Annotated in this window: 842 protein-coding genes, 10 tRNA genes, 3 rRNA genes, 1 other RNA gene, 3 pseudogenes and 3 riboswitches (2 of these 862 cut by a window edge); of the genes and pseudogenes, 350 read left to right on the top strand and 509 right to left on the bottom strand. The window is 71.0% G+C overall.

Features of this window, described 5'->3' with window-relative positions; translation table 11 throughout:
- Positions 1-119, bottom strand: partial view of a M50 family metallopeptidase gene (locus ACWA15_RS08570; RefSeq protein ID WP_464059191.1) — the start only. Its footprint begins 1006 nt before the window's first position; the window shows 119 of its 1125 coding nt (coding positions 1-119); its start codon is at positions 117-119; the stop codon falls past the left edge of the window.
- A gap of 53 nt (positions 120-172) precedes the next feature.
- On the opposite strand from ACWA15_RS08570, the gene ACWA15_RS08565 reads away from it, so the two are divergent.
- A complete protein-coding gene (locus ACWA15_RS08565; protein WP_464059190.1) occupies positions 173-1030 on the top strand; it encodes a RecB family exonuclease in 858 nt (285 codons plus the stop codon).
- Positions 1031-1033: 3 nt separating this feature from the next.
- On the opposite strand, the gene ACWA15_RS08560 is transcribed toward ACWA15_RS08565, so the two are convergent.
- Together ACWA15_RS08560 and ACWA15_RS08555 are read right to left on the bottom strand one after the other, a co-directional pair.
- Positions 1034-1708: an HAD family hydrolase gene (locus ACWA15_RS08560; RefSeq protein ID WP_464059455.1), complete on the bottom strand. Its 675-nt coding sequence runs from the start codon at positions 1706-1708 to the stop codon at positions 1034-1036.
- Between the two features lie 134 nt (positions 1709-1842).
- Positions 1843-4032 (bottom strand): MMPL family transporter, encoded by a 2190-nt coding sequence (locus ACWA15_RS08555; RefSeq protein WP_464059188.1) that lies wholly within the window; start codon positions 4030-4032, stop codon positions 1843-1845.
- A gap of 168 nt (positions 4033-4200) precedes the next feature.
- Between ACWA15_RS08555 and ACWA15_RS08550 the strand changes: the two genes are divergently transcribed.
- Positions 4201-5067 carry a PAC2 family protein gene (locus ACWA15_RS08550; protein WP_464059187.1) on the top strand — a complete coding sequence of 289 codons (867 nt, stop codon included), beginning with the start codon at positions 4201-4203 and terminating at the stop codon, positions 5065-5067.
- A gap of 86 nt (positions 5068-5153) precedes the next feature.
- Here the strand turns inward: ACWA15_RS08550 and mshC are convergent, their stop codons facing one another.
- The gene (gene mshC / locus ACWA15_RS08545; protein WP_464059185.1) at positions 5154-6431 is read right to left on the bottom strand and encodes a cysteine--1-D-myo-inosityl 2-amino-2-deoxy-alpha-D-glucopyranoside ligase; all 1278 of its coding nucleotides are present in this window, start codon (positions 6429-6431) and stop codon (positions 5154-5156) included.
- Between the two features lie 60 nt (positions 6432-6491).
- On the opposite strand from mshC, the gene ACWA15_RS08540 reads away from it, so the two are divergent.
- Positions 6492-7526 carry a CorA family divalent cation transporter gene (locus ACWA15_RS08540; protein ID WP_464059183.1) on the top strand — a complete coding sequence of 345 codons (1035 nt, stop codon included), beginning with the start codon at positions 6492-6494 and terminating at the stop codon, positions 7524-7526.
- A gap of 7 nt (positions 7527-7533) precedes the next feature.
- Here the strand turns inward: ACWA15_RS08540 and ACWA15_RS08535 are convergent, their stop codons facing one another.
- Positions 7534-8400, bottom strand: coding sequence for an undecaprenyl-diphosphate phosphatase (locus ACWA15_RS08535; RefSeq protein ID WP_464059181.1), 867 nt, complete (start codon positions 8398-8400; stop codon positions 7534-7536).
- Between the two features lie 104 nt (positions 8401-8504).
- On the opposite strand from ACWA15_RS08535, the gene ACWA15_RS08530 reads away from it, so the two are divergent.
- The gene (locus ACWA15_RS08530; RefSeq protein ID WP_464059180.1) at positions 8505-9476 is read left to right on the top strand and encodes an aldo/keto reductase; all 972 of its coding nucleotides are present in this window, start codon (positions 8505-8507) and stop codon (positions 9474-9476) included.
- A 35-nt stretch (positions 9477-9511) separates the two neighbouring features.
- Here the strand turns inward: ACWA15_RS08530 and ACWA15_RS08525 are convergent, their stop codons facing one another.
- The gene (locus ACWA15_RS08525) at positions 9512-9850 is read right to left on the bottom strand and encodes a primosomal protein (protein WP_464059178.1); all 339 of its coding nucleotides are present in this window, start codon (positions 9848-9850) and stop codon (positions 9512-9514) included.
- A gap of 194 nt (positions 9851-10044) precedes the next feature.
- On the opposite strand from ACWA15_RS08525, the gene ACWA15_RS08520 reads away from it, so the two are divergent.
- Both ACWA15_RS08520 and ACWA15_RS08515 read left to right on the top strand, forming a co-directional pair.
- The gene (locus ACWA15_RS08520; RefSeq protein WP_464059177.1) at positions 10045-10344 is read left to right on the top strand and encodes a DUF5703 family protein; all 300 of its coding nucleotides are present in this window, start codon (positions 10045-10047) and stop codon (positions 10342-10344) included.
- A gap of 95 nt (positions 10345-10439) precedes the next feature.
- Entirely contained in the window at positions 10440-11621 is a 1182-nt protein-coding gene (locus ACWA15_RS08515) for an IS30 family transposase (RefSeq protein WP_464059176.1), read from the top strand.
- Positions 11622-11751: 130 nt separating this feature from the next.
- On the opposite strand, the gene ACWA15_RS08510 is transcribed toward ACWA15_RS08515, so the two are convergent.
- The 4 genes from ACWA15_RS08510 to ACWA15_RS08495 all read right to left on the bottom strand — a co-directional run bounded on the left by ACWA15_RS08510 (position 11752) and on the right by ACWA15_RS08495 (position 17762).
- Positions 11752-13086, bottom strand: coding sequence for a M20/M25/M40 family metallo-hydrolase (locus ACWA15_RS08510; RefSeq protein WP_464059175.1), 1335 nt, complete (start codon positions 13084-13086; stop codon positions 11752-11754).
- A 114-nt stretch (positions 13087-13200) separates the two neighbouring features.
- Positions 13201-15315 (bottom strand): M3 family metallopeptidase, encoded by a 2115-nt coding sequence (locus ACWA15_RS08505; protein WP_464059174.1) that lies wholly within the window; start codon positions 15313-15315, stop codon positions 13201-13203.
- A 30-nt stretch (positions 15316-15345) separates the two neighbouring features.
- Entirely contained in the window at positions 15346-16533 is a 1188-nt protein-coding gene (ald, locus tag ACWA15_RS08500) for an alanine dehydrogenase (protein ID WP_464059173.1), read from the bottom strand.
- Entirely contained in the window at positions 16533-17762 is a 1230-nt protein-coding gene (locus tag ACWA15_RS08495; RefSeq protein ID WP_464059172.1) for an AI-2E family transporter, read from the bottom strand. The genes ald and ACWA15_RS08495 overlap by 1 nt, the downstream gene beginning before the upstream one ends.
- Positions 17763-18008: 246 nt before the next feature.
- Here ACWA15_RS08495 and ACWA15_RS08490 point away from each other — a divergent pair.
- Positions 18009-18091, top strand: a tRNA-Leu gene (locus ACWA15_RS08490).
- A 78-nt stretch (positions 18092-18169) separates the two neighbouring features.
- A complete protein-coding gene (locus tag ACWA15_RS08485; RefSeq protein WP_464059170.1) occupies positions 18170-18913 on the top strand; it encodes a lysoplasmalogenase in 744 nt (247 codons plus the stop codon).
- A gap of 73 nt (positions 18914-18986) precedes the next feature.
- On the opposite strand, the gene ACWA15_RS08480 is transcribed toward ACWA15_RS08485, so the two are convergent.
- The 5 genes from ACWA15_RS08480 to ACWA15_RS08460 form a co-directional block, all read right to left on the bottom strand.
- Positions 18987-19241: a helix-turn-helix domain-containing protein gene (locus tag ACWA15_RS08480; RefSeq protein WP_464059169.1), complete on the bottom strand. Its 255-nt coding sequence runs from the start codon at positions 19239-19241 to the stop codon at positions 18987-18989.
- Positions 19242-19244: 3 nt separating this feature from the next.
- The gene (locus ACWA15_RS08475) at positions 19245-19946 is read right to left on the bottom strand and encodes a hypothetical protein (protein ID WP_464059168.1); all 702 of its coding nucleotides are present in this window, start codon (positions 19944-19946) and stop codon (positions 19245-19247) included.
- A gap of 121 nt (positions 19947-20067) precedes the next feature.
- Positions 20068-21759, bottom strand: a complete 1692-nt coding sequence (locus tag ACWA15_RS08470) for a SulP family inorganic anion transporter (protein ID WP_464059167.1) — start codon at positions 21757-21759, stop codon at positions 20068-20070.
- Positions 21756-22241, bottom strand: a complete 486-nt coding sequence (locus ACWA15_RS08465) for an ArsR/SmtB family transcription factor (RefSeq protein ID WP_464059166.1) — start codon at positions 22239-22241, stop codon at positions 21756-21758. Before ACWA15_RS08465 ends, ACWA15_RS08470 begins: the two co-directional genes overlap by 4 nt.
- 260 nt (positions 22242-22501) lie before the next feature.
- The gene (locus ACWA15_RS08460) at positions 22502-22813 is read right to left on the bottom strand and encodes a hypothetical protein (RefSeq protein WP_464059165.1); all 312 of its coding nucleotides are present in this window, start codon (positions 22811-22813) and stop codon (positions 22502-22504) included.
- Positions 22814-23171: 358 nt separating this feature from the next.
- On the opposite strand from ACWA15_RS08460, the gene ACWA15_RS08455 reads away from it, so the two are divergent.
- The gene (locus ACWA15_RS08455) at positions 23172-24692 is read left to right on the top strand and encodes an HNH endonuclease signature motif containing protein (protein ID WP_464059163.1); all 1521 of its coding nucleotides are present in this window, start codon (positions 23172-23174) and stop codon (positions 24690-24692) included.
- Positions 24693-24916: 224 nt separating this feature from the next.
- On the opposite strand, the gene ACWA15_RS08450 is transcribed toward ACWA15_RS08455, so the two are convergent.
- The 7 genes from ACWA15_RS08450 to ACWA15_RS08420 form a co-directional block, all read right to left on the bottom strand.
- Positions 24917-25732, bottom strand: coding sequence for a serine hydrolase domain-containing protein (locus ACWA15_RS08450; protein ID WP_464059162.1), 816 nt, complete (start codon positions 25730-25732; stop codon positions 24917-24919).
- Positions 25733-25887: 155 nt separating this feature from the next.
- On the bottom strand, positions 25888-26997 hold the full coding sequence (locus ACWA15_RS08445; protein WP_464059161.1) for a dihydrodipicolinate synthase family protein: 1110 nt from the start codon (positions 26995-26997) through the stop codon (positions 25888-25890).
- A 52-nt stretch (positions 26998-27049) separates the two neighbouring features.
- A complete protein-coding gene (locus ACWA15_RS08440) occupies positions 27050-30409 on the bottom strand; it encodes an error-prone DNA polymerase (RefSeq protein ID WP_464059159.1) in 3360 nt (1119 codons plus the stop codon).
- Positions 30402-32048: a DNA polymerase Y family protein gene (locus tag ACWA15_RS08435; RefSeq protein WP_464059157.1), complete on the bottom strand. Its 1647-nt coding sequence runs from the start codon at positions 32046-32048 to the stop codon at positions 30402-30404. Before ACWA15_RS08435 ends, ACWA15_RS08440 begins: the two co-directional genes overlap by 8 nt.
- Before the next feature lie 4 nt (positions 32049-32052).
- Positions 32053-33006, bottom strand: coding sequence for a hypothetical protein (locus ACWA15_RS08430; protein WP_464059156.1), 954 nt, complete (start codon positions 33004-33006; stop codon positions 32053-32055).
- A 139-nt stretch (positions 33007-33145) separates the two neighbouring features.
- Entirely contained in the window at positions 33146-35146 is a 2001-nt protein-coding gene (locus tag ACWA15_RS08425) for a DUF2264 domain-containing protein (protein WP_464059154.1), read from the bottom strand.
- Positions 35143-36195, bottom strand: coding sequence for a hydroxyacid dehydrogenase (locus ACWA15_RS08420; protein ID WP_464059153.1), 1053 nt, complete (start codon positions 36193-36195; stop codon positions 35143-35145). Before ACWA15_RS08420 ends, ACWA15_RS08425 begins: the two co-directional genes overlap by 4 nt.
- Before the next feature lie 193 nt (positions 36196-36388).
- On the opposite strand from ACWA15_RS08420, the gene ACWA15_RS08415 reads away from it, so the two are divergent.
- Genes ACWA15_RS08415 through ACWA15_RS08400 form a run of 4 tightly spaced genes read left to right on the top strand, consistent with a single transcriptional unit; the run spans position 36389 to position 40757 of the window.
- Positions 36389-38470, top strand: coding sequence for a heparinase II/III domain-containing protein (locus ACWA15_RS08415; protein WP_464059152.1), 2082 nt, complete (start codon positions 36389-36391; stop codon positions 38468-38470).
- On the top strand, positions 38467-39606 hold the full coding sequence (locus ACWA15_RS08410) for a LacI family DNA-binding transcriptional regulator (protein ID WP_464059151.1): 1140 nt from the start codon (positions 38467-38469) through the stop codon (positions 39604-39606). Before ACWA15_RS08415 ends, ACWA15_RS08410 begins: the two co-directional genes overlap by 4 nt.
- 7 nt (positions 39607-39613) lie before the next feature.
- Positions 39614-40144: a YbhB/YbcL family Raf kinase inhibitor-like protein gene (locus ACWA15_RS08405; protein WP_464059150.1), complete on the top strand. Its 531-nt coding sequence runs from the start codon at positions 39614-39616 to the stop codon at positions 40142-40144.
- Positions 40145-40148: 4 nt separating this feature from the next.
- Complete coding sequence (locus ACWA15_RS08400; RefSeq protein WP_464059148.1) at positions 40149-40757, top strand: YbaK/EbsC family protein; 609 nt, start codon at positions 40149-40151, stop codon at positions 40755-40757.
- Between the two features lie 89 nt (positions 40758-40846).
- Here the strand turns inward: ACWA15_RS08400 and ACWA15_RS08395 are convergent, their stop codons facing one another.
- Positions 40847-41446 (bottom strand): TetR/AcrR family transcriptional regulator C-terminal domain-containing protein, encoded by a 600-nt coding sequence (locus ACWA15_RS08395; RefSeq protein WP_464059147.1) that lies wholly within the window; start codon positions 41444-41446, stop codon positions 40847-40849.
- Between the two features lie 210 nt (positions 41447-41656).
- Between ACWA15_RS08395 and ACWA15_RS08390 the strand changes: the two genes are divergently transcribed.
- Complete coding sequence (locus ACWA15_RS08390) at positions 41657-42256, top strand: biotin transporter BioY (protein ID WP_464059145.1); 600 nt, start codon at positions 41657-41659, stop codon at positions 42254-42256.
- An 84-nt stretch (positions 42257-42340) separates the two neighbouring features.
- On the opposite strand, the gene ACWA15_RS08385 is transcribed toward ACWA15_RS08390, so the two are convergent.
- Positions 42341-42526, bottom strand: a complete 186-nt coding sequence (locus ACWA15_RS08385) for a heme biosynthesis protein HemY (protein ID WP_464059144.1) — start codon at positions 42524-42526, stop codon at positions 42341-42343.
- 173 nt (positions 42527-42699) lie between these two features.
- Between ACWA15_RS08385 and ACWA15_RS08380 the strand changes: the two genes are divergently transcribed.
- Complete coding sequence (locus ACWA15_RS08380; protein WP_464059143.1) at positions 42700-44283, top strand: ABC-F family ATP-binding cassette domain-containing protein; 1584 nt, start codon at positions 42700-42702, stop codon at positions 44281-44283.
- Between the two features lie 48 nt (positions 44284-44331).
- Here the strand turns inward: ACWA15_RS08380 and ACWA15_RS08375 are convergent, their stop codons facing one another.
- Positions 44332-44709: a hypothetical protein gene (locus ACWA15_RS08375; protein ID WP_464059142.1), complete on the bottom strand. Its 378-nt coding sequence runs from the start codon at positions 44707-44709 to the stop codon at positions 44332-44334.
- Positions 44710-44901: 192 nt separating this feature from the next.
- Here ACWA15_RS08375 and ACWA15_RS08370 point away from each other — a divergent pair, with 192 nt between their 5' ends.
- The gene (locus ACWA15_RS08370; RefSeq protein WP_464059141.1) at positions 44902-45459 is read left to right on the top strand and encodes a GNAT family N-acetyltransferase; all 558 of its coding nucleotides are present in this window, start codon (positions 44902-44904) and stop codon (positions 45457-45459) included.
- Between the two features lie 46 nt (positions 45460-45505).
- On the opposite strand, the gene ACWA15_RS08365 is transcribed toward ACWA15_RS08370, so the two are convergent.
- Entirely contained in the window at positions 45506-46417 is a 912-nt protein-coding gene (locus tag ACWA15_RS08365) for a universal stress protein (RefSeq protein ID WP_464059139.1), read from the bottom strand.
- A 178-nt stretch (positions 46418-46595) separates the two neighbouring features.
- Between ACWA15_RS08365 and ACWA15_RS08360 the strand changes: the two genes are divergently transcribed.
- Positions 46596-47756, top strand: coding sequence for a winged helix DNA-binding domain-containing protein (locus tag ACWA15_RS08360; RefSeq protein ID WP_464059138.1), 1161 nt, complete (start codon positions 46596-46598; stop codon positions 47754-47756).
- 48 nt (positions 47757-47804) lie between these two features.
- On the opposite strand, the gene ACWA15_RS08355 is transcribed toward ACWA15_RS08360, so the two are convergent.
- Together ACWA15_RS08355 and ACWA15_RS08350 are read right to left on the bottom strand one after the other, a co-directional pair.
- Positions 47805-48479 carry a GAP family protein gene (locus ACWA15_RS08355; RefSeq protein ID WP_464059137.1) on the bottom strand — a complete coding sequence of 225 codons (675 nt, stop codon included), beginning with the start codon at positions 48477-48479 and terminating at the stop codon, positions 47805-47807.
- Between the two features lie 164 nt (positions 48480-48643).
- Positions 48644-49546 carry an EamA family transporter gene (locus tag ACWA15_RS08350; RefSeq protein ID WP_464059136.1) on the bottom strand — a complete coding sequence of 301 codons (903 nt, stop codon included), beginning with the start codon at positions 49544-49546 and terminating at the stop codon, positions 48644-48646.
- 32 nt (positions 49547-49578) lie between these two features.
- On the opposite strand from ACWA15_RS08350, the gene ACWA15_RS08345 reads away from it, so the two are divergent.
- Positions 49579-50079: a MarR family winged helix-turn-helix transcriptional regulator gene (locus ACWA15_RS08345; protein WP_464059135.1), complete on the top strand. Its 501-nt coding sequence runs from the start codon at positions 49579-49581 to the stop codon at positions 50077-50079.
- A 61-nt stretch (positions 50080-50140) separates the two neighbouring features.
- Here ACWA15_RS08345 and ACWA15_RS08340 read toward each other — a convergent pair whose 3' ends face one another.
- The 7 genes from ACWA15_RS08340 to ACWA15_RS08310 all read right to left on the bottom strand — a co-directional run bounded on the left by ACWA15_RS08340 (position 50141) and on the right by ACWA15_RS08310 (position 57912).
- Positions 50141-52624 (bottom strand): FAD-dependent oxidoreductase, encoded by a 2484-nt coding sequence (locus tag ACWA15_RS08340; protein ID WP_464059134.1) that lies wholly within the window; start codon positions 52622-52624, stop codon positions 50141-50143.
- Positions 52625-52770: 146 nt separating this feature from the next.
- Positions 52771-53802, bottom strand: coding sequence for a peptidoglycan-binding domain-containing protein (locus ACWA15_RS08335; RefSeq protein ID WP_464059133.1), 1032 nt, complete (start codon positions 53800-53802; stop codon positions 52771-52773).
- A gap of 227 nt (positions 53803-54029) precedes the next feature.
- Positions 54030-54425: a hypothetical protein gene (locus tag ACWA15_RS08330; RefSeq protein ID WP_464059132.1), complete on the bottom strand. Its 396-nt coding sequence runs from the start codon at positions 54423-54425 to the stop codon at positions 54030-54032.
- Between the two features lie 195 nt (positions 54426-54620).
- Positions 54621-55466: a hypothetical protein gene (locus tag ACWA15_RS08325; protein ID WP_464059131.1), complete on the bottom strand. Its 846-nt coding sequence runs from the start codon at positions 55464-55466 to the stop codon at positions 54621-54623.
- Complete coding sequence (locus ACWA15_RS08320) at positions 55463-56059, bottom strand: signal peptidase I (RefSeq protein ID WP_464059130.1); 597 nt, start codon at positions 56057-56059, stop codon at positions 55463-55465. Before ACWA15_RS08320 ends, ACWA15_RS08325 begins: the two co-directional genes overlap by 4 nt.
- 52 nt (positions 56060-56111) lie before the next feature.
- On the bottom strand, positions 56112-56516 hold the full coding sequence (locus ACWA15_RS08315) for a hypothetical protein (protein ID WP_464059129.1): 405 nt from the start codon (positions 56514-56516) through the stop codon (positions 56112-56114).
- 148 nt (positions 56517-56664) lie between these two features.
- Complete coding sequence (locus tag ACWA15_RS08310) at positions 56665-57912, bottom strand: sensor histidine kinase (protein WP_464059127.1); 1248 nt, start codon at positions 57910-57912, stop codon at positions 56665-56667.
- Positions 57913-57948: 36 nt separating this feature from the next.
- Here ACWA15_RS08310 and ACWA15_RS08305 point away from each other — a divergent pair, with 36 nt between their 5' ends.
- Positions 57949-58617, top strand: coding sequence for a response regulator (locus ACWA15_RS08305; protein WP_464059125.1), 669 nt, complete (start codon positions 57949-57951; stop codon positions 58615-58617).
- On the opposite strand, the gene ACWA15_RS08300 is transcribed toward ACWA15_RS08305, so the two are convergent.
- On the bottom strand, positions 58574-59245 hold the full coding sequence (locus ACWA15_RS08300; RefSeq protein ID WP_464059124.1) for a hypothetical protein: 672 nt from the start codon (positions 59243-59245) through the stop codon (positions 58574-58576). The two genes, ACWA15_RS08305 and ACWA15_RS08300, sit on opposite strands and share 44 nt — an antisense overlap.
- Complete coding sequence (locus ACWA15_RS08295; RefSeq protein WP_464059123.1) at positions 59242-59544, bottom strand: hypothetical protein; 303 nt, start codon at positions 59542-59544, stop codon at positions 59242-59244. The genes ACWA15_RS08300 and ACWA15_RS08295 overlap by 4 nt, the downstream gene beginning before the upstream one ends.
- A gap of 130 nt (positions 59545-59674) precedes the next feature.
- On the opposite strand from ACWA15_RS08295, the gene ACWA15_RS08290 reads away from it, so the two are divergent.
- Positions 59675-60388 (top strand): Type 1 glutamine amidotransferase-like domain-containing protein, encoded by a 714-nt coding sequence (locus ACWA15_RS08290; RefSeq protein WP_464059122.1) that lies wholly within the window; start codon positions 59675-59677, stop codon positions 60386-60388.
- A gap of 26 nt (positions 60389-60414) precedes the next feature.
- On the opposite strand, the gene ACWA15_RS08285 is transcribed toward ACWA15_RS08290, so the two are convergent.
- Positions 60415-60978 carry a dihydrofolate reductase family protein gene (locus ACWA15_RS08285; protein WP_464059120.1) on the bottom strand — a complete coding sequence of 188 codons (564 nt, stop codon included), beginning with the start codon at positions 60976-60978 and terminating at the stop codon, positions 60415-60417.
- Between the two features lie 100 nt (positions 60979-61078).
- On the opposite strand from ACWA15_RS08285, the gene ACWA15_RS08280 reads away from it, so the two are divergent.
- Positions 61079-61474: a hypothetical protein gene (locus ACWA15_RS08280; protein ID WP_464059118.1), complete on the top strand. Its 396-nt coding sequence runs from the start codon at positions 61079-61081 to the stop codon at positions 61472-61474.
- 38 nt (positions 61475-61512) lie between these two features.
- Here the strand turns inward: ACWA15_RS08280 and ACWA15_RS08275 are convergent.
- The 3 genes and pseudogenes from ACWA15_RS08275 to ACWA15_RS08265 form a co-directional block, all read right to left on the bottom strand.
- Positions 61513-61920 (bottom strand): annotated as a pseudogene (locus ACWA15_RS08275) (TrmH family RNA methyltransferase); the annotation flags it as partial.
- 83 nt (positions 61921-62003) lie between these two features.
- On the bottom strand, positions 62004-62333 hold the full coding sequence (locus ACWA15_RS08270) for a hypothetical protein (RefSeq protein ID WP_464059117.1): 330 nt from the start codon (positions 62331-62333) through the stop codon (positions 62004-62006).
- 669 nt (positions 62334-63002) lie between these two features.
- On the bottom strand, positions 63003-63644 hold the full coding sequence (locus ACWA15_RS08265) for a hypothetical protein (protein ID WP_464059116.1): 642 nt from the start codon (positions 63642-63644) through the stop codon (positions 63003-63005).
- A 107-nt stretch (positions 63645-63751) separates the two neighbouring features.
- On the opposite strand from ACWA15_RS08265, the gene ACWA15_RS08260 reads away from it, so the two are divergent.
- Together ACWA15_RS08260 and ACWA15_RS08255 are read left to right on the top strand one after the other, a co-directional pair.
- The gene (locus tag ACWA15_RS08260) at positions 63752-64090 is read left to right on the top strand and encodes a PadR family transcriptional regulator (RefSeq protein ID WP_464059115.1); all 339 of its coding nucleotides are present in this window, start codon (positions 63752-63754) and stop codon (positions 64088-64090) included.
- The gene (locus ACWA15_RS08255) at positions 64087-64626 is read left to right on the top strand and encodes an HAAS signaling domain-containing protein (protein ID WP_464059113.1); all 540 of its coding nucleotides are present in this window, start codon (positions 64087-64089) and stop codon (positions 64624-64626) included. Before ACWA15_RS08260 ends, ACWA15_RS08255 begins: the two co-directional genes overlap by 4 nt.
- Before the next feature lie 463 nt (positions 64627-65089).
- Here the strand turns inward: ACWA15_RS08255 and ACWA15_RS08250 are convergent.
- Positions 65090-65497 (bottom strand): annotated as a pseudogene (locus ACWA15_RS08250) (TrmH family RNA methyltransferase); the annotation flags it as partial.
- An 83-nt stretch (positions 65498-65580) separates the two neighbouring features.
- Positions 65581-65892 carry a hypothetical protein gene (locus ACWA15_RS08245; protein WP_464059112.1) on the bottom strand — a complete coding sequence of 104 codons (312 nt, stop codon included), beginning with the start codon at positions 65890-65892 and terminating at the stop codon, positions 65581-65583.
- Positions 65893-66436: 544 nt separating this feature from the next.
- On the opposite strand from ACWA15_RS08245, the gene ACWA15_RS08240 reads away from it, so the two are divergent.
- Entirely contained in the window at positions 66437-66889 is a 453-nt protein-coding gene (locus ACWA15_RS08240) for a hypothetical protein (protein WP_464059111.1), read from the top strand.
- 5 nt (positions 66890-66894) lie between these two features.
- Positions 66895-67590: a hypothetical protein gene (locus ACWA15_RS08235; RefSeq protein ID WP_464059110.1), complete on the top strand. Its 696-nt coding sequence runs from the start codon at positions 66895-66897 to the stop codon at positions 67588-67590.
- A gap of 335 nt (positions 67591-67925) precedes the next feature.
- On the opposite strand, the gene ACWA15_RS08230 is transcribed toward ACWA15_RS08235, so the two are convergent.
- The 6 genes from ACWA15_RS08230 to ACWA15_RS08205 all read right to left on the bottom strand — a co-directional run bounded on the left by ACWA15_RS08230 (position 67926) and on the right by ACWA15_RS08205 (position 75496).
- A complete protein-coding gene (locus ACWA15_RS08230) occupies positions 67926-68744 on the bottom strand; it encodes a TrmH family RNA methyltransferase (RefSeq protein ID WP_464059108.1) in 819 nt (272 codons plus the stop codon).
- 50 nt (positions 68745-68794) lie between these two features.
- Positions 68795-70876 (bottom strand): ABC transporter transmembrane domain-containing protein, encoded by a 2082-nt coding sequence (locus tag ACWA15_RS08225; protein ID WP_464059107.1) that lies wholly within the window; start codon positions 70874-70876, stop codon positions 68795-68797.
- Entirely contained in the window at positions 70873-72606 is a 1734-nt protein-coding gene (locus ACWA15_RS08220; protein ID WP_464059105.1) for an ABC transporter ATP-binding protein, read from the bottom strand. Before ACWA15_RS08220 ends, ACWA15_RS08225 begins: the two co-directional genes overlap by 4 nt.
- Positions 72607-72748: 142 nt before the next feature.
- The gene (locus ACWA15_RS08215; protein ID WP_464059104.1) at positions 72749-73981 is read right to left on the bottom strand and encodes an SPFH domain-containing protein; all 1233 of its coding nucleotides are present in this window, start codon (positions 73979-73981) and stop codon (positions 72749-72751) included.
- A gap of 94 nt (positions 73982-74075) precedes the next feature.
- A complete protein-coding gene (locus ACWA15_RS08210) occupies positions 74076-74540 on the bottom strand; it encodes an NfeD family protein (RefSeq protein ID WP_464059102.1) in 465 nt (154 codons plus the stop codon).
- 140 nt (positions 74541-74680) lie between these two features.
- Positions 74681-75496, bottom strand: a complete 816-nt coding sequence (locus ACWA15_RS08205) for an ABC transporter ATP-binding protein (RefSeq protein ID WP_464059101.1) — start codon at positions 75494-75496, stop codon at positions 74681-74683.
- Positions 75497-75568: 72 nt separating this feature from the next.
- On the opposite strand from ACWA15_RS08205, the gene ACWA15_RS08200 reads away from it, so the two are divergent.
- The gene (locus ACWA15_RS08200; protein WP_464059100.1) at positions 75569-76429 is read left to right on the top strand and encodes a hypothetical protein; all 861 of its coding nucleotides are present in this window, start codon (positions 75569-75571) and stop codon (positions 76427-76429) included.
- A gap of 120 nt (positions 76430-76549) precedes the next feature.
- Here ACWA15_RS08200 and glgA read toward each other — a convergent pair whose 3' ends face one another.
- Entirely contained in the window at positions 76550-77770 is a 1221-nt protein-coding gene (gene glgA / locus ACWA15_RS08195; protein WP_464059098.1) for a glycogen synthase, read from the bottom strand.
- 58 nt (positions 77771-77828) lie between these two features.
- On the opposite strand from glgA, the gene ACWA15_RS08190 reads away from it, so the two are divergent.
- Complete coding sequence (locus ACWA15_RS08190; RefSeq protein ID WP_464059096.1) at positions 77829-79067, top strand: glucose-1-phosphate adenylyltransferase; 1239 nt, start codon at positions 77829-77831, stop codon at positions 79065-79067.
- Between the two features lie 116 nt (positions 79068-79183).
- Positions 79184-79882 (top strand): phosphoserine phosphatase SerB, encoded by a 699-nt coding sequence (gene serB, locus ACWA15_RS08185; protein WP_464059095.1) that lies wholly within the window; start codon positions 79184-79186, stop codon positions 79880-79882.
- Positions 79883-79995: 113 nt separating this feature from the next.
- Here serB and ACWA15_RS08180 read toward each other — a convergent pair whose 3' ends face one another.
- From ACWA15_RS08180 to fabG, 3 genes are all read right to left on the bottom strand, one after another.
- A complete protein-coding gene (locus tag ACWA15_RS08180) occupies positions 79996-80529 on the bottom strand; it encodes a SixA phosphatase family protein (RefSeq protein ID WP_464059093.1) in 534 nt (177 codons plus the stop codon).
- Complete coding sequence (gene fabI / locus ACWA15_RS08175; protein WP_464059091.1) at positions 80526-81293, bottom strand: enoyl-ACP reductase FabI; 768 nt, start codon at positions 81291-81293, stop codon at positions 80526-80528. The genes ACWA15_RS08180 and fabI overlap by 4 nt, the downstream gene beginning before the upstream one ends.
- Positions 81294-81453: 160 nt before the next feature.
- The gene (fabG, locus tag ACWA15_RS08170; protein WP_464059090.1) at positions 81454-82179 is read right to left on the bottom strand and encodes a 3-oxoacyl-ACP reductase FabG; all 726 of its coding nucleotides are present in this window, start codon (positions 82177-82179) and stop codon (positions 81454-81456) included.
- 262 nt (positions 82180-82441) lie between these two features.
- On the opposite strand from fabG, the gene ACWA15_RS08165 reads away from it, so the two are divergent.
- The 3 genes from ACWA15_RS08165 to ACWA15_RS08155 are packed head-to-tail and all read left to right on the top strand — an operon-like array spanning position 82442 to position 84022.
- Entirely contained in the window at positions 82442-82816 is a 375-nt protein-coding gene (locus ACWA15_RS08165) for a DUF3099 domain-containing protein (RefSeq protein ID WP_464059089.1), read from the top strand.
- Positions 82809-83054: a hypothetical protein gene (locus tag ACWA15_RS08160; RefSeq protein ID WP_464059087.1), complete on the top strand. Its 246-nt coding sequence runs from the start codon at positions 82809-82811 to the stop codon at positions 83052-83054. Before ACWA15_RS08165 ends, ACWA15_RS08160 begins: the two co-directional genes overlap by 8 nt.
- An 8-nt stretch (positions 83055-83062) precedes the next feature.
- On the top strand, positions 83063-84022 hold the full coding sequence (locus ACWA15_RS08155) for an SURF1 family cytochrome oxidase biogenesis protein (protein WP_464059086.1): 960 nt from the start codon (positions 83063-83065) through the stop codon (positions 84020-84022).
- Between the two features lie 44 nt (positions 84023-84066).
- On the opposite strand, the gene ACWA15_RS08150 is transcribed toward ACWA15_RS08155, so the two are convergent.
- The 3 genes from ACWA15_RS08150 to ACWA15_RS08140 form a co-directional block, all read right to left on the bottom strand.
- Entirely contained in the window at positions 84067-84525 is a 459-nt protein-coding gene (locus tag ACWA15_RS08150; RefSeq protein ID WP_464059085.1) for a GatB/YqeY domain-containing protein, read from the bottom strand.
- 204 nt (positions 84526-84729) lie between these two features.
- Positions 84730-86328 carry an ABC-F family ATP-binding cassette domain-containing protein gene (locus ACWA15_RS08145; RefSeq protein ID WP_464059084.1) on the bottom strand — a complete coding sequence of 533 codons (1599 nt, stop codon included), beginning with the start codon at positions 86326-86328 and terminating at the stop codon, positions 84730-84732.
- A gap of 76 nt (positions 86329-86404) precedes the next feature.
- Positions 86405-86530: a hypothetical protein gene (locus ACWA15_RS08140; protein WP_464059083.1), complete on the bottom strand. Its 126-nt coding sequence runs from the start codon at positions 86528-86530 to the stop codon at positions 86405-86407.
- A 40-nt stretch (positions 86531-86570) separates the two neighbouring features.
- On the opposite strand from ACWA15_RS08140, the gene ACWA15_RS08135 reads away from it, so the two are divergent.
- The 8 genes from ACWA15_RS08135 (at position 86571) to ACWA15_RS08100 (ending at position 93450) form a co-directional block, all read left to right on the top strand.
- The gene (locus tag ACWA15_RS08135; protein WP_464059082.1) at positions 86571-87179 is read left to right on the top strand and encodes a biotin transporter BioY; all 609 of its coding nucleotides are present in this window, start codon (positions 86571-86573) and stop codon (positions 87177-87179) included.
- 31 nt (positions 87180-87210) lie between these two features.
- Positions 87211-87942: an energy-coupling factor ABC transporter ATP-binding protein gene (locus tag ACWA15_RS08130; RefSeq protein ID WP_464059081.1), complete on the top strand. Its 732-nt coding sequence runs from the start codon at positions 87211-87213 to the stop codon at positions 87940-87942.
- The gene (locus tag ACWA15_RS08125) at positions 87939-88586 is read left to right on the top strand and encodes an energy-coupling factor transporter transmembrane component T family protein (RefSeq protein WP_464059080.1); all 648 of its coding nucleotides are present in this window, start codon (positions 87939-87941) and stop codon (positions 88584-88586) included. The genes ACWA15_RS08130 and ACWA15_RS08125 overlap by 4 nt, the downstream gene beginning before the upstream one ends.
- 57 nt (positions 88587-88643) lie before the next feature.
- Entirely contained in the window at positions 88644-89735 is a 1092-nt protein-coding gene (locus ACWA15_RS08120; RefSeq protein ID WP_464059078.1) for an ATP-binding protein, read from the top strand.
- A gap of 153 nt (positions 89736-89888) precedes the next feature.
- The gene (gene ypfJ, locus ACWA15_RS08115; protein WP_464059077.1) at positions 89889-90764 is read left to right on the top strand and encodes a KPN_02809 family neutral zinc metallopeptidase; all 876 of its coding nucleotides are present in this window, start codon (positions 89889-89891) and stop codon (positions 90762-90764) included.
- A 98-nt stretch (positions 90765-90862) separates the two neighbouring features.
- Complete coding sequence (locus ACWA15_RS08110) at positions 90863-91099, top strand: FeoA family protein (protein WP_464059076.1); 237 nt, start codon at positions 90863-90865, stop codon at positions 91097-91099.
- Entirely contained in the window at positions 91096-93138 is a 2043-nt protein-coding gene (gene feoB / locus ACWA15_RS08105; RefSeq protein WP_464059075.1) for a ferrous iron transport protein B, read from the top strand. The genes ACWA15_RS08110 and feoB overlap by 4 nt, the downstream gene beginning before the upstream one ends.
- Before the next feature lie 21 nt (positions 93139-93159).
- Positions 93160-93450, top strand: coding sequence for a hypothetical protein (locus tag ACWA15_RS08100; RefSeq protein WP_464059073.1), 291 nt, complete (start codon positions 93160-93162; stop codon positions 93448-93450).
- A 271-nt stretch (positions 93451-93721) separates the two neighbouring features.
- Here ACWA15_RS08100 and ACWA15_RS08095 read toward each other — a convergent pair whose 3' ends face one another.
- From ACWA15_RS08095 to ACWA15_RS08060, 8 genes are read right to left on the bottom strand one after another with little or no spacing between them, the layout of a single operon-like run.
- Positions 93722-94102 carry a metal-sulfur cluster assembly factor gene (locus tag ACWA15_RS08095; RefSeq protein ID WP_464059071.1) on the bottom strand — a complete coding sequence of 127 codons (381 nt, stop codon included), beginning with the start codon at positions 94100-94102 and terminating at the stop codon, positions 93722-93724.
- Entirely contained in the window at positions 94092-94652 is a 561-nt protein-coding gene (sufU, locus tag ACWA15_RS08090; RefSeq protein WP_464059070.1) for a Fe-S cluster assembly sulfur transfer protein SufU, read from the bottom strand. The genes ACWA15_RS08095 and sufU overlap by 11 nt, the downstream gene beginning before the upstream one ends.
- A gap of 10 nt (positions 94653-94662) precedes the next feature.
- On the bottom strand, positions 94663-95973 hold the full coding sequence (locus ACWA15_RS08085; protein WP_464059069.1) for a cysteine desulfurase: 1311 nt from the start codon (positions 95971-95973) through the stop codon (positions 94663-94665).
- A 54-nt stretch (positions 95974-96027) separates the two neighbouring features.
- On the bottom strand, positions 96028-96789 hold the full coding sequence (gene sufC / locus ACWA15_RS08080) for a Fe-S cluster assembly ATPase SufC (protein WP_464059068.1): 762 nt from the start codon (positions 96787-96789) through the stop codon (positions 96028-96030).
- 10 nt (positions 96790-96799) lie between these two features.
- A complete protein-coding gene (locus tag ACWA15_RS08075; RefSeq protein ID WP_464059067.1) occupies positions 96800-97141 on the bottom strand; it encodes a non-heme iron oxygenase ferredoxin subunit in 342 nt (113 codons plus the stop codon).
- Positions 97138-98391: a Fe-S cluster assembly protein SufD gene (sufD, locus tag ACWA15_RS08070; RefSeq protein WP_464059066.1), complete on the bottom strand. Its 1254-nt coding sequence runs from the start codon at positions 98389-98391 to the stop codon at positions 97138-97140. Before sufD ends, ACWA15_RS08075 begins: the two co-directional genes overlap by 4 nt.
- Positions 98391-99839, bottom strand: a complete 1449-nt coding sequence (gene sufB, locus ACWA15_RS08065; protein WP_464059065.1) for a Fe-S cluster assembly protein SufB — start codon at positions 99837-99839, stop codon at positions 98391-98393. Before sufB ends, sufD begins: the two co-directional genes overlap by 1 nt.
- A gap of 25 nt (positions 99840-99864) precedes the next feature.
- Positions 99865-100596, bottom strand: coding sequence for a helix-turn-helix transcriptional regulator (locus tag ACWA15_RS08060; RefSeq protein ID WP_464059064.1), 732 nt, complete (start codon positions 100594-100596; stop codon positions 99865-99867).
- A 181-nt stretch (positions 100597-100777) separates the two neighbouring features.
- Between ACWA15_RS08060 and ACWA15_RS08055 the strand changes: the two genes are divergently transcribed.
- The 4 genes from ACWA15_RS08055 to ACWA15_RS08040 all read left to right on the top strand — a co-directional run bounded on the left by ACWA15_RS08055 (position 100778) and on the right by ACWA15_RS08040 (position 106897).
- Entirely contained in the window at positions 100778-101698 is a 921-nt protein-coding gene (locus tag ACWA15_RS08055; protein WP_464059063.1) for an ABC transporter ATP-binding protein, read from the top strand.
- A complete protein-coding gene (locus ACWA15_RS08050) occupies positions 101695-102522 on the top strand; it encodes an ABC transporter permease (RefSeq protein ID WP_464059062.1) in 828 nt (275 codons plus the stop codon). The genes ACWA15_RS08055 and ACWA15_RS08050 overlap by 4 nt, the downstream gene beginning before the upstream one ends.
- A 112-nt stretch (positions 102523-102634) precedes the next feature.
- The gene (locus ACWA15_RS08045) at positions 102635-103600 is read left to right on the top strand and encodes a COX15/CtaA family protein (protein WP_464059061.1); all 966 of its coding nucleotides are present in this window, start codon (positions 102635-102637) and stop codon (positions 103598-103600) included.
- Positions 103601-103903: 303 nt separating this feature from the next.
- Positions 103904-106897 carry a glycoside hydrolase family 48 protein gene (locus tag ACWA15_RS08040; RefSeq protein ID WP_464059060.1) on the top strand — a complete coding sequence of 998 codons (2994 nt, stop codon included), beginning with the start codon at positions 103904-103906 and terminating at the stop codon, positions 106895-106897.
- Positions 106898-107010: 113 nt separating this feature from the next.
- Here ACWA15_RS08040 and ACWA15_RS08035 read toward each other — a convergent pair whose 3' ends face one another.
- From ACWA15_RS08035 to argC, 28 genes are all read right to left on the bottom strand, one after another.
- Positions 107011-107493, bottom strand: a complete 483-nt coding sequence (locus tag ACWA15_RS08035; RefSeq protein ID WP_464059059.1) for an SRPBCC family protein — start codon at positions 107491-107493, stop codon at positions 107011-107013.
- Positions 107494-107535: 42 nt separating this feature from the next.
- Complete coding sequence (locus ACWA15_RS08030; protein WP_464059058.1) at positions 107536-108201, bottom strand: NUDIX domain-containing protein; 666 nt, start codon at positions 108199-108201, stop codon at positions 107536-107538.
- Positions 108198-109868, bottom strand: a complete 1671-nt coding sequence (locus tag ACWA15_RS08025; protein ID WP_464059453.1) for a CTP synthase — start codon at positions 109866-109868, stop codon at positions 108198-108200. The genes ACWA15_RS08030 and ACWA15_RS08025 overlap by 4 nt, the downstream gene beginning before the upstream one ends.
- Positions 109869-109894: 26 nt before the next feature.
- Positions 109895-111121 (bottom strand): glycosyltransferase family 4 protein, encoded by a 1227-nt coding sequence (locus ACWA15_RS08020; RefSeq protein ID WP_464059057.1) that lies wholly within the window; start codon positions 111119-111121, stop codon positions 109895-109897.
- The gene (murJ, locus tag ACWA15_RS08015) at positions 111118-112929 is read right to left on the bottom strand and encodes a murein biosynthesis integral membrane protein MurJ (RefSeq protein ID WP_464059056.1); all 1812 of its coding nucleotides are present in this window, start codon (positions 112927-112929) and stop codon (positions 111118-111120) included. Before murJ ends, ACWA15_RS08020 begins: the two co-directional genes overlap by 4 nt.
- Complete coding sequence (locus ACWA15_RS08010; protein ID WP_464059055.1) at positions 112863-113738, bottom strand: hypothetical protein; 876 nt, start codon at positions 113736-113738, stop codon at positions 112863-112865. Before ACWA15_RS08010 ends, murJ begins: the two co-directional genes overlap by 67 nt.
- On the bottom strand, positions 113735-114748 hold the full coding sequence (locus ACWA15_RS08005) for a copper transporter (protein ID WP_464059053.1): 1014 nt from the start codon (positions 114746-114748) through the stop codon (positions 113735-113737). Before ACWA15_RS08005 ends, ACWA15_RS08010 begins: the two co-directional genes overlap by 4 nt.
- 52 nt (positions 114749-114800) lie before the next feature.
- Positions 114801-115997, bottom strand: a complete 1197-nt coding sequence (gene steA, locus ACWA15_RS08000) for a putative cytokinetic ring protein SteA (protein ID WP_464059051.1) — start codon at positions 115995-115997, stop codon at positions 114801-114803.
- A 5-nt stretch (positions 115998-116002) separates the two neighbouring features.
- On the bottom strand, positions 116003-117751 hold the full coding sequence (recN, locus tag ACWA15_RS07995) for a DNA repair protein RecN (RefSeq protein ID WP_464059049.1): 1749 nt from the start codon (positions 117749-117751) through the stop codon (positions 116003-116005).
- A 16-nt stretch (positions 117752-117767) separates the two neighbouring features.
- The gene (locus ACWA15_RS07990) at positions 117768-118703 is read right to left on the bottom strand and encodes an NAD kinase (RefSeq protein ID WP_464059047.1); all 936 of its coding nucleotides are present in this window, start codon (positions 118701-118703) and stop codon (positions 117768-117770) included.
- Positions 118700-119611 carry a TlyA family RNA methyltransferase gene (locus tag ACWA15_RS07985; RefSeq protein ID WP_464059046.1) on the bottom strand — a complete coding sequence of 304 codons (912 nt, stop codon included), beginning with the start codon at positions 119609-119611 and terminating at the stop codon, positions 118700-118702. The genes ACWA15_RS07990 and ACWA15_RS07985 overlap by 4 nt, the downstream gene beginning before the upstream one ends.
- A 26-nt stretch (positions 119612-119637) precedes the next feature.
- Positions 119638-119799, bottom strand: a complete 162-nt coding sequence (locus tag ACWA15_RS07980) for a hypothetical protein (protein ID WP_464059044.1) — start codon at positions 119797-119799, stop codon at positions 119638-119640.
- Between the two features lie 177 nt (positions 119800-119976).
- A complete protein-coding gene (locus ACWA15_RS07975; RefSeq protein ID WP_464059043.1) occupies positions 119977-120996 on the bottom strand; it encodes an HAD-IIA family hydrolase in 1020 nt (339 codons plus the stop codon).
- Complete coding sequence (locus tag ACWA15_RS07970) at positions 120993-121853, bottom strand: hypothetical protein (protein ID WP_464059042.1); 861 nt, start codon at positions 121851-121853, stop codon at positions 120993-120995. Before ACWA15_RS07970 ends, ACWA15_RS07975 begins: the two co-directional genes overlap by 4 nt.
- A 1703-nt stretch (positions 121854-123556) precedes the next feature.
- Positions 123557-123673 (bottom strand): 5S ribosomal RNA (gene rrf, locus ACWA15_RS07965).
- 82 nt (positions 123674-123755) lie between these two features.
- A 23S ribosomal RNA gene (locus ACWA15_RS07960) occupies positions 123756-126865 on the bottom strand.
- A 436-nt stretch (positions 126866-127301) separates the two neighbouring features.
- Positions 127302-128825: ribosomal RNA gene (locus ACWA15_RS07955) — 16S ribosomal RNA — on the bottom strand.
- Together the 16S, 23S and 5S rRNA genes form the textbook arrangement of a ribosomal RNA operon.
- 679 nt (positions 128826-129504) lie before the next feature.
- A complete protein-coding gene (tyrS, locus tag ACWA15_RS07950) occupies positions 129505-130770 on the bottom strand; it encodes a tyrosine--tRNA ligase (RefSeq protein ID WP_464059040.1) in 1266 nt (421 codons plus the stop codon).
- A gap of 61 nt (positions 130771-130831) precedes the next feature.
- Positions 130832-131518, bottom strand: a complete 687-nt coding sequence (locus ACWA15_RS07945; protein WP_464059452.1) for a DNA-3-methyladenine glycosylase — start codon at positions 131516-131518, stop codon at positions 130832-130834.
- Positions 131519-131569: 51 nt separating this feature from the next.
- Positions 131570-132136, bottom strand: coding sequence for a nucleoside/nucleotide kinase family protein (locus ACWA15_RS07940; protein ID WP_464059038.1), 567 nt, complete (start codon positions 132134-132136; stop codon positions 131570-131572).
- Positions 132137-132243: 107 nt separating this feature from the next.
- Complete coding sequence (gene argH, locus ACWA15_RS07935; protein ID WP_464059451.1) at positions 132244-133635, bottom strand: argininosuccinate lyase; 1392 nt, start codon at positions 133633-133635, stop codon at positions 132244-132246.
- A gap of 107 nt (positions 133636-133742) precedes the next feature.
- Positions 133743-134987 (bottom strand): argininosuccinate synthase, encoded by a 1245-nt coding sequence (locus tag ACWA15_RS07930; RefSeq protein WP_464059036.1) that lies wholly within the window; start codon positions 134985-134987, stop codon positions 133743-133745.
- Positions 134988-135086: 99 nt separating this feature from the next.
- Positions 135087-135608 carry an arginine repressor gene (locus tag ACWA15_RS07925; protein WP_464059035.1) on the bottom strand — a complete coding sequence of 174 codons (522 nt, stop codon included), beginning with the start codon at positions 135606-135608 and terminating at the stop codon, positions 135087-135089.
- A gap of 2 nt (positions 135609-135610) precedes the next feature.
- Positions 135611-136543: an ornithine carbamoyltransferase gene (gene argF, locus ACWA15_RS07920; RefSeq protein WP_464059034.1), complete on the bottom strand. Its 933-nt coding sequence runs from the start codon at positions 136541-136543 to the stop codon at positions 135611-135613.
- The gene (locus tag ACWA15_RS07915; protein ID WP_464059450.1) at positions 136544-137827 is read right to left on the bottom strand and encodes an acetylornithine transaminase; all 1284 of its coding nucleotides are present in this window, start codon (positions 137825-137827) and stop codon (positions 136544-136546) included.
- A 23-nt stretch (positions 137828-137850) separates the two neighbouring features.
- Positions 137851-138825 carry an acetylglutamate kinase gene (argB, locus tag ACWA15_RS07910; protein WP_464059033.1) on the bottom strand — a complete coding sequence of 325 codons (975 nt, stop codon included), beginning with the start codon at positions 138823-138825 and terminating at the stop codon, positions 137851-137853.
- A complete protein-coding gene (gene argJ / locus ACWA15_RS07905; protein WP_464059032.1) occupies positions 138822-140012 on the bottom strand; it encodes a bifunctional glutamate N-acetyltransferase/amino-acid acetyltransferase ArgJ in 1191 nt (396 codons plus the stop codon). Before argJ ends, argB begins: the two co-directional genes overlap by 4 nt.
- Positions 140009-141103, bottom strand: coding sequence for an N-acetyl-gamma-glutamyl-phosphate reductase (argC, locus tag ACWA15_RS07900; protein WP_464059031.1), 1095 nt, complete (start codon positions 141101-141103; stop codon positions 140009-140011). The genes argJ and argC overlap by 4 nt, the downstream gene beginning before the upstream one ends.
- Positions 141104-141153: 50 nt before the next feature.
- Here argC and ACWA15_RS07895 point away from each other — a divergent pair, with 50 nt between their 5' ends.
- The 3 genes from ACWA15_RS07895 to ACWA15_RS07885 are packed head-to-tail and all read left to right on the top strand — an operon-like array spanning position 141154 to position 143239.
- Complete coding sequence (locus ACWA15_RS07895; protein WP_464059029.1) at positions 141154-141948, top strand: alpha/beta hydrolase; 795 nt, start codon at positions 141154-141156, stop codon at positions 141946-141948.
- Positions 141945-142964 carry a quinone oxidoreductase family protein gene (locus tag ACWA15_RS07890; protein WP_464059028.1) on the top strand — a complete coding sequence of 340 codons (1020 nt, stop codon included), beginning with the start codon at positions 141945-141947 and terminating at the stop codon, positions 142962-142964. Before ACWA15_RS07895 ends, ACWA15_RS07890 begins: the two co-directional genes overlap by 4 nt.
- 20 nt (positions 142965-142984) lie before the next feature.
- The gene (locus ACWA15_RS07885) at positions 142985-143239 is read left to right on the top strand and encodes a hypothetical protein (RefSeq protein WP_464059026.1); all 255 of its coding nucleotides are present in this window, start codon (positions 142985-142987) and stop codon (positions 143237-143239) included.
- On the opposite strand, the gene thiD is transcribed toward ACWA15_RS07885, so the two are convergent.
- The 8 genes from thiD to infC form a co-directional block, all read right to left on the bottom strand.
- The gene (gene thiD / locus ACWA15_RS07880; protein ID WP_464059024.1) at positions 143212-144156 is read right to left on the bottom strand and encodes a bifunctional hydroxymethylpyrimidine kinase/phosphomethylpyrimidine kinase; all 945 of its coding nucleotides are present in this window, start codon (positions 144154-144156) and stop codon (positions 143212-143214) included. The two genes, ACWA15_RS07885 and thiD, sit on opposite strands and share 28 nt — an antisense overlap.
- A riboswitch (TPP riboswitch) is annotated at positions 144146-144251 on the bottom strand. It overlaps the preceding gene by 11 nt.
- A gap of 76 nt (positions 144252-144327) precedes the next feature.
- A complete protein-coding gene (gene pheT / locus ACWA15_RS07875) occupies positions 144328-146916 on the bottom strand; it encodes a phenylalanine--tRNA ligase subunit beta (protein WP_464059022.1) in 2589 nt (862 codons plus the stop codon).
- Entirely contained in the window at positions 146916-148064 is a 1149-nt protein-coding gene (pheS, locus tag ACWA15_RS07870; protein ID WP_464059021.1) for a phenylalanine--tRNA ligase subunit alpha, read from the bottom strand. Before pheS ends, pheT begins: the two co-directional genes overlap by 1 nt.
- Positions 148065-148113: 49 nt before the next feature.
- Positions 148114-149511 (bottom strand): amino acid permease, encoded by a 1398-nt coding sequence (locus ACWA15_RS07865; RefSeq protein WP_464059019.1) that lies wholly within the window; start codon positions 149509-149511, stop codon positions 148114-148116.
- The gene (locus ACWA15_RS07860) at positions 149498-150337 is read right to left on the bottom strand and encodes a TrmH family RNA methyltransferase (protein WP_464059017.1); all 840 of its coding nucleotides are present in this window, start codon (positions 150335-150337) and stop codon (positions 149498-149500) included. Before ACWA15_RS07860 ends, ACWA15_RS07865 begins: the two co-directional genes overlap by 14 nt.
- A 66-nt stretch (positions 150338-150403) precedes the next feature.
- Positions 150404-150790, bottom strand: a complete 387-nt coding sequence (gene rplT, locus ACWA15_RS07855; RefSeq protein ID WP_093183227.1) for a 50S ribosomal protein L20 — start codon at positions 150788-150790, stop codon at positions 150404-150406.
- A 68-nt stretch (positions 150791-150858) separates the two neighbouring features.
- The gene (rpmI, locus tag ACWA15_RS07850) at positions 150859-151053 is read right to left on the bottom strand and encodes a 50S ribosomal protein L35 (protein ID WP_093183225.1); all 195 of its coding nucleotides are present in this window, start codon (positions 151051-151053) and stop codon (positions 150859-150861) included.
- Positions 151054-151169: 116 nt separating this feature from the next.
- Positions 151170-152096 (bottom strand): translation initiation factor IF-3, encoded by a 927-nt coding sequence (gene infC, locus ACWA15_RS07845; protein WP_464059449.1) that lies wholly within the window; start codon positions 152094-152096, stop codon positions 151170-151172.
- A 514-nt stretch (positions 152097-152610) separates the two neighbouring features.
- Here infC and ACWA15_RS07840 point away from each other — a divergent pair.
- From ACWA15_RS07840 to ACWA15_RS07815, 6 genes are all read left to right on the top strand, one after another.
- A complete protein-coding gene (locus ACWA15_RS07840) occupies positions 152611-153081 on the top strand; it encodes a Fur family transcriptional regulator (RefSeq protein WP_464059015.1) in 471 nt (156 codons plus the stop codon).
- Positions 153082-153109: 28 nt separating this feature from the next.
- On the top strand, positions 153110-154603 hold the full coding sequence (locus tag ACWA15_RS07835) for a catalase (protein ID WP_464059014.1): 1494 nt from the start codon (positions 153110-153112) through the stop codon (positions 154601-154603).
- Between the two features lie 292 nt (positions 154604-154895).
- Complete coding sequence (locus ACWA15_RS07830) at positions 154896-155270, top strand: DUF1844 domain-containing protein (protein WP_464059013.1); 375 nt, start codon at positions 154896-154898, stop codon at positions 155268-155270.
- 32 nt (positions 155271-155302) lie between these two features.
- Positions 155303-155992, top strand: coding sequence for a hypothetical protein (locus ACWA15_RS07825; RefSeq protein ID WP_464059011.1), 690 nt, complete (start codon positions 155303-155305; stop codon positions 155990-155992).
- On the top strand, positions 155992-156786 hold the full coding sequence (locus tag ACWA15_RS07820) for a S1 family peptidase (protein WP_464059010.1): 795 nt from the start codon (positions 155992-155994) through the stop codon (positions 156784-156786). The genes ACWA15_RS07825 and ACWA15_RS07820 overlap by 1 nt, the downstream gene beginning before the upstream one ends.
- A gap of 71 nt (positions 156787-156857) precedes the next feature.
- On the top strand, positions 156858-157424 hold the full coding sequence (locus ACWA15_RS07815; protein WP_464059009.1) for a hypothetical protein: 567 nt from the start codon (positions 156858-156860) through the stop codon (positions 157422-157424).
- A gap of 31 nt (positions 157425-157455) precedes the next feature.
- On the opposite strand, the gene ACWA15_RS07810 is transcribed toward ACWA15_RS07815, so the two are convergent.
- From ACWA15_RS07810 to ACWA15_RS07785, 6 genes are all read right to left on the bottom strand, one after another.
- Positions 157456-158253, bottom strand: coding sequence for an SseB family protein (locus tag ACWA15_RS07810; RefSeq protein ID WP_464059007.1), 798 nt, complete (start codon positions 158251-158253; stop codon positions 157456-157458).
- On the bottom strand, positions 158250-158981 hold the full coding sequence (gene priA, locus ACWA15_RS07805; RefSeq protein ID WP_464059005.1) for a bifunctional 1-(5-phosphoribosyl)-5-((5-phosphoribosylamino)methylideneamino)imidazole-4-carboxamide isomerase/phosphoribosylanthranilate isomerase PriA: 732 nt from the start codon (positions 158979-158981) through the stop codon (positions 158250-158252). Before priA ends, ACWA15_RS07810 begins: the two co-directional genes overlap by 4 nt.
- A gap of 85 nt (positions 158982-159066) precedes the next feature.
- Positions 159067-159705, bottom strand: coding sequence for an imidazole glycerol phosphate synthase subunit HisH (gene hisH / locus ACWA15_RS07800; protein ID WP_464059003.1), 639 nt, complete (start codon positions 159703-159705; stop codon positions 159067-159069).
- Position 159706: 1 nt separating this feature from the next.
- The gene (locus ACWA15_RS07795) at positions 159707-160342 is read right to left on the bottom strand and encodes a hypothetical protein (protein WP_464059002.1); all 636 of its coding nucleotides are present in this window, start codon (positions 160340-160342) and stop codon (positions 159707-159709) included.
- Positions 160339-160953 (bottom strand): imidazoleglycerol-phosphate dehydratase HisB, encoded by a 615-nt coding sequence (gene hisB, locus ACWA15_RS07790; protein ID WP_464059001.1) that lies wholly within the window; start codon positions 160951-160953, stop codon positions 160339-160341. The genes ACWA15_RS07795 and hisB overlap by 4 nt, the downstream gene beginning before the upstream one ends.
- Entirely contained in the window at positions 160950-162092 is a 1143-nt protein-coding gene (locus tag ACWA15_RS07785; protein WP_464059448.1) for a histidinol-phosphate transaminase, read from the bottom strand. The genes hisB and ACWA15_RS07785 overlap by 4 nt, the downstream gene beginning before the upstream one ends.
- A 979-nt stretch (positions 162093-163071) precedes the next feature.
- Between ACWA15_RS07785 and ACWA15_RS07780 the strand changes: the two genes are divergently transcribed.
- Positions 163072-165246: a RecQ family ATP-dependent DNA helicase gene (locus ACWA15_RS07780; RefSeq protein ID WP_464059447.1), complete on the top strand. Its 2175-nt coding sequence runs from the start codon at positions 163072-163074 to the stop codon at positions 165244-165246.
- 158 nt (positions 165247-165404) lie between these two features.
- On the opposite strand, the gene ACWA15_RS07775 is transcribed toward ACWA15_RS07780, so the two are convergent.
- A complete protein-coding gene (locus ACWA15_RS07775) occupies positions 165405-165842 on the bottom strand; it encodes a hypothetical protein (RefSeq protein ID WP_464059000.1) in 438 nt (145 codons plus the stop codon).
- 152 nt (positions 165843-165994) lie between these two features.
- Positions 165995-167317 carry a histidinol dehydrogenase gene (hisD, locus tag ACWA15_RS07770; RefSeq protein WP_464058999.1) on the bottom strand — a complete coding sequence of 441 codons (1323 nt, stop codon included), beginning with the start codon at positions 167315-167317 and terminating at the stop codon, positions 165995-165997.
- Positions 167318-167405: 88 nt separating this feature from the next.
- Here hisD and ACWA15_RS07765 point away from each other — a divergent pair, with 88 nt between their 5' ends.
- Positions 167406-167624: an RNA-binding S4 domain-containing protein gene (locus tag ACWA15_RS07765; protein ID WP_464058997.1), complete on the top strand. Its 219-nt coding sequence runs from the start codon at positions 167406-167408 to the stop codon at positions 167622-167624.
- Between the two features lie 3 nt (positions 167625-167627).
- On the opposite strand, the gene ACWA15_RS07760 is transcribed toward ACWA15_RS07765, so the two are convergent.
- The 26 genes from ACWA15_RS07760 to ACWA15_RS07635 form a co-directional block, all read right to left on the bottom strand.
- Positions 167628-168065 (bottom strand): pyridoxamine 5'-phosphate oxidase family protein, encoded by a 438-nt coding sequence (locus tag ACWA15_RS07760; protein WP_464058996.1) that lies wholly within the window; start codon positions 168063-168065, stop codon positions 167628-167630.
- 60 nt (positions 168066-168125) lie between these two features.
- Positions 168126-168608, bottom strand: coding sequence for an NUDIX hydrolase (locus ACWA15_RS07755; RefSeq protein ID WP_464058995.1), 483 nt, complete (start codon positions 168606-168608; stop codon positions 168126-168128).
- A complete protein-coding gene (gene dnaE, locus ACWA15_RS07750; RefSeq protein WP_464058993.1) occupies positions 168605-172153 on the bottom strand; it encodes a DNA polymerase III subunit alpha in 3549 nt (1182 codons plus the stop codon). Before dnaE ends, ACWA15_RS07755 begins: the two co-directional genes overlap by 4 nt.
- 89 nt (positions 172154-172242) lie before the next feature.
- Positions 172243-173181, bottom strand: coding sequence for an RluA family pseudouridine synthase (locus ACWA15_RS07745; RefSeq protein WP_464058991.1), 939 nt, complete (start codon positions 173179-173181; stop codon positions 172243-172245).
- Positions 173181-173813, bottom strand: coding sequence for a signal peptidase II (gene lspA, locus ACWA15_RS07740; protein WP_464058990.1), 633 nt, complete (start codon positions 173811-173813; stop codon positions 173181-173183). Before lspA ends, ACWA15_RS07745 begins: the two co-directional genes overlap by 1 nt.
- Before the next feature lie 72 nt (positions 173814-173885).
- Positions 173886-174347 carry a TraR/DksA family transcriptional regulator gene (locus ACWA15_RS07735; protein WP_464058989.1) on the bottom strand — a complete coding sequence of 154 codons (462 nt, stop codon included), beginning with the start codon at positions 174345-174347 and terminating at the stop codon, positions 173886-173888.
- A 153-nt stretch (positions 174348-174500) separates the two neighbouring features.
- Positions 174501-175157 (bottom strand): DivIVA domain-containing protein, encoded by a 657-nt coding sequence (locus tag ACWA15_RS07730; RefSeq protein ID WP_464059446.1) that lies wholly within the window; start codon positions 175155-175157, stop codon positions 174501-174503.
- Between the two features lie 156 nt (positions 175158-175313).
- On the bottom strand, positions 175314-175601 hold the full coding sequence (locus ACWA15_RS07725) for a YggT family protein (protein WP_464058988.1): 288 nt from the start codon (positions 175599-175601) through the stop codon (positions 175314-175316).
- 3 nt (positions 175602-175604) lie between these two features.
- Entirely contained in the window at positions 175605-176096 is a 492-nt protein-coding gene (locus ACWA15_RS07720) for a cell division protein SepF (RefSeq protein ID WP_464058986.1), read from the bottom strand.
- A 134-nt stretch (positions 176097-176230) separates the two neighbouring features.
- Complete coding sequence (locus ACWA15_RS07715) at positions 176231-177004, bottom strand: purine nucleoside phosphorylase YfiH/LACC1 family protein (protein ID WP_464058984.1); 774 nt, start codon at positions 177002-177004, stop codon at positions 176231-176233.
- A gap of 46 nt (positions 177005-177050) precedes the next feature.
- Positions 177051-178454: a cell division protein FtsZ gene (gene ftsZ / locus ACWA15_RS07710; protein WP_464058982.1), complete on the bottom strand. Its 1404-nt coding sequence runs from the start codon at positions 178452-178454 to the stop codon at positions 177051-177053.
- A gap of 201 nt (positions 178455-178655) precedes the next feature.
- Positions 178656-179621: a cell division protein FtsQ/DivIB gene (locus ACWA15_RS07705; protein ID WP_464058980.1), complete on the bottom strand. Its 966-nt coding sequence runs from the start codon at positions 179619-179621 to the stop codon at positions 178656-178658.
- Positions 179618-181180 (bottom strand): UDP-N-acetylmuramate--L-alanine ligase, encoded by a 1563-nt coding sequence (murC, locus tag ACWA15_RS07700; protein WP_464058978.1) that lies wholly within the window; start codon positions 181178-181180, stop codon positions 179618-179620. Before murC ends, ACWA15_RS07705 begins: the two co-directional genes overlap by 4 nt.
- Positions 181177-182319: an undecaprenyldiphospho-muramoylpentapeptide beta-N-acetylglucosaminyltransferase gene (murG, locus tag ACWA15_RS07695; protein ID WP_464058977.1), complete on the bottom strand. Its 1143-nt coding sequence runs from the start codon at positions 182317-182319 to the stop codon at positions 181177-181179. The genes murC and murG overlap by 4 nt, the downstream gene beginning before the upstream one ends.
- Complete coding sequence (locus ACWA15_RS07690; protein ID WP_464058976.1) at positions 182319-183623, bottom strand: FtsW/RodA/SpoVE family cell cycle protein; 1305 nt, start codon at positions 183621-183623, stop codon at positions 182319-182321. Before ACWA15_RS07690 ends, murG begins: the two co-directional genes overlap by 1 nt.
- Before the next feature lie 9 nt (positions 183624-183632).
- Positions 183633-185120, bottom strand: coding sequence for a UDP-N-acetylmuramoyl-L-alanine--D-glutamate ligase (gene murD, locus ACWA15_RS07685; protein WP_464058974.1), 1488 nt, complete (start codon positions 185118-185120; stop codon positions 183633-183635).
- Positions 185105-186181 (bottom strand): phospho-N-acetylmuramoyl-pentapeptide-transferase, encoded by a 1077-nt coding sequence (mraY, locus tag ACWA15_RS07680; protein WP_464058972.1) that lies wholly within the window; start codon positions 186179-186181, stop codon positions 185105-185107. Before mraY ends, murD begins: the two co-directional genes overlap by 16 nt.
- Positions 186178-187575 (bottom strand): UDP-N-acetylmuramoyl-tripeptide--D-alanyl-D-alanine ligase, encoded by a 1398-nt coding sequence (locus ACWA15_RS07675; RefSeq protein WP_464058970.1) that lies wholly within the window; start codon positions 187573-187575, stop codon positions 186178-186180. The genes mraY and ACWA15_RS07675 overlap by 4 nt, the downstream gene beginning before the upstream one ends.
- The gene (locus ACWA15_RS07670; protein WP_464058968.1) at positions 187572-189230 is read right to left on the bottom strand and encodes a UDP-N-acetylmuramoyl-L-alanyl-D-glutamate--2,6-diaminopimelate ligase; all 1659 of its coding nucleotides are present in this window, start codon (positions 189228-189230) and stop codon (positions 187572-187574) included. The genes ACWA15_RS07675 and ACWA15_RS07670 overlap by 4 nt, the downstream gene beginning before the upstream one ends.
- A 76-nt stretch (positions 189231-189306) precedes the next feature.
- Positions 189307-191010 (bottom strand): peptidoglycan D,D-transpeptidase FtsI family protein, encoded by a 1704-nt coding sequence (locus ACWA15_RS07665; protein ID WP_464058967.1) that lies wholly within the window; start codon positions 191008-191010, stop codon positions 189307-189309.
- Between the two features lie 548 nt (positions 191011-191558).
- Positions 191559-191984 (bottom strand): cell division protein FtsL, encoded by a 426-nt coding sequence (gene ftsL, locus ACWA15_RS07660; protein ID WP_464058966.1) that lies wholly within the window; start codon positions 191982-191984, stop codon positions 191559-191561.
- A 2-nt stretch (positions 191985-191986) separates the two neighbouring features.
- Positions 191987-193006 (bottom strand): 16S rRNA (cytosine(1402)-N(4))-methyltransferase RsmH, encoded by a 1020-nt coding sequence (gene rsmH, locus ACWA15_RS07655; protein ID WP_464058965.1) that lies wholly within the window; start codon positions 193004-193006, stop codon positions 191987-191989.
- A gap of 156 nt (positions 193007-193162) precedes the next feature.
- Positions 193163-193597, bottom strand: a complete 435-nt coding sequence (gene mraZ / locus ACWA15_RS07650) for a division/cell wall cluster transcriptional repressor MraZ (protein ID WP_464059445.1) — start codon at positions 193595-193597, stop codon at positions 193163-193165.
- Between the two features lie 551 nt (positions 193598-194148).
- Positions 194149-194544: a DUF3040 domain-containing protein gene (locus ACWA15_RS07645; protein WP_464059444.1), complete on the bottom strand. Its 396-nt coding sequence runs from the start codon at positions 194542-194544 to the stop codon at positions 194149-194151.
- Positions 194545-194623: 79 nt separating this feature from the next.
- Complete coding sequence (gene dinB / locus ACWA15_RS07640; protein ID WP_464058964.1) at positions 194624-195883, bottom strand: DNA polymerase IV; 1260 nt, start codon at positions 195881-195883, stop codon at positions 194624-194626.
- A complete protein-coding gene (locus ACWA15_RS07635) occupies positions 195880-196383 on the bottom strand; it encodes an SAV_6107 family HEPN domain-containing protein (RefSeq protein WP_464058963.1) in 504 nt (167 codons plus the stop codon). The genes dinB and ACWA15_RS07635 overlap by 4 nt, the downstream gene beginning before the upstream one ends.
- Before the next feature lie 78 nt (positions 196384-196461).
- On the opposite strand from ACWA15_RS07635, the gene ACWA15_RS07630 reads away from it, so the two are divergent.
- A complete protein-coding gene (locus tag ACWA15_RS07630; protein ID WP_464058961.1) occupies positions 196462-197436 on the top strand; it encodes a spermidine synthase in 975 nt (324 codons plus the stop codon).
- A gap of 62 nt (positions 197437-197498) precedes the next feature.
- On the opposite strand, the gene ACWA15_RS07625 is transcribed toward ACWA15_RS07630, so the two are convergent.
- From ACWA15_RS07625 to ACWA15_RS07610, 4 genes are all read right to left on the bottom strand, one after another.
- A complete protein-coding gene (locus ACWA15_RS07625; protein ID WP_464058959.1) occupies positions 197499-198452 on the bottom strand; it encodes a PAC2 family protein in 954 nt (317 codons plus the stop codon).
- A gap of 128 nt (positions 198453-198580) precedes the next feature.
- Positions 198581-199051: a response regulator gene (locus tag ACWA15_RS07620; protein WP_464058958.1), complete on the bottom strand. Its 471-nt coding sequence runs from the start codon at positions 199049-199051 to the stop codon at positions 198581-198583.
- Between the two features lie 72 nt (positions 199052-199123).
- Positions 199124-200755: a sensor histidine kinase gene (locus ACWA15_RS07615; protein WP_464058957.1), complete on the bottom strand. Its 1632-nt coding sequence runs from the start codon at positions 200753-200755 to the stop codon at positions 199124-199126.
- Positions 200752-202008: a PP2C family protein-serine/threonine phosphatase gene (locus ACWA15_RS07610; RefSeq protein WP_464058956.1), complete on the bottom strand. Its 1257-nt coding sequence runs from the start codon at positions 202006-202008 to the stop codon at positions 200752-200754. Before ACWA15_RS07610 ends, ACWA15_RS07615 begins: the two co-directional genes overlap by 4 nt.
- A 174-nt stretch (positions 202009-202182) precedes the next feature.
- Between ACWA15_RS07610 and ACWA15_RS07605 the strand changes: the two genes are divergently transcribed.
- Positions 202183-204417, top strand: a complete 2235-nt coding sequence (locus ACWA15_RS07605) for a HelD family protein (protein ID WP_464058954.1) — start codon at positions 202183-202185, stop codon at positions 204415-204417.
- 74 nt (positions 204418-204491) lie between these two features.
- Positions 204492-205703, top strand: coding sequence for a phosphoglycerate dehydrogenase (gene serA / locus ACWA15_RS07600; protein ID WP_464058952.1), 1212 nt, complete (start codon positions 204492-204494; stop codon positions 205701-205703).
- 110 nt (positions 205704-205813) lie between these two features.
- Here the strand turns inward: serA and ACWA15_RS07595 are convergent, their stop codons facing one another.
- Positions 205814-206002, bottom strand: a complete 189-nt coding sequence (locus ACWA15_RS07595; RefSeq protein ID WP_464058951.1) for a DUF5302 domain-containing protein — start codon at positions 206000-206002, stop codon at positions 205814-205816.
- A 144-nt stretch (positions 206003-206146) separates the two neighbouring features.
- Here ACWA15_RS07595 and ACWA15_RS07590 point away from each other — a divergent pair, with 144 nt between their 5' ends.
- Positions 206147-207187 carry an aldo/keto reductase gene (locus ACWA15_RS07590; protein ID WP_464058949.1) on the top strand — a complete coding sequence of 347 codons (1041 nt, stop codon included), beginning with the start codon at positions 206147-206149 and terminating at the stop codon, positions 207185-207187.
- 127 nt (positions 207188-207314) lie between these two features.
- On the opposite strand, the gene nrdR is transcribed toward ACWA15_RS07590, so the two are convergent.
- Both nrdR and ACWA15_RS07580 read right to left on the bottom strand, forming a co-directional pair.
- Positions 207315-207848 carry a transcriptional regulator NrdR gene (gene nrdR, locus ACWA15_RS07585; protein WP_464058947.1) on the bottom strand — a complete coding sequence of 178 codons (534 nt, stop codon included), beginning with the start codon at positions 207846-207848 and terminating at the stop codon, positions 207315-207317.
- Positions 207849-207966: 118 nt separating this feature from the next.
- Positions 207967-208425, bottom strand: coding sequence for a hypothetical protein (locus ACWA15_RS07580; RefSeq protein ID WP_464058946.1), 459 nt, complete (start codon positions 208423-208425; stop codon positions 207967-207969).
- Between the two features lie 329 nt (positions 208426-208754).
- On the opposite strand from ACWA15_RS07580, the gene lexA reads away from it, so the two are divergent.
- Complete coding sequence (gene lexA, locus ACWA15_RS07575) at positions 208755-209498, top strand: transcriptional repressor LexA (protein ID WP_464059443.1); 744 nt, start codon at positions 208755-208757, stop codon at positions 209496-209498.
- A gap of 76 nt (positions 209499-209574) precedes the next feature.
- Here the strand turns inward: lexA and ACWA15_RS07570 are convergent, their stop codons facing one another.
- The 3 genes from ACWA15_RS07570 to hflX form a co-directional block, all read right to left on the bottom strand.
- On the bottom strand, positions 209575-210576 hold the full coding sequence (locus ACWA15_RS07570) for an L-lactate dehydrogenase (protein ID WP_464058945.1): 1002 nt from the start codon (positions 210574-210576) through the stop codon (positions 209575-209577).
- A 40-nt stretch (positions 210577-210616) separates the two neighbouring features.
- On the bottom strand, positions 210617-212863 hold the full coding sequence (locus tag ACWA15_RS07565) for an ATP-dependent DNA helicase (protein WP_464058944.1): 2247 nt from the start codon (positions 212861-212863) through the stop codon (positions 210617-210619).
- Between the two features lie 69 nt (positions 212864-212932).
- Positions 212933-214480: a GTPase HflX gene (hflX, locus tag ACWA15_RS07560; RefSeq protein ID WP_464058943.1), complete on the bottom strand. Its 1548-nt coding sequence runs from the start codon at positions 214478-214480 to the stop codon at positions 212933-212935.
- A 132-nt stretch (positions 214481-214612) separates the two neighbouring features.
- Here hflX and ACWA15_RS07555 point away from each other — a divergent pair, with 132 nt between their 5' ends.
- Complete coding sequence (locus tag ACWA15_RS07555; RefSeq protein ID WP_464058942.1) at positions 214613-215260, top strand: class I SAM-dependent methyltransferase; 648 nt, start codon at positions 214613-214615, stop codon at positions 215258-215260.
- Here the strand turns inward: ACWA15_RS07555 and dapF are convergent.
- Both dapF and miaA read right to left on the bottom strand, forming a co-directional pair.
- Positions 215247-216221 (bottom strand): diaminopimelate epimerase, encoded by a 975-nt coding sequence (gene dapF, locus ACWA15_RS07550; RefSeq protein ID WP_464058941.1) that lies wholly within the window; start codon positions 216219-216221, stop codon positions 215247-215249. The genes ACWA15_RS07555 and dapF overlap by 14 nt on opposite strands.
- A complete protein-coding gene (miaA, locus tag ACWA15_RS07545; protein ID WP_464058940.1) occupies positions 216218-217186 on the bottom strand; it encodes a tRNA (adenosine(37)-N6)-dimethylallyltransferase MiaA in 969 nt (322 codons plus the stop codon). Before miaA ends, dapF begins: the two co-directional genes overlap by 4 nt.
- A gap of 105 nt (positions 217187-217291) precedes the next feature.
- Here miaA and ACWA15_RS07540 point away from each other — a divergent pair, with 105 nt between their 5' ends.
- From ACWA15_RS07540 to ACWA15_RS07530, 3 genes are read left to right on the top strand one after another with little or no spacing between them, the layout of a single operon-like run.
- Positions 217292-217810 carry a type III secretion system chaperone family protein gene (locus ACWA15_RS07540; protein WP_464058939.1) on the top strand — a complete coding sequence of 173 codons (519 nt, stop codon included), beginning with the start codon at positions 217292-217294 and terminating at the stop codon, positions 217808-217810.
- 25 nt (positions 217811-217835) lie between these two features.
- The gene (locus ACWA15_RS07535) at positions 217836-219725 is read left to right on the top strand and encodes an HSP90 family protein (protein ID WP_464058938.1); all 1890 of its coding nucleotides are present in this window, start codon (positions 217836-217838) and stop codon (positions 219723-219725) included.
- Positions 219722-221635, top strand: a complete 1914-nt coding sequence (locus tag ACWA15_RS07530) for a hypothetical protein (RefSeq protein WP_464058936.1) — start codon at positions 219722-219724, stop codon at positions 221633-221635. The genes ACWA15_RS07535 and ACWA15_RS07530 overlap by 4 nt, the downstream gene beginning before the upstream one ends.
- A 38-nt stretch (positions 221636-221673) precedes the next feature.
- Here the strand turns inward: ACWA15_RS07530 and ACWA15_RS07525 are convergent, their stop codons facing one another.
- Positions 221674-222282 (bottom strand): hypothetical protein, encoded by a 609-nt coding sequence (locus tag ACWA15_RS07525; protein WP_464058935.1) that lies wholly within the window; start codon positions 222280-222282, stop codon positions 221674-221676.
- A 108-nt stretch (positions 222283-222390) separates the two neighbouring features.
- Between ACWA15_RS07525 and ACWA15_RS07520 the strand changes: the two genes are divergently transcribed.
- Together ACWA15_RS07520 and ACWA15_RS07515 are read left to right on the top strand one after the other, a co-directional pair.
- Positions 222391-223011, top strand: coding sequence for a type III secretion system chaperone family protein (locus ACWA15_RS07520; protein WP_464058934.1), 621 nt, complete (start codon positions 222391-222393; stop codon positions 223009-223011).
- On the top strand, positions 223008-223565 hold the full coding sequence (locus ACWA15_RS07515) for a type III secretion system chaperone family protein (protein ID WP_464058933.1): 558 nt from the start codon (positions 223008-223010) through the stop codon (positions 223563-223565). Before ACWA15_RS07520 ends, ACWA15_RS07515 begins: the two co-directional genes overlap by 4 nt.
- Before the next feature lie 54 nt (positions 223566-223619).
- Here the strand turns inward: ACWA15_RS07515 and miaB are convergent, their stop codons facing one another.
- On the bottom strand, positions 223620-225368 hold the full coding sequence (gene miaB, locus ACWA15_RS07510; protein WP_464058931.1) for a tRNA (N6-isopentenyl adenosine(37)-C2)-methylthiotransferase MiaB: 1749 nt from the start codon (positions 225366-225368) through the stop codon (positions 223620-223622).
- A 137-nt stretch (positions 225369-225505) separates the two neighbouring features.
- Here miaB and ACWA15_RS07505 point away from each other — a divergent pair, with 137 nt between their 5' ends.
- The 4 genes from ACWA15_RS07505 (at position 225506) to ACWA15_RS07490 (ending at position 228899) form a co-directional block, all read left to right on the top strand.
- Complete coding sequence (locus ACWA15_RS07505) at positions 225506-226285, top strand: amino acid ABC transporter ATP-binding protein (RefSeq protein ID WP_464058929.1); 780 nt, start codon at positions 225506-225508, stop codon at positions 226283-226285.
- A 128-nt stretch (positions 226286-226413) separates the two neighbouring features.
- Positions 226414-227286, top strand: a complete 873-nt coding sequence (locus ACWA15_RS07500; protein WP_464058928.1) for a glutamate ABC transporter substrate-binding protein — start codon at positions 226414-226416, stop codon at positions 227284-227286.
- Positions 227287-227406: 120 nt separating this feature from the next.
- Positions 227407-228057 (top strand): amino acid ABC transporter permease, encoded by a 651-nt coding sequence (locus ACWA15_RS07495; protein ID WP_464058927.1) that lies wholly within the window; start codon positions 227407-227409, stop codon positions 228055-228057.
- Positions 228054-228899, top strand: a complete 846-nt coding sequence (locus tag ACWA15_RS07490) for an amino acid ABC transporter permease (protein WP_464058926.1) — start codon at positions 228054-228056, stop codon at positions 228897-228899. Before ACWA15_RS07495 ends, ACWA15_RS07490 begins: the two co-directional genes overlap by 4 nt.
- 33 nt (positions 228900-228932) lie before the next feature.
- On the opposite strand, the gene rny is transcribed toward ACWA15_RS07490, so the two are convergent.
- The 4 genes from rny to ACWA15_RS07470 form a co-directional block, all read right to left on the bottom strand.
- Positions 228933-230399, bottom strand: a complete 1467-nt coding sequence (gene rny / locus ACWA15_RS07485; protein WP_464058925.1) for a ribonuclease Y — start codon at positions 230397-230399, stop codon at positions 228933-228935.
- A 124-nt stretch (positions 230400-230523) separates the two neighbouring features.
- Positions 230524-231144 (bottom strand): regulatory protein RecX, encoded by a 621-nt coding sequence (locus ACWA15_RS07480; RefSeq protein ID WP_464058923.1) that lies wholly within the window; start codon positions 231142-231144, stop codon positions 230524-230526.
- A gap of 5 nt (positions 231145-231149) precedes the next feature.
- Entirely contained in the window at positions 231150-232235 is a 1086-nt protein-coding gene (recA, locus tag ACWA15_RS07475) for a recombinase RecA (RefSeq protein WP_464058921.1), read from the bottom strand.
- Positions 232236-232507: 272 nt separating this feature from the next.
- On the bottom strand, positions 232508-232741 hold the full coding sequence (locus tag ACWA15_RS07470) for a DUF3046 domain-containing protein (RefSeq protein WP_464059442.1): 234 nt from the start codon (positions 232739-232741) through the stop codon (positions 232508-232510).
- A gap of 54 nt (positions 232742-232795) precedes the next feature.
- On the opposite strand from ACWA15_RS07470, the gene ACWA15_RS07465 reads away from it, so the two are divergent.
- Positions 232796-237901, top strand: coding sequence for a DEAD/DEAH box helicase (locus tag ACWA15_RS07465; protein WP_464058920.1), 5106 nt, complete (start codon positions 232796-232798; stop codon positions 237899-237901).
- Positions 237894-238667, top strand: coding sequence for a DNA-formamidopyrimidine glycosylase family protein (locus tag ACWA15_RS07460; protein ID WP_464058919.1), 774 nt, complete (start codon positions 237894-237896; stop codon positions 238665-238667). Before ACWA15_RS07465 ends, ACWA15_RS07460 begins: the two co-directional genes overlap by 8 nt.
- Before the next feature lie 113 nt (positions 238668-238780).
- On the opposite strand, the gene ACWA15_RS07455 is transcribed toward ACWA15_RS07460, so the two are convergent.
- From ACWA15_RS07455 to dapA, 7 genes are all read right to left on the bottom strand, one after another.
- Positions 238781-239119, bottom strand: coding sequence for a helix-turn-helix domain-containing protein (locus ACWA15_RS07455; RefSeq protein ID WP_464058917.1), 339 nt, complete (start codon positions 239117-239119; stop codon positions 238781-238783).
- Positions 239120-239384: 265 nt separating this feature from the next.
- Positions 239385-239879, bottom strand: a complete 495-nt coding sequence (locus ACWA15_RS07450) for a CinA family protein (RefSeq protein ID WP_464058916.1) — start codon at positions 239877-239879, stop codon at positions 239385-239387.
- A gap of 24 nt (positions 239880-239903) precedes the next feature.
- The gene (gene pgsA / locus ACWA15_RS07445; RefSeq protein ID WP_464058914.1) at positions 239904-240491 is read right to left on the bottom strand and encodes a CDP-diacylglycerol--glycerol-3-phosphate 3-phosphatidyltransferase; all 588 of its coding nucleotides are present in this window, start codon (positions 240489-240491) and stop codon (positions 239904-239906) included.
- Between the two features lie 93 nt (positions 240492-240584).
- Positions 240585-243284 carry an FtsK/SpoIIIE family DNA translocase gene (locus tag ACWA15_RS07440; RefSeq protein ID WP_464058913.1) on the bottom strand — a complete coding sequence of 900 codons (2700 nt, stop codon included), beginning with the start codon at positions 243282-243284 and terminating at the stop codon, positions 240585-240587.
- Between the two features lie 319 nt (positions 243285-243603).
- A complete protein-coding gene (locus ACWA15_RS07435; protein ID WP_464058912.1) occupies positions 243604-244695 on the bottom strand; it encodes a hypothetical protein in 1092 nt (363 codons plus the stop codon).
- A gap of 173 nt (positions 244696-244868) precedes the next feature.
- Positions 244869-246563: a ribonuclease J gene (locus tag ACWA15_RS07430; RefSeq protein ID WP_464058911.1), complete on the bottom strand. Its 1695-nt coding sequence runs from the start codon at positions 246561-246563 to the stop codon at positions 244869-244871.
- Between the two features lie 9 nt (positions 246564-246572).
- Positions 246573-247475: a 4-hydroxy-tetrahydrodipicolinate synthase gene (gene dapA, locus ACWA15_RS07425; protein WP_464058910.1), complete on the bottom strand. Its 903-nt coding sequence runs from the start codon at positions 247473-247475 to the stop codon at positions 246573-246575.
- Between the two features lie 226 nt (positions 247476-247701).
- On the opposite strand from dapA, the gene ACWA15_RS07420 reads away from it, so the two are divergent.
- The gene (locus ACWA15_RS07420; RefSeq protein WP_464058909.1) at positions 247702-248487 is read left to right on the top strand and encodes a polysaccharide deacetylase family protein; all 786 of its coding nucleotides are present in this window, start codon (positions 247702-247704) and stop codon (positions 248485-248487) included.
- Positions 248488-248495: 8 nt separating this feature from the next.
- Here ACWA15_RS07420 and ACWA15_RS07415 read toward each other — a convergent pair whose 3' ends face one another.
- Entirely contained in the window at positions 248496-249011 is a 516-nt protein-coding gene (locus tag ACWA15_RS07415; RefSeq protein ID WP_464058908.1) for a dihydrofolate reductase, read from the bottom strand.
- Positions 249008-249838, bottom strand: a complete 831-nt coding sequence (locus ACWA15_RS07410) for a thymidylate synthase (protein ID WP_464058907.1) — start codon at positions 249836-249838, stop codon at positions 249008-249010. The genes ACWA15_RS07415 and ACWA15_RS07410 overlap by 4 nt, the downstream gene beginning before the upstream one ends.
- 56 nt (positions 249839-249894) lie before the next feature.
- Between ACWA15_RS07410 and ACWA15_RS07405 the strand changes: the two genes are divergently transcribed.
- Positions 249895-251367, top strand: coding sequence for an NAD-dependent succinate-semialdehyde dehydrogenase (locus tag ACWA15_RS07405; protein WP_464058906.1), 1473 nt, complete (start codon positions 249895-249897; stop codon positions 251365-251367).
- A gap of 102 nt (positions 251368-251469) precedes the next feature.
- A complete protein-coding gene (locus tag ACWA15_RS07400; RefSeq protein ID WP_464058905.1) occupies positions 251470-251979 on the top strand; it encodes an N-acetyltransferase family protein in 510 nt (169 codons plus the stop codon).
- Positions 251980-252059: 80 nt separating this feature from the next.
- Here the strand turns inward: ACWA15_RS07400 and ACWA15_RS07395 are convergent, their stop codons facing one another.
- Together ACWA15_RS07395 and dapB are read right to left on the bottom strand one after the other, a co-directional pair.
- Entirely contained in the window at positions 252060-252506 is a 447-nt protein-coding gene (locus tag ACWA15_RS07395; protein ID WP_464058904.1) for a hypothetical protein, read from the bottom strand.
- Between the two features lie 7 nt (positions 252507-252513).
- A complete protein-coding gene (gene dapB / locus ACWA15_RS07390; RefSeq protein ID WP_464059441.1) occupies positions 252514-253233 on the bottom strand; it encodes a 4-hydroxy-tetrahydrodipicolinate reductase in 720 nt (239 codons plus the stop codon).
- 230 nt (positions 253234-253463) lie between these two features.
- On the opposite strand from dapB, the gene ACWA15_RS07385 reads away from it, so the two are divergent.
- A complete protein-coding gene (locus ACWA15_RS07385; RefSeq protein WP_464058903.1) occupies positions 253464-254456 on the top strand; it encodes a hypothetical protein in 993 nt (330 codons plus the stop codon).
- Positions 254457-254481: 25 nt separating this feature from the next.
- Here the strand turns inward: ACWA15_RS07385 and ACWA15_RS07380 are convergent, their stop codons facing one another.
- The 4 genes from ACWA15_RS07380 to rpsO form a co-directional block, all read right to left on the bottom strand.
- Positions 254482-255102: a DUF4126 domain-containing protein gene (locus ACWA15_RS07380; RefSeq protein WP_464058901.1), complete on the bottom strand. Its 621-nt coding sequence runs from the start codon at positions 255100-255102 to the stop codon at positions 254482-254484.
- A 142-nt stretch (positions 255103-255244) separates the two neighbouring features.
- Positions 255245-256570, bottom strand: coding sequence for a M16 family metallopeptidase (locus ACWA15_RS07375; protein WP_464058899.1), 1326 nt, complete (start codon positions 256568-256570; stop codon positions 255245-255247).
- A gap of 1 nt (position 256571) precedes the next feature.
- The gene (locus tag ACWA15_RS07370) at positions 256572-258797 is read right to left on the bottom strand and encodes a polyribonucleotide nucleotidyltransferase (protein WP_464058898.1); all 2226 of its coding nucleotides are present in this window, start codon (positions 258795-258797) and stop codon (positions 256572-256574) included.
- A gap of 234 nt (positions 258798-259031) precedes the next feature.
- Complete coding sequence (gene rpsO, locus ACWA15_RS07365) at positions 259032-259301, bottom strand: 30S ribosomal protein S15 (RefSeq protein WP_464058897.1); 270 nt, start codon at positions 259299-259301, stop codon at positions 259032-259034.
- A gap of 335 nt (positions 259302-259636) precedes the next feature.
- On the opposite strand from rpsO, the gene ACWA15_RS07360 reads away from it, so the two are divergent.
- On the top strand, positions 259637-261157 hold the full coding sequence (locus ACWA15_RS07360; protein WP_464058896.1) for an HNH endonuclease signature motif containing protein: 1521 nt from the start codon (positions 259637-259639) through the stop codon (positions 261155-261157).
- 30 nt (positions 261158-261187) lie between these two features.
- Here the strand turns inward: ACWA15_RS07360 and ACWA15_RS07355 are convergent, their stop codons facing one another.
- Positions 261188-261865: a LuxR C-terminal-related transcriptional regulator gene (locus ACWA15_RS07355; RefSeq protein WP_464059440.1), complete on the bottom strand. Its 678-nt coding sequence runs from the start codon at positions 261863-261865 to the stop codon at positions 261188-261190.
- Between the two features lie 65 nt (positions 261866-261930).
- Positions 261931-263295, bottom strand: a complete 1365-nt coding sequence (locus ACWA15_RS07350) for a sensor histidine kinase (protein WP_464058895.1) — start codon at positions 263293-263295, stop codon at positions 261931-261933.
- A gap of 163 nt (positions 263296-263458) precedes the next feature.
- Here ACWA15_RS07350 and ACWA15_RS07345 point away from each other — a divergent pair, with 163 nt between their 5' ends.
- Genes ACWA15_RS07345 through ACWA15_RS07335 form a run of 3 tightly spaced genes read left to right on the top strand, consistent with a single transcriptional unit; the run spans position 263459 to position 265957 of the window.
- Positions 263459-264604 carry an ABC transporter permease gene (locus ACWA15_RS07345; protein ID WP_464058894.1) on the top strand — a complete coding sequence of 382 codons (1146 nt, stop codon included), beginning with the start codon at positions 263459-263461 and terminating at the stop codon, positions 264602-264604.
- A 45-nt stretch (positions 264605-264649) separates the two neighbouring features.
- Entirely contained in the window at positions 264650-265372 is a 723-nt protein-coding gene (locus tag ACWA15_RS07340) for an ABC transporter ATP-binding protein (protein ID WP_464058893.1), read from the top strand.
- Positions 265373-265429: 57 nt separating this feature from the next.
- Entirely contained in the window at positions 265430-265957 is a 528-nt protein-coding gene (locus tag ACWA15_RS07335; RefSeq protein WP_464058892.1) for a DinB family protein, read from the top strand.
- A 33-nt stretch (positions 265958-265990) separates the two neighbouring features.
- Here ACWA15_RS07335 and ACWA15_RS07330 read toward each other — a convergent pair whose 3' ends face one another.
- From ACWA15_RS07330 to ACWA15_RS07290, 9 genes are all read right to left on the bottom strand, one after another.
- Positions 265991-267547: a DUF6297 family protein gene (locus ACWA15_RS07330; protein WP_464059439.1), complete on the bottom strand. Its 1557-nt coding sequence runs from the start codon at positions 267545-267547 to the stop codon at positions 265991-265993.
- Entirely contained in the window at positions 267547-268257 is a 711-nt protein-coding gene (locus ACWA15_RS07325; RefSeq protein WP_464058891.1) for an ABC transporter ATP-binding protein, read from the bottom strand. The genes ACWA15_RS07330 and ACWA15_RS07325 overlap by 1 nt, the downstream gene beginning before the upstream one ends.
- Positions 268258-268289: 32 nt before the next feature.
- On the bottom strand, positions 268290-269255 hold the full coding sequence (locus ACWA15_RS07320) for a bifunctional riboflavin kinase/FAD synthetase (RefSeq protein ID WP_464058890.1): 966 nt from the start codon (positions 269253-269255) through the stop codon (positions 268290-268292).
- Between the two features lie 130 nt (positions 269256-269385).
- On the bottom strand, positions 269386-270336 hold the full coding sequence (gene truB, locus ACWA15_RS07315; protein WP_464058889.1) for a tRNA pseudouridine(55) synthase TruB: 951 nt from the start codon (positions 270334-270336) through the stop codon (positions 269386-269388).
- A gap of 20 nt (positions 270337-270356) precedes the next feature.
- Positions 270357-270872, bottom strand: a complete 516-nt coding sequence (gene rbfA / locus ACWA15_RS07310; RefSeq protein ID WP_464058888.1) for a 30S ribosome-binding factor RbfA — start codon at positions 270870-270872, stop codon at positions 270357-270359.
- 116 nt (positions 270873-270988) lie between these two features.
- The gene (infB, locus tag ACWA15_RS07305; RefSeq protein WP_464058887.1) at positions 270989-273886 is read right to left on the bottom strand and encodes a translation initiation factor IF-2; all 2898 of its coding nucleotides are present in this window, start codon (positions 273884-273886) and stop codon (positions 270989-270991) included.
- Between the two features lie 90 nt (positions 273887-273976).
- On the bottom strand, positions 273977-274231 hold the full coding sequence (locus ACWA15_RS07300) for a YlxR family protein (RefSeq protein ID WP_464058886.1): 255 nt from the start codon (positions 274229-274231) through the stop codon (positions 273977-273979).
- A 139-nt stretch (positions 274232-274370) separates the two neighbouring features.
- Positions 274371-275567, bottom strand: a complete 1197-nt coding sequence (gene nusA / locus ACWA15_RS07295) for a transcription termination factor NusA (protein ID WP_464058885.1) — start codon at positions 275565-275567, stop codon at positions 274371-274373.
- A gap of 1 nt (position 275568) precedes the next feature.
- Complete coding sequence (locus tag ACWA15_RS07290; RefSeq protein ID WP_464058883.1) at positions 275569-276105, bottom strand: ribosome maturation factor RimP; 537 nt, start codon at positions 276103-276105, stop codon at positions 275569-275571.
- A 283-nt stretch (positions 276106-276388) separates the two neighbouring features.
- Here ACWA15_RS07290 and ACWA15_RS07285 point away from each other — a divergent pair, with 283 nt between their 5' ends.
- Positions 276389-277465 carry a ferritin-like domain-containing protein gene (locus ACWA15_RS07285; RefSeq protein ID WP_464058881.1) on the top strand — a complete coding sequence of 359 codons (1077 nt, stop codon included), beginning with the start codon at positions 276389-276391 and terminating at the stop codon, positions 277463-277465.
- A gap of 279 nt (positions 277466-277744) precedes the next feature.
- Here the strand turns inward: ACWA15_RS07285 and ACWA15_RS07280 are convergent, their stop codons facing one another.
- The 12 genes from ACWA15_RS07280 to rpsB all read right to left on the bottom strand — a co-directional run bounded on the left by ACWA15_RS07280 (position 277745) and on the right by rpsB (position 290584).
- A complete protein-coding gene (locus ACWA15_RS07280; RefSeq protein WP_464058880.1) occupies positions 277745-279520 on the bottom strand; it encodes a proline--tRNA ligase in 1776 nt (591 codons plus the stop codon).
- A gap of 72 nt (positions 279521-279592) precedes the next feature.
- A complete protein-coding gene (locus ACWA15_RS07275; RefSeq protein WP_464058879.1) occupies positions 279593-280471 on the bottom strand; it encodes a GNAT family N-acetyltransferase in 879 nt (292 codons plus the stop codon).
- Positions 280472-280537: 66 nt separating this feature from the next.
- The gene (gene ispG / locus ACWA15_RS07270; protein WP_464058878.1) at positions 280538-281671 is read right to left on the bottom strand and encodes a flavodoxin-dependent (E)-4-hydroxy-3-methylbut-2-enyl-diphosphate synthase; all 1134 of its coding nucleotides are present in this window, start codon (positions 281669-281671) and stop codon (positions 280538-280540) included.
- Between the two features lie 95 nt (positions 281672-281766).
- Positions 281767-283083 (bottom strand): M50 family metallopeptidase, encoded by a 1317-nt coding sequence (locus tag ACWA15_RS07265; RefSeq protein WP_464058877.1) that lies wholly within the window; start codon positions 283081-283083, stop codon positions 281767-281769.
- Between the two features lie 93 nt (positions 283084-283176).
- Positions 283177-284367, bottom strand: a complete 1191-nt coding sequence (gene dxr / locus ACWA15_RS07260) for a 1-deoxy-D-xylulose-5-phosphate reductoisomerase (RefSeq protein ID WP_464059438.1) — start codon at positions 284365-284367, stop codon at positions 283177-283179.
- Between the two features lie 55 nt (positions 284368-284422).
- Positions 284423-284974, bottom strand: coding sequence for a DivIVA domain-containing protein (locus tag ACWA15_RS07255; RefSeq protein ID WP_464058876.1), 552 nt, complete (start codon positions 284972-284974; stop codon positions 284423-284425).
- Positions 284971-286062, bottom strand: a complete 1092-nt coding sequence (rlmN, locus tag ACWA15_RS07250) for a dual-specificity RNA methyltransferase RlmN (RefSeq protein ID WP_464059437.1) — start codon at positions 286060-286062, stop codon at positions 284971-284973. The genes ACWA15_RS07255 and rlmN overlap by 4 nt, the downstream gene beginning before the upstream one ends.
- Positions 286063-286244: 182 nt before the next feature.
- Entirely contained in the window at positions 286245-287099 is an 855-nt protein-coding gene (locus ACWA15_RS07245; protein WP_464058874.1) for a phosphatidate cytidylyltransferase, read from the bottom strand.
- Positions 287099-287656 (bottom strand): ribosome recycling factor, encoded by a 558-nt coding sequence (frr, locus tag ACWA15_RS07240; RefSeq protein WP_464058873.1) that lies wholly within the window; start codon positions 287654-287656, stop codon positions 287099-287101. Before frr ends, ACWA15_RS07245 begins: the two co-directional genes overlap by 1 nt.
- Before the next feature lie 80 nt (positions 287657-287736).
- On the bottom strand, positions 287737-288504 hold the full coding sequence (pyrH, locus tag ACWA15_RS07235) for a UMP kinase (RefSeq protein WP_464058872.1): 768 nt from the start codon (positions 288502-288504) through the stop codon (positions 287737-287739).
- 127 nt (positions 288505-288631) lie between these two features.
- Positions 288632-289471 carry a translation elongation factor Ts gene (tsf, locus tag ACWA15_RS07230; protein WP_464058871.1) on the bottom strand — a complete coding sequence of 280 codons (840 nt, stop codon included), beginning with the start codon at positions 289469-289471 and terminating at the stop codon, positions 288632-288634.
- 90 nt (positions 289472-289561) lie between these two features.
- Positions 289562-290584: a 30S ribosomal protein S2 gene (gene rpsB / locus ACWA15_RS07225; protein WP_464058870.1), complete on the bottom strand. Its 1023-nt coding sequence runs from the start codon at positions 290582-290584 to the stop codon at positions 289562-289564.
- A gap of 354 nt (positions 290585-290938) precedes the next feature.
- On the opposite strand from rpsB, the gene ACWA15_RS07220 reads away from it, so the two are divergent.
- From ACWA15_RS07220 to ACWA15_RS07210, 3 genes are all read left to right on the top strand, one after another.
- Entirely contained in the window at positions 290939-291646 is a 708-nt protein-coding gene (locus ACWA15_RS07220) for a M23 family metallopeptidase (protein WP_464058868.1), read from the top strand.
- A gap of 374 nt (positions 291647-292020) precedes the next feature.
- A complete protein-coding gene (locus ACWA15_RS07215) occupies positions 292021-292767 on the top strand; it encodes a cohesin domain-containing protein (protein ID WP_464058867.1) in 747 nt (248 codons plus the stop codon).
- A gap of 65 nt (positions 292768-292832) precedes the next feature.
- Positions 292833-294662 carry an amidase family protein gene (locus ACWA15_RS07210; protein ID WP_464058865.1) on the top strand — a complete coding sequence of 610 codons (1830 nt, stop codon included), beginning with the start codon at positions 292833-292835 and terminating at the stop codon, positions 294660-294662.
- A 130-nt stretch (positions 294663-294792) separates the two neighbouring features.
- Here ACWA15_RS07210 and whiG read toward each other — a convergent pair whose 3' ends face one another.
- The 28 genes from whiG to ileS form a co-directional block, all read right to left on the bottom strand.
- On the bottom strand, positions 294793-295743 hold the full coding sequence (gene whiG, locus ACWA15_RS07205) for an RNA polymerase sigma factor WhiG (protein ID WP_464058863.1): 951 nt from the start codon (positions 295741-295743) through the stop codon (positions 294793-294795).
- 17 nt (positions 295744-295760) lie between these two features.
- Positions 295761-296693, bottom strand: a complete 933-nt coding sequence (locus ACWA15_RS07200) for a tyrosine recombinase (protein WP_464058861.1) — start codon at positions 296691-296693, stop codon at positions 295761-295763.
- Between the two features lie 201 nt (positions 296694-296894).
- Positions 296895-298103: a DNA-processing protein DprA gene (dprA, locus tag ACWA15_RS07195; protein WP_464059435.1), complete on the bottom strand. Its 1209-nt coding sequence runs from the start codon at positions 298101-298103 to the stop codon at positions 296895-296897.
- Between the two features lie 5 nt (positions 298104-298108).
- On the bottom strand, positions 298109-299644 hold the full coding sequence (locus tag ACWA15_RS07190) for a YifB family Mg chelatase-like AAA ATPase (protein ID WP_464058860.1): 1536 nt from the start codon (positions 299642-299644) through the stop codon (positions 298109-298111).
- Complete coding sequence (locus ACWA15_RS07185) at positions 299644-300003, bottom strand: YraN family protein (RefSeq protein ID WP_464058858.1); 360 nt, start codon at positions 300001-300003, stop codon at positions 299644-299646. Before ACWA15_RS07185 ends, ACWA15_RS07190 begins: the two co-directional genes overlap by 1 nt.
- A 106-nt stretch (positions 300004-300109) precedes the next feature.
- Complete coding sequence (locus ACWA15_RS07180) at positions 300110-300409, bottom strand: DUF2469 domain-containing protein (RefSeq protein WP_464058856.1); 300 nt, start codon at positions 300407-300409, stop codon at positions 300110-300112.
- Between the two features lie 7 nt (positions 300410-300416).
- Entirely contained in the window at positions 300417-301151 is a 735-nt protein-coding gene (locus tag ACWA15_RS07175) for a ribonuclease HII (RefSeq protein ID WP_464058855.1), read from the bottom strand.
- Positions 301148-301861 (bottom strand): signal peptidase I, encoded by a 714-nt coding sequence (gene lepB, locus ACWA15_RS07170; RefSeq protein ID WP_464058854.1) that lies wholly within the window; start codon positions 301859-301861, stop codon positions 301148-301150. The genes ACWA15_RS07175 and lepB overlap by 4 nt, the downstream gene beginning before the upstream one ends.
- Before the next feature lie 242 nt (positions 301862-302103).
- On the bottom strand, positions 302104-302457 hold the full coding sequence (rplS, locus tag ACWA15_RS07165; RefSeq protein ID WP_464058852.1) for a 50S ribosomal protein L19: 354 nt from the start codon (positions 302455-302457) through the stop codon (positions 302104-302106).
- A gap of 170 nt (positions 302458-302627) precedes the next feature.
- Positions 302628-303404 (bottom strand): tRNA (guanosine(37)-N1)-methyltransferase TrmD, encoded by a 777-nt coding sequence (gene trmD / locus ACWA15_RS07160; protein WP_464058850.1) that lies wholly within the window; start codon positions 303402-303404, stop codon positions 302628-302630.
- Entirely contained in the window at positions 303405-304001 is a 597-nt protein-coding gene (gene rimM / locus ACWA15_RS07155) for a ribosome maturation factor RimM (protein ID WP_464058849.1), read from the bottom strand. It abuts the gene before it with no gap.
- A gap of 143 nt (positions 304002-304144) precedes the next feature.
- Positions 304145-304384 carry an RNA-binding protein gene (locus tag ACWA15_RS07150; RefSeq protein ID WP_093183052.1) on the bottom strand — a complete coding sequence of 80 codons (240 nt, stop codon included), beginning with the start codon at positions 304382-304384 and terminating at the stop codon, positions 304145-304147.
- Complete coding sequence (gene rpsP, locus ACWA15_RS07145; protein ID WP_464058848.1) at positions 304384-304839, bottom strand: 30S ribosomal protein S16; 456 nt, start codon at positions 304837-304839, stop codon at positions 304384-304386. Before rpsP ends, ACWA15_RS07150 begins: the two co-directional genes overlap by 1 nt.
- A 200-nt stretch (positions 304840-305039) precedes the next feature.
- Positions 305040-306143: an amidohydrolase family protein gene (locus ACWA15_RS07140; RefSeq protein ID WP_464058847.1), complete on the bottom strand. Its 1104-nt coding sequence runs from the start codon at positions 306141-306143 to the stop codon at positions 305040-305042.
- 27 nt (positions 306144-306170) lie between these two features.
- Entirely contained in the window at positions 306171-307754 is a 1584-nt protein-coding gene (gene ffh / locus ACWA15_RS07135; RefSeq protein WP_464058845.1) for a signal recognition particle protein, read from the bottom strand.
- 105 nt (positions 307755-307859) lie between these two features.
- Entirely contained in the window at positions 307860-309692 is a 1833-nt protein-coding gene (locus ACWA15_RS07130; RefSeq protein WP_464058844.1) for a [protein-PII] uridylyltransferase, read from the bottom strand.
- A 13-nt stretch (positions 309693-309705) separates the two neighbouring features.
- Positions 309706-310044: a P-II family nitrogen regulator gene (locus tag ACWA15_RS07125; RefSeq protein WP_093183045.1), complete on the bottom strand. Its 339-nt coding sequence runs from the start codon at positions 310042-310044 to the stop codon at positions 309706-309708.
- Positions 310041-311351 carry an ammonium transporter gene (locus ACWA15_RS07120; RefSeq protein WP_464058842.1) on the bottom strand — a complete coding sequence of 437 codons (1311 nt, stop codon included), beginning with the start codon at positions 311349-311351 and terminating at the stop codon, positions 310041-310043. The genes ACWA15_RS07125 and ACWA15_RS07120 overlap by 4 nt, the downstream gene beginning before the upstream one ends.
- 155 nt (positions 311352-311506) lie before the next feature.
- Entirely contained in the window at positions 311507-312739 is a 1233-nt protein-coding gene (gene ftsY, locus ACWA15_RS07115) for a signal recognition particle-docking protein FtsY (protein WP_464058841.1), read from the bottom strand.
- A gap of 60 nt (positions 312740-312799) precedes the next feature.
- A complete protein-coding gene (locus ACWA15_RS07110; RefSeq protein ID WP_464058840.1) occupies positions 312800-313291 on the bottom strand; it encodes a hypothetical protein in 492 nt (163 codons plus the stop codon).
- A 163-nt stretch (positions 313292-313454) separates the two neighbouring features.
- A complete protein-coding gene (smc, locus tag ACWA15_RS07105) occupies positions 313455-317129 on the bottom strand; it encodes a chromosome segregation protein SMC (RefSeq protein ID WP_464058839.1) in 3675 nt (1224 codons plus the stop codon).
- Positions 317130-317307: 178 nt separating this feature from the next.
- Positions 317308-317742 carry a nucleoside-diphosphate kinase gene (gene ndk / locus ACWA15_RS07100; protein ID WP_464058838.1) on the bottom strand — a complete coding sequence of 145 codons (435 nt, stop codon included), beginning with the start codon at positions 317740-317742 and terminating at the stop codon, positions 317308-317310.
- Between the two features lie 51 nt (positions 317743-317793).
- Positions 317794-318168, bottom strand: a complete 375-nt coding sequence (locus tag ACWA15_RS07095) for a DUF4233 domain-containing protein (RefSeq protein WP_464058836.1) — start codon at positions 318166-318168, stop codon at positions 317794-317796.
- Between the two features lie 225 nt (positions 318169-318393).
- Complete coding sequence (gene dhaM, locus ACWA15_RS07090) at positions 318394-319131, bottom strand: dihydroxyacetone kinase phosphoryl donor subunit DhaM (protein WP_464058834.1); 738 nt, start codon at positions 319129-319131, stop codon at positions 318394-318396.
- Entirely contained in the window at positions 319128-319769 is a 642-nt protein-coding gene (gene dhaL / locus ACWA15_RS07085; protein ID WP_464058833.1) for a dihydroxyacetone kinase subunit DhaL, read from the bottom strand. The genes dhaM and dhaL overlap by 4 nt, the downstream gene beginning before the upstream one ends.
- Before the next feature lie 53 nt (positions 319770-319822).
- Complete coding sequence (gene dhaK, locus ACWA15_RS07080; protein WP_464058832.1) at positions 319823-320818, bottom strand: dihydroxyacetone kinase subunit DhaK; 996 nt, start codon at positions 320816-320818, stop codon at positions 319823-319825.
- Between the two features lie 64 nt (positions 320819-320882).
- The gene (locus tag ACWA15_RS07075; RefSeq protein WP_464058831.1) at positions 320883-322283 is read right to left on the bottom strand and encodes a bifunctional folylpolyglutamate synthase/dihydrofolate synthase; all 1401 of its coding nucleotides are present in this window, start codon (positions 322281-322283) and stop codon (positions 320883-320885) included.
- Positions 322280-325618, bottom strand: a complete 3339-nt coding sequence (ileS, locus tag ACWA15_RS07070; RefSeq protein ID WP_464058830.1) for an isoleucine--tRNA ligase — start codon at positions 325616-325618, stop codon at positions 322280-322282. Before ileS ends, ACWA15_RS07075 begins: the two co-directional genes overlap by 4 nt.
- A 585-nt stretch (positions 325619-326203) precedes the next feature.
- Between ileS and ACWA15_RS07065 the strand changes: the two genes are divergently transcribed.
- Positions 326204-326383: a hypothetical protein gene (locus ACWA15_RS07065; protein ID WP_464058829.1), complete on the top strand. Its 180-nt coding sequence runs from the start codon at positions 326204-326206 to the stop codon at positions 326381-326383.
- Here ACWA15_RS07065 and ACWA15_RS07060 read toward each other — a convergent pair.
- The 4 genes from ACWA15_RS07060 to ACWA15_RS07045 all read right to left on the bottom strand — a co-directional run bounded on the left by ACWA15_RS07060 (position 326370) and on the right by ACWA15_RS07045 (position 328682).
- A complete protein-coding gene (locus ACWA15_RS07060) occupies positions 326370-326606 on the bottom strand; it encodes a hypothetical protein (RefSeq protein WP_464058828.1) in 237 nt (78 codons plus the stop codon). The two genes, ACWA15_RS07065 and ACWA15_RS07060, sit on opposite strands and share 14 nt — an antisense overlap.
- 259 nt (positions 326607-326865) lie before the next feature.
- Entirely contained in the window at positions 326866-327096 is a 231-nt protein-coding gene (locus ACWA15_RS07055) for a helix-turn-helix domain-containing protein (protein WP_464058827.1), read from the bottom strand.
- Positions 327096-327767, bottom strand: coding sequence for a hypothetical protein (locus ACWA15_RS07050; RefSeq protein WP_464058825.1), 672 nt, complete (start codon positions 327765-327767; stop codon positions 327096-327098). Before ACWA15_RS07050 ends, ACWA15_RS07055 begins: the two co-directional genes overlap by 1 nt.
- Before the next feature lie 120 nt (positions 327768-327887).
- Positions 327888-328682 (bottom strand): SDR family NAD(P)-dependent oxidoreductase, encoded by a 795-nt coding sequence (locus tag ACWA15_RS07045; RefSeq protein ID WP_464058823.1) that lies wholly within the window; start codon positions 328680-328682, stop codon positions 327888-327890.
- Between the two features lie 71 nt (positions 328683-328753).
- Between ACWA15_RS07045 and proC the strand changes: the two genes are divergently transcribed.
- From proC to ACWA15_RS07015, 6 genes are all read left to right on the top strand, one after another.
- Positions 328754-329575, top strand: coding sequence for a pyrroline-5-carboxylate reductase (gene proC, locus ACWA15_RS07040; RefSeq protein WP_464058821.1), 822 nt, complete (start codon positions 328754-328756; stop codon positions 329573-329575).
- A gap of 240 nt (positions 329576-329815) precedes the next feature.
- Complete coding sequence (locus tag ACWA15_RS07035; protein ID WP_464058820.1) at positions 329816-330868, top strand: putative F420-0 ABC transporter substrate-binding protein; 1053 nt, start codon at positions 329816-329818, stop codon at positions 330866-330868.
- Positions 330869-330870: 2 nt separating this feature from the next.
- Positions 330871-331983, top strand: coding sequence for a putative F420-0 ABC transporter permease subunit (locus ACWA15_RS07030; RefSeq protein ID WP_464058819.1), 1113 nt, complete (start codon positions 330871-330873; stop codon positions 331981-331983).
- Positions 331980-332807, top strand: a complete 828-nt coding sequence (locus ACWA15_RS07025) for a putative F420-0 ABC transporter ATP-binding protein (RefSeq protein WP_464058818.1) — start codon at positions 331980-331982, stop codon at positions 332805-332807. The genes ACWA15_RS07030 and ACWA15_RS07025 overlap by 4 nt, the downstream gene beginning before the upstream one ends.
- Before the next feature lie 22 nt (positions 332808-332829).
- Positions 332830-334497: an SWIM zinc finger family protein gene (locus ACWA15_RS07020; protein WP_464058816.1), complete on the top strand. Its 1668-nt coding sequence runs from the start codon at positions 332830-332832 to the stop codon at positions 334495-334497.
- A gap of 158 nt (positions 334498-334655) precedes the next feature.
- On the top strand, positions 334656-335021 hold the full coding sequence (locus ACWA15_RS07015) for a VOC family protein (RefSeq protein ID WP_464058815.1): 366 nt from the start codon (positions 334656-334658) through the stop codon (positions 335019-335021).
- Between the two features lie 78 nt (positions 335022-335099).
- On the opposite strand, the gene ACWA15_RS07010 is transcribed toward ACWA15_RS07015, so the two are convergent.
- The 4 genes from ACWA15_RS07010 to ACWA15_RS06995 form a co-directional block, all read right to left on the bottom strand.
- The gene (locus ACWA15_RS07010) at positions 335100-336152 is read right to left on the bottom strand and encodes a LacI family DNA-binding transcriptional regulator (RefSeq protein ID WP_464058814.1); all 1053 of its coding nucleotides are present in this window, start codon (positions 336150-336152) and stop codon (positions 335100-335102) included.
- A 3-nt stretch (positions 336153-336155) separates the two neighbouring features.
- Complete coding sequence (locus tag ACWA15_RS07005; RefSeq protein ID WP_464058813.1) at positions 336156-337097, bottom strand: carbohydrate ABC transporter permease; 942 nt, start codon at positions 337095-337097, stop codon at positions 336156-336158.
- 2 nt (positions 337098-337099) lie between these two features.
- The gene (locus tag ACWA15_RS07000; protein WP_464059434.1) at positions 337100-337999 is read right to left on the bottom strand and encodes a carbohydrate ABC transporter permease; all 900 of its coding nucleotides are present in this window, start codon (positions 337997-337999) and stop codon (positions 337100-337102) included.
- A 201-nt stretch (positions 338000-338200) separates the two neighbouring features.
- Positions 338201-339526: an ABC transporter substrate-binding protein gene (locus tag ACWA15_RS06995; protein ID WP_464058811.1), complete on the bottom strand. Its 1326-nt coding sequence runs from the start codon at positions 339524-339526 to the stop codon at positions 338201-338203.
- A gap of 195 nt (positions 339527-339721) precedes the next feature.
- On the opposite strand from ACWA15_RS06995, the gene ACWA15_RS06990 reads away from it, so the two are divergent.
- The gene (locus ACWA15_RS06990; protein WP_464058810.1) at positions 339722-341806 is read left to right on the top strand and encodes a beta-galactosidase; all 2085 of its coding nucleotides are present in this window, start codon (positions 339722-339724) and stop codon (positions 341804-341806) included.
- A gap of 1 nt (position 341807) precedes the next feature.
- Here ACWA15_RS06990 and ACWA15_RS06985 read toward each other — a convergent pair whose 3' ends face one another.
- Positions 341808-342227, bottom strand: a complete 420-nt coding sequence (locus ACWA15_RS06985) for a CoA-binding protein (RefSeq protein ID WP_464058809.1) — start codon at positions 342225-342227, stop codon at positions 341808-341810.
- A gap of 82 nt (positions 342228-342309) precedes the next feature.
- Here ACWA15_RS06985 and ACWA15_RS06980 point away from each other — a divergent pair, with 82 nt between their 5' ends.
- The 5 genes from ACWA15_RS06980 (at position 342310) to ACWA15_RS06960 (ending at position 346722) form a co-directional block, all read left to right on the top strand.
- Positions 342310-342897: an HhH-GPD-type base excision DNA repair protein gene (locus ACWA15_RS06980; RefSeq protein ID WP_464058808.1), complete on the top strand. Its 588-nt coding sequence runs from the start codon at positions 342310-342312 to the stop codon at positions 342895-342897.
- A gap of 18 nt (positions 342898-342915) precedes the next feature.
- Positions 342916-343965 (top strand): zinc-dependent alcohol dehydrogenase family protein, encoded by a 1050-nt coding sequence (locus tag ACWA15_RS06975; protein WP_464058806.1) that lies wholly within the window; start codon positions 342916-342918, stop codon positions 343963-343965.
- Positions 343966-344175: 210 nt separating this feature from the next.
- Entirely contained in the window at positions 344176-345099 is a 924-nt protein-coding gene (locus ACWA15_RS06970; protein ID WP_464058804.1) for a hypothetical protein, read from the top strand.
- Between the two features lie 70 nt (positions 345100-345169).
- Positions 345170-345808: a SatD family protein gene (locus ACWA15_RS06965; RefSeq protein WP_464058803.1), complete on the top strand. Its 639-nt coding sequence runs from the start codon at positions 345170-345172 to the stop codon at positions 345806-345808.
- Positions 345805-346722 carry a hypothetical protein gene (locus ACWA15_RS06960; RefSeq protein WP_464058801.1) on the top strand — a complete coding sequence of 306 codons (918 nt, stop codon included), beginning with the start codon at positions 345805-345807 and terminating at the stop codon, positions 346720-346722. Before ACWA15_RS06965 ends, ACWA15_RS06960 begins: the two co-directional genes overlap by 4 nt.
- A 54-nt stretch (positions 346723-346776) precedes the next feature.
- Here ACWA15_RS06960 and ACWA15_RS06955 read toward each other — a convergent pair whose 3' ends face one another.
- The 8 genes from ACWA15_RS06955 to ACWA15_RS06920 form a co-directional block, all read right to left on the bottom strand.
- Complete coding sequence (locus ACWA15_RS06955; RefSeq protein WP_464059433.1) at positions 346777-347532, bottom strand: coenzyme F420-0:L-glutamate ligase; 756 nt, start codon at positions 347530-347532, stop codon at positions 346777-346779.
- Positions 347533-347597: 65 nt separating this feature from the next.
- Positions 347598-348596, bottom strand: a complete 999-nt coding sequence (locus ACWA15_RS06950) for a TIGR03557 family F420-dependent LLM class oxidoreductase (RefSeq protein ID WP_464058800.1) — start codon at positions 348594-348596, stop codon at positions 347598-347600.
- 201 nt (positions 348597-348797) lie between these two features.
- On the bottom strand, positions 348798-350726 hold the full coding sequence (locus ACWA15_RS06945; protein WP_464058798.1) for a DUF4914 family protein: 1929 nt from the start codon (positions 350724-350726) through the stop codon (positions 348798-348800).
- A 210-nt stretch (positions 350727-350936) separates the two neighbouring features.
- The gene (locus ACWA15_RS06940) at positions 350937-351554 is read right to left on the bottom strand and encodes a hypothetical protein (protein WP_464058797.1); all 618 of its coding nucleotides are present in this window, start codon (positions 351552-351554) and stop codon (positions 350937-350939) included.
- A 2-nt stretch (positions 351555-351556) separates the two neighbouring features.
- A complete protein-coding gene (locus ACWA15_RS06935) occupies positions 351557-352177 on the bottom strand; it encodes a hypothetical protein (protein WP_464058796.1) in 621 nt (206 codons plus the stop codon).
- Positions 352174-353745, bottom strand: a complete 1572-nt coding sequence (locus ACWA15_RS06930; RefSeq protein WP_464058795.1) for a hypothetical protein — start codon at positions 353743-353745, stop codon at positions 352174-352176. The genes ACWA15_RS06935 and ACWA15_RS06930 overlap by 4 nt, the downstream gene beginning before the upstream one ends.
- Complete coding sequence (locus ACWA15_RS06925; protein ID WP_464058794.1) at positions 353742-354029, bottom strand: hypothetical protein; 288 nt, start codon at positions 354027-354029, stop codon at positions 353742-353744. The genes ACWA15_RS06930 and ACWA15_RS06925 overlap by 4 nt, the downstream gene beginning before the upstream one ends.
- Positions 354030-354156: 127 nt before the next feature.
- Positions 354157-354900, bottom strand: coding sequence for a TetR/AcrR family transcriptional regulator (locus tag ACWA15_RS06920; protein ID WP_464058793.1), 744 nt, complete (start codon positions 354898-354900; stop codon positions 354157-354159).
- Between the two features lie 133 nt (positions 354901-355033).
- Between ACWA15_RS06920 and ACWA15_RS06915 the strand changes: the two genes are divergently transcribed.
- The 4 genes from ACWA15_RS06915 to ACWA15_RS06900 all read left to right on the top strand — a co-directional run bounded on the left by ACWA15_RS06915 (position 355034) and on the right by ACWA15_RS06900 (position 361207).
- Positions 355034-356011 carry an NAD(P)-dependent alcohol dehydrogenase gene (locus ACWA15_RS06915; protein ID WP_464058792.1) on the top strand — a complete coding sequence of 326 codons (978 nt, stop codon included), beginning with the start codon at positions 355034-355036 and terminating at the stop codon, positions 356009-356011.
- A gap of 191 nt (positions 356012-356202) precedes the next feature.
- Positions 356203-358911 carry a valine--tRNA ligase gene (gene valS / locus ACWA15_RS06910; protein ID WP_464058791.1) on the top strand — a complete coding sequence of 903 codons (2709 nt, stop codon included), beginning with the start codon at positions 356203-356205 and terminating at the stop codon, positions 358909-358911.
- A 47-nt stretch (positions 358912-358958) separates the two neighbouring features.
- Positions 358959-360758 (top strand): AMP-dependent synthetase/ligase, encoded by a 1800-nt coding sequence (locus ACWA15_RS06905; RefSeq protein WP_464058790.1) that lies wholly within the window; start codon positions 358959-358961, stop codon positions 360756-360758.
- A 2-nt stretch (positions 360759-360760) separates the two neighbouring features.
- Complete coding sequence (locus ACWA15_RS06900; RefSeq protein ID WP_464058789.1) at positions 360761-361207, top strand: hypothetical protein; 447 nt, start codon at positions 360761-360763, stop codon at positions 361205-361207.
- Between the two features lie 36 nt (positions 361208-361243).
- Here the strand turns inward: ACWA15_RS06900 and ACWA15_RS06895 are convergent, their stop codons facing one another.
- From ACWA15_RS06895 to ACWA15_RS06860, 8 genes are all read right to left on the bottom strand, one after another.
- Positions 361244-362443: a baeRF2 domain-containing protein gene (locus tag ACWA15_RS06895; protein WP_464058787.1), complete on the bottom strand. Its 1200-nt coding sequence runs from the start codon at positions 362441-362443 to the stop codon at positions 361244-361246.
- Positions 362444-362611: 168 nt separating this feature from the next.
- Positions 362612-362968, bottom strand: a complete 357-nt coding sequence (locus ACWA15_RS06890; protein ID WP_464058786.1) for a chorismate mutase — start codon at positions 362966-362968, stop codon at positions 362612-362614.
- Positions 362969-362972: 4 nt separating this feature from the next.
- The gene (gene clpX, locus ACWA15_RS06885; RefSeq protein ID WP_464058785.1) at positions 362973-364253 is read right to left on the bottom strand and encodes an ATP-dependent Clp protease ATP-binding subunit ClpX; all 1281 of its coding nucleotides are present in this window, start codon (positions 364251-364253) and stop codon (positions 362973-362975) included.
- 182 nt (positions 364254-364435) lie between these two features.
- Positions 364436-365134 carry an ATP-dependent Clp protease proteolytic subunit gene (locus ACWA15_RS06880; protein WP_464058784.1) on the bottom strand — a complete coding sequence of 233 codons (699 nt, stop codon included), beginning with the start codon at positions 365132-365134 and terminating at the stop codon, positions 364436-364438.
- A gap of 40 nt (positions 365135-365174) precedes the next feature.
- Entirely contained in the window at positions 365175-365798 is a 624-nt protein-coding gene (locus ACWA15_RS06875; protein ID WP_464058783.1) for an ATP-dependent Clp protease proteolytic subunit, read from the bottom strand.
- 189 nt (positions 365799-365987) lie between these two features.
- Positions 365988-367397 carry a trigger factor gene (gene tig / locus ACWA15_RS06870; RefSeq protein WP_464059431.1) on the bottom strand — a complete coding sequence of 470 codons (1410 nt, stop codon included), beginning with the start codon at positions 367395-367397 and terminating at the stop codon, positions 365988-365990.
- Positions 367398-367614: 217 nt separating this feature from the next.
- Complete coding sequence (locus ACWA15_RS06865; protein ID WP_464058781.1) at positions 367615-367965, bottom strand: cupin domain-containing protein; 351 nt, start codon at positions 367963-367965, stop codon at positions 367615-367617.
- Positions 367966-368071: 106 nt separating this feature from the next.
- A tRNA-Pro gene (locus tag ACWA15_RS06860) sits at positions 368072-368145 on the bottom strand.
- A 156-nt stretch (positions 368146-368301) separates the two neighbouring features.
- Here ACWA15_RS06860 and ACWA15_RS06855 point away from each other — a divergent pair.
- The 6 genes from ACWA15_RS06855 (at position 368302) to ACWA15_RS06830 (ending at position 373094) form a co-directional block, all read left to right on the top strand.
- Positions 368302-368375, top strand: a tRNA-Gly gene (locus ACWA15_RS06855).
- A gap of 561 nt (positions 368376-368936) precedes the next feature.
- Entirely contained in the window at positions 368937-369872 is a 936-nt protein-coding gene (gene cysK / locus ACWA15_RS06850) for a cysteine synthase A (RefSeq protein ID WP_464058779.1), read from the top strand.
- A gap of 96 nt (positions 369873-369968) precedes the next feature.
- Complete coding sequence (gene epsC, locus ACWA15_RS06845; RefSeq protein ID WP_464058778.1) at positions 369969-370553, top strand: serine O-acetyltransferase EpsC; 585 nt, start codon at positions 369969-369971, stop codon at positions 370551-370553.
- Positions 370554-370615: 62 nt separating this feature from the next.
- The gene (locus ACWA15_RS06840; RefSeq protein ID WP_464058777.1) at positions 370616-370969 is read left to right on the top strand and encodes a GntR family transcriptional regulator; all 354 of its coding nucleotides are present in this window, start codon (positions 370616-370618) and stop codon (positions 370967-370969) included.
- Positions 370966-371961 (top strand): SdpI family protein, encoded by a 996-nt coding sequence (locus ACWA15_RS06835; protein WP_464058775.1) that lies wholly within the window; start codon positions 370966-370968, stop codon positions 371959-371961. The genes ACWA15_RS06840 and ACWA15_RS06835 overlap by 4 nt, the downstream gene beginning before the upstream one ends.
- 77 nt (positions 371962-372038) lie before the next feature.
- Positions 372039-373094: an LLM class F420-dependent oxidoreductase gene (locus tag ACWA15_RS06830; protein WP_464058774.1), complete on the top strand. Its 1056-nt coding sequence runs from the start codon at positions 372039-372041 to the stop codon at positions 373092-373094.
- On the opposite strand, the gene ACWA15_RS06825 is transcribed toward ACWA15_RS06830, so the two are convergent.
- A complete protein-coding gene (locus ACWA15_RS06825) occupies positions 373091-373441 on the bottom strand; it encodes an MGMT family protein (protein WP_464058773.1) in 351 nt (116 codons plus the stop codon). The genes ACWA15_RS06830 and ACWA15_RS06825 overlap by 4 nt on opposite strands.
- Positions 373442-373532: 91 nt before the next feature.
- Between ACWA15_RS06825 and ACWA15_RS06820 the strand changes: the two genes are divergently transcribed.
- The gene (locus ACWA15_RS06820; protein ID WP_464058772.1) at positions 373533-374852 is read left to right on the top strand and encodes a GNAT family N-acetyltransferase; all 1320 of its coding nucleotides are present in this window, start codon (positions 373533-373535) and stop codon (positions 374850-374852) included.
- Positions 374853-374987: 135 nt separating this feature from the next.
- Here ACWA15_RS06820 and ACWA15_RS06815 read toward each other — a convergent pair whose 3' ends face one another.
- The 3 genes from ACWA15_RS06815 to ACWA15_RS06805 all read right to left on the bottom strand — a co-directional run bounded on the left by ACWA15_RS06815 (position 374988) and on the right by ACWA15_RS06805 (position 377373).
- Complete coding sequence (locus ACWA15_RS06815) at positions 374988-376046, bottom strand: Fpg/Nei family DNA glycosylase (protein ID WP_464058771.1); 1059 nt, start codon at positions 376044-376046, stop codon at positions 374988-374990.
- A 3-nt stretch (positions 376047-376049) separates the two neighbouring features.
- On the bottom strand, positions 376050-376499 hold the full coding sequence (locus ACWA15_RS06810; RefSeq protein WP_464058770.1) for a ribose-5-phosphate isomerase: 450 nt from the start codon (positions 376497-376499) through the stop codon (positions 376050-376052).
- A 124-nt stretch (positions 376500-376623) separates the two neighbouring features.
- On the bottom strand, positions 376624-377373 hold the full coding sequence (locus ACWA15_RS06805; protein WP_464058768.1) for a hypothetical protein: 750 nt from the start codon (positions 377371-377373) through the stop codon (positions 376624-376626).
- Positions 377374-377579: 206 nt separating this feature from the next.
- On the opposite strand from ACWA15_RS06805, the gene ACWA15_RS06800 reads away from it, so the two are divergent.
- Positions 377580-379583, top strand: coding sequence for a M13 family metallopeptidase (locus ACWA15_RS06800; protein ID WP_464058767.1), 2004 nt, complete (start codon positions 377580-377582; stop codon positions 379581-379583).
- A 54-nt stretch (positions 379584-379637) separates the two neighbouring features.
- Here the strand turns inward: ACWA15_RS06800 and ACWA15_RS06795 are convergent, their stop codons facing one another.
- The 3 genes from ACWA15_RS06795 to ACWA15_RS06785 form a co-directional block, all read right to left on the bottom strand.
- Complete coding sequence (locus tag ACWA15_RS06795; RefSeq protein WP_464058766.1) at positions 379638-380237, bottom strand: hypothetical protein; 600 nt, start codon at positions 380235-380237, stop codon at positions 379638-379640.
- A 132-nt stretch (positions 380238-380369) separates the two neighbouring features.
- A complete protein-coding gene (locus tag ACWA15_RS06790) occupies positions 380370-380897 on the bottom strand; it encodes a pyridoxamine 5'-phosphate oxidase family protein (RefSeq protein ID WP_464058765.1) in 528 nt (175 codons plus the stop codon).
- The gene (locus ACWA15_RS06785; protein ID WP_464059429.1) at positions 380894-381445 is read right to left on the bottom strand and encodes a mycothiol-dependent nitroreductase Rv2466c family protein; all 552 of its coding nucleotides are present in this window, start codon (positions 381443-381445) and stop codon (positions 380894-380896) included. Before ACWA15_RS06785 ends, ACWA15_RS06790 begins: the two co-directional genes overlap by 4 nt.
- Positions 381446-381732: 287 nt before the next feature.
- On the opposite strand from ACWA15_RS06785, the gene pepN reads away from it, so the two are divergent.
- Complete coding sequence (pepN, locus tag ACWA15_RS06780) at positions 381733-384285, top strand: aminopeptidase N (RefSeq protein ID WP_464058764.1); 2553 nt, start codon at positions 381733-381735, stop codon at positions 384283-384285.
- 97 nt (positions 384286-384382) lie between these two features.
- On the opposite strand, the gene ACWA15_RS06775 is transcribed toward pepN, so the two are convergent.
- The gene (locus tag ACWA15_RS06775) at positions 384383-386287 is read right to left on the bottom strand and encodes an ABC transporter ATP-binding protein (RefSeq protein ID WP_464058763.1); all 1905 of its coding nucleotides are present in this window, start codon (positions 386285-386287) and stop codon (positions 384383-384385) included.
- Positions 386288-386351: 64 nt separating this feature from the next.
- On the bottom strand, positions 386352-388430 hold the full coding sequence (gene malQ / locus ACWA15_RS06770) for a 4-alpha-glucanotransferase (protein WP_464058762.1): 2079 nt from the start codon (positions 388428-388430) through the stop codon (positions 386352-386354).
- 161 nt (positions 388431-388591) lie between these two features.
- On the opposite strand from malQ, the gene ACWA15_RS06765 reads away from it, so the two are divergent.
- Positions 388592-389506: a mechanosensitive ion channel family protein gene (locus tag ACWA15_RS06765; protein ID WP_464058761.1), complete on the top strand. Its 915-nt coding sequence runs from the start codon at positions 388592-388594 to the stop codon at positions 389504-389506.
- Positions 389507-389516: 10 nt separating this feature from the next.
- On the opposite strand, the gene ACWA15_RS06760 is transcribed toward ACWA15_RS06765, so the two are convergent.
- Both ACWA15_RS06760 and ACWA15_RS06755 read right to left on the bottom strand, forming a co-directional pair.
- Positions 389517-390002 (bottom strand): PTS sugar transporter subunit IIA, encoded by a 486-nt coding sequence (locus ACWA15_RS06760; RefSeq protein ID WP_464058760.1) that lies wholly within the window; start codon positions 390000-390002, stop codon positions 389517-389519.
- A 77-nt stretch (positions 390003-390079) separates the two neighbouring features.
- A complete protein-coding gene (locus ACWA15_RS06755) occupies positions 390080-390310 on the bottom strand; it encodes a glucose PTS transporter subunit EIIB (protein WP_464058759.1) in 231 nt (76 codons plus the stop codon).
- Positions 390311-390424: 114 nt separating this feature from the next.
- On the opposite strand from ACWA15_RS06755, the gene ptsP reads away from it, so the two are divergent.
- From ptsP to ACWA15_RS06740, 3 genes are read left to right on the top strand one after another with little or no spacing between them, the layout of a single operon-like run.
- Positions 390425-392140 carry a phosphoenolpyruvate--protein phosphotransferase gene (gene ptsP / locus ACWA15_RS06750; protein ID WP_464058758.1) on the top strand — a complete coding sequence of 572 codons (1716 nt, stop codon included), beginning with the start codon at positions 390425-390427 and terminating at the stop codon, positions 392138-392140.
- A gap of 57 nt (positions 392141-392197) precedes the next feature.
- Positions 392198-392599 (top strand): globin, encoded by a 402-nt coding sequence (locus ACWA15_RS06745; protein WP_464058757.1) that lies wholly within the window; start codon positions 392198-392200, stop codon positions 392597-392599.
- 8 nt (positions 392600-392607) lie between these two features.
- Positions 392608-393537: an acyl-CoA thioesterase gene (locus ACWA15_RS06740; protein WP_464058756.1), complete on the top strand. Its 930-nt coding sequence runs from the start codon at positions 392608-392610 to the stop codon at positions 393535-393537.
- Here the strand turns inward: ACWA15_RS06740 and ACWA15_RS06735 are convergent.
- The 11 genes from ACWA15_RS06735 to ACWA15_RS06685 all read right to left on the bottom strand — a co-directional run bounded on the left by ACWA15_RS06735 (position 393528) and on the right by ACWA15_RS06685 (position 407462).
- Positions 393528-394037, bottom strand: coding sequence for an acyl-CoA thioesterase (locus tag ACWA15_RS06735; protein WP_464058755.1), 510 nt, complete (start codon positions 394035-394037; stop codon positions 393528-393530). The two genes, ACWA15_RS06740 and ACWA15_RS06735, sit on opposite strands and share 10 nt — an antisense overlap.
- A gap of 40 nt (positions 394038-394077) precedes the next feature.
- On the bottom strand, positions 394078-395697 hold the full coding sequence (locus ACWA15_RS06730) for a GTPase (protein WP_464058753.1): 1620 nt from the start codon (positions 395695-395697) through the stop codon (positions 394078-394080).
- A complete protein-coding gene (locus ACWA15_RS06725) occupies positions 395694-397817 on the bottom strand; it encodes a GTPase domain-containing protein (protein WP_464058751.1) in 2124 nt (707 codons plus the stop codon). The genes ACWA15_RS06730 and ACWA15_RS06725 overlap by 4 nt, the downstream gene beginning before the upstream one ends.
- A gap of 48 nt (positions 397818-397865) precedes the next feature.
- Positions 397866-399548 carry an energy-dependent translational throttle protein EttA gene (gene ettA, locus ACWA15_RS06720; RefSeq protein ID WP_464058749.1) on the bottom strand — a complete coding sequence of 561 codons (1683 nt, stop codon included), beginning with the start codon at positions 399546-399548 and terminating at the stop codon, positions 397866-397868.
- 260 nt (positions 399549-399808) lie between these two features.
- Positions 399809-400324, bottom strand: coding sequence for a single-stranded DNA-binding protein (locus tag ACWA15_RS06715; RefSeq protein ID WP_464058747.1), 516 nt, complete (start codon positions 400322-400324; stop codon positions 399809-399811).
- A gap of 81 nt (positions 400325-400405) precedes the next feature.
- Positions 400406-401977 (bottom strand): GTP-binding protein, encoded by a 1572-nt coding sequence (locus tag ACWA15_RS06710; RefSeq protein WP_464058745.1) that lies wholly within the window; start codon positions 401975-401977, stop codon positions 400406-400408.
- 46 nt (positions 401978-402023) lie between these two features.
- On the bottom strand, positions 402024-403688 hold the full coding sequence (gene rsgA, locus ACWA15_RS06705; RefSeq protein ID WP_464058743.1) for a GTPase RsgA: 1665 nt from the start codon (positions 403686-403688) through the stop codon (positions 402024-402026).
- 119 nt (positions 403689-403807) lie between these two features.
- Entirely contained in the window at positions 403808-404611 is an 804-nt protein-coding gene (locus ACWA15_RS06700; RefSeq protein ID WP_464058741.1) for a tyrosine-protein phosphatase, read from the bottom strand.
- Positions 404612-404642: 31 nt separating this feature from the next.
- The gene (locus ACWA15_RS06695; protein WP_464058739.1) at positions 404643-405821 is read right to left on the bottom strand and encodes an FAD-dependent monooxygenase; all 1179 of its coding nucleotides are present in this window, start codon (positions 405819-405821) and stop codon (positions 404643-404645) included.
- A 21-nt stretch (positions 405822-405842) separates the two neighbouring features.
- The gene (locus ACWA15_RS06690; protein WP_464058737.1) at positions 405843-406451 is read right to left on the bottom strand and encodes a shikimate kinase; all 609 of its coding nucleotides are present in this window, start codon (positions 406449-406451) and stop codon (positions 405843-405845) included.
- 24 nt (positions 406452-406475) lie between these two features.
- Positions 406476-407462: an NAD(P)/FAD-dependent oxidoreductase gene (locus ACWA15_RS06685; protein ID WP_464058735.1), complete on the bottom strand. Its 987-nt coding sequence runs from the start codon at positions 407460-407462 to the stop codon at positions 406476-406478.
- A gap of 96 nt (positions 407463-407558) precedes the next feature.
- Between ACWA15_RS06685 and ACWA15_RS06680 the strand changes: the two genes are divergently transcribed.
- Complete coding sequence (locus ACWA15_RS06680) at positions 407559-408158, top strand: helix-turn-helix domain-containing protein (protein WP_464058733.1); 600 nt, start codon at positions 407559-407561, stop codon at positions 408156-408158.
- Between the two features lie 24 nt (positions 408159-408182).
- On the opposite strand, the gene ACWA15_RS06675 is transcribed toward ACWA15_RS06680, so the two are convergent.
- Genes ACWA15_RS06675 through ACWA15_RS06650 form a run of 6 tightly spaced genes read right to left on the bottom strand, consistent with a single transcriptional unit; the run spans position 408183 to position 412545 of the window.
- Complete coding sequence (locus ACWA15_RS06675) at positions 408183-409439, bottom strand: APC family permease (protein WP_464058731.1); 1257 nt, start codon at positions 409437-409439, stop codon at positions 408183-408185.
- Positions 409418-410083, bottom strand: a complete 666-nt coding sequence (locus tag ACWA15_RS06670; RefSeq protein ID WP_464058730.1) for a DUF6226 family protein — start codon at positions 410081-410083, stop codon at positions 409418-409420. The genes ACWA15_RS06675 and ACWA15_RS06670 overlap by 22 nt, the downstream gene beginning before the upstream one ends.
- Before the next feature lie 56 nt (positions 410084-410139).
- A complete protein-coding gene (locus ACWA15_RS06665) occupies positions 410140-410901 on the bottom strand; it encodes an ABC transporter permease (RefSeq protein ID WP_464058728.1) in 762 nt (253 codons plus the stop codon).
- Positions 410898-411731: an ABC transporter ATP-binding protein gene (locus ACWA15_RS06660; RefSeq protein ID WP_464058727.1), complete on the bottom strand. Its 834-nt coding sequence runs from the start codon at positions 411729-411731 to the stop codon at positions 410898-410900. The genes ACWA15_RS06665 and ACWA15_RS06660 overlap by 4 nt, the downstream gene beginning before the upstream one ends.
- 38 nt (positions 411732-411769) lie before the next feature.
- Positions 411770-412195 carry a DUF1048 domain-containing protein gene (locus ACWA15_RS06655; protein ID WP_464058725.1) on the bottom strand — a complete coding sequence of 142 codons (426 nt, stop codon included), beginning with the start codon at positions 412193-412195 and terminating at the stop codon, positions 411770-411772.
- A complete protein-coding gene (locus tag ACWA15_RS06650; RefSeq protein WP_464058723.1) occupies positions 412192-412545 on the bottom strand; it encodes a PadR family transcriptional regulator in 354 nt (117 codons plus the stop codon). Before ACWA15_RS06650 ends, ACWA15_RS06655 begins: the two co-directional genes overlap by 4 nt.
- A gap of 363 nt (positions 412546-412908) precedes the next feature.
- Between ACWA15_RS06650 and ACWA15_RS06645 the strand changes: the two genes are divergently transcribed.
- Together ACWA15_RS06645 and ACWA15_RS06640 are read left to right on the top strand one after the other, a co-directional pair.
- On the top strand, positions 412909-414708 hold the full coding sequence (locus ACWA15_RS06645) for an HNH endonuclease signature motif containing protein (protein WP_464058721.1): 1800 nt from the start codon (positions 412909-412911) through the stop codon (positions 414706-414708).
- 32 nt (positions 414709-414740) lie between these two features.
- Positions 414741-415037: a DUF2277 domain-containing protein gene (locus ACWA15_RS06640; RefSeq protein ID WP_464058720.1), complete on the top strand. Its 297-nt coding sequence runs from the start codon at positions 414741-414743 to the stop codon at positions 415035-415037.
- Between the two features lie 20 nt (positions 415038-415057).
- On the opposite strand, the gene ACWA15_RS06635 is transcribed toward ACWA15_RS06640, so the two are convergent.
- Positions 415058-415130: transfer RNA gene (locus tag ACWA15_RS06635), tRNA-Arg, on the bottom strand.
- Positions 415131-415230: 100 nt separating this feature from the next.
- On the opposite strand from ACWA15_RS06635, the gene rnhA reads away from it, so the two are divergent.
- The 7 genes from rnhA (at position 415231) to ACWA15_RS06600 (ending at position 421800) form a co-directional block, all read left to right on the top strand.
- Positions 415231-415719, top strand: coding sequence for a ribonuclease HI (gene rnhA, locus ACWA15_RS06630; protein ID WP_464058718.1), 489 nt, complete (start codon positions 415231-415233; stop codon positions 415717-415719).
- Complete coding sequence (locus tag ACWA15_RS06625; RefSeq protein WP_464058716.1) at positions 415716-416384, top strand: class I SAM-dependent methyltransferase; 669 nt, start codon at positions 415716-415718, stop codon at positions 416382-416384. Before rnhA ends, ACWA15_RS06625 begins: the two co-directional genes overlap by 4 nt.
- A 3-nt stretch (positions 416385-416387) precedes the next feature.
- Positions 416388-418004 carry an AMP-binding protein gene (locus ACWA15_RS06620; protein WP_464058713.1) on the top strand — a complete coding sequence of 539 codons (1617 nt, stop codon included), beginning with the start codon at positions 416388-416390 and terminating at the stop codon, positions 418002-418004.
- A gap of 122 nt (positions 418005-418126) precedes the next feature.
- Positions 418127-418933 carry an isocitrate lyase/PEP mutase family protein gene (locus ACWA15_RS06615; RefSeq protein ID WP_464058711.1) on the top strand — a complete coding sequence of 269 codons (807 nt, stop codon included), beginning with the start codon at positions 418127-418129 and terminating at the stop codon, positions 418931-418933.
- A 40-nt stretch (positions 418934-418973) separates the two neighbouring features.
- Positions 418974-419717 carry an alpha/beta fold hydrolase gene (locus ACWA15_RS06610; protein ID WP_464058709.1) on the top strand — a complete coding sequence of 248 codons (744 nt, stop codon included), beginning with the start codon at positions 418974-418976 and terminating at the stop codon, positions 419715-419717.
- A 57-nt stretch (positions 419718-419774) separates the two neighbouring features.
- Positions 419775-420542, top strand: a complete 768-nt coding sequence (gene map, locus ACWA15_RS06605; RefSeq protein WP_464058708.1) for a type I methionyl aminopeptidase — start codon at positions 419775-419777, stop codon at positions 420540-420542.
- A 22-nt stretch (positions 420543-420564) separates the two neighbouring features.
- Positions 420565-421800 (top strand): thiolase family protein, encoded by a 1236-nt coding sequence (locus tag ACWA15_RS06600; RefSeq protein ID WP_464058706.1) that lies wholly within the window; start codon positions 420565-420567, stop codon positions 421798-421800.
- A 6-nt stretch (positions 421801-421806) separates the two neighbouring features.
- On the opposite strand, the gene ACWA15_RS06595 is transcribed toward ACWA15_RS06600, so the two are convergent.
- Positions 421807-422469 (bottom strand): phosphatase PAP2 family protein, encoded by a 663-nt coding sequence (locus tag ACWA15_RS06595; protein ID WP_464058705.1) that lies wholly within the window; start codon positions 422467-422469, stop codon positions 421807-421809.
- A 111-nt stretch (positions 422470-422580) separates the two neighbouring features.
- Here ACWA15_RS06595 and orn point away from each other — a divergent pair, with 111 nt between their 5' ends.
- Together orn and ACWA15_RS06585 are read left to right on the top strand one after the other, a co-directional pair.
- Positions 422581-423240, top strand: a complete 660-nt coding sequence (gene orn / locus ACWA15_RS06590) for an oligoribonuclease (protein WP_464058703.1) — start codon at positions 422581-422583, stop codon at positions 423238-423240.
- Between the two features lie 94 nt (positions 423241-423334).
- Positions 423335-423410, top strand: a tRNA-His gene (locus ACWA15_RS06585).
- Between the two features lie 195 nt (positions 423411-423605).
- Here ACWA15_RS06585 and ACWA15_RS06580 read toward each other — a convergent pair.
- The 4 genes from ACWA15_RS06580 to ACWA15_RS06565 all read right to left on the bottom strand — a co-directional run bounded on the left by ACWA15_RS06580 (position 423606) and on the right by ACWA15_RS06565 (position 425734).
- Positions 423606-424148, bottom strand: coding sequence for a hypothetical protein (locus tag ACWA15_RS06580; RefSeq protein ID WP_464058702.1), 543 nt, complete (start codon positions 424146-424148; stop codon positions 423606-423608).
- Between the two features lie 66 nt (positions 424149-424214).
- A complete protein-coding gene (locus ACWA15_RS06575) occupies positions 424215-425126 on the bottom strand; it encodes an ATP-grasp domain-containing protein (RefSeq protein WP_464058700.1) in 912 nt (303 codons plus the stop codon).
- A 236-nt stretch (positions 425127-425362) separates the two neighbouring features.
- Positions 425363-425435, bottom strand: a tRNA-Lys gene (locus tag ACWA15_RS06570).
- 128 nt (positions 425436-425563) lie between these two features.
- The gene (locus ACWA15_RS06565; protein ID WP_464058699.1) at positions 425564-425734 is read right to left on the bottom strand and encodes a hypothetical protein; all 171 of its coding nucleotides are present in this window, start codon (positions 425732-425734) and stop codon (positions 425564-425566) included.
- A gap of 372 nt (positions 425735-426106) precedes the next feature.
- On the opposite strand from ACWA15_RS06565, the gene bcp reads away from it, so the two are divergent.
- From bcp to trmB, 3 genes are all read left to right on the top strand, one after another.
- Complete coding sequence (gene bcp, locus ACWA15_RS06560; protein ID WP_464058698.1) at positions 426107-426592, top strand: thioredoxin-dependent thiol peroxidase; 486 nt, start codon at positions 426107-426109, stop codon at positions 426590-426592.
- Between the two features lie 22 nt (positions 426593-426614).
- Positions 426615-426696: transfer RNA gene (locus tag ACWA15_RS06555), tRNA-Leu, on the top strand.
- 29 nt (positions 426697-426725) lie between these two features.
- A complete protein-coding gene (gene trmB, locus ACWA15_RS06550; RefSeq protein ID WP_464058697.1) occupies positions 426726-427511 on the top strand; it encodes a tRNA (guanosine(46)-N7)-methyltransferase TrmB in 786 nt (261 codons plus the stop codon).
- Positions 427512-427728: 217 nt separating this feature from the next.
- Here trmB and trxA read toward each other — a convergent pair whose 3' ends face one another.
- Positions 427729-428100 carry a thioredoxin gene (trxA, locus tag ACWA15_RS06545; protein WP_464058696.1) on the bottom strand — a complete coding sequence of 124 codons (372 nt, stop codon included), beginning with the start codon at positions 428098-428100 and terminating at the stop codon, positions 427729-427731.
- Between the two features lie 259 nt (positions 428101-428359).
- Between trxA and ACWA15_RS06540 the strand changes: the two genes are divergently transcribed.
- Positions 428360-428929 carry an NUDIX hydrolase family protein gene (locus ACWA15_RS06540; RefSeq protein ID WP_464058695.1) on the top strand — a complete coding sequence of 190 codons (570 nt, stop codon included), beginning with the start codon at positions 428360-428362 and terminating at the stop codon, positions 428927-428929.
- Between the two features lie 45 nt (positions 428930-428974).
- Here the strand turns inward: ACWA15_RS06540 and ACWA15_RS06535 are convergent, their stop codons facing one another.
- Complete coding sequence (locus ACWA15_RS06535) at positions 428975-430633, bottom strand: ABC-F family ATP-binding cassette domain-containing protein (RefSeq protein ID WP_464058694.1); 1659 nt, start codon at positions 430631-430633, stop codon at positions 428975-428977.
- A gap of 77 nt (positions 430634-430710) precedes the next feature.
- Here ACWA15_RS06535 and ACWA15_RS06530 point away from each other — a divergent pair, with 77 nt between their 5' ends.
- On the top strand, positions 430711-431220 hold the full coding sequence (locus ACWA15_RS06530) for a DUF3054 domain-containing protein (protein WP_464058692.1): 510 nt from the start codon (positions 430711-430713) through the stop codon (positions 431218-431220).
- On the opposite strand, the gene rdgB is transcribed toward ACWA15_RS06530, so the two are convergent.
- The 7 genes from rdgB to clpS form a co-directional block, all read right to left on the bottom strand.
- Positions 431177-431800, bottom strand: coding sequence for an RdgB/HAM1 family non-canonical purine NTP pyrophosphatase (rdgB, locus tag ACWA15_RS06525; protein WP_464058690.1), 624 nt, complete (start codon positions 431798-431800; stop codon positions 431177-431179). The genes ACWA15_RS06530 and rdgB overlap by 44 nt on opposite strands.
- 132 nt (positions 431801-431932) lie before the next feature.
- Positions 431933-432736, bottom strand: a complete 804-nt coding sequence (locus tag ACWA15_RS06520; RefSeq protein WP_464058688.1) for an MBL fold metallo-hydrolase — start codon at positions 432734-432736, stop codon at positions 431933-431935.
- The gene (gene murI, locus ACWA15_RS06515) at positions 432733-433539 is read right to left on the bottom strand and encodes a glutamate racemase (protein WP_464058687.1); all 807 of its coding nucleotides are present in this window, start codon (positions 433537-433539) and stop codon (positions 432733-432735) included. The genes ACWA15_RS06520 and murI overlap by 4 nt, the downstream gene beginning before the upstream one ends.
- Positions 433540-433655: 116 nt before the next feature.
- Positions 433656-433814, bottom strand: a complete 159-nt coding sequence (locus tag ACWA15_RS06510) for a hypothetical protein (protein WP_464058686.1) — start codon at positions 433812-433814, stop codon at positions 433656-433658.
- Positions 433815-434007: 193 nt separating this feature from the next.
- On the bottom strand, positions 434008-434427 hold the full coding sequence (locus ACWA15_RS06505) for a rhodanese-like domain-containing protein (protein ID WP_464058684.1): 420 nt from the start codon (positions 434425-434427) through the stop codon (positions 434008-434010).
- A 98-nt stretch (positions 434428-434525) separates the two neighbouring features.
- Positions 434526-435506: a DUF2017 family protein gene (locus ACWA15_RS06500; protein WP_464058682.1), complete on the bottom strand. Its 981-nt coding sequence runs from the start codon at positions 435504-435506 to the stop codon at positions 434526-434528.
- A 2-nt stretch (positions 435507-435508) separates the two neighbouring features.
- Positions 435509-435802 carry an ATP-dependent Clp protease adapter ClpS gene (gene clpS, locus ACWA15_RS06495; protein ID WP_464058680.1) on the bottom strand — a complete coding sequence of 98 codons (294 nt, stop codon included), beginning with the start codon at positions 435800-435802 and terminating at the stop codon, positions 435509-435511.
- Positions 435803-435853: 51 nt separating this feature from the next.
- On the opposite strand from clpS, the gene ACWA15_RS06490 reads away from it, so the two are divergent.
- Complete coding sequence (locus tag ACWA15_RS06490; RefSeq protein ID WP_464058678.1) at positions 435854-437230, top strand: nicotinate phosphoribosyltransferase; 1377 nt, start codon at positions 435854-435856, stop codon at positions 437228-437230.
- Between the two features lie 82 nt (positions 437231-437312).
- On the opposite strand, the gene ACWA15_RS06485 is transcribed toward ACWA15_RS06490, so the two are convergent.
- The 3 genes from ACWA15_RS06485 to ACWA15_RS06475 are packed head-to-tail and all read right to left on the bottom strand — an operon-like array spanning position 437313 to position 440744.
- Positions 437313-439172 (bottom strand): DEAD/DEAH box helicase, encoded by a 1860-nt coding sequence (locus tag ACWA15_RS06485; protein WP_464058676.1) that lies wholly within the window; start codon positions 439170-439172, stop codon positions 437313-437315.
- A gap of 35 nt (positions 439173-439207) precedes the next feature.
- Positions 439208-439558: a DUF3039 domain-containing protein gene (locus ACWA15_RS06480; protein ID WP_464058674.1), complete on the bottom strand. Its 351-nt coding sequence runs from the start codon at positions 439556-439558 to the stop codon at positions 439208-439210.
- A gap of 22 nt (positions 439559-439580) precedes the next feature.
- Positions 439581-440744 (bottom strand): ROK family protein, encoded by a 1164-nt coding sequence (locus ACWA15_RS06475; protein ID WP_464058672.1) that lies wholly within the window; start codon positions 440742-440744, stop codon positions 439581-439583.
- A gap of 135 nt (positions 440745-440879) precedes the next feature.
- Here ACWA15_RS06475 and ACWA15_RS06470 point away from each other — a divergent pair, with 135 nt between their 5' ends.
- Positions 440880-441782, top strand: a complete 903-nt coding sequence (locus ACWA15_RS06470; protein WP_464058670.1) for a DUF4349 domain-containing protein — start codon at positions 440880-440882, stop codon at positions 441780-441782.
- Here ACWA15_RS06470 and ACWA15_RS06465 read toward each other — a convergent pair.
- Positions 441779-444550, bottom strand: a complete 2772-nt coding sequence (locus tag ACWA15_RS06465; RefSeq protein WP_464058668.1) for a helix-turn-helix transcriptional regulator — start codon at positions 444548-444550, stop codon at positions 441779-441781. The genes ACWA15_RS06470 and ACWA15_RS06465 overlap by 4 nt on opposite strands.
- Positions 444551-444960: 410 nt before the next feature.
- Between ACWA15_RS06465 and ACWA15_RS06460 the strand changes: the two genes are divergently transcribed.
- The 5 genes from ACWA15_RS06460 to ACWA15_RS06440 all read left to right on the top strand — a co-directional run bounded on the left by ACWA15_RS06460 (position 444961) and on the right by ACWA15_RS06440 (position 448271).
- Positions 444961-446529: a phage tail sheath family protein gene (locus tag ACWA15_RS06460; protein ID WP_464058666.1), complete on the top strand. Its 1569-nt coding sequence runs from the start codon at positions 444961-444963 to the stop codon at positions 446527-446529.
- A gap of 116 nt (positions 446530-446645) precedes the next feature.
- The gene (locus ACWA15_RS06455) at positions 446646-447122 is read left to right on the top strand and encodes a phage tail protein (protein ID WP_464058665.1); all 477 of its coding nucleotides are present in this window, start codon (positions 446646-446648) and stop codon (positions 447120-447122) included.
- Positions 447119-447631 (top strand): hypothetical protein, encoded by a 513-nt coding sequence (locus ACWA15_RS06450; RefSeq protein WP_464058663.1) that lies wholly within the window; start codon positions 447119-447121, stop codon positions 447629-447631. The genes ACWA15_RS06455 and ACWA15_RS06450 overlap by 4 nt, the downstream gene beginning before the upstream one ends.
- A gap of 3 nt (positions 447632-447634) precedes the next feature.
- A complete protein-coding gene (locus ACWA15_RS06445) occupies positions 447635-447808 on the top strand; it encodes a DUF6760 family protein (protein WP_169796295.1) in 174 nt (57 codons plus the stop codon).
- Complete coding sequence (locus ACWA15_RS06440; protein WP_464058661.1) at positions 447795-448271, top strand: phage tail protein; 477 nt, start codon at positions 447795-447797, stop codon at positions 448269-448271. The genes ACWA15_RS06445 and ACWA15_RS06440 overlap by 14 nt, the downstream gene beginning before the upstream one ends.
- Here ACWA15_RS06440 and ACWA15_RS06435 read toward each other — a convergent pair.
- Both ACWA15_RS06435 and ACWA15_RS06430 read right to left on the bottom strand, forming a co-directional pair.
- A complete protein-coding gene (locus ACWA15_RS06435) occupies positions 448216-449136 on the bottom strand; it encodes a hypothetical protein (RefSeq protein WP_464058659.1) in 921 nt (306 codons plus the stop codon). The two genes, ACWA15_RS06440 and ACWA15_RS06435, sit on opposite strands and share 56 nt — an antisense overlap.
- 1080 nt (positions 449137-450216) lie before the next feature.
- A complete protein-coding gene (locus ACWA15_RS06430) occupies positions 450217-450429 on the bottom strand; it encodes a hypothetical protein (protein WP_464058657.1) in 213 nt (70 codons plus the stop codon).
- A gap of 172 nt (positions 450430-450601) precedes the next feature.
- Here ACWA15_RS06430 and ACWA15_RS06425 point away from each other — a divergent pair, with 172 nt between their 5' ends.
- The 7 genes from ACWA15_RS06425 to ACWA15_RS06395 are packed head-to-tail and all read left to right on the top strand — an operon-like array spanning position 450602 to position 458028.
- A complete protein-coding gene (locus ACWA15_RS06425; protein ID WP_464058656.1) occupies positions 450602-452185 on the top strand; it encodes a hypothetical protein in 1584 nt (527 codons plus the stop codon).
- A complete protein-coding gene (locus ACWA15_RS06420) occupies positions 452185-452847 on the top strand; it encodes a CIS tube protein (protein WP_464058654.1) in 663 nt (220 codons plus the stop codon). Before ACWA15_RS06425 ends, ACWA15_RS06420 begins: the two co-directional genes overlap by 1 nt.
- Positions 452844-454631: a phage baseplate assembly protein V gene (locus ACWA15_RS06415; RefSeq protein ID WP_464058651.1), complete on the top strand. Its 1788-nt coding sequence runs from the start codon at positions 452844-452846 to the stop codon at positions 454629-454631. The genes ACWA15_RS06420 and ACWA15_RS06415 overlap by 4 nt, the downstream gene beginning before the upstream one ends.
- A complete protein-coding gene (locus ACWA15_RS06410) occupies positions 454628-455050 on the top strand; it encodes a GPW/gp25 family protein (RefSeq protein ID WP_464058649.1) in 423 nt (140 codons plus the stop codon). Before ACWA15_RS06415 ends, ACWA15_RS06410 begins: the two co-directional genes overlap by 4 nt.
- On the top strand, positions 455050-456999 hold the full coding sequence (locus ACWA15_RS06405) for a putative baseplate assembly protein (RefSeq protein ID WP_464058647.1): 1950 nt from the start codon (positions 455050-455052) through the stop codon (positions 456997-456999). Before ACWA15_RS06410 ends, ACWA15_RS06405 begins: the two co-directional genes overlap by 1 nt.
- A gap of 7 nt (positions 457000-457006) precedes the next feature.
- Positions 457007-457576 (top strand): phage tail protein, encoded by a 570-nt coding sequence (locus tag ACWA15_RS06400; RefSeq protein WP_464058645.1) that lies wholly within the window; start codon positions 457007-457009, stop codon positions 457574-457576.
- Positions 457577-457581: 5 nt separating this feature from the next.
- Positions 457582-458028, top strand: coding sequence for a hypothetical protein (locus ACWA15_RS06395; RefSeq protein WP_464058643.1), 447 nt, complete (start codon positions 457582-457584; stop codon positions 458026-458028).
- 7 nt (positions 458029-458035) lie between these two features.
- Here ACWA15_RS06395 and ACWA15_RS06390 read toward each other — a convergent pair whose 3' ends face one another.
- The 9 genes from ACWA15_RS06390 to ACWA15_RS06350 form a co-directional block, all read right to left on the bottom strand.
- Positions 458036-464248: a carboxypeptidase regulatory-like domain-containing protein gene (locus ACWA15_RS06390; protein ID WP_464058641.1), complete on the bottom strand. Its 6213-nt coding sequence runs from the start codon at positions 464246-464248 to the stop codon at positions 458036-458038.
- Positions 464245-466836 (bottom strand): carboxypeptidase regulatory-like domain-containing protein, encoded by a 2592-nt coding sequence (locus ACWA15_RS06385; RefSeq protein WP_464058639.1) that lies wholly within the window; start codon positions 466834-466836, stop codon positions 464245-464247. Before ACWA15_RS06385 ends, ACWA15_RS06390 begins: the two co-directional genes overlap by 4 nt.
- The gene (locus tag ACWA15_RS06380; RefSeq protein WP_464058637.1) at positions 466837-469041 is read right to left on the bottom strand and encodes a carboxypeptidase regulatory-like domain-containing protein; all 2205 of its coding nucleotides are present in this window, start codon (positions 469039-469041) and stop codon (positions 466837-466839) included.
- Entirely contained in the window at positions 469038-469706 is a 669-nt protein-coding gene (locus ACWA15_RS06375; RefSeq protein WP_464058635.1) for a Pvc16 family protein, read from the bottom strand. The genes ACWA15_RS06380 and ACWA15_RS06375 overlap by 4 nt, the downstream gene beginning before the upstream one ends.
- Positions 469707-469816: 110 nt before the next feature.
- Complete coding sequence (locus tag ACWA15_RS06370) at positions 469817-470209, bottom strand: DUF4280 domain-containing protein (protein ID WP_464058633.1); 393 nt, start codon at positions 470207-470209, stop codon at positions 469817-469819.
- A 91-nt stretch (positions 470210-470300) separates the two neighbouring features.
- Positions 470301-470786, bottom strand: coding sequence for a septum formation family protein (locus ACWA15_RS06365; protein WP_464058631.1), 486 nt, complete (start codon positions 470784-470786; stop codon positions 470301-470303).
- Positions 470783-471280: a type III secretion system chaperone family protein gene (locus tag ACWA15_RS06360; RefSeq protein WP_464058629.1), complete on the bottom strand. Its 498-nt coding sequence runs from the start codon at positions 471278-471280 to the stop codon at positions 470783-470785. The genes ACWA15_RS06365 and ACWA15_RS06360 overlap by 4 nt, the downstream gene beginning before the upstream one ends.
- Positions 471280-474477 carry an eCIS core domain-containing protein gene (locus ACWA15_RS06355; protein ID WP_464058627.1) on the bottom strand — a complete coding sequence of 1066 codons (3198 nt, stop codon included), beginning with the start codon at positions 474475-474477 and terminating at the stop codon, positions 471280-471282. The genes ACWA15_RS06360 and ACWA15_RS06355 overlap by 1 nt, the downstream gene beginning before the upstream one ends.
- A gap of 336 nt (positions 474478-474813) precedes the next feature.
- Positions 474814-474963, bottom strand: a complete 150-nt coding sequence (locus ACWA15_RS06350; RefSeq protein WP_464058625.1) for a hypothetical protein — start codon at positions 474961-474963, stop codon at positions 474814-474816.
- An 86-nt stretch (positions 474964-475049) separates the two neighbouring features.
- Here ACWA15_RS06350 and ACWA15_RS06345 point away from each other — a divergent pair.
- Positions 475050-476108, top strand: a pseudogene (locus ACWA15_RS06345) (DUF222 domain-containing protein); the annotation flags it as partial.
- A gap of 606 nt (positions 476109-476714) precedes the next feature.
- Here ACWA15_RS06345 and ACWA15_RS06340 read toward each other — a convergent pair.
- Positions 476715-478703 (bottom strand): ATP-binding protein, encoded by a 1989-nt coding sequence (locus ACWA15_RS06340; protein WP_464058624.1) that lies wholly within the window; start codon positions 478701-478703, stop codon positions 476715-476717.
- A 125-nt stretch (positions 478704-478828) separates the two neighbouring features.
- Here ACWA15_RS06340 and ACWA15_RS06335 point away from each other — a divergent pair, with 125 nt between their 5' ends.
- Positions 478829-479248 (top strand): RNA-binding S4 domain-containing protein, encoded by a 420-nt coding sequence (locus ACWA15_RS06335; protein WP_464058622.1) that lies wholly within the window; start codon positions 478829-478831, stop codon positions 479246-479248.
- Positions 479249-480277, top strand: coding sequence for a DUF4031 domain-containing protein (locus tag ACWA15_RS06330; RefSeq protein WP_464058620.1), 1029 nt, complete (start codon positions 479249-479251; stop codon positions 480275-480277).
- Between the two features lie 24 nt (positions 480278-480301).
- On the opposite strand, the gene ACWA15_RS06325 is transcribed toward ACWA15_RS06330, so the two are convergent.
- On the bottom strand, positions 480302-481342 hold the full coding sequence (locus ACWA15_RS06325; protein ID WP_464058618.1) for a lysylphosphatidylglycerol synthase transmembrane domain-containing protein: 1041 nt from the start codon (positions 481340-481342) through the stop codon (positions 480302-480304).
- 158 nt (positions 481343-481500) lie between these two features.
- Between ACWA15_RS06325 and ACWA15_RS06320 the strand changes: the two genes are divergently transcribed.
- Positions 481501-483678: an Ig-like domain repeat protein gene (locus ACWA15_RS06320; RefSeq protein ID WP_464058616.1), complete on the top strand. Its 2178-nt coding sequence runs from the start codon at positions 481501-481503 to the stop codon at positions 483676-483678.
- 19 nt (positions 483679-483697) lie between these two features.
- On the opposite strand, the gene ACWA15_RS06315 is transcribed toward ACWA15_RS06320, so the two are convergent.
- The 4 genes from ACWA15_RS06315 to ACWA15_RS06300 all read right to left on the bottom strand — a co-directional run bounded on the left by ACWA15_RS06315 (position 483698) and on the right by ACWA15_RS06300 (position 488133).
- A complete protein-coding gene (locus ACWA15_RS06315) occupies positions 483698-485773 on the bottom strand; it encodes an iron ABC transporter permease (RefSeq protein WP_464059428.1) in 2076 nt (691 codons plus the stop codon).
- An 80-nt stretch (positions 485774-485853) separates the two neighbouring features.
- On the bottom strand, positions 485854-486849 hold the full coding sequence (locus ACWA15_RS06310; RefSeq protein ID WP_464058614.1) for an ABC transporter substrate-binding protein: 996 nt from the start codon (positions 486847-486849) through the stop codon (positions 485854-485856).
- Between the two features lie 137 nt (positions 486850-486986).
- Positions 486987-487829, bottom strand: coding sequence for an ABC transporter ATP-binding protein (locus ACWA15_RS06305; protein WP_464058612.1), 843 nt, complete (start codon positions 487827-487829; stop codon positions 486987-486989).
- Between the two features lie 103 nt (positions 487830-487932).
- A complete protein-coding gene (locus tag ACWA15_RS06300; protein WP_464058610.1) occupies positions 487933-488133 on the bottom strand; it encodes a hypothetical protein in 201 nt (66 codons plus the stop codon).
- A 358-nt stretch (positions 488134-488491) separates the two neighbouring features.
- Here ACWA15_RS06300 and ACWA15_RS06295 point away from each other — a divergent pair, with 358 nt between their 5' ends.
- On the top strand, positions 488492-489652 hold the full coding sequence (locus ACWA15_RS06295) for a tyrosine-type recombinase/integrase (RefSeq protein ID WP_464058608.1): 1161 nt from the start codon (positions 488492-488494) through the stop codon (positions 489650-489652).
- A 59-nt stretch (positions 489653-489711) separates the two neighbouring features.
- On the opposite strand, the gene ACWA15_RS06290 is transcribed toward ACWA15_RS06295, so the two are convergent.
- The 3 genes from ACWA15_RS06290 to ACWA15_RS06280 are packed head-to-tail and all read right to left on the bottom strand — an operon-like array spanning position 489712 to position 491138.
- Positions 489712-490206: a hypothetical protein gene (locus ACWA15_RS06290; RefSeq protein ID WP_464058606.1), complete on the bottom strand. Its 495-nt coding sequence runs from the start codon at positions 490204-490206 to the stop codon at positions 489712-489714.
- Between the two features lie 39 nt (positions 490207-490245).
- Positions 490246-490650, bottom strand: a complete 405-nt coding sequence (locus tag ACWA15_RS06285; RefSeq protein ID WP_464058604.1) for an ImmA/IrrE family metallo-endopeptidase — start codon at positions 490648-490650, stop codon at positions 490246-490248.
- Positions 490651-490652: 2 nt separating this feature from the next.
- Positions 490653-491138, bottom strand: coding sequence for a helix-turn-helix transcriptional regulator (locus tag ACWA15_RS06280; protein ID WP_464058602.1), 486 nt, complete (start codon positions 491136-491138; stop codon positions 490653-490655).
- Positions 491139-491240: 102 nt separating this feature from the next.
- Here ACWA15_RS06280 and ACWA15_RS06275 point away from each other — a divergent pair, with 102 nt between their 5' ends.
- The 48 genes from ACWA15_RS06275 (at position 491241) to ACWA15_RS06040 (ending at position 521857) form a co-directional block, all read left to right on the top strand.
- Positions 491241-491486, top strand: a complete 246-nt coding sequence (locus tag ACWA15_RS06275) for a helix-turn-helix domain-containing protein (protein WP_464058600.1) — start codon at positions 491241-491243, stop codon at positions 491484-491486.
- Positions 491487-491593: 107 nt separating this feature from the next.
- On the top strand, positions 491594-491830 hold the full coding sequence (locus ACWA15_RS06270; protein ID WP_464058598.1) for a hypothetical protein: 237 nt from the start codon (positions 491594-491596) through the stop codon (positions 491828-491830).
- On the top strand, positions 491827-492567 hold the full coding sequence (locus tag ACWA15_RS06265; protein WP_464058596.1) for a phage antirepressor KilAC domain-containing protein: 741 nt from the start codon (positions 491827-491829) through the stop codon (positions 492565-492567). The genes ACWA15_RS06270 and ACWA15_RS06265 overlap by 4 nt, the downstream gene beginning before the upstream one ends.
- Positions 492564-492794 carry a hypothetical protein gene (locus tag ACWA15_RS06260; protein ID WP_464058594.1) on the top strand — a complete coding sequence of 77 codons (231 nt, stop codon included), beginning with the start codon at positions 492564-492566 and terminating at the stop codon, positions 492792-492794. The genes ACWA15_RS06265 and ACWA15_RS06260 overlap by 4 nt, the downstream gene beginning before the upstream one ends.
- A gap of 157 nt (positions 492795-492951) precedes the next feature.
- Entirely contained in the window at positions 492952-493167 is a 216-nt protein-coding gene (locus tag ACWA15_RS06255) for a hypothetical protein (RefSeq protein ID WP_464058592.1), read from the top strand.
- A 255-nt stretch (positions 493168-493422) separates the two neighbouring features.
- Entirely contained in the window at positions 493423-494646 is a 1224-nt protein-coding gene (locus tag ACWA15_RS06250; RefSeq protein WP_464058590.1) for a hypothetical protein, read from the top strand.
- Entirely contained in the window at positions 494643-495320 is a 678-nt protein-coding gene (locus ACWA15_RS06245; protein ID WP_464058588.1) for a lambda exonuclease family protein, read from the top strand. The genes ACWA15_RS06250 and ACWA15_RS06245 overlap by 4 nt, the downstream gene beginning before the upstream one ends.
- A gap of 1 nt (position 495321) precedes the next feature.
- A complete protein-coding gene (locus ACWA15_RS06240; protein WP_464058587.1) occupies positions 495322-495858 on the top strand; it encodes a hypothetical protein in 537 nt (178 codons plus the stop codon).
- A 71-nt stretch (positions 495859-495929) separates the two neighbouring features.
- On the top strand, positions 495930-496598 hold the full coding sequence (locus tag ACWA15_RS06235) for a hypothetical protein (RefSeq protein WP_464058585.1): 669 nt from the start codon (positions 495930-495932) through the stop codon (positions 496596-496598).
- Positions 496599-496811: 213 nt separating this feature from the next.
- Positions 496812-498359: a DNA cytosine methyltransferase gene (locus ACWA15_RS06230; RefSeq protein WP_464058584.1), complete on the top strand. Its 1548-nt coding sequence runs from the start codon at positions 496812-496814 to the stop codon at positions 498357-498359.
- Positions 498356-498562, top strand: coding sequence for a hypothetical protein (locus tag ACWA15_RS06225; protein ID WP_464058582.1), 207 nt, complete (start codon positions 498356-498358; stop codon positions 498560-498562). The genes ACWA15_RS06230 and ACWA15_RS06225 overlap by 4 nt, the downstream gene beginning before the upstream one ends.
- On the top strand, positions 498559-498795 hold the full coding sequence (nrdH, locus tag ACWA15_RS06220; RefSeq protein ID WP_464058581.1) for a glutaredoxin-like protein NrdH: 237 nt from the start codon (positions 498559-498561) through the stop codon (positions 498793-498795). Before ACWA15_RS06225 ends, nrdH begins: the two co-directional genes overlap by 4 nt.
- Positions 498795-499190: a hypothetical protein gene (locus tag ACWA15_RS06215; protein WP_464058580.1), complete on the top strand. Its 396-nt coding sequence runs from the start codon at positions 498795-498797 to the stop codon at positions 499188-499190. Before nrdH ends, ACWA15_RS06215 begins: the two co-directional genes overlap by 1 nt.
- A gap of 118 nt (positions 499191-499308) precedes the next feature.
- Positions 499309-499725, top strand: a complete 417-nt coding sequence (locus tag ACWA15_RS06210) for a hypothetical protein (RefSeq protein WP_464058579.1) — start codon at positions 499309-499311, stop codon at positions 499723-499725.
- Between the two features lie 97 nt (positions 499726-499822).
- Positions 499823-500041: a hypothetical protein gene (locus ACWA15_RS06205; protein WP_464058578.1), complete on the top strand. Its 219-nt coding sequence runs from the start codon at positions 499823-499825 to the stop codon at positions 500039-500041.
- Positions 500038-500361, top strand: coding sequence for a hypothetical protein (locus ACWA15_RS06200; protein WP_464058576.1), 324 nt, complete (start codon positions 500038-500040; stop codon positions 500359-500361). The genes ACWA15_RS06205 and ACWA15_RS06200 overlap by 4 nt, the downstream gene beginning before the upstream one ends.
- A 17-nt stretch (positions 500362-500378) precedes the next feature.
- Positions 500379-500834: an ASCH domain-containing protein gene (locus ACWA15_RS06195; RefSeq protein WP_464058574.1), complete on the top strand. Its 456-nt coding sequence runs from the start codon at positions 500379-500381 to the stop codon at positions 500832-500834.
- Positions 500831-501013, top strand: coding sequence for a hypothetical protein (locus tag ACWA15_RS06190; RefSeq protein WP_464058572.1), 183 nt, complete (start codon positions 500831-500833; stop codon positions 501011-501013). The genes ACWA15_RS06195 and ACWA15_RS06190 overlap by 4 nt, the downstream gene beginning before the upstream one ends.
- Positions 501010-501390, top strand: a complete 381-nt coding sequence (locus ACWA15_RS06185) for a DUF4326 domain-containing protein (protein WP_464058571.1) — start codon at positions 501010-501012, stop codon at positions 501388-501390. The genes ACWA15_RS06190 and ACWA15_RS06185 overlap by 4 nt, the downstream gene beginning before the upstream one ends.
- A complete protein-coding gene (locus ACWA15_RS06180) occupies positions 501387-501671 on the top strand; it encodes a hypothetical protein (protein WP_464058570.1) in 285 nt (94 codons plus the stop codon). The genes ACWA15_RS06185 and ACWA15_RS06180 overlap by 4 nt, the downstream gene beginning before the upstream one ends.
- Positions 501668-501988, top strand: a complete 321-nt coding sequence (locus tag ACWA15_RS06175; RefSeq protein WP_464058569.1) for a hypothetical protein — start codon at positions 501668-501670, stop codon at positions 501986-501988. Before ACWA15_RS06180 ends, ACWA15_RS06175 begins: the two co-directional genes overlap by 4 nt.
- Before the next feature lie 2 nt (positions 501989-501990).
- Positions 501991-502209, top strand: a complete 219-nt coding sequence (locus tag ACWA15_RS06170) for a hypothetical protein (RefSeq protein WP_464058568.1) — start codon at positions 501991-501993, stop codon at positions 502207-502209.
- The gene (locus tag ACWA15_RS06165; protein ID WP_464058567.1) at positions 502206-502874 is read left to right on the top strand and encodes a hypothetical protein; all 669 of its coding nucleotides are present in this window, start codon (positions 502206-502208) and stop codon (positions 502872-502874) included. Before ACWA15_RS06170 ends, ACWA15_RS06165 begins: the two co-directional genes overlap by 4 nt.
- A gap of 201 nt (positions 502875-503075) precedes the next feature.
- A complete protein-coding gene (locus ACWA15_RS06160) occupies positions 503076-503351 on the top strand; it encodes a hypothetical protein (protein WP_464058565.1) in 276 nt (91 codons plus the stop codon).
- On the top strand, positions 503348-504097 hold the full coding sequence (locus tag ACWA15_RS06155) for a hypothetical protein (RefSeq protein WP_464058564.1): 750 nt from the start codon (positions 503348-503350) through the stop codon (positions 504095-504097). Before ACWA15_RS06160 ends, ACWA15_RS06155 begins: the two co-directional genes overlap by 4 nt.
- 111 nt (positions 504098-504208) lie before the next feature.
- Positions 504209-504293: transfer RNA gene (locus tag ACWA15_RS06150), tRNA-Ser, on the top strand.
- A gap of 121 nt (positions 504294-504414) precedes the next feature.
- On the top strand, positions 504415-504738 hold the full coding sequence (locus ACWA15_RS06145) for an HNH endonuclease (RefSeq protein ID WP_464058563.1): 324 nt from the start codon (positions 504415-504417) through the stop codon (positions 504736-504738).
- 98 nt (positions 504739-504836) lie between these two features.
- Complete coding sequence (locus ACWA15_RS06140) at positions 504837-505250, top strand: hypothetical protein (RefSeq protein ID WP_464058562.1); 414 nt, start codon at positions 504837-504839, stop codon at positions 505248-505250.
- Between the two features lie 40 nt (positions 505251-505290).
- Entirely contained in the window at positions 505291-506637 is a 1347-nt protein-coding gene (locus ACWA15_RS06135) for a terminase large subunit domain-containing protein (protein ID WP_464058560.1), read from the top strand.
- Positions 506634-508283 (top strand): phage portal protein, encoded by a 1650-nt coding sequence (locus ACWA15_RS06130; RefSeq protein ID WP_464058559.1) that lies wholly within the window; start codon positions 506634-506636, stop codon positions 508281-508283. The genes ACWA15_RS06135 and ACWA15_RS06130 overlap by 4 nt, the downstream gene beginning before the upstream one ends.
- Positions 508283-509059 (top strand): VG15 protein, encoded by a 777-nt coding sequence (locus ACWA15_RS06125; RefSeq protein ID WP_464058557.1) that lies wholly within the window; start codon positions 508283-508285, stop codon positions 509057-509059. Before ACWA15_RS06130 ends, ACWA15_RS06125 begins: the two co-directional genes overlap by 1 nt.
- Positions 509060-509142: 83 nt before the next feature.
- Positions 509143-509610, top strand: a complete 468-nt coding sequence (locus ACWA15_RS06120; RefSeq protein ID WP_464058556.1) for a hypothetical protein — start codon at positions 509143-509145, stop codon at positions 509608-509610.
- Positions 509611-509667: 57 nt separating this feature from the next.
- Entirely contained in the window at positions 509668-510582 is a 915-nt protein-coding gene (locus ACWA15_RS06115; protein WP_464058554.1) for a phage major capsid protein, read from the top strand.
- The gene (locus ACWA15_RS06110) at positions 510582-510914 is read left to right on the top strand and encodes a hypothetical protein (protein ID WP_464058553.1); all 333 of its coding nucleotides are present in this window, start codon (positions 510582-510584) and stop codon (positions 510912-510914) included. The genes ACWA15_RS06115 and ACWA15_RS06110 overlap by 1 nt, the downstream gene beginning before the upstream one ends.
- The gene (locus tag ACWA15_RS06105) at positions 510841-511257 is read left to right on the top strand and encodes a hypothetical protein (RefSeq protein WP_464058552.1); all 417 of its coding nucleotides are present in this window, start codon (positions 510841-510843) and stop codon (positions 511255-511257) included. Before ACWA15_RS06110 ends, ACWA15_RS06105 begins: the two co-directional genes overlap by 74 nt.
- Complete coding sequence (locus ACWA15_RS06100; RefSeq protein ID WP_464058551.1) at positions 511257-511580, top strand: hypothetical protein; 324 nt, start codon at positions 511257-511259, stop codon at positions 511578-511580. The genes ACWA15_RS06105 and ACWA15_RS06100 overlap by 1 nt, the downstream gene beginning before the upstream one ends.
- Before the next feature lie 14 nt (positions 511581-511594).
- Complete coding sequence (locus ACWA15_RS06095; RefSeq protein ID WP_464058549.1) at positions 511595-511921, top strand: hypothetical protein; 327 nt, start codon at positions 511595-511597, stop codon at positions 511919-511921.
- On the top strand, positions 511914-512324 hold the full coding sequence (locus tag ACWA15_RS06090; protein WP_464058548.1) for a minor capsid protein: 411 nt from the start codon (positions 511914-511916) through the stop codon (positions 512322-512324). The genes ACWA15_RS06095 and ACWA15_RS06090 overlap by 8 nt, the downstream gene beginning before the upstream one ends.
- A gap of 3 nt (positions 512325-512327) precedes the next feature.
- A complete protein-coding gene (locus ACWA15_RS06085) occupies positions 512328-512873 on the top strand; it encodes a phage tail tube protein (RefSeq protein ID WP_464058547.1) in 546 nt (181 codons plus the stop codon).
- A complete protein-coding gene (locus ACWA15_RS06080) occupies positions 512870-513385 on the top strand; it encodes a DUF7426 family protein (protein ID WP_464058546.1) in 516 nt (171 codons plus the stop codon). Before ACWA15_RS06085 ends, ACWA15_RS06080 begins: the two co-directional genes overlap by 4 nt.
- 80 nt (positions 513386-513465) lie before the next feature.
- Positions 513466-513609, top strand: a complete 144-nt coding sequence (locus ACWA15_RS06075) for a hypothetical protein (RefSeq protein ID WP_464058545.1) — start codon at positions 513466-513468, stop codon at positions 513607-513609.
- Positions 513610-513613: 4 nt separating this feature from the next.
- The gene (locus ACWA15_RS06070) at positions 513614-516469 is read left to right on the top strand and encodes a phage tail tape measure protein (RefSeq protein ID WP_464058544.1); all 2856 of its coding nucleotides are present in this window, start codon (positions 513614-513616) and stop codon (positions 516467-516469) included.
- Positions 516463-517347: a phage distal tail protein gene (locus ACWA15_RS06065; protein WP_464058543.1), complete on the top strand. Its 885-nt coding sequence runs from the start codon at positions 516463-516465 to the stop codon at positions 517345-517347. Before ACWA15_RS06070 ends, ACWA15_RS06065 begins: the two co-directional genes overlap by 7 nt.
- A complete protein-coding gene (locus ACWA15_RS06060) occupies positions 517347-518900 on the top strand; it encodes a siphovirus ReqiPepy6 Gp37-like family protein (protein ID WP_464058542.1) in 1554 nt (517 codons plus the stop codon). Before ACWA15_RS06065 ends, ACWA15_RS06060 begins: the two co-directional genes overlap by 1 nt.
- 67 nt (positions 518901-518967) lie before the next feature.
- Positions 518968-520344, top strand: a complete 1377-nt coding sequence (locus ACWA15_RS06055; protein ID WP_464058541.1) for a tail fiber domain-containing protein — start codon at positions 518968-518970, stop codon at positions 520342-520344.
- Between the two features lie 2 nt (positions 520345-520346).
- Positions 520347-520754, top strand: coding sequence for a hypothetical protein (locus tag ACWA15_RS06050; RefSeq protein ID WP_464058540.1), 408 nt, complete (start codon positions 520347-520349; stop codon positions 520752-520754).
- Positions 520754-521611, top strand: coding sequence for a hypothetical protein (locus ACWA15_RS06045; protein ID WP_464058539.1), 858 nt, complete (start codon positions 520754-520756; stop codon positions 521609-521611). Before ACWA15_RS06050 ends, ACWA15_RS06045 begins: the two co-directional genes overlap by 1 nt.
- 3 nt (positions 521612-521614) lie before the next feature.
- A complete protein-coding gene (locus ACWA15_RS06040) occupies positions 521615-521857 on the top strand; it encodes a hypothetical protein (RefSeq protein ID WP_464058538.1) in 243 nt (80 codons plus the stop codon).
- A 484-nt stretch (positions 521858-522341) separates the two neighbouring features.
- On the opposite strand, the gene ssrA is transcribed toward ACWA15_RS06040, so the two are convergent.
- The 14 genes from ssrA to ACWA15_RS05970 all read right to left on the bottom strand — a co-directional run bounded on the left by ssrA (position 522342) and on the right by ACWA15_RS05970 (position 533875).
- Positions 522342-522709: a transfer-messenger RNA gene (ssrA, locus tag ACWA15_RS06035) on the bottom strand.
- Between the two features lie 180 nt (positions 522710-522889).
- Positions 522890-523402: an SsrA-binding protein SmpB gene (gene smpB, locus ACWA15_RS06030; protein ID WP_464059427.1), complete on the bottom strand. Its 513-nt coding sequence runs from the start codon at positions 523400-523402 to the stop codon at positions 522890-522892.
- Between the two features lie 103 nt (positions 523403-523505).
- Positions 523506-524951, bottom strand: coding sequence for a peptidoglycan DD-metalloendopeptidase family protein (locus ACWA15_RS06025; RefSeq protein WP_464058537.1), 1446 nt, complete (start codon positions 524949-524951; stop codon positions 523506-523508).
- Between the two features lies 1 nt (position 524952).
- On the bottom strand, positions 524953-525867 hold the full coding sequence (ftsX, locus tag ACWA15_RS06020) for a permease-like cell division protein FtsX (protein ID WP_464058535.1): 915 nt from the start codon (positions 525865-525867) through the stop codon (positions 524953-524955).
- A gap of 11 nt (positions 525868-525878) precedes the next feature.
- Positions 525879-526568 (bottom strand): cell division ATP-binding protein FtsE, encoded by a 690-nt coding sequence (gene ftsE / locus ACWA15_RS06015; protein ID WP_464058534.1) that lies wholly within the window; start codon positions 526566-526568, stop codon positions 525879-525881.
- A 151-nt stretch (positions 526569-526719) separates the two neighbouring features.
- On the bottom strand, positions 526720-527838 hold the full coding sequence (gene prfB, locus ACWA15_RS06010) for a peptide chain release factor 2 (RefSeq protein WP_464058532.1): 1119 nt from the start codon (positions 527836-527838) through the stop codon (positions 526720-526722).
- Positions 527839-528158: 320 nt separating this feature from the next.
- Positions 528159-528863 (bottom strand): type 1 glutamine amidotransferase domain-containing protein, encoded by a 705-nt coding sequence (locus ACWA15_RS06005; RefSeq protein WP_464058530.1) that lies wholly within the window; start codon positions 528861-528863, stop codon positions 528159-528161.
- 176 nt (positions 528864-529039) lie between these two features.
- The gene (locus tag ACWA15_RS06000; protein WP_464058529.1) at positions 529040-529660 is read right to left on the bottom strand and encodes a pilus assembly protein TadG-related protein; all 621 of its coding nucleotides are present in this window, start codon (positions 529658-529660) and stop codon (positions 529040-529042) included.
- Positions 529657-530154 (bottom strand): pilus assembly protein, encoded by a 498-nt coding sequence (locus tag ACWA15_RS05995; RefSeq protein WP_464058528.1) that lies wholly within the window; start codon positions 530152-530154, stop codon positions 529657-529659. The genes ACWA15_RS06000 and ACWA15_RS05995 overlap by 4 nt, the downstream gene beginning before the upstream one ends.
- Positions 530151-530546: a TadE/TadG family type IV pilus assembly protein gene (locus ACWA15_RS05990; RefSeq protein WP_464058527.1), complete on the bottom strand. Its 396-nt coding sequence runs from the start codon at positions 530544-530546 to the stop codon at positions 530151-530153. Before ACWA15_RS05990 ends, ACWA15_RS05995 begins: the two co-directional genes overlap by 4 nt.
- Positions 530543-530797, bottom strand: a complete 255-nt coding sequence (locus ACWA15_RS05985) for a hypothetical protein (protein WP_464058526.1) — start codon at positions 530795-530797, stop codon at positions 530543-530545. The genes ACWA15_RS05990 and ACWA15_RS05985 overlap by 4 nt, the downstream gene beginning before the upstream one ends.
- A 63-nt stretch (positions 530798-530860) precedes the next feature.
- Complete coding sequence (locus tag ACWA15_RS05980) at positions 530861-531781, bottom strand: type II secretion system F family protein (RefSeq protein WP_464058525.1); 921 nt, start codon at positions 531779-531781, stop codon at positions 530861-530863.
- Positions 531778-532638 (bottom strand): type II secretion system F family protein, encoded by an 861-nt coding sequence (locus tag ACWA15_RS05975; RefSeq protein WP_464058524.1) that lies wholly within the window; start codon positions 532636-532638, stop codon positions 531778-531780. The genes ACWA15_RS05980 and ACWA15_RS05975 overlap by 4 nt, the downstream gene beginning before the upstream one ends.
- A 10-nt stretch (positions 532639-532648) precedes the next feature.
- Positions 532649-533875 (bottom strand): CpaF family protein, encoded by a 1227-nt coding sequence (locus tag ACWA15_RS05970; protein WP_464058523.1) that lies wholly within the window; start codon positions 533873-533875, stop codon positions 532649-532651.
- A 318-nt stretch (positions 533876-534193) separates the two neighbouring features.
- Here ACWA15_RS05970 and ACWA15_RS05965 point away from each other — a divergent pair, with 318 nt between their 5' ends.
- Both ACWA15_RS05965 and ACWA15_RS05960 read left to right on the top strand, forming a co-directional pair.
- Complete coding sequence (locus tag ACWA15_RS05965; protein WP_464058522.1) at positions 534194-535174, top strand: nuclear transport factor 2 family protein; 981 nt, start codon at positions 534194-534196, stop codon at positions 535172-535174.
- Positions 535175-535238: 64 nt separating this feature from the next.
- Complete coding sequence (locus tag ACWA15_RS05960) at positions 535239-536825, top strand: molybdopterin-dependent oxidoreductase (RefSeq protein WP_464058521.1); 1587 nt, start codon at positions 535239-535241, stop codon at positions 536823-536825.
- Positions 536826-536835: 10 nt separating this feature from the next.
- On the opposite strand, the gene ACWA15_RS05955 is transcribed toward ACWA15_RS05960, so the two are convergent.
- Together ACWA15_RS05955 and ACWA15_RS05950 are read right to left on the bottom strand one after the other, a co-directional pair.
- Complete coding sequence (locus ACWA15_RS05955; RefSeq protein ID WP_464058520.1) at positions 536836-537087, bottom strand: hypothetical protein; 252 nt, start codon at positions 537085-537087, stop codon at positions 536836-536838.
- A complete protein-coding gene (locus ACWA15_RS05950) occupies positions 537069-537545 on the bottom strand; it encodes an MmcQ/YjbR family DNA-binding protein (RefSeq protein ID WP_464058519.1) in 477 nt (158 codons plus the stop codon). The genes ACWA15_RS05955 and ACWA15_RS05950 overlap by 19 nt, the downstream gene beginning before the upstream one ends.
- A gap of 67 nt (positions 537546-537612) precedes the next feature.
- Between ACWA15_RS05950 and ACWA15_RS05945 the strand changes: the two genes are divergently transcribed.
- From ACWA15_RS05945 to ACWA15_RS05935, 3 genes are all read left to right on the top strand, one after another.
- The gene (locus tag ACWA15_RS05945) at positions 537613-538044 is read left to right on the top strand and encodes a VOC family protein (protein WP_464058518.1); all 432 of its coding nucleotides are present in this window, start codon (positions 537613-537615) and stop codon (positions 538042-538044) included.
- A 61-nt stretch (positions 538045-538105) separates the two neighbouring features.
- Positions 538106-539320 (top strand): pyridoxal phosphate-dependent aminotransferase, encoded by a 1215-nt coding sequence (locus ACWA15_RS05940; RefSeq protein ID WP_464058517.1) that lies wholly within the window; start codon positions 538106-538108, stop codon positions 539318-539320.
- A 146-nt stretch (positions 539321-539466) separates the two neighbouring features.
- Positions 539467-539823, top strand: a complete 357-nt coding sequence (locus tag ACWA15_RS05935) for a helix-turn-helix domain-containing protein (RefSeq protein WP_464058516.1) — start codon at positions 539467-539469, stop codon at positions 539821-539823.
- 19 nt (positions 539824-539842) lie between these two features.
- Here the strand turns inward: ACWA15_RS05935 and ACWA15_RS05930 are convergent, their stop codons facing one another.
- Both ACWA15_RS05930 and ACWA15_RS05925 read right to left on the bottom strand, forming a co-directional pair.
- Positions 539843-540454, bottom strand: a complete 612-nt coding sequence (locus ACWA15_RS05930) for a ClpP family protease (protein ID WP_464058515.1) — start codon at positions 540452-540454, stop codon at positions 539843-539845.
- Complete coding sequence (locus tag ACWA15_RS05925) at positions 540451-541119, bottom strand: ClpP family protease (protein WP_464058514.1); 669 nt, start codon at positions 541117-541119, stop codon at positions 540451-540453. Before ACWA15_RS05925 ends, ACWA15_RS05930 begins: the two co-directional genes overlap by 4 nt.
- Positions 541120-541284: 165 nt before the next feature.
- Between ACWA15_RS05925 and ACWA15_RS05920 the strand changes: the two genes are divergently transcribed.
- On the top strand, positions 541285-542814 hold the full coding sequence (locus tag ACWA15_RS05920; protein ID WP_464058513.1) for an MFS transporter: 1530 nt from the start codon (positions 541285-541287) through the stop codon (positions 542812-542814).
- A 54-nt stretch (positions 542815-542868) separates the two neighbouring features.
- Here ACWA15_RS05920 and ACWA15_RS05915 read toward each other — a convergent pair whose 3' ends face one another.
- A complete protein-coding gene (locus ACWA15_RS05915; protein ID WP_464058512.1) occupies positions 542869-543888 on the bottom strand; it encodes an NADP-dependent oxidoreductase in 1020 nt (339 codons plus the stop codon).
- 90 nt (positions 543889-543978) lie between these two features.
- Between ACWA15_RS05915 and ACWA15_RS05910 the strand changes: the two genes are divergently transcribed.
- Positions 543979-544623, top strand: a complete 645-nt coding sequence (locus ACWA15_RS05910; protein ID WP_464058511.1) for a TetR/AcrR family transcriptional regulator — start codon at positions 543979-543981, stop codon at positions 544621-544623.
- Here ACWA15_RS05910 and ACWA15_RS05905 read toward each other — a convergent pair.
- The 4 genes from ACWA15_RS05905 to ACWA15_RS05890 all read right to left on the bottom strand — a co-directional run bounded on the left by ACWA15_RS05905 (position 544607) and on the right by ACWA15_RS05890 (position 548124).
- Positions 544607-545395 carry a phosphotransferase gene (locus tag ACWA15_RS05905; protein WP_464058510.1) on the bottom strand — a complete coding sequence of 263 codons (789 nt, stop codon included), beginning with the start codon at positions 545393-545395 and terminating at the stop codon, positions 544607-544609. The two genes, ACWA15_RS05910 and ACWA15_RS05905, sit on opposite strands and share 17 nt — an antisense overlap.
- Before the next feature lie 20 nt (positions 545396-545415).
- Entirely contained in the window at positions 545416-546174 is a 759-nt protein-coding gene (locus ACWA15_RS05900) for a hypothetical protein (protein ID WP_464058509.1), read from the bottom strand.
- An 89-nt stretch (positions 546175-546263) separates the two neighbouring features.
- A complete protein-coding gene (locus ACWA15_RS05895; protein ID WP_464058508.1) occupies positions 546264-547499 on the bottom strand; it encodes a multidrug effflux MFS transporter in 1236 nt (411 codons plus the stop codon).
- A gap of 46 nt (positions 547500-547545) precedes the next feature.
- Entirely contained in the window at positions 547546-548124 is a 579-nt protein-coding gene (locus ACWA15_RS05890; RefSeq protein ID WP_464058507.1) for a hypothetical protein, read from the bottom strand.
- A gap of 171 nt (positions 548125-548295) precedes the next feature.
- On the opposite strand from ACWA15_RS05890, the gene ACWA15_RS05885 reads away from it, so the two are divergent.
- On the top strand, positions 548296-549528 hold the full coding sequence (locus ACWA15_RS05885) for a hypothetical protein (protein ID WP_464058506.1): 1233 nt from the start codon (positions 548296-548298) through the stop codon (positions 549526-549528).
- 28 nt (positions 549529-549556) lie between these two features.
- Positions 549557-550282 (top strand): SOS response-associated peptidase, encoded by a 726-nt coding sequence (locus tag ACWA15_RS05880; RefSeq protein ID WP_464058505.1) that lies wholly within the window; start codon positions 549557-549559, stop codon positions 550280-550282.
- A gap of 736 nt (positions 550283-551018) precedes the next feature.
- Here ACWA15_RS05880 and ACWA15_RS05875 read toward each other — a convergent pair.
- From ACWA15_RS05875 to ACWA15_RS05820, 12 genes are all read right to left on the bottom strand, one after another.
- Positions 551019-551732: a hypothetical protein gene (locus ACWA15_RS05875; protein ID WP_464058504.1), complete on the bottom strand. Its 714-nt coding sequence runs from the start codon at positions 551730-551732 to the stop codon at positions 551019-551021.
- Positions 551733-552510: 778 nt separating this feature from the next.
- Positions 552511-552915: a hypothetical protein gene (locus tag ACWA15_RS05870; RefSeq protein ID WP_464058503.1), complete on the bottom strand. Its 405-nt coding sequence runs from the start codon at positions 552913-552915 to the stop codon at positions 552511-552513.
- A gap of 244 nt (positions 552916-553159) precedes the next feature.
- On the bottom strand, positions 553160-553798 hold the full coding sequence (locus tag ACWA15_RS05865) for a hypothetical protein (protein ID WP_464058502.1): 639 nt from the start codon (positions 553796-553798) through the stop codon (positions 553160-553162).
- Between the two features lie 144 nt (positions 553799-553942).
- On the bottom strand, positions 553943-554506 hold the full coding sequence (locus tag ACWA15_RS05860) for an SMI1/KNR4 family protein (protein WP_464058501.1): 564 nt from the start codon (positions 554504-554506) through the stop codon (positions 553943-553945).
- 287 nt (positions 554507-554793) lie between these two features.
- A complete protein-coding gene (locus tag ACWA15_RS05855) occupies positions 554794-555405 on the bottom strand; it encodes a hypothetical protein (protein WP_464058500.1) in 612 nt (203 codons plus the stop codon).
- Between the two features lie 347 nt (positions 555406-555752).
- Positions 555753-556343, bottom strand: coding sequence for a DUF416 family protein (locus ACWA15_RS05850; RefSeq protein WP_464058499.1), 591 nt, complete (start codon positions 556341-556343; stop codon positions 555753-555755).
- Between the two features lie 202 nt (positions 556344-556545).
- Positions 556546-557007 (bottom strand): DUF4265 domain-containing protein, encoded by a 462-nt coding sequence (locus ACWA15_RS05845; RefSeq protein ID WP_464059426.1) that lies wholly within the window; start codon positions 557005-557007, stop codon positions 556546-556548.
- Between the two features lie 411 nt (positions 557008-557418).
- Entirely contained in the window at positions 557419-557754 is a 336-nt protein-coding gene (locus ACWA15_RS05840) for a hypothetical protein (protein ID WP_464058498.1), read from the bottom strand.
- Positions 557755-558067: 313 nt separating this feature from the next.
- Complete coding sequence (locus ACWA15_RS05835) at positions 558068-558475, bottom strand: DUF4265 domain-containing protein (protein WP_464058497.1); 408 nt, start codon at positions 558473-558475, stop codon at positions 558068-558070.
- A gap of 41 nt (positions 558476-558516) precedes the next feature.
- Positions 558517-559020: a hypothetical protein gene (locus ACWA15_RS05830; RefSeq protein WP_464058496.1), complete on the bottom strand. Its 504-nt coding sequence runs from the start codon at positions 559018-559020 to the stop codon at positions 558517-558519.
- 329 nt (positions 559021-559349) lie between these two features.
- Entirely contained in the window at positions 559350-560417 is a 1068-nt protein-coding gene (locus tag ACWA15_RS05825) for an adenylate/guanylate cyclase domain-containing protein (RefSeq protein ID WP_464058495.1), read from the bottom strand.
- Positions 560418-560421: 4 nt separating this feature from the next.
- A complete protein-coding gene (locus ACWA15_RS05820; RefSeq protein ID WP_464058494.1) occupies positions 560422-561318 on the bottom strand; it encodes a biotin--[acetyl-CoA-carboxylase] ligase in 897 nt (298 codons plus the stop codon).
- 116 nt (positions 561319-561434) lie between these two features.
- Between ACWA15_RS05820 and ACWA15_RS05815 the strand changes: the two genes are divergently transcribed.
- From ACWA15_RS05815 to ACWA15_RS05800, 4 genes are all read left to right on the top strand, one after another.
- On the top strand, positions 561435-563033 hold the full coding sequence (locus ACWA15_RS05815) for an acyl-CoA carboxylase subunit beta (protein WP_464058493.1): 1599 nt from the start codon (positions 561435-561437) through the stop codon (positions 563031-563033).
- Positions 563030-563659, top strand: a complete 630-nt coding sequence (locus tag ACWA15_RS05810; protein ID WP_464058492.1) for a hypothetical protein — start codon at positions 563030-563032, stop codon at positions 563657-563659. Before ACWA15_RS05815 ends, ACWA15_RS05810 begins: the two co-directional genes overlap by 4 nt.
- Complete coding sequence (locus ACWA15_RS05805) at positions 563649-563924, top strand: acyl-CoA carboxylase subunit epsilon (RefSeq protein ID WP_464058491.1); 276 nt, start codon at positions 563649-563651, stop codon at positions 563922-563924. Before ACWA15_RS05810 ends, ACWA15_RS05805 begins: the two co-directional genes overlap by 11 nt.
- Before the next feature lie 72 nt (positions 563925-563996).
- On the top strand, positions 563997-566822 hold the full coding sequence (locus tag ACWA15_RS05800; RefSeq protein ID WP_464058490.1) for a cation-translocating P-type ATPase: 2826 nt from the start codon (positions 563997-563999) through the stop codon (positions 566820-566822).
- Here ACWA15_RS05800 and ACWA15_RS05795 read toward each other — a convergent pair.
- Positions 566791-567510, bottom strand: coding sequence for a vitamin K epoxide reductase family protein (locus ACWA15_RS05795; protein WP_464058489.1), 720 nt, complete (start codon positions 567508-567510; stop codon positions 566791-566793). The genes ACWA15_RS05800 and ACWA15_RS05795 overlap by 32 nt on opposite strands.
- A 190-nt stretch (positions 567511-567700) precedes the next feature.
- Here ACWA15_RS05795 and ACWA15_RS05790 point away from each other — a divergent pair, with 190 nt between their 5' ends.
- Complete coding sequence (locus ACWA15_RS05790; RefSeq protein WP_464058488.1) at positions 567701-569416, top strand: DUF885 domain-containing protein; 1716 nt, start codon at positions 567701-567703, stop codon at positions 569414-569416.
- Between the two features lie 73 nt (positions 569417-569489).
- Here ACWA15_RS05790 and ACWA15_RS05785 read toward each other — a convergent pair whose 3' ends face one another.
- Complete coding sequence (locus ACWA15_RS05785) at positions 569490-570266, bottom strand: DsbA family protein (RefSeq protein WP_464058487.1); 777 nt, start codon at positions 570264-570266, stop codon at positions 569490-569492.
- Positions 570267-570343: 77 nt separating this feature from the next.
- Between ACWA15_RS05785 and ACWA15_RS05780 the strand changes: the two genes are divergently transcribed.
- The 8 genes from ACWA15_RS05780 (at position 570344) to ACWA15_RS05745 (ending at position 579801) form a co-directional block, all read left to right on the top strand.
- Entirely contained in the window at positions 570344-571048 is a 705-nt protein-coding gene (locus tag ACWA15_RS05780; protein ID WP_464058486.1) for a Maf family protein, read from the top strand.
- A gap of 211 nt (positions 571049-571259) precedes the next feature.
- Positions 571260-573038, top strand: coding sequence for an acetyl/propionyl/methylcrotonyl-CoA carboxylase subunit alpha (locus ACWA15_RS05775; RefSeq protein ID WP_464058485.1), 1779 nt, complete (start codon positions 571260-571262; stop codon positions 573036-573038).
- 36 nt (positions 573039-573074) lie between these two features.
- Positions 573075-573575, top strand: a complete 501-nt coding sequence (locus ACWA15_RS05770; RefSeq protein WP_464058484.1) for an NUDIX hydrolase — start codon at positions 573075-573077, stop codon at positions 573573-573575.
- Between the two features lie 144 nt (positions 573576-573719).
- Positions 573720-574589, top strand: a complete 870-nt coding sequence (gene efeU / locus ACWA15_RS05765) for an iron uptake transporter permease EfeU (protein ID WP_464058483.1) — start codon at positions 573720-573722, stop codon at positions 574587-574589.
- A complete protein-coding gene (gene efeO, locus ACWA15_RS05760; RefSeq protein WP_464058482.1) occupies positions 574586-575800 on the top strand; it encodes an iron uptake system protein EfeO in 1215 nt (404 codons plus the stop codon). The genes efeU and efeO overlap by 4 nt, the downstream gene beginning before the upstream one ends.
- Before the next feature lie 36 nt (positions 575801-575836).
- Positions 575837-577198: an iron uptake transporter deferrochelatase/peroxidase subunit gene (gene efeB / locus ACWA15_RS05755; protein ID WP_464058481.1), complete on the top strand. Its 1362-nt coding sequence runs from the start codon at positions 575837-575839 to the stop codon at positions 577196-577198.
- Between the two features lie 107 nt (positions 577199-577305).
- Positions 577306-579303: an endonuclease/exonuclease/phosphatase family protein gene (locus tag ACWA15_RS05750; protein ID WP_464058480.1), complete on the top strand. Its 1998-nt coding sequence runs from the start codon at positions 577306-577308 to the stop codon at positions 579301-579303.
- A 9-nt stretch (positions 579304-579312) separates the two neighbouring features.
- Entirely contained in the window at positions 579313-579801 is a 489-nt protein-coding gene (locus tag ACWA15_RS05745) for a hypothetical protein (protein ID WP_464058479.1), read from the top strand.
- A gap of 4 nt (positions 579802-579805) precedes the next feature.
- Here ACWA15_RS05745 and ACWA15_RS05740 read toward each other — a convergent pair whose 3' ends face one another.
- On the bottom strand, positions 579806-581320 hold the full coding sequence (locus ACWA15_RS05740; protein ID WP_464058478.1) for an NAD(P)H-quinone dehydrogenase: 1515 nt from the start codon (positions 581318-581320) through the stop codon (positions 579806-579808).
- Between the two features lie 59 nt (positions 581321-581379).
- Between ACWA15_RS05740 and ACWA15_RS05735 the strand changes: the two genes are divergently transcribed.
- Both ACWA15_RS05735 and ACWA15_RS05730 read left to right on the top strand, forming a co-directional pair.
- The gene (locus ACWA15_RS05735; protein ID WP_464058477.1) at positions 581380-582255 is read left to right on the top strand and encodes a purine-nucleoside phosphorylase; all 876 of its coding nucleotides are present in this window, start codon (positions 581380-581382) and stop codon (positions 582253-582255) included.
- 1 nt (position 582256) lies between these two features.
- Positions 582257-584035 carry a phospho-sugar mutase gene (locus tag ACWA15_RS05730; protein ID WP_464058476.1) on the top strand — a complete coding sequence of 593 codons (1779 nt, stop codon included), beginning with the start codon at positions 582257-582259 and terminating at the stop codon, positions 584033-584035.
- Between the two features lie 111 nt (positions 584036-584146).
- Here the strand turns inward: ACWA15_RS05730 and ACWA15_RS05725 are convergent, their stop codons facing one another.
- Positions 584147-584947, bottom strand: a complete 801-nt coding sequence (locus ACWA15_RS05725) for a DUF4352 domain-containing protein (protein WP_464058475.1) — start codon at positions 584945-584947, stop codon at positions 584147-584149.
- Positions 584948-585133: 186 nt separating this feature from the next.
- Between ACWA15_RS05725 and ACWA15_RS05720 the strand changes: the two genes are divergently transcribed.
- Both ACWA15_RS05720 and ACWA15_RS05715 read left to right on the top strand, forming a co-directional pair.
- The gene (locus ACWA15_RS05720; protein WP_464058474.1) at positions 585134-586462 is read left to right on the top strand and encodes a sensor histidine kinase; all 1329 of its coding nucleotides are present in this window, start codon (positions 585134-585136) and stop codon (positions 586460-586462) included.
- 39 nt (positions 586463-586501) lie between these two features.
- On the top strand, positions 586502-587164 hold the full coding sequence (locus ACWA15_RS05715) for a response regulator transcription factor (RefSeq protein WP_464058473.1): 663 nt from the start codon (positions 586502-586504) through the stop codon (positions 587162-587164).
- On the opposite strand, the gene ACWA15_RS05710 is transcribed toward ACWA15_RS05715, so the two are convergent.
- From ACWA15_RS05710 to ACWA15_RS05640, 15 genes are all read right to left on the bottom strand, one after another.
- Positions 587147-588025: a siderophore-interacting protein gene (locus ACWA15_RS05710; RefSeq protein ID WP_464058472.1), complete on the bottom strand. Its 879-nt coding sequence runs from the start codon at positions 588023-588025 to the stop codon at positions 587147-587149. The two genes, ACWA15_RS05715 and ACWA15_RS05710, sit on opposite strands and share 18 nt — an antisense overlap.
- A gap of 65 nt (positions 588026-588090) precedes the next feature.
- Positions 588091-588801, bottom strand: coding sequence for a deoxyribose-phosphate aldolase (deoC, locus tag ACWA15_RS05705; RefSeq protein ID WP_464058471.1), 711 nt, complete (start codon positions 588799-588801; stop codon positions 588091-588093).
- Between the two features lie 124 nt (positions 588802-588925).
- On the bottom strand, positions 588926-590002 hold the full coding sequence (locus ACWA15_RS05700; RefSeq protein ID WP_464058470.1) for an adenosine deaminase: 1077 nt from the start codon (positions 590000-590002) through the stop codon (positions 588926-588928).
- Positions 590003-590040: 38 nt separating this feature from the next.
- The gene (locus tag ACWA15_RS05695; RefSeq protein ID WP_464058469.1) at positions 590041-590277 is read right to left on the bottom strand and encodes a hypothetical protein; all 237 of its coding nucleotides are present in this window, start codon (positions 590275-590277) and stop codon (positions 590041-590043) included.
- A 91-nt stretch (positions 590278-590368) separates the two neighbouring features.
- Positions 590369-590983, bottom strand: coding sequence for a hypothetical protein (locus ACWA15_RS05690; RefSeq protein ID WP_464058468.1), 615 nt, complete (start codon positions 590981-590983; stop codon positions 590369-590371).
- A gap of 119 nt (positions 590984-591102) precedes the next feature.
- Positions 591103-591435, bottom strand: a complete 333-nt coding sequence (locus tag ACWA15_RS05685; RefSeq protein ID WP_464058467.1) for a DUF202 domain-containing protein — start codon at positions 591433-591435, stop codon at positions 591103-591105.
- Between the two features lie 11 nt (positions 591436-591446).
- Positions 591447-591863 (bottom strand): YidH family protein, encoded by a 417-nt coding sequence (locus tag ACWA15_RS05680; RefSeq protein WP_464058466.1) that lies wholly within the window; start codon positions 591861-591863, stop codon positions 591447-591449.
- Positions 591864-591948: 85 nt separating this feature from the next.
- A complete protein-coding gene (locus ACWA15_RS05675; protein WP_464058465.1) occupies positions 591949-593271 on the bottom strand; it encodes a thymidine phosphorylase in 1323 nt (440 codons plus the stop codon).
- A 37-nt stretch (positions 593272-593308) separates the two neighbouring features.
- Complete coding sequence (locus ACWA15_RS05670) at positions 593309-593728, bottom strand: cytidine deaminase (RefSeq protein WP_464058464.1); 420 nt, start codon at positions 593726-593728, stop codon at positions 593309-593311.
- Positions 593725-595032: an ABC transporter permease gene (locus ACWA15_RS05665; RefSeq protein ID WP_464058463.1), complete on the bottom strand. Its 1308-nt coding sequence runs from the start codon at positions 595030-595032 to the stop codon at positions 593725-593727. Before ACWA15_RS05665 ends, ACWA15_RS05670 begins: the two co-directional genes overlap by 4 nt.
- Positions 595029-596297 (bottom strand): ABC transporter permease, encoded by a 1269-nt coding sequence (locus ACWA15_RS05660; RefSeq protein WP_464058462.1) that lies wholly within the window; start codon positions 596295-596297, stop codon positions 595029-595031. Before ACWA15_RS05660 ends, ACWA15_RS05665 begins: the two co-directional genes overlap by 4 nt.
- Complete coding sequence (locus tag ACWA15_RS05655; protein ID WP_464058461.1) at positions 596294-597880, bottom strand: ABC transporter ATP-binding protein; 1587 nt, start codon at positions 597878-597880, stop codon at positions 596294-596296. Before ACWA15_RS05655 ends, ACWA15_RS05660 begins: the two co-directional genes overlap by 4 nt.
- Before the next feature lie 127 nt (positions 597881-598007).
- Positions 598008-599114 carry a BMP family lipoprotein gene (locus ACWA15_RS05650; protein ID WP_464058460.1) on the bottom strand — a complete coding sequence of 369 codons (1107 nt, stop codon included), beginning with the start codon at positions 599112-599114 and terminating at the stop codon, positions 598008-598010.
- Between the two features lie 237 nt (positions 599115-599351).
- Complete coding sequence (locus ACWA15_RS05645) at positions 599352-600545, bottom strand: amidohydrolase (protein ID WP_464058459.1); 1194 nt, start codon at positions 600543-600545, stop codon at positions 599352-599354.
- 75 nt (positions 600546-600620) lie between these two features.
- On the bottom strand, positions 600621-601745 hold the full coding sequence (locus ACWA15_RS05640; protein WP_464058458.1) for a mannose-1-phosphate guanylyltransferase: 1125 nt from the start codon (positions 601743-601745) through the stop codon (positions 600621-600623).
- A gap of 270 nt (positions 601746-602015) precedes the next feature.
- On the opposite strand from ACWA15_RS05640, the gene sdhC reads away from it, so the two are divergent.
- The 5 genes from sdhC (at position 602016) to ACWA15_RS05615 (ending at position 607738) form a co-directional block, all read left to right on the top strand.
- Positions 602016-602354 (top strand): succinate dehydrogenase, cytochrome b556 subunit, encoded by a 339-nt coding sequence (sdhC, locus tag ACWA15_RS05635; RefSeq protein WP_464059425.1) that lies wholly within the window; start codon positions 602016-602018, stop codon positions 602352-602354.
- Entirely contained in the window at positions 602354-602806 is a 453-nt protein-coding gene (locus ACWA15_RS05630; protein ID WP_464058457.1) for a succinate dehydrogenase hydrophobic membrane anchor subunit, read from the top strand. The genes sdhC and ACWA15_RS05630 overlap by 1 nt, the downstream gene beginning before the upstream one ends.
- 43 nt (positions 602807-602849) lie before the next feature.
- Positions 602850-604709: a succinate dehydrogenase flavoprotein subunit gene (gene sdhA, locus ACWA15_RS05625; protein WP_464058456.1), complete on the top strand. Its 1860-nt coding sequence runs from the start codon at positions 602850-602852 to the stop codon at positions 604707-604709.
- Positions 604709-605473, top strand: coding sequence for a succinate dehydrogenase iron-sulfur subunit (locus tag ACWA15_RS05620; protein ID WP_464058455.1), 765 nt, complete (start codon positions 604709-604711; stop codon positions 605471-605473). Before sdhA ends, ACWA15_RS05620 begins: the two co-directional genes overlap by 1 nt.
- A gap of 324 nt (positions 605474-605797) precedes the next feature.
- Complete coding sequence (locus ACWA15_RS05615; RefSeq protein ID WP_464058454.1) at positions 605798-607738, top strand: HNH endonuclease signature motif containing protein; 1941 nt, start codon at positions 605798-605800, stop codon at positions 607736-607738.
- 13 nt (positions 607739-607751) lie between these two features.
- Here the strand turns inward: ACWA15_RS05615 and ACWA15_RS05610 are convergent, their stop codons facing one another.
- From ACWA15_RS05610 to sigE, 7 genes are all read right to left on the bottom strand, one after another.
- Positions 607752-608834 (bottom strand): YihY/virulence factor BrkB family protein, encoded by a 1083-nt coding sequence (locus tag ACWA15_RS05610; RefSeq protein ID WP_464058453.1) that lies wholly within the window; start codon positions 608832-608834, stop codon positions 607752-607754.
- 9 nt (positions 608835-608843) lie between these two features.
- Positions 608844-609419, bottom strand: a complete 576-nt coding sequence (locus ACWA15_RS05605; protein WP_464058452.1) for a 2'-5' RNA ligase family protein — start codon at positions 609417-609419, stop codon at positions 608844-608846.
- Positions 609416-610444, bottom strand: a complete 1029-nt coding sequence (trpS, locus tag ACWA15_RS05600) for a tryptophan--tRNA ligase (protein ID WP_464058451.1) — start codon at positions 610442-610444, stop codon at positions 609416-609418. The genes ACWA15_RS05605 and trpS overlap by 4 nt, the downstream gene beginning before the upstream one ends.
- Before the next feature lie 39 nt (positions 610445-610483).
- Positions 610484-610963 carry a twin-arginine translocase TatA/TatE family subunit gene (locus ACWA15_RS05595; protein WP_464058450.1) on the bottom strand — a complete coding sequence of 160 codons (480 nt, stop codon included), beginning with the start codon at positions 610961-610963 and terminating at the stop codon, positions 610484-610486.
- 2 nt (positions 610964-610965) lie between these two features.
- Positions 610966-612345 carry a S1C family serine protease gene (locus tag ACWA15_RS05590; RefSeq protein WP_464058449.1) on the bottom strand — a complete coding sequence of 460 codons (1380 nt, stop codon included), beginning with the start codon at positions 612343-612345 and terminating at the stop codon, positions 610966-610968.
- Positions 612346-612455: 110 nt separating this feature from the next.
- Positions 612456-613454, bottom strand: coding sequence for an anti-sigma factor (locus ACWA15_RS05585; protein WP_464058448.1), 999 nt, complete (start codon positions 613452-613454; stop codon positions 612456-612458).
- Positions 613451-614074 carry an RNA polymerase sigma factor SigE gene (gene sigE / locus ACWA15_RS05580; protein WP_464058447.1) on the bottom strand — a complete coding sequence of 208 codons (624 nt, stop codon included), beginning with the start codon at positions 614072-614074 and terminating at the stop codon, positions 613451-613453. Before sigE ends, ACWA15_RS05585 begins: the two co-directional genes overlap by 4 nt.
- A 262-nt stretch (positions 614075-614336) precedes the next feature.
- On the opposite strand from sigE, the gene ACWA15_RS05575 reads away from it, so the two are divergent.
- Positions 614337-614978 (top strand): O-methyltransferase, encoded by a 642-nt coding sequence (locus ACWA15_RS05575; protein ID WP_464059424.1) that lies wholly within the window; start codon positions 614337-614339, stop codon positions 614976-614978.
- Positions 614979-615006: 28 nt separating this feature from the next.
- Here the strand turns inward: ACWA15_RS05575 and ACWA15_RS05570 are convergent, their stop codons facing one another.
- The 5 genes from ACWA15_RS05570 to dapE form a co-directional block, all read right to left on the bottom strand.
- Positions 615007-616614, bottom strand: coding sequence for a leucyl aminopeptidase family protein (locus tag ACWA15_RS05570; protein WP_464058446.1), 1608 nt, complete (start codon positions 616612-616614; stop codon positions 615007-615009).
- A gap of 2 nt (positions 616615-616616) precedes the next feature.
- Positions 616617-616784, bottom strand: a complete 168-nt coding sequence (locus ACWA15_RS05565; RefSeq protein ID WP_083942151.1) for a DUF3117 domain-containing protein — start codon at positions 616782-616784, stop codon at positions 616617-616619.
- A 139-nt stretch (positions 616785-616923) separates the two neighbouring features.
- Positions 616924-617841 carry a dihydropteroate synthase gene (gene folP / locus ACWA15_RS05560; protein WP_464058445.1) on the bottom strand — a complete coding sequence of 306 codons (918 nt, stop codon included), beginning with the start codon at positions 617839-617841 and terminating at the stop codon, positions 616924-616926.
- Positions 617842-617915: 74 nt separating this feature from the next.
- Positions 617916-618722 (bottom strand): LOG family protein, encoded by an 807-nt coding sequence (locus tag ACWA15_RS05555; RefSeq protein ID WP_464058444.1) that lies wholly within the window; start codon positions 618720-618722, stop codon positions 617916-617918.
- A gap of 119 nt (positions 618723-618841) precedes the next feature.
- Positions 618842-619972, bottom strand: coding sequence for a succinyl-diaminopimelate desuccinylase (dapE, locus tag ACWA15_RS05550; RefSeq protein ID WP_464058443.1), 1131 nt, complete (start codon positions 619970-619972; stop codon positions 618842-618844).
- Positions 619973-620076: 104 nt separating this feature from the next.
- Between dapE and dapD the strand changes: the two genes are divergently transcribed.
- Together dapD and ACWA15_RS05540 are read left to right on the top strand one after the other, a co-directional pair.
- A complete protein-coding gene (gene dapD / locus ACWA15_RS05545; RefSeq protein WP_464058442.1) occupies positions 620077-621018 on the top strand; it encodes a 2,3,4,5-tetrahydropyridine-2,6-dicarboxylate N-succinyltransferase in 942 nt (313 codons plus the stop codon).
- Positions 621019-621130: 112 nt separating this feature from the next.
- Positions 621131-622039 carry a hypothetical protein gene (locus ACWA15_RS05540; protein WP_464059422.1) on the top strand — a complete coding sequence of 303 codons (909 nt, stop codon included), beginning with the start codon at positions 621131-621133 and terminating at the stop codon, positions 622037-622039.
- A gap of 41 nt (positions 622040-622080) precedes the next feature.
- Here the strand turns inward: ACWA15_RS05540 and ACWA15_RS05535 are convergent, their stop codons facing one another.
- From ACWA15_RS05535 to fdxA, 3 genes are all read right to left on the bottom strand, one after another.
- Positions 622081-623379: a citrate synthase gene (locus ACWA15_RS05535; RefSeq protein ID WP_464058441.1), complete on the bottom strand. Its 1299-nt coding sequence runs from the start codon at positions 623377-623379 to the stop codon at positions 622081-622083.
- A gap of 239 nt (positions 623380-623618) precedes the next feature.
- The gene (dapC, locus tag ACWA15_RS05530; RefSeq protein ID WP_464058440.1) at positions 623619-624746 is read right to left on the bottom strand and encodes a succinyldiaminopimelate transaminase; all 1128 of its coding nucleotides are present in this window, start codon (positions 624744-624746) and stop codon (positions 623619-623621) included.
- 13 nt (positions 624747-624759) lie between these two features.
- Positions 624760-625077, bottom strand: a complete 318-nt coding sequence (gene fdxA / locus ACWA15_RS05525) for a ferredoxin (RefSeq protein WP_464058439.1) — start codon at positions 625075-625077, stop codon at positions 624760-624762.
- Between the two features lie 201 nt (positions 625078-625278).
- Here fdxA and ACWA15_RS05520 point away from each other — a divergent pair, with 201 nt between their 5' ends.
- On the top strand, positions 625279-625530 hold the full coding sequence (locus ACWA15_RS05520; RefSeq protein WP_464058438.1) for a hypothetical protein: 252 nt from the start codon (positions 625279-625281) through the stop codon (positions 625528-625530).
- Between the two features lie 245 nt (positions 625531-625775).
- Here ACWA15_RS05520 and ACWA15_RS05515 read toward each other — a convergent pair whose 3' ends face one another.
- From ACWA15_RS05515 to ACWA15_RS05445, 15 genes are all read right to left on the bottom strand, one after another.
- Positions 625776-626912, bottom strand: coding sequence for a prephenate dehydrogenase (locus ACWA15_RS05515; protein WP_464058437.1), 1137 nt, complete (start codon positions 626910-626912; stop codon positions 625776-625778).
- Entirely contained in the window at positions 626909-627877 is a 969-nt protein-coding gene (locus tag ACWA15_RS05510; protein ID WP_464058436.1) for a prephenate dehydratase, read from the bottom strand. Before ACWA15_RS05510 ends, ACWA15_RS05515 begins: the two co-directional genes overlap by 4 nt.
- The gene (locus tag ACWA15_RS05505) at positions 627874-628734 is read right to left on the bottom strand and encodes a hypothetical protein (protein WP_464058435.1); all 861 of its coding nucleotides are present in this window, start codon (positions 628732-628734) and stop codon (positions 627874-627876) included. Before ACWA15_RS05505 ends, ACWA15_RS05510 begins: the two co-directional genes overlap by 4 nt.
- A 65-nt stretch (positions 628735-628799) precedes the next feature.
- Positions 628800-630542 (bottom strand): VanW family protein, encoded by a 1743-nt coding sequence (locus ACWA15_RS05500; RefSeq protein WP_464058434.1) that lies wholly within the window; start codon positions 630540-630542, stop codon positions 628800-628802.
- 492 nt (positions 630543-631034) lie between these two features.
- A complete protein-coding gene (locus ACWA15_RS05495; protein ID WP_464058433.1) occupies positions 631035-631463 on the bottom strand; it encodes a DUF6113 family protein in 429 nt (142 codons plus the stop codon).
- Between the two features lie 131 nt (positions 631464-631594).
- Entirely contained in the window at positions 631595-632590 is a 996-nt protein-coding gene (locus tag ACWA15_RS05490; RefSeq protein WP_464059421.1) for a PIG-L family deacetylase, read from the bottom strand.
- Positions 632591-632703: 113 nt separating this feature from the next.
- Positions 632704-634614 (bottom strand): translational GTPase TypA, encoded by a 1911-nt coding sequence (typA, locus tag ACWA15_RS05485; protein WP_464058432.1) that lies wholly within the window; start codon positions 634612-634614, stop codon positions 632704-632706.
- A gap of 215 nt (positions 634615-634829) precedes the next feature.
- On the bottom strand, positions 634830-635537 hold the full coding sequence (locus ACWA15_RS05480) for an ABC transporter ATP-binding protein (RefSeq protein ID WP_464058431.1): 708 nt from the start codon (positions 635535-635537) through the stop codon (positions 634830-634832).
- Complete coding sequence (locus tag ACWA15_RS05475; protein ID WP_464058430.1) at positions 635534-636502, bottom strand: ABC transporter ATP-binding protein; 969 nt, start codon at positions 636500-636502, stop codon at positions 635534-635536. The genes ACWA15_RS05480 and ACWA15_RS05475 overlap by 4 nt, the downstream gene beginning before the upstream one ends.
- 5 nt (positions 636503-636507) lie before the next feature.
- On the bottom strand, positions 636508-639231 hold the full coding sequence (locus tag ACWA15_RS05470; RefSeq protein ID WP_464058429.1) for a hypothetical protein: 2724 nt from the start codon (positions 639229-639231) through the stop codon (positions 636508-636510).
- Positions 639228-642434 (bottom strand): hypothetical protein, encoded by a 3207-nt coding sequence (locus tag ACWA15_RS05465; RefSeq protein ID WP_464058428.1) that lies wholly within the window; start codon positions 642432-642434, stop codon positions 639228-639230. The genes ACWA15_RS05470 and ACWA15_RS05465 overlap by 4 nt, the downstream gene beginning before the upstream one ends.
- Positions 642435-642470: 36 nt before the next feature.
- Positions 642471-644204: an ABC transporter ATP-binding protein gene (locus ACWA15_RS05460; protein WP_464058427.1), complete on the bottom strand. Its 1734-nt coding sequence runs from the start codon at positions 644202-644204 to the stop codon at positions 642471-642473.
- A complete protein-coding gene (locus ACWA15_RS05455; protein WP_464058426.1) occupies positions 644204-645220 on the bottom strand; it encodes an ABC transporter permease in 1017 nt (338 codons plus the stop codon). The genes ACWA15_RS05460 and ACWA15_RS05455 overlap by 1 nt, the downstream gene beginning before the upstream one ends.
- Positions 645221-645288: 68 nt before the next feature.
- Complete coding sequence (locus ACWA15_RS05450; protein ID WP_464058425.1) at positions 645289-646806, bottom strand: ABC transporter permease; 1518 nt, start codon at positions 646804-646806, stop codon at positions 645289-645291.
- A gap of 241 nt (positions 646807-647047) precedes the next feature.
- Positions 647048-648859 carry an ABC transporter family substrate-binding protein gene (locus ACWA15_RS05445; RefSeq protein ID WP_464058424.1) on the bottom strand — a complete coding sequence of 604 codons (1812 nt, stop codon included), beginning with the start codon at positions 648857-648859 and terminating at the stop codon, positions 647048-647050.
- A 360-nt stretch (positions 648860-649219) separates the two neighbouring features.
- Between ACWA15_RS05445 and ACWA15_RS05440 the strand changes: the two genes are divergently transcribed.
- Entirely contained in the window at positions 649220-650005 is a 786-nt protein-coding gene (locus tag ACWA15_RS05440; protein WP_464058423.1) for a GTP pyrophosphokinase, read from the top strand.
- An 11-nt stretch (positions 650006-650016) separates the two neighbouring features.
- Here ACWA15_RS05440 and ACWA15_RS05435 read toward each other — a convergent pair whose 3' ends face one another.
- Complete coding sequence (locus tag ACWA15_RS05435; RefSeq protein WP_464058422.1) at positions 650017-651165, bottom strand: cytochrome P450; 1149 nt, start codon at positions 651163-651165, stop codon at positions 650017-650019.
- A 215-nt stretch (positions 651166-651380) separates the two neighbouring features.
- On the opposite strand from ACWA15_RS05435, the gene ACWA15_RS05430 reads away from it, so the two are divergent.
- Positions 651381-651824, top strand: a complete 444-nt coding sequence (locus ACWA15_RS05430) for an OsmC family protein (protein WP_464058421.1) — start codon at positions 651381-651383, stop codon at positions 651822-651824.
- Here ACWA15_RS05430 and ACWA15_RS05425 read toward each other — a convergent pair.
- On the bottom strand, positions 651776-653413 hold the full coding sequence (locus ACWA15_RS05425; RefSeq protein WP_464058420.1) for a carboxylesterase/lipase family protein: 1638 nt from the start codon (positions 653411-653413) through the stop codon (positions 651776-651778). The two genes, ACWA15_RS05430 and ACWA15_RS05425, sit on opposite strands and share 49 nt — an antisense overlap.
- Positions 653414-653699: 286 nt before the next feature.
- Between ACWA15_RS05425 and ACWA15_RS05420 the strand changes: the two genes are divergently transcribed.
- Entirely contained in the window at positions 653700-654089 is a 390-nt protein-coding gene (locus ACWA15_RS05420; protein WP_464058419.1) for a nitroreductase family deazaflavin-dependent oxidoreductase, read from the top strand.
- 115 nt (positions 654090-654204) lie between these two features.
- Positions 654205-655533: a DUF2254 domain-containing protein gene (locus ACWA15_RS05415; protein WP_464058418.1), complete on the top strand. Its 1329-nt coding sequence runs from the start codon at positions 654205-654207 to the stop codon at positions 655531-655533.
- A 67-nt stretch (positions 655534-655600) separates the two neighbouring features.
- On the opposite strand, the gene ACWA15_RS05410 is transcribed toward ACWA15_RS05415, so the two are convergent.
- The 5 genes from ACWA15_RS05410 to ACWA15_RS05390 form a co-directional block, all read right to left on the bottom strand.
- Entirely contained in the window at positions 655601-656092 is a 492-nt protein-coding gene (locus ACWA15_RS05410) for an acyltransferase family protein (RefSeq protein WP_464058417.1), read from the bottom strand.
- A gap of 22 nt (positions 656093-656114) precedes the next feature.
- On the bottom strand, positions 656115-656855 hold the full coding sequence (locus ACWA15_RS05405) for a DUF4386 domain-containing protein (protein WP_464058416.1): 741 nt from the start codon (positions 656853-656855) through the stop codon (positions 656115-656117).
- Between the two features lie 101 nt (positions 656856-656956).
- A complete protein-coding gene (locus tag ACWA15_RS05400; protein WP_464058415.1) occupies positions 656957-657949 on the bottom strand; it encodes an NAD(P)-dependent alcohol dehydrogenase in 993 nt (330 codons plus the stop codon).
- Positions 657950-658223: 274 nt separating this feature from the next.
- Entirely contained in the window at positions 658224-658955 is a 732-nt protein-coding gene (locus ACWA15_RS05395; protein WP_464058414.1) for a DinB family protein, read from the bottom strand.
- 128 nt (positions 658956-659083) lie between these two features.
- Complete coding sequence (locus ACWA15_RS05390; RefSeq protein WP_464059419.1) at positions 659084-659608, bottom strand: GNAT family N-acetyltransferase; 525 nt, start codon at positions 659606-659608, stop codon at positions 659084-659086.
- A 727-nt stretch (positions 659609-660335) separates the two neighbouring features.
- On the opposite strand from ACWA15_RS05390, the gene ACWA15_RS05385 reads away from it, so the two are divergent.
- From ACWA15_RS05385 to ACWA15_RS05375, 3 genes are read left to right on the top strand one after another with little or no spacing between them, the layout of a single operon-like run.
- Positions 660336-661019, top strand: a complete 684-nt coding sequence (locus tag ACWA15_RS05385; protein WP_464058413.1) for a histidine phosphatase family protein — start codon at positions 660336-660338, stop codon at positions 661017-661019.
- A 33-nt stretch (positions 661020-661052) separates the two neighbouring features.
- Complete coding sequence (locus ACWA15_RS05380) at positions 661053-661607, top strand: DUF3090 domain-containing protein (RefSeq protein ID WP_464058412.1); 555 nt, start codon at positions 661053-661055, stop codon at positions 661605-661607.
- Positions 661607-662374 carry an SCO1664 family protein gene (locus ACWA15_RS05375; protein WP_464058411.1) on the top strand — a complete coding sequence of 256 codons (768 nt, stop codon included), beginning with the start codon at positions 661607-661609 and terminating at the stop codon, positions 662372-662374. The genes ACWA15_RS05380 and ACWA15_RS05375 overlap by 1 nt, the downstream gene beginning before the upstream one ends.
- Before the next feature lie 45 nt (positions 662375-662419).
- Here ACWA15_RS05375 and ychF read toward each other — a convergent pair whose 3' ends face one another.
- Positions 662420-663505 carry a redox-regulated ATPase YchF gene (gene ychF, locus ACWA15_RS05370; RefSeq protein WP_464058410.1) on the bottom strand — a complete coding sequence of 362 codons (1086 nt, stop codon included), beginning with the start codon at positions 663503-663505 and terminating at the stop codon, positions 662420-662422.
- A gap of 34 nt (positions 663506-663539) precedes the next feature.
- A complete protein-coding gene (locus tag ACWA15_RS05365; protein WP_464058409.1) occupies positions 663540-664229 on the bottom strand; it encodes a FadR/GntR family transcriptional regulator in 690 nt (229 codons plus the stop codon).
- A 180-nt stretch (positions 664230-664409) separates the two neighbouring features.
- Between ACWA15_RS05365 and ACWA15_RS05360 the strand changes: the two genes are divergently transcribed.
- The 9 genes from ACWA15_RS05360 (at position 664410) to ACWA15_RS05320 (ending at position 675268) form a co-directional block, all read left to right on the top strand.
- Positions 664410-666023, top strand: a complete 1614-nt coding sequence (locus ACWA15_RS05360; RefSeq protein WP_464058408.1) for an ABC transporter substrate-binding protein — start codon at positions 664410-664412, stop codon at positions 666021-666023.
- A gap of 104 nt (positions 666024-666127) precedes the next feature.
- A complete protein-coding gene (locus tag ACWA15_RS05355; protein WP_464058407.1) occupies positions 666128-667084 on the top strand; it encodes an ABC transporter permease in 957 nt (318 codons plus the stop codon).
- Positions 667085-667086: 2 nt separating this feature from the next.
- The gene (locus tag ACWA15_RS05350; protein ID WP_464058406.1) at positions 667087-669132 is read left to right on the top strand and encodes a dipeptide/oligopeptide/nickel ABC transporter permease/ATP-binding protein; all 2046 of its coding nucleotides are present in this window, start codon (positions 667087-667089) and stop codon (positions 669130-669132) included.
- Positions 669129-669986 carry an ATP-binding cassette domain-containing protein gene (locus ACWA15_RS05345; protein WP_464058405.1) on the top strand — a complete coding sequence of 286 codons (858 nt, stop codon included), beginning with the start codon at positions 669129-669131 and terminating at the stop codon, positions 669984-669986. The genes ACWA15_RS05350 and ACWA15_RS05345 overlap by 4 nt, the downstream gene beginning before the upstream one ends.
- Positions 669983-670909 (top strand): dihydrodipicolinate synthase family protein, encoded by a 927-nt coding sequence (locus ACWA15_RS05340; protein ID WP_464058404.1) that lies wholly within the window; start codon positions 669983-669985, stop codon positions 670907-670909. The genes ACWA15_RS05345 and ACWA15_RS05340 overlap by 4 nt, the downstream gene beginning before the upstream one ends.
- Positions 670906-671910, top strand: coding sequence for an ROK family protein (locus tag ACWA15_RS05335; RefSeq protein WP_464058403.1), 1005 nt, complete (start codon positions 670906-670908; stop codon positions 671908-671910). Before ACWA15_RS05340 ends, ACWA15_RS05335 begins: the two co-directional genes overlap by 4 nt.
- The gene (locus ACWA15_RS05330) at positions 671907-672620 is read left to right on the top strand and encodes an N-acetylmannosamine-6-phosphate 2-epimerase (RefSeq protein WP_464058402.1); all 714 of its coding nucleotides are present in this window, start codon (positions 671907-671909) and stop codon (positions 672618-672620) included. The genes ACWA15_RS05335 and ACWA15_RS05330 overlap by 4 nt, the downstream gene beginning before the upstream one ends.
- Positions 672617-673720 (top strand): SIS domain-containing protein, encoded by a 1104-nt coding sequence (locus ACWA15_RS05325; protein ID WP_464058401.1) that lies wholly within the window; start codon positions 672617-672619, stop codon positions 673718-673720. The genes ACWA15_RS05330 and ACWA15_RS05325 overlap by 4 nt, the downstream gene beginning before the upstream one ends.
- A 54-nt stretch (positions 673721-673774) precedes the next feature.
- The gene (locus tag ACWA15_RS05320) at positions 673775-675268 is read left to right on the top strand and encodes an MFS transporter (RefSeq protein WP_464058400.1); all 1494 of its coding nucleotides are present in this window, start codon (positions 673775-673777) and stop codon (positions 675266-675268) included.
- A gap of 7 nt (positions 675269-675275) precedes the next feature.
- Here ACWA15_RS05320 and ACWA15_RS05315 read toward each other — a convergent pair whose 3' ends face one another.
- Positions 675276-676841, bottom strand: coding sequence for a hypothetical protein (locus ACWA15_RS05315; RefSeq protein ID WP_464058399.1), 1566 nt, complete (start codon positions 676839-676841; stop codon positions 675276-675278).
- Positions 676823-677623: an ABC transporter ATP-binding protein gene (locus ACWA15_RS05310; RefSeq protein ID WP_464058398.1), complete on the bottom strand. Its 801-nt coding sequence runs from the start codon at positions 677621-677623 to the stop codon at positions 676823-676825. The genes ACWA15_RS05315 and ACWA15_RS05310 overlap by 19 nt, the downstream gene beginning before the upstream one ends.
- Positions 677624-677679: 56 nt before the next feature.
- Here ACWA15_RS05310 and ACWA15_RS05305 point away from each other — a divergent pair, with 56 nt between their 5' ends.
- Positions 677680-679002, top strand: a complete 1323-nt coding sequence (locus ACWA15_RS05305) for a DNA recombination protein RmuC (RefSeq protein WP_464058397.1) — start codon at positions 677680-677682, stop codon at positions 679000-679002.
- A gap of 65 nt (positions 679003-679067) precedes the next feature.
- Entirely contained in the window at positions 679068-679985 is a 918-nt protein-coding gene (cysM, locus tag ACWA15_RS05300; protein WP_464058396.1) for a cysteine synthase CysM, read from the top strand.
- Positions 679986-680020: 35 nt separating this feature from the next.
- Here cysM and ACWA15_RS05295 read toward each other — a convergent pair whose 3' ends face one another.
- Both ACWA15_RS05295 and ACWA15_RS05290 read right to left on the bottom strand, forming a co-directional pair.
- Positions 680021-680725 (bottom strand): DUF4232 domain-containing protein, encoded by a 705-nt coding sequence (locus ACWA15_RS05295; RefSeq protein ID WP_464058395.1) that lies wholly within the window; start codon positions 680723-680725, stop codon positions 680021-680023.
- Positions 680726-680748: 23 nt separating this feature from the next.
- The gene (locus tag ACWA15_RS05290; protein ID WP_464059418.1) at positions 680749-681783 is read right to left on the bottom strand and encodes a 4-hydroxy-3-methylbut-2-enyl diphosphate reductase; all 1035 of its coding nucleotides are present in this window, start codon (positions 681781-681783) and stop codon (positions 680749-680751) included.
- 208 nt (positions 681784-681991) lie between these two features.
- Between ACWA15_RS05290 and xseA the strand changes: the two genes are divergently transcribed.
- The 3 genes from xseA to ACWA15_RS05275 are packed head-to-tail and all read left to right on the top strand — an operon-like array spanning position 681992 to position 684509.
- Positions 681992-683284: an exodeoxyribonuclease VII large subunit gene (gene xseA, locus ACWA15_RS05285; protein ID WP_464058394.1), complete on the top strand. Its 1293-nt coding sequence runs from the start codon at positions 681992-681994 to the stop codon at positions 683282-683284.
- A 21-nt stretch (positions 683285-683305) separates the two neighbouring features.
- Positions 683306-683563, top strand: a complete 258-nt coding sequence (locus ACWA15_RS05280; RefSeq protein ID WP_464058393.1) for an exodeoxyribonuclease VII small subunit — start codon at positions 683306-683308, stop codon at positions 683561-683563.
- Between the two features lie 7 nt (positions 683564-683570).
- Complete coding sequence (locus tag ACWA15_RS05275; RefSeq protein WP_464058392.1) at positions 683571-684509, top strand: carbohydrate kinase family protein; 939 nt, start codon at positions 683571-683573, stop codon at positions 684507-684509.
- Here ACWA15_RS05275 and ACWA15_RS05270 read toward each other — a convergent pair.
- Positions 684502-685665 (bottom strand): ABC transporter ATP-binding protein, encoded by a 1164-nt coding sequence (locus ACWA15_RS05270; protein WP_464058391.1) that lies wholly within the window; start codon positions 685663-685665, stop codon positions 684502-684504. The genes ACWA15_RS05275 and ACWA15_RS05270 overlap by 8 nt on opposite strands.
- A 157-nt stretch (positions 685666-685822) precedes the next feature.
- Here ACWA15_RS05270 and ACWA15_RS05265 point away from each other — a divergent pair, with 157 nt between their 5' ends.
- The 6 genes from ACWA15_RS05265 (at position 685823) to ACWA15_RS05240 (ending at position 691026) form a co-directional block, all read left to right on the top strand.
- Positions 685823-686473 carry a carbonic anhydrase gene (locus ACWA15_RS05265; RefSeq protein ID WP_464058390.1) on the top strand — a complete coding sequence of 217 codons (651 nt, stop codon included), beginning with the start codon at positions 685823-685825 and terminating at the stop codon, positions 686471-686473.
- A 65-nt stretch (positions 686474-686538) separates the two neighbouring features.
- Positions 686539-687960, top strand: coding sequence for a class II fumarate hydratase (locus ACWA15_RS05260; RefSeq protein WP_464058389.1), 1422 nt, complete (start codon positions 686539-686541; stop codon positions 687958-687960).
- A 198-nt stretch (positions 687961-688158) separates the two neighbouring features.
- The gene (locus tag ACWA15_RS05255; RefSeq protein ID WP_464058388.1) at positions 688159-689028 is read left to right on the top strand and encodes a DUF4397 domain-containing protein; all 870 of its coding nucleotides are present in this window, start codon (positions 688159-688161) and stop codon (positions 689026-689028) included.
- 1 nt (position 689029) lies between these two features.
- Positions 689030-689695, top strand: a complete 666-nt coding sequence (locus ACWA15_RS05250) for a class F sortase (RefSeq protein ID WP_464058387.1) — start codon at positions 689030-689032, stop codon at positions 689693-689695.
- Between the two features lie 58 nt (positions 689696-689753).
- Positions 689754-690320: an RNA polymerase sigma factor gene (locus ACWA15_RS05245; protein WP_464058386.1), complete on the top strand. Its 567-nt coding sequence runs from the start codon at positions 689754-689756 to the stop codon at positions 690318-690320.
- Complete coding sequence (locus tag ACWA15_RS05240; RefSeq protein ID WP_464058385.1) at positions 690304-691026, top strand: anti-sigma factor; 723 nt, start codon at positions 690304-690306, stop codon at positions 691024-691026. Before ACWA15_RS05245 ends, ACWA15_RS05240 begins: the two co-directional genes overlap by 17 nt.
- Positions 691027-691086: 60 nt before the next feature.
- Here ACWA15_RS05240 and ACWA15_RS05235 read toward each other — a convergent pair whose 3' ends face one another.
- Complete coding sequence (locus ACWA15_RS05235) at positions 691087-692517, bottom strand: PhoH family protein (RefSeq protein WP_464058384.1); 1431 nt, start codon at positions 692515-692517, stop codon at positions 691087-691089.
- 60 nt (positions 692518-692577) lie between these two features.
- On the opposite strand from ACWA15_RS05235, the gene ACWA15_RS05230 reads away from it, so the two are divergent.
- The 6 genes from ACWA15_RS05230 (at position 692578) to ACWA15_RS05205 (ending at position 700274) form a co-directional block, all read left to right on the top strand.
- Positions 692578-693174 carry a DUF1697 domain-containing protein gene (locus ACWA15_RS05230; protein WP_464058383.1) on the top strand — a complete coding sequence of 199 codons (597 nt, stop codon included), beginning with the start codon at positions 692578-692580 and terminating at the stop codon, positions 693172-693174.
- 51 nt (positions 693175-693225) lie between these two features.
- Positions 693226-694584, top strand: coding sequence for a sensor histidine kinase (locus ACWA15_RS05225; protein ID WP_464058382.1), 1359 nt, complete (start codon positions 693226-693228; stop codon positions 694582-694584).
- A complete protein-coding gene (locus ACWA15_RS05220; protein WP_464058381.1) occupies positions 694581-695276 on the top strand; it encodes a response regulator transcription factor in 696 nt (231 codons plus the stop codon). Before ACWA15_RS05225 ends, ACWA15_RS05220 begins: the two co-directional genes overlap by 4 nt.
- Before the next feature lie 265 nt (positions 695277-695541).
- Entirely contained in the window at positions 695542-697143 is a 1602-nt protein-coding gene (locus tag ACWA15_RS05215; RefSeq protein WP_464058380.1) for a hypothetical protein, read from the top strand.
- 83 nt (positions 697144-697226) lie between these two features.
- Positions 697227-698537, top strand: coding sequence for a Na+/H+ antiporter NhaA (gene nhaA, locus ACWA15_RS05210; RefSeq protein ID WP_464058379.1), 1311 nt, complete (start codon positions 697227-697229; stop codon positions 698535-698537).
- Positions 698538-698546: 9 nt separating this feature from the next.
- On the top strand, positions 698547-700274 hold the full coding sequence (locus ACWA15_RS05205; protein WP_464058378.1) for an alpha/beta hydrolase: 1728 nt from the start codon (positions 698547-698549) through the stop codon (positions 700272-700274).
- 543 nt (positions 700275-700817) lie between these two features.
- Here the strand turns inward: ACWA15_RS05205 and ACWA15_RS05200 are convergent.
- From ACWA15_RS05200 to eda, 9 genes are all read right to left on the bottom strand, one after another.
- Positions 700818-701540, bottom strand: a complete 723-nt coding sequence (locus ACWA15_RS05200) for a response regulator (protein WP_464058377.1) — start codon at positions 701538-701540, stop codon at positions 700818-700820.
- Entirely contained in the window at positions 701537-704122 is a 2586-nt protein-coding gene (locus ACWA15_RS05195; RefSeq protein WP_464058376.1) for a DUF4118 domain-containing protein, read from the bottom strand. Before ACWA15_RS05195 ends, ACWA15_RS05200 begins: the two co-directional genes overlap by 4 nt.
- A 9-nt stretch (positions 704123-704131) precedes the next feature.
- Positions 704132-704839, bottom strand: coding sequence for a potassium-transporting ATPase subunit KdpC (kdpC, locus tag ACWA15_RS05190; protein ID WP_464058375.1), 708 nt, complete (start codon positions 704837-704839; stop codon positions 704132-704134).
- Position 704840: 1 nt separating this feature from the next.
- Entirely contained in the window at positions 704841-707018 is a 2178-nt protein-coding gene (kdpB, locus tag ACWA15_RS05185; RefSeq protein WP_464058374.1) for a potassium-transporting ATPase subunit KdpB, read from the bottom strand.
- Positions 707015-708679: a potassium-transporting ATPase subunit KdpA gene (gene kdpA / locus ACWA15_RS05180; protein ID WP_464058373.1), complete on the bottom strand. Its 1665-nt coding sequence runs from the start codon at positions 708677-708679 to the stop codon at positions 707015-707017. The genes kdpB and kdpA overlap by 4 nt, the downstream gene beginning before the upstream one ends.
- Positions 708680-708682: 3 nt before the next feature.
- Positions 708683-708793 (bottom strand): K(+)-transporting ATPase subunit F, encoded by a 111-nt coding sequence (gene kdpF / locus ACWA15_RS05175; protein ID WP_464058372.1) that lies wholly within the window; start codon positions 708791-708793, stop codon positions 708683-708685.
- The gene (locus ACWA15_RS05170) at positions 708790-708933 is read right to left on the bottom strand and encodes a hypothetical protein (protein ID WP_464058371.1); all 144 of its coding nucleotides are present in this window, start codon (positions 708931-708933) and stop codon (positions 708790-708792) included. Before ACWA15_RS05170 ends, kdpF begins: the two co-directional genes overlap by 4 nt.
- Before the next feature lie 374 nt (positions 708934-709307).
- On the bottom strand, positions 709308-710420 hold the full coding sequence (locus ACWA15_RS05165; protein ID WP_464058370.1) for a sugar kinase: 1113 nt from the start codon (positions 710418-710420) through the stop codon (positions 709308-709310).
- 2 nt (positions 710421-710422) lie between these two features.
- A complete protein-coding gene (gene eda, locus ACWA15_RS05160; protein WP_464058369.1) occupies positions 710423-711079 on the bottom strand; it encodes a bifunctional 4-hydroxy-2-oxoglutarate aldolase/2-dehydro-3-deoxy-phosphogluconate aldolase in 657 nt (218 codons plus the stop codon).
- A gap of 83 nt (positions 711080-711162) precedes the next feature.
- Here eda and ACWA15_RS05155 point away from each other — a divergent pair, with 83 nt between their 5' ends.
- Both ACWA15_RS05155 and ACWA15_RS05150 read left to right on the top strand, forming a co-directional pair.
- Complete coding sequence (locus ACWA15_RS05155; RefSeq protein WP_464058368.1) at positions 711163-711960, top strand: IclR family transcriptional regulator; 798 nt, start codon at positions 711163-711165, stop codon at positions 711958-711960.
- A 142-nt stretch (positions 711961-712102) separates the two neighbouring features.
- The gene (locus ACWA15_RS05150) at positions 712103-712483 is read left to right on the top strand and encodes a universal stress protein (RefSeq protein ID WP_464058367.1); all 381 of its coding nucleotides are present in this window, start codon (positions 712103-712105) and stop codon (positions 712481-712483) included.
- A 12-nt stretch (positions 712484-712495) separates the two neighbouring features.
- On the opposite strand, the gene ACWA15_RS05145 is transcribed toward ACWA15_RS05150, so the two are convergent.
- Positions 712496-713113, bottom strand: a complete 618-nt coding sequence (locus tag ACWA15_RS05145) for a FadR/GntR family transcriptional regulator (RefSeq protein ID WP_464058366.1) — start codon at positions 713111-713113, stop codon at positions 712496-712498.
- A gap of 139 nt (positions 713114-713252) precedes the next feature.
- Here ACWA15_RS05145 and ACWA15_RS05140 point away from each other — a divergent pair, with 139 nt between their 5' ends.
- Positions 713253-714071, top strand: a complete 819-nt coding sequence (locus ACWA15_RS05140; RefSeq protein WP_464058365.1) for a fumarylacetoacetate hydrolase family protein — start codon at positions 713253-713255, stop codon at positions 714069-714071.
- Between the two features lie 26 nt (positions 714072-714097).
- Here ACWA15_RS05140 and ACWA15_RS05135 read toward each other — a convergent pair whose 3' ends face one another.
- Positions 714098-714964, bottom strand: a complete 867-nt coding sequence (locus tag ACWA15_RS05135; RefSeq protein WP_464058364.1) for an SDR family oxidoreductase — start codon at positions 714962-714964, stop codon at positions 714098-714100.
- A 130-nt stretch (positions 714965-715094) separates the two neighbouring features.
- On the opposite strand from ACWA15_RS05135, the gene ACWA15_RS05130 reads away from it, so the two are divergent.
- Positions 715095-715523: a winged helix-turn-helix transcriptional regulator gene (locus ACWA15_RS05130; protein WP_464058363.1), complete on the top strand. Its 429-nt coding sequence runs from the start codon at positions 715095-715097 to the stop codon at positions 715521-715523.
- A 1-nt stretch (position 715524) separates the two neighbouring features.
- Here the strand turns inward: ACWA15_RS05130 and ACWA15_RS05125 are convergent, their stop codons facing one another.
- Entirely contained in the window at positions 715525-718179 is a 2655-nt protein-coding gene (locus ACWA15_RS05125; protein ID WP_464059417.1) for a substrate-binding domain-containing protein, read from the bottom strand.
- A gap of 171 nt (positions 718180-718350) precedes the next feature.
- Between ACWA15_RS05125 and ACWA15_RS05120 the strand changes: the two genes are divergently transcribed.
- The 6 genes from ACWA15_RS05120 to ACWA15_RS05095 all read left to right on the top strand — a co-directional run bounded on the left by ACWA15_RS05120 (position 718351) and on the right by ACWA15_RS05095 (position 732153).
- On the top strand, positions 718351-719328 hold the full coding sequence (locus ACWA15_RS05120; RefSeq protein ID WP_464058362.1) for a LacI family DNA-binding transcriptional regulator: 978 nt from the start codon (positions 718351-718353) through the stop codon (positions 719326-719328).
- Positions 719329-719573: 245 nt separating this feature from the next.
- Positions 719574-723476 (top strand): glycoside hydrolase family 6 protein, encoded by a 3903-nt coding sequence (locus tag ACWA15_RS05115; RefSeq protein ID WP_464058361.1) that lies wholly within the window; start codon positions 719574-719576, stop codon positions 723474-723476.
- 130 nt (positions 723477-723606) lie between these two features.
- Positions 723607-726210 (top strand): cellulase family glycosylhydrolase, encoded by a 2604-nt coding sequence (locus tag ACWA15_RS05110; protein ID WP_464058360.1) that lies wholly within the window; start codon positions 723607-723609, stop codon positions 726208-726210.
- An 84-nt stretch (positions 726211-726294) separates the two neighbouring features.
- Positions 726295-727800 carry a glycoside hydrolase family 10 protein gene (locus ACWA15_RS05105; RefSeq protein ID WP_464058359.1) on the top strand — a complete coding sequence of 502 codons (1506 nt, stop codon included), beginning with the start codon at positions 726295-726297 and terminating at the stop codon, positions 727798-727800.
- Between the two features lie 216 nt (positions 727801-728016).
- On the top strand, positions 728017-730965 hold the full coding sequence (locus tag ACWA15_RS05100) for a cellulose binding domain-containing protein (protein WP_464058358.1): 2949 nt from the start codon (positions 728017-728019) through the stop codon (positions 730963-730965).
- A gap of 153 nt (positions 730966-731118) precedes the next feature.
- Positions 731119-732153 (top strand): LacI family DNA-binding transcriptional regulator, encoded by a 1035-nt coding sequence (locus ACWA15_RS05095; RefSeq protein WP_464058357.1) that lies wholly within the window; start codon positions 731119-731121, stop codon positions 732151-732153.
- Between the two features lie 12 nt (positions 732154-732165).
- On the opposite strand, the gene ACWA15_RS05090 is transcribed toward ACWA15_RS05095, so the two are convergent.
- From ACWA15_RS05090 to ACWA15_RS05065, 6 genes are all read right to left on the bottom strand, one after another.
- The gene (locus ACWA15_RS05090; protein WP_464058356.1) at positions 732166-733632 is read right to left on the bottom strand and encodes a PP2C family protein-serine/threonine phosphatase; all 1467 of its coding nucleotides are present in this window, start codon (positions 733630-733632) and stop codon (positions 732166-732168) included.
- A gap of 9 nt (positions 733633-733641) precedes the next feature.
- Positions 733642-734328: a GAF and ANTAR domain-containing protein gene (locus ACWA15_RS05085; protein WP_464058355.1), complete on the bottom strand. Its 687-nt coding sequence runs from the start codon at positions 734326-734328 to the stop codon at positions 733642-733644.
- 197 nt (positions 734329-734525) lie between these two features.
- On the bottom strand, positions 734526-735680 hold the full coding sequence (locus ACWA15_RS05080) for a N(5)-(carboxyethyl)ornithine synthase (protein ID WP_464058354.1): 1155 nt from the start codon (positions 735678-735680) through the stop codon (positions 734526-734528).
- A gap of 151 nt (positions 735681-735831) precedes the next feature.
- Complete coding sequence (locus ACWA15_RS05075) at positions 735832-736824, bottom strand: NAD-dependent epimerase/dehydratase family protein (protein WP_464058353.1); 993 nt, start codon at positions 736822-736824, stop codon at positions 735832-735834.
- Positions 736825-736834: 10 nt separating this feature from the next.
- On the bottom strand, positions 736835-737593 hold the full coding sequence (locus ACWA15_RS05070) for a molybdopterin-dependent oxidoreductase (RefSeq protein WP_464058352.1): 759 nt from the start codon (positions 737591-737593) through the stop codon (positions 736835-736837).
- Positions 737590-738030 carry a DUF3995 domain-containing protein gene (locus ACWA15_RS05065; protein ID WP_464058351.1) on the bottom strand — a complete coding sequence of 147 codons (441 nt, stop codon included), beginning with the start codon at positions 738028-738030 and terminating at the stop codon, positions 737590-737592. The genes ACWA15_RS05070 and ACWA15_RS05065 overlap by 4 nt, the downstream gene beginning before the upstream one ends.
- A 36-nt stretch (positions 738031-738066) precedes the next feature.
- Here ACWA15_RS05065 and ACWA15_RS05060 point away from each other — a divergent pair, with 36 nt between their 5' ends.
- Complete coding sequence (locus ACWA15_RS05060) at positions 738067-738630, top strand: TetR/AcrR family transcriptional regulator (protein ID WP_464058350.1); 564 nt, start codon at positions 738067-738069, stop codon at positions 738628-738630.
- Positions 738631-738752: 122 nt separating this feature from the next.
- Here the strand turns inward: ACWA15_RS05060 and ACWA15_RS05055 are convergent.
- Positions 738753-738826 (bottom strand) — tRNA-Met (locus ACWA15_RS05055).
- A gap of 84 nt (positions 738827-738910) precedes the next feature.
- A complete protein-coding gene (locus tag ACWA15_RS05050; protein WP_464058349.1) occupies positions 738911-739531 on the bottom strand; it encodes an ABATE domain-containing protein in 621 nt (206 codons plus the stop codon).
- A 125-nt stretch (positions 739532-739656) separates the two neighbouring features.
- Between ACWA15_RS05050 and ACWA15_RS05045 the strand changes: the two genes are divergently transcribed.
- A complete protein-coding gene (locus ACWA15_RS05045; RefSeq protein WP_464058348.1) occupies positions 739657-740208 on the top strand; it encodes a carboxymuconolactone decarboxylase family protein in 552 nt (183 codons plus the stop codon).
- 122 nt (positions 740209-740330) lie between these two features.
- A complete protein-coding gene (locus ACWA15_RS05040; RefSeq protein WP_464058347.1) occupies positions 740331-740816 on the top strand; it encodes a nuclear transport factor 2 family protein in 486 nt (161 codons plus the stop codon).
- 87 nt (positions 740817-740903) lie between these two features.
- Here the strand turns inward: ACWA15_RS05040 and ACWA15_RS05035 are convergent.
- From ACWA15_RS05035 to ACWA15_RS05025, 3 genes are all read right to left on the bottom strand, one after another.
- Positions 740904-740977: transfer RNA gene (locus tag ACWA15_RS05035), tRNA-Met, on the bottom strand.
- A gap of 188 nt (positions 740978-741165) precedes the next feature.
- The gene (locus ACWA15_RS05030) at positions 741166-742182 is read right to left on the bottom strand and encodes an aldose epimerase family protein (protein ID WP_464058346.1); all 1017 of its coding nucleotides are present in this window, start codon (positions 742180-742182) and stop codon (positions 741166-741168) included.
- A 113-nt stretch (positions 742183-742295) separates the two neighbouring features.
- Positions 742296-745337: a UPF0182 family membrane protein gene (locus ACWA15_RS05025; protein WP_464058345.1), complete on the bottom strand. Its 3042-nt coding sequence runs from the start codon at positions 745335-745337 to the stop codon at positions 742296-742298.
- A gap of 161 nt (positions 745338-745498) precedes the next feature.
- On the opposite strand from ACWA15_RS05025, the gene ACWA15_RS05020 reads away from it, so the two are divergent.
- Positions 745499-746113, top strand: a complete 615-nt coding sequence (locus ACWA15_RS05020; protein ID WP_464058344.1) for a PPA1309 family protein — start codon at positions 745499-745501, stop codon at positions 746111-746113.
- A gap of 8 nt (positions 746114-746121) precedes the next feature.
- Here the strand turns inward: ACWA15_RS05020 and ACWA15_RS05015 are convergent, their stop codons facing one another.
- Together ACWA15_RS05015 and ACWA15_RS05010 are read right to left on the bottom strand one after the other, a co-directional pair.
- Positions 746122-747300 carry a YlbL family protein gene (locus tag ACWA15_RS05015; protein WP_464058343.1) on the bottom strand — a complete coding sequence of 393 codons (1179 nt, stop codon included), beginning with the start codon at positions 747298-747300 and terminating at the stop codon, positions 746122-746124.
- Between the two features lie 44 nt (positions 747301-747344).
- Complete coding sequence (locus ACWA15_RS05010) at positions 747345-748370, bottom strand: NAD-dependent epimerase/dehydratase family protein (protein WP_464058342.1); 1026 nt, start codon at positions 748368-748370, stop codon at positions 747345-747347.
- A 145-nt stretch (positions 748371-748515) separates the two neighbouring features.
- Between ACWA15_RS05010 and ACWA15_RS05005 the strand changes: the two genes are divergently transcribed.
- On the top strand, positions 748516-749994 hold the full coding sequence (locus ACWA15_RS05005; protein WP_464058341.1) for a zinc-dependent metalloprotease: 1479 nt from the start codon (positions 748516-748518) through the stop codon (positions 749992-749994).
- Between the two features lie 15 nt (positions 749995-750009).
- On the opposite strand, the gene ACWA15_RS05000 is transcribed toward ACWA15_RS05005, so the two are convergent.
- Positions 750010-750420 (bottom strand): M48 metallopeptidase family protein, encoded by a 411-nt coding sequence (locus ACWA15_RS05000; protein WP_464058340.1) that lies wholly within the window; start codon positions 750418-750420, stop codon positions 750010-750012.
- Positions 750421-750687: 267 nt separating this feature from the next.
- On the opposite strand from ACWA15_RS05000, the gene ACWA15_RS04995 reads away from it, so the two are divergent.
- Positions 750688-751719 carry a TOMM precursor leader peptide-binding protein gene (locus ACWA15_RS04995; protein WP_464058339.1) on the top strand — a complete coding sequence of 344 codons (1032 nt, stop codon included), beginning with the start codon at positions 750688-750690 and terminating at the stop codon, positions 751717-751719.
- Here the strand turns inward: ACWA15_RS04995 and ACWA15_RS04990 are convergent.
- Both ACWA15_RS04990 and ACWA15_RS04985 read right to left on the bottom strand, forming a co-directional pair.
- Entirely contained in the window at positions 751716-752057 is a 342-nt protein-coding gene (locus ACWA15_RS04990; protein ID WP_464058338.1) for a WhiB family transcriptional regulator, read from the bottom strand. The two genes, ACWA15_RS04995 and ACWA15_RS04990, sit on opposite strands and share 4 nt — an antisense overlap.
- 382 nt (positions 752058-752439) lie before the next feature.
- Entirely contained in the window at positions 752440-754512 is a 2073-nt protein-coding gene (locus ACWA15_RS04985; RefSeq protein ID WP_464058337.1) for an ATP-dependent helicase, read from the bottom strand.
- A 147-nt stretch (positions 754513-754659) separates the two neighbouring features.
- On the opposite strand from ACWA15_RS04985, the gene ACWA15_RS04980 reads away from it, so the two are divergent.
- On the top strand, positions 754660-754938 hold the full coding sequence (locus ACWA15_RS04980; RefSeq protein WP_464058336.1) for a mycoredoxin: 279 nt from the start codon (positions 754660-754662) through the stop codon (positions 754936-754938).
- Between the two features lie 236 nt (positions 754939-755174).
- On the opposite strand, the gene nudC is transcribed toward ACWA15_RS04980, so the two are convergent.
- On the bottom strand, positions 755175-756170 hold the full coding sequence (gene nudC, locus ACWA15_RS04975; RefSeq protein WP_464058335.1) for an NAD(+) diphosphatase: 996 nt from the start codon (positions 756168-756170) through the stop codon (positions 755175-755177).
- Positions 756171-756308: 138 nt separating this feature from the next.
- Here nudC and ACWA15_RS04970 point away from each other — a divergent pair, with 138 nt between their 5' ends.
- Positions 756309-757574: a phosphotransferase gene (locus tag ACWA15_RS04970; RefSeq protein ID WP_464058334.1), complete on the top strand. Its 1266-nt coding sequence runs from the start codon at positions 756309-756311 to the stop codon at positions 757572-757574.
- Here ACWA15_RS04970 and ACWA15_RS04965 read toward each other — a convergent pair.
- The 3 genes from ACWA15_RS04965 to ACWA15_RS04955 form a co-directional block, all read right to left on the bottom strand.
- Positions 757571-760969, bottom strand: a complete 3399-nt coding sequence (locus ACWA15_RS04965) for a UvrD-helicase domain-containing protein (RefSeq protein ID WP_464058333.1) — start codon at positions 760967-760969, stop codon at positions 757571-757573. The two genes, ACWA15_RS04970 and ACWA15_RS04965, sit on opposite strands and share 4 nt — an antisense overlap.
- Complete coding sequence (locus tag ACWA15_RS04960) at positions 760966-764241, bottom strand: ATP-dependent helicase (RefSeq protein ID WP_464058332.1); 3276 nt, start codon at positions 764239-764241, stop codon at positions 760966-760968. The genes ACWA15_RS04965 and ACWA15_RS04960 overlap by 4 nt, the downstream gene beginning before the upstream one ends.
- 168 nt (positions 764242-764409) lie before the next feature.
- On the bottom strand, positions 764410-765462 hold the full coding sequence (locus ACWA15_RS04955; RefSeq protein ID WP_464058331.1) for a DUF3152 domain-containing protein: 1053 nt from the start codon (positions 765460-765462) through the stop codon (positions 764410-764412).
- A 106-nt stretch (positions 765463-765568) separates the two neighbouring features.
- Between ACWA15_RS04955 and ACWA15_RS04950 the strand changes: the two genes are divergently transcribed.
- Both ACWA15_RS04950 and ACWA15_RS04945 read left to right on the top strand, forming a co-directional pair.
- Complete coding sequence (locus tag ACWA15_RS04950; RefSeq protein ID WP_464058330.1) at positions 765569-766234, top strand: TetR/AcrR family transcriptional regulator; 666 nt, start codon at positions 765569-765571, stop codon at positions 766232-766234.
- 54 nt (positions 766235-766288) lie between these two features.
- A complete protein-coding gene (locus ACWA15_RS04945) occupies positions 766289-766513 on the top strand; it encodes a DUF3107 domain-containing protein (RefSeq protein ID WP_464058329.1) in 225 nt (74 codons plus the stop codon).
- A gap of 25 nt (positions 766514-766538) precedes the next feature.
- Here the strand turns inward: ACWA15_RS04945 and ACWA15_RS04940 are convergent, their stop codons facing one another.
- Positions 766539-767189 carry a ferritin-like fold-containing protein gene (locus tag ACWA15_RS04940; protein ID WP_464058328.1) on the bottom strand — a complete coding sequence of 217 codons (651 nt, stop codon included), beginning with the start codon at positions 767187-767189 and terminating at the stop codon, positions 766539-766541.
- A 349-nt stretch (positions 767190-767538) separates the two neighbouring features.
- On the opposite strand from ACWA15_RS04940, the gene ACWA15_RS04935 reads away from it, so the two are divergent.
- Positions 767539-769272, top strand: a complete 1734-nt coding sequence (locus tag ACWA15_RS04935) for a DEAD/DEAH box helicase (RefSeq protein WP_464058327.1) — start codon at positions 767539-767541, stop codon at positions 769270-769272.
- Between the two features lie 69 nt (positions 769273-769341).
- On the opposite strand, the gene ACWA15_RS04930 is transcribed toward ACWA15_RS04935, so the two are convergent.
- Complete coding sequence (locus ACWA15_RS04930) at positions 769342-769965, bottom strand: MarC family protein (RefSeq protein WP_464058326.1); 624 nt, start codon at positions 769963-769965, stop codon at positions 769342-769344.
- Positions 769962-770816: a PHP domain-containing protein gene (locus ACWA15_RS04925; protein WP_464058325.1), complete on the bottom strand. Its 855-nt coding sequence runs from the start codon at positions 770814-770816 to the stop codon at positions 769962-769964. The genes ACWA15_RS04930 and ACWA15_RS04925 overlap by 4 nt, the downstream gene beginning before the upstream one ends.
- 148 nt (positions 770817-770964) lie before the next feature.
- On the opposite strand from ACWA15_RS04925, the gene ACWA15_RS04920 reads away from it, so the two are divergent.
- The gene (locus tag ACWA15_RS04920) at positions 770965-771801 is read left to right on the top strand and encodes an alpha/beta fold hydrolase (RefSeq protein ID WP_464058324.1); all 837 of its coding nucleotides are present in this window, start codon (positions 770965-770967) and stop codon (positions 771799-771801) included.
- A 32-nt stretch (positions 771802-771833) separates the two neighbouring features.
- Positions 771834-773387, top strand: coding sequence for an aminopeptidase P family protein (locus ACWA15_RS04915; protein ID WP_464058323.1), 1554 nt, complete (start codon positions 771834-771836; stop codon positions 773385-773387).
- A 56-nt stretch (positions 773388-773443) separates the two neighbouring features.
- Here ACWA15_RS04915 and ACWA15_RS04910 read toward each other — a convergent pair whose 3' ends face one another.
- Complete coding sequence (locus ACWA15_RS04910; protein ID WP_464058322.1) at positions 773444-774133, bottom strand: YflT domain-containing protein; 690 nt, start codon at positions 774131-774133, stop codon at positions 773444-773446.
- 120 nt (positions 774134-774253) lie between these two features.
- Between ACWA15_RS04910 and ACWA15_RS04905 the strand changes: the two genes are divergently transcribed.
- The 8 genes from ACWA15_RS04905 (at position 774254) to ACWA15_RS04870 (ending at position 783384) form a co-directional block, all read left to right on the top strand.
- Entirely contained in the window at positions 774254-775537 is a 1284-nt protein-coding gene (locus ACWA15_RS04905) for a magnesium transporter MgtE N-terminal domain-containing protein (protein ID WP_464058321.1), read from the top strand.
- Complete coding sequence (locus tag ACWA15_RS04900) at positions 775530-776075, top strand: DUF1003 domain-containing protein (RefSeq protein WP_464058320.1); 546 nt, start codon at positions 775530-775532, stop codon at positions 776073-776075. Before ACWA15_RS04905 ends, ACWA15_RS04900 begins: the two co-directional genes overlap by 8 nt.
- Before the next feature lie 50 nt (positions 776076-776125).
- On the top strand, positions 776126-777295 hold the full coding sequence (locus ACWA15_RS04895; protein WP_464058319.1) for a P-loop NTPase: 1170 nt from the start codon (positions 776126-776128) through the stop codon (positions 777293-777295).
- Between the two features lie 131 nt (positions 777296-777426).
- The gene (locus ACWA15_RS04890) at positions 777427-778413 is read left to right on the top strand and encodes a hypothetical protein (protein WP_464058318.1); all 987 of its coding nucleotides are present in this window, start codon (positions 777427-777429) and stop codon (positions 778411-778413) included.
- Positions 778414-778698: 285 nt separating this feature from the next.
- A complete protein-coding gene (locus ACWA15_RS04885) occupies positions 778699-779688 on the top strand; it encodes a hypothetical protein (RefSeq protein ID WP_464058317.1) in 990 nt (329 codons plus the stop codon).
- Positions 779685-781268 carry an efflux RND transporter periplasmic adaptor subunit gene (locus ACWA15_RS04880; RefSeq protein ID WP_464058316.1) on the top strand — a complete coding sequence of 528 codons (1584 nt, stop codon included), beginning with the start codon at positions 779685-779687 and terminating at the stop codon, positions 781266-781268. Before ACWA15_RS04885 ends, ACWA15_RS04880 begins: the two co-directional genes overlap by 4 nt.
- Positions 781265-781978 carry an ABC transporter ATP-binding protein gene (locus tag ACWA15_RS04875; RefSeq protein ID WP_464058315.1) on the top strand — a complete coding sequence of 238 codons (714 nt, stop codon included), beginning with the start codon at positions 781265-781267 and terminating at the stop codon, positions 781976-781978. The genes ACWA15_RS04880 and ACWA15_RS04875 overlap by 4 nt, the downstream gene beginning before the upstream one ends.
- On the top strand, positions 781978-783384 hold the full coding sequence (locus ACWA15_RS04870) for an ABC transporter permease (RefSeq protein WP_464058314.1): 1407 nt from the start codon (positions 781978-781980) through the stop codon (positions 783382-783384). The genes ACWA15_RS04875 and ACWA15_RS04870 overlap by 1 nt, the downstream gene beginning before the upstream one ends.
- An 83-nt stretch (positions 783385-783467) precedes the next feature.
- On the opposite strand, the gene ACWA15_RS04865 is transcribed toward ACWA15_RS04870, so the two are convergent.
- From ACWA15_RS04865 to mmsA, 7 genes are all read right to left on the bottom strand, one after another.
- Positions 783468-784268: an exodeoxyribonuclease III gene (locus ACWA15_RS04865; RefSeq protein ID WP_464058313.1), complete on the bottom strand. Its 801-nt coding sequence runs from the start codon at positions 784266-784268 to the stop codon at positions 783468-783470.
- 36 nt (positions 784269-784304) lie between these two features.
- Complete coding sequence (locus ACWA15_RS04860; RefSeq protein ID WP_464058312.1) at positions 784305-785678, bottom strand: MFS transporter; 1374 nt, start codon at positions 785676-785678, stop codon at positions 784305-784307.
- Positions 785679-785781: 103 nt separating this feature from the next.
- On the bottom strand, positions 785782-786675 hold the full coding sequence (locus tag ACWA15_RS04855; protein WP_464058311.1) for a bifunctional methylenetetrahydrofolate dehydrogenase/methenyltetrahydrofolate cyclohydrolase: 894 nt from the start codon (positions 786673-786675) through the stop codon (positions 785782-785784).
- 181 nt (positions 786676-786856) lie between these two features.
- Positions 786857-788146 carry a serine hydroxymethyltransferase gene (gene glyA, locus ACWA15_RS04850; RefSeq protein ID WP_464058310.1) on the bottom strand — a complete coding sequence of 430 codons (1290 nt, stop codon included), beginning with the start codon at positions 788144-788146 and terminating at the stop codon, positions 786857-786859.
- Positions 788147-788265: 119 nt separating this feature from the next.
- Positions 788266-788397: riboswitch (ZMP/ZTP riboswitch) on the bottom strand.
- A gap of 107 nt (positions 788398-788504) precedes the next feature.
- Positions 788505-789608 carry a substrate-binding domain-containing protein gene (locus ACWA15_RS04845; RefSeq protein ID WP_464058309.1) on the bottom strand — a complete coding sequence of 368 codons (1104 nt, stop codon included), beginning with the start codon at positions 789606-789608 and terminating at the stop codon, positions 788505-788507.
- A 159-nt stretch (positions 789609-789767) separates the two neighbouring features.
- A complete protein-coding gene (locus ACWA15_RS04840; protein ID WP_464058308.1) occupies positions 789768-791105 on the bottom strand; it encodes a sugar ABC transporter permease in 1338 nt (445 codons plus the stop codon).
- A 22-nt stretch (positions 791106-791127) separates the two neighbouring features.
- Positions 791128-792675, bottom strand: a complete 1548-nt coding sequence (gene mmsA, locus ACWA15_RS04835) for a multiple monosaccharide ABC transporter ATP-binding protein (protein ID WP_464058307.1) — start codon at positions 792673-792675, stop codon at positions 791128-791130.
- A gap of 254 nt (positions 792676-792929) precedes the next feature.
- On the opposite strand from mmsA, the gene ACWA15_RS04830 reads away from it, so the two are divergent.
- Together ACWA15_RS04830 and ACWA15_RS04825 are read left to right on the top strand one after the other, a co-directional pair.
- Complete coding sequence (locus tag ACWA15_RS04830) at positions 792930-794177, top strand: ROK family protein (RefSeq protein ID WP_464058306.1); 1248 nt, start codon at positions 792930-792932, stop codon at positions 794175-794177.
- Between the two features lie 38 nt (positions 794178-794215).
- Entirely contained in the window at positions 794216-794953 is a 738-nt protein-coding gene (locus ACWA15_RS04825; RefSeq protein ID WP_464058305.1) for an ATP-binding cassette domain-containing protein, read from the top strand.
- Positions 794954-794963: 10 nt separating this feature from the next.
- On the opposite strand, the gene ACWA15_RS04820 is transcribed toward ACWA15_RS04825, so the two are convergent.
- Complete coding sequence (locus ACWA15_RS04820) at positions 794964-795485, bottom strand: GNAT family N-acetyltransferase (RefSeq protein WP_464058304.1); 522 nt, start codon at positions 795483-795485, stop codon at positions 794964-794966.
- 161 nt (positions 795486-795646) lie between these two features.
- On the opposite strand from ACWA15_RS04820, the gene ACWA15_RS04815 reads away from it, so the two are divergent.
- The 5 genes from ACWA15_RS04815 to ACWA15_RS04795 all read left to right on the top strand — a co-directional run bounded on the left by ACWA15_RS04815 (position 795647) and on the right by ACWA15_RS04795 (position 801139).
- Positions 795647-796876, top strand: coding sequence for an amidohydrolase family protein (locus tag ACWA15_RS04815; RefSeq protein ID WP_464058303.1), 1230 nt, complete (start codon positions 795647-795649; stop codon positions 796874-796876).
- A 36-nt stretch (positions 796877-796912) separates the two neighbouring features.
- The gene (gene purU / locus ACWA15_RS04810) at positions 796913-797788 is read left to right on the top strand and encodes a formyltetrahydrofolate deformylase (RefSeq protein WP_464059415.1); all 876 of its coding nucleotides are present in this window, start codon (positions 796913-796915) and stop codon (positions 797786-797788) included.
- Positions 797789-797977: 189 nt separating this feature from the next.
- The gene (locus tag ACWA15_RS04805) at positions 797978-799264 is read left to right on the top strand and encodes an ABC transporter substrate-binding protein (RefSeq protein WP_464058302.1); all 1287 of its coding nucleotides are present in this window, start codon (positions 797978-797980) and stop codon (positions 799262-799264) included.
- 88 nt (positions 799265-799352) lie between these two features.
- Positions 799353-800255 carry a carbohydrate ABC transporter permease gene (locus ACWA15_RS04800; protein ID WP_464058301.1) on the top strand — a complete coding sequence of 301 codons (903 nt, stop codon included), beginning with the start codon at positions 799353-799355 and terminating at the stop codon, positions 800253-800255.
- Positions 800252-801139, top strand: coding sequence for a carbohydrate ABC transporter permease (locus ACWA15_RS04795; protein ID WP_464058300.1), 888 nt, complete (start codon positions 800252-800254; stop codon positions 801137-801139). The genes ACWA15_RS04800 and ACWA15_RS04795 overlap by 4 nt, the downstream gene beginning before the upstream one ends.
- 73 nt (positions 801140-801212) lie before the next feature.
- Here ACWA15_RS04795 and pulA read toward each other — a convergent pair whose 3' ends face one another.
- The 4 genes from pulA to ACWA15_RS04775 form a co-directional block, all read right to left on the bottom strand.
- Positions 801213-808070 carry a pullulanase-type alpha-1,6-glucosidase gene (gene pulA, locus ACWA15_RS04790; RefSeq protein ID WP_464058299.1) on the bottom strand — a complete coding sequence of 2286 codons (6858 nt, stop codon included), beginning with the start codon at positions 808068-808070 and terminating at the stop codon, positions 801213-801215.
- Positions 808071-808299: 229 nt separating this feature from the next.
- Positions 808300-808779, bottom strand: a complete 480-nt coding sequence (locus ACWA15_RS04785; protein WP_464058298.1) for a DUF2752 domain-containing protein — start codon at positions 808777-808779, stop codon at positions 808300-808302.
- Between the two features lie 25 nt (positions 808780-808804).
- Positions 808805-809095: a DUF4190 domain-containing protein gene (locus ACWA15_RS04780; RefSeq protein ID WP_464058297.1), complete on the bottom strand. Its 291-nt coding sequence runs from the start codon at positions 809093-809095 to the stop codon at positions 808805-808807.
- A gap of 343 nt (positions 809096-809438) precedes the next feature.
- Complete coding sequence (locus ACWA15_RS04775; protein ID WP_464058296.1) at positions 809439-810425, bottom strand: malate dehydrogenase; 987 nt, start codon at positions 810423-810425, stop codon at positions 809439-809441.
- 239 nt (positions 810426-810664) lie between these two features.
- On the opposite strand from ACWA15_RS04775, the gene ACWA15_RS04770 reads away from it, so the two are divergent.
- The gene (locus ACWA15_RS04770; RefSeq protein ID WP_464058295.1) at positions 810665-811822 is read left to right on the top strand and encodes an MIP/aquaporin family protein; all 1158 of its coding nucleotides are present in this window, start codon (positions 810665-810667) and stop codon (positions 811820-811822) included.
- 72 nt (positions 811823-811894) lie between these two features.
- Here ACWA15_RS04770 and ACWA15_RS04765 read toward each other — a convergent pair whose 3' ends face one another.
- Positions 811895-812131, bottom strand: coding sequence for a DUF3017 domain-containing protein (locus tag ACWA15_RS04765; RefSeq protein WP_464058294.1), 237 nt, complete (start codon positions 812129-812131; stop codon positions 811895-811897).
- A 200-nt stretch (positions 812132-812331) separates the two neighbouring features.
- Between ACWA15_RS04765 and ACWA15_RS04760 the strand changes: the two genes are divergently transcribed.
- Complete coding sequence (locus tag ACWA15_RS04760; RefSeq protein WP_464058293.1) at positions 812332-813585, top strand: NAD(P)/FAD-dependent oxidoreductase; 1254 nt, start codon at positions 812332-812334, stop codon at positions 813583-813585.
- 53 nt (positions 813586-813638) lie between these two features.
- Here the strand turns inward: ACWA15_RS04760 and purH are convergent, their stop codons facing one another.
- Together purH and ACWA15_RS04750 are read right to left on the bottom strand one after the other, a co-directional pair.
- Positions 813639-815288 carry a bifunctional phosphoribosylaminoimidazolecarboxamide formyltransferase/IMP cyclohydrolase gene (gene purH, locus ACWA15_RS04755; RefSeq protein WP_464058292.1) on the bottom strand — a complete coding sequence of 550 codons (1650 nt, stop codon included), beginning with the start codon at positions 815286-815288 and terminating at the stop codon, positions 813639-813641.
- A 194-nt stretch (positions 815289-815482) separates the two neighbouring features.
- A complete protein-coding gene (locus tag ACWA15_RS04750; RefSeq protein ID WP_464058291.1) occupies positions 815483-816238 on the bottom strand; it encodes a TetR/AcrR family transcriptional regulator in 756 nt (251 codons plus the stop codon).
- Between the two features lie 155 nt (positions 816239-816393).
- Between ACWA15_RS04750 and ACWA15_RS04745 the strand changes: the two genes are divergently transcribed.
- Positions 816394-817347 (top strand): NAD-dependent epimerase/dehydratase family protein, encoded by a 954-nt coding sequence (locus ACWA15_RS04745; protein WP_464058290.1) that lies wholly within the window; start codon positions 816394-816396, stop codon positions 817345-817347.
- On the opposite strand, the gene purN is transcribed toward ACWA15_RS04745, so the two are convergent.
- Positions 817316-818017: a phosphoribosylglycinamide formyltransferase gene (purN, locus tag ACWA15_RS04740; RefSeq protein ID WP_464058289.1), complete on the bottom strand. Its 702-nt coding sequence runs from the start codon at positions 818015-818017 to the stop codon at positions 817316-817318. The two genes, ACWA15_RS04745 and purN, sit on opposite strands and share 32 nt — an antisense overlap.
- A gap of 57 nt (positions 818018-818074) precedes the next feature.
- Between purN and ACWA15_RS04735 the strand changes: the two genes are divergently transcribed.
- A complete protein-coding gene (locus ACWA15_RS04735) occupies positions 818075-818644 on the top strand; it encodes a hypothetical protein (RefSeq protein WP_464058288.1) in 570 nt (189 codons plus the stop codon).
- A 9-nt stretch (positions 818645-818653) separates the two neighbouring features.
- On the opposite strand, the gene ACWA15_RS04730 is transcribed toward ACWA15_RS04735, so the two are convergent.
- From ACWA15_RS04730 to ACWA15_RS04695, 8 genes are all read right to left on the bottom strand, one after another.
- Positions 818654-819958 (bottom strand): cell division protein PerM, encoded by a 1305-nt coding sequence (locus ACWA15_RS04730; protein WP_464058287.1) that lies wholly within the window; start codon positions 819956-819958, stop codon positions 818654-818656.
- A 161-nt stretch (positions 819959-820119) separates the two neighbouring features.
- Positions 820120-821010 (bottom strand): succinate--CoA ligase subunit alpha, encoded by an 891-nt coding sequence (sucD, locus tag ACWA15_RS04725; protein ID WP_464058286.1) that lies wholly within the window; start codon positions 821008-821010, stop codon positions 820120-820122.
- Positions 821011-821044: 34 nt separating this feature from the next.
- Positions 821045-822217: an ADP-forming succinate--CoA ligase subunit beta gene (gene sucC / locus ACWA15_RS04720; RefSeq protein ID WP_464058285.1), complete on the bottom strand. Its 1173-nt coding sequence runs from the start codon at positions 822215-822217 to the stop codon at positions 821045-821047.
- A gap of 121 nt (positions 822218-822338) precedes the next feature.
- Positions 822339-822989 carry an AIM24 family protein gene (locus tag ACWA15_RS04715; RefSeq protein WP_464058284.1) on the bottom strand — a complete coding sequence of 217 codons (651 nt, stop codon included), beginning with the start codon at positions 822987-822989 and terminating at the stop codon, positions 822339-822341.
- A 26-nt stretch (positions 822990-823015) separates the two neighbouring features.
- Positions 823016-825679 (bottom strand): DNA helicase PcrA, encoded by a 2664-nt coding sequence (pcrA, locus tag ACWA15_RS04710; RefSeq protein ID WP_464058283.1) that lies wholly within the window; start codon positions 825677-825679, stop codon positions 823016-823018.
- A 59-nt stretch (positions 825680-825738) separates the two neighbouring features.
- Positions 825739-827292, bottom strand: coding sequence for a methyl-accepting chemotaxis protein (locus ACWA15_RS04705; RefSeq protein WP_464058282.1), 1554 nt, complete (start codon positions 827290-827292; stop codon positions 825739-825741).
- Between the two features lie 136 nt (positions 827293-827428).
- Positions 827429-827911: a DUF456 domain-containing protein gene (locus ACWA15_RS04700; RefSeq protein ID WP_464058281.1), complete on the bottom strand. Its 483-nt coding sequence runs from the start codon at positions 827909-827911 to the stop codon at positions 827429-827431.
- A gap of 27 nt (positions 827912-827938) precedes the next feature.
- Entirely contained in the window at positions 827939-828289 is a 351-nt protein-coding gene (locus ACWA15_RS04695; RefSeq protein ID WP_464058280.1) for a hypothetical protein, read from the bottom strand.
- A gap of 385 nt (positions 828290-828674) precedes the next feature.
- Between ACWA15_RS04695 and ACWA15_RS04690 the strand changes: the two genes are divergently transcribed.
- The 9 genes from ACWA15_RS04690 (at position 828675) to ACWA15_RS04650 (ending at position 839640) form a co-directional block, all read left to right on the top strand.
- A complete protein-coding gene (locus tag ACWA15_RS04690) occupies positions 828675-830417 on the top strand; it encodes a nitrite/sulfite reductase (RefSeq protein WP_464058279.1) in 1743 nt (580 codons plus the stop codon).
- A 134-nt stretch (positions 830418-830551) separates the two neighbouring features.
- Positions 830552-831268, top strand: coding sequence for a phosphoadenylyl-sulfate reductase (locus ACWA15_RS04685; RefSeq protein ID WP_464059414.1), 717 nt, complete (start codon positions 830552-830554; stop codon positions 831266-831268).
- Entirely contained in the window at positions 831265-832221 is a 957-nt protein-coding gene (gene cysD / locus ACWA15_RS04680; protein ID WP_464058278.1) for a sulfate adenylyltransferase subunit CysD, read from the top strand. The genes ACWA15_RS04685 and cysD overlap by 4 nt, the downstream gene beginning before the upstream one ends.
- A complete protein-coding gene (locus ACWA15_RS04675; RefSeq protein ID WP_464058277.1) occupies positions 832221-833546 on the top strand; it encodes a sulfate adenylyltransferase subunit 1 in 1326 nt (441 codons plus the stop codon). Before cysD ends, ACWA15_RS04675 begins: the two co-directional genes overlap by 1 nt.
- 8 nt (positions 833547-833554) lie before the next feature.
- Entirely contained in the window at positions 833555-834640 is a 1086-nt protein-coding gene (locus tag ACWA15_RS04670) for an ABC transporter substrate-binding protein (protein WP_464058276.1), read from the top strand.
- A gap of 5 nt (positions 834641-834645) precedes the next feature.
- Complete coding sequence (locus ACWA15_RS04665; protein ID WP_464058275.1) at positions 834646-835533, top strand: ABC transporter ATP-binding protein; 888 nt, start codon at positions 834646-834648, stop codon at positions 835531-835533.
- Positions 835523-836404: an ABC transporter permease gene (locus ACWA15_RS04660; protein ID WP_464058274.1), complete on the top strand. Its 882-nt coding sequence runs from the start codon at positions 835523-835525 to the stop codon at positions 836402-836404. Before ACWA15_RS04665 ends, ACWA15_RS04660 begins: the two co-directional genes overlap by 11 nt.
- Entirely contained in the window at positions 836401-837795 is a 1395-nt protein-coding gene (gene cobA / locus ACWA15_RS04655; RefSeq protein ID WP_464058273.1) for a uroporphyrinogen-III C-methyltransferase, read from the top strand. The genes ACWA15_RS04660 and cobA overlap by 4 nt, the downstream gene beginning before the upstream one ends.
- Positions 837796-838098: 303 nt before the next feature.
- Entirely contained in the window at positions 838099-839640 is a 1542-nt protein-coding gene (locus ACWA15_RS04650; protein WP_464058272.1) for an HNH endonuclease signature motif containing protein, read from the top strand.
- Positions 839641-839700: 60 nt separating this feature from the next.
- On the opposite strand, the gene arfB is transcribed toward ACWA15_RS04650, so the two are convergent.
- The 4 genes from arfB to ACWA15_RS04630 all read right to left on the bottom strand — a co-directional run bounded on the left by arfB (position 839701) and on the right by ACWA15_RS04630 (position 843164).
- Entirely contained in the window at positions 839701-840147 is a 447-nt protein-coding gene (arfB, locus tag ACWA15_RS04645) for an alternative ribosome rescue aminoacyl-tRNA hydrolase ArfB (RefSeq protein WP_464058271.1), read from the bottom strand.
- Between the two features lie 91 nt (positions 840148-840238).
- On the bottom strand, positions 840239-841006 hold the full coding sequence (locus ACWA15_RS04640) for a sirohydrochlorin chelatase (RefSeq protein WP_464058270.1): 768 nt from the start codon (positions 841004-841006) through the stop codon (positions 840239-840241).
- Positions 841007-841089: 83 nt separating this feature from the next.
- Complete coding sequence (locus ACWA15_RS04635) at positions 841090-841752, bottom strand: LuxR C-terminal-related transcriptional regulator (protein WP_464058269.1); 663 nt, start codon at positions 841750-841752, stop codon at positions 841090-841092.
- Positions 841749-843164, bottom strand: a complete 1416-nt coding sequence (locus tag ACWA15_RS04630; RefSeq protein ID WP_464058268.1) for an ATP-binding protein — start codon at positions 843162-843164, stop codon at positions 841749-841751. Before ACWA15_RS04630 ends, ACWA15_RS04635 begins: the two co-directional genes overlap by 4 nt.
- A gap of 170 nt (positions 843165-843334) precedes the next feature.
- On the opposite strand from ACWA15_RS04630, the gene ACWA15_RS04625 reads away from it, so the two are divergent.
- Together ACWA15_RS04625 and ACWA15_RS04620 are read left to right on the top strand one after the other, a co-directional pair.
- A complete protein-coding gene (locus ACWA15_RS04625; RefSeq protein WP_464058267.1) occupies positions 843335-844897 on the top strand; it encodes a PspC domain-containing protein in 1563 nt (520 codons plus the stop codon).
- Complete coding sequence (locus ACWA15_RS04620) at positions 844894-845247, top strand: hypothetical protein (RefSeq protein ID WP_464058266.1); 354 nt, start codon at positions 844894-844896, stop codon at positions 845245-845247. Before ACWA15_RS04625 ends, ACWA15_RS04620 begins: the two co-directional genes overlap by 4 nt.
- 115 nt (positions 845248-845362) lie before the next feature.
- Here ACWA15_RS04620 and ACWA15_RS04615 read toward each other — a convergent pair whose 3' ends face one another.
- The 3 genes from ACWA15_RS04615 to thiE form a co-directional block, all read right to left on the bottom strand.
- Complete coding sequence (locus ACWA15_RS04615; protein WP_464058265.1) at positions 845363-846331, bottom strand: hypothetical protein; 969 nt, start codon at positions 846329-846331, stop codon at positions 845363-845365.
- A gap of 208 nt (positions 846332-846539) precedes the next feature.
- Complete coding sequence (gene guaA, locus ACWA15_RS04610; RefSeq protein WP_464058264.1) at positions 846540-848120, bottom strand: glutamine-hydrolyzing GMP synthase; 1581 nt, start codon at positions 848118-848120, stop codon at positions 846540-846542.
- 34 nt (positions 848121-848154) lie between these two features.
- A complete protein-coding gene (gene thiE / locus ACWA15_RS04605; protein ID WP_464058263.1) occupies positions 848155-848922 on the bottom strand; it encodes a thiamine phosphate synthase in 768 nt (255 codons plus the stop codon).
- Positions 848923-848939: 17 nt separating this feature from the next.
- A riboswitch (TPP riboswitch) is annotated at positions 848940-849045 on the top strand.
- Here thiE and thiO point away from each other — a divergent pair.
- The 3 genes from thiO to ACWA15_RS04590 all read left to right on the top strand — a co-directional run bounded on the left by thiO (position 849039) and on the right by ACWA15_RS04590 (position 851388).
- Positions 849039-850310 carry a glycine oxidase ThiO gene (thiO, locus tag ACWA15_RS04600; RefSeq protein WP_464058262.1) on the top strand — a complete coding sequence of 424 codons (1272 nt, stop codon included), beginning with the start codon at positions 849039-849041 and terminating at the stop codon, positions 850308-850310. It overlaps the preceding riboswitch by 7 nt.
- Positions 850311-850393: 83 nt before the next feature.
- Positions 850394-850591: a sulfur carrier protein ThiS gene (thiS, locus tag ACWA15_RS04595; protein WP_464058261.1), complete on the top strand. Its 198-nt coding sequence runs from the start codon at positions 850394-850396 to the stop codon at positions 850589-850591.
- Complete coding sequence (locus ACWA15_RS04590; protein ID WP_464058260.1) at positions 850588-851388, top strand: thiazole synthase; 801 nt, start codon at positions 850588-850590, stop codon at positions 851386-851388. The genes thiS and ACWA15_RS04590 overlap by 4 nt, the downstream gene beginning before the upstream one ends.
- 4 nt (positions 851389-851392) lie before the next feature.
- Here the strand turns inward: ACWA15_RS04590 and moeB are convergent, their stop codons facing one another.
- The 3 genes from moeB to ACWA15_RS04575 all read right to left on the bottom strand — a co-directional run bounded on the left by moeB (position 851393) and on the right by ACWA15_RS04575 (position 853692).
- Positions 851393-852595, bottom strand: coding sequence for a molybdopterin-synthase adenylyltransferase MoeB (moeB, locus tag ACWA15_RS04585; protein ID WP_464058259.1), 1203 nt, complete (start codon positions 852593-852595; stop codon positions 851393-851395).
- Between the two features lie 103 nt (positions 852596-852698).
- The gene (locus ACWA15_RS04580) at positions 852699-853253 is read right to left on the bottom strand and encodes a hypothetical protein (RefSeq protein ID WP_464058258.1); all 555 of its coding nucleotides are present in this window, start codon (positions 853251-853253) and stop codon (positions 852699-852701) included.
- Positions 853254-853260: 7 nt separating this feature from the next.
- The gene (locus ACWA15_RS04575; RefSeq protein WP_464058257.1) at positions 853261-853692 is read right to left on the bottom strand and encodes a DUF3817 domain-containing protein; all 432 of its coding nucleotides are present in this window, start codon (positions 853690-853692) and stop codon (positions 853261-853263) included.
- Positions 853693-853740: 48 nt separating this feature from the next.
- Between ACWA15_RS04575 and ACWA15_RS04570 the strand changes: the two genes are divergently transcribed.
- The 4 genes from ACWA15_RS04570 (at position 853741) to ACWA15_RS04555 (ending at position 858283) form a co-directional block, all read left to right on the top strand.
- Positions 853741-855543 (top strand): ABC transporter ATP-binding protein, encoded by a 1803-nt coding sequence (locus ACWA15_RS04570; protein ID WP_464058256.1) that lies wholly within the window; start codon positions 853741-853743, stop codon positions 855541-855543.
- Positions 855540-857279: an ABC transporter ATP-binding protein gene (locus ACWA15_RS04565; RefSeq protein ID WP_464058255.1), complete on the top strand. Its 1740-nt coding sequence runs from the start codon at positions 855540-855542 to the stop codon at positions 857277-857279. Before ACWA15_RS04570 ends, ACWA15_RS04565 begins: the two co-directional genes overlap by 4 nt.
- Before the next feature lie 94 nt (positions 857280-857373).
- Positions 857374-857499, top strand: coding sequence for a hypothetical protein (locus ACWA15_RS04560; protein WP_464058254.1), 126 nt, complete (start codon positions 857374-857376; stop codon positions 857497-857499).
- Positions 857500-857599: 100 nt separating this feature from the next.
- On the top strand, positions 857600-858283 hold the full coding sequence (locus ACWA15_RS04555) for a YceI family protein (protein WP_464058253.1): 684 nt from the start codon (positions 857600-857602) through the stop codon (positions 858281-858283).
- A gap of 18 nt (positions 858284-858301) precedes the next feature.
- On the opposite strand, the gene ACWA15_RS04550 is transcribed toward ACWA15_RS04555, so the two are convergent.
- The 3 genes from ACWA15_RS04550 to ACWA15_RS04540 all read right to left on the bottom strand — a co-directional run bounded on the left by ACWA15_RS04550 (position 858302) and on the right by ACWA15_RS04540 (position 860981).
- Entirely contained in the window at positions 858302-859222 is a 921-nt protein-coding gene (locus ACWA15_RS04550) for an SURF1 family protein (RefSeq protein ID WP_464058252.1), read from the bottom strand.
- 65 nt (positions 859223-859287) lie between these two features.
- Positions 859288-860022 (bottom strand): ABC transporter permease, encoded by a 735-nt coding sequence (locus ACWA15_RS04545; RefSeq protein ID WP_464058251.1) that lies wholly within the window; start codon positions 860020-860022, stop codon positions 859288-859290.
- On the bottom strand, positions 860019-860981 hold the full coding sequence (locus ACWA15_RS04540; protein ID WP_464058250.1) for an ABC transporter ATP-binding protein: 963 nt from the start codon (positions 860979-860981) through the stop codon (positions 860019-860021). The genes ACWA15_RS04545 and ACWA15_RS04540 overlap by 4 nt, the downstream gene beginning before the upstream one ends.
- 82 nt (positions 860982-861063) lie before the next feature.
- Here ACWA15_RS04540 and ACWA15_RS04535 point away from each other — a divergent pair, with 82 nt between their 5' ends.
- The 11 genes from ACWA15_RS04535 to ACWA15_RS04485 all read left to right on the top strand — a co-directional run bounded on the left by ACWA15_RS04535 (position 861064) and on the right by ACWA15_RS04485 (position 874405).
- Complete coding sequence (locus ACWA15_RS04535) at positions 861064-861897, top strand: TetR/AcrR family transcriptional regulator (RefSeq protein ID WP_464058249.1); 834 nt, start codon at positions 861064-861066, stop codon at positions 861895-861897.
- Positions 861898-861996: 99 nt separating this feature from the next.
- The gene (locus ACWA15_RS04530) at positions 861997-864507 is read left to right on the top strand and encodes a phosphoketolase family protein (protein ID WP_464058248.1); all 2511 of its coding nucleotides are present in this window, start codon (positions 861997-861999) and stop codon (positions 864505-864507) included.
- Complete coding sequence (gene pta / locus ACWA15_RS04525) at positions 864504-866651, top strand: phosphate acetyltransferase (protein WP_464058247.1); 2148 nt, start codon at positions 864504-864506, stop codon at positions 866649-866651. Before ACWA15_RS04530 ends, pta begins: the two co-directional genes overlap by 4 nt.
- The gene (locus tag ACWA15_RS04520) at positions 866648-867904 is read left to right on the top strand and encodes an acetate kinase (RefSeq protein WP_464058246.1); all 1257 of its coding nucleotides are present in this window, start codon (positions 866648-866650) and stop codon (positions 867902-867904) included. The genes pta and ACWA15_RS04520 overlap by 4 nt, the downstream gene beginning before the upstream one ends.
- Before the next feature lie 36 nt (positions 867905-867940).
- Positions 867941-868531 (top strand): gamma carbonic anhydrase family protein, encoded by a 591-nt coding sequence (locus ACWA15_RS04515; RefSeq protein ID WP_464058245.1) that lies wholly within the window; start codon positions 867941-867943, stop codon positions 868529-868531.
- A 57-nt stretch (positions 868532-868588) separates the two neighbouring features.
- Positions 868589-869188: a DUF2238 domain-containing protein gene (locus tag ACWA15_RS04510; protein ID WP_464058244.1), complete on the top strand. Its 600-nt coding sequence runs from the start codon at positions 868589-868591 to the stop codon at positions 869186-869188.
- Positions 869185-870006 carry a glycosyltransferase family 2 protein gene (locus ACWA15_RS04505; protein WP_464058243.1) on the top strand — a complete coding sequence of 274 codons (822 nt, stop codon included), beginning with the start codon at positions 869185-869187 and terminating at the stop codon, positions 870004-870006. The genes ACWA15_RS04510 and ACWA15_RS04505 overlap by 4 nt, the downstream gene beginning before the upstream one ends.
- A gap of 18 nt (positions 870007-870024) precedes the next feature.
- On the top strand, positions 870025-871422 hold the full coding sequence (locus tag ACWA15_RS04500) for a sensor histidine kinase (RefSeq protein WP_464058242.1): 1398 nt from the start codon (positions 870025-870027) through the stop codon (positions 871420-871422).
- Positions 871423-871496: 74 nt separating this feature from the next.
- Positions 871497-872114, top strand: a complete 618-nt coding sequence (locus tag ACWA15_RS04495) for a response regulator (RefSeq protein ID WP_464059413.1) — start codon at positions 871497-871499, stop codon at positions 872112-872114.
- A gap of 156 nt (positions 872115-872270) precedes the next feature.
- Positions 872271-873164 (top strand): ABC transporter ATP-binding protein, encoded by an 894-nt coding sequence (locus ACWA15_RS04490; protein ID WP_464058241.1) that lies wholly within the window; start codon positions 872271-872273, stop codon positions 873162-873164.
- Positions 873161-874405: an ABC transporter permease gene (locus ACWA15_RS04485; protein ID WP_464058240.1), complete on the top strand. Its 1245-nt coding sequence runs from the start codon at positions 873161-873163 to the stop codon at positions 874403-874405. Before ACWA15_RS04490 ends, ACWA15_RS04485 begins: the two co-directional genes overlap by 4 nt.
- A 73-nt stretch (positions 874406-874478) precedes the next feature.
- On the opposite strand, the gene ACWA15_RS04480 is transcribed toward ACWA15_RS04485, so the two are convergent.
- From ACWA15_RS04480 to ACWA15_RS04415, 14 genes are all read right to left on the bottom strand, one after another.
- The gene (locus tag ACWA15_RS04480; RefSeq protein WP_464058239.1) at positions 874479-876149 is read right to left on the bottom strand and encodes a putative PEP-binding protein; all 1671 of its coding nucleotides are present in this window, start codon (positions 876147-876149) and stop codon (positions 874479-874481) included.
- Positions 876149-876421: an HPr family phosphocarrier protein gene (locus tag ACWA15_RS04475; protein WP_464058238.1), complete on the bottom strand. Its 273-nt coding sequence runs from the start codon at positions 876419-876421 to the stop codon at positions 876149-876151. The genes ACWA15_RS04480 and ACWA15_RS04475 overlap by 1 nt, the downstream gene beginning before the upstream one ends.
- 43 nt (positions 876422-876464) lie before the next feature.
- The gene (locus tag ACWA15_RS04470; RefSeq protein WP_464058237.1) at positions 876465-878015 is read right to left on the bottom strand and encodes a PTS fructose transporter subunit IIC; all 1551 of its coding nucleotides are present in this window, start codon (positions 878013-878015) and stop codon (positions 876465-876467) included.
- The gene (locus ACWA15_RS04465) at positions 878012-878479 is read right to left on the bottom strand and encodes a PTS sugar transporter subunit IIA (protein WP_464058236.1); all 468 of its coding nucleotides are present in this window, start codon (positions 878477-878479) and stop codon (positions 878012-878014) included. The genes ACWA15_RS04470 and ACWA15_RS04465 overlap by 4 nt, the downstream gene beginning before the upstream one ends.
- Position 878480: 1 nt before the next feature.
- Entirely contained in the window at positions 878481-879446 is a 966-nt protein-coding gene (locus ACWA15_RS04460) for a 1-phosphofructokinase family hexose kinase (protein WP_464058235.1), read from the bottom strand.
- The gene (locus tag ACWA15_RS04455) at positions 879443-880204 is read right to left on the bottom strand and encodes a DeoR/GlpR family DNA-binding transcription regulator (RefSeq protein WP_464058234.1); all 762 of its coding nucleotides are present in this window, start codon (positions 880202-880204) and stop codon (positions 879443-879445) included. Before ACWA15_RS04455 ends, ACWA15_RS04460 begins: the two co-directional genes overlap by 4 nt.
- 217 nt (positions 880205-880421) lie before the next feature.
- Positions 880422-882056 carry a succinic semialdehyde dehydrogenase gene (locus tag ACWA15_RS04450; protein ID WP_464058233.1) on the bottom strand — a complete coding sequence of 545 codons (1635 nt, stop codon included), beginning with the start codon at positions 882054-882056 and terminating at the stop codon, positions 880422-880424.
- Between the two features lie 189 nt (positions 882057-882245).
- Complete coding sequence (locus ACWA15_RS04445) at positions 882246-882707, bottom strand: hypothetical protein (RefSeq protein WP_464058232.1); 462 nt, start codon at positions 882705-882707, stop codon at positions 882246-882248.
- Entirely contained in the window at positions 882704-883039 is a 336-nt protein-coding gene (locus ACWA15_RS04440) for a cellulose binding domain-containing protein (protein WP_464058231.1), read from the bottom strand. Before ACWA15_RS04440 ends, ACWA15_RS04445 begins: the two co-directional genes overlap by 4 nt.
- Positions 883029-883154, bottom strand: coding sequence for a hypothetical protein (locus ACWA15_RS04435; protein WP_464058230.1), 126 nt, complete (start codon positions 883152-883154; stop codon positions 883029-883031). The genes ACWA15_RS04440 and ACWA15_RS04435 overlap by 11 nt, the downstream gene beginning before the upstream one ends.
- Positions 883155-883354: 200 nt before the next feature.
- Positions 883355-883804 carry a hypothetical protein gene (locus ACWA15_RS04430; protein ID WP_464058229.1) on the bottom strand — a complete coding sequence of 150 codons (450 nt, stop codon included), beginning with the start codon at positions 883802-883804 and terminating at the stop codon, positions 883355-883357.
- A gap of 319 nt (positions 883805-884123) precedes the next feature.
- Positions 884124-884300 carry a GNAT family N-acetyltransferase gene (locus tag ACWA15_RS04425; protein WP_464059412.1) on the bottom strand — a complete coding sequence of 59 codons (177 nt, stop codon included), beginning with the start codon at positions 884298-884300 and terminating at the stop codon, positions 884124-884126.
- Positions 884301-884309: 9 nt separating this feature from the next.
- Entirely contained in the window at positions 884310-884588 is a 279-nt protein-coding gene (locus tag ACWA15_RS04420; protein WP_464058228.1) for a GNAT family N-acetyltransferase, read from the bottom strand.
- Positions 884589-884614: 26 nt separating this feature from the next.
- Complete coding sequence (locus tag ACWA15_RS04415; RefSeq protein ID WP_464058227.1) at positions 884615-885739, bottom strand: GuaB3 family IMP dehydrogenase-related protein; 1125 nt, start codon at positions 885737-885739, stop codon at positions 884615-884617.
- A gap of 158 nt (positions 885740-885897) precedes the next feature.
- On the opposite strand from ACWA15_RS04415, the gene ACWA15_RS04410 reads away from it, so the two are divergent.
- Positions 885898-886623, top strand: a complete 726-nt coding sequence (locus ACWA15_RS04410) for an exonuclease domain-containing protein (RefSeq protein ID WP_464058226.1) — start codon at positions 885898-885900, stop codon at positions 886621-886623.
- On the opposite strand, the gene ACWA15_RS04405 is transcribed toward ACWA15_RS04410, so the two are convergent.
- The 3 genes from ACWA15_RS04405 to ACWA15_RS04395 all read right to left on the bottom strand — a co-directional run bounded on the left by ACWA15_RS04405 (position 886579) and on the right by ACWA15_RS04395 (position 890415).
- Complete coding sequence (locus ACWA15_RS04405; protein WP_464058225.1) at positions 886579-887538, bottom strand: pseudouridine synthase; 960 nt, start codon at positions 887536-887538, stop codon at positions 886579-886581. The genes ACWA15_RS04410 and ACWA15_RS04405 overlap by 45 nt on opposite strands.
- Positions 887539-887624: 86 nt before the next feature.
- Complete coding sequence (gene guaB / locus ACWA15_RS04400; RefSeq protein ID WP_464058224.1) at positions 887625-889148, bottom strand: IMP dehydrogenase; 1524 nt, start codon at positions 889146-889148, stop codon at positions 887625-887627.
- 79 nt (positions 889149-889227) lie between these two features.
- The gene (locus ACWA15_RS04395; protein ID WP_464058223.1) at positions 889228-890415 is read right to left on the bottom strand and encodes a MerR family transcriptional regulator; all 1188 of its coding nucleotides are present in this window, start codon (positions 890413-890415) and stop codon (positions 889228-889230) included.
- Between the two features lie 387 nt (positions 890416-890802).
- On the opposite strand from ACWA15_RS04395, the gene ACWA15_RS04390 reads away from it, so the two are divergent.
- On the top strand, positions 890803-891105 hold the full coding sequence (locus tag ACWA15_RS04390; RefSeq protein ID WP_464058222.1) for a WhiB family transcriptional regulator: 303 nt from the start codon (positions 890803-890805) through the stop codon (positions 891103-891105).
- A gap of 70 nt (positions 891106-891175) precedes the next feature.
- Here ACWA15_RS04390 and groES read toward each other — a convergent pair whose 3' ends face one another.
- Entirely contained in the window at positions 891176-891472 is a 297-nt protein-coding gene (groES, locus tag ACWA15_RS04385) for a co-chaperone GroES (protein ID WP_464058221.1), read from the bottom strand.
- 398 nt (positions 891473-891870) lie between these two features.
- Between groES and ACWA15_RS04380 the strand changes: the two genes are divergently transcribed.
- The 6 genes from ACWA15_RS04380 (at position 891871) to ACWA15_RS04355 (ending at position 898984) form a co-directional block, all read left to right on the top strand.
- Entirely contained in the window at positions 891871-892482 is a 612-nt protein-coding gene (locus tag ACWA15_RS04380; protein ID WP_464058220.1) for an ankyrin repeat domain-containing protein, read from the top strand.
- Positions 892483-892513: 31 nt separating this feature from the next.
- Positions 892514-893323 carry an oxamate carbamoyltransferase subunit AllH family protein gene (locus ACWA15_RS04375; RefSeq protein WP_464059410.1) on the top strand — a complete coding sequence of 270 codons (810 nt, stop codon included), beginning with the start codon at positions 892514-892516 and terminating at the stop codon, positions 893321-893323.
- The gene (gene fdrA, locus ACWA15_RS04370; RefSeq protein WP_464058219.1) at positions 893320-894867 is read left to right on the top strand and encodes an acyl-CoA synthetase FdrA; all 1548 of its coding nucleotides are present in this window, start codon (positions 893320-893322) and stop codon (positions 894865-894867) included. Before ACWA15_RS04375 ends, fdrA begins: the two co-directional genes overlap by 4 nt.
- On the top strand, positions 894867-896288 hold the full coding sequence (locus tag ACWA15_RS04365; RefSeq protein ID WP_464058218.1) for a YlbE family protein: 1422 nt from the start codon (positions 894867-894869) through the stop codon (positions 896286-896288). Before fdrA ends, ACWA15_RS04365 begins: the two co-directional genes overlap by 1 nt.
- A 61-nt stretch (positions 896289-896349) precedes the next feature.
- On the top strand, positions 896350-897954 hold the full coding sequence (locus ACWA15_RS04360; RefSeq protein WP_464058217.1) for a hypothetical protein: 1605 nt from the start codon (positions 896350-896352) through the stop codon (positions 897952-897954).
- Positions 897955-898039: 85 nt separating this feature from the next.
- The gene (locus tag ACWA15_RS04355; RefSeq protein ID WP_464058216.1) at positions 898040-898984 is read left to right on the top strand and encodes a carbamate kinase; all 945 of its coding nucleotides are present in this window, start codon (positions 898040-898042) and stop codon (positions 898982-898984) included.
- Positions 898985-899076: 92 nt separating this feature from the next.
- Here ACWA15_RS04355 and ACWA15_RS04350 read toward each other — a convergent pair whose 3' ends face one another.
- Positions 899077-899685, bottom strand: coding sequence for a GntR family transcriptional regulator (locus tag ACWA15_RS04350; RefSeq protein WP_464058215.1), 609 nt, complete (start codon positions 899683-899685; stop codon positions 899077-899079).
- A 290-nt stretch (positions 899686-899975) separates the two neighbouring features.
- Here ACWA15_RS04350 and ACWA15_RS04345 point away from each other — a divergent pair, with 290 nt between their 5' ends.
- The 6 genes from ACWA15_RS04345 to ACWA15_RS04320 all read left to right on the top strand — a co-directional run bounded on the left by ACWA15_RS04345 (position 899976) and on the right by ACWA15_RS04320 (position 906077).
- Positions 899976-901445 (top strand): MATE family efflux transporter, encoded by a 1470-nt coding sequence (locus ACWA15_RS04345; protein WP_464058214.1) that lies wholly within the window; start codon positions 899976-899978, stop codon positions 901443-901445.
- A gap of 141 nt (positions 901446-901586) precedes the next feature.
- A complete protein-coding gene (locus ACWA15_RS04340; protein WP_464058213.1) occupies positions 901587-902561 on the top strand; it encodes an NYN domain-containing protein in 975 nt (324 codons plus the stop codon).
- Positions 902562-902597: 36 nt separating this feature from the next.
- The gene (locus ACWA15_RS04335) at positions 902598-903920 is read left to right on the top strand and encodes a class I SAM-dependent methyltransferase (RefSeq protein WP_464058212.1); all 1323 of its coding nucleotides are present in this window, start codon (positions 902598-902600) and stop codon (positions 903918-903920) included.
- Between the two features lie 2 nt (positions 903921-903922).
- A complete protein-coding gene (locus ACWA15_RS04330; protein ID WP_464058211.1) occupies positions 903923-905059 on the top strand; it encodes a glutamate--cysteine ligase in 1137 nt (378 codons plus the stop codon).
- Between the two features lie 134 nt (positions 905060-905193).
- Positions 905194-905523, top strand: a complete 330-nt coding sequence (locus tag ACWA15_RS04325) for a PadR family transcriptional regulator (RefSeq protein WP_464058210.1) — start codon at positions 905194-905196, stop codon at positions 905521-905523.
- Positions 905523-906077 (top strand): hypothetical protein, encoded by a 555-nt coding sequence (locus ACWA15_RS04320; protein WP_464058209.1) that lies wholly within the window; start codon positions 905523-905525, stop codon positions 906075-906077. Before ACWA15_RS04325 ends, ACWA15_RS04320 begins: the two co-directional genes overlap by 1 nt.
- Positions 906078-906080: 3 nt before the next feature.
- On the opposite strand, the gene ACWA15_RS04315 is transcribed toward ACWA15_RS04320, so the two are convergent.
- From ACWA15_RS04315 to ACWA15_RS04280, 8 genes are all read right to left on the bottom strand, one after another.
- Positions 906081-906638, bottom strand: a complete 558-nt coding sequence (locus ACWA15_RS04315; protein WP_464058208.1) for a hypothetical protein — start codon at positions 906636-906638, stop codon at positions 906081-906083.
- 186 nt (positions 906639-906824) lie between these two features.
- Positions 906825-907868, bottom strand: a complete 1044-nt coding sequence (gene tsaD / locus ACWA15_RS04310; protein WP_464058207.1) for a tRNA (adenosine(37)-N6)-threonylcarbamoyltransferase complex transferase subunit TsaD — start codon at positions 907866-907868, stop codon at positions 906825-906827.
- Between the two features lie 57 nt (positions 907869-907925).
- Positions 907926-908813 (bottom strand): sulfurtransferase, encoded by an 888-nt coding sequence (locus ACWA15_RS04305; protein WP_464058206.1) that lies wholly within the window; start codon positions 908811-908813, stop codon positions 907926-907928.
- The gene (rimI, locus tag ACWA15_RS04300; protein WP_464058205.1) at positions 908810-909325 is read right to left on the bottom strand and encodes a ribosomal protein S18-alanine N-acetyltransferase; all 516 of its coding nucleotides are present in this window, start codon (positions 909323-909325) and stop codon (positions 908810-908812) included. Before rimI ends, ACWA15_RS04305 begins: the two co-directional genes overlap by 4 nt.
- An 8-nt stretch (positions 909326-909333) precedes the next feature.
- Positions 909334-910044: a tRNA (adenosine(37)-N6)-threonylcarbamoyltransferase complex dimerization subunit type 1 TsaB gene (gene tsaB, locus ACWA15_RS04295; protein WP_464058204.1), complete on the bottom strand. Its 711-nt coding sequence runs from the start codon at positions 910042-910044 to the stop codon at positions 909334-909336.
- Between the two features lie 4 nt (positions 910045-910048).
- Entirely contained in the window at positions 910049-910636 is a 588-nt protein-coding gene (tsaE, locus tag ACWA15_RS04290; protein WP_464058203.1) for a tRNA (adenosine(37)-N6)-threonylcarbamoyltransferase complex ATPase subunit type 1 TsaE, read from the bottom strand.
- On the bottom strand, positions 910633-911832 hold the full coding sequence (alr, locus tag ACWA15_RS04285; protein WP_464058202.1) for an alanine racemase: 1200 nt from the start codon (positions 911830-911832) through the stop codon (positions 910633-910635). Before alr ends, tsaE begins: the two co-directional genes overlap by 4 nt.
- Before the next feature lie 14 nt (positions 911833-911846).
- Positions 911847-912382, bottom strand: the 3' portion of a protein-coding gene (locus tag ACWA15_RS04280) for a nucleoside/nucleotide kinase family protein (RefSeq protein WP_464058201.1). Its footprint extends 118 nt past the window's final position; the window shows 536 of its 654 coding nt (coding positions 119-654); its start codon lies off the right edge, out of view — the gene reads right to left on this strand; the stop codon is at positions 911847-911849.

Genomic DNA, 912382 nt, shown 5'->3' with positions numbered 1-912382 from the left:
GCCCGCACGGTCGGCACGAAGAGGATCGTCAGCACCACGACCATGACCAGCGCCGACGGCTGGAGCTTCACCGGCGCTCCGGCGATCCGACCGATGACCCATCCACGACGTCTGTCCACAGTGGCAACCCTACGGGCCGGTGATGTCGGTGCCACGCCATAGGCTCGTCCCCATGCTCCCTGCGATCCCTGCCGCTCCCCCACCTCCTGTCCGGCGCCCCGGCCTCTCACCCTCCCGGGCCAACGACTTCACCCAGTGCCCGCTGCTGTTCCGGTTCCGGGTCGTCGACAAGCTGCCCGAGCCGCCCAGCTCGGCGGCAGCTCGCGGCACCCTCGTGCACGCGGTCCTGGAGCGGCTCTACGACGCCCCGCTCGGGGAGCGCAGCATCGCCCACGCCCAGGGGCTGCTGCCGGGTGAGTGGGACAAGCTGCTCGAGGCCCGGCCGGAGTACGCCGAGCTGTTCACGAGCGAGCAGGAGTCGACCGACTGGCTCGGCGGGGCCGGCAAGCTGCTCTCCACGTACTTCACCCTCGAGGACCCGAACCGTCTGGAACCGGCCTCCCGCGAGCTCTTCGTGGAGTCCCAGCTGGACGGCGGCCCGCTGCTGCGCGGGATCGTCGACCGGATCGACGTGGCGCCCGACGGTGCGGTGCGGGTCGTGGACTACAAGTCCGGGAAGTCGCCACGCCCCGGCTACGAGAGCTCGGCGGTCTTCCAGATGCGCTTCTACGGCCTGGTGCTGTGGCGCGAGCGCGGGGAGATCCCCAAGATGCTCCAGCTCGTCTACCTCGGCGACGGTCAGGTGCTGCGCAGCGAGCCGACCGAGCGTGAGCTGCTCGCGACCGAGCAGCGGATCAGGAGCATCTGGCAGGGCATCGAGGCGTCGGCCACGAGCGGGGCCTGGCCCACCCGCCGCACCCCGTTGTGCGGCTGGTGCGCGCACCAGAGCGTGTGCCCCGAGTTCGGCGGCACACCGCCCGAGGTCGACCCGGACGCGGTCGAGCGGGCGATCGGGGTCCGTCCGGCCTGAGGGCTACCGGTCGCCGATCTGGTCGATGACAGTCCCGGTCATCACCTGGTCGAGGAAGTCCGGGGTCATCGCCGCGAGGTCGGCGATCCGGTTGAGCCGGGGGTCGGCCACGACCGGGACCATGACCTCGATGCCCACCGGGACCGCTCCGCAGGCCAGGGCCGACCCGATGCCGGCGGGTGAGTCCTCGACCACGAGGCAGTCAGCCACCGGGACACCCAGGCGGGCGGCCGCGGTGAGGTACGCCTCGGGGTGCGGCTTGCCATGGGTCACCTCGTCGCCCGCCACGACGGCGGAGAAGACGCCCGCGGGGGCCTGGTCGACGAAGGCGTCGGCGAGGGACCGGTAGGACATGGTCACGAGGGCGCACGGCACCCCCTGGTCCCGGAGCCGGGTGAGGATCTCGATGGCGCCGGGCTGCCACGGGACGGCGTCACGGACTGCTGCCGCCACCCGGGAGATGAGGAACTCGACGATCTCGGGGGTCTCGGCCTGCACGCCGGCGGCCTGCAGGATCCCGGCGGAGTGGGTGAGCGGCAGACCGACGAGGGCCAGGCCCTGCTCGTAGGACCACGCCACCCCGTGCTCCGCGGTCAGCGCGTCCTCGGCGGCCATCCAGTAGGGCTCGGAGTTGATGAGGGTGCCGTCCATGTCCCACAGGACCGCCGCCGGCAGCATCAAGGGTCGGTCCGCGCTCGTACCAGCACGAACATCAGATCCATAGGGCTGCAACGTGTCCTCCATCGTCATGTTCCGGTGCCTCGAGCAGTCCCGAGGCTCTCTGAGGCTATCCTCACCCGGCCTTGATCCGGTCAGGCGTCCACGGTCTGCAGCTGGCGCTCCGCGGGAGCCGTGTCGAGCCCGTGGCCCTCGGTGTCGATGCGCGGCAGGACCGTGTCGAGCCAGGTCGGGATCCACCAGGCGGAGGCGCCGAGCAGCGAGAGCAGCGCGGGCATCAGCACGAGCCGGACGACGAAGGCGTCCGCCATGACACCGATCATGAGCCCGAAGGCGATCGCCGCTGCGATCGAGAACGTGCTGGTGGCGAACCCGGCGAAGACCACGGTCATGATCGTGGCCGCGGCCACGAGGACCCCGGCGGCACGCGAGAAGCCCTCGACGATCGCCTCCTTGGGCGCCATCCCGGCGGAGTGCATCTCCTGGATCCTCGAGACGAGGAACACCTGGTAGTCCATCGCCAGACCGAAGAGCACCCCGACGAGCAGGATCGGCAGCAGGCTCATCATCGGATCACCCTGGGGTGCGTTGATGACCGGGTCGAGCCAGCCCCACTGGAAGACCGCCGTGCTGGCACCGAAGGCGGCGCACACGGAGAGCAGGAACCCTGCGGTGGCGACGACGGGGATGAGGATCGACCGGAACATGAGGATGAGCAGTGCGACCGAGATCACGACGATGACGATGACGTACGTGATGAGCGCCGTGCTCAGAGCGTCGGTCTGGTCGATGCTGATCGCCGTCTCACCCGTGATCTCGAGGTGGATGCCGGGGACGGCGTCGGCCTGCTCCCGGGCCTCGTGGACCAGGTCCGTGGTGAGCGGGTCGAGGGGGCTGCCGGTCGGGATGACCGTGATGCGGGCGAGCTTCCCGTCCGCGCTGATCTCGGCGGGGACGACCTGGCGGACGGCGTCCAGCGCAGCGAGGCCCTCTTCGATGGCGGGCGTGCTGGCGGCGACGTCGTCTCCCTCGACGAGCAGGATGAGCGGGCTCTGGATGCCACCGAACTCGTCCACGACGAGGGTGTAGGCGGAACGCTCGGTGGAGCCGGGGTCGGACCCGCCCGGGATGATGAAGGCGGTCTTCATGCTGAGCATCGGCAGTGCCACGACGACCAGGACCGCTGCGCCGGCCACCACCGAGAGGACAGGTCGCCTGACCACGAGGCTGCCCCACCGACGGAGGAACCCGCGCTGGGTGGCGGCCTCCTCGTGCCAGATGTGTCCTGCGGCGAGCTCCCGGCGCTGCGTCGTGGACAGCGCCTTGAGGCCGAGGGTCTTCTCCAGGACGGGGAGGACGGTCAGGGACAGCGCGACCGCGACGAGGACCCCGAAGGCGCCGGCGAAGCCCATGTCGGTGACGAAGCTGATGTCGGCGACCATGAGCGCGACGAGCGCGACGATCACGGTGCTGCCGGCGAAGACGACGGCCGTGCCTGCTGTTCCGTTGGCCCGGCCGATGGCGTCGTCGACGCTCCTGCCCGCGCGCAGCTCGTTGCGGAACCGCGAGAGGATGAACAGGGAGTAGTCGATACCCACCGCCAGGCCGAGCATCGAGGCGAGGATGATGGAGTTCTCGCTGATCGCCGTGACCGACCCGTAGGCCAGCACCCCCACGACGCCGACGCCGACGCCGAGGACGGCGATGAGCAGGTTCGCCCCGGCTGCGCGCATCGACCCGTAGGTGAGGATCAGCACCAGGAAGGCGATGAGCACGCCGGCGATCTCTCCGGCCCCTTGCTCGGGTGCGCCCAGGGGCACGAGGTTTCCTCCGAGCTCGACACCGAGGTCGGCCGCGGCGGCGTCCCGCAGCTCCAGGGCTGCGGCGTAGTACTCCTCCTGCTGATCTTCGGTGAGGTCGCCGTAGGCCAGCGTGGCGACTGCGGTGGCCTCGTTCTCGGAGACGAACGGCTGTGCCGGGTCGAAGGGGTCGGTCACCGACTCGACACCGGGCAGCGCGGCGGCCTCGGTGAGCACGTCGCTGATCGCGGCGGTGGTCCCCGGGGCGGTCACCGCGGCGTCGGCCGGGTGGAACACGAGCTGCAGGGTGGGGCCCGACGCCGCACCGGTCGAGGGGAACTCCTCGCTCATCCGCTCGAGCGCCTGCGTGGCGCGGGTGCCCGGGATGGTGTCGTCTGCGCCGTCACCGGAGCCGTTGACGGCCAGGACTCCCGTCATGGCGACGAAGATCACCAGCCAGGTGAGGACGACCAGCACCCGGTGCCGGGCGCTGAAGCGACCGATCGTCGACAAGAACGTGGACATGAGACTCCTTGGGTGGGATGAGGGTGACTGCGTCAAGCCTCCGACAGCACCACCGGCCCGCGCATCGTCCCTCCGGGCCGTCCCGGGTACCGCAGCTGCGGTACCTCCGCTCCTGCTCGTCCGACGGCCGCCGCACGACCTTCAAGCCTCCGGGACTAGGCTGATGGGATGACTGACGACCTGTCTCCGCCGGAGACCGACACCTCCGACACGCCTGAGGACGCGATCCTCATCGCCGCCTTCGAGGGGTGGAACGATGCGGGCAGCGCAGCGAGCGAGGCGCTGGCCCACCTCACCGAGGTGTGGGGCGCCGACCTCGTCGACGAGCTGGACCCCGAGGACTACCTCGACTTCCAGGAGCACCGTCCCGTCGTCCAGACGCTGCCCGACGGTCAGCGAGAGCTCACCTGGCCGACGACGCGGCTGAGCGTGGCGGAGCCTCCCAGGACCGCCCGCCGGGTGGTCCTCGTGCACGGGATCGAACCGTCCATGCGCTGGCGCAGCTACTGCACGGAGATCCTCGACATCGCCGAGAGCCTCGGGGTGCGCACCATCATCACCCTCGGCGCGCTGCTCGCGGACGTGCCGCACACCCGACCCATCCCCGTCACCGTGACCTCGGACGACCCTGCCGTCCAGCACCTGCTCGACGTCGAGGCCAACACCTACGAGGGCCCGACCGGGATCGTGGGAGTGCTCCACGACGCCGCCCAGAAGGCTGGGTTCCACTCCCTCGCCGTGTGGGCCGCCGTCCCGCACTACGTCGCCCACCCGCCCTCGCCCAAGGCGACGGTCGCGATCCTCAACCGGCTCGAGTCCTTCCTCGGGCAGACGATCGACCTGGGCGCCCTCACCGAGGACGCCCTCGCCTGGCAGAACGGCGTCGACCAGCTCACGTCCGAGGACCCCGAGATCGCGGAGTACGTCCAGCAGCTCGAGCAGGCGAAGGACACCGTCGAGCTGCCCGAGGCCAGCGGCGAGGCGATCGCCCGAGAGTTCGAGCAGTACCTGCGCCGCCGCGACAAGGGCTCCTGACCCCACCCCACCCCGCTGAGTGCTGGGTCTTACACGCGACACACGGCGTGTCGCGGTAAGACCCAGCACTCAGCGGGGGGCGGGGGCTAGAGCCGGATGCCCAGGAGGGCGTTGACTGCCCGGGAGATGACGCCGGGGGCGCCTTCGATCGGCTCGGCCGTGCCGGCCAGGGACAGCTCGGCCCAGGCGTCGACGGCGGCCAGCGCGCGCGGGGCGTCGAGGTCGTCGGACAGGGCCGCGCGGATCTCGGCCAACGCGGCCTCCGGGGCCGGTCCCCCGTTGCCGGACATCGACGAGCGCCACGTCACGAAGCGCTCCTGCGCGGTCTTGAGATCGATCTCGGTCCACTCCCAGTCGGTGCGGTAGTGGTGGGCCAGGAGCGCGAGGCGGATGGCCATCGGCTCCACGCCGTCGGCCCTCAGCTGCGAGACGAAGACGAGGTTGCCGCGGGACTTGCTCATCTTCTCGCCCTGGAAGCCGACCAGGCCCGCGTGCACGTGCGTCGCAGCGCCCACCCCGTGGACGTCACCGTCACCGAGCAGGCGCGCGTGGGAGGTGCTCATCTCGTGGTGGGGGAAGAGCAGGTCCGAGCCGCCACCCTGCACGTCGAAGGGGAACCCGAGGGCCGACCGTGCGATGACCGCGCACTCGATGTGCCAACCCGGTCGCCCGGTGCCCAGGGGCCCGCCGTCCCAGCTCGGCTCCCCGGGTCGCTCGCGGCGCCACAGCAGCGGGTCCAGCGGGCTGCGCTTGCCTGCGCGGTCGGGGTCGCCTCCGCGCTCGGCGTAGAGGGTGCTCATGACGGCGGGGTCGAAGCGAGAGACCTGACCGAAGTCCGGGTCGACGCTCACGTCGGCGTAGACGTCGCCGAGCTCGGGGTCGTCGCCGCCGGCGCCGGCCTCGAGGGGAACGCGGTACGCGGCGCCGAGCCGGATGAGTTCGGTGACGGCGCTGGCCACCGGGACGATCGTCTCGACCGCGCCGAGGTAGGTGTCGGGCGGGATGACGCCCAGGGCGGTCATGTCCTCGGCGAAGAGCGCCGTCTGCTCGACGGCGAGGTCGCGCCAGTCGACCCCGGTCGCGGTGGCCCGCTCGAGCAGGGGGTCGTCGACGTCGGTGACGTTGGAGGCATAGACGACGGTGTGACCGGCGTCGCGCCAGGCGCGTCCGAGCAGGTCGAAGGCGACGTAGGTGGCGGCGTGACCGATGTGGGTGGCGTCGTAGGGCGTGATGCCGCACACGTAGAGGGTCGCGGTCTGGCCGTGCGCGGCGACGACGAGCTTCCCGGAGGAGCTGTCGTGGACACGGACGGTGTCTGATCGGCCAGGGAGTTCAGGGATCTGCGGGGCGGGCCAGGTGAGCACGGATCAACGGTACCTGGCAATCGTCGCGGCGACGGACGCATCGATGAGTCACAATGCACCATGACCATCGACCACCCCACCATCACGGTCCACCGCAGCTTCGAGCGCGATTCCGACCGGTGGTACGAGCTCTCCTCCGGTGCATCGGCGGACGGCCCGGTGGAACCGCCCGCGCCGGGCGCCGTCCGCTGGCACGTCGTCGGCTCCCCGCGCGAGGTGCTCGACGCCGCCGACCAGCTCGGCCTGCCCACCGCCGAGGTCCGGGCCCGCCTGACCCAGATCCGCGCGGGCTCCGCCCGGGTGACCTCCCGTGTGGTGCGGGTCAACGACCATGCCGTGTACGTCGTCGTGCCCACCGCGTCCTACTCCGACGAGCAGGTCTCGACGGGCTCGATCGCGCTGTTCCTGACCCCCGGGTGCGTGGTCACCGGGGAGGTCGGCGACGACCGGGTCATCGACCGGGTGGTCGACCGGCTGACCACGCCGCGCACCCTCGTGGGAGTCGGCGCCCTGCCGGTGCTCGCCGCGACCCTGGTGGAGCTGCTCGCGGGCGCCTCCGAGGTCGAGATGGCGCTGGCCGACGCCGTCGCGGACCTGGAGACGACGGTCTTCCGGCGCGACGTCGATCCGCTCGAGCGGCTGTACAACCTCAAGCGGGAGATCTCCGAGGCGCGCCGGGCGCTGCTGCCGCTGACCATCGAGATCCCGGACCTCGGCGCGGACGCCTCGGCGAGCGCGAACGAGCCGCTGCGCCTGGAGCGCCGCCTGCTCGGCCGGCTCACCGCGACCGCTGAGCGGGTGGACCGCCACCTCGACGCCCACGACGGCCTGCTCTCCGACATGCTCTCGGTGCGGCTGTCCCAGATCTCTGTCCGCCAGACCGAGATCACGCTGCGTCAGAACGAGGACATGCGCAAGATCTCCGCCTGGGCGGCGATCGCTGCGGTGCCGACCATGCTCGCCGGGATCTGGGGCATGAACTTCGACCACATGCCCGAGCTCGGCTGGCACGTCGGCTACCCGATCGCCGTCGCTCTCATGACGGGCCTGTGCCTGACCCTGTACCGGGCGTTCCGGCGGGCCGGATGGCTCTAGCCGGCCCCTACACGCCGCCCTGCGCGGTGAGCGCACCGGCTGTCAGGAGCACGACGACGACGACCGCGAGCACGATCCGGTAGATGACGAACGGCTTGTAGCTGTACGTGGAGACGATCTTGAGGAAGACGATGATCACGAGGTAGCCGACGACGAAGGCGACCAGGGTGGCCAGCAGGGTCACGCCGATGCCGGGGGTGCCGGGGATGCCGATCTCGTCGGCGGAGCTGAAGAGCTTGTACAGGCCTGAGCCCAGGACGGCGGGGATGGCGAGCAGGAAGGAGTACCGGGCGGAGGCCTCCCGGGTGTAGCCCATGAGCAGCCCGGCCGAGATGGTCCCGCCCGAGCGTGACACCCCGGGGACGAGCGCGAGCGCCTGGGCGAAGCCGAAGTACAGCGCGTGCCGGGGGTTGAGGTCGGTGAGCTCGCGGTTCTTCGCACCGACCTTGTCCGCCCAGCCCAGCACGAGGGCGAAGACGACGAGCATCAGCGCGATGAGGTAGAGGTTGCGGAAGGACCGGTCGATCGCGCTCTCCAGGGCGAGGCCCAGGACGACGATCGGCAGGCTGCCCAGGCCGATGTACCAGCCCATCCGCGCGTCGTGGTTGCGCGATCCCATGCGCTCGCGCCAGGTGGGTCCGTCCTGCCCGCTGATCGCGCGCCACCAGGCGATGCAGATCGTCGCGATGTCGCGGCGGAAGTAGAGGATCACCGCGCTCTCGGTCCCGATCTGGGTGATCGCCGTGAAGGCGGCACCGGGGTCGGAGGTACCGATGAGGTCGCCGACGATCCGGAGGTGGGCGCTCGAGGACACCGGGAGGAACTCGGTGAGCCCCTGGACCAGTCCGAGGATGAATGCTTGGATCCCGTTCACGTCGGGCCACGTTACCCGCCCGCGGGCCCGGGTCGGTCAAGACGCACGCGAAACCGGTCGCCGGCAGGGGCGGGGCCTGGGGCTGAGGCCGCTAAGGTGCAGACATGGAACTCCGCCGCCTGGGCCGCACCGGCCTGCACCTGTCCGCGCTCGGGCTGGGAACGATGACCTGGGGGCGGGACACCGACGCCGAGGACGCTTCCCAGCAGCTGCGTGACTTCCGCCACGCCGGCGGCACCTTCCTCGACACGGCCGGGTCCTACGGAGACGGAGCGAGCGAGGAGATCCTCGGTGGGCTGCTCCGATCCGGGACGGACCGGGACGAGGTCGTGGTGGCCACCAAGGGCGGTCTGCGCCGCACGCCGTCCGGCATGGTCGTGGACTCCTCCCGCGGCGCCCTGCTGACCGCGATCGACGCCTCGCTCACGCGGCTGGGGACGGACCACGTCGACCTGTTCCTCGTCCAGGCCCCGGACCCGCACACCCCCCTCGAGGAGACCGTCTCGGCGCTGGCGCACATGGTGAGCACCGGGCGCGCCCGGTACGTCGGGTTGGCCAACCACGCCGGCTGGCACACCGGCTACGCGGCGGCGGCGCTGCGCGCGAGCGGGGAGGCCGAGCTCGCGGCCCTCGAGGTGGAGCACTCCCTGCTCAACCGCGAGTGCGAGCACGAGGTCGTCGCGGCCACCCAGTCGCTCGGCGTCGGGCTGCTGACCTGGTCCGCCCTGGGCCGCGGGGTGCTGACCGGGAAGTACCGGCGCACGCTCCCCTCGGACTCACGCGGGGCGTCCAGCGACATGTCCGGGTTCGTCGATCCGTACCTCGACGCGCGTGGTTCCGCGGTCGTCGATGCGGTCTGCACCGCGGCGGCGGGGTTGGGACGCTCCCCGCTCGAGGTGGCGCTGTCGTGGGTGCTGGGGCGCCCTTACGTGTCCTCGGCGATCGTGGGCGCGCGGACTCCCGGTCAGCTGAGGGAGTCGTTGCACGCCCTCGACCTGGTGCTGCCCGGTGCCGTGAGCTCTGCCCTGGACGAGATCAGCGACCCGAGCAGCGACTTCGCCCACAGCTACGCCTGAGCACGCCGGGACCGTAGGCCATACCCTGAGCGCTGTCACCTGAGCGCGTCGACGTCCTCGTCGTAGTCGGAGCCGTCGAGGTCTCCCTCGTCGATCCCGCCGAGGCGCTCCTCGGCGTCGTCGTCGTCCTCCTCGTCCTGGCCGTCGTCCTCGTCGTCGTCCTCGTCGTCCTCGTCGTCGGCGAGCACGACCGGGAGGGCTTCACCGTAGGTGTTGCCGAGGGCCTCGTCGTAGACGTCGAAGGCGTCGGCGAGCACGTCGTAGGCGTCGTCCACCGAAGAGTCCTCGTCCCCGCGTCGGCTGGCGACAGCAGCGAAGTGCGCCTCCAGGGCAGCGACAAAACGATCAAGGGCGGCGCGCGGGTCGACGGTCATACCCCTGACGGTAGCGCCCCCCCGCGACGAAGAACACCGGATACTCTTGTGAGTTTGACCAGCGGTCCGTGCCAGCGCGGACCAGCGAGGGGGCTGCGGCCTGCGACCTCCCCTGATATGTTCGACGCCACACCTGCTCCGGGCGAGGCGTCCTCCGACCTCCCCCGAGCACCGGCGTCAGGAAGTGGTGACCGATGACCTCTCGACCGTCTCCCGGATCCGGAGCGCAGGGGTCGACCGCCCCCCGAGACCGCCAGGCCGTCCGCCCGAGCGACCGGTGGACCGACCACTGGACCGCGCAGGGGCGCGAGTACGAGGTCCGGGTAGTGACCATCCCGCGTGACCACTCCCGGTCCGAGGCCCGCCAGCTGCTCACCGACGAGGCCGAGCACGGCCGGTGGGAGCTCGCCCGGTCGGTCCTCTACGTCGGAGGCGAGCGTCGGGTCTGGCTCCGCCGCAAGATCATCCGCGCCCGCAGCACCCTCACCCCCTGACCCGCCCCTCCCCCCACTGAGTGCTGGATCGTCCACGGAAAATGACCAGGCAAAGTCATATGGTCAGAGCAACGCTCGTCTGAATGGAGCGTGTGATGGTCAAGTTGTTCCCTGCTGGGACTCGGACGAAGTTCGTGGATCTGGTGTGTTCGGGGGTGTCCGTTCAGGTCGCTGCTCAGCGTGTCGGGGCTCATCCGGCCAGTGGCTCGAGGTGGTGGGCTCAGTCTGGTGGCATGGAGATCTCGCGTGGTGCCACTGGTGGTTTGGCTGGTCCGGTTCCTCCTGCTGAGCCTGGGGGCCGGGAGGTGACGCTGGCCGAGCGCGGCATGATCCAGGCGGGCCTGCATGACGGCTGGAGCTACGCCAAGATCGCCCGGCTCGCGGGTCGCAACAAGTCGGTGATCTGGCGGGAGGTCAAGCGCAACACCAGCCCCGACGGCGTCTACTACGCCTCGGTCGCCCATCGCAAGGCCTTCCAGGAGCGCCGGCGCCCCAAGGCCCTCAAGCTCGTCGACAACGCGCCGTTGTGCGACTTGATCGCGGTCTGGATGGACGACGGGTGGAGCCCGAAGCTCATCTCGTCGATGCTGGAGTTCCACTTCGCCGGCGACGAGACTATGCAGGTGAGTCACGAGACGATCTACCAAGCCCTCTACGTCCAGACCCGCGGGAGTCTGCGGGCCGACCTGGCAAAGAACCTCTCGTTGAAGCGCCGCAGACGCGTCCCCAACATCGACACCCGGCCCAACAACAGCCCCTACAAGGACGCGTTGAAGATCAGTGACCGGCCCGCCGAGGTCCAGGACCGGGCGGTCCCGGGGCACTGGGAAGGGGACCTGATCATCGGGTGCGACGGGACCGCGATCGGGACCCTGGTGGAGCGGGCCACGCGGTTCACGATCCTGCTGCACCTGCCCGGTGACCACACCGCCGAGACGGTCGCGGCTGCGATGATCGAGGAGATGAAGGACCTCCCTGACCACCTGCGCCGCTCGATCACCTGGGACCGCGGAACCGAGCTGGCCCAGTACGCCCAGATCCAGACGGCCCTGGACCTGCAGCTGTACTTCTGCAACCCCCACTCGCCCTGGCAGCGGGGCACCAACGAGAACACCAACCGGCTCCTGCGGTTCTGGTTCGAGAAAGGCTCAGACCTGTCCGTTCACACCCCCGACGACCTCCGCCAGGTCGCCGCCGAGCTCAACCGCCGGCCCCGCCCCACCCTCAACCTCGACACCCCCGCCAACCGCCTCAACGACCTGCTGCTGGCGGCATAGCCCACCCCGTTGTCCTGACTACTTGACTTTGCCACCACATTTGCGTGTACAACCCAGCACTCAGCGGGTCTTGCTGGGCTGGGTGGGGGGCGGGCGGGTTGGCAGGTGCCGGCGGGTCAGCGCCGGCGGGTCAGCAGGTGTCGAGGAGACGGGCCAGGACGCGGGTGCCGAACTGCAGGGAGTCGACCGGGACGCGCTCGTCGACGCCGTGGAACATGCCGGGGAAGTCGAGTCCCTCGGGCAGGCGCAGCGGGGCGAAGCCGTAGCCGGTGATCCCCAGCCGGGCGAGGGACTTGTTGTCCGTCCCGCCGGAGAGGGAGTACGGCAGCACGTGCGCGCCGGGGTCCTCCGCGAGCAGGGCCGCGGTCATCGCGTCGACGAGGCTGCCGCTGAACGGGACCTCGAGGGCGATGTCCTCGTGGATCGGCTCGATCCGCACGTGCTCCCCCGCAAGCTCGCGCAGGGTGGCCATGGCGCTCTCGGTGTGCCCGGGCAGGAACCGGGCGTCGATGACGGCCTCGGCCCGCCCGGGGATGACGTTCGCCTTGTACCCGGCGCTCAGCTGGGTCGGGTTGGAGGTGTTGCGCACGGTCGCGCCGACGAACCGCGCGGCCGGTCCGAGCGCGTCGACGAGCGCGTCGATCCGGGCCGGGTCGCCGGCGTCGAAGGTCAGCCCGGTGAGCCCGCTCACCCCGCGCAGCAGCGCCTCGACGGTCGGGGTCAGGGTGTAGGGCCAGGGGTGCTGGCCGATCCGGGCGACCGCGGCGGCCAGGTGTGTCACGGCGTTGTCGGTCGCGACCTGCGAACCGTGCCCGGCCCGTCCGTCCGCGACGAGCCGCAGCCAGGCCAGGCCCTTCTCGGCGGTCTGCAGCAGGTAGGCCCGCTGGCCGTTGATCTGCGTGGAGAAGCCGCCGACCTCGCTGATCGCGTGGGTCGCGCCCTCGAAGAGCTCGGGCCGGTGGTCGACGGCGTAGCGCGCGCCGTAGGTGCCTCCGGCCTCCTCGTCGGCGAAGAAGGCGAGCACGACGTCGCGCGCGGGCCGGCGCCCCTCACGCATCATCTGGCGCACGACGGCGAGCATCATCGCGTCCATGTCTTTCATGTCGACCGCGCCGCGGCCCCAGAGCAGGCCGTCGATCTGCTCCCCGCCGAAGGGGTCCACCTGCCAGTCCTCGGCCTGGGCCGGGACGACGTCGAGGTGGCCGTGCAGCACGAGGGCCGAGCGGGCCGGGTCTGTCCCCGGGATCCGGACGACGACGTTGGCGCGTCCGGGCGCGGACTCGAAGAGCTCGGGGTCCAGGCCCACCTCGTGCAGCAGCGTCATGACGTGCTCAGCCGCGGCGCGCTCGCCTGGGCCGGACCCGTCGCCGTAGTTGGACGTGTCGAACCGCAGCAGATCGGCGCAGATGCCGGCTACCTCGTCCTCGGCGGTCACGGTGGCTGATGACGGGGCGTCGGTGGTCATGGCCCCACGCTACCGGTTCCCCGTCATCGCCCCGGCCGTGCTCGACGAGCGCTGATCTGACGGCGCTCGTCGAGCAAGGCCGCTGGCGAGACGGCACTGGTCAGACCGCGTTGGTCAGACGGCGCTGGTCAGACCGCGCCGGGCCAGCAGAGGCTCGATGGCCGGGGCCCGGCCGCGGAGCTGGGCGAAGGCCTCCATCGAGTCCATCGACCCGCCGACGGCGAGCAGCTGGGCTCGGAAGCGGTCACCGCTGGTGCGGTTGAGCACCCGCCCGTCGACGGCGTTCTCGGTGAACCACTCGACGGTGTCGGCGTCCAGCACCTCCGACCAGATGTAGGAGTAGTACCCGGCGGAGTACCCGCCCCCGAAGACGTGGTTGAAGTACGTCGTGCGGTAGCGCGCAGGGACCGCACGCAGGGCCAGCCCGGCGGCCTCGAGGGCGGCTGCCTCGAAGGGCAGCACCTGCTCGACGGCGGTCGGGACCTCCTGCGGCCCGATCTGGTGCCAGGCCTGGTCGAGCAGCGTCGCGGCGAGGTACTCCGACGTCGCGAAGCCTTCGTTGAACTGGCGGGAGTCGATCATCGTGCGCACCCACTCGGCCGGCAGCGGTTCCCCGGTCTGGTGGTGCACCGCGTAGCTGTTCAGGATCTCCTCGTCCCACGCCCACATCTCGTTGACCTGGGAGGGGTACTCGACGAAGTCGCGCGGCACCTCGGTCCCGGAGTGCGAGGGGTAGCGCACCGCCGAGAACAGCCCGTGCAGCGCGTGGCCGAACTCGTGGAACAGCGTGATGACCTCGTCGAAGACGAGCAGGGTCGGCTCCCCCGCGGGCGGCTTGACGATGTTGAGGTTGTTGACGATCACGGGACGCTCGGCGAGCAGGAAGCTCTGGTCGACGAGGTTGTTCATCCACGCTCCCCCGCGCTTGGACTCGCGGGTGTAGTAGTCGGCGAGGAAGAGGCCCAGCCCGGTGCCGTCGGCGTCGAACACCTCGAACACGCGCACGTCCGGGTGATAGCCCACGAGGTCGGCGCGCTCGGTGAAGGTCACGCCGTAGAGCTCGGTCGCGGCCTTGAACACACCGTCCTGGACGACCCTCTCGAGCTCGAGGTAGGGGCGCAGCAGGGAGTCGTCGAGAGAGAACCGGTCCTTGCGCACCCGCTCGGCGTAGTAGGCCCAGTCCCAGGCCTCCAGCTCGGCGTCGGGGTCGCCGAGGTCGGCGACCAGCGCCGCCTGCAGGTCGACGGCCTCTGCCGCGGCGTTGGCGGCGGCGGCGGGGGCCAGCGGGGCGAGCATGGCGTTGATCGCCTCGGTGGTCTTGGCCGTGGCCTCCTCGGCGATGTAGGCGCCGTGGTGGGCGTAGCCGAGCAGGCGGGCGTGCTCGGCGCGCAGCTTCACCAGCTCCAGGACGATCTCGCGGGTGTCGGTGTCGTCCCCGGTCGCGCCGCGGGTCACCGAGGCCTCGTGCACGCGCTGGCGCACGCCCCGTCGGCGCAGCGAGGCGAGCACGCCCTGCTGGGTGGGCAGCTGCATCTCCAGCAGGTACTTGCCGTGCTCACCGCGGTCCGCCGCGGCCTGTGCGGCGGCCGCCACCGCGTCGTCGGGCAGGCCCTCGAGGTCGGCGACGTCGGTGACCAGGACGCTCGCGGCGTTGGCGCCGGCGAGGAGCTTGCGCCCGAAGGCGGCCTCGAGGGAGGTCATGCGCGCGTTGAGGTCGCGCAGGGTCACCTGGTCGGCCTCGGAGAGGTTGATCCCCGAGCGACGGAAGTCCTGCAGCAGGTTGGTGAGCAGCCATGCGCTGTCGGCGGGCAGGCTCACCTGGCCGGCGCGGACCGCGGCGTCGAGCAGAGCGACGCGGGCGTGCAGGCCGGCGTCCATGAAGATCGCGTCGTGGTGGGCGGAGAGCTCGGGGGCGAGCTCCTCCTCGATCTCTTCGAGGACCGTGCTGGAGTCGGAGCCGGCGACGTTGTAGAGCACGCTCAGCGTGCGTCCGAGCAGGTCACCGCTACGTTCGAGGGCCTCGAGGGTGTTCTCCTCGGTCGGCGGTTCCGGGTCGGAGACGATCGCGGCGATCTCGGCCAGCTCGGCCGCCATCCCGGCGCGCGCGGCCGGGAGGTAGTGCTCGTCACGGATCGATGCGAAGTCGGGGAGGCCGTACGGCAGGGTCGAGGGGCTCGAGAAGGGGTTGGTGGGATCGAGCGGGTTCACGGAGAGGGGCATGACACCCATTCATACGGGAGATGTGGGCTCAGGTCGACTTCATTGCGCTGTGTGGGCCGTGTCGTGCGGCGTGTCGTGCGCCATCCCGTGCGCCTGCGCCACCTGGGCGCTGACCAGCCGGCCCTGGTGCGTCATGAGCCCGGCAGCGAGCCCCGGCTCCCCTCGCAGCAGCTGCCCGACGCCGTCGGCCGGGTTCGCGGCGGGGTCGGCCGGTCCTGCGGCGGCTTGGTCTGCGGTAGCCACCCCTGCGGTTGCCAGCAGCGTGAGGTAGGGCAGCGTGGCGTTGGTCAGTGCCTGGGTGCTCGTGACCGGCACGGTCCCGGGCATGTTCGCGACCGCGTAGAACGTGCTCTGGTGCACCCGGTACGTCGGGTCGGTGTGGGTGGTGGGCCGGGTGTCCTCGAAGCATCCGCCCTGGTCGACGGCGATGTCCACGAGCACCGAGCCGGGCCGCATCCGGGAGACGAGCTCGTTGGAGACCAGGCGCGGGGCCCGGGCTCCCGGTACCAGCACCGCCCCGATGACCAGGTCCGCGCCAGACACCTCGCGGTCGATCGTCGCGGCGGTCGAGATGACTGTGCGCACGACGCCGCCGAACTCGGTGTCGATCTCCCGCAAGGTGGCAGCGGACAGGTCGATCACGGTCACCGAGGCGCGCATCCCGACGGCGATCTGGGCGGCGTTGCGCCCGGCGGTGCCGCCTCCGATGATGACGACCCGTGCCGGCCTGGTGCCAGGGACCCCGCCCATGAGGATGCCCGCCCCACCCTCGGACCGCAGCAGGTAGAAGGCACCGACCTGGGATGCCAGGCGCCCGGCGATCTCGCTCATGGGGGCCAGCAGGGGCAGCGACCCGTCCGGGAGCCGGACGGTCTCGTAGGCGATCGCCGTCGTGCCTGCCTCGAGCAGCGCCTGGGTGCAGGGGCGGTTCGCGGCCAGGTGCAGGTAGGCGAAGAGGACGAGGTCGCTGCGCAGGTGGGGGTACTCCTGCGGGAGGGGTTCCTTGACCTTGCAGAGGATCTGGCTGGCCCGCCACAGCTCTGCGGCGCCCGCGACGATGCGGGCGCCCGCGGCGACGTAGTCGTCGTCGCTGATCGCGGAGCCGGTCCCGGCTCCGGCCTGCACGAGGACCTCGTGACCGGCCTGCACGAGGTGGTGCGCGCCGTCGGCCGTGAGGGCGACGCGCAGCTCGTTGTCCTTCGCCTCGACGGGGATCCCGATGCGCATCAGGACTCTCCGGGCCGGGCCTTGGTGGCGGACCTGGAGGCGGACCTGGTGGCGGACCTGGGCGAGGGGGCGCGGTCGCGTTGGTCGACGTCGGGAACCCCGTCGCCGTCGTCGTCGTCCAGGTCGCCCTCCCGCATCGGTGGGTCGAGGTGATGGCGGAGCTTGGAGAAGACCGCCCAGCACACCGCGACCAGCGGCACGGCGATGACCGCGCCGAGGATCCCGGCCAGGAGCGTCCCGGAGGTCACCGAGATCGCCACGACCATCGGGTGCAGGGAGACCTGCTTGCCCATGACGAGGGGTTGCAGCACGTGACCCTCGAACTGCCCGATGAGGGCGATGCCGATGCCGACGATGGCCGCCTTGACGACGCCGTCGACCGCGAGGGCGACCACCATGGCGATGACCATGGCGGCGGGTGCCCCGATGAGCGGGATGAACGCACCGATGAACACGAGCACGGCGAGCGGCGCGGCGAGCGGCACCCCCAGGATCGACAGGAAGATCCCGGCAAGCATGCCGTCGGTGATCGCGATGATCACGGTCCCGCGGGTGTACCCGGAGAAGGTGTACCACCCGGCGCCGCCGACGATCTTCCACGTCCCACGCATGCGGGCGGGCAGCTGGTTGAGGAACCAGGCCCACATCGCGCCCCCGCGGGCGAGGAAGAAGATGGTGCAGAAGACGGCCAGGGCGAGGGCGGTGAAGATCTCCACGACCGTCCCGGCCTGCTCGAAGGCGGTGCCCGCGATGTCACCGGCGTGCTCCTGGACCCATTTCTGCCCCTCGGCCAACCACTTGTCGAAGTCGGCCGCGGTGATCGAGAACGGCAGCGGGCCGTTCTCCAGATAGTCGAAGATCCGCCCGACGCCGGTGGTGAACTGGTCGGAGAGGTCGCTCCACTGCCCCGCGACCGAGGCGACAACGTAGGCGAGCAGCCCCCCGATGAAGGTGACGCCGGTGAGCATCGCCAGGGCGGTGGCCAGGCCTCGGGGCATGATCCTGGAGTAGACGTTGACGATCGGGCGCAGCACCGCGGTGAACACGAGCGCGACGAAGAGCGCGATGAAGACGAGCTGGACCTTCGCGGTGGCGAAGACGACGAGGGACACGGCGGCGACGACGATGATCAGCCGCCACGACCAGCCCGCGAAGTTCTTCAACCACTGGGGCACGGTGTCCACGGGGGCGGCGACCGGCGGGCGGATCGACGCTGTGGTGCGCCTCACACCTGCCGCCCGTACTCGCTGACCTGACATGCGATCTCCATCTCCCCAGAAATCTGCGAATCCTTGGCGCTGAACAGCCAAAACACTACTCCGGCAGGGGTGCGGCAGACCCGTGACAGGCCGCCGTGAACCCACCGGGCATCCACCCGTCAGTCTCCCCCCGACCTCCGATTCATGCCCGACGCAGAAACCGTGCTAGATTTTCCGACGCACCCAAGAGAACGAAAAGTTCTTGAAGGTCCACCTGCCCAGGTGGCGGAATGGCAGACGCGCTAGCTTGAGGTGCTAGTGTCCGTAAGGACGTGGGGGTTCAAGTCCCCCTCTGGGCACTCGTTGAGACAGCGAATGAGAGAGGCCCTGATCTTCGGATCAGGGCCTCTTTCGTCATCACATCACTGGAGATGTACATGGCAGCTCCCCCGGTCGAGTCCCGCGCGAGCACACGCACCGCGGCGGCCTGCGTCGTCTTCACCGTCGTCTCCCTCGGGCACCTGGGAGCCCAGCTCGCGGGGCTGGAGCCGCTCGCTCGGGTGACTCAGTGGCTGCTCATGCCGTTCCTCGCACTCGTGCTCACGGCGGCAACCAGCGGCGCCCCACGCGGACGCCTCGTCCGCCTGACCCTGCTCTCCCTCGGCTTCTCCTGGCTCGGGGACACCGCACCCGACGTCGCGCCCGAAGGAGCGGCGTTCATCGTCATGATCGCCTTCTTCCTTGTGGCCCAGGTGGTCTTCGTCGCGGCCTTCTGGCCCTGCCGGGACGCCAGCGTGCTCTCCCCCACCCAACCTGCCCGACGCCGGTGGCTCGCCGCCCCCTATCTCCTCGCCCTGGTCGCCCTCGTCGTGGCGTGCGCACCGGGTGCGGATGGTCTGCTGGTGCCGGTGATGGTCTACGGGGCGACGTTGGCGCTCATGGCGGCCTTGGCGACCGGGGTGAACCGTCTCGTCGCGCTCGGTGGTGCGATCTTCGTCGTCTCGGACTCGCTCATCGCGCTCAACGCCTTCGTGGACGGCTGGTCGCTGCCGGGGCAGGGGTTCTGGGTGATGGTCACGTACATCGCGGCGCAGACGCTCATCGTCGCGGGGGTGATGGGCCTCGCGAGAGCGGCTGGCGTCGACGGCGGGCCTGACGGGCGTGCACGCGTGGTGGTCTGATGAACGGCCGGCGGCGTCCCACCGTCGTCGTCGCACGGGTCGATGTGACGACGCTGCGCGAGCGTTGAGCTCATCAGGTTTCAGGGCGCCGCAGGCCGAGGAGGTCACCGGGAGTGCAGTCGAGGGCCTGGCACACGGCGGTGAGGGTGGTGAAGCGGATCGCGCGGGCGTGACCGTTCTTGAGGACCGAGAGGTTCGCGACGGTGATCCCGGAGCGGGCGGCGAGCTCGACGAGCGTCATGTCCCGGGACCGGAGCAGCTCGTCGAGGTGGCAGGCGACCAGGTGGTCCTCGCCGTCGGCGGTGCCGTCCGGGCGAGGTGCGGGCACCGCTCAGACCAGCCCGTCGGTCTCACGGGTCAGGTGCTCCCCGGCACGGAAGGCCGCCGCGAGGACGAGGACGAGCGCGGCGACGAGCAGCGGTTCGAGGGCGAGCCGCGGTGACGTCGAGAAGACCCCGTCGTCGGCGAGCCCGAGCCGCTCCAGGACCATCACGCCCGCGATCTGGGGCAGCAGCGGGGCGAGCGGTCCGGCGACGCCGATGAGGCCGGCGATCAGCGAGAGGCGGCGGGCGTTGCCGGTCGCGAAGGGCTTCCCGGCTGCGACGCTGAGCAGCACGGGGCGCGCCAGGAGCGCGCCGGCCAGCAGCGCGAGGCCACTCACGAGCACGTCCCCGCGGCTGAGGAACTGCTCGAGGGAGGTGGACCCCCAGGCCGCGACGGTCACCTGGCCACCGGTTCCGCCGATTCCGCCGGGTCGGAACCCTGCGGGCGGGAGCGTGGTGATCCACCCGTCCTCGATCTGGACACCCTCGACGGTGAGCTGGACGCTGTCCCAGGTTCCGTCGTCGGGCAGGAAGGTGACCGGGACGTGCACCGTGGCGGGGACGATGGTGAGGGAGTTGACGGAGTAGACGACTCCGGCTGTGCCCGCCACGACTCCGACGAGGAGAACCAGCCCGGCCAGCACCCGGATCCAGCGCGTGGCCAGGGGCTGCACATCGGAGACGGCGGGGACCCCACGTGCGTACGCCATGCTGATCTCCTCGGATCGACCAGGTCGAGCATATCGACTATCGAGATGACCCTAGTGGTTCATCCTGGTCGCGTCCAGAGTCTGGCCGGTGCCGCCGGGGCCGCCGGGGCCGCCGGTGCCGTCAGTCGTCCGCGGGGCGGGCCATCTGCAGTGCCAACGCCTGCGACATCGCCCGTGCCTGCCCCTCGGGGTCGACCGCGTGACGTCGGGCGTGGGCGACGGCCGCGTCGAGGTCGGTGAACAGGTGGTTGCGGTGTCGCAGGGACCCGATCACACCCACCGTGTCGGCCAGGTGCTGGTGGTGCGCCTGGATCCCCTTGACCAGGACCGTCACCCCGCGTCGCTCGAGAGCCTGGATCATCTCGGTGACGCCGCGCGCCCCGGTGGCGTCGAGCACCTGGAGCTGGGACATCCGCAGGATGACGACCGAGACGTCCTCGATCCCGCTGATGGAGTCGAGCATGCGGTCCGCGGCACCGAAGAACAGGGCGCCGTCGAGCCGGACGAGGGCGATGCGGACGTCCTCGGGGTGCTGGGCACCGGGGATCGGCTCGCGGTGAGCCGTCCCGGAGAGCGCCAGGGTCCGCAGCGCGAAGAAGGCGGCGACGGCGATACCGATGCCGACGGCGACGATGAGGTCGAAGGAGACCGTCACGACGGCGGTGATGACGAAGACGATCGCGTCGGAGCGGCTCGAGCCGAGCACGCTGCGGACCGTCGTCCTCGACACCATCCGCCAGGCGGTGACCATGAGCACGCCCGAGAGCGCTGCGAGAGGGATCTGCGAGACGACGCCGGCGGCCAGGTAGACGACCGCGAGGAGGCCGACCGCGTGAATGATCGCCGCGAGGCGGGTGCGCCCGCCCGACCGGACGTTGACGGCCGTGCGGGCGATGGCGCCAGTGGCCGGCATCCCACCGAACATGCCCGAGGCGATCGAGGCGAGCCCCTGCCCGACGAGCTCCCGGTCGGCGTCGTATCGTCCGGTGTCTGCCATCGATGCGGCGACCCGGGCGGACAGCAGCGACTCGACCGAGGCGAGGATGGCGACGGCGCACGCCGGCCCGAGCAGTGCGCTCAGGTCCGCGGTGCTCATCGTCGGCAGCCCGGGGGTGGGCAGCGAGCTGGGCAGCGTGCCGATCCGGGTCAGCGAGATGCCGGCGACGCTCACCAGGACCGAGACGACGACGATCCCGACGATCGATCCGGGCAGCTGGGGGTGCACGCGCGGCGCGACGACCATGATCACCGCGACCAGCGCTACCGCTGCGACCGACCAGAGTGCTGAGGGGCCGCTCACCGAGCCCAGGGCCTGGATCGCGGAGACGACCGCGTTGGTGCTCGGGCCTGCGGCCGCCCCGACCGCGGAGGGCACCTGCTGGACGAAGATGATCACGGCGATCCCGAGGGTGAACCCCTCGATCACCGGCCAGGGGATGTAGGAGACGGTGCGCCCCAGGCGCAGCAGGCCTGCCGCCGCGACGATGGCGCCCGCCATGAGGCTCACGACGGCGATCGCACCGGGTCCGTGGGAGGCGACGATCGGTCCGAGCACGACGACCATCGCGCCGGTGGGACCGGACACCTGGACGTTGGAGCCGCCGAAGACCCCGGCGACAAGACCGGCGACGATCGCGGTGACGAGGCCGCTCGCGGCACCGGCACCGGAGCTCACGCCGAAGGCGAGGGCGAGCGGGAGCGCGACGATGCCGACCGTGATGCCGCCGATGAGGTCCCCGCGCCAGGTGCGGGGCACCGCGCGGTAGTCCTTCCAGGTGGGCAGGAGGGAGGCGAGGTACCGGGAGACGCTCATCTCGGCGACCTGCCGGGAGCGACGTCGGCGTCGGCCGTGTCGGAGGCGGCCGTGTCGGAGGCGGCGTCGGCGTCGGCCGGCCTGCTGCCCACTGTCGAGGCCAGCTGCTCATACGTGCGCTCGAGGACCTTCGCGAGCAGGGCTCGCGAGACGGCCAGGAGGTCGGCGACCTCGGGGAAGGCGAGCCGGTAGAAGACCTGGCTCGCTCGCCGCTCGGCGACCACGAGGTTGTGCCGGCGCAGGACGGACAGGTGCTGGGAGAGGTGCGACGCCTCGAGGCCGGTGTCGGCGATGAGGTCCGCGACGGAGACGTCGTCGGGCGACGCCGAGAGAACCTCCAGGACGCGCACCCGGACCGGGTGGGAGACCCCCTTGAAGAGGTTGGCCTTGACCTCGTAGAGCGGGCGATGGGCGTCGAAGAAGTCGTCGATGCCGAGGGGTGCCGTCGGGGTCGTGGGGTTCTCCTCAGTCAGATCAGGCACTGAGGTCACCGCTGAACGGTGTGGCTGCGTCACGCAGGGTGGTCATGGTGGGCTCTCTTGTTGATGACTTGATAACTTCATCATACCGTCAATCCGTGGGGTGCGCGTTCCCCATGGGCTCACCAGCCAGGTCTGGACGCTCACCACCTCCCGGTGAGATCGTCCACCTGCCGCATACTCCCAGGTGAGGACGCGAGGCCCGGGTTCCTGCTGGCGGAGACAGCGCGGTGAGGTTGCGGTGAGGTTGCGGCCCGAGCCGCTCAGGTCAGCCCGGCCACGACCGCTACGGCAAACCCCAGCGCGAACCCCACAGCGCCAGGGGCCACCCAGCGAAACCGGCGGGGAGCGATCACGCGCACGATGATCGGTGCGTCGGGGTTCTTCGATACAGCAGAGCTCCGTGGTGGGGACGACGACTTCGGCTCGGCCGGGCGCTTCGACTCGGCCGGGCGCTTCGGCTCGGCCGGGCGCTTCGGCTCGGCCGGGCGCTTCGGCTCGGCCGGGCGCTTCGGCGCACGCCAGTCCTCTGCGTACTCGGACGTCGGCTTCATCCAGTCCCGGTTTGCTCCCATGTGTCGGTCATCGGCGCTTCGACCCGCCGGCTCGAGCCTTCATGGGACCGCGGCGGGGCGACGAGAATCCACTGGTCGGTGGCGTCGTCCCTCAGCTCGCTTCCACGTTGTTGCTGGTCACGGCGGCGGGGGTCGGGTCTGCCCTGGAATGTCAGTGGCCATCCGTAGAGTCGGGACATGAGCAGGAACGGGATGGTCGACGGCGATCGCGGGCCCCGCTGGGCGGGTCCGGCGGGCGGGTCGGTGTGTGCGACGGCGGGTTGTGCGCGCACTGCTGCACCGTTGGCGCCTGCGTCCTCAGCGGGTGGTATCGGTGGTCTCGCCCGGGAATGTCAGTGGCCAGATGTAGGTTCGAATCATGGTTGAGAACCTGATCTCCGAAGACGACGGGCCCGGTGGAACCGTCAAGGCGGGGCTGCTCGCCGCCATCGTCACCGCCGATCAGATGATCAACTCCATGACGGCCATGCGCTCCGCGCTCATCGAGGAGCTGCGCACCTCCTCCCTGGACCCGGGTGAGCTGCCCCTTGACCCCGGCGACCCAGACCTCGACCTGGGGTCGGTCACCGCAGAGCTGGCCTGCGCCCTGCACCTGCCCCACTCCACCGCCGCGCACCTGCTCGACGACGCCCACGTCCTGTCCACCGACCTCCCCGCCACCGCCACGGCACTGGCTGAGGGGTCGATCACCTACCGCCACGCCCAGGTGATGATCAACCACATCGGCGGCCTCGACCCCCACGCTCGGGTGCGAGCGGAGAAGACCCTCATCCCCCGCGCCAAGCACCTCACCGTGTCCACCTTCAAACGGGCCGCTGCCCGTGAACGCGACCGCCTGGACCCCGTACCCCTGGTCGTACGCCACGAGAGGGCCGCGACCGGGCGCACCGTCCTGATCGAACCCGACATCGACGGCATGGCCTGGCTGCACGCCTTCTTGCCCGCCACCCAAGCCCACGCCATCTTCAACAGGGTCTCCGACGTCGCCGCATCCCTGCAGCACCCCGACGACGGACGCACCCTGCCCCAGCTGCGCGCCGACACCCTGACCGCCGTCATGCTCGACGACGACGCCCGCGACGCCTTCCACCACGCCCTGAGCAACCCGGCTGGCGCGGAGGGCACCGGGCACAACGACAGCACCAGCGAACCAGATCACGGGACTGACGGGGCTGACGGGGACGGTCCTGGCACCGCGGAGGATCGCCGGCGCCTGCGCACCACGATGCGCGGCATCCGTCCCACCGTCGCCGTCACCGTCCCGGTCCTGACGCTCCTGGGCGCAGACGCACCCGCCGAGCTCGAAGGCTACGGACCCATCGACCCCGACACCGCCCGAGACCTCTGCGGGCGGGCCCCGTCCTTCCTGCGGATCCTCACCCACCCCCACACCGGAGCCATCCTCGGCCTCGACCGCGACCGCTACACCATCCCGGGCGACCTCAAAGCCTGGCTCCGCCTCAGAGACGAACACTGCCGCTTCCCCGGCTGCGCACGCAGAGCCACCCGCTGCGACATCGACCACGTCACCAACTGGGCCCACGGCGGGACAACCGACCAGACCAACCTCATCCACCTGTGCCGCACACACCACCGCATGCGACACCGCACCCGATGGCAAGCCGAAGTCATCACCACCCCACCCGGGACTGCCAGCTCCCTCGGAACAGACAGCTCCATCCGAACCAGCAGCTCCCTCGGAACCAGCAGCCCCCTCGGCGCGAGCGTGCACTGGACCGCGCCCTCCGGCCGCACCTACACCACCACCGACGCCCTCCATGGACGCCACCCACACGACGACCACGACCAGGGCACCGACCACGGCACCGACCCACCACCAGACCTACCCACCCGCTTCCCTGACGTCCCCCCCTTCTAGATCTCATCCTTTCGGAGCACTAGACACCGTCCAGCGACCTGCCCGGACGTCACCTCGGGAGTCCACCTCACCGTCGGGCGGACTGGATTGGGACGCCAACTGGTCGGGCGGACTCGACTGGGATGCCAACTGGCTGTTCGTCGCCGCGGCTGATTCCTGGGACCGGGGGCTCACAGAGTTGCCCGAACGCTAGGCTGCTTGCGTCCGGTGGTCGTCGTGCTGCGTCACTCACCCAGCTCGCTCAGCACCGCGTCCGTGAACACCGGCCACACCTCCGCGGCCCACGGGCCGAAGTCCCGGTCGGTGAGCACAACGCAGGCCACCTGCGCCTGGGGATCCACCCACACGAACGTGCCCGCCTGGCCGAAGTGCCCGTAGGTCTGCGGCGAGCTCAGCGACCCTGTCCAGTGCGGGGACTTGCTGTCGCGGATCTCGAAGCCCAGCCCCCAGTCGTTGGGGTCCTGTCGGCCGAACCCGGGGAGCACACCCTTGCGCCCGGGGAAGGCGACCGTGGTCGCCTCGGTGAGCGTCGCACGGTGCAGCAGCCTCGGGTTCTGCAGCTCGGCGACGAACGACCCCAGGTCGCGGGCCGTCGAGCCCGCCCCGGCAGCCGGGGAGCCCACGAAGTCCGTCGACTCCATGCCCAGTGGCACCAGCACAGCCTCACGGACATAGGCACCGAAGCCGATCCCGGAACGCTCCGCGATCACCTCGGCCAAGACCTCGAACCCCGCATTGGAGTAGATCCTCCGGTCCCCCGGTGTGGCGCGGATCGTGCGGTCGGCGAAGTCGTAGCCGGCGGTGTGCGCCAGGAGATGGCGGATCGTCGCGCCCTCAGGACCCGCCGCGTCGTCGAGCTCGACCGCACCCTCCTCGACAGCCACCAGCACCGCGTAGGCAGTGAGCAGCTTGGTGACAGAGGCGAGAGGGTAGAGCCGATCCTGGTCTCCGTGGGTGGCCAGGGTCTCCCCCGCAGCCGAGATCACCGCCACCGAGGCGTTCGTGACGGGCCAGGACTCGATCAATTCGACGCTGCGCATGTACCGACCCTAGAACATCGGCACGGGACCGCGCCGCAGCAGCAGTGCCGTCCGGGTGTCAGTCCATGCAGTCACCCCGGGTACCTCCCGGTGTGATCCGGTGTGGCCCGGTGCGACACCCGAAGAGAGTCAGCCGGTGCGACACCCGAAGAGAGTCAGCCGGAGTGGCGCCCGGACTGGGCCAGCTCGCCCTCTGCACTCAGAGCAGGGTCCGAGTCGGCAGAACCGTCATCGTCGGACACGGGGGTCGCCTTGGCGCGCTCGCGCCTGGCTTGCGGGGACGCAGGGACAACCGACGCAGGAACAACCGACGCGGAGGCAGCCACTGCCTCGGAACGCTCCACCGCTGCCTGAGCGGGCACCGGGACGTCGATCCCGGCCAGGGCCATCTTCACCAGCGCACGCGCGTCGCGGGGCAGCGGCAGCAGCGGCTTGGGCAGCACACCGGCCTCGATACCGAGCAGGTCAGCGATCGTGTGCACGGTCCGCATGCCACCGTACTGGCGCAGGATGATCGACAACGGCGTGAGCTGGCGCTGCAACGCCCTCGCCTCGGGTGCACGGTCGGCCACGGCGGCCGTGGTGATCGCGACACAGATCTCGGGCAGCACGGCCGCGAGAGCCGAGTGCCAACTCGAAGCCCCGGAGAGGAGGATCTGCGCTCCCAGACCGTCTCCGCTGAAGCCCCAGTCCAGCTGCTTCGCGCTGCGCTGCGGCAGTACGGCGGTGATCTTCGCGATCCGGTCCTTGATGTCTGCAGCGTTCGCGCCGCGGTCCTTGAAGCCGGCGACCCCGGACAGCCGACCGAGCTTCGCCAGCTCTGCGACGGAGAACCGGTGACCGGTGGTGGCGGGGTTGTTGTAGACCCAGATCGGGATGGTGGCCGCGGAGGACGCGTCCTTGTAGAGGCCATAGATCTCGTCGAACTGCAGCGGCTGGTAGGCCATGGGCTGCAGGAGCGCCCCGGACGCCCCGACGCTGGCTGCCTCAGCCAGGTTGGCGATCACCTCTGCGGTGCTCAGCGCCCCCACCCCGACGAGGACCGGCACCCGACCGGCAGCGACCTCGACCGCGCTGCGGGCGATGCGCTTGCGCGCCGAGCGAGGCATGTAGGCGAAGCCGCCCGTGCTGCCCAGCACACCGATCGCACTCACGCCAGCCACGATCGCAGAGTCGACGACCTGTTCGAACGGGCGGGTCAGCAGACGCCCGTCCTCCCCACGAGGGGTGAACGGGTACGCGACAAGGGGACCAGGTGACGGCATCAGTTCAGCCTAGCCACACCCAGGTCGTTTGACCGGGATGAAAACACGTCCGTCAGCGGAAATCTCGTGAAGATGTCGCGACCTGCAGCGACAGTGCCGACATGTGCTCGGCGACGAGATTCGTGGCGTTATCGGCGCGTTCGATCCTCCCGCGCACCACGAGTGCTGCAGACGTGCGGGCGACCCGCCGGAAACGCTGCCACAGGCCCGGCGAGCAGACGACGTTGAGCTGCCCGGTCTCGTCCTCGAGTGAGATGAACGTCACACCTCGAGCAGTGCCCGGTCGTTGCCGGTGGGTGACCACACCGGCCACCGACACCCTGCGTTCCGCCTCGTGGGTGAAGCACTCCTGGACCGTCAACACACCGGCCGCGCGCAGCCCCGGACGCACGTGCTCGGTGGGGTAGGACCCGACCGTGATCCCCGTCGACCAGACGTCCGCGACCTCGATCTCCAGCTCGCTCATCCCCGGCAGCATCGGAGCACTGACCCCCACCGAGACGCCCGGCAGCGTGTCGGGCCGTTCCTGCGCGAGCGCACCCGCCGCCCACAGCGCCTCGCGCCGGGCGACGCCGAGTGAGTCGACCGCCCCCGCGGTGGCCAACGACTCCAGGTGCGTCGTGGTCAACGATCCCCGCCGCGCCAGGTCCCGCAGGTCGGTGAACGGCCCGCCCGCGTCGCGTTCGGCCACGAGGGCGCTGGCGACGTCGTCGGCCACGCTGCGCACCGAGGCCAGCCCCAGGCGCACCCCGAGACCACCCACCCCACCTCCGCCCACCCCGGCCCCGTCCGGGACCCGCTCCACCAGCGCCTGGGCTCCCGAGGCGTTGATGTCCGGGCGCAGCACGGTGACCCCGCGGCGTCGGGCATCGGCGACCAGGGACTGCGGGGAGTAGAAGCCCATCGGCTGCGCGGCGAGCAGCCCGGCGTAGAACGCCGCCGGGTGGTGGACCTTGAGCCAGGCGCTCGCGTACACGAGGTAGGCGAAGGAGAAGGCGTGGGACTCCGGGAAGCCGAAGTCGGCGAAGCCCTTGAGCTTGTCGAAGATCTCCTCCCCCGTGACCCGGTCGATCCCCTTCGCGGCCATGCCGTCGAGCAGGCGCTGGTGCATCGCCTCCATCCGTTCGACGGACCGCTTGGACCCCATCGCCCGGCGGAGCTGGTCGGCCTCGGCCGGGGTGAAGTCGGCGACGTCGATCGCCATCTGCATGAGCTGCTCCTGGAAGAGCGGCACGCCCAGGGTCTTGGCCAGCGACTTCTCCAACGACGGGTGGAGGTAGGTGACCTTCTCCCGCTTGCGCTTGCGCTCGATGTAGGGGTGCACAGAGTTGCCCTGGATCGGCCCCGGGCGGATGAGCGCGACCTCGATGACGATGTCGTAGAACTCCCGGGGCTGCAGCCGGGGCAGGGTGGAGATCTGCGCGCGCGACTCCACCTGGAACACCCCGATGGTGTCCGCCGCGCACAGCAGGTCATACACCGCCGGGTCCTCCTGCGGCAGCCCGTGCAGGGTGAGCTCGACCCCCTCGTGCTCACGGACCTGGCCGAAGGCGATCCGCAGCGCCGTGAGCATGCCCAGCCCGAGCAGGTCGAACTTCACCAGCCCGGCGTCGGCGCAGTCCTCCTTGTCCCACTGCAGGACCGTGCGACCGGGCATCCGCGCCCATTCCACCGGGCACACCTCCACCACGGGGCGGTCGCACAGGACCATGCCGCCGGAGTGGATGCCCAGGTGCCGCGGCAGCCGCAGCAGCCGCTCGGCCAGGTCGACCACGGGCGCGGGGATGTCCTGCGTGTCGTCCTGCTCGACGACGGGGCCCTTGTGCCACATGCCCTCCCGTGCCGTGGCCCGGCCCTGGCGCGCGGTGCGCGCCGTGGTCGCCGTGGTCGCCGCGGTCGCCGTGGTCGCGCGATCGTCGCGGTCGGCGCGGTCGTCGGCGGAGGTTCTCGCCAGCGGGTCGGTGACCGGCTGGGGGCGCAGCGAGCCCCACCGCTCGATGTGCTTGCTCCAGGCGTCCTGCTGCCCGACGTCGTAGCCGAGCGCCCGCGCCGCGTCGCGGATCGCGGAGCGCGGCCGGTAGGAGATGACGTTGGCGACCTGGGCCGCGTGGCGGCGACCGAAGGTCTCGTAGACGTGCTGGATGACCTCTTCGCGGCGCCCGGACTCGATGTCGACGTCGATGTCCGGGGGCCCGTCCCGCTCGGGGGCGAGGAAGCGTTCGAAGAGCAGACCGTGCTTGACGGCGTCCACGGCGGTGATCCCCAGCGCGTAGCAGACGGCGGAGTTCGCCGCGGACCCGCGGCCCTGCGCCAGGATGCCGTTGACCCGGCAGAACTCCACGAGGTCGTAGACGATGAGGAAGTACCCGGGGAAGTTGAGGTCCTCGATGATCCGCAGCTCCCGGTCGATCTGCGCGTAGGCGCCCGCCTCGGTCTCCTGCTCGCGGGGACCGTACCGCCGGCAGGCGCCCTCACGGACCAGCTCGCGCAGCCACGTCGCCTCGGTGTGCCCGGCCGGGACCCGGTAGGGCGGCAGGTTGGGGGCCACGAGCGCTAGGTCGAAGGCGCACTCCGCCCCGAGCGCGGCCGCGGTGGCGACCGCCTCGCGGTGGCGGGAGTGACGCGCGGCCATCTCCGCCCCCGAGCGCAGGTGGGCCGTGGGCGCAGCGGGCAGCCACCCGGCGATCTCGTCGAGGGACGACCGGGCCCGAATCGCCGCGAGCGCAGCCGCCAGGTCGCCGTCCTGGGGCCGGGCGTAGTGGGCCGCGGTGGTCGCCACGAGCGGGAGACGCGCGGCGCGGGCCAGGTCGGCGAGGTGGTCGTTGCGCTCGGAGTCGTAGGGATCACCGGTGTCGGTGATCTCGACCGCGACGTTGCCGTGCCCGAAGGCCGCCACGAGCCGGTCGAGCTCGCGCCGCGCCCCGGCCGGGTCCCACTCCGGCCCACCCCCCAGCGCACGACGGACGGCTCCCTTGCGGCACCCGGTGAGGACCAGCCACTGCCCCTCGGACTGCTCCCCGAGCCGGTCGAGAGTGTAGCTCGCCGCGCCCTTATGCCCGGTCTCCAGGTGGGCGTCGGCGATCGCGGCGGACAGGTTGCGGTACCCCTGCGGTCCGCGGGCGAGGACCACCAGGTGGGAGGACTGCGGGTCGGGGGTCCCGGTCGGTGGGTCGAGCACCCCGTCGGGGGTGGGCAGGTGCAGCTCGGCACCGAAGATCGTGGCCAGCCCGGCGTCGCGGGCTGCCTCGGCGAAGCGCACGACGCCGTAGAGCCCGTCGTGGTCGGTGATCGCCAGCGCGGACAGGCCGAGCCGGACCGCCTCGGCGACCATCTCCTCGGGCTGGCTCGCGCCGTCGAGGAAGCTGAAGGCCGAGTGCGCGTGCAGCTCGGCGTAGGCGGGCGCCTCAGTCATAGAGCGCCTCCCAGGTCCACCGTCCCGCGGTGCAGGCCAGCAGCACCGCGCTCTCGTCGTCGAGCACGGCCTGCAGATAGACCCGGCGCTCGGGTTCGGTGGTCCACCAGCGTTCGGCGACCGGCCAGGGGCCGGCCCAGCCGGTGATCGGCCGGGTCCCCTCCGCGGTGACCACGGCCGCGGGGTCCCCGCTCATCGCCAGCCGCAGGTTCACCACGACGGGGTGGCCCTGGGCGTCGAGGACCTCGACGTCGGCCGGCGTCACGAGGATCGTGGCGGGTGCGGGGGCAGGGAGGTGCCCCGGCCAGGGCTGGGCGGCGGCCCGCGGCGGGGCGTCGTCGTCCCCCCAGGCGACGAGGTGCACCTGGTCGCGCAGACCCCGCCCGCCCTGCACCGTCGCGCTGAGCACCCCGCCCCCACCGAGGAGGCCCTGCACCCGTTCGGTGACCCGGCGGGCACGCACCTCGTCCCCGCTGGCCGCTCCCCACAACCGTCCCTGCTGCGTCCCGGCGGGGCTCACCCCCTCAGCGGTGATCCCCAGCCTGACCAGCGCGGAGGGCTCCAGGTCCCGGTCGCCGGCCTCGGCCCGGGCACCGGAGAGCCAACCCTCGAGCTGCCAACGGACCCGGTCGGTGATGCGCGCGGCAGAGAGCCCGCCGAGGGCGCCGTCGTCGGTGCGCCAGGTCCGGACCAGGTCCGTCCCGGACTCGGTGCGCGCGGTGATGCGCAGCCGGGCGCAGCTCACCGACCGGGCAAGGATGAGGGCGTGGAGCTCCTCGGCCAGCCCACGGGCGGCGAAGGCGGCGATGTCGACGCGGTCGGCGGGCGGGTCCAGGACGGACTCGACCGCGATGTCGGGCTCGATGCGCCGGCGGGCGGGCGGGCGCAGGTCGCTCCCCCGAGCCAGGCGGTGGGCCCACCGGCCCCGTTCGCCGAACCGCGTGTGGACGTCGGCCTCCGCGAGCGCGGCCAGGTCGCCCAGGGTCTTCAGCCCCAGCCGGGTCCACAGGTTGATGAGGTCGCGCAGCTCGCTCACCGCCCCCGGGGTCATCGCGGCGTGCAGCAGCGCGTCCAGGGGGTGATGGGCGAGGTAGCTCGTGGTCGCGCCGGGCGGCAGGAGCAACGACGTCCGGGCGGCCAGCAGCGCCGCGAGGATGCCGTCGGCCGCACCGACCTGGCTCTCGTATCCGGTTCGCTCGGCGATCGTCTCCACGATCCGTTGGGCGAGGACCTCCTCCGAGCCGTGGTAGCGGCTCGCCCCGAGCGCGGGGAGCACCATGAGGCCCGGGCGGGCCACCTCCAGGCCCGCCACGAGCGTCTCGGCGGCCACGGCCACCGGCTCGAACTCGCGGCTGTCGCGTCCCTCGTCCGCAGGCAGCAGCTCGAGCCCGGGGCAGCACTCCTGGGCCGCGCGCAGCCGCATGCCGCGCCGGACCCCGGCGGCGCGGGCACCGGCCGAGCTGACCAGGACCCGTCGGCCGTCGTGCACCGCGGCGGGCAGGTCCGCGGGGATCTCCCCCGTGCGCATGGCGGCCACGACCGGCCAGTCCGGGACCCAGACGACGGCGGTGCGGTGCGCCATCGAGCCCGGGCGGTCGGTCCCTGGGTGGTCGAGCATGGTTGCGGCGGTGTCGGTCATGGCCTCACCCGACCTGGGCGAAGGAGGTCACCTGGGGCACGGTGGCCGGGTCGAACGCAGCCGCCTCGCCGCCGCTCGTCGCCAGCGGCAGCCAGAGGTCACGGCTGAGCGGGATCCCGGCGCCGGACCGGCCGGACCGGGTGATGGTGAGGAGACGGCTGTGCAGCCGGCCGTGCCCCACGCCCAGGCCCGACCACTGGCTGCGCTCGGCGGTCAGGGTCATGCCCGCCCCCGGCCACGGACGCATGGCCAGGATGACGCTCGCACGCTCGCGGGCGCGGGCAGCCAGCCGGCGGCGGTCGGAGTCGACGAGCACGACCTCGGGGCCGACGACCACGATGTCCATGCCGTCCAGCAGCGCGGCCACCGTCGTGGCCGACTCGATGCCCGGGCCAGGGACCAGGACGAGCCGCGAGAGGTCGACCCCCGCCTGCGCGGCGGCCAGCAGGTTGATGCTCGGCGCCCCCACGAGGGCACCCCAGGAGCCCGCCTGGGAGGCCTCGGCGATCAGCGACAGGAGCAGCGACGTCGAGCCGGAGACGACCGTGACGCTCCCCCGGCGCAGTCCTTCGGGGATGACCTCGCGCAGCTGCGGCGGGATCGGCAGGGGCGGACGCTCGGAGCTGATCAGCCGCGCGGTGGTGCTGACCGGGTCGGGGCTGGTGGACCGGTCAGGGTTGGTGGACCGGTCGGGGCTGGTGAACCGGTCGGGGCTGGTGAACCGGTCGGTGCTGACGGATCGTTCCGGGCCGGTAGACCGCTCGAGGCCCGCGAGCCGTGCGCGCTGGCGGTCGGCGTCGGGCAGCCCGGAAGCAGGCATGTCACTGATCTCACCAGCGACGATGCGCAAGGTACGGGCGCCAGTGCGCTCCTCGGCTCGGCGCAGCGCCTCCTTGGCCCGGGCGACCCGGTCGAGGATCCCGAGGACTGGCTCGTCTCCGTCGCGGGTTGCGCCCATACCCACCCCTCGTTGTCAGGCCAGCCGTGTCGGATCAGCCATGGTCGGTCAGCCGTGGCTCACCAGACGCTATAGAACGTCTGTTCGAACAACGATACGCCACTCCACCGACCGACGAGCCCCGACGACAAGCCCTGACCTACACCGCCTCCGGCAGGTCGACGTCGCAGCCCAGGCCCGGACCCCACACGACGTGCGCACGCCTCCCCTCGAGCCGGACCTGGGGCACGTCGCCGTGCTCCTGGTCGACGTCGTGCTCCTGGTCGACACTGTGCTCCTGGTCCTCCACCGGCGCACCGGTCAGACGCACCAGCGCGATGTACCACCGCCCCGGCTCCGCAGCCGTCGGCGTCGACAACCACGGCGTCGCAGTCTGCTCCCCCAGCGGGGACGCGTCGTGGTCGACGCGGGTCCCCGCCCTGGTCAGACCGCTCACGTCGAGGACCTCGGAGACCAGCCCGGCCCCCACCACGACCGGCCACCCGGCCACCCGCAGCACACCCACCGGGACATCGCCGCCGCCGCCGTCGGCATCTGCCTCGACTCGCACGAACCGCACCTCCCAGGCGCCACGGACGACCGACCCGGTGGTCAGGTGCGCCCCGCGGGTCACCTCGCCGGTGCGTCCCGAGCCGTGGTCGGGCAGGTCGGCGGCCATCGCCACCCAGTGCGCCCGGGACCGGGAGAACCCGTACACGGCGCACGGGACGCCGTCGGCCCCGGCGAGGGTACCGGTGGAGAGCAGCTCGAAGCCGGCACGGTGGGAGAGGCGCCCGTCCGGGCCGGTGAGCGTCGCCGACTGGTCGACCGGGTCGACCCATCCGGCCTCGGACATGACCGGGGCCGTGGCGGTGGAGTAGCCCAGGCGCGCATAGATCGGGGAGTCGCTGACCTCGTCGCCGGCCTGGGCGTGGTCGGTCCCGTGGTTGACCACCCGGACGATGCCGTCGGCCCGGGTCCCCGTGACGAGCCACCCGGGGGCCGGCGCGACGGCGAGCACGTCGCCCCGCTCGACCGGCAGCGGCTCCTCGGTCGCCGTCCACACCGGGTGGTCGGCCGGCAGCGCCAGGCCGATCAGCCCCTTGGACGCCCAGTAGGGCGAACCGGTCCCGGAGTAGCGCTGGGCGAGGCGGTCCCACTCGTGGTGCCAGCCCAGGGTGAGCAGCCCGGACTCGTTCGGTGCACCGTGGTCGGCGAAGTGCTTGACGATCCCGGAGGCCGCCCGGCGGATCTCCCCCGGGCTCAGCGCATCCGTCCCGGACAGCGCACCCGCCCAGAACGGCGCGGCTGCGGCGAAGCGGTAGACGAGGCTGCGTCCCTGGAACAGCGGCGCGCTGTCGGCCCCCACGAGCTGGGCGGCCTGGCCCAGGTACTCCTCGAGATGTGCCTGGTAGCGCGGCACCCGTTCGGTGGCGAGCGGGTCGTCGCCGATCATCGACGCCCACAGGACCGGGTACAGGTGCAGCGCCCACCCGGCGTAGTGGTCGTAGTTGCGCTCAGCGCCGTCGCAGTACCAGCCACCCTCGCGGACGAAGGTGTCGTGGACGTCCAGGTCGGACTCGAGGTCCTCGAGGGAGAACGGACCGCCGACCTTGCGCAGGAACGTCTCCACCACGATCCGGAACCACACCCAGTTCGTCTGCGGGTAGTCCCCGCCGATCACGGTCGCCAGGTAGGTGACGATGCGCTCCTGGGTGGCGCTCGACATGCGGTCCCAGATCCACGGCCGGGTCATGTCGAGGGTCAGCGCGAGGGCGGCGGCCTCGACCTTGGCCTGGCCGTGCTCGTCGGGGCGCATCCAGCGCTCGGGCGAGCGCGGGTCGGTCCCGGCGTCGAACCCTTCGGCGTAGCGCTCGGCGAGGCCGAGCGGGTCGGCCCCGCCCTCGCCTGCGAGACGGAAGCCGGCCAGCATGAAGGTGCGCGAGAAGCCTTCGAGCCCGTCGACGGCGGTCCCGTATCCCCCGGTCCGGCCCGGCAGGGTGAGCAGGGCGTGCCGGGGTGAGGCGAACGGCCGGACGGCGCGGAGCAGGTCGTCACCGAGCGCGGCCCAGTGCTCGCGGGTCCACCCGGTGTACGGGGACAGCTCGCGGTCGAGGGGGACGGACCGGAAGGTGAGCGGGGAGAGCGGTGCGGGGCTCATGCGCTGACCTCCAGGACGTCGCGGGTGATCTGGCGGGTGAGCGGGCGGCCGTCCACGAACCGTTCGAGCTCGTCGAGGGCGGCGTTCGTCATCCGTTGGGTCTCGGTCCCCAATGACCCGGCGATGTGCGGGGTGACCATGACGTTGGGCAGGGTGTAGAGCACCGAGTCGGGGGCGAGCGGCTCGGGGTCGGTCACGTCGAGGATCGCGTTGAGCCGACCCGAGGCGCACTCCCGCTCGAGCGCGGCGGTGTCGATCAGGGCGCCCCGCGCGGTGTTGATGACGGTCGTGTGGTCGCGGAGCAGGGCGAGCTCGGGGCCGGCGATCATGCGCTCGGTCGAGGACAGCGCAGGTGCGTGCAGGGAGAGCACGTCCACCCGCGGCAGCATCTCCTCGAGCGTCACCAGGTGCGCCCCGGCCGCGGCGACCTCGGCCGGGTCGGCGAACGGGTCGACGACGAGACAGGTCGACTCCTCAAGACCCTGGACGTGGTGGACCACCCGGCGGCCGATCCGGGAGAAGCCGACGATGCCGACCGTCAGCCCGAAGTTGCTCAACGGCCCGAAGCCGGCGGCAGGTTGGCCGGCACTAGCACTGGCACTGGCACTGGCACTGGCACTGGCACTGAGGAACGGTGCCTTCTTCCCCGCGAGGATGATCGCGGCCAGCGTGAACTCGGCCACCGGGATCGCATTCTCGTCGGCGGCGTTCGTCACGACGACGCCCCGGTCCCACAACTCCTCCGAGACGAGGCTGCGCACGCTGCCCGCACAGTGGAAGACCGCCCGCAGCCGCGGGAAGTGGGCGAGGCGTGCGGCGGTGAGCATCGGCGCGCCCCACGAGGTGATGAGGACCTCGACCTGGGCGGCGCGCTCACGCGCGGCCGGGGAGTCCACGGCGTCGGTCCATGCGGGGTCACCGAGGGTGACGAGCCGTTCCAGACGCCGGGTCCGGACCTCGTCGAACTGCAGTTCGAAGACGTCCCGAGACATGACGACCATCGCCTGGGGGGTGTGCACACTGGGCATCGGGTCCTGAGTTCTCTTCATCGAGCACGACTGTGGCGACCTCGGCGGTGAGCGTCGCGGGACCAGTCAACGGGCCTCTACGATGAAGATCAATCAAGTCCCTCATGATCGAACACACTCGATCACGATCAAACATCTGAGGACTCTCCCGCTGGCCCGCTCGTCCTGCACCGCCCGCTCGTCCAGCACACCCCGCTCGTCGACGGAGACCGCCATGACCTCCCTGCTCACCCTCTGGACCGACCACGTCGACCCGTCGTCGCTCCCCACGCTGCTGGCCGCCGCCGGAACCCTTCCGGTGCCCCCGGTCACCGACCGCGCCTTCTGGGACACCGCGCACCCCCTCACCCGCGAGGCCGTCACCGCCCGCGCGGCCGGTGAGCTCGGTGCGCCGTGGCCACAGCCGCTCACCTCCGCCTACGCGCGCTTCTTCCGCGACGGCAACCGCACCGACTACGAGGACCAGGTCCGCGAGCGCCAGCACCGGCTCAGCCGCGCGGCGCTCATGGCCGCCTGGACCGACGACGAGGAGTGGCTCGACGCCGTGGTCGACGCCGTCGTGCTGCTCTGCGAGCAGAGCAGCTGGTCGTGGGCCGCCCACGACGACACCTTCAGCGTCCGCGGGCACGTCGTCCCCTCCCCATCCCACCCCTACCTCGACCTGGGCGCCGGGGAGGTCGTCGCGCAGCTCGCCTGGATCGACGCGCTGCTGGGACCCGCCCTCGACGCGCGGGCACCGGGGGTGCGTGCCCGGATCCGTCACGAGGCGCAGGCACGCGTGTTCACCCCGTTCCGCGAGCGCCGTGACTGGCACTGGCTCGGTCTGACCGGACCGGTGCACAACTGGAACCCGTGGATCCACGGGAACATCCTCGCCGGCGCCCTCGCCCTCGTCGACGACCTCGACGACCGGGCCGAGCTCGTCACCCTCGTGGTGACCGGGCTCGACCGGTTCGCGGCCGCGCTGCCCGCCGACGGCGCGATCGACGAGGGCTACAGCTACTGGTGGAACGGCGCCGGGCGGCTGCTCGAGGCCCTCGAGCTGCTCACCCGGGCGAGCGGCGGCCTGGTCGACTGGACGACGATCCCTGCGGTCGCCGAGACGGTGCGCTTCCCGCACCGGATGCAGATCGACGGCCCCTGGTACGTCAACGTCGCCGACGGTCCCGCCCGCCCCACGAGCGACCAGCCGTGGCACGTCCTGCACCGCTGGGGAGTGCTCCTCGGCGACGACGACGTCCGCGCCCATGCCGCCTCCCACCGCAGACCTGAGCTCCCGCTCGTGCATGAGTCGGCCGGCCTGGGCCGCGCGCTGCGCGGCCTGAGCGATCCCGGCTGGACGACGGCGTCCCCGGCCCCCGCACCGCTCGTCGCCGACGTGTGGCTCCCCTCGGTCGAGCTGCTCCTCGCCCGCGAGCAGGCCGGCTCGGCCACCGGGCTGACCCTGGCGGCCAAGGGTGGGCACAACGGAGAGAACCACAACCACAAGGACGTCGGCTCCTTCACCGTCGCGATCGACGGCGTCCCGGTCGTGGTCGACGCCGGCCAGCCGACCTACACGGCCCAGACCTTCGGCCCCGACCGGTACCAGATCTGGACGATGCAGAGCGCCTGGCACAACGTCCCGGCCCCGGTGGCGGGTGGACCAGGCGACCCTGCGGGGCAGCCCGCGCCGACCGAGCAGGGCGTCGGGGCGTCCTTCGCGGCCCGCCGCGTCACCGTCTCGCTCACACCCGGGCGCGCCGAGCTGTCCCTGGACCTGGCCGGGGCGTACCAGCTCCCCGATCTCACGAGCTGGGTGCGCACCGTCACCCTCGACCGAGCGGAGCCGACGACGGGCACCGGCCCCGATCACGTCGCCCGGGTGCAGGTCGCCGACACCTGGGGCGTGGCCACCGACCCGCCCGTCCCGGCCGGCGGAGCACACGCGGTGCCGGCACCGACCGCGCAGGCCACCCACCTGCTGCTGCACGGCGCGCTGGTCGAGGAGGGGCCCGGCCGCCTGCGGGTCACCCCGCCGGGCGCCGTCCGTGGCGTCCTCGTCACCTGGGACCCTGCCCGGGCTGCGGCCACCACGACCGCCCGCCCGCTCGACGACCCGCTGCTCACCGCGGTCTGGGGCGACCACCTCACCCGCCTCGAGCTCACGGCGACCGGGGCTGTGGCGACCGGATCTACGGAAGCCGGGCCCGCGTCGTCGGGCACGCTGGTCGTCTCGATCGTGGCCGCGCACGCACAGCACCACTCGGCACAGCACCACTCGGCACAGGGCCACCCAGCACAGGACCCCTCATGAGCGACGACACCCATCTGTTCTCCCTCCAGCGCCGCGAGAAGGTCATGGACGAGCTGCGCGCGCGCGGCTCGGTGCGGGTGAGCGAGCTCGCCCGGGACTTCGACGTCTCCGAGATCACCGTGCGCCGCGACCTCCTGGCCCTGGCCGGCCAGGGCCTGGTCACCCGGGTGCACGGCGGGGCGACGCTCACCAGCCCGCTCGAGGCGAACGTGCTGCCCGGGGCCCGAGCGAGCACCTCCTCCCCCGCCCGCTTCACGATCGGCATGGTCGTCCCCTCGCTCAGCTTCTACTGGCCGCACGTGATCAACGGCGCCCGGGCCGCCGCGGCGGCAGGCCGGGAGCGCATCGTGCTGCGCGGGTCCTCCTACGACTCCCGCGACGACCGCACGAACATCCTCAAGCTCCTGGCGACCCCGGGCATCCACGGCCTGCTGCTGGCCCCGAACACCACCGACGCCGGAGGCCCCGACCTCATCCGGTGGCTCGACACCCTCAAGGTCCCCGTCGTCCTCGTCGAGCGGCGCCCCCCGGTCGGGGTGCACACCCAGAACCTGCAGTGGGTGGCCACCGACCACGCCTACGGAGCCGGTCTGGCCGTGCGTCACCTGCACGCCCAGGGCCACCGCAGGATCGGTCTCCTCCTGCCGGCGGGCAGCCCGCACGCCGACCAGATCAAGCGCGGCTGGCGGCTCACCTGCCAGGAGCTCGGCGTGCCGTCCGGAGACGAGCTCACGGGCATCTCGGCGGGGTTCCAGGACCCCGGCTGGGCGCAGGTCGTCAGCGCCCGGATGGCCGACATCGAGCGCACCGGGACCACCGCGGTGATCGTCCACTCCGACCCGGAGGCCATCGCGCTGCTCCAGCTGTGCGCGGACCGCGGCATCCGGGTCCCCCACGACCTGGCCGTCGTCGCCTACGACGACGAGGTCGCGGCCATGGCCGAGCCGGCCCTGACCGCCGTCCGCCCGCCCAAGAGCCACATCGGCCGGGTGGCCGTCGAGCTGCTCACCGCGCGGATGTACGAGGGCCGCAAGCGCCCCCTGCACCACGTCGTCGTCGACCCGGAGCTCATCGTCCGCGACTCCTCCCGGGTACCCCGAGACGCAGGTGCGCGCACGCGCTCGCTCGGGACATGATGAGCCCATGGATTTCACCCGGCCCGTACCGCCTGCCCCCTACTCCCTCCTTCCTCAGGTCCCGTCCTTCACTCTGACCAGCGACGACATGACCGACGGTGCAGTTCTTGACCCGGCGTTCAGCGCCGACGGCGAGAACACCTCCCCGCACCTGAGCTGGTCGGGCTTCCCCGCCCAGACCCAGTCCTTCCTCGTCAACATGTTCGACCCCGACGCCCCCACCCCGGCCGGCTGGTGGCACTGGACGATCGTCGACCTGCCCCTCGAGGTCACCGAGCTCGAACGCGGCGACGGCGTGAGCGACCTCATGATGCCCGGTGCGGCCTTCCACGTCCGCGGCGACGGCGGCGAGTACGACTACTCCGGCGCGGCCCCGCCGCGGGGCGACCGCGCGCACCGCTACGTCTTCGCCGTGCACGCCCTCGACGTCGACACCCTCGACGCTGACCCCGACGACACCGCGACGAGCGTCGCCTTCACGGCCGTGTTCCACACCATCGCCCGGGCCACCCTGACCACCACGTTCCAGCTGAGCTGACACCATGGACCATCCCGTCGCCGAGACCACCACCTCCGAGGCACCCCTCGATCCCGGGGCGACCCCCTCGATCGGGACCCTGACCTGGGCGCCCGCCCTGGCCCGCCCCGACCTGCTCGCCGACGTCACGTTCGCCGCGCTCGCGGCGTGGGCCCGCGCCGTCCCCGAGGTCACCACCGGAGTCTTCGTGGCCGAGGTCGACCCGGACCTGTCCGACACGGCGGCGATGAGCGAGGCCTACCAGATCCCGATGGCCCAGTCGGTGAACTGCGTGCTCGTGACGGGCAAGCGGGAGGGCGTGGAGCGCCGGGCGGCGGCCACCGTCCGCGCCTCCACCCGCGCCGACGTCAACGGCGCCATCCGGGCGCTGCTCGACGTCCGCAAGGCGTCCTTCGCCCCGGTGGAGCGGGCCGTCACCTCCTCCGCCATGGAGTTCGGCGGCATCACACCGATCGGCCTCCCCGAGAGCTGGCCCGTGCTGCTCGACGCCGGTGCGTGCGCCGGGTGGATCGTCATCGGCTCGGGGGTGCGGCGCTCGAAGCTCGCGCTGCCCGGCCGGCTCCTGGCCGCACTGCCCGGCGTCCGCGTCGTCGACCAGCTGGCGACCGGCTGAGACGGGCCGACCAGGGCGACGACGCGGCGTGGTGGTCGGCTGCGCACACCTCACACGCACACCTCACACCAGGCGGTGTGCGTAGCCCGTCACACCAGGCGGGTGCGTAGCCCGTCCACGAAGACGCTCAGGCCGAACCCGAACCGCGCCGTCTCACTGGCGAGCTCCTGGGTGGCGGGCGAGGTGGCTGACGCGGTGGCAGTGGAGGTGGCCTCGGCGGTCACGCCGAGGGCGACGGACTGGGCGTGCGACTGCTCGTCCGCGGTGTGCCCGAACACGTAGTGCAGCACGGTGAGCGCGGCGAGCTCGGCCTCCTCGGGGGTGAGACCGGCGTCGACCAGCACCCCGGTCATGAGCGGGACGGTGTTCCCCCGACCGGTCCGCAGCGCGTAGGCGGCCGCGACCACCTCGGCCCCGTCCCGATGGGCGAGCAGCGCGGCCCGCAGGCGGTGGGCCAGCTCGGTGATCCGGGTGTCCCAGTCCCCGACCGGCACGGGGCCGTCGACGCCGCGCAGGATCTCGTCGGCGACCGCGCCCAGCAAGGCCTGCTTGCTGGCGAAGTGCCAGTACAGCGCACCGGGCTGGATCCCGAGCGACGTCGCCAGGCGGCGCATCGTGAGGTCTCCGAGGCCGTACTCGTCGAGGATCGCCACAGCCCCGTGCAGCACGTCGGTGCGACTGAGCGCCATGGCGAAGAGGTCCTTGTCCGTCGGAAGGCTGGCTGCCTGTGTGGCTGGTTGGCTGGTTGGCTGGTCAGGCAGGAAGTTGACGCTATCCCATCACGCGGATACCTTGAACGCTGTTCAAGTGATTGAACAGCGTTCAAGTGCGGGGGCGATGTGCCTGCGTCCCGCCCTTCTCCCCGTCCCGCCATCCTCCCGTCCCGCCCCAGGAGCCCCATGTCATCCGCAGCTCTCTCCCCCGCCGCCGCCAGGCCGGTCCTGGCCGACCTCCTCCCCACGGTCACCGCCTCCCGGGCGGTCACCGACGCGCTGCTGGTCGGCGCCGGAACCCTGTTCGTGGCCGCCTTCGCCCAGCTCTCGGTGACGCTGCCGTTCACCCCCGTGCCGATCACGCTCTCGTCCTTCGCCGTCCTGCTCACCGGGGCCGCGCTCGGCTCGCGCCGCGGCGCGCTGTCGATGGCGCTGTACATCGTGGCCGGAGTCCTGGGGGCCCCGCTCTACGCGGACGGTGCGAGCGGCTGGGCCTTCGCCTCCTTCGGCTACGTGCTCGCCTACCTCCCGGCCGCGGCGGTCGCCGGCCACCTGGCGCGCCGCGGCGGCGACCGGACCCCGTGGGGGACGGTCGCGCTCGTCGCGGCGGCCTCGGTGACGATCTACGTGCCGGGGGTCGTCTGGCTCATGGCCTACCTCGACGTCGACCTCCGGACCGCCCTCGGGCTCGGTGTCACCCCGTTCCTCATCGGCGACGCCGTCAAGGCGCTCGCCCTGGGAGCGGTGCTCCCCACCGCGTGGAAGGTCGTGGGGCGCAAGGGCTGAGCCCGCACGGACGCTCGGTTCGCGCGCGCTGGCCGCAGGTCCAGGCGCGTCACCCGGCGGTGCCCGCAGCGGCCGGGGCGCCGGTCACCCGGCGTTGCGCAGCAGCCAGTCGGTGTCCGGGTCCCCGCCCGGGGTCGGGTCCGGTGCGGGACCTGCCGGGTGGGAGGCGATCGTATCCTCGACCCGCACCGGCTCGGGCAGGGTCCGGAACTGCTCCCGGGCGTCCGGGGTCGCCCCAGGGGCGGCCTGCGCCGGCCCGTCGTCGGGCACGGACGGCTCAGATCCAGATGCCGCAGGGCTTCTCAGGTGCGTGACCATCGTGACCATCGTCTCCTTCAGGGGGAAGAACAGGTACCCGACACCGTACTCCCGGTGATCCGTTTGTAGACTCGGCTCCGCCGGGCGCACCCCTTCGTGACGGCTCCCCTCGATGAGAGCAGCACATGAGCCTGATCCGGCTGAACGACGTCAGTGTCCGCTTCGACGACGCCCGCGTCCTGCGCGAGGCGTTCTTCCGCCTCGACGCCGGCGACCGGGTGGGCCTGATCGGGCGCAACGGCTCGGGCAAGTCGACCCTGCTCAAGCTCGCCCTCGGCCAGGTGGAGGCGGACACCGGGACCGTCGCCCTCGAGCTGGGCATCAAGATCGGCTACTTCTCCCAGTTCTCCGAGCTCGACGGCACCGCCACGATCACCGAGGTGCTCACCGATCTCTTCGCCGACATCCAGGCCGTCGAGGCCGAGCTCGCCTCGATCGAGGTCTCCCTCGCCGACGAGGCCTGCGACGCGAGCGACCTCGACCGGCTGATCACCCGCCAGGGCGAGCTCTTCGAGGAGATGGAACGCCTGGACGGCTGGGACTACCCGCGTCGCATCGAGACCACCCTGTCGACCCTCGGGTTCGACGACGCGCACCGCACCTGCGCGATCGACGAGCTCTCCGGCGGCTGGCGCAACCGGGCGGCACTCGCCAAGATCCTCCTCGAGGGCCCCGACGTGCTGCTGCTGGACGAGCCGACCAACTACCTCGACGTGGCCGGGGTGGAGTGGCTGGAGGCCTGGTTCCGGGACTTCCGCGGCGCCGCGATCATCGTCTCCCACGACCGGGCGTTCCTGGACTCCGTCGTCACCCGCATCGTCGAGGTGGAGAACTTCCGCCTGCACGAGTACCCCGGGAACTTCGGGGAGTACGTGGTCGCCAAGCAGTTCCGGCTCAAGACCCTCGAGCAGCAGTTCGTCCACGAGTCCGAGCTGCTGGCCTTCGAGGCCGAGGGCATCTCCGACCGCCGGGAGGCGGCCAAGGCGGCCAGCCGCTCCCTGGGCAACGCCCTCGCCAAGGTCAAGAAGTCCCGCGCCCCGCGCCCGGTGGACCAGATCATCACCGAGATCTACGGCGGCCTGCACGTCAAGGACATCCTGTGCCGGGTGGAGGGCCTCGCCAAGTCCTACGGCGACAAGCAGCTCTTCTCCGACCTGAGCTTCGAGATCCGGCGCGGTCACCGGATCGTGGTGTCCGGGTCCAACGGCAGCGGCAAGAGCACCCTGCTCCGCGTGCTGACCGGCGAGGAGACGCCCGACACCGGCGAGGTCGCCTGGACCAAGGGCACCACGGTGGTCTCCTACAACCAGATGGTCGACGCGCTCGACCCCGCCGACACCGTCAGCCACGCCGTCAACGCGCTGCCCGACTCCCTGGCGCTGACCGCGACCCGCAAGTCGGTCAACCGGTTCCTGGCGATGTTCCAGTTCTCCGAGGCCGACCTCAAGCAGAAGATCGGGAACCTCTCCGGTGGCCAGCGGGCCCGCGTCGCCATGGCGCAGTGCCTGCTCTCGGGGGCGTCCGTGCTCGTCCTCGACGAGCCGACGAACCACCTCGACCTGTCCAGCACCCAGGTCATGGAGCGTGCGCTGGCGCACTTCCCCGGGGCCGTCGTCGTGGTCAGCCACGACAGGTTCTTCAGCGACAAGGTCGGCAACCACCGCCTGGTCTTCCGCGCCGACGCCGCGCTGGCGGTGCTCCCCGCCTGAGCGGGGAGCGCCGCCAGACCGGCGTGCCGGCGTCGCCGGCCGCGAGCGCTACCCGGCGACGTCGGGCTGGGACTCCGGGTCGGCGTCGGGCGCGGGGGCGGGCGAGGTGGTGGGCGCCGGTCCCTTGCCGAGGGCCGCGCGGGAGGCCGCGCCGTTCCAGTCCGGGACGAGCTCGTCGATGCGGGTGGACTGCTCGGCCGTGAGCTCACCGGCGTCGTAGGCGTCGATGTGCAGCGCGATCCAGGCGCCACGCTCGGCTTCCTGCTCGGGGACGGGCATCACGCGGGCCCGGGCACCGAGGTCGTTCCAGCCCGGGATCTCCTCGTCCAGGTGGGCGACCAGGTCCGCGTCGATGGTCCCGGCGTCGAACGCGTCGATCTGCTCCTTGAGCCAGACGACCAGCTCTTCTTCACTTCTCTCGCTCACGGTGTGCCTTGTTCTCTCGTGCGGATGTGGATGGCCACCATCATCCCCTGCCCGGCCTGCAACGACGACCTCGTGGATGACCCCGCCTGGGTGACGCCGCGTGGGTGACGCCGCGCGCGCGTGGATGGTGCCGTGACAGGTCGCGAGATATTGGGTTGACCGGACGGCACACGACTCCTGACACTCAGGGCCATGACCACCACGGTGCACACCGACCGGCTCACGCTGAGGCCTTTCGCCGCTGCAGACGGCCCCGCGCTCTTCGTCTATCTCTCCCAGCCGGCTGCGGTCGAGTTCGAGCCCTACGACGTCTGTTCGCTCGAGGAGGCGATGTCCTTGGCGGCCGTCCGCGCCGACGACCCGTCATTCCTGGCGGTGCGCCTGCGCGAGGACGACCGGATGGTCGGCAACCTCTATGTCGCCCCGCACGCTCACCCGGACTGGGCGACCTGGGAGATCGGATACGTCTTCGACCCCCAGGAGTGGGGGCACGGATACGCCACCGAGGCGTGCCAGGCCCTGATCGACCTGCTCTTCGGTGACCGGGAGGCGCACCGCGTGATCGCCCGGTGCAACCCGGCCAACCGCCGGTCCTGGGCACTGCTCGAGCGTCTGGGCCTGCGCCGTGAGGCCCACCTGCTCTCAGCGGCGAGCTTCTCCGTCGACGAGGACGGGCAGCGGGTCTGGCACGACACCTACCAGTACGCCCAGCTGGCCCGGGAGTGGCGCGCGGCCCGCACCGCTCGCTGAACCGCGCACAGCTCGCTGAACCGGTGGCGGGCACCGCACGCGGCGGTCAGTCCTCCCGGTCGATCAGGCTGGTCGCCCGCGGGGAGTGCACGACGACGACCGGGTGCTTCGCGCGGTGCAGCACCGCCTGGCTCACCGACCCGAGCAGCGTGCCGCGGACCTCTCCGCGCCCCCGCGAGCCCACGATCGTCATCGATGCGTCACTCCCTGCCTCGACGAGCACCCGCGCGGGGCGGCCGGCCACCACGCGCTGCTCGACCTCGACATCTCGGTCCTGCGGGCTGCGCAGCCGCGCGAGGGTCTCGACGAGCTGGTCCTCGGCGAAGCCCCTCGAATCCTTCTCGATGTCGCTGAAGAAGATCGAGTTCTCCCGCCACCGATCGATCAGCGGGATCTCGTAGGCGGCGACGGCGAGGACGGGTGCCCGGCGGCGTCGGGCCTCGTCGAGGGTGAAGCGGACCGCCACGTCGCTGTGCGCCGAACCGTCCACCCCTACCACCAGGTGGCCTCGTCTGCTGTGGGTCCCGGGGTGCCGGCGCGGCACGACGACGACCGGCGCCGCGCACCGCGCGGCGACCCGGGTGCTCGTCGATCCGAAGAACATCGACCCGAGGGCGCCCAGCCCTCGCGCACCGAGCACCACGAGGTCGGCCTCCGCCCCGGCCGCGATCAGCGCCGCGGCAGGCTGTCCGTAGTCGAGGGTCGTCGTCAGGCTCAGCCCGGGCTCCCGGGCGAGCGCCGTCCCCCGGGCCGCGGCGAGCACGGCGTCGGCGTATCCCCGCAGCTCGGTCACCGGCTCGGCGTGCGTGACCGTGTCCGTGAACGGTTCGCTCGTCACCGGCAGGTGCATGACGTAGCGGATGTCGAGGGTGATCCCGCGCAGCGCCGCCTCGCTCGCCGCCCAGGCCAGCGCGCGTGCGCTCTCGGTCGACCCGTCCACACCGACGACTACTGCCATCGCGCTCACCCCACCGGTTGGTGCGGCCCCTCCGCGAGCCGTCGCCACCGGCGGCCCGGACGTGCTCGAAGGACCTCGTCCTCTCCATTCTGCTCGCATGTGTCCCGGTCCGCCGGGGCACCGTCAGGGCGGCTGCGGCTGACCGCCCGACATCCGTGGCAGCAGCCATACTGGCCAGATGGCGCTGGCGATCACCCGGACCGAGCTGCTGCGGCTGCGGCTGCGCAGCCACGGACTCACCCGGCCACCGACCGGCTCGGGGCCCGGAGCTCCAGGGGTCGGGACACCGGGCGCGGCCGTCGCCCGGATGTTCGCGTTGCAGGGCCAGGATCTGCCCGGCGCGCTGTGGTCGATCGGTCAGCGTGCCCCGGGGACCGACATCACCCGGGTCCGTGACGCCTTCGACTCCGGCGAGCTCGTCCGGAGCTGGCCGCTGCGGGGGACCTTGCACGTCCTGGCGGCGCAGGACCTCGGCTGGGTGCTGGCGCTGACCGGACCGCGGTCCCTCGCTGCGGCGGCGGGCCGCGAGCGCCAGCTGGGTCTCGACGCGACCTCCTTCGACGTCGCGCGCACGGTCGCGGTGCGCGAGCTCGCCGGGCACCCGATGCCGCGCACCGAGCTCTTCGCGGCCTTCGACCGGGCGGGTGTGTCCACCCAGGGTCAGCGCGGGGTGCACCTGCTGTGGCACCTGGCCGTCGAGGGCCTCCTCGTCCTCGGCCCCTTCCACGGCACCGAGCAGGTCGTCGTGCTCACCGAGGAGTGGATCCGGAGGCCTCGTGCGCTCGACGGCGACGACGCCGTGCGTGAGCTCTTCGCGCGCTACCTCACCGGTCGCGGGCCGGCGACCCTGACCGACCTCACCTGGTGGTCGAAGCTGCCGGTGACCGCCGCGCGTCGGGCGCTGGCGGACCTGCGCGGCGACCTCACCGAGCTCAGCTGCGCCGGGACGACGTCCTGGGCGGTCACGGCTGAGCTGGACCGGGCGGACGCGGAGACCCCGCGGAGGGTGCTCATGCTCCCCGGGTTCGACGAGTTCCTGCTCGGCTACTCCGACCGCGCCGCCGCGCTGCCGGCCCGTCACGCGCCGCTCATCGTCCCGGGCGGCAACGGGGTGTTCAAGCCGACGGTCGTGGTCGGGGGCCAGGTGGTGGGGCTGTGGTCGCGGCGGGTGTCCGCCCGCGGCGTGCGGGTGACCTGCTCGCCCTTCGATGCCCCGTTCGCTCCGCGAGCGGCGTCAGCCCTGGCCTCGGCCGCAGCCGGCTACGGGCGGTTCCTCGGGCTCGAGGCGCAGATCGCCTATGGCCAGCCGGTCGACACCTCGGGAGCGCAGGGGCGGTAGGCCGGCGACCTCCAGGTCGACCGTCAGGGCGAGCAGCGCAGGGACCCGTCAGGGCGAGAAGCTGCTGATCCCGTTGCCGATCAGGACCACCCCGAAGACGAGCAGCAGGATCGACATGATCGTCGAGCTGTTCTGCGTCAGCCAGACCCGCAGCCCTTCCAGCGCCGGGGTCATCGCGTCGGCCGCGATCGCGTAGCCGATCACCGCGACACCCACCGACGAGGACGCGACGAGGGTGAAGAGCACGACCGACCAGGCTGTCGCCGTCGCCGTCAGGTCGGCTGTGCCGATCGTCACCCCGGCCGCGGCGCCGATCAGGACGTTCTTGGGGTTGACGGCGGTCAGGAGCACACCGGTGCCGAGCCCGCGCAGCGGGCTCATCGTCGTCATGGACGACATCCACCCGGGCAGCTCGGCGCTCGAGCCCCTCGAGCGCCCGGCCCACTTGCGAGCGGCCAGCACGAGCAGCGCCAGCCCGAGGAGGATCCGGATGGTCCCGGCACGCGGGTTGGACCCGTTCGGCTCGGGGGGCGCGAGGGCCGTCGCGGCGAGCGCGACGACAGTGACGACGGCCGCGGTGCCGAGCATCCATCCGATGAGGAACAGCAGCCCCTTGACCCGCGCCCGCTCCGAGAGCAGCACCAGGACCGTCGCGATGACGGGCACCGGGCTGATCGCCACCGCCAGCCCCAGCGGGAGCAGCTCTCCTATGACCTCGACCATGGCACCTGTCCTCCCGACGTCCTCTCGGCTCTGAGTGCCCGCCGCTCGCCCTGCACCCGCGCCGTTCGGCGGATGCGCGTCATGATGACACGGCGCACGTTACCCGACAATGCGCTCAGATACCCGCGGATCGTCGCGATCGAGCAGCCAGCGCCGGCCAGGGCTCACCGACGACGAACGAGCTCGGGGACGGTCGCGGCGACCGGCGCCACCCGGACGCGCACCTGCCCGACGACGATCCCCGCGAGGACGAGCGCGAGCCCGGCCACCTGCCCCCGCCCCAGGGCCTCGTGCGCGACGACGGTCCCCAGCAGCACGCCGGTCACCGGGTTGAGCAGACCGACGAGTCCCACCGACCCGGCGGGGAGATGCTTGAGCCCGGTGAACCAGGCGACGTAGGCGAAGGCGGTCGCGACCACACTCACGTAGGCGAAGCCGGCCAGCGCCGAGGGCGTCACCGGCGGCGGCGACCCCTCGACGAGGACCGCGAAGGGCAGCACCGTCAGGCCTCCCGCCAGCAGCTGCCACGACGTGGTGGACAGCACGTCGGTGCCGCTCCCCCACCTACGGGTCAGGACGAAGCCGACGGAGGAGATGATCATGGCGGCGACCGAGGCGAGCACGCCGCGCACGTTCACCGCACCGCCTCCACCGGAGAGCATGAGCACGACGCCGACCACCCCGGCCCCTGCCCCCAGCAGCGCCAGGACCCGCGGCCGCTCGTTGAGCAGCAGCCAACCGAAGAGCATCATCACGACCGACGACGTGGCCATGATCGTCGCCGCGACGCTCGTGGGGAGCAGCTGGCCGGCGACGTAGACGAGGGCGAAGAAGACACCCATGTTCAGCGTGCCCAGCACGAGCGAGCGCCACCACCACTCCCCGCGCGGCAGCTGACGACGCAGCGCGAGCAGCAGCAGTCCTGCCGGCAGGGCTCGCAGCACCGCGCCGTAGAGCGGGTAGCCCGCGGGCAGGGCATGCCGGGTCACGTAGTACGTCGCGCCCCATGTGATCGGAGCGATCGCCGTCACGGCGAGCCACCTCCATTTACCTTCCATGGAAGCCATCCTATATCTTCCGTGGAAGATAGAGTGGATTCATGAGCGATCACCGTGACCATGTGGCCCGCATCCAGGCCGAGTGGGCCCGCGAGCGCCCGGACGTGGACGTCTCTCCCCAGGGCATCATCGGTCGGCTCCACCGGCTGGCCGACCGCCTGACCGACGAGCTCGTCGCCGTCTACTCCCGGTACGGGCTGACCGAGGGTGACTTCGACGTGCTCGCCGCCCTGCGCCGCGCCGGATCGCCCTTCGAACGGGCCCCCGGCGAGCTCGCGCGGTTCACGATGGTGACCACGGGCGCCATGACCAAGCGGGTGGACCGCCTCGACGAGGCCGGTCTCGTCACCCGGCGGGCGAGCGCGGAAGACGGACGCGGCAAGGTCGTGGCGCTCACGCCGGCCGGTCTGGATCTCATCGATGCGGCCTTCACCGAGCACATGGCCAACGAGCACCGACTGGTGGAGGCCCTCGAACCCGCGGATCGCGCGCGCCTCGAGCCGATCCTCACCGACTGGCTGGCCCGGCTCGACGAGGAGTAGGCGGCCGTGGCTCAGGCGACCTGCCAGCTCCAATGACGCGACCGCGGGTCGAGGCGGCCGATCAGATGAAGAAGGCGCCGTTGGACTCGTTGGCCTCGCCGAGGAACGTCGCGACGCCGCCGAGCTCGACCCCGTCGATGAGGTCGGTCGGTGCGATGCCGAGCAGATCCATCGTCATGGTGCAGCCGACCAGGCGGACCCCGGAGGCCTGGGCCGAGGCGATGAGCTCGGGCAGGGTCGCGACCTGGTGGTCCCGCATGACCTTCTTCATGAGGAGCGTGCCACCGCCCAGCATGTTGAGGTTGGACAGCTTGAGCCGGTTGGCGCCGGCGGGCATCATCGCACCGAACATGCGGTCGAGCGGCGAGCGGCGCCGTGCTGGCGGGTTCTGCTGGCGCAGGGAGTTCAACCCCCAGAACGTGAAGAACATCGAGACGTCGTCGCCCATCGCGGACGCGCCGTTGGCGAGGATGAACGCAGCCAGCACCTTGTCGAGCTCGCCGGAGAACACCACGAACGACTTCTTGTCCTTCACCGGCGATCCGATCGCCGTCCCGGCGGTGGGCGCCGCGCCCTTGCGGATGCGGGCGGCATAGCCGGGCCCCTCGGGGGTGAGGTCAAGGATGGAGTGGCCGTTCTTCGCGGCCCAGGCGGGTGCGTCGAGGCGGAAGCCGGGGTCCGAGACGTGCGCGAGGATCTCGTCGCCGGGGGCCAGTGCGGCCATGGACTCCTTGAGCTTCATGATCGGGCCGGGGCAGGCCAGCCCGGTGCAGTCCAGGTCGACGAGGACGCCCGTCGAGGCGGCTGGAGCGCTCGCCGGCACGGGCGGTGGGGCGTAGGAGACGACGGGGTCTTGTGCGTCGACCTCGCTGGGTGCGACGTCGTGGAACGCCCGGAACGTCGTCATGCCGCCGGAGAGGGTGCGCACGTCGGTGAAGCCGCGCTGCACGAGCGCCCGGTAGGCCAGGTAGCTGCGGAACCCGACGGCGCAGTACAACCGCAGCCCGATCGTGCGGTCCCAGTCGGCCTGCGCCTCACGCAGGTGCTCGAGGGGGACGTTCTCCGCGCCGGGCAGGTGCCACAGGGCGAACTCGTCGGGCCCGCGCACGTCGATGATCCGCGCGCCGTCGGTCGCGTCGGGGTAGTCGGACGCGTGCCAGAGCAACAGGTCGCCGCGCAACGTGTTCGCCGCGACGAAGCCGACCATGTTGACCGGGTCCTTGGCGGAGCCGAACGGAGGGGCGTAGGACAGCTCGAGGCTCTCCAGGTCGTAGACCGTCATCCCCCCGCGCAGGGCGGTGGCCAGGACGTCCAGGCGCTTGTCCACGCCGTCGAAGCCCGCGACCTGGGCGCCGAGGATGCGGCCCGTGTCCGGGGTGAACAGCAGCTTGACGTGCATCATCGCGGTGCCCGGGTAGTACCCGGCATGGCCGTGCGGGTGTGTCTGGACGGCGCGGTAGTCGACGCCTTCTGCGATGAGCTGCTTCTCCGAGGCGCCGGTGCCGCCCGCGACCATGTCGAAGACTTTGACGACCGAGGTGCCCTGGGTGGACTCGTAGACGGTGTCACGTCCGCAGATGTTCTCGGCGGCGACACGGCCCTGGCGGTTGGCGGGGCCGGCCAGCGGGATGAGCCAGGTGCCCTCCAGGACCGTGTGGGCGACCTCGACGGCGTCGCCGGCGGCGAAGATGTCCGGGTCCGAGGTGCGCATGTGGCGGTCGACCTTGATGCCGCCGCGCGGACCCAGATCGAGGCCTGCGTCGACCGCGAGGGAGACCGCTGGGCGCACGCCGGCAGCCAGGATGACGAGGTCGGTGTCGATCGAGGTGTTGTTGCGCAGCTCGACCCGGACCCGCCCGTCGGGGCGCTGGGTGAAGGCCGCTGCGGCGGTGCCCAGGTGGAGGGTGACGTCGTGGGCCCGCAGGTAGTTCTCCACCGTGGTCGTCATCTCACGGTCGAGCGGCGGCATGATCTGGTCGGCCATCTCGACGACCTCGACGCGCACACCCCGCTCGTGCAGGTTCTCGGCCATCTCGAGGCCGATGTAGCCCGCGCCGATGACCACGGCGTGACGCACCCCGTCGAGGCGGTCCGGTCCCCCGGAACCGTCGACGGCCTTCTTGATCGCGTCCATGTCGCCGATGCGGCGCAGGACATGGATGGCTGGCAGGTCGATGCCGGGCAGCGTGGGTCGGACCGGCTCGGCCCCTGGGGTCAGGACGAGCTTGTCGTACGGCTCGTCGTACTCGGCGCCGGTCTCGACGTCGCGGGCGCGGACGGTGTGCGCGACGCGGTCGATGGCGACCGCCTCGACGCCGATCCGGACGTCGACGTCGAGCTGCTCGTGCAGGCTCTTCGGGGTCTGCACGAGGAGACGGCTGCGATCGACGATCACTTCGCCGATGTGGTACGGCAACCCGCAGTTGGCGAACGAGACGTGATGGCCGCGCTCGAGCACGACGATCTCGGCGAACTCGTCCAGGCGGCGGATCCGTGCTGCTGCGGACATCCCGGCGGCGACTCCGCCGACTACGACGATCTTCATGAGGGTCTTCCCGATCCGTGAGGTGTTGTCGCTCCTCACGCTACGGGCGGGTCAGACCGTGCGGGCAGGACGTTGGTCGCATACCCCACTGGGTATACGAGCCGGAGAGTGGACCAGGAGGATGCGCCGCCGGCCAGGACCGTGGCTCAGGGGACCCTGACGGCTCCCACGACGCGCATCGTCGTGCTGTCGAAGTAGCAGGTCTGCAGGAGGATGTCGCCGGAGAGCCCCGCGACCGCAGCAGCCGTGCTCCCCTGGGCGACGTCCCTCGAGTCGACGACCTGGTAGGTCCCGTCGAGGCCGCCACCGGTGAGGGCGACCGTGTCCCCCACGGCGAGCCGCAGGATCGGGGCGCCGCCACAGGTGTTGTGGATGGTGAGGTACGGGATCGAGAAGATCGCGTTGCCGTCGTCACCGTAGTAGACGGTCAGTCCTCCGGCGCAGAGATCGATCGTCGCCTGTCCCCCGGAGTTGGCGATGTACGTGGTCCAGTCCGGGGCCGACGCCGCGGGCGCGGGATTGGTGGGAGCGGGACTCGTGGGAGCAGTCACCGACCGCGGGGCGGTGACCGTCGCCGGAGGAGCAGGACGGCGCCATCCGGCATCGATCTTCTCGACGAGCTGGGCGAGGGTCGTCGCGGACGCCTCACCGGTCACCGGATGGCCGGCGTCGGCCTGGAACGCACTGACGGCGGCGGCTGTCCGCCGGCCGGCGATCCCGTCCACCGCACCGACGCCCGAGTAGCCGACGGCGAGCAGCGCCTGCTGGACCTGGCGGGTCGTCTCGGCGACCAGCGCCGCGGCCGCTCGAGCCGCCTCGGCAGCCTGGTCCAGCTGTGCCTGGTTGGCACGTTCTGCCTGTTCTGCCAGCACCCGGGCCGCCTCAGCGGCTGCGGCCAGCTCGGCAGCGGCAGCCAGCTCGGCAGCGGCATCCGCTTCGGCGACACGGACAGACTGATCGTGCGCGAGCCGAGCGGCGACAGCCAGGCTGTCGGCGATGGCGTCTTCGACCGCCCGCTGGTCCGACGCCGCCCCCGCCGAGTCCACCGGGCCCGCGGGCGCCGCACGCTCACCCGCCGCGACGTCGAGGAGGCCCGGCGTGGCGACGGAGGTGGACGTCGTTCCCGAATACACGATGACCGTCAGCGCCACCAGCGTCGCGGCAAGTCGATTCTGCATCGTCCCTCCCCAGGGATGCGCACGCCTGCTGTCACCTGCTGTCCCCCACGGATGTCGGAATTGATCCGCATTTCAGTGTGGGTCACACGGGACATTCCAGCCATCGGGGAGTGTCGTCGCTGGTGGCGCGGCGGATGGCACGACTGCTGCGCCGGAGATGGCACGGCGCGGCGGGAGGGTTCGACTCCTTCCAGGAGTCAGGAAGCGGGGATTCAGGAAGCAGGGATTCAGGAAGCGGTGGTGCCAGGAACGGTGAGCGTGGTCGTCGCGACCGCCTCGGCAGAGGGCCGGCTGACCTCGGGGATGGTCACCGCACCCGCCGCCTCGCCCAGGACTCCGTGGAGCTCGAGGATCGACTCTCCGGACGGTGCGGCGAAGGTCAGGTGATAGTCCTGTCCGGCGCATGCAGCCGGCAGTGCGCCGAAGGTGACGGTCGAGATCACGTAGCCCTGGTCGTCTGCGGAGTAGTCGAGAGTCGGCGTCACCTGGAGCTCGTCGACCGAGCATGCGGTGGGTTCGTCCGGTGCGTCGGGACCGAACAGGGCGTGCCCCTCGTCCGCGGCACTGCCGGCCGCGAGTCCGAGCAGGACGACGACACAGACCGTGATCAGCCCGCCGGACACTCTGTGAGTGCGATCGCTCCATACACCTGTCATCGCGCACCTCGTGTGCTGATGCACCGGGCGCCGTGCCCGGCTCAAGGCATCCCTGCCTTGACCTTCCCATCGGTCAGGGCATCGCGGTTATGAGGTGCTGGTCACACTGAGTTGCGAGGACCGGGAGGGCGACTGTCACCGACGTCATGACACACAGAACAGTCAGGGGCAGTTGAAGAGGTTCCCACTGACGCTTCCGGAGTTCTTCGACGCACCCTGGAGCCAGATGTTGCGGTCCTTCGACGTCGAACTCACCGTGTCGTAGCCGTTTCGGGCCTGCCCGCGCAGGACGAGCGTCGGCATCGACTGACACCCCCACCCGGCCCCGAGGACGACGTTGTTGTTGCTGTCCATGCGACTCGTCACCACCTGCATCGACGGGTGCGCGAGGTTGACGGTGGCCTCCCAGACGACGGCGTTCGCCTCTTGAGTCTCGACTGTGAAGTTCATGTTGTACGTGTTCAGGATCGGGTATCCCCAGTAGTGGATTTCCACGTTGGTGATCGTGCAGGTCTTCGACGGGTCACCGACGACCTTGCAGCTCACCAACGGCAGCACCACGGGCGGCGTATAGGTCCAGCTGGCGGGCACACCCCAGGACCCGACCGTCACGGCCGCCCCGGCCACGGTCGCCGGGGAGTAGCCGGGCACCGTGACGGTGACCGAACCGCCGGCGCCCAGTGTCACCGTCTTCGTCGTGATCGCCGCTCCCCCCGTGCCGAACAGGGTCAGGGCGAGAACACGCCCGCCGCAGCCGGCCCCGAGCCCGCTGACGGTCACGGTGGACGCCTGCGAACCGGTGATCGTGCCGTGCGTCGTCGAGACGGCCTGGGTGCAGCGGTCCGCGACCGTGACCGTCGTGATCTTGGCGCCGGAGGTCGGCAGCTGGGCCGCCTGGGCGGGGTACAGCGCGAGGTTGAACAGCCCGGCGAGGACGAGAAGCGATGCGAGAACCAGCGCCGATCGACGGGTCGCCGCACCCGGTCCAGCCGGGGACAAGTGCCTCACCGGACCGCCCCCACACGCTCGTCGTCGGACGTACGGTCTGCCGCGGGGTCCGCCGCGTCGTCGGGCTCGTCGTCTGGCGCCTCCGGCGTGGCGCCGGCGGTCGTGGTCTCGTCCGTCGGCGCGTCATGGGCCGCGCGCGGCCAGAGGTAGATCGCCGCCGCGATGAGCAGCAGCGACACCCAGATGTAGGGGTTGGCGATCGCGTACACCGCGCTTCCCAGGTGGGAGACGTGGGCCTGGGCGATCCCGATCACGTCCGCGTCGGTGGTGTTCCAGGGGTCGATGAAGGTGTTGTTGTCTCCCTCGATCACCCAGCCTGCGGAGCCGTCCCCGCCGGTGATGCGGTGGATCACCCGGGCGCCGTCGGTGCCCGGGGGCGTGTAGACGACGATGTCGCCGACCGTCGGCTCCCCGCATCGTGACCAGACGAGGTCGCCCGTGAAGTACGTAGGCTCCATCGAATGGCCGGAGACGATCGTCAGGGTGCTGCACCCGCCGAGCGAGGTCGGCCAGACGAAGTACACCAGCGCGGCCAAGAAGGTCCCCAGGACCAGGGTCGCGACCGACGACCGAAGCCGGCGTGCACGCTGCACGCCGGCTGTCGGCTGATCACGATGAGCTGGCACGGGGACGGGGAGAGGCTCGTCAGGAGTAGATGACGACCGCGACGCCGGTGATGGCTGCGGCCGAGACGGGCGGTGCGACAGCGATCGTGACGGTTCCCGCGGCGGTGATCGTCCCGGAGAGCTCTCCGCCGATCGCGGCACCGGTCGAGTTGGTCAGCGTGACCTTGTAGTTCAGTCCGACGCACGCGGCGTCAACCGACTTGAGCAGGACGTTCGTGGCCTGGTACTCGCCGGTGGCGAAGGCGTTGGTGAAGCCGACCCCGATCGGCGTCGCGGTCGGCTGGCAGCTGGCGACGACGGTGGTTCCGGCGCCGAGGCTGCCGGTTCCGAGGTTGAGCTGGGCTGCGGAGGCGATGGACAGACCCGCAACACCGACGAAGGCGAGTGCGAGGGCGGCGGTCTTGCGACGCTTCGGAGAAGCCATAGTTGTCACTCCTGAGTTGAGGCGCTCATCGTGAACGCAGGCCCAAACTACGGGCGCGCCCTCCGCCTCGGCAGAGTCACCTGGGCCTTATCACCTAGGGCAAGCCCTTTCCCCAGGCATTTTCACCCGCTGCAAGAGTGCTTTGTCACTATTGTCCGGTGGCTGGCTGATATTTCGGTGCCACAGCGACGTCGCTGAGGTCGCCGACCGGCAGCATCGCACGCAAGCGCACCCCACGATCCGATGCCGGAAGGACCATCACGCCGTCACCGGCCAGCTGGGCTCTTCCGTCTGACACGATCTCCACAGCGCCTCCCACCAGCGCAAGACGTTCGTTGAGGCGCCGCAGCCCGGATCCGGACTCGACGGCGGAGAGGTCGATCGCCACCCCGTCATTGGCCACCTCGAGCCTGAGGGCCCCGTCGACGAGGTCGACGGCCACGGCAAAGGCTGTGGCGTTACCGTGCCGCAGCCCGTTGGTGATCATCTCCTCCACGAACCGCACCGCCAGCAGGCGCGCGGCCTGAGTCATGCCCGGGTACGACGGGTCGTCTGCCCTGCGGACCTCGTCGCTCACGTCGAAGCTGGTCGCGATGCTCGGAGGGAGTCGCCGGAGCAAGATCCTGATCGCTGGCACCATGCCCACCTCGATCCCTTCGGGGTAGAGCATCCTGCTCACCTCGCGGACGTCGTGCTCGCGGAGCGTGTCGATCTCGTCACGCAGCTCACGCAGGCTCTCCACGATCTCGGGGTCGACGCCGTGGGCGGAGACCTGGTCGATGAGGATCTCGAGCCGGATCGACTGGACCACGAGCCGCTGCTGGAGGCTGCCGTGCAGCCCCTCGGCGATGCTGCGACGGACGCGGACCTCCTCCCGCTCCAGGCTCCGCAGCGCCAGCTCGCGTTGAGTTGCCCGTCGCCCGGAGAGGCGCTCCTCCATACGCAGGGTGCGTTGGCTGTGCAGGTAGAAGAAGCCGATCAGGGCGGCGCACACACACAGGGCCAGGCCACCGAGCCACTCGACGAGCCGTTCCGCGAACCACAGCGCCGAAACGTCCCCCTCCCACGCTCCGAAGAGCCCCAGCACGCACCCCCGCACTATGGCGGCGAGCGCCGCCGCGGGGAGGATCGATCGCAGCGCTGCCCACCACCCTGCGGCCTTGGGCACGCCGAACGCGAGGACAAGGACCGGCATGCAAGCCGCCACGACGGTGTTCCCCAGGGCCCGGATCCACACCACCTCGGGCATGGCTGTCCCTGACAGCCTGGTGATCGAGACGCTGTGCAGCACACCCATGAGCACCATCGCGAACAGGACCAGCGCCGTCCCTACCCCGATGGCTCGCCGGTCGCGCCACTCGTCGCCACGATCCGCGTACCCTGTCTCAGCGATCATGGCGCCCATTATGGCTGGTCGGACGGGCATACTGACATGATGAGAGCTAGCGAGGCAGCAGTCCGGGTGGCAGTCGTCGAGGACCACACCCTGTTCCGGAGCATGCTCGACCACATCATCACCACGACCGACGGGCTGGAGCTGGCGGCCTCGTGCGGAACTGTGACGCAGGCTCACGCCCTGATCACCCCGGGATCCGCCGACGTCGCGCTGCTCGACGTCGACCTGCCCGACGGCAACGGCATCGCCCTCGGCGTGCAGCTGTGCCGCGCCGACCCCAAGCTCAAGGTCGTCCTGCTCAGCGCGCAGGACGCGATCGGGCTCATGCTCGACCTGCCCAAGGACGTCGCCGGCACCTGGAGCTACCTGTCCAAGACGTCCACCAACGACTCCGGTGCGCTGGTCCACGCGATCAAGGTAGCGGCCGACGGCGGCAGCACCCTCGACCCCGCCCTGCTGCGACGCATGCGTCCGCGGGTGGGGACGAAGGTCGCCGAGCTGACCAGCCGCCAGTACGCGGTCCTGCGGCTGCTCGCCTCCGGCCTGTCCAACGCCGGGATCGCCAGCGAGCTGGTCATCACGGAGAAGTCCGTCCAGAACCACGTCTACGCCGTCTACGCCACGCTCGGGATCGACTCCAGCCCCGAGCGCAACCCCCGCGTCACGGCCGCCCTCCGGCTGATCGAGGAGACCGGGTCGGACTAGCGGCGGCTCGCTGCGGGTTCAGAGCGACCCACGGTCCCCCCAGCTCTCGCGCCAGGTCCTCCCCGGAGAGCTGCGCGGCGGGCGCGCGGTCAGGGTTGACAGCCGTGAAGGTGCCGGATCCGCTCGTCTCGTACAGACCGGCGCTGCCGCCGAGGATGGAGAGCCGGTCCCCGGACAGCCCGAGGAAGAGCAGGCGCTCGGCCCCCACCTCGACCAGCGGGGCTGCGTCGTCGACGTACGAGGTCTCCTGGACGGTTCCACCGGTCTGGTGGAAGGTGACGATGTCACCCGGGGCGGCGTCTCCATGGTGGACGACCTCGACCTCGAACCGGACCTCGGTGGCTGGGACTCCGTTGTCCGCGGCCAGAGCCTTGGCGATCTCGTCCTCGCTCAGGCCGAGCTGCGGGTTCTCCTCGGGGGTGTCCCCTGCTGGGGGCCGGGGCAGAAGCACCGTCGACGCCGTGGCGACGACCCGACCCTCGACCACCAGCGCAGCCGAGTCAGAGAGGCCTGCGAGGTCGTAGGGCGGGTAGTCGACCATCATGTGGACGACCTCCGGCTCCTGGGGCGAGCAGGCACTGAGGCCGGCAATCGCCATGATCGCGACGAGCGCACGGGAGCGCCTCATCGGTCGCCCTCTGCCGGTTCGCGCGACGATCGCGCCGAGTCCGGCGCATGTCGCCGCCCGAGGACGTAGCCCGCGACGGCGCTGAGCACAACTGCTCCAGCCACCACCACAAGAAGTGCGACACGACGGCGGGTGTCCAGCAGGACGGCTCCCTGGAAGGAGACTGTCTCCGCGAGCGGCGCGGAGGAGGCCCAGCCGAGAGTCACCGGCCCAGCAGTGGCGAAGGTCAACACCCCCGCCCCGACGAAGAAGATGCCGAGGAGGACGAGGGCTACAAGAGGACGGCGACGCTGGCGCATGGCCCGATCATGCCACTTCGTGCCAACCGGGCATTGTGGATAGGCTGGTGGGTGTGATCACCGCCAAGCACCCACTCGTCAACCCCCACGACTGCCCGGCGGGCGGCCTCAGGTCGACCGGAGGTCGCGCGTGAGGGGGACGATCGTCACCCTCGGCGGGGGCGGCTTCTCGATGTCCGACGACGGCTCGTCCGCGATCGACGACTACATCCTCGAGTTGACCGGCAGGACTCGTCCGCGAGTTTGTTTCATCCCGACCGCAAGCGGTGACGCCGACGGGTACATCCAGCGATTCGAGGCTGCGTTCGCCGACCGCGCCGACACGTCTGTGCTGTCACTCTTCTGCCGCGAGCCGTGGGGCTACTCCGACCCGAGCATGCTGCTGGACCAGGACGTGATCTACGTCGGGGGAGGTTCGTCCGCCAATCTGCTCGCGGTGTGGCGTCTTCACGGTCTGCCCGATGTGCTGGAGAAGGCCGCTGCCGACGGCACCGTGCTCGCGGGGATCAGTGCAGGAATGAACTGCTGGTTCGAAGGGTCCTCGACAGACTCGTTCGGCCCCCTGGTACCGCTCGCGGACGGGCTCGGCTTCATCCCGGGGAGCGCCTGCCCGCACTACCTCGGCGATCCGGACCGGCGCGAGGGGTACCAGCAGTGGGTATCGACAGGAGTGCTGGGCGACGGATACGGGGTCGATGACCACGCTGCAGTCGTCTGGCGCGACGGAGAGTTCGCTGAGGCGGTGACTGAGCAGAGGGGGCGCCCCGTGTTCCGGGTCGAACGAACCGCCGACGGCGTGACCGAGCACGACGTACCGGTCCGTCTGCTCGATGGGTGCGACTGATCGCCGCGTTCAGTCAATCACTTGACTCACAGAGAACTGTTCACAGGGAACTGATAGACGGATTGCACGGCGCCATCGTTGGTCGCGTGCGATTCGACAAGGCGCGCCCGCACCGGACTGGGCACGGCCCCGAACATGGGGATCCCACGACCGAGGAGCACGGGAACGCGAGTCACCGTGAGGTCAGAGAGCAGGCCCGCGGCAAGGAACCCCTGAACGGTCTTGCCACCGTCGGCATACACCCTCTTCGCGCCTGCATCCTCGAGTGCTGACTGCAACGAGGGGATATCCCGATGAACGGTCACCTTCGAGCGTCTTATGTCTGGGTGCGGGCCAGGAGGCAAGGTGGTCGACAGGACATGCATCGGCACGCCCCGGTAGAAGTCTGGACCGATCTCCCGCATCACGTCGTAGGTCACACGCCCCATGGCCAGGGCGTCGATGGAGCTGAAGAAGTCGTCATACCCGGTGGCATCAAAGACAGTCAGCCAGTCCAGCTCGCCGTTCGGTCCCGCAATGTACCCGTCAAGACTGCAGCCCATAAATGCATGGAATGTAAGCATCCCACCATCGAACACCGCCGGGGCCATCGCCGCGACCGTGTACAGACCTTCGCACAGGAGGATCGCTCCGGCTCGCCACGTTCAACCCCGCAGGCAGGCGAAGCTCCATCGCTCCCGAGGTCGCCCCGTGACCACGCCCGGAGACCGGTGGACCACGCCAGCTCCACCCGGTCTCTCCGGGGGCGAGACCTTCTCGATGAAGACCCGCACCGAGCTGTGGGTCAGTGGCGTGCTGATCACGGCACACTCGGGCAACGACAGCCCGGACGAGTCACTGGCGTCGTACTCGGTGAGCGGACCGGGCTTCGCCACGATCGAGGTCAAGGACGCACCCGGGACCGTCATCGTCGTCCCGGGATGGGGACAGCTCACCGTCGAGCGCGTCCGATCCGAGCCTGCCAAACAGAGAGACCTCAAGCCCGGCGAGACAGGCGCGGTCCCGCCGACGATCACGCTGCACTTCCGGGCGGTGACGGACATCCCGTTCGTCGTCGGCTCCCAGGAGTTCCCCGCCGACGACTAGGGGACTCCTGCTGCGGTCGGAGACGTCCCCTGCGGCGGCTACCGCGTCGCGTAGAAGACCACCGCGGCCGTCGCCGCGACGTTGAGGGAGTCCACTCCCCCAGCCATCGGGATCCGCACCACGTAGTCCGACGCCGCCAGGGTCTCCTGCTTCAACCCGTGCCCCTCAGTGCCGAGGATGAACGCCGTCTTCTCATGCTTCATGTCGATGAACTCGTCCATCGTCACCGAGTCGTCCGACAGCGCCAACGACGCCACCGTGAAGCCCGCAGCCTGCAGGTCAGCGATCCCCGCCGGCCAGCTCTCGATCCGCGTCCACGGCACCTGGAACACCGTCCCCATGCTCACCCGCACGCTGCGCCGGTACAGCGGGTCCGAGCAGCGCGGGGCGACGAGCACGGCGTCGACTCCCAACGCGGCGGCGCTGCGGAACGCAGCACCCACCGATTTCGACTTCGGTGTGCGAGAGCACCGGCCTGCGATCTCGCAAGTGTTCGCCCAGGTGCAGGCATTTCTGGGAAGGGCTTGATCTACGTATCCAGGAAGTCCCACTCGGCGCCCAGGACCCAGCCGAGCGCCGACAGCGTGCCGTTCGGCATGCCCAGTTCGAAGTCGGTGTACGGCCCAGGTTCTCCCGGTTCAGTGTGCGCCGCCTCGACGCGCTCACACCCCGAGCCCGCGATCGTGAGCAGCCGCTCGACGGCAGCATCGTCGCCCTCACCGCGAACCCGGTATTCGTGCTGGAGCGATCGGTTATACCAGACACGATCGAACATCGCCGTCTCGGCAGCCAGGATCTCTTCTCGGCGTCGAGGCTCCTCTTCGAAGTCGTTCTCGGCGAACAGCTCTTCAAGCTCCATTTCGAAGTGCGCCAGCAGAACAGCGTTGACCCCATCGACTCCGAGCGCGTAGTCCGTTGGATGCCAAGAGAGTGCGGTAGTTGGCTAAGAAGTTTGCCGGCCTGCTTCGACGACGGTCGCGATGCCGGGAACTCTCACGGGCGCACCTCCGACATGTACCAGCGGATGCTGGACGAGGTCCTTGCCGATGTGAAACTGATGAGATCCAACGGCTTCTTGCAGCCATGCTTCACCCGTCCAGCTGCTGACGAGACGACCGAGTGAGGCCCCTGCAGCCGACGCCCCTGCCCACCCAAGAGAAGGGCAGGAAGTGTGATGAGGGAAGGGGCAAGCACTTGTGGTGATCACCGCCTCACCCTGGGCCGCCCGCCGCTGTGAGCGGCTGACGTAGCCGGGCGCCGCAGGCAGGTGACCGCAGCCCTCGACCGCCGGTGTCCCCGAGTGAGTCCAGCTGGCCGGCTCCTCCCCGACCACGCACCGGATCCGTTCCGCGATCCACCTGGACTCCCCGAGGAACGACGATCCGCGTTCCGGGCGGTGAGGAGGTCGCAACCGCGAGCCGTAGGCGTCCGGCGGTCGAGAATCTCTTGCCTGGCCCTCACAAAAGGCCGCTGTGACACAAGAAGTCTGGCCCCGTCGCATGCACGCGACGGGGCCAGATTGAGACTGCTAGTAGATGCCGCAGGTGCTGCTGGTGGTCCCGGTTCCGTTGGAGAGACCGTTGACCCGCAGGCAAGGAGTGGGGCTCTGGACGTCCCAGCCGCCAACGCCGAGGACGAACTTCACCTGAGAGTAAGAGCGCCCCTGGTTGGACACCACTCCCGCGCCGCCGTTGATGGCACCTTCCCAGCGCCACCCAGGCGTACTCGTCTCGCCGCCACGATCCTGCACCTTCGCCGTGGTCACGGTTGACCCCGACGCGCACCAGTATCCAACGTGGTAGTACGTGTACAGGGTGTTCCCGGCCGTAGCCTGTGCGCTGCTGTTGACGCGCAAGGTCCAGCAGCCAGTAGCCATGGGCGAGACAGCGAGGCCGCTCGCGTTGGCGGCTTCCAGACTTGCCCGAGCCGTCGCGTTTGCAGGGGTCTGCTCGCCGTAGGTGACAGTCGTGGTAGCAGGCAACATCGTCGCGACGAACTCGGCCCTGTCCGCCGGCGCGAGCGTGTCCAGGTAGACCTGCACCTCTGGGGGAACCTCGACCGCTGTCTCAAGTCCGCCACCGGGCGTCGCTGCCTGCGCGACCCCGCTGCCGAACATCAATGCCCCTGCCGCCAGGATCGTCAAGACCACTTGGCGCTTCTTCATACTCATCGTCGTGCCTCTCTGTCGGGATGGGCGTGACCGGCCCAGGCGCATCAAAGCAAGGTTCTGCACAGCGCGCACTACCCAGTGGTGCAAGGTACTGATACCTTGGTGTCATGGCATCAACATCAGAAGCAGTTCTCACACAACTGCGCAAGGGCGTACTGGAGTACTGCGTCCTTGCTTGCCTGCGCGCCAAGCCGTCCTATGGGCTAGAGCTCGCAGCGCGCCTCCACAGCAGTCGCCTCGTTGCCAGCGAGGGAACGGTATACCCCCTGCTGTCGCGGCTGCGCAGGCAAGGGTTGGTGGAGACGACGTGGCAGGAATCCACTTCCGGTCCGCCCCGGCGCTACTACCAACTCACCGACGCAGGCATCGCCTCGCTCGAGGCTTTCGTCATCACCTGGGACCCATTCAGCACCGCTGTCAACGCCATTCTGGAGGAAGCGCAATGACCACCTCGGCTCCTAGCGGACACACCCACCCGCTCATCACCGCCTACCTCACAGACCTCGAGCGAGCCCTCACTCACGCTGACCCGCAGGAACGCGCAGATACCCTCGCGGCAGTCCGTGAGCACATCGAGGACGCGCTCGACGGAGCGGCCGCGGACAAGGCTGCGGCGATGGCCGTGCTGTCCGACCTGGGTCCTGTGGAGCGAATCGCCGCAACAGCCACACCGGCGCCAACTGCACCAGGAGCGACCAACACCGCCTGGATCGCACCGACTCTGCTCATCTCATCGATCGCCTCTCTCGCCCTCGTCATCGCCGTTCCTTGGATAGCCTCAGCGATCGCCCTCGGCACACTCGTGGCAGCGCTCATCCAGATTCGCCGAACCACCGGACGCCTGGGCCTCCTCCGAGCAAGCGCGGTTCTGAGCATCGCGACGCTGCTGACGACAGCTCTCATGGCTTTCTTCCTCTTGGGGACGACCACCAACACGATCACCAACGACGATGTCCAGACCGTCCAGCCCAACGACGGCTAAGTCCACGCCGGAAGCGGAAGGAGAGCGTGCCCTTCGCCACGACATGCTCATCCTTGAGCTTCAGACCCAGGCGCAGATCCGAGCGCAACTCGGCAGATTGTCTCGATGGCGCGCATCGGAGGACGCGATGGGCACCAGCCACAAGGCACATCAGCTGAAGAACGCCGAGGCGCGAGCATTCGAGCCGCCCCCACACAGCTAGTTGCAGGTGCCCGCACCAGTGATGGCGGCGACAGCCTCTGGGTTGACTTGCTGCAGGAGACCTTCGCGAGTAGAGAGGGCTGCTGTTCTCAACTGCCCACACCAAGGAGGTAGGAGATAGCGAAGAGGTACTCCAGAACCCCACCCTTCGCCGCGCCCGCGCTACCGTGACCGGCGAGAAGGCTGCCATCTGCACGGTTACGCGGCCCGCCAGATGGTCACCACCAGACCAACGAGTCGAAGTGAATGCAGTCGCGCCAGGCTAGCGCGTGGCGTAGAAGACGACCGCGGCGCTCGCAGCCACATTGAGCGAATCAACTCCCCCGGCCATCGGGATCTTCACCACCGCGTCAGCAGCGACAAGCGTCGCCTGGTCGAGGCCGTGGCCCTCGGTGCCGAACACGAATGCGACCTTCTCGTTCTGCTGCTCCACGAACTCATAAAGGGTGATCGAGTCGTCCGACAGCGCCAGCGCGGCCACCGTGAAGCCCGCAGGCTGCAGCTCCGCGATCCCCGCCGGCCAGCTCTCGATCCGCGTCCACGGCACCTGGAACACCGTCACCATGCTCACCCGCACGCTGCCCCGGTAGAGCGGGTCCGAGCAGCGCGGGGTGACCAGCACGGCGTCCACCCCCAACGCGGCGGCGCTGCGGAACGCAGCACCCACCGATTTCGACTTCGGTGTGCGAGAGCACCGGCCTGCGATCTCGCAAGTGTTCGCCCAGGTGCAGGCATTTCTGGGAAGGGCTTGATCTACGTATCCAGGAAGTCCCACTCGGCGCCCAGGACCCAGCCGAGCGCCGACAGCGTGCCGTTCGCCATGCCCAGTTCGAAGTCGGTGTACGGCCCAGGTTCTCCCGGGTCCGTGAGCAGCCGGTCGACGGCAGCGTCGCGGTCCTGCTCCGTTCCGCCGAGCATCCAGCGTGGGCCGTCCTGGGTGGCTCGCGGTCGTGGGGCATCGCGGTAGCCCAGGCTGCGGGCCAGGACCCGACGGCCCTGATCGGGTCGGCCCAGCGCAAGGTCCGCTCGACCTTGAATGCCCTGGCCCAGGCTGGGCTGGACCACGAGACCTGGACCGGCGACTCGGTCCGCGAGGCGCTGGACCGGGTCGCGGAACAGAAGATGCGGACCGAGGCAAGGGCAACCGAGATCCGCGCGTTCGCGGCGGAGCGGGCCGCAGCCCGTGCGGAGAAGCGGGGCGTGGTCCAGTTGCCGGCTCAGGTCATTGTCGAGCCTGAGTCTCACGCAGCGAGCGGCGCGCTGCGCGTGGACTTCACCTCCGGCTTCGACCCGACGACGGACGGTCAGGGGTTCAAGGCGCTTTGGGCCGCTCGTGGCTTCGAGGTCCTCGGCGTTCGTCTCGGAAAGGGCAACGGCCAGGGCCACGCGGTGGTACGACCGGTCGCCCTGGCGGCGCAGCGCCACACTCAACGAACCCCGCACCGACGTCGGTGCGGGGGTTCAGTCATGCTCTGCCCTCAAAGGAGCTACGACGGAGGTGGCGGACGCAACGGGTCATGCGGTAGTTGATGGAGCTGTTGTTGCCACGTCGGCGGCGTAAGTCCGGTCAGGGTCTGGACAGCGCCCAGACCCTGATGGGAGCATCGCCTTGCACATAGCCGAATCAGCAGGGGGAATTCTGAGAATCACACGTTCGATCACAACTCTGGTCGCCGCAGCCGCGCTCATCTTTGGCGCGACAGCAGCTTCGGCGGGAGAGACACCGGCACCGAGCACCGTCTTGTATACCGCGTCAGCCGACGTACAGGCCGAGCAGATCGTCCTCGGGCCATGGACGGATTACGACGCAAGCTTTAAGTCGCTTGCAACCTGCAACGCGCGCAAATCAGCGGTGCTCAATGCCTACAAAGCTAAGGTGTACGGCGGTATGGATCAGGTGCGGTGCATCACCCGCGAGAGCCCCCCGTGTCCGCAGCCTTTTAAGGTCTACGTGATGCAGGCGAAGTTCTGGGGCTACAAGAACGGCCCCCTGTCGCTGCCCGACATCGCGTCGCAGGAGTTCGCCAGCGCCGCGCCGGACGCCGTCGCGGCAGCTTGCTGACCTAGATGCACCTCGAAGTACTACGACCGAACGACGGCGCCCAGGCAACGGGCACCGTCGTTCGGACGCGCGCGGGCTTCTCCCTCTACCGGCTCGACGAGCTACGCGAGGAGTGTCAGGTCCACTGGCCAAGCTCCGCCCTGATCCCCTTCTCGCTCGCGAACGGCGGCGAAGCCGCGCTCGTGGGCATTGAGGGGACGGTCACTGGCCGGTGGGATGGGGAAGCAATCACTGACGGCTCGTTCGACGGGTCACCCCTCGCACGGCCTGCGGACATCGAGCTCACGCTTCGAGATGAGCCGGGGCGTCAGCGCCTCGATGCCAGTCAGGTCGAGCGAGCTCTTCAGGTGACCGGTGACCTCATAGAGGAGAAGACCCTGGTCTCCTTCTCCCGAGACCCCTACGAAGTGCACGTCTTGGCCCACGACGTCGACCAGGTCGAGCGAGCTTTCCGCCCCTTCTTCGGCGACGCGCTGATCGTTCGCGCCAGTCCGTACAGCCGGTCGGAGCTACAACTGATCGAGGATCTTGCGATGCTGGCCGACCACGAGGATGTCTTCTTCGCCTTCGGTGGCGGGCTGGACTTCGACGAGAACACGACTTTCCTCGATGTCTCGTATGTGACCCCTGCGATGCAGGATCTCGCGAGGGGTATCCCTGACGGCGCCCTGTCGGTGAACCCTCAGACACGTCCCCTGTAACACCAGCGGGTGCACCACCCCGCCCCTCTCTGTCCGGAACCCCCGCATCGATCACGGTGCGGGGGTTCGTCATGCCGTCCTGAGGGACACCTTCTATGACGGTGTCGGCGGCTCCGGGCGGCTCCGGGCTTCGTCAGCCTCGTACCTCTCCAGAGCCCGAGCGTGATCGGATCCTCAGGGAGGTCGTACTCCGCTCCGCGCAGCTTCCGCCCCCATACCCGCACCCGCCATTTTGCGGACATCCCGTGGGAGAGTCGAGGATCCTCGGGGCCCTCGGTGCCGGTGCGCAGAGCAACCTGGAGCTGGAGGCGGTCCCATCCTCTAGACCGACGGAGCTACCGTGTCACGTAGAAGACGACGGCTGCGCTCGCCGCCACGTTCAACGAGTCCACTCCCCCAGCCATCGGGATCTTCACCACGGCATCCACAGCCGCCAGCGTCGCGTCACCGAGCCCGTGCCCCTCAGTCCCGAACACGAACGCGACCTTCTCGTTCCCCTGCCCCACGAACTCGTCCAGCGTCACCGAGTCGTCGCTGAGCGCCAGCGCCGCAACCGTGAACCCCGCCGCCTGCAGCTCGGCAATCCCCGCCGGCCAGCTCTCGATCCGCGTCCACGGCACCTGGAACACCGTCCCCATGCTCACCCGCACCGAGCGCCGGTACAGCGGGTCCGAGCAGCGCGGGGTGACGAGCACGGCGTCGACTCCCAACGCCGCGGCGCTGCGGAACGCGGCGCCGACGTTCGTATGGTCCACCACGTCCTCGAGGACGGCCACGCGCCGGGCGCCCTGGCCGTCGCGGGCGGCGGCCAGCAGCTCGGGGACCGAGACGAGCGGTGGGCGGTGCATGGCAGCGAGCGCGCCTCGGTGCAGGTGGAAGCCGGTGATCGCCTCGAGCATGGCCGGTTCACCGACGAAGACGGGGACGTCGGGCCATTGCGCGACGACGTCGGCCATCGAGTCGAGCCACTTGGCCGCCATGAAGAAGGACCGCGGCCGGTGCCCGGCGGCGAGAGCACGCCGGATGACCGTCGAGCTCTCCGCGATGAACAGCCCCTTCTCCGGTTCGCTCTTGGACCGCAGAACGATGTCGGTGAGGTTGATGTAGTCGGCAAGACGGTCGTCGGCAGCGTCAGTGATCGCGATGAGAGGCACGACCCTATTCTCCCCGCCCGCGCCCGCCGCCCTGACCAGCCGCTCCCGGCTCAGTCGACCTCGGCCACCGCGAACTGGCTCTCGTAGAGGTGCGCGTAGGCCCCGCCCGCGGCCAGCAAGGAGTCGTGGTCACCCTGCTCGACGATGTCACCGTGCTCCATCACGAGGATCACGTCGGCATCGCGGATCGTAGAGAGGCGGTGCGCGATGACAAAGCTCGTGCGACCCTGACGCAGCGCGTTCATCGCCTGCTGCACGAGCACCTCGGTGCGGGTGTCGACCGAGGACGTCGCCTCGTCGAGGATGAGGATCGCCGGGTCGGCCAGGAACGCCCGGGCGATGGTCAGCAGCTGCTTCTCCCCTGCGCTCACGCTGCCCCCCTCGGCGTCGAGCACCGTCTCGTAGCCGTCCGGCAATGTCCGCACGAACGGGTCGACGTGCGTGGCGACGGCGGCCTCGAGCAGGCGTTCGGCGGTCACCTCCCTGGTCGTCCCGTACCGGATGTTGTCCGCGATCGTGCCGTTGAACAGCCACGTGTCCTGGAGCACCATGCCGATGTTGGAGCGCAGGTCGTCCCGGGTCATCGCGGCGATGTCCACGCCGTCGAGCGTGATCCGCCCCGCGCTCACCTCATAGAAGCGCATGAGCAGGTTGACCAGGGTCGTCTTCCCGGCACCGGTCGGCCCCACGATCGCGATCGTCTGCCCCGGCTCGGCCACGAGGGAGAGCGAGGTGATGAGCGGCACCTCGGGGCTGTACCTGAAGGCCACGTCCTCGAAGGCGACACGACCGCGCACCGACGGCAGCCGCTGAGGGTCCACCGGGTCGGGGCTCTGCTCCGGCGCGTCGAGCAGCTCGAAGACCCGCTCGACCGAGGCCACCCCGGACTGCAGCAGGTTCATCATCGAGGCGACCTGCGTGATCGGCTGGGTGAACTGGCGCGAGTACTGGATGAACGCCTGCACGTCACCGAGGGTCATCGTCCCCGACGCCACCCGCAACCCGCCGACGACCGCGACGACGACGTAGTTGAGGTTCGCGATGAAACCCATCGCCGGCTGGATGATCCCGGAGATGAACTGGGCCTTGAAGCTCGACTCGTACAGCGCGGCGTTCTCCACCTGGAAGGTCTCGATCGCACCGCGCTGGTGACCGAACACCTTGACCAGCGCGTGCCCGGAGTACATCTCCTCCACGTGCGCGTTGATCGTCCCGGTCGCGGCCCACTGCTTGATGAACTGCGGCTGGGAGCGCTTGGCGATGGCCGCGGTGACCAGGACCGACAGCGGCACCGTCACCAGCGCCACGACGGCCAGCAGCGGGGAGATCCAGAACATCATCCCGAGCACCCCGACGATCGTCAGGATCGCGGTGACCAGCTGGGACAGGGTCTGCTGGAGCGTCTGGGCGACGTTGTCGATGTCGTTGGTCACCCGGGAGAGCACCTCCCCGCGCTGCTGGCGGTCGAAGTAGCTCAGCGGCAGCCGGTTGATCTTCGCCTCCACCTGCGCGCGCAGGTCGAGCACCGTGTTCTGCACGACGATCGCCGTGATCCGGCCCTGCATCCACCCGAAGAGGAAGGAGCCGACGTACACGGCGATCACCACGAAGAGCACGTTGCGCAGCGCGGCGGTGTCCAGGCCCTGCCCCGGGGTGAACGTCATCCCGGAGAGCAGATCGGCGAGCTTGTCCTGGCCGGAGGCCCGCAGACCCGCGATCACCTGGTCCTGGGTCTGCCCGGCCGGGAACTGGGCGCTCGTGGCACCTTCGAAGATGAGGTTCGTCGCGGTCCCGAGCAGCTTGGGCCCCAGGACGGAGAGCGTCACCGCGACCACTGCGAGCACCGTCACGGCGACCACGCGCACCCGTTCAGGCCGCAGGTACCCGGCGAACCGGCGCAGCGACCCGGTGAAGTTCATGGCCTTCTCGGTGGGCATCCCCATCCCGCCCATCGGCCCGCGGCCACCGGGGCCGCCTGGTCCCTTCGCCCCGCGGATCACCGCGGCGGTGTCGGGCTTCTGGGCTGGTCCCCCGCCCTGGGGGGCGGGCTCGCCCTGGGGGGTGGGCTCGCCCTGGGGGGTGGGCTCGCCCTGGGGGGTGGGCTCGCCCTGGGGGGTGCGGTCGGGGCTCATGCTGCCTCCTCGGCAGACAGCTGGGAGGAGACGATCTCCTGGTAGGTCTGGCAGTCGGCGAGCAGCTCGGTGTGCGTCCCCTGCCCCACGATCCGCCCCTGGTCGAGCACGATGATCTTCTCCGCGGTCCGGATGGTCGCCACCCGTTGGGCGACGACGATCATCGTCGAGTCCTTGGTCCGCGGTGCCAGCGCCCGGCGCAGGGCCGCGTCCGTGGCGTAGTCGAGGGCGGAGAAGGAGTCGTCGAAGAGGACGATCCGCGGGCTGCGGATGATCGCCCGGGCGATCGCCAGGCGCTGGCGCTGCCCGCCGGAGAAGTTCGTACCGCCCTGGGAGACCGGTGTGTCGAGCCCGTCGGCGAGCTCGGCGACGAACGTCCGGGCCTGCGCGACGTCGAGCGCATCCCACATCTGCTCGGGCGTCGCGCCCTCGAGGCCGAAGGCGAGGTTGGAGCGAATCGTCCCGGAGAACAGGAAGGGCTTCTGCGGCACCATCCCGATGGTCGCCCACAGGTCCTGCCCGGCCGCGCTGCGGACGTCGACGCCGTCGACGCTGACCGTGCCCCCGGTCGCGTCGAAGAGTCGCGGGATGAGGTTCATCACGGTGGTCTTGCCCGAGCCCGTCGACCCGATGATGGCGGTGGTCTCCCCCGGTTCGGCAGTGAAGGTCAGCGCGGAGAGCACCGGGTCCTGGGCTCCGGGGTAGCGGAACTCGACGTCGGTGAAGGCCACCCGGCCGGCGACCTGAGGCAGCGGGATCGGGTCGAGCGCCTCGACGACGGAGGACTCGGTGTCCAGCACCTCCGTGATGCGCTCAGCCGAGACGGCCGCGCGGGGCACCATCATGAAGATCATCGTGGACATCATGACGGCCATGAGGATGTACATGATGTAGCTGAGGAAGGCGGTGAGCGCCCCGATCTGCATCTCGCCGGAGCTGATCCGCAGCCCGCCGAACCACATGATGGACACGCTCGAGAGGTTCATCACGAGCATGACCACCGGGAACATCAGGGCCATGAGCTTGCCCACGCGCAGCGACGTCTCGTAGAGCTCGCTGTTGGCCACCTCGAAGCGTTCCTCCTCGTGCCGCTCGCGGACGAAGGCGCGGATCACCCGGATCCCGGTGATCTGCTCACGCAGCACGGAGTTGATCCGGTCGATGCGCTTCTGCATGGCGCGGAAGGAGGGGACCATCCGCGCCACGATGAGCGCCACGGTGATCCCGAGCACCGGGATGATGACGACGAGCAGCGCGGAGAGCCCCACGTCCTGCTGCAGGGCCATGACGATGCCACCGACGAGCATGATCGGGGCCATGACCATGATGGTCAGTCCGAGCATGACGACCATCTGCACCTGCTGGACGTCGTTGGTCGTGCGGGTGATCAGTGACGGAGCGCCGAAGGTGGCCACGTCCTGCCCGGAGAACCGCTGGACGTTCGTGAACAGTGCCTCCCGGACGTCGCGTCCGAAGCCCATCGCGGCCCGCGCGCCGAAGTACACGGCGACGACGGCGCAGAGGATCTGCCCCAGGCTCACCGCGAGCATCAGCGCGCCGATGCGGAAGATGTAGGCGGTGTCGCCCTGGGTGACGCCGTTGTCGATGATGTCGGCGTTCAGGCTCGGCAGGTAGAGCGAGGCGATGGTCTGCGCGAGCTGCAGCACGATCACGAGGACCAGTGCCCTGCGGTAGGGCGCCAGATACGTCTTGAGCAGCGTGAGGAGCATGGGGGTTCCGTTGTCGGGGAGACGGAGACAGGGCCACACGCCCTGGCTGACGAGCGGTCAGAAAGCGACCGATGGCCAGCCTACGACGTGTGACCCTGTCGACGCGCTCACCTAGGGTGCGAGCCGCCGTGCCGGTGACCGGCTACGGCTGGTTGCGCTCGTCGGGCGTCTCAGGCTGCTGCGGCACAGGCGGGGCGAAACGCCCGCCCTCGGTGCCCAGGGTCCGGGGCACGGGCGGCATGAGCGGCCCGGCTCCGTGGCTGCCGCTGGGGCTCTGGCCGGCCTCGCGGGCGGGGTCGAAGGGCGCACCGGACTGGGTACCCGCGCTCGTCGCGTCCGCGGTCGCCGCCTCGGCGAGGCGACGGGCCTCGGCGAGCGCCTGCGTCGGATCCTCCAGAGCGGGCTTGAGCGTCGTCTTGGACCGTTCGCGGCGCGCCGCGACGGACTCCTCCGAGGTCTCCTCGCCGCCCGCGCTCTCGGGGCCGCCGACGATCCCGCCGAACCCCTTGGTGATCGAGTCGAGCGCGGCGGTGAACTCCGCCGGCACGATCCACATCTTCGAGGACTGGCCGTTGGCGATCTGCGGGAGCATCTGCAGGTACTGGTAGGCGAGCAGCTTGGGGGTCGCGTCACCCTCGTGGATGGCGTCGAAGACCTGGAGGATGGCGCGGGCCTCACCCTCGGCGGTGAGGATCGCGGCCTGGGCAGAGCCCTCGGCGCGCAGGATCGCGGCCTGCTTCTCGCCCTCGGCCGTGAGGATCTGGGACTGCTTGAACCCCTCGGCGGTGAGGATGACCGCGCGGCGGTCACGCTCGGCGCGCATCTGCTGCTCCATCGAGCCCTGGATGGACTGGGGCGGGTCGATCGACTTGAGCTCGACCCGGTTGACGCGGATGCCCCAGCGGCCGGTCGCCTCGTCGAGCACCCCACGGAGCTGGCCGTTGATCTGGTCACGGCTGGTCAGCGTCTGCTCGAGGTCCATGGACCCGATGACGTTGCGCAGCGTGGTCACGGTGAGCTGCTCGATCGCCGTGATGTAGTTGGCGATCTCGTAGACGGCCGACTTCGGGTCGGTGACCTGGAAGTAGAGCACCGTGTCGATGCTCACGACGAGGTTGTCGGAGGTGATGACCGGCTGCGGCGGGAAGGAGACGACCTGCTCACGCAGGTCGACCCCGGCGCGCACCTTGTCCACGAAGGGGATGAGGAAGTGCATCCCGGCGTCGAGGGTGCGCGAGTACCGACCCAGACGCTGGACGATCAGCGCCACCGTCTGTGGCACGACCTTGACCGCGCGGGTCAGCGCGATGATGAAGAACAGGGCGATCAGCCCCGCGATGACGATGCCGATGATCTGCCCACTGTCTTCAGGCATGTGTGGTCCTCTCGCTCAGGTGCGTGGGTGCTGCAAGACAAACGATGGTGGCCGGGCGCCCCAGCGTGGCGGAGCGCACGGTCGGGGCGCACGGTCAGGCGAGCGCGGCAGGCCCGGTGGAGGTGTTCTTCGACGTCGCTGCCTCGACCACAGCCGTGGCGCCGTCGATGCGCACGACCCGCACGTCGGTCCCCACCGGGAACCGCTGGCCGCCGGCGGACCGGGCGGTCCACACCTCGCCGAAGAGCTTGATCCGGCCGCCGTCCTCGGTCACCTCGGCGACGACGACGGCGCTCCGCCCCACCTGCGCGGAGATGTTCGTCTCGGTCAGGGGCGTGCGGTGGCGCAGGTACTTGAGCAGCCACGGGCGCAGCGCGAAGAGCAGCAGCGTCGAGACGATGCCGAACACGAGGATCTGCACGATGAGCCCGGCGCCGAGGAGGCTGGCGAGCCCGGCGGCGATCGCACCCCCGGCGAACATGATGAGGACCAGGTCGAGGGAGACCATCTCGATGACGACAAGAAGGAATGCCGCGCTGATCCACCAGTACCAGTCCATGACTGTCTCCATTCAAGTCGCCCTTGGCTTTACCTGAACTTTACCCTATTCCTGCGGGGTTGAGAATCCTCGGCGCGCCCGGACGGCAACCCGTGTCATCGATCTGACCTGCGTCGACACAGCACGGCGTCGGTCGTCTCTCAGCTTGAGTGACCGCCTGAGCGCGGTGCGCTCTGGGCTGCCCGCGCCGACCACCGGTCACCGCTGCGGGTGACCTCCAGGTCGAGGCCGAAGGCCGCTGAGAGGTGGGTGTCGGTGAGGACCTCCTCGACCGGACCGGCGATGTGGATCCCGCCGTCGCGCATGAGCATCACGTGCGTGAAGCCCGGCGGGATCTCCTCGACGTGGTGCGTGACGAGCACGAGGACCGGGGACTTCGGGTAGGCCGCGAGCTCGGCGAGGGCGCCGACGAGCTCCTCGCGACCGCCCAGGTCCAGCCCGGCGGCCGGTTCGTCGAGGAGGAGCAGCTCGGGGTCGGTCATCAGGGCGCGGGCGATCTGGACGCGCTTGCGCTCCCCCTCGCTCAGCGTGCCGAAGCGCCGCCCAGCCAGGTGCGCGACACCGAAGGCGGCGAGCAGGTCGGCCGCGCGGGCCTGATCGAGCTCCTCGTACGGCTCGCGCCAGCGGCCGGTGACCGCGTAGGCGGCCGTCAGCACGACGTCGGAGACGATCTCGGACGCCGGGATGCGGTCGGCGAGGGCCGCGCTGGCCAAGCCGATGCGCGGGCGCAGCTCGAAGACGTCCACGCGGCCCAGCTGGGAGCCGAGGATGCTGGCCGTGCCGGCCGTGGGGTGCATCCGCGCGGACGCGATCTGCAGCAGGGTGGTCTTCCCGGCGCCGTTGCGCCCGAGGACGACCCACCTCTCCCCCTCGGCGACCTGCCACGACACGTCATCGAGGATGTTCTTCTCACCACGGCGGACAGAAACGTTGTTCAGGTCAAGAACCCAGGTCATGGCTTCAGACCCTATCGGCATCCGGGCACCCGCGTGGACAGACACGGCGACCGGCGTAGTTTTGGGTGCGTGATGTCGCCTACTCCTTCTCACCCCGCCCGCGACCGGCCCTCACGGGACCCCGGGGCCGTCCTCCCGCGGTCGGCGTCCCTGGCCGCGTGGCTGTGGGCCGGCGCGCCCGACGAGCGCTCGGCCACGGCCGCCCTGCGGGTCGTCATGCACGACGACGAGCCGCACGAGCTGCGCGGCGAGCTGCCGCCGGCGCTGACCGTGGGGAGCCTCGCCTCGCTCTTCCACCTGTGGTCGGGGCGGGTGGAGGCCGCGGTCGCCCTCTTCCCCGGACCGGGCGACGCGATGGGCGCCCCGGCGGGGATCAGCGCCGAGGCCATCGAAGCCGAGGAATGCGTGCTGGTGACGGTGCGCGCGGGCGGGAGCAGCGCGGGTGGGAGCAGCGCCGTCGAGCACTGGGCGCTCGCGCCCGACGTCGAGCCCTTTGGCAGCGTGCTCGAGCCCGGGTTCTTCGTCACGTGGGACGTGGTGCGCATCGATGCGTGGGAGAACCGGGCCCTGGGGACGGTCGGTGCGCTCGGAGACGCGGAGCGTCAGCTGCAGCGCGGCCTGCGCGAGGCCACCGAGGCATTGATGGAGCTCGATGTCTCGCGCTGGCGCGACGCCGCAGGTGAGGCCATCTCGGCGTTGCGCGAGGTCGTGGACCTGCGCCCGTACCTGCCGCCCACCCTGGACCCGCGCCGCTCGCACGTCTTCCAGTCCGCGGCGCGGCTGCGGGCGATCGTCGACCTGGCCACCGAGGACGACGGCGGCGCGATCAACCTCTGGCAGGCCGACCAGCGCTCGACCGCCCTGCGCGAGGTCGACCGGATCGCCCGCCGCGCGATGTCCGCAGCCACCCTCCACACCCCCCAAGCCCCCTAACCCCGCCCCCGTCCCCAACCCCGTCCGCTGAGTGCACGATTCTGTACGCGACGCGCCGGGGCGACACGCGCATTTTCGTACACCCAGCGAGGGGCGGAGGGGTGGGGTTGAGGTGGGGCGTCAGGGGGTGGGGAGGACCGAGCGGTAGACCTCGACGGTGCGGTCGGCGATGGCGTCCCAGGCGAAGTGGTCCTCGACGCGCTGGCGGGCGGCGGCGCCCATCTGGGCGGCCCGGGCCGGGTCGCTGACCACGGCGACGAGCGCCGCGACGAGGTCGGAGACGAACTTCTCCGGATCGGTCGGCGTGCCGGTGCCGTCCTGGGCCTGGTCGATCGGCACCAGCAGGCCGGTCACACCGTCGTCGACCACCTCGGGGATACCACCGGTCGCGCTGCCGACCACCGGCAGCCCGACGGCCATCGCCTCAAGGTTGACGATGCCCAGCGGCTCGTAGACCGAGGGGCAGACGAAGACCGTCGAGGCGGCCAGGACCGCGACGAGATCGGGACGCGGCAGCATCTCCTCGATCCACACCACGCCGGTGCGCTTGCGGGAGAGCTCGGCGACGGCGTCGGCCACCTCGGCGGCGATCTCGGGGGTGTCCGGGGCGCCGGCGCACAGGATGAGCTGGACCTCGGCGGGCAGCCGCTCGGCCGCCTGCAGCAGGTACGGCAACCCCTTCTGGCGGGTGATCCGTCCGACGAAGACGACTGCGGGACGCTCGGGGTCGATCCCCAGCGCCCGCACGACGGCGTCACCGCGCTCGGCCTCGGCGCCCACGGGGCGCCGCCAGCCGTCGAGGTCGATGCCGTTGTGCACGACGTGCACCTTGGCCGGGTCGACGTTCGGGTAGGACCGCAGGATGTCGCGGCGCATGCCGGCGCTCACCGCGATGACCGCCGCAGCACCCTCGTAGGCGGTCTGCTCGGCCCAGCTGGACAGGGCGTACCCGCCGCCGAGCTGCTCGGCCTTCCACGGGCGCAGCGGCTCGAGGGAGTGCGCCGAGATCACGTGCGGGATCCCGTGCAGCAGGCCGGCCAGGTGCCCGGCCAGGTTGGCGTACCAGGTGTGGGAGTGCACGAGGTCGGCTCCGGCCACGTCGTCGGCCATCGCCAGGTCCACCCCGAAGGTGGACAGGACCGAGTTCGCGCCGCTGAGCTCGGCGGGCGGGGCGTAGCCGGTCACGCCCTCGACCGCGTCGGCGCCGCTGCGGGGTCCGTCGAAGCACCGCACGCGCACATCCATGCGGGAGCGCAGCACGGCGGACAGCTCGGCGACATGAACGCCGGCTCCTCCGTAGACGAACGGGGGGTACTCACGTGTCAACAGATCGATTCTCACGGTCGACACGGTAGCGCGTCTTCATGCAAACCGAGTCCTTCGGATCTAAGGTCGTGACATGGCAGCCCCCAAAGTTCTCGCGATCGTCCTCGCTGGTGGCGAAGGCAACCGACTCAAGCCGCTGACGGCACACCGTGCCAAGCCCGCCGTACCCTTCGGTGGGATCTACCGGCTCGTCGACTTCGCCCTCTCCAACCTCGTCAACTCCCACTACCTGCACATCGTCGTGCTCACCCAGTACAAGTCCCACAGCCTCGACCGTCACATCTCCAAGACGTGGCGGATGTCCGCGCTGCTCGGCAACTACGTCGCCCCCGTCCCCGCACAGCAGCGGGTCGGCAAGCACTGGTACCTGGGCTCCGCGGACGCGATCTACCAGTGCCTGAACATCATCGAGGACGAGCGTCCCGACATCGTCGTCGTCGTCGGTGCGGACCACGTGTACCGCATGGACTTCTCTCAGATGGTGGACGCCCACATCGCCTCCGGCGCGGAGATGACGGTCGCCGGCATCCGCCAGCCGATCGCCCTCGCCACGGAGTTCGGTGTCATCGACACCATGCCCGACGACGCGACGAAGATCCGCGCCTTCCTCGAGAAGCCGGTGAACCCGGTGGGGCTGTCCGACTCCCCCGGTGAGATCCTCGCCTCGATGGGCAACTACGTCATCAACGCCGACGCGCTCGTGGAAGCCGTCACCAAGGACTCCGAGGACACGAACTCCCGCCACGACATGGGCGGGGACATCGTCCCGTACTTCGTCGACCGCGGGACCGCCGGGGTCTACGACTTCATCCGCAACGACGTCCCCGGGTCCACCGACCGCGACCGCGACTACTGGCGCGACGTCGGGACGATCGACTCCTACTACGACGCCAACAAGGACCTCATCGCGGTCACCCCGGTGTTCAACCTCTACAACTCCCAGTGGCCCCTGCACACCGGCTACGTCGGGCTCCCGCCGGCGAAGTTCGTGCACGCCGGCGCCGGGCGGCTGGGGCACGCAGCCGACTCGATCGTCTCCCCGGGTGTGCTCATCTCCGGTGCGACGGTCGTCGGCTCGGTCCTCTCCCCCGGGGTGCACCTGCACTCCTGGGCTGCGGTCTCCGACTCGGTCCTCCTCGACGACGTCAAGGTCCACCGCCACGCCCAGGTCCACCGGGCGATCATCGACAAGAACGTCATCATCCACGAGCGTGCCCGCGTCGGTCTCAACGCCGACGAGGACCGCGCCCGCGGCTTCACGGTGACCGAGTCGGGCATCACGGTCGTCCCCAAGGGCACCATCGTCGAGTGACGACGCCGCGGGACGTGTCCCGTCCGGACCCGGCAGCAGGCGCAGGCCCGCTGCCGGGTCCGGTGTGCGTCTGGGGGCCGTCCGGTGAGCGTCCGGGGTCCGTCTAGGCTTGACGGGTGACCCCACCGCAGCCCCTCACCGCGTCCACGCCCACACCGATCCCGTCGCCGGGCCCGCGACGCCTCGTGGTGATGGACGTCGACTCCACGCTCATCTCCCAGGAGGTCATCGAGCTCATCGCCGCGCATGCGGGCACCGAGGAGCTCGTCACGGAGATCACCGAGCGTGCCATGCGCGGCGAGCTCGACTTCGCCGAGTCGCTGCGCGAGCGGGTCGCCACCCTCGCCGGGCTCCCGGTCAGCGTGCTCGACGTCGTCCGCGCCCGGGCGACGTTCACCCCCGGGGCCCGCGAGCTCGTCGCGGAGTGTCACCGTCGCGGTTGGACCGTCGCGCTCGTCTCAGGCGGCTTCGAGGAGATCGTCGCCGACCTGGCCGCCGAGCTGGGGATCTCGACCTTCCGCGCCAACCGCCTCGAGGTGTCCGGCGACCAGCTCACCGGCCGGACCACCGGCCAGGTGGTCGACCGCGCGTACAAGGCGCAGTGCCTGCGCGAGTTCGCCGCCGCGGAGGGCGTCGCGATGGAGCACACGGTCGCGATCGGGGACGGCGCCAACGACCTCGACATGATCCACGCGGCCGGGATCGGGATCGCCTTCGCGGCGAAGCCCGTCGTCCGGGCTCAGGCGCCGTTCAGCGTCGACGGCCCCCGCCTGGACGCCGTCCTGGAGATCATCGACGCCCAGCAGCCGGCGTAGCCGGACCGGACCCGCGCGCGACGCGCCCCCCACCCACGAGAGCCCCCACCCGCAAGAGCAGGGCCCCGGCGACCACTGGTCACCGGGGCCCTGCTCCACGCTGCGGGCGTGGTCTAGACGTGCGGGCGGTCCAGCATCGCCAGGACCGCGCTGCGCCTGGTCCAGCCGTCCCAGGCCGCGTGCGACTCGAGCACCGCGTACGCCGCCGTCGGCATGCCGACCTGCACCTGGGCGAGGGCCGCCGGGTCGGACCCGGGCCCGGCCAGGTGCGCCGCGACCGCCGACATGGCCGGTTCGTGCCCGACGACGAGCACCGTGCGGACCCGCGGGTCCACCGCGGCCACCAGGGAGAGGATCTCCGACGCACCGGCGGTGTAGACACCCGTGGTGATGGTCGCCTCAGGCTCGGAGTCACCCAGCCCCACCTTGAGCAGATCCCAGGTCTGGCGGGTCCGGACCGCGTCGGAGCACAGCACCAGCTCAGGCACGACGTCGGCATCGAGCAGCGCCGGACCGATCCGGCTCGCCTGCTTGCGGCCGAGCAGAGCGAGCGGGCGCAGCACGTCCGCGACCGATCCGGCCGGCTCCGCCTTGGCATGGCGCAGCAGCACCAGCCGCCGCATGACCTGGGTCGAGGTCAAGGTCACATCCCCATCGCGTGGACGCCACCGTCCACGTGCACGATCTCGCCCGTGGTCGCCGGGAACCAGTCGGACAGCAGAGCAGCGACGGCACGCGCGGTCGGCTCGGGATCGGTCATGTCCCAGCCGAGCGGGGCCCGCTCGGGCCAGCCGTTCTCCATCTTCGCGAAGCCGGGGATCGACTTGGCCGCCGTGGTGCGGATCGGGCCGGCCGAGACCAGGTTGACCCGGATGCCCTCGGGGCCCAGGTCACGGGCCAGGTAGCGCGACGTCGACTCGAAGGCCGCCTTGGCGACACCCATCCAGTCGTAGACCGGCCAGGCGAAGCTCGCGTCGAAGGTGAGGCCGACGATCGAGCCTCCCGAGGACAGCAGCGGCCGGGCAGCCACCGCGAGGGACTTGAGCGAGAAGGCGGAGACCTGGAGCGCGGTCGCGACGTCGGCCCACTCCCCCGAGAGGAAGTTGCCACCCATGACGGACTGCGGGGCGAAACCGATCGAGTGCACCACACCGTCGAGGTGGTCGGTGTGCTCACGCACGCGACCCTCGAGGGCAGCCAGGTCGTCGGTGTTCGTGATGTCCAGCTCGATCACCGGCGCCGACGCCGGCAGGCGCTTGGCGATCGCCTGGGTCAGGCGGAGCTGCCGCCCGAAGGAGGTCAGGATGACCTCGGCACCTTCCAGCTGCGCGAGCCGCGCGACGTGGAACGCGATCGACTGGTCGGTGAGCACTCCGGTCACGAGCAACTTCTTGCCTTCAAGCAGGCCCATCGTCTTCCTTTCGTCAGGTGGGTGGGGGTCACGCACCGGACCCCCACGGCGGCAGGCCCCCGACGAGCGGTGGGCCTGCCGATGACACTACGTGCTTCACGTGCGGCGGGTGCAGCACGAGAACAACTGGTCAGCGATTCTCGCCGACCTACGGTGCTTGTCAGTGACCCATCCCGAGGCCACCGTCGACCGGCACCACCGCGCCGGAGATGTATCCAGCATCAGCGGAGGCGAGGAACTGCACAACACCTGCGACCTCGTCGGGCTGAGCGAACCGTCCGGCCGGGATCGCGGCCTTGTAGGCCGCCTGACGCTCCGGCGGCAGCTCGGCCGTCATGGCCGTGTCGATGAAGCCCGGGGCGACGACGTTCGCGGTGATGCCACGACCGCCGAGCTCACGGGTGATCGAGCGGGCCATGCCCACCAGCGCCGCCTTGGAGGCGGAGTAGTTGACCTGGCCGGCGCCACCGTAGAGGCCGACGACCGAGGAGATGAGGATGATCCGGCCGTGGCGCATGCGGATCATGCCCTTGGACGCCCTGCGCACGCAGCGGAAGGTCCCGGTGAGGTTGACGTCGATGACGCTCTCGAACTCCTCGTCGCTCATCCGCATGAGGAGCTGGTCGCGGGTCACGCCCGCATTCGCCACGAGCACCTCGACCGGGCCGAGCTCGGCCTCGATCGTGGTGAAGGCAGCGTCGACCGCGGCGGTGTCCGTGACGTCGGCGACCACGCCGAGCACGCCGTCGGGCAGGTCGCCGCTGCGGTAGATGGTGGCGACCCGGTCGCCACCGGCGACGAAGCGCTCGGCGATCGCGCGGCCGATGCCGCGGTTCGCACCGGTCACCAGCACCACGCGTCCTGCGTTGGTGGATTCCTCAGCCACGGGTCCTCCTCGTTCACTGTTCGTGTCTGTGCACCCGGGCCGGACAGTGCCCGACAGGGCAGGCCAGGACAGCACATGTGTGGAAAACGGTAGTCGACCCGCGGGCGGGCCCGCGCGCAGGAATCATCACGTGCACACGTCCGGACTAGTGGGAACCCTACAGACATTCGGGCCGTCCGGCCCTCGACCAGGCCGCCCGCGCGCCGTCGCAGGTCCCGAGCGTGGCCCTCGTCACAGCCGGGGGGACGCGTAAACTCAAGGAGTGAAGACTCGTGGCTCGAAGGGGCTCAGGCGTTCCCGCCAGCCCTCTGGGGCCCCGGCGGAGCAGGTCCACCGCATCACCACCGCGGCGGACTCGCTCCACGACGACCAGGCGCGACGCACGCGGCGGTACCTGATCCAGATGGGGATCCGGCTGGTCTGCATCATCGCGGCGGTGTTCGCGGACGGGATCCTCATGTGGCTGCTGCTCGCCGGAGCGATCGTGCTCCCCTACATCGCGGTCATCGAGGCGAACGCGGGCCGCGACAAGCGTGATCTCGGCGACCCGCTGATGGAGTACCGACAGCTTCCCGTCGCGCCCGTCCCGCCGCCGACGACCTCACCTCAACCATCCTCGGGAGAACCTCATGACTGACCTGCTCGGGCTCGCCGACCCAATCACGGACGACCTCGTGTGCAGCGGAAAGGGGTGCCCCCAGCAGGCCGTGTGGGGTCTGCTGTGGAACAACCCGAAGATCCACACCCCCCAGCGGCGCAAGGTCTGGCTGGCCTGCGACGAGCACCGTGAGCACCTCGAGACCTTCCTCGGCGCCCGCGGCTTCCTCCAGGGCACCGTCCCGGTAGGCGACCTCGAGCAGCAGAGCCAACCGTGAGCAGTGGCGTGACCAGCAGTGCGGGAGTCGGCGCCACGCTGCGCACGACAGGGGGACGCACCACCACCCAGTGGGTCGCCCTCGGACTCGGCGTGGCGGTCCTCGTGGTGGGCTGCGTCTTCGCCGGGCGGTGGCAGTGGAACCGGCACGTGGCTCGCGACGCGGCGATCACGATCATCCAGGAGAACTACTCGGCCGAGCCGGTCCCCCTCACCGAGGTGCTGCCCGAGGCAGGTGCCACCGTGGACGAGCGCGACGTGTGGCGTCAGGTGTCGATCCACGGGCACTACCTGCCCGAGGCCACCGTGCTGCTGCGCAACCGGCCCGTCGACAAGCAGGCGACCTTCCACGTCCTCGTGCCCTTCGTCACCGACCAGGGCACGGTCCTCGTGGTCAACCGCGGGTGGCTGCCCTACGGCCGCGACAGCGCCGAGCCCGACTCGGTGCCGGCTCCCCCGGAGGGCGAGGTCGACGTCGTCGTCCGGCTCCGCGCCGACGAGCCCGCCGCGGACAACGGCGCCCCCGACGGCCAGGTCCAGGCGATCAGCACCGCCCAGGTGCTTGCCGCCGGACCGGACGGCGACGCCTGGGCGCAAGGACTCACCTACGGCGCCTACGGGGCGCTCGCCTCGGAGACGCCCGCTCCGCCGGAGTCCACCCGCCCGCTGCCCACGCCGGACACCGACCCGCGCTCGCACCTGTCGTACGCGTTCCAGTGGTGGGTCTTCGCCCTCGGCGGCGTCGGCGGCTTCATCCTGCTCGTGGTGCGGGAGCGACGCGAGAACACCCTCACGGCGCTCGGCGGGCTGGCGCACCCCTTCGACCCGGTCGAGGCCGACTCGTCAGCCGTGGCAGGGGCGACCGGACCCCGAGCGGCGGGCTCGCCCGCTGGCCGGCGCAGCGCGGCGCGTCAGCCCACGCCCGAGGAGATCGAAGACTCCCTCATCGAAACCCGCAGCGGGCGATAGCTGCACCGACCCGCAGCGGCTGCGACCGGCCGCTGCGGCGCACCTCAGCCCTGGAGCGCGTTCCGGACCTTCTGGGAGAGCACCTTGCCGTCGACCCGCCCGCGCCCGGCCGCTGCGGCGTTCGCGGCCTTCATGACCAGCCCCATCTCCTTGGGCGTGCTGGCACCGGTCGCCGCGATCGCCTCGGCCACGAGGTCGTCGAGCTGGGCGTCGGTGAGGGCCGTCGGGAGGTAGCTCTCGATGAGGTCAGCCTCGACGGTCTCGGTCTCCGCGCGGTCGGCGGCGCCGGCCTCGGTGTAGATCTGCGCGCTCTCGCGGCGCTTCTTGACCTCGCTGGTGAGCACGGACTCGGCCTCCGCGTCGCTCAGCTGGTGGGCCGTCGTGCCCGACTTCTCCGCCGTGCGCAGCGCGGCGATCATCTGGCGCAGGGTGTTGGTGCGGAAGGCGTCACGGGCCTTCATGCTCACGGTCAGGTCGCTGGTCAGTCTCTCGAGGATGGTCATGTGACCATCGTGCCCGATCATGGCGCTCGGGCTGTGCCCGATCCACCGACGGGGCGTGCTCTTGACGACAGGGCGTGCGGTTGAACGCACGTCCCGACGTCAAGAGCACGCCCCGTAGGGAGGCTCAGGCGGTCGGTGACTCAGCTGGCCGGAGACTCAGGCAGCTGGAGACTCAGGCGGTCGGAGGCTCAGGCGGTCGGAGGCTCAGGCGAGCTCGATGAGCTCGGCGTAGCTGTCGTTCCAGAGGTCCTCGTCGCCGTCGGGCAGCAGCAGCACCCGCTCGGGGGCGAGCGCCTCGACGGCGCCGTAGTCGTGGGTGACCATGACGACGGCGCCCTCGTACGTCTTGAGCGCCCCGAGGATCTCGGCGCGGGAGGCCGGGTCGAGGTTGTTCGTCGGCTCGTCCAGGAGCAGCACGTTCGCCGAGGAGACGACGAGGGCCGCGAGCGCCAGGCGGGTCTTCTCCCCACCGGACAGCACGTGGGTCGGCTTGTTCGCGTCGTCGCCGGAGAACAGGAACGACCCGAGCGTGGAGCGCACCTCGGCGTCGGTGAGGTCCGGGGCGCTGTGACGCAGGTTCTCCAGGACGGTGATGGACATGTCCAGGGTCTCGTGCTCCTGGGCGTAGTAGCCCAGCTTGAGCCCGTGCCCGGGGTGCACCTCTCCCGCGTTCGGCGCCTCCACCCCTGCCAGGATGCGCAGCAGCGTCGTCTTGCCGGCTCCGTTGAGGCCGAGGATGACCACGCGGCTGCCACGGTCGATCGCGAGGTCGACCCCGGTGAACACCTCCTGGGAGCCGTAGACCTTGCTCAGGCCGGAGGCCGTCAACGGCGTCTTGCCGCACGGCGCCGGGGTCGGGAAGCGGAGCTTGGCGACCTTGTCGTCGACGCGCTCCCCCTCGAGGTTGTTCATCATGCGCTCGGCGCGGCGGATCATGTTCTGCGCGGCGACGGCCTTGGACGCCTTGGCGCGCATCTTCTCGGCCTGGCCGAGCAGCACGGTCGCCTTCTTCTCGGCGTTGGCCCGTTCCCGGCGACGACGGCGCTCGTCGGTCTCGCGCTGGAGCAGGTACGCGTCCCAGCCGAGGCTGTACTGGTCGAGCTCGCTGCGGTTGGCGTCCAGGTGGAACACCTTGTTGACGGTGGCACGCATGAGCTCGTTGTCGTGGCTGATGACCACGAAGCCGCCGGGGTAGGACTTGAGATACTCGCGCAGCCAGATGATCGAGTCGGCGTCGAGGTGGTTGGTCGGTTCGTCGAGGAGCAGGGTGCCCACGCCCGAGAACAAGATCCGGGCCAGCTCGACCCGGCGGCGCTGACCACCGGAGAGCGTCCCGATCTTCTGGCTCAGGACGCGCTCGTCGAGACCGAGGTTGGAGGCGATGCGCTCGGCCTCGCTCTCGGCCGCGTAGCCACCCGCGGCGGTGAACCGCTCCTCCAGGGCCGGGTAGCGCTCCATCGCGGCGACCTGGGTCTCCTCGTCGGCGCTGGCCATCTCACCCTCGGTGTCCCGCATGGCTCGCACGAGCAGGTCGAGGCTGCGCGCGGACAGCACCCGGTCCATGGCGATCATCTCCATGTCACCGGTGCGGGGGTCCTGCGGGAGGTAGCCGATGTCCCCGGTCCGGGTGATCTGCCCTCGGGTCGGCAGCGTCTCACCGGCCAACGCCTTGGTCAGGGTCGTCTTGCCGGCTCCGTTCCGGCCGACCAACCCGATCCTGTCGCCCGGGGCGATGCGGAAGGTAGCCTCTTCGAGGAGCACGCGGGCGCCGACTCGAAGTTCAACGGCGTGGGCAGAGATCACTGAGGTTTCCTCCGTAGGATGCCCCCAAGTTCTGGGGGCGGGCACAAACGCCTCCAATTCTATGCGTGGATAGGCTTCACCCGGCACCGTTTCCCTGCGCTCTCCGTGCGCCGGCGTCCCGGGCGGTCGCCGCCGAACGGCCCGCCCGCTGCAGGCGCGCGGCTGCGAGCACCGCCTCACCCGCGATCGTCGGTTGCGTCACAGACGCTCCTGGCCCGCACTTCGACCACCGCGAGGAAGACATGTCAGACGTACCAGCCGTCCAGTCCCCCGCCGTCCGGCGCGGCCTGACCCGCGACACCGCGGCGACCGACGTCGCCCTGATCGCCACCTTCGCGGCGCTCATCACCGCCTGCGCCCTGCTCACCATCCCGGTGGCGTCGGTCCCGATCACCCTCCAGACCTTCGCGGTGCTGCTCACCGGTGCGGTGCTCGGGCCCCGCCGCGCGCTGCTCACCGTCGGGCTGTACCTCGCGATCGGGATGGCGGGCGTGCCCGTCTTCTCCCTGGGCCGCACCGGTCTCGCGGTCATCGCCGGCCCGTCGGTCGGGTACGTCGTCGCCTTCCCCTTCGCCGCCGCGCTCGTCGGCCTGCTCGTCGGGCGGATCCCGGCCCGGGTCGGGCGCGGCGCCCGGACCGGCCTCACCTTCGCGGCGTGCGCCGTCGCGACGGCGCTCGTCATCTACCCCCTGGGCATCGCGGGCATGGCGTGGCGCCTGAACCTCACGGCCGCGGAGGCGATCGCTGCGAACGCCGCCTACATCCCCGGTGACCTGCTCAAGTGCGCCGCCGCCGCGGTGACCGCCACCGCGGTCCTGCGCGCGTTCCCGCGGCTGCAGCGGCGCGCCTGAGCATGCCCGACGACGACGACCGGCCCGTCCCGTGATCGAGTTCCTCGCCGCCCACGTGGCCGTGGCCGCACCGGCCGGCTCCACCGCACCGTCCGGGGAGGTGACCATCCTGGCGCCGACGACGGTGACCCTCACGCAGGCCCGGGTCGCGGTGATCGGCGCCAACGGGTCCGGCAAGTCCACTCTCGCCCGCCTCGTCAACGGTCTCGTGCTGCCCACGAGCGGGTACGTGCGGGTCAACGGGCTGGACTCCCACGACGACGGACGGGCGGTCCGGCGCCAGGTCGGTTTCGTCTTCTCCGACGCCGACTCCCAGCTCGTCATGCCCACCCCGCTCGAGGACGTCGGACTCTCCCTGCGCCGGCTACGCCTCGGTCGCCGCGAGCGCGAAGACCGGGCGCGGGAGATCCTCGACTCCTTCCGGCTCGGCCACCTCGCCGACGTGAGCGTGCACGCCCTCTCCGGCGGTCAGAAGCAGCTCCTCGCCCTGGCCGGGGTGCTGGCCACGCAGCCCCGGGTGCTCGTGTGCGACGAGCCGACGACGCTGCTCGACCTGCGCTGGCGCACCCACGTCAACAACCTGCTCGCCGGCCTGGACCAGCAGGTCCTGCACGTCACGCACGACCTCGAGGCCGCGGCCCAGGCCGACCGGGTGCTCGTGATCGACCGGGCACGCGTCGTCTTCGACGGCGACCCGGGCAGCGCCGTCGCCTTCTACCAGGAGCTCATGACCGACCCCGCCTGGGCTCCGGAGGATCCGTGAGCAGGCGCCGGGCGGTCCGTCCGCGCTGGACCGGTCCGCTCGGCCTCTACGTCCCGGGTCGCTCCTGGGTCCACCGGCTCGGACCCGGCTGGAAGCTGGCCGTCCTGGCGGTGGTCTCGGTCCTGGTCACCGTGGTCCCACGGCCTGCCGTGGCCGTCGGCGTCCTCGCCGCAACGGTCGTCCTCGCCGCCGTCGCGCGGGTCCCGCTGCGGGCCATGGCCCGTTCCCTGCTCCCCGTCGTCGTGGTCGCGGTCGCCCTCGGCGCCTACCAGTGGTGGGCACGGGACTGGCCGACGGCGCTCGTCACCGCCGCAGGACTGCTCGCCGTCGTCTCCCTCGCCACCCTCGTCACCGCCACCACCCGCACCGACCGGCTGCTCGACGCCCTCACCCGGGCCGCCCGGCCGCTGCGACACGTCGGGATCCACCCGCAGACCGTCGCGCTGACCGTCTCCCTCGTCCTGCGGACGGTCCCGGCGCTCATCGACCTCGCCTGGGACGTGCGCGACGCCGCGCGGGCCCGCGGCCTGGACCGCTCACCCCGGGCGCTCCTCGTCCCTTTCGTGCTGCGCACGGTGGCCCGCGCCCACACGACCGCCGACGCGCTCACCGCCCGTGGTGTCCTCGACGACGACCGGACCTGACCTCCGGGGGCACTCCCTCGACCTGCCGTCAGCCGTCCCCGGAGCTACGCTCGCTAGATGATCCAGATCGGGCAAACAGTCGATTCTGAGGCCGGCTCTGCGGGCGCACCGGCGAATCTCGACGCGGGCCGCTTCAACCGGCACACGTTCTGGTGCGGGCAGAGCGGCTCGGGCAAGACCTACGCGCTCGGCGTGGTCCTCGAGCAGCTCCTGCTGCACACCCGCCTGCCGCTGATCATCCTCGACCCGAACGCCGACTTCGTCCGGCTGGACGACGTCCGCCCGGACGTCGACCCGGACGTGGCCGCGCAGCTCGCGGACACCCCGGTGCGGATCCTCCGGTCGGGTGACACCCCCGGGGACCGGCTCGTCGTCCGGTTCGTCGACCTGAACCTGCGGTCCAAGGCGGCGGTGCTGCGGCTCGACCCTCTGCTCGACGCCGAGGAGTACAACGTCCTCCTGCACCTGGAGGAGGAGGTGCGCGGTCTGGGCAAGGATCGCGGCAGCCTCGCCCAGCACCTGGCGGCCGCCACCGACCCCGGGAGGCGCAAGCTGCTGCTGCGGCTGGAGAACCTCGGCGTCATGGACTGGGACCTGTGGGCGTGGGGCGGGACGTCGGCGGAGGACGTCATCGACACCCGGCCCCGGGCGACGGTGCTCGACCTGAGCGGGTTCCGCTCGCACTGGGAGCCGAAGGTCGCCGCACTCGCCGTGCTCGACCACCTGTGGCACACCCGGGTGGAGCGCCGGCCGGCGCTCATCGTCATCGACGAGGCCCACAACCTCTGCCCCGCCGACCCGGCCACCCCCATCGACACCGCCCTGACCGAGCGGATCGTCCAGATCGCCGCGGAGGGGCGCAAGTACGGGCTGTGGCTGGTGCTGTCCACGCAGCGTCCCTCCAAGATCCACCCGAACGCCCTGTCCCAGTGCGACAACCTCGCGCTCATGAAGATGAGCTCACCGCACGACCTCGCCGAGCTCGCGGACTACTTCGGCTACGCACCGGCAGACCTGCTGGCCCGCTCCCCGCAGTTCCGCCAGGGAGAGGCGCTCTTCGCGGGGGGCTTCGTCGACGCGGCGACCGTGGTGCAGATGGGGAGCCGGCTGACCCACGAGGGCGGGACCGACGTCCCTGTGCCGCTCTAGCCCGACCAGACGACGCCCCCTGTGGCCCGGCCGACCAGGCGGCGGCGGGCGGGCGGAGCGGAGCGGGCGGGGCGGGCGGGGCGGAGCGGGCACAGCCGGACAACCCGGTCACCGCCCGGGCACCGGCGCCCCCTGCCCGGTACTGTCCCCGGTATGACTTTTCAAGACGGTGGGTCCTTCGACTCCGACAGGGTGCGCAAGCGCACCGGCAAGGCCCCTGCCGCGGCGATCGGCGGGGGCCTCGGCGCCCTGGCGATCTTCCTCGTCTCCCAGGCCCTCGGGGTCGACCTCTCGGGCCTGTTCGGGGGCGGGTCCGAGCCGCAGACCGAGACCGGGCTCGTGGACTGCAGCACCGCCGAGCAGGCCAACTCCGACTCCGAGTGCCGGTACGGCTGGACGATCTCCTCACTGGACACCTACTGGGCCGAGGCCCTGCCCGCCCAGACCGGGGTCGCCTACACCCTGCCCGGCGCGGTCGCCTTCACCGGCGCGACGACGACGGCCTGCGGGGGCGCGTCCAGCTCGACCGGTCCGTTCTACTGCCCACCCGACCAGACGGTCTACATCGACGTCGACTTCTTCAGCGTGCTCCGCGAGGACTTCGGGTCCTCGGGCGGCCCGCTCGCCGAGGAGTACGTCGTCGCGCACGAGGTGGGCCACCACATCCAGCAGATCACCGGCGCGATGGACTCCGCCGACCGGTCCGGCACCGGACCGGAGTCGGACTCGGTGCGGATCGAGCTCATGGCCGACTGCCTCGCCGGGATGTGGGCCGGCAACGCGGCTGTCGTCCCCAACCCGGACACCGGCAAGCCGTTCCTCGAGCCGATCAGCGAGACCGATCTCGCCGACGCGCTCTCGGCAGCCCAGGCGGTGGGCGACGACCGGATCCAGGAGGCAGCGACCGGTCAGGTCAACCCCGACGCCTGGACGCACGGGTCTGCCGAGCAGCGTCAACGCTGGTTCATGGTCGGCTACCAGGGCGGGACCTTCGACCAGTGCAACGCGATGACGGCGGCGACGCTCTGATCCCTGGTCCCCCGGCAGGCGCCCGCGAGACCCGCCGCACTGCGCCGTGGGACTTCCGTCCCATGAGGTGTGCCTTACCTTTGTCCTAGCCTTGAGGTATGCGACTGACCGCGGCACCGTTCGGAGTCTCGTTGCGGCTCACCGCCGTCGGCGTGGGTGACCCGCTGCGGATGCGGGAGCTCGGCCTGAGGGTCGGCTGCCTGCTCCAGGTGACGCAGCGGGCGGGTTTCGGCGGGCGGGTGCTCGCCCTCGGGCCCACCCGGATCGCCCTCGACCACGTGAGCTGCGCAGCCCTCGAGGTGGAGCCCGACGCCGGACCCCAGGTCTGCGGATGAGCTGCCCGCACTGCGGGCCGGGCCGCGCCCCCGGGGTGGACGCGGCGGGCTGCGGCACTGGTGGCGGCGTCGGCGTCGGGGGCACCAGCGTCGTCGGCGGCGGGCAGGCGCTCCTGGCGCTGGTGGGGACCCCCAACGTCGGCAAGTCCACGCTGTTCGCCGCGCTCACCGGTGTCCGGGCGACGGTGCGCAACGCGCCGGGCACCACCGTCGACCTTGCCGCCGGCAGCTGGCAGGTGGGTGGCCCCGGGGCGCCCCGGGCACAGCTGCTCGACCTTCCCGGGACGTACTCGCTCGTCCCCCGCTCACCGGACGAGCAGGTCACCCGTGACGCCGTCGCCGGCACCCACGGCCGCGCACCGGACGCGATCGTGCTGCTGGTCGACGCGCACGAGCCCGCCCGGTCGCTGTACCTCGCCGCGCACGTGGCCCGCACCGGGCTGCCGGTCGTCGTGGCGCTCACCCTGGCCGACGTCGCCCGCAGCCGCGGCACCGGGATCGACCCCGCCGCGCTCGAGCGCCGTCTGGCGGTCCCCGTGGTCGAGATCAACCCGCGCACCGGGTCCGGGGTGCCCGCGCTGCACCGCGCCGTCGCCCGGGCCCTCGACCACCCGAGGCCCCTGGTCGGGCCGTCAGGCCCGGAGACCGGATGGTCGCAGGAGGCGCTCACCGCGGACGCCGACACGATCTTCGACTGGGTCCGGGAGGTCATCGCCGAGACCACGCTGCCCGGAGCCGACTCCACGATCGCCGGCACCCCCGCGACAGACTCTCCGGCGGCTCACGCCGTCCCCCTCACCGAGCACCTCGACCGTCTCCTGCTGCACCCCGTGTGGGGGTCGCTCGTGGCGCTGGGCGTGCTGTGGGCCCTGTTCAGCGTCGCCACCACCGTCGCGGCCCCCCTCATGGCGTGGGGGGACGCGCTGGTCAGTGGTCCGGTCGCGGCCGCGGTCCAGAGCGGGCTGGGCTGGGCCGGATGGGGCGGCGGGTGGCTCGAGAGCCTGCTCGTCGGAGGGCTGCTCGTCGGGGTGGCCACGGTCGTGTCCTTCGCGCCGCTCATGGGGCTGATGTTCCTGGCGATCGCGATCCTCGACGACAGCGGGTATCTCGCTCGGGTGGCGCTCATCACCGACCGGGCGATGCGCCGGCTCGGGTTGGACGGACGGGCGGTGCTGGCCCTCGTCGTCGGCTTCGGCTGCAACGTCCCGGCGCTGGCGGCGACGAAGACGCTCCCCGACCGGCGCCAGCGCCTGCTCGTCGGCCTGCTCATCCCCTACACCTCCTGCGCGGCCCGGCTCACCGTGTTCGTGCTGCTCGCGACGGTGTTCTTCCCCGCCCACGCGACGCTCGTCGTGCTGGTCATGTACGCGGCGAGCGTCGCGCTCGTGGTGGTCGGAGGCCTGGCGGCGCGGGCCACCCTGTTCCGCGACGTCCAGGCCGACCCCCTGGTCATCGTGCTGCCGACCTACCAGCGGCCCCGGGTGCGCTCCCTGCTCGGTGCGGCCTGGGTGCGCACCTGGGGCTTCGTCACCGGAGCCGGCACGATCATCGTGGCCACCCTCGTCGTGGTGTGGGTGCTGCTCGCGGTCCCGGTGCACGGCGACCACCCGCTGGCGGACGTCCCGGTCCAGGACAGCGTCTACGGCGCGACCGCGCAGGCCCTGGCACCCGTGTTCGCCCCGGCCGGGTTCGGGGACTGGCACGCGACGTCGGCCCTCATGACCGGGTTCGTCGCCAAGGAGGTGGTGATCGGCGGGCTGGCACAGTCCTACGCCGTCGCCGAGCCGGAACCTGGAGCCACCGTGAGCGCGCTCGGGGACAACCTGCTGGACACCTTCGACCGCTCCTCGGGCGGGCACGGACAGGCCGCCGCGGCGGCGTTCATGGTGTTCATCCTCGCCTACACCCCGTGCCTGGCGACCGTGGCCGAGCAGGCGCGGATGCTGGGGCGGCGGACCACGGCGGTGGCCGTGCTCGTCCAGCTCGCGGTCGCGTGGGTGCTCGCGGTCGCCGTCTTCCAGCTCGGCAGCCTGCTGTGAGCCGGCCGTCATGAGCGCGCCGTGAGCATCCTCGCCGAGGTCCTGCGCGAGCTCGAGGCCGGGGCCGACGCCGCGACCGTGGCCCGACGTCTGCAGATCTCCGACGACCTGGCCGCCGCCGCCATCGACCACTGGGTCGAGGCCGGACGGGCGGTGCGCCCCGCGCGGGCCACCGGGCCGGCCGGCCTCGGGTCGACGGCGCCCGGGTCGAGGCCACCTGGTGCTGCCTGCCCCGGATGCGAGCCGCGCCCCCTGTGGCGCAGGGCCCTGGCCTGCCACGGCTGCCCCTTCGCCACCCCACCCCCGAGCTGACCCACCCCCACACTGCCCCCGCTCCCGCGCCCCCCCTCGATCCCACCCCCTCGCTGAGTGCGGGCATCTGGCTGCCCAAACCGGACATCCGGCAGCCATTCCGCCGCACTCAGCGGGAGGAGGGGTGTCTGGTGCGGGCGCCGGGAACGGGGCGTGCGGTGGGGGCGCCGGGAACGGGGGCGTGCGGTGCGGGCACCGGGACGGGTTCAGACGCAGCAGGACCCGGCACCGTGGGTGCCGGGTCCTGCTGGAACGCTCGTGCGGGGACTGCTCAGACGTTGAAGCCGAGCGCCCGCAGCTGGTCCTTGCCGTCCTGGGTGATCTTCTCCGGGCCCCACGGCGGCATCCAGATCCAGTTGATCCGGAAGCCGTCGACGATGCCCTCGAGAGCCTGGCCGGTCTGGTCCTCGATGACGTCGGTCAGCGGGCACGCCGCCGAGGTGAGCGTCATGTCGATCACGGCGTGGTTGTTCTGGTCGAGCATGACGCCGTAGATGAGACCGAGGTCGACGACGTTGATCCCCAGCTCGGGGTCAATCACGTCGTGCAGAGCCTCTTCGACGTCGGCGACGTTGGGTGGGCTGCCCGCAGGGGCGAGCGCCACGGCGGGAGCCTCCTGGGGGGCACTCTCGTGCGTGGTGTCACTGCTCATGGCGGTCTCTCTCCTCGTGGTTGCCGGGGGTGACGTTCTGTGGAGCGGGCGTTGCGGGGGCGTCGAGCACGCGGTCCTCGAGCACCCCGGAGGTCGCGAAGGTGTCGCGCAGCGCGGCCCAGCCGAGCAGGGCGCACTTGATCCGGGCCGGGAACTGGGAGACCCCGGTGAACGCGGTCGCGTCCCCGAGCTCGTCCTCGAGGTCCTCGTCCAGCCCCTTGCCTCGGGACTGCATGAGCTTGCGGAAGGCTTCGCCGAGGTGCTCACCGGTGGCGATGTCCTGCCCGGTGACCAGCTCGGTGAGGACCGACAGGGACGCCTGGGAGATGCTGCAGCCGTCGCCGTCCCAGCTGACCCGTTCGATGACCTTGTGGCCCGCGGCGTCCTGGGCGAACTGCACGCGCATCGTCACCTCGTCCCCGCAGGTCGGGTTGACCTGGTGGGACTCCCCGGCCAGCGGGCCGGTGGCCTCCACCAGACCGCGCCCGTGCGGGCGCTTGGAGTGGTCCAGGATGACCTGCTGGTACAGCGCTTCCATCGAGGTGCTCACGATGTCCTCCTCATGTCAGTCCGAAGAACGCTCGGACGGTGCTCAACGATTCCCGGAAGGTCGTGATCTCCTCGACGGTCGTGTAGACCGAGGCCGAGGCGCGGGCCGTGGCCGCGACCTTGAACCGGCGGTGCAGGGGCTGCGCGCAGTGGTGGCCCACCCGCACGGCGATGCCCGCGTCGTCGAGCACCTGGCCGACGTCGTGGGAGTGCACGCCGTCGACGACGAAGGACACGACCGCGAGGCGGTCGCTCGGATCGGTCGGGCCGATGATGCGCACGCCCGGGATGTCGGCGATCTTGAGCAGCTCGAGGGTGATCTCGTGCTCGTGCTCGGCGACGGCGTCCATGCCCAGGTCGCCCAGGTACCGGGCGGCCGCGCCCATCCCGATCGCCTGGGCGACCATCTGCGTGCCGGCCTCGAAGCGCTGCGGCGGCGGCGCGTAGGTGGCCTCGGTCATCGTGACGACCTCGACCATCGACCCGCCCGTGGTCACCGGCGGCATCGCCTCGAGCAGCTCACGCCGCCCGTAGAGCGCACCGACACCGGTGGGGCCGAGCATCTTGTGGCCGGAGAACGCCGCGAAGTCCACACCCAGCTCGTGCAGGTCCACCGGCAGGTGGGGCACGCTCTGGCAGGCGTCGAGCACGACGAGCGCGCCGACGGCGTGCGCCGCGGCGACGAGCCCGGCGACCGGGGTGACCGCGCCGGTCACGTTGGAGGCGTGGGTGAAGGCCACGATGCGGGTCCGGTCGGTGATCACCGAGGCGACGTGCTCGGCGTCGGTACGGATCCGCCCCGAGTCGTCGACCTCGAGCCAGCGCAGGACCGCACCGGTCCGGGCGGCGAGCTCCTGCCACGGCACGAGGTTCGCGTGGTGCTCGGCCTCGGTGACGACGATCTCGTCACCGGGGGCGAGCACGAACCGGTGGGCCGCCGCTCCCCCGCGCCCGGCGGTCGCGTTGGAGAACGCGTAGGCGACGAGGTTGATCGCGGCCGTCGCGTTGGACGTCCAGACGATCTCGTCCGAGCCGGCTCCGACGAAGTCGGCGACGGCCTCCCGCGCGTCCTCGAAGGCCTCGGTGGCTTCCTCGGCGAGCTGGTGCGCCCCGCGGTGGACCGCGGCGTTGCGCTGGAGGTAGAAGTCCTGCTCGGCGTCGAGCACCGGGTCAGGCTTCTGGGAGGTGGCCCCGGAGTCGAGGTAGACCAGCTGCCGACCGCCGCGCAGCGTGCGGGTGAGCAGCGGGAAGTCGGCGCGGACCGCGGCGAGCTCGGCTGCGCTGAGCCGGGTCGCGGTTGCGGCCTGGTCGGTGGCTGTCATGGATCCTCGATTCTGGTGGTGGTGGGCCGGGTGGCCCACCACCGGGGGGTCGGATCAGGCTGTGGTGGTCGTGAGGAACCGGTCGTAGCCCTCGGCCTCGAGGCGGTCGGCGAGCTCGGAGCCACCCTCCTCGGCGATCCGGCCGTCGACGAACACGTGGACGAAGTCCGGCTTGATGTAGCGCAGGATCCGGGTGTAGTGCGTGATGAGCAGGAAGCCGGCGTCGGTGTTCTCCCGGACGCGGTTGACGCCCTCGGAGACGACCCGCAGCGCGTCGACGTCGAGGCCGGAGTCGGTCTCGTCGAGGATCGCGAACTTCGGCTTGAGCAGCTCGAGCTGGAGGATCTCGTGGCGCTTCTTCTCGCCACCGGAGAAGCCCTCGTTGACCGAACGGTCGGCGAAGGAGGTGTCCATGCGCAGGGCCTCCATCGCTCCCTTGACGTCCTTGACCCAGGTGCGCAGCGCCGGGGCCTTGCCGTCGATCGCGGTCTTGGCGGTCCGCAGGAAGTTCGTCACGGAGACGCCGGGGACCTCGACCGGGTACTGCATGGCCAGGAAGAGGCCGGCCCGGGCGCGCTCGTCGACGGTCATCGCGAGCACGTCCTCGCCGTCGAGGGTGACGGTCCCGGAGGTCACGGTGTACTTGGGGTGACCGGCCAGGGAGTAGGCCAGGGTCGACTTGCCGGAGCCGTTGGGGCCCATGATGGCGTGGGTCTGGCCCGAGTTGATGGTCAGGTCGACGCCGCGCAGGATCTGCTTGGGGCCTTCCTTGGTCTCGACGCTGACGTGCAGGTCGTGGATCTCAAGTGTGGACATGCTCAGTCTCCTAGGAAAAGGTCAGGGGTGAGTCGACGTCGACGAGCACACGCTCGCCGTCGACGCTCAGGGGGTAGACGGGCACGGGGCGCGACGCCGGCAACGACATCGGCTGGCCCGTGCGGAGGTCGAAGGTCGAACCGTGGAGCCAGCACTCGATGAAGCACCCCTCCACCTCGCCCTCGGACAACGAGACCGCTCCGTGGGAGCAGATGTCCGAGATCGCGTGCAGCTCACCGTCGGCGTCGCGGACGACCGCGACCTCGACGGTCCCGCGCGCCCCCTCGAGCTCGACACGCAGTGCCGACTCCACGGGGACGTCGCCGGTCAGGCAGGCGAGCTGTGCGCTCATGCAGTCACCGGTTCGGTGCCCTCGATCACGGCCATCGACTTGGCCAGCTCGGCCTCGATCGAGGCGAGCAGCCGGTCTTCGATCGACTCCACGCCGATCGCGTGGATGAGCTCGGCGAAGAAGCCGCGCACCACGAGGCGCCGTGCCTCGGCCTCGGTGATCCCGCGTGCCTGCAGGTAGAACAGCTGCTCGTCGTCGAAACGACCTGTCGCGCTGGCGTGCCCGGCACCCTCGATGAGACCGGTCTCGATCTCGAGGTTGGGGACCGAGTCGGCGCGGGCGCCGTCGGAGAGCACGAGGTTGCGGTTGAGCTCGTAGGTGTCGGTGCCTTCGGCTTCCTTGCGGATGAGGACGTCACCGACCCACACGGTGTGCGCGGCCTCGCCCTGCAGCGCACCCTTGTAGGTCACCCGGGACTTGCAGCGCGGCACCGCGTGGTCGACGAAGAGGCGGTGCTCCTGGTGCTGACCGGCGTCGGCGAAGTACAGGCCGATCATCTCGACCTCGCCGCCCTCGCCGGCGAACACGGCGTCGGGGGTGAGGCGGACGACGTCGCCGCCGAGGGTGACCACGACGTGCTTGACCTTCGCGTCGCGGCCCAGGCGGATGCGGTGGGAGCTGGCGTGCACGGCCCCGGTGGTCCAGTCCTGGACGCTGACCAGGGTGAGGTGCGCGCCGTCGTCCACGACGATCTCGACGGTCTCGGTGAGGGTCGCCGATCCGAGGTGGTCGAGCAGCACGACGGACTCGCTCAGCGCACCGGCGTGGATGAGCAGGTGGCTGGCGGTCGGGGTGTCGTTGATCCCCTCGACGCGGATGGACGTCACGGCCGAGGCGACGGCCTGGGCCGGCACGGTGATGACCGTGGCTTCCTTGATCGAGGTCCACGCGGCGACCGCGGTGCGGTCACCGGGGACGCCGGCCTTGCCCAGGCGTGCGTCGTCGCGGTTGACGATCTCGACGCTCACCTCGGGGGCCTCGACCACGGTCGTGCGCACCCCGGAGGAGGCGAGGTCGGTGGCGAAGAGCGGGGCGAGCCGCGGGACCGGGGAGAAGCGCCACTCTTCCTCGCGCCCGGAGGGCACGACGATGACGTCGGGGTCGAAGGAGGTCACGCGCTCGGCGCGGGATCCCTGCGGTGTGCCCCCGGTCCCGTGGGTGTGTGCGCCCTCGGTCACGGCACGGGTGTGGTCCGTGCGCAGGCCGTCGGTGGCGTCGGACGTGGTGGACTCTGTCTGTGTGCTGGTCATCAGCCGACGGACCCTTCCATCTGCAGCTCGATGAGGCGGTTGAGCTCGAGGGCGTACTCCATGGGCAGCTCGCGCGCGATGGGCTCGACGAACCCGCGCACGATCATGGCCATGGCCTCGGTCTCTTTCATGCCTCGGGACATGAGGTAGAACAGCTGGTCCTCGCTGACACGCGACACGGTCGCTTCGTGGCCCATGGAGACGTCGTCCTCGCGGACGTCGACGTAGGGGTAGGTGTCTGAGCGGGAGATCTGGTCGACGAGGAGCGCGTCGCAGAGCACGTTGGAGGCGGAGTGCTCGGCACCCTCGAGCACCTGCACCAGCCCGCGGTAGGACGTGCGCCCACCGCCGCGCGCGACCGACTTGCTCACGATGGACGACGACGTGTGCGGGGCCGCGTGCACCATCTTGGCGCCCGCGTCCTGGTGCTGACCCTCGCCGGCGAAGGCGATGGACAGGGTCTCGCCCCGGGCGTGCTCGCCCATGAGGTAGATCGCCGGGTACTTCATCGTGACCTTGGAGCCGATGTTGCCGTCGACCCACTCCATCGTCGCGCCCTCAGCGGCCGTGGCACGCTTGGTGACGAGGTTGTACACGTTGTTCGACCAGTTCTGGATGGTCGTGTACCGGACGCGCGCGTTCTTCTTGACGATGATCTCCACGACCGCGGAGTGCAGCGAGTCGGAGGTGTAGATCGGCGCGGTGCAGCCCTCGACGTAGTGCACGTACGAGCCCTCGTCCGCGATGATCAGGGTGCGCTCGAACTGGCCCATGTTCTCGGTGTTGATCCGGAAGTAGGCCTGGAGCGGGATGTCCACGTGCACGCCCGGGGGGACGTAGACGAAGGAGCCACCGGACCAGACGGCCGTGTTCAGCGCGGCGAACTTGTTGTCTCCGGCGGGGATGACCGATCCGAAGTACTGCTCGAAGATCTCGGGGTACTCGCGCAGCCCGGTGTCGGTGTCGACGAAGATGACACCCTGCTCCTCCAGGTCCTCACGGATCTGGTGGTAGACGACCTCGGACTCGTACTGCGCGGCGACACCGGCGACGAGACGCTGCTTCTCCGCCTCGGGGATACCCAGCCGGTCGTAGGTGTTCTTGATGTCGTCGGGGAGGTCTTCCCAGCTCGTGGCCTGCTTCTCCGTCGAGCGGACGAAGTACTTGATGTTGTCGAAGTTGATGCCGGAGAGGTCGGCACCCCAGTTCGGCATGGGCTTCTTCTCGAACAGCTTGAAAGACTTCAGGCGGAGCTTGAGCATCCACTCGGGCTCGTTCTTGAGCGCGGAGATGTTGCGGACGACGGACTCGTCCACACCACGCCGTGCGAGCCTGCCAGCGGCGTCGCTGTCGTGCCAGCCGTAGCTGTAGGAGCCGATCGAGTCGATGATCTCCTCATCGCTCTGCTTCTCCGGCAGGCTTGCCGTCTCTTGCGTCTGGGCGCTCATTGTGTTCCTTCCACGGACCGTTCGTTCACGGGCGTTCACTGGCACTGCGGGGCACTGCTGGGGGCGGCGACGACGCGACGGGGATCGTGGTCGTGCACACGTGCCCCCCGTTCGCGAGCGTCACAAGTCGTTGGGTGTGCGAGCCGAGAAGTCGGGAGAAGGCCTGCGCCTCGGCGTCGCACAGCGCCGGGAACTGCGCGGCGACGTGCTGAACCGGGCAGTGCCCCTGGCACAGCTGGACGGTCACGGCACCGCGGACCGGACGCACGCTGGCCGCGAAGCCGTCGGCGGAGAGGGCGTCGGCGAGCTGCTGCACCCGACCCTCGACGTCGGGGGCGGTGATCTGCGGGGCGTAGCGCTTCTCGAGGTCTTCCATCCGGCGCTGCGCGAAGTCCTCGATCGCGGCGTCGCCGGCCACGCTGGCCAGGAAGTGCAGGGCCTGCGTCGCGATGTCGGGGTACTCCCCCGTGCCTTCCGTGTGCGCGCGATCGGTGACGACGTAGGCACGTGCCGGGCGGCCGCGCGCCCCGGTCGGGCGGCCCACGTGCACCGCGACGAGACCGGACTCCTCGAGGCAGCCGATGTGGCGCCGGATGCCGGCAGCGGTGAGGTGGAGGGTCGCGGCCAGCGTCGCGGCGGTGACCGGTCCGTCCGTGGTGATGTGCTGGAGCACCCGCGCGCGGGTGGTGGACTCGGAGTCGGCGCCGTCGAGACGCTCATGACGCTCAGGTGGGGGGACGCGCATCGCCTCGCTCACACCGCACCTCCCGTCCACTCGCACCACTGATGACACATTAGGCAACATCCTTATGGCTTAATTGCATTCCCGCAAGGAAGGAAACCCTCACTTCGGCGAGATCCCGCGGTGACGTTGGACACCTCCGGGTGCCCGGAGCGGCTTCGATCTCCCGCCCGGATGCGCACTAGACTGACCGATCGTGCCTTCCAACACCCCCGCCGTGGAGATCTCGGGCCTCATCAAGAGCTACGACGGTCGCGAGATCGTCCGAAGCCTCGACCTCGTCGCGCAGCGGGGGCAGGTCACCGCGGTGCTCGGCCCCAACGGCGCCGGCAAGACGACGACGATCGAGTGCTGCGAAGGGCTGCGCGTGCCCGACGCCGGCTCGGTCCGGGTCCTCGGCCTCGACCCGCGCACCGAGGGCGCCCGGCTGCGACCCCGGGTGGGGGTCATGCTGCAGGACGGCGGGCTGCCCACCTCGGTGCGAGCCCTCGAGATGCTCACGCACGTCTCCGCGATGTACGCCGACCCCTGGGACGTGAGCGACCTCGTCGAGCGTCTGGGCCTGGCCAGCTTCGCCGGGACCACGGTCCGGCGCCTCTCGGGCGGGCAGCGTCAGCGCCTGGCCCTCGCTGCCGCGCTGGTGGGCCGCCCCGAGCTGGTGTTCCTCGACGAGCCCAGCGCGGGCCTGGACCCGCAGGGTCGGCTCGCGGTGTGGGAGCTCATCCGGGCGCTGCGCGCCGAGGGGGTGTCCGTCGTCCTCACCACCCACCTCATGGACGAGGCCGAGGACCTCGCCGACCAGGTGATCGTCGTCGACCACGGCAAGGTCATCGCACAGGGCTCCCCGTCCGAGCTGGTCGCCTCCGGCGGGCAGGCCTCGCTCACCTTCTGGGCCACCCCGGGCCTGGAGACGGCGTCCCTGGCCGCGGCCCTCGGCGCAGCGGTGCACGAGGCCACCCCCGGGTGCTACGCGGTCGGCGGAGCGGTCGCACCGGCGACGCTGGCCACGCTCACCCGGTGGTGCGCGGACCGCGACGTGTTCCTCACCCGGCTCTCCACAGGCCGGCGCAACCTCGAGGACGTCTTCCTCGACCTCACCGGACGGAGCCTGCGATGACCTCGCCCACCATGCCCAGCATGCCCAGCGTGCCCAGCAGCCGGCCCGGCCAGCTCCCCGTCCCGGGGCCCAGCACCGCCGGTGCAGCCTCACCCCGGCGTCGGATCCTCGCGCAGGCCACCTTCGAGGCGAAGATGATCCTGCGCAACGGCGAGCAGCTCATGGTCACGATCCTGCTGCCGGTCATGGCGCTGGTGGGCCTGTCCCAGACGTCCATCATCGACCTCGACACCGGCGGGCACTCCCGGATCGACTTCGTCACCCCGGGCATCATCGCTCTCGCCGTGATGAGCGCCGCCTTCACCTCCCAGGCCATCGCGACGGCCTTCGACCGGCGCAACGGCGTCCTGCGGCTGATGGCCACGACGCCGTTGGGCCGCGGCGGCCTCCTCACCTCGAAGATCATCGGGGTGCTGGTCGTCGAGGCGGTCCAGGTCGTGGTGATCTCGACCGTGGCCCTCGCGCTCGGGTGGCGCCCGGACGCCGCCGGGATCCCGCTGGCGATCCTGGCGGTGCTGCTCGGCACGGCTGCGTTCACGTCGCTGGCCATGCTGCTCGCCGGGACGCTGCGCGCGGAGGGGGTGCTCGCCGTCGCGAACATCGTCCTCGTGCTGCTCACCGTGCTGGGGGCGGTCCTGACCCCCGCCGAGCAGCTGCCCGACGCCCTGCGGCACGTGGCGCTGCTGCTGCCCTCCGGCGCTCTCGGGGAGGCCATGCGCGGCGCCTTCTTCGACGCGAGCATCCCGGCGTTCTCCCTGGTCGTCCTGCTGGCCTGGACGGCCGCCCTGGGCTGGGGGGCCGGCAAGCTCTTCAAGTGGCACTGAGCTTGTTCCGTGCCATACCCCGCGCCTGCCCGACGCCGTCCCGCACCCTCCCGGGTGCATCTCACAGCTCGCGTGGGCGGTTCACCCGGCCCAGGACCGCTACGGTGATTGAGTGAGCACCTCAACGACGCCGCACCGCACGTCCCCCACCTCTCTTGCGGCGATCCAGCGGCGATGGACCCGACCGGCGGTCATCGCCAACCTCGTCGCCCAGATCGCCATCGTCGTGACCGGCGGCGCGGTGCGGCTGACCGGCTCGGGCCTGGGCTGCTCCACGTGGCCGATGTGCGAGCCCGGGGAGTTCACCCCCTCGCTGCACGACGCGTCCACGATCCACCCCTTCATCGAGTTCGGGAACCGGACCCTCACGGGCGTGCTCGGAGTGATCGCGATCGTCGTCGCCGTCCTGGTCTGGACCACCGTCTCGCGGTCCTTGTCCTACCGGCTGCTCGGCCTGGCGCCCCTGGTCGGGGTGATCGCCCAGGCGGTCATCGGCGGGATCACGGTCCTCGTCGACCTGCACCCGGCGATCGTCGGGGGGCACCTGCTCATCTCGATGGCGCTCGTGGCCGCCTCGGCGGTGCTGCTCGACCGCTCCGCAGAGGGCGACGCTCCGCCCGTCTCGCTCGTGACGCCGCGCACCCGCACGGTCACGTGGCTGCTCGAGATCGCCCTCGTCCCGGTGCTCGTGCTCGGGGTCGTGGTGACTGGGTCCGGCCCGCACTCAGGCGACTCCGAGGTGGGCTACCGCTTCGCCCTCGACCCGGCGCAGGTGACGAGGTACCACGCGGTGTCCGTGTGGGTGTTCGTCGCGCTGCTCGTCCTGCTGGCTGTCCTCGTCTGGCGGACCCGCCCCGCGCTGACCCGGGCCCGCCGGGTGATCGCCCTGCTGGCCGTGATCACCCTGGCCCAGGGAGCGATCGGTTACGTCCAGTACTTCACCGGGCTGCCCGAAATCCTCGTCGGCCTGCACATGCTCGGCGCCGCGGCTCTGACGGCCGGGGCGGCACGGGTGCCGCTCGCCCTGCGGACCCGCGGCGACCTGACGACGGTCTCCCCGGAGCCCGTCCGCAGCTGACGACGGCACCGACCGGGACGTCCGGTCGCCGTCCGGTCGCGCGCGAGTTTGTCGCCCGAAACGGTTAAGTCCTTCGCCTCGCGCCGCGAGAGTGCCAGGGTGCTTGCGTGTGCTCGTGCGGCGCACGGGACGCCCGACCCGAGCAGTGCAGCCCGGCGGGGTCTCGGTCACACCATCAGGCCTTCGGCCAGCATGCGGGTCGGCGGGACGGACACTCGGCAGGGCTTCCCTGTAGGAGCGCTCCCACACCGTCGTCGTGTGCTTGTCGTCTGATGCGCGCCCTCCACCGAGAGAGGTATCACGATGTTCAGACTGACCCGACGACGCACGTCCTGGGCGGCAGTAGCCGCCATGGGCGCGACGTCGTTCGTCGCACTTGCCGGCATCCAGCCGGCGCTCGCCGCGGCGCCCGCGTCCACCTCCGCAGCCGGGAGCAGCTTCTACGCCGCCCCCGCATCGACGGCCGTCGAGCCGGTCGGGGAGTACACGCAGCGCTTCCTGACGATGTACAACAAGATCCACGACCCGGCCAACGGCTACTTCAGCCCGCAGGGCATCCCCTACCACTCGGTCGAGACCCTCATCGTCGAGGCGCCGGACTACGGCCACGAGACCACCTCCGAGGCGTACAGCTTCTGGCTGTGGCTCGAGGCGTCCTACGGCGAGGCAACCGGTGACTGGGCTCCGTACAACGCGGCCTGGACCACGATCGAGAAGTACATGATCCCGACCAGCGCCGACCAGCCCACGGCAGGGGCGTACAACGCGAACAGCCCGGCGACCTATGCCGCCGAGCACGCCACCCCGAACCTCTACCCCTCCCAGCTCGACACCGGTGTCCGGGTCGGCGTGGACCCTATCGCCGCAGAGCTCAAGAGCACCTACGGCACCTCCGACGTCTACTCCATGCACTGGCTGGCCGACGTCGACAACAAGTACGGGTTCGGCGTCACTCCCGGGGCCGGGTGCGAGCTCGGCCCGGCAGCGACGGGTACCTCCTACATCAACACCTTCCAGCGCGGCACGCAGGAGTCGGTGTGGGAGACCGTCCCGCAGCCGTCCTGCGACGACTTCTCCTTCGGTGGGAAGAACGGCTACCTCGACCTGTTCACCAAGGACGCGTCCTACACCAAGCAGTGGAAGTACACCGCAGCACCGGACGCCGATGCCCGCGCGGTCGAGTCCGCGTACTGGGCCAACCAGTGGGCCACCGGCCAGGGCCAGGGCACCCAGGTCGCAGGCTCGGTCGCCAAGGCCTCCAAGATGGGCGACTACCTGCGGTACTCCCTCTTCGACAAGTACTTCAAGACGGCCGGCTGCACCTCGACGAGCTGCGCCCCCGGGACGGGCAAGTCGAGCGCCAACTACCTGCTGTCCTGGTACTTCGCCTGGGGCGGTTCGAACGACACGAGCAACAGCTGGGCGTGGCGGATCGGCTCGAGCCACAACCACTTCGGCTACCAGAACCCGATGGCGGCCTACGCGCTGGCCAACGACCCGGCCTTGGAGCCGGAGTCGGCCACCGCCACGGCCGACTGGTCCACGAGCATGCAGCGTCAGCTCGAGTTCTACTCCTGGCTGCAGTCGGCTGAAGGTGGCATCGCCGGCGGAGCCACGAACAGCTGGGACGGTGCCTACGGCACTCCCCCGGCCGGCACCTCGACCTTCTACGGCATGGGCTACACCGAGGCACCTGTCTACACGGACCCCTCGAGCAACCAGTGGTTCGGCATGCAGGTCTGGGGCATGGAGCGAGTCGCGCAGCTGTACAACCAGACCGGCAACCTCCAGGCCAAGGCCATCCTCGACAAGTGGGTCCCGTGGGCGATCGCGAACACGAACGCCACGGGTGAGAACTGGTCTGTGCCGTCCACGCTCATCTGGACCGGCCAGCCCAACACCTGGGACCCCGCGTCCCCGACGGCGAACTCCGGTCTGCACGTGAGCGTCAAGGACTCCGGGCAGGACGTCGGCGTCGCCGGTGGCCTGTCGCGCACCCTGATGTACTACGCGGCGAAGTCGGGCGACAGTGCCGCCCAGACGACCGCCAAGAACCTGCTCGACTCGATGTGGGCCTACGACCAGGACGACCTGGGTGTCTCCACGACCGAGGTGCGCACGGACTACGCACGCTTCGACGACGTCCAGACGTCACCGTCCGGGAACGGTGTGTACGTCCCCGCCGGGTGGACGGGCACGATGCCGAACGGCGACGCGATCTCCTCGGGCAAGAGCTTCCTGGACATCCGCAGCTGGTACACCCAGGACAAGGACTGGCCCAAGGTCCAGGCCTACCTCGACGGCGGAGCGGCTCCCGAGTTCAACTACCACCGCTTCTGGGCCCAGACGGCGGTGGCCACGGCCCTCGCCGACTATGACCGTCTCTTCAACGAGACGACACCGGTCGAGGACACCGTCGCTCCCTCGGTTCCCACGAACCTCCTGGCGGGCACCACGACCACCTCGACCGTGCCGCTCACCTGGACCGCCTCGACCGACAACGTCGCCGTCACCGGCTACGACATCTACTCCGGCACCACCAAGATCGGGTCCTCCACAGGCACCAGCTACACCGCGACCGGCCTGGCCGCTGACACCAGCTACACCTTCACCGTCCGGGCCAAGGACACGGCCGGCAACGTCTCCGCAGCCTCGGCCGCGGCGACCGCCACCACCCAGACCGCCGTCGTGGTCGACACCACCGCTCCCTCGGTTCCCACGAACCTCCTGGCGGGCACCACGACCACCTCGACCGTGCCGCTCACCTGGACCGCCTCGACCGACAACGTCGCCGTCACCGGCTACGACATCTACCAGGGCACCACCAAGATCGGGTCCTCCACAGGCACCAGCTACACCGCTACCGGCCTGGCCGCTGACACCAGCTACACCTTCACCGTCCGGGCCAAGGACGCAGCCGGCAACATCTCCGCAGCCTCCGTCCCGGCCACAGCCACCACCCAGGCCAACCCCGTCACCCCCGCCGGCTCCTGCAAGGTCGTCTACTCGACCAACGACTGGAACACCGGCTTCACCGGCTCAGTGAAGATCACGAACACGGGCACCAGCGCCATCACCGGCTGGTCCCTCGCCTTCGCCTTCCCCGCCGGCCAGGTCATCACCAACGGATGGTCAGCCCTCTACTCCGCCAACGGCGCCACCCAGACGATCACCAACCAGTCCTGGAACGGCACCATCGGCGCCGGCCAGACCGTGGAGATCGGCTTCAACGGCAACCACAACGGCACCAACACCCACCCCACCAGCTTCACCCTCAACGGCGCCACCTGCTCCTGAGCACCGCCGCTGTACCCGCTGGGTGCATGACCTGACCAGCACGTACCACCAGCACACCGCCGGCCGCCCGTGGTCCTCTCGCCTGAGAGGAGGACGGGCGGTCGGTCGGTCTGTCAGCCCACGGCGTCGGCCGCGGCGGCCAGCACGACCGGGTCGGCGCACCCGCGGGCGAAGCCGGCGATCCGTCGCTCGATGTCCCTGCGCAGCACGATCACGCCGATCCGCTCGGCGAGCGGGGCCAGCCACGCGGGCCGGCAGGAGAAGTTGTACCGCCACACCGCGCGCGTCCCACCTCCGGGGTGCGGCTCAAAACGCCAGCCCGCGGCCAGCACCGAGAAGAACCACGGCCCGGTGACCATCTTCATCCCGACCGTCGTGGGTGGACGGTAGGAGACGTACTGGCTGACCATCGTCAGGCCCAGGCGGTGCTGGGTGAGCGTCCGCACCCCCGTCGCGGGGGCCAGCGCGCCGTCGAGGAAGGACTGACGACGGATGAACGGGTCCCAGCGCAGCCGGACCGGCCCGGTCGTCTGGGAGACGGCGAAGGCCAGTGCGGGCTCGAGCGGGACGACGACGGACGACTCGACGACAGGCATGGCGACCATGGTGCCATGCCGGGTGCGATCAGCCGCGTGCGATCAGCCGCGCCGCTCCGGCCACGGTGACTCGGCCGGGCGCAGGCTGGCCCAGCCGCCGGCCTTCGACGCGGCCGCAGCGAGCAGCCCGACCACGGCCGAGGGGTTGTGCACGTCGCCGGCCAGCACGGCCGTGACGGCCTCGTCGAGCGGCACCCACCGGGCGCTGATGTCGGCCTCCTCGTCCTCGCGGACGTGCCGCTCGGCCTCGGGCACCGGTGAGACGTCGCGGGCCAGGAACACCCGCAGCGCCTCGTTGCTGCCACCCGGCGTCGTGAAGTAGTCCACGAGCACGTGCCAGGTGGCGGCGACGAGGTCGGCTTCCTCGGCGAGCTCGCGGGCGGCGGCGAGCTGGGCCGACTCGTCGGGCAGGTCGAGCAGCCCGGCCGGCGGCTCCCACAGCTCGCGCCGGACGGGGTGCCGGTACTGCTTGAGCAGCAGCACCCGGTCGGCGTCGTCGAGCAAGATCACGGCGACCGCGCCCGGGTGGTCGATGTACTCGCGCCGCACCCGCGCGTGGCCGAGGTCGACCTCGTCGCTCACCAGGTCGAAGATCCGACCGGCGTGGACGACGTCGTGGCTGAGCACCGCGCGCGCGCCACTGACATCGACGACGACGGAGCGCGGGCCCGCCGCGGCGGGCCCCGCGCCCTGCTCGGGGGTCGTCACACCCACACGCCCTGACGGTCCAGGGCGGCCTTGATCAGACCGGCGAACAGCGGGTGCGCGCGGGTCGGGCGGGACTTGAACTCCGGGTGGGCCTGGGTGGAGATGTAGTACGGGTGCACGGCCGCAGGCAGCTCGACGAACTCGACGAGCGAGCCGTCCGGCGACGTTCCGCTGAACACCAGGCCCGCCTCCTCGAGCTGGGCCCGGTAGGCGTTGTTCACCTCGTAGCGGTGACGGTGCCGCTCGGAGACCAGCTCGGCGCCGTAGACCTGCGCGGCGACGGACCCGGGGACCAGCGCGGCGTCGTAGGCGCCGAGGCGCATCGTGCCGCCGAGGTCACCGGCGCCGTCGACGAAGCTCTGCTGCTCGGCCATCGTCGCGATGACGGGGTACTTGGTGTTGGGGTCGAACTCCGAGGAGGACGCCCCTTCCAGCCCGACGACGTTGCGGGCGTACTCCATGACCATGGACTGCAGGCCGAGGCAGATGCCGAGGGTGGGGACCCCACCCTCGCGGGCCCAGCGCAGCGCGCCGAGCTTGCCCTCGATGCCGCGGATCCCGAAGCCGCCGGGGACCAGGACGGCGTCTACGCCGCCGAGGGACGCCTCGGCGCCCTCCGGGGTCTGGCACTCGTCGGAGGGCACCCAGCGGATGATGACCTTGGCGTCGTTGGCGAACCCGCCGGCGCGCAGCGCCTCGGTGACCGAGAGGTAGGCGTCGGGCAGGTCGATGTACTTGCCGACGAGGGCGACCTCGACGCGGTGCTCGGGCTCGTGCACCCGCTCGAGGAGCTGGGACCAGCCGTCCCAGTCCACGTCGTGGGAGGGCAGACCGAGGCGGCGCACGACGTAGGCGTCGAGTCCCTCGGAGTGGATCACCCGGGGGATGTCATAGATGCTCGGGGCGTCCTTGCAGGTGATGACGGCCTCGTTGTCCACGTCGCACATGAGCGCGATCTTGCGCTTGATGGACTCCGGCACGTCGCGGTCGGCGCGCAGGACGATCGCGTCGGGCTGGATGCCGATGCTGCGCAGGGCGGCGACGGAGTGCTGGGTCGGCTTCGTCTTGAGCTCCCCGCTCGGGCCGATGTAGGGCACCAGGGAGACGTGCAGGAAGAAGACGTCGTCGCGACCCAGCTCGTGGCGGACCTGGCGGGCGGCCTCGAGGAAGGGCTGGGACTCGATGTCACCGACGGTGCCACCGATCTCGGTGATGATGACGTCGACGTCGTCGCTCGCCTGGGCGCGCATCCGCCGCTTGATCTCGTCGGTGATGTGCGGGATGACCTGCACGGTGTCCCCGAGGTACTCCCCGCGCCGTTCCTTCGCGATGACCTGGGAGTACACCTGCCCGGTGGTGACGTTCGCGGCGGCTGCGAGATCGACGTCGAGGAATCGCTCGTAGTGACCGATGTCGAGGTCCGTCTCGGTGCCGTCCTCGGTGACGAAGACCTCGCCGTGCTGGAAGGGGTTCATGGTGCCCGGATCCACGTTGAGATAGGGATCGAGCTTCTGCATGGTGACCCGCAGACCGCGGGACCGAAGCAGACGACCGAGGCTGGACGCCGTCAATCCCTTACCCAGGGAGGAGGCGACACCCCCGGTCACGAAGATGTGCCGTGTCGTCGATTCCGACCGGTCGCCGTTACTGGACTGGAGCGTGCTCACAAGGTCTGCCACGGGGTTCCACTCTATCAGTCGAACGCCCGTGGATCGGGGTCCGAGGCCAGCCGGTAGATGTGAGACAGACTACTCACGACGTCGTCGATGGTGGGCAGCTCCGCGGCGCGCCTCGCCGCCTGCTCACGGCGCCGGCCCAGGGCGCGGGGGTCACCCAGCAGCGCCGCGATCTCGGTCGCGATCGCCCGGGCGTCCCCGACCGGCACGAGCGCTGCTGCGTCGCCGGTCACCTCCCGGGTCCCCCCGGCGTCGGTGGCCACCACGGCCGCCCCGACGCGCAGCGCCTCCTGGACGGCGAGCGGCTGCCCCTCCCACACCGCGGTGCTCACGACGACGTCCGCGGCGCCCATGAGGTCCACCGCGTCGGTGCGCGCCCCGAGCAGCCGGACAGGGACCGCGCGGCGGGTGGCGTCCTCGCGGACGGTGTCCGCGAGCGGGCCGTCACCGGCGACGACCCACACGAAGCGCAGCCCGGGGGCGACCACGAGCAGCTCGGACGCCGCCTCGCAGAGCGTGTCGAGCCCCTTCTGCGGGGCGAGCCGGCCGACCGTGACGAGCAGCCGCTCCTCGGCCTCCAACCCCAGCCCCGCACGGACCGCCGCGGTGCCTGCGGTGCCGGTCTCGCCTGTCGTGTCTGTCGTGCTCGTGTCTGTGGTGCTCGTGTCTGTGGTGCTCGTGTCTGTGGTGCCCGACGGCGCGGGCAGCGGCGCGGGGACCAGCGCCCGTTGGGCGTGGCGCGCGCCGCGGTGTCGGGCCAGGTCGACGAGGTCACCGCTCACCCCGAGGACCTCGTCCGCACCGCGGCTCACGATGGTCTCGAGCACCGCGGAGACGGCCCGCACGGACCGTGCGCCCACCGGGAGGTTGTGCAGGGTGACGATGCTGCGGGGGCGGGACCGCCGGGGCAGGGTCCGCGCAGCGAGCACCGCGAGGGCGCCGGCGCGCAACCCGTGCGCGTGCAGCACGTCGCAGGCCGCCGCGAGCCGGCGCAGCGTCCGGACGGCGCCCACGTCGGTGGTCCGCGGTCGGTCGGTGATCTCGACCGCGGTGAAGCCGACCCGGGGCCCGGTGACGAGTGCGCGCACGGCGTCTGGACCGGCCACGACCACCTCGACGGCCCCGTCACCGGTCTCGCTGAGCGCAGCGGAGATCTGGCCGACATGGCGGGCCACTCCCCCGGCGCTCGAGCCGAGGACCTGCAGGATCCGGGTCGGTCGGTCGGGTCCGTGCAGCTCAGTCATCGGTTGTGTCCCTCTGTGTCGTCCTTGGGTGTGGTGGCGGCCTTCGGACGGGCGTCGGAGGTGGCCGCAGAGCTGGCGTCGGACCTGGTGTCGGACCTGGTGTCGGAGCCGCCGTCGGGCACCGGAGCCCCCTCCGGTGCCCCGCCCCGCCGCACGAGGCCGAGCAGGGTCCGGTCCCCGACCCCGAGAGCGGCGCCCACCACGACCAGGGCGACCAGCGCTGCAGCGACCCCGGTCGCGAGGGCGACCATGAGCGACGCGTCGCTCGGGAGCAGGGTCGTGCACACGAGGTGGCCCACCGCGGCTCCGGCTGCGCCGCCCACCGCGAGCACCGCGGCGGTCCGCCCGACACCGCCGATCGCGTCGGCACCCGCCCGCCGGCGCAGGGCCACGAGCAGGACGACGCCGGCCACGCCCATGCCGGCCGAGTTCGCCGCACCGATCGCGGCAAGGGTGACGACGGGGTCGACGGTCGCGCCGGTGAGCAGGGCGGGCAACGCGACGGCGAGCACCGAGACGACCGCCCAGCCGGCGGCGGCACCGATCACGGCGGAGCGGCCGCCGTCGAGCGAGTAGAGCGTCCTGGACAGGTGGAACAGCAGCGCGAAGCCCACCAGCCCGGGCGCCGACCAGGCGATCGAGGTGGCCATCCCCTCCACGCCGCCGGTGGTGAAGCTGGCGAAGAAGGACTCCACGGCCGGGGCCACGGCGACGAGCGCTGCGGCGCCCACCCCCGAGACGGCGAGCACGGCGCGGGTCGACATGGCGCTGATCCGGGCGAAGCCGGGGGTGTCGCCCGCGTCCGCCCGCGCGGCCAGCCGCGGGAAGGCGCTCGTGGCGAGCGGGACCGCCAGCACGGCGTAGGGCAGCACGTAGACGGCCTGGGAGTACTGGTAGATGTTGTACGCTGCCTCGCCTCCGTGCTCCATCGCCGCGTAGAGCACCGCGAGCACGGACACCTGCTGGGCGACGAGAGCCCCGATGCCGGCGAAGGCCAGCCGGCGCGCTCGGGCACCGACCCCCGGGGGGAACCTCAGGGCCGGGCGCAGCCGCACGCCGGTGCGCAGGGCCGGGACGAACAGCGGCAGGCTCATGGCCGCCACACCGGCCGTGGTGCCCCACGCGAGCCAGCCGAGCGCGGCGTTCGAGAGCTGCTCGGGGTCGCCCTGGTGGCCGTCGGCCAGCCGGCCGAAGACGAGGTAGGCGGCGATGACGACGAGGGAGGAGAACATCGGCACCGCAGCGGGCCAGAAGAACCGGCGGTTGGCCTGCAGCACCCCCGAGAGCACCACCCCGATGCCGTAGAGCGGGATCTGCACGGCGAAGACCACGAGGAAGTACGCGGCGATGTCGGCCTGCGGGCCGCTCCCCACCGCAGGCAGCAGGCCCACGATCGGTCGGGCGAGGACGGCGAGCACCAGGGCCAGCGGGACGAGGACGACGACCGCCCAGGTCAGCAGCGCCGAGGCGATGTCGTTGACCTCGATGCGCGCCTTGCGCAGCAGCGGCCCGGCCAGCAGGGGCACGACGGCGCCGGCCAGGGCTCCCCCGGCGGCCACCTCGAACAGGACGTTGGGCAGGACGTTCGCGGCCGCGTACGACGCGGCGACGCCGCCGGTGCCGAGCTCCCTGGCCTGCACGAGCCAGCGCCCGAACCCGAGCAGCCGGCTGAGGATCGTCACGGCCGTGATCATGATCGCCGCGCCGGCAAAGGTCTGGGTCGCGGCGATCAGCCGGGCCCTCACTCCGGTGCGCTGTCCGTCGCCGAGGGCGTGCGCCGCCCCCACGCGTCCACCGCGGCGAGACACGGCGTGTCCGCGATGACCCGGGAGAAGCTCACCTTCTCGCTCGCGACGGTCAGGGCGACCAGGACGACGAGCGCGGCGGCGCGGACCGGCCGGGGGGCGCCGAGGGTGAGGGTGGCGCCGAGCAGCGCGCCGAGGGCGTTGGCGCCGCCGTCACCGAGCATGTCCGCCTCGGCGAGGTCCGCGCGCGCCGACGCGAGGCTCGTGCCGAGCACCGCCGCGGGGGCGGGGCCCAGGCCGGCCACGGTCATCGCCGCGGCGGCGAGGGCGCTGGCCTTGAGCGCACGTCCGGGGCGCAGGTCGAGGAGGTTGACGAGGTTGGCGGACGCGGCGACCAGCGCGCCGTCGAGCGTGATGTCCAGGACCCGCACCGGCACGGATGCCGTGCGGTCGGAGCCGATCGCGGCGGCGAGGAGTGCCGTGCCGCCGATCCCGAGGACCTTCAGACCGCCGGTCGTCAGCTCGCCGTGCCGCGCCGCGGTCAGGTGCCCGCGCAGGCCCTTGGACCGCGAGCTCGTGTCCTCGGCGAGGTCGTCGTAGATCCCGAAGGCCCCGGCGCCGACGACGGCCACCACCTGTGCGACCGCCTCCCGTCGCCCGAGGCCGGGTCGCCCTCGTGCTCCGGCGAGGACGCCGGCCACGAGGCCGACGACGGCCGCGGGGCCCTCGAGCAGGCTGATCGGTTCACCGCGGTGGTTGCGCCGGGTCCACGCCGGGGCTCCCCCGGGCGTGGTCGCCTCGAGCACAGCCCGCGTCGCGGCGGTCGCCCCCGCAGAGACGACCCCGGCCGCGACCCGGTGTCGCAGGGTCATCCCGCGTCGCCCTCGACGGGCGGGACGGTCTCGACGGGGGCGCGGGTGATCGGCGCGAGCTCGACCGCCGGGGGAACCGGGGCGGTCGCACCGGCACCGAAGCCGAACTGACCGACCTGGCCACCGATCCGTGCTGCCAGCGCCAGCGGGACGTTGACGGCTCCGGTGATCGTCGACATGTCGGTGACCGTGGTCACCGTGGAGGTGAGGGCGGAGTCGTCGCGGATCGCGGAGACGAGGTCACCCTCCACCGGCGCGGTCCCGGCCACGACGGCGCCTTCCGACCCTGCCTGAGCGGCCACCACGAGCTTGATCTCGATCACGGACGTCGCCGCAGCGGCGTCGGCCGTCGCATCGTCGTCCTCGGGGACGTCCAGCGTCGGGGTGAGGAAGACGAAGGCGTCAGCCGGGGCCGACGGGTCGGTGATGACCTCGACGAGACCGCCGTCCACGAGGATCGCCCGGACGAAGCTGGCGTCGGAGGGGAAGGCATCGGGGTTGGCGGGGTCGGCCTCCGCGAGGGAGTCGACGAGGACCTGGGCGAGGGTCGAGTCGAAGCCCTCGGCGGCCGCCGGGTCGTCCAGGTACTCGGTGAGCGAGGTCGCGTAGGACTGCCGGGTGTCGGCCTGGTCGGGGTCGGTCCAGGCATCGGTGACCTGGACCCGGGCGGTGACGGTCGCGCCGGCGGCCAGGATCTGCTGCTGCACGCTGTCGTAGACCGCGTCGTCGATCTCGCCCAGCTGGATGATCGCGATCCGCCGCTCGGGCAGCACCCCCTCGAGCAGGGACGGGGCAGTTGCGGCGACGAAGGACTCCGTGTCGGTCAGCGCAGCCTGCGCGCCGTCCAGCTCGGCCCGCAGCGTGTCCTTGTCGGCTCGCAACGCGTCGACCTGCCCGGTGAGCTGGTCGCCGATGGACTCCTTGAGCGGCCCGGCCCCCAGGATGATCCCCACGGCCAGGGCGAGGAAGACCGAGATGAGAGAGACGATGTGGTACCGGAAGTCGATCACTGGAGGCGAACTTTCTGAGACGGGGCGAGGAGGGTGGGCGACGTCGCAGCGGTCATGACGTCCACCACGCGAGGTGGTAGAGCCACGACCAGAGGTCGTCGAGCCGGGCACCCAGGAGACCGAGGAACGTCTGCCCGACCGAGGTCGAGACGATCGCGGCGAACACCGCGACGAGCCCCGCCGTGGCCAGGAGGATGAGCTGGGCGTTGGAGATCCGGCGCCGGTACAGCCGGGACACCCCCTTCGCGTCGACGAGCTTGCCGCCGACCCGCAACCGGGTCAGGAAGGTGCTGGCCATCCCGGCCCGGCCCTTGTCCAGGAACTCCACGAGCGTGGCGTGCGTGCCGACCGCGACGATGACCTCGGCTCCCATGTCGTCGGCGAGCAGCATCGCGATGTCCTCGCTCGTCCCGGCCGCGGGGAACACGACGAAGGGCACGTTGAGGGCCTGCACGCGCTCCTGGCCCGGGGCCCGTCCGTCGCGGTAGGCGTGCACGACGATCTCAGCGCCGCACCGCAGCGTCTTGTCCGAGACGGAGTCCATGTCGCCGACGATGAGGTCGGGCGTCCAGCCGGCTTCGATGATCGCGTCGGCACCGCCGTCGACGCCGATGAGGAGCGGGCGGTACTCCTTGATGTAGGGCCGCAGCGTCTGCAGGTCCTCCTTGTAGTGGTACCCGCGCACGACGATGAGCACCTGGCGTCCGGTGATCTTCGTGCTGATCTCCGGGACGCCGACGCCGTCGAGCAGCAGGTCCTTCTCGCGCAGCAGGTAGTCCATGGTGTTGGCCGCGAACGACTCCAGCTGGGCGGACAGGCCCTCGCGGGCGTCCTCGAGGGCGAGGCCGACCGTCTCGGTGTCCTGGACGATCCCCTCGGCGACGAGGGTGGTGCCCAGGTAGACCGCGCCGTCCTGCACCCGCAGCGACTTGCCCTCGCGGATGGACATGATGTCCGCGCCGAGGTCGTCGATGAGCGGGATGCCGGCCTCGAGAATGAGGCTGGGACCCAGGTTGGGGTAGCGCCCCGAGATGGACTTGGCGGCGTTGAGGATGGCCGCCGGCTGAGCGGCCACCAGCGTGTCCGCGGCCACCCGGTCGATGTCGAGGTGGTCGATCACGGCGATGTCGCCGGGCCGCAGGCGCTTGGTGAGGTCCTTGGTGCGACGGTCGACCTTCGCGGTGCCCACGATCCCCTCGAGGAGTGCACCGGAGTCGTGCGCGGACGTCTTTCTGGTGAAGATCTTCATCGCCTTCATGGTCTCACAGCCGCCAGTGCCAGCAGCTCCGCCGCGTGGCTCAGGGCCACCTCGGAGTCCTGCCCGGAGAGCATCCGGGCGAGCTCCTGGACCCGGTCGGCGTCGTCGACCACCCGGATCCCGGACTGCGTGATGGAGTCCTCGTCGTCTGCGCCGTCGCCGGGTGCCCCAGCTGCGCGGGCCGACGTGCCCTTCGTCACCACGAGCTGGGTGTCGGCGAAGGCAGCAACCTGCGGGAGGTGGGTGACGACGATCACCTGGGTGGTCTGGGCGAGGCGCGCGAGTCGGCGCCCGACCTCCAGGGCGGCTTTGCCGCCCACTCCCGCGTCGACCTCGTCGAAGATCATGGTCGGGGTCCGGCGGGCCCCGGAGGCGTCCGACGTCGCCAGCGCCACCTCGATGGCGAGCATCACCCGGGAGAGCTCTCCCCCCGATGCGCCCTTGCCGAGGGGGCGGGGTGGTCCCCCGCGATGCGCGCTGAGCAGCATAGTCACGGAGTCGGCGCCCCACGGACCGGGCTCGTCGAGGGCGTCGACCTCCACGAGCAGGGTCGCACCCGCCATCGCCAGGCCGGTGAGCTCCTCGGTGACGGCCGCGGCGAGCGAGGCCGCCGCAGCGGTGCGCGCCGCAGTGAGGTCGGCGGCCAGCACCGCCAGCTCGGCGTCGAGCCGGGCGACCTGCTCGCGCAGCAGCTCGATCCGGCCGTCGTCATCCTCGAGGTCAGCCAACCGCAGTCCTGCGGTCCCGGCCCAGGCGATGACGGCGTCGACGTCCGCGCCGTAGGACCGGGTCAGGTTCCCCAGCTGAGCACGGCGGGCCTCGACCGTCTCGAGCCGCGCCGGGTCGGCGTCAAGGGCGGCGAGGTACCCGGAGAGCTCCGCGGCGATGTCGGAGAGCGCGTAGCCGACGTCGCTGAGCCGGCGGCCCACGGCGGCCAGCAACGGGTCGAACTGCCCGCCGTGCTCGGCGAGACGGCGCGCCCGGTCGACGATCTCGATGGCGTTCGCGTCGACCTCGGAGGCCACGTCGCCCAGGTCGTCGCCGGAGACCGCGGCGAGGGAGTCCCGCGCCGAGATCCGCAGCTCTTCGGAGTTGCTCAGGCGTTCGGCCTCCTGGGCGAGCTCGGTGTCCTCGCCGGGGAGCGGGTCGACCCGCTCCACCTCGGCGAGGCCCAGCCGCAGCAGCTCCGCCTCGCGGACCCGCTCCTGAGCCCGCTCGGTGAGCTCGGTGAGCTCGGCGGCAGCCTTGGTGCGGTCGGTCCACCGTCCACGGTAGGCGGCCAGCTGCTCGGCCAGCGGCGCGCCGGCGAAGGCGTCCAGCGCTTCCCGCTGACGCTGGGGCGAGCGCAGGCGCATCTGGTCGGACTGGCCGTGGATGGTCACGAGGTCCTCAGCGAGGTCGGCGAGGACCACCTGGGGGACGGACCGGCCACCCAGGTGGGCGCGGGACCGTCCCTGCGCGGCCACGGTGCGCAGGATCACGAGGGTGAGATCGTCGTCGAGGACACCGCCGGCGTCGTCGATCTTCTCCGCCAGACCGGGCACGTCGACCAGCGCCCGACCCTCCACGACCGCAGACCCCGTGCCCGAGCGCACCGTGGCGGCGTCGGACTTGCCGCCCATGAGCAGCCCCAGCCCGGTGAGGATCATCGTCTTGCCGGCGCCGGTCTCCCCGGTGATGGCCGTCAGCCCAGGTGAGAACTCCACTCGGGCGCGGCTGATCACGCCGAGGTTCTCGATGCTCATCTCCAGCAGCACCGCGCTACCTGACCTGTTCGGGGGTGGGCTCGACGGCGGGGAGGTGGTCGTCCGCGGCGCCGCGCCATCCGACGACCGGGAGGGAGAACTTGCTCACCAGCCGGTCGGTGAAGGGGGCCAGGTTGAGCCGGGCGAACCGCAGCGGCGTGGCGCCCGTGCGCACCTCCACCCGTGAGCCGACCGGCAGCTGTGTCCGACGACGGCCGTCGCAGATGAGGACGCCCCCGGCGCCGGAGCGGGTGTTCACCTCGACCGCGAACTGCGAGCGAGGTCCCACCACGAGCGGTCGGGCGAAGAGCGCGTGGGCGGAGAGCGGGACGAGGAGCTTCGCGTCGACGTCGGGCCACATGACCGGTCCCCCGCCGGAGAAGGCGTGCGCCGTCGACCCGGTCGCGGTGGCCATGACCACCCCGTCGCAGCCGAAGGAGGACAGCGGTCGGCCGTCGACCTCGATCGCGACCTCGATCATCAGGGTCCGTTCGCCCTTCTCGATGGTTGCCTCGTTGAGCGCCCAGTCGTGGACCGGCTCGTCCCGGCCGGGAACGTGGATGAGGACGTCGAGGACACCCCGCTCCTCCACCACGTAGTCGTGGTCGGCGATCCGGCGCACCGCGTCGGGGAAGTTCTCCCGCTCGCTCTCGGCGAGGAAGCCGACGTGACCGAGATTCACGCCGAACAACGGCACCCGGGTGCCGTGCGTGATCTCCGCCGCGCGCAGGATCGTCCCGTCGCCGCCGAGGACCATGACCAGCTCGGTGCCGTCGAGGGAGCTGCGTGCGTCGTCGAGCTCGAACTTCTCGGTGCCGAGCTCGGTCGCGAGATCGTGGTCGTGGAGCAGGACGTCGAAGCCGGCGGCGCGGAGCTCGGGCACAGCCTCCCGCAGACCGACGATGGCCTCGTGTCGTCCGCCGTGGGTCACGACGAGGATCTTGCGGGTCACGAGCGTCCTCCGAGGGTTGGTGTCGCGGTCGTGCGGGTGCCGTGGGCCCCGTGGGCCCAGTGGGCGACGGTCGCCGAGCCGAGCGGGTGTGCCACGGCCCGCTCGATCGTGTCGTCCATGGGGGCGATCGGTCCGGCTGCCCGGGTGAACCAGACAAAGTACTCTCGGTTGCCGTGCGGTCCCGGCAACGGGCTGGGGATCACCGCCCGGACACCGACGCCGGTGGCGGCCGCGGCCATGGTGACCGACCGCACCGCCTCGGCCCGCAGCGCGTCGCTGCGGACCACACCTCCGCGCCCGAGACGTTCGCGACCCACCTCGAACTGCGGCTTGACCATGAGGAGCAGGTCCGCCTCGGGCGGGACGGAGCGCACGAGGGCCGGCAGGATCATCGTCAGGGAGATGAAGGACACGTCGGCGACGACCACCCGCGGCGGCGCCGAGAGGTCGTCGGCAGTCAGCTGGCGTGCGTTGAACTTCTCCATGACGACGACGCGTGGGTCGTCGCGGAGCGCCGGCACGAGCTGGTCGTGCCCCACGTCCAGGGCGATGACCGTGCGGGCGCCGCGGCGCAGCAGGACGTCGGTGAAACCGCCGGTCGAGGCCCCCACGTCCAGGCAGACCGCGCCGGCGATCGGGGGGGCACCGTCGCCCAGGGCGGTGAGCACCCCGTCGAGCTTGAACGCCGCCCGCGAGACGAACCCGGGGTCGTCGACGTCGGGCTGCACGGTCAGGACGGAGTCTGCGGTCACCGGGGTCGAGGACCGCGTGACCACCAGGCCGTCCACGCTGACCCGACCGTCCTTGAGATGGGCGGCAGCCTGCGTGCGGGAGCGAGCCAGGCCGCGGCGCACCAGTTCGGCGTCGAGGCGTCCGGTCGGTCTGTGCTGGGGAGCCTGTGTGCTCACGAGAGGTGTCCCTCCGCGTTCCTCGGTCACCCGTTCTCCGGTTCCTCGAGGGCCACCTGGAGCGCGCGGTGGATCGTCTCGAGCACGGGTACGTGCTCGGAGACCGGCAGCGCGTCCAGGGTGTCGAGAACGCTGAGGATCTCGGTGAGGTCCTCAGCGCCGGCAACCGGCGCCATCGTCTGTGTCACGCTACTCATCCCCTCGTGCATCGGCGCGGTGGGACCACGCCGATCAAACTTGTCAGACCGCCACGGTACCGCGCCGGAGGACCGAACCGGTGCCGCACACAGGATCCGTCGCGGGCCGCGGTGTGCGCGGCGCGCGACGGGTCCCGTCGCAGGTCGCAGCGCAGGTCACACTGCAGGTCACACCGCGAGGTCGGGAACGGTCGTCGGGTCGACGACTCCCCCGGCGTCGGTGAAGGCCCAGGCGGCGGCGCAGGCGGCGCGCACGACGTCGACCGGGTCGGCGCCCGCGGGTCCTTCGCGCAGCTCGAGGGTGCCCTCGACGACCCGGGCTGCCGACCCGTCGCACTCCCACCAGCCGTCGGTGGTCGCGGTGGGGGCGGTGTGCGGGACGAGCAGGCTGCGCAGGTCCGCTCCGATGAAGTCGGGACGTTCACCGGGGTGGGCGAGGATGTCGTCCCGGGCGCTGTTGACCCCGGTCAGGACGTGGAGTCCGGGGTAGCCACCGGCGCGGGCGCCGGCCAGGTCGGTGTCGAGCCGGTCGCCGACGACGAGCGGCCGGCTCGCGCCGGCACGCTCGATCGCCATCGCGTACATCGCCGGCGAAGGCTTGCCGGCGCTGAACGGCTGGACTCCCGTCGCCGAGACGACCGCACCGACCAGCGCGCCGTTGCCCGGGGCGAAGCCCCGGGCCGTCGGTAGCGACAGGTCGAGGTTGCTCACCACGTGCACGGCGCCGCCGGCGACCGCGTAAGCGGCCTCGGCGAGGTCGGCCCAGCCGAGGCTGGGCGCAAATCCCTGCGCCACCGCGTCGGGCACCGGACCCCCGGGCTGCACGACGACGTACCCGGCCTCGGTCACCGCGGTGACCAGGCCGGCCCCGCCGACCACGAGGACACGAGCCCCGGGGTCGACGTGGTCGCCGAGCAGACGTGCGCAGGCCTGAGCGGCCGTCATGACCTCGCTCGGCACCGCCGGGATGTCGAGCGAGGTGAGCTGGTCGGAGACCGACTCGGGCTCGCGGGAGGCGTTGTTCGTGACGAACACGAGACGCAGTCCGGCCTCCCGCGCAGACCGCAGACCTTCGGCGGCGAACCCGATCGGCTCGTGACCCTTGTAGGTCACACCGTCCAGGTCCACCAGCGCCAGGTCGTAGGCCTGCGCGAGCGGGATGGCGCTACCGCGCAACGTGGCGCTCACGCCTCGTCCTCGTCACCAGCGCTGACGGAGGTCGCGTCGTCGGTGTCGTCGTCGTCATCGGTCTCGTCGTCGTCGTCCGAGGAGCGATCCTCGTCGGAGGCGGCATCGGCTTTGTCGGCGGCCGTGTCGTCGTCGCTGTCGGTGTCCTCGGCGGCGTCGTCCTGCAGGTCGAAGACGACGACGTCGGCATCGATCTCGGGGTCAGCGAGCGTGGCGCGCTCCTTGGGGCTGAGGGTCGCCAGCAGCGCGGCGGCCTCAGCCGTGCGTCCAGCAGCCTCGAGCACGCCCAGGCGAGCCTCGATCACGCGCACCGCGAGCTCACGGTTGCCCTTGGGCACCATGATGGCTGCGAGCACGGCCTCAGCGGCCTCGGTCTCGCCGAGGTCCAGGCGTGCGCCGCTGACCACGATGGCCAGCTCGACCGACTGCACCTCGTCGAGGGTCGCTGCCTCGGGAGACGCGGCGAGGGCGATCGCGCGCTCGGGGCGTTCGAGCCCACGCTCGCAGTCGGCCATGATCGCCAGGTGCTCGGAGGAGCCGTTGAGCCGACGCACGGTGCGCAGCTCGCGCAGCGCCTCGGCGAACCGACCGGTGCTGTACGCCGTGAGACCGGCCGCCTCGCGGACGATGTCGACGCGTCCAGCACGCCGGACTGCTTCCTGAGCGTGCAGGTAGGCGAGCTCGGGATCGATGTCCATGAGCTGGCCGGCCGCGACGAGGTGCAGGCCCACGACCTCGGCGTTGTCCTTGGTCAGCGTCCGAAGACGACCGCGGGCGTCCCGGTCGAGGTCGGAGAACGAGATTCCCTCGGGCAGCGTCGGGGCGTCGACGCGAGTCGACTCCTCACCGCGGCCCACGGGCGCGCTGTCACGGCTGTTCTGCCGGGGTGCACGGTCATCACGCTGCGCGGGGCGTTCGGCGCTGCGGGGGCCACGGTCGTCACGCGGAGCCGAGGAACGGGGGGCAGACGAGCGGGGGGCGCTGCTCGACCGGTCGTCCCGGCGGGGCCCACGGTCGTCGCGCGGAGCGGACGAGCGGGCTGCGGAGGAGCGGTCGTCACGGTTGAACGCGGGACGCTCACCATAGGGACGGTCGTCCCGGCGCGGTCCACGGTCATCACGCGGAGCCGACGAACGCGGCGCAGACGAGCGGTCGTCACGCGGAGCGGACGAACGCGGAGCGGAGGAACGGTCGTCACGGTTGAACGCGGGACGCTCACCATAGGGACGGTCGTCCCGGCGCGGTCCACGGTCATCACGCGGAGCCGAGGAACGGGGCGCGGAAGAGCGGTCGTCACGCGGAGCGGACGAACGCGGAGCGGAGGAACGGTCGTCACGGTTGAACGCGGGACGCTCACCATAGGGACGGTCTTCGCGACGCGGGCCACGGTCATCACGCGGAGCCGAGGAACGGGGCGCGGACGAGCGGTCGTCACGGTTGTACGCAGGACGCTCACCATAGGGACGGTCATCGCGGCGCGGTCCACGGTCATCACGCGGAGCCGAGGAACGGGGTGCAGACGAGCGGTCGTCACGCGGAGCGGACGAACGCGGAGCGGAAGAGCGGTCGTCACGGTTGTACGCGGGACGCTCACCGTAGGGACGGTCGTCCCGGCGCGGGCCACGGTCATCACGCGGAGCCGAGGAACGGGGCGCAGACGAGCGGTCGTCACGGTTGTACGCAGGACGCTCACCATAGGGACGGTCGTCACGGCGCGGTCCACGGTCATCACGCGGAGCCGAGGAACGGGGTGCAGACGAGCGGTCGTCACGCGGAGCGGAAGAGCGGTCGTCACGGTTGTACGCAGGACGCTCACCATAGGGACGGTCATCGCGGCGCGGCCCACGGTCATCACGCGGAGCCGAGGAACGGGGTGCAGACGAGCGGTCGTCACGGTTGTACGCCGGGCGCTCACCGTAAGGGCGGTCATCGCGGCGCGGACCACGGTCATCACGCGGAGCCGACGAACGCGGCGCAGAGGAACGGTCGTCACGGTTGTACGCAGGACGCTCACCATAGGGACGGTCGTCCCGACGGGGTCCACGGTCATCACGCGGAGCCGACGAACGCGGCGCAGAGGAACGCGCAGCTCCTGAGCGGTCGTCGCGGTTGTAGGCCTGGCGCTCACCGTAGGGACGGTCATCGCGGCGGGGGCCACGGTCGTCACGCGGAGCGGACGAGCGCGGAGCTCCGGATCGGTCGCCGTAAGAACGATCGCTTGAGCCGCGGTCGGGACGGCCGGCACTCGAGGCGCCGTCGCGGCCGCCTCCTGAGTTTCCACGTCCTGCGTCGCTGCCACCGCGTCGAGCGTTGCCTCCAGCGTTACCGCCGTCGCGGCCTCGGCTTGTGCTCGGGCGGTCTTGGTCGTCGCTCACGTGTACTCCCTCTTCAAGTTGGTCTTGCCTGTCTATCATCGCACCACTGGGACGGGTGCTCATCACCCGAGGCCCCCACGGTCTTCGCGAGACGCGAAGCCTGCTGGTGGACCACCTGGATGGATGTCATGCCGCGAAACGAACGAAAGCCCACCTTTTGAGGGGTGGGCTTTCGTTGAATGGTTGTCCGGCAGCGACCTACTCTCCCACACAGTCACCCGTGCAGTACCATCGGCGCAGTGAGGCTTAGCTTCCGGGTTCGGAATGGGACCGGGCGTTTCCCTCACGCTATGACTGCCGTAACTCTATTAGGTTTTTCGACCGGGAACTCACGGCCGTACCCTAAGAACTGCACAGTGGACGCGTAGCACACAAAATTTGAGTGTTATCAAGTTATCGGCTTATTAGTACCGGTCAGCTCCGAAGGTCTTTCGTCCCTTCTTCCACATCCGGCCTATCTACCCAGTGGTCTTCTGGGAGCCTCTCGGGACGAATCCCGTGGAAACCTCATCTTGAAGCAAGCTTCCCGCTTAGATGCTTTCAGCGGTTATCTCTTCCGAACGTAGCCAACCAGCCGTGCTCCTGGCGGAACAACTGGCACACCAGAGGTTCGTCCGTCCCGGTCCTCTCGTACTAGGGACAGCCCTTCTCAAGTTTCCTGCGCGCGCAGCGGATAGGGACCGAACTGTCTCACGACGTTCTAAACCCAGCTCGCGTACCGCTTTAATGGGCGAACAGCCCAACCCTTGGGACCTACTCCAGCCCCAGGATGCGACGAGCCGACATCGAGGTGCCAAACCATGCCGTCGATATGGACTCTTGGGCAAGATCAGCCTGTTATCCCCGGGGTACCTTTTATCCGTTGAGCGACGGCGCTTCCACAAGCCACCGCCGGATCACTAGTTCCGACTTTCGTCCCTGCTCGACTTGTCAGTCTCACAGTCAAGCTCCCTTGTGCACTTGCACTCGACACCTGATTGCCAACCAGGCTGAGGGAACCTTTGAGCGCCTCCGTTACATTTTAGGAGGCAACCGCCCCAGTTAAACTACCCATCAGGCACTGTCCCTGATCCGGATTACGGACCGAGGTTAGATATCCAGAGCGACCAGAGTGGTATTTCAACGTTGACTCCACACACACTGGCGTGCATGCTTCATAGTCTCCCACCTATCCTACACAAGCCGCACCGAACACCAATACCAAACTATAGTAAAGGTCCCGGGGTCTTTCCGTCCTGCTGCGCGTAACGAGCATCTTTACTCGTAGTGCAATTTCGCCGAGTTCACGGTTGAGACAGCGGAGAAGTCGTTACGCCATTCGTGCAGGTCGGAACTTACCCGACAAGGAATTTCGCTACCTTAGGATGGTTATAGTTACCACCGCCGTTTACTGGGGCTTAAATTCTGAGCTTCGCACAAGTGCTAACCCGTCCTCTTAACCTTCCAGCACCGGGCAGGCGTCAGTCCGTATACATCGTCTTGCGACTTCGCACGGACCTGTGTTTTTAGTAAACAGTCGCTTCTCCCTGGTCTCTGCGGCCCTTGCACGCTTCCCCAGCAAGTGGGTACACGCTCCGGGCCCCCCTTCTCCCGAAGTTACGGGGGCATTTTGCCGAGTTCCTTAACCATGATTCTCTCGATCGCCTTAGTATTCTCTACCTGATCACCTGAGTCGGTTTAGGGTACGGGCGGCTAGAACCTCGCGCCGAGGCTTTTCTTGGCAGCATAGGATCACCCAATCATCGTCCATACGGACTCACCATCAGTTCTCAGGATATGTGAACAGCGGATTTGCCTACTGTTCTCCCTACAACCTTGGACGTGGACAACCATCGCCACGCTGGGCTACCTTCCTGCGTCACCCCTGTTAATGCGCTTACCTACTACCAGCTCGGGTCGTGCGCTCCCCTGAGTCCTCGGCCCCGAAGGGCGTGCGGACCAGGCTTGGGCACTTAGCATCACCAGATTCGGTATGGGCGGTTCTTCGCCGGTAGGAGAATATCAACTCCTTGTCCATCGACTACGCCTGTCGGCCTCGCCTTAGGTCCCGACTTACCCAGGGCGGATTAGCCTGGCCCTGGAACCCTTGATCATTCGGCGGACGGGTTTCTCACCCGTCATTCGCTACTCATGCCTGCATTCTCACTCGTGTAGCCTCCACCGCTGGGTTCCCCCGCGACTTCACTGGCCACACGACGCTCCCCTACCCATCCACACACCTGGACCACGAAGGCCTGGTTATTATGTGAATGCCACAGCTTCGGCGGTATACTTGAGCCCCGCTACATTGTCGGCGCGGAATCACTTGACCAGTGAGCTATTACGCACTCTTTCAAGGGTGGCTGCTTCTAAGCCAACCTCCTGGTTGTCTGTGCAACTCCACATCCTTTCCCACTTAGCATACGCTTAGGGGCCTTAGCTGGTGGTCTGGGCTGTTTCCCTCTCGACTATGGAGCTTATCCCCCACAGTCTCACTGCCACGCTCTCACTTACCGGCATTCGGAGTTTGGCTGGCGTCAGTAACCTTTTGGGGCCCATCGGCCATCCAGTAGCTCTACCTCCGGCAAGAAACACGTGACGCTGCACCTAAATGCATTTCGGGGAGAACCAGCTATCACGAAGTTTGATTGGCCTTTCACCCCTACCCACAGGTCATCCCCCCAGTTTTCAACCTAGGTGGGTTCGGTCCTCCACGCGGTCTTACCCGCGCTTCAACCTGCCCATGGGTAGATCACTTCGCTTCGGGTCTAGACCCAGCGACTCATTCGCCCTATTAAGACTCGCTTTCGCTACGGCTTCCCCACACGGGTTAACCTCGCCACTGAGCACTAACTCGCAGGCTCATTCTTCAAAAGGCACGCTGTCACCCCTGCTAGGGAGGCTCCAACGGATTGTAGGCACACGGTTTCAGGTACTATTTCACTCCCCTCCCGGGGTACTTTTCACCTTTCCCTCACGGTACTTGTCCGCTATCGGTCACTAGGTAGTATTTAGGCTTATGAAGTGGTCTTCACGGATTCACACGGGATTTCTCGGGCCCCGTGCTACTTGGGATCCCCTTCGGGAGGCCACGTCATTTCGTCTACGGGGGTCACACCCTCTACGCCGGGCCTTTCAATGCCCTTCGACTATAACGCGGCTTTCTGACTCCCTGAAAGTTCGGCAGAACAATCTGAAAGGTCCCACAACCCCGCCCATGCAACCCCTGCCGGGTATCACACATGAACGGTTTGGCCTCATCCGCTTTCGCTCGCCACTACTCACGGAATATCTCTTCCTGTCGGTACTGAGATGTTTCACTTCCCGACGTTCCCTCCACACACCCTATATATTCAGATGCGGGTAACTGGACATAACTCCAGCTGGGTTTCCCCATTCGGAAATCCTCGGATCACGGTTCGTTTGCCAACTCCCCGAGGCTTATCGCAGGCTACTACGTCCTTCATCGGCTCCTAGTGCCAAGGCATCCACCCTGTGCCCTTAAAAACTTAATATCACTAAATTGCAGAACAAAGACTCGTAAGTCCTTGATCGCAAAGATGCTCGCGTCCACTGTGCAGTTCTCAAGCTACGGACGATCCCACCGAACACCACCGCCTACACACCCCAGGGGCATGCGGTTCGGATGGATCACGGTGACCCGCGTGCAGCAACCCCGGTCGATGAGACCAGGGCTGCCTGAAGTTCGTTCGCCTTTCGGCGCCCGTACCTTCAGGACCCAACAGTGTGCTTGCGTCCACCCACCTCACTGGCCACAGGTTCCACCCGCTCCCCGAAGGGGGCGACGTACTTCCATGACCGGCGCTGCCGGCATCCATAGTCAATGTTCCACCCGTGAGCAACCACCCACCCCCTCATTCGGAGAGTGGACGTGGCCACCTGACCACTTTCGGGGTAGTCCCCGAACAGCGCCAGCATGTAGCTCCTTAGAAAGGAGGTGATCCAGCCGCACCTTCCGGTACGGCTACCTTGTTACGACTTAGTCCCAATCGCCAATCCCACCTTCGACGGCTCCATCCCACAAGGGGTTAGGCCACCGGCTTCGGGTGTTACCGACTTTCGTGACTTGACGGGCGGTGTGTACAAGGCCCGGGAACGTATTCACCGCAGCGTTGCTGATCTGCGATTACTAGCGACTCCGACTTCATGGGGTCGAGTTGCAGACCCCAATCCGAACTGAGACCGGCTTTTTGGGATTCGCTCCACCTCGCGGTATCGCAGCCCTTTGTACCGGCCATTGTAGCATGCGTGAAGCCCAAGACATAAGGGGCATGATGATTTGACGTCATCCCCACCTTCCTCCGAGTTGACCCCGGCAGTCTCCTATGAGTCCCCACCATAACGTGCTGGCAACATAGGACGAGGGTTGCGCTCGTTGCGGGACTTAACCCAACATCTCACGACACGAGCTGACGACAACCATGCACCACCTGTACACCAGTCCGAAGACGCACACATCTCTGCATGATTCCGGTGTATGTCAAGCCTTGGTAAGGTTCTTCGCGTTGCATCGAATTAATCCGCATGCTCCGCCGCTTGTGCGGGCCCCCGTCAATTCCTTTGAGTTTTAGCCTTGCGGCCGTACTCCCCAGGCGGGGCACTTAATGCGTTAGCTGCGGCGCGGAACTCGTGGAATGAGCCCCACACCTAGTGCCCAACGTTTACGGCATGGACTACCAGGGTATCTAATCCTGTTCGCTCCCCATGCTTTCGCTCCTCAGCGTCAGTAGTGGCCCAGTGACCTGCCTTCGCCATCGGTGTTCCTCCTGATATCTGCGCATTCCACCGCTACACCAGGAATTCCAGTCACCCCTACCACACTCTAGTCTGCCCGTACCCGATGCAAGCTCAAGGTTGAGCCTTGAGTTTTCACACCAGACGCGACAAACCGCCTACGAGCTCTTTACGCCCAATAATTCCGGACAACGCTTGCACCCTACGTATTACCGCGGCTGCTGGCACGTAGTTAGCCGGTGCTTCTTCTGCAGGTACCGTCACTTTCGCTTCTTCCCTACTGAAAGAGGTTTACAACCCGAAGGCCTTCATCCCTCACGCGGCGTCGCTGCATCAGGCTTTCGCCCATTGTGCAATATTCCCCACTGCTGCCTCCCGTAGGAGTCTGGGCCGTGTCTCAGTCCCAGTGTGGCCGGTCGCCCTCTCAGGCCGGCTACCCGTCGACGCCTTGGTGAGCCATTACCTCACCAACAAGCTGATAGGCCGCGAGTCCATCCTTGACCGAAAAACTTTCCAGACACAGACCATGCGGTCGCATCTCATATCCGGTATTAGACGTCGTTTCCAACGCTTATCCCAGAGTCAAGGGCAGGTTACTCACGTGTTACTCACCCGTTCGCCACTGATCAAGAAGAGCAAGCTCCCCCATCACCGTTCGACTTGCATGTGTTAAGCACGCCGCCAGCGTTCGTCCTGAGCCAGGATCAAACTCTCCGTAAATGTTTGATATCAACCCCTCCGAAGAGAAGTTAACAACCATACGAAGCAAGCACCCCTGCAAAGAGGCACCTGATTAATCAAGGCTACAAACCGAAAACTTGCGTTTTCAATTCATACCAAATAAACCTTGCTGCACGTCAACCAACCAGACCTGATGGCCCGACCGATCAACACCAGACAAGGGGTCTTGGCATTGACTATTAAGCACACTGTTGAGTTCTCAAGGAGCGGACGCGCACCACTTCCAGACCCTTCGGTCCTTCTCTTGGGGCAACCTCTCTAGCCTATCCGATCCACGCCTAGCCCGTCAACCACCCCGTTTCCGAGCCAGTCAACCGCCATCAGCGGGCCGTTCAAGCCTACCCGATCCACCCTCGCGTCCGAACCGCTCTTCCAAGCAATCCGCACCCCGGTCTGAACCAGAAGCCCCACACTACTCCACCCGGCGAGACCAGCTCACCAAGCACCTGCAGCGTAGGAAACCAACCCCGGGACCAGCCACTTCGCGGCGGCTCTCACGAGCTTCGCAGTGGTGTCTGTGCCTCCCTGTCGGGCTGACTTCCAGAACAGTACGGCCGCCAAGCCGTGCACGTCAAACCCGCACCACGTGACCGCGACCACACTGCCAGCACACAGAGACGGCCCGCCCTCCCAGGGAAGACGGGCCATCACCTGCCAGCTACTGCTGCGCCACCCGCACCACGGCGAGTGTCTTCTTGCCACGCCGCAGGACAGCGAAGCGGCCGCCGAGCAGATCGTCGGCGGTGAGCACCGCGTCCTCTGCTGTCACCTTGACGTTGTTGACGTAGGCGCCGCCCTCGGTAACGGCTCGCCGGGCGGCGGCCTTCGAGGCGACCAGACCGCTGCTGATCATCGCGTCGATGATCGCGGTCCCCACCCCACCCTCCGTGGAGGGCAGCTCGGCCACTGCGGCCTCGATCGTCTCGGGGTCCAGGTCAGCCAGCTCCCCGCGACCGAAGAGCGCCGAGCTCGCGGCGATCGCCTGCGCGGTCGCCCGTTCTCCGTGCACCAACGTCGTCACGTCGCCGGCGAGGATCCGCTGCGCCTCGCGGGCCTGCGGGCGCTCCACGACCGAGGTCTCGATCTGTGCGATCTCCTCCCGGGTGCGGAAGGTGAACGTCTTGAGCCAGCCCACGACGTCGGCGTCGGCGGCGTTGATCCAGTACTGGTAGAAGGCGTACGGGCTCATCATGTCCGGGGCGAGCCACACGGCGCCGCCCTCGGTCTTGCCGAACTTGGTGCCGTCCGCCTTGGTGATCAGCGGGGTCGTCATGGCGTGCACCGCGACCTTGTCCGACTTGCGGATCAGCTCGACGCCGGCCAGCAGATTGCCCCACTGATCGTTGCCGCCGGTCTGCAGCGTGCACCCGTGCCGGCGGTTGAGCTCGAGGAAGTCCATGCCTTGCAGGATCTGGTAGCTGAACTCGGTGAAGGACAGCCCTTCCTCGCTCGACAGGCGACGAGCGACCGTCTCCTTGGCGAGCATGGTCCCCAGCCGGAAGTGCTTGCCGATGTCCCGCAGGAAGTCGATCGCGGAGAGCTCCCCGGTCCAGTCGAGGTTGTTCACCAGACGGGCGGCGTTCTCCCCCTCGAAGGACAGGAACGGCGCGATCTGGGCCTGCAGCCGCTCCACCCAGTCGGCGACGGTCTCCTTGGAGTTGAGCACCCGCTCCCCCGACATCCGCGGGTCGCCGATCAGCCCGGTCGCGCCTCCCACGAGGGCGATCGGGGTGTGCCCGGCGAGCTGGAGGTGACGCAGCAGGATGAGCTGGACGAGGTGTCCGTGGTGCAGGCTCGGCGCGGTCGGGTCGAAGCCGCAGTAGTACGTGATCGGACCGTTCTCCAGAGCCTCACGCAAAGCCTCGACGTCGGTGGTCTGTGCAACCAACCCGCGCCAGGTGAGTTCATCAAGAACGTTGCTCACTGCTGCTCCTTCGGTTCGCGCGCCACGAACGGCGCTCCCCTAGTCTGCCGTGTCGCGGCGATCAGCGAGAACGCGGGTCAGATCGTGAGCGCCGCGGTGCGGGCGCCCGGTACGCCGAGACAGCCGGGTCGCCGGTGATCCACAGCCGCCACGGGAAGAGCGCGCCGTCGCCGCCCGCCCCGGAGACCCCCACCCGGGGGCCGGAGCTGATCCCCCCGCCCGGCGACGGCACGGGCACAGGCACAGGCACCTCGAGGACCACATCGGTCTCCGGGCCGGTCAGGTCCAGACCGTAGTAGGCCATGGTCACGCCGAGCGCGACCGTGAGGCGCGCCGGGCCGCGGGCGAGGTCCACGGGCCGGGTCACCGCTCCGGAGGCGAGCCGACGACGGCGCGCGAGGGGTGCGCCCTCAACCACCTCCCCCGCGCGCAGCAGCACAGCGGCGGCCTCACCGCCTGGGCCGCAGACGATGTTCATGCAGGTGTGCAGGCCGAGGTGGCGATAGACGTAGAGCCGCCCGGCCTCCTCGAACATGACACGGTTGCGGGCGCTGGGGCCACGGAAGGCGTGCGACCCGGGGTCCTGCTCACCGTGGTAGGCCTCGACCTCGGTGATCCGCACGGTGACGTCGCCGTCCGAGGCACGACGGGTGAGACGGGCACCCAGCAGGTCGCGGGCGACCTCGAGGCCCGGGCGGGCGAACCACTCCCGGTCGGGACGCCGCCATCGGGGCGCCGGCTCCGACACCGCCTCGGGCGCCGGCTCGGACACCGCCTTGTTGAGCTCCGCCGCCACGGGTCAGCCGACCACGCGGCCGAGGCCATCGAGGTGCACGTGCGCCCGGGCGCGGGTCCGGTGCGCGGCGTAGATCTCCCGTTCGGTGACCATCCACCGGGTCCAGTGCTCGGCCGCGTCGGCGCCGTCGCGGTCCAGGCCGCGGGCGAGGCGCACGTCGTCGTCGGCCTCGACCCAGATGATGAACGGGGCGAACTCCTCGGTCGTGAGCGCGGCGGAGTTGCAGCCCTCGACGACGAGGAAGTCCCCCAGGGGCACGGTGTGCCGCTCGGCGTAGACCCCGAGCGGCCAGTCGTAGCGCCGGTAGCGTCCGGGCAGCCCACGGGCGAGCGGGAGGAGCACCCACTCCCGGAGCAGGTCCGCCCCCTCGGCCATGCCCGACCACCCCGGGTAGAGGTCGTCCATGTGGACCACCTGGGCGGTGAGCGTCCAGGCGAGCTGGGCCGCGAGCGTCGTCTTGCCCGAACCGGCCGGTCCGTCGACGCAGACCAGCCGGGCGCCGCCGAGGCCCGCGGGGGCGGCCTCGATCGCGGCCACGAGGTCGGTGAGGACCGGGTCGGAGACGGTCATGAGCGGGGTCCTCTCGGCGGGACGGGGGACGGGGGAACGAGGTCGGGGACGGTCACGGGCGGGCGCCCCTGACCGTCCCCGACCTCGTCGTGACGCGCGGGGTGATGCTAGCCGTTGACCCAGTAGCGGTACTCCGCGACCTGGACCTTGGCCTCCTCGAGCTGCTCGGCGACCCGCTCGGGGGCGGTGCCACCGACCGCGTTGCGGGAGCCGAGGGAGCCTTCGACCGTGAGGACCTCGCGGACCCCGGGGGTGAGGTGCTCGGAGATGGCGAGCAGGTCGGCGTCGGACAGGTCCCACAGCTCGATGCCGCGGTCCTCGCACACCTTGACGCAGGCACCAGCCACCTCGTGGGCGACCCGGAACGGGACGCCCTGGCGGACCAGCCACTCGGCGATGTCGGTCGCGAGCGAGAAGCCCTGGGGGGCGAGCTCGGCCATCCGCTCGGTGTTGAAGGTCATCGTGGAGACCATCCCCGCGAAGGCCGGCAGCAGCACGGTGAGCGTGTCGACCTGGTCGAACACCGGCTCCTTGTCCTCCTGCAGGTCACGGTTGTACGCGAGCGGCAGTCCCTTGAGGGTGGCGAGCAGCCCGGTGAGGTCACCGATGAGCCGCCCGGCCTTGCCGCGCGCAAGCTCGGCGATGTCCGGGTTCTTCTTCTGCGGCATGATCGAGGACCCCGTGGAGAAGGCGTCGTCCAACCGGACGAAGCCGAACTCCTTGGTGTTCCAGATGATGATCTCCTCGGCGAACCGGGACAGGTCGATCCCGAGCATCGCCGAGACGAAGGCGAACTCCGCGACCACGTCGCGGCTGGCCGTCCCGTCGATCGAGTTCTCCACCGCCCGGTCGAAACCGAGCTCGGCCGCGACGGCCTCGGGGTCGAGCCCCAGGGACGACCCGGCGAGAGCGCCCGAGCCGTAGGGCGAGCGCGCCGCCCGCACGTCCCAGTCGATGTAGCGGTCGACGTCGCGCAGCAACGGCCACACGTGGGCGAGCAGGTGGTGGGCGAGCAGCACCGGCTGGGCGTGCTGCAGGTGCGTGCGCCCGGGCATGGCCGCACCGGGGTGCGCCTCCGCCTGGGCGATGAGCGCGTCGGCGACGTCGAGCACGAGGCCGCCGATCGCCTTGGCCTCCTCGCGCAGATACATCCGCACGAGGGTGGCGATCTGGTCGTTGCGGGACCGGCCCGCGCGGAGCTTGCCACCCACCTCGGGCCCGGCCCGCTCGATCAGGCCGCGCTCGAGGGCGGTGTGCACGTCCTCGTCGGCGACCTCGGGGCGGAAGGCCCCGCTCTCGACGTCGGCGGCCAGCCGGTCGAGACCGTCCAGCATGACCTCGAGCTCGTCGTCGGTGAGCAGGTTCGCGGTGCGCAGCACGCGGGCATGCGCCTTCGACCCGGCGATGTCCTGGGAGGCGAGCCGCCAGTCGAAGTGGGTCGACAACGACAGTGCCGCCAGCGCGTCCGAGGGACCGCCGGCGAACCGCCCGCCCCACAGGCTGACCCGCTGCTGCGGTTCAGCCTGTGGGGCGCCGGACGCTGGGGTGCCGGACGCTGCGGCGTCGGGGACCGCGCCGGACCCGGTGTCCTGGTGGTCGCCCACGCTCAGGCCTGGCTGCCCGGCAGGGAGGACCCGGACAGGTCCACGCCGTTGCCGAACTTCACGTCGCGGGCGGCGGAGAGCTTCGCGGTGAGGCCGAAGATCTCGATGAAGCCGCGCGCCTGGCTCTGGTCGAAGGTGTCGCCCTCGTCGTAGGTGGCGAGGTTGAAGTCATAGAGGCTCGCCTCGCTGCGGCGCCCGGTCACGGTGGCGCGGCCACCGTGCAGCACCATGCGGATGTCACCGGAGACGTAGCGCTGGGTGTCGTCGATGAAGGTCTCGAGGGACTTCTTCAGCGGCGAGAACCACATGCCGTCGTAGACCAGCTCGGTCCAACGCTGGGCGACCGTGCGCTTGAACCGCGCCTGCTCGCGCTCGACCGTGACGTTCTCGAGCTCCTGGTGCGCGGCGATGAGGGCCATGGCGCCCGGTGCCTCGTAGATCTCGCGGGACTTGATGCCCACGAGACGGTCCTCGACGATGTCGATGCGCCCCACGCCCTGGGCGCCGGCGCGGCGGTTCATCTCCTGGATGGCCTGCAGCGGGGTGACCGGCACGCCGTCGAGGGCGACCGGGATGCCCCGGTCGAAGGTGATGATGACCTCGTCCGCGACGGGCGGGAAGGTGGGGTCGTCGGTGTAGTTGTAGACGTCCTTGGTCGGGGCGTTCCAGATGTCCTCGAGGAACCCCGTCTCCACGGCGCGGCCCCACACGTTCTGGTCGATCGAGAACGGGTTGTGCTTCGTCGTCTCGATCGGCAGCTTGTGCAGCTCGGCGTAGGCGATGGCCTTCTCGCGGGTCAGGGCGAGGTCACGGACCGGTGCGAGGCACTTGAGGTCCGGGGCGAGGGAGGTGATGCCGACCTCGAAGCGGACCTGGTCGTTGCCCTTGCCGGTGCAGCCGTGCGCGACCGTCTGGGCGTCGAACTGGCGGGCGGCCCGCACGAGGTGCTTGACGATGATCGGGCGCGAGATGGCCGAGACGAGCGGGTAGCGGTCGAGGTAGAGCGCGTTGGCGCGCAGCGCCGGCATGCAGTACTCCTCCGCGAACTCGTCGCGGGCGTCGGCGACGTACGCCTCGACCGCGCCGCAGTCCAGGGCACGCTGGCGGATGACCTCGAGGTCTTCACCGCCCTGGCCGACGTCGACGGCCACGGCGATGACCTCGGCGCCGGTGCGCTCGGCGATCCATCCGATGGCTACAGAGGTGTCCAGGCCGCCGGAATAGGCGAGCACGACGCGTTCAGTCATTGCACTTCTCTTTCTCACGTGGTGAATGGGTCAAGTCTGTCATCCTCGGCGTCGCTGCGGTGACCGCAGGTCGACCCCCGGACGGGTGCGGAGCGGCGGTCACAGGCTGTCGCTCGCCAGCGCGACGAACCGGGCGGCCAGCTCGTCTCCCCCGTCGACGTCCCGGGCGATCACCAGGAGCGTGTCGTCGCCGGCGATCGTGCCGAGCACCCCCGGCAGCACCGAGTGGTCGATCGCCGAGGCCAGGTACTGCGCAGCACCCGGCGGGGTGCGCAGCACGACGAGGTTCGCCGAGCTCTCGGCCGAGACGAGCAGCTCCCCGCACAGCCGCGCGAGGCGCGCGGCCAGGTACTCCGCGTCCGCGGTCGCCTGCACGCTGCGGTCCCCGCCCTCCCCGGGCACGGCGTAGACGAGCACGCCGGAGGTGGTGCGCACCTTCTCCGCGCGCAGCTCGATGAGGTCGCGGGAGAGCGTCGCCTGGGTCACGTGCAGCCCGTCCCGGGCGAGCGAGCGGGCGAGCTCGGCCTGGGAGTGGATCTGCTCGCGGACCAGCAGCTGCACGATCCGGGCGTGCCGGGCGGCCTTCGTCGCCGGTACCGTGCCCGAGGGCACCGAGGTCATGTTCACCGGTGGCCAAGCAGCCAGGTGAGCAGCGCCTTCTGGGCGTGCAGCCGGTTCTCGGCCTCGTCCCAGACGACCGACTGCGGGCCGTCGATGACGTCGGCGGTGATCTCCTTGCCGCGGTAGGCGGGCAGGCAGTGCAGGACGACGGCGTCGGGCGCGGCGTGCGCCATGAGCTCGGCGTTCACCTGGAAGGGCACGAAGGGGCGGGCGCGCTCGGTCGCGGAGGCCTCGTCGCCCATGGACACCCAGGTGTCGGTGGCCACCGCGTCCGCGCCGGCCACGGCCTCGGCCGGGTCGGCGGTGACGAGGACGGAGCCGCCGGTGCGGGCGGCGATCCGGGCCGCGTCGGCGAGGAAGGTCGCGTTGGGCGGGTAGCCGGGCGGCGTCCCGATCCGCACGTGCATGCCGGCCAGCGCTCCGCCGATGAGGTAGGAGTGGGACATGTTGTTCGCGCCGTCGCCGACGTAGGCGAGGGTCTGACCGGCCAGCGCGGCGACCCCGCCGCGGTGCTGGGCGATGGTCAGCAGGTCCGCGAGGATCTGGCACGGGTGGAAGTCGTCGGTGAGGGCGTTGACCACGGGCACCGAGCTCGCCGCGGCCATCTCCTCGACACGGTCCTGGCCGAAGGTCCGCCACACGATCGCGGCGGCCTGGCGGTCCAGGACCCGGGCGGTGTCGGCGATCGGCTCACCGCGCCCCAGCTGGGAGTTCGCCGCGTCGATGACGAGCGGGTACCCGCCGAGCTCGGCGATCCCGACGGAGAACGACACCCGGGTCCGGGTGGACGGCTTGTCGAAGATCACCGCGACGGCCCGGGGGCCCTGCAGCGGGGTCCGGTGGAACCGGTCCTGCGCGAAGCGCAGGCCCAGCTCGAGGACCTCGGCCTGCTCGGCCGGCGTGAGGTCGTCGTCGCGCAGGAAGTGGCGGGTCATCTAGGCCTCCGGGGTGAGGTCGGCAGCGGTCGTGGGCAGGTCCGCGAGGAAGGCGACGAAGTCGTCGACCTGGTCGCGGGTGAGGATGAGCGGCGGTGCGAGGCGCAGCGCGGTCGGGGTCACCGGGTTGACGATGAACCCCGCGGCCAGGGCGCGCGCCGCCACGGCCGCCGCGACCGGGGCGGTGAGCTCGATGGCCACGAGCAGGCCTTCCCCGCGGGCGCCGGCGATGAGCGGGTGCCCGACGGCGTCCACCTGCTCGCGCAGGTAGCTCCCGGTCTGCTGGACACCGGCGAGCAGACCGTCGCGCTCGATGACGGCGATCGTGGCGAGCGCCGCGGCGGCGGCGACCGGGTTGCCGCCGAAGGTCGTGCCGTGCTGGCCCCGGCCGAGCAGCGTCGCGGCGCGCTCTCCGTAGGCGACGACCGCGCCGATCGGGAAGCCGCCGCCGAGGCCCTTGGCGAGGGTGACGACGTCGGGCACGATGCCCCCGCCGATGTGGGAGAGGTGGTGGGCCATCCACGCCCCGGTGCGGCCCATGCCGGTCTGCACCTCGTCGAGGATGAGCAGCGTGCCGTGGGCGCGGGTGAGCTCCCGGACGCGGGCCAGGTAGCCGGCGGGCAGCGGGCGGACCCCCGCCTCGCCCTGGATCGGCTCGAGGAAGAAGGCGGCGATATCGCTCGTGGTGGGATCACCGGCGAAGACCGCCTCGAGGGCATCGAGGTCACCGAAGGGCAGGAACTCCACTCCCCCGGGCAGCGGCTCGAAGGGCTCGCGGTAGGCGGCCTTGGAGGTGAGGGCGAGCGCGCCCATCGTGCGGCCGTGGAAGCTGCCCTCGAGGGCGAGGATCCGGGGCCGGCCGGTGCGCCGGGCCATCTTGAAGGCAGCCTCGTTGGCCTCGGTCCCGGAGTTCGTGAAGAACACCCGCGAGCCGCCCGGCGCCCGGCTGAGGGAGAGCAGCCGTTCGGCGAGGGCGATCTGGGTGGGCGTGCCGAAGAAGTTCGACACGTGACCCAGGGTGCCCAGCTGGGCACTGATCGCCGCGGTGAGGGTGGGGTGGGCGTGGCCCAGGGAGTTGACGGCGATGCCGGCGAGCAGGTCGAGGTAGCGCATGCCGTCCGCGTCCCACACGTAGGCGCCCTCACCGCGGACCAGCACCCGCTGGGGCGGGCCGAAGGTGTCCATGACGGCGCCGGTGTACCGCTGGGTCCACTCGGCCGCGGACCCCGCGGCGGGCTGGATCGCACCGGGGGCGGGCGCCTCGAGGGCGGCGGGGGCGGCCACCTCGTTCGGGGCGGTCTGCTCGCTCACGCGGGAGCTCCGTTCTGGGTGGTGGGGATGGTGGGTGTGGTGGGCGCGGCGTCGGGCACGACCATGGTGCCGATGCCCTTGGTCGTGAAGACCTCCATGAGCACCGAGTGCGCCACCCTGCCGTCGATGACGTGGGCCTCGCGGACCCCACCGAGGACGGCGCGCAGGCACGCCTCCATCTTGGGGACCATGCCCGACTCGAGGGAGGGCAGCAGGTCCGCGAGCGCACCGACGCCGATCTGGCTGGCCAGGGAGCTGCGGTCGGGCCAGGAGGTGTACAGGCCCTCGACGTCGGTCAGCACGATGAGCTTGCGCGCGCCGAGGGCGACCGCGAGGGCCGCCGCGGCGGTGTCGGCGTTGACGTTGAGCACCTGGGTCGGGTCGTCGATGTCGGGGGCGATGGTGGAGACCACCGGGATGCGCCCGGCGTCGAGCAGGTCCTTCACAGCGCTCGGGTCGACCGCGACGACGTCGCCGACGAGGCCGACGTCGACGGGCTCGCCGTCGACGGTGGCGTGGCGGCGGCGGGCGCGCAGCAGGCCGCCGTCCTCACCGGAGAGCCCGACGGCGAAGGGGCCGTGGGCGTTGATGAGCCCGACCAGCTCACGGGAGACCTTGCCGGTGAGCACCATCCGGACGACCTCCATGGCCTCGGGGGTGGTCACCCGAAGCCCGCCGCGGAACTCGCTCGGGATGCCCAGGCGCCCGAGCATCTCCGAGATCTGCGGTCCGCCGCCGTGCACGACGACGGGGTGCAGCCCGACCTGGCGCAGGAACACCATGTCCTGGGCGAAGGCGGCCTTGAGCCGGTCGTCGATCATGGCGTTGCCGCCGTACTTGATGACGACGAGTGCGCCGTTGAACTCCTTGAGCCACGGCAGCGCCTCGAGGAGCACCTCGGCCTTCTGCGCAGGGGTGAGGTCGGCCCCGACGTCCATCTGGGAGAAGTCGAGGGCGGTGGGAAGGCTCATGAGGAGTACGCGCTGTTCTCGTGGACGTAGTCGTGGGTGAGGTCGTTCGTCCACACGGTCGCGGTCGCGTCGCCAGCGTGCAGGTCGATGAGCACCCGCACCTCGCGCTGTCCGGCGAGGTCGACGAGGGTCCGGTCCTCGCCCACTCCTCCGGCGCGGCACACCTGGACCCCGTTGATGGAGACGTCGAGGCGGTCCGCGTCGAAGACGGCGACGGACTCCGGGACGGTGCCCACGGCGGAGAGCACCCGGCCCCAGTTGGGGTCGTTGCCGAAGACGGCCGCCTTGAAGAGGTTGGACCGGGTGACCGCGCGGGCCACGGCCACGGCGGCGTCCTCGGAGTGGGCACCGACCACCTCGACGGCGACGTCGTGGCTCGCGCCCTCGGCGTCGGCCACGAGCTGGCGGGCCAGGGAGGCGCAGGCGGCGGTGAGCGCCGTGGTGAGCTCGTCGGCGGTCGCGGTCAGCTCGCTCGCACCGGAGACGAGCAGGACGACCGTGTCGTTGGTGGACATGCAGCCGTCGGAGTCGACCCGGTCGAAGGTCAGCCGGGTCGCGGTGCGCAGCGCGGCGTCGGCGGTGGCGGAGTCGACGACGGCGTCGGTCGTGAGCACGCAGAGCATGGTGGCCAGGCCGGGGGCGAGCATGCCCGCGCCCTTGGCCATGCCGCCCACGGTCCACGTCGGTGCGCCCGGCTCTGCGGGGCCGGCTCCCCCGGTGATCGCGACGGTCTTGGGCACGGTGTCCGTCGTCATGATGGCCGCCGCGGCGAGGAAGCCGCCGTTGCCGGCCAGCTGCTCGGCGGCGTCGTCCACCCCGGCGAGGAGCTTGTCCATGGGCAGGCGCTCACCGATGAGGCCGGTCGAGCAGACCACGGTGTCCCCGGACGACGTGCCCAGCAGGCCGGCGACGTGCTCGGCGGTGTGGTGGGTGTCGGCGAAGCCGTCCGGGCCGGTGCAGGCGTTCGCCCCGCCGGAGTTGAGGACCACGGAGGTCGCGCGACCGTCGGCGACCACCTGGCGGGACCACGCGACCGGCGCCGCGAAGACCCGGTTGGAGGTGAACACCGCGGCGGCGACGTCGAGCGGGCCGTCGTTGACCACGAGGGCGACGTCGGGCTTGCCGGTGGACTTCAGGCCGGCGACGACGCCGGCCGCCCGGAATCCCTGGGCTGCGGTAACGCTCACGGCGCGACTCCTTGTGCGGTGAGGCCCAGGGTCTGTGGCAGACCGAGGGCGATGTTCATGGACTGGACGGCGCCGCCTGCGGTGCCCTTGACGAGGTTGTCGATCGCGGTGACGGTCACCACGCGCCCGGCCCGGCGGTCGATCGCGACCTGCACGAGGGCGGTGTTGGCGCCGGCCGTCATCGCGGTGGTCGGCCACTGCCCGGCGGGGAGGAGGTCGACGAACGGTTCGCTCACATAGGCCTGCTCCCAGGCCTGGCGCAGCTGGGCCAGGGTGGTGTCCTCGTGGCCGGGGGCGAAGCGCGCGGTCGCGGTGGCGAGGATGCCCCGCGACATCGGGACGAGGACGGGGGTGAAGGAGACGGTGACCTCCTCGGCCCCGGCGATCCGCAGGTTCTGCTCGATCTCGGGGATGTGGCGGTGGCTGCCGCCGACGGCGTAGGGCTGGGCGGAGCCGAGCGCCTCGGAGGCGAGCAGGTGGGTCTTGAGGGACTTGCCCGCCCCGGAGTAGCCGACGGCAAGCACCGCGACCAGGTCGAGGGCGCTGAGCAGGCCGGAGGCGATCCCTGGCTGCAGGCCGAGGGTGACGGCCGTGACGTTGCAGCCGGGGACCGCGATCCGGCGAGCGCCGGCGAGCAGCTCGCGCTGCTTGGTCAGCTCTCCGCCGGCGACCGGCGTGCCGTGGGACCGGTCGGCGCGCAGCAGCTCGGGCAGACCGTAGGGCCAGGTCCCGGCGTGCGGGGTGGCGTAGTAGTCGACCCACGCCTGGGGGTCGTCGAGACGGTGGTCGGCGCCGAGGTCGATGACGAGCACGTCCTCGGGGAGCTGCGCGGCGATCTCGCCCGAGGCGCCGTGCGGCAGCGCGAGCACGACGACGTCGTGGCCGAGCAGGTTCTCGACGTCGGTGGGGAGCAGCACCCGGTCCGCGAGCGCCCGGATGTGGGGCTGGTGCAGGCCGAGCTGGGTGCCTGCGTTGGAGTGAGCGGTGAGGGCACCGATCGTGATCTCCGGGTGGTCGGCGAGGATCCGCAGGGTCTCCCCACCCGCGTATCCGCTCGCCCCTGCGACTGCCACTGTGAACGCCATATGCATAACAATACACTCTCATGCGAGTTGATACAGCCGGGCGTTAGGCTCAGGAGATGACCAGCCTGGACAGCTCCCGCCCGCTCCTGACCGTTCTGCCGCCGCACCCTGGCGTTCCCGGGGACACCCGCGGCTTCGTCCTCGTGCTCGCCGGCGGCGGCTACGGAGGCCGCGCCGAGCACGAGTACCTCGACGTCACCCGGTGGCTCCGCACCCACGGCGTGGCCTGCGGCTACCTCGACTACGCGGTCGCGCCGGCGACCTACCCGGTCGCCCTCGGCCAGGTGCTCCGCGCGCTCGCCGAGCTCCGCGGTGGCGTGCACGGTCCCGTCACCGGACCGATCGGTGTGCTGGGCTTCAGTGCCGGGGCGCACCTGGCCGGGCTGGCGCTCACCGCGACCGACGCCGAGCTGGCCCTCGCCGCCGACGGCGTCTCGGGGGCAGGGTCCCTTGAGGGCGTCGTGTCCCCAGCCCGCCCGGACGTCGGTGTGCTGTGCTACCCGGTCGTGTCCATGACCGACCTGCCCCACCTCGGCTCGCGGGGCAACCTGCTCGGCGCGCACGCCGACGACACCGCGTTCGCCAAGGCGCTCAGTGTGGAGCGCCGGGTGGACGCTCGCACGCCACCCACCTTCCTGTGGCACACCGCCGACGACGCGGTGGTCGACGTCGAGCACAGCCTGGGCCTCGCGAGTGCGCTCGGCCGCGCGCACATCCCCTTCGAGCTGCACGTCTATCCCACCGGCACGCACGGTCTGGGTCTCGCCGAGTCCGCCGGAGCACCGGCCGAGTGGACCCGGGCATGCCTGCGCTGGCTCGGTGAGCAGGGGATCGGAGGGGAGACCGCATGAGCGACCAGATCACCCACGCCGTCGTCGCCACCCGGGCCGGGGGCCCGGAGGTCCTCGACCACCGTGAGGTCCCGGTCCCCTCCCCCGGCGCCGGGGAGCTGCTCGTCGAGGTCGCCGCCGCGGGCGTGAACTTCATCGACACCTACCGCCGGTCCGGGGTCTACCGGATGACCTACCCCGCCGTGCTGGGCACCGAGGGCGCCGGAGTGGTCGTGGCCACCGGCCCCGGCGTCGGCGTCGGCGTCGAGGCTGGGACCGGCGGCTTCACGGTCGGTGACCGGGTCGCATGGGCGGACTCACCGGCCTCCTACGCCGGGTACGTCCTCGTCGCGGCACAGCGCGCGCTGCCGGTCCCCCCGGGGATCGACCTCCAGGTCGCAGCAGCCCTGCCGCTGCAAGGGCTCACCGCCCACTACCTCGCGACGTCGACCTACCCGATCCGCGACGGCGACCAGGTGCTCGTCCACGCCGGGGCGGGCGGCGTCGGGCTGCTGCTCACCCAGCTCGCCGTCGCCCGCGGCGCGACCGTGGTCACCACCGTCTCCACCGCGGCCAAGGCCGAGCTCTCCCGGGGCGCCGGCGCCCACCACGTCATCAACTACGCCGACCTGACCGACCTGCCCTCCGAGCTGCCCGCGCTCGTGCGCGAGCTGACCGGCGGCGGGGTGCACGTCGTCTACGACTCGGTCGGGAAGGACACCTTCGACGCCTCGCTCGCCAGCCTGCGCCGGAGGGGCATGCTCGTGCTCTTCGGCGGGTCCTCTGGGCAGGTGGCCCCCTTCGACATCCAGCGGCTCAATGCCGGCGGCTCGCTCTACCTCACCCGCCCGACCCTCGGCGACTTCGTGTCCACCCGGGCGGAGCTGGTCTCCCGGTCGGACGAGCTGTTCGCCCACGTGCGCGCGGGGCGGCTGAGCGTGCGGGTCGGGGCGACCTTCCCGCTGGCCGAGGCCGCGGCCGCGCACACGGCGCTGGAAGGGCGCCGCACGACCGGCAAAGTCCTCCTGCTGCCCTGAGCACCGCTACCCTCGTGTCCATGATCAACAACTCCTGGGCCGACGGCGGCTACGAGGACCGCGGCCCGGCACCGTCCCGCGGGGTCCGGGTGGCCACGACCGTGGTCATCCTCCTCAGCACCGTCACCGGGGTCGCGTGGTTCGCCAAGGTCGGCCTGGACCAGTCCAAGGCCGACTGCTACACCAACGCCCCCGCCGGCTCGACGATGGCCGACGTGACGACGACGCTGCGCTGGCTGCCACCCGGCTACGACTGCGAGTACGACCAGCCCTGAGCGCCCACCAGGTGGTCGACCGGCCCCGCGCCGCGCCCCACCTGCAGGGCCGCGGCAGCCTCGATGGCGGCCGTGAGCCACGCCTTCGCCGTCCGGGCGCTCGCCGCCCAGTCGCCCAGGCGCGGCTGGACCGCCGCCAGGGCCGCCGACAACGAGCACCCCGTCCCGTGGGTGCTCGTGCTCGCCACCCGCCTGCCGGGCAGGACGACCGCGCCGTCACCGTCGACCAGCGCGTCGGGTGAACCCTGGCGGGCGCCGCCCGGCCCGTCGGTGCTCAGGTGCCCGCCCTTGACGAGCACCCTGGCCCCGCACCGCTGCCACAGCCGGCCACCCTGGGCAAGTGCGTCCTCCCAGGTCCGGGCCGTGGGTTCACCGAGCAGCGCAGCGAGCTCGGGGAGGTTGGGGGTGACGAGGTCGGCCAGGGCGAGCAGCCGGTGGATCCCCTGCTCGGCGTCGGGATCGAGCAGGCGGTGCCCGCTCGTGGACACCATGACCGGGTCAAGGACGACGACCGGGGGCCGCACCGCCCGGAGCCAGCCCTCGACCACCCGGGCGCAGCCCGCGTCGGCGAGCATGCCGATCTTCACCGAGTCCACGGTCACGTCATCGCTCACCGCGTGCAGTTGCTCGCGCAGGAAGTCCGGCGGCGGGACGTGGACGGCACGCACCCCGCGGGTGTTCTGCGCCACGAGCGCGGTCACCACCGCCATCCCGTAGGCGCCGTGCGCGGCGAACGACTTGAGGTCCGCGTGGATCCCGGCGCCGCCGGTCGGGTCGGTGCCGGCGATGCTGAGCACCCGGACCCGGGACGGCGCGGGGGCGGGCGGGCGTCCCGGTGGTGGGCCGGTGTCGGGTGCAGCCGGGTCGGATCGGTCGATGGCGTCGGCGTCGATGGCGTCGATGGCAGGGGTCAGCACTGGACATCCCTTCGCTAGTACGAGCTAGATCAGGTTCGACGGGTCTGGTCTCAGCCGCTCCTCCTCTCGGGCGGGCGGCACCCCGTGTCAGGTCAGACACTAACGGCCCGGTTCCCTCGAGGGGAACCGGGCCGTCAGCCAGCCGTCAGCCAGTCGTCAGCCGTGAAGCCGTCAGCCGCGCAGCTCGGCGCCGCACCGCGCGTGAGCCTGCGCGACCGCGGCCGTGCGGACGGCCGCGGTGTCCTCCGCGGTGAGGGTGCGGTCGCCCGCGCGCAGCCGCAGGGAGAAGGCCAGGGACTTCTTCCCCTCGCCCACCTGCTCTCCGGCGAAGACGTCGAAGAGCCGCAGCTCTTCGAGGAGGTCACCGGCGCCCGCGCGGACCGCGTCGAAGACGTCCTGGGCAGGCACCGCCGCGTCCACGACGAGCGCCAGGTCCTCCTTGGCGAGCGGGAACGTCGAGACCGGGGATCCCTGCAGCGGTTCGGTCGGTGCCGCCGCGAGCAGCACGTCGAGGTCGATCTCGAAGGCGACCGCACGGGCGGGCAGCCCGGTCCGCTCGATCACCTTCGGGTGCAGCTCACCGGCGTGACCGACGAACGTGCCGTCGGCCAGGGTGACCTGCGCGCAGCGGCCGGGGTGCCACGGCGCACGGTCGGTGTCCGGGCCGACCACGACGTCCACGCCGAGACGGTCGGCGACCAGCCGGACGGCCGCGATCGCGTCCGTCCAGTCCGCCGCGCGGCCCGGGCCCCACCAGCCCGGCAAGTCACGCTGACCGGCCAGCAGCCCCGCCACCTGACGGGGCTGGGCGGGCACGGCGTCGTGCAGGCGGGTGAGCTCGTCGGCGCTGGGGCGACGCGCCCCGGCCAGTGCCGGGGCCGCCGGGGCGCCGAGGACCGGGCGGGTCACCAGGCCCAGCTCGAAGAGCGCGAGGTCACCGGTCCCGCGGGCGACGTTGCGCCGCGCGGTGTCGAGCAGGGTGACGAGCAGGTTCGTGCGCATGAGGTTCTTCTCGGCGGACATGGGGTTGAGGACCCGCAGCGCCACGCGTCGTGCGTCGTCGGCGCCGAGCCCCAGGTCGTCGAGCTGTCCGGAGCCGATGAACGGGTAGCTCAGGGTCTCCACGAAACCCGCCTCGGCCAGCGCCCGGGCCACCGACCGGCGGCCCCGCTGTCCGGCGGTGAGGCCGCTCCCGGCCGGGGCGACCGGCAGGATCGAGGGGATGGTGTCGTAGCCGACGAGGCGGGCGACCTCCTCGACGAGCTCGGCCGAGCCGGTGAGGTCCGGGCGCCACGTGGGTACCAGGACGGCGACCCTCGCCTGCAGCCCGGCCCCCTCGAGGGAGGTCACCTCGCAGCCGATCTGACGGAGCACGTCGACCACCTGGTCGGCGGTGTAGGCCACCCCGACCAGACGCTCGGGCTCGGAGAGCTCAAAGGTGATCGGCGCCCGCTCGGGGAGGTCGGACAGGTCGCTGACGGCCGGGTCCGCGGTCCCGCCGCCGTGCTCGACGAGCAGATCGACGACGCGCTGAGCGGCGACGGCGGGCAGCATCGGGTCGACGCCGCGCTCGAAGCGCTTGGCCGCCTCGCTGGGCAGCTTGTGCCGGCGGGCGGTGCGGGCGATCGTCACCTGGTCGAAGTGCGCGGCCTCGATGAGCAGGTCGGTCGTGGAGGTGGTGACCTCGGTCTCGGCCCCGCCCATGACACCGGCCAGGCCGAGCACCCGCGCCCCGGTGCCTCCGGCGCTGTCGGTGATGAGCAGGTCCTCGGTGCTCAGCGCACGGTCCGCGCCGTCGAGGGTGGTCAGGCGCTCCCCGTCCTGGGCGCGGCGCACGACGATCGGGGCCACGAGGGTGGCCAGGTCGTAGGCGTGCAGCGGCTGGCCGAGGTCGAGCATGACGTAGTTCGTCACGTCGACGGCGAGGGAGATCGGTCGCATCCCGGCCTGGGTCAGGCGTCGCTGCATCCACGCCGGCGAGGGCGCCGCGGCGTCGACCCCGCGGACGATGCGGGTGACGAAACGGTCGCAGCCGACGCGGGCGTGGATCGGCGCGGAGTCGTCGACGACCACACCGAAGCCGTCCGGCGACGGCGCGGGCAGGGGCCCGCGTGCCAGGCCGAGGTCGGTGAAGACCGCGCCGGTGGAGTGAGAGAACTCCCGCGCGACGCCGCGCATGGAGAAGCAGTAGCCCCGGTCGGGCGTCACGTTGATCTCCAGGACCTCCTCGCCCAGACCCAGCAGCGCGATGGCGTCGCTCCCGGGGGTGGTCTCGTAGCCGTTGGCGGCGGTGTAGCCGAGCCGGTCGAGGACGATGATGCCGTCGTGGTCCTCACCCAGGCCGAGCTCGCGGGCCGAGCAGATCATCCCGTCGGAGACGTGGCCGTAGGTCTTGCGGGAGGCGATCGGGAACGGGCCAGGCAGGACAGCGCCAGGCAGCGCGGCCACGACGCGGTCACCGGCGACGAAGTTGTGCGCACCGCAGATGATCCCGCGCGGGATCGTGGGCCGGCCGCCGTCGTCGAGGGTGTTGTGCGCACCGACGTCGACCTGGCACCAGTTGATGACCTTGCCGTTCTTCTGCTCCTCCTTGACGAGGGAGACGACCTGTCCGACGACGAGGGGGCCGGTCACCGACGCGCCGTGCACCCCCTCCTCCTCGAGGCCGACCCGGACGAGGTCGGCTGCCAGCTGCTCGGCGGTCAGCCCCGCGGGGAGCTCGACGTGCTCGCCGAGCCAGGACAGTGCGATGTGCGGCATCAGATACCCATTCCGAAGTGCTGGGAGAAGCGGACGTCGCCCTCGACCATGTCGTGCATGTCTGCGATCCCGTGGCGGAGCATGAGCGTGCGCTCGATCCCCATGCCGAAGGCGAAGCCGGTGTACTCGTCGGGGTCGATGCCCGCGGCGAGCAGCACGTTCGGGTTGACCATGCCGCAGCCGCCCCATTCGATCCACCCGGGTCCACCCTTCTTCTGCGGGAACCACAGGTCCATCTCGGCGCTCGGCTCGGTGAAGGGGAAGAAGGACGGGCGCAGACGGGTCTTGGCGTCGGGGCCGAACATCGCCTTGGCGAAGTGGTCCAGGGTCCCCAGCAGGTGCGCCATCGTCAGGCCCTTGTCCACGGCGAGACCCTCGACCTGGTGGAACACGGGGGTGTGCGTCGCGTCGAGCTCGTCGGTGCGGAACACCTTGCCCGGGCACGCGATGTAGATGGGCAGGTCCCGCTCGAGCAGGGTGCGGGCCTGGACCGGTGAGGTGTGGGTGCGCAGCACGAGGTGCGCGGGCTCCCCCGGTGCGTCCGGGGCATCCGCGGAGCTCGCGTCGACCGGGCCGGTGACGAAGAACGTGTCCTGCATCTGGCGTGCGGGGTGGTCGGGTCCGAAGTTCAGGGCGTCGAAGTTGAACCACTCCGCCTCGACCTCGGGTCCCTCGGCGATCTCCCAGCCCATCGAGACGAAGAAGTCCCCGATCAGCTCCTGGATGGACTCGAGGGGGTGGCGGGCGCCGGGGGCGCGGCGGTCGACCGGGAGGGTGACGTCGACGGCCTCCTCGACGAGGACCCGGGCGTCACGCTCGGCCTCGAGCACCACCTGACGGGCGGCCAGCGCCTGGCCGATCCTCGCGCGGACCGGACCCAGCACCTTGCCGGCGGTCGCCTTGTCCGCCGGGGCCAGCTTGCCGATCTCCCGGTTGGCCAGCGCCAGCGGGCTGCGGTCTCCGGTCTGGGCGATGCGGACGGCCTTGAGCTCGTCCAGGTCTGCGGCTCCCGCGATGGCGTCGAGTGCGGTCCCCAGCGCGCGGGCTGCGGCGTCGGCGTCGATCGGCGAGAAGGACTCGGGTGCGGGGGTGACGGCCTCGGCAGAGGCGGCGGACTCGTCGGACTGTGCCCGTTCAGGGGTGGACATGCATGCCTTCCAAGCGTTGGTGATCGGCCGGCGGACCGGTGGGGCGATTCTAGTGGGCGAGGGCGCGGCCTCGGCGAACCTGGCGGGACCGTCGCACGCCGTAGATCACCGCGATGACCAGGGTGAGCGCGAGGGCCGAGAGCAGCTGGCGGCGGGCGGACTCGTCGAAGAGCATGAGGACGGCGATCCCGGCGAGCAGCGCCAGGGTGAACCAGGTCAGGTAGGGGTAGGCCCACATGCGCAGCGACAGCGCACCCTGGGCGGCGAGCCGGGGGCGCAGCCGCAGCTGGGAGACGGCGATGAAAGCCCACACCACGAGCAGGGTCGCGCCGACGGCGTTGAGCAGGATCCCGAGGATCTGGTCGGGCAGCCAGGCGTTGAGCCCGACGGACACCACCCCGAAGGCCACGGACGTCCACACCGCGCGGCTCGGCACCCCGGCCGCCGAGACCCCGGCGAAGTACGTCGGCCCGTCCCCGCGCTCGGCCAGGGAGAACACCATCCGCGACGTCGCGTAGATGTTGGCGTTGAAGGCCGAGAGCAGGGCGATGACCACGACCGCCTCCATGACGGTCACCGCGCCGGGGATGCCGGCGATCGCCAGGACCGCCACGAACGGACCGGCCACCAGCTCCGGGGAGTCCCACGGGAGGATGAGGACCATGACGAGGACGGATCCGATGTAGAAGAACAGGATGCGCCAGACGGTGCTGGCTGCGGCCTTGGCGATGCTGCGCGCCGGGTCCTGCGACTCCGCGGCCGCGATCGTGACGATCTCGATCCCCCCGAAGGCGAAGACCACCGCGAGCAGCCCCGCGACGATCCCGGCCACCCCGTTCGGGGCGAAGCCGTCGTTGCTGAGCATGGCGGCGACGCCGACGTCCTGGCCGACGTGCAGCACGCCGGTCAGCACGAGCACCCCGACCACGAGGAAGCCGAGGATCGCGACCACCTTGATCGCGGCGAACCAGAACTCGAACTCCCCGAAGTGCGCGACCACGGACAGGTTGACCACCGCGAAGGCGCTGACGAAGACGAGCGCGACGACCCACTGCGGGACGCCAGGTACCCACCCGTGCACGATGCGCGACGCCCCGGTGATCTCCACCCCGAGCACCATGATGAGCATGAACCAGTAGAGCCAGCCGGTCGTGAAGCCGGCCCAGCGCCCGATGGCGAGGTCCGCGTAGCGGGAGAACGCCCCGCTCGAGGGGACCGCGGAGGCCATCTCGGCAAGCATCCGCATGAGCAGGATGACGAGCAGCCCGGCGATCGCGTAGGAGACGAGCACGGCCGGACCGGCGGCGTTGATGCCGACCCCGGTGCCGAGGAAGAGCCCGGCGCCGATGGCCGACCCCAGGCCCATCATCGTCAGGTGGCGGACCTTGAGCCCGTGGGAGAGGTTGGGCTCTGCCGGAGGCCGCACGGGGGCGTCAGCGCTGAGCACGTGAGCTCGCGTAGAGGCACACGGTCGCCGCGGTCGCCAGGTTCAGCGACTCCGCCCGGCCCCGGATGGGGACGCGCACGACGGCGTCGGCCAGCGCGCGCTCGTCCTCGCGCAGGCCCCACGCCTCGTTGCCGAAGATCCAGGCGGAGGGGCGGGCGAGGTCGGGGACTCCGGGCGCGGCGGACCCGGCGACGTCGAGCAGGTCGTCGAGGTCGAAGGTGCCGACCCCGTCGGCGGCGAGGGTCGCCAGGCCGTGCCGTGACGCCGCAGCGACGATGTCGGTGAGCGGCAGACCGGTCACGACCGGCAGGTGGAACAGCGACCCCGCCGTGGAGCGCACGACCTTGGGGCTGTGGATGTCGACGCTCTCGGAGGTGAGCACGACCAGGTCGGCCCCGGCGGCGTCGGCCGCGCGGATGACCGCCCCGGCGTTGCCGGGGTCGCGGACGTGGGACAGCACCGCGACGAGGCGCGGTGCTGCGCCGAGCAGCGTCTCGAGCCGCTCGGCGGGGTCTTGGGCGGCGGGCAGGTCGAGCACCGCGACGACGCCCTGGGCGTCGGGGCTCATGAGCGTGAGCACCTCGTCGCTGGCCACGTGGGTGACCATGCCGGCGAGCTCGGACTCGACGACGATCTCCGTGTACCGGTCGTAGGACTCCCGGGTGAAGTAGAGGTCGCGGACCTGGCCGGGGGCGAAGCGGACGGCCTCGCGGACCCCTTGGGGGCCTTCGACGAGGAACCGTCCAGCCCGGGAACGCGCAGAACGCCCAGCCAACGACCGAACCATCTTGACCCGCTCGCTGCGGGTGTTCGTCAGTTCAGTCATCGTCTGGGCGTTCCGTGATCCTCATCGGTGACTGGGTGCGTCGCTGCGCACCCTCCACGCAGAGTGTCAGGCCGCGACCTTGGGCGCGTTGACGTCGGCGGGGAGTGCAGCCTTCGCGAGCTTGACGAGCGCGTTGAACGCGGCGACGTCGGAGATCGCCAGCTCGGCGAGGATACGACGGTCGACCTGGATCTCAGCAGCCTTGAGGCCCTGGATGAACCGGTTGTACGTCATGCCCTCGGCGCGGGCCGCAGCGTTGATGCGCTGGATCCACAGGCGACGGAAGTCACCCTTGCGCTTCTTGCGGTCACGGTAGGCGTAGACGAGGGAGTGAGTGACCTGCTCCTTCGCCTTTCGGTAGAGACGCGAGCGCTGGCCGCGGTAACCCTTGGCGCGCTCGAGTGTTGTACGACGCTTCTTCTGGGCGTTTACCGCCCGCTTCACGCGTGCCACGTGATGCTCCTTGCAGTTGGGGGCTGGAAAGGGACTCCGTCGACGAGCCGTGGCTCGTCGTCAGCAGATCACTTACCGAGCAGCTTCTTGATCTTGCGGACGTCGGCGGGGCTGACGACCAGGTCAGCAGACAGGCGGCGCTTACGACGGCTCGACTTGTGCTCGAGCAGGTGGCGCTTGTTGGCCTGCTCGCGCATGACCTTTCCACTACCGGTGATACGGAATCGCTTCTTCGCGCCGGAGTGCGTCTTGTTCTTCGGCATGGCTGCCGTTTCTCCTCGGGTCTGGTCAGGTGTCAGGATCGACACACGACGTCGGTCGGGTCAGAACCGGGAGGTTCCGACTCGGTTAGGTCTAGGACCTAGCCAGGTGGTCGTGCTTACTCGCTCTTCTTCGGAGCGGGCTTCACACTCGGCTTGGGCGCCGCTGCAGGCTTCGCAGCGGGCTTGGGCATTGCTACCGGCTTCGCCGTGACGGGCTTGGCTGCAACAGGCTTCGGGGTGACCGGCTTGGGGGTGGCCGGCTTCTTGACGACGGGCTTGGCTGGGGCGGCCGGGGCTGCCACAGGCTCGACGACGGCGGGCGCGGACGGCTCGGCCGCTGCCACAGGGGCGGCAGCCTCGACCGGAGCGGCCTCGGCAGGGACCTCGACCGGAGCGGCCTCGACGGCTGCCTCGGCGGCCTCGACCTGCGCCAAGGACTCGGCGGCGAGCTGCTCGAAGGACTCCGCAGACTCTGGCGTGCCCATCTCACGAGGCTCACGGGCCGGACGCGCGGTCTCGGACTCCTCCGCGCGGCGCCGCTGCTCGTTCTTCGCGTCGGCCTTCTTCTTCGTCGGGCCGAGCACCATGATCATGTTGCGACCATCCTGCTTCGGCATGCTCTCGATGAAGCCCAGCTCCACGACGTCGTCGGCCAGACGCTGCAGGAGGCGCACGCCCATCTCCGGGCGCGACTGCTCGCGGCCGCGGAACATGATCATGACCTTGACCTTGTCGCCGGCAGCCAGGAAGCGCTCGACGTGGCCCTTCTTCGTCCCGTAGTCGTGCGGGTCGATCTTCAGGCGGAAACGAATCTCCTTGAGGACCGTGTTCGCCTGGTTGCGGCGAGCCTCACGGGCCTTCATGTCCGACTCGTACTTGAACTTGCCGAAGTCCATGAGCTTGCAGACCGGCGGGCGGGCGTCCGGGGCGACCTCGACGAGGTCCAGGTCAGCGTCCTGGGCAAGGCTCAGGGCGACCTCAATGCGTACGACGCCGACCTGCTCTCCACCTGGGCCGACAAGCCGGACCTCGGGAACGCGGATCCGATCGTTGATGCGAGGCTCGCTGATGTGATGCTCCTTGAAACTCGTCGGTAGCCCGCCAGGGAATGAGAAAGGCCCCCATTCCTGAGCGCAGGATGGAGGCCTCGAAATCCGACGGTCACCGCGACCTGCTCACGTCTGCACGTGAACGGGCGAGCAACGCAGCTGGAGAACGTGCCGCGAGGACACGATCCACAACTCGGACCAGAACCCGGATTCGGTCGTCGGCCGCGATGATCAGATCATCCGCCGAGCTGTTGAAACTCAGGTGGGAGAGACTCCACTTGCGCACCCCCGTCATGCTCTCACCCTCCGCGAAGGGGGCGATCACATGGAGATGGTCGGTCAAGGGGAAACATTAGCACAGCGCGCGGAGCACGCAGGGCGCGCAGGGCACCTTCCGGACTCACAGCAGTGCGGGCATCACGCCGGGGTGCGGCGAGAACGGTGCACACCCCGGACACGGCCGTCCCTAAACTGGAATAGTTCCAGTTTATCTGCGTATCATGAGGTCATGACCACCACTGGGCACACTGACGCCGGGCACGCCGGGCACGAGGAAGCGCTGCGGTCGCGCGGCCTCCGTGTCACCGCGACCCGGCTCGCGGTGCTCGGGGCCGTCTCCGACCATCCGCACGCGACCACCGAGGCGATCCTCGGCCAGGTGCGCCACACCCTGGGCACCGCCTCGACCCAGGCCGTCTACGACGTGCTCGCCGCGCTCACCCACGCCGACCTCGTGCACCGCATCGAACCGGCCGGGCACCCCGCTCGCTACGAGCGGCGGGTCGGCGACAACCACCACCACCTTGTGTGCCGCACCTGCGGCACGGTGAGCGACGTGGACTGCTCGGTCGGGAGCGCCCCGTGCCTGCGCCCCGCCGACGACCACGGTTTTGTCGTCGACGAGGCCGAGGTCATCTACTGGGGGCTGTGCCCCCGGTGCCAGACGCTCGACCCTTCCCTCACGCCCCCGTCTCCCTGATTCCCACACCCTGTAGAAGGAGTGCTCCATGACAGATTTCACGACCACCCAGACCGGTACGCCGGTCCCCAGCGACGCCCACTCGCTCACCGCCGGCCCGGACGGCGCGACCGCGCTGCACGACCGCTACCTCGTGGAGAAGCTCGCCCAGTTCAACCGGGAGCGGATCCCCGAGCGCATCGTGCACGCCAAGGGCGGCGGCGCCTTCGGGACGTTCGAGGTCACGGCGGACGTCTCGGCCTACACCCGGGCCGCCGTCTTCCAGCCGGGCGCGGTGACCGAGACGGTCTCCCGCTTCTCCTCCGTCGCCGGCGAGCAGGGCTCCCCCGACACCTGGCGCGACGTCCGCGGCTTCTCGGTGAAGTTCTACACGACCGAGGGCAACTACGACATCGTCGGGAACAACACCCCGGTGTTCTTCATCCGCGACGGCATCAAGTTCCCCGACTTCATCCACTCGCAGAAGCGCCTGCCCGGCTCCGGCCTGCGCGACGCGGACATGCAGTGGGACTTCTGGACCCTCTCCCCCGAGTCCGCCCACCAGGTCACCTACCTCATGGGCGACCGCGGCCTGCCGCGGTCGTGGCGGGAGATGCCCGGCTTCGGCTCGCACACCTACCAGTGGATCAACGCCGCGGGCGAGCGCTTCTGGGTGCAGTACCACTTCAAGTCCAACCAGGGCAACGTCGAGATGACCGCGGACGTCGCCGAGCAGATCGCCGGCGCGGACGCCGACTACTACCGCCGTGACCTCTACGAGGCCATCGATGAGGGCAACTTCCCGTCCTGGGACGTGTTCGTCCAGGTCATGCCGTACGAAGAGGGCAAGACGTACCGCTTCAACCCCTTCGACATCACGAAGGTGTGGCCGCACGCGGACTACCCGCTGATCAAGGTCGGCACGCACACTCTCAACCGCAACCCGCAGAACTTCTTCGCCGAGATCGAGCAGGCGGCGTTCTCCCCCGCGAACACCGTCCCGGGCATCGACCTGAGCCCGGACAAGATGCTCATGGCCCGCGTGTTCTCCTACCCTGACGCCCAGCGGTACCGCGTCGGCGCGAACTACAACCAGATCCCGGTGAACTCCCCGCACGCCGCACCGGTCCACAACTACTCCCAGGACGGGTCCGGCCGCCACGGCTTCAACTCCCCGTCCACCCCGGTCTACGCACCGAACTCCTTCGGTGGTCCGGTGGCCGACGAGGCACGCGCCGGCATGGGCAGCTGGGAGAACGACGGCGAGCTCACCCGCGCCGCCGCCACCCTGCGCTCCGAGGACAGCGACTTCGGCCAGGCCGGCACGCTCTACCGCGAGGTCTACGACGACGCGGCGAAGGCACGGTTCCTGGACACCCTCACCGGTCAGGGTGACTCGATCACCTCGCTGGCGATCCTCGAGCGCTTCTTCTGGTACTGGACCTGCGTCGACGAGAAGCTCGGTGCGGCACTGCGCGAGCGCGTCGGCAGCGGTGTCGAGTCGGCAGCGGCGGCAGCCGAGCCGGTGGGCGTCGGCGAGTGATCTTGGCGACACCCCGCTAGCGGGCGCCACAGCCCCGACGACCGGACACCGAGCCGCCACCGGCGGCTGACGGCGACTGACGAGGGCCAGCGAGGGCCAGCGAGGGCCAGGACCCCTAGGTCCTGGCCCTCGTGGTGTCCCAGGACACGGCACCCGAGACGGCACCGGGCACGGCACCGCCTGCCCGCGCGGGGCGCTCCGGTCGTGGATCGGAGTGAAGTTCGTGTGGATCTGTGGGCCGACCTGTGGTCTATGGTCGCCACGAACCATGAACGTTTGTGACACTAGGTGCATGACCGCAGAGCACACGCACCACACGACGACGTTCGAAGACCTCGCACCCCAGGCGACACGCGATATCGCGGACGTCGCGGCGGTCGAGGTCATCACCACCGCCGCCGTCCACTTGATGAGCGCAGCAGCCATCAAGTGCGGGCTCGCCGAGGGGGAGGACGCGCACGAGCTGCTCGACCTCGACGAGGCGCGCAAGCTCATCAACGCCCTTGCCGCCCTGGTCACCGCGTCAGCTCCCGACATCGGCAACCAGCACGCACGATCCCTGCGCGACGGGCTGCGGTCCCTCCAGCTCGCGTTCCGCGAGGCCTCGATCTACCCCGATGCGCTGGGCGAAGGCCCCGGAGAGACGTTCACCGGTGCCGTCAGTTGAGCGGCGCTGAAGCCCGCGGCACACACGCACCCGTGGGTGACACCGAGCCGGGCGGCGAGCAGACCACGTCCGCGGACCCGGCACCGAAGAGCTATCCGCCGGCGTCGACCCCGTCCTTCGACACCCCCATCTCCGCTCCGGTCTCAGGGCGCCCGGTCGTCGAGGGTGCGCACCTCATCGGTGCGGGCGAGCACTCCATCACCCCTGTCCGACGACGACGATCCCCGATCGTCGTCATCGTGCTGGCGGTCCTGCTCGTCGCCGCCCTCGGCGCAGGCTCCTACCTCGCGGTGCTGTCGAACCAGTGGAACGACCGCAGCGCGGAGTGGGAGAGCGAGTCCCGGATGCTCGGGGAGAAGGTCGCCAACCTCACCACCGACCTGGGCGGCATCACGGCCGAGCTCACCCTCGCCCGCGAACAGCTCGCGACGGCACAGACCCGGATCACCGAGCTCGCGGACGAGAAGGCCCAGGTGGGCGACGACCGCGAGAGCCAGAAGATCCTCGCCTCCGACATCCAGGCCGTCGCCCAGGAGGCCCTCAACGTGTCGGCCTCGCTCGGGGACTGCGTCGCCGCGCAGGGCACCGTGCTGGGGTACCTCACCGTCCCGGACAGCGCGACCCCCGAGGTGCTGCAGACCTCGATCGACCAGGCCAACACCCTGTGCACGGCCGCGATCAACTCCTACAACTCCCTCCAGCAAGACCTCGCGGAGGAGTGATGACAGACCGGACCGCGACGACCCACCGCATGCCCCCCCGCACGACCCCGCGCACCGCACGGCCGGGTCGGGTCCCTCGCGGGGCGGTGGCGCTGGGCCTGCTCCTGGTGCTCGGTGGGTGCTCGATGGTGCCCGCGCTCCCCGAGCCGATGCCGGACACGGTCGTCCCGTCCCAGGGCGTCGGCACGCTTCCCGACGACATCGGCAACCTCTCCCCCGACGGCTTCGGCAAGGCGCAACGGATGGCCGTGCGGATCCGCAACGTCGGGTGCGACGGCGTCGTGCGGGGAACCGGGTTCGCGATCGACTCACGGACCCTCATCACCAACCGGCACGTCGTCGACGCCAACCGAAACCTCCAGCTGAGCACGTACGACGGGCGCGACGTGAGCGTGGAGACCTCGTCCACGGCCGACCTCGCCGACCTCGCGATGGTGCGGACCGTCGAAGACCTCGACGCCTACCCGTCGCTGGCCCCGACCGATCCCAAGCCCGGCGACGCCGTGACGGTCATCGGGTACCCCAACGGTGGCGCGCTGACGGTGACCAAGGGCACGCTCATCGAGTACACGTCCGACCCGCTCAACGCCAACCTCGGGCAGGTCCTGCTCACCGACGCGACCGTCGAGCCGGGCAGCTCAGGATCGGCCGCCCTCGACGCCGACGGACAGGTCATCGGGATCGTCTACGCCAAGAGCTCGGACGGCTACTCCTACCTCGTCCCGGTGAGCACCTTGCAGGGCCTGCTCGCCGACGACGCCGGCTTCACCGAGCAGGCCCAACCCGTCTGCTGAGCCTCACCGCTCCGACCACGCCCCGGATGCCACCAGTGTCCGGACGTCGTCGATGGGCTTAGCCTGAAATCATGACAGACGACACGGAAGCACCAGGACAAGCGAGCACACAACGCGGGACGGGCAAGGGCCGCCACAACCCCGCCTTCATCACCAAAGCCGCCCACGAGACGTTGAGCGTCACCCGGGCCTTCGGGCCGGCGTACGAACGGGACGGCGTCCGGGTGATCCCGGTCGCGCGGGTCATGGGAGGGACCGGCTCCGGGTACGGCGGCGGGACTCTCGTCGCGGGCCAGACCGGGCCGGGAGCCACCGACGACGCGAAGGACACGGGCGCCACCGGCAGCGGCACGCACCGCGCCGGGCTGGACGCCTCGGGCAACGGGGACGGCTACGGTGGTGGTGGTGGCTTCGGGGCGGCCGTCAAACCCCTGGGGGTCGTCGTCATCGACGACTCGGGGGTCCACTGGCAGCCCACGATCGACATCAACCGGGCGATCCTCGGTGGGCAGATCGTCCTCGCGCTGGCAGTCCTCACGACCGGATGCGTCCTGCGCCGCCGCTATGCGCCGACCCACCGCCGACTTCTCCCCTCCGCCATGGGCCTGCTGACCCACCGGATCACCCACCGCGGGTAGCTCTGCGCCAGTCGTCGGACGTGCACGGTCGTCAGTCTGCGCGACCGACCCGCAGCTCGAGGGAATCCACCCGCTCGCTGACGAGGGTGCTGGCCCCGAGCGCTGCGTTGACCTCGGCGAGGACGCCGGTGAGCTGGGCGCGGGTCAGGCCCGCGTCGATGCCCAGGACCACCGCGACCTCCGCCGTGCGCCCGGGCGCCGCCGACACCCGCGCGACGGATCCGACCGGGGACACGGCGTCGACGATCGCCTGGGCGACCTCCGGGGCGACGAGACCGCCCTCGACGGCCGGGAACCACGCCGTGCCCCGGGCGATCGCCCAGACCGCGGGGCGCGGGACGAGGACGCTCACCGGACCACCCGGGTCGAGCACGAGGAGGGCCCAGTCCTCCGCGACCGCCGAGAGCGCCGCCCGAGCGGCGTCAGCGGGCACGGGGCGCGCGTCGGGGCGCCAGGCGGCCATCGCGGCCACGCTGGAGAACACCGGGAGCGCGGTGCGCCCGTCGGGCGCCTCGAGCGCGACGACGCCGGCCGAGGCCACCTTGTCGACCTGGAGACCGTGGTCGCCCTCGCCGGCGACGTCGAGCTCGGCGAGGATCGGGATGAGGACCCGGACCGTCGCGAGCCGCGCGACGATCTCCGCGAGCGACCCCGCCCCGGACGCGTACCGCGTCAGCAGGTCCGCGAGCTCGGGGTCCGCCGAGCCGTCGTCGCCGGCGAAGGGCGACGCCCCCGGCAGCGCACGCCCGGTCGACTCCCCGGCGCCGGCGTCGGCGCCCGCGCTGTCGTCGACGCCGTGCGCCCCGCTCCGCGGACCCTCGGCGGTCATGGCCGCCCGGCCACGTCCAGCGCCTGGGGCAGCGTGAACGCGCCCGCGTAGAGCGCCTTGCCGACGATCGCGCCTTCGACCCCGGCCGAGACGAGCTCGCGCAGCGCGGCGAGGTCGTCGAGGCTCGAGATGCCGCCCGAGGCGACGACGGGGGCGTCGGTGCGCGCCACGACGTCGCGCAGCAGGTCGATGTTCGGTCCGCGCAGCGTCCCGTCCTTGGTCACGTCGGTGACGACGTAGCGGGAGCAGCCGGCCTCCTCGAGGCGGGCGAGGACCTCCCAGAGGTCTCCCCCGTCCTCGGTCCAGCCCCGGGCGGCGAGCGTGGTGCCGCGCACGTCCAGGCCGACGGCGATCTTGTCGCCGTACTCGCTGATCACACGCGCGGTCCAGTCCGGGTTCTCCAGGGCGGCCGTGCCGAGGTTGACACGCGCGCAGCCGGTCGCCAGCGCGCGCTCGAGGGAGGCGTCGTCGCGGATGCCACCGGAGAGCTCGACCAGGACGTCGAGCCGGTCGACGACGTCGGCCAGCAGCTCGGCGTTGGAGCCGCGCCCGAAGGCGGCGTCGAGGTCGACGAGGTGGACCCACTCGGCGCCGCCGGACTGCCAGTCCAGGGCAGCGGTCAACGGGTCACCGTAGGAGGTCTCGGAGCCGGCTTCGCCCTGGACGAGGCGGACGGCCTGTCCGTCGGCGACATCGACGGCGGGAAGGAGAACGAGGCGGTCAGACATGACGAAGAGGATCCTCTCGGGGAACCGGTAGAGAACAAGACGACGATCACGATGCCCGCTCCGACCCGCAGGTCGGGGCCGGCGGTCAGAGGGTGGTGAGCCAGTTGCGCAGGAGCTGAGCACCCGCGTCGCCGGACTTCTCCGGGTGGAACTGGGTCGCCGACAACGGTCCGTTCTCGACGGCCGCGACGAAGCGCCCGCCGTGCTCGGACCAGGTCACCAGCGGTGGCTTGAAGCGGCTCGAGGCCGGCTCGTCGGTGCCGAGCACAAAGGTGCGCGCGGCGTAGGAGTGGACGAAGTAGAACCGCTCGTCGCCGATCCCGTCGAAGAGCACCGAGCCGGCGGGGGCCTCGACCGTGTCCCACCCCATGTGCGGGACGATGGGCGCCTCGAGGCGGTCCACCAGGCCGGGCCACTGGCCCAGCCCCTCGGTGTGCTGCCCGTGCTCGTCGCCGGCGTCGAACATGACCTGCATGCCCACGCAGATGCCGAGCACCGGGCGGCCGCCGGCGAGGCGGCGCTCGATGATCTGGCCGCCGTTGACCGCGGTCAGCCCCTTCATCACGGCGGCGAAGGCCCCCACCCCCGGGACGACCAGTCCGTCGGCCTCCGCCGCGGCCCTGGGGTCGGCGGTGAGCTCGACGGTCGCCCCCGCACGCTCGAGGGAGCGCACGGCGGAGCGGACGTTGCCGAAGCCGTAGTCGAGCACGACGACGCTCGTCATGTCACTTGCCCCCGCGCCGCTTGCGGACGTTGCCGGAGAGGGTGCGCATGGCCTTCCAGCGGGACATCCCGGCGCTCGAGACGACGCCGGGGAGGTCGTGCACGGAGGTGGTGCCCAGCAGCAGGTCCTCGAACTCGTGCGGCGCGCCGTCGAGCACGAGGGCCGCGGGCATGTCGCCGAGGCGTGTCCCGCCCTGCCACCGGCTCGCCTTCACCTGGCCGCCGGCCGCCTCGAAGAGGATCAGCGGGACGGTCTTGACCAGCGCCGAGACGGCGCCGGCGAGCTCGGCCGGCGCGCCCTCGGACGTGTCGCGGCAGATGGCGTAGGCACCGAGCGGTGACGTCACGGCGTCGACGACGATCTTGTTCACGGCGCAGGCCGCGGCGAGGGCCTCGGCCGTGGCCACCTGGGTGAGGATGATCGCGATCGTGTGCGTGGGCGCCTCGGCCGCGGGCGTGGGGGCGGCGACGGCCGCCTCCTGCCAGCCGGCGCCGTCCTGCTCGTCGGCCGGGTCCCCGGCGGGAGGCGCGCCGGCGTCGGAGAGCGAGCTGACGTCGTCGGGCACGGTGAAGTCGCCGCTGAGGTCCCCGGGGAAGGACTCGGGGAGGTCGTCGTCGGGACGGTCCGAGATGGTCACAGTGCCCCCTTGGTGGACGGGATGCCCTCGACCCGGGGGTCCGGGGCGACGGCGGCGCGCAGCGCCCGGGCGAGGGCCTTGAACTGCGCTTCGACGATGTGGTGCGGGTCGCGGCCGGCGAGCACACGCATGTGGATGCAGATCCCCGCGTGGTGCGCGATCGACTCGAGCACGTGCCGGGTCAGCGACCCCGTGAAGTGGCCGCCGATGAGGTGGTACTCCTGGCCGGCGGGCTCCCCCGAGTGGACGAGGTAGGGGCGCCCGGAGACGTCGACGATGGCCTGGGCGAGCGCCTCGTCGAGGGGTACGAGGGCGTCGCCGAAGCGGCCGATCCCTGACTTGTCACCGAGGGCGATGCGCAGCGCCTCACCGAGGGCGATGGCGGTGTCCTCGACGGTGTGGTGGGCGTCGATGTGGGTGTCGCCGGTCGCCTTGACCGTGAGGTCGATGAGGGAGTGCTTGCCCAGCGCGGTGAGCATGTGGTCGTAGAACGGGACGGTCGTGGAGATGTCTGTGCGGCCCGTCCCGTCGAGGTTGATCTCGACCAGGACGCTCGACTCGCTCGTCGTCCGCTCGATCCGCCCGCGGCGTCCTGCCTGATCAGCGCTCACAGCCCTGCCACCTCCACCAGTGCGTCCTTGAACGCGTCCATGTCCTGCGGCGTACCGATCGATACGCGCAGCCAACCTTCGGGGCCTGTCTCACGGATGAGCACACCCCGGTCCAGCAGACCCTGCCACACGGCGTGGCGGTCGTCGAACGTGCCGAAGAGCACGAAGTTCGCGTCGGACTCCGCCGCCTGCAGCGGGGAGCCCTGATACGTCTGCGCGCGCAGCCACGCGAGCGTCGCGTCGCGCTCCGCGCGCAACGAATCTACCCGGGCGAGCAGCGTCGTGGCGTGCGCCAGCGCGCCGCGCGCCGTCGCCTGCGTCACAGCGGACAGGTGGTAGGGCAGGCGCACCACGCGCAGCGCGTCGACGAAGCCCTGCGAGGCGGCCAGGTAGCCGAGGCGCGCGCCGGCCAGGGCGAAGGCTTTCGACATCGTGCGGCTCACCGCGAGGTTCGGGAAACGAGCCAGCAGCTCCATCGCCGAGGGCACGCCGGTGCGGCGGAACTCCCCGTAGGCCTCGTCGACCACGACGACAGCGGGTGCGCCGTCGATGTCCAGCGCGAGGGCCGCCTCGCACACCGCCACGATCACCTCGGTGGTCAGCGCCGTCCCGGTGGGGTTGTTCGGGCTGGTGAGGATGATGATCGAGGGCTGGTGCTCACGGATCGTGGCGATCGCCACCGCAGGGTCGAGGGTGAAGTCCGTCTCGCGCCGTCCGGCGACCCAGGTGGTGTGGGCGTCCCGGGCGTACTCGGGATACATCGAGTAGGTCGGTGCGAAGGACAGAGCCGTGCGCCCCGGTCCGCCGAAGGCCTGCATGATGTGCAGCATGACCTCGTTGGACCCGTTGGCCGCCCAGATCTGCTCCTTGGCCACCCGCACCCCGGACTCCCGGGCGAGGTAGTCGGCCAGGTCCTGGCGCAGGGCGGGGAAGTCGCGGTCGGGGTACCGGTTGAGACCGGCGGCTGCGGCGGCGACGAGCTCGGTGATCGTGGCCACGACCTCGGGACCGGGGCCGTAGGGGTTCTCGTTGACGTTGAGCAGGTGCGCGACGTCGAGCTGGGGGGCGCCGTAGGGCGTCTCGCCCGCGAGATCGGGGCGGATCGGCAGGTTCACGGGCTGAGGGCTGGCTGCGGGGATCACCCCCCCAGTCTAGAGAACAGCGCCACCTCGTCTTGCGCGCGTCCATATCGGCCTCCCGCCCGTCCACAGGCGCCGCACCGGGTCGAACGCGCGGGCCCGGGGTCTTTAGGCTGGGGGCATGACCACCCACGGCGAGCCCACCCTTCCCCCGACGCCCGACGACGGCGCCGGCACGGCGGAGACCGGCGCGGCTCAGTCTGGGGCAGAGGAGGCCGGCGCGGCGGAGACTGGCGCGGCCCCGGCGCGGTTCAAGCCCAAGGGGCCCAAGCGGTGGGGCGTCGAACCCGACTGGTCGAAGCTGCCGACGACACCGCGCCGCCCACCGATCATGAGCGACGAGCCCGCCTGGGGATCCTCGTCGGTGGACGCCCGCAACCTCGTGAGCGCGCCCGTACCCGACGACGGCGCGGGCGGGACCGGTGGCGCGGGAAGCCCCGCTCTGTCGTGGCAGACCCCCGGGTTCGCCCGCGACGCCGACGAGACGTCGCTCCCGGGTGTCGACTCCACCGAGGACGAGTTCGACGAAGACGAGGACGAGGACGAGGACGAGGGGGCGGAGGCGGAGGACGCCCCGGTCGCCCCGGTCGCCCCGGTCGTCGCGCCCCCCTCATCGCCCGTCGCCGCGCCGCCGGTCCCGATCGCCGCAGCTCCAGCGGTAGCCATGACTGCCTCCACCACGACCGACACAGCTCGTTCAGACAGTCCAGACCGTACCGACCGCACAGACCGCACAGACCGCACAGACAAGGCACCCGTGACCTCGACGCAGCCCTCGACCTCCTTCGACGACGACCCCTACAAGGACGTGCCCTTCTTCGACGAGCCGGTCTTCGACGAACCCGAGGAGGGGTACTCCGGCGGGCGCGCCGCGCCGCGCTCGACGCAGCCGTCCGCAGCACGGTCGTCTTCCCCGCGGTCGTCCGCAGCACCATCAGCCACAGCACGGTCGGCGGCGCCCGGACCGGCGGTCCCGGCCATGCCACCGACGCCACCCGCCCCGGCCCGCCGGCTCGTCGACGCTGACGAGGACCTGCGCCCGGAGGCCGAGGCGGCGCTGCGGCGCCTCGTCGGGCGGGACGACGTCGCGCTCCGCGACGACCAGTGGACCGCGATCGACGCGCTCGTCCGTGACCACCGCCGGGCCCTCGTGGTCCAGCGGACCGGGTGGGGCAAGTCGGCCGTCTACTTCGTCTCGACCGCGCTCCTGCGGGCTCGCGGCGCGGGTCCCACGATCATCATCTCCCCGCTCCTGGCGCTCATGCGGGACCAGATCGCGGCAGCCGAGCGGGCCGGGATCCGGGCCGCGACGATCAACTCCGCGAACGTCACCGAATGGGACGAGATCCACGCGCAGATCACCGCCGGGGAGATCGACGTTCTTCTCTGTTCCCCCGAGAGGCTCAACAACCCGGGCTTCCGCGACGAGGTGCTGCCGCGCCTGGCGGCCGACGCGGGCCTCGTGGTCATCGATGAAGCTCACTGCGTCTCGGACTGGGGTCACGACTTCCGCCCCGACTACCGTCGCATCCGCACGCTGCTCGCCGACCTCCCCGCGGGCATCCCCGTCCTGGCCACGACCGCCACCGCCAACTCCCGCGTCACCCAGGACGTCGCCGAGCAGCTCGAGGTCACCGGGGAGAGCGCGCACGGGTCCAGCGTGCTCGTGCTGCGCGGCGGGCTGGACCGCGAGTCGCTGCACCTGAGCGTGCTTCGCCTCAAGGACCAGCCCACCCGCGTCGCCTGGCTGCTGGAGATGCTGCGGTCCACCCAGGGATCGGGGATCGTCTATTGCCTCACCGTCTCGGTCGCCGAGCAGATCGCCTCCCAGCTCAAGGACGCCGGCATCGCGGTGGCCGCCTACACCGGGCGCACCGACCCGGCCGAGCGGGAGGCCCTGGAGGCCGACCTCAAGGCCAACCGGGTCAAGGCGCTCATCGCCACCTCCGCGCTCGGCATGGGCTTCGACAAGCCCGACCTCGGCTTCGTCGTCCACGTCGGAGCACCCAGCTCCCCCATCGCCTACTACCAGCAGGTCGGGCGTGCCGGGCGTGGGGTCGACTCCGCCCTCGTGGTGCTCCTGCCCGGTGAGGAGGACCGCCGGATCTGGGAGTACTTCGGTTCCCTGGCCTTCCCGCGCGAGGACCAGGTCCGCGCCACCCTCGACGCCCTGTCCCGGGGTGGCACGCAGTCCGCGCAGCTGCTCGAGACCCAGGTCGACCTCACCCGCTCCCGCCTGGAGATGATGCTCAAGGTGCTCGACGTCGACGGCGTGGTCAAGCGGGTCAAGGGCGGATGGGAGGCGACCGGTCAGGGCTGGGCCTATGACGGGGACCGGTACGCCCGCGTCGAGCAGGCCCGCCTCGCCGAGCAGGCCACGATGGTCGACTACATCACGACCGACCAGTGCCGGATGGCGTTCCTGCGCCGGACGCTGGACGACCCCGAGCTCGAGCCCGGCATGCGCTGCGGGCGGTGCGACAACTGCGGTGGCGTGACCGTGCCCGCGGCGCCGACCGCCGAGCACGTCGCGCAGGCCCGGACCGCGATGGACACCCCCGGGGTCGTCATCGAGCCGCGGAAGATGTGGCCCTCGGGCATGGCCTCCCTCGGCATGGACGTCAAGGGCAAGCTCGCGGCCGACGCGCTGGTCGCGCCCGGGCGCGCGATCGCCCGCCTGGACGGCCTCGGCTGGTCCCAGCCGCTGCGTGAGCTCTTCGCCCCCGCCACGCCCGACGGCGAGACCCCGGTCGCACTGCGCCGCGCGGCGGTGCAGGTGCTCGAGGCCTGGCCGGCAGGCAAGGCGGTGGACGGGATCGTCGTCGTGCGGTCGGCGACCCGCCCGATTCTCGCCCAGCACCTGGGGCGGGGCCTGGCGACCTACCTGACCAAGCCGTTCGTGGGAACCATCGGGCCGCGTCCCGGCCACGAGGCTCCGGGGCGCCACGACGTGAACTCCGCCATGCGTCTGGCCGGGGTGGGCGACCGCCTCGTCCTGGAGCTCTCCGACGCGGCCCTCGGCGGTCTCGCCGGGCGCTCGATCCTGCTCGTCGACGACTACACCGACTCCGGCTGGACCCTGACGGTGGCCGGCCAGCTCCTGCTCACCGCCGGCGCCCGCGAGGTCCTCCCCCTGACCCTCGCCCTCCAGTAACCCACCCGCCCAACCGCCCATCCCCCTGCCCATCCCCCCGCCCATCCCCCGCCCCGCCCCGCCCCCGTCGGACCCGCTGAGTGCGTGAGAATACGCGCGACACGCCGGTGAAGTGCGTGCATTTCCCCGCACTCAGCGGTGTGGGTCGGTGGGAGGGGCTAGAGGCTGTGGGGGGAGCGCAGGCCGGTGGGGGCCGTGCGGGGGCCGTTCCGCCACTCGGCGCACAGCAGCGCCAGGGGCACCGCGGGTGCCCAGACGACCATCCACAGTCCCCCGGAGACCGCCACGCTGAGCACGACGCCGTTCACGACTGCCGAGAGCACCAGGAAGACCGTCGAGGTGGTCCGCAGGATCGAGCTGCCGCGCACCCGCAGCCATGCCCCGATCGTCCCGCCGGCGACGACGACGCCGGCGATCCCGACCAGCAGGACACGCGGCGACGGCAGCGCCCAGAGCGCGGCACCGTCCCTGATCGGGTCTCCCGCGCCGTCCGTCAGGTTGAAGGAATGCACCGCCAGAGCGACCGAGACGAGAAACCAGGCCTGGAGCGCCAGGACCACGGTCAGCAACAGCCGAACAGTCAGCCCGTCCTTCATGACGCCCCCTCCCAACGGCCCAGCCCACACCACCCGACAGCTGCCCCGCCCCTCCCAGCCCCGCCCGCTGAGTGCACGAAGATGTCCGCGACACGCCGGGGCGACACGCACATCTTCGTACACTCAGCGGGAGTGGGGGGGGTGGGGGTAGGTCAGAAGCGGACCTGGACGGCCTCGCCGTGGGCGGGGAGGTCCTCGGCGTTGGCGAAGGCGACGATCTTCGTCGAGATCTCCTTGAGCGCGTCGGCCGAGTACTCGATGACCTGCACGGCCTTGATGAAGCTGTGCACGCCGAGACCGCTCGCGAAGTGCGCGCAGCCACCGGTGGGGAGCACGTGGTTGGAGCCGGCCATGTAGTCGCCCAGGGCCACCGGGGAGTACGGTCCGACGAAGATCGCCCCGGCGTTGGTGATCTCCAGCGCGACGGCGGCGGCGTCGGCGGTCTGGATCTCCAGGTGCTCTGCACCGTAGGCGTTGACCACCTCGACTCCGTGGGCGATGGAGTCGACGAGGACGATGGCCGACTGCGGCCCGGCGAGGGCCTGCCCCACCCGGGCGGAGTGCCGGGTCGCCTCGGTGCGGTCGACCAGGCGGGCCTCGACCGCACCGGCCAGCTCGACGGAGTCGGTGACCAGCACGGACGCGGCGGCCGGGTCGTGCTCGGCCTGGCTGATGAGGTCCGCGGCGACGTGGTCGGCGTTCGCCCCGCCGTCGGCCAGGATGGCGATCTCGGTGGTCCCTGCCTCGGCGTCGATCCCGACGACGCCGCGCACCAGACGCTTGGCCGCCGCGACGTAGACGTTGCCCGGGCCGGTGACGACGTTGACCGGCTCGCAGAGGATCGCCCCGTCCTGCGGCTCGCTGCCGCGGGCGCCGTAGGCGAACATGGCGATCGCCTGGGCGCCGCCCACGGCGTAGACCTCGTCGACGCCGAGCAGCGCGCAGGCCGCGAGGATGGTCGGGTGCGGCAGGCCGGCGTTCTCCTGCTGCGGGGGCGAGGCGACGGCGAGCGAGCGGACTCCCGCCTCCTGCGCGGCGACGACGTTCATGATCACCGAGGACGGGTAGACGGCGAGGCCGCCGGGGACGTAGAGGCCGACGCGCCCGACCGGGATCCAGCGCTGACGCACCTGGGCCCCGGGGGCGAGGTCGACGACGAAGTCCTGGGGTCGCTGCGCGCTGTGCACCGCGCGGACCCGGACGATCGACTCCTCGATCGCCTCGCGGACGGCCGGGTCCAGGCCGCGCACGGCCGTCTCCAGAGCCTCGGCGGGGACGCGGAGGTCAACCGGGCGGACGCCGTCGAACCTCTCGGCGAGGTCGCGGAGCTCGGTCGCGCCGTGGGCACGGACCGCCTCGATGATGCCGGCCACGCGCTCGGCGGCGTCCTCGACGCGCACCTCCGCGCGCGGCAGCGCCTCGATGAGCTCACGGGCTGTCAGGGAGCGACCACGCAGGTCCAGTCGATTGATCACTCCCCCATCCTAGGCGCGCGAGCCCTGGCCACCTAGGTGATACCCGGTCAGGGACCGGGTCGCTCACGTTTCGCGAGAGGATAGGTCCATGGACCACGTAGAGATCTCTGACGACATCATCCGGCTGGGGCAGTTCCTCAAGCTGGCCAACCTTGCCGAGTCCGGCGCGCAGGCGCGCGAGCTCATCGCCGACGGTGAGGTCTCCGTCAACGGCGAGGTCGACATCCGCCGCGGACGTCAGCTGCACAAGGGCGACGTGGTCGTCGTCGACTCCCCCGCCGGCTCCACCTCGGCCACGGTCGCCTGAGCCTCAGCGGGACATGTACCTCGAGCTCATGACCTTGTCCGGGGTGAGGAGCAGGACCACCCGGCTGGGGTTCTCCGCGGGCTCGCGGTAGCGCCGGGCGTACCGGCGCACGGCCTCGGCGATCTCCTCAGGCTCGCGGGAGACGGTGATCGTGCCCTCCAGGGTGATCCACCGCCCACCGTCCACCTGGCAGACGGCGGCCCGAGGCGGTGCGCCGTCGGCGGCGGGCCGCTCGGCGTTCTTGCGCTTGATCGATCCGTCGTTGGTGGTGATCCGCACGACGCCGGCGTCGGGGTCCCAGGTGAAGCCCACCGGCACCACGTGCGGGGACCCGTCGGCGCGCAGCGTCGTGAGCGTGGCGAGGTGGCGTTCGGTGACGAACACCTGCTGCTCGGGGGTGAGATGGATGGGTCGCCGATCGATCAGTCGCTCGTGGATCACACCGGCGAGTCTATGCGAGCATGCGGCGAGCAGGTGGACCGACGGGTTGCCGACCCAGGGTCAGAAGCCGAACGTCACCACCGGGTCCAAGGACCCGGCGCGGAGGCGGTCGAGCACGTAGTGCTCGTGGGGGACGACCGGGTCCGGGAGCGCGACGAGGTCGAACCATCGCAGCGAGAGTGCCTTGTCCGCCTCCTGCAGCGCGGGCTCACCCGACCACGTGCGGCACTCGAAGAAGAAGTCGACGCGTTCCTCGATCGGGCCTCCGCCTGCCGTCGTGCGGTGCATGACCGTGGCAGGACTCAGGTCACGGCGGTCGACGTCGACCCCGAGCTCCTCGCGGGCCTCCCGCACGGCCGCGGTGAGCACCGACTCCCCCTGCTCGACGTGCCCGGCCGCACCGCAGGCCCAGTGCCCGTCCATGTACCCGGTGTTCTGGCGCAGCTGCAGCAGCAGCTGCTCGACGCCGCCGTGGGTGCGCCGGAAGATCACGTAGGCGGCCGGGATCACCTGGAAGCGGTCCAGCGAGGCGGTGGGGCTCATGAGGGCAGGCAGCTCGTGCCGAGCAGCGCCTTGAGGTCGCCGTACAACGAGGGGTTGCGCTGGACCCGGAGCGCGTCCTCGACCCGCATGATCTTGGTCCGTCCGGGGCTGGTCAGGCTCAGGTGCACCGGGGTGCTGCCGGGGTGGGTGCGCAGGATCTCCCGCAGCCGCTCCACGACGTGCTGGGTGCAGCGTGACTCCGCGAGGGTCACCACGACCGGGGCGTCCGACCCGTTCGAGATGTCCGGCAGGGACACCTCCATCGCCTGGAGCTGCATCGTCTCGTCGCGGCGTCGGACGCGGCCGCGGAGGACCACGACCTGGTCCTCGGCGAGGATCGTCGAGTACGCCAGGTACGTCTCGCCGAAGAACATCACCTCGACACCGCCGTCGAGGTCCTCGATCGTCACCGCCGCCCAGGGGTTGCCCTGCTTGGACATCTTGCGCTGCAGGGACGTGATGAGGCCCGCGATGACCACGGTCGACCCGTCCGCGCGGCCCTCGTCGGTCAGCAGGGTCGCGATCGAGACCTCTGCGGACTGGGCGAGGACGTGCTCGAGGCCGGAGAGCGGGTGGTCGGAGACGTAGAGGCCGAGCATGTCCCGCTCGAAGGCCAGCAGCTGCTTCTTGTCCCAGTCCGGCAGGTCGGGGATGTCGACGCTGAAGGACATCCCGTCGTCGGAGTCGTCGCCGAAGCCGGCGAAGAGGTCGAACTGCCCCTCGGCCTCCTTGCGCTTGACCCCGATCACCGAGTCGACGGCCTGCTCGTGGACCACCTGGAGGGCGCGGCGCGGGTGCCCGAGGGAGTCGAAGGCCCCGGCCTTGATGAGGGACTCGATCGTGCGCTTGTTGCACACCACGGCAGGGACCTTGTCGAGGAAGTCCGTGAAGCCGGTGTACTCGCCCTTCGCCTCCCGCGACGCCACGATCGCGTCGACGACGTTCGCGCCGACGTTGCGCACGGCCGTGAGGCCGAAGCGGATGTCCTTGCCCACGGCGGTGAAGTTCGCCGAGGAGGAGTTCACGTCCGGGGGCAGCACGGTGATGCCCATCCGACGGCACTCGTTAAGGTAGAGCGCGGACTTGTCCTTGTCGTCGCGCACGCTGGTGAGCAGCGCGGCCATGTAGGCCGTCGGGTAGTTGGCCTTGAGGTAGGCCGTCCAGTACGAGACGACGCCGTAGGCCGCCGAGTGCGCCTTGTTGAAGGCGTAGTCGGAGAAGGGCAGCAGGACGTCCCACAGCGCCTTGACCGCGGCCATCGAGAACCCGCGCTCCACCATCCCGGCCGAGAAGCCCTCGAACTGCTTGTCCAGCTCGGACTTCTTCTTCTTGCCCATCGCGCGGCGCAGGATGTCCGCCTGGCCGAGGGAGAATCCCGCGACCGTCTGGGCGATGGACATCACCTGCTCCTGGTAGACGATGAGGCCGTGCGTCATCCCCAGGGTCGCCTCGAGCGGCTCGGCGAGCTCGGGGTGGATCGGGACGACCTCCTGCAGGCCGTTCTTGCGCAACGCGTAGTTGGTGTGGGAGTTGGCGCCCATCGGCCCGGGCCGGTAGAGGGCGCCGACGGCGGAGATGTCCTCGAAGTTGTCCGGGCGCATGAGCTTGAGCAGGGTGCGCATCCCGCCGCCGTCGAGCTGGAACACCCCCAGGGTGTCACCGCGCCCGAGCAGCGCGTAGGTGGCCGGGTCGTCGAGGGTGAGCGTCTCGAGCTCGACCGGCTCCTGGCCGTTCATGACGATGTTCTCGAGGGCGTCGTCGAGGATCGTGAGGTTGCGCAGCCCCAGGAAGTCCATCTTGATCAGCCCGAGCTCTTCGCACTTGGGGTAGTCGAACTGGGTGATGACCGCGCCGTCCTGGGGGCGGCGCATGATCGGGATGATGTCGATCAGCGGCTCGCTGGACATGATGACGCCGGCGGCGTGCACGCCCCACTGACGCTTGAGCCCCTCGATGCCCTTGGCGAGCTCGACGACGCGCTGCGCCTCGGGGTCGGCCGCGTGGATCTGGCGGAACTCCTCGGCCTCGTTGTACCGCTTGTCGGCCGGGTCGAAGATCCCGGTGAGGGAGATGTCCTTGCCCATGATCGCCGGCGGCATCGCCTTGGTGAGCTTCTCACCCATCGCGTACGGCAGACCGAGCAGCCGGCTCGAGTCCTTGAGGGCCTGCTTCGCCTTGATCGTGCCGTAGGTCACGATCTGCGCGACGCGGTCCTCGCCGTACTTCTCGGTGACGTAACGGATGACCTCACCACGGCGGCGCTCGTCGAAGTCGATGTCGAAGTCGGGCATGGACACGCGGTCGGGGTTGAGGAAGCGCTCGAAGATCAGGCCGTGCTGGAGCGGGTCGAGGTCGGTGATCCGCATGGCGTAGGCGGCCATCGACCCGGCTCCTGAGCCACGGCCCGGGCCGACGCGGATGCCGTTGTCCTTGGACCAGGTGATGAAGTCCGCGACGACGAGGAAGTACCCCGGGAAGCCCATCTGGACGATGACCTTCGTCTCGAAGTCCGCGCGCTGGCGGACCGCGTCGGGGATCCCGGCCGGGTAGCGGTAGCGCAGCCCGGCCTCGACCTCCTTGATGAACCAGGAGGTCTCGTCCTCCCCCGGCGGGCAGGGGTAGTTCGGCATGTAGTTGGCGTTGGTGTTGAAGGAGACCTCGCACTGCTCGGCGATGAGCAGGGTGTTGTCGCAGGCCTCGGGCAGCTCCTTCCAGAGCCGGCGCATCTCGGCTGCGGACTTGATGTAGTAGCCGTCGCCGTCGAACTTGAAGCGGTCCGGGTCCGCGAGGGTCGACCCGGAGTTGATGCACAGCAGCGCCTCCTGGGAGTGGCTGTCCTCCTGCTTGACGTAGTGCAGGTCGTTGGTCGCCACGAGGGGCGCGCCGATGTCCTGGGAGATGCGGAGCAGGTCCTTGAACACCCGGGTCTCGATGTCGAGGCCGTGGTCCATGAGCTCGACGTAGAAGTTCTCCTTGCCGAACACGTCCTGGAGCTCGCCGGCCGCCTTGACCGCCTCGGCGTAGTGGCCCAGCCGCAGCCGGGTCTGCACCTCCCCGGAGGGGCAGCCCGTCGAGGCGATCATCCCCTTGCCGTAGGTCTGCAGCAGGTCGCGGTCCATCCGGGGCCACTTGCCCATCTGGCCCTCGAGCGAGGCCAGGGAGCTCATCCGGAAGAGGTTGTGCAGGCCCTCGTTGTCCTTCGCCCACATCGTCAGGTGGGTGTACGCACCCCGCGCCGACACGTCGTCGGAGGCCTGGCTGGCGTCTCCCCAGCGCACCCGGGTGTTGTCCTTGCGGGACGTGCCCGGCGTGACGTAGGCCTCGACCCCGATGATCGGCTTCACGCCGGCCGCCGTGCCCTGCTTCCAGAAGTCGTACGCACCGAAGAGGTAGCCGTGGTCGGTCGTGGCGATGGCCTTCTGGCCGAGCCGGTTGGTCTCGGCGAAGAGGTCCCCCAGCCGGGCCGCGCCGTCGAGCATGGAGTACTCGGTGTGGACGTGGAGGTGGACGAAGTCCTCGGAGGCCGAGGTCGCAGCAGACGACATGGCACGAGTCTAGATCGGCTCGCGGGCCGGGTCAGCGCCCGACCCGTCCGGACCGCCGTGTGGCTCGTCTCACCCACGCCCCACGGCTGCTACCGGTAGGCGGAACGGACCGTCTCGAGCGCGTCGGCGAGGTCCTGGGGGTACTCGCTGGACACCTCGAGCCACTCCCCCGTGGACGGGTGGGCGAAGCCGAGCCGCTTGGCGTGCAGCCACTGCCGGCTGAGCTTGACCTTCGCGGCGAGGGTGGGGTCGGCCCCGTAGGTGATGTCCCCCACGCAGGGGTGGCGCATCGCGGAGAAGTGCACCCGGATCTGGTGGGTGCGCCCGGTCTCCAGGTGGACCTCGACGAGGGAGGCCGCCGACAGCATCTCGAGCACCTCGTAGTGCGTCACCGACGGCTTGCCCTCGGCCACGACGGCGAACTTGTAGTCGTGGTTGGGGTGGCGCCCGATCGGGGCGTCGATGGTGCCGTTGGTCGGCTCGGGGTGGCCCTGGACGAGGGCGTGGTAGACCTTCTCGACCGTGCGTTCCTTGAAGGCACGCTTGAGGACGGAGTAGGCGTGCTCGCTCTTGGCCACGACCATGAGCCCGGAGGTGCCCACGTCGAGGCGGTGCACGATCCCCTGGCGCTCGGCGGCCCCGGAGGTCGCGATCGTGTAGCCGGCGGCGATGAGCGCGCCGACGACGGTCGGCCCGGTCCAGCCGACCGAGGGGTGCGCGGCGACGCCCACCGGCTTGTCGATGACGACGACGTCGTCGTCGTCATAGACGATCGTCATCCCGGGGACGGGCTCGGCCACGATCACCGGGCCGGCCTGGGTGGGGGCGTCGGGGATCTCGACCTCGAGCCAGCCGTCGGCCGGGAGGCGGTCCGACTTGCCGGCCGGGCGGCCGTCGATCTGGACCCCGCCGTCGGCCGCGATCTGCGCGGCGACGGTGCGGGAGAGGCCGAGCATCCGTGAGAGGGCGGCGTCGACCCGCTCGCCGACCAGCCCGTCGGGGACCGGGAAGGTGCGCACGGCGGGCATCAGGACTCGCTCGATTCGGGGTCGGTGGTGAGAGGTTCAGGCTCGGTGGTGACGGGTTCAGGCTCCGTGGTGACGGGTTCGGGAGCGTCGGCACCCTGGCGCGTGCCGTCCGGACCGATACCGATGAAGGCCAGCACGGCGATGCCGGCGGCAGCGAGGACGATCGCGATGTCGGCGACGTTCCCGATGAACGGGCCGTAGTCGATGAAGTCGACGACGTGTCCGTTGGGGAACCCCGGCGCCCGAAAGAGCCGGTCGAGGAGGTTCCCGAGCGCTCCGCCGAGCACGAGGCCCAGTGCCACGGCCCAGGCGGGCGAGGCGATCTTGCGCGACATGAGGACGATGAAGACGACCACACCGACCGAGAGCAGGGTGAGGACCCAGGTCATGCCGCTCGCGATGGACAGCGCGGCGCCGGGGTTGTAGATGAGGCGGAGCTGGATCAGCTCGCCGATCAGCGGCTTCGGCGGTGCGCCCAGGTCGAGCGTCGACTGCGCCCACATCTTGGAGAGCTGGTCGGCGGCCAGCACGACGGCGGCCAACCCGCAGATGAACGCCAGCACCTTCACGGGGCTGCGCACCGGCGTCGGTCCGGGTTCTTCGGTCACGGGGGTCTTCTCGATCTCAGGCATCACGCGCAAGTGTCCCACGTCCAGCGGCGCAGAGGCTCCCCTCGACGACCGCGGGACGTCACGGACAGGTGGTCAGCGACGCTCTTCCCGCTGCTTGCAGGTGACGCACAGGGTGGCCCGGGGGAAGGCCTGCAGGCGGGCCTTGCCGATCGCCTGCCCGCAGGACTCGCAGGTGCCGTAGGTCCCGGCGGCGATCCTGCTGAGCGCCCGGCTGTTCTGGGTGAGCAGGTCACGGGTGTTGTTGACGAGGGTGAGCTCCTGCTCACGCTCGAGCGCCGACGACCCGGAGTCGGCCTGGTCGTCCCCCGCCCCGTCACCGGAGTTGCGCAGCAGGTCGGAGAGCTCCTGGTCGGCTGTGGCCAGCTCGGCCTGGAGCCTGACGTTCTCGACGATGAGCTCGTCTGCCAGGATCTCGATCTCCTTGGTGGACCACGGCGTCTCGCCATCTCGGACCGGGAACGTCTTGACGTCCTTGGCGAGGGTCGGGAACTGCTCCTTGGCAGGAGCGTTGCTGATTGCGTCACGGATCGACATCACGGCCTCTTTCATCGAAGTGAGCCGAGGTTAATCGCCTCAGCCGGTGCACGCAATCCACCACGCCGCTTTGAGCGGAGAGAGGAATCGGGTGCACCGGCTGAGGGACGTGCTAAGGGTGTAGATCAGGCCGTGTGACCAGCCAGTTCTTCGTCAGATGCCCTGCTTGGCCTGGTCAGCGTGACCGGGCAGCGCGCTGGCCCGGTTGTCGAGATCGCCGAGCAGGTTCTGCAGGTAGCTCTTCAGGCGGGTGCGGTAGTCGCGCTCGAAGATGCGGAGCTCGTCGATCTTGCGCTCCAGGAGCGAGCGCTCCTGCTCGAGCTGGGTCAGGGTCCGCTGCGAGGTCTCTTCAGCCTCGCGGACGATCCGAGATCCCTCGGACTTCGCCTCGGAGATCAGGCGGTCGCCTTCCTCCTGGCCGGCCCGGACGTGGTCGTCATGCAGCTTCTGGGCCATCTGGATGATGCCCGTGGCCATCTCCGGCTCGCGCGGGGCCAGCTGTGCCACCGGGGCCGCGACAGGCGCGGGTGCGGCGACGGGCTCCGGCTTCGGCTCCGCGACGACCTTCTCGATCGAGACTGCCGCGGGCTCGGGCACGGACTGCTGTGCGCTGGCACGGCTCAGCTCCGCGACCCGTCGCTCGGACGCCTCAAGCTTTGCCTTGAGATCGTCGTTCTCGGCATACAGCTCCCGAAGGGTGTTGAGGACTTCGTCCAGGAAGTCATCAACCTCTACGACGTCGTACCCTTCCCGGAACTTGGTTGCCGGGAACTTCTTGGTCAGGACGTCATCTGCTGTGAGCAGTGCCACCATCGTTTTCACCTCGAATACTCGCTCTGGTCTGTTCGGTCAATCCACCGACCGCCACTGGTCACGGTAGCGGACTATCACCCCGGCGCATGCACCGGGAGAGCGATCGGTGGGACATTCGTCAGGGCTGAGTGCGCGCCTCCGGACTTGTGGTCCTCATCGCGCAGCCATGATGTTGAAGAACTGGAGCAAGAACGACACGCCGACGAACAGGATCAAGAATCCCACGTCGATGCGCAGCTGGCCGATGCTCAGTGGGGGGATGTACCTCCGCAGGAACTTCACCGGCGGGTCGGTGAGGGTGTAGAAGACCTCAGCGAGGATGAGGAGGATCCCCTTGGGGCGGAAGTCCCGGGAGAACACCTGCACCCAGTCGAAGATCACCCGGCCGAAGAGCGCCAGCAGGTACAAGAAGCACACAAGTGCCAGGAGGCTCCAGATCACGTCTTAGCTCTGGTTGTAGAAACCGGGGCGACCGGCCTGCTTCTCAGCAGGGCGCTCGGGTCCGGAGACCTCGACGTGCTCGGGCGAGAGGAGGAACACCTTGTTGGTGACCCGCTCGATGGCTCCGCGCAGACCGAAGATCAGCCCGGCGGAGAAGTCTACGAGACGCTTGGCGTCGGCGTCGTCCATGTCGGAGAGGTTGATGATGACGGGGGTCCCGGCGCGGAAGGCTTCGCCGATGACGCGCGCGTCGTTGTAGGAGCGCGGGTGGACCGTGGTGATCCTGCGCAGCTCGGTCGACGGCGCGGGGGCGGCAGGCGCCTCGCGGCGGGAGACGGAGCGGTTGATCGGTGTCACCTGAGCCTCGTATTCGGGCGTCACGTCGCTCGCCACCTCGTCGTAGTCGTCGTACTCCGCGTACTCGTCGTGGACTTCCTCGCCTCGATCATCCGCGAGGCCTAGGTACAGCATCGTCTTGCGTAGCGCTCCGGCCATCGCCAACTCTCCGTTCTACCTCGGTGTCTCCGCCCATCCCGGGTCTCCCGGATGCTGACGCTTGCTCCACGCTAGCCCAGCGCACGGAGGGCCACCGCGCGACACGCCAGCAGAGAAAGAAGATTCGGCCGCGTTCAGCCTCGCACGACGACGCCGGCGAACCGCCCGGCGGGCCGCCCGACCGCGCTCGACCGGCGGTGGGAGAAGAATGCGGGATCGGTCCGTGTGCACCGGTGCAGCCGCTCCACGCGGGTGACCCCGGCCAGCGCGAGCTGCGCGGCGACCGCGCCGGGCAGGTCGAGCGCGGGCGTCCCCCAGCTGGTCCGAGCCACGGCCGCGGGGACCCGTTCGCCCACCCGCGCCGCCAGGTCGGGAGGCACCTCGTAGCAGTTCCCGCAGACCGCGGGGCCGACGACGGCGCGCACGTCCCGGGCCCGCGCACCCGCGGCCAGCATCGCCGCGACCGCCGCACCCACGACGTCCTGCTCGACGCCGGGGCGCCCGGCGTGCGCCACGGCCACCACGCCGGCGCGGGAGTCGGCCAGCAGGACCGGGACGCAGTCCGCGACGTAGACCCCGAGCGGCACCCCGCGGGCGCTCGTGACGAGGACGTCGACCTCCGGCGCCGACTCCGGGGCCGGTGACCCGTGCGGTGACACGTGAGGTGACCCGTGCACTGTGGCGACGTCGCACCCGTGGACCTGGGTCGCGAAGCGCACCGGGGCGCCGGCCACCGCGTCGACGAGACGGCGGTTGGCACGCACTGCGGCCTCCTCGTCGCCGACCCCCAGTCCCAGGTTCAGGGAGGCCCAGGGTTCCTTGGAGCCTCCGCCGTGGCGGGTGGTGAAGAACGCACGGATCCCGGGCCCGAGGTCGACCTCGAGCACCGGGATCGTGGGTGCGCCCATGTCAGTGCGGATCAGTGCAGATCAGTGCGGATCAGCGGAGCGGGACCTACTTGAGGAAGTCCGGGACGTCGAGCTCTTCGACGCGACGGCGCGGCCTCTCCTCGTCGAAGATGCGCGGGACCTCAAGCTGCCCGGTCCGCAGGACGGCGTCCGGGTCCGTGGACAAGAAGGCCGGCACCTGGCCGCCGTGCTGGTCCCCGGCCCAGGCCGGCTGTGCCTGCTGGGGGGCCTGCTGCTGGCCCTGCTGCTGGCCCTGCTGGGCGTATCCGCTGTACTGGGCGGCCGGGTTGACCGGTGCGGAGTCGGCGTTGTCGAAACCGGAGTCGAGCGGCACGACGGGACGGGCGAGGGCGTGCACACCGGTCGTCGTGGGGACCGCGGCCTGCACGGTCCCCTGGTTGACCGAGCCGTGCTGGATCGGGCTGGGCGCGGCGACCGGCGGGGCACCCGCGGAGGATCCAGCGATCTGACCCGGACCACGAGCGTCCTTGCGCGGGTGCGGTGACCCGCCGTCGAAGCCGGCGGCGATGACGGTGACCCGCACCTCGTCACCGAGAGCGTCGTCGATGACCGTTCCGAAGATGATGTTCGCCTCAGGGTGGGCGGCCTCGTGCACCAGCCGCGCAGCCTCGTTGATCTCGAAGAGGCCGAGGTCGGACCCTCCCTGGATGCTCAGCAGCACTCCGTGCGCACCATCGATGCTCGCCTCGAGCAGGGGCGAGGAGATCGCCAGCTCGGCGGCCTGGACCGCTCGGTCCTCACCGCGGGCCGAGCCGATGCCCATGAGTGCGCTGCCCGCGCCCTGCATGACGGACTTCACGTCGGCGAAGTCGAGGTTGATCAGGCCCGGGGTGGTGATGAGGTCCGTGATGCCCTGGACTCCGGAGAGCAGCACCTGGTCGGCGGAGTGGAACGCGTCCAGCGCCGACACGTTGCGGTCGGACATCGACAGCAGGCGGTCGTTGGGGATGATGATGAGGGTGTCGACCTCGTTGCGCAGCGCCTCGATGCCGGCGTCGGCCTGGGTCGAGCGGCGTCGTCCCTCGAAGGTGAACGGGCGCGTCACCACACCGACGGTGAGGGCTCCGAGCGAGCGAGCGATGCGCGCCACGACGGGCGCGCCACCGGTCCCGGTGCCGCCGCCCTCGCCTGCGGTGACGAAGACCATGTCGGCGCCGCGCAGGACGTCCTCGATCTCCTCCGCGTGGTCCTCGGCGGCCTTCTTGCCGACCTCAGGGTCCGCTCCGGCGCCGAGGCCGCGGGTGAGCTCACGTCCGACGTCGAGCTTGACGTCGGCATCCGACATCAGCAAGGCCTGGGCGTCGGTGTTGATGGCGATGAACTCGACGCCCTTGAGGCCGACCTCGATCATTCGGTTGACGGCGTTCACACCACCGCCGCCGATACCGACCACCTTGATCACTGCTAGGTAGTTTTGCGGAGTTGTCACGTCCGTGCCTCTCGATCTGGGAACCCAAAACCCTCACCCTCAAGTAGAAGGTTATAGTTATGTCAGGTTGTGCTATCCGTGACGTTAGGCGGGCTGGCCGCAGCGATCAACGACCTGCTCCGCGTGTCGCTCTTTTTCTCTCCCGGGACGTCTCTCATCCGTCGCCTCTCCAGCATGCACCCGGAACGACCCGCGGTCCGCTCATCGCGTGATCGGGAACGTCGGCGCGGACACGTCGAACACCGCAGCCCCCTTGCTCACCTCGGCCGACCGCAGGGTCGCCAGCACCTGCGCCTTGAGCGCCGAGTCGTGCGCGCTCCCCCACTCGACGACGACGCCGGTGCGCAGCGTCAGGGTGACCGCATCCTGGGAGGCCGCGGCGATCGATCCGACCTCCGCCCGCAAGGGGTCCGGGAGGGACTTGAGGACCGCCAGTGCCGCGTCGAGGGTGCGCTCGTCGTCGCCGGTCAACGGGATGTTGATGACCGGAAGATCGGTGAGGGGCTCGGCGACGGTCGAGACCACGACCGCGTCCTCGTCCATCAGGGCCATGCCGCCCTCGACCGGGATGGCGGCGACGGGTTCCCTGGCCACGATGTCGACCGCGAGGCCCGAGGGCCACTGCCGCTGGATCGAGACGTCGCGGATGTTGGGCACCTGGAGGATCTCCTCCCGGAGCGCGGAGATGTTCACCAGGGCGAGCGAGGTGCCCTCCTGCTCGGCGACGACCGCGACCACCGCGGCCATGTCGACGGTCGTGCCCGTCCCCTTGACGACGAGGTGGTCGGCGTCGAAGGACAGCAGGTCAGAGGCGAACAACGCCCAGATCACCGCAGCGACGACGACCGCGGCGGCCCCCCAGGCGACGACCAGGCGGGTGATCCGGTGCCGGCGCATCGCCTTCTGCTCGGCGTGCCGTTCGGACATGCCGGTCGAGAGCACGGCAACCTTGGGCGGGGTCGTGCGCGCGATCGCCGACGTCGAGGTCGTCGGCCGTCCGACGACGACCTGACCGCGTCCCTCTCCGGTGCGTGTCCCACCCGTGCGCGGGGTCCCACCGGTGCGCGGCGTCCCGCCCGTGCGCGGCGTCCCACCCGTGCGCGGGGGCGCGGGGGCGTCCGGCTCCGGGCGAGGGGCGCGCGGGCGCGGCGCGGCAGGCGGCTTCACGCGCCCGCCCCTCTCGCGGGCGGCGGGGTCTCCCCCTCGGTCGGGAGGTCCCCTGCCCTCACCCGGGCGCCCAGCTCCGCGAGGATGACCGCTCCGAGCTCGGTGACGTCCCCGGCGCCCACCGTGATGAGGAGATCACCGGGCCGGGCGCGCCGAGCCAGGCTCCGTGCCGCCTCGACCTTGTCCGCGACGACCTCGCCGCGTCCGGTCCCGGTCATCAGGTCGACGACGGTGTGCGGCCCGACCGTGGGATCGTGGTCTTCGCGCGCGGCATAGACGTCGCACACCACGGTGAGGTCGGCCAGCTCGAAGGCCTCGGCGAACTCCTGGGCGAAGATCCGCGTCCGGGAGTACAGGTGCGGCTGGAAGACGACGAGGATCCGGCCGTCACCGACCACCCCGCGGGCCGCGCGGAGCATGGCGGCGACCTCGGTCGGGTGGTGGGCGTAGTCGTCGACGACCCGCACCCCCCCGATCTCGCCGCGGCTCTCGAACCGGCGACCGGTGCCCCGGAAGACGCCCACCGCGCGGGCGGCAGCAGCCGGTGAGAGCCCCAGCAGGATCGCCGTGAGCACCGCAGCACTCGCGTTGAGGGCGTTGTGCTCGCCGGTGACGGCCAGGTCGACCTCGAGGACCTCCCCGTCCTGGGAGGCCACCGTGCCCGGGGCCAGAGTGAGCGTGAAGGAGCACCCGACGTGCCCGGAGGAGCCCGCGGGGGCAGTCCGGTAGCCGCTGATCACAGCGGAGGGCGCTGCGGAGGTTGCCGGCCCGCCCGGAGCGCCGGACGACGTCCCGTACGTCAGCGCCGCTCCGCCACCTGCGCCGTGGGCGCGCGCGAGCTGTGCCGAGCCGGCGTCGTCGGCGCAGGCCACGAGGAAGCCGCCGGGGACGATCTGGCCTGCGAAGGTCGCGAAGGCCTGCTCGAAGGCCTCCCGGGACCCGTAGTGGTCGAGGTGGTCCGGTTCGACGTTGGTGACCACCGCGATGGTCGGCCGGTAGTTGAGGAAGGAGCCGTCGGACTCGTCGGCCTCGGCCACGAGCACGTCCCCGGCACCGGAGTGCCCGCCCGGCAGCGCGCCGTCGGCGGTGAGCACCGACCCGCCGATGGCGAAGGAGGGATCCACGCCGCAGGCACGCAGCGTCACCGCGATCATCGCCGACGTCGTGGTCTTGCCGTGCGCGCCGGCGACCGCGACCGACCGTGCGCCCGCCATGAGCAGCGCGAGCGCCTGGGAGCGGTGGAGCACCCGGAGCCCGGCGGCCTGGGCGGCCACGAGCTCGGGGTTCTCCGGTCGCACGGCGCTCGAGAGCACCAGGGTGTCCGCCTCGGCGACGTGCGCGCCGTCGTGCCCGATCCAGACCTGGATGCCCGCGGCGCCCAGGGCGTCGGTGACCAGGCTGCGTCGCGCGTCCGAGCCCTGCACCGCCAGCCCCCGGGCCGCGAGCAGCTGGGCGACCACGGACATCCCGGCCCCGCCCACCCCCACGAGGTGCACGGTCCCGAGCTCGGCGAGGGTCAGCGGGGCGGGGGGCAGCGGGGCGGGGTGCGGCGTGCTCATCGGCCACCCTCAGCCGCGGCCGCCGCCTCGATGAGCGCGACGACCTTCGCCGCGGCGTCGGTGACACCGGCTCCGCGCGCGGCGGAACCCATCGCGAGGAGCGCGGCGGCGTCGGTGACCAGCGGCAGCACGGTGGTGCGCACCCAGGCCGGGGTGAAGTCGGCGTCGGAGACCAGGAGGCCTCCCCCGGCACCGACGACCGGGGCGGCGTTGAGGCGCTGCTCACCGTTGCCGATCGGCAGCGGGACGTAGACGGCCGGGAGCCCGAGGGCGGCCAGCTCGCAGACCGTGCCGGCTCCGGCGCGGCACACGACGAGGTCGGCGACGGCGTAGCCGAGGTGCATCTCGGCCAGGTACTCCCGCACCTGGTAGTCGACCTGGCGCTCGGCGGGCAGCACGCTGACTGCGGCGCGCACCGCCGCGTCCTTGCCCCGACCGGTGAGGTGGAGCACCTGCAGACCGGCGGCGACGAGCTCGGGCGCGAGGGCACCGAAGGTCTCGTTGAGGCGCTGGGCGCCCAGGGACCCCCCGGTCACGAGCACGACCGGGCGGTCGGGGTCCAGCCCGAGGGTCTGGGCGGCGCGGGCCCGCGAGCCCGCGACGTCGCTCGCCCGCTCGGTCACCAGGGCGGAGATCTCCCGCCGCAGCGGCAGCCCGGTGACCTGCGCGCCGCGCAGCTCGGTCGCGGGGAAGGTCACCGCGACCGACCGCGCCCAGCGTGCGCCGAGCCGGTTGGCCACCCCGGCCCGGGAGTTCTGCTCGTGGATGACGACGGGCAGACCGCGGCGTCGGGCGGCCAGGTACGCCGGGGTCGAGACGTATCCGCCGAAGCCGACCACGACCTGCGCGCCGCACGCGTCGATCGCGGCGCCCGCGGCACGGACCGCTGCCAGCAGGCGGCCGGGCAGGCGCAGCCAGTCCAGGGTGGGTCGGCGCGGCATCGGGACCCGGGGCACGATCGCCAGCGGGTAGCCGCGGGCGGGCACCAGGTCGGCCTCGAGGCCCTCGGCGGTGCCCAGCACGGTGACCGTGGCCCCCGGGGAGCTGGCCCGGATCTGGTCCGCGACGGCGAGCAGCGGGTTCACGTGCCCCGCGGTGCCGCCTCCGGCAAGAAGTACTGACTCAATCACGTGTTCCATCACCCATGTTCGTTGTTGCCGGTCGGTCCGTTCGCGTGCGCGCGCCGACGCCAGGTGGCCGAGCCGACCACGGCGATCGACTTGCGGACCACGCTCGGTCGGGCGGCCAGGGCTTCCTTGGCCCCAGGCTCGTCCCGAGCGAAGGAGACGATGATCCCCAGCGCGAGCATCGTGGCGACGAGCGCCGACCCGCCCGCGGAGATGAGTGGCAGCGGGACGCCGATGACCGGCACCAGCCCGATGACCACTCCGATGTTGATGAGCGCCTGACCGATGATCCAGCAGGCCAGCGCGGCCGTGGTGATCTTCACCACGGGGTCGGGGTGGCGCCGGATCACCCGCACCATGCCGACACCCAGGAGCGCGAACAGCCCCAGCACCAGGAGGGTGCCGAGCAGCCCGAGCTCTTCCCCGATGACCGAGAAGATGAAGTCGTTGTGGGCCTCGGGCAGGTAGGACCACTTCTCGCTGCCGGCGCCCAGACCGACCCCGGTCAGCCCGCCCGTGCCCAGCCCCTCCAGGCCACGCTTGGCCTGGTAGCCCACCCCGGCCGGGTCGGAGGTGCCGGCGACGACACCGAGGATGCGGTCCATCCTGTTGTCGGTCCGGATGAGCAGCCCGACCACGACGACCGCGCCGGCCGCGAGCACCCCGAAGATGCGCAGCGGGACCCCGGCGACGAACAGCGCCCCCGCCACGAGCAGGATGATGATCAGCGCGGTCCCGAGGTCCTTGCCCACGAGGACGAGGGCGATGACGATGAGCGCACCGGGCACGACAGCCGGGACCAGCGCGTGCTTCCAGTCGTGCAGGAGGGTGAACTTGCGCCCGAGCACGACGCCCAGCCACAGCGCGAGGGCGACCTTGGCCAGCTCCGAGGGCTGGATCGTGATACCCCCGCCGAGATAGACCCAGCCCATGTTGCCGTTCTCCCCGCGGGCCATCGGCGTGAAGATGAGCGTCTGCAGGCCGATCGAGCCGATCAGCGCAGGCCAGGCGATCCGCTTGTAGACCGAGGGGCGCAGGTGCATGGCGACGATCATGAACGGCAGGCCCATGAGCGCGAACTTGGCCTGCTTGAGGAACACGAAGTAGGCGGACTCCCCCTCGGCGAGGGAGTCGATCGCGGAGCTGGAGAGGACCATGACCAGCCCGAGCACGAGGAGCAGGACCGTCGCCCCGAGGATGAGGTAGTAGCTGGTGACCGCGCTGTTCCACTGCCCGAGCCAGGCTCCGCGCAGCGTCTGGGGGGCAGACCGGGCGGTCCCGGCCGGGGTGGCCCGGCTCGCAGGTGTCCGGGTCACGGTGGCCACCTACCCGGCCGCCGCGGCGATCCCGCGTGCCGCGTGCGTGAAGGACTCCCCGCGCTCGGCGTAGGAGGCGAACTGGTCCATGGAGGCGCAGGCGGGCGCGAGCAGCACCGTGTCGCCCGGCTGGGCGAGCTCATGGGCCTGGCGGGCGGCGCGCTGCATCACCGTCCCAGTGTCACCAGGATCGACCTCGACGACGGGGATGTCGCCCGCGTGTCGGGCCAACGCCTCGCTCAGCTCGTAGTGGTCGACGCCGATGAGCACGACCGCGCGCAGCCGGTCCGCCCGAGCGACCACGAGGTCGTCGAAGGTGGCGCCCTTGGTCAGCCCGCCCGCGATCCAGACGACCGATCCCGGGGCGAAGGACGCCAGGGACGCCGAGGCGGCGTGGGCGTTGGTGGCCTTGGAGTCGTCGACGAAGGCCACCGGCAGCGCCGCCGCGGCGGTCCCAGGACTCTGTGCGGACACCGGCGCGGGGGCCAGCGCGACCGTCGCGATCCGGTGGTCACCGGGGGTGAAGGCACGCAGGCCGTCCCGCACGGCGGCGACGGAGACGCCGTAGCCGCGGGCCAGGGCGGCCGCGGCGAGGGCGTCGGCGACCACGTGGGCGGGCACGACGCCGTCGGGCCCGGCGAGGTGGGCGAGGTCGGCCACGGACGCGAGCTCGGCGGCGACGGTGTGCCGCGTGGGGTCGTCCGCGGCGGCGTGGAAGGCGCGGTCGACGAGGATGCCCTCGACGACCCCCAGCTGGGACCGGCCCGGCGCACCGAGGGTCACCCCGACCGCGCGCGCGCCCTCCACCACGTCCGCCTCGCGGACGAGGGTCTCGGTGAGCGGGTCCTCGACGTTGTACACGCAGGCGACCTGGGCGCGGGTGTAGACCTTGCCCTTGGCCGCGGCGTACTCGGCGAAGGTGCCGTGCCAGTCGAGGTGGTCGGGCGCGACGTTGAGCACCGCGGCCACCTGCGCGGACATCGACTCGGTGAAGTGCAGCTGGAAGCTCGACAGCTCGATCGCGAGGACCTCGATGTCGGGGTCGACGACGGCCTCCACGACCGGGCGGCCCACGTTGCCCACGGCGGCGGCCGCGCGACCGTCCGCGGCCAGGATCGAGGCCAGCATCTCCACGGTCGTGGTCTTGCCGTTGGTGCCGGTGAGGGCGAGCCACGGGGCGGGCGCGCCGGTCGTGGTCGTGGGTACACGCAGGTGCCAGGCGAGCTCGATCTCGCTCCACACCGCCACCCCGGCCTCCTGGGCCGCGACGACCACCGGGTGGGTCGGGCGCCAGCCCGGGGACACCACGACGACGTCGACGGTGGCCAGGTCGACGTCGTCGACGTCGTGGTGGTCGGCGTCGGGAGCGCCGGCGTCGAGGGTCCGGACGGCGCCGGCCCGGGTGGCGAGCACCCGCGCGACGGCGCGTCCGGTCACCCCCAGACCGGCCACGAGGACGGTGGCCCGTGCCAGGTCGACCACTAGCCGACGACCCATTCCGCGTAGAAGATGCCCAGCCCGAGGGCGACGAACAGCCCGGCGATGATCCAGAACCGGATGACGATCGTGACCTCGCCCCACCCGGAGAGCTCGAAGTGGTGATGCAGGGGCGCCATCTTGAACACGCGCTTGCCGGTCATCTTGAAGAAGCCGATCTGGATCACGTCAGAGAGCACGACGAGGACGAAGAGTCCGCCCAGGATGATCGCGAGGAGCTCGGTCCGGGTAAGGATCGACAGGCCGGCCAGCGCGCCACCGAGGGCGAGCGAGCCGGTGTCCCCCATGAAGATCTTCGCCGGTGAGGCGTTCCACCACAGGAAGCCGAAGAGCGCACCGGTGAGCGCGGCAGCCACGACCGCGAGGTCGAGCGGGTCACGCACCTCGTAGCACCGCGGACCCACGGCCCACTGGCAGTTCTGGTTGAACTGCCAGATCGAGACGATGACGTAGCCGCCGAAGACCATGAGGGAGACCCCGGTCGCCAGGCCGTCGAGGCCGTCGGTGAGGTTCACCGCGTTCGACCAGGCGGTGATGATGAGGTTCGCCCACAGCACGAAGAGGATCAGCCCGATCGTCACACCGGCGAAGGCCAGATCGATGTTCGTGTCCCGGATGAAGGAGATCTTCGTCGAGGCAGGCGTGCGGAAGTTGGCGTTGGGGAACTGCAGCGCGAGCACCGCGAAGCCGATCCCGACGATCCCCTGCCCGATGATCTTCCACCGGGCCGACAGGCCCAGGCTGCGCTGCTTGGAGATCTTGATGTAGTCGTCGAGGAACCCGACCAGACCGAGCCCGGTCATGAGGAAGACCACCAGGAGCGACGAGGCCGACGGCAGCCGGCCGCTCGCCACCAGGGACGCGGCCCACCCGATGAGCGTCGCGCCGATGATGACGACGCCACCCATGGTCGGCGTCCCGCGCTTGGTGAAGTGCGCGGTGGGTCCGTCCTGCCGGATGAACTGCCCGTAGTTGCGCTTGACCAGGAACTTGATGAACAGCGGGGTGCACAGCAGCGCGACGAGCAGCGAGACGCCCGCAGAGATGAGGACAGCGATCATGAGGCGACCACGCTCACGAGCTCGTCGCCCAGGCGCCACAGCCCGGCGCCGTTGGAGGACTTCACCAGGACGACGTCACCCTCGCGCAGCTCGCCGGCCAGGAAGGCGGCCGCCGCCTCGACGTCGGGGAGCTCGAGGACCTCCTCGCCCCAGGATCCCTCCTGGACGGCACCGTCGGCCAGACCGGAGGACCCGTCGCCGACGACGACGAGCAGCTTGATGTTGAGCCGCACGACGAGCAGACCGATCGCCTCGTGCTCGGCCCGTGACCCGGGTCCGAGCTCGAGCATGTCCCCGAGGACCGCGATCGAGCGGCGGTCCCGTCCGGCCATGACGGCGAGAGACTTGAGCGCGGCGCGCATCGAGTCGGGGTTGGCGTTGTAGGAGTCGTCGATGATCGTCACACCGTCAGCACGCTCGGTGACGGCCATCCGGTGCGGGCTGAGCGCCTGCGCACCACAGATCCGGGCGGCTGCGTCGGCCAGCGGCACGCCGAGCTCGACCGCGGCCGCCACCGCGGCCAGCGCGTTGGTCAGGTGGTGCTCCCCGAAGAGGTTGAGGGTGACGGGCTGCGTCTCCTCGCCCAGGTGCAGGACGGCGGAGACCCGCCCGGCCCGGTCGATGGAGATGTCGCGGGCTCGCAACGTGGCCTCGCGCACGGTCCCGAAGGTGACGACGGCGCCGGGGGCGATCTCTCGCATGGCCACGACTCGCGCGTCGTCGGCGTTGAGGACCGCCGTGCCGCCGGGAGCCAGCCCGGTGACGATCTCGGACTTGGCCCGGGCGACGTCCTCGATCTCGCCGAAGCCGCCGAGGTGGGCGGTGCCCACGGCCAGGACGATCGAGACGTCGGGAGGGGCGATGCCGGTGAGATAGGTGAGGTCGCCGGCGGCGGAGGCACCCATCTCGAGCACGAGGTACGTCGTGGACGGTCCTGCCTGCAGCACGGTCAGCGGGAGGCCGATCTCGTTGTTGAAGGACGCCTCGGGCAGGACGGTCTCGCCCGAGGGGCGCAGCACCTGGCCCAGCAGGTCCTTGGTCGTGGTCTTGCCGACGGATCCGGTCACCGCGACCACCCGCAGGTCGCCGCCCGCCCGGAGACGGCGCAGGTGCTCGGCCGCGAGGAGCCCGAGGGCGCGGGGGACGTCATCGACGACGACGGAGGGGACACCGTCGAGCTGCCGGCTCGCCAGGACCAGGGTCGCGCCCGCGGCGATCGCCGCGGCGGCGTGGTCGTGGCCGTCGGAGGTCTCCCCGACGAGTGCGACGAACAGGCTGCCCGCACCGGCCTGGCGTGAGTCGATCACCGTTGGACCGGCAACCCGGGTCCCGGGGTCGCCCGCGAGGGCGCCACCGGTGAGCTGCGCAACTTCCGCTGCGGTCAGATCGATCACTTGCTGAGCTCCTTCATGTCTGTCCGGCGCGCCGCAGCTGCGGCGCGCGCCTCGACGCGGTCGTCGAGTGGGTGGTCCACCCCGTTGATCTCCTGCCACACCTCGTGCCCGCGCCCGGCGACCAGGACGGTGTCCTCGTCGCGTGCGCGGTGGATCGCCTCGGCGATGGCGCGTGCTCGCGGGGCGATCTCGAGGACCTCCACCTGCCGCGAGCCGGCTGACCCACCCGTGGCCTCCGTGCCTTCCGCGCTCTCCGACCCTTGTGAGTCGGCCGCCGCCCGGGCTCCGGCAAGCACCTGCCGCCGGATCTGTGCGGCGTCCTCCCCGTGCGGATCGTCGTCGGTCACCACAACCACATCCGCGAGCCCGACGGCCACGGCTCCCATGATGGGGCGTTTCCCCGTGTCGCGCTCGCCGGTGGCGCCGAAGACGACGATGAGCTGACCCTCGGTGGTCGGTCGAAGGGCACCGATCGCCAGGCCAAGAGCATCGGGGTTGTGAGCGAAGTCCACGATCACCCGGGGTGTGCTGGCGACAGGCTCCATCCTGCCAGGAACGGCCGCGGCCACTCCCCCGATCGCGTCGAGCGCCGCTGTGAGGACCGCCACGTCGACGCCGCTCTCGAGGACCATGACGAGCGCGAGGGCGGCGTTGGCGACGTTGAAGGCGCCGGGCAGGGAGGTCGAGGTGGACAGGGTTCGGCCGTCCCGGTGGACGAGGGTGAAGGCCGAGCCGACAGGACCGGCCGTGACGTCGACCACCCTCCAGTCGGAGTCGCCCGGGTCGGTGTCGCCTGGGCCTGCGGTGCGCAGCGTCGCCACCGGCACCGTCGTGGTGTCGGCGAGGCGCTGACCCCAGGTCTCGTCGACGATCACGACGGCGCGGCGGGCGTGGGCCGGGGTGAAGAGCTCGGCCTTGGCCAGGAAGTACTCCTCGAGGTCCCCGTGGAAGTCGAGGTGGTCCTGGCTGAGGTTGGTGAAGCCGACCACGTCGAAGACGATCCCGTCGACGCGGTGCTGGACGAGGGCGTGCGAGGAGACCTCCATCGCAAGGGCGTCGACCCGGTCCTCACGCATCACCGCGAGCACCCCTTGCAGAGCGGCGGCGTCCGGGGTGGTCAGCCGGCTGGGCAGGACCCGGGCCCCGGACCGGGTCTCGACCGTGCCGATCAGCCCGACCGTGCGGCCCAGCCCGGACAGGACGTGGTCGATGAGGTAGGTCGTGGTGGTCTTGCCGTTCGTCCCGGTCACCCCGAAGGTGGCGAGGGTGTCGCTCGGGTGGTCGTAGAACCAGGTCGCGACCGCGCCGAGGGTCGAGCGGGGGTCGGCGTCGTCGGGCATGGTCAGGACGGGGACCGGGGGGCAGGTCCCGGCGGCGATCGCGGCACCGACGACGCCCTGGCCGTCGCGGTCGGTGAGCACGGCGACGGCGCCGGCGCGGACCGCCTGACCGGTGAAGCGGGCGCCGTGCGCGGCGGTGCCTCGCAGCGCGACGAAGAGGTCACCGGGGACGACGTCGGCGCTGCTCGCGGCCACCCCGGTGAGGGCGATCGCGGCACCGGCCGGGTCGGTCCCCAGGCCCAGGGTGTGTGCGAGGTCCCCCAGGGAACGGGCTCGTGGCGCACTCGGGCGCATGGGGGCCTGCACGGAAGTCATGGGTGCCAATCTATCGCGGGTGAGACCGGTCCCCAGGCGCGCTGTCGCCGACCGGGCGACTGCACGGGCCGGGAGGTCACCAGGTCGTGGGGAAGAGCTCTGGGGTCGTGCCGCTCGGCACCACGCCCAGCTTCTGCAGAGCGAACGCGGTGACCTCGGAGAAGACGGGGGCGGCGACCACGCCACCATAGATGGACACGGTGGGGTTCTCGATGAACACCCCCACCGCGATCCGCGGGTCGTCCGCGGGGGCGACCCCGATGAAGGACGAGAGGATGCCGTCCAGCGGCCCGGTGGGCCCGGGGATCTGAGCGGTACCGGTCTTGCCGGCGACCCGATAGCCGGCGATCTCCGCCCCCGCCCCGGTCCCTTCCAGGACGGCGGACTCGGTCATCTTCAGCACCTGGTCGGCAGTGCTCTCGGAGACCACCTGCACCCCTGCGGGCTGAGCCTTGGGGGTGAAGGTCCCGGCGGCGTCGGTCGTGCCGGCAACCAGGTGCGGGGCCATCCGGACACCGTTGTTGGCGATCGTCGCGAAGACGCTCGTCGCCTGGAGCGCGGTGACCGAGAACCCCTGGCCGAAGAGGACCGCGTACTTCGTGCTGCCGTCCCAGTCGTCGGCGTCGGCGAGCAGCCCGTTCTCCTCCCCGGCGAGCTCGACGCCGGTCTTGGAACCGAAGCCGAACTTCGTCAGGTAGTCGTGGCGGACCTGCTCGGGCAGCTTCTGCCCGACCATCACGGTGCCGGTGTTGGAGGACTCAGCGAGGATCCCGTTGAGCGTCCACTGCGTCTCGGGGTGGTCGTGGGAGTCCTTGAAGGTCTGGTTGTTCGCTGTCGTGTATCGGTCCGGGACGAGGAACTGGTCGGTCGGTGTGGCGAGGCCGGTCTCGATGAGCGCAGCCATCGTCACGATCTTCGCCGTCGACCCGGGATCGAAGATCGTCGAGATCGCCTTGCTGCCGCCGAAGCCGGTCGGGTTGTTCGGGTCGATCGAGCCCGCGTCGGCGAGAGCGTAGATCGCGCCGGTCTTGACGTCGGTGACGACGAGGTATCCCCCGGTCCCACCCATCGCGGCGATCTGCTCCTCCAGAGCGGCCATCGCCATCCACTGCAGGTCGCGGATCATCGTCAGCGACACGTCGTCCCCCGGCACAGCCTGGGTGCTGGACTGCTGGCCGGTCGGGATCACGTGCCCGGAGCGGCCGCCCTCGTAGGTGGTGCTGCCCGCGGTCCCGGACAGGATGTCGTTGAGGGAGTACTCGAGGCCGGACTGGCCGTTGCCGTCCTGGCCGGTGAAGCCGATGATGTTTCCACCGGTGGTCCCGGCCGGGTAGGAGCGCTCCGGCTGGGACTCGGCGAAGATGCCCGAGATCTTCAGCGCGCGGATGGCGTCCCACGTCTCCTGGGAGACGTCCATCTTGATGGTCTTGTGCTGGTTCTTCTCCCCGTTGAGCTGGGCAGCCAGCTCAGGGGCCGAGAGCTGGAGGATCGGGGCGAGCAGGCGCGCAGCCTCGGTCGGTCCGCCGGTGCGCACGCCGTCCACCGAGTGCTCCCAGTCCGCGATGAGCGGGAGATCGGCGAAGATGTTGTAGCGGTCGACCGAGGTGGCCAGGATGTTCCCGTCCAGGTCGGTGATCTGACCGCGGACCGCCGGGATGACGATCGTGCGGGTGCGCAGGTTCTGGGCGTCCGCGGCCAAGGCCGGGCCCAGGTACGCCTGGACGTAGATCAGGCGTCCGGTGAAGAGCACGAGGATGACCATCGCCGCGACGCTCAGCACCCGGATGCGCCCGACCGGGTCACCCGTACGGACCGGCTTGGGACCTCTGGGCGGTCGAGGCGGTCTGGTCGGGCGCCTCGACGTGACCGTGCCGCGGCCGCTGAGGCTGCGCAGCACGACCGGCGTCGCGGTGCGCCCCTTCCGGGGAGCCGGGGTCCCCGAGCGCGCCTGGGGCGAAGGGGTCCGCGCGGCGGGAGTGCGCGGAGCCGGCTTGCGCGGGGTCGAGGTGCGCGGCGCTGGGGTACGTGGTGTCGACGTGCGCGGGGCCTGCGCACGCGGGGTTGAGGTGCGTGAGGAGGCAGTCCTAGGCGAAGCGGCTCGCGGGGTGGAGGAACGCGCCGAGACGGTGCGGCTCGACCCGGCGGAAGCCTTCGCTGCGTTCGTGGTGGCCGGCTTGTCGGCGCCGGAGGCGGCGACGGGCCGGCCGGAGGACTCCGCGCCCGCGGGCTTGCGCGGGGACGCGGGTCGCGGCGTCGCGCCACGCCCCTTCCTGGTCGAGGCCGGCGTGCGTGCGGAATCGTCCCGGGTGCCCCCGGCGCGGGACGAGGTCACTGCGCAGCCTCCGGAGCGGCAGCACCACCGAAGATCGACTGGTCGGAGAGCCTGAGGATCCCCGGGTTCGCCACCTGGACCATGCCCAGGGCGGTCGCCTGTGCGGCGAGGGCCTGGGGTGAGGTCAGAGCGTCGAGGTCGGCCCGGTAGCGGTCGGTGAGCTGCGCCTGGACGGCAAGCTCACGCTTGATCCGCTGCGCCTCGTAGGAACCGTCGGCCATGGCGGTGTTGAGGACGAGGGTGCCTAGCAGCGCGGCTCCGAGGATCGCGATGCAGGTGAGCACGAAGGGGACGCGGCTGCGTGCGTGGACGGGCGCCTGGACCAGCCGCAGCCGGGGAACGGCCTCGCTCGGGCGGCTCGCCGGGACGGAGCTCTCGCGGGCAGGAATGACCCGTGCAGCACTGGTCTGTGCAGAACTCATGGTCAGCGCTCCGATCGACTCAACATGTGGGCGGGCGTGGGGCGAAGTCGCTGTGCAGCTCGGAGACGGACCGAGGCTGACCGCGGATTGCGTTCCAGCTCGACCGCATCGGCTTCCTCGGCTCCGCGGGTGAGCAGCGCGAGGTAGGGCTTGTGGGTCTCGGGCTCGACCGGGAGGTCGGGCGGTGCGCTCGAGGTCGCACCGCGGGCCAGCTCACGCTTGGTGAGCCGGTCTTCGAGCGAGTGATAGGACTCCACGACGATCCGGCCACCCACCGCCAGCGCCTCGACGGCTGCCGGGAGGGCACGCGCCAGGACCTCCAGCTCGCCGTTGACCTCGATGCGCAGGGCCTGGAAGGTGCGTTTGGCCGGGTTACCCTGACCCTTGCGGGTGGCAGCCGGGATGCAGGCTCGGACGAGATCGACGAGCGCGGCGGACCGCTCCCACGGCGTGTCCTGACGCCGGGCCACGATGGACCGGGCGATCTTGGCGGCGTAGCGCTCCTCGCCGTACTCGCGCAGGATCCGTGCGAGGTCGCGTTCGTCGTAGGTGTTGAGGACCTGCGCGGCAGTGAGCTCGGCCGTGGCGTCCATCCGCATGTCCAGGGGTGCGTCCTGGGCGTAGGAGAACCCGCGCTCAGACTCGTCGATCTGGAGGGATGAGACGCCGAGGTCCATCAGGACGCCCTGCACGGACGGGATGGCGAGCTCCGCGAGGACCTCACCGATCTCGTCGTAGACGGCGTGGACGCCGGTGAAGCGGTCGCCGAAGCGGGCCAGCCGGGCGCCTGCGAGCTCGAGCGCCTGGGGGTCCCGGTCGATGCCGATCGCGCGCACCTCGGGGAACCGTCGCAGGACCTCTTCGGTGTGACCACCCATCCCGAGGGTGCAGTCGACGAACACGGCTCCGGGAGCCTCGAGCGCGGGAGCCAGCAGGTCCACGCAGCGTTCGAGGAGGACAGGAACATGACGGTCTGCGGCGTCGCCAGACGGCTGTGAACCGTCCTGGTGTGCTGGCGTCATGCGTCGTCCTCCTCTTCTGCCGATGGTTGTGTCGTCGGGGACTGCCTGCTGACCGCTCACGCACGCCCGATCAGGTCTCCCTCCGCCGCTGTCTGACACCGGGGAAGTGCGTCAGACCGAGCGGGAGGAGGCCTCATCGTGCGTGCTGCATACCTGCTAGAACCGCAGGCTCGGAAGGACTTCTTCGGCGGTGTCGGCGTACCCGGCCTCTTGCTCTGCCAGGTATGCGTCCCACGACGACGCGTCCCAGATCTCGACGCGGGTGCCCGCCCCGATCACTGCAACATCTCTGCCGAGCCCCGCATACTCACGGAGATTGGCCGGGATGGAGATCCGTCCCTGCTTGTCGGGCATCTCGTCGCTGGCTCCCGAGAGGAAGACACGCAGGTAGTCGCGCGCCTGCTTGCTCGTCACGGGGGCCTGCCGGATCTGCTCGTACATGCGACGAAACTCGTCCATCGGCAACAAGAAGAGGCAGTGTTCCTGTCCCCGCGTCATGACCAGGCCCGGCGCTAGCTGGGCCCGGAACTTCGCGGGGAGGATCAGCCGACCCTTCTCGTCAAGACGAGGGGTGTACGTCCCTAGGAGCAGGCTGGGTGAGCCACCGAACAGTTCGCTCACGGGCCTCCCCTTCTGCTCCAAGTGGCTCCACCGTACTCCACTTCCCTCCACTCCTCTCGGGCGAACACAAAAACTTCACCCGGTGACCAATAAATCCGCAGGTCAAAGCGGTGGAGGAAGGTGGAGGGCTTCGAGCGTGCGGAGTGTCGCGCAGGCGCGTTCAGGGCTCACGGGAGGGCGGTCCAGCCCTGAAGGGCGCGCCGAAAGCCGGAATCGCGGCATTGTGGAGCGGACTCCCGAGCACCCACCACGACGGGGTGGAGGGAAGTGGGGCGGAGGGACGTGGGTGCTGGACGTGGGTCCAGAATGCGGGTGCTGGGAGTGGGTGCCAGACGTGGGCAGACGTGGGACCACGGGCACGCGAGACCACAGGCACGCGAGAGACCACGGGCCTACGACAGAGGGAGCCGGCTGCGTGGCAGCCAGCTCCCTCTGTCGTCAGGTGGGTCAGGTCAGGTCATGCTGGTCAGGTCGTGCTGGTCCATGCCGTGGCCCCGTGGCCACCAGGTCGCCCGAGGCGGTCATTCACCGCGGCGGCGGTCCCATCGCTCTTCGAGCCGACGCATGAAGGAACCACGGCTCTTCGGCCGCTGTGGTGCGGGACCTGACGTCGAGCCGGCCGATCCGTTGGACGAGCCCGCCTTCGACGGCTTGACCGTCCCGGACGCCGTCACCGTGCCCAGCGGACCCACCGTGCGTTTCTTCGGCGGAGTGAGCGCGTAGGTGACGGCCGCGAACATGATGACGAATCCGATGACCCCGACCCAGGGGACGGACTGCGCCGCACCCAGGACGAGGGCCAGCAGACCGACCACGAGGCCGATCCCCGCAACGACATATCGCACACCGGACCGCGATGTCGTCGAGGTCAATGTTGTTGCGAGCCGTGGGTCGTCAGACGTGAGCTCTCGCTCCATCTGTTCCAGAACACGCTGCTCGTATTCGGACAGAGGCATCGCTACCCCCGCACTCTTGTTGGGTGAGACCTTGTCAACATCAGGATAGTTCTACATGACGCAAGACGGTAGTCGGGCTCTCCCCTGAGGCCGCCGGACGGATCGCAGATCGTCCGAATCGCATCCGCACCTGGTCGATCGCCGCATCAGCGAGGCGCTGCTGCTCGGTCTTGCCTCCGACGGCGTCCTCGAGCGTGAGCTGCAGCACCGCGGTGGACCTGCGCTCCAGCCCTTCCCCGCGCACCCCGACCAGACGGACCGGCAGGCCTCGGAGATCGACAGACGACACGAGCTCGCGTGCCACGAGATAGATCTCGTGGCCGCTGTCCGACGGGGACACGAGGGACCGCGAGCGGGTCAACGTCCGGAAGTCGCTCGTGCGCACCTTGACACTGACCGTCCGTGCCAGGACCTCCTGCGCCCGGAGCCGGTGGGCGCAGCGGTCAGCCAGGTCGAGGAGCTTCGACTCCACGACCGACATGTCGTAGACGTCTGCGGCGAAGGTCGTCTCGGCGCCGACGCTCTGCTCGGTGCGGGTCGGCTCGACCGGACGAGCATCCCTCCCCCAGGCCAGGTCGTACAGGTGGGCGCCGGCAGCCGCACCCAGGATCTGGCGCAGCACCAGCGGATCGGTGTCGGCGAGCTCGGCCACCGTCGAGATCCCCCACCGCGCGAGGCTCTCCTCGGTCTTGGCACCGACACCCCAGAGGGCACCGACCGGGAGCGTCCGCAGGAACTGGACCGTCGCCTCCCTCGGGATGAGCATCATCCCGTCGGGCTTGGCATGGGTCGAGGCCAGCTTGGCCACGAACTTCGAGGACGCCACCCCGACCGAGCACGTGATCCCGAGCCTGGCCTGGACCCGCTCCCTGATCTGGCGGGCGATCGAGGTCGAGGACCCGAGCCGGCGCCGCGCGCCGCTGACGTCGAGGAAGGCCTCGTCGACGCTGATCGGCTCGACGAGGGTGGTGACCTCACGCAGGATCTCCATGAGCGCCTCCGAGGCCGCCCGGTAGGCGGCATGGTCCGGCGGGACGTAGACCGCCTGCGGGCACAGTCGCCGGGCCGCCGTGACCGGCATCGCCGATCGCACGCCGAAGGCACGGGCCTCGTAGGTGGCGGCCAGCACCACGGACCGCTCCGATCCGGCCACGATCACAGGAAGCCCACGCAGGTGCGGGCGCCGGGCCACCTCGACCGAGGCGAAGAAGGCGTCCATGTCGACGTGGAGGATCGAGCAGTCCGAGTCCTGGGTGCCCCAGGACCGGTAGGCGCCCTCAGCCCGCGGGCCGCGGCTCATGACGCCCACGCGGTCGTGGACCGCAGGTCGGCGAAGGGATCGATGCCGAGGCGCACGCAGACCACGTCCCGGAAGTCCTCAGCGGCGGCGACCCAGGTGCTGGCGAAGGTGTCGTCGACCGTGTCGGGACGGCCTGCGTCGATCGCCGCGCGGACCCGCGCGCCGGTGGTGAAGAATGCCGCCCAGGCGGCGCAGCCGGGCACCGCAGCCGTCAACCGATCCCAGGCGCTGCGCGGTCGACCGCGCGGCGGGCGTGCACCCTCCGCCTCCAGCAGCGCACCCGCGAGCCGGAGCGCGGCGAGGTGGGCGTGCAGGAACCGCTCGGCCGGATCGGTCGCGAGCTGGGCGGCGAGCAGCTCCGCGTCGCACCGCGCGACGAGCTCGACGGCGGCCCGGGCGACCGGCACGTGGCCCGCGACCGTGCTCGAGACGAGGTCGGTCACGTGCGCACCCACCCCGCTCGGTGAACCTGCCGCGGTCACTGCGTCTGCACGTTCCATCTCCCGCACCTCCTCCGTCCAGTATCGAACACCCGTTCGATACCTGTCAAGGGTTCGAGCTCCGTCTACCCTTGGCCCATGGCCCGCCGTGCTTCTCGCAACTCATCCTCCACCGGACCACTGACAAAGCGATCGGCACAGCCCGCGCTCCCCCTCGGCCCGGTCGAGACGGACTCCGGATCGGTCGAGCTCGTCCCCGACCGCGACGACCCTCGCGCGCTGACCGTCATGATCAACGGGGTCCCCAGCTCGTTCATCGACCTCGACGACCCGCGCAACGTCGGCTTCGAGTACATGGACATCATGTGCGCGGTCCTGGACCACACCCGGACCGGGCCCCTCGACGTCGTCCACCTCGGCGCAGCCGGGTGCGCGATGGCCCGATCCATCGACGCCACGCGACCGGGCTCGCGTCAGATCGGCGTCGACATCGATGCCCGGCTCCTCGAGCTCGCCCGAACCTGGTTCGACCTGCCACGCTCGCCCCGGCTGCGGCTGCGCGCCGGGGACGCGCGCGCCCAGCTCGCGACACTCGGTCCCGCGAGCGCCGACGTCGTCATCCGAGATGTCTTCGCCGGCGACACCACCCCCGGCCACCTGCTGACGGTCGAGTTCGTGGTCGACGTGCTCCGGGTGCTGCGCCCGGGAGGCATGTACCTCATCAACTGCGCCGACCGGCCCCCGCTCGACGGTGCGAGGTCGGAGGTCGCGACGCTGCGCGCGGCCCTGGAGGCGGCGTCGGACATGGTGGGCGGACCGGGGCAGCCCGAGGCCCGCGGGGGTGAGATCGGCATCATCTCCGAGCCGGCGCTGCTCAAGTCCCGCCGCTACGGCAACCTCGTGCTCGTGCTCGTCGCACCCTCGCACCCGGGACCGGGCACCGAACCTGGCACCAGGGCAGGCACCGACCTGGGCGACGGCACGCTCGGCACGGCAGCGCTCGGGCGCGCGCTGCGCACCCTGGCCGTCCCGGCCCAGCTCCTGCACACCGGCCCGGAGACGACGAAGTTCGCCGGTCAGGCGCGGGTGCTGCGCGACGTCGTGCAGCAGTGACCGCGCGGCGGTGACCGCGCGGCACGGACACCGACAGGTCACCGACGCCGACCGACCACCGTTCAGGCGCTCGATCCCTCCGGGCCCTGCTGGGCGAGGAAACGCTCGAACTCGGCGCCCAGCTCGTCGGCCGTCGGGAGCGGGGCGGAGTCGGCGAGCAGGTTCTGGCGCTCGGCCGACCGGGTGTAGGCGTCGTACTGCTCCTCCAGCCCTTGCACCACCTGGGCGATCTCGGGTGACTGCTCCACCTGGCGCACGACCTCTTCGCGGGCCTCCTGCGCGGCCTCGTCAAGACCGGTGACCCGCAGGTCGAGCCCGGTGACGCCCTCCACCTTGGTCAGCGCGACGATCGCGGCCGGCGGGTAGGAGGACTGGGCGAGGTAGTGCGGCACGTGGACCGCGTACCCGAGGGAGTCGTGCCCGTGCTCGCCGAGACGGTACTCGATGAGGTTGGCGACCGTCGCCGGGACGGTCACCCGGCCGAACCACGAGCTCGCGTTGGCGATGAGGCCGTCTCGCGACGCGTGCGGGGTGACGGACAGGGCCCGGGTGTGCGGGATGCCCATGGGGATGCCGTACATGCCGATGGTCATCGAGACGTCGAGCCGGTCGACGATCTCGAGCACCGCGGCGACGAAGCGCTCCCACTGCAGGTCGGGCTCGTTGCCGTGCAGGACGAGGAACGGGGCCCCCTCGGTGTCGTGGGCCACGTCGATCGCCAGGCTCGGGGCGTCGTATCCCGCCCAGGAGTTCGTGTCGAAGATCATCGTCGGCCGCTTGGAGCGGTAGTCGATGAGCTGGTCGACGTCGAAGGTCACCAGCCGGGTCGTCTTGCCCAGCTCCAGGAGGTGGTCGACGGCGATCGCCGAGACGCTCCCGGCGTCGACGAATCCGCGCAGCGCGTTGATCAGCACCGGCCCGGTCGCCGCGGTCTCGGCCGGCGTGGCCGAGGGACGCACACCCAACGAGGCCTCTGCCTCGCTGTCGATCTCATAGAGCCCACGGGGGTCGAGCACGATCCACCTCCAGTCCACAGTCGGTCAGTCGTTGACAAGAACGTCGTCGGGACCCGTTTTCTTCCCGGACGGGCCGCTGCGTCGGGCGGGCGGGTGGGCCTGAGCGAGGTTGTCTCAGTGAGGTTGCCTCAGTGAGCGGGCCTCGTGGTGTGCGGGCCTGGGCGGGCGGGCAGGCGGACGACCCTGACGAAGAAATCGTCGATCTGACGGACCACCTCGACGAAGCGGTCGAAGTCGACGGGCTTGGTGACGAAGGCGTTGGCGTGCAGCGCGTAGCTGGCGACCACGTCCTCCTCGGCCTCGGAGGTGGTCAGCACCACGACCGGGATCATGCGCAGCTCCGGGTCGGCCTTGACCTCGGCGAGCACCTCGCGGCCGTCCATCCGGGGCAGGTTGAGGTCGAGCAGGATGAGGTCCGGGGTGAGCGCTCCGGCGAATTCCCCTCGTTTGCGGAGGAAGTCCATCGCGCTGACGCCGTCGCCGACCACCGTGATCCGGTTGACGAGCGTGGTGTGCTCGAACGCCTCACGGGTCATGAGCACGTCCCCGGGATCGTCCTCGACCAGCAGGACCTCGACCACGGTCGTCGCGTCGGGCATGGATCCTCCTCGCGCGCCGCGACCAGGGACGGCCGGGAGCTGTGGTCGAGTGCCGGGATGACAGGCGTGAGGCTACGGTACGCGAGCGGAGTCCGGAATGGTCCATCTCACGCTCGTGCCGCGGACGGGAACCGCTCCAGCCTCGGCGGCGCCGGCGACGGACACGGGGGCGTCGACCCAGATCTCACCGCCGTGATGCTCGACGATCTTCTTGCACAGCGCCAACCCGATCCCGGTGCCGTCGTAGACGTCCCGGGCGTGCAGCCGCTGGAAGATCACGAACACCCGGTCGACGTACTGGGCGTCGATGCCGATGCCGTTGTCGGTGCACCACAGCTCCCATCCCGTGGCGGCAGGCCGGGCACCGATGCTGATCCGCGGGTCGCGCCCGGGGTCGCGGAACTTCAGCGCGTTGCCCACGAGGTTCTGGAAGAGCTGGACGAGCAGGGTCGGCTGCCCGACGACGGTGGGCAGCTCTCCCACCTCCACCACCGCACCCTCCGCGGTGATCGTCGCGTCGAAGGTCGCGACGGCGGTGCGGGCCACCTCGACGAGGTCCACCGGTCGTGGCGCGTCCAGGGAGCGCCCGACCCGGGAGAAGCCCAGCAGGTCCTGGATGAGGCTCTGCATGCGCTTGGCGCCGTCGACGGCGAAGTCGATGTACTGGTCGGCCCGCTCGTCGAGCTCACCGCTGTACCGCTTCTGCAGCAGCTGGGTGAAGCTGGCCACCTTGCGCAACGGCTCCTGCAGGTCGTGCGAGGCGACGTAGGCGAACTGCTCGAGGTCGCGGTTGGAGCGGCGCAGCTCCTCGGCCTGCTCGGTGAGGTGGCGGTGGGCCTCGGCGATCTCCTGCTCGGACTCCTTCGCGGCGGCCATCCGGTCCACGAGCTCGACCCGCATGGAGTCCACCGCATGGGCGAGAGAGGCGATCTCGCCCGGAGCGCGGGTGCGCACCTCCTGGGTGAGCGCACCCTCGCTCACCGCCTCGGCCTTGGCGGCGAGGTCGGCCAGGGGTTCCAGGATCCGACGACGCAGGGTGGACCACACGCCCAGGCCCACCGCGAGCGCGGCGACGGTGAGCAGGACGACCGTCATGAAGAGGTTGCGGGTCCAGCGGGTGAGCTGCTCGGCCGCGTCCTCTCGCGCCTGCCCAAGCTCGGCGGCCATCTGGTCCGCCTGCTGCTGGGTCTGGGCGAAGAGCACCTCCCCGACCTCGACGAGTTCGGGCGGCGCGGCGCCGGCCCCGGAGCCGGCGACGGCGGCGATCGCCGGTTCGGCGAAGGTCGTGCGCCACTCCACCACCCGATCGGTGAGGGCCCCGAACGAGACCGCGAGCGGGGCGTCCGCGCCGAGATGGTCCACGAGGGCGGCGTGCACGTCGGCCGCGGACCGGTCGGGTGCAGTGTCGAAGGACATGAGCGCCGGGCCGTACCCGGTGGCCAGGTACGTGTCGACAGCGGGCCCGCCGTCGCGCAGCCACGTGCGCAGGCTCTCGCTGTACGCGATCGCCTCGACGTAGGTGTGCGTCACCCGGGTCTGCAGCGTCATCACCTGGACCAGGGAGACGACCGCCCCCGAGACGATGAGCAGGAGGACCGCGCCGGCCGCCACGAGCGTGACCCCCAGCTGCTGGCGCAGCGTCGAGACCGGCTCGTGCGAGTCCGGCTCCCCCGGAGACGTCTCCGGGGGCGAGGCTGCAGTCAACGCCACTCCTCGGCGTCGGCCAGGATCGCCGACCGCTGGCCGACTCCGGCGTCCCCGTGGCCGGGCCAGCCCAGGATGAGCACCGCGGCGTCGTCGACCAGCCGACCTCCGTGCAGCTCCCGGACCCGGCGCAGGATCCGCTCCACGAGCCCCTCGGTGCCGTCCAGGAACTCCGAGCTGACCGCCGCGAGCAGTCCCGCGATGCCGATCCTCGTCCGTGGGACGGGTGCCCCGGACGCCGTGCGGCCCGCGGTGACCGACGCCGGGTCCAGGACGGTCGCCTCGAGCAGGCCGTCGGTGTAGAGCATGAGCCACCACGTGTCCTCGAACTCCAGGCGCTGGGCCCCCCACGCCGACTCGACGGGTATCCCCAGCGCACGCCCCCGCGACGTCGGAGCGATCACCGTCGACGCCACCCCGACCAGGATCGGGGCGTGGTGCCCGGCGAGGTAGAGGTCCGCCGTCCGCCGGTCTGCGGAGATGACCACCTGGCACAGCGTGGTGAAGGTCTCCGGTCGGGTCCGCTCGTTGACCATGACGCGCTCGACCAGCGGGAGGATCTGGTCGTCGCTCGTCCCGGCGAGGACGAGGGTGCGCCACGCGGTGCGCAGCGTCGTCCCGAGCGCAGCCTCGCACGGGCCGTGACCGGCCACGTCGCCGATGATGGCCGCCACGGTGCCGTCCGGGCGCTCCACGACGTCGTAGAAGTCGCCTCCGAGCAGCCCGTCCCCACCGGGCAGGTACCCGACGAGGACCGCGAGGTGAGGGTCGACGAGGGCGGGGGTCGGCAGGAGCGCGCGCTCCAGGCGCGCCATCTCCCGCTCCCGGACGCCGTTGCGGAAGATCATCCGTTCCTGGTCGTCGGAGAGACGACGCTGGACGGCGTAGCGGACCGCCCGGATGAGCAGGTCAGGGCCCACCTCGTGCTTGATGAGATAGTCCTGCGCCCCGGCGGCCACGGCCTCGATCCCCAGGTCTGATCCGGTCATCCCGGTGAAGACGATGAGGGCGGGCGGGACGAGCGAGGCCTGGATGCGGTGCACGCCCGAGATCCCCGTCGAGTCGGGAAGACCGAGGTCGAGGAGGATGCAGTCGACATCGAGCATCCGCAACGCCTCGTCGACCGACCGCGCCCGACTGAGCACGACCGGGGCCCCGCTGTCCTCGAGCAGCGCCTCGACCAGCAGCGCGTCGCCGTCGTCGTCCTCGACGATGAGGATCCTGACCGGATCATCCCGATTGGCACTGCTCACGCGGACCCCCTCAGCGATGCTTCCCGTGGTGCGTCCCCCGATGGTAAACGGTTCTTCCCGCCGCGCGAGTCCGCGGGATAGGTCCAGGCCGCGCGATCAGGGATACTGGACGGTCGTGAACGTGGAGTGTCACGTTCCGTGCCGGCAGGAACGCCGGTATCTGGGAGGAGAAGCGTGGCCGATCAGTCCGACGAGATCCAGGTGGAACAGCAGACGCTGGACGTGCTCTATGCGCGGTTGGACGAGCTCCGTGCGGCGACCCGGGCACGGCTGTCCGCGGTGCGTCGCGGCGGGCCGTCGGGATCGCCCCAGAACCGCAGCGAGCGCGACGCGTTCGCGACTCTCTACGAGGACCGGGCGGCGCTGCTGGAGGCCGTCGAGGACCGGTTGTGCTTCGGCCGGCTCGACTTCGACGACCAGGTGACCCGGTACATCGGCCGGATCGGGCTCACCGACGACCAGCACACCTCCATCCTCACCGACTGGCGGGCCCCGGCGGCCCAGTCGTTCTACCGCGCGACCGCAGCCCACCGCGACGGCGTCTTCCGTCGTCGGCACCTGGTGACCACGGGACGTGCGGTGACGGGGCTCGAGGACGAGATCCTCGACCTCAACCTGCCCGGCAGCCACGTGAGCGAGCTCAACCTCTCCGGCGAGGGGGCGCTGCTCGCCGCCCTCGCCGCGGGGCGGACCGGGCGGATGGGCGACATCGTCGCGACCATCCAGTCCGAGCAGGACACGATCATCCGCTCCGACCTGCAGGGGGCCCTCGTCGTCCAGGGCGGCCCGGGGACCGGAAAGACCGCCGTCGCGCTGCACCGCGCCGCCTACCTGCTCTACGCCCACCGCCGGCTGCTCGAGCGGTCCGGGGTGCTGCTCATCGGACCGAGCCAGTCCTTCCTGCGCTACATCGACCAGGTGCTGCCCTCCCTGGGTGAGACCGGGGTGGTCTCCACGACGATCGCGGACCTCATCCCCGGGATCTCGGCCCGCGCGACCGAGTCGCCGGCCGTGGCCGAGATCAAGGGGCGCGCCGTCTTCGGCTCGATCATCCGGCGCGCCGTCACCGCCCGGCAGCGGGTCCCCGCGCAGGACGTCCACCTGCGGGTGGACGGCCACGACATCGTCATCCGGGGCCGCGACGTCCGCGACGCGATCGCCAAGGCCCGGCGCAACCACAAGCCGCACAACCAGGCCCGGGTGACCTTCGTCCGGGAGATGCTCTCGCGGCTGGCGCAGCAGTACATCGACCAGATGACCTTCTCGATCGAGCGGGACGAGCGCGCCGAGGTGATCGAGGAGCTGCGCACCACCCGCGAGATCCGGATCGCGCTCAACCTCGCGTGGATGCCGCTCACCGCCGAGAAGCTCGTGGAGGACCTGTTCGCCAAGCCGCACCGCCTCGCGCAGGTCGCCCACGAGCTGACGGTGGCCGAGCGCGCCGCCCTGGTCCGGCCTGCCGGGTCGCCCTGGACCGAGGCCGACGTGCCGCTGCTGGACGAGGCTGCCGAGCTCCTCGGGGAGGACGACCAGGTCGCCAAGGCTCAGGCGCGCCAGGACGCCGAGCAGCGCGCGCACACCCTCGACTACGCCCGGCAGGTGCTGGAGAACTCCGACAGCGGCGGCGGCCTCGTCAACGCGGACATGCTCGCCGACCGGTTCGCGACCGGCGCCGGCTTCCTCACCACGGCCGAGCGCGCCGAGAAGGACCGCGCCTGGACGTACGCCCACCTCGTGGTCGACGAGGCCCAGGAACTCTCGGCGATGGCCTGGCGGGCGCTCATCCGCCGGTGCCCCTCACGGTCCATGACGATCGTGGGCGACGTCGCCCAGACGTCCTCCCCGGCCGGAGCCCGGTCCTGGTCGGCGATGCTCAGCCCGCTGCTGCGCGACACGTGGCGGATGTCGGAGCTGACCGTCAACTACCGCACCCCCGAGACCGTGGCGACGGCGGCCCGCACCATGGCGCTGGCGGCGCACCTGCCCGTCTCACCGCTCACCTCGGCACGCGAGATCCCCGGCGCGCTGCAGATCCATCCGGCCGCGGTCGCAGACCTGCGCGCGCTCACCCTCGACCTGGCCCTGACCACGGTGGCCGAGGTGCGCACCGGCGGCGCCGGTCAGGTGGCCGTCGTGGTCCCGGCCGCGCAGATCGAGTCGGTCCGCGCCGGGCTCCTCGCGCTGGCCCGGGACCGTGGCGAGGACCCTGCCGCTCTCGCCGACCACGTCGTCGTGCTCAGCCCCGCCCAGGTCAAGGGTCTCGAGTTCGACGCCGTGGTCCTGGAGGAGCCGGCGGACATCTTCACCGGACCGGGTGGGGCGTCCGACCTGTACGTGGCGATGACCCGTCCCACGAGGTTCCTGCACGTGACCCACGCGCGGCCGTTGCCGCCGGGAATGGGCGGCTGACACGCTCGCCGGCCCCTGCGTCCACGAGACAAGATCATTTTGTCTTTCCCGTGGGCAGAGAGCACTATGACCATGTGCTGAAGGCCCTCCTCCTCGAAAACGTCCACCCACTCACCATCGAGATTCTCGCCGCCCACGGGATCGAGGTTGAGACCCGTCCTGGTGCGCTGGACGAGAACGAGCTGATCGACGCCCTCCAGGGCGTCCACATCCTCGGTATCCGGTCCAAGACCCAGGTGACCGCGAAGGTCATCGAGGCCAGCGGGGACCTGCTGACCATCGGTGCCTTCTGCATCGGGACCAACCAGATCGACCTCAAGACCGCCGCGAACCACGGGGTCGCCGTGTTCAACGCACCCTTCTCCAACACGCGATCCGTCGTGGAGATCGCGCTCGCCGAGATCATCTCCCTCACCCGCCGCATGACCGAACGTGACAAGGCGCTGCACGCCGGTGTGTGGGACAAGTCGGCCGAAGGGTCGCACGAGGTCCGCGGCCGCACCCTGGGGATCATCGGCTACGGCAACATCGGCACCCAGCTGTCCGTCCTCGCCGAGAACCTCGGCATGTCGGTCGTGTTCTACGACACCGCGGAGAAGCTCTCCCTGGGCAACGCCCGCCGCCTGGGCTCGCTCGAGGAGCTCCTCGCCGTCTCCGACATCGTCACCCTGCACGTCGACGGGCGCAGCGGCAACGCGGGCCTGTTCGGCGCGGACCAGTTCGCGCAGATGAAGGCCGGTGCGATCTTCCTCAACCTCTCCCGCGGCTTCGTCGTGGACACCCACGCCCTGCGTGAGGGGATCCTCTCCGGGCACCTGGCCGGGGCGGCGATCGACGTGTTCCCCTCCGAGCCGAAGAAGCGCGGGGACGCGTTCGAGTCCGAGCTGCGCGGGCTCCCCAACGTCATCCTCACCCCGCACATCGGGGGCTCGACCCTCGAGGCGCAGGAGTCGATCGGCGTGTTCGTCGCCAACAAGATCAAGGACTACGTGCGCACCGGCACGACGACGCTCAGCGTCAACGTGCCCAACCTCGCCCTGGAGAACACCACGGGTGTGGCCCGGGTGGCTCACCTGCACCGCAACACCCCGGGCGTGCTCGCCGCGGTCAACAAGACGCTGGCCGAGCACGGCGCGAACATCGAGGGCCAGCTGCTGGCCACCCGCGGGGAGATCGGTTACGTCGTCACCGACGTCGGATCAGTCCTGGAGTCCGCTGTGGTCGACGCGCTGCGCGCGATGGACCAGACCATCAAGCTCCGCGTGCTCACCGAGACGAAGCGCTGACACCTCGCACCCACAGACGCCGACAGGCCCCGCCCCACGAGGGGCGGGGCCTGTCGGCGTCTGTGCACGCACCGCTCGGGCGGTGCACGCTCATCGCGAGGCGGGGACGATCACCCGGACTTGCGGCGGAAGACCCGCTTCGTCTTCCCGGCCGTCTCGGAGCCGTGGACGGTCCCGGTGTTCGAGGACCCTTCGGCACTGCGGTGCTGACCGGCGTTCTTGCGGTCGAGCGCTTCCTTGAACTTGGCCTTGGTGTCGTCGCTGACCGTCGCGTCCTGCTGTGAACTGTCCTGCGTCATAGCACCGGACCTCCTTGTCTAGATGTCTGCTGCGTACCTGATGCACCTGCAAGACTTCCCTACTTCACCGGCGCCCGCCAGCGAATACTCTCGTCGGGCGCCGCCTGAGGCAGAACACCAGTATCGCAGCGGTAGCGTGGAACCATGACCTCCCCGCCCGAGAGCACACCCGGTTCCCACCAGCGCAGGCTCGGCGGCTCCGGCCTCACCGTCCCGGCGATCAGCCTGGGCCTGTGGCAGAACTTCGGCGAGCAGGCCACGGCGCAGTCCCAGCGGGAGCTCCTCCTGCACGCCGTCGACGCGGGAGTCGTGCACATCGACCTCGCCAACAACTACGGCCCGCCTCCCGGCGCCGCCGAGGCCAGCTTCGGGCGGGTCCTGGCCCGGGACCTCGCAGGCCGCCGGGACGAGCTGCTCATCTCGACCAAGGCCGGGTACCGGATGTGGCCCGGCGCCTACGGCGAGGGCGGTTCCCGCAAGCACCTGCTGTCCAGCCTGGACCAGTCCCTCGACCGGCTCGGCCTGGACCACGTGGACATCTTCTACAGCCACCGCTACGACCCCAGCACGCCGCTCGAGGAGACGATGGGCGCGCTCGCCGCAGCCGTGGCCTCAGGACGGGCGCGGTACGCAGGCATCTCCTCCTATTCCGCCCGTCGCACCCGTGAGGCACTGGCGGCGGCGGCCACGGTGGGTGTGACGCTCAGCGTCCACCAACCCTCCTACTCCCTCCTCAACCGGTGGATCGAGGACGCCGACGCCAGCGGGGAGTCCGTGCTCGACGTCGCCGCCGACGCCGGCCTCGGGGTGCTCGCCTTCTCCCCGCTCGCCCAGGGCATGCTCACGAACAAGTACCTCGCCGGGATCCCGGACGACTCCCGGGCCGCGCGCGGCGGGTCGCTGCCCGCGTCCTATCTCAGCGCCCGCAACCGGGCGACGGTCGCCGCGCTGGCCGAGATCGCCGGTGACCGCGGGCAGAGCCTCGCCCAGCTGGCGCTGTCCTGGTGCCTGCGGGACTCACGGGTCTCGGGCGTGCTCGTGGGAGCCCGCACGACCGCCCAGCTCGACGAGAACCTCGCCGCGCTCACCCGGCTCGATTTCACCGCCGACGAGCTCGCCGCGATCGAGACCACCAGCGTCGACGGCGACATCAACCTCTGGGCTCCCCGCTCCAGCGCGCTCTGAGCCCTGCTGGCTCTCCGCACGACAGTTCTGCGCACGGAAAGTCTGCGCACGGCGGGTCTGCGCACGGCGGATCTGCGCACAGCAAGGTCTGCGCACAGAAGGTCTGCGCGCGTCGAACCGGGACCTGCTAGGTCCGTGCCCCGGGGTGCGCGGGCGGCTCTCCCGAGGCGGCGCCGGACGGGTGCGGATCACGCGTCCCAGGCTCCTCGCCCTCCGCGTGCTCGGCACGCAGCAGGTTGATAGCCGCCTCGAAGTCCTCGAGCGAGTCGAAGCCCTGGTAGACGCTGGCGAAGCGCAGGTAGGCGACCTCGTCGAGCTCGCGCAGCGGACCGAGGATGGTCAGCCCGATCTCGTACGCGTCCAGCTCGGCCATGCCGGTCGCCCGCACGCTCTCCTCGACCCGCTGGGCCAGCAGCGCGAGGTCGTCCTCGCTGACGGGGCGCCCCTGGCAGGCCTTGCGGACACCGTTGACGACCTTCTCGCGGCTGAACGGCTCGGTCACACCGGACCGCTTGACCACGGACAGGCTTGCCGTCTCCAGGGTCGTGAACCGGCGGTTGCAGCTGGGGCACTGGCGACGACGCCGGATCGAGGCGCCGTCGTCCGACGTCCGGGAGTCGACGACGCGAGAGTCCGAGTGGCGACAGAACGGGCAGTGCACACGGACCTCCGGAGCAACATCGTGGTGGACGCGTCCCCCGAGCCGGAGGACACCAGCAAGAATACGCGCCGCTCCGTCACGGGGCAGACATCGGGCCACCGCACATCACGAGGACCGCTCAGTCACGGACGGGCAGCATGATCTGCTCGCCGGCCCACAGCGTCGCCGACGCCCGGCCGTTGACCTCGACGATGAGGTCGACCACGTCCCGGAGGTCTTCCCCGGGGAGGGCCAGCTCTTCGGCGATCCCCCACAGGTTGTCCCCCGCGGCCACGGTGTACGGAATCACCTCCGGGGCCACGTCCGGCGTGCTCGCCAGCGCTCCCCCGCCCATCACGGCCATCGAGACGGCCACCACGAGCGCCGTCGCCCACAGCACCCATCGACCGCGCCGGGTGAGCTCAAGATCGGACAACGAACCCTCGATCGAGGCGCTGGCCAGCCGTCGGGCGCGAGCGTCCGCCCGCGCCCGGGCCGCCGCCTGGCGTCGGTCCGCACGCGCAGGGGTGGTCGCGCGCTCCGGGACGGCGGCGCGCTCAGGAACAACAACCAGCTCGGGAACAAGGACCAGTGCCATATCCACTCCATCTCTCCAGCGCGCACGACCAGCTGCGCATCTCCGTGAGCTCCTGCCGGCCCGTGCCGACGCCCCGCACTCTTCGTTCGTACATCTGTTCGTAGTACAACTGTACGAACATTTCCGAGATTGGCAAGGGGCAATCCCGACACGCTCGAACAACTGTTTGAGACTTGTCCACTATCGGCCTAGACTTGAGCACGTTCGCGAGACGACTCGACCACGAGCAGACCACGAGCCACTGACATCGCCCGATCGCAAGCAGATGCCCATCACAACCGGAGGTCACCGTGGCACCCAACGACACCAACCCGGCAGGTCCTGCGAGCGTGACGGCGCTCCCCCACGACACCGCCTCACCGTGGCGCAAGGACGGGATCGGCCCGGACGGGCTCACCTCCCGGCAGCGGCGCATCCTGGACACCATCCGGGACTCCGTGCAGAACCGCGGCTACGCGCCGAGCATGCGCGAGATCGGTGAGTCGGTCGGCCTGAACAGCCCGTCGAGCGTCAAGCACCAGCTGACCGTCCTCGAGGCCAAGGGCTACCTGCGGCGCGACCCGAACCGTCCGCGGGCGATGGAGCTCGTGCACAGTCCGTACACCGAAGGGGCCGGCCGACCTCTGGGTGAGATGGCCTCCGGCTCGGGATACGCAGGCTCTGCGCTCGACTCTCCCTCAGACGGACCGGACCGCCCCACACCCTCGTACGTGCCCCTGGTGGGGCGGATCGCCGCCGGTGGGCCGATCCTGGCCGAGCAGCTCGTCGAGGACGTCTTCCCGCTCCCGCGCCAGCTCGTCGGGGACGGCGAGCTCTTCATGCTCAAGGTCGTCGGTGAGTCGATGATCGACGCCGCCATCTGCGACGGCGACTGGGTCGTCGTGCGGCGCCAGCCCGTCGCCGAGAACGGCGAGATCGTCGCGGCGATGATCGACGGCGAGGCGACCGTGAAGACGTTCAAGCGGATCGACGGCCATGTCTGGCTGCTGCCCCACAACCCGGCGTTCTCCCCGATCCTCGGCGACGAGGCGACGATCCTGGGCCGGATCGTGACCGTCCTGCGCAGCCTCTGACCCGGCCTGAGCGCTCGGTCGACGCACGAAGGGCTCCTCACCACCGGTGAGGAGCCCTTCGTCATGAGCGGCCGAGTCAGAAGCCGAACTTGCGCGCCACCTCTTTGAGAGAGGTGGCGGAGTGCTGCAGGCCGCGGATCTCCATCGGGGAGAGCGGGACCGCGAGCCGGTCCGTGCACCCGCGGCGGCCCACGATCGAGGGCACGGACAGGCAGATGTCGCTGATCCCGTAGTAGTCGTCGAGCAGGGTGGAGACCGGGAGCACCCGGTGCTCGTCGTTGAGCACGGCCTCGATGATGCGGGTGCCGGCGAGGGCGACGGCGTAGTTCGTGGCCCCCTTCCCCTCGATGATCCGGTAGGCGGAGTTGATCACCTCGTGCGCGATGTCCTCCCGTCCCTGCACGGTGAGCGGTCCACGTCCGTCGACCCCGTCCCAGTCCAGCAGCGGCACGCCACCGATGGTCGCGGAGCTCCACAGCGGGATCTCGCTGTCGCCGTGCTCACCGGCCATGTACGCGTGCACGTTCTGCACCGCGACGCCGCAGTGCTGGGCGATGAGGTAGCGCAGGCGGGAGGAGTCCAGGACGGTCCCCGAGCCGAAGAGCTTGGTGGGCGGCAGGCCGGAGACCTTCAGCGCCGCGTAGGTGACGATGTCGACCGGGTTGGTGACCATGACGTACGTCGCGTCGGGCGCCACCGCCTGCAGCTCGGGCAGGATCTTCGAGACGAGCCCGATGGTCGCCTCGGCCAGGTCGATCCGGGACTGCCCGGGCTTCTGCTTGGCCCCCGCGGTGATCATGATGACGTCCGCGTCGGCGCACACCGCGACGTCGTCGGAGCCGATGACCTCGGCCATCGGCATGAACTGGATCCCGTGGGCGAGGTCGAGCGCCTCCGCCTCGACCTTGGCCTTGTTGATGTCGTACAGCGCGACGGTCCGCGCAGAGCCGCGCATCAGCGCGGCGTAGGCCATGGTCGAGCCCACCGCGCCGGCGCCGACCACTGCCACCTTCGTCGTCTTGCGGGCCGCGGGGGGGCCCGCCGGGGTGGGTGTACCGGAACGCTCGGCGTCGCTCATGCTTCCTCCACAGGAGATCGGGTTGCAGGTGGTGCTGGTCTCAGCCTAGAGCCGCGAGCCGCTCGAGCGCAGAAGTCGCCACCTGGCGATCGGTCGTCTGCCAGAACTGCGGCAAGGAGTTGACCAGGAACGAAGCGTAGCGAGCCGTCGCGAGCCGCGGGTCGAGCACCGCGACCACCCCGCGGTCCGTCGTCGTGCGGACCAGGCGGCCCGCGCCCTGGGCCAGCAGCAGGGCCGCGTGCGTGGCGGAGACCTGCATGAACCCGTTCCCGCCGTGGCTCTCGATATAGCGCGCCCGGGCGGCCTTGACCGGGTCGTCGGGGCGGGGGAACGGGATCCGGTCGATCATGACGAGCTGGCACGCCGAACCGGGCACGTCGACCCCCTGCCACAGGGACAGCGTCCCGAACAGGCACGTCGCGTCGTCGGCGGCGAACTCGCGGACGAGGGTGGGGAGCTGGTCGTCGCCCTGGCACAGGACCGGGAAGTCCACCTGATCGCGCACCAGCTCCGCGGCACGCTCGGCGGCGCGTCGGGAGGAGAACAGCCCCAGCGTCCTTCCGCCCGCCGCCGTCATCAGCGCGACCATCTCGGCGATCTGGTCGTCCGTGGTCGCCTGCTGCCCGGGTGTGGGCAGCCGTCTGGCGATGTAGAGGATGCCCTGGCGCCGGTAGTCGAAAGGGCTCCCGACGTCGAGGCCGCGCCACGGCAGATCGACTGTGGCGGGCTGGCTCACCTGGGTCGCCGGCTTTCCTTGGGCCCCAGGCTTCGCTGGGGTCGCTGACTTCGCCTGGCCCACCGGCTTCCCCTGGGTCACCTCCGCCGGGTCGTCGGTCTCACCCGCCGCGCGCTCGAGCCCGACGGCGCGAGCGATGGGCACGAAGGAGTCGCCGAGCGCGAGGGTCGCCGACGTGAGGATGCCGACCTTGTCCTGCCACAGGTTCGTCCGGATCAGACCGGCTACCCCGAGCGGGGCGGCGTGGAGCTTGGACATCCCGGCCCCGAAGCCGCCGTCGCTCCCGCGCGAGCACCAGAGCACGTCGAAGCCGGAGTGGTCGGCGGCCATCCGCTCGGCGGTCTCGAAGACGAGGAGCATGCTCGACGACGCCATCTTCAGGCCGCTGGTCGCCGATCCTGCGTCGGCCGGCCCCTTGCCCTGCTCGGGCTTCAGAGCGCTGAGGACCGCACGGGCGGCGTCGCGCACCCCCGCGACCGAGAGACGGGCTCCCTCGGGGAGCCCGTCCGGGAAGCGTTCCGCCGGCAGGCCGGCCAGCACCGAGCCGAAGTCCGCGGCGGCGGCGTCGAGGTCGGGGGTGGGGATCCCCCCGTGCCGGCGTGCCTGGCGGGAGGCGTGCTCGATCGAGGCGACCGAGAGCTCCGCGGTCGCCGCGGCGGTCACCCGGTCGGGCAGCTCGTGAGCCTCGTCGGCGATGACCACGGAGTGCTCGGGCAGCACGCCCGGGGACCCGGTCGCGGCGATGCCGAGCATCGCGTGGTTGGTGACGACGACGTCGGCCTCGCGGGCGATCCCCCGGGCGCGCTCGGGGAAGCAGTCGTCGATGAGCGGGCACTTCTGGCCCAGGCACTCCAGCGACGTGACCGAGACCTGCTGCCAGGCGCGGTCGCTCACGCCGGGGACCATGTCGTCGCGGTCGCCGGTCTCGGTGTCACCGGCCCACTCCCGCAGCCGCAGGATCTGCTTCCCCAGTCCGGCGGACCCGTCGGCGTCCACCGCGCCGGTGCCCGCGCCAGCAGCGGCTCCCGTCCCGGTGAGCGGCTCGGTGGGCCCCTCGGTGCGGGGCATGTCGAAGAGGGTGCCCGCGTCGTCGGCGGGGTAGCCGCCGGCGATCTTGTGCAGGCAGGCGTAGTTGTGCCAGCCCTTGAGCAGGGCGAGCTGGGGGCGGCGCGGCAGGTGCGCGGCGAGGGTCTGCGCCACGAGCGGCAGGTCCCGGGTCATGATCTGGCGCTGCAGGGCCAGGGTCGCGGTCGAGACGATGACGCGTTCGTCCGTGGTGACCGCGTGGTGGACGGCGGGGACGAGGTAGCCGAGCGACTTCCCGGTCCCGGTGCCGGCCTGGACCAGCAGGTGCTCCTTGGTCCGCATCGCCGTGGCCACCGCCTCGGTCATGTCGTGCTGACCGTCGCGCCGCGCGCCGCCGAGCGCACCGACCGCGAGATCGAGCAGGCGGTGGACGTCGGCCTCGCCCGGTGCGTCAGCCACGCGCGGTGTGTCGACCCCGCCCGGTGTGTCGTCATCGGCACGGTCGGGGGTCCTGGCGTCGCTCACCCGTGGAGTCTACGCATCACGCGGGCGCGGTCGGGCCGCCTCGGCCACGCACCGCCCGCCACCCCGCGGTCAGGACCTGACCGCAGCCGCGGCCAGCTCGGCCGCCAACGCGTCGTCGACACGTCCGCGCACCAACGTCCCCTCACCGACGTGCTCGAGGTGATCGATCTCACCCTCGAGGTGAACCCGGTTGACGAGGTCACCCCGGCTGTAGGGCACCACGAGGTCGATCGAGACGCCGGGGTGCGGCAGCGACGCGGCGATGAACTCGAGCAGCTCGGGGATGCCCTCCCCGGTGTGGGCGGAGACGACGATCGTGTTGCGTTCCCGGCTGCGCAGCCGGGCGATGGTCTCCGGTGCGGCGAGGTCGGCCTTGTTGAGCACGATCACCTCGGGCACGTCCGCGGCCCCGGGGATGTCCGCCAGGACGTGGCGGACCGCCTCGATCTGCCCCTCGGGGTCGGGGTGGGAGGCGTCGACGATGTGCAGCAGCAGGTCGGAGTCGGCCACCTCCTCCAGGGTCGAGCGGAAGGCCTCGACGAGCTGGTGCGGGAGCGCGCGGACGAAGCCCACCGTGTCGGCGAGGGTGTAGATCCGCCCGTCGGCGGTCTTGGTCCGGCGGACCGTGGGGTCCAGGGTGGCGAACAGGGCGTTCTCCACGAGCACCCCGGCGCCGGTGAGCGCGTTGAGCAGGCTGGACTTCCCGGCGTTGGTGTACCCGGCGATCGCGACCGAGGGGATCGCGTTGCGCTTGCGGGAGGCGCGCTTGGTCTCCCGCGAGGGGGCCATCGCGTCGATCTCGCGGCGGAGCTTGGCCATCCGGTTGCGGATCCGGCGGCGGTCCAGCTCGATCTTCGTCTCACCCGGTCCGCGCGAGCCCATCCCGGCCCCCGCGCCACCCACCTGGCCACCGGCCTGACGGGACATGGACTCGCCCCACCCGCGCAGGCGCGGGAGGAGGTACTCGAGCTGGGCGAGCTCGACCTGAGCCTTGCCCTCCCGGGACTTGGCGTGCTGGGCGAAGATGTCGAGGATCAGCGCGGTCCGGTCCACGACCTTGACCTTGATGATGTCCTCGAGCGCACGGCGCTGGGAGGGTGCCAGGTCCCCGTCGATGACGACCGTGTCCGCCCCGGTCGCGGCGACGACGGCGGCAAGCTCGGCCGCCTTGCCCGAGCCCAGGTACGTCCCCGGGTCAGGGGTCTGGCGGCGCTGGAGCACGCCGTCGAGCACCTGGGAGCCGGCGGTCTCGGCGAGCGCGGCGAGCTCGCGCAGAGAGATCTCCGCGTCCATCGCGTCCCGGGACCACAGGCCCACCAGGACGACCTTCTCCAGGCGGAGCTGGCGGTACTCGACCTCGGTGACGTCCTCGAGCTCGGTCGACAGGTTCGCGACCCGGCGCAGCGCGGTGCGCTCGGCGAGCTCGAGCTGGTCCCCGTCGTGGGAGGAGTGCTGGGTGCCGCCCGCGGCGCGGGCGGTCCCCGCGCGGGCGAGCACCCGGGCGACGACGTCGCTCGCGACGTCTCGCGCCGACGCCGCCGCAACCGACCCGCTGGTCTCGTCCGGCCGGGACGGGTCCTGGGACGAGGTGGGTTGCGGTTCGTGGCTGTTCGTCATGCATGTCCTTCGGTCGACCGAGCGGGGTGTTCTCCTAAGGTTCCCACGTCACCTCGCCCCGGCCGTAGTGTTTTTGCGGACAGAGGAACTCCCGCCGCCCCGCGGTCGCCGGCTCGCCTACGATTACCGCTTGTGAGCGACGAAACCCCGGACCACTACTTCACCGCCCAGCCGGCCAGCCCGGACGAACGGCGCACCCTCTCCGTCGTGCTGGACTCCCAGCCCTACGAGGTCGAGACAGCCGGCGGGATCTTCTCCCCCGGGCGCATCGACCTGGGCACCTCGGTGCTGCTGCGCACCGTCTCGGGCCCGCCCACCGGCGACCTGCTCGACCTCGGCTGCGGCTGGGGACCGATCACCCTCACCATGGCGCTGCAGAACCGCCAGGCGACGGTGTGGGGCGTGGACGTCAACGACCGCGCGCTCGACCTGCTCGCGCGCAACGCCGAGAAGCTGGGCCTGAGCAACGTGCGCGCGGTGCGGCCCGAGGACGTGCCCGGCGACGTCCAGCTGGCCGCGATCTGGTCGAACCCGCCGATCCGGGTGGGCAAGGAGGAGCTGCACTCGATGCTCGACACGTGGCTGCCCCGGCTGCTCCCGGGGGCGAGCGCGTACCTCGTGGTGCAGCGCAACCTCGGTGCCGACTCCCTCCAGAGCTGGATGGCGAACCGCTACGGCGTCGAGGGTGGGTTCGGCTCCGCGGCGGCGCCGTTCACCGCCACCGTCACCAAGCTCGCCAGCGCCAAGGGGTTCCGGGTGATCGAGGTCACCCGACGCTGAGCGCCGGTCGCAGCCGCCCGTCGGCGACGAGCTCGGCCGGGCCGGCAAGCTCGACGTGGCCGTCCGGGAGCATCGTCACCCGGAGCGTCCCGCCCGGGACCTCGACCAGCCAGACGTCGGGGGCGCCGTCGCCCGCCCAGGCACGCACGGCCAGGGCCGCGGCGCAGGCACCGGTCCCGCAGGACCGGGTCTCCCCCACCCCGCGCTCGTGCACCCGCATCCGCACCCGGCCCACGACGGAGCCGTCGATCGTCGTCTCCTCGCCGAGGGGCACGACCAGCTCGACGTTGGTCCCCTGCGGCGGGGTGGGCACCACCTGGGGCGCGGAGGTCAGGTCGGCACGGTCCAGGTCGGCCACGGTCGCCAGGGCGAGGACGGTGTGCGGGTTGCCCAGGTCCACGCTGAGCGCCGGTCGGGGGACCTCGGCGCCGGCGGGCTCGAGGCCGCGCACCCCCACCTCGGCGTCGAACCCGTCCGCGACCGCGCCGGTGCCTCCGGGGAAGGACCACAGGCCCATGTCGACCGCGAACCACCCGGTGGCCTCCTTGCGGACCCGGCGCACCCCGGCGCGGGTGCCCAGGGCCAGCTCGTGGCCGTCGCCGAAGTGGGCGAGGCCGAGGTCCTCGAGGTAGGCGGCGAAGACCCGCACCCCGTTGCCGCACATCTGGGCGGTCGAACCGTCGGCGTTGCGGTAGTCCATGAACCACACGGCGGTCGGGTCCTGGGCGAGGATCGCCGCGCCCTCGGGCAGCGCGGCGGTGGGCACCACGCGGATCACGCCGTCGGCCCCGACGCCGGCGCGCCGGTCGGTGAGCTCACGCACCATCTCGGGGGTCAGGTCGAGCGCCGCGTGACGGTCGTCGAGGAGGACGAAGTCGTTCTCGGTCCCGTGACCCTTCGTGTAGGAGAGGTGGGCGGCCGACGCGCTGGCGACGGGGTGCAGGCGGTTCTCGCTCGTCATGAGCCAAGACTACGACGCACCGGGTCGGTCCCCGGAGCGGGCGCCGGACCGGCGTCGGCGGCGCGCGTGACCGCGAGCGCGTCGTCGAGCAGGGTCGGGGACCCTGCCGCCAGCCACGTGACGCGGGGGTCCCGGCCGAACCAGCCCATCTGCTTGCGGGCCAGCCGGCGGGTGTTGGCGGTCACGTCGGCCTGAGCCTGCTCCTGCGTGATCTCCCCGGCCAGGTAGGCGAGCACCTCTGCGTAGCCGACGGCACGTGACGCGGTGCGGCCCAGGCCGCGGGCGCTCAGGGTGCGCACCTCCTCGACGAGACCCTCCTCCCACATGCGCTCGACCCGCTCCTCGACCCGGCGGTCCAGCACGTCGCGGTCGCAGTCCAGGCCGATCTGCACGGCCGGGCGGACGTACTCCTGACGGGGCAGGTTGGCGGTGAACGGGGCACCGGTGATCTCGATGACCTCGAGCGCCCGCACGATCCTCCGGGTGTTCTTCGGGCCGATCGAGAGGGCGGCGGCGGGGTCGGAGCGCTCGAGCTCGGCGAAGAGGGTCCGGGTGCCCTCCCGCTCGGCCCGCTCCTCGAGGGCGGCGCGCACCGCCGGGTCGGTCCCGGGGAAGGTCATGTCGTCGAGCAGGGCCCGCAGGTAGAGCCCGGAGCCGCCGACGACGATCCCTCGGGCTCCGCGGGCGGCGATCGCCTCGAGGTCCGCGCGCGCGGACGCCTGGTAGCGGGCGACCGAGGCGTCCTCGCTGACGTCGAGCACGTCGAGCTGGTGGTGGACGATCCCCCGGCGCTGCGCGACCGGGACCTTGGCCGAGCCGATGTCCATGCCGGTGTAGAGCTGGTAGGCGTCGGCGTTGACGATCTCTGCCGGCGGCCCTCCGGCAGGGCTCAGCGCCTGGGCCAGGTCCAGGGCGAGGTCAGACTTTCCGGTGGCCGTGGGGCCTACGACAGCGACGATCAGCACACCGAGACGGTACCGTCTTTGTCTGCAGTCGTTGGTGCATGTCAGCCCGTGCCCATAGGCTGCTCCTCGCATCCGTGGTCGTGTGGGACACCCAGACGTGCCGCGATGCCAGGTACGACGACCGAACGCACCCGAGCTCAGGAGATCATCACGATGGGGTTCTTCAACAAGCCCGACACCGATCCGTCGCTGACCGGCGGCTCAGAGAACGCTCCCCTCACGCGAAGCCGGATCGAAGAGTTCCTCACGTCCCAGGACTGGTCCTTCGGGGTGGACCCGGACGGCGACGTGGGCGGGCAGTGGGACGACAACGTCTTCTACTTCTTCCAGATGGGTGAGTCGCAGGAGGTCCTGCAGGTCCGTGGGCGCTGGAAGCACTCCTTCCCCGCGAGCCGCGAGGCCGAGTTCGCGCTGCTGCTCAACGAGTTCAACCGGGACCTCATCTGGCCCAAGCTCTACGCCCGGGTCGAGGACGAGGAGATCGGCATCTACTCCGAGGTCTCCACCGACCTCCAGCACGGGGTGAGCGACGACCAGCTCGCCCAGCTCATCTCCTGCGGGCTCTTCACCGGGCTGCGGGCCTTCGAGCGCATCGCCGAGCGTCTGGGCATCCCCGAGGAGTGACCCGTCCAGCCCTGAACGGAGCCGCATGAGCCAGACCTTCCAGGTCGACCTCGGGGGGATCGTCGATCTCCTCGCCCGCCACCTCTACTCGAGCCCGCGGGTGTACCTGCGCGAGCTGCTGCAGAACGGCGTGGACGCGATCACGGCGTGGGAGGAGCTGGTCGGGGATCCGGACCAGCCCAGCCAGACGGGGCAGGCTGCGCCGCTGCGGCGGATCGTCCTGCGCCCGCTCCCGGGCGGCGGGCTCGAGGTGACCGACACCGGCGTCGGGCTCACCCTGGCCGAGGCGCAGGAGCTGCTCGCCACGATCGGGCGCAGCTCCAAGCGCGACCTCGAGCTGGGCACCGGGCGCGAGCAGTTCCTCGGCCAGTTCGGCATCGGGCTGCTCTCGGCGTTCATGGTCACCGACGAGATCGAGCTGGTCTCACGCTCCGCGCGCGACCCCCAGGCACCGGCGATCAGCTGGCGCGGTCACGCGGACGGCCGCTACGAGCTCACCGAGCTGCCCGACGGCGACCCCCGCTGCCCCGAGGCGACCGGCAGCACCGTGCGGCTGAGCCCGCGCCGCGACCTCGAGCACTGGCTCGAGCCCGCCACCGTGGAGTCGCTGGCACGCGACTACGGCTCGCTGCTGCCCGTGGAGCTCCTGCTCGAGGAGCGCCTCGCCTCCGGGGAGGTCGGCGTCCGTGACCTCGCCGAACCGGACCTGCCCTGGGAGCGCACCTTCGCGACCCCCCGGGCCCGCGAGCTGGCCCTGCGGGCGCACTGCGAGGGGACCCTCGGCTTCACCCCGCTGGCGGCCATCGACCTGGACATCCCGGTCGCCGGGCTCAGCGGGGTCGCCTACGTGCTGCCCTCGGCCGTCTCCCCCACCACCTCCAGCGCCCACCGGGTGTATCTCAAGCGGATGCTGCTGGGCACCCGGGTGGACGACCTGCTGCCGCCGTGGGCCTTCTTCGTCCGGTGCGTGCTCAACACCTCGACCGTGCGGCCCACCGCCTCCCGGGAGGGCCTCTACGAGGACGACGTCCTGCTGGCCACGCGGGACGCGCTCGGCGCCCGGATCCGGCAGTGGACCCTGGACACTCTCGCCCTGCGCGACGCCGGGTCCGCCCAGTTCCTCTCGGTGCACCACCTCGCCGTCCGGGCCCTGGCCCTGGTCGACGACGACATGCTCGACCTCGCGATCGACGTGCTGCCCTACGAGTGCACGACCGGCGAGGCCACCCTCGCCCAGATCCACGCCGAGCACGGGCAGATCCACTTCACCCCGACCGTGGAGGGCTTCCGGCGGATCGCCCCGGTGGCCCACGCCCAGGACCTCTCGGTGGTCAACGCCGGCTACGTCTACGACGCCGACCTGCTCGAGCGGGTCCGCCGGCGCCGCCCGCACTGGACGGTCTCCCCGATCACCTCCGCCGACGTCTCCCAGGTGCTGTCCCCACTCGAGCCGATGCGTCAGCTCGAGACGACCGACGCGCTCGAGGCCGTCCGCGCGGCTGTGCTGCCCAGCGGCTGCGACGTCGACCTGCGGTCCTTCGAACCTCACGAGATCCCGTCCTTGCTGCTCGACGACCGCGACGCCGAGCACGCGCGGGACGTCAGCGAGACCCTCACGCAGGGCTCCGACCTGTGGGGGGACGTGCTGGGCCAGTTCGCCCGGCCGTCGCACCTGCGCCGGATGGTGCTCAACGACGAGAACCCGGCGGTGCGGGACGTGCTCGACGCCCCGGACCCGGGCGTGCGCGCCGCAGGCGCCCAGGCGCTCTACGTCACGGCCCTGCTGCTCTCGGGGCGTCCGCTCAGCGTGAGCGAGGCGACCTTGATGAACGGGGCCCTCTCGACCCTGCTCCGCAGCGCCACGGGCCGCGGCGACCACCCGACATCGGACCCAGCGCAAGGACCACGCCCATGACCCGGACGATCGACGAGGCCAACCGCGCCATCACGGGCGTGCGGGAGATGCCCTTCGGTCTCGCCCGCAACGAGGTCGCGGCCGAGCTCGCGCGCGAGATCGGTACGCAGGGCCCGGAGTCGGCGCACGCCTTCGCCCTGTTCACCCTCGTGGAGTCGTACGCCTTCAGCGAGGAGGTAGAGAAGGCCTACCTGCCGTTCACCCGGTCGGTGCGGCTGTGGGACGAGCGCCCCGAGCTCTTCGACACCCAGGACGTGCACTCGTTGTTCTGGTCGTTCAAGTGGATGGTCTCCCACCTCATGGGCTACCCGAGCATCCCGGCCGCGCAGATCCACGCGACCATCGAGGACATGGAGCGCCGCTACCGGCTCGCCGGGAACGGGCTGAGCGCCGTCAACCACCTGCGGTTCGAGTGGCACCACCTGCTCGGGGACGCCGAGCTGCCGGCCCGCTACGAGGCGTGGGTGACGACCGAGCGGGACGACTTCTCCCAGTGCCCCGCGTGCGAGCCGGGCGACCGGACGGCGTACCTCTTCGAGGAGGGCAGGTACGCGGAGGGCATCCGGTTGCTGGAGAACGCCCAGGAGGCGGGGGCGGAGTGCCGCACGGAGCCGGCGGACATGCTCTCCCAGCTCCAGCTCGCCTACCTCGAGGTGGGCGACGCCGACGGTGCGGCCCGCGCGCACCGGCGCGGCCTGGCCACCCTGGACACCTCCGGGGAGATGTGCGGCGCGCACGGGCGTCACATCCAGTTCCTCGCCCGCACCGCCAACACCACCACGGCGTTGCGGTTCCTCGTCCGGTACAGCAAGCTCCTCACGCGCACCGAGTCCCCGCAGGGCCGCTGGTCCTTCCTCACCACCGCGGGGGTCGGGGTGGCCGCGCTGCGCGCCGACGACCCGACGACGCCGGTCGTCCTCGACGGCGTCCCCGCCACCACGATCGCCGAGCTCGACGACTGGATGCGCGCCCAGGCCCTCGCCCTCGCCGCCGACTTCGACCGGCGCGGTGGCACGACGGCGATGGCCGACCGCACGCGGCGCGCGTGGTCGGGCGACCACGTCCGCCTGCCGGTGGACCTCTCGGTGCTCGGCGAGGCACGGCTGGCGGGGCTGGGTACGCCCTCACCGGACGGTGACGACCGCGACGGTCAGGTGGGTGCCGGGCCGGTGGGAGCCGGTCGGGTCGGTGTCGGTCGGGTCGGTGTCGGGCCTGACGCGCTCGTCGACCAGGCCGAGCGCGCCGCCGGCTCGGACCCGGTGGCCGCCGCCCGGCTGTACGCCGAGGCCGGCGCGGCCTTCACGGCGGCCGGTGAGACCGAGGCCGGCGGGTTCGCGCTCGCCGAGGCGGCTGCCTTGAGCGACCGCCTCGGTGACCTCGACGGCGCAGCCGCCACGGCCGATGCCGCACTGTCGCTGCTGCTCTCCTCCGGGACTGCCATCGAGTACCTCGGGCCGGTCGCCCGGATGACCGCGCGGCTCCTCGCCTCCACGGACGCGTCCCCGCGTGCCGCGGACCTTCTCACCTGCGCCCTCGAGGCGACCGAGGGTGAGCAGGTGCGCGTCGTCGCCGTCGAGCGTGCCCACCTGTTCGACACCCGGGCCCGCGTCCAGGCCTCGAACGGGAACGGCCCGGCGGCGGTCGCCGACGCCGAGCGGGCCGCGGCCGCGTACGCGGCCCACGACCTCGTCGCCGACGCCTCCCACGCCGTCTGGCTCGCCGGGACCGTCGAGCTGGGCGCGGGGCGCCCGGCCGAAGCCGTGCCCTTCCTGGAGACCGCGGCACGGGGCTTCGCGCAGGTCCGGGCGCGTGCCAGCCAGGTCGAGGTCACCGGGCTCCTCATCCAGGCGCTCACGGATCTGGGGCGCACGGAGGACGCGGCTGCGCTCGTGAAGACCCTCGCGGGCTAGCGGGCCAGCGGGCCAGCGGGCCACCGGGTTCGAGCTGGTCAGGTCGGCGAGGACGCCAGGTCCGACGCCAGCCCTGCCGCCTCGACGGACGCGGTGACCTTGCGGAAGAGGTCGTGCGTCTGCTGCTCGGCCTCGGCGAGCACGACGGAGGCCCCCACGGGAAGGGCGCCGTCCGGTGTCGCGCACGCGACGAGCACGAGGTGAGTCACGCCCGCAGGCTCGCTGATGTCCGGCGCGTCTGCCGTCGGGGCCCACGCGATGCCGCTCGGTCCGATCTCGTGGACCGTGACCTCTCCGGCCCAGCCGGCCAGGCGCACCAGGCTCACCGCCGCCGACGCCGTCACGTGCAGCGGGGGCTCGTCGGGCGACACCGCGTCACCCGCCGGGCCCCCCGTGCCCGCCTGGACGGTCGGCACGGTCGCGGACCGCGGCGCGGCGTAGCCGCTCGCGCCGAGGTCGGGCTGCGCCGTCGTCGTCGTGCGGGACACCAGCGCGGGTGCGATCACCGTGACGGTGCTCCCGGCCACCAGGCACCGCGCGAGCGCCGGGCGCACGGCGGCCAGCAGCTGCTCCCGCGGACCGGCGAGGACGTCGGTGCGGCCGGTGACCCCCGGCAGCAGCGCCAGGCTCACCACATGTCGTTGCACGGTGACTCTCGCGGCGGCTAGCACCTCCCCACGGTAGCCGATGCTCGGGGTCGGGTCCGATGCAGGAGAGTACGGCGACCCTCCGGTGGCGACTGTAGGCTGGCGCGTATGGGGTTCTTCAGAGATCGCAGGCGCCGCAGGGATGACGAGACCGGTCCCCGCCGCGCCGCGACGGGAGCAGCCACCGGCCACCGGGCCGTCCCGGGGAGACCGCTCGCACCGACCGGGGACGACGTCGAGGCGATGCTCGTCGACTCCCTCGGTGCCCTCACCATCGCGGACTCCGACACCAGCCACGCCCCGGGCCCGCTCACCATGGCCCGGATCGTCGACTGGATCGGCGACTACGGGTACTCGTACTTCGTCGACTCCGACGGCGACATCGGCGGGCTGTGGCACTCCCGGCTGTTCTACTTCCTGCTCTTCGGCGGCGACCGGGAGATCCTGCAGGTCCGCGGACAGTGGAACCGCGAGATCACGATCGACCGGATCGAGGAGGTCCTGGAGTTCTGCAACGAGTGGAACACCGACCGCATCTGGCCCAAGGTGTACTTCCGGGTCCGCGACAACGGCATGATCCAGGTCTACGGCGAGGTGTCGGTCGACTTCGAGCACGGCGCCAACGACGAGCAGCTCGACCAGGTCCTCACCTGTGGGCTCAGCACCGGCGCGATGCTCTTCGACGCCCTCGACGCCCTGTACCCCGACCCCGCGCAGGTGGCACCGTGAGCGCCCGCCAGCGCGCGCCCTGGCTCGCCCGGATGCTCGCGAAAGGCACCGGATCGGCCCCCGACCCCGTCGTGCACACCCCCATCGAGCTGCCGACCCCGCTCACCCGGGACCGGGTCGGCGCCTACCTCACCCGCCGCGGCTACACCTTCCGCCTCGACGCCGACGACGACATCACCGGGACCTGGGACGGGAACCGATTCTGGTTCCTGCTGCTGGGCACCCAGCACGAGATCCTGCAGGTGCGCGGCCGGTGGCACCGCCCGCTCGCCGACTCCGCGCGCCTGGCGGTCCTGCAGATCATCAACGACTGGAACCGCGAGCGCATCTGGCCCAAGGCGTACCTGCGCAGCGAGCCCGCCGGGCTGGCGCTCTACACCGAGGTGTCGGTGGACTTCGGCCCGGGAGCGACGAAGCAGCAGCTCGAGCAGATGGTCGCCTGCGGCCTGGGAACCTCGATCCAGCTCTTCACGTCCGTCTCGGCACTGCTCCCGCCCGAGGACCCGGACGACCTCGAGGGCATGGACGACAACGGGGCGTTCGGCGACGGCTGACCCCGGTCGTGTCCAGGCGTCGCGCCCGGCGTCGCGCGTCCAGGCGTGGCGCGCCTAGGCGCGCCGGACGGTCGGCAGCCCGAGGACGACCGGAGCCCCGGGTGCGGACGAAGGCTGCGTCCCGTGGGTGTGCTCCTGGTCCAGCCCCCCGCGAGCCTTCTCCCGCTCCACCCAGGCGTTCCCGGACCGGGTGCGGCGCACCGCGTACACCGCCCGGTCCGGATCGCTCGCCAGGGCGGAGTCGGCGACCAGGTGGTACGGCGCGGACCGGGTCACCTGCACGGTGACCACGTCGCCCGGCCGCGGCAGCATCTCGTCCAGCCGGTCGGCCAGGCGGGGGTCGCCGGGTGCCAGCTCGGCGTGGTCGGTATCGGGCTGGTCGGCGTCGGGGTGGCCGGCGGTGCTGCTCAGGGTCGAGGTCAGGTGGGGCGGCAGCGCGAGGTGCACGAGCCGGTTGTCCCGCGCGCGCCCGGTGAGACGGTGGGTCGCGCCGTCCTTGCGGCCGGCGCCGTCGGTGATGAGGACCTCGAGCGTGCGTCCCACCTGCTGTGCGCTCTCCTGGGCGGAGATCTCGTCCTGCAGGGCCATCAGGCGCACGTAGCGCTCCTGGACGACCTCCTTGGGGAGCTGGTCGGGCAAGCTGGCCGCCGGAGTGCCGGGACGCTGAGAGTACTGGAAGGTGAAGGCCGAGGCGAAGCGGGCCTCCGCCACGACCCGCAGCGTCTGGGCGAAGTCGTCCTCGGTCTCCCCCGGGAAGCCGACGATGAGGTCGGTCGTGATCGCGGCGTCGGGCATGGCGGCACGAACCCGGTCGAGGATGCCGAGGAACTTGTCCGAGCGGTAGGACCGGCGCATCGCCCGCAGGATCCGGTCCGAGCCGGCCTGGAGCGGCATGTGCAGCTGGGGCATGACGTTGGGCGTCTGCGCCATCGCGTCGATGACGTCGTCGGTGAAGGCCGCGGGGTGCGGGGACGTGAAGCGCACCCGCTCCAACCCGTCGATGTCCCCGCAGGCCCGCAGCAGCTTGGCGAAGGCGCCGCGGTCACCGAACTCGACGCCGTAGCTGTTGACGTTCTGACCCAGCAGCGTCACCTCGATCGCACCCTGCGCGACGAGGGCCTCGATCTCGGCGAGGATCTGCCCGGGCCGGCGGTCGCGCTCCTTGCCCCGCAGGTGCGGGACGATGCAGAAGGTGCAGGTGTTGTTGCAGCCGACGCTGATCGACACCCACCCGGCGTACACCGACTCGCGCCGGGTGGGCAGGGTGGAGGGGAAGACCTGGAGCGACTCCGCGATCTCGACCTGCGCGGCCTCGTTGTGCCGGGCGCGCTCGAGCAGCACCGGGAGGGCATCGAGGTTGTGCGTGCCGAAGACCACGTCGACCCACGGAGCCCGGTCCACGATCCCCGAGCGGTCCTTCTGCGCGAGGCACCCGCCGACGGCGATCTGCATGCCCTCCCGACGGTTCTTGAGCGCGGCGAGCTGGCCGAGGTTCCCGTAGAGCTTCGTCGAGGCGTTCTCCCGGACGGCGCAGGTGTTGATGACCACGACGTCGGCCTCGTAGCGTGCGGCGTCCGCGTCGGTCGCCTTGCGGTACCCGGCCTGCTCGAGCATCCCGGCCATCCGCTCGGAGTCGTGGACGTTCATCTGACAGCCGAGCGTGCGCACCAGATAGGTGCGGGGGGCGCCGGGGACAGCCGCGGTGTCTGCCGCGCTGTCCGTCACGGGCGGCCGGGTCAGGTCGGAGCCCGCCGAGGGGTCCAGCGCGGGCGGGGTGGCAGGGGTCACGAGGTATCCAGACATCGGGACAAGGATACGTCTCGCCGGCGACGGCACGAGGGCACGAGGAGCCGGTGGCCAGGGACCGGGTCCGCCGGGTCGTTATCGGACCGAGACCGCCAGGACTCGCCGATGCCTCACCCGTCACATACGTTCGACAGATGGAGGACACGAACCCGCCCACTTCGGACAGCGCCGGTGCCCGGCGGGCACTCGTGCGGCTCACGGGCGTGAACAAGCACTTCGGAGCCCTGCATGTGCTCAACGACATCAACCTCACCGTCGCCCAGGGAGAGGTGGTCGTGGTGATCGGTCCGTCGGGCTCGGGGAAGTCGACCCTCTGCCGGGTGATCAACCGGCTGGAGACGATCGACTCCGGGACGATCGAGGTGGACGGTCAGGTGCTGCCGGAGGAGGGCAAGGCGCTCGCGCAGCTGCGGGCCGACGTCGGCATGGTCTTCCAGTCCTTCAACCTCTTCGCCCACAAGACCGTCTTGCAGAACGTCACCCTCGGCCCGATCAAGGTCAAGAAGATGCGCCCCGCCGAGGCGAGAGACCTCGCGATGGCGCTGCTGACGCGGGTCGGTGTGGAGTCGCAGGCGAACAAGATGCCCGCCCAGCTCTCCGGGGGCCAGCAGCAGCGGGTCGCGATCGCCCGCGCGCTGGCCATGCACCCCAAGGTCATGCTCTTCGACGAGCCCACCTCGGCCCTGGACCCGGAGATGATCACCGAGGTCCTCGACGTCATGGTGGGTCTGGCGACCGAGGGGATGACGATGATCGTCGTCTCCCACGAGATGGGCTTCGCGCGCAAGGCCGCGGACCGTGTCGTGTTCATGTCCGACGGCCAGGTGCTCGAGGAGGCCGGGCCCGAGCAGTTCTTCACCGCTCCTTCCTCCGAGCGTGCCCGGGACTTCCTGTCGAAGATCCTCTTCCACTGATCCTGAGCCCTCCCCCCGCGACCCACCCCGAGCACACCCCGACCACCGACCGACACCCCGGGAGCACCGACCGACCTCTTCGCACCGCCCACGACGGCCCCGCCGGCCGAGAACCGAAGGAGAAGACCATGTTGCGAACACCGAGAACCGCACTCGTCGCCGTCGCCGCTGCCGCCCTGCTGCTCGCCGGGTGCGGGGACGACGACACGGAGGACACGGAGACCACCCCGAGCATGGACGCCAGTGCCTACCCCGAGGGAAGCACGATGGCCCGCCTCGCCGACCAGGGGTCGATCATCGTCGGGACGAAGTTCGACCAGCCGCTGTTCGGGCTGATGGGTCCGGACGGCGACCCGGTCGGCTTCGACGTCGAGATCGCGAAGATCATCGCCGGCGAGCTGGGGATCGCGCCGGAGGACATCGTCTGGAAGGAGACCGTGTCCCAGAACCGCGAGACGTTCATCGCGGACGCCCAGGTCGACATCGTCGTGGCCACGTACACGATCAACGACACCCGCAAGGAGGTCGTCGACTTCGCCGGTCCGTACTACGTCGCCGGCCAGTCCCTCATGGTGCGCGCGGACGAGACCACGATCGCCTCCTCCGACGACCTCGCCGGCAAGACGGTGTGCTCGGCGGACGGCTCGACCCCGGCGAAGAACATCACCGAGAACTTCCCCGACACCGAGCTCGTCGTCTTCGCCCAGTACACCGACTGCCTCGACCCGCTGCGCAACGGCCAGGTGGACGCGGTGACCACGGACAACGTCATCCTCGCGGGGTACGTCTCGGAGAGCCCCGACGACTTCAAGATCGCCGGGGAACAGTTCACCGAGGAGCCGTACGGCATCGGTCTCAAGCTGGGCGACGACGACTTCCGCACCTTCATCAACGACACCCTCGAGGCGTCGTTCACCGACGGTCGGTGGACCACCGCCTGGGACGAGACGGCCGGTGAGGTGCTGCCGACCCCCACCCCACCCACGGTCGACCGCTACTGAGACAGCCGGTCTGACCACGCCGGAACCACCGGAACCAGACCGGCACACCTGCACCCGGCCGGCAGCGGTCGCCGCATCACGCGGCCGCTGCACCGGGTGCCCACCGCGAAGGGAGGGCGCATGGACGCAGTCGTGGAGTCGATGCCGAAGTTCATCGACGGCTTCCAGATGACGCTGTTCCTCGCGGTAGCCTCCGGCGCGCTCTCTCTCGTGCTCGGCACGGTGCTGGCGGCGATGCGGGTCGCTCCGCTGCGCAGCCTGCGGATCGGGGCGACCGTGTACGTCGAGACGGTCCGCAACACCCCGCTCACCCTCGTCTTCATCTTCTACGTGTTCGTGCTGCCCACGCTCGGGTTCGTGCTGCCGCTGGGGACGACTCCCGCGATCATCGCGCTGACCACCTACACCTCCGCCTTCGTCTGCGAGGCGGTCAGGTCGGGGATCAACAGCGTCAGCACCGGGCAGGCCGAGGCCGCCCGTGCGATCGGCCTGGGCACCATCTCGACCCTGCGTCTGGTGGTCCTGCCCCAGGCGCTGCGCAGCGTGGTGCCCCCGCTGATCAACGTGCTCATCGCCCTGACGAAGAACACCTCCGTCGCGGCGGGCTTCGCGGTGGTGGAGCTCACGTCGACCGGGCGGGCACTCGCGCGCGACTACCCCGCCGACGTCCTCCTCCTGCTGGGCGGGATCGCGGTCTGCTATCTCGTCATCACCATCCCCGCCGGCCTGGCCGCCGGGGCCATCGAACGACGGGTGGTGTTCAGCCGATGAGCGGCTCCGTGCTCTACGACGCCCCAGGCCCCCGGACCCGGCGGATGGAACGCATCGGATCCATCGTCTTCGCGGTGATCCTCGTCGCGCTCGTGGCCTGGTTCCTCGTGTCCCTCTCCCGTCGGGGCGTGCTCGACGACCGGTGGGAGGTGCTCACCGACCCGCCCAAGCAGCAGACCGCATCCGACGTCTGGCGGTCCCTGCTCGTCGTGGGGCTGGGCGCGACGCTCCGGGCCGCGATGGTCGCGGCGCCGCTCGCCCTCGTCCTCGCCTTCCTGCTGGCGATCCTGCGGACCTCACGGCTGGCGATCGTCCGGCGGCCCGCCGTCGTCGTCATCGAGGTGCTGCGGGGCATGCCGGTGCTGCTCATGATGTTCTTCGGGCTGCTGGGCTTCGGCCTGTCCTCCTTCGAGGCGGTCGTCTTCGGGCTGACCCTGTACAACGCGGCGATCATCGCCGAGATCCTGCGCGCGGGGCTCAGCGCCCTCCCGTACGGGCAGGTCGAGGCGGGGACGTCGATCGGGCTGACCCGCGGGCAGACGCTGCGGATCATCCAGCTGCCTCAGGTCGTCCAGCTCATGCTGCCGAGCCTGATCAGCCAGCTCGTCGTGCTGCTCAAGGACAGCTCGCTCGGCTTCATCGTCGGCTACGGCGAGCTGCTGTCGGTGATGAAGAACAACTACAGCTTCTTCGGCGACTCCTCCCGCCTGCCCCTCTTCGTCGCCGTCGTCTCGATCTACCTCGTCGTCAACCTCGTCCTGACCCAGATCGCGCAGGTCACCGAACGGCGCCTCTCCTCACGGATCGCGACCCCCGTCGACGACATCACCGTCGTGCGGTGACGATCGGGCCCATCCCGAGCCCCCCGTCCGCGCTCAGCCTGCGGTGGCTGTCGCGCGGAGCTCGCGGACGACGGTGATGGACACCTCGCCCGGGTAGCTCAGGTCCTTCTCGATGCGTGCGGCGATCGCCGCCGCCAGACCGGGCAGGTCCTCGTCGGAGATCTCGCGCGGCTCGACCACGACGCGGACCTCGTGGCCGCTGGCCATCGCGAGCGCCCTCGTCACCCCGGGGTGGCTGCTCACGAGCTGCTCGAGCTGCTCCATCCGCTCCAGGTACCGGCTGAGGTCGTCCCGACGCGCACCCGGACGTGCCGCCGAGCACGCGTCGGCGGCCTGGACCAGCACGGCCTCGACCGAGTCCGCCGCGACCTCGCCGTGGTGGGCCGCCACGGCGTTGACGACGACGGCGGACTCCCTGTTGCGCTCCACCAGTCGCGCGCCGACCGCGGCGTGCGACCCCGCTGTGCCGACGGGCAGGCTCTTGCCGATGTCGTGCAGGAAGGCCGCTCGACGGGACAGCTCGACGTCGGCCCCGACCTCTGCCGCCATCGCCGCAGCGATCAGCGCGGCCTCGACGCTGTGCTCGAGCACGTTCTGGGAGTAGGACGTGCGCAGCCGCAGCCGACCCATCGCCTCGACCAGCTCGGGGGCCAGCCGCTGCACGCCGCTGCGCTCCGCCGCGTCGTGCCCGGCCGCGAGTGTCCGTGCCGGGGCGTCCGCCAGCGCGTGGGCGTAGGCGCCCTCGATCCGCTGCGGGTGGATGCGCCCGTCCTCCATGAGCACCTTCATCACCACCTCGGCGATCTCGCGGCGCTCAGGGTCGAAGCAGGACAGCTGGACGGACTCGGACTCGTCCTCGAGGAGGACGTTGACACCGGTCACGGCCTCGAAGGTGCGGATGTTGCGCCCCTCCTTGCCGATGATCCGACCCCGCATGTCCTCCGAGGGGAGGGCCAGGACCGTCACCGCAGCGGCTGAGCTCGTGGGGACGGCGAGACGCTGCACAGCGGTCGCCACGATGTGCCGCGCGCGCTCGTCCGCGCGCCGGCGGGCCGCTGCCTCCACCCGGTGCACCGACGCGGCCGCGTCCTGGACGGCCTGCTCACGCATCTGTCCGATGAGCAGCGTGGCGGCCTCGTCCTGGGTGAGTCCGGCCACCGCCTCGAGCTCGGTCAGCAACGTCCCTCGTAGCCGCGCCCGTTCCCGGGCGGCCTCCACGCTCACCCGTTCGACCTCCGCGGCGTTCGCCTCGACCTTCTCGGTGATGTCCTCGGCCCGGGTGCGCTGCTTGTCGAGGTGACGTTCGGTGGCGCGGACCTCGTCGAGGCGCTGGGCCGACTCGGCGTCACGCAGCCGCGTGGTCTCCCGCAGCTCGGCGACGTCGAGGACCGCCTGCGCGCGCACCTCTGCGGCCTCACGCCGAGCGACGTGCACAAGGAGGAGCGCCACCAGGGAGGATCCGAGCAGCGCCAGGAGGACCCCGAGATCACCTGCGGTCACATTCCCACCAGCCCCATCTAGTCGACGCCCGGCACCGGCCACCCGTCCGTGTCGGTGCGCTCATCATCGCCGATCTGCGGGACCCACCTCGACCAACACACCGCGGGGATGGCGCCGGAGGCGCTCAGGCGTCCGCGTCGTGGTTGTCGCGCCCTGCGTCGATGCTGTCGTCGCCGGGGAGGCCAGGGTCGACGGCCCCTTCCTCGGCGAGGGCGGTGCGGATGCTCGCCATGGCGACCGCTGAGGAATACCCCTTGCGTCCGAGGGCTCCGAGGGCGCGCCGCATCCTCACCTCCGGGGCCAACCCCTGCGTCCGGCGCAACCGTGACCGCGCGAGCTCGAGAGCCGCGCCGTCCTCGTCGTCGTCGTCGATCTGGTCGAGCGCCGCCGCGGCGACGGCCGGGGGGATCCCCTTGCGGCTGAGCTCCTGGGCGATCGCGCGGCGGGACTGCTTCTTCTCAGCGAACCGGGTCCGCACGACCATCGCGGCAAGCTCGGCGTCGTCGAGCAGGCCCACCTGCTCGAAGCGGTCGAGGAGCCGGCCGATGATCGTCTCGTCGATGTCCCGCGCGGCGAGCCGTTGCTCGACCTGCGCGCGGCTCTTGGGTGCCGCCGTGAGGATGCGCAGGGCCAGATTCCGGGCCTGCTCCTCCTGCTCCAGCGGGCTCAGGGGCGGCGCAGGGGTCCCGTCTGTCTCCTCTTCCCCAGGAGAACGGTGACGAGACCCCCGCGTCGACTGGCGCATCGGACTCAGGCGTCGGCCTTCTTGGCCTTGGCCGCTGCGGCGGTCGACTTGCCGGCAGGTGCTGCCGGGGCGGCCTCGGCGGGCGCGTCGACGCGCGGACCGATGCCAAGCTTCTCCTTGATGCGCTTCTCCAGCTCGTTCGCCAGGTCGGGGTTGTCCCGCAGGAAGCCGCGGGCGTTCTCCTTGCCCTGACCGAGCTGGTCTCCGTCATAGGTGAACCAGGACCCGGACTTGCGCACGAACCCGTGCTCGACGCCCATGTCGATGAGTCCACCTTCGCGGGAGATCCCCACCCCGTAGATGATGTCGAACTCGGCCTGCTTGAACGGCGGGGCCATCTTGTTCTTGACGACCTTGACCCGGGTCCGGTTGCCGACCGGCTCGGTGCCCTCCTTGAGGGTCTCGATCCGGCGGATGTCGAGGCGGATGGAGGCATAGAACTTCAGCGCCTTACCACCCGTGGTGGTCTCGGGGGACCCGAACATGACGCCGATCTTCTCGCGCAGCTGGTTGATGAAGATCGCGGTGGTGCCTGACTGGCTGAGCGCCCCGGTGATCTTGCGCAGCGCCTGCGACATGAGGCGGGCCTGCAGACCGACGTGGCTGTCACCCATCTCGCCCTCGATCTCCGCCTTGGGCACGAGCGCTGCGACGGAGTCGATGACGATGACGTCGATCGCGCCGGAGCGGATGAGCATGTCGACGATCTCCAGCGCTTGCTCACCGGTGTCCGGCTGCGAGACGAGGAGCGCGTCCGTGTCGACGCCCAGCTTCTTGGCGTAGTCCGGGTCGAGGGCGTGCTCGGCGTCGATGAAGGCAGCGATGCCACCGTTGCGCTGCGCGCTGGCGACCGCGTGCAGGGCGAGGGTGGTCTTACCGCTCGACTCCGGTCCGTAGATCTCGACGACGCGCCCGCGGGGCAGGCCACCGATGCCGAGCGCGACGTCGAGCGCGATCGAGCCCGTCGGGATGATCTCGACGGGAGCACGTCCCTCGTCACCGAGACGCATGATGGAGCCCTTGCCGAAGTTGCGGTCGATCTGGGCGAGTGCCGCCTCGAGGGCCTTCTCGCGATCTGCTGGTGCGGGCATGTCTGCCACCTCTACGTCTGGGAGCGGGATCCCGCTCGGTGTGGTGCCTGAAGTTGTCTACAGGTCTAGACGCTACGTCCAGCCACTGACATTCCCGCCTGACCGCTGCGGCGGTGTGGACAGCGCCTCGCGACGATCCACCTGTGATCGATGGTAGCCGAACATCTGTTCGAGCGCCAGGCTGGTGGGTCTCGAGGCGTCGTGCGGCGTCATTGCTGCGCCAGTGCGGCGTCAGTGCGGCGTCGGCCAGGCTCTGCAGAGCCCGTCGAGACTCACCGGGGCGGCGGCGCCTGCCGAGTGGCGTCGTTCCCCCACCGACCGGCATCGGGGATGTCCATCGCGTCGCACAGCGCATGCCACACCACGCGGGGCTCGACCCCGTCCTCGATCGCCTGCTCGACGGTCCGCTCCCCCAGGGCGCTGAGCACCTGGTCGGCGGCCAGGGTCCGGCCGTAGGTGGGTCCGAAGACTTCGTCGACAAGCTGCCAGAACTCTCGATTGCGCACGGTCCAGGGTGCCATGCCCACCCACGTGTCAGCGACACCCGGCACAATGACAGGGTGACCCGACCACCTGTTGAGCCCTCTGCAGCGCAGTCGCCGCTGGAGCGCTTCACCCCTGCGGCAGCGTCCTGGTTCTCTGGCGCCTTCGCCGCACCGACGGCCGCCCAGGCCGGCGCCTGGGCGGCCGTCGCCGCAGACCACCACGCCCTCGTCGTGGCACCGACCGGATCGGGGAAGACGTTGGCGGCCTTCCTGTGGGCCCTCGACGGCCTCCTCGACCCGACCGCACACGAGCCCGAGCCGGTCCGTCGCTGCCGCGTCGTCTACGTCTCGCCGCTCAAGGCCCTGGCCGCCGACGTCGAGCGGAACCTGCGCTCTCCGCTGGCCGGGATCCGTCAGGCCGCGGCGCGCCGCGGCGAACCCATCCGGGAGGTGCGGGTGGGTACCCGCACCGGCGACACACCGGCGACCGAACGGCGCCGGTTCGCCACCACCCCACCGGACATCCTCATCACCACTCCGGAGTCGCTGTACCTCATCCTCACCTCGGCCGCCCGCGCCGGGCTGAGCGGCGTGGAGACGGTCATCATCGACGAGATCCATGCCGTGGCCGGCACCAAGCGCGGCGCACACCTCGCGGTGTCGCTCGAGCGTCTCGACGCCATGCTCGAGACCCCCGTCCAGCGGATCGGCCTGTCAGCGACGGTCACACCGGTCGAGGCGGTCGCGCAGTTCCTGTCCGGGACCCGCCCACGGTCCGAGGGAGGGCGTGACGTCGAGATCGTGCAGCCGGTCTCGACGAAGCAGATCGAGGTGGACGTCGTCGTGCCGGTCCCTGACCTCGCCGACCTGCGCCTGGCCCCGGCCCCGGGAGCACAGGCGGCACAAGCGGCAGGCACGGCAGGGTCCGCGGGCACGGCAACGACGGCGCGCACCGCCGGCCCTCCCAGCCCCGACGACCTCACCGGCGACGGGGGTGGACGCCCGACCCGCCCCTCGGTCTGGCCGCACGTGGAGGAGGCCGTCGTCGACCTCGTGGCTGCGCACCGGTCGACGCTCGTCTTCACGAACTCCCGCCGCGGGGCGGAGCGGCTGACCTCCCGGATGAACGAGGTGTGGGCCGAGCGCAACGGCGAGAAGGTCACCGACCCCGGCGAACGCTACGCCGCCCAGATCCAGGCCCAGTCCGGTGCCACCGCCGGCCTTCCCCCCGTTCTCGCGCGGGCCCACCACGGGTCGATGAGCCGGACCGAGCGCAACCACACCGAGACCGAGCTCAAGGAGGGCCGCCTGCCCTCGGTGGTCTCCACCTCCTCCCTCGAGCTCGGGATCGACATGGGATCGATCGATCTCGTCGTGCAGATCGGTGCCCCGCCCTCGGTGGCGAGCGGGCTGCAGCGGGTGGGGCGGGCCGGTCACCAGGTCGGCGCGGTCTCGCACGGAGTGGTGTTCCCGATGCACCGTGGTGACCTCGTGCCGTGCGCCGTGATCGCGGGACGCATGCGGACCGGGGCGATCGAGTCCCTCCACCCCCTGAACAACCCGCTCGACGTGCTCGCCCAGCACATCGTCGCCATGGTCGCGACGCAGGACTGGGCGCTCGACGACCTCGCCGCGGTGGTGCGCCGCTCGGCCCCCTTCGCCTCGCTCGGCGCCGGCACGCTGCACGCGGTCCTCGACATGCTCTCCGGGCGCTACCCCAGCGAGGAGTTCGCCGAGCTGCGCGCGCGTCTGGTGTGGGACCGCACGACGGGGGCCCTCTCGGCCCGGCCGGGAGCCCTCCGCCTCGCGGTGACGAGCGGTGGGACCATCCCCGACCGAGGTCTCTACGGCGTGTTCCTCGCCTCGGGAGCCGACGACGCGACCGGACCCGAGCGCGTCCGCGGCGGCAAGCGTGTCGGCGAGCTCGACGAGGAGATGGTCTATGAGTCTCGGGTCGGGGACACCTTCACCCTCGGCTCCAGCACCTGGCGGATCGAGGACATCACCACCGACCGGGTCCTGGTCACCCCCGCCCCCGGGGTACCAGGCCGGCTCCCCTTCTGGAAGGGGGACTCCCCCGGACGCCCGGCCGAGCTCGGTCGCGCGATCGGTGCCTGGGTCAGGGAGGCCTCGGCTCTCCTCGCGCACACACCGCACGCCACCGACAGATCCGTGACCTCCGCGCCCGGTCCGACGGCGGGCTCCCCGGCTCGCGCGGCGGCCTCGCACCCGTTGTGGTCGGGTCTTGACCCCTGGGCGGTCGACAACCTCACGTCCTACCTGGGGGACCAGCGTGCGGCGACCGGCGTCGTCCCCGACGACCGCACGATCCTCGTCGAGCGCTTCCGCGACGAGCTGGGCGACTGGCGGGTCGTCATCCACTCCCCGCTCGGCGCCAAGGTCCTCGCCCCGTGGGCCCTCGTCCTCTCCTCCCGGATCCGCGAGCGGTTCGGCATCGACGCCGCCACGATGCACTCCGACGACGGGATCGTGCTGCGCCTGCCCGACACCGGCGAGGAGCTCACCTCGGTGGGGCAGGGCGGGGCCACCTCGGACGCCCTCGACCTGACCGACCTCCTCATCCCCTCCGCCGACGTGCAGGCGGAGGTGCGCCGCGAGCTCGGACAGTCGAGCATGTTCGGTGCGCGGTTCCGCGAGGCGGCGGCCCGCGCCCTGCTGCTGCCCCGACGCCGCCCCGACCAGCGTCAACCGTTGTGGCAGCAGCGCCAGCGCGCCGCCCAGCTGCTGAGCGTCGCGTCCGCCTACCCCGACTTCCCGATCGTCCTCGAGGCTGTCCGGGAGTGCCTCCAGGACGACTTCGACATCGGTGCCCTCACCTCGCTCATGACCGACCTCGAGACGGGACGCACGCGGATCGTCGAGGTCACGACGACCTCACCGTCCCCCTTCGCCCAGTCCCTGCTCTTCGGCTACACGAGCCAGTTCATCTACGACGGGGACGCACCCCTGGCCGAGCGACGGGCGGCCGCCCTCACCCTCGATCCCGACCTCCTCGCGGAGCTGCTCGGCCAGGACGGCCAGACCCAGATCGCGGACCTGCTCGACCCTGCTGCGGTGCTGCGCACGGAGCTCGAGCTCTCCGGGCTGACCGAGGAGCGCCAGGCACGCCACGGCGAGGACGTGTGGGAGCTGCTGCGCCGGATGGGTCCGCTCACCACCCAGGAGGTCCTGGACCGCACCCGTGAGGCGGTGCGGACGCAGGCACCGGGGTGGCTCGACGAGCTCACCCGAGCACGACGGATCATCGCCGTCCGGATCGCCGGGCTGGACACCGAGGCTCGCTGGGCAGCGATCGAGGACGCCGGCCGGTTGCGGGACGCGCTGGGCGTCGCCCTCCCCGTGGGCATCCCCGAGACCTTCACCGAGCTGGTCCCCGACGCCGTCGGCGACCTCGTGCGCCGGTTCGCGCGCACGCACGGTCCCTTCACCGCGCACCAGGTCGCAGCGCACCTCGGGCTCGGCGTGGCGGTCGTCGGCGCCACGCTCGCGCGCCAGGTGGCCGCGCGGACCCTCGTCGTGGGGAGGCTGCGCCCCGACGTCCTGGGGGGAACCGCCGAGGACTTCTGCGACACGGACGTGATGCGGACCCTGCGCCGGCGCTCGCTCGCGGCGCTGCGGGCCGAGGTCGAACCGGTCCGGCAGGAGACGCTCGGGATCTTCCTGCCCCGGTGGCAGTCGGTGGGGGCGCTGCGCGGGATCGACGGTCTCTACCGGGCGATCGAACAGCTGGCCGGGGTGGCGTTGCCCGCCTCCGCGCTCGAGGCGCAGATCCTGCCCGCCCGGGTCGTCGACTACGCACCGTCGATGCTCGATGCGCTGACGACGTCGGGGGAGGTCCTGTGGTGCGGTCACCGCGAGCTGCCCGGGTCCCGCGGCAGCCAGGACGCACTCATCAGCCTGCATCTGGCCGAGACCGCGCCGCTGACGCTGCCCGCTCTGGAGAACGACCCGCCCGTGCCTGTCTCCTCAGACCTGCACGTGCACCTGCTCGATCTGCTCTCCCGGTCCGGGGGGTTCTTCCTCGGGCAGCTCGCTGCCCTCGTCGAGGTGCCGGCGACCACGACCCTCGACGCCTTGTGGGACCTCGTCTGGGCGGGCCTGGTCACCAACGACGGCCTGGGGCCGGTGCGCAGCAGGCTGGGACGCCGCGCAGCCGCACCGGTGCAGCGATCGATGACACGAGCCCGACCGTTGGGTCGGCGTCCGCGCCTGGCGGCCTTCACCCTGTCGGCCGGTCCGCGGGACGGGTTCCTGGCGGCCGGCGCCGATCCTGGGTCCGGGGGCGGGCGCTGGTCGGCGCTCCCCCAGCGCGACGACGATCCCACCCGACGGATCCATGCGCTCGCCACCGTCCTGCTCGACCGGCACGGGGTGCTCACCCGCGCGGTCTCGCCCTCGGAGGGCATCTCGGGCAGCTACACGGAGGTGTACCGGGTGCTGGGTGCCCTGGAGAGCGCCGGCCACCTCCGCCGGGGCTACTTCGTCGAGCATCTGGGCGGCTCGCAGTTCGCCCTGCCCGGAGCCGTCGACCAGCTGCGCTCGAGCGACGCCGACGCGACGCTCGACCGTGAGCGCCACGCGGAGCCCAGGGGACTCTGCCTGGCTGCGACGGACCCCGCCAACCCCTACGGTGCCGCGCTCGCCTGGCCAGTCCGAGAGGACGACCCACCTGGATCTGACGCGGGAGACCTCCCCGGCCGCGCCCCGCTCGCCCCGTCCCACCGGCCCGGGCGCAAGGCGGGGGCCACCGTGGTCCTGGCCGGCGGCGACCTCGTCCTCTTCCTTGAACGCGGTGGTCGCAGCCTCCTCACCTTCACCCGGTCACCGCTGCTGCTCGACGCGGCAGCGGCAGCGCTCGCCCGGACGATAGGCGCCGGTCAGCTCGGCAAGGTGCACATCCACCGGATCGACGGCGGCGACGCTCTGCTCGGCGCCTCGGGGATCGACCGGCCGGCGCCGCTCGCGGCGCTCGTGCGCGCCGGCTTCACGCCGACCCCCTCGGGTGTGCGCCTGTCCCCCCGCGCCCCGGGTCGAGCGCAGCAGGGGCACGCCAGCTCCGGTGCCGGTGCCGGTACCGGTACCGGTGCCGCTCGAGACGTGCCTGCTCGCGGTGCTCCCGAGCGGCGGCGCCCGTCGTCTGCCGGAGGCGACGGTGCCTGAGGGGGACACGGTCCTGCTCACGGCTCGACGACTCTCCTCGGCTCTCGACGGCCGTGGTCTTGAGCGTGCCGAGCTGCGCTGGCCCGGGATCGCTGCCGCCGACCTCGTCGGGGCCACCGCGCTGGAGACCCGTGCCTACGGCAAGCACATCCTCACCCGGCTCGACTCCGGCTGGACCCTGCACTCCCACCTCCGGATGGACGGGGCGTGGCGGGTGTCCCGGACGGGGTCCGCGCAGTCCCGGGGGCGGGGACCGGTGGTCCGGGCCGTCCTGGCCAACTCCGACTGGACGTGCACCGGGTACCGGCTGGGCATGCTCGACCTCGTGCGGACCCGGGACGAGGCCGCGGTCATCGGCCACCTGGGCCCGGACATCCTCGCCGAGGACTTCCTGCTCGCGCCGTCCGGGCTCCCCGCCGTGGTCGCGGCGATGCTCGCAGCCCCGGACCGGCCGGTCGCCGAGACCCTGCTGGACCAGCGCATGGTCGCCGGGATCGGCACCCTCTTCGCGGCTGAAGGCCTGTTCGCCCTCCAGATCTGGCCGTGGGCACGGTGCGAGGAGGTGGATCTGCCGGCACTGCTGTCAAGCATCCGCCGGCACCTGGTCCGGGGGGTCGTCAGCCCCGTCGACGGGCGACGCGTGCACGTCCACTCGCGCGCAGGTGCCCCCTGCCACCGCTGCGGGACGCCGATCGTGCGCGGGATCGCAGGCATCCCACCCACCGAGCGCCCGATGTTCTACTGTCCGCGGTGCCAGCACGGGTAGACCGCGACCAGCCCACGATGCAGGCACGTGCAGTCAGGTGCACCCAGCTGCACGCAGGCGCACAACAGCCCCGCACCAGCATGTGGCGCGGGGCTGTTGTGAGGCTCTGGATCTCAGCCGATGGGCTGCAGGTCCTTGCGGGCGAGGCCGCCACGGTCGTTGTGCGTCCTGCCCAGCGCTGCGAAGTCTGCCGGAACCGTGTCGGGGATGACAAGGCCTTCGGCGATCGCGATCCGGTCGCTCACCTCACGCAGGATCAGCGAGAGCGGTCGGTTGAGAGCTTCACAGATCGAGCCGAGCAGCTCGGACGAAGCCTCTTTCTGACCGCGCTCGACCTCGCTCAGGTACCCGAGCGAGACGCGAGCCGCTGAGGACACCTCGCGGAGCGTCCGTCCCTGCAGCTGGCGGGCGTCCCGGAGAACATCCCCGATCTCCCGACGTAGTAGAACCATGTGACGACCCCCTCTCGTGCCCTGTGCTTCATGTGATCGTGCGTCTGATCGTGCCTGTGATCGTGCGTCGTGCGATCTCGTCGCGGCCGTCGTCGAAAGCGTCTGTGGGGTCCCGGTGACGACTGCGTTCCCCTTACCGTACCCTGCCTGCCCTGCAAGAGGCCCTTCGGAGCCCTCTCCGGTCCCGAACCTTGACCGTTTCATCACATGGGTTGGTCGCTCACCACCGCGGCTGATCATCACACCTTCTCCAACGCCGGACCGATCACCCTTGTTCCCACGAACCCACCAGACACTCCCCCAGCAGGTCCAGCGCCGCGCGCACGGTCGCCGCCCGCACGTCCCCCCGGTCGCCGGGCAGGACCAGGGCCAGCACCCGGGACGGTCCACCGACCACGTCGACGGCGACATAGACGGTCCCGGGCGCGCGGCCGTCCTGGGGGTCCGGTCCGGCCACCCCGGTCGTGGACACTCCGACGTCGGCCCCCATCCGGGCGCGCACGCCGGCCGCCATCTGGGACGCGACGTCCGGGTCCACCGGTCCTCGCGCCGCGAGGAGCGCGGGGTCGACCTCGAGCAGGGCGGACTTGAGCTCGGTGGCGTACGCGACGATCCCGCCGCGGAACGCCGACGACGCACCGGGCACCTCGACGATCGCGGCCGCCAGCATCCCGCCGGTGAGCGACTCGGCGACGGCGAGGGTGCGACCAGAGCGGTTCAGCAGCTCGAGCACCTCTGCCGCGGACGTCGGCTCCGTCATGAGTGTCGGGTCATGAGTGTCGGGTCACGCCGGCTTGGGCGCCTTGGCCGCTCGGGTGACCTGCCAGCCCTTGACCGCGTAGTCGACCCCGGTGACGACCGTCACGACGAGCGCGACGCCCATCACCGCGGCACCCAGCCACGTCACGGCGTCGGGCAGGTGGTCGAGGGGCAGCAGGAGGATGGAGATCGCCACCGCCTGCAGGACGGTCTTGAGCTTCCCCCCGCGTGAGGCTGGCATGACCGCATACCGCAGCACGAAGAAGCGCATGGCGGTGATCCCCAGCTCGCGGACGAGGATGACGATCGTCACCCACCACCACAGGTCACCGAGCCAGGACAGCAGCACCAACGCCGTGCCGATGAGCACCTTGTCCGCGATCGGGTCGAGGATCTTCCCCAGGTCGGTGACGAGGTTGTGCTTCCGCGCGAGATATCCGTCGAGGCGGTCCGTGGCGGCGGCCAGGACGAAGATCGCGGTGGCCACCAGCCGCCAGGTGACGGTGTGTCCGCCGTCGGCCAGGAGGGCCCAGGCGAACACCGGGACCATGGCGATGCGTGCCATGGTGATGATGTTCGGAGCGTTCCACGGCGAAGCGTTCTGTGAAGTCACCCCCCCAGCGTAGGCGCACTTCCTCTGTGCCAGACCCAGGAACCCGCACGGTCGGTGCGTCCGTCACCCCCGGCGGTCATGATCCGGACCGGTTCAGCGGACCGGACCGGTCCATCCGTCGTCGTCGGTGTCGGCGCTGTCGTGATAGTCGACAGCCTCCGGCGGCATGGTCGCGCTGAGGTCCTCGTAGCGGGCTGCCGAGACGCCGCCGGAGATGCCACCGCCCCCGCCGTTGCTGGTGTCGTCGTCCGCGGCGCCACCTCCGCCGCGCAGCATCTCCAGGGTGCCGGGCAGGTCGTCCGGCTGGACGAGCACGTCACGGGCCTTCGACCCCTCGGAGGGCCCGACGATCTCGCGCGACTCGAGCAGGTCCATGAGCCGCCCGGCCTTCGCGAACCCGACACGCAGCTTGCGCTGCAGCATCGACGTCGAGCCGAACTGGCTCGTGACGACAAGCTCGGCGGCCTGCAGCAGCAGGTCGAGGTCGTCCCCGATATCGTCGTCGACCTGCTTCTTCGTGGCCACCACCGCGACGTCCGCGCGGTAGACCGGCTTGAGCTGGGCCTTGACGTGCTCGACGACGGCGTGCACCTCGCTCTCCCCCACCCAGGCGCCCTGCACACGGATCGGTTTGGACGCGCCCATCGGCAGGAAGAGCGCGTCTCCCTGGCCGACGAGCTTCTCCGCGCCCGGCTGGTCCAGGACCACCCGGGAGTCGGCGAGCGAGGATGTCGCGAAGGCGAGCCGTGACGGGACGTTCGCCTTGATCAGGCCGGTCACGACGTCGACGCTCGGTCGCTGCGTGGCAAGCACCAGGTGGATGCCGGCCGCACGGGCGAGCTGGGTGATGCGCTGGATGGAGGCCTCGACGTCGCGGGGGGCGACCATCATGAGGTCGGCCAGCTCGTCCACCACGACGAGGAGGTAGGGGTAGGTGGCGATCTTGCGCTGGGAGCCGGGCAGCGGCTTGATCTTGCCGGCCCGCACCGCGGTGTTGAAGTCGTCGATGTGCTTGTACCCGAACATCGCGAGGTCGTCGTAGCGGGCGTCCATCTCCCGGACCACCCACTCCAGCGCCTCGGCCGCCTTCTTCGGGCTCGTGATGATCGGGGTGATGAGGTGCGGGATGCCCTCGTAGATGGTCAGTTCGACGCGCTTGGGGTCGACGAGCACCATCCGCACCTCGTCGGGCGTGGCCCGCATGAGGATCGAGGTGATCATCGAGTTGACGAAGCTCGACTTGCCCGCCCCCGTCGCTCCAGCCACGAGGATGTGCGGCATCTTCGCGAGGTTCGCGACGACGTATCCGCCCTCGACGTCCTTGCCGACGCCCATGATCATGGGGTGCTCGCTGCGGCGGGCGACCGCCGAGCGCAGCACGTCACCGAGCACGACGGTCTCGCGGTCGGTGTTGGGGATCTCGATGCCGATCGCCGACTTTCCCGGGATCGGGGACAGGATGCGCACGTCGGCGCTCGCGACCGCGTAGGCGATGTTCTTGCTCAGGGCGGTCACCCGTTCCACCTTGATACCCGTTCCGACCTCGACCTCGTACCGCGTGACGGTGGGACCGCGGGTGAAGCCGGTGACCTTCGCATCGATGTCGAACTGCTCGAACACGCCCGTGAGCGACTCGACAACCCGGTCGTTGGCGGCTGAGCGCAGCTTGTGCGGGGCCCCCTTGACGAGCACGTTCTCGTCCGGGAGCACGTAGACCGTGTCGCCGTCGAGCATCGGCTGCTCGCCGCGGGGCAGGGCCGTGGTGGGCGGCGCGTCGAACGTGCGGTCCACCACGGTCGCGGCTGTCGTGGGCGCGGCGGTCGTGGTCTCGGACGCCCCGCGACCGGTGCCAGGTGCGGTGGCCGCCGGCTCGGACCCGAGGAGCTCGGTCTCCGGCTCGGCGTAGACGTCGCCGGCGGCTTCGCGCTTGCTCGCTGCGCGGGCGTCCCGGGCGTACGCCTCGCTGTCCAGGACCGCGCTCTCGAGCAGCTCGCGCTCGAGGGCGGCGGCCCGCTCGAAGGCCTCGTCGCCGACGTATCCCCCGGGCAGCAGCTCGGTCGCGCCGGCGTCGTCGGCGCGGGACTTGCGGGGCAGCTTCATCCGGCGCCGCGCCTTGGCCGGGGTCTCCTCCGAGCCGTCGTGGCGCAGCACGCCCTCTGCCAGGTCCAGCCCGCCGTCGTCGTCCTCGTCCGCCGCGTCGGCGTCTGCAGCGTCGACGAGGGTGCGGTCGTGCCCGGTCAGCCGGTCGTAGACCCCGCGCAGCCGCTCGGGGATCGCGTGGACCGGGGTCGCTGTGACGACGAGCACGCCGAAGAATGCGAGCAGCAGCAGGATGGGCACGGCGATCCAGACGGTCAGCAGCGCCACGAGGGGATGCCCGACGGCGTACCCCACGATCCCGCCAGCGGCCCGCAGCCCGTCGAAGCCCTCGCTGATGTCGGGGCGGCCTGACTTGATGTGCACGATCCCGCAGACGGCCAGGGTGATGGCGGTCAGCCCGATCGTCACCCGGGAGGTGGCCTCCCTCTTCTCCGGGTGACGCATGATCCGCACGGCCATGCCGAGCAGGACGAGCGGCATGGCGACGGCGACGAGGCCGAAGGTCCCGGCCACCACGACGTGCAGGGCGAGGCCGGCTGCGCCTTCGACCCCCCACCACTCCCGGGCGGCGACCACCAGTGCGAGGGCGAGGAGCACGAACGCGAGCCCGTCCCGGCGATGAGCAGGGTCCAGACCGCGAGCATCGCGCCCGACCCGTCGTGCAGTTCCGCCCACGAGGTGTGCAACTCCCATCCATGCGCCGCGTACGGCTCTGATCGGCCACGGACGCCGGGCTGCTGGAGCCTTCGCGGCGGTGGCCGGCTTCTTGACAGCCGTGCTCGGCTTCCTCGCCGGGGAGCGTCCCGCAGCGGGCTTCCCGGCGCGCCCACCCGCGGCGGAGCTCGAACGCGGAGAGGGTGTCGCACGGGTGGCCATGCGTGCCAATCTAGTCGCGGTGCGCGGCCTCGCGCCGGATTCCGCGGTGCGTGTCCATCCCGTGCAGCGAGCCAGGTGACACGGAAGGCCACCCGCCGGGGCGGGTGGCCTTGCGTGCGCTGGAGTCAGCAGAGGATCAGGAGATGGCGAAGTAGCCTTCCGAGTCTCCCTTGTAGTCGGCCCAGGACTCGACGCGCCACACGCCGCCGGCCACCTCAGCAGCCGGGACGGTGATGCACACGTTGCCGGTGGCCGAGGCGTCGGTGTACAGCTCCTGGTACTGGTCGAGCTCGTTGGGCAGGGCCGCGTAGCCGCACTTGTCGTCGTAGGTCGTGCCAGCGGTGCTGACGTAGACCCAGTCGAGGTCGCTGACCGAGCTGCGGTCCGCACCGGTGTAGGCGACGGTCGCCGGCGCCATCACGTAGACGAACCCGGCCTCGGGCGTGTAGTAGTCGTCCTCGGTCGCGGAGATCTCAGCCCAGGCGTCCAGGTTGGCCGCACCCATGGAGACGGTCCACGACGTGAACGTGGCCTGCTCGTTGGGTGCGAGCGGGACGTCCCGGGTGCCGTTGTTGCCGGCCGGCGCAGTGTCCGTCGGCTCATCGGTGGGCTCATCCGTCGGCTCTTCGGTCGGCTCGTCCGTGGGCTCGTCCGTCGGCTCTTCGGTGGGCTCGTCGGTCTCCTCCGCCGTCTTGGACGCGGTCGGCTTGGGCTTGGGCTCGTCGTCGCCGCCCAGGACTCCGGTCGCGAAGAGCACACCGAAGATGGCCGCGATCGCCACGATCGCGATGATCACGGGGATCAGCCACTGCCGGCTGGACCGCGGACCTGACGGCGCGCCGCCCTGGGCCGACGGGTCGCCCTGCCACCCACCGGGCGGCGGGCCGCTGGGGGCACCGAACCCACCCTGCGCGGGGGGCGGTCCGCCGAAGGGCGCCGGAGCGCCGTCCGGCTGCTTGGCGAAGGACGAGGGTCCGCCCTGGGCGGAGAACACCTGCGTGGGCGCGCCCCCGTCGGGTCCGGCGAACCGGGCGACGTCGGGCTGGCCCGGGACGGACTGACCCGCGACAGGAGGAACGGCGCCGCTGGGCGACGCCGCGTCATCGAGCCACAGCTGCCAGCCGGGCGGCGGCGCTGCCCACGACGGGTCAGGGGCCCATCCGGCCGGAGGCGACCAGCCCTCGGGTGCAGGGGGCCATCCCGGGGGTGGATTGAAACGTGCAGCCATGAAGGCCCCTTCCAACAGCGATGCGCAGAGCGCGGGTGATGTCGACGAACTCGACGACCGCCGGACGGCTGGTCCGGTCAACAGGAGGATTCCGGATCAGGCTACACGCGCCACGCGCTTGATCGGCGGAAATGGACAGATGAAGTCTGGGGACTACTCCCCACCCGGTCGCCTCAGACCGCGGCGACCACAGAGACGATCATCGGCCGTCGCCGCAGGGTGCCCCAGACCCACCGGCCGACCGACCTCCGCATCGTCTGCTGGAGCTGGTGGACGTCGAGGGCACCCGGCGTGGCCACCGCCTCGAGGTCGGTCACGATCTGTGCGCGGATCTCCTCGTACACCCCGTCGTCCTCGGCGATCCCGCGGGCGACGACGTGGGGGCCCGAGGCCACCAGGCCCGTCTCGGTGTCCATCGCCACGAACAGCGACAGGAATCCTTCTGTCCCGAGCACGAGACGGTCCTTGAGCTCGGACCCGGTGAGCAGCCCGACGCTGGCCCCGTCGACGTAGACGTACTCGCACGGCACCGATCCGACGACGCTCGCCCGGCCGTCGTGCAGGTCGACGACCACACCGTCCTCGACGACGACCACCCGTTCGGGCGGGACGCCCGAGGCGACCGCGAGCGCCCCGTTGGCCACGAGATGACGCGGTTCCCCGTGCACCGGCATGACGTTGCGCGGGCGCACCACGGCGTAGCACGTGAGCAGCTCGCCCGCGCTCGCGTGACCGGAGACGTGCACCTTGGCGTTGCCACCGTGCACGACCCGCGCGCCGCGCCGGGTGAGGCCGTTGATCACGGAGAACACCGCGTTCTCGTTGCCGGGGATGAGCGAGGAGGCCAGGATCACCGTGTCGCCGGGGCCCACCCGCACCGGGTGCTCCCCCGCCGCGATCCGGGACAGCGCGGCCATCGGCTCCCCCTGCGACCCGGTGCACATGAGGACCACCTCGGTGCTGGTCAGCGCGTCAGCCTGGGCTGCGTCGACGAGCAGCCCGGCCGGGACGTGCAGATAGCCCAGGTCGGCCGCGAGCGTCATGTTCCGGACCATCGACCGGCCGACGAAGGCGACCTTCCGACCGTGGCGGGACGCGGCGTCGAGCACCTGCTGGACGCGGTGGACGTGGGAGGCGAAGGACGCCACGACGATCCGCTGCCCGGACGCGGCGAAGACCGCGTCCAGGACCGGTCCGATCTCGCGTTCGGCGGCGAGGAACCCCGGAACCTCGGCGTTGGTGGAGTCGACCATGAACAGGTCGACCCCCCGGTCGCCGAGGCGGGCGAAGGCGGCCAGGTCGGTGGTCCGTCCGTCGAGGGGCAGCTGGTCCATCTTGAAGTCGCCGGTGTGCAGGACGGTCCCGGCCGGGGTGGTCACGGCGACCGCGAGCGCGTCGGGGATGGAGTGGTTGACTGCCACGAACTCGCAGGAGAACACGCCCAGCTGGGCGTGGTCCCCCTCGGCGACCAGGTGCTGCACCGGGGCGATGTGGTGCTCGACGAGCTTGGCCTCGATGAGGGCGAGGGTCAGCCGGGAGCCGACCAGGGGCAGGTCCGGGCGGAGGCGGAGCAGGTAGGGGACGGCCCCGATGTGGTCCTCGTGCCCGTGCGTGAGGACGACGGCCTGGACGTCGTCGAGGCGGTCCGCGATGACGGAGAAATCCGGGAGGATCACGTCGACGCCGGGCTGGTCCTCGTCGGGGAAGAGCACGCCGCAGTCGATCACCAGGAGCTGGCCGCCGTACTCCAGGACCGCCATGTTGCGGCCTACCTCGCCCAGCCCACCGAGCGCGACGACCCGCAGGGTCCCCTCGGCCAGCGCCGGCGGGAGCGCGGACGGGCGGTCGAAGGCGGTCGGTGCGGTCATCGGATGTGTTCAGACCAGCCCGACGCCGCGCAGCGCGCCGCGGACGAGCGCGACCTCGGCGGGGGTGGCCGGGACCTGGGGCAGGCGCAGGGACATGTTCGGGATCAATCCGAGCTCGGCGAGGGCAGCCTTGACCATGACGACACCGAACCCGGCACCCATGATCGCGTCGATCACCGGGATGATCGCGCTGAACTGGGTGGCAGCGCCCGCGTGGTCGCCGGCGCGGAAGGCGTCCCCGATCGCGGCGAGCCGCGGGCCGACGACGTGCCCGACGACCGAGACCAGGCCCACCGCACCGTGGGCGAGGAAGGCGAGGAACAGGGAGTCGTCCCCGCTGTACCAGGCCATGTCCGTGCGGGACATGTTGCCGGCGGCCGTGTAGACGTCGCCGGTCGCGTCCTTGACCGCCACGATCTTGGCGTGCCCGCTCAGCCGCTCGTACGTCTGGGGAGCCAGGCGCACCCCCGACCGCCCGGGGATGTCGTAGAGCATGACCGGCAGGTCGGTCGAGTCCGCGATCGCCACGGTGTGCTGGTAGATGCCCTCCTGGGAGGGGCGGGAGTAGTAAGGGTTGACGACGAGCAGCCCGTGCGCGCCGGCCTCGGCGGACTGCTGCGCCATCCGGATGGAGTGGTCGGTGTCGTTGGATCCGGCACCGGCGACGATCACGGCGCGGTCACCGACGGCGCCGACGACGGCCCTCACGAGGTCAGCCTTCTCGGGCGCGTGCGTGGTCGGAGACTCCCCGGTGGTGCCGTTGAGCACGAGGCCGTCGTGACCGTTGTCCACGAGGTGCACGGCCAGCGCGACCGCGGCCTCCAGGTCGACGGAACCGTCCGCGGCGAAGGGGGTCACCATCGCGGTGAGCAAGGTTCCGAACGGACGGGTCTGCGTGGAGGGAAGGACCATGGCCTCAAACTACCGTGAGCGCCGCCCTCGCGGGTGCGCGTGTCCAGCACGACCGGTCCGGACGGCCCCGACCGCGGGCACGCGTCCGGTCCGGTCCGGTGGGTTGCGGTCAGGTATGCACTGACTGCCGCTACCCTGTCCCAGGTTGCTCCCGTCCGCGAGGGCAGCCCACCCGACCCCGGTGCGCGCTGGTACGCACCCTCACTGCCTCCGAAGGGCTTCTCTCATGGCACTCGAGCTCAACCGTCGTCAGCTGTTGGGCGCCTCGGCGCTGAGCGCGTTCACCGCAGCTGGCGTCGTCGGGGCCTTCGGTCGAGCGCCCGAGCTCCGCGCACCGCGCAAGTCACCGACCGACCGGGTCCCACCCCGCCGGGAGTCCGCGACCCGCGCGAGCGGGACCGACGTCTTCTGGCGGATGCAGACCGCGGAGAAGCTCGTCGCGCTGACCTTCGACGACGGGCCCGACCCGCGCTGGACCCCGATGGTCCTGGACGCTCTCGCCGACCACGACGCCGGTGCGACGTTCTTCCAGATGGGCAGGGCGGTGCTCAAGGAACCCGCACTCACCGCGGAGGTGCACGCCGCCGGGCACGAGGTCGCCAGCCACACCGCCGAGCACACGGACATCACCGACCTGAGCTACGAGCAGATCTGGGACAGCCTCACGCTCACCCACGAGGCCATCGCGGAGGCGACCGGCACCCCACCGACCCTGCTGCGCCCACCCTACGGGCGGATCGACTCCCTCGGGCTGTTCGCGGCCGCCGAGCTCGGCTACCGCGTGGCCCTGTGGTCCCACCACCTGCCCACCTCGGGCGCCGAGAGCACGGTCGACCACAACGTCGCCTCCGCGAGCCCGGGCATGATCATCTTGTGCCACGACGGTCGGGGCACACCCGCGGAGTCCTTGTATGTCGCGGTGCGCCGGTTGTTGGCCGAGCTCACCGACGACGGGTACTCCTTCGTCACCGTCTCGGAGATGCTCGCCGCCGAGCAGTCGGTCGTGTCGTAGCCGGTCGGTCAGGCCGACCGTGTGTAGTGGAGGAAGCGGAACCGCACCCCTGCGGCGCTGCGACGCCAGCCATCGGCGTCGGCCTCCTCGGAGAGCACCGGGACCGCTGCCCACTCCGGGCCGATCTCGGGGGCGAAGGCGTCCCCCTCGACGTCGAGGTCGATCTCGGTCACCACGAGCAGGTCGGCCACCTCGATCGTCGCCCGGTAGACCTGGGCTCCGCCCATGACCCACGTCCGTCCGGGCCCGGCCGCCGCACGCGCGGCATCGATCGACCCCACCACGAGGGCCCCGGGCGCCTGGTAGCCGGGCTGGCGGGAGACGACGATGTTCGCGCGGCCGGGCAACGGACGGAACGGTTCGGGCAGTGACTCCCAGGTGGCGCGGCCCATGAGGACCGGGGCACCTGTCGTCGTGCGCCGGAAGTGCGTGGCGTCCTCCGGCACGTGCCAGGGCATGGCGCCGTCCGCACCGATCACCCGGGCGTTGGCCTGCGCCCAGATGAGACCGAGCGCGTCGCTCATACCGCCACCGTCGCCCGGATCGCGGGGTGGTGCTCGTAGTCGACCAGCTGGACGTCGTCGAAGCCGTAGTCGAAGAGGGACGCGGCCTTGACCAGCTCGAGCCGCGGGAAGGGGAACGGCTCGCGGGAGAGCTGCTCGGCGACCTGGGCGTGGTGGTTGTCGTAGATGTGGCAGTCACCGCCGGTCCAGATGAAGTCGCCGACCTCGAGGCCCACCTGCTGGGCGACCATGTGGGTGAGCAGGGCGTAGCTGGCGACGTTGAAAGGCACCCCGAGGAAGAGGTCGGCCGAGCGCTGGTAGAGCTGGCAGGACAACCGCCCGTCCGCGACGTAGAACTGGAAGAAGGCGTGGCACGGCATGAGCGCCATCGCGTCGAGGTCGGCGACGTTCCATGCCGAGACGATCATCCGGCGGGAGTCGGGGTCCGAGCGCAGGGTCGCCAGCACCTGGGTGATCTGGTCGATGTGCCTGCCGTCCGGAGTCGGCCAGGACCGCCACTGGACGCCGTAGACGGGGCCGAGCTCACCGTCGGCGTCGGCCCACTCGTTCCAGATCCGGATGCCGTTCTCCTGCAGCCAGGCCACGTTGGACTCCCCGCGCAGGAACCACAGCAGCTCGCCCACGACGGACTTGAGGTGCACCTTCTTGGTGGTCACCAGCGGGAAGCCAGCACTCAGGTCGAACCGCATCTGATGGCCGAACACGCTGCGAGTCCCGGTCCCGGTACGGTCCGCCTTGGCGGTCCCGGTCTCCATCACCAGTGCCAGGAGGTCCTCGTACTGGCGGTCCTGATGAGTGGCAGGTCGCGCGCGAGCGGCAGATGTCATGACGCCATCCTAGATCGCACATGCGGGGCGCACGCGTGCGAAGCAATACTGGTCAGATGGACTCCTCCGGCATCCCACCCACCCTCGCCGCGCACCTGCCCACGACGCTCCTCATCGACGGCGTGTGGTCACCCTCCTCCACCGGAGCCACCTTCGAGGTGAGCAACCCCGCGACCGAGGAGTCCCTCTTCGACGTCGCCGACGCGAGCCCCGCGGACGGGATGCGAGCACTCGACGCCGCGGCGGGCGCCGCGCAGGTGTGGCGCACCACCGCCCCGCGGGTGCGGTCGGAGGTGCTGCGGGAGGTGTTCGACGTCGTCACCGCCCGCGCCGGCGACCTCGCCGCGCTCATCACCGCCGAGTGCGGCAAGCCGCTCGCGGAGTCCCGCGCCGAGGTGACCTACGGCGCCGAGTTCCTCCGGTGGTACGCCGAGCAGGCGGTGCGCTCACCGGGCCTGGTGCGCGCGGCGCCGTCGGGCACGGGGACCCAGCTCGTGCGCAGCCGACCGGTCGGTCCGGCGCTGCTCATCACGCCGTGGAACTTCCCGCTGGCGATGGTCACCCGCAAGGTGGCCCCGGCCCTGGCCGCCGGGTGCACCGTGGTGATCAAGCCCGCCCGGCTCACGCCGCTCACCACGCTCTACCTCGCCGAGATCATCCGGGAGGCGCTCGTCTCGCGCGGGCTGCCCGCGGGCGTGATCAACGTCGTGGCGACGTCGTCCTCGGCCGCGGTGACCGAACCGGTCCTGGCCGACCCTCGCCTGCGCAAGCTGTCCTTCACCGGGTCGACGCCGGTGGGGCAGAGTCTGCTGCGGTCGGCGGCCACCGGGGTGCTGCGCACGTCCATGGAGCTCGGCGGGAACGCGCCGTTCCTCGTCTTCGCGGACGCCGACCTCGACGCGGCGGTCGCCGGGGCGATGGTCGCCAAGTTGCGCAACTCCGGCCAGACCTGCGTGGCGGCGAACCGGTTCCTCGTGGAGGCCTCCGTCGCCGCAGAGTTCACCGACCGGCTGCGGGTCGCGTTCGCCTCCCTCGTCGTGGGTGACGGGTCGGTGCCCGAGGTCACCGTGGGGCCGCTCATCGAGGCGAGCGCCGTCGACGCGGTCGACGCTGCTGTCCAGGGCGCCGTGGACGACGGCGCGCGGGTGCGGATCGGTGGTCGCGCGCCGTCGGGCACGGGGCACTTCTACCTCCCGACGGTGCTCTCCGACGTCTCACGGGAGTCGCTCGTGGTCACCCAGGAGACCTTCGGTCCGGTCGCCCCGGTCGTCACCTTCGGCTCCGAGGCGGAGGCTCTCGAGCTGGCCAACGGGACCGAGTACGGGCTCGTGGCCTACGCCTACACCCGCGACGTCGGCCGCGCGATGCGCCTGACGGAGGAGATCGAGGCCGGGATGATCGGGATCAATCGTGGACTGGTCTCCGATGCGAGCGCCCCCTTCGGCGGGCTGAAGCACTCCGGGCTCGGCCGTGAGGGCGGGGAGGCCGGGATCGAGGAGTACCTGGAGACGGTGTACGTCGCGATGTGAGGCCGGCGACTTGGGCGTGGGGTGGGCGCGGGCTGGGCGCTGGGTGGGCGCGGGCTGAGGACGGGCGCGGGCGCTGCCGGCCCCGCGCGGTAGGGTCGCCGCATGGCACTGTTCACAGAATCTGCTGACGTCTCCGTCCGCCCGGCCCAGCCCGAGGACGTCGACGCGGTCACCGACATCCAGCTCGCGGCGTGGCGGATCTCGCACGACAGCGTGCTCGGCGAGCAGGTCATCGACTCCCTCGACGTCCCCCGCATGCGCGAGCAGTGGGCTGCGGCCATCACCGCCCCGCCCGGACCCGGTTTCGCCGTGTTCGTCGCCTGCAACCGGGCCGACGTCGTCGGCTTCGCCGCGGTGGGACCCGGTCAGCTCGTCGCGCTCGAGGTGCTGCCCGCCGAGCAGCGCTCGGGCCACGGGTCGCGGCTGCTCTCAGCCGCGGTGGACCGCATCCGCTCCGACGGCGCGCAGGAGTTCAGCACCTGGGTCCTCGACGAGGACCCAGCCCGCGAGCAGTTCCTCGCCGGCGCAGGCCTGGGCCCCGACGGCCGACGTCGCACCCTGGCCACCGGCCTCCGCGACGTCACCGAGTCCCGCTGGACCGCCGCCCTCTGACCCCCCGCCGGTCCCGCTGAGTGCTGGAAAATACCCGCGACACGCCGGGCAAAGCGCGTATTGTCCCGCACTCAGCGGGGTCAGCGGGTCTTGTAGAGGCGGGCTGCTGTGCGCAGGGCGGCGCGGGCGCGCTTGCGGTCGCGGGCGGCGTCGTAGGCGAAGGCGACGTTGTACCAGGCCTTCCAGCTCTCCGGATCAGCCTCGACCCGCTCGCGCATGACGACGAAGGCCGCGTCGGCCGCGTCACGGTCGATGCGCCCGCCGGGCGACCGGGGCAGGTCGTCGACCGGGAGCTCCCCGGCCTGGGCGAGCTCGTCGGCCATCCGCTGCACGACGACGCCCAACCACCATTCGCGGGCGATGAGCCCGACCGCGAGCACCGGGATGATGAGCACACCCACGCCGATCGCGATGCCGACGGGTTCACCGGTCTCCATGAGCGCCTGAGCGCGCCCCCAGATCGCGTAGACGTACAGCGCGAGGAGAGCCGTCACCGCCACGGCGCCGAGCAGCGCCTTCTTGTTCATCGCGCGCTCAGGACAGGTCGAGGACGTTGTCCAGGCCCACGGTCAGGCCTGGGCGAGAGACGACCTCGCGGATCGCCAGCAGCACGCCCGGCATGAAGGACGCCCGGTCGAAGGAGTCCTGCCGGATGATGAGCTGCTCACCGACGTTGCCGAAGAGGATCTCCTCGTGCGCGACCAGCCCGCGCAGGCGTACCGCGTGCACGCGGACGCCGTCGACGTCGGCCCCGCGGGCCTCGACGCCCGTCTCGGTCGAGTCCGGGCTGGGGGCGATACCGGCCTCGGCGCGCGCGGCGGCGATCGCCGCGGCGGTGTGCCGGGCGGTCCCGCTCGGGGCGTCGACCTTGTCGGGGTGGTGCAGCTCGATGACCTCGACGGACTCGAAGTAGCGCGCGGCCTTGGCCGCGAAGGTCATCGCGAGGACGGCGCTGAGGCCGAAGTTCGGGGCGATGAGCACGCCGACCCCCTGGCTTGCGGGGACGTCCTGGGCCAGGTGGTCGCTCACCCGCCCCCGGGACTCCTCGGTCCATCCGGTGGTGCCGACGACGGCGTTGATCCCGGCGTCGATCAGCGCGTGGACATTCGCCTCGGTCACGGTCGGGACGGTGAAGTCGACCGCCACCTGCGCGCCCGAGCTCGCCACGACGGAGAAGTCGTCGCCGGCGTCGAAGCGCGCGACGAGCTCGAGATCGGGGGCAGCCTCGACCGCCGCGCACACCGTCTGGCCCATGCGGCCGGCGGCACCGAGCACCGCGACCTTGATCGTCTGAGAAGCTGAGTCAGTCACCCGCCAAGGGTATCTGGCTGTCCGGGACGTTCGGATACTCTCGCTCGGCGGGACGGTCAAGAGCGGCATGTTCCCTGTCGATGAACGTGCGTGAATACTACGAGTACACGATTCGTCAGGTTGGCAATGCTCGAAGCCGTGGCCACGCGATCACCCGGACTGAGGCCAGCGGCATGACCGAACGGGCCACGATCTCGCAGGTCGACGTCGGATTCACGCTGTCGCGACGCTGGCTCCTGATTGTCGTCATCGCCGTCGCCGCGGTGAGTGCCGCGGCGGGCGCCGCGGCGGAGTACCGATCGATCGACGAGATGATTCACCTGGCCCCGATACCTACCACTGCAAACCACATCACCCCGATCCCGAGGTACATCTTTGGACCTCGCGACTACCTCCCGGTGGTGGCGACGACGGCAGCAACAATGGCGGCTTTCAGTCTGCTGTGCTCGGCCATCGGCGCCCAGCTCCTGCGCCGCCATCCTCTGCGAAGCCTCATCGCGCTGGGAGTGGTCACCGCCGTGGTCCTCATCGGACAGCCGTACCTGGCGCTTGCGCAGGAGTGGCTCGCAGTGGCAACGATCTGGGTGGGAACCATCCTCCTGTGGTGCTCGACGTCGTGGTCGACGAGGCGCAGTCGCGATAGCACCGCCACGGCGAGCGTCGACGCTGTGCGTGTCCCGACGCCCGAACGCGTTCCTGCCGACTCATCGATCGGATTGCCGGGCACCAGCGCGGACGAGTCCTTCGTCATCAGGGCCACCACGGCCACCCAGGCCCTCGCCCTCGATACGCGGCGCACGGCGATCGCCCTCGTCGTCGCTGCGCTGAGCATCATCACCACCCTCATCGCCTTCAGCGCTGTAGGCGGCCTCCAGATGGCCTTCGGCGGCTGGGACCCTTGGTGGTCCGGCCTCACAGACGACGCGGCGCTGCTGGCCTGGCTCGCGATCTGGGCCGGGTGGCTGTCCGGCCGACGGCCCGCCGGTCCACACACCACAACCTGGCGTGTCGTCGTGGCCGTCACTGTCCTCCTCCCCGCGATCCTCGAGCTGACCCTCCTCCACACCGGCCGCATCTCCATCGTCGTGCTCACGCTCCTCGGAGCATTCGCCGCGACCTCGCGGCACCGTTTCGCGGACCGCGCCGAGGCGATGCTGTCGCACTGAACCTCCCGGGGCCGCACGGGGCTTTCTAGGGCGAGCGGTGCGCGGCGCTACCCGACGCTCCCAGGCCAGCTGCACGGCGTCGGGCACGACGCCACAGGTGTATCGCCAGGACGAGCCCCGCGCCGAGGGCGAGGAGCGCGATCACGGGCAGCACGAGGGCCAGCAGGGTCATACCGACCGACGCGCCGTCCTCGAAGGTGCTGACCACCGCCCCGCCGACGCCGAGAGTCGCGAGGTTGATGGCCGGGCGCACCGAGGACTTCAGCAGGTGCACGCCGAGAGCGATGAGCACACCGACCACGATCGGCACCCAGCGTTCGGTCGCGAGGACGTCGGAGGGGCTGTCCACCGCGAAGGTCTGGGACGCCGATCCGGCACCGAACACGACGCCGCCCGCACCCGGGCGCACGACGGTCTGGATGACATCGTTGACGGAGTCGACCGCGGGGATCTTGTCCGCGACCACCTCGATGACCAGCAGCACGGCGAGTCCGCCGAGCAACCACTCGTTGGTCAGCCACTCCCATGCGGGCGGCAGGGTCACGACCGAGGTGAATCGGGCGAGGAGGCCGACGAGGATGAGCGGGACGTAGGCGTTGAGCCCGGCCGCACCGGCCAGCCCGATCCCGGTGATGAAGCTCAGCATGTCGGACCCTCCTGGCAGACACGTGATGTCGACCGGCGGAGTCTATCGGGCGGGGTGGTCGTCGTGGGCTGCAGTCCGGACATGGGTGCGGCCGGCTGCTCGCGCAGTCGGCCGCACCATCGGTCCCAGGAGCGTCCCGGTGTCAGTCCCCGAAGGGTCCGACCCGGACGGTCGAGCGGGGCCGTGAGGCGAGGTCCTTGGCCAGGGCCTGGACCTCTTCCCCGGTCACCGACCGGATCCGGTCGAGCGACTCGGCGACGCTGAGCAGCTCACCGGTCACCAGGTCCGCCTTGGCCAGGCGGCTCATCCGCGAGCCGGAGTCTTCCAGCCCGAGCACGAGACCGCCGGAGAGCTGACCGACGCTGCGCACGAGCTCGGCCGTGGTGATCCCGGAGTCGGCGAGGCGTTCCAGCTCGCTCACCAGGAGCGCGCTGACCTCGTCGACCTTTGCCGGGGTGCACCCGGCGTACAGGCCGAACGTGCCGATCCCGCCGTGGCCGGAGGCGAAGGAGTACGTCGAGTACGCCAGCCCCCGCTTCTCGCGGATCTCCTGGAAGAGGCGCGAGGACATGCCACCACCGAGGACGGCGCTGAGCACGGACAGGATGAACCGCCGGTCGTCCGTGGCGGAGATCCCGGTGGAGCCGATGACGACGTTCGCCTGCTCGACGGAGCGCCGGATGGTGAGCTCGGTACCGATCTCCCCCACCCCGGTGATGTCGCTCGCGTCGCGCCGCGCGCGAGGTGAGGCGCCGTCGGCGAGGTCCCAGCCGCCGTCGGACAGCGCGGCCGCCACCTGGGCGCACAGGGCGTCGTGGTCGACGCCGCCCGCCGCGGTGACGACGAGCGTCTCCGGACGGTAGTGCTCCGTGTAGTGATCCCAGACGGCCGACCTGGGGACGGCGTTGATGGTGTCCGGTGTCCCGCCGATGGGACGCCCGAGGGCGTGCCCGGCCAGCACGACCGCGGCGAACTCCTCATGCGCGACGTCGGTGGGGTCGTCGTCGTTCATGGCGAGCTCTTCGAGGATCACTCCTCGTTCGGTCTCGAGCTCCGCCTCGTCGATCCGGGCGGAGGTGACCATGTCGGTGATGACGTCCACGGCCATCGGCAGGTCGGAGTCCAGCACCCGCGCGTAGTAGCAGGTGTGCTCTTTCGCGGTGGCCGCGTTGGCCTCACCGCCAACGGCGTCGAAGGCCTCGGCGATGTCCATCGCGGTGCGGCGCTGGGTCCCCTTGAACAGCAGGTGCTCGAGGAAGTGGGTCGAGCCGTAGTGGCCGCTGGTCTCGTCGCGCGAGCCCACACCCACCCAGGCGCCGACCGTCGCCGAGCGCAGGCCCGGCATGTGCTCGGTGAGCACCCGAACCCCGCCGGGCAGGACGGAGCGACGGATCGTCGCACCGTCCTGCCCAGCGGTCAGCTCGTTCTCCGGCGAACCGGCAGGGGCGAGCGGAAGGTTCCAGGGCACGTCAGGCGTCTGCCTGCCCCGCGTCGGCCGCGTCGTCGCCGGCTGCCTCGTCGATCACGGCGTGCAGCGAGAGCTTCCCGCGAGGGTCGACCTCACCGATCTCGACCTGGACCTTCTGGCCGATGGCCAGGACGTCCTCGACGTTCTCGACACGCTTGCCACCGACGAGCTTGCGGATCTGGCTGATGTGCAGCAGTCCGTCCTTGCCCGGGGAGAGGGAGATGAAGGCACCGAAGGACGTGGTCTTGACGACCGTCCCGACGAAGCGCTCACCGATCTCCGGCACGTGCGGGTTGGCGATCGCGTTGATCGCCGCGCGCGCGGCCTCTGCGGACGGGCCGTCGACCGCACCGATGTACACGGTGCCGTCGTCCTCGATGGAGATGTCCGCGCCGGTCTCCTCCTGGATCTGGTTGATCATCTTGCCCTTCGGGCCGATGACCTCGCCGATCTTGTCGATGGGGACCTGGACCGAGATGACGCGAGGAGCGAAGGGGCTCATCTCGTCGGGCACGTCGATCGCCTCGGCGAGGACGTCGAGGATCGCGAAGCGTGCGTCGCGGGCCTGGGTCAGCGCGCCACCGAGGACCGAGGCGGGGATGCCGTCGAGCTTGGTGTCGAGCTGGATGGCCGTGACGAACTCACGGGTTCCGGCGACCTTGAAGTCCATGTCGCCGAACGCGTCCTCGGCTCCGAGGATGTCGGTCAGGGCCGCGTAGCGCGGCTTGCCGTCGACGGTGTCGGAGATGAGGCCCATGGCGATGCCGGCCACCGGTGCGCGCAGCGGCACACCAGCGTTGAGCAGGGACAGGGTCGAGGCGCAGACCGAGCCCATGGACGTGGAACCGTTGGAGCTGAGAGCCTCAGACACCTGACGGATCGCGTACGGGAACTCCTCGCGGCTCGGCAGCACCGGCATGAGGGCGCGCTCGGCGAGTGCGCCGTGCCCGATCTCACGACGCTTGGGGCTGCCCACGCGACCGGTCTCACCGGTCGAGTACGGCGGGAAGTTGTAGTTGTGCATGTAGCGCTTGCGCGTCTCCGGGCCGAGGGAGTCGATCTGCTGCTCCATGCGGAGCATGTTCAGCGTGGTGATGCCCAGGATCTGGGTCTCCCCGCGCTCGAAGATCGCCGAACCGTGGACGCGGGGGACGACCTCGACCTCAGCGGACAGGGTGCGGATGTCGGCCAGGCCACGTCCGTCGATGCGGATGCCGTCGGTGAGCACACGCTGGCGGATGAGGTGCTTGGTCACGGAGCGGACGGCTGCGGACAGCTCCTTCTCGCGACCCTCGAAGCGGTCGGCGAGCGTGGCCAGGGCGGCGGCCTTGATCTCGTCCAGGCGGGTCTCGCGGGACTGCTTGTCCGCGATGGTGAGCGCCTTGGCGAGCTCGGTGGAGGACTCGGCCTCGATGGCGGCGTACGCGTCGTCCTGGTAGTCCAGGAAGAGCGGGAACTCCCGGACCGGCTTGGCGGACCGGGCGGCCAGAGCAGCCTGCGCCTCGCACAGCTGGCGGATGAAGACCTTGGAGGCCTCGAGTCCCTCGGCCACGATCGCCTCGGTCGGGGCGATGGCGCCCTCGTTCTTGATGAGGTTCCAGGAGTTGTTGGTGGCCTCGGCCTCGACCATCATGATCGCGACGTCGTCACCAGCCACACGACCGGCGACGACCATGTCGAAGACGGCCTTCTCCTTGTCGGAGTACTTGGGGAACGCGACCCACTGGCCGTCGACGAGCGCGATGCGCACGGCTCCGACGGGGCCGGAGAACGGCAGGCCGGACAGCTGCGTGGACAGCGACGCGACGTTGATCGCGAGGGTGTCGTAGGCGTCGTCGGGGTGCATCGCGAGGACGGTCACGACGACCTGGACCTCGTTGCGCAGGCCCTTCGTGAAGGTCGGGCGCAGCGGGCGGTCGATCAGGCGGCAGGTGAGGATGGCCTCGGTACTGGGGCGTCCTTCGCGGCGGAAGAACGATCCGGGGATGCGACCGGCGGCGTACATGCGCTCTTCGACGTCGACCGTCAGCGGGAAGAAGTCGAACTGCTCCTTGGGGTGCTTGCCCACGGTCGTGGCCGAGAGCAGCATGGTCTCGCCGTCGAGGTAGGCGACGGCGGAGCCGGCAGCCTGACGGGCCAGGCGGCCGGTCTCGAAGCGGACGGTCCGGTTGCCGAAGCGACCGTTGTCGATGGTGATTTCTTCAAATTCAATCTCGGGACCCTCCATGGGTGCCCTCCTCTTTGACGAAGGATCCGCCGCGCTGTGCCCTGGCGGTCTTCGATCGAGGTCCTCGGAACAGGTCTGGCGCACAGGCGCACTGCTACCGGGAACCACTACCGAGGACCGGACGAGAGCATCCGAGACGGACCGGAGTGGGTAGTACGTGTTCAGGCGTAACTCAGTTATACCGAACTAGCCCGGCCCCTAGAATTGCGAGGGACCGGGCTATGAAACATGCTGTCAGCGACGCAGACCGAGGCGCTCGATCAGGCTGCGGTAACGGTTGATGTCAACCTTCTGCAGGTACCCGAGGAGGCGACGGCGCTTTCCGACGAGAAGCAGCAGACCACGACGGCTGTGGTGGTCGTGCTTGTGCTCCTTGAGGTGCTCGGTGAGGTCCTTGATGCGCTGCGTGAGCATCGCAACCTGAACCTCAGGCGAACCAGTGTCGCCCTCAGTGGTGGCAAACTCGGTCATGATGGACGCCTTGGTGGCAGAGTCGAGGGGCACGGTTCTCCTTGTTGTGTATCGTTGCGCGGCGCCCGGGGCATTTCCACCCGAGCACTATCGATCCGCGGCCGATCTAACGGCGAGGCAAGTCTAGCAGCACCGCGGGATGGTCCGCGGACGGGGGGTGGCCTCGAATGTCCCTAGCCGGCGGGGCTAGGGGCTCCGCAGAATGTCAGACCCTCGGCATAGCGTCGTCCCATGGAGCAGAACGGGATGCACGACGCCGCTGCCAGGCCTGGGTGGGCGGGTCCGGTGGACGTGCCCTCCGGTGGTCGCGCTGCGTGCAGACATGGGCTCACCAAGGAATGTCAGTGGCCAGATGTAGGTTCGAAACCATGGTTGAGAACCTGATGTGCGACGACGACGACACCTCCGGTGGGGGTGCACGGGCGGGGCTGCTGGCCGCCGTGGTGACCGCTGATCAGATGATCAACTCCATGACGGCCATGCGGTCGGCGCTCATCGAGGAGCTGCGCACCTCCTCCCTGGACCCGAGTGAACTGACCCTTGACCCCGGCGACCCAGACCTCGACCTGGGCGAGGTCACCGCAGAGCTGGCCTGCGCCCTGCACCTGCCCCACACCACCGCCGCGCACCTGCTCGACGACGCCCACGTCCTAGCCACCGACCTCCCCGCCACCGCCACCGCACTGGCTGAAGGGTCGATCACCTACCGCCACACCCAGGTGATGATCAACCACATCGCCGGCCTCGACCCCCACACCCGGGCACGAGCGGAGAAGACCCTCATCCCCCGCGCCAAACTCCTCACCGTCTCGGTCTTCAAGCGGGCCGCCACCCGCGAACGCGACCGCCTGGACCCCGTACCCCTGGTCGTACGCCACGAGACGGCAACGACCGGGCGCACCGTCCTGATCGAACCCGACGTCGACGGCATGGCGTGGCTGCACGCGTTCTTGCCCGCCACCCAAGCCCACGCCATCTTCAACAGGGTCTCCGACGTCGCCGCGTCCCTGCAGCACCCCGACGACGGACGCACCCTGCCCCAGCTGCGCGCCGACACCCTGACCGCCGTCATGCTCGACGACGACGCCCACGACGCCTTCACCCACGCCCTGAGCAACCCGGCTGGCGCGGAGGGCACCGGGCACAACGACAGCACCAGCGAACCAGATCACGGGACTGACGGGGCTGACGGGGCTGACGGGGACGGTCCTGGCTCCGCGGAGGATCGCCGGCGCCTGCGCACCTCGATGCGCGGCATCCGCCCCACCGTCGCCGTCACCGTCCCGGTCCTGACGCTCCTGGGCGCAGACGCACCCGCCGAGCTCGAAGGCTACGGACCCATCGACCCCGACACCGCCCGAGACCTCTGCGGGCGGGCCCCGTCCTTCCTACGCATCCTCACCCACCCCCACACCGGAGCCATCCTCGGCGTCGACCGCGACCGCTACACCATCCCCGCCGACCTCAAAGCCTGGCTCCGCCTCAGAGACGAACACTGCCGCTTCCCCGGCTGCGCACGCAGAGCCACCCGCTGCGACATCGACCACGTCACCAACTGGGCCCACGGCGGAACAACAGACCAGACCAACCTCATCCACCTCTGCCGCACACACCACCGCATGCGACACCGCACCCGATGGAACGCCCAGATCATCACCACCCCACCCGGGACGGGCAGCTCCCTCGGAACCAGCAGCCCCCTCGGCGCGAGCGTGCGCTGGACCGCGCCCTCCGGACGGACCTACACCACCACCGACGCCCACCACGGACGCAGCGGGGACCACGACGGAGACCATGGCGGCGATCAAGGTACCGACCCACCACCAGACCCCGACTCACCTGAACCGCCCAGGCCGCGGACCCGGTTCCCGGACATCCCGCCGTTCTAGTCACGCCACCGTCGCTCAGCCTGCCGAGCCCTATCGCTCGGCCAGCACCCCTTGGTCACGCGCACGCGCCACCGCGGCGGTCCTGGACTGCACTCCGAGCTTGTCGAAGATATGCACCAGGTGCGTCTTCACGGTCGCCCGGGACAGGAACAGCTCGGCCGCGACCTCGTCGTTGGACCGTCCGGCCGCCACGAGCGCGAGCACCTCGAGCTCCCGCCGGGTCAACGACACCGACGGGGTGCGCAACCGTCCCAGTAGTTTGCGCTGGACGGCAGGCCCGAGTGCCACCTGACCGGCCGCCGCCGCACGGATCGCCGTGGTCAGCTCCTCGGTCGGTGCGTCCTTGAGCAGGTAGCCCGTCGCACCCGCCTCGACAGCAGAGAGGATCTCGGCATCGGAATCGTAGGTGGTGAGGATGAGAACGGGCGGTCCAGCCATCGCACTGAGCTCGGCTGCGGCCCGCGACCCGGTCATCCGTCCCTGTCCGAACCGCAGGTCGAGGCAGATGACGTCAGCGCGCAGCCCTCCACGGACCGCAGCGAGCAGGTCCTCAGCGGTCGGGAACTCCGCGACCACGGACATGTCCGGTTCGGCGTCGATCACGGCGCGCAAGCCCGCCCGGACGATCGGGTGGTCGTCGGTCAGCACGACGGCGAGCCCAGTGACGCCTGCGGCGTCCGCCACGGTCCCGGCCACCGGCCCGGCCATCCCATCGCGTCCTGGCCCCGCACCGGGTACCGGTCCCACGCCCGCGCTGCCGTTTTCCGTCCTGGTCATGGCCATGTCCTCGTCTCCTCGTGCATCGTCCCTGACGTTCCCGCCGATGCCGTCCCCGACGCCGCCAACGCTGACGCTGAACCTGACGCCCCAGCCTCCACGACCTCCGTGAGCGGCACGTACACCGCGAGCGCCGTCCCCGAACGTTCCCCGGACGAGGATTCCACGGTCAGCGTCCCGCCGAGCTCGGTGAGCCTCGACCGCATGGCAGTCAGCCCGAATCCGCCCGTCGTCACTGTCTCCCGCACCCCCTCCCCCACGCCCTCTCCCGCAGGCACCGCAGCCGACCCAGCGGTGCGGAGCGGATCGAAGCCGCACCCGTCGTCGACCACGTCGAGCGCGACGCCGTCGTCCAGGTACGTCACCGTGAGGTCCGCGCGCGTCGCACCCGAGTGCTGGACGACGTTCGCCGCCGCGGACTGCGCGACCCGGAGCAGCGTCGCCTCGACCGTCAGGGGCAGCGCCCGCGGCTCCCCGGTCACGCGCACGTGCCAGTCGATGCCCGACCGCTGGGTCGACTGCGCCGCCAGGCGCTCGAGCGCACCGATGAGCGAGGTGGCTTCCAGACCCGACGGGGCCAGCGCCCTGACGACCCGCCGCGCCTCGTCGAGGTTCTCGTGCGCTGCGTCGCGCGCGACGGCGATCCGTTCCCGGGCTGTGGGCACGTCGCCGTCCTCGAGAGACCGGTCCGCCGCCCGCAGCAGGAGGTTGATGGACGAGAAGCCCTGGGCGAGGGTGTCGTGGATCTCCCGCGCCAGGCGCTCACGCTCATGGGCGGTGGCCTGCTCGCGCTCGGCACGGGCGAGCTCGGACCGCGTGCGGGTGAGCTCGGCGATGACCACCTGACGTTGCTGGGACTCCCGCACGACCGCTTCGAACCCGAGCACCACACCGACTGCCACCGCGGCCCCGACGACCGGACCGAAGACCGACCCGACGGGCGTCAGCCCGTTGTGCAGGGCACCTCCGACAGCGAGCAGCGTCGTCCCGGTCACGGCCAGCACCCCGCGCCGGGGGCCGAGCACGTGCATCTGCAGGAACATCAGCGGGAACGCGATCCACAGCGCGGCGTCGCTGAGCAGCAGCAGCCCGGCCCACGTGACGACGAGCGCGATGACCCACGCCCCGCCCGGCCAGAGCTGCCCACGCGGAGCATCGACCGATCGGTCGCTCACGCGGACCAACATCCGCCCGGCCACGTAGACCCCGGCGAAGGACATGACGGCGATCGCGAGCCAGCCGCTGTGCGCCCGACCGTCGGCCAGGGTCGTCCCGACCAGCAGCACGAGCAGCGCGCCGACGAGGACGTCGAGCCCGACCTGGAGCCCGCGGGCGGCCTGGATGACGCTGTGGGGGTTCACCGGTCCACCGTACCGACACCCGCCCACGCCACATCAACCAAAGGACTGACCCCGGGGCCAACCCTGCGGCGGGGACGGAGCATCCACCCGCCTGATCTGCGATCGGCACCACCGCGGAAGGCTGGGAGCAGCAGAAAGCCCCACGACCCACAAGAGGACCACCATGTTCGTCGCACTCCGAGACCTGCGGTTCGCCAAGGGTCGCTTCATCCTCATGACGTCCGTCATCGCGCTCATCACGGTGCTCGTCGGCTTCCTCGCGAGCCTGACCGCCGGCCTCGGCAGGGCAAGCACCTCCGGGATCACCGACCTTCCCGCCACGCACCTGGCCTTCTCGCAGGCGGCCGGAGCCGATCCGAGCTTCACCGAGTCCCAGGTCGACCCGTCGCAGTGGCAGGGCTGGACTCAGGTCGCCGGGGTCGAGAGCGCCGAGCCGCTCGGCGTCGCGCAGACCCGGGCCAGTGTGGCCGACACGACGGCCGCGGTGACCACCTTCGGTCTGCTGCCCGGTTCCGTGCTCGCACCGGGCACCGTCGCCGACGGCGCGGTGATCCTCTCCACGGGCGCCGCAGAGGCGCTCGGAGCGAGGGCCGGCGATGCGCTGACGATCGGACCACGCTCATTCACCGTGGACAGCGTCGCCGCCTCCGACGTCGAGTACGCCCACACCCCCGTCGTCTGGATCTCCCTCGCCGACTGGCAGTCCGTGGGCGCGCGGGGCGCTAGCGGCGAGAGCAGCCAAAGCGGCGGAGAGGGCGGAGGCGGCGCGGCAGTGACCCCCACCACCGGTCTCGTCGCCACGGTCGTCGCGGTGCGGACGACCGACGGTGCGGCACTGCCCGCCGGGGTCGTCGCCGCGGCCGACTCGGGCCTGAAGACCCAGACGCTGGGGCTGACCGGCGCCCGTTCTGCGATCAGCTCCTTTGCCGCCGAGAACCTCTCCCTCACCATGATGCAGACCTTCCTCGTCGCGATCTCAGCGCTGGTCGTCGGCGCGTTCTTCACGGTGTGGACGATCAACCGCGGCCGCGACGTCGCGGTGCTCAAAGCCCTCGGCGCCTCCAGCGGGTACCTGCTCAAGGACGCGATCGGCCAGGCGCTCATCGTGCTCGCGCTGGGCACCGGCGCCGGCGCCCTGCTCGCCACGGGTCTCGGCCTCGTCGCAGCGCGGGTCATGCCGGTCGTCATCGGCGCCTCCACGATCCTCGTCCCCGCCCTGCTCCTCGCTGCCCTCGGCCTGGTCGGCGCGCTGCTCGCGGTCGCCCGGATCACCCGGATCGACCCGCACGCCGCCCTCGCCGCCCGATAGCCGCACCCCGCACACCCCGCAACCCACCCGCCCGAAAGGCTCCCCATGCTCACCCTCGACCACATCACCCTCACCTACCCCGACGGCGATCGGGACCTCGTGGCGGTCGACGACGTCAGCCTCACCGTCGCCCCCGGCACCACGACCGCGGTACTGGGCCCCTCCGGGTCGGGCAAGTCGAGCCTGCTCGCGGTCGCCTCGACGCTCACCCGCCCGACGCGCGGTCTCGTGCGCATCGGCTCGGACGTCGTCAACGCCCCGCCCGGGCACCCCGAGGCCGCGCCCGACGCGTCGAGCGCCCGGCTGCGACGGGAGCGGATCGGGATCGTCTTCCAGCAGCCCCAGCTCATCGACTCCCTCACCGCTGTGGAGCAGCTCGAGCTCATGGCGCACCTGCAGGGCAGGAGCCCCCGCTCTGCCCGTACCCGAGCGATGGACCTGCTCGACGCCGTCGGGATGGCCTCGTGCGCGGCGAAGCGTCCCGCGCAGCTCTCGGGCGGGCAGCGTCAGCGCGTCGCGATCGCGCGGGCGATGATGAGCTCCCCCGAGGTCCTCCTCGTCGACGAGCCGACGTCGGCTCTCGACCACGACCGTGGCCTGCAGATCGTCGACCTCATCACCACGCTCACCCGGCAGTCCGGTGCGGCCACGATCATCGTCACCCACGACGAGGCCACGCTCGCCTCGGTCCCTGACCGGGTCTACCTGGCGGACGGCCGGATCACCGCACAGACGTCGAGTGAGGTATCCGCCGCCGTCCCCCGGTGACCTCCCCACCGCACCGGGCGCCCCGCGTCGCCCCGGCACGACGCATATGCTGCGGCCATGAGCATCTCACCAGACACGAAGAACTGGACCTGGGTCACCGAGCGGGCCTGCCCCGACTGCAGCTTCGACGCCTCGGCCGTGCCGCTCGCCGACGTCCCGAGCCTGCTGCGGGCCGCCGCGGCGAGCTGGCCCACGATCCTTGACCGCATCGACGCAGAGGACCGCCCCGACGACAGCACATGGTCCGCCCTGGAGTACGGGGCTCACGTCCGGGACGTCATGGTGGTCTTCACGGGTCGCTTCACCCGGATGCTCACCGAGGAGGACCCGATCCTGGAGGACTGGGACCAGGACGCCGCGGCCTTGACCGGTCGCTACAGCGAGCAGGACCCACGCGTCGTCGGCGACCAGCTGGTCACGGCTGGCGAGGCACTGGCGATCCTCCTCGAAGAGATCCCCGCGGACGCGGCGATCCGCACCTGCCTGCGCAGCGACGGATCACGCTTCACGGTCGCCTCCCTTGCCCGCTACTTCGTGCACGACGTCGTCCATCACGTCTGGGACGTGACGCGCCCACGACCCTGACGCACCGGCAGAAGACCACGCCTCCGTTCCCCCTCACACACTCCCCCGCCGGACCGACGAACACACCGCCAGCGCTCCGGCCGAGAACAGCACCTGCAGCCCCACGATCCCCCATCCTGGCGCTTCCGCCACGACAGCGACGAGCAACGGGACCATGCCCACGGCGGCCAGGTCAGGTCCCCTCGTGACCACGGTCAGTGCCCCGGTCGGTACCGCGCCCGCGGGGGTCGCCAAGAGCGGGGCGGACCAGGCGGGCGGGCGCCGGTACGCACCACGCACGGCGCCCGCGCCGAGGCACCCCGCACCGGCCGCCAGGAGAGCGAGCCATCGTGGGTCAGCCACCACCGCCGGCAGGCACCCCACGACCAGTCCCACGAAGGCAGCCGCAGCAGGCACGACGGCGCGCACCAGCCGGGTCGCCCGGGCACTGAGCGGCAGCAGCGAGTCGAGCACGGGAGAGACCTCCGCGGACCGTGCTCCCTGCGCGCCGAGCTGGGCACACCGGAGCCCGCCGGCCAGCAGCACGACCGCCCGCCCGAGGCCGTCGGCGAGCACGGGGATCTCCTGGATGAGCACGATCAGCGCACCCAGTCCCAGCACCTGCACGACCAGCATCGGGTTCCGGGCCACCGCCACCACCTCGGTGGCCAGCAGCGCTGTCACCGGCCCCCGCACCCACGGGTGCTCACCGGACCGACGAGGCGGACGGGGCTGGCCCGGGCGGTCCAGCGCCTGCCCGAGCTCACGCAGGTCGAGGGACAGCACGGCGGTGCCCGCGCGCGCGGCCACCGCCGTCGCGGGCGTCAGCGCGACGGCGCCCAGCTGCTCCAGTCTCCGGTGCCACCTCCACGCCCCAAGGGCGACGCTCGCGCTGAGCGCAGCGAGCACCGTCCACACCGGCCACCCACCGATCCACCAACCAGCGTCGTCACGCCCCACCCCGGTCGCCCCCACCGCCAGCAGGCCGACACCGAGCACTGGCGTGAGCGCGAGGACCAGGTCGCACCCGACCACCACCGCGGCCACCACCACCCGCCGTCGCTGGGCGAGGCCGACAAGCGTCACGAGGAGCGCCGCGCCCACCGCCCCGGTCGTGGCGCTCGTGATGAGGCTCCGCGCCGAGACGGGTACCCCTGTCGATGCTGTCAGGATCATGACACCGGCAGCCCCGGCGACCGTCCACGCCAGCAACGCCTGCACGTACCGCGGGGTGAGCAGGCTTCTGCGGTCCACCGGCATCGACATCCACCAGCGCAGGCCCGCCCCGGACACGGCGAGCGGCCCGAGCCGCGCCGCCAGCCCGGTCGCCAACGCTGCACCTGCGACGAGCAGGAGCACCCTCACCGTGGGGAGCGGGAGCCCGGGCACGGCGGACACGCTGGGCGCCACGAGCAGCAGGTCCCGGACCATCCCGGCCGCACCGATCACCAAGCCGATCGTGACGGCGACCGCGGTGACCACGGAGACGGCGTCCGAGAGCGCCTCAGCGACCCCGCGGCGGCGGTGCGACGCGGTCACCCGGGCGGTCAGCTCCACGATCTCCGCGCCGGTGAACTCCTCGTCCGGGTCGGTCTGGAGCCGGGGCAGCATCACAGCCCGCGGGCCAGCGCTGCCACGGCGTCGGCGGGGCTGAGCACGACGCACGCGTCGTCGGCCACCAGGAGCGCCGGTGCGCCGGTGCCCCGGACGAGCTCGGCGTCGTGGGTGGCGTAGACGACGCTCACGCCGCGGTCGGCATCCGCCCGCAGCATCCGTGCGAGCGCACGACGCATGCGCACGTCCAGGCGCTGCTCGGGCTCGTCGAGAACGAGGAGCCGACGCGGTCGGGCGAATCCCGCGGCGAGCAGCAGCCGCCGTCGCTGGCCCGAGGACAGCGACTCAGGGAAGGCGTTCGCGTGGTCGGTGAGGCCGAACTGGTCCAGGAGCTGGTCCACGACGGTCCCCGCGGTCCGCACCGCGTGCCCGCGGGCGGTGAGGACGAGGTGCTCCCGGGTGGTCAGGCCCGGGAAGTAGGCGTCACCGTCCAGGACTCCGCAGACCCGCGCGCGGAAGGACCGTTCACGCTCGTCCACGTCATGACCGAGCACCTGGACAGTTCCGGCAAGTGGCTCCATCAGACCCAGGACAGCCCGGAGCAGCGTCGACTTCCCGCTCCCGTTCGCGCCGATGATCGCGAGCATCTGCCCCGCGCCGACCGTGACGTCCACCGGGGCGCAGACGGGGGTGCTGGCGTAGCCGACACTCAGGTCCCGCGCGCACAGCACCGCAGGCTGCCCGGGGATCCCCGCATCAGCAGCCACGCCCGTCACCGCGCTCCCCCCGCACTCGTGCCCTACCCGCCGGCGGGTCCGCCGGCCAGGATCTCCCTGGCGCGGGCGACGTCGTCGTGCATCTGGGTGATGAGCGGCTCCAGGCCGTCGAAGCGCAGCATGGGTCGCAGGTGCGCGACGAACTCGACGAGAATCTCCTCGTCGTACAGGTCCAGGTCGGTCCGGTCCAGGACGTAGGCCTCGACCCGCCGGGCCACACCGTCGAAGGTCGGGTTCGTGCCGATGGAGATCGCGGCCGGCAGCGTGACGTCGTCGGTCGCGGGCCGGCGGACCCACCCGGCGTAGACGCCGTCGGCGGGGACCATGCCCTGCACCTCCTGGCTGAGGTTCGCGGTCGGGAAGCCGAGCTCGCGCCCGCGCGCGTCCCCGTGCACGACGACGCCGCGCAGCCGGTGCGGGCGCCCCAGCACCCGCGCCGCCGCGCCGACGTCCCCTGCCAGCAGGAGGTCGCGCACGGCCGAGGAGGACCAGCGTGCGGTGCCGTCGGTGCCGTCGGTGCCGGCGTCGTCGATCACCTCGACCGTGAAGCCGAGCTCCTGACCGAGCTCGATCATCGTGGTCAGCGTGCCGGAGTTGTTCAGGCCGAACCGCACGTCACGGCCGACCGCCACAGACCGAGCGCCCAGCGCACCGACGATGTACGTCGCGACGAAGTCGCGCGGGGTGAGCCGGGCGAAGTCCAGGGTGTAGGGCAGCACGAGGACGGCGTCCAGACCGGTGCTCTCGAGCAGGTCGAGGCGATCGGTGAGGCCGCAGATGAGCGGTGGGGCCTCGGCGGGGCGGTGCACCTGGGCCGGGTGCGGGTCGAAGGTGATCGCGACCGACCGCGCCGAGAGGTCCCGGGCGCGGTCGATGAGCCGGCTGATGACCAGGGCGTGCCCGCGGTGGACACCGTCGAAGTTGCCGATGGTCACCACGGACGGGCCCACCCCGGGGGGGACCTGGCTCAGACCATTCCAACGCTGCACACGAGCTCCTGACGATCGACGCGGCGGGAACCGCAGGGACCAGCCTGCCACGCCCACCCCGTTGCGGTGGAACGCGACCCCGTGCTGGGACGGACGAACGGCGCACGCCTCATGGGCGCCGTGACGGACCTCACACGGCGGGGGCGAACACCACCACGGGCTGGGAGCGTTCCTCGGACTCCTCGAGGAGCGCGATGAGCTCGTTCGAGCCGCTGATGCCGGCGTGCATGCCCCGGGCCACCCCGAGCGGCACGAGCCGCCTGCCGTAGCCGAGCGCGGCCACCTCGTCATCGCTGAGCTCGCGGACCGGGAACGTCGCACGGGCCGCGTCGGCCAGCGCCATCACCTCGATCACGCCCCGGTCGTCGACCTGGGCCTGAAGGGACTCCAAGGTCTGTGCGGCTGCCAGGTGATAGCCGCCCACCCGGGTGCGGCGGAGCATGGTCAGGTGACCGCCGGTGCCGAGCGCGGCGCCGAGATCGCGGGCGAGAGCCCGGATGTAGGTCCCTGAGGCGCACACGACCGTCGCGTCGACGTCGAGCACCGCCACGCCGTCGACGATCGCGGGGCGCTGAGCGGTCACCTCGAAGCGGCTCACGGTCACCGGACGCGCGGCGAGCTCGACGCTCTCCCCCGCGCGCACCCGTGCGTAGGCACGCTGGCCGTCCACCTTGATCGCCGAGACGGAGCTCGGCACCTGGAGGATCTCCCCGGTCAGCGCCGCCACGGCGCGGGCCAGCGCCGCCTGCTCGACGGCGCCCGCACCGGACGTGGTGGTCACCTCGCCCTCGGCGTCGTCGGTCGTGGTGGCGATGCCGAGCCGGATCGTCGTGGCGTACTCCTTGTCCTCACCGACCACGTAGGTCAGCAGGCGGGTCGCCCGCCCCACACCGATGACCAGCACACCGGTGGCCATCGGGTCGAGCGTCCCGGCATGGCCGACCTTGCGGGTCGCGGCCAGGCCGCGCATCCGCGCGACGACATCGTGGCTGGTCCAGCCCGCGGGCTTGTCGACCACGACAAACCCGTCCGGTGCGCTGGGGCGACGCTCGCGAGGGGCCCGCGGGTCGAGGGGGGTCATGAAGACTCCTTGGTCGGGCGTCAGAGCGCGGGCGAACCGGTGGCAGCCGAGCCGGGGGCAGCGGGATCGGCCGGGGTCGTCGGAACGGCCACGACATCGTCGGCCTCGTCCGCCTCGTCGCCGGACTTCTTGTACGGGTCCTCGTCGCCGGCGTACGTGGCGTTCTCCCGCAGCGCGACAAGCTCGGCGTCGCGGCGGCGCGCCTCCAGCAGCAGCTCGCCGAACTTCTCGGCCGTCTCGGGGACGGAGTCGAGGTGGAACTCGAGGGTCGGGGTGAGCCGGATCCCGGTCTGCTTGCCGACCTCGGAACGGATCATGCCCTTGGCGCTCTCGAGCGCGGCGGCAGTGCCCGCACGGTCTTCTTCCGTGCCCATGACCGTGTAGAACACCGAGGCGTTCTGCAGGTCACCGGTCACCCGGACGTCCGTGACGGTGACAAAACCCAGACGCGGGTCCTTGATGCGGGTGTCGAGCATCTGGGCGACGATCACCTGGATGCGTTCGGCGAGCTTGCGCGCGCGGGGGTGGTCAACCATGACAGCTTCCTTTCGTGGGCATGCACGTCCCCGACGGGTGCGTCGGGAGACGACGACGCCGGTCCCGGCGCGGCACTCGGGTGAGCGCCGCGCCGGGACCGGCGAGGGATGAGAACTCAGGAACGCGGCTTCTCGCGCATCTCGAAGGTCTCGATGACATCGTCGACACGCAGGTCGTTGAAGGAGCCGAGTCCGATACCGCACTCGTAGCCGTCACGGACCTCGGTCGCGTCGTCCTTGAACCGCTTGAGCGACTCGACGGACAGGTTGTCCTGGATGACCGTCCCGCCACGAAGGACACGTGCCTTCGTGTTGCGACGGATCGTGCCGGAGCGCACGAGGCAACCCGCGATGTTTCCGAACTTCGACGAGCGGAAGACCTCGCGGACCTCCGCGGTGCCGAGCTGCGCCTCTTCGTACTCGGGCTTGAGCATGCCCTTGAGCGCTGCTTCGACATCGTCGATCGCCTGGTAGATGACGGAGTAGAACTTGATGTCGACGCCTTCGCGGTCGGCCATCTCGTCCACCCGCTCGCCGGTCTTGACGTTGAAGCCGATGATCACGGCGTTGTCGACCGTGGCAAGGTTCACGTCGTTCTGCGTGATGGCACCCACACCGCGGTGGATCACGCGCAGCTCGACCTCGTCGCCGACGTCGATCTTCAGCAGAGCGTCCTCGAGCGCCTCGACGGCACCGGAGACATCTCCCTTGAGGACGAGGTTGAGGGTCTCGACCTTGCCCTGCTGCAGCGCCTGGGTGAAGTCCTCGAGGCTGATGCGCTTGCGACGCTTGGCCAGGAGGGCTGCCCGCTCGGCGGCCTCACGCTTCTCGGCGATCTGGCGAGCCGTGCGGTCGTCCGGAGCCACGAGGAACGTGTCACCGGCGCGCGGCACGGACGTCAGACCAAGCACCATGACCGGACGGGCCGGCGTCGCTGCCACGACAACCTCGCCGTGCTCGTCGAACATCGCACGGACGCGGCCGTAGGCCGTACCGGCGACGATCGAGTCGCCGACGTGGAGCGTCCCGGACTGCACGAGCACGGTCGCGACCGCACCACGTCCCTTGTCCAGGTTCGCCTCGATCGCCACACCGCGGGCGTCCTTGTTCGGGTTCGCACGCAGGTCGAGCGAGGCGTCTGCGGTGAGCAGGACCGCGCCGAGCAGCTCGTCGATGTTCAGCCCCTTGATGGCCGAGACGTCGACGAACATGGTGTCGCCGCCGTACTCCTCCGCCACGAGGTTGTACTCGGTGAGCTGCTGACGGATCTTGTCCGGGTTCGCAGACTCCTTGTCGATCTTGTTGACCGCGACGACGATCGGCACACCGGCAGCCTGGGCGTGGTTGAGCGCCTCGATGGTCTGCGGCATGACGCCGTCATCGGCTGCGACCACGAGGATCGCGATGTCGGTGACCTGGGCACCACGGGCACGCATGGCGGTGAACGCCTCGTGGCCCGGTGTGTCGATGAAGGTCAGCGCACGGTCGATGCCCTCGTGCTCGTGGTGCACCTGGTAGGCACCGATGTGCTGGGTGATGCCACCCGCCTCACCGGAGACGACGTCGGTGCGACGGATCGCGTCGAGGAGTCGCGTCTTACCGTGGTCGACGTGGCCCATGACGGTCACGACCGGAGGACGTGTCTCGAGCTCGGCGTCGCCCTCAGCGTCCAGCTCGGCGTCGAGGTCGATGTCGAAGCCGCCGAGAAGCTCGCGGTCCTCTTCCTCGGCCGAGACCATCTCGATGATGTAGCCGAGCTCGGTTGCGAGCGTGCCGAACGTGTCCTCGTCGAGGGACTGGGTCGCGGTCGCCATCTCACCGAGGTGGAAGAGCACCGTGACCAGGCTCGCGGGGTTCGCGTCGATCTTGTCGGCGAGGTCGTTGAGGGAGGAGCCGTGACGCAGACGGACGACGGTCTTGCCGTTTCCGCGGGGAACCTGGACGCCGCCGAGCGACGGTGCCTGCATCTGCTCGAACTCTTGGCGCTTGGCCCGCTTCGACTTCCGTCCACGGACGGGGCGACCTCCGGCACGACCAAAGGCACCCTGCGTGCTGCCACGCCCGGCGCCGCCGGGACGACCGCCGCCGCCACCGGGACGACCGGCGAAACCGCCACCCGCTCCGGGGGGACCGCCGGCTGCGCCACCGGGTCCACCGGTGCCACCACCGGGACGGGAGAACCCGCCGCGGCCGCCGCCTGCGCCGCCACCGGGGCGACCTGCGCCACCGCCGGCCGGAGCACGCTCGCCGGGACGACCCACGGCCGCGCTGCGGCCGGGCATCATGCCGGGGTTGGGGCGTGCGCCACCCGGACGCGGTGCGGGAGGACGAGGTCCACCGGTACGGTCACCGGTGTTCGACGCCGCAGCGGCAGGGTTGACGTTGCCGTCGGTGCGCTCGGTGCGCTCCGGACGCTGGCCGGGGCGAGGCATGCCCTGGCTGGTGGCGAACGGGTTGTTGCCCGGACGCGGGGCGCCCGTGCGAGGTGCGCCGGACCGGGGCATGCCCTGGCTCGTCGCGAAGGGGTTGTTGCCAGGACGCGGGCTGCCGGGGCGAGGCGCCGGGGCGCCTGCGGCCGGGGCGGCCGGGGCCGCTTCGGCCGGCCGGGCGGGGACCGCGGCGGCAGGCTTGGGTCCGGGCGTTGCTGCCGGGGCAGCGGTGGCCGACGGCGCGGGTGCAGCCGGCGCCGCAGCAGCGGGTGCCGGGGCGGCAGGTGCCGGGACGGCGGGGCTTGGAGCAGCAGGGCTGGCAGCAGCCACCGGCGCGGGGGCCGTGGGGGCTGGTGCAGCTTCGGCGGCCGGCTTGGCCGGACGCGGGCCTGCGGGCTTGCTCGCCTCAGGCTTGGCTGCGCTCTCGGACACCGGGAAGGCGTCGCGGAGCTTGCGAACCACCGGGGGCTCGATGGTTGATGATGCTGACCGTACGAACTCACCGAGCTCGGTCAGCTTGGTCATGATTGTCTTACTTTCCACCCCGAGCTCTTTTGCGAGCTCGTAGACGCGGACCTTAGCCACAACTCTCCTGTCTTGGTCCACCCAAGGCAGGGAGGACCGTCGTTAGTACTGGGAACTCATCGCTGAGTACTCATCGGGTGCCCATCGGCTTCACAACCCGCTTCCTTGTCGACGTGTCGTGCTCGCGTGGGACACGGATCCCAACGCTTCGGTCAAGTCACTCAGCTCGATGTCCTTCGACGCACGGAGCGCCCGAGGGAACGCCTTGCGCCTGAGAGCAAGCGCTCCGCAGTCAGCGGAGGCGTGCAACCAAGCACCACGTCCCGGCAGCACACGCCGGAGATCCGCCACGACACCAGAGGTGGTGCCGTCAGCCTCGCTCCGACCCGCGACGAACCGGATCATCTTCGCCTGGTCGTCACGGCGACGACATCCCAGGCACGTACGAACTGGCCCGCTGCCCTCGAGAGAACTGATCGAGGGATCAACAGACCGAGCGGATACGCCAGAGGATGTCGGGTTTCGTGACCCAGACTCCGACAGTCTACCGCGCCGACCCACCGCGTGTGACCTCTTCCTCGTCGGAGGTGCCAGGTTCGCCCGTTCCGGGAGCCCCGCCGTCGGACCGGATGTCGATCCGCCAACCCGTGAGCTTGGCGGCGAGACGGGCGTTCTGCCCCTCCTTGCCGATCGCCAGGGACAGCTGGAAGTCAGGGACGACGACGCGTGCGGCCCGGGCCTCGGCGTCGACCACGGTCACCGACGTCACGGTGGCCGGGGACAGGGCGCTGGCCACGAACGCGGCCGGGTCCTCGTTGAAGTCGACGATGTCGATCTTCTCCCCGTGCAGCTCGGCCATGACCGCGCGCACCCGTTGGCCCATCGGGCCGATGCAGGCACCCTTGGCGTTGACGCCGGCCACCCGGGCACGGACCGCCATCTTGGACCGGTGCCCGGCCTCGCGGGCGATCGCGACGATCTCGACCGATCCGTCGGCGACCTCGGGCACCTCGAGCTCGAAGAGCTTCCGGACGAGGTTGGGGTGCGTGCGGCTCAGCGAGATCTGCGGCCCCTTCATCCCGCGCGAGACGTCGAGCACGTAGGCCCGCAGCCGCTCACCGTGCACGTAGTTCTCCGTCGGGACCTGCTCGTGCGCACCGAGGACCGCCTCGGTCCCGCCCACCTCGACGAGGACCATCCGCGGGTCGCTGCCCTGCTGGATGACACCGGCGATGACCTCGCCCTCCTTGTCCCGGAACTGCCCCAGGACCTGGTCGTCCTCCGCGTCGCGCAGACGCTGCAGGATCACCTGGCGGGCCGTCGACGTGGCGATCCGGCCGAAGTTCGTCGGGGTGTCGTCGAACTCGGGGCCGAGGGTCCGGATCATCCGCGGGACGAGGGCGGCCGCGGCCGCAGCGGCCTCGGCCGCGTGGTCCCGGTCGAGGTCCGCGTCGTCGTCAGCGTCATCGGTGTCGTCATCCGCGTCGTCGGCGGCGTCGGTGTCTGCGGGGTCAGCAGCGACCGGGGCCGTCCAGGACGGGTCCACGATCTCGTACTCCTCGCGGGCCCACACCGTGACGTGCCCGGACTTGCGGTCCACCTCGACGCGCGCGGTGCGCTGGGCGTCGGGGGTGCGCAGGTAGGCGAGCGCGAGCGCCTGCTCGATCGCCGAGATGAGGACGTCGAGGCTGATGTCCTTCTCACGCTCCAGCATGCGGAGCGTCGTCATGTCGATGTCCATCTCAGGCCTCATCATCCATCTGGTCGGAAGAGTCCGACCCTTCAAAATCTACGAATTCACTCTCATCGATCGCGTTCGCGCGCTTGAGCTCGACCTCGACCAGGCCGGTGGCCACGTCCGCGAAGGGGACCCGCTGGTCGCCGTCGTCGAAGACGAGCGTGTCGGCCTCGACTGCGGTGAGACGGCGGGTGAACGTCGTGCCGTCCTGGAGCGTGACCGCGACCATCCGGGTCCGGGCCCGCTTGAAGTGGCGCAGCTCGGTCAGCGGGCGGCTCGTGCCCGGGGTCGACACCTCGAGGGTGAAGACGCCCGGCAGCACGGGGTGCACGTCGAGGAGGTCGGAGATCTCGCGGGAGACCTCGGCGACCCGGTCCAGGCTGAGCGCCCCCGACTCGTCCTCGCCCAGGTCGACGACCACGCGGACCACGGTGCGCGCGCCCGCGGGCGCGACCTTGACCTCTTCGAGGACCAGGCCTGCGTTCTCGACAGCGGGGCGAACCGCCTCCGCCACCTTGTCTGCGGTAGAAGATGCCACCATCAGTTCACTCCCGTCGGCTCCATGGCCCACCGGGCATGGATCAGACCGGTGTGTTGTTGTCACTACAGACGACAAGACTACCGAGTCCAGGACCCGGTGCCGCACCGCCTCCCCGTGGCGCGCGGCCAGCGGCCCCGCTCCCACCCGGGCACACCAGAACATGACATCATCGTGGGCGATGAACACCGCACCGCACTCCCCCGCCTGTGCCGCACAGACCCGCGGATCCATCCCGGTCCCGGACCTCGGCTCGCCCCGTCCGCGCGCGCGGCGAACGAGCGTGATGATCAGCACACTGCTGACCCTGCTCATGCTCAGCGGCTGCGGACTGCGGCTGGAGGGCCCCACCCCGGCCGAGCCCGCGCCCGACGCCGACGAGGTCTCCCGGCAGGCGATGGTCGCCGACGCGACCGCGATCCACGCCGCCGCGCAGGACGCTCTCGCCGTCACCGCACCGGACTCGGACGCGGCTGCGTCGCTCGAGCAGATCATCGCCTTCAGCGAGCTGCACTCGACCGCCCTGGGCGGGGTGTACTCCTCCGGGATCGACCACGGCGCCGACGACAGCGGCGAGGACGGCGCCTTCGACGGCGCCACCGACGAGGGGCAGACACCGCTCGAGCCGGGCTCGATCCCCTCCTCCGACGGCACCACGACCGCCACCCCGGATCCCACGCCCACAGCCGCGCCGGAACCGGTCCCGGGGTCCTCGGCCGAGGTCGTGGCGCTGCTGTCGCAGTCGGCCTCCCGGGCACGTGGTTCCCTCATCACCCCGAGCGACCCGGCCCTCGCCCGGCTGTACGCCTCGATCGCGACGTCACGGCTCGAGAGCGCGCGCTCCCTCGCTGCTCTCACCGGCGTGGACTTCCTCGCGCCGGAGGGGTTCACCACGGACATGCCGGAGACGTTGCCGCTCAACCTCTCCGCCTCCGACCTCGCCACGGTCGTGCGCAGCGAGGACGCCGCCGGCTTCGCCTACGAGGTGATGGCCGCTCGCCTGTCCGACGCCGCCCGTACCCTCGCGGTCGACCGCGCCCGGGTGCACCGCGAGCGGGCACAGACCTGGGCCGAGCTCGCCTCCCTCAACGGCACCGCGACCGATCCACGCCAGGTCGCCTACACGCTGCCGACCGCGGCCGACGGCGGGTCGGCCGTTGCCACCCCCGAGACGATGACGGCGCTGGCGATCCAGCTCGAGGAGACCCTCGCCACGACCTACGCGACCCTCACCGGGCAGGTCGACGCAGACCACCGCGCCGCCATGGCCGACCTCCTCGTCGACTCGCGGGCGGGCGCCCGGGCCTGGGGCGCGCCCCTCGTGCCGTTCCCCGGGATGCCCGAACAGGTCACCACCCCCTGACCCACGCGCACCCCGCCCGCTGGACACGAACGCTCGACACGCGTGCGCTCTGCACGCGACCCCGACGGTCGCGCGATCCCGACGCCGAGCTCGTGAACCAGTCGCCGAGCTCGTGAGCCCGGGCGGTCCCTGAGCGCGGAAGCCGCCTCGCTCACGAGTTCGCGAGGGGGCTGCCGAGAGGTCGACAACGGAGACGACTCTGCCGCGACCCGATGGGTCGCGGCAGAGTCGTCGATCCGGTGTCACCGGTCCATGGCGCGGGGCGCGCCGAGCCTGGGGCTAGAGCGACTCGATGAGCTCGGCGATCCGGTCGCTGGCCTGCTCGAGCGGGACCTGCTCGGCCTCTCCACCCACCCGGGGACGGACCTCGATCACGCCGTCGGCCAGGCCGCGGCCCACCACGACGACCAGCGGCACACCGAGCAGCTCGGCGTCGGCGAACTTCACGCCGGGCGAGACCTTCGGACGGTCGTCGTAGAGCACCTCGAAGCCGCGTGAGGACAGCGTCTGGGCGATCGACTCCGCCGCCTCGAAGACGGCCGGGTCCTTACCGGTGGCCACGACGTGCACCTGGGCGGGAGCGACGTGAGCCGGCCAGGCCAGGCCCTTCTCGTCGTGGTTGGCCTCGGCCAGGGCCGCCAGCGCACGGGTCACGCCGATGCCGTAGGAACCCATCGTCACGGTCACCTGCTTGCCGTTGACGTCGAGGACCTTGAGCCCGAGCGCGTCGGCGTACTTGCGACCCAGCTGGAAGATGTGACCGATCTCGATCCCGCGGGCGAGCTCGAGCGGCCCGGAGCCGTCGGGGGCGGGGTCACCGGCGCGCACCTCGGCGCACTCGATGAACCCGTCGGCGACGAAGTCGCGGCCGGCCACCAGGTCGAAGACGTGCTTGCCGGCCTCGTCGGCGCCGGTGATCCAGGACGTGCCCGCAACCACGCGGGGGTCCAGCAGGTAGCGGATGGCCTTCTCGTCTCCGGAAGCCACCCGGCCGAGCGACTTGGGTCCGATGTACCCCTTGATGAGGGTGGGGTTCTTGGCGAAGTCGCCGTCGCCGGCCGGCTCGACCTCGGCCGGGGCGAGAGCAGCCTCGAGGCGCTTGAAGTCGACCTCGCGGTCCCCGGGCAGACCCACGACGAGCAGCTCCCGGGCGCCGTCCGGCTGGGTGAGCGCGATCACGACGTTCTTGAGGGTGTCTGCAGCGGTCCACCCACGCCCGTCGGCGCGCGGGTGGTCCGCGTTGGCGAGGTCAACGAGCGCAGCGATGGTCGGGGTGTCGGGCGTGGCCTCCACGTGCGCAGCAGGCGCGCCGGTGAAGTCGATCTCCTCGGGGACCACGGTCACCACGGCCTCGACGTTGGCGGCGTAGCCGCCCGGTGACCGGACGAAGGTGTCCTCACCGATCAGCGTCGGGGTGAGGAACTCCTCGCTGCGCGAGCCGCCCATCGCCCCGGAGGTCGCCGCCACGATGACGTACTCGAGGCCCAGGCGGGTGAAGATCCGCTCGTAGGCGCCGCGCTGGGCGAGGTAGGAGGCCTCGAGCCCGGCGTCGTCGATGTCGAAGGAGTAGGCGTCCTTCATGATGAACTCGCGACCGCGGATGAGGCCGGCCCGCGGGCGTGCCTCGTCGCGGTACTTCGTCTGGATCTGGAACAGCGTGACCGGCAGGTCCTTGTACGAGGAGTACAGGTCCTTGACCAGGAGGGTGAACATCTCCTCGTGGGTCGGGGCGAGCAGGTACTCGGCGTCGCGGCGGTCCTTGAGGCGGAACAGGTTGGGTCCGTACTCGGTCCAGCGGCCCGTCGTCTCGTAGGGCTCGCGCGGCAGCAGCGCCGGGAAGTGCACCTGCTGGGCTCCGACACCCTCCATCTCCTCGCGGACAATGGCCTCGACCTTGGCCAGCACCCGCAGGCCCAGGGGCAGCCAGGTGTAGATGCCAGGGGCGGCGCGGCGGATGTAGCCGGCGCGCACCAGCAGGCGGTGGCTGGCGACCTCGGCGTCGGCAGGGTCCTCGCGAAGCGTACGGACGAAGAGCGTGGAGAGACGAAGCAGCATGGGCTGAGCCTAGTCGCTGCGGACCGCCCTCCCCGACAGACGAGACCGACGAGACCGGCGGGATCTTCCCGCTCAGAACAAGATCGTGGCGAACGTCCCGACCTGCTCGAACCCGACCCGGCGGTAGGTCGCCAGCGCCCGGGTGTTGTAGGAGTTGGCGTAGAGCGAGACGGTGGGCGCCACGTCCCGGTGGGCCGCCGCCACGACGGCCGCCATGCCCGGCTCGCTGTGCCCCTGGCCACGGTGGCGAGGGTCCACCCAGACCCCCTGGACCTGGGCGACGGCGGGCGTCACGGCACCGAGCTCGGCCTTGAACACGATCTCCGCCGTGGCGCTCGGCGCTCGGGCGATGAAGGCGTGCCTCGCCACCACGAGGCTGCGGACGCGCTGGGTGTAGGCGCGCCCGGAGTAGGTGATCGGTGAGTACCCGACCTCTTCCTCGAACATCGCCACGCACGCGGGCAGCAGCTCGTCGAGGTCGTCGAGGGTGGCGTGGCGCACGGCCGGGTCCGGCTCGACCAGGGGGTCACCCAGGATCTGCAGTGACGGCTGGTCCGGGCGGACCTCCCGGGCCGGGGACCACGCATGCTCGAGCCGCCGCCACAGGCCCAGCGCGACGTCGGCCGGGCCCACGATCGACGAACACTGGCGACCCTGCAAGCGCCCCTGGTGGGCGAAGGCGTCGAGGATCTCCGGGTCGGGAACGGGCACGACCGGGACGAGGTTCGCGCCCGCCCAGCACACGGCCACGAGCGGGCCGGTCGCCGGGAACCCCCACACCTGGCCCACGCCCCGGAGCAGCGGCTCGGCGACGATCGCCTCGATCCGCGTCGCGGCGAGCACCGAGGCGACCGGGTCCTGGGCGCAGACGGCGAGGGCGGCGGGCAGTTCCACGTCCTCGAGCACCCGCACGGCGGGTGAGCGCCGGGGCGCCGGCCACAACGACCTCATCACCCGTCCTCTCCCTCAGCCGCCGGTGCTCCGGCCTCCGGCACCCGGTCCGGCATCAAGTCCGGGTCAGCCGACCGTCACGGTCGCGCCGCCACCCTCGGAGGTCTTCTCCATGGTCGCAGCGATCCGCAGGGCCTCCTCGATGAGCGTCTCGACGATCATCGACTCGGGAACGGTCTTGACGATCTCGCCCTTGACGAAGATCTGCCCCTTGCCGTTGCCGGAGGCGACACCGAGGTCGGCCTCACGGGCTTCGCCCGGACCGTTGACGACGCAGCCCATGACGGCGACGCGCAGCGGGACGTCGAGGCCCTCCAGGCCCGCGGTGACCCGCTCGGCCAGGCTGTAGACGTCGACCTGGGCCCGGCCGCAGGACGGGCAGGAGACGATCTCGAGCTTGCGGGGGCGCAGGTTGAGCGACTGCAGGATCTGGATGCCGACCTTGACCTCCTCGACCGGGGGCGCGGACAGGGAGACCCGGATCGTGTCGCCGATGCCCTGGGAGAGCAGCGCTCCGAAGGCCGTCGCCGACTTGATGGTGCCCTGGAAGGCCGGTCCGGCCTCCGTCACGCCCAGGTGCAGCGGCCAGTCGCCGCGCTCGGAGAGCAGCTCGTACGCGCGGACCATGATGACCGGGTCGTTGTGCTTGACCGAGATCTTGAAGTCGTGGAAGCCGTGCTCCTCGAAGAGGGAGGCCTCCCACACCGCGGACTCGACGAGCGCCTCGGGAGTGGCCTTCCCGTACTTGGCCATCAGCCGCGGGTCGAGGGAGCCGGCGTTCACCCCGATCCGGATCGAGACGCCGGCGTCGCGCGCGGCGTCGGCGATCTGCTTGACCTGGTCGTCGAACTTGCGGATGTTCCCGGGGTTGACGCGCACGGCGGCGCAGCCTGCGTCGATGGCCGCGAAGACGTACTTGGGCTGGAAGTGGATGTCGGCGATCACCGGGATCTGCGACTTCGTCGCGATGGCCTTGAGGGCCAGCGCGTCGTCGGTGGTCGGGACCGCCACCCGGACGATGTCGCACCCGGCCGCGGTCAACGCGGCGATCTGCTGCAGGGTGCCGTTGATGTCGGTCGTCGGCGTCGTCGTCATGGACTGCACGCTCACGGGAGCGCCGCCACCGACGTCGACCTTGCCGACCTTGATCCGGCGGGTCGGGCGCCGCGGAGCGAGCACGGGCGGAGGGGCTTCGGGCATACCAAGGCTGATCGGAAGACTCACGGGACCAGTATCCCCCTCCGCGGGGCACATGCGGACCTCGGCGCCCGACACATGCAGGATCGCCCCACTCCTCACATGATCTGGATCGGTTTGACGATGTCCGCGTAGATGAGCAGCGCGCCCATTCCCGCGAGCACGACGAACACCCCGTAGGCGAGCGGCATCATCCGGGCGGTGTCCGCCGGCAGCGGGCGCGGCAGACCCCGCCAGCGGGCGACCTGACGCCGGCCTCCCTCGTAGAGGGCTCCGACCACGTGCCCGCCGTCCAGCGGCAGCAGCGGGATGAGGTTGAAGGCGAAGAGCGCGATGTTCAGGCCCGCGACGATCATGATGAGGTTGGCCGTCCGCATCGACATGTCGTAGCCGTCGACGTCGGCCGAGGCGACCTCACCTGCGAAGCGGCCGATCCCGACCACTCCCACGACCGAGGTCGCGTCCCGTTCCTCGGACCCGAACGCGGCCTGGGCGACGTCGACGAGGCGCTGCGGCAGAGTGATGATGACCTTGGCGGTCTGCTGCAGCTGCTCACCGATCATCCCCGGCACGACGGTCGCGGACTGCTGCACGAGGTCCCGGGTGGGGCCAATCCCGAGGAAGCCCATCGGCTCGGTGATCATCTCTCCGTCGGCGTCGAGCACGAGCTGGCCCGTGTCGTCGGTGATGGGCCGGTCGGCCACGACCGGTGTGACGGTCGCCTCCACGCGCTGCCCGGACCGCTCGACGACGACGGACGACGGCGCGCCACCTGACGCGGCGATGAGCGAGGCCAGCTCGTCCCAGTCGTCCACGGCCTGGCCGCCGAACTCCACGATCGTGTCGCCCGGCAGCAGACCCGCCGCGGCGGCGGGTGCCAGAGGGTCGGTGTCCGTGCAGGTGGCGTCGGACGGGGCGTCTGCGGCGAGCACGCACTGGGCGACGGTCGCCAGCGTGGTGGTCGGCCCCATCGTGCCGAAGCCGACGACGACGGAGGTGAACAGCACCACCGCGATGACGAGGTTCATCACCGGTCCGCCCAGCATGACGACGAGCTTCTTGGGTGCGGACAGGTTGTAGAAGGCACGGCCTTCCTCGCCCGGATGGATCTCCTCGGAGCTCGCGTCGCGGGCGGACTGGATGAGCTCAGCGATACGACCCGATCGGGCGGCGCGCCGCGGGTCGCCCGGAGGGTACATCCCGACGAGACGGACGTAGCCGCCCAGCGGGATCGCCTTGATGCCGTACTCGGTCTCCCCCCGGGTGCGCGACCACAGCGTCGGCCCGAAACCGACCATGTACTGGCTGACGCGCACGCCGAACTTCTTGGCCGGGACCATGTGCCCGACCTCGTGCAGGGCGATCGAGACAAGCACGCCGACGACGAGCACGAGCACACCCACGAGGTAGGCCATCTGTTCTCCTGATGCTGGGTGAGACCGGATCACCTCATGATGCCGGGTATTTCTGGGAGCTTGCCGAGAGCCCGCCCGTGGGGAGCTCGTCGGCTACCGCCGGGAGAGCATCTCGTGGGCCCGACGGCGGGCCCAGACCTCGGCGGCGAGCACCGCCTCGAGGGTGAGCGGTCCCGACGACGTGTGCTCGGCGACCACGCGCTCGACGGTGTCCACGATGTCGAGGAAGCCGATCCGACCCGTGAGGAAGGCCGCCACGCACTCCTCGTTCGCGGCGTTGTAGACGGCCGGATGGGTGCCCGAGGCCTCGGCGACCTCGCGGGCGAGGCGGACCGCACCGAAGAGCTCGGCGTCGAGGGGCTCGAAGGTCCACGATGTCGGGTCGGTCCAGGCGCACGGCGTCGCGACGCCGCTGAGCCGCTCGGGCCAGCTCAGGCCGAGGGCGATCGGCAGGCGCATGTCGGGAGGTGACGCCTGGGCGATCGTCGACCCGTCGACGAACTCGACCATCGAGTGGACCACCGACTGCGGGTGCACCACGACCGTGATGTCGCGGACCGCGACGTCGAAGAGGAGGTGGGCCTCGATGAGCTCGAGGCCCTTGTTCATCAGCGTCGCGGAGTTGACGGTCACCACCGGACCCATCGACCACGTGGGGTGCGCGAGCGCGGCGTCGGGCGTCACCGACCTGACGTCGTCGCGGGCCCACCCGCGGAAGGGACCGCCCGAGGCGGTGAGGATGAGCCGGCGCACCTCGCGAGGCTCCCCCGAGCGCAGGCACTGCGCGATGGCGGAGTGCTCGGAGTCGACCGGGACGATCTGGTCGCTGCGCCGCTGGGCGGCCTTGACCAGCTGTCCGCCCACCACGAGGGACTCCTTGTTGGCCAGCGCCAGGGACGACCCGGCGGCCAGGGCGGCCAGCGTCGGACCCAGGCCCACCGACCCGGTGATGCCGTTGAGCACGACGTCGGCTCCCGCACCCGCGAGGGACGTGGCGGCCTCGGGGCCGGCGAGGATCTCCACGGGACGGGCGGCGCGCCCGCTGGCCCGCTGGCGGCCGGCGATGAGGTCGACGAGCTCGGACCGGCGGGCCGCGTCGGCGATCGCGACGAGCGGCACGTCGAAGTCGACGACCTGCTCGGCGAGCAGGGCGAGGTTCGCGCCGCCCGCGCTGAGCGAGGCGACCTGGAACCGGTCGCGGTGGTGGGAGATCACGTCCAGGGCCTGCGTGCCGATCGACCCGGTCGACCCGAGCAGCGCCACGCTGCGCGACGCGGAGGTGATCGACGCCGAGCTGGTCGACACAGAGCTGGTCGACACAGAGCTGCTCGACACCGGGCTACTCGACACCGAGCAGGACCTCGACCGCGCGGGCGAAGAAGGCGTCGACGGGGGCCTCGGCGTAGCCGCTCTTCCCCTTGCGGCGCCGGAAGACGGCGCTGCGCACGTCCTGGGCAGCCAGGGCGGAGGTGCGGTCGAAGTAGGCGACGAGCCGCTGGCACAGGTCGTCGACGTCGTCGGTGTCGTAGGCGGGCGCACCGCGCTCGGCGCGGGCGAACCGGTCCCCGTCCGGTCGCCCCAGACGCCCGTAGAGGGACTGGGCGCGCGAGGCCAGGTCGGCCATCCACGCGTCCGACCCGCGGGTCACGGTGAACTCGTGCCGCTGGCGGGCGACGAAGGCGCTCTCCAGCCGCGCCAGCGCGGCGTCGACCTCAGCGGTGGCGTATCCCCCGCGGGTCAGGTCGAAGGCGCAGGTCTGGATGTCGCGGCTGGTCAGCGGCTCGGTCGCCGCCCCCTCGTAGACCTCGCGGGCATGGTCGAAGAACTCGTCGACCTCGTCGGTGGCGTACCCGACCCGGAGCCTGGAGACCGTGGAGAACACCTTCGTCATGACGCTTCCTCCGCCGCGAGCTGCCCGCACGCACCGTCGATGTCGCTGCCGCGGGTGTCACGGATCGTCGTAGGGATCCCGTGTGCGCGCAAGCGTGCCACAAACTCGTCCTCGACCGCCGGATCGCTCGCGGTCCAGATCGAGCCGGGGGTCGGGTTGAGCGGGATCGGGTTGACGTGCACCCAGCCCTTCCCGCGGGCGGTGAGCTTCTCACCCAGCAGGTCGGCGCGCCAGGCGTGGTCGTTCATGTCCTTGATGAGCGCGTACTCGATGCTCACGCGGCGTCCGGTGACCTCGAAGTAGTTGCGTGCGGCGTCGAGCACCTCGTCGACGGACCAGCGGGTGTTGATCGGCACGAGGTCGCTGCGCAGCTCGTCGTCGGGGGCGTGCAGGGAGAGCGCGAGGGTGACCGGGATGCCCTCCTTGGCGAGCTTGAGCATCGCCGGGACCAGGCCCACGGTCGAGACGGTGATGTTGCGCGCGGACATGCCCAGCCCGTCCGGGGTCGGCGCGACCGCCTGGCGCACGGTGCCCATGACGGCCTTGTAGTTGGCCATCGGCTCGCCCATGCCCATGAAGACGAGGTTGTTCAGCCGGGTGGGGCCGCCAGGGATCTCGCCGTCGGCGAGGGACTTCGCCGCCAGGCGGATCTGCTCGACGATCTCGGCGGTGGACAGGTTCCGGGCCAGGCCCAGCTGGCCGGTGGCGCAGAAGGGGCAGGCCATGCCGCAGCCCACCTGGCTCGAGACGCACAGCGTCGTGCGGTTCGTGTACCGCATGAGCACGGACTCGACCTTGACCTTGTCGTGGAGGTGCCAGAGCGTCTTGACCGTGGTCCCGCCGTCGGCTTCCATCGTGCGGATCTTGGTCAGCAGCTCGGGGAAGAGCTGGGAGACGAGCTGGTCCCGGCTTCCCTGCGGCAGGTCGGTCATGTCCTCGGGGTCGGCCGTGAGGTGCGTGAAGTAGTGGTTGGCGAGCTGCTTGGCCCGGAACGGCTTCTCCCCCAGCGCGGTGACCGCCTCGACCCGTTCCTCCGGCGTCATGTCGGCGAAGTGCCGGGGCGCCTTGCCGCGCTTGGGCGCGGCCATCGTCAGGGCGAGCGGGGTCTTCAGGCCTGCGGCTTGTGCAGCCGTCAGCCCGGTCGTCGCCGCAGTCTGTTGTCCAACCATGTTCACAATCCAGTCACTTGCCAGTCACGTGCAGAGAAGTTCGGGTGCGGTCACCGGTGTGCGGTGGCCATGACGCTGCCGGCGAGGGCGGCAGCGAGCTGTCAGGTCCCCACGCTCGGGGTGACCGAGAAGAGGAGGTAGACGAACGGGGCGGTCAGGAGCATCGAGTCGAGCCGGTCCAGCACTCCCCCGTGCCCGGGGAGCAGGGACCCCATGTCCTTCAATTCTAGGTCGCGCTTGATCATCGACTCGGCGAGGTCGCCCAGCGTCGCGGTGAGCGGGGTGAGGAACCCGAGGGTGAGACCGATCGCCGGGTTGATCCCGAGCACGAGCACCGAGCCCACGACACCCACCGCGAGGGCGAGCGCGAACGACCCGGCCAGGCCCTCCCAGCTCTTCTTGGGGCTGACCGACGGCGCCAGGGGGTGCCGGCCGAACCGGACCCCCGCGAAGTAGCCGCCCACGTCGCTGGCCACCGCCAGCAGGATGAACAGCAGCACCTGCTCGCGCCCGTTGTCCGCCGCCAGCATGAGCATCACGAAGCCCGCCATGAGCGGCAGGTACGCCGCCGCGAACACGCCGGCCGCGGCGTCCCGGACCGCGGAGATGCCACCGCCGTCCACCACCCGCCAGACGACGAGCCCGGCGACCGTGAGGATGAAGGACACCATGAGCGCCTCCGCGCCCGCCACGTACGTCGAGATGAGCATGCCGGCGGTACCGACCCACAGCGGAAGCAGCGGGATCCCCACTCCCCGCCGGCCCAGCGCGCGGGAGAGCTCCCACAGAGCGGCACCGATCGCGAGGATCGCGAAGCCGATGAAGGCCTCCTTGCGGAAGTACAACGATCCACCGACTGCGGCGAGCAGACCGACCCCGACCACGATCGCGACCGGCAGGTTTCTGCCGCCGCGCGTCGGGACGGGGACGGGCTCGGAGAATGCGGACTCTGTCATCAGACTTCGAGCAGCTCGGCTTCCTTGTTGCCCAGCATGACGTCGATGGCCTCGACGTGACGCTTGGTCAGGATCTCGAGCTCCTTCTCCGCGCGGGCGCCCTCGTCCTCGCCCGCCTCGCCGTCCTTGACCAGACGGTCCAGGGTCTCCTTGGCCTTGCGGCGGATGGCGCGCACGGACACCTTGGCGTCCTCGGACTTGGTCTTGGCGAGCTTGACGTACTCCTTGCGGCGCTCCTGGGTGAGCATCGGCAGCACGATCCGGATGACGTTGCCGTCGTTGCTCGGGTTGACTCCGAGGTCGGAGTCGCGCAGCGCGCGCTCGATGCCCGGCAGCGCCGTCTTGTCGAAGGGCGTGATGAGGATGGTCCGGGCCTCGGGGGTGTTGAAGGACGCGAGCTGCTGCAGCGGGGTCGGCGCGTCGTAGTACTCCACGACGATCCGGTTGAACATCGACGCACTGGCCCGGCCGGTGCGGATGCTCGCGAAGTCGTTCTTGGCGACCTCGATCGCCTTGTCCATCTTTTCTTCAGCCTCGAGGAGGGTCTCGTCGATCACCGGTACTCCTTCATCACGATTGAGCGCCACACGGTCCCGCGTGGCAGGGTCTCGGCTGACGCACGTCAGCCCGTCTGGCTTCAGTCTGCGGTGAGCAGCGTGCCGATCTTCTCACCCAGGAGCGCGCGGGTGACGTTCCCGGGGGTGTCCATCCCGAACACGCGCATGTGCACGTTGTTGTCCCGGCACAGGCTCAGCGCGGTGGCGTCCATCACGGCCAGGCCCTCGACGAGGGCGTCGGTGTAGGTGAGCGTGTCGAGCTTGATCGCGTCCGGGTTGGTCCGGGGGTCGGCCGAGTACACGCCGTCGACCCCGTTCTTGCCCATGAGCACCTCCTGGCAGTGGGTCTCCAGGGAGCGCTGCGCGGCGACGGTGTCGGTCGAGAAGTACGGCATGCCTGCGCCAGCACCGAAGATGACGACGCGGCCCTTCTCGAGGTGGCGGATCGCCCGCAGCGGGATGTAGGGCTCGGCGACCTGACCCATCGCGATCGCGGTCTGGACCCGGGTGCTCACGCCTGCCTGCTCGAGGAAGTCCTGCAGCGCGAGGCAGTTCATGACCGTGCCGAGCATGCCCATGTAGTCGGCGCGGGCGCGGTCCAGTCCCTGCTGGGAGAGCTCCGCCCCGCGGAAGAAGTTGCCACCGCCGACGACGATCGCCACCTGAACGCCGGCCGCGACGGCCTCGGCGATCTCAGCGGCGACGCGGCGCACGACGTCGGACGCCAGGCCGATCTGCCCGCCGCCGAACGCTTCGCCCGAGAGCTTGAGCAGCACCCGGCGGGCTTCGCCGGGGAGAATCTCGCCTGTGGTTGCGTCAGTCGTGCCCTGAGTCACTAGTGTTCCCATCCTGCGTTCGTGGCCAAGCAGTCGTCGAGCGGCGCCGTCCGGCGATGATCGCACGAGACGGGCCACTGTGTGCGGAAGCCCGGCCCGCAGATGCTGCGACGAGCCGGGCGACCGATCAAGGGTGTCCTCAGGCGCCGACGCGGAACCGCACGAAGGCGGTGGCGGAGCCGCCGACCTCCTCGAAGGTCTTCGCGACGGTCTTCTTCGGGTCCTTCGCGAGCGGCTGCTCGAGCAGCACGACCTCCTTGAAGAATCCGCCCAGGCGACCCTCGATGATCTTCGGGAGCGCTGCCTCGGGCTTGCCCTCGTTGCGCGAGGTCTCCTCGGCGATGCGACGCTCGCTGACGACCGTCTCGGCCGGGACGTCCTCGCGGCTCAGGAACGTGGGGGACATCGCTGCGATGTGCTGAGCGACGTCCTTGGCCACGGCTGCGCCGGCCTCGTCGGATCCGACGAGGACACCGATCGAGGGCGGAAGGTCCTTGCTCGTGCGGTGCAGGTAGCTCGTGACCTTCGGGGCCGAGAGGCTCGCGACGCGACGCAGGACGATCTTCTCGCCCAGTGTGGCTGCGGTCGAGCTGATGAGCTCGGCGAGGGACTGGCCGTCGGACTCGGCGGCCAGGGCTGCCTCGGTCTCGGTGGCACCGCTCGCGACGACTGCGGCGAGCACGCGCTCGGCGAGTGCGATGAAGTTGTCGCTCTTGGCGACGAAGTCGGTCTCGGAGTTCAGCTCGATCATCGTGCCGACCTCGCCGGCGTCGGTCGGGGTCACGACAAGAGCGACGAGGCCCTCGGACGTCGTGTTGCCCTCGCGCTTGCTGACGCCCTTGAGACCCTTGATACGGATGATCTCGAGCGCCTTCTCAGCGTTGCCGTCGGCCTCGTCGAGAGCCTTCTTGACGTCGAGCATGCCGGCACCGGTGCGCTCGCGCAGTGCCTTGATGTCAGCGGCGGTGTAGTTCGCCATAGTCTTAGTGTCCTTTTGCATGAGGATAGCGGGTTCTACAGATCGGGTGGCCGTCCGAGTGAACTCGGACGGCCACCCGGGACGCACTGCTTACTTGGCCTCGGCCTCGTCGGCAGGAGCCTCGACGACCTCGGCGGCGGCCTCAGCGGCAGGAGCCTCGACGACCTCGGCAGCAGGAGCTGCAGGGGCGGCGGGGACCGGAGCAGCAGGAGCAGCAGGTGCCGGAGCGGCAGGGGCAGCGGGGGCCGGCGCAGCAGGTGCTGCAGCAGCCTCGGCGACGACCTCGGCCGGAGCCTCGGCGACGACCTCGGCGGAAGCCTCGGTGGTCACAGCGGCCTCGGCGGCGGGAGCCTCGAGAAGCTCACGCTCCCACTCGGCGAGCGGCTCGGCAGCAGCACCGGCGTCGGCTCCGGACTTGCCGGCGTGACGCTGGATGAGGCCCTCGGCGACCGCGTCAGCGATCACGCGGGTGAGCAGCGCGACGGCGCGGATGGCGTCGTCGTTGCCGGGGATCTTGTAGTCCACGACGTCGGGGTCGCAGTTGGTGTCGAGGATCGCGACGATCGGGATGTGGAGCTTGCGCGCCTCGTCGACGGCCAGGTGCTCCTTGTTGGTGTCCACGATCCACACGGCGGAGGGGACCTTCGCCATGTCGCGGATGCCGCCGAGGGTCTTGGCCAGCTTGTCGCGCTCGCGACGCATGATGAGCAGCTCCTTCTTGGTGAAGGAGCTTCCAGCGACGTCCGCGAAGTCGATCTGCTCCAGCTCCTTGAGGCGCTGCAGACGCTTGTTGACGGTCTGGAAGTTGGTGAGCATCCCACCGAGCCAGCGGTGGTTCACGTAGGGCATGCCCACGCGGACGGCCTGCTCGGCGACGGGCTCCTGAGCCTGCTTCTTCGTTCCGACGAAGAGGATCGATCCGCCGTGGGCGACCGTCTCCTTGACGAACTCGTAAGCGGTGTCGATGTAGGTCAGCGACTGCTGGAGGTCGACGATGTAGATGCCGTTCCGCTCCGTGAAGATGAAGCGCTTCATCTTCGGGTTCCAGCGGCGGGTCTGGTGTCCGAAGTGGACACCACTGTCGAGGAGCTGGCGCATGGTCACAACGGCCATGGCACTTCCTTTCGATGCGATCCGGACTTGTGTCCCTCATCGCACGCATGTGTGGCGGTCCTCGCGGACCGCTGATCGGTTGATGACGCCTCCGAGACGGAGATCGTCCCTAGCACCAAGGGCGACGACGCCGGGTCTCCCCGGACCTCTGCCGTCGCACCTGACCGACAAGGCCGGACAACTGGTGCGTGAAGTCGATCGTCGAGCCGACCGCTCCGGGTGACCCCGGGCAGCACGAACATGACGATTGCATCTATCAGTCTACCCGACTTCATCCCTGTGGACGGCCACGTGCACGCACAGGTATGCCTGGTTCACCCCCGCCCGTCCGCAGCGTCGAGGCAGGATCGAGGCATGCGCCCCGCCCACCCCGCTCCCGGCCCCGACCCGCGTCCGCCCGCGGGCGCGGCGGCGGTCAAGGGCGCGGCGGCGGTCAAGGGCGCGCTGGCCCTCACACTGGTCCTGCTCCTCGCGGTGGCACCGGCCCCCGCGGGTGGGGTCACCCGTTCGGCCACCGACCCAGCCACCTTCCCAGCCACCTTCCCAGCCACTACCCCGAGTCCCGTCTCCGCCGCGCCCTTCTCCGCCCTCCCCTCGCCCTCCGGGTACGTCCTGCCGGTCCCCGGGCCGACGTCGGCGGCGGGGCGACCCACCCGGGCAGAGCTCCTCGAGCGGGGGGTGCTCGTGCGCGACTTCGTCGACCCGGGGCCGCGCTGGGGAGCCGGGCACCGTGGGGTGGACCTGGCTGCGGCGGCCGGGGCCCCGGTCGTCGCCCCCGCGGCCGGCACCGTGTCGTTCGTGGGTGTCGTGGTCGACCGTCCGCTCATCGTCATCACCCACCACGACGGCCTGCGGTCCACCCTCGAGCCGGTCATGAGCGACCTCGCGACCGGGTCCCGCGTCGGAGCGGGCGAGCGCGTCGGCTCGTTGGCACCCGAGGCATCCACCCACTGCGCGCCCGCCACCTGCCTGCACTGGGGGGTGCGACGAGGTGAGGTCTACCTCGATCCCCTCGTCCTGCTGGGCGCGGCCGAGGCCGTGATCCTGCTCCCGCGGGGGTAGCAGCGCCCCCAGCCGGCCTCCCGTCGCCCTCCGGTCCACCGCCAGGACCGGGTCGGCGTGGTCCCCGGCGACGCACCATCCGGTCGAGGTGGCACCCGGTCGAGGTGGCACCCGGTCAACGTGTTACCCAGCGGAAACGTCGATGAAACCGTTCTCGTCCGGCGCATGGATAGCGTCTGGCGCACCACACCCGAGCGGTCCGCTCGACTCCGGCTGGGCGACGATGCTCACCGTGGCTGAACCGCCGTCCGTCTGGGCGGGGCTCGGCCGCGACCTGCCCACGCCGGGCGTCGGACTCCGCTCCCGATCCGCGAAGGCAGGACTCCGACCTCATGCACCCCGATCTCCCGCGCCCCCGGCGCCACCGCACTGCGATGGCTGTCGGCAGTCTCACCCTCGCCCTCTCGCTGGTGAGCCTCACCCCCGCCGTCGCCGCCCCGACCGCCGAGGCCGTCACCCTCACCGCGATCCCGTCTGCCGCGATCGGCGACACGATCCTCGTCGGCGTCGACCTCACCGGGACCACCGACGTCTATGCCTACGAGGTGACCCTCACCTTCGACCCGGCCGTCCTCACCTATGTCCCGGAGAGCGCGACCGGACCCGCCGGGGGCTTCTCCTCCGTCGCACAGGGCACCGGCAGCGTCACTCTCGTCCACAGCCGGCTCGGCACCTCACCTGCCCTCACGGGCGACCTCGCCGCCTCGGCGTCGTTCACCGCGGTCGGCAGCGGCAGCGCCACCGTCCGTGCCACGACCGTCACCCTCGTCGACGCCGAAGGAGCCGACCTCCTCCTGGCGCCGGCCGCCGCGACGTCGACCACCGTCGCCGCCGCCGTCCCACCCACTCCCACCCCACCAGCGGTGACACCACCTCCCACCGGGACGGGGACCGGGACCGGGACGGGGACGGGGACGGGGACCTCGACGGTTCCGTCCACCCCCACGGCCACCTCCGGCACCGGCGCACCTGCCACCACCACGTCCGCGTCGACGACCCCGTCCAGGAACGGATCCCTGGCGCGCACCGGCTTCGCCGCCGGCACGGTGCTGCTGCTCGCCGGGGCCGCGATCGCCGCAGGTGTGCTGCTCCTCCGACGCCGGTCGGTGGGCTCACGATGAACGGCGTGAACCGCTCCCCCGAGACCAACCCCACCCGGACCCCCCGCTCCCAGAGGAAGAACTCAGTGATCTCACGACGCGCACGCACGACGGCCGCCGCGGCGACGGGCATCGTCTCGCTGCTCGCAGCAGGTACCGTCGGCGCCCTCCCGTCCGCCGCAGCACCGGACCCGACCCCCACGGGCGGTACCCTGCTCGCTCCCTACTACACCGAGCTCGACCTCACGGGCGACCGTCAGGTCACCCGGCCCGACCTCGCGTTCGTCGTCGACCATCTCGGGACGACGAGCACCGACCCGTCCTGGGCGGGCGTCTCGGTGGCCGACGTCGACGGCGACGCCACGATCACGGTCTCCGACCTCGCTGCTGTCTCCCACCGGATGATCTACGACGACGGTCCCTTCGAGATCGTCGAGGCGTCGACCGTGGACATGCAGGCCGCGATGAACGCCGGGGTCATCACCTCGGTCGACCTCACGCAGGGGTACCTCGACCGGATCGCCGCCTACGACTCGGTCGTCGTCCCCGGCGGCGTGCGACCGCTCAACTCGATCATCACCGTGAGCGACGTCGCCCTCCAGGCCGCCGCGGACGCGGACGCGATCCGCGCCTCCCAGGGCATGACGAGCATGCTCCTGGGGATCCCGGTCGCAGTGAAGGACAACTACAACACCCGGGACATGCCCACGACCGGCGGCTGCGGGTGCTGGGACGGGAACCAGACCACGACCGACGCCGCCATGATCACCGGTCTGCGCGAGGCCGGCGCCGTCGTCCTGGCCAAGGCCAGCCTCGACGAGTTCGCCTACGGCTTCGCCTCGGAGTTCTCCTCCTTCCAGGCTCCCGGCACCTCCTCGCTGGTCGCGAGCCCCTACAACACTGCGAAGACCGCGGGCGGATCGAGCGGCGGGACCGGTGCAGCCATCTCGGCCAACCTCGCCGGCATCGGTTTCGGCACCGACACCGGCGGCTCCATCCGGGTCCCGTCGTCCTACAACCAGCTCGTCGGCATCCGCCCGACGGTCGGTCTGGCCAGCAGAGACGGGATCATCCCGCTCGCCCTGAGCCAGGACACCGGTGGCCCCCTGACCCGCAGCGTGACCGACGCAGCGATCGCCCTGGACACCGTCGTGGGCGTGGACCCGGCCGACCCGGTCACCGCCGAGCAGGCGGGACACGTCCCGGAGTCGTTCACGTCCTTCCTCGACCCCGACGCTCTCCAGGGTGCGCGCATCGGCTACGTCCCCTCGATGATCGGCTCCAACGCCACCACGGTCCGCCTGTGGAACGAGTCCAGGGCCACGCTCGAGCAGCTGGGCGCGACCGTCGTCGAGATCGCACCGCCGGTGGGCTTCGCGGCCGTGCTCAGCGAGGGCAGCGGCAGCACGAACGAGTTCAAGCACGACCTCGCGGCCTATGTGGACACGCACCTGTCACCCGCGGTGACCAACCGTTCGATCGCCGAGATCCTGGCGTCGGGGAGCTTTGTGACCTCGCGGACGTCGGTCTATCAGCAGCGCGACGCCGTCACCGAGGAGACCTACCAGGCCTGGGCGGGTCCGACCGGATCCCACACCACCCAGATCGAGGCCGGTGCCACGCTCGTCACCGCGATGATGGAGGACCTGGACCTCGACGCGATCGCCTACCCCTCCGGCACGCCGTACGGCACGCAGAGCACCAACATGCGCCTGAGCCCCAACACGGGAATGCCTGCCGTGACGGTCCCGATGGGTCAGGCCGTCGCAGGGGACAGCACCACGACGGGCGCCGGGGTCAACCTCGAGCTCCTCGGGCTCAACTACGCGGAGGGCCCGCTGCTCGGGCTCGCGTACTCCTTCGAGCAGGCCACCCACGCGCGGACCGCCCCGGCGCTGTACGGCCCCCTGGGCTGAACCGCCCGACCGTCCGACCTGCGGTACCCGTGCCAGTCCCGGTCTCCCCGACACCGGGACTGGCACGGCGCGGCAGCGCGTCGCTGTCTCGGGGCCGCGGCCAGTGGCCGCGGGGCGCAGGGCCCTCGAGTCAGTGGCTCTCGCACTGGGTGAGCTTGGCCCGGAGCCGCACCATCGCGGCTGTGTGCATCTGGGAGATCCGGGACTCGGTGACACCCAGCACCCGGCCGATCTCGGCCAGGGTCATGCCCTCGTAGTAGTAGAGGACCAGCATGATCTTCTCGCGCTCCCCCAGCTGATCCATCGCGCGAGAGAGCAGGAACTTCGTCTCCTTCGCCTCGAAGGTGCCCGCCGGGTCGTGCATCCTGGCCCGTTGCACGGTGTCCAGCGAGCTCACCTGGTCCATCCGCTCTCCGCCGCCCAGCACCTCGTCGAGGGCGACCAGGTTCACCGTGGAGACCTGGCTCTGGATCGACCGCAGGTCCGTCAGCGGGATCTCCATGTGCGCCGCGATCTCGTCGTTCGACGGCACGCGGTGCAGCGTTCCCTCGAGCTCGGCCTGGGCACGGTCGACCGCCCGCGCCTTGGACCTCACCGACCGCGGGATCCAGTCGGCAGCGCGCAGCTCGTCGAGGATCGCTCCGCGGATCCGCGAGTTCGCGTAGGTCTCGAACTTCACGTCCCGGCCGATCTCGAACTTCTCGATCGCATCGATGAGACCGAACATCCCGTAGGAGACGAGGTCCGCGTGCTCGACCGAGCTCGGGAGCCTCATGCCGACGCGTGAGGCGACCATCGCCACGAGCGGTGCGTAGTGCAGGATGAGTCGCTCACGCAGGGCTGACACCTTCGTGGCCTTGTACTGCGCCCACACCGCGAGGATCGCGTCCGGCTGCCCGACGTCCCGGCGACCCGCGTCACCGGCGACGGCGTCTGCGCCGTTGGCGACCGGCGTCTTCTCACCGGCCCGCAGAGCGGCCCGGTCGAGTCGCTCGTGCAGCAGGCCGGACCGTGCCGGACGTGGCGTCGCCGGCGCGGCGATCTGCTCGTCGCGTGCCGCTGCCGCGCTCAGTGCTGTCATGGCGCTCTCGGACTCTCTCATGCGCGTGGGTGCGCAAGCTGATAGGACGACCGCAGGCGTTCAGCGGAGACGTGGGTGTATCGCTGCGTCGTAGCGAGGGTCGCATGACCGAGCACCTCTTGCACAGTGCGCAGGTCAGATCCGCCTTGGAGCAGGTGGGTCGCAGCGGAGTGGCGGAGGTCGTGCGGGGCCACGTCGTCGACCCCGGCGACGGCCGAGAGCCGGTGCACCGCGTCGCGCACCTGGCGCTGTCCCCAGCGCTGTCCCCGCTGGCCGATGAAGAGCGCGTCGGCGTCGTCGGCGCCGGCGAGCGCCGGGCGGCCACGGTCGAGCCACCCACGGATCGCGTGCGCGGCCGGGACCCCGAAGGGAACCACCCGTTCCTTGTCTCCCTTGCCGACCACGCGCACGGACCGCTGGTCGAGGTCGACGTCGCGCACGTCCAGGTCGACCACCTCACCCACGCGCGCGCCCGTTGCGTAGAGCAGCTCGACACAGGCCCAGGTGCGCAGCTCGGCGGGGCCGCCGCCCGCGGCGAGGTCGCGTGCCGCGTCCATGAGCGTCGCGGCGCTGTTCACGGCGAGCACCGTGGGAAGGACCTTGTGCAGGCGAGGGCTGGCCAGCCGCGCGGCGGGGTCCAGCTCCATGCGGTGCGTGCGGGCCGCCCACTCGAAGAACGTTCGCGCGGCCGCACCGCGGCGCGCGACCGTCGAGCGCGAGAGCTTGCGTGCGGCCATCTCGGCGAGCCAGCCGCGCAGCGTGGAGAGGTCCATCTGGTCGTAGGAGTCGACGCCGCGGGTCCTGGCGAAGGAGAAGAGCTGTTCGAGGTCCGAGGTGTAGGCCCGGACGGTGTGCGCGGACAGCCCCCTCTGCGCGCTCAGGTGCACGGCGAAGTCGCTCAGGACGGCTGGCGCGTCAGTGCGCTGCGAAGCCTCGGCTACCGAATGCATGCCATTACGGTGGCGTGTGTTGGCCCAGGTTTCAAGATGCGTCACGCTCCCAAGGGCACAAAGTCGCCCGATTTGCACCTTCTTGCGGTGGAAAATCACGGAAAATCAGCAGGCATCCGAACAAACTTCACCCGCTGTCAACTAGAGTGATCTACGTTTTCAGGATAACCTCCACGTCCGGACTGCGCGCCCCGTCCCACGTCAGAGCCGCCTCCACCCGGCTCCGTCCCGCGCGGCGAGACCCAGCAGCTCCAGCCGGCCGATCCCCGCCATCCCCTCCGCCGGACTCACCCCGGCCGCCCGCACGATCCCTTCCAGCTCCGCCCCCCGGCGCACCGGCAGCGCCTCGTAGACGAGGGCGGTCACGGCATCGAGCCCATCCTGGGGGCGGCGCGCTGCAGCGTCCCTGGCACGCTCACCCTCCCGGGCACCTCCCCCGTCCTCCCCCAGCGCACCGGCCAGCTCCACCACCTCCTCGGTGTCGGTGACGCACACGGCCCGCCCCTCGCGCAGCAGGCGATGGCACCCGGCCGACGCCATCGACGTCACCGGACCCGGGACCACGCCGACCGGTCGGAGCATCTCGACGGCGAGAGCGGCGGTGGCCAGCGAGCCGGACCGCCAGGCCGCCTCCACCACCACGGTCGCCGCACCGGCGGCCGCGATCAGCCGGTTGCGCTTGAGGAACCGCACCCTGCTGGGCACCGAGCCCGGCGGCACCTCACTGAGGACGAGCCCGCCGCCGTCGGCCACGGCTCGCAGCAGGTCGGAGTTGCCCGCCGGGTAGAGGCGGTCGACGCCACCGGCGAGGAAGGCCACGGTCGGTCTCCCGCCGGCGAGAGACCCCCGGTGCACGGCGGCGTCGATGCCGTAGGCCCCGCCCGAGACGGTCGTGAACCCCCGATCGCCCAGTCCCAGGCTGAGTTCCGCGGCCACGCGCTCGCCATAGTCGGTGCTCGCCCGGGCACCCACGAGGGCGACGGCCCGCTCGAGCGTGGCACCGACCTCAGCCCGGCCCCGGACCCACAGGCACATCGGAGCACTCGCGCCCAGGTCCGCGAGGCGCCGAGGCCATTCGTCGTGCTCAGGGACGACCAGCCGCCCGCCGAGCCGGGCCAGCACGGACAGCTCCCGGCGGGGGTCGAGCCCCACCAGGCGCGGCTGCCAGCGGGCGACGCCGCGTTCGATCCGCCGCCGGGCGACGGCGTCGTCCACCCCGAGGTGGGCGCACAGCCGCTGGACCCCGTGCACGATCGAGGACGCGTCGGTCATCGCCCGGAGCCAGCGCAGCGCCGCCGGTGCTCCCACCCCTGCCACGAGCGCCCCAGCCACCTCGTCCCCGGGCTCCACGATCCGGCTCCAGGCCGCCCGGGCCCACGTGATCTCCTCAAGGTCGGTCGGGTCCGCCATCGCGCTCACAGCCCCTGTCCCCGGGTGCGCAGCAGGAGAGCCTGCCCGATCTGGTCGGCCCCGGGGCGCCCCCGGCCGGCGAGGTCCGCCAGGGTCCACGCCACCCGCAGCACCCGGTCCGCCCCGCGCAGGCTCAGCGTGCCACGCTCCAGAGCGCGGTCCAGGTCCCCGAGCAACGACCGGTCGCCTCCCAGCCGGGCGCGCAGCCACGTCCCGGGCACCTCGCTGTTCGTGGTCCAGGTCGTCGCGGCGAGCCGCTCACGCGCGGCACCCCGCGCGGTGGCCACCCGGGCGGCCACCGCCGCCGTCCCCTCGCCGGACGCCTCCCCAGCCATGTCCAACCGGGTCACCGGGTGCACCTCGACCTGCAGGTCGACTCTGTCCAGCAACGGCCCCGACAGCCGCGCGAAGTACCGTCGCCGCGCCATCGGCGTGCACGTGCAGGCGAGACCCTTGCCGATCGCCAGGCCGCACGGGCACGGGTTGGCAGCCAGCACCAGCTGGAAGCGCGCAGGGTATCGGGCGCTGCCGGCCGCCCGCTGGATGACCAGCTCCCCGTGCTCGAGGGGCTGGCGCAGGGTCTGCAGCACACGCGGTGAGAACTCCGGCGCCTCGTCCATGAACAGCACCCCACGGTGCGCCCGGCTGGCCGCCCCCGGTCGTGGGACCCCGGACCCGCCGCCGACCACCGCGGCCGGGGTCGCCGTGTGGTGCGGGTCCTCGAAGGGGGGCCGGACCATGAGGCCGTCGCTGGGATCGAAGGTCCCCGCGATCGAGTGGACCGAGGTCACCTCGACCGCCTCCGCCTCGGTGAGGTCGGGCAGCAGCCCCGGGAGCCGAGCCGCCAGCATCGTCTTGCCGGTGCCCGGCGGGCCGACCATGAGCAGGTGGTGCCCGCCCGCCGCGGCGACCTCGAGGGCCACCCGCGCGTGCAGCTGCCCGACGACGTCGCGCAGGTCCGCACGCTCCTGCGGCTCCCGCGTGGGCCCCGGGCGGAACGACCGCACCGGGACGGGTGGGACAGGCACCGCTGCGCCGTAGGCGTGGGCGACCTCGGCGAGGGTGTGCACGGCGATGATCGTCGCCCCCGGGACGAGCCGCGCCTCCGCCTCGTCCTGAGCCGGCACGACGAAGCGCGTCACCCCGTGGCGCATCCCGGCCACGACCGAGGGCAGCACGCCGCGGACGGAGTGCACCCGCCCGTCCAGACCGAGCTCGCCCAGGTGCACCGCTCCGGCGGGGGCTGAGGGGTTGATGAGGCCGGCACCGGCGAGCATGGCGACGGCGATCGCGAGGTCGTAGCCGGACCCGGACTTGGGGAGCGAGGCCGGGGAGAGGTTGACGGTGACCTTGCGCTGGGGCAGCACGAGACCGGCCGAGGACAACGCCGCCCGGACCCGGTCACGGGACTCTGCCAGCGAGGCGTCGGGCAGGCCCACGAGGGAGAAGCCGGGAACGGAGGCGGCCAGGTGCGCCTCCACCTCGATGACGTACCCCCGCAGGCCGAGGAGAGCCACCGCGAGGGTGCGGCCGAGCGCCATCAGCTGATCCCCGCGATGTGCTCGACGCGGGCCACGCCGTCCGGGCCCAGGATCACGGCCAGGACGTCGATGCGGATGGACGCGGCCCGGGGCGCACGTTCGGTGAGCCACTGCCCGGCCAGGCGTTTGAGCCGGGCGAGCTTGGCCACCGTGATCGCCTCCGCGGGGTGACCGTAGCCCAGCCCCGTGCGGGTCTTGACCTCGACGACGACGATCTCGTCGCCGTCCCACGCGACGATGTCGAGCTCGCCCCGGGTGCCCCGCCAGTTCCGCTCGACGAGCACGTACCCGGCATCGACCAGGAACCTCGCCGCGACGTCTTCACCGCGTCGGCCGACCGCTGCTCTGCTGTCCGTCATGACCCACCTCCGACGCCCACTGTGCGTCGCGGCGGCGGTCAGGTCACGGGCGGGGCGCGACCGCGGTGGACGCCCTCGTCCCTGGCCTGGCCTGTGGGCGGACTGTTCAGAGCTCGAGCTCTGCCTGGACCAGCTCCTCGACGTTCACGTCCTTGAAGGTCACCACGCGCACGGACTTCACGAACCGCTTCGAGCGGTACACGTCCCAGACCCACGCGTCGCTCAGTCTCAGCTCGAAGTACACCTCGCCCGCCGCGGACCGCACCTGCAGGTCGACGTTGTTCGCGAGGTAGAACCGTCGCTCGGTCTCCACCACGTAGGCGAACAGCCGCACCACATCGCGGTACTCGCGGTACAGCGCGAGCTCCATGTCGGTCTCGTAGTTCTCTAGGTCCTCAGCGCTCACTGGACCATCATGGACCATCGACGCCCTGCGGGTCGGCACCGACCACGCCGGGCAGGTTCCAGCTCAGCCGGTGCAGCGGGCTGGGGCCGCGGCTGGTCAGAGCAGCGACGTGCTGGGAGGAACCGTAGCCCTTGTTGCCCACCCAGCCGTACTCGGGGTGCACCGTGGCCAGCGTCGTCATCTCTGCGTCTCGTCGGCACTTGGCCACGACGCTCGCCGCCGCGACCGAGGCGCAGCTGAGGTCGGCCTTGACGCGGGTGTGCACCGCGGGGGCGCGGTAGCCCTCCGGCGCCGGGAGCTCGGGGTCCTCCAGGAGGCTCAGCAGGTCCGGTTCCGGCTCGGTGAGCCAGTCGTGGGAGCCGTCCAGCAGGACGACGTCGACCGGCCCGACGACCAGCGCCACCTCGACCAGCGCGCGCTGGCCCGCGAGGCGCAGCGCACGGATGATCCCCACCGCGTCGATCTCCGCCGACGACGCGGACCCGACCGCGCAGGCGAGCGCCCAGCCGTCGATGAGGGGCAGGTACTCGGTCCGGGCCCGGGCGGTGAGCATCTTGGAGTCGGTCAGCCCGACCGGGCAGGGGCCCGTCCCGGAGTCGACCACGCACACACCGACGCTCACCGGGCCGGCCAGCGCCCCGCGACCCACCTCGTCCATCCCGGCGACCAGCCGAGCACCCGCACCGAGCAGCCGGCTCTCGTGGACGAGGTCGGCCGGGGGCGTCGTGGCGTGCTTGGTCACGGCTCTGGGACGTCCTCGAAGGTCTCCCCGGGGTTGCTGAGCCACCCGAGGCTGCTCATCGGCCAGACCTTGACGAAGGCCGTCCCCACGACGTTGTCGAGAGGCACGAACCCGCCGCCGGGGCTCCCGCCGTTGTACCGGGAGTCGCTCGAGTGGGCGCGGTTGTCGCCCATCACCCAGAGGAAGTCGTCCGGAACGATCTGATCGAACTCGACGACCGACGGCGCGGACCCGGGCTTGAGGTAGGGCTCGTCGATCGGCTGATCGTTGACGCTCACCCGCCCCTGGGAGTCGCAGCACCTCACGTGGTCGCCACCCACCCCGATCACCCTCTTCACCAGGTGCTCTCCGGCGTCCTGGGGCAGCAGGCCGATGAACGTCAACCCGTCGGTCACGCCCTGCTGGAACGGGGTACGGTCGGGGACGGGTGTCCCCTGCAGCCAGGTCCCGGGGTCCTTGAACACCACGACGTCGCCGCGGTGGACATCGAACACACCGGGGACCATCTTGGAGACGAGGATGCGGTCACCCTTGACGAGGGTGTCTTCCATGGACCCGCTCGGGATGAAGAAGGCCTGGACGAAGAACGACTTGATGATCCAGGACAGCACGAGCGCACTGACCAGGATGATGAGCACCTCCCGCAGGAAAGAGCCTCGCTTCGGCTTCGTCGCCGCGTGCCGCTCGCCTGTCTGTTCGTCTGATGTCACCCGCATACTGTGCCACCTCCCGGCCCTGTTCATCGAACGCAGTCGCCTCATCCAACGCAGTCGCCTCATCGACCGCAGTCGCCACTCGTGTCCTTCGCTGCGATCCCCGGGACGACGACGGGCGGCCACCGTGGAGGTGACCGCCCGTCGCAGATCGTGCTCGGCCTGACCTGCGCGTCAGTAGACGCGCTCGGCGCAGCTCAGCAGGCCCGCACCACCGTCACCGGTGGGCGGGCGCCACATCACTTCGCGGGCTCGCGCTTCTCCTTGATCTTGGCCTTCTTGCCACGGAGCTTGCGCAGGTAGTACAGCTTCGCGCGACGGACGTCACCGCGGCTGATGACCTCGACGGACTCGATCGAGGGGACGTTGATGGGGAACTTGCGCTCCACACCGACACCGAAGCTGATCTTGCGGACGCTGAACGTCTCGCCCACGCCGCCGCCGTGGCGGGAGATGACGACGCCCTGGAACGCCTGGACGCGAGAGCGGGTGCCCTCGACGACCTTGACGTTGACCTTCACGGTGTCGCCGGCGCGGAAGGCCGGGATGTCGGTGCGCAGCGATGCTGCGTCGACGCTGTCAAGCGTTTTCATGTGTTCTCCCCGCCCTGCCACAGGTCAGGAACGTGTTGTGGGCTGCGCAGGAGCGCAGCCGATTCAGCAGATGAGGGTGGATCGTGCTGAGGTGGACGCCCCTGTGGCAGAGTCCGGTCCAGCACACACCAAGGAGTCATTCTGCCACACCCCGAGGTCCTCGACGAGCCTCAGGGCCGCCGGAGCGCGCCGTCGGCGCCGGGGAACCAGCCGTGTCCGGCGAGCAGCGCCAGGTCGGCCTTGTCGAGGGCAGCGGGGTCGAGAGCGGCGATCATGTCGGGTCGACGGTCGATGGTCCGCTCGATCGCCCGGTCGCGGCGCCAGCGCACGATCTTCGCGTGGTGACCGCTGAGCAGCACGTCAGGGACGTCGAGCTCCGCCCAGGACGGCGGCTTGGTGTACACGGGGTACTCGAGCAGTCCCGCCTCGCCGTGCGACTCCTCCACGAGCGAGGCCGGGTTCCCGATCACCCCGGGCAGCAGCCGGGCGACAGCCTCGATCATGACCAGCGAGGCGACCTCCCCGCCGTTGAGGACGTAGTCCCCGATCGACATCTCCCGCACGGTCCCGCCCTCGCGGCGGTGGCGCTCAGCGACGCGGGCGTCGATGCCCTCGTAGCGCCCGCACGCGAAGACCAGCTGGGGCTCGGTGACGAGCGACTCGGCGACCCGCTGGGTGAACGTCTCCCCCGAGGGGGTCGGCACGATGAGCGTCCCACCGGGCTGCAGGACCTCGTCGAGCGCGGCGCCCCACACGTCCGGGCGCATGACCATCCCGGCCCCGCCCCCGAACGGGGTGTCGTCGACGGTGCGATGACGGTCGGTGGTCCAGCTCCTCAGGTCGTGGACGGCAAGATCGAGCAGCCCGGACTGGGCCGCCTTGCCGACCAGCGAGAGGCTCAGCGGTGCAAGGTAGTCCGGGAAGATGGAGATGACGTCGATGCGCATCTAGCGGTCACCGTCGGCGGCGTCGGCCTCTTCGGTGCCCTCAGTGCCCTCAGCGTCCTCGGTGCCCTCTGGGAGCGCGACGTCGAGGTTGGCCTTGTCCCGGGCCAGCAGTCCTCCGGGCGGGTCGAGCACGACCTTGCCACCGGGGACGTCGACGACCGGGACCATGTGCCGGATGAACGGCACCAGGGTCCGGGTCCCGTCGGTCTCGCGCAGGACGAGCATGTCGTCGGAGGGCAGGTGCTCGAGTCCGATGATCGTCCCCACCACCGTCCCGTCCGTCAGCTCGGCACGCAGCCCGGTGAGCTCGTGGGGGTACCAGGCGTCCTCCTCCTCGGAGGCGTCGGCGTCGATGACGAGCTCGATCCCGCGAGCGTTCTCGGCTTCGGTCCGGTCGTTGAGCTCGGCGAAGGTCACGTGCCAGCGCCCGTTCTGGATCCGGTTGGCCACGACCGTGAACGGCCCGGACTCGGCGGGGACCGCCCGCAGCACCTGCCCGACGGCGAACCGCAGCTCCGGGTCGTCGGTCCGGAGATCGAGTGCGACCTCTCCACGCAGGCCGTGCGCGCGACCGATCTTGGCGACGGTCAGTTCCATTACGACTCCTTGAGCGATCCGTGCGGGGTGATACGGGGGCGGTGCGGGGCGCAGCGGGACGGCTGCGGGTGCAGACAGATCGAGGCCCGGCTGCCTCACGGCGGCCGGGCCTCGGTCATCGGTGTCGCGTCAGCCCGAAGGCCTCAGCGACGGTCCACGTCAACGACGTCTACGCGAACTGAGTTGTCCCCAGCAAGCGCGCCGACGACGGTTCGTAGCGCTCGCGCGGTACGACCCCCTCGGCCGATCACCCGGCCGAGGTCTTCGGGATGAACCCGGACCTCGAGGAGCTCGCCACGGCGCAGGGCCTTGGCGTTCACTTGCACGTCATCGGGGTTGTCCACGATGCCGCGCACCAGGTGCTCGAGAGCGTCGGCCAACATCAGACCTGCTCCTCCGCGGGAGCGTCGGCCTCAGCGGCAGGCGCGGCGTCGGCGGCGGCGGACGCAGCAGCGGCAGCCTTCGCCTCGGAGGCCTTCGCCTTGACCTTCTCGGCGTCGGACGCGGCAGCGGCGACAGCCTCGGCGACGGCCTCGGCGGTCGGGCGCTCCTTGGTCCGCAGGGTGCCCTCGGCGCCCGGCAGGCCCTTGAACTTCTGCCAGTCACCGGTGATCTTGAGGAGCACAGCGACCTGCTCGGTCGGCTGTGCGCCGACGCTGAGCCAGTACTGCGCACGCTCGGAGTCGATCTCGATGAACGACGGCTCTTCGGTCGGGTGGTACTTGCCGATCTCCTCGATCGCGCGGCCGTCACGCTTGGTGCGTGAGTCAGCGACGACGATGCGGTAGTACGGAGCGCGGATCTTGCCGAGACGCTTCAGACGAATCTTGGTGGCCACAGTGGTGGTCTCTCCTGGTTCTGATGAATGGGCGGACGTTGCTGCTTCCCGGTGGGGCCAGGATGCGCTTCGGTCCAGGACAGGGCTCTGAACGGTGAGAGGGGCCGAACAAGCCGAGTACAGGGGGTCATTCTGCCAGAGATCGCCGCGGGATCCAACTGGCCAGGTCTGGTCCCCCAGGGCGGCCCGTCAGGGCAGCGTCACTGCTGGCTGACGAGGCGACCGCGGAGGATCACCGCGAGCGGGGACCGCAGCACTGCGATGTTGGCCCGCGGGTCCGCCGCGTAGACGACGAGGTCGGCGGAGGACCCGTCGACAAGCTCCCCGAACCCCAGGTACGCCCGGGTCCGCCAGCTCGCGGCGGCGACCACCTCCCGGGCCGGGATGCCCGCGGCCACGAGCTCTGCGCACTCGGCCGCGATCTGCCCGTGCCGGATCGTCCCGCCGGCGTCCGTGCCGACCAGCAGCCGGACCCCGGCCTCGTGCAGGGCAGCCACGTGCCGGTAGCGACGGCGGTGCATCCGTCGCATCCGCGCCGCGTAGGTGGGGAACTTCGCCAGCGCCTGGGCGGCGATCGCGTCGAACCTGCCCACCTGCAGCAACGTCGGGGTGACCGCGACGCCGCGGCGCACCACCTCGTCGATCTGGGTGTCGGTGAGCCCGGTCCCGTGCTCGAGGCAGTCGACGCCCGCCGCGAGGAGGCCGTCGATCGCCTCCGTGGAGAAGGTGTGGGCGGTGACCCGGGCGGCCTCGGCACGGGCGGCCGCGACGGCGTCGGTCAGCTGGGCGGTCGACCACAGCGGCGTCAGGTCACCACGGTCGCGGTCGATCCAGTCGGCGACGATCTTGACCCAGCCGTCACCGGCCGCTGCCTCCTCCGCGACGGCCCCCGCCAGCTCGTCAGGGGATTCCAGCTCCCGACCGAACCCGCGCAGGTACCGTCTGGGACGCGCGAGGTGCTGACCGCAGCGCAGGATCCGGGGGAGGTCGTCGTGCTCCTCCATCCACCGGGTGTCGCTCGGGGAGCCGGCGTCGCGCACCAGGAGCACCCCGCTGTCGCGGTCGGTGACCGCCTGCTCACGTGCCTCCTCGGCGCTGACCGCACCGGTCGGCCCCAGCCCGACGTGGGCGTGGACGTCGACGAGGCCCGGGACGGCGAAGCCCTCGAGGTGCACCGTCTCGGCGCTGAGCCCGGACGGCCGGGTGAGCACGACGACGCCGTCCTCGACCCAGACGTCACCGAGCTCGCGACCGTCCCCGAGGGTGATGTGGCCGTGGATGTGGAGAACCGGCTGCTGGCTCACGGTGTCCTTCCGGTGATGGTCCCTCGGTCATCGACCGAGGAACTTCTCCAGCCCGGGTGGCAGCTCGAGCGGTGCTTGCGACTCGGCCGGCCGGCCCACCCCGAAGGACGACCCGGGTGCGGCGGGCGGTGCCTCGATCGCAGCCCGCTGCTCGGCGGCGCGCTTGGCCGGGTTCCCGGACTTGCTCTTCTTCCCGCGCTGGGCCGGGACCTGCTGGCGGCCGCGGGCCTTCTTGCCGCCCATGCCCGGCAGGTTCCCCATGCCCGGCATGGCCATGCCCCCGCCCCGGCTCATCTGACGCATCATCTTCTGCGCGCCGACAAAACGGTCGAGCAGCTGGTTGACCTCGGTCGTGGTGACCCCGGAGCCCTTGGCGATACGGGCGCGTCGGGAGCCGTTGATGATCTTGGGCGTCTCCCGCTCGGCCGGCGTCATGGACCGGATGATCGCCTCGACGCGGTCGACCTCACGCTCGTCGAAGTTGTCGAGCGCCTCACGCATCTGCCCCATGCCCGGGAGCATGCCGAGCATCTTCTTCATCGAGCCCATGTTGCGCATCTGCTGCATCTGGACGAGGAAGTCGGCGAGGGTGAAGTCCTTGCCCGAGGCCATCTTGTCGGCCATGACCTGGGCCTGGTCGGCGTCGAACGCCTTCTCGGCCTGCTCGATGAGGGTGAGCACGTCACCCATGTCGAGGATGCGGGAGGCCATCCGGTCGGGGTGGAAGGCCTCGAAGTCGGTGAGCTTCTCACCGGTCGAGGCGAAGAGGATCGGGCGGCCGGTGACCCGGGCCACGGACAGCGCCGCACCACCGCGGGCGTCGCCGTCGAGCTTGGAGAGCACGACGCCGGTGAAGTTCACACCCTCGGCGAAGGCCTGCGCGGTCGCGACCGCGTCCTGACCGATCATCGCGTCGATGACGAAGAGGATCTCGTCCGGGCTCGTCGCGTCGCGGATGTCCGCGGCCTGCGCCATGAGCTCGGCATCGACGCCGAGCCGTCCGGCGGTGTCGATGATGACGATGTCGTGCTGACGCGACCTGGCGGTCTCGACGCCGGCGCGGGCGACGGCGACGGGGTCCCCGGCCGAGACGCCGGACTGGCCCTCGGCGCCCTGGTTGCCGGGGCTGGGTGCGTAGACCGGCACGCCGGCCCGCTCCCCCACGACCTTGAGCTGGGTGACGGCGTTGGGGCGCTGCAGGTCGGCGGCGACGAGCAGCGGCGTGTGGCCCTGCTCGCGCAGGTACAGCGCGAGCTTTCCGGCGAGCGTCGTCTTGCCGGCGCCCTGCAGGCCGGCGAGCATGATCACGCTCGGCGGGTTCTTCGCCAGGTTCAGGCCGCGGCTCTCGCCGCCGAGGATCGCGACGAGCTCCTCGTTGACGATCTTGACGACCTGCTGGGCGGGGTTGAGCGCGCCTGAGACCTCGGAGGAGAGCGCGCGCTCCCGTACCGTCCCGGTGAACTCACGGACCACGGAGACTGCGACGTCGGCATCGAGCAGGGCCCGGCGGATCTCCCGCACGGTCGCGTCGATGTCGGCCTCGGACAGGCGTCCCTTGGTCCGCAGGTTCTTGAAGGTCGATGTCAGACGATCCGACAGAGTGGCGAACACCGTTGCAATCCTCACCGTTCGCTCGTGATGTCACGCGGGTGCGCCCTCGAGGGGCGTGTGCCGCGTGTCTAGACGTGAAGCGCCCAGACTACCGGGTGCAGCGGCTCATCGTGGCTCGCCCGTGCTCAGCCCTGTGCCCGGCGCCCGGCCGAGCTCGGCGATCCCCCGCCGGAACAGCTCGTCCACGAGGCTCGCCCGCCAGGTCGTCCACGTGCTCGACCCGAGCGAGGAGCCGTCCGCCTCGGTGAGCGCCCGCAGCACCTCCAGCAGCTCAGGCCGGTGGTCGACGGCGTCGAGCAGCTCGGCGAGGGTCGCCGGGTCGTCGGGATCGTGGCTGACGGCGAGGCGGGACAGGGTCAGGTGGTGGGCGACCATACGGGTCACGTCGTCGACGACGTGCTGCTCGAAGCCCATCCGGCTCAGGATCACCGGGACGAGCTCGGCGCCGGTGACCGAGTGGTCGACGGCCCCGGCGCGCTTGCCGATGTCGTGCAGGAAGGCCGAGAGCAGCAGGACGTCGGTGAGCTCGACGCTCTTGTGCCAGTTCCGGGCCCGGGAGACCACCTCGATGAGGTGCCGGTCGACGGTGTGGCGGTGCGCTGCGGCGCGCTGGGGGCGGTTGCGCACCCCGGCCCACTCCGGGATCCAGGTCGTCACCACGCCGGCGAGGTCGAGGGCCTCCCACACCGGGATCTGGGACACCCCTGAACCGAGCACCGTGAGCAGCGCCGAGCGCGCCGCACGGGGCCACGGCACGGGCAGCGGGGGGCACTGCGCGAGGCTGGACACCGAGACCGGGGAGATGGTCAGGCCGGTGCGGGCCGCGGTCGCCGCCGCACGCAGCGCCAGGAGCGGGTCGCTCTCCGGGTTGGCCGCGATCGCCAGCACCAGCTCGCCGTCGTGCTCGACGAGACCGTCACCGACCGAGCGCAGGCGGGGTGCGGCGCGGCGTCCGCGGATCATCAGCGGGCGGGTGATGAGCGGTCGTTGGAGCGCCTGTCGGGCCCGGCGCACGGTCGTGTCCAGGCCGTAGGAGATCTCCCGGCCGGCCTCGGCGAGGCTCGCGAGGAAGTCGTCCGGGTCGGGGTAGCCGCACAGCGCGGCGACCTCGTCGAGGTCGGCCAGGCCCAGCCGGTTGGTGTGCCGGCGGGTGGTCAGCTGGAGCGCGTCGCGGGCGTCGAGCAGGTGCGCGTAGGCGCGGTCGACGGCGCCGTGCGGGCGGTCGGTGAGCCAGGTGGCGGCCAGCGCCGTGAGGATGACCGCGTCGCGGATGCCGCCGCGGGCCTCCTTGAGGTCCGGTTCGATGAGGTAGGCCAGCTCTCCGTGCCGGGTCGCGCGAGCCTTCGTGGAGGACAGCAGCTCCGGGAGCCGGCGTCGCGAGGCCGCGCGCCAGTCGCTGAGGACCGCGGACGTCGCGCGGTGGGCGACGACGACGTCCCCGGCGATCGGTCGCACGTCGAGCATGCCGATCGCGGCAGGCAGGTCCTTGGAGGCGACCTGCCGGCACTGGGCGAGGGATCGTACGGAGTGGTCGAGGTCGAGGCCGGCGTCCCAGATGGGGTACCACAGCTTCTGGGCGAGGGCCTGGAGCTGGTCGCCCGAATGGGTGCGCCCGTCGTGGATGAGCACGAGGTCGAGGTCGCTCGTGGGGCCCAGGTCGCCGCGGCCCAGGCTGCCGACCGCGGCGAGGGCGATCCCGGAGGTGTCCGCGCCGGCGGTGGCCTCCTCCCAGAGACCCGCGAGCTGGGCGACTACGAGGTCGACCAGGGCCTCGCGCCGGGAGCGCCCCTGCTCGGGTGCGACGTGCCCGTGGGGTCCGGGACCGCTGAGGCGGCCCGCGAGGTCGAGCACCTGGGACCGCAGGCCCCGTACCGCGGACGGGTACGGGGCCTGCGACTCGCGCTCGCCACGCTGGTGAGGCTGTGGCTGGTCTGACATGGGCAGTGCTGCCCTAGAGGGCCGCGGCGCCGTGCTCGCCGGTCCGGACTCGGGCGACGTCGTCGACCGAGACGGTCCAGACCTTGCCGTCACCGATCTTGCCGGTCTGGGCGGCCTGCACGATCACCCCGGTGACCACGGCTGCGTCGTCGTCTTCCACGAGGACCTCGATGCGGACCTTGGGCACGAGGTCGACCGTGTACTCGGCGCCGCGGTAGACCTCGGTGTGACCCTTCTGACGGCCGTAGCCGCTGGCTTCGCTGACGGTCATGCCGCGCACTCCCGCCGCCTCCAGGGCCGACTTCACGTCGTCCAGCCGGTGGGGCTGGATGATTCCGGTGACGAGCTTCATGACTTGACCTCCGTAATGACCCGGCCGCCGCCGATGGTCTCGTATGCACCTTCACCGTGGACCGCGAGGTCGATCCCGCCGACCTCGGCGTCCTCGCTGACCCGCCATCCGAGCGTGCTCTTGATGCCCAGCCCGATCACCAGGGTGACCACGCCGGAGAAGACGATCGCGACGACGGCGATGAGGATCTGGATGACCAGCTGGTCGAAGCCTCCACCATAGAAGAGGCCGGTCTCGGTGGCGAGGAATCCGACACCGACCGTCCCGACGAGGCCACCGACGAGGTGGACCCCGACGACGTCGAGGGAGTCGTCGTAGCCGAACTTGTACTTGAGTCCGACGGCCAGGGCGCACAGGACACCGGCGACCGCACCGAGGATCAGCGCGCCGATCGGGCTGAGGGTCCCGGCAGCCGGGGTGATGGCGACCAGACCGGCCACGACACCGGACGCGGCACCGAGGGAGGTGGCGTGCCCGTCGCGGATCTTCTCCGTGACCAGCCAGCCCAGGATGGCCGCGCAGGCCGCGGTGGTCGTGTTGACCCAGGCCAGGCCGGCCGTCTCGTTGGCTCCGAAGGCGGAGCCGGCGTTGAAGCCGAACCATCCGAACCACAGCAGGGCCGCGCCGAGCATGACGAACGGAAGGTTGTGGGGACGCATGGGCTCCTTGCGGAAGCCCTTGCGTGCGCCGATGATGAGCACGAGCACGAGGCCCGCGACACCGGCGTTGATGTGGACGACCGTGCCACCGGCGAAGTCGATCGGGGCGACCGTGGCCACGCCGTCGGTGGTGCCGAAGATCTTGGCCGCGAGGCCGTCGGGTGAGGCGGAGAGGAGGCCACCGCCCCAGACCATGTGCGCCAGCGGGAAGTAGGACAGCGTCACCCAGATCGCGGTGAAGACCATCCAGCTGCCGTACTTGACGCGGTCCGCGATCGCTCCGCTGATCAGCGCGGTCGTGATGATCGCGAACGTCACCTGGAAGGCGACGTCGACGACCTGCGGGTAGTTGCCCAGGGTGCTCACGACTGCCTCACCGGCATCGTCGAAGATCGTCCCTGAGAGGCCGAACTGGTCGAAGGGGTTGCCGATGATTCCACCGACATCACTCCCGTAGGACATCGACCAGCCCCACAGGACGTAGACCACGCCGATGACGCCCATCGCGCCGAACGACATCATCATCATGTTGAGCACTGACTTGGCGCGGACCATGCCGCCGTAGAAAAAGGCCAGGCCAGGTGTCATGAGGAGCACGAGAGACGCTGAGATCAGCATCCACGCAGTAGCCCCGGTATCCCATTCCATCGGATCATCTCCCATCCCAGCCGGCGGCCGGTCGTAGACAACTCTGATCGAGCGGGGTTTCGGCGGTCGTGCGTGCACGTTTCGGTCCGGTGACGAGATGGCCCTGCAGGTAAACGTTGTGTTACGCGGGGCTGGTCAGCCGCTGTCAGCCGCTGTCAGCCCTGCAGCAGCCCGTCGACGAAGTCCTCCGCGACGAAGGGCGCGAGGTCGTCTGGGCCCTCACCCAGGCCCACGAGCTTGACCGGGACGCCGAGCTCACGCTGGACCGCGACGACGATGCCGCCCTTGGCGGTCCCGTCGAGCTTGGTCAGCACAATCCCGGTGACGCCGGCGACCTCGGCGAAGACCCGGGCCTGGTTGAGGCCGTTCTGCCCGGTCGTGGCGTCGAGCACGAGGAGGACCTCCGACAACGGCGCCTCCTTGGTGATGACCCGGCTGATCTTGCCGAGCTCGTCCATCAGTCCCGCCTTGTTCTGCAGGCGGCCGGCGGTGTCGACGAGGACGACGTCGACGCCGCGCTGGCGCCCGGTCCGGACCGCGTCGAAGGCGACCGCTGCGGGGTCGGCTCCGTCCTTGAAGGAGCGGACGGTCTCCACGCCCACGCGGGCGCCCCAGGTCGTGAGCTGGTCAGCGGCCGCCGCCCGGAAGGTGTCGGCCGCGCCGAGGATGACCTCGTTGCCCTCCGCCACCAGGACCCGCGTGAGCTTGCCGACGGTCGTCGTCTTGCCGGTGCCGTTGACGCCGACGACGAGCAGGACGGCGGGGACCTTCTCCCCCGCCGCGTTCGTCGTGGGAGCGGTGTTCAGGCTGCGGTCGAGGGTGGGGTCGACGAGCCGGACGAGCTCGGCCCGCAGCATGGCGCGCACGCCCGCGGGGTCCTTGACGCCCTGCACCCGGACCTGGGTGCGCAGCGCGTCGATGAGCTCGGCCGCGGGGCCGGCGCCGATGTCGGCGAGCAGCAGCGTCTCCTCGAGCTCGTCCCAGTCGTCCTCGCTCAGGTGGTCGCGGGAGAGGACGGCGAGCAGCTTGGCTCCCAGCGGGGACCCGGACCGCGCCAGGCGGTCCCGCAGCCGGGAGAGGCGCCCGGCCGGTGCCTCGGGGACCTCGATCTCCGGGACGGCGACGAGGGTGTCGTCACGGGTGTCGCCCAGGATGCCCGACGGCGCGCCCCCGGCACCACCGGACAGGTCACCCGGCGCGGACGCGTCGGTGAGGTTGGTCGGTGCCCCGGGGGTGGTGATGGTGGTCCCGGCAGGACCCGCCGGGTCACCGGTCGTGATCGTCGGCGGCGGCGACTTTCGCCGCTTCGAGGACGAGAATCCCAGGAGTCCCAGCCCCAGGAGGGTGAGGACGGCGAGTGTTATCCAGAGCGGCAGCAGATCATTCACGCCTGAAGTCTCTCAGGAGAGGGCGCACTCCCGCACCATGGAGAGCTGGCGAGGGGTCCGTCAGCGGCGCAGGTGCAGGTGCAGGGCGTCGCTCAGCTGCGCAGAGTCGAGGTAGGCAGGCTCGGAGGTCGCGGTCGCCTCGAAGAAGTCCTCGAACGACGTGTTGGACTCCGATGCGTGCGGCTCCTGGTCGAGCAACTCCTGGTCGAGCAGCTCCCGGTCGGTCGGCCCCGCCGCGCCGCGGCCTGCGCTCCCCGGCCGCCGAGCGGTCCACCGGACCTGGGTGGGGCGCTGCCCGGCGAGCACGGAGACCCGCTGGGGGCCGTCGTCGGTCTCCGACCCGGGCGCGTCACCGTGCCGCAGCCGCCTGATCCGGGCGCGCAGGGTCGACGCGCCGGAGCGGAAGTCCCACCACAGCGACGTCCACGCCGATCTCGGGGCGGATTCGTCGGTGCGGTCGGACGGGTCTCCCGGAGAGACGATCCCGGCGAAGAGCAGGACCCCCACAGCGACGACGACCGCAACCACCAACCACACATACATCTCGACCATGCCCCAGTGGTAGCACGCCGCGGGGCCGGGAGCCGCGTCGAGGAGGCGGATGCGCGAGGTCCACGTCCCATCCGCACCCAATCTCCACGGGCTGGGCAGGTCGGGCCGGGCAGCGGGTTGGACAGGGCGCACGAGAGGCGTGACGGGGAGAGACCCGGCAGGTTCACACCTCGGTCGGTTCCCGCAGTCGCTGGCTGATCACCGTCGTCACGCCGTCCCCGCGCATCGTCACGCCGTAGAGCGCGTCGGCGATCTCCATGGTGCGCTTCTGGTGGGTGATGACGATCAGCTGGCTGTCGCGCTGCAGCTCGACGAAGAGGTCGAGCAGCCGTCCCAGGTTCGTGTCGTCGAGCGCCGCCTCGACCTCGTCCATGACGTAGAAGGGGCTGGGGCGCGCCTTGAAGATCGAGACGAGCAGCGCGATGGCGGTCAGCGACCGCTCCCCGCCGGAGAGCAGGGAGAGCCGCTTGACCTTCTTGCCGGCCGGCCGCGCCTCGATCTCGATGCCGGTCGTGAGCATGTTCGCGGGGTCGGTGAGCACCAGCTGGCCCTCACCTCCGGGGAACAGCCGGGGGAACACCTGGGCGAACTGCGCCTCGGTGTCCCGGTAGGCCTCGCTGAACACCTGCTCGACGCGCTCGTCGATCTCGCGGACGAGCTCCATGAGGTCAGCACGCGAGCGCTTGAGGTCGCTCAGCTGGTCGGTGAGGAACTTGTGGCGCTCCTCGAGGGCAGCGAACTCCTCCAGGGCGAGGGGGTTGACCCTGCCGAGGGCGGCCATCGCCCGTTCCGCGGTCCGCAGTCGCTTCTCCTGCTCGACGCGGACGTAGGCCCGGCCGGCTGGCTCTGCGGGGTGAGCGGGGTCGTCAGCGCCGGCGGGGTCGTCAGCGCCGGCGGGGTCGTCAGCGCCGGCGGGGTCGTCAGCGCCGGCGGGGTCGTCAGCGCCGGCGGGGCCCTCAAGGACCGGGACCGGGCGGTGCGGGCCGAACTCCTCGACGAGGGTCACCGGGTCGAGGCCGAGCTCGTCGACGGCACGCGCCTCGAGCGTCTCGATCCGGAGCTGGCGCTGCGCGCGGGCCACCTCGTCGCGGTGCGCGACGTCGGTGAGGCCGCGCAGGTCGGCCATCAGGGCGTCGACGGCGGCCCGCAGCGAGGTGCGCTGCTCCTCCCGGGCCACGCGCGCCGCCTCGGCCTCGTCCCGGCGCGCGGCGGCCTGAGCGATCGAGCGCTCGAGGTGAGCCAGGGTGGTGTCCGCGCCCTCGCGCACGGCCTCCGCCCGAGCGGTCTGGCGCAGCCGGCGGTGCTCGCGCTGGGCGGCGCGCTCGCGCACCGCCCGTTCGTTCGCCGCGGCCCGCTCGAGACCCTGCGCGCGGCCGGAGACCGCCCTGGCCCGTTCCTCGCTCGTGCGCAACGCCAGCCGCGCCTCCGTCTCCGCCGCCCGAGCGCGGGTGGCGTGCTCGTTCGCCCGGTCCCGGTCGGCCGTCCGCTGGGCGACCACCTCCTCGGACTGCTCCGGTGCGGCCTGGGCCACCTCGAGCCGGGCGGTGAGCTCGGCGAGCCCGTCACGCTCCTGGGCGAGGGCCCGCTCGGCGGCATCGAGACGATCCTGGATCCGCACGGACTCCTCGTGGGCCGCGCGGGTCGTCGCGCCCAGCGCACCGAGCTGCTCGGCGACGGCGGCGAGAGCGGCGTCGGACTCGTTGAGCCGGGCCAGGGTGGTGTCGTGCCACCGGCGTGCGGCGCCCTCAGCCTCCACGGCCTCCGCGCGGGAGTCGTGGGCACGGGCCAGCCGACCTTCGGCGTCGACCTGCGCCGCGCGGGCTTCGTCGAGGGCCGCCTGCAGGTGCAGGACGCTCGGTGCGGCGGCCGATCCGCCCCAGGCGCGGTGCGCGCCCAGCACGTCGCCGGTGCGCGTGACCGCGGTGAGCTCGGGGCGATCACCGACGAGCCGCTGCGCGGCCGCGAGGCCGTCGACGACGACGACCCCGGTGAGCAGACGGTGCACCGCCGCACGGATCGAGTCGGCCGGGCGGACGAGGGCCGCGGCCCACACCGCGCCGTCGGGCAGCGCAGCGGGCTCGCCGACCGCCGCCCCGCTGGTGGGTGTGCCCACGCCGCCGACGATCGCGCCGGAGATGACCAGGCTCGCCCGTCCGGCGTCGTCGGTGCGCAGCATCCGGATGGCGTCCGCGGCGGCCTCGGTGGAGTCCACGGCGACCGCGTCGGCGTGCGGGCCGAGGGCCGCGGCGATCGCGTCGGCGTAGCCGGGCTCGATGCTCAGCAGGGCGGCCATGGAGCCGATGGTGCCGGTCAGGGTGTCCGCGGCGAGCAGCGCCCCGGCACCGTCCTTGCGGGTCAGACTCAGCTCGAGGGTCTCGGCGCGGGCGATCCAGGTCGCGCGGTCCCGCTCGGCCGCCTCACGGTCCCCGAGCACCTCACGCAGCGTCGCGGAGGCGGCGTGCAGGGCGACGACGGCCTGTTCGTGGTCCGCGTCGAGGTCCTCCTCGCCCTGGACCGCCCCAGCGACCTGCGACTCCAGGTCGCCGAACGCTCCACGGGCCTGCTCGCCCCGTGCGCGGGCGGCGTCGAGGGAGGCGCGCAGCCGGCCGATCTCGGCCTCGGTCGCCGCGGCGGTCGACCGCTTGGCGGCTACCCGACCAGCGAGCCGGGCGAGGTCTTCGCGCTGGTCAGCGACCCCGCGCGCGGCGAGGGTCAGCGCCTTCTCGGTGGCCGCGGTGGCTGCCTCGGCACCGGACCGAGCGGCGGAGAGGTCAGCGAGCCGGGCGGCCCGGTCCGCGACCTCGGCCGCGAGCTCGGCGTCGGCGGCTCGGGCGCGGGCGGCCTGGGCGTCGAGGTCGCGCGGGTCGGGGCCCAGCTGGGTCGTGGGCTCGCCGGAGAGCAGCCGCAGCCGCTCGGCGGCGAGGGTCCGGGTGCCGGTCAGCCGGTCACGCAACGACCCCAGGGCATACCAGGTGGCGTTGGCCTCGGCGACAGCCGGTCCGGCGGTGGTGATCTGCGCCTCGACGGCGTCCAGCTCGCTCCTGCGGTGGGCGAGGGTGGTCTCCACCTCGCCGGCCCGGGACCGCAGGGCGCTCTCGTCGGCGACCTCCTGCTCGAGGGTCGCGGTGAGCTGGGCCAGGTCGTCGGCGAGCAGCCGAGCTTTGGCGTCACGCAGGTCGGCTGCCACGACGGCGGCCTTGCGAGCCATCTCGGCCTGACGGCCCAGCGGTCCGAGCTGGCGGCGCAGCTCGGCCGTGAGGTCACCCAGCCGCACCAGGTTGCCTGACATCGCCTCGAGCTTGCGCAGCGCCTTGTCCTTGCGCTTGCGGTGCTTGAGGACGCCGGCCGCCTCCTCGATGAAGCCGCGGCGTTCCTCGGGGGTGGCGCGCAGCACGGCGTCGAGCTGGCCCTGCCCGACGATGACGTGCATCTCCCGGCCCAGGCCGGAGTCGGAGAGGAGGTCCTGGATGTCGAGCAGGCGGCACGAGGAGCCGTTGATGGCGTACTCCGAGCCGCCGTTGCGGAACAGCGTCCGGGTGATCGTCACCTCGGCGTACTCGATCGGCAGCGCACCGTCGGTGTTGTCGATGGTCAGGGACACCTCGGCGCGGCCCAGCGGGGGGCGCCCGGAGGTGCCGGCGAAGATGACGTCCTCCATCTTGCCCCCGCGCAGGGTCTTGGCGCCCTGCTCCCCCATCACCCAGGCCAGGGCGTCGACGACGTTCGACTTCCCCGAGCCGTTGGGTCCCACGACGCACGTCACCCCGGGCTCGAAGCGCAGCGTCGTCGCCGAGGCGAACGACTTGAACCCGCGCAGGGTGAGTGTCTTGAGGTGCACGCCCCACAGACTAGTGGCCACCCCCCACAAACCGCCCCACCCACCGCTGAGTGCGGGGAGAAGGCTGCCTCGTGTCCGTTATGGGCAGCCGATCCCCCGCACTCAGCGGGTGGGGCCGGGGTGGGTCGGGGTGGGTCGGGGTGGGGGTGGGTGAATCGGTGGGGCTGAGACGGGTGGGTCAGAGGGTGGGGAACCAGAGGGCGATCTCGCGGGCGGCGGACTCCTCGGAGTCGGAGCCGTGGACGAGGTTCTGCTGAACCTTCAGGCCCCAGTCGCGACCGAGGTCACCGCGGATCGTGCCGGGGGCAGCGGTCGTGGGGTCGGTCGTCCCGGCGAGGGACCGGAAGCCGGGGATGACGCTCTGTCCCTGGGCGACGATCGCGAGGACCGGTCCGGACTTCATGAAGTCGACGAGCGGGGCGTAGAACGGCTTCCCCTCGTGCTCGGCATAGTGGGCGGCGAGCAGGGCGTCGTCGGCGTTCTTCAGCTCGACGGCGACGAGCTCGTAGCCCTTGGCCTCGATCCGGCGCAGGATCTCCCCGCTCAGGCCGCGGCGGACGCCGTCGGGCTTGACGAGGACGAGGGTGCGGGACACGGCTGGTGAGGTGGTCATGGTCCAAACCCTAGCCGGTGCGGGTCGGCGACCCGCTCGGCGACCGCCCGCTCAGGAGACGTTCGGCGCCTGGTCGGGGTGCGCGGCGTCGTAGGCGGCGCGCTCCCGGTCGATCTTCGCGCCCAGCCACAACGAGACCACCCACATCGCGATGAAGACCGCCGCGACCGGGAACATCAAGGGGATGACGAACCCGATGGCCAGGACCGGGATCTGCACGGCAGACCCGGCGATGTAGCCGCCGGGGGCGCTCACCACCCGGCTCAGCACGATGAGCACGAGGGCCAGCAGCCCACCGGCCAGCCACACCCTCGACGACGGGGCGCCGGAGAGCTTGTCCGCCACCAGCGTTGCGAAGAGCACCACGAAGGCTTCGAGGACCAGCATCGTGGAGGTGAACTGTGGCTTCGCAGCCTTCTTCCTCACGATCCTCGGCGTCGCGGGCGACGCGTCCGAGGGGTCCCGGACGGGACCGGACTGCGCAGGCAACTCTGATGAGCTCACGGACTCAGGATACCGAAGTCGGTGCGCCCTTCGGGTCCCCGGCGCCCGTCTCGTCCGTGTCGGAGGTCACGTCCGCGGTGTGCACCGACCCGGTGGGGCCTCGACACAGACCCGGGAGCAGACCCAGGCCTCGCCGGGAGCTGCGGCTCAGGCCTCGCCGAAGCCACCCTCGACCGCCTCGGTGATCGCGGCGACGGCTTCGCGTGCCTGTGGTCCGGTGGCCACCACGGCCAACTCCTGGCCCCCGGTCGCCCCGAGCTTCATGAGCTCGAGCACGCTCGCCCCGTTGACCCCGTTGACGGTGACGGTCGCGTCGAACCCGGCGATGAGCCGGGCCAGCACGGCCGCGGGCCGCGCGTGCAGGCCCAACGGGTTGCGCACGCGCACGGTCCCCTCGCTGGTCCCTGGGGCCCGCTCGACGGCCCGGTCACCCGTGTCACCTTCTCCGGGAGTCCCGCCCGACGGCGTGCCGCTGGCCGGGCCGCCACGGGCCGCGAACATCGTCCCGGCATGCTCCGCGGACCCGAGCACCTCCGCGACCGTACCCCCGCCGTGGGCGGTCACCGCTGCGGCGACGCACCCCTCGACGAAGGGCGCGTCGGCGAGCACGACACGCTCGGCGTCGTCGGACAGCACCTCGAGCACGGACTCCACGGTGAGGATCGCCGACCCGAGGTCGGCGAGGACGACGACGCCGTCCGCAGCGCCCAGGCCCCGCGTCACCGCGTCGAGGACGCGGTCGTAGCTCGTGCCCAGCGTGCCGTCCGGGTTCCCACCGGCGGCGAGGATCTGGACCTCGGGCGCCATCTGCTGGGCGAGGTCGACAGCTCCCTGCGCGAGACGTTCAGAGTGCGAGACCAGGACCAGGGCGACCTGGGCGCTCACGCCGCGGCCCCGCACGCGCGGACTGCTGCCTGCAGCAGGATCACGCTCGAGGCGGCGCCCGGGTCCTTGTGCCCGGCGCTGCGCTCCCCGAGATAGCTGGCCCGACCCTTCGTGGCGACGAGCGGGGTGGTGGCCTCCGCTCCGGCTGCAGCTGCCTGTTCCGCCGCGACGAGCACCTCTTCGGGGCTCGCGCCGGAATCCGCGGCGTGGACCGCGGCGTCCACGGCGGGTGACCAGGCATCGACCATCGTCTTCTCCCCCGGCTGCGCCTTCCCTCGCGCGGTGATGCCCTCGAGGGCCCCCTCGAGCAGGGCGACGACGGCCTGGGAGTCCAGCTCGGCGAGGCCGCTGACCTTCGCGGCCCGCAGGAACGCTGTCCCGTACAGCGGCCCGGAGGCCCCGCCCACCGACGACATCAAGGTCGTGGCGACGGTCTTGAGCACGTCGCCGATCAGCGGCGGCGGTTCCTGGATCGAGTCGAGCTTGGCGACGACGGCCTGGAATCCCCGGTTGAGGTTCTCCCCGTGGTCGCCGTCACCGATCTGCCGGTCGAGCTCGACCAGCTCGTCCTTTGCCGCGGCGATCGCCGCGGCACTCTCTCGTGCCCATCGCTGTGCCCATGCCACGTCCAACGTCATTCCTGCCTCAGTCCCTCTCTAGACAGCCTGTACCGCTCCCGTGGAGACGGACGTCACCAGCGCAGAGCAGCGGTGTGGACCGGTGCGTCCCACAGCTCGGTGAGCTCGTCGTCCAGTCGGAGCACGGTCACCGAGGCGCCCTGCATCTCCAACGACGTCACATAGTTCCCGACGAGCGAACGCGCCACGACGATGCCGCGTTCTTCGAGGAGCCGGTGTGCCTGACGATAGACCACGTAGAGCTCCGACTGCGGCGTGCCGCCCATTCCGTTAACGAACAGCAACACATTCTCCCCGCGGCTGACCTCGAGGTCTTCCAAGATCGGGTCGAGGAGCATGCCGGTGATGACGTCGGCCGAGGCCGCAGGGATGCGGTGGCGGCCGGGCTCACCGTGGATCCCGATCCCGATCTCCACCTCGTCGTCGGTGAGGTCGAAGCTCGGGCGCCCCACGTGGGGCACCGTGCAGGCGGTCAGCGCAACACCCATGGACCGGACGTTCGCGTTGACCCGGGCCGCGATCGCCGCGACCGAGGCGAGGTCGTCGCCGCGCTCGGCGGCCGCGCCGGCGATCTTCTCGACCGCGACCGTCCCGGCCACCCCACGCCGTCCCGCGGTGTAGAGGGAGTCCTTGACCGCGACGTCGTCGTCCACCACCACGACCGCGACGGTCACCCCGTCGTCCTCGGCGAGCTCGACGGCGGTCTCGAAGTTGAGCACGTCGCCGGTGTAGTTCTTGACGATGGCGAGCACGCCGGCCCCGCTGTCCGCGGCCGTCAGCGCGGGGAGGATCTGGTCCGGGGTCGGCGAGGTGAACACCGCGCCGGGGACCGCGGCGTCGAGCATGCCGACACCGACGAAGCCGGCGTGCAGCGGCTCGTGCCCGGACCCGCCGCCGGAGACCAGGCCGACCTTGCCGGGCACCGCACCCCCGCGGCGCAGGACCAGGATCGGGTCGCTGCGCACCTCGACGATGTCGGAGTGCGCCCAGCCGAAGCCTTCGACGGACTCGGCGACCACATGCTCGGGGTCGTTGATGAGCTTTTTCATGACTTCACCCTCCATCGCGCGCCAGCCAGGTAGGTCCATTGAAGCACCGCTGACCTGGCCCTGCTCATCCGAGGCCGAGCAGCATCCGCGCCTCAGCGACGAGGATGACCGACCCGGTCACCAGGACCCCGGTGCCGGTGCCGACCCCGGTGGTGTCCTCGTTCTCGGCGAGGCCGGCGGCCACGTCGATCGCGTCGTCCAGACGGGGGGCCGCGTGCACCCGGTCCTCGCCGAAGATCTCGATCGCGAGCTCTTCGAGGTCGTCGACGTCGTGGGAGCGCACCGAGCTCGACTGCGTGACGACGACCTCGGCGAGGATCGGCTCGAGGATCGACAGGATCGTCTCGGCGTCCTTGTCCTCGAGGATGCCGACCACACCGACGAGCCGGGTGAACTCGAAGGACTCGTCGATCGCGTCGACGAGCACCTGGGCGCCCGCGCCGTTGTGGGCGGCGTCGAGCACGATCGTCGGGCTGGACCGGACGACCTCGAGGCGACCCGGGGAGTCCGCGGCGGCGAAGGCCGCGCCGACGACGTCGCCGTCCAGGGCGCCGCCCCCCGAGACGAGCGCCTCGGTGGCCGCGAGGGCGAGCAGGGCGTTGTGCGCCTGGTGCGCACCGTAGAGCGGCAGGTAGATCTCGGTGTAGAGGCCGGCCGGGGTGCGCAGGCTCATGAGCTGACCACCCACCGCGGGGAAGCGTTCGGCGACCTCCAGATCGGCGCCCTCGCGCAGCACCCGGGCACCACGGCGCGCCGCCTCGGCGAGGACGATCTCCTCGGCGACCGGGTTCTGCTCGGCGAGCACGACCGTCGCGCCGTCCTTGATGATCCCGGCCTTCTTCTCCGCGATCTCCTCGATCGAGTGCCCGAGCCACTTCTGGTGGTCGAGGGAGATCGGGGTGACGATCGCGATCTCCCCGTCGACGACGTTCGTGGAGTCCCACAGCCCGCCCATGCCGACCTCGATGATCGCGACGTCGATCGGGGCGTCGGCGAAGGCGGCGAAGGCCATCACGGTGAGCACCTCGAAGAAGCTCAGCCGCGGGCCGCCCGCCGCCTCGGACCGGGCGTCGATCATCGCGATGTACGGCTCGACGTCGCGGAACACCTCGACGAAGCCTTCGGCGCTGATCGGCTGCCCGTCGATCGCGATGCGCTCGGTGACCGAGCTCAGGTGCGGGCTGGTGAACCGTCCGGTGCGCAGCCCGTGCTCGCGGACCAGGCCCTCGAGCATCCGCGAGGTGGACGTCTTGCCGTTCGTCCCGGTGATGTGGATGGTCCGGTACGCCCGCTGCGGGTCGCCCAGCAGCTCGCACACGTCCCGGACCCGCTCCAGCGTCGGGTGGATGGCGTGCTCCGGGGCGCGGGACATGATCTCGCGGTAGACCGCGTCGAGCTCGGCCTGCACCTCGGGGGGCACGACGGGTCCGGTGTCCCGGCGGCGTCCGTTCTTGCGGGTGCTCACGCGTCGACTCCGTCTGTCGTGGCAGTGGCCGCCGTGACGACGACCTGCCGGTCGGGGGTGGGTGATGTCTCCAGGAGGATCTCGACCGCGAGGGTCTCGCGGGCGATGAGGTCGCGGTGCTCGTCGACCGCGAGGGACCACTGCGCCGGGACGGCCAGGGACAGGATGATCCGGTCGCCGACGTTGAGACCGGCGGCCTTGCGGGCGTCCTGGACGTCGCGCACGACGTCGCGGGCGTACCCCTCGGCCAGCAGCGCGTCGGTGAGCTCGAGGTCGAGGACCACGAAGCCGCCGCCGGGGAGCACGGCTGCGGCCACGGTGGCCGCACCGGCGGTGTCGTCGCCGACGACCGTCACGAGCTCGTACTCGCCCTCGACGAGGGGCACGTCGCCGTCGGCCGTGGTGACCGCGACGACGCCGTCAGGACCGGTGGACCAGTCCCCCGCCTTGGCGGCCTTGATGGCAGCCTGGACGCCTCGGCCCAGGCGCGGGCCGGCCGCGCGGGCGTTGACGTTCAGCCGGCGGGAGATGCCGAACCTCTCCTCCGCGCCGTCGGCCAGCGGGACGAGGACCACGGACTTGACGTTGAGCTCGCTGCGCAGCAGCGCGGTGTACGGCTCGAGCGCCGCGGGGTCGGCGACCACGACCGTGAGAGTGGCCAGCGGCTGGCGCACGCGCAGCTGGTGCGCCTTGCGCAGGCCGAGGCTGAGGGACACGATCGAGCGGATCCTGTCCATGCTGGCCACCAGCGCCGGGTCTGCGGCGAGCACGAGGCCGGCCTCGGTCGGTGCGCCGTCGGCTCCGGTGAGGACGGGCCAGTCGGTCAGGTGCACGCTGCGCCCACCGGTCAGGCCGCGCCAGATCTCCTCCGTGAGCAGCGGCGCGAGCGGCGCCATGACCTGTGTGAGCGTCTCCAGGGCGGTGAACAGCGTGTTGAAGGCGTTGTCGTCCTCGGCCCAGAAGCGGTCCCGCTGGGTGCGCACGTACCAGTTGGTCAGCGCGTCGAGGTACTGGCGCACGCTCTCGCAGGCCCCGGCGACGTCGAAGGCGTCGAGCTGGGTCTGCACGTCGGTGACGAGGTTGTGGGTGCTCGCGAGCAGGTAGCGGTCCATGTCCGGCAGGCCGGCGACCTCTTCGGGGGCCACCCGGCGCGCGGTGTAGCCCGCGCCCGAACGCGCGGCCCCGGCGTAGAGGGTGAAGAAGTAGTACGTGCTCCACACCGGGAGCAGCACCTGGCGCACCGAGTCACGGATGCCTTCCTCGGTGACCACGAGGTTGCCCCCGCGCAGGATCGGGGAGCTCATGAGGAACCAGCGCATGGCGTCGGAGCCGTCGCGGTCCAGGACCTCGGAGACGTCGGGGTAGTTGCGCAGCGACTTGCTCATCTTGCGCCCGTCGGAGCCCAGCACGATCCCGTGCGAGACGGCGTTGCGGAAGGCGGGGCGGTCGAAGAGCGCCGTGGCCAGCACGTGCAGGGTGTAGAACCACCCGCGGGTCTGGCCGATGTACTCCACGATGAAGTCACCGGGGTAGTGGTTCTCGAACCACTCGGTGTTCTCGAAGGGGTAGTGCACCTGGGCGAAGGGCATCGAGCCGGAGTCGAACCACACGTCGAGCACGTCCGGGATGCGGCGCATGGTGGACGCCCCGGTCGGGTCGTCGGGGTTGGGGCGGGTCAGCTCGTCGATGAAGGGCCGGTGCAGGTCGGTGACCGGCACGCCGAAGTCCGCCTCGAGGTCGGCGAGGGATCCGTAGACGTCGATGCGCGGGTAGGCCTCGTCGTCGGAGACCCACACCGGGATCGGGGTGCCCCAGTAGCGGTTGCGGGAGATCGACCAGTCGCGGGCGCCGGCCAGCCACTTGCCGAACTGCCCGTCCTTGATGTGCTCGGGGGTCCACGTGATGTCCTGGTTGAGCTCGACCATGCGGTCGCGGATCTTCGTCACCGACACGAACCAGCTGGAGACGGCCTTGTAGATGAGCGGGTTCCGGCAGCGCCAGCAGTGCGGGTAGGAGTGCTGGTAGGTCTCGTGGCGCAGCACGAGGGCGCGGCGCGACGCATCGATGCGCGCCGATGGGCCGGTGCCGTCCTTGAGGTCCTTGATGATGACCGGGTTGGCGTCGAAGACCTGCTCCCCGGCGTAGTCGGGGACCTGGGTGGTGAAGCGGCCGCGGGCGTCGACCGGGACGATCGTCTGGATGCCCGCCTCGAGGCAGACGGCCATGTCGTCCTCGCCGAAGGCGGGTGCCAGGTGGACGAGCCCGGTGCCGTCCTCGGTCGTGACGAAGTCGGCGCTGAGGATCTGGTGGGCGTGAGGGTTCTCGGGGTCGCCGGCGAAGTAGTCGAAGACGGGCGCGTAGCGCCGCCCGGCCAGCGCAGAGCCGGTGACCGTGCGCAGCACGTGCGAGGCGGCGTCGTCGGACAGGTCGAGCTCCTTGGCGTAGGCGCCCAGGCGCGCGGCACCCAGGATCACTTCGGAGCCGGCCAGCGGAGACTGCGGCCCGGGGGTCACCACGACGTAGTCGACGTCCGGGCCGACGGCCACGGCGAGGTTGGACGGCAGCGTCCAGGGGGTCGTGGTCCAGATGAGGACGACCTCGCTCGTAGGTGCGGCGTCGGCGTCGAGCAGGCGCAGCGCCACGGTGAGCGCGGGGTCCTGGCGGGACTGGTAGACGTCGTCGTCCATCCGCAGCTCGTGGTTGGACAGGGGGGTCTCGTCGCGCCAGCAGTACGGCAGCACCCGGTAGCCCTCGTAGGCCAGGCCCTTGTCGTGGAGCTGCTTGAAGGCCCAGATGACCGACTCCATGAACGTGACGTCGAGGGTCTTGTAGTCGTTGGCGAAGTCCACCCAGCGCGCCTGGCGGGTGACGTACTGCTTCCACTCCTCGGAGTACTTCATGACCGACGTGCGGCACGCCTCGTTGAAGACGTCGATGCCCATCGCCTCGATCTGGGACTTGTCGGTGATGCCGAGGATCCGCTCGGCCTCGAGCTCGGCGGGCAGCCCGTGGGTGTCCCAGCCGAAGCGCCGCTCGACCTTCGACCCGCGCATGGTGCGGTAGCGCGGCACGACGTCCTTGGCGTAGCCGGTCAGCAGGTGGCCGTAGTGCGGCAGGCCGTTGGCGAAGGGCGGGCCGTCGTAGAAGACGAACTCGTTCGTCCCGTCCTCCCCGGCCGGGCGCGCGTCGACGGAGGCCTGGAAGGTGCCGTCCTTCTTCCAGTACGCGAGCACCTGCTCCTCGAGCGCGGGCAGGTTCGGCGAGGCGACGACCCCGTGCTCGGGGCGGTGCTTGGGGTACTGGGCTGCTGCGGAGTTCTGGGCTGAGCTGGACATGAGGATGCGGCTCCTGTTGCGGGTGGTCCGAGTGGTGCGCGTGCCGTGCGAGGACGACGCCGGACGCTCGCGCGCCGTGCCGCGGTACCACCCCGCTTGCCGCCCGGTGCTGCTGGGCGACCTCTCATGCCGGCTGTGACGGGCCTGACCCGTCCGGGTCTACTGGGGTCCGCCGGGAGGGCGGGCCTGTTCTTCCGGAGGCTCGCCGGTGATGGCCGGGTCGATGCCTGTGGGGCCATGCTACCCGGCATTGCTCCGTCACTGCCAGCACGGGGCGTCGGCGCTCGTCGACTCGTCGTCGAGATCGCCGCAGGGCTGGTCGGATGGGTGGACGGGTGCGGGACCGGTGGGGGTCAGGGGCACCTCAGGGGTCGGGTCAGGGGGTGCGCGAGAGAGACCGTCTACCCCGACCGACAGAGAGTCCGGGCCCAACCGGGGACGTCCCGGATAGCCGGGCATGCGGGGGTACGTCGAGGCTGGAGGTGCACCAGCCGTCGATCAAGGAGGCCGTATGAACACCGTCGTCCCGACCACGCCCGCCCGCTCCCCCGTCGGCGCTGACGTCAGCACGGTGTTCTCGTCGCGGTGCAGCTGCCGTTCGCCGGGTCCGAGCCGGATCCGGCGGCCCTCTTCGACACCGCCTACGCGCCCGTCGCGTTCCTGTGCTGGCTCCCGAACGTCGTCGTCGCCGAGTGGCTCATCGCCCGGCGCGGGCTCCCCGGGCTGCGGATGACAGCCCAGGCGTCCGGACCTACAGTGCGCTGACCTCGCGCCCGGTCCGCCCGGGCGCCCGACCGCTCTGACGGTGGCGTTCGGTGTACGCCGAGATGTCGCGGGCGACCAGCGACTCGATGGTCACCACGGACAGGTCGAGGGACAGGTCGACGGAGCCGTCGAAGGACGTGTCGAGAACGAGGCCGGGAGCGAGGTTGGGAGCGTGGCCGGTGAGCTCACGGGTGCGGTCGAGAGGCAGGGCGAGGGTGGTCATGGCGAGTCCTTGGGGTGCTGGCTGGCGCCTGGGTGCACCACAGATCGCAGAGGATCTCAGGTGGTCAGGCCGGTCGGTCGGAGGCGGTGGGCCTCAACAACACGCAGCCGTGCACGACGCCGCACAGAGTCCCGGGCGCACGGTGCGCGCGGGAGAGGTCTGCTCGGTGAAGGTCACGAGGCGATCATGCCAGCCCGGCACGCGTGGGCACAACCGCCGTCTCGGTGCGCGGACCGGTCAACCGTCCCTCACTCGTCCCTCACCCGTCCAAGGCGACGTCGAAGAGGTCCCCCGGCGTGCATCCGAGCACCTGGCACAGCCGGGTGAGGGTGCTGAACCGGATCGCCCGGGCTCGGTTGTTCTTCAGCACGGAGAGGTTGACGACCGACACCCCGACCCGCTCGGAGAGCTCGACCAGGGTCATCCCCCGCGCCTCCAGGAGTCCGTCGAGCCGGCACACCACGGCGTGGTCGTCGCTCTGCTCCCCCATCAGATGATGCCGTCCTGGTCCCGCGCGAGCCGGGCACCGCTGCGCAGGGCGATCTGCATGCAGACGCAGAACAGCATCGCGAAGTAGGCGATCCACACGGAGACGCCGGAGTCGGGGTTCGGGGCCCGGTGCCCGTCCCACCCCAGGGCGCCGATGACCCAGTTGGTCCCCAGGTGCCGCAGGAACTGCGGACCGGCGACCACGGCGAAGACCGCGATCGTGAACACGTTGAGCAGCCACAGCGTCCTCGGCGCGAACATCCGCCCGACGGCGAAGTTCCGGGCGAGCAGCCCGAGCAGGACGAGGACGGCGCACCACAGGACGGCCTGGAGGCCGTCGGCGAGCCAGAGCAGGACGACCGCACCGGTCGGGAGGGCGTCGACGGCGACCGTCGCGGCCAGGGTTCCGGAGGGGACGAGCTCGATCCCGGCGGGCGGCTGGGTGACCATCACCCCGTCCACCTGCTGCAAGGCGACCTCGACGAACCCCTCCTGCCACTGGTACGTGGCTTTCAGGAGGTAGGAGACAACGACGGCGACGACACCGACCGCGCAGGCGGCCACGTTCCAGAAGAGACCTTGACGGTCTTTGGGGGTCTGGTCGACGAGGGTGGTCGGGGTCGTCGGCGGCTCGGGACTCGTGCCGGCGGGCGAGGTGTCGTTGGCATCCATGACAACACCATATCGTTCATCGATACTAACGACAAACGATATGGCACTCCCTCTCTGCCGAGGTCCGCGCGGTCGGGAGGCAGGCGGCTCGGACCGGCGGCGCGGACGACCGGCGTGGGCTCAGGTCGCTCGGCGGGCCACCTGGGTGTTCGACACCTGGGCCCGCGGGCGGATCATCAGGTGGTCGATGTTCACGTGGTGCGGTCGGGTCAGCGTCCAGGTGATCGCGTCGGCGACGTCGTCGGCGGTGAGCGGCTCGTCGACGCCCGCGTACACCGCGTCCGCCTTCGCCGCGTCACCGTCGAACCGGGTCAGGGAGAACTCCTCGGTCCGGACCATGCCGGGGGCGATCTCGATCACCCGGACCGGCTCCCCCACGAGCTCGAGGCGCAGGGTGTCGGCGATCACCCGCTCGGCGTGCTTGGCGGCCACGTACCCGGCCCCGCCCGGGTACGTCCCGTGCGCCGCGGTCGAGGTGAGCACGACGACGTCCCCGCGACCGGAGTCGCGCAGCGCCGGCAGCAGCGCCTGCGTGACGGCGAGGGTGCCCAGCACGTTCGTCTCGTACATCCGCCGCCACCGGTCGATGTCGGCGCCGGCCACGGAGTCCGTCCCGAGCGCGCCACCGGCGTTGTTGACCAGCGCGTGGACCGGCCCGCCCGCGGTGACCCGGGCGGCCAGCCGGGCGACGTCGTCGGCCACGGTGAGGTCTGCGACGACGTAGCTCGTGCCGGTCTCGGCCGCGAGCGCGGCCAGCCGGTCCTCACGGCGGGCCACCGCGACGGTGTCCCAGCCCAGGGCCCGCAGCCGGCGCACGGTCGCCGCCCCGATGCCCGACGACGCACCGGTCACCACAGCGCGCAGGACAGCGGGTGGGGCGGTGGTCGAGGCGGGGTGGGCGGGGGTGGATGTCATGGCTTCTCCAAGAGGGTGAGCAGGTACCGTTCTTGTTCTAGCACGCCTCGACGCACTGGAAGGCAGACGACATGACGGTCGGATTCATCGGCTCCGGGAACATGGCCACCGCGATCGTGCGCGGGATGATCGCAGGCGGTTTCCTGCCCGCATCCGAGATCGTCGTGTTCGACCCGGACGCCGACAAGCGCGAGGCGCTCGCCGCCGAGCTCGGCATCCGCGCCGTGGAGTCAAACGCGGCACTCGTGGCCGCGAGCGACGTCGTCGTGCTCGCCGTCAAGCCGCAGGTGCTCCCGGCGGTGCTCGCTCCGCTCGCCGCCCAGATCGCCGACCGGCGCCGGGTGGTCGTCTCGATCGCCGCCGGGACGACGCTGGCCAAGCTCGAGTCGCTGCTCACCACGGGCGCGACCACGGCCGCCCCGGTCGTGCGCGTCATGCCCAACGTCAACGCGATGATCGGCGCCGGGATGGCCGCCGTCTGCGGCAACGCGGCCGCCACGGCCGAGGAGGTGGCCTTCGTGGTCGCCATGTTCACCGCGGTCGGTGCGGCCATCGAGCTCCCGGAGTCGCAGTTCTCGACGTACACCGCGATCGCGGGCAGCTCCCCGGCCTTCGCCTACCTGTTCATCGACTCCCTCGCCCGGGCCGCCGTGGCGGCCGGGATGGGCAAGGACCTCGCGACGCGGATCGCCGCCCAGACCGTGCTCGGCTCGGCGAAGATGGTCCTCGAGTCGGAGAAGTCCCCGTGGGACCTCATCGACACGGTCTGCTCCCCCGGTGGCACGACCGTCGCCGGCCTGCTGGCCCTGGAGGACCGCGGCTTCCTGGCCACGGTCGTCCACGGCGTCGCGGCCACGATCGCCCGCGACCAGGAGATGACCGCCGGCAAGTAACCCACCCCTCTCCCCCCCCTTCCCCCGCTGAGCGCACGAAAGTGCGCGTGTCGCCTCGGCGTGTCGCGCACAAGATCATGCACTCAGCGGATCAGCGCGGGAGGTGGGGTGGGGCGAGTAGTGTTGGTGCTGATCCTGGACCTGATTTGGTCTGGTGGTGCGGCCCGGACTTGGGGCGCTGATCCTCGGTGCGCCGTAGCCGCGCCTCCCGCTGACACCCCCCTCATCCGGAGATCCCCCGTGCTGCGCACCCGTACTGCTGCCCCTGTCCTCGCCGTCGCGACGGGGCTCACCCTCGTGCTGGCCTCGTGCTCCTCGCCCGCCCCGGCCGGCCCGTCGGAGTCGGCGTCGTCCGCCGCGAGCGGCGAGGCGACAACAGGACCGACCACCTACCCGCTCACCCTGGACAACTGCGGCTTCTCGGTGACCTTCGACGCGGCCCCCGAGACGGTCCTGACGATCAAGTCCTCCACGACCGAGATGCTCCTCGCCCTCGGCCTGACCGACGCGATCGCCGCGACGGCCTTCCCCGACGGCCCCGTCGCGGACTGGCTCACCGACGCCGCCGCGACCAACCCGGCGATCGCCACCCCGCTGAGCGAGAAGGCCCCCGGACCCGAGGCCGTGACCGAGGTCGAGCCGGACCTCGTCTACGCGGGCTGGGAGTCCAACCTCACCGCCGAGAGCGCCGGCGACCGCGCGACCCTGGCCACCCTCGGCGTCGCGACGTACGTCTCCCCCTCCGCCTGCAAGGAGGCCGCCTACCAGCCGAACCCGCTGACCTTCGACGACGTCTTCGCCGAGATCACCGAGGTCGCCGCCATCTTCGACGCCTCCGACGCGGCCGCCACGCTCGTGGCCGACCAGCGCGCCGAGCTCGCCGCCATCACGCCCGACGACCGCGGCCTCACCGCCCTGTGGTACTCCTCCGGCTCCGACATCCCCTACGTCGGGGCGGGCATCGGCGCACCGCAGATGATCATGGACACCGCCGGCCTGACGAACATCGCCGCCGGCGTCCAGGACACCTGGGGACCGTTCTCCTGGGAAGAGGTCATCGACGCCGACCCCGACGTCATCGTGCTCGTCGACTCCGCGTGGGGGTCGACCGAGAAGAAGATCACCCAGCTCGAGTCCAACCCCGCGACCGCGAACCTCACCGCCGTGCTGAACGAGTCCTACGTCGTGGTCCCGTTCCCGGCCACCGAGGCCGGCGTCCGCAACGTCTCGGCCGCGGCCGACGTCGTCGCCCAGCTCGACGCGCTCCCCCTCGCCCCGGGCGCCGCGGGCTGACCATGACCGCCACCTCCCGCACCGAGGCACCCAGTACCGCGCCCGGTGCTGCGTCCGGTGCTGCGCCCGCCGGTGCACGACGGCGCGCACCGCGCCCCGTCGTGTGGCTGAGCGGGGCCGCCGCGGCGCTCGTGGTGACGGTGCTGGTGACGGTGACGATCGGGACGGCGGACCTGAGCGTCGGGGAGGTGTGGCGATCGATCGCCTGGCACGTCACCCACGGCCTCGGCGTGGGCGAGGCGGTCGCGGTCGACCCCCTGAGCCGGCTGCGGGACGGCATCGTGTGGGAGCTGCGCCTGCCCCGGGTGCTCACGGCCGCCGCGGTCGGGGCGGGGCTCGCGCTGTGCGGGGTGGTCATGCAGTCCTTGACCCGCAACCCGCTCGCCGACCCCTACCTCCTGGGACTGTCCTCGGGGGCTTCCCTCGGCGCGGTCGCCGTGCTGGTGCTCGGGCTGAGCGTGCTGCTCCCGGTCGCGGCCTTCACCGGAGCCGTGCTCGCCCTGGCCGCGGCCCTCGGGCTGGCCGGGGCGCTCGGGACCATCACTCCCACCCGGACGATCCTCGCCGGCCTCGCGGTCAGCCAGCTGTGCGCGGCCGCGACGTCGTTCATCATCTTCTGGTCGGCGACCGGGGACACCTACCGGGAGATCCTGTCCTGGCTCATGGGCTCGGTGGCCGGGGCGACGTGGTCCTCGGTCGCGATCGCAGCCGGCGCCGTCCTCGTGCTCGGCGTGCCGCTCGCGCTCAGCGGATCGGTGCTGGACGCCTTCACCTTCGGGGACACCGCGGCGTCGGCCCTGGGGGTGTCGGTCAAGGGCACCCGGTGGGTGCTCCTCGTCGCGGTCGCGCTGCTCACCGGGGCGCTCGTGTCGGTGTCCGGGTCGATCGGCTTCGTCGGGCTGATCCTGCCGCACGCCGTGCGGCTGGTCACCGGCGCCCGGCACCGGCTGCTGCTGCCGCTGTCCGCCCTGTGCGGGGCGACGTTCCTCGTGTGGGCGGACACCCTCGCCCGGACGGTCTTCGCCCCGCGCGAGGTGCCCGTGGGGATCATCACCGCGGCCCTCGGTGCGCCGGTCTTCGCGGTGATCCTGTGGCGCGGGAGGGAGCGGGTATGAGCGAGACCTCCCCCGCCGGCGGGCTCTCTGCCACCGGCGGGGTCTCTGCCACCAGCGGGCTCTCCGTGGACCGGGTGACGTGGTCGGTCGGGTCCAGGCTCATCGTCGACGGCATCGACTGCACGGCCCCCACCGGAGCGGTGACCGGCCTCATCGGGCCCAACGGATCGGGGAAGTCGACGCTCCTGCGCGTGCTCGCCGCCGTGCAGTCCCCCGACGCCGGCCGGGTGGTGCACGACGGCGAGGACCTGCTGGCGCTGGGCCGGCGCCGCCGGGCCCGCCGGCTCGCCTTCGTCGAGCAGGACTCCACGACCGACCTGCCGCTCAGCGTGCTCGACGCCGTCCTGCTCGGGCGCATCCCGCACCGGTCGCTGCTGGCCGGGGACTCCCGGGCCGACGTCGCGGTGGCCCGCGAGGCGCTCGCCCGCGCCGGGGTCGCCGAGCTGGCCGAGCGGTCGCTCGGGACCCTGTCCGGCGGGGAACGCCAGCGGGTGCACGTCGCCCGGGCGCTGGCCCAGGAGACCCCGCTGCTGCTGCTCGACGAGCCCACCAACCACCTCGACATCGCCGCCCAGCTCGCCGTGATGACCGTGCTGCGCAAGCTCGCAGCCGACGGGGTCACCGTGCTCACCGCGCTGCACGACCTCAACCTCGCGGCCGGGGCCTGCGACCACGTGGTGCTCCTCGCTCACGGGCGGGTGGTCGCCGCGGGGACCGTGGCGCAGGTGCTCGTGCCCGCGGTCCTCGAGCCGGTGTACGGGGTGCGGTGCGAGGTGCTCACCCACCCCCGGACCGGGCGGCCGGTGCTGGTGTTCGGAGAGTGAGCGCTGCGGAGACAATGGGTCCGTGCTCACCATCCATGCCCTCCCCGACCTGACCGATCCGGCCACGATCTCCCGCGGCCGGGCCTACGCCCGCACCAACCGCGTCGTGGTCACTGCTGCCCGCGAGGGAACCGTCCGCGCGGAGGTCCAGGGCACCGATCTCTACCAGGTGGTGCTGGCCGGGACCACGTGGTCGTGCACCTGCCCGGTCGGGGTCACCGGGGCGCTGTGCAAGCACATCGTCGCGGTCGTCATCGCGATCGAGGAGGGCACCCTGGCCGCTGACGAGGCCGACGGCATCACCGGTGACGCACCCCCCGCCGGAGCCGCCGCACGACGGGGTCCCCCGGAGGCCTCTCCCCTCGGCTGGCTGCGCGGCCTGTCACAAGCCGACCTGCTCGCGGTCGTAGAAGGCGCTCTCACCCGGGTGGACGGTTTTGACGCGTTCGTCGCCCAGGAGTACCTGGGGGCGACCGGCGACGTGACCGAGCTCGCCGCGGAGGTGGAGCAGACGCTCAAACCACGGCGGTCCTTCTACGAGTACCGCCACGCGAACGTCTATGCGGCAGAGGCCGAACCCCTCATCGCGGTCATCGAGGAGATGGCCGAGCACCACCCCTCTCCCGAGCTGCTCACGGTCGTCGAACGAGCCCTCACCCTCACGGTGCGGACCATCATGCGCAGCGACGACTCTTCCGGGTACCAGGGCAGCCAGGTGCGCAGCCTGCTCAAGTCGCACGCCGTCGTGGCGGCGGGCCTGGCCGGGACCCTCGATCGCAAGGCGCAACGCCGGCTCGCGACGTGGCTGCACAAGTTCGCCTTCTCCGACACCCAGGACTTCTTCAACCCCGAGGTCGACGCCTACGGCGACGTCCTCGAGGCGGCCGGGCTCGAGACCTACTCGACTCTGGTCGAGCGGACCGCCGAGGCGGGCAAGCACCGCTTCGCCGTCGAGCATGCTCGGGGCAGGCTGGCGATCCTCTCGGGTGAGGCCGACCAGATCGTCGAGGCCTTCGGTGGAGACCTCACCGCGCAGCATCAGGCGCTTGCCGTGGTCACGGCGCTGGACGAGGCCGGCCTGCACGACCTCGCCGTCGTCCACGCCTACCGAGGACTGGCGATGCCGCGCGGGCACCGACACGTCTCGCTCGTCGATCGGGCGGCGCTGGCAGCGCGGGAGACCGACGACATCGGCCGGGCCGTCGAGCTCCGCCAGGACCACTTCGACCTCGACCCGACCTCGGCCACCTTCGGGGCGTTGCGTGTCGTGTCTGCCGAGGCCGGTGACTGGGAGTCTCGACGCGAGGACGCCGAGGCGGTGCTGTCCGCCCGGTCCCCGCAGTCCTACCTCTCCGTCCTGCTCACCGAGGCGCGCGACCACGCTGCGTGGGACTTCGCACTCACGCACCCGGAGGCCGCCACCCGGTACTGGGAGGAGCTGTGCACCCGGCGGGCTCTGACCGCACCGGCTGACACCCTGCCGATCTACACGGACCTCGTCACGAGCACCCTGACCGTCACCGACCGCCGTGCGTACTCCGCCGCCGCTCGGCTGCTCGTGCAGATGCGGGTCGCTGCGATCGCCGCCGGTCGCGAGGACGCCTTCGAGGAGTTCATGCAGGCCACGGCTGCGGCGAACAGGCGCCGTCCGACATGCACGGCAGCCTTCAAGAAGGCCTGCCTCATCTGACGCGACCGGCGACCTCCTTCTCGTCGGACTCGTCAACGCGTCCAGAGGTCGTCCGGCGGGACCGGCCGTAGCGTGGACGGCATGGCGCACCACCGGGCGCCAGTCAGGAATCGGCAGCCGCAGCGGCACACCGAGCGGCACAGAGAGCGGAGACAGACATGGCACACGGCGACATCACCCACATCGACATCCCGGTCGACGACATCCCTCGCGCCACGACGTTCTACAGCTCGCTCTTCGGCTGGAAGATCGAGGAGGTCCCGGGCTTCGAGGGCTACCCCATGTGGCAGGCCCCCAACAAGATCAGCGGAGGCGGTCTCGCCCCCCGCGAGGACGGCTTCACCACGCCGCGCAGCTACGTCGAGGTCGACTCGATCGACGAGTCCCTCGCGCAGGCCGCCGCGCTCGGCGGCACGGTCATGATGGGGAAGACGGAGATCTCTCCGACCAGCTGGTGGGCAGTCCTCGAGGACACCGAGGGCAACACACTCGGTCTGTACGAGGGCATCACGTCGATGGAGTGAGGGAGCCGACCAGTCCCCAGCCCGACCGATGGACCGCCCAACACCAGGGGCGGTCCATCGGCGCTGCTAGAGGCTCGGCTAGGCGGAGTCCCGCACCACCAGCGACGTCTGCAACGTCATCGCCGCCGGGTCCTCGCCGTCCATCACCTCGAGGAGCAGGCGCACCATCTCCGCGCTGATCCGTTCGAAGGGCTGGCGCATGGTCGTCAGCGCCGGGTGCAGCGCGGCGGCCACCCCCGAGTCGTCGAACCCGCCCACGGCGATGTCCTGCGGCACCCGCCGACCCGAGGCCTGCAGCGCGACGAGCGCACCGGCGGCCATGAGGTCGGAGGCCACGAAGACCGCGTCGATGTCCGGTCGGCGCTCGAGCAGCTCGAGCATGGCGAGCCGCCCGCTCTCGCGGGAGTAGTCCCCGTGGGCGACGAGGCTCTCGTCGAAGTCCTCCCCGAGCACGTCCCGGTAGCCGTCCAGCCGCAGGGTCCCCCCCGGGGTGTCGAGCGGCCCGGTGATCGTGGCCACCCGGGTGCGCCCGATGTCCAGCAGGTGCTGGGTCATCGTGCGCGCACCGGCGCGGTCGTCGGCCGCCACGTAGCCGACCTTGCCCTCGTAGCCGAGCGGGACGCCGCAGGCCACGGTGGGGATCTTGTGCTTGAGGAGCTCACCGACCATGGGGTTGCCCTGGTGGGAGCTGATGAGCAGCACGCCGTCGACGTGACCGGCCGCCACGTAGGAGGCGATCCGGCGCCGTTCCTCCGCGGTGCCGGCGAGCATGAGCAGCAGCGGGATCTCCCGCTTGGCGAGCTCGTGAGCGGCGCCCCGGAGCAGGATCGAGAAGTTGGGGTCCTCGAACAGCAGGTGCTGAGGCTCGGTGAGCATGAACGCGACCGAGTTGGACCGGCCAGTCACCAGGCTGCGGGCGTGCTGGTTGGCCGAGTAGCCGGTGGTCCGGATCGCCTCGTTGACGGCCGCCAGCGCGTCAGCGGAGACCCAGTGGCCACCGTTGATCACCCGGGAGACCGTCCCACGGGACACTCCTGCGGCGGCCGCGACGTCGCGGATCGTCGGACGGCGCTTCGACGCGCCACCGGGGGACTTGCCCGATTCCTTCACAGGACGAGAGTCTACTGACATGACTCAGGCCTTCACTCCACCGGCGGCCAGGTCGACCTGCCAGTAGCGCTGCAGCACGAGGAACAGCGCAACCAGGGGGATGATCGACAGCAGCGCACCCGTGATGACGAGGGTGTAGAGCGCCGGCTGGGACGCTCCCTGGTTGAGCAGCCCGGACAGCCCCACGGTGAGCGGGAACAGCTTGTCGTCGCCGAGCATGATGTACGGCAGCATGAAGTTGTTCCAGATGGCCACGAACTGGAAGAGGAAGACCGTCACCAGGCCGGGCATCATCATGGGCACCGCGACCTGCAGGAAGGTGCGGGTCTCGCTCGCACCGTCGGTGCGTGCGGCCTCGACGATCTCGTCGGGAACCGAGGCCGCGGAGTAGATGCGGGCCAGGTAGATCCCGTAGGGGCTGATGATCGAGGGCAGCAGGACCGCCCAGTAGGTGTTGGTCAGGCCGACCTGGGCCAGCAGCAGGTACTGGGGGATGGCGAGCACCACGCCCGGGACCAGGACGCCGGCGAGGAGGACGTTGAAGACGGCGGACTTGCCGGGGAAGCTGTACTTGGCGAGCGCGTAGCCGGCCATCGCGGAGACGACGACGGACAGCAGCGCCCCGACGCCGGCGTAGAGCGCGGTGTTGAGCATCCAGCGCCAGAACAACCCGTCGCGGTAGGCCGCGAGGTCACCGATGTTCTCGAAGAGGTACGTCGAGGGGGCGAAGGTGAAGGAGGAGAAGAGCTCGCTCCCGGACTTCGTCGCGGCCACGAGCACCCAGGCGACGGGCAGCAGGCAGTACGCCGCACCGACGAGCAGGATCGCTGTGGCGCTGCCGCTCGGGCGTTCGCCGGCTCCGCGCGTGGTCGTGCGACTCGCGCGCGAGGTCCGGCGTCGGGCTTCGGGGGTCTGGCGGGCGGGCACGCCGGAGCGGGTGCCAGGAGTGTGGGTCTGTACGGTCATGGTCACTTCTCCTGGCCGAAGGCGCGGTTCTGGACGAGCCGCAAGAACCCGAACGAGAGGACAAAGGTTGCGAGGGCGATGATCACCGAGGTCGCCGCAGCCGAGTTGAGGTCTCCGCGCACGAACGCGTCGCGGTAGACCTTCATCAACGGCGTCCACGTGCTCGAGATCGTGTTGCTCAACGGCTTCAGGGTCGTCGGCTCGGCGAACACCTGGAGGGTGGCGATCAGGGAGAAGACGCAGGTCATGATGATCGACGGGATGACCGAGGGGATCTTGATGCGGGTGGCGATCTGGATCTGCGAGCACCCGTCCAGCTCGGCGGCCTCGTACTGCTCGGTCGGGATCGACTTGAGCGCGGTGTAGATGACCACCATGTTGAATCCGACTCCGCCCCAGATGGCGATGTTGGCGACCGCGAACATCACCAGGTCGGAGGAGAACAGGGAGGGCACCTCCCAGCCGAGCTTGTCGAAGACGTAGTAGAACGGGCTGACGCCGGGCAGGTAGAGGAAGCCCCACAGCAGCGAGGAGATCACCGCCGGGACGGCGTAGGGCAGGAAGATCGAGATGCGCGAGAACGTCTTGGCCCGGCTGCGACGGGCGTCGAGCAGCAGGGCGAAGAGGAGGGCAAGTCCGAGCATGATCGGGACGACGAGCAGGCCGTAGAGCCCCACCCGCCCCACCGACGCGAGGAACTCGGGGTCGGAGAGCGCATTGACGTAGTTCGTGACGCCGTTCCACACCTCGGTGCGTGCGCCCTTGCCCAGGCCGAGGCCGCTGACCTTCTCCGCGCGGAAGCTGAGGTACACCGCGTAGCCGATGGGCAGGGCGAGGAACAGCGCGAACAGCACGATCGCGGGGGCGAGGAACGCCCAGGGGGCGGCTGACTTGCGCCGGATCCCGGGATTGCGGCGGCGGGCCGGGACTGTCGGTGGTGCGGTGACCGCACGCGGGTGGGTGGTGCTCACGTTCTCTCCTTCGACCTCAGGTCGGGTGATGCTTCATCGAGGTGGTGCGGGAAGCCTGGGTCGGGCAGGGTCACGTGGACCGTGCCCGACGGCGGCCGCCCGCCTCCGCGAGGAGGCGGGCGGCCGGTGGTGCTACTCCTTGACGCCGAACCCGGAGTTCTTGAGGTCTTCCACGGTGACCTTCTGCATCGCGGTGACCGCGTCGAGGAACTGCGTCTGCGACTTGGCCTCGGCCGCCTTGCCGAACTCGTCGTTGTACGCGGAGTACGCGACGTTGACGTTGGGGCCGTAGGTGAAGTTCCCGGCCGTCTTCGCGGTCTCGCCGGCGATCTCGTAGAAGTCAGGCTGGTTGGAGAAGAACGCGGGCGGCTCGGCGAGCGCACCGGCCTGGGCCGGTGAGTACGCCGGGTAGATGCCGGCCTCGGCGACGAGCGCGTTCACCGACTCCTGAGAGGTGTTGAGCCAGGTGACGAACTCAGCGGCCTCGACGGGGTGCTCGGACTGCGACGTCACGGCGGTGGCCGACCCACCCCAGTTGCCGGTGGCCGGCGCAGAAGCGTCCCACTGAGGCATCGGCGCCATCTTCCACGTGCCCTGGGTGTCGGGGGCGTTGCCCTCGAGGACTCCAGGAGCCCACACCGCGGACAGCCATCCGACCTCGGTGCCGTTGTTCAGTGCGGCGTTCCACTCCGGGGTGTACATCGGCTTGTTGTTGATGACGCCCTCTTCGACGAGGCCGCCCCAGTAGCCGGCGACCTTCTGGGTCGCCTCGTCGTCGATCGAGACGGTCCAGGCGTCGCCGTCGATGCCCCACCAGGAGGCGCCGGCCTGCTGCGCCAGGCCGGTGAACCAGCCCGCGTCCGTGGCGGAGAACGTCCCGAGGTACACGTTCGGGTCGGCTGCGTGGATCGCCGCGGCCGCCACGGCGTACTCGTCCCAGGTGGTCGGTACCGCGACCCCGAGGTTCTCGAAGACGTCGGCGCGGTAGTAGAACTGCATGGGGCCGGAGTCCTGCGGCACGCCGTAGACGGCCTCGGAGCCGAGCGTCACTGCGTTCCAGACGCCGTCAGGGAAACCTTCGGCGACGTCGGCCGGGACCTCGGCGGAGATGTCGGCGAGGGCTTCCGAGGAGACCAGGGTGGGGATCTTCTGGTATTCGGCCTGCATGATGTCGGGGGCACCAGAGCCCGCCTTGATCGCGGTCAGGAGCTTCGTGACAGCGGGGTCGCCGCCGTCCTGCTTGTTGACCGTGACCTGGATGTCGGGGTTCTCGGCGTTCCAGAGAGCGACGACCTTGTCCATGTTCGGGGCCCAGGTCCAGAAGGTCAGCTCGACCTTCTCCCCCGATGCCTTCCCGGGCGAGCCGTTGGCCGTGTCGTCGCTGCTCGAGCAACCGGTGACCAGGAGCGCTGCTGCTGCGAGCGCAGCCGCTGCCTTGAAACCTGTGGTCAGGCGCATGAATCCTCCTCGTTAAGGACCGTCGCCCGCGCCTGGTCTGTGCCGAGGCGCCTCACGACGATGTGAAAAACTGTGCACGGTCACAGTACCTGCATCTCGACCTGGCTTGTCAAGACGGTCATTGATCGTGTTACCTAGTTGATGCACGGCCGAGAACAACTGTGATCGTGCACAGGATTGCACCTAAGGAGTGACATGACGTCTGCCCAGCCCCGTCCGGTCGGCCCCCGTTTCGAGGGATGGCTGACCGGCGTCGACTCGATCTGCTACGGAGGGGACTACAACCCCGAGCAGTGGCCCGAGGCGGTCTGGGAGCAGGACGTCACCCTCATGCGTGAGGCCGGGGTCACCCTCGTGAGCATCGGCATCTTCAGCTGGGCGCTGCTCGAGCCGCGCGAGGGCGAGTTCGACTTCGCCTGGTTGGACCGACTCGTCGAGCTGCTGCACTCCCACGGCATCCGGATCGACCTGGCCACCCCGACGGCGTCCCCGCCCGCGTGGTTCTTCCACACCTACCCCGAGGCCCGGGTCGTCACCCGCGAGGGCACCGTGCTGGGCTTCGGCTCGCGCGGCATGGCCTCTCCGTCCTCCCCCGCCTACCGGGCGGCCGCGCTGCGGATCACCGAGCAGCTGGGCGACCGCTACGGCGCCCACCCTGCGGTGGCCCTGTGGCACGTGCACAACGAGTACGGCGCTCCCGTCTCGGAGGACTACTCCCCCGCCAGCGCCGCCGCCTTCCGCGAGTGGCTGCTCGCCCGCTACGGCTCCCTCGACGGGCTCAACGCCGCCTGGGGCACCCGCTTCTGGGGTCAGGTCTACGGCGAGTGGGAGCACGTGGGGGTCCCCGCGGCGACGCCGTCGGTCGCCAACCCCGCCCAGCGCCTGGACTTCGCGCGCTTCACCAACGACTCCCTGCTCGCGTGCTTCACCGCCGAGCGGGACGCGCTGCACGCCCGCTCCCAGGCGCCGGTGACCACGAACTTCATGGCGGCCGAGTGCCCCTCGACCGACCTGTTCGCCTGGGGCCGCGAGGTCGACGTGGTCTCCAACGACCACTACCTCACCGCCGCCGACCCACGCTGCGAGGTGGGCCTGGCCCGCGCCGCCGACCTCACCCGGTCCGTCGCGGGCGGCAAGCCGTGGATGCTGCTCGAGCACTCGCCGTCGGGCGTGAACTGGCAGCCGCGCAACGTCGCCAAGCGCCCGGGCGAGATGGCCCGCAACGCCTTCTCCCACGTGGGACGCGGCGCGGACGCGGTCATGTTCTTCCAGTGGCGGGCCTCCCGCTCCGGCGCCGAGAAATTCCACGGCGCGATGCTCCCGCACGCCGGCACCTCCTCGAGGGTCTGGCGCGAGGTCGTGGCCCTCGGCGCCGACCTGGCTGCCGCGAGCGAGCTCGTCGGCTCCCGTGTCACTACCGACGTCGCCCTGCTCTGGGACCAGGAGTCGATGTGGGCCCAGGGTCTGGAGTGGCGCCCGTCCGTCGACGTGAGCGCCCGCGAGCGGATCAACACCTTCTACGACCGCTTCTGGCGCGACGGCGTGGCCGTCGACTTCGCCCACCCGTCCCAGGACCTGTCCGGGTACAAGCTCGTGGTGGCTCCGGCGTCGTACCTGCTCACCGCGGAGTCCGCGGCGAACCTCACCCGCTACGTCGAGGGTGGCGGCGTCCTGCTGGTCTCGTTCTTCTCCGGGATCGTCGATGAGAACGACGCCGTGCACGAGGGCGGGTTCCTCGCGCCGCTGCGCGACGCGCTCGGTGTCAGCGTCGAGGAGTTTCTGCCGCTGCGCGAGGGCGAGACCCTCCAGGTGGCGCTCGACGGCGCGGACGTGGCTCCCGGTCTGTCCGGGGTCCTGGAAGGGTCGGTGTGGGCCGACGACCTCACCCTGGCCGGGGCGAGCGTGGTGGGCACCTACCTCGACGGGCCGGCGCAGGGCGCGCCCGCGGTCACCCGCAACACCCTCGGGTCAGGCACCGGCTGGTACCTGTCCACCCAGCTCGACGTCGACGCCCTGGCGACCGTCCTGGGCGCCGTCTACGCCGACGCCGGTCTCGCCCCGAGCGGGCTGCCGGAGGAGCTCGAGGTCATGCGCCGGGTGGGCAGCGACGCGGACTATGTGCTCGCGGTCAACCACAGCGACGCCGACCTCACGGTCGACGCTCCGGTCGTGGCGGGCGCCGAGGTGACGGACCTGCTCACCGGGGCCGCCGTCGTCGGCTCGGTCACGGTTCCGCGCGGCGAGGTCCGCGTCCTGCGCGTCCCCCACCCGGTGTCCTGACTCAGCGGGACCCGGTCAGCAGCGGCGCTTCGATCGCCGGGCAGGTGTCCATGACGACGTCGAGGCCCGCCCGGGCCGCGCGCTCGGCGGCCGCCTCGTCGATCACGCCGAGCTGCAACCACACGGCCCGGGCTCCGACCGCGATCGCCTGGTCGACCACGGCGCCGGCCAGCTCGGAGCGCACGAACACGTCGACGACGTCGATCGGGCCCGGGACGTCGGCGAGCGTCGGGTAGCCGCGAGCGCCGCGCACCTCCTCGGCCTTGGGGTGGACCGGGACGATCTCCATGCCCAGTCCTTGGAGGTAGCCGGCGATGCCGTGGGCGACGCGCGCCGGGTTGTCGGAGAGGCCGACCACAGCCCAGCGGCCTGGTTCGGTCAGCAGCCGGGCGACCACGGCGGGATCGTTCGTGTGTGTCATGGTTCACCGAACCACATCCGGGCGGCCAGGGACAACGCGGGCCGGTCGGGTGCGGACCGCCCACCGCTGCCATGATGGGGCGATGACACCCGACCTGTGGCTCACCGGCGACCCCGAAGCCGACCACCTGCTCTCGAGCGATCCGTTCGCGCTGCTCCTGGGCATGCTCCTGGACCAGCAGGTGACGATGGAGCTCGCCTTCGCCGGTCCGCGCAAGATCGCCGACCGGATGGGGTCCCTCGACGCCCGCACGATCGCGGCAGCCGCACCGGAGGACTTTGTGGCGCTGTGCGCCACGCCGCCGGCGGTCCACCGCTACCCCGGGGCGATGGCTGGGCGGATCCAGGGCGTGGCCGCAGCGATCGAGACCACCTACGACGGCGACGTCACCCGGCTGTGGACCGAGGGGACCCCCGACGGCGCCGAGGTGCTCCGGCGGCTCAAGGCCCTGCCGGGCTTCGGGGAGCAGAAGGCCCGGATCTTCCTCGCCCTGCTGGGCAAGCAGTACGGCGTCCAGCCGGCCGGCTGGCGCGAGGCCGCGGGCCCCTATGGTGAGGACGGTGCCCGCCGGTCGATCGCCGATGTGACCGGCGAGGTGAGCCTGCGCCAGGTGCGCGAGACGAAGCAGGCCGCGAAGGCCGCCGCCCGGGCGGCGAAGGCAACGCGCTAGCGACCTAGACTGGCCACCATGCGCGCAACAGTGATCTACGGCGAGCGCGACGTTCGCCTCGACGACGTCCCCGATCCTCAGATCGTCCTCCCCACCGATGCGGTGGTCCGGGTGGTCGCAGCCTGCGTCTGCGGCTCGGACCTGTGGTCCTACCGCGGGGTCGCCCCGGTCTCGCACCCACGCCGGATCGGGCACGAGCTCGTCGGCATCGTGGAGCAGGTGGGCACGGAGGTCCGCGCGGTGGTCCCCGGCGACTTCGTCATCGCCCCCTTCTACTTCTGCGACAACACCTGCCTGAACTGCGCCAACGGCGTGAGCACCTCGTGCCTGCACGGCGGGTGGTGGGGGTCCACCGACCGCGACGGCCACCCGGTCGACGCCGCCCAGGGCGAGCGTGTCCGGGTCCCCCTCGCCGACGGCACCCTCGTCCCCACCCCCACCGTGCCCGACGACGCGCTCGTCCCCTCCCTGCTCACCCTCGCCGACGTCATGGGCACCGGCCACCACGCCGCGCTGTCCGCCGGGGTCACCGCGGGCAGCACGGTCGTCGTGGTCGGTGACGGCGCCGTCGGGCTGTGCGCGGTGCTCGCCGCCAAGCGGCTCGGCGCCTCGCAGGTCGTGGCCATGTCCCGGCACGCCGACCGCCAGGCGATCGCCCTGGAGTTCGGGGCGACGGGCATCGTCGCCGAGCGCGGCGACGCGGGCGTGGAGCGCGTCAAGGAGCTCTTCGACGGCATCGGGCCGGACTGCGTGCTCGAGTGCGTGGGCACGGAGGAGTCGATGGACCAGGCCATCCGGTCGGTGCGTCCCGGCGGCACGGTCGGCTACGTCGGGGTGCCCAACGGCGGCCCGGAGCTGCCGATCCGGACGCTGTTCAACTCCAACATCGCGGTCGCCGGGGGTGTCGCACCGGTGCGCGGGTACATCGAGGAGCTGCTCCCCGAGGTGCTCTCCGGGGCGATCAACCCGGGCCGCGTCTTCGACCTCGAGCTCCCCCTGTCCGAGGTCGCCGAGGCCTACGCCGCGATGGACGAGCGCCGCGCCACCAAGGTCCTCCTCCGCCCCTGACGCCCGCCCCAGCCCCGTCCGCCGCCCCCAGCCAGCCCCGCCCGCCGCCCCCATCCCGCCCCGCCCGCCGCCCTCACCCCTCCGCTGAGTGCGGCCGTCTGGCTGCCCACACCGGACATCCGGCAGCCGTTCGACCGCACTCAGCGGAGGGTTGTCCACAGGTGGGGGGCCTTTCGGAGCGGGGGCCGGCGGGCGGGCCGAGGATGAGGGATGGACACCTTCACGATCCGGCAGGGACTCGCCCTCGGGCTCACCCGGGCCACCATGCGCTCGCGAAAGTACGCCGCACCCTTCCACGGGGTCCGGGTCGAGGGGCCCAGCCCGGCGTCGGTCGACGCCCGGTGCCACGCGGCGCTCGCGATCCTGCCCGACGACGCCGCCTTCAGCCACTCCACCGCGCTCGCCCTGCACGGGGTCGAGATCCCGTGGCGCCTGCAGTCCGACCCCCTCGTGCACGTGACGACCCGCCGGCGCGAGACCCGCCCGCACCGGCCCGAGATCGCGGCGCACCTGTGCACCCAGGCCGCGCTCGACGTCGTGCAGGTGGGCGCGCTGCCGGTGACCTCACCCGAGCAGACGTGGCTGCAGCTGGCGCACTGCCTGCCGATCACCGACGTCGTCGTGCTCGGAGACGCGATGCTGCGCAGGCGCGAACCGGTCACCGACCTCGGGCGGCTCGAAGGGCTCATGCTGGCCACCCACAAGATGCGCGGCCTGGCCGCGTGCCGGGCGGCGCTCGGGCTCCTCGTCCCCGGGACCGACTCGACCATGGAGACCCGCACCCGGCTGGTCCTGGTCACCGCCGGGCTCCCCTGCCCGGAGGTGAACACCCCCGTCTACGACGACGCCGGGCGCTTCGTCGCGCTGCCCGACCTCCAGTACCACCGCCTCAAGATCGCGATCGAGTACGACGGCGACGTCCACCGCACCGACCCCGCCGCCTGGCGCCGCGACATCGAGCGGCGCCAGCGCCTCGAGGACGCCGGGTGGCTCATCATCACCGCCACGGCCGACGACGTGCTGCGCTACCCGGAGCGGCTGGTGGCCCGGGTGGTCGCGGCGATGCGGCGGCGAGGGGGTGAGATGGCGAAGGTGTCGGAGCCCTGGGGCGATGCCCGCAGCTCCGGCGCCTGACCACATTGCCCCACATACCGCGTCACTCAAGCACTTATATGTGGTGGCATATAAGCGATATGCTTATGGCATGTCAGCCTCTGCAGTAGCGCTCATCGTGGACATCGTCGGATCACGCACGCTCGATGACCGAGAGGCCGCCCAGAACGAGGTCCTCGAGGTCTTCTCGACTGTCCACGCGACGCGCCCCTTCCGCGACCCCCTGTGGGCGACGGTCGGAGACGAGTTCCAGGCGGTGTTCGACCATGTCGGCGACTCCCTGCGGGCCACGGCGATCGCTCAGCTGCTCTTCCCTCCCGAGCTGGACTGCCGCTTCGGACTGGGCATGGGAGAGGTGAGGACGGTCGGGCATGACACCACGATCCAGGACGGGTCGGCATGGTGGTTCGCCCGCGAGGCGATCGTCGAGGCCCACGCCCGGGAGGACAAGGCCAATCCCTATCTGCGCACCTGGTTCGCCTCGGACGGCTCTCATCCGGAGACCACAGCAGTCGTCAACTCCTACTTGCTCGTCCGAGATCACGCGATCCGCAGGATGACCACTCGTGAGCGACGGATCGCCGCTGGTGCCCTGCTCGGCCGACGGCAGACCGATCTCGCGACCGACGAGGGGATCTCCCAGTCCGCGGTGTCCCAGAGCCTCCAGCGATCGGGCGGAGCCGCACTCGTCGCAGCCCACCAGGTACTCGACGAGCTGACTCCCCGATGACCGCGTCGGTGCTCCTGCTCCTCATCGGCCTCGTCGACATCGTGAGGTCAGGACGGACGCAGCGCCTCGCACGTGCAGGGACGGCAGCTGTCCTGGTGACCGTGGCCACCCTCACCATCGTCGGCCTCGGGATCTCGCCGTGGCACGTCCTCGGATGCGCGCTGCTGGCAGTCGGCTGGGCGACGGCCATGCCGACCGACCCGTCTCGCAGACAACGCATGTGGCCGGTGCTCGTCCTTCTCGCCGTCGTGGCGTGCACGACTCTTGCCAGCCCAGCAGTGTCTGGATCCGCACCGGCAGGATCCCCGGCCTTCCTCCTCGCCGCCTACGAACGCGTCACCCACCCAGCACTCGACTCGGTGACACCGGCGACGGTTCTGGCTGCGCTCGCGGTACTGGTCTTCCTCGCCCAGAGCGCCAACCTCATCAGCCGGGCCGCCATCGGGCTCGTCCAGCCGACCACCGGCGCGGCACGGATCGGCCGCGACGATCCCCCTGTCATGGGGGCCAGCTCGATCGACGGCGGGGGGAGCACGGCGACACGTCCTGACGAGTTGCGGGCGACCAGCACGGTCGACGGCGGGTCCAGCTGGGACCTGCGCGTCGGGCGACGACGGCTGGCATCGGTCGATCGACGCGACACCCGTGTCGACCTCACCCCTCCTGCAAGCCCGCTCAAGGGAGGACGACTCATCGGCCCCCTCGAGCGCTACCTCATCGTCACGTCTGCGCTCGGCGGCGCCTACCCTGTCATCGCAGGGCTGCTCGCAGCCAAGGGGATCGTGCGATTCCCCGAGATCTCAGCCGACCGGGGGGTGGGCTCGGCAGCTGAGACCTTCCTCATCGGCAGCCTCACGAGCTGGACGATCTCGGCGGCGGCCATCCTCTATCTCATCTCGACGAGCGCAGGCTGAGATCTCACAAGCGCTTATAAGTGCGTCAATATAAGCACTTATGCGGGCTCCGGTTCACTTCTCAGCAGCCGATAGTCGCCCATCCGCCCACCCGCGGGCGTACGCCTCGGCGCTGCCCTCGCGGAACATGTCCTGGTCGGGGTCGCGGACGAGCGTCCGCGCGCCGGGGCCGTCGCCGGGCAGGACGTGCTGGGCCAGGCCGCGCACGACCGCGACCGGGCGCCCGGCGGACTTGCCCTTGACCAGCTCGGCCGCGGCGGCGATCTCGTCGGCGACGGCGGTCACGGTGACCGTGAGCTCGCGTCCGTGGGAGTCCGTCCCGCCGCGCAGGTCGTCGAGCACCGCGAGGCCGGCGGCGCCGATCGCGATGTCGGTCAGGCCGTTGCGCCAGGCGCGCCCCGAGGTGTCGGAGACCACGACACCCACGCTGACCCCATGCTTCTCGAGGACGGCGGCGCGGAGCCGGCGCGCAGAGGCGTCCGGGTCGAGCGGGAGCAGCAGCACGGTGCCCTCCGGAGTGTTGCTCGCATCGACCCCGGCGGCGGCCATGACGAGGCCCAAGCGGTTCTCCACGATCCGCAGCAGCCCGCCGGGGTGCTCGCGGGTGGCGACGACGCGGACGGTCTCGTCCGTGATGGCCTGCTCACGGTCGGCCGCGGAGATCATCCTCCCCTCGGCCTTGGACACGATCTTGCTCGTCACCACGAGCACGTCGCCGTCGCGCAGGTCCCCCAGGGCGGGGCCGAGCACGGCGGCGAGGTCGTCGCCGTCGTGGACCTCGCCGATGCCCGCGGGCGCCCAGATGCGCAGCTGCGTCTCATGCTCCGTCTCGGGTGCGTCGAAGGGGTCGGCGTCGGACGGGTCGGCGTGCGAGGTCACCGGGTGAGCTTGGGCAGCACGTCTCGGCCGAAGGTCTCGATCCACTCGCGCTGGTTGCGGCCCACGTTGTGCAGGTAGATCCGGTCGAACCCGAGGTCGACGTACTTCTGGATGTTCGCCCGGTGCACGTCCGGGTCCGCCGAGATGACCATCCGGCCCTCGAAGTCCTCCGGGCGCACGAGCTTGGCGATCTGCTCGAACTCGAAAGGTGAGCGGATGTCCGCCTTGGGGAACTTCATGCCGCCGTTGGGCCACTCCGTCATCGCGTTGGCCATGGCCAGCTCGTCGGTCTCGGCCCAGGACAGGTGGATCTGGAGGACCTTCGGCATGGTCTCCGGGTCCCGCCCGGACTCCCGCACGCCGTCGTCGAACTTGCCGAAGAGCATCGCGATCTTCTCCAGCGGCGCGCCCACGGTGATCAGCCCGTCCGCGTGCTTGCCCGCGCGCTTGGCCGTGACCGGCCCGGCGGTGGCGACGAGGATCTCCGGGGCCACCTCGGGCATGGTCCACAGCCGGGTGGACTCCAGCTTGTAGAACGGTCCGGAGTGCTTGACGTCCTTGCCCGCCAGGGAGGCCGTGAAGAGCTTCTTGATGATGTCGATCGCCTCGAACATCCGGTTGATCCGCTCCGGCGCCTCGGGCCAGTACTGACCGGTGATGTGCTCGTTGAGCGCCTCCCCCGACCCGAGCCCGAGCCAGTGCCGGCCCGGGTACATCGCCGCGAGCGTGGCCGAGGCCTGGGCGACCATCGCCGGGTGCCAGCGGAACGTCGGCGCTGTCACTCCGGGGCCGATGTCCCCACGGGTGCGCTCCCCCAGAGCCGCCAGCACGTTCCACACGAACGCGCTCTGGCCCTGCTGCGGGACCCACGGCTGGAAGTGGTCGGCCGCCATCACCCCGCTGAAGCCCTGCGTCTCCGCGAACTCCGAGAGGGCGATGATGTCGGTCGGGTGAAACTGCTCGAGCATGGCGGCATAGCCGATGGTCAGGTCCATGCACCGACCTTAGACCCAGCGGCCCCGATGACGCCCTCGCCCCGCCCCGGACGGGGGCTGTCAGCACCGGTGCCCGGCAGACGGTGCCAGGCACCGGCGTCGGACACAAACCTCGCTGAGTGCGGGGAGCTGGCTGCCCAAACCGGACATCAGGCAGCCGTTTCCCCGCACTCAGCGGAGGTGGGACGGGGACGGGGCGGGTCAGGTGAAGAGGGGGGTGAGGGCCGTGTACTCCTCGACGGAGCCGTCGCGCAGGCAGACCTCGATGATCTGACGGCCCAGCGGGTCCAGGTCGTCGGTGAGGAACTGCGCCAGCTCGCTCTTGAAGAAGTCCGTGATGATCTTCGCCCCGGCGTCATAGGCCTCGACGCCCACCTGGGACTGCTGCTCCGGGCGCAGGAACGTCGGCCGGATGAGCTGGCCGTCGATCTTCATCTCCTTGAGCGTGTACCCGAACAGCGAGCAGCGCGAGGGCGTGAGCTCCTCCGCGCGCAGCTTCCCTCCGCCACGGCGGGAGAGGTACTCGCGGGTGAGCCACTCGGCCGCGAAGTCCACCTTGTAGGCCCCGATGTGCTGGTTGGGGGTGAGCACGTAGCGGGTCCGGTTCATGTCCACCAGCTGACGCAGCAGCAGGTTCGCCGCGGCCACCTTGGTGCCGGTCGCGAACGGCCAGTACGATCCGACGCCCTCGGCGACCATGCCGCCGTGGGCCAGCTTGTCGGTGGCCGTCTTCGACTCACCGATCGAGGGGTTCTTGTCCCCGCGCGGGGCGATCAGCCGCCAGATCCAGGCGAGCGACGGCGGCACGATGTGCATCATGCCCATGATCCCGTAGGTCGGGTTCTCGCGGGTGCAGGCGGGCATCCGGGCGCCGAAGGTGCGCACGTCGACCGTCGCGGGGCCGGTGATGTTCGTCAGCAGGTGGCGGGGCACCACGACGCGCGGGTTGGGGCAGGGCTTGCCGTTGGAGTCGAGGATGTGCTCCCACGGCAGCACCGTGGCGTCCGGGACACCTTCGATGTTGAAGAAGACGAGCGGCACGTCGGGGTGGATGCAGGCGCGCTCGAGGTGGATGTCCTGGCCGTACTCGGTGAGGTTGTCGACCCGCACGAACCAGCCGTCCTCGGCGTCGGCCACCACGAGGCGACCGTCTCCGGTCTGCAGGTCGATGTGGCACAGGGTCATGTCGTCGGTGACCGGGGCGAGAGCACTCGTCTCACCGAGGGTGATGACGTACGGCTCGTTGGAGACGACGTTGGTACCCAGCAGGATCCGGCCGTCCTCCTGACGGCGGATCTCCTGGCACATCTCGGACTTGCCTCCGCCCGAGGCGCCCTCGTGCATGATCACGGTCTCGTTCTCGTAGGGGGTGGTCACCCGGACCGACGACGCGTGCGCGGTGACCCAGCCCTCCTGCTCCCCGACGTCGAGCAGGACGGAGAACACGCCCTTCTTGGCGCTCGGGCCCGGGTAGAGGTTGTAGGCGAACACCTCGTGCAGGGTCGCGGACCTGTCGTGCACGACGACCTGGCGACCCTCGAAGTGGGTGTGGCGGAAGGGTGGTGCGACGTAGAGGATCGAGCGCGGCTCGAAGGGGCCGAGCTCGTCGAAGGTGATCCAGCCCTGCAGGTCGACCAGGGTCAGCGCGAAGAAGGCGGAGTTGACCGGGCAGATCGCGAGCGAGGGGTAGCCGTGCGTGAGGCCACCGGCCTTGAAGGGCACCACGACGAGGTCCTGGCCGGCGAGCCAGTCGAGCGTCTCGGCCTTGACCGAGTCGAACTCCGCCCCGAAGATGTCGCGGTAGCGCGGCTTGTCGGTGGGCAGGTCGTCGGCGATGCGCATGCAGTCCGGGTCCCGGCGGCGCATGTAGTCCTCGGGGTAGTTCACGGCGATGCCGTTCTTGCACCGGACCACCTCGGCCTCGGGCACCGGCGTGCCGAAGACGTCGTACTCGACAGTGAATCTCGGTCCACCCTCGGGGCCGAGCGCCAGCTGATAGAGCTCCTCGCGGGTGGAGGGGATGATGACATTCGCGCAGGCGTCCAGGGCGGCCTGGACAGCGGGGGGGAGGATCATGCCGGCGGGGAGGGTTCCCGTGCCGCGCAGGGCCACGCTGTCGATCAGTGTCATAGCAACTCCAAGGTCGGACCTCACATGCGAGGGCGTCGGATCGTCAGGCGGGTGTGTCCACTTCCACCCATGCCTTTGCTTGGAGATTACGAGCCGATGACCATGCGGACCAGGGACCTTTGACTTAATCTTCTGCCTGACGCCGACGACCGCCACCTGTCCGCACCACGCCTACCACCCGTCCGCGCGGAAGGTGTCGGGGTCGCCGACCTACCACTGGTCCCCCGCCTGCCCCAGGCACAGCAACCGGCTGAGGTCGACGATCGGCGGAGAGTCGGTCGGATCGGTCGCGTGATGGGGCACGCTGGCCGCCACGGTGATCTCATATGCCTCTGCGGCACCTGGAGGAGCCGGGGTCAGCCTGACGAACGTGAGGGCAGCCACGGCGGTGGCCCCGTCACCCGTCGGTCGGGAGAAGACCAACGTCCCGGACATGGCGCCGTTGGCCGCCACGTCCACCCCGGCGAGCGCAGCCTCGATGTCCGGGGTGTCCGGCTCCAACCCTGGCGTCATGGGACAGCGCCCGAAGACCGGCTCCCATCCCTGCGCCAGGGCACCGGCCAGCTCGGCCGTCGCGACCTCCGCGTACCCGCCGATCCCCTGCCGTTCCCAGTGCCCGCGCATCGGGTTGTAGAGACCGTTGGTGCCTGGCCTCGGCCCGCCGGTGCCTATCGCGTCGGGGTAGAGCCACGGGTCGATGATCAGCTGAGCTCTCCGCGCCGCGTCGACGTCGTCGAGGTCTTCGAAGGGGACCGCGCAGCCGGTGACGAGGACTGCGAGCGCCGCGAGCGCGGCCACGGGATGTGAGAGCCGCGCTTGCGTAGTCACATTCACCACCCCCGGGCCGCGTAGGACTCGGGGTCGCCGATCACCGACTGGTCCCCGGACCCGCCTAGGCACGCCAGGACGTCAAGATCGACGCGGGGCGGAGCCTGCGAAGCTGCTGCTGCGTGGTGGGGGGCTGCAGCCCTGATCGTTGCCTCGACATCACCGTCCCCCCTGTCCTCAAGCGTCAAGACCGCCCGTGCCGTCGCCCCGTCGCTCAACGGTCGACTCAGCACCAGCACCCCAGTCTCCGCATCCTTCCGTGTCAGGCCGTCTGGCACGGGCACCCTCGCTTGGGCACCGGTCGCCGGCCCGGCATCCGCCGGGCAACGCCCATACACTCCACCCCAACCGGCGGCGATCGCCCGATCAAGCTCGTCATGCGCCACCTCCGCAACCGTCCCGGGAGCTCTCCTGGTGGTTGTGGCCCGGGTCGGGTAGTACAGGTGGTTGCTTCCGAGCTGAGGTTCCGCCATGGAAACGTTGTCTGCGTCAATCCACTGGTCGTCGCGGAGCTGAGCGAACCGCGCGTCGTCGATCGTGTCGGTCTCCTCGAAGGTCGTGCAGCCGGTCACAACAGCAACCACACACGCCACCACGATGCACATCGCCCTCGTTCTCCTCACGGCCCCACCGTCGCCCAGGCCCGGTCCCACCCGGCGACCTCGAAGGTCCCTGCCACGAAGTCGGTCCGCGAGACCTCCACGACCTGGCCGTTCCCCGGGTCATAGATCTTCAGGTTCTCCCCTTCACGGCCCACCACGAGCACGACGTGGCGGGGCGATGCCTCGTTGCCGATGTACAACGGGGCCGGCGTACCGGAGTCCGCGGCGCGAGACAACGCGTCGTACGCGGCCTGCGTATCCGCAGTCGAGTCCGAGTCGACCAGCCGGACGTCGTAGCCCACACCCGGCACTCCGGCACCGTTGTTCATCTCCTCGCTGGCCCCCCACGGGGGCGTACCCAGCCACGCCGGCCAAGGTAGCTTCGAGCCCCCCGAACGGTCGTCCGACGAGTTCGTCCGCTGCTGGACCACACCTTCCTCTGCTGCGAAGCGTTCAGACACGGCGGCGACACCGTCTCCTGCTCCGTCATCGACATCGGCGGATGCGTCGTACCCGTCGAGGATCGCAAGCGCGTAGACCGGATCTGCCAGCATCCGTGCGACGATCAGGGTCGCCGATCCACACGTGGTGTCGGATTGTTGCTGAAGCATCCCGGGATCGTCCGATGATGTCCGCTCAGCGATTCCCACGTCCGTGGGATCGAGCACTCCCGCCAAGGATTCCGCCTCGAAGGCCGCGATGTGGGTCCCGAACCTCTCGATCGTCTCCAGGTCGGCCCCCGATGCGAGCACGGCTGTGATCCATGCCCGATGCTCGGCGCCCGGCGCCCCCGCGAGGAGCTGATCGATCCGGAGCCGATCAGCGACGTCCATCCCCTCGTACGCGCTCCGTGCTCGCTCGGCCACGTCACCGACGAGCGGCCTGCGCTCCTCGCCGGGGGAATGGAGGTTGATGCTGTCCACCGCGGAGAGCCCGGGTCCACCGGACACCGGGAACGGCATCATGTCGGTGATCTTGTCGAGCTTGCGCGCGCACAGCGCTGCACCGTCGAGCGCCTTCTCGTAGGAACCGATCGCCGCCCTGACCGCCTCGCCCAGGTACAGCACGAAGTCACGGACCCTGCCGGGCACCTGCCACGGAAAGCACGGTGCGAGGCAGTCGGCGGCCGCCCGTACGCTCTCCGCCACCTCGCCGTGGTCACGGTGCGCGGAGGCAACCTCCACGCTGTAGCTCCTGAGCGCGAGGAACGCAGCACCGGCAAGCTCCTCGGCATCGTCGACCGAGCTCCCCAGCGTGCGCACCGACTCACGGCACAGCTCGGCCGCCGTGCCGACCCATCGCGTACCCACGGTCGTCCGCTGCGTCACGAGGTCGGTGGCCACACCGCCCAACGCCGACGTGAGGTCGTTCCACAGATAGGCGATGCGGTCGATCTCGGCCGGGTCGCCGGGAGGCAGGTCCGTGACCAGGCCCCAGGCGCGGCTGACAAGACTCTGGAGCGCCCCGAGGTTGTCGAGCCAGTCCCGCGGGTCGAAGGAGAACCCCAGCTCGTCGATGTCGTCGACCAGCGACCACAGGTCCCGGACACGTCCCTCCCAGTCGATGTCGACGCCGAGGAGGATGCTCATATGATCACCCCCTGGAACGCGACGGCCCGGTCGTCGTCGGTGAGGCGATACGCCGTCGCGCACGCGGTGACGGATGCGGAGACCTCCTCGAGCGCACCCTGGGCGGTGGCGAGCCCGAGCTGCCATCGAGCGACCAGGCTCGAGTGGCTGGACTGCACCACCGGGAGGTCGCCCCCGCGGGTCACGTCATGGGCGATCATCGCCTCGCCCACGTCGCCGGCGATGCGGGCGATCGCCGACGCCAGGGCGTCCAGACCCACCTCGTCCACCCAGAACTCGTCCACAGGTTCCCCTCCACCATCGCCCGACGTTCCGCCGACGTCGTCGTCGACCGAGGCCAGTGAAGCAACTCCTGCCAAGATGCACAATGGGTACTTCTGACCCGTGATCGCGATGTCCGCGACCCAGTCGCTACTCGCGCGACGAAGAGCGCTGCGTGAGCCGGGCGTGCGCCGACGTCCAGCCGGCCTGGTGCAACCGGTCGAAGCCGTCGAGCATGACGTCGAGCGCGAACTCGAACTCGAACTGGTCGTCGCAGCCCTGCCCCACCACGGACGCGTCGTCGTGCATGGCCGACCGTGCGACGGCGACGATGTTCGGGTAGCGGGTCGCCATCGCCTCCAGCGCCGCCGCCTGCACCTCGGCCGGGACGACCGGAGGCGGCTGCGCGGGCCTGCTCGCGGAGTCGTCGAACACCTCCTGGGTGAAGCCCCACATGCGGCTGCCGAGCGCGTGCATGACATGGTGCGTCAGGTCGATCGTGAAGCCGCCGGCGAGGAACATCCCGATGAACGAGTCCATGTACGCCAGGACGGTGGGCGACCTGTTCGTGCGGGACTCGATGACCCTGCGCGCCCAGGGGTGCCGGAGCAGCACCTCCCTGGCGGCGAGCACGCGGCACCGGACCGCGGCCTTCCACGGCCCGCCGGTGACCGGCGCGATCTCACCGACGACGACGTCGACCATGCCGTCGAGCAGCTCCTCCTTGTTGGCGACGTGCTTGTAGAGCGCCATGGGCACCACGCCGAGGTCTTCGGCGAGCGCCCGCATGCTGAGCCCGTCGATGCCGACGGCGTCGGCGAGGGCGACCGCCGCCTCGAGCACGCGGTCATGGTTGAGGCGCACGCGGCGGTCAGGTCGGGTCTCTGCGCTCATGTCGCCTCTTTCTGCGGAACCTGTTGACGGGAGTACGACGTACACCTTAGCCTGATCGGACAAGGTGTACGTCGTACACTTGAACCCCAGGAGCACCCATGCGCACTCTCACCTCCCACCGAACGACCCAGCCATGAAGGCCGCGGTCTACCGCCGCTTCGGCGGACCGGAGGTGGTCGAGGTCGTCGACCGGCCGACGCCCTCCCCCGGCACCGGCGACGTGCTCATCAAGGTCCAGGCCAGCACCGTGAGCGCCGCGGACTATCGGGCTCGCACCCGCGACGTGCCACGCGGCCTCGGGCTGCTCGTGCGGGCCAGCCTCGGGGTGGTCGCCCCCCGCCGCCAGATCCTCGGCATGGACGTGGCGGGAACCGTCGACGCCGTCGGCTCGGCGGTCACGACCTTCGCCCCGGGTGACGAGGTCATCGCCATGCTCGGCACGAGCTTCGGCGGGCACGCCGAGCTCGCCGTCGTGCCGGCGGACGGCGCGATCGCCCGGAAGCCCCGCGGCATGACCTTCGAGAAGGCTGTCGCCCTCGTCTTCGGCGGAATCACCGCTTGCCGGTTCCTGCGCGCCGTCGACGTCCGATCCGGCACCTCCGTGCTCGTCAACGGCGCATCCGGAGCCGTGGGCACGGCCGTCGTGCAGCTTGCGAAGCAGCAGGGGGCCCACGTCACCGCCGTCTGCAGCGCCCGCAACGCCGAGCTCGTCCGCTCTCTCGGCGCCGACGCGACGATCGACTACGCCACGCAGGACTTCACCGAGTCTGGCCCCTTCGACGTCGTCGTCGACTGCGTCGGCACTGCCGACTTCGACCGCGTCGAGGCATCCATCACCCCGGGCGGGGCCCTCCTCGCCGTCATCGCCGACCTGCCTGCGCTGCTCCGGGCGAAGGGGCGCAGCCGGAGGTCCGGCAAGCGGATCGTCACGAGCGGCGGCCCCTACCTGGCCGGCGATCTTGCGTTCCTGTCAGCGCTCGCCGAGGCAGGAGAGCTCCGGGCAGTCGTCGACCGCACCTACCCGCTCGACGAGATCGTGGACGCGCACCGCTTCGTCGCCACCGGTCGCAAGCGCGGCGCCGTCGTCGTCTCCATCCGCAGCGGGGCCTGACGTCGCCCTCGGCGGCGATCCAGGGGTCGTCCCGCAGCTCGGCGAACCGGGCGGTGTCGTCACCGGGCCCACGCCAGTCATTCGACACCACCCAGAAAGTACAAGGGGGACTTCTCCCTGGACTCGGTGCCCGACAGGCCGGGAGGTGGAGGAGGACGGGAACGCCGCGCGAGTCTGGGAAGATGGTCCCCATGAGTTCATCTGCTGACTTCCCCGCGCCCGCGACCGCCCCGACCCCGCCCCAGTCCCTGGTGGCCACGGTCAAGCAGGTTCCGGACAAGGTCAGCCTGGACGGCCTCGAGGGCCGGTGGGACGCAGCCTGGTCCGAGCACGGCACCTACGCCTTCGACCGCACGGCCGAGCGCGCCCAGGTGTACTCGATCGACACCCCGCCGCCGACCGTCTCCGGGTCGCTGCACGTGGGCCACGTGTTCAGCTACACCCACACCGACGTCGTCGCCCGCTTCCAGCGCATGCGCGGCAAGTCGGTCTTCTACCCGATGGGCTGGGACGACAACGGCCTGCCCACCGAGCGCCGGGTGCAGAACTACTACGGCGTCCGCTGCGACCCGTCGCTCCCCTACGTCGAGGGCTACCAGCCGCCGCTGCAGGGCGCCGAAGGCAAGAGCGTCAAGGCCGCCGACCAGCAGCCGATCGGCCGCCGGAACTTCGTCGAGCTGTGCGAGCGGCTCACCGCCGAGGACGAGCAGCAGTTCGAGGCGCTGTGGCGCTACCTCGGCCTGAGCGTCGACTGGCAGCACCACTACCAGACCATCGGGCAGACCGCCCAGGCCACCGCGCAGACCGCCTTCCTGCGCAACCTTGCCCGCGGCGAGGCCTACCAGGCCGAGGCCCCGGGCCTGTGGGACGTGACGTTCCAGACCGCGGTCGCCCAGGCCGAGCTGGAGGCCCGCGACTACCCGGGTCACTTCCACAAGGTCGCCTTCCACGCCCCCGACGGCTCGAAGATCCACATCGAGACCACCCGTCCCGAGCTGCTCCCGGCGTGCGTCGCGCTCATCGCGCACCCCGACGACGAGCGCTACCAGCACCTGTTCGGCACGACCGTACGCTCCCCGCTCTTCGACGTCGAGGTCCCGGTCATCGCGCACACGGCGGCCGAGCCGGACAAGGGTGCGGGCATCGCGATGTGCTGCACCTTCGGTGACCTCACCGACGTGCAGTGGTGGCGCGAGCTGCAGCTGCCGACCCGCTCCATCCTCGTCCGCGACGGCCGCCTGACCCGCGAGGTCCCCGAGTGGCTCACCTCCGAGCGCGCGATCGCGCTGTTCACCGAGCTGCTGGGCAAGACGACGTTCTCCGCCCGCTCGGCGATCGTCGACGCGCTGCGTGAGTCTGGCGACCTGGACGGCGAACCGGTCGCCACCCAGCGCAAGACGAACTTCTTCGAGAAGGGCGACAAGCCCCTCGAGATCGTCACCAGCCGCCAGTGGTACATCCGCAACGGCGGGCGCGACGCGACCCTCAACGCCACCTTGCTGGCCCGCGGCGACGAGCTGAAGTTCCACCCCGAGTTCATGGCCGTGCGCTACTCCAACTGGGTCGGCGGCCTCAACGGCGACTGGCTCGTCTCCCGCCAGCGCTTCTTCGGGGTGCCGATCCCCGTCTGGTACCCCCTCGACGCCCACGGCGAGCCGCAGTGGGACGCCCCGATCGCCCCGGACGAGGCCTCGCTGCCGATCGACCCGTCCTCCGACACCCCGGCCGGCTACACCGCCGACCAGCGCGGTCAGGCTGGCGGCTTCATCGGCGACCCGGACATCATGGACACCTGGGCGACGTCGTCGCTCACCCCGCAGATCGCCGGCGGCTGGCTCACCGACCCGGACCTGTTCGCCCGCGTCTTCCCGATGGACCTGCGCCCCCAGGGACAGGACATCATCCGCACCTGGCTGTTCTCCACGGTCGTCCGGGCCCACCTCGAGCACGACTCGCTGCCTTGGGCCAACGCCGCGATCTCCGGCTGGATCCTCGACCCGGACCGCAAGAAGATGTCCAAGTCCAAGGGCAACGTCGTCACCCCGATGGGCCTGCTCGAAGAGCACGGCTCCGACGCCGTGCGCTACTGGGCAGCCTCGGCCCGCCTGGGCACCGACGCGGCCTTCGAGGTCGGGCAGATGAAGATCGGTCGCCGGCTGGCGATCAAGGTCCTCAACGCGAGCAAGTTCGCGCTGTCCTTCGCCGGGGAGGGCGAGGTCAGCCTCGACCCCGCCCGGGTCACCGAGCCGATCGACCGCGCCATGCTCGCCGGCCTGGCCGACGTCGTGGACCGCGCCACCGCGGCGCTCGAGGCCTACGACCACACCCGGGCCCTGGAGGTCTCCGAGACGTTCTTCTGGACGTTCTGCGACGACTACCTCGAGCTCGTCAAGGACCGCGCCTACGGCGCCGGGGCCGACGAGGTCGCCCCCGAGACCGACTCCGCGCGCACCGGCCTGGCCATCGCGCTCGACACGCTGCTGCGCCTGTTCGCCCCGGTCCTGCCGTTCGCGACCGAAGAGGTCTGGTCGTGGTGGCGCGAAGGCTCCGTGCACCAGGCACCCTGGCCCACCTCGGGCGGGCTGCGTGAGGCCGCCGGTGACGCCGACACCTCGGTGCTCACCGCAGCCGGTCACGCCCTGGCGGCGCTGCGCAAGATCAAGTCCGCGGCGAAGGCCTCCATGCGCACCCCGATCCTGCTCGCCGAGCTGGCCGTGCCCCGCACGTACCTGCACGCGATCGAGTCGGCCCTGGTCGACGTCCGCGGTGCCGGCCGGGTGACCGGGGAGCTCCGCCTCGACATCGCGGCCGACGGCCAGGGGGACCCGGCCGTCCAGGGCGGCATCGTCGTCGTCGCGTCCGAGCTCGGCGAGGCCGAGGCCAAGCAGCCTCGCAGCTGACCCTCGTCCCACCCGACCTCCCCGCACCCCGCCGAGAAAGGCACCCCATGCGCGAGTACTCCTCACCCAGCGTGTCCGACGCCACCGCCGAGACGTCGATCAACACCCTGCTCGCCACCCGGGTCGCCACCGCGGGGGCCGGCGTGCTCATCGAACGCAAGGCGCACCTCGGCGACGCGTGGATACCGATCACCGCGGACGAGTTCCAGGTGCAGGTGACGGCCGTGGCCAAGGGGCTGGTCGCGCGCGGGATCGCCGTGGGCGACCGGGTCGCGATCCTCTCGCGCACCCGCTACGAATGGACCCTGCTCGACTTCGCGATCTGGGCTGCGGGCGCCGTCCCGGTGCCCATCTACGAGACGAGCTCGATCGAGCAGATCCGGTGGATCTGCTCCGACGCCGAGGTGCGGCTCGCCGTGGTGGAGACCACCGCGCACGGTGCCCTCCTCGCGGAGGCCCGCTCGACCCTGCCCGGCATCGAGGACGTCCTCGTCATCGACGAGGACGCCGTCGAGACGCTCCGCACGGCCGGCAGCGAGGTCCCCGACGCCGAGATCATCGCCCGGTCCACAGGGGTGCACGGGCCCGACCTCGCGACGATCATCTACACCTCGGGCACCACCGGGCGCCCCAAGGGCGTCGAGCTCACGCACGGCAACTTCGTGCACCTGACCCGCAACGGCGTCGGCGGGCTGCGTGAGGTCTGCGCGATGCCCGGCTCCCGCACGCTGCTCTTCATGCCCCTCGCGCACGTCTTCGCCCGCTTCATCGAGGTGCTGTGCGTGACCTCCGGGGCGGTCCTGGGCCACACCCCCGACACCCGCAACCTGCTGCCCGACCTCGCGGTCTTCCGGCCGACCTTCCTGCTGGCCGTCCCACGGGTCTTCGAGAAGGTCTACAACTCCGCCGAACAGAAGGCCACCACCGCCACCAAGCTCAAGCTGTTCCGGTGGGCGGCCAAGGTCTCCATCGCGACCTCCGAGGCCAGCGACACCCCCGGCGGCGTGCCGGCGGGCCTCAAGCTCCAGCACGCCGTCGCCCACATCCTCGTCTACCGCAAGCTGCGCGCCACGCTGGGCGGCACGGAGTTCGCCGTCTCCGGCGGCGCGCCCCTCGGCGCGCGGCTGGGCCACTTCTACCGCGGCCTCGGGCTGACCGTCCTCGAGGGCTACGGGCTCACCGAGTCCACGTCGGCGACCGCCGTCAACCGCCCAGGTCTGATCAAGATCGGCACGGTCGGTCCCGCGTTCCCGGGCACGCAGATGCGGATCGACGACGACGGCGAGATCCTCATCAGCGGGGACCACGTGTTCCGGGGGTACCACAAGAACCCGGAGGCCACCGCTGCGGCCCTGGTCGACGGGTGGTTCCGTACCGGCGACCTCGGGTCGCTCGACGCCGACGGGTGCCTGACGATCACCGGTCGCAAGAAGGAGATCATCGTGACGGCCGGGGGCAAGAACGTCGCCCCCGCACTGCTCGAGGACCGCCTCCGCGGGCACCCGCTGGTCAGCCAGTGCGTCGTCGTCGGGGACCAGAAGCCCTTCATCGCCGCCCTGGTCACCCTGGACGCGGAGATGCTCCCCGGATGGCTGCGCAGCCACAACCTGCCGGCCATGGACGTGGCGACCGCGAGCCGCAGACCCGAGGTGCTGGCGGCGCTCGACCGCGCCGTCGACCGCACCAACGAAGCCGTGTCCCGGGCCGAGTCGGTCCGCAAGATCCGGGTGCTGACCACGGACTTCACCGAAGAGAACGGCTACCTGACGCCGTCGCTCAAGGTCAAGCGGGCCCTCGTGCTCACCGATTTCGCCCTCGAGATCGAGCGCATCTACGCGAAGGACTGACCGTGGCCCACAACCCGCTCATCTCCATCGACTCGATCGACCTCGGCCCCGCCGACCTGCCCGAGCAGCTCCCCAAGGCCGCGATGCTGCTCCGGATGCTGCCCGGACCGGACCGTGACGGCTACGCCCTCGCCTCGTTGGCCCACCCGATCCGGTTCGCCACGACGACGGCGCGCCTCGCCGAGGGGACCTACGACACCGGCCGCCTCGCCACGGCCGACCCCAGGACCCTCACCGCGCACCCGGACGGGTCGGTCGAGGCGCTGGTCTACGCCGTGGTCCTGGCGCCGCGCGTGGTCGGTGCCCAGTTCACCCCGACCATGACGAACTTCCCGGTCGCCCTCGCCTACGTGCTCGACCTCACCCAGATGCAGGACGCCGCGGTGGACTTCACCAAGGTGCACTACGCCGCGGTCGCCTTCATCTCGGTCGTCGACGACGGGTCCTGACCACGACGTCCCCTGACCACGGAGCGACCACCCGGGTCAGGCGAGGTTGTTGATCCGGGTGCTGTCCGAGGACAGGCTCGGGGCGAGCCCACCTCCGGGTGTGCCCTCGTCGTGCCAGCGCAGCACCGCCCCGACTCCGTCACCGAGAGTCACCGCATCGGCGGGGACGAAGGTCAGCCCGGAGTCCTGGCCCAACGCGGCCCGCACCAGGGCCACCGTCGCGGGGAGCTGGTACGCGCCGTCGGTCACCCCCAGGTCGGCGAGCCCGGCCTGGGTCAGCGCGAGCTGCAACGGCTCGGGCCCGACCCACACCTGCAGCTCTGCGAGCTCGGTCCCGGGTCCGTACTCGTCGGAGAGCATGAGCTCGCGCACCTGACCGCGGGCCAGGACGACGACGACGCTCTCCAGACCGCTCACGCCGCCGATGTTGCGGCCACGCTCGGCGCGGAACATCTCGAGCGCCTCCTCGCGACGCTGGTCACGGAACTGGGCCAACGCCTGCCCGACGTTGGCCTCGAAGGCCCCTTCGTTGACCCCCGGACCGCGTGCCCCGCCCGCGACGTCCACGACCAGCTCGAGGGTTTTCTTCCCGAGGGCGCCGCGCAGCAGCGCGACCGCGCGGACGTCTCCGGTCAGCAGGATGAGCTCGGGCCGGTGCGCCACGACCTGTCTCTCGATCTCGGCTGCGACGATCTCCGCGTTGCGCTCCCAGGAGTCCTCGGCGCGGGTCTCGAGCCGCTTGTGGGACATCCCCCCGGTGGCGACCTTGTTGATGACGTCATGGCCGCCCTCGACGGCCTCGGCCTCGGAGTAGGGCAGGTGGCCGCCGGCCTCGGACCAGGTGAGGTCGGCCCCCTGCCGGTCGACGACGACTCGGAGGTAGTCGACCGACTCGTCGGCCGCGCGGGCTGCCTGGAGCAGCTCGGGGACGGGCCCGTAGGTCGCCTTCTGGACCGCGGGCGGGTCCTTGATGATCCGGTCGACGAGGATGCCGTCCTGGAGGTTGGCGATGATCACCCGTCCGTGCGGTCCACCGACCCGGGTGGGCCGGACCACCTCGCCCTCGATCGTCTCGATCACGGCGGCGTCGGTGCCGTCCTTCTCGAGTGACCGTCGCAGCCCCTTCCATCTGTTCTCCACCTCCCGGTCACCTTCGCCGGACCGGGTGGCGTCGATGTAGACCGTCACGAACGGGCCGGGCGTTCCCAGAAGCGGTTTGAGCCAGTCAATCTTCATGCAGAGACCTCGTGCCTTCCGTGGGGGGCGGACGACCCCGGAGCGCGTCGACCGCAGGCACTTCAGTCTCTGCCTCCCGGCGGCGACACGCCACCCCACGCCCGCCCACCGGGACGAGCTGGCACTGGCGGGCGCAGGCAGGCACTGCCCAGCCGGGCGCGACGCGGGTCAGGAATAGGTGTCGAGCACACCCGCGCGGCCGTGATCGGCGGCGATCCGCTCGTGGTGGCGGATCACCTCGGAGACGATGAACTCACGGAACTTCTCCGCGAAGGCCGGGTCAAGACCCGCCTCGAGGGCGATCGTGGTCAGCCGCTCGATCTGCACCTGCTCGCGCACCGGGTCCGCGGGGGCCACGCCGCCCTGGGCCTTGAGCTCGCCGACCCGCTGGGTGAACTTGAACCGCTCGGCGAGCAGGTAGACCAGGGCCCCGTCGACGTTGTCGATGCTGGACCGCAGCCGCAGGATCTCCTCCCGGATGGCGGGGTCCTGGGTCGGGTCAGAGCGGTCGTCCGGGGAGGTCATCGACTCAGGCGCTCTTCTCACGGGGAGCGGACTTGCCACGCGAGCGGCGAGGCACGAGCGTCGGGTAGACGTTCTCCAGGACGACTTCGCCGGTGATGACGACCTTCTCGACGTCGTCACGGCTGGGCACCTCGAACATCACCTGCTGGAGGACCTCCTCCATGATGGCGCGCAGGCCTCGGGCGCCGGTGCCGCGCAGCAGGGCCTGGTCGGCGATCGCCTCGACCGCGTCCGTGGTGAACTCGAGCTCCACGCCGTCGATCTCGAACATCCGCTGGTACTGCTTGACGAGGGCGTTGCGAGGTTCGGTGAGGATCTGCACGAGGGCGTGCTGGTCCAGCGGCTTCACGGTCGTGATGACCGGAACGCGGCCGATGAACTCGGGGATGAGCCCGAACTTCAGCAGGTCCTCGGGCATGACGTCGTCGTAGGCGGTGGAGTCGTCGATGGTCTGCAGCGGGGCACCGAAGCCGATCCCGTGCTTGCCCGCCCGGGCGGAGACGATCTCGTCGAGCCCGGCGAACGCGCCCGCCACGATGAACAGGACGTTCGTCGTGTCGATCTGGATGAACTCCTGGTGGGGGTGCTTGCGCCCGCCCTGCGGCGGGACCGATGCAGTCGTCCCCTCGAGGATCTTCAGCAGTGCCTGCTGGACCCCCTCGCCGGAGACGTCACGGGTGATCGAGGGGTTCTCCGACTTGCGGGCGATCTTGTCGACCTCGTCGATGTAGATGATCCCCATCTCGGCCTTCTTGACGTCGTAGTCAGCGGCCTGGATGAGCTTGAGGAGGATGTTCTCGACGTCTTCCCCGACGTAGCCGGCCTCGGTGAGCGCGGTGGCGTCGGCGATGGCGAACGGTACGTTGAGCATCTTCGCGAGGGTCTGGGCGAGGTAGGTCTTGCCGCAGCCGGTGGGACCGATGAGCAGGATGTTGGACTTGGCGAGCTCCACCGGGGAGGAGTCCTCACCGACCGTCCGGGTGCCCTCGCTCGCCTGGATCCGCTTGTAGTGGTTGTAGACCGCGACGGCCAACGACCTCTTGGCGCCTTCCTGGCCGATGACGTACTGCTCGAGGAAGTCGAAGATCGCTCGGGGCTTGGGGAGCTCGACCATGCCGAGCTCGGCGGCCTCGGTGAGCTCTTCCTCGATGATCTCGTTGCACAGCTCGATGCACTCGTCGCAGATGTAGACGCCCGGGCCTGCGATGAGTTTCTTGACCTGCTTCTGGGACTTCCCGCAGAAGGAACACTTCAGCAGGTCAGCGCCATCACCGATGCGAGTCACAGTAGGTCTCCTCCCGGTCCGCTCCCGTGCGGGGCGAATCGTCGTCCCGCGCAGGCGCACGGAATCGTCCTGACGCTGGTCCGAATGATCTTTCGTCCATTGCACACCACCGGAGCGCCAATGTCTCTACGGCGCTCCGGTGGTGGGTGCATCACTTCTGCAGAACTGTCGTCGAGGCGGGTTCAGGCCTTCTTGGCCAGGAGCGGCTTGCGGCTCTCCAGGACCTGGTCGACCAGACCGTACTCGAGCGCCTGGTGCGCGCTGAGGATCTTGTCGCGCTCGATGTCCTTGCGGACCTGGGCCTCGTCGCGTCCGGTGTGCAGCGCGATCGTCGCCTCGAGCCACTCCCGCATGCGGATGAGCTCGTTCGCCTGGATCTCGATGTCGGAGGCCTGGGCGTACCCGCCGCCCTCCATCGCCGGCTGGTGGATGAGGACCCGTGCGTTGGGCAGCGCAAGACGCTTGCCCGGCGCGCCGGCGGCGAGCAGGACCGCAGCGGCCGAGGCCGCCTGGCCGAGGCAGACCGTCTGGATCTGCGACGTGACGTACTGCATCGTGTCGTAGATCGCCGTCATCGCGGTGAAGGAGCCACCGGGCGAGTTGATGTAGAGGATGATGTCGCGGTTGGGCTCGAGGCTCTCCAGCACGAGCAGCTGGGCCATGACGTCGTCCGCCGAGGCGTCGTCGACCTGGACCCCGAGGAAGATGATGCGGTCCTCGAAGAGCTTGTTGTAGGGGTCCTGGCGCTTGAAGCCGTAGGCCGTGCGCTCCTCGAACTGGGGCAGGACGTACCGCGACTGGGGCGCGCCGTAGGGCAGCGCGCGCCCACCAGCGCCGGCGAGGCGCTGCGCGGTCGAGATGAACTGGGACTCAATGCTCATGGGGATACTCCTCGAACTCTTCTGGTGGCTTGCGACGGACTCAGGAGCTGATCGTGCCGCCGCCGCCGGGGACCGAGCCCGCGTGGGTCACGACGCGGTCGATGAATCCGTACTCGAGAGCCTCGGCCGCGGTGAACCACCGGTCGCGGTCGGAGTCGGCGTGGATCTGCTCGGTGGTCTTGCCGGTCTGCTCGGCGATGAGCTCGGCGAGCACTCGCTTCATGTGCAGGATGAGCTCGGCGTTGATCCGGACGTCGGTGGCCGTGCCACCGATGCCACCGGACGGCTGGTGCATCATGACGCGGGCGTGCGGGGTCGCGAAGCGCTTGCCCTTGGCCCCGGACGAGAGCAGGAACTGCCCCATCGAGGCGGCCATGCCCATGGCGACGGTCGCGACGTCGGGCTGGATGAACTGCATGGTGTCGTAGATCGCCATGCCCGCGGTGATCGAGCCACCGGGCGAGTTGATGTAGAGGTAGATGTCCTTGTCCGGGTCCTCCGCCGCGAGGAGCATCATCTGGGCGCAGATGGCGTTCGCGTTGTCGTCGCGCACCTCGGAGCCGAGCCAGATGATGCGCTCCTTGAGGAGTCGGTTGTAGATGCTGTCGTTCAATCCAAGGCCGGCCACGTCACCGCGTGCTGCCACTGGCATCTGCTCGTTCACGCCATCTCCCTAATGCTCCATCAACCGTGCGTTGCAGTGACCCTAACGCGCCACGTGCCGGTGTTTCGTCCCTGAACTGCGCTGTTTCGCTTTGGGCGCACACACCCGGGGGTGCCGGCCGCCGATCGGGACGCGAACGGCCCTGCCTCCATGAGGAGACAGGGCCGTTCATCCAGCCGACCTGACAGGTCAGGCCTTCTCGTCCGTGCCGGCCTCGACCGACTCGTCGGCGACGGCCTCATCGGCACTGTCAGCACTCTCAGCGCCGTCAGCCTCGTCGGACTCGACGACGGCGACACCGGCAGCCTCGGCGGCCGCGTCGTCCTCGTCGGAACCGATGAAGTCGGACAGGTCGACGGGGTTGCCCTCGCCGTCCACGATCTCGACCTGGCGCAGCGCGACCGCGAGGGCCTTGGACCGCGCGACCTCCCCGACCATGGCCGGGATCTGGCCGTTCTCGTCGATCGTCTTGATGAACGTGTTCGGGTCCATGCCGTACTGGCGGCTCGCGTTGACGAGGTAGTCGAGCAGCTCGTTCTGGCCGACCTTGATCGCCAGCTTCTCGGCGAGGATGTCGAGAACGATCTGGTTCTTCAGCGCGGTCTCGGTCTGCTCGAGGACCTCGGCGCGGTGATCGGCGTCCTCCAGACGACCCTCACCCTCGAGATGACGGACGATCTCGGCCTCGACGACGCCCGCGGGCAGCGGGACCTCGATCGTGGTGAGCTCGGCGAGCAGCAGGTCACGGGCCTGGACGGCCTGGTTGGACTGCTTGGTGCTCGCGGCCTGCTCGCGCAGGTCGTCGGTGAGCTCGGCGAGGGTGTCGAACTCGCTCGCCAGCTGGGCGAACTCGTCGTCGGCCTCGGGCAGGTCGCGCTGCTTGACCGTGGTGGCCACGACCGTGACGTCGGCGTCCTTGCCCTCGTGCTCGCCACCGGCGAGCGGAGCGACGAAGGTCGTGGTCTCGCCGGCGGACAGCCCGGTGAGCGCCTCGTCGAGACCCTCGAGCATGTTGCCCGAGCCGATCTGGTAGGAGATGCCGGAGACGGTGTCGACCTCTTCGCCGTCGACCTTGGCCGTCAGGTCGAGGATGACGAAGTCACCCTCGGCCGCGGGGCGGTCCACTCCGACGAGGGTGCCGAAGCGCTCCCGCAGGGCGTCCAGGCGGGTCGCGACGTCCTCGTCGGAGACGGTGACGTCGTCGACGACGACCTTGATCGCGGACAGCTCGGGGAGCTCGACCTCGGGGCGGACCTCGACCTCAGCCGTGAAGTGCAGCTCGCCGTCGGTGCCCTCGAGGTCGGGGACCTTGATGACCTGGACGTCGGGCTGACCGAGCGGACGGATGTTCGTCTCGCTCACGGCCTGGCGGTAGAAGCCGGACAGGGACTCGTTGATCGCGTGCTCAAGCACGGCGCCGCGGCCGACGCGCTGGTCGACGATGCGTGCAGGCACCTTGCCCTTGCGGAATCCGGGGACGGAGATCTGCTCGGCGATGTGCTTGTACGCGTGATCGATGCTCGGCTTGAGCTCGTCGTACTCCACCTCGACGGTCAGCTTGACCTTGGTCGGGTCCAGGGTCTCGACGGCGCTCTTCACTTCGATGATCTCCAACTTGCTCGATGGCATGCCGATGACCCGGCACGGACACTGCTTCGTAAGTTCTCAGGGGTTACCCGGGACGCCGTCGTACACAGACGGCCTCGCTCACGGGCTGAACTCACCCGCGAGCAACCGTTAGATGGTACGCCACCGAGCGCCGTGGAAGACAGTCGTGGCGGACGCGGCTCCCGCGGGAGCGTGCCCGCCCCCCGGATCAGGGCGTGAAGTCGACCGTCGCGAGGATCTGCCCGTCGGTCTCGATGATGACGACCGTCATCGTCGAGACCGCCCACGTCTGGTGCACCTCACCCGGCTCCCAGACGACGACGTCGCCCGGGACCAGCGGAATCCGGCGTCCGTCGGTGACCGAATCACCGGACCCGGCGACGACGGCGAAGGCCTGACGGGTGGGAGCGGGGTGCGGGCCGATGGTTCCGCCGGCCTCGATCGTGGCGAGGTGCACGCGCGTGCTCGTCGCGCCCTCGACCTGGGGCAGGAAGTCCATCGTCACGCCGGTGCTGTCGAAGGCGGTGATGGTGAGACGGGGCTGGCGCAGCAGCTTCATGGACCAAGTATCGCGGTGGTCTGGCGCCGTCGGCGCACTGCGCCGGGTCACGGCGGAAGGCCCGGCGCGAGTCGAGTTCTCCAGCGCCGGGGCCTTCCACTGCGAGTCGGGGTGACAGGATTCGAACCTGCGACCTTCCGGCCCCAAACCGGACGCGCTACCAACCTGCGCTACACCCCGCTGCCCCACTCAGCGTTCACCCTCGGGCGAACACTCGGGCAAGCATAGTAGGAACATCTCGGTGCTCGGGACCACCAGATCCTTTGCTAAGGTGTTCCAGCAGGTCCTTCCGGGGCCCCTGACGCACGCCGTCCCGGGGACCTGGATGAAGGCAGCGCGGGCGTAGCTTAGTGGTAAAGCCTCAGTCTTCCAAACTGATGATGCGAGTTCGATTCTCGTCGCCCGCTCCACACAGAAGGCCAGGTCAGAGGCGTTTCCTCGACCTGGTCTTCTTGCGTCCTTCAGGCAGTGCATCCGTGCACGTCTCCCGGGCACCACGGCGAGAGCCGGCGGCTGCAGCCCCGCTCACCGCGTCCCACCAGCAGACACGACATTGCACCGCGCGAGCACTGTCGATACAGTCGGCAGTGCAGCCTTCGCGCTGCCCTCCCGCGCCTGACGGCGCGACGGTCGGGACCACCAGGGAAAGGACGCACAGTGAGCACGCAGGCCAAGCCTTCGATCAGCCACTCGTTCGCGTCGTCGTGCCCGGTGTCCTGTCAGTGTCCCTAGAGCGTTGACCCGTTCCGGCACCCGCCGGCCGTCAATGCTCCACACCCCCGCGTCTCGGCGCCGGTCCGCACGCCCAGGCCTCTCATCGGCCCGGTCCCCTGCACCCGACCCCGGACGCCCACCCTCGTGGTGACATCGCGCCCCTCGACCGGCTCGACCGCACCGCCGCACACCTCACCGCATTCCACCGGCCTCCACCGGCCGACCCCCGAGAAGACACCGAGAAAAGGACTCTCCCCATGGCACGGATCTACGACGACGTCACCAAGCTTGTCGGCAACACCCCGCTCGTGCGCCTCAACCGTCTCGCCGAGGGTGTGGGCGCCACGGTCGTCGCCAAGCTCGAGTACTACAACCCGGCCAACTCGGTGAAGGACCGCATCGGCGTCGGGATCATCGACGCCGCTGAGGCCTCCGGCGAGCTCAAGCCCGGTGGCACCATCGTCGAGGCCACCTCCGGCAACACCGGGATCGCCCTCGCCTTCGTCGGCGCGGCACGCGGCTACAACGTCGTGCTGACCATGCCGGAGACCATGTCGAAGGAGCGCCGCGCACTGCTGCGCGCCTACGGCGCCGAGCTCATCCTCACCCCCGGCTCAGAGGGCATGAAGGGCGCGGTGAACAAGGCGAACGAGATCGCCGCCGAGCGCCCGGGTTCCGTCCTGGCGCGTCAGTTCGCCAACGAGGCCAACCCGGCCGCACACCGCGCGGGGACGGCCGAGGAGATCTGGGCCGACACCGACGGCCAGGTCGACATCTTCGTCGCCGGGATCGGCACCGGTGGCACGATCACCGGAGTCGGCCAGGTGCTCAAGGAGCGCAAGCCGAGCGTGCAGATCATCGCCGTGGAGCCGGCCGAGTCACCGATCCTCAACGGCGGCGCCCCCGGCCCGCACAAGATCCAGGGCCTCGGCGCGAACTTCATCCCCGAGATCCTCGACACGACCGTCTACGACGAGGTCTTCGACGTCGACACCGAGACCTCGGTCGAGGTCGCTCGCCGGGCCGCCAAGGAAGAGGGCCTGCTCGTGGGCATCTCCTCGGGTGCCGCGATCCACGCCGCCCTCGAGGTCGGCAAGCGCCCGGAGAACGCCGGCAAGCTCATCGTCGTCATCGTCCCGTCCTTCGGCGAGCGCTACCTGACGTCGATCCTCTACGCGGACCTGCTCGACTAGAACTGCACCGGTGCGGTCGGACGTCGCCACCCCGGCGAGGTCCGACCGCACCACCCCGCACCACCCCGCCGTCCCCCACCGAAGGACCCACCTCGCATGTCTCGCCCGATCACCGCTTGGCAGCTGCTCCGGGAGGACCTCCAGGTCGCCCGGGACCGCGATCCCGCGGCGCGCAGCTCACTCGAGGTGGCCCTCCTGTACCCCGGGGTCCACGCGGTCTGGGCGCACCGCCTGACCCACCAGATGTGGCACAACCCCTCGCTGCGCCTGCCGGCGAGGGTCATCTCCCAGCTCATCCGGTCAGCCACCGGTGTCGAGATCCACCCGGCGGCCACGCTCGGCCGCCGGCTGTTCATCGACCACGGGATGGGGGTCGTCATCGGCGAGACGGCGGTCGTCGGCGACGACGTCACCCTCTTCCACAACACGACCCTGGGCGGTCGGTCGATGACCCACGGCAAACGCCACCCCACCCTGGGCAACCGGGTCGTGGTGGGCGCCGGAGCAAAGGTGCTCGGCGCGGTGTGGATCGGCGACGACGCCCAGATCGGGGCGAACGCCGTGGTCGTCAAGGACGTGCCTGAGGGCGCGGTCGCGGTCGGTGTGCCTGCGACGATCAAGTCCCGCCCGCAGTTCTCCCCCACGGTCGAGCACTGCGAGGACCCGGCCATCTTCATCTAGGCGTTCTTCTGCCCAGGCCTCCATGCTTGTACTAGTTGCTGTAGAACAACTACAGTAAGGGCATGCTCTTCCGCATCGACCCCGCGGCTCCCGAGCCGCTCTTCGCCCAGCTCGCGAGCCAGGTGCGCCTGGCGGCTGCCCGCGGGGACCTCACCGCCGGGGAGCGACTGCCCTCCGCCCGCGACCTCGCCGAGTCCCTGGACCTCAACGTCCACACCGTGCTGCACGCCTACCAGGACCTGCGCGACGAGGGGCTCATCGACCTGCGCCGCGGGCGCGGCGCCGTCGTCACCGAACGGGCGAGCGCAGACTACGCCGCCCTGCGGGCGGCCCTCGTCGTCGTCGTGCACGAGACACGCGCCCTGCGCCTCTCCCCGGAGACCACCCTCGCCCTGCTCAAGGAGGCCCTCGCATGAGCTTCACCGCTCCCGCGCCGTCCATGCACCGCCGCTCGACGACGCTGCTCGGCCTCGCCGTGCCGCTCGCCCTCCTGGGCGCGTCCGGCGCCCTCGCGTGGTCCTGGAAGGGCACGCTGCCCGACCCGGTCGCGACCCACTGGGGCAGCGACGGGGTGGACGGCTTCAGCAGCCTCACCGGGGCGATCCTCGTCCCGCTCCTCGTCGGCGCGGTGCTGACGATCCTCCTGTGGGTCTTCGCCCTCCGGGCCGGGAAGGTCGCCTCGACCCGCCGCGCGGTCAACAGTCTCACCGTCTGGCTGGCGGTCTTCCTCTCGGCGATCGTGCTCGGCACGCTGCACGTCCAGAAGGGCCTTGCGGACGCGGCCGACGTCGGCGGCGTCGGCGCGGTGATCGCGCTCGCCTTCGCTGCCGCCACCGCCGCCGGACTCCTCGTCGCAGCTCTCACCCCGGCCCGCGCCGCGGGGCCCACGACCGACCCGGTCCCGGCCGGCGCGAGCCGGCTGCCGCTCGGCGACGGCGAGCGTGCGGTGTGGTTCCAGCGCCCGCGCGGCGGCGTCGGCCTGGCGATCGGCTGCGTCGCAGCCGCGGGAACCGGCGTCGCTGCTGTCGCCAGCGGCCAGTGGTGGATGCTCCTGGTCTCCGTCGCACTCGTGGCGCTCATGGCGGCCATGTTCAGCTGGGTCGTCCGCGTCGACGGGGCCGGGCTGAGCATCCGGTCCGCTCTCGGTGTGCCGCGGACCCGCATCCCGCTCGACGAGATGGTCCAGGCCCGCGCCACGACGGTGCAGTGCCTAGCCGAGTTCGGCGGCTGGGGCTGGCGCACGGCGATGGACGGACGCACCGGGATCCTGCTCCGCTCCGGCGAGGCGCTCGAGGTGACCCGGACCGGCGGCGGTGTCTTCCTCGTCACCGTCGAGGACGCCGAGACCGCGGCGGCCCTGCTCAACACCCTCGCCGACCGCGCCCGCGCGGCGCACCCGGTCGAGTAGGCTCGCTCCGCCAAGGCACACGGCCGGGACCCGCTCGACGGGCCGCGGCTGCCACCCCCTCAACGACGAGGAGCACCATGCGTTTCGGTCTGCACACCGGCTACTGGTCGGCCGGCCCCCCGGCCGGGATCGCCGAGGCCGTCCGGGCCGCGGACGCCCTCGGGGTCGACTCCGTCTGGACCGCTGAGGCCTACGGCTCCGACGCCCTCACCCCGCTGGCCTGGTGGGGCGCCCGGACCGAACGGATCCGGCTGGGCACGGCCGTCATGCAGATGTCCGCACGCACGCCCACCGCGGCCGCGATGGCCGCGCTCACCCTGGACCACCTCTCCGGGGGACGCTTCATCATGGGGCTGGGCGTCTCCGGACCCCAGGTCGTCGAAGGCTGGTACGGGCAGCCCTACGCCCGCCCCCTGGCCCGCACCCGCGAGTATGTCGACGTCGTGCGTCAGGTCCTGCGCCGCGAGGGACCCGTCGTGTGCGACGGCGCGTTCTACCAGCTCCCGCTGACGCCCGGGCGCGGCGGCAACGGCCTGGGCAAGGCGCTGCGCTCCACCGTCCACCCGCTGCGCGCCGACCTGCCGATCCACCTGGCGGCCGAAGGGCCCAAGAACATCGCCCTGGCCGCCGAGATCGCCGACGGTTGGCTGCCGCTGTTCTACTCCCCGCGCCTGGACGGGGAGTTCCGTGAGCTGCTCGACTCCGGCTTCGCCGCCCGCTCACCCGACCTCTCCCCCACCGCCGACTTCGAGGTCTCCGCGACCGTCCCGGTCGTCGTGGGCGACGACGCCGAGCGCGCGGCCGACACGATCCGCCCCTTCCTCGCCCTGTACATCGGCGGGATGGGCGCCAAGGGCGCCAACTTCCACCGCAACGCCGTCGACCGGCTCGGCTACGCCGAGGTCTGCGACGAGGTGCAGGCGCACTTCCTCGCCGGCGCCAAGGACCGCGCCGCGGCGGCCATCCCGCTCGAGCTGGTCGACGACGTCGCGCTCGTGGGGCCGGCCGAGAAGATCGCCTCCGGCCTGGCAGCGTGGTCCCGGACCGCGGTCACCACCCTCGTCGTGCAGGGCGACCCGCGCACGCTCGAGACCCTCATGAGCCTGACCCCGGCGCCGGGGGACGCGAGCTAGAGAACCTCCCGCGGACGGCCCCCGGGCGGCGGGTCCAGATCCACCTCGCCCGCGCGGGCCGAGGCGAGCGCCACCCGCGTGCCGTCCGCGGACAGCGGGCACCCCTCCTCGCGCAGCCGCTCCAGCGCGATCGACCGGTGATGGGCGGGCGGGTGCCCGGCGGCGTTGACCACCCGCCACCACGGGACGCCCCCGCCCATCTGGCGCAGCACCGTGCCCACCTGGCGCGGGCCCCCGCGCCGCAGCGCCCGGCCCACCACGTCGGCGACGGCACCGTAGGTCATCACCCGCCCGGCCGGGATCGCCGCGACGACGTCGAGCACCAGCTCGCGATACTCCTCATCCACCCCACCAGCCTAGGTCGAACCCCGCCGACTCAGCGGTGGCCACACCGGATAATGACTGGTCGGAGCCCCGCAGAGCGGGGATCATGAGGGCATGACCCTTCCCGACGGCTACCGCCTCGTCCCGCTCCCCCAGTCCCGCCACGCCGACCTGCTCGAGCTGGACTCCTGGTCCTTCCCGACCCCGCACTCGGTCGACGACCTCCTCACGCTGGCCTCCCCGCTGAGCTGGGACCGCACCGTCGCGGTCGTCGCCGAGCACCCCGACGCCGACGCCGTGCCGATCGACGGCGCGGTCCCGGTCATCTCGACGGTCGTGGCCATCCACTCCTCCTACCCCTTCAGCCAGTTCCCGGTGCCCGGCGCCGAGATCCCGGTCAGCGGCCTCACCTGGGTCGGGGTGCATCCCCAGCACCGGCGCAAGGGGCTCCTCTCGGGGATGATCGACGCGCACCTGTCGGACTGCACCGACCGCGGGGAGGCCGTCTCCGCGCTGTTCGCCGCGGAGGCCGGGATCTACGGGCGCTTCGGCTACGGCCAGGCCGCCGACGACCTGCGCGTGAAGATCCCGCGCGGCGCCGCGCTGCGCCCCGTCGACGGCTCGGCCGAGCTCACCGTCCGCATCGAGCGGTACGACGCCGCACGCCACGGCGACATGGTCGCGACGCTGCACGTCGAGGCAGGCCGTCGTCCCACACCGGCCTCCCAGGTCAACCGGCCCGGGTGGGCGACCCGGGAGACCCCCGAGCTGCGCAGGACGTTCAACGACGACCCGGCACTGTTCCGGGAGGGCCGCGAGGCGCTGCGGATCATCGTCGTGGAGTCGGACGGCGACCCCCGTGGGTACGTGACGTTCCGCCGCAAGGTCGACTGGAAGGTCCCCGGCCCGCGCGGCACCGTGTCGACCGGGGAGGTGGTGGCCCTGGACCCCGCCGCCGCGCACCGACTGTGGTCGACCCTCCTCGACCTCGACCTCACGCACGAGGTCGAGCCGTTCATCCTCCCCGTCGACGACCCGATCATGGCGCTGCTCGTCGACCCCCGGGCAGCCGAGCCGCGCATCGCGGACAACGTCTGGGTGCGCATCGTCGACATCACCGGCGCCCTCACCGCTCGCCGGTACGCGAGCGACGTTGACGTCGTCGTGCAGGTCAGCGACGCGCGACTGCCGGCCAACGAGGGGACCTGGCACCTGCAGGGGCGCGCCTTCGGGCCGGCCACGCTCACCCGGACGAGCGCCGCACCCGACCTGAGCCTGTCCATCGCGGAGCTCTCGCGGGCCTACCTCGGCGGCTTCTCCCTCGCGAGCCTCGCCGCGGCCGGCCTGGTCACCGAGCACACCGACGGTGCCCTCGCCGCGGCGTCGGTCGCCTTCGGCTGGCCGGTCGCCCCCGTCTGCAGCTGGGTCTTCTGACCCACCCCGCCGACGCCGCCCGGCTCCGCCCGCCCGGCTGCGCCACCTCGCTGAGTGCTGGGTTCTCCACGCAAACCGCCGGTGTGTCGCCGAATTCTCCAGCACTCAGCGGGAGTCGGTGGGGGGACGGGTGGGTCAGGGTTGGCAGGTGGGGCAGCGGAAGAGGTTGCGGGCCGCCAGCACCGACACCGCGACCGGGGTGCGGCAGACGCGGCACGGGAGGCCGTCACGCTGGTAGACGTAGAAGGAGTCCTCGCGCGAGACCGCACCGGGCTCGCCGTCGGTGTTCTGCCGGGCCAGGCGTCGGGTCGCGCCGACGTCCGGCTGCCCTGCACCCGACGCGCGGTCCTCGACCGCGCGGTGCTCGGCGCGGGTGGTCACGATCGCTCCGGTGCGCACGCCGTCGGCCATGAGCGCGGCGACGTCGTGCCAGAGGTCCACGACGACCTCGCGGGGCACCGTGACGCCGGGGGCGAGCGGGTCCTGCCCGGCCCGGAACAGCGCCTCGGCGCGGTAGATGTTGCCCACACCCGCGATGACGTCCTGGTTCATCAGGAGCACCCCGATCGGTGACCGGGAGCGGGCCACGGCCTCCACGAACCGCTGCGGGTCGCTGTCGGGGCGCAGCGGGTCCGGGCCGAGGCGACGCTGGACCGCCCGGGCCTCGGGGGTGCTGAGCACCTCGCAGGCCGTAGGTCCGTTGAGGTCGGCGCAGGCCCGCTCGGACTCCAGCCGCACCCGCACCGCACCGCGCGGGGCCGGCGGCTCCCAGTCTCCATCCCGCTCCTGGTCCCCGCGCGCCACCGCAACGGACCCGGCCGCACCGGACCCGGCTGCACCGGCCAGCACCGTCTCGCGCTCACCGACCCGCTTGCGCGGCGCACCGATCGCATGCACGACGGCTGTGGCCGGGTCCCCCGTGAACGTCCAGGCTCCGTAGAGGCCCAGGTGGACCCGTAGCCAGCGCAGATCTGGCTCCCCCTGTCCCGGGACGACCGGGCGGGCGCCGGCGTGCGGCGCGAAGCCGAGGAACATGTGCTTCCCGTAGGCCTCGGTGGCCACCAGCACGTCGCCGTCGAGCAGCGCAGCGCCGGCGGCGAACCGGCCCTGCGGGCTGGACAGCCGGATCGTCGAGCCGAGGAACAGCTCGCCGAAGGTCGCGGCGAGCCGGTGGACCGTGTGCCCCTCAGGCATGGGTCAGCGCGCTGCCTCGTAGTCCGCGAGCTGGTCGATGCGGCGCTGGTGGCGGGCGTCCCCGCTGAACGGCTCGGCGAGGAACGCGTCGACGAAGGACGCGGCCTCGGCGAGGGTGTGCTGACGGCCACCGATCGCGATGACGTTGGCGTCGTTGTGCTGGCGGCCGAGCCGGGCGGTGTCGAGGTTCCAGGCGAGCGCGGCTCGCACCCCCACGACCTTGTTCGCGGCGATCTGCTCGCCGTTGCCGGACCCGCCCAGGACCACCCCGAGGGTGCCCGGCTCGGCGACGACGGCCTCGCCGGCCGCGAAGCAGAAGGACGGGTAGTCGTCGAGGGCGTCGTAGCCGTGTGCACCGTGGTCGACGACGTCGTGGCCCGCGGTGGTCAGGTGCTCGACCAGGTAGGTCTTGAGCTCGTAGCCGGCATGGTCGGAAGCAATGTGAACGCGCATGCCCTCAATCATGCCGCATCCGACCCGCCACCACCGCGTCCGGCCAGGCTGGGGACGTGGTGGCGGCGGGTCGGGCCGGTCAAGTGCTGGTCAGGTGCTGGTCACTGGCGGAGTGCGGCTGCGGTCAGCCCCAGCCCTGGACCTTCTTGAGGTTGACGACGTACGCCCGCACGACGGGGCCGGGGACGACCGCGCGGACCGTCTGGGCGCCGACCGCGTTGGAGGCACGCACGAGGAGGGCGAAGGGCGGTGCGTCCGGGAACGCTGCGGTGGCCGGCACGGCGACCTCGTCCTTCTTGAGGGTGCGGGTCAGCGTCTTGGTCAGCTGCTTGGAGCCGGCTTTGTCGAGGCTCTGGACCGTGGCTGCGAGGCCGTCGAACCACTGCGCGACCTCAGGGGTGCTGTTCGGTCCCGGCACGATGACCTGGGGGACGAACTGGTCGCGACCGATGGTGAAGGGGATCGGCAGGCCGAGCGCCGACGCGACGTAGCCGTTCGAGGAGTAGCTCGAGAACGCGGTCTCGTAGCGCCCGCCGCGGGTGGCCATCGAGACGATCAGCAGGACCACCGCGACCGGGATGACGACGACCGGTCCCCAGACGAGGAGCACGAGCATCGGGTCGGTCGACCCGTTCTCCCCCATCGTGGAGAAGAACACCTCGAAGAACCGGCTCCCGGGCAGATCATTCTCCATCAGCGTCCGAACGGTGCTGAAGATGTTGTAGGCGAGCAGGACCACGCCGATCGCGAGAACCGCCTTGAGCGCCTTGGTGACCCCGCTCGCCGGCACGACAGCCTGCTCGAACCCTTCCCGCGTGGACAGCTGGCGGACGACGGGTTCGGGGGCGGTCCAGGTGGTGGTCGAGGTGGTCATGAAGGCATCCTGTCGCTCGTGCGGCGTGAGGCGTCGGACGACGCCTGCTAGGTCTATCAGAGACCATATGCGGATGGAAAGCGGCTATCGGTACAGAACCGCGCGCGATGGGTACTTCTCCCCCTGCGCGGCGGCGCCAGTTCACCCCCCACAGGCCTCCGGCGCATCTCACCGGCAGATCCGCCCGCAGGGACTAGCCTGGGTCGATGACGACGCAGGATACCCCCACCCCCGACCTCCGGTCCGGCATCACCCTCGACGACCTCGACCCGACCGTCCGCCCCCAGGACGACCTCTACCGCCACGTCAACGGACGGTGGCTCGACACCCACCAGATCCCGGCCGACCGGTCCTCCGACGGCGCCTTCCGCGCCCTCTACGACGAGGCCGAGGCCCAGGTCCGCGCGATCATCGAAGAGCTCGGTGGCGGTGACGACCACCTCACCGGTGTCTCCGCGCAGATCGGCGCCCTCTACGCAAGCTTCATGGACACCGCGACCGTCGAGGCCGCCGGCCGCGGGCCGCTGACCCCCGACCTGACTCTGCTCGACAATGCCTCCACGACGGCCGAGCTGACCGGTGTGCTCGGAGCGCTGCAGCGATCCGGCGGCGCGGGCGCCTTCGGCTTCTGGGTCGACAACGACGCCAAGGACCCCGAGAAGTACGTCGTGTACCTGCACCAGGGGGGCCTCGGGCTCCCTGACGAGTCCTACTACCGCGAGGACAAGTACGCCGAGATCCGCACCAGCTACCTCGCCCACGTCGCCCGGATGCTCACGCTGTCCGGCGTCGTGCACCCCGAGTCCGCCGAGGCCAGCGCCCAGCGCCTGCTCGACCTCGAGACCGCGCTGGCCTCCCACCACTGGGACGTCGTCGCCGACCGCGACTCCGAGCTCACCTACAACCCGACCACGCTCACCGGGCTCGCCGAGTCGGCGCCCGGCTTCGACTGGTTCGCCTGGGCCTTCGCGGTCGGCGCCCCCGTCGGGTCGCTCGACGACGTCGTCGTGCGGGAGCCGGCGTTCTTCACCGGCTTCGCGGCGCTCTGGCAGTCCCTGCCCGTCGACGACTGGAAGCTGTGGGTCATCTACCACCTCGTCACCGCGCGCGCACCGTACCTGTCCACGGACTTCGTCGAGGCCAACTTCGACTTCTACGGCCGCAAGCTCTCCGGCGCGCAGGAGGTACGCGACCGCTGGAAGCGCGGCGTCTCTCTCGTCGAGGGTGCGCTCGGCGAGGCGGTCGGCGAGGTCTACGTCGCCCGGCACTTCCCGCCCGCGCACAAGGAACGCATGGACGTGCTCGTGAGCACCCTCATCGAGGCCTACCGCGAGTCGATCACCCACCTCGACTGGATGGGACCCGAGACCAAGGTCAAGGCGCTCGCCAAGCTCGACGCCTTCACGCCCAAGGTCGGCTACCCGGTGAAGTGGCGCGACTACTCCGCCCTGACCATCCACCCGGGCGACCTCGTCGGCAACGTCCGCCGGTCCAACGCCGTCGACCTGGACCACGAGCTGGCCAAGATCGGCAAGCCGATCGACCGCGACGAGTGGCACATGACCCCGCAGACGGTCAACGCCTACTACAACCCGTCGATGAACGAGATCGTCTTCCCGGCCGCGATCCTGCAGCCGCCGTTCTTCGACCCTGAGGCCGAGGACGCCGCCAACTACGGCGGCATCGGCGCGGTGATCGGCCACGAGATCGGTCACGGCTTCGACGACCAGGGCTCCAAGTACGACGGAACCGGCCGGCTCGAGGACTGGTGGACCAGCGCCGACCGCGCCGAGTTCGACGAGCGGGCGGGCGCACTGATCGCCCAGTACGACGCCGTCCACCCTGCCCAGCTCGACCCCGAGCACACCGTCAACGGCGCCCTGACGATCGGGGAGAACATCGGCGACCTCGGGGGGCTGTCGATCGCGCTCAAGGCGTACCAGATCGCTCTCGGGACGGACCTCGCCGACGCCCCGGTGATCGACGGGCTCACCGGCGCCGAACGGGTCTTCCTGTCCTGGGCCCAGGTGTGGCAGACGAAGATGCACGACGAGGCGATGATCCAGCGCCTCGCCACCGACCCGCACTCCCCGGCGGAGTTCCGTTGCAACGCCGTGGTGCGCAACCTCGACGAGTTCCACACGACCTACGGGGTCGGCCCGCAGGACGCCCTGTTCCTGGCCCCCGAGGACCGGGTCCGCATCTGGTGACGCCCGGGCCGACCCGAGCGGATCACCGCCGAGGTCGGCCCGGCATCAGCCGGGTCAGAACCGGGTGACACCGGCACGGGCGAGGGTGAACCCCTGGCCCGTGTTGGTGTCCGAGCACCGCATGCCGGACTCGGTGCTCTCGCACTGGAAGTTGTTCACGGACTCGGCCGCGCCGTAGGCGAGCACCGGGATCGCGGCGTCGGCCTTGCCGGGCACCGCCGGCACGCACGGGGTCTGGACCCCGTCGTTGGTCAGCGTGACGACGTACCCCACGCTCCCGTCGCAGCCGTCGACGGCCTCCGGTTCGGTCGCCAGCGAGGCGATCGCGCACTCGGCGCCCTCGGGTGAGACGGTGCACGTGATGTTCCCGGTCGGCGAGGCGACCTGCTTCGCGTCGGCACCGACGGCCAGCGGCGTCGCGGACGGGAGCGGTGACGCGTCGTCGGTGTCCGGGGACGCCGATCCACTCGCCGAGCTCTGCGCCGGGTCCGGGGACTCCGCGGACTCCTCGGTCCCGTCCGACCCCATGGACAGCCCGACCATGACCGCGATCGCGACGAGCACGACATTGAGCGCGATGAGGGCGATGATCGTCGGAGACAGCCCACGGCGTCCGGACGTGCCTCGGTTCGCGGACGGTGTGGTGCCTGACATACGGGTCTCCTCCTGGTGCAGCGAACACGTTTTCACCCGCCAGCATCCCACGCCGCCGCCGCGCTGGGCGAACCCGGGAGCACCGTGGGCCGACCTGGAGGGTCTCCCGCTAGGTCCGTCGGATCGTCGAGACTAGGTCCGTCGGATCGTCGAGACGCCGTCCCCGGACCGCCAGGTCGTCATGGCGAGGGCGGCGCCGTCCGAGGTCAGCTCGGTGAGCGTGACGGCCTGCAGCCGGAGGAAGAACAGGTGCAGCGGCTGCGGGACGTCGTTCGCCGCCAGGAACGCCTCCCGGACCGGACCGTCGGGAATCGCGAGGACGCTCCCGGCGATCTTCGCGTCGCCCCCGCGCAGGGACCCGTCACCGGGGTTGGAGTGCAGCGCGAAGCGCGGGTCGGCGGCCAGGTCCTGCGCCTTGCGGGCCCCCCACATCGACCCCACCCACAGCTCTCCGTCCCACCAGCCGACCTCGGTCCCGCTGACCCGCGGGGCTCCCGAGGCCATGACCGTGGCGAGCACGTGGTGCTTGAAGGCGGTCAACCGCGCCTCGACGCGGGCGGCGAGCTCGGGGGCCTGCCGGGCGAACTCCGCCCACCGCACAGGCGGTCCCGACGGCGCGCGTCTGACCGTGCGTCCCAGGCTCACCGGTACACCGCTCACTCGAAGACCGGGCCCTGCGTCCGGGTGCGCTTGAGCTCGAAGAACCCGGGGGTGCCTGCCACCAGGACGCAGCCGTCCCAGAGGCGCCCCGCCGCCTCGCCGCGCGGTGCGGGGGTGACCACGGGTCCGAAGAACGCCACGCCGTTGAAGGCCACGACGGGCGTACCCACGTCCTCCCCCACCCGGGAGATCCCGTCCTGGTGGGAGGCGCGCAGCTCCGCGTCGTAGCGATCCGACGTCGCGTGGTCGGCGAGCGCGGCCGGCAGGCCGACCTCCGCGAGCGCCTCGGCGATGACGGCGGCGCGGTCCGAGCGGCCACCCGGGTGCAGGCGGGTGCCCATCGCGTCGTAGAGCGCCTTGACGACGTGGTCGCCGTGCTCGATCCGGGCGGCGGTGATGACCCGCACCGGTCCCCACGCCGTGGCCATGGACTCGCGGTAGGCCTCCGGCAGCTCCTTGCCCTCGTTGAGCACCGCCAGGCTCATGACGTGCCACCGCACCCGCACGTCGCGGACCTGCTCGACCTCGCCCATCCACCGCGACGTCATCCAGGCCCAGGGGCAGAGGGGGTCGAACCAGAAGTCGGCGATGCCCGCAGACGCCTCGGTGGCGTCCGGCGCGGCGGGGGTGGAAACGACGAGGGGTGCGACGGTCATGGTGCTCCAAGGGTGAGGAGGGGTGCGGGGTCTGACGCAATCTCACCACGGTGACGCCTGAGGCGTGAAATGATCGGTCCGGGCCGCATGAGGCCCGACCACCAGGTGCCGGACCTCCCGCTGCGCTCGCTCACAAGCTGCGCGGCAGACCCGTGCGCCACGTAGCCGAGGAGGCGTCCGTGCCCGGAGAGAACCTGACCCGCACCGAAGCGAGGGACCGCGCTGCGGTCGTCGCCGTCAGCTCCTACGAGGTCGCACTCGACCTGACCACCGGGGCGGAGACCTTCGCCTCGACGACCGTGGTGACGTTCACCGCCCAGCCCGGCGCGAGCACGTTCATCGACCTCGTCGCCCCGACCGTGCGGGAGGTCACCCTCAACGGCGTGGACCTCGACCCGGCCGCGGTGTTCGCCGACTCCCGGATCCAGCTCGACGGACTCGCGGAGTCGAACGTGCTGCGGGTGGTGGCCGACGCCGCCTACACGAACTCCGGCGAGGGCCTGCACCGCTTCGTCGACCCGGTCGACGGCGAGGTGTACCTGTACTCCCAGTTCGAGGTGCCCGACGCACGCCGCGTCTACGCCGCCTTCGAGCAGCCCGACCTCAAGGCGACGTTCCAGCTCACCGTGACCGCACCGGCGGCGTGGCAGGTCGTCTCCAACTCCCCCACCCCGGACCCCGTCCCGGCCGGGGAGACCACGTCGACGTGGACCTTCCCGCCCACCCCGCGCATCTCCACGTACATCACCGCGATCGTCGCCGGCCCCTACGTGGTCGAGCGCTCCGAGCTGACCAGCAGCGACGGCCGGGTCATCCCGCTCGGGCTGTTCGTACGCGCGTCCCTCGCCGAGCACCTCGATGCCGAGTACATCTTCGACACCACCCGCAAGGGCTTCGCCTTCTACGAGGAGAAGTTCGCCTACCCCTACCCCTTCGCCAAGTACGACCAGCTCTTCGTCCCGGAGTTCAACGCCGGAGCGATGGAGAACGCGGGCTGCGTGACGTTCACCGAGACGTACGTCTTCCGCTCGAAGGTGACCGACGCGATCAAGGAACGCCGGGTCGTGACGATCCTGCACGAGCTCGCGCACATGTGGTTCGGCGACCTCGTCACCATGCGCTGGTGGAACGACCTGTGGCTCAACGAGTCCTTCGCCGAGTGGGCCTCGACGCTGGCCACCGCGGAGGCCACCGAGTGGCACGGGGCGTGGACCACCTTCGCCGCGATGGAGAAGTCCTGGGCCTACCGCCAGGACCAGCTGCCCTCGACGCACCCGATCGTGGCCACGATCAACGACCTCGAGGACGTCCAGGTCAACTTCGACGGGATCACCTACGCCAAGGGCGGATCGGTCCTCAAGCAGCTGGTCGCCTGGGTCGGCATCGACGCGTTCATGGCCGGTGTCGCCCAGTACTTCGCCAAGCACGAGTACGGCAACACCGAGCTCGTCGACCTCCTCACCGAGCTCGAGGCCACGAGCGGGCGCGAGCTCGGCACGTGGTCGAAGCTGTGGCTGGAGACCGCGGGCGTCAACACCCTGCGTCCCCAGATCACCGTCGACGGCTCCGGGGTCATCACCGGGTTCACGGTGCTGCAGACCGCCCCGGCCGACTACCCCACGATCCGCCCGCACCGCCTGGCGATCGGCTTCTACGACGTCGACGGCGCCGGTGCGCTCGTGCGCACCCACCGCCTCGAGCTCGACGTCGACGGCGCCAGCACGGACGTCCCCGAGCTGCTCGGGCGCGCCCGCCCGGACCTCGTCCTGATCAACGACGACGACCTCGCCTACGCCAAGATCCGCCTCGACGAGCACTCCCTCGCCGCCGCGACCGGACGCCTGGCCGCGATCGCCGACCCGTTGGCCCGCTCGCTCGTGTGGGGATCGGTCTGGGACGCGACCCGCGACGGGGAGACCCCGGCCGGGGACTACGTCCGCCTGGTGCTGGGCAACATCGCCACCGAGACCGAGTCGACGACGATCCGCACCACCCTCGCCCAGCTCGCCCTCACGGCCCGCAGCTACGTGGCCCCGGAGCGCCGGGCCGCGACGATCGTCGAGGTCGGGGACGGGCTGTGGGCCCTGGCCCAGGCCGCGGCCGCCGGCTCGGACGCGCAGTTCCAGTTCGTCAAGTACTTCGCGAACCTGGCCAGCACCGACGAGCACGTGCGGGTGCTGCGCGCCCTGCTCGACGGCGACGTGACCCTCGACGGCCTGACCGTCGACACCGACCTGCGCTGGGAGCTGCTCGAGGGCCTCGTGCTGTGCGGCGCCGCCGCCCAGGACGAGATCGACGCAGCGCTGGCTCTGGACAACACGTCCAACGGTCAGCAGTCGGCTGCCCGGGCGACTGCCACGCACCCGTCGCGGGAGTCCAAGCTGGCCGCTTTCGCCTCCCTGGTCAGCGACGACAGCGCACCCAACGCGATCGTGCGGGCCACGACCGTCGGCTACAACCACGTCAACGACGCCTCCTCGCTCACCGACGTGGTCGCGCCGTACTTCGCGGCGCTGGAGACCATCTGGGCGGAACGCAGCTACCACATCGCCGAGACCGTCGTGGAAGGGCTCTTCCCGGCACCGCTCGCCGACGACCGGCTGCGCCACGCGGCCCAGTCGTGGCTGGACACCCACCCCGACGCTGCACCCGCGCTGCGCCGGCTCATCGTCGAGAGCCTGGCCGGGGTCGAGCGGGCGCTGCGCGCCCAGGCCGTCGACGCGGGATCCTGACCGCGCGCGGCTGAGACCGGACAGGGTGAGCCGCGGGACCTGGACCCGCGACTCACCCTGCCGGCCCCGGGCCGCCCGGCCCGTCCCGGCCGGACCGTCAGGCCATGAACCCGAGCTGACGCAGGCGCTTGCGGTCCTTGAGCGAGGAGCTCGCCTGCAGGGCCAGCAGCTCGGAGTAGATCCCCCCGCTGCCCGCCAGCTCAGCAGGGCTGCCGACCTCGTCGACACGCCCGTCCCGGAGCGTGACGATCGTGTCGACCGAGGAGATGGTCGAGAGCCGGTGGGCGATGATGATCGTCGTCCGGTCGACCATGAGCTCGTCGAGCCCGGCCTGGACCGACCGCTCAGACTTGGAGTCCAGCGCCGACGTCGCCTCGTCCAGCACGAGGATCGGCGCGTCCTTGATCATGGCGCGGGCCACCGCGATGCGTTGCTTCTGCCCCCCGGACAGCTTCAGCCCGCGCTCACCGATCGTCGTCTCGTACCCGTCGCGGAAGTTCGAGACGAACCCGTGGGCGTGCGCGCGGGTCGCGGCCTCGACGATCTCCGCCTCGCTGGCACCCTCGCGTCCGTAGGCGATGTTCTCCTGGATCGTGCCCGAGAACAGCGACGCCTCCTGGAACACCACCGCGACCTGACGGCGCAGCAGGTCGAGCGGCACGTCGGCGACGTCGTTCCCGGCCACCCGCAGGGCGCCCGACGTCGGGCGGTAGAACCCCAGCAGCAGGCTGACCAGCGTCGTCTTCCCGCCGCCGCTCTCGCTCACGAGGGCCACCCGCTCGCCCTTGCGCACGGTGAACGACACGTCGCGCAGCACCTCCACACCCTCGTCGTAGGCGAAGGTGACGCCGTCCAGCTCGATCATCGGTGCGCCGTCGGGCACGGAGCGACCTGTCCCCCACGCCGGGTCCTGGCCTGGGCCGGGCGCCGCGCCCGGCGCGGTGGGCGCGCCCTCCGCGCCCGGCGCGGTGGGCGCCGCGGCGACCACCACTCCGGAGTCGGTGGCCACGAGGAGGGGTTCGTCGCGGTCGGCGGGCTCGGCCATCACCGCGAAGTAGTCCTTCGACCCGGCGATGGCCCGCTGCGCGGTGTCGATGAGGTAGCTCATCATGGTCACCGGCGCCTTGGCCATCGCGACGAGCTGGATGAGCAGGACCATGTCGCCCACGGTGAAGGTGCCCCGGGCGGTGCCGACGAAGAGGATCACGTAGATGCCGAAGAACACCACATCGAGGAAGCCGCGGCGGCCGGCGTCCATCATGTGCCAGTAGCGCGACTGTCCGCGGGTGGTCTCGACGGTGCTCGCGAACCGGCCGGCGAAGATGCCCAGCTCGCGGCGCTCGGCGGTGAAGCTCTTGACGACGTTGATCTGGCCGACGACCTCGGCGAAACGCCCGCCCGCGAGGTCGACCTGTTCGTTCTTGCGCCCCTCCAGAACCTGCCACTTCTTGCTGGTCATCGCGGTGAGGCCGACATAGACCGGGAAGACGAGCGCGAGCAGCAGGGCGAGCGGCCAGGAGTAGCTGGCCGAGATCACGAGGACCGCGACCACGGTGAGCAGCATCGGGAAGAAGTTGTTGGCGAAGTTGTTGAGGAAGCCCGTCGTCTCGGTGATCGACCGGGTCAGGCGGCTGATGATGGATCCGGTGACCTGGTCGTCGAAGTACCGCTGCGGCAGCCCGAGAAGCTTCGCGAAGTACCGGGTCGAGAGGATCTGGCGCATCCGCGAGGCCATCACGTCGCCGAGGTACCCGCCGATGTTCTGCACGGTGGAGCTGACGACGTCGGCCACCAGGAGCGCGACGGCGAACCACACGACCGTGGTGATGACGTCGTCGGCCGCTGCGCCCTGGACCACCTCGACGACGGTGTCGGTCGCGGCCTTGAGCACGAACGGGGTGACCAGGGCGGCCGCGGTCGCGATGAGCGAGCAGATGACGATGCCCACGTAGAACGGCCACAGCACGCGGGTAGCGCGCAAGATCGAGGCAAGGCTCCGCACAGGTTCTCCTCCGACGACGACGAAGCCCTATCCTCCCCCATCGCCGCCCCCGTCAGGCACCGCGTCAGGCGGGTGGGCCGTCCTCGTTCATCACGGCGGCCAGGGATCGCAGCCGGGCGTTGTCGAGCAGGTCCTCGATGAGCACCACGTTGCCGCTGGAGTCCCCGAGCGGGACCTTCCAGTTCGGGTACTCCCGGTCGGTGCCGGGCTGGTTCTGCGCCCGGCGCTCCCCGACCGCGTCCGCGAGCGAGACGCCGAGCAGCACCGCGGGCGTGCCCATGATGTAGCGGTGCAGCGCCTCGACGAGCTCACGCTCGGACGGGTCGTCGCCGATCAGCCCACGGGTGGCCAGCGCGAGGATCATCTGGTCCCGCTCGCGCCGGGCCTGCTGGCGCACGAGCTGGACCGGCTCGGTGAGCAGACCCAACCGCTCCCGGAGCTCGACGTGCTCGCCGGCGAGGTACCCGGCCGACGGGGGCAGGTCGTGGGTGGTCACGGTCGTCAGGGACAGCGCACGGTAGTGCTCGGGAGCGAGCGGACGACCGTCGCCGTCCTGCTCGAACCACAGGATCGAGGTGCCCAGGATCCCCCGGTCGGTGAGGTAGTCACGGACCCAGGGCTCGAACACGCCGAGGTCCTCGCCGATGACCACGGCACCCGCGCGGTGGGCCTCCAAGCACAGGATCCCGATGAGGGCCTCGTGGTCGTAGCGCACGTAGACGCCCTCGTCGGCACCGTTGCCCTCCGGGATCCACCAGAGCCGGAACAGCCCGATGATGTGGTCGATGCGCAGGGCACCGGCATGGCGCAGCACGGTGCGCAGCAGGTCGCGGTAGGCGGCGTACCCGGTCCGGGCGAGCTCCTCGGGGTGCCACGGCGGCTGGGACCAGTTCTGTCCCTGCTGGTTGTACATGTCCGGGGGGGCGCCGACGCCGATCCCCTGAGCCAGGACGCCGGCGAGCGCCCACGCGTCGGCACCTTCGGGGTGCACACCTACGGCGAGGTCGTGCATGATCCCGATCGCCATGCCGCCCTCGAGGGCGGAGCGTTGAGCCTGCTCGAGCTGGACGTCGGCGACCCACTGCAGCCAGCAGTGGAAGTCGACCTGGTGGGTGAGCTCGCCGCGCAGCGCGGCGACCTCCTCGGACCCCGGGTCGCTCAGGGCGGGCGGCCACGGCGTGCCCGCGAGGTGCTCGGTGAAGGCGCACCAGGTCGCGAAGTCCTCCAGGCCGCGGCCCTGCGAGACGCGGAAGGCTTCGAAGGCGGTCTGGCGGGCCGCGGACCGCGGGGCCTCGAACACGACCCGCAGGGCGGCCTTCTTCGCGTCCCAGGACGCGTCGCGGTCGATCGGCCCCGGGTCGGTGCTCAGCTCGCGCACCCCCTCGGCGGACCACTCCACGATCGAGCGGTCGGCGGCCGAGAGGTACGCCGTCTCGCGGATGTCCTCCACGCGCAGGTAGAGGGGGTTGATGAAGCGCCGGCTGACCGGCAGGTACGGCGAGGGGGTCATCGGCGTCGTCGGCTCCGCGGCCGCGACCGGGTTGATGAGCAGGAAGTCCGCACCCAGGGCCTTGCCGCCGATCCACCCCAGGTCGGCGAGGTCGGCGAAGTCGCCCACCCCCCACGACTGCCGCGACCGGACCGAGTACAGCTGGGCCATGAGGCCCCAGGACTGGCGTCCGGCGAGCGCGGCCGGGACCTCGAGGCGGGCCGGGGTGACGGCGAGCGTCGCCCGGGACTGACCGTCCGGGGTGGCCGCCCGCACCTCGTGCCAGCCCAGCGGGAGCGTCCGGGGGATCTCGAACATGGCCCGTCCGATGGTGCGTCCGTCGACGGTCCGCGGCTCGGTGTACAGGTCGATCTGCCCCAGGTCGATGCGACCGGCGTGCCCTTCGAGCTCGATCCACACCTCGACCGGCATGCCGTCGGTGACGTGCACCGGGAACTTCTGGGACTGCCCCTCACGCAGCACGAGGGTGGCCGGGAGCATCCGGCGCCACGGCCCGTCCACCATGCTGGCCAGCGCGACGTCGATCCGTTCGGGGGTGCTCGCGTCCACGCCGAGCGCGGCGAGCACGGCGGTGAGGGTCCCGGTCGAGGCGGTACGCGGCTCTCCGTGGAAGCCGTAGTGGTCTGGAGACACCCCATAGGCCCGTGCAAGGTCGATCAGTGCAGGTGACGGGTTTGAGTGCTCAGCATGGTCCACGAGAGAATCCTGCCAGAGTGTGGGACATCGAGCAGCCGCAGGCACCGGCGCGCCGAAACCTGGGACTGTGATCTGCGTTCGCTGGGTAACCTTCGACCATGTACTCCGTAGACCTCGTGCCCGACGACATCGACTCCTCCAGCGCCGAGTCCTGGGTGACCTGGTTCACCGGGACACCGCTGCGCCTGCTGCTCGTCGCGCTCGTCGGCACCCTCCTCCTGGTGCTGCTGCGCCGGCTCATCACGTCCGCGACCGATCACCTGGCCGACGGCACGTTGATGAACCGCCGGGGCCTGCGCGGGCTCGGTGAGACGAACGTCGGTGCCGCGCTGATCCGCACCACCCCGCTCGCCAGCGCCCGGCGGGCGCAGCGCGCCCGCACGATCGGGTCGGTGGCACGCTCGACCGCGACGCTGGTGATCGGCTCGATAGTGCTCCTCATGATGCTCGACGAGGTGGGCATGAACATCGCCCCGCTCCTCGCCTCGGCCGGTGTCGTGGGGGTGGCCCTCGGCTTCGGTGCCCAGAGCCTGGTCCGCGACTTCTTGTCCGGCACCTTCCTGCTCCTCGAGGACCAGTACGGGGTCGGGGACACGATCACCCTGGGGGACGTCACCGGGACGGTCGAGGCCGTGGCGCTGCGGATCACCAAGATCCGGGACGAGACGGGGACGCTGTGGTACGTCCGCAACGGGGAGATCCTGCGGGTGGGCAACCGCACGCAGGGATGGTCCCGGGCCGTCGTCGACGTCGCCCTGGCCACCAGCACCGACCTGGCGCGCGCCCGCGCCGTCCTGGCGCGCGCCGCCGCGAAGGTCAAGGACGACCCGGTCCTGTCCAGCTACCTGCAGGAGGAGCCCGAGGTCATCGGCATCGAGTCGCTCGCCGCGGACGCGATCCTGCTCAAGGTCCAGGTCAAGACCGACCCGGCCATGCAGTGGGACGTCGCGCGGGCGCTGCGGGAAGCGGTGCGGGTCGAGCTCGAGGCCGCGGGCGTCGAGCTCGCGAAGTAGCGGCCGGTCACTACGGCGCGGCGCGCCAGCGCAGCACCGGGTCCCCGGCCAGCACGACGTCTCCGGCCCGCACGAGCACGTCGAGGTGCACCGGGTCGCCCTGCAGCGCGATCACCGGGCACACCGTGGCGAGGCCGGCCGCCGCGACCGCGACCGGGTCCCAGCTGAGCAGATGCTGCCCGACGACGACCTGGTCGCCCGCGGCGACCAGCACGTCGAAGCCCGCGCCCTTGAGGGTGACGGTGTCGATGCCCAGGTGCACCAGGACCGTGCGCCCGCCGGCGGTCTGGAGCGCGAAGGCGTGCGGGAAGAGCGAGGCGACGGTCCCCGCGACCGGCGCGACGACGACGCCGTCGGACACGGGCGGGAGCGGCTCGCCGGGGGCGGGGGCGGGCAGCGGCTCGATGGCCAGCCCGGGGCCCACGATCTCCTGGGCGAAGACCGGGTCGGGCACGTCGGCGAGGGCGACCACGCGGCCAGACAGAGGAGCGACCATGCTCAGCTCCGTGGAGGGACCCACGGGGCGAGCATGGTCGCGGTCGTTCGTCGCATCAGGCACGCGGCGGACTCAGATCAGCGCAGGGCGTCGAGCTCTGCTGCGAGGTTGTCGGCCTCAGGACCGACGATGACCTGGACGACCCGGCCGGAGCGGACGACTCCGAACGCTCCGGTCGCCTTGAGCCCGGCCTCGTTGACGAGGTCCGGGTTGGTCACCTCGACGCGCAGACGGGTGATGCAGGGCTCGAGGTCGACGACGTTGGCCTGCCCTCCGAGTGCGGCGAGGATCTGCTGTGCCTTGCTCATAGAGTAAAACTCCTGGTCTGGAGAACTGTGAATCGGGTACTAGGTCCTAGAGTAGTCGCCCGCGCCCGCAATTACTGCGAGACTTCCTGGGAGCATGCTGAACAGGAGGTCCTTATGACCACGCCCACTCATCCCACTCCCACTCCCCCCACTCCCCGCACCGTCGCTGGGATCGGAGTCTGCCCCGGGCTCGTCGCCGGCCCCGTCGTCCACATGCCCGAGCCGATCGCCGAGCCGGCTGCGGGCCTTCGGCTGTCCCCGCGGGAGAACCACACCACCCGCGCGGCCGCGATCCTCGACGCCAGCGCTCGGGTGACCGCCGACCTCGACGCCGCCGCCTCGCGCGCCACGGGTGAGGCGAAGGACGTGCTCGAGGCCACCTCCGCGATCGCCGCGGACCCCACCCTCGTCGCCGACGCGCAGCGTCGTGTGATCGAGGACCACCTCGTCCCCGAGCGTGCCGTGTGGGAGGCGGCCGAGGAGGTCGCCGACCAGTTCCGGGCCCTGGGCGGGTACTTCGCCGAGCGCGTCGCCGACATCGTCGACATCCGGGACCGGCTGGTCGCCGCGCTCACCGGCCGACCGCGCCCGGGCCTGCCGAGCTGCGACACCCCCTTCGTGCTGGTCGCCCTGGACCTCGCCCCCTCCGTCACCGCCTCCCTCGACCCGGCGAAGGTCATCGCGATCGTCACCGACGGCGCCGGGCCCACCTCCCACACCGCGATCGTCGCCAACGCCAAGGGGATCCCCGCCGTGGTCGCCGCCGCCGGCGCGCACGCGCTGCTCACCGACGGGGCGATCGCTCTGGTCAACGGGTCGACCGGGGTGGTCACCCTCGACCCGACCCCGGAGCAGCTCGAGGCTGTCACGGCCCTGGCCGCCCGCGCCCGGACCGTCACCGGCCCGGGCCGGACCAGGGACGGCCACCCCGTCCAGCTGCTCGCCAACATCGGCGACCCGGGTGAGGCGGCCCCCGCCGCCCGCGCCGGCGCCGAGGGCGTGGGTCTGTTCCGCTCGGAGTTCTGCTTCCTCGACCGCGATCTCCCGCCCACCATCGAGGAGCAGGTGGTGGCCTACCGCCGGGTCTTCACCGAGTTCCCCAGGCACAAGGTCGTCATCCGCACCCTCGACTCCGGGGCCGACAAGCCGCTGCGCTTCCTCACCGCCGACGACGAGCGCAACCCCGCTCTCGGCGTGCGCGGTCTGCGCACGGCCACCCGCTCCCCCGAACTGCTCACCGACCAGCTCGAGGCGATCGCTCGCGCCGCCGCGGCCGAGGAGGCCGACGTCTGGGTCATGGCGCCGATGGTCTCGACGGTGCCCGAGACCGAGGCCTTCGTCGCCGCCTGCGCGGCGCACGGGCTCGACGTCGCCGGGGTGATGGTCGAGGTCCCCAGCGCCGCCCTGCTCGCCGGGCCGATCCTCGCCCGGGCGAAGTTCGCCTCGATCGGCACGAACGACCTCACCCAGTACGCCATGGCTGCCGACCGACTCCTCGGTTCCCTCGCCGAGCTCTCCGACCCGTGGCAGCCGGCCGTGCTCCAGCTCATCGCCGCGACCTGCGCGGGCGGCGCCCAGCAGGGTCGCCCGGTCGGCGTGTGCGGGGAGGCCGCCTCCAACCCCGTGCTCGCCGTCGTGCTGGTGGGGCTGGGGGTCTCCTCGTTGTCGATGACCCCGCGCGCCCTGGCTGACGTCGCCGCCGTCCTGGCCGAGGTGGACCTGGCCGTGTGCCAGCAGGTCGCCCAGCTCGCGCTGACCGCGGAGACCGCCGCCGACGCCCGTGCCCTCGTGCGGTCCCGGCTGCCGGTGCTCGTCGAGCTGGGGCTGTGAGACAGAGCACCGCCTGCCGACGGCCTGGGGCGCGTGTTTGTTTGGGATAGTGGACCTGTGACAGAAACCTCCTCCCCGCGCGCGGACTCCTTCTACGAGCTCGTCGGCGGGCACGCGACCTTCGTCAAGCTCATCGACGTCTTCTACGACGGCGTCGCCCAGGACGAGGTGCTGCGCCCGATGTACCCCGAGGCGGACCTCGGCCCCGCCAAGGAACGCTTCCTGCTCTTCCTCGAGCAGTACTGGGGCGGCCCGACGACGTACTCCGACACCCGAGGTCACCCCCGCCTGCGGATGCGCCACGGGTCGTTCAAGGTCAATCCCGACGCCCGGGACCGCTGGCTCGCGCACATGCGCGTGGCAGTGACCGCGATCGACCTGGCTCCCCTGCACGAGGCCACGCTGTGGGACTACCTGGAGCGCGCCGCCCACTCCATGATCAACACCTTCGACGAGTAGGAGAGCCCGTGAGCGACCAGGACACGACCGGCGCGGGGGAGGTCGGGGGGCCCCCCGACCAGACCGCGATCTCCCGCGACCCGCTCGGGCACCTGCTCACGGTGCTCCAGCTCGAGTATCACGGCGCCGAGACCGGTGAGGACGTGTACTCCGGGGCGAGCATGCACCAGCCCAACGGGCGTGTCTACGGTGGTCAGGTGCTCGCCCAGGCGCTGCTCGCGGCCGGGTCGACAGTCGATCGTGGGCGTCTGCCGCACTCGCTGCACGGGTACTTCCTGCGGGCCGGGGACATCCACCAGCCCGTCGACTTCGCCGTCGAGAGGCTGCGTGACGGGCGGTCCTTCAGTGCCCGACGCACGCACGCCTACCAGGGCGGCAAGGCGATCCTGTCGATGATCGCCTCCTTCCAGGAGGACCAGGAGGGATTCGAGCACTCCTCGACGATGCCGCAGGTCCCCCCGCCCGAGGACGTGCTCTCCGCCCAGGACCTGCTCGGGGCCATCGACCATCCGGTCGCGGACTTCTGGTCCCGGCAGAGCGCCTTCGACGTGCGTCATGTCGAGGGTGCGCTCTACCTGGGGGCCGCCGCCGAGTCGGCCGCCCACCAGGCGGTATGGATGCGGTCGCGGGGCGCGGTGCCCGACGACCAGCTGCTGCACCGCGCGCTGCTCGTCTACGCCTGCGACCAGATCATGCTCGAGCCCGTGCTGCGTGCCGACGGGCACAGCTGGATGACCCCGGGGCTGAGCGTCGCGAGCCTCGACCACGCGATGTGGTGGCACCGCGACGTCCGGGTGGACGAGTGGCTGCTCTACGTCCAGGCCTCCCCGTCCGCGCAGGGCGGTCGTGGTCTCGGGTCGGCGCGGGTCTTCGCCCAGGACGGCACCCTCGTGGCGAGCATGGCCCAGGAGGGCATGGTCCGGGTGCCTCAGGCCTGAGGAGACCGCCGGCGGAGCACCGCCGGCGCCTCCAGGTACGGCTCCCACGCCTCCCGCTCCGCCGCGGTGATGCGGCGCGGTCTCCCGGTGGCGGCCTCGACGACCACGATGGTCGTCGAGGCGCGCGCATAGGGCGTCCCCGCGCGTGCCGGCCCGCTGCGCCCGTCGGTCCCGTCCTCGTCGAACACCTCGTAGCAGACCTCCAGGCTTGCGCCACCGAGGTGCCCGATCCACATCTGCACCGTGATCGGGTCCCGGGTGAACCCGAGCGGGCGAAGGTATTCGATCTCCTGGCGGGCGACGAAGGTGTGCGAGCTCGCCTGGGGGCCGGAGTCGAGCACCGCTGTGGGCCACACCAGCTCCGGGTCCCCCTCACGGTGGCGCCAGAACACCGTGATCCGGGCTTCTTCCAGGAGACGGAACATCTCGACGTTGTTCACATGGCCGTAGGCGTCCAGATCGGACCACCGGAGGCTGACGGGGACATTGAGGCGGGTCATGGTCTCACCGTAGTGCCGCCAGAGGCGTGGTCGGGGGCTCCTACCGACCGGCGAGCGCTGCCGCGGCCCGGGCCTCGTCGAGCAGCCGGCGCCGCGCCTCGACCGGCTCGATCACCGCCGTGCCCGCCACGACGGAGATCTGGGTGCGCAGCCGGCGGGCTGCCCGACGCGCCGCCCGGTTGGCGTCGACGTAGGCCATCAGACGGGTGACGAGCGCGAGGCCCACGCCCGCCACGAACCCGCCCACGACCATGAGGGTCGGGATCGGGAACCCTCCGACGTCTGGGGAGGCAGGGACCGGCAGCTGGATGAACGCGAGGATCGCGAGCACCCCGAGCCAGCCCAGCCCGGCGAGGAGGACCCCGAAGAACACCCACTGGACGAACGAGGCGAGAGCCCACCACCAGGGCCGGTGCTCGGCGTCGAGCTCGGTCCGGGCGACCGCCTGGTCGAGGGCGTCCGGCAGCCCCTCGTCATGGACCGCGGTCCGCGCGAAGACCACCCACCCCGCCGGTGCACCCGCTGAGGCCGCGTCGACGTAGCCACGCACAGCGGTGTGGGTGCGCGCGGTCATCGCGGCGTCCACGGTCGGCAGCGAGGTGCGGGCAAGATCGGCGCGCGCGGCCTTGCGGTGCAGGTTGAGGCGGCGCAGCGGGTCGGCGCGCAGGCGCCCGACCCAGCGGGTCACCGGCCACCCGGTCGCCGCACGAGCGCGGTGCAGGGCCGAGCCGCGCACGGCCTCGACCACGACGTCGGTGCGCGCGGCGGCGGCGAGGGCATCGAGCAGCTCGCGGCGTGCGGTGTCCCCGACCCGGCTCTCGCGGGAGGGACCGCACTCCGTCTGGATCAGGGCGGCGGCGCCCCGCACGTCCGCGAGCAGCCGGTCGGTCGCTGCGGCGCGCTCGGCGGCCGCCTGCGTCATGAGCTCGTGCAGCTCTCCCATGCCCTGGCCGGTGACCGCGGAGAGGCCCAGGACGCTCACCCCGGCCAGTCCGTCGGCGACCGCGAGCCGGCGCAGGTCGGCCAGGCACTGCTCCTGGTCCTGCGGGGTGAGCCGGTCGATCTGGTTGAGCACGAGCACGACGACGCCCACGTGGCCGCTCAGGCGCCGCAGGTAGCGCTCGTGCAGCGCGGCGTCGGCGTACTTCTGCGGGTCCATGACCCACACGAGCAGGTCGGCGCGCTCGAGCAGGCGCTCGGCGCGAACCCGGTGCTCGACGACGACGGAGTCGTGATCGGGGAGGTCGAGCAGGACCAGGCCGCGGTTGTCCCCGCTCGGTTCGAGGTAGCTGCGCTGGCCGACCTCGAGCCAGTCGAGCAGCAGACCCACCTCACGGTGGTGGCCGTCCTCGACGTCCCACACGGCTGCGACGGGACGGGAGGTGGTGGGGCGCAGGATGCCGGGGCGGGAGATCTCCTGCCCGGCCAGGGCGTTGATGATGGTCGACTTCCCCGAGCCGGTCGACCCGGCGAGGGCGACGACCGTGTGGTCGATCGAGTGGGCGAGCCGCGCGTTGGCCCGCTGGACCACCTGGTCGCCGCGCTCCACGATCGCCGGGCTGAGCCAGTCCCGTCCGGCGTCGAGGGCGCTCTCCAGGGCGTGGACGCGCATCGTGAGCATCTCGCCGCGGCGGTGGGTGGCGGTCGCGAAGGCCCTCACGCGTCGCCCCCGGGGGACGCCGGGGCTGCGCCCGGCTGGGCCTTCCTGCGCCACCAGCGGGCCCGCACGCGCGGGGGTGCGGGGGGTGGGACCGGGGCGTAGGGATCCATCACGATCGGCTGGTCGGCCCCCCGCAGCCGCCCGGTCCGCACCCGGTCGGTCTCGGTGTGGTCGGTGCCGGTGGGGAAGGCACTCTGGGTCAGCGGGACGTGCGTGGGGTGGGTTCGCCCGTGGGGCGTGCGGGCGGCCCGCTCGCGGGCCGCGGCCCGCTCGACCTCCTGCGCGGCGGCGCGCAGCGTCGGCCCGCTGCGCAGGGTCCCGGCCCGGTCGTCGGGGACCAGCGCGTCCAGGATCGTGGTGAACCGCGCGGCCTGTGCGGTCAGCACGGTGCTCACGCGGGTGTCCAGGAGCTCCTGTGCGGTGCGGGCCAGGGACCGGACGGCCTCGTCGCCGAAGACCGCCTCGAGCAGCCGCTGCGCGAGCACCGCCGACCCGCCGGCGATCCCCACCTCGGCCCCGGTCAGCCCACCGGTCGAGGCGAACACCACGACCATGAGCGCCGCGCCGATCCCGTTGACCCCGATGGCCAGCGTCCTGGCCTGCCCGCGCTTGCCGGCGCCGCGGTCGGCGACGAGGGCGAGGACGTCCCCCTGCCAGGCGCGGACCTGCCCCGCGAGCTCGCTGCGCAGGTCAGCCGAGGCTCGGGACAGGACCAGCCCGTCGAGCAGCCCTGCCCCGGCCGGGTCGGCCCGCCACCGGAGGAAGGCCCGCTCGGACCCGCGGTCGGCGGCGTCGAAGACGATCGCCTCGAGGCTGTGGCTGATCGCGGCGTTGACCTTGGGTGCGACGGCGGGACGGCCCCGGAGGTAGCCCGCCACCCGGTCTCGCAGCACGCCGAACTTCTGCTCGACACCTCGCATGAAGTCCCCGGTGCCGACGAAGTCCTGCCACCGGGACAGCACCTCCCCGCGCAGCATCGACCCGTCCGACGTCGCCTGCCGCACCTCGCCGGCAGCGGCGGCGTAGGCCTCGGCGACTGACCGGCGCAGGGCCGCGTCGGCCAGCGCCTGCGCGTCGCTCGCGTCGGCCAGCGACATGGCCCGCGCGGTGAGATCGTCGATGGCACCGTCCCGGGTGGCTGTGATGACCGCGTCGCGGGCACCGTCGTCGCTGCCCATCGCGGTGAGCCAGCGGGAGACCGGGGCCACCTCGGCCACCGGGAGCATGCCGTCCACGAGGATCGACTCGCGGAGCAGGAACACCGGGGCGCCGGCCAGTCCGTGGTCGGCGAGCATCTGGCGCAGGTGGTCGGCGACCACCTCCGCCCCCGGGTCGACCCGGTCGATGACGAGGGCGACCTGGGCGTGCCGGGCGGCGCCGGCGCTGAGCAGCTCCCAGGGGACGGCGTCGGCGTAGCGGGCGGCGGTGGTGACGAAGAGCCAGAGGTCGGCTGCGGCGAGCAGCTGCGCGGCGAGCTCGCGGTTCCCGGCGACGACCGAGTCGACGTCGGGGGCGTCGAGCAGCGCCAGGCCGCGGGGCAGGACGTCGGTGGGCACGAGCCGCAGCGACCGGGGGTCGCCGTCCCGGGGGCGGTCACCGGCGGCTGTGGGGGCTGTGGGGGCTGTGAGGGCTGTGGGGGCTGCCGGCACCGGAGGAGCTGTGCGGCTGGGGACCGAGAGAGAGCTGGGCGACGGGACAGCCGCGGGCGGGACCTCACGGGCCAGGTGGGGGAAGACCCGGTCGGAGGTGAACCACTGCCCGTCGAGCGGGTGGTGCACGAGGACCGGGGACCGGGTGGTGGGGCGCAGCGCGCCGGGGGTGGTCACGTGCTGCCCGAGGATCGAGTTCACCAGGGTCGACTTGCCCGCACCGGTCGAGCCGCCGACGACGACGAGCAGCGGTGCGGAGTCGGCCTGCAGGCGGGGCAGCAGGTAGTCGTCGAGCTGGTCGAGGGCGTGCTCGCGCTCGTGGCGGGCCGCCGCGGCGGTCACGGTCTCCAGCGGCAGGGCGACCGCGTCGATCTCGCGGCGCAGCGCGCTGAGGGCACCGACAAGATCGGCGACGCCGGAGGGACCTCCGGCGTCGCCGATCAGTGCGTGGTCACCCGTCGCGTCAGACATGACTGCAGTCTGCCGGAAAAGGCTCCTGAACACCGCATGAGCGGTGGATCAGTCGCGGGTGAGCTTGCGGTGGGTCACCCGGTGCGGACGGGCTGCGTCGGCGCCGAGACGGGACAGCTTGTTCTCCTCGTAGGAGTCGAAGTTCCCCTCGAACCAGTACCAGTTCGCCGGGTTCTCCTCGGTGCCTTCGTAGGCGAGGATGTGCGTGGCGACCCGGTCGAGGAACCACCGGTCGTGGGAGACCACGACGGCGCAGCCGGGGAACTCGAGCAGCGCGTTCTCGAGCGAGCCGAGCGTCTCCACATCGAGGTCGTTGGTGGGCTCGTCGAGCAGGAGGAGGTTTCCACCCTGCTTGAGGGTGAGCGCGAGGTTGAGGCGGTTGCGCTCACCACCGGAGAGGACCCCGGCGGCCTTCTGCTGGTCCGGTCCCTTGAACCCGAAGGCGGCGACGTAGGCGCGCGAGGGCATCTCGACGTTGCCGACCTTGATGTAGTCGAGTCCGTCGGAGACGACCTCCCAGAGCGACTTCTTCGGGTCGATACCACCGCGGGACTGGTCGACGTAGGAGATCGAGACCGTCTCACCGATCTTGAGCTCTCCGGCGTCGAGCGACTCGAGGCCGACGATGGTCTTGAACAGCGTGGTCTTACCCACACCGTTCGGGCCGATGACCCCGACGATGCCGTTGCGGGGCAGCGTGAACGACAGGCCGTCGATGAGCGTGCGTCCGTCGAAGCCCTTGTTGAGGTTGTTGGCCTCGATGACGATGCCACCCAGGCGCGGGCCCGGTGGGATCTGGATCTCTTCGAAGTCGAGCTTGCGGGTGCGCTCGGCCTCGGTCGCCATCTCCTCGTACCGGGCCAGGCGGGCCTTCGACTTGGTCTGACGGCCCTTGGCGTTCATCCGGACCCACTCGAGCTCGTCCGAGAGACGCTTGGCGAGCTTCTGGTCCTTCTTGCCCTGGACCTTGAGACGCTCACCCTTCTTCTCCAGGTAGGTCGAGTAGTTGCCCTCGTAGGGGTACAGGCGTCCGCGGTCGACCTCACAGATCCATTCCGCGACGTGGTCGAGGAAGTACCGGTCGTGGGTCACGGCGAGGATCGCGCCGGGGTAGCTCGACAGGTGCTGCTCGAGCCACAGGACGGACTCGGCGTCGAGGTGGTTGGTGGGCTCGTCGAGGAGCAGCAGGTCAGGCTTCTCCAGGAGGAGCTTGCACAGTGCCACGCGGCGACGTTCACCTCCGGACAGGACCGACACGTCGGCGTCCGGCGGCGGGCACCGCAGCGCGTCCATGGCCTGCTCGAGCTGGGCGTCCAGGTCCCATGCGTCGGCGTGGTCGAGGGCTTCCTGCAGCTCGCCCATCTCGGCGAGGAGCTTGTCGAAGTCCGCGTCGGGCTCGGCCATCAACGCGGAGATCTCGTTGAAGCGGTCGAGCTTGCCCTTGATCTCGGCGACGCCTTCTTCGACGTTGCCCAGGACGGTCTTCTCTTCGTTGAGCGGTGGCTCCTGCAGGAGGATGCCCACGGTGTATCCGGGAGACAGACGTGCCTCACCGTTGGAGGGCTGCTCGATGCCCGCCATGATCTTCAGGATCGTCGACTTTCCGGCTCCGTTGGGGCCGACCACACCGATCTTCGCTCCGGGGAGGAAGTTCAGCGTGACGTCATCAAGGATGACCTTGTCGCCGTGCGCTTTGCGCGTCTTGTACATGGAGTAGATGAACTCAGCCACTGGCTCTCGGTCCGCCTCATGTTCGATTGCGTTGGAGCGGGTTCGCTCGCGCTGGTCAGGTGTGCGCCTGCTCAGCCGACCAGCACGAACGACCACGAGCGAGGCTGCGTGGAAGCAGGGCTGGGCGCTGAGAAAGCTGCCCAACCCCACAGACTACGCCGTCCGGCACCGGCGCGCTCGTACGCCCCCGATGTGGGACGCACCAGCGTGCCGGTCCGGACCCGCCCAGCACGACCCGGCCCGGCCCGGACGGTGGTCGGCTATGCGGCGGTGCGGTCGTCGACCGGGACGGGCGTCTCCTCGGCCTCGACCGACCCGGCCTCAGCGCCTCCCCCTGCGTCGGGCTCACCGCTCACCGCCCACGGGTCGGTCGGAGCGTCTGCACCTCCCGGTGCAGCCTCCCCCACCTTCGTGTGCACGGTGTGCCGGAACGTGGCCTGCCCCCGGGCCAGGTCGGGGCCGACCGCATCGGCCTCGATGACGATGGTGGTCCGCGGACCGTCCGGGGACTCCCAGGTCTCGGACGTGAGCGTGCCGTGCACCAGGACGGGGTCGGACTTGCGCAGCGACTCGGCGATGTTGATCGCCATGCTCCGCCACGCCTTGACGGTGAACCAGGTCGTCAGCCCGTCGACCCAGGCGTCGTCGGCCCGGTTGTAGAACCGCTTGGTGCTGGCCAAGCGGAAGCTCGTGAAGTTGGTGCCGCTCTCCGAGACGAAGTGCTTGGGCTGTGTCCCCACCCAGCCCGTCACGGTCACCTTGGTGTCTGTGCTCATGGATCCTCCAGCGACGGGGGACGACGAGTGTCGTCCCGTGTGCTGCCAGGCTCCAGGGTCAGGGCTCCCGTCCGCTCCGGGTCAGACCGTGGCTGTGGGCACGGTCACGCTGCGGCGCCCTGTGGACGAGGTCTCCCGGACCGAGAGCGCCGAATCGCGGACGTCGCGGTGCTCGGTGAGGATCCGCTGGGCGGGCTCGGCCAACGTCGTCTCGACCACGTCGCGCAGCGCGGCGAAGGCTGCTTCGCGGACCTCTTCGGCCCGCAGGTCGGCGAGGGTCGAGCGCATCCGGGCGCCGACCATGAGCGCGCCGATCGAGACGGCGGCGGCGGCGACCGCCACGCCTGCCGCCACGAGCATCCAGCCCTCGTCGACGTCGACGAGCCCGAGAGCAAAGACCAACGACACGACCGCGGCGAGCAGCGCGACCCCTCCGGCGACCCAGCCGAGCAGCCGGGCCCGACGGGCACCGACCGATCGCTGCGTCGAGATGGGCACCTGGCTCAGCGCCTCGACCAGCGCGGTGGAGATCGCGCCCTGGTCGGGGACGGCACGGTCGATCGACTCCGCCCAGGAGGGCCGCATCGCCTCGCTCACCTTGGTCACCCAGCGGCTGCGGATCACTCGGATCGCCGACTCCTGGGGCGTGCGGAACGTGGGCACCCGGTCGCCGTCACCGCCGAAGCGCACGGTCGCCCGCACGTCGTCGACCACGGCGGAGACGCCGACGGCCACAGCGACCCGGTCCACCTCGCCGTCGACGAGCGGCTCGACGCTCTGCAGGACGGTCGCGGGGACCTCCTCGGCGATCCGGCGGCCCTCGCGGTCCAGCTCGTCCGCGAGCCGGCTCGCCGCGACCGAACGGCGCGCGACGGCCTCGCGCAGCGTCTCGCGCAGCTCGGTGACGCCCTCGCCGGTCTTCGCGGAGATGGTGCGCACGTCGACCCCGACCAGTCCGTCCTCGGTGAGCAGCCGCGCGACGTCGGCCACGAGCGCGGCCCGGCCGGACTCGGCGATCGTGTCGATCTGGTTGAGCACGACGATCATCGACGCCTCAGCGCCGGCGAAGGCCTGCAGGTAGCCGGCGTGCAGCGCCTCGTCGGCGTACTTCTGCGGGTCGACGACCCAGATGAGCAGGTCCACCAGCGGCAGGATCCGGTCGACGATCTCGCGGTGCTTCGGCTCGATCGAGTCGTGGTCGGGGAGGTCGAGCAGGATCAGCCCGGCCAGGGACGCCTCGTCGCCGTCGAGCACGCTGTCCCGGTTGATCCGGCGCTCGGTGTCCACCTCGAGCCAGTCGAGCAGCGCGGTCGCGGTGTCGCTCCAGGCGCACGCGGTGACCCGGGCGGTGGTGGGGCGACGGACACCGACGTCGGCGAAGGTCAACCGGGAGATGGCGTTGAAGGTGCTCGACTTGCCCGACCCGGTGCCACCGGCGAGCGCGATGATCGTGTGGTCCACGCCGAGCGCCAGGCGTTCGTCCGCGCCGGCGAGCACGGACCGCGCCCGGGCCGCGATCGTTGGGTCGAGCCGGTCGCCGCCGATGTCCAGGGCCCGACGCAGGTTCGCGACGTGCTGGGCGTAACGCTCGCCGTCAGACGTCGTCGACTGCTCGCTCGATCTGCGATCCACGGCCGGTACGGTCTGTGTCACGGGCTGCTCCTGTGTTGCGGCGGGCGGTGCGGCTGGTGCGGGCGGGTCAGGTGAGCTGAGCGAGCTCAGCCAGCCGAACCCGCAGTCCCACCGCGGCGTCGTCGGCCAGGGCCGGCACGGTGAGCGCGCGGCGGGTCGGAAGGATCTCCCGATCCACCAGAGTAGCCGCGGAGTCGGCCAGCTCGCTCGTGACCTCCGGGCTGAGATCCCGCCCGGCGTTGCCGAGCAGGCGCCCGAGCAGCTCCTCGGCGGGGGCCAGCCCGACGGCGGAGGCGAGCAGGAGGGCCGTCAGCCCGCCGCGGCCGAAGGCGCGCACCGCGGCCGTGTACTGCTTGCTCTCGGCGGCATCGACGGCGGCGACCCGGTCGACGGTCTGGGCGATCCAGAAGTCGACGGCCGCCCGGGCCGCCCCTTCCCGGGAGTCCCGCGCGGAGGCGCCGGCGAGGGTGGTGAGCAGGCTCGCGCCCCCGGGCACCGACTCCAGCGCCCGGCGCAGCGCAGCGTCGGCGTCGTCCCCGGCCGCGGTGAGCGTCGCGGTCGCCGCACGGCGCACCGCCTCGACGAGCTCACCCAGGCTGGTCTCGCGGGACCGGCCGCGTCGGGCCGAGCCCCGGGCGATCCCGGCGCGGGAGATGGCCTTGTCCAACCGGGCCGGGCGCAGCAGCTGAGCCCACTGCGACTCGACGGCGCCCTGGGCGAGCTTGCCGGACTCGATCGCCTGACGCACGTCCTTGGCCACCGGTGGCAACGCCGCCTCGGCCACCTCGCGGATCCGTTCGCCGGCCATGACCTGGTGCTCGACGTGCGCGCTGAGCTGCTCGATCCACGGCGGCAGCGCGGCGAGCGAGCCGCGCAGCGTCCGCAGGATGACCGTGCGCGCACGGTCCGCGCCGCCCAGGGTGCGCAGCCAGCGCCCGATCGCGGCCACCTCGGAGACGGGCAGGAGGCCCTCGTGGGGGCCGGCGTCGGGCACGACGAAGAGCGGGGTGTTGTCCATGTGGTGGTCGCGGAGCCGGTCGAGGAGGTCGCCGCGCACGGTCTTGAGGGAGGCGTGCGGTGCGCGGTTGAGGACCATGGCCACGGTCGCCCCGCGGTGCATGGCGCCCTCGAGCGCCTTCCAGGGCAGCGCGTCGCCGTAGCGGGCCGCGGTCGTGACGAACAGCCACAGGTCCGCGCCCTCGAGCAGGCGTGCCGCGGTCTCGCGGTTCTCCTCCAGGACGGAGTCGAGGTCGGGGGCGTCGAGCAGCGCGATGCCACGCGGGACGTTGGCGTTGGTCACCGAGCGGACGGTCTGGACCAGCGGGGTGTCGGCGACGATCGCCGCGTCAGCGGGGTTGAAGACGACGACCGGCTCGCGGGTCGTGGGGCGGATGACCGACGCCTCGGAGATCTCCTCCCGCAGCAGCGAGTTGAGCAGCGTCGACTTCCCGGCGCCGGTCGAGCCGGCGATGACGACGACGGCGGGGGTCGAGAGCTCCTTGAGGCGCGGCAGCAGGTGGTCGTCGAGCTGGCTGACCAGCCGGGACTGCTGGCCCCTGGCCTCGTCGGCGCCGTCGATCTCGAGCGGGAAGTCCAGCAGGGCGACCTCGCGGCGCAGGTCGGTCACGACGTCGAAGACGGTCGAGTGCGGCTCGAGCACGTCGGCGCCGCCGGAGGCGTGGCGGCCCGTCCCTGCACTCGAGGGCTGGTCTGGGCCGCTGCTGATAGTCACTCGATGATTCTTGCGTGCAACTGTGAGGAGGCCAAACGCGCGCGCCGTGACGCGGGCCACGGACTTGCTGCGGGGCGTGGCCCGGGCAGCGCCGCCGGTCCACCCGGCCGGGTCACCGGTCAGGCCTGGTCGACGCCGAAGCGCGCCCGCAGCGTCGACCGCAGCACGGCGTCCACCCCGATCGCGTCGAGGTACCCGGTGAGCGACCCGAAGCTGCGCCCCACCTGATCCTCGGCGGCGGCCAGGTAGGCCGGGTGCACCCGCAGGACGGCGTCCCACAGCTCCGGGGCGACGCCCGGGGCCAGGGGCATGGCCGCGGCGAGCTCCCCGGCGGCCTGCGCGGAGAGCAGGTACTCGTGGAGGATCTGGTCCCGGGGCACCGAGCACACGGCCTGGACGAGGGCGACGATCCACCCGGTCCGGTCCTTGCCCGCCGAGCAGTGCACGAGCACGGCACGGGTCGAGGAGGCGACCGCGGTCAATGCCGTGCCGATCGCGGCGTGCGCGTCCGGGTCGGTGACGAAGCCCCGGTAGATGCTCTCCATGACCAGGTGGCCCAGCCGAGCCGGGGCGGGCGAGGTGTCCGAGCGGGTTCCGACGAGGTTCGTGATCATCTGCGCCCCGAACGGCAGGGCGAGCACCTGGGTGCCCGCGGGGACGACGTCGGCTCCGTCGCGGGCCACCTCTCGGGGGCCGCGCAGGTCGAGCACGGTCGTGACGCCGTGGTCGGCGAGGAGGCCGACGCCGGCCGGTTCGAGCCGCGCGAGGGACGCGCTGCGCAGCAGCACACCGGTCGCGAGGGGTTCGCTCGCGCCCTCCGGGACGGCGCGCCCACCCATGTCGCGGGCGTTCCAGGTGCCCGGGAGGGTGAGCGTGGGGTCTGCGGTCGGTGCCCCACGGGTCGCCGTCAGCTCGTCTGTCATCACGGACCTGCCTGTGCCTCGGAGTGAATCTTCACCCTACGCGCGGCGGCGGCGTCCACCTCTGGAGCCGGCTGGCGGCGTCGGCGGCGAGGCGCGCAGGCATGACCCACATCGCCGCGTCCCGCACCCCGGCGGCGAGCGGGGAGGACAGCTGCCCCACGGCGCCGGCCAGGCGCGACTGGCGGGCGATGCGCTGGCTGCGCCTGCGGCGGGCGCGATCGTACGCGCAGGTCACGCGCTCGACGGGCGCGCGGTCGGCGGCGTCTGCGGTTTCTGTGGCTGCGGCGGTGGCGGCGGTGGCGGCGCGCACGCAGAGGACGATCGTGGCCGCGTCCTCGATCGCCTGACCGGCTCCTTGCCCCATGTCCGGAGTCATGGCGTGGGCGGCGTCCCCGAGGAGGATCGTCGCCCCCTTCGCGTACGAGCGCAGCGGACGACGCAGGTCGTGCACGTCGTGGCGCAGCACGTCCGCCGCGTCGGTGGCCTCGACGAGCGCCCGGATCGGGTGGTGCCAGGGCCCGAACTGGCGCAGGACCTCCTCGCGCTCGTCCGCGGCGGTGGTCCCGGGCGGGAGGGTCTGGGTCGCGAACCAGTAGACGCGGCCGTCCGGGAGGGGGACCACCCCGAACCGTCTCCCGCGTCCCCAGGTCTCCCCTGCCCCGTCGACCGCGACGGGAGACCTGGTGACGCCTCGCCACGCGGTGTAGCCGGCGTACCGCACGCCCGTGTCCAGCCCCAGCGTCGTCCTGGCCGGGCTGCGGATCCCGTCGGCGGCGATCACCAGGTCGAATGGTTCCCGGTGCCCTGCGAGGAGGACCGCCGGTGACCCGTCACCGGACACGGATGCCTCGACCCCGGTCCGCAGCGACCCCGCGACGAGGGCGCCCACCAGCGCGGCGTGCAGGTCCGCGCGGTGGAGCGCCCGCATCGAAGACGCCGCATCAGGGGGCAGCAGCATGGTCCAGCGCCCGGACGGGGTGCGTTGTCCCGCCCGGAGCACCGGCACATCATGCGAGACCAGCGGCTGGACGAGGTCAGCCAGCCCGATCGCGGCGAGCGCGGCGAAGGAGTTGGCGAACAACGACAGTCCAGCCCCCACCGCACCGGGGCGCTCCTGCCGCTCGAAGACCGTCGCGTCGTGCCCGTCGCGCTGCAGACCGAGGGCGGCGACGAGCCCGCCGATCCCTGCGCCGATGACTGCGATCCGCATCTGTCTCAGTTCGTTTTCACCCTAGGCGCGGCCGGCAGGCGCGGCCGCGGCTACGGGTGTCGGTGCGCAGATCTGCACGAGGCGCGCGGCCGTCTGCTCCGGTGTGTCAGCTCCGGTGACCACGATCTGCGTGGCGAGCGATCGTGACCCCTGGTCGTCCAGCCACTCGGCGAGCAGGTCGTGTCCGTCGTAGGTCCATGACGTGCCCTTGGCGATGAGCGAACGGGTCCGCAGCTGCCCCAGAGCGGCGTCGCGGTCCGTCGAGGGGGTGATCATGACCACGTGGGCCACGTCCCCCAGGGCCGAGCGGACCTGGTCGAGCAGCTCGGCCCCGGTGTACGAGCTGTGCCCGGCGCCCAGCGCCAGGACCCCGCCCGAGCAGTCCTGCACCGCACGCACGACCGCGTGCGCGCGGGCAGGTTCCCACTCGCGTTCCGCGGGGATGCGTCCGACCTCGCCGATGCGCCCGACCAGACGATCGATGCTCCAGCCGACCTCTGCGTAGTAGACGTCCCCGATGCCGTCCAGGTCGACGAACGCCACTCCGAGGGACGCGGCCACCAGCTCGCCGAGGGTCGACTTGCCGACGCCCGCGGGCCCGATGAGCACGAGTACGGGTGGTGTGGACATGTCGGAGAGTGTGTCAGACGGCGGTCACCGGGCGCGATAGGCCTCCACGGCCAGGCGCAGCTCCTCGTTCATGAGGTCGGCGTTGATCGCCGCGCCGACCATGAGACCCCGTCCGGCCGACGTGACCACCTGGGCCATGAGGTCGCTGACGTTCCCGGCTGCCCACACCCCGGGTACGGACGTCAGGCCCGTCTCGTCGGTGACGACGTAGGTGCCCACGCCCATGGGGTGCTCAGTCGTGGCGACCCCGAGGGCGGCGGCGAGCTCGGTCCGGGCGGTGAAGGTCGGGCCGACGACGAGGGCCTGGACCCCGTGGCGCGGACCCTCCGCGAGCAGCACCGCTGCGAGCGCGTCGTCGTGCACCTCGAGGCCTGCCACGTCGCCCGGTACGACGGCGACGCCGCGGGCGGCGAGCTGTTCGGCCTCCTCCGCGGTGGGCGCCGGGCGGCCGTTGAGAAAGAGCGTGACGTGCTCGCTCCACTGGCGGAACAGGAGGGCCTGGTGGACGGCCATCGGGCCGCTCGCCAGGATGCCGACCACCCGGTCGCGGATCTCCCAGCCGTGGCAGTACGGGCAGTGCAGCACGTCGATGCCCCAGCGTTCGCGCAGGCCAGGGATGTCGGGAAGCTCGTCGACGAGGCCGGTGGCCAGCAGCAGGCGCCGGGCGCGGACGCGGGTGCCGTCGTCGGCCACGATGTCGAAGTCCTCGCCCACCCGGGTGATGGACTGCACGCTCGCAGTCAGGACGGTGCCGCCGTAGCGGGCGACCTCCTCACGGCCGACCCGGGCGAGCTCGGCAGGGCTCATGCCGTCGCGGGTGAGGTAGTTGTGCACACCCGCGGCGGGCAGGTTGCGCTGCTCGCCGGCGTCGACGACGAGCACCGAGCGGCGGGCACGGCCGAGGGCGACGGCGGCGCTCAGGCCGGCTGCACCGCCCCCGACGACGACGACGTCGTAGGTCGCGGTGGGAGGCTGGGGGGCGGACGCGGGGGGCGGGGAGGACTGGTTCATGGTGCGCTCCTTGTGCGAGGTGGGTGTGCTCGTCCCAGGGTGCTCCGCGCGAAGGCCGGACAGCAAGGAAGCTTGCCGGAGTGGCAAACTGGGCCGATGACCGACACCCCGGACGCCACCGACCCCACCTTCACCGTGCTCGCCGCGGTCGGCCCGCGGCTGCGGGCCCTGCGCACGGCCCGCGACCTGACCCTCGCCGAGCTGTCGGGCGCCACCGGGATCTCCGTGAGCACGCTCTCGCGCCTCGAGTCGGGGCAGCGCCGACCCAACCTCGAGCTGCTGCTTCCGCTCGCCAGGGCCTACGGGGTGCCGCTCGACGAGCTGGTCGGTGCCCCGGCCACCGGCGACCCGCGGATCCACATCCGGCCCATCACCCAGCACGGCATGACGATCCTGCCGCTCAGCCGCGGCGCGGGCGGGCTGCAGGTGTTCAAGCACCTCGTGCCGGCCGGGGCGACCACGCCGGTCGTCACCCAGCAGACGCACGAGGGGTACGAGTGGGTCTACGTGATCCGCGGTCGGCTGCGTCTCGTGCTCGGCGAGCAGGACCTCGTGCTGCCCGCCGGCGAGGCGGCCGAGTTCGACACCCGGACCCCGCACTGGTTCGGCCGGGCGGACGAGCAGGGGGTGGAGTTCCTCAGCATCTTCGGCCCGCAGGGCCAGCGGATGCACGTGCGGGCACGGACCACGAGGTGACCGGCGTCTACCGGGTGAGCGGTCCTACGGGGTGACCTGCGCGCGCCACCGGCGCCCGAGCAGCCGGTAGACGATGCCCACCGCGAGCACGACGAGGCCGCCGGCGATCGAGGCGGGCGGCAGCATGGCCGCCAGCCCGAGGCACCCGAGTGCACCCACCACCTGGAGCCCCCGCGGGAAGCGCCGGTCCTCGGCGGTCTGGGTGAAGGCGGCGGCGTTGGCCACGGCGTAGTAGAGGAGCACCCCGAAGGACGAGAACCCGATCGCGTGGCGCACGTCGACGGTCAGCACGAGCGCGACGACGACCACGGCGAGGGCGATCTCGGCGTGGTGGGGCACCTGACGCACCGGGTGCACCGCCGCGAGCCAGCCGGGCAGGTCCCGGCCCCGCGCCATCGCCAAGGCCGTCCGCCCGACGCCGGCCACCAGCGCGAGCAGCGCACCGAGCGACGCCGCGGCGGCCCCCACCCGGACGACAGGTTCGGCCCAGCCTGCGCCGGCGGTGCTCACCAGGTCGACGAGCGGGGCCGTCGAGGCGGCGAGCCGGTCCGGCCCGAGGACACCCAGCACGCTCACGGCCACGAGCGCGTAGACGACGAGGGTGATCGACAGCGCGATGACGATCGCCCGCGGGATGGTCCGGCGCGGTCGCCGCACCTCCTCCCCCATCGTGGCGATCCGCGCGTACCCCGCGAAGGCGAAGAACAGCAGGCCGGCCGACTGCAGGATCCCGTACCACCCGCTGGCGAGGAGCCCGTCGGTGCTCACGCCAGGTCCGGCGCCCCCGGTCACCCCGACGGCGAGGACGACCACGAGCACGGTGAGAACCACGGTGACGATGATCCGGGTCAGCCGGGCCGTGCGGGTCACCCCGAGGTAGTTCACGGTCGCGAGAGCCACGACGGCGCCGGCCGCGGCCGGCTTCTCCCAGCCAGGGGCCGCGTAGGCGGCGAAGGTCAGCGCCATCGCCGCGCAGCTCGCCGTCTTGCCGACGACGAAGCTCCAGCCCGCGAGGAAGCCCGGCCACTCCCCCAGCCGTTCGCGGCCGTAGACGTAGGTGCCGCCCGAGGTCGGGTACTGCGCCGCCAGCTGGGCGGAGGCAGTCGCGTTGCAGACGGCGATGACCGCGGCGATCGCCAGACCGACGAGCAGGCCCGCCCCGGCTGCGGCCGCTGCGGGGGCGAAGACGACGAAGACCCCGGCCCCGATCATCGACCCGAGGCCGATGACGACGGCGTCGCCGGTGCCGAGGCGGCGGGCTAGGGCTGGCGTGTCGGCCACGGGACCCACCCTCCGGGGATCGCGGTGAGAGCCGTGCGGGCCGCGACGGACCGCCGTCTGGTGGCCGGCCGGGCGAAGGAGGTGCTGCCCTGGGACAGGGTCCCGTCCACGGCGGTGATGGTGCTCGAGACCTCGACCCGTCGACCACGCAGGTCCAGCACCGGCTCGACGCGCTCCACCAGCAGCCCGGCGACGACCGCGAAGGTGTGCCACTCCATCTCGTCGGCGCACCCCTGCCAGCTGTCGTCGCAAGCCCCGCACCCGCAGACCGGGTAGGTCCAGTCGGTGAGCAGACCTGCGTGAACGGCCACCAGCGGATAGGCGGCCAGGACGAAAGTCAGTCCGGCGGCGTCGGGCGCGTTCGGGGTGAGGCGCACGGCCTGCACGACGTCGTCGCGGGGGTACATGAGGTCGTCGCCGTGCGTGACGTCGTCGCTCACGGTCACGTCGTAGGCCGCGGCGAGGTGGTCGATGAGCGCGCGGGCGACGTCGTGCAGCGGGGCGAACCGCTCCGGGTGCTCGTCGATCGAGTAGGTCTCTGCCGGCGGGCTCTGGCCGTTCCAGCGGTCGCCGTAGTCGACGACCCGACCGTCGGTGTCGTAGAACACCTGATCAGGGACGTGGGGGCGCACGTAGGTGGACATAGCGCCAGCCTAGGTCACGGGTCCTCGACCCTCGCCGGCCGCGCCCGGCGGGTGCGCTAGGAGATCCTGCGACGGTACGCGGCCATCGCGGCGAGGTACGCGACGAGGAGGATCCCGACGCACCAGGCGAGGGCGACCCAGATGACGGCGTCGACCGGCTGCTGGGCGAGCAGATCACGGATCGCGTCGACGATGGACGTCACCGGCTGGTGCTCGGCGAAGGCGCGCACCGGGCCGGGCATCGTCTCGGTGGGCACGAAGGCCGAGCTGATGAACGGCAGGAGGATGAGCGGGTAGGCGAAGGCGCTCGCGCCGTCGGCGGTCTTCGCGGAGAGCCCGGCGATGACCGCGATCCAGGTCAGGGCCAGGGTGAACAGGGCGAGGATGCCGGCGACCGCGAGCCACTCGGCCACCCCTGCCCCCGAGCGGAAGCCCATGAGGAGCGCGACGCCCACCACGACCACGATCGAGATGCAGTTGGCGACCAGCGAGGTCAGCACGTGCGCCCACAGCACGGACGACCGTGCGATCGGCATCGACTGGAACCGCTCGAAGATGCCGCTCTGCAGATCCAGGAAGAGGCGGAACGCGGTATAGGAGGTGCCGGTGGCGATCGTGATGAGGAGGATGCCGGGGAGCAGGTAGTCCACGTACGCATCCGACCCGGCGCTGATCGCTCCGCCGAACACGTAGACGAAGAGCAGCATGAAGGCGATCGGCATGATCGTCGTCGTGATGATGGTGTCCAGGCTTCGCGTGACGTGGCGCAGGGATCGTCCCAGCAGGGCGGCGGTGTCGCCGAGGAATCGTGTGGTCATCGTGAGTCCTTGCCGCTCGTGTCCGTGCCGTCGGGGCTGTCGTTGCCGACGACGGCGAAGAAGACGTCTTCGAGGGTCGGCTGCTTCTCGATGTACTCGACGGTGGCGGGCGGGAGGAGCTGCTTGAGCTCGGCGAGGGTGCCGTTCACGAGGATCCGGCCCTCGTGGAGGATCGCGATCCGGTCGGCGAGCTGTTCGGCCTCGTCGAGATGCTGCGTCGTGAGCAGCACCGTGGTGCCCCCGGCCGCGAGGCCCTTGACGGTCCGCCACACCTCGATCCGCGCCTGGGGGTCGAGGCCGGCAGTCGGCTCGTCGAGGACGATGATCGGCGGGTTCCCGATCAAGGACATCGCGATGTCGAGCCGGCGTCGCATGCCGCCGGAGTACGTCGACGTCGTGCGCCGTCCTGCGTCGGTGAGGGAGAAGCGGGCGAGCATCTCGTCGGCGATCGCACCTGGGTCCGACAGGTGACGCAGCTTCGCGATCAGCACGAGGTTCTCCCGGCCGGTGAGCACGTCGTCGACGGCGGCGAACTGGCCGGTGAGGCTGATCGACTGGCGCACGTCGCCAGGCTGGGTGGCGGCGTCGAAGCCGTTGACGGTGACGGTCCCCGCGTCGGCCCTGGCCAGGGTGGACAGGATTCTCACGATCGTGGTCTTGCCCGCCCCGTTCGAGCCGAGCAGGGCGAAGATGCTCCCCGCTGCCACGTCGAAGTCGACACCGCGCAGGACGTGAACGTCCTTGAACGACTTCGTCAGGGACTGCACCCGGATCGCGGGTGTCGGGGGGATCGGGGGGATGGCGGGTTCAGGGGGCTGGTCGGTGGTCATGTGCAGGCTCCTCTCTGCATGCTCAGGCAGTGGCGTACTCAGGTCTCGTCAGCGGCAGCCTCGTCGACGGCTGCCTGGTCGACGGCTGCCTGGTCGACGGCTGCCTGGTCGACGGCTGCCTGGTCGACGGCATCGATCAGGCGCTTGCGCTCCTTGGCGATCCACTGGCCGTCGGCGTAGTTCGCGATGAACGTGTCTGCGAACTCCACCGGGTCGTCCCCGACGATGTCGCGGATCGGAGTTCCGTCAGCTGCGGCCCCCTCGATGAGGTCCCCGAGGTCCTCGAGCATCTGCATGAGGACGTCGCCCTTGACGATCGACCCGGCGTACATGAAGTAGCGCTCGATGCCGTCGATCGCGATTCGATAGCTCGAGGGGAGCTGCTCCTTGCGCGCCTTGTACCGGCGCCAGCGCTTCTTGTCCTCGAACGAGCCGGTGATCTGCTCGATCCATCGTGCGGTCATGGCTGTTCTCCTTCGAGTGGGTCTTCGGTGTGGCGGTGAAGGCGTTCGATTCGTTCGGCGAGGAACGCCCAGTTCGTCCAGAACTCGTCCAGGTACTCTCGGCCCTGTGCGTTGAGCGAGTAGACCTTGCGCGGGGGCCCCTTCTCTGAGGGGACCTTCTCCACGTCGACGAGGCCACGGTGCTCGATTCGCACCAGCAGGGCGTAGACGGTGCCTTCGGCGAGGTCGGAGAAGCCCTCCTCGCGCAGCCTGGTCGTGATCTCGTAGCCGTAGGCGGACCGCGCGTCCAGGACCGCGAGGACGATGCCTTCCAGCGTGCCCTTGAGCATCTCTGTCATTTGCTTGCCCATGGCCTGCCCTCCAACTACTTAACGATGCTGACTACTATTACATAGTAGTGCTAAGTAGAGATGGCGCAAGGTTCTCTGGGCGTTGGCGTTCCCTGTTTCGTGAGCGTGGCGGCAGGCCAAGGCGGTCAGGAGGTTCCTCTCCGGAACGGCCGGACGTGCCGGTGCCGTCCACATCGCATCGGGCGTACTTGCCTGTGCCCTCGACCTCACATCGGGCGTTCGGGAGACGTCTACCTAGTGACGGGCAGTTCGTCGGAGGGCGGCGAGTGTCGGTCGTGACGGGTGGTGACCGGCTCGGGCTGCGTGTCGGTGGTCGGGTCTAGGGTCGAAGTATCTGGTGGGAGCCCCGCATTCTCCGGGGACATGGCGGTCTCTGTAGCGGTCGACGACGGCGTCGGGTGGTGGGTCATGGCGGGTCACGCGAGGGCGGTGGTGCAGCCCGGGTTGGCGCTGTTCGGCGCCGCGGGTGACGTGGACGCGGGTCTGGCCCCCATGCCTGGCGCGGCCGTGGGCGTGCAGCCGGTCGCTGCCGCGTCGCGGGCCCGGTGTGGGCGGATCGTGGAGCTGGACAGGTCGATCGCGGCGTTGACCGCCGAACGGGCGTCGCTGCTGGTCGCCGAGCGCGACTGCGGGGAATGGAAGAAGGCCGGATACTCCTCGTTCGAAGCCTGGCGCGGACAGATGTCCGGGGAAGGCCTGCGGACCGCGCGCACCCAGCTCACGGTCGCCACCGTGCTCGAGGAGTCCCCCGAGGCTGCCCAGGCGGTCGCGACCGGGACGGTGACGGTCGTCCACGCCGAGATCCTGGGCCGGGTCCGGTCCAAGGCGGAGCGCCCCGGCACCACGGAACTGACCCCCAGCGAGAACAAGGAACTGCTGGACCTGGCGACGAAGGAAGACGCCGACGCCTTCGCCAAGACCGCCGACCGGTGGTGGGCCCGCCGGGACTGCCTCGCCCACGACGCCACCCACGAAGAGACCCGCCGCAAGCGGTACCTCACGATCAGCCACACCCCCACCGGCACCCACCTCAAAGGATTCCTCAACGTGGTCGCCGGACGCCGCGTCGCCGTGGCCATCGAGGCGGCGATGCACCGCCCCGAGGACGGCGACGACCGCGACTACCCCCAACGCATGGCCGACGCCCTCGTCGACGTCGCCGACCGCGCCATCAACGGCGGGACCTTCAAGAACGGCGCAGCAGTCCGCCCCCACGTGTCCGTCATCATGACCGAAGACACCTTCGTCCAGTCCCAACGCGAACTCCGGCGCCGCGCAGCCGCAGCCGCAGCCCAAGCCGCCAGTACCGAGGGCGATGACCCGGCATCGAACCAGGACAACCCATCCGGGGGCCACAGTCCAAACAGCGGCGAGTCCAGTGAGTCCAGCGCGTCCAACGCACCAGGGCTCGTGGAGCCCGCGACGTTCGAGGACGGGACCCCCGTCCCCCTCAGCGAACTCGCCCGCATCCTCTGCGACGCCGACCTCACCCGCATCGTCATCACCGCCGACAACGTCCCCATCAACCTCGGCCGCACCGCCCGCCTCTACACCCGCGAACAACGCCGAGCCATCATCGCCCGCGACCGCGGATGCCAATTCCACGCCTGCACCCAACCCGTCCACTGGTGCGAAATCCACCACATCCACTGGTGGACCAACGGCGGAGAAACCTCCCTCAACAACGCCATCCTCCTCTGCAGCCACCACCACGAAGTCCACCGCCTCAACCTCACCATCCACCAGAGACCCGCCGGAGGGCACGAGGTCCGCGCCGCACGCCGGGGTGTCCACAGCGAAGTCCGTGCCACCCGCAGCCCAGGCACAGCCGAATGCCGGGTCTCCGACGCACCGCCACTCTTCGTCAGTGACCGGCCGGACCGGCAGGACCATCAAGAGGTCGTGCAGGTCGACGCGCCTCGGCCGCCCGGGCCGAACCCGCCGACCGGCGAGCTACGGCCGCCCCCGACAGGAAGTCCGCACGGTGAAGGTCAACCATCCGCAGAGACCCGAGCGCACAGCGGGAGTCCTCCGAACCCCGGCCTCGCCGCAGGGCAGGCCGCCGCAGGTCAAGATGGTCGACCGCCAGCTGAAGCAGGCGTCACACTCGACCTGGAATCCGCCGACTCGCTCTCCCCGACCAGCACCATCGCATCGGGGTGACCTCGGCCGACTGAGCGGATTACAGTCACTGTATGTGCCGAAACATTCGGGTGCTTCACAACTTTGACCCGCCGACGACCGACGCAGAGGTTCGCGAGGCCGCCTTGCAGTTCGTACGGAAGGTCAGCGGGTCGACGCGCCCTTCTCGTGCCAACGCCGAGGCTTTCGATCGCGCGATCGACGAGATCGCGCTCGCGACTCGTCGCCTGCTCGACGATCTCGTGACGCACGCACCACCGAGAAGCCGCGAGCTCGAGGCCATCAAGGGACGTGCACGCCACGAGCAGCGCATGGAGCGTGAGGTCCGTACCCGGACTGCCTCGACCTAGGACCAGCACTGACCATTGGGTGCCCCCGACAGGACTCGAACCTGCGACCTAGAGATTAGAAGGCTCTTGCTCTATCCACTGAGCTACGGGGGCACGGAGATTCTATGCGACACGTCGACCTGGGGGCACGCTGCTCGTCGTGTCAGGCTGTCCGGGGGCACACCCCCCGCCCACGCCTGGGATGATGGCTGCCATGACGTTGCAGACTCCCCCCACAGACGCCCTGCCCACCGGATCCCCCGTAGAGATCTGGACCGACGGTGCCTGCAAGGGCAACCCCGGTGTCGGCGGCTGGGGCGCGTGGCTCAAGTCCAACGGGCACGAGCGCGAGCTCTTCGGCGGCGACCCGCTGACCACGAACAACAAGATGGAGCTCACAGCCGTCATCGAAGCGCTGCGAGCGCTCAACCGCTCTTGCGTGGTCACCCTGCACGTCGACTCCACCTACGTGATGAACGGCATGTCCAAGTGGATCGCCGGGTGGAAGCGCAACGGCTGGAAGACCGCCGACAAGAAGCCGGTCAAGAACGTCGAGCTGTGGCAGGCCCTCGACGAGCAGGTCGCCCGGCACACGATCACGTGGAAGTGGGTCAAGGGCCACTCCGGGGACGTCGGCAACGAGAAGGCCGACGAGCTCGCCAACCGCGGCGTCGACGAGGTCCGTGCTGGGGCCCGGCGATGAACGGCCCGCACGCCCACGACCACTCCCACAACAACGCCGCCGAGCCTCGCTGGGACGCAGCCGCCTGGGACGAGCGCTACAGCGAGCGCCAGATCGTCTGGAGCGGGAACGTCAACCCGTGGCTAGAAGAGGTCACTGCACCCCTCACCCAAGGCCGCGCGCTCGACGTCGGGTGCGGTGAGGGAGCCGACACCGTGTGGCTGGCCACCCACGGCTGGACCGTGACCGGCGTCGACATCTCTGTGGTCGCGCTGGCCCGCGCGCAGACGCACGTCGACACGCTCCCGGACCCCTCCCGCGTCACCCTCGAGCACCGTGACCTCGCTGAGTGGACCCCGCCCCCGGGCACCTTCGACCTCGTCTCGGCGTACTTCTTCCACCTGCCCACCGACCTGCGCGACGCCGTGTACCCGCGCCTGATCGCAGCCATCGCCCCAGGCGGCACACTGCTCCTCGTCGGGCACGACGCCGCCGACGCCGAGGCGCTCGCCCAGCGCCCGCACGCCGAGATGCTCTTCACCCCCGAGCTGCTCGCGGCCTACGTACCGTCGTCGTGGCGGGTCGCCGCAGAGCAGCGGACCCGGCTCGGCAAGATCCACGGAGGAGAGCCCGGACAGATGGGCGAGGTCACCGACTCCGTCCTGATCGCCGTCGCGCCGGCCTGACCTGTGCCGGTCGCCCGGCAGGTCCTCGCCCACGCCGCCACCGCGCCCGACCGGGTGGCTGTCCGGGCCGGTGACGCACCTCCCCTCACCTACGCGGACCTCGCCGCTCGCGCGCTGGGTGGCGCCGCCGCGCTCGTGCGCGACGGCGTGCTCCCTGGTCAGGTGGTCGCGATCGACCTGTCCCGGGGCGCCGCGGCTCCACCCTGCACGGCCCCGGCCCCGGCCCCGGCCACAACGGTGCCGGCCACCAAGGTGCCGCGCGGCACGCTCGACGGCGCGCGGCACGCCATCGACACGCTCGTCGCGATGCTCGCCGTCGACCTCACCGGAGCCGTGGCTCTCCTGTGCGACGACACCTGGACTCCCGCCCAGCGCACCGAGATCCTTGCGGCGACCGTGCCCGACCACCACCTGACGACGTTGGCGACGTCACCGCCGGTCACCAGCGGCTCAGTCTCCGGCTCTGCAACCGAGCAGACCGCCGAACCGGTCGCCGAACCGGTCGCCGAACCGATCCCCGTCAGGGACGACGACCTCGCCTGGGCCGGGTTCACATCGGGCAGCACCGGCCGGCCGCGTGCCGTGGTGCGCACCCGCGGGTCGTGGACCGCGTCCTTCGCTGCCACGTCCGAGCTCACCACGATCACCGACGCCGACACGGTCCTGGTCCCCGGTCCGCTGTCCACGTCGCTGTTCTGCTTCGGCGCCGCGCACGCACTCGCGGTGGGCGCGACGATCCGCCTCGCCCCGAGCCTCCCCGCCGCGATCCCCCACCTGGGCACGTGCGACGTCGTGCACCTGGTCCCGGCCGCACTGACCGTCGTGCTGGACGCCCTGGATGCCCTCGAGGCCAGCGAGGCCAGCGAGGCCAGCGGCAGCATCGACTCCCCGGCTCCCCCGCCGTCCCGGCTCCGGGTGGCCGTCGTCGGCGGCGCTGCCCTCCCTGACGCCACCCGCGACCGCGCAACCCGTCACGGCCTCTCCGTCATCGCGTACTACGGCGCGACGGAGCTGTCCTTCGTGGCGATCGACCCGGACGGCGACGGCCTGCGCCCCTTCCCCGGCGTCGAGATCGAGATCCGCAACCCTGTGGTGGGCCTGGGCGAGGTGTGGGTCCGGTCGCCCTGGATCGCCCACGGCTACCTCGCCGGGGCCCCTGGCCCGCTGCGCACCGCCGACGGTTGGGCCAGCGTCGGCGACCTCGCCGAGCTGACCACAAGCGACACCGACCACCCCCGGTCTCCCCCTCGCCTCCTTCTTCGCGGCCGGGGCACTGGCGCGATCACAGTCGGCGCCGCGACGGTCGTGCCCGAGGACGTCGAAGCTGTTCTGCGCACAGTCCCGGGGGTGCGCGACGTCGTGGTGGTGGGGACCCCGCACGTACGGCTGGGCGAGGTCGTCACGGCCGTCGTGGTCCCGGACCATGAGGACGAGGATGGGGCGCCCCTGGACCTGGCGACCCTGGAGCGCACCTGCCGGGACCAGCTGAGTCCCGCCCAGCGCCCCCGGCGCTGGTTCACCGCCGACGCGCTCCCGGTCACGTCCACCGGGAAGGTCGCACGCGCCGTCGTGCAGGCGGAGCTGGCCGAACAGAACCCGGCGTATCGGGTGGTGCGCTAGCCAGACCCTCGGCCTGCCCGTGAACGGGCACCCGGCTGGCGAGGGGTCATGCCGCGGGGCACCCGCCCCGGACCCGGGCTAGAGTCGAGTTCCGGCCCGAACGAGGTGTGGCGAGGTGTGGCATGGACAGTCGCAAGGACACCACCGCCGAGTTCGCTCGGCTGCACATGTCAGGGTGCTTCGTCATGCCCAACCCGTGGGACGTCGGCAGCGCGCGGGCCCTGGAACAGCTGGGGTTCCCGGCGTTGGCCACCACGAGTGCTGGGCTGGCCTGGACGCTGGGCCGAGCCGACGCCCACATCGCCCGCGACGACACGCTCGCCCACCTGCGTCGCATCGTCGGCGCCGTCCAGGTGCCGGTCAATGCTGACTTCCAAGGCGGCTACGCGGTCGAGCCTGCCGGCGTCGCCGCGAACGTGACGATGGCCGCGGACACGGGCATCGCCGGGCTCTCGATCGAGGACGCTTCGGGGGTGACCTCCGATCCTCTGTTCCCGTTCGACCTGGCCGTGAGACGCATCGCTGCCGCGCGACGAGCGATCGACGAGAGCGGCACGGGCATCCTGCTCACGGCACGGTCCGAAGGTTTCGTCGTGGGGCGCCCTGACATCGACGAGACGATTCGCCGGCTCAGCGCCTACGCCGAGGCCGGCGCTGACTGTCTCTACGCACCTCGGATCGACAAGCTCGAACACATCTCGGCGATCGTGTCGGCGGTGTCGCCGAAGCCGGTCAACCTGCTGATCAACGCTCCGTTCACGACAGTCGCGGAAGCGGCACAGCTGGGGGTCCGGCGGATCAGCGTGGGCGGCACACTCGCCCGCACCGCGTGGGACGGGTTCCTCAGGGCCGCTGCGGAGATCGCCCGCGAAGGCACGTTCTCACGGTTTGACGGTCTGCCGGACGTCAACACTTTACTCGCAGACTGAAGGCCCGCGCATCAGCCCCCGCGAGACGGCCGTCGGCTATGTGGAGCACGGATCAGGGCGACCGGTGCTCGTGCTGCACGGCGCCGGCGTCGACCACCGCGAGACCGAGGCCTGCTTCGAGCCGATCCTCGGCGCCGTCGGCGGGCTCCGGCGGATCTATCCCGACCTTCCCGGGATGGGTCGGACGGTGGCGTCCGCGAGGCACCGCAGTGCGGAGGACGTCCTCCGCACGATGCTCGACTTCACCCGGGAGGTCACCGACGGCGCTGCATGCCTCGTGATCGGTCACTCGGCCGGCGCCTACTTCGCGCAGGCGATGGCCGCGAGAGCACCTGCGCTGGTCGCTGGTCTGGCGCTGGTGTGTCCGCTGCTGCCGGGCCCCCGCGACGTCCCGGAGCACCGCGTCGTGGCCGGACCGGGCGATCTCGGCGATGACGACTTCCGACGCTACTTCGTGGTCCAGACCCCGGAGATGCTGGAGCGGTATGAACGCTATGTGCTCCCGGCGGCCGCGCTCGTCGACCACGCCGCACTCGCACGAATCGGCGAGCGGTGGGAGCTCGCCCGCGACCCCGAGCAGGTCTATGCAGGTCCGACGCTGATCGTAGCGGGAAGGCTGGACTCGACGGTCGGGTACACGGCCGCAGCCGCGCTTGTGGACGACTACCCGCACGCCTCGCTCGCGATCGTCGACGACGCAGGCCACGCACTGCCCCACGAGCAACCCGACCTCTTGCGCGCCCTCGTCACCGAGTGGCTGGCGCGCGTCGCGCGCATCGGCTGACCTCGGCGTCGACAAGCACGAACACCATCGGTCGCCCGGCGGCACTAGGCTCACGGTGTGATCGAGAAGAAGACTCCAGCCCAGATCGAGAAGATGCGTGAGACCGGCCGCGTGGTCGCCCGTGCGCTCGAAGCCATGCAGCAGGCCGCCCAGATCGGGGTGAGCCTGCAGGAGATCGACGCCGTGGGCGCCCAGGTGCTCGCCGACGCCGGCGCCACGTCGCCGTTCCTCAACTACCACCCCGACTGGTCCCCCGTGCCCTTCCCCGGGTCGGTCTGCACGTCGGTCAACGACGCGATCGTGCACGGTATCCCGACCGACTACGTCATCTCCGACGGTGACCTCGTCAGCCTCGACTTCGGCGCGGTCCTGGACGGCTGGTGCGGCGACTCCGCGCGCAGCTTCATCGTGGGCACCCCGCGCCCGGGCGACCAGGAGCTCATCGACGTGACCAAGGCCGCCCTCGACGCCGGCATCGCCGCGGCGCAGGCCGGCAACACGATCGGCGACATCGGCTACGCCGTCTCCAAGGTCGCCCGCAAGGCCCGCTTCGGCAACCTCGAGGACCACGGCGGCCACGGCATCGGTACCGAGATGCACATGGACCCCTTCGTCCCCAACGAGGGGCGCCGCGGCAAGGGCCTCAAGCTCACCGCCGGCATGGTCATCGCGATCGAGCCGATGTTCATCGCTGACGGCCGCAGCGACTACAAGCACGACGACGACGGCTGGACCCTGCGCACGGTGCGCGGGGCCCGCGCGGCGCACTGGGAGCACACCGTCGCGATCACCGAGGCCGGTCCCCGGATCCTCACCGCGCTGTGAGCGTGGCGCACCCGACCGCGCGATGACGGTCGTCGTCGCGGCGCGGCGCACCCCGATCGGCACGGCCGGTCGGGGTCTGCGCACCCTGCTCGCCCACGAGCTCGCTGCCCCCGTCCTGAGCGCCGTGCACGACGACGCAGGCCGGGCCGGTCTGCTCGGCCCGGCGGGCGCCCGGCCGGGTGGTGCATGGCCGGCTAGTACCCGGCCGGCCCCCGACGACGTGGTGCTCGGCAGCTGCACCGGGCCGGGCGGCAACCTCGCCCGGGTCAGCGCCCTCGCAGCCGGTCTGGGCACCGGGGTGCCCGGGCTGACCGTGGACCGCCAGTGCGGCAGCGGACTCGCCGCGATCCTCGTCGGCCACCAGGCCATCACCGCCGGGGACGCGACGTACGTGCTGGCCGGGGGTGTGGAGAGCGCCTCGACAGCGCCCGACCGTGCGCACCGCCCCGGCGCGGCACCCTCCCGTGACAACGCGGCCCCCCAGCCGTTCACCCGGGCGCCGTTCGCCCCGCCCGGGTTCCCCGACCCCGACATGGGACCGGCCGCGGACGCCCTCGCCGCCGCCCGGTCGATCAGCCGCGAGCGCCAGGACGCCTACGCCGCCCGGTCCCACGCCCGGGCCCTGGACGCCCGCGCCGCGGGCCGCTTCGACCGGGAGCTCGTCCTCGTCGGCGGTCTGCGCCACGACGAACGTCCCCGCCGGCTCGACCCGGCCCTCCTGGCCCGGCTGCGACCGGCGTTCACCCCTGCCGGAGCGGTGACCGCGGCGACCGCAAGCCCGATCAGCGACGGCGCGTGCGCGGTCGCTCTCGTGTCCGACGACGTGTGGGCGCGCTCGGGCGGCGGTGACCACGGACGGGCTCCGGGGCTGCGGATCGTGGCGAGCGCCGTCGTCGGCTCTGACCCGGCCCTGCCCGGCTGGGGCGCGGCACCCGCGATCGAGGCGGCTCTCGCCCGGGCCGGGCGCTCCGTCGCCGACGTCGCCGTCCTGGAGCTCGTCGAGGCCTTCGCCGCGCAGGTGCTCGCCGTGACCGACGCCCTCGGCCTGGACCCGCTCGGCGTGGACGGTGACCGGGTGTGCCCGGACGGCGGGGCGCTCGCCCTGGGCCACCCGTGGGGCGCCAGCGGCGCCGTCGCCCTCACCCGCCTGTTCTCCCGACTCGTCGCCGACGGCCGACCGGCTGGCACGCTCGGCGTGGCGGCCGCGGCGATCGGCGGTGGGATGGGGATCGCGCTCGTCGTGGAGGTCGTGCGGTAGCGGGACCTACCCGACCTGAGTGCGCGAGAGCTCGCTCCACCGGTGGATCATCATCACCGCGCCGAGCACCCCCACCGCGAGGCAGATCGCGGCGAGGACGTCCGTGACGAAGTGGTAGCCCAGGTACAGCCGACTGAAGGCGACCAGCACGGTGACGGCCAGCGCCGCCGTCGTCCACACGACCGCGACCGTGCGTGAGCGCCGTCGGGACCACACGAGGTAGCCGCTCACCAGGACGAGGGTCGCCGCCCCGATCGTGTGCCCGGACGGGAAGGAGAACGAGGACTCCACCCCCGCGACCGTCATGAAGCCCTCCGGCGGGCGCGGCCGGGCGACGACCAGCTTGATCAGCGAGGAGATCGCGGTGGCTGCCACCATCGCCCCCACGAGCAGCAGCGGGTCCCGCCAGCTGCGCGAGAGCCGTGCCCAGACGAGGCAGCCGACCCCCACGAGGATCGGCAGGACCACCGGACCGAAGAGGTTGGTCACCCAGGTCAGCGTCGTCGTGGCCGCCGGGGACCGGATCCCGGCCAACCACTCCAGGATGGGGGTGTCCAGCCGGGACAGGTCGTCCTGCTCGTGCACCGCGTCGAAGATGCCCGCGAAGCCCACCACCGCGACGATCACGAGGACCAGGCCGGGCAGCAGCGCAGCGAGCGCGAGAGTCACGGACCGTGAGGGAGGGTTCGGAGAAAGCACCCGTCGACCCTACAGCGACGACATCGCACCTCACGACGGGCACCGGCGAGGCATTCTCGTGTGCCCCGTTAGGCTGTCGGGGTGGCCACAACACCAACCAACGACCGGATCGTCTGGATCGACTGCGAGATGACCGGGCTCGACCTGGGCGCCGACGCCCTGGTCGAGATCGCGGCGGTCGTCACCGACTCCGAGCTCAACGTGCTCGGCGAGGGCATCGACATCATCATCAAGCCGCCGGCCGAGGCCCTCGAGCAGATGAACGACTTCGTCCGGACGATGCACACCACGTCCGGGCTGATCACCGAGCTGGAGAACGGCACCACCCTGGCCGACGCCGAGGCTCGCGTGCTCGAGTACATCCGCGGGTTCGTCCCCGACCCGGGCAAGGCGCCGCTCGGCGGCAACTCGGTGGGCACCGACAAGATGTTCCTCGACCGGGACATGCGGGACCTCTCCGCGCACCTGCACTACCGGATCATCGACGTCTCCTCGATCAAGGAGCTCGCCCGCCGCTGGTACCCGCGGGTCTACTTCGCCTCCCCCACCAAGAACGGTGGGCACCGTGCTCTCGCGGACGTCCTGGAGAGCATCGACGAGCTCCGGTACTACCGCGCCGCGGTCTTCGTCCCCCAGCCCGGACCCGACACCCAGACGGCCCGGGCGACCTCGGCCACGATCGCCGCGTCCTCCGTGTCGGGGACGTTGTCCGTGCCGGCGAGCTTCGCCAAAGGACTTTGACGTAGGTCACACCGGTACCGGCGCCACGGTGTTCCCGGTACCGGAAAACTCCAGGTAGACTTCTTCACGGTTCGCAGTACAGGAACTGTTCATGGTGGGTATAGCTCAGCTGGTAGAGCACCTGGTTGTGGTCCAGGGGGTCGCGGGTTCAAGTCCCGTTACTCACCCCATGCGAAAGGCGCCTCACGGATTTCCGTGAGGCGCCTTTGTCGTTGTCGGGGGTGGGGCGTCGTTGTCGGGTGCTGGGCGCCGTTGTCGGGTGCTGGGCGTCGTTGGCAGACGTCGGGCGTCGTTGGCAGACGTCGTCGCCCGGTGTCGTGGTCTGGCGGGCTGATGATGTATCGACCTGCGCGGGCACGCGCGGGTCACCCCTCAGGGATGACCCCTGGAGGCAGCCCTAGGAGCTCTCGCACCTCGGGCGAGGAGTTCGTCGTGGGAACCATGAGCCAGATGTCATAGATGTCCGCGTCCGTGGCCGCCAGCGCGGTCGCATCCCAGGCGGCTGCGTCGATCTCGGCCTCGGCGGCCACCAGATCGATGCTCGCCTGCACGTCGGCTGGCCACTGAGCCTCGGCCAACCCTGTGGCGAAGGTCCGGTGGGCCTCGGCCATCCACGGTGCGATGGCCACCACCTCGTCGTACGTCACCGTCTTGTTGGCCTCCCCCATCGCGATGTTGATCGCGTCGGAGAGCGTGACGTACTGCGCCGCCGCGTCGCTGATGCTGATCTCGTCCTCGTCCTCGTCCTCCGACTCGCTCGGTGACGGTGACGGCTTGGGCGACGGAGTGGGCGACGCCGACGCCGACGCCACGTCCGAGGTCACCTTCCCGGCCAGCGCATCAGAACAGCCGCCGAGCACCACGACGGCGCCGATCGCGAGGAGCAGGGACACAGGTCTGAGGTTCATGATCGTCCGAACTCCCCACCGGCGTGGGGTACTGGGAGCCGTGCGGGAGCGGAGGTGCGCCGTGACCTACTGGTGAGCGGCGCGGGCCACGATCGCGTCAGCGAAGCGGTCCAGCGCACCCACGGACTTGCCCAGGAACAGCGACGGCTCTGTGAGCTCGAGCTCAAGGAGGATCGGGTCGCCGTCGTCGCCGGGGACGAGGTCGACACGGGCATAGAGCAGGTCACCAGCGACGTCGCCGAGGATCGTGCGGGCAGCCTCGAGAGCACGCTTGGCCAGAGCGAGCTCGGCCTCCGTGGCGTCTGCGCTGCGCATGACCTCTTCCATGTAGAGGCCCTGGGTGGGTCGGTGACCCCGGGAGAGCATCGCGTTCTTGCGCACAGCGTGCGAGAACTCCCCGTTGAGGAAGATCAGGCCCGTCTCACCGACGACGTCGATCTGGTTGAGGTAGGGCTGGACCATGACGTGCCGACCCGAGCGCAGCAGGTCACGGGCGTGCAGGATCGCCTCGCCGCGGGCCTTCGCGGTGTTCTCCTGGTACCGGGCGGTGTCGCGCGCACCGGCGCTCACCGTCGGCTTGATGACGTAGTCGCCGTGCGCGGGCAGGCGCGTGTGGATGGCCTGGGACGTGAGGTGACGATCCGGGTCCAACCACAGGGTCCGCACGATGGGCAGGCCCATCTCGCCCAGCGTCTTGAGGTAGTACTTGTCGATGTTCCATGCCAGCACCTCGGCGTCGTTGGCCAGGTGGGGAACGGTCTGGGACCAGGCGATGTACTCGTCCCGGCGCTGGGAGTAGTCCCAGGTGGAGCGCACGACGACGAGGTCGAAGGCGGACCAGTCCACCTCGGGGTCGTCCCAGACGGCGGCAACCGCATCGACGCCGCGATCGGCGAGCGCACCGAGCAGCGGGGCGTCGTCAGGATCGAGATCAGGCAGGACGGAACAGGTCGCTAGGGCTACACGAGTCGTCGGCACCCTCACAGGATACCGACCAGGCAGCAGATCGCGGACTGACACTCGGATCTGCAGGGCGTGGGCCTCGCCGGCCACACCCCCACGCACCATCTGGTGGACGCCGCCCGCGGGTGGGTCTGTGGGGCTTGTCACAGGGGCCACCACCCAGACCGCGCGGGGTGGGGCGCCGGGGATGGCGAGTGCCGCGGGGGAATGCAGCAAGGCCCGGAACTGTGAGGTTCCGGGCCTTGGATATGTGCGCCATCCTGGACTCGAACCAGGAACCCGCTGATTAAGAGTCAGCTGCTCTGCCAATTGAGCTAATGGCGCGCGATTGGAAACACTAACAGGCTTTGGCCACTCAGTGCCAATCCGACCTGCTGTCCGTCGAGAACGATGGAATATCAACGAAAATCGTTGAGATCCCGCTGTTTCTTTCCTCGACTTCGGAGATAACTCTACCCCACGTCGAGACGCTCAGACGCCATGATCTCCGCCGAGTCGGGTCCCGAGGGGCTGGCGAGGTCGGCGATGAGGGCCAGCGGGATCGGCTCGTCGAGCATCCGGGCCAGCAGGCCGTCCACGTCCGGCAGGTCACGCAGTCTCGGGTCGGCGATCTCGCGCCGCACCCGCTCCGGGCCCGTCCGCGGACGGGCGCTTGGGCACGGCCGGACTGCCATGATCGGGAACACACCGGCAGCCCGTTCACCCCGCCCGTCCGAGCATCCCTCATGCACCGTCGTCATGTCGTCCTACCCCCACCGTCGTCAGTCGTCCCACGAAACCCGGTCCGCGGCCAAACCGCAATGGTGAGAAGTACCCATCAGCCGGTGCGGCTCGACACCTCAGCATGCTGGCCGGTGCTGGGCCTCGCGCGGGGAGCGCCTCTCAATCACCTGGGAATCACCCCGCGCCCACCCGCGACCGCTACCCGGCGTACGCTGGCGCCCGACGCGGCCCGTGCATCGGCACGCGCCGTCCCGACCTCCCCGAGGAGCACGATGTCCGTCCGCCTGTCCCCCGGCGCCCCCGCCCCCGACTTCTCCCTCGCCACGGCCGACGGCGGGACCGTCTCGCTTGCCGACCTGCGCGGCCAGCGCACGATCGTCTACTTCTACCCCGCGGCAAGCACACCGGGCTGCACCAAGGAGGCGTGCGACTTCCGCGACAGCCTCGCCTCGTTGCAGAGCGCCGGCTACGCGGTCGTCGGGATCTCCCCGGACCCGATCCCCGCGATCAGCCGCTTCGTCGAGGCGCAGGCCCTGACGTTCCCGCTCGCCTCCGACCCGGACAAGGCCGTGGCGACCGCGTACGGCGCGTTCGGCGAGAAGAAGCTCTACGGCAAGGTCGTCACCGGCATCATCCGCTCGACCTTCGTCATCGATGCCGACGGCCTCATCGAGGTGGCCCAGTACAACGTGCGGGCCACCGGACACGTCGCCAAGCTGCGCCGAGACCTGGGCATCGACGGCCTCGACGGAGCCTGAGAGACCGTAGACTCTGACCCGAGCGCGAGTGGCGTAATTGGCAGCCGCGCCAGGTTTAGGTCCTGGTGTCTTCGGACGTGGGGGTTCGAGTCCCCCCTCGCGCACAGCTCATCCCTCGTGACAGGACCTCACCGTGCATCACTCCCCCGGCCGCGATTCCGCTGTGCCCGACGCCGTGCCTGACGCGACGCCCGACACGGCGCCCACCGCCCCCGCCCGGTTCCGCGCCCCGATGGTGTCCTTCGTCCAGCGCAGCACCCGGCTCAAGGACCGTCACCAGCGCACCTGGGACGAGCTCGCCCCACGGTTCGTCATCGAACCCCCACGGGTGGTCTCCAAGACGTCCGTGCAGCCGGAGTTCCTCTTTGACCCCGCGGAGAGCTTCGGGCGCTCGGCGCCCCTGGTCGTGGAGATCGGGTCTGGCCAGGGCGAGGCGCTGGCCCACGCGGCCGAGCAGCGCCCGGACACGAACTTCCTCGCCGTCGAGGTGTACGCCCAGGGCGTCGCCCAGACCTTGCAGCGCATCCGCCAGCAGGAGCTGACCAACATCCGCATCGTCCAGGCGAACGCGGTCGAGGTGCTCAGCACGATGCTTCCTGCGGCGTGCGCGGACGAGCTGTGGTTGTTCTTCCCCGACCCCTGGCACAAGTCCAAGCACACCAAGCGTCGGATCGTGACGCCGTCGTTCATGGACCTGACGGCGCGCGTCCTGCGCCCCGGTGGGGTGTGGCGCCTCGCCACGGACTGGGCGGACTACGCCCGGCAGATGCGCGAGGTCATCGGGGCCGACGAACGGTTCACCGCGGACCTGCGCGCCCCCCGCTTCGAGGGACGGGTCCTGACGAGCTTCGAGCGCAAGGGCCTGGAGAAGGACCGCGACATCGCCGACATCACCGCGGTCCTGTCCCCCCGCACCTGAGTCGCTCCTCCGTCGCCCCTGCGTCACACCTGAGCCGGACCTGAGCCGCACGCGAACCACACCTGAGCCACCACGCGGGACAGCCCAGCCGTCCGCCCCACGAGGGCGGACGGCTGGGCTGCTGACAGGGGCCGGTGCCGGACGGGCTGCCGTGGCGCGGGGGCGAGTACTCCACTGCGGCGCCTACGCCGCTGCGGCGACTACTCCACTGCAGCAACTACTCCGCTGCCGGGGCCTTCTCGGCGATCTGCTGGCGCACCTCGTCCATGTCGAGCGCCTTGACGGCGGAGACGACCTCGGCGAGCGCGGGCGCAGGCAGCGCACCGGGCTGGGAGAAGACGAGCACGCCCTCACGGAACGCCATGAGCGTCGGGATGGACGTGATGTTCGCCGCGGCAGCCAGCTCACGCTGCGCCTCGGTGTCGATCTTGCCGTGCACCACGTCCGGGTTCGTCTCGGACGAGGCCTCGAACACGGGGGCGAACTGCCGGCACGGCCCGCACCATGAGGCCCAGAAGTCGACAAGGACGATGTCGTTGTCCTTGATGGTCTGCTCGAAGGTCTCCTGCGTGAGTTCCTGGGTGGGCATGCGCTTCCTCTCAAAGAAGTGATCGGGTGTGCCACGTACGACACATCCGTGGCTCAGCCTATTCCCGGGACCCCTCGGGCGCTGCCCTGACTGGGTACTGACGAGGGCGGGACACGGGCGGGACCTGGGCCACCCCGGGCCGGACCCTGCCGGACCCGGGCCAGACCGGGGCTGACCGGTGCTGCCCAGGTCGCGACCGGGTGCTCACCGGGCGCCGACCGGGTGGCGGCCGCCCGTGCGCTCGGGGTACAACTGCACAGTGACCGACACTGCTGACTTCCCCCACCCAGAATTCGATCCCAAGGACTCCCAGCCTGCCGGGTGGCTCAGCGAGCAGGAGATGGCCGCAGCCCGTGGCAGCCTGCCGCTGGTCTACGTCGACGCCGTCCCGGTGCGCGTGGACGACTCCGGCGACGTCGTCGCCGTCGGGCTGCTGCTGCGGGTCTCCCGGGAGGGCGTGATGACCCGCGCCCTGGTCTCCGGCCGGGTGATGTACCACGAACGGCTGCGCGACGCCCTGCTCCGGCACATCGAGAAGGACCTGGGCCCCGTGGCACTCCCCCAGATCCCGCCGTCCCCGCAGCCCTTCACCGTCGCGGAGTACTTCCCGACGCCGGGCATCACCCCCTACTTCGACCGTCGCCAGCACGCAGTCTCGATGGCCTACGTCGTGCCGGTCACGGGCGACTGCCAGCCCCAGCAGCACTCCCTCGACCTGGCGTGGCTCACCCCCGAGCAGGCGTGCAGCGAATCCGTCCAGGCGGAGATGTACGGCGGCCAGGGCGTGCTGCTGCGCCAGGCGATGGCGCACGTGGGGCGTCTGTCCTGAGCTCAGGCTGACCGACCGCAGTCACCGCAGTCGCGGTCACCGCGGTCACAGGTCCAGCCGCGGCCAGTCGTGCAGGTCCTCCTGCATCCGCCGGTCGTGGGTGGCCACGACCACCGCGGCCGACGTCGCGCGCAGTGCCTGGGTGAGGTCGTCGACGAGGTCGATGGACAGGTGGTTGGTCGGCTCGTCGAGCAGCAGCACGTGCGGGGCGGCGAGCAGCGCGCAGGCCAGGTCGAAGCGGCGCCGCTGGCCAACGGAGAGCTCGGCGACGGGCCGGTCGAGGTCCTCCTCGGAGAGCACACCGAGGTAGGCGACCGGGACGACGTAGGACGGGTCGAGCGCCCCGGACTCGAGGAGGTCCAGGGCCAGTGCCGCGTAGTGGTCGAACCCGCTGGGTCCCGCGCCCGGGGGGCGCACCCCCTGCGCCTCGACGTCGCCGCGCCGCACACCCTCCTGCGCGACGACGCCCAGACGCGCGTCGGGCAGCACGGAGCGGTACCCGCGGTCCAGCGCGATCGTGCCCGCGAGCACGCCGAGCAGCGTGGACTTCCCGGCGCCGTTCGCCCCGGTGATGAGCAGCCGGCCCGACGGCGGCACCGCGATCCGCGCGCCGGACAGGTCGAGGCGAGCCGGTGCACCTGGGCGCCCGGCCACCGACGGGTTGCGCACGTCGAGGACCGGGGAGTCCGGGTGCCATCCGGGAGCCATCGTCGGCAGGTCCGGGAAGTACAGCCGCGGCGGCGGCGGCGGCACGTCGACGGCCTCTGCCTTGAGCTTCTCCACGAGGCGGTCGGCGGCCTTGACGTGGATCCGCGCACCGGTCGCGCGGCGGTTCTTGTTGCTGCCCTTGGGTGGGCGCCACTCGTCCGAGAGCCCTTCGTAGGAGGCGTCCAGGCGCTGGGCGAGCTGCTCGGCGCGCTTCGTCTCGGCCTTGTAGCGCTGGCGCCAGCGGTGCAGCCCCTGGTTCTTCGCGAAGCGGTAGGCGACGTACCCGGGCTGGCCGTAGAGCACCGGTCGGCCGTCGATCGAGGGGTCGAGGTCGAGGATCGCCGTTGCCGTGTCGTCGAGCAGCTGACGGTCGTGGGTGACGATGACCACCGCACCTGCCCACCGCGTGAGCTCGCGGGTGAGGAAGTCGATGCCGTCGCGGTCGAGGTGGTTGGTCGGCTCGTCGAGCAGCAGCAGGTCAGCGCGCCCGGCCAAGCGGCAGGCCAGGCGTACTCGGAACCGCTCCCCCACCGACAGCGTCTCCAGGGTCCGCTCGGGGTCCCGGCACGCCCCGAGCCGGGTCAGCGCCACGTCCACGCGCCGTTCGGCGTCCCAGGCGGCCAGGTGCTCCACCCGGGCGAGGATCTCGGCGAGCTCGCGCAGCGAGGACGTCTCGTGGTCGAACTCGGCCGACGCCCGGTCGAGCTCAGCCGCGGTGGACCGGACGGTGGCCAGGGCGTCCGCGACGAGGTCGCCGACGGTCTCCCCCGGGGCGACCTCGAGCTCCTGGGGCACCATGGCCATGCTGCCCAGGTGCCGCACCACCCCCGTCGAGGGGGTGAGCTCACCGGCCAGCAGCCGCAGCAGCGTCGTCTTGCCCGAGCCGTTCTCCCCGACGACGGCGAGCCGCTGCCCGCCGGAGACCCGCAGCGAGACGTCGCGGACGACCTCCCGACCGGGGAAGGCGAAAGTCACGTGGTCGCTCACTAGATGCACCCCGCCACGATACGCGGTGCGGTGCCCGACGCCGGGCCGCCACCGGTTCGCCGCCGGTCCGACGGTACGGTTCAGGGGTGCAGACCACCCCGCTCCGGACCCGCCCCGTGTGGGCCTTCCTGCTCGACGCCGTATGTGTCCTCGTCTTCGCTGCGGGAGGACGGTCCAGCCACGAGGAGCCCCTCTCGATCGGTGGCGTCGCGCAGACCGCCTGGCCGTTCCTCGTGGGACTGGGCGTCGGTTGGGTCCTCCTCCTCGCGGCCGCCCGCCGGTCTGGCGCGGCTGGAACTGGCACGGCTCGACCTGGCGCCGCTGGAACTAGCGCCGCTGGCACAGGCATCGCTGGCACGGGCACCGCGAGACCCACCCGGTGGACTCACCTGTCTCCCGTCCCGGCCGGCGTCGTCCTCGTGCTCGCCTCCTGGAGCCTGGGCATGGGGCTGCGCCTGGTCACTGATCAGGGCGCCAGCGGCGCGTTCCCGCTCGTCGCGCTGGCATTCCTCGCGCTCACGCTGATCGGGTGGCGGGTGGTCGCTGCCCTGGTCAGCCGGCGAGGATCGCAGAGATCGCCGGTGCCAGCGCCCTGAACGCCTGACCCCGGTGGCTGATGGCGTTCTTCTCGGCCGGAGTCAGCTCGGCGCAGGACCGGGTCTCGCCGTCGGGACGCAGGATGGGGTCGTAGCCGAAGCCGCCCGCCCCACGCGGCGCGGTGAGCAGGGTGCCGGTGAGCGCCCCGGTCTCCACGTACTCGCGGCCGTCCGGGGTGACGAGCGCCGCGGCGCAGACGAACCGCGCGCCGCGGTGCTCCTCGGCGACGTCGGAGAGCTGGGCGAGCAGCAGCTCGAGATTGGCCGTGTCGTCCCCGTGCCGCCCGGACCAGCGTGCGGAGAAGATCCCCGGCGCACCGCCGAGCACGTCGACGGCCAGACCCGAGTCGTCCGCCACGCACGGCAGTCCCGTCACGGCCACCAGCGCGCGGGCCTTGATGAGGGCGTTGGCCTCGAAGGTCACGCCGTCCTCGACCGGCTGGACGTCCGTGAACGCGGCGGCCCCGACGACGTCGTCACCGTGCAGGCCGTCGAGGATCCCCGCGGCAAGCAGGATCGCCCGGAGCTCACCGACCTTGTGCTCGTTGTGGGTGGCCAGGACGAGGCGGGGCGGGGTCACGACGGCTCCTTCGAGAGAGTCAGGTGTGGGCACGATCAGCGGACGGGTCACAGTACCGGAGTCGCGGGACGGGAGTCGCGGGACGGGAGTCGCGGGACGGGAGTCACCGGACCGGAGCACCGGACGGGAGGCTCACAGGACGTAGCTGAGCCCCTGCTCGACGACCTCCACCGGACCGTCGTAGGCCGTGGCGGCCTCTGCGACGGAGACGGCGGAGTCGTTCCAGGCGGGGATGTGCGTGAGCAGCAGCCGCGCGGCTCCGGCTCGCGCGGCGACCTGCCCGGCGCGCAGCCCGGTCAGGTGGATCCCGGTGGCCGTGTCCCGGCCTTCGACGAATGCCGCCTCGGCGAGCAGCAGGTCGGCTGACCGCGCGAGCTCGACCACGCCGTCGCACAGGTCGGTGTCCCCGGTGTAGGCGAGCGTCACCCGGGTCCCGGGGGCGCGCGTGCTCGGGCCGGTGACCCGCACCCCGTAGGCCGGGATGGGGTGCGAGACGGCGACCGGTTCCAGCGTGAACGGCCCGACCTGGACCGGTGTCCCCGGGCTCCAGGTGCGGAAGTCGAACTGCCCGGCCATCGTCTCGTCGTCGGGCAGGCCGTAGGACTCGGCGATGCGGCGCTCCGCCTCAGCGGGGCCGTAGACGGGTACTGCGGTGCGCGACGGGTCGCGCTCGGTGCCGCGCTCGGGGTGGTACTTGAGGTAGACGTAGTACCCGCACAGGTCCGCGAAGTGGTCGGGGTGCATGTGGGAGAGCGCGACGGCGTCGACCGCGAAAGGATCGACGACGCGCTGCAGCGCCCCCAGGGAGCCGCTGCCCAGGTCGACGACGATCGACCAGGTGCGCCCTGCGGCGTCGTCGGCCTGCAGGAGGTAGCACGACGCCGGTGACGCCGGTGACGCGAACGAACCGGCCATCCCGACGATCGTCAGCTTCATAGGACAGATTCCACCATGACGACCTCGGGTCCGAGGAATCGGCGGGCGAGGCCGGAGAACACCGCGGCGTCGCCGGTCGACCGGAACACGTGTTCGGGAGGTCCCGCAGCGACGTCCCTTTCCAGGCCATGAGCCACAAGCGTGCGGAAGACGTCCTTCGCGGTCTCCTCGGCACTTGAGACCAACGTCACGTCCTCCCCCATCACGTAGGAGATCGCGCCGGTGAGCAGCGGGTAGTGGGTGCAGCCCAGGATGAGGGTGTCCACACCGGCCTCGCGGACCGGGTCGAGGTAGCGGCGGGCGGTGGCGAGCACCTCCGGCCCGGCGGTCACACCGGCCTCGACGAGCCGGACGAAGTCCGGGCAGGCCTGCGCGATGACCGTGACCCCGGTCGCGACCGCGAGAGCGTCCTCGTAGGCGCGGGACTCGATGGTCGCGCGGGTGCCGATGACCCCGACCCGCCCGGTCCGGGTGGCGGCGACGGCGCGGCGGGCGGCCGGAAGGATGACCTCGACGACCGGGATGCCGTGCCGGACCGAGTATCGCTCGCGGGCGTCGCGCAGGACGGCGGCGGAGGCGCTGTTGCAGGCGATGACGAGCATCTTGACGCCCTCGTCCACGAGCTTGTCCATGACGTCGAGGGCGAGGGAACGGACGGTCGCGAGCGGCTTGGGGCCGTAGGGAGCGTTGATGGTGTCGCCGATGTAGTGGACCGACTCGTTGGGAAGCTGGTCCAGGATGGACCGTGCCACCGTCAGCCCACCCACTCCGGAGTCGAAGATTCCGATCGGGGCGTTGTTCACACGGTCGAGGATAGTCGAGCCCCCTCCCGGGACCGAATGAGGACACAAACGAGCGGCGCCCCGCACGATGGTCCGTGCGGGGCGCCGCTGAGAGTGTGAGTACAGAAGCCGCTGGGCTAGACCCGCGAGTTCTTTCCGCGTCCGAGGAGGCCGAGGACCAGGCTCACCACAAGGACGGCGATACCGATCCAGATGAGGAACTTCGCCGCTTCGACTGCAACTCCGAACACAAGGAGAACGACTCCGACGAGCAGGATGAGCAACCAGCTAGGCATGGGGACCTCTTTCCTCTGCAAGACGCCCCACGGTCATTCCGCGGGGCAACAAATATCATCCTTGCAGTGTCTTGACAGATGCGCATGTCGAGGGGACATGTTGCAGGCTCACGGTTTTCGTGCAGGGTGCGCACAGGGTGCATACGGGGCGCTCGCAGGTCGTGCACAGGATCGAAGGAGACCGATCCGCCGTTCAGCTGGTGATGTCGAGCCCGGTGGTCTGTGCGGCGTCCTGCAGCGAACCCGCGTCCATGACGTTCGTGAACCCTGCGGACTGCATCTGCGCGGCCGCCTGGGCCGACCTGTTGCCGGACCGGCAGTAGACGACATAGGCACCGTCGGTCGGCAGGAGCGCGATGTCCTGTGCGAACGTTGCGGACTGGACGTCCAGGTTGACCGCACCCGCGAGATGCCCCTCGGCAAACTCTGCGGGCGTGCGCACATCCACGATCACGCTGTCTGCGGCGATGGAGGTCGCGCCGGTGGTGCTGGTGGGGGTGGTGGTGGTGGAACCTGCCGGTCCGGGGTCCCCCGGGCCGGCGCAGGCGGTCACGGTGAGGCCCAGCACCGTGGCGATCGCCAGGAACGAAGGAAGAGATGGACGACGGCGCATGTGGGGCTCCTCGGCTGCGGGTTGGGTGGGCGAGTCTCCAGCAAGGATACCCCGCGGGGTATCCCTGGGGGTATCTGCGTGTGGCATCCCCGTCTCGACTAGTGCCGCTTCTTCCTCTTCTTCCGGCTCCGGTAGTCCTCGAGCATGCAGTCGGTGAGCGACTCCTGGAGGTACCCGGCGAGCAGGAAGACCGAACCGAGGAACAGCCGCGCGCCGCTCATCCCCTCCCCCGCCGTGGTCGTGCCGCGCCCGCTGTCGTGGTCCGCCTCGTCGTCGAAGGCTGCGTCGTCAGAGGCTGCGTTGTCGAAGGCTGCGTCGTCGGAGGCTGCGTCGCTCTCCCACGTCGCGGTGACCGCGTCGTAGAGCTCTTCGGAGTCGCGGTCCGAGCGCAGGCTCAGCCGTTCGCCGATGACGAGTCGGATGTCGGCGAGCGCCCCGGCGATCGCCTCGGCCTCGTCGACCATGATGACGAAGTCCAGCTGGGCGCTCTCGTCCGGGGACGGTGGCACCTCCAGGAGCAGCTCGGCGAAGAGCAGCAGCCGCTCGACCTTGCGCTGACGCAGGTCGTCGTCGGTGTAGCGGCGGAACTCCGCCGCGACCTCCGGGTCCTTCGAGGCGTCCGGGAGCAGACGACGGACCGCGGGGTCCAGGGGCGCCTCGACGGGCGCGCCCTGGATCCCGTCGAAGATGGACCGCAGTGCGCTGAACGCCTCGGCGGCCGCCTCGGTCCCGTGCGGTCCCCCCGCTCTCGGGAAGGTGTCCGGTCCGGCGTCGCGAGGGTCGTCGTCGCGAGGGTCCGCGGCGTAGCGAGGCTCCGCGTCGCGCGCGTCCACGTCGTCGCGTGGGTCCTCCGCGTCGCGCGGGTCACTGTCGTCGCGCGGGTCGCTGTCGTCGCGCGGGTCGCTGTCGTCGCGCAGATCGCCGTCGTCGTCCCCGTCGGGGCCGGGGAAGAAGTTCTCCTCACCCCCGAGCAGCTCCACCACGTCGCCGGTGACCTGGGCGAGCACGAGCCGCTCAGGGGTGGACAGCGCCGCGACGTAGGTGCCCTCGGGGTCGGTCGGGCGAATGAAAGGACGCATGACTAGTCACCGCTCCGAGTCATCGTCGCCCACAGCCCGAAGGAGTGCATGGCCTGCACGTCCATCTCGACCTTCTCCCGGCTCCCGGTCGAGACGACCGCGTGTCCGTCCTGGTGCACCTGCATCATGAGGGTGTGGGCCTTGCGCTGGGAGTACCCGAAATAACTCTCGAAGACATAGGCGACATAGTTCATGAGGTTCACCGGGTCGTTCCAGACGAGCGTCACCCACGGCTCGGCGCCCTTGACGTCGGCCTCGATCCGGGTGGCCTGCTCGGGGGTGGTCTTCACTGTCACGGATCAACTCTAGATCCTTCCCTCCGCGCCTCGTGCCCTACGGTTGTCCGCATGGGAACAGCGCTGCTCACAGACCGGTACGAGCTCACGATGGTGCAGGCGGCACTGGCCGACGGCACGGCCGACCGCCACTGCGTCTTCGAGGTCTTCACCCGCCGTCTGCCGTCCTGGCGCCGCTACGGCGTGCTGGCCGGTACGGGCCGGGTGCTCGAGCTGCTCGCGGACTTCCGCTTCGACGCCGAGGACCTCGAGTGGCTCGGCCGGGAAGGGGTGGTCGACGACGCGACCCTGGAGTTCCTCGCCGGCTACCGGTTCACCGGCGACATCCGCGGCTACGCCGAGGGTGAGGTCTTCTTCCCCTCGAGCCCGGTCATGGTCGTGGAGGGCACCTTCGCCGAGGCGGTCCTGCTGGAGACGCTCATCCTGTCGGTGCTCAACTACGACTCCGCGGTGGCCTCCGCGGCCTCGCGGATGACCAGCGCCGCCGTCGGGCGCCCCTGCCTGGAGATGGGCTCGCGCCGCGCGCACGAGCAGGCCGCGGTCGCCGCCGCCCGCGCCGCCGTCGTCGCCGGCTTCGCCGGGACCTCCAACCTCGAGGCCGGTCGCCGCTACGGCCTGCGCACCATCGGCACCGCCGCGCACGCCTTCACCCTCCTGCACGACGACGAGGAGGCGGCCTTCGCCTCCCAGGTCGCCTCCGCGGGTCCTGGCACCACCCTCCTGGTGGACACCTACGACGTGACGCGCGGCGTCGAGCGGGCCGTGCGGATCGCCGGCACCGGTCTCGGCGCCGTCCGGCTGGACTCCGGCGACCTCGGGGTGCTCGCCCAGGAGGTCCGCGGGCAGCTGGACTCCCTCGGCGCCACGAGCACCCGGATCACGGTGACCTCCGACCTCGACGAGTACGCGATCGCGTCCCTGGCGGCCTCGCCGGTGGACTCCTACGGCGTGGGCACCAAGCTCGTGACCGGCTCGGGTGCCCCCACCTGCGGCATGGTCTACAAGCTCGTCGCCCGTGAGGGGGCCTCGGGCACCCTCGAGCCGGTCGCGAAGGCCTCGACGTCCAAGACGAGCGTCGGCGGGCGCAAGAGCGCCGCCCGCCTGCTCGACGCGTCAGGGCGGGCGGTGGCCGAGGTGGTGCTCACCGGGTCCGGCGAGAGATCGCCCGACCCGGCCGGACTCGACCTTGCCGGTCTCGACCTCGCGGGCATCGACCTCGCCGGCATCGATCCGCGAGGCGCCACGCTGCGCCCGCTGCACACCACGCTGGCCACCGGCGGCGTCGTCGAGGAGCGCTGGACCGGGGCGGGCGGGGTCCTCACGGCAGCCGCCCGGCACGCGGCGTCCCGCGAGGAGCTGCCACGCGGCGCCCGTCGGCTGTCGACCGGTGACGTGGCCCTCCCGACCATCACCACGGACCTCAGCTAGGGGGACCAGGGGGGCCGGAGGGACCAGGGCGCCCGGGTCGGCTGACTGCCCGCCGCCCGGCACCTCCCGGCACCGCCCGCACCTACTTCTTGCCGACGAACCACCCGCGGACCACGTCGACGCGGACGGTGAGCTGGTCGAGGCTGGCGAGGGGGACCTCGGGTCCTCCGCTGCGCCGGCGCAGCTCGTTGTGCACCGTGCCGTGGGGCTGACCGGACCGGCGGGCCCACGCCGAGACGAGCTGGGAGAGCTCCTTGCGCAGCTCGGCGGCCTTGCGGTGCTCGAGCTCGCTGCGCTCGGCCGCCTGCTGCACGGCTTTGCTCTTGCCGCTCAGCTGGCTCGCCTGGCGCTGCTTGAGCAGGGTGGTGACCTGGTCGGCGTCGAGCAGGCCGGGCAGGCCGAGGAAGTCGAGCTCCTCCGCCGAGCCCATCTCCCCGCCCGTGCCGAACTCGCCGCCGTCGAAGAGCACCCGGTCGAAGGACGCCTGCGCCTCGAGCATCTCGAAGGAGCCGCCGAGCATGGCGTCCGAGCTCTTCTCCTCCCGGTTGGCCGCCGCCATCATGGCGTCCTCGGGGTTGTACATGTCCCCCTGCTCCTCGGCCGTCAGCGGACGGTCGAGGGCGTGGTCGCGCTCCAGCTCGAGGCTGCCCGCCAGGCCGAGCAGGTTGGGCACGCTCGGCAGGAACACCGACGCGGTCTCGCCGCGGCGCCGGGCCCGCACGAAGCGGCCCACCGCCTGGGCGAAGAACAGCGGGGTCGCGGTCGACGTCGCGTACACCCCGACCGCCAGGCGGGGCACGTCCACGCCCTCGGAGACCATGCGCACCGCCACCATCCACCGCGCATCGCCGTCGCTGAACTCGTCGATGCGCTTGCTCGCCCCGTCGTCGTCGGACAGCACGACCGTCGGGGACTGCCCGGTGAGGCGGGCCAGGTGCCCGGCGTAGGCCCGGGCGTCGGTCTGGTCGGTCGCGATGACGAGCCCACCGGCGTCGGGCACGGCGCGGCGCACCTCGGTGAGCCGCTTGTCCGCGGCGGCCAGCACCGAGGGGATCCACTCCCCGTTCGGGTCCAGCGCGCTGCGCCAGGCCTGGCTCGTCATGTCCTTGGTCATCGCCTCGCCGAGGTTGGCGCTGATCTCGTCGCCGGCCTTGGTCCGCCAGCGCATCTGCCCCGAGTAGGACAGGAAGATCACCGGCCGCACGACGCCGTCGCGCAGCGCCTCCCCGTAGCCGTAGGTGTAGTCCGCGTGGGAGCGGCGGATGCCGTCCATCCCACGGTCGTAGGTGACGAACGGGATCGCCGCGGTGTCCGAGCGGAACGGGGTCCCGGTCAGCGCGAGGCGGCGGGTGGCGCCGTCGAAGGCGTCCCGGATCCCCTCGCCCCAGGACAGTGCGTCCCCGCCGTGGTGCACCTCGTCGAGGATGACCAGCGTCTTGGCGGCCTCGGTGCGTGCAGTGTGCAGCGCCGGGTTCGCCGCGACCTGGGCATAGGTGAGGGCCACGCCGTCGTACTGCGCGCCGTGGCGCCCCTGGCTGTTCTTGAAGCTGGGGTCCAGGCGCACGCCGACCCGCGCCGCGGCGTCGGCCCACTGGTGCTTGAGGTGCTCGGTCGGTGCGACGACCGTGATGCGCCGCACCACGCCCTGCTCGAGCAGCTCGGTCGCGATCCGCAGCGCGAAGGTCGTCTTCCCCGCGCCCGGGGTCGCCACCGCGAGGAAGTCGCGGGGGCTGCGCGCGCGGTAGACGTCGAGGGCCTGCGCCTGCCAGGCGCGCAGCTTCGAGGCCGTGCCCCAGGGAGCGCGGGTCGGGAAGGACGGCGAGAGGTGCGAGGCCGCCGACGACGACGCCGCCTGGGGCACCGGGGTCACCGGAGGCCTCAGCGGGGCGCCGGCGGGGGTGCCGTGGCGATCCGGGGCGATGTCCAGTGCTGCCGAGGACATCAGGTCGAAGGGTTCGTCGTGGTCCAGCTCAGGGCTCACTTGCCGGCGTCGCCAGATCCCGAGCCGGACTCGTTGTCCTGAGGGGCGCGCAGGCCGTCGTAGACCTCTTTGCAGATGGGGCAGACGGGGAACTTCTTCGGGTCGCGGCCGGGAACCCAGACCTTGCCGCACAGCGCGATGACGGGCTTGCCGGAGAGCGCGGAGTCGAGGATCTTCTCCTTGCGCACGTAGTGGGAGAAGCGCTCGTGGTCACCGGGTTCGACCTCTTCACGGGCTTCGACGTGCTCGAGCACGCTCGTCGAGGTGCCAGACCCGGGAGCCCCCGGGGCCCCGGGGGCGTCGAACGGATCGAGGGGTCCGGTGCTCATCGAGGGGGTCTGTGTCATGGGAAGAAGTCTACGTGCGCGCTCACGACACGCCCAACCGTTGGGACAGCACCAGGACCGCCGCGCCGGTCAGCACGTCGTCCCCGCTGTGTGCCGCCATCCGGATCCGGAAGCCCCGCCCGATGGCCGGCATGGTGCGGTCCTGGACCGCGCGCTCGGCCGTCTCCCGCACCGTTCCGTCGAGCAGCGCACGGGGTCCGCTGAGCACCACCTCGGCGAGGTTGAGCACGCTGACCACGGGCGCGAGGGCGATCCCCAGCAGCAGGCCGACGTGGGTGAGCGCCTCCTGCGCGGCGGCGGCGTCCAGGCCGGCCAGGCGCCGTTCGAGCGCTCCGACGGAGAGCACGGTCTCCAGGCAGCCGGACCGCCCGCACCCGCACTCCAGGCCACCCTCCTCGACCACCCGGACGTGGCCGATCTCACCCGCACCGTCGCTGTGGCCCCGCACCCGGGCGCCGTCGAGCATGACTCCGGCGCCCACTCCGTCGCCGATCATGAGGACCATGAGGCCCGCCCCGTCAGCCCGCCCGAAGGTGTACTCGCACAGGACGGCGGTGTTCGCGTCGTTGGCCACGAACACCGGCAGCCCCAGGTCGTGGGTGAGCATCGCGGCCAGCGGTACCTCGGACCACCCACGGCTGGGTGCTTCCACGACGAACCCGCCGGCGTCGATGATGCCCGGGGCGGCGACGGCTGCGCCGATCACCGGGGCCGTCGCCAGGGAGACGAGCCTGCGCAGGAACCGGGTGACCAGCGCCGTCAGCGCTGCGCCGGAGCGCCCACCGATCGCCACGCTCGCCTCGCTCAGGAAGCGCCCGCGCAGGTCGACCACCGCGCCGCGCAGGGACCCGCCGGTCCCCAGGTCGACCGTGACGATCTGGAAGGCGTCGGTGCGCAGGGCCACGAGGATCGCGGGCTTGCCCACCTTCCCCTGGGGACGGGCACCGAGCTCGGTGACGAGGCCCTCGGCCAGCAGCACCCCGACCAGCTCGGAGGTGGTCACCCGGTTGAGGCCGGTCACCCGGGACAGGTCCGCCCGGGAGGTGGCACCCTCATGGAAGAGGTGCTGCAGGACCAGTGACCGGTTGTGGGCGCGGGCGTGCTCGGGCAAGACCTTCGCGAGCGGCCGCAGCGGAGCGCTCGCGCTCTGCCAGGTGGCGGCAGTACCCGTGGAGTGCTCGTTCATGAGTGCAAGTGGAACCGCGCGTCCTCGCCGTGTCAACTGGCGGCGCGCATCGTCGAGGTCACGCTTGCCTCACAGAATGGTCACGTATTGCCCCAGACTGCCCTGCCGGGTTGGTCACGCACCTAGTCTCGAGCCATGACCATCCCACCCGGCCCGCGCACCCGCACCCGCCCCCACCTGCTGCAGGGCCTCCTGCTCGCGGTGGTGACCACCTCGCTCCTGATCGGCTGTTCCCAGGAGGAGGCGTCGAGCACGGCGGATCGGAGAGACGCCTCGGCCGCGGACCAGAGCGAGTCGATGCCCGCCCCGGCCGGCGCCGACGCGGGCTCGGCCAGCGTCTCGGCGACGGTCTCGGCCGCCACCCAGGTGATCACCACCGCCACGGTCGGTGTCGTCGTGGCGGACCCGGTCAAGGCAGCCGCCGCGGTCAGCGACCTGGTCGATCAGAGCGGAGGGCGGGTCGAGTCACGCGAGGAGCGGGCACGGTCCACCGAGGACGACCAGCGAGCCTGGGCCGAGCTCACCGTCCGGATCCCTGCGGAGAAGCTCACCGCCACGCTCTCCTCGCTCGCCTCCATCGGGACCGTGGAGAACACCACGATCTCCTCGACCGACGTCACCGCCGAGGTCACGGACGTGGCAGCGCGGATCGAGGCGCTCAAGGTCTCGGTGGCCAGGCTGGAGACGCTCATGGCACAGGCGGCCACCACCTCCGAGCTGCTCGAGGCCGAGTCCACCCTCACCCAGCGCCAGAGCGACCTGGAGAGCCTCCAGGCGGTGCAGGGCCAGCTCGCCGACCAGGTGTCCATGTCGACGCTGTCGATCTCCCTCACGACCACCCCGGCCTCTCCCGAGCTCGCGCCCTCGGGGTTCTGGGGCGGGCTCAGCGCAGGCTGGGACGCGCTGACCACCACGCTGAACGGCGTCGTCGTCGCGCTCGGCGCGGCCCTGCCGTGGCTCGCCGTCGCCGGTGCGGGCTACCTGCTCTACCGCTGGGTCCGTCGTCAGACCCGGCGTCGGGTCCGGGTCACGAGCTAACGCCCGGACGCACCCGAGGCCGGCTGCACGTGCAGGACCGAGGCGAGCTCGCGGCGGCTGCGCACCCCCGCCTTGGCGAAGATCCGGGAGAGATGGGAGTCGACCGTCCGGACCGACAGGACCAGGCGGTCGGCGATCTCCTTGCTGCTCAGCCCGCCGGCGGCCAGCCCGGCGATCTCCTGCTCGCGTCGGGTCAGGGCGATGGACGGCTGGATCAGCGGGAGCCACACCCCACGCTCCCCCAGCTCCCGGCTGGTGACCAGGAGGAGGTCCCGGTCCCCCGTGAACATCGCCACGACGTGGGCGAGCATCGCCTGCGTCCGTCGGCCGTCCACACGCTCGGCCACCACGTGGACCCGCTCGAGCAGCTCTTCCCCGGCCGGCAGCCGTCCGGTGCTGTGCAGCGCGAAGGCGGCCCAGTGCAGCCCGTCGAGCTCGACCCGCCACAGCCCGCGCGCGGCCGCCCACCCGGCCAGCTCCATGGCCTGCTCGTACAGGTCCGGTGAGCGCAGCCAGGCGGCGGCGTTCAGTCGCAGGCACCGGATCTCGGCCTGCATGTAGGCGCTGTACATGCGCGACGGCGCGATGGCGGCCCGCTCGAGCAGGTCACGCCCGGCGGCGGTGTCGCCCGCGGCGATGGCCGTGAACGACTCCGAGACCAGCGTCATGGCCGAGAGGCCGATCACGTCGGACACGGCGAACTGGACGTTCGCGGAGTGCAGCTCCGCGCGTGCATCGGTCCACCGCCCGCGCAGGGTCCCGAGCCCGCCGCGCAGGAGATGGCCTGTGGTGCGCTCGATGTTGAACGAGCCGCCCTCCGCGCTGAGCATCGCCACGACGCCCTCGGCGGCGGACACCTCGCCGAGACCGACGAGCGTGAGGAAGCCGGCGCTGAGGATCTCGGCGGCCGACCACGGCCGGGTGTCGGCGTGGGCCACCGCGGTCCCGAGGTGCTTCTCGACGAGGTTCTGGGCCTCGAGCAGCCGACCCGCCTCGTTGAGGTCGACGATGACCATGGGGACGAGAGGCAGGATGTCCGGGGAGAATCCCTGCGGGCCCGCGACGAGGGCCTCCGCCTCGTCGCGGCACTCGTCGAAGCGGCCGGCGCACCCGAAGGCGACCAGCCGCGCGACGGTGAGCTTGAGCGCGACCTCGGCGGGCACCTGCCCGTCGTACCGCGCGGTCACCTGTTCGTCGGCGAGGCGCAGCGCACGCAGCGCGCTCTCGGTGTCGCCGTTGTGGTACTGCTCGACCGCCATGACGGTCTCCGTCGTGGCCACGACGTGACGGACGAAGGTCGCGGCGTCGACGTCGGTCTCCGCCATCTCGGCCATCTCGGCGCGGAGCTGGCTGATGTCACGCAAGGCCCGGGACGGCTGGTCGAGGAAGCGCCACGCGATGGACCGGGCGTTGAGCACGTCGAGCCGCGCGGGGTCGCCGGTCGGGAGCACCGACAGCGCGCTCGTCGCCATCTGCTGGGTCTCGGTGCATCGGCCGGCCATGAGCGCGGCGTGCAGCGCGGCCAGGATCCGCGGCGAGGTCTCGGACAGTCCGCAGTCGAGGGCGGCCATGACCGCGGTGACCAGCGCGAGGCCCGTCTGGGTCTCCAGGTTCCCCTGCACCGCACGCAGCGTCGCCAGGATCTCCCGGCGCTGCCCCGCCGACGCGAGCGCGTGGAGCACCGCGGCGACCATCGGCTGGCACCGCAGGTGCGGCAGCCGGACCTGCTCGACGCCGGTGTGCCCACCGTCCGGGCGCGCGCCCGGCTCGCCGTTGCGGTACCGCACGAACAGGAACCCCTCCTCAAGGAGGGCGTCCACGACGGGGGCAGGGACGATCCGTTCCAGCACGTCGCGGTCCAGGCCGTGGGCGATGGCGACGAGGTCGAGAGCCCGGCGCCCCTGCGGTTCCACATGACTGATCTCGTGCTTGACGATCTCGATGAGCCGGCTGCTCAGCGGCGCCTCCCCGGTCCACACCCAGACCTCGGACTCCTGGCGCAGAGCACCGGACCGGAGGGCGCTTCCGGTGACCTCGATCATCTGGAGCGCGTTCCCGGTGCACGCGAGCCACACCTGGTGCATCGACTCCGCGGTGACCGGCCCGCCGAGGCTGCCCTGCAACCACGACTCGACCTCGCCGTGGGTGAACGGGAGCAGGTCGATGCGATCTGCCACGCCGTCCTTCCACAGCTCGATCCAGGGGCTGCGGCCGGCGGCGAAGTCACGCGCCGTGGCCACGATCTGCAGCTCGTCCTGGCGGGCCAGGCCGGCGAGCACCCGGGCGCTGAGGTCGTCGAGCAGGTGGGCGTCGTCGACCCGGACGACGAGCGGCCGGCCGGCCGACATGGCGCGCAGTCCGGCGAGGACGAGGCTGCGCACCGTCCCGATCGACGCGGTCACGTCGACCGCGGTGCCCGGAAGGACGTCGTGCAACGCGCCGAGGGGCGTGCGCGACCGCTCACGGGAAGCCCCCACGCTGACCCACACCGGGGCGCCCACGGCTGCGGTCGACGCGCGGTGATGGAGCGCACGCTCGGAGCCGGACGTGTAGAACGCGCCGGAGGAGGCGAAAGAGTCGATCAGGTGGGTCTTGCCGACCCCGACCTCACCGAAGACGAGGGCGCTGCGCCCTGCCCGCAGCGAGTGCTCGAGCTCTGCGAGCTGGTCGCCGCGCGGGACGGTGGTTGCGCGCAGGCGCACGGGCCTGGACGGGGCCGCCGGGGCGGCGACCGTCTGGTACCACCGGGTGGTGATGACCTTCGTCATAAAAGAAAAAACCTCGTAAGTCCGACCCGATCGAGGCCTGTGGGAGTGTCGCTGCTCCGAGGATAGTTGCCCGACAAAGGACCAAGGACCCCCTGGAAAGGATTTCACCCCCTCTGAGAGTGACGTCCGGCACACCCCGTCCGCTCGGCCCGTCCGACGCGGTCCGCCGCGGAATCGCGGCGCCGGGACGCTGCCGTCCGCCCCCGTGTCCGCAACCCGCTCGGATGCACCCGGCACGCACCGGGCACGCACCGGGCGCGACGGAAAAACTGCGTAGCGACTACCGATGCCCTGGCAGCCACCCGGCTCCTATGGTGGCGACCAAGCGTGCCTCGGTCACGTGTCCGAGCCGACCCGCGCGACGGCACGGGACCCGGGGCGGTTCACCAAACAGGAAGAGGAAGAGCTCTATGCCTACCTACACCGCCCCCGGCGTCTACATCGAAGAAGTGCCGTCGTCTCAGAAGGTCCTCGCGTCCGCCCCCACGGCCGTGGCGGCGTTCGTCGGCTTCACCGAGCGCGCACCGTCCGACGACGCGAGCGATCCCGAAGGTCTCGCCCCTCGCCTGGTCACCAGCTGGACCCAGTTCGAGGCCCTGTACGGCGGGTTCGTCGAGGGCGCGGTGCTGCCGCTGTCCGTCTACGGGTTCTTCCTCAACGGCGGGAACCTCGCCTACATCGTGCGCATCCCCAACGCCAAGCCCGCCGGCGAGCCGGCCCGCCTGTCGCTGCCGGCCGTCGACCGTGCGCTCGGCCTGCCGATCGCGATCGAGAGCATCGAGCCCGACGCGAACATCCGCGTGGCGGTCGAGAACGCCGAGTCCGCCGACGACTCCGACGGTCCCTCCCTGTTCACGATCTCGATCCTCGAGGGCGACGAGGTCGTCGAGTCCTTCCCGGGCCTGACCATCGGCGGACCCACCGACGCCGCGACCGTCATCAACAAGACCTCCACCCGGGTCAAGGTCGAGATCAACCTCGAGGCCAAGACCGACCTGTCGAGCCAGCTCGAGATCCTCAAGCCCGGCGTCTACGCCCTCGAGAAGGCCACCCCGGTCTCGGTGCCGGTCAACGGCCGCAAGTTCGCCGGCTCCGAGAGCGCGCGCACGGGCATCAACGGCCTGGCCATCGCCGAGGACGTCACCATCGTGGCCGTCCCCGACCTCGTCACCGCCGCGACCCGTGAGGACGGCACCCTCGACCTCGACCTGTGGAAGGCCGTGCAGACCGCGCTCATCGCGCACTGCGAGCTGCACCCCAACCGCATGGCTATCCTCGACGCCCCTCCCGGCTTCGGCCCGCAGCAGATCAAGGAGTGGCGCACCGACACCGCGCAGTACGACTCCGCGTTCGCCACGCTGTACTACCCGTGGATCAAGGTCGAGAACCCCATCCCGGGGAGCTCCTCCGCCGACATCCTCATCCCGCCGTCCGGCCACGTGGCCGGTGTGTGGGCCCGCACCGACGACACCCGCGGCGTGTGGAAGGCCCCGGCCAACGACACCATCCGGGGTGTGCTCGACGTCGAGCGCAACATCACCCAGAACGAGCAGTCGCTGCTCAACCCGCTGGGCATCAACGCGATCCGCCCCTTCGGCACGCGGGGCATCCGCATCTGGGGCGCACGCACCCTGGCCTCGGACACCGACTGGCAGTACATCAACGTCCGTCGCCTCTTCAACATGATCGAGTCGACCATCCTCGAGGGCACCCAGTGGGCCGTCTTCGAGCCCAACGACGTCAAGCTCTGGGAAGGCGTCATCCGCACGCTCACCGGCTACCTCCACGGACTGTGGCAGCAGGGAGCCCTCTTCGGCTCCTCGGCGAGCCAGGCGTTCTTCGTCAACTGCGACGCCACGACCAACCCGCCGGAGTCGGTCGACGCCGGCAAGCTCGTCGTCGAGGTCGGCATCGCGCCGGTCAAGCCGGCCGAGTTCGTCGTGTTCCGGATCAGCCAGAACAAGCAGACCGGCAACTGACCTTCCCCAGGCGCCGCGCCAGCGCGGCGCCTGGCCACCGTGCCTGCCCCACGGCACGGCACGGCACGGCACGGCACGGCACCTGATTCGCCCCCGCACCCACCCTAGGAGTCCCAGTGGCAGGCCTTTTCACCAACGACCCGATCATCGCGCAGAACTTCTTCCTCGAGCTCGACGGCGCGGTCATCACCTCCCTCATGTCCGTCTCCGGGCTCGACATCGAGGTGACCGTCTCCTCCTCGAAGCAGTCCGGCTCCGGCGGGACCCAGGAAGAGATCAAGAGCCTCGGCGCGACCACGGCCGCCCCGGAGCTCAGCCTGGTCCGCGTCGCCCCGCTCGACTCCCCGAAAGACAAGATGTGGATGTGGTTCAACGAGATCCGCGGCACCGGCCTGGTGGCCACCGACCGCGCGGCCAAGCGTAAGAACGGGTCGATCGTGCTCTACGACTCCTCCCGCCTGGAGGTCGCACGGTTCAACTTCTTCAGCTCCTGGCCGAGCAAGATCTCGACCGACCAGCTCAGCGTCGACAGCACCGACGTCGTCAAGGAGACCATCACCCTCCAGTGCGAGCGCCTTGAGCGGGTCAAGTGACCCTGCAGACCAAGTACGCGTTCACCCTGCCCCGCGGGTATGTCGACCCGCGGGGCGTGCTGCACCGTGAGGGCGTCATGCGGCTCGCGACGGCGCGCGACGAGCTCGAGCCGCTGCGTGACCCCTCGGTGGACGGACCGGAGGACCCTCGTCTGACGGTGGTCATCCTCGCGCGGGTCGTCGAGAGCCTGGGCGACCTCGAGCTCGTCACCACGAACGAGATCGAGAACCTCTTCGCGGCAGACCTGGCGTTCTTGCAGGACTTCTACGGCGTGATCAACTTCGGCAGCCAGGCCGAGTACGAGGAGCTTCTCGCCGCCCAGCGCGACGCCCTCGCACCTCCGGTCCCGGCAGCGCTGGCCCCGGTCGTCACCCCCGAGGCCGTCACCGCCCCGGTGGTCGAGGTCGACGCCGACGACGCAGCATCCGCGCGCCTGCCGCCGGTCACCTCCTCGGTGACCTACGCACGACGCACGGTGGCCGACGAGGCTCCGTCGGACGCTCGCTGACCGATGCTTCGTTACCCCGCGGAGGCGCTGTGGCAGGAGATCGCCTATCTCGCGTACCACCTGCACTGGCCGCTCGACGACCTCATGGACCTCGAGCACCTCGACAGGGTCCGCATGATCCGTGCGGTCTCCTCCTTGAACGACCGCGCCTGGGAGGCCGTCCGTGAAACCATCTGACAGCGAAGCCCTCGGCGGTGAACCGGGAAACACCTCGTGGTTCCTCTTCGAGGTCGACGGCGTGCCGATCGGCACCTTCCGCGAGGTGACCGGCCTGCAGCTGGCCGTGACGGTCGACGAGTACGTCGAGGGCGGGCAGAACGGGTACGTCCACAAGCTCCCCGGAGTGCTGACCTGGCCCAACCTGGTCTTCACCCGGGGGCTCGTGGAGTCCGACGCCCTGTTCACGTGGGTGAGGAACTCCTCGGGGGAGAACTTCGCCGCGAACGGCAACAAGCTGACGAAGTCGACCGGGGCGATCACCGCACTCACCTTCTCCGGCGACCGGATGCGCGCCTGGGAGTTCGACGGAGTGTTCGCCGTCGGCTGGCAGGGGCCCTCGTTCAGCGTCGACTCCGAGACCCAGCTCACCGAACGGCTCGAGGTGGCCCACAACGGGTTCCGCTCGAAGACGACCTCATGACGAGCCCCGACGAGACTCCGGCTGCGGACTCCTCGGCGTCTGCGGACTCCCCGGCCTCACTCGCCGCCCCGGCGGCTCCGGTGCCTCCGCCTTCGATGACCTTGCCGTCCTCTTTCCACGCGCGCTTCCGCGCCGGTTTCGTGGGACGCCTGGCCGCCGACTCCACGGTGTTCGTGCGGGCCAACGCCCAGTCCGCGCAGATCCGTCGGCTCGTCACCGGACCGCTCCACCATGTGGGCACCGCACAGCCGGTGACCGCCCCGCGGCCCGGGACCGTCGGGACCCCGCGGTGGTGGCACCCCTCGCTGCGTTCGCCCGCGACCAGCGGTCCCGACGTGGCCGGCGCCGCCACCGGGCCCCGTGCCGGCGCGCCGATCAGCTCGCCGACCACCGGTGCGACCACCAGCGCGACCACCACGGCGTCGGCCGCCACCGGGAGCAGCCCACGCCCTTCTCGTGCTTCGACGGAGCCGGTCGCATCGCTGACACCGGTCGCCTCGGCGACACCTGCCCCGGTGGCACCTGCTCCGTCTGCTCCCGGTGCGTCGGCTCCCGGTGCCGCGCCCACCGGACCTGATGTGCGGCGCGCCACCGGGCGCCCGGTCCTCCCTCCCCGGACCGACCTGGCCGGACCTGTCCCCACCCGGGGTCTGGAGCGCGTCGTGCGGCGCGTCCCGGACGAGAAGACCTGGTCACCCGGGTCCTTCTCGAAGGCCGCCGCGGGCAAGGCCGTCGCCATGCGCCTGCCCGCCGAGGTCCGCGCGGCCGGGGCGATGCTCACCCCGCAGGACAACCGACGCCGCTCGTCCGCGGCACCCTCACCGGCCGGGAACACCGCGCCGGGGAACTCACCGAGAGCCAGCACCACGCCCACCTCCGCGGGGACAGGTACGGCCGCTGGCTCTCGAGCACACTCACGTCCCGTCCCCGCATCCGGAGGGCAGCCGGCTGGCGTCCGTCGGTGGATTCGTCGTCGCGCCCTGGCAGTCCAGATCGTCGCTGCACGCTCCGAAGCGGCTGCCTACGCCGACGCCGCGTCGTCACGCGCAGCCTCCGCACGCCTCCCTCACCCAGCACGCACCGCCGCGTCTGCCGGGTCAGCGCAGTCCGGGTCAGCGCAGTCCTGGTCTTCGCAGTCCGGGTCTCCGCAGTCCGGGTCTCCGCAGTCCGGGTCAGCACACGCTGGGTCAGCACACGCTGGGTCAGCGCACGCAGGGTCAGTGCACGCAGGGTCGGTGCCAGCCGGATTCACGCACGCCGGGTCCGCGAGCGCAGCGAGCTCTCCCGGTCCGCTCCGTCGCGCTCTGCACACCGGTGGGGGCCTGCTCGACCGCCAGGTGCGTCGGACGGTCGCCCCCGCCCCACGTCCGGCGTCCGGGTCGCAGGGCTCTCCCGGCTCGTCCGGCACGCTCGACTCGCCGGGCGCGGTCGACTCGTCGAGCGGACCGACCCGACGCCTGCTGCCAGGACCAGCCGGGCTGCGCACCTCGGCACCGTCCGTCCTCGCCGGGGCTGCCGGCGACTCCCTCGTGACCACGCAGTCCAGCACGGGCCGGTCCATGACCGCGTTCCCCGCACCCACCGACGTGCGCTCGGGACCGGAGACGGCGCACCGGTCGGTCATGCCGCGGGCGACAGGGGTGGCAGGGGTCCGCCGGAGCATGTCCATCGGGTCGATCGCGCGCGGCACCTCGCTGACCGCGGTCGGGCACCTCCCGGCACCTCCGTCGTCCCTCACCCGTTCGAGCGCCGCGGCACCAGGCGCTGCGACCGGCGCCATAACCCGTGCGATGACCGGCGCCCGCTCCGTGACGGCCGGGGCTGAGCCCACAGCAGGATCAGCATCCACCGCTGCCGCCGTCACCCAGGTGCCCGCCCGGTCCGTGCGCTCCCTGGGTGCACCGGCAGGTCCCTCGGTGTCCTCCTCGCCGGTGCGATCGGGCGCTCAGAGCACGTCGCGCGCGGCAGGGCCTTCGACCGCCGGAGGCGTGTCCACGACCGTGTCCTCCGGATCGTCGTCCGCCCGGGTACCGTCCACCAGAGCCTTGTCCACCGGGTCGCCGGACTCTGGGTCGCTGGCCACCGGGTCGCCGGACTCTGCGTCGCTGTCCACCGGGTCGCCGGACTCTGCGTCGCTGGCCTCTGCGTCGCTGACCACCGGGTCGCCGGCCTCTGGGTCGCCGACTGTGGCTCAGGGAGAAGCCGTCGGCAGGCCAGCTGTGGCCGCCTACTCGTTGGGGGTGTCCACGGGGCTGCGCCGCATGATGGGTTCGGGGGCCCGGGTGACCGGACGGGCTCTCTCTGCCGGTGCCACCGTGAACGGTGCCTCCATGGTCGGTGCCTCCATGGTCGGTGCCTCCATGGCAGGCGCCCGCACGGCGGCGGTTCACACCCGCTGGTCCACTGCCGCTGGCGGCCCGGCCGACGCCATGACCCAGGCGTCGACCGGCCGCTCGGCCGGCGCCTCGGCCCGTCCGACGGCCAGCGCCCCGGCAACCACGTCGGCCAGGACCGGCGGTGCGGAGCACTCCGGAAGTCGGGCTGTCACCGCGCGCACCACCGGCGGCACCCGTAGCTCGGGCATGCTGCGCCGCGCGCTCGTCGCCGGTCTGCCGGCCACCCTGACCGGGAAGTCCGCCACCGGTCGTTCCGACACCGGTGGTCCCGACAGCGGTCGCGGCGGCAACGGTCGCGGCGGCAACGGTCGCTCCGGCAGGCTGGGTCGCCCCGGTGCCCCGGGCGCTACCGGCGTCCAGGGAGCCGACTGGCGACGTACCTCGGTGCGCCCGGCGGGCGCAGCACGGTCAGCGGGCGCAGCACGGTCAGCGGGCTCCCCCAGACACGCACCCGCAGCCTCCCAGCTCGACTCCGCCGCTCGACCCATCGCCCAGGCTCCGCTGCGCGGCTGGTCTCGCGGGACGGCGTCGGGCACAGGCGGCCCGACCGGATCGACTCGATCGACTGGTTCAACGGGATCAACCGGATCAACCGGATCGGCGTCCGCCGGCGGGCGGCTGGTCACCCCCGCGGGGCTCGGGTCGCTCAGCGCCTTCCGGCCGGCCCAACCGGTCGTGGGCGCCCGCGGCGACCAGCGCGGCGGGCCGGGTCAGGTGCGACGTCTCTGGCAACCCGCCCGTTCCACAACCGGCCCCGGAGGGCGGTTCACCGCCGCTCCCGCGGCCGCGCCCGCACCGGTCCTGGTGCCGTCCACCACCGGCCCGCTGTCCACCACCGGCCCGCAGTCCCCTCCCGGTCTGCGGTCCACCACCAGCCCGCCCTCGCCCACCGGACCGCCCACCGGACCACCCTCACCGACAGCCGCACGCTCCACGCCGTGGCTCTCCGCGCGCCCGACACCACCGGGTGGCGGGCGCCCGACCCCGGCAGGCGAGGCCGGCTCCACCGGTCCGGTGGGTCCGTCCACGCTGGCGTGGGCCTCGGTGCGGCCCTCCCCCGGGGCCGGCAGCCAGCGCGCCCGTCGCGCCGGCGCCACCCCTGCGCCGTCCACCCCACCGACCGTCCCCGCTGTGGCAGCCGTCACCGACGACGCCGCTCAGCTGGGTATCCTCCGCAGAATGACCGGCCGCACACTGGGCCCACCCCGCGCGCTCGACCTACCCCAAGGACTCCCGATGATCGACGGATCCAGCTCTTCGCGCGGCCAGGGAGCGGGGAGCGGGCAGCTTCCCGGATCGGTTGCCGGCTCCGGAACGGTGTCCCGCCACTCGACCACCCCCGCCCAGCTCGCCGAGATCGAGCAGCACGTCCTCGACCACCTCGATGCCCGCATCACCGCCCGACTCGACGACGAGCTGGCCCAGATCATCGAGGACCGGGTCATCCGGCGCGTCGAGGACCGGCTCCTGGACGAGCTCACCCGCCGCGCATCCTCCTTCACCCCCGGAGCGTTCTGATGTCTGCACCCGAGAAGGCCTTCATCGAGATCGAGGGCGGCGACCGGATCCCCTGCCTGTTCAACCCCTCGCAGCTGACCATCAGCCGCAGCAACCGGTGGACCGGGGACTCGATGCCGGGCCGGGGCGTGCCCAAGCTGCGCTACTCCGGTGCCCGCCCGGGCACGCTCGCCGTCGACCTGTTCTTCGACACGACCCACTCGGGCGCCTCGGTCACCGACCACACGAACAAGATCCTGGCGATCATGGAGATCGACACGTCGCTGCCCGGCTCGAACGAGGCGACCAACAACGCCCGGCCGCCCTACGTCGGCTTCCACTGGGGTGATCTGCACTCCTTCAAGGCGGTCATCTCCGACCTCACCCTGACCTACACGTACTTCTCGACCACGGGTGTGCCGTTGCGCGCCTCGCTCGCCCTGCTGCTGCACCAGTACGAGCCGGCCAACAGCTACGGAGCGCAGAACCCGACGTCGGGCACACCCAACCCGCACCGGGTGCACCGGGTCCAGGCCGGGGAGACCCTCGACCGGATCGCGGCCCGGTACTACGGGGACGCCACCCGGTGGCGCACCCTCGCCGGGGCGAACACCATCGCCGACCCCCTCGCGCTGCGCCCCGGCTCGCTGCTGTCCATCCCCCGCCTCGAGGACCTCTCGTGAGCATCACCTCGACCGGGGTCCAGCTCTCCCCCACCGTGTCGGTGAACGGCACGGCGCTGAGCGCACCGGACATGTCGATGCTCGTCGAGCTGCGCACCGACCGGGCGGTGCGCACCGTCGGGCGGTGCACGCTGCGCTTCGCCGACCCGGACTACAAGCTCGCCGAGTCCGGCAAGCTGACGATCGGCTCATCGGTCGTGGTGCGCGCCCAGCGCGACGCCCAGAGCTCGTCCATGACGGCGATCTTCACCGGAGAGGTGACCGGACTGGCGCTCAACAACAGCCCGGACGCCCGCCCCGAGCTCGTCGTCACGGTCGAGGACCTGGCTCATCGCCTGGGCCGGGACAGCCACGTGACCACGTACGCCAAGTCCAGCTATCTCGACATCCTCGGCAAGCTCCCCGGCGGTGCGGGTCTGAACCCGAGGATCACCGGCGGGGCGCAGCTGGCCCACGAGTACGTCCTGCAGACCGACACGGACCTGGCCCTGATCAACGACCTCACCGCCCGCACCGGACTGGACTGGATCGTCACCGGCAAGACCTTCACGACGTGGGTCCCGGCCAAGGGGCACCCGGACGAAGCGACCCCGGTCGCCCTCGCCCTCGGGGTCGACATCGACGACTTCTCCGTGCAGGTGACCTCGGCCGCACCGACCTCGGTCGAGGTCCGCGGCTTCGACGTGCGGACCTTCAGCGAGGTCGTGGGGACCGAGAAGGGGCGCAGCGCCCGGTCCGGGGGCCCCGCGCTGGCCAAGCCGAGCTCGGCCATGACCTCGAGCGTCCTGGACATCTCCGGCTACCCCTCCTCCAGCACCGAGGCCAGCGAGCTCGCCGCGGCGCGGCTCAACGCCCAGGGCAACGTCACCGCCCGCGGCCGGCTGCACATCCACCCCGCCATCACCCCCGGCGGCCGGGTCAAGCTGGCCGACGCCGGGCCGGCGTCGGGCGAGTACTACGTCCGGGAGGTGTCCCACGTGTACTCCTCCCGCGGGTTCCACACCGAGCTCGTGGCCGGTGACAGCCCGCGCTCGACGCTGCGGTCGGTGCTGGGCGCCCAGGCCGCGCCGAGCACGGCGAGCTTCATCCGCCAGGGCACCGTCGTGGGGATGGTCACGAACATCACCGACCCGGAGAAGCTCGGCCGGGTCAAGGTGAAGTTCCCGGTGCTCGGCGACGCGATCGAGTCCGAGTGGGCCCGGGTCACCTCGGTCGGTGGCGGCCCCAGCCGCGGGCTCGTGGCGACCCCCGAGGTCAACGACGAGGTCCTGGTGACCTTCGAGAACGGGGACATGCGCCGACCGGTCGTCATCGGGGGGATGCACAACGGCAAGAACACCCCGGCCGCGCACTCGGTCGCCAGCTCGGACGGGAAGGTTGACACCCGCTCGTTGTCCTCCCGGCTCGGGCACGTCGTCGAGCTCTCCGACGGCGCAGCGCGGGACAAGCAGTACGTGCTCGTCTCCCTCGCCGGGCAGGAGCACAAGTTGCACCTGGGCAAGGACCGGGCCGACCTCGTCGTCCCGGCCGACGTCCCCCTCACCATCTCCTCAGGAACGTCGAAGATCACCTTCGACGGGTCGGGGAAGATCACCCTGAAAGGCACCGAGATCACCATCGAAGCGGACTCCAAGATCTCGCTCAAGGCCCCGACCATCGACGTGGCGGCCAGCGCCGCGCTCACCGCCTCGGGCACCTCCAAGGCCGAGCTCTCCGGGGGGATGGTCTCGGTCAAGGGCTCCGGCGTCACGGAGGTCTCCGGTGCGATGGTGATGATCAATTGAGTGTCCAGAGCTCCTCCGAGGTCCCCTCGTTCATCGGCCGCGGGTTCAGCTGGCCGATGGCCGTGGACCACACCGGGTCGATCGCGCTGACCAACGGCGCCCACGACCTCGACCACTCGATCAGCGTCGTGCTGCTCACCGCCCCCGGTGAACGGCTCATGCGCCCCCAGTTCGGCTGCCGGATCTGGGACCTGCTCTTCGAGCCGGTCAACGCCAACCTGCTCGGGCTCATCTCCCAGGCGGTCCGCGACGCGCTCGCCCAGTGGGAGCCGCGGATCGCGGTCGAGGACGTGCGTCCCGTCCAGGACGCCAAGGACTCCGCGCTGGTCCGCATCGAGATCCTCTATCGCGTCAAGGCGACCAACGATCGCCGCAACCTGGTCTACCCCTTCTACGTCATACCTCGCGAGGACTCCTGATGCCCATTCCCGCACCGAACCTTGACGACCGTTCCTTCCAGGACATCGTCGACGAGACCAAGCGGCTGATCCCCCGGTTCACCCCGGAGTGGACCAACCACAACGTCTCCGACCCGGGAGTCGCGCTCATCGAGCTCTTCGCGTGGATGTCTGAGATGGTGCTGTTCCGCGTCAACCAGGTGCCCGAGCGGCTCTACGTCCACTTCCTCAACCTCGTGGGCATCGAGCAGTTCCCCCCGAGCGTGGCGCACACGAACCTCAGCTTCTGGCTCTCGGGACCGGCCGCCGCCCCGGTGCGGGTGCCCGCCGGGACCGAGGTGTCCACCCTCGCGGCCGCCGAGGCCACCGGCGTCGTCTTCACCACGACCGCCGAGGCCCTCGTGGTGCCCCCGGTCCTGACCATGGTGCACACCGTCCAGGCCGGCTCGGAGGCCGTCACCGACGGCTGGGAGGCGCTCACCTACCCCGGGACGTCCCTGACCTGCTTCGCGACGCCCGGGCTGGCCGAGAACGACGCCGCGTACTTCGGCTTCACGACGTCGCTGGCCAACCTCGCGATCAACCTCACCGTCCGCGCGCACGCCGAGGGCATCGGTGTCGACCCGCGCAACCCGCCGCTGCTGTGGGAGGTGTGGTCCGGGGAGGTCTGGATCCCGGCGCGGGTGCAGGCCGACTCGACCGGCGGCCTCAACCGGGACGGTGCCGTCATCCTCCTGGTCCCCGACCAGCACGAGGCGCTCACCCTCGGCGGGAAGCCCGGCTACTGGCTGCGCGCGCGGCTCACCCGGCCGCTGCCCGGCCAGCCCACCTACCAGGCCTCCCCCCAGATCGAGGAGCTCACGGTCGCCGCCGTCGGCGTCACGGTCGCAGCCGAGCACGCATCCGCCGCGGCGGCGGAGATCATCGGACGCTCCACGGGCGTGTCCAGCCAGGTGTTCGCGGTGACGCACACGCCGGTCGCGACGCGCCGCGGCGAGGAGGCGGTGCGGGTCATCACCCACGACCAGTCGACGCCCTGGACCGAGGTGCCTGACTTCTCCGCCTCCGGTCCCCTCGACCAGCACGTCGTGTGGGACTCGATCACCGGCGACATCCAGTTCGGTCCGAGCGTGCGCTACCCCGACGGGACCGTCGTCCAGCACGGCGCGGTGCCCCCCGACGGCGCCCAGATCCAGGTGACGAGCTACCGCTACGGCGGCGGAGCGGCCGGGAACGTGGGTGCGGGGACCTTGACCGTGCTGCGCTCCAGCGTCCCGTTCGTCGCGAGCGTGACCAACCTCGCCGCGGCGAGCGGCGGCGTGGACGCCGAGAGCATCGAGGAGGCGAAGGTCCGCGGTCCGTTGACGCTGCGCACCGGGGAGCGAGCGGTCACCGCGGGCGACTACGAGCGCATCACCCACGAGTCCTCGGTCGAGGTCGCCCGGGCGGCGTGCCTGCCCCGCAGCGGCGGGGCCCCCGGCGCGGTGCGGGTGCTCGTCGTCCCGCAGGTCCGCAAGGACCCGCGCGACCACACGATCGACGACTTCGCCCTCTCCACCCCGCTCGTCGCCTCGATCACCCAGGCCCTCGAGGCCCGCCGGCTCGTGGGGGCCGCGATCGAGGTCGGCACACCCTTCTACCAGGGCGTGAGCGTCGCGGTGCTGCTGCACGCGCTGCCCGGGCGCTCGGCGCCGCTCCTGAGGCAGCGGGTGCTCGAGGCGATCACCCGGTACGTCAACCCGCTCTTCGGCGGCCCGGACGGGACCGGCTGGCAGTTCGACACCGACCTGACCGCCACGGCCGTGGCCCAGCTCATCGAGCCGATCGAGGGCATCGAGCGCATCGACGAGGTGCAGCTCTTCGACTACGACCTGCGCAACGGGACGCGGATCGGCGCGGGCCGGGACACGCTGCGACTGTCCCCGGACGCACTGTTCCTGTCAGCGGACCACCGCGTCGTGGTCCGGTGATCGCCCTGTGAGACGTTCCGACTGGCTGGTCAACCAGCTCCCGCCGGCGATGCTCCAGGAGAGCTTCTTCCGGCGCTTCGTCGAGCTGTTCCAGGCGCAGGCCGACACCGTCATGGCGCACGCGGACAACCTCGTGCACCTGCCCGACCCGCGCATCACCCCTCCGCAGATGCTGCCCTGGCTCGCCAGCTGGATCGGCCTGGAGTCGGTCGACGGCGCGGGCAGCGCGGACGTGCAGCGCGAGGTGCTGCGCACGGCAGCACGCACCCTCGCCTGGCGCGGCACGCCGTTCGGGCTGTGGACGATCCTCGAGCTGTTCAGCGGCGGCCCGGTCGTCATCGAAGAAGGTGGTGGGGTGTGGCGCGAGGGTGAGAGCCCGATCGACACGGCGTGGGTGGTGATGCGCGTCGCCTCGACGGGTAATCTCTCGGAGCGGGCGTTCGCGAAGCTCGTCGCCGACGAGGTGCCCGCTCACGTCCGCGCGGAGCTGTGGGTGGGCGACAAGCTCGTCTGGCCCAGACAGACCACGGACTCCACCACGCACGTCGCCCTCCCCCAACCGCCCACGGAGACCTGACCCTGATGCAGCTCACCAGCGTGACGTGCCCCGAGTGCGGGACGCCCAGCGAGATCATGAACGGCCGACGCGACGCGAGCGACTTCTGCCGGACCTGCGACTTCCCGCTGTTCTGGTCGAGCACGGCCATCGCGGTCCGCGGCCCCGACGACGACTCCGGAGACGCCCTGCGCCGCCTGCCCGGTACCTCCGGGACCGGCGTGAGCTACTCCGTGCCGTGCCCCACCTGCGGAGAGCTCAACGTGCCCACCGCATGGGTGTGCCTGCGGTGCACGGGGAGCATGACCCCGCCTCCTCCGCCGGTCCCGGCCCCGGTCCCCCAGCCCGTGCCGGCCCCCGCCCCCGAGCCGGTCGCCCCGCTCGAGGAGGAGCCGCGCTTCCGGTGGTGGGTGCTCGTCGCGGCGGCCCTGGCGCTGACGACCTTCGTCGTCGTGGTGCTGCAGCTCGCCTGACCCTCGCCTACGGAACCTCCGTCGGCGTGGGGGTGGGGGTGGGCGCGGGCGTCGCTGCCACCGTCACGGTGAACTGCGCCGATGTCGACGCTGCGTGGTCCGTGCCGGACGGGGTGAAGGTGGCCCTAAAGTCCGGGTAGCTCCCGGCCTTGAGCGTCTTGACGCACGTGATCGGGGCGGAGGCAGTGACCGTCGCGGTGCAGGTCGCGGACGGTCCGGCGCTGGCCGAGGTGAAGGTCATCGTCCCGGCGACCTGCGGGGTGACGGTCGCACTGAACGTCGCCACCAGGCCGACCGTGGTGGCGTCGGCGCCGGAGACCGACGTCGCGACCTTCGTGACCGCGACCGAGGCCGCCCCCTCGGACGTGAGCAGCTGCGCCGTCCCGCCTCCGGCAGCCCTGCCCAGGTACTCGGCCGTGAGCGTCACCGAGGGCCGGTCCACCATGGCCTCGGTGATGAGCACGTCCCCGGTCGTCGCCTTCCCACCGGACGCGGCGAAGGTCCCCAGAGCTGTCCCGCCGAGCGTGAACTCCACGTCGCCGGTGATCCCCGTGACGCCCGGGGCCGTGACGGTCGCGGTGAACCGCGCCGTCTGACCGACCGTGAGCGTCGCCGGTGTGCTGGTGACCGTCGTGGTGGTGGTCACCGGCGGCTGGCTCAGGGTGAAGGCCGCGCGGACGTCCCGGTCCGCGGCCGACACGGCGATGCTCGTCGGTGCGATCACCCACGGCGGGGCCGCGCTCGGCGTCACCGTGTAGGCGCCGGCGAGCAGGGAGATCGTCCGCGTCCCGGAGCTGACCGGGACCGAGACCACCTGGGGCGTGATCGCGGGCCCTCCCGCGGGCGCCCCGGCGATCGTCACCTCGAGCGAGTCGGGTCCCGAGGCCGGGGCCGAGGCTGACAGCGTGATGGCGACCTCGGTGACCGCCGCCGTGACCGTCACGGGGTTCGCTCCGTCGTCGGCGACGGACGCGGTCGTGGTCCACGGGTGCCCGGCGGCCCCCGTCACCGTCGCCGTCCAGACCCCCGTAGGGACCTGGCTGAAGCTCGTCGTGTACGTGTTCCCGGCGCCGCGCACCAGGGGCTGGGCGGCCAGGGACGCCGGACTCACACCGGGAGTGGTCGTGCTCAGGCCGACGAGCGCCCCGGTGAGGTCGGAGCCGTCGGCGGTCACGACCACGCTCACCTGCCGGGTCACCGGGAACATCACCAGGTCGAGCACCGCGACCTGTCCGTTGCGCACGGCGATCGTCCGGGTGAGCGACCCGTAGCCGGTCAGCTCGGAGGTCAGGGTGTAGGTCGCGTCCGGAAGGCCTTCGAAGACGAAGATGCCGTTGGCGTCGGAGACCATCGGAGTGCCGACGGCCGCTCCCGCAGCGTCCTTGAGGGTGACGGTCGCCCCGGGAAGGATCACGGGTGCCCCGCCGCCGCTCTGGCTGGAGACCGTTCCGCGCACCGTGTTGGTCATGGTGACCAACGGGACGGTGACGACCCAGGGATTCTGTCCGAGCACGGGACTCACCGCGAGGGACAGCCGAGAGTGCCCCTGGGCGCTGCCGTCGATCTCCAGGACCGACTGGACCGGCAGGACCCCCTCGAAGAGGTACTCGCCGACCTCGAGCGGTGCACACCCCGGTGCGGACGGCACAGACTCGGCCGGCACGGTCCCGGACTGCGCGTGGGTGCAGGTGGGCCGGAGCGAGGCTCCGGAGTTGATGAGCTGCACGGTGAGGCCGTCGATGCCCTGACCCGTCTCCAAGGACTTCACCACGGTGACCTTGAAGTCGACCCGCTCGAGGGTCAGCGCGATGTTCTGTGACGTGGTCGCCCCCATCGTCACCACGACAGCGGGCAGCGACCAGTCGGCATACCCCTCCAGCGACGCCGTGACCTCCCACGTGCCACCGCGGAGACCGGGCACATCGATCGTGCCGGCCAGCTCGTAACGGCCCTGGGTGTCGCTCACGGTCGTGAACGAGACCTCCCCGGGCTGCGGGTTGGTCCGGGTCGCGGTGATGCTCACACCCGCAAGGTTCTGGGAGTTCGCACCGACCTGCGTGGTCACCCCTCCGGCGATCGATCCGTACTGCGCCAGGAGCACGACCTCAGGCTCGGTGATCGCGTTCTGTCCCGCGTCCACCGTGATCTCCTTCTCGCCGCCGACGAACCCCGCCGCCTGGATTGCCACCCGGTAGGTCCCTGACGGGAGCTCGCCGAAGTCGACGGAGTTCTGCCCGGGTGCGGCGGTCGCGGTCTGCTGGCTGCCGTTGCCGCGCAGGGTCATGACCGGGTTGGGCACCGGGGTGCAGGAGGACAGATCCGTCACGTCGCACGTGTCGGAGTAGGCGGCGACGCGGAGGTCACCGAACCGCTCCAGCTTCACCGACACCTCGGTGACCACGCTCGGGCCCACCATCATCGTCCCCCCAGGCAGGATCGTGAAGGACTGCACCACCGGGTCGAAGCCGGCCAGGCTGACCCGGATGCTGTAGGCGCCGGGTCGGGCCATCCGTCCGCCCGCCGAGGCCGGGTCCTCCGGTTGGGTCAGGTCCGACCACACGAGCCGTCCCGAGACCGCAGTCGACGGTGTTCCCACCGCGGCGATCGTCACCGGACCGGCACCGGGAGGGCTGCTGAGGACCTCGACCTTCACGGCGGACAGCTGATTGGCCGCGCTCGCCACGGCACCGACAAGCGTGATCGTCCCGGCGAAAGGCTGCCCGACCGGCTGCAGCTCCATCTCGGTCACGGTGTTCGCGACAGTCACTCCCTGGAAGGTCTGCGCCTTGAAGTCGTCGTCGGCACCACCCGAGCCGGTGGCCCCGGCGAAGGCGACGTCGACCGTGTCGGCGACGACCGGCAGGTAGTTGGCCGCCGCGGAGTCGGTGCTCTGCGTCGTGATGGTCCCGTCGCTGCTGCTGGTCACCAGCACGGTGTGGCGGACCGGGGTGGCGCCGGTATAGCCGATGATGCCGGTCACCTTGACAGGGAGGGACCCGACGCCGGTGACCGAGTCGGCCGAGAGGCGCGTGATGAGCTTGCCCGTGAAGTTCTGAGCAGTGTTGGTGAGCACGAGCTGGGAGCTCAGCTCCTGGTTGTGGGCCAGCGTGACCCCCTCGAGCTTCCCCGTGAGCGTGGTGACCGGGGTGGTGGCCGTGAGCGCGGACACGTCGAACCGGTACGCACCGGCCGGGAGGTTCGTGAGCTGGACAAGCCCCTGGGCGTTGGCGGTCCCGCTGGCCTGCGGCACCTCCGTGCCGTCTGGCAGCAGCAGGACCGCCGCGACCTTGGCCTCACTCGCCGAGACGAGCGCGGACGACCCGGTGCTGATGAGCGTGGTGATGGAGATCCGGGCCAGTCGGTGGAGCACCGCGTCGAAACGGCGCACGTCACCGGCCAGCAGGGAGATCTCGGTGGGAGCGTCCGTGAAGACGTACTCGGCGTCGCCCGACTGGACCGAGGCGGAGTAGCTCCCGCTGGGGATGTTCGTGATCGTGTAGCCGCCGTTGACCCCGGTCAGGCCACACCTCGCCGGGGCGTCGATCACACAGGTCGCGGCGCCTGCCGGGTCCAGGACCTCCGAGCACCCTGCCGCCGGCACGGTCGTCCCGCTGGGCACGACGATCACGCAGGTGCCGTCGGGCACGCTGCCCACCCGGGCGAGCACGGTTCCCATGAGGGAGGGTGAAGGATAGAGCGCGACCTGTCCGGCGGTCACCGTGGCGTCCATCGGCACGCTCACCCGGATGCTCGACGGCTCGTACCCCGGTGCCGACACCTCGAGCACGTAGAGGCCGGGCAGCAGGCCCTCCTCCCCGGCCCCCGGGATGAGGTACTCGGTGTTCGGGTCCGCGGTGACCGAGATGTCGCGGGGCGACCCGTCGAGGGCCTGCGCCTTGAGCTTCACCGTCACCAGGCACGCCTCCCCGGGGGCCAGGCCCGTGCAGGTCAGCTGCCCGTTGGTCCGGGCGTCACCCACCCGCCCGCGGATGCGTGAGGTGGAGACCAGGCCGTCGCCCTCGACCTCGGTCAGCACGAGGTCGACGATCGTGGCGAAGCCCGCGCTCGCGCGGACCGTCGCGTACCCGGTGAGGTGCCCGAACTGGGTCGCGGAGACGACGTACTCCCCCGGCGCGATGCCGTTGAGGCGGAACGAACCGTCTCCGGTGACCATCGTCTTGTAGGTGTTGTCGTCGTTGTGCAGGGTGATCCCCGCGCTCGTCAACGGCTCCCCGGCGGTGTCGGTGACCCGGCCCTGGACGGCGCCGTTCGCCGTGCGCAGCGCGACGTCGAGCGTCGAGGAGGAGGTCGCCGCATCGAGGGTGAGCTGGAGCGTCTGGGTCGCGTAGCCGTCGGCTTCGACCGTGATCTCGTAGCTGCCCGGGATCGGCAGGTCGACGAGCGTGTACGATCCGACCATTCCGGAGGTCACGGTCGACGCGGTGCGCGTCGTCTTCCCGTCGCTGGCGGTCACGGTGGCTCCTCCGACGCCCGAGTCGAAGCCGAGGGAGTCGGGGCCGGTGACGATCCCGGACAGGCTCGCGACGCCGTTGCTCAGCGCCATGTCAGCGGTGGCGGTGCCCCCCGCGGCGAGGGTCACCAGCCGCGACTGGGCGCCGAGCCCGTTGCCCTGGGCGGTCACGAGGTACGTGCTGGGCGTGGAGAGTCCCTCGACGGCCCAGGAGCCCACCGAGCCTGAGGTCGTGGTCGACGTCGTGACGGTGGTCGTGCCGTCGGTGATGACGATGTCGACCCCACCGGCGCCCGCGCCGTCGGGGCCGGTGACCCGCCCGGAGAGCTGCCCGTCCCCGGCGACGAGCTCGACGTCGAGGCCGGCCGCGGCCTCTGCCCCGGAGACCACGTGCCGCACCGTCTGGTAGCCGGGTTTGGAGACGGTGAGGAGGTAGTTGAGGTTGGGCGAGAGCCCGGCGAAGGCCCACGCGCCGTCGTCGCCCGTGGAGGTGGTGCGGGTGGTCGCGAGCGAGGTCGTCGACTCGATCGCCACGCCCCGGGTGGAGGTCTTGGCGAGCGGCGCGTCGTCGGTGTCCCGAGCCGGCCCGGCAGCCAGCCCAGCAGCCAGAACGGCGTGCACCGGCACGGGCGCGGAGCTGGACATCCCGCCGGCGCCGCCGCCGCCACCCGGGGCGTCGGCGATGATGCTCGCCGGGGAGATCTGGACCTGCACCCCGGCCGGGTCGGTCGCCGTGACCACGCCGCCGATCCGGACGGTCGGTTCCACCTCCTGCGCTGCGCCACCGGCCCCGTCACCCCCGGCACCGCCGGGGTCGTCGGCACCGTCGGCACCGCCGGGGTCGGCCGGGTCGCCGGAGTCGCCCGGCGCGCCGGGATCGGTGCCCGCCCCAGCGGCCGGGTCGGCCGTCTGCTGGGCCGTCACGCGGTCGGTCAGCCACGGCAGGCCGACCACCAGGCCACCCGCCCAGATGGCCATGATGAGCAGCAGGGACATGACCCGCATGAACCCCGAGCTGAGCAGCGGTCGAGAGGTGATCGTCCCGGAGAACCGGGCCGGCGCCTGCTTTCCCGCCGCCGCGACGGAGAACCCGCGGCGGTTGAGGTGCCCGAGGAGCTGGGGACGCAGGTTGCGGGCCTGGGCGGTGAGCCTCAGGGTCGTCCGGGCGGGGACCACGACGTCGCGGTCGCTCAGCTCCAGGCGCAGCCCCGCGTCGGTGCGGGTGGACAGCACCACCTCGACCGGCTCGCTGCCGGTGTTGGAGAGCACGACGTCGACCTTGCGGCGCAACCGCATGCGGGAGTCGGCCGGCTCGACCGTGAGCAGCACCTCGCTCGGGGCGTCGACCGTGAGGTGCGCCTCCACGAGCGTGGTCGCCTGGGCGGCGGCCGGCGCCTGATCGGCGGGGCGCGGCTGGGCAGGGGGGAGCGCCTGGGCGGCGCCCACCGGCAGCGCCTGGACGACGACGACGAAGGGGTACTCCCCCGGCACGGCGCCGATGCCTGGCACGAGTCCGGCCTCGGCGGACACGGTCATGTCTGCGGGGACGTCACGGAGCACGACCGGCTCGGGCGCCCAGCCGTCGTCGAGCCCGATCACCGTGACCGAGATGTCCCGCGGTCCGTCGCCGAGGTTGCGGACGTGCACCCGCATGGTCGCGGGGTTTCCCGCGCTCGCGTGGACGTCGTCCTCGACGAGGACGCTGGGTGCACCGTTGCTGCGGACGGTCGTGGTGAGCTGCTCGGTCATGACAAGGACTCCAGGGTGAAGTCGTACGTGGCTGAATCGCTCTGAGCGATCGTGATCGCGGTGGAGGTGGCCAGGGACGTGGTGCCGGCCGCTGATCTCACCTCGATGATGTAGTGCGCTGGTGCGTCCACGTCCTCGAAGGCGTACCTGCCGTCCGTGCCGGTGCGGGTGACCGCGACGGGGGCGGCCGCCGTCCCGAACTGCTCCGCGGTGTACAGGCGCAGCTCGACACCGGCCGCCGGGTCGGTGCCGAGCAGGACGCGGCCGCTGATCGAGGCCGGGGAGACGAGGTTGGGCGTCAGCGCGACGTGCTGACCCGCGGCGAGGGTGACGATGGAGGACATCGACCGCGTGCCCTTGCGGGAGAACGTCACGGTGTACGTGCCCGGAGGCAGGTTCTCCAGGACGAAGTTGCCCCGGCTGGCCTCGGGTGTGGACGCGCTGGTGACCGCGAAGGTCGCTGCTCCCGACGTCGCGGTCACCTGGACGTTGGCCGCCGGCTGGGACACCCCGGTCCCGGTGGCGGTCTGGGTCACGGTGCCGGTGATCCGACCGGTGGCCAGGCGCATGCTCGCGTCGATGCTCGTCACGGCGGACGAGCCGGTGCTCACGACGCCGTTGGCGTCGATCGTCACCGACGTCACCTGAGACTCCAGGTCCGCCCGGGAGAACGTCACCGTGTACGTGCTGGGCAGCGGCAGGGTGCTGATCCGCCAGGCGCCCGACGACCCACCGGACTGGGTGACGGTCTGGCGGGTCACGGGGCCGCCGGTCACGGTCACCGTCACACCGGCGCTCGACGTGCCGGCCGGGGTGGTGACCGTGCCGCCCAGGGTGCCCGAGGACTTCCCCAGCGGGACCGACAGGCCGGTGAGCTGCTGCCCCTCGCTGAGGTTCACGCTCAGGGTCGCCGGCGCGTACCCGGGGGCGCTGACCACGACCGTGAAGGTTCCCGGTGTCTGCAGCCCGCGCAGCGTGAACGTGCCGACGGCGTCCTGGGTGAGGCTGACCGTCTGCGCGACGTTCTGCCCGAAGGTCGCCACCACGGTGGCCCCGGGGACCGGTCCGGACGCGGAGGTGATGGACCCGGCGATGGACCCGTCGCCCTCGATGAGGCTGATCTCGATCCCGGACCGGTCCTCCCCGGCCGCCACGTCCACCCGCTGCACCTGGGTGCTGAACCCCGCCTTGAGCACGACGAGGTCGTACACCCCGGGCGAGGGCACCACCGCGAGGGTGAAGGTCCCGTCCGCGCCGACCGGTGCGGTCCGCACGATCGCGCCGTTGCCGCTCTCGGCGGCTGCGTCTCCGGCGTCCACCATGCCCTGGAGGATCTCGGCGTCCAGGGGGATCTGCAGCTGGACGGTCGCACCGGCCACGTCCGTGCCCAGGACCGTCCCGGAGATGGTCGCGGGCACCCCTCCGAGCAGCACGCTCAGCCCCGTCATCCGCTGACCCGCGCTCAGGGTGAGCGCCTCGGCGTCGGCGTCGGTCAGTGCGGCCGGGTACCAGACCTCGGAGAAGTCCGCCCCGAGCAGCCGGATCTTGTACGTCCCGGCGGGCAGGTTGCCGATCGCGAAGTCACCCTGGTCGTCGGTCGCGGTCGTGGCGATGGCGACCGTCGTGTCGGACTCCTCGTAGGCCTCGACCGAGACCCCGCCGATCGGTTGCCCGTCGGAGAGCAGCCGCACCGTCCCGGCGAAGCCGGCCGTCCCGGTGGTCGAGGTGGTGTCGTAGCGGGCCTGGGCGACCTGGAGGGCGAGGTCGCGGTCGGCGGCCGAGCGCGCCATGACCGACGTCAGCGCGATCGAGATGACGAGCGCGAACAAGGACACCGCGACGAGCAGACCGATCATCGAGATCAGCCCCCGGGCGAACACCGGTTTCTGGATGAAGATGCCGCCGGCCGCCGGGGTCGGTGCCTCGTCGGCGCCCGGGTCGTCGGCCGGGTCGGTGACTCCCGCCGGGACGGCAGGTGCCGGCTCGGCCGGGGCGCGCACCACGCCGTCGTCCACGAAGAGCCCGAAGGGGCGCACCGCGAGCGCTCCGAACACCGGACGCTTGGCCTTGGTGCGCAGACGTCCGTTGAGCGTCTCCCCCGGGGCCAGGCGGAACTGGCCGGGGGTGAAGGCGAAAGTGATCTTCTTCTCGGCGTCCACCCCGCGCAGCGCGCCGGTCAGGACGGTGTTGCCGTGGTTCTCGACGACGACGCCGAACTCGCCGCGCCGACCGGCGGTCACGGTCGCCGGGTCGAGGCGCAGGGCGAGGCCGGGCTGGTCGGGGACGGTGACGACGATCTCCTCGATGGCCACGGCGCGGTCGGCGGTCAGCTCGCGGACCTGGACCGCCATCCGCCGGGCGCCGGCGGGCACCCCCACGGGCAGGCGCAGCCCGACCCGGATCTCGGCGCTGGCATCGGGGAACAGGCGCGCGTCCGGGTTGTCGAAGGTGACCCACTCGGGGTCGGCGCCCAGGAAGCGGAGGGAGTACCCGGCGATGACCTCGGAGGTGTTCGTGATGGTCACGGTGAGGTGCGCAGGCACCCCGGGGACGACGGAGATGCGGCGCTCGGAGACGACGACGCGCACTCAGCTCACCCCTGTCGTCTCGAGGTTGCGGGTGGCGCTCGCCCCGGCGGTGACGGTGACCAGGCCGGTGGCCCGGACCGTGCCGCCGAGGGAGACCGTCACGGTGTACGTGCCGGGGGCGAGGCCGCTGAGCACGTAGACCCCCGGTGACCCGGCTTCGCTGCTGGTGACCGTCGTCCACGACTGGGAGCCGTTGGTGACCACGACGTCGGTGCCCAGGACCGGCTGGCCGTTGGTGGTGACCTGGCCGGTGATCGAGCCGAGGGAGGCGGTCATGGTGACCTTGATCGGCGCGGTCGGTTCCCCGGCGACCAGCTCGACCGGCACGCTCTGCGGCTGGTACCCGGACAGGGTGAAGGTGAGGGTGTAGGAGCCCGGCGACGCGAGCCCGGCGATCGTGAAGCCGCCGACGTTCCCGCTGGTCAGAGTGGTCGCGGTGGTCGACGTCGTGCCTCCGCCGACGCTGATCGTCGCACCGCCCAGGCCCTTGCCCGCCCCGTCCACCAGCCGGCCGGTGAGGGTGCCCACGCCGTCGGCCATCGAGACGACGAGGTCGCTGCGGGACTGCCCGGCGGTGAGGTCGACGACGACCGTCTTGTCGCCGAACCCCTCCTTGGAGAACGTCACGACGTAGGTCCCGGGGGTGCTCAGGCCCGGGATGACGAAGGAGCCCACGACGCCGAGCGTGGGTGTGCCCACGGTGATGTCCTGGCCGTTCAGGGTCGTGGAGACGACGACCCCGCCCAGCGGTGAGATCCCGTCCGTGACCAGGCCGCTGATCTGGCCCGGGGTCGAGCCGAGCCGGATGTCGCTGACGAACCGGGACTGACCGCCCACGAGCGCCTCGCGCGCGCTCGCCGGCTGGTACCCCTCGGCGGTGAAGGTGAGGTCGTAGGTCCCCGGTGCCGGCAGGTCCGCGAGGGTGTACGTGCCGTCCCCTGCCGTCTCGGTCGTGTACTCGAGCGTCGGGTCGGCCTCGGCCCACGAGGGCCTGGCCACGACCGTGGTCACCACCGGCTCGCGCACGTCGCCGGTCTGGACGGTCCCGGACAGGGATGCCGGATGGCCCGTGATGACCATGGAGGCGGGGTCGCTGACCTCCTGCGCGCGGGCCCGGACGGCCGTCGCACCCGTCTCGGTGGGCACGGCCGGGTACCACAGCGTGTCGTAGCCGTCGGCGCTGATCCGCAGGTAGTACCGCCCGGGGAACAGCCCAGCGATCGTGAAGGTGCCGTCCGCCTGGGTCGCGGCCGAGGCTGTGACCACCATCCCGGTGCGGCTCATCCGCAGCGCGTCGACCGTGATCAGCCCGACGCCGGCCAGGTCGCTCTGGGCGGTGACGGTCCCGGTCAGGGTGCCTCCCACCCCGGGCCCGACGACGCCGTCCTTGGACAGCGCACCGGCCGGGGCGCCGCCGGCGGTCCCGGAGGCGTCCGAGGCCGCGAAGAACGACGCCGGGGCCACCTTGGCCACAGGGTCGGCGCCCAGCACGTTGCGGATGCCGAAGAGGAAGATCGCCGCCCAGATGAGCAGGATCCCGACGAGGATGGCGACCGTGAGCAGTCCGCGGCTGATGAGCGGACGCTGGCGGAGCAGGAGCGAGATCGAGTCCTCGACGTCGCTCGAGGACGCCTCGACGGTGAGCGGACGGTCGAGGTCGGAGCCGAAGACGTGGCGCGGGCCGGTGGCCACGATCGTGGAGAGGACGGCCTCCCCCGGTGCGACGGTCAGCGCCGACGGGGAGATCGTGGTGTTGAGGCTGCGGTCGGAGTCCCGGGCGCGCAGCGCGACGTCGAGGGGGACGTTCCCGCGGTTGATCGTCTCGACGGTGAAGGTCCCGCGCTTGCGCGCACGGATCATGCTCGGTGCGGCGCGCAGCACCATCCGGGGACGGGCACCCACGACCAGCTCGACGTCGTGGTGCACCGGGCGGGCGGCCGGGGTGCTGCCGCACACCTCGATGGTCAGCGGGTGCCGGCCTGCCGGGAAGGTCCCGGGGACGGCGAAGGTCAGGGTGATCTCACCCTGGGCGTCGGGGAAGAGCGCGAGGGAGGCCGGCCGCGCTCGTACCAGGGCGGCGGGCATGCCGATGACCCGGGCGGTGACCCCTTCGATCACCGGCTCGGTGTTGACGACGTCGAGGACGAGGTCGATCGACTCCCCGGGTGAGACCTCCAGACGCGGGACCGCGGCGAGGATCCTCATCGGCCGCTCGCCGCGGACTCCGGGAGCGACTGGGTGTCGGGGGTCTGGGGTCGGGTCTGGGGTCGGGGGGTGTCCGTGCCCCACCGCTGGGTGCCGGCGGGCTGCGTGCGTGCCTTCGCGGACGTGCGCGCACTGATGTCGGCGACCGAGGTCGGGGCGGTCTCCCAGTCGTAGGCGTCCGAGGCCACGGTGACCAAGAGCGTGAAGGACGCCTTGATCCCGCCGCCGAGCGAACCCCACAGCTCGCGGGGGCGGTTGAGCTCGTCGGTGGCCAGGGCCACCTGGATCGAGGAGCTCAGCTCGGTCTCGACCGCCCACTCGGGCAGGACCTGGATCGCCAGCATGCGGGTGAGGACCTCACCGAGCAGCTGGTGCTCGTCGCGCACGCTGCCCGCCCAGGCGCTCACGAGGAAGCTGAACTGGACGAGCGGCAGCGGCGCGCGACGCTCGATGGTGCCGTCCGCGGCGGCGCGCGGCGCCGAGGAGCGTGGCGGCTGGGGGCTGCGGGAGACCGCGTAGAGGAAGACGTTGACGGTGATCCGGTTGACCTGGGCGGACCACGTGCTCGACGGCGGGTCGAAGGAGATGTCACCGATCTCGTCGGTCAGCGGGAGGGTACCGCGGAGGTAGCGCTCGAGCGCGTCCTCGACAGCCGGGATCAGCATGCCACCCTCATCTCCTCGTCACCCTTCGTGACCTCGAACAGGGTGCACGCGCACAACGATAAGGATCTGGCGGTCAGGGGGCATCGGTAATCGCTACCGAAGTTCACGGTTCAGCCGGCGGTCGTCTTGAGGGCGCCGGGCATGAGGATCTGGATGACGCCGCCGTAGGCGCACGAGCACGTGCTCCCCTGGGTGAGGGCGGGGGCCCCGGCGATCATCGTCTTGGGTGCCCCGGGCGCCCACGGCCCGACCGTGACCGGCAGGCACGGCATCGGGACGAGCACCCCGAAGGCCGCCGCGGTCGCGGCGGCCACCATCGGGTTTGCGAGCGACATGCACATCCCGAACGGCGGGATGTTGACGACCGGCAGCGTGTCCATGACGTTCGCCGCCGGCAGCTTCTCGATCATCACCCGGTTCATCGGGAGCACCACCAGGGCCGACGGCGCGGCGCCGAAGGAGCACAGGAGCTGGCCTCCGGTGATGGCTGACGGTTGTCCCATGGTGGTGTCCTCTGGCTGGCTGTCGGTCTGTCGGTCTGTCGGTCTGCCGGTCTGTCGTGCGGCGTCGGGCGGTGCGTGGCGGGCGTGCCGGTTACGTCTTCGTCCCGCGCACGGAGGCGGTGAGCTCGTCCCCGGTGGTCGTCACGAAGCACAGCACGGTGGTGTCGGGGCCCTGGTCCCAGCCGCGGGCGGAGGGCAGCAGGTAGGTGAAGTACAGCGCGGAGTCGCGGTAGTCGACCCCGACGTAGTCCGCGAAGTCCTCGGCGCAGACACCGTCGGCGAAGGTCACCAGCGCGGCATCACCGGGGAAGTCCCCGACATCGCCGGTCTCGGTGGTGAAAGCCACCTCGGCGTAGAGCTCGAGCTCGTGGCCCGTGCCACAGGGAACCCGGTCGACCGTCTCGACCTCGGCGGAGATCTCCTCGGCAGCCCGCAGGCAGTCGCCGATCTCGAGGTCGAAGATCGAGACCTCGGTGGCCTCGTCGTCGGATCCGGAGCAGGCTGCGGTGGCGAGCAGCAGGGCGCCGAGCAGCGCGGCACGGCGGGCTGGGCGCCGGGCCGGGTGGAGCAGGGTCATGCGGGGTCCTCTGGCGTGATCGGGGTGGTCGGCGCGGTCGCGGGGCGCGTGCGGGCGAGCACCGCCTCGAGCTCTGGCTGGGTCCGCTCGTGGACCGTCTCGACCTCGACGATGAGCCTGTCCACGATCGCCTGCACGACAGCGAGGTCGAGGGCGAGGTCGGGGAAGGCGAACCCGGACCGCAGCGACAGGTTGCCCGTGTCCAGGTCCAGCTCGAAGGCCGACGTGGTCAGGTGGGTGTTCTGCCGGGTGACGAACTCCGCGACCGCGGCGCGGGCCTCGGCCGCGACGTACTCGGGGTGCACCCGGTAGAAGACGATCGAGCGGGTGTGGGTCATGGCGACGCCGAGCAGGGGCTCTCCCTGGCCGTCGCGCGGCGCGACGTCGAAGACCTCGCGGTCCCAGTCGACGTCGAGGGCCCAGCCGGACTCGGAGAGCGCGGCGACGACCGTCGCGAGGACGCCGGCGCCCGGTGCCACCTGGTCGGCGCTCATCAGGCACCCGCCTTGGACGCGCCGGCGTGTGCGACCTTCTTGTGCAGCCGGTCCTGGACGATCTTGATGAGGATCGCGCGCCCTTCCTCGGAGTTCTCCGTGTTGGTCGCGGCAGCCACGACCACGGCGTCACTGAGTCCGTCGACGCCCTCGAGGAACGCCTTCTGGTCCGCCTCGGTGCTCTTGGCGGGCAGCTGGTACGGGCCGCAGACGAGGGACACCCCGGAGTCTCGGACGGCGCCGCCCTTGGCGGCGCTCTCCCAGTTCACCTCGGTCTTCTTCGCCGACCGGCCGAACTTCTCCTCGCCCTTGACCATCATCTTCAGCCGCCAGAGGATGCCTCGGCCACCGGGCTTGGTGTCGGCGTCGGGGCCCTGGTCGTCCATCCGGTTGCGCTGGTCCGCCATGGCCCCCGTCGCGGACCACTTGTCGGAGATCGCGACGGCCTTCTTCTGGTAGGTCTGGTAGGCGTACTCCGGGTCCGCGTCGTCGCCCATCTCGTCGAGCACAGCCTGACGGATCTTGAAGAGCATGTCCTGCTCGAGCACCACCGGCGCTGCGGCCGCGGCGCCCTGCGGTCCGGCCTTGGTCGGACCCTTGGCGAGCGGCGCCGCCGGGGCGGGCGTGCGGTGGACCTTCGCGAGCATGGCTGCGTCGACCGCCGCGCCGTCGACCGCGTAGTTGGCCAGGAAGGCGATCGCGACAGGATCCTTGCCCGCTGCTCGCAGGATGATGCCGTCGACGGCCGTCCCCGGGTTGTGGGTGAGCACCTGCTCGGCGGACCCTTCGAGCGCGCCCACGGACGCGTCGCTGGCCTTCTTCGACAGGAAGGTCATGTACTCGTCGGCGATGAAGTGGCCGAGGTCGTGCAGCTTGTCGAGGACGCCGATCCCCAGGTCGACGGCCACCGGGATGCCGAAGCCGCCGGCGGTGGCGACCGTCGCGATCGACGTCACCACCTGGGAGATGGAGACCGCCGTGCTCCAGGACGCCTTTTCGAGGTTCTTCGTGTACTTCGACGCGACCTTCAGCAACGGGTAGACGAGGACGTTCACCTTGGAAGGGTCTGGGTCGGACAGCCGGGCCTGGAGGATCGCCTTGTTCGCCTCGTCCATCCGCTGGGACTTGTCGGCGAGGGCCATGGCGTTGCTGGCGACCGAGATCACCGCACTGACGATGTTGAGGCCCGGGATGACCTGCTTGACGCTGCTCTCCACCGAGGAGTCGATGAGCACGGCGAGCTTCGCCGTCTTCTTCGCCGAGTCGACGAGGTTGCCCAGACCGTCCAGACCGGCCTTCGCCGCAGCAAGGTCCTTACGGGGGTCCTTCGCCTTCTGGGAGTCCTCCAACGCCTTGACGAACTTGATGATGCCGTCGACGCTGCTCGTCAGGGACGTGAAGACGTCCGAGACGGTGCCGATCCCTTCGGCGGCCTTGGTCTGGACCGACTGCGGGTAGGTGGGCCCCTCACCCGACCGGTTGCCCGTCTTGAGGTTCTCTGCGGCCTGCTTCGCGCCGGCGACGAGCTCTCCGGCGCCGAGCGGGTCCTTCGACGAGAGCGGATCGCCGGTGTTGGCGGCGTCGAGCTTGGTGTCTTCCGCCTGCCCCTTCGAGGCGACCACCGACTGGATCTTGCCGACGACGTCAGCGCCCTTGTCGACGTACCCGCCCGCCTTGTCCGAGAACGCGTCCGCCTTCTCGGTGTCCGTCACCTCCGCGCGGGGTGACCCTGCCAGACGCACGCGGGCGTCCATGATCGCGCGGACGTCCAGCGCGCTGTCCTTGGCCGGGCGCTGGGACCTGATCTCCTCCGGCGCGGCTCCCCAGGTCTCCGCCGCGGCCTTCTTCTCGGCCACGTCGAGAGAGAGCGGGGGCACTGCGGACGTCGCGGCCTGCAGCGCGAGGACGTACTTCTCGTAGAGGATCTCGACCGGCTCGGGGAGCATGGTGCCCAGCTTTGTCGCCTGCGACTCCGCCTCGTTGTTCACGCTCGCGACGGCAGCATGGTTGCGTGCGTCGCGGATCTCCCGCATGAGGCGCTCGGCGACCGTCTCTCGGGTCGGGCGCACGTGGAAGAGGTTCTTCGCGCGGAAGCCCTCCAGCCAGATCTGCTTGAACGCCTCGTCGATGACCTTGTCGTCGGTCCACGTGGGGTTGGCGGTCGTCAGCTCGGCCGCGAGCTCCTTCTCGGCCTGGAGGGACTCGTCCATCTGTGCGTCGAGGAGGGCCTTGGCGGTGGTCACCCGGTCAGCGTCGCCGGCGTTGACGATCTTGTCGCTGATCGCCTGCCGTCCGGCGATGCCCTCCTCTCGTGCCTTCTCGTTGGTCTTCGCCGTGGATTTCTCAAGCTTCTGATGACCGGACACGGTCTTGGCGTCCTTGACCTTCGCTGCCTTCGCCTCGTCCTTGATCTTCTTGGCGTCCGCTGCGGCCTCCTTCTTGACCAGCTCCGCGGCTGCCTCTTGATCCTTCTGCTCAGGAGTCTTGGGCTTGAAGAGACCGCTGACCGCGTCGGACACCCCGCTGAAGAACGACTTGGACGCCGGCTTGGCCGCTGTCGCCGTCGCCGATGTCGACGTGGCGCGACGCACCGGCGCACCCCCGCCTTCGGTCACGACGTGGGCCAGCTCGTGCGCGAGCACCCGCTGGCCGTCGGAGTCGTGCGGGGCGTACTGACCGGCCCCGAAGAAGATGTCCGACCCGGTGGTGAACGCCCGGGCGGACACCGCCTGGTTGAGCGAGGCCGAGGTGGAGTCGTCGTGGATGCGCACATGGCCCAGCCCGGTGCCGAAGGCGCCCTCCATCGAGCGCCGGATGCCCTCGGGTAGCCCACGTCCGCCGCCGGTGCGGGCCGCAATCTGTCCGCTCGTCGCCGCATCCAGGGCGCCACCGGCTGCGCCGACCACGGCGCTGGGCGTCGGGACCGCGCTGCGGCGCAGGTGACCGCAGCCGGGGTCGTGCGCGTGGACGTCGTCGGCCGGGCCCTGGGAGCCGTCGCCGGACGGGGCGCCCCCCGCGCGCAGGCGACGCAGCACGCTGTCGGCGAGTGCATCGGCATCACGCTCGGCGCGGTCGTCGGCGCTGCCGACCATGAGACCGGCGACCGGGACCACGTGGGCAGGGGCGACCGGTGCCACGGCCTGGTCCACCTGATCCGCGGTCGCGGTCGTGGGCTGGGGTGCGTGGGTCAGCGACATGGTCTTCTCCGCTCATCAGGACGATCGGGCTGTGCGGTACGCGACCACTTCCTGTCCCGCGAGCGGGGCGGGCGACGGCCGAGTTGGCGCTGCTCTGGCCATCCTTGACCAGCCGACCGTCCCGGCACTACCGCAATTGATACCCAAGTCCGTCGGGCTAGGGGTGAACTGGTGGCCCCGCGCGCTGAGCCGTGGCAGTACGTGCTCCGCGGGTGGAGCCACTGGGAGAAGCGATGCGGGGTCTACATCTCCGGTGGAGAGCAGGTGTGAGACATCGGCCCTGGTCACACCTGTATGGCTGTGATCGCCCTGGAATGTCAGTGGCCATCCGTAGAGTCAGGACATGAGCAGGAACGGGATGGTCGACGGCGATCGCGGGCCCCGCTGGGCGGGTCCGGCGGGCGGGTCGGTGTGCGCGACGGCGGGTGCGACGGCGTGCGCGACGGCGGGTGCGACGGCGTGCGCGACGGCGGGTTGTGCGCGCACTGCTGCACCGTTGGCACCTGCGTCCTCAGCGGGTGGTATCGGTGGTCTCGCCCGGGAATGTCAGTGGCCAGATGTAGGTTCGAATCATGGTTGAGAACCTGATCTCCGAAGACGACGGGCCCGGTGGAACCGTCAAGGCGGAACTGCTCGCCGCCATCGTCACCGCCGATCAGATGATCAACTCCATGACGGCCATGCGGTCGGCGCTCATCGAGGAGCTGCGCACCTCCTCCCTGGACCCGAGTGAACTGACCCTTGACCCCGGCGACCCAGACCTCGACCTGGGCGAGGTCACCGCAGAGCTGGCCTGCGCCCTGCACCTGCCCCACACCACCGCCGCGCACCTGCTCGACGACGCCCACGTCCTAGCCACCGACCTCCCCGCCACCGCCACCGCACTGGCTGAAGGGTCGATCACCTACCGCCACACCCAGGTGATGATCAACCACATCGCCGGCCTCGACCCCCACACCCGGGCACGAGCGGAGAAGACCCTCATCCCCCGCGCCAAACTCCTCACCGTCTCGGTCTTCAAGCGGGCCGCCACCCGCGAACGCGACCGCCTGGACCCCGTACCCCTGGTCGTACGCCACGAGACGGCAACGACCGGGCGCACCGTCCTGATCGAACCCGACGTCGACGGCATGGCGTGGCTGCACGCGTTCTTGCCCGCCACCCAAGCCCACGCCATCTTCAACAGGGTCTCCGACGTCGCCGCGTCCCTGCAGCACCCCGACGACGGACGCACCCTGCCCCAGCTGCGCGCCGACACCCTGACCGCCGTCATGCTCGACGACGACGCCCACGACGCCTTCACCCACGCCCTGAGCAACCCGGCTGGCGCGGAGGGCACCGGGCACAACGACAGCACCAGCGAACCAGATCACGGGACTGACGGGGCTGACGGGGCTGACGGGGACGGTCCTGGCTCCGCGGAGGATCGCCGGCGCCTGCGCACCTCGATGCGCGGCATCCGCCCCACCGTCGCCGTCACCGTCCCGGTCCTGACGCTCCTGGGCGCAGACGCACCCGCCGAGCTCGAAGGCTACGGACCCATCGACCCCGACACCGCCCGAGACCTCTGCGGGCGGGCCCCGTCCTTCCTACGCATCCTCACCCACCCCCACACCGGAGCCATCCTCGGCGTCGACCGCGACCGCTACACCATCCCCGCCGACCTCAAAGCCTGGCTCCGCCTCAGAGACGAACACTGCCGCTTCCCCGGCTGCGCACGCAGAGCCACCCGCTGCGACATCGACCACGTCACCAACTGGGCCCACGGCGGAACAACCGACCAGACCAACCTCATCCACCTCTGCCGCACACACCACCGCATGCGACACCGCACCCGATGGAACGCCCAGATCATCACCACCCCACCCGGCGAACCCGGGTCAGGCGGATTTGGAGCTGGTAGACCCTGGTCAGGCGGATCCGGAACCGGCGGACCCCCACGACCGACCGGCCCCCTCGGCGCGAGCGTGCACTGGACCGCGCCCTCCGGCCGCACCTACACCACCACCGACGCCCACCACGAACGCGGCGCACACCACGGCGCCGTCCCACCACCGAACCCACCCGGTGCCAACCAAGAGACCTGCCACAACGCCGACCATCGCGCCGATCCGGATACAGACGGCACAGCCGAGAACGCCACGTCGAGAGCGCCCGTGGCGCCCGAGGCGCCTGCGACACCGGCCAGGTTCCCGGACATCCCGCCCTTCTGGCAGGGCTGCATCACCCTGCAGGAGCTACTCGAACGCCTTCGCCGGGACCCGCCGGCCGAGCTTGGTGAACTCCCGCACCACGGCGAAGTGCAGGTCCCCCATCCCCACGAGCCGTTCCTGGGCGACCGCCTCGTACGCGGCGGACAGCACGATGTTGCGGATGTCTCCACCGGCCACCTCGAGGTTGTCGGCCAGCACGGCGATGTCGACCGGGTCACCGGGGTCGAGGGCGGGCAGCTGGGCGAGGTGGTGCTCCCACAGGCTCGCCCGGGTCGCGGCGTCGGGATCGGGGAAGTGGATCATGAAGTGCAGCCGGCGGGCGAAGGCCTGGTCGAGGTTGCCCCGCAGGTTCGTGGCGAGCACGGTGATCCCGTCGAAGGACTCCATCCGCTGCAGCAGGTAGGCCACTTCCTGGTTGGCGTACCGGTCCTTGGAGTCGCTCACCGCCGACCGCGACCCGAACAGCGAGTCCGCCTCGTCGAAGAACAGCACGCAGTTGAGCGACTCCGCCTCGGCGAACACCTTCTCCAGGTTCTTCTCCGTCTCCCCGATGTACTTGTCCACGACCGAGGACAGGTCGACCTGGAAGAGGTCCATCCCGAGGGCGTCCGCGACCACGTGCGCGGCGAGCGTCTTGCCGGTGCCCGGGCTGCCCGAGAACAGCGCGGCGATCCCGGTCCCCTTGCCCCCCTTGCCCTGCAGGTCTCCCAGGGCGAAGACGTCGTCGCGGTGCTTCGCCCACCCGATCAGCCGGCTCACCTCGTCCCGGGTGCGCTCGGGCAGCACGAGGTCGTCGAGGACCGCCGAGCCGCGGCGGCCGGCCGCGCTCTTGGTCCCGCCGCGTCCCAGCCGGCGCGCGGCGTCCTGCACGATCGCGGCCGTCACCTCGGTCCCGGCCTGCTCCGCGGTGCGCAGGGAGAGCCGTCCGACGGCGGCGATCTGCTCCGGGGTCAGGCGCAGCCCGGTCACCGCGTCTTGGGGCACCTGCCCGCCGAGGGCGACCCACCACAGCTCCCCGCGCTCGGTGGGGGTCAGCCGCGGCGCCGTCACCGCGACCGGGATGACTCGTGCCCAGGACGTGTCCCAGTCCGTCGAGGCCACCGCGATCACCGGCATCACCGCGCCGGTGAGGAGGTCCATCGCCCCGGCGGCGAGCTCGGCCCCGGCCAGGATGAGCACGCAGCCGTCCAGGGCCGCCTCGAGGACGAGGTCGGCGACCAGGCCCCGGACCTCGGCCTGGCTCAGCCCGGTGCCCCCGGGCCCGCCCTCCCCTGGCCCGCCGAGGTGGGGCACCCGCCGCAGGTCCGCGAGCAGGCACATGACCTCGAGCTGCTCGCAGGCCGCGGCCGCCAGCGCGGTGCCGGCCGTCCCCGGCCCGGCGGTGACCCACACGAGGCCGGCGCCGCGCTCGAGGGCGCCCGCGACCGTCGTCGTGCCTTCCACCGGGACCGGCATGACCTCCCCGAACAGCGGCAGCAGCCGCGCCGGCGGGGAGTCGTCGCCGATCAGCGCGGCGACGACCCGCTCACTGAGCTGGAGCCGCCGGGCCAGGAAGACGTCGTCCCCGAGCACGGAGAGCAGCCCGTGCCGGCGCAGCGGCGCGGACGCGGCCAGCAGCCGGCGACCCTGCGCGGACACCGGTGAGAGACCAGCGAGCTCGAGCGCCACGGCCACGCTCGGGCGCGCCGCCCCCTCGTCGCCGGAGAGCAGACCGAGCAGCAGGTGCCCGGCCGGGTGCAGCTCGGGCAGCAGCGCGATCGTGAGCAGCCGACGATCGGCCTCGGCCAGGCCGAACCTGCCGGCCAGCGCGTCGATCGGGTCGGCCAGGACGAGGAAGGCGCCGGTGGCGTGCTCGGCGTCGAGCACCTCCAGGGCGGCCTGCGCGCCGCTGATCTGCGCGCCGTCCCCGCGCCGCGCGACGGCCGCGGCCAGGGCGAGCAGCAGAGCGCTGAACGGTGAGACGGGGCCCGGGACGGCGTTGATGGACTGCTCCTTCGAGGACGGCAGGTGCACGAGAGGGACGAGGGGACATGCTCGGATGTCATGCTGGGCACAGGCTACAAGTGCTGGCAGGCTACAACCTCGCGCGCCCGCGGCGCTTGTATGATCCAGACACCCGCACAGTCAGGAGCCCCACCGTGCCCACCGCAGGAGACCGGCCCGTCCCGCCACCCCTGCCCGACGCCGGCGCCCGCGCCCGGGTGGACAGCTGGGCCTGGGCGGTGCGCCTGTTCCGCACCCGGTCCCAGGCCGCCGCGGCCTGCCGCGCCGGGCACGTCAAGGTCAACGACGAGCGCGCCAAGCCGGCCACCCCGGTCAAGGTCGGCGACGAGGTGCACGTGCGCGGGGAAGGTCTGGAACGGATCGTGGTGGTGAAGAAGGCCATCACCAAGCGGGTCGGAGCCGCCCTGGTGCCCGAGTGCATCATCGACAACTCCCCGCCCCCGCCGACGCGGCTCGACACGCCCCTCGCCGGTGCCCGCGACCGCGGTGCAGGCCGCCCGACCAAGCGTGAACGCCGCGAGATCGACGCTCTGCGCGGGCGAGAGCACCCCTGAGTGACGCTCTACATCGACTCCCCGCTCTGGCCCGGGCACGGGACCACGTGGTCCCATCTCGTCTCCGACTCCTCCCTCGCCGAGCTGCACGCCTTCGCCGCAGACTGTGGTCTGGCGCGGCGCGCCTTCGACCTCGACCACTACGACGTCCCCGCCGCGCGGGTGGCTGACCTCGTCGCGGCCGGAGCCGTGCCCACCTCGGGACGCGACCTGCTCACCCGGCTCGCGGCGTCGGGCCTGCGGGTGCGCGGACGGGACCGGGTGGCGGCCAAGCGCGCGGCGCTGCTGGCGAGGTGGACGGCGCTGCTGGCGGGCGTCCCCGGCGCCGCGGGGGTCGGGGAGGACCTGCTCACCCGCTGGTCCGAGCCGCACCGCGCTTACCACGGCACCGCCCACCTCACCCACGTGCTCGACTCCCTGGCCGTCCTCGAGCCCGGCGCACCCCGCGCGGTGCACCTCGCGCTGTGGTTCCACGACGCGGTCCATGACGGCGTGGCCGGCGCCGACGAGGCAGCGTCCGCGGCTCTCGCCGGTGATCTGCTCGGCCCGCTCGTGGGGCGGGCTGCGGAGCCCGTCGGCGGACAGACCGCTGACCCGGCTGGCGGACAGTCCGCGGTGCCTGTTGGCGGCCCGGCCGCGAAGCCAGCTGGCGGACAGGCCGCGGCGCCTGTTGGCGGACAGGCCGCGGCGGGTGAGCCGCTCACCGCGACCGAGGTCGCCGAGGTCGTCCGGCTCGTGCTGGTCACCGTGGACCACTCCCCCGCCGCAGGCGACGCCGCCGGCGCCCTGGTCTGCGACGCCGACCTGGCGATCCTGGCGAGCGCGCCGGACCGCTACGCCCGCTACGTCTCCCAGGTGCGCACCGAGTACGCCCACGTACCCGACGCCGCCTTCGCGGCCGGCCGGGCGGCCGTCCTGGAGCGGCTGCTGGCGACGGTCCCGCTGTTCCGGACCCCGGTCGGAGCAGCACGCTGGGAGGAGACCGCGCGGGAGAACCTGCGGGCGGAGCTGGCCGGGCTGGTGGGGTAGGAGCCGAGCTCCTGACCCGGCGGCTCAGATCTTGCCCCGGCGCTGCAACGAGTTGTAGAAGTACCAGCCCACGCAGGTGGGGATCCAGGTCGCGACGATCCGGTAGCCGAACGTCGCCGCGAGCGCCGTCCCGGGATTGATGCCCAGCGCCGTCAAGCTGGCGACCAGAGCGGCCTCGACCGCCCCGATGCCCCCCGGCGTCGGGGCCGCCGAGGCGAACGTCGCCCCCACCATCGTCGCGAAGGCTGCCGTCACCGGGCGGCTCCCGGCGCCCACGGCTACGAGCACCGCCCACAGCGTCACGGCGGAGGAGAGGGTGCCGCCCGCCGCACCGAGGACCGACGACGTCAACCGGCGCGGGGAGCGGATCAGGGCGGCGAAGTGCTCGGCCCCGGGGCGCCCGCGGTGGCGCCACAGCTCCGAGAGCGCAGCCCGGATCCGGCGGACCCCGAGCGCGACCCCCACGACCGCGAGCGTGACGCCCAGGATCACCAGCACGGTCCAGCCGCTGGGTGCGTCTTTGAGCACATCGACGCTCCGGCCGCCGACCAGGGCGAGCACGACGAGGAAGACGACGTGCACGAGCGCCTGGATGAGGTTCTGCAGTCCGACGACTGCCGCCGCGACGCTCGTCGGCAGCCCGTGGGCGATGAGGAACTGCACCGCGAGTGCCAACGACCCGACCGAGGCGGGGGTCGACGTCCCCGTGAACGTCGAGGCGACCTGCATCTGGACGCCGTCCCGGTACGGGATCGGGATGCCTGCGCAGGCCCGCAGCGCCACCGCGACGCTGACGAACCCGCCGGTGGTCGCGACCGCGGCGACGACCAACCACGCCGGCCGCGCGGCTCGGAGCGCGCCCAGGACGTCCGGCAGCTCGCTGACCAGCGGGATGGCCACGTAGGCGAGCCCGAGCACGAGGACAGCCTGGATGATCCGGCGCCGGGTCAGCCACCCTTTGGCCCAGGTCCGCCCCGGCGCCTCGGGGGTCCCGGGCGCGGCCTGCAGTTCGGCGTCGGGCTCAGCATCGGGCTCGCTCGCGGGGACGTCGGCGTCGTCAGCCACCCTGCGATCGTAGGCCGGTCGCTCTGGGACTGCCCCCGGGCCCTCCCCGTACGCCGCTCAGCCCCGGAAACTACGTAGCGATTGCTCTGTATCACCCCTGGTGGGGACGCATATGGTGCTCATGACTTCCGATACCCGACCCCGAGACAGAGGACTTCATGCTGGTGCACCACCGTCGGCTCTCCCCGACCACCGCCCGGGCCGGGGGCGCCGTCCTCGTCGCCTCAGCCGTCATGCTGCCGCTCGCCCTCCTCGCCGGTCCGGCTACTGCTGCCCCGGCTCTGGTGGCACCCGCCTCGTCCACGGCCACCGTCGTGGCCTCGACGATCGACGTCCGGTCCCAGGTCAGCGTCCGCGGCCTGCAGACGGGATCGATCGATCCCGCGCGCAACCGGCTCTACCTCGCGGACGCGGTCTGGAAGGGCACCCAGCAGGTGGCCCAGATCGACCTCTCCACCGGCACCGCCTCGCTCATCCCCCTGGGTGGCGGGTATGCGGCCAACGACACGGCGGTCTCCCCGCTGGACGGGACGGTCTACGTCTCGCACAACACCATCGGCGGGGGGATCTCGGTCATCGACCCCGCCCAGACGTACTCGGCCGACACAACGCCACCCGTCATCACCAGCGGCCTGTCGGGCAACACCCAGCAGCTCGGCGTGGGGACCGACGGCCGCGTCTATGCGCTGCACTCCTATTCAGGCGTGGTCTCTGTGGTGGGAGCCTCCACCGGAACAGATCGCCTCGCGGTCGTGCAGTCGATCAGCGTTCCTCAGGCGAGCACCGGCGCCATGGCGATCGACGCCCCCCGCAACCGCCTCTACGTCGTCGGCATGGAGTCCGACACACTCACTGTCGTCGACACCGCCACAGACCCCGCGGTGGTGCTGGGCGTCGTCCCGCTCCTGCCGTCGCGGGACGTCGTCGGCGTCGGCGTCGACGCCCGGACCGGGCAGGTGATCCTCAGCGACCAGGTGTCACGCACCCTCGAGTGGCTGACCATCGATCCCACGTCTCTGGCAGTCACGACGGACCGGACCGAGGCGCTCGCGCCGCTGCCGGCCGGAGCCGACCCCTGGTCGATGCCGTCTTCGATCAGTGTGCGCCCGGACGGGACCACCTTCGTCGTCACGCTCGTCTACGCTGCTCCGAGCCAGGCGTCCCAGGTGACGGTCATCCCGCCCACCGTGTCTGCCACCACCCCGGTGACCACACTGACCGTCGGCACGATGGCCAACGGCGGGATCCTCGATCCTCGGGCCGGAGGCACCCTCTACGTGCCCAGCGCGACGTCGGGCACCATCGCCGAGATCACCGACGTGACGCTCTCCGCCGCGACGACCACCACCTCCGCCGGGGCTCAGGGCCTGCTGCGCGCCAGCCTCGTCCGCTCCGACGGACGTGCCGTGGCCGGGTCCATCACCTTCACCGGACCGGTCGGCGACAACCTCGGGGTCACCCCTCTCCAGGCTTCCGGCCTCGCCGAGCTGTCGGTCCCGGGCACCCCGGTCGGGACCCTGGACTTCACCGCGTCGGTCAGCGCCCCCGCAGGCATCGCTCTGACCGCCAGCGGGGCCCTCACCACCACGGCCAGCATCTCGACGACCACCCTGACGCTCACGACCCCGTCCACCGTCGAGGGCAGCACCGTGACCGGCGAGATCGCCGTCGCGGCAGCGGCAGGACCCGCTGCCACCGGGACGGTCTCCGTCGTCGACGCGACCGGAACCGAGCTCGCGACCGCCACCCTCCTGGACGGCCGTGCGACCGTGACCTTCGCCGCCCCACCCGCCGGGACCACCACCCTGACCGCCGTGTACGCCGGCGTCACCGACGTCGCAGGGTCGGTGTCCGCCCCGGTCGACCTCGTCGTGGCCGCCCGTGTCCCCGTCGCCTCGGCGCCCAGCGCCGTGGGCGCAGCCGGGTCGACGTCGACCACGTCGATCTCGGGCTTCCTGCCGGGTGAAGAGGTGGTGCTCACGCTGCACTCCGACCCCGTCTACCTCGGCACCGTCCGGGTCGACGCGACCGGATCGGGGACGCTCACCTTCACCGTCCCCGCGGTCGACGCCGGCGCGCACACGATCGTCGCCGTCGGCCAGACCTCGGGCCGCACGACGAGCCTCCCGTTCACGGTCACCGGCTCCGCCGTCACGGCTGCGCTGCCGGTCACTCAGTCGGGGGCCACCTCCGCACCGGTCGCCACCGCGCCCCGGGCGCTCGCCTCAGGTCTGGCCGCAACAGGCAGCGAACCGGCCCCGCTGGTCGCCCTGGGCGCTCTCCTGGTGCTCCTGGGAACCGGTGCGGTCGCGGCAGCGCGACGTCGCGTGAGCTGATCGGTGGCCGGCGCGTCGGTCAGCGACCGGCGCGCTGGCGCCACAGCAGCCAGACGAAGTACGGCGCGCCGATGAGAGCCGTCATGAGGCCGGCGGGGATCTGCGCCGGGGCGATCGCGGTCCGTCCGATCGTGTCCGCCACGCTCACCAGGAGCGCGCCGAGCAGCATCGCGACGGGGATCACCCGCCCGTTGCGCGCACCGACGAGCGCCCGCGCCGCGTGCGGGGCGACGAGCCCGACGAAGCCGACCACCCCGACCGCGCAGACGGCGGCCGCGGTGATGAGCACGGACCCGCCGAGCAGGAGCCGGCGAGAGCGCTCGACCTCGACGCCCAGGGTGCGAGGGGTGTCCTCGTCGAGGGCGAGGATGTCCATCTCGCGCCGGCGGGACACCGCGAGCGGCGTCACCAGCGCGAGCACGATCGTCACCGGCACGATGTGGGACATCGTCCGTCCGTAGGTCGACCCGGACAGCCAGGTCAGGGCGAGGTTCATGTTCCACGGCTGCGCCACGACAATGACCAGCGTGGTCAGCGCGGCCGCCCCCGCGCTCATCCCCACACCCATGAGCACCAGCCGGTCCGAGCTCAGCCCGCCCCGGTAGGACAGCAGGTAGACGATGAGGAAGGTCACCACGGCGCCGAGCGTCGCGGCGGCGGAGAGCAGCCACACCGAGGCGCCCGGGACGAAGAGGATCACGCTCACCGCGCCGAGGCCGGCCCCGGCCGTCACCCCGAGCAGGCTCGGCTCGGCGAGCGGGTTGCGGCACACGGCCTGGACCATGGTCCCGGCGAGCCCGAGGGCAGCTCCGGCGAGCAGAGCGGCGAGCACCCGCGGCAGACGCTGGTCGAGGACGAAGGACACCTGGCGCCCGGACTGTCCGCCGAGCCAGTTCGCCACGTCCCCGAGCAGCAGCATCCGGTCGCCGAGCAGCACCGCGGCGATCGCGACGAGGACCAGCCCGACGGCGAGGATCCCGGCCACGAGCGCGGCGCGGCGACCGGAGCGGGCACGCACGTGCGCCGCGGAGCCATGGGCGGCCGGACCGGAGTCGCGCAGCCTCCGGGCGAGCGCGATGAGGGTCACCGCCCCGAAGACGGTCGTGATGATCCCGGTCGGGACCGCGACGCCGTAGGTACCCGGCAGCACGATCCGCAGCAGGACGTCGGCTCCGAGCACGACGACGACCCCGACCAGGGCGGCGAGCGGGATGAGGGTGGCGTGCCGGCTCATCCCCGGCACGGTGCGGGCGAGGAGCCGGGCGAGCACGGGGGCGCACAGACCGACGAACCCGATCGGGCCGGCGATCGTCACGGCCGCCGCGGACAGCACCACCGCGACCACGACGGCGAGGGAGCGGGTCCGGCGCACGTCGATGCCGAGGACGTGCGCGGCGTCGTCGCCCAGGGCGAGCAGGTCGAGCCGGCGGGCCAGCAGCGCGAGGCCGAGCATCCCGGCGAGCACGACCGGGGCGGCGAGGGTGACGCTGCGGGTGCCGGACTGCACGATCGAGCCGCTGCCCCAGGCGAAGAGCCCGAGGGTCTCCTGCTGGAAGAGGACGAGCAGCACGCTCGTCGCCGCGCTCAGCGCAAGCGTCGTCGCGGCGCCGGCGAGGATGAGCCGGGTCGGTCCGGCCGCTCCCCCGCGGGCGAGCACGAGGACCAGGCCCGAGGCGGCCATCCCGCCGAGGAAGGCGAGCAGCCCGGAGACGTAGAAGGGCAGGGAGATCCCGACGACCGCGACGGTCACCACGGCGAGGTACCCGCCGGCGTTGACCGCGAGGGTGTCGGGTGAGGCGAGCGGGTTGCGGGCCACGGACTGCAGCGCGGCGCCGGCGGCGCCGAGCGCGAGACCCACGAGGATCCCGGCGAGCAGGCGCGGCAGCCGGGAGGCGGCCAGGACGGCGACCGTGGTCGAGGCGTCGTCGCGCCCGGTGAGCGCGGCGACGATGTCCCCGAGGCCGACGTCGGCCGTGCCCTGGGTGACGTGGACGGCGGCGAGGACGAGGGCGAGCGCGCCGGTGAGGGCGAACACCCACGTGGTGCGCAGGAGCGGGCGACGTCCCCGGGTCGACGTCGGCGACGTCGGCGACATCGGCGACGGAGCCAGGTCGCCGAGCGGTCCCGGGGTGGTGAGCCGGTCGGCTCGCTCGTCGGCCCGCCCCTGCGCGGTGCTCACGCGGTCAGTGCGGCGACGACCGCGTCGACGTAGGCCTCGGCCGAGGCCGGACCGCCGAACATCCAGATGCCGTCGGGCACGCGGTGCACGTCACCGGCGGCGACGAAGGGCAGCTGCTCCCAGATCGCGTTGCCGGCGAGGCCGTCGGCGAAGGGGTCGTCCTCGGAGCCGCTCGCGGCGTAGAGGAAGTGCAGGCCCTCGGTCGCGGTCAGTGCGGTGAGGCCCTCGACGTCGGTCGTGGACAGGCCGTAGTCCGGGTCGCCCTCACCGGTCCACGCGTTGGTCAGGCCGAGCTCGTCGCCGATCGCGCCGAAGAACGAACCGGAGGTGTACATGCGCACCGAGACGGTGCCGTTGGCGATCCAGCCGTCGGCCATGGTGAACGGTGCCCCTTCGACCCCGGCGGCGGCGAGGGCCGCCTGGCCGTCCACGACCTTGGCGTCGAAGGAGGCAAGGATCTCCTCGCCCTTCTCCTGGGTCCCGGTCGCGTCGGCAAGCGTCTCGACGGTGCTGCGCATGTACCCGATCGGGTCGGCGCCGTCCGAGCCGCGCAGCACGAGGACGGGGGCGATCTCCTCGAGCTGGTCGATCACCGTGTCGGCGGTGTCCGTGGTCACCGCGATGAGGTCCGGGTCGAGGGCGGAGATCGCGTCGAGGCTCGCCTCTCCGCGGGTCCCGACGTCGGGGGTGGACGCGTCGATCGGCATCGACAGGTTCCAGGTGTTGTAGCCGGTGACGTCGGCCTGGCCGACGATCGTGGCGTCGAGGGCGAGCAGGTTCTCGGTGAGGCCCCACTCGAGGGAGACGACGGCGGTGGCAGGCGCGTCGAGGGTGTGCTCCCCGCGCTCGTCGGTGTAGGTGACCGGGCCGCTGGCGACCGGGGCGGCCGGCGCCGTGGCCTCGGCGGGTGTCTCGGTCGTGCCGCAGGCGGACAGGGTGAGGGCCGCGGCGAGCAGAGCCGCGGGCAGGCTCAGCAGGTGGGACGGTCGCATGGGGGTGTCCTTCGGTGGTCGGCTCCGGTGCGCGCGGCGACGGAGCGGGTGGGTGCACGGGTGTGCGGTCAGGAAAGTTCGGGGCGGGCGTTGCGCAGGGCGGGCGCTGCGCGGGCGACCCGGCGCGCCCGCTCGGCTCAGACGAGGACGGGTCTGCGCACGGTGTGCCGGCCGACGGGTTCGGTCCGCACGAACCCGGTGAACGGGTCGACGGACACGTCGATGCGCAGGCCGTACGTCTCGCTCAGGGAGTGCGCGGTCATCACCTCGGCCGCGGTCCCGCTGGCATGGACGGCGCCCTTGCGCAGCAGCACGACCCGGTCGGCGACGGCCGCCGCCTGGTTGAGGTCGTGCAGCACCACCCCGACGGCGACGCCGTGGTCGTCGGCGAGGTCGCGCATGAGGTCGAGGATCTCGACCTGGTATCGCAGGTCGAGGTAGGTGGTGGGCTCGTCGAGCAGGAGCACGCCGGTGTCCTGGGCCAGGCACGTCGCGAGCCAGACCCGCTGGAGCTCACCGCCCGAGAGCTCGTCGACGCCGCGGTCGGCCATCTCCGTCACCCCGGTCACGTCCATCGCGTGCGCGACGGCGCGTGGTCCGTCCGCGTCGGTGCGTCGGTAGCGTCCGCGGTAGGGGTGGCGGCCGTAGCCGACGATGTCGCGCACGGTCACGCCGTCGGGCGTGGGGCGGCTCTGGGACAGAAGGGTGACTTGGCGGGCGAAGTCCTTGGGGCGCAGGGCGAGCGCGTCCGCTGCGCCGGGGAGGCTCACCGTGCCCGACGTCGGGCGGTGCAGCCGCGCGAGGGACCTCAGCAGCGTCGACTTCCCGCTGCCGTTCGGGCCGATGAGCGCGGTCACCTGGCCGCGGTGGAGCGTGAGGGACGCGCCGTGCACGACGGTCGTCTTCTCGTACGCGAGGTGCAGGTCCGACCCCGAGAGCGCTGGATCGGCGGCGCCCGTAGCAGGCAAGGTTCGACTCATGTTGGTAAGGCTAACCTCACACACACAATGCGTGAAGTCCTACACTCGGTCCGCGGCGGCAGACGACTGTCGCGTGCGTCACAGTGAGCGTCGGCCCGGGGCGTCAGCCGAGCGGGTCACGCCCTGCTCTCGCGGCACCATCCCGAGCCCTCACGTCACCGCCCCGACTCCGCGGGGCGCAGAACCCCGCCCGGCGCCCTGCGCGCCACCTGCGCACGAGCACAGCGATGAGGGCGACCATCGTCACGACGAGCACGAGCCACGCGTAGTCGTAGAACGCGTTCTGGGCTCCGAGATCGATCACGGGTGCACGCCCTTCGGTGGGGTTCGCGACCGTGGGAGTCGCCAGGGCGAGCCTATGCGGACCCAGAGAATCATGTCCAGTTCGCACGGTTCGCGCGGTGGCTTGCGGGGTGATCCGCACGACTCCCCGAGAAACGACGAATGGCCGCCCTCGTGAGAGGGCGGCCATTCGTGACTGTCACAGGTGATCTGGTGGAGGTGCGGGGAATCGAATACCGCATGCACAACTGCTAGAATCGTTGAAATACCAACGCTTAGAGCAATTTCGCGCCGCCCTCTGTATGCGCCCTGTATGTAGGTGAATTGGGGCCTCATTGAACCTCGATGTGGACGGCGTCCACGGAACCAAGGGAGATGTCATGGCGTCCATCAGGCGCAGAACGCTCACCGGAAAGAAGACCGCAGGGCAAGTCGTGTGGCAGGTCCGCTACCGCGACGACGACGATACCGAACGCTCCGAGTCCTTCGGGACCGACAGGTCCGCCCGGGAGTTCAAGGGGCTCGTCGATGACCTCGGCTGGCGTGAGGCCCTCGAGATCCTCAAGGACACCGAAGACCCGACCGCCCGGACCCCGCGACTGCGCGACTGGTGCGCGACGTACATCGAGACCCGCACCGGCATCACCAAGGGCACCCGCACCCGCTACGCCCTCCATACTGAGAAGCACCTCGGCGCGCTCGGCGCCCGGCCTGTCGACAAGATCACCCCGGCGCTCGTCGCGAAGTGGGTCAACGCCATGTCCGACGAGGGCCTGAGCGGGAAGACGATCAGCAATCGGCACGGCTTCCTGTCCGGCGCCATGAAGGCCGCGATCCGGGACGGCCACGCCGCCGCGAACCCGTGCGACGGGACGCGCCTGCCGAAGACCGAGCGGCAGGAGATGACCTTCCTCACCGGCTCAGAGTTCGCCCTCTTCCTCTCCCACGTGCGCGTCGACGCCCAGCCGTTCGTGTCCCTCATGCCCGCCACCGGCCTGCGCTGGGGCGAGATCACCGCGCTGCAACCCCGTGATGTTGACCTCGACGCCGGGACGCTCAGCGTGTCCCGCTCGTGGAAGTACGTCGAGGGCCGCGAGAAGAAGGCCGAGCTCGGCCCGCCGAAGACCCAGCGGTCCCGGCGCACCATCGCCCTCCCCCACCAGGCCGTCGACGTCCTGCGCGACGCCGTCGAAGGGCTGCGCCCAGACGCGTTCATCTTCACGAACTCCGCCGGCAACCCCTGGACCGGGTCGAGGTTCCATGAGGGCGTGTGGCAGCCCGCGGTGCGCGCCGCGAACAAGGAGGTCGACGACAAGCCTGTGCTCGGCAAGAAGCCCCGAATCCACGACATGCGCCACACCTGCGCGTCATGGATGCTCAAGGCCGGCGTCTCGCTCCCCGTCATCCAGCGTCACCTCGGCCACGAGTCCATCCAGACGACCATCGACCGGTACTCACACCTCGAGCCCGAGCAGCTCCTCGCCGCCGGCCGGGCGCTCTCGTCGGCCATGACCTTCGCACTCCCCCAGATCGAGTCCTGACCTCGGAACAACGACAGCCCCCGACCTCGCCGAGGTCGGGGGCTGTTCTGTGTTGCGGGTCAGGAGGCGCGCGCTGGACAGGCCCGGGTGAAGGCCTCGTTCTTGTGTGCCCGGATCGCTTCGTCCTGCTCGAAGGTGCGCAGGTCTCGGTCGGCTGAGAAGCCGAGCAGTGGCGCGAGCGCGTCGTTCACCTCAAGGTTGGTCAGCTCCGCGTCGGCGGCGCAGAGGCCGGCGTCCGTGGATAGGTCAAGCGCCGCGACAACAGCTGCGTCGTCGGCCTTGTCCTTCGCCTCGGCCGCCTTCTTCGCATCTGCGGCCGCGATCGACGCGAGCAGTTTCGCGTTCTCGGCTTCCTCCGCTGCGACCTTCGCGGCCTCGGAGGCCTTCGCATCAGCCTCCACCTTCGCCTTCGTGGACTGCTCGGCGGCCGGGTCTGTGGTCGGCGCCATGGTTGCGCTCGCCGATGGGCTCGCCGTGCCGTCGCCTTCGCCGGCCGAGCATCCGGCGGCGAGCAGCATGAGGACGATGGTTGGTGCGATGAGTCGGATCTTCACGGGCTCCCCTGAGGTTGATGTTGCCCAGATCGTAGCGGCTCAGGCGAGCCGCAGGTGGGACCGTGCGGCTATCTCCTGCTGCCACGACTCCCGCCACAGTTCGATGAGCTCGGCGGTGACGTCGAGGTGGCGAGCCAGGTGACGGGCGTCCGTCCCGACTTCACGCTCGGCGTCGCGGTAGGCCCCTGGGCTCACCAGGAGCCGCGCCGCGAACGTCTTTGCCTGGCGCTCGTCACGGAGGACGCCATGCCGCGCGACGGTCCAGTCGTGCCCGTGGTAGGCGTGCCCCGCCTCGTGCGCCAGGGTGATGCGCATCGCCTTCACCGAACGCTCTTCGTTGATGATGATGAGCCCGCTTGAGTGGATCTCACCGTGCCGCCGGCCAAGCTTGTCGAACTTCACGTGCAGCCCCATCGCGTGCACGTGAGCCAGCAGGTCATCCATGTTCAGGGCATCTCCTCGTGGCCTTCAAGCTCGTCCAGTAGGTCGTCGTCGTCGTACGCCGCGAGTGTGACATCGTCCTGTGACACAGCGGTCAGGTCGGGTCGAGATGCGTAGCGCGCGACCTCTGCCGCCAGGTGAGTCACGACCTCCTCAAGCACGATGTCGCGCGGACGCTCCGGGATGCTCTCGATCATCGGACCGAGCGTTGCAAGCCATCGCCGCGTGCTGATCGAGTACGTGTCCAAGCTGTCGTCGTAGAGGTCGACGGCAACCATCAGCCGCTTGAGCACTGACGCCTGAGGGATCTTGTCGCCACGTTCGGCGCTGCCAACCGTCCGGCGCGTGACGCCCGACATGTCAGCCACGTCTTCCTGTGAGAGTCCGGCCGCCTTGCGCGCGGGCTCGATCATGGCCGCGAAGCGCTTCCGCTCCTGCTCAGTCCAGCGGGGGGCGGATTCTGATTCATTCCCATCGGGGCGCGTGGTCATGTGACTTACTGTAGCGGTTCTTTCCCATGAAGGGCAAGAGAGAGGGTGAAGGTTCCCAATGGCCCTTGCTCTCCATGGGCAAGAGTGGCTAGTGTCTTACCCATGAAGCAACCCACAGCACACGGACCAGGAGCCAGTCTCCGGGCGCTTCGGGGCCTCGCCGGGCTGACGCTCGAAGACGTCGCCAGCCAAGCTGCGGTCTCTGCCTCCTACCTCTCGAAGGTCGAGAACGGAACTAAGGAAGCGTCGCCGGTCTGGATCGGTCGCGTCAGCGCGATCATCGCCCAGCACCTGCAGGCAACCGAAGAGCCCCAGCCGCACGAACAGACCGCGGCGCACGCCGCCTAACCCCCCCACCCCCCCGCAGCCGTCCGGCATCACGCCGTCCGGATGCACCGTCACACCCTCTTCCGACCAGTGCCTCGGCGCCGGCGCAGACACCACGGAGTACCGCCATGCCCACAGACGACATCACCCTCACCGGGTGGAAGCGCCGCATCGTCGCCTTCTGCGATGAGCGCGGCATCGAGAAGACCCCACGGCAGGTCAAGAACCTCGCCTCGAAGATCCACCTCCGCGCCGAGCGCATGCAGAACGTCGACCCCGACGACCTGCTCCGCTCGGTCCTCGACTACAAGGACCCGACCGGCGACGAAGCTGTCGCCAACGTCATGGATGGAGCAGCAGCATGAGCACGGACCTCACCTCCTACGGCTTCCACGGACACAGCGTCCGTGTCGTGACTGACGAGCACGGCGACGCATGGTTCGTCGCCACCGACCTCTCCCGAATCCTCGGGTACGGCGATGCCACCCACCTCACTCGCCGACTCGACGATGACGAGAAGGGTCTCCGCTCAGTGGAGACCCCTGGTGGTATCCAGCGTCTGGCTGTCATCACTGAGCCGGGTCTGTACGCCGCGATCCTCGGCTCGCAGGTCGACGGCGCCCGAGCGTTCAAGCGGTGGGTAACGCACGAGCTGCTCCCCCAGGTGCGCCGCACCGGTGGGTACTCCATGCCGACCGACTTCCCGTCTGCGCTCCGGGCGCTCGCGGCTGAGCACGAGAACCGAGCGACCCTCGAGGCGAAGGTCGCCGCGGACGCCCCCAAGGTGCTGTTCGCCGACGCGGTCGCGACCTCACAGACCGACATCCTCGTCGGCGACCTCGCGAAGATCCTCCGCGGCAACGACGTGCAAGTCGGAGCGAACCGCCTGTTCGAGTGGCTGCGCAACGACGGCTACCTGATCCGCCGCCAAGGCACGGACTGGAACATGCCGACACAGCGCTCGATGGAACTCGGCCTGTTCCGCCTCAAGGAGACCGCGGTGACGCACTCCGATGGCCACGTGACCGTATCCAAGACCCCGAAGGTCACCGGCAAGGGCCAGACGTACTTCGTCAACCGGTACGCGAGGGCCGCCGCATGAGTGACCCGTCCGTGAGCTTGCAGTTCCACGACAGCGCGTGGTTCGCAGGCCAGATCGACGTCTCGCTGGACTACGTGCGCCGCAACGTCAAGTCCCTCCCGCACCACAAGGTCGGGCGCCTCACGAAGTTCGACGACCACTGCGTCGAGCTCTACCGCGACCGCACGGCCGTCCACCAGGGCGCACTCGCCCGCACCCCCGCCTCCCAAGCCCGAAAGCGCAGGTAGCCCTCATGATCCACCCCACCTCGACCCCTCCCGAGGGTCGTCACGCAGCGTCGCCGGCCCCGTCTGTTCTGACTGACGAGCGTGAGGCGGCGAACCTCAACGCGGCCTGCCATGGCGTCAAGGTCCCGTCGCTCGCCCGCCGTCTTGAGGTGGCTTAGTGGACGAGGACACCGCCGTGGCGAACGCTGCGCACAACCTCGAGGAGTCCCGGGCCCGTCAGCGGCAGATCGACGAGCACGACCGGGCGCTCGCGGCTGAGCACGAGGCCGGTCGGGCGCTGGCGGCCTTGCTGCGGTCACCGGGGATCGTTCGGCTCCCCCCGGAAGCGTCCGCGTGGATGGACGCGTGGGACGCGACGGAGCTGGCGACGTGATGCCGACCGCTGAGCAGTGCGCACGGTGGGAGCAGCGTCTCGACGTCGCGGAGGCCGAGGTCGTCGCTGACCTCTGGGACGGCGAACCGCTCGAGGTGCCCTGTTGAGACCGCACCCGCCCGTCTACTACGACGTCCGGTCGGCCGTGAGAGTCACGGTCCGGACCATCCGCTTCATCATCTTGGCGCTCCTCGTGGGCGCCTTTCTCATTGGCGGGCCCGCGCTCGCATCCATCTGGACAGAAGGAACAGGACTATGAAGATCATCAACCTCGTCGCTGAGAACGTGAAGCGCATCAAGGCCATCGAGATCACCCCGGACGGCACAGTGCAGATCGTCGGCGGCCGGAACGCACAGGGCAAGTCGTCCGTCCTCGACGCAATCTGGCTGGCGCTCGGCGGCGGCCCCGCGGCCAAGGCAACGACGCGCCCGATCCGGGACGGCGAGACGACCGCGAAGGTTGTGCTGCACCTCGGCACGCTCGTCGTCACGCGGACGTGGACCGGCGACAAGACGGCCCTGACCGTGGCGTCCGCGGAGGGTGCGAAGTTCTCCGGGCCGCAGGGCGTCCTCGACGCGCTCGTCGGCAAGCTGGCATTCGACCCGCTCGAGTTCACGCGGATGCCGGCCAAGGCCCAGCGCGACGCGCTCCTCGCTCTCGTCGACCTCCCCTTCGACCCGGCGGACCTCGACCGGCGCCGCGCGACGATCTTCGACGAGCGGACCGACATCGGCCGCCGCTCGACGTCGCTCAAGGGCCACCTCGACGGGCTGCCCGAGATCGACGCCCCCGACGTGGAGGCGTCGGCCACGGCCATCCTCGACGAACTGCGCGCCGCCAGCGAGACCGTGCAGCGCATCGAGGCGGCACACTCCCGGGCCGCGAGCATCCAGACCTCGCGCGAGTCCGCGCAGGAGCGGCTCTACCTCGCCCAGGCAGCGCTGAACCTCCTTGTCGCCCAGGAGAAGGACGCCACCGCGACCATCGCGTCCCTGCCCGAGCGCCCGGACGTAGCGGAGATCGAGCAGCGGCTCGCGTCCGTGGACGAGGTCAACTCCGCGGTGCGCGCGAAGGTCGACCGGGCCAAGGTCGCGGCGGACGTCGTGGCGACCCGCGCTGCCTACGACGCGAAGACTGCAGCGCTCGCAGCCCTCGACAAGGAGAAGGCGGATGGTCTCGCCAAGGCCGCATTCCCGGTCCCGGGTCTCGGCTTCGACGAGACCGGCGTGACGTTCCAGGGTGTGCCGTTCTCGCAGGCCAGCAGCGCCGAGCAGATCCGCGTGTCCCTCGCCATGGCCATGAGCATCAACCCGAAGCTGCGCGTCGTGCACATCCGCGACGGCTCGCTCCTCGACGCGGACGGTCTCGCGATCATCGCCGAGATGGCCGCGGCGAACGACTACCAGGTGTGGATTGAGCGCGTCGGCGACGCGGACGAGGGCGCCCTCGTGATCGAAGACGGCGAGGTCGCGGCGTGAGTCTCGTCGAGCACAAGGACCTCGAGCAGGGGTCGGACGAGTGGCTGGCGGCTCGGCGCGGGATCATCACGGCGTCGGTCGTCGGGCAGTTGATCACGCCGTCGACATTCAAGGTCGCGGCGAATGACAAGTCCCGCGCGCTCGTGCTGTCGCTCGTGGCCGAGCGCATCACGGGCTACACGGAGCCGACGTTCCTCTCGGACGACATGCAGCGCGGCCACGACGACGAGCCTCTCGCCCGGGATCTCTACGGCGAGCACTGGGGGCCAGCCACGGAGATGGGCTTCCTGGTCCGCACGGAGCCGGGGTGGACGCTCGGCTACTCCCCTGACGGCATGGTCGGCAACGACGGGCTCATCGAGGTCAAGTCCCGCCGGCAGAAGAAGCACCTGGCGACGATCCTCGCCGACGAGGTGCCACTCGAGAACATGGCCCAGATCCAGTGCGGGCTACTCGTGTCCGGGCGGAAGTGGTGCGACTACATCTCCTACTCAGGTGGGATGCCGATGTGGGCGCAGCGCGTGGCCCCAGATGAGCGGTGGGCTAAGGCGATCGTCGCCGCGGCGACCGCGTTCGAGAAGGCCGCCGAGGAGATGGTTGACGCCTACCTCAAGGCGGTCGAGGGGCTGCCCCAGACCGAGCGCGCACCCGACTACGAAGAGATGGTGATCTGAGATGGACCTGACCGAGTCGATCGCCCCGAAGAGCGACCAGCTCAACGCTGACGATCTGATCTCTGGCCCCGTCACTGTGACGATCGCCGAGGTGCGCAAGGGCAGCGACGAGCAGCCCGTGGACGTGCGCCTGGTCGAGTTCCCGGGGCGCGCGTACCGACCGTCCAAGAGCATGCGGCGCGTGATGGTCGCGGCGTGGGGGAAGGAGGCATCGGCCTACGCGGGTCGGCGCCTGACCCTGTACCGCGACCCCGAGGTAACGTTCGGCCGGGACAAGGTCGGCGGCATCAAGATCAGCGCACTCTCGCACATCGAGAAGCGCCTCTCAGTCTCCCTGACCGTGACTCGCGGGCAGCGGAAGCCGCACACCGTCGACCCGCTGCCTGACGCCGCACCTGCTCAGCCCGAGCCGTCCGCCGAGGACGTGGCCGCGTGCACGGACCTCGAGATCCTGCGCGCCTGGCACGCGATCTCGAGCCGTGAGCGCAAGGCCGAGATCCTCGCCAGACGCGACGAGCTCAACGCCACCACCAACTGATCCCACCCACCACGAAGGCCCCCGCCATGCACGGCGAGGGCCTTCTGTCGTTCCCGGAAGGAACTGATCTCATGCCCAACCCTACGCTCACCATGCCCCTCGTCGAGTGGGACTCCCTCGTCGGCCGCGTCGCCCTGTTCGCTGAGCGACGCGGGATGGTCCCGATCCTCAACGCGGTCCACCTGTACGAGTCTGGCGGGCGCCTCTACGCCGAGGCGACCGACCGCTACCGGCTCGGTTTGACGGTCGCCCCGGCTGACATCGAGGTGCCGACTGGTTTCGACGCGCTCCTGAGGCTCTCCTCGATCGCTGACCTCGCCCGGGTGTCCAAGGTGCCCGTGAGCCTGCGCCGGTCGCTGACGATCACGCTCACCCTCGACGCCCCGCGGGGGTCGCTCGACGTCGAGCTCGCAGCCCTCCCCGGCCTGGGCGACGTGAAGATGCGCCTCCCGCTCTACGACGGCGGCGACACCTACCCGCGCGTCGGCAAGCTCCTGCACGAGGCGCTCGCGAACACCGACCCGCCCAAGGCTGCGACCTACAACCCGCACTTCCTCGCCGACTACGCGAAGGTCGCCGGCGCCAACGAGACGATCCACTTCACGCCTCACGGCAACAAGAACGCGCTGATCCGCATCGGCGACGACTTCATCGGCGTCCTCGTGCCGCTCCGCTTCCGCGATGACGAGGTCACGCACGACGACACCGTGTGGGCGCACCTCGCGCCCACCACCGCCTGACCCACCCCACCCCTTTCGGCCGCCCGGCCAGCGTCACGACCGGGCGGCCTTTGCGTACCTCAAGGAGTCCCCCATGCCCACCCCGAAGCCCAGCCCTCCCCCACCGACGCGCTCTGGTCGTCGCAGGCCCCGCACGCGACGGCCGCGACCCGCACCGCCCATCATCCCCATCGCCGCGTTCGACCCGGCGGACTACATCGAACCGAGGACGACATGAGCCTGACCCTGACTGACCTGTTCTGCGGCGCTGGCGGGTCCTCGACCGGCGCCACGATGGTCCCCGGCATCGAGGTCAAGCTCGCGGCCAACCACTGGGACCTCGCGATCGAGACCCACAACGCGAACCACCCCGGCGCCGATCACCTGCAGGCTGACATCTCGGTGACCGACCCGCGGTACATCATCTCGACGGACCTGCTCTGGGCGTCTCCGGAGTGCACGAACCACAGTCGCGCGAAGGGCCGGAAGAAAATCTTCCAGCCGGATCTGTTCGACGAGACCCTGCCCGACGCCGCGGCCGAGCGGTCCCGGGCGACCATGTGGGACGTCGTGCGGTTCGCCGAGGCGCACCGGTACAAGGCGATCGTCGTCGAGAACGTCGTCGAGGTCGTCGACTGGCTGCCGTTCCAGGGCTGGTTGATGGCGATGGACGCCCTCGGCTACGACTACCAGTACGTGTCGATGAACAGCATGCACGCGCAGGCCTACGGGCTGCCCGCGCCGCAGTCCCGGGACCGGGTGTACATCGTCTTCCACCGCAAGGGGAACAAGGCGCCGGACCTCAACCACATGCAGCGTCCCAAGGCGTACTGCCCGGGCTGCGACGAGATCGTCAGCTCGATGCAGACGTTCAAGCGCGAGGACGCGAAGGTCGGCCGGTACCGCTCCCAGTACGTGTACCGCTGCCCGAACATCCGGTGCCGCAACCAGGTCGTCGAGCCCGCGTGGCTCCCGGCATCGTCGATCATCGACTGGTCCATCCCGGGCCAGCGGATCGGCGACCGGCCCTTGCGGGAGTTCTTCGCGGACAAGAAGAAGACCGAGTCGCTCGGCTTTCACCACCTGTCCCCGAAGACCTTGCGGCGCGTGCAGATCGGCATCGACAAGTTCTGGACGCCGTTCGTCGTCGAGCATGGCGGCAACGGCTACGACGCCGCGGACGTGAAGCACCCCCGCTTCATGGATCCCGCGTCCTACTACCGGGCGTGGTCGGTCGACGAGCCCACGCAGACCATGCACACGCGGGAGTCCAAGGCGGTCGCCTACGCGCCCGTCATGGTCCCGGTCGAGGGCCGCGACGGCAAGCAGCCGATGAGCACGATGGATGCGCTCCGCACCCAGACCACCCGGTCCGAGTCGGGGCTCATGTTCCCGCCGTTCATCGCCGAGCTCCGCGGTGGCGGGTCGACTGCCCGAGCCGCGGCCGACGCCCTGGCGACAGTCACAGCATCAGGCAACCACCACGCGCTCATCACCTCCTACTACGGCAACGGCGGCACCCAGCCCGCCGTCGACCCGATCGGCACCCTGTCGACCGTCGAGAAGCACGCCGTCCTCACCCGACCGACTGTCAACGTCGAGGACGTCCATTTCCGCATGTTCGAGCCGCAGGAGATCAAGCAGGCGATGGCGTTCCCGGCTGACTACTTCATGGCCGGGAATCGCCGGGAGCAGGTCAAGCAGTCCGGCAACGCGGTCACCCCGCCCGCCGCGCGTGACCTCCTCGCGACCGTCGCCGAGTCGCTGGGGGTATTGGCATGAACCGCGACTGCATCCTCGAAGCCCACTGGGAGATCGAGGATCCCAAGGCGACCATCGCCGACCTCAAGGCGGAGGCGCTCGATGACCTGGCCGAGCAGGCACGGGAGGACGGGTGGTCACTGCTCGGGCCGCCGATGGTCCGTGTGTTCCACGGGGTGCCCGCCCGGATCCACCTGTCCGTCCCTGTGCGGGTGCCGGCATGAGCGTCGTCGTCTACTCCAAGCCGGCGTGCGTGCAGTGCGATGCGACGTACCGGGCGCTCGACAAGGCCGGCATCGAGTACACGGTCATCGACCTGACCACGGACCCCGCAGCGCTCGAGCTCGTGCGCGGGCTCGGGTATCTGCAGGGGCCCGTCGTCGTCGCCTGCGACGAGCACTGGTCCGGGTTCCGACCGGACCGAATCACGGCTCTCGCGAGGAAGGAAGTGACCTGATGGCACGCATCCGGACCATCAAACCGAGCCTCTACACGTCGCTGACGGTGTCGTCGTGGCCTGTTCCGGTTCGCTGGACGTTCGCTGGGCTCTTCACCTACCTCGACGACGCGGGCCGCGGTGTCGACGAGCCACGACTCATCAAGGCCGAGCTCTACCCGCTCGACGACGCGATGACCGCCAAGAAGGTCGAGCAGCACATGGCGACCATCTCCTCGAACGGACCCCTCTGCCGCTACGAGTTCGCAGGTCAGCGCTTCATCCACGTGACCTCGTGGGCCGAGCACCAGCGCATCAACCGACCGACGCCCTCCAAGATCCCTCCGTGCCCACGGCATGAGGCGGACGCGCAGGGTCACCTCGACTTCAAGGAGGACTCATGGAGTGCTCAGTGAGGGCTCACCACCGGAAGGGAAGGGAAGGGAAGGGAGAGGAACAGGGAACAGGAAGGGAAGTTCCTGGGTCAACTTCTTCATCATCGTCACCTTCTGTAGAGCGCACGATCGGCGACGGATGATGACGTCGATCAACCGAGACCAGGCGAACGCCGTCGCCGCGCTCGTGGCGACCCTCCGACCCGACTGGGACACCCCTGGCGTCCTCAAGGCCCTCTCGGACGCCAGGGACCGCGGCACCGCATGGGACCTCGCCCACGCGGCCCTCTACGCCGCGGCTGACCCCAAAGTCCGCACACCGGCCGTCATCGCGATGGCCGGTGAGCACTGGACCCGCGGGAAGACCCTCGGCGCCACGACGTCGACCATGGCCGCCCGGTGCGAGCAGCCCGGCCACGAGCACGAGCTCGCCCACAACTGCCGCACCTGCAGGAGCGAGCAGCTCGAGCGCACCACCCCATCGCAGCACCAGCAGGACCGCACCCCCGCGGTCCCAGCCGACCGCGTCCGCGCGATCCTCAAGGAGGCCTCGTGATCATCCACTGCCCCACCTGTGCGTGGGAGTCCTGGGGCTCCACCGACCGCGCCGCCGCCGCGCTCCTCGCCAAGCACAAGTGCAAGGCCAAGAACCCGTGACGACGCCCCGCAACAGCCCGTTGCGCGACGACCCATTCGTCACGTGCCGGTGCGGGAAGCGCGGCTACCAGCGTCGCCGGACCGCGAAGTACATCCGCCGACGCATGGCCACGCGCGACTTGCACGTCTACCAGTGCCTCACCACCGACCTCTGGCACGTCGGCCACATGGCCCCCGGCGCCACCCGCAACGACTACCGAACGGACACGACATGACCGACCCCGCCGCGCCCGCCGCGCCCCCGCACCTCGAGCGAGCACGCGCCCTCCTCGACCTCATCGACGACCAGTACGAAGGCAACACCGGCCGCGTCAACCACGACGCGATCATCCGCTACGCCGCCACCGCTCAGGCCCACGCGACTCTCGCACTCGAGGCGCAGACCGCGAGGCTCGCAGACGAAGCGAGGACCGCGAACCTCATCGCGCTGTACGAGCTGGGCGGCGAGACCTCGGTCTTCGTTGGCCTCAACTACAGCGCCCTGTTCGACCAGATCCTCACCCGCCTCGACCTCACCACGGCGGTGTCGGAGTGACCGCCCCGGAGATCCGCGTGCTGACCGTGAGGCAGCCGTGGGCGTGGGCGATCGTGCATGGCGGCAAGGACGTCGAGAACCGGACCAGGAACCTGGCTGGGGACTACCGCGGCCTCATCGCCATCCACGCCGGGCTCGCCCCGTTCGAGCAGGACAACCTCGCCAGCCGCGTTCACCGCAAGGCCCACGGCACCGAGACCCCGACCATGCTGCACTACGGCGCGATCATCGGCGTCGTCGAGCTCACCGACGTGCACCACGACGACGACTGCAGCCCGGAGTCCCTGGACGCGACCAACGGGCAGCCGTCGCCGTGGGCTCAGCGCGACCACCAGCACCTCGTGCTCGCGAACCCCCGCCTGCTGTCCTCCCCGATGCCGTTCAAGGGTGCGCTCGGCCTCCGCCGACTCCCCGACGACGTGACCGCACTCCTGACCGCCCGCCTTGACCTCACCCAGGACGTGACCCCATGAGCGCCGAGACCACCTGCGCGTCCGTCTGGCCTGCTGGCCTGTACGGAAACCTGCTCATCGAGTGCGACCGACAGGCCAAGCACGCCGGAAAGCACGCCCGCCTGGACCTGACGTGGACTGGGAAGCCACTGCCCACCGAGGAGTCCCTGGTTGCCACGCTCAAGGCGGCCCGCTCATGACCGCCCCGAAGCGCATCCAGCAGCGCAGGACGGCCGGCTGGCGGAAACCCGACGGAGCCGTCGCAGTCACCCGTGCGACTCGATGGGGGAACCCGTTCGTCGTGGCCGAGTACTCGATCGACTACCCGGCTGACTCGGACTACACGGAAACCGACTGGCGACGCATGGCGACGTCAGACTTCCGCGGCATGGTCGAGGGCCGCTGGGACCCGCCGGACGAAGCAGCGGACTACCCGACGCTCGCCGAGATCCGCACCGAGCTGGCTGGCAAGGACCTCATGTGCTGGTGCCCGCTGCCTGAACCCGGCCAACCCGACCACTGCCACGCCGCCGTGCTCATCGAGCTAGCCAACACCCCGGAAGGACTGCCCTCATGACCGCGACTCTCCGCTTGGCGACGCTCGTCGCTGACATTCACGTCGGCACAGATGCCCTGGTCGAGACGCACCACGGCGACCCGCTGCATGGGCCGCGTGTCCTGCTGCGCCTGTACGGCGGCGGAACGTCCGGGCGGGACGTGGACTGCTTGTCGCTGGTGTTCGCGTCTCCTGCGGTCGCCGAGACCGTCGCACGGGCACTCCTCAAGGAAGCCCTGAACGCACCCACGCCACCCCGGCCTGCTGACGAAGCGACCCTCGACCTCGAAGGAACCCCATGACAGCCGCCCCTGTCACCCCCGATGCCGTGGAAGCCGCCGCGAGAGCGCTGTACGACCACTGGCGACGCAACAGCCCGGACGTCGGCCCGTGGGAAATAGCATCCCCCGAGTTGCAGGCAACGTTCACCCGGCAGGCAACCGCCGCCCTGGCTGCTGCTGCCCCGCTGATCGCCCAGCAGACGCTCCTCGACGCGGCTGCCGAGGTCGAACGCATCGACCCCCAGTGGGACTCGGCCCTCTACGTCGATGGCACCTACCAGCCGGTCCCTGAATGGCTCACCGCCCGCGCTGCCACCCTCACCACGAAGGAGAAGTGACCATGGAGATCCGACTCCGCGCCGCCACCGAGACCAAGAGCGCGCACCTCACCAACATCCCGCTCGACCAGGTCGACACCGTCATCCCCACCATCCAGGGCTGGGGCATCGCCAGCGCCGAGGGCGACCTCGCTGACCTCAACGACCTGTCCGGCCAGTTCGTCTACGACGCCACGACGAACACCGCCTACTTCGAGGTCATCATCGGAGACGACGAGTGACCGCCGCCGACCAGACCCCCGCCACCGACAGTCCGAAGATGATCCGCGAGACGCTGTGCGCCGCACAGTCGGCTGTGCTCGGGCTGCGCAGCAAAGACCCGCGGACGCCTGATCACGTCGCTCGCTTGCAGCGGCTCATCGACGAGGTGGACGCTCAGCGCCCCCTCGGCCCTGACGGCAAGCACGGCAACCGGCACACACCGACGTGCGGGTGTGAGGACACCCCCGCCACCGACAGTGAGCGGGACGACAACCGCGGCCCTGACCGTCTGGCCTGGGCGCGAAAGACCGCCGCCATCTTCCGCGGCAGGGCGCCCTACCTTCGCAGCAATCGCGAGGACGCGATGGTCGCGCTCGACGGCGAGGTGACCCGCCTGACCAAGGCTCTCACCGAGCCGGCCGCGCCCACCGAGCCGTGGGACGTCCACTGGGCTGCGCTCTACGACCAGATCGCCCCCCTTGCTGCGGAGATCCAGAAGGACCCGGAGTACGAGTCACCCTCCCCTAGCCTGGCCCGGATCTTCGCCCAGTCTCAGATCGGACATGGCCTGAGCGGAGATGAGCGCTACACGTTCGAGAAGTACGTCGATGCCCGCCGTCAGAACGAGTGGTTCGCCCGCAAGCACCCTCTCGGTTCGCAGCGGACGGAGGGTGACCGTGGCTAAGGCAAGGGTGGAGTCGTGGACAACCGACGACGGCGAGACTCACGCCCACTGCCTGACGTGTGACACCCGGGCCGAGGATCGCCCCGACGACTCATCCACGCAGCGAGCATGGGCGCGCCAGCACGCGGCCAGCAATGACGGGCACCTCGTCGCCGTGGAGGCTGTCAAGACGACCGCATACCAGCGGACGGAGGGGCAGGGATGAGCGGCGAGGAGACACCCGAGATCGCCGCAGCCAAGGCGACCATCCACCAAGGCATCACCGCCCTGGTCGCCGCCAACAACCCCGACCACGAAGCCCTCTACGTCGAAGGCTGGGTCATCACCGCCGAATGGACCAGCGTCGAACTCGAACGCACCAACCGCGGCGGCATCCACACCTCCAACCCCCGCGGACAGAGCCTCGCCATGTCCCGCGGCCTCAGCCAATTCGGCACCGAGAAGCACACCCTGCTCACCAAACCGGAGGACGAGTGACCATCACCAACCTCGAGGGCCTCGCCGCCCGCGACTCACTGCTCTGGATCGTCCACCACTGGACCTACCTGACCAACGAGCTCGCGGGCGGCGGCACGTCCGCCGGCGACAAGGTCTCCGGCAGCACCGAACCCCCACTGCCCATCGACATCGACGTCAGCGCCCTCATCCAAGACATCACCCGGCACGCCCGCGACCTCGCCCAGATCCTCCAAGAGGAAGCCGACTGGACCCTGGGCGCCTCGACCATGCCCGGCCTGCTGCGCGACGTCGCCCAGCAGCACGCCCACTTCATCGACGACGACCAGAAGACCGCCCTCGACTACTGCGACGCCGCCCACGACCTCAACGACCGCGCACGACGCGCCATCACCCCCACCGCACCACCCACCTACATCGGCCCCTGCTCCACATTCGACTGCGACGGCCGCCTCAAGCTCCGCGACGGCGAGACTGACGTCACCTGCCCAAGATGCAAGACCCTCCACACCCTCACCGAACACCAGCTCTGGCTCCACCAGATGCTCGACGAACGCCTCATGACCCTCGACGAGATCCGCCCAGCCCTCAAGGTGCTCGGCAAGGAGATCAGTGACCGTACCCAACGCCGCTGGCTCACCGGCGACACACCCAAGCTGCAGCCCATCGACCCCGACACCGGGCTCTACCGCCTCGCCGACGCCGTCGAACTCGCCGACGCCGGCCGCCGACACAGGCCAGTTGCGGAAGTCAGGAGTGTCCGCTAGTCTCTGCTTGGATCAAAGTTCTGCACCCAAGGCCTGACCGCAACAGTGGTCGGGCCTTTGTCGTACCCGGACACGGGACGACACCGGCCCCGCCACAAGCGGGACCGGCCAGGAAGAGCCAGCCGACTGGCGGCGGCACCGCATTCGAAACGCGACTGCCCGAAAGGGCGTAGGAGTTCGACTCTCCTCTCTTCCGCGAGGGCCACCCGAGCTAGCACCGGGTGCGTCCGACCACTTGGTGCACGGCTGAGGCCCCACTCCACACCCGAAGACGGTGGGCGAGCCCGGCCGTGCACCTCGATGCCAAGGCGGTGACCATGCCAGCCGCCCGCCCCCGCAAGACCAACGGCCACCGCTGGCGCCAGCTCGAAGCCCGCGTACTCGCCGAAGAGACCACGTGCGCGCTCTGCTCCGAGCCCGTCGACAAGACACTCGACCGCAAGACACACCCCAGAGCCGCCGCCATCGACCACGACTGGCCCATCCATCGAGGTGGACCGGAGTACGACCGCGACAACCTCCGACTTCTGCACCGCGAATGCAACCGCTGGAAGTCCACGAAGACCCTCGACGAAGCCATCGCGGCCTTCACCGGGGCCCTCATCGCATCACCGCAGGTCACAGCCTCCCCCGGATGGTGACACCCCCCTGGGGGGTGACCCCCGGGTGGGGGACGGCCACCCCAGGGGGATACGGCCTTTCACACACGGCGAGCGACCGAGCGGGGGGAGGGGTGCTGATGGTCCCCGACGAGCCTCTCTCAACCCGTCTCCGAGCGCAGTTCGCGGAGCAGTCCGCGGCTGATGCTGCGGTTGCCGTCCTCGTCCAGGAGGCATGCCGGATCGCTGATCGGCTGGACGCGATCGACGCGATCATCACCGGCAAGGCCGAGTGGATCGAGCTCATGCGCTTTCGCACCGGCCAGCACGGTGACGACCAGGTCGAGGTCAAGTTCGACAACGTCCTCGCGGAGGCTCGCCAGCAGGCGAGCGCCCTCCGCGGTCTCATGGCCCAGCTCGGCGCCGGCAAGGTCGGCGCGGTGAAGCCAGCAGCGGAGGAGGTCGATCCGCTTGACGCCCTCGCCGCCCGCCGTGCTGCTCGCGGAGCAGGCGCCACCTCACGTCAACGTCGCACCGGCGGCGACCCGGGCTAACTCCTGGGAGGACGTCGCTGATCTGTCGGATTCATTCGGTGTGACGCTGGATGACTGGCAGGAGCTCGTCCTGCAGTCGGCGATGGGTGAGCGTTCTGACGGGACGTGGGCGGCGCAGCGCGTGGGCCTGAGTGCTCCGCGGCAGAACGGGAAGTCGCAGCTGATCGTGGCGCGTGCCCTGGCTGGGGCACTGCTCTTCGGTGAGACGACGATCATCATCTCCGCCCACCAGCAGGACACAGCGCGCGAGACGTTCGGGAAGTTCCTCGAGATCATCGAGGCGAGCCCGAGCCTCGAGGCGCGTCTGCGTGGCGGGAGCATCCGCACGGGCGTGATGAACGCGCTCAACCGGGAGTTCATCCGGTTCGCGAACGGCGCCAAGATCCAGTTCAAGGCGCGTGCGGCGTCGGGCGGCCGAGGCTTTTCGGCTGACCTGCTGTTCCTCGACGAGGCGCAGATCCTGTCTCAGCGTGCGTGGGCGTCGATCAACTCGACGATGTCGGCGCGGCCGAACCCGCAGATCTGGCTGCTCGGCACTCCGCCGACGCCGGAGGACGACGGCGAGGTCTTCGCCCGGGTGCGCCGCGGGGCGATGCAGGGCAAGTCCCCACGGTCGGCGTACCTCGAATGGAGCGACGACGGTGACCCTGCGCTCGAGGCAACGCGCGCGAGCGCGAACCCGGCCTGGCACACACGCATCAACCATGACGTCGTGCAGGGCGAGTTCGAGACGTACACCACTGAGCAGTTCCGGCTCGAGCGTCTGGGCGTGTGGACGTCGGACGTCGCTGGCTCGCGGCTCATCACGGCCGAGCAGTGGGAGGACACGGCGATCGACATCGCGCCTGAGGGCACGCGGTCGTTCGGTGTGGCTTTCTCGATGGACGGCACGAAGGTGTCCCTGGGCGGCGGTCGCAAGCACGACGACGGCGTGCACGTCGAGCTCGTGGACGCACTCACTGGCGACTTCGACGAGGGCCTGGGCGCGCTGGCTGACTGGCTGGCCGAGCGTCACCGTGACGTCGCAGGCATCGTGCTCTGCGGCCGGTCCGGTGCCTCGGCTCTGGCTGAGGAGCTCTACGCCCGCCGGGTCCCGCGCCGCAAGGTGATCGTGGCCACGAGCGCCCAATACTTCACGGCCTGCGCGATGTTCCACGTCGCGGTCAAGGCCGGTGACGTGACGCACCTCGACATCGAAGGGCAGAAGGTGCTCGACGACGCCATCGCGATCAGCGACAAGAAGCTGCGCGGGCAGGACGGCGCGTGGGGCTGGCGTGCCACCACGAAGGACGGCGACGAGACGCCCGTCGAGGCCGTGAGCCTGGCCCACTGGGCCGCCAAGACCATGAGACAGCGCGCGACCGGAGGGGGGGCGATGTTCGGATGACCACGACTCTCGAGCGCGACGACGCAGAGGCGATCGACGACGAGCTCACGCAGGTAGCGAGTGCCGCGATCCACGGTGCGCTGGCGGTCCGCGGCGGTCGGCTGCTCAAGCTCGACCGCTGGGACCGCTACCGCCGCGGCAAGGCCGGCATCCCCGAGGTTCCCGAGGGCTCCTCTGATGAGATCACGGAGATCGCGAACCTGTCTCCCATGAACATGTGCGGGGTCGTGGTCTCCACGTTCGTGCACGGTCTCGTCGTCGAGGGGTACCGCTCCCCTGACTCCAAGGACGACGAGCCGGCCTGGAAGATCTGGCAGACGAACGGTCTCGACGCTCGCCAGACCGAGGTGCATGACGGCGCGAACACCTACGGGTGGTCCTTCGCGTCCGTGCTCCCGGAGAGCAAGGGTGCCGACGAGGGCAAGCCGCGCATCGTGACCTGGTCGCCGAAGGACGTCGAGGCGGTCTATGACGACCCGCGCCGCGACGACTTCCCCACCTCCGCGACACTCTTCCGCGAGGTCGAGGGCGGCTGGTCTGTGCTGCTCGTCGACACCACCCACGTCCGGTCTGGTTTCATCCCCCGCAAGACCAACCGGAAGGGCAAGGCGAAGACGCCGGACGAGGTCCAGGACGTCTCGGAGCCGTGGGCACACGGGGCGACCTACCGCGGTCAGGCCGTCTGCCCGGTCATCCGGTTCATGAACGAGCTGCCTGCCGACGACTGCGACCCGCGTGGCGAGGTCGAGCCGCTCATCCACAACCAGCGCGCGATGAACTCGGTGAACTTCGACCGGCTCGTGGCGTCCCGGTCCTCGGTCTTCGAGCAGAAGGTCATCATCGGGTGGGCGGCCTCGAAGGAGCAGACGCTCAAGGCATCGGCTTCGCGCGTGTGGGCCTTCGAGGACCACCCCTCGGACCTGTCGGTGCAGTCGCTTCCGTCGTCTCCGATCACGCCGTACAACGAGTTGCTGCGGGAGATGAAGGAGCAGGTCGCCCTTGAGGCGTCCATCCCGATCTACCAGGCGACAGGCTCGGTGGCGAACGTCTCCGAGAACACCGTGGCCATGGTCGACAACGCCTACCAGCTCAAGCTGCGCGCCAAGCGGGACCTGCTCGGCGAGGCGTGGGAGCGGGTGCTGCGCGTGGCCGTCGCGATGGACGGCGGCGAGGAGCCGTCCGAGAGTGCCGAGGTTGTCTGGCGTGACACCCGGCCGCGGTCCACCGGTGTGGTGGCGGACGGGATCTCCAAGCTCGTCGCCGCCGGCGTGCCGGTCGAGGAACTCCTCGAGCTCGTGCCGGACTTCTCGCAGCAGAAGGTCGACGCGATCCGCAACGAGCTCCTGCGCAGCACCGGCCTGGCGCAGATCGATGCGATCACGGCGGCCATCCGCGAGGCACCTGCTGCTCCGATGCCCGCCTCGCCCACCGGTGCGGCAGTAGCGGCGCCGGCGGACACGAGTGCGCTCGACGACGCCGCGGTCCTCAAGGCGAAGTTCGATGCGCTCGGTGTCGCGGTGCGCGCTGGCGTGAAGCCGGAGTACGCCGCGAAAATGCTGGGGCTCGAGGGCATCGAGCTCACGGGCGCCGTACCGACGTCCCTCAAGATGCCGGGTGAGGACGCTGGCGGCGAGGTCGGGGCCTGATGCCTTCCTCCGCTGACACCGACCGTCTCAAGGAAGCGCAGGCGACGATCGTCGCTCTGGCCACCCGGGACCTCGAGGAGTTCTTCGCCTCGCTGGATCTGGACCGGCCGGAGCAGGCGCGCGATGCCCTGGCCGCGTACATGCCGCTGCTGATCCAGAGGTATGGGGCGGCCGTGGCGACCTTGGCGGCGGACTGGTACGACGACGTCCGCGCGCTCAACCGGATCGTGGGTCGCTTCCGTGCGGTCGCCGCGGCACCGCTCGTGACGGCGAGCGTGGAGGCGACGGTGCGGCGGACGATGGGCGCGGCATTCGCGCCCGCTGGCGCTGCTGCCGTCGCGGCCGGGGCTCTGCCGATCATCGGCGCGGCGGCGTCCTCGACGATCCTGCCAGCGCTGACGGACCCGATGACCAAGCTCGTCCTGGCGCCGTCGCGCGAGACGATCGTCGCCTCGACGATCGCGGACCCGAAGGCGTCCGGCTGGCAGCGGATCACCCGGGCCGGGTCGTGCAAGTTCTGCCGCATGCTCGCCGGCCGACCTGGCGCGGTCTACAAGGAGCGCACGGCGGACTTCGCAGCGCACGGCCACTGCAACTGCGCGGCGGCACCGTCATGGGACCGCTACGCGCCAGAGGTGGACGTCAAGCAGTACGTCGCCTCCGAGCGTCTGGACGGCGTGCGCAAGCGTGCCGCGGCCGGCGACAAGAAGGCCGCCGCGCAGATCGAGCGCCACACAGCCCGCGTCCGGGACTACCTCGCGGATATGAACGACTGATCTTCCGTCGCACGACGGAGACCCACACCCACCACCGCACGCCCCGCACGGGGTCGTGTGGCGATCCCGCACGGGAGGACACCATGCCTGACCCCATCGAAACCACTGCCACGACCGGCCCGGCCACCGCTCCTGCACAGGAGCCGACTGACTGGACCGCCGAGTCCCGCAAGTGGGAGGCGCGCGCCAAGGAGAACAAGGCCGCGGCCGACGAGCTCGCGGCCCTCAAGGCCTCGCAGCTCAGCGACGCACAGAAGGCCGAGAAGGCCCTCACCGACGCGCAGGCCGAGCTTGCGAAGTACCAGAAGCGCGACGAGGTCGCTGGCTGGGCGAAGGAGATCGCGAAGGACTCCCCTGTCCCGCCCGACGCTCTGCGCGGGGCCACCCGCGAGGAGCTCGAGGCACACCACACGCAGCTCGCCGCGCTCATCACCGGCAAGCCCGCGATCCCCAAGCCCGCAACGCCCCCGGGGAAGTCCCCGGCAGAGCGTGGCGGAGCGACCGGGTCTCGGGCGGCAGAGGCCGTGCGCGCATACCGCGCACGCGAGTAACCCCACAGACTCCCGCGAGGATCGACCTCGGCGGGCGAACCACGAAAGGAGTCAGCAATGGCTGACATCTCCCGTTCCGAGGTCGCTTCTCTCATCGCTGAGGAGTACGGCCCGGAGACCATCAAGTCCGCGATCGAGGGCAGCACGGCTCTTGCCGCGTTCCCCAAGGTCAACATGGGGACCAAGACCCGCAACCTCCCCGTGCTCGCGACCCTGCCCGAGGCCGAGTGGGTCGGCGAGTCCGCGACCGAGGCGTCCGGCGTCAAGCCCACCTCTCAGGTCACGTGGGCCAACAAGACCCTCGTCGCCGAGGAGATCGCCGTCATCGTGCCCGTGCACGAGAACGTGCTCGACGACGCAACCGAGGACATCCTCGCCGAGATCGCCAAGCTCGGCGGGCAGGCGATCGGCAAGAAGCTCGACCAGGCGGTCCTCTTCGGCATCGACAAGCCGGCCTCGTGGACGTCGCTCGCGCTCCTGCCTGCCGCCGTCGCGGCGGGCCACGCGTTCCAGGTGACCAGCGGAGTGGCGAACGAGAACGACCTCTTCGGTGCCATCGCTCAGGCTGCCGGTGCTGTCGCGCTGGACGGCTACGCGCCGGACACGCTGCTCGCATCCCTCGCCCTGCGGTGGCGCATGGCGAACCTCCGCGACGCTGACGGGAACCTCGCGTTCCGGGACGACTCCTTCGCGGGCTTCTCGACGTTCTTCAACAAGAACGGCGCGTGGGATCCGGCGGCCCTCGAGGCGCTCGTCGTGGACTCGTCCACGGTGCGCATCGGTGTCCGCCAGGACGTCACGGTGAAGTTCCTCGACCAGGCCACGGTCGGCGGCATCAACCTCGCCGAGCGCGACATGGTGGCACTGCGCTTCAAGGCGCGGTTCGCCTACGTCCTGGGCAACCCGGTCCAGGCCAACGGCGCGGTCGGCTCGCCGGTCGGCGCCGCGCTCCCCGCCGTGGTCATCCCCTGATGGCGCCGAGCTACCGGCACGTCGCGTCAGGGCGGGTAGTCGCGGTCCATGAGGACTCTCTGCTCGCCCGCCTCGTCGCAGCAGACGCCGGATACGAGGCCGTCGAGGAGACGGTCGCGGTGACCGAGCCGCCCATGCCGATCGGTGACGACGGCATCCCCGTGCTGACGCAGCCTGAGGAGCCGGCCGAAGAGGCTGGCCCCGAACAGGTCGTGACCGAGGCCGTCGAGGAGACGGTCGTCGAGAAGGAGGTCGAGGATGCTGGCATCAGTGACGGACGTGGCACGGCGCCTCGGACGCGAGCTCGACGACGCGGAGACGCAGCGGGCTGACGGCCTCCTCGAGGAGGCGAGCGTGCTGGTCGAGGAGTACCTCAACCTCACGCCCGCCCCTGTGCCCGACGCGGTCCGTGTGGTCACGAGCCGCATGGTCGCCCGGGTGCTGAGTGCGCCGAAGGGGGCGAGCGCCACGGCGCTCGCCCCCGGGCAGCTCTCCTCGCAGATGAGCATGGGTCCGTTCGGTCGGTCCGCGACCTACGAGCCGGGGTCAACCTCCGGCGGTCCGTGGCTCGAGTCGAAGGACAAGGCGACGCTGCGGCGGCACCGGCTCAACGGCGGCATGGTCTCCGTGGCGACGTCGAGTGAGCACACCGGGCGCTACCGGATGAGGTCCTGATGGAGCGCCTACCTGAGGAGTTCACGCCACACGTCGTGAACGTGCGGGACTTCGCCGAGAACACGGGCATGGGGTCGGGCTTCGGTCCGCCCCGGTCCGTGGTCGCGTTCGCCGAGGACGAGCAGAAGGTCGTGCGCAACCGTGACGGCGCCGAGGTCGTCTCGACGTCGCAGGTGACCGTCAACTTCGACGAGCTCGTCCCTGCTGGCTCTCTGGTCACGGTGTGGCCGGGTCTGCCTGGCGAGCGTGAGGCGGAGGTGCTGGCGATCGGCCGGCACGAGGCGCCCGGGTGGCCGGCCTACCAGACGCTGTCTCTGGCGTGACGAGGGGATGTCCGATGCGCTTCTACAGGCCGATCTTGGACGTCGTCGAGCGGGCCGCACAGGACGGTCTGCGGGAGGTCGCCGAGCACGTGCTCGAGGAGTCGAACCAGCGCACCCCGAAGGACGACGGCGACCTCATCGCATCGGGCGGCGTGGGCGTGGACGACCTCCGCGCCAACGTCGCCTACCGATCCTTCTACGCCATGTGGATGCACGAGCGCGTCGACTGGCAGCACGCGGACGGCGGCGAGGCGAAGTTCCTCGAGAACGCCGTCGAGGCAGAGCAGGGGAAGCTCCTGCAGATCATGGCTCGCGCCGCTCAGGAGGGCACCCGTGGATGACGCTGACCTGACGATCGCCGTGTGCCGGCTGCTCGCCGAACGCTGCGGGTGGGGCTGGCTCCCGGACGGCATCAACCCCGCGGCCCCCGTGCGCCTCTTCTACGGGCCGGTCGGGAGCGCCCCGGACGATGCCATCGGAGTCACTGTCTACGGCGGCACCGACAACCTCGTGGACGGGCTCACCACGCGCCGTGTGCAGCTCATGCACCGCGGCGCGAAGAACGCCCCTGATGGTGCGGACCGGCTCGCCACGCAGTCCTTCACGGCGCTGCAGGGACTGTCCCGCACGTCGGGCATCAACACCGCTTTCCGGCTGTCCTGGGCTCGCCTCGGCGCGGACGGGAACGGCCGCCAGGAGCGGTCGGACAACTACCAGATCATCATCGACAACGCGGAGGCGTAGACCATGGCACCCACATCCCCTTCGGTCCCGGCCGGGACCACGCTCGGCAAGTCCTACGAGTACGGGATCGACATCGACACCGCCTACCCCGGGGTCACCCCGGCGTGGCAGTCGGCGCGTCGCATCTCGGACCTGCAGCCAGGCATCACCCCGAAGACGCAGGACGCCCAGACCTACGACGACTTCGGATCGTCCAACGCCGACAAGGTCGGCGAGGACTGGGCGCTCAGCTTCAACGTCCTGGGCAACCGCTCGGTCACCACGGGCGAGTTCCTGCCCGAGGTGCAGGCGATCATCGACACCACGAAGCCTTCTGCCAAGGGCGAGGCCGCAGTCCTCCACATCCGCTACTACCACAAGCCCGAGTCCGGCACCCCGGACCCGAGCGACGCCTACGAGGGCTACGCCACGGTCGCTGTGTCGCGTGCCAACGCGGGCGCTGACGGTGCGGTCGAGCGCCTCTCGGTGACCCTCACCGGGAAGGGCCCGCGGCTCGAGATCACGAACCCCTTCGAGGGCTGGGTCCCTGAGCCCCCGGTCGGCGGATGACCGTCGACTTCTCGGCGTGGGCGGTTCCCCCGCTCACGCTCTCGCTGGGCGAGCGCACCTACTCGGTGCGCCCGCCCAGCGTGGGCGACATGGGGAAGCTGCTCGCATGTGCCGTGCGCGCCGAGGTCAACCTCGGGCTCGTCAAGGGCCCCATCTCCCCCGGCATCCAGGCCGTCCTGGACACCATCGGCCCGACCGACCGCCCCGCACTCGGGGACGAGGTCTACGAGCAGATGGTCGCTGACGGCCAGCACCCCACAGCGATCGACCGCATGGGCTACTACGCGGTCCTGTACTGGGCGCGCGGCAAGTCCTATGCCGACGCCATTGCGACGCTGCTGTGGACCCCGCGCGTGAGACCTGAGGGTACCCGGGAAGTGGACGACCTCGCGGGAAAAGCGCAGCCGACCTCACCCCGGAGCAGTGGGCGAGGTTCGGGGTCGGCGAACCGATCGACGAAGACGAGCAAGGCCTCCCGATCTACGCGGACTACCGGCTCCCGGCGCACCTGAACACCACCCAGCCGGACCGACCCAAGGGCCCGCGGCTCGATGACTCGTGGACTGCGATCACCGGTCACTGGGGCGCGGTCGTGGCGGACCTCTCGGAGATCCACCACCTCGACCTGTTCGACCCTGCGGTCCAGAGCCGTCCGTGGCTCGGGGTGCGCACGATGATCTACGACCTCCTGACCGACCCGCGCAGCAGGCTGCGCCGAGCTCTCCCCCGGAGGTAGCACGATGGCTGGACTGCGCGCTGGCACCCTCGAGTTCCTGTTCACCGCGAACACGACCGACGTCGAGCAGGCTGAGGTCCGTGTCCGTCAGATCGGCCAGCGGATCGAGCGGAACCCCGCCGAGGTCCAGGTCACCGCGGACGCCACGGACGCACTGGCCGGCATGGACCGCGTCGAGGATGCGGCCCGGCGGCTCGTGTCCCAGGACGTCATCACCCGCGTCGAGGCCGACATCTCCCAGGCCCAGGCAGAGTCCGACAGGCTCCGCGGAGAGCTCGACTACCTGCGGGCCGTCGAGACCAGCGTCGAGGTGTCCGCCGACATCACCCGTGCCGAGGACCGCCTTGCCCGCGTGGACCGCTCCCTGCAGGGGCTCAACTCCGCGCGCGCCACGATGGAGGTGGACGCGGACACGTCCGGCGCCGAGGGCGCCCTCGAGGACATCGCCTCGACGGCCGGCGAAGCGGGCGCTGAGGGTGGCGAGGCAGCCGGAGGTGGGCTCTCGGCCGGCATCATCACCGCGCTGGTCGGCATCCCCTTCGCCGGCGCCGTGATCGGCGTGGGCGTCGCCATCGGCAAGTCGCTCATGGACGGCATCAGCGACGGCCTGCAGGTCGAGGTCCGCCAGGACCGGCTGCAGGCACTCACCGGGATGTCGAAGGAAGACGCGATCGTCATGGGCCGATCCGCTGGGGAGGCCTACGCGAACGTCTTCGGCGAGAGCATCGAGTCAAACATGGACACCGCACGTATCGCCGTGCAGTCCGGGATGCTCGACCCCACCGCGACCCAGCGCGACTCCCAGCTCATGATCCAGTCCCTGTCCGGGATCTCTGACGTCCTCGGCGAGGAAGTACTGCCGATCAGCCAGGCCGTGACCACGATGCTGCGCACCGGGATCGTGAAGAGCGCCGACGAGGCGTTCGACGTCATCGCCGCAGGCGCCCGGAATGGTGTCAACCTCCACGAGGATCTCCTCGAGACGATGACCGAGTTCCCCGCCCTCTTCGACCGCCTTGGCCTGACCGCTGATGAAGCGATGGGCCTGATGAACCAGGGCCTCGAGGGCGGAGCGTGGAACGCCGGTCTCGTGGCAGACGCTCTCAAGGAGTTCCAAATCCGGGCGACCGATGCGAGCGAAGCGTCGGCTGCAGGGTTTGAGGCCATCGGTCTCAACGCCGCGGAGATGACCACCCAGATCGCATCAGGTGGCGAGGGCGCTCGTGATGGGCTCGAGCTGGTCATTGACAAGCTGAACGAGATGGAAGACCCGGTCGCGCGGAACGCCGCAGGGGCGGCACTATTCGGCACGCAGTGGGAAGACCTTGGGTCTGCCTTCGCATCGCTCGACCTGACCACGGCGGTCGACTCGCTCGGTCAAGTCGAGGGCGCGGCCAAGCTAATGTTCGACACGCTCGCTGGCAACGACGCGTCCAAGATCGAGCAGGCCAAGCGCAACATCGAGGTCGCCGCGGACGGCATCAAGGGCGCCCTGGCCGCAGCCTTCTCTGACCCGATGGGCGAGTTCGCGGACTGGGTCTCGAGCAACCGCGGCCCGCTGACGGAGTTCCTGCTCGACCTCGCCAACGGCGCGATCGAGTTCGGTATCGCCATGGTGGAGACGGCAGCCTCGGCAACCGTGGGTATCGGCGGATTCATCTCGGGACCGATGGCCGACATGGTCGAGTCCATCGCCGACGCACTCGACGCGACCGCCGCGCTCGGGTCAATGATGGGGCCCGTCTTCGGTTTCATCTTCGACGCAGGCACGGGGGGCGACGAGTTCCGCGACCTCGCGGACGGGATGCGCGAAGTCGAGGGGTCAACTCAGGCGACCGCCGACACCATGCGCGCCGAGCTGCTCGAGAAAGGGCTCATCCCCGCGCAAGAGCGCATGAACGAGTGGGGCACAGGTGTCGTCGCGATGGGCTACCTCAACGACGCGACACTCGTCCTCGCGCAGACGGTCGGCGCACTGGGGTACGCCGCGGATGGCACGGCCCTCTCACTCGATGGCTTCGACGGCGCGAACATCCTCACGGCCGCCAGTGGGGCCGAGCTCGAGGCGCAACTCCTCGCGTCCGTCGCCGCACTTGACGCCGAGGCCGCTGCCGCCGCGACCGCTGGCGAAGGTCAGGGTGAACTGACGGTCCGCTACAACGCGGGCCGCGACGCGCTCATCAACCAGCTCTCGGCGATGGGCATGACGGCCGAGCAGGCGCAGGTCTTGGCGGACAAGTACCTCGCCGTCCCAGGCGGGGTGAATACGTCCATCACCTCGAACGCGCCCGAGCGAACCACGCAGGTCGACGGCCTCACGCTGGCAATCTCGCAGTTGCCGGACGGGACGTTCTCGGTCTCGGCGACTGGGCTCTCCAACGCCCTGACCCAGGCTCAGGCACTGAACACGACGTTGAACACGATCAACGGGAAGACCGCCACAGCCGCGGTCACGATGAAGCAGTACGGGCAGGCCGCGATGCATGACGGTGGCGTGCTCGAGTTCATGGCGCAGGGCGGGGTGCGGGGGCTGACTCCGATGTCGTCCGTGGCGCAGGTCGTCCCGGCGAGCACGTGGCGCGTGGTCGGTGACAGGTCCGACGTGCCCGAGGCGTACATCCCACTCGACGGGTCGGCGCGGTCCATGGCGATCCTCGCCGAGACCATGCAGCGCATGGGCGTCACGCCGATGGCAGCCGGCGGCATCACGGCACCGGCCACCGCAGCACCCGCTGCCCCGGCGATCTATGTCCAGAACCCGTTCACAGGTGAGTACCTCCTCGCTCAGGTACGCGTCGAGGCGGGGCGGGTCATGACCGGGCGGACCACACCTCTGAGCGAAGGGCGGGCATCATGGTGAACGACGTCCTGACCTTCGAGCTCGTCGGCCCCGCAGGGTCGGTCACCTTCCACGGCCGCGCCATGGGTGGATCGCCTGGCGTCACCGCGCTGGCCGGCCTGGCGGGCACGGGCCTCGCCCCTCGCCAGGTCCAGTGGTTCGAGGGCGCCGGGGACGGGGCAAGGTGGCGCGGGTCCCGCACCGGCCTGCGCACCATCCCGATGCGGATCGACATCATCGGCCCAGACCGCACTGCGCTGCTCGCTGAACTTGGCCTCTTCGCCCTGCTCCTGGACCAGAACGCGGAGCAGCCGAGGCTGCGCCTGATCGAGCCGTCCGGGGACGCGTGGTCGACGCAGGTCGTGTTCGTCGCGGGCCTGGACGACTGGGCATGGGGAGTGGACACAGACGGACGCACGCGTGTGCGCACGAGCCTGACCCTGCAGTCCGGCGACCCGCACTGGACCCGGGAGACGGCTTCGGATTTCGAGGTGCGTGTGACGTCGTCGGGCCGCGGCCTGCTGCCGAAGCTCAGCCGTCTGCGCCTCACATCGTCGCAGGCGATGGGGTCGCGCACCGTGGAGTCCCCCGGTGACACGGTGGCCTATCCGGTGTGGTCGATCACGGGGCCGGGGTCCAACCCGACGCTGACCGGCGCGGGCGGTGAGGTGCTGCGGTGGGAGGGGACTCTCTCCGCGGGTGAGGTTCTGACGATCGACACCCAGCGGAACACGGTCGTCGACCAGACGGGCGCGAACAGGTACGACAAGCTCGCCGCCGCGCCGCGGTTCTGGTCCATTCGCCCCGGCACCTCCACCGTCTCAGTGACGATGGACGGCGCCACCACGGCATCCCGGATCACGTGCGCGTGGCGACCTCGAAGGCAGGTGATGATCTGATGCGACTCTCTGACCTGACCGTCGAGGTCCGCGACAAGACCCTCAAGCGGTGGGGTGCGATCGACCCGGACCTCCTCGTGCTCGAGGGCACCGTCCGCCACTGCGGGGTCGGATCGTGGACGCTGACGCTCCCGGCCGATCACGACCTCGTGCCACTGCTGCGCACGCCGGGCTCGGGGATCCTGGTCACCGGCCGCCAGGATGTCCTGTGGTCCGGGCCGACCACCAATCCCGCGCTGTCCGTCTCGGCGGACGACCCGCACGGCACAGTGACGATCACCGGCGAGACCGACGACGTGATCCTCGCGGACGCGCTCGCCTGGCCGACGCCGGGTGCAGCGATCGGTGCGCAGGGTGGGCATGACACCCGCACGGGCCCGGCCGAGACGGTGATGCGCGCCTACGTGAACGCGAACGTGGGCCCGGGTGGGGCGCTCGCTCGGCGGGGGCTGCTCGCGCAGAAGCTCACGCTCGCCCCGGACCTTGGCCGTGGCATCACCGTCGTGAAGAACGCTCGCTTCCCGGTGCTCGCGGACCTGCTCACCGAGATCGCGACCGTCGCCGGTCTGGGCTGGCGGGTCGTGCAGCACGGCGAGGTGCTGGTCTTCGAGGTCTACCAGATCGCCGACCGGTCCCGGTTCGTGCGCTTCGACATCGCCAACGGCACCCTCTCCTCGCAGTCCGTGGAGCAGTCCCCGCCCGAGCACACGCACGTCATCGTCGGAGGGCAGGACGAGCTCGCGGCGCGGACCCTCATCGAGCGCACCTCGCCGGCGTCGCTGGCGGGCATGTCCGAGTGGGGCCGGCGCCGGGAGTTCTTCCGAGACCAGCGCCAGACCGACGACCTGCTCGAGCTGCAGCAGGCCGGCGACGAGATCCTCGCCGAGTCCGGCTTCACCGCGACCGCCGTCAAGGCGCTCCCCAGCGATGACCAGACGATGCTCTACGGCACGGACTGGCACGAAGGCGACCGTGTGACCGTGGTGGTCGACGGCCAGGAGACCACCTCGACCGTGACCGCGGTGTCCCTGTCGGTCGGGAGGTCCGGCGTGCGGGTCGGCGCGGACATCGGTGACGTGTCCGGCTTCGACCCGACGTCGTCCATGAGCCGGCGTGTCGACGACACCGAGACTCGAGTCTCCCAGCTCGAGCGCAACGCCGAAGCGGGGTCTACGACCCCCACGTGGCGGGACATGGTCGTGGCCCCAGCATGGGTCAAGAACTCTCCCGGCGGGGCCCTCCGCCTCTCGCTGTGGCAGGGCCGCGGGCACCTCGCCGGGAACCGTGTCTATCCGACCGCTGCGTTCACGGCCTCACCGGGCACGGACTACATGATCGCGTCAGCGGACCTTGCTTGGATGTCCATCCTCCCCGGCACGGCCGTCTTTATCACTGCGATGGGGTTCTCGGGCACCGGGGTGCCGTTCCTCGCCCCGCTCTACATGACCGCGGCCGGCCTGTTGTGGTGGCGCCCCAGTGCGTCCGTGAGCATGGGAACCACGGGGTACATCACGATCCCCCACACGGCGTACTGGCCAGCCGGCACCCCCTGACCCATCTTCTCCTCACACCCGCGGCGTCGCTGACGGGTGCCTGACCCACGCCTGAAAGGCGGACCCCATGGCGATCACCGCGTTCCCCTTCGATGGGCAAGACACGACCGAGGCCCAGTACTCGGCCTTCTTCCGCGAGCTGCAGGACTCCGGCGTCATCGGGGGCTTCGGTGATGCGTCACTGCGGGTGACCGCGGACTCCACCGGGATGCAGGTCAAGATCGCGCCCGGGTCGGCGATCCTGCGGGGGCACTGCCTCATCTCCACCGCGATCGAGACCCGGACGGTCCCGGCCGCCGCCGCCCAGCCGCGCATCGATGCAGTGGTGGCACGCCTGGACCCGGCCACGGACTCGATCACCCTGATCGTCCTGCCCGGCGCACCGGCCACCAACCCGGCGCCCCCGACCCTGCAGCAGACGGAGACCGGGCAGTGGGATCTGCTGCTCGCCCTGGTGACGGTGGCCGCCGGCACCGCGACCATCGCGGCCGGGGCGGTCGCTGAGCGGCGCCCGTGGATCGGGCAGCGCGTCGGTGCATGGTCCGTTGACACCCGTCCCACCTCCCCGCGTCGGGGGCGCCTCGGACTCAACACCACGACCAGCGCGTGGGAGTGGCACAACGGGTCCGCGTGGGTTGACCTCGCCCCCGTGGTGACCTGGACAGCGGTCACCGGCAAGCCGGGCACCTTCGCCCCGTCAGCGCACGGGCACACCATCGCAGAGGTCGCGGGGCTCACCGAGGCCTTCGCCTCCCGAGACGCCCAGATCGCGGGCCGCGCACTCACCAACCACCAGCACTACATCAGCTCCATCCTGACCAACGACGGCACGGAGCAGTACACCGCCGCGCTGCAGCGGACCTTGGACGCGAACGCCTACGACCGCGCCGACATCCGCGCCGCGGCTTCCTCCGCGCAGACCCAAGCAGCGCAGGCCTACTCCCTGGCCGCGGGCAAGGCGAACGCCTGGGGTGGGGACGCCAACACCGTCCGGTACGCCCCGGGCCCGAACTCCGGGTCCTACGGGCGGTCCGTCTCCGGCGGCGGGTTCTTCCAGTGCTGGATGGACGACTCCCTCCAGTTTGGGCGCAACACCAGCTCGCGCCGCTACAAGGAGGACATCGCCGACCACCAGATCGACCCAGCCGCGGTGCTCGCCCTGCGACCGGTCTCCTACCACCGCATCGGCTCCAACGAGCGCTATGAGTACGGGCTGATCGCCGAGGACGTCCACGCCGCCGGTGTCCCTGAGATCGTCACCTGGTACGCCCCCCTCGACACCGACGACGACGGCGAGCCGATCCCCGGCACACCCAGCACCGCGCCCGTCATCGACGGCGTGCGCTACGACCTGCTGGCCGTCGCGCTCCTTGAGGTGTGCAAAGCCCAGCAGACCCAGATCGACGCACTCACCGCCCGCCTCGACGCCATCGAGGAGGGGTGAGCATGGATCCCCAGGTCGCCGTCGCCATCATCGTCCAGGCGGGGGCAGTCGTCTCCGTACTCCTCTCTCAGAACCGCAAGCTCCGGAGCATCGGCGAGGACGCCCGCGAGGCGCGCGACCAGACGGCGAACTCCCACGGCACCAACCTCCGCGACGACATCGACCTCATTCGCGACGACGTGCGGCGCATCGGCGCTGACGTCCGGGCGCTGCACACCGATGACGCCGAGCTCGGGGACACGATGTCGCGCGGGCAGGTCCGAGCGCAGCGGGCACTCAACGCTGCAATCGACGACCGCAACGAGCAGATCGACCACGTGCGCCAGGAGATCCCCGTCATCGTGCGGCGTGGCATCGCCCAGCACGTCGCTGACTGCCCGCTACGCAACGGCACGGCGGGGGGTGCGTGATGGCCGCCTACCACCTCGCCCCCGCGCTCGTCCGGCTCCGGTCCGAGATCAACACACTCTGGCCCGGGCGCGACCGAACGTCAGATGGCTGGATCGGGGACACGTCCCACGCGGCCCGACCCTCCGATCACAATCCAGCGCCGCCCGCTGGCATCGTCCGCGCGATCGACGTCGACAAGGACGGCATGGACGCTCGGGCGCTCATCGCGTGCGCCATCCAGGACTCCCGCGTCGAGTACATCATCCATGCCGGATTGATCTACCAGCGGTCGCGTGGATTCGAGCCCCGCGCCTACACCGGCGTCAACGCTCACCACGGGCACGTGCACATCAGCGTCCGTCACAACGCCGCGCTGGAGACCTCCACTGCACCATGGGGCCTCGCCGTGGTGGCCGCATCGCCCGTCGGAAGTGGCGCGGGCACCGGCACCTCGACCGGCCTGCGCCCTGCGCCGCCGATCACCATCGCACCCATCACCCCGCAGGAGGGCTTTCTCATGGCACTCACCCACGACGACCAGGTCGAGGCGCTGCGCATCCTGCGCAACCTCAACGCCCAGGTCACCGGCGCAGACGGGCAGCACCCATCGATCGCGTCCCGGGTCATCGCGATCGAGGGGCAGGTGACCGGCCTGCCTGACGCCCTCGCCGCCCTGCCCAACTCTGTGCTGATGACGCCCGTCTCCGGGGCCGACCCGGCCACTGGCCAGATCCAGACCCACCCCGCCGCGTCGTGGCTCACCGTCATGGCGTTCCGTGTCGCCGCCGCGCAGTCGCCGGCTGCCGTCGTCGATGCGATCCCTGCCGAGATCGCACGCGCGGTCCTCGATGAACTCACCCGCCGACTGGAAGGCTGACCCATGAGCCTCACCCCCGCTCGCCGCCGCTACATCTACGGCGTCGCCATCGCGCTCCTGCCCCTGCTCATCGCGTTGGGCTACGTGACCGAGTCGCTGGCCCCGCTGATCGTCGCGGCACTCGGCGCGATCCTCGTCCCCGAGCTCGCGCGCCGCAACGTCACCACGCCCGCCGAGCTCGACCCGGACGAGCGCTCGATCATCGACGACATCCGCGCCATCGAAGGCCGCCCACCCCTGGCTTGACCCGCACGACCAGCGCCCGTCCACCCTCACCGGTGGGCGGGCGCTTTCGTCACGTGCCGAGCCGCCCGTCCGCGCTCGCCAGCATCGGCCGCTCGCCTCAACCGCCGAAGTCCGGTTAGTCGCGCTCGACTAGACTGCCCCAAGTTGACTTGGCGCCGTCAATAGTGCTCTCGGTTTATCAACGTCACGAGTGCATAACGATCCCAGAGACGTTCGAGCGACCCGGAACGTCCGACGGCCCACCAGCCAGGCCGTGAGCCGATCCCGAGCTGGGGGTGGTGGGCACCTCGGCGCGGGGGTCGCTCAAGGGGCAGGGGTTGATTCGCTGGGATCAAGGCGTGGGGGTTGAGGGGGATGGCGCGAGCGCGCAAAAGGCCCCGCACATGTAGCCCGTGCGGGGCCTCTGCGTGTCCACGATGCCCCTCGATGTGGACAGGGCGTGTGGACGTGGGGTGTACGATCGGGCATAACCCCAGGTCAGACAGGGTGGAGGTGCGGGGAATCGAACCCCGGTCCGATGGCGCAAATCGAGGACTTCTCCGTGCGCAGTCCGCTAGGGATTTTCTCGGCCTCAGCACTCTCGCGGACAAGTAGCTGACAGGCCCAGTTGTCTAAGAGTCCCTGCAACGCCAACAACAAACGTTACAAGCAGTGGCTTCCTAGATGACGCTAGGAACCAGAGCGGAAGCTACCCTGGGCTAACGGACTTCAGAACTCGCTCAAGCGGCGAGTGCGAAGTCGGTGCGCTTGGAATCGGCACCTATTGTTTTGCAGACATCGTTTACGAGATAAGTCTGCATTCTCGGCACGCTTCTCCTCGAAACACGACCACCGTCGAAACCGATCACCCCCTGTGCAGTTTTCAAGCACTCACCACGCGGTCAGGACCGCCCAGCGAGTAGTGCCACTGTACTTGATCAACACGGCTCGGCGCACGGATATTTCCGGCGCCTGGCCAGACGGTCCCCACCACGCGGCGGAGACGCCTCGTGCGAGGTCAGCAGCGGATCAGCGGATCGGCCAATCGGCCGATCAGCGAATCTCACGCTGGCGGATCGCGCGGTGCGCCTCGCGGTTGTCCTGCTGCTCACGCAGGGTGTGCCGCTTGTCGTACTCCTTCTTGCCGCGGGCCACCGCGATCTCGACCTTCGCGCGGCCGTCGAGGAAGTACATCTGCAGCGGGACGAGCGTGAACCCCTTCTCGCGGGTCTTCTGCTCGAGCCGCTCGATCTCCTCGCGGTGCAGCAGCAGCTTGCGCTTACGACGCGGGGCGTGGTTGGTCCACGTCCCGTGGGCGTACTCCGAGATGTGCGCACCCTCGAGCCAGGCCTCGCCGCCCTCGATCGTGCAGTAGCCGTCCACGAGCGAGGCACGCCCGGCGCGCAGCGCCTTGACCTCGGTCCCGGAGAGGACCATCCCGGCCTCCAGGACGTCCTCGATCGCGTAGTCGTGGCGGGCCTTCTTGTTGCTCGCGATGAGCGAGCGCACGGGTCCGGTCGCCGACGGTGCCTTCTTGGACCGCTGGGGTGAGCCGTCCGGGACCATGTACATCTTTTCCTTGGCCATCACACCTCCTCAGGGGTCCAACTCGTAGGCCACGAGCAGATCCAGGGTAGTTCACCGTTCCCCGGCGATCGAGCCATTATCCTCAGAGCATCGTCATCGGGTCGACCGTGGAACCGTTGACGTACACCTCGAAGTGCAGGTGGCAGGCCGTACCCAGGCCCGTGTTGCCGGAGTAGCCGACGAGGTCGCCCTTGGACACGGACGTGCCGGCCGACACCGCGAAGCTCGTGAGGTGGTTGTAGCTGCTCATGAGGTTCGCCCCGTTGACCGTCCCGTGGTTGAGGAGGACCTGGTTGCCGAACCCGGAGCGGCTCTTGGCCCATTGGACCGTGCCGCTCGCCCCGGCGTAGATCGCCGTGCCGCAGTACGCCCGGAAGTCGGTCCCGGCGTGCAGCCGGTAGTAGTTGAGTACCGGGTGCAGCCGCATGCCGTAGCTGGAGGTGATGTGGGGGACGGCCGTCGGATAGGAGAAGTACCCCCGGCCACCCGAGGGCGGAGCAACCGGGGCGACCGGTGCCACCGGGGCGGGCGGGGAGACGGTCCCGCCGCCTCCGCCACCACCGGTGCTGGGCTTGGGCTTGGCCGCTTCGGCCTTGGCTGCCGCGGCTCTGTCCGCCGCGGCCTTCTCCGCGGCCGCCTTCTCCGCAGCCAGCTTCTCCGCGGCGATGCGCGCCCGCTCGATCTCCTGGAGGCCGATGATGTCCTGGATGTCGGCGGTCAACGAAGCGCTCTGGCCCTCGAGCTCGTCCTGTCGGACCTGCTCAGCGGTCTTGCGGTCTTCGATGACCTGCTTCTTCACGGCCTGGTCGACGATGAGCCGCTCGACCTCTGCCTTGGCCGAGGCCGCCGCAGTCTGGGCCTCGTCGGCCTCGACGACCTTGGCGTCGGCCGCGGTCTTGAGGTCGGAGATCGCGACCTTGACCGCAGCGAGGCGCACCTCGTTGTTCTTGGTCACGGCTGCCGTCTGGCGCAGCGAGTCGAGCGACGCGGTCTGGGTCCGCATGGCCGTGGTGGACATGTTGTATTGGTTGATGAAGTCGTCCGTGCTCTGCGCACCAACGACCAGCTCCACCCCAGACATGCCCATGTCCCCGCGGGCGGCCTGGCGGGCCATCTCCGCGACGCCGTTGCGTGCGTCTGTGGCGGCCGTCGCGTTCGTCGCGATCTCGGCGGTCAGTGTCGCTTCCTCCGCCTCCGCGTCGGTGAGCCGCAGCGCCAAGGAGTCGGCCTCACGCTGGGCCGTCTCGAGCGTCGCGGTCGCCTGGGCGAGGGTCGCCTCCGCAACCGGCAGCTGGTTCTCGATGGTCTGCAGGTCGACGTAGGCCTGGGCGAGCGCGGCGTCTGTCTCGGACAGGTCGGCATTCACCTGGTCGAGCGCGGCGGCCGCGGCCTCCTGCTGACGCTTGGCCTCGGCGAGGCGGTCGTCGAGGTCGTTCGCGGTCGCCGCCGTGAAGGTCAGTCCGCCGAAGACCGCGACGGTGAGCAGGGAGGCGAGCAGAGCGGTCAGCCGTGATCTCAGGCGAGGCATGTCACACCTTCGTGTAGCGGCTCAGGGTGACGATCGAGGAGATCGCCGCCAGCAGGAACGCGACGCCCACGAGGATCGGGGCGATGACCCAGACGTCGCTGGTGGTCACGTAGGGGATCCACTGGACGGACTGGCCGAGCCAGTCCTCGATGAGGAACCGCACGCCCAACCACAGCCCGCCCATGGACAGCAGCGCCCCGACCGTGGCCGCGATCGCCCCCTCGAGCATGAACGGCAGCTGGATGAAGAAGTTCGACGCGCCGACCAGCCGCATGATCCCGGTCTCGCGCTTGCGGCTCAGGGCGGAGAGCCGGATGGTCGTGGTGATGAGCAGGACCGCGGCGAGCAGCATGACGCCGGCCAGCCCGGCGGAGAGCAGCGTGGCCCGGTTGAGCACGAGGAACAGCGGCTCGAAGATCTGGCGCTGGTCGCTGACCTCCTCGACGCCGGGTCTCCCGCTGAGGACGTCGTTGATCACCTGGTACTGCTCGGGGTCGGTGAGCTTGATCCGGAAGGACGCGTTCATGTCGTCCTTGGTCAGCGCGTCGAACCACCACCGGTCGGCGTACACCTCGGAGAAGGCGACCCACGCCTCGTCCTTGCTCTCGAAGGCCGAGCTGTGGACCTCGCGCGCGACGTCGGGCTGCTCGAGCAGCGCTTCGATCGCGCCGATCTGCTCCTGCGTGGCCTCTCCCCCGGCGCAGGTCGGCTTCGTCGATCCCTGCGGGCACAGGAAGACGGAGATCTCGACCTTGTCGTACCACTCGCCCTTGAGCTTGGTGATCTGCATCTGGGTGAGCACCGCTGCGCCGACGAAGGTCAGCGAGACGAAGGTGACGAGGATGACCGAGACGGTCATCGACAGGTTGCGCCGGAGACCGATCCCGATCTCGGACAGGATGAACTGGAAACGCACGTGTAGTCCCCTTAGCGGGCTGAGCCGTAGACGCCACGAGACTGGTCACGGACCAGCTCGCCGGTGGACAGTTCGATGACGCGCTTGCGCATCTGGTCGACGATCTCGTCGTCGTGGGTGGCCATGACCACGGTGGTGCCGGTGCGGTTGATCCGGTCCAGCAGGCGCATGATCCCCAGCGACGTGGTCGGGTCGAGGTTTCCGGTCGGCTCGTCGCAGAGCAGGATCGAGGGGCGGTTGACGAAGGCGCGGGCGATCGCCACGCGCTGCTGCTCACCACCGGAGAGCTCGTGCGGGCGGCGCTTCTCCTTGCCGGCCAGCCCCACCATCTCCAGCGTCTCGGGCACGGTCGTCATGATGTGGTGGCGTGGTCTGCCGATCACCTGCAGCGCGAAGGCGACGTTCTCGAAGACGGTCTTGGTCGGCAGCAGGCGGAAGTCCTGGAACACCGCACCGATCTGGCGGCGCAGCATGGGCACCTTCCAGTTCGACAGGGTCTGCAGGTTGCGACCGGCCACGTGGACGTTCCCCGAGGTGGCGCGCTCCTCGCGGAGCACCAGGCGCAGGAACGTCGACTTTCCCGAGCCGGAGGCGCCCACGAGGAACACGAACTCGCCGCGCTCGACCTCGAGCGAGACGTCGTCGAGCGCAGGACGTGCGCCGCGCGCATAGACCTTGCTGACGTTTTCAAGACGAATCACAGCTGATGACCAGTTTCGGTTCGGGGGGCGCGACGTAAGCCGCTGGTCGCTTCGAGGGTAGTCACGGCGGTCGGTGATCACGGCACGGACACGCCGCTACGGCCCACGCCGGTCACCCACCCCCACTGATCGCGGGGCCCCCGAGCAGCTGCTACTCGGTCGGCTTGGACCGGCGCCAGCGGATGCCGGCCTCGATGAAGTCGTCGATCTCGCCGTCGAACACCGCGGAGGTGTTGCCCACCTCGTGCTCGGTCCGCAGGTCCTTGACCATCTGGTAGGGCTGGAGGACGTAGGAGCGCATCTGGTCGCCCCAGCTCGCCTTGACGTCCCCGGCCATCTCCTTCTTCATCGCCTTCTCCTGCGCCTGGCGCTCCAGGAGCAGCCGGGACTGGAGCACGCGCATGGCGGCGGCGCGGTTCTGGATCTGGGACTTCTCGTTCTGCATGGACACCACGATCCCGCTGGGGATGTGGGTCAGGCGGACGGCGGAGTCGGTCGTGTTGACGGACTGCCCACCGGGGCCGGAGGAGCGGAAGACGTCGACGCGGATCTCGTTGTCGGGGATGTCCACGTGGTCGGTCGCCTCGATCAGCGGGATGACCTCGACGGCCGCGAAGGACGTCTGGCGGCGGCCCTGGTTGTCGAAGGGGGAGATCCGCACGAGGCGGTGTGTGCCGGCCTCCACGGACAGGTTGCCGAACGCGTAGGGGGCCTTGACCTCGAAGGTCGCGGACTTCAGCCCCGCCTCCTCGGCGTAGGAGGTGTCCAGGACGGCGGTCGGGTAGCCGTGGCGCTCTGCCCAGCGCAGGTACATGCGCATGAGCATCTCGGCGAAGTCGGCCGCGTCGACACCACCGGCGCCGGCGCGGATGCTCACGACGGCCTCGCGGGCGTCCCACTCCCCCGACAGCAGCGTGCGGACCTCGAGGTTGCCCAGGTCGCGGCGGATCGCGGCAAGGTCCTTCTCGGCCTCGGCGATCGTCTCGACGTCGTCGGCCCCGTCGCCCTCGGTCGCCATCTCCACGAGGACCTCGAGCTCGTCGATGCGGGCTTCCATGTTCGTGATCCGGTCGAGCTCGGACTGCGCCTGGGACAGGGCGGTGGTCACCTTCTGGGCCGCGTCGGTGTCGTCCCACAGGTCAGGGGCGGACGCCTGCTCCGAGAGCTCGGAGATGCGGATCTTCAGCGCCTCGGGGTCTGTCACGGCGCTGATGGTCGCCAGGGTGCCGCGCAGGGCGCTGATCGCAGATGCAAAGTCGGTAGTAGCCACGGTTGTCAAGGTTACGCGACGCAGCGCGGGGGCGTGGCGTCGGGGTCAAACCTCAGTGGAACACATCGAAGACAAGCTCGATCGCGATACTGACGAACTCGGCGAAGCCGCGTCGGCGACGGGGGCGACGGGGACGGCGGGGACGGCGGGGACGGCGGGGACGGCGCCGCAGGTTGATCGGCACGGGGTCACAGCAGGGGCACGCCCAACCGCTGTCGATGGGGAGTTTCCGTGGCATCACCGGACGGGCGACGGCCGGGCACCCTGGTGAGGGTGCCCGGCCAGCCGATGTTGGTGTCTCGCCCGAGTGGCGCTGCGGGTCAGGACACCGCGTGCGCGGCCATGAGCGCCTGGGCCAGGGCGACCGAGGACCCCGGGTTCTGACCGGTGTAGAGGTTCCGGTCGGTCTCGATGTGCACACTGAACGGATCGACCTCGACGAAGTCCGCGCCGAGCTCGACCAGACGCGACTGCACGAGCCATGACGCCTTGTCTGCCAGCCCGCCGATGCGCTCCTCCTCATCGGTGAACCCGGTCATGCGGTACCCGGCGAAGGGCCAGCTGCCGTCCTCACGAAGGGAGGCGAGCATCGCCGCAGGCGCGTGGCAGACGACCCCGACCGGCATCCCGGAGTCCAGGGCTCGGGTGAGCAGCCGCCCCGAGGTCTCGTCGATCGCGAGGTCTTCCATCGGTCCGTGGCCGCCGGGGTAGAACACGACGTCGAACTCGGTCGGGTCCAGGCCGTCCAGGCTCACCGGGTGGGCGAGTTGGTCGGAGATGGAGTCCAGGTATGCGGAGATCTTGGCCGCGCGGTCTTCGCCGCCGGCGTTGTCCGGGGTGAGGCTGCCCGCGTCGACCGTGGGTGCCACGCCTGCCGGGGTGGCGACGGTGATGTCCCAGCCCGCCTCGGTGAAGAGGCGGTGCGGTTCAGCCAGCTCCTCGGCCCAGTACCCCGTGGGATGAAGGGAGCCGTCGGCGAGGGTCCAGTGGTCCGCAGCGCTGACGACGAACAGAGCAGTGCTCATGATGTCTCCTTGAGGTGTGGGAGCAAGAGGTGGTCGGTGAGGTCGTCACCGACCCTTCATCCGACCAGAACGCGACCTCCCCAGCAACCGGGGAGCCAGCCGCATCCCCCCGACGGGGCCTGGATGCCAGCCTGCACCGCCCGCCTGCACCGGGCGCGATACCCGGTCGGTGGAGGTCACCACACCCGCGCGGTCGACTCCGCAGTGAGCGTCACCCCGTCGGAGAACAGGCGCGTCACCGGGCTGATGAGCGCCGGCTGGGCGAGGGAGGCGAGCACCACCCGCGCCGACCGCCCGTCGGGTGAGTCGGCGAGAACCACGACGACGTCGCTCAGTCCGGTCGTCACGTCGGGGTGGGCCATGAGGTAGTCGGTGACGGCCCGGGCGACGTCGTCGTCGGTGAGCGCCAGGTTCGCGTCGGTCGGGTCGGTCGCGTCCGGGCTGACCGGCCCGGCGGGCGCGGCGGTCGCGCCGTAGAGGGACTCCTCGGTCATCGCGTCGGCGGCCGCGAGCGCCAGGTTGTCGGTGAGGTCGATGAGCCGCTTGCGCTCGAGGTGGATGCCGGAGAGCGAGACGATGACGGTCACCAGGAGCAGGACGACGAGGGTGAGACCGAGCGCCAGCACGAGGATCTGCCCGCTCTCGTCCCCGCGCGCGGGCAGGCGAGAGGACCCGGGCTGGCGGGAGGACCCGGGCTGGCAGGAGGACCCGGGCTGGCAGGAGGACCCGGGCTGGGGAGAAGACCCAGGCTGGCGAGAAGACCACCGGTGGCGCGCGCCGACGGGACCAGCACTCATCGGGGGGCCTCCTTGTACTCGTCGACGGGGGTGACCACGTGCGCCGAGACGGGGATGGACAACGGCAGCCACGTGCCCGGTCCCCCGCCCAGGCCGGGGAACGTCACGTCGATCCGGACGGTCGTGGTGATGTCTGACCCCGGGTCCAGGCACCCGGCGGAGCACGCGACGGTCAGCGCCGCCGCCGGGTCGTCGTCGAAGCCCTGGTCCGCGAGGGCGACGGTGACGGCCGACTGGGCGCGGTCGAGCCCGACGTCGGCGGTCTGTGCGACCGAGAGCGCGCGGCCTGCATCCTTGGCGGCGCCCTGGGCGGCGAAGGCGGCGGCCTGGACCCGGCCGAGGGTGAGCACGAGGTAGAGCGTGGGGATCATGAGGACGAGGGCGGCGCCGAGGAACTCCACGAGGGCGTTGCCGTCGTCGCGACCGGCGAGCCCACCAACCCGGGCCCGCGCCCGCGCCACGAGGCGCAGCACCGCTGCGCGCCCGCGGATCATGGCTCCTCCCGCAGCGCGTGCCCGGTCACCGTGACGACGCCGGCCGGTCCCCACAGACCGATCACCGGGATCGGCGCGCTGACGGTGACCTCCACGAGGGCAAGGTCACCCTCGGTGACGTAGGACCCGGCCACGTCACGGGCGTAGGCGCCGCTCAGCGACGCGGTGATGAGCTCGCGGGTGCGGGCTTCGCCGTCGGGCAGGCCACGGTCCGCGCGGGAGGCCAGCCGCGCGCCCTCCGCTGCGCAGTCGATGAGCACGGACCGCACATGCACGATCACTGCCACCTGGACCAGCCCCAGGAACATCGCGGTGACCAGGAGGGAGACGAGCAGGAACCCAGCGACGGCCGATCCGCGCTCCCTCTCCCCTGGGTTCCCTCCGGCGATCACGGCCCCTTGACGCTCTTGAGGGCGGAGTCGAACATGTCGGTGAGCGCCGGGCCGGCCACCGCCCAGATCGCCACCACGAGGCCCGCGGTCATCAACGTGATGAGGACCCACCCGGGCACGTCACCGCGTTCGCGGTCACCGACCCGGGCCAGGACGGCAGCGACGCGTTGGACGAAGGGGCGGCGGGTGGAGAGGCGGCGGGGGGAGGGGCGACGGGTGGAGGGCTGTCGGGCGTGCACGGTGCTGGTCATGGGTGACCCTTTCGCTGAGGCCGAGGGAGCGACGGGAGAGCGGAACAGGTTGATCTGGGCACCTCACAATCCGATCTGCAGCGTGATGAGTGACGGGAAGACCGCGAAGACGACGGTGACCGGCAAGATCAGGAAGACCACCGGGACGAGCATGAGGACCTCCTTCTTCCCGCCGAGCTCCATGAGCGCCCGGCGGCTGGCCTCGCGGACGTCCTGCGCCTGGAACCGCAGCACGTCGGCCAGCGGGGTCCCACGTTCGACCGCGACGCTGACGCCCTCGGCGAAGCGGGCCAGGGTTGCCACTCCGGTCCGGTCGGCGAGCGCCTCGAGGGCCCGGGTGAGGGGCACCCCGGAGCGCACGGCGGCGAGGGTGATCCGCAGCTCGGCCGTGAGCTCCCCGTGCGCAGACCGCGACACCCGCTCGAGCGCACCGACGGGCCCCTCACCGGCGCCCACCGACAGGGCGAGCAGCTCGGCCACGGTCGGGAACTCCAGCATCATCCGTTCCTCGCGGCGGCGGACCTGCTGGCCGAGGCGGTAGTCGCAGACCACGACCATCGACACCGTGGTCACCAGGACGAGGACGAGGAGCACCACAGGTGACGGGCTCCGGGTCGCGGCCAGCAGGAGTGCGAGCACGATCCCACCGGCCAGCCCGACGGCGCCCCAGGCCACCTGGGTGATCCGGAACTGCTCGGTCGTCTCAGGCCGCCCGGCGCGGACGAGCTTGCGCTCGAGCTCCGCAGTCGGCGAGCCCAGGCGCGCGACCAGGCGCGCGGCGTCGTGCAGCCAAGGGGCGACAAGGCGTTCCAGGACGCCGAAGGGAGAGCTCACCGGGACCTCCCCGAGCAGGCCCGACGTCGGGTCCGGGATCGAGAGGTATGGCGCGAGGCGTTCGTCGAAGCGGATGGGGCGCGCGCGCAGCGCCGCGGCGGTCACCAGGACCCCCGCGGCGAAGAGCCCGCCCAGCACGACGCCGATCATCGCAGCACCCGGATGTCCTGCGGCAGCCGCCCGATCCGCAGCATGAGCTGGTAGGCCGCGATCGAGCACGCGGCCCCGCCGGCGAGCACGACGACGCCGAGCGGGGAGTTGTAGGCGGCGGCCGCCTCGGGGCGGGTGGCGAGGAAGGCGAGGACGACCCAGGGGCCGGCGGCCGCGGTGCGCGCACCGGCCACGGTCCAGCTCTGGCGTGCCTCGAGCTCCCCGCGGGTGCGCAGGTCCTCCCGCAGGAACGCCGACAGCGTCCGCAGCAGCCGTCCCAGATCCGTCCCGCCGACGTCGCGGGTGATCCGTAGGGCCTCGATCACGCGGTCCGCGGCCGGGTCGGCAAGACGTGCTTTGAGGGTCAGAAGGCTCTCCTCGAAACGTCCCGAGGACCGGTAGTCGCGGGCGAAGGCCTGGAAGGGCTCGCGCAGCGGGACCGGGCCGCGCTCGCCGATCTGGGCGACGGCCTCGGGCAGGGACAGCCCGGCGCGGACACCGGACCCGAGGTGGTCGACGACCTCGGGCCACAGCTCGCGGAGCTCGCTGCGGCGGCGCCGGCTCCGCGACTTCACGAGCGCCGTCGGGCCCAGGCCCGCGATGAGCGCGAAGGCCACGGCGATCGGCGCCGAGGCGGTCAGCGCCCAGGTCACCACGAACGCGACCGCGCCGACGGCGCCGCTCGCTCCGATGAAACCGCGCGGGGTGACGGACGCGGCCCCGGAGTGCACGAGCAGGTCGTGCAGCTGCAGCGCCCACCGGGTCGGTGTCCGCGCGGTCCGCGGCGGTCCGGACCAGCAGGACAGCCACACGCACAGCACCCCGGCACCGAGCAGCAGACCGCAGACGACTCCCATCGCGGGCCCCTCAGCGTCCCGGTCGCAGCATGGATGGCAGGTCGATCCCGGCCTGCTCGAAGCGCTCGAGGTGCGGCGGGAAGCCGTCGCCGCGCACCAGCTCGCCACCGGACCAGCGGTGGATGCTCGCCGTCTCCACGATCCCGGCCTCGACCCTCCCGGTCACCGCCACGATCTCGCGGACCGTGCGCAGCCCGCGAGCGTCCATCGCCAGATGCACGACGACGTCGATCGCGGTGGCGACCGTGGGCACGACGAACGGCGCGGTGACGTTCTCCCCGGCCAGCAGCGGGAGGATGCAGATCTTCGCGACGGCGTCGCGGGCGGAGTTGGCGTGGATGCTCGCCATCCCGGGCACACCGGAGTTGAGCGCGATGAGCAGGTCGAGGCTCTCGGCCTCGCGCACCTCCCCCACGATGATCCGGTCTGGGCGCATCCGCAGTGCCTCCTTGACGAGGCGGCGCAGCGGGATCTCGCCGGTCCCCTCGAGGCTGGGCTGACGGCACTGCAGCGCGACGACGTCGCGGTTGGCGAGGTTGAGCTCAAAGACCTCCTCGGCCGTGATGACCCGCTGGTGGGCGGGGATAGAGCCGGCGAGGGCGTTGAGCATCGTGGTCTTGCCGGAGTGCGTGGCCCCGGAGACGAGGATGTTCAGGCCGGCGCGGACGCAGGCGTCGAGCAGGCCGGCCGCGTGCGAGGTGAGGGACCGCGCGGCGACGAGGTCGCTGAGGGAGGTGGCGCGCATGACGAACTTGCGGATGTTGACGGAGGCGTGGTGGCGGGTCACCGTGGGGATGACGACGTGCAGGCGCTCCCCGCCGGGCAGTGCGGCGTCGACGAAAGGGCTCGACAGGTCCAGCCGACGGCCGGAGGACTTGAGCATCTGCTCGACGAAGTAGAGGACCTGGTCCTCGGTGAGGATCGTCGTCGTCAGCTCCGGGCGACCGAACCGAGAGACGAAGACCTGAGTGGGCCCGTTGATCCAGATCTCCTCCACGTCCGGATCGTCGAGGTACTTCTGCAATGGGCCGAGGCCGGCGACGGCGTCGAGCACGTTCTTCGCCGCGCGGGCGATGTCGGCGATCGCCGGGACCGCGCCCGTCAGCGACCGCAGATCGTAGTCGGCGATCACCTCCGCGACGAGGTCACGCACCCCGGCGGAGTCCCGCGCCGGATCCAGGCCGCGCCGTCGCACGAGCTCTCGCACCTCGGATTCGAGGATGGCTATGCCGTCCACGGTGCCCCCTTCACGCTCGCCCCTGCACGAGACCGGTGCCCCACTCACGAGGGTGCCGGGTGTGTCGTGTCGCTGGGGTCGGCGTATGACCTGCTGAAGGATCGACCACTGCGTCACATGTCCAGAATGAGACTAAGGGACGGTGGGCGATCGTGCAGAGTGCCTGTGGACAAGCGCCGCAGATCGCGACACGGGTCCACCGGTGCCGGTCCGTCGAGAGGCATACCGCCGGGCCTCTCCGTTCCCCTCGAATGGATCTTTTCACCCATACGCTACTGTTGCCCCGCTGGTATCGGGTCGCACATCAAGGGGAGCACGGTGGCTGAGATCGAGTCCAGGAAGCGCCATGGCGGATGGGCGGCGATCGCCGCCGCAGTGGTGGGTGTGCTTGCCGGGTGCTCGGCGGCGTCCTCCCCTCCTGCGACCACCGCGCCGGGCTCCGACCCGGCCACCGTGGCCCACAGCTTCCTCCGCGCGATCGCCGACGGGAACTTCGCGACCGCCCTGTCGCTGTCGACGTCGGCGGCGTCCGACTTTCCCTGCGACGGGATGGTCGCCGACGGAGGGGATCGTGTCGGTCTGGCCGCTCCGGTGGTGAGATCGGTCGAGGTCGACGGGTCGAGCGCGACCGCCGAGGTCTACTACTACTCCGGCCGTGACGTCGAAGAGACCCTCAACCTCGACCTCGTCGACGGGGTGTGGCGGGTGGAGATGCCGGAGAGCTTCCGCATCTCGGTGTCCTTCGACGCCCCGACGATCGCCGAGGTCGTCATCGACGACACCTGCACCGTTCCAGTCGTCGGCGCCTCCGCCGACATCGTCGCCTGGCCGGGCAGCTACATCGTGCACACCGTCGACCCGAGCGGTGTCCTCACCGACCGTTTCGACGGTTTCAACCTTGTGGTGCCCTCCGACGACGGGGATCCCTCGACTCCGGACCACGAGGCGCTGCAGGCCGTCCCCGACACCGCCTTCGCCACCGTCTCTGTCACCGCCGCCGCACTGCTCAACGACGCGATGGACACCTGCTTCGCCTCGGCGTTCACCGACCCGTCGTGCCCGGCGGGCGTCGTCGGCGCTGACGCCCCGACCGGCGAGAAGAACCCTCCCATCACGGTGGGCTACGTCGTCCTCGACAGAATCTGGACCGACGACGGCGCGACGTGGCGGTTCGAGACGACACCCGCGACCCTCTCGGTGTCCTTCGACGGTGTACCGACCGATGTCGAGTTCACGACGACGGGGACGCTGTCCGTCGACAACCAGGACGAGCTGGTGCTGACCATCGACGCTCCGTAGGAACGGCGGAGCACGTTCCGCCGGCTCGCAGGTGGCTCCCAGCAGGGCCAGGGATACTGTCCCGATGACGCCCACCGGTGAGCCTGCGACTACCCCCACGCCGCCCGCGGCGCACGCGCCCCGGCTCCGCCCCGACGATCGCTGGGCGGCGCTGTCCGGGGTGCTGGCGTGCGCCATCACCCTCGGCGTCGCCTCGTTGGTCGCGGCGCTCTTCGGCCCGTCGTCGAACCCGGTGGTCGCCGTCGGCGGCGCCTTCGTCGACGCCACGCCCGCGTGGCTCAAGGACGTGGCCATCTCGACGTTCGGCACCAACGACAAGGTGGCGCTCTTCGTCGGCATGGCGCTCGTCGTCGGAGTCCTCAGCGCGGGGATCGGCCTCGTCGCGGCCCGCCGCCTGCGCGTGGGGCTCGGACTCGTCGCGGCCCTCGGCGCCGTCGCCCTCGCCGCGGTGCTCACGCGCGAGGGCGTCGGGGCGGCCGACGCGATCCCGACCCTCATCGGCACCGTCGCCGGGATGATCACCCTCCGAGGCCTCGTCGCGCGCCTGACGGCACCGGGCTCGACCGATCAGCCGTCGAACGGTGGTGACCGCCGAGCCTTCCTGCGCTACGCCGTCCTCACCGGCTCGGTCGCCGTGATCGCCGCCGTCGGCGGACAGCTCCTCGGTGCCTCGCGGCGCGTCGCCGACACCGCGCGCGGGGTCCTGCGGCTTCCCGTACCGGTCCGGCCGGCACCTGCCCTGCCCGCCGGAGTCCAGTCCGCGGCCCCGGGCGTCACCCCCTTCGCCACGCCGTCGGACGAGTTCTACCGCATCGACACGGCGCTGATCATCCCCCAGGTCGACCCGGCCACGTGGACGCTGCGCGTCTACGGGATGGTCGAGAATGAGGTCGAGATCACCTTCGACGAGCTGCTCGCGGAGGACCTCGTCGAGGCCTGGGTGACGCTCGCCTGCGTGTCCAACCCCGTCGGCGGCGACCTCATCGGCAACGCGAAGTGGCTCGGCCTGCCCATCCGTGAGCTGCTGGCCCGGGCCAAGCCGCTCCCCGGCGCGGACATGGTCCTCTCCCGCAGCATCGACGGGTTCACCGCGTCGACACCGCTCGAGGTGCTCACGGACGACCGCGACGCGCTGCTCGCCGTCGCGATGAACGACGAGCCGCTGCCGCTGCGTCACGGCTTCCCCGTCCGCATGGTCGTCCCTGGCCTCTACGGATACGTCTCGGCGACCAAGTGGGTCACCGAGCTCAAGGTCACCACCTTCGCCGACGACGTCGCCTACTGGACACCGCGCGGATGGACCGAGCGCGGCCCCATCAAGACGTCGTCACGCATCGACGTCCCGCGGGCGAGCGCCGACCTGACGGCAGGAACGATCGCGGTCGGTGGCGTCGCCTGGGCCCAGCACGTGGGTGTCGTCGCGGTCGAGGTCCAGGTCGACGACGGGGACTGGGAGGCGGCGACGCTCGCCGACGAGGCCTCGACCGACACGTGGCGCCAGTGGAGCTACCAGTGGGAGGCGTCGAGCGGACCGCACACGCTCCGGGTCCGCGCGACGGATGCCACCGACGAGGTGCAGACCTCGACCGAGGCTCCCCCGGCGCCCGACGGCGCGACCGGCTGGCACGAGGTCACCGTCACCGTCGGCTGACCAGAGCCGCTCAGTAGTGGGTGTTGCTCACGTGGACGAGCATGAGCGCGATGATCGCGCCCAGGAAGAAGACGGCGCTCACGCGGTAGGCCACGGCCCCGCGGGCGCGGTTCTTCGCGGGCCAGCCGTCGAACAGGTCCTCGATGCTGGCCCGGCGCGCTCGGGCGATGAGCAGCAGGCCCCGGATCAGCTGGACGACGCCGACCATTGCGAAGAGGACGCCGACGACCAGGACGGCCGTGGCTACGTGGTTCTCGCCCATGGCGCCTCCCCGTCCGGAGGCGAGAGCCGCGGCCGGACGATCGGCTGCGGGGAGGCCCCGCGCAGCGAGGACTTCAACCGCCGGGGCAGCCCGAGCACCACGTTGTCGTAGGAGTCCTCAACGAGCCCCTCGACGAGCTCCAGGTCCCCGCCGGCACGCAGCTCAACGGTGATCCAGTGCTTCTTGTTCATGTGGAAGCCGGGCAGGATCCAGCCATGGTTGGAGATGAGCAGCCCCAGCTCGTCCGGGTCGGCCTTGAGGTTGACGATCGGGTGCTCGCTCACCCGCGGGTTGCGAGTGAGCAGGGCGAACATCTTGCGGTGGATCCGGAACACCTCCGCGCCAGGGCCGAACGGGGAGTCGACGCTCGCGTCGGGCAGCCCGAGGCACACGTCGCGGCACCACTGCGCGGGATCGCCAGGGAGCGCCGCGCCGGTCGGTGTCAGGCCTGTGTCCATAGGTCAACAGTAGGCACCACCCCCGACAGCGCTGGTCGGTGTCGGTGCCCATTGCTACGTTCGCTCCATGAGCTACTCCCTCCAGGTCACCGTCGACTGCGCCGCCCCGCACCCCCTCGCCCACTGGTGGGCGCAGACCCTAGGCTGGCAGGTCGAGCCGAACGACGAACCCTTCATCCGCTCGATGCTCGAGCAGGGTCACGCGACCGACGCCGACACGACGACCTACGACGGAGTCCTCGTATGGCAGGAAGGCCAGGCGATCACCGACCCCACCGGCCCCCCGGGCACACCACGGATGTACTTCCAGCGGGTCCCCGAGCCCAAGACCGTGAAGAACCGCATGCACCTCGACGTGCGCATCGGCGACGACGACGCCGCAGCCGTGCGCGCCGCGCTCGAGGCCCGGGGGGCGACGTTCCTCTACACCGGGTCCCAGGGTCCGCACACCTGGATCACCATGGCCGACCCGGAGGGCAACGAGTTCTGCCTCAGCTGACCCGGGCGGGCAGGGACCGCACCCGGCCCCGTCCCCGTACCCCCGTGGGTAGGATCACCGCGTGACCTCTCGGACCGCTGGACGATGGCAGGACGCCGCGCGCGCGACGGGGCTGCTGCGCCCGGACGGGACGGTCGCCTCGACGGTCTTCGCCGAGATGACGACCCTCGCCGCCCGCACCGGCGCCCTCAACCTCGGCCAGGGCTTCCCCGACGCCGACGGCCCCGAGTACATCAAGGCGGCCGCGATCGCTGCGATCACCGACGGCCACAACCAGTACCCGCCCGGGACCGGGATCCTCGAGCTGCGTCAGGCGGTCGCCCGCCACCAGCAGCGCCGCTACGGCCTGGCGCCCGACCCGGACACCGAGGTGCTCGTGACCACGGGGGCGACCGAGGCCCTCGCCGCGACGATCCTCGCCCTGGCCGGCCCCGGTGACGAGGTGGTCACCCTCGAACCGTTCTACGACTCCCACGCCGCGTGCATCGCCCTCGCCGGCGCGACCCATGTGACGGTCCCGCTCGTCGCCGGGCCGGACCGCTTCGCCCTCGACCTGGCCGCCCTCGAAACCGCGGTGACCCACCGCACCCGGATCATCCTCGTCAACTCCCCGCACAACCCCACCGGGACGGTGCTCACCCCCATCGAGCTCGAGGCGATCGCCGCCGCGGCCCGGCGGACCGGCGCGATCGTGGTGACCGACGAGGTCTACGAGCACCTCACCTACGGCGCCCAGCACGTCCCGATCGCGACCCTGCCGGGCATGGCCGAGCGAACCCTGACCATCTCCTCGGCGGGCAAGACCTTCTCCTTCACCGGCTGGAAGATCGGCTGGCTGCACGGCCCGGCCGACCTCGTGACGGCGGTGCGGACCGTCAAGCAGTTCCTCAGCTACTCCTCGGGCGCGCCCTTCCAGCCCGCGATCGCCCGCGCCCTCGACGACGACGACGCGCCCCGCGAGCTCGCCGCGAGCCTCGCCGCCCGGCGCGACCTGCTCTGCGAGGGCCTGCAGCGGGCGGGTTTCGACGTCGTCGTGCCCCAGGGCACGTACTTCGTCGTGGCCGACGCCGCGCCGCTGGGCCTGAGCGACGGGACGGACCTGTGCCGCCGGCTCCCCGGGCTCGTCGGCGTCGCGGCGATCCCGGTGTCGGCCTTCTGCACGCCCGGCTCCCCGACGGCCGCTGCCCTCGCCTCGCGGGTGCGGTTCACCTTCGTCAAGAGCGAAGCCACCCTCGTCGAGGCCGTGGCCCGCCTGGGCCGGCTGCGGGGCGCCTAGGCCAGGCGCACCAGGGCGCTACGCGGACAGCGAACTGGGGCTCCCTGTCGCGCTGCTGCGCGGTCGGCGTGGCTACGCTGGCAGCCAGGCCGACGAGAATGCTGAGCCGACGAGAACGCTGAGACGACGACGCTGAGGAGACCCACATGGGCGAGGTCATCGCATTCCCCAGCGGACGCCGTCTGCGCCCGGTCGAGCAGGCCACCCCGGCTCCCGGCGCCCACCCGCCCCGTGAGCTCCTCTGGCGCGAGGCGGCTGGCCACGAGCTGCGCCGCGAGCGCACACGCCAGGGGCGCGCCCAGTCCGACGTCGCCGACAGCGCCGGCGTCTCGACGCAGTACCTCTCCGAGATCGAGCGCGGCCGCAAGGAGCCCTCGTCGGAGGTGCTGCGCGCGGTGTCCGGAGCGCTCGGCCTCGGCCTCCTCGACCTGACCAGCCGCGTCACCCGCACGCTGACCACGGCGTCATCGGCACCGGCGTCACCGGTCCTGCTGGCCGCCTGAACGCTCGGCACCAACCACCTCACCGCGTGAGCGTGCGCACCTTCCGGCTGGCGACCACCTCGTCGGCCAGCCCGTAGGCCACGGCCTGGCCGCTCGTGAAGATCCGGTCACGGACGGTGTCCTCGCGCAGCTGGTCCGGGTCCTGCCCGGTGTGCGCGGCGAGCAGCTCGTCCATCTCCCGGCGCATCCGCTGGATCTCCTTCGCCTGGATCTCCAGGTCCGGCAGGGTCCCCTGGCTCCCGGCCGACGGCGGGTGCAGCAGCACCCGCGCGTGCGGGAGCACCCCGCGCCGCCCGGGCTCGCCGGCTGCGAGCAGCAGGGCGGCGGTCGAGGCGGCCTGCCCCACGCACACCGTGCCGACCGGGGCACGCAGGAACTGCATGGTGTCGTAGATCGCGAGCATCGCGGTGATCGAGCCGCCGGGTGAGTTGATGTAGAGGTTGATGCCCTGGTCGGGGTTGGTCGACTCCAGGTGCAGCAGCTGGGCGATGATGACGTTCGCGACGCCGTCGTCGATCTGTGTACCCAGGAAGACGATCCGGTCCGAGAGCAGCCGGCTGTAGACATCGGCCGCCCGCTCCCCCGTGACCGTCCGCTCGATGACGCTGGGGATCGTGTACTGCCCGCTCATCGCACACCGCCCAGGCCCGCGCCGGTGCGCGGCCCCACCGGCAGGATCTCCGCCAGGCTCGAGGCGACCGCGTCGACGAACCCGTAGTCGCGAGCCTGCTCGGCGGTGAACCAGCGGTCCCGGTCGGAGTCGACGACGACACGCTCGTAGGGCTGTCCGGTGTGCTGGGCGATGAGGGTGAGCAGCACCGTCTTGGTGTGCTCGAGGTTCTGTGCCTGGATCTCGATGTCGACGGCGCTGCCCCCGATCCCCGCGGACCCCTGGTGCATGAGGACCCGGGCGTGCGGCAGCGCGAACCGCTTCCCGGGGGTCCCAGCGGCGAGCAGGAACTGTCCCATGCTGGCGGCCAGGCCCATCGCGACGGTGCGCACGTCACACGGGACCAGGCGCAGGGTGTCGTACATGGCCAGGCCTGCCGAGACCGACCCGCCGGGTGAGTTGATGAGCAGGGTGATGTCGGCGTCGGGGTCCTCGACGGCGAGCAGCAGCAGCTGGCTGCACACCCGCGCGGCGAGCTCGTCGTCGACCTCCTGGCCGATGACGATGACGCGTTGGTGCATGAGGCCGGCGGTGAGGCGGTCGGCCACCGCGGAGGGCGGCGGGGCTCCGGCGGCATCGGTCCGTGCGGCGGACGGGCGGGGCGTAGCAGTGGGTGACGCGGTCATGATCGCTCCTTCAGTGAGTGGGACCCCTCCACCATCACCCCGCCGGCCGGCCCGCCGGCGACCCTGCGTCTGTCGGCTGATCTGCTGTCAGCAGACGGCTCAGGCCGTGGCCGCCCGAGCAGCTCGCGATTACGCTCGAATCTCCGACTATGTCCCGGAGTCATCATGTCGCCAGCCACTGTGCCCCACCTGGCAGCGCCCGGACCGCACCCGCCCGGCTCCCGCCGCTGGCTGGTGCTCGCCACCGTCGCCCTCGCCCAGCTCATGGTGGTCCTCGACGCCACGATCGTGAACATCGCCCTGCCCTCCGCCCAGGCCGACCTCGGCTTCAGCGACAACGACCGCCAGTGGGTCATCACGGCCTACTCCCTCGCCTTCGGCAGCCTGCTGCTGCTCGGCGGCCGGCTCTCGGACATGTTCGGCCGCCGCCGGATGTTCCTCATCGGCCTGGTCGGCTTCGCGGCAGCCTCCGCCCTCGGCGGCGCCGCGCAGTCCTTCGAGATGCTCGTCGGTGCCCGCGCCCTCCAGGGCACTTTCGGTGCCGCCCTCGCCCCGGCTGCCCTCGCCGTGCTCACCACGACGTTCACCATTCCCGAGGAACGTGGCCGCGCCTTCGGCGTCTTCGGAGCGATCGCCGGGATAGGCGGCGCGATCGGGCTGCTGCTCGGCGGCTACCTCACGGAGAACTTCGACTGGCGGTGGAACCTCTACGTCAACGTCCTCATCGCGATCGTCGCGTTTGTCGCCGGGGTCGCCCTGCTCGCCCGTGGTGGGCACACGGGTCGCCAGTCGCTCGACGTCCCCGGTGTGCTGCTCGGTTCGCTCGGGCTGTTCTTCCTCGTGTTCGGCTTCTCCCAGGCCGAGCCCCAGGGCTGGGACTCCCCACTCACGTGGGGTTCGCTCGTGCTGAGCGGTGTGCTCCTCGTGGGGTTCGTCGTACGCCAGCGCACCTCGGCCAACCCGGTGCTGCCGATGAGCATCGTCGTGGACCGGGACCGCGGGGCCGCGTTCCTGGCGATCCTCGTCGCGGGCTCGGGAATCTTCGGAGTCTTCCTCTTCCTCACGTACTACCTGCAGTCGACCCTCGCGTTCACCCCGATGCGGACCGGCCTGGCGTTCCTGCCGATGGTCGTGTCCATCATCATCACCGCGCAGATCATGACCAACCTCGCCGTGCCGCAGTTCGGGCCGCGCGTCCTCGTTCCCGGCGGGATGGTCCTCGGTGCGACCGCCATGGTCTACCTCACCACCCTGCAGCTCGACAGCACCTACCTCCACGTCCTGCCCGGGCTGATCCTCCTCGGTATCGCGATGGGCACGATCATGCCCGCGTCGTTCCAGATCGCCACGGCCGGCGTGAGCCGTGCCCAGGCCGGCGCCGCGTCCGCGATGGTGTCCACGAGCCAGCAGGTCGGTGGGGCCATCGGGACCGCGCTGCTCAACACCCTCGCCGCGACCGCCGCGAGCACCTTCGTCGCCGAGCACCCTCCGACGACGCCGGCCGTGCTGGCCGACGCCGCGCTGCACAGCTACGCGACCGCCTACACCGCCTCCGCCCTCATCTTCCTGGCGGGTGCCGTCGCGACGGCTACTCTGTTCCGGTCCAGAGCGGACCGCGCGGCCCGGGTGGCCGGCGCCCCGCCCGAGGACGCCGGGGATGTCCCTCCCGGCGCGGTGGCCAGCGCCACCGACTGACGCCGGCCGCCCGCTCTGCGCAGACCTGCTCAGCCCTGCACAGCCCTGCTCACGTCACCCCTGGGCCACCCGCACGACCATCTTTCCGGTGTTCTCCCCGCGCATGAGGCCGAGGAACGCCTCGACGGTGTTCTCGATGCCGTCCACGACGGTCTCGTCGAAGACGACCTGGCCGGCGGTGAGCCAGCCGGTCATGTCGGCCATGAAGGCCGGGAAGTGCTGGACGTAGTTGCCCACCGTGAAGCCCTGGAGGGTGAGCCCGCGGGTCACGAGGTTCGCCATGTTCCGGGGTCCGGCGGCCGGGCCGGTCGCGTTGTACTGGGAGATCGCCCCGCACAGCGCCGCGCGACCGCCGTCGTTGAAGGCAGCGAGCGCAGCCTCGAGGTGGTCGCCGCCGACGTTGTCGAAGTACACGTCGATGCCGTCGGGCGCGGCGTCGGCGAGCTGGTCCATGACGGGGGCGTCCTTGTAGCTGAACGCGGCGTCGAATCCGTAGCGGTCGGTGAGCAGCGCGACCTTCTCGGCCGTCCCGGCCGACCCGATGACCCGCCCGGCGCCCTTGAGGCGGGCGATCTGGCCAACCATCGAGCCGACGGCCCCGGCGGCGCCGGAGACGAACACGGTGTCCCCCTCGTGCAGGCCGGCGATCTCGAGCAGGCCGACATAGGCGGTCAGCGCGGTCATGCCGAGCACGCCGAGGTAGGCGGAGGTGGGCACGCCCGGGACCACGGGGACCACCCGGAAGCCGGCGGCGTCGCCCTGGGCGACGTCGCGCCACCCGAGCTGGTGCACGACGGTGTCGCCGACCGCGACCGAGTCGGCGGCCGAGGCGACGACCCGCCCGACGGCCCCGCCGGTCATGGTCTCCCCGAGCGCGTAGGGCGGGGTGTAGGACTTGACGTCGTTCATGCGGCCGCGCATGTACGGGTCGACCGAGAGGAAGTCGTTGGCGACGCGGACCTCGCCGGGGGCGAGGTCGTCGAGCTCGACCGTGACGATCGAGAAGTTCTCGGCGGTGGGCCACCCGGTGGGGCGGCTGACGAGCTGGACCTGGGTGCTGGTCGCGACGGTCATGGGACTCCCTGCGCTAGTATTGAACTGATCAGTTCACTATAGGTGTCCCGCTCCCCCCGGGACAACGAGACCCCCACCACAGGAGAGCGCATGGGACGCCTGCAGGCCTTCGACACCACCACCGCCGTCCAGGCCGCCCGCGACCTCTTCTGGGACCAGGGCTTCGAGGCCACGTCCCTGGCCGACCTCGAGCTGGCGACCGGCCTCAACCGCTCGAGCCTCTACCACGCCTTCGGCAGCAAGCGCGGGCTGTTCGACGCCGCCGCCCAGGACTACCTCGACACCGTCATCCGGCCCCGGCTGTCCGGGCTCGTCGGGGCCGCCGGCGAGGGCCCCGACGGCGAGAACCCCGGCGCCCCGCAGGCCTCAGCCCACGAGGCCAACGCCGCCATCGTGGAGTACTTCGACTCCCTCGCCCGCGCGGTCACCACCCTGCCGGCCGGGTCCGCCCGCCGCGGCTGCCTCCTCGTCAACGCGAGCGCCGGCCTCGCCGCGCACGACGACGCAGCGCGCTGCGTCGTCGACGGCTACCGGGCCGAGCTCGTCGCGGCGCTGCACGGCGCGCTCACCCGCGCTGCCCCCGACCGCGCGTCAGCCGCGCTCGACGCCGACGCCCGCGTGCTCGCCTCGCTGTCCATCTCCGCCATGGTCCTCGCCCGGGTCAACCCGAGCGAGGCGGTCGCGGTGCTGGCCTCCGCGGCCGAGATGGTCGGGCGCCTCACGGCCCAGTCGTAGCCGAGGCCGCTACCCTCTCTGCCTGCTCGGCCCGCTCGAGCGCTGCGTGGACGTGCGTCACCGCGTCGGCGGGGAACCGGCGGGGGAGGTCGAGGAGCAGGTAGCGACACGCCCAGGCCGTCGCCGCAGGAGTCACGTCCTCGAGCGCGGCGGCTGCGGACCAGCCGTCGACGAAGGCGACCCAGCCCGGGTCAGCGCGCATGCTGATCGCGGCCGGCTCGAGCTGGAAGATGCTCGCGGTGCGGGCCCGGTCGTACTCGGGCGCCCCGGCCCCGGCGTTCGTCCAGTCCAGGACGGCAGCGACCTCGTCGTCGGGTCCCATGAGCACGTTGAGCGGGTGCAGGTCGAGGTGCAGCAGCCGCGCACCGCCGGCACCAGCGGGGGGTCCGACCACCGGCAGCCCGGCCGGGGCGGGGACCTCACCCAGGGCGAGCTGCATGCGCCCGCACGCCTCGCCGCGCCGTCGGGCACGGCCGGGGTCCATCCCGGCCGGCGGCACCGCGGGCTGGGCGTCGACGCGGGGCAGGAGCACCACGGACCCCTCGGCGCCGTCGTAGCGGTCGAGCGTCTCGGGGACCGGGACCACCGCAGCGCCCGCCGCGGCCGCGACGGCCTCGAGGTCGAGCACGCCGGGCCAGCCCACCCGCAGCACGACGTCGTCGAGGGCGAACACCTGGCCGGTCGTGCCACCGAGCGGGACCGCCCGGGTGGCGTCGAGGCCGAACCGGGCGGCGGCCCGGCCCAGGAGGAGGGAGACGAGCGCGGCGTCCATCAGCGGCTACCAGCCCACCCTCATCCGGCCGCGCCGACCAGCGCGGCCGCGACCTCGTCGGCGATCTCCTTCGCAGACTCCGAGGACTCCTCGCCCTTGCCGTCGCCGTAGAAGGAGCGCCAGGTGATCCGCCCCTTGGTGAAGCCGGACTCGCAGTAGGTGTCGTCCTCGATGGCGGCGATCATGAGCAGCTCCGTCCCGGAGGCGACCGCGATCATGTTGTCCGGCTTCTCGTGACAGCCGAGGTCGGCCGTCGCGTCGGCGAGCGCCTGCGCGTCGGCGAACTGCATCGTCACAGTCCACGCGGCGCTCTCCTCGCCCACTGCCGGCTCGTCGGCCACCTCGACGGAGTACACGAGCGCAGCGGTGACCAGCTGCTCTCCGAGCATCACGTCGAAGGTGTCGTCGCTGGCCGTCTGCTGGTCACCGGTCGGCCGCAGGTACCCGGTGACCTCAAGGATCGAGTAGTCGAGGACGCGGTAGAAACCGACCTCAGGAGCGAGAACGCTGGTCCAGCCGACGGGGGCGACGGCGATGTCCTCCTCGCCGTCGGCCGGTTCGCCGGCGTCCACCTCCTCCACGTCGGAGGCCACCGGGGTGTCGACCACGACACCGGAGGCCGAGGCCTGCTGCGGCCCGCCGTTGACGAGCACGAGGGCGGCAAAGGTGAGCGACCCGACGAGCAGGGTCACCGCCACACCCCACAGGGCGAGCATGCCGCCGGAGGTCCCGTTCCCGGGGCCGCGCGGCGGACCGCTGCGGTGAGGTGCGACGCTCATCTGCGCTCCTTCGGTCGTGGGAGGTGGCCGCCCACCTCGGGTGTCGGTTGCCATGCTAGGTCATGAGGGGACGAAGCGGTCTGACCGGGCTACTGCTGCAGCCACCCACCCCGCCGGTACGCCGGTGTGGCCAGCGCGAGGATCGCGAGGCCGACCATGATCGAGGCGATGATCACCCCGGTCATCGCGACCGCTGTGCCGCCGAAGACCCCGACGAACGGGCTGACCACCCCGGCGATCCCCGCCTGCATGGAGCCGATGAGCGCCGCGGCCGTCCCCGCCATGTGACCGTAGTTCCCGAGTGCGAGGACGGTCGCGTTCGCCGGGATCAGCCCCTGCATGCCCAGCACGAACCACAGACCGACCACCACCCCGACTACCCCGCCGAACCCGGTCACCACGATGACGAGCAGGATGATCGCCAGGATGAGCTGGGCGATCATCGCCACCCGCAGGATGCGGATCGGGGCCACCTTGCGCACGAGGTAGGCATTGAGCTGGGCCGAGAGGACGAGCGCCACCCCGTTGAGGGCGAAGATCGCCGAGAACTGAGGCCCGCTCATCCCGTACTCCTCCTGCAGCACGAAGGTCGACCCGACGACGTAGCTCATGATCACCGCCATGCCCAGACCGGGCAGGACCGCCAGGGCGAGGAAGTGCCGGTCGCGGAGCAGACCGAGGTAGCTGGTGAGCGCACCCCGTGGGCCGGCTGCCCGGCGCCGGTCCTTCGGGAGCGTCTCGGGCATGAACCGCCACACGATGACGACGAGGACCACCCCGATGATCGCCAGGGCGTAGAAGACCGCGCGCCACTGCCACTGCCCGGCGATCGCCTGGCCGACGCTCGGCGCGAAGAGCGGAGCGACACCGATGACGAGCATGAGCCGGGACAGCAGCCGCGCTGCCTCCGAGCCGGTGAACCGGTCCCGGATCACCGCGATGGCCACGACGGCCGCCGCCGCGTTGAAGAACCCCTGGACGACGCGCAGCGCGATGAGGGTCTCGATGCTGGGGGCGATCGAGCACAGCAGCGAGGTCAGGACGTGCAGGCTGATGCCGATGAGCAGCGGCATCCGGCGCCCGTACCGGTCCGAGAACGGCCCGATGACCAGCTGCCCGACCGCTCCACCGATGAGCATCCCGGACATCGTCATCTGCGCTGCGGCGGCGCTCGTGCCCAGGTCCGTGGCGACGGTGGGCAGAGAGGGCAGGTAGATGTCGGTGGTGATCGCGGGCAGCGCTGCGAGCGCGCCGAGCATGAGGACGTACTTGACGGAGGGGGTGTAGCGGGGCGACGGGGATGCGGGGGGCGTCGGGTCGGTCACGCGTTGATCATAACGATTCGACGACGCGGGTCCGGACGGCCCTGGCTCAGTCCTGGAGGATGATCTCGGAGTGCTCGGGCACGGGCTGCGCGGCGACCCACGCCGCGACGTGGTCGACGACCGGCTCCGGCTCGGGCGAATGCAGGGCGGTCTCGCCGGCGGTGCGGGTGTGGGTCCACCCGGGCCCGCCGGGCGCGGCCTCGTCCCAGAAGATGATCACGACGGTCTTCCCGGATCCGTCGCTCACCTGGTCCGCGAGCGCCTGGACCCGCTCGGGCACGCCGTCGGGCAGTGCGCTGAGCCGGGCCATCTCCGACTTCACCTGCTCGACGACGACGTCGGAGAGGTCGTCGACCGGCGCGGTGGGCGCGGAGGTGGGCGCCGGGCTTGGCGTGGTGGTCGCGTGCGGGTCGACCCCGTCGCGGAGGGAGGGAGAGTCCTGAGCCGCGACGACGTCGACCGGGAGCTCGAGGGTGTCTGCGGCGTAGCTCGTCGGCTCTGCGTCTGCGGCCCCTTGCACGAGGGTGGAGAACGCATGGCCGGAGGTGATGCCCGCTGCGACGACGACCGCGCAGGCGCTGAGGACCGCGACGAGGATCATCGACCTGTCCCGTGGGCTCTTCATCAACGATCCTCCGATCGGTGCCGTCCCTGCCGAGTGACGATCATCACCCTGACACCCTTGTCATCGGCAGATTGTCGCTCGTCATGATGCTCGACGTGCGCCTATCTCATCGTATGCCCGTCGAGTGGCTAGGGTGAGCGGTTGCACCCGTGCCCACCCCTGGAGATGACGATGGCGCCGCCCCGCTCTGACAGCCCACGCGCAGGAGGGCAGCGTCGGCCTCTCCCGCACCTGCTGTGGACCATCGCCTCCACCGGGAGCGGGGTGCAGCCGCCGCGGGCGGGGTCGCGAGCCGTCCGGATCCTCGCCGGCAGCTTGTCGCTGCTCGCGATCGCCTGCCTCGTGGTCATCGGGCTGGACAACTATGCGGGCCTCGGGCTCGCCGCCGGAGCTCGATCCGCGGTGGTCACGGTCACCTATGTCGTCGTCGCACTGGCCGCGGCCGGCCTGACCGTGGCGCTCACGTGGCAGCGGTTCTCGAGCCCGACGCCGCGCGCTGCAAGGAAGGAACGCCTTGCGGCTGAGGAACGCCACGCACCCCGTGGTCGAACCACGGGAACCAAGGGTCAGGGCACCCCGGCTGCGCCGTCGCCCGTGGCGCAGCCCTGGGCGCGATGGTGGCCCCTGATGCTGGGCCTGGGCTGGGCGCTCGGTGCGCTCGCCGTCGCCATGACGTGGGTCTACACCCACACCTTCGTCTGGCGGGGTGAGGAGCTCGGCGGGATGGATCTGCCCTTCGTCGACGAGTACCCAACCGTCACAGAGATCATGATCCCCGCGATGCCGGTGATCCTCGGGGCGACGGTCCTGCTGTTCGCCGGGGAGATGCTCCGTCGCGGCACGATCAGCGCAGGCGGTGCCAAGAACATCGCCGTGTTCCGGCCGCTGGCCTCCTGGGCCCATGCCCTCTGGGCCCTTGGGCTGCTGACCGGCTGGGCCGCCGTCGTCCCGGTCCTGCTCTCCCGGTCCTCGACCGACGTGGGCAGCTCGATCGTGCTGTCCTACCTCGAGCCGAACGGCGACGTGGTCTTCCTCGCGGGGTTCTACGGCGGGCTGCTGGCCGCACTGTTCGGGGCTGTGGCAGGCTCCTTCTTCAAGAAGGCCTGGTACCGCCGCGCTGTCGCGCGCGGGCAGGACGGCCCGACGTCGGACTTCTGGTCCTGGTTCACCTTCACCTGGCGGATCGACCTGTGGCTCGTCGCCGCGGGGACCCTGCTCCTGGGGCTCGCGCCGTTCCCGTGGTTCTTCGACAGCACGGCGGTGGTCGTCCTCCTCGGGGTCTGCGGAGCGGTGCTCACCGGCGCGGGCCTGGTGACCTCGACCTTCTACCGACTTGCTGGGGCGCCGCTCGGGACCGCGGTCTCGTTGACCGCGCCACCGACCCGCGCTCGACAGCGGGCGTGACCCGCCCGCCCCAGCCTACGATCGCCGTATGTGCGGACGCTTTGCGATGAACGACGCGGTCAACGCGATGATCACCGACTTCGTGCTGGCCACCGGCCGGGACCCGGACGAGTGGATGTCCAGTTGGGCGCCGTCCTACAACATCCGCCCGACCGACCCGGTGCCGATCCTTCTGGAGACCCTGCTCGACAAGAGCGACCCCACCGGTCCGACCACCCGCCGCGCCGAGCTCGCCCAGTGGTGGCTCGCCCCGTCGTCGGCCAGAACGCTGCGGGGCGCGGCGCCGATGTTCAACGCCCGCAGCGAGACCGTCACCGAGCGGCCCGCCTTCCGTGGTCCGATCAAGCGGCAGCGGTCGGTGATCCCCGCCGCCGGGTACTTCGAGACCATGACCGTCGAGGGCAAGAAGGTCCCGCAGTTCATCCAACCGCCGCAGGGGCTGCTGTACTTCGCCGGGCTGTACTCGTGGTGGGCGGACCCGGACCTCGCCTCGGGCGACCCGGCCCGGTGGCACCTCACGACGACGATCCTCACCCGCGAGGCGGTCGGCGACATCGCCCGCGTCCACGACCGGACACCCGTCACGCTGCCGCGGGAGCTCATCGACACGTGGATCGACCCACACGCCCTCGGGGACGCCCGGTTCGTCGAGGACATGGTCGAGGCGGCCACCGACGTCGCGACCGAGCTCACGTTCCACCAGGTGGCCTCCCCGATCCGGGGCGACTCACCGGCGACTATCGCACCGGTCTGACTGCGGCAGCGACGTGTTCAGGGGCTCAGCTGCACAGATATTCACCGGCCAGGAGGTGATCAGGCGACTCCAGCGCCGGTGACCCGGCACGCCAACACAGCGCGGTCAGGCTTGAGGTGCTCCCCCACGGCTTCCAGTCCCAGCTCGTCGAGTGAAGAGCCGGTTAGCCACGGCCATGGCCTCTCAAAGGTCGAACTCGCGCGACGTTTCGGAGGGAGCACCCAACCTACCCCCCGACCCGGATCGAGTTCCCGGCTCGCACCCAATCCAAGCATTCGAGCCAGTCCTCCCACGCCGCCGGGTCCGTAGGCCAACCATCACTTTCCAGATCCGTGTCGCCGATGAGCGTGATCAAGTCGTCGCCGGCCCGCTGCCCGAAGCGCCAGATGAACTCTGACATCGCGAGGAACGACTCCCTGATGCTGAGCTGCTCGTCCCTGCGGGAGTGACTATCGGGGAGTGGCATTCAAGCCTCCGTTGGTGATCTCGTTCCCGTTGCGAAATTCCGCCCGCGCCCGCGTCCCGTCTGGGAGCTCCTTGAAGTACTTGGCAATGGAGGTTCCGTCAGGATGCATCGTGGTTCGCCGCAAGTTCCCCGGCGAAACCGCCACCTGGATCAACGCCCGGTTCTCGGCGGTGTCCTGCGCCCAAGCGACCGTACTCAACTGATCGATGAAAAATCGAGGCTAGAGACCGACACTCGCACAAGCGGCCAATTCTGAGGCCGCACGGAACGTCAGGAGGATATCGCCCGCACGTATTTAGGATATTCAGCGAACTGCAGGTGCGGTGCGCCGGGAACCTCGATCGAAGGAGCTTCAACCAGCACTGATGACCCCTCGTAAAATGAATCAACAAAGGGATACAGACCCAAGGCACGACAATACTCCTCCAACATCACCGCGGTGAAGCGATCGACTTTGCGGCGGCCATCATAGAAGTCTTGTCGTTCAAAACCTCTAGGTTTTCCAAACGTCTCGAAGTGCCATCTGCCGTCCTCTGCGGTGAGTGAGATTGTTCGCAAACCTCGGTGAAGCAACTTTCCACCGTCGCCGTACATTGCAAATTGCAGAGCATCGTATGTCGGTGGCCCTTCACCACTCGGATCGCACCGGGGCACCCGTGTTACAGCGACGCCCTCCGCAGGAATTCTCGATGAGACGACACCAACCTTGCCGAATTTCGGGTCTCCGAGTAAGTCACAATCAAACCACGCCACCCATTCCGGGTTCGAAGTCTGAATTAGAAGTTCACGTCGAGCACCAATAGTCAATGGCTCCAGAGTGCGCAGGCGGTCGCCGAGCGGCCCTTCGACGCGAGTGTGGATTGGTGGACCAGGAGAGATTTGCAGATACCACGACTCGATCGCATCAACTACAACTTCGATCGGCGCCTTGATAAACCCGATCGACCAAGATGAGGGTGCGAACGCCCCGCTCGTGATCAACATTCTGTCTACTCAACTCACTTCCTTCAAGAATGCAATACCCAACGGATCATTCTGTCTGAGCCGCGCTAGGTGACCCGAAGCCCGTGTTGAGGCCGGCGTGTCGTACACTACATAGTACCGCCGACCGTTCAAGGTGTACTGGAGGTCTGGGCGGTTGATTCCTACCCGCGCACCGCTCGCATTCACCTGTTGCTGGTTGACCCTCATGGACGTTGCGCCCTTGTCAAGCAAAGCACCGATGCCCCCTCCAATTTAGCATTTTGTGTCGGACTCAAGCCAATTGGTCGGTTGAGCGACATCGCTTTGGGCGAGGTGGCACTAACGGTTCGATCTTGTGGGAGGCATTGGGTTGGCGTATTGAGTGTGACTGGCGTGCTGCTCGAAGATTTCGTGCTGCGGGTGCTGTTTGACTTGATTGAGGTGAAACGGTTGGTCGTTGGGGAGGGCCGGTTGGTGAGTGTGGCAGATCGGGGTGGGTGTGCTGCGGTGACGCGGTTGGAGAGGTTGGTCAGTCCACGATTGACGCCAGCTCCGACGCCCGTGAGCTTCCCGAAACCGCCTCCGGTCAATGCGCCAAGCGCAGTGTTGAATCCTAGACCGGCCAGCTGAGAGTGCCCTGCCCGTCATCGCCGGTGAACGCGTATCCTGCAGCCGCACTCGCTGCTCCCGCGGCCATTCCGGTCGGGGCGACTCACCGGCGACCATCGCACCCGTCTGACTGCGGCAGCGACATGTTCAGGGGCTCAGCTGCACAATCTCCTCCGGCCAGGCGAGCTGATCAGGCGACTCCAGCGCCGCCGACGACGTGACCGCTGGACAGTTCAACGGCGAAGTCTCGCGGCTCGTCGTCGTTCGGGTCAGCAACGCCGCGGATCCAGCCGCCGTCCGACTCATCGACCCGCAGCCCGTCAATGGCGACTCGGGCGGTCACCCAGCGCACCCCGTCGACATCGATGGCCACGATCGACCATGGCGTCACCAACAGGAGAAGACCGTCCGCGACCAGTTCTTCGGCCCCTACGACTGGGCCCGGGGTCTCCACGACGGCGAAGCCCTCTGGATGGAGAACATCACCGAGGAATGGCGTCCCTCTCTCGACCACGCACAAGCCTGTTGGGGATGGCGTACCAAGCAGCATAGACAACGCACGGACGCCCGGATCTTGGGCCGAGAACGTTGCCACCCAAGCAGGCTCGCCCCACGGCTCAACCCCGATCGCAACGGCGCGAGAAGTCGCACCCGCAGCCGCGAACACACGCCTGGGCTCACCGACTGGACGGTCCGCGATCACAGCATCGAACTCGGATGCGAAGTGTTCTTGGGTCATCATCAACTGAAACGAGTCATTCCCGAGATATACCTTCGCCCGAGGTCAGATTGATCCAACAGATCCCCGGACCCGAAAACGCCTCGGCCGAGTCGCGCCGTCAAGAATACCAGTTGCGATAGAATTCCGCAAAATCGTTGAACCGAACCTCTGGCGCGCCTGAGATCGGGACGCTTGACGCAGAAACGAGAACCGATGATCCCCCATAGAAGTCGTCCGCGAACGGGTGCAACCCGAGTGCTTCGCAATAGGATCTCAACATCGGCTCAGTAAATCGGTCGACCTTGCGCCGACGACTGTAGGAATCCACATCTTCAAATGGCTGGGATTCACCATACGCCTCGAAGCGCCAGCGGTCATCCTCCCGAGTGAGCGATACCGACCGGAGCAAATTGTCGATGAGGTCGCCTTTGTCGCGAAAGATGTCGAACTGCAGGGCATCGAACTTCGACGAGTCTCCGGCACTCACCTTGCCCCAGGGCACACGGGTGATCGACACTCCTGCAGCCGGGATCCTCACAGAAAGGAAATCGACCTTTCCAGACATGGGCTCCCCAAGCAGATCGGCATCGAACCAAGCAACCCATCCCGGATTCTCTGTTTGGATAAGCAATTCCCGACGAGCGCCGATTGTCAGGGGTTCTAGGGCACGGAGTCGATCTGCAAGCGAACCTCTAACGTCGGTCGAGGCAGGCGGAGTAGAGGAAATCGGCCGATACCACGCTTCGACAGCATCCACGACGACCCCAAGTGGAGCTTTGAGGAATCCAACTGACCACGTGGCCGGCGCGAAGTCTCCGCTTGTGATTGTAGAGATCTTTATATCCTCACTATCTCCGGCGTTGCAGTACCCAGCGGATCATTGCCCCAGTCACGCCACCAGTCAACCTCGGGGGTTCAATGCCAGAGCGAGTCGTCCGAAATCCAGATCATCGATTTCCAGATAGCCACTCGGGTCGACGAAGAAGACCCCCTGCTCAAATACCTGCGCGAGGGCCACCAGCATGGAGACGAGCGAGGAGAACTCGATCGGGTGCTCGGACTCATCGATCCTGAAATGCCGAACCGGGCTCGAACCGAGCGCACCAAGATCGAGGACATAGAAGTCCCCACCACCGTTGGCGAAGACCGGCAGCCACCCTGTCCTCCATCGCGAATCCGACGCGAACGCTTGATAGGTCGCGACCGCGTCCGCAACAGACAGCAGATAGAAACCCGGCAGTAGATGGACGTCATCAAGGACAACGTGCTCCGTCGAGGTCCCGTCTCGCCAGCCGTAGAGCACCTCCAGCTCTGGCGGACCAACCAGACCAACCACGCCAAGCTCAGCCTGGACGGCCTCGCTGGGAAGGCCAGCCCTGAGGGACCGCAGCAAGACCTGTCGCCCGAGGCGTTGCAGAGCATCTTCGATCGTCGCGAGGTGCCCAGCAAGGTTGTCTGTCATCACAGCCCAATTCTCACATTGAAGGTACCGCCAGGTTGCACGCCTGAACTCCGGAAGACCTGAAGCTTGCGGGCCGAGAGAACCCTGTCCGTCGCCTCCCATGAAAAATCGCCCGCCCTTGAACCCGCAAACCCGGCGGCCACGCAGGTGGCGATCGTCGCCGCCACACCGGCAAGCACGACCAAGGACGTGACGACTACTGCCGCAGCGACTGAGGCGTAGGTCCGCCAGTGCCCTTGGCGTGATTGCCAGCGGTGGAATCAGTGTCCTTCACCCAGTTCCCACCGCTATCAGCCCAGCTGGAGGCGCATGCGGAACGCGGCGACGAAGGAACGCAACTCGACCGCGGCCGGATCGTCCCGATGGCCGAGTTCGGCCTCGGCAGCGTCGACCAACCCGGCAGCACGATCGAGGTCACCAGCAAGCATCCAGGCCACGGGCAGCCGGTAGACGAGCTGATGCTCGAACCCCAGGCCCTCGCTCATCAGCTCGCACAACCCCGTCAGGGTAGAGCCCGAATCCATGAACGGCAGGGCATACTCCCTGACCGCCGCGATGAGGTCCTCCACGCTTGCGCCCGGGTCATCCACACTCACGATCCAGGCTCGATATCGTGACTCGGGCATCAGATAGCCCAGCGGGCAACTCACCGTCGGCGGCAGATAGCCGTGGGACTTCTCGTTTCGCGACTCGGCAACCACGCGTTCGACGCCCTGGTGCCGAATCCCGACCACTGGGTTCACCTCGAACTCGCCCGCCGGCCTGTGCTGGCTGGCCCTGTTGAGACCGAGCCAGCCGAGCACATCCTCCGCGACCTCTCGGGTGAAGATCGTGCCCGCGCGCTTCTGGAGGCCCAGTTCCCGCAACGGTGCTGAGAATTCTTGCGACAGCGTTGCGCTCACGGGACGAACGGCCACGATTGGCGAACCATCCTCACGGGCGTCGGCCGACCCCAGGTATCAAACCGGCTTTCGCCGCGTTCCGACCAGGTGACCGTACACCACGCGGTCCGCGAAGGTGCTGATGGCGACCTGGACGCTTCACCGTCAACGGCGCTGACCTCGACTGTGCTCTACGGCGACGTCGAGCGGAGGCAAGGTCCTCCAACCCGGCGATATCAGCTTTGATACGGAAGCTCGAGACCGTTCTTGACCATCATCTCCTCGTACGCAGACACCCCGCCTCTGGCAGTGGCCAACGCGAAGGATTCGGGTGCCTCATCCTCGAGGTCAACTGACGCGTGCGGCGGTCACGGCAGTGCACGTGCCCATTCCTGGCCGTCCGCTTCCGCGTCAGCCCGAACTTCCTGCCAGGTTGACGGGGCGGATTCCACCGCTGCAAGAGAGCGGTCAAGCGCAGTGAGCGCCCGTTGAACAACGTCCGACGCCACGACACGTGCCTCAGCGCCAGGAACGTTCAAGTCAAGTTCTAAGTCGCCCTGCAAGACCGAGTAGTCAGCAAGCTCGTAGACTTGGCGCGCCGCCCACGCCGCCTCCTGGGGATCATCCGTCAGCCATGTCCGGATGGCATACTCGGCGGCAGCAGCAGCGTTCTGGCCATAGCCGATCTCCAAGAACCAGTCCTCCTCGTCGGAGGGGACCAGGCCCTCAGCTTCAGCCTGGTATGCCTGAACGTCAGCTTCCACACCCGAGGCAACCTCCCAAGCCGCACCGACGATCACCCGCAGTCGGGCTCCCAGCTCCGGCGCTCCTACCGAGACCGCATAGCGCTCGAAGAGCGGAAGGAGACGTTGCGCACATGACGCCGCAAACGCAGTCTTCGAGCTTCGGTCCAGCGCAGCCAGCCGCGCGAGAATCGCCACCTCGTCAAAGGTCCGCATACTCACCATCCCCACCATGCTGTCGTAGGACTCGTGATCTTCGCCCCGACTTCTTGAGGAATTCCTGGTAGGCGGAGCATATCGGACGAGAGACTCCGATGCCCCGAGGCTCAGGCCTGCGCACTGAGCACCGTTCACAGGTGTGACCTCCGCGTGGGCACATGGAGACTGTGGCCCCGCCGTACCATCCGAGCCGGTGCCATCAAGTGCTCTTCCCCGTCTCGAATATCAGCCGACCAAGGGTCTCGCGGTGCTGCAGGAAGTCAGCGACCTGTTGAGCGTGGGGCTGATCGCGAGCATCAATCGCCAGCAGCTTCGCCGACGACCATTCCACGAGAGCACCAAGTACTTCCAGCCGCTCCACGACTTCATCCCGAGGCTGCGTCGACTCATTGAAATAGGCCCGGAACACATAGCGTCCCGACGGCGTGGACACCCGTGCCACCTGGAAACCCAAGTCGACCTCGACGATGTCCCCGAGCGCGAGGTCATACGCGAAGAACGGGATGCAGCACAGTTCGTAGTGCGCAGCATCGAGCCGACGAGCCCAGAGTTGCTCGATGGTCGTCTCGGTGTCACCGGGGTCGATCGCCGCGGCGATGATGAAGTTCGATCGGCCGCGCCACACCGGGTCACAGTGCACCGCCTCGCGTCTGGCTGACATGGTCACCACCGACCTTGGGCTGGGACCCAGAGAACCCAGGTCGCGGGCTCGCAGGAAGCACTCCGCTCCATCTACCTGAACTGCGCATTCGGTACGCACAAGGTCCGAACATACCGCGTGGGGAGAGCAGGTGGGCCATGGCGACCCAGTTCACCGCCAGGCAGCGGCAACGCCGCAGCTGCCGACAGCGACAGTCCCCCTACGACACGGCTCGCGAACCGGGTTGCGTGCCCTGCAGAGCCGCCGACACGGTGTGCGCAGCCGACAACCGTGCCGGGACGTTGACACTGGTGGCCCCGTCGTAGGCGTAGGTGACCACACTGGCGGATGCCGGACGCGGCAGCATCAGCGACGCAATCGCAGACATGAGGACGACCAGCAACGTCGCCTCAGCGCGACTTCACCGGTGCCTCACACACTCCTCCCTACCAGGAGACGACCATGCACCTCGAGCACCCAAGGATCCCAGTACTCGTCCGGAGTCGCGATCAAGGTCCCAGCCGAGAACTCGAACCTGACCACAGCCCCTTCATCCACCACAGCGACGAGGTCTTCGCCGATCAGATCCCAGACACGGTCCTCCATGTCGTCGTCATCCCAGGACAGGGCGCGCCCGCCGACCGTCCCCTCCCAGTCGCAAGCGATCGTGAGCCCCCAGTCGTCGCCGAACAAGGTGAGGATTCCCGACTGTTCTTCCACGCCTCGCACGCGGACCGGGAGCGCTGTCAGCGGGTCGGAGTCGATCATGGTCCCAACTCGATGTGTGTGCGACTGCGGACGTCGATGCTTCGCTGAGCCGGTGGCATGCCGCGAGGAGGTTGCTCTGGCTTGCCCGTGAACGGCTCAATCGGACCACGGTTGGCGTTCGTGAACGAGGCACGCCACGGCGCTTGCCCGGACGGCGCCATCACTCGGACGAGCGATCCATCGGGGAGTGTACTGCGTCCCTGCCGAGGTCGTCGGTGTTGAACGCAGGTCGGCCTCCTCGCTACTCCAGGCCCTCGACTCGCCCGTCAGCAAGGCCAAGCTCCGTGCACCGACCTCCGCCGTCAGCTGACCGTCACACCAGGAACTGCTCGATCTCCACGGCATCCCCGAGTGCCGCCAGTCCGCCAAAGAACTGCTCGTGCGGCAGCCCCAATTCGAGATTCACCGCAACATACCCAGGCGCGTACCACTCACACAGGTACTCCAGCCGCTCCAGCAGCTCGTGGAGCTTCCGATGCACCCCATCGACATCTTCGCGTCGCTTGATCGCGACCCGGACGACGCCGTTGCCCGATCGACGTGCTACGCCTTGGACGACGTAGCCGGAAGACGCCTCAGCACGAACCATGTCGCCAAGCGCCAGGTCGTAGGCGAAGAACGGAATGCAACACAACTCGAACAGGTCCTCGCCGACGCGCTTGGTCCACAACTGCTCGAAGTTGTCTCCCTCGCCGATGCCCTCCAGCGCAGCCCGGACCATGAAACTGGGGACCGGCCTGCTAACTGGGTTCGAATGAGTGGTCATTCGTCAGTGAAGGACGCGTGCACGACCTCGAACTCCGACGTCCACTGAGCCATCCCGGACCGGACTTCCCTATCCGTGGCTGTAGTGAAGTCCGGCGGCGCGTCGTCGCCACCCGGGATGTCACCGACATAGAACTCCGCAGCCGCACCACTGAGGCGCACGTCCGTGTCAGGAATCATCTCAGCCGCGACGGAGAACGCCCCACCGACTGTAGTCGGCAGCCAACTCATCACAGCGCTCCACATCCGGCCCATGCTCGGATCGGCTTTCCACTCCAGGTCTGTGACGCCCCGGACGACCACCACCGCGGTATTGCCCGCCTGGATCGGAATCGCACCCTTGAGGTCGAACAACATCCACACAGTTGACGTGATCGCGTCGATCCTGATGGCCACGAGAGCAGCCTCGAGCAGAGCGTCCTCCTCGGACAACGCATCCGCCTCCGGCGCAGCGGCCAGAGAGCGGCGCTCGGGCCAGATCAGCAAGTCTTCGATGTTCACTTGTCAAACTCCCCGTGCCACCAGGGGTTAGACTTCGCAACCGTTTTTTCGGTGAATGGTTGGATAGTCTGAGGACCTTTGAAGTAGGAAACGTAGCCGATTGTCTTGGGGTATTTGGCGCCCAGGGCGGGATCTATGCTTCGGACGCCAGTGGCAACATCGCTGAGCCCATGCCCGCCGCTGCCACCTATGAACATGAACCCTTTTCCACTTTCCGTCGACAGCGGCCCTGTGGCCCCATCTGGAATAATCACGTCACTCGCATGCCCCGGACTTCACCCACCTGACCAGCCAACCCAGGCGTCACCCGCGTCCGAGCGAGACCCCGATCAGCCCTCCGGCGTGAACGCCCGCTGCAGTCGCACCGGGGCGATGACCCCCAGCCCGCGGACCTCGCGCTCGGGCTTCCCGGTGAGCGCGAACTTCGAGTTCCCGGCCAGCAGCGCCGCGGTGGCCTGGTCGAGCAGGACCGTCCCCGGGTCGGCCTCTGCGGTCAGGCGCGCGGCGAGGTTGACGGAGGGACCGAACACGTCGCCGAAGCGGGAGAGCACCCGCCCCCAGACCAGGCTCACCCGGACCGGGGGGACGTCGACGAGCTGGCCGTCCCGGCCCGCGGTGGCCAGGCCGAGGGCCACCTCCGCGCCGGTCTCGACGTCGTCGGCGATGAACAGGACCGCATCACCGATGGTCTTGACGACCCGGCCGCCGGCCGCAGTGATGACGTCTCGCGCCCCGGCCTCGAAGTCGGAGACGAAGTCGGACAGCTCGGAGGAGAGCAGGCTCGCGGTGCGGGTCGTGAAGGAGACGATGTCGGCGAACCCGACCGCACGGGGCAGCGGCAGCTCCCCTTCCCCGCGCTCGTCGGCGGCCCGCACGCCGGAGAATTCCACGGCCCAGCGCCCGGCCAGTGCCGCGATCTGCCGCCGCCACGCGTGCACCATCTGTGCCTCGAGGACCGGCGCCAGGCTGGGCAGGCGGTCGAGCAGGAGCAGCCGCGCGGAGGTGTCGTCGAGGTCGTGGCGTTGGACCATGTGCTCCACGAGGGCCTCGGCCTGCCACAGCGCGAGCCGTTCGGTGGTGTGCCCCACCGACCGGACGAGGGAGGTCAGCGACCGGTTGGAGAGCTCCTCGGTGCCGGCCACCTCGGCGATGTCCCGCAGGGCCTGGGCGTCGTCGGCGGTGAAGCTCGTGTCGTCGTTGCCCAGGATCGGCAGGCCGAGCGCCTGCCAGTAGGACCGCAAGAACTCGGTGCTGAGGTTCGTCTGGGCCGCGAGGTCGTCGAGGGAGAGCGACCGCTCCCCGCCGAGCAACGCCTCGTCGAGGGCACGACCACGGTCCACCTCGAGGGAGGTGAGGGGCTGGGGGGACGGTGGACGGGAGGCGGGCTCGTCTGACACAGCGTCAGTTTAGACGAAGGTGATGCACGTCACCGCTGCGTACCGTGGTGGTCACTCCAGCGTCGTCGGTCACCAGCAGGCCGCCGTCCTCGGCGAGGCCGGTGGCGGTCCCGGTGAGGACCTCTCCCCCGGTGAGCTCGACGCGCACGGCGCGTCCGATGGTGGCCGAGACCGCGGCGATCTCACCGACCAGCCCGGCGGCCTCGACGTCGCCGTCGGCCGCGGCCCAGCGCCCCAGCACCGAGACGGACGCCTCCGCGAGCGCGGTGAGGATGACCGACCGGTCGGTCGTCGCCGCGCCGGCGAGGGCGAGCGAGGTGCCGCTCTCCACCGGGAGCTCGTCGCGGGTCTGGGAGACGTTGAGGCCGACACCGACGATCGCGCCGCCGTCGGGCAGCAGCTCGGTGAGGATGCCCGCCACCTTGCGCAGCGACCCCCAGCCGTCGATCTCTTCGTCCTGCGTCGGGACGAGCACGTCGTTGGGCCACTTGACCTGGGCGTCGAGTCCGAGGGTCGAGCGCAGTGCGGTGACCGTGGCGAGCCCGGCCAGCAGCGGCAGCCAGGTGAGCGACTCCCGCGGCACCTGCGGACGCACGAGCAGGGAGCACGTCAGCGCCGCCCGGTCGGGGGTCTGCCATGTGCGCCCGGACCGGCCCCGGCCCGCGACCTGGTGCTCGGCGACCAGCAGGGCCGGTGCAGGCCAGGCCTCCGGGGCGGCGGCGACCGCCGCGGCCAGGTCGGTGTTCGTCGACTCCGACGTCTCGGTGATGCTCAGCGCCGCGAGCGGGCCGTGCGGGGCGAGCAGCAGCTCGGCCAGGAGCCCACGGTCCAGGGACGGACGGTCCAGGGACGAAGCGTCCACGTGCGGACGGGCGATCGGCGCGGGGTCCTCGGTGTGCATGCCACCCATCATGCCCTGATCGGCCCCGAGACTTGTAGGTATCCGCCAACAGTGCGCCGTGAACCATCCCGCGGGCCCTGCATGATTCGCGCGCGCCCACCTACTAGGCTCGGGGCGTGACTGACGCAACCTCTCCGCCCGCCGCTGGCACCGCCGCCAAGCTCGCAGACCTCGCGCTGCGCTACACCGAGGCGGTGGCGACCCCCGAGGTCGCTGCCGCCGAGAAGCAGCACGCGCGCAAGAAGAAGACCGCCCGGGAGCGCATCGACGCCTTGCTCGACCCGGGCAGCTTCGTCGAGATGGATGCCTTCGCCAAGCACCGTTCGGTGAACTTCGGGTTGGAGAAGAAGCGCGTGGCGGGCGACGGCGTCGTCGTCGGGCACGGCACCGTGGACGGGCGCCAGGTATGCATCTACTCCCAGGACTTCACCGTCTTCGGGGGCAGCCTGGGTGAGGTGCACGGGCAGAAGATCACCAAGGTCATGGACCTCGCGCTGCGCACCGGGGTCCCGCTGGTCGGCATCTCCGACGGCGGTGGCGCCCGCATCCAGGAGGGTGTGGCGGCCCTGACCCAGTTCGCGGAGATCTTCCGGCGCAACGTCGCCGCCTCTGGGGTGATCCCGCAGATCTCCCTCATCCTCGGCCCGTCCGCGGGTGGCGCGGTGTACTCCCCCGCGCTGACCGACTTCATCGTCATGGCCGACGGCACGTCGAACATGTTCATCACCGGCCCGGACGTGATCCGCGCGGTGACCGGTGAGGACGTGGGCTTCGAGGAGCTCGGTGGCGCGCTCACGCACAACGAGCGCTCCGGCGTCGCGCACTACATGGGTGCCGACGAGGACGACGCGATCGACTACGTGCGCAGCCTGCTCGACTACCTCCCCCAGAACAACCTCTCCGACGCGCCGACCTTCGCCGCCGAGACCGCCGCGCTCGAGGTGAGCGACGCCGACGTCGAGCTCGACACGCTCATCCCGGACTCCGACTCCCAGCCCTACGACATGCGCACGGTGATCGAGCACGTCGTCGACGAGGGTGTGTTCCTGGAGGTGCAGCCGCTCTACGCGCGCAACATCCTCATCGGGTTCGCACACATCGAGGGGCACTCGGTCGGGATCGTGGCCAACCAGCCGATGTCCATGGCCGGGACGCTCGACATCAACGCCGCCGAGAAGGCCGCGCGGTTCGTGCGGACCTGCGACGCCTTCAACATCCCGGTCGTCACCCTCGTGGACGTACCCGGCTTCCTGCCCGGGACCGACCAGGAGTGGAACGGCATCATCCGCCGCGGCGCCAAGCTCATCTACGCCTACGCCGAGGCCACCGTCCCGCTCGTCACCCTCATCACCCGCAAGGCGTACGGTGGTGCGTATATCGTCATGGGTTCCAAGCAGCTCGGCGCTGACGTGAACCTGGCCTGGCCGACGGCGCAGATCGCCGTGATGGGCGCCGGCGGTGCGGTGAACATCCTGCAGCGCGGGGCGCTCAAGGCGGCCGCCGACGCCGGCCAGGACGTCGACGCCGAGCGCAAGCGGCTCACCGACGAGTACGAGGACCACATCGTCAACCCGTGGGACGCGGCCGAACGTGGCTACGTCGACGCGGTCATCGCCCCGCACGACACGCGGATCCAGATCATCCGCGCGCTGCGCGCCCTGCGCACCAAGCGCGCGTCCCTCCCTCCGAAGAAGCACGGGAACATCCCACTATGAGCAACGCATTCGACCCCACCGCCGGCGAACCGACCGGCGACGACGGGCACGGCGACCACTCTGACCACGGCCACGACGACGGCCACGGCCACGCCGGGCACGACCACGCCGCCCACGGCCCGGCACCGCTGCCCGGCGTCGACCCCGCCGACCTGCACGCCGCCGTCGACCAGATCGCCGCCGCGCTGCACGAGTACATCGAGTCCGCAGCCGGGGTGCGCGCGGAGTTCGGTGCGCACGAGGCCGACGAGGACCCGCGCATCCTCGCGATCGAGGAGCGGGTCTCCGGCCTCAACGCCGGTCTCTACGACCTCATCCACGAGCGCCTCGGCATGCACGCCGACCTCACCAGCCTCGCCTGGGAGGAAGAGCCCGGTGACAGCCACAGCGACGTCGACGACGACGGCGCGCCCGACAGCTTCCACCTCGGCTTCTACGTCTGGCCTCCCACCGGGCCGTCCGACGAGTCGATGGACTCCGTCATCTCCATGATCGACGCGGGCGGCGAGGCCATCGCCCAGCGCCTCGCCGACTCCGGGTTCCAGGTCTCGGAGTGGGGCGCCGCGCGCGGGACACCCGTCCTCTTCGAGGACGACTCCGACGAGGACACCGACGGTGACCGCTGAGCCGACCGGCCCGGTGACGACGGTCGCGGGAACCGCAGCACCCGCCGTTCCGGCCGCGCTCGTCGAGGCAGCCGCGCAGATGCGGGTGGTCCGCGGCGCCCCAGACGACCACGAGGTCGCCGCGCTCGTCGCCGGCCTCGTCGCGGTCGCCTCCTCCGGCGCCGATCTGCCCGACGACGCCCCCACCGGGCAGTGGACCCGGCGGTCCCGCCCGGGACCCGCCCTGCCCACCGGCGGGGACTCCTGGCGGTGGAGCCTGCGCTAGGCGCGGTGCGGAAGACCTGTCCGACGCCGTACGGTGAAGGAGAGCGTTCGATCCGCATCGACGAGGAGACCCGTGCCGCACCTCCCACCCACGACCGATGACCTGGCGCCGGACCATACGGCAGGCCCGCCGTGGCACACCCTGACGGCCGACGAGGCTGCCGCGAGGCTCGGCGTCGACCCGGCCACCGGCCTGAGCACGGACGAGGCGAGGCGCCGCCTCGACGAGACCGGTCCCAACGAGCTCGACAAGCCCCCGGCCGTCCCGGTGTGGCGCAAGATCCTCGCGCTGCTCACCGAACCCATGACGGTCGTCCTCGTCGGCGCCGCGGTGATCAGCGCGGTCATCTCCCGCGAGCTGAAGACACCGCTCGTCATCCTCGCCGTGGTCGTCTTCAACGCCGTGCTCAACCTCGTCCAGGAGCGCCGCGCCCAGGACAGCCTGCTCGCCCTGCAGGACATGACCGTGACCCGGGCGCGCGTGCGCCGCGACGGGCGCGTCATGCTCGTCGCGGCCCAAGGGCTGGTCCCGGGCGACGTCGTCCTGCTCGAGGCCGGCGACGTGGTGCCCGCCGACGGGCGGCTGCTCGAGGCCGCCGGGCTGGAGATCCAGGAGGCGGCGCTGACCGGGGAGGCGGAACCTGCCGACAAGTCCACCGAGCCGATCCCCGATCCCGGCACGGTGACCGGCGACCGCCTCGACATGGCGTTCATGAGCACCGAGGTCACCCGCGGGCGCGGGCTCGTCGTGGTCACCACGACCGGCATGGGCACCGAGATCGGCCGGGTCGCCGGGCTCCTCGGCTCCGCCGGCCGCGAGACCACACCCCTGCAGCGTCAGATCGCCCACCTCGCCACGCTGCTGAGCGTCATCGCCGGGATCGTCGTCGCGATCGTCGTCGTGCTCGGTCTGCTGCGCGGCACCGACCCCGCCGACCTGCTCCTGACCTCCGTGTCGCTAGCGGTCGCGACGATCCCCGAGGGACTCACCGCTGTCGTCGCCTTCACCCTGGCGATGGGCGCCGGGCGCCTCGCCCGCCACGGCGCCATCATGAAGAAGCTCTCCTCGGTCGAGACCCTCGGCTCCACCGCGCACATCGCGACCGACAAGACCGGCACCCTGACCCTCAACCAGATGACCGCCCGGGAGCTGTTCGCCGGGCAGCGGCTCTTCGACGTCACCGGCGAGGGATACAGCACGCAGGGCCGGCTGCAGCTCACCGGCGACGGGCCGGCGCCCGACGTGCGCGCCGCGCTGCTGGGCCTGGCGCTCGCGAGCGAGGCCGTCGTGCACGACGGCGCGCTCATCGGCGACCCGACGGAGGGCGCGCTCGTCGTCCTGGCCGCCAAGGGCGGCCTCGACGTCGTGGCTGCCCGGGCGAGCTGGCCGCGCACCGCGGAGATCCCCTTCGACTCCGCCCGCAAATACATGGCCACCTTCCACCGGTGGGAGGCCATCGGCGCCGAGGCGCCGGTCGACCCCTCGCTCGCTGCGTGGGGCGAAGGGCTGGACCTCGACGGACGCCGCGGGGTGCGGGTCTTCGTCAAGGGCGGGCCCGACGTCGTCCTGGGCCGGTGCGCCTGGCTCGACACCCCCGCGGGGCCGGTCCCCCTCGACGCCGCCCAGCTCGACCGGCTCTCCGCCCTCAACGCCGCGATCGGCTCCCGCGGGCTGCGGGTCATGGCCGTCGCCCAGCGGGACCTGCCCGCCGCGGACGCCGCCCGGGCGTCCGGGAGCCCCACCCTGCCCGAGCTCGAGCCGCTCGTGCGCGACCTCACGCTCCTGGCCCTGGTGGGGATCATGGACCCGCCGCGGCCCGAGGCGCGTGAGGCGATCGCCCTCGCCCAGCAGGCCGGCATCGTCGTCCACCTCATCACCGGGGACCACGTCGGCACGGCCGCGGCGATCGCCGAGGACCTCGGGATCGGCGGGCGGGCGATCTCCGGCAGCGAGATCGACGCGCTGAGCGACGACGAGCTCGCCGCGAGCGCCCGCACGTACGGCGTCGTCGCGCGGGTCAGCCCCGAGCACAAGATCCGGATCGTCGACGCGCTGCGCTCGGACGGGTCGGTCGTGGCGATGACCGGCGACGGCGTGAACGACGCACCGGCCCTCAAGGAGGCCGACATCGGCATCGCCATGGGGATCACCGGGACGGAGGTTTCCAAGGGCGCCGCGTCAGTGATCCTCACGGACGACAACTTCGCGACCATCATCACCGCGGTGCGCGAGGGCCGCGGGATCTACGACAACGTGGTGAAGTTCGTCCGGTTCCAGATCGCGACGTCCTGGGGCTTCGTGCTGATCTTCCTGGCCACCGGGGTGCTGGGGATCGCCGGGGGTGCCCCGTTCTCAGCCCTGCAGATCCTCTGGGTGAACATCATCATGGACGGACCGCCGGCCATGGCGCTGGGCCTCGACCGCCCCGACGCCGGCGTCATGAACCGGCCCCCGCGCCCGGTCGGGGAGAAGATCCTCACGGGGTCCCGGATCGGGCGGATCCTCGTCTCGGCCGCGGTCATGGCGGCGGGGACGCTCGCCGTCCTGGCACTGTCCCCGGGGGCGGAACCGGCCGCCGGCCGCGCGACCGAGACCGGCACGCTCGCCTTCACGACCTTCGTCCTCTTCCAGGTGTTCAACCTGCTCAACGTCCGCAGCCGCGAGACGACCGTCTTCAGTCGCCGGACGCTGACCAACCGTGCGCTGTGGATCTCCCTCGGGGCGATCCTCGTCCTGCAGGTCGCGGTCGTCCAGGTGCCCGCGCTGCAGGACCTGTTCACCACGACGGTGCTCGACCCCGCGCAGTGGGCCACCGCCGTCGTGGTGGCCTCCTCGGTCCTGTGGGTCGAGGAGGCGCGCAAGCTGGTCAGCCGAACAGCTTCGAGCCGTGCTCGATGAAGATCAGCACGAACAGCAGCGCCACCCAGGCGATGCCGGCGTAGAGGTCGTAGTCCTTGCGGAACCAGCCCTGGACCCGGGCCTGCACGGCGGGCGGCAGGTAGAGGTTGTTCTCGCGGACGTTGTAGTGCAGCAGCGTGAGGAAGACGAGCGACGTCGAGATGGTGATGAGCAGGCACCACGGGCACAGGGCGCCGATGACCCACATCGACTGGCTGAACAGCCACACCGCGAAGATCAGCCCGAGCAGGTAGATGACCTGCGCGGTGAACATGAACCAGCGGGGGAACCGCACCCCGGCCAGGCCCGCCACCGCGATCGTCATGACGACCGGCTCGGTGATCAGCCCGAGGAAGGCGTTCGGGAAGCCGAACAGGCTCGCCTGCCAGGTCAGGCCGACCGTCCCGCAGCTGATCACGGTGTTGACGTTGCAGCTCAGGGCGGCCAGCGGGTTCTCGGCGAGCTTGATCGCGTCGTAGGAGAGCACGAACGCGGCGATGAGGCTCATCGTGGCCGAGAAGAGCATCGTCCCGAAGATCCAGCGGGTCGAGTGCCGGAACCCGGTGAGCGCCAGCGCGGCCTCGGCGAGCTCCTCGTCGGTCAGGTCGACGTCGTCGGTCAGGTCGACGTCGTCGGCCTCCGCGGTCGCCAGCCTCCCGACGGGCGTGCCTGTCGTGTCGTGCGCCATGATGCTGTCCCCTCAGACGATGCAGGTGGTGCCCGGAACGGGGTGAACCTCCCCGAACCATAGTCCCGTACGTCTCCGTCGGGCGGGAAGGACCATCGTCCCCCGGACGGGGCTGGAAGCTGGCACAGAGACCGGCAGGATGACCGGCACGGAGACCGGCACAGATCCGGGCTGGAGTAGCGTGCTGACCATGACAAACTCTCCCCCCGTGCCACCACGCTCCCCGTCCGACATCGATGCCCTGGCGAACTCCTTCGTCCAGGAGTCGGTCAAGCTCAACCCCTTCGCGGCGACGTCCCTGGGCATCCCCGGCCACGACCACCTCGTCACCGACTTCTCCCCCGCCGGCATCGAGGCCCGCGCCTCGCTGGTGCGCACCGTCCTGGCCGACGTCGAGGCCGCGACCCCGGTCGACGACGTCGACCGCGTCACCCAGGCGGCCATGCGCGAACGCCTCGGGCTCGACCTCGAGCTCAACGCGGCCGGCGAGGAGCACGCCATGCTCAACGTCATCGCCAGCCCGCTGCAGGAGATGCGAGACGTCTTCGACGTCTCCGGCCAGGACACCCCCGAGCAGTGGGAGAACATCGCCGCGCGCCTGGGCGCGCTGGGCACGTCCGTCGACGGGTACATCGAGTCGTTGCGCTACGCCGCCTCCCGCGGGCAGGTCGCCGCGATCCTCCAGGTGAGCGAGGGCATCAAGCAGGCCGCCGAGCTCGCCGACCCGGCCGGATCGTTCTTCACGTCCTTCGTCGCCGGCCCGGCCGCCGCCGCGGCCCTGGACGGGTCCGCCTCGTCCGGCGCGATCCGCGCCGACCTCGAGCGCGGGGCCGGTGCGGCCCGGGAGGCCTACGGCCGTCTCGCGGACTTCCTGCGCGACGAGCTCGCCTCGCAGGCGCCCACCCGCGACGCCGTCGGACGCGACCGCTACGCGCTCGCCTCCCGGTACTTCCTCGGCGCGACCGTCGACCTGGACGAGACGTACGAGTGGGGCCTGGAGGAGCTGGCCCGGGTGGTCGCCGAGCAGCAGTCCGTCGCCGAGCAGGTGGCCGGCAGCGGGGCGAGCATCGCCGACGCCGTCGCCCTCCTCGACGCCGACCCGTCCCGCGTGCTGCACGGCACCGACGCGCTGCGCACGTGGATGCAGGAGACCTCCGACGAGGCGATCCGCGCCCTCAACGGGGTCCACTTCGACATCCCCGCCCCGGTCCTCGACCTGGAGTGCATGATCGCCCCGACGCAGAACGGCGGGATCTACTACACTCCGCCGAGCGACGACTTCTCCCGCCCGGGCCGCATGTGGTGGTCCGTCCCGCCCGAGGTCACCTCGTTCAACACGTGGCGCGAGAAGACGACGGTGTTCCACGAGGGTGTGCCCGGCCACCACCTGCAGTGCGGTCAGGCCGTCTACGAGCGCGCGACCCTCAACGACTGGCGCCGCCTCGCCTGCTGGGTCTCCGGTCACGGGGAGGGCTGGGCGCTCTACGCCGAGCGCCTCATGGCCGACCTCGGCTTCCTCGACGACCCGGGCGACCGGCTCGGCATGCTCGACGCCCAGCGCATGCGCGCCGCCCGCGTGGTCCTCGACATCGGGGTGCACCTGGGCAAGCCGGCACCGGCGGTCTGGGGCGGCGGGACCTGGGACGCGGCAAAGGCCTGGGACTTCCTGCGCGCCAACGTCAACATGCCCGAGGCCTTCGTCCGCTTCGAGCTCAACAGGTACCTCGGCTGGCCGGGGCAGGCGCCGTCGTACAAGGTCGGGCAGCGCCTGTGGGAGCAGACGCGCGACGCCGCGAAGGCGTCGGCCACCGGCCGCGGCGAGGACTTCGACATCCGCGCCTTCCACGCCCGTGCCCTCGGCCTGGGCTCGGTCGGCCTGGACGTCCTCAAGGGCGCCTTGTCCTGAGGACAAGGCGCCGGGGCCTGCGCCCGCTGAGGGGGTCGTGCGCAGGCCCCGGCGCGATCATGGGGCGGGGTTCTCACCCGCCGACGGACGCCTCCACGGCATCCCGGATGGCCTGTCCCCAGGCCTCGTAGGTCTCACCGGAGGCCTTCTCGTCGTCGACGAACACCTGCGGGATGCTCTGGATCCCGGACGCGAAGGCGGCCTCGGTGGACGCGTCGACGAAGGGGTCGAAGGCCTGGTCGGCGAAGTCCGCGAGCGCGGCGTCGTCCAGGTCGGCGCCGGCATCGGTGGCCAGCCGGGCGAGGTCGTCGCCCGACGGCGCGTCCGCCTGCGCCTCGAAGACCGCGTCCTGGACGGCGATCCACGACGCCGGGTCGTGCGCGGCGACGGTGGCCAGCAGGTTCGCCGCCTCGGTCGAGAAGTCCGTCGCGGACTGGCCCAGGAAGTCGACCGTGATGATCTCGATCGCCACGTCCGGGTCACCGGCCCAGGTCACCACGTCGGTCCCGATGACGTCGTGCAGGCTCTTGCAGTGCGGGCATGCCAGGTCCTGGTAGACGAGCACGCGGGTGGGCGCCGCCGGGTCGCCGAGGATGACCGACTCCCCGGTGATCGTCACGGGCACACCCTCGTCGGTCGTGACGGTCACCTGCTCGGGCAGGCCCGAGGTCGTCGCGCCGCCGGAATCTGTCCCGTCGGTCGGCTCGCTCGCCTCGCCGGAGGCGGGTGCCCTCACCTCGCTGGTGGTCTTGCCCGCGACGTCGGAGCTGCAGCCCGCCAGGGCGAGGAGCACGGCGCCTGCGGCGGCCGCTCCGCGCACCCAGAGACGGCGAGAGACGAAAGTGGACATGGGACGATTCTCCTCGATAGATGTCATGACGGGCTGGGACGAAGGTCCGACCCTCCCGGCGCACTAGGCTAGTCGGCGTGACCACCCTGCTCCTCGCCTCCGCCTCCCCCGCCCGCCGCACCACGCTCCTCGCCGCCGGCGTCGTGCCCTTCGTCCGCGTCTCCGACGTCGACGAGGACGCCGTCCTCGTCGCCGCCCGCGACCGGTTCGGTTCCCTCGAGCCCGCCGACGCGGTCCTGCTGCTCGCCCAGGCCAAGGCCGAGGCAGTGACCCAGCTCGTCGAGGCCGAGGCCGAGATCGCGGGCACCGACAGCGCACCAGCCCTCATCGACGGCGACGTCGTCGTCGGCTGCGACTCGATGCTTGAGCTGGACGGGGAGATCTACGGCAAGCCCACCTCCCCCGCCGAGGCCGTCGCCCGCTGGCAGGCCATGCGCGGCCGCTCCGGCGTGCTGCACACCGGTCACTGGATCGTCGACCTGCGCGACGCCGCCGACGGCGGGACCGGGGGCACCCTCGGGGCGTCCAGCGCGACCGTGGTGCACTTCGCCGACGTGAGCGACGCCGAGATCGAGGCGTACGTCGCGACCGGCGAGCCGCTCTCCGTCGCCGGGGCCTTCACGATCGACGGGCTGGGCGGGGCGTTCATCGACCGGATCGAGGGCGACCACCACAGCGTCGTCGGGCTGAGCCTGCCGCTGCTGCGTGAGCTGCTCGGCCAGATCGGCGTCACGTGGACGGACCTGTGGGTCCCCGCCCTGTCGCCGGTGGCTGCGCGCTGAGCCACGCCGGCCCCCGCTGAGCCACGCTGGCCCACCGGATGTGCGACTCCACCAAGGATGCCGGTCCGCAGCGGCGTCGCACCCGATATGCGGGCCCGCGCCATGGAGGATCCCTACAACCGGCCGCGAACCCGGTTGGTCGACCCCCCAATCTTCGACCGGTGCGCGCGCCGACCATGAACACAGGCGCGTGGAAGCGTTACGGTGAGCCGTGCCCCTCATCTCCAAGGTCCTCATCGCCAACCGTGGCGAGATCGCCGTCCGCATCGCTCGCGCGTGCGCCGACGCCTCCATCGCCTCGGTCGCCGTGTACGCCGACTCCGACCGTGAAGCCCTCCACGTCAACCTCTGCGACGAGGCCTACGCGCTGGGAGGCAACCGCGCCGCCGACACCTACCTCGACATGGGCAAGCTCATCGACGTCGCCCGTCGGTCCGGCGCCGACGCCGTGCACCCCGGCTACGGCTTCCTCGCCGAGAACGCCGACTTCGCCCGCACGGTGATCGCCGCGGGCCTCACCTGGATCGGCCCGCCGCCGTCGGCCATCGACGCCCTCGGTGACAAGGTCAGCGCCCGTCACATCGCCCTGCGCGCCGGCGCGCCGCTCGTCCCCGGGACCCCCGACCCGGTCGCCGACGCGAGCGAGGTGCACGCCTTCGCCGCCGAGTTCGGCCTGCCGGTCGCGATCAAGGCCGCCTTCGGCGGCGGCGGGCGCGGCCTCAAGGTCGCCCGCACCGCTGACGAGATCGACGAGATGTTCGACTCCGCCGTCCGCGAGGCCACCGCCGCCTTCGGCCGCGGGGAGTGCTTCGTCGAGCGCTACCTCGACCGCCCGCGCCACGTGGAGACCCAGTGCCTGGCGGACGAGCACGGCACCGTCGTCGTCGTCTCCACCCGTGACTGCTCCCTCCAGCGCCGCCACCAGAAGCTCGTCGAGGAGGCGCCCGCTCCGTTCCTCACCGACGCCCAGCGCGCCGAGCTCTACGCCTCCTCCGAGGCGATCCTGCGCGAGGCCGGCTACGTCGGCGCCGGCACCTGCGAGTTCCTCATCGGGGTGGACGGCACACTGTCCTTCCTCGAGGTCAACACCCGCCTGCAGGTCGAGCACCCGGTCAGCGAAGAGGTGACCGGGATCGACCTGGTCCGCGAGCAGCTGCGGATCGCTGCGGGCGAGCCGCTCGGCTACTCCAGCGTCGAGGTGCGCGGGCACTCCATCGAGTTCCGGATCAACGGCGAGGACCCCAGCGCCAACTTCATGCCCTCCCCGGGCAAGATCACCCGGCTGCGCCTGCCGAGCGGACCGGGGGTCCGCGTGGACACCGGGGTCGTGGAGGGCGACACCGTCTCCGGGTCCTTCGACTCCCTCCTCGCGAAGGTCATCGTCACCGGTGCCACCCGCGCCGAGGCCATCCAGCGGGCCCGCCGCGCGCTGCGCGAGCTCGAGGTGGTGGGCATCCCCACCGTCACGCCCTTCCACCGGGCGGTCCTCGAGGCCCCCGCCTTCGTCACCGACGCGCCCTTCTCCGTGCACACCCGGTGGATCGAGACCGAGTTCGTCGACGAGTGCGCCGCCCTCCTGGGGACCCCCGCGCCGGTCGAGACCGAGGAGCACGCACCACCCGCGACCGAACGCGTGGTCGTCGAGGTGGGCGGCAAGCGTCTCGAGGTCGTCATCCCCGCCGGCCTGGGCATCGGCTCCGGGCTCGGCGGACGGGCCCGCGGCAGCGCCCGCCGCCCGGCCCGCCGCACCACGGTCAAGGCCACCTTCGGCAGCGGGACCTCGCTCAGCTCACCCATGCAGGGCACGATCGTCAAGGTCGCGGTGGCCGACGGCGCGATCGTCGCCAAGGGCGACCTCGTCGTCGTGCTCGAAGCCATGAAGATGGAGCAGCCGCTGCTCGCCCACCGCGACGGGACCGTCACCGGCCTCTCCGCCGTCATCGGCGCCGGAGTGAGCTCAGGATCGATCATCTGCGAGATCCTCGACTGACCTCGACGCCGACCTGACCCCAGACCTGGACCGCAGATGACCGCGAGCGACCCGCCCTCGATCCGCCACCCCGGTGACGGATGGGTGGACTGTGCGTGCGGCGCCCGGCACTGGGGGGTCTTCGGTGCGGCAGGGCTGCTGCTCGCCCGCCGCGACGCGGCCGGGCAGGTCTCCCACGTCGTGCTGCAGCACCGCGCCCTGTGGAGCCACCTCGGTGGCACCTGGGGCGTGCCCGGTGGGGCGTTGGCCCCCGGGGAGACACCGCTCGACGGGGCCCTGCGCGAGGCCCACGAAGAGGCGGGCATCCCGCCCGGCGCCGTCCGGATCCTCGGCGAGCACACCCTCGACCACGGGCCCTGGCGCTACACCACGGTCCTCGCCGACCTCCTCCCCGGGACCGCGGTCGACGTGCGTCCCACCGATCCCGAGAGCCTCGAGATCGTCTGGGTGCCGGTGGCCGGCGTCACGGACCGGTCGCTGCTGCCCGCCTTCGCGGACGCCTGGCCGGGGCTCCTTGCGCGGCTCACACAGCCCTGATCAGCCCTGATCGGTCCTGATCCGCTGAGACGTGCGCCACTTCTGCACCGGATCCCCTTGATTCCGTGGTGAGGCGGAGTACATTTCTTCCCGTCGGACAAAGCAAGGGTAGCCTTGCCTACAACCCCCGGGAAGGCATCAGCCGTGTTCGCGAACTTCCTCATCGGCCTGCGCGAGGGCCTCGAAGCCGCCCTCGTCGTCGGCATCCTCGTCGCCTACCTCGTGAAGTCCGGACGACGCGACCTGCTCCCCCAGCTCTGGACCGGCGTCAGCCTCGCGGTGGTCGTCTCCCTCGCCTTCGGGGCGGCACTGACCTTCGGCCCGCGCGGGCTGACCTTCGAGGCCCAGGAGGCGATCGGCGGCACCCTGTCGATCATCGCGGTGGGCCTCATCACCTGGATGATCTTCTGGATGGGCAAGACCGCCCGGCACCTCAAGGCCGACCTGCACGGCAAGCTCGACGACGCCGTCGCCGCCGGGAGGTGGGCCGTGCTCGTCATGGCCGTGCTCGCCGTCGGGCGTGAGGGCCTCGAGACCGCGCTGTTCCTGTGGGCCGGCGCCCAGGCGACCGGGGCCACCACCAAGCCGCTCGTCGGCGCCGTGCTCGGCCTCGCGGTCGCGATCGCCCTCGGCTGGGCCGTGTACAAGGGAGCCGTCCGGCTCAACCTGCGGGTCTTCTTCGCCTGGACCGGGCTGTTCCTCATCGTCATCGCCGCCGGCGTGCTCGCCTACGGCGTGCACGACCTCCAGGAGGCCGGGATCCTGCCGGGCCTGCACTCCCTCGCCTTCGACGTCTCCGCGACCATCCCGCCCTCGAGCTGGTACGCGACGCTGCTCAAGGGCGTGTTCAACTTCTCCCCCGCCACGACGTGGCTGCAAGCCGTCGTCTGGGTCGCCTACCTCGTCCCCGTCCTGACCGTCTACATCCGCACCGTCTGGTTCGGCTCACCCCGCACCGCGCCTGCGCCCGCCCCCGTCGGGGCCGTCGCATCCACCACCGGAGGAAACGCATGAGCCCCACCCTGACCGCCCGCGTCGCCGTCGCAGCCGGCGCCGTCGCGCTGCTGCTGCCGCTCGCGGCGTGCACGAACAACACCGTCTCGGCCGACGCGACCGGCCCGGCCGGCGGCACCGCCACGCTCACGGTCGACTCGACCGCCGACGCGTGCACCCTCTCGGCCGCCCAGGCGCCGTCCGGGAACGTCGTCTTCTCCGTGACCAACTCCGGCGACGACGTCACCGAGTTCTACCTGCTCGCCGAGGACGGCCTGCGCATCGTCTCCGAGGTCGAGAACATCGGCCCCGGCCTGAGCCGTGACCTCGTGGTGGTCGCCAAGCCCGGTGAGTACATCACCGCCTGCAAGCCCGGCATGGTCGGGGACGGCATCCGCGCCGACTTCACCGTGACCGACTCCGGGGTGGACGTGAGCCCCACCGGCGAGCTCGCCGACCAGGTCGACGTCGCCACAACGAACTACGTGGCCTACGTCAAGGACCAGACCGAGCAGCTGCTCACCGGCACCCAGGCCTTCGTCGACGCCTACCTCGCCGGCGACGACCAGGGAGCCCGCGACCTCTACGCCGCGACCCGCGTGCACTGGGAGCGCATCGAGCCGGTCGCGGAGTCCTTCGGCGACCTCGACCCGCGGGTCGACCTGCGTGAGGCCGACCTGGAGGAAGGCCAGGAGTGGACCGGCTGGCACCTGCTGGAGAAGGACCTGTGGGCCCCGACGCCCGAGACCAACGGCGGTGAGGCCTACGTCCCGCTGACGCCCGCCCAGCGCACGCAGTACGCCGAGCTGCTGCTCGCCGACACGACCGAGCTCAACGACCGCGTCCACACGAGCGAGTTCGCCGAGACCATCGACGCCGCGAGCATCGGCAACGGCGCCAAGGGCCTGCTCGACGAGGTCGCCACCGGCAAGGTCACCGGCGAGGAAGAGATCTGGTCGCACACCGACCTGTGGGACTTCCAGGCCAACGTCGACGGCGCCAAGGTGGCCTACGACGGGCTGCGGGACATCGTCCTGGCCCAGGACGCCGACCTCGCGGCCACCCTGGACACCCAGTTCGCCACGATCCAGTCCCTGCTCGACGCCCAGCGCTCCGGCGACGGGTTCGTCCTCTACACCGACCTCACGCAGGCTCAGGTCAAGGAGCTGGCCGACGCCGTCAACGCACTCGGAGAGCCGCTGTCCAAGCTCACCGCGGCCGTCGTCCTCTAGCCCCCCCCCCCCCCCGCGAAACCCACGAAGGCAGCCATGTCCCAGACCCCCTCGGCCCCGGGCGCACCCACGCCCGACGCACCTCGCGAGCAGTCCGGCGTCTCCCGGCGCAGCCTGCTCGCACTCGCGGGGGCGGGCGTGGCTGCCCTCGGCGTCGGCGCCGCCGGCGGCTTCGCGGCCGCGCGCCCCGGAACGCCGGACGCCTCCCCCGTCGCCGACGTCTACCCCTTCGCCGGGGCGCACCAGGCCGGGATCACCACCCCCGCGCAGGACCGCCTGCACTTCGCCACCTTCGACCTCATCACCGACTCCCGGGAGGAGGTCGTCGCCCTGCTCAAGGCCTGGACGGTGGCCGCCGAGCGGATGACCCGCGGGCTGCCCGCGGGCGAGCTCGCCGGCCCCTACGACGCACCGCCGGAGGACACCGGTGAGGCGGAGGACCTCAGCGCCTCGGGGCTGACCATCACCTTCGGGTTCGGCCCGTCGTTGTTCACCGACGCCGCCGGCGAGGACCGGTACGGGCTCGCCGGCCGCCGCCCGGCGCTGCTGGCGGACCTGCCGCACTTCCCCGCCGACGCCCTCGAGGACGCCCGGTGCGGGGGCGACATCGCCGTCCAGGCCTGCGCCGACGACCCCCAGGTCGCGGTGCACGCCATCCGCAACCTCGCCCGGATCGCCTTCGGTCGGGCGTCGGTGCGCTGGAGCCAGCTCGGCTACGGGCGCACGTCGGCGACGTCGACCGCGCAGACCACCCCCCGGAACCTCTTCGGCTTCAAGGACGGCACCGCGAACATCAAGTCCGAGGAGCCCGACGCCGCCACCACACACGTGTGGGTCTCCGCCGAGGACGCGGCCGGTGCGGGGGCCGACTCCGCCACCGACGCCGCCTGGCTGGTCGGCGGCTCCTACCTCGTGGCGCGCAGGATCCGGATGACGATCGAGACCTGGGACCGGTCCTCCCTGCGCGAGCAGGAGACGATCGTGGGCCGCACCAAGGTCACCGGCGCGCCGCTGTCCGGGGGTGAGGAGTTCACCGAACCCGACTTCGCCAAGGCAGGCCGCGGGGACCGGCCGCTCATCGACACGGCCTCGCACGTCGCACTCGCCCACCCGAGCGCCAACAACGGTGCCCGGATGCTGCGCCGCGGGTACAACTACACCGACGGGTCCGACGGCCTGGGCCGGTTGGACGCCGGGCTGTTCTTCATCGCCTTCGTCCGGGACCCCGCCACCCAGTACATCCCCATGCAGACCACCCTCGCCCGCGACGACCTCATGAGCGAGTACCTGCGTCACACCGGCTCGGGCCTGTGGGCCGTGCCGCCCGGTGTCCCCGAGGGCGCGACCCTGGGTGGTGCCGACGGCGCGTACGTCGGGCAGGGACTGTTCGAGGGCTGATCCCTCCCCCTACTTCCCTCCCCTACTCTGTCGGCACCTCGCTGTCTGCCTCCCCGTCCACCTCCCGCGACGGGCGCCCCGCGCCCGTGAGCGAGTAGCGTCGTAGTATGACCGCGCACAGCCCCGCGCAGAGCCCCGGGAGCGCCCCAGCGCCGCTCACGGCGCAGCCCCTGGCGCAGTCCCCGCGCACGCTCGTCGCGCTGCTCGTCGTCGTCACGACGATCTCCGCCGAGCTCGTCCGGATGAGCGGTCCGCTGATCGACGCGGCGTTCACCACCGGGGTGCTCACCGCCGCCGTCACCGCTGTGGGCACCTACGCCGCGGCCGGGCTCTTCACGCTGGCGGTGAGCGCGCGGCGCCCGATCGACGGCCGGGTGGTCCTGCTCACCGTCGCCGCGCTCGCGGCCGGGCGGCTGGGCACCCAGGCCCTGACCGGGTCGGTGCGCTACGGCGTCGCCCTGGCCACGGTCGCGCTGTCGGTCGCGGCCGTGGTCGTGGTCGCCGCGACCGTCGCGCGGGTGTCGGGGCGCGCGGTGGCGGCCGGTGTCGGGGGCGGTCTGGCCGTCTCTGCGACGATCAACCTCGCGCTGCGCACCTGGGACGCGGTGTGGCGCCCGGACGCGGTGGGCTGGCTGGTCGCCCTCGCGCTCACCGTCGCCGCCCTCGCCCTGGCCTGGCGGCTGCGGTCGCTTCCCGCCGCCCCCGCGGTCCGCGGCCTGTGGCTGCTCGGTCCCTACCTCGGGCTGGCCGTCATGACGTTCGCCAACCCCGCCTTCATCTCCTCCCAGGCGGGGGTGCCGCTGTGGCTGGCGGGTGCGGTGGTGGTGGTGGCTGCGCTGGGCACGGCGTCCCTGCTCGCCCTGCCGGCACCCGACCCTGCCCGGTTGCCGGCCTGGACCGACGGGATCGTCGTCGTGGTCGCGGTGGGCGCCGGGGCGCTCGTCTTCCGCACCTCCGACTGGCCACAGGACCCCGACCCGGGCAGGTCGGTCCTCGCCGCAGCTGCGTTCGTGCTGCTCACCGGGTCGACGACGATCGCACTCGCCCAGGCGCTCACCCGGCCCACCCACCGTCAGCGCCCGTCGCGCCTGGCCGGGGCGGCGGCCTGCGCCGGCCTGGGACTCATCCTCCCGCTGCTCGTCTACCTGCTCCACTACGCGGCACCGCTGCCGTTGCCGAACACGCTGGTCCCGGTCGCCGTGGCGGCCCTGATCTCCGGCATGTCCGTCCGCGCCCGGATCCGGGCGCGGATCTTCGACGGCGAGGTCGTCCTCACCGCCACCCCGTTGGCGCTGCACGTCCAGGCACCGGCACTCCTGGCCACCTGCGCCCTCGGTGTCGTCGGCATGATGATGGTCGTGCCCCTCGGGTCCCCCGGCGTCGTCGACCGCGCCCCGGGCTCGTTCCGTCTCCTCAGCTGGAACCTGCACTACGGGGTGAGCGCGGAGCCGTCGGTCGACCTGGCGGACATGGCCGCGGTGATCGGGGAGTCCGGGGCCGAGGTGGTCACCCTCCAGGAGGTCTCCCGCGGCTGGATCATGGGCGGCGGCACGGACATGGCCACCTTCCTGTCCCAGGAGCTCGAGATGGAGTTCGTCTTCGTGGCGGCCGCGGACCGCCAGCTCGGCAACATCATCCTGTGGAAGTCCTATCTCGGCGAGCTCGGCGACGTCGAGCGCACGGCGCTGCCCTTCGGTCAGGGCCCGCAGGCCCGCTCGGCCATCTCGGGTACCCTGATCGACGGCGCGCCCGTGCGGATCACCTCCGTGCACCTGCAGCACCTCGCCGACAACACCCCGACCCGCATCGTCCAGCTGAGCGAGCTGCTCGAGGCCCAACCGGTGGCCGGGGCCTACCTGCTCGCCGGCGACCTCAACGCCGAGCCCGACTGGCCCGAACCGCACATGCTCGCCGCCGCCGGCCTCGTCAGCGCCCAGGACGCCGCCGGCAACCCGGCAGAGCTGACCTACCCCAGCTCCGCACCCACGCAACGCATCGACTGGATCTTCGGGAGCGACGTGACGTTCACCGACTTCGCCGTCCTGGACACCCAGGAGTCCGACCACCGCCCGCTCGTGACCACCGTGACCCTACCCATCCCCTGAGGAGCCATCATGCAGATCGTCCTTCCCGTGAGCGAGGCCGTCGCGCTCGCCGTCGCCACGGAGCCTCTCCCCCCGGTCATCCGCTCGGTGACCGCCGAGGGCGCCTCGCTGCTGCTCGACATCGACCTGCGGGTGATCCAGGACGCCCCCTTCCCGCTGCGGGTGGCTGCGGCGGCCATCGGCACCGTCGCGGTGACCGCCACCTTCTCCGGCTACGACCTGGGCGTGGCGACCTTCGAGGTCACCGCGCAGGCACGGACGCTGCCCGCGCACAAGCTGCTCAACCACCTCACCGGCCCGATGGCGTCCGCGCTGCGGCGGCGCGGGCTGCCTGAGGGGCTCGTGGAGATCCGCAAGGGCGAGAGCGAGCCGGTCCTGGCCGTGCGCCTGCAGGACGCCGTCGCCGCCAAGGCGACCGGCGTCACCCTCACGGACTTCGCCCTGCGCGACGCGACCGCCCACGTGACCCTCGCCGTCGGCCAGGTCACCCTCCGCTAGCGGGTTATTCGGTGCGGTGGTGGCTCATCCGGGCGACCTCACCGATCGAGCCGGACAGGGACGGGTAGACCGTGAACGCCTCGGCGACGTCGTCGGCCGTGAGCCGGTGCACGACGGCGAGGGTGATCGGGAAGATCAGCTCGCTCGCCCGCGGCGCCACGACGACCCCGCCGAGGACGACGCCGGCGTCGGGGTGGGAGAACAGCTTGATGAAGCCGTCGCGGATGCCGAGCATCTTCGCGCGGGGGTTGCGGTTCAGCGGCAGGATCGTCGTGATGTACCTCGAGCCCTGCTCGACGAGCTTGCTCTCGGAGTACCCCACCGTCGCGATCTCGGGGGCGGTGAAGATGTTCGCCGCGACCGTGCGCAGCTTGATCGGGGTGACCGCGTCACCCAGGGCGTGGGACATCGCGACCCGCCCCTGCATGGCCGCCACGCTCGCGAGCGGGAACACCCCCGTGCAGTCCCCGGCTGCGTAGACCCCGCGCGCGCTCGTGCGGGAGACCTTGTCCACCTCGATGTGGCCCGACGCCGTCAGCCGCACCCCGGCCTCCTCCAGGCCGATCCCGGCTGTGCTCGGGACGGACCCGACGGCCATGAGCAGGTGGGACCCCTCGACCACGGACCCGTCGGTGAGAGTGACCTCGACCCGCGCGTCCGCGCCCTCCCCGACCACCCGGGCGGACTCTGCGCGCGAGCGCGAGTGCACGGTCATCCCCCGAGCCCGGAAGACCTCTTCGATGAGGTTCGCGGCGTCGGCGTCCTCCCCCGGCAGCACCCGGTCGCGGCTCGAGATGAGCACGACCTCGCAGCCCAGGGCGTTATAGGCACCGGCGAACTCCGCACCGGTGACCCCCGAGCCCACGACGATGAGCTTCTGCGGCAGCTCGGTGAGGTTGTAGATCTGGGTCCAGGTGAAGATGCGCTCGCCGTCGGGCACGGCCGTGTCCAGGATCCGCGGGGTCGCGCCGGTCGAGACGAGGATGACGTCCGCGTCCAGGACGAGCGGCCCGCCGCCGCCGTCCGGGCTGTCCACGATCACGCGGGACGGACCGTCCAGCCGCCCCGTGCCGAGCACGATCCGGATCTTCTCCCGTTCCAGCCTGGCCCGGATGTCCGCTGACTGCGCGCCCGCGAGCGCCATGACCCGGGTGTTGACGGCGGCGAGGTCGACGTCGAGGCGCGGCGGCGCACCGGCGGGCGCACCGGCGACCCGGATCCCCAGCTCCGCGCCGGTCTCGGCGACCGTCATCCACTCGGCGGTCGCGATGAGCGTCTTGGACGGGACGACGTCGGTGAGGACGGCCGCGCCGCCCATGCCCAGCCGTTCGACGATCGTGACGTCAGCGCCGAGGCGCCGGGCCACGAGCGCGGCCTCGTAGCCCCCTGGGCCACCACCGAGGATGACGATGCGGGTCGCCTGCAGGTCGGACGAGGCGGAGTCGGGAGCGGAACCGGGGGCGGGGGGAGGCGTCTGAGTCACGTGCCTCAGTATCCCAGCAACTCCTCCTCCGGCCATCCGGCGCTGACCAGCGCGCGAACTCGTCTCGGCCGCCCAACACGGATAACCTCGGAGGCATGACAACTCCCTCGGTCCCGAGCCCGGCCACCACCCCGGCCACCATCCCGGCCACGGCGCACGCCCCCTCTGGCGACGTCGATCCCTTCGATCTCGCCCGCGACGCCGCGGCGCACATCGCCCGGGCGACCGGCGTCGCCTCCCACGACGTGGCCCTCGTGCTCGGGTCCGGCTGGGGCGGCGCGGCCGACCTGCTCGGGGAGACGGTCGCAGAGATCCCCAGCGACGAGGTCCCCGGCTTCTCCAAGCCGGCCGTCGAGGGGCACGTGGGAACGCTGCGCTCGATCCGCATCGCCGCGACCGGCAAGTATGCGCTGGTCCTCGGCTCGCGCACGCACCTCTACGAGGGCAAGGGGGTGCGCGCCGTCGTGCACGGGATCCGGACCGCGGCCGCCGCGGGAGCCCGGACCGTCATCCTCACCAACGGCTGCGGCGGGCTCAACGTCGACTGGTTGCCCGGGACCCCGGTTCTCATCAGCGACCACATCAACCTCACGGCGACCTCCCCGCTCGAGGGCGCGACCTTCGTCGACCTCACCGACCTGTACTCCGCGCGGCTGCGCGGGCTCGCCCGCGAGGTCGACGCCGCGCTGCCAGAGGGCGTCTACGTCCAGTTCCGCGGCCCGCACTACGAGACGCCGGCCGAGGTGCGGATGGCCGGGGTGATGGGCGGTGACCTCGTGGGGATGTCCACCACCCTGGAGGCCATCGCGGCTCGCCAGGCGGGCATGGAGGTGCTGGGGATCTCCCTGGTGACGAACCTCGCCGCCGGGATCTCACCGGTTCCGCTCTCCCATTCCGAGGTCATCGAAGCAGGGCAGGCCGCCGGGCCGCGCATCTCCGCGCTGCTCGCCGCGATCGTGGAGAAGGTGTGACATGAGCATCCCCGGACTGACCCGGCTCACGGCCGACATCGAGGCGTGGATCGCCGACGACCCCGATCCCTACACCCGCAACGAGCTCACCAAGCTGCTGCTGACCGCCCAGGACACGACCGAGGACTCCCGTCACGACGAGCTCCGCGCCGACCTGGCCGACCGGTTCTCCGGTCCGCTCCAGTTCGGTACCGCGGGCCTGCGCGGACGGATGGCCGGCGGGCCCAACCGGATGAACCGTGCGGTGGTCATCCGCGCGGCGGCCGGCCTGGCCGCGTTCCTGCTGGAGGCACTGCCCGGCATCGAGCACCCCCCGCGCGTCGCCGTCGGGTACGACGCCCGGCACAACTCCCAGACCTTCGCCCTGGACAGCGCGGCCGTGTTCGTCGCGGCCGGGCTCGACGTGGTGATCCTCGACCACGCGCTGCCCACCCCGGTCCTCGCCTTCGCCGTGCGCCATCTCGATGCCGACGCCGGCGTCATGGTCACCGCGAGCCACAACCCCCCGGCCGACAACGGCTACAAGGTATATCTCGGTGGCAGGGTCGTCGGCGGGTCGGGACAGGGCGCGCAGATCGTTCCGCCCTACGACGCCGCCATCGCCGCGCACATCGCCGCCGCGCCGGGCGCCGTCGCCGTCCCCCGGGCGAGCGAGGGCTGGCGTGTCGCCGGGCCGGGACTGCTCGCCGACTACCTCGCCTCTGTCGGTTCCCTGGCCGACGCCGGTGCCCCGCACCGGTTGAGCATCGTCGCCACCCCGCTGCACGGGGTGGGAGGTGCGGTCCTGGAGCAGGTGCTGCGGACCGCCGGCTACCCGGAGGTGCTCATGGTGCCCGAGCAGTCCGCCCCGGACCCGGACTTCCCCACCGTCGACTTCCCCAACCCGGAGGAGCCCGGGGCGATCGACCTGGCCCTGGCCTACGCCCAGACGGTCGAGGCCGACCTGGTCGTCGCGAACGACCCGGACGCGGACCGGTGCGCGGTCGCGGTCAAGGACATCCGTTCCGTGCTCGAGCGTCAGCCCAACACAGGCCCGGAGACGGCCATCTCCGAGGGCTGGCGGATGCTGCACGGTGACGAGGTGGGTGCGCTGCTCGGTGAGCTCGTGGCCACCGAGCACGCCGGCGACGGCGGGACGCTCGCGAACTCGATCGTGTCCTCCCGGCTGCTCGCGCGGATCGCCGCCGCGCACGGACTGGCCCACGCCGAGACGCTCACCGGCTTCAAGTGGATCTCCCGGGTCGAGGGCCTCGTCTACGGCTACGAGGAGGCGTTGGGGTACTGCGTCGACCCGGGGCAGGTGCGGGACAAGGACGGCATCTCGGCCGCCCTGCGGATCGTCGGGCTCGCCGACCGGCTCAAGGCCGAGGGCAGGACACTCCTCGACGCCCTGGACGACCTGGCCCGCGCGCACGACCTGCACCTGACCGACCAGCTCGCAGCCCGGTACACGGACGTGGCCCAGATCCCGGTGACGATGCAGCGGCTGCGGAACGCACCACCCGCGCTGCTGGGCGGCTCACCCGTCGTGGAGCTCGTGGACCTGTCCGACGGCGTGGGCGGCCTGCCGCCCACCGACGGCCTCCGCCTGCTCACCGAGGACGGCAGCAGGGTGATCGTCCGGCCCAGCGGGACCGAGCCCAAGGTCAAGTGCTACCTCGAGGTGATCCTCCCGGTCAGTGAGACCGCCACCCACGACGAGGTCTCGGCCGTCCGGCACGCGGCGCGCACGCGCCTCAACGCGATCATCGCCGACATGTCGGCGGCGCTGGGCCTGTAGCGCCCCTGATCGGCGGCGCCCCGCACCTGAGGATCAGGAGCGGGGCGCTGCTGCGTGCACAGGGCGCCTGGTGGTCGCCTGCGGTCGGGTGAGAGTCAGGTCAGGTGAGAGTCAGCTGAGCGCGACGGTGACTCCGCCGGAGAAGGGCGAGTCGTGCAGCTCGAGGGAGGCCGGGGTCGCGTCGGCCGGGATGTCGAAGACGACGATCCCCTCGACCGTGTTCCCGGGGTTGATGCTCGTGAGGAAGCTGTTGGAGTCGGGCAGGTAGATGGCTGCGGTCGCGTCGGCCGAGTGCGTGCGGCCCTGGGCGTCGAGGAGCTTCTGCGAGCTCGAGTCGAAGTACTGCGCCTGATCGCCCGCGTTCGTCACCGTGACGTGCACGAGGAGGAACTGTCCCTGCGCGTCCACGCCGAAGGTCGCGTCACCGATGTGGGTGCCCCCCGGCTCCAGGCTGGTCACCGTGAACTCGAACTTCCCGTCGGCGACCATCGACCCAATGCCCGGAGCCGCCGGGGCGACGTCGGCCGGAGCGGCCGGGGCCACGTCGGCCGGAGCCGCCGGGACGTCCTCAGCAGGAGCCACGGGCGCAGTGGAGGCGGCGCCCGCCCCGGGGGTCGTGGCGGGCGTGTCCCCGCCCGAGGCCATCTGCGAGACGATGACGAGGCCGACGATCACGAGCAGGGCCGTGAGGATCTTGTGCCGGACGAAGAAGTTCTTCTTCGGCGTGGGGGCTTGGGGTGCGAACGGTGGAAGCTGCGACTGGCCGGGGTGCTGGGGAAGGCCGTTCTGCACCTGCTGGTGGGCGAGACGCAGCTGGGCCTGCTCGTAGGCCTGCTGGGCCTGCGTGTGCTCGGCCTGAGAGTGCTGGGCCTGAACCTGCTGGGACGGGTCGGTGCCTCGTGATCGTGCCATCGGAAAACCTCGTTCTGACGTGGTGGGACTCGGGTCGTGGAGCAACATCCACACCTCATCGCAGACGGCCGCTCGAGCGCATCGCCCGGACGGGGCGCACCTGCTACCCGATCGGGGGACCCGGGGCGGGGAGGGTCCACCCGGTCGGGGGACGCCGGCGTCGGTGGCTGCCCCTACGCTGACGCTGTGTCCCGACCACCGCCCTACCCCGCCTATGCCCCCACCCACGCCCCCGCCCATGACCTCACCCGTGCACCCGCCCACCAGCCCGGACCCTCGGGACGCTGGGCTGCCGGGGCGCGCCGCGCCTCACCCGTGGCCGCCACGATCGCCCTGGTCACCCTGAGCCTGTTCAGCTCGTTGGCCGCGCTGGCCTTCGCGTCGAACGCCCACGGGACCGCCGGCGTCGCCGCGGTGTGGACCACGGCGGGGTTCTTCGTCGCCGTCGGGGTCTCGGCGATGCTCATCGTCCGCCACCGCTACCCGGTCGCGGTCACCGTCGTCGCCTCCGTCTTCGCGCTGGTCTTCCCGGCCGACTCGGTCGCCGCACTCGTCGGGCTGTCCTGCGTCGTGGCGACCCGATCCCGCCGGAACGCGATCACCGCGACCGCGGCGGTCTCTGTCGTCACGGTCGTGGCGGTCACCCGCGACTTCCTCCGCCCGGCGCCGTTCCAGCTCTTCTCCCCGAAGACGCCGGTCGAGTCGGCCCAGCCGCTGCCCTGGTGGTTCTACGCGATCGTCGCGATCGTCGCGATCGCCTTCGCGGTCGGCGTCGGGCTGTTCCGGCGGACCTCGACGAACCTCGGCGACCTGCGGGAGCAGTCCTCGCGCAGCGCGCAGACGACCGCCGACCTGCGCTCCGAGCTCACCCGCCAGGAGGAGCGTGACCTCATCGCCAGGGAGGTCCACGACACCCTGGCGCACCGCCTCTCCCTCGTCTCCCTGCACTCCGGCGCCCTGGAGATGGCCGCACGCGAGCACCCCGAGCTCCAGGTCTTCGCCCACGAGGTGCAGGCGAACGCGCACCGGTCGCTCGAGGACCTGCGCGGGCTGATCGGGGTGCTGCGCGACCCGGCGTCCCGGCGCGTCGACGGTCCCGGCGCCCCGGCGACGGTGACCCTGGAGGACCTGTCGGAGCTGCTCACGGCGTCTCGCACCGCCGGCAGCCAGATGGTCGCCACGGTCATGATCAACGACTCGGCCGCGGCGAGCTCGCCGCTCACGCATGCCGCCTACCGCATCGTCCAGGAGGCGCTGACCAACATCCACAAGCACGCGCCCAGTGCCCCGATCGACGTGGACCTCACCGCGAGCGCGGCGGCCGGGGTCCGGATCCTCGTCTCCAACCCGCTGCCGCACGGCTCGGGTCCGGCCATCCCGGGGTCCGGTGCCGGTCTCGCCGGGATCCACGAGCGGACCCGGCTGCTGGGCGGACGCGCCTGGATCGGCCCGCACGAGGGGCGGTTCGTCGTCGACGTGTGGCTGCCCTGGCAGCCGGTCGCAGGGCCGGGCTGAACCAGACCTGACCAGCCCGGACGCAGATGAAGGCCTACCATGACTCTCGTGATCCGCGTGCTGCTGGTAGACGACGACCCCATGGTGCTGAGGGCTTTCGAGGCGATCCTGGGAACCGACCCGGTCATCACGATCGTCGGGACGGCGGGCGACGGCGACGAGGTGGTCACCGCGGTCCAGGCCCACCACCCTGACGTCGTGCTCATGGACCTGCGGATGCGCCGCGTGGGCGGCGTCGAGGCGACCGCGGCGCTCGCGTCCCTGCCCGCTCCCCCGCGGGTGGTCGTCGTGACGAGCTTCGACGCCGACGAGAACATCGTGCGGGCCCTCGAGGCGGGGGCGCACGGCTACCTGCTCAAGGACTCCACCCCGCACGAGATCATCGCGGCCGTGCACGCGGTCGCCTCGGGCGACGGCGCCCTCTCACCACGGGTCACCCGGTATGTCATCGACCACGTCACCGGCGACACCCACGCAGGCCAGCGCGCCGCCGCGCGCCGCCGGCTGGAGGTGCTCACCGAGCGGGAGCTGCAGATGGTCTGCGGCGTGCACGCGGGGCAGACCAACGACGAGATCGCCGCGGCGAGCTTCCTCAGCGCGGCGACCGTCAAGACCCACCTGTCGAGCGCCCAGACGAAGCTGGCCGTCTCAGGGCGGATCCAGCTCGCGATCCTCGTGGAGCGCTCAGGCCTGCTCGCCTGAGGCGGGAGACGCGGCAGCCAGCTGAGCCTCGTCGGAGTCGACGGCGGCCTTCCAGTCCGTCTTGTCGCTGCGCCAGCCCTCCTCGGTACGACCCCGGCGCCAGTATCCCGACGCCGACAACGCGCTCACGGGAACCCCTCGGTCACCGCGCAGGTGCCGGCGGAGGTCCTTGACGAACCCGGCGTCCCCGTGCAGGAACACCTCGGGCGTCCCGTCCGGGAAGGCCCACCCGGTCACCACGTCGACGAGCGTGCTGCCGCCTGAGGTGCGGTGGACCCACGTGACGAGCTCGCCGTCGCAGCCCTGCGCCGACGAGGTGAGTTCCTGCTCGTCGCCGGCGTCGCCCACCTCGCAGAAGACCTTCGCCCGCGCGCGGGCGGGCAGCACCTCCAGGGCCGCGGCGATCGCCGGTAGCGCGCTCTCGTCACCGATGAACAGGTGCCAGTCCGCCGTGGCCGACGGCGCGTAGGCGCCACCCGGTCCGACGAAGCTCATCGGGTCCCCCGGCTGCGCTGTCGCGGCCCACGGCCCGGCGAGGCCGTCGTCGCCGTGCAGGACGAAGTCGATGGCCAGCTCCCCCGCGGCGGCGTCGAAGGACCGGATCGTGTAGGTGCGCAGACGTTCACGCTGCCCCTCGACCTCGGGTGGGAACTGGAGCTTGACGTACCGGTCGGTGAACTCGGTGGGGTCGAGAACTCTCAGCGCCTCCCCGCCCAGCACGACCCGGACCATGTGCGGGGTGACCTGCTCGGTGCGCACGACACGGGTGTGCGTGACGGTCCGCACCCGGCGAGGCTCGATGGGTGCGGCTGACGGGCTGGGCGGGCTGGGCTGGGTGAGCGGGCTGGGCTGGGTGGGCAAGACGACCTCCGTGGCGTGGGACTAAGGCAACCCTAACCCGTGCCGCGACGGAGGTGGACCAGGGGTCAGTAGCCGTCCGCCGGAGAGTCCTGCGCGGCGGACGCTCCCTCGAGGCCGGCGAGCACGGCTGCGGTCCCGGACAGCCCGAGCCGCGTGGCACCCGCGGCGACCATCGCGAGGGCGTCGGCGGCAGTGCGGACCCCGCCGCTGGCCTTGACACCGAGCCGGCCACCGACCGTGGCGGCCATGAGCTCGACCGCGTGCACGCTCGCCCCACCGGCCGGGTGGAACCCGGTCGACGTCTTGACGAAGTCCGCCCCGGCGGCCTCGCTCGCCCGGCAGGCGGCGACGATCTCGTCGTCGGTGAGGGCCGCGGACTCGATGATGACCTTGAGCACGGTCGGGTGCGGGGCCGCGGTGCGTACGGCGGCGATGTCCGCCTGGACGTCCTCCCACTCCCCCGCCTTGACGGCGCCGAGGTTGATGACCATGTCCACCTCGTGGGCGCCGTCGGACACCGAGTGCGCGGCCTCGGCGGCCTTGATCTGGCTGTGGTGCTTGCCGGAGGGGAAGCCGCACACCGTGGCGATCTTCAGGGTGCTCCCGGCGGGCAGCGCGATGGGCAGCATGGACGGGGAGACGCAGATCGAGTACGCGCCGAGCTCGGCGGCCTCCTCGGCCAGGGCGGCGACGTCGGCAGGGGTGGCCTCGGGCTTGAGCAGGGTGTGGTCGACGCGCTCAGCAAGCTCGGCGGGGGTGAGGTGGGTGTGGCTCATGGTGCTCTCCGTCTTCGGTGGGTGGTGCCGCGGGGGCGGTGATGGGTGGGCCACCCCCGCGGCGGTCGTGCTCGGTGGTGCTCGGTCGGTCGTGCGCAGCCAGCTCGGGTCGGCCCCGGGCTGGTCAGCCCTGCGCGGCGTCGGCGTAGCCGGCGAGGATCAGCTCGCCGAGGGCGTGCCGCTCGTCGTGGTGGATGAAGGCGCTCCAGGCGGCCGCGAGCGTCGCGTCACGCAGGTCGTCGAGCGACCAGCCGGCCTCCTCGACGAGGAGCGTCATCTCCCGGGTCATGGTCGTCCCGGACATGAGCCGGTTGTCGGTGTTGATGGTCACCGCGAAGTCGAGGTCGCGCAGCCGGGAGATCGGGTGCGCGGCGATCGAGGACGCCACCCCGGTCTGCAGGTTGGACGAGGGGCACAGCTCGAGCGGGATCTGGTTGTCCCGCACCCAGCTGGCGATCCGGCCGAGCGTGGGTGCGTCGGTGTCGAGGCCCGTGATGTCCTCGACGATGCGCACGCCGTGCCCGATCCGGCTGGCCTGGCCCAGGTGCACGGCCTCGGCGATCGACTCGACTCCGGCTGCCTCCCCGGCGTGGATGGTCACCGGGAAGGACGCGTCGTTGAGGGTGCGCCACACGGCGGGGAAGCGGGAGGGCAGGAACCCGTCCTCGGCGCCGGCGATGTCGAAGCCGACGACCCCGCGGTCCCGGTTGGTCAGGGCCAGCTCGGCGATCTCCTCCCAGCGGTCGGCGTGCCGCATGGCGGTGACCAGCTGGCCCACCCGGATGGTGCGTCCCTGCTCGGCGGCCAGCACCACGCCCTCGTCGAACCCGGCCTGCACGGCGTCGACGGTGTCCTGGAGCGTCAGACCCTGGGTGAGGTGCTGCTCGGGCGCCCAGCGCTGCTCGGCGTAGACGACGCCGTCGGCGGCGAGGTCGAGCACGGACTCGCGGGCGACCCGGCTCAGGCCCTCGCGGGTCTGCATGACGGCGATCGTGTGGTCGAAGGTCTCCAGGTAGCGCACGAGAGACCCGGAGTCGGCAGCCGCGACGAACCACGCGCGGAGCTCTTCGGCGTCGGTCGTGGGCAGCGTGTGGCCGGCCGCGGCCGCGAGGTCGATGATGGTCTGCGGGCGCAGCCCGCCGTCGAGGTGGTCGTGCAGGACGACCTTGGGCAGGGCAGAGATGAGCAGGTCAGAAGTCATGGTCCAACGGTACCGCCGCCTCGCTCGCGACGGGGCGGTCAGGGCTGAGACTCCTCCTCATCGGCGGGAACCTTCCAGGCCTGCTCGACGACGTCGGCCTCGTCGGCCGTGTCGTCGAGGTCGGGGCGCGGGGTGCCAGGGCGGTACTCCTCGAGGTCCTCCCCGAGGTCGGGTGCGCCCGTCGTCACCTCCTCGGCGAGGTTGACCACGTCCTCACCGTCGGGCTGGGTCAGGCCAGCGTCGCGCAGCGCGTCCTCGCCGGGCAGGGTGCTCATCGTCGTCCTCCATCGGTGGGTCGGGGTGGCTCGCCGTCACCTCCCTCCCATGCTCACCTTCTCGTGGCTCCCCCGCCACCGCGCCCGTGGATCAGTCCGGGACGACGGGCAGCAGCACCCAGGACACGTGCGACCAGTTCCCGTAGGCCGGTCGGCGGGTCCCGCCGCGGGCGAGCTCGTCGCCGGTGATGGGCAGCATCCGTCCGGACGAGGGCTCATAGATCTCGAGTGCCTCCCCGTCCGGGCTGGTGAGCAGGACGACGTGGCGCGGCACGGCCGCGTCGAGCCCGCCACGGGTGTCCCCCCCGGTGTAGAGCGGCACCGGGAAACCGCCGCGAGCCGCGGCGACGGCGCGGTCGAGCAGCGGACCGGACTGGCCCGGGTCGGTGTCGACAAGGATGCGGTGGGTGTACCGGACGGTCCCGAATCGCGCGACCCGCGCCGCACCCCACGGCGGCGTGCCGAGCCCGCTCGGCCAGGGCAGGCCCAGCAGCGCACCCCGGTTGCTCGCCACCTTGACGGTCTGCTGGAGCGCGGCGAACCGCGCGGTCGGGGTCCGGTCGTCGCCGGTCGCCAGCCACCGCGCCACCCGACGGTCCCCGGCGGCGGCGACCACCACGAGCACGGCCGACCCGCACGTCGTCGGGTCACCCTGGACGGGGCGGTCGGCCCCGAACTGCGCGACGACGCGCTGCACGGCTCCCACCAGTCCGGTCTCGGCAGGTGGCAGCGGAGGCAGCGCAGCGCGCCCGGCGCCCAGGGCATGCAGGATGCCGGTGAGCTGTCGCCCTGGATGCGGCGTCGTGCATGGTGTCGTCCCCGGTGTCAAGGCCACGGCGACCCCACGTCGGCCAGCGCGGCCAGTGCGGTCAGCGCGCCGAGCGCCCCGAGGCACGCCACGGACCAGGTGATCCGGACCAGCCCGGGCCACACCTGGGTGCGGGTGCCCACCCGGAGCGACCGGGACGGGCTGGCGACCATGAGCCGCAGCGCGACGTAGACGGTCAGCGCCGCCGCGGCGATCGCCAGCACCGGTGCGTGGGTGCGGATGGCCGTCATGGACAGCAGGAACGCCCCGACGACGGTGCCCATGACCGTGCGGTGCCAGGCCAGGGCGGTACGTTCGGGCTGGGCGCCGTGCGGGGCAGGGGTGCTCATGTCGCGGCCGATCAGCCCAGGATCGAGGCGATCGCGTACCCGGTGAGCAGCAGGGCCATCGCGACCACCCCCCCGACGAGCACCGGGAGCGCCGCCGGGGCCGGCAGCGGCGAGCCGGTGCGCAGCGCGATCTCGTGCAGCTTCCAGGACCGCAGCGCGTAGACCGCGAGGACGGCCCCGGCGAGGCAGGCGATCGCCGCGACGATCTCCAGCACCACGGGCAGCTCGGCGAAGGTGGAGAAGGAGGTCAGCGCGACACCCCCGGCGACGAGCCCCAGCCCGGTGCGCACCCACGCCAGGGCGGTCCGCTCGTTGGCGAGGGAGAACCGGGCGTCGGGCTCGGTGCCCACGCCGTAGACCGCGGTGGGCCGCCGGTCCTCGCCGGACCCGCTCGCCGCCGGGCCATCGTGTTTCCGCAGGTTAGCCACGCGCCCACCCTATCCTTCGCCCACCGGGCCCTGCCAGGCCCCAGCAGGCCCCACCAGGCCCCACCAGGCCCTGCCTGCCCACGGCTCAGGCGAGGCGGTCCAGGATGAGCTGGCCGGTGGGCGCCGTCGTCGGGTTGGCCTCGACGGTGATCCCCGCGCGGGCCGACTCGAGCGCCCGGGCGAACCGTTCGGGGGTGTCGGTGTGCAGGGTGAGGATGGGCTGCCCGGCCATCACGCGGTCGCCCGGCTTGGCGTGGATCTCCACGCCGGCACCGGCCTGGACCACGTCCTCGCGCCGCGCACGCCCCGCGCCCAGGCGCCAGGCGGCGATGCCGACGTCGAGGGCGTCGAGGCGGGTGAGCACGCCGTCGGCGGCGGCCAGGACCTGCTCGGTCTCCTTCGCGACCGGCAGGACGGCACCGGCGTCGCCGCCCTGGGCGGTGATCATCGCCCGCCACACGTCCATCGCCCGGCCGTCGCCCAGCGCGGCACGCACCTCGTCCTCCCCGGTCGGCCGGCCGGCCCCGGCGAGCATCTCCACGGCGAGGGCGACGGTGAGGTCGACGACGTCGCGCGGGCCCCCGCCGGAGAGCACCTCGACGGACTCCCGGACCTCGAGGGCGTTGCCGGCGGTGAGGCCGAGCGGGGTGGACATGTCGGTGATGAGCGCGACCGTGCGCACCCCGGCGTCGGTCCCGAGGTCGACCATGGTGCGGGCGAGCTCGCGGGCGGAGGCGAGGTCCTTCATGAAGGCCCCCGAGCCGACCTTGACGTCGAGCACGAGCGCCCCGGTGCCTTCGGCGATCTTCTTGCTCATGATCGACGACGCGATGAGCGGGATCGCCTCGACCGTCCCGGTGACGTCACGCAGCGCGTAGAGCTTGCGGTCGGCCGGGGCCAGGCCTGACCCGGCCTGGCAGATGACCGCTCCGACGTTCTCGAGCTGGGCCATCATCTCGTCGTTGGTCAGCGCGGCGCGCCAGCCGGGGATCGACTCGAGCTTGTCGAGGGTGCCTCCGGTGTGACCCAGCCCGCGCCCGGAGAGCTGCGGGACGGCTACGCCGAAGACGGCCACGAGCGGGGCCAGCGGCAGGGTGATCTTGTCGCCGACGCCCCCGGTCGAGTGCTTGTCCGAGGTCGGCCGGGACAGGGCGGAGAAGTCCATCCGCTCCCCCGAGGCGATCATCGCCGCGGTCCACCGGGCGATCTCGGTGCGGTCCATCCCGTTGAGCAGGATGGCCATGTTCAGCGCGGCCATCTGCTCCTCGGCGACCGCTCCGCGGGTGTAGGCGTCGATCACCCAGTCGATCTGCTCGGCGCTCAGGGTGCCGCGGTCACGCTTGACGCGGATCACGTCGACGGCGTCGAAGGCTTCGTGGGTGGGGGTGGCGGCCAGGTCGGAGGTCATCGTGGGTCTCTCTTCGTCGGGCTCAGGGGCGCGCAGGTCATGCGCGCGAGCTGAGGTCGTCGGGGCCGAAGGCGTCGGGGAGCACCTCGGTCATGGGTCGGATGCCGCGGGTGGTCTCCACGAGCAGCGTGGGTCCCCCGTGCTCCCAGAGCAGCTGGCGGCAGCGCCCGCACGGCATGAGGGTGGTGCCGTGACCGTCCACGCAGGTGAAGGCGACGAGTCTGCCTCCGCCGGAGGCCACGAGGGAGGAGATGAGCCCGCACTCGGCGCACAGCACGACGCCGTAGGCCGCGTTCTCGACGTTGCAGCCGGTCACGACCCGGCCGTCGTCGACGAGGGCCGCCGCACCCACCGGGAAGTTCGAGTAGGGGGCGTAGGCCTTGGTCATGATTTCCTGGGCGGCGCTGCGCAGCGCCGCCCAGTCGATCGCGGCCGGTGGTGTGCTGGAGGTGGTCATTTGGAGTACGGGATCCCTTCTGCGGCCGGCGGCCGCACACGGCCCACGAGGCCGGCGACGGCGAAGATCGTCGCGAGGTAGGGCAGCATCGCCAGGAACTGGCTCGGGATCGAGGACCCGACGATCCCCAGGGTCCCGCGCAGAGCCTCCGCGAAGCCGAAGAGGAGCGCGGCGAGCATCGCCCCGCGCGGGTTCCACCGGCCCAGGATCATCGCGGCGAGGGCGATGAAGCCCTTGCCTGCGGTCATCTCCTTGCCGAAGGCGAGACCCAGGGCGATGGTGAACGAGGCGCCACCGAGACCGGCGATCGCCCCACCGAGGATGGTGTTGCGCCACCGGGTGCGGTTGACCTTGATGCCGACGGTGTCGGCGGCCTTGGGGTGCTCACCCACCGAGCGCATCCGCAGACCCCACCGGCTGCGGAAGATCATCACCTGGAGGGCGACGACGACGACGAACATGATGTAGACGAGCGCCGTCTGGCGGAAGAGCATCGGCCCCACGAGGGGGATCTCCGACAGCACGGGGATGTTGATCACCGGCAGCCGGGGCGGGCTGTTCATCGTCGAGACGTTGTCCTTGAGCACGGTCGAGAACAGGAAGCTCGTCACGCCGGCGACGAGCACGTTGAGGACCACACCGACGATGATCTGGTTGACCCGGAAGGTGATCGCGAACCAGGCGAGCAGGACGGCGACGGCCGCCCCGGCCACCGGGGCCGCCACGAGCCCGGCGTAGGGGTTGGTGGCGAGCGTCGCGACCACCGCGGCGATGAAGGCACCGGCGAGGAGCTGGCCTTCGATCGCGATGTTGATGATGCCCGAGCGCTCGCACACCAGGCCTGCCATCGAGCCGAAGACGAGCGGGATGGCGAAGTACACGCCCTGGGCGAGCAGGTGCGGGACGGGGAGAGCGTTGTCCTTGCCGGCCGCGGCCCACACGAGGAAAGCGAGCACGACCGCGATCGCGAAGAGGATCGGCAACCAGGCCCCGGCCTTGCGGTGCCGGGTCGCGTAGTAGGTCGCGAGGCCGGCGAGCACGAGGGCGAAGAGCGAGAGCGCGATGGCGACCGGGCGGGCCGAGACGGTGAGCGCCGGGAGCTGGACGAAGTCCGACTTGCTCGCCAGGTTGAAGGTCGACTCGGACCCGGCCGGCGACCCGAACCCGAAGAACCACAGCGAGATCAGCCCGACGATGCCGTACCCGATCGGGGCGCGCAGGGACACCGGGGGCTGGACGACGCTGGACAAGGACTGGAGGTCGTCCTTCCCACCCGGGGTGGAGACATCTGCGGTGACGCTCATGCTGCGACCTCCTTGGTGAACGTGGTACGCGCCGCTGGGTCGGGCAGCCGGTAGATCGAGCGGACGAGCGGCGGAGCGGCGATCAGCAGCACGATGAGCGCCTGGACGACGAGCACGATGTCGATCGGCGTCCCGCTGGCCGTCTGCATGAGCGCCGAGCCGGCGCGCAGCGCACCGAACAGGGTCGCGGCGAGCACCGTGCCGAGCGGACGTGACCGTCCCAGCAGGGCGACCGTGATGGCATCGAAGCCGATCGATCCGGCGACGCCGTCCTGGAGCACTCCTTCGGTGCCCAGCACCTGGGAGACCCCACCCAACCCGGCGAGACCACCGGCGATGAGCATGACCCACAGGTAGACCGAGGGCACCGAGATTCCGGCGGTCCGGGCGGCGTCGGCGTTCTCACCCACGGCGCGGAACTTGAAGCCCCAGGTCGAGCGCTCCATCAGCCACCACGTCCCGAAGGCGGCCAGCAGGGCGAGGATCCACCCGAGGTGCAGCCGGAAGTTCGACCCCAGGATCTGGGTGAACATCGCCGTGTCCTCGAGCCGGGGCGAGATGGGGTTGTTGCTCCCTGGCCGCTTGAAGGCTGTCGTGGAGAGGAGGTAGGACATGAGGAAGATGGCGATCGAGTTGAGCATGATCGTCACGATCACCTCGTTGGCGCCGAAACGTGCCTTGAGGAACCCGGCGATGCCGGCCCAGATCGCCCCGGCGAGGAGACCCCCGATGACGGCGACGAGCACGTGCAGGTAGGGCGGGAGCTGGAAGGCGAAGCCGATGTAGGCCGCACCGATCGCGCCCAGCACCACCTGACCCTGGGCACCGATGTTGAAGAGACCGGCACGGAAGCCGATGCCCAGTCCCAGACCGGCGAAGATCAACGGGACCGATGCCGTGAGCGTCTCGGTGATCGGTTTGAACATCCGCGCCGTGGTCTGGGCCTGCGGGTCGAACACCGCTCCTCGGAAGAGCGAGGAGTAGGCACCCCACACCGCGTCCCAGACGGCGGCGACGAAGTCGCCCGGACGGGCGAAGATGTATCCCGCTGTCCGCTGGACCTCGACGTTCGCCGCGGCCACCAGGACGGCGGAGAGCGCCAGAGCCGTGACGATGGCGAGGAAGACGAGCAGGGAGCTGCTCTCGGTGATCTCACGGACCAGGGTCCGTCCCCGGGATTCGGTGGCCTCGTGCGCGGGGTTGTCGGGGGCGGGGTCGGGCGAGACTGCAGCGGGCGAACCGTCGGTGGACGGGGAGTCAGTCACGGTTGGACCTCCGGGGTGGTCTCGGCTGCAGCATCCGCGGCGGAGAGAGTGGTCGTGTGCTTGGCGGCCTCGGCCTGCGCGGCGTCGAGCGGCAGGCCACCCATCATGAGTCCGAGGACGTCGCGGGAGGTGCCGCCGGGAACGATCCCGACGATCTGCCCGCGGTACATGACGGCGATCCGGTCAGCGAGGCCGAGGACCTCGTCGAGCTCGGTCGAGACGATGATGACGGCGGTGCCGACGTCGCGCTCGGCCACGATGCGCTTGTGCACGAACTCGACGGACCCGACGTCGAGACCACGGGTGGGTTGAGAGGCGATGAGGAGCTGGAGCGGGCGGGACATCTCGCGGGCGAGGACCACCTTCTGCTGGTTGCCGCCCGAGAGCGTGCTCGCCAGGGACTTCCCGGACCCGGCCCGGACGTCGAACTGCTCGATGTACTTGGCGGCGTTGTCAGCGACGGCCTTCTGGTCGATCGAGGCACCACGGGCGAAGGGGGCACGATCATGCAGGTCGAGGATGAGGTTCTCCTCGATCGAGAAGCTGCTGATCAGCCCATCCTTGCTGCGGTCCTCCGGGACGAAGCCGACCCCGGCGCGCAGCACCTCTCGGACGCTGCGTCCCGTGAGCTCGGTGCTCCCGAGCCGGATCGACCCGGTGACTCCCGGCTGCATGCCCAGGATCGCCTCGGTGAGCTCGGTCTGCCCGTTGCCCTGGACGCCGGCGACCGCGAGGATCTCTCCGGAGGCGACGTCGAAGCTCACGTCGTCGACGACGACCGTGCCGGAGGGGCTGCGCACCGACAGGTGGGAGACCTCGAGCCGGGCTTCGCCGGGCTTCGCGGGAGTCTTGTCGACGCCGAGGGAGACGCTGCGCCCGACCATGGCGGAGGCGAGCTCCATCTCTGAGGCACTCGGCAGCGCCGACCCGACGACCTTGCCGCGCCGGATGACGGTGATGCGGTCCGCGACGGCTCGCACCTCGCGGAGCTTGTGGGTGATGAAGACGATCGAGGTGCCCGCGGCCTTGAGCTGGCGCATGATCTCGATGAGCTCGTCGGTCTCCTGGGGCGTGAGGACCGCGGTGGGCTCGTCGAGGATGAGCACCGAGGCGTCGCGGGACAGGGCCTTGACGATCTCGACGCGCTGCTGCGCCCCGACCGGCAGGTCCTCGATGAGAGCGTCGGGGTCGATGTCGAAGCCGAACCGGTCAGAGATCTCGCGCACCCGGGCACGGGCGGTCTTGAGGTCGATCAGCCGACCACCCTTGATCGGCTCGTGGCCGAGGATGACGTTCTCGGCCACGGTGAAGACCGGGACGAGCATGAAGTGCTGGTGGACCATCCCGATCCCGGCGGCCATCGCGTCGCCGGGCCCGGCGAAGGTCCGTGGCACGTCGTCGATGAGGATCTCGCCGTCGTCGGGGTCGTAGAAGCCGTAGAGCACGTTCATGAGCGTGCTCTTGCCCGCTCCGTTCTCACCGAGCAGGGCGTGGATCTCCCCCGGCTCGACCACGAGGTCGATGTGGTCGTTCGCGACCAGCGAGCCGAAGACCTTCGTGATCCCCCGCAGCTCTAGCTTCATCCTGATGAGCCCTTCACATTCGACGGATGCCGGACAGGTGTGACTGCCATCACTCTCCCACGCTGGGAGTCGTCCGGCACAGACGCGAGTGGCCCTGGGCATCAGCCCAGGGCCACTCGCTCGGAGACTACTGAACCGGGGTCGCGCTGACGGACTCGACGACGAGGTCGCCGCTGATGATCTGCTCCTTGAGCGCGTCGATCTGCGCCTGGAGCTCGGCCGGGACCTCGGACTCGAGGTCGTGGTACGGAGCGAGCGAGACGCCGCCGTTCTCGAGGGTGCCCACGTACGGGGTGGCGTCGAAGTCGCCGGTGCTCGTGGTCTCGATGACGTCGAAGACGGACTGGCCGATCTCCTTCATGACCGAGGTGAGGATCAGGCCCTTGTACTGGGCGAGGTTCTCCTGCATGAAGCCGTCGGAGTCGACCCAGATGACCTTGACGCCCTCGTGCTGGCTGGCGGATGCGAGCGCACCCTCACCGACCGGTCCGGCGACGGGGAGGATGATGTCAGCGCCACCGGCGATGAAGCCGTCGGTGAGCGAGGTGCCCACACCCTTGTCCTCGAAGGTCTCCGAGAAGGACCCCTGCTGGGTGTCCTTGTCCCAGCCGAGGACCTTGACGGAGTCGCCGTTGTCCTCGTTGAACTTCGCGACGCCGTCGACGAAGCCGTCCATGAAGATCGTCACGGACGGGTAGGGCTGGCCGCCGAAGGTGGCGACGGTCTTGGTCTCGCTCATGCCTGCGGCGAGGTAGCCCGCGAGGAAGGCGGCTTCCTGGGTGTTGAACAGCAGCGGCTTGACGTTCTCACGCGCCGGGTCGACCCCGGAGTCGATGAGCGCGAAGTTCTGCTCGGGGGTCTGGTCGGCAGCGGCCGCCGTCGCGTCGGCCAGGTTGAACCCGACCGTGACGATGAGGTTGCAGTTGGCCTGGACCATGGAGTCGACGTTGCCCGTGTACTGGCCGGCGTCGGTGGACTCCGCCGTCGCGGTCTCGATGCCGAGGTCGCTCTTCGCCTTCTCGAGTCCTTCGAAGCCGGACTGGTTGAACGAGTTGTCGTTGAACCCGCCGAAGTCGGAGACCATGCAGGCCTTGAAGTCGGTGGCCTCGGCACCGGCGGAGGTGGTCGCGCCACCACCTGCGGTGGTCGCGCTGTCGTCGGGGGCGTCGCCGCACGCCGTCAGGGCCAAGGCTGCGACGGCGGTGATCGCCGCGAACTGAGCAACTCTCTTCACTGGAACTCCAAGTGTGCTTGTCGAGGAGCTGCCCGATCAGGTCTAGAGCACGCCAGCGACGCTGCTGTTTCGCGATCACGGGCCGGGCAGCCCTTTGTTCACTTGAACCCTAGTGGTGGCGAGGTTAACGCGCTGTTACTGGGGCGTAACACGCGCGGTTCGTTATGGAACTGCAAGCACAGTCTGCGGACCGAACACCGACGTCCACATCATGAGATTCCTGGTCGGTGCGCTGCGCTATCGCCCGGTGACCGCGACCCTGGCCAGCACCGCGACCCCCGCGACGATCGCCCGCTCGTCCACCTGGAGGTCGCCCTGGTGGATGTCGTAGGTGCGCCCGCCCGGGGTGCGGGTCCCCAACCGGGCCATCGCCCCGTGCACCTTCGTCAGGTACCAGGCGAAGTCCTCGCCGCCGAGGGACTGCTCGGTGAGCAGGACCGAGTGCGGGCCGAGCACCTCGCGGGCGGCCGTCTCCAGCGCCGTCGTGCACAGCTCGTCGTTCTCGACCGGCGGGACACCGCGGTGGTGGACGACCTCGACGCCGACGCCGTAGGGCTCGGCGATCTGCTCGACGGCGTCGTGCAGCACCTGGGCGGCCTGCTCCCAGGCGCGCACGTCGAGGCAGCGCAGCGTGCCCCGCACGGTGCCGGTGGTGGGGATCGCGTTGTGCGCCTGGCCCGCCGAGACCGCGCCCCAGGTGAGGTTGACCCCCGAGCGCGGGTCGAGGCGGCGCCCGAGGACCGCCGGGACCTGGGTGATGATCTGCCCGAGGGCGTAGACGACGTCCCCGGTCAGATGCGGGCGGGAGGTGTGCCCGCCCGAGGAGCTCACGGTCACGGTCACCTCGTCCGAGGCGGAGGTGATCGGCCCGATCCGGGTCCCGATGCTCCCGGCGTCCACCTTCGGGTCGCAGTGCACCGCGTAGATCTCGTTGACGCCGTCGAGCACGCCCTGGTCGAGCAGGTCGAGCGCACCGCCGGGCTGGACCTCCTCGGCCGGCTGGAAGATCAGCCGGACCGGGCGGGTGAGCTCCCCGGCCTTGTGCAGCTCAGCCAGCACCAGCCCGACGCCGAGCACGACAGTCGTGTGCACGTCGTGCCCGCAGGCGTGGGCCGCACCGTGCACGGTGGAGGCGAAGGGCAGCCCGGTGGTCTCCACGAGCGGCAGTGCGTCGATGTCCGCGCGCAGCGCGATCCGGCGCAGCCCGGTCAGCGCGGGGCTGGGACCGATGTCGCAGGTGAGGCCGGTGCCGAGGAGCAGCCGCGGCTCCAGGCCGGCGCGGGTCAGGCGGTCGGCGACGAGCGCCGTCGTGCGGGTCTCGGTGCGTGCGACCTCAGGGTGGGCGTGGATGTCGCGGCGGATGGCGACCAGCTCCTCGTGGAACTGCTCGGCAAGCTCGACGACCCGGGCGGCAGTGGCGAATTGACTCACCTCCTGAGGTTAGTCCCGTCGCAGGTACGCCAGTGCCGCCGTTCGCCCGCTGATACCGGTCACCGCGCGCGATGCCTAGAGCAGCTCTTCGAGCCCACGCTCGCGGAGCTCGACGACGATGTCCTTGACCTGCTGCGCGCGCGCCCGGGTGGTGACCAGCAGCGCGTCCGGGGTGTCGACGACGACGACGTCGTCGAGGCCGAGGATCGTGATGACGCGCTTGCCCGAGGGGACCACGACCGAGCCCGCGCTCTGCACACGGACGACCTGGCCGGCGTCGCCCAGGACCTTCGAGCCCGCCTCGTCGTCGGCCGGGAGCAGTGCGGCGAGGGAGTTGAAGTCCCCGACGTCGTCCCAGCCGAAGTTGCCCGGGACCACGACGACGCCGCCCGCGTCGGCCACCGGCTCGGCGACGGCGTGGTCGATCGCGATCTTCTCCAGCCCGGGCCACACCCGGGCCAGGACCTCCTCGCGCTCGGGGGTGTCCCAGGCCTTCGCGATGGTCATCAGGCCCGCGTGCAGCGCCGGGCGCTGGGTGGCGAGGTGACCGAGCAGGACCGAGGTCTTGGTGATGAACATGCCGGCGTTCCAGCGATACTCCCCCGTGGCGAGGTAGCGCTGCGCGGTGATCGCGTCCGGCTTCTCGGTGAAGCCGACCACGTGCTGGGCGCTCGGGGCGCCGTCCAGACCCAGCGGCTCGCCGCTGTGGATGTACCCGAAGGCCGTCGAGGGGCGCGAGGCCGCGATCCCGATCGTCACGACGTAGCCCTCCTGCGCGGCGCGCACACCCTCGCGGACGGCCTGCTCGAAGGCCGCGGCACCGGTGATCACCTGGTCGGCGGCGAAGGAGCCGATGACGACGTCGCCGGAGCGCTCCGCGAGCACCGCCGCAGCCAGGCCGATCGCGGCCATGGAGTCGCGCGGGGACGGCTCGGCGAGGATGTTCGTCGCGTCGACCTCAGGGAGCTGGGCGCCGACCGCGGCGGCGTGCGCCGTCCCAGTGACCACGACGACGCCGCCGGGGCCGGTCAGGCCGGTGATGCGATCGACGGTCGCCTGGATGAGCGACCGGCCGGAGCCGGTGAGGTCGTGCAGGAACTTCGGCGAACCCGACCGGGACAGCGGCCACAGGCGCGTGCCCGCCCCGCCGGCAGGGATGACCGCGTAGAAGTCAGGGATGGGAGTCGTCGTCGAAGGCATGGTCCTGAGCATACTGAGTGCGGACCCATCGCCTCGACGCTGAGGTGACATAGGTCACGATTGCGTACTGAGGTCGCGTCGCGCGCCGTCCTCGACCGATCGAGCACAGAACGTTCACTACAGTGGGTTGTGACAGACGGTCGTGGACAACGTTGCCCACGATCTCCACGGGAGCACCGGACTTGCCAGTTCCGCCCCCCTGATCTCGCCACAGGAGGCGCCCAAGTGCCTAGTGCACCTGCTGGCACGTTGTACCGCGGCCGCGAAGGCATGTGGTCCTGGGTCGCGCATCGCGTGACCGGCGTGCTGATCTTCTTCTTCCTACTCGTCCACGTCCTCGACACCGCACTCGTGCGGGTCTCCCCCGAGGCGTACAACGCGGTGATCGGCACCTACCAGACCCCCGTCATGGGTCTGGGCGAGGCCGGCCTCGTCGCCGCCATCGTGTTCCATGCCTTCAACGGTATCCGCATCATCCTGGTGGACTTCTGGGCCAAGGGTCCTAGGTACCAGCGCGTCATGCTCTGGGTCGTGGTGGGACTGTTCGTCGTCACGATGGCCGGGTTCCTTCCCCGCCACCTCATCAACGTCTTCAGCGGAGGCCACTGATGACCACGCACGCACCCACGCTGCCCGACCCGCGTGAGGCCTACAAGCGGCTCAAGACCACCCGGACCAACTTCGAGCTGTACGGCTGGGTCTTCATGCGCGCCTCCGGCGTGATCCTCCTCGTCCTCGTCTTCGGTCACCTCTTCGTCAACCTCATGGTCGGCGAAGGCGTGCACGCGATCGACTTCGCCTTCGTCGGTGGCAAGTGGTCGAGCCCGTTCTGGCAGGTCTGGGACCTGATGATGCTGTGGCTCGCGATGATGCACGGCACCAACGGGGTCCGCACGATCATCAACGACTACGCCGAGCGTCCTCTGGTGCGGATGTGGCTGAAGATCGCGCTGTACGTCGCCTTCGTCGTCGTCACCGTCGTCGGCACGCTCGTGATCTTCACGTTCACCCCGTGCCCCGTCGGCGCACCCGCGGACCTGCTCCCCTCGATCTGCACGTAGCTCTTTCGTCCCCCCTACTCGTCACGAGGAGGCATCGTCCCCGATGCAAACCCATCAGTACGACGTCGTGATCGTCGGCGCTGGCGGCGCGGGCATGCGCGCCGCCCTTGAGTCTTCCGGCCAGGTGCGCACCGCGGTCATCTCCAAGCTCTACCCCACCCGGTCCCACACGGGCGCTGCCCAGGGCGGCATGTGCGCCGCCCTGGCCAACGTCGAGGAGGACAACTGGGAGTGGCACACCTTCGACACGGTCAAGGGTGGCGACTACCTCGTCGACCAGGACGCCGCGGAGGTGATGGCCAAGGAGGCCATCGAGGCCGTGCTCGACCTCGAGCGGATGGGTCTGCCGTTCAACCGCACGCCCGAGGGCAAGATCGACCAGCGTCGCTTCGGCGGCCACACCCGCAACCACGGCGAGGCCGCCGTGCGTCGTGCGTGCTACGCCGCGGACCGCACCGGTCACATGATCCTGCAGACGCTCTACCAGAACTGCATCAAGCAGGACGTCGAGTTCTTCAACGAGTTCTACGTCCTCGACCTCATCGTCGACCATGACCTCTCCGCGGGGAACGTCGCCGACGGCGAGACGGTCAACGCGACCGGCGTCGTCGCCTACGACCTCGCCACCGGCGAGATCCACATCTTCCAGGCCAAGGCGATCATCTTCGCCACCGGCGGGGCCGGCAAGATCTTCAAGACGACGTCCAACGCGCACACCCTCACCGGTGACGGCATGGCCCTCGCCTACCGTCGCGGGCTGCCGCTCGAGGACATGGAGTTCTTCCAGTTCCACCCGACCGGTCTGGCCGGCCTGGGCATCCTGCTCTCCGAGGCCGCCCGCGGTGAGGGTGGCATCCTGCGCAACGGTGACGGTGAGCGCTTCATGGAGCGCTACGCCCCGACCATCAAGGACCTCGCCCCCCGTGACATCGTGGCGCGGTCGATGGCCAACGAGGTCCGCGAAGGCCGCGGCGCCGGGCCGAACAAGGACTACGTCCTGCTCGACCTGACCCACCTCGAGCCTGCGCACATCGACGCCAAGCTCCCCGACATCACCGAGTTCGCGCGCACGTACCTGGGCATCGAGCCCTACACCGAGCCGATCCCGGTCTACCCCACCGCCCACTACGCGATGGGCGGCATCCCCACGAACATCGAGGGTGAGGTGCTGCGCAACGAGACCGACGTCGTCAACGGCCTCTACGCTGCCGGCGAGGTCGCCTGCGTCTCGGTGCACGGCTCCAACCGCCTGGGCACCAACTCGCTCCTGGACATCAACGTCTTCGGCAAGCGGGCCGGCCGTGCCGCCGCCGCCTACGCCAAGACCGCGCAGTTCCACGACCTGCCCGTCGACGCCGCGGACCGCACGATCGCCCAGCTCGAGGAGATGCGCGAGCGTCCCCAGGGTGAGCGGGTCTCCGACGTGCGCACCGCCCTGCAGGTCACGATGGACGCGAACGCCCAGGTGTTCCGCACCCACGAGTCCCTGACCCAGGCCACGGACGACATCCGCGCCCTGCAGGCCCGGTTCAAGAACGTCTCGGTCCAGGACAAGGGCAAGATGTTCAACACCGACCTCCTCGAGGCCCTCGAGCTCGGGTTCCTGCTCGACATCGCCGAGACGGTCGTGCTGGGTGCGCTCAACCGCAAGGAGTCCCGCGGCGGGCACTTCCGCGAGGACTTCCCCGACCGCGACGACGCCAACTACATGCGTCACACGATGGCCTACCGTCGTCCCCTGGACGGCACCGAGGCAGCCACCGCTCTCGCCGAGGCCGGCCAGGGTGACATCGCACCGGAGAACGCGTTCACGCACGTCTCCGACTTTGAGAACTACAAGGTCATGCTCGGCTCCAAGCCCGTCACCATGACCCGGTACGAGCCGATGGAGCGAAAGTACTGATGACTGCCACCCTGGAATCCTCCGCCCCCACGGCGATCGGTGAGATCCCCAGCTTCGACGTCACCATCCGGCTGCGGCGCTACCTGCCCGAGTCCGGCCGCGGCGAGGAGTCGTACTGGGAAGAGTTCGTCGTCCCGGTGCACGGCACCGACCGCGTGCTCGACGCACTGCACAAGATCAAGTGGGAGCAGGACGGCTCGCTGACCTTCCGTCGCTCGTGCGCCCACGGTGTGTGCGGGTCCGACGCGATGCGCATCAACGGCCGGAACCGGCTCGCCTGCAAGACGCTCCTCAAGGACGTCAACCCGGACAAGCCGATCACCGTCGAGCCGATCAAGGGCCTGCCGGTGATCAAGGACCTCGTCGTGGACATGGAGCCGTTCTTCGCCTCCTTCCGCGAGATCATGCCGTTCCTCATCACCACCGGCAACCAGCCCAGCGGTGAGCGCATCCAGTCCTCCGAGCAGCGTGAGCGCTTCGACGACACTACCAAGTGCATCCTGTGCGCGGCGTGCACGTCGTCGTGCCCGGTGTTCTGGACCGACGGGCAGTACTTCGGCCCGGCCGCGATCGTCAACGCGCACCGGTTCATCTTCGACTCGCGCGACGAGGGCGCCGAGAAGCGCCTGGAGATCCTCAACGACAAGGAAGGGGTGTGGCGCTGCCGCACCACCTTCAACTGCACCGAGGCGTGCCCGCGTGGCATCGAGGTCACCAAGGCGATCCAAGAGGTCAAGCGGGCGATGATCACCCGAGCCTTCTGAGGCTGCTCGCTCCGTGCGGAGCGTGCACTGCCCTGCTTCACTGCGCTGCCCGACGGCGGTCCCTTCCTGGGGCCGCCGTCGTCGCGTTGGGGGGTGGGTGGGTTGGCCTGGTCGGGAATGTCAGAGGGTCGAGCTAGGGTCGGGGTAGGGGTTGGGAGGCCCGGGATTCCGGGGTTTCTGGGGTGGTGGTCGGCTGGTGGTGGGGCCCTCGGATTGAATGTCGGAGGGTCGGGCTAGGGTCGGGGTAGTGGTTGGGAACCGGGCGATATGGGTTCTCTCGGGCATGGTTTTTCGTCTTTCGACAGTGACGTCGGGTGGTGAGTCATGGCAGGCACCGCGAGCAGAGCGGCGGGTACCGCGGCGGGCACCGCGAGCACTGCGACGCGCAGCTCGGGTGGGTTGACGCTGTTCGGTGAGGTGCCGGGCGCGAGCGTCGGGCTGCCTGCTCCGGCCGCTCCGGCTGGTGTGTCGGTGGTGGTGCAGTCGCGGGTGCGGTGCGCGCGGATCGCGGAGCTGGATCGGTCGATCGCGGTGTTGACGGCGGAGCGGGCGGGGTTGCTGGTCGCCGAGCGCGAGTGTGCGGTGTGGAAGGAGGCGGGGTTCGCCTCGTTCGAGGCGTGGCGGGGGCAGGTCTCCGGTGAAGGGCTGCGGTCCGCGCGGACGCAGGTGAGCGTGGCGGTGATGCTGGAGGAGTCCCCCGAGGCCGCGGACGCGGTGGCCACCGGTGCGGTGACGTTGGTGCACGCGCAGGTGCTGGGCAAGGTCCGCGAGCGGGCGCAGCGCACCGTCCGTGGGGCGCTGAGCAGTGCTGACACGCGCGAGCTGGTGGACCTGGCGGCGGGTGAGGATGCGGATTCGTTCGCCAAGACCGCGGACCAGTGGTTGGCGCGCCGGGACAGCGTCGCCCACGACGCCACGCACGAGGAGTCGCGTCGGCGCCGGTTCCTCTCGATCAGTCACACCCCGACCGGCACGCACATCAAGGGGTTCTTGGACGTGGTGGCCGGGCAGAGCGTGCAGATCGCGGTGGAGGCGGCGATGAACCGCCCCGAGGCCGGTGACGACCGTGACTACGGCCAACGGTGCGCGGACGCCCTGGTGGACGTGGCCGACCGGGCAGTCAACGGGGGCTCCCTCAAAGGTGGGGCGCTGGTGCGCCCGCACGTGTCGGTGATCATGACCGAGGCCACGTTCGCCCAGGCCCAGCGTGAGCTGACCCGCCGCGCCGCCCAAGCAGCAGCCGAAGCCGCGGGCGCCAGTCCCGACGCTGACGTCGGTGCTGAGGTGGGTGTGCCGGGGTTGGTGGATCCGGTGACGTTCGAGGACGGGACCCCGGTCCCGCTCAGCGAGGTCGCCCGGATCCTGTGCGACGCCGAGCTTACCCGGATCGTGGTGACGGCAGAGGGCGTCCCGGTCAACCTGGGCCGCACCGCACGGGTGTACTCCCGCGAGCAACGCCGGGCGATCATCGCCCGCGACCGCGGCTGCCAGTTCACCGGCTGCGCCCACCCCGCCCGCTGGTGCGAGGTCCACCACATCCACTGGTGGGACCGAGACCACGGAGAGACCTCCCTCGACAACGGCATCCTGCTCTGCCGCTTCCATCACCAAGAGGTGCACCGCAAGAACCTCACCATCCACCGCCGCACCGGCGGAACCCGCGAGGTACGGGCCACCCGCCACAAGGGGCGGGAAGCGTCGGGCCGGGAAGCGCCGGGCCGGGAAGCATCCCCGGCCAGAGCAGACTGCCGCGTGGGATACCAGCGCGTGCTGACAGCACCGCCGGCCGCAGGAGCGAAGCTCGCGGCCGGACTCGAACACGCGGCCCAACCCGATCGAGACTCCAGTCACGACCACGACCACGACCACGACCACGAGAGAGGCGACCACGAGGTGAGTCTGGCTCACTGCACGAGAGCCGACCACGTCGCGATCTGGACCTCGTCGAGGCGGCCAGCCGCGAGTCAGCCGCCAGGATGTCGAGACCGGATCAGACCACCGAGGCACTCGGTCGGGAAGGCCCCACCCCGGGACCTGGATGAGACCGACCCACCAAACCCACCAGTCCCACCAAGCCCACCAAACCCACCAGTCAGGGGACGCCCGCCAGGCTCATCCGTCAGAGGCAGCATGCCCACCTCACCGGTCAGAGGACCGGGAGTCGTGAACCACTCTCAGGGCAGACGGTCGGGACTGGAACGAGCAGTCGTGCACGGCGCACTGGTCGACGATCCCGTGCACGGCACACTCGTCGACGATCCCTAGCGGGACTCCCGAGTCAGCGCCGGCGGCGGCCGAGGAGGAAGCCTGCGAGAACCGCGGCAGACACGGTCGCGGCACGGCGGGCCGGGGAGGCCGTTCGGCTTCCGTCCACAGCCACGGAGGCGACCTCATGGCCGGCCGGTGCGAGCGCCGGCCTCTCCCGGACCGCGATGATCGCGTCCCTGGCCGCCGTCTCGTCCGCCGCACGCTCGAGGAACCCCTGGGGCAGGTTCGCGGTGAACGCGGCCGCGGTCAGCACGATGCGCGCAGACAGGTTGATCCAGATCAGCAGCGTGACGATCACCGCGAAGGACGCGACGACAGGGTTGGTGTCCACTCCCCGGGCAACCACCGACGTTCCCAGGAAGCGGACCACCCCGAACCCGGCGGCGGCCAGCGCCGCACCCGACCACAGGTCACGGCGCGGGGGACGGACCCCGGCGAGGAGCACGACGACGAGCGCGAAGGTCCCCATGTCGATCGCGAAGGCGACGACCGTCCCGATGAGCGGGGAGAGCACCTTGCTCGCACCCTCGATCCCCAGCAGTCCCAGCAGCCACCCCGTCGCGGCGTTGAGCACGATGCCCAGCGCGGCCGAGATGAGCAGGACCAGGCCCACCGTGACGAACCCGCCCAACTGGCGGGCCTTGGCCTTCAAGGCGCTGCCGCCCCCGGGAGGCAACGCGAACATGACCCGCACGGAGCTGCGGATCGCTCCCATGCACGCGATCGCGCTGACCAGAAGGACGACGACGGCGACGATGCCCGCCACGGTGAAGCTGGTGGTCATGACGAGGTCGTCGGGGTTGAGGAGGCCGTCGCCGCCGTTGATCTTCAGGAGCCCGGGCAGTGCCGAGTCGAGGGACTCGAGCAGGGAGTCGCGCAGCTCGGCGTTGGACCCGAGCACCGACATGAAGACGGTGTACCCGATGGTCAGACCGGCAAAGAGGGAGAAGATCGCGGAATACGCGATGCCTCCGCACAGCAGCGCGCCGTTGGCTTGGGAGTACCGGGTGAGCGCCCTGGCTGCTCGGGTGAGCTTCCACCAGGCCGCGATCGCCTGGACGCGCTTCATCAGGTTCGCGCTGGTCGATGTCACCACGACAGCCTAGGAGTTCGGGCCCTCCTGGACGGCCGCGGCTCGCCCGACGTTGAGCGCGAACCTCCGGACCGGGCGCCACACGTTGTCGTCACCGTGCTCGTAGAGGGAGATCGCCTCCACCTCGAAGGCGGCCTGGTAGTCCGCCATCGTCTCGAAGGCCACGTCGAGCGCGACGTCGGGCACCTCGTGGGCGACGGTCACGTGCGGGTGGTAGTTGAACCGCAACAGCTGCTCCAAGGGACCCGACCGCACGGCACGCTCCAGCGACTCGCACTCCGCGATACCCTGGGCGACCTGGACGAACACCACCGGTGAGACCGGCCGGAAGGTCCCGGAGCTCTGCAGGCGCATCGTGAACGCGGGGAAGCACCCGGCGATCTCCTCCAGGTGCCCGGTGACCGCGTCCATGTCCGCCGGCTCGACCACGGTCGGTCCGAGCAGCGTGATGTGGGGAGGGATCAGGTCGGCGAGGGGATCGCCGAACTCCTTGCGTGCGCACTGGAGCTCGAGTCCGAAGGGATCCGGTACCTCGATCGAGACGCCGATGCGACGCTGGTCCCCGATCCGCACGGGGAAGATCACGGCGCAGGCCTCACAGCGGGCAGCAGACCGACCCGGTCGTAGACCCTGCTGAGCGTGACGGCGGCCAGCTCACGAGCCTTGGCGGCACCGCGGGCGAGCAGCTGGTCGAGCTCGGCCGGGTCGGAGAGGTAGTGGTCGACCTTCGCCTGGAACGGGGTGAGGAAGTCCACCACGACGTCGGCAAGGTCGACCTTGAGGTGGCCGTACTGCTTGCCCGCATACTCCGCCTCGAGGGCCTCGATGCTCTGACCGGTCAGCGCGGAGAAGATCGTCAGCAGGTTGGACACCCCGGGCTTGTTCACCCGGTCGAAGACGATGTCGCTCCCGGCGTCCGTGACCGCGGACTTGATCCGCTTCGCCGACACCTTCGGGTCGTCGAGCAGCCAGATCGTCCCCTTGCCGGTCGCCGACTTGCTCATCTTCGCGGTCGGGTCCTGCAGGTCGTAGACCTTCGCGACCGCCTTGACGATGTGCGGGTCGGGGACGACCGCGGTGCCCTCACCGAAACGGGAGTTGAGCCGCTCGGCGAGGTCCCGGGTGATCTCCAGGTGCTGGCGCTGGTCTTCGCCGACCGGCACCAGCGCGGCGTCATAGAGAAGGATGTCTGCAGCCATGAGCACCGGGTAGGTGAACAGACCGACCGACGTGCCGTCGTTGCCCTGCTTGGCGGACTTGTCCTTGAACTGCGTCATCCGGCTCGCCTCGCCGAACCCGGTCTGGCAGGACAAGATCCAGGCCAGCTCGGTGTGCTCGGGGACGTGCGACTGGACGAAGAGGGTGGACCGGTCCGGGTCGACGCCACCGGCGAGGTACTGGGCCAGGGTCCGACGGGTGCGCTCGCGCAGCTTCGCCGGTTCCGGGTTGACGGTCAGTGCGTGCAGATCCGCCATCATGTACAGGGTGTCGTAGGAATCCTGGAGTGCCACCCACTGGGTCAGCGCACCGATGTAGTTGCCAAGGGTGAGCGAGTCGTCGGTGGGTTGCATCCCCGAGAGAATCCGGGGCCGCTGTGCGTCGTTGGCCATCTGCACATTCTGGCAGCACGACCACGCTTTCTCCGAATCTCAGGTCGCCTCGGCGTCAAAGGGAGCGAGCGCTCCCACGTCGAGACCCGGCTTCGGTTCCGGCCACTTCTGGGTCGGCGCGGTCCCGGCGGGCGAGGAGAGCGTGCTGGCCGAGGTGGGCGTGGTGGCCGACGCCGCGCCGGCCGCCGCGCGGTCGGCTGCAGCCAGGCCTGCCGCGGCGCTGGCCGCCCCAGCTGCCTTCGCCTTGACCCGCGGGTCGAGGATCGTGTCTTCCAGGAGCGCGTCGCGCACGATGCGCCGCGGGTCGTAGCGCCGTGGGTCGAGCTGGGCCCAGTCGACGTCGCCGATCTCCGGCCCGAGCTCCTCCGAGACCTTCACCTTGGTGTCGGCCATGAACGTCTTCACCCTGCGCACGATGCCCGCGAGCTGCTCCGCGTACCCGGGCAACCGCTCCGGGCCGATGACGAGGACCGCGATCACCAGAAGGATGATGAACTCGCCGCCGTTGATTCCGAACATCGTCAGTCTTCCTCGCTGGTTGCCGTGTCGAGCACGATCGAGACGTCACGCTCATCATCGCCTGAGCGCACCCGCAGCACAACGGTATCCCCCGGCGCCTGGGCCCGGATGGCGACGATGAGCTGGTCGGACTGGGTCACGGGGCGACCGTCCACCGCGAGGATGACGTCTCCGGCCTTGAGCCCAGCCATGTCAGCCGGGCCGCCCGGGGTCACCGCGTCCTGCCCGGTCTGGGACGTCGTGACGACCTGGACCCCCTCCCCGTCGTAGGCGGAGTCGAGCAGCACCCCGATGATCGGGTAGGTCGCGGACCCCGTCGCGATGATCTCGTCAGCGGTGCGGCGGGCTTGGTTCGACCCGATCGCGAAGCCGAGCCCGATGTTGCCGGCAGCCATCGTGCCGGGCGGCTGGGCGATCGCGGAGTTGATGCCGATCACCTCACCCGACCCGTTGACCAGCGGTCCCCCGGAGTTGCCCGGGTTGATCGCCGCGTCTGTCTGGAGCGCGTTGATGAAGGCCGTGTCCGAGCTGTCCCCGGCCGAGACGGGCCGGTTCAAGGCGCTGATGATCCCGCTGGTGACCGTTCCCTCCAGACCCAGGGGGGCGCCGATCGCGATCACCGGGTCCCCCACGACCACCGTGTCGGAGTCCCCCAGGACGAGCGGCGTGAGTCCGTCGCGGTCGACGCGGATGACCGCGATGTCGTAGTCGGAGGTCCGCCCGATGAGCGTGGCCTCCTCCTCCGACCCGTCGACGAAGGTCACCCGGATGGTCCCGGAGGGCACCGCGCCGGCGATGACGTGGTTGTTGGTGAGGATGTAGCCGTCCTCACGGATGACGAAGCCTGAACCGGTGCCCTGGCCGTCCGCTCCTGCGACGTGGATCGAGACGACGCTTGGGGAGACCGTCGCCGCGATGTCGGCGATCGACCCGTCCGGGCGCGTGATGTCGGGGTTGGCGGAGATCGTCGGCAGCGGCTGCCCCCCACCGCCGTTCAGGCGGTCCCAGGTCCGCTCACCCACGACGCCGCCGACCGCACCCATGACCAGTGCGCCGACGAGCAGCGCGACGACGGTCCCGGCGCCGACGGCCCTCCGGCGCGGCGAGCCGGCCTTTGCCGGTCCGCCGGCCTCCTCGGGCTGCTCGAACCAGGCCTGCACTCCGGTCCACTGCTCGGTCGGGGAGCCAGTCCCGGCGGGATGCAGGACGGCCGTCTCGTGGACCTGGGGCTGCGGGTCCGCGGCGGGGCGAGCGCCTGTCGCACCGGCTGGTGCATAGCGGGCGTGCTCGGGGTGCTGCGGAGGAGATGAGGCCTGGTAGGACGGCGCGGCATAGGGCTGCGAGGCGAAGGACGGAGCGCCGTGTCCTGGTGGCAGCGGCACCGGTGGCACCTGCTGGCCCGGTTGGCCTGGTTGGCCCGGTTGGCCCGGTTGGCCTGGTTGGCCTGGTTGGCCTGGCTGCCCGGACTCTGTCTCGGCGGGGTTCTGCTCGGTCACGAGAGCACTCCTGTCAGTGTGGACCAGCCGCGCCCGACGCGCGCCTGGAACCCCGAGTCGAACTCATCGACCGAGAACGTGGAGACAAGTTGTAGCACGTCGTCCAGGGACGCCGCTGAGACCAGGTCGATCACGGTGTCCGAGGACTGCCACACCAGGTGCAGCGGCTCAGCCGAGATGACGTACACCGGGGCGTCACCGACCATGACGGAGCTCAGCCCCTCGAGCATGGCCGGGGACAGCTGCCCCTTCTGCTCCCGGATCACGACGTCGCCGATCGGGCTCTCCAGGTCCACCTCGAGCACCGTCACGTCCGACCCGGTGAAGCGCAACGACCGGACCTGCAGACCCTCGGGGAGCGCGTTCGGGCCGGGCCAGCCCTCGACCTGCATCCATTCCAGCACCTCGTGGTCGTACTCCCCAGGCCCGCCCGGTCCGTCGACGCTCGCCGTCACGATGGCAGGGCTCGTCTCCGGGGTCCACTGGACGGCGCCGGCGAGAGCGGTAAAGGCGTCTGCGGAGTGACGGACCGGCGTCACGAGCGGGCGCGCGCCCAGGACGAAGAGTCCCGAGGCAGCCACGCCGGACACGACGAGCGCGGCCGCGAGGATCCGTCGTCGGCGGCGTACGACGTGCGGCTGACTCGCGCTGGCCACGTCCCGGCTCGGCAGGTCACCGCAGAGCGCCTGCCACCGCGGTGGCAGCTGCTGCGGCGCGGTGAACCGCTCCGGGGCGCCCGCCAGGCCCGCGGCTCCCCCACCCCGCCCGGCCTGTTCGGCCGGCCCCGCCAGCGCCAGCAGCCGGAACATGAGCTCCGGAGCAGGCGAGACGTCACTCAGCCCGTTGCTGAGCACACCCCGGGTGGCCCTGGCCGAGCGGACCTCACGGGCGCAGTCCGGGCAGCCGGCCAGGTGGGACAGTGCCCGGTCGGTAGCTGCCGCGTCGAGCTGGCCGTCGATGAGGGAACTCACCCGCGAGCCCAGGTGGCTGCTCACGCAGCGCCGCCGGCGGACCGGGCAGGCGAGTCCGCCGCCGTGAGCTCGTCAAGAGGGTTGATCTTGGTGAGCCCGACTCCGCCACCGGGGCGGACAGGGGCACGGTGGGCGAGCATCAGGCGCAGCTGGGCCCGCGCACGGTGGATCCGGGACCGCACCGTCCCGAGCTTGATCCCCAGGGTCACAGCGATCTCCTCGTAGGAGAGCCCTTCGATGTCGCACAGCACGACGGCGGCGCGGTACTCCGGGGTGAGCGTGTCGAGGGCACGCTGGATGTCGTGGTCGAGGTTCGCGTGGGCGTAGCCGCGCTCAGGGTCGTGCAGGTCCCCCTGGGCCGGGTACAGCGCTGCGTCGTCGCCCATCGAGTCCATCCGGATCCGCTGCCTGCGTCGCGCCTGGTCCAGGAAGAGGTTCGTCGTGATCCGGTGCAACCACCCCTCGAAGGTCCCGGGGGTGAAGCTCTGCAGCGAGCGGAACACCCGGATGAAGACCTCCTGGGTGAGGTCCTCAGCGTCGTGCTGGTTGCCGGTGAGCCGGTACGCCAGCCGGTACACGCGAGCGGAGTGGTCCTCGACGATCGACTTCCAGCTCGGCGGCTCCCAGGGCACGGTCGCGGGCACCGGTCGCTCATGCGCGCGGTCAGGAGCTGAGACGTGGGATTCAAGCACCTCCTCAGTGTCCCAGCATCTGCGGGTCGTTGTCTCATCCGCGTCCCGACCACCGGGAACCTTCACCTGGTCAGCACAGGACGGTGCAGGCCAGCCCAGGTGGACACTGATGACGACTGCGCAGGTGGGCGCGCTGGAGGATCTGCCGCAGGCGGGTTGCGACGGTACCATCTCCTGAGACCAGTGCCTGCGCCTATCACCCTTGGAGGGGACCATTTCCGTCGACAGAGCTCAGAGCTGGGCGTACGCCGAAGACTTCGTCGTCGAGGACCAGGTGGTCCTCGCTGCTCGTGACCGTGCCGCGCAGCTGGGCTGCTACTCGATCCTGCCCGGCGGCGCCGCCGCGCTGACGGTGCTGACCGCCGCGGTGGGCGCACATGCTGTCGTAGAGGTGGGGACCGGCACGGGCGTGGCGAGCCTGGCCATGCTCCGCGGCATGCACGACGACGGTGTGCTGACCACGATCGACGTCGAGGTGGAGCACCAGCGCGCCGCGAAGAAGGCCTTCGCCGAGGCCGGGATCCGCTCGCCGCGGACTCGGGCCATCTCGGGGCGGGCCCTCGACGTGCTGCCCCGGCTGACCGACGCCGCCTACGACCTCGTCTTCGTCAGTGCGGCCGAGACGAACTGCGCCGCCTACGTCGACCAGGCCCTGCGGCTGCTGCGCGTGGGCGGGCTGCTCGTCGTCGACAACGCCCTGTGGGGCGGTCACGTCGCCGACCCGGCGCACCGCGACCCGGCCACCACCGCGGTCCGTGACGTCGGCCGTCAGCTGCGCGCCGACGAGCGGGTGCTGCCTGCGCTGCTCCCGGTGGGCGACGGACTGCTCGTGGCGGTCCGCCGCGCGGACTCCTGACGAGGTCCAGCCGGCGCGGCGTCGCGCATCAGTCGAGCGACTCCAGGAACCGCAGGAGCAGGCGCGCGCCGTAGCCGGTGGCTCCCTTGCTCACCTCGTGGGAGGAGGCGGCCGCCCGGGCCGGTCCGGCGATGTCCAGGTGCGCCCAGCGCCGTGAGCCGGTGAACTCCCTCAGGAACAGTGCCGCGGTGATCGCGCCGGCCCCGGCAGGGACGCTCGGGACGTGGCGCAGGTCGGCCACCTCCGAGCGCAGCGCCGGGCGGTAGTCCTCGACCAGGGGCAGTCGCCACACCTGCTCCCCCGACCGGCGTCCCGCCTCCTCGAAGGCGGTGACGAGGTCGGCGTCGGACGTGAAGAGAGCGCCGTGCCCGCGCCCCAGGCCCACGCTCGCCGCCCCGGTGAGGGTGGCCACGTCGATGAGCAGGTCGGGAGCCAGCTCGGCGTCGGCGTAGGCGAGGGCGTCGGCGAGCACGATGCGCCCCTCGGCGTCGGTGTTCGCGATCTCGACGCGGGTTCCCCCACGCAGCGTGAGCACGTCACCGGGGCGGTAGGAGTCCGCGCCGACGTGGTTCTCCGCGAGCGGCAGCACCGCGGTGACGCGGTGCCGGCTGCGCGCCTGGGACGCACCCAGCACGGCAGCGAGCGCGACGGCGGCCCCGGCCATGTCCGTCTTCATCGGGACCATGGCCTCGCGAGCCTTGATCGAGAGGCCACCGGTGTCGTAGGTGATGCCCTTGCCCACGATCACGACGTGGCTGGCCAGCTCGGCGACGTCGTCGTCGAAGGGCGTGTAGCTGATCGTCACGAGGCGCGGAGGACGGGACGACCCGGCACCCACGGCGAGGATCCCGCCGAAGCCGTCACGGGCGAGGTCCGCCTCGTCCCAGACGGTGACCTCGAGCCCTTCGATCTCGGCGAGCTCGCCCGTGCGATCGGCGAACCACTGCGGGGTCTTGATGTTGGAGGGTGTGCTCGCGAGGTCCCGGACCAGCCAGGTAGCCCACGCGTGACGCGTCGCGGCGTCGATGACACGCTCGGGGACGTCACCGAGCAGCACCAGCTGGTCGGCCGGCCCGCGGGGCGGCGTGCTCGAGGACAGCCGCGGTGGGGTGTAGGCGGCGAGGAGATACCCCTCGATGAAGGCCCGGGTGTCGTCCTCGGAGGTGTCGCCCACGAGCGGGGACACGACGCGGGCCAGGCCCACGGTGGCGCGTGCCAGAGCGGCGCCGGCCCGGCGCAGGTCGGTCGTCGACGACCTGCCCACCCCGACGAAGATGATCCGTCGGGCCAGGCCTGCCCACGGCAACCCCTGCCCCGTGCCCGTGTGGGCGGTGGGCAGGTCGATCGTGTGGGTAGTCCCGGCGGAGCCGCTGAAGGCGGCGCGCTCGGCCAGCTCGGCGAGGTCGATGCCGTACCGCGCGGAGGCGTCGACCGTCCCGGCGCGGGGCTGGAGCTCGTCGTCTCCGTCGACCGGAGCGCCGATCGCGACCGCGATCGCATCGACGTCACCGGAGTCGAGGAACGTACAGCTGGCGATCGTGCCTGCCGCGCTGACGACCTCGGGAACAGGCCGTCCGACAAAGCGCGCCGCGGCCTGAGCCGCGGCGTGAGAGGAGAAACCGGTCCGAGAGGACACGGTCAGCCCACTACGGCCTGCAGCGCCTCGCCCAGCTCGCTCGCCTCGACGGCGTTGAGCTCGACCACCAGTCGGCCACCGCCCTCGAGCGGGACCCGCATGACGATTCCACGGCCTTCCTTCGTGACCTCGAGTGGGCCATCACCCGTCCGGGGCTTCATCGCAGCCATTGGTGGCTCTCCATTTCCGTCGATACCGCCGTCAGTCTTCAGGCCATATTCTAGTTCACCCTGGGTGTGACCTGCGCCCTCGCTCGCCGAGAAGGGGTTCCTCAGTCGAAACCTGGGGCGCCCGGGCGCCCCCGGGTGGTCATTCGATGCCCCGCAGCACGCGGGCCGGGGGCAGTTCTCCGCGGATCGCGGCGGTCATGTCGAGGACCCGGCGGGTCGCGCGCACGTCGTGTGCGCGGAAGACCGCCGCGCCGAGCCAGGCGGCCACCGCCGTCGCCGCGAGCGTGCCTTCGAGCCGTTCGTCGGCGGGCAGGTCCAGGGTCTCCCCGACGAAGTCCTTCCGGGACAGCGCCATGAGCACCGGGAAGCCGAGCTCGGTGAGCCTGTTCGTGCTGCGCACCAGGTGCAGGGAGTGCCAGGTGTTCTTGCCGAAGTCGTGGGTCGGGTCGACGAGGATCGACTCGCGGGCGACCCCGCAGTCCAGCGCGCGCCTCGCGGCCGCGGCGAGCGTCCCCAGGACGTCCTGGACGACGCCGTCGCGCGGGTCGGTCCCGGCGGGGCTGCCCGGGGCGAGCGGGTAGCTCACCCGGAACGGGTCGGTGCGCGGGGCTGCGCCACCGGTGTGGGAGCACACGACGCCGACGCCGAGCTCGCCCGCGACCTCGACGAGGCCCGGGTCGTGCCCGGCCCAGGTGTCGTTGAGCAGGTCCGCGCCCACCCCCACGGCCTCCCGCGCCACCTCGGCACGCCAGGTGTCGACGCTGACGAGCAGGTCGGGGAACTCTGCGCGGACACGTTCGACGAAGGGCACGATCCGGCGGATCTCCTCGACCGCCGTCACCTCGGGCCCGGTCCCCGCGCGCACTCCCCCGATGTCGACGATCTCAGCGCCCTCGGTGAGGGCGCGTTCGACGGCCACGAGCGCTGCTGCGTCGTCGAACTGGCGAGCACCGGCGTAGAACGAGTCGGTCGTGCGGTTGACGATCGCCATGATCGCCGGGGAGAAGGCGCCCACCTCCCGGCCGCGCAGCACGAGCGGTGGGGCCCGGTGCGGCACCGGGCCGGGCACCTGCGGCTGCGGCTGTGGCTGTGGCTGTGGCTGTGGCTGTGGCTGCGACGATCCCTGCCGGTTCACTCGACGACGTCGCCCAGCGGCTCGGCGCCGTGCAGCGGGTCGGCCGGGTGGTTGAGCTCGGCGACGCGGGCGGTGACGACGCGGACGGCCTCGTCCGCGTCGTCCACGATGGTGAAGATGTCGAGGTCCTTCGGGCTGATCATCCCGCGGTCGACGACGGCCGAGCGGAGCCAGTCCAGGAGCCCGGTCCAGTAGTCGGAGCCGACGAGCACGATCGGGAACTCGGTGACCTTGTGGGTCTGGACGAGGGTGAGCGCCTCGAAGAGCTCGTCGAGGGTGCCGAAGCCACCGGGCAGCACGACGAAGCCGGAGGCGTACTTGACGAACATCGTCTTCCGGGCGAAGAAGTAGCGGAAGTTGACGCCGAGGTCGACCCACTCGTTCATGCCCTGCTCGAAGGGCAGCTCGATGCCGAGGCCGATCGAGAGACCGCCGGCCTGCCGGGCGCCCTTGTTGGCAGCCTCCATGACGCCGGGGCCGCCGCCGGTGATGACCGCGAAGCCGTTCTCCACGAGCCCACGAGCCACCTGCTCACCCATCGCGTAGTCGACGTGGTCGGGCTTGGTGCGGGCCGAGCCGAACACGCTCACGGCGGGTCCGACCTCAGCGAGGGCGCCGAAGCCCTCGACGAACTCGCTCTGGATGCGCATGACCCGCCACGGGTCGGAGTGCACCCAGTCGGTGTCGTGCTGGCGGTCGAGGAGCCGTTGGTCGGTCGTCTCGCCCGGGATCTGCTCTCCTCGGAGAAGGACCGGTCCCTTGCGGTACCCCTTGCCGACCTGCGCCATTCCCTCGTCAGTCATGCCCCCGAGCCTAACCTCCCCCACCACCTCCCACCCCTCGCCGAGTGCACGAGAACGAGCGTGTCGCACCGGCGTGTCGCGTACACGATCGTGCACTCAGCGGAGGGGTGGGGGGCGGGTCAGGTGGTGAGCCAGGCGTGGAGGGCGGTGTAGCAGATCTCGATCTGGGCGGCGGGGCAGTGCTCGTTGTCCTTGTGGGCCAGGAGCGGGTCGCCGGGGCCGAAGTTCACCGCGGGGATCCCCAGCTCGGCGAACCGGGCGACGTCGGTCCAGCCGTACTTGGGGGCGGGCACCCCGCCGGTCAGCGCGAGCACCGCCTCGGTGAACTCCGCGGCCAGCGGCGCGTCGAGGCCGGGACGGGCGCCCGGTGCGGCGTCGTCGACCGTGACCTCGAAGCCGGCGAAGAGCTCACGGACGTGGGCCACCGCCTCGTCCACGGACCGGGACGGCGCGAAGCGGAAGTTCACGGTGATCACGCACTCGTCCGGGATGACGTTGCCGGCCACCCCGCCGCGGATGGCGACGGCGTTCATCCCCTCGCGGTAGACGAGCCCGTCCACCTCGACGGAGGCCGGCTGATAGGCGGCCAGCCGTTTGAGCACCTCGCTCGCGCCGTGGATGGCGTTGACCCCCATCCAGGACCGCGCCGAGTGGGCGGTCTCCCCCGGGACCCGCACGTGCACGCGCACGGTCCCGTTGCACCCACCCTCGATGCCGGCCGCCGTCGGCTCGCACAGCACCGCGAAGTCGGCGTGCAGCAGCTCGGGGGCCTCGCGGGCGAGCCGACCCAGCCCGTTGAGGGGCGAGGCGACCTCTTCGTTGTCGTAGAACACCCAGGTCACGTCGCGGGTCGGGGCGACCAGCTCGGCCGCGAGGGCGAGCTGGACAGCCACCCCGCCCTTCATGTCGACCGTCCCTCGACCCCACAGCTCGCGGTAGGCGCCCTCACCGACCACCCGCACGGGGAGATTGTCGGCGATCGGGACGGTGTCGAGGTGGCCGGCCACAACCACCCGCTGCGCCCGTCCGAGCATCGTCCTGGCCACGATCGCGTTGCCGTTGCGCACGACGTCGAGGTGCCCGAGCTCGCGCAGCGCGGTCTCGACGAGAGTGGCGAGCTGGGCCTCGTCCCCGCTCACCGACGGGACGTCGCAGAGCGCTCGGGTGAGGGCCACGACGCCGGAGCCGAGGGAGAGCGGGTGCACGACGGCGGGCAGGACGGACTCGGCGGGGCTCTCGTTCGCAGGCATCTCGCGATGCTACCGTCCGGATCAGCAGGGATACCAACCGAGAACGACGCACTCTGGTCGATCCTGCAACCCCGGGGCACCCCCTCACGGGATAGGTTTGTCGCATGACTCTCACTCCGCGTACGGCCTGGGCCTTCGGCCTGGCCACCGTGACCTCATCCGGCACCACCCTGGACGTCTGGTACCCCAGCCCGTCCCTCGACAGCGCTCCGGACGACGTGGCCGTCCCGGCCGAGCTCGAGGCGCTCACCGGGCGAGACGACGCCCGAGGAGTCGAGCTCGTGGTCGTCCGCACCGAGATCGACCTCGACGAGGCTCCCGCCGACGCCGCCGACGCCTACCTGCGCCTGCACCTGCTCTCGCACTGCCTGGTGGCACCCCACGAGCAGAATCTCGACGGGGTGTTCGGCGTCCTGGCCAACGTCGTGTGGACCAACTTCGGCCCGTGCGCGGTCGACGGCTTCGAGGCCACCCGCCTGCGACTGCGGTCCCGCGGCCCGGTGACGGTGCACGGCGTCGACAAGTTCCCGCGGATGGTCGACTACGTCGTCCCCCCGGGCGTCCGGATCGCCGACGCCGACCGGGTGCGGCTGGGCGCGCACCTCGCCCCGGGCACGACCGTCATGCACGAAGGTTTCGTGAACTTCAACGCCGGGACGCTGGGCACCTCGATGGTGGAGGGTCGGGTGTCGGCTGGGGTCGTCGTCGGCGACGGGAGCGACATCGGCGGCGGCGCGTCGATCATGGGCACGCTGTCCGGGGGCGGGCGCGAGGTCATCTCGATCGGCGAGCGGTCGCTGCTGGGCGCCAACGCCGGCCTGGGCATCGTGCTGGGCGACGACTGCATCGTGGAGTCCGGGCTGTACGTGACCGCGGGCACCAAGGTCACTCTCGCGAGCGCCGACGGCCCGCGCGTGGTCAAGGCCCGTGAGCTCTCCGGCCAGAACAACCTCCTCTTCCGCCGCAACTCCCTCACCGGGGGCGTCGAGGCCGTCTCCCGTGCAGGCGTCGGCATCGAGCTCAACGCCGCGCTGCACGCGAACTGATCCCCCTGTGCCCCCTGCCCACCCGGCCACCTCAGCCCGCCCGACCCGCACGGCAGGTTCTGCGCGCACGGCCCGCTCGGCCCGTGCGCGACGCAGGGCGAGCCGCCGCGGACTGGCGGCGATCGGGGCGGGCCTCGTCGTCGTCGTGCTCGCGGTCGGCGGGGTCGTGGTCCTGCTCCAGCAGACCACCCCGCTCGCCGCGGTCCGGCAGGGGTGCACCGCCGACCTCGACGGCACGACCTGGCGGCTGTCCGCCGCCCAGGCCGACAACGCGGCGCTGATCACCGCGGTCTCGCTGCGCCGTCAGATGCCCGCACGGGCGGCAACCATCGCCCTGGCCACCGCGCTGCAGGAGTCGAAGCTCATCAACATCGACTACGGCGACCGCGACTCCGTGGGTCTCTTCCAGCAGCGCACGTCCCAGGGCTGGGGAACCATCGAGGAGATCATGGACCCGGTCTACTCGACGAACGCGTTCTTCGACGGACTGGACACGGTCTCCGGGTACACCGAGCTCCCGGTGACCGAGGCTGCGCAGGCCGTGCAGCGGTCCGGGTTCCCGGACGCCTACGCCCAGCACGAGGTGCGCTCCCGGGCGTGGGCGGCCGGCCTCACCGGGCAGCTGCAGGCGACTGTGACGTGCGAGCTGACCGAGGCCGACCTGGTCGCCGCGGACGACCCGGTCGCGGTCGCGGCTGCCCGCCTCGCCCTCGGCGAGCGTGTGGTCCGCGACTTCGGCGACCTGGTGATCACCGATCAGGGGACGACGTCGATCGTCGTCGACATCGCCTCCCTCGCCCCCGCGCCCGACGACGTGAGCCGGCTGGCGTGGGCGCTCGCCCAGTGGGGCGTCGCGTCGGCGCACGCGACGGGCGTGGAGTCGGTGACGGTCGCCGGGCAGCGGTGGACCCGCGCGGACGGCGCCTGGTCGGTCGTCGAGACGGGCGACGCCGCCACGGACGGCGAGGGCGGCAGCACGCTGGCAGAGTCCAGCGTGCTGCTCACCCTCGCCGTCCGGTAACCGCGTCCGTCCGGTAGCCCGCGTCCGTCCGGTAGCCCGCGTCAGCGGGTAGAGAGGTCCACGTAGTCGCGCTCGGTCGCACCGGTGTAGATCTGACGCGGGCGGCCGATCTTCGTCTGCGGATCCTTGATCATCTCGCGCCACTGGGCGATCCAGCCGGGCATCCGGCCGAGGGCGAAGAGCGGCGTGAACATCGCCGGGTCGAAGCCCATGGCCTTGTAGATGAGGCCGGTGTAGAAGTCCACGTTGGGGTAGAGCTTGCGCTCGATGAAGTAGTCGTCGCTCAGTGCGATCTCCTCGAGCTGGAGCGCGATGTCGAGCAGCTCGTCGCGCTTGCCGAGGGTCTTGAGGACGGCGTCGGCGCTCTTCTTGACGATCGCGGCGCGCGGGTCGTAGTTCTTGTACACCCGGTGCCCGAACCCCATGAGCCGGACGCCGTCCTCCTTGTCCTTGACCTTGGCCATGAACTGCTCGACGGTGAGGTCGGAGGACTGGATCGACTGGAGCATCTTCAGGACCGACTCGTTGGCCCCGCCGTGCAGCGGACCGGACAGCGCGTTGATGCCCGCGGCGACCGAGGCGAAGACGTTCGCGTGGCTCGAGCCGACGATCCGCACGGTCGAGGTGGAGCAGTTCTGCTCGTGGTCGGCGTGCAGGATGAGCAGCTTGTCGAGGGCGTCGACGACCGTGGGGTCGGAGTCGTACTGCTGGTACGGGACCGCGAAGGTCATCCGCAGGAAGTCGTCGACGTACCCGCGAGAGTAGTCCGGGTACAGGAGCGGCTCCCCGACCCGGCGGCGGTGCAGGTAGGACGTGATCGTGCGGGCCTTGGCCAGCAGCAGCACGGTGGCGAGCTCGATGGTGTCGTCGTTGAAGGGGTCGAGCGCCTCGGGGTAGAACGTCGAGAGCGCGTTGACCGCTGACGCCATGACGGCCATCGGGTGCCCGGTCCGCGGGAAGGTCCCCATGAGGGTGCGGAAGTCCTCGTGGACGAGGGTGTGCCGGTTGACCCGCTCGACGAAGGCGTCGTGCTCGGCGTGCGTGGGCAGCTCGCCGTGGATGAGCAGGTACGCGACCTCGAGGAACGTCGACTTCTCGGCGAGTTGGCCGATCGGGTAGCCGCGGTAGCGCAGGATCCCGGCGTCGCCGTCGATGTAGGTGATCTGCGACTCGCACGAGGCGGTGTTCATGAAGCCGGGGTCGACGGTGACCATCCCGGTCTCTTTCAGGAGCGAGGAGACGACGATGCCGTCGTTGCCGTCGGTCGCCCGGACGACGGGGAGGTTCTGGGACCGATCTCCGACGGTGAGTGTGACCGCAGGCTGCTGGGTGTCCGACATGTCTTCCTTCCTGCTGCACCTCGCACCCTGGTCGGGTGGAGCGGTGCGTCTGCCATGTCGACGCTCTGTTAAGCGCCGCGGTGCGCCTGAGTCAGTCCTGGAGAAGGACGACGCCGGCCGTAGTCGACGGTACCTGCCACATGCGCATGTGCCCAATTCGTGAAGGGGCCTATGGCCTGGTCGGCCAGTGATACCAGACACAGTACGAGCCGCTGGGCCACCGGACCAGCGGCGGACGATCAGGTCGCGACGAGGCGTTCCGCTGCCGCGTCGATGCGCTCGTCGGAGGCGGTCAGAGCCACCCGCACGTGCCCGGCACCGGCCGCCCCGTAGAACGTCCCCGGAGCCACGAGGATCCCTCGATCGGCGAAGGTGTCGACGGTGGCCCACGCGCCGCCGTCGGGTTGTGCGGGGCGCGCCCACAGGTACAGCCCGGCCTGGGAGTGGTCGACCACCATCCCGGCTGTGCCGAGGGCGGCCCGCATGATCTCGCGGCGACGCCGGTAGACCTCGCGCTGGGCGCTCACGTGGGCGTCGTCGGACAGCGCCACGGTCATCGCGGCCTGCACGGGGGCAGGCACGATCATGCCGAGGTGCTTGCGCAGCTCGAGCAGCCGGGTCACCAGGGCGCGGTCGCCGGCGACGAAGGCGGCCCGGTAGCCGGCGAGGTTGGACTGCTTGGACAGGGAGTAGGCGGTGAGCAGTCCCTCGTGGGAGCCGCCGTTGACCCGCGGGTCGAGGATGCTCGGCACCCCGGCGCTCGCCCAGGGCTCGTCCCAGGCGAGCTCGGCGTAGCACTCGTCGCTCACCACGATCGCGCCGATCCGGCGCGCGGCGGCGACGATCTCGGCGAGCTCGTCGACGGACAGGACGGCGCCGGTGGGGTTGCCCGGCGAGTTGACCCAGACGAGCCGGACGTCGCCGCGGTCGGCCCAGTCCTCCACCCGTGCCGCCGGGAGCGGGGTGGCGCCGGCGAGGCGGGCGCCGACGTCGTACGTCGGGTAGGCGATCGCCGGGTGCACGACCGTGTCCCCGGGACCGAGGTTGAGCAGCGACGGGAGCAGCCCCACGAGCTCCTTGGAGCCGATGGTCGGCAGGACCGCAGCAGGGTCGAGCCCGGCGACGCCGCGGCGTCGGGCGAACCAGCCGGTCACGGCCTCGCGGAGCTCGATCGTCCCGTGGGTGGTGGGGTAGCCGTGCGCGTCAGCGGCGCCCGCGAGGGCACGCCGGATGATCTCCGGGGTCGGGTCGACCGGCGTGCCCACCGACAGATCGACGATCCCGTCGGGGTGCGACCGCGCGCGCCGGGCTGCGGGGACGAGGGTGTCCCACGGGAAGGTGAGGTCGCTCAGGTCGGCGAAGCCCACGGCGCGCGGGCCGTCAGGCCTGCGGGGGCAGCACGGAGATGACGGCGTGATCCTTGTCGATCATGCCCATCTTCGCGGCACCGCCCGGTGAGCCGAGGTCGTCGAAGAACTCGACGTTCGCCTTGTAGTACTCCGACCACTCCTCGGGGACGTCGTCCTCGTAGTAGATGGCCTCGACCGGGCAGACCGGCTCGCAGGCGCCGCAGTCGACGCACTCGTCGGGGTGGATGTACAGCGATCGTTTGCCCTCATAGATGCAGTCCACGGGACACTCTTCGATGCACGCCTTGTCCTTGACATCGACACAAGGCTGAGCGATCACGTAGGTCACTTCGTGGTCCTTCCCGGAGGGCGAGTCCAGACGACTTCCCGTGCCGACCGGCACGGGACTCTAGTATCGCCTAGATCACGTGCGCACATTCGTGCTGCCCACCCTGTGAGTACTTGAGGTCTTGTGAACTATCTAACACCCGCCTCCGGCCCGCGCCCAGACGCCCCGGTCTGGCTCGCCTGGTCGCCCGGGATGCGCGTGATGATCCGCCGGACCTTGCCCGCAGGGTCCTCGCACCTGTTCACCGACCTCCTGGGCGTCGTCGTGGAGATCAGCCCAGACGGCGTCTGGCTGCAGACCCGCACGGGTCAGGTGCTCGTCCCCGGGGACGAGATCGCGACCGGCAAGCCGATCCCCCCCGCTCCCCCACGCCGACGCCCCCGCACCGACGACGTCGGCAACGCCGACGACGCCGACGCCGCCCCGCGCCCCGGTCCCCCGCCGACCTCGTGAGCGCCCCGCCGAACTCGTGAGCCACGGGACTCGGAGCCCGCCAGCGGTCCTGGCTCACGAGTTCGGCGGGCGATTCACGAGCTCGACGGGAGTCGGCGCGGTCGGGCCGACGTCGGGTCGGGTGGGCGTCGGGTCGGGTGGGCGTCGGGTCGGGCGGGCGTCGGGTCGGGCGGGCGTCGGGTCGGGCGGACGTCGGGTCCGGCGGACGTCGGGTCGGGCGGGGGTCGGGTCGGGCGGGCGTCGGGTCAGGTGGGGGTGGCGACGACGACGGTGCCGCGGGAGGGGTCGGCCGCGAGCACCTGGCCGCCGAGGGCACCCAGCCGGCTCAGCTCGACCTGCCAGCCGGGAAGGTCCGCCAGGACGAGGCTCCGCACGACCTCCGATCCGAGCTCGCCGTCGTTCGTCAGCGCGGCGGCGTCGGTCGCGCCGGTCGCACCAATCGCGCCGGTCGCAGCGGTCGCGCCGGTCGCGTCAATCGCACCAGTCGCACCAGTCGCGCCAGTCGCACCGGTCGCGTCACCTGCGTCACTGGCGTCGGTCGCAGCGCTGCCGCTGGGTGCGTCACGCAGGATGTCGGCACGGTCGAAGAACTCCTCGGTCGGGCCGTTCGACTCCAGGGCCTGGGCGAGGCGCTCGAGGTCGGCGATGGCCCGGCGCAGCACCGGTGCGACCCAGGCGGCGTTGTCGGTCACCATCGCCTGGGTGCGGCGCGGGGTGGTCCGGGCGACCCGGGTGCCGTCCCGGAAGCTCCCGGCAGACAAGCCCACCGCGACGGCGCGGATCTCCGCGTGGGCCACGAGGTTGAGCAGCTCGGTCGCCACGACGTGCGGCACGTGGCTGATGAGCGCGGCGGCCTCGTCGTGCACGTCGTCGGTGAGCGGGAAGACCGCTCCGTCGAAGAGGTCCGTGATCATCGCCGTCACCATGAGGAACGCGCGCTCCGACGTCGAGGCGTCGAGCGTGACCGCCCACCGCACCCCGACGAGCAGGTCGGCGTCGGAGGCACGGAAGCCGCTGTGCTCGGTCCCGGCCATCGGGTGCGCACCCACGTACTGCTCGCCCAGGCCCACCCGGACCATGGCGGCCCGGACCGGGGTCTTGACGCTCGCCACGTCCGTGACCACGGTGCCGGGTGGCAGGACCCCGGCGAGGAGGTCGGCGGTCTGGTCGACCGCTCGCAGCGGGACCGCCAGGACCACGAGGTCGACGTCGGCGCGGGCCAGGTCATGGAGCGAGGCGAGGATCGTGATGCCGACGCCGCGGGCCGCCTCCCGGGTTGCGCCGTCTGGGTCCCATCCGACGACCGTGTGGCCGCGGTCGACCAGCCGGCGGGCCACCGACCCGCCGATCAGGCCGAGACCGAGGACGGCGACCCGGATCATGCCCACAGCAGCCCGCGCCTCAGCACCGATGCGTCCGCACCGGCCTGGACGCTGCCCGCCGGGACGCGGTGCACCTCGACCGTCTCGTCGAGCTCACCACGGGAGGGGAAGACGCCGAGCGTCTTGACCGAGTCGCCTGCGGTGAGCAGGCCTTCGAGCACGCTGCGCACGGGACCGTCCCAGGGGGCGCCGTCGACCGTGACGATGAAGACGTAGCGCGCCTCAAGCGCCTTGAGCGGCCGGGTGATCAGGCTCGACATGTTCACGCCCAGCGAGCCGAAGGCCGCCGTGATCCGGGCCAGCACACCCGGGCCGGTGAGGTGAGGGGTGATCGCGACCATGGTGCGCCACGTCGTCGCACCGCCGGCGGGCACGCCGGCCTCGACCGCGCTGGTGCGGCTGGTGAGCAGCAGGAACCGGGTGCGGGCACCGTGGAAGTCCTCCACAGACCGGGTGTGGGTGCGCAGACCGTAGATCTCCCCGCAGATCCGCGGCCCGAGGGCCAGTTGTCCGGGTTCGATGTCGCGGCAGGCCGCGGCGTTGGACGTGGCCGGGACGGTCACCAGGTCGCGCGCGGTGACGAAGCCCTGGCACTGGGCCAGCCCGTGCGGGTGGCTCGAGACCTGCGTGAAGGGGCCGTCGTCGTCGGGCAGGGAGAAGGCGTCGAAGGTGATGGTGACGAAGGCCTCGTCGATCGCGACGACGTCCTCGGCCGCGACGATCGCGTCGAGGGAGGGGACGACGTAACCCTCCACGGAGTTCTCGATCGCCACCACGCCGTGGCTCACCTCACCCGAGGCGACCTGGGCGTAGACGTCGGAGACCGTCCGCAGCGGCACGAGGTCGACGGGTCGACGCACCGGACCCGCTCCCAGGCCGGCGGCCCAGCCCAGGGCGGCCTCGTGGGTGAAGGTACCCTCCGGCCCGAGGTAGGCCAGCCGCAGCCCGGCAGCGGGCTCGGTCACCGGGCGAAGACCTCGGCGGACGCCCAGACCGGGGTGAGCGCGTCCGGGCCGGGCAGGAACTCCTGGCCGGTGAGGACCGCGAGCACCCGGTGCTCGACCCCACGCGCGGCGAACTCCCCGAGCAGGCTCTCCAGGACCGTCGAGCTCGCGCAGGTGAAGGAGGTGAGGAAGATGTGCGGCCCGGCCTGCGATCGCTGGCTGCGCAGGTGCTGGAGGTCGATCCCGGTCGCGGCGATGACACCCAGGGTCTCCTGGAGCGACCCGCGGTGGTCGTCGCGCGGCCCGAAGGCGAGCCAGATCTGGGCGGGCTCCTCGAACCGGGTCAGCGTCTCGTGGGTCTCGAGCAGGCCGTACCAGATGAGCGGGACCTGGCCCAGTCGGGCGCTGCCCGGGAGCTCCTGGAAGCCGGCGGGGATGATGGAGCGCTCCACCACGAGGGTGCCGTGCTCGCCGGCGAGGGCGATGCGCTCCTCGAGCGTGGTGGTGGTGGGGACCAGGTGCGGGCTGACGCCCATGGCCCGGAGCACGTGCCGGCAGTCGCGCATCCCGGCCTCGTCGACGATCGCCGTGCCGTTGGCCTCGGCGGTACGACCCACCCAGGCCCACTCTGAGGCGACCGCGACCGCCTGGGTGAGCAGGAGCGACCGGTCGCCCGAGAGCAGGGACCGTTCGAGCTCGGGGGTGGGCTGGGCGGGGTGACCGATGTGCACGACGGCCGCGAGGTTGGAGATGTTCGCGATCGTGCCCAGGGTCGCGGTCGTGGACCCGAGGTCGAGGAGGTCTCCCTCGCCCCATCCCCCCGTCGAGGCTGCGAGACGTGCGTGGGGACCGGATTCGCGAGCGCTCTTGCCGAGCATCGTTCGCTCCTTACAGTGGACGTGCCGATGGGACGAGGACCTGCCCTGATGCTAGCGGTAGCGGGTCAGCCGTCGCAGACCACGGCGTTCTGTGGACGGTACCGCCACTTGTTCGTCTCGTTGATGGCTTCAACCCCGGTCGCGGTGACCGTCACCTTGCGCCAGACCGAGACGGAGAACCCTTCCCCGCCCTTGCTCTGCGGCACGCAGGTCGCGCCCGTGCGGTGCTCGGTCGTGGGTGCCACGACACCGGACCGGGCGCTCGTCGTCGTCTCGACCGTGTAGTGCGGGGTGCTCCACGCCGCGACGTGCAGCTTGCCGTCGGCGATCCAGGACTGCAGCAGCACACCGTACGGGGAGTCGTTGCGCCACTTCATGTCGATCTGCCCCTCGTAGAGGGTCGCCTCGCGGCCCTCGGGGTAGTGGGAGAACCAGTAGCTGTGCGGCTGGTGCTCGACGTCGACCATGCCCGCGAAGAAGCCGACGTTGTACGTGGTCGTGGACATCTGGGAGAGTCCACCACCGACCCCGTCGACGATGTTGCCGTTGACGATGACGTGGGCGTCCTTGTAGCCGTTCGCCTTCGTGAACGGGCCGATCGCCTCGGTCAGGCTGAACGTCTCCCCCGGCTTGACGAGCACGCCGGTGACCTTCTCGGCGCCGATCCGCAGGTTCTCCGTCCGGTCGACCTCGTTGGTGAGCGGGGTGGAGAATTCGGCGACCTTGGTCGTGACGCCGAGCGCCTCGAGGGCCTGGGTCGATTGCGTCGGGTCGCTCGGCACCAGATCGACCGCGGCGCCCCGCACGTCGGACAGGGCGGCCTGCTGAACGGCGGCGGCGAGGGCCGCCGGGTCCAGGGTTGTCCCCGGGACACCTGGCTGGATCACCGGTGCACCGCTGACGAACACGAATGTGGCGTCGGAGGAGTTGGCGAGAAGGTTGGTCGTGCGGTCGAGCACGTCCTGGACGAGCATGGCGCCGTCGAAGGCGAGGACCAGGTTCCCGTCGGTGGGGGTGAAGGTCGCGGCCGCGGTGAGGAAGTCGACCGGGATCTCGGCGACCTGGCCGGCCACGGTGACCGACACCGACGACGCCGCGACCTGCTGCGCCTGGGCGAAGGCGGCGTCCGTCTCGGCCTGGGTGATGTCCGGTTCCACCGTGGTCGTGGGCAGGTCGATCGGGCGGACGGCGGAGAGCCAGCCGGCGGCGACGACCTCGGCAGCGCCCTCCTCGTCGAGGGCGGTACCGTCCACCGCGGGGGTCTGCACCGCGGCGGCGTCCACGAAGCCCACCGTGCCGCTCGTCGGTGCCACGGCGAGATCGACGGTCAGCACCTCGGTCGCAGCGGCCAGCTTCGCCTCGTCGACGACGACTACCGGGTCGACCTCCTGGCCGCCGGAGACCTGGGCCACCAGGTGCCCGGGGGCGAGGGTGAACTCGGTCAGGCCGTCGACCGTCGCCGCAGCGTCGAAGGTCAGGCCCGCGCTCACCGGGTCGATGGTCGTCGCCGCGCCACCGGCGGTGACCGGGATCGGCGCGGTGGAGATCCCGCCGAGCTCGGTCGTCAGGCGCGCCACAGCGTCGCTGGAGGACAGACCACCGATCTCCACCCCCGCGACCGTGGTGCCCCGGGCGATCCGGTCGGCGAAGTGCCACTGGGCTCCGACGTAGGCGCCAGCCGCGATGACGACGCCGATCCCGGTCCACAGCAGGACCTTGGGCCAGCGCCGTCCGGAGTCGTCGCCGTCGAACACGCTCAGCGGGGATCCGGTGCCCTGGAGCGGCTCGGTGGTGGTCTGTGCGGGCACGGTCTCATCCTGGGGGGTCTGGGGAGTCTGGGGGTCGGAGGCAGGCTCAGAGGTGACGGACTCAGAGGTGACGGACTCAGAGGTTGCGGATTCCGACGTGGCCGGTTCCGACTTGACGGACTCAGACGTGGAGGGTGCAGCGTCGGCGGGCGCAGGATCAGCGCCCTCTCCGGCGGGCCGCACGGGTGCGGGCTCCTCGACCGGGGGACGCTGCAGGACCGGGTAGCTCAGCCTCTGGCCCGTGAAACCGGACGAGCTTCCCTCGCCGCGGGGGGTACCGGCGGCTGTCGCCGCAGGTCCGCCGCGTCCGTCGAGCGGCTGAGATGGCAGAGGCGTCGAGCTCTGCGGCACCGGAGTCGTCTCGTCGGCACTGCTGGTCATCTGGTCGCTCCACTCGCGAAGAAGGCCGGGGTGAACCCCGTGGACTGGCGTTGGATGCGGTAGCCCCCGCCTGCCCAGTGTACGGTGCCCGCCCTCACGGCCGGTGTGCTCTCAGTCGAGGAACCACCGGCGGGGGGCGAAGGCGGCCACACCGATCATGACCATCCCGCCGATCATCCACGCGTAGCTCACGGGCTGCGCGGGCATGATGATGTCTCCCCCGGGCCCCTGCGCGGCGAGGATCTGGACCGCGACGAGCCAGCCGACGCCGTAGGGGATGAGTCCCCCGCCGCCCAACCAGGCCCGCACGAGGACACCGGCGACTGTCACGGTGACCAGTGCGGCGATGAGGATCCACGGCGCCCACTGCCGGTGCATGACCGTCCCGACGATCCCGACCACCGCCCCGAGCAGCGCCGCGCACAGGTACCAGACGAGCGTGATCGGGTGCAGGCTCGACCGAGCGGGGGGCTTCTGGGGGGCGTACGCCGCTGGAGGCGGCGTGGAGGGGTCCGCGGGCGCGGAGTACGGGTCAGACATACCCGAGACGGTACCGCCCCAGCCTGACAGTCCACTGACCGCCCGCTGAGTGGACTCAGACTGGCCGGAAACTGCACTGAGAGTGCACTCAGTCCGGGCTCACACTGGGCCTACACCGAGCTCACACCGGCTCACTCAGCGCGGGCGTAGTGCTCGTGGGTCAACCACGGGACGAGGACGTCGTTGCTCAGGGCGTACCAGCCGGCCAGCCCGGCACCGGCGACCTCGGGCCCGCCGGCGGACAGCCGGTGGATCCAGTGCACCTGGGTCGCGTGCGCCCGCAGCGCGGCCTCGACGCGGTCGAGGACCGCCGCGGCGTCGATCGTCGCGACCACGGGCAGGCCGGGCGCGGCGGCGGCCGGCAGCGCGGCGTCGGGCACGCTCGGGTCGGGCAGGGTGGCCGACGGCGCCGCCGCGAGCAGCCGGGCCAGGTCCGGGTCACTCGTGGACAGGGCGCGCAGCGCGGCCCGGGAGCCGCGCACGACCGGTGCCGGGACGACGGCCCACCACACGTCGTCGGGCACGTGGGCGGGACGGGTCCCGGACGCCTGCGCGGCGAGCCGGAGTGCGCGCACGGTGATCTCGTGGGTGCGCACGTGGTCGGGATGCCCGTACCCGCCGCCTCCCTCGTAGGTCACCACGACGGCCGGACGGCGGTCGCGGATGAGCTCGGCGAGGGCCCCGGCGGCCTCGTCGAGGGGCGCGGCGACGAGGGCGCGCGCAGGGACGGAGTCGGCCTGGCCGGCCTGGCCGCCCGCCGCACCCACCCACGCCATGCCGGAGTCCTCATAGCGGGCCGGTGCCCCGGCGGCGTCGGCTGCGTCTCCCACCGCGACCCCGGCGACGAGCTCGTCGAGGTAGCGATGGTCGCGCACGCCCAGCGCGGCCAGGGCGCCGGCGAGCTCACCCTCGCGGTGCTCCGCCAGGCCCAGACCGTCCCCCTCGAGGTGGGCGAGCGCGGCGTCGATCACCTCGCCCCGCTCCCCGCGGGTGCAGGTCACCAGGGTCACCGGCTGACCGGAGGCCGCCCACGTGGCGAGCAGCGCGCCGGTCGCGAGCGTCTCGTCGTCGGGATGGGCGTGCACGGCGAGCAGAGGGCCGGTCGGGAGCGAGGCTTCGGTGATCATCACGGGTCCATCCTGACAGCGAGTCGTCGGTGAGCAGACGACGATGGCCACCAGGTGAGCCTGGTGGCCATCGTCGAGGGAGCCCGGGGGCTCAGCAGCTGATCAGGGTGCGATCAGCCCTTCTTCGAGCGGGAGAACGCACGGGCACGCTCGGACTGGTCGAGGATGACCTTGCGGATGCGCACGACCTCGGGGGTGACCTCGACGCACTCGTCCTCGCGGGCGAACTCGAGGGACTCCTCGAGGGTGAGGTGCTTCGGCGGGGTGAGGTTCTCGAACGTGTCGCTGCTCGCAGCGCGCATGTTCGTGAGCTTCTTCTCCTTGGTGATGTTGACGTCCATGTCCTCGTTGCGCGAGTTCTCGCCGACGATCATGCCCTCGTAGACCTCCTGCGTGGGGTCGACGAAGAAGGAGCCGCGCTCCTGCAGGTTGATCATCGCGAACGGGGTGACGGCACCGGGGCGGTCGGCGACGAGCGATCCGTTGACACGGGTGTCGATCGCACCGGCCCACGGCTCGAAGCCCTCGGCGATGGACGAGGCGATCCCGGTTCCGCGCGTGTCCGTGAGGAAGCGCGTGCGGAAGCCGATGAGGCCGCGGACGGGGACGACGAACTCCATACGGACCCAGCCGGTGCCGTGGTTGGACATGGTCTCCATGCGGCCCTTGCGCTGCGCGAGCAGCTGGGTGACGGCACCGAGGTACTCCTCGGGGACGTCGATGGTCATGCGGTCGGTCGGCTCGTGCGTCTTGCCGTCGACCTGCTTGGTGACGACCTGAGGCTTGCCGACCGTCAGCTCGAAGCCTTCGCGGCGCATCTGCTCCACGAGGATGGCGAGCGCGAGCTCTCCACGGCCCTGGACCTCCCAGGCGTCAGGACGCTCGGTCGGCAGCACGCGGAGCGAGACGTTACCGATGAGCTCCTTGTCGAGGCGGTCCTTCACCTGACGGGCGGTGACCTTGTGGCCCTTGCCGCCCTTGCCCGCGAGCGGGGAGGTGTTGATACCGATGGTCATCGAGATGGCCGGGTCGTCGACCGTGATGAGCGGGAGCGGACGCGGGTCGTCAGGGTCGGTGAGGGTCTCACCGATCGTGATGTCCTCGATGCCGGCGACGGCGACGATCTCGCCGGGGCCTGCGGAGTCGACCGAGACGCGGGTGAGCGCCTTCGTCTCGAGCAGCTCGGTGATCTTGACGTTCTGCATCGTGCCGTCGGCGCGGGCCCAGGCCACGGTCTGGCCCTTGTTGATGGTGCCGTTGAAGATGCGCAGCAGGGCGAGACGGCCCAGGAACGGCGAGGCGTCGAGGTTCGTGACGTGGGCCTGGAGCGGCGCGCCCTCGGTGTACGTGGGGGCCGGGATCTTCTCGAGGATCATCTTGAACAGCGGCTCGAGGTCTTCGCTCTCAGGAACCGTGCCGTCAGCGGGCTGGACGGTCGAGGCGCGCCCGACCTTGGCAGCGGCGTAGATGACCGGCATGTCGAGGATCGCGTCGAGGTCGAGGTCGGGGACCTCGTCGGCGAGGTCGCTCGCGAGACCCAGCAGCAGGTCGGTCGCCTCGGCGACGACCTCTTCGATGCGGGAGTCGGGGCGGTCGGTCTTGTTGACCACGAGGATCACAGGGAGCTTGGCGACGAGCGCCTTGCGCAGGACGAAGCGTGTCTGGGGCAGCGGGCCCTCAGACGCGTCGACGAGGAGGACGACGCCGTCGACCATGGACAGGCCGCGCTCGACCTCTCCGCCGAAGTCGGCGTGGCCGGGGGTGTCGATCACGTTGATGGTGATGCCGTCGGGCGAGCCGGAGGCGGCCGCGGCCGGTCCGTTGTAACGCACGGCGGTGTTCTTCGCGAGGATCGTGATGCCCTTCTCGCGTTCGAGGTCGCCGGAGTCCATGGCGCGCTCGTCCACGTGAGCGTGCGCACCGAAGGCGCCGCACTGCTTCAGCATCGCGTCGACGAGGGTCGTCTTGCCGTGGTCAACGTGGGCGACGATCGCGACGTTACGCAGGTCGGAGCGCACAGACATAGAGAAACTCATTTCACAGTGTGAGAAGGAACGGGGTGCAGCGCGCAGGTGCACGCTGCTGATCACCCAGTGGTCACGCGTCATTGGTCCGGCGGGGACGGCGCGCGTAAGCACGCCTGGAGCACAAATCAGCACACGGACGACGTTGACCTATGCAATTGTACCCTCCGCCGGATCCTTGCCGACCACCGGCAGGTGGATCACCGAGCAATGTGTCAGGAGACACGTCCGTCGTGCATGGTCAGCACCCGGTCCGCGCGGGCGACGAGCAACGGGTCGTGGGTGGCGATCAGGGCCGCGACACCCGCCGCCGCCGTGAGCTCACGGAGCAGGTCCATGATCGTGGTCGCGGTCGAGGAGTCGAGCTGGCCGGTCGGTTCGTCCGCGAGCAGGATCGAGGGCCGCGCGACGAGCGCGCGGGCGATGCCCACCCGCTGCTGCTGCCCTCCAGAGAGCTCGTGGGGGCGCTGGTGGGCGTGACCGGACAGCCCCACGAGGTCGAGCACCCGCGCTACCCGCTCCGCCCGGTCACCGGGGTCGGTCCGCATGAGCCGTAGCGGGATCTCGACGTTCTCCGCCGCGGACAGCACCGGGATGAGGCCGAAGGACTGCAGCACGTAGCCGACGCCCTGGGTCCGCAGCTGCAGCCGTCCCGCCGCGTCGAGGGAGTCCAGCCGCGCCCCGCCCACGCTCACGGTCCCGGAGGTCGGCTCGTCGATGCCGCCGAGCAGGTTGAGCAGGGTGGTCTTGCCCGAGCCGGACCGGCCCCGGAGCACCACGAGCTCACCTGCCTCGACCGACAGCGAGACCTCACGGACCGCATGCACCTGGCCCGCGGGCGTGCTGAAGCTGCGGCTGACCGCCTCGGCCCGGAGCAGGCCCGTCCGTCCCGGATGCACGGGCGTGGTCACGGTCGTCGTCACGGTCTCTCCTCCTCGGCTCGGGCGGGTGCGCCCGGCCACAGCCCGACGTGGTCGACCTCGAGCGCGAGCCGCACCCGGTCCCGCAGGTCGAGGCTCTGGACGAACTCGGGCGGCAGCTGCAGGCGCCCGACCCGGTCGAGCACCGCGAACTCCTCGGCGACGTGCCGGGCCGTCCCGTCCTCGTCGACCTCGGTGCGGCGCAGCACCTCGGTCGAGGTGCGCCCGTCCCGGATCTGCACCGTCCGGGCCACGTGCTCGGAGACGGCCGGGTCGTGCGTGACGATGAGCGTGGTCACCCCGGTCTCGGCGTTGACCGTACGCAGCATCTCCAGCACCTCAGCCGAGGTCGCCTCGTCGAGCTCACCGGTCGGCTCGTCGGCGAGCAGCACCGTGGGTGAGGCGGCCACGGCTACCGCGATCGCCACCCGCTGCTGCTGACCACCCGACAGCTGAGCGGGCAGCCGGTCGGCGCACTCCCCCACCCCGAGCAGGTCGAGCAGCTCGGCGACCCGCGCCGCGCGCGCCGGTGCGCGCGTGATCATCAGCGGGACGGCGACGTTCTGGGCCGCCGTCAGGTAGGGAAGGAGGTTGCGTGCGGCCTGCTGCCAGACGAAGCCGACGGTGCGGCGCTGGTAGGCGACCCGCTGGCGTCGGCCCATGGTCAGCAGGTCGGTGCCCGCGACCTGGGCGGTGCCGCCGGTCGGCCGGTCGAGGCCGGACAGGATCGACAGGAGCGTCGACTTGCCCGATCCGGAGGCTCCCACGACCGCGACGATCTCGCTGCGGTCGACCCGGAGGTTCAGCCCCTGCAGCGCCTGCACCTCGATCCCGTCGGTGACGAAGATCCGCACGAGGTCGCGGCACAGGATGTCCGGGGTGCCGGCGCCGGGATCAGCGGCCGGTGCGGGCGGGCCTGCCGGGTCGAGGGCGCTGCGTGCCCTCGCGGGGTGCTGGTCGATCGTCATGTCGCTCACTCCTGAACCGACCGCAGCAGCGCTGCGGAGCTGACTGTGCGTCCCACGGCGGCGGAGGCGAGTCCGCAGCCTGCGACGACGAGGACGAAGACACCCAGGACGAGCGCGACCCATCCTGGCGGGTAGACGAGCGCGACCTCCGCGCTCCCCCCGGTGAAGGCCCGGAGGTCGACCACCCGATGGACGAGGACCGGCAGCGCCAGGCCCAGACCCAGGCCACCGAGGATCGACGGGAGGGTCCACGACGCGACCTCCCACACGCTGACCACCTGCCCCCGGCGCCGCGGCATGCCGAGGATCTCCAGGACGGCGAAGAGGCGCTCCCGGCGAGGCTGGGCGGCGGCCTCGCTCGCTGCCACGGTCGCCGCCCCGAGCCCGAGGGCCGTGATCAGTGCGATGAGCACGGTGGTCTGCAGCCCACGGAGCGTGGGGTCGGTGAGCCGCGTCGCGACGGCCTCGGTCCGCAGCTCGAGCGCACCCGGACCGGTGAGCGCGACGACCTGGTCCGCGACGGCGTCGCGCTGTGGGGCATCTGCTGCCTCGTCGAGGCGGACCAGCAGGATCCGCGGGCGGTAGGTCGCCCCGGTCGCCTCCGCGACGGCGGACCGCTCGAGCAACACCCACCGCGTCCCGCGCGACGCACCGGGCACGGTGGCGGCCGTCCCGGTCACCGCGACCTCGAGGGTGTGCGCGTCGACGGAGAGCGTGACGGGCCCGGGCGACGCGTCGACCCCGTCGGAGACCACCGCACGCAGGCCCGCCGGGTCCGGCGCTCCGAGCCCGGTCGGCACCGTCCACCCGGGGACGGCCTCCTGGACATCGCTGAGGTCGACGCTGTCGACGAGGAGCACCTGCGCCGGGGACCGGCCGTCCGCGGTCGTGACCGCGGCAGGCGTCACATCGGTCACGGTCGTGGCGGCGACCACCCCGTCGATCGCTCGGACCTGGGCGAGGGTCGCGTCGTCCACGTGCGGACCGGTCAGGCGCAGGTCGGCGCCGACCGTGGTCCACGCGTCCGTCTCCAGCCCGGAGCGCACGGTCGTCAGGAGCACAGTCGAGAGCACGGCGACCGTCACGGCGACGACGAGGCCGATCGCCGCGGGCAGCCGCCCGCGGCCGTCACGCTGCGCTGAAGCCGACCCGAGGAAGGCGAACGCACCGCGTCCCGCAGCGGTCAGCCGCACGACGACGGCGAGCAGGGCGGGCGCGCCGCGCGCCACCAAGACCGCCACGGCGACACCCACCAGAGCGGGCGCGGTGACGAGCATCGGGTCGAGGCCGCCCGCGCCGGCGACCCCGCGCCGCAGCAGCTGGACCGTGGCGAGGACCGCCGCTGCGACGACGAGCACCTCCCAGACCCACCGCAGCCGGCTCCGCACATGTCCGGGGCGCTCGGTCCGCAGTCCCGCCGGGAGGCCGCTGGCGGCCAGCACGACTGCGGGGACGACGGCCACCAGGGCCGGGCCGAGGAGAACCGCAGCGGTCGTCGGTCCAGGGAGGACCCCGACGGCGACGGCCGCCCCGACCCCTGCCCCCAGGAGTCCCAGGACGGCCCCTTCTCCCGCCAGCACGATGCGGATCTGGACCCCGGACGCGCCGCGGGCGCGCGCCAGCGCGATAGCGGGACGGCGTCGGTCGTGGATCATCCGGACGGCCGCGACCAGCAGCATCACAAGGACCGCGATCGGCCCGGACGCCACGAGCGCGACGATCGCGGTGGTCGCGGCCACGTCCCGCTGGACGGTCTCCAGGACACCGACGAGCTCGGTGGAGAAGGTGGCGGGGACCCCCGCGTCCTGACGCTGCGCGGTGAAGGCGCGGAGCTGGCTGACCACCTGGTCGATGTCGGTCGCCCTGAGGGTCGTCGCCTCGACCGGGAACCAGAGGGACAGCTTCGGGGCGAGAGTGAGCATCGAGTTGTTCTCCGGCCCGACGTAGCCGGCGGCCACGACGATCAGGCCGAGGTCGGGGTCGTCGATGACCCGCGGACCGGACGCCGCCGGGCTGTGCGTCCAGTAGCTGTCGCCGGTGTCGTCGGCCACGTACGTGCCCACCAGGACGAGGGTCTCGGGCCCCGTCTCGCGGGTTTCCCCCATCCCCCACGCCAACCGGTCGGCGCTGGACTCCTCGAGGACGATCTCGATTGCGGGTCTGAGCGCCGCGTCCGCCGTCGACCAGTCCTGCGCGAGCGCCCAGCGGCCGGCGGTGAGCGTCGTGTACTCCGCGATGTGCGGGTCGGCGACGAGCTCGATCTTAGGGAAGCGCACGTCGTGCCCGGGGACGGGGGGCACGGACACGCCCCCGGTCGCCAGCCGGACCCGGCCCGCGCCGACGATCTGGGCCATCGGCTGCGGCAGGGCGGACCGGGTCTGCTGGAGCGCGCCGTCGAGCAGCCCGAAGGTGGTCTCCCACTCGGCCGGGACCGTCGACGTCGTCCCGGGGCGCGCGGGGCCGACGGCCATCTCGGTCGGCCGGGCGGTGAGGTCACTCACGAGCGTGGTGGTGCGTGCCATCCGGTCGGCGACGATGTCGTCGGCCAGCGTGTGCACGGCGCGCGGCAGGGCCGCGAGCAGTGCAGCGGTGACGATCACGACGAGCAGGACGACGACGCCGATCCGTCGGTCGTCGCGCAAGATCCGGCCCAGCAGGGCCGGTGTCGTCGTCGCACGGTAGGAACGGTAGGCACGGGGGGTGCGGGGGCGTGTCACTGGGCGTGTCACTGGGCGTCCTCCCGGTGGTCGAGGTCGAGCGCCTGACGGCGGACCGCCCGGGCATGGGCCCAGCCGAGCAGCGCGGCTCCGAGCACGAGCCCGCCCAGAGCGAGAGCGCCGGGTGCTGCGGCGACCGTGACCGCCTGGGTGAGCCCGGACGGTGCGGCCGGGACGCTGATCCGGGCGAAGAGCCCGACGACCGCCCCGGCGACGACCACGCCGGCGAACAGTCCAGCGAGCAATGCGAAGACAACGATCCCGGTGAGCTCGAGACTGCGGGACCGGCCCTGCTGCGACGCGGTGACCCCGACCGAGCGCAGCGCCACGACCTCCCCGCGCCGGTCCCGCGCCAGTGCGCCCAGGACCGACCATGTCCCGGCCAGGGCCAGGGCCACGGCGCCTGCCGCGGCGAGCCAGAAGGCGGTCCCGATCGACCCGGAGATCCCCGGGGGGCCGCTCACCGCGCTCACGACCGTCCAGCCTGCGGGGACAGCCGCAGCGACGGCCGCAGCCGAGTCCGCGACCGACACCCCCGGGCCCACCGCGATCCAGATCTCGTTGGCCACCACGGGAGCCGGGCGTGAGCGCAGACCGTGGGCGTGCAGCGCGTCGAGGTCGACGGCCAGGGCCATCGAGTCGAGTCCCCCCGGGACGACCGCGAGCTCCCCGACGAGCCGGACCGACACCCGGCCGCCGGTGATCCGCAGGTCGGTCGTGTCGCCGACCTCCAGCTCCAGCCGGTCCAGCAGACCGGCGGTGGCCAGGGCGGGGACCTCCGTCGGCCGATCGGACCCGGTGCCGGTGCCGGAACCGGGGTCCGCACCCGCCCCTCCCACAGTGAGGCGCACGCGCTCGGCGGCCAGTCCGTAGACGAGGTCCGCCGTGACGTCGATGTCGTGGCCGTCGGCAACCTGGACGGTCACCTCCCCGGTCCAGGGCGAGGTCAGGCCCGACCCCACGAGGTCCTCCGCGAACGTCCAGCCCGGGTCGGCACCCGCGCCGAGCGGGACCAGGTCACCCGTGGCGAGCGTCACGGACACGACCGGCACGACCACCTGGAACCTCACGTCGGCGTCGTGCTTGTCGACCACGACGTCCACGGCCACCACCCGCCAGGGACCGCCGCCCGGCACGTCGGCGCGCACCGTGGCGGGCTCGGTGAGCACGGCGTCCGTGAACTCGCCGACGACGGGGAGAGACGCCGTCGGACCGGGGACCTGCACAAGCCCCCCGGACGTGTCGGCGAGCCACAGCGTCGTGGTGACCCGCACCGGCCGCCCGCCCACCGCGGACCACCCCCACAGCATCTCCTCGGCGGGGACAGCACCGGCTCGGCCGTGCACGGAGACGGCGAGGTCGACGGCGCCGGCCGGCAGCGCCAGTCCGGGCAGTGTCTCCTCGGCTGCACCGGCGAGCGGGGCGAGCTCGGACGCGGCACCGGGGCCGGAGGCCGGCAGCACGGCGTCGAGCCGACCGCCGGGCACACCGAGCACCCGGACCTCGGCGTCACCGACGTCGCCGGTCGCATTGAGCACGAGCGAGCTCTGCGCTCCGTCCCCGCCGTCGACGGCCGGGACGGTGGTCCGCGGGGTGACCGTGCCCCGGGCGCCGGTGAGCACCCGGACGTCGGTCCCGGCCCCCACCGCGTCCACATGTCCTTGCAGCCCGGCCCGGGTGGCGTCGTAGGTGTCGGCGAGTACGAGGGCGCCCGTGGCGAGCGCGACGAGGACCGCGGGGACCGCGTAGCCGGCCAGCCGCCGGGAGACCTGGCGGGCGGGCAGCGCCGGTGCCAGGCCGCGCCGCCGGCCGGCCCACATGTCGACCAGGCGCAGAGTCGGCGCGAGCACCACGAGCGCGACCAGGGCCCCGGTCAGCAGGAGGATCCCGGGCGCCAGGACCACGAGCTCCTCGGCCGAGGGGACCACCTGCCCCTGCGCGCGCCAGACCCGCCACCCGGACAACGCCGCGGCGGCGACCAGCAGCACGAGCGCTCCGAGCCCGACGACGGTCCGGGTCCGCCCCGCGGCGTCCACGGCGCGTAGCCGCGCGAGCCCGCGCGCATCCAGCACGACGACCGTGACGAGGACCGCGACGACGGAGACGGCGAGGAACGCCGCGCTGAGGACGATCCACCGCCAGGCGGCGTCGGTGAGGCTGCCGGGGGTGGCCGCGGTGACCGCGACCCAGGACAGCCCAGCCCCCACGAGAGCGCCGGCGACCGCGCACGGGACCGCCTCGGCAGCTGCGAGCAGGCCTAGTTGCGGCACCGAGGCGCCGCGCGCCACGAGCATCTGGGACTCCCGGCCCCGGATGGCCACCAGCAGACGCGCGACCTGGACCACGGAGACGAGGCTGATGAGCAGGAGCACGACGATCGGCACCCCGGTCACCGACCGGGCGGTGGTCGCCTCGGCGTCGAGCCGCGCGACGGTCGCCGTCAGGGTGCCCGTCTCCACGACGCCGCGGACCTGCGCGGGTGACGCCTGGAGCGTGCCGCGCAGGCCCGCCAGCCCGGCGGCCATCGCAGCGGTGTCCTCGACGGTGAGCTCGGTGACCCGGGGAAGCAGGCTCCACCGGACGAAGGGATCGTCCTGGACGGTGAGCACGGTGGTCTCGTCGACAAGGATCACCGGGGGCTCTTCGCCGGCCTCGGTCGCGAGGGTGTCCGTCGCCCAGAACGGGGAGTCCGGCGCGGTGGGTTCCCACAGGCCGACGATCGTCACCGTCGCGCCGCCCACGACGATCTGCTCACCGACGTCGACGCCGAAGGCCGCCGAGGCGCGCACGGCACCCTGTCCGGCGTCGTCGGGCCAGGTTCCGCCGGTCAGCTCGGCATGGGCGGGCAGGGCCGGGTCGGCGACAAGCACGACCTGGACGAGGTTCTCGTCCCCGACCTGCGGTGTCACGGGCTCGGTGCGCACGGACCGGAGCACGTCGACCGGTGCACCGGCGAGCGTGCCGTCGATGACCGCGCGGGCGAGCAGGTCCTGCTCCGCGGCGTCCGCAGCGATCCGGGTGTCCAGCCGGAGCACGGCGGCGGCCCCCGAGCTGAGCTCGGGGGCTGTCTGGACGGACTGCGTCGAGGTCTGCTCGACGAAGGCGAACGTCCCCCCGACGGCGGCCGTCACGAGCGCGGTGAGGGTCGCCAGGGCGACCAGGGTCGTCCGGTACGCGCGCAGCCGCGCGCGGACCGTCCCGTCCCACCTCGTCATGGCAAGCCCCCGTGCCCGTGTCGGTGCTGTTCGGTGCTAGTCGGTCGGGTTGATCCGGAGCTCGGTGACCTTCTCACCCAGCCGGACGAGCAGCTCGTGCCGGGCCTCGCGGCGTCGGCGCTGCTCTCCGGGCTCGGGCACCGGAGCGGCTGCGAGCAGCCGCTGCGTGTACTCCTGCTGCGGGTTGAGCAGCACGTCCTCACGCAGCCCCTGCTCGACGATCTTGCCGTTCTGCAGCACGACGACGCGGTGCGCGAGCAGGTCGATGACCGCGAGGTCGTGGCTGACGAAGAGGCAGCCGAAGCGGTACCGCTCCTGCAGCGCCGAGAACATGGCCAGCACGCTCGCCTGGACGGACACGTCGAGGGCCGAGGTCGGCTCGTCGGCGACAAGCAGCTCCGGGTCGAGGGTCAGCGCGCGGGCGATGCTCACACGCTGGCGCTGTCCGCCGGAGAGCTCGTGCGGGTAGCGGTTGATCACGTCGCGCGGGAGCTCGACCGCGTCGAGCAGCTCGTAGACCTTCGCGAGCTGGGACTTGCGGTCGCCGACCTTGTGGACCACGAGGGGCTCGGAGATGCACTCACCGACCGGGAACCGCGGGTTGAGCGAGGAGGCCGGGTCCTGGAAGACGACGCCGATCCGCTTGCGCAGCGCCTTGGACTCCTTCTTGTTCATCGCGGCGAAGCTCGTGCCGAAGATCGACACCGATCCACCGACAGCCGGGATGAGTCCCAGTGCGCAGCGGGCGATGGTGGACTTGCCCGAGCCGGACTCCCCCACCAGGCCGACGATCTCGCCGGCGCCGACCGTCAGCGTGACGTCGTCGACTGCGCGGAACGGCGTCTTGCCGAGCCTCGTGTACTCGATCACGAGGTCCGTCAGTGCGAGGGCGGGAGCCTCCCCGGCGACCGCTGCAGCTGGTTCGGCGACCTTCACGCCGAACTGGCCCGGACCGGAGCCGAGGTGCGGCACGGAGGCCAGCAGGCGCTGGGTGTACTCGTGCTTGGGGTGGTTGAGCACCTCGTCGGCCGTGCCGGTCTCCACGATCTCGCCCTTGAGCATGACCGCGACCCGGTCCGCCATGTCTGCCACGACACCCATGTTGTGGGTGATGAGCAGGATGCCGGTGTTGAGCTTGTCCTTGAGCGAGCGCAACAGGTCGAGGATCTCGGCCTGGACGGTGACGTCGAGGGCCGTCGTCGGCTCGTCGGCGATGATGACCTTCGGGTCGCAGCTGATCGCCATGGCGATGACCACGCGCTGGCGCTGCCCGCCGGAGAGCTCGTGCGGGTACTGCTTGATCCGCCGCTCGGGCTCGGGGATGCCGACCATCCGCAGCAGCTCGACCGCGCGGGCCACCGCCGCCTTGCCGTAGACGATGCCGTGCAGCTCGAGGGCCTCGGTGAGCTGGGTGCCGATCGTGAGTACCGGGTTGAGCGCGGTCATCGGCTCCTGGAAGACCATGGCCACGTCGTTTCCCCGCAGGCGGCGCAGCGCCCGGTCGTCGAGCCCGCCGATGAGCGTGCCGGCGACGGTGATGTCCCCGGTCACCCGGGCATTGCCGGGCAGCAGGCCGAGCGCCGTCATCGACGTGACGGACTTGCCCGAGCCGGACTCGCCGACGAGGGCGAGGACCTCTCCGGGGCGCACGTCGAGGGAGATGCCCTTGACCGCGTGGACAGTCCCGAACTCGGTTCCGAACTTGACGTCGAGGTTGGCGAAGGACAGGACGGAGGTGTTCTCCACGGTGGCTGTTCCTGGTGTGCTCATCAGTCCTTGTTCCTGTTCTGGCGCGGGTCGAAGGCATCGCGGAGACCGTCACCGATGAAGTTCACGGTGAGCGCGATCGCCAGGATGAACAGGCCGGGGAACCAGAAGAGCCAGGGGCGGTTGGTGAAGGCGTTCTGGTACTGGCTGATCAGCAGACCCAGGGAGACGTCCGGGGGGCGGACGCCGAAGCCTAGGTAGCTCAGCGCCGTCTCCAGCAGGATCGCGGAGGCGATGGACAGGGTGGCCGAGACGATGATGACGCCGACGGTGTTGGGCAGGATGTGCTTGAAGATGATCCGCCGGGTCCCGGTGCCGATGGCCTGGGCCGAGGCGACGAACTCCCGCTCGCGCAGGGAGAGCACCTCACCGCGGACGAGCCGGGCCAGGCCGGTCCAGGTGACCAGACCGAGCATGATCGCGAGCCCGGCCACCCCCCAGTCCTGGGCGATCTGACCGAGGACTGCCGCGAGCACGAGCAGCGGGATGACGATGAAGAGGTCGGTCACACGCATGAGCGCGTTCTCGATCCAGCCGCGGTAGTAGCCGGCGAGGCCGCCGATGACCGTCCCGATGACCGTCGCGATGATTCCGACGGTGAAGGCGATGGTCAGGGAGACCTGAGTCCCGCGCATGACGAGGGCGAAGTAGTCCTTGCCCGTGGACTCCTGCCCGAAGGGGTGCTCACCGAGCTGGAAGGGCCACAGCTGGAGGGTCGGCTTCCCGCCGTTGATGACGTCGGCGGCCTTCGCGTAGTCCTTGTCCCACCAGCCGGGGATCGGGCCGTACCCGATCGACGTGAAGGCGAGCACCGTGATGAAGAGCAGGACGACGAGGGAGACCATCGCGCCCTTGTGCCGCAGGAAGCGGCGTCGGACGAGCTGTCCCTGGCTGTAGGACTTCTGCTCGGTCTTGAGCGGGCTCGGGTCATCGTGCATGTGCCCGGCGACGGGGTCGATGCCACCGTCGGTCGGGGTCATGACCCGCTCGGGCTCAAAATCTTTGTTGCGGTCAGTCATTGCGCACTCCGGTGTTCATGGCGCGGGAGGAGGTCGTGAGGAAGCGTGCGAGGTGGGTCATCACGCCATCACCGCCTGATCCGCGGGTCGAGGCCGGCGTAGGCGAGGTCCGCGACGAGGTTCATGACGATCGCGGCGGTTCCGGTGACGAGGAAGAAGGCCATGACCGGTGCGGGGTCGACGTGGCTCAGCCCACCCTGGAACATCGCTCCCATCCCCTTCCAGCCGAAGACCTGCTCGGTGATGACCGCGCCGCCGATGAGGCCGGCGAAGTCGAAGGCGACGATCGTCGTGATCGGGATGAGCGCGTTGCGGAAGGCGTGCTTGACGATGACCATCCGCTCGGAGAGTCCCTTGGACCGGGCGGTGCGCACGTAGTCCTGGTTGAGCACCTCGAGCATCGAGGACCGGGTGTACCGGGTGTAGGAGGCCACCGAGATCAGCGTGAGCACGATCGTCGGCAGGATGAGCTGGGTGCCCTTGTCGAGGAAGGACTCCCAGAAGTCGCCGGAGAAGTTCGGCGTCTCGGAGCCGATCGTCGAGATGGGCCGCGACTTGAGCGTGAGCAGCCCGCTCCAGCTCGACACCGCGTGGTCCGCGATGGTCATGGCACCCATGAAGAGCGCGGTCGACAGCGAGACGCTGATGGCGAGTCGTCGCGACTCCCCACCCCAGAGCCAGCCGACAACGACGCCGACCGCCGCGGCCACGAGACCGAGCAGGAAGATGATGCTCCAGGAGGGGTCCTCGAGGATCGGCAGTGTGACGAAGTAGGCGACGATGCCCACACCCGCGGTGGTGAGGCCCGCGTACAGCACCCGCCGGTTGCTCAGCCCGACGATGAGCATCGTCAGCCCGACCGCGAAGGCGATCGAGACCAGGGCGACGACGCCGATCCCGAGGGCGGGGCGACGGAACCACTCGACGGCCGAGAAGTAGGTCATCGCCGCGGCGACGAAGACGAAGGTCGCACCGGAGGTGTAGAGCCGTCGCTTCATCGGTCCGCCGAGCACCCCTTGGAGGATGAACGCCAGCACGATCGCGACGATGGCTATCTGGACCATCGAGAACGTCGGCTCGACGATCCAGTCGTTGAACCGGATGGCGCCGTACTCCTTGAGGAGGACCGCGACCCAGAAGACCGGGAGAGAGAAGAAGAGGAAGGCGAGGAACGTCACGCCGTAGTCGAATCCGGAGTACTGGCGGATCGCGGTCATGATCCCGACGAGGACACCGATGACGATGGCGAGCAGGGTGGCCAGGATCACGAGTCGCAGCGTCGAGCTGATCGCGTTGCCGAGCATGCTCGTCACGTCGGTGCCGGACCGGTTGGTCCCCAGGTCGCAGCTGAGGCGCAGGCACTGCCCCACGCCACGGAGCCAGTCCCAGTACCGGGAGTACCACGGCTGGTCGAGCCCCATGAAGGAGGTGCGCTGCTGGATGAGGTACTCGCGGTTCTTGGCGTTGCTCTCGCGCAGTTCCTCGAGAGGATCCCCAGAGTTGATCACGAGGACGTAGAGCAGCAGAGAGCCGCCGAGCAGGACGAGGAGCGACTGCCCCAGTCTGCGCAGGATGAACTTGGTCACGAACTAACCCTTCAAGTTCCATTGGATGCATTCGACTGGGCACGTGGCATTCACGCGTCGAGCCACAAAACTTCTCCATACTGCCATGACCTGGAGGCCACTGGCTGCCACGGCCGGTCTGACGTGGGCTCGAAAAGGCTGGGGTGGGGACGTGGCGCCCCCACCCCAGCCGATGTGGTGGACACCCAGATCAGGCAGGTGGCCACCGGACCGTCACCGAGGTGTCAGTCCGTGGTGCTGATCAGGACGCGCGGACCCACTGCTCGGCGTTCCACGCCACGGTGTTCTGCGTCGCCGTCTTGCGGACGTTCGAGATGGTCGAGTCGAAGCCGACGACACCGGGGTGAGCGAAGACCGGGATGCCGGAGAGGTTGTTCCACAGCTCGGTCTCGATGATCTTGATCTGCTCGAACTGCTCTTCGGGGTCGAGGGTCGAGCCGAGAGTGGTCCAGGCTGCGTCGACCTTCTCGTTGGAGAAGCCGCCGTAGTTCTGTCCACCGGTCGTGGAGTAGATGTTCTGACCGGAGACGATCTGGCCCGATCCGGCCCAGGCGAAGAGCGCAACCTCGTAGTCGCCACGCTCGAGCGTGCCACCGGGAGCGAAGAAGTCCTTGTTCCCAGCGTCGACGACCTCGAAGCCGGCTTCTGCGCAGCTGGACTGGATGAGCGCGACCTGCTCGGTACGGCGCTGGTTCGGGGCGGAGTAGCCGATACGGACCGTGATGGGGGTCGCGACGCCGGACTCGGCGATCTTGGCCTTGGCACCGTCGATGTCGACCTCGTCGTAGCGACCGTCGTAGGAAGCCTCGAGGAGGTCCTCGTAGCGCTCCTGGAACGGGAAGACCTCACGGGCGTTCATCACGACTGCGTCGGGGTTGACCGGCTTGACGAGGTTGTCGACGATCTGCTGGCGCGGGATGCACATGGCCAGGGCCTCACGCAGGGCGAGGTCCTCGGCGAACACACCGTTGTTGAAGTTGAAGTCCAGGTGCTCCCAGGTCAGGCTCTCCCCGGTCTCGACCGTGACGGTCGAGCCGATCGCGTTGAGCTGGGCGACGGTGTCGACCGTGGCCTGCGGCTCGATGATGTTGAGGTCACCGTTCTGCAGTGCCTGGACCATGGCCTCGGGGGCCACGAAACGGTAGACGAGGGTCTTCGTCGCGGGCGGGGTGCCCCAGTAGTCCTCGTTGGCGACCAGGGTGACCGACTCGCCGGCGGTCCAGGAGGACAGCTTGTACGGGCCGGAGACCGGGGTCATCGCCTCGTCCGGGAGCTCGCCCGGGTTCGGGGAGAGCCATCCGGTGTTCCAGAACTCGGCGGCGGGGCGAAGCGCCTCGACGTCCTTGGCCTGGATCGCGGCGACGAGAGCGTCGACCGTCATGCCGGCCTGCTCGGCCACGATGTGCGCGGGGAACGCACTGCTCACCTGGAGCGCGTAGTCGGGGTACGGGCTGGCGTAGGTGTACGTGAACGTCTTGGCGCCCACCTCGCCGGCCGGTCCGTCGAGGACGCGGGTACCGAAGTCGACCCCACCGACGTGGTTGAACAGCGGGATCGGGTTGCCTTCTTCGTCGACGCCGTCGGTGATGGCCTGAGCGGCCCAGTCGAGGAGGTAGTCCTCGTACGCGATCGGCGTGCCGTCAGACCAGGACGCGGCGTCGTTGAGGGTGTACTCGACCGCCATCGGGGATTCGCTGACGAGCTCGAAGGTTCCGTACTGCTCGTCCTGGTACACGGCACCGTCGGTGCCGAAGTACATGAAGGAGCCCTGGATCCGGTCGTTGATGACCGAGTTGTAGGTGGAGTACGTCTCCGGCGTGTTGCCGTTGTATCCCAACCACTCCTCGCCGCCGAGGGTGTAGTTGATGGTGTCGTCCGCGGTGACCACGTCGCCGAGGTCTTCCTTGCCGGTCGACGTCGGTGCTGCGGACGAGTCCCCGCTCGGGCTCGTCGTGGCAGTGCCGTCAGCATCGTCAGACGTGGTGCACGCGCCGAGCAGCAGTGCACCGCTGGCCAGCATCGCGACCGCGGCGTATGTGCGCCTGATCTTCAATGTTCCTCCTCGAAGGATGAGAAATACCCCTGCATGTGCAAGCTCTTCTCGGCAGACCGGAGGAGACCGGCCAGCCGACCGCGGCCAGGGCATGGTTGTGTACAACGAAAACTACCCATGAGATCTGCGCCACTTCGCCAGAACGTTGTTCCAGGCGATGATCGTTATGAAGTTGATACTGCCTAGTAACATTGGTCACATGTTGTTCACATGGTGGGACAACGTCCGGGAAGTTGTTGGAAACCTGCCGATCGCAGCGCATCTGAAGGGTCCGACAAGTTGCGCTTAACCCCCGACTGATGGCACCGGATATCCTCGTCAGGAGCGCCCGTCCCAGGGCGGCCGGTGAGAAGGAGCAGGATGGACGCCGAAGTCTTGGCCGACCCGACCGCGCGGGCCCGCCTGCGGGACGACATCATGAGGTTCCTCCTGTCGTACCGCTTCGGCATCGAGGAGATGATGACCAAGGTCAACATCCTCAAGGACGAGTTCCAGTACATCCACGCGTACAACCCGATCGAGCACGTCTCCTCCCGGATGAAGTCGCCGGAGGGCATCGTCAAGAAGGCGCTGCGCAAGGGCTGCCCGCTCACCACCGACGACATCCGGGCGCAGATCTTCGACATCGCCGGGATCCGGGTGACCTGCAGCTTCCTCTCCGACATCTACACGGTCCGGGACATGATCACCGGTCAGTCAGACGTCACCGTGCTGCAGGTGAAGGACTACATCGCGAACCCCAAGCCCAACGGCTACCAGAGCCTGCACCTCATCGTCGCGGTGCCGGTGTTCCTCTCCGACCGTGTCGAGAACGTCACCGTCGAGATCCAGATCCGCACCATCGCGATGGACTTCTGGGCCAGCCTCGAGCACAAGATCTTCTACAAGTACGACGGCGCGGTCCCCCAGACCCTGCTCGACGAGCTCACCGACGCCGCCGACGTCGCGAACCGTCTCGACCGCAAGATGGAGCGGCTGCACACCGAGGTGCTCCAGCTCGGCTCCTCCCCCGGCGCCGCAGGAACGAGCGAGGTCGTCGAGGCGCTGCAGTCCTTCCCGTTGTCCGAGGGCCTGCTCGACGCCTTCGTCGCGGCCACGACCGAGAGCGCAGACCGCCGGAACCAGGGCGGTCGCGGGCCCGTGTGAGCTCCGGCGCCCTACCGCAGTCGGACGCTGACCTCCTGGTACCCGCCCGCGGGGTGCTGCGCCGTGACTGGCGCCGCTGTTCCAGGTTCGATGAGCGTGGTGGCCGCGAACAGCTCCTCCAGGAGGATGCGGAGCTCCATCCGGGCCAGGTCCGCACCGGGACAGTAGTGCGGCCCACGGCCGTAGACCAGATTGTGCTCCTGGTGGGCGGTGGGGTTGAAGGCGTCGGGGTCGGCGAAGACGGCCTCGTCCCGGTTGGCCGAGGCCCACAGGACGACGACCTTCTCCTCGGCCGGGATCTGCCGTCCACCGATGGTGACCGGGGCCGTGGTGCGCCGCCGGTTCGTCACGAGCGGGGCACCCAGACGTTGCAGCTCGTCGGTGACCGCATCCAGGTCCCACTCGCCGGCGCGGATGCGGAGCTGTTCGGCGGGGTGGGTGGCCAGGAAGTGCAGGATGATCCCGACGGCAGCCGAGATGGTGCTGAGCTCCCCGACGGTCCAGTTGCGGATGATGGAGACGATCTCCTCGTCGCTGAGCGCTCGACCGCCGACGGTCTCCGCGAGCAGCCGCGTCGTCGGGTCGTCGTGGGTGCCGGAGTCGGCGCGTCGGGCATCGAGCTCGGCGCGGATGAAGGAGTCGAACTCCTCGGCCACGGCGCCCATCCGGGCACAGTCGCCCGAGCGACTGGCTGCGTGGTTCTTGCGGACCCACCCTTCGAGCGGCTCCCGCATCGCGTCCGGCCATCCCATGAAGGCGCGCTGCACCTCGTTCGCGAACGGGTCTCCGAGAGCGTTCATGACCTCGATGTCCACGTCGTGGGCGAGGCCCGCGACGAGATCAGCGCAGATCGCTCGGCACGCCGGCTCGAAGGCGGCGAGCCGCTCCGCGGTGAACGAGCGGTCGACCACGGCCCGGTACTCGGCGTGGGTCTGGCCGTCGAACCCGTTCGGGACCGCGAGGTGCCGGGAGACCTCGTTGGAGAAGGCGAGAGGATCCTCGAGGATCCGGACGGTGTCGGCGTGACCGAACACGGTCCACGACCCGTCGACCCCGTGGGCGACCGGGCACCGCGCACGCATCGCGTCGTAGGAGGCAAGCTGATCGGCTTGAACCTGCGGCGACCGCATGTCCCAGTCGAAGGTTCCGGACTCGCTCATGGGTGCCTCTCGCTGGTGATCATCCCGACGTCGCAGCGTAACCCCGGTCAGTGCGTGTTTATTGAGCGCTCCCACCCCCTACCACCGGTCGCACGGTCTAGCGGAGCAGTGTCACGCTGCCCATGACCGGCCTAGCCTTGACCTACCACTGATTGACCGGTGCCGAGCCGATCGCCCTGACGAGCCCTCAGCGCACCGCGTCGGAAGGAACGCTCATGAGCACCCCGCCGACCAGCTACCACGTCCGCGCCGAGGTCTCCGCCGGCGGCCGCGCCACGCTCACAGCCGGCAACCAGACCATCCCGGTCGACGCCACCTGGGCAGCGCCCGAACCACCCGGCACTCCCGGTCCCGCTCAGCTCCTGGCCGGGGCATTTGCGGCGTGCCTGATGAAGAATCTGGAACGCTCAGCGGCACTGCTCTCGTTCCGCTACCTCCATGCGGACATCGACGTCCGGGCCCGCCGTCAGGACGTCCCGCCTCGCTTCATGGAGATCGAGTACGAGGTGCGCCTGGTCACCGAGGAGAACGAGCGCCGCGTCGACCTCGTGCACCGCAACCTGAGCCAGTACGGGACCGTCTACAACACCCTGGCCGCAGCATGTGACGTTCACGGACGAGTGGTCGCCGCACCCCCCACCAGTGCGAAGAGCCGGTAGAGCTCCACCTCGTGCTGGTCCCGAGCCTCGCTCTCGGTGTCGAAGACCATCATCGTGGCGTCCTTGGTGGTGTAGGCGGGCCAGGGAAGCGCGCCCGTGCTCGGGTCACCAGTGGTCGCGAAGGCGAGCAGCGCGTCCGACGCCGCCTCCGACATCACCGCGAACTCGTCCTCCTGCCCAGCCACGATGTGCCCCATGAGCGCGTGGTTGCGGAACAGGAACGGAACGTCACCCCCGGTGTGAGGCGGCGTCACCCCACCGAACACCGGGAGGTCCTTGGCGAACACCGCGCCGAAGACGGGTGCGCCTCCCTGGCGTGCCTTCGCGGTGGTCACCGCGACGCGGGTGGAACCGAAGAACGAGCCGTCCTCCATCCACAGCACGTCGGCGACCGGGTGGCCCGGGTAGGCCGCGGTGAACGCGTCCGTGATCTCCTCGGCGTGGTCGCCGAAGCGCTGCGCGATCATGGTGTCCACCTCGCTGCTGTCGAGGGTGGGCAGGTAGGCGGACGCCAGCGGGTCCGTGGAGTCCCCGATGGCGTAGGTCATGCCGCCGAGGTTGCTTGCGAACTCGCCCAGCACGGTCGTCACGACCAGGGGAACGTCGCGGGCGAGGTCCGTGAAGCCGTCCGCGTCGAAGGACGCCTCGGGGAAGGCGTCCCCGCCGATCACGGGGCCGGCGAGGAAGCCCGCGCGGTCGGCGGCGTCGAACAGCTCGAGATAGGGCAGGTCGGTGAGGCTCGCGGGGTCCGCGGCGCCCGCCTCGGCGAGCAGCGCCGTCGTCTGAGCCTGGGCCTCCTCCTGGCTGCGCCACATCGGTGCTGCGCTCATCACGACGGCCTGGTCGATGAGCCCCTGGGCCGCGGGCATGCCGAGCAGCGTGAGCACCTTGCCACCGCCTCCGGACTGACCCACGACCGTGACGTTCTCCGGGGTGCCGCCGAACTGCGCGATGTTGTCCGTGACCCACTGCAACGCCACGACCAGGTCGAGCTGGCCGAGGTTGCCCGAGTCCGCGTACTCCTCCCCGTAGGCCGACAGGTCGGTGTAGCCGAGCACGTTGAGCCGATGGTTGACGCTGACGAACACGGCCTCGCCGGTGGCCGCGAGGTTGTGCCCGTCGTAGAACTCCAGCTCGTTGGAGGCACCGGTGGAGTATGCGCCCCCGTGGATCCAGACGATCACGGGCTTGGCCGCCTCCGGGTCGAGCGAGGGGGTCCACACGTTCGCGTAGAGGCAGTCCTCGTTCTGCGGCAGGTTGTTGCCGGAGAAGTTGACGAACTCGGTCAGGCTCACGGCGTCGTTCGCCCCGGCAGGACAGGTCGGTCCGTAGACCAGTGCCGGCTTCACCCCGGTCCAGTCAGGGACGTCCTCGGCCGCGCGGAACCGCTCCGCCTGGGCGTACTTCACGCCGCGGAACGTGTGCACGCCACGGTCGCTGTAGCCGAGCAGCTGGCCCCCGGCGGCCTCGACCACGGCCGGTTCGGTCGCTCCGGACGACGTCGATGAGGCCGCCTCCTCGGGGCCGGGAGTCCCCGTCGGCGCCGGTCCACCAGCAGCGCACCCGACCAGGGCCAGCGTGACGGCCACGGCAATCATTGAGGGCCTCAGGCGAGGGATACGCGTCATGGTGTTCCTTGGCATCGTCGTCGAACAAGCCCGCACGAACTGGACGGACTGCGAGTCCAGCACGTGGCGCCCGACCGTGCCTGGCGGACGCACATGAACTGTCGCTAGAAGCGCACAGCCTGTGGGTGGAGCCCGCTCACGAACGCTTCCGGGGAGGGCTCCACGACCCTTGACGGCCGGAGACGACCGCGAGGAGACTGAAAGTCTGTTCACGAACAGGGCTTGGCACGATCGGGGGTTCTTGACCATGGCATATCTGAAGCCACCAGCCGTCACCCGGCACGTGGCCAATCCGTTGGCGATGCGGTTGGGCATGCGCGGCGTCGCCACCCTCACGGTCGTCGGTCGCCGCACCGGTGAGCCGCACCGACTTCCGGTCATCCCGATCGAGGTCAACGGCGGTCGCTATCTGGTCTCGCCGTACGGCGAGTCGGAGTGGGTCAAGAACCTGCGGGTCGCCCGCACCGGCGACCTGCGCACCAAGGGCCGGACAGAGCACTTCTCCGCTGAAGAGGTGCCCGTCGCGGAGAGACCGCGGATCATCGCTCGATACCGCGAAGCCGCAGCGACGTTCGTGGGCCCGTGCTTCACGAAGCTGCCTGACCCGAAGGACCATCCGGTCTTCCGGATTGGCTGAACCCACGTCGTCCTTTCCACCGAGCACGTCACGGCTCGTCGGCTATCGTCACGGGCATGGCGAACACGATCAGGTCCCGACGAATGGTCTCAGCGTCCGACCGTGCAGGCCAGCCGTGAGCCGGTGGACCCGGGTCAGCCAGAGCTTCTGGTTCCTCCCCGCGCTGTTGTGTCTGGGAGCCGTCGTCCTGGCCGAAGGGCTGATCCTCATCGACCAGAAGTTCGGGGACGCCGACCTCGGACCCTTTGACGTCCTCATCACCCGAGTCGGTGAGTCAGGCAGCCGAGACCTGCTCGGTGCGATCGCTGGCTCGATGCTCACGGTCGCCTCGACGACCTTCTCCATCACCATCGCGGTCCTTGCGCTGTCGTCCTCGACGTACGGGCCGCGACTGGTCCGCAACTTCATGGCTGACCGGGGCAACCAGGTCGTCCTTGGCGTCTTCGTCGCCACGTTCCTGTACAGCCTGCTGGTGCTGCGCTCCATCCGTGAGATCGGCGAAGACCCGGAAGGCTTCTTCGTCCCGCACCTGGCGGTGAACGTGGCCGTCCTGCTGGCCGTGCTGTCGATCGGTGTGCTGGTCTACTTCATCCACCACATCAGCGACTCGGTCCAGGTGTGGACCCTGGCTGACCAGGTGCGCGTGGACCTGGTCGAGGTGATCGACCGGCTGTACCCGGTGAGCACCGACCACGACCGCACGGCTGCGGGCGGGTGGGGAGAAGCGCCCGCGCAGGCCGCCACGGACGTCCTCCTCACCGCTGACGAGACCGGGTACGTGCAAGGCATCGACTACGACGGCCTCGTCGACCTCGCCCGCGAGCACGACCTCGTCATCTCGCTGCAGGTGGGCCCCGGCAGGCACATCACGACCGGGACCGGGCTCGCCTCTGTGAGCCCTGCGGACCGCCTCAGCGAGGCGGTCCGTGAGGCCGCGCGTCGGACCTTCCAGATCGGCCGGGCGCGCAACCCGCAGCAGGACGTGGAGTTCCCGGCCCTGCTGCTCGAGGAGATGGCCGTTCGGGCGCTGTCTCCGGGCACCAACGACCCGTACACCGCCCTCAATGCCCTCGACAACCTGGCCGGGGGTCTGACGACACTGGCGGGGCGGCCGACTCCGTCGCCCTACCGCCGCGATCAGGACGGCCGTCCGCGGGTCGTGGCACCAGCGGCGTCGCTTCTCGACATCGTCCAGCACCTGATTGACGCCATGCGCTTCTACGCAGCTGAGCACCCACCCGTCCTGCACCGGACCATCGACCTCCTCGCGCAGGTCGGCTCTGCCTGTCTCGATCCGAGGGCAAGGGCGGAGATGGCCGCGCACACCCGCCACCTGGTCGACGCCTTTGCGGTGACATCACCGCAGAGCACCGACCTCGAGAGGTTGACCGATCACGCCGCGAGGGTGCGCGAGCTGCTGCTCCGGTCGACTGCCGGAGCGTAGAGGGGACCGAAGAGGTCCGACAGGGCACTTCTCCACTAGGGACGTGCCCGGTCTTCCCTCGCCGTGGCTACACCACGCGCCCGACGCCGGGCAGCCGGGTCACGGCGTACCCGACCACGAAGCACACCGGCACCGCGACGACCGAGACGACGATGAACTTGAGCTCGGCACCCAGCGGCACAGCCCGGAATGCCAGCATCACCGAGACCAGCACGACCGGGTGCAGCAGGTACGTCGCATACGAGCTCCGTCCGGCCTTGGCCATGAGCGGACCGTGGGTCGGCCAGCGGCGGCGCAGCCAGGCCAGGCACCACAGCGTGAACGCGATCGAGACGACGCCGTAGAGGATGGCGAACGAGAGACTGGCCCAACGGACGCCCCCCAAGGCCTCGTCCAGCTGATCGCGTGCCCCGGTGTAGGACATCAGTGCAACGGTGAGGCTCACACCGACCACGGTCACCTGGCCGAGCCGGTGCTCGGTGTGCCGGGACACCCGGCCGTCCCACCCGGACTCCGCCGCCATCACCCCGAGCGCGAACACGCCGGAGATCAGAGCCACCCGCAGAGAATCCACCCACTGCTCACGCTGGAGGGCCAGCACCGAGTTCTCGTCCGGGCAGCACGCCCTCGGCGTCGACGTCTGGCACGGCCTTGATGAGCAGCCACAGCGCCAACCCGACCTCGGCGATGAAGCCCAGGGCGAACGAGGGGTAGCTGAGAGCGGGGAGGTCCGGCAGCAGCAGGGCCTGGAAGAACCAGATCATCACCCCGACCCCGTCCAGCATGAGAATGACCCCGAGGATCCTGGGCAGGATTCCCGACCTGAGCACGAGATAGCCCAGCGGGAACAGCCACGTGCCGAAGAACAGCTGGGCTGTGGTGAAGCCCGCCTTGTAGACGTCGATCGACAGGTACGCCAACCCCTCCAGCTGCTCCGCCGAGTAGGCCTGAAGGCGATCCGCCCCGTCGTGCTGCAGGAGCGCCGAGATGAGGGGAATCATGCTTGCGCACTGGATGGCGACGCCGACCGCGTTGAGCAGGAGGAAGAGCAGCGCCAGGTGCCGGTTGACCGGTCGCAGCAGAACGTAGAGGCCCCAGGCCGCCACGAGGAAGAAGAAGGCCGACAGGTACGCGATGACCAGGGCGAGCCGGAACACCCCCGGAGTCGTGACGATCGACTCGTAGACACTCTCGGCTCCGCCCATGCCGATGTGCCCGGCCAGGCCGGCGAGCACCGATGCCAGGACGAACGCGAGGTAGAACCCTCCCGCGAGGCGGGCCACGGTGCGCGGCGCCATGTCATCGACTCGTCCCGCAGTCATCCGGCTCATCTTCCCGATTCAACCATTCCGGTCAGTCCCTCGCCCGCCCGCAGAGGAGGACGAGCCGCCAGGCGTCAGGCGTCGGGACGGGCGGTCCCGGGTCAGGGGATGAGAAGCACGGTGCCGCGCTTGTGCCGGGAGTCGATGAGCTGGTGGGCCTCCGCGGCATCTCCCAGGGGGAAGGTGCGGTCCACGACCGGGCGGATGCGACCCTCCACCGCCAGTCCCATCAGGACCGTCATGTCGGCCGCCTTGTCCGCCTGGGGCCGCAGGCCGGTGAAGGCGAGTCGCACGCGCCGCCCGCTCCCCCGCGTGAGCAGGCTCTGCACCGCTGCCACCGGGCTGGGCGCCGTCGTCAGATACACGCCGCCGGGGCGGAGCGCCTGCCGGCAGCGCCGGAAGGAGCTGGTCGCGACCGTGTCGAAGACGACGTCGTACGCGCCGCGCGCCGCCGTGAAGTCCTCAGCCGTGTAGTCGACCACCTCGGTGGCCCCGAGCGATCGCACCAGCTCGGCGCTGGGGCCGCTGCACACTCCCACCACCTCGGCACCCAGGTGCGCCGCAACCTGCACCGCGGCGGCCCCCACGCACCCGGACGCGCCGTTGACGAGCACGCGCTGACCAGGCGACAACCGCGCCTGGTCCCGCAGGAACGGGAGCGCGGTGAGACCGCCCTCGATGACCCCGACGGCGTCGGGCATGGTGAGGGCGTCCGGCACCCGGGCGATGCCGACGGCCTGGAGACAGACGTACTCGGCGTATCCCCCCATCCGGGCGCCGGTCGCGCCGACGACCCGCTCCCCCACGGAGATGGATGTGACGCCGTCCCCGAGCGCGACGACGACGCCGGCCACCTCGCTGCCCAGGATCGGGTTCCGGGGGTGCAGCAGCCCACCCGCGAGGCGTGCGACGGCCGGCTGCGCAGCGCGCAGTGCTCCGTCGGCGGCGCTCGCGGCGACCGCGGCGACGCGGACGAGCACCTCGCCGGGCCGCGGAGACGGCAGGGGCATCTGCTCGGGGTGCAGCACCTCGGGTGGGCCGTAGCGACGGTGCACGGCGGCTGTCATCGTGCGCGGGAGGGGTGGGGTGGTCATTGCGGCTCCTTACCGAGGGTGTGCGCGATCCCGAACTCCACCTCCAGCGACGGGTAGACACGGGCGCCTCACTCTCCATACGGCGCCGCGGCCGTCCCATCCCCTCAAGTCAGGAATCGTCGACATTTTGAAGGTACCGCGCGGATGTCGAGAATTCGCAACATCTTCCTTCCGAGTCAGGTCAGTCGGGGATGTCAAGGCGAAGCGTGAGCACGTTCGGCGTCGCCGACAGTCCCGCCCGTCCGGAGCGCCGCCGGTACCGGTCGCCGGTGGATCACACCAGTCGAGCGAGATCCCGGCGGACGTAGCGCAGGTGCGCCCACTCCTCCTCCAGGATCACGCGGATGCAGTCACCGACGCTGGGACGCCAGTCACCGCCGCCCCACGGGCCCTCACGTTCCTCCGCGAGCAGCTCCGAAGTGGCAGTGGCCAAGAAGTCGGTCACCATCCTCTGTCGCTCGGCCCGCACCGCGAGAATCTCCTCGTAGGTCGGTGGGTCCACGCGGAAGATCGACATGTCGAAGCCCATCTCGTCGGCACCAGTGAAGATCTGGCCGATCTCGTGGAAAGGCTGCCGCATCCCCAGGATCCCGCCCCGGAGCCAGGCGTCGGTCGCCAGGATGAGGTGCCGCAAGGTCTGGGACAGGGACCACTCGTCCTCGACGTGGGCGTCCACCCGGGACGGCGGTGTGCCCGCCACCGTCACCTGCCACGCGGACTGCACAGCGACCCACCCCTCGCGCAGGCCCTCGGGCATCTGCGCCTTCTGCAGCTCGCGGCCCGGGAACTGCCGATTGAGCTCGGCGTCCACGAACGGCACCACGTCGACTCCATTGACGATGAGGGTGCCGAAGAACAGGTCGTGGCTGTCGATGTCGAGTCCGTCCACATCGACGCCACGCATCGTCACACCGCTGACATCGGAGAATCGCAGGGTGGCCCCCTTGAAGCTCGCCTTGACGAAGGTCGCGCCTTCGAACTCCTTCGTGCCGGAGTAGGTCGTCATGGCTCCATCATCACCATGTCGGGACAGTCCTGCTCGATATGACGTCAACCTCCGTGAGGCCGCGTCGGAATGGCGCGAGCACATCGGCATCATGTGAGCGAGTGGCAGACGCGGCACGAGCTGCTGGTCTAGACGATGGGGCGACGAAGCCGCAGTCTCCACGCACGAGTTGGACGTCCGTACACGCTGGTCGTCCCCGCATCTGGTCGGAAGCCTGCGGTGCGGTGCACCCGCACTGCTGCCAGCCGTTCGTCCTCGAACTCATTGACCGCCTCGATCGCAGTCGTGCTCTCCTGGATCGCCGCGAGGAGAACCGCGAGGAACTCACGTCCGAGTCCTTGACCACGAACCGACGGAATGACGTTGAGACCGATCGAGGCCACGCCATCCTCGACGAGGTAGTGCACGTGCCCGAGCGTCACGCCCGTGACGCCGTCCTCAACGAAGTAGTAGCCGTGCTCTCCCCGGGGCAGACGGAGCCGATCCTCGAAAGCGTCCCACTGCGACTCGGGCCACTCGATGCATCCGGTACTCCGGTTGTACCCTGGATGCGCCAGATCCCAGCCTGCGTTGTAGGACATGAACGCAGGGTCCGCGAGCCACGCCTGCCTCGTTGCGAAGTCTTGGCGAGCGGGAATGCGGAGCGACAGCATGAACTCGCTCACAGCCGCATCACGCGACCTGCGGGCGATCCACCGCGGGGTCCGTGACCAGCGCAGGGGGGAACGTGGGCCATCGCGTCAGACTACCGGCCTCCCCTGCCCGCGCCGCCAGCCCCTGTCTCCGACGTCCAGATCATGACCGAACCACCAAAGCCGGAGCACCCCCACAGGCGAGTCAGTAGGGGATCCCGAGACTGACCGGCCCGGCCTCACTGGGACCGCCGCATTGCGCACTGCCACCCACCCGCCGCCAGTCGAGCACAACATCCTGTTCGACGAGCACGTGACCTGCTGAGGACAACGCGCGAAGCGTGAGCGCTTCCGGCGTCGCCGACTCCAACGAAACCTGCCAGTACGATCCATCAACACGTGAGGTGGCAAAGGGCACCGAGCCAGCAGTGGGAGTCGGAGGAGTCGACACGCCACACACGCCGTCGGCACACAGCTCGACAACCGCGACGTCGCCTGCATTTCCCTCTAGATGAATGCGGACCGGGGCGTTGATCCACCCGATCGCGGGGCAGACCACGTCGGTAGAACACCCCGCCGTCATGCCCACGAGCAGCGAAGCAACGAGGCCGGATCGGCGGATTCTTCCCATGCCAGCCGACCGTAGCAGCCGCCGTCAGCCAGCGCCCGAACGGAGCGTCACCAGAAGACAGAGACGGCGTGCCCTGAGTGTTCACACCGCCGTCGCCCGGGTGGCTAGGCTGGCTGGATGGCGACAGTTCTTCTCGTGCGGCACGGCCGCACCACAGCAAATACCGCCGGGCTGCTGGCCGGTCGGGCCGTCGGCGTCAGCCTGGACCAGATCGGGCACGACCAGGCGGCTCTCACCGGAGACCGGCTCGCGGCCGTTCCCCTGGTCGCGGTGGTGTCGAGCCCCCTTGAGCGGTGTCAGCAGACCGCCCAGTACATCCTCGATCGCCAGGCGGGCACGCCGTCCGCGCCGGTCGATCCCCATCTCACCGAGTGCGACTACGGCCAGTGGCAGGGCCGCACGCTCTCCGAGCTCGCGACCGAGGATCTGTGGCCGCTGGTCCAGTCGCAACCCTCTGCCGTCGTCTTTCCCGACGGTGAATCCATGGCCGCGATGCAGGCTCGGTCGGTGGCAGCGATTCGCCGCCACGATGCAGCCTTCGAAGCCGAGCACGGGCCGGAGGCCGTGTGGGTTGCGGTCAGCCATGGCGACATCATCAAGTCGATACTCGCCGACGCGCTCGGCATGCACCTCGACCTGTTCCAGCGCATCACCGTCGGCCCCGCATCCGTCTCGGTCGTCCGCTACGGCGCGAGCCGGCCGAGCGTCCACGCGACCAACACCGACGCGGGTGATCTTTCGTGGCTGTCGAAGGGCGTCCACTCCGGCGATGCGCCCGTGGGCGGCGGCGCTGGGCACTAGGCGCCGTCAACCACCGGCGCCTAGGATACTGACATGCCTCCACGCGTTCACGAGTTTGACTGGCCTGATCGGGCCGTCGTCGGCACCATCGGCCTTCCGGGGGCGCGCACGTTCTACCTCCAGGTGCGCTCAGGGACACAGGTGGTGAGCATCGCCCTCGAGAAGCAGCAGTCGGCTCTGCTCGCTGAGAAGATCGACGAGATCCTCGACCAGCTCTTCACCGTCGAGGGCAACCCCTTCAGCATTCCCACGAGCACACCCCCTGAGCTTGTCGACAACGACCAGCTCGATGCCGTTCAGGAACATTTCCGCACCGGCGCCATGAGCCTGGGCTGGGACCCGACCACGGCCCAGATCGTCATAGAGGCCTACCCCATCACGGACATCGATGCCGATGACATCGATCAGATGCCTGATGAGGACGTCGCTCACGAGACCGAGATGCTGCTGGTGCGGATGCCGGTCGGCACCGCCCGTGCATTCGCACGGCGCACGCGTGAGATCGTGGGCGCCGGGCGCCCGGCGTGCCCGTTCTGCGGCTACCCCATCGACCCTGACGGGCATGTCTGCACCCCTCCTGAGGACTGATGTCGGCGACGGACCTCGTGACCGCCGAGCTGACGATCACCGGCCGCATCAGGACGGCTTCCAACGCGACATTCCTCGGCACCATCGGCGACGCGAGCGTCGTCTACAAGCCCATAGCCGGCGAAAGCCCGCTGTGGGACTTCCCCGACGGCCCCCTGGCGCACCGGGAGGTGGCCGCCTACGTGGTCTCCCAGGCCCTCGGCTGGGGCGTGGTACCGCGCACCTGGCTGCGCGACGGTCCCCTGGGCGAAGGAATGGTCCAGCTCTGGCAGGAGCAGGACCCCGGCCACAGCGCCGTCGACCTGGTCGCGACGGACCACGTGCCGACGGTGGGCTGGAAACACGTTCTCGAGGGACGAGACGAGAACGGACACCTGGTCACCCTCGTTCACGAGGACTCACCAGCGCTCAGGCGCATGGCCGTGTTCGACGTGGTCGTCAACAACGCCGACCGCAAAGGTGACCACATCCTTGCCATGCCGGACGGCCACCGGCACGGCGTGGACCACGGGCTCACCTTCCACCGTGACCACAAGCTGCGCACGGTCCTGTGGGGATGGCTGGGCGACGCCCTGACCGCCGAGGAACGCGACGGCATCGAACGTGTCAGCGAAGGTCTCCACGGTGACCTGGGAAGAGACCTGGCGGACCTGCTCAGCACCCAAGAGATCGCAGCGCTCGCTGCCCGCTGCTCCAGGTTGCGCTCGGCGGGCCGGTTCCCGGCTCCCGCCGGTGAGATGCCGGCGGTTCCCTGGCCGCTGTTCTGAGAGAGGCGCGGCTGCGGGCGTCGCCAGGTCGTGCGACGGTGAGGTCTAGACGTTAAAGCGGAACTCCACCACGTCGCCGTCGTGCATGACGTAGTCCTTGCCCTCGATGCGGGCCTTGCCGCCCGCGCGGGCGGCGGCGACGGAGCCGGCCTCGATGAGGTCGTCGAAGGAGATGACCTCGGCCTTGATGAAGCCGCGCTCGAAGTCGGTGTGGATGACTCCGGCGGCCTGCGGGGCGGTCCAGCCCTTGTGGATGGTCCAGGCGCGCGTCTCCTTGGGCCCAGCCGTGAGGTAGGTCTGCAGGCCGAGGGTGTCGAAGCCGACGCGGGCGAGCTGGCTGAGGCCGGGCTCGGCCTGGCCGGAGTCGGCGAGCATCTCGGCGGCCTCGTCGGGCTCGAGCTCGATGAGCTCGGACTCGAACTTCGCGTCGAGGAAGATCGCCTGGGCGGGGGCGACGAACGCGCGCAGCTCGGCCTGGAAGGCCTCGTCTGCCAGGCCGGCGTCGTCGGTGTTGAAGACGTAGATGAACGGCTTGGCTGTCATGAGCTGCAGCGTCGCGAGCTGCTCCAGGTCGAGCTTGGCCTTGGCCGCACCCGAGAACAGCGTGGTGCCGGCCTCGAGGAGCGTCTGGGCTCCCTGGGCGGCGGCGAGCAGGGCGGGGTCGCCGCGCTTGATCTTCACGTCCTTCTCCAGGCGCGGGATCGTCTTCTCCAAGGTCTGGAGGTCCGCGAGGATGAGCTCGGTGTTGACCGTCTCGATGTCGTCCTTGGGCGAGACCTTGCCGTCGACGTGCACCACGTCGGGGTCGGCGAAGGCGCGCGTGACCTGGCAGATCGCCTCGGCCTCACGGATGTTGGCGAGGAACTTGTTGCCCAGCCCCTCCCCCTCGCTGGCCCCGCGGACGATGCCCGCGATGTCGACGAAGGACACCGTCGCCGGCAGGATCCGCTCGGAACCGAAGACCTCCGCGAGCTGCGCCAGGCGCGCGTCGGGCAGCGGGACCACGCCGACGTTGGGCTCGATCGTGGCGAACGGGTAGTTCGCCGCGAGAACCTGCGCGCGGGTGAGTGCGTTGAAAAGGGTCGACTTGCCGACGTTGGGCAGTCCAGCGATACCAATAGTGAGAGCCACGGGATGAGAGTCTACGTGCCCCGCGGCGCCCCGGTCAGCCCGCGGCGCCGACCTGCGGGGCGTCGAGCGCGCGCAGCAGCGGCCGGTAGTGGTCGACGACGGCGGTGCGGAACCGCTCGACGTCCCCGTCCTCCGCGGCGCGGAGCATGTCGCCGTGCGCGCACACGGTGAGCTCGAGGTCCGTCGGCAGACCTAGTCCCAGCCTGGGCAGGACGCCGGAGTACACGTCCCAGAAGGCGGTGACGAGCTGTCCCACGAGAGAGTTGTCGATCCGGGAGAGCAGCTCGGCGTGGAAGAGACGGTCCTGGACGGGGAAGGTCTCGCCCTGCATCTGCAGGCTCGCCATCTCTTCCACGAGTCGGTGCAGCGTCTCGTTCTTCGTCCCCTGCAGAGAGGAGACGATCCGGTCCGCCATCGCCAGGTCGAGGGCCTGACGCACCTCTACGACCTCACGCAGCGCGTGCAGGTCGCCGCCGGGGCTGAGCACCCCGCGGAAGATCAGGGACTCCACGAGGGCGTCGAGGGACATGTGACCCACGAAGGTCCCGTGACCGTGCCGCACCTCGACGATGTCCAGCGTGGCCAGGGTCTTGATGGCCTCGCGGATGCTCGTCCGGGACACGCCGAGGAGCTCGCAGAGCTCGATCTCGGTCGGCAGTCCGTCCCCGGGCCGGAGGTGTCGAGCCACGATCAGGTCTCTGATCTGCGTACTCGTCGAAGACATGCCTGTCCGGGAGGCTCGCTGCGCCGTAGCTTGCGGGCCGGGGGCCGGGATGTTCGCGGACATCTGTGACCGTTCTGTTATGGACACGTTGTTGCTCCAGGTGGCGGACTCATCGTACTGTGTGGACTATAGATACGACATCATACGTCGTATGTACTCAGACAGTGGAAGAGGTCTTACATGCGTAACTCACTGACGAGCACGACCGCGCCCTTCCCCCGAGGGCTTGCGATCGGTGCAGCCGTCCTCGCCTCGACCCTCCTCCTGGGAGCATGTGGCGGGTCCAGTCCCGCACCGCAGGGCGGCGCCACCGAGTCGGTCGACCCCGACTCCATCGACCCCGAAGCGATCATCAACGCAGGCATCTCCTATCCGCTGGGGTCCGGCTTCGACCCGATGATCACGACCGGCGCGGTCACCGTCGCCGCCAACTGGCACACGATGGAGGGGCTCACCGAGCTCGACCCCGTCACCCGTGAGGTCTACCCGGCACTGGGGGCAGAGCTGCCCATCCAGGTCGACGACACGCACTACCAGGTCGACATCCGCGAGGGCGCCGTCTTCCACGACGGCTCACCGGTCACCACCGACGACGTCGTCTTCAGCTTCGAGCGTGTGCTCGATCCCGCCAATGCGTCCCTCTACGCCGGCTTCATCACCTTCATCGACACCGTCACCGCAGTGGATGAGGACACCGTCGAGATCGCTCTGAAGTTCCCGTTCAGCCTGGTCGACGAGCGTCTCTCGGTGGTCAAGATCGTCCCCGAGGCCGTCGTGACCGCTGACTACGAGGCCTTCAACGCCCTGCCGGTGGGCACCGGCCCCTACCAGATCACCTCGGCCGTGGCCGACGACAAGATCACCTTCGACCGCTTCGACGACTACACCGGCTCCCGACCCGCGCAGGCGGCCGGCATGAGCTGGAGCCTGCTCTCCGACTCTGCCGCCCGCGTGACCGCGATGACCTCCGGGACCGTCGACGCGATCGAGTCCGTGCCCTACATCGACGTGTCCTCGCTGGCCAACCAGGTCGACGTGGAGTCGGTGCAGTCCTTCGGTCTGCTGTTCATGATGTTCAACACCCAGAAGGCGCCGTTCGACGACGTCCGCGTCCGCCAGGCGTTCTTCTACGCGCTGGACATGGACAAGATCATCGACACCGGTCTGCTCGGCAACGCCGAGGCGGCCTCCGGGTTCCTGCCGACCTCGCACCCGAACTACTCCGAGGCCTCCACGGTCTACACGTACGACCCCGCAAAGGCCAAGGAGCTCCTCGCCGAGGCCGGCGTGAGCAACCTCGCGATCACGCTCACCACGACCGACACCGACTGGGTCGCGGACATCGCGCCCCTCATCAAGGAGGACCTCGACGCGATCGGTGTGGACGTCACCCTCGACATCGGTCAGTCGGGCGGCCAGTACTCCAAGGTCGACAACGGTGACCTCGACGTCATGGTCGCCCCCGGCGACCCCTCGGTGTTCGGCAACGACCCCGACCTGCTGATGCGCTGGTGGTACGGGGACAACGTCTGGTCCCAGAGCCGCTACAGGTGGAGCGAGACGCCTGAGTTCGCCAACCTGACGACCATCCTCGACGAGGCCGTCCGCACCACCGGCGACGACCAGCAGGCACTGTGGGACGACGCGTTCGACGTCGTCTCCGACGAGGTCCCGCTCTACCCGCTGCTGCACCGCCAGCTGCCGACCGCGTGGAGCTCGGACTCCCTGGCCGGGTTCGCCCCGATCCCGCTCACCGGACTGTCGTTCCTCGACGTCGGCGTGATCAAGGAATAGCACCCCGGACGGCGGGCCCACCATCCCTGGTGGGCCCGCCGTCAGGGCCCGGCATCAGCAATGACGCAGCCGGGTCACCACCCCCCGAAGAAGGAGGCCAGAGCGTGATCGCTCTGCTACGACTGACCGGACGGCGCCTGCTCGCCCTGCCGTTCATGGTCCTGGGAATCACGTTGCTTGTCTTCGTGGTCATGCAGTTCTCGAAGGTCGACCCGTCGATCACCGCACTCGGTGAAGGCGCCTCGCTCGAGGCCCGCGAGGCATACAACCAGGCCAACGGATACAACGACCCACTCTTCGTCCGCTACTGGGACTTCCTCGTCGGACTGTTCCAGGGTGACCTCGGCACCTACAGCGCGCGCCACCAACCCGTCGGCGAGGCCGTCGCCAACGCGTTCCCGCTCACCCTGCAGCTGACCTTCATCGGCCTCGTCCTCGCCGTCGTGATCGCCCTCGTCTTCGGTGTGCTCGCCGCGGTGTACCGCGACCGGTGGTTCGACCAGGTCGTCCGGGTGTTCTCGATCGCCTCCGTCGCGACGCCGTCCTTCTGGCTCGCCGTCCTGCTCATCCAGGCCTTCACCCTCGGGCTCGGGTGGTTGCCCGCCAGCGGCAACCTGCCCACCTTCTCCGAGGACCCCACCGAGTACCTGCGCAGGATGGTGCTGCCCGCAGTCGCCCTCGCGATCCCGGTCGCCGGCTCGCTCACCCGCGTGGTGCGCACCGCGACCGTGGAAGAGCTGGACAAGGACTACGTCCGCACCGCGATCGGCGCCGGCATCCCCAAGCTCGAGGTGATCGGCCGCAACGTCCTGCGCAACGCGCTGATCACCCCGATCACCGTGCTCGGCCTGCGGGTCGGGTACCTCATCGGCGGCGCCGTCGTCATCGAGATCATCTTCGCGCTGCCCGGCATGGGCACGCTCATCCTCAACGGCGTGACCAACAACGAGCCGAACCTCGTGCAGGGCGTGACCCTCTGCGTCGCCCTCGCCTTCGTCGTCGTCAACATCGCGGTCGACATGCTCTACCTCCTCGTCAACCCCCGAATCAGGACGGTGTGACCATGCGACGCACACTCACCGAGCGGCTGAGCGTCCCCGGACGACGCTTCGGAGCGCTCTCGCTCAGCGCCAAGATCTCTCTCGTCTTCGTCATCCTGGTCGTCCTCGCGGCGATCTTCGCCCCGGTCGTGGCGACCCACGACCCCCTCGCCAGCGGCACGCCCGTGCAGCCCCCGAGCGGGGAGAACTGGTTCGGCACCGACCGCCAGGGTCGTGACATCTTCTCCCGGGTGATCTACGGCGCCCGGTACTCCCTCCTCATCGGGCTCGGGGCCACCGCGTGCGCCCTGCTGGCCGCCGCCGTCCTGGGGTCGATCGCGGCCACCGCGAGCAAGCACGTCGCCGAGGTCCTCATGCGGGTGCTCGACGTCGTCATGTCCTTCCCGGGGATCGCCCTCGCCGCCGTCTTCGTCGCCGTCTTCGGACGCTCGCTGCCGGTGCTCATCTTCACGATCGCCTTCCTCTACGTCCCCCAGCTGACCCGGGTGATCCGGGCCAACGTCCTCTCCCAGTACGGCGAGGACTACGTCGCTGCGGCGACGGTCATGGGCGCCCGGACCCCCGGCATCCTCTTCAAGCACGTCGCCCGCAACTGCCTCGCGCCGGTCATGGTCTTCACCACCGTGCTCGTCGCCGACGCGATCGTCTTCGAGGCGTCCCTGTCCTTCATCCAGGCCGGCGTCCCCGACCCCGAGCCGTCCTGGGGCAACATCATCGCCGCGGGCCGTGACCTGGTCATGGGCGGCTACTGGTGGGCGACCCTCTTCCCCGGTCTCGCGATCATGCTCACCGTCCTCTGCCTGAACATCCTCTCCGAGGGACTCACCGACGCCCTCGTGGCCCCCTCCGCCGTACCAGCCCCGAAGGCCGCGACGCTCGTCGCTGCCGAGGCCGCTGCGGCAGCGGACACCGACATCGTCGACCTGGCCGAGGCCGGCGCCCTCGTCGTCGAGGACAGCGAGCCGGCCGTGGCCGCAGCCGAACCCCCCGTGCCGCTCACCACGCGCCTGGCCTCGCTGCGGGCCGCCGAGCTCAGCCGATCTGACCGTCTCCAGGCAGACAGCTCCGTCCCGCCGCTGCTCGAGGTCGACAACCTGACGATCCGCTTCCCGCGGCGCCACGGCGACATCGACGTCATCGACCACGTGAGCTTCTCCGTGCGACCGGGCGAGACCATGGCACTGGTCGGCGAGTCCGGCTGTGGCAAGTCGATCACCAGCCTGGCCATCATGGGCCTGCTCGACCCGTCCGCGCAGATCACCGGCGAGATCCGGTACGACGGAACCGACCTGCTCACGCTCAACCCGAAGGCCCGCAACGCCCTGCGCGGTCACGAGCTCGCCATGATCTACCAGGATGCGCTGAGCTCCCTCAACCCCTCGATGCTCATCCGCACCCAGCTCCGCCAGCTCATCAAGCGAGGTGGCACACGCACCGCTGAGGAGCTCCTCGAGCTCGTCGGCCTCGACCCGGCCCGCACCCTCAAGAGCTACCCGCACGAGCTCTCCGGCGGCCAGCGCCAGCGCGTGCTCATCGCGATGGCACTCACCCGCGACCCCAAGCTCGTCATCGCCGACGAGCCGACCACCGCCCTCGACGTGACGGTGCAGGCTCAGGTGATCGACCTGCTCAACGAGCTCCGCGAGAAGCTCGGCTTCGCCCTGGTCTTCGTCAGCCACGACCTGGCGCTCGTCGCCGAGGTCGCCCACCGGATCACGGTCATGTACGCCGGCCAGGTCGTCGAGCAGGCCACCACCGCCGAGCTGCTCACCAACCCGGTCCACGAGTACACCCGCGGGCTGCTCGGCTCGGTGCTCTCGATCGAGTCCGGCGTCGGACGGCTGCACCAGGTCCCCGGGGCGGTCCCCTCCCCCCGGGACTTCCCCACCGGAGACCGGTTCGCCCCGCGCTCGGGCGTCCCCGGCCGCGCCCACGACGTGCGTCCGGTCATGCGCACCCTCCCCGGCACCGACCACGTCTACGCCGCCCAGCCCGATGACACGGTGCCCCCGCACGCCCTCGTCACCACCGAAGGAGGAGTCCGATGACCGCACAGACCACGGCCGCGCAGGTGGCCGATGCGCCCCCGGTGATCGAGCTCCGCGACATCCACGTGTCTTTCAAGGCACGCACCGGCACGCTGTTCCGGGCTGACGTCGTCAAGGCCGTCAACGGCGTCTCCCTCGTCGTGCGACGCGGGGAGACCCTGGGCATCGTCGGGGAGTCCGGCTGCGGGAAGTCCACCACCGCCAAGGTCCTGCTGGGACTGCAGCAGCCCACCTCGGGCGAGGTGCTGTTCCGCGGGGAGGCGATCGCCCACCGCAACGCCGCCGCGCGCAAGCGGATCGGCCGGGTGGTCTCGGCCGTGTTCCAGGACCCCTCGACGGCGCTCAACTCGCGCATGGTCGTCCGCGACGCGCTGCGTGACCCGCTGGACGTGCACGGGATCGGGACCTCGCGAAGCCGCCAGGAGCGGGTGCGCTCGCTCGTCGACATGGTTGGCCTGCCCGCATCCGCCCTCGACATGCTCCCGTCCCAGCTCTCGGGGGGCCAGCGCCAGCGGGTGGCGATCGCCCGAGCCCTCGCCCTCGAACCCGACATGATCGTCGCCGACGAGCCGACCTCGGCCCTGGACGTGTCCGTGCGGGCGCAGATCCTCAACCTGCTCCTCGACCTCAAGAGCGAGCTGGGACTGAGCCTGGTGTTCATCTCCCACGACATCCAGACCGTCCACTACATCTCCGACCGGATCGCCGTCATGCACGGCGGCCTCATCGTCGAAGAAGGGCCCGCCGACCACATCATGGCGAACCCCGCACACCCCTACACCCGCAAGCTTCTCGGCGCAGCACCCTCGCTGCTCCATCCAGAGCTCGCCACCAAGAACCGGAGTGCACAGTGAGCAACCCCACCTTCCACGGCGTCATCCCGCCCGTCGTCACACCGCTCAACGCGGACGGCAGCATCGACCACGCCTCCTACGAGCGTCTGCTGGAGAAGCTCATCACGGCGGGGGTGCACGGAGTCTTCATCCTCGGGTCCAGCGGAGAGGTCGCCTACCTCGGCGACGCGGCACGCAAGGAGGTCATGGAGACGGCAGTCCGCGTCGTCGCCGGCCGGGTGCCGGTCATGGCCGGCGTCATCGACATCTCCACGAACCGCGTCATCGACGAGATCCGCGTGGCCGAGGCCGCCGGGGTCGACGCGGTCGTGGCCACCGCCCCGCTGTACATCCGCACCTCCCTGCCCGAGATCGAGACGCACTTCCGCGAGATCGCGGCAGCCACCGCGCTCCCGGTCTTCGCCTACGACGTCCCCGTGTGCGTCCAGGTCAAGCTCGACCTGGACATGCTCGTGCGTCTGGGGTCCGAGGGGCTCATCGCCGGGGTCAAGGACTCCTCGGGCGACGACGTCGGATTCCGCCGTCTCGTGGCCGCGAACCGGTCCGCGGGCTCGCCCATGGTGCTGTTCACCGGGCACGAGGTCGTCGTCGACGGCATGCTGCTGCTCGGCGCCGACGGCGTCGTGCCGGGTCTGGGCAACGTCGACCCGGACGGCTACGTGCGGATGTGGGACCTCGCCCAGGCCGGGAAGTGGGAGGACGTGCGGGACGAGCAGGACCGTCTTGCCGCGCTCTTCGAGATCGTGTTCCAGGCGACCGGCCTCTCCGGGGGTGCGGGCGGCGTCGGCTCCTTCAAGACCTCGCTCAACCTCATGGGCGTCATCGCGCACAACCGCATGTCCACTCCCGCCGGTGCCTTCGTCGGCGAGAACGTCACGAAGGTGGCCGCCGTGCTGACGTCCTCCGGGATCGCGCTGGCATGAGCGTCGTCGGCGTCGACCTCGGCGGCACCAAGACGTCCGCTGCCCTCGTCGGCGTCGACGGCCGGGTGGGGACGGTGCACACCGTCCCCACCCCGGCCCGGTCCGGCCCCGGCACCATCCTCGACACCGTGGCGCGCCTCGTCGAGGCTGTCCTCGACGAGACGGTCCCCGACACCCAAGGCCGAGCACCGCGCCCCCCGCTCGCCGCCGTCGGGATCGGGACGGCCGGCACGGTCGACGCCGTCCGCGGAACCATCGTCTCGGCGACGGACGTGCTGCCCGGATGGGCCGGCACCGACGTCGCTGCTGGCCTGCGGGCCCGCCTGGTCGCGAGCCCGCTCGTGGCTGCCTCCCCCGACCTCCAGGTCGCCGTCGAGAACGACGTCGACGCGCACGCCGCCGGGGAGGCGTGGCTCGGGGCCGCGGCCGGCACCCGGATCGCGCTCATGGTCGCCGTGGGCACCGGGGTGGGCGGTGCCGTCGTGCTCGGCGGGGTGCCCCTGCGCGGCGCCCACCACCTCGCCGGCGAGATGGGCCACATGCCGATCCCGGGCGCTGAAGGACTGACCTGCGGCTGCGGACGCACCGGGCACCTGGAGGCGATCGGCTCCGGCCCCGCGCTGCACCGCTACTACCTGCGCCTGGGCGGCGACCCTGCGGTCGTGGACGCCCGTGGCGTGGTCGCCCTGGCGACCGACGCCGACCCTCTCGCCGCACGCGCGGTCACCGACTCCGCCACCTGTGTCGGCCGGGCGATCGCCGCGATCTGCACGGTCCTGGACCCGGAGGTCGTGGTCGTCGGCGGCGGCCTGGCCGAGGCCGGGCCGCTGTGGTGGTCCCCCATGCTGCAAGCCCTGCGCGACGACGTGATCACCCCCCTCGCCGACCTGCCCGTGCTGCCCGCGTCGCTGGGCTCCCGCGCCGCGATCGTGGGAGCGGCCGGCGCCGCGCACCGCGCCCTGGGCCGCCCGCTCACCCCACCATCCAAGGACACCCCATGAATCCCCTCCTCCAGACGTTGCAGGGCCGGCTCGTCGTCTCGTGCCAGGCCTACCCGGGCGAAGCCATGAACGACCCGGGCACCCTCGCCCAGATCGCCCGGGCCGTCGTCCAGGGCGGCGCCGCGGGGGTCCGGGCCCAAGGCCTTGACAGCATCCGCCTCATCGCCGCCCAGGTCACGGTGCCGGTGATCGGCCTGTGGAAGGACGGTGAGGACGACGTCTTCATCACCCCGACCGCTGCCCACGCCGTCGCCGTCGCCCGGGCGGGCGCCCAGATCGTCGCCCTCGACGGCACCCGGCGCGCCCGTCCGGACGGGCTCACCCTCGCCCAGACGATCGCCGTGCTGCGGGAGCAGAGCGACGCTCTCGTCATGGCCGACTGCGGCTCCCTCGACGACGCCCTGGCCGCTCAGGACGCGGGCGCCGACATCCTGGGAACCACCCTCGCCGGCTACTCCGGTGAACGCCCCATGACCGTCGGGCCCGACCTCGACCTGATCTCCCAGGTCGTCGCCGCCTGCACGCTCCCGGTCATGGTCGAGGGCCGCGTGCACACCCCCGCTCAGGCGCAGGACGCCATGGCCCGGGGTGCCTTCGCCGTGTGCGTGGGCACCGCCATCACCCATCCCACGACCATCACCGGCTGGTTCGAGGCGGCAGTGCGTGCCGGCTCGGGCCACCACGCCACGTCCCGAGAGGCCACCCAGTGAACACCCCGCACACCCCCGCCCCGCACGACCTGCCCGGACACCTGCCCGGACACCTCATGGAACGCGAGATCGATGAGCAGCCCGAGGTCATGGCCCGGCTGCTCGCCGCGACGGAGGACTTCGCGGCCGTCGCCGCCGCGATCCGCGCGCGCGCCCCGCACACGGTCATGATCGTGGCCCGAGGGTCGAGCGACCACGCCGCCCTCTACCTGAAGTACCTCGTCGAGGTCCGCCTCGGTCTGCCCACCGGGCTGTGCTCGCCGTCCTCGACGACCCTCTACGGCTCCGCACCGTTCACCCCGGGCACCCTCGTGCTGGGGATCAGCCAGAGCGGCGGCTCTCCCGACCTCGTGGCGACCCTGGCCGCGGCGAAGGACCGTGGCTCGCTCACCCTCGCGCTGACCAACGACGCCGCGTCACCGCTGGCCACCATGGCCGAGATGCACCTGCCCCTGCTCGCCGGCACCGAGCGCTCGGTCGCGGCGACCAAGACGTACACGGCCGAGCTCATGGCCGCAGCGCTGCTCGTCGACGCCCTCGCCCCGGCGTCCCCGGGCTCCGTCTTCACCACGGCGGATCTCCTCGAGGTGCCGCAGGCAGCCGCGGCGATGCTCAGCGTACGGTCCCAGGTGGCCCACATCATCGAGACGGTGCCTGCGCTGAGCGAGAGCGGCCAGCTGCTCTTCACCGCCCGCGGCTACGGTCACGCGACCGCCCGTGAGGGAGCGCTCAAGGTCATGGAGACCTGCTACGTCCCGTCCCTGGCGTTCAGCGCCGCCGACCTGCTGCACGGTCCTTTCGCGATGCTCAGCCCCACCACCGCGACCGTGGCGTTGCTCGCCTCCGGCGCACCCACGGACCCGATGGCCGAGGTCGTCGACTGGATCGTCGCGTCCGGGTCGCCGACCATCACCTACGGCCCCGGCGCCCCCCGCCCCGGTGTCCTGGCGCACGTCGTCAGCCCGCACACGCTCCCCGCGGCCCTCGCACCGATCGTGGACGTCGTCGCCGTGCAGTACCTCGCGCTCGAGCTCTCCCGGCGCCTCGGGCTGGACGCCGACTCGCCCCGCGCGCTGCTCAAGGTGACCAGCACGCTGTAGGTCGCGGGGTGCCGGGCGGACGGGCGGACGGGAACCGACCGATAGAGTCTGGCGGTGACTGTACGACCGACCACCAGGGACCGCACCACCTCGCCGAGCACCCGGGCACCCCGCGCACCCCGGCCGCCCCGCGCGCCCCTCGGCTCCACGCCCGTCGTCGTCGGGATGATCGCGCTGGTCTCCCTCGGCGCCTTGGAGGCCCTCGCCGTCTCGACCGCGATGCCGGTGATCGCCGAGGCCCTCGACGGTCTCTCGCTCTTCGCACCGGCCTTCGCGATCACCCTGGCCACCTCGGTCATGGGGATGGTCCTGGCCGGGCGGTCCACCGACCGCGGCGGCGTCGGGCCGGCGCTGCTGGGCGGCGTCGGGGTCTTCGTGGCAGGGCTGCTGCTCGCAGGGCTCGCGCCCTCGATGGGTGTGCTCATCGCCGGGCGGGCGCTGCAGGGACTGGGGTCCGGTGCCTACATCGTCGCGCTCTACGTCGTGGTCGCCCGTACCTTCGCCGGGAACGCCCGCGCCCGGGTGCTCGCGATGTTCTCCGCGGCGTGGGTCATCCCGTCCCTGGTGGGCCCGCTCGTGGCCGGGGTCGTCGTCGAGCACGCCGGCTGGCGATGGGTGTTCCTCTCGGTGGCGGTCCTCGCCGTCCCGGCCACGGCGCTGCTCGTCTCCGCGGTGCGCACCACGCGCGCGCCCGCTGCGCACGCCCCGCCCGCACAGCCCGCCGCTCTCGACCTGCCCGCCCAGCCCGCTCTGCCCGCCCAGCCTGCCCTGCCCGCCCTGCCCGACGACGCGGCCGGGCCCCGGCCGGCCGGTGCCGGTCGGCTGTGGTGGGCCGGGGCCGCGAGCGCCGGCGTCGCGCTCATGTCGCTCGGATCCCCGGACGACCGTGCCGGGTACCTCATGACCGCTGCGGGGGCAGCCGCTGTGCTGCTGAGCGGGCCGCGGCTGCTGCCGCGGGGGACGCTGCGGGCGGCGCGCGGGCTGCCCACGGTGATCGCGCTGCGCGGCCTGATCGCGGCCGCGTTCTTCGCAGCCGAGGTGTACCTGCCGCTCATCCTCCAGCACGACCGCGGGTTCAGCCCGGCGCGCTCAGGCATCATCCTCACCGCCGCAGCGATCACCTGGTCGCTTGGCTCGATCGTGCGCAGCCGGTTGCCCTGGACCAACCTCGCCTTCCTGCGGGCGGGGACGGCGCTGGTCGCCGCCGGGATCCTCGTGGTGTCCCTGCTCGTCCTGCCCGGGGTCTCCCCCGCGCTCGCGATCGGCGGCTGGGCGCTGGCCGGTCTGGGCATCGGGATGGTCTACCCGACCCTCGCGCTCCTCGTCTTCGACCTCTCCCCTCCCCGCTCCCAAGGGGCGAACACCTCCGCCCTCCAGGTCTCCGATGCACTGACCAGCGCCTTCGTCCTGGCGGTGGTGGGGACGGCGACCACGTGGCTGGTCGGTGCGCACGGCACGAGCGGGTATCTGGGCGGCTTCGCGCTCACCGCGGCGCTCGCCCTGACCGCGGTCGCCATCAGCGGGCGGATCACCGTGGTGGAGCGGTGAGATCGGCTCAGCCGACCGCGACGACCTGCTGCATGAGCTCGGCAGAGCGGGCGTCGTAGACGCGGCCGCCGAGGCGCACGCCGACGACGAGGACGACGCTGCCCGCCACGAGGCCCGTGATGCAGGCGGCCCACCCCAGGGCGGGGCTGGCGGTCGCGACCGCCGCGACGGCGAGGGCGATCTCGGGGAGCACGAGCAGGCCGAGCACGAGCCAGCCTCCGGTCTGGATGGTGATGTTCGCGACCGCGGATCCTTGCGGGGTGCTGAACGGCCCGTCCCCCGGTTTGGGCACGGGGTAGACGAAGCGGGCGGAGATCACGCTCGAGAGCCCCAGCGCGGTCAGCAGCACCCCGAAGCTCGCCCCGACCACCGCCGGGAGGTCCTCCCACCGCCCGGTGAACCACACCGCCCCGACCGTGAAGACGGCCGTGACCGGCACCCCGACCAGGGCGGCCGCGATCACCCGGCCGAGCCGGTCGGCTCGCCCGGGCAGCCCGGTCACCACGTGCAGCCAGAACGCGGTGTGGTCGTAGGCGACGTCCGCGGAGATGATCCACCCGAGCATGAACGCCGTCACCGGCGCGAGCGCCAGCATCGCGATGCCCGTGCCCGGGTCGATGAGGTGGACGAGGAAGGGCAGCAACGGCACGACCGCGAGCGAGCCCACGTACCGCGGGTCGCGGATCCAGTAGACGAGGCAGCGCGCCGCCACGGCCCAGGTCGGGGTGGCCGGCAGAAGGCTGAAGACTCCCAACCCCTTGGACCGGGTGCCGCGCCCCTCGCGTCGGGCGGGGTTCGTCAGCGTCCGGTCCAGGGCCCAGCCCCAGATCGCGACGAGCGCCACGACGGTGGCCACGGCGATGGCCAGCTTGGCGGCGGCCGTCCCCAGGTCCCCGGCCTCGACGGCGGCCGGCACCCCCCACACCGCGCCGAACGGCAGCCAGGACACGACGTCGGCGGCCTGGGCGAGGGTGACCCGGTCGGCATCGATCTCGGCCGATGCCCACACGGCGATCGGCACGATGACGAACAGCGGCAGGAACACCAGGACCCCGGTGACCTCCCGGAACCTGCGCGAGGAGCGCAGCGGGGCGAGCGCCGTCGTCGTCGCCCGGGAGCCGACGACGCAGGTCGCCACCGCGATCACCCAGCAGATGAGCGCGGCCAGCAGCGCCGCGGGCGAGTCCCGCCAGACGAGCAGGGTGCCGAGCGTGACCAGGACGGTGAGCAGGCCGGGGACCCCGACCAGGCCGGCCAGGCCCAGTCCCCAGAGCAGGTCGCGGCGCCGGATCGCGAACAGCGCGAAGCGCTGCGGATCAAGGGTGGAGTCCACACCGAAGGCGACCAAGGGCAGGAACCACCAGCCGAGCACGAGCAGTCCGCCCGCGAAGACGACGACCGTGCCGGCCATCTCGATGTCGCGTCGGCTGAGGTAGGCCAGGCCTGCGAAGAGCGCGACGCCCGCGGTGGAGGCGTAGAGCAACGAGAAGATCAGGCCGAGGATCTGCCAGACGCTGCGCTTGAGCGCATTGCCGAGCAGCACCAGCTTGAGCCTTACGACGTGCGCAACCACGCCAGGCCCTCCGTGGTGCGGGTCCGCCCGACGAGCTCGACGAAGCGGTCCTCCAGCGAGCGCCCGGCCCGCACCTCCTCGACGGTGCCGGCACTGAGGATCTGGCCGCCGGCCACGACCGCGACGTGGTCGCACATGCGCTGCACGAGGTCCATGACGTGGGAGGACACGATGACCGTCCCGCCGGTGCGGACGTACTCGGTGAGGATCTCGCGGATGTTGGCGGCCGAGATGGGGTCGACCGACTCGAAGGGCTCGTCGAGGACCAGGACCCGGGGGGCGTGGATGAGCGCCGCCGCGAGAGTGACCTTCTTGGTCATCCCCGCGGAGTAGTCGACGATGAGCTTGTCGGCGGACTCCCGCAGGTCCAGAGCCGCGAGCAGGTCGCCGGTCCGGGAGGTGACCGTGGCACGGTCCATCCCGCGCAGCAGTCCGGCGTAGGTGACGAACTGCGTGCCGGTGAGCCGGTCGAAGGTGGCCATGCCGTCCGGCAGGATGCCCAGGGTGCGCTTGGCCTCGAAGAGGTTGGTCCACAGGTCGAGGCCGTCGACCGCGACGGTCCCGCCGTCGGGGCGCAGCAGCCCGGTGGCCATGGACAGCAGGGTGGTCTTGCCTGCTCCGTTGGGACCCACGATCCCGTAGAAGGACCCGGCCGGGACGTCCAGGGAGATCCCGGCGACCGCGACCTTCTCCCCGAAGCGCTTGTAGAGGCCACGGACGGACAGGGCCGGTGGCAGCGGCGACTGCATGGCTGACGGCTCGCGGTCAGAAGCGCTGGTCATGAGCCTAAGGTAGCGCCAGAACGGCTTTGTCGGTGGGGTGAGGCAGGGTGTCCCCCATGGGAACAGTCATCTGGTGTGTCGTGGGCGCCGTCGTCGGCGTGGTCGTGGGGTATCTGCTCGGAGTGGTGCGAGGTGCGCACCGAACCCACGCCGCGCAGCTGGGTCAGACCCGCGCCGAGGCGGAGCTCTCGGCCGAGCGGCGCGGCACGGGTGAACGCATCCTCGCCATGCAGCACGACCAGGACCGGCTCTCCGACCAGTTCCGCGCTCTCGCGGCCGAGGCGCTGGCCTCGAACAACGAGCAGTTCCTCGGGCTTGCCGAGCAGCGCCTGCGCTCGACGCAGGTCGCCGGTCAGGCCGACATGGCCTCGCGGACGCAGGCGGTCCAGGCGCTCGTCGACCCGCTCGCCCGGACGCTGACCGAGGTCCGCCAACAGATGCTCGCTGCCGAGGAGTCACGGATCGCGAGCACCGCGGCGCTCGGTGAGCAGGTCCGCGGCATGCGTGACGCCTCCGAGCTGCTGCGCCAGCAGACCGGCTCGCTCGTCACCGCACTGCGCACCTCCGACATCCGGGGCGCCTGGGGAGAGATGCAGCTGCGCCGGGTGGTCGAGGTCGCCGGGATGCTCAACCGCGTCGACTTCGTGGAGCAGAGCCACGTCACGACCGACGACGGCGCGCTGCGCCCGGACATGGTGGTCCACCTCGCCGGTGGCAAGAACATCGTGGTCGACGCCAAGGTCGCCTTCCTCGGCTATCTCGACGCCCAGCAGGCCACCGACCCGGCGGTGCGCGCCCGTCGGCTCTCCGACCATGCCCGCCACGTCCGCAAGCACATCGACGACCTGGCCGGGAAGCGGTACTGGGACCAGTTCAGCCCCTCCCCGGAGTTCGTCGTCATGTTCATCCCCGCCGAGCCCCTGCTCTCCGCCGCGGTCGAGGAGGACCCGTCGCTGCTCGAGTACGCCTTCGGGCGGGACGTCGTCATCGTCACCCCGATGACGCTCATGGCCCTGCTGAGGACCGTGTCCTACGCCTGGCGGCAGGAGGCCCTCGCCGAGAACGCCCAGAAGGTCCTCGAGGTGGGCAAGGAGCTGCACCAGCGCCTGGGTGTGCTCAGCAAGCACCTCACCGAGCTCGGCTCGCGGATCTCCTCCACGGCCGGGGCGTACAACAAGGCGGTGGCGTCCTTCGAGAGCCGCGTGCTGGTCAGCGCTCGCCGCTTCAACGAGCTCGACGTGGTCAGCGGTGAGCTGGTACGACCGGACCCGGTCACCCCTCAGCTGAGCGTGGTGACCTGGGCGGACGACGCCTCCGACGAGCAGGACCTGCTCGGGGAGGTCGCATGGGAGGGACCCGCCGTCGGGGGCCCCCGGTAGCCTGAGCGAGCACCGTCCCTCGCCCCGTTGCCACGGCACCGCGGCTTCGCACCCCCGGGAGTCCCATGTCCGCCGAAACACCCGAACCCGCCTACCTGACCGTGGCGGACACCATCGGGAACACCCCGCTGGTCCGGCTCCAGCGGCTGGCCGGCCGGGTGGGCGAGGGCACGACCGTCCTGGCCAAGCTCGAGGGCAACAACCCCGCCGGGTCGGTCAAGGACCGGCCGGCGCTGCACATGATCGAGAACGCCGAGGAACGCGGGGAGATCGCTCCCGGCGACACCCTCATCGAGGCCACGAGCGGCAACACCGGCATCGCCCTCGCGATGGCCGCGGCGATCAAGGGCTACCGGATGATCCTCGTCATGCCGGACGACCTCTCCCTCGAACGGTCGCAGACGATGAAGGCGTACGGCGCCGAGCTCATCCTCACCCCGCACGCCCAGGGGATGGAGCACTCCCGCGACCTCGCCGACGCCATGGAGGAAGCTGGCGAGGGGCGCGTCCTCAACCAGTTCGCCAACCCCGACAACCCGCACTCCCACTACCGGACGACCGGGCCCGAGCTCTGGACGGCCACGTCCGGGCGGATCACCCACTTCGTCAGCTCCATGGGGACCACGGGCACCATCACCGGCACCTCGCGCTACCTCAAGGAGCGCAACCCCCGGATCCAGGTCATCGGTGTCCAGCCCGAGGAGGGGTCGCGCATCCCCGGGATCCGCAGGTGGCCGCAGGAGTACCTGCCTGCCATCTACGACCCGACGCACATCGACGAGATCCGCACCGTCAGCCAGGCCACAGCGGAGGAGACCGCCCGCGAGCTGGCTCGCCAGGAAGGGATCTTCGCGGGGGTCTCCTCGGGCGGCGCGGCCGCCGTCGCGCTCGAGGTGGCGCGGGAGGTGACCGACGCGACCGTGGCGTTCATCGTGTGCGACCGCGGGGACCGCTATCTCTCGACCGGGGTCTTTCCCGCCTGAGAACGCGGGGCGGGGCACCTCCCGAGCGCGGGACCTCAGCCCTCGACGCTCTCCCCGCGGAACGGACCGATGCGCACGGTCGTCATCAGCCCGATGTCGATCCCGGTGTCCGGCTCGCCCATCCCGGTCGACTCAGCCGACACGGGATGACCGATCGCCTCGCCGTCGGCCGTGAGCTGCACGGCCAGCAGCGAGATCGGCTCGGACTCGGCGCCGGCGAGCTCACCCGTCCATTCCACGTTCGCCACCGCCGAGGCACAGGGGGCGAGCATCACCTCGTCCTGCGTCGCGGCCTCATCGATCGGATCGCGCTGCTCGGCTGCGAGCTGGAACGTCGAGCCCCAGGCGCCGCGCGCGCCGATCCCCGGATAGCCCTGGACGCTGCACGCCACGGGTGAGGTGTTGACGACCTCGAGCACACCGTAGCGGTGCCCCATCGCGGCGTCGGTGAAGGTCAGGGAGAGCTCGACCGTCTCCGGGCGGCAGGACGTGGAGCTGCTCGTCGCGGTCGCCGGCAACCGCAGCAGGTCGGCGAGGTCGCCTTGGGTGAGCTCGGCGTCGGCCACCACGTCGCCGTCGCCTTGTTCGTCCCACCCGGGGGCGAGGTCCCGCTCGGCCGGCCCGGGCACGCTCGACGGAGCAGCGGTCGACGCGCCGGACGGGCCTGCGGTGTCTGCGCATCCGCCGAGAGCGAGGACCACGACGGACACCGCGAGCATCACGCGGGCAGGCGCATCCACCGTGCCCGCCCTGCCCACCGCGCTCAGAGCACCTCGACCGCGAGCGACGCGCGCGGGCCACGCTTGGGACGGGGCTCCGCGATGCCGGCCTTCTTGAGGTCCGCGCGCAGCTCCTGGGGCAGGGAGAACATGAGGTCTTCCGTGGCGGTCCGCACTTCCTCGACCGTGCCGTACCCGCGGTCGGCGAGGTAGGCCAGCACGTCCTGGACGAGGATCTCCGGCACCGAGGCGCCCGAGGTGACCCCGACGGTCCGCACACCGTCGAGCCACGTCTCGTCGATCTCCTTCGCGTAGTCGATGAGGTGCGAGGCGCGAGCGCCGGCGTGCAGCGCCACCTCGACCAGGCGCACCGAGTTCGAGGAGTTCTTCGAGCCGACGACGATCACGAGGTCGCAGTCGGGAGCGAACTTCTTGACCGCGACCTGACGGTTCTGGGTCGCGTAGCAGATGTCGTCGCTCGGCGGGTCCTGCAGGGTCGGGAAGCGTTCACGCAACCGGCGGACCGTCTCCATCGTCTCGTCGACCGACAGCGTCGTCTGGGAGATCCACACGACCTTGTCCGGGTCGCGCACGGTGACCTTGTCCACCTCATCGGGGGAGTTGACGATCTGGATGTGGTCGGGAGCCTCACCTGCGGTGCCCTCGACCTCCTCGTGACCGGTGTGCCCGATGAGCAGGATGTCGTAGTCGTCGTCTGCGAACCGCACCGCCTCCTTGTGCACCTTCGTCACGAGGGGGCACGTGGCGTCGATGGTCTGCAGGTTGCGCGCCTTCGCCGAGGCCAGGACGGCCGGTGAGACGCCGTGGGCGGAGAACACGACGAGCTTGCCCTCGGGGACGTCGTCGGTCTCGTCGACGAAGATCGCCCCGCGGTCGCTGAGGGTCTCCACGACGTACTTGTTGTGCACGATCTCCTTGCGCACGTAGACCGGCGCACCGTGCAGGTCGAGGGCTTTCTCGACCGCGATCACCGCCCGGTCGACGCCGGCGCAGTAGCCGCGCGGCGCGGCGAGCAGCACGCGCTTGGGCTGCTCGAGGGGGTCACTCACGTCGGACACGGCGGGCTGCTCAGCTGCGGAGAGAGGAGGCGTCACGCGGCCAGTCTAGGCGACGCCACCCCGGGTATCGGGGTCCGGGAGGGTGCTCCATGACACTCTCACCGAACCCGGCGACCTGTTCCCGCCGACCATCACCTGCGCCGTCAACGCGCCCCGTCCGCACGACGGGGCGTCCTGTGATGTCGGTGGCATGAGGCAGGCTAGTGCCGTGGCATCTTCGACAGCACCCCTGAGCTCCGGCCCGCCGAGCGCCCCACCGACCGGCGAGCAGGCTCCGCGCGCGCCGCTCGCGGCCAAGGCCGCCGACACGACCGCCGAGAACCCCTGGCCGGTCCGGCTGCTCTCGGCGAAGATCAGCGACTACATCGACCGGATGGCGCCGCTGTGGGTCGAGGGGCAGATCGTCCAGCTCAACCGGCGCCCCGGCGCCGGCATGGCCTTCCTCACTCTGCGGGACACCGACACCGACATGTCGCTCCCGGTGTCGGTGTATGCCAAGGTGCTCGACGCCGTCGGCGCCCCGCTCGAGGAGGGCGCGCACGTCGTCGTGCATGCGAAGCCGACGTTCTGGGCCAAGCGCGGGTCCTTCCAGCTCCAGGCGGACCAGCTCAAGCCGGTCGGGATCGGGGAGCTGCTCGCGCGGATCGAGCACCTCAAGCGGATCCTCGCCGCGGAGGGTCTGTTCGACCTCTCCCGCAAGAAGCCCCTCCCCTTCCTGCCCCGGGTGGTCGGGCTGATCTGCGGGCGGGAGTCCAAGGCCGAGCACGACGTCGTCGTCAACGCCCGCGCGCGCTGGCCCCAGGTGCGGTTCGAGATCCGCGAGGTCGCCGTCCAGGGTGTCGCCGCCGTCCCGCAGGTCAGCGCTGCGATCGCGGAGCTGGACGCCCACCCCGACGTCGAGGTGATCGTCGTCGCGCGCGGCGGTGGGGCGGTCGAGGACCTGCTGCCGTTCAGCAACGAGACGCTCGTGCGGGCCGCAGCGGCCTGCCGCACGCCGCTGGTCAGCGCGATCGGCCACGAGACCGACTCACCGCTGCTCGACCTCGTCGCCGACTACCGCGCCTCCACCCCGACCGACGCCGCGCGGCGCATCGTCCCGGACGTCAGCGAGGAGCGGGCCCGGATCACCCAGGCCCTCTCCCGGATCCGCGGAGCGATCACCTCGCGCGTCACCCACGAGCAGGCCGGGCTCGACTCGCTGCGCTCCCGCCCGGTGCTCGCGACCCCGCAGACGATGATCGACTCCCGCGAGCGCGAGGTCTCCTCGCTGCTCGACGGCTCGCGGAGGCAGCTCGACCGTCTGCTGCTGAGCGCTGCGTCGACCGTCGACCGGCTCGGCGCCCAGGTGCGCGCCCTGTCCCCCGCGGCCACCCTCGAGCGCGGCTACGCCGTCGTGCAGGGGCCGAGCGGTCGCGTGGTGCGCTCCCCCGGGGACGTGACCACCGGCGACGTCCTGCGGATCCGACTCGCCGACGGCGAGATCTCCGCTACCTCCCACTGAGAGAGTTGGTTTACTACTCCTATGCCCACTGACCCCGCGCGCACCGCCGCCGACACGTCGGTCCTCACCTACGAGCAGGCCCGCGACGAGCTCGTCCAGGTCGTCTCCCGCCTCGAGGCGGGCGGCGAGCCGCTCGAGGCCAGCCTCGCGCTCTGGGAGCGCGGGGAGGCGCTGGCCGCACGCTGCCAGGAGTGGCTCGACGGCGCGCGCGAGAAGCTCGACGCCGCACGGTCGAGCAGCCTGGCCGACGCCGTATCCTCCACCACCGACGACGAGTAGGACTCCCATGACCCCCACCCAGCCGACACCGGCCGAGGCCACCGCCCTGCTCATCGGCGAGGCCCTCATCGACGTGGTCCACCGGGCCGACGGCAGCATCGACGAGCACCCGGGCGGTAGCCCCGCGAACGTCGCCCTTACCCTGGGGCGGCTGCAGCGCCCAGCCGAGCTGCTCACCTGGATCGGGTCGGACGTCTACGGCGACCTCATCCGCAAGTGGCTGCTGCGCTCTGCGGTGACCCTCGCCCACGGCAGCGACGGGGCCGCCTCGACGTCCATAGCGACCGCGCAGCTCGGCGCGGACGGCGGGGCGACCTACACCTTCGACCTCACCTGGAACCTCCCCAAGGACGTCGTGGTGCCCGAGAGCACGGTCGTGGTGCACACCGGGTCCATCGCGGCCGTCCTGGAACCCGGGGCGACGGCGGTGCACAAGGTCATCGACAGCGCCCGGCACCGCGCGACCATCACCTACGACCCGAACGTCCGCCCGACCCTCATGGGCTCCCCCTCCCACGCCCGGCCGCTGATCGAGTCGCTCGTGCGCGCCGCCGACGTCGTCAAGGTGAGCGATGAGGACCTGCGCTGGCTGTACCCCGGAGCGAACCTGTCCGTGATCGCCACCTCGTGGCAGCGGTCCGGTCCGGCGATCGTCGTGGTGACCTACGGCGGCGAGGGGGCCGTCGCGTACACCGCGACCTCACACCTGGAGGTCAAGGCCCCCAAGGTCACCGTCGCGGACACCGTCGGGGCGGGTGACTCCTTCATGGGCGCCCTCATCCACGGTCTGTGGAGCGCGGACCTGCTGGGTGCCGCGAAGCGCCCGGCCCTCGCGGCGATCACCACCGACGTGCTGCAGGGCGTGCTCGAGCAGTGTGTCCAGGTCGCGGCGATCACCGTGTCCCGCCCCGGAGCGAACCCTCCGCGCCTGGCGGAGCTCAGCTGACCAGACGGGTCGCGCCGTCGCTGTGAGCTCGCGACGGCGGGGCCGTGCGGTCCGCCGAGTGCTCGCGGTCCAGGCGTTCCACCTCCCCCGGGTCATAGGCGAGGTTCTCCTCGCTCTCGGGGTCGAACACGAGCATCCTCTCCGGGGTGAACCACCGGGACGCGGTGCTGGCGTCGCGGACCCGGGTGCGCTTGCCCCTGCGGTCCAGGTCGCGGTCGAGCTCCTCGAGCGTGGCCGCGACCTCCGGGGTGGTCTGGAAGGGCACGTGGACGACGAGCTCTGCGTCCTCCGACCGCTCGGGGCGCGCGGGGCGCAGCCCGACGATGACGAGTGACCGGTCTCCCACGGCCGCCGCGATCCGCTCCGGCACCGGATAGGTCCCGAAGGGCAGCGTGATCTGGCCGCCAGCCACCTCGCCGGGCATGAAGCTCATCGGCGGGGAGCCGATGAACCCCGCCACGAAGAGGTTGACCGGCTGCTCGGCGAGGGCGCGGGGGCTCGCCACCTGCTGCAGCTCACCTCTGCGCAGCACCGCGACCCGGTCACCCAAGGCCATCGCCTCGGTCTGGTCGTAGGTCACGTACACCGTCGTCGCCCCGAGGCGGCGCTGCACCCGGGCGATCTCCGTGCGCATCTGCCCGCGCAGCGCGGCGTCGAGGTTGGCGAGCGGCTCGTCGAAGAGGAAGGCGTCCGCGTCGCGGACGATCGCCCGGCCCATCGCGACGCGCTGGCGCTGGCCTCCGGAGAGGGAGGCCGGCTTGCGGTCGAGGTGGTCGGTGAGCTCGAGGGCGTCCGCGGCGTGGGCGACCTTCGCCTTGATCTCGTCCTCGGTGAACACCCCCTTGCGCAGCCGCAGCGGGAAGGCGATGTTCTCGGCGACGCTCAGATGCGGGTAGAGCGCGTAGTTCTGGAACACCAGCGCCAGGTTCCGGTCCTGGGGGGCCAGGTCGTTGACCCGCTTCCCGCCGATCTCGAGGTCGCCGGCGGTGATGTCTTCCAGGCCCACGATCATCCGCAGCAGCGTGGACTTGCCACTGCCCGCGGGACCGGCGACGACGACGAACTCGCCGTCGGCGATGTCCAGGCTCACGCCGTTCACCGCGGGGGGCCCGTCGCCGTAGCGCTTGACCATGTCCTTCAGCGTGATGGCAGCCATGCGTCTGCTCCTTCGCCGCGATGTGCTGGTCGTCGAGATGGACACGTCAGCCGCGCCGCTGATCTCTGCCTATCCTCAGGACTACACGAGAACCAGGCACGGCGCACCACGAGGGTCGCGCCGGTGCCCCACGGCCGATCGACCAGGACGGATCCTCATGCCACACCACGTCTCACCCGCCGCCGCCTGGACCGAGCTGCGTGCAGGGAACAACCGGTTCATCGCCGGAGAGATGCTTCATCCCTCGCAGGGCTTCGACCGCCGCGAGGAGATCAAGGTCTCCCAGAACCCCTTCGCGCTCGTCTTCGGCTGCTCGGACTCCCGGGTGGCCGCCGAGATCATCTTCGACCAGGGGCTGGGGGACGTGTTCGTGGTCCGGACCGCCGGCCACGTGCTCGACACGACCGTCATCGGGTCGATCGAGTACGGCGTCGACATCCTCGACACCCAGCTCATCGTCGTCCTCGGTCATGACAACTGCGGGGCGATCGCGGCCGCGGTGCACGCCCTGACCACCGGCGAGCAGCCGAAGGGCTTCATCCGCGCGGTCACCGACCGGGTCATCCCCTCGATCGTCAGCCTCACCTCCGCCGAGGGCGGGGGCTTCATCTCCCTCGACACGCACGTGCTGCGCCGCGAGCACGTGCGCCACACCATGTCGATGCTGCACTCCTACTCGGCGGGCATCGCGACGGCCGTCGCCGAGGGCCGCTGCGCCATCGTGGGGGTGGAGTACGACCTCGACGACGGCAGCGCCCGCCTCGTCGACGTCATCGGCGACATCGGGGACGTCCCGCTCGACGTCTAGGGCTGCGGCCAAGATCACGGGCCTGGTCGGTGCCGCGCGGGTCGCCGGTACGGCACGATGGACCCATGACTTCCACACCTGACACCGACGTCACCGGCGAGTTCCGGATCGAGCACGACACGATGGGCGAGGTCCGCGTTCCCGCGGCCGCGCTCTACCGCGCCCAGACCCAGCGCGCCGTCGAGAACTTCCCCATCTCCGGCACGCCGCTCGAGCGCAGCCACATCGAGGCCCTCGCCCGGGTCAAGAAGGCCGCCGCGCGCGCGAACGCCGAGCTCGGCGTGCTGGAGGCCGACATCGCCGAGGCGATCGTCGCCGCCGCCGACGCCGTCGCCCGGGGCGGCTACGACGAGCACTTCCCGCTCGACGTGTTCCAGACCGGCTCGGGCACCTCCTCGAACATGAACGCCAACGAGGTCATCGCCACGCTCGCGACCCGGTCGCTGGGCCGCGAGGTGCACCCCAACGACCACGTCAACGCCTCGCAGTCCTCCAACGACGTCTTCCCGACGTCGGTCCACGTCGCGGCCACGGCCGGCGTCGTCGGCTCCCTCATCCCGGCCCTGGCCCACCTGGCCACGAGCCTGGAGGCCAAGGCCGGCGAGTTCGCCACCGTCGTCAAGTCCGGTCGCACCCACCTCATGGACGCGACCCCGGTCACCCTCGGGCAGGAGTTCGGCGGCTACGCCGCCGCGGTGCGCTACGGCATCGAGCGGCTCGAGTCGGCGCTGCCGCGGGCCGCGGAGGTCCCCCTGGGCGGGACCGCCGTGGGCACCGGCATCAACACCCCGGCCGGCTTCCCGCAGCGCGTCATCGCCCTCCTCGTCGAGGACACCCAGCTGCCGCTGACCGAGGCGCGCGACCACTTCGAGGCGCAGTCCGGCCGGGACGGTCTGGTCGAGCTCTCCGGCGCGCTGCGCGGCATCGCAGTCTCCCTGACCAAGATCTGCAACGACCTGCGCTGGATGGGCTCGGGCCCCAACACCGGTCTCGGCGAGATCGCCATCCCGGACCTGCAGCCGGGCTCCTCGATCATGCCGGGCAAGGTCAACCCGGTCATCCCGGAGGCCGTGCTCATGGTCGCCGCACGCGTGATCGGCAACGACGCGACCGTGGCCTGGGCCGGGGCGAGCGGGTCCTTCGAGCTCAACGTGCAGATCCCGGTGATCGCCCTCGGCGTGCTCGAGTCGATCCGCCTGCTCTCCACCGCGAGCGTGCTGCTCGCGGACAAGACCGTCGACGGGATCACCGCCAACGTCGAGCGGGCCCGCGCGCTCGCCGAGTCGTCCCCGTCCATCGTCACCCCGCTCAACCGCGTCATCGGCTACGAGGCCGCCGCCAAGGTGGCCAAGCACTCGGTCAAGAAGGGCCTGACGGTCCGCGAGGCCGTGATCGACCTGGGCTTCGTCGAGCGCGGGGAGGTCACGCACGCACAGCTCGACTCCGCCCTCGACGTGCTCGCGATGACCCGCCCGCCGCAGGTCTGAGGCGGCAACCAGCCACCTGCACGACGACGCAGCGCGGGGCCCCGAGCAGGGGCCTCGCGCTGGTGTGCGTGCGCTGAGAAAAAACTTCGCCCACGGTGCATCCAAACGGGCCCGGCGGGCAGAAGACATGGGTGTCAGTCAGTTCCACCTGAAAAGCTCGTCCCGATGGCGGGGCGACCACACCCACCTGGAGCACTCATGAATGCACGATCTGCCACCCGTTCCACCACCCGAGGGACCGCCCGCCGCACGACCCTCGGTGTTCTGGCCCTCACGGCCGCGACCACGCTCACCGGCCTCACGCTGATGCCCGCAGCCCACGCGGCCGACGGCGACGCCGAGCTCTCGGTGCTGCACGCCGTCCCGGGCCTCACGGTGGATGTCTGGGTCAACGGCGAACGGACCCTGGACGACTTCACCCCGGGGTCGCTCGCCGGCCCCCTCGAGCTCCCCGCCGGGACGTACACCGTCGCGATCACCGCGGCCGACGCGGTCGACGCGAGCGCGCCGGCCATCGGCCCGATCGACCTCACCCTGGCGGGCAGCACGAGCTACACTGCCGCGGCGCACCTCGACGCGGCCGGGGCCCCGACCGCGACGCTGTTCACCAACGACACCGCCACCACCGCCCCCGGCGAGGGCCGGCTCACCGTCCGCCACGTCGCGGCCGCGCCCGCCGTCGACGTGCTCGCCGGCGGCGCCGCGGTGATCACCAACCTGTCCAACCCCGCCGAGTCGGTCCTCAACCTGCCGGCCGGTACCGTCTCCGCCACGGTGGCCGCGACCGGGACCACCACACCCGTCCTCGGCCCGGCCGATGTCCCGGTCACGGAGGGGGTCAACACGATCGTCTACGCGTGGGGCAGCCTTGCTGACGGGAACCTCGCGCTCGCGACCCAGACGATCGACGGCCTGCACGACGCACCTTCCGGGGTGCCCGCCGGTGAGGTCGGGCTGGCCGACACGGGCTCCGGGAATGGCGCTCTCCTGGGGGCCGGAGCCGCCGTCGGGCTCCTCGCCCTCGGTGCAGTGCTCTACCGGCGCCGCTCAGCGGTCCGCGCCGACTGACGTGACGCACATCCGCGTGGCGGCCGCCCTCGTGGCGGCCGCCCTCGTGGCCTCGTGCAGCACCGGCACCGACTCCTCCGGCACGGCCGCCCCGTCCCCCACCACGGCGGCCGCGCCGGAGGTCACCACCGAGGCCACGCCGGACGCCACGCCCGACGCCGCATCCGCACTCCCCGACATCCCCGTCCGCCCCGCGCAGGACGCCGCCGTCGCGCCGCCCCCGGCGCCGGTCCGGGTCACCGTGGCCGACCTTGACGTCGACATGCTCGTCGTCGGGGTCGGCACCGAGCCCGACGGGACGATGAGCGTGCCTGCGGCGGGCTCGGAGGCCGGCTGGTACCGCTTCGGCTCGGCGCCCGCGAGCCCGACCGGCACCACGGTCCTCGCCTCCCACGTCGACACCCTGGCCGAGGGCCTCGGCCCGTTCGCCCGGCTGCGCGAGGCGCAGGCCGGGTCGTCCGTCACCGTGACCGACGCCGCCGGCGTGGTCCACAGCTACACCGTCACCTCGGTCGAACGGATCCCCAAGCCCGATGCTCCCCTGGACGCCATCTTCGACCGGGCCGGTCCGCCCCGTCTTGTGCTTGTCACCTGCGGTGGCGCGTGGGACGCGTCCGTCGGACACTACGAGGACAACATCATCGTCACTGCGACGCCGAGCGTGTGACGTGACCCTCGTACCAGGACGAACAGGACGAGCGGTATTCAGGATCGAAGGAGCGTGCGTGAACGACCCCCAGGTGGACCAGCGTGGCAGCACGCTCGACACCTCCTTCGCCGGCGGTGACGAACGCGGCCTCGCCGAGGCCTACCGACGATGGTCTCCCCTGGTCTTCACCGTCGCCCTGCGCTCCCTCGGGGACCGCCAGGACGCCGAGGACGTCACCCAGCAGGTGTTCGTGGCCGCGTGGCGTGCGCACAGCACCTTCGACCCCGCTCAGGCGCGTCTGTCCACCTGGCTGATGGGCATCACCCGGCACAAGGTCGCCGACGCCCACGAGAGCCGCACCCGGTCCCGCCGGTCGGAGCTGGCGGCGCTCACGCTCACCCCGGCCGAGCCACCCGGCCCCGCGCACGACACCCAGGTCGCCGATCGTGTCATGATCGCCGATGAGCTCGCTCGGCTCGACGAACCCGGCAAGACGATCCTCGAGCTCGCGTTCTTCCGTGACCTCACCCACGTGCAGATCGCCGATCACCTGGCCCTGCCCCTGGGCACGGTCAAGAGTCATCTGAGACGGAACCTGACCCGACTACGCACACGGCTGGAGGTGGATGATGCAGCACGTTGACCCGGAGACCCTCGCCCTCATCGCGCTCGGCGAGGACGGACCCGACGTCGTCGGGCCGACCGAGCGCGAGCACCTCGAGGCCTGCCCTGCCTGCCAGGGCGAGACGGAGGAGCTCGCGGCCGTGGCCGCGCTCGCCCGCACCGTGCACCCCGACGAGCTCGAGCACCCCTCCCCCCTGGTGTGGGACCGGATCAGCACCGAGCTCGGGCTCGGTGCCCCCGCGGTCGAGCGGACCCACGTGGTGCGTCGTCACCGCAGGTCCCCCCGCGCCCGCTGGAGCCTGGCGGCGGCCGCGAGCGTGGCGCTCGTGGCCGGCATCGGCGTCGGGATCGTGTGGGACCGGGCGACCGCGCCGGACGCTCCCGACCCGGTCATCGCGCAGGCGCGGCTCGACGCCCTGCCCGACTGGCCCGACGCGTCGGGCCAGGCCCGGATCGAGACAGCTCCGGACGGCACCCGCCAGGCCGTGATCACTCTCGATGCGGAGGCGAGCGACGACGGCTTCCGCGAGGTCTGGCTCATCGCCGACGACCTGAGCGCCATGACCAGCCTCGGGGTGCTCGAGGGGTCCCAGGGGCGCTTCGACGTCCCCGCCGATCTCGACCTGGCGGCCTTCCCGCTCGTTGACGTGTCCCAGGAGCCCCTCGACGGCGACCCGGTGCACTCGGGCGACTCGATCGTGCGCGGGAGCCTGGTCGAGGGGTAGGCCTGGTCGAGGGGCGAGCCTGGTCGAGGGGCGAGCCTGGTCGAGGTCTGGCGCGCGGCGTCAGACCTCGATGCGTTCGAGCATCTCGGTGACCAGGGCCGCGACGGGTGAGCGTTCCGACCGGGTGAGCGTCACGTGGGCGAACAGCGGGTGCCCCTTGAGGGCCTCGATGACGGCCGCGACGCCGTCGTGGCGGCCCACCAGGAGGTTGTCCCGCTGCGCGACGTCGTGGGTGAGCACCACCCGCGAGGACTGCCCGATCCTCGACAGGACCGTGAGCAGCACGTTGCGCTCGAGCGACTGCGCCTCGTCGACGATGACGAACGCGTCGTGCAGCGACCGGCCGCGAATGTGCGTCAGGGGCAGCACCTCGAGGATCTCCCGTTCCATGATCTCCTCGATCACCTCCCGGCTGACCACCGCACCCAGGGTGTCGAAGACGGCCTGGGCCCACGGGTTCATCTTCTCCGCCTCGGAGCCTGGCAGGTAGCCCAGCTCCTGCCCGCCCACCGCGTAGAGCGGCCGGAAGACCATGATCTTGCGGTGCTTGCGCTTCTCCAGGACCGCCTCGAGACCGGCGCACAGCGCCAGCGCCGACTTCCCGGTGCCGGCCCGCCCGCCGAGGGAGACGATCCCGATCGAGTCGTCCATGAGCAGGTCGATCGCGACCCGCTGCTCGGCCGACCGGCCGCGCAGCCCGAACACCTCCTGGTCGCCGCGGACGAGCTGCAGGTGCTTGTCCGCGGTCACCCGTCCCAGGGCGGACCCGCGCGGGGAGTGCAGCACGAGACCCTTGTGGCACAGCATCGGGGCGACCTCGGCCAGCGCGGTCGGGTCCAGGCTCGCCAGCTCGAGGGACTCGTTCTCCCACAGCGCCGCCATCTGCTCCTCCGGAAGGACGAGCCCGCCCATCCCGGTCCACCCGGAGTCCACGGCCAGCTCAGCCCGGTACTCCTCGGCGGCCAGCCCCACGGCGGAGGCCTTCACCCGCATCGGCAGGTCCTTGGACACGACCGTGACGTCCGCTCCCTCGGCTGCGAGGTTGGCCGCGACGGCGAGGATCCGGGTGTCGTTGTCCCCGAGCCGGAACCCGTCCGGGAGGCCTCGCGGGTCGGTGTGGTTGAGCTCGACCCGCAGCGTCCCGCCCTGGTCCCCGACCGGGATGGGTGCGTTCAGCCCGCCGTGCTCCACCCGGAGGTCGTCGAGCATGCGCAGCGCGCCGCGGGCGAAGTACCCGAGCTCGGCGTGGTGGCGCTTGGCCTCGAGCTCGGAGATCACGACGATCGGGAGGACGACGTCGTGCTCGGCGAAACGCAGCGGAGCGGTGGGGTCCGAGAGCAGGACCGAGGTGTCAAGCACGAAGGTTCGACGAGCTACCACAACTGGCTCCCTCCGGCGCGGGTGCGCCTGGGTGAGTGGACGGCGCGAATACCGTCCGTCACCTGAGAAACTACGCCCATGTAGTTCATGTCGCCACGGCGGACACAACATGTAGTGGGACCGTCACCTTCCGTTTACCCGGTGGATACCTCGGCGGCTAGCCTGGGGGCCATGACAGCACACGCGGCGTTGCTCCGGGGCGTGAACGTGGGCGGGCGCCGCTTGGTCCCTGCGGCGGTCCTGCGCGCGATCGGGGACGCCGCCGGATTCGAGGCCACGGCCACCCTGCTCAACAGCGGGAACCTCGTGCTCGGCGCCCCTCGTGCGGGAACCGCGGCAGCCGCCTGCGCCGGGCGCGAGGACGTGGCCCGGCTCGTCCGGGACGGGCTCCGCACCGAGCTCGGGCTCGAGGTCGACGTCGTCGTGGTCACCACCGGTGATCTCGACGCAGCCCTCGCGGCCAACCCGTTCCTGGAGCAGAGCGTGGCAGAGCCGTCGAAGGTCCTGCTCACGTTCTACCCGGCGCCTCCTGACCCCCGGCGGGTGGCCGCTCTCGACCTCACCGGCTTCCCCGAGCAGATGGTCTGGGCGGGCGGGGTCGGCTTCACGTACTACCCCGCCGGGGCCGGGACCAGCCGGCTCACCCCGGCCTTCCTGCGCCGGGCGCTGGGGGTCGACGGCACGGCGCGGAACGTCCGGACCGTCCTCGCGCTGCGCGAGCTCGTCGCGGACCGCGACGCCAGCTCACCGGGTCAGCCGATCGACTGACCTCCGATCGGTGGTCGCAGGGACGGCTCCCGGCTCCGTAGGCTAGCTCCCATGCAGGTCAGCGACCGTCCCCTCCTCGACGCCCGGTGGGCCCTCCCCGGTCAGCTGGCCCGCGCGGGGCGCATGGTCGATGGCCGCGCCCCCTCGCGGCGGACGGCCCGGGACTGGGCGATCGACACGCTGTTCTTCCTCCTCGCCACCGCGGTCTGGCTGGTCGCGACGCTGGTCGGCTTCGACACGTCCTTGGAGGTGGCCTCCGAGGTCGACAACGGGGTCGGCATGGCGACCCCGGCCGCCTACGACCCCTCGATCCTCCTCGACGTGGTGGACCCTGTCGTGGGTGCGGTCCTGTGCCTCGCGCTGTGGTGGCGCCGCCGGATCCCCGTCGTCCTCGCCGTCGCGGCGCTGCTCGCCTCGACCTTCTCCGACAGCGCGTCCGGGGCGGTGATCATCATCATCTTCACCGTCGCGGTCCACCGTCCGTGGCCGATCTCGATCCCGCTCGGCCTGCTCCACGTCCCCACCAGCCTCCTCTACGACCAGGTCAGGCCCGACCCCTCCACGAGCGTGGTCACCACCGTCGTCGTCGGGACCCTCCTCATCCTGGTGCTCCTCGCCTGGGGCATCGCCGTGCGGGCGCGGCGCCAGCTCGTCCTGAGCCTGCACACCGGCGCCGACCAGGAGCGACGCGAGCATGCCCTGCTGCTGCACGACGCCCGCCGCGCCGAGCGCGAGCGCATCGCCCGAGAGATGCACGACGTCCTCGCCCACCGCATCTCGCTGCTCTCCGTGCACGCGGGCGCCCTCGAGTACCGCACCCTCCAGGGTGAGACCGGCACCGCGCCCCTGCTGACCTCCGCCGAGGTGCACACCGCCGTCGCGGTGATCCGGGAGAACGCCCACCAGGCGCTCGAAGAGCTCCGAGAGGTGCTCACGGTGCTGCGCACCGACGGGGGTACCGACGGGGTCGGAGCCGATGGCGACGGTGCCGCATCGGCCGCCGCCCGGGCCGCGCCGCAGCCCGCGATCAGCGACCTCGTCGGGCTCGTCGCGGAGGCCCGCGCCGCGGGCCAGCAGGTGCACCTGGAGATGGACGTGCCGGGACTCGAACGGACCCGGCCCCAGCTGCAGCGCACGATCTTCCGGGTGGTCCAGGAAGGCCTGACCAACGCCCGCAAGCACGCCCCGTCCGCGCTCGTCAACGTCTCGCTCCGGGGCGACACGGCCGCCGGGATCGACCTCGTCATCACGAACGTCGTCGAGATCGACGCGGTCGAGTCGGAGATCCCCGGGGCCGGGGCAGGGCTGGCCGGACTGACCGAACGGGTGGCGATCGAGGGCGGCACGCTGGTCCACGAGATCCGTTCCGGCGCGTTCCGCCTCCGGGTGCGGCTACCGTGGCGAGCATGATCCGCACCCTCGTCGTCGACGACGACGCACTCGTCCGGTCCGGCCTGCGACTCATGCTCGCCGGCGCTCACGACATCGACGTGGTCGGCGAGGTCGCCGACGGCGCGCTCGTCGCCGACGCGGTACGGGACCTGAGCCCCGACGTCGTGCTCATGGACATCCGGATGCCCGTCATGGACGGCATCGCCGCGACCCGGGCGCTGTCCGCGAGCGGTGCCGGGCCACAGGTCATCGTGCTGACGACGTTCGGTGGGGACGACATGATCCTCGCCGCGCTGCGCGCCGGCGCCTCCGGGTACCTGCTCAAGCACACTCCCCCCGAGCTCATCGTCGACGCGGTCCGTCGCGCGGCAGACGGCGAGCCGGTGCTCTCCCCGGCGGTCATGCAGGTGCTCATCGACCAGGCGACCAACCTCGTGCCGGTCGGCGCGACCGCTCCGGGCGCGCCGTCGTCGGCGGTCCCCGACGTCTCCGAGCGTGCCCGTGCCGCCGAGACCCGGCTGGCGGTGCTCAGCGGCCGCGAGCGCGAGGTCGCCAGCGCGGTCGCGCAGGGGAAGACGAACACCGAGATCGCCCAGATGCTCTACCTGTCGATGGGCACGGTGAAGTCCCACATCTCCAGCGCGCTGACCAAGCTGGACTTCTCCAACCGGATCCAGCTCGCGCTGCTCGCCTACGAGGCCGAGCGGTAGCAGGAACGGTCCTGCACGGGCCGGTCGGCGTCGGCATCGGTGCCGCGCAACCGCAGGTCACCGACGTGACGCACTTCACAATCATGGTCCCGTATTGCTACGCTTGCTGTGCATTTACTTAAGACTTTGAGTTTCAGATAGAGCGTGCGAGTCGGACCAATGGCGGTCCGTCCCACGCTCTCTCGCCCCGACAGTCCCTACCAGCCTGGCGCTGCGCCAGGCTGTCCACACGCGCGCCGCATACCTGGCGCGAGACAGGACTCCGATGAGCTCGCACGCGACCGCCCCCGAACCTGCCCGACTCCCCCGGCTCCCCTTCTTCACCGGGGTCTCGATGATCCTGCTCGCCCTCGTGGCGATCGGGCTCGTCGTCTACCTCCAGATCTTCAACACGAAGGTGCACAACGCCTCGATCAAGCTCAACGACGGCTCCACCCTGGTGGCGGCCGGCGCGCGCGAGCTCGCCACCGGATCAGGCAGCGCGGCCACGGGCGCCGGCGAGCTCGCGACCGGGGCCGAGACGCTCGAGGCCGGCGCCTCCGACGTCGCCGAGGGCGCGACCACCGTCTCCGACGGCGCCGCCACGCTCTCCGAGGGCGCACTCGCCCTCCAGACCGGCACGACAACCCTGGAGACGGGGGCCCAGGACCTCGAGGACGGAGCGACCAAGGTCGCCACCGGCGCGTCCAGCGCAGCGACCGGCGCGCAGCAGCTCAAGGTCGGCGCGGCGTCCCTGAGCACCGGGGCCGGCACGCTGTCGACCAAGACCGGTGAGCTCCGTGACTCCGTCGCGATCCTGGCCGGCAAGCTCCCGGCCCTGGACACCGGGGCCGGTTCCATCAGGGACGGCGCCAAGACCGTCTCCGACGGTGTCACCAGCGTGAAGAAGAACGTCGAGGCCATCAGCGCAGGTCTGGGCCAGATCGCCGCGGCCGTGTCGACGGCACCTCCGGGCGCGACGTCGCTCCTGGGCGCCGCCGACGCCGTCGGGGCAGGGGCGGGGTCCCTGGCCACCCAGCTCACCACCTTCGAGGCCACCATCGAGGCGTTGCGCACGAAGCTCGCCGACGGCGGCACCGTGACCGACGCGGAGCTGGCGGCTCTGTCCACCGGGGCGGCAAACCTGTCGACCGCGGCGACCAGCCTCCAGGCCGCCGTGACCGACTCGACCCCCGGCGCGGCGCCGATGAGCCTCTCGGACGGCCTCCTCGTCATGCAGGCCGCGATCGCCGGCGTCTCCACGAGCGCCGGGACTCTGGCGACCGGGATGACGCCTCTTGTCACCGGCGCCACCACCCTGCACACCGGGGCCACCACGCTCAAGGACGGAACCGCCGCCCTCGCCCTCACCGGGCCCGCGCTCGCCGAGGGCACGACGCTCATCGCCGCCGGGGCGAGCACCCTCAAGGACGGAGCGGCGAAGGTCGCCACGGGGGCGTCGACCCTGGCCACCGGGACCCAGCTGCTGGCCACCGGGACCACGACCCTGGCCACCGGGACCGGCACGCTCTCCGAGGGTGCCACCGCCCTGAGCACCGGAGCCGGCACCCTGGCGACGGGATCGCAGACGCTGGCCACCGGAGCGCAGACCTTGGCCACCGGCGCCGGCGACCTCAGTGACGGCTTGGTCACCCTGGCCGATGGCGCGACCACCCTGGCCGACGGCACGACCGCGATCGCCGAGGGGGCCAGTGCCGTCGGCGGTGGGACCAGCAAGGTCTCCGAGGGCACCCACCAGCTCCAGACCGACGTCGAGAACGGCCCCACGCTCACCCTCGCCGTCATGGGAGCCGCCCTCGCGGTCCTCGGGCTGGTCGTGGGCATCGTCGCCGTCGGGGTCGGGATGCGTCGACGACCCGGCGCATAACGTACGGTTGACCCAGAGGTTGAACCCTTGGTGTGCCGGGAAGGCTGGTCGGCGTTCTCGTCGTCGACCCCTTTGGGAGAAGCATGACCACCGCGCCCGACCACAACACCCCAGGCCCTGACAGCAGTGTCGGCACCACACCCTCCGCAGGCCAACGGCTCAGGACGTGGGTCACCCGTGAGACCACGGGTGGCCTGCTCCTGATCATCGCCGCGGCCGCGGCCCTCCTCTGGGCGAACTCCCCCTGGCGTGAGGCGTACGCGAGCCTGTCCCAGCTGACCTTCGGCCCGGCGGCGCTGCACCTCGACCTCACGCTCGCCCAGTGGGCCGCGGACGGTCTGCTGGCGATCTTCTTCTTCGTCGTCGGGCTCGAGCTCAAGCACGAGTTCGTCGCCGGATCGTTGCGCCAGCCGCGACAGGCCGGCGTCCCGATCCTCGCTGCCGTCGGCGGCATGATCATCCCCGCGGCCCTGTTCGTCGCCGTGCTTCACCTCACCGGCGACACGACCGCGATCGACGGGTGGGCGATCCCCACCGCGACCGACATCGCCTTCGCCCTCGCCGTCCTCGCCGTCTTCGGGCGCGGTCTGCCGACCGCGATCCGCACCTTCCTGCTCACCCTTGCCGTGGTCGACGACCTGCTCGCCATCGTCGTGATCGCGGTGTTCTACACCGACAGCCTCTCCGTGCTCCCGTTGGGGCTCGCCGTGGCGGCGCTCATCCTGTTCCGGGTGCTCGTGACGGCCCGCACGGTCCACGGCTGGATGCTGCTCCCGCTGGCCGTGGTGATCTGGGCGCTCGTGCACGCCTCGGGGATCCACGCGACGGTAGCCGGCGTCGTCATGGGCTTCCTCGTCCCGGCGGCCCTCGTCCACGGCGAGCGTGAGCCGCGCACGCACACCTTCGAGCACGTCTGGGGTCCCATCTCCTCCGGCATCGCGCTGCCGGTCTTCGCCTTCTTCGCCGCTGGGGTCTCCCTCGTCGACGACGGTGTGCTCGGTGTCCTCAGCCAGGGCGTCGCGGTCGCGATCATGGTCGCGCTCGTCGCCGGCAAGTGCCTCGGTGTGCTGGGCACCACCTGGCTGCTGACCCGGCTCACGCCGCTGCGGCTCGCGCCCGGGATCGGGCTGCGTGACCTGCTCCCGGTGAGCCTGCTGGCCGGGATCGGCTTCACCGTCTCGCTCCTCATCACCGAGCTGTCCTTCCCGCCCGACTCGGTCCACGCCCACGCCGCGAAGGCTGCCGTGCTGGCCGCGTCGGTCATCGCCGCGACCCTGGCTGCGCTCACCCTGCGCGCGGACGCGCGGCGCAAGCGGGACGCCGACATGAACGAGGACGGCCTGCCCGACGACATCACCGAGTTCATCGGTGACGGAGAGCACACCAGCCACTAGAGTCGCAACATGGAGCGAATCGGTCATCTCATGGCTCGGCTCGGTGCGGCCCTGCGCCGCTACGGCCACACCTTCTCCCCGAGCGGGCTGACCGTGGCGCTCATCTTCTACTGCGTGTCCATGACGCCGTCCCTCATCCCCCGAACGTGGCTCTACCAGGGGCTGCTCACGGGGCTCTCGGTGGTCGGCGGCTACGCGGTCGGCGCTCTGGCGGGGTGGGTGCTGCGCCGGTTGGGCTTCGCTGCGCCGTGGCCGGCGCAGGTGACCCGGGTGGCGTGGTGGGCCTTGGCCGGGGCCACCCTCGTCCTCATCCCCTGGTTCCTCGTGCTCGGCGCCAGCTGGCAGAGCGAGCTGCGCAGGCTCTTCGGCATGGACCCGTCCGCCGCGATCCACTCGATCAAGCTGCTCGCGCTCGCCCTCGTGCTGGCGCTGCTCGTGCTGCAGATCGGTCGTGGACTGCGCTGGTGCAGCCGCAAGGCTGCCACCCTGCTCGGTCGGTGGATCCCACCGCACGTGGCCAAGCTCGTCGCGGCGGTCGCGGTCACGGTCCTCACGGTGACCGTGGTCAACGGCGCGCTCGTCGACGGCGCCCTGGCCGCGCTCCGCTCGGTCTACGCCCGGGTCGACGAGGCCACCCCGCCCGGCGCGGTCGAACCCGTCGCCGCCGAGCGCTCCGGCTCCCCCGGTTCCCTCTCGTCCTGGGACTCCCTCGGCAACCAGGGCCGCGGCTTCGTCTCCGGCGGGCCGACGCTCGAGGAGATCACCGACTTCGTCGCCGGCGGCGACGTCGTCGACCCGGCCGACGTCATGGAGCCCATCCGGGTCTACGCGGGGCTCGACTCCGTGGACTCCGCCGGCTCGGAGGACGCACTCACGGCCGCGGCCGACCTCGTGGTCGCCGAGCTCGACCGGACGAACGCCTGGGACCGGGAGATCCTCGTGGTCACCACGACGACGGGCACCGGCTGGGTGGACCCGAGCATGTCCGAGGCGCTCGAGTACATGCACGGTGGCAACTCCGCGATCGCCGCCATGCAGTACTCCTACCTGCCGAGCTGGATCAGCATCCTCTCCGACCGCGAGACGCCGCCGGCCGCCGGCAAGGCGCTCTATGAGGCCGTGTTCGAGGCGTGGTCGGCCAAGCCCGCCGACGACCGACCTTTCCTGATGGCCTACGGCCTGTCCCTGGGGTCCTTCGGCGCCCAGGGCGCGTTCAGCGGGTTGCAGGACATGAGCGCCCGCACCGACGGCGCGCTCTTCGTCGGCACCCCGAGCTTCACCCCGAACTGGCGGCACTTCACCGACAACCGCGACCCCGGCACCCTCGAGTACAGCCCCGTCTTCGATTCTGGCCGTCAGGTCCGGTTCGGGACCGAGGTGGACAGCGCCGCCAACGTCTGGGACCTGCCCGGTGACTGGCAGACCCCCCGCGTCGTCTACATCCAGCACGCCTCGGACGCGGTCATGTGGTGGTCGATGGACCTGCTCTGGCGCGAGGCCGACTGGATCTCCGAGCCCGGACCGGACCGGATGGAGATGACCTGGGTGCCGATCGTCACGTTCTGGCAGGTCACCTTCGACATGTTCGTCGCGGCCGACGTCCCCTCGGGCCACGGCCACGACTACCGCCAGGCCTACGTCGACGGTTTGTCCGCCCTGGGCGCTCCGGCGGCGTGGACCCCGGCAGAGACGACCCGGCTGCGGGAGCTGATGGGCCCGCAGGAGACGGGGGGCTGAGGCGGTCCAGCCCCCCCCAGAGCTGGCCCTCTGCGCGCCCACCCGCACCCATCCGCCTCCATCCGCGCCCCCCATCCGCTGAGTGCGGTCAAACGGCTGCCGAATGTCCGGTGTGGGCAGCCATCTGACTGCACTCAGCGGCGTGCGCTCCGGGTCAGGCTGGGGCGGAGGTGAACAACACGGGGTCGCTCCGCACATGTGCACCGACTGGTCCGTGCGCGACGCCGTCGATGCAGACCAGGACAGTCCACATCGAGAACATCCACACCCGGCATCCGAACCAGACGAAGTAGCACCTCAGTACCCGCGCGGAAGGTCCCCCCTCGCGACGGTACTTTCGGACCCTTTCCGTCCATACGGTGCGTGTATTCGTCTACGGGGCGTGCGATCAACCGCACGTTCCGTAGACAAGAGCACGCACCGTACAAAGGCTGCGGCGGCGCCCCCACCCCGCACCCCCTGAGTGCGGGCACATGGCTGGACAAACCGGGCATCGGGCAGCCGTTTGGCCGCACTCAGCGGAAGGGACGCAGCCCCCACGGGTCAGGGCTCGAAGAGGTAGCCCATGCCGGGTTGGGTGATGATGTGGCGCGGGGCGGAGGGGTCGGCCTCGAGCTTGCGGCGCAGCTGGGCGGTGTAGACACGCAGGTAGTGGGTCTCGGCCGAGTACGCCGGTCCCCACACCTCGTGCAGCAGCTGCACCCGCCCGACCATCCGGCCGCGGTTGCGCACCAGCACCTCGAGCAGCGACCACTCCGTCGGGCTGAGCCGCACGTCCTTGCCCAGGCGCTGCACGCGCCGTCGGGCGAGGTCGATGGTGAGGTCACCGGCGACGACGACCGGCTCGGCGAGCTCCGCGCCCTCGACCGGGGCGGCCCGGCGCACCGCCGCGCGCAGCCGCGCGAGCAGCTCGTTCATCGCGAACGGTTTGGTGACGTAGTCGTCGGCACCGGCGTCCAGGGCGTCGACCTTGTCGTCGCCGAGCTGGCGTGCGGAGAGCACGACGATCGGGACCCGGCTCCAGCCGCGGATCCCCGCGATGACCTCGAGCCCGCTCATGTCGGGCAGGCCGAGGTCGAGCACGACGACGTCGGGCTGCCCGGTCGCTGCGGCGTCGAGCGCGTGGGCGCCGTCGGACGCGGTGGTCACCACCCAGCCGTGCGCGCGCAGGTTGATGGCGAGCGCACGGACCAGGCCAGCGTCGTCGTCGACCACGAGGACCCTGTGGCCGGCGACCGTGGACCCGCCGCCCGGGGTTGGGCTCACTGCTGCACCTCGTTCTCGACAGGCTCGGTCGACGTCGCCAGCGGCGCCGTCGGGACGGTCATGACCATCGTCAGCCCTCCCCCCGGTGTGTCGTCGACGACCAACGTAGCGCCCACCGCCCCGGCGAGGCCGTGCGCCACGGCGAGACCGAGCCCCAGACCTTCTGGGGACGTGTCCCCGAGCCGCTGGAACGGCTCGAACATCCGCTCCTTGCGCGCCTGGTCCAGGCCCGGGCCGCGGTCGACCACCCGCACCTCGACCTCGCCGGGCCGGGCGGAGGCGGTGATCCGCACGGGGACCCCCGGCGGGGAGAAGCGCACCGCGTTCGCGGTGATGTTGGCGACCACGCGCTCGAGAAGCCCGGGATCGGTGAGCACGAGCGGCAGGTTGTCGGGCACGTCCATGACGACCTCGCCGGGCGTGAAGGGCTCGAGGGCGAAAGGCACCACCTCGTCGACCGAGACCGCCCGGATCATCGGGCGCACGCTGCCCATCTGGATCCGGGACAGGTCGAGCAGGTTGGCGATGAGGCGTTCCAGGCGGGTGGTCGACTCCGCGATGGTCTCCAGGAGCGCCGTCCGGTCGTCCTCGTCGACCTGGACGTCGGGGGCGCTCAGCCCGTCGATCGCCGCGCGGATCGAGGCGAGCGGGGTGCGCAGGTCGTGCGAGACGGAGGCGAGCAGCGCGGTGCGGGTCGCGTCCGCCTGCTCGAGCACCGCAGCCGCCGCGCCCTGCTCTCGCAGGCGCCGGTACTCCAGCACGAGACCGGCCTGTGCGGCGAACGCCTCGAGGACCTGCTGGTCGCTCGCCGGCAGCACCCGCTCGACGACGAGGCGCCGGTCCGGGGAGATGGCCACGACCGTCGTCGGCTCGGCAGGCTCGCCCCGGCCGCCCCGGTCGCGGCCTGCGCCGCCCGGGGCGGGCCGGTTCGCCTGGGCGAGCACGGTCCAGGCCTCCCCCGGTCCGGTGCGCTCCTCGAGCCGGACCTCGGGCACGGAGAAGGTCTCGGCCAGCCGGGACACCACAGCCTGGGCGGTGTCCTCCCCCGACATGACCGACCGGGACAGGGACGCCAGCGTCGTGGCTTCCGCCCGTGACCGGGATGCCTGGACGGTGCGTCGCGCGGCGAGGTCGACGACCGAGGCGACCGCCGCGGCCACGACGACGAAGACCGTCAGGGCGATGAGGTTGTCCGGGTCGGCGACGGTGAGCCGGCCGGTGGGCTCGGTGAAGAACCAGTTGACGCAGACGAAGGAGACGAGCGCCGCCACGACCGCCGGCCACAGTCCGCCCACGATCGCCACCCCGACCATCCCGGCGAGGAAGAGCATGAGCTCGGTCGTCAGGGACACGGCGTCGCGCTGGAGCCAGAACACCGCGGTGAGCACCGCGGGGACGACGAACGCGAGCGCCCACCCGGTGACCAGCCGCGGCCGGGACAGCGCCGACCAGCGTGCGCGCAGCAACGTGCCGGCACGCGCCCGCTCGTGGGTGACCAGGTGCACGTCGATCGTCCCGGCGAGCTGGGCCATCTGGGTGCTCGAGGAACCGAGCAGCGCCTCGCGCACCCGGGAGTGCCGGGAGACGCCGACGACGATCATCGTCGCGTTGACGCCCTGGGCGAAGTCGACGACCGCGCTCGGGATGTCCTCCCCGACCACGGTGTGGAACGTGCCGCCGAGCGCCTCGACGAGCGCGCGGTCTGCGGCGACGGCCGCGGCGGGGACGCTGGGCAGCCCGTCGGTGGCCAGCACGTGCACGGCCAGCAGCTCCGACCCGGCCGCCCGCTGGGCGATCCGCGCCCCGCGCCGCAGCAGCGTCTCCCCTTCCGGTCCTCCGGTGACGGCCACGACGATGCGTTCGCGCGCGGGCCAGGTGCCCTCGATCGCGTGGTCGCTGCGGTAGCGGGCGAGGTCGTCGTCGACGCTGTCGGCGAGCCAGAGCAGGGCGAGCTCGCGCAGCGCCGTGAGGTTCCCGACCCGGAAGTAGGAGGACAACGAGGCGTCGATCTGCTCGGCGCGGTAGACGTTGCCGTGCGCGAGGCGCCGGCGCAGCGCGTCCGGGGAGAGGTCGACGAGCTGGATCTGGTCGGCGCTGCGCACCACCTGGTCCGGGACGGTCTCGCGCTGGCGCACCCCGGTGATCGTCTCGACGTCACCGCTGAGAGACTCCAGGTGCTGGATGTTCACCGTGGTCACCACGTCGATGCCGGCGGCGAGGAGGTCCTCGACGTCCTGCCACCGCTTGGCGTGGCGCGACCCGGGGGCGTTGGTGTGGGCGAGCTCGTCGACGAGGGCCACCTCAGGGTTGCGCGCCAGGACCGCCGCGGTGTCCATCTCGCCGAGCGTGGTGCCGCGGTAGGTGATCATCGCGCGCGGCACGACCTCCAGGTCGGCGATCTGGGCGTGGGTGCCCTCGCGCCCGTGCGTCTCGACCAGCCCGACGACGACGTCGGTCCCCCGCGCGCGACGTCGTCGTGCCTCCCCGAGCATCGAGAAGGTCTTGCCCACCCCCGGGGCGGCTCCCAGGTACACCGTCAGCCGTCCTGGGCGCCGCCCTTGCGGCGAGGATCGATCAGACATCTGCGTCGCTCATGAGGACATCTTCTCAAGCGGAGCGGAGTCCTCGAGCGCAAGGTTCAGCTCGAGGACGTTGACCCGAGGCTCGCCGAGGACACCGAAGGTGCGCTCCTGGGTGTGCTCGTCGACCAGGGCGAGGACCGCCGCCCGGTCGAGCCCGCGGGCCTGGGCGACCCGGCTCACCTGCTGGGCCGCAGATTCCGGGGAGATGTGCGGGTCCAGACCGGAGGCCGAGGCGGTGAGCGCGTCGGGCGGCACCTCGCCGGAGGGGGTGCCGTCCGCCGCGGAGACCTCGGCTCGGCGGTCCTCGATCTGCGCGACGAGCTCGGGGTTGAGCGGCCCGAGGTTGGATCCGCCCGAGGCGAGGGTGTCGTAGCCCTCGCCCGCCGCGGACGGGCGGGGGTGGAACCACTCCTCCCCGGTGAACAGCTGACCGACGAGCGCAGAGCCCACCACGGGTTCCCCGGTCACGGCCCCGCTCGAGCGGGAGTCTGCGTGGCTGCCGTCGGCCCGCAGCAGGGACCCGTTGGCCTGCCAGCGCAGCCCCACCTGCCCGACGGCGTAGACCGTCACCGGGTAGAGCACGCCGAGCAGCACGGTCAGGACGAGCAGCACCCGCAGCCCGGCCATCGTCTGCCGGCCGAGGGCGAGTGCACCGCGGCGCAGCCCGAGCGACCGCTGCCCCGCCGGGCGGACGGAGGAGGTGATGTTGTGAGCCATGTCAGCCGATCCCGGGAAGAAGTGAGGTGAGCAGGTCGATGAGCTTGATCCCGACGAACGGGGCCACCAGGCCGCCGAGCCCGTAGACGAGCAGGTTGCGGCGCAGCAGCGCGGACGCGGCGACCGGGCGGTAGCGCACCCCGCGCAGGGACAGCGGGATGAGCGCGACGATGATCAGGGCGTTGAAGATCACCGCGGAGAGGATCGCGGACTCCGGGCTGGACAGGCCCATGATGTTGAGCACCTCCAGCTGGGGGAATCCGACCATGAACATCGCCGGCAGGATCGCGAAGTACTTCGCGATGTCGTTGGCGATCGAGAAGGTCGTCAGTGCGCCGCGGGTGATGAGCAGCTGCTTGCCGATCCGGACGATCTCGATGAGCTTGGTCGGGTCGGAGTCGAGGTCGACCATGTTGCCGGCCTCCTTGGCGGCCGACGTGCCGGTGTTCATCGCGACGCCGACGTCGGCCTGGGCGAGGGCGGGTGCGTCGTTCGTGCCGTCCCCGGCCATCGCCACGAGCCGCCCGCCGGCCTGCTCGCGCCGGATGAGCGCCAGCTTGTCCTCCGGTGTCGCCTCCGCGAGCACGTCGTCGACCCCGGCCTCGGCGCCGATGGCGTGGGCGGTGATCGTGTTGTCGCCGGTGACCATGATCGTGCGGATGCCCATGGCTCGTAGCTCGTCGAAGCGCTCCCGCAGGCCCTCCTTGACGACGTCCTTGAGGTGGATGACGCCGAGCACCTTGGCCGGTTCGCTCCCGCGCTGCTGGGCGACGACCAGCGGCGTGCCGCCCGTCATGGACACGCCGTCGACGAGGGTCTCGATCTGGTCGGGGGTGGTGCCGCCGGTCGAGTGCACCCAGCGCGCGACGGTGCTTGCTGCGCCCTTGCGGATGTGCAGGACGTCCGCGCCGTCAGTGCCGTCCGCGCCGTCCGCGCCGGGCAGGTCGATCCCGGACATCCGGGTGTGCGCGGAGAACGGGACCATCTCGGCCCCGGCGGGCAGGGCGACCGGCTGGGCGCCGGGACCGGTGAACCGCTCGTCGACGAGCACGACGACGCTGCGCCCCTCGGGGGTCTCGTCGGCGAGGGAGGCGAGGCGGGCGGCGCCGGCCAGCTCCTCGGTGGTCGCGCCCGTCGCCACCAGCAGGTCGGTGGCCCGGCGATTGCCGTAGGTGATCGTCCCGGTCTTGTCCAGCAAGAGCGTGTCGACGTCGCCGGCAGCCTCCACGGCCCGCCCGGACATGGCCAGGACGTTGCGCTGGACGAGGCGGTCCATGCCCGCGATGCCGATCGCGGAGAGCAGCGCCCCGATCGTGGTGGGGATGAGGCAGACCAGCAGCGCCACCAGGACGAGCAGCGACTGGGGTGAGCCGGAGTAGATCGCGAAGGGCTGCAGCGTGACCACGGCCAGCAAGAAGATGATGGTCAAGGTCGTGAGCAGGATGTTCAGCGCGATCTCGTTGGGGGTGCGCTGCCGCTCGGATCCTTCGACGAGAGCGATCATCCGGTCGACGAAGGTCGACCCGGCCGGTGCGGAGATCCGGATCGCGATCGTGTCCGAGAGCACCACGGTGCCCCCCGTCACCGCGGACCGGTCACCACCGGACTCGCGGATCACCGGGGCGGACTCCCCCGTGATCGCCGACTCGTCGACCGAGGCGGCACCTTCCACGACGTCGCCGTCGCCGGGGATGGTCTCCCCGGCCGAGACGAGCACGACGTCGCCCACCGCGAGGGTGGAGGACGGCACGTCCTCGGTCGCCATCCGCGTGTAGGCCGCGGTGTCCGACGCCGTGGTGCCCGACGGCGTAGTGCCCGCCGGGATCACCTTCCGCGCCGTCGTCTGCTTCTGCGTCGCGCGCAGGCTCGACGCCTGCGCCTTGCCGCGGCTCTCGGCGATGGACTCTGCGAGGGTCGCGAACACCACGGTGGCCCACAGCCAGGTCGTGATGAGAACCGCGAAGAGCGACGGATCGGTGATCGCCAGGGCGGTGGTCCCGACGGCGCCGACCTCGACGACGAAGAGGACCGGTGAGGACACCATCTCCGTCGGGTTGAGCTTGCGCAGCGCGCCGGGCAGCGCGCCGCGCACCTGCGCCCAGCTCAGGGCGGCGGCGGTGGCGCTGCGCGCATGGGTGGTCGGCGATGCCTCGACGCTGGTCAGCGTAGGTGCGCTCATGTCAGGGACTCCACAATCGGACCGAGGGAGAGGACAGGGATGAAGGTCAGGCCGACGACGACGACGGTCACCGCGGCGACGAGGGCGACGAACAGCGGCTGGTGCGTGGGAAGCGTGCCGGCGGTGGCCGGCGTCGTGCGCTGGCTGGCGAAGCGGCCCGCGAGGGCGAGCACCAGGGCGATCGGGATGAAGCGGCCGGCGAGCATGGCGACGCCGAGCAGCGTGTTGTAGAAGGGTGTGGCCACGCTCAGCCCGGCGAAGGCGGACCCGTTGTTGTTGCTCGCCGAGGTGAAGGCGTAGAGGACCTCCGACAGGCCGTGCGGACCGACCTCCTGGATCCCGGCCTGGCCGGCCGGCGTCGCGACGGCGAGCGCCGTCCCGACGAGGACCAGCAGCGGCATGGTGAGCATGTACAGCGCGACGAGGGTCATCTCCTGTCGGCCGATCTTCTTGCCCAGGTACTCCGGGGTGCGTCCGACCATGAGCCCGGCGACGAAGACCGCGACGATCGCGACCATGAGCAGCCCGTACAGGCCGGTGCCGACGCCGCCGGGGGCGACCTCGCCGAGCAGCATGCCGAAGATCGCGACTCCGCCGCCCGGGGCGGTCAGAGAGTCGTGCATGGAGTTGACCGCGCCGGTCGAGGTGCCGGTGGTCGCGGCCGCGAAGAGTGCGGACCCGGCGGTGCCGAAGCGCAGCTCCTTGCCTTCCAGCGCACCGCCGGCGGCACGAGCCGCAGCACCCGCTCCGGACATCTCGGCCCAGGTGAGCAGTGCGAGGGCGGCCAGCCACAGGGAGGCCATGACGGAGAGGATCGCCCAGCCCTGGCGCTTGTCGCCCACCATGATGCCGAAGGTGCGTGGCAGCGTGAACGGGATGAGCAGGATGAGGAAGATCTCGATGAGGTTGCTCATCGGGGTGGGGTTCTCGAAGGGATGAGCGGAGTTGGCGTTGAAGAAGCCGCCGCCGTTCGTTCCGAGCTCCTTGATGGCCTCCTGGGAGGCGACGGGGCCGCCGAGCACGTGCTGGCTCGCCCCGGTGACGGTCTGGACGGCGGTGTGGGGGTCGAAGTTCTGGATCACGCCGGTGGCGAGCAGCGCGATCGCGGCGACGAAGGCCATCGGCAGGAGCACCCGGACGCAGGTGCGGGTGAGGTCGGACCAGAAGTTGCCGACTCGCCCGTCGGTGCCCGAGCGCTGGAACCCGCGGATCAGGGCGATGGCCACGGAGATGCCCACGGCCGCGGAGACGAAGTTCTGGACCGCGAGCCCGGCCATCTGGAAGACGTGGCCTGCGGCGGCCTCACCGGAGTACCACTGCCAGTTCGTGTTGGTCACGAAGGAGACCGCGGTGTTCCAGGCTCCCGCGGGGTCGAAGGCGCTCACCCCGAGGTTCATCGGCAGGTGCTGCTGGAGCCGGCCGAGGGCGTAGAGGACGAGCACCGAGGCCATCGAGAAGCCGAGCACGGAGAAGAGGTAGGAGCTCCACTTCTGGTCGGCGTCGGCGTCGACCCGCATGAGACGGTAGCCGGCGCGCTCGAGGCGCAGGTGCCTCGGGCTCGTGTACACCCGGGCGAGGTAGGCACCCAGGGGCAGGTGCACCGCCGCGAGGGCGATGAGGAGGACGGAGATCTGGCCGACGGCCAGCCACGGTGAGCTCATGGGTCACCGCCTCTTGCCGGGGCGGCGTGCGCCACCGGAGCGGATCAGGGCGACGAAGAGGTAGACGAGCAGGGCGGCCGCGACCACGAGGCCCACCCAGTCGGGGGCGCTCATCGCCGGCCCGCGGTCGAGTCGGGACCGGGAGAGCCGGCCGGGGGCGAGTCGGTGTCGCCGGCGCGCCGGGCGAGCATCGCGATCGTGGTGAAGAACGCGATGGTGAGGAGGATGAAGGCCACGTCGGCCATGGGTGTCATGCCTTCTGACGTCGGGCGGCAGACCGGTCGCGGACCCGCTGGGACCGTCGACGTGCCGGCGCACCAGAGGGTGCGCAGCTACAGGTCTACGCGTCGCCGGCCTCGGCGGAGGCGGTGTTGACGACACCTTGACGGGCCCGCCCGCAGTGTTGACACAACCCTGACGGCGCCCTGACGAGCCCCTGACGAACAGCGCCGAGCAGAGCCCACCCCGCCCCACGCACGAAGTCCGCTGAGTGCGGGCGAACGGCTGCCGAAATCGGACATCGGGCAGCCGTTCGCCCGCACTCAGCGGACCGGGGTGGGGCTGGTGGGGCTGGTGGGGCGGGCGGTGCGGTGGTGCGGTAGTGCGGTAGTGCGGTGGGGCGGCTGGGTCAGCGCTGGACTCGGGCGCTGCCGCCGCCGGCGAGCTTGGTGACCTCGGCGAGGCTCGCGGTCGACGTGTCGCCCGGGGTGGTCATCGCGATGGCGCCGTGCGCGGCACCGAACTCGACGGCCGAGGTGATGTCGCCGATCTCCATGAGCCCGTAGGCCAGGCCCGAGGCGAAGGAGTCCCCGCCACCGACCCGGTCGAGGATCTCCAGGTTCGCCCGGTGCGTCGCCTCGGCGAAGCCCTGCGTGCGGCTCCAGGCGATCGCGCCCCAGTCGTTGTCGGAGGCCGAGTGGACCCCGCGCATGGTCGTGGCGATGACCTGGAAGTTCGGGTACGCCGCCGCGGCCGTCTCGATCATCGCGCGGAAGGCACCGGTGTCGAGGTCGGTGAGGTTCTCGTCGACGCCCTCGATCTTGAAGCCGAGGCTCGCGGTGAAGTCTTCCTCGTTGCCGATCATCACGTCGACGTACTGCGCCAGGCGCTGGTTGACCTCCTGGGCGCGGGCGGAGCCGCCGATCCCCTTCCACAGCGACGGGCGGAAGTTGAGGTCGTAGGACACGACCGTGCCGTGCTTGCGGGCGGAGGTCATGGCTGCCTCGGCGACGTCGGCCGCCGACTCCGAGAGCGCGGCGAAGATGCCGCCGGTGTGCAGCCAGCGCACCCCGCGCCGGCCGAAGAGGTCGTCCCAGTCGACGTCGCCGGGCTGCATCTGGGCGATCGCGGTGTTGCCACGGTCGGAGACCCCGACCGCCCCGCGCACGCCGAAGCCGCGCTCGGTGAAGTTGAGGCCGTTGCGCACCGAGCGCCCGATGCCGTCGTACTCGACCCACTGGATGTAGCTCGTGTCCAGGCCGCCGGTGAGGATGAAGTCCTCGACGAGCCGCCCGATCTCGTTGTCGGCCAGCGCGGTGACGATCGCCCCGCGCAGGCCGAAGCAGCGACGCAGGCCACGGGCGACGTTGTACTCCCCGCCGCCCTCCCAGGCGTCGAAGGTGCGGGCGGTCTTGATCCGGCGCTCGCCCGGGTCGAGGCGGAGCATGACCTCGCCGAGGGAGACGACGTCGAAGTCGCAGTCGGCGGCGGCCTTGACCTCGAGGGCGCGTGAGCTGGTCATGGTCAGGCTCCGATCGAGGAGGTGGCGGGCGCGGCGAGCGCGACGGCCTCGGCGGTGCGGCGGGTGATCTCGGCCCAGTCCTCGGCCTCGATGAGGGCGCGGTCGACCATCCAGGACCCGCCCGCGGCCAGCACGGCCGGGATGGCGAGGTAGTCGCCGACGCTCGCGGCGCTGATGCCGCCGGTGGGGACGAAGCGCAGGCCCGGGAAGGGTGCGGAGAAGGCCTTGATCGCCGACGGTCCACCGAGGGTGGCGGCAGGGAAGAACTTCACCACGGACAGCCCCAGGGACAGCGCGGTCATGATGTCCGACGGCGTCGCGATGCCCGGCAGGATCGGGATCCCGGCCGCCTGGGCGCGCTGGACGACCTCGACGCTGAGCCCCGGGGAGACGAGGAACTGCGCGCCGGCGGCCATGGCGCTGTCGACCTGGTCGGGGCGCACGACGGTGCCGGCACCGACGATGAGCTCGGGCAGGGCCTTGAGCGCGGTGAGCGCGGCCTGGGCACCCGCGGTGCGGTAGGTGACCTCGATGACGTCGAGGCCGCCGTCGAGCAGGGCCTTGCCCAGGGGGAGGGCGTGGTCGGGGTTGTCGATGACGACGACGGGGACGATCCGGGCCGCTGCCAGGGCGTCGATGATCTGGTTCTCGGTTGACATGACCGCCTGCATCTCTGCTAGAGTTTCGTGATAGTGAATGGGCGTTGCTGGTTACGAAATTACCATAGCAAAGGACTTCCACGATGAACACCTCCGGGACCGCGGGGACACAGGCGACCGAGGCCACCTCCCCCATGGGCAGCGTGGACAAGGCGCTCCTCGCGCTCCAGCAGCTCAGCGCCGCCGGGGCGGGCGGGCTCGCGCTCGCCCCTCTCGCCGAGATCCTCGGCCTGAACAAGACCTCCCTGCACCGCACCCTGGCCGCCCTGCGCTTCCGCGGATTCGCCGACCAGGACCCGGTCACCGGCAACTACGTGCTCGGCGCCGCGGCCGCAGCGCTCTCCTCGGCCTTCTACTCCGACGAGAACCTCCCCCGCCTGCTGCAGAACGCGCTCGTCACGCTGTGCGCGCGCGCCGACGAGCTGGTCCACCTCGGGGTGCTCTCAGGTGCGGAGATCCTCTACCTCGACAAGGTCGAGCCGGTCCGCCCGGTCCGGGTGTGGTCGGCCGTGGGACGGCGCCAGCCGGCTGCGACCACCGCCCTGGGCCGCGCGATCCTCTCCCAGCGCGACGTCGACCCGGTCTCCCTCGCCTGGTACGCCGGCAGCCACCTGCCCACCGCCCGGCTCGCCGAGATCCTCACCGCGGCCCGGTCGGACGGCTACGCGACCGAGACGGAGGAGAACGAGGCCGGCATCAGCTGCCTGGCCGTGCCGATGCTGCGCGACGGCGTGCCGGTCGCCGCGGTGAGCATCACCGCGCCGTCGGACCGGATGACGCCCCGGCGCCGCAGCGAGCTCACCCAGATCATCGCCGCGGAGCTGCCGGCCCTGCTGCCCGCCGGCGTCGTGCTGCCCGCGGCGCTCCTGGCGGGCCGGTGAGGAACACGCCGGACGAACGCCGTCGCCAGCGCCCTGAAGCCGGCCATTGGCCCTAGGCTATGGGTCAGCGCTCGGCCCTCGCACCGCGGGGCACACACCCAGATCGCACAGATCAGACAGATCACACAGGGAGCATGGCACCATGACGGTTCTCGTGGCTTACAACGAATCCCCCCAGGGCGAGGCCGCCTTCGGCGCCGCCGTCGAGGAGGCCCGGCGCCGCGCCACCACCCTCACCGTGCTCGTCCTGACCCCGCAGCCGGAGACCACTCCCGTCCCCGCCCACCTCGCCGCGCTGGTCGAGGCCGCGGACGCAGGTTCCGTCGTGGAGATCACCTTCCGCAGCGACGAGATCGACGTCGCCGACGCCATCCTCGACCACGCCGAACGCACCGCGGCCGAGCTCATCGTCATCGGCTCGCGCAAGCGCTCCCCGGTCGGGAAGTTCCTGCTCGGCGGCACCACCCAGCGCGTCCTGCTCGACGCCGCAGTCCCCGTCCTGGTCATCAAGGCGGCGCGCTAGCCCACCCGGCGCTCACCCGGCGTCGGGCGCCGTCTCCTCGGCCACGGCGAGCACCTCGCTCAGGTGCTGCTCCATCGCCGCGCGTGCGGCGGCGCCGTCCTGCGCGGCGATCGCCGCGGCGAGCATCTGCAGGGTGGCCAGCGACCTGCGCCGGACCCCTGCGTGGGCACCGGTCGCGCCCCGGGACCACGCGATGCGCTGACGCAGACCGCGGTGCACCCCGACCAGCACGGCGTTGCCGGCGGCATCCATGATCGCGTCGTGCACGGCGGCGTCGACGGCGGCGAACGCCTGGGCGTCGTCGACCACGGACGCGGCCTGCTCGAGCAGCGCGCTGATCTGCTCGCGAGCCCGTGGATCGGCGCGGGTCGCGGCCTCCGCGGCCGCGAACGGCTCGAGCAGCGCCCGGACGGCGAAGAGCTCCCGCGCGTCCGTGCCAGTGAAGTACACCCCTGACCGACCCCGGGCCTCGACCACCCCGTGCTCGACGAGCGTGGCCACGGCGCGCCGGACCGTCGGGCGCGCGACGTCGAAGTGCACCGCGAGCTCCCGCTCGGAGGGCAGGCGTTCACCGGGTGCGTAGCGGCGATCGCTGATGAGCCGGCGCAGGTCGTGGACGAGGTCCGTCATCGCGGGGCCCCTCCGTTCCTCCTCGGGGCGGTGGGGTCGGCTCTGGACATTGACTCCCGACCGGACTGCCCGCCATAGTTGGTCAGACCAGATTGGTCTGACCAGATCGACGTACCTAGACGAGGATACCGAGAACACGATGCGGCTCACCACTGTGCACACGCCCGAGGGACCCCAGCTCGCCGTCCGGGACGGCGCCGTGCTGCGGGCAGCCGCACCGGTCGGGGTCACCCTCGTCGACCTGCTCCGCTCCGGCACCTCGCCCACCCCCGACGGCGCCGTCGTGGAGGGGACGCCCACCGCACAGCTCGCCCCGCTCGCACCGGGCAAGATCGTGGCGATCGGTCTGAACTACCTCGACCACATCCGTGAGTCGCAGATGGCCGTCCCGGCGGCGCCGCTGATCTTCACGAAGTTCACCACCTCCGTCGTCGGCGACGGCGCAGCGATCGAGATCGACCCCGACCTCACCGCGCGGGTCGACTGGGAGGTCGAGCTGGCGGTGGTGATCGGGCGCACGGCCCGGCGGGTGAGCGTCGAGGACGCCCTCGACCACGTCTTCGGCTACACCGTCGCCAACGACGTCTCCGCACGCGACCTGCAGTTCGGCGACGGACAGTGGGTCCGGGGCAAGAGCCTGGACACGTTCTGCCCGCTCGGCCCGGACGTGGTGACCGCGGACGAGATCGGCGACCCGCAGGACCTCGCACTGAGCACCCGGGTCAACGGGGTGGCCGTGCAGGAGTCCAGCACCGCCGAGATGGTCTTCTCGGTCGCCCAGATCATCGCCTACTGCTCACAGAGCTTCACCCTCGAGCCCGGGGACGTCATCCTCACCGGCACGCCGTGGGGCTGCGGGGAGTTCATGACCCCGCCCCAGCACCTGCACGACGGCGACGTCGTGGTCTGCGAGATCGAGCGCGTCGGGACCTTGACCAACCCGGTCGTGCACGTCTGACCGGGTTGGTCGCGGGCCCGGTCCCGCTAGGCGCCGACCGGCGCCAGCACCGCGGCGAGCCCGGCCGCGAGCGGCGTCGTCGGGCGTCCCAGCAGCTCGGCGAGGTCGTGCGTGGCGTCGGCGAGCAGGCCGTCACGGATGTTGGCGTCGAGAGCGACGAGGAACCCGACGGTCCCGTCGTCGAGTCCGGCTGCGGTCAGCGCCGCGGCGTGCTCGGTCGAGCTGAGCGGGGTGTACACGACCTCGCGACCGAGCACCTCGGAGGCCGCCCGGGCCAGGTCCTCATGGGTCCAGGCGACGTCGCCGGTCAGCTCGTAGACCTTGCCCGCCTGGTCGTCGCGGGTCAGGACCACCGCGGCCGCCTCGGCAAAGTCCTGGCGGGTCGCGCTGGCCACCCGGCCCTCCCCCACGCTCGCGGCGATCACGCCGGTCTGGCGCGCCTGCTCGAGGGCGGCGGCGTAGTTCTCGGTGTACCAGTTGTTGCGCAGGATCGTCACAGCGAGGCCGGAGTCCGCGAGCAGCTCCTCGGTCGCCTTGTGCTCAGGGGCCAGGATGAGTGCCGAGGTGTCGGCATGAGGTGCGCTCGTGTAGACGATGCGGGACACCCCGGCGGCCTGGGCGGCGCCGATGACGTTGGCGTGCTGGGCGGCGCGATGGCCGACCTCGGAGGAGGAGACGAGCAGCAGGGTCTCGACCCCGTCGAGGGCGGAGGGGAGGGTCTCGGGGCGCGAGTAGTCCCCTTCCCGGACGGCCACGCCGAGCGCGGCGAGGTCGCCGGCCCGCGCGGGGGTGCGTACCACGGCGACGATCCGCTCGGGGGCGACCCCGGCAGCGATCAGGGCGTCGACGACCAGGCGTCCGAGGTGGCCGGTGGTTCCGGTGACAGCAAACATGGGGGACTCCTTGAGAGGTGAGGGTCGGGAGGGACGGCCCGACAACCCCCTGAGCATGGCACTAACTTTTAGTTAGTGCAAGCGAAACAGGTTGTGCTGCTGTTGGCGCAGGTACCCGGTACGATGAGGTATGCCCAGGACCTCGACCCCGCCTCCCGCCTCCACGACCGACGCCGACAGCTTCGACGACCTCGTCCCCGACGTCTTCCAGCGCGGCTGCGACTCGCGCCGGACCCTGGAGTCGGTCACCGGGAAGTGGGGCGTGCTGTCTTTGGCTGCGCTGCGCGAGGGATCGATCCGGTTCAACGCCCTGCGCCGGCGGGTCGACGGGGTGAGCGAGAAGATGCTCTCCCAGACCCTGCAGACCCTCGAGCGCGACGGCCTCGTGCTGCGCACGGTCCGCGAGACCATCCCCCCGAACGTGGAGTACGCCCTCACCCCGCTCGGCACCCAGGTCGCCGACCGGCTGCTCGCCCTCATCAGCGTCGTCGAGGAGGCTGTCCCGGAGGTCGTCGCGGCACGTTCGGCCTACGACGCCCGGACCCGGTCCGGCTCGTGAGTCAGTGCACCTGACGCGTCGTCCGGTGCATCATCCCCGCGACCTCCCGCAGCGCCTGGTCGGCGTCACCGCTCGCGCGGACCCCGGCCAGCACCACGATCCGCACCTCCTCGTCGAGCCGACGCCGCAGCACCTCCACCGTGGCGCCGGCGCCGGCGCCGGCCACGCAGTCGAGGAGGATCGCCAGTTCACCGGGCCCGCGCAGGGTGACCGTGTCCCCCGGGCCCGCGACGTCGCGCACCGCCTCGAGCACGACGTCGAGCAGGCCCTCCCCACCACGGTCCCCGTCCCATGGTCCGCGCAGCAGCACCAGGGAGCTGTCACAGTCATCGCGCCGATGCCCGCGCTCGATCGCCCGGTCGAGACGGTCCAGGAAGACCGTCCCGGCGACCAGGCCCGGTGTGGCCTCGCGCGCGACCAGCCGGGCGAGCGCACGCTCCCGGTTCTTGGCCTCGGACAGGTCGCTCATCGCACCGACCAGGCGCGCCGGGCACCCAGCCTCGTTGAGCACCGTCACCGCCCGGCACAGCATCCACCGGTATGACCCGCTCGCGTCGAGCACCCGCTGCTCCAGAGACAACGGCTCGTCGACCCCGGCCAGCTGGGCGGCGATCGCCATGGACAGCTCATCGCGGTCATCGGGGTGCACCCGCCCGGTCCATTCCTCCAGGCTCGAGCCGATGTCCTCCTCGCCGTAGCCGAGGGCCGACTTCCACCGCGGGGAGAAGTAGACCGCGCCGCTGAGCACGTCCCAGTCCCAGACGCCGTCGGAGACCGCCCCGGCCGCGAGCACGTACCGCTCCTCGCTCGCCCGGATCTCCCTGGCCAGCTGACGCTCCCGCTCGGCGGCGATCTGCAGCGCTCCGCGCTGCTCGCGCAGCGACCCGAGCACCCGTTCGTGGTCGAGGGCGATCGCGAGCATCGCCGCCCAGTGGTTGTACTTGTCCCGTGAGCTCGTCGACCGGGTGTCCACAGGGCCGGCGATCGTCAGGTATCCCCAGTCGCTGTCGGCGAAGGTCACGGGGATGACGAAGGTCAGCTCAAGGCGCGCGGTCCCGGCCGACCGGGTGAGCGCCGAGGGCGGGAACTCCCGCTCGGAGAAGGCCATCCCGACGAGCCGGCTTCCGGTCGCGCCGACGTCGCGCGTCCCTGCGATCTCGAGCTGGCGGTCCCCCTTCTGGGTCCGACGCCCGGTCCACAGCGCGAGCGAGGCCGGCCCGCGGTGGGCCGCCGGCAGCCAGCTCAAGGTCCGCGGGCTAGCCCCGCTCGTCCGCATCAGCTCGAGGTCGATCTCATACTGGTTGACCAGCGTCTGCTCGAGGTATCCCGATCGTGCGAGAAGCGCACGCGCGCAGCCTTTGGTCAGCGCGACGGTGACGCCGGTGACCGCCGCATGCAGCGCGCTCGCGTGGGACGGCGATCCCGGAGGCGCCTGGGCGGCGGCCTCGGTCTCCAGCGCCCGCAGCCCCACGAGCAGCTGCTCGAGCGCGTCCGGGTGCGGATTGAGGGCCGTCGTGGCGTCGGCGAGCCGGTTGAGCACGACGCTCGCAGGGACGACGGCGCGCTGAGCCGCGGAGACCATGAGCTCGGCGATCGTGCGGACCCAGGCCCGCGCGTCGAGCGTGGCGGTGTGCTCGTTGCCCGGGGCTCCGAGGAACACCGCCCGGGTGAGCTGGCTCAGCTGCGCGACAGCGGAGGCCGGCGGGTTGTCCGCGACGGCCTCGTGGAGCCGCACCCCGCCCAGGCTGCCGATGCCGTCTACGAGCAGCCCGGTCCGGGTCGAGCTCAGGCAGCCGCAGGACTCACGGGCGATCAGCGTCGTCTGGCTCAGGTGAGCCCCCGCCCCCACATCCTGCCCACCGAGACGGGCGAGCAGCAGCTTGGCCGCCAGTTCGCCGACCCAGTCGTGGTGCGGGTCCACGCTCGACAGCCGCGGGCGAGCTCGTGCACCCTGGTCGATATGGTCGAACCCGACCACCGCGTGGTCGGTGGGCACCGAGAGCCCTCGCAGCTTCAGCGCCTTCATGAAGCCGAGTGCGTTGCGATCCGTCGCCGCGACCGTCGCGGTGGTGGGCACACCCCGCTCGAAGAGCTCGGCCGCGGCGGCCGATCCGCTCGCCTCCTGGTTGTCGCTCGTGGTGAGGATCCAGCTGTCGAGCGGTTCGATGCCGTTGGCCGCGAGGGTCGATCGGTACGCCTCGTACCGCTCACGGATGTCGAGCTGCTGGGGGTTGCCCAGGAACCCGATCCGGGTGTGCCCGTGCTCGATGAGGTGCTCGACGGCAGCACGCACCCCACCTCGGTTGTCGGGGGTCACGACGGGTGCGCGCAGCCCCGCCTCGTGCTCGCTGACCACCACGAGGGGCTTCGCCGAGGCGTCGAGCTCGCGCAGGGTGTCGCGGTCCACCGCCGAGGTGATGACGATGAAGCCGTCGAGGACGTCGAAGCCCAAGGGCACGTCGAAGCGAGACTTGTCCGGGAAATGTCCTCGATCAAGATCGGCGGCGTAGGTCTGGATGGCAACCACCTGGTGCCCTCCCACGCGGGCCGCGCGGGTGATGCCCGCCAGGAGTTTTCCGAAATAGAAACCTCCGACAACGGGCGACAGGACCCCGATCGTGAATGGTCCAGCGCTGGAACCGCGATATCCTGCCATAGTCGTCATGGAATCTGTACCAACATCAGAATCTCCCTCGCCCCTTCGGTGGAGTCGAGCAGATGCGCGCACGCGCTCCGTCGAGCATGCTGTGGTCTCGTGACACCCGAAACTTCACCCGAATTTACGCATGCAACGACGAAACGTCCAACCATCACCGATATTGCTCGGATGGCTGGGGTGTCGATCGCGGTCGTCTCCTACTCCCTCAACGGTCGCCCGGGCGTCTCGGCCGCGACCCGGGACCGGGTGCTGAGGATCGCCGACGAGCACGGCTGGCGTCCCAATGCCGCCGCCCGATCGCTGCGCACGAGCAGCCGCACCGTGGGCCTCGCACTCGTGCGAGGAGACTCCGCGGCGACCCACCCGTCGTACTTCATGAACCTCCTCAGCGGGATCCAGGACACCCTCGCCGAGCGCGGACTGGCCCTCGTGCTGCAGATGGTCGGCGACCACGAGAGCGCCGCGGCGCTCTACAAGTCCTGGTGGGCCGAGCGTCGCTTCGACGCCCTGCTGGTGACCGACGTCCAGACCGACGACCCGAGGATCCAGACCTTGCGGTCGTTGCGGATCCCCGCGGTGGCGATCTGCCACCCAGAGGCCGCGCGCGGTCTGGCCTGCGTGTGGGTCGACGAGGAGGGCGCCTACCAGCGCGTCGGCGAGTATCTGGTGGGGCTGGGGCACCGGCGGATCGGGGTCGTCACGGGACCGGCGAACCTCGACATGTCGGTGCGGCGCGCGCGGTCGCTGCGGGAGGCCGTCGAGGCCGGCGGCGGGCAGGCGGTCGTCGCCTCGAGCCTGGCCTCCCACGAGGCCGGAGCAGGTGCCGCGCGCCGGCTGCTCATCGACGCCCACCCGCCGTCGGCGATCATGTTCGACACCGACCTGTGGGCGGTCACTGCGCTCGACGTCGCGCGCCGGCTGCGCAAGGACGTCCCGTGGGACCTGTCGATCGTCTCGGGGACCGACTCGGCCGCCTGCCGGTTGGCGACACCCTCGGTCACCACGCTGCCGCACCCCGTGGTGGAGCTGGGACAGGCTGCGGCCCGCGCCGTGCTGGACCTGCTCGACGGCGTGACCGGCATCGAGGTGCAGCTGCCGATCGGGCCGCTGACGGTTCGTGGGACGACTGCACCCGGGAGCCGGTGACGCAAGTCATCCGATGATCACGTTTCGATAACGTCGCCATTGCCTAAACCTTTAGGCCACTATCAACGGGCGGCCACGCGTGTCAGATTTCACCCGGTGCCACAGTCCTGTGCACCCGGTCTGCGACCCGTTCGGGACGCACACCTGACTTGCTCGATCATTCGGAGGACCTTGTGTCTCAAGCCTCAAAACGGCTACGCAAAGGCGCGACAGCCGTCACTGTGGGAGCGCTCCTATCGGCGCCCTTGATCCTTGGCACCACGACCGCCGCGATCGGCGCCGAGGGCCACGTCGACAACCCGTACGCGGGCGCCACCCAGTACGTCAACGACAAGTGGAGCGCGTCGGTCGCTGCTGAGGCAGCGGCTGTGGCAGCCACCAACCCGACGCTCGCCGCACAGATGCTGGCGATCAAGGACCAGCCGACCGCCGTCTGGATGGACCGCATCGGCGCCATCAACGGCAACGTCGACGGCCCGGGTCTGAAGTACCACCTGGACGCCGCCCTGGAGCAGAAGCAGGGCACCACCCCGATCGTGCTCAACGTGGTCATCTACGACCTGCCCGGTCGTGACTGCTACGCGCTGGCCTCCAACGGTGAGCTTCCCGCCACCGCAGCCGGCCTGGCCCGGTACAAGACCGAGTACATCGACCCGATCGCAGCGCTGCTCGCCAAGCCCGAGTACGCCGGCATCCGCATCGCCGCCACGATCGAGCCCGACTCGCTGCCCAACCTGTCCACGAACATGAGCGAGCCTGCCTGCCAGACCTCCGCCCCGTTCTACAAGGAAGGCGTCAAGTACGCCCTGGACAAGCTGCACGCGATCTCCAACGTGTACAACTACGTCGACGCAGCGCACTCGGGCTGGCTCGGCTGGGAGAACAACTCCACCCACGCCGTCCAGACCTTCGTCGACGTCGCCAAGTCCACCAAGGCCGGCTTCGCCTCCATCGACGGGTTCATCACGAACACCGCGAACTCCACCCCGCTGAACGAGACGTACCTCCCGGACTCCTCCAAGTCCCTCAACGGAACCCCGATCCGCTCCTCGAGCTTCTACGAGTGGAACTTCGACTTCGACGAGATCGACTGGACCGCGGACCTCTACAACCGCCTCGTCGCGGGCGGCTTCCCGTCCTCCATCGGCATGCTCATCGACACCTCGCGCAACGGGTGGGGTGGCCCCAACCGGCCCACCGCCACCAGCACGTCCTCGAACCTCGAGACGTACATCACCGACTCCAAGGTCGACAAGCGCACCCACCGCGGCGCCTGGTGCAACCCGGCCGGTGCCGGAATCGGCGAGCGTCCCCAGGCCACCCCGGCCGGCTACGCCTCCTCCCACCTCGACGCCTTCGTCTGGGTCAAGCCTCCGGGAGAGTCCGACGGCTCCTCCACCTTCATCCCCAACGATGAGGGCAAGGGCTTCGACCGCATGTGCGACCCGACGTTCAACTCCCCCAAGCTCGCCGGCAACCTCACCGGAGCACTCCCCGACGCACCCGTCTCCGGCAAGTGGTTCTCCACCCAGTTCCAGCAGCTCGTGACCAACGCCTACCCGGCGATCCCCGCCACCGGCACCGTCGACCCGGGCACGGACCCGACCACGGACCCGACCACCGACCCCACCACGGACCCGACTCCGGGCACCGGTGAGGCTCACGTCGACAACCCATACGCAGGTGCGAGCCAGTACGTCAACGACAAGTGGAGCGCCGCCGTGGCCACCGAGGCCGCGACGGTCGCCGCCACGAACCCGACCCTCGCCTCGCAGATGGTCGCGATCAAAGACCAGCCGACCGCCGTCTGGATGGACCGCATCGGCGCCATCAACGGCAACGTCGACGGCCCGGGTCTGAAGTACCACCTGGACGCCGCCCTGGAGCAGAAGCAGGGCACCACCCCGATCGTGCTCAACGTGGTCATCTACAACCTGCCCGGTCGTGACTGCTACGCGCTGGCCTCCAACGGTGAGCTTCCCGCCACCGCAGCCGGCCTGGCCCGGTACAAGACCGAGTACATCGACCCGATCGCAGCGCTGCTCGCCAAGCCCGAGTACGCCGGCATCCGCATCGCCGCCACGATCGAGCCCGACTCGCTGCCCAACCTGTCCACGAACATGAGCGAGCCTGCCTGCCAGACCTCCGCCCCGTTCTACAAGGAAGGCGTCAAGTACGCCCTGGACAAGCTGCACGCGATCTCCAACGTGTACAACTACGTCGACGCAGCGCACTCGGGCTGGCTCGGCTGGGAGAACAACTCCACCCACGCCGTCCAGACCTTCGTCGACGTCGCCAAGTCCACCAAGGCCGGCTTCGCCTCCATCGACGGGTTCATCACGAACACCGCGAACTCCACCCCGCTGAACGAGACGTACCTCCCGGACTCCTCCAAGTCCCTCAACGGAACCCCGATCCGCTCCTCGAGCTTCTACGAGTGGAACTTCGACTTCGACGAGATCGACTGGACCGCGGACCTCTACAACCGCCTCGTCGCGGGCGGCTTCCCGTCCTCCATCGGCATGCTCATCGACACCTCGCGCAACGGGTGGGGTGGCCCCAACCGGCCCACCGCCACCAGCACGTCCTCGAACCTCGAGACGTACATCACCGACTCCAAGGTCGACAAGCGCACCCACCGCGGCGCCTGGTGCAACCCGGCCGGTGCCGGAATCGGCGAGCGTCCCCAGGCCACCCCGGCCGGCTACGCCTCCTCCCACCTCGACGCCTTCGTCTGGGTCAAGCCTCCGGGAGAGTCCGACGGCTCCTCCACCTTCATCCCCAACGATGAGGGCAAGGGCTTCGACCGCATGTGCGACCCGACGTTCAACTCCCCCAAGCTCGCCGGCAACCTCACCGGAGCACTCCCCGACGCACCCGTCTCCGGCAAGTGGTTCTCCACCCAGTTCCAGCAGCTCGTGACCAACGCCTACCCGGCGATCCCCGCCACCGGCCCGGTCGAGCCCGTTCTCGACACCATCGCCCCGACCGTCCCCACCAACCTGGTGGCCGGCGCGAAGACGACGTCGAGCATCGCACTGTCGTGGACCGCCTCGACCGACAACGTCGGCGTGACCGGTTACGACATCTACCGGGGCGACACCCTGGTCGGTACCTCCACGACCACGTCCTCCACCGTCACCGGCCTCACCGCCGGCACGAGCTACACCTTCTCGGTCCGGGCCAAGGACGCCGCCGGCAACGTCTCGGCTGCTTCTGTGCCGCTGACCGCCTCGACGGCCTCCACCGTCCCGACCCCCGACACGATCGCACCGACCGTCCCCACCAACCTGGTGGCCGGCACGACGACGACGTCGACCGTCCCGCTGTCCTGGACCGCGAGCACCGACAACGTCGGCGTGACGGGCTATGACATCTACGAAGGCGGCGTCCGGATCGGGTCCTCGGTGGGCACCAGCTACACCGCGACCGGTCTGCTCTCGGGCACCAGCTACACCTTCACCGTCCGGGCCAAGGACGCGGCCGGCAACGTCTCCGCAGCCTCGGCCGCGGCGACCGCGACCACCAAGTCCGCCGTCGTGGTCGACACCATCGCCCCGTCGATCCCCACGAACCTCGTCGCCACAGCGACGAGCACCTCAGCCATCGCGCTGACGTGGACCGCGAGCACCGACAACGTCGGTGTGACCGGTTACGACATCTACTCCGGCACCGCAAAGATCGGCTCCTCGACGGGGACCAGCTTCACCGCGACCGGCCTGGCCGCTGACACCAGCTACACGTTCACGGTCCGGGCCAAGGACGCAGCCGGCAACGTCTCTGCCGCTTCCGTCCCGGCCACGGCCACCACCGAGGCCAACCCCGTCACCCCCGCCGGCTCCTGCAAGGTCGTCTACTCGACCAACGACTGGAACACCGGCTTCACCGGCTCGGTGAAGATCACGAACACGGGTACCAGCGCCATCACCGGCTGGTCCCTCGCCTTCGCCTTCCCCGCCGGCCAGGTCATCACCAACGGATGGTCTGCCCTCTACGCCGCCAACGGCGCCACCCAGACGATCACCAACCAGTCCTGGAACGGCACCATCGGCGCCGGCCAGACCGTGGAGATCGGCTTCAACGGCAACCACAACGGCACCAACACCCACCCCACCAGCTTCACCCTCAACGGCGCCACCTGCTCCTGAGCAGATCGCACCACTTGCTGAACACCGGCCGCCCGCGCCCTCGCCCTGCGAGGAGCGCGGGCGGTCGGCCCGCTTCCCCGCCGCCGCAGCTCCTGCCACGGTGCCCGCTTCCCCGTCTTGGAGGATCCACGTGTCTGACACCTCTGTCCGCCGCTCGTTGGCGCACCGCCTGCGGTTCGCGACGACGACCCTCGCAGCGACCTCGCTGCTCGCGGTGCCCATCGCCGCCGCCCTCCCCGCCCAGGCCGGCGCGCCGTCGGGCATCTCTGCAGCCTCACTCCCGAGCGCGATCTCGCCGAGCGGAGCACTCACCTCCGACGAGACGGACTGGTTGCACACGTCCGGGAACAAGGTCGTGGACGCCTCCGGCAAGGAGGTCTGGCTCACCGGCACGAACTGGTTCGGCTTCAACGCGAGCGAGCGGGTCTTCCACGGCCTGTGGACGGCCAACATCGAGACGACGACCAAGGGCATGGCCGACCGCGGCATCAACGTCGTGCGGGTGCCCATCTCCACCCAGCTGCTGCTGGAGTGGAAGAAGGGGCAGACGGTCGCCTCGCCGAACATCAACACCTACGCCAACCCCGAGCTCGTCGGGATGAACAACCTGCAGATCTTCGACTACTGGCTGGAGCTGTGCAAGAAGTACGGGCTCAAGGTCGTCCTGGACGTGCACAGCGCCGAGGCGGACAACTCCGGGCACGTGTACAACATGTGGTTCAAGGGGGCCATCACCACCGAGGACGTCTACACCGGCTGGGAGTGGTTCACCGAGCGGTACAAGCACAACGACACGGTCATCGGCGCGGACCTCAAGAACGAGCCGCACGGCAGCCAGGGCGACACCGAGCGCGCCAAGTGGGACGCCTCGACCGACAAGGACAACTTCAAGTACTTCGCGGAGACCGCCGCGGCACGCATCCTGGCCATCAACCCGAACATGCTCATCCTCGTCGAAGGCGTGCAGATCTACCCCAAGGCGGGGAAGAGCTGGACGTCGAAGAACGTCGACGACTACAACAACTACTGGTGGGGCGGGAACCTGCGCGGGGTCGCCGAGCACCCCGTCGACCTCGGGGCCCACCAGGACCAGCTCATGTACTCCCCGCACGACTACGGCCCCCTCGTCTCCCCGCAGCCGTGGTTCGAGGGCACCGCCTGGAACCGGGCCTCGCTCGAGCGTGACGTGTGGGGACCGAACTGGCTCTACATCCACGACCAGGAGATCGCGCCGTTGCTCATCGGCGAGTGGGGCGGGTTCCTGGACAACGGCCCGAACGAGAAGTGGATGGTCGCCATGCGTGACCTCATCCAGGAGAAGCGGATCCACCACACCTTCTGGGTGCTCAACCCGAACTCCGGGGACACCGGCGGTCTGCTCACCAACGACTGGGTGAGCTGGGACGAGGCAAAGTACGCCCTGCTCAAGCCGGCTCTGTGGGCCGAGGGTGGCAAGTTCGTCAGTCTCGACCACGAGGTCAAGCTCGGTGGGACAGCCTCCACGACCGGGATCAGCCTGTCCCAGGCCCCTGGCGGCACGACCACCCCGCCCACCGACACGACGTCACCCAGCGTCCCGACCGCCGTGACCGCCGGCGCCACGACGACCTCCTCGGTCGCCCTCTCCTGGACCGCCTCGACCGACAACGTCGCTGTCACCGGCTACGACGTCTATCAGGGCGGCGCCCTGGTCGGCTCGTCGACCGGGACCAGCTACACCGCGACCGGCCTGGCACCGGGCACGGCCGTGACGTTCACCGTCCGGGCCAAGGACGGCGCCGGCAACGTCTCCGCGGCATCGGCCCCGGTCACCGCGACCACCCGGCCCGTCGTCGTGGCCGACACCACGGCGCCGACCGTCCCGGTCGCTCTCACCGCGGGCCCGACGACGACCACGTCGGTCCCGCTGACCTGGACCGCCTCGACCGACAACGTCGCCGTCACCGGCTACGACGTCTACCAGGGCCAGACGAAGATCGCGTCCACGGTCGGCACGGCCTACACCGCCACCGCCCTGACCCCGTCCACGGTCTACACCTTCACGGTGCGCGCCAAGGACGCGGCCGGCAACGTCTCGGCCGCCTCCGCCTCCGTCACCGCGACGACCGCCCAGACCCCGGTCGTGGGCGACACGACGGCGCCGACCGTCCCGGTGGGCCTGACCGCAGGCACAACGACGACCTCGGCCGTCCCGCTGACCTGGACGGCGAGCACCGACAACGTCGCCGTCACCGGCTACGACGTGTACCAGGGCCAGACGAAGATCGGGTCGTCGTCCACGACGAGCTACTCCGTGACCGGTCTCGCGGCAGGCACCGCGTACACCTTCAGCGTCCGGGCCAAGGACGCGGCGGGCAACGTCTCGGCGGCCTCGGCCCAGGTGGTCGCGTCCACCCAGGCCGCCGTCACCCCGGCCGGCACCTGTCAGGTGACGTACGCGACCAACGACTGGAACTCCGGTTTCACGGGGACGGTCAAGATCAAGAACACGTCCTCGGCCGCGATCAGCTCCTGGTCGCTGGGCTTCGCCTTCCCGGCCGGTCAGGTCATCACCAACGGGTGGTCGGCGCTCTACGCCCAGACCGGGTCCCAGGTCACCGTGAGCAACCAGGCGTGGAACGGCTACATCCCGGCTGGCGGCACGGTCGAGATCGGCTTCAATGCCAACCACTCCGGCACGAACACCGCCCCGGCCGCGTTCGCCGTCAACGGATCGACCTGCTCCCAAGGCTGACCCGACTCCAGCGGCACACCCCCCGCCCTGCACCAGCCGTTCCGCGCCCGGTGCAGGGCGGGCCTGTTCGACGAAAGGTGCACCATGTCTCGTTCCCTCCGCAGCCTTCCCCACCTGGCCCGACTCCCCCGTCGGCGCCGCGCCGCCGCGGCCTCCCTCGTTGCGGTCTCCCTGACCGCCCTCGGCCTGTCCCTCCCCCTCGGTGCGGTGGCCGCACCGGACCCGCTCGCGGCGTCGGGCAGCGTCCTGGAACCCTTGGCCGACGCCGCAGCCGACCACGGCAGGACCCTCGGCTTCGCCCTCGCCCCGGACCGCCTCACCGAGACCGGGTACCGGTCGATCGCGGACCGTGAGTTCTCCCTCGTCGTCGCGGAGAACGCGATGAAGTGGGACGCCACAGAACGTGTGCAGGGGCAGTTCAGCTTCACCGGGGCCGACCAGGTCGCCGCCTACGCGGGCGCCAACAACATGGACCTCTACGGTCACACCCTCGTGTGGCACTCCCAGCTGCCGAGCTGGGTCTCGGCGCTGGGCACCCCGGCCGCGCTGCGTTCGGCGATGACGTCGCACATCACCGCGGTCGCCGGGCACCTGCGCGGGAAGGTCACCGCCTGGGACGTGGTCAACGAGGCCTTCGAGGACGACGGCTCCCGGCGCCAGTCGGTCTTCCAGACCAGGCTCGGCGACGGCTACATCGAGGAGGCGTTCCGCACCGCCCGGGCTGCGGATCCCGGCGCCCAGCTGTGCATCAACGACTACAGCACCGACGCGGTCAACGCCAAGAGCACCGCGATCTACCAGCTGGTCAAGGACTTCACGGCCCGTGGCGTGCCGATCGACTGCGTAGGGTTCCAGGCCCACCTGATCGTCGGCCAGGTGCCCGCGTCGCTCCAGGCGAACCTGCAGCGCTTCGCCGACCTGGGCGTCGAGGTGCGCATCACCGAGCTCGACATCCGGATTCCGCTGCCGGCCGACGAGACCCGGCTCGCCCAGCAGGCCGCCGACTATCGCACGGTCATCGGCGCCTGCCTCACGGTCGAGGGGTGCACCGGGGTGACCCTGTGGGGCATCACGGACAAGTACTCCTGGATCCCGGACGTGTTCCCCGGCCAGGGATCGGCCCTGGTGTGGGACGCGAACTATGCACCCAAGCCCGCCTACGCCGCCATCGCGAGCGCGCTCGGCGCTGGGGCGGTCACGGAGCCCACTCCGGTTCCGACGCCGACGTCTGAGCCGACGGCGGAGCCGACCGTCGCACCCACGAGTACCCCGAGCGGGCCCAGCTGCTCAGTCACGTACCGCGCCAACGCCTGGACCACCGGGTTCACCACGTCCGTGACGGTCAAGAACACGTCCACGACCGCGGTCTCGGGCTGGTCGTTGTCGTTCACGCTGCCGGACGGACAGCACCTGACCCAGGGCTGGTCGGGACGGTGGAGCCAGGCAGGACAGGTCGTGACGGTGACAAACGAGTCCTGGAACGGGTGGCTCGGGGCCGGTCAGAGCGTCGGTATCGGGTTCAACGGGTCCCACACCGGGAACACGAGCGCGCCGACGCGCTTCGCCGCCAGCTCTGTCGTGTGCGACTGAGGCGTCTCTCTCCCGTATCCCGGGCGAGCCCCGGGACACGGGGCGAGGATCGGGCGGAAATCCAACGATCGACCGGGTGAAGGATGTCACCCGGTGAAACGTTTAGGACGTTCCCATCGTCGAAGCGCTTCGCTAACCTGACGGCAGCCGCGTCAGACGAAGGCCTCCCTGCCTGAGCTGTCCCCTGCGGCACCGCCTGACAAAGGAGTGACGCGGATGCGTGTTCTTTCTGCTGTGGTACCACTCACAGCCTTCGGCCTGCTCGCCAGCGGCTTGGGGACGGCGTCCGCCGCCCCACCGGCCGCCCGGCCCGCCGCCCCTGTCGTCGCTTCGGTCAGCCCCTCCGGCTACGACTGGGGCAATGTCGAGATCGTCGGCGGCGGCTTTGTCCCCGGCATCATCTTCAACCAGAGCGAGCAGGACCTCGTCTACTCGCGCACCGACATCGGTGGCGCCTACCGCCTCGACAAGACCACCCAGCGGTGGATCCCGCTCCTCGACCACCTCGGCTGGGACGACTGGAGCCACACCGGTGTCCTCAGTCTCGCGACCGACGCCGTCGACCCCGACCGCGTGTACGTCGCCGTGGGCACGTACACCAATGGCTGGGACCCCAACAACGGAGCCATCCTGCGATCTGACGACCGGGGCGAGACCTGGCAGAAGACCGACCTCCCGTTCAAGGTCGGCGGCAACATGCCCGGTCGTGGCATGGGCGAGCGCCTGCAGGTCGACCCGAACAACAACGCGATCATCTACTTCGGCACGAGCAGCGGAAACGGCCTCTGGAAGAGCACCGACTACGGCGTCACCTGGGCGCAGGTCACCCAGTTCCCCAACGTGGGCAACTACGTCCAGGACGCTGCCTCGGCCGAGTTCGGTGGCTACCTGGCCGACAACCAGGGCGTCGTCTGGGTCACCTTCGACCCGTCGACCGGTGCGAACGGCTCCACCACCCAGTCCATCTACGTCGGCGTCGCCGACAAGGACAACAACGTCTACCACTCGACCGACGGCGGCGTGACGTGGTCGCGGGTGGCCGGTCAGCCGACCGGGTACCTCGCGCACAAGGGTGTGCTCGACGAGGCAGGCAAGCAGCTCTACATCTCTACCTCCGACACCGGCGGCCCGTACGACGGCGGCGCGGGTCAGGTCTGGCGCCTGGACATCGCCTCGGGCGTGTGGACGGACGTGAGCCCGGTCAAGACGTCCAGCACCGACCTCACCTACGGCTTCTCCGGCCTGACGGTCGACCGCAGCGACCCCGACACGATCATGGCGGTCACCCAGGTCTCCTGGTGGCCGGACATCATCGTCTTCCGCAGCACCGACCGCGGGCAGACCTGGACCCGGATCTGGGACTGGGCCGGCTACCCGGAGCGGACGCTCAACTACACCCTCGACATCTCCGGCGCCCCGTGGCTCACCTTCGGCAGGGAAGCGAACGGTGCTGAGCCCAGCCCGAAGCTCGGCTGGATGACCGAGTCCTTCGAGATCGACCCCTTCGACTCCGACCGGTTCTACTACGGGACCGGCGCGACAGTGTTCGGTGGAACCAACCTCACCGACTGGGACGAGGGCGGAAAGGTCAACATCTCGGTCAAGGCACAGGGCATCGAGGAGACAGCGGTCCTCGACCTCATCGCCCCGCCCGCCGGTGCTGAGCTCATCTCCGGTCTGGGTGACATCGGCGGGTTCGTGCACACCGACATCACCAAGGTCCCCACACTCATGTACACCCAGCCGTATCACGGCGCGGTGCACAGTCTCGACTACGCCGAACTCAGCCCGACGACGATCGTGCGGGTCGGGCAGGGCGTCGATGGCGGCGTCGACTCCCACATCGGCGTGTCCACCACCGGAGGGTCCTCCTGGTTCGCCGGGCAGGAACCCGCCGGGGTGACCGGCGCCGGCACGGTGGCCGTCAACGCCACCGGCGGCCGGATCCTGTGGAGCCCGGTCGGGGCCGGAGTGCACGTGTCCACGACCCACGGGTCGAGCTGGACGGCGTCGACCGGGATCCCAGCAGGCGCACGCGTCGAGTCCGACCGCGTCAACCCGGACGTCTTCTACGGCTTCGCCGCAGGCACGTTCTACATCTCCACCAACGGCGGCGCGAGCTTCACGGCATCGGCAGCCACCGGCCTCCCAGCCGAAGGCAACGTGCGCTTCGCCGCGGTTCCCGGGCACGCCGGGGACGTCTGGTTCGCCGGCGGCATGACCGACACGACCTACGGCATGTGGCACTCGACCGACTCGGGCGCGACGTTCACCCGGGTTGCAGACGTCGACGAGGGCGACGCGATCGGCTTCGGCAAGGCCGCGCCCGGGGCGACCTACCCGACGATCTTCACGTCCTCGAAGATCGATGGCGTGCGCGGGATCTTCCGTTCCGACGACGCCGGATCGACCTGGAACCGGATCAACGACGACGAGCACCAGTGGGCGTGGACCGGCGCCGCGATCACCGGCGACCCTGACGTCTACGGACGGGTCTATATCGGCACGAATGGGCGGGGCATCATCGTCGGCAACACCGACGGCACCGTCGCACCGCCGATCGACGCCGTCGCTCCCTCGGTCCCCGCGGCCGTGGTGGCCGGCACCACGACCACCTCGACCGTCCCGCTCACCTGGACCGCCTCGACCGACAACGTCGCCGTCACCGGCTACGACATCTACTCCGGCACCACCAAGATCGGCTCCTCGACGGGGACCAGCTACACCGCGACCGGCCTGGCCGCTGACACCAGCTACACCTTCACCGTCCGGGCCAAGGACGCAGCCGGCAACGTCTCCGCAGCCTCCGTCCCGGCCACGGCCACCACCGAGGCCAACCCCGTCACCCCCGCCGGCTCCTGCAAGGTCGTCTACTCGACCAACGACTGGAACACCGGCTTCACCGGCTCGGTGAAGATCACGAACACGGGCACCAGCGCCATCACCGGCTGGTCCCTCGCCTTCGCCTTCCCCGCCGGCCAGGTCATCACCAACGGATGGTCAGCCCTCTACGCCGCCAACGGCGCCACCCAGACGATCACCAACCAGTCCTGGAACGGCACCATCGGCGCCGGCCAGACCGTGGAGATCGGCTTCAACGGCAACCACAACGGCACCAACACCCACCCCACCAGCTTCACCCTCAACGGCGCCACCTGCTCCTGAGCACATCGCTCCTGACCCAGCGGCCCCCCTCCCACGGCAACACCCCGGCTGGTCTCCCGTTCGCCCGAGCGGGAGGCCGGCCGCTGCCACCCACTAGGCTGTGCCCACCATCGTGTGACCACGGCCACTCGTTCGGCGCGAGGGAGGAACACCGTGCCAACCAGCGACGACGCAACGACGCGTCGACGCACCGCCACGCTCAAGGATGTGGCGCTGCTCGCCGACGTCTCCATCGCCACCGCCTCCAAAGCGCTCAACGGTCGAGACAACGTCCATCCCGACACCCGTCGCCGGGTGGTCGAGGCTGCCGAGCGGGTCTCGTTCACCCCGAACCGGCTCGCCCGGACCGTCGCCCCCCAGCGCACCGGAGCCATCGGCCTGCTGGCCCACGACCTCGAGGAGCGCGCCTCGACCCTCATCATCATGGGGGCTGAGGACGCGGCCAGCGCGCGCCAGGTGTCGGTCGTCCTGTGCGACGCCCGCGGGGACTCGACCCGCGAGCGTCACCACCTCACAGCTCTGCTCTCGCAGCGGGTAGACGGACTCCTCGTCATCGGCAGTCGGACCGACCCGCGTCCCTCCCTCGGTCGTGACCTGCCCGTGCCCGTGGTGTACGCCTATGCTCCCTCCCTCGACCCTGCCGACTGCTCGGTCGTCCCGAACAGCACGGGCTCGGGAGCTCTCGCTGTCGAGCACCTGCTGGCAGGAGGCCGTCGCCGGATCGCCCACGTCTCGGGTGACGCCGACGCTCTCGTCGCACGCGAACGCGCCGACGGGGCGGTGCGCACCCTCGCCGACGCAGGCTTCCCCCTGGCCGGTGGCAGGGTGCTCTACGGCAGCTGGACGGAGTCCTGGGGGCGGTCTGCCGCGCACACCCTCATGGACAGCGACCCTCAGATCGACGCGATCCTGTGCGGCAGCGACCACATCGCTCGCGGGGTGCTCGAGGCACTACGTGATCGCGCGATCGACGTGCCTCGCACGGTCGCAGTCATGGGCTTTGACAACTGCCCCGTCCTGGTCGGCGGCGCGCGGCCTCCGCTGACCAGCGTCGACACGGACCTTGAGGTGTTGGGCGGGCGCGCCGCCCACCGGCTGCTGGGGTCTGGTGCGAGCGGGGGGCACCCGGGCGTGGAACGGCTCGACTGCCGGGTGGCGGTCCGCGAGTCGACCGCCGACGGCCACTGACCCACCCTCACGTCACTGGGGACCAGCGGTGACGAAGATCCGCTGGGCGTCGCGGGTCCAGTGCACGAGGACCACCGTGCAGTCGTCCGTGAGCTCACCGCCCTGCCAGTCCAGCACCGTCCGGCACAGCTTGCGGGTCATCTCCGGCAGCGGCGTGAGCATCGCCGCCTCGCGTTCGAGGAAGTCGACCAGGCCATGGGTCCCGAACATCGTCTGAGATGCGTTGCGTGCCTCGGTCACCCCGTCGGTGAACAGGACCAGGCAGTCACCGGGTTCCAGGTGTTCCTCACCGATGCTGATCGACGAGGCCTCGAGGCCGAACAGGGGTCGGCGCCCTGAGCGCAGCGTGCGCACGACGTGACGGTCGCGCAGCACCACAGGGTAGGGGTGCCCTGCCGACACGTAGCGCAGCCGCCCCGTCATGAGGTCGAGGTGTGCCAGCACACCGGTGACGTAGGTCCCCGGGCCGAACTGGTCGGCCACCGCCCGGTCGACCGCCTCGGCCTGGGCGAACAGCGAGCGCCCCTCCCGCCGTGCGTTGCGATAGGCGCACAGAGCCGTCGCAGCCACCAAGCCCGAACCGAGGTCGTGCCCGGTCGCGTCGAAGAGCGCGACGTCAGCCGCTGAGTCGGAGACAGCGGCGTCGAAGATGTCGCCGCCGGCGTCGTTGATCGGCTCGACCCGGCCGGTGATGACCACCTTGTCGGTGCCCGTCGTCATCGGCGGGAGCAGCGCCCAGACCAGCTCGGAGGCGATGCTGCGCTCCTGCTGGCGCCGGATCCGGTCGATCGCGTCCCCGTGCCTGCTCACCACGGTGATCAGGTGACCGGCGAGCTGAGCCAGAAGCTGGACGTGCTCACGCAGCGCCGCGTCCACCAGCCGTGCGCTGTCCACCCGCACCTCGAGCACACCCATGCGCACCATGCCGTCGGCGACCGGGACCCACAGGTGCGCCCCGCCGCGCTCGGAGGCCTCGACGGAGAACTGACGGTAGGCACGCCCTGCCAGGGTGGAGTCGACATCGAGGTGCACCTGGCCCACCGTGAGTCTGCCCGGGAAGGCGACGAGCACGCTCGTCGAGTAGTCGACGATGTAGAGGACCACCTCGACACCGAGCAGCTCGGCGGCGGCGTCCAGCACGCCGGGAAGGCCGTCCGGCGCCATGAGACGAGCTCCCTTGAGCAGCTCCACCATCGCGGCGAGCGGCTCCTGGGCATTGGTCGTCGACCGCAGGGGCCCCGCGTAGGCTGCCCGGTTCCGGGCGCGCGCCACCTCCATCTGCTCGTTGATCACCTGCGCCACGAGGTCCTGCTGCTCAGGGTCGAGCCGGGTCCTCCCGTCGAGGAAGTCCGAGAGAGTCTCAGGCCCGGCGCTGCCCCCCACCGAGAAGTACCGCAGCCACAGCTCGTCCACGCTGAGCCCGGAGCGCTCGAAGGCGCGCACCACCGCGTCCAGGACCTTGTCCCCTGACGTCGGCATCGCTGCTCCTCAACGACCGGGCCGTCGCGCGACTGCGTCGACGAGCTTGGCCGCGACCTCGTGGACCGGTTTGCCGTCGCGCTCGGCGATCCCCACGAGCCGCGCGAAGGCCATGTCGGCGGGCACCGTGTCCCTCGACATGATGATCCCTTTCGCGAGGTTCACTACGTCCCGCCGACGCAGCGCCGCTCGCACCCGGTCGCTCACCCGTCCCGCCTGGTCGGCGACCTGGTCGCTCTTGAGCAGGAAGGCCGCCTGGGCCGCCAGCAGGGCGAGCATCTGCTCCTGCCGGTCGCCGAAGGCCGCGGGCTGGTGGGCGTAGACCTTGAACGCACCGAGCCCTTCGTCCCCGGCCACGATCGGTGCGCTGATCACGGAGAGCACCCCGAGCTCGACCGCGACCGCGGACCACTGCGGCCACCGGCGGTCCAGGCGCAGGTCGTCGGAGCGGATCACCGAGCGCTCGGTCCACGCAGTCAGGCAGGGTCCCTGTGCCAAGGAGTACTGCATGTCGTCGAGACGCTCGACGACGTCGTCGGTGGAGGCGAGCGACTGCGGCACGCCGTCTGCACCGATCACCGAGAGTCCCGCACCGCAGGCGTGCTCGATGCTCGTCACCGCGACCGACGTCACGAGGAGGGCTGCGGAGCGGAGCGCCTCACGGGTCAGCAACCCGCCGGTCGACCCCGCGAACACGGTTCCCAGCTCGTCGGAGACGGACCCTGTGACTCGTTCCTCACGCCCGGGCGGGGGTCCTGACTGCGTCGTTTCCGCCAGCACTGCGGTCGTCGGCACGGTTGATCGTTCTCGGAGCATGGCACCTCCCAGGATGAAATCCTGTATCTGACGCTACGCCTGTTCCGGTGCCGTGGCGAGGTGTGCCGGGGGCAGCGTCAGCCCGTGCGAGGCGCGTGCGGGTGCTCCTCGGAGCGGCCCTGGAAGGCGAGGATCGCAGGGTTGAGCACGTGGCCGTCGCGGATCTCGATCGCCCGGGTGATCGTCTCGTCCGCTGCCCACGACGCGGGTCCCTCGAGGACGGTCCGCAGGAACGGCAGGAGCGCCTCGCTGATCTCCCAAGTCGCCGAGTTCCACAGATAGGACGGGCTGTGGTCCACGGCGTAGTAGTTGGTGCTCTCCCCCACCGTGATCATGGGCTCGGTGAAGGAGGTGGGGTGTGCCCACTCGAACCCCATCCCCGCGTCGCAGGAGACGTCGATGATGAGGCTGCCGGGCCGGAAGGCGGACAGGTCGTCGGTGCGCAGATAGGTCAGCGGCGCCTCGGGGTCCTGGAGGGTGCAGTTGACCACGATGTCGGCGGTCGCCAGGAACGGCGCGAGCGGCACCTTGCCCTGCTCGGTGATGACGTTGCTGAGGAAGGGCGCGGCGTCGTCATGGTCGAACTGCACGATCCGGACGGAGTGGATTGGTGACCCGACCGCCGCGACGCCGCGGTTGGTGAGCACCTGGACGTCGTGGATTCCGTGGGCGTTCAGTGCGGTCACCGCACCGCGCGCGGTCGCCCCGAAACCGATGACGACGGCGCTCAGGCGCCGGCCGTAGTCGCCGGTCGAGCCGCACAGCTGCAGCGCGTGCAGGACCGAGCAGTACCCGGCCAGCTCGTTGTTCTTGTGGAAGACGTGCAGGGCGAAGCGGCCGTCGCTGGCCCAGTGGTTCATCGCCTCGAAGGCGATGAGGGTGAGGCTCCCCTCGATCGCGACCTGGGTGAGCTCACGGTCCTGCACGCAGTGCGGCCAGCCCCACAGGACCTGCCCCTCGCGCAGCTCGGCGAGGTCGCGTGCCTGAGGCTTGGCGAGCAGGACGACGTCGGCCTCGGCGATGATCTCGGCGCGGCTGGCGATCCGGCCGACCAGCGGGGCGAGCTGGGCGTCGGTACAGCCGAAGTCGGCGCCGTAGCCGGTCTCCAGGATGATCCGTGAGCGCAGGTCCTCGTCGATGAGCTCGAGGTGCGACGGGTGGATCGGGAGTCGCCGCTCGTCGAGCTTGCGGGAGGTGGCCATGACCCCGAGGGTGAGCAGCGGGACGGTCATCGGGTCACCCGCTCCGTGCTCGACGCGCGCGGAAGAACGGACGGATGTGAAGACCTGACGGTCATCGTGACTCCCTCAAGGGTCACCCCATTGGTGAACCATCACCAAGAGTATCCCGAGAAATCGTCAAGAGGCCATATGTCGGTCGGCGTCAGGCCACGCGGAACCGCTCGACCAGGCCATCCATGAGCCCATCCATCCGAGCGTCGACGGTCCGCCGCGCAGGGTCGCCGTCGTGCCACTCGACGATCTCGCGCGCGCCCTGCTCGAAGGGGATGGTCGCCCGGAACTCCGGGACCAGGGAGCGCACCTTGGAGTTGTCGAAGATCATCGAGTGCGCCTTGTCCCCGAGCAGGCCGGCGCCCCACCCGGCGTCGACCGCAGCGATCGCGGCGGAGGGGACGTGCACGATGCGCGCCTCCACGCCGGCGGCCCGGGCGAGGGCCTCGACGATCTGGTTCCAGGTCGGCGAGTCGTCGGAGGTGATGTGGAAGGCGTCGCCGACCGCGCGGGCGTGGCCCAGCAGCGGGACGAAGGCCTTGGCGAAGTCCTCGTTGTGGGTCAGCGTCCACAGCGACGTGCCGTCCCCGTGGACGACGACCTCCTTGCCCTGGCGCATCCGCTCCACGGCTGTCCAGCCGCCGTCGAGCGGGATGCTCGTGCGGTCGTAGGTGTGCGAGGGACGGATGATCGTCACCGGGAAGCCGGAGTCGCGGTAGGCGCCCACCAGGAGGTCCTCGCAGGCGATCTTGTTGCGGGAGTACTCCCAGAACGGGTTGCGCAGCGGTGTGGACTCCACCACCGGGACCCGTGCCGGCGGCGTCTGGTAGGCCGACGCGGAGCTGATGAAGACGTACTGCCCGGTGCGGCCGGTGAACAGGTCGATGCCGGCCTGGACGTGTGCGGGCTCGAAGGCGACGAAGTCGACGACGGCGTCGAAGTCGTGTCCGGCGAGCGCCTCCCGGACCGCCCGGGGGTCTCGCACGTCGGCGTGGTGGACGGTCGCCTCTGCGGGCAGCGGGCGAGGTGTGCTCGACCCCCGGTTGAGGACGTGCAGGTCGATCCCCCGCTCGACGGCGAGCTGTGCGCTCGCCGAGCTGATGACCCCGCTGCCGCCGATGAACAGTACTTTCAGTGCGCTCATCTTCGTCACCCTAGTCGCTGCGGCGGCTCGGGGGGACGGACGCGGCCGAATCGATTCGATCCAGTCGACCGCTGGGTCGAGATCGGAGCGAACGCTCGGCGGTCAGCGCCGTCGGCACGACCAAGGCGCGGTATGGCCAGCGCAGGAGCCTGCCTGGTATGCGGCCGTGCCGTTCCTCGAGGGCGACCCGTCCACGGAGGTGTTCCAGCCGACCGGGTGCTCGGTGCCCAATCAGCCGCAGCCCCACGAGATGCTTGACGCTCTTGTAGCCGTACTGCGCGGGACTGACCAGCCGCAGCGGCGCACCGTGCCGCGCGTCCAATGGCTGCCCGTCCAGCTCTCGGGCCAGCAGCACGTGGTCTCCGAGCAGGTCCTCAAGCAGGAAGACGACCGTGTACCCGTCTCTGCCTCGAGCCTCCACGAGTGCGAACTCCGCCGCTGGGTCGAGCCGCGGCACGACGACCTCGTGCCAGAAGTCCCGCATGGGGATGCCCGCCCACCGCAGCGCGCGGACGCTCCAGGTCGTCACACAATGGAAGTCGCTCACCTGCTCCCGCCGTGGGAGGGCGTCCAGCTGGGCCGACGTCACGACGAGACTCTCGGCGATCCCGAGTCCGTCGAGGCACAGCTCTTCGGGGCCGGCCGGCGGGGGTGGGGTCCGCGACTGCTTCCCGAAGCGCGGAAAGGAGTCGCGCAGCAGGCGCTGTCCCGGGGGCAGACCGTCGACGCGCCTGGGCCAGTACGCGGACATCGCCAGCCGGTCGCTCACCGAGGCCCCCCGTGCACCGATCCCACGGCCGCCGCTCCGAGCACGATGCACAGGGGTGAGTAGATGCGGAGGTCGTGGTGCCTGTAGACCGCCGTCGAGTCCCCGATCTGGGCGCCCGACATCACGAGGCCGCCCATCCCACGAGCCAGCAACACCGCACCCACTCCGCGCGCTCCCAGCCGCACCCATCGATGGAGCGAGGCCGTGGTCGACGCGGCCGCGGTGATGCCGACTGCCGTCGAGAGCAGCCCGACGACCCCCCACGTCACTCCCGCCGAGGGGAAGGGCTGGCGGCCGACAACGAGGTCCGCCAGCTCGTCCTGGTCCGCCGCCGGCCAGGGCGAGCCTGTGGCCCATGCCGCGTGCAGCGACGCCGCAGCCGCGAGCCCGGTCGTGGCCACCAGAGCAGCAGTGCGTCGCGCCATCTCCGTACTCATCCGTATGGTCATGTTCCGTACGGTAGCGTATGGAACATGACGCCGCCATCTCATCTCTCTGCTGACGACTGGGCGTTGGCTGCGCTCGAAGCCATCGCCCTGCGCGGCCTCGAAGGACTGCGCGTCGAGGGACTCGCCCGGCACCTTGGTGTCACCAAGGGCAGCTTCTACTGGCACTTCACCGACCGCTCGAAGCTCGTCGAAGCGGCGCTGCACCTGTGGGAGCAACGCGGGACGATCGACGTCATCGCCCAGCTGGCCACGATGGACGACCCGGCCGACCAGCTGCGCAGCGTGTTCGACGCCTCCTTCGGCGACGAGGCCCACGGACTGGTCGACGTGGCGATGGTGACACGGGCCGACGACCCGACGGTCGGACCTGTCGTTCGCCGCGTCACCGAGACACGAATCGCGTTCCTGCACCAGATCTTCCGGGCGCTCGGGTTCACACCGGCGAAGGCGGCGGTCCGTGCGCGGATGGCCTACTCCACCTACATCGGCCACTTTCTGGTCCGCCGTTCCCTGCCTGGCGACGCGGTCCTCGTCACGCGCACGACCGCCTATCGTCGGCAGCTCCTCGAGCTGCTGTCGACCGACTGATCAGCGGCGACACCCGTCTGCCCATCGCATCGAGTCGATGTGACGGGTCGACGATGGGACCGCACGACTCCCCCAAACGAAAAGGTCCAGGTCAGCCTGTGGCTGACCTGGACCTTCTTTTGTAGCGGGGACAGGATTTGAACCTGCGACCTCTGGGTTATGAGCCCAGCGAGCTACCGAGCTGCTCCACCCCGCGTCGGTAAACACAACTCTACGTCATGTTTGAGGTTGCCCCGACCACCACCGTCGGAGGACCCTGCCGCCCCCCTCAACGGGCACGTCAACGCGTCCGTCCGTGGCGCGCGTAGTGCCGCGCCGCGCGGGCGCGGTTGCCGCACGCAGTGGAGCACCACTCGCGGCGCGGGTGGTCCTTGACGAAGTAGAGGACACACCCGGGGGCGAGGCACGCTCGCAGCTCAAGATCGTCGCCGTGGCCGAACAGGACGATCGTCTCGGCCGCCAGATGGCTGAGCAGTGCCTGCGCGCCGGTCCCGGCGGCGTCGGTTCGCGCGCTGAACGACCTCTCACCGTAGAGCTCGAGGACCGGCCAGGACGGCGTGCGACCCGCACAGGCATTCACCGTCGCGACCGCTTCCTGGACATCGGCGGTCGCCGACTCGGCCCGTTCACGGGGGTCCTCGGTGCGGTGCGCCGCGAGCCGCCGGGCTGCGTCACGGAGACGGCGCAGATCAGTCACGTCCGTGGCGGCGACCGCGTCGACGCGGTCGCGGAGCGTCTCGGTCAGGCGCGGCGCGAGCGCCGCGATCCAGCCTGCTGCGTCTGGGGCCGTCTCGAGGGAGTCGTGGATTCCACCGCGGTCTGCCCAGATGGTGTTCATGAACTCCACCGGCAGAGGCTCGCCGATGAGGGGTGCACTGGTGGTGGGGGCGTCGGTACTCACAGCCCCATCCTACCGCGCCTAACGGATAGAAGGGCATCGTGCCGTTTGACATCCAGAACCGGATCCTGCACTCTTCTCTAACGGAAGCAACTGCTTTCACCCGTTAGAAGGATGAAGGAGAAGCCATGACCCGCATCGCCCCGATCGAGCCCGAGAACGCCACCGGTACCGCCGCCGTCCTGCTGGAGCAGGTACGGAAGTCGCTCGGCGTGACGCCGAACATGACGAAGGTGATGGCGACCAGCCCGGCCCTGCTCGCGGGCTACCTCGCCCTCTCCGGTGCACTGGGCGGCGGTGTCATTCCCGCCCCGGTCCGCGAGCGGCTGGCCCTGGCAACCGCAGAGGCCAACGGCTGCGAGTACTGCCTCTCCGCACACACCTACATCGGCGCGAACATCGTCAAGGTGGACGCCGACGAGCTGGTCCGCGCTCGCTCGGCCGAGTCCACCGACCCGCACACCGCCGCCTTGCTGTCACTCTCGGACGCGATCCTGCAGAACGCCGGCGACGTCGACGACGCCGCCCTGGCGGCCGGACGCGCGGCCGGGATCACCGACGCCGAGATCGGTGAGGTCGTGGGACACATCGCGCTCAACGTCCTGACGAACTACTTCAACGTCCTGACGCAGGTCGAGAACGACTGGCCGGCCGTCATGCCGGGCTCCCTCGCGGCCTGAGTCGCGGCGCAGGTCGAGGGGCTCGGCGACCTTCCGGTCGCCGGGCCCCTCGCCCTGGAACCACGCACCGACGAGTGCACAGAGGCGCGCAGACAGAGCCAGAACAACGAAGGGGTACCCCCATGACCGAAAGCCGACCATCGTTCCCGCCGTTCCCGCCGTTCCCGCCGTTCGACGAAGAGTCCGCCCTGCACAAGGTGCAGGCGGCCGAGGACGCCTGGAACAGCCGTGACCCGCACCGCGTGAGCCTCGCCTACACACCCGACTCCGTGTGGCGCAACCGAGGCACTTTCATCACCGGCCGCGAGCAGATCGTCGACTTCCTCACCGCCAAGTGGGAACGCGAGCTCGACTACGTCCTGCGCAAGAGCCTGTGGGGCTTCCGCGGCAACCGCATCGCCGTCCGCTTCCAGTACGAGTGGCACGACCGTGCAGGTCAGTGGCACCGCAGCTACGGGAACGAGCTGTGGGAGTTCGACGACCACGGCCTCATGCGCCGCCGCGAGGCGTCGATCAACGACACCGCCATCACCGAGGACGACCGCCGCTACCTCGGGCTCCGCAGCGAGGAAGAGCGCATCGCGGGCTACGAGATCCCGCTGTCGTAAGCACGCCGACGCTGGGTCAAGCGCTGGTCGGGTGGGGCGGGAACGTGTTCAGGCCCGGAGAACAGTGTTCTCCGGGCCTGAATCTCGTAGCGGGGACAGGATTTGAACCTGCGACCTCTGGGTTATGAGCCCAGCGAGCTACCGAGCTGCTCCACCCCGCGTCGGTAAACACAACCTTACGTCACGTCGGCCGTCGAGCCAACCGAACACCCCGTGACCCCAGTCACAGCCCAGCCCACGCCCCGCTGAGTGCGGGCGAACGGCTGCGCAAACCCGACATCGGGCAGCCGTTCGCCCGCACTCAGCGGAGGTGCTGGGCGTGGGTGGGTGGGCGGGGGCGTGGGTGGGGTCAGTGGGTGATGGTCTGGGCGCCGAAGGCGAAGGTCTTGGTCTGGCCGACGGCCAGACGGACCTCGTGCTCGCGGTCGGGGCGGTTGAAGGCGTCCGTCGTCGTCTCGAGGGGCTCGATCGCGGCGGACTCGCGCTGGCGGGTGGCCAGTGCGTCGCCGGTGAAGACGAGCAGCGTGCCGCGGTCCTGCCACACGGCCACACCCTCCCCCGTCGCCGGGTCGGTGAGCAGCGTGCGCGACCTGCCGTCGGCGTCGGGCACCAAGCGGTCCCAGGCGTGGTCGTAGACCACGCCGGCGAGGGTCTCGTGGACGAGGTCGGAGTCCATCGGGGCGTAGGCCGCGTCGCCGGCGAGCGGGACGAGCGTGGCGTCGGTGACGATCGCGGCGCGGGCCGGGACCCGCAGGGAGAGGGTGTCGATCGTGGCGTGCCCGGGAACCCGGAAGTAGGGGTGCCAGCCGGCCGCGACCGGCGCGTCGGACTCGCCCACGTTGGTGTACGTCAGCACCACGTCGAGGGAGGACTCGGTGAGCTCGAAGCGCACGGTGGCGTCGAGGGCGAAGGGGTACCCGGCGATGTCGCCCGGGCGCAGGGTGTAGGCGAAGGTGATGCTCACCGCGCGGGGGTCGGAGGTGTCCTCGTCGACGACCGTCCAGTCGGCCATCCGTGCCGAGCCGTGGATGACCTCCTTGTCGACCGGGAACTGCAGGCCCACCTCGTGGGTCACCCCGTCGAAGGTGTAGCGGTCCTCCCGCAGGCGGTTCGCGAAGGGAAGGAGAATCGCGCTGCGTCCCCCGTACTGGCCGGCGAAGTCCGCCTCGTCGACGTACCCGTCGATGAACTCCCCCAGCCCGCCGTGCCACGGAGCCGTCCAGGACAGCACGGTGGCTCCGCGCACGAGGATCTCCGTCTGGGCGCCGCTGGCACCGTGGCGCAGGATCTTCGTGGGCAGGGTCCCGAACGTTCCGTCCGAGATCGTGTTGGCGACGGGGGTCGCGGGTGTGTTCATCGTTGTCATGTCCCTATCGTCCTCGCTCGACCGTGCTGTCGGCAAACTGCCACGCACGACGACGGCGACGCACCCTGTGGGGATGCGTCGCCGTCGTCGTTCACTGAGACCTCACCGACGAGCTAGCCGAGCTCAGCCTCTGCGGCGATGGCTGCCTCCAGCGCCGCGGTGAGGCGCGCCTGCGCCTCGCCGTAGGCTGCGAAGTCGCCCGCGGTGAGGGCGGTCTGGCTGTCCGCCAGGGCCTGACCCGCATCCGCCAGCGCCGCGGTGAGCCGCGCCTGGGCGTCCCCGGCCGGCGCGTCGGTCGGTGTGTCCGTGGGCGTGTCCGTGGGCGTGTCGGTCGGCGCGTCCGTGGGCTCGTCGGTCGGGGTGTCCGTCGGGGCGTCCGTGGGTGGCGCCTCGACCGGCACCTCCCCCTCGTCGGGGGCGGTCGCGTCCCCGGCGGTGGCACCGGAGTCCCCGGCGAACACCTGGTCGAGCGCCTCGTCGAGGGTGTCGGCGAAGCCCACCTGGTCACCGAAGGCGACCAGGACCTTGCGCAGCAGCGGGAAGACCGTCCCGCTCGAGGACTGCACGTAGACCGGCTGGACGTAGAGCAGCCCACCACCCATCGGCAGCGTCAGCAGGTTCCCGTTCTTGACGACCGAGTTGCCCTGACTCAGCAGGTTGAGGACGCGTGCGATCTCCGTGTCGGAGTCGAAGTTGTTCTGCACCTGACCCGGCCCGGGCACGGTGGACCCTCGCACCAGCTCGAGCAGCCGGAGCTGGCCGTAGTCGCTGTCGGGGGTCCCTGCGACGTTGCCCGCCTCCGCGTTGACCGCCAGATACCCGGTCATGATGTTGCGGTCGCTCGTTCCTCCGGTGATGAAGGAGGAGGACAGCGAGAACGTCGGCGTCGTCTCGCCCGGCATCTGCAGCGTCTGGTAGTACGGCGGCTGGAGCGTGACCGGGTCGCCTTCCTTCAGGGTCGGCTCGTCCGGGCTGCGCCAGAAGTCCTGTCCGGAGAAGAACTCGCTCGCGGTGGTCACGTGGTACTTGGTGAGCAGCGACCGCTGGACCTTGAACATGTCCTCGGGGTAGCGGATGTGGCTCATCAGGTCCCCGGAGATCTCCGAGACCGGCCGCACCGTGTTCGGGAACACGCCCTGCCAGGCCTGGAGGATCGGGTCCTCGGCATCCCACGCGTAGAGGGTCACCGAGCCGTCGTAGGCGTCGACGGTGGCCTTGACCGAGTTGCGGATGTAGTTGACCTCCTGCGGCGCCTGCGCCTGGATGCTCAGCGAGGCTGCGGTGAGGGAGTCGGTGGTGGCGTCCTCGAGGGACTGCGAGGCCGAGTAAGGGTACTCGTCAGAGGTGGTGTATCCGTCGACGATCCATACGACCTTGCCCTCGACAACGGCCGGGTAGACCCTGCCGTCCAGGGTCAGGTACGGGGCGACCTTCTGGACCCGCTCGCGCGGGTCACGGTCGTAGACGATCTGCGACTCCTCGGTGACCCGGTCGGAGAAGAGGATCTCCTCGGACTGGAACTTCAGCGCGTAGAGGGTCTTGTTGAGGAAGGAGCTCACCGACGGGCCGATCGCGATCTCTTCCGTGGGGAAGGTCGTGTTGACCTGCCCGCCGGTGTCGTCGGTCGGGTAGTCGAGCTCCCAGGGGTCGGTTCCCTCGGGGGCCCCGACGATCGAGAAGGACGGCGCCGTCGGCGAGAAGTAGATCCGCGGCTCGTAGCCGCCGGGGGCGAGCTCCGTCAGCGCACCCACCGAGGGGATGCCCCCCTCGAAGAAGGCGGGCCGGCCGTCCGGGCCGATCTGGTTGCCGTAGGCGGCGACCACTCCGAAGCCGTGGGTGTAGACCGTGTGGTCGTTGACCCAGTTGCGCTGCGCGTTGTCCAAGCCACCGAGCTCGAGCTCACGGACGGCGATGACGGTGTCGCGGCTCTCGCCGTCGATCACGTAACGGTCGACCGAGAGCGTGTCGGCGAAGTTGTAGTAGCCACGGTTCTGCTGGAGCTGACGGAAGGACGGGCTGACGATCGTCGGGTCGAGCAACCGGATCGACTGGGTCGTCTGGGCGTCTTCCCGCAGCGCGCCCTGCTCGGCTGTGGTCTTCGCGTCGTAGCTCTCCTGGACCTTGATCCCGTCGATGTCGAAGGCGGTGCGCGTCGCGTCGATGTTGCGCTGGATGAACTCGGCCTCCTTCGTCTGGGCGTCCGGGGTCACCTGGAATCGCTGGACGACGGCCGGGTAGACACCGCCGACGGCGATCGCCGCGACGACCATGAGGCCGACGCCGATCGCCGGCAGCCGCCACGTGCCGCGGACGGCCGTGACGACGAACAGGGCAGCCACGAGGAGCGCGACCCCGGCGAGGATCGCCTTGGCCGGGATCACCGCGTTGACGTCCGCGTAGGAGGCGCCGGCGAACTTGTCACCGTCGGTCTTGAGGAGGGAGTACCGGTCGAGCCAGTAGTTGAGCCCGATGAGGACCATCAGCACCGCGGCGATCACCGCGAGCTGGATCCTGGCCGCGGGGGTCGTCCGGACGCCCCCCTCGGCGATCCGCACCCCGCCGTAGAGGTACAGCGTCGCGAGCGCGGCGATCCCGGAGATGACGACGACGGCGACGAAGAACCCCGCCACGAAGCGCAGCGCAGGGAGGATGAAGACGAAGAAGGACAGGTCGATGCCGAACTGCGGGTCAACGGTGCCGAAGGACACCGAGTTGAGCGCGAGCAGCACGGTGGTCCACTGCGAGGACGCCGCGACCCCGGCGAACAGGCCGATGAGGACGGGCGCGGCGATCATGACGAGCTTGCGCAGCGGCTCGATCGCCTCGCGGTACTGGTCCAGCGTCGCCTGCTCGGGGGTGGAGGGTGCGTAGATCGGCCGGTTCCGGTAGGCCAGCTGCAGACTCGCCCAGACGGCCCCGCCCATGATGAGGAATGCGCCGGCGAAGAGTGCCGCACGGGCTCCCCACTGGGTCCAGATGACCTTCTCGTACCCGAGCTGGTCGAACCACAGCACCTCCGTCCAGAACTGCGCGAGCAGGAACAACGCCACCACGACCATGCCGACGGCGATGGCGGTGATGACGAGCGGACTCGGCCTGCGGCGACCCGGACCCCGCGTGGGGGCGGGGCGGCGCGGCGGTGCTGCTGAAGACACGACGGAGAATCCTCGCTGTTGGTGGCACTGCTCGGTGAGGGCTGCAGAATCGGCTCTCACCCGGTCAAACGCTTGTGGACATCTTTAGGTTCCCACAGTTCATCCGCCGGTCGCATCGCGACCAGCACCCCGGACGCGGGTCATCTGACATCCTGGTGACCATGACCGTGCCCCTTGAGCCCACTGTGCCCGCCGAGCCCGCCGAGCCCGCTGAACTCCCCGTGACTCCCACCTCTCCGCTCTCCCCCACCCAGCGCGCCCTCGCCGACGCGGTCGTCGATGTCGAGCAGCACGTCGCGTCGACCGGGTGGGACGCACCCACCCGGGTGTTCGCGCTCGTCTCGACCCAGGCGGCTCTGGCCGCCGAACCCGACCTCGCCGGCGTCCTGCCGCCCGCGACCGTCGAGGCGGCCCTCGCCGACCCCACGCACCTGACGTCGGTCGAGCAGGACGACCTCCCCGACTCGGGGTCCCTGGAGGACCTGCTCGCCTCGATCATCTGGCCCGAGACCGTCTCCGGTGCCGCGGTCGTCGTCGAGCGCATCATCCTGCCGCCCTCGGCCGAGGCCGACATCCCCGACGACCCGACCGCCGCGCTCGCCTTCCTCGCCGAGCACCCCGACCGTCAGGACGTCCGGATGGCGGTCGGCGTGCTGCGCGACGGCGGGTCCTGGTGCGCGCTGCGCACCCGGGCGAACGACTCCGACGCCGACGTCGCGACCGGGATGAGCCTCGTGCCGGGCCTCATCGAGGCGTTGCGCTCGACGTTCGTCTGAGCCGACCCCTAGGACGTGCAGGTGGGGAGCGAGTCGCCGTCGCCCGCGCCGATCGCGGTCATCGCGTCCCGCGCCTCGGCGAGGGTCGCGACCTTGACCACCTGCAGCCCGTCAGGCACGTACCCGACCACCTCGTCGCAGTTGGTGGCCGGCGCGAGGAACCACGTCGCGCCGTCCCGCAGGGCGCCGTTGAGCTTCTGGCGGATGCCGCCGATCGCGCCCACCGTCCCGGTCGTGTCCATGGTCCCGGTCCCGGCGATGACCTGGCCGTTCACCTCGTCCTCGGGGGTGATCAGGTCGATGATGCCGAGCGCGAACATCGTCCCGGCGCTCGGCCCGCCGATGTCGTCGATCTGGATCGCCACGTCCACCGGGAAGTCGAAGGCTGACCTGACCTGCACGCCCAGCCGCGACCCCGTGCCGCCCTCGGCCGGCGCGGTCGTGGCGAAGGACGCCTCGACCGGGGCGCCGTCGCGGATGAGCCCGAGCGTGACCGCCGTGCCGGGGTCGATCGTGGTCAGGGCCTCGATGAGCTCCTCCGCGCCGGCGACGGGCGTGCCGTCGAGGGAGACGATGGTGTCCCCGGCCTCGAGGTTGCCGGGGGCCTGGGTCCCCTCGACGGTGGAGGCCACCTGGAGGGTCACCGGGATCTCGTAGCCGAGCTCGGTCAGGGCCGCGTAGGTCGCGTTCTCCTGCGAGCTGGTCATCTCCGCCGCGCTCTCCGCGTCGCGCTCCTCGCGGGTGACGTCGGTGGGGAACACCTCCTCCACGGGGTACACCGCACGCGTGCCGTCGACCCAGCCCTGCACCACCTGAGCGAAGTTGACCGGGTAGCCCGGTCCCCCGCCCACCCCGACGGTGGTGAGCAGCAGCTCACCCGTCGACGGGAAGGTCTCGGTCCCGGTGATCTGGATGAGGTCCTTGCCGTCGGCCTGCCCGAGGGTGTCCAGGGTCGGTCCGGGCGACTTCACGACGTAGGGCGCGGGAAGGACCGCGAGCCCGGAGAGCAGCAGGACCGTCGCCATGAACGCCACACCCAGGGTGATCGACCGCGGCCCGGGGCGGTCGTTGCCGACCACCATGTAGGGGTCGCTCAAGGGCGAGACCCGCTCTGCGCCGGCGTAGCCCTGCGCGGTCGGGCGGTTGTCAGCGATCGGGCTGTGGTCAGCGTTCGGCTCTGTCGACACCGGACCATCATCCCCGAGAAGTCTGGAAGCACGCTGAGCGCCGCTCAGCGCAGCCCGCGGGCCTGTCTCCAGATCGCCGCGGTGCCCAGCAGCGCGACGGCGGCGCCCGCCGCACCCAGCGCGGCCGCGTCCCGCCCGCCCATCCGCCGACCGGCGACGCCGACCCGTCCCCGCACCTGTGCCAGCAGCGCCTGCAGGCACGCCTCGCTCGACCACGACGGCGACCAGCCGGCGTCGCGCAGGGTGGTTGCGGTGACCGTCCACGGGTAGACCGCGAAGCTCATGTCGGAGGCCGGCACGGGGAGCACGCCGACCCGGTGCAGGCGCTCCGCCGTGCCGAAGGCGGAGGCGGCCGGCAGGTCGATCCCACGCATGCCGGAGAGGGCGGTGACCGTCTCCGGGGCGAGGACGTCGGGCTGCCCCTCCCGCAGCGCACCCAGGGTGAGCTGCCCGGTGAGGCCGTGGGCGGCGACGACGCCCACGGCGTCCGCGACGTCCTCGACGTGCACGAACTGCCATCCCCGTCGCGCCCCGCGGATGGTCAGCACACGCGGCGCCTCGAAGTGGCGGGTCATCAGCGTGTCGACGTCGGGCCCGACGATCACGGCCGGTCGCAGCACGGTGACCGTGAGACCGGTCAGGTTCGCCGCGACGCGCTCGAGGGCCGCCTCGAAGGCGAGCAGGTCTCCGGCGGAGCCGTCGTCGACCACGGACAGGCGCGCCTCCCCGTCCTCGATCGCCGGGCGGTCCGGCTCGGCACCGTTGACCATCGCCGAGCTGATCGCGACCACGTGCTCGACGCCGGCCGCCGCGGCGTCGGCCAGGTCCGTCTCGACCGCGGCGACCAGCTCGCCGCGACGCTCGGCGGCCCGGCGCGCGGTCACCCGGGCGAAGTCCCCGGTGTGCCCGACCACGACGACCACGCGTGCGCCGGCGAAGCGGGCCGGGCCCGGTCCGCTCGAGGCCCCCGTGGCGCGCAGCCGGTTGCGGATCCCGCGGGCGATCGGGGAGTCCCCCACGACGACGACCTCGGTGTCGGTGCGCCCTGAGCGAACCGGTCGTGCGGGCATGGCGCTCCTGCCTCCCTGAAGACGGTTTAGTGGTTACCGTAAAGAGCATCGGGGTCGGCGACCGCGTCATCGAGGCGACCCGCCGTCGATCGGGCGCGAACAGCCGCCGATCAGGAATCGACCAGCCATCGCACTTGGAGACTCTATGAGCAGCGACCCGTCCGACCACTCTGGCGCGCCGGGCGATCCCGACCCCACCCAGTGGGAGGAGCTCCTGCGCTCGCTCTTCGGGGCCGACTCCGAGGATGCCCTGCGCGAGCTCCGCGCCCGTGGCTTCGACCCCGCGACCCTCGCGGCCGGCTCGGAGTTCCAGAACGACCCGCAGATGCTCCAGCAGATCCTCGACCAGGTCAAGCGCCTGCTCTCGTCCTCCGGGACGGGTCCGGTCAACGCCGACGTCGCGCACGACGTCGCGCGGCAGGCCGCCGCCGTCGGCGGGGACCCCTCGCTCACCTCCCGCGAGGTGCGGGTGGCCACCGAGGCGCTCTCCGTGGCCGAGCTGTGGCTCGACGCGGCCACCGACATCCCCCCGGGCGGCGGCAAGGCTCACGCCTGGACACGCTCGGAATGGGTCGAACGGACCCTCCCCGCCTGGAACACGCTCGCGCGGCCGGTCGCCTCCTCCGTCGCCGACGCGCTCACCGCGATCCTGCGGGACCAGCTCCCCGGTGACCTGTCGGCTCTGGGTGACCCGGCGGCCGGCGCGCTGCCCGCCGGGCTCTTCGGCGGCGACGGCGCGATCGACCCCACCCAGATCATGCGCCAGATCGGTGCGGCCGTCTTCGGCATGCAGATCGGCACCGCAGCCGGCACCCTATCCCGGGAGGTCTTCGGAGCGACCGACATCGGTGTGCCGCTGCTGGGCGAGCCGGCCACGGTCCTCGTGCCGGCGAACATCGCAGCCTTCGCCGAGGGGCTCGACGCCCCCGACGAGGAGGTCCGGCTGTTCCTGGCGCTGCGCGAGGTCGCCCACGCCCGCCTGTTCACCCACGTCGCGTGGCTGCGTGGGCACCTGCTGGGTCTCGTCGAGGCCTACGCCATGGGCATCACGATCGACATGGACGCCCTGGAGTCCTCCATGCGAGAGATCGACCCCACCGACACCGAGGCGCTGCGCGGCGCGCTGTCCGGCGGCGTGTTCGCCCTGCAGTCGACCCCCGAGCAGGAGGCGACGCTGCTCCGCCTGGAGACGGTCCTTGCCCTGGTCGAAGGCTGGGTGGACGAGGTCACCGCCCGCGCCTCGCTCCCCCACCTCCCGCACGCCCTCGCGCTGCGCGAGATGATCCGGCGTCGCCGCGCGGCTGGTGGACCGGCCGAGCAGACCTTCGCCTCGCTCGTCGGGCTCGAGCTGCGACCCCGCCGATCCCGCGACGCGGCCGCGCTGTGGGCCTCGATCGAGTCCCAGGGTGGTCCCGAGGCCCGGGACGCCGTCTGGGACCACCCGGACCTGCTCCCTGGCACGCTCGACCTCGACGACCCGGCCGGGTACTTCGCCCGCCGCGACGCGGTGACCGCGGAGCAGTCCGACGTCGACCTCGCCCTCGCCGAGATCTTCAGCGAGGCGGAGGGTGAGAACCCGACCGAGTCCGGCAGCGACAGCGCACCGGACGCACCCGCGAGCTGACCCGCCCAGCAGGAGTCAGGCGAGGGTGATGGTCGCGTCGCCCTCGCCGGGCTCGTCCTCGGGTCCCACGTCCCGCGCGAAGGCGTGGCCCTCGAGGAACCCCCGGGCGCGCTCGGTGCGCGGGTAGGAGTCCAGCAGCGCCCAGAAGTCCGGACCGTGACCGCTGTGCAGGGTGTGCGCCAGCTCGTGCAGGAGCACGTAGTCGAGCACCCACTCGGGCATCCCCCGCACCCGCGTCGAGATCCGGATGGACCGTTCGGGCAGGCTGCACGATCCCCAGCGCCGGCCCTGGCGGCTCGACCAGCGCACGGAGGACGGCCGCGCACGGCCACCGAGGTACTTCTCGGAGAGCTCACGCGCGCGTGCCTCGAGCCCCTCGTCCGAGGGGCGACGGCGCTGCTCCTTGTCGGCCAGTCGGTCCAGCATCCGCTGCACCCACTCACGTTCTTGGGCGCGCGAGAATCTCGCGGGTATGGACACGATCGTCCGATCCCCGTCACGGTACGCGCTGACCGTGCTTGTGCGGCGACGGCTCCGTCGTACCTCGACCTGGGCGTTCAGGACACCGTCAGCAGACTCGGGCACCTGCTGACCGTAGCGGGTCTTCTGCCCGAAGTGGGAGCTACGCGCCGAAGGCAGACCCAGGTTGTGCACAACCTCGCTGGTCGCCGCCACGCGTGCCACGATCGCAGGATGAAGCTCCGTCCCGGCCTCCGGGTTCTCGACCGTGACCCTGGCACGCTCCAGTTCGGCGTCGACCGCCGGTGGGCATCGGTCCTGTCGGGCCTCGCTCCGGCCGAGATGACCCTGCTGCGCACCCTCGCCGGACCGGCCCCGTCCGCCGGGGAGGACCTGCTGCGTCGCTGTGGCGGGCTCGGGGTGCCCGCTGACCGGATGACCGCGCTGCTCGCCCAGCTCGGCCAGGACGGTCATCTCGTCGCGGGGACGCCCGGCGTGCCGGTCGGGTCCGGAGCCGGGGACGACGCGCGGGGCGCCGCGTGGGCCACCTCGGACGGTGACGGCGCCCGCGTGGTGAGGGCCCGCAGGGCGGCGACGGTCGCCGTGGTCGGGCTGGGCCGGCTCGGGATGGTCCTGGCTGACACCCTCGCCTCGGCCGGGGTGGGCGGGCTTGCCGTCGAGGACCCACGCCGGGTCCGCGCGGGCGACGTCGGCGTCGGTGGTCTGCGGGAGGGGCACGTGGGGATGCGCCTGCCCGAGGCGGCGGCCCAGGTGCTCGGTGCGCGCTACCCGACGCTGCGCCTGACCGCGGGGGGACGCACCGTGCCCGACGTCGTCGTCGTGGTCTTCGAGGAGGTGGCGGACTCGCTGCGGACCGTGCGGCTCATGGCGGAGGGGGTGGCGCACCTGGTGGTCACGGTGCGCGAGGGGGACGTGGTGGTCGGGCCCTTCGTCCGTCCCGGGCGGACACCGTGCCTCACCTGTCTGGACGCCCGGCGCACCGATCTCGACCCGGCGTGGCCACGGATGCGCGACCAGCTCAAGGACGCCGCCGCGCTGCTCCCACCCGCCCAGGAGTCCTCGACCGTCACGGCCGCCGGAGCCCTCGGGGCCGCGCAGGTGCTCGCCCACCTGGACGGGCACCGTCCCGCGACGGCCGGGGCGTGCATCGAGGTGTCAGCCCCCGACGCCGTGCCCCGGCTGCGCGAGTGGTCGATGCACCCCGAGTGCGGGTGCATCGAGGTGGCAGGGGGCGGGCACGGCTAGGCCGCCTCGTCCTTGCGCGGGCGTCCGCGCCCCCGCTTCCGGGCGACGACCACCCCGTCGACGAACACCTCCCCGCCCCAGACCCCCCAGGGCTCGGCGCGGTCGATCGCCCCAGACAGGCAGGCCGCCACGAGCGGGCACTGGTGGCACATGGCCTTGGCCTGCTCCACCTGGTCAGCCTGCTCGGCGAACCAGAGCTCGGGGTCGCTGGACCGGCAGGGCAGCAGCCCAGCGACCAGCTGGGCGAAGTCGCGCCCTTCCTGGCGGGTCAGGGTGGGTGCGGTCGTGACAGCAGGGGCGGTGGTGCGTGACATCGTGTCGAGCAGCGTGGGCCGCACGGTGTTCTCCTCAAATCCCAGTTTCGTGTGTGTCGTCGAAAAGGAACTCGCGGGGCTTCACTGTCGACCGCCGTCGAGCATCGATGCCCGACGGTGGAGAAACACGAAGGCCGCGGATCCCTGAGGACTCCGCGGCCTGGTCAAGCTCACCTGGTTCAGATGAGATGTGCCCTGGGGACGGAGACGTGGGGTGCGCGAGATCCGGTGGCGCGGAACCGGTGTGTAAACCCGGTTGCGGCGTCATGCCCGGTGACCGGAACGGTCATCATGGTGATCTTCATCTGTGCACCCACCTCCTTCTCGTCTCGGGCTCAGGCCTCTCGGCCGTCGCCTTCCTACAGGGACTCAAGAACCATAGGTCGCCGCGTCCGAGCGGTGCAACCTATTTAGCCGGCGAGTTTTCCACGAAGGTCCGGACGACCTCCAGGACCGAGGCGCCGTACGTCTCGATCTTGCTCGGACCGACTCCGCCGATGCGCACGAGCTCGGCCACCGACGTCGGCCGGGTCTCGGCGATCGCCTCGAGGATCGTGTTGGAGAACACGACGAAGGCGGGCCGGTCGATCTCCTTCGCGCGGGCCAGCCGCCACTCGCGCAGCGCCTCGAAGAGCGCCTCGTCGTAGTCCCCGGAGATCTTCACCGCACTGCGCCCGACGACGTCGCGCGCGTCGCGCGCGGGCCGGCGCACCCCCGCGCCGGGGCCCTCCCCCGGCCACAGCCCGTCCAGGAACCGGGTGCGGCGCCGGTTGGCCCGGCCCCCCGGGTTGCGGGACTTCGCGAAGGACAGGTCGAGGTGGATCCGGGCGCGGGTGATCCCGACGTAGAGCAGGCGCCGTTCCTCCGCGACGGCCTCGTCGGTCTCGGCGAGCGAGATGGGCATGAGCCCCTCGCTCATCCCGGCCAGGAACACTGCGTCCCACTCCAGGCCCTTCGCCGCGTGCAGGGAGGCGAGCGTCACGCCCTCCACGGTCGGTGCGTGCTGGGCCGCGGCACGTTCGGTGAGGTCCACCAGCAGGTCCGCCAGGGTGGCCTGCTGCTTGGCCGCCAGATCGTCCGCGAGCGCGACGAGGGCCTGCATGGACTCCCACCGCTCGCGGGCGGCGCCTCGGCCGGCGGGCGGGGCGACGGACCACCCGGCCGAGGTGAGGACGTCACGGACGGTCGTGGGCATCGGGATGTCGGGCTCGGCCGAGCGCGCCGCTCCGCGCAGCAGCACGATCGCGTCGCGGACCTCACGGCGGGCGAAGAAGCGTTCCCCACCCCGCACGAGGTACCCGATCCCGGCGTCGGCCAGGGCGGCCTCGAAGCCTTCGGACTGGGCGTTGGTGCGGTAGAGGACCGCGATCTCGCTCGCCAGGGTGCCGGCCGCGATGAGCCGGCCCACCCGGACGGCGACGCCGGTGGCCTCAGACTCGTCGTCGTCGTACGTGGTGAACTGCACGGGCGGGCCGGCCGGGCGCTGGGCCACGAGCTCGAGGGCCGGGTGGCTGCCGGAGCGGCGCACGCCGCGCACCGCGAGGAGGTTGTTGGCCAGCTCGACGACCTGCGGGGTCGAGCGGTAGTCCCGGATGAGCTTGACGACGTGGGCGGTGGGGTGGGCCTTCTTGAAGGTGAGCAGGTGGTGCGGGGTCGCGCCGGTGAAGGAGTAGATCGTCTGGCTCGGGTCGCCGACGACGCACAGCTCCTCCCGGCCGCCGAGCCACTGGTCGAGGACGAACTGCTGGAGCGGGGAGACGTCCTGGTACTCGTCGACCACGAAGTGGCGGTACTGGCGACGGACCGTCTCGGCGATGTTCACCTGCGAGGCGAGCATGTCGCCGAGCATGAGGAGCACGTCCTCGAAGTCGATCACCGACCGCTCCGTCTTGACCTCCTCGTAGGTGGTCAGCAGCCGGGCGACCGTGCGGTGGTCGAACCCGCCGGGGGCCGGACGGGCGATCGCGGTGCATGCGCGCTCGTAGTCCTCGGCGGTGATCAAGGACACCTTGGCCCACTCGACCTCGGAGGACAGGTCACGCACCGCGACCCGGTCCACGCTCAGGCCGAGCCGGCGGGCCGCCTCGCCGACCGCCGGCGCCTTGTGCTCGAGGATCCGCGGCGGCGGCCCGCCGACGACCTGCGGCCAGAAGAAGCTCAGCTGACGCAGCGCGGCCGCGTGGAAGGTGCGCGCCTGGACACCTGAGACGCCGAGGTCGCGCAACCGGGTGCGCATCTCTCCGGCCGCCCGTGCGGTGAAGGTCACCGCGAGCACGGTCGTGGGGGTGTACATGCCCGTGCGCACGCCGTAGGCGATGCGGTGGGTGATGGCCCGGGTTTTGCCCGTCCCGGCTCCCGCGAGCACGCACACCGGTCCGGTCAGCGCCTCGGCGACCTCACGCTGGTCGGGGTCGAGCGCGTCGAGGATCGCCTCGGCGGAGCGAGGGACGTGGGGCAGCGAACGCGGGTTGTCTGACATCACCGTCCATTCTCCCAGGCTCCACCGACACGACGACGCGTGGGGTGGGCCGGGCGAACAGCCCCGCGACCTGGGCGTCGGGGAATACTCCGTGGACGCCCTACGGTTGAGCACGTCGTACCCCCACAACGAGAGGACTCACGCGCCATGACCGAGACCACCATCACCTCCCCGACCATCCCCGAGGCCGGATCGGTCGTGATGTACTCCACGTCGTGGTGCGGCTACTGCCGCCGGCTCAAGACCCAGCTCGACTCGGCAGGGATCGGCTACACGGAGATCAACATCGAAGAGGTCCCCGGGACCGCGGACTACGTCCAGGCGGTCAACGGCGGCAACCAGACCGTGCCGACCCTCGTCTTCCCCGACGGCAGCTCAGCGACGAACCCGTCCCTGGCCGACGTCAAGACCCGCCTGGCCCTCTGACAGCGCCCTCTCCCCCTGCTCGCCCGCTCCCCCTGCTCGCCCGCTCCACGCAGGCGCACCCCACGCCCCCCGCCGACCTCGTGAATCCTTCGCCGAACTCGTGAGACACGGCCGTTCGATCGCGGCCACGGCCTGTGGCTCACGAGTTCGGCGAGCCGTTCACGAGGTCGGCGGACCGTTCACGAGGTCGGCGAGCCGTTCGCAAGGTCGGCGCGGGGCGCGGGCAGGGGCGGGGATCACGCACCGGGGAGGGCCGCGCCGTACCAGTCCTCGATCAGGGCTCGGGCGATGGACGCGCGGCTGGGCAGGACGACGGATCCGTCGTCGATCGCCCCGGCCAGGGCCGGGCGGGTGAACCATCGGGCGTCGACGACCTCCTCGCCGTCGACCGTGATGTCGGTCGAGGTCGCGCGGGCGACGAAGCCGAGCATGAGGGACGCCGGGAAGGGCCACGGCTGGCTGCCGCGGTACGCCACCGCGCCCACGCTCACCCCGACCTCTTCCAGGACCTCCCGGCGCACGGCCGCCTCGAGCGGCTCCCCCGGCTCCACGTAGCCGGCGAGGGTGGAGAACTTGCCCGGCGCCCACTGGGCGGCGCGGCCCAGCAGCAGGCGGTCGTCGTCGTCGACCACGGCCATGATGACGGCTGCGTCGGTGCGCGGGTAGTGCTCGCTGGCGTCGTTGGTGCACCGGCGCACCCACCCGCCCTGGACCGGTTCGGTCGGTTCGCCGCAGCGGGGGCACCGGGGGTGGCTCGCGTGCCAGGCCGTGAGTGCGACCGCCGCCGTCGCCAGGCCGGCGTCGCGTGCGGAGAGCGCCGGTCCGAGGTCGCGCAGCGACAGCCAGGTGTGGGCGGCGACAAGATCACCGGCAGGGCTCACCGGGGCGATGCCTTCGAGGCCGAGCGCGGGGGTCCCGGCGTCGTCGGGCAGGATGAGCGCGACGAAGGCGCCTGCGTCGTCCTCACCGAGGTACAGCCAGGTGCCGGCGTGCGGGTCGCCCGCGCTGTGCGGGGGCGCGAGCGTGGGGTCGATCGCTGTGCCCCCCTCGAAGGTCAGCTCGGCACCGGAGGCGTCGCCGGTCGCCGAGAGCCGTCCGCGGTGCACCAGCAGCACCCGCGTGCTCTCCTCGGTCAGCACCTGCGCGACGACGTCCGGCTCGGTGCGCCGGTGCGCCCCGCGTCCCGTCGTGGCTCGTGACAGCGGCAACGTATCCCAGTCGACATATCCCATGGCTCCACCGTATGTCTCCCGGGCCTGCGCACCGACCACCGGTGAGAGCCCCGGCGACGGGTCCGGTGAGATGTGCAGCGCACGGCTCGGCGGGGAGCCTTCGAGCCAATGGCGGCTGAGCCGTCTACCGTTTGTGGTGTGTCCCGCTCACCGCTCGCCCTCGCCGCCCTCTCGACCCTCGCCGTGCCCGGTCTTGACGTCCACCACGTCCAGGAGACCACCGCACCCGACGGCTTCGACGCCGCGATCGCGATCGACGCCGAGAAGCGTCGGTGGGTCGTCCGGGCACCGAGAACCATGGCTGCCGGCGCGGCGCTGGAGGCCGAGGCCGCGTTCCTGTCCGGCCTGGAGGACTACGTCGACTCCGGGCGGCTGCCCTTCGAGGTCCCACGGGCGGCCGGCTTCGCGGTGCTGTCCGAGGGGGGCCGGGCGGTCGTCTATCCCGAGCTGCCCGGTCACCCGCTCCGGGTTGAGCGGATCGTGCCGGGTCCGGGGATCAGCGCGAGCCTGGGCCGCGCGATCGCCGCGCTGCACGAGCTGCCCGTCCACCTCGTCGAGAGCTCCGGTCTTCCCGTGTACTCGGCTGAGGAGTACCGCCAGCGACGCCTGTCCGAGGTCGACGAGGCCGCCCAGACCGGCCAGGTCCCCTCGAGCCTCCTGCGCCGCTGGGAGCGCTCGCTCGAGGACGTGTCGATGTGGCGTTTCCGTCCGACCGTCACCCACACGGCGCTCTCGGCCGAGACGCTGCTGGTCCGCGCCGGGCAGATCAGCGCGATCACCGACTTCTTCGAGGTGCAGGTCGGGGACCCGGCGGACGACCTGTCCTGGCTGCTGGTCACCGCACCGCAGGAGGCGGTCGAGTCGATCCTGGAGGCTTACCAGCTGCGCCGCACCGAGCTCATCGACCCGCACCTGGTGGACCGGGCACTGCTGGCCAGCGAGCTCGCGCTGGCCCGGTGGCTGCTGCACGGGGTGCGCAACGACCGGGGCGACGTGGTCAAGGACGCGGTCGGCATGCTGCGCGACCTGGACCGAGCCGCGACCGAGGTCGGCGCGTTCAGCGTCGCCGCCACCGACCAGGGCGCGCCGCCGGCGACCACCCCGCGGACGGTCCGCGGGACCGCGAAGCCGGTCGCACAGCCGGACGCGAAGCTGACCACCAAGCCCACCGCCAAGCCCACCGCCGAGCCCACCGCTGCCCCTGGTGGCCAGCCAGCCGCGGAACCGGCAGCGGAGTCAGGCGGGGTCGAGCGCATCCCGGACTACGCCAAGGTCCTGCCACGTCCCTTGCAGGACGTCGACACGACCGCCTATGCAACGGTCACGTCCCCCGACGACGCAGCGGAGGAGCCGCCCGTTCCCCCTGCTCCCGGTGACGACGGGCCGCCGCAGCCGCGCCCCTAGCTGCTCACGACAACCACGCCCGCACCCACGACGAGTCGTTCCAGGTCAGCCAGCCCGGCCAGGTTGGCCGGGCGGACCGTGCGGTCGTCGCCGACGTAGTAGAAGGCGGCCGAGACCTCCTCGAGGGGCACCTTGGCCCACTGCGACCAAGCGATCCGGTAGACGGCCAGCTGCACCTCACGGGCTCGCATCGCCTCCGGGTCGCTCGGTGACCGGCCCGTCTTCCAGTCGACGACGACCACCCCGGGGCCGGCCGCGGCAGGCCGGTCCGGGTCGGGGAACACCGCGTCGATCCGGGTCCTCGTGGTCACCCCGGCGACGACCGTGTCGATCGCCACCTCGACGGCGATCGGCTGCAGCGCGGCCCACGGTGAGCGTTCGAAGGTGCGCTGCAGGTCGTCGAGGGTCTGGTCGGCGTCCATCCGCTCGTCGTCGGCGCCGGGCATGTCGTCCAGGTCGAAGAGCGACGTCGAGCCGTAGAAGCGCTCGACCCACAGGTGGAACGCCGTCCCGCGGCGCGAGTGCACCGACGGCTCGCGCGGGATCGGACGACGCAACGACAGGGCGTAGGCGTCGCGGTCGAGGGCGATCTCCACCAGTCCCGACGCGGAGATGTGCGCGGGAAACTCCATGGACGTCGCCGCCCTGCCGCGCGAGGCCCGTTCGGTGAGCAGGATGTCGCTGAGCTCGGACAGGTCGGTACCGTCCCGCCCGAGCACACCAGCGCCACCGGCCGGCTCCCCGAGATCGGCGGGCGAGTCGGCGGGCGGGTCGGCGAGTGCACCAGCCACCAGCTCGCTGGACCTGCGCAGCACGTCCAGCAGCGCGCCGCGATCACCGTGCTCACGGTGATCGCCGTCGGGCCCCTCGGGCGCGCCGTCCCCGGCCGGCGACGGCACGCCGGGCCAGACCGCCTGGCGGGTGAGGTCGTCACGCGGGTTGGTCGCATCGGTGTCCGGGGCGTCGGCGACGGTGAACTCCGCGAGCACACCGGCGTCGTGCAGCTCGGTGAGGAACAGCGACGGTGAGGTCGGCTTCTGCGCGGTGCGCCACCACGCACCGGTCAGCAGCAGGTCCGAGCGGGCCCGGGTGAACGCGACGTAGGCGAGACGGCGTTCCTCGAACACCTCGTGCTCCCCGCAGCTCGCCCGGAAGTCGGCGAGGCGGGTGGCGAGCTCGGCCGAGTTCTCCGCTCCGGTCACGTCGAGCTCGGGCAGGTCCACGGCGTCTCCCCGCAACGGGAACGGCAACGCTCCGAGCCCGGTCAGCCAGCCCGAGGACACCGGCCCCTTGGCCCCGTTCGCCTTCGTCGACGGGAACCCCCCGTCCACCAGTCCGGGCACCGCCACGACGTCCCACTCGAGGCCCTTGGAGGCGTGGACGGTGATGAGCTGCACGGCGCCCGGGTCGGGGGCGTTCGCCGGACGGTCCAGTCCGCGCTCGCGCTTCTCGGCCATGGTCAGCCAGGCGAGAAACGCACCGAGGGTGGCCATGTCGGAGGTGTTCGCGAAGTGCACCGCCACGTCCCGGAAGGCGTCCAGGTGCGCACGGCCGCGGGGGTCGGAGACGGGGCGGGCGGTTGTAGGTTCCCACCCGGCGGCGGCGACGAGGGCCACCTCGATGTCGAGCCCGAGTGCCCGCTCGGCCCGGTCGACCAGCTCGGGGATGGACAGGTAGGTCAGCGACCGCAGCTCCCGGAGCAGGGTGGCGAGCTCCCGGAGCCGGGTGCCCCCCGCGGGGGTGAAGGTCCGGCCGTCCGGCGCGTGCCAGTCGGGGCCGGGCAGGTCGTCGATCGCGTCGACGATCGAGCGTTCGTCGGAGGAGTCGCCCTCCACGGCACCGTGGGGACCGTGGGCCGAGCGCCGGCGGGCGAGCTCCTTGGCGCGGCTGCCCAGGGCGTGCAGGTCCGCGGCCCCCAGGTTGAGCCGCGGGCCGGTGAGCAGCCGCATGAGCGAGTCGCCCCGGGACGGGTCGTGGACCACCTCGAGGAGGGCCACGAGGTCGACCACCTCGGGGGTGGTGAGCAGCCCGCCCAGGCCCACCACCTCGACCGGCAGCCCGCGCATCCGCAGCGCGGCCTCGATCACCGGGAACTGGCTGCGCGCACGGCAGAGCACGGCCGCCGTCGCTGTCCCCGGCTTCCACCGCTTGACGATGAACTCCGCGATCGCGGCGCCCTCCTCCTCCACGGTGGGGCTGTAGACCGCGTGCACCGAGCCGAGCCCGGCCGCGGGTCGTGCCTCCAGGGACGGCAGGGAGTTCCCCGGGTCGGCCGCGTACAACGGGCCCGACGTCGTGTTGGCCGCCTCCAGGACGGCGAGGTCGTTGCGCCAGGAGGTGCTCAGCCGGTGCACCCGGGCCGGGGCCCCGCCCGCGTCGCGGAACTGGTCGGGGAACCGCGCCGGTCCCGAGGCGCTCGCACCGCGCCAGCCGTAGATCGACTGGTTGGGGTCACCCACCGCGGTGACCGGGTGCCCGGACCCGAAGAGGGAGCTGAGCAGGCGGATCTGCGCGTAGGAGGTGTCCTGGTACTCGTCCAGGAGCACCACCTTGAACCGCTCGCGCTCCCCGGCGGCCACGGCGTCGACCTCCTCGGCGAGCCGGGCCGCGAGCGCCACCTGGTCCCCGAAGTCGACCGCGTCCATGGCACGTTTACGGTCCTGGAAGGTCTGCACGACGTCGAGCAGGCGGCGACGCTCGGCGAGGGACTGGGCGAGCTTGACCACGTCGGCGTGCAGACCGGTGCGCCGGGGACCGAAGGGTGTCGCCTCGATGCCGGCCAGCAGCGTGTCGATCCCGGACACGGCCTCCTCGACGGAGAGCAGGTGCTCGCTCAGTGCGTTGGACAGGTCCAGCACGGCCGCCACGACGGTCGAGACCGCGGCGTCGGTCGCCAGGTCCGCGTGCCAGCTCTCGACGACGTCGCTGGCCACCTGCCAGCTCGAGGCCTCCGACAGCAGCCGCGCGCCCGGCTCCCGCCCGATCCGCAGCCCGTGGTCGCTCACCAGGGACGCCGCGTAGGAGTTGTACGTCGAGATGGTCGGCCGGTCGAGGGCGTCCAGGGCGCTCACGGCGCTGCTTCCGGCCGCCGACCGCGCCCGGCGCAGCTGCCGCAGGCGTTTGCTCACGCGTTCGGCGAGCTCGCCCGCGGCCTTGCGGGTGAACGTCAGGCCGAGCACCTCGTGCGGCTCGACGAGCTTGTTGGCGATCAGGTAGACCACCCGCGCGGACATCGTCTCGGTCTTGCCCGACCCTGCCCCGGCCACCACGAGCATCGGGGTCAGCGGCGCCTCGATGACGGCGGTCTGCTCCGGGGTCGGTGAGTGCTGGCCGAGCAGCTCGGCGATCTGGGCGGCGCTCATGAGGCGCGCGTCAGCAGTCGGCTGGTCGGTCATGATCGGTCCTCTCGCGGCGCGGGCAGGTCGGGTTGGATTGGCGGCGCGGGCAGGGCGGGCGCCCCGGGCACCCCGGGCACCCCGAGGTCGACCACCTGGCGACCCTCGGACTGCAACGGGCACGAGCGCCGCACCCCACACATCGAGCACAGCGAGTTCTCGGTCGCGGTGAACGCCGCCCCCGCCATGGTCTCGGCGGCGTCCTCGACGAGGGTGCGCGCCCAGTTCTCCGGATCGGGTCCGAGCGCGTCCTGGCCGCGGCGGGTGCCCTTCGCGCCGTCGCTGAGGAACACCAGCTGGGCACCCACGCTGCGGGTCCCGGGGGGCAGGGAGGGGAACGCCCCGGCCTCCACCGCGAGCTGGTACGCCCCGAGCTGGGCGTTGGTGCGTCCCTCGGGAACGGTGGGGATGCCCTTCCCGGTCTTGAGGTCGGTCACCCGCACCCCGCCGTCGCCCGAGAGCTCGAGCCGGTCGACCGCACCGCGCAGCACCGCCCGGCCCACCGTCACCTCGAAGGCCTCCTCGACGACGACGTCGCCGGCGATCTCCTTGTAGTACTCCGAGAGCCGGGCGATCATCGCGTCCGCGCGCCGCCGGGTCTGCGTCGTCGGCCAGCCGGGCGCCTGGCCGAGCTCGTGCCAGCGGCGGTCGAGCTCGGCCGCGAGCGCGGCGTGCCCGGCGGTGGGGAGCTCGCGCGCGATGTCGTGGATGAGGGTTCCCACAGACTGCGACAGGGCGCTCGCGCCCGTCCCGCCAGCGCTCTCCAGCGCCCAGCGCAGCGCGCACCGGTGCACCTGCTCCACCTTGGAGGGGGAGACCATCACCGTCTCGTCGGGGGCCCACAACCCCTCTTCCGAGGAGACCTGCGCAGATCCGTACCAGGTGCGCGGGTCTGCCTCGCCGACCCCGGCCCGGGCCAGCCGGGCGAGCAGCGCGGCGATCGCGCCAGCGCGATTCCCCGACGCTCCGTCACCGGCACCGTCCTCACCGCCGTGCCCGACGGCGTCGGCCAGCTCCGCGCGCAGGGTCGCGACCACGCCGCGCAGGTCGAGCGGGGCGGCGAAGACGTCCGGCGCGCTCGTGGCGGCCGCGTCGTCGTCCGGCCCGGTCAGCAGCTCGACGAAGACCGACGGTTCGTGGTCGGTGTCGCTCGCGGCTGTGACGACGAGGCGGCGGGTGGCGCGGGAGACCGCGACGGCGAAGGCGCGGAGCTCGTCGGCCAGGACCGACCGCCGCGCCTCTCGGCCCACGCCCGCGGCATCCTCGGACCGACCGGAGAGGACGTCCACGAGCGCCTGCGAGCCGAGCAGGGAGTCGCGCAGGCGCAGGTCGGGCCAGCTGCCGTCCTGCAGCCCGGCCACGATCACGACGTCCCACTCCCCCCCGGCGGCCCCGGCCGGGGTGAGCAGGGAGACCGTCTCGGTGGCTCCGGCGCGCGCGGCGAGGTTGTCCGCGGGCAGGTCCTGGGACTGCAGGAAGTCGGCGAAGGCGAGCGCGGTGGCCTGGGGGACGCGGTCGACGAACTGCTCGGCCGAGCGGAACAGCCCCATCACGGCGTCCAGGTCACGATCGGCCCGCGCGGAGCCCGGACCGCCGTTGACGGCGATCGACCGCCACGTCTCGGCGACGTCGGCGGCCGCCCACAGCGCCCACAGCACCGTCTGGGCGGTGGCCCCGGGCGCGTCGATCGCGGCCCGCCCGGCCGCGAGCACCCGGGTGATCCGGCGGGGTGCACGGGCGATGTCGGAGGGCAGCAGCTCCACCTGGGCGGGATGGGCGATCATCTCGACGAGGAGCGCGTCGGAGGACCGGCCCCCGCCCGCGCTCAGCTCCTCGGTGCGCAGCGCACGGCGCAGCCGTCGCAGCCCGACGGCGTCGATCCCGCCCAGCGGCGAGGTGAGCAGGTCGACGACCACCTCGACCGGGAGGTCCCCGGAGGCCGCCGCCCGCAGCGCGCCGAGCAGCGGCCGGACGGCGGGCTCGTCCCGCAGCGGGATGTCCGCCCCGAGCACGGTCACCGGGACGCTCGCGCTGGTCAGTGCGCGGCGCAGGCGCAACAGCTCCGACCCGGACCGCGCGATGACCACCATGCGTGACCACGGGGTGCCCCGAAGCAGGTTCTCCGACCGCAGCGTCTTGGCGATGTGGGCCTCTTCGAGGGCCGGGCTGGGCAGGATCGCGGTCTCGACAGAGCCATCAGTGCCGTCCGTGCCAGTGCCGTCGGCGACGCCCGGGCGCGCCACAGCCCGGCGGTGCTCGACGGCGCCCACCGACCCGATCTCCTGGGTCACGGCCTGCGTCGCGGCCCGGAGGACCGGCCCGTGCCGCCACGCCGTCTCCAGCACCAGGGTCCTCGCCCCGAACTCGCCCTCGTCACCGGTGCCACCGACCACCCCGGGGCCCGGCGGGTGCCCGGCCGCGGCTCGTCCGATGAGCGCGGGAGTCGCGCCACGGAAGGCCTGTGCGGAGGCGTCAGGATCCCCGATCAGCACCAGCCGTGCCCCGGCAGCTGCCAGGCCGCGGCAGAGCCGCGCGGTGGCGGCAGTGGCCTCCTGGTAGTCGTCGACCACGACCAAGCGCCAGGCGGGACGCTCCGGCCCGGACCAGTGCTCGAAGACGTATGCGGCCTCGTCGACCACGACCGCAGGGTCGAAGCGCGCACCCGAGTCCGGGGTGAGCTGACGCAGCGCCATGACCGAGAGGTACTCGTCGTAGAGGCTGCCCGCGGCCTCCCACTCCGGACGCCTGTACCGGCGCCCCAGAGCGCCGAGGTCGTCGGGGGTCAACCCACGTTCGGCGGAGCGCATGAGCAGGTCGCGCAGCTCCTCCCGGAAGCCGCGCAGCGCGAGGGTCTCGGCCGGGATCGTCGCCGGCCACGGGACGCTGGCCCCCTCCCCGCGGGCGTGTCCGGCGAGCAGCTCGGCGAGGGCGAGGTCCTGCTCGGGGCCGGTGATGAGGACGGGGGCCGGTTCGCCGGCGGCCTGGGCGTGCTTGGCCAGGATCGCGAAGGCGGCGGATGCGGCGGTGCGTACGACCGCCCCGCGCACGGTCATCCCGAGCCGGGCGGCGAGGGCGTCACGGAGCAGACCGGCACCGCGACGGGTGGCGCTGAGCACGAGGATCTCGTCGGGGTCGAGGCCGTCCCGCTCGACCGCGGCGGCTGCGATCTCCAGGGCGAGCGTCGTCTTGCCCGTCCCCGGCGCGCCGAGGATGAGCGACGTCGGCGCGGCGAGAGCCCCGTCGAGCGCGCGGACCTGCGCAGCGTCCAGCACGACGCGCTGCGCCCGGGCGTCCCGGGGCGCATCGAGTCCCTCAGGCGCCTCAGGCGCAGGGCGGCGGTCGCTGCGGGGGCCTGTTCGGGGCGGGAGAAGATGCACAGGGGAATCCCACCACACGCCACTGACATCCCGGTCATCGCCCGGGCTGAGGCAGCTCCCAGGTCAGGGGAAAGGCCACCCGTTGGGGAGGCAGGCGATCGAGGGTCCGCTCTGCTGGACCATGACGTCGGCCAGCGCGGTGGATGAGGAGCACCGGCTGTGCCGGTGGCCGAGCACATGGCCGACCTCGTGGTTGACGAGGTAGTGGCGGTAGGAGGCCATGTCGTCCCCGAACGTCCCGGAGCCCTTCACCCAGCGCATGTGGTTGAGCACCGCCCGCCCTTCGATACCGCAGGACCACAGGCCCACGGTGTCGAGGGGGGCGCAGAGCCGGTCCACGCTGGTCGGGCTGGCCAGGGTGACGGTCACGGTCGCCTCGCCCGCGGTCCGTGAGAAGGACTGGGATCCGTCCCCGCCCCAGCTGCGCGGGTCGTTGAGCGTGGACAGGACCTGGTCGGCGAACATCGCGGGGTCGACGTCGAGCCCTCGCTCGACCTCGATCCTCACGGACTTCACCTCGCCGGCGCCAGGAGCGGGCACCTCCCCGGGCACGACGTCGAACACCCCGCTCGCGGCGTCGGGCACGGTCGTGGAGAGCAGACCGGCCGCGAAGCCGGCCGCGTCGACGCCCTCGGGCAGCGGCAGCGGCTCGGGCACGATCGCCTCAGGCTCGAGCGGCGGCGCCCCGTCGGGCGGGGCGAGCGGCCCCGGGGCCGCGGCTGCGTCGTCCGAGGGCGCCGTGGAGTCGGTCAGCAGCGAGTCGGAGTCGGTCAGCGCCGTCCGTGCGAGGCCGCGGCTCGCGACCTCGAGCAGCGTCTGGCGCTGGTCAGGGCTCACGGACACGCCCGAGGCCAGGTCGGACTCGATGACGAGCGGCGGGCTGGGTGTCACCGTGGAGACGGCGGCTCCCGAGCCGACGCCGGCGACCAGCCCGACGACGGCCAGCACGGTCGCCGGGAGGACCCGCATCCGCGACCTGGTGCGCCCGACCGTGCGCGCCGACGAGCCGCGGTGACGGGTCTCTGCTCCCTCGCGGCGGTCCCGGCGGGTCGCCACGGGCGCCTCGAAGGCACCCGCAGGTGCGCCGTCGGCTGCGCCGGTATCGGGAGTGGTCACCAGGCCATCGTGCCAGAAGATCTGAGCCCTCCCCTAGGCTGATGCTGTGACCAGCCGTCCCGCGTCCGATCCGGTGCCCGAATCACACAGACGCAACCGACCTCGCATGCCGAAGATCGAGCGGCAGGCGCAGCTTCTCGCGATCGCGCAGGGGCTCTTCGCGGCCCACGGCTTTCACCACATCTCCATGGACGACATCGCCGAGCAGGCCGACGTCTCCAAGCCGATCCTCTACCGCCACTTCCCCTCGAAGCTCGACCTCTATCTCGCGGTCATCGACGAGCGCGGCCAGGCCCTCGTCGACGCCGTCTCGCGGGCTCTGGAGCCCGTCGAAGGGTGGGGCGGTGACGGCGGCGAGCCCCCCGACGGCTACGACGTCGTGCACGCGGTGGTGCGCGCCTACGTCGAGTTCGCGGAGGGGTCCGGGGTGGCCGCGTCGCTCCTCTTCGAGTCGGACGTGACCCGCGACCCGGCCGTGCGGGAGCGGGTGGAGGGACCCAACCGGCGCAACGCCGAGCGCTTCGCCCAGGTGCTCGTGTCCATCACGGACCTCACACCCGTCCAGGCCCTCACCGTGGCGCGCACGTCCACCGCGATGGCCCGGGTGGCCGCCTCCGACGCGCTGCACCCGGACCCGTCGGCGGAGGCCGCCGACGCCACCGCGGGATCGAGCGCACAGGAGACCGCAGATCTCATCGCCCAGTTCGCTTGGCGCGGAATCCATGGGATGTTGCGGCGCGAAGAGCCACCTCCGCCGGTTGCAGCGCTCTAGGATCAGAGCGAGCCCGGCTGAACTTCAGCCCTCGACCATGGAAAGTGAGACCTCGTGGACATCACGATCGGCGTTCAGAACCTGGCACGCGAAATCACCCTCGAGACGGATGCGACGGCCGACGAGATCACCCAGCTCGTGACGGCCGCCCTCAGCGGCGGTCCCGTCCTCGAGCTCGTGGACACCAAGGGGCGGCGGGTGCTGGTCCCCTCGGCGACCATCGGCTACGTCGAGATCGGCACCGAAGAGCAGCGCAAGGTCGGCTTCGGCTCCATCTGAGCCTGCTCCGGCTGGGTCTCGCGGCTCAGGCCGCGAGACCCAGCCGGCCCATCCGCCGGGTGTGCTCGGCGGTGAGCTGGGAGAACACCCAGCTCTGGTCGACGTCGGCCGCTCCGGCGCGCTCCCGCGCACCGTCGAGCAGCAGCCGGCCGAGCGCGTCGTGGTGGGTGGTGAGGTTCTGCATGAGGCCGAGCGCCTCCCCCACCAGACGCCGGCCCCACAGCGCGAGCCGCGAGGCGAGGACCTCGTCGCAGCCCGCAGCGTCGGCGAGCAGCCGGACAGACATCTCGGCATTGCGGTTGTCGTCGAGGACGTCGATGACCAGCGTGCGGGTCTGGGCGTCGAGGCCGTCGACCGCGATCCGGCAGAAGTCGTCCGCCACGCCGTTGCCGACGTATCCCTTGAGCAGGTTCTCCCACCACGTGCCGGGCACGGTGCGAGCGTCGTAGTCGTCGAAGGTCCCGTCGAAGGCGAGCAGGTGGGCGTCCGGATCGCCGCCGAGCTCCTCGACCCGGGCGAGGATCCGCTCCATCCGGCTCACCGCGTCCCCGGCCAGCCGCACCAGGCGGAGCTGGTGCTCAGGGGTCGGGGCGGTGGTGGCTGCCCCGGCGAGACGGGTGAAGGTCGTGAGCTCGGTGTAGGCGATGAAACCGAGGAGCTCGAGGGTGTCACTCATCCCCCCAGGATAGGACGCCGCGCCTGCCCGGCCGTTCCCCGACGCGGCGCCGGCGTCGCCCGGCAGTGCCCGACCGTGCCCGGCGCCGTCATCCGGAGGTTCTCCGCGGGCGATCCGCGGGGATGGACGACTCGTCCGATAGACTGCGGGTGTACATCGGTTGCCCGGTCGTCTCGACCCCAGTCGCGCAGGACCGCTCGAGCGAGCGCGTCGTGCCTGACACCGCAAAATTGCGATCGGCTGCCGGCCACAGGCGAGCATGCCCGTACTGACACCGGAGCACCCTGGAATCCTCAGGGTGCGGCCCCTGCAGCGTCGCGCGCCGCCGCCCAGACCTTCATGAGGCAACGTGACCAGCACTTCAAGCAGCGTCCAAGCTGCTGACGTAACATTCGACGACTTCGGCGTCCGTCCTGAGATCGTTCAGGCCCTGGCGGACGCAGGCATCACCACCCCCTTCCCGATCCAGGCGATGACGCTGCCGGTCGCGATGGCGGGGCACGACATCATCGGCCAGGCCAAGACCGGGACGGGCAAGACGCTCGGCTTCGGCGTGCCGCTGCTGCACCGGGTCGTCGGACCTGGCGAGCCAGGCTTCGACGAGCTGCCCGACGCGGGCAAGCCGCAGGCCCTCGTCATCGTCCCCACCCGCGAGCTCGCCGTGCAGGTCGCCAACGACCTGACCGCCGCGTCCGCGAAGCGCCCTGTGCGCATCGTCCAGCTCTACGGCGGCCGCGCGTACGAGCCCCAGGTCAGCGCGCTGACCAAGGGCGTCGAGGTCGTCGTGGGCACCCCCGGGCGGATGATCGACCTGCTCAACCAGGGACACCTCAACCTGTCGCGGGCCCAGTGCGTCGTCCTCGACGAGGCTGACGAGATGCTCGACCTGGGCTTCCTGCCCGACGTCGAGAAGCTCCTCTCGCGCACCCCCGCCTCACGCCAGACCATGCTCTTCTCCGCGACCATGCCCGGCGCCGTCGTCTCGATGGCCCGCCGGTACATGACGCAGCCGACCCACATCCGGGCCAACGACCCCGACGACATCGGCCAGACGGTCAAGAACATCAAGCAGGTCGTCATCCGCGCGCACGCCCTCGACAAGGTCGAGGTGCTCGCCCGGATCCTGCAGGCGAACGGCCGCGGTCTCTCCATCGTGTTCGCGCGCACCAAGCGCACGGCGGCCAAGGTGGCCGACGACCTCACCGAGCGCGGCTTCGCGGCCGGCGCCATCCACGGCGACCTCGGCCAGGGCGCCCGCGAGCAGGCGCTGCGCGCCTTCCGCAACGGCAAGGTCGACGTGCTCGTGGCGACGGACGTCGCGGCCCGCGGCATCGACGTCGACGACGTGACGCACGTGATCAACTACCAGTGCCCCGAGGACGAGAAGACGTACCTGCACCGCACCGGCCGGACCGGGCGCGCAGGGCACAAGGGCACCGCGGTGACCTTCGTCGACTGGGACGACATGCCTCGCTGGGGTCTGATCAACAAGGCCCTGGGCCTGGACATCCCCGAGCCGGTCGAGACGTACTCCACGTCCCCGCACCTGTACGCCGACCTCGAGATCCCCGAGGGCACGAAGGGCCGTCTGCCCCGGTCCGCCCAGGTCCGGGCCGGCCTCGGTGCCGAGACCCTCGAAGACCTCGGCGAGACCGGCAAGCGCGGCGGCGCACCCAAGCGCGACGGTGGTCGTGATGGGGGCCGTGACAGCGGCCGTGGCGGCTCCCGCGAGAAGGGCCCCCGCGAGGCCGGCTCACGCGACGGTGGTTCCCGTGACGGCAGTTCACGCGACGGCGCCCGCCCCGCGCGGGAGTCAGCACCGGCCGGCGACGAGCGGCGCTCCCGCACCCGCCAGCGTCCGGCCACCGACACGACCGGCGAGTCGGCCGCTCCCACCGAGTCGGTCTCGGCCCCCGCCGCACCGACCACCGCTGCACCGACCACCGGCCCGTCGTCGAACACGACGGCCGTGAAGTCGGAGAACGACGGGGCCGAGCGCCCTCGTCGTCAGCGGAGCCGTCGCCGCTCCCGCGGCGCGGGCGAGGGTGCACCCGCAGGCGGGGACGCACCGGTCACCGCGTGATCTAGTACACCGACGAAGGGGCGTGGCCACCGGCCACGCCCCTTCGTCGTCCGCACGGTGCGGTCCCGGTCAGCCGGCCGCCTTGACGAAGGCGGTCACGGCGTCGGCGATGAGCTGGACGGCGATGGCCGCGAGCAGCAGGCCGGCGATCCGGGTGACCAGGAGCGTGCCGCTCTCGCCCAGCACCTTGTGCACGACGTTGGCGAAGCGCATGGCCAGCCACAGGCACACGCACACCGTGACGAAGCCGAGGAAGATCGAGATCCAGTCCTCGCTCGAGCCGTCGGCGCGCTGGACGAACAGCATCGACGCGACGATCGCGCCCGGGCCGGCGAGCAGCGGGGTGCCGAGGGGGACGAGGGCGACGTTGACGCCTTTCGCCCCGGGCTTGGGTTCCTCCATCTTGCCGGTGAGCAGCTCCATCGCGATGAGCAGGAGCAGCAGCCCACCGGACGCCTGCAGCGCCGGCAGGGAGATGTGCATGTAGCTGAGCAGCTGTTGGCCGAACACCGCAAAGGCGAGGATCACCCCGGCGGCGACGAAGATCGCGGTCCGCGCGGCCTTGGCCCGCTGCTTGTGGGTCATGGCGCTGGTCAGCGCAAGAAAGATGGGAACTGTCCCGGGCGGGTCCATGATGACGAACAAGGTGATGAACACCTCGGTGAACAGGCGGGCGTCGAGCAGTGCGCTCACTGACGAATCACTTCACTACGACCTAACTCCTCTATCCGTGCGAACACCTCGGGGTGGGTGGTGTTCTCTGCGAGCCGGTTCGGTTTTCCGGTCCCGTGGTAGTCGCTCGACCCGGTGATGAGCAGGCCCAGCGACCGTGCGATCTCGGTGAGTCGCACCTGTTGTGCCTGACTATTGTCCCGGTGGTAGACCTCGAGCCCGACCAACCCCGCCTCGGCCATCTCCTCGATGACCGCGTCGGGGACCACTCGACCGCGCCCGTCTGCACCTGGGTGGGCGAAGACCGGGACGCCGCCGGCGTCGTGCACCGCCCGGACGACCTCGATGCAGTCCGGGGCGTAGTGGGGCACGTAGTACGGGGTCCCCGGGTGCAGGATCGAGGTGAACGCCGCGGACCGGTCGCTCAGGTACCCCAGGGCGACCAGCGCGTCGGCGATGTGCGGGCGCCCGATGGTCGTCCCCAGCTCGGTGTGGGCGAGGACGTCCTCCCAGGTGATCGCGTAGTCGATGCCGAGGCGGTCGACCATCTGCCGGGCGCGTTCCGTGCGGGCCGCCTGGACCTCGGCGTTCTGCAGGATGAGCGCCGGGTGGGTCGGGTCGTGCAGGTAGCTGAGCAGGTGGACGCTCACCCCGTGGGAGCGGGCCGAGAACTCCGTCCCGCGGACGAGCGCGACGCCGAGCCGGCGGGCGGCGTCGGCGGCCTCGGCCCAGCCGGACGTCGTGTCGTGGTCGGTGAGGGCCACGACGTCGAGCCCCGCCTCTGCTGCTGCTGCGACGACGCCGCCGGGACTATCCGTCCCATCAGAGGCGTTGGAATGGGTGTGGAGGTCGATCACCAGGTCGCGAGGCACACCCTCACTGTACTTTCACGCTGCACGCCCAGGGCTCCCGCCACCGGCGCCGGAGTCCGTGACATTCTCGGAAGTGGTGACGCCTTCCTCGTCTCTGCTCTGTAGTTCTGTGCTCTCGATCAAGCTCCCGATCAACAAGGTGGTTCCTGTGCGGCGTCCGGCTCTCGTGTTCATCCATGGTGTCCGCAGCTCGAGCGCACTCTGGGAAGCCCAGCTGCAGGCCGCGCACGCCGCCGGCTACGAGGCGGTCGCCGTCGACCTCCCCGGCCACGGCGCGCGCCGGGACGAGCGCTTCACCCTGGACGACGCGTTCACCGTGATCGACGACGCGATCGCCTCGATCGTGGATCCGGCCAGCCCGGTCGTGCTGGTCGGGCTGTCCCTCGGCGGGTACGTCACCCTCGAGTACGCCGCCCGGGGCCCTGCCCGCCTCGCCGGTGTGATCGCCTCCGCCTGCACCTGCGACCCCAAGGGCAAGCCCGTGCGGATGTACGGCCAGATCGCCCACCACGTGACGCGCGCCCTCTCCTCGGTGCAGTCGTGGGCGGGCTCGGTCGCGTCCTTGGCGGGCCGGTGGACCCCGGCGCTCGTCCCCGACCAGGCCGGTCGCCGGCTCCGGGTCGACGGGGCGTCCGTGCCCTTCCGTCCCGGCTGGGACGTGGTCACCGACATGCTCGGCCAGCTCGCCGGGCGGTCCTCGATCGACAACCTTCGCCAGATCACCGTCCCCACCTGGTTCGTCAACGGCAAGCGTGACCACATGCGCGTCGAGGAGAAGAAGTACCTCGCCGCCGTCCCGACCTCCCGCCTCGTGGTCATCCCCAAGGCCGGTCACGACGTGAGCTTCGAGGCCCCGGACGAGTTCAACCGGGTGATGCTCGCCGTCCTGGAGGACGTCGAGCACGAACGCGCCACGCAGCCCGTGGCCGCCCGCGCGGTCCCCGCTGCGCCGGCCACGGCTGTGGTCGTGGCGCACGGGGTGTGAGGCGGAGTGTGAAGGAGTGTGAAGATGGACGCATGAGCGACCAGACCACACCCCTGACCCCCGTCCAGGATCTCACCACCCACCCCGCGGAGAGCTCCGACGAACAGCCCCTTGCCGACCGCGGAGACAACCGCTCCCAGCGGCCCTCCTCGCCAGCCTTCCGGGACTTCATCACGGGCAGCTGGGCCCCGCGCTCGGACCTGTCGGTCCAGGCCGGCCCCGCCGCCGCGTTCACGCCTGCCCGCCGTGCGGCGATCTCGGCGGCCTTCCCCGGTGACCGCCTGGTCATCCCGGCCGGCACGCTCAAGCAGCGCTCCAACGACACGGACTACCGCTTCCGTCCGCACTCGGCCTTCGCTCACCTCACCGGTCTGGGCACCGACCAGGAGCCCGACGCCGTGCTCGTGCTCGAGCCGGTCGCCGGCGGACCGCACGAGGCCGTGCTCTACGTGCGTCCGCTCGCGGACCGGGACACCGAGGAGTTCTACGCCGACTCCCGGTACGGGGAGTTCTGGGTCGGCGCCCGCCCCTCCCTCGCCGACGTGACGACGCTCACCGGGATCCGCGCCGCGCACATCGACTCCCTCGCCGACGCGCTCGCCGTCGACACCTCCACGGTGCGCCTGCGCGTGGTGCCCGACGCCGACGAGCACATCGCGATCCTCGTCGAGTCGCTGCGCGCCGAGGCGGAGACCGACGCGCAGGCTGCTGCCTACGACGAGCTGGACGCCGAGCTCGCCGAGGCGCTCTCCGAGCTGCGTCTGGTCAAGGACGCCTACGAGATCACCCAGATGCGCGAGGCCGTCGCCGCCACCATCGACGGCTTCGCCGAGGTGGTACGCGCCCTGCCCCGCGCCAGCGACCACCGCCGCGGCGAGCGGCTCGTGGAGACGACCTTCGATGCCCACGCCCGGCTCGAGGGCAACACCGTGGGCTACGAGACGATCGCCGCCTCAGGCGAGCACGCCACGATCCTGCACTGGATCCGCAACGACGGGCAGGTCCGCCCCGGCGACCTCATCCTGCTCGACGCGGGCGTCGAGGTGGAGTCGCTGTACACCGCGGACATCACCCGCACCCTCCCGGTGAGCGGCACGTACACCGACGTCCAGCGCAAGGTCTACACGGCCGTGCTCGACGCCGCCGACGCGGCCTTCGCGGTCGCCCGCCCGGGCTCACGGTTCGCGGACGTGCACGCTGCCGCGATGGAGGTCATCGCGGACCGGCTGGCCGACTGGGGGCTGCTGCCCGGGACCGCCGAGGAGTCCCTCGACCCCGAGGGTCAGTTCCACCGCCGGTGGATGGTGCACGGCACGAGCCACCACCTCGGGCTCGATGTGCACGACTGCGCGCAGGCGCGGCGTCAGATGTACCTCGAGGCCCGCCTCGAGCCGGGGATGGTCTTCACGATCGAGCCGGGCCTGTACTTCAAGAACGACGACCTCTCGGTCCCCGAGGAGTACCGCGGGATCGGCATCCGGATCGAGGACGACGTCCTCATCACCGCCGACGGCCACGAGAACCTCTCCGCAGCGCTCCCCCGCCGCCCCGAGGCCGTCGAGGCCTGGATGGCCACCCTCCGCTAGACCCGCCCCACCCCACCCCAGCACTCAGCGGGGTGGGAGGAGGTCTGGGGTGTCGGTCAGGGGTTGGGGGTCTGGGTGGGGTACTGGGGCTTGCCGTCGACGACGCGGACGCCGTACTTGGGCTCGCCGGTCGGCGCGGGCGGGGTGGGTGCCTGCGGTGTCGGCGGGGCGGTCGGCTGCGCCGTGGGTGACGGGGTGGGCTGCTGGGTGGGTACCACTGGCGGTGCCGGCGCGTAGCCGACCGGCTGCCCCGCGACCGGCGCCGAGCCCTGCAGGTTCTTCTCGCGCAGGAGCCGCACCGCCTCACCGGCCCGCTCGCTGTCGCAGAGCAGGGCGTAGGACGCGGCCACGATCTGGCTCGCGGAGGTGAAGTCCCGCTTGCCGCGGGTCAGGGAGTAGGACAGCACCGAGAAGAGCAGGCCGAACCCGGCCCCGATCCCGATCGCCGCGAACATCGGCAGGACCGTCCCGTCACCGCTGAACAGGGAGAGCACCAGCCCGACGAAGAGACCGAACCAGGCGCCCGAGGCCAGGCCGGCCGCGGCGACCCGGGAGTACGTCAGCCGGCCGGTGACCCGCTCGACCATCTTCAGGTCCGTCCCCACGATCGTGACGTGCTGGACCGCGAATCCCGCCGAGGACAGCGCCTCCACCGCCTTCTGCGCATCGAGGTACGTGGAGTAGGAGGCGATCTGGTCGCCGCGCGGGAGGGTGGGAAGCTTGGGCGCGACGTTCTGGCGAGGCATGCTCATATCTCATTCTCGCCCACCTCCTGCGAACCCGCCAGGGTCCGGATCTGTGACGTTCACCAGCACAAACAGTGATCGACGCACACCTGAGGGCGCACCAGTGCGTACGCTTACCGCGTGAGCAGCGTCGGAACACAAGTATTCGTCGCGCGCCTCGCCGGAACCATGGTCTTCGATCCGATCGGCGACCAGGTCGGGCGGGTGCGCGACGTCGTCATCCTCATGGGGTCCAAGGGCGCGCCCAGGGCCGTCGGTCTCGTCGTGGAGGTCCCCGGTCGCCGCCGGGTCTTCCTGCCGCTGACCCGGGTCACCGCCATCGACGCCGGCCAGGTGATCAGCACCGGACTGCTCAACATGCGCCGCTTCGAGCAGCGTGCGCTGGAGACCCTCGCGGTCGGTGAGCTGCTGGACCGTCCGGTCGAGATGGCCGACGGCTCCGGCAAGGCCACCGTCGAGGACCTGGCCATCGAGAAGCAGCGCACCGGGGACTGGCGGGTCACCAAGCTCTTCATCCGCCGTGCCCCCGAGGGCAAGTCGGCGCTCGGCCTGCGGCGCCGGGGCCACACCCAGGTCGTCGACCTCGACGCGGTGACCGGACTCGCCGACACCGCGGCGACCCAGGGGGCCGCCCGGCTGCTCGCGGCATACGACGACCTCAAGCCGGCCGCGCTGGCCGACGTGCTGCACGAGCTGGGCGAGAACCGCCGCCTGGAGGTGGCCACGGCCCTGGACAACGAGCGCCTCGCCGACGTCCTGGAAGAGCTCCCCGGCGACGACCAGGTCGCGATCCTGTCCTCCCTCGACAACGACCGCGCCGCGGACGTCCTGGAGGCGATGCAGCCCGACGACGCCGCGGACCTCCTGCACGAGCTGCCCGTCGCGCAGGCCGCCGAGCTGCTCAGCCTCATGGAACCCGACGAGGCCAAGGACGTGCGGCGCCTGCTCGCCTACGACGAGAACACCGCCGGCGGCATGATGACCACCGAACCGGTGGTCCTGTCCCCCGAGACGTCGATCGCGGCGGCCATGGCGCACATCCGCCGGGCCGACCTGTCCCCGGCGCTGGCCTCCGTCGTCTTCGTCGTGCGCCCGCCGCTGGAGACGCCCACCGGGCGCTTCCTCGGCGTCGTGCACTTCCAGAAGATGCTCCGCGAGCCCCCGCACGAGCCGCTCGGCTCGGTGCTCGACTCCGACGTCGAGCACGTGCGCACCGACGCCCCGCTCGGGCAGGTGGCCCGTCTGCTCGCGGCGTACAACCTGCTCGCCCTGCCGGTGCTCGACGCCGAACGCCGCCTGGTGGGCGTGGTGAGCGTCGACGACGCGCTCGACCACATGCTCCCCGAGGACTGGCGGGAGAGCGACGACTCCGAGAGCACCCTGGAGGGGGGACCACGTGGCTGACCGGCTCGACACACCCAAGGAGGCCAAGCGGTCCCTGCTGCCGACCATCCGGGTCGAGCAGGACTCGTTCGGCCGTTCCGCCGAGGGCATCGCCCGGTTCATGGGTACGCCCCGCTTCCTGCTCTACATGACGATCTTCTGCATCGTGTGGCTGGCCTGGAACGTGTGGGGTCCGGAGAGCCTGCAGTTCGACTCCGCGGCGCTCGGCTTCACGGCGCTCACCCTCATGCTCTCCCTCCAGGCCTCGTACTCGGCGCCGCTCATCCTGCTGGCGCAGAACCGCCAGACCGACCGGGACCGGGTGACCGCCGAGCAGGACCGCCAGCTCGGGGAGCGCAACCTCGCCGACACCGAGTACCTGGCCCGGGAGATGGCCGCGCTGCGGATCGCGCTGAGCGAGGTCGCCACCCGCGACTTCGTCCGCTCCGAGCTCCGCAACCTGCTCGAGGACATCACCCTCAAGGACAGCGTGCGCGACGCCGAGCGCGAGGTGGAGCGCCAGACGGAGCGCGAGGGCGAACGCCCCGGGCAGTCCTGACCCGACCTAGGTCATGCCGGGGCGCTCCCTGCGCTGCGTAGGATGGCGCCATGGCTGACTCCCTCCTCCCGGCTGACCTGACCGCCCTCGAGACCACCGTCCGTGAGGCGCTCGCCACTGTCATCGACCCGGAGATCCGCCGACCGATCACCGAGCTCGGGATGGTGCGCTCCGTCGTCGTGCAGGAGATCGCGGGGCGCCCGGGGGCGGCGCGCGCCGTCGTCGGGATCGACCTCACCACGGCCGGGTGCCCGATGAAGAGCACGCTGACCAGCGAGTCGAGCGCCGCGGCGCTCACCGTGGCCGGGATCGAGGACGTGAGCATCGAGCTCGGGGTGATGAGCACCGAGCAGCGCCTGAGCCTGCGCACGCTGCTGCGCGGGGGCACCGGCGCCCCCGAGATCCCCTTCTCCAAGCCGGGCTCGCTCACCAAGGTGTACGCGATCGCCTCCGGCAAGGGCGGTGTCGGCAAGTCGACCGTGACGGCGAACCTCGCCGCCGCGATGGCTGCGGACGGCCTCAAGGTCGGTGTGCTCGACGCCGACATCTACGGCTTCTCGATCCCCCGCCTGCTGGGCGTGACCGGGCAGCCCACCAAGGTCGACAACATGCTCCTGCCGCCGATCTCCCACGAGGTCAAGGTCGTCTCGATCGGCATGTTCGTACCCGCAGGGCAGCCGGTCGTGTGGCGCGGGCCGATGCTGCACCGCGCGCTCGAGCAGTTCCTCGCCGACGTGTTCTGGGGCGACCTCGACGTGCTGCTGCTCGACCTGCCCCCGGGCACCGGCGACATCGCCATCTCCGTGGCCCAGCTGCTCCCGGACAGCGAGATCGTCGTGGTGACCACCCCGCAGGTGGCCGCCGCCGAGGTCGCAGAACGCGCCGGGTCCGTGGCCATGCAGACCAGCCAGGGGCTGGTCGGCGTCATCGAGAACATGTCCTGGCTGGAGCAGGCGGACGGCTCCCGGCTCGACCTGTTCGGGACCGGCGGCGGCGAGCGGGTCGCGGCGAACCTGTCGTCGTTGACCGGCACGCAGGTCCCGCTCCTCGGGCACATCCCGCTCGACGTGACGCTGCGCGAGGGCGGGGACGCGGGGGTACCCGTCGTGCTCAGCGATCCTTCGTCCCCGGCTGCGCTGGCTCTCATCGAGATCGCCCGGGGGCTCGCGACCCGCGGGCGCGGGCTGGCCGGGCGGCGGTTGGGGCTCAGCGTCGTCTGACACCCGACGATCCGCAATATCCCCTTGTGGGGGGGATACGTGCAGGGTGCGCCGTCTCTAGGGTGAAGGCAGCAGCGCGGCGACCGGCGTCAGCGCGAGCATGCTTCCTCGCCGAAGGAGATCTGCCGACGATGATCCGCCCCGCCCACCTGCGCCTGTCCTCAGCGGTTGTCCTGGTCGGCCTGGTCAGCCTGGTTGCTCTCGCCGGGTGCTCCGGCGGCGCGAAGGCCGGCTCCGACGCTGCCGAGCCCGTTGACGGTCCGGTGACCGCGATCCTCCGCGAAGCCTGGGGCGACTTCGGCCTGGAGAGACGCGCGCAGCAGGATGTCGAGGCCGAGAACCTCGTCGCCGAGTGCATGTCCGCGGAAGGCTTTGAGTACGTCCCGCAGGACCACTCGAGCACGAGCAGCACCGTCGCCGACGAGGACTACGTCGACCAGAACACCGAGGAGTGGATCGCCGAGAACGGCTACGGCATCGGGCTGGACATGCGATCGGCGAACGAGACCGTCGACGGTGAGGAGCAGCTCGACCCGAACGCGGACTACCTCACCTCCTTGTCCGAGAGCGAGATCACCGCCTACTTCCAGACCCTCTACGGCAAGCACCCGGAACTGGCTGATGAGGACATGGAGACCTACGAGGACAGGTGGGAGGACGAGGGGTGTCGCGGCTGGGCCCAGCACGAGGTCGCCGGCGACGAACAGGACCCCACCACCGACCCCAGGTTCGCAGACCTCCTGGAGTCGATGAACTCGATCTACACCAAGGGCGAGCAGGATCCACGGGTCCTCGAGGCGGCCGCCGGGTGGGCCGACTGTATGGCCGACGCCGGGTTCACCGGGCTTGCCACCCCTGACGACGGTTACAACTCCGTGTCGGTCCAGAATGTGTTCGTCAGCGAGACCGGGGGCTCCGTCACCCCCTCGACCCAGGCCATCGCCGAGTTTCGTGAGCTCGAGATCTCGACCGCGCTCGCCGCCTTCAGGTGCAAGGAGAAGGTCGACTGGGCGGGAGTCCGCGCCCAGGTCAACCTCGAGGGTGAGGAGCTCTGGATCAAGGACAACAAGGTTGCCCTCGAGGAGTTCGCCGCCGCCCTCCAGGAACACCTCACATAGTCCCGAGCCGCACCGACCATGATGATCACCAGGAGCGAGACGCTGTCGGTGACCCTCCTCGTCGGCCTGCTCCTCGCCGCCGGAGGCTCTCCTCGACGCGTACGTCGCCGCCGTCGAGGACGCCGGTCAGCCGATCGGATGACTCCCACCTGCGGGAACAGAAGCGTTGTCCTCCTCTAGGGGGATACGCGGGGTATTCGTGGCATCTATGGTTGTCCCAGCAGCGTGCCGCCTAGTGCTGCTTTCAACCATTTTGCGTTTCTCGCCGAAGGGGACCCGCCACCCATGTTCCGACCCTCCCACCTGCGCTGGACCTCAGCGCTGACCCTCGCCGGACTGCTCGCTCTGACCGGGTGCTCGGACGACAAGGCGTCCGGTTCCGACGGCTCAGAACCTGAAGAGGGCCCGCTGTCCAAGATCCTCAACGCCGCCTGGGGCGAGTACGACGAGGAGGAGAACAACCGGAAGCAGGCTGAGGTCGAGAACCTCGTCGCCAAGTGCATGGCCGAGGAGGGCTTCGAGTACATCCCGCAGGAGATCTCCACGTCCTCCTTCACTCAGGAGGACTTCGACGACCAGAACACCGAGGAATGGGTCGCCAAGAACGGGTACGGCATGTCCATGGGCATGGAGCCTGAGGAGAGCGTCGACGGCGAGGAGCCCGAGGAATGGGTCGACCCGAACGCCGACTACCTCGCCACGTTGTCCGAGGGCGAGACGACGGCCTACTACGAGCTCCTCTGGGGCGTCCAGGACGAGATGACCGAGGAGGAGTCGGAGGACTACGAGTACAACTGGGAGGACTCCGGTTGCCAGGGCGCCGCCCAGCACGAGGTCTACGGCGAGGAGGACATCTACTCCGACCCCCGGTTCGAGGACCTCATGGAGTCCATGAACGAGATGTACACCGACAGCCAGAAGGACCCCCGGATCACCGAGCTGGCCACCAAGTGGGCCGACTGCATGGCTGACGCGGGATACACCGACTTCGCCACCCCTGACGAAGCCATGTCCTCGGTCAGCGACGCGCAGAACGAGCTCTATGTCTTCGACGGCGAGATGACCGAGGAGTACACCGGCCCCTCGGACGAGGCCATCGCGGAGTTCCGTGAGCTCGAGCTCTCGACCGCGCTCGCCGACTTCACGTGCAAGCAGGAGGTCGACTGGGAGAAGGTCGGCATCGAGGTCAACCTCGAGTTCGAAGAGGCCTTCGTCAAGGACAACAAGGCAGCGCTGGACGAGTTCGTCGCCGCTGTCGAAGAGTCGCGCAAGTGAGCGGCACCGGCCGAGGCACCGCCCTGCTGCGCGGCAACCGGGTCATCTGGCTGATCGCGATCGTCGCCGTCCTCTCCCTCGCGGCCGGCGTGCTGCTCAGCCGCTTCATCGAGTCCCCCAGCGACGCAGCCGCGAAAGCACAGCCCCCCGCCGCAGGACTCATCACCGTCCCCGTGGAGAACCGCGTCATCGCCAACGACGTGACGATGCGCGCCGACGTCCTCTACGACGAGGCGGTCGAGGTGACGATCGAGACCGGTGAGATCTCCGGGGCCGCCGTGGTCACCGGGAAGGTCCCCGAGGTGGGGACCGAGCTGGCCGCGGCGTCGATCCTGCTGGAGATCGCCGGGCGCCCGGTCATCACCCTGCCCGGGGAGCTGCCCGCCTACCGGAGCCTGCGGGTCGGGGTCTCCGGGCCGGACGTCCTCCAGCTCAAGCAGGCCCTGGTGAGCGTGGGGATCGACCCGGGCAGTGTCGACTCGGACCTCTTCGACGCCCGCACCTCCGCCGCCGTCGACAAGCTCTACGTCATGGCCGGGTACCCCTCACCGGCCGCCTCCCAGGAGAGCCAGGACGCGCTCACCGGTGCCCGGTCCGCGCTCACCTCCGCCAAGGACATGCTCACAGCGGCCGACGCCGAGCTCACCACAGCGAAGTCCGGACCGACCAAGGCGGACCGGCTGGCCGCCGACAACGCCGTCAACAGCGCGGTGCGTGCACGCGACACGGCCGTCGCCGAGCGCGACGCCCCAGCCGGCGTCGACCTCGACGGGGTTGCGATCCCCAAGGACACCCGTGCCCTGGACAACGCCGTCGCCGACGCCCAGGACTCCCTCAACCTCGCGGTCGTCCAGCGCGACGCCGTGATCGCCGGGACCGGCTCGGCCGCCCAGCAGACCGCCCGCAACACCGCGAGCCAGGCCGTCAAGGACGCCGAGACCGAGCTGGCCAAGGCCCTCGAGGCCACCTTGACCTCCCTCCCGGCGAGCGAGATCACCTACTTCCCCGCGCTCCCCCGGCGCGTCGACCAGGTCACGGTGGCCCGCGGCGACACGGTCACCAGCGCCAAGGCCGTCATGAGCGTCTCGGGCGCCGACGTCGTCGTCTCCGGCTCGGTGGCCGGCTCGGACGCCGAGCTGCTCGCGGCCGGCATGACCGGTGCCTTCCCGCTCCCTGACGGCACCACCGCCACCGCGACGATCACCGAGATCACCGCGGCGGAGAAGACCGAGGAGTCCGAGGGGGGCGAGGGTTCCACCGACGGCGCAGCCGCGGGCACCGGCCGATTCACGGTGCTCTTCACTCCGGACGCGCTCACCCCGGAGCAGATCGCCAGCCTGCAGGGCTCCAACATCAAGGTGACCATCGGGGTGAACTCGACCGGTGAGGAGGTCCTCGCGGTGCCCTCGGCCGCGCTAACCGCCGGGCCGGGCGGGGAGTCACGGGTCGAGCGCAAGACCACCGGCGAGACGACCGAGCTGATCAGCGTCGAGACCGGCCTGGCTGCCGGCGGCTACGTGCAGATCGTCTCTTCCGAGATCGACCTCGCCGACGGTGACCTCGTCGTGGTGGGCAAGTGAGCGTCACCGAGGAGATCCACCTCCCCCGGCCGCTCACCCACCCCGTCGTCGAGCTCGCCGGGCTGACCCGGACCTTCCTCGGCCCACCCGACGTCAACGCGCTCACCGGCGCGAACCTCGTGGTCAACCCCGGCGACTACCTGTCGATCATCGGCCCCTCCGGATCGGGCAAGTCGACCCTGCTACACATCCTCGGGCTGCTCGACCGCCCCACCGACGGGGAGTACCTGCTGGACGGCCTGCCGACCGGGAAGGCCTCCGAGGCCGACCGGTCGGCGCTGCGCGGGGGACGGATCGGCTTCGTCTTCCAGTCCTTCCACCTGCTGCCCAACCGCACCGTGCTCGACAACGTGCTGCTGGCCACCCTCTACTCCGGGGTCCCGCGGGGCGAGCGGACCAGACGCGCCAAGGTCGCGCTCGAACGGGTGGGCCTGGAGCACCGGATGACCTTCACGCCGTCGACCCTCTCCGGCGGTGAGCGCCAGCGCGTGGCGATCGCCCGCGCCGTCGTGGCGAGCCCCAAGCTGCTGCTCGCTGACGAACCGACCGGGAACCTCGACACCACGAACTCCGCCGGGATCATGGACCTCTTCGACGAGCTGCACCGTGACGGCCTCACCCTCATCGTCATCACCCACGACCTCGCCGTCTCCGCCCGCGCGACCCGCAGGGTCCGGATCACCGACGGCGAACTGACGGAGGTGGACTGATGGACCCTGTCTCGACCCGGACCGCGCCGCAGGAGGACCTGCTCACCCCCGTCCTGCCCGACGTCGGCCAGGAGCCCCCGAAGCCCCGTCGCCGCCCGCGGCTGCCACGCTTCCTGCGCCGTCTCCTGCAGCGCGGTGGGCGGGGCGGCCGCCCCGCGAAGGCGCAGATCCACCTCAGCCACCGCCGCGACCGCTTCTCGGTCAAGGACCTGTTCGCCGAGGCTGCCCACGGCATCGGCGCCCGGCCCGGCCGGCTGCTGCTCACCATCCTGGGCACCGTGCTCGGCATCGGCAGCGTCGTGGTCACGGTCGGCCTCGCCCAGACCGCGGCCGGCCAGATCAGCGCGCAGTTCGACGCGGTGGCCGCGACCCAGGTGGTCGTCGAGTCCGACACCACCGGCAGTTCCTGGAGCGGGAACGCCCGTCCCCTGACGAGGCTGCCGTGGGACTCCGCCGAGCGGGTGCTACGGCTCAACGGCGTCGAGCGGGCGGGCCTCATCGCCGCCGTCGACACCGCCGGCGCCAAGGTGACGGCCGTCCCGGTCAACGACCCCTCCGCCTCGGCGAGCATCGGCCCGGCGGTCCTGGCGACGTCGGGCGGGCTGCTCGATGCCGTGCGCGGGGAGATCGTCACCGGGCGCTATTTCGACGAAGGGCACAGCGACCGCGGCGATCGCGTCGTCGTGCTCGGTGAGCGCGCCGCGGAGAAGCTGGGGATCAGCCGGCTGGAGAGTCAGCCGTCCCTCTTCATCGGCGACGACAGCTACACCGTCATCGGGATCGTCGGCGCCATGGAACGCCGCCCGGACATGCTCGACGCGGTGATCCTGCCGATGGGCACCGCGCAGGTGGACTTCGGCCTCACCCGCCCGGACGAGCTGCAGATCCAGATCGCGACCGGGGCCGGGCCGCTGGTCAAGACCCAGGCCCCGATCGCGCTCGACCCGAACGGACCGGAGAACTTCAAGGTCAAGGCTCCCCCGGCGGCCTCCGAGCTGCGGGAGAACGTCCAGGCGGACATCAACGCGATCTTCCTCGCCCTCGGCGGGGTCGCCCTGCTGGTCGGCGGGCTGGGGATCGCCAACGTCACGCTGCTGTCGGTGATGGAGCGCCGCGGGGAGATCGGGCTGCGCCGCGCGCTCGGGGCGACCCGGCGCAACATCGCGTGGCAGTTCGTCGTGGAGTCCGTGGTGATCGGCCTGCTCGGCGGGCTGATCGGCGCCGCGATCGGGGTGTTCGTCGTGGTCGGCGTGTCGATCCTCAAGGACTGGACGGCGATCCTCGACATCAAGATGGCCCTCGGTGCCGCCGCGATGGGCGGGGTGATCGGCCTCCTGGCGGGTCTGTACCCGGCGATGAAGGCGGCGGCGATCGAGCCGATCACCGCGCTGCGCGGGGGGATCTAGAGCGATGGCCGACGGCGTGACGGTCTGAACCTGCAGTCGGCAGGCCCAGACCGTCACACCGGCCGAGATCGTTCAGGTCGAGGTCACAGCGCGTAGTCGACCACGAGCGGTGCGTGGTCGCTCCAGCGGGTCTCGTAGGAGTCCGCGCGGTCGACGCGGACGTTGGAGGCGTGGTTGGCCAGGGCCGGGGTGACGAGCTGGTAGTCGATGCGCCAGCCGGAGTCGTTGGCGAAGGACTGGCCGCGGTTGGACCACCAGGTGTACGGACCGGGGCCGTCGCCGCCGTGCAGCCGCCCGAGGTCGACCCAGCCCTGGCCGAACCAGGCGTCGAGGTAGGCCCGCTCCTCGGGCAGGAAGCCCGCGCTCTTGAGGTTGCCCTTCCAGTTCTTGATGTCGTTGTTCGTGTGGGCGATGTTGAGGTCCCCGGCCACCACGACGTGCTGGCCGCTGGCCATGAGCTCGCTCAGGCGGGCGCTCACCTTGTCCAGGTGGGCGTACTTCTGGTCCATCTTCGGGGTGCCTGCGGTCCCGGAGTGGACGTACGTCGAGACGACGGTGATGCGCTCCCCGGACGGGAGGTCCAGGTCGGCCTCGACCCAGCGGCCGGTGTCCACAGGGACCTCCGGGTCACCGTTGCCCAGGCCGATGCGCACGGCGTGGAAGGGCAGCCGGGAGGCGATCGCGACGCCGGCGCGGCCCTTGATCTCGCAGGCCTCGTGGACGACGTTCCAGTCCTCGCCGAGCAGAGTGGTGACGATGTCGTCGGGGGCGCGGACCTCCTGGAGCAGGAGGATGTCGGGTTGGCGCTCGGCGAGCCAAGCCTCCATACCGTTGCGGTAGGCGGCTCGGATGCCGTTGACGTTGGCGGTTGCGATGGTGACCATGCCCCTATCCAACCGCATGTCAGGGACAGGTCCGCATCACCTCGTGGGCTTGACGCCCACCGGCGGGGGGATCACGGTCGACGCGGTGGCTCCGGCCTCGGGCACCGGTGTCTTGGGCACCGCGGTCTCGTGGAACCTGCGCGCGAGCACGGCCGACACGAGTGCAAGGAGCGACAGCACGACGAATCCGGCACGCAGCGCGTCTGCGGTCGCGAAGACACCGGTCAGCGCCCCGCCCAGGACCGCGCCGACGTACGTGAAGACGTTGAGCCGGGCGACCGCCTGGTCGGTGACTGCCTCGACCGACACGCCGACCCCGGGGGCGCCCTGACCCGCCAGCGCGGCCGCCTCCGCCGCGCGGTCCCCCGCGGCGGAGAAGGCGAGCGGTGCGACGACGCCGAGCCCGAGCCCGGCTGCCGCGAAGCCGACGAGGGCCACCGGCCAGCCGGGCGCGAGGGCGACCGCGAGCAGCCCGGCCGCACCGACCGCCCCACCCAGACGCACGACCGCGACCCGTCCGCCCCGGGCCACCCAGGAGTCGGCGAAGAGCCGGGAGACGATGAGCGTCGCCTGGTAGGCGGCATACCCCAGGGGGGCGACGACCGCACCAGCCTCCAGGACGTCGCGCAGGAACGGCGCGCCCCAGGTCGACGCCGAGGAGTCCGCGACCGGGAAGGCGAGCATCGCCGCACCCAGCACGACGATCGTGGACAGCGGCACGGGCGAGGCACCGGTCCGGGCGCGCGGCGCACCGGCCGGCAGCGCGTCGTCGGGCAGGGCTGTGTGGCCCAGGGCTGCACGGGGCAGGGCTGCGGCCTGGTCGCGGACCAGGCCCCGGGAGAGCACCAGCGTCGCGGCGACGACGACGAGCGCGATGGCCGGGAGCGACTCGTCGAGCTCGGCGCCCAGTGCCGCCGCGCCCGAGACGCTCAGCGCGCCGAGCACCCCGCCGGCGGCGTTGGCCGCGAAGAAGGAGGCGAGGACGCTGCGCCGGTAGCCGCGCTCGACCGTGATGCCCTGCATGCTCGTCGAGGCGTCCACCGCACCCAGGAAGAGCCCGTAGGCACCGAAGGCGACGAAGAAGGTGGGCCACGTCGTCGCGAGACCGACCGCGAGGACGGCCAGGGCCGCGCCGATCAGACCGCCGGTGACCACCCGGGCGGAGCCGTGCCGCGCGGCGAGCAGCCCCGAGAACGCGCTGCCGGCGCCCGCACAGAGGCAGACGCCGAGGACGACGAGGGTGATGACCGCGTCGTCCATGCCGAGGCGGTCCTTGTAGGTCGGGACGTTCGTCAGCATCACGGCGAAGGCCATGCCCTGGACGGCGTAGGCGGCGGTCACGCTCCCACGGGCGCGGCGCAGGGTGGGACTCGCGGGAGGGGGTGGCGTCGACCGGCGCGCGGAAGTCATGGCGGCACACTAGCCCCTCATACCCGGACGGACCTCCTGATCTCGCGTCAGGAGGTCCCGTCCGTGCTGGTGAGCGCGCCGCTGTGGCGGGTCAGGCGGTGGGTCAGGCCTGGCTCGCGGCGAGGTGCCGCTCGGCGCTGTCGACGACGTTCGCGAGCAGCATGGCCCGCGTCATGGGCCCGACGCCGCCGGGGTTGGGCGAGATCCAGCCGGCGATCTCGGCCGCAGCCGGGTCGATGTCGCCGACGACGACGGACTTGCCCGTCTCAGGGTCGGTCGCGCGGCTGACGCCGACGTCGATGAGCACGGCTCCGGCCTTGACGTCCTGTGCGCGGACGATGCCCGGCACACCCGCAGCGGCGACGATGACGTCGGCCGTGCGCAGCAGCGCGGGCAGGTCCGTCGTCCCGGTGTGGGTGAGGGTCACGGTGGCGTTGACGGCGCGGCGGGTGAGCAGCAGACCGATCGAGCGACCCACCGTCGTCCCCCGCCCGACGACCACGACATGCTTGCCGGCCAGCGAGATCCCGTTGCGCTCGATGAGATCGATGATCCCGGCCGGGGTGCACGGCAACGAGGAGGTGATCGGCTCGTTGGTGCGCAGCACCAGGCGGCCGAGGTTCATCGGGTGCAGGCCGTCGGCGTCCTTGTCGGGGTCGATGAGCTCGAGCACCCGGTTCGTGTCGATCCCGCGGGGCAGCGGCAGCTGGACGATGTACCCGGTGCAGGCGGGGTCGTCGTTGAGCCGGCGCACGGCCGCCTCGATCTCGTCCTGCGTCGCCTCGGCTGGCAGATCCTCGCGGATGGAGGCGATGCCGACCTCGGCACAGTCACGGTGCTTGCCGGCCACGTACCAGGTGGATCCCGGGTCCGCGCCCACGAGCAGGGTGCCCAGCCCGGGCGTCGAGCCGGCCTCGCGCAGCGCCGTGACACGGACGGTCAGCTCGGCTTTGATCTGCGCCGCAGCGGCCTTGCCGTCAAGAATCTGTGCAGTCATGTTGTTCTCCTTCGTTCCGCCAACCACCGGACAACCCGCCAAACGGACCCGCGTCCTGCCAACCCGCGCCGACCACGCCCCGACCCACCCGCTGAGTGCGGGCGAACGGCTGCCCAAACCGGACATCCGGCAGCCGTTCGACCGCACTCAGCGGGGTGGGACTTCGTGGCGCGCGGGTGGGTCAGTACTGCTGGAGGCCGGGGTAGAGGGGGAAGCTGGCCGTCAGCTTGTCGACGCGGGCCTTGAGGGACTCGACGTCCGTGGCCGCGCCGTTCTTCAGGGCGGTCGCGATGATGTCGGCCACCTCGGTGAACTCGGTGTCGCCGAACCCGCGCGAGGCGAGCGCCGGGGTGCCGATGCGCAGGCCCGAGGTCACGCGCGGAGGGCGCGGGTCGAAGGGCACCGCGTTGCGGTTGACCGTGATGCCGACCGCGTGCAGGAGGTCCTCGGCCTGCTGGCCGTCGAGCTCGGAGTGACGCAGGTCGACGAGCACGAGGTGCACGTCGGTGCCGCCTGTGAGGACCGAGACGCCGGCCTTCGTGACGTCGTCGGCCACGAGGCGCTCGGCGATGATCTTCGCCCCGCGCAGCACGCGCTCCTGGCGCTCGGCGAACTCGGCCGAGCCGGCGATCTTGAAGGCGACCGCCTTCGCGGCGATGACGTGCATGAGCGGGCCACCCTGCTGCCCGGGGAAGACGGCCGAGTCGATCTTCTTGGCGAACGCCTGCTTGGACAGGATGAAACCGGACCGCGGGCCACCGATCGTCTTGTGCACGGTGGAGGAGACGACGTCGGCGAAGGGCACCGGGTTGGGGTGCAGGCCGGCCGCGACGAGCCCGGCGAAGTGCGCCATGTCGACCCAGAGCTTCGCGCCGACCTCGTCCGCGATCGCCCGGAAGGCCGCGAAGTCGAGGTGGCGGGGGTAGGCGGACCAGCCGCCGATGATGACGTCGGGGCGCTCGGCCAGGGCCGTCTCGCGGACCTTGTCCATGTCGACGAGGTGCGTCTCCGGGTCCACGCCGTAGGCGGAGACCTCGTAGAGCTTGCCCGAGAAGTTGATCTTCATGCCGTGCGTGAGGTGACCGCCGTGGGCCAGCTCGAGGCCGAGGATCTTGTCGCCCTTGTTGATGAGGGCGTGCAGCACCGCGGCGTTGGCGGTGGCGCCCGAGTGCGGCTGGACGTTGGCGTGCTCGGCGCCGTAGAGCTCCTTGACGCGGGCGATGGCGAGGTTCTCGGCGATGTCGACCTGCTCGCAGCCGCCGTAGTACCGGCGGCCCGGGTAGCCCTCGGCGTACTTGTTGGTCAGCACCGAGCCCTGGGCCTCGAGGACGGCGCGCGGGACGAAGTTCTCGCTCGCGATCATCTCGAGGGTGTCGCGCTGGCGAGCCAGCTCGCCGTCGAGGACGGCGGCGATCTCGGGGTCGACCTGGGCCAGGCCCTGGTTCATAACGGTCTCGTTCTGGGCGGTCATGCTTCTCCTTGCGGCGGGGCGGGCCGGTCGATCCCCTGGACGGGGCGACCGGACTGTGGCCTGCTGTGTGTGAGAGCACCCGGATGGCTCATCCGGGCACGCGCACGCACGGTGCGGGTGACCGGGGCCCAGGCGAACGACCCGAAGTCGAGAGAATGCGTCGCTCCCCAGTGGTGATCCACCATTCCACGCTGCCCTCGCGGTCTCATTGACCAGGAGAGGAGCAGGATGCGCCAGTCGCGACCGGGCCAGCCTAACCCACCAGGGCGGGCACGTGCCAGAGGCCTGGTCCTGGGACGACGACGGGGCCCCGCCGGATGGCGGGGCCCCGTCGTACGTCAGATCCGGTCCCGAGGGACTACTTCAGCAGTGCGAGGCGCTCGGGGTCGTTGGCCCAGAACTCCTGTGCGGTGGCCTTGGTGACGAGCACCGGGTCGAGCTGGTAGACGGCGACGTCCTTCTTGCCGTTGTAGACGTCCTCGTCGCCGGCCGGAAGCGGGTTGCCCTTCTGGGCGTCCTGGACCAGCGAGACGGACTTGGCGACAAGATCGGTGGTCGGCTTGGCGACGGTGGACCACTGCTCGCCCGCCCAGATGGACACGACGGACTCGTTCTCGCCGTCGAGCCCGCTGACGACCGGCGTCTCCTGACCGGCCTGCTTGGAGGAGGTGAGGATGGCACGGGCGATGCCGTCGTTCGGGGACAGCACGCCGTCGATCTTCTTGTCCGCGTAGAACCCCGAGAGCAGGGAGTCCATCCGCGACTGCGCCTTGCCGTTGTCCCAGTCCAGGGTCGCCACCTGGGTGAACTCGCTCTGCCCGGAGACGAGGATGAGGGTGCCGTCGTCGATCTTCGGCTGGAGGACGGACATGGCGCCGGCGAAGAAGGCCGGTGCGTTCGGGTCGGCAGGTCCGCCGCCGAAGAGCTCGATGTTGTACGGCGCCTCACCCTTGCGCTCGGCGAGGCCCTCGAGGAGCGACTCCCCCTGCAGCACCCCGGTGCGCAGGGACCCGAACTGGACGACGCCGTCGACCGCGGTGGTGTTCTCGATCATGCGGTCGTAGCCGATGACGACGATGCCGGCATCGGTGGCCTTCTCCAGGACGCTTCCGAGCTGGGTCCCGTCGACGGCACCCACGATGATGACCTCGGCGCCCTGCTCGATCATTGCCTCGATCTGCTGCTGCTGCTGGGGAACCTTGTTGTCAGCGGCCTGGACCAGCGGCGTGAAGCCTGCTTCGGTCAGCTGCGCAGAGAAGAGGTCCTGCGCTTCCTTCCAGTTCTGGGTCCCGAGCCATGGGAGGGACACGCCGATGACGGCGTCGGCGGCGAAGCCTTCTTCCGCTGACGAGCCCTTGGCTCCATCTGCGTCGGCGGCGCGGCCGTTGTCGCTTGAACAGCCAGCCATGGCCAACGCGCTGGCGGTGACCAGGCCCACGAGGCCGAGCATCTTCTTGTTCATGTGTGTCTCCTTGTGAGGGTGCGCACCCGACGCTGGGTACGCCTCGGAATCCCGTGAGCGTGCAGGCTGACGGGTCTGTGGCTACTGGGCTCCGGCAGAGTGCTGGGCCAGCAAGTGGGTGGGTGTGATGCAGTGCGGGTGAGATGCGGGGTGGAGCGGTCAGGCCGGGCTGGAACCGCCAGCCTTCGGCGTCGGGCGCCCACCGTCGGCGGCGGTCATCAGCGACTTCGAGGAGGCCGCGCCGACCAGTGCAGGAGTCTCCTGCTCGGCGGCCCCGCCCACCTCGGTGGGCGGCTTCTTCCCGAACAGCAGGCCCGTGATGGACGGCCGGCCCTGCTCCTTGTTGTAGACGTCGAAGGCGACGGCGATGAGCAGCACGAACCCCTTGATCACCTGGGTGCGGTCTGCTCCGACTCCCATGAGCATCAGGCCGCTGTTGAGGACAGCCATGACCATCCCTCCGACCATCGCCCCCATGACGGTTCCGATGCCTCCGGAGACCGCAGCCCCGCCGATGAAGACGGCGGCGATCGCGTCGAGCTCCCAGGACGTCCCGTCGGTCGGTCCGGCGGCTGTGGCACGCCCGACGAAGAGGATCCCAGCCAGCGCCGCGAGGAACGACATGTTCATCATGACGAGGAAGTAGGTCCGCTTGACGTTCACGCCGGACAGCGCGGCCGCCGCCCGGTTGCCGCCCACCGCGTAGACGTGGCGCCCGAAGGTCGTGCGCTGGGTCAGCACGTGGTAGACGATCACGAGGGCGACGAGGATCAGACCTGGGATCGGGAACGAGGTGCCCGGCCGACCGCTGCCGAAGAGGTAGGTGACGTAGCTGATGAGGCTGACCACGACCGCGACGCGGACGAGGATCGGCCAGAGCGGCGAGGCGACGTCAGACACTGCTGCCTGGCGGCGGAACTTCACCACCTCGGACCATCCGTAGACGAGGACTCCGATGATGCCCAGGAGCAGCGTGGAGTTGTTCATCTGGGTGAAGGTGGGGCCCCATTCAGGCAGGTAGCCGGCGCCCAGGACACGGAACTCGTCGGGGACGGGGACCGAGATGGACTTGCTCAACCAGATGACCAGTCCGCGGAAGATCATCATGCCTGCGAGCGTGGTGATGAAGCCGGGGATCCCGATCTTCGCCAACCAGAATCCCTGCCACGCGCCGATGAGGGCACCGAGGGCGAGGCCGAGGACCAGGGCGATCCACCAGGGCAGCCCCCAGTCGCGTGCGGTCAGCGCCACGACCATGCCGACCAGGCCGGCGACAGATCCCACCGACAGGTCGATCTGCCCGATCACGATCACCATGACCATGCCGATCGCGAGGATCAGCACGTACGCGTTGCCCGCCAGGAGGTTCTGGACGTTCGACGACGTCAGCATCCGCCCGTCCGACGCCACATTGAATCCGATGAGGAGCGCAATGAGCGCGAACACCATCGTGAACTGGCGGTACTCGCCGCCCAGCACTTGCTTGAGAGACTTCATCGTCGGTAGCTCATTTCTGTGGTCAGCGCGCGAGCGTCGACGCGGTCGTGGTCATCATGCGCATGAGTTGTTCTTGGTCGGCCTCGTCGCGGTCAAGGACCCCGGTGATCCGGCCTTCGCAGATCGTGTAGATGCGGTCGCTCAGCCCCAGGAGCTCAGGCAGCTCGGAAGAGATGAGGATCACGGCTTTGCCCTCGTCGGCCAGCGCCTGGATCAGGCGGTAGATCTCAAACTTCGCGCCGACGTCGATCCCGCGGGTCGGCTCGTCGAGGATCAGGACCTCGGGGTCCGTGAACATCCACTTCGCCAGCACGACCTTCTGCTGGTTGCCGCCCGAGAGGGTGGAGACCCCGGCGTTGACGTCGGAGGTCTTCGTCCTGAGCGAGATGCGGTAGCGCTCGGCGACCGCGTGCTCCTCGTCGAAGTCGATGAGGCCATGCCGGACGATGGCTCCCAGGTTTGCAGAGACCGTCGTGGACTTGATCGAGTCGAGCAGGTTCAGGCCCAGGTTCTTGCGGTCCTCGGGGAGGTAGGCCAGCCCGTGGCGGATGGCGTCGGAGACCGTGGTGGTCGTGATCTCCTTGCCGTGGAGATAGATGCTACCGCCGCGGTAGGTTCCGTAGGTCCGTCCGAAGATCGACCGGGCGAGCTCGGTCCGTCCAGCTCCCATGAGACCGGCGAAGCCCACGATCTCGCCCTTGCGGACGTGAAAGTTGGAGTCCTTGCAGATCATGCGGCCCGGGACGAGAGGGTGCTCGATGCGCCAGTCCCTCACCTCGAAGATCGTCTCGCCGATGGTCGGTGTGTGCTCGGGGTACCGGTTCTCGAGGGAGCGCCCGACCATCGCCCGGATGATGCGGTCCTCATCCACCTGGCCGGCGATCACGTCGTAGTTCTCGACGGTCTGGCCGTCGCGGATGACGCTGATCGAGTCAGCCACCTCGGCGATCTCGTTGAGCTTGTGGGAGATCATGATCGACGTGATGCCCTTGGCCTTGAGCCCACGCAGGAGGGCGAGCAGGTTGGCAGAGTCTGCCTCGTTGAGCGCGGAGGTCGGCTCGTCGAGGATCAGCAGCTTCACGTCCTTGGACAGCGCCTTGGCGATCTCGACCAGCTGCTGCTGCCCGACGCCGAGGTTCTTGATCGCCGTCTGAGGATCGACGTCGAGACCGACCCGGGCCAGCAGGTCGAGAGTGCGCCTGGTGGCCTTCCCCCAGTTGATGAACCCCCGCTCGACGATCTCGTTCCCGAGGAAGATGTTCTCGACGATCGAGAGCTCAGGGATGAGTGCAAGTTCCTGGTGGATGATGACGATGCCGGCGTGCTCCGAGGACTTGATGTCCTTGAAGGCGACCACCTCGTTCTGGAAGACGATCTCACCGCCATACGTCCCGTGCGGGTAGACGCCCGACAGGACCTTCATCAGCGTGGACTTGCCCGCGCCGTTCTCTCCGCAGATCGCGTGGATCTGAGCGGCTCGGACTGTCATCGTCACATTGTCGAGAGCACGGACACCGGGGAACTCCTTGGTGATGTGCCTCATCTCGAGGATGACGTGGTCGCCGTCCATCGTGCCTCCAGTACGCCATTGATCCTGGTGGTGCAACATCGCACCTTGCCTTCGAGACTCGAACGTACTGACCGAGAGCCCCGCGGTCAACAGCCCCGGCATGTCGTGACGCATTCGTTATGTTCTCAAACTCAACACCGCTGACGTTGTCCAGGTTCCAACCCCAAGACATGCAGATCTTCGCGGAAACGTCGCCCGACGCTGTGTGTGTTGTTAACGCTTGATGTCCCCGGTGCCCTGGTATGCTCACCACCGTGAGGTCAACGGGAGCCACGTCTGGATCGCAGTCGTCGCTGCGCGAGGCCAACAGCGCCCTCATCGTCGAGACCGTTCAGCACTTCGGCGGGATCACCCAGGTCGAGCTGGCCGGTGCGACGGGTCTGTCCACCGCCACCATCTCGACCATCGTCAAGCAGCTGCTCGCGGCCGGCGTCGTCGAGACGCGGACGACCATCCGGAGCGGGCGGCGGGCCCAGCTCGTCACCCTGGCCCGGCAGACCGGGCTCGCCGTCGGCCTGCACATCGGCGACCGGCACATGCGAATCGCCCTGGCAGACGTCTCGCACGAGATCGTCGGCGAGCACATCCTCCCCCTCCCCCTCGACCACCGCGTGGACACGAGCCTCGATCGCGCCGCGCTGCTGATCGTCGAGATGACCGATGGTGTCGGCGCCTCCCTCGACGAGATCGTGGGGATCGGCGTCGGCCTGCCCGCCCCCGTCACCCCCGACGGGGGCACGACCTCGGTCAAGGGCATGATGCGCGGGTGGGACGAGTTCGAGATCGCCGACGTGCTGTCCAGACGGCTCAACAAGCCGGTCTTCGTGGACAACGACGCCAACCTGGGTGCGCTTGCCGAGAGCCGGTTCGGTGCAGCACGCGCCTTCCAGGACTCGATCTACGTCCGCGCCTCGTACGGAACCGGCTCCGGCATCATCCTGTCGGGCAAAGTTCGCCGAGGCCCGACCGGCACGGCCGGGGAGATCGGCCACGTCCAGGTCGACCCGCAGGGCCCGATCTGCCGCTGCGGCAGCCGCGGCTGCCTCAACACGGTGGTCGGCGCGAGCGCGCTGATCGAGGCGCTTCGCGTCAGCCGCGGGCCGCTCACCCTCCGCGACGTCGTCCAGTTCGCACTCGAGGGTGATGCCGGGTGCCAACAGGTCGTGGCCGATGCCGGCGCGGCCATCGGGGCGGTCGTGGCGAGCATGGCACTGGCGATCAACCCGGAGATCATCGTCGTGGGGGGCGAGCTCGCCGAGACCGGGGAGATCCTGCTCGGGCCGATGCGCGATGCCATCCGCAGGGCCGTGCTCCTCAACCAGTCGACCCCGCTCGAGGTCGTGCCGGCACTGCTGGGCAAACGGGCCGAGGTGCGCGGCGCGCTCGCGCTCGCCCTGGAGTCGACGGTCCCGGTTCCCCCCCTCACTCCCGAGCCGAGCGAAACCCCACCACACAGCACGTCAGTGCAACCACACCCAACCTATTCAATGAAGAGCAGGTGATTCTGGTGAGTTCAGGACAGAGAGTTCCCTTGTTGTCCATGCGAGGCGTCAGCAAGAGGTTCGGCGCTGTCGAGGCGCTCGACGACGTGGACTTCGAGGTGCACGCGCACGAGGTCGTCGCCCTGGTCGGCGACAACGGCGCCGGGAAGTCCACCCTCGCCAAGATCGTCTCCGGCGTGCTGACCCCCGACGCGGGCACGATGACCCTGGGTGGCCAACCGTTGCACCTGCAGTCGGCTGCTGCCGCCCACGGGAGCGGCATCGCCACGGTGTTCCAGGACCTTGCCCTCTGCGACAACCTCGATGTCACCGCGAACCTCTTCCTCGGTCGAGAGATCAAGGTGCACGGGATCCTCGCCGAAGCCCGGATGGAGCAGATCGCCCGAGACATCCTCCTGCAGCTCAACAGCCGGATCCCGTCGGTCCGGACCCCGGTGTCGAACCTGTCGGGAGGGCAGCGCCAGTGCGTCGCGATCGCCCGCACGCTGGTGAGCAACCCGAGGCTGGTCGTGCTCGACGAGCCCACGGCCGCGCTGTCGGTCGCGCAGACCGCGGAGGTGCTCACGCACATCGAGAGGCTCCGGGAGCTGGGCCTCGGTGTCATCCTCATCAGTCACAACATGACCGACGTCAGGTCGGTGGCCGACCGCGTGGAGGTGCTCCGGCACGGCCGGAACAACGGCTCCTTCGACGCGTCCACGGCCAGTTTCGAGGAGATCGTCGCGGCGATCACCGGCGCCACGCGGGTCCGGTCAGGACTGCGCCGCGCGGTCTGAGCTCGCTCGCTCAGGCCTCGTCGTCGCCGAGCTCGTCGCTGTCGGCCTGCGCGGAGTCTCCGAGGATGCGGCGCAGGTAGGCGAAGGTCAGGTCGCCGGCCACCTGGTCGTACTGGTGCTCGTAGCCCTGCTTCTGGTACATCGCCAGGTTCTGCTTGGAGTCCTTGCCGGTGAAGACCCAGATCTCCTTGGTCTCCTCGGGCAGGTGGGGCAGCACCGCGAACATCATCTGCGTGCCGATCCCCTTGCCCTGCAGGTCGGGGGCGACGGCGAGGCGGCCGAGCGTGGCCTTGTCGTCCTCGATCTCCACGCGGACCGAGCCCACGAGGCGGTGCCCGGACCAGGCGCCGAGCGTGACGACGCCGGGCGCGCGCAGATCGGCGCGCAGATCGCCGAGGGTCTGCGTCAGGGGTGGGATGTTCGGGTCTCCGTAGACCTGCGCCTCGGTGACGAACGCGGCACGCCGCAACGTGAGGAGCTCTCCGGCTGCCTCGTCGGTCACCAGGCCGATCGTGATGTCTAGGTCGGTCATGCACGTATCGTCTCAGACTTCATGACGGTGACGGGGACCGGCGCGCAGACCGCACCCGGCCGGCGGTGCCCTCGGAGATCTCGGTGGCATCCCAGCCACCACGCCATGGTTTGGTATACCGTTTTGGGTCCGGCCCCACCCGCCACCTCTGGAAGGCCACGATGACCCCGACAGCACGCACCGCACCGCCTGCCGAGACCCGCGTCACCAACGTGCGCCCGTGGGGCGGCGAACCGATGGACATCCATGTGACGGGCGAGATGATCACCGCGCTCACCCCCCACCGGGGCTCGGGCATCCCCCTCGACGCGCCCCGCGTCACCCTGGTCGACGGTCGCGGCCTGCTCGCCCTGCCGGGCCTCGTCAACACCCACGCGCACGTGGACAAGAGCTGGTGGGGCCAGCCGTGGGTGAGCTACGGCGGCGAGGGCACCACCCAGAGCCGGATCGCCCACGAGCGCGCGCACCGCGACGCGCTCGGCATCCCCGGACGGGACGTCACCCTTGCGGTGCTGCGGGAGTTCCTCCGCCACGGCACGACGGCGATCCGCACCCACGTCGACGTCGACCTCGGCCTCGGGCTGCGCGGTATCGACGTGGTCCGCGAGTCGCTCGCCGAGCTCGACGGTGCGATCGAGGCGACGATCGTCGCCTTCCCCCAGGACGGTGTGCTGCGCCGGCCGGGTGTGCTCGCCCTGCTCGACGAGGCGGCGGCCGCCGGCGCCGACATGATCGGTGGGCTCGACCCCGCCTCGATCGACCGCGACCCGGTCGGCCAGATCGACGCCCTGGTCGACATCGCGGTCCGCCGCGACGTCGGGATCGACATCCACCTGCACGACGGCGGGGAGCTCGGCGCCTTCCAGATCGAGCTCCTCATCGACCGCACCGTGCGCGCGGGCCTGCAGGGGCGGGTCAACCTGGCGCACGGGTTCGCCGTCGGGCAGCTGGCACCCGGTCGCCAGCAGGATCTCCTCGCCGCGATGGGCGAGGCCGGGATCTCGATGACGACGGTGGCCCCGATCTCCGCCGCTCCGCTCCCCCTCGACCTGCTCACCACCCACGGGGTGGTGCTGGGCCTGGGAACCGACGGCATCCGCGACCTGTGGGGGCCCTTCGGCGACGGCGACCTGCTCGCACTGACGACGCGGTTCGCCCAGCTGTCCCGGCTCCGCACCGACGCCGAGCTCGTGGGCGCCGCTGAGATCGCCACCTCCCGGGCCGCGGCCTTCGTCGGCCGGTCGGTCCACGACCTTGTCCCCGGCTCCCGCGCCGACCTCGTCCTGGTCGATGCGGAGAACGTGCCCGACGCCGTCGTACGAGCCCCGCGCCGCGAGACCGTGCTGGCTGGGGGACGCGTCGTCGTCCAGGACGGACGGCTCCTCCTGTAGGCAGACACCTGGACTAGCCTGAGCACCGTGACCACCATGGCGTTCTCCTCGCACACCGCACCCGCATCCCCCGAGCACTGGGTGCTCTCGCTCTCCTGCCCGGACCGCCCCGGGATCGTGCACGCCGTGGCGGGGCTGCTCGCCGAGCACGGCGGCAACATCACCGAGTCCCAACAGTTCGGGGACCCGGACACGCACCTGTTCTTCATGCGGGTCCAGGTCGAGTCCGCGGCCTCGCGCGAGGAGCTCGGCGCCGCACTGGACGCCCTCGCCGCCGACTTCGACATGACGTGGACCCTCGACGTCGTCGGCCGCCCGGTGCGCACCCTCATCCTCGTGAGCACGGCCGCGCACTGCCTCAACGACCTGCTCTTCCGCCAGCGGTCGGAGAACCTGCCGATCGACATCGTGGCCGTGGCGGGCAACCACCGCGACCTCGAGCCGCTCACACAGTTCTACGGCAAGACCTTCCACCACATCCCGGTCACCAAGGCCACCAAGGCCGAGGCCGAGGCCGCCCTGCTCTCCCTCGTCCGCGAGCTCGACGTCGAGCTCGTGGTCCTCGCCCGCTACATGCAGGTGCTCTCCGACGACGTGTGCCGTGAGCTCGAGGGCAAGATCATCAACATCCACCACTCCTTCCTGCCGAGCTTCAAGGGCGCCAAGCCCTACCACCAGGCCCACGACCGCGGGGTCAAGCTCATCGGGGCGACGTCCCACTACGTGACCGGCGACCTCGACGAAGGCCCGATCATCGAGCAGGACGTCGAGCGGGTGGACCACTCCCGGCACGTGAGCGAGCTGGTCGCCCAGGGCCAGGACGTCGAGCGCCGGGTGCTCGCGCGCGCGGTGCGCTGGCACGCCGAGCACCGGGTGCTGCTCAACGGCCACCGGACCGTCATCTTCCGCTGAGCAGACCCCCGTCCGGGGCGTCGCGGCGGCCTCGACGAACGGTCACGATTTGGACAACACGGCGCTCACCTTTTGACACCTCGGGTGCACGGGCTTTTGATGAAGATGGATCGAGATGGGGCGCGACGGCGCGCCCCTGAGTCGCATCCGCGACGTCGAACCCCTTTTGGCAACGGAGGCGTGATTACCATGACGCGTAAACTCACCCGTTTCTCCGCCGCGGTGGCTGCTCTCGCAGCGGCCACGCTGGCCCTGAGCTCCTGCGGGTCCGACGACGACGGCGGAGGCGACACCCCGGCAGAGGGCAGCGACCAGGTCGAGGTGTTCACCTGGTGGGCCTCCGGCTCGGAGAAGCTGGGGCTCGACGCGATGGTCTCGGTGTTCAACGAGCAGCACCCCGACGTCGAGTTCATCAATGGAGCCGTCGCCGGTGGCGCCGGTTCCGCGGCGAAGGACCTGCTGCAGTCCCGGCTGCAGACCAACGACCCGCCAGACACCTTCCAGGCCCACGCCGGCGCGGAGCTCAGCGACTACATCGCCGCCGGGCAGGTGGAGGACGTCTCCACCCTCTACGACGAGTTCGGCCTGACCGACGTCTTCCCGGCCGACCTCATCGACCGGCTCACCGTCGACGGCCAGATCTACTCGATCCCCTCCAACATCCACCGCGCCAACGTGGTCTGGGCCAACCCGGCCGTGCTCACCGAGGCCGGGCTGGACCCTGAGGCGACCTACGCCACGCTCGACGACTGGTTCCCGGCCCTCGACGCCGTCCAGGCCACCGGCAAGACCGCCTTGTCCGTCGCGACCACCTGGACCCAGGTCCACCTCCTCGAGACGGTGCTGCTGGCCGATCTCGGTCCCGAGGCCTACTCCGGGCTGTGGGACGGGACGACCGACTGGAGCGGCCCCGAGGTCACGGCCGCGCTGGAGGACTTCGAGAAGCTCATGAGCTACACCAACACCGACCGGGACGGACTCGACTGGCCGGATGCGACCCAGCAGGTCATGGACGGCCAGGCGGCGTACAACATCATGGGCGACTGGGCGGTGGCGGCCTTCGAGGAGGCCGGCAAGACCGCCGGGACCGACTTCATCTACTTCCCGGTCCCGGGGACCGACGGAGTCTTCGACTTCCTCGCAGACTCCTTCACCCTCCCGGTCGGCGCCCCGCACCCCGACGGCGCCAAGGCCTGGCTCGAGACGGTCGGGTCGATCGAGGGACAGACAGCCTTCAACAAGGCCAAGGGCTCGATCCCGGCTCGCACCGACGCCGACCCGTCGGAGTTCAGCGAGTACCAGCAGAGCGCGATCACGTCCTTCGGTGAGGACACCATCGTCTCGTCCCTCGCTCACGGGGCAGCCACCCCGATCGCCACGCTGAACGCGATCTCCGACGCGACCAGCAAGTTCACCTCCGGCGCCTCGGACCTGGCGACCTTCCAGAGCGAGCTGGCCACAGCAGCGGGAAGCTGACCGTGCACGGCTGCGGCCCCGGGATCATCTTCCGGGGCCGTGGCCGTCTCGCCGCTCCGCTCGCTGTCCTCAAGGAAGAGGCACCGACGTGTTCCGTAAGCTCCGGCACTGGGGACCACCCCTGCTGCTCATCTCCCCGACGCTGATCCTGCTGGGCGTCTTCGTCTACGGCCTGCTCGCAGTCAACTTCAACACGTCGATGACGGACGCGAACGACGCGGCCCGGTCCGTGGGGACCGAGCCCACGACCTTCGTCGGGCTGCGCAACTACGTCGACCTGCTGGGCACCGAGGCCTTCCAGCACTCCCTGCGCAACCTCGTGCTGTACACCGTCGTGTTCCTCGTCGGGACGATGGCCTTCGGGTTCCTGTGGGCGTGGCTGCTCGACAAGCCGGTCCGCTTCGAAGGGTTCTACCGCTCCATCTACCTCTTCCCGATGGCCGTCTCGTTCATCGCCTCGGGTGTGGTGTGGCGGTGGCTGCTCAACTCCAACCAGGACGAGTCAGCCCTCGGGCTCAACCGGCTCTTCCAGATGGTCGGGCTGGGGTTCCTGCAGAACAACTGGTGGAACAACGTCGAGGTGGGCATCGCCGCGATCGCGATCCCGGCGATCTGGCAGCTCTCGGGCTATGTGATGGCCCTGTTCCTGGCCGGCTTCCGGGGCATCCCGGAGGAGCTGCGCGAGGCGGGCCGGATGGACGGCGCGTCGGAGTGGAAGCTCTACCGCCACGTGATCTTCCCCCAGCTGAGCCCGGTGGCCCTGTCCGCCGTGATCATCGTGGGGCACATGTCGCTCAAGGCCTTCGACCTCATCATGTCGATCTCCAAGCCGGCGAACTACCAGACCAAGGTGCCCGCGGTCGACATGTACATCCTCAAGTCGAGCTTCGACTACGCGAGCGCGGCGGCGGTCGGCACGATCCTGCTCGTGATCGTCGCGGTGCTCATCGTTCCCTACCTCATCCACAACCACCGGGAAGGCCGGTCATGACCGCCGCCGCCCAGGAGCTCACCACTCCGATCAAGCCCGCCTCGGGCGGCAAGCCACCCGTCGGCCGGTTCTCCGCGGCGCGCACGATCAAGTACGTGCTGCTGCTCTTCTTCGTGGTGATCGTGTTCATCCCGGTGTACGTGCTCATCGTCACGAGCTTCAAGGGAGCCGGGGACGCGAGCCCGGCACGAGCCTGGAACCTCCCCGAGATCTGGACCTTGGAGAACTGGCAGACGGCGTGGGAGACCCTGTCCCCCGCGATCGGCCGCACCTTCCAGATGGTCATCCCGGCAGCGCTGATCTCCTCGATCCTCGGTTCGCTCAACGGGTTCGTACTCGCCCGGTGGCGGTTCCGCGGGGCGGACATCGTCTTCACGCTCATCCTCTTCGGCATGTTCATCCCCTACCAGGCGGTGATCATCCCGCTGTCGAAGATCGTGGTGGAGGTCGGGCTGCCGAGCGGCGTGCCGACCCTGATCTTCCTGCACGTGATCTACGGCCTGCCGATCACCACCCTGATCTTCCGCAACTACTACCAGTCGATCCCGCACGAGCTCATCGAGGCGGCCCGGATCGACGGGGCAGGGATGCTGCGCACGTACTACTCCGTCGTCCTGCCCATCTCGGTCCCCAGCTTCGTCGTCGTGCTCATCTGGCAGTTCACCTCGGCCTGGAACGACTTCCTCTTCGCGGTGTTCTTCTCCTCCAGCCAGAACGGCCCCGTCACGCTCGCCCTGAACAACCTCGCCAACGGAGCGATGCTGCAGAACTACGGCGTGTCCATGGCCGGCGCGCTGCTGGCCAGCTTCCCGACGCTCCTCGTGTACATCCTGCTCGGGAAGTACTTCATCGGCGGCCTCATGTCCGGGTCGGTCAAAGGCTGACCCTCGCACGGAGGGGCGTCGCACGCGGAAGAACCCCGGACGGCCGCAGCCGTCCGGGGTTCTTCCTGTCACCTCACAGCGCGTCGAGGGCGTCCAGCGCATCCACCTCGTCGAGCTGTTCACGACGGTTGCGCGCCACGAGGTAGAGACCGGCGCCCAGGACGAGCAGGAGCACCCCCGCCACCCCGAGGATCGGTGAGAACCCGGTCAGGCTGAGCCCTCCGCCACCCGCCACGGCGACCACCGTGAGCGGGGTGCTCGCCTCGCGCGCGGAGGTCAGGCCGACTGCACGGATCGTGTGCTTGCCCACGGCCGCGTCGACCGGGATCGTCACCACCACCGAGAAGGTGCCGTCCGCCCCCGCCACCCGGGCGACGAGCAGTTGCGGGGCAGACTGGATCCACACCTGCACGGTCTCGCCGGGGGCGAAGCCGGTCCCGGTCACGGTGACCGTGTCCCCCGCGCGGACCGACGTCGCCGAGAGCGACACGCTCGCCGCAGATGCGATGGTGTCAGCGGGGTCGGCCGGGGCGGCCGGGTTGGAGGGGTCGGCCGGATCCACCGGGACAGCCGGGTCGGTCGCCTGCGTCTCCGCGAGGACCGCTACCGTCCGGGCCGGCACGGTGACCTGACCGGTGGTCGCGTCCCAGGTCGTCCCGCGGACCACCGGGTCAGCACCGTCCGCCTGGATCTGGGAGAGCGTCAGCTCGTGCCCGGCGAGACCGTCGACGGTCTGGGTGACCGTCTCCGGGCTCGCGTTGAAGACGACGAGCATGCCGGCCAGCGCCGGGTCGACGTCCCCGCCGACGGTGTCGTCGACGCGCATGACGATCACTCCCGGAGCCGCACCGATGCCGGAGCCGGGGAAGGTGACCTTCTCCTGGATCAACGCACCCGTCCCGAGTCGGAACAGCGGGGTGGAGTACCGCAGCCGGAGCAGGTCCTGAGCGCTCTCGGTCGCGGTCGTGATGTCCGCGGTCGCGGGCTTGAGCGCCGGGTTGGCCAGCAGCGGTCCCTGCACTCCCCACTTCTCCCCGTTCTTGCCCTCGCCCGGCAGCCCCACCCCGAAGTTGTTCTGGGTGCCGGTCCAGTCGATCGCGTTGAAGTGGTCACCGGAGTTGTAGCTGTCCCGGTCGAGGGACTTGCTGCGCAGCAGGTCCGTCCCGGCGTGCCAGAACGACGGTGTCTGCGACAGCGTCGTGGTGGCCAGCGACAGCGTGTTCATCCGCACGCGGTCCGCCATGGACGTCTCCACCGGCAGCTTGAGCGCCAGGATGTCGAAGAGCGTCTCGTTGTCGTGGGCGTCGACGTAGCTGACGACCTCCTCGGGCGAGTCGGCGTACCCGGCCGGTGCGCCGCGGTAGTCGATCTCGTCACCGCGCTGCACCTGCCCGGACGACGTCTCGAAGGAGTACGCCCGGAGGTTCCCGGCAAGTCCCAGACGGACCAGGTCGCTCTGCTGGGCGAGGTCGGCGAGCTCGTCGAGCGAACCGTCGTTGACGGTCGAGTCGTCACCCTGGCGGGCGGGGAGCCCGTTCGGGTCGGTTCCCAGACCGGTGCCGAATCCCTGCTGGAAGAGCGAGGCGCCGTCGACCGGGCTGCCGCCGTGCACGGCGTCGCGCAGGCGGTCGGAGAACGTCCCGATGCCGGTCCCGCCGAGCTGACCCTGCGTCGCCTGGGTGAAGCGGGCGTTGTCGGCGATCTCGCCGAAGTTCCAGCCTTCCCCGTAGAGGTAGACCGAGGATCCGTCCACCCCGTCGTCGGCGAGCGTGAGGGCGTCGAGCCCGGCGCGCACTGCCGCCATGTTCGCCGTCGAGTGGTGTCCCATGAGGTCGAAGCGGAAACCGTCGACGTGGTAGTCGCGGGCCCAGGTGACGACCGAGTCGACCATGAGCCGCTCGGCCATCGCGTTCTCCGTCGCGACGTTCTCGCAGCAGGTCGAGGTCTCGACCGCCCCGGTCGCGCTCAGCCGGTGGTAGTACCCCGGGACGACCCGGTCGAGGATCGACCGGGCGTCCTGCCCGCTGGCCGCCGTGTGGTTGAACACCTGGTCGAGCACCACCTGCAGGCCGCTGCCGTGCAGCGCGCCGACCATCGACCGGAACTGTGCGGTGCGGGCGCCGCCGTCCTGGCTGCCGGCGGTCGCGTAGGACCCCTCGGCGACCTGGAAGTGCAGCGGATCGTAGCCCCAGTTGAAGCCGTCCGCGTCAGCGATGTCGGTCACGGCCGCCTGCTGCTCCGGCGAGTCCGCCGCGAAACCGCTGAGGTCACCGGTCACCGCCTGCGCGGAGCGTTCCTCCTCGATCGTGGCGATGTCGAAGGTCGGCAGCAGGTGGACGGTGTTCAGGCCGGCGTCGGCCAGCGTGCGCAGGTGCTTCATCCCGGCAGAGTCGCGGGTGAAGGCCTGGTAGGTGCCGCGCTCGGCCTCCGGCACTGTCGCGTCGGTGATCGAGAAGTCGCGGACGTGCAGCTCGTAGATGCTGCGGTCCACGTCGCGCTCGATGATCGGAGCCGGTGTGCTTGCCCACAGGGTCGGCGCGAACGCCGGGTCCGCGAGGTCGACCAGGACGGACTGCTGGGAGTTGAGCGTGAGACCCACCGAGTACGGGTCGGTGACGACGTTGTGCTCGACCGCCCCGGTGGAGTGGACGAACACCTCGACGTCGTAGACGTACGCCGCGTTCTTCCAGCCGGGCGCGCCCGGGGTGACCCAGGTGCCGTCGCTGCGTCGGGTGGCGGGGACCTCGAGGGCCTCGCCGGTGGCCGCGCCGTCGCCGGCGGGCCACACGGTCGTGGTCACGGACTTCGCGGTCGGTGCCCAGAGCGCCAGGGTCGGCGTCCCGGCCGACCAGGTCACCCCGAGCGCCTGGTCCGGGGCGACGGTGAACTGGTCGTCGAGCACACCCGCGATCTGCACGCCGGTGGAGAACTCCAGGGCGTCGGGCCCGGACTGCGTGAGCCGCAGCTGGCCGGTGAGCAGCGCCGCGACGGCCGCCGCATCCACGTCCAGACGCAGCGCGAGGTGACCCGCGACGTGCGGGTAGGCGGTGCGCAGGTCGGCGGGCAGACCGCCGTCGAGCAGGGTGAGGGGCAGGTCGGAGCCACCGGCCGGGGTGGTCACCACGCCGCCGGCGACGGTGATCCCGCCGGTCGGGGCCCCGTGCAGGGTCCATGTCCGCTGGGTCAGGTCCGCGCCGGCCGGGACGGCCGACGTCGGGACGGCGAGGGTCTGGGCGTCGAGCCAGTAGGCCTGGTCGCCGTCGCCGGGGACGGAGTCGTCCGCGGCGGCGGTGAAGACGGACGTCTCGGAGTCGAAACGGAAGACCATCCGCGCCCAGTCGGTGGGCACGGTGAAGAGGACGTTGCTCGCCGGGTAGGCCTCGGCCCAGGACAGCCCGAAGGCGGCCTTGGCCTCGTAGGTCCCCGCCGGGAGGCGGTCGGTCTCCAGGACGTAGACCTTGCCGTCGCGCTCGTGGTTCTGCAACCACGAGCCCAGGCATGCCGGGTCCCAGTCGGCCGCGCAGCCCTGCTCGCTCTGCACGCTGCCGGCGACCACCGCGATCCGGCCCTGCGTGCTGCCGTCGAAGAAGTGCGCGACGAAGTGCGTGGAGTCGTCGTAGACGAAGGTCACCGTGGCGTCGGCGGGCAGGGTGAAGGCGATGTTGCCCCCACCGGTCAGGCCGTAGCTCTCGCCCCAGGAGTGGTTGATGACCGCCTTGTACTCGTAGTCGCCCGCGGGCAGGTCGACGGAGCGGGAGTAGACCGACCCGGACCGCTCGGTGAGCTCGGCCTCGACGCAGGTCTCCATCCAGTCCGCGGTGCAGCCCATCTCGGAGCTGACGGTGCCCGCGATCGAGACGGTCACGTCCCGCAGCGGCGCCGGGCCCTCGGTCACCGGTGCGGTGGCGGCCACGACGGTGAGCACCGAGGTCAGCGGGTCGAAGGTGAAGGTCACCAGCGGCGCGTCCGCGGTCACCGTGAAGATCACGTCAGCGCCGGTGGCGTCGCCGTAGCTGGTGTCCCAGGACAGGTCCTGGATGGCCTTGACCTTGTAGGTGCCCGGGGTGAGCGTGTCGGTGGCGTAGGTGTACGTGCCGTCGGCGCCGGCGAGCAGCTGACCGGCGAGGCACGCGTCGGAGAAGTCGCCCGCGCAGCCGAGCTGGGTCTGGAAGTCCCCGGCCAGGGTGTAGATCGAGGAGCCCGCGGGCACGCTCGCGCCGAGCTTGGTGGCCGGGTCGAAGTAGAAGGTCCGGTCTCCCCCGGGGTGGGTGTAGGAGTAGTTGTCCGACGCCGAGTTGTGCACCCCGCCGACGCCGTAGTTGTCGGTCCAGCCGGCTCCGAAGGCGTACTTGTGGTCGTAGGTGCCCGCCGTGACGGGGAAGGTGCCCGCGTAGAGGCCGTCGGTCCCCAGGAGGAGCTCGGCCCCGAAGCAGGCCGGGTCCCAGTTGGCGCAGCCCATCGCGGCACCGTGGCTGCCCGGGATGGTGAGCCGGTCGCTCGGGTCGACCACCACGGGAGTCCCCGATCCGTGGTCGTCACCCACGGCCGCGGCCGTGACGGTCTGCGTGAGCGTGCCTGCGGCGTCGCGCACGACGGCGCGGTACTCCAGGACGGTGCCGGGTGCGAAGGATGCCATGTCGTGGAAGAGACGCGGGGCGCCGGTGTCGACGGTGCCGAGCAGGGTCCAGGCGCCGGCACCGGCGACCCGGTAGGAGATCGAGGTCTCCGCATACCGTTCGGTCCCGAGCTCCACGGTGATCTCCTGGAGCCCGGTGAGGCCGGCACCCAGGGTCGGGGTGGTGAACGTCGGGGTGATCCCGGCGGCGTCCGCGGTGAGCGGCGTGGCGGCCTGGAGGACGACGGCGGACAGGGCCGGGACGGTCACCGAGAGGGTGCCGTCAGCCGACGAGGAGGCCAGGGCGCTCCCGTAGATCGCCGCGAAGGCCGTCGACGGGGTCAGCGCGGTGAGCTCGACCGTTCTCGCCTCCGTCGCGTTGTTCACCGCGACGAGGTACTCGCGGGGCGCGGGGTCGGTGGTGTCCACGCGGGAGAAGGCGTAGACGCCGGTCCCGGCGGTGACGTGCTGCTCGATCTGCGCGCCGTCGGACAGTGCGGGGTGGCTCGAGCGCAGGTCGGCGAGCTCGGCGATGTGGGTGTAGAGCGGAGCGGTCGTGGAGTAGTGGTCACCGGCGCCCGTCGTGCCGTCCAGCAGGTTCTGACCGGTGAACTCGGCGACCTGGGAGGAGAAGAGGGACTGGCGGGAGTTCTTGTCCTTGCCGTCCCCGACGCTGCCGACGAAGCCCTGCTCGTCGCCGTAGTAGACGACCGGCTGGCCGCGGGTCAGGTACATGAGGGAGTGGGCGAGCTCGGAGCGCTGGAGCGCGTCGGGCTGGTCCTTGACGACGTAGCCGATCCGGCCCATGTCGTGGTTGCCCAGGAAGGTGGGCAGCGCGTAGGCGTTCTTCGTGGCGGTCGTGTAGTAGTCGTCGCCGGCGAAGAGGAGCTGCAGGCCCGCGGCGGTGCTGCCGTTGGCGAAGGCGGACGCGGCGGACTGGTAGGTGAAGTCGAGCACGGAGTCCATGTCCGTGCTGCGCACGTAGGGCGAGAGCTTGACCGGGTCGGCGTCGTAGATCTCCCCGAACATGAAGAAGTCGGGGTTGTCGGCGGTGGCGGCCTTGAGCGCGGTGGTCCACTGCTCCCAGAAGGAGAAGTCGACGTGCTTGACGGTGTCGATGCGGAAGCCGTCGATCCCGGACGTCGCCCAGTGGGTGTAGATGTCGATGAAGCCGTCCACGACGACCGGGTCCTTGGTGTCCAGGTCGTCCAGGCCGTCGAAGTCGCCGAGGATCGCGGACTCACCCTCCCAGGTGGAGTTGCCCCGGTTGTTGTAGACGCCGGTGTCGTTGAGCCATTCGGGAGACTTGGTGTTCTCCAGGCCGACGGGGATGAAGGGCGTGTACGGCTCCCCCGGCGTCGCGCGGTAGGTGTAGACGCCCTCCTCGTAGTCGATGATGTCCGCGGTGTGGTTCGTGATGATGTCGAAGTAGACCTTCATGCCGCGCCCGTGGGCGTCGGCGATCAGGGCGTCGAGCTCGGCGTTGGTGCCCAGGTGCGGGTCGATCTGGGTGAAGTCGGTGACCCAGTAGCCGTGGTAGCCGGAGGACATGTCCGCCCCGGTGCCCTGGACGGCGTTGTTCTTGAAGGATGGCGTGAGCCAGATCGCGGTGGTCCCCAGGCCCGCGATGTAGTCGAGGTTCTGGTGCAGGCCCGCGATGTCGCCACCGTGGTAGAAGCCCTTGTCGCTCGGGTCGAAGCCGGTGACCGCGCGATCGGTCGCGGGGACGCCGTCGACCGTGATGTGGCCGGTGTCGTTGGAGGTGTCGCCGTTGGCGAAGCGGTCGGTGAGGACGAAGTAGAACTGCTCGTCGCTTCCCGGCTGGCGCACCGGGTCTGGGGCGTCGGCGTCGGTGGGGTCCGCGACCGGATCGACGGGGACGATGCTCGTCCGGCCGCTGACCTCGTCGAAGACGAAGGACATCGTCGTGTCGCCGGCGACCGTGAGGCGGATGTCTGCCGCGTCCGGTCCGGTCGCGCCCGCGCGGCCCCAGGCCTGGTCGTCCCAGGTCCCTCCGGCGAGCACCTTGAACTCGTAGGACCCGCCCGGCAGCGTGAACTCACCGGCGAAGAGGCCGTCGACGGTGCTCGCCACGAGCTCGCCGTCGACGCACTCCGGGAGCCAGTCGCCGGTGCAGCCGAGCTCGCTCTGGAGGCTTCCCACCAGGCGATAGACCGGCGGCGCGGCCGACGCCGGAGCAGCGGCCGGCAGCGCCACGAGGCTCGTTCCCAGCAGCGCGGTGGCTGCGAGGAGGGCGGGGACCTGACGGGACGACCTTCGAGACAACGTGGAACGACGCAAACCTGGCTGGACCATGCACGACCCCTTCGACGGCGCGCGCATCGTTGCGCGCAGCACTCACGGGCGAGACAGTACGCGTTGCTGAAAGTTGCAGCAAGCACAGGGATTTCTGTTGCAGAGGGGTTCGAGGGCTGGGGAAAATACCAGGACGAAACACCGTGAAATCGAACACCATTCTTGCAGGCGATTCATCCCACTATTGGCGATGGTCCGCCGCCTCGCCGATCCCCCACCTGGACGTACGTCAGGGGAGCGCCCCACCGGGGGCCAGCCAGGGGGCGGCGGCAGGCAGGTTGCGCAGGACGGCGTACCCGAGCGCCACCACGAGGGGCACGACCCACATCCACGTCGACACGTCACCGAGCCTGCGCCCGCGCCAGGCGCGCCGGAGCCAGGCCGTCCAGGCGAGCACGACGACGGGCACCAAGAGCACCCACAGCGGGTTCATCGACCAGGCTCCCACCAGATCGAGGTGGGCCAGGTCGTAGGTGGCGCGCAGCGCACCGCACCCCGGGCAGTACACACCGAGGAGCCACAGGCTCGGGCAGGACCCGTACTGGCCGGGAGTGTGCGGGCTGACCGTGGCGAGGAGCACCACCGCGCCCACGACTCCCGCCCCGGTGAGCACCGGAGGGCGCAGCCGACGCCACCGGCCGGCCTCCCCGCGGGCAGGAACCTGCTCGTCGAGGGCGGCTCGGTCGATGCCGCCGGCTGCGTCGCTCATCGTGGGATCAGAGGGTGTCGTGAGCTCAGAGGTTGTCGAAGGCGGAGAACCCGGTCGCCGCCTGGACGATGAGACCGATGGCCGAGAGGCCGATGGCGATCCACCCCATGATCACACCTGCGGTCGCCATGCTGGCGTTGTTGGCGAGCCCGGCCGCGACAGCCTGCTTCGACTTGTTGCCGAGGATGACGGCCGGGATGCCGGCGATGAACCCGCAGCACAGCAGGGAGACGATGCCGAGGATCATCGACCACAGTCCGAGGTTGTTCTTGGAGATGTCCCCGCCGGGGTACTGCTGACCGTTGTAGGGGGGCATGCCACCGTAGGGAGGCTGGCCACCGTACGGGGGCTGGCCACCGTAGGGAGGCTGACCACCGTAGGGAGGCTGACCACCGGAGGCAGGCGGGCCGCCGTAGGGGGACTGGCCTCCACCCGCCGGTGGCTGCTGAGACCCCTGCGAGGGGTCCCCGTCCTGGGGGCCTTTGGAGAAGGGGTCCTGCGGCGGATACGTCATCGTCGCTGTCCAGTCGTTCGGTGACCGCGTGCGCGATCAGAGTCTGAGACGAGATGCGCAGTGTGCGCAGCCCGCGAAGAAAGCCCTCATAGGGTATCGACGTCGTGCGGATTCCGTCTGCGGCACGCCCGGACCGCTCGACTCCTCAGATCAGCCCGAGCACCCGCACGGCCTCGCGCTCCTCGACGAGCTCGGCCACCGACGCGTCGATGCGTCCGCGCGAGAAGTCACCGATCTCGAGCCCCTGGACAATCTCCCACGCACCACCCCGAGACACCACCGGGAAGGAGGACACCAGGCCCTCGGGCACCCCGTAGGACCCGTCCGAGACGATGCCCGCCGACGTCCAGTCACCCTCAGGGGTCCCGGTCACCCAGTCGTGGACGTGGTCGATGGCCGCGTTGGCCGCCGACGCCGCCGACGACGCCCCGCGCGCCTGGATGACCGCCGCACCCCGGGTGGCCACGACCGGGATGAATTCCTCGGTCAGCCAGGCGGTGTCCTCGACGAGGGAGGTCGCCGGCCGGCCGGCGACCTCCGCGTGGAAGAGGTCCGGGTACTGGGTCGCCGAGTGGTTTCCCCAGATGGTGAGCCGTCTCACGGCGTCGACGGGCACCCCGGCCCGCTTGGCCGCCTGGGTCAGCGCCCGGTTGTGGTCGAGGCGCGTCATCGCGCTGAACCGGTCCTTGGGGACGTCGGGTGCGTTGGAGGCAGCGATGAGCGCGTTCGTGTTGGCCGGGTTGCCGACGACGAGGACGCGGATGTCATCGGCCGCGACGGCGTTGATCGCCTCACCCTGCGGACGGAAGATCCCCCCGTTCGCCTCGAGCAGGTCACCGCGCTCCATGCCCTTGCCCCGCGGGCGCGCGCCGACCAGGAGCGCGATGTTCGCGCCGTCGAAGCCGTCCCGGGGGTTGTCGAAGATGTCGATGCCGGAGAGCAGCGGAAAGGCGCAGTCGTCGAGCTCCATCGCGGTGCCCTCGGCGGCCTTGACCCCCTGGGGGATCTCCAAGAGGCGCAACCGGACCGGGGTGTCCGGGCCGAGCAGCTGCCCGGAGGCGATCCGGAACAGGAGGGCATAGCCGATCTGGCCGGCCGCTCCGGTGACGGTCACATTGACGGTAGCGCGCATGTCACAACTCCCTTGTTCGCAGACACTCCATTCATACTGTCCCATCGAGCCCGGCCCTGCTGGAGCGACGCGCGGCAGGTCAACGCACCAGGTCAGCGCACCAGGTCAGCGGGGCGTTGTCATGCGCTTCACAGGTGGACATGGAACGATTCCCTCTGAAGCGGAACTATGCATGCCGTCGACGCACCGCTACCGTTCACCTGATCGACGCAACCATCTCTCCACACGACAGGATCAACATGTCTCAGGACGCCTCTGCGCAGCAGACACCCATCGCGGAGACCGTGGTCATCGACCACGAGCGCGACGCACACACCTCCCGCCCGGGCCCCGTCACCTCCTCGCCGTTCACCCTCATCGGGGCCGAGCTGCTCGGCTCGTTCCTCATGGTGTTCGTCGGCCTCGGTGTGGCGCTCTACGCCTCGCTCCAGGGTGCAGGTCCGCTCGAGATCGCGCTCGGCTTCGGCGTCGCGCTGCTGGCCGGGATCGCCGCCGTCGGGCACATCTCCGGCGGCCACTTCAACCCGGCCGTGACCTTCGGCTCCGCCCTGGCCGGCCGGACGCCGTGGAAGCTCGTCCCGCTCTACTGGATCACGCAGGTCGTCGGTGCGGCAGCCGCGGCCGCCGCACTCTTCGCCACCATCCCCCAGTCGCTCGTCTCCGGCGACGGGGCGGCCTACTCGAGCCTGAAGAACTTCTTCTCCACGGTCGCGAACGGCTACGGCGACCACTCCCCGCCCTTCGTCACGGCTCAGCAGGCGTTCTTCGACACGTACCTGTCCCAGGGCGCGACCCAGGAGCAGATCGATGCCGCGCTCACCTCCGGCGAGCTCGTGATGCCGACGTTCACGGCCTTCGACCTGACCGCCGTCGCGATCATGGAGGTCATCGCGACCGCGCTGTTCGTCGGCGTGATCCTCGCGGTGACCGACCGGCGCGTCCGGGCGAAGTCCGCCCCGATCGTCATCGGTCTGACGTTCTTCATCCTGCTGCTGCTCGCCGCGCCCTTCGACGGTGGATCGCTCAACCCGGCACGCTCGCTCGCCGCTGCGCTGTTCTCCGACGGCTGGGCCCTCAGCCAGGTCTGGATCTTCTGGGTCGCCCCGCTCGTCGGTGCGGCGATCGCCGCCCTCTTCTACCGCGGTTTCGCCGGTGAGGAGACCGTCGTCGACTACGTCTACTACGACGACGCCCCGGCCGACGGCGAGCTCGAGCTCGACGAGATCGCGGTCGAGGAGGACGCTGTCGAGGAGGACGCCGCTGCGCGCGCCGACGTGGTCGTCGAGGAGCCTGTCTCCGCTGACGAGCCCGCTGACGAGCCCACTGACGAGCCCGCTGACAAGCCCACTGACGAGCCCGACGCCACGCCCGGCACGGACGAGTCCACCACGAAGTAGCACCCGCTCCCCCGCCGAGGTCGTCACCGTCGTTCACGCGACGGTGGCGGCCTCGGCCTCGTTGCGGGAGGCCTAGATGTTGGGGGCGGTCTGCGCCAGCACGGCGATGACCGCCGCGAGGGAGAGGTACATCGCCGCGTCGAGCCCACGGGAACGGACGGCGATGCCGACCAGCCCGGGGCCGGGGACGACGAGCCGTGCGATGCCGGCTCCCAGGAGGATCCCGGCGAGGCCGAGGGCACCCAGCCGCGCTCCTTCGAGGACGGTGACGACCGCCACGCCGACGACTGCCGCGGCGATGATCCACATGGCCGCGTTCCGTCGCGGGCCCGCAGGGCGCGGGCGCAGTGGCGTCGGCCCGTCAGGGGACGGCAGAGCAGAGGGTTCCAGGGCAGGGGACGTCGCGTCCTCGCCGCCCGGGGGCGCCGGCACCTGAACTCCGTTGCTGACCATCACGCTGCCTGTCACGTCCACGAGCACTTCACCGCACCGAGACTACCGTTGCGACCATGGAACCGACGCACCACACGACGCCCGTCCCCCCCGAGCCCCTGGCACGCCCGCCACGGTCGGTGCTCATCGTAGGAGCGGGTCTGGCCGGGACGCAGACCGCGGCGGCCCTGCGCGCGCACGGCTTCACCGGGCACCTGACCGTCCTGGGCGCCGAGGGCCTCCTCCCCTACGACCGCCCGCCGCTGTCGAAAGAGCTGTTCACGCGGCCGTCGCCGGCATGGCTCACCGACGAGCTCGGCGTGGACCTCTCCCTCCTCGCCGACGACCTCGTGCTCGACGACGCCGCGCGTCACCTCGAGCGCTCCAGCCCGATCTCGGTCGTCACCGCGAGCGGGCGCAGTGCCCGCGCCGACGTCGTCGTGCTCGCCTGCGGGTCGGTGCCCCTCAGGCCGTGGGACGACGCGGTGACCCTGCACGGCGCCGCCGACGCCGACCTGCTGCGGGCCCGGCTCGTCCCCGGCACGCACCTGGTGTGCATCGGTGCGGGCTGGATCGGCGCCGAGGTCGCCGGCGCGGCCGCGCGGGCCGGTTGCGCGGTGACCGTCGTCGAGGCCGCAGACGTCCCGCTGCACCGCCAGCTCGGCCCGGCGGTCGGCGCCCACCTGAGCAGCTGGTACGCCGCCGCGGGAGTCACCCTGGTGACCGGGGCCCCCGTGGTGGGGGTCGACCCGGGCGCCGTGCACCTGGGGACGCCCGTCCCCCGGACGATCCCCGCCGACGTCGTGCTCGCCGCGGTCGGTGCACGTCCGGCGACCGACTGGCTGGCCGGGGCGCTGCCCCGCGACGCCCGCGGTGCGATCCCGGTGGACACCCGCGGCAGGGTCGTGGGGACCGACGCCGTCTTCGCGGTCGGCGACTGCGCCACCCGGGCGGATGCTGTGTGGGACCAGGTGCCGGGCGGCCACTGGTCGGCAGCGCTGCTCGACCCGGACGCGGTCGCCCGCGAGATCCTCGGCCTGGAGCCACCGCCCCGGCACGCGCCCTACGTGTTCTCCACCCAGCTCGGCCACGACCTGGCGCTCTTCGGCCTCCCCGACACGGCCGACGAGGTGGTCTTCCGGGGCGACCCCGCCGGCGCCGGGTGGGCGGCCCTGTACGTCTCGGCCGCCGGACTGGTCACCGGGATCGTCGTGGTCGACTCCCCCAAGGACGTCGCCGCGGCGCGCCGGGTGATGGCCGGCGGGCCGGTCAAGCTCGACCTCGCGCAGGCCCGGGACCCGCAGGTCCCGCTGCGGTCGACGCTCGTCTGACCACGCGCGAACGGCGCCACCCCGGTGGGGATGGCGCCGTTCGGGTGGTCCTGTCAGTGCGCGAAGTGGCGCGTGCCGGTGAGGTACAGCGTGACGCCCGCGGCGCTGGCCGCGGCGATGACCTCGTCGTCGCGCACCGAGCCACCGGGCTGGACGACGGCGCGCACGCCGGCGTCGAGCAGCACCTGGAGGCCGTCGGCGAAGGGGAAGAACGCGTCGGATGCGGCCACCGCCCCGCGGGCCCGCTCGACGTCGCCGGTGTTGGCGCGCTCGACCGCGAGCTTGCAGGAGTCGACCCGGTTGACCTGACCCATCCCCACGCCCACGGACGCGCCGCCGGAGGCAAGGAGGATGGCGTTGGACTTCACGGCTCGCACCGCGCGCCAGGCGAAGGTGAGGTCGGCGAGGGTCGCGGCGTCGGCGGCCTCACCGGTCGCGAGGGTCCAGTGCTCGGGTGCGTCGCCGCCGGCCCGAGAGGCGGCGTCGATCCGGTCGACCGCCTGCATGAGCAGGCCGCCGCTGATCGGGCGCAGCTCCACGGCGGCCGAGGGTGCACCGTCGACCTGGAGCAGGCGGATGTTCTTCTTGGCGGTGAGGATCTCGATCGCCTCGGGCTCGAAGCCGGGTGCGACGACGACCTCGGTGAAGATCGGGGCGATCTGCTCCGCGGCCTCCTTGGTGATGATCGCGTTCGCGGCGATGACACCGCCGAAAGCGCTCATCGGGTCGCAGGCGTGGGCCTTGGCGTGCGCGTCGGCGATCGAGTCGCCCACGGCGATGCCGCACGGGTTGGCGTGCTTGATGATGGCCACGGCGGGGCCGGTGTGGTCGTGCGCGGCGCGCCATGCGGCGTCGGCGTCGACGTAGTTGTTGTAGCTCATCGCCTTGCCGTGCAGCTGGGTGGCCTGGGCCAGGCCCGCGGCGCCGTACCCGCTCGTGTACAGGGCGGCGCGCTGGTGCGGGTTCTCCCCGTAGCGCAGCACGTCGGAGCGGTTCCAGGTGGCGCCCACCCAGGCCGGGAAGCCGGTCGAGACGGGGCCGTCAGCGGTCTCGACGGCGTCGGTCGGGGACACGACCGTGCTCATCCAGCTGGCCACGGCGACGTCGTAGGTGGCGGTGTGGACGAAGGCCTGCGCGGCGAGGGCCTTGCGCTGGGCGTAGGTGAACCCGCCCGCGGCCACGGCGGCGGTCACGGCCGGGTAGCTCGCCGGGTCGACGACGACGGCCACGCTCGGGTGGTTCTTCGCGGCCGCGCGCACCATGGACGGCCCGCCGATGTCGATCTGCTCGACGCACTCGTCGGGCGTCGCGCCGGAGTCGACGGTCGCGGTGAAGGGGTAGAGGTTGACGATGACCAGCTCGAAGGTCTCGATGCCGAGGTCGGCGAGCTGGGCGAGGTGGTCGGCCTTGCGGGTGTCGGCGAGGATGCCGGCGTGCACGCGCGGGTGCAGCGTCTTGACGCGCCCCTCGAGGCACTCGGGGAAACCGGTGAGGGTCTCGACGCCGGTGACGGGCACGCCCGCGGCGGCGATGGTCGAGGCGGTCGACCCGGTCGAGACGATCTCGATGCCTGCGGCGTGCAGCGCCTGGGCGAGGTCGGTCAGGCCGGTCTTGTCGTAGACGCTGATCAGGGCGCGGCGCACGGGGCGCTGGGCGTCGTCGGCGAACGCCGGGATCGGCGTGGAGGAGTGAGCGGCAGACATCTGGTGTTCTCCTGTCGTGGCGGTTCGGGGCGTGACCCGCATCTGGGAGTCACTTCGGTGAACCCAGGCGCCCAGGCGGACGGCGCCACGCAGCCCCTCCGTCGCCGGAGGGCCTGCACAGGGACTTCCCGGTCGCTCCCCGGTGGTGAACCCCACCCTCGCCAGTCGCGACCGCTGCCGATTCTACCGGCTTTCTAGCCGACGTCCACGATCAGCCCGACCCCCGCGGCGGCGGTCGCGATCGTCGCGTCGAAGACACCCGCGTAGTCGGCGGCGGCCTGGTGATAGTGCCCGAACAGCTCTGCGCTGATGGCGCCGAGGACCGAGGCGAAGAGCGTGAAGGACCGCACGACCATCAGCTCGATCTGGCGGGTCTGCTCGGTGTCACCTGCGGCCGGGTCGAAGCCGGCGAAGGCGAGCGTCTCGGGGGTGAGGAGGCCTGCGGTGGGGAACTGCGGTCCGGTCGGTGCGAGCGTGCCGGTCGCCTCGGCGTCGTGCATGACGGCGATGATGACCCCCCACAGCCGGGTCGCGGCGGCGACCGTGTCGGTGGGCGCCCGGTAGCCCGGGACGGGAGTGCCGTAGATGAGCTCGTAGGAGCGGGGATGGGCCAGCGCCCAGCCCCGCAGCGCCCGCGCGGCGGCGAGCCACACCTGCGCGGGAGCCTCTCCCCGCCCGCGGGCGGCCGCCGCGGCGTCCTCGCAGGCCTGACCGGCAGCGTTGTAGCCGTCGAGGATGAGCAGGGTCAGCAGCGCGTCGCGGGAGTCGACGTAGCGGTACACCGCGGAGGACGCCATGCCGAGGTCCCGGGCGATGGCCCGCAGCGAGAGCGCCGCAGCCCCGTCGGTCCCCAGTCGGGCCTTCGCGGCGGCGAGGAGCTCGGCCATGACCTCCGCCCGCGCGCGGTCGCGGGCGGTGCGTGGCACGTTGGGCTGGTCCGGGTGATCCATAGCCGCCACTCTGCCTCAGGGGGTTCGGTGCACGCAAAAGAGAGCACTGCTCTTGACGGAGGCGACCGCTCGATGCGAGCATTGTTCACACCAGAGAGCACTGCTCTCATCGTGCGGTGCCGGGGTCCCCGGACCGATCAGAACGGAGCACGACCATGACCGTCCACGTCATCATCGGCAAGGGGCCCATCGGCTCGACCACCGCCGAGCACCTGCTGGCCCGCGGCGAGGAGGTCCGGATGGTCAGCCGCTCCGGCGCCCCCGAGGCCACCAGCCGCCGGTCGTTGGACGACGTCGAGCACGTCGCCGCGGACGCCTCGGACGCCGCGGCACTGACTGCCGCGACCCGCGGCGCGGACGTCCTCTACAACTGCGTCAACCCCGCCTACCACCGGTGGGCGACCGACTGGCCGCCGGTCGCGACCGCGCTGCTCGGCGCGGCGCAGACGCACGACGCCGTCCTGGTCACGGCCGCGAACCTCTACGTCTACGGACCCGACGCCTCCCCGATGACCGAGCAGACCCCGCTCGCGAGCACCGAGACCAAGGGGAAGGTCCGCGCACAGATGTGGCTCGAGGCGAAGGCCCGTCACGACGCCGGGCTCGTGCGCATCGCCGAGGTCCGCGCCAGCGACTACATCGGGCCGCGTGCGCTGGGCACCTCTCACGTGGGCGAACGTCTGCTCGGGCCGCTGCTCGCGGGCAGGACGATCCGCCCGATCGGCAGCGCCGACCAGCCGCACACCTGGACCTATCTGCCCGACCTCGCCCGCGCCCTCGTCGCGGCCGGGGAGACCGAGGCAGCCTGGGGACAGGCGTGGCACGCACCGTCCCCGCAGCCGCGGACCTTCCGTGAGGTCGCGCGCGGCTTCGCCCGCGAGGCCGGTGTGGCCGAGCCGCGGATCAGTCCCGTGCCGATCTGGGCGGTCACCGCACTGGGCACCGTGCAGCCGATGATGCGGGAGGTCGCCCGGGTCGGCTACCAGTTCACCGCGCCGTTCGTCATGGTCTCGACCGCCGCCGAGCAGGTCCTCGGCGTGACCCCGTCGACCTGGGACACCATCACCACGGAGACCCTCAGGTGGTGGGAGTCCCAGGCACCACGGTGACCTGACGGCCGTCGACCGTCAGGGTCCCGGTGGCGATGCGGCTCACCCACTCGACGAGGAGCTCGCGTTCGACCGTCTTGATCCGCTCGTGCAGCGTCGACTCGTCGTCGCCCAACTCGACCGGCACGGCCGCCTGGGCGATGATCGGGCCGGTGTCGATGCCCGCGTCGATGAGGTGCACGGTGCAACCGGTGACCCGCACACCGTAGGCGAGCGCGTCCCGCACACCGTGCGCACCGGGGAAGGCGGGCAGCAGCGCGGGGTGGGTGTTGATGATCCGGCCACCGAACCGGTCGAGGAAGCCCGCACCGAGCAGCCGCATGAAGCCGGCGCTGACCACGTAGTCGGCGTTGAAGACGGCGACCGTCTCGGCCAGGGCCACGTCCCACTCGGCCCGGGAACCGAAGTCGGCGAGCGTGACGACCGCGCACGCGACCCCGGCCTCGCGGGCCACGGTGATCGCACCGGCCGCGGGGTTGTCGGTGACCACTGCGACGACGCGCGCGCCGTAGCCCGGGGCGTCGTGCGCCGCGAGCAGCGCGGCCAGGTTGCTCCCCCCACCAGAGGCGAGCACGACGACGCGCGCGGCCGCGGCGCGGCCGCGCCCCACGACGGTCACCGGGTGGCCGGACGGGGTGCGGGCCGAGTCGTCCTGAGCGCGAGAAGTCACGGACGAAACCCTAACGCGTCGTGCACACCACCCGGCGACATGGGCCATGATTGGTCCATGGGAAACCCGTACGCACCGAAGCCACCGGGCACCCCACCACCGGACCCGCGTCGATTCCAGCCCGAGGCCCCGGCGCCCGACGGCGCCCCCGCCCCCGCCCCCGCCCCACCACGCACCGCGGACGAGCCGGGCTCAGGGCCCGCCAGGGCGAGAGGCGCCCACCGGCCCCCACGCCCGCCGGTCGACCCCGACGCCGCGCGCGCCGCGACCCGCTCGGTCATGCACTTCGGTCTGCTCATGCTGGCCTCGCTGCTCACGAGCTCGCTCGCTCTGCCGTGGCGGTTCGTGAGCGTCGCGATCGCGCTGGTCGCGCTCGTCGTGGGGATCCTCGCGCTGCGCCGGATCTGGCGTGCCGGCCTGCGCGGCTTCCTTGTGGTCGCCCTGTCGGCCGGGGTCGTCATGACCTTCGCCCTCGCCCTGACCACGCTCGCGGTGATCCCGGTGTGGCAGATCGAGATGGACCGTCAGGCCTGCCTGAACGAGGCCATCACCGTCTCGGCGAGGACCACCTGCGAGGCGGACTACCAGACGGCGATCACGAAGTACCAGAAGTCCCTCACCGACTAGCCGGTCGCGCTAGGAGCCGCTCGTCTGAGCGCGCTCGTGGATCGAGGCGCGCAGGCGGGTCCATCCGCGATGCACGGCCGACCACACCTCGTGCCGCACGCACAGCAGCAGCGCCAGCGCGCCGACGGTCACCTGCGCGGACACGGTCAGCCCGATGAACGCGCCCGAGGCGCCCACGTCCTCCAGGCGCCCCGGTCCCCCCACGCCGGAGGCGAGCGCCACGAGGAGACCGGTCACGAGGCCGGCTCCCGCGCCCACCAGGGCCGCCAGCACGAACACGTGCCACCACGCGATCTGCAGGAGGCGCCGGTGCACGAACCATCCCCCCAGCACGCCCGCGCACCCGATGATCACCGGGGCCCAGGCCACCAGGGAGGCGCCCGTCGTTGGGCCGGGGAGGGCGCCGAGCAGCGGCAGCGCGGGCAGCGGCGCTGACGTGACCCCGTCGAGGCCGAAGTGTGTCCCGGCGCCGACCGAGAACCCTGGTCCGGCGAGCCAGGCCAGCGCCCACACGACGAGGTTGGGGACGAGCGCGAGCTGCGCGACCGCGAGGGACACCCCGCTCGCGCTGTCCAGGGCGAGCCCGCGCACGACGTCGGTCACGGTGGTGTGCTCGGCGACCATCCAGGTGGCCACGACCACGCCGGCCATCAGCAGGGTCGAGCTCGCGGCGACCATGCCACCGCGGGCCCCCACCCTGATCAGGACCGGCACCCGCAAGATCACGTCGTGCACGGCGTCGGCCAGGTCACCGGCGTCGGGCCGGGCGAGCACGCCCCAGGAGAGCCCGACGGCACCCACGACCAGCCCGCCCCCGGCCGCGGAGGTGAGCTGGACGGGGCTGACGGCGCCGTTGAGCAGCCCGATCATCAGCACGCCGACCGCGTAGGTGCCCAGACCCGCCAGGAGCGCTGACCAGTGCGGGGTCATGGAGCGCCGCGCGCAGACGTAGGCGCCGAACACCGCGACGGCGCTCACCCCGAGCGGCACGATCGTCAGGTCGGCGACTCCCGTGGCGAGCGGGACGGAGTGGCCCAGCAGCCAGATCCGGGCGGAGATCGACACGGCCCCGCCCCAGCTGGTCGACGCGCCGGCCTGCTGCGCCGCGGCAGCCACGGCCATCGCGATCGCGGGGATGACGACCGCCGCGAGGGAGAAGATCAGCGCCTGGGCGGCGGCGAGCACACCGGAGACCCACGGCGCCGCGCCGTCGATCGAGCTGCGCACGGAGTCGCCCGGCAGCCGCTGCTCGAGGGTCTGGCGCAAGGCGCGCAGACGCCCGGGCGGCTGGGTGGGAGGAGGCGATGAAGTCACGGGGTCATCGTCCCCCGAAGGTCCGCCCTGGGCCGGGAGGAGCGACGGCGCGCCTGGTTGTGAGGCGCGTCGCGGGTGAGGGTGGGCGGTCCCGGACGCAGCGGCGCCCGCCCCGACGAGGTCGGGACGGGCTCCGGATGGTGCTGAACAGGTGCTGCGGATCAGGCGGAGAGGATCTCGCGGATGAGATCGGCAGCCGCGGACGGCGTCTTGCCGACCTTGACTCCGGCGGCCTCGAGGGCCTCCTTCTTCGCCTGGGCGGTGCCCGAGGAGCCGGAGACGATGGCGCCGGCGTGGCCCATCGTCTTGCCCTCGGGAGCCGTGAAGCCCGCGACGTAGCCGACGACCGGCTTGGTCACGTGCTCCTTGATGTACGCCGCGGCGCGCTCCTCCGCGTCGCCACCGATCTCACCGATCATGACGATCACCTCGGTCGCCGGGTCGGCCTCGAACGCCGCGAGGGCGTCGATGTGCGTGGTCCCGATGATCGGGTCCCCGCCGATGCCGATGGCTGTGGAGAAACCGAAGTCCCGCAGCTCATACATCATCTGGTAGGTCAGCGTGCCGGACTTCGACACGAGGCCGATCTTGCCGGCGCCGGTGATGTTCGCGGGGATGATGCCCACGTTGGAGAGTCCGGGGCTGATCAGACCGGGGCAGTTGGGGCCGATGAGCCGCACGCCCTTCTCCTGCGCGAGTGCGAAGAACTCCGCGGTGTCCTTGACCGGGACGCCCTCGGTGATGATCACGACGAGCGGGATCTGCGCCTCGATGGCCTCGACGACGGCGGCCTTGGTGTGGGCCGGCGGGACGAAGACGACCGAGACGTCGGCGCCGGTGGCAGACATCGCCTCGGCGACGGTGCCGAAGACGGGGACGTCGACGGACGCTTCGCCCTTCGGGAACCCGACGGAGGTGCCCGCCTTGCGCGGGTTCACCCCGCCGACGATGTTCGTGCCCGAGGCGAGCATGCGCGTGGTGTGCTTCTGCCCCTCGGAGCCGGTCATGCCCTGAACGATGACCTTGGAGTCCTCAGTGATGAAGATTGCCATTGTTGTGTCGCTTCTTCTCTCGTTCGGGTACGGATCAGGCGGAGGCGTTGGCCAGCTCGGCAGCCTTGTCGGCGCCGCCGTCCATCGTCTCGGCGAGGGTCACGAGCGGGTGTGCAGCCTCGGCGAGGATGCGACGGCCTTCTTCGACGTTGTTGCCGTCGAGGCGGACCACGAGCGGCTTGGTCGCGGCTGCGCCGAGCACCTTGAGGGCACCGACGATGCCGTTGGCGACGGCGTCGCACGAGGTGATGCCACCGAAGACGTTGACGAAGACCGACTTCACCTGGGCGTCGCCGAGGATGACGTCGAGGCCGGCGGCCATGACCTCGGCCGAGGCGCCGCCGCCGATGTCGAGGAAGTTGGCGGGCTTGACGCCGCCGTGACGCTCACCGGCGTAGGCGACGACGTCGAGGGTGCTCATGACGAGACCCGCGCCGTTGCCGATGATCCCGACCGACCCGTCGAGCTTGACGTAGTTGAGGTCGTTCTCCTTGGCCTTGGCCTCGAGGGGGTCGGCTGCTGCCTTGTCCTCGAGCTCGGCGTGGTCGGCGTGGCGGAAGCCGGCGTTCTCGTCGAGGGTGACCTTGCCGTCGAGGGCGACGATCTTCCCGTCCTCGGTGAGGACCAGGGGGTTGACCTCGACCAGGGTCGCATCCTCCTCCTTGTAGACGGTCCACAGCTTCTGGAAGGCGTCGACGACCTGAGCCTTGATCTCGTCGGCGAAGCCAGCGGCCTCGGCGATCTCGATGGCCTTGGCCTCGTCGATGCCCACGATCGGGTCGACGGCGATCTTGGCGAGGGCCTCGGGACGCTCGACTGCGAGCTGCTCGATCTCCACGCCACCTTCGACGCTCGCCATGGCGAGGTAGGTGCGGTTGGACCGGTCGAGGAGCACCGAGAAGTAGTACTCCTCGGCGATCTTCGCGCCGGCCGCGATCATCACACGGTGAACCGTGTGGCCCTTGATGTCCATGCCGAGGATCTGTGCGGCCTGTGCGGCGGCCTCGTCGGGGGTGTGGGCGAGCTTGACGCCGCCCGCCTTCCCGCGGCCTCCGACCTTGACCTGTGCCTTGACGACAACAGTTCCTCCGCCGAGCTTTTCTGCTGCTGCGCGAGCCTCTTCAGGAGTGGTGGCGACCACTCCGCCCAGCACGGGAACGCCGTGCTTCTCGAAGATGTCGCGTGCCTGGTATTCGAACAGGTCCACCCTGCTGCGTCCTTCCGTCGACCGGTACACATGTGTCTCGACGTCGAGACACTTTCTCCCACACTAGTGCCGATCCACGGCACGTGGCTCCTGACAAGGTGTCAGGTACACCACAGTGCCCTCAGACGGACTCGGAGGGCTGGACCACGACGAAGCCCGGACCGTGGAAGGAGTACTGGACGGCCTCCCCCGAACCGCGACCGATGAAGGACATGGCCGACATCGACGAGACGATGGACGGCTTGATGTCTGCCGACCAGCACACGGCCGCGTCGGTGTCGACGAAGACGGGTTGCTGGGAGCAGTCGAGGATGAGCGGCTGGCCGTCCGAGGTGAGTGCGACCGTGCCGTACCCGCCGACGACCGTGTTGAACAGCCCGGCGCCGACCAGCCCCGCCCCGCCGCTGCGGTGGATGTCCCACTGCAGCGCAGCGTCGAAGGCGAGCAGGGAGTGCCCACCGACGCTGATGCCCTCTCCCTCGAGCTCCATCGTGAAGACGTTCGCGGCCCGCCGGGCGAGGTAGACCTGACCCTGCCCGGTCATCCGCATGAGGGGCTGGTCCTCGGCTGTGAGCACCCGCTTCATGACTTTCGCGACGCTGCCCGCGCCTTCGTGACGGAACTGCACCTGGCCGGTGTAGGCGACCATGACGCCTTTCGCGGCGATCACGTCGGGGCCGAGGGAGACCCGCAGCATCCGAGGGTTCTGCAGGGTGTACCGCTCGCCGGAGTGCACCTCGTTGTGTGCCTGGCTGAAGAGTTCGCTGCGCATGGTCGAAGTATGCCCCTGGTGACGGGTCAGAGCTTCGTCACCGGCGCGAACCGCAGCAGCAGCCGCTTGGTGCCGTCCCCGCCGAAGTCGATCTTCGCCACGGCCTTGGGCCCGGACCCCTCGACCGAGACCACGGTCCCCAGGCCGAAGGAGTCGTGGGTGACCCGGTCCCCGACCGACAGGGACGGGATGTCCCCCTCGGCCTTGCCTCCGCCCGAGCCGAAGCTGGGGCTGGCCGGCTCCGCGGGCTGCTTCCACGACCCGGCGCCCGACGACGCGCCGCCCCCGGACCGAGAGCCGCGTTCGCTGCGGTAGCCGCCCGAGCCGATCGGCGGGGCGAAGTCGTCGTCGTCGGAGGACCGGCGCCGGTTCCCCGAGCCGTACCCGCCCGAGCCGTAGCCGCCGGTGAACCCGCCCGGCCCGCGCAGCATCGACATGGACGACTCCCGCCGGCGCCAGTCCCACAGCTCGTCGGGGATCTCGTCGAGGAACCGGCTGGCCGGGAACTCGTTGGCCATCCCCCAGGCGGAGCGCACCGCGGAGCGGGAGACGTAGAGGCGCTCGCGCGCCCGGGTGATGCCCACGTAGGCGAGGCGCCGCTCCTCGGCGAGCTCGACGTCGTCGTGCAGGGAGCGCATGTGCGGGAAGGTGCCGTCCTCCATGCCGGTGAGGAAGACGACCGGGAACTCCAGGCCCTTCGCGGTGTGCAGGGTCATAAGGGTCACCACGCCGGGGTCGATCACCGGGGCGCCCTCGTGGCCCGCGTCGTCGGCGCTGGGGATCTGGTCGGAGTCGGCGACGAGGGAGACCCGCTCGAGGAAGTCGGCGAGGGTGCCCTCGGGCTCGGACTCCTCGAACTCGCTCGCCACCGCGTGCAGCTCGGCGAGGTTCTCCACCCGGGACTCGTCCTGGGGGTCGTCGCTCGCGCGCAGGTCGGCGAGGTAGCCGGTGCGGTCGAGGACCTCACCGAGGATCTCGGCCGGGCCGGCGCCCTTGTCGGCGAGGGTGCGCAGGCCGTCCATGAGGGTGCGGAAGGCCTTGAGCGGACCCCGCGCCCGGGTGGTCAGGCCGGGAATCTCCTCGAGGTGGTCGAGGGCCTCGTTGAAGGAGGACCGGTTGCGCTCGGCCTGGGCCACGACCATCGCCTCGGCGCGGTCCCCCAGCCCGCGCTTGGGCACGTTGAGGATGCGGCGCAGGTTGACGTCGTCGTCGGGGTTGGCCACGGCCCGCAGGTAGGCGATGACGTCCTTGATCTCGCGGCGCTCGTAGAAGCGGGTGCCGCCGACCACCTTGTAGGGCAGACCGACCCGGATGAGCACCTCTTCGAGGGCCCGGGACTGGGCGTTGGTGCGGTAGAAGATGGCCACGTCACCGGGGCGGACCTTCTCGGCGTCGCCGAGGCGGTCGATCTCCTGGGCGATGAACCGGGCCTCTTCGTGCTCGTTGTCGGCGACGTAGCCGATGATCTTCGCCCCCGCCCCGGCGTCCGTCCACAGCCGCTTGGGCAGCCGGTCGGTGTTGCGGGAGATGACGGCGTTGGCCGCGGAGAGGATGTTCTGGGTCGAGCGGTAGTTCTGCTCGAGCAGGATCGTCCGGGCGTCGGGGTAGTCGACCTCGAACTCGAGGATGTTGCGGATCGTCGCGCCGCGGAAGGCGTAGATGGACTGGTCGGAGTCGCCGACCACGGTCAGCTCCCCGGGTGGCAGTGTCCGTGCGGAGGCCCCGGGGGCGGGGTCGGCCGCGCTCACCCCGGCGAGCTCGCGGACCAGGGTGTACTGGGCGTGGTTGGTGTCCTGGTACTCGTCGACGAGCACGTGCCGGAACCGGCGGCGGTAGTGCTCGGCGACCCCCGGGTGCTCCTGGAGCAGGCCGACCGTGCTCATGATGAGGTCGTCGAAGTCGAGGGCGTGCGCCTGGCGCAGCCGCGCCTGGTAGCGGGAGTACACCGAGGACAGCATCTGGTCGAACTCGTTCGCGGCGCTCCCGGACGGGTCGGACGCCCCGGACTCCAGCGCGTACCGCTCCGGTCCCACGAGCTCGTCCTTGAGCGCGGAGATCTTGTGGGCGAGCTGCTTGACCGGGTACTTCTTGGGGTCGACGTCGAGCTCGCGCAGCACCATGGTGAGCAGCCGCTGGGAGTCGGCGGAGTCGTAGATCGAGAAGGACTGCCGCAGCCCGAGGGCGGCCGCCTCGCGGCGCAGGATCCGCACGCAGGCCGAGTGGAAGGTCGAGACCCACATCCGTCCTGCGGCCGGTCCCACGAGCGCGGCGACGCGCTCGCGCATCTCGGCGGCGGCCTTGTTCGTGAAGGTGATCGCGAGGATGTCGCTCGGCCTGGCACGGTGGGTGGCCAGCAGGTACGCCACCCGGTGGGTGAGCACCCGGGTCTTGCCGGAGCCGGCGCCGGCGACGATGAGCAGCGGACCGCCGGAGTGCATGACGGCCTCGCGCTGCTGGGGGTTGAGCCCCTCGAGCAGCGCCTCGGCGGTGGCCGCGGAGGCGGCGCGGGCCTGGGCCGCTTCACCCTCCCAGTCCTGGGGCTGGGCGGCGGACACCCTCGCCAGGGCCGACGCCGCAGGGCCGGGGGCGGGGGCGTCGTCGGGCAGGCTGGCGCGGGCGGGCGGCGCGGCGGGCGCCGGCGCGCCCGGCAGGCCGTCGAAACCGGGGAGGTGATCAAAGAGTGACGTCATAGCCCACCCAGCCTATGCGTCCCCACCGACACTCGTGTCCGGCGTCGGTGGGGACGCGCTCAGGAGGAGAAGGCGGTCACCGTCGCCTGCAGCTGACGGGACGTCGCGGCGAGCTCGGACGCGGCCGAGCGGATAGCGTCGATCTCCTCGGTGGTGGTCCGGGACGCCTCCTGGACCCCGCGCAGGGACTCCGCGATGCTGCGACCGCCGTCGGCGACCGAGGACACCGTGTGCGCCATGGCCGACGTCGTGGCTGTCTGCTCCTCGACCGCCCCGGCGATGGTCACCTGGAGATCGTTGATCTGCCCGATGATCAGCGAGATCTGGGTGATCTCCCCGGCAGCCTGCTCGACGGCGGCCTGGATCGCGTCGACCCGGGTCGAGATCCCCCCGGTCGCGCGGGCCGTCTCCTGGGCGAGGTCCTTGACCTCGCTGGCCACGACGGCGAAGCCCTTGCCCGCGTCGCCGGCCCGGGCCGCCTCGATGGTGGCGTTGAGCGCGAGCAGGTTCGTCTGCCCGGCGATCGAGGTGATGACCTTGACGACGGTGCTGATCTGGGCGGAGGACTCCCCCAGCTCGGTCACTGTGCGGTTCGTCGCCACGGCAGCCACGACCGCCTCCGCGGCGATCTTCGCGACGAGGTTGGCGTTGCGGGCGATCTCCGAGATCGAGGCACCCATCTGGTGCGTCCCTGCGGCCACGGTGTCGATCCCGGCGCTCACGCCCATCGCCGACTCGGTCACCTGAGCCGTCTGCTCGGACGTGACCCGTGCGGACACGGCGATCTCGTCCCCGCTGCGCAGCAGCTGGGAGGCGGCGGTCTCCAGGTGCACGGCCGCCGTGGAGACCTCCTGGGCGATCGAGGAGGACCGGTCGAGGGTCGCGTTGAGAGAGACCGCGAGCTGCTCGAGCTCGGTCCGCCCGCGCCCGGTGTCGAGCCGCGCGTGCAGGTCGCCGGAGGCGAGGACGGTCGCTGCGCGGCGGATGGGACGCACGATCGAGCGTCCGATGGCCACCCCGGTGAGCGCGCAGACGAGCACCAGGCCTGCCGCCGCGAGGAGCAGCTTCCCGGCGTCGGCCAGCGCCGCGCCCTGGACGTCGTCGACGTAGACGCCGGAGCCGATCACCCAGCCCCACGGCTCGTAGCCCTGGACGTAGGAGATCTTCGGCTGCGGAGAGTCGGAACCCGGCTTGGGCCACTGGTAGTCGACGAAGCCGGCACCGTCCGCCTGGACCACCCGGACCATCTCCACGAAGAGGAGCTTGCCGTCGGGGTCGGCGTTCGCGGACAGGTCGGTCCCGTCCATCTCGGGCTTGATCGGGTGCATGATCATCGCCGGGGTCTCGTCATTGATCCAGAAGTACTCGGCGCCCGCATAGCGCAGCGCACCGACCGCGGCGACGGCGGCGGTCTGGGCCTCGGTCTCGGTCATCTCCCCCGCACCCGCCTGGTCGCCGTAGTAGGTGACGATCCCGGCGGCCGTCTCCACGACCGCCCGGGTGGCGGCCTGCCGCTCGGTCATGATGCGGTCGCGCACCACGACGGAGGCGATGAGCGCCAGGAGCCCCATGCCGAGTGCGGAGACGACGACGATGGTGACGAGTCTGGTCATGATCGACGTGGAGTTCAGGCGTGACAGCATGGTCGCTCGCAAGGTCGAAGGGACATTGGGGCCCCCATCGACCGCCACCCACGACGTATGAGTGATCTGCAGCACGCGAACCGGGTCCGCCCGGATCGGACCCGGGTCAGCTGACCAGGACCGCCAGCAACCACGCGCCGCCCGCCAGCATCGACCCGGCCAGCTCGATGAGGATCGTCAGGCCGGTCGCGGTGAGCGCGGCCTTCGTCGCCGTCCAGGCAAGCGCGCCGTCGCGGCGCCGGGCGAGCTCGGCCAGGTAGATGCCGCCGATGAAGCCGACGAAGAGCCCCACGACGGGGATGACGAAGAACCCGACGATCCCGGCGACCGTCCCGACGACGATGGTCGACCCAGGCACCTCGGCGCGGCTCATGTGCCGCCCGGCGAAGACGTACTTGACGATGCCGGACCCGACCACCACGGCCACCGCGAAGCCGAGCACGAGCCAGGCGAGCGTCCCGCCGGTCATGAGGGTCCAGACGAGGATCGCGCCGAGCACGATCAGCCCGCCCGGCACGAGCTGGGTGGTGCCGCCGACGATCCCCAGGAGGATGACGACGCCGACGATGATCTCCTGGGCTCCGGTCACGCCGGACACACTATCCCCGCGGTCTGCTCAGACGAAGACCGCGACGACGATGTTGACCAGCGTCAGCCCACCGATCGAGTGCTTGAGCGCGGGAGCGACCGTGTCGCCCTTCCTGACCGCGAGGAAGGCGAGGACGGCGATGACCACCGCGATGGTGAGCTTCACGCCGATCTTGGCCATCGACGGCCCGCCGTCGTCCCACAGCCCGCCCATCTCGGCGACGCCGACCATGAGGATGCCCGCGACGGCGGCCGTCGCGGCGCCGTGGAAGACCCCCTTGTTCAGCCCCGGCGTGCGCATCGAGACGACGTAGCCGCCCAGGACGATGGCCCAGCCGACGAAGTGCAGGACAGTGAGGACGTCATAGAGGAATTCCATGGGCCCATCCTAGGTTTCCGACGCGTCGTCGCCACGCTGCACAGCACGGTGTGGCGCGATTGACCAGGGAAAATGCGAATCTCAGATCTTGGACCCTGCGACCACCATGTGGACGCTCTCGACAGGTCGTCACAGGGGCACGTACGGTCATCGACATGACCACGGCTCGGAGCACCCAGGAAGCGACCTCTCGTCGCGCCCTGATGACGTGTGCCCCCAGCAGCACCTGTTGTTGCTGTTGTTGATTCGCGCCTGAACCTGCCCACCCGGATTCCTTCCCGCTGGGCACCACAGACCAGGGCGCGTGAGGTCATCCCGCCCGGTCCGGTCATGCACGACGACCTCCGACGCCCCTCGCGCCCACGAAGCACACGAGGAAGTCATCATGTTGCCGTCGACCGCCCCCACGGACGAGCTCTCCACGCCCGACGCCGCACCCGCCGCGGCGCGCCCGGCCCGCCCCGCGCGCGCCGCCCGACCCAACGGACAGTGGGTCGTCGACGGCACCGAGCCGCTCAACGGCAACGAGAAGTGGAAGCAGGAGGACGGCGGGCTCTCCGTCCGCGAGCGCATCGAGACGATCTACTCCCGCGACGGCTTCGACTCCATCACCGACCACGACCTGCACGGCCGTTTCCGCTGGTGGGGCCTGTACACCCAGCGCAAGCCCGGGATCGACGGAGGGCGCACCGCCCTGCTCGAGCCGCACGAGCTCGAAGACCGCTACTTCATGCTCCGGGTGCGCATCGACGGCGGCGGGCTGACCACCGAGCAGCTGCGGGTCATCGCGGAGATCTCCACCGAGTTCGGCCGCGACAGCGCCGACATCACCGACCGCCAGAACATCCAGCTGCACTGGATCGAGGTCGAGGACGTCCCGGAGATCTGGCGCCGCCTCGAGGCCGTCAACCTGCAGACCACCGAGGCCTGCGGGGACGTGCCCCGGGTCGTGCTCGGCAGCCCGGTCGCCGGCATCGCCAAGGACGAGCTCATCGACCCGACCTCGATCATCGACGCGATCACCGAGAAGTACATCGGCATCCCCGAGCTCGCCAACCTCCCCCGCAAGTTCAAGACCGCGATCACCGGCCACCCCAGCCAGGACGTCGTCCACGAGATCAACGACATCGGCCTGGTCGGCCTCGTCCACCCCGAGCTCGGGATCGGCTTCGACCTGTGGGTCGCCGGTGGGCTGAGCGCCAACCCCCGCCTGGGCGAGCGCCTCGGCGCCTTCGTCACCCCCGAGCAGGCGCCCGACGTCTGGCACGGCGTCGTGCAGATCTTCCGCGACTACGGCTACCGTCGGCTGCGCAACAAGGCCCGCCTGAAGTTCCTGCTGGCGGACTGGGGACCGGCGAAGTTCCGCCAGATCCTCGAGGACGAGTACCTCGGGTACCAGCTGCCCGACGGGCCGCCCGCCCCGCGCCCCACGAGCCCCGGCGACCACGTCGGTGTGCACGAGCAGAAGGACGGGAACTTCTACATCGGCGGGGCGCCCTACGTCGGACGAGTCTCCGGCTCGACCCTCGCCGCGGTCGCCGACCTCGCCGAGTCGGTGGGGTCGACGCGGATCCGGCTCACCCCGCACCAGAAGCTCCTCGTCCTCGACGTGCCCCCGGCCGCGGTGGCCGGCGTCGTGACGAGCCTGCGGGCCCTCGGCCTGGAGGCCGAGCCGAGCAACTTCCGCCGCTCGACGATCGCCTGCACCGGCATCGAGTACTGCAAGCTCGCGATCGTCGACACGAAGGAGACCGCGAAGGTCGCCATCGACACTCTCGAAGAACGCCTCGGGGACATCTCCCGGCTCAAGCCGATCACCTTGCACATCAACGGCTGCCCCAACTCCTGCGCCCGCATCCAGACCGCGGACATCGGCCTCAAGGGTCAGCTCGTGATGAACGACGACGGCGAGCAGGAGCCCGGCTTCCAGGTGCACCTGGGCGGCGGGCTGGCCAGCCAGGACCGTGCCGAGGCCGGCATGGGGCGCACGGTCCGCGGGCTCAAGGTGACGACGGCGAACCTGCCCGACTACGTCGAGCGCGTGGTACGCCGCTTCGAGTCCGAGCGCACCGGCGAGGAGTCCTTCGGCGAGTGGGCCGCGACCGCGGACGAGGAGGCACTGCTGTGAGCACCACCCCGATCACCCCCGCCCCGGCGACCGACCCGCTGGCCGCCCTGCGCGCGGCCGCCAAGGCGCGCACGGCCGGGCGCTCCGCCTCGCAGGCGGCGCACGCCGCCGACCGCGCCGCGACCGCCCGCCCCTTGCGCAGCCCCGCCGAGCTCCAGGAGATCGTCGCCCGGGGCCAGGCCGAGCTGCACGGGTCGGGCCTGGGGGCGCCCGACGAGGCCACCGCCGAGCAGGTGGTGGCCTGGGCCGCCCGCGAGTTCGGCCACTCCATCGCCGTCGCCTGCTCCATGGCCGACGCCGTGCTCCCGCACCTGGTCGCCGCGGCCGCCCCCTGGGTGGACGTGCTGTTCCTGGAGACCGGGTACCACTTCGCCGAGACGATCGGCACCCGCGACGCCGTCGAGCAGCAGATGGAGGTGACCATCGTCGACGTGCTGCCGCGCCTGACCGTCGCCGAGCAGGACGCCGTCCATGGCAAGGACCTCTTCACCCGGGACGCGGCCGCGTGCTGCGCGATGCGCAAGGTCGAGCCGCTGCAGCGCACCCTGGCCGGCTACGAGCTGTGGGTGACCGGCGTGCGCCGCGACGAGGCACCCACCCGCACCACCACTCCCCTGGTCACCTGGGACGAGAAGAACTCCCTGGTGAAGATCAACCCCTTCGCCGCGTGGACCTTCGACGACATCCTCGCGTACGCGGCCAAGCACCAGGTGATCCTCAACCCCCTGCTCAACGACGGCTACCCGTCCATCGGCTGCGCACCCTGCACCAAGCGCGTCGCCCCCGGCGAAGACCCCCGCTCCGGACGCTGGTCCGGACTCGACAAGACCGAATGTGGGCTCCACGTATGAGTATCACTGAGACTGCTGCCACCGCTTCCGCTGCCACCACGGCCGCGACCGCCGCTCCCGAGCGCCGGCTCAGCCAGCTCGACTCGCTGGAGAGCGAGAGCATCCACATCATCCGTGAGGTGGTGGCCGAGTTCGAGCGTCCCGCGCTGCTGTTCAGCGGCGGCAAGGACTCCGTGGTCATGCTGCACCTTGCCGAGAAGGCCTTCTGGCCGGCGCCGGTGCCCTTCCCGCTGCTGCACGTGGACACCGGGCACAACTTCCCCGAGGTGCTCGCCTTCCGCGACGCGACCGTCGAGCGCCTCGGCGCCCGGCTCGAGGTCGCCTCGGTCCAGGACTACATCGACGACGGGCGCCTCTCCGAGCGCGCCGACGGCACCCGCAACCCGCTGCAGACCCAGCCGCTGCTCGACGCGATCGCCGCCGGGAAGTTCGACGCGCTGTTCGGCGGGGCCCGCCGCGACGAGGAGAAGGCCCGCGCCAAGGAGCGTGTGCTGTCCCTGCGCGACGAGTTCGGCCAGTGGGACCCGCGCAACCAGCGCCCCGAGCTGTGGAACCTCTACAACGGTCGCCACCGCCCGGGTGAGCACGTGCGCGCCTTCCCGCTGAGCAACTGGACCGAGCTGGACATCTGGCGCTACATCGAGCGGGAGACCATCGACCTCCCGTCGCTGTACTACGCCCACCAGCGCGAGGTCTTCGAGCGCGACGGCATGCTGCTCGCCGTCGGGCCCTACTCCCAGCCGCGCGAGGAACGGGTCTTCACCGAGCAGGTGCGCTACCGCACCGTGGGCGACATGTCCTGCACCGGGGCAGTCGAGTCCGACGCCGCCGACGTCGCGGCCGTCATCACCGAGGTCGCCGCGACCCGCATCACCGAGCGTGGCGCGACCCGCGCCGACGACCGCATCTCCGAGGCCGCCATGGAAGACCGCAAGAAAGTTGGGTACTTCTGATGAGCACTCTCGCCCCCACCACCACGCTGCTGCGCCTGGCCACCGCCGGGTCGGTCGACGACGGCAAGTCCACCCTCGTGGGCCGCCTGCTCTACGACTCCAAGTCCGTCCTCGCCGACCAGCTCGACGCCGTCGAGCGGGTCTCCCGCGACCGTGGCCTGGACACCCCCGACCTGGCGCTGCTCACCGACGGCCTGCGCGCCGAGCGCGAGCAGGGCATCACGATCGACGTCGCCTACCGGTACTTCGCCACCGCGAAGCGCTCCTTCATCCTCGCGGACTGCCCCGGTCACGTGCAGTACACCCGCAACACGGTCACCGGCGCCTCCACGGCCGACGTCGTCGTGCTCCTCATCGACGCCCGCAAGGGGCTGCTCGAGCAGACCCGGCGCCACCTCGCGGTGGCCAGCCTGCTGCGGGTGGCGCACGTCATCGTCGCGGTGAACAAGATCGACCTCGTCGACTACGACGAGGCGCGCTACCGCGAGCTCGCCGCGCAGATCAGCGCGACCGGGGCGGACCTGGGCGTGGCCAACCTCGTGACCATCCCGGTGTCCGCGCTCGAGGGCGCCAACGTCGTGGACCGGTCCGCCAAGACCCCGTGGTACGACGGCCCGAGCCTGCTCGAGCTGCTCGAGGAGCTCCCCCCGGCCGACGAGCCGAGCGCGGAGTCCTTCCGCTTCCCGGTCCAGACGGTCATCCGTCCCCAGGGCGCGGCGCGCGACCCGCGCTTCACGGACTATCGCGGCTACGCCGGGCAGATCGCGGCCGGCGTCGTGCGGGTCGGTGACCAGGTCGTCGTGCTGCCCTCGGGCCGGCGCTCGACCATCGAGGGCATCGACACGGCCGACGGCGAGCTCGCCGAGGCCTTCGCCCCGCAGTCGGTCACGCTGCGCCTGAGCGACGAGATCGACGTGACCCGCGGCGACCTCATCGCCACCGCGGCGGACGCGCCCGAGGTCACCCAGGACGTCGTGGGCACCGTGGCGTGGCTGGCCGAGCGCCCGCTGCTGCCCGGGTCTCGGGTGCTGCTCAAGCACACGACCAAGACCGTCCAGGCGGTCGTGCGGGACGTGGTCGGCAAGCTCGACCTCGACTCCGCGTCCCTCGAGCCGGCCGAGCGGCTCGAGCTCAACGACATCGGCCGGGTCACGCTGCGACTGGCGTCCCCGATCGCGGCCGAGGAGTACCTGGTCTCGCGGCGCACGGGCTCGTTCCTGCTCATCGACGCGGCCGACGGCGGGACCCTCGCCGCCGGCATGGTCGGCGACGCCCTCACCGCCGCCCGCAACCCTGCGGACCGCCCGGTCCAGTACACGATCTGAGCGCGGCGATGACACGCATGCTGGCGGCGGTGGCACTGGTGATGCTCCTGCTGTCCGCGTGCGCGACGACCGGCCGCCCGGCCAACGCCGCGGTCTTCACCGATCTGGGCCCGGCGCAGGAGGTGCGGATCGGCTACTTCGCCAACGTCACGCACGCCCCCGCACTGGTGGCCGACGTCGAGGGGTACTTCGCCGACGCGCTCGGCCCCGACGTCACGGTGACCGTCACGACCTTCAATGCCGGGCCGGCGGCCATCGAGGCCGTGCGCGGCGGGTCGATCGACATCGCCTACCTGGGCCCGAACCCGGCGATCACCGGCTACGTCACTACCAACGGCAGCCTGCTGCGGATCGTGGCCGGGACCGCCTCGGGGGGCGCGCAGCTCGTCGTCGACCCGGAGGTCACCTCGGTGGACCAGCTCGCCGGCGCCCGGATCGCCACCCCCCAGCGCGGTGGCACCCAGGACGTGGCGGCGCGGGCCTACCTCGCCGAGCACGGCCTGACCACCGACATCAACGGTGGTGGGGACGTGTCCGTCGTGCCGACCACGAACGCCCAGACCCTGCAGCTGTTCGTCGACGGGCAGATCGACGGGGCGTGGCTGCCCGAGCCGTGGGCGTCCCGGCTGGTCCTGGAGGCCGGGGCGAGCGTGCTGGTCGACGAGGCGGACCTGTGGCCGGGAGGTGAGTTCGTCACCACGAACGTCATCGCCACCCAGGAGTTCCTCGGCGAGCACCCCGCCTCGGTCACCGCGGTCCTGGAGGCGCACGTCCGCGCGGTGGACTGGATCACGGCGAACCCCGCCGAGGCCGCGGCCGTCGTCAACGACGCCCTCGAGGACAAGGCCGGCAAGGCCCTGCCCGACGACGTGCTGGCGCGGTCTTTCGCCAACCTCACCTTCACCCCCGACCCCTTCGCCTCGACCCTGGACACCCTGTTCACGGACGGGCTCGACGCCGGGACCACCGAGCTCCCGCTCGGCATCTCCCCCGACGGCGCCCTCGACGGCATCTATGACCTGCGACTGCTCAACTCGGTGCTCACGGCCCGCGGGGACGCCCCCGTCTCGGCCGGTGGGCTCGGCAAGGAATGAGAACCATGACCTCCCTCAGAGCTGGCGCTCCGGCCGTCGACGATCCGTCGTCGGGCACCGCGTCGTCGGGCACTGCGTCGTCGGGCACTGCGTCGTCGGGCACTGCGTCGTCGGGCACTGCGTCGTCGGGCACTGTGCGCCCGGGCGTCACGACCGCCCCGGCGGTGCGGCTCACCGGGGTGAGCAAACGCTTCGGCCCGGCGAGCCCGCTGGTGCTGGACGGCATCGACCTGACCATCAAGCCGGGTGAGTTCGTCTGCCTGCTCGGCGCCTCCGGGTGCGGGAAGTCCACCCTGCTCAACATCATGGCCGGCCTGGAGAAGGCGACCACCGGGCAGGTCGCCGTCGCCGGCGACGGCGCGGCGCTGATGTTCCAGGAGGCTGCGCTGTTCCCGTGGCTCACCGCGGGCCAGAACGTCGACCTCGCGCTCAAACTGCGCAAGGTCCCCCGCGCCCAGCGGGCCGCCCGCGTCGGGGAGCTCCTCGACATGGTGCACCTGAGCGGGGCCGCGGACAAGCGGGTCCACGAGCTCTCCGGCGGCATGCGCTCCCGCGTCGCCCTCGCCCGGGCGCTCGCCCAGGAGCAGGACGTCCTGCTCATGGACGAGCCCTTCGCCGCCCTCGACGCGATCACCCGCGACCTGCTCCACGACGAGCTCGAGCGGGTGTGGAAGGCGACCGGCCGCACGGTCGTGTTCATCACCCACAACGTCCGCGAGGCCGTCCGCCTCGGCCAGCGGGTGCTGCTCATGTCCAGCCGTCCCGGGCGCATCGTGCGTGAGTGGGACGTGTCCGTCACGGGTGAGCGCCGGATCGAGGCCCCCGAGGTCGCGAAGCTGGCGATCGAGATCACCGACAAGCTGCGCGAGGAGATCCGCCGCCATGCCCACTGACCTCGACGACCGGTCGCTCAGCTCCCTCGAGGCGGGGCTGGACGCCCTGCAGACGGCGCCCGCAGCGGCTGTCAACCGCGTGCGGGCGATCACCCGCTCGGTCCTGCCGCTCGTCATCTCCGTCACGGTCCTGCTCGCCGTCTGGGAGATCGCCTTCCGCCTCGGTCCCCAGGACGTGACGAAGTTCCCCCCGCCCGCGCTCGTGGGCATGACGTTCCTGCACCTGTGGGAGAACGACACGGCGAGCGAGGCGCTCGTCACGAGCGTGCAGCGCGGCGTGATCGGGTTCGTGCTGGCCGCGATCATCGGCACCCCGCTCGGCATCGTGGTGGCCCGGGTGCGGTGGATCCGGGCGTCCTTCGGGCCGCTCATCACCGGCCTGCAGGTGCTGCCCTCGGTCGCGTGGGTGCCCGCGGCGATCATCTGGTTCGGGCTGAGCAACGCCACGATCTACGCGGTGATCCTGCTCGGTGCGGTGCCGTCGATCATCAACGGGATCGTCGCCGGCGTCGACCAGGTGCCCCCGCTGTTCCGGCGGGTGGGTCAGGTTCTCGGGGCCAACTCGTTCCAGATGGTCGGCCACGTCATCCTGCCCGCGGCGCTGCCCGGGTACATCGCCGGCCTCAAGCAGGGCTGGGCCTTCTCCTGGCGCTCGCTCATGGCCGCCGAGCTCATCGCCGTCGGCGGGGACATCGGCTTCGGTCTGGGTCAGCTGCTCCAGCAGGGCCGCGACCTCGGGGACATGTCCCGGATCTTCGTCGGGATCATCCTCATCCTCGTCGTCGGGATCGCCGTCGAGCTGCTGTTCTTCGCCCCGGTCGAGCGTGCTGTCATGCGCCGCCGTGGCCTCGCCGTAGAGTCTGGCTCGTGACTTCCTCCATGTCTCCCGACATCCTTCCGCTCGGACTCCGCGTCACGGGCCGCCGGGTCGTGCTCGTCGGCGGCGGCCCCGTCTCGGCGCGTCGCGCCCAGACCCTGGCCGACGCCGGCGCGCACCTGGTCCTCGTGGCACCGGCCGCGGGCTCGGAGATGGCCGCGCTCGTCACCGCGGGTGCGGTCGTCTGGGAGCACCGGCGCACCTACCGCGCGGGCGACCTCGCCGGGGCCTGGCTGGTCCACGTCGCCACCGGGTCACCGGAGATCGACGCGCAGGTCAGCGCTGACGCCGAGGCCCAGCAGACGTTCTGTGTGGCCGCCGGCGACGGCGACGGCGCCACCGCCTGGGTGCCCGCGGTCGCGCGGGTGGGTGAGTCGGTCGTGTCGGTGACGTCGGCGTCGGTCAGCGACCGCAACCCGCGCCGGTCCATCCGGGTCCGGGACGCCATCGAGGCGAGCCTGCGCACGGGGACGCTTCCGGTGCGCGCGACACCGCCCCGCAGCGAGAGCCCGTCCGGGGGCGGGCCGTCCGGTGGCGGGCCGTCCGGTGCCGGTCCGCGAGCCACCGCCGACGCTCGGGCGGTCGCGCTCGCGCGGACACGGTCCGGGGCCCCTGCGGGTGCGTCGGTGGGGTCTGTCGCCCTCGTCGGAGGCGGGCCGGGTGCGATCGACCTGCTCACCGTCCGGGCTCGCAACCTCATCACCGCGGCCGACGTCGTCGTCATCGACCGCCTCGCCCCGCGCGCGATCCTCGACGAGCTGCCCGGCGACGTGGAGATCATCGACGTCGGCAAGACCTCCGGGCACCACCCGATCCCCCAGGACGAGATCAACGCCATCCTCGTCGAGCGCGCCCTGGCGGGCTACGCCGTCGTGCGTCTCAAGGGCGGAGACCCGTACGTGTTCGGCCGCGGCGGGGAGGAGCTCGACGCCTGCGTGGCGGCGGGCGTGCCCGTCGAGGTCGTGCCCGGCGTCACCAGTGCCATCTCCGTGCCGGCGGCCGCGGGGATCCCGGTGACCCACCGGGGGCTCTCCCGCGGGTTCACGATCCTCACCGGCCACGAGGACGTCGGCCACGTGCCGTCCGCGAACGACCACACGGTCGTCCTGCTCATGGGTGTCGCGCACCTGCCGCAGACCACCGCCGGGCTGCTGGCCAACGGCCGGGACCCGCAGACGCCCGCCGCGATCGTCGAGGACGGCTACGGCCCGCGCCAGCGCACCACGGTCGGCACCCTGGCGACCATCGCGGCTCGCGCAGTCGAGGCGGGCGTCCGCCCGCCGGCGATCACCGTCATCGGCGACGTCGTGCGGCGCGCGCCGGAGTGGGCGGATCAGGTGGACGTGGTGGATCTTGTGGGGCTTGCGGATCCCGGCGCTCGCTAGTCCATCACTCGACGTGACCCCGTGCGCCTCGGTCCCTGGCCGAGCTTGGCGTTGTCGCTGCTGACAACGGTGGGGTGTGGGGTGTGCCCTGGAATGTCAGTGGCCATCCGTAGAGTCGGGACATGAGCAGGAACGGGATGGTCGACGGCGATCGCAGGCCCCGCTGGGCCGGTCCGGCGGGTGCGTCGGCGGGTCGTGCGCCCTCCTCTTCGGGTGCGACGGCGGGTCGTCCGCCGTCTGCCGCGGTGAGGGGTATCGGGCGGCTCGCCCCAGAATGTCAGTGGCCAGATGTAGGTTCGAATCATGGTTGAGAACCTGATGTGCGACGACGGGCCCGGTGGAACCGTCAAGGCGGGACTGCTCGCGGCCATCGTCACCGCCGATCAGATGATCAACTCGATGACGGCCATGCGCTCCGCGCTCATCGAGGAGCTGCGCACCTCCTCCCTGGACCCGGAAGAGCTGACCCTTGACCCCGGCGACCCAGACCTCGACCTGGGCGAGGTGACCGCAGAGCTGGCCTGCGCCCTGCACCTGCCCCACACCACCGCCGCGCACCTGCTCGACGACGCCCACGTCCTGTCCACCGACCTCCCCGCCACCGCCACCGCACTGGCTGAAGGGTCGATCACCTACCGCCACGCCCAGGTGATGATCAACCACATCAGCGGCCTCGACCCCCACACCCGGGCGCGCGCGGAGAAGACCCTCATCCCCCGCGCCAAACTCCTCACCGTGTCCACCTTCAAACGGGCCGCTGCCCGTGAACGCGACCGCCTGGACCCCGTACCCCTGGTCGTACGCCACGAGACGGCCGCGACCGGGCGCACCGTCCTGATCGAACCCGACGTCGACGGCATGGCCTGGCTGCACGCGTTCTTGCCCGCCACCCAAGCCCACGCCATCTTCAACAGGGTCTCCGACGTCGCCGCATCCCTGCAGCACCCCGACGACGGACGGACCCTGCCCCAGCTGCGCGCCGACACCCTGACCGCCGTCATGCTCGACGACGACGCCCGCGACGCCTTCCACAACGCCCTCGGCGACCCCGCCGGCACCGATCGCACCGATCGCACCGATCGCACCGATGGTGGGCACGACGACCGCGCTGGTGGCGGGCATGACGACCGCGCTGGTGGCACCAACGCTGGCACCGACACACCAGCTCCCAAGGCTGACGGGGACGGTCCTGGCTCCGCGGAGGATCGCCGGCGCCTGCGCACCTCGATGCGCGGCATCCGCCCCACCGTCGCTGTCACCGTCCCGGTCCTGACGCTCCTGGGCGCAGACGCACCCGCCGAGCTCGAAGGCTACGGACCCATCGACCCCGACACCGCCCGAGACCTCTGCGGGCAGGCCCCGTCCTTCCTGCGGATCCTCACCCACCCCCACACCGGAGCCATCCTCGGCCTCGACCGAGACCGCTACACCATCCCCGCCGACCTCAAAGCCTGGCTCCGCCTCAGAGATGAACACTGCCGCTTCCCCGGCTGCGCACGCAGAGCCACCCGCTGCGACATCGACCACGTCACCAACTGGGCCCACGGCGGAACAACAGACCAGACCAACCTCATCCACCTGTGCCGCACACACCACCGCATGCGACACCGCACCCGATGGCAAGCCCAGATCATCACCACCCCACCCGGGACGGGCAGCTCCCTCGGAACCAGCAGCCCCCTCGGCGCGAGCGTGCACTGGACCGCGCCCTCCGGCCGCACCTACACCACCACCGACGCCCACCACGAACGCCACCCACACGACGACCACGACCAGGGCACCGACCACGGCACCGACCCACCACCAGACCCACCCACCCGCTTCCCGGACATCCCACCGTTCTGACCTGCGCTCCGGGGGCCAGCGCCTCGCCGGCCGGTGTGGACACGGTGACCGGGCAGCCGCCTAGGAGTCGGCCCCAGAGCTCCGGCCCGACCGTCCCGACTTGATCCGCGACCGAGACTTCTTCGCCACCAGGCGCCGCTCGATCGAGCCGCGGGTCGGTTTCGTGGACCGGCGCGTGCGCGGTGGCGGGGCGAGGGCTTCACGCAGCATCTGGGCCAGCCGTTCACGCGCCGCCTGGCGGTTGCGCAGCTGCGCCCGCTGCTCGGAGGCAGCGATGACCACCTTGCCGTTGACGAGAACCGGCTCGAGCCGGGTCATGAGTCGGTCACGTGCAGCGGACGGCAGCCCCGCGACGGCGAGGGACGGCGTCGGGTCCCAGGTGAGCTCGACCCGGCTGTCTGCGGTGTTCACGCCTTGCCCACCCGGACCTGAGGACCGCGAGAAACGCCACCCGAGCTCGCTCGGGGCGAGGCTCAAGGTGTCGGTGACGCGCAGCGGAGTGTCCATGGCTCAAGGATGCCCCGCCGCCGCTGCGAAAGCACACGGTTGTGGCAAGCACACGGTTGTGGCAAGCACATGGTTGTGGCAAGCGCGGTCGTCAGCCGCCGGCAACCGTCGGGAGCTGCGTGAGCGCCTCGTTGAACCGGTCCACGATGATCTGCGCGATCGCCGGGTGCGCACCGAGGGGCTCAGCCACGATGTCCGCCCCCGCCTCAGCAAGACGCTGGGTGAAGAAGCCCGGAGCCAGCAGGTACGTCGCCAGGACCACTCGACCGTGCTCGGCGCCGCCGAGCGCGGACCGCGCCAGGTCGGTCGCCACCGCCACGCGCGGCGTCGCGGAGGCCGCGTATCCCAGAGTGACCGGCCCTTCCCAGGACCGCGCGACGTCTGCCGCGATCTGCTCGACGTCCGCTGCCGCAGCCTCGTCGCTCGACCCGGCTGCCGCCACGACGACCGCGTCTCCAGGCAGCGCGCCGGCGGCATCGAGACGGTCCACGAGGATGCTCGCCAGGCGCGGGTCCGGTCCCAGCGGGGCAGCCGCGACCGTGGGGGAACCGGTCGAGGCGCGCAACGCCACGGCCGAGGCGATGTCGACGTTGACATGGAAGCCGCCCGAGAGCAGCATCGGCACCACGACCACCGGACGACCCGAGGCGACGCTGCCCACGACCTCGTCGACCTGGGGGTATTGCACGTCCACATAGGTCTCGAGGACCTCGACGTCGGGCAGCAGCTCACGGACCTGACCCACGAGATGGCTCACGACGGCGCGCCCCTGAGGGTTGTCCGTCCCGTGGGAGCACGCGATCAGCACAGGGTGATGGTCGGTGCCTTCGAGGTCATCGGTGAAGGCGGCATAATTCATCGTCCCATCGTGCCCGACGCTGCTGGGGGGCCGGACAGATTGTGGGTGATCTTGCGGGTTATTTCCGTGACCTTGATCTCGGTTCACAGCAGCCGCCGCGCCGCCGCCCACCGGGTGAGCTCGTGCCGGGAGGAGAGCTGCAGCTTGCGCAGCACCGCAGAGACGTGCGTCTCGACCGTCTTGATCGAGATGAACAGCTCGCTCGCCACTTCCCGGTAGGAGTACCCGCGTGCGATCAGACGCATGACCTCCTGCTCGCGGGCCGAGAGGCGGTCGAGCTCGTCGTCAGCCACCGCGACGTCGGCCGCCTGCGTCCCGAAGGAGTCGAGCACAAACCCGGCCAGGCGCGGGGAGAAGACGGCGTCGCCGCCGGCCACCCGGTCGATGGCCGCGCTGAGCTCGAGTCCCGAGATCGCCTTGGTCACGTACCCCCGCGCTCCGGCCCGGATGACCGCGACGACGTCCTCGGCCGCGTCGGACACGGACAGCGCAAGGACTCGGGTCGCCCCGAGCAGGTCCGCGCAGCGGGTGAGGACCTCCGCCCCACCACCACCCGCACCACCAGGGAGGTGGACGTCGAGGAGGACGACCGACGGCCTCGTCGCGTGGATGATCTCGACGGCGGAGTCGACGTCCCCGGCTTCCCCGACCACCTCGACGTGGGGGTCGAGGCTGGCCCGCACCCCGGCCCGGAACATGTCGTGGTCGTCGACGAGGACGACGCAGATCGGATCGGTTCCGGTCATGGGTGCTCTCCTGCAGGATCGGTGGGATCGGTGGGATCGGTGGGATCGGCGAAATCAGTGGGACGCGAAGCAGCGCCATGGTTCGAGTGAGTGGCGTCGGTCAGCGGCAGGCGCAGTCGGACCTCGGTCCCACGGCCGGGACCGGAGCGGACGCTCGCCTCACCCCCGCGGCGCTGGACCCGCCCGAGGATCGACTCGCGTACCCCGAACCGGTCACGCGGGACGCTGTCCAGGTCGAACCCGTCGCCGCGGTCCCGCACGAACACCTCCGCGGCGTCCGCACTGACCTCCAGGTACAGCGACACTGGCGGCTTCCCGTGCACGACGGCGTTCACCAGGGCCTCGCGGGTGGCCTGCAGCAGGGCGCTGGTCGCCTCCGTCGGGACCGCGTCGCCGACGATGACGGTGTCCACGGAGATCGACTCCCCACCGCCGGAACGCTCGGTGAGAGTGTTCTCCACCTCCGCGACGAGCGCGGTGAGGTCTGCGGCCACAGACGTCCCGGCGGCCGACCTGTCGGTGTACAGCCACTCGCGCAGCTCACGTTCCTGGTTGCGGGCGAGCCGGGTCACCTCGCCGGGCCGTTCGGCGCTGCGCTGGATGAGGGCGAGCGTCTGCAGGACGGAGTCGTGCAGGTGGGCGGCGATATCGGCCCGCTCGTTGGCACGTTCTCGCGCCGCCCGCTCCTCACCGAGCTCGCGGCCCAGCCGCAACCACCACGGCGCCAGCACGATCGCGGCGCCGGCGAGCACCGCGAGCGCAGCGACCGCAGCCGGCAGCATCGCGGTGGACGGCATGTCCTGACTGACCAGGAGCAGCACCCCGACGAGGGCGAGGACAAGTCCGGCAGCAAGACGCAGGATCCCGTTCGAGGTCCGCCCTCCCGCCCGGGTGAGCCACTGACCGCGTTGCGTCTCGTCGAGCTGGCTCCACGCGAGCCCCAACCCAGCCAGCGCGAGGATCACCGGGAGCACCCAGGACCACTCGATCTGGACCCCGAAGCGGCTCGCGATGAGCGCGCTGGCACCCACGAGAGCCAGCACACCGATGAGGATGTCGCGGACCGGGAACCGGGACAGCCACCCGTCGAGGCGGTTCGCGCCCGGGGCGAGATCCGCGCGAGGGGCCAGGCGCGCGAGCGCCGGGTCACGCTCGTCGGCCGCCACCTGCGCAGGATCACCGGACGGCACGAGCGTCCACAGGAACAGGTAGGCGAGGATGCCCATGCCCCCGACGAAGGCCAGGATCACGGCGAAGAGCCGGACGGTGCGCACCGGCAGGTCCAGGTGCGCAGCGATGCCCAGGCACACCCCGCCCACGATCCGGCCCCGGTGGGGACGGCGCAGCGGGAGCCGCGCAGGCTGCGCAAACCCTGGCGCCGGCGCGGCCGCGGTCGGTGGGGGCTGGTTCACGGGGAAGGTCACTCCTTGATGGTCACACGCGATGAGGCGCGCGGCGGGGTCTGGCCAGCCTATTCGGTGGGAACCAGGGAGGAGTCAGGGCACGGTCCACGCACAGATCAGGGTCGGGTCAGGGTCTCACCCGATAGCCAGAGGGCACCGGCAAGGACAAGGATCGAGACATGAACAGCGACGACTCCTCCCTCCCCCCCACCGGGTCGACCCCACCGCCCTGGGTGCCCGGCGGACCGTCGGGCCCTGCCCCGGCCCCGCCCCCCGGCCCGACCGGACCGGACGGTCCCGACCAGATCGACGCATTCTTCAACTCGATCCGCCGGACCGGCATCATGCGGGCGAACGACCGGTGGATCGGTGGTGTCGCCTCCGGCCTGGCCCTCCGGCTCGGGATCGACGCGCTCCTCGTCCGAGCCGCCTTCGGCGTGCTCATGCTGCTCTCGGGTGTCGGGTTCGTCCTCTACGCCGCGGGCTGGGCGCTGCTGCCCGAGCAGAGCGACGGCAGGATCCACCTGCAGGAGGCGATCCGTGGCCGGTTCGACTCCGCGATCGCCGGAGCCGGGATCCTGCTGCTCATCGGCCTGTTCTGGCGCACCGGGGAGTTCGGCTGGTGGGGAGCCTGGGGGTTCGGCTGGTTCGACGGGCTGTTCTGGCTCGCCCTGGTGATCTTCGCGATCTACTTCTTCGTCACGGTCCGCAAGCAGAAGAGCGGGGCCTTGCCGCCGCACGGCCAGTACCCGTCGCGACCGTACCCGCCCACACCGCCTGGATACTCAGGCCCCCAGTCCCCCAGCGCGGCGTACCAGGCCGGCCCGACGCCGCCGCAGCCGACCGTGGTCTACCCCACCACGTCGCCCACCACCCCGCCCACCACCCCGCCCACAGCTCCGGCGCCGCCGAACCTGTCCAAGGCGCTCCCCCCGCCGCCCTACGTCCCCTACGCCTCACCGCCTCCCCAGGGCTGGTCCGGGCAGGGCTCATCCGGGCAGGGCTGGTCCGGGCAAGGCTCGTCCGGGCAGGGCTGGTCCGGGCAGCCGCCGACGCCGGTCAAGGCCAAGGCGTCTCGCCCACCGGTCAAAGGACCAGGTGCTGCCTCCTTCGGCATCGTCGCCGGACTGTCGCTGCTGACCTTTGCGGGGCTGCTCCTCGCTGACCGCGCCGGGACCTTCGACGGGTCCGACGGACAGGTGTTCTTCACCACCTTCGCCGTCGCGACCATCCTTGCCGGGGTCGGCATCATCATCGCGGGCCTGCGCGGACGGTCCTCCGGGGTCCTCGGCTTCATCGCCCTCGTCGCGATCGTGGCCAGCCCGCTCTCGGTCGTCGCGATCGACTCGACGGGGACATCCGGTGCGCTGGTCGGTGAAGGGACGTTCACCCCGACATCGGCCTCGCAGGCCACCGATGGCTTCTCGATCGGAGCCGGAGACCTCACGGTCGACCTCACCGATCTTCCCCTGACCAGCAGCGAGACCATCACCGTCCCGGTCAACATGGGCCTCGGCGACCTCACCGTCATCCTCCCCGAGGACACCGCAGCCTCGGCCGAGGTCCGGCTGGGAGCCGGGAACGCCACGTGGCGGGTCGCCGGCGACGAGGTCAGCCACGGTGGTGTGGGCAACGGCACCACCGACTTCGAGACCTCCGACGTCCGTGACGGCGCCACCCCGCAGATCCACCTGGACATCCAGGCCGGTGCGGGCGACATTCTCATCAAGGAGGAGTCATGACCGATTCGACAGAGCGCCCCGAGACCGGGGACTTCCCGACGGAGAAGTTCCCGACGGAGAGGTTCCAGACGGAGAGCTTCCCGACGGAGCCGTCCCCCACAGATCAACCCACGAACCAGCCCACGACCGGGCAGTCCCCCACGGACCAGGCTCCCGCCGCCGCACCGCGTCCACCGGTCCGGATGAGCACCGTCGTGTGGGGCCTGATCATCGTCGTGATCGGCGGCGGAATCCTCGCCAGGGCGCTCGGGGCCGAGTTCGACAACGAGCTCGCACTCATCGTCCTGCTCTGCGTCGGGGGGGTGGCCCTGGTGGTCACCTCGATCGTCTCGGCGGTGCGCAAGAAGTAGCAGTGCGCACGAAGGAGCAGTGCCCACGAAGCAGTCCCGGACACCCCAGGGACCACGCAGGCCGGGTGGGACCTCACGGTCCCACCCGGCCTGCGTCGTTACGAGCTCGCGGTCGCTACTTGCTCGTGCCGTTCTCGCCCGAGCCCTCGACCGGGGGAACCCGGTCGGCCGGTGAGGCCCACCCGGACGGTCGCTCGTCCGTGCGGGGTGCGTCGGTCGGCGCTCCGGACGTGGCCGGCTGCGTGGACGACGTCGTCGGGCTGGTGGGTGCTGCGCCGTCCTGCGTGGCGCTGTTGGCTGAGGACGAACCGACGATCGGCGTCCTGGCCGTGGTCGTCTCGGGGCGCTCGCCCGCAGGCGACGGGGACGAGGTCGGGGCGGAGCGCTCGGAGCGGCTGCGCCGGACCGGTTCGTCGGACACGGCAGCTGAGGGCTGAGCGGAAGAGAGCGGAGCGGCAGAGGTCTGAGGGGCGGAGGACTGAGCAGTGGAGTCCGACGTCACAGCCGGCGTCACGACGGGTGCAGCGGCAGCGACAGGAGTGGTGGTCGCGGCAGCGGCCGGCGGTGACTGGTGACGTGGTCCGGCCGAGGTCGCCGAGTCAGGGGCGAGCGCGTGCGCGCCGGGCGACCCGGTGGTCTCCACCACGACGGGCGGTCCTCCGGCGATGCGGCGCAGTGCCCAGCCTACGAGGATGAACAGCAGACCCAGTCCCATCACGAGAGCCGCGACGCCGAAGGACACGACCGAGGTGAAGAGCGAGGCACGCAGGAACGAGGCGTTCATGACCGTCTCACGCCGCGGGTCGTCCTGCTCCAGCTCGGCGTAGGTCATGCCGTCGCTCGACTCCAGCGCGTGCTTGTTGATGACCTCGGCCTGGGCATAGGCGGAGAACGGGTCGTTGACGTGACGGCCGGCGAGGAAGGACGCGTCGTCGGAGACTGTGATGCCTTCCTGGGAGAGCTTGTCCGAGACCGCCCACCACGTCACGCCACCGGCGAGGATCATCAGGACCCCTGCGATGAGCGTGATCATCCCGACGACGCTGACGCCCTTGCTCTGCCTGATCGTGACCTTGCTCGACATCTGATCTCCTAGACCTTGAAAGTGCTCGATGGCCGACCCCGTCGAGGTCGCCGCCGCTGGTGACTCTTCGACACACCGTAGCGAACGGGGGCGAGGTTCGCGCCCTCGTACCAGCCCGCGTCCCCCTCGCCCGCACCCGGATGCAGGACGGCGGGGCAGGTCCGCAGACCTGCCCCGCCGTCGGGCGTCGATCAGAGAGCGTGAGCTCTCACTCCCACTCGATCGTGCCCGGCGGCTTGCTCGTCACGTCGAGGACGACGCGGTTGACGTCTTTGACCTCGTTGGTGATCCGGGTGGAGATCGTCGCGAGGACGTCGTAGGGCAACCGGGTCCAGTCCGCGGTCATCGCGTCCTCGGAGGAGACGGGACGCAGCACGATCGGGTGGCCGTAGGTCCGCCCGTCACCCTGCACGCCGACCGAGCGCACGTCGGCGAGCAGCACCACGGGGCACTGCCAGATCTCGCGGTCCAGGCCGGCCTTGGTGAGCTCGTCGCGGGCGATGAGGTCCGCTGCGCGCAGGATGTCCAGGCGTTCGGCGGTCACCTCGCCGACGATGCGGATACCGAGCCCGGGGCCCGGGAACGGCTGACGCCACACGATGACCTCAGGCACGCCGAGCTCGAGGCCGACGGCCCGGACCTCGTCCTTGAACAGTGCGCGCAGCGGCTCGATGAGGGAGAACGCGAGGTCGTCGGGGAGCCCACCGACGTTGTGGTGGCTCTTGATGTTGGCCGCACCCTCACCACCGCCGGACTCGACGACGTCGGGGTAGAGGGTCCCCTGGACGAGGAACTTCACCTCTTCGCCGTGCTCGCCGGCTTCCTCGACGACCTCACGGGCGGCGATCTCGAAGACGCGGATGAACTCGCGGCCGATGATCTTGCGCTTCGTCTCGGGGTCGGACACCCCGGCGAGCGCGTCGAGGAAGCGCTGGCGCGCGTCGACGACCTTGAGCTGGACGCCGGTCGCCGCGACGAAGTCCTCCTCGACCTGGGTCGCCTCGCCCTCGCGGAGCAGACCGTGGTCGACGAAGACGCAGGTGAGCTGGTCACCGATGGCCTTCTGCACAAGTGCAGCGGCCACCGAGGAGTCGACCCCGCCGGACAGCCCGCAGATCACCCGGGCGTCACCGACCTGGGCGCGGATGAGCTCGACCTGGTCGGCGATGAGGTTGCTCGGCGTCCAGTCCGGAGCCAGGCCCGCGCCGACGTAGAGGAAGTTCTCGAGCGCCTGCTGACCGAGCGGGGAGTGCCGGACCTCGGGGTGCCACTGCACGCCGTACAGCCGGCGCTCGGTGTTCTCGAAGGCCGCGACCGGAGAGCCAGCCGAGGTCGCCAGGACCTGGAAGCCCTCGGGTGCGGAGTGCACGGCGTCGCCGTGGCTCATCCACGTGGTCTGCTGCTCGGGCGAGCCGTGCAGCAGGGCACCGGCCTCGCAGATGTCGACCGACGTGCCGCCGTACTCGGACAGCCCCGTCTGGGCGACGGTCCCGCCGAGGGCCTTGGCCATCGCCTGGAAGCCGTAGCAGATGCCGAAGACCGGCACCCCGGCCTCGAAGAGGGCGGGGTCGACGAAGGGCGCGCCGTGGGCGTAGACCGAGGACGGTCCGCCGGAGAGGATGATCGCCGCCGGGTTCTTCGCGAGCATCTGCTCGACGGAGAAGGTGTGCGGGACGATCTCGGAGTAGACCTTCGCCTCGCGGACTCGGCGTGCGATCAGTTGCGCGTACTGCGCGCCGAAGTCAACAACGAGGACCGGGCGCGGCAAAGTGGGTGGGGTGTGCGTCACGGACCCAGGATAGTCGCCCCGCGCGGCTGGTCGTTCAGCCGTTCACCGCCGGTCTCCGCCGAGTCACCGCCGAGTCGCCGCCGAGCGGCCCCAGGGCCGCGCGCAGCGCCCGCGCCGCCGCCTCCGGGTCCCGCGCCTGCGTGATCGCCCGCACGACGACGACCCGCTCGGCCCCCGCGGCGACGACGTCGGCCACCGTGTCCAGGTCGATGCCACCGATCGCGAACCAGGGGGCGACGACCTCTGTGGCTTCGGTGTCGCTGCCGGTCAGGACACGGCCCGACGCCGCGGCGTCGGCCATGGCACGCACCGCACCGGTCCCGACCGGCGCCCGCCCCGGCTTGGTGGGCGTCCCCCACACCGGCCCGACGCAGACGTAGTCGACGTCGGGGTCGGCGAGCGCCGCAGCGCCCTGCCCACCACCCCCCGACGAGCGGCCCAGGATCACCTCGGGGCCGAGCAGCGAGCGCGAGAAGGCCGGCGGCAGGTCCCGCTGACCGGTGTGGAGCACGTCCGCGCCGGCGGCGAGCGCGAGGTCAGCCCGGTCGTTGACCGCGAGCAGCGCCCCGTGCTCGCGGGTGACCGCACGGGCGAGCGCCAGGTACTCGAGCTCGTCGACGACGTCGAGGGTCCGGTCCCGCAGCTGCACGACGTCCACGCCACCGCTCAGCGCCGCATGGAGAAAGGTGACGAAGTCGCGCGGCCCGCCACGGTCCGTGCGAGCATCGGTGCACAGGTACAGCCGCACCTGCGCCATTCGGGATCGGCGCTGGCCGTTGGCACCATTCACGGTCAATGTCATGGTCCGTGAGTGTACTGTGGCTCGTGCACGGGAGCCCCGCACAGGCGGGGCTGAGAGGGCATCACGCCGACCGTCGAACCTGCTCTGGGTCATTCCAGCGAAGGGAGCACCGTGACATGCGCGCACCCACAGGAGCGTCAGCACCGCCACCACAGTCGCCACCAGCACCGTCGCCACCAGCACCGTCGCCACCAGCACCGTCGCCCCAGTTCTCGTCCTCACCCACGGCGCTGACCACGAGCGACGTCCTCATCATCGGCGTCGGGATCATCGGGGCCGCGCTGGCCTGGCAGGCGCTGCGCGCCGGCCTGAGCGTCACCTGCCTCGACCCCTCCCCCGGCGCGGGCTCGACCTTCGCCGCGGCCGGCATGCTCGCCCCGGTGGCCGAGGCGGCCTTCGGGGAGGACGCCCTCACCGCGCTGTGCGTCGCCTCGGCCGCACTGTGGCCGGCCTTCGCCGCCGAGCTGTCCGACGCCGCCGGCATGGAGCTCGGCTTCGAGACGAGCGGGACGCTCACCGTCGGCTACGACCAGGCCGACGCCGCGCAGCTGGACCGCCTGCACTCCCTGCACACCCGCCTCGGTCTGCGCTCGGAGCCGATCACCGTCGCCGAGGCCCGCGAGCGTGAACCGTTCCTCGGACCGCGGCTGTCCTGCGCACTGTGGGTCGAGGGCGACCACCACGTCGACCCGCGGTCCGTGCACCGCGCGCTGCTCGCGGTGCTGATCGCCGATCCTCGCGTCAGGCTCGTGCGGTCGAGCGCCGCCGAGCTCCTGCTCGGCGGCGACGGACGGGTGATCGGTGCCACCGATGCCCACGGCGGGGTGCACCATGCCGGGACGGTGGCGCTGGCCGCCGGGACGTCGTCGGGCAGGCTGGTGACCCCGTTGGCGCAGGTGCACCTGCCGGTCCGGCACGTGGCCGGCCAGACCCTCCGGCTGCGCACCTCCAACGGATTCGACCTGGCGCATGTGGTGCGCGGGACGGTCCAGATGCGGCCGATCTACATCGTGCCCCGGGCCGGCGGGGACGTCGTGGTCGGTGCCACGAGTGAGGAGGGCCCCGCGGAGGACCTGGCCAGCGCGGGCGGTGTCTTCGCGCTGCTGCGCGACGCCCGGGCGCTCGTGCCCGGCATCGACGAGCTGTCCTTCCTCGAGGTGACCAACCGCGGCCGGCCCGGCACCCCGGACAACCTGCCGCTGATCGGGGAGACCGGTGTGCCCGGTCTGCTCGCCGCGACCGGGCACTTCCGCAACGGGATCCTGCTCACCCCGCTCACCGCCGCCGCCCTGGCCCCTCTGCTCGGCGCACCCCACGCTGCTCCTGACCTGACGGCGGCCCTCGGTGCCGCCGACCCACGACGCTTCGGACCGGAGACCACCCGATGAGCACCACAGGCACCGTGACACCTCTCTCGACAACCGCATCGACCACCGCTTCCATCACTGCTTCCATCACTGTGAACGGTGAGGTGCGTGCGCTCACGCCCGACGTCGCGCAGCTCTCCGCACTGCTGGCGCGGTTCGCGCCGTCGCGGCCACCCGGATCCGCCCCGATCGGGGTGGCTGCCGCCGTCAACGACCGGGTCGTCCCGCGCGGGGCCTGGGCCAGCACCACGCTGCGCGCCGGGGACCGGGTCGAGATCGTCACGGCGGTGCAGGGCGGATGACCGCTCCGAGGATGGACCCGCTGATCATCGCGGGTGTCGAGCTGGGTTCCCGGCTCATCATGGGCACCGGCGGGGCACCGAACCTGTTGCACCTGGAGGAAGCCCTCGTGGCCTCGGGCACCGAGCTGACCACCGTGGCCCTGCGCCGGGTGAGCGTCGACGGGGCGCCGGGCAGCGGCGGCACCGTGTGGGACCTGCTCGCCCGCAACGGCATCCGGGCGCTGCCCAACACCGCGGGCTGCTTCACCGCCCGGGAGGCGGTGCTCACCGCAGAGCTCGCCCGTGAGGCCTGCGGCACGGACTGGATCAAGCTCGAGGTGCTCGCCGACGACGTCACCCTGCTGCCCGACCCGATCGAGCTCGTCGCCGCCGCGGCCACCCTCGTCCGCGCCGGCTTCACGGTCCTGCCGTACACGAGCGACGACCCGATCCTGGCCCGCAAGCTGCACGACGTCGGGTGCGCGGCGGTCATGCCGCTCGGCTCCCCGATCGGGTCCGGTCTCGGCATCCTCAACCCCCGCAACATCGCCGCGATCGCGGACTGGTCCCCGGTCCCGGTCATCCTCGACGCCGGGGTGGGTGGCGCCGCCGACGCCGCGCAGGCGATGGAGCTCGGCTGCGCGGGAGTGCTGCTCGCCTCCGCGGTCACCCGGGCCGTCGACCCTGTCCGGATGGCCCACGCCATGCGGCTCGCGGTCGAGGCCGGGTACCTCGCGGCGACCGCCGGCCGGATCCCCCGCCGCGAGCAGGCCCTCGCGTCCTCGCCGACGACGGGGCTGCTGGACCTGGCGGTGTAGGAGGTCAGTAGAGCGGCAGGCTCGGGTCGACGTCGTGGACCCAGGCGAGCACACCGCCGGTGAGGTTCACGACGTTGGCCAGCCCCGCGCGGCGGGCCGCGTCGACGACGACCTGCGAGCGCCCGCCCACCTTGCAGTGCACGACGACCAGGCGGTCGGTCGGCACAGCGGCGAGGCCGCCGTCGGCCAGCAGCTGGTCCATCGGGATGTGCACCGAGCCGTCGATCGTGACGATGTCACGCTCGTAAGTCTCCCGGACGTCGAGGACGTGGACGTCGGACCCGGCAGCGAGCAGGGCGGCGAGGTCGCGTGCGGAGATCTCTGCCGCTGCGCCGTCGGGAGCCGGCAGCGCGCACGCGACCTCGGTGTCGACGAGCTGAGTCACCGGGACCCGGCTCGGGTCCGCCCCGACCGACAGCTCGCGCCAGCTCACCTCGAGGGCGTCGTAGAGCGCGAGGCGCCCCAGCAGGCTCCGACCGGCGCCGGTGATGAGCTTGATCGCCTCGTTGACCATGACCGACCCGACCGTCGCGCACAGCGCGCCGAGCACCCCGCCCTCGGCGCAGCTCGGGACGGTCCCCGCGGCCGGCGGCTCCGGGAAGATGTCGCGGTAGGTGACGGCCTCGACCCCGGGCGGCGGCGCCGCCCAGAACACGCTGACCTGGCCGTGGAAGGTCAAGATCGCACCCCACACGCAGGGGATGCCGAGGATCTCGCAGGCGTCGTTGACGAGGTAGCGGGTGGGGAAGTTGTCGGCGCCGTCGAGCACGAGGTCGTAGCCGCCGAGGATGTCGAGGGCGTTGGCGGAGGTGAGGCGCACCGGGTGGGTCTCCACGACCACGTGGGGGTTGATCGCGGCGATGGCGGCCCGGGCGGAGTCGACCTTGGTGGCACCGACGTCGCCCACCCCGTGGATCACCTGGCGGTGCAGGTTGGACTCCTCGACGCGGTCGTCGTCGACCACGCCCAGGGTGCCCACCCCCGCGGCGGCGAGGTAGAGGAGGGCGGGGCTGCCCAGCCCGCCCGCGCCCACGACGAGGACGCGCGCGTTCTTCAGCCGGCGCTGACCGCTCATGCCGATCTGCGGCAGCGTGATCTGGCGCGCGTACCGGGCGAGCTCGGCCGGGGGCAGGGGCGGCGACTCAGCAACGAGGGGGCCGAGCGCGGGAGGAGCGGGTGAGGGGGCGAGCGCGGGAGCGGTGGTCACCTCCCCACCCAACCACACGGGCTCGGCCAGAGGGGTCAGGGATGTCAGGGGTGTCAGGGGTGTCAGGAGTGTCGGGGGTGTCAGGGGCGTCAGGGCAGGGGCGTCAGGGGCACGCGTACCCGCCCGCGTCGAGCCCGGCCGCGATCTCGAAGTAGTTGGTGCACGGGTCGGTGCCCTCGAGCAGGTACAGGAGGGCGAAGTCCGGTCCGAACAGCTGCCACTGGCGCACGTGCTCGCTCTCGTGGGCGAGCAGGTCCGCGTCGAGCACCTCGGCGCCTCGAGGGGTGAGGAAGGTGTCCCCGTAGGTCGTCCCGCCGCGCTGGGCGAGGAGCGACTCGATGTCGAAGCAGACCCACAGCCCGGACTGGACCTCGCAGGCGCGGCCCTGCGCGACGGCGTCGGCCCGGTGCCCGGCGCCCTGCACCATCGCGGTCACCGCGCGGGCGGTCACGCACACGAGGTCGCCGCTGCCGCCGCTGCACAGGTTGCGGGAGAACGGGCCGGCTGCGTAGTCGGGAGCCGCGGTGTCGGGAGCGACGACGTCGGGGGCTGCGGGTGCCGCGGGGGCCGCCGACCCGGGCGCGAGGCCCACCCCGACGGCGACGGACGCCGCGACCGCGACGAGCCGCGCGAGCGCGGCGCCCGGACCGCGAGCCATGGTCGCCTCAGACCTCGCGGGCGGCTGCGATGCGGGTCTCGGCGTCGGCGTGGACCTTCTTCTCCACGACGAAGGACATGACCGGCACGACGCCGCCGAGGACCATGACGGCCAGCCGGCCGAAGCGCCACCGCATCTTCGACCACAGGTCGACGACCGTGACGAGGTAGACGACGTAGATCCAGCCGTGCGCGAAGGGGATCCACTTCACATACTTCACAGCCTCGTCGCCGGCGAAGATCTTGACCAGGATCTCGACGACGAGGAGCAGCAGCATCACGCCTGTGACGTACGCCATGATCCGGTAGCGCGTGAGCGCGCCGCGGGCGGCACCGATGATCTTCGCCCGGGCGGCCTGGGCCGCCTCGGAGGAACCGCCCGCCGCGGCAGACGGCTGTGACGAGGAAGTCTGTGCGCTCTTGTCTGAGGGGGACGTCATTGGAAGCCTTCCGAATAAACTGTGGCCGAGGGTCAGTGCCACGACCTAATGTTAGTGACCGTGCGCCCCCTTCCCCTCCCCGACCCCGGGACTCCCCCTCTGACCTCACCCGCTGCGTTCCTCTCCTGGCAGGCTCGCCGCCAGTGGGGGGTGCTCACGGTCGCCGTGACGCTCGGGATCGTGACCTTCCTCGCACAGGCCGTCATGCCCTACGCCCTGGGCCAGGCCCTCGACCAGGGTCTGGAGCAGGGAATCGGCCGCGAGCTCTTCAAGTGGGCCGGTTTCATGCTCGCTGCCGGGACCGTGCAGGTCGTCGCGAGCGCCTTCGGCCACCGGTACGACGTCGAGAACTGGCTCCGTGCCGCGTTCTCCGTCTCCCAGCTCGTCGGCGACAAGGTGAGCCGCAGCGGCGACGCCGTGACCGAGACCATCCCCACCGGCGAGGTCGTCGCGACCGTGGCGAGCGACTCCGGACGGATCGGGGAGTTCTTCTTCAACTCCGCCCGGTTCATCGGCAGCGTCGTCGCCTACATCGCCGTGGCGATCCTCATGCTCGCCACCTCGCTCAAGCTCGGCATCATCGTCGCGATCGGGCTTCCCGCGGTCGCCGCGATCCTCGGCCTGCTCGTCAAGCCCTTGCAGGCCCGTCAGAGCGCCCAGCGCGAGGCGTCCGGGCGACTGACCACCCTCGGCGCGGACACCGTCTCGGGGCTGCGCATCCTGCGCGGCATCGGCGGCGAGGCGGTCTTCACCAACCGCTACCGCGCCCAGTCGCAGCGAGTTCGCGCCGCGGCCGTCCGGGTGGCCACCACCCAGTCGTACCTCGACGCGCTCCAGGTGCTCCTTCCCGGGATGTTCGTGGCCCTCGTGCTGTGGCTCGCCGCCCAGCAGGCCATCACCGGGGAGATCACGCCCGGACAGCTCGTGACGTTCTACGGCTACGCCGCGTTCCTGTCCTGGCCGCTGCAGAACCTCACCCAGACGCTGCAGATCACCACCCGCGCCGTCGTGTCCTCACGCAAGATCATCAAGGTCCTCCAGGTCACCCCGGCGGCCGGGGACGCCCCGGGCACCGTGGCTGCGCCGAGCGCGGGCGCCGTGCTGCGCGACGCGACCACGGGCGTGACCCTGGAACCCGGTCGTGTCGTCGCCCTGGTGAGCGAGACTCCCGACGAGTCCGCCGCGGTCGCCACCCGGATGGGCCGGTTCAACGACGACGCCGAGGCAGCCACCCCGGTGCACCTGGGCGGCGTCCCGCTGCGTGACATCGACAAAGCCGTGCTGCGCGAGCGGATCGTCGTCGCCGAGGCGACCTCCCACCTGTTCTCCGGGGTGCTGCGCGACGAGCTCGACGTGCGCGACCGCGCGAGCGTGGAGGAGATCCACGCGGCACTGACCGTCTCCGACGCCCAGGACGTGCTCGACTCCACCCCGGGCGGCCTCGACGGGGAGCTGCCCGAGAAGGGCAGGTCGCTCTCGGGCGGCCAGCGCCAGCGCGTCGCCCTCGCCCGGGCACTGCTCACCGAGGCGGAGTACCTCATCCTCGTCGAGCCGACGAGCGCGGTGGACGCGCACACCGAGGCGCGCATCGCCGAACGCCTGGTCGCCGCGCGCGCCGGGCGCTCGACGCTCATCGTCACGGCGAGCCCGCTCGTGCTCGACCACGTCGACGAGGTCATCGTCCTGCGCGACGACGAGGTCATCGCCCGGGCCACGCACCGCGAGCTGCTCGACGGCGTGGGCGAGGCCCACGACCACTACCGATCCGTGGTGGGCAGGTCCCTGGCCGAAGAACCGGTCGCCGCGACCGCGAGCGACACCGACGAGACCTCACAGGAGGTGACCCGATGAACAACAAGCTCCCCATCGCGGACGGCGCGACAGTGCGTAAGCACACAGCCATGCTGCTGCGTGCCAACAAGCGTCCCCTGGCCGGCGTGATCACACTGCACACCCTGGCCGCACTCGCCGGCCTGGTCGGCCCGCTGCTGCTCGGCGGGCTCGTCGACGCCGTCTCCCAGGGCACCACCTCGGGCTACGTCAACCAGGTCGTCGCCATCTTCGTCGCCGCGGTCCTCGCCCAGACGGTGCTCATCCGCTTCGCCCAGCGCAACGCGATGATCTTCGGCGAGACGGTCTTCGCGGACCTGCGCGAGGACTTCCTCGCGACCGTGACCGAGCTGCCGCTCTCGACGGTCGAGCGGTCCGGGACCGGTGACCTCGTGGGCCGGACGACCAACGACGTCGACCGCGTCCAGCACTCGGTGCGGTTCGGGGTGCCGCGGATCCTCGTCGCCTCGGTCACGATCATCCTCACGTTCATCGCGGCCTTCTTCACGGCGCCTCTCGTCGCGCTCGGCATGTTCGTCGGAACGCCGATCATCCTCGTCATCGGTCGGTGGTACCTCAAGCGTGCCGCGCCCGCCTACCTGCGCGAGTCGGCCGCCTACGCGGCCCTCAACGGCTCGATCACCGAGTCCGTCGAAGGCACCCGCACGGTCGACGCCCTCGGCCTGGGCGCCCGCCGCCGGGCGAAGATCGACGGCGACCTCCGCGAGGCCTTCGCCGCCGAGACCCGCACGCTCAACCTGCGCACGGTCCTCGTCCCGGGGATGGACTCCGCCTTCGTCGTCGGCCCGATCGCGGTCCTGCTGTGGGGCGGGTACCTGCTCTCCCAGGGCCAGGTGACCATCGGCGCGGTGACGACCGTGGTGCTCTACTCCATGCAGCTCGTCGGTCCGGTGTGGGAGCTCATCTTCTGGCTCGACGAGATCCAGGTCGCGGCCACGTCGATGGCCCGCATCATCGGCGTCGGGCTCGTCGAGCGCGACCGCGAGCAGGGTGAGCGCACGCCGGCCGACGAGCACATCGTCGCCGACGGCGTCGAGTACGCCTACCGGCCCGGGCACAACGTGCTGCACGGGATCGACCTCGACCTCGTCGTCGGCGAGCGCCTCGCGGTGGTCGGCCCGTCCGGGGCCGGCAAGTCGACGCTGGGCCGGATGCTCGCCGGCATCCACCCTCCCACCGGCGGATCGGTCAAGGTCGGCGGGGTGCCGCTCATCGAGCTGCCCCTGGAGGACCTGCGCCGTCACGTCGCGCTCGTCACCCAGGAGCACCACGTCTTCGTCGGCTCGCTCGCGGAGAACCTCCGCCTGGCCGACGTCACCGCCGACGACGCCGCGCTCCTCGACGCCCTCGAGGCCGTCGACGCGCGGACGTGGGTCGAGGCCCTCGCCGAGGGGCTCGAGACCGAGGTCGGGTCCGGCGGGTACGTGCTCACCCCGGCGCAGGCGCAGCAGGTCGCGCTCGCCCGGCTCGTGCTGCTCGACCCGCACACGCTCATCCTCGACGAGGCCACGAGCCTGCTCGACCCGCGCGCCGCACGCCACCTGGAGCGCTCGCTCAACGCGGTGCTCGCCGGGCGGACCGTCGTCGCGATCGCGCACCGCCTGCACACCGCGCACGACGCCGACCGCGTCGCCGTGGTCGACGGTGGGCTGATCACCGAGATCGGCTCGCACGACGAGCTGGTTGCGGCCGACGGCGAATATGCCAGACTCTGGCACAGCTGGCAGCAGGCCTGACCGGGTCGGACAAGAGCCGGGGGACGTCGTGGGGGGCGCAGCGGGAGGCACACCGGAAGGCACCGTGGGGGCAGACAGGTCCGGACCGGGTAGCATGCGGCCGGTCGACCCGCACGAGTATCTCGGGGACGACTCCCCGCGCCCGCCCCTGGCCCGGCAGCTGCTGTCGTGGGTCCTGCCGGTGCTGGTCGGCGTCGCGATCGCGATCCTCATCGCCTGACCCGACCTGACCCGACCCGACCCGTGAGACGGTTCCAGCCATTTCCCAGACTCGTCTGGATTACTTGGTGGTTCAACTACTCGAGCGTCAGGACCATGACATGCAGAAGAAGTGGATCATCGCCCTCGCAGTCGTGATCGTCGCGATCCTCGCGGTCGTCGGCGGGACCGCGCTCTACGCCCGGATCGAGAACAGCAAGGCCCCGGACGAGCTGGGTCTGAGCACCCCGACGGCGTCCGCAGACTCCGGATCCGGTGACCCGGTCACCCTCGACTCCCTCGCCGGCGACTGGACCATCGCCGACGGCTCCCAGGCCGGCTACCGCGTCGCCGAGGTGCTCAACGGCCAGGACGTCACGGTGGTGGGCCGCACCACGGACGTCACCGGCTCGGTCACCATCACCGGGTCCGAGCTCACCGCGGCCGACGTCACCGTCTCGATGACCTCGGTCACGACCGACAGCTCCAGCCGCGACGGCCAGTTCCTCGACATCCTCTCGACGTCGGAGCACCCGACCGCGACCTTCGTGCTCACCGCCCCGGCCGACATCTCCGGGATCACCGACGGCGTGGTCATGGTGGACGCCGCCGGCGACCTCACCATCGCGGGCGTGACCCAGCCCGTCACGGTCGCGCTCAGCGCGCAGACCACGCCCGACGGGGTCGAGGTGAGCGGCTCCATCCCGGTGACCTTCTCCGACTACGACGTCGACGCCCCGAACCTCGGGTTCGTCAAGGTCGAGGACGCCGGCACGGTCGAGATGCTGCTCCGGCTGGCGCAGTAGGCGCGACGCAGCAGGTGCTCAGTCGAGGGCGGCGAAGGGGTTGAGATCGTCGGTCGCGTCGCTGCCCCGGGCCTCGTCCCGGACGGTGCGCAGCCACAGCGCGACCGCGAAGGCACCGAAGATCCACCACTGCAGCGCGTAGAAGAGGTTCTGCAGGTCGAGGCCCTCTCCGCCCTCGATGCTCGGGCGGTCCAGGAGTGCCAGGGACGGGTCCTGGGCGGGGTCGGAGGAGACCACCACGAGATAGCCGGCGTAGATCGGCCCGCCCCACTCGTTGGCGAGCGCGGCGGAGCTGATCGAGTCGGTCTGCCCGGCCGGGAGGTCGGCGTAGCCCTTCGCCTCGGAGGCCTGCAGGTACCCGGTGAGGGTGATGGTCCCCTGGGGCGGGACGAGCTGGTCGGCCGGGACGGCGGCGCTCTCACCGGTCGGGTCCGCCGGGACCCACCCGCGCACGACCGGCAGGATCGGTGCCCCGGACAGGTCGGCCCAGGACTCCCCGCCGGTCCCGTCCTCGGAGACCCGCAGCGGGGTCAGGACGAGGAACCCTTCCTGTCCGTCGTGGGCGCGTCCGGCGACAAGGAGCTGCCCGGCGGGGTCGTACTCCCCCTCGACCCAGCCCTGGCGGCCGACGAGGTCGCCAGGGAAGGTCGTCTGGGGCGCGAGCAGCAGTCCGAGCCCCTCGGGGCCCTGGCTGGCGAGCTCGGCGGCCGCGTGCTCGGCGGCCAGCTCCCCGCGGGCCTGCGCGCGGTCCAGCTGCCACACCCCGAGGCGCGCGCAGACCGCTGCGGCCAGCAGGAACACGACGAGCAGCACCAGCATCCGGGGCCGCAGGGCCACCGTGAGCAGCGGCGTGCGGCGGGGCGCCTCGGGCACTGCGGGACCGTCCCCCGCTCCGGACAGCTCGGTCTCTCGGGGCTGCTCGGTCACTCGATCTGGCACCGTTTCAGGCTACCCGAGACGGTGGCCCGGCACGGACCGGCCGCCGCGGACCCCGGCCCCGCGACTCACCCCCGTCGCCGCAGGGCAAGAGCGGCGAGCAGGACCGCACCGACGCACCACACCAGGAGCACGGCGAGCGAGGTCACCGGGAGGGTGAAGGTGGTCTGCGCCAGGGCGGACCGCATGAGCTCAGCCATCGGCTCGATCGGGAGCACCCGGTGCAGGCCGGCGAGCCACTCCGGCAGCCGCTCGGCCGGGAAGCTGATCGGGGAGAAGAGCAGGATCGCGAAGACCAACAGCTGCGTCATGAGCATGGCGATCGTCGGCGGCAGGACAGCTGCCATGGCATATCCCACCGCAGCCGCGGTCAGGGAGACACCCACCGCGGCAGGCAGCGCCCACGGCGCGATCGACAGCTCGACGCCGAAGCGCAGCACACCTGCCAGCAGCGCGAGCAGCATCCCGGGCAGTGCGACGAGGGTCCACACGGTGAGGTCAGCGGCGAGGAAGGTCAGTCGTGGCACCGGCAGCGTCATCATCCACGCCGCACTGCCCTCGGTCTTGGCCTGGCTGAGCATCTGCGGGGCCATGACCAGCCCGACCGTGATGAGCGTGACCGTCGGTGCTCCGGTCGCCAGGAAGAGCGCAGCGGTCGGGGACAGGTCGCCCATGATGATCCCGAAGCCCAGCACCGTCCCGACGGCGAGCAGCGCCTGGACCACGACGAGGATCGGCAACGACGCCGACTGGCGGCGCAACTGCCACTGGGTGAGCAGTCCGTACTGGCGCAGCGTGGTCATCGCAGGGCTCCTTCACGTGCGGGGGCGTCGCGCCGGTCGGCGACGAGCTGGATGTAGACGTCCTCGAGCGAGGCCGGGGTGATCGCGAACCGGTCCAGCGTCCCGGCCTCGACCCCGCCCTGTGCCCAGGTGACGGCGTCGGCGCTGCGGGAGATCGGGACGCTCGCCTGCGCGCGGTGGCCCTCGCGGGACACCCCGGTGACGAAGGCGGGCCAGGTGTGGTCACCTCCCGGTGGCAGGTCCACCTCGAGCTGCAGGGTGCCCCGCAGCTCATGGGTGAGCTCGGCCACGGTCCCGCGCGCCAGGACCGCGCCGCGGTCGAGGATGACGAGGTCGTCGACGGCGTGCTCGGCCTCGCGGACGTTGTGGGTCACCAGCAGGACCCCTGCCCCGTCGTCGGCGAGGCGTCGGATCTGGTTCCACAGCATCCGCCGTCGCACCGGGTCGACGTCGTTGGTGGGCTCGTCGAGGATCACGAGGGCACCGGGGACGACGGCGGTCATCGCGAAGGCGGTCAGCCGGGCCACCCCGCCGGAGACCTTGTGCGCGGGCGTGTCGGCCCACTCGGTGAGCTCAAGAGCATGGAGCAGCTCCTCGGTGCGTGCGCGGACCGAGGTCCGGGCAGAGCCGCGGATCCGCCCGACGAGCTCGATCGCACGACGCGGGGTGAGGCCCGTGATCGGGACGTTGGCCTGCGCCTGGACGCTGATCTGGCGGCGCACCTGGTCGGGCTGGGAGACGGCGTCGTACCCGGCGACGCGGATCGACCCGGCGTCGGGCCGGACGAGACCGGCGATCTGGTTCACCAGGGTCGTCTTGCCAGCCCCGTTGTGCCCGAGGAGGCCGACGACGCGTCCCGCCTCGACGGTGAGGTGGACGTGGTCGTTGGCGCGGACGGGGCTGCGTCCGCGGAAGGTCTTGGAGACGTCGTCGACGTCGAGCACAGGGTCAGGGGTCATGACGATCCTTTCAAATACCAGATGGTTTGTGATACCGGAAAGTATCAGTACCGGGTGGTATCTCACAAGGTAGAGTGGTCGGATGAGCTCACGACCCCGCGAGGAAGGCCGCCACCCGTCTCCGCTGAGCGTGGCCGCGCAGGCGCTGACGGAGGCGACCGCCGCCCTCGGCGAGGCGCTCAAGTCCGCCACCACCGACGCCACCGATGCCCTCGAGGGCGACCTCGCGCACGGCCTGCGGACAGCGGCCCGCACCGTCGAGTCCATGACGTCGAAGCTCGGCACCCGCGAGGCCCGCCGCGACCGCACCCGCCAGGACCTGCTCGCCGCGGCCACGACCGTCTTCGCCGGGCGCGGCTACGACGGAGCCTCCGTCGACGACGTCGCCGCCGCCGCGGGCTACACCAAGGGCGCCGTCTACTCCCACTTCACCTCGAAGACCGACCTCTTCCTCGGGATCTACCTGGCCCGCATCGAGGCCGCCCGGGCCGACCCGCAGAAGGCGGTCACGTTCCCGGTCCCCGACGATGCGTCGCTGGCCGGATCGCTCGCGCAGGCCCGGACAGATCCGTGGCTGCCGCTGTCCTACGAGCTGCTCCTGTTCGGCATGCGCCATCCCGAGTCCCGGGACGAGGTCGCGCGGATCTACTCAGAGCTCCTCTCGGTCACCGTCGACGCCCTTGAACCGCCCCGCACCGCGGACGACGACCCCGCCGCAACCGCGGCACAGCGCACTGCCGCGCTCGACGCGGTGCTCGTGGGGACCGCCGTCGCCCACACCCTGACCATGCTCAACACCCTCGGCGTGAAGGACGTCGACGACGCCACCGCGCTGCGTCTGGTCCGCACCCACTGGCCGCTGAGCACCGCCAGCTCACCCCGTGACGGAACTCACGGGTCCGCCCACCGCTCCTAGCACGCCCCAGCGCACTCACCTCACACCTAAGACCCACTGCGAACCACCAGCAGATACGGTTACATGAAAGCGTCATCCACAACGCCGGTAGGAGATCTGATGAGCACCACCGCAGCCGCTGATGCCACGCACACCACGCCGCAAGGCACACCCGCCTGGCGCGCCCGGCCCGACGGGCCGCTCACGCAGGACACCCTGCGCCGGGTCGACGGGTGGTGGCGCGCCGCGAACTACCTCTCGATCGGGCAGATCTACCTCCTGTCCAACCCGCTGCTGCGCACCGAGCTCTCCCGCGACGACGTCAAGCCGCGCCTGCTCGGGCACTGGGGCACCACCCCCGGCCTCAACTTCCTCTACGCCCACCTCAACCGCGCGATCGGCGAGCGCGAGGTCTCCGCGATGTACGTGACCGGCCCCGGCCACGGCGGCCCGGGACTCGTGGCGAACTCCTACCTCGAGGGCACCTACACCGAGACGTACCCGGACATCACCCAGGACACCGAGGGTGTGCGCCGCCTCTTCCGCCAGTTCTCCTTCCCCGGTGGCATCCCCAGCCACGTCGCACCGGAGACCCCCGGGTCGATCCACGAGGGCGGCGAGCTCGGCTACGCCCTCTCCCACGCCTACGGCGCGGCCTTCGACAACCCCGACCTGCTGGTCGCGGCCGTCGTCGGGGACGGCGAGGCCGAGACCGGCCCGCTCGCCACGAGCTGGCACTCCAACAAGTTCGTCAACCCCGCCAAGGACGGCGTGGTCCTGCCGATCCTGCACCTCAACGGCTACAAGATCGCCAACCCGACCGTGCTCGCACGGATCTCCGACGACGAGCTGCGCTCGCTCATGGTCGGCTACGGCCACACCCCGCACTTCTTCGTCGGCGGCTTCGACGGCGAGGACCACCTCACCGTCCACGCCCGCTTCGCCGCGCTGCTCGACGACGTGCTCGACGAGATCGCCGCGATCAAGGCCCGCGCGGCCGCCGGTGACGAGTCCCGCCCCATGTGGCCGATGATCGTCTTCCGCACCCCCAAGGGGTGGACCTGCCCGCCGGTGATCGACGGCAAGAAGGCCGAGGACTCCTGGCGCTCCCACCAGGTGCCGCTCGCGAGCGCCCGCGACACAGACGAGCATCTCCAAGTGCTGAGGCAATGGATGGAGTCCTACCGCGTCGACGAGCTCTTCGACGACGAGGGGCGTCTCGTGGCCGACGTCGCCCAGCTGGCCCCGGTCGGTGAGCTGCGGATGAGCGCCAACCCGCACACCAACGGCGGACTGGTGCTCAAGGACCTGCGGCTGCCGGACTTCCGCGACTTCGCCGTCGAGGTCCCCACCCCCGGCGGGTCCATCGCCGAGGCGACCAAGGTCCTGGGCCAGTGGCTCACCGAGGTCGTGCGGCTCAACCCGCACAACTTCCGGATCTTCGGGCCGGACGAGACCGCCTCCAACCGCCTGCAGTCCGTCTTCGACGTGACGAACAAGCAGTGGAACGCCGAGTACCTCCCCTCCGACGTCGACGACCACCTCGACCGGGCCGGACGCGTCATGGAGATGCTCTCCGAGCACCAGTGCCAGGGCTGGCTCGAGGGCTACCTGCTCACCGGACGCCACGGCCTGTTCAACTGCTACGAAGCGTTCATCCACATCATCGACTCGATGTTCAACCAGCACGCGAAGTGGCTCAAGGTCACCCGGGAGATCCCGTGGCGCCGCCCCGTCGCCTCGCTCAACTACCTGCTCTCCAGCCACGTCTGGCGTCAGGACCACAACGGCTTCTCCCACCAGGACCCGGGCTTCATCGACCACGTGGTGAACAAGAAGGCCGAGGTCGTCCGCGTCTACCTGCCGCCGGACGCCAACACCCTGCTCTCGACCTACGACCACTGCCTGCGCAGCCGCGACTACGTCAACGTCGTCGTGGCCGGCAAGCAGCCCGCCCCGAACTTCCTCACCATGGACCAGGCCGTCGCGCACTGCACCCGTGGCCTGGGGATCTGGGACTGGGCCGGCACCGAGGTCGCGGGCGAGGACCCCGACGTCGTGCTCGGCTGTGCGGGCGACGTGCCCACCCTCGAGGTGCTCGCCGCGGCCGACCTGCTGCGCCGCCACCTGCCCGAGCTCAAGGTGCGCGTCGTCAACGTCGTGGACCTCATGCGCCTGCAGGACGAGAAGGAGCACCCGCACGGGCTCTCCGACCGCGACTTCGACACCCTGTTCACCACGGACAAGCCGGTCGTCTTCGCCTACCACGGCTACCCGTGGCTGATCCACCGCCTCACCTACCGCCGCACCGGTCACCCCAACATCCACGTGCGCGGCTACAAGGAGGAGGGCACCACGACCACGCCCTTCGACATGGTCATGCTCAACGACCTCGACCGGTTCCACCTCGTCATCGACGTCATCGACCAGGTGCCGCACCTGGGGTCCAAGGCCGCGGTGCTCCGCCAGGAGATGTCCGACGCACGCCTGCGGGCCCGGGAGTACACCCGTGACCACGGCGAGGACCTTCCCGAGGTCCGCGACTGGGTCTGGCCCGACGCGGGCGACACAGCAACCGAGATCGGCGGCCCACAGGCGGCCACCACAGCAACTGGAGGCGATAACGAGTGAGCACCACCGCTCGCAGCATCTTCATCACGTCCCCCGAGGGCGAGACCGGGAAGTCGACGATCGCTCTCGGAGTGCTCGACCTGCTCACCCGCCGGGTGCAGCGGGTCGGGGTGTTCCGCCCGGTCACCCGGAGCGGGCACACGGGTACCGCGACCGCCGGGGAGGTCCCCGAGCGTGACTACGTCGTCGAGCTGCTCCTCGCCCACGACGGCGTCGACCTCACCTACGAGCAGTGCGTCGGCGTCACCTACGACGACCTGCACGCCGACCCTGAGGCCGCGCTGTCCGAGATCGTGACGAAATACCACGAGGTCTCCCGCCAGTGCGACGTCGTGGTCATCGTCGGCACGGACTACACCGACGTCGCCGGACCGACCGAGCTCGCCTACAACGCCCGCATCGCGGCGAACCTCGGCGCGCCCGTGCTGCTCGTGGTCTCCGGCAACCGCCGCACCCCGGCCGGCATCCACCAGATGTGCGAGGTGGCGATCAACGAGCTCGAGGCCAACCACGCCCAGGTGATCGGCGTCGTCGCGAACCGGTGCCTGCCCACCGACCTCGCCGAGATCCGCGCCGAGTTCGAGGGCACGTCCTCGGTCCCGGTGTGGACGGTCCCGGAGGATCCCTTCCTCATGGCACCGACCGTCAACCAGCTCATGCAGGCGGTCGGCGGCCGCCAGGTGATGGGCGACCCCCAGCTGCTCGGCCGCGAGGTGCTCGACGTCCTCGTCGGCGCCATGAACTTCGAGCACCTGCTCGACAAGCTCGCCGACGGTGCCGTCGTCATCACCCCGGGCGACCGCACCGAGGTGCTGCTCGGCCTGATCACCGCGCAGAGCGCGAAGAGCTTCCCGTCGCTGTCCGGGATCATCCTCAACGGCGGGTTCTACCCGCCGGCCTCCGTCACCGCCCTCATCGAGGACCTCGCCCCCAGCGTCCCCATCATCCAGACGGACCTGGGCACGTTCCGCACCGCGAGCGCCGCGGCGTCGGCCCGGGGACGGGTGTCCAAGGACTCCCAGCGCAAGGTGGACATCGCGCTCGCGCTCTTCGAGCAGAACGTCGACGGCGCGGCGCTGCTGGCCAGCCTCGACGTCGTGCGTCCTGAGGTGGTCACCCCGCTGATGTTCGAGTACGAGCTGCTGGCGCGGGCGCGGGCCGACCGCAAGCACATCGTGCTTCCGGAGGGTTCCGACGACCGTATCCTGCGGGCCGCCTCGACCCTGCTGCAGCGCCAGGTGGCCGACCTGACGATCCTCGGCGACGAGGAGTCCATCCGGGCCCGCGCCGTCGAGCTCGGGCTGGAGATCTCCGAGGCGAAGGTCATCGACCCGCGCAGCGGCGAGCTGCACGAGCGCTTCGCCCAGGAGTACACCCTCATGCGCGCCCACAAGGGCATGACTGTGGACCGGGCCCGGGAGATCGTCTCCTCGGTGTCCTACTTCGGCACGATGATGGTCCAGCTGGGCCTCGCCGACGGCATGGTCTCCGGCGCCGCGCACACCACGGCGCACACGATCCGCCCCGCCTTCGAGATCATCAAGACGGTGCCGGGGGTGTCCGTCGTCTCCTCGGTGTTCGTCATGTGCCTGGAGGACCGGGTCCTGGTCTACGGCGACTGCGCCGTCAACCCCGACCCGACCGCCGAGCAGCTGGCCGACATCGCGATCTCCTCCGCGGCCACCGCCGTGCAGTTCGGTGTCGAGCCGCGCATCGCGATGCTCAGCTACTCCACCGGGGAGTCCGGGACGGGCGCGGACGTCGACAAGGTCCGCGCCGCCACGGCGCTGGTCCGCGAGCGCCGTCCGGACCTCTCCGTCGAGGGGCCCATCCAGTACGACGCCGCGGTCGACGCCTCGGTCGCCGCCTCCAAGATGCCGGACTCGGCCGTCGCCGGGCGGGCCACCGTGTTCGTCTTCCCCGACCTCAACACCGGGAACAACACGTACAAGGCCGTCCAGCGGTCCGCCGGGGCCATCGCCGTCGGGCCGATCCTGCAGGGGCTGCGGATGCCCGTCAACGACCTCTCCCGCGGGGCGCTCGTGCAAGATATCGTCAACACCGTCGCGATCACCGCGATCCAGGCGCAGGCACTCTCAGCCGAGAAGGCGCGCATGACCGAAACAGGAGCTCACACCGCATGAACCCGTCGACAGGTGCCGGCGACCGCCTCAGCTCCTTCAGCGCCCACGGCGCCTCTGCAAGTGTCCTCGTCATCAACTCCGGGTCCTCCTCGGTCAAGTACCAGCTGGTCAACCCGATCGGTGGCGAGGCGATCGCCTCCGGCCTGATCGAGCGGATCGGTGAGGAGGACGGCAAGCTCACCCACAAGTTCGCCGGGAACACGACCAAGCGGACGCAGGACGTGCCCGACCACGGCACGGCGCTGCGGATCGTGCTCGACCTCTTCAACGAGCTCGGCCCCGACCTCGCCGCGGCCGACGTCGTGGCCGTGGGTCACCGCGTCGTCCAGGGTGGCAGCAAGTTCTCCGGACCGGTGATCATCGACGACCAGGTCGTCGAGGACATCCGGGCCCTCATCCCGCTCGCTCCCCTGCACAACCCGGGGCACGTGCGCGGCATCGAGGTCGCCCGGGCGCTGCTGCCGGACGTCCCGCACGTGGCGATCTTCGACACCGCGTTCTTCCAGACCCTGCCCGAGGCCGCGTACACGTACGCGATCGACGCGGAGCTGGCCAAGGAGCACGGGATCCGCCGGTACGGCTTCCACGGCACGAGCCACCAGTACGTCTCGGGCAAGGTCTCCCGGGTGCTCGGGCGCAGGCTCGAAGACCTCAACCAGATCGTGCTGCACCTGGGCAACGGCGCGTCCGCGTCGGCGATCAAGGGCGGCGTCGCCGTCGAGACCTCGATGGGCCTCACCCCGCTCGAAGGCCTCGTCATGGGCACCCGGTCCGGGGACATCGACCCCGCGATCGTCTTCCACCTGCACCGCAACGCCGGGATGTCGATCGACGAGATCGACGACCTGCTCAACAAGAGGTCCGGCCTCAAGGGCCTGGCCGGCGACAACGACTTCCGCGGTCTGCACGACCTCGTCGACGCCGGTCACGAGGGCGCCAAGCTGGCCCTGGACGTCTACATCCACCGGCTGAAGAAGTACATCGGCGCCTACCACGCGATCCTGGGACGCGTCGACGTCATCGTCTTCACCGCCGGAGCGGGCGAGAACGACGAGATCGTGCGCCGTCTCACCGTGGCTGGTCTGGAGAGCCTGGGCATCGCGATCGACCCGGCCCGCAACGACGAACGGTCCAAGGAGCCTCGGATCATCTCCCCCGACTGGACCTCGACGCTCGTCATGGTCGTCCCGACCAACGAGGAGCTGGCCATCGCCCGCCAGTGCATCGCCCTCATCGACGGCACCGCGGCCTGACCGTCCCTGTCGGCCGACAGTGGGTAGGGTCTGCCCATGCTCATCGAACACCGAGGTCATGTCCCCTCCGTCCACGACTCCGCCTACGTCGCACCGGCCGCGGTGCTCTGCGGTGATGTCGTGGTCGGGCCGGGGACACGGGTGCTCCATGGCGCGGTCCTGACCGCCGAGGACGGTCAGGTCCGCGTCGGGCACGACGTCGTCATCATGGAGAACGCTGTCGTCAAGGGCCGTGCCGGTCACCCGGCCGTCATCGGCGACTTCGTCCTCGTCGGGCCCCACGCCCACGTCAACGGGGCTGAGGTCCGCGCTGGAGCGTTCATCGCGACGGGCGCCTCGCTGTTCCCCGGCGCGGTCGTCGGCAACGGCGCGGAGGTTCGTGTCAACGCCGTGGTCCAGGTGAACACGACCGTCGAGGCCGGGGCCGTCGTCCCGATCGGCTGGGTCGCGGTCGGCACGCCCGCAACGATCTGCCCCCCGGACCGCCACGACGACATCTGGGCCGTGCAGCGCGGGCTCGACTTCCCCGGCACCGTCTATGGTGTCCCGCGCGGCACGTCGATGCAGGCGATCATGACCGGCCAGTCGGCGTACTACGGGGCGCACACCGACGACGTCGTGATCTGAGCAGCCGGCCCTCGCCGGTGCGTGGCGACGATCGGCGTGCGCCGTTAGGCTGACCCGATGACACACGCCGCGGGATCACGCCTCCCGCGCGTCCTCCTCCACCTGGCCGACGGCGTCCGCGTCCTGGGTGTGGTGAGCATCCTCGCCGCGGCCGTGTGGCTCGGGGGTGTCGACGTCGCCCTCTTCGCGCTCGTGCTGGGCGGCCTCATCGTGCCGCGGGTCCTGGGCACACCTCCCGGCGTCGACCTCGCGACCGGAGCGACGCTGCTCGCCGCCGGCTGGATCGCGGTCCTCGGGCTCTTCGAGGTCGTCGGCCCCCTCGACCTCATCATGCACTGGGCGGCCAACGGCCTGCTCGCGGTCGTGGCGTACGACCTCCTCGTCCGGCTCGAGGTCGTCCCCGCGGTCGACGCCGCGCCCGTAGCGGGCCTGCCTTCCCGCGCGCGGGCCGGCGTCGTCGTGGTGACCACGGCCGTCGGGATCACCCTCGGTCTGCTCTGGGAGCTCGGGGAGTGGGCCGGCCACACCTTCCTCGACGACACCATCAACGTCGGGTACACCGACACCCTGGGCGACCTCGTCGCCGGTGGTCTCGGATCCCTCCTCGGCGCGTTCCTCCTCCTCGCCCACCGCCCTCCGCACCGAGAGTCCCGATGATCCGCCTCTCCGTCATCATCCCTGTCCTCGACGACGCCAGGCACCTCGACCTGTGCCTGCGCGCCCTCGCGCTCCAGACGGTCGCGCCCTTCGAGGTGGTCGTCGTCGACAACGGGTCGACCGACGACAGCGCGGCCGTCGCCACCCGGCACGGCGCGCGGGTGGTCCGGGAGCCGGTCCGTGGCATCCCCGCCGCCGCCTCCTGCGGCTACGACGCGGCCCGCGGGGACATCATCGTGCGCTGCGACGCGGACACCCGACCACCGGTCACGTGGCTCGAGCAGGTGCTCGACGCCTTCACGCAGGACCCCGGCCTCGCCGCCGTCACCGGACCGGGGACCTTCTACGACCTGCCGGCGGTCCGGGGCTGGTTCGCCCGGGTCTTCTACATGCGCGGCTACTACTGGGGCATCCACGCCGCTCTTGCCGGTGTCCCGCTGTGGGGGTCGAACATGGCCCTGCGCCGCGTGGTCTGGCTCGAGGTGCGCGACCAGGTCTCCCGCACGGACCCGCGGGTGCACGACGACATCGAGCTGAGCTTCCAGCTCACGACCTCGATGCGGGTGCGCTACCACCGTGACCTCGTCGTGGGTGTGTCGGGGCGCACCTTCGCCAGCCCGGCCGCCTTCTGGCGACGTCTCGACTGGGCTGTCCACACCCTCGACGTCAACTGGCGCCGGACTCCGCCGTGGGACCGCTGGCGGGCCCGGCTGCGCCCCGGGGTGCAGGCCGTCCACCCTGCTCCCCGCCCCACTCCCGGCCCCACTCCGCGCCCCACTCCCGGCGACCCCGTCGAGGTTGCCGGGTCTGTCCCCTGATGGCGTAGTGTGCCAGCCATGCCTGAGCCGACCACCCGAACGATCCCGGACCGGCTCAACGCCTGGCTCAACGACGTCGAGGAGCCCCAGTGGGAACGTCCCTCGCCCACACCGCAGCAGATTCGCCACGACGTCTACGGGGCGCTCGGGCTCGTCGCGGTCGCGCTGGTCACCCTGGTGATGTCCCGGAGCATGCAGGAGGCCCCCGAGGGCGAAGGGACCTGGGCAGCCTACGGTGCGCTCGTCCTCATGATCGCCCCGCTCGCCGTGCGGCGGCGTCTCCCGCTGACCGTCCTCGTGCTCTCCAGCGGGTTGTTCCTCACCCTCAGCTATGCGGCGCCGTCGGTCGCCTACGAGGTCGCCTTCCAGATCGCCTACTTCGCTGCGCTCTACGCCGCCGTCGCGTGGGCCCGCGACCGGCGGGCCCTGTGGATCGCCATGGGGCTCGTGCTCCTCACCATGACCCTCTGGCTGGTCATCACGTTCACGATGGTGTCCGGATTCGAGGCCATGCTCCGGCCGGAGACGCATCCCGAGGGACCGGTCTCCCTCCTCGTCGCGGCGGTCGTGTACACAGCCGTCATCAACCTCGCCTACTTCGGCGGTGCCATCGCGGCCGGGCGGGCCTCGTGGCGCAGCGCCCTGGCGCGCACCCGGCTGGTCCAGCAGGCCGAGCGCATCCACGCCCAGGGCGACGAGCTCGCGCGCCGCGCCGTCGTCGACGAACGGCTGCGCATCGCCCGCGAGCTGCACGACGTCGTCGCGCACCACGTGTCGGTCATCGGGGTGCAGGCGGGCGCCGCCCGCACGGTCCTCACCCGGGACCCCGACGCCGCCTCCGAGGCGCTGCGGGGCATCGAGGGGTCGAGCCGGCAGGCCGTGACCGACATGCGGGCCCTGCTCGGGGTGCTGCGCACCGAGACCGACACCGAGCGCACCGGCGGTGACAGCCGCGCCCCCGAGCCCGGGCTGTCCGAGCTCGGGGACCTCGTCGAGGTGCATCGCGGCGCCGGTCTGACGGTCGATCTCACGATCGTCGAGGACGCCGGCGCGCTGGACACCGTGCCGGGACCGGTCGCACTGTCCCTGTTCCGCACCGTGCAGGAGTCGCTGGCGAACGTCGTCCGGCACTCCACCGCCGCCCGCGCCAGCGTCTCGGTGCGCACCGGCGCGCCCGTGACCGGTCCGCGCTGGGTCGAGGTCGAGGTCGTCGACGACGGCCATCCTCGGGACGGCTCGGGCGGGTCCGGCTACGGTCTGCGCGGCATCGAGGAGCGGGTGGCGCTGCACCGCGGCGAGGCGGAGGTCGGACCCCGCCGCACCGGCACCGGGTGGAGGGTCCGGGTCCGCCTGCCGCTCGCCGCCCTTGACACGTCCCCCGCCCTCGCCACCTCGCAGAAGGACACCTCCTCGTGACGCACCCGCCCCGCCCCGCCCCCGTCCGGGTCCTGCTCGTCGACGACCACGCCCTCGTGCGGTCGGGCTTCGCCATGGTGCTCTCGGTCGAGGACGACATCGAGGTCGTCGGTCAGGCGGCCGACGGGCGCGCGGCGATCGCCGCCCTCGCCGAGCACCCGGCCGACGTCGTGCTCATGGACGTGCAGATGCCCGTCATGGACGGGATCGCCGCGACCCAGGAGATCGTCGCCGCGGGGCTGGCGAAGGTCATCATCCTCACCACCTTCGACCGCGACGACTACCTCTTCGACGCCCTCGCCGCCGGCGCGAGCGGGTTCCTGCTCAAGAACGCCGACCCGCAGGACCTCGTCGACGCGGTCCACGCCGTGGCGCAGGGACACGCGCTGCTCGCCCCCGAGGCGACGCTCAAGGTCATCTCCCGGCTCGTCGGGGCGACGTCGTCGGCCACCTCGGAACCGCCGGCACCGTCACTCGCTCCCCCGATCCCTGTCGCGCTCACCCCGCGCGAGCTCGAGGTCCTCGAGCTGCTCGCCGACGGGCTCTCCAACGCCGAGATCGCCGCACGGCTCTTCCTCGGGGAGTCGACCGTGAAGACCTACGTCTCCAACGTCCTCGCCAAGACCGAGTCCCGCGACCGCGTCCAGGCGGTCATCTTCGCCTACCGCAACGGGCTCCAGCGCGGCCGGTGACAGCGCAGGAGACGACCCCCGCGGTCCGTCCCCTCCTCCGCGGGGAGGAGGCGGCGCCCCCTCCCCCGCACCCACCCCGGCTGACGTTCCCCCTGATGGGGGAGTTGCCGGCAGGTCTGCGTCCCTAGGCTGGGACGGACGCAGGAAAGGACACTCATGACTGACACACCCGCGCTCCAGGTGCGCAACCTCACCCGACGCTTCGGCGACGCGACCGCCGTCGACGACGTCTCCTTCACGGTCCAGCCCGGCCAGATGACCGGGTTCGTGGGGGCGAACGGCGCCGGCAAGACGACGACCATGCGGATGATCATGGGCGTGCTCACCGTGCACGGCGGCGACGTCCTGTGGGGCGATCGGCCGATCACCGCACGCGACCGCACCCGCTTCGGCTACATGCCTGAGGAGCGCGGCCTCTACCCCAAGCAGCCGATCCTCGACCAGCTCAGCTACCTCGGTCAGCTGCGCGGGATGACCCGCAAGGACGCCGCGACCGAGGCCACCCGCATGCTCGAGCGCTTCGGGCTGGGCGGGCGGCTCAAGGACAAGCTCGAGTCGCTCTCCCTCGGCAACCAGCAGCGCGTGCAGATCACCGCCTCGCTGCTGCACCGCCCGACGGCGCTCGTCCTCGACGAGCCCTTCTCCGGCCTGGACCCGGTCGCCGTCGACTCCATGGTCGACCTCCTGCGCGACCGGCTCCGGGAGGGCGTCCCGGTGCTCTTCTCCAGCCACCAGCTCGACCTCGTCGACCGGCTGTGCGACTCCCTCGTCGTCCTGGCCGGCGGCAAGGTCATGGCCGCCGGCACCAGCGCCGAGCTGCGGTCCCGCGGCCCGCGGCAGTTCACCCTGACCACCGCACCCGACGCCGGCTGGCTGCGCGGCGTCCCCGGGGCACGCGTCGTCGACGTCGACGGTGCGCGCGCCGTCCTCGAGCTCGACGACGACGCCGCGAAGGACCGTGTGCTCCGCGAGGCCGTCGACCGCGGGATGAGCGAGTTCAGCCCGATCGTGGCGTCCCTGTCCGACATCTACCGGGAGGTCACACGATGACTGCCGCGACCGTCACCCCGACCAGCCCCCCTGCACCCGCGCCAGGCTTCGCACCCGCGGTCGAGCTCTCCCCGGTGAAGAACCCGTGGCTCGTGGTGACCGTCCGCGAGATCATGGTCAAGCTCACCGACCGCAGCTTCCTCATCTCGACGGCGGTCACCGTCGCCCTCATCATCGCCGGCGTCGGGCTCTCCGCCTTCCTCGGGTCCCGCTCCACCGACCACACGGTCGTCGTGGCATCCTCGGACGCGGCCGCCATCGCCTCGGCCGCCACCACGGAGATCACCGCGGGCGACTCGGGCGACACGCTCACGGTCACCGAGGTCGCCGACGCGGAGGCGGCGCGCCAGCAGGTCCGCGACGGCGACGCCGACGCCGCGCTCCTGGCCACCGAGGACGGCTGGTCCCTCGTCGGAGCGGAGAGCATCGACGACTCTCTCGCCGCGGCGCTCACCACGAGCGTGACGTCCTCGGTCCTGGCCGCCAACGCCGAGGCCGCGGGCACGACCGTGGCAGTCCTCACCGCAGGGTCGGAGGTCACGACCGACCTCCTTGAGGGCAGCGACGAGCGCAACGCCCTCAAGGCCGCAGCGGCCTTCATCTTCGCCTTCCTCTTCTACATGGCGGCGCTGATCTTCGGGATGGCGATCGCCAACTCCGTCCTCGAGGAGAAGCAGAACCGGGTCGTGGAGATCCTCGCGACCGCCATCCCGATCCGCCAGCTGCTCTACGGCAAGGTGATCGGCAACTCGCTGCTCGCCTTCGCCCAGATCGGGCTCTTCGCGGTGGTCGGGCTCGTCGCGGTCAACGTCACCGGGGCCGCGAGCGACATCGGCTGGCTGCTCGGCGCGTCCGGATGGTTCATCGCGTTCTTCGTCGTCGGCTTCACCGCGCTGGCGGCAGTCTGGGCCGTGCTCGGGTCCCTCGCGAGCCGCACCGAGGATCTGCAGTCCAACACCGGGCCGATCACGACGGTCATCATGGTCGCGCTCTTCGTCGGGCTCTTCGCCGACGGCGTGTGGCTCACGGTGGCCTCCTACGTGCCGGTCGTGTCCTCCGTCGCGATGCCCGTCCGCCTGCTCGACGGCGACGTCGCCCTGTGGGAGCCGATCGTCTCCCTGCTCGTCGTGGTCGTGGCCGCCTATGCCCTGCTGCGTCTGGGTGAGCGTGTCTACCAGCGGGCGGTCATGCAGGGAGGCACGGCGCTCAAGTGGCGCCAGGCCTTCAAGCTCGAGGTCTGAGCCGGCGGCACGCGAAAGACCCGCCGCGGGAAGCATGTGTCCCTGCGGCGGGTCTTCTCGTGTGCGGACCTGGCTACAGGCCGAGCACCTCAGCCGTCCCCGGGGCCAGCGCGGCGACCGCGGCGGCCCGGGCCTGCGGCGCGGACGAGGCGCCCAGGGCCGCCTGCGCGACGGCCTCGGCCTGGGCCTGGGTGTGCTGGGCGAGGGCGTAGCGCACGAGCGGGACCGCGCCGGCAGACATCGACAGCGAGGTGACGCCCAGGCCGGTCAGCACGACCGCCATGACCGGGTCGGAGGCGGACTCCCCGCACACCCCGGCGGGTTTGCCCGCCCGGCGCCCGGCCGCCGCGGTCGCGGCGACGAGGTCGAGCACGGCCGGCTGCCAGAGGTTGATGAGGTCGGAGAGCTCCCCCCGCAGCCGGTCGGTCGCCATGACGTACTGGGCGAGGTCGTTCGTGCCCATCGAGACGAAGTCGACCTCGGCGAGGATCGCGTCCGCGCGCAGCGCCGCCGCGGGGACCTCGACCATGACCCCGACCGTGGTGATCCCGTGCCGGTGGGCCGCGGCCGCGAAGTCGCGGGCCTCCGCCGGTGTCGAGATCATCGGCGCCATGACCCAGGGCTGGACGCCGGTGGCCTGCTGAGCGTCGGCGAGCGCGGCGAGCTGGGTCTCCAGGAGCTCGGGGACGGTGCGCACCAGGCGGTAGCCGCGCACCCCGAGGGCCGGGTTCTCCTCGTCGGGCTGGGTCGCGAAGGCCAGCGGCTTGTCCGCCCCCGCGTCGAGGGTGCGGACCACGACCTTGCGTCCGGCGAAGGTCCGGAGCACGCGGGAGTAGACCTCCGCCTGCTCCTCGCGGGTCGGCGCGCTCGTCCGGTCGAGGAAGAGCACCTCGGTGCGGAAGAGCCCCACACCTTCGACGCCGCTCCCGGCGACGCGTTCGGCGTCCTCGGCGGTCCCGATGTTGGCGAGCAGGTTGACGCCGATCCCGTCCGCCGTCGCGCCCGGGGAGGTGTCCTCGGCGAGGCGGCGGGCGACGTCGGCGCGCCGGGCGAAGGCCTGGGCGACCTCGGGCGCGGGGTCCACCTCGAGGGTGCCGGCGGCCGCGTCGACGGCGACGACGGCTCCCTCGGCGAGGTCCATCGCCCCCGCGACCCGGACCAGGCAGGGGATGGCCCGCTGCCCGGCGATGATCGCGGTGTGGCTCGTCGTCCCGCCGAGCTCGGTGACGATCGCCAGGACGAGGGACAGGTCGAGCGCCGCGGTGTCGGCGGGAGCCAGGTCCTGCGCGACGACGACCGAGGGGACGGCCAGGTGCGGGACCCCCGGTGCGGGCAGGCCGAGGATGTGCGCGGCCACCCGGTCACGCACGCTGCGCAGGTCGGTGACCCGCTCGGCGAGCATCCCCCCGGCCTTGGTGAACATGTCGACGAAGCCGCCCACCACGGCGTCGAGGGCGGTGACCGGCGGTTCGCCCGCGGCGACCTTGGCGAGCGTCTGCTTGCGCAGCGCCCGGTCCTCGGCCATCTGGGCGGTGGCGCCCAGGACCGCGACGGCGGCCCCCTCGGCCGAGTCGGCCTGCGCGCGCAGGCCGGCCGCGACCGCGTCGAAGGCCGCGACGACGTCGGCCGCGGCTGCTGCGGAGTCCTCGGGCACGGGTTCGTGGGCGGGTGCCGCCGGGGCCGGGGCGATGCGGACGACCGGTCCGATCACCGCCCCGCGGCCGACACCCGCCCCGGTGAGCATCACGGCTCCTCGTCGAGGTCTGTGGCCAGCAGCGCGACGAGCTCGTCGAGCACGCGGTCGGCGTCGGGCCCGTCGGCGGTGAGCGTCACCTCGGCGCCGCTGGGGACGCCGAGGGACATGACGAGCAGGATGCTCGCCGCGTCCACGGGTTCGTCGTCCCCGTGGGCGATGAGGACGTCGACGCCGGAGTCGGCGGCGGCCTGGGTGAAGATCGAGGCGGGACGCGCGTGGAGCCCCGAGCTGGAGGCGACGGCAACGGTTCGTGTCGACATGGTGTGTCCTTACTGTGAGGTCGAACGGTCGGTGAGGACGCGGTCAGGAGGTGGCCGGCGCGCCGACGCCCGGGGTGGTCTGCGACTCGGCGAGGGCGTCAGCCGCCTGCTCCGCCGCGACGACGGAGTTGGTCCCCAAGCTCTTGAGCACGACGACGATGACTGCAGTGACCAGGGTGCCGGCGACCACGGCGAGGACGAACAGGATCGGGTTGCCGATCAGCGGCAGGACCCAGATGCCACCGTGCGGGGCGCGCAGGGTGGAGTCGAAGGCCATGACGAGCCCGCCGGTGACGGCCGAGCCGACGATCGTCGAGGCGAGCACCCGGAGCGGGTCGACCACCGCGAAGGGGATCGCCCCCTCGGAGATGAACGACGCCCCGAGCAGCCAGGCGGCCTTGCCGTTCTCGCGTTCGGCATGGGTGAACAGGGACTTGCGGATCACCGTGGCCAGGGCCATGGCGAGCGGGGCGACCATGCCGGCGGCCATGACCGCGGCCATGACCCGGTACTGGGTCGCGTCGCCGCTGAGGCCCTCGGTCGCCAGGCCGGTGACGGCGAAGGTGTAGGCCACCTTGTTGACCGGTCCGCCGAGGTCGAAGCCCATCATCGCGCCGAGCAGCACACCGAGCAGGATGATGCTGCCGCCGGAGAGCGAGTTGAGCCAGTCGGTGAGCCCGTCCATCAGTGCGGCGATCGGGCGGCCGAGCACGACGAACATGAGGAAGCCGGTGACGAAGGTCGACAGGAGCGGGATGACCACGACCGGCATGATGCCGCGTGCTCCACGCGGGACCTTCCAGCGGCTGATCCACAGGGCGAGGAAACCGCCGACGAAGCCGGCGACGAGGCCACCGAGGAACCCGGCGCCGACGGTCACCGCGATGGAGCCACCGACGAATCCGGGGACCAGGCCCGGACGGTCCGCGATCGCGTAGGCGATGAACCCGGCGAGCACCGGGACGAGGAAGGCGAAGGCTGCCCCGCCGGTGAGCATGAGCAGCACGGCCCAGTCCTGCCCGGAGGTGACCGAGAAGCTGTTGATGAGCTGTTCGGCGGTGACCTTGGTGACCTCGACCGGACCGTCGGCGTCCCAGGCGACGTTGGCGACCATGAAGGCGAGGGCGATGAGGATTCCCCCGGCGGCGACGAACGGGATCATGTACGAGATCCCGGTCATGAGCCACTGGCGGATCCGCGTGCCGACGCCGGCGTTGCGGTCGACCTTGGTCGCCAGCCCACCGGCGGCGCCGCCTGCCGGAGCAGCGGCGGCGGGAGTGACGACCCCGGCCTCGACCGCGGCGATGGCTTCGGCGAGGACGCCCTTCGCGTCGTGCACGGCCTTCTTCACGCCGACGTCGACCGTGGGCTTCCCGGCGAACCGTTCCTTGTCCTTGACCTCGAGGTCGGCGGCGAAGATGACGCCATCGGCCGCGGCGATGACAGCCGGGTCGAGCGCGATGGTCCCGGCCGAGCCCTGAGTCTCGACCTGGACGTCGTGCCCGGCGGCCTTGCCGGCCTGCTCGAGGGCCTCAGCGGCCATGTAGGTGTGAGCGATGCCCGTGGGGCAGGAGGTGACAGCGACGAACTTCATGAGGGTGCGACCTCTCGGGTGACGATCTGTGCGACCGTGGCGGCGTCGGGGGCTGCGCGCAGGGAGTCGCGGAAGGACTCGTGCACGAGGCGGCGGGCGAGGGCGGCGAGGATCTTCAGGTGGTCGGAGTCCCCACCGGCGGGAGCGGCGATGAGGAAGACCAGCGTCGCTGGCCCGTCCGGAGCGCCGAAGTCGACACCGGCCGGCACCCGCGCGACGGCGAGGGAAGGCACGGTGACGTGCTCGGACCGGGCGTGCGGCAGGCCGATGCCGCCCGGCATCCCGGTGGCCATCTGGGCCTCACGGGCACGCACGTCGGCGTGGAAGCCGTCGGCGTCGGTGACCCGCCCGGCCGCGGCCAGCAGGTCGATGAGGTGGCGCGTGGCCTCGTCCCGGTCGGCAGCGACCAGGTCGAGGGCGACGAGCTCGGGGGTGATCAGTGCGGCGGGAGTCGAAGTGCTCACGTCACAGCTCCTTCAGTGCGATGTGGCGGGGTGGGTGGGCGATCGTGACGTCAGCCAAGTGGATGTCGGCGGGCGTCGGTACTGCTGATCCGGGGAGCAGGACGGCTGCCCTGCCCCAGGCGACGGCGCGCTGGAGCGCGTCGGTGGGGGTTGACGGTGTGGACGGGGAGAGGAAGCCGGCGAGGGTGATGTCTCCGGCGCCCACGGTCGAGAGCGGGACGAGCGGGGCGCCGCCGGCCCAGACCGGGTCGCCCGGTCCCACGAGCAGGGCGCCGTGCGCGCCGAGGGAGACGAGGACCGCGTCGATGCCGGAGGCCATGACCTCGTGGGCGGCGTCGACCACGTCGGCGACGGTGACCAGCTCCCGGCCGACGAGCTCGGCGAGCTCCTCGTCGTTGGGCTTGATGAGCGCGAGCCCGCCGACCGCGACGGCCGCACGCAGCGGCGCCCCGGAGGTGTCCAGCACCGTCCGGGCGCCGAGCTCGGCGGCGAGCGCGGTGACCCGGACGTAGAAGTCCGTCCCGGCACCGTCGGGCAGCGATCCGGCGCCGACGACGAGCGGGACGACGCCCGAGCGGGTGGCCCGGACGATCTCCTCGCCCAGCGCGGTGAGCAGGGCGTCGACGGCCTGCGCGGTGAGCGCGGCGCCGGGTGCGTTGATCTTCGTGGTCACCCCGCCCGCGTCGACGAGGGTGACGTTGGAGCGGGTGTCGGCATCGACGGGGACCGGGTGGACCGGGACAGAGCGCAGCCGGAGGTCGGAGACGAGCCGGTCGCCGTCGGACCCACCGGCGGGGAACACCGCGACGGAGTCGAAGCCCCCGGCGACGAGCGCCCGGGTGACGTTGATGCCCTTGCCGCCGGCGTGGATGTGGGTCGCGTGCGCCCGGTTGACCTCTCCGAGCTCGATCGTGGTGGCCTCGAAGGTCCGGTCCAGGCTGGGGTTGGGGGTGATGGTGATGATCATGCCTGGATCACCGCCAGGCCCGCGTTCTCCAGCTCGACGACGAGCTCGTCCTCGATCGCGGAGTCGGTGATGAGCAGGTCGATCTCGTCGATGCCGACGATCCGCGCGAAGTCGGACCGGCCGATCTTCGTGTGGTCGGCCAGCACGACCACGCGGCGTGCCGCGTGCACGAGTGCTCGTTTGACGGCCGCCTCGCCGAGATCCGGCGTCGTGACACCGCGGTCGGGGGTGATCCCGTTCGCGCCGAGGAAGACGACGTCGGCATGGATGTCGGCCAGGGCCCGTTCGGCCCACGGGCCGACCGAGGCGAGGGTCCGGCCCCGGATGGCCCCGCCGACGAAGTGCAGGGAGATGTTCGCGCGGGCGGCCAGGACGGTGGCGATCGGCAGCGAGTTCGTCACGACCTGGAGCTCGCGGTCGGTGGGGAGCATCTCGGCGAGGCGCACCGTCGTGGTCCCGGCGTCGAGGACGATCGTCCCGGCGTCGGGCAGCTCGGCGAGGGCGACGCGGGCGATGCGTTCCTTCTCGGTCGCCAGCAGCGCCTCCTTGTCGGCGATGCCCGGCTCGAAGCCGAGGCGTTCGACCGGGATCGCGCCGCCGTGGACCCGTCGCACGAGTCCGTGCCGCTCGAGCACGGACAGGTCGCGGCGGACCGTCTCGGGGGTGACGTCCAGGGTCAGGGACAGGCTGTTGACGTCGACGCGCCCGGCGGTGCGGGCGAGTCCGAGGATCTGCTGGTGGCGTTCAGGTGCGTACACGTCCAACTCCATCGTTGATCCGGGTCGCCGACGACTCGGATGTCTGTATGGACTTGTCTACGCCCGTTTTTCTTTGAATGCAACCCCGGACGAAGAAATCTTCACATCTGACGATGCGAGATGACCGTTAAACGTATTTAGTACCTGAGTTGTGGACGCAATCGGGGGTGAACGGGCATCGCTCGGACACTGCCGGACAGCATCGGGTGGAGGCGCGTCAGCGTGCGCGCAACGCCTTGAGCACCCGCAGGCCGCCGGTGAGCAGCGCCTGCCCCCTGCCCTCGGGGAGCGCGAAGAGCGCGTCGAGGGACAGCCCCGCGCCGACGCCGACCTGCGCGGCGACGGTCTGGGCCTCGGTGTACTCCTCGATCCCGTCCCGCCCGTGCCGGCGGCCCATCCCGGAGGCCTTGAGACCGCCCATCGGCGCCTCGACCGAACCCCAGGCCGCGGCGTAGCCGTCGTTGATGTTGACCGTCCCGGCGCGCACCTGGCGCGCCAGCTCGCGCCCGCGGGCGACCTTCCGGGTCCAGATGCTCGCGTTGAGCCCGAACTCGGTCCCGTTCATGACCGTGATCGCCTCGGCGTCGCTGCGCACCACGGTGACCGACACCACCGGCCCGAAGGTCTCCTCCTGGGCGCACAGGGCGTCCGGTGGGACGCCGTCGAGCACGGTGGGTGCATAGAACAGCGGGCCGATGTCGCCGCGGTGCACTCCCCCGGTGAGGATCCTGGCGCCGCGGGCGATCGCGTCGTGGACGTGGTCCTCCACCCGGTCGAGCTGGGCCGGGGTCGTCAACGAGCCGACGTCGGCCGTGTAGTCCATCGCCGGGGACAGGGTGAGCGCCTTGACCTTCGCCACGAACGAGGCGACGAAGGCGTCCGCGATCGCCTCGTGGACCACCAGCCGCTCGATCGACATGCACAGCTGCCCGGTGTTGCCGAAGCAGGCGCGGACCGCGCCGGTCGCCGCGGCCTCGACGTCCGCGTCCGCGGCGACGTACATCGGGTTCTTGCCGCCCAGCTCGAGGGTGGCCCCGATCAGCCGCTCCCCGGCCCGCGCCGCGATCGTGCGGCCGGTGGCCGTCGACCCGGTGAACGCGATGTGGTCCACCTCGTCGACGAGCGCCGCCCCGACCCCGCCGCCGCCGGCGACGATCTGCAGCACGTCCTCGGGCAGGCCCGCTTCCTCGAGCGCGGCCGCGGCCCACAGGGCGGTGAGCGTCGTCTGGGGGTCGGGCTTGAGCACCACGGCGTTCCCGGCCACGATGGCGGGCAGCAGGTCCGCCAGGGCCAGGGTCAGCGGGTAGTTCCACGGTGAGATGACGCCCACGACCCCGACCGGCAGCCGGTTCACCCGCGTCTGGGTGAGCACCGGCAGCATCCCGCGCACCCGGCGCGGGGCGAGGTAGGCAGGTCCACGCACCCCGTAGTGCCGCGTCACCTGCGCGACGTCCCCCACCTCTTCAAAGGCGTTGGCGCGGGTCTTGCCCGACTCCGCCTGGATGAGGTCGAGCACCTCGGACTGCCGGTCCAGGACGATGTCGTGCAGGCGCAGCAGCACCCGCGCGCGCTCGCGCACGGGCACACCGGCCCAGTAGCGCTGGGCGTCCCGGGCGCGGTCGACGGCGCGCTCGACGTCTTCCGTGCTCGAGAGCGGGAGGTCGACGAGGGGCTGTCCGGTGAACGGCGCCATGCTCACGCGTGACCCCGCAGAGTGCGAGGTCACGATCCGCGCCACGAGCGGCGCCGTGAGCTCTGGCGGGAGCAGGTAGCTGGCCCGCGGGTCGTCTTCCGGATCCAGCACGCTGACCTGCGGGGTCTCGGGTGCTGCTGGGACGGGTGTGCTCGACATACCGGCGAGCGTACGCGGGGCCACCGACGTTGACACTCGTAGGACCCTGTTCGGGTCGAACTCCGCCACCGACTGACCTAGTGCCCTAGCGCTTGTCCGTCGGCTTGGGCGGGGTTTGAGGTGGTGCACTGTGCTTGACGGAAGGCGGAGGTCAGAAGCCGCCACCTTCTCACCTACAAGCGCGCTTGCCTACCCGAAGTCGAAGCCCCCCTCGCTACGGTAGGCATTGACAGTCCCGCTCTCGGGCAGCGTCACCTCGACGCACCCTCCTGAACCCATCAGACAGACAACTGCTGGGCCTGGGGCCACGTTGATGCGGAACAGTCCGTTCGGCTGGACCTCGACCAGGACAGCTCCGAACTCGTCGGCGGCTCTGGTCACGTCACGGGTACGCGCGCCCAGGTCGGGATAGAGCCGCCCCTCGTGATTCTCGACCTCCGGCCACACATCCTGGACCGTCACTCCAGGAATGACCAAGAACGTCCCTTCGCCGATAGTCGAGTTACCCAGACCTGTGTCGTCGACCATCTGGCATTTCCCGGTCACGCCGCCCGACCCAGGGGGCTCAACTTCGGCGAAGAGGTAGAAGCCCGCCCCTATGATGACGAGGGCCGCGAGGCCGCCCACGACGACCCGGGTGCGCGTCCTCATTGGCACAGTCCTCCATTGAGGCGGAACTCTCCAGGTACGGCAGGATCACTGCCTGTTGGGGTCGAACCGTTGAACCCGAACGTCACAGTTCCTCCAGCAGCGATCGAAGCGTTCCACGACAGGTTCGTCGCGATCGTACCGCTCGGCCCGGAGGTGATGTCAGAACTCCCCTGATGGCTCACCGACTCGCCGTTGGAGAAGCGCCACCCCAGCGACCACCCGTCGATCGCGTCGGGTCCGGTGTTGGCGATGGTCACCTGAGTCGTGAACGCGTCGGGGGAGGTGCCGTGGACCACGTATGCCACCGTGCCTGTCTCGGGTTCAGCGGGCACGTCCGCCACCCTTCTGACGTGTACGGTCACCGACGCCGAGGTCTTGGCGCCGGCGGAATCCGTCACGGTCACCGCGATCGGGGCTGATCGGGTAGGCCAGGGTGGCGCCGCTCATGATGTGGTTCCTTGCATGGTGGGGTGTTGCTGTTCCGATAGATGAGCCGTAGCGCGCTCGCGTGCTAGTACACAAGTTCGCGCAGCCGCTTCCCCCTCCGCCCATACCACCGGTGCGCCACCCCACTTTGGGAGATGGCGCACAGGCGAGAAGGCCTCGTCAGCCTCCATACGGAGCCTTCGAGCGCTACAACACCTTCCCTACTCGACGACGATCCGGAAGCCGAACTCACCAGCATCGGCGCGCAGGGTTCCGTGCTCGGGTAGGTCGACGTCGCTGCACCCGGATATACCGCCCATCCCGATGTCGCAGATGACCGTCGGCCCGGGGGGCGCTACGACCCGAAACCGGCCGTTGCTCGCAACCTCAACCACCGTCGCACCGTACTGCTCCTCGAGCTGGTCAAGGTCGTAGTCCGCGCTGAATGTCGTATACCACGGCCCCGTCCTACTACTGGCATCCGCGTCGTCCGGCCAGAGACCCGCAACGGTCACCCCAGGCACGACGAGCAGACGACCGTCGCGGGCGGGAGTGTCGGGCCTCCCGGTGTCATCCTTCAACCAGAAGCGGCCAGTCACTCCGCCCTCACCCGGAGGTGGCGCGTTCTCCCACACCTCACCCGGAGGCGATGCGTCGTCCCGTGCCCACATGACACCTCCAACCGCGGCCACGGCAGCCAGCACCCCGAGCAGGACCCACGTGCGTGCCCTCACAAGCAAGGTCCTCCATTCAGTAGAAACTCGGCAGGCACCACAGGGGTCGCAGCACCCGCGGTCGATCCGTTGAATCCGAGAGTCACGGTTCCTCCTGGGGCGATGGGGGGAGCGCTCCCACAGGTAGCATCTTCGCTATTTGTGCGATTCGGATGGACGGAACGTATTGGGTCGGATGTGCGTCTGTCAAGGACGGCAAAGAGGCAGGGTTGATATCCATCGCCACCGACGTTGAGCACGGCCGCAGCACGGCCGGTCAGCCCGAGGCCGGCTGGAACCGTCTACCGAGCACGACGCACTCCTGGTCGGTGTACCCGAGCGCAGCGTAGAACCCGGTCACCGCCGCGTTGCCGGCGCGGACCATGAGTTGGACCTTGCCCGCGCCCTGCGCGGCCAGCCACGCCTCAGCCGCCACCACGAGTGACCGGCCAATCCCCCGGCCCTACAGGGCGGGGTCGACGGCCAGGTAGTACAGCCAACTGCGGTGCCCGTCGAAGCCGACCGTGACCGTCCCTGCCACCGCCCTGCCGGGCTCAGACAGGTGCGCCACGAGGACCGTCGACGACTCGGTCGCGACCGCGTTCGCCAGGTCGGCGGCGGGGTCGTTCCACGGCCGGGTCAGCCCGCAGGCCTCCCACAACGCGACGACGGCGGGCCCGTCGCCGTCGGCCATCTCCGAGACTGTCCCGGGGCCGAGGGGCGCGTGCCCGCCGTCGTCCATGCGTGCCTGGCGCGTGCTCGCCGCGGTCAGCGCGGCTGGTACGGGGAGACGACGACCTCGACCCGCTGGAACTCCTTGAGGTCGGAGTATCCGGTGGTCGCCATCGCGCGCTTGAGCGCGCCGACGAGGTTGAGCGTGCCGTCGGCCTGGCGGCCCGGGCCGAAGAGGATCTCGGCGAGGGTTCCGGCAGTCCCGACGCTGACCCGCTCCCCGCGGGGCAGCTCCGGGTGGTGCGCCTCGGAGCCCCAGTGCCAGCCCTGGCCCGGTGCCTCTTCGGCACGCGCGAGCGCCGCACCGACCATCACTGCGTCCGCACCGCAGGCCACAGCCTTGACGAGGTCCCCGGCCCGGCCGACGCCGCCGTCGGCGATCACGTGCACGTACCGGCCGCCGGACTCGTCGAGGTAGTCACGGCGAGCCGCCGCGACGTCGGCGACAGCGGTGGCCATCGGCGCGTGGATCCCGAGGGAGATGCGCGTGGTGTGCGCCGCACCGCCACCGAAGCCGACGAGCACGCCGGCCGCACCGGTCCGCATGAGGTGCAGCGACGCGGTGTACGTCGAGGCGCCGCCGACGATGACCGGGACGTCGAGCTCGTAGATGAAGCGCTTGAGGTTGAGCGGCTCGGCGTTGCCCGAGACGTGCTCGGCGGAGACGGTCGTGCCGCGGATGACGAAGAGGTCCACCCCGGCATCGATGACCGTCTGGTAGAACTCCTGGGTCCGCTGGGGCGAGAGCGCACCGGCGACGGTCACGCCCGCGGCGCGGATCTCCTTGAGGCGGGCGGTGATGAGCTCGGGCTGGATCGGCGCGGAGTAGATCTCCTGCATCCGGCGGGTCGCCCGCTCGGGTGCCAGCTCCGCGATCTCGGCGAGCAGCGGTGTCGGGTCCTCGTAGCGGGTCCACAGGCCCTCGAGGTCGAGCACACCGAGGCCGCCGTGGCGGCCCAGCGCCACCGCGGTGGCCGGGCTCATGACGGAGTCCATCGGTGCCGCGAGGATCGGGAGGTCGAAGTGGTACGCGTCGATCTGCCACCCCACGGACACGTCCTCGGGGTCGCGGGTGCGGCGGGACGGCACAACCGCAATGTCGTCGAAGGAATATGCGCGCCGTCCGCGCTTGCCTCGGCCGATCTCGATCTCGTTGCTCACGCGACAAGGTTACCGCCCATCCACGCCGGGACATGCAGAAGCGTCGTGCCTTGACCGGAGTGTCAGTACCTCCTGGGATGCTGTGCACGGTGGTCGTCGACCGGCACCACCCTCGCGTACGGCGGTGGCCCCCCGGCCCCGGTCAGGAGAAGACACCCATGACGTGGACAGCTGGCCCTCTGCTCGGCTTCGACACCGAGACCACCGGCGTCGACGTCGCCACTGACCGGATCGTCACCGCAGCGCTGGTGCGTCGCGACGCGACCGGGTCCCAGGTGCGGACCTGGATCATCGATCCCGGGGTCCCGATCCCCGCGGAGGCGGCGGCGATCCACGGCGTGACCACCGAGATGGCCCGTGAGCAGGGCGCCGCGCCCGCCGTGGCCCTCGACGAGATCGCAGCCGCCCTCGCGCAGGCGCTGCTCGAGGGCGTCCCGGTGGTCGCCTTCAACGCCACCTTCGACATCTGCATCCTCGACGCCGAGCTCGCCCGCCACGGCCTGCTGTCCTTGTCCGACCGGATCGGGCGCGAGGTGAGCCCGGTGATCGACCCGCTCGTGCTCGACCGTGCGGTGGACCGGTACCGCCGGGGCAAGCGCAAGCTCGTCGACCTGTGCGGGGTCTACGGGGTCGGTGGGGACGGGGACCTGCACAACGCCGACGTCGACGTCCTGGCGACCCTGGACGTGCTCGCCGCCATGGTGGCGCGCCACCCCGACATCGCCGAGCTCGAGCTCACCGCTCTGCACGCCTACCAGGCCGCCGAGCACACCAAGTGGGCGGTGAACTTCAACTCCTGGCGCGAGAGCAAGGGCCTCAGCGGGCCAGGGGCCGGGGAGTCATGGTTGAGCGAGCACCGCCAGATCGGCGTGCTCGAGGGATGACACGGACGACTCGCCCGGCCACAGGCTCAGCTGCCGACGGCTGGTGAACTCCCGCCGGTGGCCGGTGAGCGGGTCCGTGAACTCGATCGACCGGGCCAGCAGCTGCAACGGCGCGGAGTAGTCGTCCGGGGCCACGTCGTAGAACTGCGGGTAGAGGTTGTCGTTGCAGATCGCCAGGCCCAGGGAGGCCATGTGCAGGCGCAGCTGGTGGGTCTTGCCGGTGCGCGGGCGCAGCACGTACCGGCCGAGCCGAGGGCCGGTGTCCTCGCCCCTGACCGCCACGAGGTCGATGAGGCTCTCGCTGTTGGGCTCCCCGGGGATCTCCTGCGCCGCGAGGACCCCCGCCTCCTTGACGATCCGGCTGCGGACGGTCAGCGGGAAGGTCCGGGCCGGATCGACCCGCGCCACCGCCTCGTAGGTCTTGTGCACGGTCCGTTCGGCGAACAGGCGCTGGTAGGCGCCGCGCACCGCGCGGCGGGTGGTGAACACAAGCACCCCGGCGGTGATCCGGTCCAGCCGGTGCGCGGGGCTGATCTCGGGGAGGTCGAGCTGACGGCGCAGGCGGACCACGGCCGACTCCACGACGTAGGCCCCGCGCGGCGTGCTCGCCAGGAAGTGCGGCTTGTCGACGACGAGCAGGTCGTCGTCGTGGTGCAGCACGTCGATCTCGAAGGGCACCCGCGCCTCGACCGGGGCGTCCCGGTAGAGGAAGACGAGGGCGCCGGGGACGAAGGCCGAACCCTCGTGGAGGGGCCGACCGATCTCGTCGACCACCTCTCCCCCGGCGACCTTCTCCCGGAGCCGGGCGGCGTCCTCGGGGAACCGTGCCACGAGGTAGTCGAGGACGGTGGGCCAGCGCGCGTCGGCGCCCGGGCTGTGCGGCCCCTGGCTGTGCGGCCCCTGTCCGTGCGGCACCTGCCCTGGGTGCGGCAGCTGCAGGCGCACCGGGTTGAGGCCGTCCCGCACCGGGAGCGGTGCAGTGCGGTGCCCGCGGGCCCTGCTCAGCGGCCCGTGTAGTTCGGTGCCTCGACGGTCATCTGGATGTCGTGCGGGTGGGACTCCTTGAGCCCGGCCGGGGTGATCCGGACGAACTTCCCGCGCTCCTGCAGCTGGGGGATGGTGTGCGCGCCGACATAGAACATCGACTGGTGCAGACCGCCGACGAGCTGGTGCGCGACGGCGCCGAGCGGGCCGCGGTAGGGCACCTGGCCCTCGATGCCCTCGGGGACGATCTTGTCGTCGCTGTCCACGTCCGCCTGGAAGTAGCGGTCCTTGGAGTAGGAGGCCTTCTTCCCGCGGGAGGCCATCGCTCCGATGGATCCCATGCCGCGGTAGAGCTTGAACTGCTTGCCGTTGACGAAGACGAGGTCACCGGGGCTCTCGTCGCAGCCGGCCAGGAGCGAGCCGAGCATGACGGTGTCGGCTCCGGCCACGAGGGCCTTGGCGATGTCGCCGGAGTACTGCAGCCCGCCGTCGCCGATGACCGGGACGCCGGCCGGCTTGCAGGCGAGGGACGCCTCGTAGATGGCCGTGACCTGCGGGACGCCGACCCCGGCGACCACCCGGGTGGTGCAGATGGACCCCGGTCCTACGCCGACCTTGACCGCGTCGACGCCGGCGTCGACGAGCGCCTGCGCGCCAGCCCGGGTGGCGATGTTCCCCCCGATGATCTGGACGCCGGAGAAGAAGGGGTCGGCCTTGAGCTTGCGGATCATGTCGAGCAGCAGCCGCGCGTGCCCGTTCGCGGTGTCAGCCACCAGGACGTCGACGCCGGCCTCGGCGAGTGCCCCGGCCCGCTCGAGGGCGTCGCCGAAGAACCCGATCGCGGCGCCGACGACGAGGCGACCTTCGCCGTCCTTGGTCGCGCCGGGGTACTGCTCGGTCTTGACGAAGTCCTTGACGGTGATCAGCCCGCTCAGGCGGCCGTCGGCGTCGACGAGCGGCAGCTTCTCGATCTTGTGCCTGCCGAGGAGCTCTGCAGCGGCTTCGCGGGAGATGCCTACAGGACCGGTGACCAGCGGCATCGGGGTCATGACCTCGTGGACGCGGCGGGTGGCGAAGTCGCCGGGGGCGACGAACCGCAGGTCACGGTTGGTGATGATGCCCACGAGGGTGTTGCGCTCGTCGACGACGGGCAGACCGGAGACGCGGTACTGGCCGCACAGCGCGTCGAGCTCGGCGAGGGTCGCGCCGGGGCTGACGGTCACCGGGTCGGTGATCATCCCGGACTCGGACCGCTTGACGAGGTCGACCTCTTTCGCCTGCGCCTCGATCGAGAGGTTGCGGTGCACGATCCCGATGCCACCGTGGCGTGCCATGGCGATGGCCATGCGCGCCTCGGTCACGGTGTCCATCGCGGCGGAGAGCAGCGGCACGGAGACGGTGATCTCGCGCGTGAGCCGGGCCGTGGTGTTGACCTGGCTGGGGATGACGTCCGTCTCGTTGGGGAGAAGGAGGACGTCGTCGTAGGTGAGACCGACAAATCCGAAGGGGTCGTGGGACTGCGCGCTGCTCGACTCGTTCATGGGTGGAGTCTACTCATCGTCGCCCGCCCCCTGGTCGCGGTGTGGCGCGGCGTCGCGGGGCTCCGGAGCGCCGTGGACGCTACCGCGCGACCGCGAGAACCTCGTGCAGCAGCCCCTGGAAGCTGCGCACCCGGGTGACGTTGGCCGAGAGCGGCAGGTCCGCGGCGGCGTCGTCACTGCTGAGCCCGACGAAGATGGGCAGCGCGGGCTGCGCCTCGTGGAGCGCGTGGACGATGCCGAGCTCGGGTCGTGTGAGGGAGGTCACCAGGACGGTCGCCACCGGACGCACCATCGTCACCAGCTCCATCGCGCGGTGGGCGTTCGCCGGGCCGGACACGATCCGCGCGGTGACGTCTGCCGCGACGAGGGCAGCGGCGAGGGCGTGCATCGCGAGCGGCTGGGCGTCGTCGGCCGCCCCGAAGAGCAGGACGATCTTCTTCATCTGGCTCGGGTGCGGCGAGCTCACCCCCGTGAGGAGCGCGGTGCGCTGCTCCCGAGCCTGGATGAAGTCCGCGAGCACCTTGAGGGTCGCGCTCGCCAGGACGATCTCGGGAGCCTCACCCGGCTTGGTCAGGACGGTGCGTTCGGCGAGCCGGTGCACGGTGGGTTCGACGAGGGTCGTCCACCACTGGGCCGGGTCCTGGTCGACGTCGAGCGCGAGCAGCTGCTCGCACGCAGCGAGGTTGCCCCGCAGGACCGCATCGATGACGTCCATCGGGGTGGAGACCAGATGGTCCACCGGAGCTGCCAGGCGCAGGGTCGCGCGGGGGCGGTCGAGCGGAACGGCTCCGGCGGTCTGTGATCCGTCGTCGCCGGTGTTGTTCCCGGACGGCAGTGCTCGCATGCCCCGCGTGGTGAGCGTGTCGTCGCCGACACTGCCGACGCTGCCGACATCGACGGCCTCGCGACGCGCGTCCCGCGGTGCGTCCGCGTGCGCGAGGGAGTCGGTGAGCTCGGCCTCGAGCTGTTCGCGGGTCGTCGCGGACAGGTCGATGGCGAGGGCCGCGCGGGCCGCGTCCACCGGGGCCACACCTTCCAGGGCGAGGCGTCGCATCACCATGAGACGCGCGACGTCGTCGTCGGAGTACCTGCGGTGCGCACCCGCCGAGTGTTCGGAGGGCCCCAGGCCGTACCGGCGGTCCCAGGTACGCAGTGTTGCCGGTGCGACGCCGAGGCGACGCGCGACCGCTGCGACCGCGAGCCCTGGAGCCGCACCCACGGAGTCGGTGCCTCCGGTGTCGCTCTCGGAGGGGCGCGGAACTGTCATGACTCGATTGTGCCGAGTGTTGAGCCAGAGTGCCACCTGGCTCCCGTGCGTGTCGGGCCGAAAATCCGTTCACTAGTTGTTCACGGATCGTCCATGATGCGAGACGTTTGATCCCGTCGGTGAGCGTCGCCCCGCTTTCGAACCTCGTGCACTTGGCATAGTTCACGATTACGACAAGTTCCTCGTCAGAAGTTGTTCGCTGAGATTCTCGCAAGACACTTGAACAACTCTTGAAACGGTTGTACCTTGAGCGAGTGGTCAGGCGCGACCACTGCAAGGATCAGCGATCAGTTCGCTCCCTCTCAGCACGCAACACCTCACGGCACGGCGCAGGACGTCAGCACAGAACGTCTGCGCAGGCCACGATGATCGAAGGACGGATTGACGATGACAGAGCTCTCGAGACTCCCTGGACCGGTCATGGACCTCTGGGAGTGGCAGTACCAGGGATCATGCCGCGACGTGGATGACACCCTCTTCTTTCACCCCGAGGGCGAGCGCGGTGCCGCGAGGCGCCGCCGTGCGGAGGCCGCCAAGGCCATCTGCCACGGGTGCCCCGTGATGATGCAGTGCCGGGAGCAGTCCCTCGCCGTCCGGGAGCCGTACGGAGTCTGGGGTGGGCTCAGCGAGGACGAGCGAGCCGCCGCCCTGGTCGGGACGATGCCGACGAAGACCCGCCGCGTGGGCTAGCCCCTCCCCAGCATGCGAAAGGCCCCGTGACCAAGAGGTCACGGGGCCTTTCGCATGCGTCACGCAGTGATCAGGAAACGACCACGGCGAGGATGTCACGAGCCGAGAGGATGAGGTACTCCTCGCCGGAGTACTTGATCTCGGTTCCGCCGTACTTGCTGTAGATGACCTTGTCACCGACGACGACGTCGAGCGGGACGCGGTTGCCGTTGTCGTCGACACGACCCGGACCCACTGCAAGGACCTCGCCCTCCTGGGGCTTCTCCTTGGCAGTGTCAGGAATGACAAGACCAGAGGGCGTCGTGAGCTCAACTTCGAGAGCCTTGACGACGATCCGGTCCTCGAGCGGCTTGATGGAGACCGACACGCGGATCCCCTTTCGCTAAAGAGATGCAGGACAGTTCAGAGTGGCCACGTCCTGGCCGGACCGCCGTCGCGGGGGTCGGTCACAAACAGGTGTGTCGCCGTGCCCAAATCTATGCCCGCGTTAGCACTCGGTCAAGGCGAGTGCCAAAGCGCGTCGTGATTCGCTGCGTCGCTGCAGGTCAGGCGCCTCGCGCTACCGCCGTTCGACTGGCCGTGGTCGACCACCCGCCGGCTCGGAGCCACCCCGCCTGCGCCCAGGACCCGAGCGAGGTCCGCGACCTGCCCATCAGCAGAGCGGTCGACCTGCGCTCCCCGCCCAAGGCTGGGACCGAGGTCCCACCAGGAACCTGGTACACGGTATACCGTGTACCACACGGCAGTAATCAATGAGGAGACGTCATGCGCGCACCCAGCACAGATCCGCTAGCTCTCGCCTACCTGGACGCAGCGGCGGCCGGAGACCTCGACGCGGTCACCGCCGCCCTCACCCAAGGGGTCGACAAGGACGCCGTCGACCGCGACGAAGCGAGCGCAATCCTGCGGGCGGCCCGTGGCGGGCACCTGGCGGTCGTCGACGCTCTCATCGCCGCTGGCGTGGACATCAACCAGCAGGACCAGACCTGCTTCAACCCGTTCATCCTGGGGTGCATCACCAACGACCTCCACCTGGTCAAGACGATGGTTGAAGCTGGCGCAGACATGCGGGTGCTCACCCGCTTCGGCGGCAATGGCCTGACCCCCGCCGCTGAGAAGGGCCATGTCGAGGTGGTCCGCTACCTGGTCGAGAACACCCGCATCAACATCAACCTCACCAACACCTTGGGCTGGACAGCCCTCATCGAGGCCATCACCCTGAACGACGGCGGCCCCGGACAGCAGGAGATCGTGCGGCTGCTGCTCGACAACGGCGGCAAGCCCGGCATGACCGACGAGTTCGGAGTGACCCCGCTGGAGCTTGCCGAGCTCAGGGGCTACACCAAGATCGCGGACATCATCCGCACGTTCCTCTGAAGCCGCTGCCATGACCCCGACGGTGAGCACCATGGACGCCACGGCGCATGCTTGGCTCCAGCCCAGCACCAGCGCCGTTGTGCACTCGGTATTCACCCACGCAGTCAACCTGGAGCTGCCGGGAGGGCGCTTCCTCACCCTGGCCGACCCAGCCCTGGGCACCGGCCCACGAGCGATCAGCCTCGCTGCACCCGACCGCCGCGGCCTCACGGTGGGCGATCGCCTGTGGCTCACCCGCGCGGCGATCGAGACTCCCTACGGTGACGTTCCGCTACCGGACGTCGTGCTGGATCACGCTCTGGTCGTCGCACCACCCCGCCCGGCGGCGCTTGCCCAAGCCCGCGCCCTGTGCTCGGCCGCGGCGGTGCCGCCCGCCGGCACCTGGGAAGCCCACAGCGACCACGTGCTGGCAGCGCGTTTCTCCGCACTGCTCGACCGGGTCGCCACCCCCGACCTCGACCTGTCGCCCCACGTGGCGGCACTGGTGGGCCTCGGCCAAGGACTCACGCCCAGCGGTGACGACCTGCTCTGCGGGTTGGCTCTGGCGCTCCCGCGGTCCGGAGCATGGGCCCCGCGCCGCAGCGCACTGGTCGCCGCCATCGACGCCGCGGCGCACACCACCGTCCCGCTGTCGGCGTCCTTTCTTGCCGATGCCGGTCGAGGCCACGCCCGGTCCCAGATACACCAGCTCATCACGGCGCTCAGCACGGGCACCGACGTGCCCAGCGCAGTCGAGGGGGTGCTCGCGATCGGCCACCGCTCCGGGCATGACCTCCTCACCGGTCTGCTGAGCGGACTGTCCTACGCAAGCCCAACCCTTCTCAGTAAAGGATCAGCATGACAACCCATCACACGGTGAAGAAGAACACCTACGTGGACTCGGTCTCGCTCATGTCCATCTCCACCAAGGCGAACCAGCTCGAGGGCGTCACCCAGGCGTTCGTCGCCATGGGCACCCCGATGAACAAGGAGGTGCTGGCCAACCTCAACCTGCTCACCGCCGAGCTGGACGCGGCAACCGGCGGAGACCTGATGGTTGTGCTCGAGACCGAGAGCCCCGACCAGCTCGACGCTGCGCTGCAGGCTCTGGAAGACCTGCTCGCCCGCAAGAACAGCGACACCGGCGCGACGCAGACGCGCTACCGCACCCTGGACGCAGCGATGGCAAGCGCGCCTGAGTCCAACCTCGTCATGATCAGCGTGAACGGCGCCTTCGCGACCCGCGAAGCCCAGAAGGCGATCAACGGCGGCAAGAACGTGCTGATGTTCTCCGACAACGTCTCGGTCGCCGACGAGCTGGCACTGAAGCAGCTCGCCCACGGCAAGGGCTTGCTGATGATGGGCCCCGACTGTGGCACCGCCATTCTCGGCGGCGTTGCACTCGCCTTCGGCAACGCGGTTCGCCGCGGCACCATCGGCATCATCGGCGCGTCAGGTACCGGTAGCCAGGAGATCTCCGTGCGCGTGCACGACTTCGGCGGCGGGGTCTCCCAGCTCATCGGCACCGGTGGCCGCGATCTGTCAGCCGAGATCGGCGGGATCACGATGATCGACGCGATCCAGGCTCTCGCCGACGACCCCGAGACCGACGTCATCGTGCTCGTCTCCAAGCCACCGGCGCCCTCTGTCGAGGACAAGGTGCTGGCCGTGGCCGGGCAGATCTCCAAGCCCGTCATCGTGTGCTTCCTCGGCTCCGAGCGCACCGAGTCCCCCTACGCCAACGTCACCTTCGTCTCTGGCACCAAGCCCGCCGCACTGGCTGCGGTGCTGGCCACCGGGGTGGACGAATCCACTCTCGACCTGCACGCGCTGAACTGGCCGCTGATCGACGAGGTGCGCGCCAAGCTCAACCCGGAGCAGAAGTACATCCGCGGGCTGTTCTGCGGAGGCACGCTGTGCGACGAGGCGCTCTACGCCGCGCTGGCGAAGTTCCCCGACGTGTACTCCAACATCCAGAAGGACCCGGCATACCAGCTCACTGCGCGCAGTGCTTCGAAGGCGCACACCTTCCTCGACCTCGGTGACGACGAGTTCACCGACGGCAAGCCGCACCCCATGATCGACCCGTCCAACCGCCTCGCGCGCATCGTCACCGAGGCCGCCGACCCTGAGGTCGGCGTCCTCGTCATGGACTTCATCGTGGGCTTCGGCTCCCACGAAGACCCGGTCGGGGTGACCATCCCCGCCATCGTCGAGGCTCAGCGGATCGCCCGTGACGGCGGACGCCACCTGGAGATCCTCGGCTACGTGCTGGGCACCGACCTGGACACCCCCTCGGTCGCTGAGCAGATCGCCCAGCTCGAAGCCGTGGGCGTCACGATCGCGTCTTCCTCCACCAACACCGGCCTGCTCGCGCGGGAATTCGTCGCTCAGGAGAACAACTGATGACTCTCACCTCTCTCTTCGCCAAGCCAGTGGTCGTCAACCTCGGCCTCGACATGTTCGCCGACGACATCACCCGCCAGGGCGCCGCGGCCATCCGCATGGACTGGGCTCCCCCCGGCGGCGGCGACCCGACGATGGTCGCTCACCTGCGTGCGCTCGAAGAGCCTTCGCTCGCAGCGACGATCGACGAGGCGAACGCCGAGGCCTTCGCCCGCATCACCTCCGCCCAGCCGGTGCTCACCGGGTTCGGCCCCGCGATCGACGTCGTGCCAGGCATGACGGCGACGACCATCCTGCACGCGGGCCCGCCGATCGAGTGGGAGCGGATGAACGGTCCGATGAAGGGTGCAGTGACCGGCGCACTCGTGTTCGAAGGCCTCGCCAAGAACATCGAGGAGGCCCACGAGGTCGCCGGGTCGGGTGAGATCACGTTCGCGCCCTGTCACGAATATGGCGCCGTCGGCTCGATGGCCGGGGTGACATCAGCGAGCATGTACATGCACGTGGTCGAGAACAAGACCCACGGCAACATCGCCTACACCAACCTGTCAGAGCAGCTGTCCAAGATTCTGCGTATGGGCGCGAACGACCAGTCCGTGATCGACCGCCTGGTCTGGATGCGGGACCTGTTCGGCCCGATGCTCGCCGAGGCGATGACCCTCAACCCCGATGGCATCGACCTGCGGCTGATGATGGCGCAGGCGTTGCACATGGGCGATGAGTGCCACAACCGCAATGTCGCTGGCACGACGCTGCTGATTCAGGCACTGTCGCCGTACCTGGTCGAGACGTCGTTCTCGAATGCCGAGAAGCGTGCAGTCCTCGACTTCGTCGCCTCGAGCGACTACTTCTCCGGTCCCACGTGGATGGCCGCAGCCAAGGCCGCCATGGACGCCGCCCAAGGCGTGGAGAACTCCACCGTGGTGACCGCCATGGCCCGCAACGGCGTCGCCTTCGGCATTCGGGTGGCGGGGCTGCCCGGGCAATGGTTCACCGGGCCCGCTCAGCAGGTCATGGGCCCCATGTTCGCCGGGTACAAGCCGGAGGATTCTGGCTTGGACATCGGCGACTCGGCCATCACCGAGACCTACGGGATCGGCGGCTTCTCCATGGCCGCAGCGCCCGCGATCGTCGCCCTCGTCGGAGGAACCGTGGACGAAGCCATGGATTACTCACGCTCGATGAATGACATCACCACAGGCAACAACCCGAATGTCACCATTCCCGCGCTGAACTTCATGGGCGCACCCACCGGAATTGATGTTCGCAAGGTCATGGAGACCGGAGTGCTGCCCGTGATCAATACCGCCATCGCACACAAGGACGCGGGCATCGGCATGATCGGAGCCGGCATCGTCAACCCTCCGGCTGAGGCCTTCGCCAAGGCTCTCGCTGCCATCTCGTCCTCATACACCGCATAATCCCCCTCGCCTTCTCGGCCGCCGTCATCGGTGACGGCGGCCCAACCTGAAACGAGTTGTCATGTCCACTCCCCTGTGGCGCCGCGGTGACTGGGCCGCCTACTTCGGGCTCTTCAGCAACAACCTGACCAACCTCCTCACGATGCTCGCGCTGCTGATCGGCGTGGTCGGCCTGCCCTCAAAGATGGTCATCGGCCGCATTGCTCCTGCCTTCGGCCTCACAGTGATGCTCGCCTCGATCTTCTACGTGGTCTTCGCGCGTCAGCTTGCCAAGAAGACCGGGCGCACCGACATCACCGCGCTGCCCTCTGGACCGAGTGCGCCGTCGATCTTCACCGTGACCTTCTTGGTGCTCATGCCCATCTACACCCAGACCGACGACCCCGAGTTCGCGTTGCAGGTGGGGCTGGTGTGGTGCTTCATCGAAGGGTTGATCCTCTTCATCGGGGCGTTCGCCGGCGAACTCCTGCGCAGAGCTGTTCCGCGCACGGTGCTGCTCTCGTGCCTGGCGGGCCTCGGCCTGATGCTGCTTGCGATGAACCCGATGCTGCAGGCCTTCCACACCCCTGTGGTGGCCTTCGTGGTACTCGCGTTGATCTTCATCAACTGGTTCGGCCGCCAGCCGATGTTCAAGCGGATCCCTACGGGTCTGCTGCTGCTCCTTGCCGGAACCGCCTTGGCCTGGGCCTTTGGCCTGCAGTCTCCTGAGGCGATCACCAGCGGCCTGGCTCAGGCCGGCTTCAACCCGCCTACCCTCCACGTGACCGACTTCATCTCGGGCCTGGGTGTGGCCGCCCCATACCTGGCCTCGGCAATCCCGCTCGCGCTCGCCAACTATGTCTTCGACCTGGAGAACATCGAGGGCGCGCACGCCGCCGGAGACCCGTACCCCACCCGTCGCGTCATGCTCGCCAACGGTGGCACCTCCATGGTCGGCTCCCTGATGGGGAACCCCTTCCCCGTGACCGTCTACGTGGGACACACCGCCTACAAGGAGATGGGCGCCGGCATCGGCTACACCCTGTTCTCCGGCATCACGATGTTCATCGTCGGGCTCTTCGGACTGGGGGCCTTCCTGCTCGCCGTCATCCCGATGGCGGCGGTCGCACCGATCTTGATCTACATCGGTATCGTCACCGCCAACCAGGTTGTCCGCGAGACTCCGAAGCTCGAGGTCCCGGTCATCTTCGTGGCGCTCTTCCCGTGGGTGGGCAACTGGGCGTTGACGCTGACCGGCAACACCCTCAAGGCTGCCGGCACCAACGCCGGTGAGGTCACCTCAGGTGCCCTCGAGTCCGCCGGTGTGGACTACACCGGGTTGTTCGCGCTGGGCAACGGCGCTCCCCTGGCCTCGCTGCTGTGGGGGTGCATCGCAGTCTTCGCCATCCGCAACCAGCCGGTGCGCGGCGCAGTCTCCGCAGGCGTCGCCGCAGTGCTGGCCTTCTTCGGGATCATTCACCAGGCAGTGCCCGTGGTGGGCGGTGAACGACCCAGCGAGTTCGCGATCGGCTACGGCATGGTCGCGCTGCTCTTCGTGATCAAGCACTTCCTCAACGCCCGGGCCGGCACCACCGAGGTCTATGACTCCGCGGTCATGGCCGCGGCAGCGCCCCCGCGGACCACCGCCGAGGAGACCGGCCCAAGCCGACCTACGACGTCGGGCTGACCCAGCTCCGACAAGTCCACCATGCTCTAGCGGCTTGCCCTCGTGACAGCGAGGGCAAGCCGCCCGCTGCTCTTGAAGGAGAACCATGCGTATCGTCGTCGCCCTCGGTGGCAATGCCATCTCACGGCGTGGTGAAGCCATCACCATCGAAAACCAGCGCGCGAACCTCCGCGAAGCTGCGGGTCCCCTGGCCGAGGTCGGGTGCGAGCACGAACTCGTCATCACCCACGGCAACGGACCTCAGGTCGGTCTGCTGGCTCTGCAGAACGCCGCCTATGCCGGCTCACCCGCCTCCCCGCTCGATGTACTGGGCGCACAGACCCAGGGCCTGATCGGGTACCTGATCGAGCTCGAGCTCCGCAACGCCCTGCACGACCGCAAGATGCTCTCGACCGTGCTGACACTGGTCAGCGTGTCCCGTGACGATCCTGCCTTCGCCAACCCGACCAAGTTCGTCGGGCCCGTCTACACCCAGAGCGAGGCGGACGCGCTCGCTGACGAGCGAGGCTGGACGTTCGCGCTCGATGGAGATGCCCCACGCCGCGTGGTGCCGTCCCCCGCACCCAAGCGCGTGGTCCAGGTGGACTCCGTCAAACGACTGCTCGCCGGCGGGCACATCGTGGTCAGCTCCGGAGGCGGCGGTGTGCCGGTGGCCATCGCTGAGGACGGCACCTTCTCCGGTGTCGAGGTCGTCATCGACAAGGACGCGTCCTCAGCGATGCTCGCTGGGGCAATCGAGGCAGACCTCTTTGTGCTGGCCACCGACGCCGATGCCGTCATGCTCGACTGGGGAACCCCCCAGGAGCGTGCGATCAAGGCGATCACCCCGCAGGCGCTGGACGCCTACGACTTCGCCGACGGATCGATGGGCCCCAAGGTGGCTGCGGCGCGCAGCTTCGTCGAGTCCGGTCGCGGCTGTGCGGTCATCGGACGGCTCTCTGACCTTCCCCGGATCCTGGCCGGGGAGGCAGGCACCATCATCGCGCTGGACGTGCCCGACGGCGAGCAGATGTATCCCACTGCGGGTTGACCGGCTCTTCGCAGCAGAGGGTGCGGGGGTGGGGGTGAGGGTGGGGGTGGGGGCGCATGCGTGACGCCAGGCCTCCACCCGTGCACCCTGGCTCAGGTGAGGTCTGGGTTGACCTCGAGCATCATCGAGGTGCTTGATCTCAAGTGGTTGGTCGCCAGCATGTCGATGCGGGCCACGTCGCCCGCGCGCACGGCATCGAAGATCTCGCGGTGCTGGCGAAGCACCTCGTCGACGTCTTCGTGCTGGGTGAGCAACCACCCCATCCGGGGGTCGAGCACGTTCATCACGGCCTGCAGGTTGCGCGAGCCGGCGAGATCGCGCACCAGACCGTGAAACTGCGTGTTGAGCAGCACTGCATCGGAGTGCCGGCCGGCTTCGATAGCACGGTGGGTGCGTGCCAGCAGGTCCTCCACCCGTGCCACGCCGTCACCGTCCAAGCGAGCGGCAAGCCGCCGAAACACCAACCCGTCGAGCACGCTGCGCAGCTCGAGGATCTCTGCGACGTCCTCGCGGGTCAGTTCGGTGACATGCAGACCGCTGCGGCCGCGCTCCTCAGCCAGCCCGTCTCGGACGAGTTCCCTCAGCGCTTCGCGAACCGGCACCCGCGAGACCTCGAGGTCATCGGCCAGGGTGCGCTCGACCAGGTGGGTCCCGGGGGACAGCTCCCGATCCAGGATCCGTCGACGGATCTCCTCGTACACGGCCTGGCTCAAGGTCGTGTGGGCGCGTCCGACGGAGGTCACGAGTTTCGTCACCTCTCAATCGTAGCCGCGATCCCCTGTCGAGCCGTCGAGTCCGGTCGCTTCGTCGTCGGTGCTTGACGATCAGTTGACCAGCCCTTTTCCTCGAAAACTCCACCCTCGAATCGATTCGACAATCGCGCCGACCAAGGCCTAGGCTCGAAGCCACAGACGACCTCCCGCCATCGCATCGCAGCGCAGCGGACTCGGCCGGATGGACCCCACCCCTGCTCGCGGAAGCACGCTCTCCCATGGCCAAGAGCCTCACCACCGGACACCCCGCCAAGATCATCCTGCTCTTCACCGCACCGCTCCTCGTCGGCAACGTGTTCCAGCAGCTCTACGGCTTCGCCGACGCCTTCGTCGTCGGGCGTCTGATCGGGATCGAGGCACTCGCGGCCGTCGGGTCGACCGGCGGCCTGTCCTTCCTGCTGCTCGGTTTCGCCTGGGGGATGACGTCCGGGTTCGCGATCCCCACCGCTCAGGCCTTCGGCGCCCAGGACCACGCAGGGGTACGCCGGTCCGTGGCGGCCGGGGCGATCATCACCGGAGCCTTCGCCGTCCTGCTCACGGCGATCGCGGTGCCCATCGCCCGGCCACTGCTCGAGCTCATGCGCACCCCGCCTGAGATCATCGACGACGCGACCCTGTTCATCGTCGTGACGTTCTGGGGCATCGGCGCGACCGTCTTCTTCAACTTCCTGGCCAGTACCATCCGCGCCCTCGGCGACAGCCGGACCCCGTTGATCTTCCTGGCCCTGTCATGCGTGCTCAACGTCGCTCTGGTGTTCTTGTTCATCGCATCCTTCGGGATGGGCGTGGACGGCGCCGCCCTGGCGACCGTCACCTCTCAGCTCGTCTCGGTGCTGGCCTGCCTGTGGCTGATCCGCAAGAAGATGCCGATCCTGCACCTTGCGCGCGCCGACTGGCGGGTGACCAAGGCCGACCTGCTCATCCAGCTCCGGCTCGGTCTGCCGATGGGGTTCCAGTCCTCGATCATCGCGATCGGCACGCTCGTGCTGCAGTACGCCCTCAACGGGCTGGGCGCGGAGTCGGTCGCCGCGTACACGGCCGCGCAGAAGGTCGACACCCTCGCGATCGCACCGCTGGCCTCCTTCGGCCTCGCCATCGCCACCTTCACCGCGCAGAACTACGGCGCTCGGTCCCACCGCCGCATCCGCCAGGGAGTCTGGGCGACGTGCCTGATGTCGGTCGCGTTCAGCCTGTTCATCGCGGGGGTGAACATCGTCTTCGGGCCGTCGATCATCCGGCTGTTCGTCGGCGACGACGAGGCGCACGTCGTCGACCTGGCGCAGACCTACCTCATCGTCAACGGCATCTTCTACATCGCCCTCGGACTGCTCTTCGCGCTGCGCGGCACCCTCCAGGGTCTGGGGAAGACCTTCGTACCCACCGTGGCAGGAGTGATGGAGCTGGTCACCCGGGTGGCGGCCGCGCTGCTGCTGGCCAAGTACTTCGGCTTCGTCGGCGTGGCCCTGGCTGCGCCGCTCGCGTGGATCGCGGCGCTGATCCCGGTGTGGGTCTCCTGGGCGAGGCAGCGACGCTGGCTGCTCGAGGAGGAGCGTTTCCACGCCCTGGACGTCCAGCGCGCCCCGGTCGAGCTGCACGTCCCTGAGCCGCTCGTCGCGGTCGGCGTGACCGCCGAGCAGGTCGAGCCGATCGCCATCGCCGAGCTCGACCCCACCCCCGCCCCCCGCTGAGTGCGGGCATCTGGCTGCCCAAACCGGACATCAGGCAGCCGTTCTCCCGCACTCAGCGGGTGGTGGCGGGAGGGCGGGCACCTGGGCTGGCGACAAACCCGGCATACTTGGCGACAGTCACTAGCAGGGGGTTGAGGAACCGTGGGCACAGAGTCGCGCGTCGGGGTCTACATCGATTTCGACAACATCGTCATCTCGCGCTACAACCTGGTCCACGGCAAGGGGACCTTCCAGAAGCACAAGGTGCGTGAGACCGCCCATCTGCCGGAGACGGTCCTGAGGTCGGTCGAGGCGACCGTCGACATCGAGGCGATCCTCGACTTCGCCGCCTCCCTCGGCACGGTCGCGCTCACCCGCGCCTACGCCGACTGGTCCGCCCCCTTCAACTCCCGCTACCGCGACCCGCTCGTGTCCCGCGCGGTCGACCTCACCCAGCTCTTCACGACGACCACCTTGCACAAGAACGCCGCCGACATCCGGATGGCCGTCGACGTCGTCGAGGACCTCTTCCGGGTCGAGGACCTCACCCATGTGGTGATCGTCTCCGGCGACTCCGACTTCGTCCCGCTGGCCCAGCGCGTACGACGGCTGGGCCGCCGCGCGGTCGGCGTCGGCATGGCGGGCGCCACCAGCGCCGCTCTCGCCGGCGCCTGCGACGTCTACGTCGACTACGACGCTCTCCCCGGCACCACCCCGCCCGCGCCCCTGCCCGACGCCGCGCGCTCGCTCGTGCGCGCTGCTGCGACCCCGCAGACCGCATCCACCCTGCAAGAACGAGCGAAGCTCACGCCCGGTCCAGCGAAGAAGAATTCTCCGCCACCGGCGAAGAAGACTTCGCCCAAGACGGTCACGCCCGCCGCCAACACCCCGACGAAGGGCCCGACAGGACTGCTCGTGCGCGCGCTCCGCCTGATCCATGCCGCGGGTGACGCACCATGGATCCTGCCCGCCTCGGTGAGGGAACAGATGCTCACGCTCGACCCGGCTTTCGATGTGAAGCCCCTGGGCTACGCCTCGTTCAGCTCCTTCATCACGTCCCGCTCGAGCGTCGTCGAGGTCGACTCGTCTCACCCGCAGCGCCGGATGCGCCTGCGCCCGGCCTTCCTGGTCACCTGACGCACGACCCCTCCCGCGACGTGAAAGGATCGCGTCATGGATCCCGCTGCGCTCGCCAAGCTGCTCGACCAGGACGCCTGGGCGCTCCTCAACGCACTCCCGCCCTATGAGGAGAAGCTGGCGATGGTGCTCTCCGAGAGACTGCGCGCCAAGGGCTTCGACCCCGACGTCGTCGCGCTCGTCCTCACCCAGTCCCGCCTGCGCGCCAAGGCCGAGCCCAAGTTCGGCCCCTTCGCCGACGGCATGCTCTTCACCCCGGCCGGCCTCGAGCAGGCCACCCGCCTCGTCGTGGCGGCCCGCCACGCCCAGCGCTACCTCGCCGCTGGGATCGACCGCGTCGCCGACCTCACCTGCGGGATCGGCGCCGACTCGATGGCCTTCGCCGGCGTCGGGCTGTCCGTCCTGGCCACCGACATCGACGAGGTGACCGCCGCGGTCGCCACCGTGAACCTGCGTGCCTTCCCCGAGGCCGTCGTGCGCCACGCCGACGGGCTCAGCCTCGACTTCGAGGCCGAGGGCTACACCGGCGGCCACGGTGGGATCTACGCCGACCCGGCCCGCCGCACGCGCGCGGGCAAGCGGATCTTCGACCCCAAGGCCTACGCCCCGGCCCTGGACGACGTGTGGGCGCTGCGCGCCCGCGTGCCCGCCGTCGGCATCAAGGTGGGCCCGGGCATCCCGCACGCGGGGCTGCCCACCGACTGCGAGGCGCAGTGGGTCTCGGTCGACGGCGACGTCGTCGAGGCCGGCCTGTGGTTCGGGCCGCTGGCCCCCGACGGCCACGGCCGCACCGCCCTGCTGCTGCGCACCCACGCGGGGCAGACGGCCGGGCGCACGGTCCGCAGCGACGGCGTCGACTCCGCACCGGGGGCCACCGGGCCGGAGTCGGTCTCCGGCGTCGCCGGCCTGGGCGGCTACCTCTACGAGCCCGACGGCGCGGTCATCCGCGCGGGTCTCGTCGCCGACGCGGCCCGCGCCCTCGGCGGGCGGCTGCTCGACCCGACGATCGCCTACATCACGAGCGACCTCGGTCCCGACGCGGCCGACGGCGGGCCGCAGGAGGTCCCGCTGGCCACCGGCTACCGGATCGTGGACACCCTGCCCTTCGGGCTCAAGCGGCTGCGCAGCTACCTGCGCGAGCGCGACGTCGGGCGGTTGACGATCAAGAAGCGTGGCACCGCCGTCACCCCGGAGCATCTGCGCGGCCAGCTCGGTCTCAAGGGCTCGGCCGAGGCGACTATCGTGCTGACCAGGGTCGCCGGCGCGCAGCACGTGCTCGTCGTCGACCCGCTCGTCCGCCCGGCCGACGCCGCCACCGACCGCCAGACCCCGCCGTCCGCGGCCGGCGAGATGGAGTGACCATGCACCTTCCCTTCGCGCACTCGGAACGGTCGACCGTCGGCATCGAGTGGGAGCTCGCCCTCGTCGACAAGGACTCCGGCGACCTGCGCCAGGTCGCCCAGACCGTGCTCGACGCCGTCGCCCCCGCCGACGGCTCGCAGCACCCCAACATCCGCCAGGAGCTGCTTCTCAACACCGTCGAGGTGGTCTCGGGGGTCTCCCGGACCGTGCGTCAGGCCGGCGACGACCTCGAGCGCAGCATCGAGGACATCCGCACGATCACCGACCCGCTGCGGGTCGAGCTCATGTGCGCGGGCACCCACCCCTTCGCCCGCTGGGCCCAGCAGAAGGTCACCGACAAGGAGCGCTACGCCACGCTCATCGACCGGACCCAGTGGTGGGGCCGGCAGATGCTCATCTACGGGGTGCACGTGCACGTCGGCATCGAGGACCGGGACAAGGTGCTGCCGATCTCCCGGGCGATGCTCGCCTCCTTCGGCTTCTTCCAGTCGCTGTCCGCCTCGAGCCCGTTCTGGGGCGGCAAGGACACCGGTTACGCCTCCAACCGGGCGCTCATGTTCCAGCAGCTGCCCACGGCCGGGCTCGGCTTCCAGTTCGAGGAGTGGTCCCAGCTCGAGGGCTACGTCGCGGACATGATGCACACCGGCGTGATCGACCAGTTCGACGAGGTCCGCTGGGACCTGCGCCCCTCCCCCCGGTTCGGCACCCTGGAGACCCGCATCTGCGACGGCGCCTCCAACATCACCGAGGTGCTCGCCCTGGCCGCGCTCAACCACTGCCTCGTGGAGCACCTGTCGACGATGCTCGACGAGGGCAAGGAGCTGCCGACCATCCCGCCGTGGTTCGCGCAGGAGAACAAGTGGCGCTCGGCCCGCTACGGGATGGACGCGATCCTCATCCTCGACAAGGACGGCAACGAGGAGCTCGTCACCGACGCGGTCTCCCGGCTGCTCGTCGAGCTCGAGCCGGTCGCCGCGCGGCTGGGCTGCCTCGACGAGCTCGACGGCATCCGCACGATCATGCGCCGCGGCGCCGGCTACCAGCGTCAGCGCGCGGTGTCCCGGCGCAACGGCGGCGAGCTCGACGTCGTCGTCTCCGCCCTCGTCGCGGAGATGCGAGCGGGCCGGCCGCTCTAGCCCCACCCCGCCCCTTTCACTGAGTGCTGGCCACGACACGCGACACGCCGATGGAAACGTGTAAGACCCAGCACTCAGCGGGGGACTCCGGGGCGGTAGTTGGTTATGCCGGGTAGTGGGTATAGATTGTTTCCGTGATCACTCGTGACCCTCAGCTCCTCAAGGGCATCCTCCCCACCCTCGTCCTGGCGCTGCTGCGGACCGAGGAGTCCTACGGCTACGAGCTCGTCACCCGGCTCCAGGCCGGCGGGCTGGCCGACGTCGCGACCGGCACCGTCTACCCGATCCTCACCCGCCTCGAGCGCGACGGGGCGATCACCTCGCGGCTCGTCGCGTCGTCGTCGGGCCCCGCGCGCAAGTACTACGCACCCACCCCCGCCGGCGCCGAGCGCCTCGCGGACGGGCTCACCGCCTGGCGCGAGCTCACCCACGTCGTCGACACCCTCACCGTTGGAGAGATCTGATGCCCACCACGACCACACCAGCTCGTCGCCTCGGTGACGTCGTCCGCCGCGAGTGGTTCCTCACCAAGCTCTCGCTCTTCCTCGAAGACATCCCCGGCCGCGACCGTCGGGCGATCTACCGGGACCTGCGCGCGGACCTGGGCGCCGCCGCGACGGATCGGGGTATGCGGGACGCGATCACCGACCTCGGACCGGTCGCCGTCCTGGCCCAGGACTACCGCACCGCGCAGGGCCGCAAGCTCCCGCGGTGGTGGGTGGGCGCGCTGGCCGCCGGGATCCTGGCGGTGCTCACGACATACACGCTGCTCAGCTACACGCTCGGCCTGCACGACGGCGTCGCCAGCTCGGCGGACGCGTCGACGGGCGCCGCGACGACGGCGCGCGGAACGTTCCTGTGGACCCAGGTGGTCGTGGAGCACAGCCCCGACGCCCTCTCGGCGTCGTTCACCGGCGCCGGCCCGCTCATCGGGTTCCCCCTGTGCCTCTTGGTGTTCTTCGTCGCGGCTCGCGGCTGGCGGTTGTGGCTCCATCGCCCGGCCCGGCCCCTGGCCTGAGCGTCAGGTCCAGGTCCAGCTGGCCAGGATCGTCTCGAAGGTCGCCTCGATCGTCGTGACCTCCGGCTTGCGCAGGAACCCGACGACGTAGAGCCAACCGTCGTGCTCGAAGTACCTGTCGGACAGCTGGCGCCCGCTCATCTCGACGTCCCGGCGCACCATCTCCGGGAAGCCCTCCCGCACCTCGGCGGAGGTGCCCACCACGGTCACCCCGTCGTGGTACCCGATCGCGGCCACGTACTCCCGGGGCGTGCCCAGGTCGGCAACGCGTCCCGCGCACATGACGAGCAGGGCCGATCCCGCGTCGTCGAGCATGACCGCCGTGAGCGAGGCTGTGCCGTCCGGTGACAGGGTGGGCGGGCCGAGGGGGGCCCGGGGGACCTGGGCCGTGAACCCCGGGCACGTGTCCAGTCCCGTCGTGTCGACGACCAGCGTCTCGGTGAGCGGCACGAGCACCACCGGCGGGACGACAGTCACCACCGCAAGATCAGCCTCCCCGGCCATCAGGACCCGCACGCCCATGCCGATCCCACCGCAGATCACCAGAATCGCGAGGACCACCAGCCCCCGCTTCACAACCGCCCCGTCTCGCCCACACCCTCCCTATCGGCCTGCGGGGCGCCTCCCTTGACCCGTAGCCGCTCCACCGACAGGCGCACGCTCACTGAGTGCACGAAAGTGCTCGCGACTCGCCGGGGCGACACGCGCATTTTCGTACACTCAGCGAAGCTGGGGGGGTGGGTGGGGCTAGACCGTGATGGTCGTCAGGGGCATGGAGGAGTCGACGGGGATGTCGAGGCTGGAGGGGGCCACTCCGGCGCGGACGACTGCCGAGCCGAGGGCCGCGATCATCGCGCCGTTGTCGGTGCAGAAGCGGATCGGGGGGATCCGCAGGGTGATCCCGGCCTCCGCGCAGCGCGCCGCCGCCAGCTCGCGGAGCTGGGAGTTCGCGGAGAACCCGCCGCCGACGACGAGAGTGGTCACGTCGTTGCGCTTGCACGCGGCGATCGTCTTGGCGGTGAGCACGTCCGCGACTGCGAAGGCGAAGGACGCCGCGACGTCGGCGGCCGGGATCGGGGTCCCGGCGTCGGTGTGCGCCTCGACCCAGCGCGCCACGGCCGTCTTGAGGCCGGAGAAGGAGAAGTCGTACATGTGCTTGGCCTGGTCCTTGGCGGCGGTCAGCCCGCGCGGGAACCGGATGGCCAGCGGGTCGCCCTCACGGGCCAGGCGGTCCACGTGCGGTCCGCCCGGGTAGGGCAGCCCGAGCAGACGCCCCACCTTGTCGAACGCCTCCCCGGCGGCGTCGTCCAGGGTCGAGCCGAGCTCGTCGACCTGGGTCGCGATGTCGTCGACGAGCAGCAGCGAGGAGTGCCCGCCCGAGACCACCAGGGCCATGAACCGCTCCGGGAACGTCCCGTGCACCAGCAGGTCCACGGCGGCGTGCCCGACGACGTGGTTCACCCCGTAGAGCGGCTTGCCCAGGGCGACCGCGAGCGCCTTGGCGGCCGACGCCCCCACGGTCAGCGGGCCGACCAGCCCGGGGCCGGCGGTGACGGCGATCGCGTCGACGTCGGCCAGGGTGACCCCGGCGCCGGCGACCGCCCGCTCGATCGTGGGGACCATCGCCTCGAGGTGGGCGCGCGAGGCGACCTCGGGGATGATCCCACCGAACCGCGCGTGCTCGTCGACCGAGCTGGCGACCGCGTCGATGAGCAGGTCGTCGCCCCGGACCAGGGCGACACCCGTCTCGTCGCAGGAGCTCTCGATGCCAAGGATGAGGGGCGCAGACATGCTGCCAAGATTACCGGCCTCCCCGAGGGGCGCCGGTCACGTCAGGTACCGGTGTCGTCAGACGCCGGTCGCGACCGGGCGGCGCGGATCGGTGGACCACTGCGACCACGACCCGGGGTAGAGCGCCGCGTCGATGCCCAGGCTCGCCAGCACCGCGACCTCGTGCGACGCCGTCACCCCGGACCCGCAGTACACCCCGATCCGCGCGCCCGCGGCGGGGTCCGCGTGCTCGGGGCTCACCCCGACCTCGGCGAAGCGCGCGAAGAGCTCGCGGGCGGGCAGCAGCCGGCCGTCCGGGCCGAGGGTCTCGACCGTCGGCACCGAGCGAGCCCCGGGGATGTGCCCCGCGCGGGGGTCCACCGGTTCGACCTCGCCGCGGAACCGCTCCCCGGCGCGGGCGTCCAGCAGCACGCCGTCGGCGGCGAAGTCGGCCGCGTCGTCGGCGTCGAGCACCGGGAGGTGCCCGGCGCTGAGGGTGATCCGGCTCTCGGGGACGACCCGGTCACCGGTCTCGAGGGCTCCCCCGCGCGCCGTCCAGGCAGCGAGGCCGCCGTCGAGGATGCGGACCTCGTCCAGCCCGGCCCAGCGCAGCAGCCACCACGCGCGCGCCGCGGACAGCCCCCCGACGGCGTCGTAGACGACGACCGGGACGCCGGCCCGCACGCCCCAGCTGCGGGCGGAGTCCTGCAGGGACTCCAGGGTCGGCAGCGGGTGCCGCCCGGTCGCCGCGCCGGCCGGCCCGGCGAGCTCGGTCTCCAGGTCGACGAACACTGCTCCGGGGACGTGCCCGCCCTGGTAGGCCTCGCGGCCGTCGCTGCGGCCCAGCGCCCAGCGCACGTCGAGCACGGTGACCGGCTTGCCGGTCTCCAGGATCCCGGTCAGCTCGGCCGGGCCCACGAACACGCGGGCGCGGCGGGAGTCGAGGTCCGCGTCGACGTCGTTCACGCGGTCACCGCGGAGGCGTCGGTGTCACCGGTCAGGTCGAGCCGCATCGTGTAGGCGTCGACGTCCTCGGGCTGGTAGTAGCGCTTGCGCAGACCCAGCTGGGTGAAGCCGTACTTCGCGTACATGCCCAGGGCCGCGGCGTTGGTCACGGCCACCTCGAGCAGGATCGCGGTCGCGCCGAGCTCGCGGGAGCGGTCGATGAGCGCGGTGAGCATCTGCGAGCCGATCCCGCAGTGCTGGGCGCGCGGGGCGACGCCGATGGTCATGATCTGGGTGATCTCACCGTCGAACCACAGCCCGGCGTAGCCGACGAGGTCACCCGGACCGGGCCGGTCGTCGCGGATCTCCTCCGCGGCGATGTACCAGCGCCCCAGGGCACCGAGCTCCTCGGCGAGCATGCCGTAGGTCCAGGCGCTCGGCCCGAACATCTCCACCTCGAGCTCGACGACGCGGGGCAGGTCCGCGGCACGCAGCGGCCGCAGCCGCGCCCTCGTCCGGGGCGGGGTGTTCATCGGTGCGCTCACCCTGTCGCTCGCTTCCTGGCGGGTGGTTCCTGCGCGTCAGGGCGGCGCAGGTACAGCGGTTCGCTCGGCAGGTCCTCCCCCGCGGCGGCGCGGGCCAGCGCCAGCCGGGCGAGGTAGGCCGGGTCGGGCAGGCACGGTGCGTCGTCGGGGGTCTTCGCGTCGGCGAAGGCCGGCGCGTACAGCTCGGTCCCCTGCCCGACGACGATCGCGTCCCGGGCGTGCCCGGCGGCGACCACGTCGCCCGCCCGGGCGACGGCGGGGCCGGCGGTCGTGTGCACGGCGCGGGCGCCGAGCACCTCGACGTCGTCGACGGTGTACCGGGCGTAGTAGACCTCGCCGCGGCGGGCGTCGGTCGCCACGAGCACGTGGGCGCCGTGCGGGAGGTCGAAGACGTCGGCGGTCTCGGCGGCGATGGCGTCCAGGCTGGAGATCCCGAACACCGGGATGCCGAGGGCGTGCGCCATGGTCCGGGCCGTGACCAGGCCCACCCGCAGCCCGGTGAACGGGGCCGGTCCGGTGCCCACGACGATCGCGCGCAGGTCCGCCGGGCTCAGTCCGGCCTCGGCGAGGACGTCTTCGATCATCGGGGCGAGGAGCTCCGCGTGGCGGCGCTGTTCGACCACCCGACGGGCCGCGAGCTGTGTGCCGAGGTTGTCGAGCAGGGCGACGGCGACCGCCGCTGACGTATCGAGCGCTAGAACTGCCACAGCCTCAGCCTACTGACTTCTGCGGCGTGGTGGGCGGTTCCTCAGGAGGTGAAGTGCGGTCCGTCGCCGTTGCCGTCGGGATCGTCACGTCAGCCCACCGCTGCCCGAACCCCTGTACCCGCACCACCCGGACGCCGGCCTCGGCGTCGGTGAGGATCGCTTCCAGGTCGGTCCCGCCGCGGGGGCGCTCGACGGTGATCTCCAGGCGGTCCCGGGCCAGCCGCTCCACGAGCCCCTGCCCCCACTCCACCACCGTCACCGAGTGGTCCAGGCTGGTGTCCAGGTCGAGGGCGTCGACGTCGTCGAGGGAGGAGAGCCGGTAGGCGTCGACGTGCACGAGGGCCGGCCCGTCGGTGAGGGAGGGGTGGACCCGGGCGATGACGAAGGTCGGGGAGGCCACCTGGCCGCGCACCCCCAGACCCGCGCCGATCCCCTGGGTCAGGGTGGTCTTCCCGGCACCGAGGTCGCCGGTGAGCATGACGAGGTCCCCCTCGTGCAGCAGCCCCGCGAGCGCGCGGCCGAAGGCCCGGGTGGTCTCGGCGTCGGGCAGGGTGATGGTGTGGACCGGGGGGCTGGTCGCGGGGCTGGTCATGTGCTCTCTCCGAGGTAGACGCGAGGGACCCGGTCACCGAGCCGGGTGATGATCTCGTAGCTGATGGTGCCGGCCGCGTCCGCCCAGTCCTGGGCGGTCGGTGAGCCGTCGAGGCCGTCACCGAAGAGCACCACCCGGTCCCCCGCCAGCTCGGCGGCGCCGGGTCCGAGGTCGAGGACCACCTGGTCCATGCAGACCCGGCCGGCGACGGCGAGGGTGCGGGCGGCGGCGCCCGTCCCCACCCGGACAGGTCCACCGGGGTGGGTGGGCAGATTGCCCGACGCGTGCCGCGGGATCCCGTCGGCGTAGCCGAGCGGGACGACGCCCAGGACGGTGTCCGCGGTCGTGGTGTAGGCGTGCGCGTAGGACACCCCGGTCCCGGCCGGCACGGCCTTGACGGTGGCCAGGCTCGCTTCGAGGGTCATCGCCGGGCGCAGCCCGTAGGCCTGCGGTCCGGCGAGGTCGGGGACCGGGGAGAGTCCGTAGACAGCGATCCCGGGGCGGACGAGGTCGTAGTGCATGCGCGGGTTCGTCACCGTCGCGGCCGAGTTGGCCAGGTGGCGGACCTCCAGGTGCGCTCCGGCCTGCTCGGCCAGGCGCACCGCGGCGTCGAAGACGTCCGCCTGGGCGAGCACGGTGGGGTGGGTCGGGTCGTCGGCGAAGGCGAGGTGCGACCAGATGCCGACGATCTCCACGAGCCCGGAGGACTGCGCAGCGACGGCGCCGGCGAGGAAGGCGGGCAGCGCGTCGGGCCACAGGCCGTTGCGGCCCAGCCCGGTGTCGACCTTGACGTGGATCCGGGCCGTCCGGCCGCGCTCGCGGGCTGCGGCGACCACCTCGGTCAGTGCCCAGGGCGCGGCGACGGACACGTCGATGCCGGCGTCGAGCACGTCGCCCAGCGGGGCGCCGGGGGCGTAGAGCCAGGTGAGGAGCGGCACCGTCAGGCCGGCGGCGCGCAGCGCGAGAGCCTCGCTGATCTGCGCGGTGCCCAGCCACGTGGCCCCGCCCTGGACGGCGGCGCGGGCGGCCGGGACGAGGCCGTGCCCGTAGGCGTCGGCCTTGACCACGGCCATCACCTGGGCGCTGCGGCCGGCGACGGGTGCGGCGTGGGAGGCGAGGGCTCGGACGTTCGACCGGATCGCGGCGAGGTCCACGAGCGCCCGCGCCGGGAAGTAGGCGGGGTCGTTGGTGCTCATGGTCCCCGATTCTCTCACCGACCGCCGACCACCCCGTCCGCGCGGTCGCGGGTCACGGCGACGAGCCGGGCGTTGGCCTCGTCGGGTCCGAGGGCCCACTCCCGGGCTGCGTCCGGGGTGCGTCCGTGCCGGACGTGCCGGGCCGTCAGGCGGGCCACCCGAAGGTCGTCGGGCAGGTCGAGGTACCAGGTCTCGTCGAGCAGGGTCGGCACCGCCGCCCACGGACCGTCGTCGAGCAGCAGGTAGTTGCCCTCGGTGACGACGACGTCGATGTCGGGGCCGACGGCGATCGCGCCGGCGATCGGTTCCTCGATCCCGCGGTCGAAGAACGGCGCCCACGTGGTCTCGGTCCGCGAGCGCAGCCGGGTCAGCAGGTGGACGAACCCGGCGGCGTCGAAGGTGTCCGGGGCACCCTTGCGGTCCTGGCGGCCCAGCCGGGCGAGCTCGGAGCCGGCGAGATGGAAGCCGTCCATCGGGACGCAGACCGCGGCGGTGCCGGTCGCGGTCAGTGCGGCGGTGAGCCCGTCGGCCAGGGTCGACTTCCCGCAGC

The sequence above is a fragment of the Sanguibacter sp. TS_SC_8 genome (genome assembly GCF_055361235.1).
Note: the sequence above shows the minus strand (reverse complement) of the source record. Positions and strands in the feature narration are given on the sequence as shown.

Coding starts and splice junctions, on each gene's coding strand:
- ACWA15_RS08565 (WP_464059190.1), top strand. CDS start 173: ATGCTCCCTGCGATCCCTGCCGCTCCCCCACCTCCTGTCCGGCGCCCC.
- ACWA15_RS08560 (WP_464059455.1), bottom strand. CDS start 1,708: ATGCTGCCGGCGGCGGTCCTGTGGGACATGGACGGCACCCTCATCAAC.
- ACWA15_RS08555 (WP_464059188.1), bottom strand. CDS start 4,032: ATGTCCACGTTCTTGTCGACGATCGGTCGCTTCAGCGCCCGGCACCGG.
- ACWA15_RS08550 (WP_464059187.1), top strand. CDS start 4,201: ATGACTGACGACCTGTCTCCGCCGGAGACCGACACCTCCGACACGCCT.
- ACWA15_RS08540 (WP_464059183.1), top strand. CDS start 6,492: ATGACCATCGACCACCCCACCATCACGGTCCACCGCAGCTTCGAGCGC.
- ACWA15_RS08530 (WP_464059180.1), top strand. CDS start 8,505: ATGGAACTCCGCCGCCTGGGCCGCACCGGCCTGCACCTGTCCGCGCTC.
- ACWA15_RS08525 (WP_464059178.1), bottom strand. CDS start 9,850: ATGACCGTCGACCCGCGCGCCGCCCTTGATCGTTTTGTCGCTGCCCTG.
- ACWA15_RS08520 (WP_464059177.1), top strand. CDS start 10,045: ATGACCTCTCGACCGTCTCCCGGATCCGGAGCGCAGGGGTCGACCGCC.
- ACWA15_RS08515 (WP_464059176.1), top strand. CDS start 10,440: ATGGTCAAGTTGTTCCCTGCTGGGACTCGGACGAAGTTCGTGGATCTG.
- ACWA15_RS08510 (WP_464059175.1), bottom strand. CDS start 13,086: ATGACCACCGACGCCCCGTCATCAGCCACCGTGACCGCCGAGGACGAG.
- ACWA15_RS08505 (WP_464059174.1), bottom strand. CDS start 15,315: ATGGGTGTCATGCCCCTCTCCGTGAACCCGCTCGATCCCACCAACCCC.
- ald (WP_464059173.1), bottom strand. CDS start 16,533: ATGCGCATCGGGATCCCCGTCGAGGCGAAGGACAACGAGCTGCGCGTC.
- ACWA15_RS08485 (WP_464059170.1), top strand. CDS start 18,170: ATGGCAGCTCCCCCGGTCGAGTCCCGCGCGAGCACACGCACCGCGGCG.
- ACWA15_RS08475 (WP_464059168.1), bottom strand. CDS start 19,946: ATGGCGTACGCACGTGGGGTCCCCGCCGTCTCCGATGTGCAGCCCCTG.
- ACWA15_RS08470 (WP_464059167.1), bottom strand. CDS start 21,759: ATGAGCGTCTCCCGGTACCTCGCCTCCCTCCTGCCCACCTGGAAGGAC.
- ACWA15_RS08460 (WP_464059165.1), bottom strand. CDS start 22,813: ATGGGAGCAAACCGGGACTGGATGAAGCCGACGTCCGAGTACGCAGAG.
- ACWA15_RS08455 (WP_464059163.1), top strand. CDS start 23,172: ATGGTTGAGAACCTGATCTCCGAAGACGACGGGCCCGGTGGAACCGTC.
- ACWA15_RS08450 (WP_464059162.1), bottom strand. CDS start 25,732: ATGCGCAGCGTCGAATTGATCGAGTCCTGGCCCGTCACGAACGCCTCG.
- ACWA15_RS08445 (WP_464059161.1), bottom strand. CDS start 26,997: ATGCCGTCACCTGGTCCCCTTGTCGCGTACCCGTTCACCCCTCGTGGG.
- ACWA15_RS08440 (WP_464059159.1), bottom strand. CDS start 30,409: ATGACTGAGGCGCCCGCCTACGCCGAGCTGCACGCGCACTCGGCCTTC.
- ACWA15_RS08435 (WP_464059157.1), bottom strand. CDS start 32,048: ATGACCGACACCGCCGCAACCATGCTCGACCACCCAGGGACCGACCGC.
- ACWA15_RS08430 (WP_464059156.1), bottom strand. CDS start 33,006: ATGGGCGCAACCCGCGACGGAGACGAGCCAGTCCTCGGGATCCTCGAC.
- ACWA15_RS08425 (WP_464059154.1), bottom strand. CDS start 35,146: ATGAGCCCCGCACCGCTCTCCCCGCTCACCTTCCGGTCCGTCCCCCTC.
- ACWA15_RS08420 (WP_464059153.1), bottom strand. CDS start 36,195: ATGAAGAGAACTCAGGACCCGATGCCCAGTGTGCACACCCCCCAGGCG.
- ACWA15_RS08415 (WP_464059152.1), top strand. CDS start 36,389: ATGACCTCCCTGCTCACCCTCTGGACCGACCACGTCGACCCGTCGTCG.
- ACWA15_RS08410 (WP_464059151.1), top strand. CDS start 38,467: ATGAGCGACGACACCCATCTGTTCTCCCTCCAGCGCCGCGAGAAGGTC.
- ACWA15_RS08405 (WP_464059150.1), top strand. CDS start 39,614: ATGGATTTCACCCGGCCCGTACCGCCTGCCCCCTACTCCCTCCTTCCT.
- ACWA15_RS08400 (WP_464059148.1), top strand. CDS start 40,149: ATGGACCATCCCGTCGCCGAGACCACCACCTCCGAGGCACCCCTCGAT.
- ACWA15_RS08395 (WP_464059147.1), bottom strand. CDS start 41,446: ATGGCGCTCAGTCGCACCGACGTGCTGCACGGGGCTGTGGCGATCCTC.
- ACWA15_RS08390 (WP_464059145.1), top strand. CDS start 41,657: ATGTCATCCGCAGCTCTCTCCCCCGCCGCCGCCAGGCCGGTCCTGGCC.
- ACWA15_RS08380 (WP_464059143.1), top strand. CDS start 42,700: ATGAGCCTGATCCGGCTGAACGACGTCAGTGTCCGCTTCGACGACGCC.
- ACWA15_RS08370 (WP_464059141.1), top strand. CDS start 44,902: ATGACCACCACGGTGCACACCGACCGGCTCACGCTGAGGCCTTTCGCC.
- ACWA15_RS08365 (WP_464059139.1), bottom strand. CDS start 46,417: ATGGCAGTAGTCGTCGGTGTGGACGGGTCGACCGAGAGCGCACGCGCG.
- ACWA15_RS08360 (WP_464059138.1), top strand. CDS start 46,596: ATGGCGCTGGCGATCACCCGGACCGAGCTGCTGCGGCTGCGGCTGCGC.
- ACWA15_RS08355 (WP_464059137.1), bottom strand. CDS start 48,479: ATGGTCGAGGTCATAGGAGAGCTGCTCCCGCTGGGGCTGGCGGTGGCG.
- ACWA15_RS08350 (WP_464059136.1), bottom strand. CDS start 49,546: ATGGCTTCCATGGAAGGTAAATGGAGGTGGCTCGCCGTGACGGCGATC.
- ACWA15_RS08345 (WP_464059135.1), top strand. CDS start 49,579: ATGAGCGATCACCGTGACCATGTGGCCCGCATCCAGGCCGAGTGGGCC.
- ACWA15_RS08340 (WP_464059134.1), bottom strand. CDS start 52,624: ATGAAGATCGTCGTAGTCGGCGGAGTCGCCGCCGGGATGTCCGCAGCA.
- ACWA15_RS08335 (WP_464059133.1), bottom strand. CDS start 53,802: ATGCAGAATCGACTTGCCGCGACGCTGGTGGCGCTGACGGTCATCGTG.
- ACWA15_RS08315 (WP_464059129.1), bottom strand. CDS start 56,516: ATGGCTTCTCCGAAGCGTCGCAAGACCGCCGCCCTCGCACTCGCCTTC.
- ACWA15_RS08310 (WP_464059127.1), bottom strand. CDS start 57,912: ATGATCGCTGAGACAGGGTACGCGGATCGTGGCGACGAGTGGCGCGAC.
- ACWA15_RS08305 (WP_464059125.1), top strand. CDS start 57,949: ATGATGAGAGCTAGCGAGGCAGCAGTCCGGGTGGCAGTCGTCGAGGAC.
- ACWA15_RS08300 (WP_464059124.1), bottom strand. CDS start 59,245: ATGAGGCGCTCCCGTGCGCTCGTCGCGATCATGGCGATTGCCGGCCTC.
- ACWA15_RS08295 (WP_464059123.1), bottom strand. CDS start 59,544: ATGCGCCAGCGTCGCCGTCCTCTTGTAGCCCTCGTCCTCCTCGGCATC.
- ACWA15_RS08285 (WP_464059120.1), bottom strand. CDS start 60,978: ATGGCCCCGGCGGTGTTCGATGGTGGGATGCTTACATTCCATGCATTT.
- ACWA15_RS08270 (WP_464059117.1), bottom strand. CDS start 62,333: ATGGAGCTTGAAGAGCTGTTCGCCGAGAACGACTTCGAAGAGGAGCCT.
- ACWA15_RS08265 (WP_464059116.1), bottom strand. CDS start 63,644: ATGAGTATGAAGAAGCGCCAAGTGGTCTTGACGATCCTGGCGGCAGGG.
- ACWA15_RS08260 (WP_464059115.1), top strand. CDS start 63,752: ATGGCATCAACATCAGAAGCAGTTCTCACACAACTGCGCAAGGGCGTA.
- ACWA15_RS08255 (WP_464059113.1), top strand. CDS start 64,087: ATGACCACCTCGGCTCCTAGCGGACACACCCACCCGCTCATCACCGCC.
- ACWA15_RS08235 (WP_464059110.1), top strand. CDS start 66,895: ATGCACCTCGAAGTACTACGACCGAACGACGGCGCCCAGGCAACGGGC.
- ACWA15_RS08225 (WP_464059107.1), bottom strand. CDS start 70,876: ATGAGCCCCGACCGCACCCCCCAGGGCGAGCCCACCCCCCAGGGCGAG.
- ACWA15_RS08220 (WP_464059105.1), bottom strand. CDS start 72,606: ATGCTCCTCACGCTGCTCAAGACGTATCTGGCGCCCTACCGCAGGGCA.
- ACWA15_RS08215 (WP_464059104.1), bottom strand. CDS start 73,981: ATGCCTGAAGACAGTGGGCAGATCATCGGCATCGTCATCGCGGGGCTG.
- ACWA15_RS08210 (WP_464059102.1), bottom strand. CDS start 74,540: ATGGACTGGTACTGGTGGATCAGCGCGGCATTCCTTCTTGTCGTCATC.
- ACWA15_RS08205 (WP_464059101.1), bottom strand. CDS start 75,496: ATGACCTGGGTTCTTGACCTGAACAACGTTTCTGTCCGCCGTGGTGAG.
- ACWA15_RS08200 (WP_464059100.1), top strand. CDS start 75,569: ATGTCGCCTACTCCTTCTCACCCCGCCCGCGACCGGCCCTCACGGGAC.
- ACWA15_RS08190 (WP_464059096.1), top strand. CDS start 77,829: ATGGCAGCCCCCAAAGTTCTCGCGATCGTCCTCGCTGGTGGCGAAGGC.
- fabI (WP_464059091.1), bottom strand. CDS start 81,293: ATGGGCCTGCTTGAAGGCAAGAAGTTGCTCGTGACCGGAGTGCTCACC.
- ACWA15_RS08160 (WP_464059087.1), top strand. CDS start 82,809: ATGACTGACCTGCTCGGGCTCGCCGACCCAATCACGGACGACCTCGTG.
- ACWA15_RS08150 (WP_464059085.1), bottom strand. CDS start 84,525: ATGACCATCCTCGAGAGACTGACCAGCGACCTGACCGTGAGCATGAAG.
- ACWA15_RS08135 (WP_464059082.1), top strand. CDS start 86,571: ATGTCAGACGTACCAGCCGTCCAGTCCCCCGCCGTCCGGCGCGGCCTG.
- ACWA15_RS08120 (WP_464059078.1), top strand. CDS start 88,644: ATGATCCAGATCGGGCAAACAGTCGATTCTGAGGCCGGCTCTGCGGGC.
- ypfJ (WP_464059077.1), top strand. CDS start 89,889: ATGACTTTTCAAGACGGTGGGTCCTTCGACTCCGACAGGGTGCGCAAG.
- ACWA15_RS08110 (WP_464059076.1), top strand. CDS start 90,863: ATGCGACTGACCGCGGCACCGTTCGGAGTCTCGTTGCGGCTCACCGCC.
- feoB (WP_464059075.1), top strand. CDS start 91,096: ATGAGCTGCCCGCACTGCGGGCCGGGCCGCGCCCCCGGGGTGGACGCG.
- ACWA15_RS08095 (WP_464059071.1), bottom strand. CDS start 94,102: ATGAGCAGTGACACCACGCACGAGAGTGCCCCCCAGGAGGCTCCCGCC.
- ACWA15_RS08085 (WP_464059069.1), bottom strand. CDS start 95,973: ATGACAGCCACCGACCAGGCCGCAACCGCGACCCGGCTCAGCGCAGCC.
- sufC (WP_464059068.1), bottom strand. CDS start 96,789: ATGTCCACACTTGAGATCCACGACCTGCACGTCAGCGTCGAGACCAAG.
- ACWA15_RS08075 (WP_464059067.1), bottom strand. CDS start 97,141: ATGAGCGCACAGCTCGCCTGCCTGACCGGCGACGTCCCCGTGGAGTCG.
- sufD (WP_464059066.1), bottom strand. CDS start 98,391: ATGACCAGCACACAGACAGAGTCCACCACGTCCGACGCCACCGACGGC.
- sufB (WP_464059065.1), bottom strand. CDS start 99,839: ATGAGCGCCCAGACGCAAGAGACGGCAAGCCTGCCGGAGAAGCAGAGC.
- ACWA15_RS08050 (WP_464059062.1), top strand. CDS start 101,695: ATGACCTCGCCCACCATGCCCAGCATGCCCAGCGTGCCCAGCAGCCGG.
- ACWA15_RS08040 (WP_464059060.1), top strand. CDS start 103,904: ATGTTCAGACTGACCCGACGACGCACGTCCTGGGCGGCAGTAGCCGCC.
- ACWA15_RS08035 (WP_464059059.1), bottom strand. CDS start 107,493: ATGCCTGTCGTCGAGTCGTCCGTCGTCGTCCCGCTCGAGCCCGCACTG.
- ACWA15_RS08020 (WP_464059057.1), bottom strand. CDS start 111,121: ATGACTGAGCTGCACGGACCCGACCGACCGACCCGGATCCTGCAGGTC.
- ACWA15_RS08010 (WP_464059055.1), bottom strand. CDS start 113,738: ATGACCCTGCGACACCGGGTCGCGGCCGGGGTCGTCTCTGCGGGGGCG.
- steA (WP_464059051.1), bottom strand. CDS start 115,997: ATGAAGATCTTCACCAGAAAGACGTCCGCGCACGACTCCGGTGCACTC.
- recN (WP_464059049.1), bottom strand. CDS start 117,751: ATGAGCATCGAGAACCTCGGCGTGATCAGCCGCGCCCGAGTGGAGTTC.
- ACWA15_RS07940 (WP_464059038.1), bottom strand. CDS start 132,136: ATGACCGTCTCCGACCCGGTCCTCACCGACCTCGTGGCCGCGATCGAG.
- ACWA15_RS07930 (WP_464059036.1), bottom strand. CDS start 134,987: ATGACTGAACGCGTCGTGCTCGCCTATTCCGGCGGCCTGGACACCTCT.
- ACWA15_RS07925 (WP_464059035.1), bottom strand. CDS start 135,608: ATGACCTCGGTGCCCTCGGGCACGGTACCGGCGACGAAGGCCGCCCGG.
- argF (WP_464059034.1), bottom strand. CDS start 136,543: ATGACCCGCCACTTCCTGCGCGACGACGACCTCACGCCGGCCGAGCAG.
- argB (WP_464059033.1), bottom strand. CDS start 138,825: ATGAGCCTTCCCACCGCCCTCGACTTCTCCCAGATGGACGTCGGGGCC.
- argC (WP_464059031.1), bottom strand. CDS start 141,103: ATGCATATGGCGTTCACAGTGGCAGTCGCAGGGGCGAGCGGATACGCG.
- ACWA15_RS07895 (WP_464059029.1), top strand. CDS start 141,154: ATGACCAGCCTGGACAGCTCCCGCCCGCTCCTGACCGTTCTGCCGCCG.
- ACWA15_RS07890 (WP_464059028.1), top strand. CDS start 141,945: ATGAGCGACCAGATCACCCACGCCGTCGTCGCCACCCGGGCCGGGGGC.
- ACWA15_RS07885 (WP_464059026.1), top strand. CDS start 142,985: ATGATCAACAACTCCTGGGCCGACGGCGGCTACGAGGACCGCGGCCCG.
- pheT (WP_464059022.1), bottom strand. CDS start 146,916: ATGCCGCACATCGCACTGTCCTGGCTCGGCGAGCACGTCGAGCTCCCC.
- pheS (WP_464059021.1), bottom strand. CDS start 148,064: ATGTCCACCCCTGAACGGGCACAGTCCGACGAGTCCGCCGCCTCTGCC.
- ACWA15_RS07860 (WP_464059017.1), bottom strand. CDS start 150,337: ATGACTGAACTGACGAACACCCGCAGCGAGCGGGTCAAGATGGTTCGG.
- rpmI (WP_093183225.1), bottom strand. CDS start 151,053: ATGCCGAAGAACAAGACGCACTCCGGCGCGAAGAAGCGATTCCGTATC.
- ACWA15_RS07840 (WP_464059015.1), top strand. CDS start 152,611: ATGACCACCACTGGGCACACTGACGCCGGGCACGCCGGGCACGAGGAA.
- ACWA15_RS07835 (WP_464059014.1), top strand. CDS start 153,110: ATGACAGATTTCACGACCACCCAGACCGGTACGCCGGTCCCCAGCGAC.
- ACWA15_RS07830 (WP_464059013.1), top strand. CDS start 154,896: ATGACCGCAGAGCACACGCACCACACGACGACGTTCGAAGACCTCGCA.
- ACWA15_RS07820 (WP_464059010.1), top strand. CDS start 155,992: ATGACAGACCGGACCGCGACGACCCACCGCATGCCCCCCCGCACGACC.
- ACWA15_RS07815 (WP_464059009.1), top strand. CDS start 156,858: ATGACAGACGACACGGAAGCACCAGGACAAGCGAGCACACAACGCGGG.
- ACWA15_RS07810 (WP_464059007.1), bottom strand. CDS start 158,253: ATGACCGCCGAGGGTCCGCGGAGCGGGGCGCACGGCGTCGACGACAGC.
- priA (WP_464059005.1), bottom strand. CDS start 158,981: ATGTCTGACCGCCTCGTTCTCCTTCCCGCCGTCGATGTCGCCGACGGA.
- hisH (WP_464059003.1), bottom strand. CDS start 159,705: ATGACGAGCGTCGTCGTGCTCGACTACGGCTTCGGCAACGTCCGCTCC.
- ACWA15_RS07780 (WP_464059447.1), top strand. CDS start 163,072: ATGCCACCGACGCCACCCGCCCCGGCCCGCCGGCTCGTCGACGCTGAC.
- ACWA15_RS07775 (WP_464059000.1), bottom strand. CDS start 165,842: ATGAAGGACGGGCTGACTGTTCGGCTGTTGCTGACCGTGGTCCTGGCG.
- ACWA15_RS07765 (WP_464058997.1), top strand. CDS start 167,406: ATGGACCACGTAGAGATCTCTGACGACATCATCCGGCTGGGGCAGTTC.
- ACWA15_RS07755 (WP_464058995.1), bottom strand. CDS start 168,608: ATGAGCCCCACCGCCTCGCTGGACCGCTTCCAGGTGATCCCGGCCGCC.
- dnaE (WP_464058993.1), bottom strand. CDS start 172,153: ATGTCGTCTGCTGCGACCTCGGCCTCCGAGGACTTCGTCCACCTCCAC.
- ACWA15_RS07745 (WP_464058991.1), bottom strand. CDS start 173,181: ATGCCCGCCGTGCGCACCTTCCCGGTCCCCGACGGGCTGGTCGGCGAG.
- lspA (WP_464058990.1), bottom strand. CDS start 173,813: ATGCCTGAGATCGAGAAGACCCCCGTGACCGAAGAACCCGGACCGACG.
- ACWA15_RS07735 (WP_464058989.1), bottom strand. CDS start 174,347: ATGTCGATCCGTGACGCAATCAGCAACGCTCCTGCCAAGGAGCAGTTC.
- ACWA15_RS07720 (WP_464058986.1), bottom strand. CDS start 176,096: ATGGCCGGAGCGCTACGCAAGACGATGCTGTACCTAGGCCTCGCGGAT.
- ACWA15_RS07715 (WP_464058984.1), bottom strand. CDS start 177,004: ATGGGCGCACCCACGATCCCGGTGCTCGAGGTCGACCTCGGGCCCGGG.
- murC (WP_464058978.1), bottom strand. CDS start 181,180: ATGAGCACGCCGCACCCCGCCCCGCTGCCCCCCGCCCCGCTGACCCTC.
- murG (WP_464058977.1), bottom strand. CDS start 182,319: ATGGAACACGTGATTGAGTCAGTACTTCTTGCCGGAGGCGGCACCGCG.
- murD (WP_464058974.1), bottom strand. CDS start 185,120: ATGGGTCGTCGGCTAGTGGTCGACCTGGCACGGGCCACCGTCCTCGTG.
- mraY (WP_464058972.1), bottom strand. CDS start 186,181: ATGATCGCTGTCCTCATCTCTGCGGGCGTCTCGCTGCTCGTCGCGCTG.
- ACWA15_RS07670 (WP_464058968.1), bottom strand. CDS start 189,230: ATGACTTCCGTGCAGGCCCCCATGCGCCCGAGTGCGCCACGAGCCCGT.
- ftsL (WP_464058966.1), bottom strand. CDS start 191,984: ATGAGTTCTGCACAGACCAGTGCTGCACGGGTCATTCCTGCCCGCGAG.
- rsmH (WP_464058965.1), bottom strand. CDS start 193,006: ATGACGCCAGCACACCAGGACGGTTCACAGCCGTCTGGCGACGCCGCA.
- ACWA15_RS07645 (WP_464059444.1), bottom strand. CDS start 194,544: ATGGAGCGAGAGCTCACGTCTGACGACCCACGGCTCGCAACAACATTG.
- dinB (WP_464058964.1), bottom strand. CDS start 195,883: ATGAGCCGCGGCCCGCGGGCTGAGGGCGCCTACCGGTCCTGGGGCACC.
- ACWA15_RS07635 (WP_464058963.1), bottom strand. CDS start 196,383: ATGGAACGTGCAGACGCAGTGACCGCGGCAGGTTCACCGAGCGGGGTG.
- ACWA15_RS07630 (WP_464058961.1), top strand. CDS start 196,462: ATGGCCCGCCGTGCTTCTCGCAACTCATCCTCCACCGGACCACTGACA.
- ACWA15_RS07620 (WP_464058958.1), bottom strand. CDS start 199,051: ATGCCCGACGCGACGACCGTGGTCGAGGTCCTGCTGGTCGAGGACGAT.
- ACWA15_RS07595 (WP_464058951.1), bottom strand. CDS start 206,002: ATGACGCAGGACAGTTCACAGCAGGACGCGACGGTCAGCGACGACACC.
- ACWA15_RS07590 (WP_464058949.1), top strand. CDS start 206,147: ATGACCTCCCCGCCCGAGAGCACACCCGGTTCCCACCAGCGCAGGCTC.
- ACWA15_RS07580 (WP_464058946.1), bottom strand. CDS start 208,425: ATGGCACTGGTCCTTGTTCCCGAGCTGGTTGTTGTTCCTGAGCGCGCC.
- ACWA15_RS07570 (WP_464058945.1), bottom strand. CDS start 210,576: ATGAGCGACGCCGAGCGTTCCGGTACACCCACCCCGGCGGGCCCCCCC.
- hflX (WP_464058943.1), bottom strand. CDS start 214,480: ATGACGAACAGCCACGAACCGCAACCCACCTCGTCCCAGGACCCGTCC.
- dapF (WP_464058941.1), bottom strand. CDS start 216,221: ATGACGAGCGAGAACCGCCTGCACCCCGTCGCCAGCGCGTCGGCCGCC.
- ACWA15_RS07540 (WP_464058939.1), top strand. CDS start 217,292: ATGCCAGGTACGACGACCGAACGCACCCGAGCTCAGGAGATCATCACG.
- ACWA15_RS07535 (WP_464058938.1), top strand. CDS start 217,836: ATGAGCCAGACCTTCCAGGTCGACCTCGGGGGGATCGTCGATCTCCTC.
- ACWA15_RS07530 (WP_464058936.1), top strand. CDS start 219,722: ATGACCCGGACGATCGACGAGGCCAACCGCGCCATCACGGGCGTGCGG.
- ACWA15_RS07520 (WP_464058934.1), top strand. CDS start 222,391: ATGGGGTTCTTCAGAGATCGCAGGCGCCGCAGGGATGACGAGACCGGT.
- miaB (WP_464058931.1), bottom strand. CDS start 225,368: ATGTCTGGATACCTCGTGACCCCTGCCACCCCGCCCGCGCTGGACCCC.
- ACWA15_RS07505 (WP_464058929.1), top strand. CDS start 225,506: ATGGAGGACACGAACCCGCCCACTTCGGACAGCGCCGGTGCCCGGCGG.
- ACWA15_RS07500 (WP_464058928.1), top strand. CDS start 226,414: ATGTTGCGAACACCGAGAACCGCACTCGTCGCCGTCGCCGCTGCCGCC.
- ACWA15_RS07495 (WP_464058927.1), top strand. CDS start 227,407: ATGGACGCAGTCGTGGAGTCGATGCCGAAGTTCATCGACGGCTTCCAG.
- ACWA15_RS07490 (WP_464058926.1), top strand. CDS start 228,054: ATGAGCGGCTCCGTGCTCTACGACGCCCCAGGCCCCCGGACCCGGCGG.
- ACWA15_RS07480 (WP_464058923.1), bottom strand. CDS start 231,144: ATGCGCCAGTCGACGCGGGGGTCTCGTCACCGTTCTCCTGGGGAAGAG.
- recA (WP_464058921.1), bottom strand. CDS start 232,235: ATGCCCGCACCAGCAGATCGCGAGAAGGCCCTCGAGGCGGCACTCGCC.
- ACWA15_RS07455 (WP_464058917.1), bottom strand. CDS start 239,119: ATGGTTCTACTACGTCGGGAGATCGGGGATGTTCTCCGGGACGCCCGC.
- ACWA15_RS07450 (WP_464058916.1), bottom strand. CDS start 239,879: ATGACGGAGCCGACGTCCGCGGCAGAGGTGCTCGAGCTGCTGAACCGC.
- ACWA15_RS07440 (WP_464058913.1), bottom strand. CDS start 243,284: ATGGGAGTTGCACACCTCGTGGGCGGAACTGCACGACGGGTCGGGCGC.
- ACWA15_RS07435 (WP_464058912.1), bottom strand. CDS start 244,695: ATGGCTGCACGTTTCAATCCACCCCCGGGATGGCCCCCTGCACCCGAG.
- ACWA15_RS07430 (WP_464058911.1), bottom strand. CDS start 246,563: ATGACCGCACCGACCGCCTTCGACCGCCCGTCCGCGCTCCCGCCGGCG.
- dapA (WP_464058910.1), bottom strand. CDS start 247,475: ATGGTCCTTCCCTCCACGCAGACCCGTCCGTTCGGAACCTTGCTCACC.
- ACWA15_RS07420 (WP_464058909.1), top strand. CDS start 247,702: ATGGCACTCGAGCTCAACCGTCGTCAGCTGTTGGGCGCCTCGGCGCTG.
- ACWA15_RS07415 (WP_464058908.1), bottom strand. CDS start 249,011: ATGAGCGACGCGCTCGGTCTCATCTGGGCGCAGGCCAACGCCCGGGTG.
- ACWA15_RS07410 (WP_464058907.1), bottom strand. CDS start 249,838: ATGACATCTGCCGCTCGCGCGCGACCTGCCACTCATCAGGACCGCCAG.
- ACWA15_RS07405 (WP_464058906.1), top strand. CDS start 249,895: ATGGACTCCTCCGGCATCCCACCCACCCTCGCCGCGCACCTGCCCACG.
- ACWA15_RS07400 (WP_464058905.1), top strand. CDS start 251,470: ATGGCACTGTTCACAGAATCTGCTGACGTCTCCGTCCGCCCGGCCCAG.
- ACWA15_RS07395 (WP_464058904.1), bottom strand. CDS start 252,506: ATGAACAAGAAGGCGCTGCTCGGCGCCGTGGCGGTGACGGCTCTCCTC.
- dapB (WP_464059441.1), bottom strand. CDS start 253,233: ATGGGCCAGACGGTGTGCGCGGCGGTCGAGGCTGCCCCCGATCTCGAG.
- ACWA15_RS07385 (WP_464058903.1), top strand. CDS start 253,464: ATGACCGAACGGGCCACGATCTCGCAGGTCGACGTCGGATTCACGCTG.
- ACWA15_RS07380 (WP_464058901.1), bottom strand. CDS start 255,102: ATGCTGAGCTTCATCACCGGGATCGGGCTGGCCGGTGCGGCCGGGCTC.
- ACWA15_RS07370 (WP_464058898.1), bottom strand. CDS start 258,797: ATGGAGGGTCCCGAGATTGAATTTGAAGAAATCACCATCGACAACGGT.
- ACWA15_RS07360 (WP_464058896.1), top strand. CDS start 259,637: ATGGTTGAGAACCTGATGTGCGACGACGACGACACCTCCGGTGGGGGT.
- ACWA15_RS07355 (WP_464059440.1), bottom strand. CDS start 261,865: ATGGCCGGGCCGGTGGCCGGGACCGTGGCGGACGCCGCAGGCGTCACT.
- ACWA15_RS07345 (WP_464058894.1), top strand. CDS start 263,459: ATGTTCGTCGCACTCCGAGACCTGCGGTTCGCCAAGGGTCGCTTCATC.
- ACWA15_RS07340 (WP_464058893.1), top strand. CDS start 264,650: ATGCTCACCCTCGACCACATCACCCTCACCTACCCCGACGGCGATCGG.
- ACWA15_RS07335 (WP_464058892.1), top strand. CDS start 265,430: ATGAGCATCTCACCAGACACGAAGAACTGGACCTGGGTCACCGAGCGG.
- ACWA15_RS07330 (WP_464059439.1), bottom strand. CDS start 267,547: ATGCTGCCCCGGCTCCAGACCGACCCGGACGAGGAGTTCACCGGCGCG.
- truB (WP_464058889.1), bottom strand. CDS start 270,336: ATGACCCCCCTCGACCCGCGGGCCCCTCGCGAGCGTCGCCCCAGCGCA.
- rbfA (WP_464058888.1), bottom strand. CDS start 270,872: ATGGTTGACCACCCCCGCGCGCGCAAGCTCGCCGAACGCATCCAGGTG.
- ACWA15_RS07300 (WP_464058886.1), bottom strand. CDS start 274,231: ATGATCCGGTTCGTCGCGGGTCGGAGCGAGGCTGACGGCACCACCTCT.
- nusA (WP_464058885.1), bottom strand. CDS start 275,567: ATGGACATCGACATGACGACGCTCCGCATGCTGGAGCGTGAGAAGGAC.
- ACWA15_RS07290 (WP_464058883.1), bottom strand. CDS start 276,105: ATGGTGGCATCTTCTACCGCAGACAAGGTGGCGGAGGCGGTTCGCCCC.
- ACWA15_RS07285 (WP_464058881.1), top strand. CDS start 276,389: ATGATCAGCACACTGCTGACCCTGCTCATGCTCAGCGGCTGCGGACTG.
- ACWA15_RS07280 (WP_464058880.1), bottom strand. CDS start 279,520: ATGCTGCTTCGTCTCTCCACGCTCTTCGTCCGTACGCTTCGCGAGGAC.
- ACWA15_RS07275 (WP_464058879.1), bottom strand. CDS start 280,471: ATGAGGTCGTTGTGGCCGGCGCCCCGGCGCTCACCCGCCGTGCGGGTG.
- ispG (WP_464058878.1), bottom strand. CDS start 281,671: ATGCCCGAAGCCCCTCCGCCCGTGCTCGCTCCGCGGCGCCCGACCCGC.
- ACWA15_RS07265 (WP_464058877.1), bottom strand. CDS start 283,083: ATGGCCTACCTCGTGGGTGTGCTCGTGCTCGTCGTCGGCGTGCTTGTC.
- ACWA15_RS07255 (WP_464058876.1), bottom strand. CDS start 284,974: ATGACGAAGGTGTTCTCCACGGTCTCCAGGCTCCGGGTCGGGTACGCC.
- rlmN (WP_464059437.1), bottom strand. CDS start 286,062: ATGGCCGCGCCCAAGCGCGGCAAGGCGCCCCGGCACTTCGCCGACATG.
- ACWA15_RS07245 (WP_464058874.1), bottom strand. CDS start 287,099: ATGACAGAGTCCGCATTCTCCGAGCCCGTCCCCGTCCCGACGCGCGGC.
- pyrH (WP_464058872.1), bottom strand. CDS start 288,504: ATGGGAACACTAGTGACTCAGGGCACGACTGACGCAACCACAGGCGAG.
- tsf (WP_464058871.1), bottom strand. CDS start 289,471: ATGGCGAACTACACCGCCGCTGACATCAAGGCACTGCGCGAGCGCACC.
- rpsB (WP_464058870.1), bottom strand. CDS start 290,584: ATGGCCGTTGTGACCATGCGCCAGCTCCTCGACAGTGGTGTCCACTTC.
- ACWA15_RS07220 (WP_464058868.1), top strand. CDS start 290,939: ATGCGCCCCGCCCACCCCGCTCCCGGCCCCGACCCGCGTCCGCCCGCG.
- ACWA15_RS07215 (WP_464058867.1), top strand. CDS start 292,021: ATGGCTGTCGGCAGTCTCACCCTCGCCCTCTCGCTGGTGAGCCTCACC.
- whiG (WP_464058863.1), bottom strand. CDS start 295,743: ATGACAGCACTGAGCGCGGCAGCGGCACGCGACGAGCAGATCGCCGCG.
- ACWA15_RS07200 (WP_464058861.1), bottom strand. CDS start 296,693: ATGCATTCGGTAGCCGAGGCTTCGCAGCGCACTGACGCGCCAGCCGTC.
- dprA (WP_464059435.1), bottom strand. CDS start 298,103: ATGGCGGACCCGACCGACCTTGAGGAGATCACGTGGGCCCGGGCGGCC.
- ACWA15_RS07190 (WP_464058860.1), bottom strand. CDS start 299,644: ATGGCGCTCGGCCGCACCCTCGCGGTGGCTCTCCTCGGCCTGCGGGGG.
- ACWA15_RS07185 (WP_464058858.1), bottom strand. CDS start 300,003: ATGACGGACAGCAGAGCAGCGGTCGGCCGACGCGGTGAAGACGTCGCG.
- rplS (WP_464058852.1), bottom strand. CDS start 302,457: ATGAAAACGCTTGACAGCGTCGACGCAGCATCGCTGCGCACCGACATC.
- trmD (WP_464058850.1), bottom strand. CDS start 303,404: ATGCGCATCGACGTCATCTCCATCTTCCCGGACTACCTTGCACCGCTG.
- rimM (WP_464058849.1), bottom strand. CDS start 304,001: ATGGAACTGACCGTCGCCAAGATCGGTCGCGCGCACGGCCTGCGTGGA.
- ACWA15_RS07150 (WP_093183052.1), bottom strand. CDS start 304,384: ATGTTGGCCGACGCTCTCGAGCACCTGGTGCGCGGCATCGTGGACAAC.
- ACWA15_RS07130 (WP_464058844.1), bottom strand. CDS start 309,692: ATGTCAGACCAGCCACAGCCTCACCAGCGTGGCGAGCGCGAGTCGCAG.
- ACWA15_RS07125 (WP_093183045.1), bottom strand. CDS start 310,044: ATGAAGCTCGTCACCGGAATCATCCAGCCCCACCGGCTGGACGACGTG.
- ACWA15_RS07120 (WP_464058842.1), bottom strand. CDS start 311,351: ATGGAATGGGATACCGGGGCTACTGCGTGGATGCTGATCTCAGCGTCT.
- ACWA15_RS07110 (WP_464058840.1), bottom strand. CDS start 313,291: ATGGTCGAGATGTATGTGTGGTTGGTGGTTGCGGTCGTCGTCGCTGTG.
- ndk (WP_464058838.1), bottom strand. CDS start 317,742: ATGACCACCTCACCAGCCGTGTCCCGCACCCTCGTCCTCGTCAAGCCC.
- dhaL (WP_464058833.1), bottom strand. CDS start 319,769: ATGACGTTGGACGTGGCATGGGCACAGCGATGGGCACGAGAGAGTGCC.
- dhaK (WP_464058832.1), bottom strand. CDS start 320,818: ATGAAAAAGCTCATCAACGACCCCGAGCATGTGGTCGCCGAGTCCGTC.
- ileS (WP_464058830.1), bottom strand. CDS start 325,618: ATGTCCAGCTCAGCCCAGAACTCCGCAGCAGCCCAGTACCCCAAGCAC.
- ACWA15_RS07060 (WP_464058828.1), bottom strand. CDS start 326,606: ATGACCACCCTCGCCCTGCCTCTCGACCGCACCCGTGAGCTCACCGGC.
- ACWA15_RS07055 (WP_464058827.1), bottom strand. CDS start 327,096: ATGGGGGAGCAGAGCGACGACCACGCCGTGGTGTGCCGGCTCGACGGA.
- ACWA15_RS07050 (WP_464058825.1), bottom strand. CDS start 327,767: ATGGATGCCAACGACACCTCGCCCGCCGGCACGAGTCCCGAGCCGCCG.
- ACWA15_RS07045 (WP_464058823.1), bottom strand. CDS start 328,682: ATGACATCCACCCCCGCCCACCCCGCCTCGACCACCGCCCCACCCGCT.
- proC (WP_464058821.1), top strand. CDS start 328,754: ATGACGGTCGGATTCATCGGCTCCGGGAACATGGCCACCGCGATCGTG.
- ACWA15_RS07030 (WP_464058819.1), top strand. CDS start 330,871: ATGACCGCCACCTCCCGCACCGAGGCACCCAGTACCGCGCCCGGTGCT.
- ACWA15_RS07025 (WP_464058818.1), top strand. CDS start 331,980: ATGAGCGAGACCTCCCCCGCCGGCGGGCTCTCTGCCACCGGCGGGGTC.
- ACWA15_RS07015 (WP_464058815.1), top strand. CDS start 334,656: ATGGCACACGGCGACATCACCCACATCGACATCCCGGTCGACGACATC.
- ACWA15_RS07010 (WP_464058814.1), bottom strand. CDS start 336,152: ATGTCAGTAGACTCTCGTCCTGTGAAGGAATCGGGCAAGTCCCCCGGT.
- ACWA15_RS07005 (WP_464058813.1), bottom strand. CDS start 337,097: ATGACCGTACAGACCCACACTCCTGGCACCCGCTCCGGCGTGCCCGCC.
- ACWA15_RS06995 (WP_464058811.1), bottom strand. CDS start 339,526: ATGCGCCTGACCACAGGTTTCAAGGCAGCGGCTGCGCTCGCAGCAGCA.
- ACWA15_RS06990 (WP_464058810.1), top strand. CDS start 339,722: ATGACGTCTGCCCAGCCCCGTCCGGTCGGCCCCCGTTTCGAGGGATGG.
- ACWA15_RS06985 (WP_464058809.1), bottom strand. CDS start 342,227: ATGACACACACGAACGATCCCGCCGTGGTCGCCCGGCTGCTGACCGAA.
- ACWA15_RS06980 (WP_464058808.1), top strand. CDS start 342,310: ATGACACCCGACCTGTGGCTCACCGGCGACCCCGAAGCCGACCACCTG.
- ACWA15_RS06975 (WP_464058806.1), top strand. CDS start 342,916: ATGCGCGCAACAGTGATCTACGGCGAGCGCGACGTTCGCCTCGACGAC.
- ACWA15_RS06970 (WP_464058804.1), top strand. CDS start 344,176: ATGGACACCTTCACGATCCGGCAGGGACTCGCCCTCGGGCTCACCCGG.
- ACWA15_RS06965 (WP_464058803.1), top strand. CDS start 345,170: ATGTCAGCCTCTGCAGTAGCGCTCATCGTGGACATCGTCGGATCACGC.
- ACWA15_RS06960 (WP_464058801.1), top strand. CDS start 345,805: ATGACCGCGTCGGTGCTCCTGCTCCTCATCGGCCTCGTCGACATCGTG.
- ACWA15_RS06950 (WP_464058800.1), bottom strand. CDS start 348,596: ATGGACCTGACCATCGGCTATGCCGCCATGCTCGAGCAGTTTCACCCG.
- ACWA15_RS06945 (WP_464058798.1), bottom strand. CDS start 350,726: ATGACACTGATCGACAGCGTGGCCCTGCGCGGCACGGGAACCCTCCCC.
- ACWA15_RS06930 (WP_464058795.1), bottom strand. CDS start 353,745: ATGAGCATCCTCCTCGGCGTCGACATCGACTGGGAGGGACGTGTCCGG.
- ACWA15_RS06920 (WP_464058793.1), bottom strand. CDS start 354,900: ATGAGCGCAGAGACCCGACCTGACCGCCGCGTGCGCCTCAACCATGAC.
- ACWA15_RS06915 (WP_464058792.1), top strand. CDS start 355,034: ATGAAGGCCGCGGTCTACCGCCGCTTCGGCGGACCGGAGGTGGTCGAG.
- valS (WP_464058791.1), top strand. CDS start 356,203: ATGAGTTCATCTGCTGACTTCCCCGCGCCCGCGACCGCCCCGACCCCG.
- ACWA15_RS06905 (WP_464058790.1), top strand. CDS start 358,959: ATGCGCGAGTACTCCTCACCCAGCGTGTCCGACGCCACCGCCGAGACG.
- ACWA15_RS06895 (WP_464058787.1), bottom strand. CDS start 362,443: ATGAAGATTGACTGGCTCAAACCGCTTCTGGGAACGCCCGGCCCGTTC.
- ACWA15_RS06890 (WP_464058786.1), bottom strand. CDS start 362,968: ATGACCTCCCCGGACGACCGCTCTGACCCGACCCAGGACCCCGCCATC.
- ACWA15_RS06880 (WP_464058784.1), bottom strand. CDS start 365,134: ATGAGCATTGAGTCCCAGTTCATCTCGACCGCGCAGCGCCTCGCCGGC.
- ACWA15_RS06865 (WP_464058781.1), bottom strand. CDS start 367,965: ATGAAGCTGCTGCGCCAGCCCCGTCTCACCATCACCGCCTTCGACAGC.
- cysK (WP_464058779.1), top strand. CDS start 368,937: ATGGCACGGATCTACGACGACGTCACCAAGCTTGTCGGCAACACCCCG.
- epsC (WP_464058778.1), top strand. CDS start 369,969: ATGTCTCGCCCGATCACCGCTTGGCAGCTGCTCCGGGAGGACCTCCAG.
- ACWA15_RS06840 (WP_464058777.1), top strand. CDS start 370,616: ATGCTCTTCCGCATCGACCCCGCGGCTCCCGAGCCGCTCTTCGCCCAG.
- ACWA15_RS06835 (WP_464058775.1), top strand. CDS start 370,966: ATGAGCTTCACCGCTCCCGCGCCGTCCATGCACCGCCGCTCGACGACG.
- ACWA15_RS06830 (WP_464058774.1), top strand. CDS start 372,039: ATGCGTTTCGGTCTGCACACCGGCTACTGGTCGGCCGGCCCCCCGGCC.
- ACWA15_RS06820 (WP_464058772.1), top strand. CDS start 373,533: ATGACCCTTCCCGACGGCTACCGCCTCGTCCCGCTCCCCCAGTCCCGC.
- ACWA15_RS06815 (WP_464058771.1), bottom strand. CDS start 376,046: ATGCCTGAGGGGCACACGGTCCACCGGCTCGCCGCGACCTTCGGCGAG.
- ACWA15_RS06810 (WP_464058770.1), bottom strand. CDS start 376,499: ATGCGCGTTCACATTGCTTCCGACCATGCCGGCTACGAGCTCAAGACC.
- ACWA15_RS06805 (WP_464058768.1), bottom strand. CDS start 377,373: ATGACCACCTCGACCACCACCTGGACCGCCCCCGAACCCGTCGTCCGC.
- ACWA15_RS06800 (WP_464058767.1), top strand. CDS start 377,580: ATGACGACGCAGGATACCCCCACCCCCGACCTCCGGTCCGGCATCACC.
- ACWA15_RS06795 (WP_464058766.1), bottom strand. CDS start 380,237: ATGTCAGGCACCACACCGTCCGCGAACCGAGGCACGTCCGGACGCCGT.
- ACWA15_RS06785 (WP_464059429.1), bottom strand. CDS start 381,445: ATGACGTCGCGGTGGATGGGCGAGGTCGAGCAGGTCCGCGACGTGCGG.
- ACWA15_RS06765 (WP_464058761.1), top strand. CDS start 388,592: ATGTACTCCGTAGACCTCGTGCCCGACGACATCGACTCCTCCAGCGCC.
- ACWA15_RS06760 (WP_464058760.1), bottom strand. CDS start 390,002: ATGGTCGCTCCTCTGTCTGGCCGCGTGGTCGCCCTCGCCGACGTGCCC.
- ACWA15_RS06755 (WP_464058759.1), bottom strand. CDS start 390,310: ATGAGCAAGGCACAGCAGATCCTCGCCGCACTCGGAGGGCAGGCCAAC.
- ptsP (WP_464058758.1), top strand. CDS start 390,425: ATGACCACGCCCACTCATCCCACTCCCACTCCCCCCACTCCCCGCACC.
- ACWA15_RS06735 (WP_464058755.1), bottom strand. CDS start 394,037: ATGACCCGCCTCAATGTCCCCGTCAGCCTCCGGTGGTCCGATCTGGAC.
- ACWA15_RS06725 (WP_464058751.1), bottom strand. CDS start 397,817: ATGTCTGACGCGACGGGTGACCACGCACTGATCGGCGACGCCGGAGGT.
- ACWA15_RS06715 (WP_464058747.1), bottom strand. CDS start 400,324: ATGAGCACAGACACCAAGGTGACCGTGACGGGCTGGGTGGGGACACAG.
- ACWA15_RS06700 (WP_464058741.1), bottom strand. CDS start 404,611: ATGACAGACGAGCTGACGGCGACCCGTGGGGCACCGACCGCAGACCCC.
- ACWA15_RS06695 (WP_464058739.1), bottom strand. CDS start 405,821: ATGCGGATCGCAGTCATCGGCGCAGGGATCGGCGGGCTCGTCGCCGCC.
- ACWA15_RS06690 (WP_464058737.1), bottom strand. CDS start 406,451: ATGTCCACACCACCCGTACTCGTGCTCATCGGGCCCGCGGGCGTCGGC.
- ACWA15_RS06685 (WP_464058735.1), bottom strand. CDS start 407,462: ATGAACCAGTCCTCCCCGCCCCCCGCGTCCGCCCCCCAGCCTCCCACC.
- ACWA15_RS06680 (WP_464058733.1), top strand. CDS start 407,559: ATGACCGACACCCCGGACGCCACCGACCCCACCTTCACCGTGCTCGCC.
- ACWA15_RS06670 (WP_464058730.1), bottom strand. CDS start 410,083: ATGTCCACCTACGTGCGCCCCCACGTCCCTGATCAGGTGTTCTACGAC.
- ACWA15_RS06665 (WP_464058728.1), bottom strand. CDS start 410,901: ATGACCACACGATTCCTCGGCGACACCGCCGCCCTGCTGGGACGATCC.
- ACWA15_RS06660 (WP_464058727.1), bottom strand. CDS start 411,731: ATGACCACCGACCAGCCCCCTGAACCCGCCATCCCCCCGATCCCCCCG.
- ACWA15_RS06655 (WP_464058725.1), bottom strand. CDS start 412,195: ATGACCGCACGATGGATCGAGCAGATCACCGGCTCGTTCGAGGACAAG.
- ACWA15_RS06650 (WP_464058723.1), bottom strand. CDS start 412,545: ATGGGCAAGCAAATGACAGAGATGCTCAAGGGCACGCTGGAAGGCATC.
- ACWA15_RS06645 (WP_464058721.1), top strand. CDS start 412,909: ATGGCGGTCTCTGTAGCGGTCGACGACGGCGTCGGGTGGTGGGTCATG.
- ACWA15_RS06640 (WP_464058720.1), top strand. CDS start 414,741: ATGTGCCGAAACATTCGGGTGCTTCACAACTTTGACCCGCCGACGACC.
- rnhA (WP_464058718.1), top strand. CDS start 415,231: ATGACGTTGCAGACTCCCCCCACAGACGCCCTGCCCACCGGATCCCCC.
- ACWA15_RS06625 (WP_464058716.1), top strand. CDS start 415,716: ATGAACGGCCCGCACGCCCACGACCACTCCCACAACAACGCCGCCGAG.
- ACWA15_RS06615 (WP_464058711.1), top strand. CDS start 418,127: ATGGACAGTCGCAAGGACACCACCGCCGAGTTCGCTCGGCTGCACATG.
- ACWA15_RS06600 (WP_464058706.1), top strand. CDS start 420,565: ATGACGGTCGTCGTCGCGGCGCGGCGCACCCCGATCGGCACGGCCGGT.
- ACWA15_RS06580 (WP_464058702.1), bottom strand. CDS start 424,148: ATGAACCTCAGACCTGTGTCCCTGCTCCTCGCGATCGGCGCCGTCGTG.
- bcp (WP_464058698.1), top strand. CDS start 426,107: ATGTCCGTCCGCCTGTCCCCCGGCGCCCCCGCCCCCGACTTCTCCCTC.
- trxA (WP_464058696.1), bottom strand. CDS start 428,100: ATGCCCACCCAGGAACTCACGCAGGAGACCTTCGAGCAGACCATCAAG.
- ACWA15_RS06520 (WP_464058688.1), bottom strand. CDS start 432,736: ATGAAGCTGACGATCGTCGGGATGGCCGGTTCGTTCGCGTCACCGGCG.
- ACWA15_RS06510 (WP_464058686.1), bottom strand. CDS start 433,814: ATGCCTAGCTGGTTGCTCATCCTGCTCGTCGGAGTCGTTCTCCTTGTG.
- ACWA15_RS06505 (WP_464058684.1), bottom strand. CDS start 434,427: ATGCGCCGTCGTCCATCTCTTCCTTCGTTCCTGGCGATCGCCACGGTG.
- ACWA15_RS06500 (WP_464058682.1), bottom strand. CDS start 435,506: ATGCGTCCTTTCATTCGCCCGACCGACCCCGAGGGCACCTACGTCGCG.
- ACWA15_RS06490 (WP_464058678.1), top strand. CDS start 435,854: ATGGGAACAGCGCTGCTCACAGACCGGTACGAGCTCACGATGGTGCAG.
- ACWA15_RS06485 (WP_464058676.1), bottom strand. CDS start 439,172: ATGTCCTCGGCAGCACTGGACATCGCCCCGGATCGCCACGGCACCCCC.
- ACWA15_RS06480 (WP_464058674.1), bottom strand. CDS start 439,558: ATGACACAGACCCCCTCGATGAGCACCGGACCCCTCGATCCGTTCGAC.
- ACWA15_RS06475 (WP_464058672.1), bottom strand. CDS start 440,744: ATGAACGAGCACTCCACGGGTACTGCCGCCACCTGGCAGAGCGCGAGC.
- ACWA15_RS06470 (WP_464058670.1), top strand. CDS start 440,880: ATGACCATCCCACCCGGCCCGCGCACCCGCACCCGCCCCCACCTGCTG.
- ACWA15_RS06465 (WP_464058668.1), bottom strand. CDS start 444,550: ATGACGAAGGTCATCACCACCCGGTGGTACCAGACGGTCGCCGCCCCG.
- ACWA15_RS06460 (WP_464058666.1), top strand. CDS start 444,961: ATGCCTACCTACACCGCCCCCGGCGTCTACATCGAAGAAGTGCCGTCG.
- ACWA15_RS06445 (WP_169796295.1), top strand. CDS start 447,635: ATGCTTCGTTACCCCGCGGAGGCGCTGTGGCAGGAGATCGCCTATCTC.
- ACWA15_RS06425 (WP_464058656.1), top strand. CDS start 450,602: ATGGTCGGTGCCTCCATGGTCGGTGCCTCCATGGCAGGCGCCCGCACG.
- ACWA15_RS06420 (WP_464058654.1), top strand. CDS start 452,185: ATGTCTGCACCCGAGAAGGCCTTCATCGAGATCGAGGGCGGCGACCGG.
- ACWA15_RS06405 (WP_464058647.1), top strand. CDS start 455,050: ATGCCCATTCCCGCACCGAACCTTGACGACCGTTCCTTCCAGGACATC.
- ACWA15_RS06395 (WP_464058643.1), top strand. CDS start 457,582: ATGCAGCTCACCAGCGTGACGTGCCCCGAGTGCGGGACGCCCAGCGAG.
- ACWA15_RS06390 (WP_464058641.1), bottom strand. CDS start 464,248: ATGACCGAGCAGCTCACCACGACCGTCCGCAGCAACGGTGCACCCAGC.
- ACWA15_RS06380 (WP_464058637.1), bottom strand. CDS start 469,041: ATGAGGATCCTCGCCGCGGTCCCGCGTCTGGAGGTCTCACCCGGGGAG.
- ACWA15_RS06375 (WP_464058635.1), bottom strand. CDS start 469,706: ATGCTGATCCCGGCTGTCGAGGACGCGCTCGAGCGCTACCTCCGCGGT.
- ACWA15_RS06370 (WP_464058633.1), bottom strand. CDS start 470,209: ATGGGACAACCGTCAGCCATCACCGGAGGCCAGCTCCTGTGCTCCTTC.
- ACWA15_RS06365 (WP_464058631.1), bottom strand. CDS start 470,786: ATGACCCTGCTCCACCCGGCCCGGCGCCCAGCCCGCCGTGCCGCGCTG.
- ACWA15_RS06360 (WP_464058629.1), bottom strand. CDS start 471,280: ATGAGCGCCGACCAGGTGGCACCGGGCGCCGGCGTCCTCGCGACGGTC.
- ACWA15_RS06355 (WP_464058627.1), bottom strand. CDS start 474,477: ATGTCGCTGACCCACGCACCCCAGCCCACGACCGCGACCGCGGATCAG.
- ACWA15_RS06320 (WP_464058616.1), top strand. CDS start 481,501: ATGCTGGTGCACCACCGTCGGCTCTCCCCGACCACCGCCCGGGCCGGG.
- ACWA15_RS06315 (WP_464059428.1), bottom strand. CDS start 485,773: ATGTCGCCGACGTCGCCGACGTCGACCCGGGGACGTCGCCCGCTCCTG.
- ACWA15_RS06310 (WP_464058614.1), bottom strand. CDS start 486,849: ATGCGACCGTCCCACCTGCTGAGCCTGCCCGCGGCTCTGCTCGCCGCG.
- ACWA15_RS06305 (WP_464058612.1), bottom strand. CDS start 487,829: ATGAGTCGAACCTTGCCTGCTACGGGCGCCGCCGATCCAGCGCTCTCG.
- ACWA15_RS06295 (WP_464058608.1), top strand. CDS start 488,492: ATGGCGTCCATCAGGCGCAGAACGCTCACCGGAAAGAAGACCGCAGGG.
- ACWA15_RS06285 (WP_464058604.1), bottom strand. CDS start 490,650: ATGGATGACCTGCTGGCTCACGTGCACGCGATGGGGCTGCACGTGAAG.
- ACWA15_RS06280 (WP_464058602.1), bottom strand. CDS start 491,138: ATGACCACGCGCCCCGATGGGAATGAATCAGAATCCGCCCCCCGCTGG.
- ACWA15_RS06275 (WP_464058600.1), top strand. CDS start 491,241: ATGAAGCAACCCACAGCACACGGACCAGGAGCCAGTCTCCGGGCGCTT.
- ACWA15_RS06270 (WP_464058598.1), top strand. CDS start 491,594: ATGCCCACAGACGACATCACCCTCACCGGGTGGAAGCGCCGCATCGTC.
- ACWA15_RS06265 (WP_464058596.1), top strand. CDS start 491,827: ATGAGCACGGACCTCACCTCCTACGGCTTCCACGGACACAGCGTCCGT.
- ACWA15_RS06260 (WP_464058594.1), top strand. CDS start 492,564: ATGAGTGACCCGTCCGTGAGCTTGCAGTTCCACGACAGCGCGTGGTTC.
- ACWA15_RS06250 (WP_464058590.1), top strand. CDS start 493,423: ATGAAGATCATCAACCTCGTCGCTGAGAACGTGAAGCGCATCAAGGCC.
- ACWA15_RS06240 (WP_464058587.1), top strand. CDS start 495,322: ATGGACCTGACCGAGTCGATCGCCCCGAAGAGCGACCAGCTCAACGCT.
- ACWA15_RS06235 (WP_464058585.1), top strand. CDS start 495,930: ATGCCCAACCCTACGCTCACCATGCCCCTCGTCGAGTGGGACTCCCTC.
- ACWA15_RS06230 (WP_464058584.1), top strand. CDS start 496,812: ATGAGCCTGACCCTGACTGACCTGTTCTGCGGCGCTGGCGGGTCCTCG.
- ACWA15_RS06225 (WP_464058582.1), top strand. CDS start 498,356: ATGAACCGCGACTGCATCCTCGAAGCCCACTGGGAGATCGAGGATCCC.
- nrdH (WP_464058581.1), top strand. CDS start 498,559: ATGAGCGTCGTCGTCTACTCCAAGCCGGCGTGCGTGCAGTGCGATGCG.
- ACWA15_RS06215 (WP_464058580.1), top strand. CDS start 498,795: ATGGCACGCATCCGGACCATCAAACCGAGCCTCTACACGTCGCTGACG.
- ACWA15_RS06210 (WP_464058579.1), top strand. CDS start 499,309: ATGATGACGTCGATCAACCGAGACCAGGCGAACGCCGTCGCCGCGCTC.
- ACWA15_RS06200 (WP_464058576.1), top strand. CDS start 500,038: ATGACCGACCCCGCCGCGCCCGCCGCGCCCCCGCACCTCGAGCGAGCA.
- ACWA15_RS06190 (WP_464058572.1), top strand. CDS start 500,831: ATGAGCGCCGAGACCACCTGCGCGTCCGTCTGGCCTGCTGGCCTGTAC.
- ACWA15_RS06185 (WP_464058571.1), top strand. CDS start 501,010: ATGACCGCCCCGAAGCGCATCCAGCAGCGCAGGACGGCCGGCTGGCGG.
- ACWA15_RS06180 (WP_464058570.1), top strand. CDS start 501,387: ATGACCGCGACTCTCCGCTTGGCGACGCTCGTCGCTGACATTCACGTC.
- ACWA15_RS06175 (WP_464058569.1), top strand. CDS start 501,668: ATGACAGCCGCCCCTGTCACCCCCGATGCCGTGGAAGCCGCCGCGAGA.
- ACWA15_RS06170 (WP_464058568.1), top strand. CDS start 501,991: ATGGAGATCCGACTCCGCGCCGCCACCGAGACCAAGAGCGCGCACCTC.
- ACWA15_RS06160 (WP_464058565.1), top strand. CDS start 503,076: ATGAGCGGCGAGGAGACACCCGAGATCGCCGCAGCCAAGGCGACCATC.
- ACWA15_RS06145 (WP_464058563.1), top strand. CDS start 504,415: ATGCCAGCCGCCCGCCCCCGCAAGACCAACGGCCACCGCTGGCGCCAG.
- ACWA15_RS06140 (WP_464058562.1), top strand. CDS start 504,837: ATGGTCCCCGACGAGCCTCTCTCAACCCGTCTCCGAGCGCAGTTCGCG.
- ACWA15_RS06130 (WP_464058559.1), top strand. CDS start 506,634: ATGACCACGACTCTCGAGCGCGACGACGCAGAGGCGATCGACGACGAG.
- ACWA15_RS06125 (WP_464058557.1), top strand. CDS start 508,283: ATGCCTTCCTCCGCTGACACCGACCGTCTCAAGGAAGCGCAGGCGACG.
- ACWA15_RS06120 (WP_464058556.1), top strand. CDS start 509,143: ATGCCTGACCCCATCGAAACCACTGCCACGACCGGCCCGGCCACCGCT.
- ACWA15_RS06115 (WP_464058554.1), top strand. CDS start 509,668: ATGGCTGACATCTCCCGTTCCGAGGTCGCTTCTCTCATCGCTGAGGAG.
- ACWA15_RS06110 (WP_464058553.1), top strand. CDS start 510,582: ATGGCGCCGAGCTACCGGCACGTCGCGTCAGGGCGGGTAGTCGCGGTC.
- ACWA15_RS06105 (WP_464058552.1), top strand. CDS start 510,841: ATGCTGGCATCAGTGACGGACGTGGCACGGCGCCTCGGACGCGAGCTC.
- ACWA15_RS06100 (WP_464058551.1), top strand. CDS start 511,257: ATGGAGCGCCTACCTGAGGAGTTCACGCCACACGTCGTGAACGTGCGG.
- ACWA15_RS06095 (WP_464058549.1), top strand. CDS start 511,595: ATGCGCTTCTACAGGCCGATCTTGGACGTCGTCGAGCGGGCCGCACAG.
- ACWA15_RS06085 (WP_464058547.1), top strand. CDS start 512,328: ATGGCACCCACATCCCCTTCGGTCCCGGCCGGGACCACGCTCGGCAAG.
- ACWA15_RS06080 (WP_464058546.1), top strand. CDS start 512,870: ATGACCGTCGACTTCTCGGCGTGGGCGGTTCCCCCGCTCACGCTCTCG.
- ACWA15_RS06070 (WP_464058544.1), top strand. CDS start 513,614: ATGGCTGGACTGCGCGCTGGCACCCTCGAGTTCCTGTTCACCGCGAAC.
- ACWA15_RS06065 (WP_464058543.1), top strand. CDS start 516,463: ATGGTGAACGACGTCCTGACCTTCGAGCTCGTCGGCCCCGCAGGGTCG.
- ACWA15_RS06060 (WP_464058542.1), top strand. CDS start 517,347: ATGCGACTCTCTGACCTGACCGTCGAGGTCCGCGACAAGACCCTCAAG.
- ACWA15_RS06055 (WP_464058541.1), top strand. CDS start 518,968: ATGGCGATCACCGCGTTCCCCTTCGATGGGCAAGACACGACCGAGGCC.
- ACWA15_RS06050 (WP_464058540.1), top strand. CDS start 520,347: ATGGATCCCCAGGTCGCCGTCGCCATCATCGTCCAGGCGGGGGCAGTC.
- ACWA15_RS06045 (WP_464058539.1), top strand. CDS start 520,754: ATGGCCGCCTACCACCTCGCCCCCGCGCTCGTCCGGCTCCGGTCCGAG.
- ACWA15_RS06040 (WP_464058538.1), top strand. CDS start 521,615: ATGAGCCTCACCCCCGCTCGCCGCCGCTACATCTACGGCGTCGCCATC.
- smpB (WP_464059427.1), bottom strand. CDS start 523,402: ATGGTCCCGGACGGCTCACCCCAGCGGTCCAAGAAGGCACCGTCGGCG.
- ACWA15_RS06025 (WP_464058537.1), bottom strand. CDS start 524,951: ATGCCTCGCCTGAGATCACGGCTGACCGCTCTGCTCGCCTCCCTGCTC.
- ACWA15_RS06005 (WP_464058530.1), bottom strand. CDS start 528,863: ATGAGCACTGCTCTGTTCGTCGTCAGCGCTGCGGACCACTGGACCCTC.
- ACWA15_RS06000 (WP_464058529.1), bottom strand. CDS start 529,660: ATGAGTGCTGGTCCCGTCGGCGCGCGCCACCGGTGGTCTTCTCGCCAG.
- ACWA15_RS05995 (WP_464058528.1), bottom strand. CDS start 530,154: ATGATCCGCGGGCGCGCAGCGGTGCTGCGCCTCGTGGCGCGGGCGCGG.
- ACWA15_RS05985 (WP_464058526.1), bottom strand. CDS start 530,797: ATGACCAGCACCGTGCACGCCCGACAGCCCTCCACCCGTCGCCCCTCC.
- ACWA15_RS05980 (WP_464058525.1), bottom strand. CDS start 531,781: ATGATCGGCGTCGTGCTGGGCGGGCTCTTCGCCGCGGGGGTCCTGGTG.
- ACWA15_RS05975 (WP_464058524.1), bottom strand. CDS start 532,638: ATGGGAGTCGTCTGCGGTCTGCTGCTCGGTGCCGGGGTGCTGTGCGTG.
- ACWA15_RS05960 (WP_464058521.1), top strand. CDS start 535,239: ATGACGCCCACCGGTGAGCCTGCGACTACCCCCACGCCGCCCGCGGCG.
- ACWA15_RS05955 (WP_464058520.1), bottom strand. CDS start 537,087: ATGGGCGAGAACCACGTAGCCACGGCCGTCCTGGTCGTCGGCGTCCTC.
- ACWA15_RS05950 (WP_464058519.1), bottom strand. CDS start 537,545: ATGGACACAGGCCTGACACCGACCGGCGCGGCGCTCCCTGGCGATCCC.
- ACWA15_RS05945 (WP_464058518.1), top strand. CDS start 537,613: ATGAGCTACTCCCTCCAGGTCACCGTCGACTGCGCCGCCCCGCACCCC.
- ACWA15_RS05935 (WP_464058516.1), top strand. CDS start 539,467: ATGGGCGAGGTCATCGCATTCCCCAGCGGACGCCGTCTGCGCCCGGTC.
- ACWA15_RS05930 (WP_464058515.1), bottom strand. CDS start 540,454: ATGAGCGGGCAGTACACGATCCCCAGCGTCATCGAGCGGACGGTCACG.
- ACWA15_RS05925 (WP_464058514.1), bottom strand. CDS start 541,119: ATGACCGCGTCACCCACTGCTACGCCCCGCCCGTCCGCCGCACGGACC.
- ACWA15_RS05920 (WP_464058513.1), top strand. CDS start 541,285: ATGTCGCCAGCCACTGTGCCCCACCTGGCAGCGCCCGGACCGCACCCG.
- ACWA15_RS05915 (WP_464058512.1), bottom strand. CDS start 543,888: ATGACCGTCGCGACCAGCACCCAGGTCCAGCTCGTCAGCCGCCCCACC.
- ACWA15_RS05910 (WP_464058511.1), top strand. CDS start 543,979: ATGGGACGCCTGCAGGCCTTCGACACCACCACCGCCGTCCAGGCCGCC.
- ACWA15_RS05905 (WP_464058510.1), bottom strand. CDS start 545,395: ATGGACGCCGCGCTCGTCTCCCTCCTCCTGGGCCGGGCCGCCGCCCGG.
- ACWA15_RS05900 (WP_464058509.1), bottom strand. CDS start 546,174: ATGAGCGTCGCACCTCACCGCAGCGGTCCGCCGCGCGGCCCCGGGAAC.
- ACWA15_RS05890 (WP_464058507.1), bottom strand. CDS start 548,124: ATGAAGAGCCCACGGGACAGGTCGATGATCCTCGTCGCGGTCCTCAGC.
- ACWA15_RS05885 (WP_464058506.1), top strand. CDS start 548,296: ATGGCGCCGCCCCGCTCTGACAGCCCACGCGCAGGAGGGCAGCGTCGG.
- ACWA15_RS05880 (WP_464058505.1), top strand. CDS start 549,557: ATGTGCGGACGCTTTGCGATGAACGACGCGGTCAACGCGATGATCACC.
- ACWA15_RS05875 (WP_464058504.1), bottom strand. CDS start 551,732: ATGTTGATCACGAGCGGGGCGTTCGCACCCTCATCTTGGTCGATCGGG.
- ACWA15_RS05850 (WP_464058499.1), bottom strand. CDS start 556,343: ATGCGGACCTTTGACGAGGTGGCGATTCTCGCGCGGCTGGCTGCGCTG.
- ACWA15_RS05845 (WP_464059426.1), bottom strand. CDS start 557,007: ATGTCAGCCAGACGCGAGGCGGTGCACTGTGACCCGGTGTGGCGCGGC.
- ACWA15_RS05840 (WP_464058498.1), bottom strand. CDS start 557,754: ATGATCGACTCCGACCCGCTGACAGCGCTCCCGGTCCGCGTGCGAGGC.
- ACWA15_RS05835 (WP_464058497.1), bottom strand. CDS start 558,475: ATGGTCCGGGCTGCGCTGGAGGGCATCGGCGAGGGAGACAACTTCGAG.
- ACWA15_RS05820 (WP_464058494.1), bottom strand. CDS start 561,318: ATGCACACCGAGGACCCCGCGCCGATCGCCCGTCCGCACGTGGACGCT.
- ACWA15_RS05810 (WP_464058492.1), top strand. CDS start 563,030: ATGAGCAACGCATTCGACCCCACCGCCGGCGAACCGACCGGCGACGAC.
- ACWA15_RS05795 (WP_464058489.1), bottom strand. CDS start 567,510: ATGGCGCACGACACGACAGGCACGCCCGTCGGGAGGCTGGCGACCGCG.
- ACWA15_RS05790 (WP_464058488.1), top strand. CDS start 567,701: ATGACAAACTCTCCCCCCGTGCCACCACGCTCCCCGTCCGACATCGAT.
- ACWA15_RS05785 (WP_464058487.1), bottom strand. CDS start 570,266: ATGTCCACTTTCGTCTCTCGCCGTCTCTGGGTGCGCGGAGCGGCCGCC.
- ACWA15_RS05770 (WP_464058484.1), top strand. CDS start 573,075: ATGACCGCGAGCGACCCGCCCTCGATCCGCCACCCCGGTGACGGATGG.
- efeO (WP_464058482.1), top strand. CDS start 574,586: ATGAGCCCCACCCTGACCGCCCGCGTCGCCGTCGCAGCCGGCGCCGTC.
- efeB (WP_464058481.1), top strand. CDS start 575,837: ATGTCCCAGACCCCCTCGGCCCCGGGCGCACCCACGCCCGACGCACCT.
- ACWA15_RS05750 (WP_464058480.1), top strand. CDS start 577,306: ATGACCGCGCACAGCCCCGCGCAGAGCCCCGGGAGCGCCCCAGCGCCG.
- ACWA15_RS05745 (WP_464058479.1), top strand. CDS start 579,313: ATGCAGATCGTCCTTCCCGTGAGCGAGGCCGTCGCGCTCGCCGTCGCC.
- ACWA15_RS05740 (WP_464058478.1), bottom strand. CDS start 581,320: ATGGCCGGAGGAGGAGTTGCTGGGATACTGAGGCACGTGACTCAGACG.
- ACWA15_RS05735 (WP_464058477.1), top strand. CDS start 581,380: ATGACAACTCCCTCGGTCCCGAGCCCGGCCACCACCCCGGCCACCATC.
- ACWA15_RS05730 (WP_464058476.1), top strand. CDS start 582,257: ATGAGCATCCCCGGACTGACCCGGCTCACGGCCGACATCGAGGCGTGG.
- ACWA15_RS05725 (WP_464058475.1), bottom strand. CDS start 584,947: ATGGCACGATCACGAGGCACCGACCCGTCCCAGCAGGTTCAGGCCCAG.
- ACWA15_RS05715 (WP_464058473.1), top strand. CDS start 586,502: ATGACTCTCGTGATCCGCGTGCTGCTGGTAGACGACGACCCCATGGTG.
- deoC (WP_464058471.1), bottom strand. CDS start 588,801: ATGAGCCACACCCACCTCACCCCCGCCGAGCTTGCTGAGCGCGTCGAC.
- ACWA15_RS05700 (WP_464058470.1), bottom strand. CDS start 590,002: ATGACTTCTGACCTGCTCATCTCTGCCCTGCCCAAGGTCGTCCTGCAC.
- ACWA15_RS05695 (WP_464058469.1), bottom strand. CDS start 590,277: ATGAGCACCCTGCCCGGCGAGGACGCGCTGCGCGACGCTGGCCTGACC.
- ACWA15_RS05685 (WP_464058467.1), bottom strand. CDS start 591,435: ATGAGCACCCCTGCCCCGCACGGCGCCCAGCCCGAACGTACCGCCCTG.
- ACWA15_RS05675 (WP_464058465.1), bottom strand. CDS start 593,271: ATGACCTCCGACCTGGCCGCCACCCCCACCCACGAAGCCTTCGACGCC.
- ACWA15_RS05670 (WP_464058464.1), bottom strand. CDS start 593,728: ATGACCACCTCCAGCACACCACCGGCCGCGATCGACTGGGCGGCGCTG.
- ACWA15_RS05665 (WP_464058463.1), bottom strand. CDS start 595,032: ATGAGCGTCACCGCAGATGTCTCCACCCCGGGTGGGAAGGACGACCTC.
- ACWA15_RS05655 (WP_464058461.1), bottom strand. CDS start 597,880: ATGAAGCTAGAGCTGCGGGGGATCACGAAGGTCTTCGGCTCGCTGGTC.
- ACWA15_RS05640 (WP_464058458.1), bottom strand. CDS start 601,745: ATGCCTTCGACGACGACTCCCATCCCTGACTTCTACGCGGTCATCCCT.
- sdhC (WP_464059425.1), top strand. CDS start 602,016: ATGTGGTCCTGGGTCGCGCATCGCGTGACCGGCGTGCTGATCTTCTTC.
- ACWA15_RS05630 (WP_464058457.1), top strand. CDS start 602,354: ATGACCACGCACGCACCCACGCTGCCCGACCCGCGTGAGGCCTACAAG.
- sdhA (WP_464058456.1), top strand. CDS start 602,850: ATGCAAACCCATCAGTACGACGTCGTGATCGTCGGCGCTGGCGGCGCG.
- ACWA15_RS05620 (WP_464058455.1), top strand. CDS start 604,709: ATGACTGCCACCCTGGAATCCTCCGCCCCCACGGCGATCGGTGAGATC.
- ACWA15_RS05615 (WP_464058454.1), top strand. CDS start 605,798: ATGGCAGGCACCGCGAGCAGAGCGGCGGGTACCGCGGCGGGCACCGCG.
- trpS (WP_464058451.1), bottom strand. CDS start 610,444: ATGGCCAACGACGCACAGCGGCCCCGGATTCTCTCGGGGATGCAACCC.
- ACWA15_RS05595 (WP_464058450.1), bottom strand. CDS start 610,963: ATGTTCGGAATCAACGGCGGCGAGTTCATCATCCTTCTGGTGATCGCG.
- ACWA15_RS05565 (WP_083942151.1), bottom strand. CDS start 616,784: ATGGCTGCGATGAAGCCCCGGACGGGTGATGGCCCACTCGAGGTCACG.
- ACWA15_RS05555 (WP_464058444.1), bottom strand. CDS start 618,722: ATGACTGACGAGGGAATGGCGCAGGTCGGCAAGGGGTACCGCAAGGGA.
- dapE (WP_464058443.1), bottom strand. CDS start 619,972: ATGCCTGCGAACGAGAGCCCCGCCGAGTCCGTCCTGCCCGCCGTCGTG.
- dapD (WP_464058442.1), top strand. CDS start 620,077: ATGACTCTCACTCCGCGTACGGCCTGGGCCTTCGGCCTGGCCACCGTG.
- ACWA15_RS05535 (WP_464058441.1), bottom strand. CDS start 623,379: ATGTCGGACACCCAGCAGCCTGCGGTCACACTCACCGTCGGAGATCGG.
- ACWA15_RS05520 (WP_464058438.1), top strand. CDS start 625,279: ATGATCCGCCGGACCTTGCCCGCAGGGTCCTCGCACCTGTTCACCGAC.
- ACWA15_RS05515 (WP_464058437.1), bottom strand. CDS start 626,912: ATGATCCGGGTCGCCGTCCTCGGTCTCGGCCTGATCGGCGGGTCGGTG.
- ACWA15_RS05505 (WP_464058435.1), bottom strand. CDS start 628,734: ATGCTCGGCAAGAGCGCTCGCGAATCCGGTCCCCACGCACGTCTCGCA.
- ACWA15_RS05495 (WP_464058433.1), bottom strand. CDS start 631,463: ATGTCTGACCCGTACTCCGCGCCCGCGGACCCCTCCACGCCGCCTCCA.
- ACWA15_RS05490 (WP_464059421.1), bottom strand. CDS start 632,590: ATGATCACCGAAGCCTCGCTCCCGACCGGCCCTCTGCTCGCCGTGCAC.
- typA (WP_464058432.1), bottom strand. CDS start 634,614: ATGTCTGTGCGCTCCGACCTGCGTAACGTCGCGATCGTCGCCCACGTT.
- ACWA15_RS05475 (WP_464058430.1), bottom strand. CDS start 636,502: ATGACGATCGACCAGCACCCCGCGAGGGCACGCAGCGCCCTCGACCCG.
- ACWA15_RS05465 (WP_464058428.1), bottom strand. CDS start 642,434: ATGACGAGGTGGGACGGGACGGTCCGCGCGCGGCTGCGCGCGTACCGG.
- ACWA15_RS05460 (WP_464058427.1), bottom strand. CDS start 644,204: ATGAGCACACCAGGAACAGCCACCGTGGAGAACACCTCCGTCCTGTCC.
- ACWA15_RS05455 (WP_464058426.1), bottom strand. CDS start 645,220: ATGACTGACCGCAACAAAGATTTTGAGCCCGAGCGGGTCATGACCCCG.
- ACWA15_RS05440 (WP_464058423.1), top strand. CDS start 649,220: ATGGACGCCGAAGTCTTGGCCGACCCGACCGCGCGGGCCCGCCTGCGG.
- ACWA15_RS05435 (WP_464058422.1), bottom strand. CDS start 651,165: ATGAGCGAGTCCGGAACCTTCGACTGGGACATGCGGTCGCCGCAGGTT.
- ACWA15_RS05430 (WP_464058421.1), top strand. CDS start 651,381: ATGAGCACCCCGCCGACCAGCTACCACGTCCGCGCCGAGGTCTCCGCC.
- ACWA15_RS05420 (WP_464058419.1), top strand. CDS start 653,700: ATGGCATATCTGAAGCCACCAGCCGTCACCCGGCACGTGGCCAATCCG.
- ACWA15_RS05405 (WP_464058416.1), bottom strand. CDS start 656,855: ATGACTGCGGGACGAGTCGATGACATGGCGCCGCGCACCGTGGCCCGC.
- ACWA15_RS05400 (WP_464058415.1), bottom strand. CDS start 657,949: ATGACCACCCCACCCCTCCCGCGCACGATGACAGCCGCCGTGCACCGT.
- ACWA15_RS05395 (WP_464058414.1), bottom strand. CDS start 658,955: ATGACGACCTACTCCGGCACGAAGGAGTTCGAAGGCGCGACCTTCGTC.
- ACWA15_RS05390 (WP_464059419.1), bottom strand. CDS start 659,608: ATGCTGTCGCTCCGCATTCCCGCTCGCCAAGACTTCGCAACGAGGCAG.
- ACWA15_RS05385 (WP_464058413.1), top strand. CDS start 660,336: ATGGCGACAGTTCTTCTCGTGCGGCACGGCCGCACCACAGCAAATACC.
- ACWA15_RS05380 (WP_464058412.1), top strand. CDS start 661,053: ATGCCTCCACGCGTTCACGAGTTTGACTGGCCTGATCGGGCCGTCGTC.
- ACWA15_RS05375 (WP_464058411.1), top strand. CDS start 661,607: ATGTCGGCGACGGACCTCGTGACCGCCGAGCTGACGATCACCGGCCGC.
- ACWA15_RS05365 (WP_464058409.1), bottom strand. CDS start 664,229: ATGTCTTCGACGAGTACGCAGATCAGAGACCTGATCGTGGCTCGACAC.
- ACWA15_RS05360 (WP_464058408.1), top strand. CDS start 664,410: ATGCGTAACTCACTGACGAGCACGACCGCGCCCTTCCCCCGAGGGCTT.
- ACWA15_RS05350 (WP_464058406.1), top strand. CDS start 667,087: ATGCGACGCACACTCACCGAGCGGCTGAGCGTCCCCGGACGACGCTTC.
- ACWA15_RS05345 (WP_464058405.1), top strand. CDS start 669,129: ATGACCGCACAGACCACGGCCGCGCAGGTGGCCGATGCGCCCCCGGTG.
- ACWA15_RS05335 (WP_464058403.1), top strand. CDS start 670,906: ATGAGCGTCGTCGGCGTCGACCTCGGCGGCACCAAGACGTCCGCTGCC.
- ACWA15_RS05330 (WP_464058402.1), top strand. CDS start 671,907: ATGAATCCCCTCCTCCAGACGTTGCAGGGCCGGCTCGTCGTCTCGTGC.
- ACWA15_RS05310 (WP_464058398.1), bottom strand. CDS start 677,623: ATGACCAGCGCTTCTGACCGCGAGCCGTCAGCCATGCAGTCGCCGCTG.
- ACWA15_RS05305 (WP_464058397.1), top strand. CDS start 677,680: ATGGGAACAGTCATCTGGTGTGTCGTGGGCGCCGTCGTCGGCGTGGTC.
- cysM (WP_464058396.1), top strand. CDS start 679,068: ATGTCCGCCGAAACACCCGAACCCGCCTACCTGACCGTGGCGGACACC.
- ACWA15_RS05280 (WP_464058393.1), top strand. CDS start 683,306: ATGCCCACTGACCCCGCGCGCACCGCCGCCGACACGTCGGTCCTCACC.
- ACWA15_RS05275 (WP_464058392.1), top strand. CDS start 683,571: ATGACCCCCACCCAGCCGACACCGGCCGAGGCCACCGCCCTGCTCATC.
- ACWA15_RS05270 (WP_464058391.1), bottom strand. CDS start 685,665: ATGGCTGCCATCACGCTGAAGGACATGGTCAAGCGCTACGGCGACGGG.
- ACWA15_RS05265 (WP_464058390.1), top strand. CDS start 685,823: ATGCCACACCACGTCTCACCCGCCGCCGCCTGGACCGAGCTGCGTGCA.
- ACWA15_RS05260 (WP_464058389.1), top strand. CDS start 686,539: ATGACTTCCACACCTGACACCGACGTCACCGGCGAGTTCCGGATCGAG.
- ACWA15_RS05255 (WP_464058388.1), top strand. CDS start 688,159: ATGAATGCACGATCTGCCACCCGTTCCACCACCCGAGGGACCGCCCGC.
- ACWA15_RS05240 (WP_464058385.1), top strand. CDS start 690,304: ATGATGCAGCACGTTGACCCGGAGACCCTCGCCCTCATCGCGCTCGGC.
- ACWA15_RS05235 (WP_464058384.1), bottom strand. CDS start 692,517: ATGTTGTGTCCGCCGTGGCGACATGAACTACATGGGCGTAGTTTCTCA.
- ACWA15_RS05230 (WP_464058383.1), top strand. CDS start 692,578: ATGACAGCACACGCGGCGTTGCTCCGGGGCGTGAACGTGGGCGGGCGC.
- ACWA15_RS05225 (WP_464058382.1), top strand. CDS start 693,226: ATGCAGGTCAGCGACCGTCCCCTCCTCGACGCCCGGTGGGCCCTCCCC.
- ACWA15_RS05220 (WP_464058381.1), top strand. CDS start 694,581: ATGATCCGCACCCTCGTCGTCGACGACGACGCACTCGTCCGGTCCGGC.
- ACWA15_RS05215 (WP_464058380.1), top strand. CDS start 695,542: ATGAGCTCGCACGCGACCGCCCCCGAACCTGCCCGACTCCCCCGGCTC.
- nhaA (WP_464058379.1), top strand. CDS start 697,227: ATGACCACCGCGCCCGACCACAACACCCCAGGCCCTGACAGCAGTGTC.
- ACWA15_RS05205 (WP_464058378.1), top strand. CDS start 698,547: ATGGAGCGAATCGGTCATCTCATGGCTCGGCTCGGTGCGGCCCTGCGC.
- ACWA15_RS05195 (WP_464058376.1), bottom strand. CDS start 704,122: ATGTCTGATCGATCCTCGCCGCAAGGGCGGCGCCCAGGACGGCTGACG.
- kdpC (WP_464058375.1), bottom strand. CDS start 704,839: ATGGCTCACAACATCACCTCCTCCGTCCGCCCGGCGGGGCAGCGGTCG.
- kdpB (WP_464058374.1), bottom strand. CDS start 707,018: ATGAGCGCACCTACGCTGACCAGCGTCGAGGCATCGCCGACCACCCAT.
- kdpA (WP_464058373.1), bottom strand. CDS start 708,679: ATGAGCTCACCGTGGCTGGCCGTCGGCCAGATCTCCGTCCTCCTCATC.
- kdpF (WP_464058372.1), bottom strand. CDS start 708,793: ATGAGCGCCCCCGACTGGGTGGGCCTCGTGGTCGCGGCCGCCCTGCTC.
- ACWA15_RS05170 (WP_464058371.1), bottom strand. CDS start 708,933: ATGACACCCATGGCCGACGTGGCCTTCATCCTCCTCACCATCGCGTTC.
- ACWA15_RS05165 (WP_464058370.1), bottom strand. CDS start 710,420: ATGACCAGCTCACGCGCCCTCGAGGTCAAGGCCGCCGCCGACTGCGAC.
- eda (WP_464058369.1), bottom strand. CDS start 711,079: ATGTCAACCGAGAACCAGATCATCGACGCCCTGGCAGCGGCCCGGATC.
- ACWA15_RS05155 (WP_464058368.1), top strand. CDS start 711,163: ATGAACACCTCCGGGACCGCGGGGACACAGGCGACCGAGGCCACCTCC.
- ACWA15_RS05150 (WP_464058367.1), top strand. CDS start 712,103: ATGACGGTTCTCGTGGCTTACAACGAATCCCCCCAGGGCGAGGCCGCC.
- ACWA15_RS05145 (WP_464058366.1), bottom strand. CDS start 713,113: ATGACGGACCTCGTCCACGACCTGCGCCGGCTCATCAGCGATCGCCGC.
- ACWA15_RS05140 (WP_464058365.1), top strand. CDS start 713,253: ATGCGGCTCACCACTGTGCACACGCCCGAGGGACCCCAGCTCGCCGTC.
- ACWA15_RS05135 (WP_464058364.1), bottom strand. CDS start 714,964: ATGTTTGCTGTCACCGGAACCACCGGCCACCTCGGACGCCTGGTCGTC.
- ACWA15_RS05130 (WP_464058363.1), top strand. CDS start 715,095: ATGCCCAGGACCTCGACCCCGCCTCCCGCCTCCACGACCGACGCCGAC.
- ACWA15_RS05125 (WP_464059417.1), bottom strand. CDS start 718,179: ATGGCAGGATATCGCGGTTCCAGCGCTGGACCATTCACGATCGGGGTC.
- ACWA15_RS05120 (WP_464058362.1), top strand. CDS start 718,351: ATGGCTGGGGTGTCGATCGCGGTCGTCTCCTACTCCCTCAACGGTCGC.
- ACWA15_RS05105 (WP_464058359.1), top strand. CDS start 726,295: ATGTCTCGTTCCCTCCGCAGCCTTCCCCACCTGGCCCGACTCCCCCGT.
- ACWA15_RS05100 (WP_464058358.1), top strand. CDS start 728,017: ATGCGTGTTCTTTCTGCTGTGGTACCACTCACAGCCTTCGGCCTGCTC.
- ACWA15_RS05090 (WP_464058356.1), bottom strand. CDS start 733,632: ATGCCGACGTCAGGGGACAAGGTCCTGGACGCGGTGGTGCGCGCCTTC.
- ACWA15_RS05080 (WP_464058354.1), bottom strand. CDS start 735,680: ATGACCGTCCCGCTGCTCACCCTCGGGGTCATGGCCACCTCCCGCAAG.
- ACWA15_RS05075 (WP_464058353.1), bottom strand. CDS start 736,824: ATGAGCGCACTGAAAGTACTGTTCATCGGCGGCAGCGGGGTCATCAGC.
- ACWA15_RS05065 (WP_464058351.1), bottom strand. CDS start 738,030: ATGAGTACGGAGATGGCGCGACGCACTGCTGCTCTGGTGGCCACGACC.
- ACWA15_RS05060 (WP_464058350.1), top strand. CDS start 738,067: ATGACGCCGCCATCTCATCTCTCTGCTGACGACTGGGCGTTGGCTGCG.
- ACWA15_RS05045 (WP_464058348.1), top strand. CDS start 739,657: ATGACCCGCATCGCCCCGATCGAGCCCGAGAACGCCACCGGTACCGCC.
- ACWA15_RS05040 (WP_464058347.1), top strand. CDS start 740,331: ATGACCGAAAGCCGACCATCGTTCCCGCCGTTCCCGCCGTTCCCGCCG.
- ACWA15_RS05030 (WP_464058346.1), bottom strand. CDS start 742,182: ATGACAACGATGAACACACCCGCGACCCCCGTCGCCAACACGATCTCG.
- ACWA15_RS05020 (WP_464058344.1), top strand. CDS start 745,499: ATGACCGTGCCCCTTGAGCCCACTGTGCCCGCCGAGCCCGCCGAGCCC.
- ACWA15_RS05010 (WP_464058342.1), bottom strand. CDS start 748,370: ATGCCCGCACGACCGGTTCGCTCAGGGCGCACCGACACCGAGGTCGTC.
- ACWA15_RS05005 (WP_464058341.1), top strand. CDS start 748,516: ATGAGCAGCGACCCGTCCGACCACTCTGGCGCGCCGGGCGATCCCGAC.
- ACWA15_RS05000 (WP_464058340.1), bottom strand. CDS start 750,420: ATGCTGGACCGACTGGCCGACAAGGAGCAGCGCCGTCGCCCCTCGGAC.
- ACWA15_RS04995 (WP_464058339.1), top strand. CDS start 750,688: ATGAAGCTCCGTCCCGGCCTCCGGGTTCTCGACCGTGACCCTGGCACG.
- ACWA15_RS04985 (WP_464058337.1), bottom strand. CDS start 754,512: ATGTCAGACAACCCGCGTTCGCTGCCCCACGTCCCTCGCTCCGCCGAG.
- ACWA15_RS04980 (WP_464058336.1), top strand. CDS start 754,660: ATGACCGAGACCACCATCACCTCCCCGACCATCCCCGAGGCCGGATCG.
- nudC (WP_464058335.1), bottom strand. CDS start 756,170: ATGGGATATGTCGACTGGGATACGTTGCCGCTGTCACGAGCCACGACG.
- ACWA15_RS04965 (WP_464058333.1), bottom strand. CDS start 760,969: ATGACCGACCAGCCGACTGCTGACGCGCGCCTCATGAGCGCCGCCCAG.
- ACWA15_RS04950 (WP_464058330.1), top strand. CDS start 765,569: ATGCCGAAGATCGAGCGGCAGGCGCAGCTTCTCGCGATCGCGCAGGGG.
- ACWA15_RS04940 (WP_464058328.1), bottom strand. CDS start 767,189: ATGAGTGACACCCTCGAGCTCCTCGGTTTCATCGCCTACACCGAGCTC.
- ACWA15_RS04915 (WP_464058323.1), top strand. CDS start 771,834: ATGAGCGACCAGACCACACCCCTGACCCCCGTCCAGGATCTCACCACC.
- ACWA15_RS04910 (WP_464058322.1), bottom strand. CDS start 774,133: ATGCCTCGCCAGAACGTCGCGCCCAAGCTTCCCACCCTCCCGCGCGGC.
- ACWA15_RS04895 (WP_464058319.1), top strand. CDS start 776,126: ATGGCTGACTCCCTCCTCCCGGCTGACCTGACCGCCCTCGAGACCACC.
- ACWA15_RS04890 (WP_464058318.1), top strand. CDS start 777,427: ATGATCCGCCCCGCCCACCTGCGCCTGTCCTCAGCGGTTGTCCTGGTC.
- ACWA15_RS04885 (WP_464058317.1), top strand. CDS start 778,699: ATGTTCCGACCCTCCCACCTGCGCTGGACCTCAGCGCTGACCCTCGCC.
- ACWA15_RS04870 (WP_464058314.1), top strand. CDS start 781,978: ATGGACCCTGTCTCGACCCGGACCGCGCCGCAGGAGGACCTGCTCACC.
- ACWA15_RS04865 (WP_464058313.1), bottom strand. CDS start 784,268: ATGGTCACCATCGCAACCGCCAACGTCAACGGCATCCGAGCCGCCTAC.
- ACWA15_RS04860 (WP_464058312.1), bottom strand. CDS start 785,678: ATGACTTCCGCGCGCCGGTCGACGCCACCCCCTCCCGCGAGTCCCACC.
- ACWA15_RS04855 (WP_464058311.1), bottom strand. CDS start 786,675: ATGACTGCACAGATTCTTGACGGCAAGGCCGCTGCGGCGCAGATCAAA.
- glyA (WP_464058310.1), bottom strand. CDS start 788,146: ATGACCGCCCAGAACGAGACCGTTATGAACCAGGGCCTGGCCCAGGTC.
- ACWA15_RS04845 (WP_464058309.1), bottom strand. CDS start 789,608: ATGAACAAGAAGATGCTCGGCCTCGTGGGCCTGGTCACCGCCAGCGCG.
- ACWA15_RS04840 (WP_464058308.1), bottom strand. CDS start 791,105: ATGAAGTCTCTCAAGCAAGTGCTGGGCGGCGAGTACCGCCAGTTCACG.
- mmsA (WP_464058307.1), bottom strand. CDS start 792,675: ATGGACGGCGACCACGTCATCCTCGAGATGAGGCACATCACCAAGGAG.
- ACWA15_RS04825 (WP_464058305.1), top strand. CDS start 794,216: ATGCGAGGCGTCAGCAAGAGGTTCGGCGCTGTCGAGGCGCTCGACGAC.
- ACWA15_RS04820 (WP_464058304.1), bottom strand. CDS start 795,485: ATGACCGACCTAGACATCACGATCGGCCTGGTGACCGACGAGGCAGCC.
- ACWA15_RS04815 (WP_464058303.1), top strand. CDS start 795,647: ATGACCCCGACAGCACGCACCGCACCGCCTGCCGAGACCCGCGTCACC.
- purU (WP_464059415.1), top strand. CDS start 796,913: ATGGCGTTCTCCTCGCACACCGCACCCGCATCCCCCGAGCACTGGGTG.
- ACWA15_RS04805 (WP_464058302.1), top strand. CDS start 797,978: ATGACGCGTAAACTCACCCGTTTCTCCGCCGCGGTGGCTGCTCTCGCA.
- ACWA15_RS04795 (WP_464058300.1), top strand. CDS start 800,252: ATGACCGCCGCCGCCCAGGAGCTCACCACTCCGATCAAGCCCGCCTCG.
- pulA (WP_464058299.1), bottom strand. CDS start 808,070: ATGGTCCAGCCAGGTTTGCGTCGTTCCACGTTGTCTCGAAGGTCGTCC.
- ACWA15_RS04785 (WP_464058298.1), bottom strand. CDS start 808,779: ATGAGCGACGCAGCCGGCGGCATCGACCGAGCCGCCCTCGACGAGCAG.
- ACWA15_RS04780 (WP_464058297.1), bottom strand. CDS start 809,095: ATGCCCCCCTACAACGGTCAGCAGTACCCCGGCGGGGACATCTCCAAG.
- ACWA15_RS04775 (WP_464058296.1), bottom strand. CDS start 810,425: ATGCGCGCTACCGTCAATGTGACCGTCACCGGAGCGGCCGGCCAGATC.
- ACWA15_RS04770 (WP_464058295.1), top strand. CDS start 810,665: ATGTCTCAGGACGCCTCTGCGCAGCAGACACCCATCGCGGAGACCGTG.
- ACWA15_RS04765 (WP_464058294.1), bottom strand. CDS start 812,131: ATGTGGATCATCGCCGCGGCAGTCGTCGGCGTGGCGGTCGTCACCGTC.
- ACWA15_RS04760 (WP_464058293.1), top strand. CDS start 812,332: ATGGAACCGACGCACCACACGACGCCCGTCCCCCCCGAGCCCCTGGCA.
- purH (WP_464058292.1), bottom strand. CDS start 815,288: ATGTCTGCCGCTCACTCCTCCACGCCGATCCCGGCGTTCGCCGACGAC.
- ACWA15_RS04750 (WP_464058291.1), bottom strand. CDS start 816,238: ATGGATCACCCGGACCAGCCCAACGTGCCACGCACCGCCCGCGACCGC.
- ACWA15_RS04745 (WP_464058290.1), top strand. CDS start 816,394: ATGACCGTCCACGTCATCATCGGCAAGGGGCCCATCGGCTCGACCACC.
- ACWA15_RS04735 (WP_464058288.1), top strand. CDS start 818,075: ATGGGAAACCCGTACGCACCGAAGCCACCGGGCACCCCACCACCGGAC.
- sucD (WP_464058286.1), bottom strand. CDS start 821,010: ATGGCAATCTTCATCACTGAGGACTCCAAGGTCATCGTTCAGGGCATG.
- ACWA15_RS04715 (WP_464058284.1), bottom strand. CDS start 822,989: ATGCGCAGCGAACTCTTCAGCCAGGCACACAACGAGGTGCACTCCGGC.
- pcrA (WP_464058283.1), bottom strand. CDS start 825,679: ATGACGTCACTCTTTGATCACCTCCCCGGTTTCGACGGCCTGCCGGGC.
- ACWA15_RS04705 (WP_464058282.1), bottom strand. CDS start 827,292: ATGACCAGACTCGTCACCATCGTCGTCGTCTCCGCACTCGGCATGGGG.
- ACWA15_RS04695 (WP_464058280.1), bottom strand. CDS start 828,289: ATGGAATTCCTCTATGACGTCCTCACTGTCCTGCACTTCGTCGGCTGG.
- ACWA15_RS04690 (WP_464058279.1), top strand. CDS start 828,675: ATGTTGCCGTCGACCGCCCCCACGGACGAGCTCTCCACGCCCGACGCC.
- cysD (WP_464058278.1), top strand. CDS start 831,265: ATGAGTATCACTGAGACTGCTGCCACCGCTTCCGCTGCCACCACGGCC.
- ACWA15_RS04675 (WP_464058277.1), top strand. CDS start 832,221: ATGAGCACTCTCGCCCCCACCACCACGCTGCTGCGCCTGGCCACCGCC.
- ACWA15_RS04670 (WP_464058276.1), top strand. CDS start 833,555: ATGACACGCATGCTGGCGGCGGTGGCACTGGTGATGCTCCTGCTGTCC.
- ACWA15_RS04665 (WP_464058275.1), top strand. CDS start 834,646: ATGACCTCCCTCAGAGCTGGCGCTCCGGCCGTCGACGATCCGTCGTCG.
- ACWA15_RS04660 (WP_464058274.1), top strand. CDS start 835,523: ATGCCCACTGACCTCGACGACCGGTCGCTCAGCTCCCTCGAGGCGGGG.
- ACWA15_RS04650 (WP_464058272.1), top strand. CDS start 838,099: ATGGTTGAGAACCTGATGTGCGACGACGGGCCCGGTGGAACCGTCAAG.
- arfB (WP_464058271.1), bottom strand. CDS start 840,147: ATGGACACTCCGCTGCGCGTCACCGACACCTTGAGCCTCGCCCCGAGC.
- ACWA15_RS04640 (WP_464058270.1), bottom strand. CDS start 841,006: ATGAATTATGCCGCCTTCACCGATGACCTCGAAGGCACCGACCATCAC.
- ACWA15_RS04635 (WP_464058269.1), bottom strand. CDS start 841,752: ATGACCGGAACCGATCCGATCTGCGTCGTCCTCGTCGACGACCACGAC.
- ACWA15_RS04625 (WP_464058267.1), top strand. CDS start 843,335: ATGAACAGCGACGACTCCTCCCTCCCCCCCACCGGGTCGACCCCACCG.
- ACWA15_RS04620 (WP_464058266.1), top strand. CDS start 844,894: ATGACCGATTCGACAGAGCGCCCCGAGACCGGGGACTTCCCGACGGAG.
- ACWA15_RS04615 (WP_464058265.1), bottom strand. CDS start 846,331: ATGTCGAGCAAGGTCACGATCAGGCAGAGCAAGGGCGTCAGCGTCGTC.
- thiE (WP_464058263.1), bottom strand. CDS start 848,922: ATGACATTGACCGTGAATGGTGCCAACGGCCAGCGCCGATCCCGAATG.
- thiO (WP_464058262.1), top strand. CDS start 849,039: ATGCGCGCACCCACAGGAGCGTCAGCACCGCCACCACAGTCGCCACCA.
- ACWA15_RS04590 (WP_464058260.1), top strand. CDS start 850,588: ATGACCGCTCCGAGGATGGACCCGCTGATCATCGCGGGTGTCGAGCTG.
- ACWA15_RS04580 (WP_464058258.1), bottom strand. CDS start 853,253: ATGGCTCGCGGTCCGGGCGCCGCGCTCGCGCGGCTCGTCGCGGTCGCG.
- ACWA15_RS04575 (WP_464058257.1), bottom strand. CDS start 853,692: ATGACGTCCCCCTCAGACAAGAGCGCACAGACTTCCTCGTCACAGCCG.
- ACWA15_RS04570 (WP_464058256.1), top strand. CDS start 853,741: ATGTTAGTGACCGTGCGCCCCCTTCCCCTCCCCGACCCCGGGACTCCC.
- ACWA15_RS04565 (WP_464058255.1), top strand. CDS start 855,540: ATGAACAACAAGCTCCCCATCGCGGACGGCGCGACAGTGCGTAAGCAC.
- ACWA15_RS04560 (WP_464058254.1), top strand. CDS start 857,374: ATGCGGCCGGTCGACCCGCACGAGTATCTCGGGGACGACTCCCCGCGC.
- ACWA15_RS04555 (WP_464058253.1), top strand. CDS start 857,600: ATGCAGAAGAAGTGGATCATCGCCCTCGCAGTCGTGATCGTCGCGATC.
- ACWA15_RS04545 (WP_464058251.1), bottom strand. CDS start 860,022: ATGACCACGCTGCGCCAGTACGGACTGCTCACCCAGTGGCAGTTGCGC.
- ACWA15_RS04540 (WP_464058250.1), bottom strand. CDS start 860,981: ATGACCCCTGACCCTGTGCTCGACGTCGACGACGTCTCCAAGACCTTC.
- ACWA15_RS04535 (WP_464058249.1), top strand. CDS start 861,064: ATGAGCTCACGACCCCGCGAGGAAGGCCGCCACCCGTCTCCGCTGAGC.
- ACWA15_RS04530 (WP_464058248.1), top strand. CDS start 861,997: ATGAGCACCACCGCAGCCGCTGATGCCACGCACACCACGCCGCAAGGC.
- ACWA15_RS04520 (WP_464058246.1), top strand. CDS start 866,648: ATGAACCCGTCGACAGGTGCCGGCGACCGCCTCAGCTCCTTCAGCGCC.
- ACWA15_RS04515 (WP_464058245.1), top strand. CDS start 867,941: ATGCTCATCGAACACCGAGGTCATGTCCCCTCCGTCCACGACTCCGCC.
- ACWA15_RS04510 (WP_464058244.1), top strand. CDS start 868,589: ATGACACACGCCGCGGGATCACGCCTCCCGCGCGTCCTCCTCCACCTG.
- ACWA15_RS04505 (WP_464058243.1), top strand. CDS start 869,185: ATGATCCGCCTCTCCGTCATCATCCCTGTCCTCGACGACGCCAGGCAC.
- ACWA15_RS04500 (WP_464058242.1), top strand. CDS start 870,025: ATGCCTGAGCCGACCACCCGAACGATCCCGGACCGGCTCAACGCCTGG.
- ACWA15_RS04495 (WP_464059413.1), top strand. CDS start 871,497: ATGGTGCTCTCGGTCGAGGACGACATCGAGGTCGTCGGTCAGGCGGCC.
- ACWA15_RS04490 (WP_464058241.1), top strand. CDS start 872,271: ATGACTGACACACCCGCGCTCCAGGTGCGCAACCTCACCCGACGCTTC.
- ACWA15_RS04485 (WP_464058240.1), top strand. CDS start 873,161: ATGACTGCCGCGACCGTCACCCCGACCAGCCCCCCTGCACCCGCGCCA.
- ACWA15_RS04480 (WP_464058239.1), bottom strand. CDS start 876,149: ATGCTCACCGGGGCGGGTGTCGGCCGCGGGGCGGTGATCGGACCGGTC.
- ACWA15_RS04475 (WP_464058238.1), bottom strand. CDS start 876,421: ATGTCGACACGAACCGTTGCCGTCGCCTCCAGCTCGGGGCTCCACGCG.
- ACWA15_RS04470 (WP_464058237.1), bottom strand. CDS start 878,015: ATGAAGTTCGTCGCTGTCACCTCCTGCCCCACGGGCATCGCTCACACC.
- ACWA15_RS04460 (WP_464058235.1), bottom strand. CDS start 879,446: ATGATCATCACCATCACCCCCAACCCCAGCCTGGACCGGACCTTCGAG.
- ACWA15_RS04450 (WP_464058233.1), bottom strand. CDS start 882,056: ATGTCGAGCACACCCGTCCCAGCAGCACCCGAGACCCCGCAGGTCAGC.
- ACWA15_RS04445 (WP_464058232.1), bottom strand. CDS start 882,707: ATGAGGACGCGCACCCGGGTCGTCGTGGGCGGCCTCGCGGCCCTCGTC.
- ACWA15_RS04435 (WP_464058230.1), bottom strand. CDS start 883,154: ATGAGCGGCGCCACCCTGGCCTACCCGATCAGCCCCGATCGCGGTGAC.
- ACWA15_RS04430 (WP_464058229.1), bottom strand. CDS start 883,804: ATGTGGGCACGGGACGACGCATCGCCTCCGGGTGAGGTGTGGGAGAAC.
- ACWA15_RS04420 (WP_464058228.1), bottom strand. CDS start 884,588: ATGGACGACGGCGGGCACGCGCCCCTCGGCCCCGGGACAGTCTCGGAG.
- ACWA15_RS04410 (WP_464058226.1), top strand. CDS start 885,898: ATGACGTGGACAGCTGGCCCTCTGCTCGGCTTCGACACCGAGACCACC.
- guaB (WP_464058224.1), bottom strand. CDS start 889,148: ATGAACGAGTCGAGCAGCGCGCAGTCCCACGACCCCTTCGGATTTGTC.
- ACWA15_RS04395 (WP_464058223.1), bottom strand. CDS start 890,415: ATGACAGTTCCGCGCCCCTCCGAGAGCGACACCGGAGGCACCGACTCC.
- ACWA15_RS04390 (WP_464058222.1), top strand. CDS start 890,803: ATGACAGAGCTCTCGAGACTCCCTGGACCGGTCATGGACCTCTGGGAG.
- ACWA15_RS04380 (WP_464058220.1), top strand. CDS start 891,871: ATGCGCGCACCCAGCACAGATCCGCTAGCTCTCGCCTACCTGGACGCA.
- ACWA15_RS04375 (WP_464059410.1), top strand. CDS start 892,514: ATGGACGCCACGGCGCATGCTTGGCTCCAGCCCAGCACCAGCGCCGTT.
- fdrA (WP_464058219.1), top strand. CDS start 893,320: ATGACAACCCATCACACGGTGAAGAAGAACACCTACGTGGACTCGGTC.
- ACWA15_RS04365 (WP_464058218.1), top strand. CDS start 894,867: ATGACTCTCACCTCTCTCTTCGCCAAGCCAGTGGTCGTCAACCTCGGC.
- ACWA15_RS04360 (WP_464058217.1), top strand. CDS start 896,350: ATGTCCACTCCCCTGTGGCGCCGCGGTGACTGGGCCGCCTACTTCGGG.
- ACWA15_RS04355 (WP_464058216.1), top strand. CDS start 898,040: ATGCGTATCGTCGTCGCCCTCGGTGGCAATGCCATCTCACGGCGTGGT.
- ACWA15_RS04345 (WP_464058214.1), top strand. CDS start 899,976: ATGGCCAAGAGCCTCACCACCGGACACCCCGCCAAGATCATCCTGCTC.
- ACWA15_RS04335 (WP_464058212.1), top strand. CDS start 902,598: ATGGATCCCGCTGCGCTCGCCAAGCTGCTCGACCAGGACGCCTGGGCG.
- ACWA15_RS04330 (WP_464058211.1), top strand. CDS start 903,923: ATGCACCTTCCCTTCGCGCACTCGGAACGGTCGACCGTCGGCATCGAG.
- ACWA15_RS04320 (WP_464058209.1), top strand. CDS start 905,523: ATGCCCACCACGACCACACCAGCTCGTCGCCTCGGTGACGTCGTCCGC.
- tsaD (WP_464058207.1), bottom strand. CDS start 907,868: ATGTCTGCGCCCCTCATCCTTGGCATCGAGAGCTCCTGCGACGAGACG.
- rimI (WP_464058205.1), bottom strand. CDS start 909,325: ATGAACACCCCGCCCCGGACGAGGGCGCGGCTGCGGCCGCTGCGTGCC.
- tsaE (WP_464058203.1), bottom strand. CDS start 910,636: ATGACCAGCCCCGCGACCAGCCCCCCGGTCCACACCATCACCCTGCCC.
- alr (WP_464058202.1), bottom strand. CDS start 911,832: ATGAGCACCAACGACCCCGCCTACTTCCCGGCGCGGGCGCTCGTGGAC.